At 71.9% G+C, this 901,869-nt stretch carries 708 protein-coding genes, 21 pseudogenes and 1 riboswitch; of the genes and pseudogenes, 359 read left to right on the forward strand and 370 right to left on the reverse strand.

The window, feature by feature from the left end:
• Positions 1-70: 70 nt before the first annotated feature.
• A pseudogene (locus tag ACIGXW_RS02260) lies at positions 71-1,390 on the forward strand (peptide-N4-asparagine amidase); the annotation flags it as partial.
• 41 nt (positions 1,391-1,431) lie between these two features.
• On the opposite strand, the gene ACIGXW_RS02265 reads toward ACIGXW_RS02260, so the two are convergent.
• The gene (locus tag ACIGXW_RS02265; RefSeq protein ID WP_399568942.1) at positions 1,432-1,875 is read right to left on the reverse strand and encodes a MarR family winged helix-turn-helix transcriptional regulator; all 444 of its coding nucleotides are present in this window, start codon (positions 1,873-1,875) and stop codon (positions 1,432-1,434) included.
• A gap of 138 nt (positions 1,876-2,013) precedes the next feature.
• Between ACIGXW_RS02265 and ACIGXW_RS02270 the strand changes: the two genes are divergently transcribed.
• Entirely contained in the window at positions 2,014-3,822 is a 1,809-nt protein-coding gene (locus tag ACIGXW_RS02270; RefSeq protein ID WP_399568944.1) for an ABC transporter ATP-binding protein, read from the forward strand.
• Positions 3,823-3,910: 88 nt separating this feature from the next.
• On the opposite strand, the gene ACIGXW_RS02275 is transcribed toward ACIGXW_RS02270, so the two are convergent.
• From ACIGXW_RS02275 to ACIGXW_RS02295, 5 genes are all read right to left on the reverse strand, one after another.
• The gene (locus ACIGXW_RS02275) at positions 3,911-5,137 is read right to left on the reverse strand and encodes an SGNH/GDSL hydrolase family protein (RefSeq protein ID WP_399568946.1); all 1,227 of its coding nucleotides are present in this window, start codon (positions 5,135-5,137) and stop codon (positions 3,911-3,913) included.
• 151 nt (positions 5,138-5,288) lie between these two features.
• Positions 5,289-6,449: a CaiB/BaiF CoA transferase family protein gene (locus tag ACIGXW_RS02280; protein ID WP_399568948.1), complete on the reverse strand. Its 1,161-nt coding sequence runs from the start codon at positions 6,447-6,449 to the stop codon at positions 5,289-5,291.
• Between the two features lie 104 nt (positions 6,450-6,553).
• Positions 6,554-7,231, reverse strand: a complete 678-nt coding sequence (locus ACIGXW_RS02285) for a lactate utilization protein C (protein WP_399568951.1) — start codon at positions 7,229-7,231, stop codon at positions 6,554-6,556.
• The gene (locus ACIGXW_RS02290; protein WP_399568954.1) at positions 7,228-8,697 is read right to left on the reverse strand and encodes a lactate utilization protein B; all 1,470 of its coding nucleotides are present in this window, start codon (positions 8,695-8,697) and stop codon (positions 7,228-7,230) included. Before ACIGXW_RS02290 ends, ACIGXW_RS02285 begins: the two co-directional genes overlap by 4 nt.
• Entirely contained in the window at positions 8,694-9,458 is a 765-nt protein-coding gene (locus tag ACIGXW_RS02295; protein WP_399570781.1) for a (Fe-S)-binding protein, read from the reverse strand. Before ACIGXW_RS02295 ends, ACIGXW_RS02290 begins: the two co-directional genes overlap by 4 nt.
• 283 nt (positions 9,459-9,741) lie before the next feature.
• Here ACIGXW_RS02295 and ACIGXW_RS02300 point away from each other — a divergent pair, with 283 nt between their 5' ends.
• The 5 genes from ACIGXW_RS02300 to ACIGXW_RS02320 all read left to right on the forward strand — a co-directional run bounded on the left by ACIGXW_RS02300 (position 9,742) and on the right by ACIGXW_RS02320 (position 116,285).
• Positions 9,742-38,391 carry a type I polyketide synthase gene (locus ACIGXW_RS02300; RefSeq protein ID WP_399568956.1) on the forward strand — a complete coding sequence of 9,550 codons (28,650 nt, stop codon included), beginning with the start codon at positions 9,742-9,744 and terminating at the stop codon, positions 38,389-38,391.
• A complete protein-coding gene (locus tag ACIGXW_RS02305) occupies positions 38,372-49,084 on the forward strand; it encodes an SDR family NAD(P)-dependent oxidoreductase (RefSeq protein WP_399570783.1) in 10,713 nt (3,570 codons plus the stop codon). Before ACIGXW_RS02300 ends, ACIGXW_RS02305 begins: the two co-directional genes overlap by 20 nt.
• A gap of 35 nt (positions 49,085-49,119) precedes the next feature.
• Positions 49,120-67,605 carry an SDR family NAD(P)-dependent oxidoreductase gene (locus ACIGXW_RS02310; RefSeq protein WP_399568958.1) on the forward strand — a complete coding sequence of 6,162 codons (18,486 nt, stop codon included), beginning with the start codon at positions 49,120-49,122 and terminating at the stop codon, positions 67,603-67,605.
• 209 nt (positions 67,606-67,814) lie between these two features.
• On the forward strand, positions 67,815-84,500 hold the full coding sequence (locus ACIGXW_RS02315) for a type I polyketide synthase (RefSeq protein WP_399568960.1): 16,686 nt from the start codon (positions 67,815-67,817) through the stop codon (positions 84,498-84,500).
• Positions 84,501-84,548: 48 nt separating this feature from the next.
• A complete protein-coding gene (locus ACIGXW_RS02320) occupies positions 84,549-116,285 on the forward strand; it encodes an SDR family NAD(P)-dependent oxidoreductase (RefSeq protein WP_399568963.1) in 31,737 nt (10,578 codons plus the stop codon).
• Between the two features lie 148 nt (positions 116,286-116,433).
• On the opposite strand, the gene ACIGXW_RS02325 is transcribed toward ACIGXW_RS02320, so the two are convergent.
• The 7 genes from ACIGXW_RS02325 to ACIGXW_RS02355 all read right to left on the reverse strand — a co-directional run bounded on the left by ACIGXW_RS02325 (position 116,434) and on the right by ACIGXW_RS02355 (position 128,773).
• Entirely contained in the window at positions 116,434-121,746 is a 5,313-nt protein-coding gene (locus ACIGXW_RS02325; RefSeq protein ID WP_399568965.1) for a beta-ketoacyl synthase N-terminal-like domain-containing protein, read from the reverse strand.
• Positions 121,747-121,813: 67 nt separating this feature from the next.
• Positions 121,814-123,955 carry an aminodeoxychorismate synthase component I gene (gene pabB, locus ACIGXW_RS02330; protein ID WP_399568967.1) on the reverse strand — a complete coding sequence of 714 codons (2,142 nt, stop codon included), beginning with the start codon at positions 123,953-123,955 and terminating at the stop codon, positions 121,814-121,816.
• Positions 123,955-124,713 (reverse strand): thioesterase II family protein, encoded by a 759-nt coding sequence (locus tag ACIGXW_RS02335; protein ID WP_399568969.1) that lies wholly within the window; start codon positions 124,711-124,713, stop codon positions 123,955-123,957. Before ACIGXW_RS02335 ends, pabB begins: the two co-directional genes overlap by 1 nt.
• A gap of 126 nt (positions 124,714-124,839) precedes the next feature.
• On the reverse strand, positions 124,840-125,034 hold the full coding sequence (locus ACIGXW_RS02340; protein ID WP_399570786.1) for a ferredoxin: 195 nt from the start codon (positions 125,032-125,034) through the stop codon (positions 124,840-124,842).
• A gap of 71 nt (positions 125,035-125,105) precedes the next feature.
• Positions 125,106-126,284, reverse strand: coding sequence for a cytochrome P450 (locus tag ACIGXW_RS02345; protein WP_071962178.1), 1,179 nt, complete (start codon positions 126,282-126,284; stop codon positions 125,106-125,108).
• Between the two features lie 36 nt (positions 126,285-126,320).
• Positions 126,321-127,379 carry a DegT/DnrJ/EryC1/StrS family aminotransferase gene (locus tag ACIGXW_RS02350; protein ID WP_399568971.1) on the reverse strand — a complete coding sequence of 353 codons (1,059 nt, stop codon included), beginning with the start codon at positions 127,377-127,379 and terminating at the stop codon, positions 126,321-126,323.
• 14 nt (positions 127,380-127,393) lie between these two features.
• Positions 127,394-128,773 (reverse strand): glycosyltransferase, encoded by a 1,380-nt coding sequence (locus ACIGXW_RS02355; RefSeq protein WP_071962180.1) that lies wholly within the window; start codon positions 128,771-128,773, stop codon positions 127,394-127,396.
• A 187-nt stretch (positions 128,774-128,960) separates the two neighbouring features.
• Here ACIGXW_RS02355 and ACIGXW_RS02360 point away from each other — a divergent pair, with 187 nt between their 5' ends.
• Both ACIGXW_RS02360 and ACIGXW_RS02365 read left to right on the forward strand, forming a co-directional pair.
• Positions 128,961-129,383, forward strand: a complete 423-nt coding sequence (locus ACIGXW_RS02360; protein WP_399568973.1) for a YjbQ family protein — start codon at positions 128,961-128,963, stop codon at positions 129,381-129,383.
• Positions 129,384-129,441: 58 nt separating this feature from the next.
• On the forward strand, positions 129,442-130,104 hold the full coding sequence (locus ACIGXW_RS02365; protein WP_399570789.1) for a DNA-methyltransferase: 663 nt from the start codon (positions 129,442-129,444) through the stop codon (positions 130,102-130,104).
• Here ACIGXW_RS02365 and ACIGXW_RS02370 read toward each other — a convergent pair.
• Positions 130,084-130,343 (reverse strand): annotated as a pseudogene (locus ACIGXW_RS02370) (hypothetical protein); the annotation flags it as partial. The gene ACIGXW_RS02365 and the pseudogene ACIGXW_RS02370 overlap by 21 nt on opposite strands.
• 552 nt (positions 130,344-130,895) lie before the next feature.
• Between ACIGXW_RS02370 and ACIGXW_RS02375 the strand changes: the two are divergent.
• The 5 genes from ACIGXW_RS02375 to ACIGXW_RS02395 all read left to right on the forward strand — a co-directional run bounded on the left by ACIGXW_RS02375 (position 130,896) and on the right by ACIGXW_RS02395 (position 150,000).
• Positions 130,896-132,104, forward strand: a complete 1,209-nt coding sequence (locus ACIGXW_RS02375) for a serine/threonine-protein kinase (protein WP_399568975.1) — start codon at positions 130,896-130,898, stop codon at positions 132,102-132,104.
• A 172-nt stretch (positions 132,105-132,276) separates the two neighbouring features.
• Positions 132,277-135,447 (forward strand): DEAD/DEAH box helicase, encoded by a 3,171-nt coding sequence (locus ACIGXW_RS02380; RefSeq protein WP_399568977.1) that lies wholly within the window; start codon positions 132,277-132,279, stop codon positions 135,445-135,447.
• Entirely contained in the window at positions 135,444-140,957 is a 5,514-nt protein-coding gene (locus ACIGXW_RS02385) for a hypothetical protein (protein WP_399568979.1), read from the forward strand. The genes ACIGXW_RS02380 and ACIGXW_RS02385 overlap by 4 nt, the downstream gene beginning before the upstream one ends.
• Entirely contained in the window at positions 140,954-147,661 is a 6,708-nt protein-coding gene (locus ACIGXW_RS02390) for a DEAD/DEAH box helicase (RefSeq protein WP_399568981.1), read from the forward strand. Before ACIGXW_RS02385 ends, ACIGXW_RS02390 begins: the two co-directional genes overlap by 4 nt.
• The gene (locus tag ACIGXW_RS02395) at positions 147,658-150,000 is read left to right on the forward strand and encodes a UvrD-helicase domain-containing protein (RefSeq protein ID WP_399568983.1); all 2,343 of its coding nucleotides are present in this window, start codon (positions 147,658-147,660) and stop codon (positions 149,998-150,000) included. The genes ACIGXW_RS02390 and ACIGXW_RS02395 overlap by 4 nt, the downstream gene beginning before the upstream one ends.
• Before the next feature lie 830 nt (positions 150,001-150,830).
• Here ACIGXW_RS02395 and ACIGXW_RS02400 read toward each other — a convergent pair.
• The 3 genes from ACIGXW_RS02400 to ACIGXW_RS02410 all read right to left on the reverse strand — a co-directional run bounded on the left by ACIGXW_RS02400 (position 150,831) and on the right by ACIGXW_RS02410 (position 152,884).
• On the reverse strand, positions 150,831-151,313 hold the full coding sequence (locus tag ACIGXW_RS02400) for an Lrp/AsnC family transcriptional regulator (protein WP_071962182.1): 483 nt from the start codon (positions 151,311-151,313) through the stop codon (positions 150,831-150,833).
• A gap of 71 nt (positions 151,314-151,384) precedes the next feature.
• Positions 151,385-151,942, reverse strand: coding sequence for a hypothetical protein (locus tag ACIGXW_RS02405; protein ID WP_399568986.1), 558 nt, complete (start codon positions 151,940-151,942; stop codon positions 151,385-151,387).
• A 90-nt stretch (positions 151,943-152,032) separates the two neighbouring features.
• Positions 152,033-152,884 (reverse strand): hypothetical protein, encoded by an 852-nt coding sequence (locus ACIGXW_RS02410; RefSeq protein ID WP_399568988.1) that lies wholly within the window; start codon positions 152,882-152,884, stop codon positions 152,033-152,035.
• A 284-nt stretch (positions 152,885-153,168) separates the two neighbouring features.
• Between ACIGXW_RS02410 and ACIGXW_RS02415 the strand changes: the two genes are divergently transcribed.
• The gene (locus ACIGXW_RS02415; protein ID WP_399568990.1) at positions 153,169-154,578 is read left to right on the forward strand and encodes an FAD-dependent monooxygenase; all 1,410 of its coding nucleotides are present in this window, start codon (positions 153,169-153,171) and stop codon (positions 154,576-154,578) included.
• Positions 154,545-156,080, forward strand: coding sequence for an MFS transporter (locus ACIGXW_RS02420; RefSeq protein WP_399568992.1), 1,536 nt, complete (start codon positions 154,545-154,547; stop codon positions 156,078-156,080). The genes ACIGXW_RS02415 and ACIGXW_RS02420 overlap by 34 nt, the downstream gene beginning before the upstream one ends.
• Before the next feature lie 14 nt (positions 156,081-156,094).
• Here the strand turns inward: ACIGXW_RS02420 and ACIGXW_RS02425 are convergent, their stop codons facing one another.
• A complete protein-coding gene (locus tag ACIGXW_RS02425; protein ID WP_399570792.1) occupies positions 156,095-157,597 on the reverse strand; it encodes an FUSC family protein in 1,503 nt (500 codons plus the stop codon).
• A 385-nt stretch (positions 157,598-157,982) separates the two neighbouring features.
• On the opposite strand from ACIGXW_RS02425, the gene ACIGXW_RS02430 reads away from it, so the two are divergent.
• Positions 157,983-159,071 (forward strand): lactonase family protein, encoded by a 1,089-nt coding sequence (locus ACIGXW_RS02430; RefSeq protein WP_399568995.1) that lies wholly within the window; start codon positions 157,983-157,985, stop codon positions 159,069-159,071.
• Positions 159,072-159,189: 118 nt separating this feature from the next.
• Here ACIGXW_RS02430 and ACIGXW_RS02435 read toward each other — a convergent pair whose 3' ends face one another.
• From ACIGXW_RS02435 to ACIGXW_RS02450, 4 genes are all read right to left on the reverse strand, one after another.
• Positions 159,190-160,134, reverse strand: a complete 945-nt coding sequence (locus tag ACIGXW_RS02435; protein WP_399568997.1) for a hypothetical protein — start codon at positions 160,132-160,134, stop codon at positions 159,190-159,192.
• Positions 160,135-160,240: 106 nt separating this feature from the next.
• On the reverse strand, positions 160,241-161,230 hold the full coding sequence (locus ACIGXW_RS02440; protein WP_399568999.1) for an N-acetylglucosamine kinase: 990 nt from the start codon (positions 161,228-161,230) through the stop codon (positions 160,241-160,243).
• Positions 161,231-161,349: 119 nt separating this feature from the next.
• Positions 161,350-162,024 carry a uracil-DNA glycosylase gene (locus tag ACIGXW_RS02445; RefSeq protein WP_399569001.1) on the reverse strand — a complete coding sequence of 225 codons (675 nt, stop codon included), beginning with the start codon at positions 162,022-162,024 and terminating at the stop codon, positions 161,350-161,352.
• 61 nt (positions 162,025-162,085) lie between these two features.
• The gene (locus ACIGXW_RS02450; protein ID WP_399569003.1) at positions 162,086-163,180 is read right to left on the reverse strand and encodes an NADH:flavin oxidoreductase/NADH oxidase; all 1,095 of its coding nucleotides are present in this window, start codon (positions 163,178-163,180) and stop codon (positions 162,086-162,088) included.
• A 136-nt stretch (positions 163,181-163,316) separates the two neighbouring features.
• Between ACIGXW_RS02450 and ACIGXW_RS02455 the strand changes: the two genes are divergently transcribed.
• Positions 163,317-163,697, forward strand: coding sequence for a helix-turn-helix transcriptional regulator (locus ACIGXW_RS02455; protein WP_071962188.1), 381 nt, complete (start codon positions 163,317-163,319; stop codon positions 163,695-163,697).
• A 25-nt stretch (positions 163,698-163,722) separates the two neighbouring features.
• On the opposite strand, the gene ACIGXW_RS02460 is transcribed toward ACIGXW_RS02455, so the two are convergent.
• The 3 genes from ACIGXW_RS02460 to ACIGXW_RS02470 form a co-directional block, all read right to left on the reverse strand.
• The gene (locus ACIGXW_RS02460) at positions 163,723-165,063 is read right to left on the reverse strand and encodes an FAD-dependent oxidoreductase (RefSeq protein ID WP_399569005.1); all 1,341 of its coding nucleotides are present in this window, start codon (positions 165,061-165,063) and stop codon (positions 163,723-163,725) included.
• 106 nt (positions 165,064-165,169) lie between these two features.
• A complete protein-coding gene (locus ACIGXW_RS02465) occupies positions 165,170-165,787 on the reverse strand; it encodes a TetR/AcrR family transcriptional regulator (RefSeq protein ID WP_399569006.1) in 618 nt (205 codons plus the stop codon).
• A gap of 180 nt (positions 165,788-165,967) precedes the next feature.
• Positions 165,968-166,840: an undecaprenyl-diphosphate phosphatase gene (locus tag ACIGXW_RS02470; RefSeq protein ID WP_399569008.1), complete on the reverse strand. Its 873-nt coding sequence runs from the start codon at positions 166,838-166,840 to the stop codon at positions 165,968-165,970.
• A 338-nt stretch (positions 166,841-167,178) separates the two neighbouring features.
• Between ACIGXW_RS02470 and ACIGXW_RS02475 the strand changes: the two genes are divergently transcribed.
• Positions 167,179-168,042 (forward strand): oxaloacetate decarboxylase, encoded by an 864-nt coding sequence (locus tag ACIGXW_RS02475; protein ID WP_399569012.1) that lies wholly within the window; start codon positions 167,179-167,181, stop codon positions 168,040-168,042.
• Positions 168,043-168,062: 20 nt separating this feature from the next.
• Here the strand turns inward: ACIGXW_RS02475 and ACIGXW_RS02480 are convergent, their stop codons facing one another.
• Positions 168,063-168,782, reverse strand: coding sequence for a TVP38/TMEM64 family protein (locus tag ACIGXW_RS02480; protein ID WP_399569014.1), 720 nt, complete (start codon positions 168,780-168,782; stop codon positions 168,063-168,065).
• A gap of 223 nt (positions 168,783-169,005) precedes the next feature.
• Between ACIGXW_RS02480 and ACIGXW_RS02485 the strand changes: the two genes are divergently transcribed.
• Entirely contained in the window at positions 169,006-170,178 is a 1,173-nt protein-coding gene (locus tag ACIGXW_RS02485) for an elongation factor Tu (RefSeq protein ID WP_071962193.1), read from the forward strand.
• A 56-nt stretch (positions 170,179-170,234) separates the two neighbouring features.
• On the forward strand, positions 170,235-171,080 hold the full coding sequence (locus ACIGXW_RS02490; RefSeq protein ID WP_360912785.1) for a fused MFS/spermidine synthase: 846 nt from the start codon (positions 170,235-170,237) through the stop codon (positions 171,078-171,080).
• Positions 171,081-171,134: 54 nt separating this feature from the next.
• Here the strand turns inward: ACIGXW_RS02490 and ACIGXW_RS02495 are convergent, their stop codons facing one another.
• Positions 171,135-172,121, reverse strand: coding sequence for a hypothetical protein (locus ACIGXW_RS02495; protein ID WP_399569016.1), 987 nt, complete (start codon positions 172,119-172,121; stop codon positions 171,135-171,137).
• Between the two features lie 83 nt (positions 172,122-172,204).
• Here ACIGXW_RS02495 and ACIGXW_RS02500 point away from each other — a divergent pair, with 83 nt between their 5' ends.
• Entirely contained in the window at positions 172,205-172,657 is a 453-nt protein-coding gene (locus ACIGXW_RS02500) for a DUF4442 domain-containing protein (protein WP_071962195.1), read from the forward strand.
• A gap of 92 nt (positions 172,658-172,749) precedes the next feature.
• On the opposite strand, the gene ACIGXW_RS02505 is transcribed toward ACIGXW_RS02500, so the two are convergent.
• The 5 genes from ACIGXW_RS02505 to ACIGXW_RS02525 form a co-directional block, all read right to left on the reverse strand.
• On the reverse strand, positions 172,750-173,094 hold the full coding sequence (locus tag ACIGXW_RS02505; RefSeq protein WP_071962196.1) for a hypothetical protein: 345 nt from the start codon (positions 173,092-173,094) through the stop codon (positions 172,750-172,752).
• 84 nt (positions 173,095-173,178) lie between these two features.
• Positions 173,179-174,636, reverse strand: coding sequence for a hypothetical protein (locus ACIGXW_RS02510; RefSeq protein ID WP_399569018.1), 1,458 nt, complete (start codon positions 174,634-174,636; stop codon positions 173,179-173,181).
• Between the two features lie 18 nt (positions 174,637-174,654).
• Positions 174,655-175,707, reverse strand: coding sequence for a glycosyltransferase family 4 protein (locus tag ACIGXW_RS02515; protein ID WP_399570795.1), 1,053 nt, complete (start codon positions 175,705-175,707; stop codon positions 174,655-174,657).
• Positions 175,708-175,807: 100 nt separating this feature from the next.
• Entirely contained in the window at positions 175,808-176,722 is a 915-nt protein-coding gene (locus tag ACIGXW_RS02520; RefSeq protein ID WP_399569020.1) for a hypothetical protein, read from the reverse strand.
• A 372-nt stretch (positions 176,723-177,094) separates the two neighbouring features.
• Positions 177,095-177,382, reverse strand: a complete 288-nt coding sequence (locus ACIGXW_RS02525; protein ID WP_399569022.1) for a hypothetical protein — start codon at positions 177,380-177,382, stop codon at positions 177,095-177,097.
• Positions 177,383-177,907: 525 nt separating this feature from the next.
• Between ACIGXW_RS02525 and ACIGXW_RS02530 the strand changes: the two genes are divergently transcribed.
• Positions 177,908-178,576 carry a DedA family protein gene (locus ACIGXW_RS02530; protein ID WP_071962199.1) on the forward strand — a complete coding sequence of 223 codons (669 nt, stop codon included), beginning with the start codon at positions 177,908-177,910 and terminating at the stop codon, positions 178,574-178,576.
• A 193-nt stretch (positions 178,577-178,769) separates the two neighbouring features.
• Positions 178,770-179,303, forward strand: a complete 534-nt coding sequence (locus tag ACIGXW_RS02535; protein WP_071962200.1) for a gamma carbonic anhydrase family protein — start codon at positions 178,770-178,772, stop codon at positions 179,301-179,303.
• Positions 179,304-179,328: 25 nt separating this feature from the next.
• Here the strand turns inward: ACIGXW_RS02535 and ACIGXW_RS02540 are convergent, their stop codons facing one another.
• Positions 179,329-180,195: an EamA family transporter gene (locus ACIGXW_RS02540; protein ID WP_399569024.1), complete on the reverse strand. Its 867-nt coding sequence runs from the start codon at positions 180,193-180,195 to the stop codon at positions 179,329-179,331.
• 100 nt (positions 180,196-180,295) lie between these two features.
• Here ACIGXW_RS02540 and ACIGXW_RS02545 point away from each other — a divergent pair, with 100 nt between their 5' ends.
• The 9 genes from ACIGXW_RS02545 to ACIGXW_RS02585 all read left to right on the forward strand — a co-directional run bounded on the left by ACIGXW_RS02545 (position 180,296) and on the right by ACIGXW_RS02585 (position 189,721).
• Positions 180,296-180,868, forward strand: coding sequence for a helix-turn-helix domain-containing protein (locus tag ACIGXW_RS02545; RefSeq protein ID WP_399569027.1), 573 nt, complete (start codon positions 180,296-180,298; stop codon positions 180,866-180,868).
• A gap of 70 nt (positions 180,869-180,938) precedes the next feature.
• On the forward strand, positions 180,939-181,481 hold the full coding sequence (locus ACIGXW_RS02550) for a YbaK/EbsC family protein (protein ID WP_399570798.1): 543 nt from the start codon (positions 180,939-180,941) through the stop codon (positions 181,479-181,481).
• A 115-nt stretch (positions 181,482-181,596) separates the two neighbouring features.
• The gene (locus ACIGXW_RS02555; RefSeq protein WP_071962205.1) at positions 181,597-181,956 is read left to right on the forward strand and encodes a DurN family substrate-assisted peptide maturase; all 360 of its coding nucleotides are present in this window, start codon (positions 181,597-181,599) and stop codon (positions 181,954-181,956) included.
• A 43-nt stretch (positions 181,957-181,999) separates the two neighbouring features.
• A complete protein-coding gene (locus ACIGXW_RS02560; protein ID WP_071962206.1) occupies positions 182,000-182,233 on the forward strand; it encodes a cinnamycin family lantibiotic in 234 nt (77 codons plus the stop codon).
• A gap of 142 nt (positions 182,234-182,375) precedes the next feature.
• Complete coding sequence (locus ACIGXW_RS02565; RefSeq protein ID WP_399569029.1) at positions 182,376-185,627, forward strand: type 2 lanthipeptide synthetase LanM family protein; 3,252 nt, start codon at positions 182,376-182,378, stop codon at positions 185,625-185,627.
• A 14-nt stretch (positions 185,628-185,641) separates the two neighbouring features.
• Positions 185,642-186,625, forward strand: a complete 984-nt coding sequence (locus ACIGXW_RS02570; RefSeq protein WP_399569031.1) for a Nif11-like leader peptide family natural product precursor — start codon at positions 185,642-185,644, stop codon at positions 186,623-186,625.
• Positions 186,626-186,671: 46 nt separating this feature from the next.
• Positions 186,672-187,730, forward strand: coding sequence for an ATP-binding cassette domain-containing protein (locus ACIGXW_RS02575; RefSeq protein WP_399569034.1), 1,059 nt, complete (start codon positions 186,672-186,674; stop codon positions 187,728-187,730).
• A complete protein-coding gene (locus tag ACIGXW_RS02580) occupies positions 187,727-188,599 on the forward strand; it encodes an ABC transporter permease (protein WP_399569036.1) in 873 nt (290 codons plus the stop codon). The genes ACIGXW_RS02575 and ACIGXW_RS02580 overlap by 4 nt, the downstream gene beginning before the upstream one ends.
• 99 nt (positions 188,600-188,698) lie before the next feature.
• Positions 188,699-189,721 carry a CinY protein gene (locus ACIGXW_RS02585; RefSeq protein ID WP_399569038.1) on the forward strand — a complete coding sequence of 341 codons (1,023 nt, stop codon included), beginning with the start codon at positions 188,699-188,701 and terminating at the stop codon, positions 189,719-189,721.
• 86 nt (positions 189,722-189,807) lie between these two features.
• Here the strand turns inward: ACIGXW_RS02585 and ACIGXW_RS02590 are convergent, their stop codons facing one another.
• A complete protein-coding gene (locus ACIGXW_RS02590; RefSeq protein WP_399569040.1) occupies positions 189,808-190,434 on the reverse strand; it encodes a YigZ family protein in 627 nt (208 codons plus the stop codon).
• A 75-nt stretch (positions 190,435-190,509) separates the two neighbouring features.
• On the opposite strand from ACIGXW_RS02590, the gene ACIGXW_RS02595 reads away from it, so the two are divergent.
• Positions 190,510-190,917, forward strand: a complete 408-nt coding sequence (locus ACIGXW_RS02595) for a CoA-binding protein (protein WP_071964590.1) — start codon at positions 190,510-190,512, stop codon at positions 190,915-190,917.
• A 45-nt stretch (positions 190,918-190,962) separates the two neighbouring features.
• Here the strand turns inward: ACIGXW_RS02595 and ACIGXW_RS02600 are convergent, their stop codons facing one another.
• On the reverse strand, positions 190,963-191,613 hold the full coding sequence (locus ACIGXW_RS02600) for a response regulator transcription factor (RefSeq protein ID WP_071964589.1): 651 nt from the start codon (positions 191,611-191,613) through the stop codon (positions 190,963-190,965).
• On the reverse strand, positions 191,610-192,749 hold the full coding sequence (locus ACIGXW_RS02605; protein WP_177338173.1) for a histidine kinase: 1,140 nt from the start codon (positions 192,747-192,749) through the stop codon (positions 191,610-191,612). The genes ACIGXW_RS02600 and ACIGXW_RS02605 overlap by 4 nt, the downstream gene beginning before the upstream one ends.
• A 131-nt stretch (positions 192,750-192,880) precedes the next feature.
• Between ACIGXW_RS02605 and ACIGXW_RS02610 the strand changes: the two genes are divergently transcribed.
• Positions 192,881-193,588 carry a methyltransferase domain-containing protein gene (locus ACIGXW_RS02610; RefSeq protein ID WP_071964624.1) on the forward strand — a complete coding sequence of 236 codons (708 nt, stop codon included), beginning with the start codon at positions 192,881-192,883 and terminating at the stop codon, positions 193,586-193,588.
• A 122-nt stretch (positions 193,589-193,710) separates the two neighbouring features.
• A pseudogene (locus tag ACIGXW_RS02615) lies at positions 193,711-194,010 on the forward strand (DedA family protein); the annotation flags it as partial.
• A gap of 198 nt (positions 194,011-194,208) precedes the next feature.
• On the opposite strand, the gene ACIGXW_RS02620 reads toward ACIGXW_RS02615, so the two are convergent.
• The gene (locus ACIGXW_RS02620) at positions 194,209-194,994 is read right to left on the reverse strand and encodes an AfsR/SARP family transcriptional regulator (protein ID WP_143170307.1); all 786 of its coding nucleotides are present in this window, start codon (positions 194,992-194,994) and stop codon (positions 194,209-194,211) included.
• A gap of 217 nt (positions 194,995-195,211) precedes the next feature.
• Between ACIGXW_RS02620 and ACIGXW_RS02625 the strand changes: the two genes are divergently transcribed.
• The 6 genes from ACIGXW_RS02625 to ACIGXW_RS02650 all read left to right on the forward strand — a co-directional run bounded on the left by ACIGXW_RS02625 (position 195,212) and on the right by ACIGXW_RS02650 (position 201,937).
• The gene (locus ACIGXW_RS02625; protein WP_399569042.1) at positions 195,212-195,697 is read left to right on the forward strand and encodes a hypothetical protein; all 486 of its coding nucleotides are present in this window, start codon (positions 195,212-195,214) and stop codon (positions 195,695-195,697) included.
• Between the two features lie 102 nt (positions 195,698-195,799).
• Positions 195,800-196,321 (forward strand): hypothetical protein, encoded by a 522-nt coding sequence (locus ACIGXW_RS02630; RefSeq protein WP_071964585.1) that lies wholly within the window; start codon positions 195,800-195,802, stop codon positions 196,319-196,321.
• Positions 196,311-197,489, forward strand: a complete 1,179-nt coding sequence (locus ACIGXW_RS02635) for an MAB_1171c family putative transporter (protein WP_399569045.1) — start codon at positions 196,311-196,313, stop codon at positions 197,487-197,489. Before ACIGXW_RS02630 ends, ACIGXW_RS02635 begins: the two co-directional genes overlap by 11 nt.
• 82 nt (positions 197,490-197,571) lie before the next feature.
• The gene (locus ACIGXW_RS02640) at positions 197,572-197,694 is read left to right on the forward strand and encodes a hypothetical protein (protein WP_399569048.1); all 123 of its coding nucleotides are present in this window, start codon (positions 197,572-197,574) and stop codon (positions 197,692-197,694) included.
• Entirely contained in the window at positions 197,691-198,857 is a 1,167-nt protein-coding gene (locus ACIGXW_RS02645) for an exonuclease SbcCD subunit D (protein ID WP_399569050.1), read from the forward strand. Before ACIGXW_RS02640 ends, ACIGXW_RS02645 begins: the two co-directional genes overlap by 4 nt.
• Positions 198,854-201,937, forward strand: coding sequence for an AAA family ATPase (locus ACIGXW_RS02650; protein ID WP_399569053.1), 3,084 nt, complete (start codon positions 198,854-198,856; stop codon positions 201,935-201,937). The genes ACIGXW_RS02645 and ACIGXW_RS02650 overlap by 4 nt, the downstream gene beginning before the upstream one ends.
• Here ACIGXW_RS02650 and ACIGXW_RS02655 read toward each other — a convergent pair.
• Positions 201,882-202,373: an Lrp/AsnC family transcriptional regulator gene (locus tag ACIGXW_RS02655; protein ID WP_399569055.1), complete on the reverse strand. Its 492-nt coding sequence runs from the start codon at positions 202,371-202,373 to the stop codon at positions 201,882-201,884. The two genes, ACIGXW_RS02650 and ACIGXW_RS02655, sit on opposite strands and share 56 nt — an antisense overlap.
• A gap of 94 nt (positions 202,374-202,467) precedes the next feature.
• Between ACIGXW_RS02655 and ACIGXW_RS02660 the strand changes: the two genes are divergently transcribed.
• Positions 202,468-202,953, forward strand: a complete 486-nt coding sequence (locus tag ACIGXW_RS02660) for a rhodanese-like domain-containing protein (protein ID WP_399569057.1) — start codon at positions 202,468-202,470, stop codon at positions 202,951-202,953.
• Between the two features lie 4 nt (positions 202,954-202,957).
• On the opposite strand, the gene ACIGXW_RS02665 is transcribed toward ACIGXW_RS02660, so the two are convergent.
• From ACIGXW_RS02665 to ACIGXW_RS02685, 5 genes are all read right to left on the reverse strand, one after another.
• On the reverse strand, positions 202,958-203,824 hold the full coding sequence (locus ACIGXW_RS02665) for an ATP-grasp domain-containing protein (protein WP_399569059.1): 867 nt from the start codon (positions 203,822-203,824) through the stop codon (positions 202,958-202,960).
• Between the two features lie 24 nt (positions 203,825-203,848).
• Positions 203,849-205,534 carry a DUF885 domain-containing protein gene (locus tag ACIGXW_RS02670; protein ID WP_071964578.1) on the reverse strand — a complete coding sequence of 562 codons (1,686 nt, stop codon included), beginning with the start codon at positions 205,532-205,534 and terminating at the stop codon, positions 203,849-203,851.
• A 49-nt stretch (positions 205,535-205,583) separates the two neighbouring features.
• A complete protein-coding gene (locus ACIGXW_RS02675) occupies positions 205,584-206,981 on the reverse strand; it encodes a GNAT family N-acetyltransferase (protein ID WP_399569061.1) in 1,398 nt (465 codons plus the stop codon).
• Positions 206,982-207,096: 115 nt separating this feature from the next.
• On the reverse strand, positions 207,097-208,458 hold the full coding sequence (locus tag ACIGXW_RS02680; protein WP_399569063.1) for a dihydrolipoyl dehydrogenase family protein: 1,362 nt from the start codon (positions 208,456-208,458) through the stop codon (positions 207,097-207,099).
• 64 nt (positions 208,459-208,522) lie between these two features.
• Positions 208,523-209,362 carry an alpha/beta fold hydrolase gene (locus tag ACIGXW_RS02685; RefSeq protein ID WP_399569065.1) on the reverse strand — a complete coding sequence of 280 codons (840 nt, stop codon included), beginning with the start codon at positions 209,360-209,362 and terminating at the stop codon, positions 208,523-208,525.
• Between the two features lie 148 nt (positions 209,363-209,510).
• Between ACIGXW_RS02685 and ACIGXW_RS02690 the strand changes: the two genes are divergently transcribed.
• Positions 209,511-210,413, forward strand: a complete 903-nt coding sequence (locus ACIGXW_RS02690; protein WP_071964577.1) for an RNA polymerase sigma-70 factor — start codon at positions 209,511-209,513, stop codon at positions 210,411-210,413.
• A 20-nt stretch (positions 210,414-210,433) separates the two neighbouring features.
• On the opposite strand, the gene ACIGXW_RS02695 is transcribed toward ACIGXW_RS02690, so the two are convergent.
• Positions 210,434-211,192, reverse strand: a complete 759-nt coding sequence (locus tag ACIGXW_RS02695; RefSeq protein ID WP_071964576.1) for an SDR family oxidoreductase — start codon at positions 211,190-211,192, stop codon at positions 210,434-210,436.
• 176 nt (positions 211,193-211,368) lie between these two features.
• On the opposite strand from ACIGXW_RS02695, the gene ACIGXW_RS02700 reads away from it, so the two are divergent.
• Positions 211,369-212,118, forward strand: coding sequence for a GntR family transcriptional regulator (locus ACIGXW_RS02700; RefSeq protein ID WP_071964575.1), 750 nt, complete (start codon positions 211,369-211,371; stop codon positions 212,116-212,118).
• A gap of 7 nt (positions 212,119-212,125) precedes the next feature.
• Here the strand turns inward: ACIGXW_RS02700 and ACIGXW_RS02705 are convergent, their stop codons facing one another.
• The 11 genes from ACIGXW_RS02705 to bioB form a co-directional block, all read right to left on the reverse strand.
• Positions 212,126-213,283, reverse strand: coding sequence for an ROK family protein (locus tag ACIGXW_RS02705; protein ID WP_399569067.1), 1,158 nt, complete (start codon positions 213,281-213,283; stop codon positions 212,126-212,128).
• A gap of 103 nt (positions 213,284-213,386) precedes the next feature.
• A complete protein-coding gene (gene mug, locus ACIGXW_RS02710) occupies positions 213,387-213,929 on the reverse strand; it encodes a G/U mismatch-specific DNA glycosylase (protein WP_071964573.1) in 543 nt (180 codons plus the stop codon).
• 2 nt (positions 213,930-213,931) lie between these two features.
• Positions 213,932-215,365, reverse strand: a complete 1,434-nt coding sequence (purB, locus tag ACIGXW_RS02715; RefSeq protein ID WP_071964572.1) for an adenylosuccinate lyase — start codon at positions 215,363-215,365, stop codon at positions 213,932-213,934.
• Positions 215,366-215,448: 83 nt separating this feature from the next.
• Entirely contained in the window at positions 215,449-216,231 is a 783-nt protein-coding gene (locus ACIGXW_RS02720; RefSeq protein ID WP_399569070.1) for an SGNH/GDSL hydrolase family protein, read from the reverse strand.
• A gap of 77 nt (positions 216,232-216,308) precedes the next feature.
• Entirely contained in the window at positions 216,309-217,322 is a 1,014-nt protein-coding gene (locus ACIGXW_RS02725; protein WP_399569073.1) for a hemolysin family protein, read from the reverse strand.
• Entirely contained in the window at positions 217,319-218,659 is a 1,341-nt protein-coding gene (locus tag ACIGXW_RS02730) for a hemolysin family protein (RefSeq protein WP_399569075.1), read from the reverse strand. The genes ACIGXW_RS02725 and ACIGXW_RS02730 overlap by 4 nt, the downstream gene beginning before the upstream one ends.
• Before the next feature lie 175 nt (positions 218,660-218,834).
• Positions 218,835-219,713, reverse strand: coding sequence for an LLM class F420-dependent oxidoreductase (locus ACIGXW_RS02735; RefSeq protein ID WP_399569078.1), 879 nt, complete (start codon positions 219,711-219,713; stop codon positions 218,835-218,837).
• A gap of 99 nt (positions 219,714-219,812) precedes the next feature.
• Positions 219,813-220,493 (reverse strand): class I SAM-dependent methyltransferase, encoded by a 681-nt coding sequence (locus tag ACIGXW_RS02740; protein ID WP_071964567.1) that lies wholly within the window; start codon positions 220,491-220,493, stop codon positions 219,813-219,815.
• Positions 220,494-220,614: 121 nt separating this feature from the next.
• The gene (gene bioD, locus ACIGXW_RS02745) at positions 220,615-221,328 is read right to left on the reverse strand and encodes a dethiobiotin synthase (RefSeq protein ID WP_071964619.1); all 714 of its coding nucleotides are present in this window, start codon (positions 221,326-221,328) and stop codon (positions 220,615-220,617) included.
• Between the two features lie 37 nt (positions 221,329-221,365).
• Complete coding sequence (locus ACIGXW_RS02750) at positions 221,366-222,670, reverse strand: adenosylmethionine--8-amino-7-oxononanoate transaminase (protein WP_399569080.1); 1,305 nt, start codon at positions 222,668-222,670, stop codon at positions 221,366-221,368.
• On the reverse strand, positions 222,663-223,913 hold the full coding sequence (gene bioB / locus ACIGXW_RS02755; protein ID WP_399569083.1) for a biotin synthase BioB: 1,251 nt from the start codon (positions 223,911-223,913) through the stop codon (positions 222,663-222,665). Before bioB ends, ACIGXW_RS02750 begins: the two co-directional genes overlap by 8 nt.
• 148 nt (positions 223,914-224,061) lie before the next feature.
• Between bioB and ACIGXW_RS02760 the strand changes: the two genes are divergently transcribed.
• Positions 224,062-225,213, forward strand: a complete 1,152-nt coding sequence (locus tag ACIGXW_RS02760; RefSeq protein ID WP_399569085.1) for an 8-amino-7-oxononanoate synthase — start codon at positions 224,062-224,064, stop codon at positions 225,211-225,213.
• Positions 225,214-225,217: 4 nt separating this feature from the next.
• Here the strand turns inward: ACIGXW_RS02760 and ACIGXW_RS02765 are convergent, their stop codons facing one another.
• Both ACIGXW_RS02765 and ACIGXW_RS02770 read right to left on the reverse strand, forming a co-directional pair.
• Positions 225,218-225,487, reverse strand: coding sequence for a DUF397 domain-containing protein (locus ACIGXW_RS02765; RefSeq protein ID WP_071964563.1), 270 nt, complete (start codon positions 225,485-225,487; stop codon positions 225,218-225,220).
• Positions 225,488-225,496: 9 nt separating this feature from the next.
• Positions 225,497-226,366, reverse strand: coding sequence for a Scr1 family TA system antitoxin-like transcriptional regulator (locus ACIGXW_RS02770; protein ID WP_071964562.1), 870 nt, complete (start codon positions 226,364-226,366; stop codon positions 225,497-225,499).
• A 241-nt stretch (positions 226,367-226,607) separates the two neighbouring features.
• Here ACIGXW_RS02770 and ACIGXW_RS02775 point away from each other — a divergent pair, with 241 nt between their 5' ends.
• Positions 226,608-227,036 carry an ATP-binding protein gene (locus ACIGXW_RS02775; protein ID WP_071964561.1) on the forward strand — a complete coding sequence of 143 codons (429 nt, stop codon included), beginning with the start codon at positions 226,608-226,610 and terminating at the stop codon, positions 227,034-227,036.
• A gap of 224 nt (positions 227,037-227,260) precedes the next feature.
• Here the strand turns inward: ACIGXW_RS02775 and ACIGXW_RS02780 are convergent, their stop codons facing one another.
• The 3 genes from ACIGXW_RS02780 to ACIGXW_RS02790 form a co-directional block, all read right to left on the reverse strand.
• Positions 227,261-227,725, reverse strand: a complete 465-nt coding sequence (locus ACIGXW_RS02780; protein ID WP_399569087.1) for a C40 family peptidase — start codon at positions 227,723-227,725, stop codon at positions 227,261-227,263.
• Between the two features lie 27 nt (positions 227,726-227,752).
• Positions 227,753-227,958, reverse strand: a riboswitch (cyclic di-AMP (ydaO/yuaA leader).
• A 285-nt stretch (positions 227,959-228,243) separates the two neighbouring features.
• Positions 228,244-228,564, reverse strand: coding sequence for a hypothetical protein (locus tag ACIGXW_RS02785; RefSeq protein WP_071964559.1), 321 nt, complete (start codon positions 228,562-228,564; stop codon positions 228,244-228,246).
• A 5-nt stretch (positions 228,565-228,569) separates the two neighbouring features.
• Positions 228,570-229,205 (reverse strand): ATP-dependent Clp protease proteolytic subunit, encoded by a 636-nt coding sequence (locus ACIGXW_RS02790; protein ID WP_071964558.1) that lies wholly within the window; start codon positions 229,203-229,205, stop codon positions 228,570-228,572.
• 66 nt (positions 229,206-229,271) lie between these two features.
• On the opposite strand from ACIGXW_RS02790, the gene ACIGXW_RS02795 reads away from it, so the two are divergent.
• The 10 genes from ACIGXW_RS02795 to ACIGXW_RS02840 all read left to right on the forward strand — a co-directional run bounded on the left by ACIGXW_RS02795 (position 229,272) and on the right by ACIGXW_RS02840 (position 237,405).
• Complete coding sequence (locus ACIGXW_RS02795; RefSeq protein WP_071964557.1) at positions 229,272-229,571, forward strand: type II toxin-antitoxin system Phd/YefM family antitoxin; 300 nt, start codon at positions 229,272-229,274, stop codon at positions 229,569-229,571.
• A 162-nt stretch (positions 229,572-229,733) separates the two neighbouring features.
• The gene (locus tag ACIGXW_RS02800) at positions 229,734-230,036 is read left to right on the forward strand and encodes an urease subunit gamma (RefSeq protein WP_071964556.1); all 303 of its coding nucleotides are present in this window, start codon (positions 229,734-229,736) and stop codon (positions 230,034-230,036) included.
• 16 nt (positions 230,037-230,052) lie between these two features.
• Entirely contained in the window at positions 230,053-230,364 is a 312-nt protein-coding gene (locus tag ACIGXW_RS02805; protein WP_071964555.1) for an urease subunit beta, read from the forward strand.
• Positions 230,357-232,078 carry an urease subunit alpha gene (locus ACIGXW_RS02810; RefSeq protein ID WP_399569089.1) on the forward strand — a complete coding sequence of 574 codons (1,722 nt, stop codon included), beginning with the start codon at positions 230,357-230,359 and terminating at the stop codon, positions 232,076-232,078. Before ACIGXW_RS02805 ends, ACIGXW_RS02810 begins: the two co-directional genes overlap by 8 nt.
• 13 nt (positions 232,079-232,091) lie before the next feature.
• A complete protein-coding gene (locus ACIGXW_RS02815) occupies positions 232,092-232,844 on the forward strand; it encodes an urease accessory protein UreF (RefSeq protein WP_399569091.1) in 753 nt (250 codons plus the stop codon).
• A 94-nt stretch (positions 232,845-232,938) separates the two neighbouring features.
• Entirely contained in the window at positions 232,939-233,649 is a 711-nt protein-coding gene (gene ureG, locus ACIGXW_RS02820) for an urease accessory protein UreG (RefSeq protein ID WP_399569094.1), read from the forward strand.
• A complete protein-coding gene (locus ACIGXW_RS02825) occupies positions 233,628-234,440 on the forward strand; it encodes an urease accessory protein UreD (protein ID WP_399569096.1) in 813 nt (270 codons plus the stop codon). The genes ureG and ACIGXW_RS02825 overlap by 22 nt, the downstream gene beginning before the upstream one ends.
• Before the next feature lie 174 nt (positions 234,441-234,614).
• Positions 234,615-236,213, forward strand: coding sequence for an alpha/beta hydrolase (locus ACIGXW_RS02830; protein ID WP_399569098.1), 1,599 nt, complete (start codon positions 234,615-234,617; stop codon positions 236,211-236,213).
• A 243-nt stretch (positions 236,214-236,456) separates the two neighbouring features.
• Positions 236,457-236,735: a hypothetical protein gene (locus tag ACIGXW_RS02835; RefSeq protein ID WP_399569100.1), complete on the forward strand. Its 279-nt coding sequence runs from the start codon at positions 236,457-236,459 to the stop codon at positions 236,733-236,735.
• Positions 236,725-237,405: a pentapeptide repeat-containing protein gene (locus tag ACIGXW_RS02840; protein WP_399569103.1), complete on the forward strand. Its 681-nt coding sequence runs from the start codon at positions 236,725-236,727 to the stop codon at positions 237,403-237,405. The genes ACIGXW_RS02835 and ACIGXW_RS02840 overlap by 11 nt, the downstream gene beginning before the upstream one ends.
• Before the next feature lie 4 nt (positions 237,406-237,409).
• Here ACIGXW_RS02840 and ACIGXW_RS02845 read toward each other — a convergent pair whose 3' ends face one another.
• On the reverse strand, positions 237,410-238,240 hold the full coding sequence (locus ACIGXW_RS02845; protein WP_399569106.1) for a TIGR02452 family protein: 831 nt from the start codon (positions 238,238-238,240) through the stop codon (positions 237,410-237,412).
• A 212-nt stretch (positions 238,241-238,452) separates the two neighbouring features.
• Here ACIGXW_RS02845 and ACIGXW_RS02850 point away from each other — a divergent pair, with 212 nt between their 5' ends.
• A complete protein-coding gene (locus tag ACIGXW_RS02850; RefSeq protein ID WP_399569108.1) occupies positions 238,453-238,845 on the forward strand; it encodes an SSI family serine proteinase inhibitor in 393 nt (130 codons plus the stop codon).
• Positions 238,846-238,858: 13 nt separating this feature from the next.
• On the opposite strand, the gene ACIGXW_RS02855 is transcribed toward ACIGXW_RS02850, so the two are convergent.
• From ACIGXW_RS02855 to ACIGXW_RS02875, 5 genes are all read right to left on the reverse strand, one after another.
• Complete coding sequence (locus ACIGXW_RS02855; protein ID WP_177338011.1) at positions 238,859-239,017, reverse strand: hypothetical protein; 159 nt, start codon at positions 239,015-239,017, stop codon at positions 238,859-238,861.
• 111 nt (positions 239,018-239,128) lie between these two features.
• Complete coding sequence (locus tag ACIGXW_RS02860; RefSeq protein ID WP_399569110.1) at positions 239,129-240,082, reverse strand: cytochrome c oxidase assembly protein; 954 nt, start codon at positions 240,080-240,082, stop codon at positions 239,129-239,131.
• A gap of 103 nt (positions 240,083-240,185) precedes the next feature.
• Positions 240,186-241,211, reverse strand: a complete 1,026-nt coding sequence (locus tag ACIGXW_RS02865) for a 6-phosphofructokinase (RefSeq protein ID WP_399569113.1) — start codon at positions 241,209-241,211, stop codon at positions 240,186-240,188.
• Between the two features lie 121 nt (positions 241,212-241,332).
• Positions 241,333-242,061, reverse strand: a complete 729-nt coding sequence (locus ACIGXW_RS02870; RefSeq protein WP_071963799.1) for a glutamine amidotransferase — start codon at positions 242,059-242,061, stop codon at positions 241,333-241,335.
• Positions 242,062-242,093: 32 nt separating this feature from the next.
• Entirely contained in the window at positions 242,094-243,332 is a 1,239-nt protein-coding gene (locus tag ACIGXW_RS02875; protein WP_071963798.1) for a MurT ligase domain-containing protein, read from the reverse strand.
• A gap of 164 nt (positions 243,333-243,496) precedes the next feature.
• On the opposite strand from ACIGXW_RS02875, the gene def reads away from it, so the two are divergent.
• Positions 243,497-244,054 carry a peptide deformylase gene (def, locus tag ACIGXW_RS02880; RefSeq protein WP_399569115.1) on the forward strand — a complete coding sequence of 186 codons (558 nt, stop codon included), beginning with the start codon at positions 243,497-243,499 and terminating at the stop codon, positions 244,052-244,054.
• Positions 244,055-244,073: 19 nt separating this feature from the next.
• On the opposite strand, the gene ACIGXW_RS02885 is transcribed toward def, so the two are convergent.
• Positions 244,074-244,718, reverse strand: coding sequence for a TetR/AcrR family transcriptional regulator (locus ACIGXW_RS02885; RefSeq protein ID WP_071963796.1), 645 nt, complete (start codon positions 244,716-244,718; stop codon positions 244,074-244,076).
• Positions 244,719-244,868: 150 nt separating this feature from the next.
• On the opposite strand from ACIGXW_RS02885, the gene ACIGXW_RS02890 reads away from it, so the two are divergent.
• The gene (locus tag ACIGXW_RS02890) at positions 244,869-246,098 is read left to right on the forward strand and encodes an acyl-CoA dehydrogenase family protein (RefSeq protein ID WP_399569117.1); all 1,230 of its coding nucleotides are present in this window, start codon (positions 244,869-244,871) and stop codon (positions 246,096-246,098) included.
• A 147-nt stretch (positions 246,099-246,245) separates the two neighbouring features.
• A complete protein-coding gene (locus ACIGXW_RS02895) occupies positions 246,246-246,863 on the forward strand; it encodes a DUF4352 domain-containing protein (RefSeq protein ID WP_399569119.1) in 618 nt (205 codons plus the stop codon).
• A 39-nt stretch (positions 246,864-246,902) separates the two neighbouring features.
• Here the strand turns inward: ACIGXW_RS02895 and ACIGXW_RS02900 are convergent, their stop codons facing one another.
• The gene (locus ACIGXW_RS02900; protein ID WP_399569121.1) at positions 246,903-247,682 is read right to left on the reverse strand and encodes a 4'-phosphopantetheinyl transferase family protein; all 780 of its coding nucleotides are present in this window, start codon (positions 247,680-247,682) and stop codon (positions 246,903-246,905) included.
• A 418-nt stretch (positions 247,683-248,100) separates the two neighbouring features.
• Between ACIGXW_RS02900 and ACIGXW_RS02905 the strand changes: the two genes are divergently transcribed.
• The 5 genes from ACIGXW_RS02905 to ACIGXW_RS02925 all read left to right on the forward strand — a co-directional run bounded on the left by ACIGXW_RS02905 (position 248,101) and on the right by ACIGXW_RS02925 (position 259,728).
• Positions 248,101-250,971 carry an AAA family ATPase gene (locus tag ACIGXW_RS02905; RefSeq protein ID WP_399569124.1) on the forward strand — a complete coding sequence of 957 codons (2,871 nt, stop codon included), beginning with the start codon at positions 248,101-248,103 and terminating at the stop codon, positions 250,969-250,971.
• Between the two features lie 24 nt (positions 250,972-250,995).
• On the forward strand, positions 250,996-253,767 hold the full coding sequence (locus ACIGXW_RS02910) for an AAA family ATPase (protein ID WP_399569126.1): 2,772 nt from the start codon (positions 250,996-250,998) through the stop codon (positions 253,765-253,767).
• Positions 253,764-256,517: an AAA family ATPase gene (locus tag ACIGXW_RS02915; RefSeq protein ID WP_399569128.1), complete on the forward strand. Its 2,754-nt coding sequence runs from the start codon at positions 253,764-253,766 to the stop codon at positions 256,515-256,517. The genes ACIGXW_RS02910 and ACIGXW_RS02915 overlap by 4 nt, the downstream gene beginning before the upstream one ends.
• A gap of 278 nt (positions 256,518-256,795) precedes the next feature.
• Positions 256,796-257,992, forward strand: coding sequence for a cytochrome P450 (locus ACIGXW_RS02920; RefSeq protein ID WP_399569130.1), 1,197 nt, complete (start codon positions 256,796-256,798; stop codon positions 257,990-257,992).
• Between the two features lie 98 nt (positions 257,993-258,090).
• Entirely contained in the window at positions 258,091-259,728 is a 1,638-nt protein-coding gene (locus ACIGXW_RS02925) for a GMC oxidoreductase (protein WP_399569133.1), read from the forward strand.
• 66 nt (positions 259,729-259,794) lie between these two features.
• On the opposite strand, the gene ACIGXW_RS02930 is transcribed toward ACIGXW_RS02925, so the two are convergent.
• The 3 genes from ACIGXW_RS02930 to ACIGXW_RS02940 form a co-directional block, all read right to left on the reverse strand.
• Positions 259,795-261,933: a PIG-L family deacetylase gene (locus tag ACIGXW_RS02930; RefSeq protein WP_399569135.1), complete on the reverse strand. Its 2,139-nt coding sequence runs from the start codon at positions 261,931-261,933 to the stop codon at positions 259,795-259,797.
• Positions 261,934-262,213: 280 nt separating this feature from the next.
• Positions 262,214-262,945 (reverse strand): response regulator, encoded by a 732-nt coding sequence (locus ACIGXW_RS02935; protein ID WP_399569137.1) that lies wholly within the window; start codon positions 262,943-262,945, stop codon positions 262,214-262,216.
• Positions 262,942-264,213: a sensor histidine kinase gene (locus ACIGXW_RS02940; RefSeq protein ID WP_399569139.1), complete on the reverse strand. Its 1,272-nt coding sequence runs from the start codon at positions 264,211-264,213 to the stop codon at positions 262,942-262,944. Before ACIGXW_RS02940 ends, ACIGXW_RS02935 begins: the two co-directional genes overlap by 4 nt.
• 176 nt (positions 264,214-264,389) lie before the next feature.
• Here ACIGXW_RS02940 and ACIGXW_RS02945 point away from each other — a divergent pair, with 176 nt between their 5' ends.
• Positions 264,390-264,614, forward strand: coding sequence for a hypothetical protein (locus ACIGXW_RS02945; protein ID WP_071963783.1), 225 nt, complete (start codon positions 264,390-264,392; stop codon positions 264,612-264,614).
• A gap of 117 nt (positions 264,615-264,731) precedes the next feature.
• Positions 264,732-265,766: a hypothetical protein gene (locus ACIGXW_RS02950; protein ID WP_399569142.1), complete on the forward strand. Its 1,035-nt coding sequence runs from the start codon at positions 264,732-264,734 to the stop codon at positions 265,764-265,766.
• 63 nt (positions 265,767-265,829) lie between these two features.
• On the opposite strand, the gene ACIGXW_RS02955 is transcribed toward ACIGXW_RS02950, so the two are convergent.
• Positions 265,830-266,411, reverse strand: coding sequence for a GNAT family N-acetyltransferase (locus ACIGXW_RS02955; protein WP_399569145.1), 582 nt, complete (start codon positions 266,409-266,411; stop codon positions 265,830-265,832).
• 149 nt (positions 266,412-266,560) lie between these two features.
• Here ACIGXW_RS02955 and ACIGXW_RS02960 point away from each other — a divergent pair, with 149 nt between their 5' ends.
• The 3 genes from ACIGXW_RS02960 to ACIGXW_RS02970 are packed head-to-tail and all read left to right on the forward strand — an operon-like array spanning position 266,561 to position 269,760.
• The gene (locus ACIGXW_RS02960; protein ID WP_071963780.1) at positions 266,561-267,712 is read left to right on the forward strand and encodes an alpha/beta hydrolase; all 1,152 of its coding nucleotides are present in this window, start codon (positions 266,561-266,563) and stop codon (positions 267,710-267,712) included.
• Between the two features lie 49 nt (positions 267,713-267,761).
• Positions 267,762-269,165 carry an MFS transporter gene (locus ACIGXW_RS02965; RefSeq protein WP_399569147.1) on the forward strand — a complete coding sequence of 468 codons (1,404 nt, stop codon included), beginning with the start codon at positions 267,762-267,764 and terminating at the stop codon, positions 269,163-269,165.
• 52 nt (positions 269,166-269,217) lie between these two features.
• Positions 269,218-269,760 (forward strand): RDD family protein, encoded by a 543-nt coding sequence (locus tag ACIGXW_RS02970; RefSeq protein ID WP_177338008.1) that lies wholly within the window; start codon positions 269,218-269,220, stop codon positions 269,758-269,760.
• Positions 269,761-269,788: 28 nt separating this feature from the next.
• Here the strand turns inward: ACIGXW_RS02970 and ACIGXW_RS02975 are convergent, their stop codons facing one another.
• Positions 269,789-270,847 (reverse strand): polyprenyl synthetase family protein, encoded by a 1,059-nt coding sequence (locus tag ACIGXW_RS02975; RefSeq protein ID WP_399569150.1) that lies wholly within the window; start codon positions 270,845-270,847, stop codon positions 269,789-269,791.
• A 64-nt stretch (positions 270,848-270,911) separates the two neighbouring features.
• Positions 270,912-271,958, reverse strand: a complete 1,047-nt coding sequence (locus ACIGXW_RS02980; RefSeq protein WP_399569153.1) for a tetratricopeptide repeat protein — start codon at positions 271,956-271,958, stop codon at positions 270,912-270,914.
• Positions 271,959-272,276: 318 nt separating this feature from the next.
• Here ACIGXW_RS02980 and ACIGXW_RS02985 point away from each other — a divergent pair, with 318 nt between their 5' ends.
• Positions 272,277-273,893 carry a phospholipase D-like domain-containing protein gene (locus ACIGXW_RS02985; RefSeq protein ID WP_399569156.1) on the forward strand — a complete coding sequence of 539 codons (1,617 nt, stop codon included), beginning with the start codon at positions 272,277-272,279 and terminating at the stop codon, positions 273,891-273,893.
• A 216-nt stretch (positions 273,894-274,109) separates the two neighbouring features.
• The gene (locus ACIGXW_RS02990; RefSeq protein WP_399569159.1) at positions 274,110-275,057 is read left to right on the forward strand and encodes a D-alanyl-D-alanine carboxypeptidase family protein; all 948 of its coding nucleotides are present in this window, start codon (positions 274,110-274,112) and stop codon (positions 275,055-275,057) included.
• A 41-nt stretch (positions 275,058-275,098) separates the two neighbouring features.
• On the opposite strand, the gene ACIGXW_RS02995 is transcribed toward ACIGXW_RS02990, so the two are convergent.
• From ACIGXW_RS02995 to ACIGXW_RS03010, 4 genes are all read right to left on the reverse strand, one after another.
• Entirely contained in the window at positions 275,099-276,037 is a 939-nt protein-coding gene (locus ACIGXW_RS02995; protein WP_399569162.1) for an alpha/beta fold hydrolase, read from the reverse strand.
• A 100-nt stretch (positions 276,038-276,137) separates the two neighbouring features.
• Positions 276,138-277,436 (reverse strand): wax ester/triacylglycerol synthase domain-containing protein, encoded by a 1,299-nt coding sequence (locus ACIGXW_RS03000; protein ID WP_399569164.1) that lies wholly within the window; start codon positions 277,434-277,436, stop codon positions 276,138-276,140.
• 67 nt (positions 277,437-277,503) lie between these two features.
• Complete coding sequence (locus tag ACIGXW_RS03005; protein WP_399569167.1) at positions 277,504-278,748, reverse strand: glycosyltransferase; 1,245 nt, start codon at positions 278,746-278,748, stop codon at positions 277,504-277,506.
• Positions 278,749-278,814: 66 nt separating this feature from the next.
• Entirely contained in the window at positions 278,815-280,380 is a 1,566-nt protein-coding gene (locus tag ACIGXW_RS03010) for an alpha/beta hydrolase (protein ID WP_399569170.1), read from the reverse strand.
• A 225-nt stretch (positions 280,381-280,605) separates the two neighbouring features.
• Between ACIGXW_RS03010 and ACIGXW_RS03015 the strand changes: the two genes are divergently transcribed.
• Positions 280,606-281,793 (forward strand): aminotransferase class V-fold PLP-dependent enzyme, encoded by a 1,188-nt coding sequence (locus tag ACIGXW_RS03015; protein ID WP_399569173.1) that lies wholly within the window; start codon positions 280,606-280,608, stop codon positions 281,791-281,793.
• On the opposite strand, the gene ACIGXW_RS03020 is transcribed toward ACIGXW_RS03015, so the two are convergent.
• The 6 genes from ACIGXW_RS03020 to ACIGXW_RS03045 form a co-directional block, all read right to left on the reverse strand.
• Entirely contained in the window at positions 281,781-282,023 is a 243-nt protein-coding gene (locus ACIGXW_RS03020; RefSeq protein WP_071963774.1) for a hypothetical protein, read from the reverse strand. The two genes, ACIGXW_RS03015 and ACIGXW_RS03020, sit on opposite strands and share 13 nt — an antisense overlap.
• 12 nt (positions 282,024-282,035) lie before the next feature.
• Positions 282,036-282,329 carry a hypothetical protein gene (locus ACIGXW_RS03025; RefSeq protein WP_071963773.1) on the reverse strand — a complete coding sequence of 98 codons (294 nt, stop codon included), beginning with the start codon at positions 282,327-282,329 and terminating at the stop codon, positions 282,036-282,038.
• Between the two features lie 115 nt (positions 282,330-282,444).
• Positions 282,445-282,726, reverse strand: a complete 282-nt coding sequence (locus tag ACIGXW_RS03030; RefSeq protein WP_360912950.1) for a hypothetical protein — start codon at positions 282,724-282,726, stop codon at positions 282,445-282,447.
• A gap of 84 nt (positions 282,727-282,810) precedes the next feature.
• A complete protein-coding gene (locus ACIGXW_RS03035; protein ID WP_399569176.1) occupies positions 282,811-283,983 on the reverse strand; it encodes an amidohydrolase family protein in 1,173 nt (390 codons plus the stop codon).
• Between the two features lies 1 nt (position 283,984).
• Positions 283,985-285,340 carry a glutamine synthetase gene (locus ACIGXW_RS03040; RefSeq protein WP_399569178.1) on the reverse strand — a complete coding sequence of 452 codons (1,356 nt, stop codon included), beginning with the start codon at positions 285,338-285,340 and terminating at the stop codon, positions 283,985-283,987.
• Positions 285,341-285,512: 172 nt separating this feature from the next.
• Positions 285,513-286,718 (reverse strand): serine hydrolase domain-containing protein, encoded by a 1,206-nt coding sequence (locus ACIGXW_RS03045; RefSeq protein ID WP_399569180.1) that lies wholly within the window; start codon positions 286,716-286,718, stop codon positions 285,513-285,515.
• Between the two features lie 665 nt (positions 286,719-287,383).
• Here ACIGXW_RS03045 and ACIGXW_RS03050 point away from each other — a divergent pair.
• Together ACIGXW_RS03050 and ACIGXW_RS03055 are read left to right on the forward strand one after the other, a co-directional pair.
• Entirely contained in the window at positions 287,384-287,587 is a 204-nt protein-coding gene (locus ACIGXW_RS03050) for a hypothetical protein (RefSeq protein WP_399569182.1), read from the forward strand.
• A 209-nt stretch (positions 287,588-287,796) separates the two neighbouring features.
• Complete coding sequence (locus ACIGXW_RS03055; protein ID WP_399569185.1) at positions 287,797-288,795, forward strand: ABC transporter substrate-binding protein; 999 nt, start codon at positions 287,797-287,799, stop codon at positions 288,793-288,795.
• Between the two features lie 114 nt (positions 288,796-288,909).
• Here ACIGXW_RS03055 and ACIGXW_RS03060 read toward each other — a convergent pair whose 3' ends face one another.
• Entirely contained in the window at positions 288,910-290,040 is a 1,131-nt protein-coding gene (locus ACIGXW_RS03060) for a M20 family metallopeptidase (protein ID WP_399569188.1), read from the reverse strand.
• Positions 290,041-290,195: 155 nt separating this feature from the next.
• Here ACIGXW_RS03060 and ACIGXW_RS03065 point away from each other — a divergent pair, with 155 nt between their 5' ends.
• Genes ACIGXW_RS03065 through ACIGXW_RS03075 form a run of 3 tightly spaced genes read left to right on the forward strand, consistent with a single transcriptional unit; the run spans position 290,196 to position 299,009 of the window.
• A complete protein-coding gene (locus ACIGXW_RS03065; protein WP_399569191.1) occupies positions 290,196-297,386 on the forward strand; it encodes an amino acid adenylation domain-containing protein in 7,191 nt (2,396 codons plus the stop codon).
• Between the two features lie 4 nt (positions 297,387-297,390).
• Positions 297,391-297,594, forward strand: coding sequence for an MbtH family protein (locus ACIGXW_RS03070; RefSeq protein WP_071963763.1), 204 nt, complete (start codon positions 297,391-297,393; stop codon positions 297,592-297,594).
• Entirely contained in the window at positions 297,591-299,009 is a 1,419-nt protein-coding gene (locus tag ACIGXW_RS03075; RefSeq protein WP_399569193.1) for an MDR family MFS transporter, read from the forward strand. The genes ACIGXW_RS03070 and ACIGXW_RS03075 overlap by 4 nt, the downstream gene beginning before the upstream one ends.
• Before the next feature lie 64 nt (positions 299,010-299,073).
• Here ACIGXW_RS03075 and fes read toward each other — a convergent pair whose 3' ends face one another.
• Both fes and fhuB read right to left on the reverse strand, forming a co-directional pair.
• A complete protein-coding gene (gene fes, locus ACIGXW_RS03080; RefSeq protein ID WP_399569196.1) occupies positions 299,074-300,309 on the reverse strand; it encodes an enterochelin esterase in 1,236 nt (411 codons plus the stop codon).
• Between the two features lie 185 nt (positions 300,310-300,494).
• Positions 300,495-302,687: a Fe(3+)-hydroxamate ABC transporter permease FhuB gene (gene fhuB / locus ACIGXW_RS03085; protein ID WP_399569200.1), complete on the reverse strand. Its 2,193-nt coding sequence runs from the start codon at positions 302,685-302,687 to the stop codon at positions 300,495-300,497.
• A gap of 120 nt (positions 302,688-302,807) precedes the next feature.
• Here fhuB and ACIGXW_RS03090 point away from each other — a divergent pair, with 120 nt between their 5' ends.
• The gene (locus ACIGXW_RS03090) at positions 302,808-303,563 is read left to right on the forward strand and encodes an SDR family oxidoreductase (RefSeq protein WP_399569203.1); all 756 of its coding nucleotides are present in this window, start codon (positions 302,808-302,810) and stop codon (positions 303,561-303,563) included.
• Here the strand turns inward: ACIGXW_RS03090 and ACIGXW_RS03095 are convergent.
• On the reverse strand, positions 303,548-304,864 hold the full coding sequence (locus ACIGXW_RS03095) for an NB-ARC domain-containing protein (RefSeq protein WP_399569205.1): 1,317 nt from the start codon (positions 304,862-304,864) through the stop codon (positions 303,548-303,550). The genes ACIGXW_RS03090 and ACIGXW_RS03095 overlap by 16 nt on opposite strands.
• Positions 304,865-305,217: 353 nt before the next feature.
• On the opposite strand from ACIGXW_RS03095, the gene ACIGXW_RS03100 reads away from it, so the two are divergent.
• The 4 genes from ACIGXW_RS03100 (at position 305,218) to ACIGXW_RS03115 (ending at position 309,656) form a co-directional block, all read left to right on the forward strand.
• The gene (locus tag ACIGXW_RS03100; protein ID WP_399569208.1) at positions 305,218-306,084 is read left to right on the forward strand and encodes a diaminopimelate epimerase; all 867 of its coding nucleotides are present in this window, start codon (positions 305,218-305,220) and stop codon (positions 306,082-306,084) included.
• Positions 306,085-306,184: 100 nt separating this feature from the next.
• Positions 306,185-307,294, forward strand: a complete 1,110-nt coding sequence (locus ACIGXW_RS03105; protein ID WP_399569210.1) for an isoaspartyl peptidase/L-asparaginase family protein — start codon at positions 306,185-306,187, stop codon at positions 307,292-307,294.
• 162 nt (positions 307,295-307,456) lie between these two features.
• Positions 307,457-308,533, forward strand: coding sequence for a YncE family protein (locus ACIGXW_RS03110; protein ID WP_399569212.1), 1,077 nt, complete (start codon positions 307,457-307,459; stop codon positions 308,531-308,533).
• A 187-nt stretch (positions 308,534-308,720) separates the two neighbouring features.
• Entirely contained in the window at positions 308,721-309,656 is a 936-nt protein-coding gene (locus tag ACIGXW_RS03115; RefSeq protein ID WP_399569214.1) for a polysaccharide deacetylase family protein, read from the forward strand.
• A gap of 7 nt (positions 309,657-309,663) precedes the next feature.
• On the opposite strand, the gene ACIGXW_RS03120 is transcribed toward ACIGXW_RS03115, so the two are convergent.
• From ACIGXW_RS03120 to ACIGXW_RS03145, 6 genes are all read right to left on the reverse strand, one after another.
• A complete protein-coding gene (locus ACIGXW_RS03120) occupies positions 309,664-310,962 on the reverse strand; it encodes an exo-beta-N-acetylmuramidase NamZ domain-containing protein (protein WP_399569216.1) in 1,299 nt (432 codons plus the stop codon).
• Between the two features lie 16 nt (positions 310,963-310,978).
• Entirely contained in the window at positions 310,979-312,181 is a 1,203-nt protein-coding gene (locus ACIGXW_RS03125) for a cytochrome P450 (protein WP_399569218.1), read from the reverse strand.
• Between the two features lie 134 nt (positions 312,182-312,315).
• Positions 312,316-313,032 carry a phosphatase PAP2 family protein gene (locus ACIGXW_RS03130; protein WP_399569220.1) on the reverse strand — a complete coding sequence of 239 codons (717 nt, stop codon included), beginning with the start codon at positions 313,030-313,032 and terminating at the stop codon, positions 312,316-312,318.
• Positions 313,029-313,703, reverse strand: a complete 675-nt coding sequence (locus ACIGXW_RS03135; RefSeq protein WP_079273975.1) for a phosphatase PAP2 family protein — start codon at positions 313,701-313,703, stop codon at positions 313,029-313,031. The genes ACIGXW_RS03130 and ACIGXW_RS03135 overlap by 4 nt, the downstream gene beginning before the upstream one ends.
• The gene (locus ACIGXW_RS03140; RefSeq protein WP_399570800.1) at positions 313,700-314,404 is read right to left on the reverse strand and encodes a DedA family protein; all 705 of its coding nucleotides are present in this window, start codon (positions 314,402-314,404) and stop codon (positions 313,700-313,702) included. Before ACIGXW_RS03140 ends, ACIGXW_RS03135 begins: the two co-directional genes overlap by 4 nt.
• A gap of 166 nt (positions 314,405-314,570) precedes the next feature.
• On the reverse strand, positions 314,571-315,002 hold the full coding sequence (locus ACIGXW_RS03145; RefSeq protein ID WP_399569223.1) for a rodlin: 432 nt from the start codon (positions 315,000-315,002) through the stop codon (positions 314,571-314,573).
• A gap of 338 nt (positions 315,003-315,340) precedes the next feature.
• Here ACIGXW_RS03145 and ACIGXW_RS03150 point away from each other — a divergent pair, with 338 nt between their 5' ends.
• The 4 genes and pseudogenes from ACIGXW_RS03150 to ACIGXW_RS03165 all read left to right on the forward strand — a co-directional run bounded on the left by ACIGXW_RS03150 (position 315,341) and on the right by ACIGXW_RS03165 (position 319,437).
• Positions 315,341-315,655, forward strand: coding sequence for an antibiotic biosynthesis monooxygenase (locus tag ACIGXW_RS03150; RefSeq protein WP_360913881.1), 315 nt, complete (start codon positions 315,341-315,343; stop codon positions 315,653-315,655).
• 328 nt (positions 315,656-315,983) lie between these two features.
• Positions 315,984-317,003 carry a 2-oxoglutarate and iron-dependent oxygenase domain-containing protein gene (locus ACIGXW_RS03155; protein WP_071963747.1) on the forward strand — a complete coding sequence of 340 codons (1,020 nt, stop codon included), beginning with the start codon at positions 315,984-315,986 and terminating at the stop codon, positions 317,001-317,003.
• Positions 317,004-317,122: 119 nt separating this feature from the next.
• Positions 317,123-318,398: pseudogene (locus ACIGXW_RS03160) on the forward strand (DUF692 domain-containing protein).
• 16 nt (positions 318,399-318,414) lie between these two features.
• The gene (locus ACIGXW_RS03165; protein ID WP_399569225.1) at positions 318,415-319,437 is read left to right on the forward strand and encodes a TIGR04222 domain-containing membrane protein; all 1,023 of its coding nucleotides are present in this window, start codon (positions 318,415-318,417) and stop codon (positions 319,435-319,437) included.
• Between the two features lie 11 nt (positions 319,438-319,448).
• Here ACIGXW_RS03165 and ACIGXW_RS03170 read toward each other — a convergent pair whose 3' ends face one another.
• Entirely contained in the window at positions 319,449-320,255 is an 807-nt protein-coding gene (locus ACIGXW_RS03170) for a putative hydro-lyase (RefSeq protein WP_071963745.1), read from the reverse strand.
• 443 nt (positions 320,256-320,698) lie between these two features.
• On the opposite strand from ACIGXW_RS03170, the gene ACIGXW_RS03175 reads away from it, so the two are divergent.
• The gene (locus ACIGXW_RS03175) at positions 320,699-321,604 is read left to right on the forward strand and encodes a S1 family peptidase (protein ID WP_399569227.1); all 906 of its coding nucleotides are present in this window, start codon (positions 320,699-320,701) and stop codon (positions 321,602-321,604) included.
• Positions 321,605-321,610: 6 nt separating this feature from the next.
• Here the strand turns inward: ACIGXW_RS03175 and ACIGXW_RS03180 are convergent, their stop codons facing one another.
• A complete protein-coding gene (locus tag ACIGXW_RS03180) occupies positions 321,611-322,498 on the reverse strand; it encodes a helix-turn-helix transcriptional regulator (RefSeq protein WP_399569229.1) in 888 nt (295 codons plus the stop codon).
• A 119-nt stretch (positions 322,499-322,617) separates the two neighbouring features.
• On the opposite strand from ACIGXW_RS03180, the gene ACIGXW_RS03185 reads away from it, so the two are divergent.
• Positions 322,618-323,673 (forward strand): NAD(P)-dependent alcohol dehydrogenase, encoded by a 1,056-nt coding sequence (locus tag ACIGXW_RS03185; RefSeq protein ID WP_399569231.1) that lies wholly within the window; start codon positions 322,618-322,620, stop codon positions 323,671-323,673.
• Between the two features lie 49 nt (positions 323,674-323,722).
• On the opposite strand, the gene ACIGXW_RS03190 is transcribed toward ACIGXW_RS03185, so the two are convergent.
• From ACIGXW_RS03190 to ACIGXW_RS03215, 6 genes are all read right to left on the reverse strand, one after another.
• Complete coding sequence (locus ACIGXW_RS03190) at positions 323,723-323,965, reverse strand: hypothetical protein (RefSeq protein WP_071963741.1); 243 nt, start codon at positions 323,963-323,965, stop codon at positions 323,723-323,725.
• A gap of 49 nt (positions 323,966-324,014) precedes the next feature.
• The gene (locus tag ACIGXW_RS03195; protein WP_360913865.1) at positions 324,015-324,896 is read right to left on the reverse strand and encodes a hypothetical protein; all 882 of its coding nucleotides are present in this window, start codon (positions 324,894-324,896) and stop codon (positions 324,015-324,017) included.
• Between the two features lie 95 nt (positions 324,897-324,991).
• Positions 324,992-327,268 (reverse strand): MMPL family transporter, encoded by a 2,277-nt coding sequence (locus tag ACIGXW_RS03200; RefSeq protein WP_399569233.1) that lies wholly within the window; start codon positions 327,266-327,268, stop codon positions 324,992-324,994.
• The gene (locus tag ACIGXW_RS03205; RefSeq protein ID WP_399569235.1) at positions 327,265-328,488 is read right to left on the reverse strand and encodes a beta-ketoacyl-[acyl-carrier-protein] synthase family protein; all 1,224 of its coding nucleotides are present in this window, start codon (positions 328,486-328,488) and stop codon (positions 327,265-327,267) included. The genes ACIGXW_RS03200 and ACIGXW_RS03205 overlap by 4 nt, the downstream gene beginning before the upstream one ends.
• Positions 328,485-328,784 carry a phosphopantetheine-binding protein gene (locus ACIGXW_RS03210; RefSeq protein WP_360913859.1) on the reverse strand — a complete coding sequence of 100 codons (300 nt, stop codon included), beginning with the start codon at positions 328,782-328,784 and terminating at the stop codon, positions 328,485-328,487. Before ACIGXW_RS03210 ends, ACIGXW_RS03205 begins: the two co-directional genes overlap by 4 nt.
• A 217-nt stretch (positions 328,785-329,001) precedes the next feature.
• Entirely contained in the window at positions 329,002-329,925 is a 924-nt protein-coding gene (locus ACIGXW_RS03215) for an MBL fold metallo-hydrolase (protein WP_399569237.1), read from the reverse strand.
• A gap of 119 nt (positions 329,926-330,044) precedes the next feature.
• Between ACIGXW_RS03215 and ACIGXW_RS03220 the strand changes: the two genes are divergently transcribed.
• The 11 genes from ACIGXW_RS03220 (at position 330,045) to ACIGXW_RS03270 (ending at position 344,954) form a co-directional block, all read left to right on the forward strand.
• Positions 330,045-330,953 carry an AraC family transcriptional regulator gene (locus tag ACIGXW_RS03220; RefSeq protein WP_399569241.1) on the forward strand — a complete coding sequence of 303 codons (909 nt, stop codon included), beginning with the start codon at positions 330,045-330,047 and terminating at the stop codon, positions 330,951-330,953.
• Positions 330,954-331,022: 69 nt separating this feature from the next.
• Positions 331,023-331,757, forward strand: a complete 735-nt coding sequence (locus ACIGXW_RS03225; protein WP_071963808.1) for a Mut7-C RNAse domain-containing protein — start codon at positions 331,023-331,025, stop codon at positions 331,755-331,757.
• Positions 331,758-331,818: 61 nt separating this feature from the next.
• The gene (locus ACIGXW_RS03230) at positions 331,819-332,088 is read left to right on the forward strand and encodes a DUF1876 domain-containing protein (RefSeq protein WP_071963807.1); all 270 of its coding nucleotides are present in this window, start codon (positions 331,819-331,821) and stop codon (positions 332,086-332,088) included.
• A 93-nt stretch (positions 332,089-332,181) separates the two neighbouring features.
• On the forward strand, positions 332,182-333,894 hold the full coding sequence (locus ACIGXW_RS03235) for a sensor histidine kinase (protein ID WP_399569243.1): 1,713 nt from the start codon (positions 332,182-332,184) through the stop codon (positions 333,892-333,894).
• A 39-nt stretch (positions 333,895-333,933) separates the two neighbouring features.
• On the forward strand, positions 333,934-334,587 hold the full coding sequence (locus tag ACIGXW_RS03240) for a response regulator transcription factor (RefSeq protein ID WP_071963736.1): 654 nt from the start codon (positions 333,934-333,936) through the stop codon (positions 334,585-334,587).
• 261 nt (positions 334,588-334,848) lie between these two features.
• The gene (locus ACIGXW_RS03245) at positions 334,849-336,120 is read left to right on the forward strand and encodes a phenylacetate--CoA ligase family protein (RefSeq protein ID WP_399569246.1); all 1,272 of its coding nucleotides are present in this window, start codon (positions 334,849-334,851) and stop codon (positions 336,118-336,120) included.
• On the forward strand, positions 336,117-337,424 hold the full coding sequence (locus tag ACIGXW_RS03250; RefSeq protein WP_399569248.1) for an MFS transporter: 1,308 nt from the start codon (positions 336,117-336,119) through the stop codon (positions 337,422-337,424). Before ACIGXW_RS03245 ends, ACIGXW_RS03250 begins: the two co-directional genes overlap by 4 nt.
• The gene (locus ACIGXW_RS03255; RefSeq protein WP_399569250.1) at positions 337,421-338,563 is read left to right on the forward strand and encodes a GNAT family N-acetyltransferase; all 1,143 of its coding nucleotides are present in this window, start codon (positions 337,421-337,423) and stop codon (positions 338,561-338,563) included. Before ACIGXW_RS03250 ends, ACIGXW_RS03255 begins: the two co-directional genes overlap by 4 nt.
• The gene (locus ACIGXW_RS03260; RefSeq protein WP_071963732.1) at positions 338,560-339,717 is read left to right on the forward strand and encodes an acyl-protein synthase; all 1,158 of its coding nucleotides are present in this window, start codon (positions 338,560-338,562) and stop codon (positions 339,715-339,717) included. Before ACIGXW_RS03255 ends, ACIGXW_RS03260 begins: the two co-directional genes overlap by 4 nt.
• A complete protein-coding gene (locus ACIGXW_RS03265; RefSeq protein WP_399569253.1) occupies positions 339,717-342,221 on the forward strand; it encodes an acyl-CoA reductase in 2,505 nt (834 codons plus the stop codon). The genes ACIGXW_RS03260 and ACIGXW_RS03265 overlap by 1 nt, the downstream gene beginning before the upstream one ends.
• Before the next feature lie 174 nt (positions 342,222-342,395).
• Complete coding sequence (locus ACIGXW_RS03270) at positions 342,396-344,954, forward strand: ATP-binding protein (protein WP_399569256.1); 2,559 nt, start codon at positions 342,396-342,398, stop codon at positions 344,952-344,954.
• A gap of 16 nt (positions 344,955-344,970) precedes the next feature.
• Here ACIGXW_RS03270 and ACIGXW_RS03275 read toward each other — a convergent pair whose 3' ends face one another.
• Positions 344,971-346,860, reverse strand: coding sequence for an ABC transporter ATP-binding protein (locus ACIGXW_RS03275; protein ID WP_399569258.1), 1,890 nt, complete (start codon positions 346,858-346,860; stop codon positions 344,971-344,973).
• Positions 346,857-348,599, reverse strand: coding sequence for an ABC transporter ATP-binding protein (locus ACIGXW_RS03280; protein WP_399569262.1), 1,743 nt, complete (start codon positions 348,597-348,599; stop codon positions 346,857-346,859). Before ACIGXW_RS03280 ends, ACIGXW_RS03275 begins: the two co-directional genes overlap by 4 nt.
• A gap of 206 nt (positions 348,600-348,805) precedes the next feature.
• Here ACIGXW_RS03280 and ACIGXW_RS03285 point away from each other — a divergent pair, with 206 nt between their 5' ends.
• The 3 genes from ACIGXW_RS03285 (at position 348,806) to ACIGXW_RS03295 (ending at position 351,574) form a co-directional block, all read left to right on the forward strand.
• Positions 348,806-349,840, forward strand: a complete 1,035-nt coding sequence (locus tag ACIGXW_RS03285; RefSeq protein WP_399569264.1) for a GDP-mannose 4,6-dehydratase — start codon at positions 348,806-348,808, stop codon at positions 349,838-349,840.
• A 378-nt stretch (positions 349,841-350,218) separates the two neighbouring features.
• Complete coding sequence (locus tag ACIGXW_RS03290) at positions 350,219-350,842, forward strand: PAS domain-containing protein (RefSeq protein WP_399570803.1); 624 nt, start codon at positions 350,219-350,221, stop codon at positions 350,840-350,842.
• Positions 350,843-351,139: 297 nt separating this feature from the next.
• A complete protein-coding gene (locus tag ACIGXW_RS03295; RefSeq protein ID WP_399569266.1) occupies positions 351,140-351,574 on the forward strand; it encodes a hypothetical protein in 435 nt (144 codons plus the stop codon).
• A gap of 29 nt (positions 351,575-351,603) precedes the next feature.
• Here ACIGXW_RS03295 and ACIGXW_RS03300 read toward each other — a convergent pair whose 3' ends face one another.
• The 7 genes from ACIGXW_RS03300 to ACIGXW_RS03330 form a co-directional block, all read right to left on the reverse strand.
• Entirely contained in the window at positions 351,604-352,095 is a 492-nt protein-coding gene (locus ACIGXW_RS03300; RefSeq protein ID WP_399569269.1) for a DUF6328 family protein, read from the reverse strand.
• Between the two features lie 54 nt (positions 352,096-352,149).
• On the reverse strand, positions 352,150-353,082 hold the full coding sequence (locus ACIGXW_RS03305; protein ID WP_399569271.1) for a hypothetical protein: 933 nt from the start codon (positions 353,080-353,082) through the stop codon (positions 352,150-352,152).
• 78 nt (positions 353,083-353,160) lie between these two features.
• Complete coding sequence (locus ACIGXW_RS03310) at positions 353,161-354,564, reverse strand: MATE family efflux transporter (RefSeq protein ID WP_399569273.1); 1,404 nt, start codon at positions 354,562-354,564, stop codon at positions 353,161-353,163.
• On the reverse strand, positions 354,564-355,589 hold the full coding sequence (locus ACIGXW_RS03315) for a cysteine synthase family protein (RefSeq protein ID WP_071966263.1): 1,026 nt from the start codon (positions 355,587-355,589) through the stop codon (positions 354,564-354,566). Before ACIGXW_RS03315 ends, ACIGXW_RS03310 begins: the two co-directional genes overlap by 1 nt.
• A 44-nt stretch (positions 355,590-355,633) precedes the next feature.
• Complete coding sequence (locus tag ACIGXW_RS03320) at positions 355,634-357,025, reverse strand: Y4yA family PLP-dependent enzyme (protein ID WP_399569276.1); 1,392 nt, start codon at positions 357,023-357,025, stop codon at positions 355,634-355,636.
• A complete protein-coding gene (locus ACIGXW_RS03325; RefSeq protein WP_399569279.1) occupies positions 357,022-358,047 on the reverse strand; it encodes an ornithine cyclodeaminase family protein in 1,026 nt (341 codons plus the stop codon). The genes ACIGXW_RS03320 and ACIGXW_RS03325 overlap by 4 nt, the downstream gene beginning before the upstream one ends.
• Entirely contained in the window at positions 358,044-359,135 is a 1,092-nt protein-coding gene (locus tag ACIGXW_RS03330) for a TauD/TfdA family dioxygenase (RefSeq protein WP_399569282.1), read from the reverse strand. Before ACIGXW_RS03330 ends, ACIGXW_RS03325 begins: the two co-directional genes overlap by 4 nt.
• A gap of 424 nt (positions 359,136-359,559) precedes the next feature.
• Between ACIGXW_RS03330 and ACIGXW_RS03335 the strand changes: the two genes are divergently transcribed.
• The 7 genes from ACIGXW_RS03335 to ACIGXW_RS03365 all read left to right on the forward strand — a co-directional run bounded on the left by ACIGXW_RS03335 (position 359,560) and on the right by ACIGXW_RS03365 (position 367,708).
• Positions 359,560-361,110 (forward strand): ABC transporter substrate-binding protein, encoded by a 1,551-nt coding sequence (locus ACIGXW_RS03335; RefSeq protein WP_399569283.1) that lies wholly within the window; start codon positions 359,560-359,562, stop codon positions 361,108-361,110.
• A gap of 119 nt (positions 361,111-361,229) precedes the next feature.
• Positions 361,230-362,120 carry an ABC transporter permease gene (locus ACIGXW_RS03340; protein ID WP_399570805.1) on the forward strand — a complete coding sequence of 297 codons (891 nt, stop codon included), beginning with the start codon at positions 361,230-361,232 and terminating at the stop codon, positions 362,118-362,120.
• The gene (locus ACIGXW_RS03345) at positions 362,117-362,962 is read left to right on the forward strand and encodes an ABC transporter permease (protein ID WP_399569287.1); all 846 of its coding nucleotides are present in this window, start codon (positions 362,117-362,119) and stop codon (positions 362,960-362,962) included. The genes ACIGXW_RS03340 and ACIGXW_RS03345 overlap by 4 nt, the downstream gene beginning before the upstream one ends.
• A gap of 59 nt (positions 362,963-363,021) precedes the next feature.
• On the forward strand, positions 363,022-364,482 hold the full coding sequence (locus ACIGXW_RS03350) for an ABC transporter ATP-binding protein (protein ID WP_399569290.1): 1,461 nt from the start codon (positions 363,022-363,024) through the stop codon (positions 364,480-364,482).
• Positions 364,483-364,936: 454 nt separating this feature from the next.
• A complete protein-coding gene (locus ACIGXW_RS03355; RefSeq protein ID WP_079274432.1) occupies positions 364,937-365,959 on the forward strand; it encodes a LuxR C-terminal-related transcriptional regulator in 1,023 nt (340 codons plus the stop codon).
• Between the two features lie 45 nt (positions 365,960-366,004).
• A complete protein-coding gene (locus ACIGXW_RS03360) occupies positions 366,005-366,601 on the forward strand; it encodes an XRE family transcriptional regulator (RefSeq protein ID WP_071966272.1) in 597 nt (198 codons plus the stop codon).
• Positions 366,602-366,760: 159 nt separating this feature from the next.
• Positions 366,761-367,708 carry a DMT family transporter gene (locus ACIGXW_RS03365; protein WP_079274433.1) on the forward strand — a complete coding sequence of 316 codons (948 nt, stop codon included), beginning with the start codon at positions 366,761-366,763 and terminating at the stop codon, positions 367,706-367,708.
• A gap of 57 nt (positions 367,709-367,765) precedes the next feature.
• Here the strand turns inward: ACIGXW_RS03365 and ACIGXW_RS03370 are convergent, their stop codons facing one another.
• The 5 genes from ACIGXW_RS03370 to ACIGXW_RS03390 form a co-directional block, all read right to left on the reverse strand.
• A complete protein-coding gene (locus ACIGXW_RS03370; protein WP_218182924.1) occupies positions 367,766-367,984 on the reverse strand; it encodes a (2Fe-2S)-binding protein in 219 nt (72 codons plus the stop codon).
• On the reverse strand, positions 367,926-369,680 hold the full coding sequence (locus ACIGXW_RS03375; RefSeq protein WP_399569292.1) for an AMP-binding protein: 1,755 nt from the start codon (positions 369,678-369,680) through the stop codon (positions 367,926-367,928). The genes ACIGXW_RS03370 and ACIGXW_RS03375 overlap by 59 nt, the downstream gene beginning before the upstream one ends.
• 36 nt (positions 369,681-369,716) lie before the next feature.
• Positions 369,717-371,711, reverse strand: coding sequence for an FAD/NAD(P)-binding protein (locus tag ACIGXW_RS03380; protein ID WP_399569294.1), 1,995 nt, complete (start codon positions 371,709-371,711; stop codon positions 369,717-369,719).
• An 84-nt stretch (positions 371,712-371,795) separates the two neighbouring features.
• Complete coding sequence (locus tag ACIGXW_RS03385; RefSeq protein ID WP_399569296.1) at positions 371,796-373,076, reverse strand: methylaspartate mutase; 1,281 nt, start codon at positions 373,074-373,076, stop codon at positions 371,796-371,798.
• A complete protein-coding gene (locus tag ACIGXW_RS03390) occupies positions 373,073-373,570 on the reverse strand; it encodes a cobalamin B12-binding domain-containing protein (RefSeq protein WP_071966276.1) in 498 nt (165 codons plus the stop codon). The genes ACIGXW_RS03385 and ACIGXW_RS03390 overlap by 4 nt, the downstream gene beginning before the upstream one ends.
• Before the next feature lie 257 nt (positions 373,571-373,827).
• On the opposite strand from ACIGXW_RS03390, the gene ACIGXW_RS03395 reads away from it, so the two are divergent.
• The 14 genes from ACIGXW_RS03395 to ACIGXW_RS03460 all read left to right on the forward strand — a co-directional run bounded on the left by ACIGXW_RS03395 (position 373,828) and on the right by ACIGXW_RS03460 (position 389,740).
• Entirely contained in the window at positions 373,828-374,970 is a 1,143-nt protein-coding gene (locus tag ACIGXW_RS03395) for a hypothetical protein (RefSeq protein WP_218182925.1), read from the forward strand.
• A 211-nt stretch (positions 374,971-375,181) separates the two neighbouring features.
• On the forward strand, positions 375,182-376,210 hold the full coding sequence (locus ACIGXW_RS03400) for a pyridoxal-phosphate dependent enzyme (RefSeq protein WP_071966277.1): 1,029 nt from the start codon (positions 375,182-375,184) through the stop codon (positions 376,208-376,210).
• A complete protein-coding gene (locus ACIGXW_RS03405) occupies positions 376,207-377,445 on the forward strand; it encodes an ATP-grasp domain-containing protein (RefSeq protein ID WP_399569298.1) in 1,239 nt (412 codons plus the stop codon). The genes ACIGXW_RS03400 and ACIGXW_RS03405 overlap by 4 nt, the downstream gene beginning before the upstream one ends.
• The gene (locus ACIGXW_RS03410) at positions 377,438-378,688 is read left to right on the forward strand and encodes an ATP-grasp domain-containing protein (RefSeq protein ID WP_399569300.1); all 1,251 of its coding nucleotides are present in this window, start codon (positions 377,438-377,440) and stop codon (positions 378,686-378,688) included. The genes ACIGXW_RS03405 and ACIGXW_RS03410 overlap by 8 nt, the downstream gene beginning before the upstream one ends.
• A complete protein-coding gene (locus ACIGXW_RS03415) occupies positions 378,666-379,910 on the forward strand; it encodes an MFS transporter (RefSeq protein ID WP_399569303.1) in 1,245 nt (414 codons plus the stop codon). The genes ACIGXW_RS03410 and ACIGXW_RS03415 overlap by 23 nt, the downstream gene beginning before the upstream one ends.
• Positions 379,907-381,337 carry a diaminobutyrate--2-oxoglutarate transaminase family protein gene (locus ACIGXW_RS03420; RefSeq protein ID WP_399569305.1) on the forward strand — a complete coding sequence of 477 codons (1,431 nt, stop codon included), beginning with the start codon at positions 379,907-379,909 and terminating at the stop codon, positions 381,335-381,337. Before ACIGXW_RS03415 ends, ACIGXW_RS03420 begins: the two co-directional genes overlap by 4 nt.
• Before the next feature lie 4 nt (positions 381,338-381,341).
• The gene (locus ACIGXW_RS03425; RefSeq protein ID WP_399569308.1) at positions 381,342-382,568 is read left to right on the forward strand and encodes an MFS transporter; all 1,227 of its coding nucleotides are present in this window, start codon (positions 381,342-381,344) and stop codon (positions 382,566-382,568) included.
• Between the two features lie 61 nt (positions 382,569-382,629).
• Positions 382,630-383,325 (forward strand): HAD-IA family hydrolase, encoded by a 696-nt coding sequence (locus ACIGXW_RS03430; RefSeq protein ID WP_071966281.1) that lies wholly within the window; start codon positions 382,630-382,632, stop codon positions 383,323-383,325.
• A gap of 70 nt (positions 383,326-383,395) precedes the next feature.
• Positions 383,396-384,439, forward strand: a complete 1,044-nt coding sequence (locus ACIGXW_RS03435) for an aspartate-semialdehyde dehydrogenase (protein WP_399569310.1) — start codon at positions 383,396-383,398, stop codon at positions 384,437-384,439.
• Entirely contained in the window at positions 384,436-385,551 is a 1,116-nt protein-coding gene (locus ACIGXW_RS03440; protein WP_399569313.1) for an aspartate kinase, read from the forward strand. The genes ACIGXW_RS03435 and ACIGXW_RS03440 overlap by 4 nt, the downstream gene beginning before the upstream one ends.
• Before the next feature lie 19 nt (positions 385,552-385,570).
• On the forward strand, positions 385,571-386,590 hold the full coding sequence (locus ACIGXW_RS03445) for a TauD/TfdA family dioxygenase (RefSeq protein ID WP_399569316.1): 1,020 nt from the start codon (positions 385,571-385,573) through the stop codon (positions 386,588-386,590).
• Between the two features lie 58 nt (positions 386,591-386,648).
• Entirely contained in the window at positions 386,649-387,830 is a 1,182-nt protein-coding gene (locus tag ACIGXW_RS03450; protein WP_177338537.1) for an ATP-grasp domain-containing protein, read from the forward strand.
• A gap of 42 nt (positions 387,831-387,872) precedes the next feature.
• A complete protein-coding gene (locus tag ACIGXW_RS03455) occupies positions 387,873-388,880 on the forward strand; it encodes a RimK family alpha-L-glutamate ligase (RefSeq protein WP_399569318.1) in 1,008 nt (335 codons plus the stop codon).
• Between the two features lie 53 nt (positions 388,881-388,933).
• Positions 388,934-389,740 (forward strand): hypothetical protein, encoded by an 807-nt coding sequence (locus ACIGXW_RS03460; protein ID WP_399569320.1) that lies wholly within the window; start codon positions 388,934-388,936, stop codon positions 389,738-389,740.
• Positions 389,741-389,748: 8 nt separating this feature from the next.
• On the opposite strand, the gene ACIGXW_RS03465 is transcribed toward ACIGXW_RS03460, so the two are convergent.
• Complete coding sequence (locus tag ACIGXW_RS03465) at positions 389,749-390,678, reverse strand: hypothetical protein (protein WP_399569323.1); 930 nt, start codon at positions 390,676-390,678, stop codon at positions 389,749-389,751.
• Positions 390,679-390,834: 156 nt separating this feature from the next.
• Positions 390,835-393,231, reverse strand: coding sequence for a phosphoketolase (locus ACIGXW_RS03470; RefSeq protein ID WP_399569326.1), 2,397 nt, complete (start codon positions 393,229-393,231; stop codon positions 390,835-390,837).
• A gap of 242 nt (positions 393,232-393,473) precedes the next feature.
• Here ACIGXW_RS03470 and ACIGXW_RS03475 point away from each other — a divergent pair, with 242 nt between their 5' ends.
• Positions 393,474-394,403, forward strand: a complete 930-nt coding sequence (locus ACIGXW_RS03475; RefSeq protein ID WP_399569329.1) for a hypothetical protein — start codon at positions 393,474-393,476, stop codon at positions 394,401-394,403.
• A 107-nt stretch (positions 394,404-394,510) separates the two neighbouring features.
• On the opposite strand, the gene ACIGXW_RS03480 is transcribed toward ACIGXW_RS03475, so the two are convergent.
• From ACIGXW_RS03480 to ACIGXW_RS03490, 3 genes are all read right to left on the reverse strand, one after another.
• Positions 394,511-395,317 carry an SDR family oxidoreductase gene (locus ACIGXW_RS03480; protein ID WP_399569330.1) on the reverse strand — a complete coding sequence of 269 codons (807 nt, stop codon included), beginning with the start codon at positions 395,315-395,317 and terminating at the stop codon, positions 394,511-394,513.
• A 122-nt stretch (positions 395,318-395,439) separates the two neighbouring features.
• A complete protein-coding gene (locus tag ACIGXW_RS03485; protein ID WP_071966291.1) occupies positions 395,440-395,676 on the reverse strand; it encodes a hypothetical protein in 237 nt (78 codons plus the stop codon).
• Positions 395,677-395,832: 156 nt separating this feature from the next.
• Positions 395,833-396,003, reverse strand: a complete 171-nt coding sequence (locus ACIGXW_RS03490) for a hydrophobic protein (RefSeq protein WP_071966292.1) — start codon at positions 396,001-396,003, stop codon at positions 395,833-395,835.
• Positions 396,004-396,205: 202 nt separating this feature from the next.
• On the opposite strand from ACIGXW_RS03490, the gene gvpO reads away from it, so the two are divergent.
• The 8 genes from gvpO (at position 396,206) to ACIGXW_RS03530 (ending at position 399,557) form a co-directional block, all read left to right on the forward strand.
• The gene (gene gvpO, locus ACIGXW_RS03495; protein ID WP_399569333.1) at positions 396,206-396,505 is read left to right on the forward strand and encodes a gas vesicle protein GvpO; all 300 of its coding nucleotides are present in this window, start codon (positions 396,206-396,208) and stop codon (positions 396,503-396,505) included.
• Positions 396,506-396,566: 61 nt separating this feature from the next.
• Positions 396,567-396,992 (forward strand): gas vesicle structural protein GvpA, encoded by a 426-nt coding sequence (locus ACIGXW_RS03500; RefSeq protein WP_399569335.1) that lies wholly within the window; start codon positions 396,567-396,569, stop codon positions 396,990-396,992.
• Positions 396,989-397,705: a GvpL/GvpF family gas vesicle protein gene (locus tag ACIGXW_RS03505; RefSeq protein ID WP_399569337.1), complete on the forward strand. Its 717-nt coding sequence runs from the start codon at positions 396,989-396,991 to the stop codon at positions 397,703-397,705. The genes ACIGXW_RS03500 and ACIGXW_RS03505 overlap by 4 nt, the downstream gene beginning before the upstream one ends.
• On the forward strand, positions 397,702-397,917 hold the full coding sequence (locus ACIGXW_RS03510) for a gas vesicle protein GvpG (RefSeq protein WP_071966296.1): 216 nt from the start codon (positions 397,702-397,704) through the stop codon (positions 397,915-397,917). The genes ACIGXW_RS03505 and ACIGXW_RS03510 overlap by 4 nt, the downstream gene beginning before the upstream one ends.
• Positions 397,914-398,267, forward strand: coding sequence for a gas vesicle protein (locus ACIGXW_RS03515; protein ID WP_399569340.1), 354 nt, complete (start codon positions 397,914-397,916; stop codon positions 398,265-398,267). The genes ACIGXW_RS03510 and ACIGXW_RS03515 overlap by 4 nt, the downstream gene beginning before the upstream one ends.
• Positions 398,264-399,094, forward strand: coding sequence for a GvpL/GvpF family gas vesicle protein (locus tag ACIGXW_RS03520; RefSeq protein ID WP_399569343.1), 831 nt, complete (start codon positions 398,264-398,266; stop codon positions 399,092-399,094). Before ACIGXW_RS03515 ends, ACIGXW_RS03520 begins: the two co-directional genes overlap by 4 nt.
• On the forward strand, positions 399,091-399,294 hold the full coding sequence (locus tag ACIGXW_RS03525; RefSeq protein ID WP_399569346.1) for a gas vesicle protein: 204 nt from the start codon (positions 399,091-399,093) through the stop codon (positions 399,292-399,294). Before ACIGXW_RS03520 ends, ACIGXW_RS03525 begins: the two co-directional genes overlap by 4 nt.
• Positions 399,291-399,557, forward strand: a complete 267-nt coding sequence (locus ACIGXW_RS03530) for a gas vesicle protein K (RefSeq protein ID WP_071966298.1) — start codon at positions 399,291-399,293, stop codon at positions 399,555-399,557. The genes ACIGXW_RS03525 and ACIGXW_RS03530 overlap by 4 nt, the downstream gene beginning before the upstream one ends.
• 43 nt (positions 399,558-399,600) lie before the next feature.
• Here the strand turns inward: ACIGXW_RS03530 and ACIGXW_RS03535 are convergent, their stop codons facing one another.
• From ACIGXW_RS03535 to ACIGXW_RS03545, 3 genes are read right to left on the reverse strand one after another with little or no spacing between them, the layout of a single operon-like run.
• A complete protein-coding gene (locus tag ACIGXW_RS03535) occupies positions 399,601-399,891 on the reverse strand; it encodes a DUF1876 domain-containing protein (RefSeq protein ID WP_071966299.1) in 291 nt (96 codons plus the stop codon).
• A gap of 38 nt (positions 399,892-399,929) precedes the next feature.
• The gene (locus ACIGXW_RS03540; protein WP_071966548.1) at positions 399,930-400,199 is read right to left on the reverse strand and encodes a DUF1876 domain-containing protein; all 270 of its coding nucleotides are present in this window, start codon (positions 400,197-400,199) and stop codon (positions 399,930-399,932) included.
• 27 nt (positions 400,200-400,226) lie between these two features.
• Positions 400,227-401,549, reverse strand: coding sequence for a phosphoribosyltransferase family protein (locus ACIGXW_RS03545; RefSeq protein ID WP_071966300.1), 1,323 nt, complete (start codon positions 401,547-401,549; stop codon positions 400,227-400,229).
• Positions 401,550-401,743: 194 nt separating this feature from the next.
• Here ACIGXW_RS03545 and ACIGXW_RS03550 point away from each other — a divergent pair, with 194 nt between their 5' ends.
• The 8 genes from ACIGXW_RS03550 (at position 401,744) to ACIGXW_RS03585 (ending at position 410,110) form a co-directional block, all read left to right on the forward strand.
• A complete protein-coding gene (locus tag ACIGXW_RS03550; RefSeq protein ID WP_071966301.1) occupies positions 401,744-402,169 on the forward strand; it encodes an HIT family protein in 426 nt (141 codons plus the stop codon).
• 72 nt (positions 402,170-402,241) lie between these two features.
• A complete protein-coding gene (locus ACIGXW_RS03555; RefSeq protein WP_399569348.1) occupies positions 402,242-403,006 on the forward strand; it encodes a DUF72 domain-containing protein in 765 nt (254 codons plus the stop codon).
• 119 nt (positions 403,007-403,125) lie between these two features.
• Positions 403,126-403,452 carry a plasmid stabilization protein gene (locus ACIGXW_RS03560; protein WP_071966303.1) on the forward strand — a complete coding sequence of 109 codons (327 nt, stop codon included), beginning with the start codon at positions 403,126-403,128 and terminating at the stop codon, positions 403,450-403,452.
• A 117-nt stretch (positions 403,453-403,569) separates the two neighbouring features.
• On the forward strand, positions 403,570-404,808 hold the full coding sequence (locus ACIGXW_RS03565; protein WP_399569350.1) for a cytochrome P450: 1,239 nt from the start codon (positions 403,570-403,572) through the stop codon (positions 404,806-404,808).
• Positions 404,809-404,874: 66 nt separating this feature from the next.
• Positions 404,875-406,350, forward strand: coding sequence for a glucose-6-phosphate dehydrogenase (zwf, locus tag ACIGXW_RS03570; protein WP_399569353.1), 1,476 nt, complete (start codon positions 404,875-404,877; stop codon positions 406,348-406,350).
• Positions 406,347-407,090 (forward strand): beta-phosphoglucomutase family hydrolase, encoded by a 744-nt coding sequence (locus ACIGXW_RS03575; protein WP_399569355.1) that lies wholly within the window; start codon positions 406,347-406,349, stop codon positions 407,088-407,090. The genes zwf and ACIGXW_RS03575 overlap by 4 nt, the downstream gene beginning before the upstream one ends.
• Entirely contained in the window at positions 407,087-409,465 is a 2,379-nt protein-coding gene (locus ACIGXW_RS03580) for a glycoside hydrolase family 65 protein (RefSeq protein ID WP_399569358.1), read from the forward strand. Before ACIGXW_RS03575 ends, ACIGXW_RS03580 begins: the two co-directional genes overlap by 4 nt.
• Before the next feature lie 81 nt (positions 409,466-409,546).
• Positions 409,547-410,110 (forward strand): NADPH-dependent FMN reductase, encoded by a 564-nt coding sequence (locus tag ACIGXW_RS03585; RefSeq protein ID WP_071966308.1) that lies wholly within the window; start codon positions 409,547-409,549, stop codon positions 410,108-410,110.
• Here the strand turns inward: ACIGXW_RS03585 and ACIGXW_RS03590 are convergent.
• Positions 410,094-411,332 carry an FUSC family protein gene (locus ACIGXW_RS03590; protein WP_399569361.1) on the reverse strand — a complete coding sequence of 413 codons (1,239 nt, stop codon included), beginning with the start codon at positions 411,330-411,332 and terminating at the stop codon, positions 410,094-410,096. The genes ACIGXW_RS03585 and ACIGXW_RS03590 overlap by 17 nt on opposite strands.
• A gap of 51 nt (positions 411,333-411,383) precedes the next feature.
• On the opposite strand from ACIGXW_RS03590, the gene ACIGXW_RS03595 reads away from it, so the two are divergent.
• Positions 411,384-412,055: a PhzF family phenazine biosynthesis protein gene (locus tag ACIGXW_RS03595; protein ID WP_399569363.1), complete on the forward strand. Its 672-nt coding sequence runs from the start codon at positions 411,384-411,386 to the stop codon at positions 412,053-412,055.
• Here the strand turns inward: ACIGXW_RS03595 and ACIGXW_RS03600 are convergent.
• Together ACIGXW_RS03600 and ACIGXW_RS03605 are read right to left on the reverse strand one after the other, a co-directional pair.
• Positions 412,040-412,177, reverse strand: a pseudogene (locus ACIGXW_RS03600) (trehalase-like domain-containing protein); the annotation flags it as partial. The gene ACIGXW_RS03595 and the pseudogene ACIGXW_RS03600 sit on opposite strands and share 16 nt — an antisense overlap.
• A 137-nt stretch (positions 412,178-412,314) precedes the next feature.
• Positions 412,315-412,701 (reverse strand): hypothetical protein, encoded by a 387-nt coding sequence (locus tag ACIGXW_RS03605; protein ID WP_071966311.1) that lies wholly within the window; start codon positions 412,699-412,701, stop codon positions 412,315-412,317.
• A 280-nt stretch (positions 412,702-412,981) separates the two neighbouring features.
• Here ACIGXW_RS03605 and ACIGXW_RS03610 point away from each other — a divergent pair, with 280 nt between their 5' ends.
• Both ACIGXW_RS03610 and ACIGXW_RS03615 read left to right on the forward strand, forming a co-directional pair.
• The gene (locus ACIGXW_RS03610) at positions 412,982-413,899 is read left to right on the forward strand and encodes a methionyl-tRNA formyltransferase (protein ID WP_399569366.1); all 918 of its coding nucleotides are present in this window, start codon (positions 412,982-412,984) and stop codon (positions 413,897-413,899) included.
• A gap of 154 nt (positions 413,900-414,053) precedes the next feature.
• A complete protein-coding gene (locus ACIGXW_RS03615) occupies positions 414,054-414,998 on the forward strand; it encodes a DMT family transporter (protein ID WP_399569369.1) in 945 nt (314 codons plus the stop codon).
• A 20-nt stretch (positions 414,999-415,018) separates the two neighbouring features.
• Here ACIGXW_RS03615 and ACIGXW_RS03620 read toward each other — a convergent pair whose 3' ends face one another.
• Positions 415,019-416,047, reverse strand: coding sequence for an RICIN domain-containing protein (locus tag ACIGXW_RS03620; protein ID WP_399569372.1), 1,029 nt, complete (start codon positions 416,045-416,047; stop codon positions 415,019-415,021).
• 340 nt (positions 416,048-416,387) lie between these two features.
• On the opposite strand from ACIGXW_RS03620, the gene ACIGXW_RS03625 reads away from it, so the two are divergent.
• Positions 416,388-417,950: an alpha/beta hydrolase gene (locus ACIGXW_RS03625; RefSeq protein WP_399569374.1), complete on the forward strand. Its 1,563-nt coding sequence runs from the start codon at positions 416,388-416,390 to the stop codon at positions 417,948-417,950.
• Positions 417,951-418,281: 331 nt separating this feature from the next.
• On the opposite strand, the gene ACIGXW_RS03630 is transcribed toward ACIGXW_RS03625, so the two are convergent.
• Complete coding sequence (locus ACIGXW_RS03630; RefSeq protein ID WP_071966317.1) at positions 418,282-419,031, reverse strand: SDR family oxidoreductase; 750 nt, start codon at positions 419,029-419,031, stop codon at positions 418,282-418,284.
• A 108-nt stretch (positions 419,032-419,139) separates the two neighbouring features.
• Between ACIGXW_RS03630 and ACIGXW_RS03635 the strand changes: the two genes are divergently transcribed.
• Together ACIGXW_RS03635 and ACIGXW_RS03640 are read left to right on the forward strand one after the other, a co-directional pair.
• Positions 419,140-419,511 carry a VOC family protein gene (locus ACIGXW_RS03635; protein ID WP_399569378.1) on the forward strand — a complete coding sequence of 124 codons (372 nt, stop codon included), beginning with the start codon at positions 419,140-419,142 and terminating at the stop codon, positions 419,509-419,511.
• A 70-nt stretch (positions 419,512-419,581) separates the two neighbouring features.
• Complete coding sequence (locus ACIGXW_RS03640; protein WP_399569380.1) at positions 419,582-421,252, forward strand: bifunctional 3'-5' exonuclease/DNA polymerase; 1,671 nt, start codon at positions 419,582-419,584, stop codon at positions 421,250-421,252.
• 35 nt (positions 421,253-421,287) lie between these two features.
• Here the strand turns inward: ACIGXW_RS03640 and ACIGXW_RS03645 are convergent, their stop codons facing one another.
• The 4 genes from ACIGXW_RS03645 to ACIGXW_RS03660 form a co-directional block, all read right to left on the reverse strand.
• Positions 421,288-422,835 carry an AMP-binding protein gene (locus ACIGXW_RS03645; RefSeq protein WP_399569382.1) on the reverse strand — a complete coding sequence of 516 codons (1,548 nt, stop codon included), beginning with the start codon at positions 422,833-422,835 and terminating at the stop codon, positions 421,288-421,290.
• A gap of 143 nt (positions 422,836-422,978) precedes the next feature.
• Positions 422,979-423,632, reverse strand: a complete 654-nt coding sequence (locus tag ACIGXW_RS03650) for a UdgX family uracil-DNA binding protein (protein ID WP_399569384.1) — start codon at positions 423,630-423,632, stop codon at positions 422,979-422,981.
• Entirely contained in the window at positions 423,626-423,781 is a 156-nt protein-coding gene (locus ACIGXW_RS03655; RefSeq protein WP_071966550.1) for a DUF5670 family protein, read from the reverse strand. The genes ACIGXW_RS03650 and ACIGXW_RS03655 overlap by 7 nt, the downstream gene beginning before the upstream one ends.
• A 95-nt stretch (positions 423,782-423,876) precedes the next feature.
• The gene (locus tag ACIGXW_RS03660) at positions 423,877-424,410 is read right to left on the reverse strand and encodes a TerD family protein (RefSeq protein WP_071966321.1); all 534 of its coding nucleotides are present in this window, start codon (positions 424,408-424,410) and stop codon (positions 423,877-423,879) included.
• Between the two features lie 108 nt (positions 424,411-424,518).
• Here ACIGXW_RS03660 and ACIGXW_RS03665 point away from each other — a divergent pair, with 108 nt between their 5' ends.
• The 3 genes from ACIGXW_RS03665 to ACIGXW_RS03675 all read left to right on the forward strand — a co-directional run bounded on the left by ACIGXW_RS03665 (position 424,519) and on the right by ACIGXW_RS03675 (position 428,206).
• Positions 424,519-425,394 carry a hypothetical protein gene (locus ACIGXW_RS03665; RefSeq protein WP_399569386.1) on the forward strand — a complete coding sequence of 292 codons (876 nt, stop codon included), beginning with the start codon at positions 424,519-424,521 and terminating at the stop codon, positions 425,392-425,394.
• Positions 425,395-425,530: 136 nt separating this feature from the next.
• Positions 425,531-427,732 carry a molybdopterin cofactor-binding domain-containing protein gene (locus ACIGXW_RS03670; protein ID WP_399569388.1) on the forward strand — a complete coding sequence of 734 codons (2,202 nt, stop codon included), beginning with the start codon at positions 425,531-425,533 and terminating at the stop codon, positions 427,730-427,732.
• 15 nt (positions 427,733-427,747) lie between these two features.
• The gene (locus tag ACIGXW_RS03675) at positions 427,748-428,206 is read left to right on the forward strand and encodes a (2Fe-2S)-binding protein (RefSeq protein ID WP_071966324.1); all 459 of its coding nucleotides are present in this window, start codon (positions 427,748-427,750) and stop codon (positions 428,204-428,206) included.
• A 60-nt stretch (positions 428,207-428,266) separates the two neighbouring features.
• On the opposite strand, the gene ACIGXW_RS03680 is transcribed toward ACIGXW_RS03675, so the two are convergent.
• Positions 428,267-429,247 (reverse strand): trypsin-like serine peptidase, encoded by a 981-nt coding sequence (locus ACIGXW_RS03680; protein ID WP_399569390.1) that lies wholly within the window; start codon positions 429,245-429,247, stop codon positions 428,267-428,269.
• A gap of 262 nt (positions 429,248-429,509) precedes the next feature.
• The gene (locus tag ACIGXW_RS03685) at positions 429,510-429,830 is read right to left on the reverse strand and encodes a putative quinol monooxygenase (protein WP_399569392.1); all 321 of its coding nucleotides are present in this window, start codon (positions 429,828-429,830) and stop codon (positions 429,510-429,512) included.
• Between the two features lie 119 nt (positions 429,831-429,949).
• On the opposite strand from ACIGXW_RS03685, the gene ACIGXW_RS03690 reads away from it, so the two are divergent.
• Positions 429,950-430,924, forward strand: coding sequence for a helix-turn-helix domain-containing protein (locus tag ACIGXW_RS03690; protein ID WP_071966328.1), 975 nt, complete (start codon positions 429,950-429,952; stop codon positions 430,922-430,924).
• A 5-nt stretch (positions 430,925-430,929) separates the two neighbouring features.
• The gene (locus ACIGXW_RS03695) at positions 430,930-432,234 is read left to right on the forward strand and encodes a flavin monoamine oxidase family protein (protein ID WP_399569394.1); all 1,305 of its coding nucleotides are present in this window, start codon (positions 430,930-430,932) and stop codon (positions 432,232-432,234) included.
• A 16-nt stretch (positions 432,235-432,250) separates the two neighbouring features.
• Here the strand turns inward: ACIGXW_RS03695 and iscX are convergent, their stop codons facing one another.
• Positions 432,251-432,463, reverse strand: a complete 213-nt coding sequence (iscX, locus tag ACIGXW_RS03700; RefSeq protein WP_071966330.1) for a Fe-S cluster assembly protein IscX — start codon at positions 432,461-432,463, stop codon at positions 432,251-432,253.
• 151 nt (positions 432,464-432,614) lie between these two features.
• The gene (locus ACIGXW_RS03705; RefSeq protein WP_399569396.1) at positions 432,615-433,664 is read right to left on the reverse strand and encodes a questin oxidase family protein; all 1,050 of its coding nucleotides are present in this window, start codon (positions 433,662-433,664) and stop codon (positions 432,615-432,617) included.
• 218 nt (positions 433,665-433,882) lie between these two features.
• Here ACIGXW_RS03705 and ACIGXW_RS03710 point away from each other — a divergent pair, with 218 nt between their 5' ends.
• Complete coding sequence (locus ACIGXW_RS03710; protein ID WP_399569399.1) at positions 433,883-435,133, forward strand: cytochrome P450; 1,251 nt, start codon at positions 433,883-433,885, stop codon at positions 435,131-435,133.
• Here ACIGXW_RS03710 and ACIGXW_RS03715 read toward each other — a convergent pair.
• Positions 435,096-435,875 carry an acyltransferase gene (locus ACIGXW_RS03715; RefSeq protein WP_399569402.1) on the reverse strand — a complete coding sequence of 260 codons (780 nt, stop codon included), beginning with the start codon at positions 435,873-435,875 and terminating at the stop codon, positions 435,096-435,098. The genes ACIGXW_RS03710 and ACIGXW_RS03715 overlap by 38 nt on opposite strands.
• A 254-nt stretch (positions 435,876-436,129) precedes the next feature.
• Between ACIGXW_RS03715 and ACIGXW_RS03720 the strand changes: the two genes are divergently transcribed.
• The 5 genes from ACIGXW_RS03720 to ACIGXW_RS03740 all read left to right on the forward strand — a co-directional run bounded on the left by ACIGXW_RS03720 (position 436,130) and on the right by ACIGXW_RS03740 (position 440,069).
• The gene (locus ACIGXW_RS03720; protein ID WP_399569405.1) at positions 436,130-436,687 is read left to right on the forward strand and encodes a L,D-transpeptidase; all 558 of its coding nucleotides are present in this window, start codon (positions 436,130-436,132) and stop codon (positions 436,685-436,687) included.
• 152 nt (positions 436,688-436,839) lie between these two features.
• Positions 436,840-437,454 (forward strand): TIGR03086 family metal-binding protein, encoded by a 615-nt coding sequence (locus ACIGXW_RS03725; RefSeq protein ID WP_399569408.1) that lies wholly within the window; start codon positions 436,840-436,842, stop codon positions 437,452-437,454.
• A 62-nt stretch (positions 437,455-437,516) separates the two neighbouring features.
• Positions 437,517-438,479: a hypothetical protein gene (locus ACIGXW_RS03730; RefSeq protein ID WP_071966336.1), complete on the forward strand. Its 963-nt coding sequence runs from the start codon at positions 437,517-437,519 to the stop codon at positions 438,477-438,479.
• An 8-nt stretch (positions 438,480-438,487) separates the two neighbouring features.
• Positions 438,488-439,186, forward strand: coding sequence for a hypothetical protein (locus ACIGXW_RS03735; protein WP_399569412.1), 699 nt, complete (start codon positions 438,488-438,490; stop codon positions 439,184-439,186).
• Positions 439,167-440,069, forward strand: coding sequence for an inositol monophosphatase family protein (locus ACIGXW_RS03740; protein ID WP_399569414.1), 903 nt, complete (start codon positions 439,167-439,169; stop codon positions 440,067-440,069). Before ACIGXW_RS03735 ends, ACIGXW_RS03740 begins: the two co-directional genes overlap by 20 nt.
• Before the next feature lie 21 nt (positions 440,070-440,090).
• Here the strand turns inward: ACIGXW_RS03740 and ACIGXW_RS03745 are convergent, their stop codons facing one another.
• Positions 440,091-441,281, reverse strand: a complete 1,191-nt coding sequence (locus tag ACIGXW_RS03745; protein WP_399569417.1) for an SLC13 family permease — start codon at positions 441,279-441,281, stop codon at positions 440,091-440,093.
• A 71-nt stretch (positions 441,282-441,352) separates the two neighbouring features.
• On the opposite strand from ACIGXW_RS03745, the gene ACIGXW_RS03750 reads away from it, so the two are divergent.
• Positions 441,353-447,424 carry a TIR domain-containing protein gene (locus ACIGXW_RS03750; protein ID WP_399569419.1) on the forward strand — a complete coding sequence of 2,024 codons (6,072 nt, stop codon included), beginning with the start codon at positions 441,353-441,355 and terminating at the stop codon, positions 447,422-447,424.
• A 146-nt stretch (positions 447,425-447,570) separates the two neighbouring features.
• On the forward strand, positions 447,571-447,942 hold the full coding sequence (locus tag ACIGXW_RS03755; RefSeq protein ID WP_071966339.1) for a hypothetical protein: 372 nt from the start codon (positions 447,571-447,573) through the stop codon (positions 447,940-447,942).
• Between the two features lie 54 nt (positions 447,943-447,996).
• Here the strand turns inward: ACIGXW_RS03755 and ACIGXW_RS03760 are convergent, their stop codons facing one another.
• The gene (locus tag ACIGXW_RS03760; RefSeq protein WP_143170467.1) at positions 447,997-449,070 is read right to left on the reverse strand and encodes a terpene synthase family protein; all 1,074 of its coding nucleotides are present in this window, start codon (positions 449,068-449,070) and stop codon (positions 447,997-447,999) included.
• A gap of 730 nt (positions 449,071-449,800) precedes the next feature.
• Here ACIGXW_RS03760 and ACIGXW_RS03765 point away from each other — a divergent pair.
• Entirely contained in the window at positions 449,801-451,207 is a 1,407-nt protein-coding gene (locus ACIGXW_RS03765; RefSeq protein ID WP_399569421.1) for an NAD(P)/FAD-dependent oxidoreductase, read from the forward strand.
• A 16-nt stretch (positions 451,208-451,223) separates the two neighbouring features.
• Here ACIGXW_RS03765 and ACIGXW_RS03770 read toward each other — a convergent pair whose 3' ends face one another.
• Positions 451,224-452,447 carry a styrene monooxygenase/indole monooxygenase family protein gene (locus ACIGXW_RS03770; protein WP_399569424.1) on the reverse strand — a complete coding sequence of 408 codons (1,224 nt, stop codon included), beginning with the start codon at positions 452,445-452,447 and terminating at the stop codon, positions 451,224-451,226.
• 341 nt (positions 452,448-452,788) lie between these two features.
• Between ACIGXW_RS03770 and ACIGXW_RS03775 the strand changes: the two genes are divergently transcribed.
• Positions 452,789-453,172, forward strand: coding sequence for an RNHCP domain-containing protein (locus ACIGXW_RS03775; protein ID WP_399569427.1), 384 nt, complete (start codon positions 452,789-452,791; stop codon positions 453,170-453,172).
• Between the two features lie 25 nt (positions 453,173-453,197).
• Positions 453,198-453,623, forward strand: a complete 426-nt coding sequence (locus tag ACIGXW_RS03780) for an RNHCP domain-containing protein (protein ID WP_071966344.1) — start codon at positions 453,198-453,200, stop codon at positions 453,621-453,623.
• A gap of 57 nt (positions 453,624-453,680) precedes the next feature.
• On the opposite strand, the gene ACIGXW_RS03785 is transcribed toward ACIGXW_RS03780, so the two are convergent.
• Together ACIGXW_RS03785 and ACIGXW_RS03790 are read right to left on the reverse strand one after the other, a co-directional pair.
• Complete coding sequence (locus ACIGXW_RS03785; protein ID WP_399569429.1) at positions 453,681-454,169, reverse strand: hypothetical protein; 489 nt, start codon at positions 454,167-454,169, stop codon at positions 453,681-453,683.
• A 139-nt stretch (positions 454,170-454,308) separates the two neighbouring features.
• Positions 454,309-455,478, reverse strand: coding sequence for a hypothetical protein (locus tag ACIGXW_RS03790; protein WP_399569432.1), 1,170 nt, complete (start codon positions 455,476-455,478; stop codon positions 454,309-454,311).
• Positions 455,479-455,635: 157 nt separating this feature from the next.
• Here ACIGXW_RS03790 and ACIGXW_RS03795 point away from each other — a divergent pair, with 157 nt between their 5' ends.
• Both ACIGXW_RS03795 and ACIGXW_RS03800 read left to right on the forward strand, forming a co-directional pair.
• The gene (locus ACIGXW_RS03795) at positions 455,636-456,628 is read left to right on the forward strand and encodes an alpha/beta fold hydrolase (protein WP_399569434.1); all 993 of its coding nucleotides are present in this window, start codon (positions 455,636-455,638) and stop codon (positions 456,626-456,628) included.
• Between the two features lie 276 nt (positions 456,629-456,904).
• Positions 456,905-458,485, forward strand: coding sequence for a phosphodiester glycosidase family protein (locus tag ACIGXW_RS03800; protein ID WP_399569437.1), 1,581 nt, complete (start codon positions 456,905-456,907; stop codon positions 458,483-458,485).
• Between the two features lie 45 nt (positions 458,486-458,530).
• Here ACIGXW_RS03800 and ACIGXW_RS03805 read toward each other — a convergent pair whose 3' ends face one another.
• The gene (locus tag ACIGXW_RS03805) at positions 458,531-458,938 is read right to left on the reverse strand and encodes a glyoxalase/bleomycin resistance/extradiol dioxygenase family protein (RefSeq protein WP_399570807.1); all 408 of its coding nucleotides are present in this window, start codon (positions 458,936-458,938) and stop codon (positions 458,531-458,533) included.
• A gap of 58 nt (positions 458,939-458,996) precedes the next feature.
• Between ACIGXW_RS03805 and ACIGXW_RS03810 the strand changes: the two genes are divergently transcribed.
• Entirely contained in the window at positions 458,997-459,470 is a 474-nt protein-coding gene (locus ACIGXW_RS03810) for a MarR family transcriptional regulator (protein WP_071966348.1), read from the forward strand.
• Positions 459,471-459,485: 15 nt separating this feature from the next.
• Here ACIGXW_RS03810 and ACIGXW_RS03815 read toward each other — a convergent pair whose 3' ends face one another.
• Positions 459,486-460,523: a hypothetical protein gene (locus ACIGXW_RS03815; RefSeq protein ID WP_399569440.1), complete on the reverse strand. Its 1,038-nt coding sequence runs from the start codon at positions 460,521-460,523 to the stop codon at positions 459,486-459,488.
• 98 nt (positions 460,524-460,621) lie between these two features.
• Here ACIGXW_RS03815 and ACIGXW_RS03820 point away from each other — a divergent pair, with 98 nt between their 5' ends.
• Positions 460,622-461,044, forward strand: coding sequence for a MarR family winged helix-turn-helix transcriptional regulator (locus tag ACIGXW_RS03820; protein WP_399569442.1), 423 nt, complete (start codon positions 460,622-460,624; stop codon positions 461,042-461,044).
• On the opposite strand, the pseudogene ACIGXW_RS03825 reads toward ACIGXW_RS03820, so the two are convergent.
• A pseudogene (locus tag ACIGXW_RS03825) lies at positions 461,041-461,211 on the reverse strand (helix-turn-helix domain-containing protein); the annotation flags it as partial. The gene ACIGXW_RS03820 and the pseudogene ACIGXW_RS03825 overlap by 4 nt on opposite strands.
• Before the next feature lie 146 nt (positions 461,212-461,357).
• Complete coding sequence (locus ACIGXW_RS03830; RefSeq protein ID WP_071966353.1) at positions 461,358-461,990, reverse strand: NAD(P)H-dependent oxidoreductase; 633 nt, start codon at positions 461,988-461,990, stop codon at positions 461,358-461,360.
• 159 nt (positions 461,991-462,149) lie between these two features.
• Between ACIGXW_RS03830 and ACIGXW_RS03835 the strand changes: the two genes are divergently transcribed.
• The gene (locus ACIGXW_RS03835; RefSeq protein ID WP_360907733.1) at positions 462,150-462,494 is read left to right on the forward strand and encodes a MerR family transcriptional regulator; all 345 of its coding nucleotides are present in this window, start codon (positions 462,150-462,152) and stop codon (positions 462,492-462,494) included.
• 37 nt (positions 462,495-462,531) lie between these two features.
• Here the strand turns inward: ACIGXW_RS03835 and ACIGXW_RS03840 are convergent, their stop codons facing one another.
• A complete protein-coding gene (locus ACIGXW_RS03840; protein WP_399569445.1) occupies positions 462,532-463,431 on the reverse strand; it encodes a helix-turn-helix domain-containing protein in 900 nt (299 codons plus the stop codon).
• A gap of 82 nt (positions 463,432-463,513) precedes the next feature.
• On the opposite strand from ACIGXW_RS03840, the gene ACIGXW_RS03845 reads away from it, so the two are divergent.
• The 4 genes from ACIGXW_RS03845 to ACIGXW_RS03860 all read left to right on the forward strand — a co-directional run bounded on the left by ACIGXW_RS03845 (position 463,514) and on the right by ACIGXW_RS03860 (position 468,133).
• Positions 463,514-464,311 (forward strand): NAD(P)H-dependent oxidoreductase, encoded by a 798-nt coding sequence (locus ACIGXW_RS03845; RefSeq protein WP_399569447.1) that lies wholly within the window; start codon positions 463,514-463,516, stop codon positions 464,309-464,311.
• Positions 464,312-464,341: 30 nt separating this feature from the next.
• The gene (locus tag ACIGXW_RS03850; protein WP_399569449.1) at positions 464,342-464,752 is read left to right on the forward strand and encodes a hypothetical protein; all 411 of its coding nucleotides are present in this window, start codon (positions 464,342-464,344) and stop codon (positions 464,750-464,752) included.
• A 137-nt stretch (positions 464,753-464,889) separates the two neighbouring features.
• Positions 464,890-465,669: a lysophospholipid acyltransferase family protein gene (locus tag ACIGXW_RS03855; protein WP_079274444.1), complete on the forward strand. Its 780-nt coding sequence runs from the start codon at positions 464,890-464,892 to the stop codon at positions 465,667-465,669.
• 217 nt (positions 465,670-465,886) lie between these two features.
• Complete coding sequence (locus ACIGXW_RS03860) at positions 465,887-468,133, forward strand: HelD family protein (RefSeq protein WP_399570809.1); 2,247 nt, start codon at positions 465,887-465,889, stop codon at positions 468,131-468,133.
• A gap of 66 nt (positions 468,134-468,199) precedes the next feature.
• Here ACIGXW_RS03860 and ACIGXW_RS03865 read toward each other — a convergent pair whose 3' ends face one another.
• Positions 468,200-470,956 (reverse strand): SpoIIE family protein phosphatase, encoded by a 2,757-nt coding sequence (locus ACIGXW_RS03865; protein ID WP_399569452.1) that lies wholly within the window; start codon positions 470,954-470,956, stop codon positions 468,200-468,202.
• 275 nt (positions 470,957-471,231) lie between these two features.
• Here ACIGXW_RS03865 and ACIGXW_RS03870 point away from each other — a divergent pair, with 275 nt between their 5' ends.
• On the forward strand, positions 471,232-472,299 hold the full coding sequence (locus ACIGXW_RS03870) for an enoyl-CoA hydratase/isomerase family protein (RefSeq protein WP_399569454.1): 1,068 nt from the start codon (positions 471,232-471,234) through the stop codon (positions 472,297-472,299).
• Between the two features lie 19 nt (positions 472,300-472,318).
• Here the strand turns inward: ACIGXW_RS03870 and lepB are convergent, their stop codons facing one another.
• The gene (gene lepB, locus ACIGXW_RS03875; protein WP_399569457.1) at positions 472,319-473,047 is read right to left on the reverse strand and encodes a signal peptidase I; all 729 of its coding nucleotides are present in this window, start codon (positions 473,045-473,047) and stop codon (positions 472,319-472,321) included.
• Positions 473,048-473,235: 188 nt separating this feature from the next.
• Between lepB and ACIGXW_RS03880 the strand changes: the two genes are divergently transcribed.
• From ACIGXW_RS03880 to ACIGXW_RS03910, 7 genes are all read left to right on the forward strand, one after another.
• Positions 473,236-473,694, forward strand: coding sequence for a hypothetical protein (locus ACIGXW_RS03880; protein WP_399569460.1), 459 nt, complete (start codon positions 473,236-473,238; stop codon positions 473,692-473,694).
• Between the two features lie 26 nt (positions 473,695-473,720).
• Complete coding sequence (locus ACIGXW_RS03885) at positions 473,721-475,001, forward strand: hypothetical protein (protein ID WP_399569463.1); 1,281 nt, start codon at positions 473,721-473,723, stop codon at positions 474,999-475,001.
• 11 nt (positions 475,002-475,012) lie between these two features.
• Positions 475,013-476,437, forward strand: a complete 1,425-nt coding sequence (locus ACIGXW_RS03890) for a Dyp-type peroxidase (RefSeq protein ID WP_399569465.1) — start codon at positions 475,013-475,015, stop codon at positions 476,435-476,437.
• A complete protein-coding gene (locus tag ACIGXW_RS03895) occupies positions 476,434-477,621 on the forward strand; it encodes a catalase family protein (protein WP_399569467.1) in 1,188 nt (395 codons plus the stop codon). Before ACIGXW_RS03890 ends, ACIGXW_RS03895 begins: the two co-directional genes overlap by 4 nt.
• A gap of 110 nt (positions 477,622-477,731) precedes the next feature.
• Complete coding sequence (locus tag ACIGXW_RS03900; RefSeq protein WP_399569469.1) at positions 477,732-478,142, forward strand: hypothetical protein; 411 nt, start codon at positions 477,732-477,734, stop codon at positions 478,140-478,142.
• Entirely contained in the window at positions 478,135-479,940 is a 1,806-nt protein-coding gene (locus ACIGXW_RS03905) for a peroxidase family protein (RefSeq protein WP_399569471.1), read from the forward strand. Before ACIGXW_RS03900 ends, ACIGXW_RS03905 begins: the two co-directional genes overlap by 8 nt.
• Complete coding sequence (locus tag ACIGXW_RS03910; protein ID WP_399569474.1) at positions 479,937-482,858, forward strand: hypothetical protein; 2,922 nt, start codon at positions 479,937-479,939, stop codon at positions 482,856-482,858. Before ACIGXW_RS03905 ends, ACIGXW_RS03910 begins: the two co-directional genes overlap by 4 nt.
• Before the next feature lie 11 nt (positions 482,859-482,869).
• Here the strand turns inward: ACIGXW_RS03910 and ACIGXW_RS03915 are convergent, their stop codons facing one another.
• From ACIGXW_RS03915 to ACIGXW_RS03930, 4 genes are all read right to left on the reverse strand, one after another.
• Positions 482,870-483,280 (reverse strand): SRPBCC family protein, encoded by a 411-nt coding sequence (locus tag ACIGXW_RS03915; RefSeq protein ID WP_399569476.1) that lies wholly within the window; start codon positions 483,278-483,280, stop codon positions 482,870-482,872.
• Positions 483,281-483,397: 117 nt separating this feature from the next.
• Positions 483,398-484,978, reverse strand: a complete 1,581-nt coding sequence (locus tag ACIGXW_RS03920; RefSeq protein ID WP_399569478.1) for a GMC oxidoreductase — start codon at positions 484,976-484,978, stop codon at positions 483,398-483,400.
• A 148-nt stretch (positions 484,979-485,126) separates the two neighbouring features.
• Entirely contained in the window at positions 485,127-485,672 is a 546-nt protein-coding gene (locus ACIGXW_RS03925; RefSeq protein WP_399569481.1) for a DUF4232 domain-containing protein, read from the reverse strand.
• Between the two features lie 172 nt (positions 485,673-485,844).
• On the reverse strand, positions 485,845-486,429 hold the full coding sequence (locus ACIGXW_RS03930) for a hypothetical protein (protein ID WP_399569483.1): 585 nt from the start codon (positions 486,427-486,429) through the stop codon (positions 485,845-485,847).
• 173 nt (positions 486,430-486,602) lie between these two features.
• On the opposite strand from ACIGXW_RS03930, the gene ACIGXW_RS03935 reads away from it, so the two are divergent.
• Entirely contained in the window at positions 486,603-488,024 is a 1,422-nt protein-coding gene (locus ACIGXW_RS03935) for a cytochrome ubiquinol oxidase subunit I (protein ID WP_399569485.1), read from the forward strand.
• A 54-nt stretch (positions 488,025-488,078) separates the two neighbouring features.
• A complete protein-coding gene (locus tag ACIGXW_RS03940; protein WP_399569488.1) occupies positions 488,079-489,092 on the forward strand; it encodes a cytochrome d ubiquinol oxidase subunit II in 1,014 nt (337 codons plus the stop codon).
• Between the two features lie 112 nt (positions 489,093-489,204).
• Here the strand turns inward: ACIGXW_RS03940 and ACIGXW_RS03945 are convergent, their stop codons facing one another.
• The 4 genes from ACIGXW_RS03945 to ACIGXW_RS03960 all read right to left on the reverse strand — a co-directional run bounded on the left by ACIGXW_RS03945 (position 489,205) and on the right by ACIGXW_RS03960 (position 493,920).
• Positions 489,205-490,344, reverse strand: a complete 1,140-nt coding sequence (locus tag ACIGXW_RS03945) for a hypothetical protein (RefSeq protein ID WP_071966556.1) — start codon at positions 490,342-490,344, stop codon at positions 489,205-489,207.
• Between the two features lie 238 nt (positions 490,345-490,582).
• Positions 490,583-491,584 carry an SCO0930 family lipoprotein gene (locus ACIGXW_RS03950; RefSeq protein WP_071966374.1) on the reverse strand — a complete coding sequence of 334 codons (1,002 nt, stop codon included), beginning with the start codon at positions 491,582-491,584 and terminating at the stop codon, positions 490,583-490,585.
• A gap of 120 nt (positions 491,585-491,704) precedes the next feature.
• On the reverse strand, positions 491,705-493,213 hold the full coding sequence (locus ACIGXW_RS03955; protein ID WP_399569490.1) for an NADH-ubiquinone oxidoreductase-F iron-sulfur binding region domain-containing protein: 1,509 nt from the start codon (positions 493,211-493,213) through the stop codon (positions 491,705-491,707).
• Positions 493,210-493,920 carry a hypothetical protein gene (locus ACIGXW_RS03960; protein WP_399569493.1) on the reverse strand — a complete coding sequence of 237 codons (711 nt, stop codon included), beginning with the start codon at positions 493,918-493,920 and terminating at the stop codon, positions 493,210-493,212. The genes ACIGXW_RS03955 and ACIGXW_RS03960 overlap by 4 nt, the downstream gene beginning before the upstream one ends.
• A 69-nt stretch (positions 493,921-493,989) precedes the next feature.
• Between ACIGXW_RS03960 and ACIGXW_RS03965 the strand changes: the two genes are divergently transcribed.
• The gene (locus tag ACIGXW_RS03965) at positions 493,990-494,121 is read left to right on the forward strand and encodes a hypothetical protein (protein WP_360907782.1); all 132 of its coding nucleotides are present in this window, start codon (positions 493,990-493,992) and stop codon (positions 494,119-494,121) included.
• A 130-nt stretch (positions 494,122-494,251) separates the two neighbouring features.
• On the forward strand, positions 494,252-495,343 hold the full coding sequence (locus ACIGXW_RS03970; RefSeq protein WP_399569495.1) for a PucR family transcriptional regulator: 1,092 nt from the start codon (positions 494,252-494,254) through the stop codon (positions 495,341-495,343).
• 123 nt (positions 495,344-495,466) lie between these two features.
• On the opposite strand, the gene ACIGXW_RS03975 is transcribed toward ACIGXW_RS03970, so the two are convergent.
• Both ACIGXW_RS03975 and ACIGXW_RS03980 read right to left on the reverse strand, forming a co-directional pair.
• Positions 495,467-496,864 (reverse strand): DUF1996 domain-containing protein, encoded by a 1,398-nt coding sequence (locus ACIGXW_RS03975; RefSeq protein ID WP_399569497.1) that lies wholly within the window; start codon positions 496,862-496,864, stop codon positions 495,467-495,469.
• Positions 496,865-496,868: 4 nt separating this feature from the next.
• Positions 496,869-497,645, reverse strand: a complete 777-nt coding sequence (locus tag ACIGXW_RS03980) for a DUF4142 domain-containing protein (RefSeq protein ID WP_399569499.1) — start codon at positions 497,643-497,645, stop codon at positions 496,869-496,871.
• A 315-nt stretch (positions 497,646-497,960) separates the two neighbouring features.
• Between ACIGXW_RS03980 and ACIGXW_RS03985 the strand changes: the two genes are divergently transcribed.
• The 3 genes from ACIGXW_RS03985 to ACIGXW_RS03995 all read left to right on the forward strand — a co-directional run bounded on the left by ACIGXW_RS03985 (position 497,961) and on the right by ACIGXW_RS03995 (position 501,675).
• Positions 497,961-498,656, forward strand: a complete 696-nt coding sequence (locus tag ACIGXW_RS03985; RefSeq protein ID WP_399569502.1) for a hypothetical protein — start codon at positions 497,961-497,963, stop codon at positions 498,654-498,656.
• The gene (locus ACIGXW_RS03990) at positions 498,656-499,117 is read left to right on the forward strand and encodes a hypothetical protein (RefSeq protein ID WP_399569504.1); all 462 of its coding nucleotides are present in this window, start codon (positions 498,656-498,658) and stop codon (positions 499,115-499,117) included. Before ACIGXW_RS03985 ends, ACIGXW_RS03990 begins: the two co-directional genes overlap by 1 nt.
• 215 nt (positions 499,118-499,332) lie before the next feature.
• Complete coding sequence (locus ACIGXW_RS03995) at positions 499,333-501,675, forward strand: Orn/Lys/Arg decarboxylase N-terminal domain-containing protein (RefSeq protein ID WP_399569506.1); 2,343 nt, start codon at positions 499,333-499,335, stop codon at positions 501,673-501,675.
• Positions 501,676-501,743: 68 nt separating this feature from the next.
• Here the strand turns inward: ACIGXW_RS03995 and ACIGXW_RS04000 are convergent, their stop codons facing one another.
• Positions 501,744-502,577, reverse strand: a complete 834-nt coding sequence (locus ACIGXW_RS04000) for a maleylpyruvate isomerase family mycothiol-dependent enzyme (protein ID WP_399569509.1) — start codon at positions 502,575-502,577, stop codon at positions 501,744-501,746.
• A gap of 1,272 nt (positions 502,578-503,849) precedes the next feature.
• On the opposite strand from ACIGXW_RS04000, the gene ACIGXW_RS04005 reads away from it, so the two are divergent.
• From ACIGXW_RS04005 to ACIGXW_RS04015, 3 genes are all read left to right on the forward strand, one after another.
• A complete protein-coding gene (locus tag ACIGXW_RS04005; RefSeq protein ID WP_399569511.1) occupies positions 503,850-503,972 on the forward strand; it encodes a hypothetical protein in 123 nt (40 codons plus the stop codon).
• Between the two features lie 220 nt (positions 503,973-504,192).
• Positions 504,193-504,705, forward strand: a complete 513-nt coding sequence (locus ACIGXW_RS04010) for a metallophosphoesterase family protein (protein ID WP_399569513.1) — start codon at positions 504,193-504,195, stop codon at positions 504,703-504,705.
• A 9-nt stretch (positions 504,706-504,714) separates the two neighbouring features.
• A complete protein-coding gene (locus ACIGXW_RS04015; RefSeq protein WP_071966384.1) occupies positions 504,715-505,071 on the forward strand; it encodes an MmcQ/YjbR family DNA-binding protein in 357 nt (118 codons plus the stop codon).
• Between the two features lie 18 nt (positions 505,072-505,089).
• Here ACIGXW_RS04015 and ACIGXW_RS04020 read toward each other — a convergent pair whose 3' ends face one another.
• Positions 505,090-506,028, reverse strand: a complete 939-nt coding sequence (locus ACIGXW_RS04020) for a TetR/AcrR family transcriptional regulator C-terminal domain-containing protein (RefSeq protein ID WP_399569515.1) — start codon at positions 506,026-506,028, stop codon at positions 505,090-505,092.
• Between the two features lie 159 nt (positions 506,029-506,187).
• On the opposite strand from ACIGXW_RS04020, the gene ACIGXW_RS04025 reads away from it, so the two are divergent.
• Positions 506,188-507,300 (forward strand): FAD-dependent monooxygenase, encoded by a 1,113-nt coding sequence (locus ACIGXW_RS04025; RefSeq protein ID WP_399569518.1) that lies wholly within the window; start codon positions 506,188-506,190, stop codon positions 507,298-507,300.
• Positions 507,301-507,306: 6 nt separating this feature from the next.
• Here ACIGXW_RS04025 and ACIGXW_RS04030 read toward each other — a convergent pair whose 3' ends face one another.
• Positions 507,307-508,632, reverse strand: coding sequence for a diacylglycerol/lipid kinase family protein (locus ACIGXW_RS04030; RefSeq protein ID WP_399569520.1), 1,326 nt, complete (start codon positions 508,630-508,632; stop codon positions 507,307-507,309).
• Positions 508,633-509,089: 457 nt separating this feature from the next.
• Between ACIGXW_RS04030 and ACIGXW_RS04035 the strand changes: the two genes are divergently transcribed.
• Together ACIGXW_RS04035 and ACIGXW_RS04040 are read left to right on the forward strand one after the other, a co-directional pair.
• A complete protein-coding gene (locus ACIGXW_RS04035) occupies positions 509,090-510,025 on the forward strand; it encodes a nitroreductase/quinone reductase family protein (RefSeq protein WP_399569522.1) in 936 nt (311 codons plus the stop codon).
• Positions 510,026-510,132: 107 nt separating this feature from the next.
• Positions 510,133-511,011: a sigma-70 family RNA polymerase sigma factor gene (locus ACIGXW_RS04040; RefSeq protein ID WP_399570810.1), complete on the forward strand. Its 879-nt coding sequence runs from the start codon at positions 510,133-510,135 to the stop codon at positions 511,009-511,011.
• Between the two features lie 43 nt (positions 511,012-511,054).
• Here the strand turns inward: ACIGXW_RS04040 and ACIGXW_RS04045 are convergent, their stop codons facing one another.
• Positions 511,055-511,291, reverse strand: coding sequence for a DUF5133 domain-containing protein (locus ACIGXW_RS04045; protein WP_071966389.1), 237 nt, complete (start codon positions 511,289-511,291; stop codon positions 511,055-511,057).
• Positions 511,292-511,477: 186 nt separating this feature from the next.
• Here ACIGXW_RS04045 and ACIGXW_RS04050 point away from each other — a divergent pair, with 186 nt between their 5' ends.
• The 4 genes from ACIGXW_RS04050 to ACIGXW_RS04065 all read left to right on the forward strand — a co-directional run bounded on the left by ACIGXW_RS04050 (position 511,478) and on the right by ACIGXW_RS04065 (position 517,409).
• On the forward strand, positions 511,478-514,333 hold the full coding sequence (locus tag ACIGXW_RS04050) for a CHAT domain-containing protein (protein ID WP_399569524.1): 2,856 nt from the start codon (positions 511,478-511,480) through the stop codon (positions 514,331-514,333).
• A 30-nt stretch (positions 514,334-514,363) separates the two neighbouring features.
• A complete protein-coding gene (locus tag ACIGXW_RS04055) occupies positions 514,364-514,702 on the forward strand; it encodes a CU044_2847 family protein (RefSeq protein ID WP_071965996.1) in 339 nt (112 codons plus the stop codon).
• Between the two features lie 121 nt (positions 514,703-514,823).
• Positions 514,824-516,845, forward strand: coding sequence for an FAD-dependent oxidoreductase (locus tag ACIGXW_RS04060; protein WP_399569526.1), 2,022 nt, complete (start codon positions 514,824-514,826; stop codon positions 516,843-516,845).
• A gap of 24 nt (positions 516,846-516,869) precedes the next feature.
• Entirely contained in the window at positions 516,870-517,409 is a 540-nt protein-coding gene (locus ACIGXW_RS04065) for a PadR family transcriptional regulator (protein WP_399569529.1), read from the forward strand.
• A gap of 13 nt (positions 517,410-517,422) precedes the next feature.
• Here the strand turns inward: ACIGXW_RS04065 and ACIGXW_RS04070 are convergent, their stop codons facing one another.
• Positions 517,423-517,560, reverse strand: coding sequence for a hypothetical protein (locus tag ACIGXW_RS04070; RefSeq protein ID WP_399569531.1), 138 nt, complete (start codon positions 517,558-517,560; stop codon positions 517,423-517,425).
• Positions 517,561-517,725: 165 nt separating this feature from the next.
• Between ACIGXW_RS04070 and ACIGXW_RS04075 the strand changes: the two genes are divergently transcribed.
• Positions 517,726-518,688: an AraC family transcriptional regulator gene (locus ACIGXW_RS04075; protein WP_399569534.1), complete on the forward strand. Its 963-nt coding sequence runs from the start codon at positions 517,726-517,728 to the stop codon at positions 518,686-518,688.
• Positions 518,689-518,724: 36 nt separating this feature from the next.
• Positions 518,725-519,408, forward strand: coding sequence for a dioxygenase (locus ACIGXW_RS04080; RefSeq protein ID WP_399569536.1), 684 nt, complete (start codon positions 518,725-518,727; stop codon positions 519,406-519,408).
• Here ACIGXW_RS04080 and ACIGXW_RS04085 read toward each other — a convergent pair.
• Together ACIGXW_RS04085 and ACIGXW_RS04090 are read right to left on the reverse strand one after the other, a co-directional pair.
• Complete coding sequence (locus ACIGXW_RS04085) at positions 519,386-520,444, reverse strand: methyltransferase (RefSeq protein ID WP_399569538.1); 1,059 nt, start codon at positions 520,442-520,444, stop codon at positions 519,386-519,388. The two genes, ACIGXW_RS04080 and ACIGXW_RS04085, sit on opposite strands and share 23 nt — an antisense overlap.
• A 152-nt stretch (positions 520,445-520,596) precedes the next feature.
• Positions 520,597-522,144 (reverse strand): MFS transporter, encoded by a 1,548-nt coding sequence (locus ACIGXW_RS04090; RefSeq protein WP_399569540.1) that lies wholly within the window; start codon positions 522,142-522,144, stop codon positions 520,597-520,599.
• Positions 522,145-522,326: 182 nt separating this feature from the next.
• On the opposite strand from ACIGXW_RS04090, the gene ACIGXW_RS04095 reads away from it, so the two are divergent.
• Positions 522,327-523,322: an Lrp/AsnC family transcriptional regulator gene (locus ACIGXW_RS04095; protein WP_399569542.1), complete on the forward strand. Its 996-nt coding sequence runs from the start codon at positions 522,327-522,329 to the stop codon at positions 523,320-523,322.
• A gap of 45 nt (positions 523,323-523,367) precedes the next feature.
• Here ACIGXW_RS04095 and ACIGXW_RS04100 read toward each other — a convergent pair whose 3' ends face one another.
• Both ACIGXW_RS04100 and ACIGXW_RS04105 read right to left on the reverse strand, forming a co-directional pair.
• Positions 523,368-523,943 carry a hypothetical protein gene (locus ACIGXW_RS04100; protein ID WP_071966396.1) on the reverse strand — a complete coding sequence of 192 codons (576 nt, stop codon included), beginning with the start codon at positions 523,941-523,943 and terminating at the stop codon, positions 523,368-523,370.
• Positions 523,944-523,986: 43 nt separating this feature from the next.
• Entirely contained in the window at positions 523,987-525,237 is a 1,251-nt protein-coding gene (locus tag ACIGXW_RS04105) for an MFS transporter (RefSeq protein ID WP_399569545.1), read from the reverse strand.
• A gap of 54 nt (positions 525,238-525,291) precedes the next feature.
• Between ACIGXW_RS04105 and ACIGXW_RS04110 the strand changes: the two genes are divergently transcribed.
• The gene (locus ACIGXW_RS04110) at positions 525,292-526,047 is read left to right on the forward strand and encodes an AraC family transcriptional regulator (RefSeq protein WP_399569546.1); all 756 of its coding nucleotides are present in this window, start codon (positions 525,292-525,294) and stop codon (positions 526,045-526,047) included.
• On the opposite strand, the gene ACIGXW_RS04115 is transcribed toward ACIGXW_RS04110, so the two are convergent.
• Positions 526,034-526,795, reverse strand: coding sequence for a uridine kinase (locus tag ACIGXW_RS04115; RefSeq protein ID WP_399569548.1), 762 nt, complete (start codon positions 526,793-526,795; stop codon positions 526,034-526,036). The two genes, ACIGXW_RS04110 and ACIGXW_RS04115, sit on opposite strands and share 14 nt — an antisense overlap.
• 131 nt (positions 526,796-526,926) lie before the next feature.
• On the opposite strand from ACIGXW_RS04115, the gene ACIGXW_RS04120 reads away from it, so the two are divergent.
• Positions 526,927-527,850: a MurR/RpiR family transcriptional regulator gene (locus ACIGXW_RS04120; RefSeq protein WP_399569550.1), complete on the forward strand. Its 924-nt coding sequence runs from the start codon at positions 526,927-526,929 to the stop codon at positions 527,848-527,850.
• A gap of 349 nt (positions 527,851-528,199) precedes the next feature.
• Here the strand turns inward: ACIGXW_RS04120 and ACIGXW_RS04125 are convergent, their stop codons facing one another.
• From ACIGXW_RS04125 to ACIGXW_RS04140, 4 genes are all read right to left on the reverse strand, one after another.
• Positions 528,200-529,135, reverse strand: a complete 936-nt coding sequence (locus ACIGXW_RS04125) for an abortive phage infection protein (protein WP_399569552.1) — start codon at positions 529,133-529,135, stop codon at positions 528,200-528,202.
• 436 nt (positions 529,136-529,571) lie between these two features.
• Positions 529,572-530,783 (reverse strand): serine hydrolase domain-containing protein, encoded by a 1,212-nt coding sequence (locus tag ACIGXW_RS04130; protein ID WP_399569553.1) that lies wholly within the window; start codon positions 530,781-530,783, stop codon positions 529,572-529,574.
• 196 nt (positions 530,784-530,979) lie between these two features.
• On the reverse strand, positions 530,980-532,389 hold the full coding sequence (locus ACIGXW_RS04135) for an amino acid permease (protein ID WP_399569557.1): 1,410 nt from the start codon (positions 532,387-532,389) through the stop codon (positions 530,980-530,982).
• A gap of 121 nt (positions 532,390-532,510) precedes the next feature.
• A complete protein-coding gene (locus ACIGXW_RS04140) occupies positions 532,511-533,524 on the reverse strand; it encodes an ArsR/SmtB family transcription factor (protein ID WP_399569559.1) in 1,014 nt (337 codons plus the stop codon).
• A 258-nt stretch (positions 533,525-533,782) separates the two neighbouring features.
• Here ACIGXW_RS04140 and ACIGXW_RS04145 point away from each other — a divergent pair, with 258 nt between their 5' ends.
• The gene (locus ACIGXW_RS04145) at positions 533,783-535,009 is read left to right on the forward strand and encodes an alpha/beta hydrolase family protein (RefSeq protein ID WP_399570812.1); all 1,227 of its coding nucleotides are present in this window, start codon (positions 533,783-533,785) and stop codon (positions 535,007-535,009) included.
• Positions 535,010-535,041: 32 nt separating this feature from the next.
• Here ACIGXW_RS04145 and ACIGXW_RS04150 read toward each other — a convergent pair whose 3' ends face one another.
• Both ACIGXW_RS04150 and ACIGXW_RS04155 read right to left on the reverse strand, forming a co-directional pair.
• The gene (locus ACIGXW_RS04150; RefSeq protein WP_399569562.1) at positions 535,042-536,661 is read right to left on the reverse strand and encodes an FAD-binding oxidoreductase; all 1,620 of its coding nucleotides are present in this window, start codon (positions 536,659-536,661) and stop codon (positions 535,042-535,044) included.
• A 182-nt stretch (positions 536,662-536,843) separates the two neighbouring features.
• Positions 536,844-537,986: a hypothetical protein gene (locus ACIGXW_RS04155; protein WP_399569564.1), complete on the reverse strand. Its 1,143-nt coding sequence runs from the start codon at positions 537,984-537,986 to the stop codon at positions 536,844-536,846.
• Positions 537,987-538,278: 292 nt separating this feature from the next.
• Here ACIGXW_RS04155 and ACIGXW_RS04160 point away from each other — a divergent pair, with 292 nt between their 5' ends.
• Positions 538,279-538,701: a hypothetical protein gene (locus ACIGXW_RS04160; RefSeq protein ID WP_399569566.1), complete on the forward strand. Its 423-nt coding sequence runs from the start codon at positions 538,279-538,281 to the stop codon at positions 538,699-538,701.
• A gap of 84 nt (positions 538,702-538,785) precedes the next feature.
• A complete protein-coding gene (locus tag ACIGXW_RS04165; RefSeq protein WP_399569568.1) occupies positions 538,786-540,156 on the forward strand; it encodes an aldehyde dehydrogenase family protein in 1,371 nt (456 codons plus the stop codon).
• Between the two features lie 128 nt (positions 540,157-540,284).
• Here ACIGXW_RS04165 and ACIGXW_RS04170 read toward each other — a convergent pair whose 3' ends face one another.
• Positions 540,285-541,298, reverse strand: coding sequence for an ETX/MTX2 family pore-forming toxin (locus tag ACIGXW_RS04170; protein WP_399569570.1), 1,014 nt, complete (start codon positions 541,296-541,298; stop codon positions 540,285-540,287).
• A 598-nt stretch (positions 541,299-541,896) separates the two neighbouring features.
• Between ACIGXW_RS04170 and ACIGXW_RS04175 the strand changes: the two genes are divergently transcribed.
• Entirely contained in the window at positions 541,897-543,561 is a 1,665-nt protein-coding gene (locus tag ACIGXW_RS04175; RefSeq protein ID WP_399569573.1) for an APC family permease, read from the forward strand.
• A 178-nt stretch (positions 543,562-543,739) separates the two neighbouring features.
• Positions 543,740-545,035, forward strand: coding sequence for a NucA/NucB deoxyribonuclease domain-containing protein (locus ACIGXW_RS04180; protein WP_399569576.1), 1,296 nt, complete (start codon positions 543,740-543,742; stop codon positions 545,033-545,035).
• Positions 545,036-545,111: 76 nt separating this feature from the next.
• Here the strand turns inward: ACIGXW_RS04180 and ACIGXW_RS04185 are convergent, their stop codons facing one another.
• On the reverse strand, positions 545,112-545,984 hold the full coding sequence (locus ACIGXW_RS04185) for a hypothetical protein (protein WP_143170475.1): 873 nt from the start codon (positions 545,982-545,984) through the stop codon (positions 545,112-545,114).
• 129 nt (positions 545,985-546,113) lie between these two features.
• Between ACIGXW_RS04185 and ACIGXW_RS04190 the strand changes: the two genes are divergently transcribed.
• The gene (locus ACIGXW_RS04190; RefSeq protein ID WP_399569579.1) at positions 546,114-547,214 is read left to right on the forward strand and encodes a chitinase; all 1,101 of its coding nucleotides are present in this window, start codon (positions 546,114-546,116) and stop codon (positions 547,212-547,214) included.
• Here the strand turns inward: ACIGXW_RS04190 and ACIGXW_RS04195 are convergent.
• Entirely contained in the window at positions 547,165-547,872 is a 708-nt protein-coding gene (locus ACIGXW_RS04195; protein WP_399569582.1) for an RraA family protein, read from the reverse strand. The two genes, ACIGXW_RS04190 and ACIGXW_RS04195, sit on opposite strands and share 50 nt — an antisense overlap.
• A 147-nt stretch (positions 547,873-548,019) precedes the next feature.
• Between ACIGXW_RS04195 and ACIGXW_RS04200 the strand changes: the two genes are divergently transcribed.
• A complete protein-coding gene (locus tag ACIGXW_RS04200; RefSeq protein ID WP_399569585.1) occupies positions 548,020-548,466 on the forward strand; it encodes a hypothetical protein in 447 nt (148 codons plus the stop codon).
• An 87-nt stretch (positions 548,467-548,553) separates the two neighbouring features.
• Positions 548,554-549,282, forward strand: a complete 729-nt coding sequence (locus ACIGXW_RS04205) for a DUF6766 family protein (RefSeq protein WP_399569587.1) — start codon at positions 548,554-548,556, stop codon at positions 549,280-549,282.
• A gap of 24 nt (positions 549,283-549,306) precedes the next feature.
• On the opposite strand, the gene ACIGXW_RS04210 is transcribed toward ACIGXW_RS04205, so the two are convergent.
• From ACIGXW_RS04210 to ACIGXW_RS04230, 5 genes are all read right to left on the reverse strand, one after another.
• The gene (locus ACIGXW_RS04210) at positions 549,307-550,869 is read right to left on the reverse strand and encodes a phytoene desaturase family protein (protein ID WP_399569590.1); all 1,563 of its coding nucleotides are present in this window, start codon (positions 550,867-550,869) and stop codon (positions 549,307-549,309) included.
• Positions 550,870-551,000: 131 nt separating this feature from the next.
• On the reverse strand, positions 551,001-552,413 hold the full coding sequence (locus ACIGXW_RS04215) for a tetratricopeptide repeat protein (RefSeq protein ID WP_399569591.1): 1,413 nt from the start codon (positions 552,411-552,413) through the stop codon (positions 551,001-551,003).
• Positions 552,414-552,498: 85 nt separating this feature from the next.
• On the reverse strand, positions 552,499-553,029 hold the full coding sequence (locus ACIGXW_RS04220) for a GNAT family N-acetyltransferase (protein WP_399569593.1): 531 nt from the start codon (positions 553,027-553,029) through the stop codon (positions 552,499-552,501).
• A gap of 80 nt (positions 553,030-553,109) precedes the next feature.
• Positions 553,110-554,615, reverse strand: coding sequence for a glycine betaine/L-proline transporter ProP (gene proP / locus ACIGXW_RS04225; protein ID WP_218182929.1), 1,506 nt, complete (start codon positions 554,613-554,615; stop codon positions 553,110-553,112).
• 250 nt (positions 554,616-554,865) lie between these two features.
• Positions 554,866-557,712 (reverse strand): hypothetical protein, encoded by a 2,847-nt coding sequence (locus tag ACIGXW_RS04230; protein ID WP_399569596.1) that lies wholly within the window; start codon positions 557,710-557,712, stop codon positions 554,866-554,868.
• Positions 557,713-557,900: 188 nt separating this feature from the next.
• Between ACIGXW_RS04230 and ACIGXW_RS04235 the strand changes: the two genes are divergently transcribed.
• Together ACIGXW_RS04235 and ACIGXW_RS04240 are read left to right on the forward strand one after the other, a co-directional pair.
• Positions 557,901-559,220, forward strand: a complete 1,320-nt coding sequence (locus ACIGXW_RS04235) for a CAP domain-containing protein (protein ID WP_399569599.1) — start codon at positions 557,901-557,903, stop codon at positions 559,218-559,220.
• Positions 559,221-559,349: 129 nt separating this feature from the next.
• A complete protein-coding gene (locus tag ACIGXW_RS04240) occupies positions 559,350-560,549 on the forward strand; it encodes a saccharopine dehydrogenase family protein (RefSeq protein WP_399569601.1) in 1,200 nt (399 codons plus the stop codon).
• A 229-nt stretch (positions 560,550-560,778) separates the two neighbouring features.
• Here ACIGXW_RS04240 and ACIGXW_RS04245 read toward each other — a convergent pair whose 3' ends face one another.
• From ACIGXW_RS04245 to ACIGXW_RS04265, 5 genes are all read right to left on the reverse strand, one after another.
• The gene (locus ACIGXW_RS04245) at positions 560,779-561,375 is read right to left on the reverse strand and encodes an HD domain-containing protein (RefSeq protein ID WP_399569603.1); all 597 of its coding nucleotides are present in this window, start codon (positions 561,373-561,375) and stop codon (positions 560,779-560,781) included.
• Between the two features lie 45 nt (positions 561,376-561,420).
• Positions 561,421-561,576, reverse strand: coding sequence for a DUF6131 family protein (locus ACIGXW_RS04250; RefSeq protein WP_143170487.1), 156 nt, complete (start codon positions 561,574-561,576; stop codon positions 561,421-561,423).
• A 168-nt stretch (positions 561,577-561,744) separates the two neighbouring features.
• Positions 561,745-562,227, reverse strand: a complete 483-nt coding sequence (locus tag ACIGXW_RS04255) for a hypothetical protein (protein ID WP_399569607.1) — start codon at positions 562,225-562,227, stop codon at positions 561,745-561,747.
• A gap of 66 nt (positions 562,228-562,293) precedes the next feature.
• Complete coding sequence (locus ACIGXW_RS04260; protein WP_071966426.1) at positions 562,294-562,851, reverse strand: hypothetical protein; 558 nt, start codon at positions 562,849-562,851, stop codon at positions 562,294-562,296.
• Between the two features lie 149 nt (positions 562,852-563,000).
• Positions 563,001-564,290 carry a cytochrome P450 gene (locus ACIGXW_RS04265; RefSeq protein WP_399569610.1) on the reverse strand — a complete coding sequence of 430 codons (1,290 nt, stop codon included), beginning with the start codon at positions 564,288-564,290 and terminating at the stop codon, positions 563,001-563,003.
• A gap of 574 nt (positions 564,291-564,864) precedes the next feature.
• Between ACIGXW_RS04265 and ACIGXW_RS04270 the strand changes: the two genes are divergently transcribed.
• The 3 genes from ACIGXW_RS04270 (at position 564,865) to ACIGXW_RS04280 (ending at position 567,004) form a co-directional block, all read left to right on the forward strand.
• Complete coding sequence (locus ACIGXW_RS04270; protein ID WP_399569612.1) at positions 564,865-565,743, forward strand: NAD(P)-dependent oxidoreductase; 879 nt, start codon at positions 564,865-564,867, stop codon at positions 565,741-565,743.
• 422 nt (positions 565,744-566,165) lie between these two features.
• Positions 566,166-566,720, forward strand: coding sequence for an HNH endonuclease family protein (locus tag ACIGXW_RS04275; RefSeq protein ID WP_399569615.1), 555 nt, complete (start codon positions 566,166-566,168; stop codon positions 566,718-566,720).
• Positions 566,717-567,004 carry a hypothetical protein gene (locus ACIGXW_RS04280; RefSeq protein WP_071966429.1) on the forward strand — a complete coding sequence of 96 codons (288 nt, stop codon included), beginning with the start codon at positions 566,717-566,719 and terminating at the stop codon, positions 567,002-567,004. The genes ACIGXW_RS04275 and ACIGXW_RS04280 overlap by 4 nt, the downstream gene beginning before the upstream one ends.
• A 60-nt stretch (positions 567,005-567,064) precedes the next feature.
• Here the strand turns inward: ACIGXW_RS04280 and ACIGXW_RS04285 are convergent, their stop codons facing one another.
• Positions 567,065-567,946 (reverse strand): PhzF family phenazine biosynthesis isomerase, encoded by an 882-nt coding sequence (locus ACIGXW_RS04285; RefSeq protein WP_399569617.1) that lies wholly within the window; start codon positions 567,944-567,946, stop codon positions 567,065-567,067.
• 95 nt (positions 567,947-568,041) lie between these two features.
• Between ACIGXW_RS04285 and ACIGXW_RS04290 the strand changes: the two genes are divergently transcribed.
• Positions 568,042-568,968 carry a LysR family transcriptional regulator gene (locus tag ACIGXW_RS04290; RefSeq protein ID WP_399569619.1) on the forward strand — a complete coding sequence of 309 codons (927 nt, stop codon included), beginning with the start codon at positions 568,042-568,044 and terminating at the stop codon, positions 568,966-568,968.
• 98 nt (positions 568,969-569,066) lie between these two features.
• Positions 569,067-570,218: a hypothetical protein gene (locus ACIGXW_RS04295; protein WP_399569621.1), complete on the forward strand. Its 1,152-nt coding sequence runs from the start codon at positions 569,067-569,069 to the stop codon at positions 570,216-570,218.
• Positions 570,219-570,229: 11 nt separating this feature from the next.
• Here ACIGXW_RS04295 and ACIGXW_RS04300 read toward each other — a convergent pair whose 3' ends face one another.
• Complete coding sequence (locus ACIGXW_RS04300; protein ID WP_399569623.1) at positions 570,230-572,209, reverse strand: ATP-binding protein; 1,980 nt, start codon at positions 572,207-572,209, stop codon at positions 570,230-570,232.
• A gap of 61 nt (positions 572,210-572,270) precedes the next feature.
• A complete protein-coding gene (locus ACIGXW_RS04305; protein ID WP_399569625.1) occupies positions 572,271-573,140 on the reverse strand; it encodes a DMT family transporter in 870 nt (289 codons plus the stop codon).
• A 224-nt stretch (positions 573,141-573,364) separates the two neighbouring features.
• Between ACIGXW_RS04305 and ACIGXW_RS04310 the strand changes: the two genes are divergently transcribed.
• Positions 573,365-573,859, forward strand: coding sequence for a peptidylprolyl isomerase (locus ACIGXW_RS04310; RefSeq protein WP_399569628.1), 495 nt, complete (start codon positions 573,365-573,367; stop codon positions 573,857-573,859).
• 290 nt (positions 573,860-574,149) lie between these two features.
• Positions 574,150-575,055 carry an NAD(P)-dependent oxidoreductase gene (locus ACIGXW_RS04315; RefSeq protein ID WP_399569630.1) on the forward strand — a complete coding sequence of 302 codons (906 nt, stop codon included), beginning with the start codon at positions 574,150-574,152 and terminating at the stop codon, positions 575,053-575,055.
• A 52-nt stretch (positions 575,056-575,107) separates the two neighbouring features.
• On the opposite strand, the gene ACIGXW_RS04320 is transcribed toward ACIGXW_RS04315, so the two are convergent.
• The gene (locus tag ACIGXW_RS04320) at positions 575,108-576,142 is read right to left on the reverse strand and encodes a methyltransferase (protein ID WP_399569632.1); all 1,035 of its coding nucleotides are present in this window, start codon (positions 576,140-576,142) and stop codon (positions 575,108-575,110) included.
• Between the two features lie 80 nt (positions 576,143-576,222).
• Positions 576,223-576,546: a DMT family transporter gene (locus ACIGXW_RS04325; protein ID WP_399569635.1), complete on the reverse strand. Its 324-nt coding sequence runs from the start codon at positions 576,544-576,546 to the stop codon at positions 576,223-576,225.
• A 216-nt stretch (positions 576,547-576,762) separates the two neighbouring features.
• Here ACIGXW_RS04325 and ACIGXW_RS04330 point away from each other — a divergent pair, with 216 nt between their 5' ends.
• Positions 576,763-577,365, forward strand: a complete 603-nt coding sequence (locus ACIGXW_RS04330) for a hypothetical protein (RefSeq protein ID WP_399569637.1) — start codon at positions 576,763-576,765, stop codon at positions 577,363-577,365.
• 21 nt (positions 577,366-577,386) lie between these two features.
• On the opposite strand, the gene ACIGXW_RS04335 is transcribed toward ACIGXW_RS04330, so the two are convergent.
• On the reverse strand, positions 577,387-578,616 hold the full coding sequence (locus ACIGXW_RS04335; RefSeq protein WP_399569640.1) for a cytochrome P450: 1,230 nt from the start codon (positions 578,614-578,616) through the stop codon (positions 577,387-577,389).
• A 124-nt stretch (positions 578,617-578,740) separates the two neighbouring features.
• On the opposite strand from ACIGXW_RS04335, the gene ACIGXW_RS04340 reads away from it, so the two are divergent.
• The gene (locus tag ACIGXW_RS04340; protein WP_399569642.1) at positions 578,741-579,598 is read left to right on the forward strand and encodes a maleylpyruvate isomerase N-terminal domain-containing protein; all 858 of its coding nucleotides are present in this window, start codon (positions 578,741-578,743) and stop codon (positions 579,596-579,598) included.
• 43 nt (positions 579,599-579,641) lie between these two features.
• Here ACIGXW_RS04340 and ACIGXW_RS04345 read toward each other — a convergent pair whose 3' ends face one another.
• The 6 genes and pseudogenes from ACIGXW_RS04345 to ACIGXW_RS04370 all read right to left on the reverse strand — a co-directional run bounded on the left by ACIGXW_RS04345 (position 579,642) and on the right by ACIGXW_RS04370 (position 586,653).
• Entirely contained in the window at positions 579,642-581,135 is a 1,494-nt protein-coding gene (locus ACIGXW_RS04345) for a helix-turn-helix domain-containing protein (RefSeq protein ID WP_399569644.1), read from the reverse strand.
• A 1,029-nt stretch (positions 581,136-582,164) separates the two neighbouring features.
• Complete coding sequence (gene thrS / locus ACIGXW_RS04350; protein ID WP_399569646.1) at positions 582,165-583,427, reverse strand: threonine--tRNA ligase; 1,263 nt, start codon at positions 583,425-583,427, stop codon at positions 582,165-582,167.
• A 176-nt stretch (positions 583,428-583,603) separates the two neighbouring features.
• A complete protein-coding gene (locus tag ACIGXW_RS04355; protein WP_399569648.1) occupies positions 583,604-585,220 on the reverse strand; it encodes a hypothetical protein in 1,617 nt (538 codons plus the stop codon).
• A 76-nt stretch (positions 585,221-585,296) separates the two neighbouring features.
• Positions 585,297-585,731 (reverse strand): protein-tyrosine phosphatase family protein, encoded by a 435-nt coding sequence (locus ACIGXW_RS04360; protein ID WP_071966441.1) that lies wholly within the window; start codon positions 585,729-585,731, stop codon positions 585,297-585,299.
• Positions 585,732-585,763: 32 nt separating this feature from the next.
• Positions 585,764-586,012: pseudogene (locus tag ACIGXW_RS04365) on the reverse strand (DJ-1/PfpI family protein); the annotation flags it as partial.
• A gap of 71 nt (positions 586,013-586,083) precedes the next feature.
• A complete protein-coding gene (locus ACIGXW_RS04370) occupies positions 586,084-586,653 on the reverse strand; it encodes a GNAT family N-acetyltransferase (RefSeq protein WP_399569650.1) in 570 nt (189 codons plus the stop codon).
• A gap of 213 nt (positions 586,654-586,866) precedes the next feature.
• Here ACIGXW_RS04370 and ACIGXW_RS04375 point away from each other — a divergent pair, with 213 nt between their 5' ends.
• Both ACIGXW_RS04375 and ACIGXW_RS04380 read left to right on the forward strand, forming a co-directional pair.
• Positions 586,867-587,337 carry a hypothetical protein gene (locus tag ACIGXW_RS04375; protein WP_399569653.1) on the forward strand — a complete coding sequence of 157 codons (471 nt, stop codon included), beginning with the start codon at positions 586,867-586,869 and terminating at the stop codon, positions 587,335-587,337.
• Between the two features lie 124 nt (positions 587,338-587,461).
• On the forward strand, positions 587,462-588,826 hold the full coding sequence (locus ACIGXW_RS04380; protein WP_399569655.1) for an NAD(P)/FAD-dependent oxidoreductase: 1,365 nt from the start codon (positions 587,462-587,464) through the stop codon (positions 588,824-588,826).
• On the opposite strand, the gene ACIGXW_RS04385 is transcribed toward ACIGXW_RS04380, so the two are convergent.
• Positions 588,811-590,073 carry an MFS transporter gene (locus tag ACIGXW_RS04385; RefSeq protein ID WP_399569657.1) on the reverse strand — a complete coding sequence of 421 codons (1,263 nt, stop codon included), beginning with the start codon at positions 590,071-590,073 and terminating at the stop codon, positions 588,811-588,813. The two genes, ACIGXW_RS04380 and ACIGXW_RS04385, sit on opposite strands and share 16 nt — an antisense overlap.
• A 95-nt stretch (positions 590,074-590,168) precedes the next feature.
• On the opposite strand from ACIGXW_RS04385, the gene ACIGXW_RS04390 reads away from it, so the two are divergent.
• From ACIGXW_RS04390 to ACIGXW_RS04400, 3 genes are all read left to right on the forward strand, one after another.
• Positions 590,169-591,488: an aminotransferase class I/II-fold pyridoxal phosphate-dependent enzyme gene (locus ACIGXW_RS04390; protein WP_399569660.1), complete on the forward strand. Its 1,320-nt coding sequence runs from the start codon at positions 590,169-590,171 to the stop codon at positions 591,486-591,488.
• A gap of 103 nt (positions 591,489-591,591) precedes the next feature.
• Complete coding sequence (locus ACIGXW_RS04395) at positions 591,592-592,260, forward strand: TetR/AcrR family transcriptional regulator (protein WP_399569662.1); 669 nt, start codon at positions 591,592-591,594, stop codon at positions 592,258-592,260.
• A gap of 50 nt (positions 592,261-592,310) precedes the next feature.
• Positions 592,311-593,696: an MFS transporter gene (locus ACIGXW_RS04400; RefSeq protein WP_399570815.1), complete on the forward strand. Its 1,386-nt coding sequence runs from the start codon at positions 592,311-592,313 to the stop codon at positions 593,694-593,696.
• On the opposite strand, the gene ACIGXW_RS04405 is transcribed toward ACIGXW_RS04400, so the two are convergent.
• Together ACIGXW_RS04405 and ACIGXW_RS04410 are read right to left on the reverse strand one after the other, a co-directional pair.
• On the reverse strand, positions 593,671-594,522 hold the full coding sequence (locus ACIGXW_RS04405) for an arylamine N-acetyltransferase (RefSeq protein WP_399570817.1): 852 nt from the start codon (positions 594,520-594,522) through the stop codon (positions 593,671-593,673). The two genes, ACIGXW_RS04400 and ACIGXW_RS04405, sit on opposite strands and share 26 nt — an antisense overlap.
• 146 nt (positions 594,523-594,668) lie before the next feature.
• Positions 594,669-595,661: a GlxA family transcriptional regulator gene (locus tag ACIGXW_RS04410; RefSeq protein ID WP_399569665.1), complete on the reverse strand. Its 993-nt coding sequence runs from the start codon at positions 595,659-595,661 to the stop codon at positions 594,669-594,671.
• A gap of 52 nt (positions 595,662-595,713) precedes the next feature.
• On the opposite strand from ACIGXW_RS04410, the gene ACIGXW_RS04415 reads away from it, so the two are divergent.
• Complete coding sequence (locus ACIGXW_RS04415; protein WP_399569667.1) at positions 595,714-596,109, forward strand: cupin domain-containing protein; 396 nt, start codon at positions 595,714-595,716, stop codon at positions 596,107-596,109.
• 86 nt (positions 596,110-596,195) lie between these two features.
• Here ACIGXW_RS04415 and ACIGXW_RS04420 read toward each other — a convergent pair whose 3' ends face one another.
• Entirely contained in the window at positions 596,196-596,645 is a 450-nt protein-coding gene (locus ACIGXW_RS04420) for a ribonuclease domain-containing protein (RefSeq protein ID WP_399569669.1), read from the reverse strand.
• A gap of 108 nt (positions 596,646-596,753) precedes the next feature.
• A complete protein-coding gene (locus ACIGXW_RS04425; protein ID WP_071966454.1) occupies positions 596,754-597,158 on the reverse strand; it encodes a DUF5997 family protein in 405 nt (134 codons plus the stop codon).
• Between the two features lie 58 nt (positions 597,159-597,216).
• Between ACIGXW_RS04425 and ACIGXW_RS04430 the strand changes: the two genes are divergently transcribed.
• Complete coding sequence (locus ACIGXW_RS04430) at positions 597,217-598,008, forward strand: LysR family substrate-binding domain-containing protein (protein ID WP_399569671.1); 792 nt, start codon at positions 597,217-597,219, stop codon at positions 598,006-598,008.
• Positions 598,009-598,057: 49 nt separating this feature from the next.
• Here ACIGXW_RS04430 and ACIGXW_RS04435 read toward each other — a convergent pair whose 3' ends face one another.
• Both ACIGXW_RS04435 and ACIGXW_RS04440 read right to left on the reverse strand, forming a co-directional pair.
• Positions 598,058-598,276 (reverse strand): ferredoxin, encoded by a 219-nt coding sequence (locus tag ACIGXW_RS04435; protein ID WP_071966456.1) that lies wholly within the window; start codon positions 598,274-598,276, stop codon positions 598,058-598,060.
• Between the two features lie 3 nt (positions 598,277-598,279).
• A complete protein-coding gene (locus ACIGXW_RS04440) occupies positions 598,280-599,470 on the reverse strand; it encodes a cytochrome P450 (protein WP_399569673.1) in 1,191 nt (396 codons plus the stop codon).
• A gap of 172 nt (positions 599,471-599,642) precedes the next feature.
• Between ACIGXW_RS04440 and ACIGXW_RS04445 the strand changes: the two genes are divergently transcribed.
• Positions 599,643-600,215, forward strand: coding sequence for a TetR family transcriptional regulator (locus ACIGXW_RS04445; protein WP_399569675.1), 573 nt, complete (start codon positions 599,643-599,645; stop codon positions 600,213-600,215).
• A gap of 9 nt (positions 600,216-600,224) precedes the next feature.
• On the opposite strand, the gene ACIGXW_RS04450 is transcribed toward ACIGXW_RS04445, so the two are convergent.
• Positions 600,225-601,598: an erythromycin esterase family protein gene (locus tag ACIGXW_RS04450; RefSeq protein ID WP_399569677.1), complete on the reverse strand. Its 1,374-nt coding sequence runs from the start codon at positions 601,596-601,598 to the stop codon at positions 600,225-600,227.
• A 60-nt stretch (positions 601,599-601,658) separates the two neighbouring features.
• Positions 601,659-602,399: a hypothetical protein gene (locus tag ACIGXW_RS04455; protein ID WP_399569680.1), complete on the reverse strand. Its 741-nt coding sequence runs from the start codon at positions 602,397-602,399 to the stop codon at positions 601,659-601,661.
• Between the two features lie 282 nt (positions 602,400-602,681).
• On the opposite strand from ACIGXW_RS04455, the gene ACIGXW_RS04460 reads away from it, so the two are divergent.
• Together ACIGXW_RS04460 and ACIGXW_RS04465 are read left to right on the forward strand one after the other, a co-directional pair.
• Complete coding sequence (locus ACIGXW_RS04460) at positions 602,682-603,218, forward strand: hypothetical protein (protein ID WP_399569682.1); 537 nt, start codon at positions 602,682-602,684, stop codon at positions 603,216-603,218.
• A 36-nt stretch (positions 603,219-603,254) separates the two neighbouring features.
• Positions 603,255-603,797, forward strand: a complete 543-nt coding sequence (locus ACIGXW_RS04465; RefSeq protein WP_399569685.1) for a hypothetical protein — start codon at positions 603,255-603,257, stop codon at positions 603,795-603,797.
• A gap of 30 nt (positions 603,798-603,827) precedes the next feature.
• Here ACIGXW_RS04465 and ACIGXW_RS04470 read toward each other — a convergent pair whose 3' ends face one another.
• Complete coding sequence (locus tag ACIGXW_RS04470; RefSeq protein WP_399569687.1) at positions 603,828-604,955, reverse strand: PP2C family protein-serine/threonine phosphatase; 1,128 nt, start codon at positions 604,953-604,955, stop codon at positions 603,828-603,830.
• Between the two features lie 225 nt (positions 604,956-605,180).
• Between ACIGXW_RS04470 and ACIGXW_RS04475 the strand changes: the two genes are divergently transcribed.
• The 3 genes from ACIGXW_RS04475 (at position 605,181) to ACIGXW_RS04485 (ending at position 608,225) form a co-directional block, all read left to right on the forward strand.
• The gene (locus ACIGXW_RS04475) at positions 605,181-606,437 is read left to right on the forward strand and encodes an alpha/beta hydrolase family protein (RefSeq protein WP_399569690.1); all 1,257 of its coding nucleotides are present in this window, start codon (positions 605,181-605,183) and stop codon (positions 606,435-606,437) included.
• Positions 606,438-606,557: 120 nt separating this feature from the next.
• On the forward strand, positions 606,558-607,073 hold the full coding sequence (locus ACIGXW_RS04480) for an aegerolysin family protein (protein WP_399569693.1): 516 nt from the start codon (positions 606,558-606,560) through the stop codon (positions 607,071-607,073).
• 99 nt (positions 607,074-607,172) lie between these two features.
• Entirely contained in the window at positions 607,173-608,225 is a 1,053-nt protein-coding gene (locus ACIGXW_RS04485) for a helix-turn-helix transcriptional regulator (RefSeq protein WP_399569695.1), read from the forward strand.
• Positions 608,226-608,269: 44 nt separating this feature from the next.
• On the opposite strand, the gene ACIGXW_RS04490 is transcribed toward ACIGXW_RS04485, so the two are convergent.
• Both ACIGXW_RS04490 and ACIGXW_RS04495 read right to left on the reverse strand, forming a co-directional pair.
• The gene (locus ACIGXW_RS04490; RefSeq protein WP_399569697.1) at positions 608,270-609,781 is read right to left on the reverse strand and encodes an alpha/beta fold hydrolase; all 1,512 of its coding nucleotides are present in this window, start codon (positions 609,779-609,781) and stop codon (positions 608,270-608,272) included.
• 119 nt (positions 609,782-609,900) lie between these two features.
• Entirely contained in the window at positions 609,901-610,101 is a 201-nt protein-coding gene (locus ACIGXW_RS04495) for an SCO3870 family protein (protein WP_399569699.1), read from the reverse strand.
• Positions 610,102-610,613: 512 nt separating this feature from the next.
• Between ACIGXW_RS04495 and ACIGXW_RS04500 the strand changes: the two genes are divergently transcribed.
• Both ACIGXW_RS04500 and ACIGXW_RS04505 read left to right on the forward strand, forming a co-directional pair.
• Positions 610,614-611,408 carry a calcium-binding protein gene (locus ACIGXW_RS04500; RefSeq protein WP_399569702.1) on the forward strand — a complete coding sequence of 265 codons (795 nt, stop codon included), beginning with the start codon at positions 610,614-610,616 and terminating at the stop codon, positions 611,406-611,408.
• A 503-nt stretch (positions 611,409-611,911) separates the two neighbouring features.
• Complete coding sequence (locus tag ACIGXW_RS04505) at positions 611,912-612,445, forward strand: ferritin-like domain-containing protein (protein ID WP_071966470.1); 534 nt, start codon at positions 611,912-611,914, stop codon at positions 612,443-612,445.
• A gap of 41 nt (positions 612,446-612,486) precedes the next feature.
• Here ACIGXW_RS04505 and ACIGXW_RS04510 read toward each other — a convergent pair whose 3' ends face one another.
• A complete protein-coding gene (locus tag ACIGXW_RS04510) occupies positions 612,487-613,629 on the reverse strand; it encodes a PP2C family protein-serine/threonine phosphatase (protein WP_399569704.1) in 1,143 nt (380 codons plus the stop codon).
• A gap of 122 nt (positions 613,630-613,751) precedes the next feature.
• Positions 613,752-614,744: a helix-turn-helix transcriptional regulator gene (locus tag ACIGXW_RS04515; protein ID WP_399569707.1), complete on the reverse strand. Its 993-nt coding sequence runs from the start codon at positions 614,742-614,744 to the stop codon at positions 613,752-613,754.
• 122 nt (positions 614,745-614,866) lie between these two features.
• Here ACIGXW_RS04515 and ACIGXW_RS04520 point away from each other — a divergent pair, with 122 nt between their 5' ends.
• Positions 614,867-615,292: a DUF3224 domain-containing protein gene (locus ACIGXW_RS04520; RefSeq protein ID WP_399569709.1), complete on the forward strand. Its 426-nt coding sequence runs from the start codon at positions 614,867-614,869 to the stop codon at positions 615,290-615,292.
• A gap of 25 nt (positions 615,293-615,317) precedes the next feature.
• Here the strand turns inward: ACIGXW_RS04520 and ACIGXW_RS04525 are convergent, their stop codons facing one another.
• A complete protein-coding gene (locus ACIGXW_RS04525) occupies positions 615,318-616,034 on the reverse strand; it encodes a TetR/AcrR family transcriptional regulator C-terminal domain-containing protein (protein WP_071966473.1) in 717 nt (238 codons plus the stop codon).
• Positions 616,035-616,260: 226 nt separating this feature from the next.
• Between ACIGXW_RS04525 and ACIGXW_RS04530 the strand changes: the two genes are divergently transcribed.
• Positions 616,261-617,874: a CocE/NonD family hydrolase gene (locus tag ACIGXW_RS04530; protein ID WP_399570819.1), complete on the forward strand. Its 1,614-nt coding sequence runs from the start codon at positions 616,261-616,263 to the stop codon at positions 617,872-617,874.
• Between the two features lie 48 nt (positions 617,875-617,922).
• On the forward strand, positions 617,923-618,492 hold the full coding sequence (locus ACIGXW_RS04535) for a MepB family protein (protein ID WP_399570821.1): 570 nt from the start codon (positions 617,923-617,925) through the stop codon (positions 618,490-618,492).
• 16 nt (positions 618,493-618,508) lie between these two features.
• Here the strand turns inward: ACIGXW_RS04535 and ACIGXW_RS04540 are convergent, their stop codons facing one another.
• Positions 618,509-619,087: a hypothetical protein gene (locus ACIGXW_RS04540; RefSeq protein ID WP_399569712.1), complete on the reverse strand. Its 579-nt coding sequence runs from the start codon at positions 619,085-619,087 to the stop codon at positions 618,509-618,511.
• A gap of 35 nt (positions 619,088-619,122) precedes the next feature.
• Positions 619,123-619,563 (reverse strand): MarR family winged helix-turn-helix transcriptional regulator, encoded by a 441-nt coding sequence (locus ACIGXW_RS04545; protein WP_399569714.1) that lies wholly within the window; start codon positions 619,561-619,563, stop codon positions 619,123-619,125.
• An 83-nt stretch (positions 619,564-619,646) separates the two neighbouring features.
• Between ACIGXW_RS04545 and ACIGXW_RS04550 the strand changes: the two genes are divergently transcribed.
• A complete protein-coding gene (locus tag ACIGXW_RS04550) occupies positions 619,647-620,204 on the forward strand; it encodes a quercetin 2,3-dioxygenase (RefSeq protein ID WP_399569716.1) in 558 nt (185 codons plus the stop codon).
• A gap of 19 nt (positions 620,205-620,223) precedes the next feature.
• Here ACIGXW_RS04550 and ACIGXW_RS04555 read toward each other — a convergent pair whose 3' ends face one another.
• Positions 620,224-620,634, reverse strand: a complete 411-nt coding sequence (locus tag ACIGXW_RS04555) for a hypothetical protein (protein ID WP_399569719.1) — start codon at positions 620,632-620,634, stop codon at positions 620,224-620,226.
• Positions 620,635-620,696: 62 nt separating this feature from the next.
• Between ACIGXW_RS04555 and ACIGXW_RS04560 the strand changes: the two genes are divergently transcribed.
• A complete protein-coding gene (locus ACIGXW_RS04560; protein ID WP_399569722.1) occupies positions 620,697-621,314 on the forward strand; it encodes a hypothetical protein in 618 nt (205 codons plus the stop codon).
• A gap of 230 nt (positions 621,315-621,544) precedes the next feature.
• The gene (locus tag ACIGXW_RS04565; protein ID WP_399569724.1) at positions 621,545-622,588 is read left to right on the forward strand and encodes a hypothetical protein; all 1,044 of its coding nucleotides are present in this window, start codon (positions 621,545-621,547) and stop codon (positions 622,586-622,588) included.
• A gap of 94 nt (positions 622,589-622,682) precedes the next feature.
• Here ACIGXW_RS04565 and ACIGXW_RS04570 read toward each other — a convergent pair whose 3' ends face one another.
• Positions 622,683-623,831, reverse strand: coding sequence for an alkene reductase (locus tag ACIGXW_RS04570; protein ID WP_399569726.1), 1,149 nt, complete (start codon positions 623,829-623,831; stop codon positions 622,683-622,685).
• Positions 623,832-623,895: 64 nt separating this feature from the next.
• On the opposite strand from ACIGXW_RS04570, the gene ACIGXW_RS04575 reads away from it, so the two are divergent.
• Entirely contained in the window at positions 623,896-624,294 is a 399-nt protein-coding gene (locus ACIGXW_RS04575) for a MerR family transcriptional regulator (protein ID WP_399569728.1), read from the forward strand.
• 67 nt (positions 624,295-624,361) lie between these two features.
• On the opposite strand, the gene ACIGXW_RS04580 is transcribed toward ACIGXW_RS04575, so the two are convergent.
• Positions 624,362-624,523 carry a hypothetical protein gene (locus ACIGXW_RS04580; protein ID WP_399569730.1) on the reverse strand — a complete coding sequence of 54 codons (162 nt, stop codon included), beginning with the start codon at positions 624,521-624,523 and terminating at the stop codon, positions 624,362-624,364.
• Positions 624,524-624,663: 140 nt separating this feature from the next.
• Between ACIGXW_RS04580 and ACIGXW_RS04585 the strand changes: the two genes are divergently transcribed.
• Both ACIGXW_RS04585 and ACIGXW_RS04590 read left to right on the forward strand, forming a co-directional pair.
• Positions 624,664-625,032, forward strand: a complete 369-nt coding sequence (locus ACIGXW_RS04585; protein ID WP_399569732.1) for a YciI family protein — start codon at positions 624,664-624,666, stop codon at positions 625,030-625,032.
• A gap of 38 nt (positions 625,033-625,070) precedes the next feature.
• Entirely contained in the window at positions 625,071-626,252 is a 1,182-nt protein-coding gene (locus tag ACIGXW_RS04590) for an RNA polymerase sigma factor (RefSeq protein ID WP_399569734.1), read from the forward strand.
• Here the strand turns inward: ACIGXW_RS04590 and ACIGXW_RS04595 are convergent.
• Both ACIGXW_RS04595 and ACIGXW_RS04600 read right to left on the reverse strand, forming a co-directional pair.
• Positions 626,200-626,925 carry a hypothetical protein gene (locus ACIGXW_RS04595; RefSeq protein WP_399569736.1) on the reverse strand — a complete coding sequence of 242 codons (726 nt, stop codon included), beginning with the start codon at positions 626,923-626,925 and terminating at the stop codon, positions 626,200-626,202. The genes ACIGXW_RS04590 and ACIGXW_RS04595 overlap by 53 nt on opposite strands.
• Positions 626,922-627,398 carry a DUF3592 domain-containing protein gene (locus ACIGXW_RS04600; RefSeq protein WP_399569738.1) on the reverse strand — a complete coding sequence of 159 codons (477 nt, stop codon included), beginning with the start codon at positions 627,396-627,398 and terminating at the stop codon, positions 626,922-626,924. Before ACIGXW_RS04600 ends, ACIGXW_RS04595 begins: the two co-directional genes overlap by 4 nt.
• 735 nt (positions 627,399-628,133) lie before the next feature.
• On the opposite strand from ACIGXW_RS04600, the gene ACIGXW_RS04605 reads away from it, so the two are divergent.
• From ACIGXW_RS04605 to ACIGXW_RS04620, 4 genes are all read left to right on the forward strand, one after another.
• Positions 628,134-628,367 carry a hypothetical protein gene (locus ACIGXW_RS04605; protein WP_399569741.1) on the forward strand — a complete coding sequence of 78 codons (234 nt, stop codon included), beginning with the start codon at positions 628,134-628,136 and terminating at the stop codon, positions 628,365-628,367.
• Positions 628,352-628,795 (forward strand): NUDIX domain-containing protein, encoded by a 444-nt coding sequence (locus tag ACIGXW_RS04610; protein WP_071966483.1) that lies wholly within the window; start codon positions 628,352-628,354, stop codon positions 628,793-628,795. The genes ACIGXW_RS04605 and ACIGXW_RS04610 overlap by 16 nt, the downstream gene beginning before the upstream one ends.
• A gap of 275 nt (positions 628,796-629,070) precedes the next feature.
• Positions 629,071-629,358: a hypothetical protein gene (locus ACIGXW_RS04615; RefSeq protein WP_399569743.1), complete on the forward strand. Its 288-nt coding sequence runs from the start codon at positions 629,071-629,073 to the stop codon at positions 629,356-629,358.
• Between the two features lie 100 nt (positions 629,359-629,458).
• Entirely contained in the window at positions 629,459-630,037 is a 579-nt protein-coding gene (locus ACIGXW_RS04620) for a dihydrofolate reductase family protein (protein WP_399569745.1), read from the forward strand.
• 70 nt (positions 630,038-630,107) lie between these two features.
• Here the strand turns inward: ACIGXW_RS04620 and ACIGXW_RS04625 are convergent, their stop codons facing one another.
• The 3 genes from ACIGXW_RS04625 to ACIGXW_RS04635 all read right to left on the reverse strand — a co-directional run bounded on the left by ACIGXW_RS04625 (position 630,108) and on the right by ACIGXW_RS04635 (position 632,693).
• Positions 630,108-630,842 (reverse strand): dienelactone hydrolase family protein, encoded by a 735-nt coding sequence (locus ACIGXW_RS04625; RefSeq protein ID WP_399569748.1) that lies wholly within the window; start codon positions 630,840-630,842, stop codon positions 630,108-630,110.
• Between the two features lie 89 nt (positions 630,843-630,931).
• The gene (locus tag ACIGXW_RS04630; protein WP_399569750.1) at positions 630,932-631,279 is read right to left on the reverse strand and encodes a hypothetical protein; all 348 of its coding nucleotides are present in this window, start codon (positions 631,277-631,279) and stop codon (positions 630,932-630,934) included.
• 229 nt (positions 631,280-631,508) lie between these two features.
• On the reverse strand, positions 631,509-632,693 hold the full coding sequence (locus ACIGXW_RS04635) for an FAD-dependent oxidoreductase (RefSeq protein WP_399569752.1): 1,185 nt from the start codon (positions 632,691-632,693) through the stop codon (positions 631,509-631,511).
• Positions 632,694-632,908: 215 nt separating this feature from the next.
• On the opposite strand from ACIGXW_RS04635, the gene ACIGXW_RS04640 reads away from it, so the two are divergent.
• The gene (locus ACIGXW_RS04640; protein WP_399569755.1) at positions 632,909-633,553 is read left to right on the forward strand and encodes a TetR/AcrR family transcriptional regulator; all 645 of its coding nucleotides are present in this window, start codon (positions 632,909-632,911) and stop codon (positions 633,551-633,553) included.
• 82 nt (positions 633,554-633,635) lie between these two features.
• On the opposite strand, the gene ACIGXW_RS04645 is transcribed toward ACIGXW_RS04640, so the two are convergent.
• Together ACIGXW_RS04645 and ACIGXW_RS04650 are read right to left on the reverse strand one after the other, a co-directional pair.
• Positions 633,636-635,552 carry a ricin-type beta-trefoil lectin domain protein gene (locus tag ACIGXW_RS04645; RefSeq protein ID WP_399569757.1) on the reverse strand — a complete coding sequence of 639 codons (1,917 nt, stop codon included), beginning with the start codon at positions 635,550-635,552 and terminating at the stop codon, positions 633,636-633,638.
• 120 nt (positions 635,553-635,672) lie between these two features.
• The gene (locus ACIGXW_RS04650; protein WP_399569759.1) at positions 635,673-636,965 is read right to left on the reverse strand and encodes an MFS transporter; all 1,293 of its coding nucleotides are present in this window, start codon (positions 636,963-636,965) and stop codon (positions 635,673-635,675) included.
• Positions 636,966-637,084: 119 nt separating this feature from the next.
• Here ACIGXW_RS04650 and ACIGXW_RS04655 point away from each other — a divergent pair, with 119 nt between their 5' ends.
• A complete protein-coding gene (locus tag ACIGXW_RS04655; protein ID WP_399569762.1) occupies positions 637,085-637,537 on the forward strand; it encodes a winged helix-turn-helix transcriptional regulator in 453 nt (150 codons plus the stop codon).
• A gap of 118 nt (positions 637,538-637,655) precedes the next feature.
• Here ACIGXW_RS04655 and ACIGXW_RS04660 read toward each other — a convergent pair whose 3' ends face one another.
• Positions 637,656-638,255 (reverse strand): TetR/AcrR family transcriptional regulator, encoded by a 600-nt coding sequence (locus ACIGXW_RS04660; protein WP_399569764.1) that lies wholly within the window; start codon positions 638,253-638,255, stop codon positions 637,656-637,658.
• 91 nt (positions 638,256-638,346) lie between these two features.
• Here ACIGXW_RS04660 and ACIGXW_RS04665 point away from each other — a divergent pair, with 91 nt between their 5' ends.
• Positions 638,347-639,048 carry an SDR family NAD(P)-dependent oxidoreductase gene (locus ACIGXW_RS04665; RefSeq protein ID WP_399569766.1) on the forward strand — a complete coding sequence of 234 codons (702 nt, stop codon included), beginning with the start codon at positions 638,347-638,349 and terminating at the stop codon, positions 639,046-639,048.
• A 97-nt stretch (positions 639,049-639,145) separates the two neighbouring features.
• On the opposite strand, the gene ACIGXW_RS04670 is transcribed toward ACIGXW_RS04665, so the two are convergent.
• Complete coding sequence (locus tag ACIGXW_RS04670) at positions 639,146-639,634, reverse strand: NUDIX domain-containing protein (protein WP_399569768.1); 489 nt, start codon at positions 639,632-639,634, stop codon at positions 639,146-639,148.
• Positions 639,635-639,749: 115 nt separating this feature from the next.
• A complete protein-coding gene (locus ACIGXW_RS04675) occupies positions 639,750-640,106 on the reverse strand; it encodes a hypothetical protein (protein WP_399569771.1) in 357 nt (118 codons plus the stop codon).
• Positions 640,107-640,583: 477 nt separating this feature from the next.
• On the opposite strand from ACIGXW_RS04675, the gene ACIGXW_RS04680 reads away from it, so the two are divergent.
• From ACIGXW_RS04680 to ACIGXW_RS04695, 4 genes are all read left to right on the forward strand, one after another.
• Complete coding sequence (locus tag ACIGXW_RS04680; RefSeq protein WP_399569773.1) at positions 640,584-641,798, forward strand: glycosyltransferase; 1,215 nt, start codon at positions 640,584-640,586, stop codon at positions 641,796-641,798.
• 115 nt (positions 641,799-641,913) lie between these two features.
• Positions 641,914-642,153: a hypothetical protein gene (locus ACIGXW_RS04685; RefSeq protein WP_399569776.1), complete on the forward strand. Its 240-nt coding sequence runs from the start codon at positions 641,914-641,916 to the stop codon at positions 642,151-642,153.
• A complete protein-coding gene (locus ACIGXW_RS04690) occupies positions 642,114-642,272 on the forward strand; it encodes a LysE family transporter (protein ID WP_399569778.1) in 159 nt (52 codons plus the stop codon). Before ACIGXW_RS04685 ends, ACIGXW_RS04690 begins: the two co-directional genes overlap by 40 nt.
• A gap of 62 nt (positions 642,273-642,334) precedes the next feature.
• Positions 642,335-643,009 carry an HAD family hydrolase gene (locus ACIGXW_RS04695; RefSeq protein WP_399569780.1) on the forward strand — a complete coding sequence of 225 codons (675 nt, stop codon included), beginning with the start codon at positions 642,335-642,337 and terminating at the stop codon, positions 643,007-643,009.
• Positions 643,010-643,077: 68 nt separating this feature from the next.
• On the opposite strand, the gene ACIGXW_RS04700 is transcribed toward ACIGXW_RS04695, so the two are convergent.
• Positions 643,078-643,404 (reverse strand): hypothetical protein, encoded by a 327-nt coding sequence (locus ACIGXW_RS04700; RefSeq protein WP_399570824.1) that lies wholly within the window; start codon positions 643,402-643,404, stop codon positions 643,078-643,080.
• 108 nt (positions 643,405-643,512) lie between these two features.
• Positions 643,513-644,115: a DUF2867 domain-containing protein gene (locus ACIGXW_RS04705; protein ID WP_399569782.1), complete on the reverse strand. Its 603-nt coding sequence runs from the start codon at positions 644,113-644,115 to the stop codon at positions 643,513-643,515.
• Positions 644,116-644,210: 95 nt separating this feature from the next.
• Between ACIGXW_RS04705 and ACIGXW_RS04710 the strand changes: the two genes are divergently transcribed.
• On the forward strand, positions 644,211-644,768 hold the full coding sequence (locus ACIGXW_RS04710) for a TetR/AcrR family transcriptional regulator (RefSeq protein WP_399569784.1): 558 nt from the start codon (positions 644,211-644,213) through the stop codon (positions 644,766-644,768).
• Positions 644,769-644,821: 53 nt separating this feature from the next.
• Positions 644,822-645,136, forward strand: a pseudogene (locus ACIGXW_RS04715) (MarR family transcriptional regulator); the annotation flags it as partial.
• Positions 645,137-645,157: 21 nt separating this feature from the next.
• Here ACIGXW_RS04715 and ACIGXW_RS04720 read toward each other — a convergent pair.
• Positions 645,158-646,204, reverse strand: coding sequence for a hypothetical protein (locus ACIGXW_RS04720; protein WP_399569786.1), 1,047 nt, complete (start codon positions 646,202-646,204; stop codon positions 645,158-645,160).
• Positions 646,205-646,558: 354 nt separating this feature from the next.
• Between ACIGXW_RS04720 and ACIGXW_RS04725 the strand changes: the two genes are divergently transcribed.
• Together ACIGXW_RS04725 and ACIGXW_RS04730 are read left to right on the forward strand one after the other, a co-directional pair.
• Positions 646,559-647,374 (forward strand): 3-hydroxybutyrate dehydrogenase, encoded by an 816-nt coding sequence (locus tag ACIGXW_RS04725; protein ID WP_399569788.1) that lies wholly within the window; start codon positions 646,559-646,561, stop codon positions 647,372-647,374.
• Positions 647,375-647,466: 92 nt separating this feature from the next.
• Positions 647,467-649,467 carry a helix-turn-helix domain-containing protein gene (locus ACIGXW_RS04730; RefSeq protein ID WP_399569791.1) on the forward strand — a complete coding sequence of 667 codons (2,001 nt, stop codon included), beginning with the start codon at positions 647,467-647,469 and terminating at the stop codon, positions 649,465-649,467.
• On the opposite strand, the gene ACIGXW_RS04735 is transcribed toward ACIGXW_RS04730, so the two are convergent.
• From ACIGXW_RS04735 to ACIGXW_RS04745, 3 genes are all read right to left on the reverse strand, one after another.
• Complete coding sequence (locus ACIGXW_RS04735) at positions 649,441-650,820, reverse strand: MFS transporter (RefSeq protein WP_399569793.1); 1,380 nt, start codon at positions 650,818-650,820, stop codon at positions 649,441-649,443. The genes ACIGXW_RS04730 and ACIGXW_RS04735 overlap by 27 nt on opposite strands.
• A gap of 510 nt (positions 650,821-651,330) precedes the next feature.
• Positions 651,331-652,197 carry a TauD/TfdA family dioxygenase gene (locus ACIGXW_RS04740; RefSeq protein ID WP_399569795.1) on the reverse strand — a complete coding sequence of 289 codons (867 nt, stop codon included), beginning with the start codon at positions 652,195-652,197 and terminating at the stop codon, positions 651,331-651,333.
• Between the two features lie 382 nt (positions 652,198-652,579).
• Positions 652,580-653,002: a hypothetical protein gene (locus tag ACIGXW_RS04745; RefSeq protein WP_399569797.1), complete on the reverse strand. Its 423-nt coding sequence runs from the start codon at positions 653,000-653,002 to the stop codon at positions 652,580-652,582.
• A 180-nt stretch (positions 653,003-653,182) separates the two neighbouring features.
• On the opposite strand from ACIGXW_RS04745, the gene ACIGXW_RS04750 reads away from it, so the two are divergent.
• Entirely contained in the window at positions 653,183-654,388 is a 1,206-nt protein-coding gene (locus ACIGXW_RS04750; protein WP_399569800.1) for an acetyl-CoA carboxylase biotin carboxylase subunit family protein, read from the forward strand.
• Complete coding sequence (locus tag ACIGXW_RS04755) at positions 654,385-656,085, forward strand: IucA/IucC family protein (protein ID WP_399569802.1); 1,701 nt, start codon at positions 654,385-654,387, stop codon at positions 656,083-656,085. Before ACIGXW_RS04750 ends, ACIGXW_RS04755 begins: the two co-directional genes overlap by 4 nt.
• Positions 656,086-656,254: 169 nt before the next feature.
• Here the strand turns inward: ACIGXW_RS04755 and ACIGXW_RS04760 are convergent, their stop codons facing one another.
• Positions 656,255-656,431, reverse strand: coding sequence for a hypothetical protein (locus tag ACIGXW_RS04760; protein ID WP_399570856.1), 177 nt, complete (start codon positions 656,429-656,431; stop codon positions 656,255-656,257).
• Between ACIGXW_RS04760 and ACIGXW_RS04765 the strand changes: the two are divergent.
• A pseudogene (locus ACIGXW_RS04765) lies at positions 656,393-656,572 on the forward strand (integrase); the annotation flags it as partial. The gene ACIGXW_RS04760 and the pseudogene ACIGXW_RS04765 sit on opposite strands and share 39 nt — an antisense overlap.
• 3 nt (positions 656,573-656,575) lie before the next feature.
• On the opposite strand, the pseudogene ACIGXW_RS04770 reads toward ACIGXW_RS04765, so the two are convergent.
• Positions 656,576-656,796: pseudogene (locus tag ACIGXW_RS04770) on the reverse strand (transposase); the annotation flags it as partial.
• 459 nt (positions 656,797-657,255) lie between these two features.
• Between ACIGXW_RS04770 and ACIGXW_RS04775 the strand changes: the two are divergent.
• The 6 genes and pseudogenes from ACIGXW_RS04775 to ACIGXW_RS04800 all read left to right on the forward strand — a co-directional run bounded on the left by ACIGXW_RS04775 (position 657,256) and on the right by ACIGXW_RS04800 (position 662,565).
• Positions 657,256-657,789: a hypothetical protein gene (locus ACIGXW_RS04775; protein WP_399569804.1), complete on the forward strand. Its 534-nt coding sequence runs from the start codon at positions 657,256-657,258 to the stop codon at positions 657,787-657,789.
• 478 nt (positions 657,790-658,267) lie between these two features.
• Positions 658,268-658,588, forward strand: a pseudogene (locus ACIGXW_RS04780) (transposase); the annotation flags it as partial.
• Positions 658,589-658,867: 279 nt separating this feature from the next.
• Complete coding sequence (locus tag ACIGXW_RS04785; protein ID WP_399569807.1) at positions 658,868-661,216, forward strand: nitrate- and nitrite sensing domain-containing protein; 2,349 nt, start codon at positions 658,868-658,870, stop codon at positions 661,214-661,216.
• Entirely contained in the window at positions 661,213-661,617 is a 405-nt protein-coding gene (locus tag ACIGXW_RS04790; RefSeq protein WP_071967034.1) for a roadblock/LC7 domain-containing protein, read from the forward strand. The genes ACIGXW_RS04785 and ACIGXW_RS04790 overlap by 4 nt, the downstream gene beginning before the upstream one ends.
• Complete coding sequence (locus ACIGXW_RS04795) at positions 661,617-661,985, forward strand: DUF742 domain-containing protein (RefSeq protein ID WP_399569809.1); 369 nt, start codon at positions 661,617-661,619, stop codon at positions 661,983-661,985. Before ACIGXW_RS04790 ends, ACIGXW_RS04795 begins: the two co-directional genes overlap by 1 nt.
• Positions 661,972-662,565, forward strand: coding sequence for a GTP-binding protein (locus ACIGXW_RS04800; protein WP_399569811.1), 594 nt, complete (start codon positions 661,972-661,974; stop codon positions 662,563-662,565). Before ACIGXW_RS04795 ends, ACIGXW_RS04800 begins: the two co-directional genes overlap by 14 nt.
• Positions 662,566-662,623: 58 nt before the next feature.
• Here the strand turns inward: ACIGXW_RS04800 and ACIGXW_RS04805 are convergent, their stop codons facing one another.
• The 3 genes and pseudogenes from ACIGXW_RS04805 to ACIGXW_RS04815 form a co-directional block, all read right to left on the reverse strand.
• Entirely contained in the window at positions 662,624-662,866 is a 243-nt protein-coding gene (locus ACIGXW_RS04805) for a hypothetical protein (protein ID WP_399569813.1), read from the reverse strand.
• Between the two features lie 372 nt (positions 662,867-663,238).
• Positions 663,239-663,403 (reverse strand): annotated as a pseudogene (locus ACIGXW_RS04810) (ATP-binding protein); the annotation flags it as partial.
• An 18-nt stretch (positions 663,404-663,421) separates the two neighbouring features.
• On the reverse strand, positions 663,422-663,742 hold the full coding sequence (locus ACIGXW_RS04815; RefSeq protein WP_399569816.1) for a transposase: 321 nt from the start codon (positions 663,740-663,742) through the stop codon (positions 663,422-663,424).
• A gap of 177 nt (positions 663,743-663,919) precedes the next feature.
• On the opposite strand from ACIGXW_RS04815, the gene ACIGXW_RS04820 reads away from it, so the two are divergent.
• Positions 663,920-664,813 carry a methyltransferase domain-containing protein gene (locus tag ACIGXW_RS04820; protein ID WP_399569818.1) on the forward strand — a complete coding sequence of 298 codons (894 nt, stop codon included), beginning with the start codon at positions 663,920-663,922 and terminating at the stop codon, positions 664,811-664,813.
• 405 nt (positions 664,814-665,218) lie between these two features.
• Entirely contained in the window at positions 665,219-666,013 is a 795-nt protein-coding gene (locus ACIGXW_RS04825; RefSeq protein ID WP_399569821.1) for an alpha/beta fold hydrolase, read from the forward strand.
• A gap of 145 nt (positions 666,014-666,158) precedes the next feature.
• Here the strand turns inward: ACIGXW_RS04825 and ACIGXW_RS04830 are convergent, their stop codons facing one another.
• Entirely contained in the window at positions 666,159-666,734 is a 576-nt protein-coding gene (locus tag ACIGXW_RS04830) for a hypothetical protein (protein ID WP_399569823.1), read from the reverse strand.
• 208 nt (positions 666,735-666,942) lie between these two features.
• Between ACIGXW_RS04830 and ACIGXW_RS04835 the strand changes: the two are divergent.
• Positions 666,943-667,062: pseudogene (locus ACIGXW_RS04835) on the forward strand (transposase); the annotation flags it as partial.
• Between the two features lie 293 nt (positions 667,063-667,355).
• Here ACIGXW_RS04835 and ACIGXW_RS04840 read toward each other — a convergent pair.
• Positions 667,356-668,159, reverse strand: coding sequence for a GNAT family N-acetyltransferase (locus ACIGXW_RS04840; protein ID WP_399569825.1), 804 nt, complete (start codon positions 668,157-668,159; stop codon positions 667,356-667,358).
• A 105-nt stretch (positions 668,160-668,264) separates the two neighbouring features.
• Here ACIGXW_RS04840 and ACIGXW_RS04845 point away from each other — a divergent pair, with 105 nt between their 5' ends.
• Positions 668,265-668,702 (forward strand): hypothetical protein, encoded by a 438-nt coding sequence (locus ACIGXW_RS04845; RefSeq protein ID WP_399569827.1) that lies wholly within the window; start codon positions 668,265-668,267, stop codon positions 668,700-668,702.
• 157 nt (positions 668,703-668,859) lie between these two features.
• On the opposite strand, the gene ACIGXW_RS04850 is transcribed toward ACIGXW_RS04845, so the two are convergent.
• Together ACIGXW_RS04850 and ACIGXW_RS04855 are read right to left on the reverse strand one after the other, a co-directional pair.
• Entirely contained in the window at positions 668,860-673,056 is a 4,197-nt protein-coding gene (locus ACIGXW_RS04850) for a tetratricopeptide repeat protein (RefSeq protein WP_399569829.1), read from the reverse strand.
• Positions 673,053-673,490, reverse strand: a complete 438-nt coding sequence (locus ACIGXW_RS04855; protein WP_399569831.1) for a hypothetical protein — start codon at positions 673,488-673,490, stop codon at positions 673,053-673,055. The genes ACIGXW_RS04850 and ACIGXW_RS04855 overlap by 4 nt, the downstream gene beginning before the upstream one ends.
• Positions 673,491-673,727: 237 nt before the next feature.
• On the opposite strand from ACIGXW_RS04855, the gene ACIGXW_RS04860 reads away from it, so the two are divergent.
• The 3 genes from ACIGXW_RS04860 to ACIGXW_RS04870 all read left to right on the forward strand — a co-directional run bounded on the left by ACIGXW_RS04860 (position 673,728) and on the right by ACIGXW_RS04870 (position 678,792).
• A complete protein-coding gene (locus ACIGXW_RS04860; RefSeq protein WP_399569833.1) occupies positions 673,728-675,110 on the forward strand; it encodes a pyridoxal phosphate-dependent decarboxylase family protein in 1,383 nt (460 codons plus the stop codon).
• A gap of 269 nt (positions 675,111-675,379) precedes the next feature.
• Complete coding sequence (locus tag ACIGXW_RS04865) at positions 675,380-675,991, forward strand: hypothetical protein (RefSeq protein ID WP_399569835.1); 612 nt, start codon at positions 675,380-675,382, stop codon at positions 675,989-675,991.
• Positions 675,979-678,792 (forward strand): pyridoxal-dependent decarboxylase, encoded by a 2,814-nt coding sequence (locus ACIGXW_RS04870; RefSeq protein ID WP_399569838.1) that lies wholly within the window; start codon positions 675,979-675,981, stop codon positions 678,790-678,792. The genes ACIGXW_RS04865 and ACIGXW_RS04870 overlap by 13 nt, the downstream gene beginning before the upstream one ends.
• Before the next feature lie 24 nt (positions 678,793-678,816).
• Here the strand turns inward: ACIGXW_RS04870 and ACIGXW_RS04875 are convergent, their stop codons facing one another.
• Together ACIGXW_RS04875 and ACIGXW_RS04880 are read right to left on the reverse strand one after the other, a co-directional pair.
• Complete coding sequence (locus tag ACIGXW_RS04875; RefSeq protein WP_399569840.1) at positions 678,817-679,311, reverse strand: hypothetical protein; 495 nt, start codon at positions 679,309-679,311, stop codon at positions 678,817-678,819.
• Positions 679,312-679,602: 291 nt separating this feature from the next.
• Positions 679,603-680,247 carry a TetR/AcrR family transcriptional regulator gene (locus ACIGXW_RS04880; protein WP_399569842.1) on the reverse strand — a complete coding sequence of 215 codons (645 nt, stop codon included), beginning with the start codon at positions 680,245-680,247 and terminating at the stop codon, positions 679,603-679,605.
• 161 nt (positions 680,248-680,408) lie between these two features.
• Here ACIGXW_RS04880 and ACIGXW_RS04885 point away from each other — a divergent pair, with 161 nt between their 5' ends.
• On the forward strand, positions 680,409-680,969 hold the full coding sequence (locus ACIGXW_RS04885; protein WP_399569845.1) for a dihydrofolate reductase family protein: 561 nt from the start codon (positions 680,409-680,411) through the stop codon (positions 680,967-680,969).
• 169 nt (positions 680,970-681,138) lie between these two features.
• A complete protein-coding gene (locus ACIGXW_RS04890) occupies positions 681,139-681,711 on the forward strand; it encodes a dihydrofolate reductase family protein (protein WP_071967045.1) in 573 nt (190 codons plus the stop codon).
• A 499-nt stretch (positions 681,712-682,210) separates the two neighbouring features.
• On the opposite strand, the gene ACIGXW_RS04895 is transcribed toward ACIGXW_RS04890, so the two are convergent.
• From ACIGXW_RS04895 to ACIGXW_RS04905, 3 genes are all read right to left on the reverse strand, one after another.
• A complete protein-coding gene (locus tag ACIGXW_RS04895; protein WP_399569848.1) occupies positions 682,211-683,617 on the reverse strand; it encodes a protein-glutamine gamma-glutamyltransferase in 1,407 nt (468 codons plus the stop codon).
• 88 nt (positions 683,618-683,705) lie between these two features.
• Positions 683,706-684,206, reverse strand: a complete 501-nt coding sequence (locus tag ACIGXW_RS04900) for a hypothetical protein (protein ID WP_399569851.1) — start codon at positions 684,204-684,206, stop codon at positions 683,706-683,708.
• Between the two features lie 247 nt (positions 684,207-684,453).
• Positions 684,454-686,592, reverse strand: a complete 2,139-nt coding sequence (locus ACIGXW_RS04905) for a SpoIIE family protein phosphatase (protein WP_399569854.1) — start codon at positions 686,590-686,592, stop codon at positions 684,454-684,456.
• Positions 686,593-686,877: 285 nt separating this feature from the next.
• Between ACIGXW_RS04905 and ACIGXW_RS04910 the strand changes: the two genes are divergently transcribed.
• A complete protein-coding gene (locus ACIGXW_RS04910; protein ID WP_399569856.1) occupies positions 686,878-689,544 on the forward strand; it encodes a SpoIIE family protein phosphatase in 2,667 nt (888 codons plus the stop codon).
• Between the two features lie 9 nt (positions 689,545-689,553).
• Here ACIGXW_RS04910 and ACIGXW_RS04915 read toward each other — a convergent pair whose 3' ends face one another.
• The gene (locus ACIGXW_RS04915) at positions 689,554-689,691 is read right to left on the reverse strand and encodes a hypothetical protein (RefSeq protein ID WP_399569859.1); all 138 of its coding nucleotides are present in this window, start codon (positions 689,689-689,691) and stop codon (positions 689,554-689,556) included.
• Positions 689,692-689,853: 162 nt separating this feature from the next.
• On the opposite strand from ACIGXW_RS04915, the gene ACIGXW_RS04920 reads away from it, so the two are divergent.
• A complete protein-coding gene (locus ACIGXW_RS04920; RefSeq protein ID WP_399569861.1) occupies positions 689,854-690,297 on the forward strand; it encodes a hypothetical protein in 444 nt (147 codons plus the stop codon).
• Between the two features lie 26 nt (positions 690,298-690,323).
• On the opposite strand, the gene ACIGXW_RS04925 is transcribed toward ACIGXW_RS04920, so the two are convergent.
• On the reverse strand, positions 690,324-690,746 hold the full coding sequence (locus ACIGXW_RS04925) for a cysteine/serine endopeptidase inhibitor (protein WP_399569863.1): 423 nt from the start codon (positions 690,744-690,746) through the stop codon (positions 690,324-690,326).
• A 410-nt stretch (positions 690,747-691,156) separates the two neighbouring features.
• On the opposite strand from ACIGXW_RS04925, the gene ACIGXW_RS04930 reads away from it, so the two are divergent.
• From ACIGXW_RS04930 to ACIGXW_RS04940, 3 genes are all read left to right on the forward strand, one after another.
• Positions 691,157-692,020, forward strand: coding sequence for a glycoside hydrolase family 19 protein (locus ACIGXW_RS04930; protein WP_399570827.1), 864 nt, complete (start codon positions 691,157-691,159; stop codon positions 692,018-692,020).
• Positions 692,021-692,338: 318 nt separating this feature from the next.
• Positions 692,339-692,617: a hypothetical protein gene (locus ACIGXW_RS04935; RefSeq protein WP_143170520.1), complete on the forward strand. Its 279-nt coding sequence runs from the start codon at positions 692,339-692,341 to the stop codon at positions 692,615-692,617.
• Positions 692,618-692,784: 167 nt separating this feature from the next.
• Positions 692,785-693,189: a hypothetical protein gene (locus tag ACIGXW_RS04940; RefSeq protein WP_399569865.1), complete on the forward strand. Its 405-nt coding sequence runs from the start codon at positions 692,785-692,787 to the stop codon at positions 693,187-693,189.
• Positions 693,190-693,208: 19 nt separating this feature from the next.
• On the opposite strand, the gene ACIGXW_RS04945 is transcribed toward ACIGXW_RS04940, so the two are convergent.
• Positions 693,209-694,360 (reverse strand): hypothetical protein, encoded by a 1,152-nt coding sequence (locus ACIGXW_RS04945; protein WP_399569867.1) that lies wholly within the window; start codon positions 694,358-694,360, stop codon positions 693,209-693,211.
• A 311-nt stretch (positions 694,361-694,671) separates the two neighbouring features.
• On the opposite strand from ACIGXW_RS04945, the gene ACIGXW_RS04950 reads away from it, so the two are divergent.
• Positions 694,672-695,595 (forward strand): hypothetical protein, encoded by a 924-nt coding sequence (locus ACIGXW_RS04950; RefSeq protein WP_399569869.1) that lies wholly within the window; start codon positions 694,672-694,674, stop codon positions 695,593-695,595.
• Positions 695,596-695,678: 83 nt separating this feature from the next.
• Positions 695,679-696,014: a hypothetical protein gene (locus ACIGXW_RS04955; protein WP_399569872.1), complete on the forward strand. Its 336-nt coding sequence runs from the start codon at positions 695,679-695,681 to the stop codon at positions 696,012-696,014.
• Positions 696,015-696,054: 40 nt separating this feature from the next.
• On the opposite strand, the gene ACIGXW_RS04960 is transcribed toward ACIGXW_RS04955, so the two are convergent.
• From ACIGXW_RS04960 to ACIGXW_RS04985, 6 genes are all read right to left on the reverse strand, one after another.
• Positions 696,055-697,260 carry a GNAT family N-acetyltransferase gene (locus tag ACIGXW_RS04960; protein WP_399569874.1) on the reverse strand — a complete coding sequence of 402 codons (1,206 nt, stop codon included), beginning with the start codon at positions 697,258-697,260 and terminating at the stop codon, positions 696,055-696,057.
• Between the two features lie 37 nt (positions 697,261-697,297).
• A complete protein-coding gene (locus tag ACIGXW_RS04965) occupies positions 697,298-698,350 on the reverse strand; it encodes a methyltransferase (RefSeq protein WP_399569877.1) in 1,053 nt (350 codons plus the stop codon).
• 13 nt (positions 698,351-698,363) lie between these two features.
• The gene (locus ACIGXW_RS04970) at positions 698,364-699,290 is read right to left on the reverse strand and encodes a TauD/TfdA dioxygenase family protein (protein ID WP_399569879.1); all 927 of its coding nucleotides are present in this window, start codon (positions 699,288-699,290) and stop codon (positions 698,364-698,366) included.
• Between the two features lie 57 nt (positions 699,291-699,347).
• Positions 699,348-700,703, reverse strand: a complete 1,356-nt coding sequence (locus tag ACIGXW_RS04975) for a hypothetical protein (RefSeq protein ID WP_399569881.1) — start codon at positions 700,701-700,703, stop codon at positions 699,348-699,350.
• 73 nt (positions 700,704-700,776) lie between these two features.
• On the reverse strand, positions 700,777-702,150 hold the full coding sequence (locus ACIGXW_RS04980) for a DUF6002 family protein (RefSeq protein WP_399569883.1): 1,374 nt from the start codon (positions 702,148-702,150) through the stop codon (positions 700,777-700,779).
• Positions 702,151-702,244: 94 nt separating this feature from the next.
• Positions 702,245-703,156 (reverse strand): 2-oxoglutarate and iron-dependent oxygenase domain-containing protein, encoded by a 912-nt coding sequence (locus ACIGXW_RS04985; protein ID WP_399569885.1) that lies wholly within the window; start codon positions 703,154-703,156, stop codon positions 702,245-702,247.
• A gap of 415 nt (positions 703,157-703,571) precedes the next feature.
• On the opposite strand from ACIGXW_RS04985, the gene ACIGXW_RS04990 reads away from it, so the two are divergent.
• Complete coding sequence (locus ACIGXW_RS04990) at positions 703,572-704,786, forward strand: cytochrome P450 (RefSeq protein ID WP_399570829.1); 1,215 nt, start codon at positions 703,572-703,574, stop codon at positions 704,784-704,786.
• Between the two features lie 58 nt (positions 704,787-704,844).
• Here the strand turns inward: ACIGXW_RS04990 and ACIGXW_RS04995 are convergent, their stop codons facing one another.
• From ACIGXW_RS04995 to ACIGXW_RS05020, 6 genes and pseudogenes are all read right to left on the reverse strand, one after another.
• On the reverse strand, positions 704,845-706,152 hold the full coding sequence (locus ACIGXW_RS04995; protein WP_399569887.1) for a peptide ligase PGM1-related protein: 1,308 nt from the start codon (positions 706,150-706,152) through the stop codon (positions 704,845-704,847).
• A 33-nt stretch (positions 706,153-706,185) separates the two neighbouring features.
• Positions 706,186-707,493, reverse strand: a complete 1,308-nt coding sequence (locus ACIGXW_RS05000; protein ID WP_399569889.1) for an MFS transporter — start codon at positions 707,491-707,493, stop codon at positions 706,186-706,188.
• The gene (locus ACIGXW_RS05005) at positions 707,490-709,865 is read right to left on the reverse strand and encodes a lantibiotic dehydratase (RefSeq protein WP_399569892.1); all 2,376 of its coding nucleotides are present in this window, start codon (positions 709,863-709,865) and stop codon (positions 707,490-707,492) included. The genes ACIGXW_RS05000 and ACIGXW_RS05005 overlap by 4 nt, the downstream gene beginning before the upstream one ends.
• Before the next feature lie 297 nt (positions 709,866-710,162).
• Entirely contained in the window at positions 710,163-710,285 is a 123-nt protein-coding gene (locus tag ACIGXW_RS05010) for a hypothetical protein (protein ID WP_399570859.1), read from the reverse strand.
• Between the two features lie 80 nt (positions 710,286-710,365).
• Positions 710,366-710,494, reverse strand: a pseudogene (locus ACIGXW_RS05015) (nuclear transport factor 2 family protein); the annotation flags it as partial.
• A gap of 14 nt (positions 710,495-710,508) precedes the next feature.
• Positions 710,509-711,246 (reverse strand): SDR family oxidoreductase, encoded by a 738-nt coding sequence (locus ACIGXW_RS05020; protein WP_399569894.1) that lies wholly within the window; start codon positions 711,244-711,246, stop codon positions 710,509-710,511.
• A 124-nt stretch (positions 711,247-711,370) separates the two neighbouring features.
• Here ACIGXW_RS05020 and ACIGXW_RS05025 point away from each other — a divergent pair, with 124 nt between their 5' ends.
• The 4 genes and pseudogenes from ACIGXW_RS05025 (at position 711,371) to ACIGXW_RS05040 (ending at position 714,456) form a co-directional block, all read left to right on the forward strand.
• Positions 711,371-712,198, forward strand: coding sequence for a helix-turn-helix transcriptional regulator (locus tag ACIGXW_RS05025; protein WP_399569896.1), 828 nt, complete (start codon positions 711,371-711,373; stop codon positions 712,196-712,198).
• Positions 712,199-712,469: 271 nt separating this feature from the next.
• Complete coding sequence (locus tag ACIGXW_RS05030; protein WP_399569899.1) at positions 712,470-713,642, forward strand: serine hydrolase domain-containing protein; 1,173 nt, start codon at positions 712,470-712,472, stop codon at positions 713,640-713,642.
• A gap of 40 nt (positions 713,643-713,682) precedes the next feature.
• A pseudogene (locus ACIGXW_RS05035) lies at positions 713,683-713,884 on the forward strand (IS5/IS1182 family transposase); the annotation flags it as partial.
• Positions 713,885-714,120: 236 nt separating this feature from the next.
• Entirely contained in the window at positions 714,121-714,456 is a 336-nt protein-coding gene (locus tag ACIGXW_RS05040) for a branched-chain amino acid transporter permease (RefSeq protein ID WP_399569902.1), read from the forward strand.
• Positions 714,457-714,516: 60 nt separating this feature from the next.
• On the opposite strand, the gene ACIGXW_RS05045 is transcribed toward ACIGXW_RS05040, so the two are convergent.
• Entirely contained in the window at positions 714,517-715,503 is a 987-nt protein-coding gene (locus tag ACIGXW_RS05045; protein ID WP_399569904.1) for an LLM class flavin-dependent oxidoreductase, read from the reverse strand.
• A gap of 357 nt (positions 715,504-715,860) precedes the next feature.
• Here ACIGXW_RS05045 and ACIGXW_RS05050 point away from each other — a divergent pair, with 357 nt between their 5' ends.
• Together ACIGXW_RS05050 and ACIGXW_RS05055 are read left to right on the forward strand one after the other, a co-directional pair.
• Positions 715,861-716,142: a hypothetical protein gene (locus tag ACIGXW_RS05050; RefSeq protein ID WP_399569906.1), complete on the forward strand. Its 282-nt coding sequence runs from the start codon at positions 715,861-715,863 to the stop codon at positions 716,140-716,142.
• Positions 716,143-716,188: 46 nt separating this feature from the next.
• Positions 716,189-716,680, forward strand: a complete 492-nt coding sequence (locus tag ACIGXW_RS05055) for a polyketide cyclase (RefSeq protein WP_399569909.1) — start codon at positions 716,189-716,191, stop codon at positions 716,678-716,680.
• Between the two features lie 2 nt (positions 716,681-716,682).
• On the opposite strand, the gene ACIGXW_RS05060 is transcribed toward ACIGXW_RS05055, so the two are convergent.
• Entirely contained in the window at positions 716,683-717,990 is a 1,308-nt protein-coding gene (locus ACIGXW_RS05060) for a M14 family metallocarboxypeptidase (RefSeq protein ID WP_399569912.1), read from the reverse strand.
• A 166-nt stretch (positions 717,991-718,156) separates the two neighbouring features.
• On the opposite strand from ACIGXW_RS05060, the gene ACIGXW_RS05065 reads away from it, so the two are divergent.
• Positions 718,157-718,474 carry a hypothetical protein gene (locus ACIGXW_RS05065; protein ID WP_399569914.1) on the forward strand — a complete coding sequence of 106 codons (318 nt, stop codon included), beginning with the start codon at positions 718,157-718,159 and terminating at the stop codon, positions 718,472-718,474.
• A 52-nt stretch (positions 718,475-718,526) separates the two neighbouring features.
• Positions 718,527-718,758, forward strand: a pseudogene (locus tag ACIGXW_RS05070) (SAM-dependent methyltransferase); the annotation flags it as partial.
• 75 nt (positions 718,759-718,833) lie between these two features.
• Here the strand turns inward: ACIGXW_RS05070 and ACIGXW_RS05075 are convergent.
• From ACIGXW_RS05075 to ACIGXW_RS05095, 5 genes are all read right to left on the reverse strand, one after another.
• Entirely contained in the window at positions 718,834-719,658 is an 825-nt protein-coding gene (locus ACIGXW_RS05075; protein ID WP_399569916.1) for an NAD(P)H-binding protein, read from the reverse strand.
• A gap of 168 nt (positions 719,659-719,826) precedes the next feature.
• Positions 719,827-720,366 (reverse strand): hypothetical protein, encoded by a 540-nt coding sequence (locus ACIGXW_RS05080; RefSeq protein WP_399569918.1) that lies wholly within the window; start codon positions 720,364-720,366, stop codon positions 719,827-719,829.
• Between the two features lie 55 nt (positions 720,367-720,421).
• Positions 720,422-721,786, reverse strand: coding sequence for an ATP-binding protein (locus tag ACIGXW_RS05085; RefSeq protein WP_399569920.1), 1,365 nt, complete (start codon positions 721,784-721,786; stop codon positions 720,422-720,424).
• Positions 721,787-721,800: 14 nt separating this feature from the next.
• Entirely contained in the window at positions 721,801-722,499 is a 699-nt protein-coding gene (locus ACIGXW_RS05090; RefSeq protein ID WP_399569923.1) for a response regulator transcription factor, read from the reverse strand.
• A 45-nt stretch (positions 722,500-722,544) separates the two neighbouring features.
• On the reverse strand, positions 722,545-724,095 hold the full coding sequence (locus ACIGXW_RS05095) for an alpha/beta fold hydrolase (RefSeq protein ID WP_399569926.1): 1,551 nt from the start codon (positions 724,093-724,095) through the stop codon (positions 722,545-722,547).
• Positions 724,096-724,315: 220 nt separating this feature from the next.
• On the opposite strand from ACIGXW_RS05095, the gene ACIGXW_RS05100 reads away from it, so the two are divergent.
• Entirely contained in the window at positions 724,316-725,455 is a 1,140-nt protein-coding gene (locus ACIGXW_RS05100) for a GDSL-type esterase/lipase family protein (RefSeq protein ID WP_399570831.1), read from the forward strand.
• A 124-nt stretch (positions 725,456-725,579) separates the two neighbouring features.
• Here the strand turns inward: ACIGXW_RS05100 and ACIGXW_RS05105 are convergent, their stop codons facing one another.
• A complete protein-coding gene (locus tag ACIGXW_RS05105; protein WP_399570833.1) occupies positions 725,580-726,131 on the reverse strand; it encodes a TetR/AcrR family transcriptional regulator in 552 nt (183 codons plus the stop codon).
• Between the two features lie 69 nt (positions 726,132-726,200).
• Between ACIGXW_RS05105 and ACIGXW_RS05110 the strand changes: the two genes are divergently transcribed.
• Together ACIGXW_RS05110 and ACIGXW_RS05115 are read left to right on the forward strand one after the other, a co-directional pair.
• Complete coding sequence (locus tag ACIGXW_RS05110) at positions 726,201-727,040, forward strand: NmrA family NAD(P)-binding protein (RefSeq protein WP_399569928.1); 840 nt, start codon at positions 726,201-726,203, stop codon at positions 727,038-727,040.
• 198 nt (positions 727,041-727,238) lie between these two features.
• On the forward strand, positions 727,239-727,787 hold the full coding sequence (locus ACIGXW_RS05115) for a hypothetical protein (RefSeq protein ID WP_399569930.1): 549 nt from the start codon (positions 727,239-727,241) through the stop codon (positions 727,785-727,787).
• Between the two features lie 43 nt (positions 727,788-727,830).
• On the opposite strand, the gene ACIGXW_RS05120 is transcribed toward ACIGXW_RS05115, so the two are convergent.
• The 5 genes from ACIGXW_RS05120 to ACIGXW_RS05140 form a co-directional block, all read right to left on the reverse strand.
• A complete protein-coding gene (locus tag ACIGXW_RS05120; protein ID WP_399569932.1) occupies positions 727,831-730,368 on the reverse strand; it encodes an FtsX-like permease family protein in 2,538 nt (845 codons plus the stop codon).
• A 109-nt stretch (positions 730,369-730,477) separates the two neighbouring features.
• Entirely contained in the window at positions 730,478-731,260 is a 783-nt protein-coding gene (locus ACIGXW_RS05125) for an ABC transporter ATP-binding protein (RefSeq protein ID WP_071967088.1), read from the reverse strand.
• A 155-nt stretch (positions 731,261-731,415) separates the two neighbouring features.
• On the reverse strand, positions 731,416-732,678 hold the full coding sequence (locus ACIGXW_RS05130) for a sensor histidine kinase (protein WP_399569934.1): 1,263 nt from the start codon (positions 732,676-732,678) through the stop codon (positions 731,416-731,418).
• A gap of 5 nt (positions 732,679-732,683) precedes the next feature.
• On the reverse strand, positions 732,684-733,424 hold the full coding sequence (gene cseB / locus ACIGXW_RS05135; protein WP_071967089.1) for a two-component system response regulator CseB: 741 nt from the start codon (positions 733,422-733,424) through the stop codon (positions 732,684-732,686).
• A 227-nt stretch (positions 733,425-733,651) separates the two neighbouring features.
• Entirely contained in the window at positions 733,652-734,314 is a 663-nt protein-coding gene (locus ACIGXW_RS05140) for a TetR/AcrR family transcriptional regulator (protein WP_399569936.1), read from the reverse strand.
• Between the two features lie 143 nt (positions 734,315-734,457).
• Here ACIGXW_RS05140 and ACIGXW_RS05145 point away from each other — a divergent pair, with 143 nt between their 5' ends.
• The gene (locus ACIGXW_RS05145; RefSeq protein WP_399569938.1) at positions 734,458-735,096 is read left to right on the forward strand and encodes an SRPBCC family protein; all 639 of its coding nucleotides are present in this window, start codon (positions 734,458-734,460) and stop codon (positions 735,094-735,096) included.
• Positions 735,097-735,346: 250 nt separating this feature from the next.
• Positions 735,347-736,648 carry a S41 family peptidase gene (locus ACIGXW_RS05150; protein ID WP_399569940.1) on the forward strand — a complete coding sequence of 434 codons (1,302 nt, stop codon included), beginning with the start codon at positions 735,347-735,349 and terminating at the stop codon, positions 736,646-736,648.
• A gap of 75 nt (positions 736,649-736,723) precedes the next feature.
• Here the strand turns inward: ACIGXW_RS05150 and ACIGXW_RS05155 are convergent, their stop codons facing one another.
• Positions 736,724-737,149: a peptidase inhibitor family I36 protein gene (locus tag ACIGXW_RS05155; RefSeq protein ID WP_399569942.1), complete on the reverse strand. Its 426-nt coding sequence runs from the start codon at positions 737,147-737,149 to the stop codon at positions 736,724-736,726.
• Positions 737,150-737,313: 164 nt separating this feature from the next.
• Here ACIGXW_RS05155 and ACIGXW_RS05160 point away from each other — a divergent pair, with 164 nt between their 5' ends.
• Positions 737,314-737,811, forward strand: a complete 498-nt coding sequence (locus tag ACIGXW_RS05160; RefSeq protein ID WP_399569944.1) for a hypothetical protein — start codon at positions 737,314-737,316, stop codon at positions 737,809-737,811.
• A gap of 48 nt (positions 737,812-737,859) precedes the next feature.
• On the opposite strand, the gene ACIGXW_RS05165 is transcribed toward ACIGXW_RS05160, so the two are convergent.
• Positions 737,860-738,489 (reverse strand): class I SAM-dependent methyltransferase, encoded by a 630-nt coding sequence (locus ACIGXW_RS05165; protein WP_399569946.1) that lies wholly within the window; start codon positions 738,487-738,489, stop codon positions 737,860-737,862.
• 56 nt (positions 738,490-738,545) lie between these two features.
• Between ACIGXW_RS05165 and ACIGXW_RS05170 the strand changes: the two genes are divergently transcribed.
• On the forward strand, positions 738,546-738,701 hold the full coding sequence (locus ACIGXW_RS05170; RefSeq protein WP_399569948.1) for a hypothetical protein: 156 nt from the start codon (positions 738,546-738,548) through the stop codon (positions 738,699-738,701).
• Between the two features lie 781 nt (positions 738,702-739,482).
• Here ACIGXW_RS05170 and ACIGXW_RS05175 read toward each other — a convergent pair.
• On the reverse strand, positions 739,483-740,100 hold the full coding sequence (locus ACIGXW_RS05175) for a TetR/AcrR family transcriptional regulator (protein ID WP_399569950.1): 618 nt from the start codon (positions 740,098-740,100) through the stop codon (positions 739,483-739,485).
• 66 nt (positions 740,101-740,166) lie between these two features.
• On the opposite strand from ACIGXW_RS05175, the gene ACIGXW_RS05180 reads away from it, so the two are divergent.
• The 7 genes from ACIGXW_RS05180 to ACIGXW_RS05210 all read left to right on the forward strand — a co-directional run bounded on the left by ACIGXW_RS05180 (position 740,167) and on the right by ACIGXW_RS05210 (position 746,396).
• Positions 740,167-741,501 carry an alpha/beta fold hydrolase gene (locus tag ACIGXW_RS05180; RefSeq protein ID WP_399569953.1) on the forward strand — a complete coding sequence of 445 codons (1,335 nt, stop codon included), beginning with the start codon at positions 740,167-740,169 and terminating at the stop codon, positions 741,499-741,501.
• A 355-nt stretch (positions 741,502-741,856) separates the two neighbouring features.
• Positions 741,857-742,066 carry a cold-shock protein gene (locus ACIGXW_RS05185; protein WP_399569955.1) on the forward strand — a complete coding sequence of 70 codons (210 nt, stop codon included), beginning with the start codon at positions 741,857-741,859 and terminating at the stop codon, positions 742,064-742,066.
• A gap of 112 nt (positions 742,067-742,178) precedes the next feature.
• Complete coding sequence (locus tag ACIGXW_RS05190; protein ID WP_399569957.1) at positions 742,179-742,367, forward strand: hypothetical protein; 189 nt, start codon at positions 742,179-742,181, stop codon at positions 742,365-742,367.
• Between the two features lie 167 nt (positions 742,368-742,534).
• The gene (locus ACIGXW_RS05195; RefSeq protein ID WP_399569959.1) at positions 742,535-744,130 is read left to right on the forward strand and encodes a phage tail sheath family protein; all 1,596 of its coding nucleotides are present in this window, start codon (positions 742,535-742,537) and stop codon (positions 744,128-744,130) included.
• Between the two features lie 26 nt (positions 744,131-744,156).
• The gene (locus ACIGXW_RS05200; RefSeq protein WP_360908343.1) at positions 744,157-744,597 is read left to right on the forward strand and encodes a phage tail protein; all 441 of its coding nucleotides are present in this window, start codon (positions 744,157-744,159) and stop codon (positions 744,595-744,597) included.
• A gap of 35 nt (positions 744,598-744,632) precedes the next feature.
• Positions 744,633-745,958 carry a phage tail sheath family protein gene (locus tag ACIGXW_RS05205; RefSeq protein WP_399569962.1) on the forward strand — a complete coding sequence of 442 codons (1,326 nt, stop codon included), beginning with the start codon at positions 744,633-744,635 and terminating at the stop codon, positions 745,956-745,958.
• Positions 745,959-745,964: 6 nt separating this feature from the next.
• Positions 745,965-746,396 carry a hypothetical protein gene (locus tag ACIGXW_RS05210; protein WP_399569965.1) on the forward strand — a complete coding sequence of 144 codons (432 nt, stop codon included), beginning with the start codon at positions 745,965-745,967 and terminating at the stop codon, positions 746,394-746,396.
• 60 nt (positions 746,397-746,456) lie between these two features.
• Here ACIGXW_RS05210 and ACIGXW_RS05215 read toward each other — a convergent pair whose 3' ends face one another.
• The 15 genes from ACIGXW_RS05215 to ACIGXW_RS05285 all read right to left on the reverse strand — a co-directional run bounded on the left by ACIGXW_RS05215 (position 746,457) and on the right by ACIGXW_RS05285 (position 767,621).
• On the reverse strand, positions 746,457-748,577 hold the full coding sequence (locus tag ACIGXW_RS05215) for an ATP-binding protein (RefSeq protein ID WP_399569967.1): 2,121 nt from the start codon (positions 748,575-748,577) through the stop codon (positions 746,457-746,459).
• Positions 748,574-749,200 (reverse strand): DUF4255 domain-containing protein, encoded by a 627-nt coding sequence (locus ACIGXW_RS05220; protein WP_399569970.1) that lies wholly within the window; start codon positions 749,198-749,200, stop codon positions 748,574-748,576. Before ACIGXW_RS05220 ends, ACIGXW_RS05215 begins: the two co-directional genes overlap by 4 nt.
• A gap of 47 nt (positions 749,201-749,247) precedes the next feature.
• On the reverse strand, positions 749,248-752,220 hold the full coding sequence (locus tag ACIGXW_RS05225) for a beta-propeller fold lactonase family protein (RefSeq protein WP_399569973.1): 2,973 nt from the start codon (positions 752,218-752,220) through the stop codon (positions 749,248-749,250).
• The gene (locus ACIGXW_RS05230; RefSeq protein ID WP_399569975.1) at positions 752,217-755,522 is read right to left on the reverse strand and encodes a baseplate J/gp47 family protein; all 3,306 of its coding nucleotides are present in this window, start codon (positions 755,520-755,522) and stop codon (positions 752,217-752,219) included. Before ACIGXW_RS05230 ends, ACIGXW_RS05225 begins: the two co-directional genes overlap by 4 nt.
• The gene (locus ACIGXW_RS05235) at positions 755,519-756,079 is read right to left on the reverse strand and encodes a phage tail protein (protein ID WP_399569977.1); all 561 of its coding nucleotides are present in this window, start codon (positions 756,077-756,079) and stop codon (positions 755,519-755,521) included. Before ACIGXW_RS05235 ends, ACIGXW_RS05230 begins: the two co-directional genes overlap by 4 nt.
• Before the next feature lie 19 nt (positions 756,080-756,098).
• Positions 756,099-758,249 (reverse strand): hypothetical protein, encoded by a 2,151-nt coding sequence (locus ACIGXW_RS05240; RefSeq protein ID WP_399569980.1) that lies wholly within the window; start codon positions 758,247-758,249, stop codon positions 756,099-756,101.
• Positions 758,250-758,286: 37 nt separating this feature from the next.
• A complete protein-coding gene (locus tag ACIGXW_RS05245; RefSeq protein WP_086570433.1) occupies positions 758,287-758,688 on the reverse strand; it encodes a GPW/gp25 family protein in 402 nt (133 codons plus the stop codon).
• Positions 758,689-758,711: 23 nt separating this feature from the next.
• On the reverse strand, positions 758,712-760,508 hold the full coding sequence (locus ACIGXW_RS05250; protein WP_399569982.1) for a VgrG-related protein: 1,797 nt from the start codon (positions 760,506-760,508) through the stop codon (positions 758,712-758,714).
• Complete coding sequence (locus ACIGXW_RS05255) at positions 760,505-761,227, reverse strand: LysM peptidoglycan-binding domain-containing protein (RefSeq protein WP_071967109.1); 723 nt, start codon at positions 761,225-761,227, stop codon at positions 760,505-760,507. The genes ACIGXW_RS05250 and ACIGXW_RS05255 overlap by 4 nt, the downstream gene beginning before the upstream one ends.
• A gap of 50 nt (positions 761,228-761,277) precedes the next feature.
• Entirely contained in the window at positions 761,278-761,709 is a 432-nt protein-coding gene (locus tag ACIGXW_RS05260; protein WP_071967110.1) for a phage tail protein, read from the reverse strand.
• 68 nt (positions 761,710-761,777) lie between these two features.
• Positions 761,778-762,104 carry a hypothetical protein gene (locus tag ACIGXW_RS05265; protein ID WP_399569985.1) on the reverse strand — a complete coding sequence of 109 codons (327 nt, stop codon included), beginning with the start codon at positions 762,102-762,104 and terminating at the stop codon, positions 761,778-761,780.
• Between the two features lie 1,826 nt (positions 762,105-763,930).
• Positions 763,931-764,089 (reverse strand): DUF6760 family protein, encoded by a 159-nt coding sequence (locus ACIGXW_RS05270; RefSeq protein WP_177338616.1) that lies wholly within the window; start codon positions 764,087-764,089, stop codon positions 763,931-763,933.
• Entirely contained in the window at positions 764,086-764,481 is a 396-nt protein-coding gene (locus ACIGXW_RS05275; RefSeq protein ID WP_030365488.1) for a hypothetical protein, read from the reverse strand. The genes ACIGXW_RS05270 and ACIGXW_RS05275 overlap by 4 nt, the downstream gene beginning before the upstream one ends.
• A gap of 107 nt (positions 764,482-764,588) precedes the next feature.
• Positions 764,589-766,133, reverse strand: a complete 1,545-nt coding sequence (locus tag ACIGXW_RS05280; RefSeq protein ID WP_399569987.1) for a hypothetical protein — start codon at positions 766,131-766,133, stop codon at positions 764,589-764,591.
• Positions 766,134-766,184: 51 nt separating this feature from the next.
• Positions 766,185-767,621 carry a hypothetical protein gene (locus ACIGXW_RS05285; protein ID WP_399569989.1) on the reverse strand — a complete coding sequence of 479 codons (1,437 nt, stop codon included), beginning with the start codon at positions 767,619-767,621 and terminating at the stop codon, positions 766,185-766,187.
• Positions 767,622-768,127: 506 nt separating this feature from the next.
• Here ACIGXW_RS05285 and ACIGXW_RS05290 point away from each other — a divergent pair.
• Positions 768,128-769,624, forward strand: a complete 1,497-nt coding sequence (locus tag ACIGXW_RS05290; RefSeq protein ID WP_399569992.1) for a hypothetical protein — start codon at positions 768,128-768,130, stop codon at positions 769,622-769,624.
• 21 nt (positions 769,625-769,645) lie between these two features.
• Here the strand turns inward: ACIGXW_RS05290 and ACIGXW_RS05295 are convergent, their stop codons facing one another.
• Positions 769,646-771,001 (reverse strand): PE-PGRS family protein, encoded by a 1,356-nt coding sequence (locus ACIGXW_RS05295; protein WP_399569994.1) that lies wholly within the window; start codon positions 770,999-771,001, stop codon positions 769,646-769,648.
• A 628-nt stretch (positions 771,002-771,629) separates the two neighbouring features.
• Here ACIGXW_RS05295 and ACIGXW_RS05300 point away from each other — a divergent pair.
• On the forward strand, positions 771,630-773,285 hold the full coding sequence (locus ACIGXW_RS05300; protein ID WP_399569996.1) for a DUF4157 domain-containing protein: 1,656 nt from the start codon (positions 771,630-771,632) through the stop codon (positions 773,283-773,285).
• Positions 773,286-773,334: 49 nt separating this feature from the next.
• Here the strand turns inward: ACIGXW_RS05300 and ACIGXW_RS05305 are convergent, their stop codons facing one another.
• The 6 genes from ACIGXW_RS05305 to ACIGXW_RS05330 all read right to left on the reverse strand — a co-directional run bounded on the left by ACIGXW_RS05305 (position 773,335) and on the right by ACIGXW_RS05330 (position 779,506).
• Positions 773,335-774,678, reverse strand: a complete 1,344-nt coding sequence (locus ACIGXW_RS05305) for a VWA-like domain-containing protein (RefSeq protein WP_399569999.1) — start codon at positions 774,676-774,678, stop codon at positions 773,335-773,337.
• The gene (locus tag ACIGXW_RS05310; protein WP_399570001.1) at positions 774,675-775,943 is read right to left on the reverse strand and encodes an AAA family ATPase; all 1,269 of its coding nucleotides are present in this window, start codon (positions 775,941-775,943) and stop codon (positions 774,675-774,677) included. Before ACIGXW_RS05310 ends, ACIGXW_RS05305 begins: the two co-directional genes overlap by 4 nt.
• Before the next feature lie 78 nt (positions 775,944-776,021).
• Entirely contained in the window at positions 776,022-777,428 is a 1,407-nt protein-coding gene (locus tag ACIGXW_RS05315; RefSeq protein WP_399570004.1) for a hypothetical protein, read from the reverse strand.
• A gap of 164 nt (positions 777,429-777,592) precedes the next feature.
• Positions 777,593-778,045, reverse strand: coding sequence for a GNAT family N-acetyltransferase (locus ACIGXW_RS05320; protein WP_399570006.1), 453 nt, complete (start codon positions 778,043-778,045; stop codon positions 777,593-777,595).
• A 72-nt stretch (positions 778,046-778,117) separates the two neighbouring features.
• The gene (locus ACIGXW_RS05325; protein ID WP_399570009.1) at positions 778,118-778,795 is read right to left on the reverse strand and encodes a DUF6585 family protein; all 678 of its coding nucleotides are present in this window, start codon (positions 778,793-778,795) and stop codon (positions 778,118-778,120) included.
• A 174-nt stretch (positions 778,796-778,969) separates the two neighbouring features.
• Positions 778,970-779,506 (reverse strand): hypothetical protein, encoded by a 537-nt coding sequence (locus tag ACIGXW_RS05330; protein WP_399570011.1) that lies wholly within the window; start codon positions 779,504-779,506, stop codon positions 778,970-778,972.
• Positions 779,507-779,724: 218 nt separating this feature from the next.
• Between ACIGXW_RS05330 and ACIGXW_RS05335 the strand changes: the two genes are divergently transcribed.
• Positions 779,725-780,723, forward strand: a complete 999-nt coding sequence (locus tag ACIGXW_RS05335) for a phospholipase (protein ID WP_399570014.1) — start codon at positions 779,725-779,727, stop codon at positions 780,721-780,723.
• Positions 780,724-780,942: 219 nt separating this feature from the next.
• Positions 780,943-781,518 (forward strand): hypothetical protein, encoded by a 576-nt coding sequence (locus ACIGXW_RS05340; RefSeq protein WP_399570017.1) that lies wholly within the window; start codon positions 780,943-780,945, stop codon positions 781,516-781,518.
• A 33-nt stretch (positions 781,519-781,551) separates the two neighbouring features.
• Here ACIGXW_RS05340 and ACIGXW_RS05345 read toward each other — a convergent pair whose 3' ends face one another.
• The 3 genes from ACIGXW_RS05345 to ACIGXW_RS05355 are packed head-to-tail and all read right to left on the reverse strand — an operon-like array spanning position 781,552 to position 784,077.
• Positions 781,552-782,370, reverse strand: coding sequence for a class I SAM-dependent methyltransferase (locus ACIGXW_RS05345; RefSeq protein WP_399570019.1), 819 nt, complete (start codon positions 782,368-782,370; stop codon positions 781,552-781,554).
• 13 nt (positions 782,371-782,383) lie between these two features.
• Positions 782,384-782,659, reverse strand: a complete 276-nt coding sequence (locus ACIGXW_RS05350; RefSeq protein WP_399570021.1) for a 2Fe-2S iron-sulfur cluster-binding protein — start codon at positions 782,657-782,659, stop codon at positions 782,384-782,386.
• Positions 782,656-784,077, reverse strand: a complete 1,422-nt coding sequence (locus ACIGXW_RS05355) for a hypothetical protein (protein WP_399570023.1) — start codon at positions 784,075-784,077, stop codon at positions 782,656-782,658. Before ACIGXW_RS05355 ends, ACIGXW_RS05350 begins: the two co-directional genes overlap by 4 nt.
• Positions 784,078-784,331: 254 nt before the next feature.
• Between ACIGXW_RS05355 and ACIGXW_RS05360 the strand changes: the two genes are divergently transcribed.
• Positions 784,332-784,892 carry an RNA polymerase sigma factor gene (locus tag ACIGXW_RS05360; protein WP_071967127.1) on the forward strand — a complete coding sequence of 187 codons (561 nt, stop codon included), beginning with the start codon at positions 784,332-784,334 and terminating at the stop codon, positions 784,890-784,892.
• Positions 784,889-785,869 carry a hypothetical protein gene (locus ACIGXW_RS05365; protein WP_399570026.1) on the forward strand — a complete coding sequence of 327 codons (981 nt, stop codon included), beginning with the start codon at positions 784,889-784,891 and terminating at the stop codon, positions 785,867-785,869. Before ACIGXW_RS05360 ends, ACIGXW_RS05365 begins: the two co-directional genes overlap by 4 nt.
• Positions 785,870-785,884: 15 nt before the next feature.
• On the opposite strand, the gene ACIGXW_RS05370 is transcribed toward ACIGXW_RS05365, so the two are convergent.
• Positions 785,885-786,523, reverse strand: coding sequence for a DUF2867 domain-containing protein (locus ACIGXW_RS05370; protein WP_399570028.1), 639 nt, complete (start codon positions 786,521-786,523; stop codon positions 785,885-785,887).
• A gap of 77 nt (positions 786,524-786,600) precedes the next feature.
• Here ACIGXW_RS05370 and ACIGXW_RS05375 point away from each other — a divergent pair, with 77 nt between their 5' ends.
• Both ACIGXW_RS05375 and ACIGXW_RS05380 read left to right on the forward strand, forming a co-directional pair.
• Positions 786,601-787,197: a TetR/AcrR family transcriptional regulator gene (locus ACIGXW_RS05375; protein WP_399570031.1), complete on the forward strand. Its 597-nt coding sequence runs from the start codon at positions 786,601-786,603 to the stop codon at positions 787,195-787,197.
• Between the two features lie 191 nt (positions 787,198-787,388).
• Positions 787,389-787,745 carry a DUF805 domain-containing protein gene (locus ACIGXW_RS05380; protein WP_399570033.1) on the forward strand — a complete coding sequence of 119 codons (357 nt, stop codon included), beginning with the start codon at positions 787,389-787,391 and terminating at the stop codon, positions 787,743-787,745.
• Here ACIGXW_RS05380 and ACIGXW_RS05385 read toward each other — a convergent pair.
• The 6 genes from ACIGXW_RS05385 to ACIGXW_RS05410 all read right to left on the reverse strand — a co-directional run bounded on the left by ACIGXW_RS05385 (position 787,709) and on the right by ACIGXW_RS05410 (position 797,091).
• Positions 787,709-788,695, reverse strand: coding sequence for an MsnO8 family LLM class oxidoreductase (locus tag ACIGXW_RS05385; RefSeq protein WP_399570036.1), 987 nt, complete (start codon positions 788,693-788,695; stop codon positions 787,709-787,711). The two genes, ACIGXW_RS05380 and ACIGXW_RS05385, sit on opposite strands and share 37 nt — an antisense overlap.
• On the reverse strand, positions 788,692-790,536 hold the full coding sequence (locus tag ACIGXW_RS05390; protein ID WP_399570039.1) for an ABC transporter ATP-binding protein: 1,845 nt from the start codon (positions 790,534-790,536) through the stop codon (positions 788,692-788,694). The genes ACIGXW_RS05385 and ACIGXW_RS05390 overlap by 4 nt, the downstream gene beginning before the upstream one ends.
• Entirely contained in the window at positions 790,533-793,793 is a 3,261-nt protein-coding gene (locus ACIGXW_RS05395; protein ID WP_399570040.1) for a lantibiotic dehydratase, read from the reverse strand. The genes ACIGXW_RS05390 and ACIGXW_RS05395 overlap by 4 nt, the downstream gene beginning before the upstream one ends.
• A gap of 89 nt (positions 793,794-793,882) precedes the next feature.
• Positions 793,883-795,214: a lanthionine synthetase C family protein gene (locus ACIGXW_RS05400; RefSeq protein WP_399570042.1), complete on the reverse strand. Its 1,332-nt coding sequence runs from the start codon at positions 795,212-795,214 to the stop codon at positions 793,883-793,885.
• Between the two features lie 209 nt (positions 795,215-795,423).
• Positions 795,424-795,576 (reverse strand): FDLD family class I lanthipeptide, encoded by a 153-nt coding sequence (locus ACIGXW_RS05405; protein ID WP_177338619.1) that lies wholly within the window; start codon positions 795,574-795,576, stop codon positions 795,424-795,426.
• Positions 795,577-796,500: 924 nt separating this feature from the next.
• Positions 796,501-797,091, reverse strand: a complete 591-nt coding sequence (locus ACIGXW_RS05410; protein ID WP_071967345.1) for a TetR/AcrR family transcriptional regulator — start codon at positions 797,089-797,091, stop codon at positions 796,501-796,503.
• 172 nt (positions 797,092-797,263) lie between these two features.
• Here ACIGXW_RS05410 and ACIGXW_RS05415 point away from each other — a divergent pair, with 172 nt between their 5' ends.
• On the forward strand, positions 797,264-797,653 hold the full coding sequence (locus ACIGXW_RS05415; RefSeq protein ID WP_399570044.1) for a DUF6463 family protein: 390 nt from the start codon (positions 797,264-797,266) through the stop codon (positions 797,651-797,653).
• Between the two features lie 326 nt (positions 797,654-797,979).
• Here ACIGXW_RS05415 and ACIGXW_RS05420 read toward each other — a convergent pair whose 3' ends face one another.
• On the reverse strand, positions 797,980-798,882 hold the full coding sequence (locus tag ACIGXW_RS05420; protein WP_399570046.1) for an SDR family oxidoreductase: 903 nt from the start codon (positions 798,880-798,882) through the stop codon (positions 797,980-797,982).
• Between the two features lie 143 nt (positions 798,883-799,025).
• On the opposite strand from ACIGXW_RS05420, the gene ACIGXW_RS05425 reads away from it, so the two are divergent.
• Positions 799,026-799,364 carry a transposase gene (locus ACIGXW_RS05425; protein ID WP_143170528.1) on the forward strand — a complete coding sequence of 113 codons (339 nt, stop codon included), beginning with the start codon at positions 799,026-799,028 and terminating at the stop codon, positions 799,362-799,364.
• A 64-nt stretch (positions 799,365-799,428) separates the two neighbouring features.
• Here ACIGXW_RS05425 and ACIGXW_RS05430 read toward each other — a convergent pair whose 3' ends face one another.
• Together ACIGXW_RS05430 and ACIGXW_RS05435 are read right to left on the reverse strand one after the other, a co-directional pair.
• Entirely contained in the window at positions 799,429-802,179 is a 2,751-nt protein-coding gene (locus tag ACIGXW_RS05430; RefSeq protein WP_399570048.1) for a LuxR C-terminal-related transcriptional regulator, read from the reverse strand.
• A gap of 131 nt (positions 802,180-802,310) precedes the next feature.
• Positions 802,311-803,024: a ribonuclease H gene (locus tag ACIGXW_RS05435; RefSeq protein WP_399570050.1), complete on the reverse strand. Its 714-nt coding sequence runs from the start codon at positions 803,022-803,024 to the stop codon at positions 802,311-802,313.
• 144 nt (positions 803,025-803,168) lie between these two features.
• Here ACIGXW_RS05435 and ACIGXW_RS05440 point away from each other — a divergent pair, with 144 nt between their 5' ends.
• Positions 803,169-804,716: an FAD-binding oxidoreductase gene (locus ACIGXW_RS05440; protein WP_399570052.1), complete on the forward strand. Its 1,548-nt coding sequence runs from the start codon at positions 803,169-803,171 to the stop codon at positions 804,714-804,716.
• A 60-nt stretch (positions 804,717-804,776) separates the two neighbouring features.
• Here ACIGXW_RS05440 and ACIGXW_RS05445 read toward each other — a convergent pair whose 3' ends face one another.
• Complete coding sequence (locus ACIGXW_RS05445) at positions 804,777-806,192, reverse strand: hypothetical protein (protein ID WP_399570055.1); 1,416 nt, start codon at positions 806,190-806,192, stop codon at positions 804,777-804,779.
• A 786-nt stretch (positions 806,193-806,978) separates the two neighbouring features.
• On the opposite strand from ACIGXW_RS05445, the gene ACIGXW_RS05450 reads away from it, so the two are divergent.
• A complete protein-coding gene (locus tag ACIGXW_RS05450; RefSeq protein WP_399570057.1) occupies positions 806,979-807,371 on the forward strand; it encodes a VOC family protein in 393 nt (130 codons plus the stop codon).
• 106 nt (positions 807,372-807,477) lie between these two features.
• Here ACIGXW_RS05450 and ACIGXW_RS05455 read toward each other — a convergent pair whose 3' ends face one another.
• The gene (locus ACIGXW_RS05455; RefSeq protein WP_071967143.1) at positions 807,478-807,912 is read right to left on the reverse strand and encodes a VOC family protein; all 435 of its coding nucleotides are present in this window, start codon (positions 807,910-807,912) and stop codon (positions 807,478-807,480) included.
• Positions 807,913-807,972: 60 nt separating this feature from the next.
• A pseudogene (locus ACIGXW_RS05460) lies at positions 807,973-808,113 on the reverse strand (TetR family transcriptional regulator); the annotation flags it as partial.
• Here ACIGXW_RS05460 and ACIGXW_RS05465 point away from each other — a divergent pair.
• Positions 808,109-808,495: pseudogene (locus ACIGXW_RS05465) on the forward strand (chlorophyllase); the annotation flags it as partial. The pseudogenes ACIGXW_RS05460 and ACIGXW_RS05465 sit on opposite strands and share 5 nt — an antisense overlap.
• A 31-nt stretch (positions 808,496-808,526) precedes the next feature.
• Here the strand turns inward: ACIGXW_RS05465 and ACIGXW_RS05470 are convergent.
• The 12 genes from ACIGXW_RS05470 to ACIGXW_RS05525 all read right to left on the reverse strand — a co-directional run bounded on the left by ACIGXW_RS05470 (position 808,527) and on the right by ACIGXW_RS05525 (position 822,801).
• Positions 808,527-809,144, reverse strand: coding sequence for a class I SAM-dependent methyltransferase (locus ACIGXW_RS05470; protein WP_399570059.1), 618 nt, complete (start codon positions 809,142-809,144; stop codon positions 808,527-808,529).
• A 57-nt stretch (positions 809,145-809,201) separates the two neighbouring features.
• On the reverse strand, positions 809,202-810,431 hold the full coding sequence (locus ACIGXW_RS05475; protein ID WP_399570062.1) for a GNAT family N-acetyltransferase: 1,230 nt from the start codon (positions 810,429-810,431) through the stop codon (positions 809,202-809,204).
• Positions 810,432-810,683: 252 nt separating this feature from the next.
• Complete coding sequence (locus ACIGXW_RS05480; RefSeq protein WP_360908447.1) at positions 810,684-810,968, reverse strand: hypothetical protein; 285 nt, start codon at positions 810,966-810,968, stop codon at positions 810,684-810,686.
• Positions 810,969-811,080: 112 nt separating this feature from the next.
• Entirely contained in the window at positions 811,081-811,491 is a 411-nt protein-coding gene (locus ACIGXW_RS05485) for a hypothetical protein (protein ID WP_360908449.1), read from the reverse strand.
• A gap of 39 nt (positions 811,492-811,530) precedes the next feature.
• Entirely contained in the window at positions 811,531-812,550 is a 1,020-nt protein-coding gene (locus ACIGXW_RS05490) for a JmjC domain-containing protein (protein WP_399570065.1), read from the reverse strand.
• Positions 812,551-812,574: 24 nt separating this feature from the next.
• Entirely contained in the window at positions 812,575-814,140 is a 1,566-nt protein-coding gene (locus tag ACIGXW_RS05495) for an FAD-dependent oxidoreductase (protein ID WP_399570068.1), read from the reverse strand.
• Positions 814,141-814,219: 79 nt separating this feature from the next.
• Positions 814,220-815,950, reverse strand: a complete 1,731-nt coding sequence (locus tag ACIGXW_RS05500) for a TOMM precursor leader peptide-binding protein (RefSeq protein ID WP_399570071.1) — start codon at positions 815,948-815,950, stop codon at positions 814,220-814,222.
• Positions 815,943-817,826, reverse strand: a complete 1,884-nt coding sequence (locus tag ACIGXW_RS05505; RefSeq protein WP_399570073.1) for a hypothetical protein — start codon at positions 817,824-817,826, stop codon at positions 815,943-815,945. Before ACIGXW_RS05505 ends, ACIGXW_RS05500 begins: the two co-directional genes overlap by 8 nt.
• Positions 817,823-818,890: a thiopeptide maturation pyridine synthase gene (locus tag ACIGXW_RS05510; protein WP_399570076.1), complete on the reverse strand. Its 1,068-nt coding sequence runs from the start codon at positions 818,888-818,890 to the stop codon at positions 817,823-817,825. Before ACIGXW_RS05510 ends, ACIGXW_RS05505 begins: the two co-directional genes overlap by 4 nt.
• Positions 818,887-819,885 carry a lantibiotic dehydratase C-terminal domain-containing protein gene (locus tag ACIGXW_RS05515; RefSeq protein ID WP_399570079.1) on the reverse strand — a complete coding sequence of 333 codons (999 nt, stop codon included), beginning with the start codon at positions 819,883-819,885 and terminating at the stop codon, positions 818,887-818,889. The genes ACIGXW_RS05510 and ACIGXW_RS05515 overlap by 4 nt, the downstream gene beginning before the upstream one ends.
• Positions 819,875-822,502, reverse strand: coding sequence for a lantibiotic dehydratase (locus ACIGXW_RS05520; protein WP_399570081.1), 2,628 nt, complete (start codon positions 822,500-822,502; stop codon positions 819,875-819,877). The genes ACIGXW_RS05515 and ACIGXW_RS05520 overlap by 11 nt, the downstream gene beginning before the upstream one ends.
• A 143-nt stretch (positions 822,503-822,645) precedes the next feature.
• Complete coding sequence (locus tag ACIGXW_RS05525; RefSeq protein ID WP_177338624.1) at positions 822,646-822,801, reverse strand: hypothetical protein; 156 nt, start codon at positions 822,799-822,801, stop codon at positions 822,646-822,648.
• A 202-nt stretch (positions 822,802-823,003) separates the two neighbouring features.
• Here ACIGXW_RS05525 and ACIGXW_RS05530 point away from each other — a divergent pair, with 202 nt between their 5' ends.
• On the forward strand, positions 823,004-823,192 hold the full coding sequence (locus ACIGXW_RS05530; protein ID WP_399570083.1) for a hypothetical protein: 189 nt from the start codon (positions 823,004-823,006) through the stop codon (positions 823,190-823,192).
• 29 nt (positions 823,193-823,221) lie between these two features.
• On the opposite strand, the gene ACIGXW_RS05535 is transcribed toward ACIGXW_RS05530, so the two are convergent.
• Positions 823,222-823,665, reverse strand: a complete 444-nt coding sequence (locus ACIGXW_RS05535; protein WP_399570086.1) for a hypothetical protein — start codon at positions 823,663-823,665, stop codon at positions 823,222-823,224.
• Positions 823,666-823,836: 171 nt separating this feature from the next.
• Between ACIGXW_RS05535 and ACIGXW_RS05540 the strand changes: the two are divergent.
• Positions 823,837-824,307, forward strand: a pseudogene (locus ACIGXW_RS05540) (transposase); the annotation flags it as partial.
• Between the two features lie 135 nt (positions 824,308-824,442).
• Positions 824,443-825,936 (forward strand): ricin-type beta-trefoil lectin domain protein, encoded by a 1,494-nt coding sequence (locus tag ACIGXW_RS05545; protein WP_399570087.1) that lies wholly within the window; start codon positions 824,443-824,445, stop codon positions 825,934-825,936.
• Positions 825,937-826,313: 377 nt separating this feature from the next.
• Here ACIGXW_RS05545 and ACIGXW_RS05550 read toward each other — a convergent pair whose 3' ends face one another.
• A complete protein-coding gene (locus ACIGXW_RS05550) occupies positions 826,314-827,078 on the reverse strand; it encodes a hypothetical protein (protein WP_399570089.1) in 765 nt (254 codons plus the stop codon).
• Between the two features lie 716 nt (positions 827,079-827,794).
• On the opposite strand from ACIGXW_RS05550, the gene ACIGXW_RS05555 reads away from it, so the two are divergent.
• Positions 827,795-828,076 (forward strand): peptidylprolyl isomerase, encoded by a 282-nt coding sequence (locus ACIGXW_RS05555; protein WP_071967160.1) that lies wholly within the window; start codon positions 827,795-827,797, stop codon positions 828,074-828,076.
• Positions 828,077-828,255: 179 nt separating this feature from the next.
• Here the strand turns inward: ACIGXW_RS05555 and ACIGXW_RS05560 are convergent, their stop codons facing one another.
• Entirely contained in the window at positions 828,256-828,642 is a 387-nt protein-coding gene (locus tag ACIGXW_RS05560; protein WP_399570835.1) for a rubredoxin, read from the reverse strand.
• A gap of 1,128 nt (positions 828,643-829,770) precedes the next feature.
• Positions 829,771-830,262, reverse strand: a complete 492-nt coding sequence (locus ACIGXW_RS05565) for a DinB family protein (protein WP_399570091.1) — start codon at positions 830,260-830,262, stop codon at positions 829,771-829,773.
• Between the two features lie 395 nt (positions 830,263-830,657).
• Here ACIGXW_RS05565 and ACIGXW_RS05570 point away from each other — a divergent pair.
• Positions 830,658-830,885: pseudogene (locus tag ACIGXW_RS05570) on the forward strand (transposase); the annotation flags it as partial.
• A 22-nt stretch (positions 830,886-830,907) separates the two neighbouring features.
• On the opposite strand, the gene ACIGXW_RS05575 reads toward ACIGXW_RS05570, so the two are convergent.
• Positions 830,908-831,687, reverse strand: a complete 780-nt coding sequence (locus ACIGXW_RS05575; protein ID WP_399570094.1) for a methyltransferase domain-containing protein — start codon at positions 831,685-831,687, stop codon at positions 830,908-830,910.
• 651 nt (positions 831,688-832,338) lie between these two features.
• On the opposite strand from ACIGXW_RS05575, the gene ACIGXW_RS05580 reads away from it, so the two are divergent.
• The gene (locus ACIGXW_RS05580) at positions 832,339-832,824 is read left to right on the forward strand and encodes a hypothetical protein (protein ID WP_399570096.1); all 486 of its coding nucleotides are present in this window, start codon (positions 832,339-832,341) and stop codon (positions 832,822-832,824) included.
• Between the two features lie 747 nt (positions 832,825-833,571).
• Here ACIGXW_RS05580 and ACIGXW_RS05585 read toward each other — a convergent pair.
• Together ACIGXW_RS05585 and eno are read right to left on the reverse strand one after the other, a co-directional pair.
• Positions 833,572-834,402 carry an NAD(P)H-binding protein gene (locus tag ACIGXW_RS05585; protein ID WP_399570098.1) on the reverse strand — a complete coding sequence of 277 codons (831 nt, stop codon included), beginning with the start codon at positions 834,400-834,402 and terminating at the stop codon, positions 833,572-833,574.
• Between the two features lie 243 nt (positions 834,403-834,645).
• Positions 834,646-835,953, reverse strand: a complete 1,308-nt coding sequence (eno, locus tag ACIGXW_RS05590) for a phosphopyruvate hydratase (RefSeq protein WP_399570099.1) — start codon at positions 835,951-835,953, stop codon at positions 834,646-834,648.
• Positions 835,954-836,116: 163 nt separating this feature from the next.
• Between eno and ACIGXW_RS05595 the strand changes: the two genes are divergently transcribed.
• Positions 836,117-836,539 carry a MarR family winged helix-turn-helix transcriptional regulator gene (locus ACIGXW_RS05595; protein WP_399570101.1) on the forward strand — a complete coding sequence of 141 codons (423 nt, stop codon included), beginning with the start codon at positions 836,117-836,119 and terminating at the stop codon, positions 836,537-836,539.
• A gap of 134 nt (positions 836,540-836,673) precedes the next feature.
• Here the strand turns inward: ACIGXW_RS05595 and ACIGXW_RS05600 are convergent, their stop codons facing one another.
• The 3 genes from ACIGXW_RS05600 to ACIGXW_RS05610 all read right to left on the reverse strand — a co-directional run bounded on the left by ACIGXW_RS05600 (position 836,674) and on the right by ACIGXW_RS05610 (position 839,850).
• Positions 836,674-838,158 (reverse strand): class I SAM-dependent methyltransferase, encoded by a 1,485-nt coding sequence (locus ACIGXW_RS05600; RefSeq protein ID WP_399570104.1) that lies wholly within the window; start codon positions 838,156-838,158, stop codon positions 836,674-836,676.
• A gap of 84 nt (positions 838,159-838,242) precedes the next feature.
• Positions 838,243-838,683 (reverse strand): hypothetical protein, encoded by a 441-nt coding sequence (locus ACIGXW_RS05605; RefSeq protein ID WP_399570106.1) that lies wholly within the window; start codon positions 838,681-838,683, stop codon positions 838,243-838,245.
• A gap of 657 nt (positions 838,684-839,340) precedes the next feature.
• Positions 839,341-839,850, reverse strand: coding sequence for a hypothetical protein (locus tag ACIGXW_RS05610; protein ID WP_399570108.1), 510 nt, complete (start codon positions 839,848-839,850; stop codon positions 839,341-839,343).
• 546 nt (positions 839,851-840,396) lie between these two features.
• Here ACIGXW_RS05610 and ACIGXW_RS05615 point away from each other — a divergent pair.
• Positions 840,397-840,939: a hypothetical protein gene (locus ACIGXW_RS05615; RefSeq protein WP_399570111.1), complete on the forward strand. Its 543-nt coding sequence runs from the start codon at positions 840,397-840,399 to the stop codon at positions 840,937-840,939.
• Here the strand turns inward: ACIGXW_RS05615 and fabV are convergent.
• Positions 840,888-842,096 (reverse strand): enoyl-[acyl-carrier-protein] reductase FabV, encoded by a 1,209-nt coding sequence (fabV, locus tag ACIGXW_RS05620; protein WP_399570114.1) that lies wholly within the window; start codon positions 842,094-842,096, stop codon positions 840,888-840,890. The genes ACIGXW_RS05615 and fabV overlap by 52 nt on opposite strands.
• Before the next feature lie 631 nt (positions 842,097-842,727).
• Here fabV and ACIGXW_RS05625 point away from each other — a divergent pair.
• Positions 842,728-845,019, forward strand: a complete 2,292-nt coding sequence (locus ACIGXW_RS05625) for an RICIN domain-containing protein (RefSeq protein WP_399570116.1) — start codon at positions 842,728-842,730, stop codon at positions 845,017-845,019.
• Positions 845,020-845,169: 150 nt separating this feature from the next.
• Here ACIGXW_RS05625 and ACIGXW_RS05630 read toward each other — a convergent pair whose 3' ends face one another.
• Entirely contained in the window at positions 845,170-845,583 is a 414-nt protein-coding gene (locus ACIGXW_RS05630) for an SgcJ/EcaC family oxidoreductase (protein WP_399570119.1), read from the reverse strand.
• Between the two features lie 78 nt (positions 845,584-845,661).
• A complete protein-coding gene (locus ACIGXW_RS05635) occupies positions 845,662-846,087 on the reverse strand; it encodes a hypothetical protein (RefSeq protein WP_399570121.1) in 426 nt (141 codons plus the stop codon).
• A gap of 365 nt (positions 846,088-846,452) precedes the next feature.
• On the opposite strand from ACIGXW_RS05635, the gene ACIGXW_RS05640 reads away from it, so the two are divergent.
• Entirely contained in the window at positions 846,453-846,833 is a 381-nt protein-coding gene (locus ACIGXW_RS05640; RefSeq protein ID WP_071967176.1) for a VOC family protein, read from the forward strand.
• A 310-nt stretch (positions 846,834-847,143) separates the two neighbouring features.
• Entirely contained in the window at positions 847,144-847,542 is a 399-nt protein-coding gene (locus ACIGXW_RS05645) for a spore-associated protein A (protein WP_399570124.1), read from the forward strand.
• Positions 847,543-847,650: 108 nt separating this feature from the next.
• On the opposite strand, the gene ACIGXW_RS05650 is transcribed toward ACIGXW_RS05645, so the two are convergent.
• From ACIGXW_RS05650 to ACIGXW_RS05660, 3 genes are all read right to left on the reverse strand, one after another.
• The gene (locus tag ACIGXW_RS05650; RefSeq protein WP_399570127.1) at positions 847,651-848,532 is read right to left on the reverse strand and encodes a helix-turn-helix domain-containing protein; all 882 of its coding nucleotides are present in this window, start codon (positions 848,530-848,532) and stop codon (positions 847,651-847,653) included.
• A 102-nt stretch (positions 848,533-848,634) separates the two neighbouring features.
• Entirely contained in the window at positions 848,635-849,804 is a 1,170-nt protein-coding gene (locus tag ACIGXW_RS05655; RefSeq protein WP_399570129.1) for a serine hydrolase domain-containing protein, read from the reverse strand.
• A gap of 396 nt (positions 849,805-850,200) precedes the next feature.
• On the reverse strand, positions 850,201-851,211 hold the full coding sequence (locus ACIGXW_RS05660) for a helix-turn-helix transcriptional regulator (protein WP_399570132.1): 1,011 nt from the start codon (positions 851,209-851,211) through the stop codon (positions 850,201-850,203).
• A 93-nt stretch (positions 851,212-851,304) separates the two neighbouring features.
• Here ACIGXW_RS05660 and ACIGXW_RS05665 point away from each other — a divergent pair, with 93 nt between their 5' ends.
• The 3 genes and pseudogenes from ACIGXW_RS05665 (at position 851,305) to ACIGXW_RS05675 (ending at position 852,590) form a co-directional block, all read left to right on the forward strand.
• A complete protein-coding gene (locus tag ACIGXW_RS05665) occupies positions 851,305-851,703 on the forward strand; it encodes a VOC family protein (protein WP_399570134.1) in 399 nt (132 codons plus the stop codon).
• 175 nt (positions 851,704-851,878) lie between these two features.
• Positions 851,879-852,109 (forward strand): annotated as a pseudogene (locus ACIGXW_RS05670) (helix-turn-helix domain-containing protein); the annotation flags it as partial.
• 166 nt (positions 852,110-852,275) lie between these two features.
• Entirely contained in the window at positions 852,276-852,590 is a 315-nt protein-coding gene (locus ACIGXW_RS05675) for a hypothetical protein (protein WP_399570861.1), read from the forward strand.
• A 22-nt stretch (positions 852,591-852,612) separates the two neighbouring features.
• On the opposite strand, the gene ACIGXW_RS05680 is transcribed toward ACIGXW_RS05675, so the two are convergent.
• The gene (locus tag ACIGXW_RS05680; protein ID WP_399570136.1) at positions 852,613-853,212 is read right to left on the reverse strand and encodes a short chain dehydrogenase; all 600 of its coding nucleotides are present in this window, start codon (positions 853,210-853,212) and stop codon (positions 852,613-852,615) included.
• Positions 853,213-853,378: 166 nt separating this feature from the next.
• Between ACIGXW_RS05680 and ACIGXW_RS05685 the strand changes: the two genes are divergently transcribed.
• Both ACIGXW_RS05685 and ACIGXW_RS05690 read left to right on the forward strand, forming a co-directional pair.
• Positions 853,379-854,242: a LysR family transcriptional regulator gene (locus ACIGXW_RS05685; RefSeq protein ID WP_399570138.1), complete on the forward strand. Its 864-nt coding sequence runs from the start codon at positions 853,379-853,381 to the stop codon at positions 854,240-854,242.
• 142 nt (positions 854,243-854,384) lie between these two features.
• Positions 854,385-854,987 (forward strand): hypothetical protein, encoded by a 603-nt coding sequence (locus ACIGXW_RS05690; RefSeq protein ID WP_399570140.1) that lies wholly within the window; start codon positions 854,385-854,387, stop codon positions 854,985-854,987.
• 126 nt (positions 854,988-855,113) lie between these two features.
• On the opposite strand, the gene ACIGXW_RS05695 is transcribed toward ACIGXW_RS05690, so the two are convergent.
• Together ACIGXW_RS05695 and ACIGXW_RS05700 are read right to left on the reverse strand one after the other, a co-directional pair.
• Complete coding sequence (locus ACIGXW_RS05695; protein ID WP_399570142.1) at positions 855,114-855,536, reverse strand: nitroreductase family deazaflavin-dependent oxidoreductase; 423 nt, start codon at positions 855,534-855,536, stop codon at positions 855,114-855,116.
• Complete coding sequence (locus ACIGXW_RS05700) at positions 855,533-856,138, reverse strand: NAD(P)-dependent oxidoreductase (protein ID WP_399570144.1); 606 nt, start codon at positions 856,136-856,138, stop codon at positions 855,533-855,535. The genes ACIGXW_RS05695 and ACIGXW_RS05700 overlap by 4 nt, the downstream gene beginning before the upstream one ends.
• Before the next feature lie 59 nt (positions 856,139-856,197).
• Between ACIGXW_RS05700 and ACIGXW_RS05705 the strand changes: the two genes are divergently transcribed.
• On the forward strand, positions 856,198-856,584 hold the full coding sequence (locus ACIGXW_RS05705; protein ID WP_399570146.1) for a winged helix-turn-helix transcriptional regulator: 387 nt from the start codon (positions 856,198-856,200) through the stop codon (positions 856,582-856,584).
• 147 nt (positions 856,585-856,731) lie between these two features.
• Positions 856,732-857,190 carry a hypothetical protein gene (locus ACIGXW_RS05710; RefSeq protein WP_399570149.1) on the forward strand — a complete coding sequence of 153 codons (459 nt, stop codon included), beginning with the start codon at positions 856,732-856,734 and terminating at the stop codon, positions 857,188-857,190.
• A 569-nt stretch (positions 857,191-857,759) separates the two neighbouring features.
• Here ACIGXW_RS05710 and ACIGXW_RS05715 read toward each other — a convergent pair.
• The 3 genes from ACIGXW_RS05715 to ACIGXW_RS05725 form a co-directional block, all read right to left on the reverse strand.
• Positions 857,760-858,164 carry a VOC family protein gene (locus tag ACIGXW_RS05715; RefSeq protein ID WP_399570151.1) on the reverse strand — a complete coding sequence of 135 codons (405 nt, stop codon included), beginning with the start codon at positions 858,162-858,164 and terminating at the stop codon, positions 857,760-857,762.
• 319 nt (positions 858,165-858,483) lie between these two features.
• Entirely contained in the window at positions 858,484-860,448 is a 1,965-nt protein-coding gene (locus ACIGXW_RS05720; protein WP_399570154.1) for a SpoIIE family protein phosphatase, read from the reverse strand.
• A gap of 306 nt (positions 860,449-860,754) precedes the next feature.
• The gene (locus ACIGXW_RS05725; protein WP_399570157.1) at positions 860,755-862,077 is read right to left on the reverse strand and encodes a YhgE/Pip domain-containing protein; all 1,323 of its coding nucleotides are present in this window, start codon (positions 862,075-862,077) and stop codon (positions 860,755-860,757) included.
• Between the two features lie 132 nt (positions 862,078-862,209).
• Here ACIGXW_RS05725 and ACIGXW_RS05730 point away from each other — a divergent pair, with 132 nt between their 5' ends.
• Entirely contained in the window at positions 862,210-862,872 is a 663-nt protein-coding gene (locus ACIGXW_RS05730; protein ID WP_071967192.1) for a MerR family transcriptional regulator, read from the forward strand.
• Between the two features lie 235 nt (positions 862,873-863,107).
• Here ACIGXW_RS05730 and ACIGXW_RS05735 read toward each other — a convergent pair whose 3' ends face one another.
• On the reverse strand, positions 863,108-863,980 hold the full coding sequence (locus ACIGXW_RS05735) for a TauD/TfdA family dioxygenase (RefSeq protein ID WP_399570160.1): 873 nt from the start codon (positions 863,978-863,980) through the stop codon (positions 863,108-863,110).
• Positions 863,981-864,425: 445 nt separating this feature from the next.
• Between ACIGXW_RS05735 and ACIGXW_RS05740 the strand changes: the two genes are divergently transcribed.
• The 4 genes from ACIGXW_RS05740 to ACIGXW_RS05755 are packed head-to-tail and all read left to right on the forward strand — an operon-like array spanning position 864,426 to position 869,486.
• A complete protein-coding gene (locus ACIGXW_RS05740) occupies positions 864,426-865,721 on the forward strand; it encodes a radical SAM protein (protein WP_399570162.1) in 1,296 nt (431 codons plus the stop codon).
• Positions 865,722-865,727: 6 nt separating this feature from the next.
• Positions 865,728-867,182, forward strand: a complete 1,455-nt coding sequence (locus ACIGXW_RS05745; protein ID WP_399570164.1) for a hypothetical protein — start codon at positions 865,728-865,730, stop codon at positions 867,180-867,182.
• A gap of 38 nt (positions 867,183-867,220) precedes the next feature.
• Positions 867,221-868,213, forward strand: a complete 993-nt coding sequence (locus ACIGXW_RS05750) for a TauD/TfdA family dioxygenase (protein WP_399570166.1) — start codon at positions 867,221-867,223, stop codon at positions 868,211-868,213.
• A 19-nt stretch (positions 868,214-868,232) separates the two neighbouring features.
• The gene (locus ACIGXW_RS05755; protein ID WP_399570168.1) at positions 868,233-869,486 is read left to right on the forward strand and encodes a hypothetical protein; all 1,254 of its coding nucleotides are present in this window, start codon (positions 868,233-868,235) and stop codon (positions 869,484-869,486) included.
• A 46-nt stretch (positions 869,487-869,532) separates the two neighbouring features.
• Here ACIGXW_RS05755 and ACIGXW_RS05760 read toward each other — a convergent pair whose 3' ends face one another.
• A complete protein-coding gene (locus tag ACIGXW_RS05760) occupies positions 869,533-870,186 on the reverse strand; it encodes a hypothetical protein (RefSeq protein ID WP_399570171.1) in 654 nt (217 codons plus the stop codon).
• A gap of 47 nt (positions 870,187-870,233) precedes the next feature.
• Here ACIGXW_RS05760 and ACIGXW_RS05765 point away from each other — a divergent pair, with 47 nt between their 5' ends.
• Positions 870,234-871,172 (forward strand): phosphotransferase, encoded by a 939-nt coding sequence (locus ACIGXW_RS05765; protein WP_399570173.1) that lies wholly within the window; start codon positions 870,234-870,236, stop codon positions 871,170-871,172.
• Between the two features lie 84 nt (positions 871,173-871,256).
• Here the strand turns inward: ACIGXW_RS05765 and ACIGXW_RS05770 are convergent, their stop codons facing one another.
• Positions 871,257-872,228, reverse strand: a complete 972-nt coding sequence (locus ACIGXW_RS05770; RefSeq protein WP_399570176.1) for a GlxA family transcriptional regulator — start codon at positions 872,226-872,228, stop codon at positions 871,257-871,259.
• A gap of 96 nt (positions 872,229-872,324) precedes the next feature.
• Between ACIGXW_RS05770 and ACIGXW_RS05775 the strand changes: the two genes are divergently transcribed.
• Both ACIGXW_RS05775 and aceE read left to right on the forward strand, forming a co-directional pair.
• On the forward strand, positions 872,325-873,158 hold the full coding sequence (locus tag ACIGXW_RS05775) for a dienelactone hydrolase family protein (RefSeq protein WP_399570178.1): 834 nt from the start codon (positions 872,325-872,327) through the stop codon (positions 873,156-873,158).
• A gap of 247 nt (positions 873,159-873,405) precedes the next feature.
• A complete protein-coding gene (gene aceE / locus ACIGXW_RS05780) occupies positions 873,406-876,069 on the forward strand; it encodes a pyruvate dehydrogenase (acetyl-transferring), homodimeric type (protein ID WP_399570180.1) in 2,664 nt (887 codons plus the stop codon).
• A 69-nt stretch (positions 876,070-876,138) separates the two neighbouring features.
• Here the strand turns inward: aceE and ACIGXW_RS05785 are convergent, their stop codons facing one another.
• Positions 876,139-877,890: an NAD(P)/FAD-dependent oxidoreductase gene (locus tag ACIGXW_RS05785; RefSeq protein ID WP_399570182.1), complete on the reverse strand. Its 1,752-nt coding sequence runs from the start codon at positions 877,888-877,890 to the stop codon at positions 876,139-876,141.
• Positions 877,891-878,185: 295 nt separating this feature from the next.
• Between ACIGXW_RS05785 and ACIGXW_RS05790 the strand changes: the two genes are divergently transcribed.
• Positions 878,186-879,550 carry an MFS transporter gene (locus tag ACIGXW_RS05790; RefSeq protein ID WP_399570184.1) on the forward strand — a complete coding sequence of 455 codons (1,365 nt, stop codon included), beginning with the start codon at positions 878,186-878,188 and terminating at the stop codon, positions 879,548-879,550.
• Here ACIGXW_RS05790 and ACIGXW_RS05795 read toward each other — a convergent pair.
• The 7 genes from ACIGXW_RS05795 to ACIGXW_RS05825 all read right to left on the reverse strand — a co-directional run bounded on the left by ACIGXW_RS05795 (position 879,521) and on the right by ACIGXW_RS05825 (position 886,606).
• Entirely contained in the window at positions 879,521-880,567 is a 1,047-nt protein-coding gene (locus ACIGXW_RS05795) for a GNAT family N-acetyltransferase (RefSeq protein WP_143170536.1), read from the reverse strand. The genes ACIGXW_RS05790 and ACIGXW_RS05795 overlap by 30 nt on opposite strands.
• A complete protein-coding gene (locus tag ACIGXW_RS05800; RefSeq protein WP_399570187.1) occupies positions 880,564-882,459 on the reverse strand; it encodes a DUF4910 domain-containing protein in 1,896 nt (631 codons plus the stop codon). Before ACIGXW_RS05800 ends, ACIGXW_RS05795 begins: the two co-directional genes overlap by 4 nt.
• Complete coding sequence (locus ACIGXW_RS05805) at positions 882,452-883,537, reverse strand: aminotransferase class I/II-fold pyridoxal phosphate-dependent enzyme (RefSeq protein ID WP_399570189.1); 1,086 nt, start codon at positions 883,535-883,537, stop codon at positions 882,452-882,454. The genes ACIGXW_RS05800 and ACIGXW_RS05805 overlap by 8 nt, the downstream gene beginning before the upstream one ends.
• A complete protein-coding gene (locus ACIGXW_RS05810; protein ID WP_399570191.1) occupies positions 883,534-884,742 on the reverse strand; it encodes a hypothetical protein in 1,209 nt (402 codons plus the stop codon). Before ACIGXW_RS05810 ends, ACIGXW_RS05805 begins: the two co-directional genes overlap by 4 nt.
• Positions 884,739-885,950, reverse strand: coding sequence for an alkaline phosphatase family protein (locus tag ACIGXW_RS05815; protein WP_399570193.1), 1,212 nt, complete (start codon positions 885,948-885,950; stop codon positions 884,739-884,741). The genes ACIGXW_RS05810 and ACIGXW_RS05815 overlap by 4 nt, the downstream gene beginning before the upstream one ends.
• 7 nt (positions 885,951-885,957) lie before the next feature.
• Positions 885,958-886,107: a hypothetical protein gene (locus ACIGXW_RS05820; RefSeq protein ID WP_177338660.1), complete on the reverse strand. Its 150-nt coding sequence runs from the start codon at positions 886,105-886,107 to the stop codon at positions 885,958-885,960.
• Positions 886,108-886,288: 181 nt separating this feature from the next.
• Positions 886,289-886,606 (reverse strand): ArsR/SmtB family transcription factor, encoded by a 318-nt coding sequence (locus ACIGXW_RS05825; RefSeq protein WP_399570195.1) that lies wholly within the window; start codon positions 886,604-886,606, stop codon positions 886,289-886,291.
• A gap of 100 nt (positions 886,607-886,706) precedes the next feature.
• Between ACIGXW_RS05825 and ACIGXW_RS05830 the strand changes: the two genes are divergently transcribed.
• Complete coding sequence (locus ACIGXW_RS05830) at positions 886,707-887,084, forward strand: VOC family protein (protein WP_399570198.1); 378 nt, start codon at positions 886,707-886,709, stop codon at positions 887,082-887,084.
• Positions 887,085-887,220: 136 nt separating this feature from the next.
• Here ACIGXW_RS05830 and sigJ read toward each other — a convergent pair whose 3' ends face one another.
• Entirely contained in the window at positions 887,221-888,138 is a 918-nt protein-coding gene (sigJ, locus tag ACIGXW_RS05835) for an RNA polymerase sigma factor SigJ (protein WP_399570201.1), read from the reverse strand.
• A 101-nt stretch (positions 888,139-888,239) separates the two neighbouring features.
• Here sigJ and ACIGXW_RS05840 point away from each other — a divergent pair, with 101 nt between their 5' ends.
• From ACIGXW_RS05840 to ACIGXW_RS05855, 4 genes are all read left to right on the forward strand, one after another.
• Complete coding sequence (locus ACIGXW_RS05840; protein WP_399570203.1) at positions 888,240-888,620, forward strand: hypothetical protein; 381 nt, start codon at positions 888,240-888,242, stop codon at positions 888,618-888,620.
• A 353-nt stretch (positions 888,621-888,973) separates the two neighbouring features.
• Positions 888,974-889,357 (forward strand): hypothetical protein, encoded by a 384-nt coding sequence (locus tag ACIGXW_RS05845; RefSeq protein ID WP_071967216.1) that lies wholly within the window; start codon positions 888,974-888,976, stop codon positions 889,355-889,357.
• 73 nt (positions 889,358-889,430) lie between these two features.
• Complete coding sequence (locus ACIGXW_RS05850; RefSeq protein ID WP_399570205.1) at positions 889,431-891,989, forward strand: DUF6185 family protein; 2,559 nt, start codon at positions 889,431-889,433, stop codon at positions 891,987-891,989.
• A 222-nt stretch (positions 891,990-892,211) separates the two neighbouring features.
• Complete coding sequence (locus ACIGXW_RS05855; protein WP_399570207.1) at positions 892,212-893,315, forward strand: serine hydrolase domain-containing protein; 1,104 nt, start codon at positions 892,212-892,214, stop codon at positions 893,313-893,315.
• Between the two features lie 37 nt (positions 893,316-893,352).
• On the opposite strand, the gene ACIGXW_RS05860 is transcribed toward ACIGXW_RS05855, so the two are convergent.
• Entirely contained in the window at positions 893,353-894,237 is an 885-nt protein-coding gene (locus tag ACIGXW_RS05860) for an NAD(P)-dependent oxidoreductase (RefSeq protein ID WP_399570210.1), read from the reverse strand.
• A 49-nt stretch (positions 894,238-894,286) separates the two neighbouring features.
• Here ACIGXW_RS05860 and ACIGXW_RS05865 point away from each other — a divergent pair, with 49 nt between their 5' ends.
• Entirely contained in the window at positions 894,287-894,694 is a 408-nt protein-coding gene (locus tag ACIGXW_RS05865) for a MerR family transcriptional regulator (protein WP_071967220.1), read from the forward strand.
• 109 nt (positions 894,695-894,803) lie between these two features.
• A complete protein-coding gene (locus ACIGXW_RS05870; protein ID WP_399570213.1) occupies positions 894,804-896,357 on the forward strand; it encodes a serine/threonine-protein kinase in 1,554 nt (517 codons plus the stop codon).
• A gap of 69 nt (positions 896,358-896,426) precedes the next feature.
• Here the strand turns inward: ACIGXW_RS05870 and ACIGXW_RS05875 are convergent, their stop codons facing one another.
• From ACIGXW_RS05875 to ACIGXW_RS05885, 3 genes are all read right to left on the reverse strand, one after another.
• Positions 896,427-896,915, reverse strand: coding sequence for a glutathione peroxidase (locus tag ACIGXW_RS05875; RefSeq protein ID WP_399570215.1), 489 nt, complete (start codon positions 896,913-896,915; stop codon positions 896,427-896,429).
• 121 nt (positions 896,916-897,036) lie between these two features.
• A complete protein-coding gene (locus ACIGXW_RS05880; RefSeq protein WP_071967223.1) occupies positions 897,037-897,402 on the reverse strand; it encodes a DUF488 family protein in 366 nt (121 codons plus the stop codon).
• Positions 897,403-897,490: 88 nt separating this feature from the next.
• The gene (locus tag ACIGXW_RS05885; RefSeq protein WP_399570217.1) at positions 897,491-898,594 is read right to left on the reverse strand and encodes an alpha/beta hydrolase; all 1,104 of its coding nucleotides are present in this window, start codon (positions 898,592-898,594) and stop codon (positions 897,491-897,493) included.
• Positions 898,595-899,117: 523 nt separating this feature from the next.
• Between ACIGXW_RS05885 and ACIGXW_RS05890 the strand changes: the two genes are divergently transcribed.
• The 3 genes from ACIGXW_RS05890 (at position 899,118) to ACIGXW_RS05900 (ending at position 901,722) form a co-directional block, all read left to right on the forward strand.
• On the forward strand, positions 899,118-899,618 hold the full coding sequence (locus ACIGXW_RS05890; protein ID WP_399570220.1) for a hypothetical protein: 501 nt from the start codon (positions 899,118-899,120) through the stop codon (positions 899,616-899,618).
• Positions 899,619-899,733: 115 nt separating this feature from the next.
• Positions 899,734-900,666, forward strand: a complete 933-nt coding sequence (locus ACIGXW_RS05895; protein ID WP_399570222.1) for an oxidoreductase — start codon at positions 899,734-899,736, stop codon at positions 900,664-900,666.
• Between the two features lie 81 nt (positions 900,667-900,747).
• Positions 900,748-901,722, forward strand: a complete 975-nt coding sequence (locus ACIGXW_RS05900; RefSeq protein WP_399570837.1) for an aldo/keto reductase — start codon at positions 900,748-900,750, stop codon at positions 901,720-901,722.
• Positions 901,723-901,869: the final 147 nt, after the last annotated feature.

Genomic DNA, 901,869 nt, shown 5'->3' on the forward strand with positions numbered 1-901,869 from the left:
GGGGGGGGGGCCGGGTTCCACTGGTTTTTTCGGCCGCCGCCGGGGGGCGGCGGGGGGGGGCTCCCCCGCGGTGGGGGTTTTTCCCAAGGGGGGGGGGGGGGGGGGGGCCCCCCCCCCCCCCCCCGAGCCCTCGCCCGAAGGCATCACCTGGAGCGTGGAGAAGGACGTCACCCGGTACGCCCCCACTCTGCGCACCGCACAGCCCGTCGAGATGCTCATCGGTAATACCGTCAACGAGACGTACACCGGTGTCATCAAGGTCAAGGCGACGCTGACCTTCTACAAGGCCGAGGGCCGGGCCAAGCCCGCCCAGACCCCCGACAAGGTCCTCACCCTGGAGGGCGCACACCACGACGGGGTGGTCTACGAGGGGCAGCTGACCACGCCGCGCAACAGCGAACGGATCGTCGCCGAGGTCTACGCCACCGGTTCGGGCGGCGGATGCGAGGAGTTCTGGTACCTCACCGTCCCGGACGCGGCGCCGTACTCCTGCAAGGCCAAGGACGGCCCCTACCGTGAGGTGCGCGTCTCGGTCGACGGCAGGCTCGCCGGCATCGCCGCGCCCTTCCCGACGGTCTGGACCGGCGGCTGGTCGAACCCCTTCCTGTGGTACGTGATTCCGGGCCCGCGCGCGTTCGACGTCCGGCCCGTGGAGTACGACCTCACGCCCTTCGCCGGGCAGTTGAACGACGGAAAGCCCCACAAGATCACGATCTCGGTCGCCGGCGTCCCCCAGGGGCAGAGCGGCTGGAGCACGCCCACCAACATCCTGGTGTGGCAGGACGGCAAGTCGGACCGGGTCACCGGTGCGCTCACCACCCACCGGCAGGGCGAACCGGCCAACACCACCGCGTACGAGCCCGGCGCCGAGCACCGGCTGAAGTCCGAGGGCGGGCACTCCCTCACCGTCGGCGGATACCTCGACACCTCGCACGGGCGGGTCGCCACGACCGTCACCCGAACGGTGGCCGGGACGTCCACGCACCGATGGACCGACGGCGAGTCGACCGACGCGCTCAAGGCCCGTTGGACCGACGACGAAACGGTCACGGTGGACGGCCGCGGACCGGCAGTCACGACCAGTGCCCACCGGGTGTACACCATGGACGGTGAGACGTCGGTCGGCGCGGGCGACCGGCTGCGCACGGTCATGACCATGGGGGACCGCGCGGACAGCGTCACCCTGCGTGCCGGTGAGCGCGTCGGCTGGTCACGCCTGGACGACACGTACCGGGGCGACGCCGCGTACAACCAGAACGTGCCGCGCGATCAGCGTCATGCGACGGGGGTCTCCAGCGAGCGCTACCGGCTGTACGGTCCGGGCGCCTGTTACGACCGGACCCTGGCCACGGCCCAGGGCGAGCTGACGGAGGACAGCCGGCGCTGCTGAACTCCTGCACGCGGCGGGTCCGCGATCGCCGTGCGCCGTCCTCAGAGCGCGCCGCGGTCGGGGCCCGCCAGTAGTTCGTCGAGCAGGCCGCCGAGCACCTCGCGCTGTTCGGGGCGGAGGGGGGCGAGGATGTCCTCCACGGCGGCCCGCCGGGCGTCACGCAGGGCCTTGAGCGTCGTGCGGCCCTGATCGGTGAGCTCTATGCGGATCACCCGGCGGTTGGACTGGTCCGGCACCCGGCGCACCGCGCCGTTGGTCTCCAGAGCGTCGACCAGGGTGGTGACCGCCCGTGGCACGACCTCGAGGTGCCGGGCCAGGTCCGCCATCCGCGGCGGGGTCTCGTAGTACGCGACGGTACGCAGCAGCCGCGACTGGGCGGGCGTGATGCCGACCGGGTCCAGATAGCGCTTCTGCGCGCGATGGAGCCTTCGGGTCAGCCTCAGCAACTGCTCGGCGAGCTGACCGGACGTGTCGGGGGCCGTCATGATCGCATTCTATCAGGACCTCCTCCATTGTGAGTATAGGTAACAGTGAGCTATGCTCTGTTCAGTGTCAGTGTTCTCAGCGTTTCTTGCGCTTGTCGCACTCTCCGCATTCGGAACCGGACTTCGCTGAAGGAGCCCATGCCTCACGACGAACTGGACTGGACACCACCTCCCCGGGACCCGGAGCAGCCCGCACAGGTGCGGCGCATCCTCCGTCTCTTCCGCCCCTACCGCGGCAGGCTGGCCCTCGTGGGGCTGCTCGTCGCCGCCTCCTCCCTCGTCACGGTCGCCTCACCGTTCATGCTGCGTGAGGTCCTCGACGACGCCATCCCGCACGGCCGTACCGGCCTGCTCTCACTGCTGGCCCTGGGCATGATCGCCGCCGCGGTCGTCAACAGCGTCTTCGGCGTGCTGCAGACCCTGATCTCCACCACCGTCGGCCAGCGGGTGATGCACGACCTGCGCACCGCGGTCTACGGCCGCCTCCAGAGCATGCCGCTCGCCTTCTTCACCCGCACCCGCACGGGCGAGGTGCAGTCACGCATCGCCAATGACATCGGCGGGATGCAGGCCACCGTGACCTCCACCGCCACGTCGCTGGTCTCCAACCTCACCAGCGTCATCGCCACGGTCATCGCCATGGTGGCCCTGGACTGGCGGCTGACCGTCGTCACGCTCCTCCTGCTGCCGGTGTTCGTCTGGGTCAGCCGCCGCGTGGGCGACGAGCGCAAAAGGATCACGGTCAAACGCCAGAAGCAGATGGCGTCCATGGCCGCCATGGTCACCGAGTCGCTCTCGGTCAGCGGAATCCTGCTCGGCCGCACCATGGGCCGGTCCGACTCGCTGACGAAGACGTTCGCTGGGGAGTCCGACCGTCTCGTCGACCTCGAAGTGCGGGCGAGCATGGCCGGACGGTGGCGCATGTCCACCATCGGCATCGTCATGGCTGCCATGCCGGCGTTCATCTACTGGGCCGCCGGCCTCGCCCTGCAGACGGGCGGCCCGGACATCTCCCTGGGCACGCTGGTGGCCTTCGTCTCGCTCCAGCAGGGGCTGTTCCGCCCGACGGTCAGCCTGCTCTCCACCGGCGTGCAGATGCAGACCTCCGTCGCGCTCTTCCAGCGCATCTTCGAGTACCTCGATCTGCCGGTGGAGATCACCGAGCCCGCGGAACCGGTACGGCTCGAGAAGATCAGGGGCGAAGTCCGCTTCGAGAACGCCTCCTTCTCCTACGACCCCACCAGCGTGGCGCTCAGCGGCATCGACGTCACCATCCCGGCCGGTGGCAGCCTGGCCGTGGTCGGCCCCACCGGCTCCGGCAAGAGCACCCTGAGCTACCTCGTGCCCCGGCTGTACGACGTCACGGACGGGCGGGTCCTGCTCGACGGCGTGGACGTCCGCGACCTGGACTTCGACACCCTCGCGCGCGCCGTGGGCGTCGTCTCCCAGGAGACGTACCTCTTCCACGCCTCCGTCGCCGACAACCTTCGCTTCGCCAAGCCCGACGCCACGGACGAGGAGATCCGGGCGGCGGCTGAAGCGGCCCAGATCCACGACTACATATCCTCGCTGCCCGAGGGCTACGACACCCTCGTCGGCGAGCGCGGCTATCGCTTCTCAGGTGGCGAGAAACAGCGCCTGGCCATCGCGCGCACCATCCTGCGGGATCCGCCCGTCCTCATCCTGGACGAGGCGACCAGTGCTCTGGACACCCATACCGAGCACGCCGTTCAGCAGGCCATCGACGCGCTGTCCGCGGGCCGGACGACGATCACCATCGCGCACCGGCTCTCCACGGTCCGCCACGCCGACCAGATCATCGTCCTCGACGGCGGCCGTGTCGCCGAGCGCGGTACGCATCAGGAACTCCTCGCGGACGACGGGCGCTATGCCTCGCTGGTACGGCGCGATACGCACCTCACGGCCAAGGTCTCCGAAAAGGTCTGACACCGAAGTGGTCTGAAGGGGCCTTGAAGAAGGCGCCGTCCACCGCGGGCCGAGCGGCTGTACCCGCTCGGCCCACTCCGGTGCCCGGTCACAGAGTGCCGAGGTCGACGGCCTCGGCCATGACGCGGTATCCGGCGTCGTTGGGGTGCTTGTGGTCGCCGCTGTCGTAGGCGGCGTCGAGCCGCTCCGGGTCCTCGGCGTCGGCCAGAGCGGTGGCGAAGTCGGCCACCGCGTCGTACTCGCCGGAGGAGCGGATCCACTCGTTGAGCGCGACGCGCTTCGCCTCCGCATGCGGCGTGTGATACTCCGCGCCCTTGAACGGCAGGATCGTGGCGCCGACGACCTTGATGCCGCGCTCCTGCGCACTCTTGATCATGTCGCGGTATCCGGCGGTCAGATCGGCTACGGACACGTCCGGGGCGGGCTTGTACGTCGGCAGGTCGACCTCGCTGAACCCGATGTCATTGAGGCCCGCGAAGACGATGACCGAGCGGACGCCGGGCCTGTCGAGTACGTCGCGTTCGAACCGTGCAACCGCCCGCTCGCCGTACCAGAGTGAGTCGTTGAGTACGAGATTCCCACCGATGCCCGCGTTGACCACGGCCCAGGGGCTGCCCTCGGCCGCGAGCCGCTCGGCGAGCGCGTCCGGGTAGCGGCGGTTCGCTCCCACAGTGGAGCCGAAGCCGTCGGTGATGGAGTCACCGAGAGCCACCACCGTGCCGTGAGGGGCTTCCTCGCCGCCCGCCAGTTCGACGTCGGAGAGGTAGTACCAGGAGTGGGTCCGCTCCTGGAAACTCGTGCCGTCCACGTCTGCCGTGCGGTCGCCGGAGGCGCGGTAGCTGTCGGTGTACGCCTGTGCGTGGAAGGTCGAAGGCCCCGTCGGGTGGGCGAAGTACAGGGTCACGGTCACCGAGGCCAACCGCTCGACTGCAAGGTCCACCGCGTCGCCGACGATCTCGGCTCCCGCCGGTAGCACCACCGACGATGCGCCGGCGAACGTCAACTCCCGCACAGTGCCCGGCAGGAGCGCAGGGCCTTCACCCGCGAGTGCCACAGTGGCGGCGCTCACCGTGAGCGGTGTGGTGCCGAACCGGTTCGACAGGCGGATGCGGACCCGCGTGCCGCTGCCCGTGACCCTGACGACCTGGCGCACGGACTGCCGGTCGAACCCGGCCTCGGACCAGTTCTCCTCGAAGCCGCTGCTCGGCCGCTGCACCGGCGCCGACCAGCCCGCCGACCACCGCGGCCCGCCGTCCGCCCGGTCCATCTCACCGGCGAGTGCGACATCCCGTGAACCCTGCCCGTGAACAGTCATTGATCGAGCCTTCCCCTGCGTGAGTTTCGCTGTCGGGAAAGAGCTTGCTGCCTGCGGATCGGCCCACCCAGCTCTGCCTGCTGCGTACGCAGCCCCTACGTACCACTGGCAGGGTCACCCTCGCGCGCATCATCGGCAATGGCGATGGTCCCTAGTCGCCGCCGGATGCGCGCGACGGCGGGAACTCCGCGCGTATCGCTGCCGTGTGCGCGCCGAGCGCGGGCACCGGACCCATGGCGGCCTCCCTTCCGACCACCTCCACGGGCGGCAGCAGGCCGCGCAGCGGACCGGCCGGCGAGTCGAACTCACGCCAGCGGTCACGCGCCGTCAACTGAGGATGATCGGCGAACTCCGCCACCGTACGCAGGCGGGCATGGGCGATGCCCGCCCCTTCGAGCAGGGCGAGGGCCCCGTCCGCCGTATGGCCGGCGAAGCACTTCTCTATGACGTCCGTCAGTTCAGCGTCATGCGTGTGACGCAGGGGGTTGTCGGCGAAGCGAGGGTCACGCACCAACGCGGGCATCCTGAGCACCTGTTCGCACAGGGCCGTCCATTCGCGGTCGTTCTGCACGCTGAGGAACACTCGCGCGCCGTCACCGCACCGGTAGTGGCCGTAGGGGGAGATGGACGGATGGCGGGCGCCGCTGGGGGCGATGGGCGCTCCGCCGTAGGCCTGGGCGAAATACGGGTGCCCCATCCACTCCGCGAGGGCGTCGAAGAGCGAGACGGACAGCGCCGACCCCTCGCCGGTGCGTTCGCGCTCGTAGAGGGCGGTGAGAATGCCGGTGTAGGCGTACATCCCGCCGGCTATGTCGGCGATGGAGATGCCCGGCCGGGCCGGGGAGCCGGCGCTGCCGGTGATCGAGACCAGTCCGGCCTCGCACTGCACCAGCAGGTCGTAGGCCTTCTTGTCGCGGTACGGGCCCTCCGCCCCGTAGTCGGAGACGTCACAGGTGATCAGCCGCGGGTGGCGGGCGCGAAGGACGTCGGCGCCGAGGCCGAGCCGGGCGGCCGCGCCGGGGCCGAGGTTCTGGATGAACACGTCGGCGCGGGCGAGGAGTCGGTCCAGCAATGAGCGGTCGGTGTCGTCCTTGAGGTCGAGGGCCACGCTCTCCTTGCCTCGGTTGACCCAGACGAAATAGGCGGAGAGGCCCTTGACGCGGCCGTCGTAGTCCCGGGCGAAGTCCCCGCGCCCGGGGCGCTCGACCTTGATCACCCGCGCGCCGAGATCCGCGAGCTGTCGGGTGGCGAAGGGAGCGGCGACGGCCTGTTCGAGAGCGACGACCGTGACGCCGCGCAGCGGTGAATTCAACTCATTTCCTCCCAGCGTGAGGATCATATGACCGGGCCTGTGGATAGAGCGCCGCACGGTGAACGCCCCGCTCGTAGCCTGGCGTTCATGGAAACCACGGGGGGTCACATGAGCAGGACGACGTCGAGCGCACGCGGCCCGTGTACGCCCTCGACCCGGTCCAACTCGATGTCGCTGGTCGCGGACGGGCCGGAGATCCAGGTCAGGGGCCGGGTCGGGTCCAGTCTTCCCAGGGCCTGCGGCACCGAGTCCACCACCTGGTCCGCGACGCGCACCACACACAGATGGTGGTCGGGTACGAGCGTGATACGCCGGCGTCCCTGGTCCGGGCCCGCGTCGAGCACCAGCGTGCCGGTCTCGGCGATGGCGAGCGCGCAGCCGGTGACCACGCTGTCCAGGGCGTCCAGGTCGTGGGGCGTGAGTGAGGCGGAGTCCCGCACCAGCTCCACCGGGGCCCGCGCGAGCCAACCGCTCGGCAGACCCGTCGGGACGACCACGCGGCGGGCACCGCGCTGTTCGAGCAGTTCGGCCAGCAGGGACGGCAGCCCGTTCGCGTCACTCCGGTGCACGGTGGCGCGGTAGTCGGCGAGGTTGTCGGCGAGCAGGTCGACGGACTCGGCGGCGGTCCGCTGTCCGTGCGTGTGCCGGTAGTCACGCGGCACGGGATGGTCACGTGGGCGTTCGTGGGGCGGCACGTCGGAGAGGGCGCGCCGGATCCGGCCCAGGATCCGCTCCCTCGAGGGATTCGGGGCCCGGCCACCGGGGCTCGGGGCGGCGGTCATGCGTCACCGCCTCTGGTCCGGGACCACCAGTCCCGGAACGACTCGGGGGGCACCTCCGGCAGTTCACGGGTGTCCGACCAGGCCCGGCCCGGGCCCGGCAGCCGCCGGGGCCGCAAACGCCGGGCCCGGGCCGCGAGGCGCTGGCCGCGACGCAGCGTCGCGGGGTGGTCGAGGACCCAGCCCGCGGTCCGCATGATGGCGCGCTCGACGGTGTGGCCCTTCGCGGGCCTGATGACCGTGCGCGTGCCACGGACGGTCACCTCGCCGCCCTCCACGACCCGCTCGCGCAGGTGGACCAGCACCTCGGGGATGTCGATGGCGACAGGACAGACCTCGTAGCAGGCGCCGCACAGGGAGGAGGCGAACGGCAGGGATTCCTCGAGAGGGGAGGCGAGGCCACGCAACTGTGGCGTGAGGATCGCTCCGATCGGGCCCGGATAGGGCGAGCCGTAGGCGTGACCGCCGGCCCGCTCGTAGACGGGACAGACGTTGAGGCAGGCCGAGCAGCGGATGCAGCGCAGCGCCTGGCGGCCGACCTCGTCGGCCAGGGTGTCGGTGCGGCCGTTGTCCAGCAGCACCAGGTGGAAGGCGCGCGGGCCGTCCTCGTCGGCGGTTCCGGTCCACATCGACGTGTAGGGGTTCATGCGTTCGGCAGTCGAGGAACGGGGAAGCAGTTGAAGGTAGATTTCCAGGTCCCGCCAGGTCGGCACGGTCTTCTCGATGCCGACGACGGAGATCAGCGTGTCCGGCAGGGTGAGGCACATCCGGCCGTTGCCCTCGGACTCCACGACGACGAGTGTGCCGGTCTCGGCAACCATGAAATTCGCCCCGGAGACGCCGACTTTGGCCCGCAGGAACTTCTCGCGGAGGTGCAGCCGCGCTGCCTCCGCGAGGTCGGCTGGGCGGTCGGTGAGCCCGGGTGGCGCGGCGCGGCCCCAGTCGGCCATCCGGTCGTGGAAGATGTCGCGGATCTCGGTACGGCCGCGGTGGATGGCGGGGACCAGGATGTGGGAGGGCAGGTCGTCGCCGAGCTGGACGATGAGTTCGGCGAGGTCGGTTTCGTAAGCCCGGATGCCGGCCTCCTCGAGCGCGGCGTTGAGGCCGGTCTCCTGGGTGGCCATGGACTTGACCTTGACGACTTCGCGCTCGCCCGTGGCCCGGACGAGTTCGGTGACGATGCGGTTCGCCTCGGCCGCGTCGGCCGCCCAGTGGACGGTGCCCCCGGCGCGGGTGACGTTCTCCTCCAACTGCAGGAGGTAGCGGTCGAGGTGGCGCAGGGTGCGGTCCTTGACGGCGGCACCGGCGGCGCGCAGTTGATCCCAGTCGCTCAGTTCGGCGACGGCGCGTGCCCGCTTGGCGCGGATGGTGTGCGTGGCGTGGCGGAGGTTGGCCCGCAGGGTGACGTCGCGGGACGAGACGGCGGCGGCCCGGGGAAAGGCGGGCATTCCCACGTACGTACGGCTCACAGGACGTTCCCCTCCGTGCTGGCCAGGATCTCCGCGATGTGGATCGGGCGCACGGAGGAGCCCTCCCGGGTGAGGGTGCCGCCGATGTGCATCAGACAGGAGTTGTCGACCGCGCAGACCGCACGCGCGCCGGACTCCTCGATGGCACGGGTCTTGTCCGCGCCCATCGCCGCGGAGACGGCCGGGTTCTTGACGGCGAAGGTCCCTCCGAAGCCACAGCACTCCTCCGCGCCCGGCAGCTCCCGCAGTTCGAGCCCTTTGACATGTTCCAGCAGCCGTCGTGGGCGGTCACCCAGCCCCAGCATCCGCAGCCCATGACAGGTGGGGTGGTAGGTCACGGTGTGCGGGAAGCAGGCGCCGACGTCGCTCACCCCCAGGACGTCCACCAGGAACTCGGTGAGCTCGTACGTACGGGGGACGACGCTCGCGGCCGCCTCGGCCAGCTCCTCGGCCTCCCGCCGCGGACGGCTCTCCGCGGCGGCACGGGTCGCGATCCTCGGATAGGCGTCGCGCACCATGGCGACGCAGGAGGCGGACGGGGTGACGATGTGGTCGTAGCCCCGGAAGGCGGCGGCATGGCGGAGCATCAGTGCCTCGGTCCGGTGCCGGTAACCCGTGTTGAACAGGGGCTGTCCGCAGCAGCTCTGCGCCGCCGGGAAGCCGACCTCCACGCCCAGCCGTTCCAGCAGGGAGACGACCGCCCGGCCTGTGCCCGGATAGAGCGTGTCGTTGACGCAGGTGACGAACAGCCCTACGCGCATGACACCTGACATCTCCTCGCGGCCGGTGATCGTCTGCCGCCTCATCCTGCCGCACGGCAAGGCGCCTGTGAAGGACCTCCACACCCCGTCCGTGCCCATCCGACACTAGGGATTTTCATGACCGTGCCCGCCGAAACTGAGCCCATGGCGTGCGGGAATACGAGCAGGGCAATCGCGGTCCGCGTCCGCTTCGGCGCAGTGACCGGACGACAGCCGTCCCGAGTACCGGATGTCCACATCGAATCCTCCGCTGTCCGCCGGTCTTCAGATGGGTTGAGTTGATATGGACAAGGAACAGAAGCTCCGGGACTACCTCAAGCGGGCGAGCGCCGACCTCCGGCGTTCCCGGCAGCGGGTGAGCGAGCTCGAGACGGCCGCCAGCGAGCCGATCGCGATCGTGGGCATGAGCTGCCGCTTCCCGGGAGGGGTGACCAGCCCGGAAGAGCTCTGGACCATGCTGGCCGCCGGCGAGGACGGCATCACCGGCTTCCCCGACGACCGCGGCTGGGAACTGGACACCGACGAGACCTTCTCCGGTGGCTTCCTGCACGACGCGGCCGAGTTCGACGCCGGCTTCTTCGGGATCTCGCCGCGCGAGGCGCTGTCCATGGACCCCCAGCAGCGCGTCCTCCTGGAGTCCTCCTGGGAGGCCTTCGAGCGCGCGGGGATCGACCCGGCCGCCGTCCGCGGCACCAAGACCGGTGTGTTCGTCGGGGCCATGCCCCAGGACTACCGCGTGGGCCCGGACGACGACGTCCAGGGCTTCACCCTGACCGGCAACGCCACCAGCATCCTCTCGGGCCGGCTGTCCTACTTCTTCGGCGCCGTGGGCCCCGCGGTGACCGTCGACACCGCCTGTTCGTCCTCCCTCGTGGCGCTCCACCTGGCCGCGCACTCCCTGCGCGCCGGGGAGTGCTCACTGGCGCTCGCCGCGGGCGTCACGGTGATGTCCAGCCCCACCACCTTCGTGGAGTTCAGCCGCCAGGGCGGCCTGGCCGCCGACGGCCACTGCCGCTCGTTCGCCGACTCCGCCAACGGCACCGGCTGGTCCGAGGGCGTGGGCGTCCTCGTGCTGGAAAGACTGTCGGAGGCCCGCCGCAACGGACACCGGATCCTTGCCGTGGTGCGTGGCTCCGCGGTCAACCAGGACGGCGCGTCCAACGGCCTGACCGCTCCCAACGGTCCCTCGCAGCAGCGGGTGATCGAGCAGGCGCTGGTCAACGCCCGCCTCTCGGCCGACGAGATCGACGTCGTGGAGGCCCACGGCACCGGAACGACCCTGGGCGACCCGGTCGAGGCACAGGCGCTGCTCGCCACCTACGGCCGCAACCGCTCAGAGGACCGCCCCCTGCTCCTCGGGTCGGTCAAATCCAACATCAGCCACACCCAGGCGGCGGCCGGCATGGCCGGCGTCATCAAGATGGTCATGGCGATGCGGCACGGTGTGCTGCCCAAGACCCTGCACGTCGACGAGCCCTCCACGCACGTCGACTGGACCGCGGGAGCCGTGCGCCTGCTCACCGAGCCGGCCCCATGGCCGCAGCGGCCCGAACCGCGCCGTGCGGGCATCTCCTCCTTCGGGCTCAGCGGCACCAACGCCCACACGATCCTGGAGGAGGCCCCGCCCGCCGAGGCCCCGGAGGCCCCCGGGGACGGAACCGACGCCGAGCCGACGCCGACGGCGGAGCCCATCGCCGCCGGGACCATGCCCTGGCTCGTCTCCGGGCGCACCCGTGACGCCCTGCGCGCCCAGGCGGCCCGCCTGCTGGACTTCATGGAGTCCTCTCCCGCGCTCGCCCCCGTCGACGTCGCCTTCTCCCTCGCCGCGACCCGCTCCGGCCTCGAGCACCGCGCGGCGGTCACCGCGGCAGACCGTGACGGCGCCCTCGCGGGCCTCGCCGCACTCGCCGCCGGCGACCCGGCCCCGGCCCTCGTGCAGGGCACCACACAGGGCAGGTCCAAGCTGGCCTTCCTGTTCGCGGGACAGGGCTCCCAGCGCCTGGGCATGGGCCGCGAACTGCACGACCGCTTCCCGGCGTTCGCCCATGCTCTCGACGAGGTACTGGCCCACCTGGACACCGGCCTCGACCGGCCCCTGAAGGACGTGCTGTTCGCCGCCGAGGGCTCGTCCGAAGCGGCGCTGCTGAACGAGACCGGCTACGCACAGCCCGCCCTGTTCGCCGTCGAGGTCGCCCTCTACCGGCTCGTCGAGTCGTGGGGCGTCAAGCCCGACTTCCTCACCGGGCACTCGATCGGTGAGATCGCCGCAGCCCACGTGGCCGGGGTGTTCTCCCTGGCCGACGCCGCCGCCCTGGTCGTCGCCCGCGGCCGTCTGATGCAGGCACTGCCCACCGGCGGGGCGATGGTCTCCCTCCAGGCGACCGAGGCGGAAATCCAGCCCCTGCTGGAGCCCCGCGCGGACCGCGTGTCCATCGCGGCCGTCAACGGCCCGGACGCCGTCGTCATCGCCGGTGACGCCGACGAATGCGCCGCCATCGAGGAGCACTTCACGGAGCGGGGCCGCAAGACCAAGCGGCTGCGCGTCTCCCACGCCTTCCACTCCCCGCTCATGGAACCCATGCTCGAGGAGTTCCGGGCCGTAGTGGCGGGCCTCGCGCCGCAGGCGCCCGTGATCCCGGTCGTCTCGACGCTGACCGGCACCCTCGCCACGGTCGAGCAGCTGACCTCCGCCGGCTACTGGGTGGACCACGCCCGCCAGGCCGTCCGGTTCGCGGACGCCATCGCCTGGCTGGCCGGCCACGGCACCGGCACCTTCCTCGAACTCGGTCCCGACGGCGTCCTGTCCGCCATGGCCCGCGCCTGCCTGGACGACACCGACGGCACCGCGCATGAGAGCGCCGTGGCACTGCCGCTGTTGCGGCCGGGCCGCCCGGAGACCGACACCGCCACGGCAGCCGCGGCCGGCCTGCACGTACGCGGAGTCCCCGTCCAGTGGGAGCAGTACTTCTCCGGCACCGCAGCACAGCGCGTGGACCTGCCGACGTACGCCTTCCAGCGGCGCCGCTTCTGGCCCAAGGGCGTCCTCACGCAGGCCGGTGACGTCCGCGCCGCCGGCATGGGCGCCGCACATCACCCGCTGCTCGCAGCGGCCGTGTCACTGGCCAACTCCGACGGCCTGCTGCTGACCGGCAGGCTCTCGGTGCAGACCCACCCCTGGCTGGCCGAGCACGCCGTGCGCGGCGCGGTGCTGCTTCCGGCCACCGCCTTCCTGGAGCTGGCCATTCGCGCCGGCGACGAGGTCGGCTGCGACCGGGTGGAGGAACTCACCCTGGCCGCACCGCTGATCCTGCCCGAGCAGGGCGGCGTCCAGGTACAGGTGTGGGTCGGCAGCCCGGACGAGTCCGGCCGCCGCACCCTGAGCCTGCACTCCCGCCCGGACGGCGCCGAGGAGCAGCCCTGGACCCAGCACGCCGCCGGCATCCTGGCCTCCGGCGAGCAGCGCGCCGACTTCGACGCCACCGCATGGCCCCCGGCGGACGCAACTCCGCTCGAGCTCGACGGCTTCTACGACCGGGTCGCCGAGACGGGCTTCGCCTACGGGCCCATGTTCCAGGGCCTGCGCGCCGCCTGGCGCCGGGGAGACGACGTCTTCGCCGAGGTCGCCCTGCCCGAGACCGCCGGCTCCGACGCCGGTGCCTTCGGCATCCACCCCGCCCTGCTGGACGCGACCCTGCACGCGTCGGCCTTCGTGGACCTCGGTGAGCACGTACGCGGCGGCCTGCCCTTCTCGTGGCAGGACGTCACCCTGCACGCGAGCGGCGCGGCCACGGTACGCGTGAAGCTCTCCCCGTCCGGTGACGACGCCGTGTCCGTCGCCGTCACCGACACCACCGGCGCCCTCGTCGCCTCGGTGGGCTCGCTCGTCCTGCGGGCGCAGCCCGACCAGCACACGGGCGCCGCGGTTCCGCTGGTGCGCGACGCCATGTTCGAGCTGCGCTGGACCCGCCTGCGCGGTCACACGGCCATGCCCGGCTCGATCGGCGTGCTCGGGACGGACCCCTTCGGCCTCCTCGACACGCTGGCCCAGGACGACCTGCCCGTCCGCTCCTTCGAGCTCACCGAGGACGGCGAACCGGCCGTCCCGGCCGTCGTGCTCGCCCCCCTCACCGGCGACAGCGCCACAGGAGTCGTCGCCTCGGCCCATGACCTCACCTCCCGGGTCCTGCAGCAGCTGCAGACCTGGCTGACCGACGAGCGCTACGCCGACTCCCGGCTGGTCTTCGTCACCCGCGGCGCCGTCGCCGCCGACGGCGAGAGCGTGCCGGACCCGGCCGCCGCGGCCGTCTGGGGCCTGGTGCGCTCCGCCCAGACGGAACACCCCGGCCGCTTTGGCCTGCTCGACCTCGAACCCGGCGAGTCCCTGCCCGCCCTGCCCCCGCACGCCCTGGGCGTCACCGAACCGCAGGCCGTCGTCCGTGACGGCGCCGTACTCGGCGCACGGCTGGCACGCGCCCGCGTGACCCCCGCCCCCGACGCCGCGGCGTGGAACGCCGACGGCACTGTGCTGATCACCGGCGGCACCGGCGGCCTCGGCAGCGTCCTCGCCCGGCACCTGGTCACCGAGCGCGGCGTACGGCACCTGCTGCTCGTCAGCCGCCGCGGCGGCGCGGCCGAGGGCGCGGCGGAGCTGGTCGCCGAACTGAGCGGCCACGGCGCACAGGTCCGCGTCGAGGCCTGCGACCTCGCCGACCGCGACGCCGTCGGACACCTGCTCGCCACGGTCCCGGCCGACCACCCCCTGACGGCGGTCGTGCACAGCGCCGGCACCCTCGACGACGGCCTCATCGAGTCGCTCACCCCCGAACGGATCGACGCGGTCCTGCGCCCCAAGGCCGACGCCGTGTGGAACCTCCACGAGGCCACCCAGGAGCTGGACCTGGCGGCGTTCGTCGTCTTCTCCTCCCTCTCCGGCACCATCGGAGCCCCGGGCCAGGGCAACTACGCCGCCGCCAACGCCTTCGTCGACGCCCTCGCCCAGCTGCGGCACGGCGCCGGGCTGCCGGCACTGTCCCTCGGCTGGGGCCCGTGGGCCCCCTCCGGCGGAATGACCGGCGGCCTCTCCGGAGCCGAACTGGAGCGCCTGGCCCGGATGGGCACACCCGCGCTCTCCGAAGAGCAGGGCGTGGCGCTGTTCGACGCAGCCGTCGCCACCCGGGCGGCCGTGCTGCTGCCCGTCCGGCTGGACCTGCCGGTCCTGCGGGCCCAGGGCGACGTGCCGCCTCTGCTGCGCGGCCTCATCCGCACCCCCGCCCGACGCTCGGCGCTCTCGGGTTCCGAAGCGGCGGTCGGCCTAGTCCAGCGCCTGTCCCGGCTGGAGGAGGCCGACCGCACCGACGTGGTGCTCGAGCTGGTGCGTACCCAGGTCGCCGCCGTGCTCGGCCACACCACTCCCGCGGACGTCGATCCGAACCGGCCGTTCCAGGAGCTGGGCTTCGACTCCCTGACCGCCGTGGAACTACGCAACAGGCTGAGCACCGCGACCGGTCTGCGCACCGCCGCCACCGTGATCTTCGACTATCCGACGGTCACCGCACTGGCCGGCCATGTCCTCGGCGAGCTGATGGGCTCGGAGGCCGCCGTCGCGGTCACCGCTCCCCGCGCCGCGACCGACCGGGACCCCATCGTGATCGTCGGCATGAGCTGCCGCTACCCGGGCGGCGTCGCCTCGCCCGAGGACCTGTGGCGGCTCGTCAGCGAGGGCACCGACGCCATCTCGGGCTTCCCCGTCGACCGCGGCTGGGACCTGGACGCGCTCTACGACCCGGACCCCGACCACCTCGGCACCACCTACACCCGCTTCGGCGGCTTCCTGCACGACGCCGCACAGTTCGACCCGGCGTTCTTCGGCATGAGCCCCCGCGAGGCCCTGGCCACCGACTCCCAGCAGCGCTTGCTGCTGGAAGCCTCTTGGGAGGCCATCGAGCGCGCCGGCATCGACCCGGTGTCGCTGCGGGGCAGCCAGACGGGCGTCTTCGCCGGCGTCATGTACAACGACTACGCCGCCACGCTCACCGGCGGGCAGTTCGAGGGCTACCAGGGCAGCGGCACCTCACCGAGCATCGCCTCCGGCCGGGTGTCCTACGCCCTCGGTCTGGAGGGCCCCGCCGTCACCGTCGACACCGCGTGCTCGTCGTCGCTGGTCGCGATGCACTGGGCCATGCAGGCCCTGCGCTCCGGCGAGTGCTCGCTGGCCCTGGCCGGCGGCGTCACGGTGATGTCGACCCCCACCTCCCTGATCGAGTTCTCCCGGCAGCGCGGCCTCTCCCCGGACGGCCGGTGCAAGGCGTTCTCGGACAGTGCCGACGGCGTCGGCTGGTCCGAGGGCGTCGGCGTGCTCGTCCTCGAACGGCTCTCCGACGCGCGGCGCAACGGCCACCGCGTCCTCGCCGTGGTGCGGGGCTCCGCCGTCAACCAGGACGGCGCCTCGAACGGGCTCACCGCCCCCAACGGCCCCTCGCAGCAGCGCGTCATCCGCCAGGCCCTGGCCGGCGCCGGCCTGTCCGTCGCCGACGTCGACGCCGTGGAGGCCCACGGCACCGGCACCACCCTGGGCGACCCCATCGAGGCCCAGGCGCTGCTCGCGACCTACGGACAGGAACGAGACCCCGAGCGTCCCCTGCTGCTCGGGTCGATCAAGTCCAACATCGGCCACACCCAGGCCGCCGCCGGTGTCGCCGGCGTCATCAAGATGGTCCTGGCCATGCGCCACGGCGTCCTCCCGCGCACCCTCCACGCCGGCACGCCGTCCTCGCACGTGGACTGGACCGCGGGAGCGGTGGAACTGCTCACCGAGGAGACGTCCTGGCCCGAAGCGGGCCGGCCCCGCCGGGCCGGTGTGTCCTCCTTCGGTATCAGCGGCACCAACGCCCACGTGATCATCGAGCAGGCCCCCGGCACACCGCCCGAGCCCGAACGCGACGACCGCCCCACAGCGGCCGTCGTACCGTGGACAATTTCCGGCAAGAGCCGCGCCGCCCTGCGCGAACAGGCCGCCCGCCTGCGGTCCTTCGTCGACGCCCACCCCGCGCTGGACCCTGCCGACGTCGGCCTGTCGCTCGCCACCACCCGCTCCGCCTTCGAGCAGCGCGCGGTCGTCATCGGTGACCGGGACGCACTCCTGCGATCCTTGACCGCCCTGGCCACCGACCGCCCCGACCCGGCCCTGACCGAGGGCGAGACCGGCGGCGCCGGAAAGCTGACCCTGCTGTTCGCCGGGCAGGGCAGCCAGCGGCCCGGCATGGGCCACGAGCTCTCCGCACGCTTCCCCGCGTTCGCCGAAGCCCTCGACGCGGTGACCGCCGAGCTCGACCCCCTCCTGGACCGTCCCCTGAAGGACGTCCTCTTCGCCGACCCCCACAGCCCCGAGGCGGAGCTGCTGGGCGAGACCGGCTGGACCCAGCCGGCGCTGTTCGCCGTCGAGGTCGCCCTCTACCGCCTGCTGCGGTCCTGGGGTGTACGCCCCGACCATCTCCTCGGCCACTCCATCGGTGAGATCGCCGCCGCCCACGCCGCCGGCGTGATGTCCCTGCCCGACGCAGCCAAGCTGGTGGCCGCCCGGGCACGACTGATGCAGGCCCTGCCGGCCGGCGGGGCGATGATCTCCCTGCAGGCCACCGAGGACGAGGTCGCCGAGCTGCTCGCCGGGCGCGAGGACGAGGTCTCGCTCGCCGCCGTCAACGGCCCCACCGCCGTCGTCATCGCCGGCGACGAGCAGGCGACCGCCGACATCGCCGCCCACTTCCAGGCCCAGGGACGCAAGACCAAGCGGCTGCGGGTGAGCCATGCCTTCCACTCGCCGCGCATGGAACCCATGCTGGAGGACTTCCGCCGCGTCGCCGAGGGCATCGCCTTCACGGCACCGGCCGTCCCGGTCGTGTCCAACCTGACCGGAAAGATCGCCACCGCCGAAGAGCTGTGCTCGCCCGACTACTGGGTCGAACACGTGCGGCGCACCGTCCGGTTCGCCGACGGCGTGCGCACCGCGCAGGCCGCCGGTGCCGCCACCTTCCTCGAACTCGGCCCCGACGGCGTCCTGTCCGCCCTCGCCCAGGACACCCTCGGCGACGACACCGACGCCGACCTGGTCCCGGTGCTGCGCACCGACCGCCCGGAGGACCAGGCGATCGTCGCGGCGCTCGGCCGCCTCCACGTACGCGGTATCACCGTCGACTGGCCGGCGTTCTTCGCCGGCACCGGTGCCCGCCCCGTCGAGCTGCCCACCTACGCCTTCCAGCACGAGCGCTACTGGCCCGAGCTCGAGGCCGCCCCCGGCGCCCAGCAGGCCGCCGACCCGGCGGACGCCGAGCTGTGGGGCGCGGTCGAACGCGGCGACGCCGGCGAGCTCGCCACGCTCCTCGGGCTGCGCGACGAACAGCACGCCTCGCTCTACGCCCTGCTCCCGGCCCTGTCGTCCTGGCGGCAGCACCGCCACGAGAAGTCCCTCCTGGACGCGGCGCGCTACCGGGTGGAATGGAAGCCCGTCCGCGCGAGCGCGGCACCGGTACTGGACGGCACCTGGCTGGCCGTCACCACCGAGGACATCGACGCCGACGAGATCCTGGACGCCCTGCGCGGACACGGAGCCCAGTTCGAGCGACTCGTCCTGGACGCGTCCTGCCGGGACCGCGTCGAGCTCACCACGCGCCTGGAAGCCGTCGGGAACGTCTCCGGCGTCCTGTCCCTGCTGCCGCTGGCCGACCGACCGGGCCCGCTCGGCACCGAGCTGCCGACCGGCCTCGCCCTCAGCGTCGTCCTCACCCAGGCACTGGCCGACACCGGTCTGTCCGCCCCCGTGTGGACCCTCACGCGCGGAGCCGTCTCCACCAGCCCCGCCGACCCGCTCACCCACCCCGTCCAGGCCGCCGCATGGGGCCTGGGCCGCATCGCCGCGCTGGAACACCCCCAGCCGTGGAGCGGACTGATCGACCTGCCGCCCGTCCTGGACGCGCCGGCCACCCAGCAACTGGTCAGCGCCCTCGCCGCACAGGCCGGTGAGGACCAGATCGCCATCCGCGCCACCGGCACGCTCGGCCGGCGGCTGGTGCGCCACACCGTCCACGAACTGCCCCAGGCCGAGGACTTCACCGCCGACGGCACCGTGCTCGTCACCGGCGGCACCGGAGGCCTCGGAGCCGAGGTCGCCCGCTGGCTCGCCCGCAGCGGAGCCCGGCACCTCGTCCTGACCAGCCGCCGTGGCCCCGACGCGCCCGGCGCCGCGGAGCTGCGCGCGGAGCTGGAGGACCTGGGCGCCCGTGTCACCCTCGCCGCCTGCGACGCCGCCGACCGCGACCAGCTGGCCGCCGTCCTGGCCGCCATCCCCGCGGACCTGCCGCTGACCGGTGTCATCCACGCCGCGGGCGTCGGCCAGGCCGCACCCCTCGCCGAGACCTCACTGGCCGCCGTCACCGACATGATGGCCGCCAAGATGCTCGGCGCCGCCCACCTGGACGACCTCCTCGGCGAGCACCGGCTCGACTTCTTCGTCCTGTTCTCCTCGATCGCCGGCGTATGGGGCAGTGCGGGCCAGAGCGCCTACGGCGCGGCCAACGCCTACCTCGACGCCCTCGCCGAGCACCGCTCCGCACGCGGCCTGACGGCGACTTCCGTGGCATGGGGCCCCTGGGCGGAGGCCGGAATGGCCACGCACGAGGCCATGGCGGACAACCTGCTGCGCCGCGGTCTGCGGTTCCTCGCACCGCGCAACGCCATCACCGAGCTGCGCCGCGCGGTCGTCCAGCAGGACGTGACGGTGACCGTCGCCGACGTCGACTGGGAGCGCTACCACCCCGTCTTCACCTCCTCGCGGCCCAGCGTCCTCTTCGACGAACTGGCCGACGTACGCGCGCTCGAACAGCCCGACCGGCAGGGCGACCGCGCAGCCTCGGAATTCGCCGGACGCCTCCACGGCCTGAGCGAGAGCGACCAGCACCGGCTGCTGGTCGACCTGGTGCGCGCCGAGGCGGCCGTCGTCCTCGGCCACACCTCCGTCGAGGGCGTGAGCGAACGGCGCGCCTTCCGCGAGGCGGGCTTCGACTCGCTCACCGCGGTCGAGCTGCGCAAGAGGCTTGCCACGGCGACCGGACTGGCCCTGCCCAGCACGATGGCGTTCGACTACCCGACCCCCATCGCACTGGCGAAGTTCCTGCGCACACAGATCCTCGGCGCGGGCGCCGCCCCCGCGGCCCCGGCGGCCGTACCGGCGGGCGGCTTCGACGAGCCGATCGCCATCGTGGGCATGAGCTGCCGCTTCCCCGGCGGCGTCCGCTCACCCCAGCAGTTCTGGGAGCTGGTGTCCGAAGGCGTGGACGCCATCAGCGACTTCCCCGTCAACCGCGGCTGGGACGGCACGGACCTGTACGACCCGGACCCCGAACAGCCCGGCAAGACGTACTCCACCCAGGGCGGCTTCCTGCACGACGCGGGCGAGTTCGACGCCGGCTTCTTCGGCATCTCGCCGCGTGAAGCGCTGACGATGGACCCCCAGCAGCGCCTGCTGCTGGAAACCACCTGGGAGGCCTTCGAACAGGCCGGCATCGACCCCGCCTCCGTCCACGGCAGCCCGACCGGCACGTTCATCGGCTCGACCTACCAGGAGTACGGGCTCGGCCTCGACGACAGCTCCGCCGGCCACGCGGTCACCGGCACCAGCCCCAGCATCCTGTCCGGGCGCCTGGCCTACCTGTTCGGGCTGGAAGGCCCCGCGGTCACCGTGGACACGGCCTGCTCCTCGTCCCTGGTGGCGCTGCACCTGGCGTGCCAGTCGCTGCGCAACGGCGAGAGCTCCCTCGCCCTGGCCGGCGGCGCGACCGTCATGACCAACCCCAACCCGTTCATCGTCTTCAGCCGGCAGCGCGCACTCGCGCAGGACGGCCGTTGCAAGGCCTTCTCCGAGGCCGCCGACGGCATGACCCTCGCCGAGGGCGTGGGCATCCTCGTCCTGGAGCGCCTCTCCGACGCCCGCCGCAACGGCCACGAGATCCTCGCCGTGGTCCGCGGCTCCGCCATCAACCAGGACGGCGCTTCGAACGGGCTCACCGCCCCCAACGGCCCCTCACAGCAGCGCGTCATCCGGCAGGCCCTGACCAACTCGGGCCTCACCACGGCGGACATCGACGTCGTGGAGGCGCACGGCACCGGCACCGCGCTCGGCGACCCCATCGAAGCCCAGGCCCTCCAGGCCACCTACGGTCAGGACCGCGACCCGCAGCGCCCGCTGCTGCTGGGCTCGGTCAAGTCCAACATCGGTCACACCCAGTCGGCGGCGGGCGTCGCCGGTGTGATCAAGATGGTCATGGCGATGCGGCACGGCACCCTGCCGCGCACCCTGCACGCCGACGAGCCGTCCTCCCACATCGACTGGACGCCCGGCACGGTGTCCCTGCTGACCGAGCACCTCGACTGGCGGGAAGGGGAGCGGCCGCGCCGCTGCGCGGTCTCCTCCTTCGGCATCAGCGGCACCAACGCCCACGCGGTCCTCGAAGAGGCACCGCGCGAGCAGGAACAGCAGGCCCCCGCCACGGAGGCGGCTCCGGCCGGCGCCCTCCCGTGGGTGCTGTCCGCGCGCACGCCCGGCGCCCTGCGCGCCCAGGCCGCCCGCCTCGCCGCCCATCTCGAGGCCGCCCCGCAGACCCGGCCGGCCGACGTCGGCCACGCCCTGGTCACCTCCCGTACCGTCTTCGACCACCGCGCGGTGGTCGTCGGCACCGGCACCGACGAGCTCCTGGGCGAGCTGCGGTCCCTGGCCGCCGGCGAGTCGTCGGCCGCCGCCGTCCACGGCACGGCCGATGTCGACGGCAAGGTCGTCTTCGTCTTCCCCGGCCAGGGCTCGCAGTGGCTGGGAATGGGCGCACGCCTGCTGGAGGAATCCCCGGTCTTCGCCGAGCGCCTGCACGAGTGCGCGACCGCGCTGTCGGCGTTCGTCGACTGGTCGCTCGTCGACGTGCTCCGCCAGGCCGAGGGCGCTCCCTCCCTGGACCGTGTCGACGTCGTCCAGCCCACCTCGTTCGCCGTCATGGTCTCCCTGGCCGCACTCTGGCGCTCCTACGGGGTTTCCCCGGACGCCGTGGTCGGCCACTCCCAGGGCGAGATCGCCGCGGCCGCCGTCGCCGGAGCGCTGTCGCTGGAGGACGCGGCGCGCGTCGTGGCCCTGCGCAGCCAGGCGATCGCCCGCGTGCTGGCCGGATCCGGCGGCATGGTGTCGGTGCCGCTGCCGGCCGCCGAGGTCGAGGAGCGCCTGCGCGCCTTCGACGGCGACATCTCCATCGCCGCCGTCAACGGACCGGGAGCGGTCGTCGTCTCCGGCGCACCGGAGCCGCTCGAGAGCCTGATGGCCGCACTGACCGCCGAGGACATCCGCCCCCGGCGGATCGCGGTGGACTACGCCTCGCACTCCGCCCAGGTCGAGCTGCTGCGTGACGAACTGCTGACGACCCTCGCCCCGGTGCGGCCGCAGTCCGCCCAGGTGCCGTTCTTCTCTACGGTGACGGGCGACTGGCTCGACACCACCGCCCTCGACGCCCGGTACTGGTACCGCAACCTGCGCCAGACCGTGCGCTTCGAGCCGGCGATCCGGGAACTGCTCGGCCAGGAACACCGGGTGTTCATCGAGGTCAGCTCCCACCCGGTGCTGACCATGGGCGTCCAGGCCACCGTGGAGGACGCCGGCGGCCGGGCGGCCGTGCTCGGGACGCTCCGGCGCGACCAGGGCGGCACCGACCGGTTCCTGACCTCCCTCGCCGAAGCCTTCGTCCGGGGCGTGCGCACGGACTGGGCCCGGATCTTCGCCGACGGCGGCACCCGACGGGTCGACCTGCCCACGTACGCCTTCCAGCGCGAACACCTGTGGGCCATCCCCGCCAAGCCGCGCTCCCAGGCCGAAGCGGACCCGGCGGACAGCGAGTTCTGGGCCGCCGTTGAGCAGGAGGACGTCGAATCCCTGGCCTCCAGCCTGCGCGTCGACGGAACCTCCCTCGTACCCGTCCTTCCCGCACTCTCCGACTGGCGCCGTCGCCGCCGCGACCGCTCCACCGTGGACTCCTGGCGCTACCGCGCCACATGGAAGCCGCTCAGCGGCCTGCCCACCGCGGCACTGACCGGCACCTGGCTGGTAGTCACCGCCGCCGGCATCGCCGACGCTGACGTCGAAGCCGCACTGACCGCGCACGGGGCGGACGTCCACCGCCTGCTGCTCGACGACTCCTGCCTCGACCGGGCCACCCTGACCGCACGACTGGCCGAGCTCGGCAACGCGCCGGACACCGCCGCGTTCACGGGAGTGGTCTCGCTGCTCGCGGACGACGAGGCACCCGGCGAGCTGTACCCCCAGCTGGCCCGGGGGCTGGCCCTGACCGTCACCCTCGTCCAGGCCCTCGGAGACGCCGGCATCGACGCGCCCCTGTGGTGCCTGACGCGCGGCGCGGTCTCCACGGGCCGCTCGGACCGGCTGACCCGGCCCGTCCAGGCCCAGATCCACGGCCTGGGCTGGACGGCGGCGCTGGAACACCCGCAGCGCTGGGGCGGTCTGGTCGACCTGCCCGAGCAGCTCGACCGGCGCGCCGGCGAACGACTGGCGGCCGTCCTCGCCGGCCGCACCGGCGAGGACCAGCTGGCCATCCGCCCCTCGGGCGTCCTCGCCCGGCGCGTCGTGCGCGCCACCTCCGCCGACTCCGCCCCGGCCCGCGCCTGGTCGCCGCGGGGCACCACCCTGGTCACCGGCGGCACCGGCACGCTGGCGCCCCACCTGGCGCGCTGGCTCGTCGAGCAGGGCGCCGGGCACATCGTCCTGACCAGCCGCCGGGGCATGGAAGCCCCCGGCGCCGCCGAACTCGTCGAGCAGCTCACCGAGCAGGGCTGCGAAGCCACCGTCGTCGCCTGCGACCTGACCGACCGGGACGCGGTCGCGGGCCTCCTTGAGCGGCTCAAGGCCGACGGGCACACCGTCCGCACCGTCGTCCACACCGCCGCCGTCATCGAACTGGCACCGCTCGCCGAGACCGGCCTCGACGCCTTCGCCAAGGTCGTCGACGCCAAGGTCCAAGGCGCCCGCCACCTTGACGAACTCCTCGACGACGACGAGCTCGACGCCTTCGTCCTGTACTCCTCCACCGCCGGCATGTGGGGCAGCGGAGCGCACGCCGCCTACGTCGCCGCCAACGCCTACCTCAACGCGCTCGCGGAGCACCGCCGCGCCCGCGGCGCCTGCGCGACGTCCATCTCGTGGGGCATCTGGGCCGACGACATCAAGCTCGGCCGGGTCGACCCGTCGCAGATCCGCCGCAGCGGCCTGGTGTTCATGGACCCGCAACTGGCCCTGGCCGGACTGCGACAGGCCCTCGACCACGACGAGACCGTCCTGTCGATCGCCGACATCGACTGGGAGCGCTACTACCCGGTCTTCACCTCCGGGCGGCCCACCCCGCTGTTCGAGGACGTCCCCGACGTCCAGCGGCTGGAGGAGGAGACCGCCGCCCCCGCCACGGACAGCGAGTTCGTCTCGCGGCTCCTCGCCCTGCCCCCCGTCGAGCAGGACCGGGCCCTGCTCGACCTGGTCCGCGCGGAGGCCTCGACGGTCCTCGGCCACGCCTCGCCCGACGTCCTCTCCGAACAGCGGGCCTTCCGCGACGTCGGCTTCGACTCCCTCACCGCCGTGGACCTGCGCAACCGGCTGTCCACGGTGACGGGGCTGACCCTGCCGAGCACCATGGTGTTCGACTACCCCAACCCCCTCGCGCTCGTGGAGTACCTGCGCGGCCAGATCGCCGGCGCGCGCGCCGAGACCGCGGCGCCGGCCAGCACCTCCGCCAGCGACGAGCCCATCGCCATCATCGGCATGAGCTGCCGCTACCCGGGCGGCATCAGCTCCCCCGAACAGCTGTGGGACCTCGTCGCCGCGGGCGGCGACGCCATCACCGAGTTCCCCCTCGACCGGGGCTGGGACACCGACGGACTGTACGACCCGGACCCCGACCGGCCCGGCAAGACGTACTCCACCCGCGGCGGATTCCTCCACGATGTGGCGGACTTCGACGCCGGATTCTTCGGCATCTCGCCCCGCGAGGCCCTCGCGATGGACCCGCAGCAGCGCCTGCTGCTCGAAACCGCCTGGGAGGCCCTGGAGCGGGCCGGTATCGACCCCGCCTCCCTCCGCGGCAGCCTGACCGGCACTTTCATCGGAGCCAGCTACCAGGACTACACCTCCGGAGGGGCGGGCCCCGAGGGCGCCGAGGGACACCTGATCACCGGCACCATCTCCAGCGTCCTGTCCGGCCGCCTTTCCTACACCTTCGGTCTCGAAGGGCCGGCGGTCACCCTCGACACCGCCTGCTCGTCGTCGCTGGTCGCCCTGCACCTGGCGTGCCAGTCGCTGCGCAACGGCGAGAGCTCCCTCGCCCTGGCCGGCGGCGTGAGCATCATGGCCACGCCCAACGCCTTCGTCGGCTTCAGCCGCCAGCGCGCCATGGCGGCCGACGGCCGCTGCAAGGCCTACGCCGAGGCCGCCGACGGCATGAGCCTCGCCGAAGGCGTCGGCCTGGTGCTCGTCGAGCGCCTCTCCGACGCCCTGCGCAACGGCCACCAGGTCCTCGCGGTCGTCCGCGGCAGCGCCGTCAACCAGGACGGTGCCTCCAACGGACTGACCGCCCCCAACGGGCCCTCGCAGCAGCGCGTCATCCGCCAGGCCCTCGCCAACGCCGGCGTGACCGCGGCCGACGTCGACGTCGTGGACGGCCACGGCACCGGCACCAAGCTCGGCGACCCCATCGAGGCCCAGGCCCTCCTGGCCACCTACGGCCAGGACCGCGAGCGGCCCCTGCTCCTGGGCTCGGTCAAGTCCAACATCGGCCACACCCAGATGGCGTCCGGCGTGGCCAGCGTCATCAAGATGGTCATGGCCATGCGCCACGCCACCGTCCCCCGGACCCTCCACATCGACGAACCCTCTTCCCACGTCGACTGGGCCTCAGGCGCCATCCGCCTGCTGACCGAGCAGAGCGAATGGCCGCAGACCGGCCGCCCGCGCCGCGCCGGCGTCTCCTCCTTCGGACTCAGCGGCACCAACGTCCACACCGTCCTCGAACAGGCCCCCGAAACGCCCGCCGAGGAAGCGGAAGCACAAGCCCCCGCCGAGCCCGGCACCGTACCCCTGGTGCTCTCCGCACGCACCGAGACGGCGCTGCGGGCGCAGGCGGAGCGACTGCTGTCGCTCGTCGAAGCCCAACCCGCACTGCCCCTGACCGACCTGGCCCGCTCGCTGGCCACCACCCGGGCGAGCCTGGACCACCGCGCGGCCGTGGTCACCGCCGAGCGCGACACGCTCGTACGGGCCCTGGAGGCCCTGCGCGACGGCACGCCCGACAGCCACCTCGTCACCGGCCGCACCGGCCGGGGCAGGCTCGCGTTCCTGTTCACCGGCCAGGGCAGCCAGCGGCCGCAGATGGGCCGGGAGCTCTACGACCGGTTCCCGGTGTACGCCGACGCGCTGGACTCCGTCCTGGCCTGCCTCGACTCCGAGCTGGACCGCCCCGTGCGCGACGTGCTGTTCGCCGAGCCGGGCACGCCCGAGGCCGCACTGCTCGACGACACCGCCTACACCCAGCCCGCCCTGTTCGCGCTCGAAGTGGCACTGTTCCGCCTCGTCGAGTCGTGGGGCCTGCGCCCCGACTACGTCACCGGCCACTCCATCGGCGAGTTCGCCGCCGCGCACGCGGCGGGCGTGCTCTCCCTGGAGGACGCCTGCACGCTGGTCGCCGCACGCGGACGGCTGATGGCCGCCCTTCCCACCGGCGGAGCCATGGTCGCGCTGGAGGCGAGCGAGGACGAGGTCCTGCCGCTGCTGACAGGGCAGGAGGACCGCGTCTCCGTAGCAGGCGTCAACGGCCCCACCTCGCTGGTCGTCGCGGGCGACGAGGACGCGGTCGACGCGATCGCCGCCCACTTCGCGGCGGAAGGGCGCCGGACCCGGAGACTGCGGGTGAGCCATGCCTTCCACTCGCCCCACATGGACGCCATGCTGGAGGACTTCGCCCGCGTCGCCGCAGGCGTGACCTACCACGCTCCGACGGTCGCGTTCGTCTCCACCGTCACCGGCGAGCTCGCCACGACCGAGCGGCTGTGCTCCCCGGAGTACTGGGTCGGACAGGTCCGCGCCACGGTCCGCTTCGCCGACGCCGTGCGCCGGCTCGCCGACCTGGGCATGACCGCCTTCCTCGAACTCGGCCCCGACGGCGTCCTCACCGGCGCCGCCCGGGAGACCCTCGACGAGGCGTCGCAGATCGCCGGAGTCCCGGCACTGCGCCGCGACCGCCCCGAGGCCCCCGCGCTCACGAGCGCCCTCGCACGGCTGTACGTGCACGGCGCGAAGGTGGACTGGAACGGAGTGTTCGCCGACAGCGCCGGACGCCGCGTCGACCTGCCGACCTACCCGTTCCAGCGGCAGCGCTACTGGCCGGAGGCCATCGCGGGCTCCGCGACGGCGGGGCACGCCCCGGCCGACCCGGTGGACGCCGAATTCTGGTCGGCGGTGGAACGTGCCGACCTGTCGTCGCTGGGGTCCTCCCTCGAACTCGACGACGACACCCTGACCGCCGTGGTGCCCGCACTGTCGTCGTGGCGCCGCCGGCGCCGCGCACAGTCCACCGTCGACAGCTGGCGCTACCGGTCCGTCTGGAAGCCCCTCACCGGCGCCCCGACGGCACACCCCACGGGGACGTGGCTGGTCCTCGCCCCCGCAGGCACGGCCGATCAGGACTGGGCCGACTCCGTCGTCGACGCCCTGGCCACCGAGACCGTCCGCGTCGAGGTCGCCGACCACGACCGGGACGCCCTGGCCCACCGCCTGCGGGAACTGGCCGCATCCGGCACCGGCTTCACCGGCGTCCTGTCCCTGCTGGCCCTGCACGAGGACGCGACGGCCACGCAGCCGGACGCCCCCACCGGCCTGCTGCTCACGGCGGCAGCCGTGCAGGCGCTCGGCGACGCCGGCATCGACGCACCCCTGTGGTGCGTGACCCGCGAAGCCGTCGCCGTCGGCCGCTCCGAGCACCTCACCGCACCGGCACAGTCGGCCGTATGGGGCCTGGGCCGCGTCGTCGGCCTGGAGCAGCCGCAGCGCTGGGGCGGCCTGGTGGACCTGCCGGGCACGCTCGACGAGACCACGCTCCGCCGCCTGGCGGGCGTCCTCGCCGGTACCGACGGCGAGGACCAGATCGCCGTCCGGCCCTCGGGAACGTTCGTACGCCGCCTGACCCGTCACCCCGTCGGCGAGAGTGCTACGCCGAACGAGTTCGCCCCCACCGGCACCGTGCTGATCACCGGCGGCACCGGCGGGCTGGGCGGCCACGTCGCCCGCTGGCTGGCGGGCCGGGGCGCCGAGCACCTGCTGCTCGTCAGCCGCCGGGGCCCGCAGGCGCCGGGGGCCGAAGAGCTCCGCACCGAGCTCACCGGACTCGGTACCCAGGTCACCCTGGCCGCCTGCGACACCGCGGACCGCGACGCCCTCGCGGCCGTGCTGGCCGGTGTGCCCGAGGACCTCCCGCTCACCGCGGTCATCCACACCGCCGGCGTGGTCGACGACGGCGTTCTCGACGCCCTGACCCCCGAGAAGTTCTCGGCCGTACTGCGCGCGAAGATCACCTCGACGGTGAACCTGCACGAGCTGACGCGGGACCTCGGCCTGAGCGCCTTCGTCCTGTTCTCCTCGACCGCGGGCACCCTCGGCGCCGCCGGGCAGGGCAACTACGCCGCCGCCAACGCCTTCCTCGACGCGTTCGCGGAACACCGGCGGGCCCACGGCCTGCCCGCGACCTCGCTCGCCTGGGGCCCCTGGGCCGAGGCAGGCATGGCCGTCGACGGAGCGGGCGTCGAAAACCGCGTACGCCGTGGCGGCTTCACCCCCATGGCACCGCAACTCGCCCTCTCCGCACTGCAGCACGCCATCGAACACGACGACACGGCCCTCACCCTCGCCGACATCGACTGGGACCGCTTCGCCACGGTCTTCGCCGCACTCCGGCCCAACCCCCTCGTCGGCGACCTGCCCGAGGTACGCCACGCCCTCACCGCCGTCGGCGGCAGCACGGACGGTACGACTCCGGCGGAGCCGGCGCTGCGGCAGCGGCTGGCGGGCCTGTCCGAGACGGCACGCGCACGGTTCGTCCTGGACCTCCTGCGCGGCCAGGTCGCCGCGGTCCTCGGCCACTCCGACGCCAACACCATCGGCGCCGACCAGGCCTTCAGCGACCTCGGCTTCGACTCGCTGACCACCGTCGAACTGCGCAACGCCCTCACGGCGACGACGGGCCTGCGCCTGCCGGCGACGCTCGTCTACGACTACCCCACCCCGCTCGCCCTGTCCGAATTCCTCCTCACCGAGCTCCTCGGCTCGATGCCCGAACAGGACACCACGACACCGGCCGCGCGGGCCGTCGACGACGACCCCATCGCGATCGTGGGCATGAGCTGCCGCTTCCCCGGCGGCGTGGAAACCCCCGAAGACCTGTGGCGCCTGCTGTCCCGCGGCGAGGACGCGATCTCCGGATTCCCGGCCGACCGCGGCTGGGACCTGGACACCCTCGCCCGAGGCACCTCCACCACCCTCGAAGGCGGCTTCCTCGAAGGCGTCGGCCGCTTCGACGCCCCCTTCTTCGGTATCTCCCCGCGCGAAGCCATCGCGATGGACCCGCAGCAGCGCCTGCTGCTCGAAACCACCTGGGAAGCCCTGGAACGCGCCGGCATCGACCCCACCGGGCTGCGCGGCAGCCAGACCGGCGTCTACGTCGGCACCAACGGCCAGGACTACACCTCGGTGCTGCGCAGGGGCACCACCGACGTCCAAGGACACGTCGCCACCGGCAATACGGCGAGCATCATGTCCGGACGCCTGTCCTACACGCTGGGCCTCGAGGGCCCAGCCGTGACCGTCGACACCGCCTGCTCCTCCTCCCTGGTCGCCCTGCACATGGCCTCGCGGGCCCTGCGCAGCGGCGAATGCTCCCTCGTGCTCGCCGGCGGCGTCACGGTGATGTCCAGCCCCGACGCCTTCGTCGAGTTCACGGCGCAGGGCGGGCTGGCCCCCGACGGCCGCTGCAAGGCCTTCGCCGACTCGGCGGACGGCACCGCATGGTCCGAGGGCGCCGGCATGCTCGTACTGGAACGGCTCTCCGACGCCCGCCGCAACGGACACCACGTCCTCGGCATCGTGCGCGGCGCGGCCGTCAACCAGGACGGGGCCTCCAACGGCCTGACCGCCCCCAACGGACGCGCACAACAGCGCGTGATCCGCCAGGCCCTCGCCGACGCCGGCCTGGCCCCCTCGGACGTCGACGCCGTGGAGGCCCACGGCACCGGCACCACCCTCGGCGACCCCATCGAGGCCCACGCCCTGATCGCGGCGTACGGCCGCGACCGGGAACGTCCGCTGCTCCTCGGCGCGGTCAAGTCGAACCTGGGGCACACCCAGGCCGCGGCGGGCGTCGCCGGCGTCATCAAGATGGTCATGGCGATGCGGCACGGCACGCTGCCCAGGACGCTGCACGTCGACGCCCCCTCCTCGCACGTCGACTGGTCGGACGGCGCGGTGTCGCTCGTCCAGGAGCAGCTGGCATGGCCGGAGACGGGACGCCCGCGCCGGGCAGGCGTGTCCGCCTTCGGCGTCAGCGGTACGAACGCCCACGTCATCGTCGAGCAGGCCCCCTCGCTCACCGAAGCCGGTGAGGCGGAGGGGACCACACCGGACACCACACCGGACACCGCATCGGACACGGTGCCGGACATCGTGCCGGCCGTGGTGCCGTGGCCGGTCTCCGGCAAGACGCCCGAGGCGCTGCGGGCACAGATCGAACGGCTCACGTCGTTCGCCGCGGCGGAGCCGGCCCAATCCACCGTCGACGTCGGATACTCCCTGGCCACGGGCCGGTCGACGTTCGCCCACCGTGCGGTGCTCCTGGCCGACGGAGAGGGAACGATCGCGGAGGCCGCGCGCGGCGTCGCCGACGCGGTCGCCGGCAAGTCGGCGTTCCTGTTCTCCGGCCAGGGTTCGCAGCGACTGGGGATGGGCCGTGAGCTGTACGGCCGGTTCCCGGTGTTCGCGGAGGCGCTGGACGCGGCGCTCGCCCGGTTCGACGTGGAGCTGGAGCGCCCGCTGCGGGAGGTGCTGTTCGGCGATGACGCCGGTGCGCTGAGCGAGACCGGGTTTACGCAGCCTGCGTTGTTCGCGGTCGAGGTGGCGCTGTTCCGTCTGGTGGAGTCGTGGGGTGTGCGCCCGGACTTCGTGGCCGGGCACTCAATTGGTGAGATCGCGGCTGCGCATGTCGCCGGGGTGCTGTCCCTGGATGATGCGTGCACTTTGGTGGCGGCCCGGGCGCGGTTGATGCAGGCGCTGCCTGCGGGTGGTGCGATGGTGGCCGTCCAGGCCACCGAGGAGGAGACGCTTCCGCGCCTCATCGAGGGTGTCTCCATCGCAGCCGTCAATGGCCCCAACGCGGTCGTCATCGCCGGCGACGAAGGCGCGGCGCTCCGGATCGCCGACGAGTTCGCGGCCGAGGGCCGTAAAACGCAGCGTTTGTCGGTCAGCCACGCCTTCCACTCCCCGCTGATGGATCCGATGCTGGAGGAGTTCCGGCAGGTCGTCTCGACGCTGTCGTTCGTGGCTCCGCAGATTCCGCTGGTGTCGAACGTGACCGGTGAGGTGGCGTCGGCGGAGCTGGTCTGCAGCCCGGACTACTGGGTGCGCCACGTCCGCGAAGCCGTGCGCTTCGCCGACGGGGTGAAGGCGCTCGCCGAAGCCGGTACGACCGCGTTCCTGGAACTGGGGCCGGACGGCGTGCTCGCCGCCATGGCCCAGCAGAGCCTGGACGGCCACGAGAGGGTGGTCGTACCGGCCCTGCGCAAGGACCGGCCGGAGGAGACCTCGCTGCTCACCGCCCTCGCCCGGCTCCACGTGGCGGGCGTCGACGTGGACTGGCCGGCCCTGTTCGCCGGCACCGGCGCCCGCCGCGTCGACCTGCCGACGTACGCCTTCCAGCGCGAGTGGTACTGGCCCGAGCGCGCGACCGCACCGGTTGTCGCCGGCGAGCAGGACGCCGTGGACGCCGTATTCTGGGCGGCGGTGGAACGACAGGACATGGAGTCGCTGTCGTCCACGCTGGGCCTGGACGACACGGCCCTGTCGGCCCTGGTGCCGGCCCTGTCCTCCTGGCGCCGCAAGCGGAACGAGTCGTCCGTCGTGGACGGCTGGCGCTACCGCGTGAGCTGGAAGCCCCTGACCAGTACGGCAGCGGGCAGCGTCCCCTCGGGCACATGGCTGGTGCTGCTCCCCGCCGGGCAGGCGCACGACGCGTGGTTCTCCGCAGTCGTCGGAGCGGTCGGCGCCGACACGGTGTGCGTCGAAACCGATGTCACCGATGCCGCCGGCCTCGCCGAGAGGCTCGCCGACCACGACACCGCGTACGCGGGCGTCGTCTCCCTGCTCGCCACCGCCGCCACGCCCGCCGATCGGGGCCTGCCGACGGGCCTGGCATGGCCGGACGCCGTGCTGCGGGCGCTGGCAGACGCCGGAATCGACGCCCCCCTGTGGTGCGTGACCCGGGGTGCGGTGTCAGTGGGACGTTCCGAGACGCTCAAGAGCGCCGCCCAGGTGGCGGTCTGGGGGCTCGGCCGCGTCGCCGCCCTGGACCATCCCACGCGGTGGGGCGGCCTCATCGACGCACCGGACGTGCTCGACCAGCGCTCGGTGGACCGGTTCCGCGGCATCGTGTCCGGCGCGCTCGGCGAGGACCAGGTCGCCCTGCGGCCCTCTGGAGCCTTCGCGCGCCGACTGGTCCGGGTCCCTGCGGCCCCGACGGAGGCCCCCTGGCAGCCGGCCGGCACGGTGCTGGTCACCGGCCGGGTGAAGGGCTTCGGCGGTCACGTCGCCCGCTGGCTCGCCCGGCACGGCGCCGAACACGTCCTGCTGCTCGGCACCGAGGAGACAGCCGGTACCGAAGCGGCGGCCGGCTCCGACGGAACAGCCGGCACCGGCGTCGCCGACCTGCGGGCCGAGCTCGCCGACCTGGGCGCCGAACTCACCCTGGCCACCGGCGAGGTGGCCGACCGCCAGGCGCTCACCGCAGCTCTGGCTTCGGTCCCCGAGCGCTTCCCGCTCACCGCGGTCGTCCACACGGGCGAGAACAGGCAGCCGGCACTCGACGGCTCCGAGCCGCAGGAGCCGGAGGTGTTCCTCTCCGAGGTCCACGCGGACGTCGAGAGCCTGGAAGCGGTGATCGGTGACCGGCAGCTCGACGCGTTTGTGCTGTTCTCGTCGATCTCCGGTATCTGGGGCATCGGCGGCCAGAGCGCCGGCGCCGCGGCGAGCGCCTACCTGGACGCCGTGGCACAGCGGCGCCGCACACACGGCGCCCGGGCTCTGTCGGTCGCGTGGGGGGCCTGGGCGGACTCCGCCCAGGACGGTCTCGCCGCGCACCTGCGGGCCAATGGGCTGCCTGCCATGGACCCCGAGCGCGCACTGGCCGCGCTCGGCCGGGCCACCGGCGACGGCGAGGCAGCGGTGACCGTGGCCGACGTGGCGTGGGACCGCTTCGCACCGGCCTTCACCCGCTCCCGGCGCAGTTCCCTCTTCGCGGAGCTGCCCGAGGCCCGGCAGGCCGTCGCGGACACCCCGGACGGCGAGCACGGCAAGGCGACCACCGCCTCCGCCCTGCGCGGCGAGCTCCTCGGGCTCTCCCCGGCCGACCGCACCGAGCTGCTGCTCACCCTCGTCGGCACCGAAGTCGCGGCGGTCCTGGGCTATGCCGGAGCCGACGCCGTCCCGTCCGGACAGGCGTTCCGCGACCTCGGATTCGACTCGCTCACCGCGGTCGACCTCCGTAACCAGCTCGCCACCGCCACCGGTCTGAGCCTGCCCGCGACGCTCGTCTTCGACTACCCGACCCCCGCGCTGCTGGCGGAGCACCTGCGCGCCGAACTCCTCGGCGAGCAGGACGCACAGGACGCGCGGGGCGGACAGCCCGCGCCGGCCGGCCCGGCCGGCCACGCGGGGGCCGTCGCCGACGACCCGATCGTCATCGTCGGCATGAGCTGCCGCTACCCGGGCGGCGTCCGCTCGCCCGAGGACCTGTGGCAGCTGGTCAGCGGGGGAGTGGACGTCATCGGCGGATTCCCCACCGACCGCGGCTGGGACCTCGACCGGCTCTCCCGCGGCGACCAGGACGGCAGGGGCCGCACCCGTACGCAGCAGGGCGGATTCCTGTACGACGCGGCGGACTTCGACCCCGGGTTCTTCGGGATCTCGCCGCGCGAGGCGATGGTCATGGACCCGCAGCAGCGCATCGTGCTCGAAGCCGCCTGGGAGGCCCTGGAGCGGGCCGGGATCGACCCGGCCGCGCTGCGCGGCGGCGACACCGGTGTGTTCATCGGCGGCGGCAGCGGCGACTACCGCCCCGACGCCGGCCAGATCGGCCACGCGCAGACGGCGCAGTCGGCCAGCCTGCTCTCCGGCCGGCTGTCCTACACCCTCGGCCTGGAAGGGCCGTCGGTGACCGTGGACACGGCCTGCTCGTCGTCCCTGGTGGCGCTGCACCTGGCCGCACAGGCGCTGCGCTCGGGGGAGTGCTCGGTGGCGCTCACCGGAGGTGTGACGGTGATGTCCACGCCGGTGACGTTCGTCGAGTTCGGCGAGATGGGCGCACTCTCCCCCGACGGCCGGTGCAAGGCGTTCTCCGACGCCGCCGACGGCACGGGCTGGTCGGAGGGCGTGGGCATCCTCGTCGTCGAACGGCTCTCGGACGCACAGCGCCTCGGCCACCAGGTGCTGGCCGTCCTGCGCGGCTCGGCCATCAACCAGGACGGCGCGTCCAACGGCATCACCGCGCCCAACGGCCCCTCGCAGCAGCGGGTGATCCGACGTGCCCTGACCAACGCCGGCCTGTCGCCGGTGGACGTGGACGCGGTCGAGGCCCACGGCACGGGTACCACCCTCGGCGACCCGATCGAGGCCCAGGCGCTGCTGTCCACCTACGGACGGGACCGCGAGCGGCCGCTGCTGCTGGGCTCGGTCAAGTCCAACATCGGTCACACGCAGGCCGCGGCGGGCGTCGCGGGCGTCATCAAGATGGTCATGGCGATGCGGCACGGCGTTCTGCCCAGGACCCTGCACATCGACCGGCCGTCGACCCACGTCGACTGGTCGGCCGGCGCGGTCGAGCTGCTCACCGAAGAGACCGGATGGCCGCGGACCGGCCGCCCGCGCCGGGCCGGAATCTCCGCCTTCGGCGCCAGCGGCACCAACTCGCACGTGATCCTCGAACAAGCCCCGTCCACCGGAGCAGCCCCGTCCACCGGGGAAGCTCCGTCCGCCGGGGACGGAGCCCAGCCGGCCGACACCGGCACGCAGCGGCACACCCCTCTCCCGGTCCCCGTGCCGGTGTCCGCCGTCACGCCGGACGCCGTACGGAACCAGGCGGCCCAGCTGCTGTCGTACGTGACGGCACACCCCGACCTGGCGGTCGCCGACCTCGCCCACTCCCTGGCCACGACCCGCTCGACCTTCGAGCACCGGGCCACGGTCCTGGCGGGCGACCACGACGAGCTGCTCAAGGGCCTGGCGGCGCTCGCCGCCGGCCGCGGCACCCCGCAGGTCGTCCAGGGCCGGGCCGTACCGGGCGGAAAGACGGCGTTCCTCTTCTCGGGTCAGGGCTCGCAACGACTGGGCATGGGCCAGGAGTTGTACGGCCGCTTCCCGGTCTTCGCCGAGGCGCTGGACGCCGTCCTGGCGCGCTTCGACCTCGAACTGGACCGACCGCTGCGAGAGGTGATCTTCGGCGACGAGGAGCTGCTGAACCAGACCGGATTCACCCAACCCGCGCTGTTCGCCGTCGAGGTGGCCCTCTTCCGGCTGGTGGAGTCCTGGGGCATGCGCCCGGACTTCGTGGCCGGTCACTCCATCGGTGAACTCGCGGCCGCCCACGTGGCCGGCGTCCTCACCCTCGAGGACGCGTGCACCCTCGTGGCGGCACGCGCCCGCCTGATGCAGGCACTGCCCACGGGCGGCGCGATGGTCGCCCTCCAGGCCACCGAGGACGAGGTGACCGAGCGCCTGACCGAAGGCGTCTCCATCGCCGCCGTCAACGGCCCGAACGCCGTCGTCATCGCCGGCGACGAGGCCGCCGTGCTGCGCATCAGCGAAGGTTTCGACGCCGCAGGACGAAAGACTAGGCGTTTGCGGGTGAGCCATGCATTTCACTCACCGCATATGGACGCCATGCTTGAGGACTTCGGGCAGGTCGCTCGTAGCGTGTCGTACGCCGCGCCGACCCTGCCGCTCGTGTCGAACCTGACCGGTGCAACGGCCACCGCGGAGCAGGTGTGCGACCCCACCTACTGGGTCGACCACATCCGCCGGGCCGTGCGCTTCGGCGACGGCGTACGCACCCTCGCCGAGCGCGGCGTGACGCGATACGTGGAGATCGGCCCCGACGGCGTCCTGTGCGCGATGGCCCAGGAGACCCTCGACGGCGCCTTCCCGCAGGCGGTGACCGTACCGGCACTGCGCAAGGACCGCGGTGAGGAAGCCTCGATCGTCACGGCCATGGCCCGCCTGTACGTCAACGGCATGAGCCCGCGCTGGTCCGGCTTCTTCGCCGGGACCGGGGCGAGCCGGGTCGACCTGCCCACCTACGCGTTCCAGCGCCAGCGGTTCTGGCCCGAGACGAAGCCCTCCACGGCACCCGTCGCGAGCCACGAGGACGCCGCGTTCTGGTCCGCGATCCAGGGCGAGGAATTCGACACCCTGGCCGCCACCCTGAACGTCGACAGCGACTCCCTGTCCAAGGTGCTCCCGGCCCTGAACGACTGGCGCAGCCGGCGCAGCGACCAGGCCACCGTGGACGGATGGCGCCAGCTGGTCACCTGGAAGCCGCTGAGCAGGGCACGCACCACCGCCCTGACCGGTACCTGGCTCGCCGTGGTCCCCGCGGTCCACACCGACCAGGCCTGGGTGAAGGACGTCGTCGCCCTCCTGGGCACCGACACCGTGTGCGTCGACGTGGCCGACCCCAAGCGCGAGGCCCTCGCCGAGCGGCTGCGCGAACACACCGACGGCGGCAGCCGGTTCACCGGCGTGGTCTCCCTCCTCGCCCTCGACACGACGTCCGACACGAACGGCGTGCCCGCCGGTCTGGCCCTCACCACCACACTGGTGCAGGCCCTCGGCGACGCCGGAATCACGGCACCCCTGTGGTGCGTCACCCGTGCCGCAGTCGCGGTGTCGGGCTCCGAGCCCGTACCGGGACTGGCTCAGGCCGGCGTCTGGGGCCTGGGCCGGGTCGCCGCGCTGGAGTATCCGCAGCGCTGGGGCGGCCTGATCGACCTGCCCGAGGCCATGGACGAGCGCTCCGGCGCCCGGTTCACCGCCGCCCTCGCCGATCCCGACGGCGAGGACCAGATGGCGGTGCGGCCCGCGGCCGTCTTCGGCCGCCGCCTGGTGCCCGTACCGGGCGGACAGCCGGTACGCACCTGGGACCCGGCCGGCACCGTGCTGGTCACCGGCGGCACCGGCGCCCTGGGCGCACAGGTCGCCCGTCGGCTGGCCGCCACCGGCGCCCGCCACCTGGTGCTGCTCAGCCGCCGCGGCCCCGACGCCCCCGGCGCACGGGAACTGCGCGACGAACTCGCCGCCCTGGGCGCCCAGGCCACGATCACGGCCTGCGACGCCGCCGACCGGGAGGCGCTGACCGCCGTCCTCGCCGCCATACCGCAGGAAGCGCCGCTGACCGGCGTCGTCCACGCGGCGGGCGTGCTGGACGACGGCGTGCTGGACAGCCTGACTCCGGAACGCTTCGAGTCGGTGTTCCACGCGAAGGTCGCCTCGGCACTCCTCCTGGACGAACTGACCAGGGACCTCGACCTGTCGGTGTTCGCCCTCTTCTCCTCCGCCTCCGCGGCGGTGGGCAACCCCGGCCAGGCCAACTACGCCGCCGCGAACGCCATCCTGGACGCGCTGGCCGAACACCGGCGCGCCCACGGCCTCGCCGCCACCTCGATCGCCTGGGGCGCCTGGGGCGGGGGCGGCATGGCCGCCGACAGCCGGGCCGTCGTCCTGGCCCAGCGCACCGGCATCCGGCCGCTGGACCCGGACCTGGCCGTCACCGCGCTGCGCCAGGTGGTCATGAGCGCCGACGCCACCACGGTCGTCGCCGACGTCGAGCCGGGACAGTTCGTCCGGGCCTTCACCACCGTCCGGCCCAGCCGCCTGCTGGCCGAGCTGCCGGTCCCCGCGCAACCGGCCACTGCCGGCACCGCCGCGCCGGACGCCGACACGGCCGGCCCCGCCCTGCGCGAGAAGCTGGCCGGTCTGCCGGCCGCACAGCGCTCCGCTGCCGTCCTCGACATCGTGCGCGCCCGGGTCGCGGAAGTACTGGGCCACAGTGACGTGGACGCGGTCGGCGCCGACCGGGCGTTCCGGGACCTCGGGTTCGACTCCCTCAGCTCCGTCGAGCTGCGCAACCAGCTCAACGGCGCCACCGGACTGAGCCTGCCCGCCACCCTCGTGTTCGATCACCCGACGCCGCTCGACCTCGCCGGACACATGCTGGACCAGCTCGTACCGGGCGGCGCCCGGAACGACCGGGACGGCGACGAGGACGCGCTCGATGCCGACGACGTGGACCAGGCCGGCATCCGGGCGCTGCTGGCCGGAATCTCCATCGCCCAGCTGCGGGAGATCGGCGTGCTGGAGCCGCTGCTGAAGCTCGCCGACCGCACGCGGTCGGGCAGCGACACCGCAGCCGGCGACGGCGAGGGCACCGAGGCCGCGTACGACGAGTCCATCGACGCCATGGGCGTCGACGACCTCGTACGGGCCGCACTGAACGGCAACTCCCTGACCGACAGCGGGACCGACGGAGCTGACAATGACCACGCCTAGCGAGAAAGTCGTCGAAGCACTCCGGTCCTCGATGAAGGAGACCGAACGGCTGCGGCGCCAGAACCACAAGCTCGTCGCCGCGGCCACGGAGCCCATCGCCATCGTGGCGATGAGCTGCCGCTACCCGGGCGGAGTGAACTCGCCCGAGGCCCTCTGGGACCTGGTGGCATCCGGAACGGACGCCATCGCCGGGTTCCCGGCGGACCGCGGCTGGGACCTCGACGCCCTACGGGACGCCGGCGTCGACCAGCGCGGCAACCGCGTCAGCCAGAAGGGCGGATTCCTCGACTGCGTCGCGGACTTCGACGCCGACTTCTTCGGCATCTCGCCGCGCGAAGCCGTGTCGATGGACCCACAGCAGCGCCTGCTGCTCGAAACGTCCTGGGAGGCGTTCGAGCGCGCCGGAATCGACCCCGTGTCGCTGCGCGGCAGCCAGACCGGCGTCTTCGTCGGCACCAATGGCCAGGACTACGCCTACCTCCTCGTCCGGTCCCTGGCGGACGCCACTGGCGACATCGGCACGGGCATCGCCGCCAGCGCCACCTCCGGCCGGCTCTCCTACACCCTGGGCCTGGAGGGCCCGGCGGTGACCGTGGACACGGCGTGCTCCTCGTCCCTGGTGGCCCTCCACATGGCGGCGCAGGCCCTGCGGTCCGGCGAGTGCTCGCTGGCACTCGCCGGCGGCGTCAACGTCATGTCCACCCCGGGCTCCCTGATGGAGTTCAGCCGCCAGGGCGGCCTGGCGTCCGACGGCCGGTGCAAGGCCTTCTCGGACGCCGCTGACGGGACAGGCTGGTCCGAGGGCGTCGGCATGCTCGTCCTGGAACGGCTGTCGGACGCCCGCCGCAAGGGCCACCAGGTCCTGGCCGTGGTGCGCGGGTCCGCGGTCAACCAGGACGGCGCGTCCAACGGCTTCACCGCCCCGAACGGCCCCTCGCAACAGCGGGTGATCCGGCGGGCCCTGCGCGCGGCCGGACTCGCCCCGTCGGACGTGGACGTCGTCGAAGGGCACGGTACGGGCACGCCACTCGGTGACCCGATCGAGGCCCAGGCCCTGCTGTCCACGTACGGGCAGGACCGCGACCCCGAGCGGCCGCTGCTCCTGGGTTCGGTCAAGTCGAACCTCGGCCACACGCAGGCCGCGGCCGGTGTCGCCGGTGTGATCAAGATGGTCATGGCGATGCGGGAAGGCGTGCTGCCGGAGACGCTGCACGTGGCAGCGCCGTCGTCGCACGTGGACTGGTCGGCCGGCGCGGTGGAGCTGCTGACGGAGCCGCGGGCCTGGCCCGAGGTGGACCGGCCGTGGCGCGCGGGTGTGTCGTCGTTCGGCATCAGCGGGACGAACGCGCATGTGATCGTGGAGCAGGCGAGCCCGGGCGAGGCCGCTGCTGAGCAGCAGCCCGCAGCGTCACAGACCCCGTCGCCTGCCGTGGTGCCCGCGGTGGCGCCTGCCGTGGTGCCGTGGCTGGTGTCGGCGAAGTCCGAGGCCGCGCTGGCGGAGCAGCTGGAGCGGGTGTCGGCGTTGGAAGGGCTGTCCCCGGTCGATGTGGGCTTCTCCCTGGCGACGGGCCGGTCGACGTTCGCGCACCGTGCGGTTCTGCTGGCCGGTGCCGATGCCGGTGCCGGTGTTGATGCGGTGACCGAGGTGGCTCGGGGCAGGGCTTCGACCGGCCGGTCGTTGGCGGTGCTGTTCTCGGGTCAGGGTTCGCAGCGGGTGGGGATGGGTCGTGAGTTGTACGGCCGGTTCCCGGTGTTCGCGGAGGCGCTGGATGCGGTGCTGGAGCGGATGGACGGTTCGCTGCGGGAGGTGCTGTTCGGTGAGGACACAGCAGAGCGGCTGAATGAGACTGGGTTTACGCAGCCTGCGTTGTTCGCGGTCGAGGTGGCGCTGTTCCGTCTCGTGGAGTCCTGGGGTGTACGACCGGACTTTGTGGCCGGGCACTCGATCGGTGAGATCGCTGCCGCGCATGTTGCCGGGGTGCTGTCGCTGGATGATGCGTGCACGTTGGTGGCGGCTCGGGCGCGGTTGATGCAGGCGTTGCCTTCGGGTGGTGCGATGGTGGCGGTCCAGGCGGCCGAGGCCGAGGTGGCCGGCCGTCTCGTCGAGGGGGTGTCGATCGCGGCGGTGAACGGCCCCCGCGCGGTCGTCATCGCCGGTGACGAAGCGGGTGTCCTGTGCATCGCGGAGCAGTTCGCGGCTGAGGGGCGCAAGACGCAGCGTCTGTCGGTGAGTCACGCTTTCCACTCGCCGCTCATGGATCCGATGTTGGAGGAGTTCCGGCAGGTCGTCTCGACGCTGTCGTTCGTGGCTCCGCAGATTCCGCTGGTGTCGAACGTGACGGGTGAGGTGGCGTCGGCGGAGCTGGTCTGCAGCCCGGACTACTGGGTGCGCCACGTCCGCGAAGCCGTGCGCTTCGCCGACGGGGTGAAGGCGCTCGCCGAAGCCGGTACGACCGCCTTCCTGGAACTGGGGCCGGACGGCGTGCTCGCCGCCATGGCCCAGCAGAGCCTGGACGACCACGAGGCTGTCGTCGTACCGGCCCTGCGCAAGGACCGCCCCGAAGAGACCGCCCTGCTCACCGCCCTCGCCCGGCTGCACGTCGCAGGCATCGGCATCGACTGGGCGGCCTGTTTTGCCGGTACGGGCGCCCGTCGGGTGGATGTCCCGACCTATGCCTTCCAGCACGAGCGCTACTGGCCCACGCTGACGGCCGATCTCGGCGACGTGACTGCAGCCGGCCTCATGCCGGCCGAGCACCCGCTGCTGGGTGCGGCCGTCGCACCGGCCGGTTCGGACGGTGTGCTGTTCACGGGCCGCCTGTCGCTCAACACGCACACATGGCTCAAGGACCATGCGGTGGGCGGGGTGGTCGTGTTCCCCGCAGCGGCCTTCCTCGAACTCGCCATCCGCGCCGGCGACCAGGTCGGATGCGGCCGGGTCGAGGAACTCGCCCTCGGCACGCCCCTGGTGCTCACCGACGACGGCGCCGTGTTGGTGCAGGTATGGGTGGGCGCTCCCGACGCGTCGGGAGCCCGTGAGGTGAGCCTCTACTCGCAGGCCACGGATGCCATGGATCAGGCGTGGACCGAGCACGCCACGGGTGTTCTCTCCTCGGGCGAGCGGATCGCGACGTTCGACGGTACGGTCTGGCCGCCGCAGGGCGCGACGGCTGTGGACCTGGAGGACTTCTACGACCGCCTCGAGTACGGGCCTGCCCTCCAGGGCCTACGTGCGGCATGGGTGCGAGGCGACGAGACGTTCGCCGAGGTCGTACTCCCGGGCGAGGTGTCCGGCGACGCCGACCGGTACGGGCTCCACCCGGCCTTGCTGACGGCAGCGGTGCAGGCCGCGACCGGGTTCACCGGAGCCGGAGCCGGAGCCGAGGACGCGGGCGCGGGCGAGGAGCAGACAGCCGAACTGCTGCCGTCTGCCTGGAGCGGTGTCTCACTGCACGCCGGCGGCGCGTCCATGGCGCGGGTGCGCATCACCAGGACCGGCGACGACTCGGTGTCGATCGTGGCGATCGACGGCGCCGGTGCCCCGGTGCTGTCGGTGGACTCGCTGGTGCTGCGCGCACCGTCCGCGCCGCAGGGGCAGGCGGCTCGTGGCGACCGGCATGGTTCCCTGTTGCGGCTGGAGTGGATTCCGGCTCCGCAGGTACAGGAGACCGAAGGGCTCCGGTGTGTGGCGCTCGGCACCGACGGGTTCGGAGCGGGCATCGCTACGATCGGTTCCCTCTCCGAGCTCGGGAGTGACGAAGCACAGCCGGTGCCGGACCTGGTGCTGGTTCCGGTCTCGGCCGAGGGCGACGAGCTGCCCGGCGCGGTGCACGACGCCACCGCACGGGTCCTGCGACTGGTCCAGGAATGGCTGGCACAGGAGCGCTTCTCGGCGTCCCGGCTCGTGTTCGTCACCCGTAACGCCGTGTGTGCCCATGAGGGCGATGCGGTGCAGGACCTGGCGGCCGGCGCTGCCTGGGGTCTGCTGCGGGCGGCCCAGTCGGAGAACCCCGACCGGTTCGTACTCCTCGACATCGCGGGGAACGACGCCTCGGCTGCGCTGTCGGATGCCCTTCCGGTCCTCCCGCTCCTGCCCGGTCTGCTGACCACCGGCGATGCCCAGTTCGTGGTGCGCGGGGGACTGGTACGGGTCGGACGGCTGGCGCGCCTCACGACGGGCGCGGTGTCGACTCCGGATTGGGCTCCCGAAGGGACGGTGCTGATCACCGGCGGTACCGGTGGTCTTGGTGGCGAGCTGGCGCGGCACTTGGTGGCCGAGCGCGGTGTGAAGCACCTGTTGCTGGTGAGCCGCCGTGGTGCAGAGGCGCCGGGTGCGGTGGAGCTGCGGGCTGAGCTGATTGCTCAGGGAGCCGACGTTTCCATCGTGGCGTGCGATGTCGCTGATGCGAGTGCCGTTGCGGATCTGCTGGCGGGAGTTCCGTCGGAGCATCCGCTGACCGCGGTGATTCACACGGCAGGTGTGCTGGACGACGGCGTGGTGACGTCGTTGTCGCCGGAGCGTCTGTCGGCTGTGCTGCGGCCGAAGGTGGACGCGGCGTGGAACCTTCACCAGGCCACTCAGGGTCTCGACCTGGCCGCGTTCATCACGTACTCCTCCATCTCGGGTGTGATGGGCAGCGCCGGGCAGGGCAACTACGCCGCCGGCAACGTCTTCCTCGACGTACTGGCCCAATTCCGCAGGTCACAGGGGCTGGCGGCGCAGTCCTTGGCGTGGGGTGCGTGGGCGCAGACCAGCGGCATGACGGGCACGCTGTCCGAGGCCGACATGCAGCGCATCGCGGCCTCCGGTGTTCCCCCGCTGTCGGTCGAGCAGGGCCTGGCCCTGTTCGACGCCGCCACGGCGTCCGACGAGGCGTACATCGTGCCCATCGGCCCGGCTTCGGCCGGCGGCACCGCGCGCATGCGCGGTCAGGTGCCGGCAGTGCTGCGGGGCTTGATCAAGGGAGCCCGGCGTGCGGCCGCGACGGCTGCCGGAGGTGCCGGTACGGCGGCGACGCTCGCACGCCGGCTCCTGGCCATGGGCGAGGAGGAACGCGGCCGGTTCGCCGCGGACCTCGTACGAACCGAAGCCGCGGCCGTCCTCGGACACGCCTCCGCCAAGGCGATCGACGCGGGCCGGGAGTTCAGGGAACTGGGCTTCGACTCACTGACCGCGCTGGAGCTGCGCAATCGTCTGACCGCCGTCACCGGCCTCAGGCTCCCGGCAACCCTGATCTTCGACTACCCCACCCCCACCACGCTCGCCCGGCACCTCGTCGGAGAGCTGCTGGACGAGCACGCGGACACGGACACTGCGGACACCGGCGTCGCCGTGGACGCCCGACGATTCGCCGACGAGCCGATCGCCATCGTCGGGATGGCGTGCCGGATGCCCGGTGGGGTGCGTTCGCCGGAAGACCTCTGGCAGATGCTCCTGGAGGGGCAGGACGCCATCGGCGGCTTCCCCACGGACCGGGGCTGGGACCTGGACGCGCTGTTCGGCAGCAATCCGGAAGGCCGAGGCGTCAGCGCTACGCGACGCGGCGGGTTCCTCGAGGGAGTGGGGGAGTTCGACGCCGGGTTCTTCGGGATCTCGCCGCGCGAAGCGCTGGCGATGGACCCCCAGCAACGGTTGCTGCTCGAGACCACCTGGGAAGCGATCGAACGCGCGGCGATCGACCCCGCGGCTCTGCGGGGGAGCAGCACCGGTGTCTTCGTCGGTACCACCGGCCAGGACTACGCCACGCTGGTGATGAATTCCCGGGAGGACGTGGAGGGCCACGCGAGTACTGGCCTCGCCAACAGCGTCATTTCCGGGCGCCTTTCCTACACGTTCGGTTTCGAAGGACCGGCAGTCACGGTCGACACCGCCTGCTCCTCCTCACTTGTGGCGCTCCACCTCGCCTCGCAGTCGTTGCGTAACGGCGAGACCTCACTCGCCCTGGCCGGCGGTGTGACGGTCCTGTCCACGCCCATGAGCTTCGCGGGCTTCAGCCGCCAGGGTGGCCTGGCCACGGACGGCCGGTGCAAGGCGTTCGCCGACGCGGCCGATGGCACGGGCTGGTCCGAGGGTGTCGGTGTGCTGGTGCTGGAGCGGTTGTCGGACGCGCGGCGTAATGGTCACCGTGTGCTGGCTGTGGTGCGTGGCTCGGCGGTCAATCAGGATGGTGCGTCGAATGGTTTGACGGCGCCTAATGGTCCGTCGCAGCAGCGGGTGATTCGCCAGGCGTTGGCGAGTGGTGGGTTGTCTGCTGCGGATGTCGATGTGGTGGAGGCGCACGGTACGGGTACGACGTTGGGTGACCCGATCGAGGCGCAGGCGCTGCTGGCGACGTACGGCCAGGAGCGGCCGGAGGAGCGGCCGTTGTGGCTGGGGTCGGTGAAGTCGAACCTTGGTCACACGCAGGCCGCGGCCGGCGTCGCGGGCGTCATCAAGATGGTCATGGCGATGCAACACGGTGTGCTGCCGAAGACGCTGCACGTGGACGCTCCGTCCTCGCACGTGGACTGGTCGGCGGGCGCGGTGGAGCTTTTGACCGAGCACACGTCGTGGCCCGAGGTGGACCGGCCGTGGCGCGCGGGCGTGTCGTCGTTCGGGCTGAGCGGGACGAACGCGCACGTGGTGCTGGAGCAGGCGGGCCCTGCCGAGGCCCTCGCTGAGCAGCAGCCCGCAGCGTCGCAGACCCCGTCGCCTGCCGTGGTGCCGTGGCTGGTGTCGGCGAAGTCCAAGGCCGCGCTGGCGGAGCAGCTGGAGCGGGTGTCGGTGTTGGAGGGGCTGTCCCCGGTCGATGTGGGTTTCTCCCTGGCGACGGGCCGGTCGACGTTTGCGCACCGTGCGGTGCTGTTGGCTGATGGTGATGCTGTCACCGAGGTGGCGCGTGGCGCGGCGACCGGTGACCGGTCGTTGGCGGTGCTGTTCTCGGGTCAGGGTTCGCAGCGGGTGGGGATGGGTCGTGAGTTGTACGGCCGGTTCCCGGTGTTCGCTCAGGCGCTGGATGCGGTGCTGGAGCGGATGGATGGTTCGCTGCGGGATGTGCTGTTCGGTGAGGACACAGCAGAGCGGCTGAATGAGACCGGGTTTACGCAGCCTGCGTTGTTTGCGGTCGAGGTGGCGCTGTTCCGTCTCGTGGAGTCCTGGGGCGTACGACCCGACTTCCTGGCCGGTCATTCCATCGGTGAGATCGCTGCTGCGCATGTGGCCGGGGTGCTGTCTCTGGATGATGCGTGCACGTTGGTGGCGGCTCGGGCGCGGCTGATGCAGGCGCTGCCTTCGGGTGGTGCGATGGTGGCCGTCCAGGCCACCGAGGACGAGATACTGCCCCGCTTGGTCGAGGGTGTCTCCATCGCGGCGGTCAATGGCCCGAGCTCGCTTGTCATTGCCGGTGACGAGGGCGCGGTGCTGCAGATCGCGGAGAAGTTCGCAGCTGAGGGGCGGAAGACGCAGCGTCTGTCGGTCAGTCACGCCTTCCACTCCCCGCTGATGGATCCGATGTTGGAGGAGTTCCGGCAGGTCGCGTCGACGCTGTCCTACTCCGCGCCGAAGATCCCGCTCGTATCGAACGTGACCGGCGAAGTGGCGACCGACCTCATCTGCAGCCCCGAGTACTGGGTGCGGCACGTCCGCGAGGCCGTGCGCTTCGCCGACGGGGTGAAGGCGCTCGCCAAGGCCGGCGCGACCGCGTTCCTCGAGCTGGGCCCGGACGGCGTGCTCGCCGCCATGGCCCAGCAGAGCCTGGACGACCAAGAGGTCGTCGTCGTACCGGCCCTGCGCAAGGACCGCCCCGAAGAGACCGCCCTGCTCACCGCCCTCGCACGACTCCACGTCGCAGGCATCGGCATCGACTGGCCAGCCCTCTTCACCGGCACCGCCGCCCACCATGTCGACCTGCCGACGTACGCCTTCCAGCACGAGTGCTACTGGCCCAGGCCCGCTGCCTACACGGGTGATGTGACGTCCGCCGGTCTTCGGCCCGCAGAGCATCCGCTCCTTGGCGCGGCGATCGCACTGGCGGGCTCCGAAGGCGCGTTGTTCACGGGCAGGCTTTCGCTGCAGACCCACGCGTGGCTCGCCGAGCACACGGTCGGCGGTGCTGTGGTCTTCCCGGCCTCCGGGTTCCTGGAGCTGGCCGTCCGCGCCGGCGACCAGTTCGGTTGCGACCGGGTCGAAGAGCTCGGTCTCACCGAGCCGCTCGTCCTGGCGGAGGGCGACGCAGTGGTCCTCCAGGTCCGCGTGGGTGCCCCGGACGAGTCCGGGGCCCGCGAGGTGAGCTTCTACTCCCGCCCGGAGAGCGCAGACGACGACCAGCCGTGGACCGGGCACGCCAGTGGTGTGCTGGCCGCGGGCGAGCGGACTGCCGAGTTCGACGCGTCGGTCTGGCCGCCGCAGGGTGCTGTCGCCGTCGATCTGGCGGGCTTCTACGACGACGCGACCGACATCGGTCCGGTGTTCCAGGGGCTGCGTGCGGTCTGGACGCTGGGCGACGAGGCATATGTCGACATCGCGCTGCCGGACCAGGCGGACGATGCCCAGTACTTCGGGCTTCACCCGGCGCTCCTGGAAGCGATGGTGCAGGCCGTCGGGTTCGCGGGACTGGACGACGAGGAGCAACAGCTCACCGCACAGTCGTGGAGCGGCGTCTCGCTCCACGCCTCCGGCGCCTCGGCCGTACGGGCACGCATTGCGAGGACCGGGGAGAACTCGGTGTCGATCGCGGCGGTCGACGGCTCCGGTGCTCCGGTGCTGTCGGTGGAATCGCTGGCCCTGCGGGCCGTCCCGGATGCCGAAGTGTCAACTTCCCGCGGCGCCGACGAAGGTTCGCTGCTGAAGCTGGAGTGGGTGCCGGCACCGGAAGGCAACGCTTCCGAAGGCGTCCGCTACGGAACCGTGGCTGTCGGCGCCGAGGGACTGGCTGCTCTGGACGGGCCGGTTCCGGAGCTGGTCCTGGCCTCCGTGACCCCTGTGGGCAGCGACGCCGCCGGCGATGACGTACCCGCGACGGTGCACGAGCTCACGGCCCGGGTGCTGGGCCTGCTGCAGGAGTGGCTCGCCGAGAGCCGGTTCGCCGCGTCGCAGCTGGTGTTCGTGACCCGCGGCGCCGTCTCCGCTCACGTCGGCGACGGCGTCGAGGACCTGGCAGCGGCCGCGGTCCGGGGCCTGGTGCGCTCGGCGCAGTCGGAGAACCCCGGGCGGTTCGTCCTGCTCGACGTCGAGGAGGCCGAGGACGCCGCCCAGGTGCTGCCGGGCCTGCCGGCGCTCCTGGCTGCGGGCGACGCCCAGTTCGTCGTACGGGGCGGGACGCTGCACGTCGGCCGGCTCGCTCGTGTCACGGCCGAGGAGTCGGCGGTCCCCGCATGGGATGCGGAGGGCACCGTACTGATCACCGGTGGCACGGGTGGGCTCGGCGGCGAGCTGGCACGGCATCTCGTCACCCGGCGCGGTCTGAAGCACCTGCTGCTGGCGAGCCGGCGCGGCGCGAACGCCCCGGGAGCAGCGGAGTTGCGGGCCGAGCTGATCGCCCAGGGCGCCGACGTGACGATCAGCGCGTGCGACATCGCCGACGCGGACGCCGTCGCCGAGCTGGTGGCGGCGGTACCGGCGGAACACCCGCTGACCGCAGTGATCCACACGGCCGGTGTCCTCGACGACGGCGTGGTCACCTCCCTGACGCCGGAGCGTCTGTCGGCCGTGCTGCGGCCGAAGGTGGACGCGGCATGGAACCTTCACCAGGCGACCAAGGGTCTCGACCTGGCCGCGTTCATCACGTACTCCTCCATCTCGGGTGTGATGGGCAGCGCCGGTCAGGGCAACTACGCGGCAGCCAACGTCTTCCTCGACGCCCTCGCCCAACGCCGTGCCGCCCAGGGGCTGCCCGCGCAGTCCCTGGCGTGGGGCACGTGGGCGCAGGGGAGCGGCATGACGGGCACGCTGTCCGAGGCCGACATGCAGCGCATCGCGGCTTCCGGCGTTCCCCCGCTGTCGGTGGAGCAGGGTCTGGCGCTGTTCGACGCCGCCACGGCGTGCGACGAGAGCCACCTTGTCCCCATCGGCCCCACCTCCGGTGCCAGGCGAGTGCGGGGCGACGTCCCCGCGCTGCTCCGGGGCCTGGTGAAGAGTGCCCGCCGGTCGGCCGCTTCCACGGCCGGCGGAGCGGGCACCGCGGTCATGTTCACCCGGCGGCTCCGGGAAATGCCGGAAGAGGAACGACTCGGATTCGTGGTCGACCTCGTACGGACCGAAGCCGCTGCCGTCCTCGGCCACGCCTCCTCCAAGGCGGTCGAAGCGAAACGGGAATTCCACGACCTGGGCTTCGATTCGCTGACTGCCGTGGAACTGCGCAACCGACTGTCCACGGCGACAGGACTGCGTCTCTCCGCCACCTTGGTATTCGACTACCCGACCCCCGCCAACCTGGCCGACCACCTCGTCTCGCAGCTCGTGGGCGAGGAGAGCGCCGGGGAAAGCCCCTCACTCCTGGCGGAAATCGACCGCCTGGACTCGACGCTTGCCGCGAGCGAGCCGGACGCCCTCACCAGGGCGGCGGTCGCCAACCGGCTGCTCCACATATTGGAGAAGTGGCGAGAGGGCGACGCGGAAACCACCGGTGCCCATGTCACCGAGCGGATCGAATCCGCCAGCACCGATGAAATTTTCGACTTCATCGACAACGAGCTCGGCCGTCTGAGCGATCGCTGATCCGGCCTCATTATTCACAGGGAAGGTTCCTCGTCATGTCGAACGACAGCAAGCTCGTTGACTACCTCAAGTGGGTCACGGCCGACCTGCACCAGACCCGCCAACGGCTGCTGGAAGTCGAGTCCGGCAAGCAGGAGCCGATCGCGATCGTAGGGATGGCCTGCCGGCTTCCCGGCGGGGTGCAGTCACCGGAAGAGCTCTGGAAGCTGCTGGACGAGGGCCGGGACGGAATCTCGGAATTCCCCACCGACCGTGGCTGGAACATCGACGCTCTCCGTGGTGACGGCAACGGCAGCAGCGCGACCGCCGAGGGCGGATTCGTCGACGCCGGTGCGTTCGACGCGGGCTTCTTCGGAATTTCGCCGCGCGAGGCGGTGGCGATGGACCCACAGCAGCGTCTGCTGCTGGAAACGTCATGGGAGGCGTTCGAGCGGGCCGGAATCGACCCCGCGGGCCTGCGCGGCAGCCGGACGGGCGTGTTCGTCGGCACGAACGGCGTCGATTACGCGGGCGTCGTGATGAACTCCCGCGAGGACACGGAAGGCCACGCCGGCACCGGCCTGGCGAGCAGCGTGATTTCCGGACGCGTCTCGTACACCTTCGGGCTCGAAGGCCCCGCGGTGACGGTCGACACGGCATGTTCGTCATCCCTCGTGGCCCTGCACATCGCTTCCCACGCGCTGCGCAACGGCGAGTGCTCGCTGGCGCTGGCCGGCGGTGTGACGGTCCTGTCCACGCCGATGGGTTTCGCCGGCTTCAGCCGGCAGGGCGGGCTCGCGGCGGACGGCCGGTGCAAGGCGTTCGCCGACGCGGCCGATGGCACGGGCTGGTCCGAAGGCGTCGGCGTGCTTGTACTGGAGCGGCTGTCCGACGCCCGTCGCAACGGGCACAAGATCCTCGCTGTGGTGCGCGGTTCGGCCGTCAACCAGGACGGTGCGTCCAACGGGCTCACCGCCCCCAATGGCCCCTCGCAGCAGCGGGTCATCCGACAGGCCCTCGCCAGCGCGGGCCTGTCGACCGCCGACGTCGACGTCGTCGAGGCCCACGGCACCGGTACGACCCTCGGTGACCCGATCGAGGCCCAGGCGCTCCTGGCCACGTACGGGCAGGACCGCGACCCCGAGCGGCCGCTGCTGCTGGGCTCGGTCAAGTCGAACATCGGTCACACCCAGGCGGCGGCCGGCGTCGCGGGCATCATCAAGATGGTCCTGTCGATGCAGCACGGCGTGCTGCCCAAGACACTGCATGTGGACCGGCCTTCCACGCACGTCGACTGGTCGGCGGGCGCGGTGGAGTTGCTGACCCGGCGCACTCCGTGGCCCGAGGCCGACCGGCCGTGGCGAGCGGGCGTGTCGTCCTTCGGCATCAGCGGCACCAACGCGCACGCCATCATCGAGCAGGCCCCGGCAGCCGAAGCGGCGACCGACCCCACAGCCGGAGCGCCTGCCACAGCCGATTCCGACGCCTCGCAGCCCGCACCGGTCGCCGCGGCCGCGCCCACGGTCGTGCCGTGGCTGGTGTCGGCGAAGTCCGAGGACGCGCTGGCCGCCCAGCTGGAGCGCATCGCGGCACTCACCGACCGGTCACCGGTCGACGTGGGCTTCTCCCTGGTCACCGGCAGGTCCACCTTCGCGCACCGCGCCGCGCTGCTGGCCGGCGATACCGGGATCACCGAGGTCGCGCGGGGCGTCGCCCCGGACATGCCTGCCGGCAAGTCGGCCTTCCTGTTCTCGGGACAGGGTTCCCAGCGCCCCGGCATGGGCCGGGACCTCTACGCCCGGTTCCCGGTCTTCGCCGAGGCCCTGGACGCGGTGACCGCAAGCCTGGACGCCGAACTGGAGCGTCCGCTGCGCGAGGTGCTCTTCGCCGAGGCAGGCACGCCCGAGGCGGACCTGCTGGATCGCACGGGCTTCACCCAGCCCGCGATGTTCGCCATCGAAGTGGCCCTCTACCGCCTGGTGGAGTCCTGGGGCCTGCGCCCGGACTTCGTCGCCGGCCACTCCATCGGCGAGATCGCGGCGGCCCACGTCGCCGGCGTCCTCTCGCTCCCGGACGCGTGCACCCTCATCGCGGCCAGGGCGCGGCTGATGCAGGCACTGCCCACGGGCGGGGCCATGGTCGCCGTCCAGGCCACCGAGGCCGAGGTGACCGGGCGCCTGGTCGACGGCGTGGCGATCGCGGCGGTCAACGGACCGGACTCGCTCGTCATCGCCGGCGACGAGACCGCGGTGCTGGACGTCGCCGAGCGGCTCGCGGCCGAGGGCCGCAAGACGCTGCGACTTACGGTGAGCCACGCGTTCCACTCGCCTCTGATGGACCCCATGCTGGAGGACTTCCGGCAGGTCGTATCCGGGCTTTCCTTTTCGGCACCGCAGATCCCGGTCGTGTCGAACGTGACCGGTGAACTGGCCACGGAAGAGCTCGTGTGCAGCCCCGAGTACTGGGTGCGCCACGTCCGCGAGACCGTCCGCTTCACGGACGGCGTGCAGGCACTCGCCGAGGCGGGCGTCACCACGTTCCTGGAGCTCGGCCCGGACGGCGTGCTGGCGGCCATGGCGCAGCACAGCCTGGGCGAAGCCGCCGAGAACGCGGTGGTCGTACCCGCGCTGCGCAAGAACCGCCCCGAAGAGACCGCCCTGCTCATCGCGCTCGCGCGACTGCACGTCGCGGGCGTCGAAGCGGACTGGTCCCAGCTGTTCGCCGGCACCGGCGCCCGCCGGGTGGACCTGCCGACGTACGCCTTCCAGCGCGAGCGGTACTGGCCGCGGCCGGCCGCCCTGACGGGCGATGTGACGGGCGCGGGCCTGTCCCCGGCGGAACACCCGCTGCTGGGCGCGACCCTGGCCCTCGCGGACTCGGACGAGGTGCTGTTCACCGGCAGGCTGTCCCCCCACACGCACCCCTGGCTCGCCGACCACGTCGTGGACGGCAAGATCCTCTTCCCCGGCACCGGATTCCTGGAACTGGCGATGCGCGCCGCGGACCAGGTCGGCTGCGACCGGGTCGAGGAGTTCACGCTCGTCGCTCCGCTGGTGCTGACCGAGGCGAGCGCCGCACTCGTGCAGGTGCTCGTCGGCGCCCCCGACGAGGCGGGCGCCCGCACCGTGAGCCTCTACGCCCGCCCGGAGGACGCCGAGGACCAGGCGTGGACCGAACACGCCACCGGTCTGCTGGGCACCGGCGAGCGGGTGGCGGCGTTCGACGCCTCTGTCTGGCCGCCCCAGAACGCGGTGGTCGTCGACCTCGAAGGGTTCTACGAGCGGACCCAGTACGGCCCCGTCTTCCAGGGACTGCGCTCGGTCTGGCTCCGCGACGACGAGGTCTTCATCGAAGCGGCCCTGACCGGCGACGCGGCCGGCGAGGCCGAGAGCTTCGGCATGCACCCGGCGCTGCTGGACGCGGTGTTGCACGCCCACGGCGTCGCCGGCGTGGGCGACGCGGAGCACGCGCTCATGCCCTTCGGCTGGAGCGGTGTGTCGCTGCACGCCCACGGCGCCTCGGTCGTACGGGCCCGCATGGTCAAGCTCGGCGAGGACTCGGTGTCCATCGCGGTCGCCGACGTCGAGGGCGCTCCGGTGCTGACGGTCGAGACGCTGGCCATGCGGGCGCGGCAGGCCGTGGAGGCGCCCGCCCCGCGCCGGGCCGAGCAGGACTCGCTGCTCCGGCTGGAGTGGGTGCCGGCCCCGGACACGCAGCCGCGCGAGGGCACCCGATGGGTGTCGTTGGGTGCCGACGGCTTCGCGGACGCTGCCACGATCGCTTCCCTGGCGGAGGCCACGGGCGACGAGGACCTGGTGCTCGTCCCCGTCCCGTGCAGCGGTGCCGATGTGCCCGGCGCAGTGCACGAGCTGACGGCCTGGGTGCTCGGGCTGGTCCAGGAGTGGCTGATGGAGGAGCGGTTCGCCGCCTCGCGCATGGTGTTCGTGACGCGCAACGCCGTGTCGGCCACCGACGGCGAGTCCCTCGACGACCTCGCGGCGGCTGCGGTGTGGGGTCTGGTGCGCTCGGCGCAGTCGGAGAACCCCGGGCGCTTCGCGCTCCTCGACGTCGACGGCGCCGACGACGATTTCCCGGGTCTGCTGATGGTCCTGCCGGGGCTGCTCGCAGCCGGTGACCAGCAGTTCGTCGTACGGGACGGCGACCTGCGCGTGGGCCGGCTGGCCCGTACGGCCTCCGGGGGCAGCCTGCTGCCTCCGGCCGGTGAGCCGTGGCGGCTGGACGCCGGGGCCAAGGGCAGCCTCGACGGGCTGGTACTGGCGCCCTGCACTGAGGTACTGGAGCCGCTCGCTCCGGGCCAGGTCCGCCTGGAGGTCCAGGCCGCCGGACTGAACTTCCGCGACGTCCTCAACGCTCTGGGCATGTACCCGGGTGAGGCCGGCCTGCTGGGTGCCGAGGCCGCCGGTGTGGTGGCGGAGGTCGGGCCGGGCGTCACCGGACTCGCCGTCGGCGACCGGGTGATGGGCATGGTGCCGGGTGGCTTCGGTCCGATGGCTGTGGTGGATGAGCGGTATGTGACTGGAGTGCCGCAGGGTTGGTCGGGGGTTGAAGCGGCTTCGGTGCCGCTGGTGTTCCTGACGGCTCTGTACGCGTTGAAGGATCTGGCCGGTCTGCGTTCGGGCGAGTCGATCTTGATTCACGCCGGCGCGGGTGGTGTCGGCATGGCGGCGATTCAGTTCGCGCGGCATGTGGGTGCTGAGGTGTTCGCGACGGCGAGTGAGGGCAAGTGGGAGACCCTGCGTGAGTTGGGTGTTCCGGATGATCACATTGCGTCGTCCCGGTCGACGGACTTCGAGGAGCGGTTCCGGCAGGTCACCGGTGGCCGTGGTGTGGATGTGGTGCTGAACGCGCTGGCGGGCGAGTTCGTGGACGCGTCGCTGCGGTTGATGGCACCGGGCGGTCGTTTCCTGGAGATGGGCAAGACCGACATCCGTGACCCCGAGGCGCTGAGCGGGGTGCGTTACCGGGCCTTCGACCTCGCCGAGGCGGGTCCGGACCGGACCCAGGAGATGCTCGCCGAACTGCTCGAACTCTTCGCGCGGAACGTACTGCGCCCGCTTCCGGTGGCGACATGGGACGTGCGGCGCGCGGGCGAGGCGTTCCGCTTCATGAGCCGCGCCCAGCACGTCGGCAAGATTGTGCTGACGATGCCGCGACAGTGGGCCCCTGAGGGCACGGTCCTCATCACCGGCGGTACCGGTGGCCTGGGCAGCGAGCTCGCGCGACACCTGGTGGCCGAGCGCGGCGTGAAGCACCTGTTGCTGGTGAGCCGCCGTGGCGCAGAGGCGCCGGGCGCGGTGGAGCTGCAGGCAGAGCTGATCGCCCATGGCGCCGACGTGACGATCAGCGCGTGCGACATCGCCGATGCGGATGCCGTGGCGGAGATGGTGTCGGAGGTTCCGGCGGAGCACCCGCTGACCGCGGTGATCCACACGGCCGGTGTCCTCGACGACGGCGTGGTCACCTCCCTGACGCCGGAGCGTCTGTCGGCCGTGCTGCGGCCGAAGGTGGACGCGGCATGGAACCTTCACCAGGCCACCGAGGGCCTCGACCTCGCCGCCTTCGTGATGTTCTCCTCGATCTCGGGTGTGATGGGCAGCGCCGGGCAGGGCAATTACGCCGCCGGCAATGTCTTCCTCGACGCCCTCGCCCAGCACCGCGCCGCCCAGGGGCTGCCCGCGCAGTCCCTGGCGTGGGGCGCCTGGACACAGGCCACCGGCATGACGGGCACGCTGTCCGAGGCGGAGATGCAGCGCATCGCGGCCTCCGGCGTCCCCCCGCTCACGGTCGAACAGGGTCTGGCCCTGTTCGACGCGGCCACCAGCTGCGACGACGCCCACCTGGTGGTCATCGGCCCCGTCTCCGGATCCGTGCGCATCCCCGGCGAGGTGCCCGCCGTCCTGCGCGGCCTCGTCAAGGCCGGCCGGCGATCGGCCGCGACCGCGGCCGGAGGAGCCGGTACGGCCGCGCTGCTCACCCGACGCCTGTGGGAACTGCGCGACGAGGAGCGCCTCCGCTACGCCGTGAACCTGGTCTGTGGCGAGGCCGCCGCCGTTCTCGGCCACGCCTCGGCCAAGGCCATCGAGGCGACGCAGGACTTCCACAACCTGGGCTTCGACTCGCTGACCGCCGTCGAACTCCGCAACCGCCTGACGACCGCCACCGGTCTGCGCCTGCCCGCGACCCTCGTCTTCGACTACCCCACCCCCACCACGCTCGCTGAACACCTCATCGCGGTGCTGCTGGACGAGCACGGCGACGACAGCGCCCCCGTCGCGGTCGCGTCGGCGGTGGCCGAGGATCCGGTCGTCATCGTCGGCATGGCCTGCCGTCTGCCCGGTGGCGTGCGTTCCCCCGAAGACCTGTGGCAGCTCGTGCGGGAGGGTCGGGAAGGCATCTCCGACTTCCCGACCGACCGCGGCTGGGACCTGGACACCCTGATGGACGGAGGCCAGAGCGGCCGCGGCCGCAGTGCCACCGCCAAGGGCGGATTCCTCGAGGGCATCGGCGACTTCGACGCCGGGTTCTTCGGCATCTCGCCGCGCGAGGCGCTCGCCATGGACCCGCAACAGCGACTGCTGCTGGAAACCTCCTGGGAGGCCATCGAGCGGGCCGGGATCAAGCCCGCGTCCCTCAGGGGCAGCCAGACCGGCGTCTTCGTCGGCACCGGCGGCCAGGACTACACGATGCTCGTGATGAACTCGCGCGACGACCTCGAGGGACACACCAGCACCGGCCTCGCCGGAAGCGTCGTCTCCGGACGCGTCTCCTACACCTTCGGCCTCGAAGGCCCGGCCGTCACCGTCGACACGGCGTGCTCGTCGTCCCTCGTTGCCCTCCACTGGGCCGCGCAGTCTCTGCGCACCGGCGAGTGCTCGCTCGCCCTCGCGGGCGGCGTCACGGTGATGTCCACCTCCATCGGCTTCCCCAGCTTCACCCGGCAGGGCGGGCTGGCGTCGGACGGCCGCTGCAAGGCGTTCGCCGACGGGGCCGACGGCACCGGCTGGTCCGAAGGCGTCGGCGTGCTGGTCCTGGAGCGGCTGTCGGACGCCCGCCGCAACGGTCACCCGGTACTGGCCGTCGTGCGTGGCTCGGCGATCAACCAGGACGGTGCGTCCAACGGGCTCACCGCCCCCAATGGCCCCTCGCAGCAGCGGGTCATCCGACAGGCCCTCGCCAGCGCGGGCCTCTCCACCGCCGACGTCGACGCGGTCGAGGCCCACGGCACGGGTACGACCCTCGGTGACCCGATCGAGGCACAGGCACTGCTGGCGACGTACGGCCAGGAGCGCGCCGAAGGACAGCCGCTGCTGCTCGGCTCGGTCAAGTCGAACATCGGCCACTCGCAGGCGGCGGCCGGCGTCGCCGGCGTCATGAAGATGGTCATGGCGATGCAGCACGGCACGCTGCCCCGAACCCTGCACGTAGACGCACCGTCGTCCCACGTCGACTGGACGGCCGGCGACGTCAAACTGCTCACCGAAGCCGCCGACTGGCCGGACACCGGCCGCCCGCGCCGAGCAGGCGTGTCGGCCTTCGGCATCAGCGGCACGAACGCGCACACCATCATCGAGCAGGCCCCGCCGGTCGAAGCACCGGCGGACGACCAGGACGGGCCCCGCGAGCCGTCGGCGGCGCTGTGGCCGGTGTCGGGCAAGTCGGCGGAAGCGCTGACGGCTCAGATCGAGCAGCTGCACACGTGGACCGGGCAGCGACCGGACCTGTCCCCGGTGGACGTGGGCTTCTCGCTGGCGGCGGGCCGGTCGGCCTTTGAGCACCGTGCGGTGCTGCTGGCTGATGGCGGTGCTGTCACCGAGGTGGCGCGCGGCGCGGCGGTGTCGGGCCGGTCGTTGGCGGTGCTGTTCTCGGGTCAGGGTTCGCAGCGGGTGGGGATGGGTCGTGAGTTGTACGGCCGGTTCCCGGTGTTCGCCCAGGCGCTGGATGCGGTGCTGGAGCGGATGGATGGTTCGCTACGGGAGGTGCTGTTCGGTGAGGACACAGCAGAGCGGCTGAGCGAGACTGGGTTTACGCAGCCTGCGTTGTTCGCGGTCGAGGTGGCGCTGTTCCGTCTGGTGGAGTCCTGGGGCGTACGTCCCGACTTCCTGGCCGGGCACTCGATCGGTGAGATCGCTGCCGCGCATGTGGCCGGGGTGCTGTCCCTGGATGACGCGTGCACGCTGGTGGCGGCTCGGGCGCGGTTGATGCAGGCGTTGCCTTCGGGCGGTGCGATGGTCGCGGTCCAGGCGGCCGAGGCCGAGGTGGCCGGCCGTCTCGTCGAGGGTGTGTCGATCGCGGCGGTCAACGGCCCCCGCGCGGTCGTCATCGCCGGTGACGAAGCCGCGGTGCTGCGGATCGCGGAGAAGTTCGCCGCTGAGGGGCGTAAGACCCAGCGCTTGTCGGTCAGCCACGCGTTCCATTCGCCCCTGATGGATCCGATGTTGGAGGAGTTCCGGCAGGTCGCGTCGACGCTGTCCTACTCCGCGCCGCAGATTCCGCTGGTGTCGAACGTGACGGGTGAGGTGGCGTCGGCGGAGCTGGTCTGCAGCCCGGACTACTGGGTGCGCCATGTCCGCGAGGCCGTGCGTTTCGCCGACGGTGTGACGGCCCTGGCCGAGGCCGGTGCGACCGCGTTCCTCGAGGTGGGCCCGGACGGCGTGCTCGCCGCGATGGCCCAGCAGAGCCTGGACGACCACGAGGCTGTCGTCGTACCGGCCCTGCGCAAGGACCGCCCCGAAGAGACCGCCCTGCTCACCGCCCTCGCGGTGCTGCATGTGGCGGGCATCGACCTGGACTGGGCGGCCCTGTTCACCGGCACCGGCGCCCGCCGCGTCGACCTGCCGACGTACGCCTTCCAGCACGAGCGCTACTGGCCGACGCCCGCTGTGCTCACGGGTGATGTGACGGGCGCCGGTCTGTCCCCGGCGGAACACCCGCTGCTGGGCGCGACCCTGGCCCTCGCGGATTCCGAAGAGGTGCTGTTCACGGGCAGGCTGTCGCTGCAGTCGCACCCCTGGCTCGTCGACCACGTCGTGGACGGAAAGGTCATGTTCCCGGCCACCGGATTCCTGGAGCTGGCCATGAGCGCCGGCGACCAGGTCGGCTGCGACCGGGTCGAGGAACTTACGCTGCTCGCCCCGTTGGTGCTGGCCGAGGACGGCGCCGCGCTCGTTCAGGTGCTGATGGGTGCGCCCGACGAGACCGGCGTCCGTACGGTGAACTTCTACTCGCGCCCGGAGCATGCCGCCGATCAGGCGTGGAGCGAGCATGCCGCGGGTCTGCTGGGCACCGGCGAGCGGGTTGCGGAGTTCGACGCCTCCGTCTGGCCGCCCCGGGACGCGATCGCCGTGGACATCGAGGGCTACTACGACCGGACCGAGTACGGCCCGGTGTTCCAGGGGCTGCGCTCGGTCTGGATGCGTGACGCCGAGGTCTTCATCGAGGCGGCGCTGCCGCACGATGCCCTTGAGGACGCCGAGCGCTTCGGCATCCATCCGGCGCTGCTGGACGCGGTGCTGCATGCCCACGAAATCGCCGGTGTCGGCAACGACGGCTACGTCGTGATGCCCTTCGGCTGGAGCGGTGTGTCGCTGCACGCCGGCGGTGCCTCGGTCGTACGGGCCCGCATGGTCAAGCTCGGCGAGAACTCGCTGACCATCGCGGTCGCCGACGTCGAGGGCGCTCCGGTGCTGACCGTCGAGACGCTGGCGATGCGGGCGCGGCAGGCCGTGGTGGCGCCCGCCCACCAGGGCACCGAGCAGAACCCGCTGCTGTACCTGGACTGGGCCGCCGCCCCCGAAGCACAGGCACAGTCCTCGGAGGAGGTCCGATGCGTGTCATTGGGCGCCGTGGACGAGTTCGGCGTCGGTGCGACGGCCGGCTCTCTGGCAGAGGTCACGGGCGATGAGGGCCTGGTGCTCGTTCCCCTCTCGGGCGCCGGCGCCGAGGCTCCTGCCGCGGTGCACGAGCTGACGGGCCGAGTGCTCGGGCTGGTCCAGGAGTGGCTGGCGGAGGAGCGGTTCGAGACCTCGCGTCTGGTCTTCGTCACCCGCAAGGCGATCGCCGCCGGTTCCGGCGAGTCCGTCGACGACCTCGCGGCGGCTGCGGTGTGGGGTCTGGTGCGCTCGGCGCAGTCGGAGAACCCGGGCCGCTTCGCGCTCCTCGACGTCGACGGTGAGCTCGACGGTGTCGTGGGTGTGCTGCCGGGTCTGCCCGGGCTGCTTGCCACGGGCGACGAGCAGTTCGTGGTGCGGGACGGTGCGCTGCGGGTGGGCCGGTTGGCCCGTACGGTCGCGGGGCGCGGTCTGGTGCCTCCGGCCGGTGAGCCGTGGCGGCTGGATGCCGGGGCCAAGGGCAGCCTGGACGGCCTGGTGCTCGCCCCGCATCCGGAGGCGCTGGAGCCGCTGGCTCCGGGGCAGATCCGGGTGGCTGTCGAGGCCGCGGGCGTCAACTTCCGCGACGTTCTCAATGCCCTCGGCATGTACCCGGGCGAGGCCGGTCCGCTGGGTGCCGAGGCTGCCGGTGTGGTGACCGAGACGGGCGCCGATGTGCACGGTGTTCGCCCGGGCGACCGGGTGATGGGCATGGTGCCGGGTGGCTTCGGTCCGATGGCTGTGGTGGATGAGCGGTATGTGACTGGAGTGCCGCAGGGTTGGTCGGGGGTGGAGGCGGCTTCGGTGCCGCTGGTGTTCCTGACGGCTCTGTATGCGTTGAAGGATCTGGCCGGTCTGCGGGCGGGTGAGTCGATCTTGATTCACGCCGGCGCGGGTGGTGTCGGCATGGCGGCGATTCAGTTCGCGCGGCATGTGGGTGCCGAGGTGTTCGCGACGGCGAGTGAGGGTAAGTGGGAGACCCTGCGTGAGTTGGGTGTTCCGGAGGATCACATCGCGTCGTCCCGGTCGACGGACTTCGAGGAGCGGTTCCGGCAGGTCACGGGTGGCCGTGGTGTGGATGTGGTGCTGAACGCGCTGGCGGGCGAGTTCGTGGACGCGTCGCTGCGGTTGATGGCGCCGGGCGGTCGTTTCCTGGAGATGGGCAAGACCGACATCCGTGACCCCGAGGCGCTGAGCGGGGTGCGTTACCGGGCCTTCGACCTCGCCGAGGCGGGTCCGGACCGGACCCAGGAGATGCTCGCCGAACTGCTGGAGCTGTTCGATCAGGGAGCCCTGAGGCTCTTGCCGGTCGCTTCGTGGGACGTACGACGGGCGCCCGAGGCGTTCCGCTTCATGAGCCAGGCCCGTCACATCGGCAAGATTGTGCTGACGATGCCGCGACAGTGGGCCCCCGACGGTACGGTCCTCATCACCGGCGGTACCGGTGGTCTCGGTGGCGAGCTCGCACGACACCTGGTGGCCGAGCGCGGCGTGAAGCACCTGTTGCTGGTGAGCCGCCGTGGCGCAGAGGCGCCGGGTGCGCTGGAGCTGCAGGCGGAGCTGATCGCCCACGGCGCGGACGTGACGGTCGCGCCGTGCGACGTCACCGATGCCGGCGCAGTCGCCGGCCTCCTGGCCGCGATCCCCGAAGAGCACCCGCTGACCGCGGTGATCCACACGGCCGGTGTCCTCGACGACGGCGTGGTCACCTCCCTGACGCCTGAGCGTCTGTCGGCCGTGCTGCGGCCGAAGGTGGACGCGGCATGGAACCTTCACCAGGCCACGCAGGGCATCGACCTGGCCGCGTTCATCACGTACTCCTCCATCTCGGGTGTGATGGGCAGCGCAGGCCAGGGCAACTACGCCGCCGGCAACGTCTTCCTCGACGCCCTCGCCCAGCACCGTGCCGCCCAGGGTCTGCCCGCGCAGTCCCTGGCATGGGGCGCGTGGGCGCAGACCAGCGGCATGACGGGCACGCTGTCCGAGGCCGACATGCAGCGCATCGCGGCCTCCGGCATGCCCCCGCTCACGGTCGAGCAGGGCCTGGCCCTGTTCGACGCCGCCACGACGTCGGACGAGCCGTACCTCGTCCTCATCGGCCAGGCCTCGGGCTCCGGGGCCACCCGGATACAGGGTCACGTACCCCCGCTGCTGCGCGGTCTGGTCAGGGGCACCCGGCGAACGGCCGCGACCGCGGCCGGAGGGGCCGGTACGGCGGCGGCGCTCACCCGCCAGCTGCTGGGCCTGGGCGAGGACGAGCGCGCCCGGTTCGCGGTGGAGCTCGTACGGACCGAGGCCGCCGCCGTTCTCGGCCACGCCTCGGCCAAGGCGATCGAGGCGACGCAGGACTTCCACAACCTGGGCTTCGACTCGCTGACCGCCGTCGAACTCCGCAACCGCCTGACCACGGCCACCGGTCTGCGCCTGCCCGCCACGCTCGTCTTCGACTACCCCACCCCCGTCGCCCTCGCGCAGCACATCGTCAGGGAGCTGCTGGACGAGCACGGAGACGCGAACCTCCCCGTCGCGGTCGCGTCGGCGGTGGCCGAGGACCCGGTCGTCATCGTCGGCATGGCCTGCCGTCTGCCCGGCGGCGTGCGTTCCCCCGAAGACCTGTGGCAGCTCGTCCACGAAGGCCGGGAAGGCATCTCCGGCTTCCCGACCGACCGCGGCTGGGACCTGGAGACCCTGCGCACCGGCGGCCCCGACGGCCGGGGCCGCAGCGCGAGCCTCGAGGGCGGGTTCCTGCACGACGTCGCCGACTTCGACGCCGGGTTCTTCGGCATTTCGCCGCGCGAGGCGCTCGCCATGGACCCGCAACAGCGCCTGCTGCTGGAAACCTCCTGGGAGGCGTTCGAGCGCGCCGGGATCGACCCGGAAGGCCTGCACGGCAGCCGGACCGGCGTCTTCGTCGGCACGAGCGGCCTGGACTACGGCGCGCTGGTGATGAACTCGAAGGAGGACGTCGGCGGCCACGCCGGCACCGGCCTCGCCGCGAGCGTCGTCTCCGGACGCGTCTCCTACACCTTCGGCCTCGAAGGCCCGGCCGTCACCGTCGACACGGCGTGCTCGTCGTCCCTCGTCGCCCTCCACTGGGCCGCCCAGGCCCTGCGTACCGGCGAGTGCTCGCTCGCCCTCGCGGGCGGCGTCACGACGATGACCACGCCCGCCAACTTCACGGGCTTCACCGTGCAGGGCGTCCTGGCCCCCGACGGCCGGTGCAAGACCTACTCGGACACCGCGGACGGCACGGCGTGGTCCGAGGGCGTGGGCATGCTCGTCCTGGAGCGGCTGTCCGACGCACGCCGCAACGGACACCAGGTCCTCGCGGTCGTGCGTGGCTCGGCGATCAACCAGGACGGTGCGTCCAACGGGCTCACCGCCCCCAACGGCCCCTCGCAGCAGCGGGTCATCCGCCAGGCCCTCGCCAGCGCGGGCCTGTCCACCGCCGATGTCGACGCGGTCGAGGGACACGGCACGGGTACGCCGCTCGGCGACCCGATCGAGGCGCAGGCGCTCCTGGCCACCTACGGGCAGGACCGGCCGGAGGACCGCCCGCTGCTCCTGGGGTCGGTGAAGTCGAACATCGGCCACACCCAGGCGGCGGCCGGCGTCGCGGGCGTCATCAAGACGGTCATGGCGATGCGGCACGGAGTACTGCCGAAGACGCTGCACCTTGACCGGCCCTCGTCCCACGTGGACTGGTCCATGGGCGCGGTGGAGCTGCTGACCGACCAGAAGCCGTGGCCCGAGGTGGACCGGCCGTGGCGTGCGGGTGTCTCGTCCTTCGGCATCAGCGGCACGAACGCGCACGCCATCATCGAGCAGGCCCCGCCGGCCGACGAGCCGGCCGGGGAGCAGGACGCACGGGCCGGGCACGACTCCGCCGTGACCCCGTGGCCCGTCTCGGCGAAGTCGGCGGCCGCACTGGCCCAGCAGCTTGAGCGGGTGTCGTCCCTGGCCGGGCTCTCCCCGGTGGACGTGGGCTTCTCGCTGGCGGCGGGCCGGTCGGCCTTTGAGCACCGCGCGGTGCTGCTGGCCGGCGGCGGCGCCGTGGCCGAGGTGGCGCGCGGCGCGGCGACCGGTGACCGGACGCTGGCTGTCCTCTTCTCGGGTCAGGGTTCGCAGCGGGTGGGGATGGGTCGTGAGTTGTACGGCCGGTTCCCGGTGTTCGCCCAGGCGCTGGATGCGGTGCTGGAGCGGATGGATGGTTCGCTGCGGGAGGTGCTGTTCGGCGATGACGCCGGTGCGCTGAGCGAGACCGGGTTTACGCAGCCTGCGTTGTTCGCGGTCGAGGTGGCGCTGTTCCGTCTCGTGGAGTCCTGGGGTGTGCGACCGGACTTCCTTGCTGGTCATTCCATCGGTGAGATCGCTGCTGCGCATGTGGCCGGGGTGCTGTCCCTGGATGACGCGTGCACGCTGGTGGCGGCCCGGGCGCGGCTGATGCAGGCGCTGCCTGCGGGTGGTGCGATGGTGGCCGTCCAGGCCACCGAGGACGAGATACTGCCCCGCCTGGTCGAAGGTGTCTCCATCGCGGCGGTCAACGGCCCGAACTCGCTTGTCATCGCCGGTGACGAAGCCGCGGTGCTGCAGATCGCGGAGAAATTCGCCGCCGAGGGCCGTAAAACGCAGCGTCTGTCGGTCAGCCACGCCTTCCACTCCCCGCTGATGGATCCGATGTTGGAGGAGTTCCGGCAGATCGCGTCGACGCTGTCCTACTCCGCGCCGAAGATCCCGCTCGTGTCGAACGTGACCGGCGAAGTGGCGACCGACCTCATCTGCAGCCCCGAGTACTGGGTGCGGCACGTCCGCGAGGCCGTGCGCTTCGCCGACGGGGTGAAGGCGCTCGCCAAGGCCGGTGCGACCGCGTTCCTCGAGCTGGGCCCGGACGGTGTGCTCGCCGCCATGGCCCAGCAGAGCCTGGACGTCGACAACGGCGACCTCGTGGTCGTACCGGCCCTGCGTAAGGACCGCCCCGAAGAGACCGCCCTGCTCACCGCCCTCGCACGACTCCACGTCGCAGGCGTCGACGTCGACTGGACGGCCCTCATCACCGGCACCGGCACCGGCGCCCGCCGTGTCGACCTGCCGACGTACGCCTTCCAGCACCAGCGCTACTGGCCGACGCCGGCCACGCGCACGGGTGATGTCACGGGCGCGGGCCTCATCCCGGCCGGGCATCCGCTGCTGGGCGCGGCCGTGCCGCTGGCGGACTCGGACGGGATGATGTTCACGAGCCGGCTCTCGGCTCAGGATCACCCCTGGCTGCTCGACCACATGGTGGGTGGCACGGTCCTCTTCCCCGGGACCGGTTTCCTGGAGCTGGCCGTCCGCGCCGGTGACCAGGCCGGATGCGACCGGGTCGCGGAGCTCGACCTGACCGAGCCGCTCGTACTGACCGAGGACGGGGCCGTGGCCCTGCAGGTCTGGCTCGAGGCCCCCGACGCGTCGGGAGCCCGCCGGGTGGCCGTCTACTCGCGCCCGGCACACGCCCCGGACCAGCCGTGGACGCGGCACGTCAGCGGTGTGCTGACGGTGGGGGAGCGGATCGCGGAGTTCGACGCGTCGGTCTGGCCGCCCCTGGGCGCCGCAGCCGTCGACCTGGACGGCTTCTACGACGCGACCGACTACGGGCCGGCCTTCCAGGGTCTGCGTGCGGTCTGGACGCGCGGTGACGAGACCTTCGCGGAGGTCGAGCTGCCGGGCGGCACGTCCGGGGACGGCGGCCGGGATGGACACGGGGACGCACACGGGGACGGACACGGGGACGCCGGGCACTTCGGGCTGCACCCGGCGCTGCTGGCCTCGGCGGTCCACGCCGCCGGGCTCGCCGGAGCGGGGGAGGACGAGGACGCCGTCCTGCTGCCCTCTTCCTGGAGCGGTGTGTCGCTGCACGCCACCGGTGCCGCCCGGCTGCGCGTCCGCCTGACGAAGCTCGATGGCAGCGAGAACGCGCTGTCCGTCGCGGCAGTCGATGCCGCGGGTGCCCCGGTGCTCTCCGTGGAGTCGCTGGCTCTGCAGGCGCCCTCGGCAGTCGGCCTGTCGGCCTCGGGCAGCGGACGGGATCCGCTGTTCCGCGTGGACTGGACTCCGGCCCCGGAGGTCCAGGCGGCAGGTGACGTCCGGCATGTGACGCTGGGCGGCGGCGACGAGTTCGGGGTGGGCGAGCCGACAGCCTCCCTGAAGGGCCTGGCCGGCGACGAGGGCCTGGTGCTCGTCCCGGTCTGGGGTGCTGGGGACGATGTGCCCGGCACGGTGCACGAGCTGACGGCCCGTGTCCTGGGCCTGGTCCAGGAGTGGCTGGGGGAGGAGCGGTCCGCCGGCTCACGCCTGGTCTTCATGACCCGCAGGGCGATCGCCGCCGATTCCGGCGAGGGCGTCGAGGACCTGGCGGCGGGCGCGGTGTGGGGCCTGGTGCGCTCGGCCCAGGCCGAGCACCCGGACCGCTTCGCCCTGGCCGACCTCGGCGACGAGCAGGACGCCGCGGCGCTGCTGCCGGCCCTGCCCGCGCTGCTGGCCACCGGCGACGCCCAGTTCGTGGTCCGGGACGGCGTCGTGCGCGTGGGGCGTCTGGCCCGCGTGACCACCGACGCTCCGGCCCGCGTGACCACCGACGCGAGCACGCCGGCCCCCGCGTGGGACGCCGACGGCACCGTACTGATCACCGGCGGCACGGGCGCGCTGGGCGGCCGTCTCGCCCGGCGACTGGCCGCCACGGGCACGCGGCACCTGCTGCTCGCCGGCCGCCGGGGGCCGGACGCCCCTGGCGCCGACGAGCTGGAGAAGGAACTCCGTGATCTGGGCGCCCAGGTGACGATCGCGGCGTGCGACGTGGCGGACCGCGACGCGGTCGTCGCACTGCTGGCCGGAATACCGGCGGAGCACCCGCTGACCGCGGTCGTCCATACCGCCGGCGTGCACGACGACGGAGCCGTCACCTCCCAGACCCCCGACCGTGTGGCCGGTGTCCTGCGGGCCAAGGCCGACGCGGCGTGGCACCTGCACGAGCTCACCGCCGACCTCGGCCTGGCGGCGTTCATCACCTTCTCGTCCCTGGCCGGCGTGATGGGCGGCCCGTTCCAGGGCGGTTACTCCGCGGCGAACGCGTTCCTGGACGCCCTCGCCCACCACCGCACCGCTCGCGGCCTCGTGGGCACGTCGCTCGCCTGGGGCCCCTGGGCCCTGGACACCGACGCCGCACCGGAAACGGACGGGCGGGTGGACGTACAGCACGATGTCGCCACCGCCGCTCAGCGCATACAGGCGGGCGGCGACCTGCCGCCCCTGTCGGTCGAAGAGGGCCTGGCCCTGTTCACCGCCGCCGTCCGGTCCACCGAACCGGTCGTCGTACCGCTCGGGCTGCCCAGGAGCGGCATGCGGCCGCAGGGCGAGGTGGCCCCGCTGTTCCGCGGTCTGCTGGGCAGGGCCCGCCGCGCGGCCGTGAACGCCGCCGCAGGGGCGGGCACGCCGGACACCTTCATCCAGCAGCTGCTGGCGATGGGCGACAGCGAGCGCGTCCGCCACGTCGTGGACGTCGTCCGCGCCGAGGCCGCCGCCGTCCTCGGTCACGCCTCGCCCGACACCGTCGAAGCGCACCGCGACTTCTACGAGCTGGGCTTCGACTCCCTGACGTCCGTGGAGTTGCGCAACCGCCTCATGACCGTCACCGGGCTGAGCCTGCCGGCGACCCTGGTGTTCGACAGCAAGACGCCCGCCGACCTGGCCGCCTGGCTGCGCAGCGAGCTGTCCTCGCAGTCGGCCGGGGACTCCTCCGGCGGCGCCATGAGGATGTCGTCCGGCGAACCGGAGATCGACTCGCTGGAGCGGCTGTTCCTCGACGCGATGGAGAACGGCAAGCTGAGGGAGGCCCAGCGCATGCTGGCCACCGTCGCCGCGCTGCGCCCCACCTTCGAGGCGACGGCGGAACTGGAGGACCTGCCCCTGTCGGCGACGCTGGCCGAAGGCACCGGCAGCCCGAAGCTGATCTGTGTCAGCGCGCCCACCGCCAACGCGGGCGTCCACCAGTACTCCCGCCTCGCCGCGCACTTCCGGGGCAGGAGGGACGTGGCCGCGCTGCCGCTGGTCGGCTTCGCCACGGGTGAGCGGCTGCCGGCGACGCCCGAGGTCGCCGCGCGGGTCATCGCCGAGAGCGCGCTCCGCGCCAGCGACGGCGAGCCCTTCGTCCTGGCCGGTCACTCCTCCGGCGGTTCGTTCGCCTACGCGGCGGCCGGGGTGCTGGAGCACACGTGGGGCATCAAGCCCGCGGCCGTCGTGCTGCTGGACACGCTGAGCTTCCAGCACAACAGCGACGAGGGCGTCGACTACATGGGCATGATGCGGCTCAACTTCCGCGGCAAGGAGGAATCGCCCGTACGCCTGACCAACTCGCGGCTGTCCGCGATGGGCCGGTGGATGGTCCTGCTGAACGCCCTGGACGTCCAGCACACCACGGCCCCCGTCCTCGAGATCAAGTGCGACCGGTCCCTCCAGGGGCTGGAGACCCCGGAGACGGACGGCGGTCAGTCGAAGCAGCAGGAGCCGCTGGTCGCCTCGGCCGCCGTCCGGCTGGTCGCGGCGGACCACCTGTCGATGATGCGGGAGGACTCCGCGAAGACCGCCGAAATCATCGAGAACTGGCTCAGCCAGAGCCACTGACATCGGCCGACGGGCGCACCGCGCACCTCCGGGTGTGCGGTGCGCCCATTTTCGGCTGCGCATCTAGGGAAACCCGCAGTCCACGTTGACGAAGATGAGCAGGAAATGGTCGGACGTGGGTGTCGGCAGTCTCTTCGCCCCCCTCGACGACGGCCGAACGGCCAGGCTCCAACGGGCATTTCCCGGCACACCACCGAGGGGTTGACAGCGTGACGTCGAACGAGGAGAAGCTCCGCGAGTATCTGAAGCGGGCCATCGCGGACCTTCACGACACCCGTCAGCAGCTGGGAGAGGTGGAGGACAAGCGCCGGGAACCCATCGCGATCGTCGCCATGGGCTGCCGTTACCCCGGCGGCGTACGGTCCCCGGAAGAGCTCTGGGACCTGGTCCACGACGGCGTCGACGCCATCTCCGCCTTCCCCGGCAACCGCGGCTGGGACCTGGAGGGCCTGTACGACCCCGACCCCGGCCGCCACGGGACCACGTACTCCCGCGAGGGCGGATTCCTGCACGAGGCGGGCGAGTTCGACCCCGCCTTCTTCGGGATCTCCCCGCGCGAGGCCCTGGCCATGGACCCGCAGCAGCGGCTGCTGCTGGAAACCGCGTGGGAGGTCGTCGAACGGGCCGGCATCGACCCGGAGTCCCTCGCCGGCACCCGTACCGGCGTCTTCGTCGGCACCGGTCACGGCTACTACGACGACGGTCCCGGCAAGAAGCAGGAGGAGGTCGCGGGGCACCTGCTGACCGGCAACACCATCAGCGTCGCCTCGGGCCGGATCTCCTACGTCCTCGGCCTGGAGGGCCCGGCGGTCTCCGTCGACACGGCCTGCTCGTCGTCCCTCGTCGCGTTGCACATGGCGGTGCAGTCGCTGCGCCAGGACGAGTGCTCGCTGGCCCTGGTGGGCGGGGCGACCGTGATGTCGACCCCGCAGATGTTCGTGGAGTTCTCCCGGCAGCGGGGGCTGGCCGCGGACGGCCGCTGCAAGCCGTTCGCGGCGGCCGCCGACGGCACGGGATGGAGCGAGGGCGTCGGGCTGCTGCTCGTGGAGCGGCTCTCCGACGCCCGCCGCAACGGTCACCCGGTGCTGGCCGTCGTCCGCGGCAGCGCCGTCAACCAGGACGGTGCCTCCAACGGACTGACCGCCCCCAACGGGCCCTCGCAGCAGCGCGTCATCCGCCAGGCCCTCGCCAACGCCGGCGTGACCGCGGCCGACGTCGACGTCGTGGAGGCCCACGGCACCGGTACGACGCTGGGCGACCCCATCGAGGCCCAGGCCCTGCTGGCCACGTACGGGCAGCAGCGCCCGGCCGGCCGGCCGCTGCTGCTCGGTTCGCTCAAGTCCAACATCGGGCACACGCAGGCCGCCGCGGGCGTCGCCGGCGTCATGAAGATGGTCATGGCCATGCGCCACGCCACCGTCCCCCGGACCCTGCACATCGACGAGCCCACCCCGCACGTCGACTGGTCGGCCGGCAGCGCGAAGCTGCTGACGGACTCGGAAGCCTGGCCGGAGACGGACCGGCCCCGCCGCGCCGCCGTCTCCGCGTTCGGCGTCAGCGGCACCAACGCGCACGTCATCCTGGAGGATGTCCCGCAGGAGGCCGTGCAAGAAGCCCCGCAGGCAACCCCGCCGGAAGCCCCGCAGGAGTTCTCGCGAGGCGCCCTGCCCTGGGTCCTGTCGGCCCGGTCCCCGCAGGCCCTGCGGGCACAGGCCGCCCGCCTCGCCCGGCACGTCCGCGCCCGCGCGGACCTGGCCCCCGAGGACGTGGCCCGCTCGCTGACCGGGACCAGGGCGCTGATGGAGCACCGCGCGGCCGTCGTGGCCGGGGAGCGGGAGGAGTTCCTGCGCGGCCTGGACGCCCTGGCCGAGGGCCGTGACACGGCCGGAGTCGTCACCGGCGCGGCCGCCAAGGCTCCGATGGCGTTCCTCTTCGCGGGCCAGGGCTCGCAGCGCCCCGCGATGGGACGCGAACTCCACGCGAGCCACCCGGTCTTCGCCGAGGCGTTCGACGCGGTGTGCGCGCAGCTGGACCGGCATCTGGAGCGCCCGGTCCGCGAGATCGTCTTCGCCGACGAGGGATCGGCCGACGCCGCGCTGCTGGACGAGACGCAGTACACGCAGGCCGCGCTGTTCGCCGTCGAGGTCGCCCTGTTCCGGCTCCTCGAGTCGTGGGGCATGACACCGCACTTCGTCGGCGGTCACTCCATCGGCGAACTCTCCGCCGCGCACGTGGCCGGCGTGCTCTCCCTGGAGGACGCCGCCGCGCTCGTCGCGGCGCGCGGCAGCCTGATGCAGGCCCTGCCCCCGGGCGGCGCGATGATGGCCGTCCAGGCCACCGAGGACGAGATCCGTGCCTCGCTGGCCGAATACGCAAGCAACGAAGGTACGGGCCCCGGTTCCGGCGCTGTGGACCTCGCAGCCGTCAACGGACCGCAGTCCGTGGTCGTCTCGGGCGACGAAGAGGCCGTCTCCGCCATCGCCGCCCACTGGAAGGACCAGGGGCGGCAGGTCAAGCGGCTGCGGGTCAGCCACGCCTTCCACTCGCCGCGCATGGACGCCATGCTGGAGGACTTCCGGCGCGTCGCCGAAGGCCTGCGCTACGACGCCCCGCGCATCCCCGTCGTCTCCACGGTGTCGGGCCGGATCGCCACGGCGGAGGAACTGCGCTCCCCGGAGTACTGGGTGCGCCAGGTCCGCGAGGCCGTCCGGTTCTGCGCCGGGGTGCGCATGCTCGAAGCCGAGGGCGTCGCCACGTTCGTGGAGATCGGCCCCGGCGGGGTGCTCACCCCGATGGTCGAGGCCTCCCTGACCACCACCGCCACCACCACCTCGCCCGCTCCGCTGCTGCTCTCCGCCCTGCGCCGCGACCGCTCCGAGGCCCGGGCGCTCACCGAGGCCGTTGCCGCCGCCTCCGCGCACGGCGCCCGCATGGACTGGCGGGCGTTCTTCGCCGGAACCGCCGCCCGGCACGTGGAGCTGCCGACCTACCCCTTCCAGCGCCAGCAGTACTGGCTGACCGGCCCGGACGCCCCCCACACCGCCCCCGGCGACCCCGACGAGTCCGGCTTCTGGTCGGCGGTCGAACGCGGCGACGTGACCGAACTGTCGACCGTCCTGGCCCTCGACGGCGACGACGCCGAGACCTCCCTCGGCACCCTGCTCCCCACCCTCTCCTCGTGGCGCCGCCGGCGCAGAACCCTCACCACCGTGGACAGCTGGAGCTACCGCGCCCGCTGGACCCCGGTCACCGGACTCACCGACCGGACGGCGTCGGGCCGCTGGCTGATCGTGGTGCCCGACGGCCACGACGACCCGTGGACCACCGGCCTCGCCGACGCCCTCACGGCCCACGGCACGCGGGCCGAGCGCTTGGCACTGGCGGGCCCGGGCGCCGGGGACGACGACCGTGCCGCCGTCGCCGCACGGCTCGCCGAAGGCCCCCTCGCCGGTGTCCTGTCGCTCCTGGCGTTCGACGAACGCCCGCACCCCGACCACCCGTCGGTGCCCCGCGGACTGGCCGCCACCACCGGGCTCGTACGGATCCTGGAGGACCTCTCCGCCGAGGCACCGCTGTGGAGCGTCACCCGGGGGGCGGTGGCGGCCGACCGGACGGACACGGTGCCCCACCCCGTACAGGCCCAGGCGTGGGGTCTGGGCCGGGTCGTCGCCCTGGAGCTCCCGCAGCGCTGGGGCGGTCTGATCGACCTTCCCGAGGCCATGGACGACCGGAGCGTGGCCGCCCTCCTCGGTGTGCTCGCCGGCGGGCACACCGAGGACCAGCTCGCCATCCGCCCCGCGGGCGTCTTCGCCCGCCGCCTCGTCCGGGCGGCCGCCCGCGGAAACGCCGAGGAGACCCCCGCCGTACGCGGCACCGTCCTGGTCACCGGCGGCACGGGCGCGCTGGGCGCGCACGTGGCGCGCTGGCTGGCCGGCGCCGGGGCGGAGCACCTCCTGCTCACCGGGCGCCGGGGCGCGGGCGCCCCGGGCGCGGCCGAGCTGGAGGCCGAACTCACCGCCCTGGGCACCCGGGTCACCATCGCCGCCTGCGACGCCGCCGACCGCGACGCGCTCGCGGACCTGCTGGCCGCCATCCCCTCCGACGTGCCGCTGACCGGTGTGGTGCACGCCGCGGGCGTGCTCGACGACGGCGTGCTCGGCTCGCTGACCCCCGAGCGCTACGAGGCCGTACTGCGCCCGAAGACCGTCGCGGCGCTCAACCTGCACGAGCTCACCCAGGGCATGGACCTGGAGGTGTTCGTGCTGTTCTCGTCCGTCGTGGGCGTGCTCGGCAACGCCGGCCAGGCCAACTACGCCGCGGCCAACGCGTTCCTCGACGCCCTGGCCGAACAGCGCCGCGCCACGGGCCTGGCCGCGACCTCGGTGGCCTGGGGCCCCTGGGCGGACCGCGGCATGGCGGCCGGCGGCACCACCCTCGCCGACCGCATGCGCCGCGACGGGCTCACCCCCATGGACCCCCGCCTCGCCGTCGCCGCCCTGAGCCGGGCCGTCGCCCGGGGCGCGGCGAACGTGACCGTGGCCGACGTGGACTGGGACGCGTACGCCCCCGCCCTGACCGCCGTCCGGCCCAGCCCGCTCCTCGCCGACCTGCCCGAGGCGCGCCGCGCCCTGCAGGACCGCGCGACCGGCGGCGGAGCAGGCGCGGCGGGCGGGCCGGGCGGTGCCTCCCCGCTGCGCGACCGCATCGCCGCGCTGCCGGCGGCCGAACAGGAACGCGTTCTGGTGGAGTTGGTCCGGGAGGAGACCGCCAAGGTCCTCGGCCACTCCTCACCGGACGCCGTCGACGCCCACCGCGCCTTCCGGGAGCTGGGCTTCGACTCGCTGACGGCGGTCGAGCTGCGCAACCGGCTCACGGCCGCCACCGGCGTCCGCCTGTCCGCCACCCTGCTCTTCGACCACCCCACGGCCCTCGCCGTCGCCGCACACCTGCGCACCCTGACCCTGGGCGGCCCCGGCACCACCGACGCGGTGACCCGGCAGACAGGCGCCGCGGGATCCGACGAGCCGGTGGCCATCGTGGGCATGGCCTGCCGCTTCCCCGGCGGGGTGAGCTCCCCGCAGGAGTTCTGGTCCCTCGTCTCCGGCGGCGGCGACGGGATATCCCCGTTCCCCGCCGACCGCGGCTGGGACCTCGACGGGCTCTACCACCCCGACCCCGACCACCAGGGCACCAGCTACGCCCGCGAGGGCGGATTCCTCGCCGACGCGGCCGGGTTCGACCCCGCCTTCTTCGGGATCTCCCCGCGCGAGGCCCTGGCCATGGACCCGCAGCAGCGGCTGCTGCTGGAAACCGCGTGGGAGGCCGTCGAGGGCGCGGGCATCGACCCCGAGACCCTGCGCGGAAGCGTGACCGGGGTGTTCGCCGGCACCAACTCCCTCGACTACCAGACCATTCTGGACGGCGACCGGGACGAGGTCGCCGGCCACCTGCTGACCGGCAACGCCGGCAGCGTCGTCTCGGGCCGCGTGGCCTACACCTTCGGCTTCGAGGGCCCGGCGGTCACCGTCGACACGGCGTGCTCGTCCTCGCTCGTGGCCCTGCACATGGCGGTGCAGTCGCTGCGCCAGGGCGAGTGCTCCCTGGCGCTGGCCGGCGGTGTGACGGTCATGTCCACCCCCTACTCCTTCGTGGAGTTCTCCCGGCAGCGCGGCCTGGCACCGGACGGCCGCTGCAAGCCGTTCGCGGCGGCCGCCGACGGCACCGGATGGAGCGAGGGCGCCGGACTGCTGCTCGTCGAGCGGCTCTCCGACGCCCTGCGCAACGGCCACCCGGTGCTCGCCGTGGTGCGGGGCTCGGCCGTCAACCAGGACGGTGCGTCCAACGGCCTCAGCGCCCCCAACGGGCCCTCGCAGCAGCGCGTCATCCGCCAGGCCCTCGCCAACGCCGGCGTGACCGCCGCCGACGTCGACGTCGTGGAGGCCCACGGCACCGGCACCAAGCTGGGCGACCCCATCGAGGCCCAGGCCCTCCTCGCCACCTACGGACAGAACCGGGAACGGCCCCTGCGCCTCGGCTCCGTCAAGTCCAACATCGGGCACACCCAGGCCGCCGCGGGCGTCGCCGGCGTCATGAAGATGGTGCTGGCCATGCGCCACGGCGAACTGCCCAGGAGCCTGCACATCGACGAGCCCACCCCGCACGTCGACTGGACGGAGGGCGCGGTCGAGCTGCTCGCCGAGCCGGCCGCCTGGCCCGGCGGCGGTGACCGGCCGCGCCGCGCCGGCGTCTCCTCCTTCGGCATCAGCGGCACCAACGCCCACGTCATCCTCGAAGAAGCCCCCGAGCCCGCCGCTTCCGCACCCGAAGCCGCCGCTCTCGCCCCCGAGGCGACCGACGCAGATGACCGCGGCACGCCCCTCGTGCCGTGGCTTCTCTCGGCGAAGAGCGCCGAAGCCGTCCGCGAGCAGGCCGGCCGCCTGGCCGCCCATGTCCGGGCCACCCCCGCGCCCGACAGCACCGACATCGCGTACTCGCTGGCCACCGGCCGGACCGCCATGGACCACCGCGCCGCCGTCCTCGCGACCGGCCGCGAGGACTTCCTGGCCGGGCTCGACGCCCTGGCCGGGGGGCTCGTCTCGCCCCGCGTCCTCGAGGGCACCGCCGAAGGCGGCCGGAAGGCCGTGTTCGTCTTCCCCGGCCAGGGCTCGCAGTGGGCCGGCATGGCGCTGGAACTCCTCGACACGTCCCCCGTCTTCGCCGCCCGCATGGCCGAGTGCGCGGCAGCGCTCGCGCCGTACACCGACTGGTCCCTGCCCGACGTGCTGCGCGGTGTGCCGGACGCCCCCTCCCTGGACCGCGTGGACGTGGTCCAGCCGGCCCTGTTCGCCGTGATGGTCTCGCTGGCCGGACTGTGGCGGGCGCACGGCGTCGAGCCCGCGGCCGTCCTCGGCCACTCGCAGGGCGAGATCGCCGCCGCCTGTGTGGCGGGCGCCCTCTCCCTGGACGACGCCGCCCGCGTGGTCGCCCTGCGCAGCCGGGCGCTGACCGCCCTCTCCGCACAGGGCGGCATGGTCTCGGTCGCCCAGCCCGTCGAGGCGGTGCGCGAGCGCCTGCGCGCCTGGGGCGACCGCGTGTCCCTCGCCGCCGTCAACGGCCCGAACTCCGTGGTGGTCTCCGGCGCGCCGGACGCCCTCGACGCGCTCGTCGCCGGGTGCGAGGACGACGGCGTCCGCGCCCGCCGCATCCCCGTCGACTACGCCTCGCACTCCGCCCAGGTGGAGCGCATCCACGACGAACTGCGGACCGTGCTGGCCCCCATCACGCCCCGACCCTCCGCCATCCCGTTCTACTCGACGGTCGACGGCGAACCGGTCGACACCACCGGCCTCGACGCCGCCTACTGGTACCGCAACCTGCGGCAGACCGTGGAGTTCGAACAGGCCACCCGGGCGCTGCTGCGCGACGGGTACCGCGCCTTCATCGAGGTCAGCCCGCACCCGGTGGTGATCGCCGGAGTGCAGGAGACCGCCCAGGACGCCGGCGTCCCGGCGGCCACGACCGGCACGCTGCGCCGTGACGAGGGTGGGCTCGACCGGTTCCGTACGTCCCTGGCCGACGCCTGCGTGCACGGGGTGGACGTCGACTGGGACGCGTTCTTCGCCGGCACGGCCGCCCGCCGCGTCGAGCTGCCGACCTACGCCTTCCAGCGCCGGCGGTTCTGGCCGCGCGCGGCAGGCGCCGCGGGCGACGTCGCCTCGGCGGGCCTGGGTTCGCCCGGCCACCCGCTGCTGGGCGCCTCGGTGGAGCTCGCGGGCGGCGACGGGATCGTCGCGACGGCCCGCTGGTCGGTCCGTACGCACCCCTGGCTGGCCGACCACGCGGTGTCCGGTGTCGTCGTGGTGCCGGGCGCGGCGCTGGTGGAGGCCGTGATCCGGGCCGGCGACGAACTCGGCTGCGGCCGCGTCGAGGAGCTGACCCTGCACGCCCCCGTCGTCCTGCCCGAGCGCGGTGACGTCCAGGTCCAGCTCGCCGTCGGCGAGCCGGACGGCTCCGGCCGCCGGCCGGTGACCGTGCACGCGCGGCAGACCGGCCCCACCGCCGGCACGGGCGGCGGGGCATGGACCCAGCACGCCACGGGCACGCTCGCCACCGGCGAGGCGCAGGGCCCGGCGGACTGGCGGGACTTCGCGGCATGGCCCCCGCGCGGCGCCGAGGCCGTGGACACCGAGGAGTTCTACGCCCGGCTCGCCGAGGACGGCTACGGCTACGGCCCGGTCTTCCAGGGCGTACGGGCGGCCTGGCGGCGGGGCGAGGAGGTCTTCGCCGACGTGGCCCTGCCCGAGCCCGCCCTGGCGGACGCGGCACGCTGCGGCATCCACCCCGCCCTGCTGGACGCGGCCCTGCACGCGGCCGGGCTCGGCCCGCTGGGCAAAGAGGACGGCCGCCCCGGCATGCCGTTCTCCTGGACCGGCGTCGCGCTGCACGCGACCGGCGCCACCGCCCTGCGCGTACGGCTGACCCCGGCCGGCAAGGACGCCGTCACCGTGGCGATGGCCGACGGCACGGGCCGCCCCGTCGCCTCGATCGACTCGCTCGCGGTACGGCCCGTGGCGGACGGGCTCCTCGACCCCGCGTCCTCCGCGGCCCGCGACGCCCTCTTCCACCTGGAGTGGACCCCGCTGCCCCGCCCGGCCGACGGCCCGGCCGGCACGGCCGGATGGGCCCTGCTGGGCGAGGCGCCCCCGGCCCTCGCCGAAGCCGGGCTGTGCCCGCGGGCAGGGGAGGACCTGGCCGCGCTCACCGCGGACCGGGCCCCCGACGTGCTGCTGGTGCCCCTGCCCGCTGCACACGGCACGCCGTCCGAGGTGGCCGCCGCCCTGGACCCCGTCCTGGAGCTGCTGCAGACCTGGCTCGCCGACGACGACTTCGCCGGCACCCGGCTCGTCCTCGTCACCCGCGACGCCGTCGCCACCCACTCCGGCGAGGACGTCCGCGACCTCGCCGGGGCCTCCGCGTGGGGCATCGTCCGCTCCGCGCAGTCCGAGCACCCCGGCCGCATCGTGCTGGCCGACGTCGACGCCGACGCCGCCTCCTGGCGGGCCCTGCCCGGCCTGATCGACGCGGACGAACCCCAGCTGGCGCTCCGCCAGGGCACCGCCTACGCCCCGCGTCTGGTCCGCACCCACGCCCACCCCCCGCTGACCGTCCCGGACCCCGCCCAGCCGTGGCGACTGGACATCCCGGAGAAGGGCACCGTCGACAACCTGGCGCTCGTGTCCTGCCCGGACGTCACCGGGCCCCTGGAGCCCGGCCAGGTCCGGCTCGAGGTGCGGGCGGCGGGGCTGAACTTCCGCGACGTCCTCAACGCGCTCGGCATGTACCCCGGCGGCGCCCGGTTCCTGGGCTCCGAGGCCGCCGGCGTCGTCGTCGAGGTCGGGCCCGGCGTGAGCGGGCTCGCCGTCGGCGACCGCGTCATGGGCATGGTGCCCGGCGGCTTCGGCCCACTGGCCGTGGCCGACCACCGGGTGCTGGCCCGCGTGCCGCGCGACTGGTCCTTCGCCCAGGCGGCCGCCGTCCCCGTGGTGTTCCTGACCGCCTACTACGCGCTGCGCGACCTGGCCGGCCTGGCCGAGGGCGAAACGGTCCTCGTGCACGCCGCCGCCGGCGGCGTCGGCATGGCCGCCGCCCAGCTGGCCCGCCACTGGGGCGCGGACGTCCTCGGCACCGCCAGTGACCGCAAGCAGGACCTGCTGCGGGCCGAAGGCTGGCCCGCCGAGAAGCTGGCCTCCTCCCGCACCCTCGACTTCGAGGACCGCTTCCGCGACCTCACCGGCGGCCGGGGCGTGGACGTCGTCCTGAACTCCCTGGCCCGCGAGTACGTGGACGCCTCCCTGCGGCTGCTGCCGCCCGGCGGCCGCCTCGTCGAGATGGGCAAGACCGACATCCGCGACGCCGACGAGGTCGCCCGCACCCACCGGGGCGTCACCTACCGGGCGTTCGATTTGATCGAGGCGGGCCCCGAGCGCATCCAGCAGATGCTCGCGGAACTGGTCACCCTCTTCGAACAGGGCGTGCTCCAGCCGCTGCCCGTCACCACCTGGGACGTCCAGCACGCCCGGGACGCGTTCCGCTTCGTGTCCGAGGCCCGCCACGTCGGCAAGGTCGTCCTCACCGTGCCCCGCCCCTGGGACACCGAGGGCACCGTGCTGATCACCGGCGGCACCGGCGAGCTGGGCGGGCTCCTGGCCCGGCACCTGGTGTCCCGGCACGGCGTCCGCCACCTGACGCTCACCAGCCGCCGGGGCCCCGACAGCCCGGGCGCCGCGGCCCTGCGCGAGGAGCTGACGGCACTGGGCGCCGCCCACGTCACCGTCGCCGCCTGCGACGTCGCCGACCGCGACGCGCTGGCCGGGCTCCTGGCGTCCGTACCCGCCGAACACCCCCTGACGGCCGTGGTGCACGCGGCAGGCGTCCTCGACGACGGCGTCATCGCCTCCCTGACCCCCGGCCGCCTGCGGGCGGTGACCCGCCCCAAGGCCGACGCGGCCCGCAACCTCCACGAGCTGACGGCCTCCCTGGACCTGGCCGACCTCGTACTGTTCTCCTCGGCCGCCGGCGTGTTCGGCTCCGCCGGCCAGGGCAACTACGCGGCGGCCAACGCCTTCCTCGACGGCCTCGCCCAGCACCGCCGCACCCACGGCCTGCCCACCACCTCGCTCGCCTGGGGACTGTGGGCCCAGGCCAGCGGCATGACCGCGCACCTCGACCACAACGACCTCGTCACCGCACGCCAGTCGGGAGCCCAGACCCTCACCACCGAGGACGGCCTCGCACTCTTCGACGCCGCCCTCACTACCCGCAGGGCCCTGCTCGTACCGGTGCGGATGGACGCCTCCGCCCTGCGCCCGCGCACCCCGGACGGCATCCCGTCCCTGCTGCGGGCGCTGTACCGCGGCCCCGCCCGCCGCACGGCGAGCACCGCCGAGGCCACCGGCACCGACGGACTGCGCCGACGCCTGGCCGGGCGCCCCCGCGCCGAGCGCCGCGGCCTGCTGCTCGACCTCGTCAGCACCTGCGTGGCCGCCGTGCTCGGACACACCGGCACCGAACTCGTCCACGCCGACCGCGCCTTCCGCGACCTCGGCTTCAACTCCCTGACCTCCGTCGAACTCCGCAACCGGCTCGGCACCGCCACCGGCCTGCGCCTGCCCGCCACCCTGGCCTTCGACTACCCCGCCCCCGCCGCGCTCGCCGAGTACCTCGAAGCGGAGCTGTCGGACGGCGACGACGCCGAGACCGGTAGTGCCGGCGCGGCGCACCCGGCCCTGACGCCGGACGCGGCCGACGACCCCATCGCGATCGTCGGCATGGCCTGCCGCCTCCCCGGCGGCGTCCGCTCCCCGAAGGACCTGTGGGAGCTGCTGTCCTCGGGAACCGACGCCATCGCCCCCTTCCCGGCCGACCGAGGCTGGGACCTCGACGGGCTCTACGACGCCGTGCCCGACGGGCCCGGCGCCTCCCGCACCCGCGAAGGCGGCTTCCTGAACGACGCCGCCGAGTTCGACGCCGACTTCTTCGGCGTCAGCCCCCGCGAGGCCCTGGCCATGGACCCCCAGCAGCGGCTGCTGCTGGAAACGTCCTGGGAGGTCTTCGAGCGCGCCGGGATCGACCCCCGGTCGGTACGCGGCAGCCGCACCGGCGTCTTCACCGGCATGGCCTCCAGCGACTACCTCACCCGCGTCCCGGACGTGCCCGAGGAACTGACCGGCTACGTCAACAACGGCAACGCCTTCAGCGTCGCCTCCGGCCGCGTCGCCTACACGCTGGGCCTGGAGGGCCCCGCCGTGACCGTGGACACCGCCTGCTCCTCGTCGCTGGTCGCCCTGCACATGGCGATGCAGTCGCTGCGCCAGGGCGAATGCTCCCTGGCGCTGGCCGGCGGCGTGACCGTCATGTCCTCGCCGCGGCTGTTCACCGACTTCTCCCGCCAGCGCGGACTGGCCGGCGACGGCCGGTGCAAGCCGTTCGCCGCCTCCGCCGACGGGACGGGCTTCTCCGAAGGCGTGGCGCTGGTGCTCGTCGAGCGCCTCTCCGACGCCCGCCGCAACGGCCACCAGGTACTCGCCGTCGTCCGGGGCTCCGCCGTCAACCAGGACGGTGCCTCCAACGGCCTCAGCGCCCCCAACGGGCCCTCGCAGCAGCGCGTCATCCGCCAGGCCCTCGCCAACGCCGGCCTGACCCCCCTGGACATCGACGCCGTGGAGGCCCACGGCACCGGCACCAAGCTGGGCGACCCCATCGAGGCCCAGGCCCTGCTCGCCACCTACGGCCAGGACCGGCCGCAGGACCGCCCCCTGCTGCTGGGCTCCATCAAGTCCAACCTCGGGCACACCCAGGCCGCCGCCGGCGTCACCGGCGTCATGAAGATGGTCCTGGCCCTGCGCCACGGACAGCTGCCCAAGAGCCTCCACATCGATGAGCCCAGCCCCCACGTGGACTGGTCCGCCGGCGCCGTCACCCTGCTCGGCGAGGCCGTCGACTGGCCGGAGACCGAACGGCCCCGCCGGGCCGGCGTCTCCTCGTTCGGCATCAGCGGCACCAACGTCCACGTCATCCTCGAAGAAGCACCGGCCGACACGGAGACGCCGGACACGCCCACCGCCCCGACGAGCGGCGACGCCGCCGGCCGGGCCGTGCCCTGGGTGCTGTCCGCCCGCACCGAACGGGCCCTGCGCGGCCAGGCCCGCGCCCTCCTCGCCCACCTGGAGCACGAACCCGCCACCGACCCGGCCGACATCGCCACGTCCCTGGTCACCCGGCGCTCGACACTCGAACGGCGCGCCGTCGTCACCGGCGCCGACCGCGCCGAGCTCACCGCCGGCCTGCGGGCACTGGCCGAAGGCACCCCCGCCGGCGGCGTCGTCCACGGCGGCTTCACCGGCGGCCGCGAACGCAAGGTCGTCCTGGTCTTCCCCGGTCAGGGCTCACAGTGGGCCGGCATGGGCACCGAACTCCTCGACGCCTCAACCGTCTTCGCCGACCGCATCGCCGAGTGCGAACAGGCACTGGCCCCCTACGTCGACTGGTCCCTGCGCGACGTCCTGCGCGGCACCGGTGACGCCCCCGGCCTCGACCGCGTCGACGTGGCGCAGCCCGCCCTGTGGGCGGTCATGGTCGCGCTCGCCGAGCTCTGGCGCGCCCACGGCGTGCGACCGGCCGCCGTCCTGGGCCACTCCCAGGGCGAGATCGCCGCCGCATGCGTGGCAGGCGCGCTGTCCCTGGCCGACGCGGCCAGGATCGTCGCCGTCCGCAGCCAGGCCATCGCCGGGGAACTCTCGGGCCACGGCGGCATGGTGTCCGTCGCCGCCCCCCACGACCAGGTCCTCACCCGCATCGAACGCTGGGGCGACAAGCTGTCCGTGGCCGCCGTCAACGGCCCGGCCACCGTCGTCGTCTCCGGCGACACCACCGCACTCGACGAACTCGTCGCCGAGTGCGGCCGCGACAAGGTCCGCGCCAAGAAGATCCCCGTGGACTACGCCTCCCACTCCGCCCACGTCGAACGCATCCACGCCGCCCTCCTCACGGACCTCGCCGGCCTCGAACCCCGCGAGAGCACCGTCCCGTTCTTCTCCACGGTCACCGGGGACTGGATCTCCACCACCGCACTGGACGAGCACTACTGGTACGAGAACCTGCGCCGCACCGTGCGGCTCGAGGAGTCGCTGCGCGCACTGCTCGCCCAGGGCCACGACGTCTTCGTCGAGTCCAGCCCGCACCCCGTCCTGAGCATGGGCATCGAGGACACCATCGCGGACGCCGAAGCCGACGCGGTGTTCATCGGCTCCCTGCGCCGCGACGACGGCGGCCCGGCACGCCTGCTCGCCTCCCTGTCCCAGGCCCATGTGCACGGCGTCGGCGTCGACTGGCGGGAATTCCTCGCCGACGGCCGCCCGGTGGAGCTGCCGACCTACGCCTTCCAGCGCGAGCGGTACTGGCTGGAGGCGACCGAGCCCGTCGACCCGACCGGCCTCGACTCGGTCGTCGCCCTCGCCGGCGACGCCGGCGTGGTCCTCACCGGCACCCTCGGCCTCCACACCCACCCCTGGCCGGCCGGCCACACGGTCCTGGACTCGGCCGTCGTCCCCGGCACCGCCCTCGTCGAATGGGCCGTCCGGGCCGGCGACGAAGCCGGCTGCCCGGTCGTCGGCGAACTCACCGAACACCTGCCGCTGGTCCTGCCCGAAGACGGCACCGTCCGCATCCAGGTGGCCGTCGGCGCCGCCGACGACACGGGCCTGCGCCCCGTCACCGTCCACTCGCGCCCCTCCCACGAGGACGCCGGCGCCGCATGGACCCGGCACGCCTCCGGAACGCTCACCGCCGCCGCCCACCCGGCGCCCGACACGGCGGCCCTGGCCGTCTGGCCGCCGGAGAACGCCCGGCCCGTCGACACCGATGAGCTGTACGGGACGCTCGCCGCCCAGGGATACGAACCGTTCCCGACCGTACGAGCGGCCTGGCGGCACGAGAACGACCTGTTCGCCGAGGTCGCCCTCGACGGCACCGCCCAGGACGACGCGGCACGCTTCCGCGTCCACCCGGCCCTGCTGCAGACGGTCCTCGCCCTGTGGGCCGCCGACCAGGGAACCGACGGGAGCACGCCCGTGCTGCCCGCCGCCTGGCAGGGCGTGACGGTCCTCGCCACCGGCGCCACCACCCTCCGCGTCCGGCTGACACCGGTCGGCGAGGGCGGCACGGTGTCGCTGACAGCCGTGGACACCACCGGCACCCCCGTGATCGCGATCGACACGATCACCACCCGGCCCGTGTCGCAGGAACGACTCGCCGCCGCCGGAGCGCGGGCAGGCGCCGGAACCGTACGGCACGACGCGCTGTTCCACGTCGAATGGACCCCTCTCCCGGGCGACGGCAGCGACAAGCCCGCCGGAACGTGGGCGGTCCTCGGCACGGACCCGGCGGCCACCGCGACCGCCGCACAGCTCGAGCACCTCGGTGTGCCGGTGCACCGCGCCGCCTTCGACGGCACCCCGGCCGCCCTGAGCACCGCCCTCGACACCGGCACACCGGCCGAGGCACCCACGACCGTCGTCCTCCACCTGCCCCAACGGCAGGCCCCCGCAGACCGGTCCACGACGGCCGACGCCGCACACGAGTCCGTACGCCACGTCCTGGCCCTCGCCCAGGCCTGGCTGGACGACACGCGGTTCGCCGCGTCACGCCTGGTCCTGGTCACCCGGGAGGCCGTCGCCACCGGACCCGACGACGCCGTCCAGGGCCTGGCCGACGCCGGGGTATGGGGCCTCATCCGCTCCGCCCAGTCCGAACACCCCGGCCGGTTCCTCCTCGTCGACCTGGACGACGACGAGCGCTCCCGCGCCATGCTCGCCCAGGCGACGGCCACGGCAATCGCCGCCGGCGAATCACAACTGGCACTGCGATCGGGCACCGCGACGATCCCCCGCCTCCAGCGGACCGTCACCACGGCCGAGGAGACCGTCACCCGCACCTGGCAGAGCACCGGCCCCCAGGACACCGAAGGCACCGTGCTCATCACCGGCGGAACCGGAGCACTCGGCGGCCTCGTCGCCCGCCACCTCGTCACCCGCCACGGCGTACGCCACCTGCTGCTCACCAGCCGCAGCGGCCTCGCCTCCCCGGGCGCGGAACACCTGCGCGACGAGCTACGGACCCTGGGAGCCGACGTCGACGTGGTCGCCTGCGACACCGCCGACCGCGACGCACTGGCCGGACTCCTGGCGTCCGTACCGGCCGAGCACCCCCTGACCGCCGTCGTCCACGCCGCCGGCGTACTCGAGGACGGGCTGCTGGAGACGCTCTCCCCCGAACAGATCGACCGCGTGCTGCGCCCCAAGGCCGACGCCGCCTGGCACCTCCACGAGCTCACCAAGGACGCCGGCCTCGCCGCCTTCGTCCTGTTCTCCTCCTTCGCCGGGGTCGCCGGCGGCATGGCCCAGGCCAACTACGCCGCGGCCAACGCCTTCCTCGACGCCCTCGCCCACCACCGCCGCGCACAGGGCATGGCGGCGGTATCGATGGCGTGGGGATTCTGGGAAGAACCTAGTGGATTGACGTCCACACTGGGCCGCGTGGACGTTGATCGCTTCGCGCGCTCCGGCATGCTGCCCCTCTCCGCCGACCAGGGCCTGGCCCTGCTCGACGCCGCTCCCCGCACCGACCGCGCGCTCCTCGTACCGGTCCGGCTGGACCCCCGGGCCCTGCTCGCCGCCGGCGAACTCCCGCCAGTACTGCGCGGACTCGTACGCACCCCCGCGCGCCGGGCCGTGAGCACCGCCGCCGGAACCCCCGGACACGGCACCGACCGCGCACCCGCGGGCGGCGAACGCCTCGCCCTCGCACAGCGGCTGGCCGGACTCAGCGTGCCGAAGCAGGAGGCCCTCCTGCTCCAGCTCGTCTGCGGACACGTCGCCGCGGTGCTCGGCCACGGCACGCCGGAGGCCGTCGAGGCCGAACGGGGCTTCCTCGACCTCGGCATGTCCTCGCTGACCGCCGTGGAACTGCGCAACCGCCTCAACGCCGAGACCGGGCTGCGCCTCCCGACGACCGCGATCTTCGACCACCCGACCCCCATCGGCCTGGTCCGCCACCTCCGCGCACAGATCGACCCCGGCAGCGCGGGCGGGACGGGGACCACCCCGGTGTTCGCCGAACTCGACGACCTCGAAGCGGTCGTGGCCGAGTCCGGTGACCGCCTGGACGCCGACGCCCGGACCCGGCTGGTCCAACGCCTCAAGACATTGCAGTGGAAGCTCGACGTCGCCGACGACGGCGGCCCCGCGGAGGACGACGGCGACGCCGACGCCGACCTCGCGGCCGCCTCGAGCGACGACGAAATGTTTGACCTCATCGACAAAGAACTCGGCCTCGCCTGACAGCCCAGTCGGTCGAAACATCTTTCCTGAACTGGGAGGTTCCCACCCATGGCTAGCGGTAACGAAGACAAGCTCCGCGACTACCTCAAGCTGGTCACCGCCGACCTGCGGCGCACCAAGCAGCGACTGGAGTCGGTCGAGGCCAGGGACAACGAGCCGATCGCCATCGTCGGCATGGCCTGCCGCTTCCCCGGCGGCATCGCCTCGCCCGAGGACCTGTGGCGGCTCGTCGCCGACGGCACCGACGCCGTCGGCGACCTGCCCGGCGACCGCGGCTGGGACGTCGAGGCGCTCTACGACCCCGAACCGGGCAAGCCGGGCAAGAGCTATGTCCGCAGCGGCGGATTCCTCGCCGGCGTCGGCCACTTCGACGCCGACCTCTTCGGCATAGCCCCGCGCGAGGCCCTGGCCATGGACCCCCAGCAGCGCCTGCTGCTGGAATCGGCGTGGGAAGCCATCGAACGCGCCCGCATCAACCCCGCCTCGCTGCGCGGCACCGGCACCGGCGTCTTCGTCGGAGGCGCCGACACCAACTACGGCTCCCTCGCCCGGCAGAGCGAGGAGACCGAGGGGCACCTGCTCACCGGGGGCGCGACCAGCGTGCTGTCCGGACGCATCGCCTACACCCTCGGCCTGGAGGGGCCGGCCGTCACCATCGACACGGCATGCTCCTCGTCCCTGGTGGCGCTGCACCTGGCCGTGCGCGCCCTGCGCTCGGGCGAATGCTCGATGGCGCTGGCCGGCGGCGTCGCCGTCATGCCGACGACCAGCCTCTTCACCGAGTTCTCGCGGCAGCGCGGCCTCGCCGCCGACGGCCGGTGCAAGCCGTTCGCCGAAGCGGCCGACGGCACCTCCTGGGCCGAAGGCGTCGGCGTCCTGCTCGTCGAACGGCTCTCGGACGCCCGCCGCAACGGCCACCAGGTGCTGGCCGTCGTGCGCGGCACGGCCGTCAACCAGGACGGCGCCAGCAGCCGCCTCACCGCCCCCAACGGCCCCTCCCAGCAGCGCGTCATCCGCGCCGCCCTGGCCAACGCCCAGCTGTCCCCCGACCAGGTCGACGCGGTGGAGGCGCACGGCACGGGGACGACGCTCGGCGACCCCATCGAGGCGCAGGCGCTGCTGGCGACGTACGGCCAGGACCGGCCCGGGGACCGGCCGCTGTGGCTGGGCGGCATCAAGTCGAACCTCGGCCACGCCCAGGCCGCCGCCGGCGTCGCCGGTGTGATCAAGATGGTCATGGCGATGCGGCACGGCGTGCTGCCGAAGACGCTGCACGTGGACGCCCCCTCCTCGCACGTGGACTGGAGCGCGGGCGCGGTCGAGCTGCTGACCGAGCGGATCGAGTGGCCCGAGACGGGCCGGGCGCGCCGCTCGGCGGTGTCGGCGTTCGGCATCAGCGGCACGAACGCACACGTGGTGCTCGAACAGGCGGAACCTGTCGAGGTGCCGGTTGCCCTGCAGGACGGGCCCACGGTGGCGTCCGGTGTGGTGCCGTGGGTGCTGTCCGGCAAGACCGAAGCGGCACTGCGCGCACAGGCCGCGCGCCTGCTGGGGCATGTTGAGGACCGGACCGACGTCTCTCTCGCCGACCTCGGCTTCTCGCTGGCCACGAGCCGGGCGGTCTTCCCCCACCGTGCTGTGGTGCTGGCCGCCGACCGGGACGCCGTGACGCGGGCCCTGACGGCCCTGTCCGCCGGTGAGGCGGATGCGGATGCGGGCGTGGTCGAGGGTGCGGTGCGTCCGGGTCGTTCGGCGTTCCTGTTCTCGGGTCAGGGTTCGCAGCGGTTGGGGATGGGGCGTGAGTTGTACGGCCGGTTCCCGGTGTTCGCGGATGCCTTCGACGCGGTGTGTGCGGGGTTGGACGAGCACCTGGAGCGTCCGCTTCGGGAAGTGGTCTGGGGTGAAGACGCCGATCTGCTGAACCGGACGGTGTATGCGCAGGCCGGGTTGTTCGCGGTGGAGGTGGCGCTGTTCCGTCTGGTGGAGTCGTGGGGTGTGCGGCCGGAGTATGTGGCCGGTCATTCCATCGGTGAGGTGGCGGCCGCTCATGTGGCGGGTGTGTTCTCGCTTGCTGATGCGTGTGCGTTGGTGGCGGCTCGTGGTCGTCTGATGCAGGCGCTGCCTGCGGGCGGCGCGATGGTGGCCGTGCAGGCGTCGGAGGACGAGGTCCTGCCGCACCTGAACGACGATGTTTCGATCGCTGCCGTCAACGGACCGTCGTCCGTGGTTGTTTCGGGTGCGGAGAGCGCGGTCGAGGCGGTCCGGGCGCACTTCGAGGGTCAGGGTCGTAAGACGACGCGACTTCGTGTTTCGCATGCGTTCCACTCGCCGTTGATGGATCCGATGCTGGAGGACTTCCGCGAGGTCGTGGCGGGTCTGACCTTCGGTTCGCAGGTCATTCCGGTGGTCTCGAACCTGACGGGTGAGCCGGCTTCGGACGAGCAGCTGTGCTCCGCTGACTACTGGGTGCGGCACGTCCGCGAGGCGGTGCGCTTCGCGGACGGTGTAGGGGCGCTGCAGGCCGAGGGCGTGACGCGGTTCCTGGAGCTGGGGCCGGACGGTGTGCTGTCGGCCATGGCGCGGGAGTCGGTGGCCGACGAGGCCGCCGTGCTCGTGCCCGTACTGCGCAAGGGCAGGGCCGAGGAGCAGACTCTCCTCGCGGCCCTGGCCCAGCTGTCCGTGCAGGGCGCCGACGTCGAGTGGGCCGCCCTCTACGAGGGAACCGGCGCCCGGCACGTCGACCTGCCGACGTACGCCTTCCAGCACGAGTGGTACTGGCCGAAGCCGGCCGCCCTCTCCGCGAGCGGCGACGTCGGCGCGGCGGGCCTGGAGTCCACCGGGCATCCGCTGCTGAGCGCCTCGGTGGAGCTCTCCGACGACGACGGTCTGTTGTTCACGACCCGGCTCTCCCTGCAGTCCCACCCCTGGCTCGCCGACCACGTCGTGATGGGCTCGGCGCTGCTGCCGGGCACGGCGTTCGTCGAGCTGGCGATCCGCGCCGGCGACGAGGTCGGCTGCGACCGGATCGACGACCTCGCTCTGGCCGCGCCGCTCGTGCTGCCCGAACAGGGCGGAGTGCAGCTGCAGTTGCGCGTCGGTGCGCCCGACGAATCCGGCAGTCGCTCCTTCAGCGTCCGTTCCCGGATCGAAGGCGCCGGCGAACAGCCCTGGGCGCGCCACGCGACCGGCGTGCTGGCCGTGGGGGAGCACACGGCCGACTTCACCCCCCTCGGCGGCGACGGCGTGTGGCCGCCCGCCGGGGCCGAGCCGGTGGACCTGACGGGCCTCTACGAGGGCATGGCCGAGGGCGGCTTCGCCTACGGGCCGCTGTTCCAGGGCATGCGGACCGCGTGGCGCCGCGGCGACGAGGTGTTCGCGGAGGTCGTGCTGCCCGAGGCCGCCGAGGGTGAGGCCGGGGCGGGGGCGTTCGGGCTCCACCCGGCGCTGCTGGACGCCGCCCTGCACGTCACCGCCTTCAACGGCATGCCGCGCGGTGTGGTGCCGTTCTCCTGGGAAGGCGTCTCCCTGCACGCCTCCGGCGCCTCGGCGGTACGCGTCCGGGTCGCCCGGACCGGGGACGAGTCCGTGTCCGTGGCGATCGCCGACACGGACGGCGGGCCGGTCGCCTCGGTCGAGACGCTGACGCTGCGGGCCGTCGCCGCCGGGGACCGCCCGGCCGGTGCGAACGGGATCGGCCGTGACTCCCTGTTCCGGGTGGACTGGGTCCCCCTGCCGGCTCCGGCCGTGGAGGCCGAGCCCCTGGCCGTGGCAGTTGTCGGGTCCGGTGCCGAAGAGGTCCTGGCGGGGCTGTCGGCGGATGTCCACGAGGACCTGGCCGCGCTGGCGGCAAATTCGGAAGTAGATGTTCCGGGTGTGGTGCTGGTGCCGGTGGCCGCGAGCGGCGGCTACGGCGCGGTGGTGGAGTCGGTGCATGCGGCTGTGTCGCGGGTGCTGGGTCTGGTGCAGTCGTGGTTGGCCGAGGAGCGCTTCGCCGGTTCGCGTCTGGTGTTCGTGACGCGGGGCGCGACGACCGGTGACGACCTCGTCGGTGCCGCCGTGTGGGGCCTGGTGCGGTCGGCCCGGTCCGAGAACCCGGGACGCTTCGGCCTGGTGGACCTCGACGGCGGAGAGGACGCCGCGCAGGCCCTGCGGGAGGCGCTCGCTCTGGACGAGCCGCAGTTGCTGGTCCGGGGTGGTGAGGTGCTGGCGGCCCGGCTGGCCCGGGTGCCGGCGCCGGTCGAGTCCGGTCCTGCCGTGTGGAGTTCCGAGGGGACCGTACTGATCACCGGTGGCACGGGCGGCCTGGGCCGTGCGGTGGCCCGGCACCTGGTGGCCGAGCACGGCGTGCGGAGCCTGCTGCTGGTCAGCCGCCGGGGCACCGCCGCGGAGGGCGCCGAGGAACTGATCGCGGAACTGACGCGGCAGGGCGCCGACGTGGCCGTGGAGTCCTGTGACGTCACGGACCGGGACGCCGTGGCCGAGCTCGTGGCGCGGCATCCGGTCTCGGCCGTGGTGCACACCGCCGGCGTGATCGACGACGGGGTCGTCGAAGCCCTCACGCCCGAGCGGCTGGCCACCGTCCTGCGCCCGAAGGTGGACGCGGCCTGGAACCTGCACGAGGCCACCAAGGACCTCGACCTGTCCGCGTTCGTGCTCTTCTCGTCCGTCTCCGGCATCTTCGGCGGCCCTGGGCAGGGCAACTACGCTGCCGGAAACACCTTCCTGGACGCCCTGGCCCAGCACCGCCGCGCGCAGGGGCTGCCCGGCGTCTCGCAGGCCTGGGGCCCGTGGACCCAGGACGGAGGCATGACCGGCACCCTGTCCGACGTCGACATCCAGCGGATCGCCCGCTCGGGCATGCCGGAGCTGTCGCCCGCCGAGGGCGTGGCGCTCTTCGACGCCGCGATCACCGCCGACGAGGCAGTCGTGCTCCCCGTACGCTTCGACCTCGCGGCGCTGCGGGCACAGGGCGACATCCCCGCCCTGCTGCGCGGACTGATCCGGACGCGCGTGCGCCGGTCCGTCACGGCCGGCACGGGCGCCGTCTCCGCCGGACTCGTCCAGCGGCTGACCGGGCTCGCGGTGGCCGAGCGGCGCGAGGTGCTGCTCGACCTGGTGCGTGGACAGATCGCCGTGGTCCTGGGACACGCGGGTTCGGAGACGGTGGATCCGACGCGGGCCTTCCAGGACCTGGGCTTCGACTCCCTGACGGCGGTCGAGCTGCGCAACCGCCTGAACAAGGCGACGGGCCTGCGCCTGCCGGCCACCGCGGTGTTCGACTACCCGACGGCGGACGTGCTGGTGGGCCACCTGCTGGACGAGCTGTTCGGCAGCGAATCGGCAGAGGCCATGGTGCCGGTGCGGGTGCTGCCGCCGGTGGCCGACGATCCGGTGGTGATCGTGGGCATGAGCTGCCGCTACCCGGGCGGTGTGTCCTCGCCCGAAGATCTGTGGCGGCTGGTGTCCGAGGGCCTGGACGCGGTGGGCGGCTTCCCGACCGACCGCGGGTGGGACGTGGAGGGCCTGTACAACGCCGACCGCGAGGTGCCCGGCACGTCGTACACACGGTCCGGTGGATTCCTGTACGAAGCAGGGGAGTTCGACCCCGACTTCTTCGGGATGAGCCCTCGCGAGGCGCTGGCGACGGACTCACAGCAGCGCCTGCTGCTGGAGACGACCTGGGAGGCCCTGGAGAGGTCCGGCATCGACCCGGTGTCCTTGCGGGGCAGCCAGACGGGCGTCTTCGCGGGCGTGATGTACAACGACTACGGCAACATGCTGGTCGGCGACCAGTTCGAGGGCTTCCGGGGCAATGGCAGCGCCCCCAGCATCGCCTCCGGCCGCGTGTCGTACACCTTCGGCTTCGAGGGCCCGGCCGTCACGGTCGACACCGCCTGCTCGTCGTCCCTGGTCGCGCTGCACTGGGCGGCACAGGCGCTGCGGTCGGGCGAGTGCTCGCTGGCGGTCGCCGGTGGCGTGACCGTGATGTCGACGCCCACCACCTTCGTCGAGTTCTCCCGCCAGGGCGGTCTGTCGGAAGACGGCCGATGCCGGTCGTTCGCCGACGCGGCGGACGGTGTCGGGTGGTCCGAGGGTGTCGGTGTGCTGGTGCTGGAGCGGTTGTCGGACGCGCGGCGTAATGGTCACCGTGTGCTGGCTGTGGTGCGTGGTTCTGCGGTCAACCAGGATGGTGCGTCGAATGGTTTGACGGCGCCTAATGGGCCGTCGCAGCAGCGGGTGATTCGCCAGGCGTTGGCCAGTGGTGGGTTGTCTGCTGCGGATGTCGATGTGGTGGAGGCGCACGGTACGGGTACGACGTTGGGTGACCCGATCGAGGCGCAGGCGCTGCTGGCGACGTACGGCCGGGAGCGGCCGGAGGAGCGGCCGTTGTGGCTGGGTTCGGTGAAGTCGAACCTTGGTCATACGCAGGCTGCGGCTGGTGTCGCGGGTGTGATCAAGATGGTCATGGCGATGCGGCACGGTGTGCTGCCGAAGACGCTGCACGTGGACGCTCCGTCCTCGCACGTGGACTGGTCGGCCGGAGACGTCGAGCTGCTGACCGAGCCGGTCGAATGGACGGCGACGGACCGCCGACTGCGGGCAGGCGTCTCGTCCTTCGGCATCAGCGGGACGAACGCGCACGTGATCCTCGAGCAGCCCGAGCCCGTCGAGGCGCCGGCCGCTCCGCAGGACGGGCCCACGGTGGCGCCCGGTGTGGTGCCGTGGGTGCTCTCGGGCAAGACCGAGGCCGCTCTGCGCGCCCAGGCCGCCCGTCTGCTCAACCACGTCGAGGGCCAGTCCGAACTGCCGGCCGCGAGCATCGGCTACTCCCTGGCGACGGAACGGTCGAGCTTCCCGCACCGCGCGGTGGTGCTGGCCGCGGACTGGGACGGCATCGTGCGGTCCCTCTCCGCGCTGCTGGTCGGTGAGCCGGACGCGGGTGTGGTCGAGGGTGCGGTGCGTGCGGGCCGGTCGGCGTTCCTGTTCTCGGGTCAGGGTTCGCAGCGGGTGGGGATGGGTCGTGAGTTGTACGGCCGGTTCCCGGTGTTTGCCGAGGCGTTCGATGCGGTGTGTGCGGGACTGGATGAGCACCTGGAGCAGCCGGTCTCGGCTGTCGTCTGGGGTGAAGATGTCGATCTCCTGAATCAGACGGTGTATGCGCAGGCCGGGTTGTTCGCGGTCGAGGTGGCGCTGTTCCGTCTGGTGGAGTCGTGGGGTGTGCGGCCGGAGTATGTGGCCGGTCATTCCATCGGTGAGGTGGCGGCCGCTCATGTGGCGGGTGTGTTCTCGCTTGCTGATGCGTGTGCGTTGGTGGCGGCTCGTGGTCGTCTGATGCAGGCGTTGCCTGCGGGCGGCGCGATGGTGGCCGTGCAGGCGGCGGAGGACGAGGTCCTGCCGCACCTGAACGACGATGTTTCGATCGCTGCCGTCAACGGACCGTCGTCCGTGGTGATCTCGGGTGCGGAGAGCGCGGTCGAGGCGGTCCGGGCGCACTTCGAGGGTCAGGGTTGTAAGACGACGCGACTTCGTGTTTCGCATGCGTTCCACTCGCCGTTGATGGATCCGATGCTGGAGGACTTCCGCGAGGTCGTGGCGGGTCTGACCTTCGGTTCGCAGGTCATTCCGGTGGTCTCGAACCTGACGGGTGAGCCGGCTTCGGACGAGCAGCTGTGCTCCGCTGACTACTGGGTGCGGCACGTCCGTGAGGCGGTGCGTTTCGCGGACGGTGTACGGGCGCTGCAGGCCGAGGGCGTGACGCGGTTCCTGGAGCTGGGGCCGGATGGTGTGCTGTCGGCCATGGCGCGGGAGTCGGTGGCCGACGAGGCCGCCGTGCTCGTGCCCGTACTGCGCAAGGACCGGGCCGAAGAGGTCACGGTGCTCGGCGCGATGGCCCAGCTGCACGTTCAGGGGGCGAAGGTCGACTGGGCCGCTGTCTTCGCCGGAACCGGTGCAAGGCACGTGGATCTGCCGACGTACGCCTTCCAGCACGAGCGGTTCTGGCCGACGGGTTCGCTGATGCGTGCCGGGGATGTGCGGTTCGCTGGTCTGGGTTCGGCGGAGCATCCGATGCTGGGTGCGGCGGTGGAGCTGGTCAATACGGACGGTTTCCTCTTCACGGGGCGTCTTTCGGTGCAGTCGCACCCTTGGCTGGCTGATCACGTCGTCATGGGTTCGGTTCTCGTGCCCGGTACGGCGCTGTTGGAGCTGGCGATCCGTGCGGGTGACGAGACTGGTTGCGGTGCGGTGGAGGAGTTGACGCTTGCCGCGCCGCTGGTCCTGCCGGAGCAGGGCGGTGTCCAGGTGCAGGTGTGGGTCGGTGAGCCGGACGACGCAGGTCGCCGCGCTCTCACCATCCACTCCCGTCGCGATGGCGCTCAAGAGCAGCTCTGGACCCTGCACGCGCAGGGAACCCTGGCAGCCGAAGCGATGGCGGTGGCGTTCGACGCGGCCGTGTGGCCGCCGGAGGGCGCCGAGCCGGTCGACGTGTCCGGCTGCTACGAGCGGTTCGCGGACGCCGGGTTCGAGTACGGCCCGGTGTTCCAGGGCCTGCGGGCGGCATGGCGCCTCGGCGAGGACGTATTCGCCGAGGTTGGCCTGCCCGACGGCGTGGACGGCGGAGCCTTCGGACTCCACCCGGCGCTCTTCGACGCCGGCCTGCACGCCTCCGCCTTCGGCGGCGGCGACGAGCCGGGTGGCGTCCCGTTCTCCTGGAGTGGGGTCAGCCTGCATGCGGCAGGTGCTTCCGCGATACGGGTGCGCATGTCGCGGACCGGAGACGGCGCGGTGTCGATCGCGATCGCTGACACGACGGGTGCGCCGGTCGCCTCGGTCGAGTCGCTGGTCGTTCGTACGATCTCCGCCGACCAGCTGAACGCCGTCGGCCACGACTCGCTCTTCGAACTCGTCTGGGCTGCGGTCCAGGTTCCGGGCGACGAGGCGGACGCCGAGGCGTTCACCGGGCCTTCGGTGGAGACGAGCGCGGACCTTCTGCTGCTTGCAGAAGCGGAAGTGGATGCGCCGGATGTCGTGCTGGTACCGGTGGCATTGAGCGACGGATCCGGTGCCGTGGTGGAGTCGGTGCATGCGGCCGCGTCGCGGGCGCTGGGTCTGGTGCAGTCGTGGTTGGCCGAGGAGCGCTTCGCCGGCTCGCGTCTGGTGTTCGTGACGCGGGGCGCGACGACGGGTGACGATCTCGCCGGTGCTGCCGTGTGGGGCCTGGTGCGGTCGGCGCAGCTGGAGAACCCGGGCCGCTTCGGCCTGGTGGACCTGGGCGGCGACGAGGACTCCTCGTCGGCCCTGCTGCGCCAGTCGCTCGCTCTGGACGAGCCGCAGTTGCTGGTCCGGGGTGGCGAGGTGCTGGCGGCCCGGCTGGCCCGGGTGCCGGCGCCGGAGGCCCCGGTCGAGTCCGGTCCTGCGGTGTGGGGCGCGGACGGCACGGTTCTGATCACCGGTGGCACGGGCGGCCTGGGCCGTGCGGTGGCCCGGCACCTGGTGGCCGAGCACGGCGTGCGGAACCTGCTGCTGGTCAGCCGCAGTGGAACGGCCGCCGAGGGCGCCGAGGAACTCGTCGCCGAACTGGCCGCCCAGGGCGCCGACGCGACCGTCGCCGCATGCGACGTCTCGGACCGGGACGCGCTGGCCGAGCTGGTGGCGCGGCATCCGGTCTCGGCCGTGGTGCACACCGCCGGCGTACTGGACGACGGCGTGATCGGCTCCCTCACCCCGGAGCGCCTGTCGGCCGTCCTGCGCCCGAAGGTGGACGCGGCCTGGAACCTGCACGAGGTCACCAAGGACCTTGACCTGTCCGCGTTCGTCGTCTTCTCGTCCGTAGCGGGCACCTTCGGCAGCGCGGGCCAGGGCAATTACGCTGCCGGCAACGCCTTCCTGGACGCTCTCGCACGGTTCCGCCGCACGGAGGGCCTGCCCGGCGTGTCGCTGGCCTGGGGCCCCTGGGCCCAGGACAGCGGAATGACCGGATCCCTCTCCGAAGCCGACATCCAGCGGATCAACCGGGCCGGCATGCCGCCGTTGTCCGTGGAGCAGGGCCTGGCGCTGTTCGACGCCGCGCTGTCCGGCGTGGAGCCGGCCGTACTGCCCGTGCGCCTCGACCTGGCGGCCTTCAAGTCCCAGGGCGAGATCCCCGCTCTGCTGCGCGGGCTGATCCGGACGCGTGCACGACGGGCGGCGGTTGCCGGTTCGGCGGCCACGGCCGGTCTCGTGCAGCGGTTGGCGGGGCTTGCGGTGGCGGAGCGGCGTGAGGCGCTGCTCGACCTGGTGCGTGGGCAGATCGCGGTGGTGCTGGGGCACGCGGGTTCGGAGACGGTGGATCCGACGCGGGCCTTCCAGGACCTGGGCTTCGACTCCCTGACGGCGGTCGAACTGCGCAACCGCCTCGGTACGGTGACCGGGCTGCGGCTGCCCGCGACCGCCGTGTTCGACTACCCCACGGCAGACGCGCTGGTGGGCTTCCTGCTGGATGAGCTGTTCGGCGGCGAGTCCGCGGAGGCGCTGGTGCCGGTGCGGGTGCTGCCGCCGGTTGCCGACGATCCGGTGGTGATCGTGGGCATGAGCTGCCGCTACCCGGGTGGGGTGTCTTCCCCCGAGGACCTGTGGCGCCTGGTGTCCGAGGGCGTCGACGCCGTCGGCGACTTTCCGGCAGACCGCGGCTGGGACGTGGAAGGGCTGTACAACTCCGACCGCGAGGTGCCCGGCACGTCGTACACGCGGTCCGGTGGATTCCTGTACGAGGCGGGGGAGTTCGACCCGGACTTCTTCGGGATGAGTCCTCGGGAGGCGCTGGCGACGGATTCGCAGCAGCGTCTGTTGCTGGAGACGACCTGGGAGGCGTTGGAGCGGGCCGGTATCGACCCGGTGTCGTTGCGGGGCAGTCAGACGGGTGTCTTCGCGGGTGTGATGTACAACGACTACGCGAATCTGCTGTCGGGTCCCGAGTTCGAGGGCTATCAGGGCAGCGGTAGCGCGGGCAGTGTGGCCTCGGGCCGCGTGTCGTACACGTTCGGCTTCGAGGGCCCGGCCGTCACGGTCGACACGGCCTGCTCGTCGTCCCTCGTGGGTCTGCACCTGGCGGCGCAGGCGCTGCGGTCGGGCGAGTGCTCGCTGGCGGTGGCCGGTGGCGTGACAGTGATGTCGACGCCGATGACGTTCATCGAGTTCTCCCGCCAGGGCGGATTGTCGGCGGACGGCCGGTGCCGGTCGTTCTCCGACGCTGCGGACGGCGTGGGCTGGTCCGAGGGCGTCGGCATGGTCGTACTCGAGCGGCTGTCGGACGCGCGGCGCAACGGCCACCGTGTGCTGGCTGTGGTGCGTGGCTCGGCGGTCAACCAGGATGGTGCGTCGAATGGTTTGACGGCGCCTAATGGGCCGTCGCAGCAGCGGGTGATTCGCCAGGCGTTGGCCAGTGGTGGGTTGTCTGCTGCGGATGTCGATGTGGTGGAGGCGCACGGTACGGGTACGACGCTGGGTGACCCGATCGAGGCCCAGGCGCTCCTGGCGACGTACGGGCAGAACCGGCCCGAGGACCGGCCGCTGCGGCTCGGTTCGATCAAGTCCAACATTGGTCACACGCAGGCTGCGGCCGGTGTGGCCGGTGTGATCAAGATGGTCATGGCGATGCGGCACGGTGTGCTGCCGAAGACGCTGCATGTGGACGCTCCGTCCTCGCACGTGGACTGGAGCGCCGGCGCGGTCGAGCTCCTTGCCGACGAGCTGGCCTGGCCCGAAGGCGACGGTCCGCGTCGCGCGGCCGTCTCCTCCTTCGGCATCAGCGGCACGAACGCACACGTGATCCTGGAACAGCCCGAGCCCGTCGAGGCGCCGGCCGCTCCGGAGAACGAGCCCGTGGTCGAGCCCGGTGTGGTGCCGTGGGTGCTCTCGGGCAAGACCGAAGCCGCTCTGCGGGCGCAGGCTGCCCGCCTCCTGGAGCACGTTCAGGGCCGGACAGACGACGCCCTTGCGGACATCGGCTTCTCCCTTGTGACGAACCGGTCCGCCTTCGCCCATCGCGCGGTCCTCCTGGCCGCCGATGTGGACGATGCGCTGCGGGTCCTGTCCGCGCTGGCAGCGGGCGAGGCGGATGCCGGTGTGGTGGAAGGCTCGGTGCGTGCGGGTCGTTCGGCGTTCTTGTTCTCGGGTCAGGGTTCGCAGCGGGTGGGGATGGGCCGTGAGTTGTACGGCCGGTTCCCGGTGTTCGCGGGTGCCTTCGATGCGGTGTGTGCGGGGCTTGATGAGCATCTGGACCGTCCGTTGCGTGAGGTGGTCTGGGGCGAGGATGCTGATCTGCTGAACCGGACGGTGTATGCCCAGGCCGGGCTGTTCGCGGTCGAGGTGGCGCTGTTCAGGCTGGTGGAGTCGTGGGGTGTCCGTCCGGACTTCGTGGCGGGACACTCCATCGGTGAGGTCGCGGCCGCCCATGTGGCAGGTGTGTTCTCGCTGGCGGATGCGTGTGCGTTGGTCAGTGCCCGGGGCCGTCTGATGCAGGCGCTGCCTGCGGGCGGCGCGATGGTGGCCCTCCAGGCCACCGAGGACGAGGTCCAGCCGCACCTGAACGACGATGTTTCGATCGCTGCCGTCAACGGACCGTCGTCCGTGGTTGTTTCGGGTGTGGAGAACGCGGTCGAGACGGTCCGGGCGCACTTCGAGGCGCAGGGCCGCAAGACGACGCGACTGCGCGTCTCACATGCGTTCCACTCGCCGTTGATGGACCCGATGCTGGAGGCCTTCCGCGAGGTCGTGGAAGGCCTGACCTTCCAGTCCCCGACAGTCCCCGTTGTCTCCAACCTCACCGGTGAGCAAGCCACCGGCGAGCAGCTGTGCTCGGCCGAGTACTGGGTCCGCCACGTCCGTGAGGCCGTCCGCTTCGCCGACGGCGTCCGTACCCTGCAGGCCGAAGGCGTCACCCGCTTCCTGGAGCTCGGTCCGGACGGCGTTCTGTCGGCCGTGGCCCAGGAGTCGGTGACCGACGAGGCCGCCGTGCTCGTCCCCGTACTCCGCAAGAACCGTGCCGAGGAGACGACGGCGCTCGCGGCCGTGGCGCAGCTCTACGTCCACGGTGCGCGGGCCGACTGGTCCGCCGTCTTCGCCGGCACAGGTGCCCGGCGGGCCGACCTGCCGACGTACGCCTTCCAGCGCGAGCGGTTCTGGCCGACGGGTGCGCTGGTACGTGCCGGGGATGTCCGGTTCGCGGGTCTGGGGTCGGCTGAGCACCCGATGCTGGGCGCGGCCGTGGAACTGGCCGGTGCCGATGGGTTCCTCTTCACGGGACGGTTGTCCGTGGAGTCCCACCCGTGGCTCGCCGACCACGTCGTCAAGGGTTCCGTGCTCGTCCCCGGGACGGGTCTGCTGGAGCTGGCCGTCCGCGCCGGTGACGAGGTCGGCTGTGACGTCGTCGAGGAGCTGACGCTCGCCGCGCCGCTGGTCCTGCCCGAGCAGGGCGGCGTCCAGGTGCAGGTGCGCGTGGGCGTCCCGGACGAGGACGGGCGTCGCGCCCTGAGCGTGCACTCCCGGCCGGAGGGCCAGGGCCAGGAACCCTGGCTCCGGCACGCCGCCGGTTTCCTGGCCACCGGTGCCGCCGCCCCGCAGTTCGACGCGGCGGAGTGGCCTCCTGTGGGTGCGGAGGCGGTGTCGGTCGAGGGTGCGTATGAGGTGATGCTGGAGGGCGGTTACGGCTACGGGCCGGTGTTCCAGGGGCTTCGGGCGGTGTGGAAGCAGGGCGAGGATCTCTTCGCCGAGGTGGCGTTGCCCGAGTCGGCGAAGGACGAGGCCGCGCGCTTCGGTCTGCACCCGGCTCTCCTCGACGCCGCCATGCACGCCGCGATCCTGGTGGGCACGGGCGACGAGACGATGATCCCGTTCGCGTGGAACGACGTGTCGCTCTTCGCGGTCGGCGCGTCCGAGGTGCGGGTGCGCCTGACGCGGACCGGTGACGGCAGCCTGGCACTGGCGGTCGCCGACGCGGCCGGCCGGCCGGTGCTGTCCGTGGGGTCGGTGGCCGGGCGCCCGGTGTCGGCGGAGCAGCTGGACGCCGGGTCCCGTTCGGGCCGGCCGCTGTACGGGATCGAGTGGACGGTGGCTCCGGCCGCGACCGGCGTCGACGGAACCGACGCGTCCTGGGCGCACTGGGACACGGTGACGGATGACGCGGATGCGGTGCCGCCCGTTGTGGTGCTGGACTGCGGCGGCGCGACGTCGCCCTCGGCGGACGACGATGTGCCCGCCGGCATCCGGACGGTGACCCAGCGGGTGCTGGATGTCGTTCAGCTCTGGCTGACGGAGGAGCGGTTCGCCCAGTCGCGCCTGGTCGTGGTGACGCGCAATGCGATGGCCACCGCCGAAGGTGCCGCGCTCGATGTGGTGCAGGCTCCGGTGTGGGGTCTGGTCCGTGCGGCGCAGGCGGAGAATCCGGGCCGGTTCGTCCTGCTGGACGTGGACCGGGACCTGGAGCCCGGTGACCCGCTGTCGGCCGCAGTGCTCGCCGCACTCGCCTCCGGCGAGCCGGAACTGGCCGTCCGCGCCGACGACATACTCATACCGCGCCTGGCGCGTCTGACGTCAGCCGGGTCGGATGTGACGCTCGACGTCGACGGCACGGTTCTGATCACGGGTGGTACCGGTGGCCTGGGCGCCGTCGTGGCCCGCTACCTCGTCGTGGAGCACGGCGCACGGCACCTGGTGCTGACGAGCCGCCGTGGCCTTGAGGCCCCGGGAGCGCCCGAACTGGCGGCAGAGCTCGACGGACTGGGCGCGCAGACCCGCATCGTCGCCTGCGACGTGTCCGACCGGACCGCGCTGTCCGCTCTCCTCGACGGCATCACCGCCGAGCGGCCGCTGACGGCCGTCGTGCACGCGGCCGGAATCGGTGACAACGCCCTGGTGGGCGCGCTCACCCCGGAGCGCATGGAGGCGGTGCTGGCGCCCAAGGCGGATGCGGCCTGGTACCTGCACGAGCTGACGCGTGGGATGGATCTGGCGGCCTTCGTCCTCTTCTCCTCCGCCGGTGGTCTTGTACTGACCGCCGGACAGGGCAACTACGCCGCCGCGAACGTCTTCCTCGACGCCCTGGCGGCCCACCGGCACGCCGAGGGGCTCCCGGCCACGGCCATGGCCTTCGGCCTGTGGGAGGTCGGCGCCGGCCTCGGCCAGCAGCTCAGGGACGTCGACCGCAAGCGGATGGCGACCCAGGGCGTACCGGTGCTGTCGCACGAGACAGGTCTGCAGCTGTTCGCGGCCGGCCTGCGCTCGGACCGCCCCGCCGTCGTGCCCATCAGCGTGGACGCCGGCGCGTTGCGTGCCCGTACCGACGAAGTGCCCGCGCTGCTGCGCGCACTGGCGCCCCGGACCGTCCGGCGTACCGCCGCCGTCGGCAACGGCGCCACGGCCGGGACGCTGGGCGACCGGCTCTCCGGCCTGACGGCCGGCGAGCGGCACCGCGCCATCCTGCAGATCGTGCGCAACCAGGTCGCCGCGGTGCTCGGCCACGGCTCGCCCGACGCGATCGGACCGGACCGCGCCTTCCAGGAGCTCGGCTTCGACTCCCTCTCCGCGACCGAACTGCGCAACCAGCTCAACACCATCACTGGCCTGCGCCTGCCGGCCACCCTCGTCTTCGACCACCCCAACGCCCTCGCCGTCACCGACCACATCGATTCCCTGGTCGGCGGCCGGAGCACCGAGGCGGTGTCCGGCACCGTCGTCGGCGCGGCCGAGCGCCCGGCGGACGACGAGCCGATCGCCATCGTGGGCATGGCCTGCCGCTACCCGGGCGGGGTGACGAGCCCCGAGGACCTGTGGCGGCTGGTGGTCGACGGTGTGGACACCGTCACCGACCTTCCCGACAACCGTGGTTGGAACATCGAGGACCTCTACGACCCCGAGCCCGGCAAGGAAGGCAAGAGCTACACGCGCCGGGGCAGCTTCCTCCACGACGCCGCCGACTTCGACCCCGCCTTCTTCGGCATCTCGCCGCGCGAGGCGCAGTACATGGACCCGCAGCAGCGCCTGCTCCTCGAAGCCTCCTGGGAGGCGATGGAGCGCGCGGGCATCGACCCGGCCTCGCTCAAGGGCAGCCGGACCGGTGTCTTCGCGGGTGTGATGTACCACGACTACGCACTGAACGTGTCCCCCTCGGGCACCAGCGGCGGCAGCGTCGTCTCGGGCCGCGTGTCCTACACGTTCGGCTTCGAGGGCCCGGCGGTCACGGTCGACACGGCGTGCTCCTCGTCGCTCGTGGCCCTGCACCTCGCGGTCCAGGCGCTGCGGTCGGGCGAGTGCTCGCTGGCGCTGGCCGGCGGTGCGACCGTGATGTCCACGCCGGGCATGTTCATCGAGTTCAGCCGGCAGCGGGGCCTGTCCGCGGACGGCCGCTGCAAGGCGTTCGCCGGTGCGGCGGACGGCGTCGGCTGGTCCGAGGGCGTGGGCGTGCTCCTCGTGGAGCGCCTCTCCGACGCACAGCGCAACGGGCACCGGGTCCTGGCGGTGGTGCGGGGCACGGCCGTCAACCAGGACGGCGCGAGCAACGGCTTCTCCGCCCCCAACGGCCCTTCCCAGCAGCGGGTGATCCGGCAGGCACTGACCGCCTCCGGGCTCGCGGCGTCCGACATCGACGCGGTGGAGGCGCACGGCACGGGTACGACGCTGGGCGACCCGATCGAGGCGCAGGCGCTGCTGGCGACGTACGGCCAGGGCCGGCCGGAGGACCGGCCGCTGTGGCTGGGCTCGGTGAAGTCGAACATCGGCCACGCGCAGGCCGCCGCCGGCGTCGCCGGCGTCATGAAGATGGTGCTGGCGATGGAGCACGGCCTCCTGCCCAGGACCCTGCACGTGGACGAACCCTCGCCCCACGTGGACTGGACGGAAGGAGCCGTCGAGCTCCTGACCGAGGCCCGGCAGTGGCCCGAGACCGGTCACCCGCGCCGCGCGAGCGTCTCGGCGTTCGGCATCAGCGGCACCAACGCGCACGTCATCCTCGAGCAGGGGCCGAGCGCGCCCGCGACCGTACCCGCTGTACCCGCCGCACCCGCAGAGCCGGCGTCCGGCGTCCCGGGCACCCTGCCCTGGCTGGTGTCCGCAGCGACCCCCGAGGCCCTGCGGGCCCAGGCCGACCGCCTGCTGTCGTTCGTGGAGTCCCGGCCGGAACCGACCCTGCTCGACATGGCCCACTCCCTCGCCACCACGCGGTCCGCTCTGGAACGCCGCGCGGTCGTCGTCGGCACGGACCGCGACGAGCTGCTGAACGGGCTGCGGGCACTCGCCCGGGGCGAGAACGCCGCGGGGGTCTTCACGGCGTCCGCGCGGAGCAGCGATCCGACGGCGTTCTTGTTCTCGGGTCAGGGTTCGCAGCGGGTGGGGATGGGCCGTGAGTTGTACGGCCGGTTCCCAGTGTTCGCCGAGGCGTTTGATGCGGTGTGTGCGGGGCTTGATGAGCACCTGGACAGTCCGTTGCGTGAGGTGGTCTGGGGTGAGGACGAGGAGCTGCTGAACCGGACGGTGTATGCCCAGGCCGGGCTGTTCGCGGTCGAGGTGGCGCTGTTCAGGCTGGTGGAGTCGTGGGGTGTCCGTCCGGACTTCGTGGCCGGCCACTCCATCGGTGAGGTCGCGGCCGCCCATGTGGCGGGTGTCTTCTCGCTGGCGGATGCGTGTGCGTTGGTGGCGGCGCGTGGTCGTCTGATGCAGGCGCTGCCTGCGGGCGGCGCGATGGTGGCCGTGCAGGCGTCGGAGGACGAGGTCCTGCCGCACCTGAACGACGATGTTTCGATCGCTGCCGCCAACGGACCGTCGTCCGTGGTGATCTCGGGTGCGGAGAGCGCGGTCGAGGAGATCCGGGCGCACTTCGAGGGCCAGGGTCGCAAGACGACGCGACTGCGTGTCTCGCACGCGTTCCACTCGCCGTTGATGGACCCGATGCTGGAGGACTTCCGCGCGGTCGTGGAAGGCCTGTCGTACGCCTCTCCGACCGTCCCGGTGGTCTCCAACCTCACCGGCAAGCAGGCCACCGACGAGCAGCTGTGCTCTGCCGAGTACTGGGTCCGCCACGTCCGTGAGGCGGTCCGCTTCGCGGACGGCGTCCGTACCCTGCAGGCCGAAGGCGTCACCCGGTTCGTCGAGCTCGGCCCCGACGCCGTGCTCACCGGAATGGTCCGGGACTGCCCGGAGGAGACGGCGGTCGAGGGCTCCGTCCTCGCCGTGCCGATGCTGCGCAAGGGTAGGGACGAGGCCGCGACCCTCACGGGCGCGATCGGTCACCTGCACGCTTCCGGAGCGGCCGTGGACTGGCACGCCTTCTTCGCCGGAACAGGTGCCCGCAATGTCGATCTGCCGACCTACGCCTTCCAGCGGCAGCCGTTCTGGGTGAACGCCACGAGCGGGTCCGCGGCCGGCGACATGGGCTCGGCCGGCGTGGGCACCGTGGCGCATCCGTTGCTGGGTGCGTTCGTGCGGCTGCCGGACACGGACGGTGTGGTGCTGACCGGCCGCCTGTCGGTGCGGACGCACCCGTGGCTGTCGGACCACATGGTCCAGGGAGCGGTGCTGGTGCCGGGCACCGGCCTGGTGGAACTCGCCCTCCGGGCGGGCGACGAGGTCGGTTGCGGTGCGCTCGAGGAACTGACCCTCGCGGCCGCGCTCGTACTGCCTGAGCACGGCGGCGTTCAGGTTCAGGTCGTGGTGGGTGCTCCGGAGTCGGGCCGTCGCCCGGTGGCGGTGTACTCGCGCCGCGACGACGCCGTCGACGACCAGGACGCGTGGACGCGCCACGCTTCCGGTTTCCTGACGCCCGATGCCGTTCCCGCGGCCTTCGACCTGGCCGAATGGCCTCCTGTGGGTGCGGAGGCGGTGTCGGTCGAGGGTGCGTATGAGGTGATGCTGGAGGGCGGTTACGGCTACGGGCCGGTGTTCCAGGGGCTTCGGGCGGTGTGGAAGCAGGGCGAGGATCTCTTCGCCGAGGTGGCGTTGCCCGAGTCGGCGAAGGACGAGGCCGCGCGCTTCGGTCTGCACCCGGCTCTCCTCGACGCCGCCATGCACGCCGCGATCCTGGTCGGGAACGCGGACGAGACGGTGATCCCGTTCGCGTGGAACGACGTGTCGCTGTTCGCGGTGGGCGCGTCCGAGGTACGGGTGCGCCTGACACGGACCGGCGGTGGCGGGCTTTCGCTGGCCGTCGCCGACGTGGCGGGCCGGCCGGTGCTGTCCGTGGGTTCGATGGTCGGCCGACCGGTGTCGGCGGAACAGCTGGAGACCGGCGGCGGCTCGGGTGAGTCGCTGTACGGGATCGAATGGTCCGCCGTACCGGTGACAGAGGGTGCCGGGGCGTCCTGGACTTCATGGGATGCACTGACGGACGCGGACGCGGACACGGACACGGACACGGACGCGGACACGGACGCGGACGCGAACGCCGACACCGAGCCGGTGCCGGAGGCGGTGGTGCTGGACTGCGGCGGTACGACGTCGCCCTCGGCGGGCGATGTGCCGTCCGATGTGCGGTCGGCGATGCACCACGCGCTGGACGCGATCCGGCGCTGGCTGGCCGAGGAGCGGTTCGCCCAGTCGCGCCTGGTCGTGGTGACGCGCGACGCGGTGGCCACGGCCGGGGGCGCGGCGCTGGATGTGGTGCAGGCTCCGGTGTGGGGTCTGGTCCGTGCGGCGCAGGCCGAGAACCCGGGCCGGTTCGTCCTGCTGGACGTCGACCGGGACCTGGAGCCCGGTGACCCGCTGCTGTCGGCCGCGGTCGCTACGGGCGAGCCGGAGCTGGCGATACGTGCCGATGAGGTGCTGGTCCCGCGTCTGGTCCGTTCGATGCCGGACGGGTCGGATGTGACGCTCGACGTCGACGGCACGGTTCTGATCACGGGTGGTACCGGTGGTCTGGGCGCGGTGGTGGCCCGTTACCTGGTCGTGGAGCGGGGCGTACGGCACCTGGTGCTGACGAGCCGCCGTGGCCTTGAGGCCCCGGGAGCGCCCGAACTGGCCGCGGAACTCGACGGCCTCGGCGCGCGGACGCGGATCGTCGCGTGCGACGTCTCGGACCGCGACGCGCTGTCCGCTCTCCTCGACGGCATCACCGCCGAGCGGCCTCTGACGGCCGTCGTGCACGCGGCCGGAGTGGGCGACAGCGCCCTGGTCGGTGCTCTGACGCGCGAGCAGGTGGAGGCGGTGCTGGCGCCCAAGGCGGATGCGGCCTGGTACCTGCACGAGCTGACGCGTGGGATGGATCTGGCGGCCTTCGTCCTCTTCTCCTCCGCCGGTGGTCTTGTACTGACCGCCGGACAGGGCAACTACGCCGCCGCGAACGTCTTCCTCGACGCCCTGGCGGCCCACCGGCACGCCGAGGGGCTCCCGGCCACGGCCATGGCCTTCGGCCTGTGGGAGGTCGGCGCCGGCCTCGGCCAGTACCTGAGCGACATCGACCGCAAGCGGATGGCGACGCAGGGCGTTCCCGCGCTCTCGTACGAGTCCGGGCTGGCGCTGTTCACGGCCGGCCTGCGCTCGGAACGTTCCACCGTCGTGCCCATTCGCGTGGACGTCGCCGCGTTGCGCGCCCGTACCGACGAAGTGCCCGCGCTGCTGCGCGGGCTGGCACCGGCGGTCCGGCGGGCGGCGGCGGTCACCGGCGGACACGCGCCGGTGGCCGACCTCGACCGGCGCCTGGCGGGCCTGACGCCCGCCGAGCGGCACCGTGCAGTGCTGCACATCGTGCGTGAGCAGGTCGCAGCGGTACTCGGACACGCCTCCGCGGAGGCGATCGAACCGGCACGGGCCTTCCAGGAGCTCGGTTTCGACTCCCTGGCCGCGACCGAACTGCGCAACCAGCTCAACCGCATCACCGGCCTGCGCCTGCCGGCCACCCTCGTCTTCGACCACCCCAACGCCCTTGCTGTGACCGGCCACATCGAAGCCGAGCTGGCGCCGGTGGCGGCCGACGGCATTCGCCAGGTGTCGGGCGAGGACGAGATCCGGCAGGCCCTGCAGACGATCCCGACGAACCGGTTGCGCGACGCGGGGCTGATGGACAGTCTCCTGGAGCTCGCGGAGGTCCGGGTCCTGTCGTCCGACGCGGATCCCTTCCCCGACGCCGACACGGAACTCGACGCCGACACGGAGCCGGGCGCCGAGACCGACGCAGGCTCCGACTCCGACGGCAGTGCGCTGCGCGCCGCGCGGTTGGAGACCTCCCGGCTGCGGAAGCACAACCGGAAGCTCTCCGCCGCCCAGCACGAGCCGATCGCCATCGTGGGCATGGCCTGCCGCTACCCGGGCGGGGTCACGAGCCCCGAGGACCTGTGGCAGCTGGTGACGTCCGGTACGGACGCGGTCTCCGCCTTCCCGGCGGACCGCGGCTGGGACCTCTCGCCCCTCCGCGACCCGAACGCCGCCCACCCCGGTGACCACTACGCCGACGCGGGCGGATTCCTCGACTCCGTGGCGGACTTCGACCCCGGCTTCTTCGGGATCTCGCCGCGCGAGGCCCTCGCCATGGACCCCCAGCAGCGGCTGACGCTCGAACTGTCCTGGGAGGCGCTGGAGCGGGCCGGCATCGACCCGACGTCCCTGAAGGGCACGCAGACGGGCGTCTTCGCCGGCGTCATGTACCACGACTACCCCGGCAGCGACGGAAACGGCAGCGTCGTCTCCGGCCGGGTGGCGTACAAGCTGGGCCTCGAAGGGCCCGCGGTCTCGGTGGACACCGCCTGCTCGTCCTCCCTGGTCGCACTGCACCTCGCGGTGCAGGCGCTGCGCCAGGGCGACTGCTCCCTGGCGGTGACGGGCGGCGTCACGGTCCTGTCGACACCCGGCGTGTTCGCCGAGTTCGGCCGCCAGGGCGCCCTCGCCCCGGACGGCAGGTGCAAGTCCTTCGCCTCGGCCGCCGACGGAACCGGATTCTCCGAGGGCGCCGGCTTCCTCGTCGTCGAAAGGCTGTCGGACGCGGTACGCAACGGTCACCCCGTGCTCGCCGTCGTCCGCGGCTCGGCCGTCAACCAGGACGGCGCCAGCAACGGCCTCACCGCCCCGAACGGCCCCTCTCAGCGACGCGTGATCCGACAGGCTCTCGCCAACGCGCGCCTCTCCGCCGACCAGATCGACGTCGTCGAGGCGCACGGCACGGGTACGACCTTGGGCGACCCGATCGAGGCGCAGGCGCTGCTGGCGACGTACGGCCAGGACCGGCCGGAGGACCGGCCGCTGTGGCTGGGCTCGGTGAAGTCGAACATCGGTCACACGCAGGCAGCGGCCGGCGTCGCCGGTGTCATCAAGATGGTCATGGCCATGCGCCATGGCGTGCTTCCGTCGACGCTCCACGTCGACGAACCCTCCTCCCAGGTGGACTGGTCGGCCGGCGCCGTACAGCTCCTGACCGGGGCCAGGGACTGGGCCGCCACCGGCCGTCCGCGGCGCGCGGGCGTGTCGTCGTTCGGTATCAGCGGTACCAACGCACACGTGCTGGTCGAGCAGGCACCGGCCGTCACCCCGGCCACGGCCGAGGAGACGGAGGGCGCGGCCCCGGTCGTGCCGTGGCTGCTCTCCGCCCACGACGGGAACGCCCTGCGCGCCCAGGCCGAGCGGCTGCTCTCCCGGATGGACGGCGACGCCGCTCTCCGGCCGGTGGACGTGGCGTTCTCGCTGGCGACGACCAGGGCGGCGCTCGAGCACCGTGCCGTGGTCGTCGGCAGCGACAAGGACGAGCTCGTGGCCGGACTCGGCGCGGTGGCGCGGGGCGAGACGCCCACTGGAGTGGACTCCGAGGGGCTTCTGGCGTTGCTGTTCTCGGGTCAGGGTTCGCAGCGGGTGGGGATGGGCCGTGAGTTGTACGGCCGGTTCCCGGTGTTCGCGGATGCCTTCGATGCGGTGTGTGCGGGGCTTGATGAGCACATGGACAGTCCGTTGCGTGAGGTGGTCTGGGGTGAAGATGCCGATCTGCTGAACCGGACGGTGTATGCCCAGGCCGGGCTGTTCGCGGTCGAGGTGGCGCTGTTCAGGCTGGTGGAGTCCTGGGGTGTCCGTCCCGACTTCGTGGCGGGACACTCCATCGGTGAGGTCGCGGCCGCCCATGTGGCGGGTGTGTTCTCGCTGGCCGATGCGTGTGCCCTTGTCGCGGCGCGTGGGCGTCTGATGCAGGCGCTGCCGTCCGGCGGCGCGATGGTGGCTCTCCAGGCCACCGAGAACGAGGTCCTGCCGCATCTGAGCGATTCCGTGTCGATCGCGGCCGTCAACGGCCCGTCGTCCGTCGTGGTTTCGGGCGCGGAGGGTGCGGTCGAGGAGATCCGGGCGCACTTCGAGGGCCAGGGCCGCAAGGCGACACGACTTCGCGTTTCGCACGCGTTCCACTCGCCGTTGATGGATCCGATGCTGGAGGACTTCCGCGCGGTTCTGGAGGGTCTGTCGTACGCCTCTCCGACCGTCCCCGTGGTCTCCAACCTCACCGGCGAGCAGGCCACTGCCGAGCAGCTGTGCTCGGCGGAGTACTGGGTGCGTCATGTCCGTGAGGCGGTCCGCTTCGCGGACGGCGTCCGTACCCTGCAGGCCGAGGGTGTGACACGGTTCCTGGAGCTCGGCCCCGACGGCGTTCTGTCGGCCATGGCTCGCGAATCGGTGGTCGACGAGGCCGCCGTGATCGTGCCCGTCCTGCGCAAGGGCCGGGCCGAGGAATCCTCGGTCGTCGACGCGGTGGCGCGACTGCATCTCTGCGGTGCGGGTGTCGACTGGCCGGCGTTCTTCGCCGGTACCGGAGCCCGCCGTGTCGATCTGCCGACCTATGCCTTCCAGCACCAGAGGTTCTGGCCCGCCGTGATGACGATGGGCGGCAGCGCGGAGGCCGTCGGACTGAAGTCCGCGGAACACCCGCTGCTCAGCGGGGCCGTGGAACTGGCGGGCTCCGACGGGTTCCTGTTCACCGGCCGGCTGGGCGTGCAGTCGCACTCCTGGCTCGCCGACCATGTGGTGATGGGCTCGGTGCTCGTGCCCGGCACGGCGCTGCTGGAGCTCGTGCTGCACGCCGGTGCGGAGGTCGGTTGCGATGCGGTGGAGGAACTGACCCTGGCCGCGCCGCTGGTCCTGCCCGAGCGGGGCGGCGTCCAGCTGCAGGTGTGGGCCGGCGAACCGGACGGGACCGGACGCCGCGCGGTGACCGTGCACTCCCGCCCGGACGACGCCGATGACCAGCTGTGGACGCTGCACGTCAGCGGCACCCTCGTGACGGATTCGTCCGCTGCTTCGTCCACCGCTTCGTCCTCGGCGGCGTTCGACGCCACGGTCTGGCCGCCGCAGGGCGCCGAGCCGGTCGACGTGAACGGCTGCTACGAGCGGTTCGCCGACGCCGGCCTCGAGTACGGCCCCGCGTTCCAGGGGCTGCGGGCGGCATGGCGGGTCGGCGAGGACGTGTTCGCCGAGGTCGCTCTGCCCGACGGCATCGACAGCGAGGCATTCGGCCTGCACCCCGCGTTGTTCGACGCGAGCCTGCACGCGGTCGCGCTGATCGGTCTGCGCGAGGGCAGCCGGGCCGGGGTGCCGTTCTCCTGGAGCGGTGTATCGCTGCACGCGGCGGGAGCGTCCGCGGTGCGGGTGCGTCTGTCCCGGACCGGCGAAGGCGACCTCTCGATCGCGATGGCGGACACCATGGGTGCCCCGGTCGCCTCGGTCGAGTCGCTGGCAGTCCGACCGATCGCGGCGGATCAGCTGAACGCTGTCGGCCACGACTCGCTCTTCGAACTCGTCTGGGCTGCGGTCCAGGTTCCGGGCGGTGAGGCGGACGCCGAGGTGTTCACCGGGCCTTCGGTGGAGACGAGCACGGATCTGCTGCCGCTCGCAGAATCGGAAGCAGATGTTCCGAGTGTGGTGCTGGTGCCGGTGGCTGCGACCTGCGGTTCCGATTCCGTAGTGGAGTCGGTGCATGCGGCCGCGTCGCGGGTGCTGGGTCTGGTGCAGTCGTGGTTGGCCGAAGAGCGGTTCGCCGGTTCGCGTCTGGTGTTCGTGACGCGAGGCGCGACGACAGGTGAGGACCTGGTCGGCGCTGCCGTCTGGGGCCTGATCCGCTCGGCACAGTCCGAGAACCCCGGACGCTTCGGCCTGGTCGACATCGACGTCGATGGCGACGAGGACTCCTCGTCGGCCCTGCTGCGTCGGTCGCTCGCTCTGGACGAGCCGCAGTTGTTGGTCCGGGGTGGTGAGGTGCTGGCGGCCCGGCTGGCCCGGGTGCCGGCGCCGGTCGAGTCCGGTCCTGCGGTGTGGAGTTCCGAGGGGACCGTACTGATCACCGGTGGTACGGGTGGTCTGGGCCGTGCGGTGGCGCGCCACCTGGTGGCCGAGCACGGTGTGCGGAGTCTGTTGCTGGTCAGCCGCAGTGGTCCGGCCGCCGAGGGCGTCGAGGAACTTGTCGCGGAACTGAAGGAGCAGGGCGCGGCGGTGGCCGTGGAGTCCTGTGACGTAACGGACCAGGTTGCGGTGGCCGAGCTGGTGGCGCGGCATCCGGTCTCGGCCGTGGTGCACACGGCTGGCGTACTGGACGACGGTGTGATCGGGTCGCTGACCCCGGAGCGTCTGTCGGCCGTCCTGCGTCCGAAGGCGGACGCGGCCTGGAACCTGCACCGGGCCACCGAGCACAAGAAGCTCTCCGCGTTCGTCGTCTTCTCGTCCGTGGCAGGCACGTTCGGGAGCCCCGGCCAGGCGAACTACGCCGCGGGCAATGCCTTCCTGGACGCTCTTGCACGGTTCCGCCAGGCCGAGGGCCTGCCCGGCGTTTCGCTGGCCTGGGGTCCCTGGACGCAGGACGGCGGAATGACCGGGGCGCTCAGCGACGCCGACGTCGAGCGGATGACGCGGGCGGGTATGCCGCCGTTGTCGGTGGAGCAGGGTCTGGCGCTGTTCGACGCCGCGCTGTCCGGGGCGGAGCCGGCCGTACTGCCGGTGCGCCTCGACCTGGCGGCCCTGCGGGCACTGGGCGACGTACCTGCCCTGCTGCGCGGTCTGGTCCGCAGCCGCGGCCGCAAGGCGGTCACGGCCGGCACTGCAGCAGCCTCCGGGCTGGTGCAGCGCCTGACGGGGCTGACCGCCGAGGAGCGGCACGAGCTGTTGCTGGACGTCGTGCGGGGCCAGATCGCGGTGGTGCTGGGCCACGCCGGAGTCGCGGAAGTCGACCCGGCCAAGGCCTTCCAGGACCTCGGCTTCGACTCACTGACGGCAGTGGAACTGCGGAACCGCCTGGGCACGGTCACCGGCCTGCGGCTCCCCGCGACCGCCGTGTTCGACTACCCCAACGCCAACGCCCTGGTGAGCTTCCTCCTGGACGAACTGCTCGGCACCGATCCCGCGGAGGCGCTGGTGCCGGTGCGGGTGTTGCCGCCGGTTGCCGATGATCCGGTGGTGATCGTGGGCATGAGCTGCCGCTACCCGGGTGGGGTGTCCTCTCCCGAGGACCTGTGGCGCCTGGTGTCCGAAGGCGTGGACGCGGTGGGCGGCTTCCCGGCCGACCGCGGCTGGGACGTCGACTCGCTCTACAACCCGGACCCGGACCACAGCGGCACGGTCTACACCCGCTCGGGCGGGTTCCTGAAGGACGCGGGGGAGTTCGACCCGGACTTCTTCGGGATGAGTCCTCGGGAGGCGCTGGCGACGGATTCGCAGCAGCGTCTGTTGCTGGAGACGACCTGGGAGGCGTTGGAGCGGGCCGGTATCGACCCGGTGTCGTTGCGGGGCAGTCAGACGGGTGTCTTCGCGGGTGTGATGTACAACGACTACGCGAATCTGCTGTCGGGTCCCGAGTTCGAGGGCTATCAGGGCAGCGGTAGCGCGGGCAGTGTGGCCTCGGGCCGCGTGTCGTACACGTTCGGCTTCGAGGGCCCGGCCGTCACGGTCGACACCGCCTGCTCGTCCTCTCTCGTGGGCATGCACTTGGCCGCGCAGGCGCTGCGGTCGGGCGAGTGCTCGCTGGCGGTCGCCGGTGGCGTGACAGTGATGTCGACGCCGACGACCTTCATCGAGTTCTCCCGCCAGCGGGGCCTCTCGCCCGACGGACGCTGCAAGGCGTTCTCCGATGCGGCGGATGGCGTGGGCTGGTCCGAGGGCGTCGGCATGGTCGTACTCGAGCGGCTGTCGGACGCGCGCCGCAACGGCCACCGAGTGCTGGCCGTGGTGCGTGGCTCTGCCGTCAACCAGGATGGTGCGTCGAACGGTTTGACGGCCCCGAACGGTCCGTCGCAGCAGCGAGTGATCCGCCAGGCCCTGGCCAGCGGCGGACTGTCCGCCGCGGACGTCGATGCGGTCGAGGCACACGGTACGGGTACGACGCTGGGTGACCCGATCGAGGCCCAGGCGCTCCTGGCCACCTACGGTCAGGACCGCGACCGCCCGCTGTGGCTGGGCTCGGTGAAGTCGAACCTCGGCCACACGCAGGCCGCGGCCGGCGTCGCGGGCGTCATCAAGATGGTCATGGCGATGCAACACGGTGTGCTGCCGAGGACGCTGCATGTGGACGCCCCGTCCTCGCACGTGGACTGGAGCGCCGGCGCCGTCGAACTGCTGACACAGCAGACCGCCTGGCCCGAGAGCGACCGTCCGCGTCGCGCGGCCGTCTCCTCCTTCGGCATCAGCGGCACGAACGCGCATGTGGTGCTGGAGCAGCCCGAGCCGGTCGAGGCAACGGACGGACAGGCCGAGCCCGCGGTCGAGCCCGGCGTCGTGCCGTGGGTCCTCTCGGGCAAGACGGTGCCGGCACTGCGCGACCAGGCCGCGCGCCTGCTCACGCACCTGACCGCGCGCGGCGAGGAGGACCTCGTCGACATCGGTCTCTCGCTGGCGACGGAACGGTCGGGCTTCACGCACCGCGCCGTGGTGCTTGCCACGGACCGGGACGCCGCGCTGCGCGCCTTGTCCGCATTGGCGGCCGGCGAGCCGGACGCGGGTGTAGTCGAGGGCCCGGCAGGGTCGGGTCGTTCGGCGTTCTTGTTCTCGGGTCAGGGTTCGCAGCGGTTGGGGATGGGCCGGGAGTTGTACGGCCGGTTCCCGGTGTTCGCGGGTGCCTTCGATGCGGTGTGTGCGGGGCTTGATGAGCACCTGGACAGTCCGTTGCGTGAGGTGGTCTGGGGTGAGGACGAGGAGCTGCTGAATCAGACGGTGTATGCCCAGGCCGGGCTGTTCGCGGTCGAGGTGGCGCTGTTCAGGCTGGTGGAGTCCTGGGGCATCCGCCCCGACTTCGTGGCCGGCCACTCCATCGGTGAGGTCGCGGCTGCCCATGTGGCGGGTGTGTTCTCGCTGGCGGATGCGTGTGCGTTGGTCAGTGCCCGGGGCCGTCTGATGCAGGCGCTGCCTGCGGGCGGCGCGATGGTGGCCCTCCAGGCCACCGAGGACGAGGTCCTGCCGCACCTGAACGACGATGTTTCGATCGCTGCCGTCAACGGACCGTCGTCCGTGGTTGTTTCGGGTGCGGAGAGTGCCGTCGAGACGATCCGGGCGCACTTCGAGGCGCAGGGCCGCAAGACGACGCGACTGCGCGTTTCGCACGCGTTCCACTCGCCGTTGATGGATCCGATGCTGGAGGACTTCCGCGCGGTTCTGGAGGGTCTGTCGTACGCCTCTCCGAACATCCCGGTGGTCTCCAACCTCACCGGTGAGCAAGCCACCGGCGAGCAGCTGTGCTCGGCCGAGTACTGGGTCCGCCACGTCCGTGAGGCCGTCCGCTTCGCGGACGGCGTCCGTACCCTGCAGGCCGAAGGCGTCACCCGCTTCCTGGAGCTCGGTCCGGACGGCGTTCTGTCGGCCGTGGCCCAGGAGTCGGTGACCGACGAGGCCGCCGTGCTCGTCCCCGTACTCCGCAGGAACCGGGACGAGGCGCCCGCCCTGCTGACCGCCCTGGCGCAGCTCTACGCCCACGGCGCGAAGGTCCGCTGGTCGGCTGCCTATGCCGGCACGGGCGCCCGGAGCGTCGATCTGCCGACGTACGCCTTCCAGCACCAGCGCTTCTGGCCCGCCGGCTCGGCGATGCGTGCCGGGGATGTCCGGTTCGCTGGTCTGGGGTCGGCCGAGCATCCGATGCTGGGTGCGGCGGTGGAGCTGGTCAATACCGATGGCTACCTCTTCACCGGGCGTCTGTCGGTGCAGTCGCATCCCTGGCTCGCCGACCACGTCGTCATGGGCTCGGTTCTCGTGCCCGGTACGGCGCTGTTGGAGCTGGCGATCCGTGCGGGTGACGAGACCGGCTGCGGTGCGGTGGAGGAGTTGACGCTTGCCGCGCCGCTGGTGCTGCCCGAGCAGGGCGGCGTCCAGGTGCAGGTGTGGGTCGGTGAGCCGGACGACGCAGGTCGCCGCGCTCTCACCATCCACTCCCGTCGCGATGGCGCTCAAGAGCAGCTCTGGACCCTGCATGCGCAGGGAACCCTGGCAGCCGAAGCGATGGCGGTGGCGTTCGACGCGGCCGTGTGGCCGCCGGAGGGCGCCGAGCCGGTCGACGTGTCGGACTGCTACGAGCGGTTCGCGGACGCCGGGTTCGAGTACGGCCCGGTGTTCCAGGGCCTGCGGGCGGCATGGCGCCTCGGCGAGGACGTATTCGCCGAAGTCGGCCTGCCCGACGGCGTGGACGGCGGAGCCTTCGGACTCCACCCGGCGCTCTTCGACGCGAGCCTGCACGCCTCCGCCTTCGGCGGGGACGACGACCAGGAGGGCGGCGGCGTGCCGTTCTCGTGGAGTGGGGTCAGCCTGCATGCGGCCGGCGCTTCCGCCGTACGGGTTCGCCTGTCGCGCGGAGGCGACGGCGCGGTGTCGATCGCGCTCGCGGACACCGCGGGCGCGCCGGTCGCCTCCGTCGAGTCGCTGATGGTCCGTCCGATCTCGGCCGAGCAGCTCAATGCCGCTGATCACGACGCGCTGTTCAAGGTCGACTGGACCACCGTCCAGCTCAACGCCATGGCAGCCGCGACCGAGTCCCTGGCCGTCGTCGGCCCGGACCCGCTCGGCCTCGCCGGTGCTCTGGCTGCCGACGGGACTGCCGACCGGACCACCGATGGGACCGCCGACCGGACCGCCGTCTTCGCGGACTTCCCGTCCCTGAGCGCGGCAGCGGACGTTCCGGAACTCGTGCTCGTGCCGTCGACAGGCGGCATCGCCGGCTCCGACGACACGGCCGGGTCGGTTCACGCGCTGACATCGCGGGTGCTGGACCAGGTGAAGTCCTGGCTGGCCGACGAGCGGTTCGCCGCGTCGCGCCTGGTGTTCGTCACCCGGGGCGCGACGACCGGAGAGGACCTCCCGGGAGCCGCGGCGTGGGGCCTGGTGCGCTCGGCGCAGGCGGAGAACCCCGGACGCTTCGGCCTGGTGGACCTCGACGGTGGAGACGGCACTTCGGCAGTTCTGCCGAAGGCGCTCGCCCTGGACGAGCCGCAGTTGGCGATCCGGGGCGGCGAGGTGCTGGCACCTCGGCTGGCCCGGGTGCCGGCGCCGGAGGCCCCGGTCGAGTCCGGTCCTGCGGTGTGGGGCCCGGACGGCACGGTGCTGATCACCGGTGGTACGGGCGGTCTGGGCCGCGTCGTGGCACGGCACTTGGTGGCCGAGCACGGTGTGCGGAGTCTGTTGCTGGTCAGCCGCAGTGGTCCGGCGGCCGAGGGCGTCGAGGAACTCGTCGCGGAACTGAAGGAGCAGGGCGCGGCCGTGGCCGTGGAGTCCTGTGACGTGACGGACCAGGCTGCCGTGGCCGAGCTGGTGGGGCGGCATCCGGTCTCGGCCGTGGTGCACACCGCCGGCGTACTGGACGACGGCGTGATCGGCTCCCTCACCCCGGAGCGCCTGTCGGCCGTGCTGCGTCCGAAGGTGGACGCGGCGTGGAACCTGCACCGGGCAACCGAGCACCTCGGGCTCCACACCTTCGTCACCTTCTCCTCGGCCGCCGGTACGTTCGGCAACCCGGGCCAGGCGAACTACGCCGCGGGCAACGCCTTCCTGGACGCCCTGGCGCAGTACCGCCGGGCCGCGGGACTGCCGGCCGCTTCGCTGGCGTGGGGGCCCTGGACCAAGGACAGCGGCATGACCGGGGCACTGCAGGACGCGGCCGCACAGCGGATCGCCCGCTCGGGCATGCCGGAGCTCTCTCCCGAGGAAGGCGTGGCGCTGTTCGACGCCGCGCTGAGCACGGCCGAGGCCGTGGTGCTCCCGGTGCGCCTGGACCTGGCGGCGCTGCGGGCACAGGGCGAGATCCACCCGCTGCTGCGCGGACTGATCCGGACGTCCGCCCGCCGGTCGGCCACGGCCGGCTCCGGCGCCGGGGCCGCGGCGGCCGCCGAACTCGCCCAGCGCCTGTCCGCGCTGTCCGTGGCCGAGCGGCACGATGTGCTGCTGGACGTGGTGCGCGGTCAGATCGCGGTCGTCCTCGGACACGCGGGTGCGGAGACGGTGGATCCGGAGCGGGCGTTCCAGGACCTCGGGTTCGACTCCCTGACCTCGGTGGAGCTGCGGAACCGCCTGAGCGCGCTCACCGGGGTCCGGCTGCCGGCCACCCTGCTGTTCGACTACCCGAGCCCCGCGGAGCTGGTCGACCACCTCTACGGGCTGGTCGTGCCGGAGGAGCCCTCGGGGCCGGAGTCGCTGCTGAGCGACCTCGACCGGCTGGAGAAGGCGTTCGGCGAGCTGGAGGTCGACGAGGAGGCCCACGAGCAGATAGCGGGCCGCCTCGAGGTGCTCAAGGCGAAGTGGAGCGCCCTGCGCAAGGACGCGCGGGCCGAGGACGACTTCGACTTCGACTCCGCTTCCGACGAGGAGGTCTTCGACCTCCTCGACAACGAGCTCGGCCTCTCCTGACCGAATGATCTGAGGAAAGCCCGAGGGCCCGGTCTTCTCGAAGACCGGGCCCTCGGGCTTGCGCTGTGAGCGAGAACAAAGCAGGAGGCATGCGAAAAGCGGCGGACGGCCTCTGCCGTCCGCCGCTTTTCGCGGTCAGGTGAGCGGACTAGCCGGCGCTGTCGCCGTCCATGAGCCGGAAGAGCTCCTCGTCCGTGGCCGCCTCGATGTCGATGCCGCCCTTCACCACCGCCGGGGAGGGCGCCCACTGCGCCGCCACGGCCTTCAGCCGGGCCGCCGTCTCCGCGTCCATGCCGGCGCCGGCCGCGAGCACGCTCTCCAGTTCGTCCACGAGAGCGGCCGCATCCCGCCGCGTGCCCCCGGTGGAGCGGCCGAGGCCCTCCCGTACGAGGCTCTCCCCTACGAGGCGGGCGATGGCGGTGGGGGTCGGGTGGTCGAAGACGAGCGTGGTCGGCAGCTGCATGCCGGTGACCGAGATCAGCCGGTTGCGCAGCTCTATCGCGTTCACCGAGTTGATGCCCATGTCGGAGAAGGACTGGTCGGCCGCTTCGTCGCCCTGCGGCATCTGTCCGCCGAGTACGGCGGTGACCTCGGCCAGCACCATGGCCAGCAGGGCCTCTTCCCGTTCGGGATCGCCGAGGCCGGACAGCCGGAAGGACAGCGAAGGCCCTTCGCCGCCTTCCCCGCTGTCGGTGGAGCGCCACCCATCGCCGTCGGCCGTACCACCGAGCTCCGTACCCGGCGCCGGCCAGTACCTGCGGTGCTGGAAGGCGTACGTCGGCAGCGGCACGGCCGCGGCTTCCGGCAGGACGGCCCGCCACGCGACCGGCATTCCGTGGCCGTGGAGCCGGGTGATCGCCGTGAGCACATCGCGCACTTCTCCGCGATCCCCGTGCTCTCCGCGCACCGTGGGCACCACCGCGGCCGTCGGCCCGCGCCGGGCGGAACCGAGGCACTCGTCGATCATCGGTGTGAGCGCGGGAGCCGGTCCCAGTTCCACGAAGACCGCGGTCCGCTCGGACCGCAGGTGTTCCACGGCGTCCGTGAAGCGCACCGCGTCCCGTACGTGCCGGACCCAGTACTCCGGATCCTTGGCCTCTTCCGCGGTCAGCGGGCGGCCGGTCAGGCAGGAGACGAGCGTCATCGACGGCTCGGAGAAGGAGAGGGCGCCGACGGCGGCACGGAAGTCCGCGAGCATGGGGTCCATCAACGGCGAGTGGAAGGCATGGCTGACCACGAGCTGCTTGGCCTTGTGCCCGGCTGCGACGAGCCTGTCGGTGAGCTCGGCGAGCGGCGCCGAGGCCCCGGACAGCACGATCGAACGCGGGCCGTTCACCGCGGCGATCGACACGCGGTCCGTCAGCCCCTCCAGCCACGGGGCCACCTCGTGCTCCGCGATGCGCACGGCCACCATGGCCCCGCCCGCGGGCAGCGCCCGCATCAGCCGGCTCCTGGCCGCGACGAGGGCGCACGCGTCCGGCAGCGAGAGCACTCCCGCCACGTGCGCGGCGGCTATCTCGCCGACCGAGTGCCCGGCCAGGAGGTCCGGGACCGCTCCCCATGAGGCGAAGAGCCGGTACGACGCCACTTCGACGGCGAACAGCGCCGGCTGCGCGTACCCGGTGTCGTCGAGGAGAGCCGCGGCCTCCGAGCCGGGGTCGGCCCACATCACCGACGTCAAGGGCCGGTCCAGCAGCGGGTCGAGCGCCGCGCAGACCTCGCGCAGGGCGTCGTCGAAGACGGGGAACGCCTCGGCCGGCTCACGCCCCATGCCGAGCCGTTGGCTGCCCTGGCCGGTGAAGACGAAGGCGCACTTGCCACGGCCGTCCGACGCGTCGCTCTGCTCCCGGACGACCGTGCGGGGGGACTCACCGCGCCCGAACGCCGCCGCGGCCGCGGCCAGCCCGGCACGGTCGGAGCCGGTCACGACGGCCCGGAAGGGGTGCAGGGCACGGGTCGTGGCCAGCGAATAGGCGATGTCCCGGGCGGACGAACGGGGGTGCGCGGCGAGGTGTTCGGCCAGCCGCCGCGCCTGCGCCCGCAGCGCGGGCTCGCTCCGGGCGGACAGCAGCCACGGCACGGCCGGTCCGGCATCCGGTGCGGCCGGCCGCAGCCCGGGGTCCCGCAGCTCCGCCGACGCCGCCACCTCTCCCGGCTCCGGCGGTTCCTCCAGGATCACGTGGGCGTTGGTGCCGCTGATGCCGAACGAGGAAACACCGGCCCGGCGTACGCGTCCGCTCCGCCTGGGCCAGGGCCGTGCCTCGGTCAGCAGGCTCACCGCGCCGGTGGACCAGTCGACGTGGGACGTCGGCTGCTCGGCGTGCAAAGTCTTCGGCAGGACGCCGTGTTCCAGGGCCAGCACCGTCTTGATCACTCCGGCGACCCCGGCGGCGGCCTGCGTGTGCCCGATGTTCGACTTGACCGAGCCCAGCCACAGCGGCTGTCCGTCCTCGGGGCGCGCCCGGCCGTAGGTCGCGAGCAGCGCCTGGGCCTCGATGGGGTCGCCGAGCGTCGTTCCGGTGCCGTGGCCCTCCACCGCGTCCACGTCCTGCGGCACGAGCCCGGCACGGTCCAGCGCCTGGTGGATCACGCGCTGCTGTGCGGGCCCGTTCGGCGCGGTGAGGCCGTTCGACGCCCCGTCCTGGTTGACCGCGGAGCCGCGCACCACGGCCAGCACCCGGTGCCCGTTGCGCCGAGCGTCACTCAGCCGCTCCAGCAGGAGCAGCCCCACGCCCTCGGACCACGCGGCACCGTCGGCGGCGTCCGCGAACGACTTGCAGCGGCCGTCCGGGGACAGCCCGCGCAGCCTGGAGAACTCCACGAACGACGACGGCGTCGCCATGACGGCGACACCACCGGCCAGCGCGAGGGACGACTCGCCCGACCGCAGGGACTGGCACGCCAGGTGCAGGGCGACGAGCGAGGACGAGCACGCCGTGTCCACGGTGAGCGCCGGGCCCTCGAACCCGTAGGCGTAGGCGATGCGCCCGGACAGCGCGCTGGCCGCCGTGCCGATGCCGAGCAGCCCCTCCAGTTCCCCGGAGCCGGCGGCGCCGTGGGCACTCGCGTAGTCGTGGTACATCGCGCCGGTGAAGACGCCGGTGCGGGTGCCCTTGAGCGTCCTCGGGTCGATCTGCGCCCGTTCGAAGGCCTCCCAGGCCGTTTCGAGGAGGAGCCGCTGCTGGGGGTCGGTCGCCAGGGCCTCGCGCTCGGACATGTCGAAGAAGCCGGCGTCGAAGTGGCCCGCGTCGTACAGGAAGCCGCCTTCGCGGGCGTAGGACGTGCCCCGGTGGTCGGGGTCCGCGTCGTACAGCGCCTCGAGGTCCCAGCCGCGGTCGGCCGGGAAGGCCGAGACGGCGTCGGTCTCCCCGACGACCAGCTCCCACAGGTCTTCCGGGGAGAGCGCTCCTCCCGGCAGGCGACAGGCCATGCCGACGATGACCACCGGATCCGCGGGATCGGTGGCGCCGCCGTCAGCTGCCCGAAGGCGATCCCGCGTTCCCTCCGGCTCTTCCTCCGATCGGCTTGCCAGGAATCGTGCGACCGCGACGGGCGTCGGGAAGTCGAAGGCGAGAGTGGCGGGAAGCGGGGTTCCGGTCGCCTCCTGCAGCGCGTTGCGCAGCCGGATGGTGAGGATCGAGTCGAGGCCCAGGCTGCGGAAGGTGGCCTCGGGGGCGATGCCGTCGGCCACGCCTTCGGCGTCCTTCCCCAGCACCTTGGCCACGCAGGCGCCCACCAGGTCGAGGGCTTCGTCGACGGTGCGCGGCGCGCTCTGCGGGGCACCGGCCCCCTCGCGGCGTGCCGACGAGGCGACGGCGTCCGTGCCGAGCATCTGCTGCAGGGCCCGCCGGTGGAGCTTTCCGGCGGGGGTGAGGGGGAGTTCGCCGACCGTGACCAGTTCGAGGGGGATCTTGTAGTCGGCCACGCCGCGGTCCTGCAGGAAGTCGGTCACCTCCGTGAGGCCGATCGCGGGATCGGCCCGGTCGGTCAGGACCAGGCACGGGTACTCCCCGAGCCGGGGGTCGGGCTTGCCGAGCACGGCGAGCGGGCCGATCCCGGGAAGCGCGGCGAGCAGGCCCTGGATTTCGGTGGCGTTGAACTTCCTGCCGCCCACGTTGATGAGTTCGGCCGCCCGGCCGTGGAAGGCCACCAGGCCGTCCGCGTCGACGCCGGCGAGGTCGCCGGTCCGCAGCCAGCCCTCGTCCGTCACCGCGGACCGGGTGAGCTCCGGATCGCCGAAATAGCCCCGGAACATTCCGGGGCTCCGGTACTGCAGTTCGCCGACCTCGCCCGGCGGACACTCCCTGCCGTTCTGGTCGACGACGCGGACGCGGGCACCGGCTGTCGGCCGTCCCACGCTGCGCACGGCGACCTCGGCGGGGTCGTCGGCCAGGGTGCAGGTGCCGGTGCCCAGCTCGGACATGCCCCACACCACGACGAGGGCGCAGTCGAGCGCCGCCCTGACGTCCTCGACGAGCGCACCGGGGATGGCCGCACCCGCCGTCCGTACCTCCCTGGGGCGGAATCCGGCGCTCTCCCCGGTCTCCGCGAGCCGCGCGACGATGTCGTGCAGCTGCGTGGGCACGGCGAAGACGACGCTCGGACCGGCCTGCCGGGCCAGCGTCAGGAAGCGGTCCGGGTCCCAGCCGCCCAGCAGAACCTGCCGGCACGCGGCGAAGAGCGCCGAATGCATCGACTGCAGACCGAACAGATGGGTGAGGGGGCAGGCCGTGATGACCGCCGTGGCGAACGCCTCGGCGGCATCCGCCGTCACGGACGCCGTGTTCGACAACAGACCGTCGTGGCTGTGCACACAGATCTTCGGCCGCGCGGACGTCGTGCCCGAGGAGGGCACGAGGACGAAGGGCATCTCCGGCCGTACGTCCACCGGGTGCGGGGAGGCGCCCTGCCAGGTGTCGCGCAGCGCCTCCAGCGAGAACACGCCCGGGGCCGCCGGCTCACCGGCCGCCCCGGCGATCAACACGGCCCGCAGCGAGGGCACGGTCCGCAGCAGCGCGTCCGCGCCCAGCGGCCCCTGCCCGCCCGGGCCCGCCGCGTCCTGCGTGCTGTGCGGCAGGACCACGGCGACCGGTTCGACGCGGGTCAGGAGCGCGTGGACGTCCTTGCTGCCGTTGCCCAGGTGGACGGGCATCATGACGGCGCCCACGGTCGCGACGGCGATGTGCAGCGTCTGGAACTCCGCGGAGTTCGGCAGGTGGACCGCCACCACGTCGCCCGCCCCGACCCCCAGTTCCTGCAGGGCCCGGGCCATGGCGGCGACCTCCGCTTCCCACTGACGCCAGGTCAGCGACCGGTCGCCGTCCGAGAGGGCCACCGCCTCGGGGTCGGTGGCCACGGCGGCCCGGAACACCTCCGGAAGCGTGAAGCCGCCCAGCGCGCTGCCGCCGCCTCCGGGGTCGGCGGACGGATCGATCGCGTAGTCATCTGTGTGGACGGACACTGTCACTCCCGTATCAAGCGTTTGCGTTGGCTTCGCCGGCCGCCGCTGTCCGCCACGGCCGTTTCCGCTACGACCGCGCCGGTTCCCCGGCCACGACGGTTCTACGGCCCGGGAACCCGGCGCCCAGCAGCCGCAGGAGGGGCGTCGCCTTGACCGCCGTCTCCTCGAACTCCGCCTCCGGGTCCGACAGCGCGATGATCGCGCCGCCCACCCCGTAGCGGAGCCGGTCCCCGTGCAGCACCACCGTGCGGATGACGATGCTCAGATCGGCCGCCCCCGTCAGGGAGAAGTAGCCGATGGCCCCGGAGTACACGCCCCGCGGCCCGCCTTCGAGCCGGTCGATGATCTGCATGGTCCGGATCTTCGGGGCCCCGGTCATCGAGCCGCCGGGGAACGCGGCCCGGACCCCCGCCACGGTGCTGCTGTCCGCGCGCAGCTTCGCCCGTACCGTGCTCACCAGCTGGTGCACGGTGGCGTAGCTCTCGACCTGGAAGACCGGGGCCGCGCTGACCGAGCCGACCTCGGCGCACCGGCCGAGGTCGTGCCGGACCAGGTCGACGATCATCAGGTTCTCGGCCCGGTCCTTCTCGCAGTTCGCCAGCTCGGAGACCAGCGCCGCGTCCTCCTGCGGGGTGGCGCCCCGGGGACGGGTTCCCTTGATGGGCTTGGACTCCATCACCCCGGCGCGGTCGATGCGCAGGAAGCGCTCCGGTGACGTGCTGAGCACGGACAGGTCGGCGAAGTGCAGGTAGGCGCCGAACGGCGCCGGGCTGGTGCGGCGCAGGAAACGGTAGGCCTGCCACGGGTCGAGACCGGCGGCATCGGCCTCGATCATGTTGGTGAGGCACACCTCGTACGTCTCACCGGCCTTGATCTCCTCCTGGCACGCGTCGATCAGCTCGAGGTACGCCTCGCGGTCGTGCCGCAGCCGTACGTCGGCGGCCTGCCGGGGCTCGGGGGCCTCGCAGGGGGCGGGCGCCCGGCCCGCGATGTCCCCGAGGACCGTCGCCGCGCTGCGCAGCCACTCCCGGGCCGGCTCCTCGTCGCCGTTCTCGGCCAGGGCCAGCAGGTAGGTGGTGTCCGAGCGGTGGTCGAGGACGAGCGCGCGGTCGGCGAAGACCATCGCCGCGTCGGGCTCGGCCGCGCGGTGCGCGCCGTCGCCGTCGCACTCCGCCTTCAGTTCGTAGCCGAGGTAGCCGGCCCAGCCGAGCGCGAAGTCGAAGGGCAGCTCCGGCGCGTCGACCCGCATGGACCGCAGGTCGCGGTCCAGCCACTCCAGGAACGTGTCCGGGACGACGCGCGTGGAGCCGGCGGACGTCACGGTCACCGTGCCGTCGAACACGTCGGCCTTGGCGACCCGGGCGAGCGGCCCGGAGGCGTCACCCATGATCGAGAGCTCTCCGAGGGCGCCGCCCGTCCGGCTGCTGTCCAGCCAGAACGGGTGGTCGCCCGTCCGGAACAGCCGGTCGAAGGCCACTTCGGGGTCCCAGCGGGTGGGCAGCTGCTCCACGACGACCCGCAGGTGGCGGACGTCCGCGTTGCTGTCGAGGTCCGCCGGTGCGAGCACCGCCGGCCCGGTGGCGGCCGCGGCCGGCCGCGGCGTCCGGGCGGCGGCCGGTTCCCTGCGGGAGCGGTGCTGTTCGGTCAGCCGGCGGAAGTTCGCCAGCAGCCGGTGGCCGCCCTCGGTGCCTATGGACTCGGGGTGGAACTGCACGCCCCACAGGGGCAGTTCGCGGTGGCGCAGTGCCATGACCACCCCGTCCTCGGCCCAGGCCGTGGGCTCGAGGTCGGGGGAGTCGCCGGTCACGGCGAGCGAGTGGTAGCGGACCACCTCCAGCGGGGAGGGCAGCCCCTCGAACAGGCCGGTGCCGTCGTGCCGGACCATCGATGTGCGGCCGTGGCGGGGCTCGGGGGCGCGTCCGACGGGGGCGCCGTGGGCGAGCGCCAGCCCCTGGTGGCCCAGGCAGACGCCGAGGACGGGCAGTCTGCCCTCGGCGGCTATCTGCGCGCAGAAGCCGAAGTCCGCCGGGCGGTGGGGCGTACCGGGCCCGGGGGAGAGCACCACGTTGTCGAACGTGTCGAGGAGCTCCGGCTTCCACGCCGGGTCGTCGTTGCGGATGACCTCGGGCTCTTCCCCGTTCACCTCGGCGAGGTAGTGGAAGAGGTTGTAGGTGAAGGAGTCGTAGTTGTCGACCAGCAGCGTACGCATCAACTTTTCCCGATTTTCTCGAGTTCGCGCGATATCTGGCCGTTCACCGCCGCCTGCTGGGAGGCGAGGAAGAAGTGTCCGCCGGGGAACACCTCGAGCCGGAAGGCCCCTTCGGTGTGCCGCTCCCAGGCCGCCGCTTCCTCGAGCGTCGTCCGGGGGTCGGAGTCACCGGTCAGTACGGTGATGGGGCAGCGGACCGCACGGTCCTCGGGGTCGCAGCGGTAGGTCTCGATGGCCTGGTAGTCACCGCGGATGGCCGGCATGGCCATCTTGAGGATCTCGTCGTCGCCGAGCAGCCCCGGGGCGGTGCCGTTGAGGAGCTTGAGTTCGGCGATGATGCCGTCGTCGTCGCGCTCGTGCACCGTCTCGGGGCGGGTCGTGGCCGGCGCCCTGCGGCCGGAGGCGATGATGGCCCGGGGTGCGCCCTGGCCCTTCTGCTCCAGCCGCCACGCCGTTTCGAAGGCGAGCACGGCGCCCATGCTGTGCCCGAAGAAGAGGGTGGGCTTCTCGCTCTGGGTCAGGAGCAGTTCGGTGATCCGGTCGGCCAGCACACCGATGTCGGTGATGCACGGCTCGTGCCGCCGGTCCTGACGCCCGGGGTACTGCAGGGCGATCACGTCGGCGACGGCGGAGTGCACCGCCGAGACGGGGTGGTAGAAGCTGGCCGACCCGCCGGCGTGGGGGAAACAGACCAGCCGGACGCCGCTGTTCCCGGCCGGGTGGTAGCGCCGGAGCCACAGGGCCGCGGAATCGTCCATGGAATGGGCCGTGCTGTTCAAGAGCTTGGGTCCTTTCTGTGCGGGGGAAGCACTTTCCGGGCCACAGTGCATCGCACAGGGAACGCGCAAATCACTAGAGTCGGCCGGCGGTCGACCGTCGGAAAGTCAGTCCTCGTGGACCATGATCGTACGGGCCGGGCAGAGGTCGCCCGCCTGCCAGACGGCGTCCGTCTCGGAGGCGTCGGGCTCGGTGGTCAGGAGGATGACCAGGCCGTCGTCGTCCTGGTCGAAGACCGCCGGTGCGGTCAGGACGCACTGGCCCGCCCCGACGCAGCGGTCGGTGTCGACGGTGATACGTATCAAGGGGTTCTCCTGCGGCGAATGAAGGCCTCCCGGGCCGTGAGCGGTCGGCCCGGGAGGCGGCCTTGTGGCTACCAGCTGACGGGCAGTTCGTGCAGCCCGTACAGCACGCCGTCGTGTTTGAACGGCAACTCCTCCACCGGAACATCGAGCTTGAGCGTGGGGATGCGCTCGAACAGCTTCCGGTAGGCGATCTCCATCTCGACCCGGACGAGGTTCTGCCCCAGGCACTGGTGCACGCCGTAGCCGAAGGCGACGTGCTGCCGGGCGCTGCGGGACGGGTCGAACATGTGGGGGCACTCGAAGACGGCCGTGTCGTGGTTGGCCGCGGCCACCAGGGGCACGATGCCCTCGCCGGCCCTGACGAGCTGGCCGGAGATCTCGACGTCCTCGACGGCCACGCGCAGCGACACCAGGTCGGCGACGGAGTGGAAGCGCAGCGTCTCCTCGACGGCCCGGTCGTCGCCGATCCACTCGGGGTTCGTCAGCAGCGTCACCACGCCGAGGGCGATGTTGTTGGCCGTCGTCTCGTGGCCGGCGATGAGCAGGAGCAGCAGGACGCCCGACAGCTCCTGGGAGTCGAGCGCCCCGGTGGCCAGGAGCCTGCTGATCAGGTCGTCCCCGGGCCACTTCTCCTTGATGGCGACGAGCCGGTGGATGTACCGCAGGAGTTCCTTGGTGGCGGTGTCGCGCTGCTGGTCGGTCGAGGCCCGGATGGCGACCAGGGTGCGGGTGCGCGACTCGAAGAAGTCACGGTCGACGGGCGGCACGCCGAGCAGCGTCGAAATGACCAGCGACGGCACCGGCAGCGCGAAGTCGGCGACGAGATCGGCGGAATTGCCGGCGGCCAACATCGCGTCGATGCGCTCTTCCACGGTGCGTTCGATCGCCGGGCGCATCGCGCGGATGCGCCGCACGGTGAACTCGGGGATGAGCGCCTTGCGGAAGCGGTCGTGCTCCGGCGAGTCCAGTCCCACGAACCAGCCGGGAATCTGGTCCTGCTTGGGGACGCCCATGGTCTGGCTGATGTTGGGGAATCCCTCGTGCTCCGGGTTGGAGCTGATCTTCGGGTTGGTCAGGACGGCCCGTACGTCCTCGTGCCGGGTGACCAGCCAGACCCGGTTTCCGTTCGGCAGATAGGAGAGGACGAGCCCCTCCTTCTCGCGGTAGTCGGTGTAGTGCGGGGGCGGAAACGCCACACCGGGTTTGCGCAGGGGAAAGTCGACCACGGTCGGCTCGGTGCTCGTCATGTCCATTCGTCCCGTCTCGGCAGCCGGAGGGTGCGGTCAGCTCGCGCCGTGGAATTCACGGATCTTCCCGATCACGTAGTCCTGGTCGGTGGCGGTCAGACCGGTATGGGTGGGCAGGTACAGTCCGTCCTCCGCGAAGCGGTTCGCGTTCAGCGTCGGCCAGTGCGGGGCGAGGTATTCCGGCTGCCGGCTCATCGGCTTGAAGAACACCCGGGTCTCGATTCCCGCGTCCGCGAGGAACGCACGCAGTTCCTCGCGGCGTTCCGATCGGAGGTCGTACATCCACAGCACGTCCCGGGGCGGCATCAGGGTGATGCCGGGGATGCCGGCCAGGCCCTCGTCGTAGCGCTTCTCTATCTCCGCGCGGGTGGCCAGGATGTCGTCGAGCCGTTCGGTCTGCGCCAGGGCGACGGCGGCCTGCATGGCCGTCATCCGGAAGTTGTAGGCGACCTTCTTGTGCAGGAAGTTGTGTTCCTTGCTGAAGGCCATGCCGCGCAGGTGGGCGAGCTGGCCGGCCAGCCGGGGGTCGTCGGTCAGGCAGATGCCGCCCTCGCCGGAGGTGATGATCTTGTTGGCGAACAGCGAGAAGCAGGCGATGTCGCCCACGGGACGCACGCCGTGGGCTTCGGCGGAGTCCTCGACCACCCGGAGGTTGTACTGGAACGCGATGTCCATGATGGCGTCCATGTCGCAACGCCGGCCGTAGATGTGGACGGGCATGATGGCCTTCGTCCGCGGCGTGATCTTCTCCTCGATGCGGGTGACATCGATGTTGAGATCGTCCGCGCAGTCCACGAAGACGGGCGTCGCCCCCGTGTAGGTGACGGCCCACGCGGTGGCCACCATGGTGAATTCCGGCACGATGACCTCGTCGCCCGGACCGATGCCCAGCGCCCGCAGGGCCAGGGTGAGGGCGGCCGTCCCCGAGGAACAGGCGACGCCGTGCGCGATTCCGTTGTATTCCGCGAACGCCTCCTCGAACCGCTGCACATAGGGACCCTGGGAGGAGATCCACCCGTCCCCGATCGTGCCGGTGACGTATTCGAGTTCTCGCCCGTCGAGATGGGGCCGGGAAACGGGATACTTGAACGACATGGATATCTCCCTTGTCATGCCAGAGCGGGAAGGCCGAGGATCAGGTCCGCCGCGGTCTGCCGACCGCCCGCGGCCCGCTGCAGCGCCCCGAGCCGTTCCGCGTTCTCGCGGAACGAGGGCTCGCCGAGGACCCGGGTGAGCTTGTCGACGACGTCGTCGGGGGCGATGGTCTGGGGCCGGTCGAGCGTCAGACTGATGCCGAAGTCCCGGCCGCGGACGGCCTGGTCGAAGCAGTCGACCCACAGGGGCCGCACCACCAGGGGCTTGCCGAAGTACACGCCCTCGTGGAAGCCGTTGCCACCGCCGTGCGTGAAGAACACCTTGACGTTGGGGTGGGCCAGGACGTCGAGCTGCGAGGGCACCCAGCTCTCGATGCGCAGATTGCCCGGCAGCGATTCCGCCGGCGGCAGCAGGTGCTGCTGTTCCTTCGGCAGCTTCCACAGGATCTGGTGCTCGCCGTCCAGCCGCCGGGCGACCTCCACCAGCGCGCCGACCTGATCCCGCGTCAGCCGAGTGATCGTGCCGAAGCCCATGTAGACCACGGACGACTGGGCGTCCAGCCAGCGGGAGAGCTCCCCGTCGTCCTCCCCGGCCTCCGGCAGGGGCGGCATCATCGCGCCGACCAGACGCACCTTCTCGGGCACCTCGAACGGGTAGTCCAGCTCGGCGATCGAATTGCACAGGACCATCTCGGCCTTGTCGATGCGCGTCATCGGGCTGGGCGCCGGCAGGCCGAGTTCCTTGCGGATCCGGCCGTCCTCCTGGAGCACCTTTCCCATGGCGGGATTGAAGAACAGCCCCATGGTCCGCAGCTTGAACAGCTCGTTCTGCAGCCGCTGCACCACGTTCATCCGCCCCGGCAGACCGGAGTGCGGGACCGGGAAGTCCCGGGGGGTGTAGCCCTTGGCGAACGGGTTCAGCGACGTCAGCACATTGCTGGCCACGAAGGGCACGCTCAGCACGAAGGGGATCTTGCGCGTGAGGGCCAGGTCGACCGCGAAGGCGCTCACGCAGTCGATGACCATCAGCGCCGGCCGGACCTCGTCGACGACCGCTTCGAGCCGCCGGTACTTCTTCGCCTGCAGAGCGGGCTTGTAGGACTGCTTGATGACCGCGCGGTGCGCCTTGAAACGCGATGCCTGAGTGACCTCGCGGTAGACGTCGTCGGGCCAGCTCACCGCCGACAGCTCGGGGATCACCTCGCCGAGCGAGGCGAATTCCACCGGCGCCTTCACCGCCAGGTTCTCCACCTCGGCGCGCCGATTGTCGTCGGTGGCGAACCAGAGGTCCTCCACACCCCGGCGTGACAGCTCGGCCGCCAGCACGAGCAGCGGGTTGAGCAGCCCGCTTTCCGGAAGACTGACGAACAGGATCGGCCGTCGGACGGGGTCCATGGATGTCCCTTTCAAGGTGGCTTCCGGGGCTCGACGAGCCATGTGCCCCGGGCGCGTGTGGCCGCACCCCAACTTGATCTCACGCCCGCTGCCGGGAAATCCTTAGACCTTCTCCCGCGAAGGGACACAAGGCCCCGGCGGCCCGTCGACTTGCCGTCGCGGCGGCACGGCGGGTAAGCGGTGGAACATGACCCATACCTTCACCACGCGCACCCTCGACATCACGACCGGATCCCGCGAGACCGTGTACGACCTCACCGAGGCCTGTGCGGAATTCCTCCGCGAGGTTGCCGCCGGGCGCGACGGCCTGCTCAATGTCTTTGCGCCCCACGCAACGACCGGCCTGGCAGTCCTCGAGACCGGCGCGGGCAGCGACGACGACCTCCTCGCCGCCCTGCACGACCTGCTCCCGGCCGACGACCGCTGGCGACACCGCCACGGCACCCCCGGCCACGGCCGCGACCACGTCCTCCCCGCCATCGTCCCGCCGCACGCCACACTGCCGGTGATCGGCGGCAGGCTGGAGCTCGGTACCTGGCAGTCCGTGGTCCTGGTCGACACGAACGTGGACAACCCGCACCGGCGGGTGCGGCTGTCGTTCCTGGGCTGAGCAAGCTGATCAAAAAAATCGTCCTGGGAGTGGCCTCCGGGTGCGCGTCATGGTGCGTATGGGCTTCTGGCTCACCCTCCTGCTCACCGAGTCCTACCGGGCCACCGTCGAGTCCGGAGCCGCGCTCGTCTTCACCGACTGGAGGCAGCTGTCGCCCACCACCGACGCGCTCCAGGCCGCCGGCTGGACCTGTTGCGGCATCGCCTCGTGGCACAAGCCGGTCTCCCGACCGCAGAAGGGCCGGCTCAAGCGGTCCTGCGAGTACATCGTCTGGGGCACCAAGGGGCCGGTAGCCCCGACAGGAACCCCATCTACCTGCCCGGCCTCTACCCCGCGAGCCAGCCCGGAAGGACCGCGTGACCGCGTGCACATCACTCAGAAGCCCGTGGAGGTGATGCGGGATGTGAGGATCTGCCCGCCGGGCGGAACCGTCCTCGGGCCCGTCCTCGGCTCTTGCACGACCGGCGTCGGAGCCCTGTACGAGGGACGCAAGTTCATCGGCGTCAAGCTCTCCGAGCACTACGCTGACATCGCCGAGCAGCGACTTCGAGGCGCACTGACCCAGGGTGACTCGTCCTGGCCGGGCCGGAGGTGTGAGCGTGAGGGCGGCAAGACCAGGATCGGCGGCCCGCAGACGCCGAAGGGCGGCCGGCGCATCGTGGCTCGATGCGCCAGCTGCCCTTCCGCACGTCAGGCCGCCCTCGACCGCTCGGTGAAGTAGAGGGGGTGCCCTCTAGATCGGCCGGGGAGGCGATCCGGGCCTCCAGGTCGCCCGTTCCGAGATGACCGATGCCGCGCATGAAGCCCTCCTCCAGTTCGACCGCGTCCGGATTGACTCTGAGATAGACCAGGATCGCCTCCTACTTGGAACTAGAAGATGACGCTGGCCACGTTCACCATCCGCCTGTAGGCGATGTAGTGCAGCTTCAACGCACCACGCAGGCATTCCGGATCGACCCCGATCTCGGCGGGAAGTGCACCCTGGCTGTTGGTTAACACCACCCACCAGTTCGACGGCAACGGTGCCAGCAGGCAGGGCTCGAAGAAGGCCTGCTACGGCGCACTGCCCTGAAGCAAGGGCGAGAACGAAATCAAGGCGAGCTACTACGCCATGCCCGCAACCGATGCGCCCGAGGACATCGATGGCGAGACGAACGGCGAGGGCGAGTAGCCTAGTCACCTCTGCCGCGCGGCCGCTGCCGGGGTGCCACACCGAGAATCACGCACGTTGCTGCGGTCGGCTGGAACGCGCTTACGCGACGTCCAGGTGGCCGTTGCGCAAGCGCCGTCGGCCGTCTCGCGGGCCACCGAGCCGCATCCATAGCGGTCTGATCCCGGACACGGAGCCGGGAAGATCGGCCCAGTCCTACGTGATTACTTTCTCCTGTGGGATGCCGATCGGTAGGCTGTGGGCGTAATTCGTCGGTGTCCCTGTCACCTGCTCCTTCCGGCGGAGCGAAGGTAGGCGCCGAGCGAGGCTGTGCTGTCGTTGCGGGAGTCAGGGGGTGTGCGGTGAGCAGCGCGCCTCTGCCGTCGCGTATCGGTCCGTACCTCGTCGAGCGCCGACTCGGCGCGGGCGGGATGGGGGAGGTGTACCTCGCCTACTCGGTCGCGGGTGAACCGGTTGCCGTGAAGGTGATCCGGCCCGACCGTACGGATCCGCACACGCGCGCCCGGTTCGAACGTGAGGCGGCGATCGCGCGCACGATCTCGGGTACGGGCCGTGTGGCCCGTTTCATCGAGGCGGACCCGTTTGCCGAGCAGCCCTGGCTGGCCATGGACTATGTCCCCGGCCGCCCGCTTTCCGACGTCGTGCGGGACCAGGGTCCGTTGTCCGCGCCGCTCGTGGCGAGCCTCGGCGCGCTGTTAGCTGAGGGGCTTGCCGCTGTGCACGCCGCGGGCCTGGTACACCGCGACCTGAAGGCGCAGAACGTCATCCTCGGCGACTTCGGCCCGGTGATTATTGACTTCGGCCTCGGCGCTTTCGTCGGAGCGTCCAAGGGAACACTCACGCAGGCCGGTATGGTTATCGGAACGGTACGCTGCATGCCGCCCGAGCAGGCCCTGGGCGAGGTGGACGTGACGCAGGCCGCTGACGTGTACGGCCTGGGCACCGTACTTCTGTACGCGGCGACCGAGCACTACCCGTACGACGGCGCCCGGTGGGAGGCAGTCGCCGCGCAGGTGGTCAACCCAGAGATCGGCCCCGACCTATCCGGGCTACCCGATGAACTGGCCCCCATCGTGACGGCCATGCTGGCGCACAAGGCGGACGACCGCCCCTCCCTGGAGGAGGTGACCCGGCAGTGCGCCGACCTCATGCGCCAGCTGGGTACGAGTCCGGCTCGGGCACGGCGTGTTCTGATCCAGGAGACGACGGCGAAGGACCATTCCACGATGGTGCTGCCGCAGCCCGATGGACTGATGCTGGACCGGCTCGACTCACTTGAGAAACTGCTGCGCGAAGAGCCAGCGTTCCCGATGGAGAACGTTCCTGTCCCGCCACCCGGTGGTGAAGCGGATCCGGACTCTCAAGCCGAGAGCGACATCGTGAGCCCACTCCCGCACGCGTCCGTGCAGGTGCTCAAGCCCGAGAGTGGAAGCGCAAGCCCGGCTGTGCCCACACCGCGAAGAGGCCGTACTCCCGCTTCCCGGAGGGTCGCTGAGGAGTTGCGCGAGCGCTATGCGGTGGGGCCGGCGCTCGCCTGGCCGAAGCGCTGAAACACCCTTTCCCTCTTTTGCCGGCGAGGCCGGTCCAGGACGGTCCAAAGAAGGGCGAGGGGCCGTCGACCCTGGATTCGACGGCGTCCGTCTCACCACTCGGCCGCCTCAAGGCCAGCCCCGCGCGACCACACTTCACATCACAAGCACACAGTCCACAGAGGAGCATCACGTGACCACGGCGAGGCAGCCCGAGGTTCCTGCAGGGCGCGACGCCGATCCGGCGCAGTCGGCATACCCGGCCGGTGCCAGGCCGGCCTTCGCCCCCGGCGCCCAGGTGCGCATCCGCCACGAGCAGTGGCTGGTGAAGTCCATCTCGGAGTCCTGTGACGGACTCATGGTCGAGGTCAGCGGCGTTTCCTCGTTCGTCCGTGGCACGGATGCGATTTTTTACTCCGGGCTGGACGCGATCGAGGTGCTCGATCCGCGGAAGACCCGGCTCGTGCCCGACGACACCTCCAAGCACGCCAAAGCCCGCCTCCACCTGGAGGCGGTCATCCGCAAGACCGCGCTGCCGCAGACCGAGCACGGCATCGCGCTCGCCGACTCCTTCCTCATGGACCGACAGGAGCATCAGCTGCGCCCCGCTGAGCTGGCGCTGTCCATGCGTAATCCGCAGCCCCGGCTGCTGATCGCCGACGTGGTCGGTCTGGGGAAGACGCTGGAGATCGGCATCACGCTCTCGGAGTTGATCCGGCGGGGGCGTGGCGAGCGCATCCTCGTGGTTACGCCCGCCCATGTGCTGGAGCAGTTCCAACGCGAGCTGTGGACCCGCTTCTCCCTGCCGCTGGTGCGACTGGACTCCACCGGCATCCAGCGCATCCAGCAGGAGATCCCGGCAGGCCGGAACCCGTTCGCCCACTTCAAGCGCGTCATCGTTTCCGTCGACACCCTCAAGTCGGCGACCTACGCCCACCACCTGGAGAACACCACCTGGGACGCGGTGGTCATCGACGAGTCGCACAATCTCGTGAACAAGGGCACCCGCAACAACCGCCTAGCCCACCGCCTTGCTGAGCAGACCGATGCGCTGATCCTGGCCTCCGCCACTCCGCACAACGGCGACGCCGAGTCCTTCGCCGAGCTGATTCGCATGCTCGATCCGGCGGCGATCGCCGACCCAAAGAACTACAAGGTCGCCGACCTCGACCACCTCTACATCAGGCGCACCAAGACCGACCGAGAAGTACGCGACGGGCTCAAGGGCAAGCCCTGGGCCGAACGCGGCGACTCCCTGCCGGTGTCGGCTCCGGCGACACCGAAGGAGATCGCCGTCCTGGAAAACTTGGCGAGCGAGTGGACCCCGGGGGATCCCAACCGTTCGTCGGTCTGCGCCGATCCCCTGGTTGGCTACAACTTCCTGAAGGCATTCCTCTCCTCCCACGTCGCACTGCGGAATTCCCTCGCCAACCGCCGTGCCTACCTGGACAACCCAAAGACGCGTACGGCGAAGGGCCGGACCAAAGCCGCGGCGGACACGCCAGAGCGCCGCGCCGCTCTCGCGTCCGAGAGCAAGGCGCTCACCGAACTGGAGTCACTGGTAGCGGACTTAACCAACCAGGACTCCGCCAAGCTCGACGCTCTCGTGCGCACACTGAAGGAACTCGGCATCAGCCCGCGCTCCGAGCGCCGCGTCGTGATCTTCTCCGAGCGTGTCGACACCCTGAACTGGCTGGCCCAGGAGGTCCCGGCCCGGCTCGGCTTCAAGGACAACCAGGCCAAGGCAGACGCGACGCGTCCCTGGAAGGCGTACGGCGGAGTCGTCGAGGTCATGCACGGCGACACCACCAACGACCAGCAACAGCAGGAGATCGTCGACCGCTTCGGCCGGCTCGGAGAGCCGGTAAGACTGCTGTTCACTGGTGACATCGCTTCCGAGGGCGTCAACCTGCACCACCAGTGTCACGACCTCATCCACTACGACCTGCCCTGGTCCCTCATCCGCATCGAGCAGCGCAACGGACGCATCGACCGCTACGGACAAGCGGTCAGCCCCGAGTTCCGTGCCCTCACCCTCACCGCCGACGTGCCCTGGCGGCGTGACGAGGGGAGCGGCGAGATGCTCACGCTCGACGACCGGCTCGTCGGCGCCCGCCTGCTGCGGCGCGAGGCACAGGCACACGAGATCGAGACCGGCGAGGGCAGCGCCGAGGCCGTCACCGGCCTCTACAACGAAAAGAAAGAAGAGGACCGCCTCACCCGCGACCTCATCAAGGGCGGGACCGTTGAGCGCTCCATCAAGCAGTCCCAGCAGGAGTCCGGCGGGGTCCTTGCTGGACTCCTCGCCGGCGCCAACGCCCGGCTCGCCGACCCGACGGCCACTCCTGCCACCCTCGGCACGGCCCCGGTGCTCGAGGCCGACGTCCCCCACGTCTTCACCGACACCAAGGCGTACTTCCACGCCGCGATGGACCTCATCTACCCGGAGGCAGAGCGCGCGGCCCTCGGCTGGAAGCCCGAGACGGCCCATGGCCGAATAGAGTTCACACCGCCCGACGACCTGCAGTACCGCTTACGGGCGCTGCCGAAGTCGTACCTGGAGCAGGAGAAGATCCTCACGACGTCCAGGTACGACGGCACGCTGCGCATCACCTTTGACAAGCAGTACGCCGCCGACCGCCTGGACGCCGCCCGCAACGCCAAGCAGGGAAAGACCGACCAGCCCACCTCCCAGTGGCCCAATGTCTCCTACGCCTCCGATATCCACCCCGTGCTCGACTGGGTGACGGACAAGGTCCTCGCCAAGCTCCAGTACGACGAGGCATTCGTCCTCGCCTACCGGCCCGACACTGCCAAGGCCAAACGGATCGACGCCGCCCTGCCCCAAGCCCTCAGCGGCCCGGTCTACCTCCTCCAAGGCGTCTACTCCAACGCGGGGGGCAAGCCGACGGTCGTGGAGTGGATGGCCGTCACCGGGCTGGCGGAGGCCACTCCTCGCGTATGGCGCATGGACTCGGCATTCCTCGCTGCCTGCGGCGTCGGCCCCGACATGCCCGGCCGCGCCCAGCCCGTCGCCGCCGACCTCCTCCAGGGACTCGTCCCCGCGGCTGTCGACGCGGCCGAGAACCACCTGCGCGAGCGCCGCGCCGACTATGACAAGCAGGTCGACTCCTACCTTGCCCCGTACGAGGACCGGGTGCAGGTCTGGGAGCAGGGCGCCCTGATCGCCGTCGGCAACCAGCAGCGCCGCATCCAGCAGGTGCACGACACGGCCGCCCGCCGCCGCGACCTCGTACGCCGCCTGCGGACCGACGGCGACCCGATGCTGCGGGTTCTGTGCGTCCTCGAACCCCTTCACCCCACCACTGCGTCCACCGCGTACGCCGAGGAGTCCGCACGATGAGCTACACCTACGACTCCTTCGCCAACCGCGGCGAATACCTCTCCGCCCACTACTTCAGCGAGGAGCTGGAGAACACCCTCAAGAAGGGCAAGGCGGGCGACCAGGGCCTGTTCAACTTGTGGACCGGCCGCGAGACCGACCTGCATGATGCCCAACCCACTCCGCGCGAACTCCTGCCCCGGCTCCGCGGCGACTACCTGGCCACTGTGCGCCCCTTCCTACATTTCCGCGCCCAGCAGGAAGAACCCGGCAGCACGTACGACGACCCGACGGGGGAGTGGGCCGAACACATCACCACCTGGCACACCACGGTCCTTAAGGCCCTCGGCTACAGCGGGCGGTCCGAGCCGATCACCGTGCACAACGCCGGCAAGGAGTACGAGCTCCAGGTTGCCTGGCACGGAGATGGCATCGTTGCCCTCGACTGCGGATGGACCGCCTCTCTCGACGATGCCCTCGACCCCGACGAGGCCGGACGGCTCCTCCACCCCCTCAAGACCACCGACGGGCTTCTCGAAGTCGGCGAGAAGCTGGCGGGCTGGCTCTTCCAGAGCGAACTGCACGAGCCCGGCGGCGACGCGCCCCGCTTCATCCTCCTGCTGTGCGGTGGCGTGCTCGTCCTCGCCGACCGCAACGCCTGGGCCGAAGGCCGCTACCTCGCCGCCAACCTGGACGCGGCCCTCGCCCGGAACGACACGGCGAAGGCCGGCGAACTCTCCCTCGTCGCCGCCCTCTTCTCCCGCGACACGCTCGCGCCCCGCCCCGACGGCAAGGGCCGGCGCATCGACGACCTGCTGAAGGCGTCCCGGGACAACGCCGTCGGCGTCAACTCCGAACTGCGCAAGGGACTCCAGCAGTCGGTTGAGATCATTGCGAACGAAGTACTCGCCCGCTTACGCGAGGCGACGGTCAAGCCGCGCGAGCTCGAGGACCTGAAGAAGGGCCCGTTCGCCAAGCAGCTCACGCGCGAATCCCTGCGCTACCTCTACCGCATCCTCTTCCTCCTGTACGCGGAGGCCCGCCCCGAACTGGGCATCCTGCCTGCCGACGACTCCACCTACCAGGCCGGCTACTCGATCGCCCGACTGCGCGAGCTGGTCGCGCGCGAGCGAAAGCTGGTCGACGAGGACAGCCGGGTCGGCTTCCACCTCTACGCCTCCCTCGACGCCCTCTTCAACAAGGTCAACTTTGGACATCGTCCGCACGGCACCGAAGCGGACGACGACAAGCCCGCCGCCGAGCGCAGCGAACAGCGCGGCCTCCGCTTCGAGCCGCTGCGCAGCGAGCTGTTCGACCCCAAGGCGATAACGCTCATCGGTAGTGGCGTCCTGGACTCCCGGTGGGACGAGGACGGGGACGAGGAGCCACAGTGGCTGGACCTGCGGCTGCGCAACGAGGCCCTGCACCAGGTGCTGCGTCTGCTCACCCTGAAGGAGGCCGGCCAGAAGGGCCGGCAGGGTGGCTTCATCTCCTACCGCAACCTCGGCATCAACCAGCTCGGAGCCGTCTACGAGGGCCTGATGTCCTACACCGGCATCATCGCCGAGGAGGAGCTGGCGGAAGTCGCCAAGCCCGGCGCGAAGAAGGGCGACAAGCAGTGCGGCGACCCGGAGAAGGGCTCCTGGCTCATCCCCGCCGACCGGCTGAACGACTACCCGGAGAACACGCACGTCGTGTACTCCGCCCAGGACGCCGAGCAGTACGGCCTCCGCGGCCCGAAGAAGTACGCCCCGGGTACGTTCGTCTACCGCCTGGCCGGCCGCGACCGCGAGACCTCCGCCTCGTACTACACCCCCGAGTCCCTCACCAAGGTCACGGTCGAGCTGGCGCTCAAGCACCGCATCGACCAGGAGAAGGACGCGGATGGCAACACGGTCCGGACGCGGGCGAGTGAACTGTTGCGCTACACGATCTGCGAACCGGCCCTGGGCTCCGGTGCCTTCCTCAACGAGGTGATCAACCAGGTCGCCGAGGAGTATCTCAAGCGTCGCCAGGAGGAGTTGGGTGTCAGCCTGGACACTTCGAAGGCGCTCGATGCCAAGCAGAAGGTGAAGGCGTACATCGCGCTCCACAACGCGTACGGGATCGACCTGAACGCGACCGGCGTGGAGCTTGCCGAGGTATCGCTGTGGCTCAACACCATGCACCCCGGTATGCGTGCGCCATGGTTCGGCCTGCACCTGCGGCGCGGCAACTCCCTTATCGGAGCGCGACGTTGGGTGTACGAGGTTGAGCGCATCAAGAAGGAGCGGACCATCGGCGCGCAGACGCCGACCAAGCTGCCGTTCCGGGCGACCGAGGACGGCGCGGAGCAGCCGCTGCCGGACGGGGCCGTGCACCAGTTCCTCCTGCCCACGCCTGGTTGGGGTGCAGTCGCGGGGGCGAGCGGCGACGCGAAGAAGTTGGTCGAGCAGCTCGCCGGGTCGCAGGTGGAACAGCTGAAGGCGTGGAAGAAGGGCGTTCAGACCAAGCCCAAGAAGACGGGCGGCAAGGCGAGCCAGCTCGCCCGGCTGCAGGCTGCGGCTCGTCGCGTCGAGTTCCTGTGGCAGCTCGTAGCCAAGCGCATGGAACTCAGCGAGCAGGAGATCGCCCGCACCATTGATGTCTGGGGGACCGACCGCGAGGAGGACGCGGAGGAGTACGCCTTCCTCCGCCGCGACAAGCAGAACGCGGACCAGAGGCTGCCGCTGACCAAGGAACAGGTCTTCAAGGACCTCTTCGAGGCGGAGGGCTCCCCGTACTGGCGCCTCAAGCAGGTCATGGACGCGTGGTGCGCGCTGTGGTTCTGGCCGCTGGACAAGGTGGGGCTGCTGGACGGGACGGACGCGGAGTACGCCACGGCTCCGGTGGTGACGGCGGAGGCGGGGGTGGACCTGGACGCCCTGCTGTCGTCGGTGGCTGGGGTGGCTGGGCAGGCCGTCGAGATCGAGACGCCGTTGCCTGCGCCCGAGCCCACGGCCGTGCCGCGATTCGTCGAGAGCCGGATGCTGTTTGCCATGGACGGGGACCAGATGTCTCTGGGCGAGGGCGGGGCCCACGAGGAGCTGGTGAAGAAGGAGGAACTCAAGAAGACACGTACCCTCTCCGGGCCGAAGAAGCCTCGTGGGCCGGTACGCCGGCGCGAGGTCATCCCGCTTGCGGACATGAACGACTGGATCGCCTTCCTGGAGTCCATGGTGGGCACGGAGTCGATCCGGGAGGACGCCTTTGCCGCATCCTTCGACTCCCTGGCGGAGCTGACGGCCCTCGAGGACCTGATTCAGGCCGAGATGGGCATGGATGACGCCCGGAAGGCGGTCGAGACGCGGTATCCGTGGATGCGGGTCGTCCGCGACATCGCCGAGGAGCAGGGCTTTCTCCACTGGGAGCTGGACTTCGCGGGCGTCTTCGAGAGTGAGGCGGGTGGTTTCGACCTGCAGGTGGGTAACCCGCCGTGGGTGCGGCCGGAGTGGAAGGAAGACCCGGTCCTCGCGGAGTATGAGCCGTGGTTCATGCTCACGGAGAAGCCGAAGGCGGAGGAGAAGAACCGGCTGCGAGAGGCGGAGCTTAAGCGAGAGGAGGTGCAGGAGTACCTGCTTGGCGAGGTGACGAATACGGTGACGACGGCGAGCTATCTTTCGGCATCGCCCGTCTACCCGCTGATTTCGGGCGGCCAGCCCGACCTGTACCGGGCGTTCATGTGCGAGGTGTGGGACCATGCCGGGCGCGGTGGGGCGGGCGGGATGGTGCACCCCGACACTCACTTCGCAGGAGACAAGGAGGCCGCGCTGCGTGCAGCGGCCTACCGGCGGCTGCGTGTGCACGGCGACTTCGTCAATGCCGGTAACCGCTTCTTCCCTCCGCCGGTAGGGCGGTCCAGCCACTTCGGTGTGCACATCTACGGGACCGAAGGGGAAATCTCCTTCAACTCGTTGTCGTGGCTCTTCACCGTCGACTCGCTTCGCTTGTCCGCCTCCGCCGAGGATGTCGGCGACGATCCCGGTGTCAAGTACGACGGCGACTGGGACGAACGCCCCCACCCGAAGCGCGTCGTCCGGGTCACTCCCGACACCCTCAAGCGGTGGCGTCGACTGACAGGTGATGAAGGCCCCCTGGAGCACACGCGTCTGCTCACGCCGGTGAGTACGGCGGAGGACCCGGCGATCGACGCCTTGGGTACCTATGCCCTGCGTCTCGGCACGCTGCATCCCGATATCTCTCCCGGGTATCACGAAAGCGGCGCCAAGAAGGCGAAGTTCGGCCCGGACAAGAATCAGCGGCTCATCGACTACAACACCGACGTCGACGGCCAGGATGACTATCACGCGGAGGCGTGGAACGAGGTCATCCTCAAGGGGCCGCAGATCGGCGTGGCCAACCCAATGTTCAAGCAGCCCAGCCAGGGCGGCGGCGAGGTACGTGGCCTTGACCCGAGGGCGCTCGCGGATGACGCGGTGCCGGAGTCGGAGTACCGGTGCGTGGCGCCGCGTGATGTGTTCCTGGACGAGCAGGACAGGTGGACCGACTGGGAGCGGTACGAGGTGCTTCTTGCGTCGGAGGAGGAGCGGGCGCAGGCCCGGCTTCGGATTGCAGAGAAGCGCAAGGTGCAGCCGGTGGAGGTCGGGGACGAGCAGGTCGAGAAGTACCTTCTTGCCAAGGCAAGCTATCCGTACAGTGACGACTATCGGGTTGCATGGCGTCAGATGATTGCACCAGACACTGAGCGCGCTCTGTATTCAGTGCTGTTGCCGCGTGGAGTCACGCACGTAGATAACGTGCAGAGCATGCGTGTGGGCAGCGAGAAACAAACAGCCCTCGTAAGTGGCATGTGGGCGGGGCTGCCTCTGGACTATCTACTGCGCATTACTGGGCTTGGACACTTGCGGATTGGTGCTGCAAGCACTCTCCCCGCCCCCCAAGAGAACCACCCCCTAGCCCCCGCCCTCCTCCTCCGCACCCTCCGCCTCAACACCCTCACCGCTGCCTACGCCGACCTCTGGGCGCAGCTCTACGACCCCAAGTGGCCGGGCTACGAGCCTTGGGCGATCGAATGGCCTCACCTCACGACCGAGCTGCACGCCGTCACCCCCACCTGGCAGCGCGACACCCCGCTCCGTACCGAGTACGCCCGCCGTGCCGCCCTCGTCGAGATCGACGCGCTCGTCGCCGTCTGGCTCGGTATCGACGAGGGCACACTCATCGCCATGTACCGGGCTCGTTTCCCGATCATGCAGGACTTCGACCTGGTGACGTGGTTCGACGCCACCGAGCGGAAGATCGCCGGGGACCGGTACACGTACGGGTTCGACCAGACCAAGGACCACTGGACCCAGTTCGAGGCCTACCAGGAGGCCCGCCAGAAGGACCCCAAGACCACCGTCCCCGTCCCCGACGGCTACACCGCCCCCTTCTACAAGGCCAACCGTGAGCGCGAAATGCGCGCTGCCCACGCCTACTTCAAGAGGCGTCTCGACGAAGCCGTGAGCAAGGGTCTGTGGGACCCGGAGAAGATGGAGGTCCCGACCCCGTGAGGCCGACCCTCGAAGCACAGGGACTCAAGGAGAGCCTGCTCCAGTACCTGTCCACGACGTACGGCCTCGCCGACGAGGGCGTACGTAAGGCGCTGCACGCCTTCCTCGGGGACGAGACGACGGGCATGTTCCGCGGCCCGTTTCTTCGCCTCCGCACCCCCTTCACCCCGGCCGGGGACGGTTGGCAGCAGCATCTGGACTGGTTACGTACGGACGGCTGGACGCCGTACGCGCACCAGGCCCGTGCCTTCGCCCGGCTTACCTCGAAGAACGGGCATGTTCCTCAGCCCACGCTGGTCACGACGGGTACGGGCTCCGGCAAGACCGAGTCGTTCCTCTACCCCGTACTTGACCACTGCGCCCGCGAGCGTGCGGCCGGGAACAACGGGGTCAAGACGATCTTCCTCTATCCGATGAACGCCCTGGCCACCGACCAGGCAGCCCGTATCAACGCGCTGCTCACCGACTACGACGAGTTGAGCGGCGTACGTGCCGGCCTGTACATCGGGGACAAGGCGGCGACGCACTACGACCGGGTCTACACGCGCCGGCAGGACATTCGGCTGTCCCCGCCGGACATCCTGATCACCAACTACAAGATGCTCGACCTGCTCCTGCAGCGAGCCGCCGACGCACCGCTGTGGGACGACAGCGACATCCGCTACGTGGTCGTCGACGAGTTCCACACCTACGACGGCGCGCAGGGCACCGACGTCGCCATGCTGCTGCGTCGCCTCGCCATCGCCGTCGGCGCGAACCAGCCCGGCAAGCCGCTCGGCACGATCACCCCCGTCGCCACCTCCGCGACCCTCGCCTCCGGCACCGATGCCGACGGGGTGCGGCAGCTCCTCACCGTGGCCGGCACTGTCTTCGGTGTCGAGTTCACCGAGGATGCGATCGTCGGTGAGAACCGGCTGACGGTCGACGAGTTCATGCTCGACGAGTCGATCACGGACGCGAGGTTCCTTCCCGGCCTGGCCGCACCCCCCGAGGCACTGACCGCCCTGCCGGATCCGGCCTCCGGCCCGGAGGCGCTCGTGGACCTTGCCGAGGCTGTCACCGGCGTCCGTACCACCGATCCGTTCGTCCTCGGTGCCGCGCTCAAGCGCAACCGTCTGACGTATGCGGTCCTGAAGGCCTTCGACGGCTCGGTGTGCACCTACGACGAGGTGCTCGACGTCATGCGCCGCAGCGGGGCGAAGAGTTGGGACGAGGCGATCACGACCCGGCCGCAGGTCGCCGCGGTGGCACTCGCCCGCTTCGTCGCCCTGTTGTCCGTGGCGCGCGACCCGGAGGCGCCGGCCGGGATCAGCCGCCCCTTCGTCCAGGTCGAGGTGCACCAGTGGGCGCGGTCCGTCACACGCATGCTGAGGGGAGTGCTGCCCTGGCCGAAGGCCGAATTCGCCTGGGACACGGTCGGAGCGAAGAGCCGGCTGCGTACGACGCCCCACACGACCACCTCGCGTGACACCAAGATCTTCCTCCCCGCGGTGTACTGCCGCGAGTGCGGACGCTCCGGCTGGTCGGTCCTGGCCCCCGAGTCGGACCTGGAGGAGCTGGATTTCGAGGCCCACAAGATTCGCCGGGCCACTGTTACGGCCACCAAGTCCAAGGTGCGCACCCTGGTGGCGGCCACGGACAACGAGGCTCGCGAGGGCAACGGCCGTACCGCCATGGACCGGGCGGCGCAGAGGTCGCTGACCACCGGTGGCGCGGGCGTGCTCATGGTCCTCGACGGCCCCTCCCGCCGCCTGCGCCTGCCCGATCCCCAGGGCGATTACGACAACGAGGGCGACCCGCAGCCCGCCGCCCCCGACTCGGTCTTCGTCCTGGTCCAGCTCGGGGACACCGCGGAACGGGCAGCCAAGGACGACTGGTGCCCGGCGTGCGGTACGCACAACGCCATCCGCTTCCTCGGTACGGGCGCCGCCGCGCTCGCCGCCGCGGCCATCACCCAGCTCTTCACCGGCGGGGAGATGGACAAGCAGCAGCGTGAGACGAAGGCGCTGATGTTCAACGACTCGGTGCAGGACGCCGCGCACCGGGCCGGTTTCGTCGCCTCCCGCTCGTACACCTTCTCCTTGCGGGCCCTGTTCACCAAGCACCTGAGCGAACAGCGGCCGAGCGCGCTGAACGACCTCATCGCTGATGTCGTCGCGTCCACCACCGACCGTGAGACGCTTGCTGCCGTCGTCCCGCCGGACCTGCATGACGACACGGGCGTCGCGCGCCTGCTGTCAGGCAAGGGACGTGGCGGGGACAAGAGGACCTGGAATCTGATTGGTGAGCGGTTCGCATTCGAGGCCGTGATGGAGTTCGGCCACCGTTCCCGCAACGGCCGTACCCTCGAACTGACCCGCACGGCTGCCGCCTGGGTGGGTATTCCCGACGAGCGGGCGGCCGTCGCGATCGTACGTGGCGTCCACGAGGAGTCCACCCACCATGGGTCGGTGCTCGCTGCACACGACGACGCCCGGTACCTGGCTTTCCTGCGTGGCCTGCTGGAGCGGCTGCGGACGCGAGGAGCGGTCGGGCATCGGTGGCTGGACAAGTTCCTCGACGAGGCGGGCACGAGCCGCTACTTCATCTGGGGTGGCCGCCCGCGCGGCATGAAGGCCTTTCCCAGGGGCGTCTCCGCGCCGAGCTTCCTGCTCGCCCGGCCCAAGCAGCGAAGCGAGTTCGACTTCGCCGCCGGGCGTCTGTCTTGGTATCAGTCCTGGGCCCAGCGCTGCCTCGACATGACCCGCGAGCAGGCCGACGAGTTCTGGGTGCGGCTGCTGCCCCGGCTCTCGGACGCCGGGCTGCTCGCGGCGCGCACCCCGCGCGACACGGCCGTCCGCGTCTACGGCCTTCAGCCGGGCGCCGTACGCCTGCAGTTGTTATCCGAGACTCAAGTCAACGAGTCGTATGTGCGCTGCCCGAAGTGCTTCTGGGAGCAGACCGTCCATCCCTCACTGCTGGCGCCGTACCACGGACAGCCCTGCCAGTCGTATCGCTGCTCGTCCGGTCGCCTTGTCGCGGGCGACAGATGGCTGGAGACGGTGGACCGGCACGACCGGGACCGCGACTACCGTGATGACTACTACCGCAGCCTGTACAGGAGAGCCGGTACCTACCAGGTCATCACCGCCGAGCACACCGGTCTGCTGTCCCGCGGCAAGCGCGAACGCGTCGAGGAGGCCTTTCGCAAGGGCGAGGGGTTCAACGACCCCAATGTGCTGTCCTGCACGCCCACCCTGGAGATGGGCATCGACATCGGCGACCTGTCCGCCGTCGTCCTCGGCGCCCTGCCGCGCCGGCCGGCCAACTATGCCCAGCAGGCGGGCCGGGCCGGGCGCCGTACCGGCAACGCCTTCCTCCTCACCATCCCGGACCGCTCCCGCCGTGACCTGTACTTCCTCGACCGGCCGCGGGACATGATCGACGGGCGGATCGTGCCGCCGGGCTCCTACCTGTCGGCCATCGAGATCCTGCGCCGCCAGTACACCGCCCACCTTCTTGATCTCGCGGCACGCGGCCGTCTGCTGCGCGAGGACGGCAAGCCGCTGGCCGCCCTGTCGCGCCGTGTCGACGAGCTCTTCGGCCCCTCCGGCTATCTCGCCGACTTCACCGAGGCCGCCCTGGCGCACGGAGAGGAGCTCGTCGCGGGCTTCCTTGCGTTGTTCCCGGCTGGGGTGAGCGAGACCGCCCAGGAGGAGCTGAAGCAGTACGCGGTCCGGGGCATCCGCAGCGCGATCGAGAAGGCCGAGCGGGATTGGGAGCGCGAGAACCAGAAACTGCGCACCCGTATCCGTACGATCCGCGCGGCGATCGACGAGCTCAAGGAAGGTGACGACGAGCAGGCGTCTACGAAGGCGGAGCTGGAGGCTGAGCTGGGCGCCCTCTCGAAGCAGGGAGCCACACGTCAGCGTCAGCCCGCCCAGACTGTGCTGTGCGACCTCGGTCTGCTGCCCAACTATGCCCTCATAGACGCAACGACCACCCTGGAGGCCACTGTCTACTGGCCCGAGGGCACCACACCCGAGGGGCGGGACGGCTACAAGTCGAAGCCGTTCTCCTACGGGCGGCCGCGCGGCTTCGCCCTGTCCGAACTCGCTCCCGGCAACACCTTCTATGCCGAGGGCTACAAGCACCGGATCACCGGCATCGACATCGTCACCGGCCGGGACCAGGACTGGCGCCACTGGCGCTTCTGCCCCTCGTGTGGCTATGTCCGCACTGAGAACGCCGAGAACGACATCGCCCCCTGCCCGCGCTGTGGGGAGGCGGGCATCGCCGACTCTGGCAGCCTGTGGCAGATCGTCCAGCCCAGCGTCGTCACCGCCCGCGACAAGCGCGAGGATGCCAGGATCGGCGATGAGAGCGACGACCGCGAGCGCCGGTTCTACACCGTCGTGGACATGGTCGACATCGCCCCCAAGGACTTCGCCGCGGGCAAGTCCTGGCGGCACACCAAGGAAATCTTCGGCGTCGACTACACCCGCCACGCCGTCATCCGTCGCGTCAACGCCGGACCGCTCAGCATCGGAGCCCAGGAGAACGACCACCTCGCCGGGCGGTCCGTGCGCATCGCGCCTTTCCATGTGTGCACCGCCTGCGGAGCCGCGACCGCCGATGGGCGGCCGGTCTTCGACGACGACCGCGACGCCGTCGACAACTCCGCCAACCGCCAGCGCGAACTCAAGCACCACACCCCCTGGTGCCCGCTACGGCGCGGCAAACAGGACGTACTCCAGGAACCCGTCCTGCTCGCTCACGAGCTGGAGACCGAAGCCCTGCGCATCCTGCTGCCCGCCGCGACCGTCCTCGTCGAGGAGAGGGTCCACTCCTTCCAGGCGGCACTGCGACTGGGCGTGGACGAAGCCTTCGGCGGCGATCCGCAGCACCTCGCTACCACCCTCGCCACCATGCCGGACCGCGACACCGCGGAGAAGCGGCACTTCCTGGTCCTGTACGACCGCCTCCCGCACGGCACCGGCTACCTCGACCGGCTTACCGACCCGGCAGCCTTTCGGCAGGTACTCGAAGGCGCGCGCCGACTTCTCCTGGAGTGCCCCTGCAACGGAGAAGGTGGGCCGGCCTGCCACCGCTGCCTGTACCGCTACGCCGACGAACAGCACATCGAGCGCGTCTCCCGCCAGGCCGCCTTGGAGATCCTCGACGAACTCCTCGGCACCGACACCGACGCGTGGAACACCAAACCGGTCGGCAACACCGACCAGATCGGCCTCGACGGACAGATCGAGTCCGACCTTGAGGCACGCTTCCTCAAGGCCCTGCGCGGGTGGGCCGGCCCGCGCGGCGACGCTGTCCTCGAAGAGAGCGGCGACAACAGTGCCTATTTGCGTCTCGACGAGGTCGGCACCGTCCATGGCTGGCGTCTGACCGCCCAGCGCAACGAGGGGTTCACCCGCACCGACTTCACCTTCGAACGCGTCGACGGCCCCAAGCAGAAGATCACTGTCTACCTCGACGGACACCGCTACCACGCCAGCCGCCAGCACAACCGGCTCGCCGGCGACGCCGACAAACGTAACCGGCTCCGGGCCGATGGGCGCATCGTCTTCCAGCTCACCTGGGACGACCTCGAGGCCTTCGAGCGGCAGACCAACACGGCACAGGCTTCCTCAGGGCGGGGGACGGCCGAGCCGGTATGGCCGCCCTACCCGCACAGCGCCCAGGACATCGCCAAGCAGCTCTACGCCGAACGTGGCGGCGATGATCTCGTCACCACCGCCTTCACCGACCCGATGACCATGCTCCTCGCCTACCTGCGTAGTCCGGACGGTACGGCCTGGGGTAGGCGGGCATCGGCCATTGTCGGCGGCCTTCTCGGAACCGGCCGGGAGACCCTCGTCGGCAACGGTACCCCCGACCAGACCCGCCAGACGCTCGACCGTCTCCTCGACGCCTGGGGCCACACCGACGGCATCGACTCGCCCCCCGTACAGGGCACGGGCACACTCAACCTGTTCCAGACCTGCGACCAGTCCGGTCTTCCCGTCGCCTTCCTCGTCGACGGAGCCACCGGCCACTGGTCCGCCCTGGTCTGCCTCGACGACACGGCACCTGACCAGCTCGGCACACCCGAGCACAAGGCACGCTGGCGCTCCTGGCTCCAGTGGTCCAACATCCTGCAGTTCCTCGCCCATGACGGCGGTGACGGTGTTCAGCTGACCACGGCCACCGCGGCGAAATGTGACACCTCGGTCCTCAAGGCGCTCGGCGGCCTCGGCGAACTCGAATCGCTGGCCATGCGGTACGGCACCGGCACACCTGCACCGCAGACCCCTGCGGTGCAGGCAGCCGAAGCCACTCCGCTGGAAGCGAAGTTGCGGGACCTGCTGTGGGACCAGGAGATCCTCGAGTACCTCGACGAGGACGAACCCGACGCCCCCCTCACCCGCCTCGCCCACGCCTTGGCCAACGGCGGCAAGAAGGCCCCCGCTTACGGCTACGAGCTCGGCGAGCGTGGCTGGCTCGCCGACTTCGCCTGGGACCACGGCGACCAGCGGATCGCCGTCATGGCCGAGCCGTACGACCACGAAGACGACGAGAGCGACAAGACCTGGCGCGCCTACCGCGACGCCGGGTTCACCATCCGTTCGGCCCACGACTGGCTCGCCGATCTCGGCTCCCTGCTGACCATGCTCCCTGACACCACCACCCGCCCCGACCCGGAAGAACAGGGGGCAGCACGATGACCGCACGCCTCAGCCTCTACCAGAAGGCCGAAAACGAGCTCTACAAGATGGAGTCGTCGGTCAAGACGAAGTTCTACGACTTCTGTCACCAATTTCGCCTCGACCCCGACCACCCCAGCCTCGACCTCAAGCCCCTCAAAGGCGACGGCCGGATCTTCCGAGCCAAGATCGACCGTTCGTACCGGGCGCTTCTCGCCCGGGCCGGTGTCGGTTCCGATGGCATCCCGCAGTGGCTGATCGTCGCCATCCGCCACCGCAAGGACGTCTACGAGGAACTCACCGTCGCCATCAACCGGATCACCGGTGAGATCGAGTTCGTCGACCTCGGCGTCGTCGGTCAGAGCGTTCTGCAGCGCGCGGGACTCCAGCTCACCCCGGCTCCGGACGAGCAGGCCATGTCGGCCGAGCCCACGCCCGCACCCGTCGTGATGCCGGAACCGACCGTCCCCGCCGAACCGCTCCTCGTCGGCTGCACCCCCGAAGACCTGCGTCGGCTCGGTGTCGCCGACGCGCTCATCGATCTCGCCCTCACCGTCACGACCGACGAGGAACTCGACCAGCTCATCGCCGGCGCTCCGCGCCTGACCGCCGAGGTCCTCACCGGCCTCGGCTCCGGCATGTCCGTGGACGAGGTCGAGCGTGAGATCACCCAGCCCGCCGCCACCGAACTCCAGCCGGGCTTCGAGGACGACATGGCGGCGGCTCTCACCCGTACCGCGGTTACCACCGTCGACGACGACATCCGCAATGTCCTGGCCGAGGGCGACTTCCGCGCCTGGAAGGTCTACCTCCACCCCACCCAGCGCAAGATCGTCGAACGGAACTACAGCGGCCCCGCCCGTGTCAGCGGCGGCCCCGGCACCGGCAAGACCATCGTCGCCCTGCACCGCGTCGCCCGCCTCGCCGCTGCCCTGCCGCCCGGCCACAGCAAGCCGATCCTGCTGACCACGTACACCAAGAACCTCACCGCTGACCTGCGCTCCCGGCTCACATCACTCATGGACCCGGCACTGCTCGGCCGTATCGATATCAAGCACATCGACCAGCTCGCGCAGAGCGTCCTTACTGAGAACACCGCGCCCGGCTCGCAACGCAGTCTGATCACCGACGACCGGGCCCTGGACGTACTGCGCGAAGTGCTCTTCGAGCACGACGAGCAGCGATGGGACGCTGAGTTCCTCTTCGACGAATGGGAACAGATCGTCCTCGGTCAGTCCCTTGCGACCCGCCAGGACTACTTCAAGGCCCGCCGCGCCGGCATGGGGCGCGCCCTCAGCCGTCCCGAACGAGCTGCCATCTGGAAGCTGCTTGACCAGTTCACCCTGCGCCTCAACGGCCTGGGCCGAGAGACCTGGGCCCAGGCCGCCGAACGGGCAGCTCGCTACGAATCGGAACGAGCCCGCAAGATCCAGATCCGTGCCGAGCACAAGGCAGACATCGGCGGCGGCGACCTGGTCCACCTCGACGACAACAGCTCCGCAATGCGCTACCTGCATCATCGCTACCAGCACATCGTCGTCGACGAGGCCCAGGACCTCAGCTCCGCCCACTGGAAGATGCTGCGCGCCATGGTCGCGCCCGGTTCAGGTGACCTGTTCATCGCCAGCGACACCCATCAGCGAATCTACGACCGGCAGGTCACCCTCTCCACCGTCGGTGTTCACATCCGCGGTCGCTCCTCGAAGCTGACGCTCAGCTACCGCACCACTCAGGAAATCCTCGACCAGGCCGCCAAGGTCGTCCGCGGGGCCACCTACGACGACCTTGACGACGGCACCGACACCCTCGACGGCTACCACTCCCTACTGCACGGCCCGGCCCCCGAGTACGTTCCTTGCGCCGACTGGACCGATGAGATCACCCAGCTTGCCGAGGCTCTCAAGCAGTGGCGCGCGGACATCACCCAGCCTGCCGCGGACGGCACCGTACGCGACCCGAGCGGCACCATGGCTGTCTGCGTCGCCGACGGCGAGATGGCTGGCCGCGTCGCCGCCGACCTGGAGATGAAGCACGGCATCACTACAGCAACCCTCACCAAGGACGGTCCGCAGGGCAGCGGCGAGGTCCACATCGGCACGATGCACCGGTTTAAGGGGCTTGAGTACCAGAAGCTTGCGATCATCGGCGCGAGCGACGGCATCCTTCCGCGCACCGCCCTCGTCGAGAAGTACGCAACTACCGACCCCAACCGCTACGAACGCGAGCTCAAGAAGAGCCGTAACCAGCTCTTCGTCGCCACCACCCGAGCCCGTGACGCGTTGCGCATCTCCTGGCACGGCAAGCCCAGTCCGTTCCTCCCCATGCAGAGCCCCGCCACCAGAGGTTGCGGGACTTCTTAGTTGCGGTGCTGCGCTTGGTGGCTACTCGCCCTTGGGCTCGTTGTAGGCGCTGTCGAACAGTCGATGAACTCGCGGAGGGTGCCGATTCTCCGCCTTCGCTACCGTCCCTGTCAGCGTTCACGACCGCTGGGACGGCGTATGGACTACTACCCGCACCAGCACCTTGCGGCGCTGACGGATGCCACGGTCCGAGCCGATCTGCTCAGCGGTGCCCACAGCCTGTGGTACGAGTACGTCTGCCTTCGGCTTCACCAGGCGCTCGCCGATCTGGCAAGAGTCTTAAGGAGCGGCAGAAGGCTGCCGCTGACCTCCGGGTACTCGTCACAGCACACTTCAGCGGCGGGATGTGGGCTTCACTGGATGACGCCAGCAGCGGGATTTTTGCGGAGCCGTACGACTCTGACGGTTTCTATATGACGGCTGCGCTCTTCCCGTTGCCCCGAGCGCCGACGGGATCGCCCAGTTGTTGAAGTCGGTGGAGGAGAAGCCGTTGCTGCTTGCTGACTGGGCTGAGACACCAGTGGGAACGGCGCTCGCCGGGACGAAGATGGTGGTAACTAAGCGTTACGACTGCTGATTGGTCCGGCAAGGATGCAGAGCTGCGAGTGCAAGGGATGCGCCACGGCTGGTTTCTGTGCGCCGCGCCCGCTCCTGCCGCCATGGCCATCCCTGAAGGGGATGACTACGGCACCGGGTTGGTGTAAGTCGTCATCCGGTTAGCCTGGGGTTGTCCTAACGGGGGTTGGCGGATACGAACGTGGACAACCCGCACCGGCGGGTGCGGCTGTCGTTCCTGGGCTGAGCGCCGGGGGCCCGGGTCCGAGGGCCCGTCAGGAGGGCCGCTGCGCCGCGCGCCCCACCGCGTCCACCAGCGGCACCATGCGGTAGGGCACGCGCTCGCGCAGCACCATCTCGGTGCGGGTGCGCACCACGCCGGGCAGCTGGACCAGCAGCTGGATGACGTCCTCCAGGTGCGCCGCGTCCCGCGCGACGACCCGTGCCATCAGATCACCGCCCCCGGTGATCGAGAACGCCTCGATGATCTCCGGTACGTCGGCGAGCGCGTTCGCCACCGTGTCCAGGTGGCCCTGGGTGACCTCTATGTGGACGAACGCCAGCACGGGGTGGCCCAGGGCGGCGGGGGACAGCCGTGGCCCCGTGCCGGTGATCACGCCGTCCCGCTCCAGCCGGTCGAGCCGGGCCTGGAGCGTGCCGCGCGCGATGCCGAGCACCCGCGCGTACTCCCGCACGCTCGTGCGCGGCTGCTCCAGCAGCAGCCGCAGGATCCTGGCGTCCAGCGCGTCCACGGCCATGGGCCATCGGCTCCCTCATGATCGAGATTCCGGGCCCCGAACTGTACCAATGGCTCAGGCGCCAGCGTGGTTCAGCCGTCGTGGTGAGCCTTCGTCGGTCCGACGATCGTGACGGTGGTGGGGCCGGATGCCGAGGTGAGGCCCTGGGGGGTCAGGCATGCGCGGACGCTGGAGGCGAGCAGAGTGACCTCGGTGACGACGGCGGCTCCGGTGAACTTCCCGGACGTGATGGTCCCCGTGCTGATGGTGACCATGTTCCCGTTGGGACGCACGGCGGCGAGGCTGGTGATGGAGGCGGTGGAAGAGGTGCCGTTGTTCCAGCGGAAGGTGAGCGTGCCCTTCGCGGGGCCGAGCAGGCAGGAGAGCGTACCCGTCGAGTTCCCCCCGAAGGTGGCCGAGGTGAGCGTGGGGTCGGCGGAGACGGGGCAGCCGACGACGGCTTTCGAGCGGACCGCGGTGGATCGGGCGGCGTAGGTGAGTCCGGGGGAGTAGTCGGCGGCGACGGTGCCCGCGCACGCCACGAGGGTGGCGGAGCCTTCGTGGGCGTGCGCCGACGGGGCGCTCGTCATGAGGGCGAGGAGGGCCGCGGCCACGACGGCTCGCGCCGTGGAGAGGTATCTCGTGATCACAGGGTCCCTTTCCTGTACGGAACGGCGGAGATTACCGGTGGAGAGACGATGGGGAGACGACGGGGAGAAGAGCCCTGGCGACGGGCGGGCTCACGTGCGGTGCACGGTGACCGAGACGGTGCTGCACTGGCCGTCGGCCGCGGTGTAGACCCGGCCGTCGTTCTCCATGCCGAAAGGGCCCAGATCGACGAGCGAACGCGTCAAGTGCGCCCCTTCGACGCGCACTTCCACCACGTCGGGGCAGGCGTCGAGGACAGCGGATCCCAGCTGATGGAACGTGTGCTGGCTCGATCGGCTGATGTGCTCGGTGAACGCCTCCGTCAGCGCCCGGCGTGCTCGATCCCGGCAGTCACCGTAGTCCACCTCCCCTTCCGCGAGCCGCCACGTCACGTCCAGCCGTGCGCCGAAGACGCGATCGGTGAACACCTGCGTGGTGGTGTACTCGTCGCGCGCGAAGCCCGTGAACGTCGCCCCGGCGGTGACGAACAGCTCCACGTCCCGCAGGCCGCCGCACACGAGGGGAGGGCCCTCGCGCGAGAGGGTGACACCGGCGTGGTCGCGCGGAAGCGGGGCCGCGGCGAAGTGCCGTACGCCGGGCGGCGGTGCGCCGGCCGCCAGCGGGGCCAGGTCCGACGACGACAGACGCAGGTCGACGGTCCCGACCGGTGGCGCCGCCGCGAGGAAGCGCTCGCTCAACGCCAGTGCGTACGCCTCGGGTTCGGACGCGGTGTGCACCGCCCCGAGCGCCAGCACCGTGTTGCTGATCGCGCCCGTGGGGAGCAGACGGGCGTTGTCGCCGTCCTGATACACCTCGGGAAGGTCCGCGAGGAAACGGACGTCGGCGCGGATCCTGCGGACTCTCTGCTCGGGCCGCGCCCTGTCCACGAGCAGGAATTCGATTCCCGATTCCCCGTAGGAATGGTCGCCGATGACGTGTCCCACCGTCCTCCGTTCCGCAGCGCGCGAGACCGGCTGTGCAGGCCTTCCTCACCCTCATGGAGGTCGCTCCGGGGGTCAATATCCCGAGCGAAAGTAGGAATGCAGGAAAAGCGGGTAATCGGATAGCACGGCCAGGGGGGGCGTGCACGTTCGCCATTCGAGCGGCAGTGCCTTTGGCGCCGGGCGTCTGGACAGGCGAGAGGGCGGATGCCACGCTGGCGACCGGTCACCGGGAGCCCGCTCAGCATTGCCTCCCGGAACGGCGACAAGCGAATGAAGGGCACCGCATGCCCGGCAGCGTCTTACCCGACTCCGTCCAGGTCGCCATTGTCGGAGCAGGCCCCGTGGGCCTGCTGCTGGCCGGCGAATTGTCCTCGCGCGGCATCACCTGCGCGGTCCTGGAGCGGGAGTCGCGCACCGCACAAGTGACACGGGCGCTGGTGCTGCATTCGCGGACGCTGGAATATTTCGACATGCGCGGCATGGCCGATTCCTTCGTGGCCGCCGGGCACCCCTACCGCCACTATCCGCTGGGTACCGCGCGCACCAAGGCTCCCTTCGCCGGCCTGGACAGTCCCTTCGCCTACGCCCTCGCCCTGCCGCAGTACCGCACCCAGTCCCTGCTGGAGGCGTACGCCCGGGCGCACGGAGCCCTCCTCGTACGGGACGCGGAGGTCACCGGCCTGCTCCAGGAGACCGACGGCGTCCTGCTCACGGTCCGACACGCGGGGCGGGACAAGCGGCTGCGCGCCGGCCATGTGGCGGGATGCGACGGCGCCCGCGGCGCCGTACGCCGCCTCACGGGCATCCCCGCCCCCCACTTCGTGTACCCCTACGACGTCACCTCCGTCGACGCACGGCTGGACCTCGAACCCCAGCAGCCATGGAGCCGGTGCGGCACCGACGGCATGGCGATCCTCCTGCCGTTCGGCGACGGACGCTGGCGCCTGATCCTCTACGACTACGGGCCGCCCGAACCGGACGGCGCCCGGGCGGCCGACCCCGCACGGGCCGCGGCGCTGCTGCGCCGCATCGCGGGACGCGACCTCGCCCTGCGCGACGTGCAATGGGCCAGCCGCTACCGGTGCGAGCGCCGCCACGCGACCCGCTACCGCCACCTCCGGGTGGTCCTGGCCGGCGACGCCGCCCACGTCCACCCGCCCACCGGCGGCCAGGGACTCAACACCGGGATAGCCGACGCCATGAGCCTCGGCTGGCGCCTCGCCCTGGCCGTCACCGATCCGCGGCACGACGCCCTGCTGGACGCCTATGCCGACGAGCGCAGACGCGCCGCCACCGCGGTGCTGCGCCTGACCGGTGCCCTGCTGCATCTCAACGCGGCCGCCTCCCCGCGGGCCCGTGCCGCACGCACCGTCGCCCTCCACGCCGCCCGGCTGCCGGTCGTACGACGCCACCTCGCCGCCGCCCTGGCCGGGCTGTCCCCGAAGGTCCTGCCGGCGGGCGACCGGCTCCGCAGCGGGCACCGCGTCCCCGATCTCCCCCTGACCGCACAGCCGGCCCAGGGCCGGCCGGGCCGGCTGTTCGAAGCACTCCGCACCGGCGATCACGTCCATCTCACGCCCGGGTGCGGCACGGCCGACCCCCGGGCCGACGACATGGCCCATCCCCTGGTGACCGTGCGCTCCGACGCCTGCCGGCGTGCGTGCATCATCCGCCCGGACGGGCACGTCCTCTGACCAGCGGCACCGCCCCGACGACGCGTACCCCGGCCCGTGCCCGGCTGCCGGAAGCCGCCGTGGTCGCCTGCCATCTGGCGCTCCTGTGCGGGGCGCTGGCCATCGCCGCCCCGACGGTGGCCGTGCCGACGACGTCAGGCGCCCTGCACCTGAGCCCGGCGCAATCGCAGTGGTTCGCCGCCGGCTACCAGCTGATGGCGGGGCCCCTGCACCTGGGAGCCGGCCGGCTCGCCGACCGCTTCGGCCCGCGCCGCATCCTGCTGACCGCGCTGGCCCTCTTCACCACGGGGAGCCTGCTGGCCGTCACGGCCGCCGACGCACCCTCTCTGATCGCCGCCCGCCTGCTGCAGGGAACGGGCGGCTCCGCTCTCTCGCCCGTGAGCCTCGCCCTCCTGCTGAGCCTGCGGCGTTCCCCCTCCGGGAACGAAGCACGTGCCGTCGCCGGGTGGGTATCCACCGCCGCCACCGCCTCCTGCCTGGGACCGCCGCTGGGCGGCTTCCTCACCGGTGCCTTCGGCTGGCGCGGCGTCTTCGGCGCACTCGCTGTTCTCGCCGCCGTCACGGCCTGCTGCTGCGCGCGCTCCCTCCCCGCGCACAAGCCCCTCACGCCGCCCGCGCCCGTCGATACCACGGGAATCGCCCTGTGCACAGGGGCCGCTGCCGCGACGCTGATCGCGCTGACGGGCCCGACGGCCGCCGCTCCTGCCACCGTCGCGCCGGCCGCGGCAGCGAGCGCCGCCGCGCTCCTCGCCCTCCTCGTCCGGCGGACCCGGTGGCACCCGCATCCGGCATTCGATCCGCACCTTCTGCGCCGGGGCCCCGCGAAGCGTGCCCTGGTGGGGCTGTTCACGCTGTTCGCCGCGAACTCCGCCTTCACCTTCCTCGCTTACTTCCATCTCTCGCACGCCCACGGCCTGGGCCCCCTCCGGGCCACGCTGGTCATGCTGCCCGCCACGGTGCCCGCCGTCCTTACGGCCCGCGCGGGCGCCGCGCGCTCGGCACAGGGGCGCGGCCCGGTGCTGCTGCGGGCCGGTCTGCTCGCTGTCGCGTCCGGCCTGTTCGTCGCCACCGCCGGTCTCCGCCACCCCACGCCCCTGTGGCTGCTGGGCGGCGCCTCGTTCCTGGTGGGCTGCGGTCTGGGCCTGGCCAACGGGGCGGCGATGACCGAGGTCACCAGCCACCGCGCCCCGCACCACACGTCCCGGGCCACCGCCATGGCCACCACCTTCGCCATGCTGGGCGGCGCGTCGGGGCCGGCCGTGGCGGGAGCCGTGCTCTCCGTCCTGGGCCGGCTGCCCTTCCTGTGCGGGGCGCCGTCCTGTGACCTGCCCGGCGCGGCGTTCGCTCCGGCAGAAGACACCTCCGGCGGGCTCCACGGCTCCTGGACGGTCGTTCAGCAGGACGCGACGGCCGGTGTCCACCTCACCCTGGCACTCATCGCACTCGCCACCGCGGCCGCGGCCTTCGCCCTCACGCGACGGCGCCCCCGCCCAGCCGGGTGAGGGCGCGGCCGTCCTCAGGCGCCGGCCAGCGGCGGGCGCCGGCTGCTCAGCAGGGGTGCGGCCAGCTCGGCGAGCGCCCTCTCCAGGTCGTGCAGATGGGCCAGGGCCCGCTCGGCGCCCGGGTGGTGGTGCGGGGCGGCCGCGGCGAGGTCCGCCGCCGGGGCGCCGGGCGCTCCGGCCGGCACCAGGGCGTGCAGCGCCTCCTCGACCCGCCGGCAGGCGGCCGTGAGCCTGGCGTCGTGCGAGGCGTCGGGGTCCGCGGCGACAGCCGCGAGACCGCGCGCCTGGTGCACGCAGTCGTCGAGGTGCACCATGACCTGCCGCGCGCGTTCCCGGCGCTCCCGCAGGGGGCTGAGCGGGTGCAGCAGCGGGGCCAGGGAGATCCGTACCCGGCCGAGGAGGAGCTCGAGCTCGGCGACGTACGGGGCGGGGTCGGCCGCCTCGTCGCCCGCGAGCCGCCGCGCGGACGTCGCCGTGCAGTGCCGCACGGCCACCAGGGCGCGCCGGATCCAGGCGTCGGTAGCGGCGTGGGTGGTCACGGGCAGCACCACGGCGACGGCCACCGCCGCACCGAGGGCGCCCACGAGGGTCTGCTCGAAGCGCAGCGCCAGCAGACCGGGGTGCAGCACGCCGAGGAGCCCGTACAGCAGGCCGGCCATGACGGTCACGAAGAACATCATCCAGCTGTAGGAGAGCGCCGCGGTGTAGAAGATGCCGAAGACACAGGCGCCCACGAGGGCGGCGGTGGGCCCGGGCGCGCCGTCCAGCGGCACGGCGACGACCAGCCCGACGGCGATGCCTGCCAGCGTGCCGACGACGCGGCGGAAGCCGCGCACCAGGGTCTCGCCGCGCGAGGAGGTGTTGACGAAGATCCACCAGGCCGTACCGACGGCCCAGTACCAGCGCTCGTCGGAGATCGCCTGACCCACGCCGAGCGCGATGGCGCAGGCGAAGGTGTTCTGGAACGCCTGCCGGGTGGTGGGGCGGTCGAGCCCGCGTGCCGTCAGGGGCGCGGGCGCCACCGGCGGCGGCATGCGGCGCTCGAAGCACCACAGGCAGAAGCGGACGAGGCAGGACGCGGCGAGCGCCATGGCCATGGCCGCGTACAGCTCGGGCAGCTGACCCGGCACGGCGTGCAGGAACTGCGCCATGAAGAAGGTCATGAACCCGAAGATCCCCAGGGCGTGGCCGCGCGGGCCCCAGCGGCGCGCGTACACGCCGGCGAAGACGACGGCGAGGAACGCGGTGTCGCGCACCGGGGGGTGGTCGTGCAGCGCCGCCGCGAGGGCGAGCACCGGGAAGCCCACGACGGGCAGCCACGCGGTCGTCACGACCTGGGCGGCGACCTTGGCGTCAGTGACCGTGAAGAGCGCGAGCAGCGCGGCGAGACCGCCGGCGATCGTCGCGGCGAGCGAGTGGGTGGTCAGGTCGCAGACGGCCACGGCCAGCCCGACGCCGAGAACGGCCCGGGCCGAGCTGCGCAGCCGCAGCCGGCCCGGGTCCGGGGCCACGAACATCCTCTTCAGCAATCTCTTCCGGCTCCCTGCGCCTCAAAAGAAAGAGGCGCCGCGGGATCCGCAGCGCCATCGACGGGATCATCAAACCATCCGCGCGCCCACTGGCTCAAGGGAAGACGAAACGACTGTGCCATTGGTACAACGGACGGGCTGTGCGGTGCGCCATGGAGGGCCAACGGCTCTGCGGACCGGGACACGCGGCTGCGGAGGTCCCCTGCGGACCGCGGCGGCGGGCCGCCCGGTCGTGGGCGCCGACGGGCGTGGCGCGGCAGGGCTCGCGGGGTGCGACAGGGCACTGTCAGTGGCTGCGTGTAGCGTCGTGTGCACACAGAGGTTCGACGGCCTACGACGCGCCTCGGCGAGCTCGACGGGGAGGGCGGCAGTGATGACGGACAGCAGCCAGGACGGCCGGAGCGGCTGGAACGGAGCCGGCGGCAGGCGGGGCCGGTGGGCCTACATCGGGTCGTTCACCGAGGCGGGCGGCCCCGGCCTCACCGTCGCACGGGTCGACGCCGCCACCGGCGCCCTGACGCCCGTGCACTCCACCGACGCCGTCGTGAACCCCTCCTACCTCGCCCTCTCTCCCGGCGGCGACGTGCTCTACGCGGTGAGCGAGACCGACGAGGGCGCGGCCGCCGCCTTCTCCCTGGCGGACCCCGCACGGCCCGAGCCGCTCGGGCTGCCGGTGCCCGTGCGCGGCGAGGGCCCCACACACCTCGCGCTCGCCGGCTCCTGGCTGCTCACCGCGAACTACGGCTCCGGCAGCGTCAGCGCGCTCCCGGTCCGTACCGGGGGAGGGCTCGGCGCGCCGTCGGCGGTGCTCCCGCACCGTGGCCGCGGGCCGGTGGCGGACCGGCAGGCGGGGCCGCACGCCCACGCCGTCGTGCCCGATCCCTCCGGACGGTGGCTGCTCTCCGTGGACCTGGGCACCGACTCGGTGTGGAGCTACGCGCTCGACCCGCTCAGCGGCGCCCCGAGCCCGCACCGCGAGGAGCGGATGCGGCCCGGCAGCGGGCCCCGGCACCTGGCCTTCCACCCGCGGGGCGACCGGGCCTACGTCCTCAACGAGCTCGACCCCATCGTCACGGCGTGCGTGTGGGACGCGGCGACGGGCACGCTGGAGCCCATCGGTGAGACGCGGGTGGTGCCCGCCGACGCCGGGCAGCGCACCTATCCCTCGGCGCCGGTCGTCTCCGCCGACGGGCGCTTCCTCTGGGCGGCCAACCGCGGCCACGACAGCATCGCCACCCTCGCCCTCGACGCACCGGGCGACGCCCCCGAGCTCCTCGGCACGGTCGGCTGCGGCGGCCACTGGCCCCGCGATCTGACGGCGCATCCGGACGGCCGTCTGCTGTACGCGGCGAACGAGCGCTCCGGGGACGTCACCTGGTTCACCGTCGACCCGGACACCGGCATACCGGCACGCGCCGGCTCCGTCGGGATACCGGCGGCGTCCTGCGTGCTCTTCTCCTGAGGCCGCCGCCCGGGCCGGTCCGCGCATCGCGCCGGAGCGGGCCGGCGCCGGCCCCCGACATGCCCGGAGGGGCCTCCGGACGACGGAAGCCCCTCTCGTACGGGTCTGCGGACGCGCGTCAGCGCACCGGCGCGCCCTGCAGCGACGGCTGGGTGGCGATGCCCAGCGCGGCCGCGTACTTGGCCAGCGCGAGCTTGCCGACCGCGGGGTACGCGCCCAGTGGCTCGGCGGCCGAGCAGCCGGCCTCCTTCGCGGCCATGGCCGTCAGCGTCTCGTCGACCTCGGGGCCGATGAGGCAGGGGGCGAGCGCCATGTTCCGGGAGCCGGAGCCCCGCAGCTGGTCGGCGGCGCGGGCGACGGCGCCCTCCTCGTCCAGCGCGGCGGCCAGCACCGGCACCGCCAGGCGGGCGGAGAGCAGCATGCCGGTGATGCCGGCGGCCTGCACGGCCTCCTCGCCACCGACCGTCGCCAGGACGATGCCATCGGCAGCCGTTGCAACTGTGAACAGTCGTGCGCGGTCGGCGCGGGCCAGGCCGGCCTCGGAGAGCCGGACGTGCAGCGCCTCGGCGAGCAGCGGGTGCGGGCCGAGCGTGTCGGTGAGCTCGCTGGCCGAACCGCTGTTCATGACGGACTGGCGTATCCGCCGCAGCACCGCGCTGTCCGGACCGGCCAGGAGCGGCACCACGACGGCGTCGGGCGCCTGGGCCCAGGCGTCGGGGGTCTCGTCGGCGTTCTGCGCCTCAGCGGCTTCGCTGGTGCGAGCGGAGCGCTGGGCGGCCGCGTAGGCGAGGACGGCCTCCAGCGCGGGGAAGTCCTCGGTGTCCCCGTCGACGTCGATGTAGCCGATCCGGGCGTCCAGGCCCGGGAGCTCGGAGCGGGCGATGCTCAGGGACTCCTCGGCGAGGCGTCGGGTGGTGACACTGGGCGTCCCGGGCACGGCGAGCACCAGCGGGGGTGCACCCGCCGGAGCGGCCGCCGGCTCCGGCCGCCGGTGCCGTCCGGGCTGGCGGGGACGCGGCATTCGTACAGGCAGGCCATTCGCGGGCCCTGTGGGGGAGCTCATGGCGCCGCATGTTAGCCGTTCATAGGACTCGGACGTTCGAGTGGGGGTATCTGAACAACGTCTGTCCGGATTTATTCATCGGTTCAAGCGATAAAGACGGATGTGATCAGCAAACGACGCTGAGCAGCATATCGTCGATGGGGAACGTCAGGCTGTCCGTCGCCAAAGCCCGGGCCACGTGCAGTGCGCCCGCCAGTGGATCGCCCGCGGCGGTGGTGCGACGCGCTTGGGGAAGTTGCTTCTGCAACTCCTTGCGCAACGGCCCGAGGAGCGGTTCCCCCATCCGGAACACTCCTCCGGTGAGCGCCACTTCGCGGCGGCCGTGCGCGAGCGGCGGCGGGCAGGCGGCCGCGGCGGCCTCGGCGATGTGCCGGGCGGCGGTACGCAGGATGCCGGCCGCGACCGGGTCCTCCGGTGCGCACCGGCCCACCTCCGGGGCGAAGGAGGCCAGGACGGCCGGCCGGTCGGACCGCGGATAGAGCGTGCCGGGCAGCGTCCGCGCCGGGCCGAACACGGCCTCCAGGCGCGCCAGTAGCGCGGGCGAGCCGCCTGTGCGGCCGTCGTAGGCGCGCAGCGCCGCCTCGAGCCCCGCCCGCCCGATCCAGGCGCCGCTGCCGCAGTCGCCCAGCAGATGGCCCCAGCCGTCCACGCGCCGCCAGCCGCCCTGCGGCGTCAGGTCGGTGCCGAGCGCGACCAGCCCCGTACCGGCGGCCACGACCACGCCCGCCCGCTGGCCGAGGGCTCCCGCGTAGGCCGTCACGGCGTCGGAGGCCAGCGCGAGCCGGCCCGCCCCGAGCTCCTCGCGGAGCGCGTCGGGCAGGACGGCGCGCAGGTCGTCCCCGAGGGTGGTCATGCCGGCGGCGCCCACGCAGACGGCCTCGCAGCGGGTGGAGCCGGCCTTGCGGAGCAACTCACGGGCGGCGGGCAGCACACGGTCGAGGAGGCCCCGCGCGTCGATCCCCCTGCCGCCGGTGCCGACCGGCACCGGCGAGGACCAGGCGAGGGCCTCGCCCGCGCCGTCGGCCCGGGCGAGGGCGACCCGGATGCCCGAGCCGCCCGAGTCGACCCCCAGTATCCGGCCGGATATGGATGCCATACGTCCCGTCACCCGGACCCGTGGGCGCCGGATGCGGCCGCGGGCCGGACGGCCACGGCGGCACCCGTGCTCGTACGAAGCGACATGGCGGGCACCTTACCGCCGGCCGCGACCCGGCGTCAGGGGAGCTGCCAGTCCACCGGGGCCGAACCCTGCCGTGCGAGCAGGTCGTTGGCCCGGCTGAACGGCCGTGAGCCGAAGAAGCCGCGGTCCGCGGACATGGGGGAGGGGTGCGCGGACTCCACGCAGGGGATCCCGCCCAGCAGCGGGCGCAGATTGCGCGCGTCGCGCCCCCACAGCACGGCGACCATCGGCTTGCCGCGGTCGACCAGGGCACGGATCGCCTGCTCGGTGACCTCTTCCCAGCCCTTGCCGCGGTGTGCGGCGGGCTTGCGCGGGGCGGTGGTCAGGGCCCTGTTGAGGAGCAGGACGCCCTGCCGGGTCCACGGCGTCAGGTCCCCGTTGGACGGCCGGCCCAGGCCGAGGTCGGTGTGCAGCTCGCGGAATATGTTCTCCAGGCTGCCCGGCAGCGGCCGCACCTCGGGTGCGACGGAGAAGCTCAGGCCGACGGCGTGCCCGGGCGTGGGGTAGGGATCCTGACCCACGATCAGTACTCGTACGTCGTCGAACGGTTGCTGGAAGGCGCGCAGCACATTGGCGCCCGAGGGCAGATAGGTCCGGCCCGCCGCGATCTCGGCGCGCAGGAAGTCGCCCATCGCGGCGATCCGCCCGGCCACCGGCTCGAGTGCCTTGGCCCAGCCCGGTTCGACGATCTCGTTCAAGGGTCTAGCCACGGAGCGTCACTCTACTGGCTCAGCCGGTGCCCGGACGAACGCGCCCGTCGGGCGCCGGCCGTCAGATGGCCCAGGCGTACTGGTCGGGAACGCGCGTCTCGCCGCCCAGCGCGCTCGCGGCGCGGCGGGCCCAGGCGGGGTCGCGCAGGAGTTCGCGGCCGAGCAGGACCGCGTCGGCCCGCTCCCCGGCGACGATCTCCTCGGCCTGCTGAGGGTCCGTGATCAGACCCACCGCGGCCACGGGCAGCCCGGTCTCCTCCTTGACCCGCTGGGCGAACGGCGCCTGGTAGCCCGGGCCCACGGGGATGCGGGCGCCGGGGGCGAGGCCGCCGGAGGAGACGTCGAGCAGGTCGACGCCGTGGGCCCGCAGTTCCCGCGCGAGGCGGACGGTGTCGTCGGCCGTCCAGCCCTCGCGGGGGTCCTCGGCGTTCTCCGTCAGCCAGTCGGTGGCCGAGACGCGGAAGAACACCGGCAGCTCCTCGGGCCACTCCGCGCGGACGGCGTCCACGACCTCCAGCGCGAGGCGGACGCGGTTCTCGAACGAGCCGCCGTACTCGTCGGTGCGGTGGTTGCTGTGCGGGGAGAGGAACTCGTGGATGAGGTAGCCGTGGGCGCCGTGCACCTCGACGACCTCGAAGCCGGCCTCCCGGGCCCGCCGTGCGGCGGCACCGAACTGCCCCACTATCTCCTTGATCTGTGCGACGGTCAGCTCCTCGGGCACCGGGTGGCCGTCCTTGAACGGGACGGGGCTCGGCCCGACCGGCTGCCAGCCCTCCTCCGGGCCGACGGGCTCGCCGCCGCGCCAGGGCCGGTCGGTGGCGGCCTTGCGGCCGGCGTGGGCGATCTGGATGCCGGGCACGGTGCCCTGGTCCTTGAGGAACGCCGTGATCCTGCGCAGCGCCTCCACCTGGGTGTCGTTCCACAGGCCCAGGTCGGCGGGGCTGATCCGGCCCTCCGGGCTGACGGCGGTCGCCTCCACCAGGATCAGGCCGGTGCCGCCGGCGGCGCGGGAGGCGTAGTGCGAGAAGTGCCAGTCGTTCGCGACGCCCGCGCCGGGCCCGAACACCTCGGCCGAGTACTGGCACATCGGTGCCATCCAGACGCGGTGGGGGATGGTCAGCGACCGCAGGGTCAAGGGCTGGAACAGGTTGCTCACGACAGGCTCCGTTCGAGTTTCGAGGCGGGGTCGGCTTCGCTCTGCTCGTACGATAACCCTCGTACTACGATGAATGTCAAACTACGAAGGTCCTCGTACAATGGAGCCGCCCCAGCCGCCCGGAGAAGGAGCAGCCATGACGACGCGGACCAGCCGCTCCCTCGAGCACCCCGCCCGCGAGGAGATCCGCCTCGAAGGCGTCCTGCACGCCTTCTCCGACCCGATGCGGCTGCGGATCCTGCGGGCACTGGCGGCCGAGGCGGAGGCCGAGCAGTCGTGTTCGGTCTTCGACCTGCCCGTCAGCAAGTCCACCACCACGCACCACTTCCGGGTGCTGCGCGAGAGCGGCGTCATCCACCAGATCTACCGGGGGACGGCGAAGCTGAACTCCCTGCGCCGCGACGACCTCGACGCGCTCTTCCCCGGACTGCTCGACAGCGTCCTGGCGGCCTACGCCGGCCAGTGCGCCCGGCTCGGCGGCGAGGCCCACGCCGCCGGAGCGGCCTGCGAGGACTGACGGCGGGGCGGCGCGCCTGCGGGGCTCAGCCCTGCCCGCGGGCCGCCGCGAGCAGCCCGTCCCAGTCCGGGATCTTCACCGTGCCGCGGCCCAGCCGCCGCCCGAGCGCGGCCTCGGCCGCCTCGATCCCCAGCCAGCCCGGCCACCGCACCGGCTCCTGCCCCGCCAGCCGCAGCGCGGCGAGGGAATCCTCCGGCAGCCGGCGCCCCCCGAAGGCTTCGGCGTCGGCCAGCAGGGAGGCCACCGTCTCCTTGGCGCACGAGCGGTTGGTGCCGATCACCCCGGTCGGCCCGCGCTTGATCCAGCCCGCCACGTATTCACCGGGCGAGGGGACGCCGTCGCGCAGCACCCGCCCCCGGTCGTGCGGGACCGTCCCGTTCTCCGAGTCGAACGGCAGCCCGGGGATCGGTACGCCCCGGTAGCCCACCGACCGCAGCACCAGCTGCGCCTCGATCTCCTCGAACCGCCCCGTCCCCACCACGCCCCCGCGCCCGTCCGGCTCCGTGCGCTCGAACCGCACCGCCCGCACCGCGTCGTCACCGAGCAGGGCGACGGGCCGCAGGAAGAACCGCAGCCGGATCCGCCGCCCGCGCCCCCGGCCGGCCTCCCGGTCCCAGCCCCGCAGCACCTCCACGTTGCGCCGGGCGGCCGCCGGCAGCCCCGACGCGTCCTCCCACGCCGGGTCCAGAGCCGCCTCCCCGCCCTCCACGAGCGCCTCCGCGCCCGGCAGCGCCCCCAGCTCGCGCAGCTCCTTCGTGGTGAACTTCGCCTGCGCCGGGCCGCGCCTGCCCACCATGTGGATGTCCGCCACCCGGCTGTCCGCCAGCGCCGCCAGGGCCGCGTCGGGCACGTCCGTGGCCCGCAGCTCGTCCGCGCCCCGGGCCAGCACCCGGGCCACGTCGACCGCCACGTTGCCGACGCCGATGACGACGGCCGAGCGCGCCCCGAGAACGAATCCGCCGGGTGCGGCATCCGGGTGAGCGCTGTACCAGGAGACGAACTCCGTGGCCGAGAAGCTCCCCGGCAGGTCCTCGCCGGGGATCCCCAGCCTCCGGTCGGCCGCCGCGCCCACGCAGTAGACGACGGCGTGGTAAAGGTCCAGCAGCCGCCGCGGCGCGAGCCCGTCGCCCACCCGGACGTTGCCGAGGAAGGTCACGGCCGGGTGCTCGAGGGCCTCCCGGAGATTGCTCTGCAGCGACTTGATCTTCTCGTGGTCCGGGGCGACCCCGTAGCGCACCAGCCCATACGGGCAGGGCAGCCGGTCGAGCACGTCCACGGTCACCCCGGGGACGTCCCGCTGCTGCACCAGGGCCTGGGCGGTGTAGACCCCACTGGGTCCCGATCCGACGACTGCGACGCGAAGCACGGAGGGCTCCTTCCCGCGAGTGCGTCCAGGATCCCACCGGGAGCCGGGTTACGGGAGGTGCGACGCCCGGAAGCGTCCCCCCGCCCGGTGCCGGTACCGCCAGCCCTCAGACGCCCGGGGACGGCGGCTGCGCGCCGGGCGGGAAACCGAGCTCCCAGGCGAGCCCGTACCGCTGGAACAGCTCCGCCCGCAGCAGCCCGGCCGGCATCGGCGCCCCCGGCACCAGGACCGCCATCACCGCGCCCATCAACTGCGCCCGCAGCAGCCGGTAGTCGTTCTCCGGGTCGGGCGAGCCGTAGCGCGCCACCGTGTCGCGCAACAACGACGCCAGCCGCTGCTGCTCCGGGCACTGGATGAAGCCTTCCGCCGTCAGGATCCCCGCCATGTGCGTGCGCATCAGCCGCGGCCGCTCCCGCGCGAGCCCGAGAACCGCGTCGATCGCCCGCGCCAGCAACGCGCGCCCGTCCTCCGTGCGCGGTTCACGCTCCAGACAGGACGCCAGCTCCAGGTGCATCAGCCGGTGCACGGCGGACTGCAGCAACTGCCGCTTGCCGGGGAAGTAGTAGGACACCAGCCCCCGCGCCGTACCGGCCCGGTCCGCGATGTCCGCCAGCGTCGTCGCCTCGAAGCCGCGCTCCTCCACCAGCTCCACGGTCGCCCTCAGCAGGCGTTCGCGGGAGCGGCGGCGCAACTCCTCGTTGGCCGCGGCGCTGCGCGGTGACATGCGTTTAATCTCCTGCGTTGACTGGCTCCGAGCCAATATACTCAGGGGGCTGCCGGTTGTCCTGGCACTGAGCAGGGCGTATTCGGTACGGCCGTTGGATCGGGCGACGCGGGGGATCGTCCGATCCGGCGGCCTTTTTCCTTCCGCCCCTTGCCCCTGGCCTTTCCCGCCCGTTTCCCCTCAGTCCGCGAGCTCGCCCGCGTGCGGGGAGAGGACGCCCGCGCCGACCAGGGCGAAGAGGAGCAGTCCGAGCAGAATGCGGTAGACGACGAACGGCATGAAGCTCCTGCTGGAAATGAAGCGCATGAACCATGCGATCACGGCGTAGCCGACGACGAAGGCCACGAGCGTGGCGAAGACCGTCTGCGGCCACGCCGTGTGCCCGTCGCCCGCGTCCTTGAGCTCGAAGAGGCCGGACGCGAGGACGGCGGGGACGGCCAGGAGGAAGGAGTAACGGGCCGCGGCCTCACGGGTGTAGCCGAGCAGCAGACCACCGCTGATCGTCGCACCCGACCGGGAGACGCCGGGAACCAGGGCCATGGCCTGGCACATGCCGAAGATGAGGCCGTCCTTGGTGTTCAGGAGCGTGAGGTCCTTGCGCCGCCTGACGGCACGGTGCCGGCCGCCCTTCTCGTCGCGCGCCGCCAGGCGGTCGGCGACACCCAGCACGACGCCCATGACCACCAGCGTGGTCGCGATCAGCCGCAGATCCCGGAACGGGCCCTCGATCGCGTCCTTCAGCGCCAGGCCCAGCACGCCGATGGGGATCGAGCCGACGATCACGAGCCAGCCCATCGTCGCGTCGTGATCCCCGCGCATCCGCCGGTCCCACAGCGACCTGAACCAGGCGGAGACGATGCGTGCGATGTCCTTGCGGAAGTAGATGAGGACGGCGGCCTCGGTGCCGATCTGGGTGATCGCGGTGAACGCCGCGCCCGGGTCCTGCCAGTCGGCGAACGCGGCGGTCAGCCGCAAGTGGGCGCTGGAAGAGATCGGCAGGAACTCGGTCAGTCCCTGGACGAGCCCGAGGACGAAGGATTCGAACCAGCTCATGAAATCTGCGCCATCCGATGTATGGTCACGGCCGGACGTCCGGCCTGTCCGTAGATATGCGTGTGGTCATATGAAGGAATTCCGCGCGGAGTCGTTCCACCCCTTTGTGAACATTCCCGACGCCGGGCAGGCCGTGATCCGACGGGGCGTCAAATGACCTCTGTACGCGGTCTGTCCACCGGGCCGGGGCAGCCTGGCGGGCCCGTGCGTCACTCAATCGGAGCAGGACCCGGTGTTTTCGGTCTGTACGCTCTCACGTTTATGTAAACGTATGCGCGTAGCGATGGCCTCGGGGCCAATAATTCACGCACTGTACGTGCCGACGTCAGGGAGCATTCATGCACTACGGCAGAGCTCTGCGCGAAGAGGCCGCTTCCGGCCGGACCACGCCCCTCATCGGCATCTACGACATGTACTCGGCCTCGATCGCGGCTCGGCACTACAACGGATTCTTCGTCTCCGGTTTCGGCTTCGCCGCCTCGTACTACGGGCTGCCCGACATCGGGTTCATCGCCTGGCCGGACATGCTGGCGTTCGTCGAGCGCCTGCGCCAGGCGTTCCCCGCCCACCACCTGCTCGTGGACATCGACGACGGCTACGTCGACCCCGAAGTCGCCTGCCACGTGGTGCAGCGGCTGGAACGCACCGGCGCCTCCGGAGTGATCCTCGAGGACCAGAAGCGGCCCCGCCGCTGCGGCCACGCGGACGGCAAGCTGGTCCTCCAGCTCGAGGAGTACCTGGAGAAGCTGAACCTGGTCCTCAGCAGCAGGCAGGACCTCCTCGTCGTGGCCCGCACGGACGCCACCGAGGAGCCGGAGATCCTGCGCCGGGCCGCCGCGCTGGCAGAGACCGACGCGGACGCCGTCCTGGTCGACGGCGTGCGCAGCGTGGAATGGATCCACCGCATCCGCTCGGTCGTGGGGGACAAGCCCCTGCTCTTCAACCAGATCGCGGGCGGCCAGTCGCCGCGGCTGTCCCTGTCCGAATTGACGGAACTGGGCGTGGACATCGCCATCTACAGCACTCCGTGCCTGTTCGCCGCGCACAGCGCCATCGACGGTGCCCTGGCCGATCTGAAGCTGGCGGACGGCCGGCTGCCCGACACCCGGCTCACCGGCGCCGTCGGCGTCCAGAGTTCCACGCGCCTGCTGGAGGAGAACATCAGCAGGCACCACCACACTTCGCGACCCCTCACCGTCTGACCGCCGGCTCCGGCGCCCCGTCACGCCCCCGTGCGGTCGTCCGGCCTGCGCACCAGGGACTTGCGGCGCCACGCCACCAGCACGGCCGCCAGCCCGGTGACCGCGATGAAGGCCGTCGCGGCGAGGAACGTGGGCGAGGTGGGCGACGCCGCGTGACTGCCCGCGACCACGTAGGCCGCGGTGTTGGGCACGGTCCCCAGGCCCGTCGCCAGGAGGAAGGGAGCCCATCCCATCCGGGAGACCGCAGCACAGTAGTTCGCCGCGGCGAACGGCACGCCGGGGAAGAGCCGCAGGGCCAGCATCGAACGGAAGCCGTGCCGGCTCAGCTGCCGGTCGGCGGCCTTCAGCCACCGCCCGCGCAGCAGCGGCCGCAGGGCGTCCTGCCCCAGCAGCCGGCCCAGGCCGAAGGCTATGCCCGAGCCCAGCACCGTGCCCGCGACGGCCCCCGCCGTACCGAGCGGCGCGCCGAACAGCGCCCCCGCGGCCAGATTCAGCACCGGCCGCGGCACGAAGGCCGCCGTGCACAGCCCGTACACCACCGCGAACAGCACCACGGCCGTGCCGCCGGAGAGGTGCGGCGGCCAGCCGCCGGCGAGCAACCGCTCCGGACGGCAGAGCAGCACGGCCGTGACCGCGCCGCCGAGCAGCGCCACGAGCAGCCCCAGCCGGGCCCACGGCGACAGCAGCGCACGCACGCAGCGCTCGGCGGGGCCGGGGGACACGGCGGCGGTATCGAGCATCGAAGGAGCGTAACCGACACCGCTGTAAGGGCGATGTGATGTCACCGAGCCGGTACGGAACCACAAGCGAACGGTCACTTCCCGTCCTTCCGGCCGCCCTCCGGACGGCCCGGTGAGCACGAACGGCCGCACGCGAAAATCGCTCGACGCGCCCCCGGACGTGCGCGAGCATCGGAGCATGTGCCGGCGGGGCATCCATCCCGAAGAGCTCGAAGAAGGAGTCATGCCCCAGCAGGCGTACGCGCGCACCAAACCCCATCTCAACATCGGCACCCTGGGCCACGCCCACCACGGCAAGACCACCCTGACCGCCGCCATCACCCGCATCCTCGGCACCCACGGCACCGCCGCCTTCGCCCCCGTCGACCGCCTCGACCGGGCGCCCGAGGAAGCGGCACACGGCGGCTCGGTGCACACCGCACACGTCGAGTACGAGACGGACACCCGCCACTACGCCCACGCCGACCTGCCCGGCGGCGCCCGCTTCGTCAAGAACATGATCGCGGGAGCGGCCCGGCTCGACGGCGCGATCCTCGTCGTCAGCGCACTCGACGGCGTCATGCCGCAGACCGCCGAGCACGTGCTGCTCGCCCGACGGGCCGGCATCGAGCACCTCGTGGTCGCCCTCAACAAGGCCGACGTCGCCGGACCCGAGCTCACCGAGCTCGTCGAGCTGGACGTCCGCCGCCTGCTCACCGCCCACGGCCTCGCCGGGCACCGCGTCCCCGTCGTACGGGTCTCCGCCCTGCGCGCCCTGCTGGGCGACCCGCGGTGGACCGGGACCGTCGAGGCGCTGCTGGACGCCGTCGACACCTACGTCCCCACGCCGGTGCGCTACACCGACGCCCCCTTCCTGATGCCGGTCGAGCGCGTCCTGACCATCCGCCGGCACGGCACGGCCGTCACCGGCGTCGTCGAGAGCGGCACGGTCCGCCTGGGGGACCGCGTCGAACTGCCCGCGGAGTTCGGGGGGACGCACGTCACCGGACTGCAGACCTTCCGCCGCCCCATGGAGGCCGCCGAGGCCGGCGACAGGGTGGCACTGCTGCTGCGCGGAGTGATGCACCAGCACGTGCTGCGCGGCGACGTGGTCACCGCCCCCGGCAGCGTCACGCCGCGGCGGCACTTCACCGCGCGGGCACGCCTGCTGACGACGGACGCGGGCGGCCGCCGCACGCCCCTGCGCACCGGCTTCCGGGCCCAGTTCCACCTGCGGACCGCCGACGTGACCGGCGAGATCGACCTCGGCCCGCGCGGCACCGCCCACCCCGGCGAGACCGTGACCATGACGGTCGCGCTGGATCGCGCGCTCGCGCTCGGGGCCGGCCTCGGCTTCGCGCTCCGGGAAGGCGGCCGCACCCTCGCGACGGGGACGGTCACCGCCGTCCTGGGATGAGCGCCGCGTGGCGGCGCCTGGACGCACCGGGACGAGGGGGTCGGCACAATAGAGAGGTGGACGAACCGATACCCGTGACCCGTGACGTCGACTGGGGCACCGCCAAGCTCATGCCCGACGTGGACCGGGCACGGGCCTGGCTGCTGACCGTCGACGGCGCGCCCCAGTCGTACGTCGACCTGGACGACCCCACGTACCTGGAGTTCGAGTACGCCCGCCGCCTCGCCCACGTCCTGGACACGGTCGCCGAGCCCGGCCGGCCCCTGGACCTGCTGCACCTGGGCGGCGGCGCCCTGACGCTGCCCCGCTACGCGGCCGCCACCCGGCCCGGTTCGCGCCAGCTGGTCGTCGAGGCGGACCGGGGCCTGATCGCCCTGATCGGCGAGCACCTCCCGCTGCCGGAGGGATCGGGCATCGAGGTGCGCGCGGGCGACGCGCGGGCGGCCCTGGAGGCCGCCCCCGACGCCTCCGCCGACATCATCGTCGCGGACGTCTTCGGCGGCTCCCGGGTGCCCGCACACCTCACGTCCCTCGAATACGCCCGCACCGCGGCACGGGTGCTGCGCCCCGACGGGCACTACACCGCGAACCTCGCGGACGGTGCGCCCTTCGACTTCCTGCGCGCACAGGTGGCCACGTTCGCCGCCGTCTTCGCGCACCTGTGCCTGATCGCGGAGGGCCCCATGCTGCGGGGCCGCCGCTTCGGCAACGCGGTACTGGTGGCCGCGCACACGGAACTGCCCGTGGCCGCGCTCGCACGCCGCGCCGCCGCCGACGCCTTCCCGGCCCGGGTCGAGCACGGGGCCGCGCTCGCACGGTTCGCCGCCGGGGCGGTTCCGGTGGGCGACGCGGAGGCGGTGGCCTCGCCCGAGCCGCCCGGCGGCGCGTTCAGCGTCGGCTGAGGCGACGGCCGGTACCGCCGGACCCGGGCGGCTCGGGTCAGGAGGGTCAGGAGGTCAGGAGGACTTCAGCGGGCGGAGCGAGCTCATGATCTTCTTGATGGTCTCGTCCGGGAGCTCCCCGTCGAAGCCCGTGGCGGCGTAGAGCACCCACGTCGCCAGATCGCCGTTGGTGTCCTTGTACGTCACCGTGAAGGCCTTGCCGTCGGTCACGCACTTGCCGGTCTTCTTCACCCCGGTGACCGTCGCGGAGGCCGTGTAGCCGGTGATGCCGTGGTCGCTCTTGAAGGGCTGGGCCTTCGTCTGATTGAACTTGCCGGTCTGCTTCTGGTCGAAGGCCGCGTAGACCCAGTTGAGGGCCTCGATCTCGGCGGCGCTCGCCTCGCTCTTGGCGCCCTGGGCGCCCTTGGTCCCGGCGGAGCCCCGCTTGTCGTCCTTTTCGCACTCGCCCTTTTTGTACGAGGCGGTGGCGGACATCGCGACGAGGCCCTTGCCCTTGTCGTCCTCGAAACCGTGGGACATGGTCGGCGACTCGACCTCCCAGTCCGACGGCACGTCGAACGCGTTGTGCCGCTTGGAGCTGATGACGGTCTTCCAGCCGTCGATCACCGGCTTGATCTCGCCGCCCGCGCGCGGGTTGTCCTCGGGGGCCTCCGCGCTCGCGCTCGGGGACGCCGGCGCCGAGGCGGACGGCTGGGCGCCGCCCTTCGCCGTGGGCTCCTTGTCGTCGCCGTCGCCACCGAGCACCATCACACCGGTGATCACGGCGGCGGCGACCACGGCGATCGCCGCGGTGATGGCGATGATCGTGGTGCGCTTGTTACCGCCGCCACCGCCCGGCTGCGGGCCACCGGGTGCGGCCGGAGCGGTCCACTGCGCGGGGCCCGGCTGCTGGGCGCCCGGCTGCGTCGCGTAGGGGTTGGGCTGCTGATAGCCCGGCTGCTGGTACGGGTTGTGCTGCGGGTATCCCGGCTGCTGGTACGGGTTCTGGTGAGGGTCCTGCGGGTTCTGCTCGCCCCCGGGCGCCTGCTGTCCTGGCCACATGGCCGATAACCATAGAGGGCGATGGTGACACTTGTGGTCCCCGCCCCTTCCCGGTTGTGCTACTGGCTGGTAACTTTCGGGCCATGTCACAGACCCAGCCCTCGATCGGCGAAGCCCTCGTGGCCACCGTGCCCATGGCCCGTACCCTCAACCTCGTCTTCGAGGAGACCACCGCGGAGCGCGCCGTGGTCCGCCTGCCCGACCAGCCCGACTACCACAACCACGTCGGGGGCCCGCACGCCGGCGCGATGTTCACCCTCGCCGAGTCCGCGAGCGGCGCCATCGTCCTCGCCGCCTTCGGCGACCAGCTCTCGCGCGCCGTGCCGCTGGCCGTCCGCGCCGAGATCGGCTACAAGAAGCTCGCCATGGGCCCCGTCACCGCCACCGCCGAGCTCGGCCGCCCGGCCGCCGACGTGGTCGCCGAGCTGGACGCGGGGCAGCGCCCCGAGTTCCCCGTGCGCGTCTCGATCACGCGCGAGGACGGCGCGGAGACCGGCGAGATGACCGTGGTGTGGACGCTGCGGCCCAATGCGTAGCCGCTGACATCGGCTCCGGTACACGGGAAGCCCCGAAGCGCACGAGCGCTTCGGGGCTTCTCTGTGGAGGTCCTCCGGTGGTCGGCGAGCGATCAGCTGCCGTCCACCAGATCGGCGATGACCAGGGCGGTGACGCTGCCCTTGAACAGCCAGTCCCGGCCCGGGGAGGCGGGCCGCAGCTGCAGCTTCGCCGACACCATGCCGTTCTTCTTGCCGCCCGTCGGCAGGTCCAGCTTGATGTGCTCGTGGCCGACGCCGTATTCGAGGGGCCGCTCGTACTCGAGCACGAAGGACTTCAGCGCCACATTGATGACGGGCTGGTTGTCGTCGTCCAGACGGACCTTCCCGGGGAGGGTGAAAGTCCCACTCCCTATCTCGCCGTCGATGCAGCTTCCGTTGTCCACGTAGATGGGGACCTCGGTCATGTAAAGCGCCATGGTGCTTCCTCCTGAACGATGTGATGGTGCCGTTGATTCCTGCGGGGGAATTCCCGCGGAAGTTCGCGCCGATCCCCGGTCGTGCTACTTGTCCACGACGGTGATGGACGAGGAAGGCGAAGTGACGTCGCCCACCCGGAAGCTCAGCTCCGTCTCGCCGGGCGTGGCGTTTCCGGGGGCTTTCACCGCGACCCAGATCAGGGCCGTGGAGTCCTTGCCGGACAGGACCAGGTCGACGTTCTCGAAGGTGAGGGTCTGGCCGTCCGGCGACAAGATCCCGTTGTACTGACCGCCGTTCTGTACGGTCAGCTGGTACCCGGGATCGCCCTGGGCGACGAACTGCAGTCGCCTGCCCCGGGGGAGGGTCACCCGGACGTTCTGCGGAGGGACCGGGTCATCCTGGTTGGCTCGCAGGTTCACACCCGGATAACCGGTCTCGCCGGCACGTGTCAGCGTCACCGGCCCTCCCCGGTACACCGAGAACCGGGCCACGGGCGCCCCGACCCTCAGGTCCGCCTGACCGCCCAGCCGTGTGGTGTTCAGCTGCGCGTGGATCCGCATGGGGCCCTGCTGGGATCCTGCCTGCACCGCTCCTGCGGGAACGGACAGCCATCCGTCGACGCCCGTCTTCCCGGTGTACGTCAGTGTTGCCCGGCCGTCGTGCGCGAAGTGGGATCCGGTCGCGCTCGGATCCAGGATCAGCGATACCTGCCGCGAGGAGAGCGGCTGGTTGGCCTCGTCCGAGAACTGCACGCGGAAGCCGTCGAACGGGGTGTCCGTCGGGGCGGTGAGGGGGTTGTCCGGGGAGGTCTCCGGGGCCGTCCTGGCGATCCGGTAGTCGTGCGCCGGAACGGAGAGCCGTACCGAGACACAGGCCAGTTGGGTGCCGGTCGTGTACCGGTTGGTGGCGTCGTCCGCGAAGGAGAGGTACGCGTTCGACGACAGAGCGATGAAGGACCGCTGGTACTGCTTCCACTGCCGCACCCAGCTGCCGCCGGAAATCGCCACCCTCGGCGGCTCGGGGACGCTGATGTACTCCTGGTCCAGGGCCTTCCCGTCGTCGCGCGACATTCCGTCGTTGACCTTGTAGCGCATCCTCGTGGCGTGCGGGGGCTCTTCCCCGTACCAGGGTGCCCCTGCCCAGAACGTGACGTCGTACTGCGCTCCGGGTATCAGGTCGGGGAGGAGCTGCCCGATGTACCCGTGGCGGTTGTCGCCCCGGCCGACGAGGTCGATCGCGTTGCTGCCGTCGACCCGGTCTTCCATGTCGCTCTTGGCGAAGGCGTACATGTGGGTGGAGACGTCGATGTATTCTCCCGCGTTCACGCCGGAATCGGGCTGTCCGTTGGGGTTGCCGCTGCCGCCGTAGTCCCAGTACCGGAGCGATACGTTTGCGCCCTTGGCGAGCGCTTGGCTGTAACCGCACTTGCTGTCCGTGAAGACCGGACGGTGCTTGAAGTTTCCGTCCTTCACCAGGTTCGGGTTCCCGTCATCGCTGCCGGCGGCAGCCGATTCCATCTGTTCGGGTAAGTGCGAGGGCACGGAGATTCTCCTTGTCTCTTATTTCGCGGAGAGGGGCGTCGCCGAGTGGGGCGCGCCCGCCACGCGGAACGTCGTCCGTCGCTTCGCGTCGTGCAAAGCCTCGACGGCTTCGCACCAGAGGTCGAGATCGGGGGTCGCGCTCAGCTCCGCGGAGCGGGCCTTCGCCCGGCGGGACGCCCGCTCCCAGTTCTTCGGGTCCCGCAGCGACTGCAGGGCGTGCATCCAGGCGTTCAGGTCGTCGCGGTAGGCGAAGATTCCCGCGTCGCCGAGGGACTCGACCAGCCCTGGGGTGGGGTGGGCGATCACCGGGATGCCGGACGCGAAGGCCTCCACGGCCACGCGTCCCCAGGACTCGTACAGGCTCGGCATGAGCATCACGCGTGAGCGGCTGTAGACGTGCTCACGCATCTCGTTGCCGGGCACGCCGTCGACGATTTCGCAGTTGGGCAGGCGCATCGGCGGTTCGGTCTGTTGTCCGTAGGCGCCGCGGACGCCCAGGAATTTCCATTCCGGTGTCCAGGCGGCGATCTGCCAGAAGATCTCGCCGCCCTTGTCGGGGTTCAGGTTCACCAGGGTGGCGCGGTCGCCCGGGGTGGTGCGGTAGTGCTCCGTTATGACGGGCGGGCGGACGACGATCGTGCGGTGGGGCAGGAACTCGCGGGGGTACCGCCCGTAGTGGATCTCGCCGTCGCGCCGGATCCACTCGCTGTTGTAGACGACGAGATCGGCTCCCGCCGCGTCGTGGAAGCTGGCGGCGAAGTTGTCGTGGCAGATCACGACCACGGGGATCTGCCGGGCCCTGGCGAGCCCCGACACGATGGGAACGTTCTCGTACTGGGACAGGAGTACGTCGGCTTTCTGCGCCTCGGCGGCGAATTCGGCGCCTTCCTGATACGGGACGACCCGCACTCCGTCGATGTCGTACGTCTTCTCGATGGTCCCGGGGTGCGACAACCAGACCGACACGCGGTGGCCGCGCTCGCTCAGGGGGCGCAGCATCGAGTGGAGCATCCACTCGGATCCCGCGTTGTGGGCCGGGGGGTATCCGTACACCCGGGCCACGATGGACATGCTGCGCGACCTGGTGGACGCGGACAGTCGGGGTGGGCGGGCCGTCACCGTGTTCACCTGAATGCGCTCCTTCCGGTTGATGAGGGCGATGTGGCGGTCATCAGGCCGGCTTGTCCACGTGGACGGGCGTGGAGCCCGACGTCTGGTCGCCCACGCAGAAGGTCAGGCTCATCGCGTCCTTCGACGCCGGGGCGCCGTCGGCGGCCTTCACGGCGACCCAGGCCACGGACGTCGCCCCCTTCCCCGACAGGGCCGGATTGACGCCCTGGAAGGTGAGGGCCTGCCCGTTCGACGACAGGGTCCCGCGGTAGGTCTTCTTGTTCTTCTGGGCGTCCTCGACGGTCAGCAGGTAGCCCGTTCCGCCCTGGGCGACGAACCGCAGCCCCTTGCCGCGGGGGAGGGCCACGTAGACGTCCTGCGGAGAGACCGTGCCGCTGTCCCCGGCCTGCAGTCCCACACCCGGGTAGCCGACCGGGTTGGCGGAATTCAGCGTCACGTCCGGCGGGCCACCGGGAGTCACCGAGAACGGGATGCGGTCCACGACGCGGATCGGCGTGGAGCCCGACGCCTGGTCACCCACGCAGTAGGTCAGGCGGGTCTCTCCCAGACGGGCGTTGTCGGAGGCCTTCACCGCCAGCCACGCCGTGGACTTCGACCCCTTGCCCGACAGGGCCGGGTCGACGCCCTCGAAGGTGACGGCCCGGCCGTCCGACGAGAGGATCCCGCGGTAGGTGTTCGTGTGCCCCCGGGCGTCCAGCACGGTCAGCAGGTAGTCGCCCCCGCCTTCGGGGACGAACTGCAGACCCTTGCCCCGGGGCAGGGCCACGTAGACGTCCTGCGGCGGCACCGTGCCGGTCTCGCCCGCCTGCTGCAGGCGCACTCCCGGGTAGCCGGTCTCGCCGGCGGGGGCGAGGGCCACGGCCGGCGGGCCCCCGGGAACGACCGTGAACAGCACGGCGGGCCGGCCGTCGGGAGACGGCTGTGCGTCGAAACTCAGGGCCTCGACAGCGGTCATCGCGATTTTCCTTTCACTCGGGAACTGGAATGAGTGATGCGGGGGAATTCAATGGAGCGTGTTCGGCGGTATTCCGGGCGGGATGGGCTCGGCCATTCGAGATCGTGGTCGAGGCGACCGCCGAACACGGAGAGAAACGTACGGGCCCCGGAGCGCGGGGGTCAAAGCCGAGATTCGGCAAGGGCGGATCAATACGCCAGGCCTTTTCCGCACCCTGTCGTATGCTGCCCGCGCGGCCTGTGCGGGGCGTGAAAACCACCGCTGAGCTGCGGTGATGGGATCGTTTATCGGTATCAACGCATTACGCAACACGCGTTGACATTAAACGGCATATTCTCTTCCGCTTGTTGGGGCCGCATGAGAAGTGCCTGGTCAGAGGCGTGCTTCCGGTCGTTTATGTGTTTCCGTCGCACGTGGGCTGAATCTCGTCAGAATTCTCACCCGGAGTGACCGTCCCGCGCCGGCCGGAATCATGGGCGTCATTTCGGCTGCTGAGGCCGGATCCCGCTGTGCGGTTCCGGTGTACCGGCTCGGCCCGGCCGGCTGCTCGGCCTTGTCAGCAGCCATCTGCCCGGAGTGCGGCGCGGAAGAGGGAGAAAGCTGGACTGTTGAAATCTGATGGAACTTCATGCCGTTCCATCGGTTTTCGGTAATGCTCATCTCGTGCGTATGTCGACCCCTCAACCGGAATGCCAACCGGAAGGCCTCTCGGTCGTTTATCGAGGGATCGTGGAGAGGTGTGTACCCCTCGAATGATGTGTTTCCGTGAACGCCCTCCATAATGTGCGCTGCATCACTTAGGGGCATGGCGGACGGGAACGTCGCAGGTGGCGTGGTGTGGCGCGCCTCCCCGGCGGTGATGTACCGACCGGCGAGCCGATTTCTGACGACCGGGCGCCTGTTCAGTGGATGTTTAGGCTCCCGCCATGCGTGGTCCGGTTTCCCGGAGCGGTGTCCGGAAAGGGGACCGGCTCTGGGGGAGGTGGCGCCTGGGGCGTCCCGGGGTCCGAGGGGGCGACGGGGTAAAGGGGGCGTATGACCGTTGTGCGTCCCCCGCCGCCGAACAAGTAGTCGCTCCGGGTCAACCGTCGCACCGCTGAGCGAGTCTTTACCTCCAGTAGGCTTCGCGCCGTGCGTCGTATGACGTGCGGCGCGAAGCAGGTCGTTCAACGGGAGGAACCGGCGTTGCACATCCAGGAGTGGCTCGAGACAGTACCGGCGATAGCCGTCTACCTTCTGGTGGGCGGAGTCATCGGGCTGGAGAGCCTGGGCATCCCGCTTCCCGGTGAGATCGTCCTCGTCAGCGCCACGCTGCTGGCCGCCACCCAGGACCACATCAACCCGTACATCCTGGGCGCCTGTGCCATCGCGGGTGCGATCGTCGGTGACTCGATCGGGTACCTGATCGGACGCAAGGGCGGCAAGCCGCTGCTGGAGTGGCTCGGCCGCAAGTTCCCCAAGCACTTCGGCCCCCACCACGTCGCCACCGCCGAGCGGTCGTTCCAGAAGTGGGGCATGTGGGCCGTCTTCGTCGGCCGCTTCATCGCCCTGCTGCGCATCTTCGCCGGTCCGCTGGCGGGCGTGCTGAAGATGCCGTACTGGAAGTTCCTGATCGCCAACGTCCTCGGCGGCATCGTCTGGGCCGGCGGTACGGTCGCGGTCATCTACTCCGTGGGCAAGGTCGCCGAGGAGTGGCTGAAGAAGTTCTCCTGGCTCGGCCTGGTCGCCGCCCTGCTGTTCGGCCTGGGCTCCTTCATCGTCATGCGGATCAAGGCCAAGAAGGCCGGTGCCGCGCAGGCCGCCGCGCCGGCGGCGGAGCAGCGCGAGACCGAGGCCGTCGCGACCGCGGAGTGAGGCACCCGCGGTCCGCCCCTCGCAGCCCGCAGAGAACAGGACAAGGCCCCCGGCTCCGGCCGGGGGCCTTCGTCGTACGCCGCCGCTGCCGCCGTGGCGCGCGGCCCTGTGATCTTGGCCCCAGCCGGCCGCTCACTCGCGGCCCCTCGCTTACGGTGCTGTGGAGACGAGGGCGACGGACGAGGAGTGTGCGGTGACGGAGAAGGCGCTGACTTTCGCGGTGGGCGGCAAGCGGCCCGAGATCGACCCGGCGGCGTTCGTCGCCCCGACCTCCGTCGTGGCCGGTGACGTCACCCTCGCCGCGGACACGAGCGTCTGGTACGGCGCCGTGCTGCGCGCCGACTGCGGGCCGATCACGCTCGGCGCGGGCAGCAACATCCAGGACAACTGCACCGTGCACGTCGACCCCGGATTCCCGGTGACCGTCGGGGAGCGGGTGACCGTGGGCCACAACGCGGTGCTGCACGGCTGCACCGTCGAGGACGACGTGCTGATCGGCATGGGCGCCACCGTCCTCAACGGTGCCAGGATCGGCGCCGGTTCGCTGGTCGCCGCCCAGGCGCTCGTCCCGCAGGGCATGCAGGTGCCGCCCGGCTCCCTGGTCGCGGGGGTGCCCGCCAAGGTGCGCCGCGAGCTGACCGCCGAGGAGCTCGAGCACATCCGGCTCAACGCCGTGATGTACCTGGAGCTGGTGAAGGCGCACCGCGAGGCGCTGGCCGAGGACTGAAGCGCCGCGCGGTGCGGGGTGTGCGTCAGCCCGTCGCCAGCAGGACCGTGCCGACGAGTGCCAGGCCCGCGCCCGCGGCCTGGATTGTCTGCAGTTTCTCGCGCAGGACGCCGCGGGCGGCGAGCGCGGTGACGACGGGGTAGAGCGAGGCCAGCACCGCCGCGACGGTCACCGGACCGTTGTTCGCGGCGATGGAGTACGTGCCGTTGGCGGCTACGTCGGCGAGGCCGACGAAGGCGAGGGCGGGCAGGGCGGAGCGGATGCCGCTCCAGCCCTCCTCGGGCAGCCACGGGTTGCCGCGCCGTACGGAGGCGTAGAGCGCGCCCGCGCCGACCACGACGTTGCACAGGCGCTGGACGAACAGGGCGAGGAAGAGCCCGGTCAAGTTGTGCGAGGCCTCGGCGATCAGGGCCATCACCGAGCCGAAGCCGAACGCCGCGATCATCGTCAGCACCAGGGTCTGGCGCTGTACGGGCGCGCCGCCCATGCTCGGGCCGCTGGCCAGCACCACGCCCGCCACGGCCACCGCTATGCCCGCGAACTGCAGGATCCCGGGCCGCTCGCCCAGCACCAGACCCACGCCCAGCGGCACCGCGACGCCGCCGAGCGCGCCCAGCGGGGAGACGACCCCCATGGGGCCGAGGGCCAGGGCCTTGTAGAAGGCGAGCATCGCCGCCGGGCCCACGACGCCGGCGGCCACCGCGAACCACAGCTGGGGGCCGATCTCCGACCAGCCACCGGTGGCGATGACGATGGCGCCCAGCGCGCCCACGGCCAGCAGCTGGGAGAGCAGGACCACGGTCAGGGCGGGCATGCGCCGGGTGAGCAGCCCGCCGCCGAAGTCGGCCAGCCCCCACATGAGGCTGGTGGCCAGGGCGAAGACCGGTGTCATGGGAGAGACCTCGCAGTACAGTGTGGTGAATGGTGGCGTCCATGACACCGTAGTGCATGATGCTGAACTTCATTAATTAATATATTGGACTGGACGGACTGTGACGGACCTCGAGCAGCTCACGCAGTCGCTCGCCCGCAACCTCAAGCGCTGGCGCGGCGAGCGCAACTTCACCCTCGACGCCCTGGCGGCCCGCTCGGGCGTCAGCCGGGGCATGATCATCCAGATCGAGCAGGCCCGTACGAACCCCAGCGTCGGCACCACGGTCAAGCTCGCCGACGCGCTCGGCGTCAGCATCACCACCCTCCTCGACTACGAGCAGGGCGACCGCGTCCGGCTGGTAGCCCCTGAACAGGTGGTGCGGATGTGGTCCACCGAGGCGGGCAGCCACACCTCGCTGCTCGTCGGGACCGAGGCGCGCGGGCCGCTGGAGCTGTGGGAGTGGCGGATCGTGCCCGGCGACAGCAGCGTCTCCGACGCGCACCCGCCCGGCACGATCGAGCTGCTGCGGGTGACGGCCGGCGAGCTCACGCTCGTCGTCGACGGCGAGGAGCACTCCGTTCCCGCCGGCACCTCGGCGACCTTCGAGGCGAACGTGCCGCACACCTACCGCAACGACGGCACCGAGCCCGTGGAGATGACCATGGTGGTGGCCGTACCGCCCGCCCGCTGAGACGCGCCGTCGGCGCGGTGCGACGGCTGTTAGCTTGACCGGCATGAACAGCACGCCGACCCCGACGCCGATGGACGCCTTCGACGAGGTGCGGCCCGCCGTGGAGTGCCTGGACCTGCTGGTCCCGCCCGTGGCCGCCGCCGTGCGCGACTGGGGCGGTTCCGTGCCGGCGACCGACCTGCTCTACGTGGACACCGACCCGGAGCGGGCCGACACCGCCGTCCTCGTGAAGCACTACGGCCCCTGGCTGCTGGAGCAGTCCGCCAACTGCGTCGTCGTCGCGGCCAGGCGCGCGGGCACGACCACTCTCGCCGCCTGCCTCGTCCTCGGCCACACCCGCGCCGACGTCAACGGCGTCGTACGCCGCCACCTCGGGGCCCGCAAGGCGTCGTTCGCGCCCATGGACACCGCGCTGGCCGCGACCGGCATGGAGTACGGCGGCATCACCCCGATCGGGTTGCCCGCCGACTGGCCCGTGCTCATGGACGCCGCCGTCGCCGACAGCCCCCACCTGATCATCGGCAGCGGCAGCCGGCGCGGCAAGCTCATCGTCCCCGGCAAGGCCCTGGCCGAACTGCCGGGCGCCGTGGTGCTCGCGGGGCTGGGCGGCTGACCCACCGCGGCACCGCCAAGGACGCCCGGTGTCCCTGAAAGCGGACTGAAACCGTAGTGAAAGTGGGCGCCCCTAGTGTCTTTCTCACCGGGAGCCGACTGGATGGGGACGGGCCATGAAAAGCGCCAAGGAACCGACGATCTACCAGGACGTGGATATCATCCGCCGCATCCAGGAGCTCATGGTTCTGTGCTCCCTGCTGCCGCCCGACGGCAAGCTGCGTGAAGCGCTGGAGCTCGCTCTCGCGCTCCACGAGGAGCCGGCACTGGCCCGGATCACTCCCCTCACCAATCTCCATCCCTTCGCGACGAAGGCCTGGCTCGAGACCCTGTGGCTCGGGGAGGGCGTTTCCAGCGAGGAGAAGGAACTGGTCGCCTGGCAGAACAAGAGCGAGAACATGGGCCCGGCCATTCGTGAACTCAAGAACGCCGAACAGCAATCCGGCATCACGTTGGTCGCCCGGCTGACGTCCTGACATCGCCAGGTGTCGGGATTCACCTCAACATCGGAGGTAAGTCATGACCGCTTCGATTCTTCAGTCCGTCGTGGACGCCGACTTCCGCGCCGCGCTGATCGAGAACCCGGCCGCGTTCGGTGCCTCGACCGCGGTCCTGCCCACGCCCGTGGAGCAGCAGGACCAGGCGTCCCTCGACTTCTGGACCAAGGACATCGCCGCTACGGAAGCCTTCGCCTGCAAGCAGAGCTGCAGCTTCGGCCCGTTCACCTTCGTGTGTGACGGCAACACCAAGTAAGCGGCCGTTGCCCTCGGGCGGTAACGCCCGCCCGGTGCGATGACGCGGTGGGTCGGCACTCGCCGGCCCACCGCGTTGCGCCGCGCGGCGGACCCCCGGCCACGAGCGCTCCCTCGACTTCGACCGCAGGAGAGTTTCGCACATGGGTAACGCTTATCCGCTGGACATCGCGGCGCGGGCGGCCAATCTGACCGAGCGATTGCGGGTCGTCGCCGCGGCGGGCGGCGCCGCGGAGACCGGTCAGGGCACGGCGGTCGAGCTCGACGCGTTCGACCGCTGGAAGATCGACACACTGGCCGGGAAGCTGGCCGACAAGTTCCACCAGGAGTCCCTCCACCGCTCCAGGCCGCCCCAGCACACCAAGGAAGAGCTCGTCGGCGTGCTGTCCGCGTACCGCCGGATCGAACTGGGCCTGGACGGGGCGGACGAGGAGACGCGCGAGCTCCTGAGCGGGCTGCACGGCGCCTGGCTGCCCACCTACCGCACCGCCCTGGACGCCTTCGACCGCGAGCGGTCGGACGGGGCGGCCGCCGGGAAGCCCTCCTGGCGCGCGTTCGACGTGTATTACGGGCGGCTGGCCAAGGCCTGCGAGCCGTTCCTGCGCGAATTGGGGCGCGCCCTGACCGCCGTACGGACGACGGCGGACGACGAAGGCACCCTGCTGAGCCCCGAGCTGGTCGAGGACATGCAGCGCCACCTGCTCGACCGCTTCGAGTTGAGCATGGCCTGGGCCGTGGAAGCCGCCGCCAACGTGCACTGCGCGCAGACCGGAATCGACAAGTCCACCGCAGGCCGCGAGGACTATCTCGCCTATCTCGACGCCACGTTCGCCGACGGCGCGGCCTATCACCGCTTCTATCTGAATTTCCCCGTGCTCGGCCGCTGGCTCGCGCACACCACCGCCCTGCTCACCTCCTTCGGCCGGGACGTCCTCGAAAGCCTGGCGGCCGACGCGGAGGCCATCGGAAACGAATTCTTCGGGCAGCGGATCACCGAATTCCGCTCCCTTCGGCTGGGCGACTCCGACCCGCACGCGGGGGCGCGTACCGTCGCCCGCGTCGAAGCCGTGCTCGCCGACGGGAGCACGGCCGAATTCTTCTACAAGCCGCGCAGCGTCCGCTCCGAGGCGGCGCTCCAGGACCTGCTCGCACGACTGGCGGACGACGGGGTCGTCGACTTCGCGACCCGGCCCGTCCTGCCCAGGGACGGCTACGGCTACGAAGCCCTGATACCCGCCGGGCGCAACCGCGTGGAAACGCCGCAGGAAGTCGAGCGGATCTACGAGGAGCTCGGCGGCTATCTGGCGGTCTTCTACGTGCTGGGCGGCAGCGACCTGCACTTCGAGAACATCCTCGTCGCCGACGGGCACGCCTTCGTCTGCGACGCGGAGACGGTCCTCGGCGTCCACCCGCAGGGCCGCTCGCAATCCGAAGGCACCCTCCTCGACTCCGTGTTCAAGACCGGGCTTCTCGAGTGGCCGCGCTCCGCCCGGCCGGGCGAGGAGGCCGCCGCCGAGATGCGGATCAGCGGCTACGCGGGCGGCGAGGGATACGAGGTCCCCATGCCGGTGGCGCGCAGGAACGGTGAGGGGCTCAGCTTCGAGGCGTCCGTGGTGCACCGCACCGGCGTCCACGTGGAGACCAGCGCCTCCAACCGCGTCTTCCTCGGCGAGGAGCTCGTCCGCCCCGAGGACCACGCCGAGTCGATCATGGAGGGCTTCAACCGGGTCTACGCCTGGTTCGCCAAGGACCCCGAGGCCGCCGTCGACTTCGTGATGGAGACGTTCAGCTGGGTCACTGCCCGCTTCATCAACTGGGGCACCCAGATCTACGCCCAGCTGCTGAGCGCCGCCCGCCACCCGAGGTGCCTGACCGAGCCCCTCGAGGTGGACCTGCTCGCCAACACCGTGCGCACCTTCCCCCGCACCTGGGACGCCGAGGGCATCCTCGCCGCACGCGAAGTGAACGCCATGTGGCAGCTGGACGTGCCGCTGTTCACCGCGGGCGCCCATGCCAGGCAGCTGGTGCACGCGCACGGCGAGCCGCTGCCCTCGCGCCTGGACCTCTCGCCCATCGACCACGCCGCCGCCCGCATCAGGCGGCTGTCGGAGGAGAACCGCGAGCAGCAGAGCCAGTACATCGCCGCCAGTCTCTCCACGGACGAGATCAGCAGCCCCTCCTTCGTCGCCACCTCCCTGGACTACGCGGTCAAGATCGGCAACCGGCTGTGCGGCGAGCTCAGGGCGCCCGAGGACCCCGCACCCTGGACCTCGTACCAGCTGGCGGGCGGCCGGCTCGAGCAGGTGGACATCGAGGCCGACCTCTACCAGGGCTCCGCGGGCGTCGTGCTCTTCCTCGCCTACCTCGATCAGCTCGTGCCCCGGCCGGAGTACCGGCAGGCCGCCCGGCAGGGCCTCGACCACGTCCTCGCCCAATGGGACCGCGACCGGCTGGGCGCGTTCGCGGGGCTCGGCGGCGTCATCTACCTCCTCACCCACCTGCACCGGCTGTGGGGCGACAAGGAGCTGCTCGAGAAGGCCGTCCGGCTGAGCGACGAGATCCCCGGACGCATCGAGGAGGACCGGCACTTCGACATCCTGCACGGAGCGGCGGGCCTCATCCCCGTCCTGATCGGCCTCGCCGAGGAGAGCGGCGGGCACGGCCTCGACCACGCCCACCGGTGCGCCGGCCACCTGCTGCGGCACGCCGAGGACGACGGCGAGACCCTCAGCTGGCCGCCGTCCGCGCCCGACGAGACCTACGGCAACCTCACCGGCTTCTCCCACGGCTCCGGCGGCATCGGCTGGGCCCTGATCCAGCTCGGCCACCACACCGGCCGGAGCGACTACATCGAGGCCGGGCGCAAGGCCTTCGCCTACGAGGACCGGTACGTCGACGAGGCGGAGAAGGACTGGTACGACCTGCGGATCAACAACGGCTCCGCGGTCAAGGGCGCCCGGCACTTCTCCAACGCCTGGTGCAACGGGGCGGCCGGCATCGGGCTCGCCCGGATCACCAGCTGGGACGCGCTCGGCCGCACCGACGAACAACTGCTGCGCGAGGCCCAGCAGGCGCTGTCGGCGACCATGCGCAACTTCCCCCGGCTGAAGAACCACACCCTGTGCCACGGCACATCCGGCAACGCCGAGCTCTTCCTGCGCTTCGCCCGGCTCAACGACGAACCGGCCTTCCAGCTGGAGGCCAACGTCCAGGTCCAGGCGCTGTGGCGGAGCTTCGACGAGGCGGGCGACAGCACGGCGGACAACAGTGCCGACTTCTTCCCGGGACTGATGATCGGCATCTCCGGATTCGGCATGCACTTCCTGCGGCTGGCGGCCCCGGACCGCGTCCCGTCCGTGCTGCTCCTCGACCCGCCGTCGCACCACGAACAGTAAGGAGTCGCTCCACCATGGCCCTGAAGACCTGCGAGGAATTCCTGCGCGACGCCCTCGACCCCGACCGCTTCGGCCGGGAGATGAAGGCGGTCACGGAGATACCGGAGATCGTCAAGCTCGGCCACCGCCACGGATACGGCTTCACCGCCGAGGAGTTCCTGACGAAGGCCATGTCCTTCGGCGCCCCGCCGGCCGGTGCCGCGGCGCCAGGGGAGAGCGCGAGCGCGCCGGGGCAGAACGGCTCCTCGCCCGGCCACGCCGCCCGGGCCGCCATGGCCGGCCCGGAGGCCGGCGCCACCAGCTTCGCCCACTACGAGTACCGCCTGGACGAGCTCCCCGAGTTCGCACCCGTCGTCGCGGAGCTCCCCAGGCTGAAGGTCATGCCGCCCTCCGTCGGACCGGACCGCTTCGCCGCCCGCTACCGCGACGAGGACATGCGGACGATCTCGATGTCCCCCGCCGACCCCGCCTACCAGGCCTGGCACCAGGAGCTCGCCGGGCGGGGCTGGCGGGACGCCGAGGACACAGCCGCCGCACCGGACGCACCCCGGCGGGACTTCCACCTCCTCAACCTCGACGAACACGTCGACTACCCCGGCTACGAGGAGTACTTCGCGGCGAAGACCAGGGTCGTGGCGGCCCTGGAAAACCTCTTCGGCGGCGACGTGCGCTGCTCGGGCTCCATGTGGTACCCGCCGTCCAGCTACCGGCTGTGGCACACCAACGCCGACCAGCCGGGATGGCGCATGTACCTCGTGGACGTCGACCGGCCCTTCGCCGACCCCGACCGGACCTCGTTCTTCCGCTACCTCCACCCGCGCACCCGGGAGATCGTCACGCTGCGCGAGAGCCCGCGCATCGTGCGGTTCTTCAAGGTCGAGCAGGACCCGGAGAAGCTGTTCTGGCACTGCATCGCCAACCCCACGGACCGGCACCGCTGGAGCTTCGGCTATGTCGTGCCGGAGAACTGGATGGACGCCCTCCGCCACCACGGCTGACCCCGCACCCGTCGCCGCGCGCACCGCGGGGCACCAAGGAGGAGCGATGTTCGGAGCAGGACCGCGGACCGCGCGCAAGCCGGCGGCGGACGACGGGCCCGCGCGCGAGCCCGACGGGCCGGCGCCGGCCGACGGGACCGCGGCCGGGCCCCGGTCCGCGCGGCCCGGCCCGCCGGCCATCCTGGCCAGAGGGCTGGGCAAGACGTACGCGGGCGTGGAAGCGGTGCGCGGCATCGACCTGACCGTCGCCCAGGGTGAGACCTTCGGCTTCCTCGGCCCCAACGGGGCGGGCAAGACCACGACGATCTCCATGCTGACCACCCTGGCCACGCCCACCTCGGGCCGGATCGAGATCGCCGGCCACGACACCCGCACCGCCTCCCAGCAGGTGCGCCGCAACCTCGGGCTGGTCTTCCAGGAGACCACGCTCGACCCGGAGCTGACGGCCGTGGAGAACCTGCGCTTCCACGCCGACCTCTACGCCCTGCCGCGCGCCGGGCTGAGCGAGCGCATCACCGCCATGCTCGAACTCGTCGGGCTCGCGGCCCGCGGCGGCAGCCTCGTGCGCACCTTCTCCGGCGGCATGCAGCGCCGGCTGGAGATCGCACGCGGGCTGCTGCACCGGCCGCGGCTGCTCTTCCTCGACGAGCCGACCATCGGCCTCGACCCGCAGACCCGGGCCCAGGTGTGGACGCACCTGGCCGAGATCCGCGAACGCGAGGCCACGACCATCTTCCTGACCACGCACTACCTCGACGAGGCCGAGCAGTGCGACCGCATCGCCATCATCGACGACGGCCGGATCGTCGCCCAGGGCAGCCCGGCCGAGCTGAAGTCGGTCATCGGGGCCGACCGCGTGGACCTGCGCACGGGTGACGACGTCGCGGCGGCCGCGCTGCTGCGGACACGCTTCGGCCTCGACCCGGTCCAGGGCCCGGCCGGCCTCAGCGTCAAGGTCGCGGAGGGCGCCAGGCTCGTCCCGGCGCTGTGCGCCGCCCTCGACGTGGCCGTCTACGAGGTGACCGTCACCCGCCCCAGCCTCGACGACGTCTTCCTCCACCACACGGGGCGCGGAATCCGCGACGACTCAGGAGCCGGCGCATGACGCACGCCACGGCCGCACCGCCGGCCGCCGCCCCCCGCGAAACCGGCCGCATCGCCGCCGAATGGCGCGCCGGCACCATGGTGTGGCGACGCGAAATGATCCACTTCCTGCGCTCGCGCGCCGGGATCGCCGTGTCCCTGCTGCAGCCGCTGCTGTTCCTGTACGTGCTGGGCATCGGCCTGTCCCGGATGTTCAGCGGCGCCGGCTCCTCCGACGACTACATGATCTTCCTCTTCCCCGGCGTGCTGGTGATGGCGGCTCAGGCCCCGGCCATCTCGGTGGGCGCGTCCATCGTCTGGGACCGGCAGAGCGGGTTCCTGCGCGAGATGCTGGTGGCGCCCGTCCACCGCAGCACCCTGCTGATCGGCAAGTGCCTCGGCGGCGCCACCGTCGCGGCGTGCCAGGGCGCGGTCGTCCTGGCCAGCGCCGGGCTCGTGGGTGTGCCGTACCGGATCGACCTCTTCGCCGCCCTGCTGGCCGAACTGCTCCTCGCCTCCCTCGCGATGACGGTCATGGGCGCGGTGATCGCGGTCAGGATCCAGCGGATCCAGACGTTCCATACCGCGCTGACGGTCCTGACGGCCCCCATGGTCTTCCTGTCGGGGCTGATGTTCCCCGTCAGCGCCATGCCGGCCTGGATGGCCTCGCTCACCCTCGTCAATCCCCTGACGTACGCCGTCGACGCCATGCGGCAGACGATCACCGCGTTCCACCCCGCCCCGGCGGCCGGGGCGTCGGGGGCACCGTTCTTCGACCCGGTCTCCTGGGGAGGCTGGGACGTCCCGCCGGGGCTGTCGGTGGCCCTGGTGGCCGCGTTCTCCGCGGCGGCCCTGGCGGTGGCCGCCCGCCGCTTCGCACGGACCGACTGAAGTCCCACGAAGCGACTGAAAACGCCGTCGTCCCGGGCGACCCAACCGTGGATCATCGCTCACGACCGTAGCGCCGAACCGATCAGAGGAGACCGCACCATGCGCACCACCAGACGCCTTTCGCTGCGCCGCCGTACCGCTCTGCTCATGGGCACCGCTTCGCTCGCGGCCCCGATGCTGCTCACGGTCCAGGCCGGCGAGGCGCAGGCGTTCGGCACGATCAACTCGCTCGGGCAGCGTGCCGAGCACGAGCGCATCACCCGGGCGGCGCTCGCCTGCGCGCCCGGCCAGGCATCCGACGGGACGTGTTTCGAGCCGCGCTCGATCGACCAAGTGGCGGGCCACACCGGCACGTTCGGTGCCGTGGGCTCGCCCGACTCGGACGAGATCTTCACCCCCGAGGCGCACTGCGACGACGCCGACTTCCTCACGGCCTCCGGCTACCCCCGCACCCGGCAGCAGGCCAGCGACCAGCTCATCGCCTGCATATCCAAGCTGCAGGGACGTTTCGGCCAGGGGGTCTCCGCGGGTTCCGCCACCCTGAACGGCGACGGCACCGTCTCACCGGGCAACAGCGACCTGTCCACGGACTGCACCTTCACGGGCGGCGTCCCCGGGCGCGGCAAGTGCAACGCCATCGAGGGCTTCGGCCGCGCGCTGCACGGCGTGCAGGACTTCTACTCGCACAGCAACTGGGCCGACAAGGCGGACCCCAACCAGGCCGTCGGCGTCGCCAACCCGCCCGGCCTGAACATGAGCGGCCCGTCCCCGCTGCTCGCCCTCAAGAGCGGCCGGCCGCCGGCCGCCTCCTCGGTGCCGGCGCAGCTCTCCACCGGCTGCTTCTCGCTCAACCCCTGGGGCTGCTCGAACCGGGTCACCCACACCACCCTCAACAAGGACACCGGCCTGATCGATCCGGCCACCGGCGCCACCAGTGACCCGACCACCAACCGCGGCCGGATCACCGGCAACTTCGACCGCGCCGTCAAGGGCGCGATCGCCGACACCCGTCGTCAGTGGGCCGACTTCCGCGCCGCGCTGACCGAGCGCTACGGCCAGGAGAAGGGTGCGCGCATCGGCTGCGTCCTGACGCACGACAACCCCGTGCGCGACTGCCGCTGACCCCTGGCTCCACCCCGATCCGCCTGCCGGCCCGGCCGCCCCGGGCCGGCAGGTGCGTGTGGGGCGCCGTAGCCGTACCGCCGCGCTCAGGCGTCGCCGTACGCCTCGCCGCCGAGCTCCAGCACCGCCGAGCCGGCCGTGGTGTCCGCCAGCCAGGCCCTGAACCCCTCCACGTCCGCCTCGGGCAGCCCGATCCCGATCCGCACGCCCGCCCCGTAGGACACCTCGCGCACGTCCCGCCCGGTGGCCCGCAGTTCGTTCTCCAGCTTGCCGGCCCGCTGGTGGTCGACCGTGACCGTCGCCAGCCGGAAGCGCCGCCGGGTCACGGTGCCCAGGCTGTCGAGCGCCTCGCCGACCACCCCGCCGTAGGCCCGGATCAGGCCGCCGGCGCCGAGCTTGACGCCGCCGAAGTAGCGGGTGACCACGGCGACGACGTAGCGCATGTCGCGCCGCACGAGCATCTGCAGCATGGGCACGCCCGCCGTGCCCCCGGGCTCGCCGTCGTCGCTCGCCTTCTGCACCGAGCCGTCGGCGCCGATGACGTACGCCCAGCAGTGGTGCCGGGCGGTGGGGTGCTCCTTGCGGATACGCGCGACGAACGCCTGCGCCTCCTCCTCGGTGGCGGCGGGCGCGAGCGCGCAGATGAAGCGCGACCTGCTGATCTCGATCTCGTGCTCGCCCTCGAGCGCGACCGTCCGGTACTCGTCCTGCATCCCGTAAGCCTAATCCCGCCGCGGACTTCCCCCCGCGCCCGGGAATGCTCCGGTGATCTCGCTCGTTGAGCCGGCATGTACGCAGAACCGGGGATCATCCGGAAGATCATCGAGGGGACCGGCGACACCTGGGCGGTTGTCGGTCTGTCGGCCAACGAGCAGCGCGCGGCCTACCGCGTCGCGGAGGTGCTCCAGCGCCACGGCAAGCGCGTCGTGCCCGTCCATCCCAGGGCGGAGACGGTCCACGGCGAGCGGGGATACGCCTCCCTCGCCGACATCCCCTTCCCCGTCGACGTGGTCGACGTCTTCGTCAGGTCCGAGCTCGCGGGCGCCGTCGCCGACGAGGCCGTCGCCGTCGGCGCGAAGGCGCTCTGGTTCCAGCTCGGCGTCATCGACGAGGAGGCCTACGACCGCGCACGGGCCGCGGGCCTGCTGATGATCATGGATCGCTGCCCGGCGATCGAGATTCCCCGGCTGCGCTGACCGCCGCGGGCGGGAGCGCGCACCGCACGCCCCGCCCGCCTCGGCTCACACCACCAGCCCCGCGTCCCGGGCGCACAGGGCCGCCTGCACCCTGTTGCCGACCTCCAGGGCGGCCAGGATGCGGCTGACGTGGGCCTTGACCGTGCTCTCCCGCATGCCCAGGCCCTCGGCTATCTCGGCGTTGGAGGCGCCACCCGCCAGGAGCCCGAGGACATCGGCCTCACGCGGGGTCAGCCGGCCCACGCGCAGCTGGGCGGCCTGGGAGTCGCGGGAGGCCGTGCGGTGGTAGCGGTCCACCAGGCGGCGGGCGGCGGCCGGGTGGAGCATGGCCTGGCCCGCGGCGACGACCTGTATCGCGCGGATGATCTCGGCCGGGTCGGTGTCCTTGAGCAGGAACCCCGAGGCGCCGGCGGCCAGCGCGTCGTACACGTACTGGTCCAGGTCGAAGGTCGTCAGCATGACGACCTCCGGCGGGCAGGGCAGGGCGCGCAGCCGCTCAGTGGCCGCTATGCCGTCCATGCGCGGCATGCGGACGTCCATCAGGGCCACGTCCACGCGCAGGGAACCGGCCCGTTCGACGGCCTCCAGGCCGTCGCCCGCCTGGGCCACCACCTCTATGCCGGGGACGTCGTCGAGGATGTCGGCGAGGGCCAGCCGGACCAGGCTGTCGTCGTCGACGATCAATGTACGGATCATGCCGCTCCCGGCGCGAGGTGGTCTTCGAGGGGAATGTCCGCGGCGATGCTCCAGCCGCCGCCCCCGGCCGGACCGTAGTCCAGCCGGCCGCCCAGGGCGGTGACCCGTTCGGCCAGCCCGACCAGGCCGTAGCCGCTGCTGACCGGCGCCCCCTCGGGGGAGGGGTCGCCCGCCCGGTTGCGCACTTCGACGGTGGAGGCCGGCGGGCCGTAGCGCACCGTGACGTGGACCGGGGCGCCCGGGGCGTGCTTGCGGGCGTTGGTCAGCGCCTCCTGCACCAGGCGGTGGACGGCGAGCCGGTGGCTGGCCGGCAGCGGCGCGGCCGTGCCCTCCACGACCGCCTCGATCTCCTGGCCCGCCGCCCGCGCCTCGTCGAACAGCGCGGGCAGCTCCCGCAGCCCCGGGACGCGCTGGCCCTGCAGCTCGGGATGGTCGGGGTCGCGCAGGACGCCCAGCACGTCGCGCAGATCGCCCAGCGCCTCCGTGGACGTCGTGCGCAGCAGCGCCAGCCGGTCGGCAACGGGCTCGGGAAGGGAGGCGGCGCGTCGCTGCAGGGCGCCCGCGTGCAGGGCGAGCAGGCTCAGCCGGTGGGCGAGCACGTCGTGCATCTCGGCGGCGATGCGGGCGCGCTCGCTCAACCGGGCCTGCTTGGCGCGCAGTTCGCGCTCGATGCGCAGATGGTCGACCTGCGCGGTCAGGCTCGCGACCAGCCGCCTACGGCTGTCGACCCACAGCCCGAGCACCATCACGAGGGCGAACGGCAGGACCGGGCCGTAGGCCCGGGTGGTCCACAGCAACTGCTCCGGCTGGGCGAACCAGTTGCCCGCCAGCGCCACCGCCGCGCACGCGCAGCCCAGCGCGCGCCAGCCGCGCGAGGCGAGGTAGAAGAGCATCACCAGCAGCGGCAGCAGCGCCCCGACCGCGATCGCGGCGGCGACCGTCACCACCACCGTGACCACCGGGACGCGATAGCGCACGGCCAGCGACAGGCTGCCCACCGCGGCGACGGCCGTGTCCGGGCCGAACAGCGTGGCGCCCGCGCCCACATAGGCGTTCTGCACCGCGAGCACGCCCACGGCCGCGATCAGCAGCGCCTCCGCCCATCCCGGCCACCTTCGGTCGTCCGCACTCAGCACGGGTAAATCGTAGTCAGCCAACGTTTCCGGTCCCTCCGCCAGTCGGCCTACGCTACCCCCTACTTTCGTACTGATCGAGCGTCGCACAACGGCCGATGGTGCGGCCCGCGCGGGCCCCTAGTTTCATGGTCATGGATCTGACGCAAGCCAACTCCACGCCCGCACAGCCGCGTTCGGCTGCCGGGCTGGCCTTTCTCCGTGAGGCGACCCGCACCTTCCGTACCACCGGCGCCATCGCGCCCAGCAGCAGGCAGCTCGCGGAGCGGCTGGCCGCCCCGCTGGCCCCCGCGAGCAGACTGCGCCGCCCCACCGCGGTGCTGGAGGTCGGGGCCGGCACGGGACCGGTGACGCGCGTGCTGGCCGGGGCCGTCGGGCCCGCCGACCGGCTCGACGTCGTCGAGATCAACCCCCGCTTCGTCGAGATTCTCAACGGCGCGCTGCGCACCGATCCCGCCATGTCGGCCGCTTCCGACCGCATCCGGATCATCCCCGAGTCCATCACCGAGATGCGCATCGACCACAGCTACGACGTCATCGTCTCCTGCCTGCCCTTCACCAACTTCGAACCGGACACCGTCAAGGCGATCCTGGACCGTTACCTGTCCGTGCTCGTACCCGGCGGTCACTTGACGTTCTTCGGCTACCTCGGCACCCACGCCACCCGCTCCCTGCTGAGCAGCCGCAAGGAGTCCGCCCGCCACCGCGAAGTCAACGACCTGCTGCACGAGTTCACGCGCCGGTACGCCAGCCGGCACAGCGTCGTGTGGCGCAATATCCCGCCCGCCCGGGTGTGGCACGTGCGCGCCCCCGAGCACGCCACCCGGGCGGACGCGGCCTGATGCCGACCGCGGACGAGCTGCTGCAAGGGGTGCCGCCGACGGCCGCGTACGCGGTCGTGTTCGGCTTGGTGCTCCTGGAATCGGTGCTGCTGCTCGGTTCGTTCGTGCCGACGCTCAGCCTGATGCTGTGCGCCGGGGTCCTCGCCCAGGACGGGACGCTGCGGCTGCCGCTGGTGGTGCTGTGTGCCACGGCCGGGGTGGTGACCGGTGATCTGCTCGCGCAGCGCACCGGGCGCCGCCTCGGCCCCGGGCTGCGGCGCAGCCGGCTGGGGCGGCGGCTGCCCGACGCGGCCTGGGAGCGGGCCTGGTCGGTGCTCCAGCGCCGCGGTGGCCCCGCGCTGCTGGTGTGCCGCTTCGTGCCGGTCGTACGGACCTTCGCGCCGCACCTGGCGGGTGCGGCCGGCATGCCGTACCGGCGCCTGGCCCCGTACAGCCTGCTGGCGGGCCTGGTCTGGGCGGGCGCGGAGGCCGGGGCGGGGTACGCGCTGGGCGCGTCCTACGAGCGGCTGACCGCGGTGAGCGGTGGCCTGCCGGTGCTGTGCGCGGCCGGCGCGGGCCTGCTGGCCGTGCTCGTGGGGCTGCTCGTGCACCGCCGCCGCTCGCGCGGGGCGGTACGGGCCTCAGGCCGAGCGCGCCAGCGACAGGCTGACGTCGGTGCGCAGGATCGCGACGTGCAGGTGGCGCAGTTCGCGCCCGGGGTCCACGCCGAGCTCGTCCCGGAAGAAGCCGCTCACCTCGGCGTACGCGGCCAGGGCCTCGCCCCTGCGGCCGCAGCGGTAGAGGGCGAGCATCAGCCGCTGCCACAGGCTCTCGCGCAGCGGGTACTTGGCGGTGAGCGTCCGCAGGTCGCCGACGATCTCGTCGTGGCGCCCCAGGGCGAGGCACACGTCGTGGTACCGCTCCATGGCCCGGATCCACTCCTCCATCAGTCCCGGCACCACGTCCCGGTGGAGCGCGTCCGAGCGCACCCCGCCCAGCGGCTGGCCGCGCCACAGGGCCAGCGCCTCGGTGAGGGCGGTGTACTCCTCGGCGCGGTCGCCGAGTTCGGCGGCGAGCCGGGCGCGGGTGGCGGATTCGCGGAAAAGAGTGAGATCGAGACAGCCGGCGGGGACCTCGATCAGGTACCCGCTGGGCGAGGTGCGCAGCAGTCCGGACAGGCCCGCGCCGCCTGCGTCCAGGCTCTGTCGTAACCGGGTGAGGAGGGTGTGGAGGGCGGGGCGCGGGCTGTGCGGCAGCTCGTCGCCCCACACCAGGTCGACGAGCTTCTCGACCGGGACGATCCCGCCCGGGTGCACGAGCAGGGCCGCGAGGAGGGATCGTTGCCTGCCACTGGGTAGCGAAACGTTTTTTCGGCCCACCGTGACGCTCAGCGGTCCGAGAACTCGGAAGGATGTTTCCCGGCTCATGAACTCTCCCCTTCGCTCATCGAGCCGCACCGTGAAGGCGGCTGGGGACTGCCGTGCCCGCTGTCAACTCAAGCGGATGTCTCGGTCGGCCAGCGTACGTTGCGTACAGAGTTGCTTGTCAACTATGGCGTATGAATGCCAGGCTTGTCTGGCGTTATCCATACGCTCAAGCGGACAGAAAACGTCGACCGGGCAACTCCTACGAGAGGGACGGGGCATGAGCGGCAGTCAGCAGGCACCCGACCACAACGACCGGCCACTCCTGCGCACGTTCGACCAGCGGCTCAGCGAACTGATCGCCGCCACCGCCACCCCCGACGGGTGCAGACGCCCCGGATACGCGCGCCTGGCCAAGGAGATCCGCGACACCACCGGCAGGACCATCTCCGGCACCTACCTGTGGGAACTGGCCACCGGCAAGAAGCGCAACGTCACCCTCGAACAGCTCGACGTCCTCGCCGAGTTCTTCGGCGTGCCGCCGGAGTACTTCCTCGACGACGAGGCGGTCCGGGGCATCGACAACCGGCGCAGACTCGCCGTCGCCCTGCGCGACGCCAAGGTCCGCAACCTCGCCCTGCGCGCGGACGGACTCTCGCCCGCCTGCCTGGACGCTCTGATCGCCATGGTGGACGAGGCGCGCAAGACCCAGAACCTGTCGTCCATCGACGATGACGACGACGCCACCCGTACTTCTTCAGGGTAGTCAACGACCCGACGCCGGTCCCGTGGGCCTGGAGGACCGATGCCACGCCGTACGTACGTCGCCTACCGCCGCTGCCTGAGAAAGGGTCAACGGGAACCCGAGATGCCGTACACGAGCGACGCCGCCCTCCGCCGACGCTGTCGGGCTCTACTGGCCCGCATCAGCCTGCCCCAGCCCTTCTCCGTCGAGGCCCTGTGCACGCACCTCGGCGAGCAGCGCGGCAGGCCGATCCATCTGCACCCGCTGCCGGAGCAGGCCGCCATGGCGGGAGCCTGCGGCCTGTGGCTGGCCACCGCCACCGACGACCACATCTTCCACGAGTGCCACACCGTCCGCCCGCACCAGGAGCACATCGTCCTGCACGAGATCGGGCACATGCTCTTCGACCACCACTCCCTCGCCCCGGCCGGCGGCCACACCGGAGCCCTCCTGGCCGACCTCGACCCCCGGCTCATCCGCCGCCTCCTCGCGCGCACCAACTACTCCACGCGCCAGGAGCAGGAGGCGGAGATGCTCGCCAGCCTCATGCGCACCAGCGAACGCGCCTGCGCCGAGGAACGGCCACCGGGCGCGCTGGGCAGGCTGCAGGCGGCGCTGGGCGTGGTCGGCTCCCATGACCGCTGACGCCCCCTTCCACGCCCTGGAGGGCGCCGGCGCGATCTGCCTGTGGATCGCGGTGATCGTGCGATGTCCCTCCGCCGCGCGCCACCCTCCGCAGCGAGGGCTGTGGCTGGCGGTGGCCACGGCGGCCCTGGCGATGAGTCTGCCCCTGCTCTCCGGTCTCCCCGGCACCGACCCGCCGGCCCCCGCCCTGCTGCTCGCCCGCAGCCTGACCGGCGTCGTGTCCGCCGGCGCCGTCCTCTGCTTCGTCGTCACGATCATGGGCGGGCGACGCATCCGCGCCTGGGCCTGCGGCGCCGTCGCCGCGGTGGCCGTGACCCTGGCCGTCCTCGGCGCCACGACCGGCGCCCACCGCTCCTACGGCACCCTCGCCGCGATGCCGCCCGCCGCCACCGCCTACTGGCTGCTCCTGACCTGCACCCACCTGGCCGTCAACGCGGCCTGCGTCGCCGTGTGCTGGCGGTACGCGAGGGGCCGGCGCAGCGGCTCCGCGCTCGCCCTCGGCCTGCGGCTCTTCGGCATCGGCACGGCCCTCGCCGGCCTGTACTGGCTCCGCCTCTTCGCCGGCCTGTTCACCGCCTCCGACGCGCTCCTGCGCTACCAGCCCCTCCTGATGGCCCTGCACGGCATCCTCCGGGCCGCGGCCGTGCTCGTCCCGACGGCCCTCGCCCTGCGGCAGACCGCCTCCGACATCAGGACCGTCTGGCGGCTGTGGCCGCTGTGGCGCGAGCTGGTGGACGCCGTCCCGCACGTCGCCCTGGCCCGCACCCGGCCCCGGCTCACCGAGATCCTCTGGCCCCGGGACTCCTGGAAGCTGCTGGCCTACCGCAAGGTCGTCGAGACCCGCGACGCCATCCTCGTCCTGCGCGACTACACCGACCCCTCCGTCACCCGCGCCGCCGTCGCCGCCGCACCCCCGCGGGGCGCCGCCCCGGCCGAGGCCACCGTGCTCGCCTGCGTCCTGCGCGAGGCCCGCCGCGCCAAACTCGCCGGCCTTCCGCGGACCGGCGCCCGCCCGCCCGAACCCCTCGGCCTCGGCCTCGGCCACGGCAGCCTGGACGACGAGCGGATCTTCCTCCTGCGCCTCGCCGAGGCCTACGCCTCACCCCCCGCCCTCACCTTCGCCCCACCGCGCGCCCTGCCCCGGGACGACCACAGGAAATGCGCCTGACCACAGCGACCGGCCGGGCCGGCGACGGGACATCCGGCGAACCGTGTCCTTCGCCCCCGGCCCGGATGCGAGACTGTGAGCAGTGATGGACAGCATGCCGCCCGGAGCGGACGAGGCCGGTGGGACCACCGAGACCCGGCACCGCCCGAAGCGGGAGACGACAGTGGAGGGGACCGAGAACATGCGGGTCGGAGCCGTCCTGTGAGACTGCTGCACACCTCGGACTGGCACCTGGGACGGTCCTTCCACCGAGTGAACCTCCTGGCGGCCCAGCGCGACTTCCTCGGCCACCTCGTGCGGACCGTGCGCGAACGCGACGTCGACGCCGTCCTCGTCGCCGGCGACGTCTACGACCGGGCCGTACCCCCGCTCGCCGCCGTCGAGCTCTTCGACGAGGCACTGCACCGCCTCGCCGCCCTCGGCGTACCCACCATCATGATCTCCGGCAACCACGACTCGCCCCGCCGGCTCGGCGTCGGCGCCGGCCTCATCGACCGGGCCGGGATACACCTGCGCACCGACCCCGCCGGGTGCGCCACCCCCGTCCTCCTCTCCGACGACCACGGCGACGTCGCCTTCTACGGCCTGCCCTACCTGGAACCCGCGCTGGTGCGCGAGCAGCTCGGCGCCGCCAGCGCGGGACACACGGCCGTGCTGGACGCCGCCATGGAGCGGGTCCGCGCCGACCTCGGCGCCCGGCCCGCCGGAACCCGGTCCGTCGTCCTCGCCCATGCCTTCGTCGCCGGAGGCACGACCAGCGACAGCGAGCGCGACATCACCGTCGGCGGCGTGGCCGCCGTCCCCGCCGAGGTCTTCCGCGGCATCGACTACACCGCCCTCGGCCACCTCCACGGCAGCCAGGCCATCACCGAGCGGATCCGCTACTCCGGCTCCCCCCTCGCCTACTCCTTTTCCGAGGCCGACCACCGCAAGACCATGTGGCTCGTCGACCTCGCCGCCGACGGCACCGTCGGCGCCGAGCGGGTCGACTGCCCCGTGCCGCGCCCGCTCGCCCGCATCCGCGGCCGCCTCGAGGACCTCCTGGCCGACCCGGACCTCGAGCGCCACGAGCAGGCCTGGATCGAGGCCACCCTCACCGACGCGGTACGCCCCCAGGAGCCCATGGCCCGGCTCGCCCGCCGCTTCCCGCACACGGTCAGCCTGGTCTTCGAACCCGACCGCGCCCCCGAGGACCCCCTCGCCTCCTACGCCCAGCGGCTGCGGGGCCGCACCGAAGCGCAGATCGCCGAGGACTTCGTGGCCCACGTACGCGGCGGACAGGGCCCCGACGAGGCCGAGCGCGCGGTGCTCACCGCCGCCCTGGACTCCGTACGACTGGACGACACCCTCGACGAGGTCGCCCGATGAGGCTCCACCGGCTCACGATCACCGCCTTCGGGCCCTTCGGCGCCACCCAGCACATCGACTTCGACGAGCTGTCGGCCGCCGGGCTCTTCCTGCTGCACGGCCCCACCGGCGCGGGCAAGACCTCCGTCCTCGACGCCGTCTGCTACGCCCTCTACAACGGCGTCCCCGGCTCCCGCCAGGGCAGCGGCCTCACCTTGCGCAGCGACCACGCCGACCCCGCCGTCCCCACCGAGGTGGTGCTCGAACTCACTGTCGGCGGCCGTCGGCTGGAGATCACCCGGCGCCCCGAGCAGCCCCGGCCCAAGAAGCGGGGCACCGGCGTCACCAAGGAGAAGGCCTACAGCGCCCTGCGCGAGAAGCCCGCGGGCGGCGGCGAGTGGAAGGCGCTGAGCCGCTCGCACCAGGAGATCGGCACCGAGATCGAGCAGCTGCTCGGCATGAGCCGCGAGCAGTTCTGCCAGGTCGTCCTCCTGCCCCAGGGCGACTTCGCCCGCTTCCTGCGCGCCGAGGACGCCGCCCGCGCCAAGCTGCTGGGCCGGCTCTTCGACACCGGCCGCTTCGCCGCCGTCGAGGACCGCCTCGCCGAGCTGCGCCGCGCGGCGGAAGCACAGGTGCGCACCGGCGACGAACGGCTGCTCGCCCTCGGCCACCGCATGCGGCAGGCCGCCGCCGACCCGTCCCTGCCCGAAGTGGGCACCCCGGCACCGGCCACCGCGACGCCGTCCGCGCCCGGCCGGGCCGCCGTCCCCGCGCAGCGCACCGCCACGCAGGCGCTCGCGCCCGGCGACCCCGGACTGGCCGAGGCCGTACTGGAGTGGGCGGCCCTGGCCCGTACGGGCGCACGCGAGCGGCGGGACATCGCCCGGGCCGCCGTCCTGGCCGCCGAGCAGGCGCACAGCGCGGCCCACGCCCGCGCCGACGAGGCACGGGAGACCGACCGGCTGCAGCGCCGGCACGCCGACGCCACCCGCCGCGCCGAGGCCCTGGAGGAGCGGCGCGGCGCCCACGACGAGGTGCGCGAGCGGCTGGAGCGGGCGCGGGCCGCGGAGTCGGTGGCCCCCGCGCTGGAGCTGCGCGAGGAGGCCGGGCGGGCCCACCGCTCGGCGGCCGCCGCCGAGGAACGGGCCCGCGCGGCGCTCCCCGGGGAGCACCACGACGCCGGGGCCGAAGAGCTCGAGTCCCTGGAACGGCGCCACCGGGAGGACCTGGGATCGCTCTCCGCGGCACGCCGGGCCGAGGCCCGGGCCGCCGCGATCGCCGCCGAGAGCGCCACGCTGGACGGCGCGGCCCGCGCGGACGAGGAGATCCTCACCGAGACGGACGCCTGGCTGTCCACCTGGGAGACCACGCGCGACACCCACCAGCGGCGCGTCGAGGAGGCCCGGCGGGCGGCCGACCGCGCCGCACGCCTCGGCGAGGAGACCGCCCCGGCCCGCCGGCGCCTGGAGGCCGCCCGGCTGCGCGACGTGCTCGCCCACCGGGTGGACGACGCGGAGGCCCGGCTGCTGCACGCCAGGGAACGGACCGCGGCCGCCCGCGAGCACTGGCTGGACCTGAAGGACCGCCGGCTGCGCGGCATCGCCGCCGAGCTGGCCGCCGCCCTGACCGCCGACACCCCCTGCGCGGTCTGCGGCGCCACCGAACACCCCGACCCGGCCCGCGCGGACGCCGACCAGGTGGACCGGGCGGCCGAGGAGGCCGCGCTGGAGGCGTACCAGCGCACCGACGCCGCCCGCGACGACGTCGACCGGGAGCTCAGGCCGCTGCGCGAGGCCCTCGCCGGCGCCACGGCCGACGCGGGCCCGGCCACCGTCGGCGAACTGGCCGCGCACCTGGACACCCTGGAGCGCTCCTTCGCCGAGGCCCACGCCGCGGGCGCCGACCTGCACAAGGCCCAGGAGGCGCTGGACGCCGCCGAGCGCGAGTGCGAGCGGCGCCGCGCCGAACGGGAACGGGCGCGGCTGCGGCTCGCCGCGCACGCCACGCGCGCCGAGAGCCTGGACCGCGAACTGCGTGCGCTGGAGGAGGAGCTGGAGCAGGCACGCGGGGGAGCCGGGAGCGTCGCCCGGCGCGCGGAGCTCCTGGAGGAGCGGCTGACCCGGCTCGCCACCGCGGCCGAGGCCGTCCGGGAGGCCGGGCGCACGGCCGCCCGCCTCAAGGAGGCCGACGCCCGGCTCGCCGACGCCGCCTACCGCGCCGGCTTCGACACCCCGCAGCTGGCGGCCGGCGCCCTGCTGGGCGCCGCCGAGCAGCGCGAGCTGCGGCAGCGGCTGGAGCGGTGGCAGCAGGAGGAGGCCGCCGTCGCCGCGGAGCTGGCCGACACGGCCGTGGCCCGGGCCGCGGGACGGCCGGCCGCCGATCCGGAGGCCGCCGTGGCGGCGGCCGGGGCCGCGACGCGGCTCCTGCGGCAGGCGTCCGCCGAGGAGGCCGCCGCGCGCGCCCGCTGCGAGGACCTGGACCGGCTCTCCGCCGAGGCCGTCGCCGACGCCCGCCGCCTCGCCCCCCTGCGCGAGGAGTACCACCGGGTGGCCGAGCTCGCCTCGCTGGCGGCCGGCACCTCCGCCCGCAACGAGCGGAAGATGCGCCTGGAGTCGTACGTCCTGGCCGCACGGCTCGAACAGGTCGCCGCCGCCGCGACCGCCCGCCTGCAGCGCATGTCGGCCGGGCGCTACACCCTCGTCCACTCCGACGCCAGGACCGCCGGGCGCGGCCGCTCGGGCCTGGGCCTGCACGTCGTCGACGCGTGGACGGGCAGCGAGCGCGACACCGCGACGCTCTCCGGCGGGGAGACCTTCTTCGCGTCGCTGTCCCTGGCCCTGGGCCTGGCCGACGTGGTCACGGAGGAGGCGGGCGGCATGCGGCTGGACACCCTCTTCATCGACGAGGGCTTCGGCAGCCTCGACGAGCAGACCCTGGACGAGGTCCTGGACGTGCTGGACTCGCTGCGCGAACGCGACCGCACCGTCGGCATCGTCAGCCACGTCGCCGACCTGCGCCAGCGCATCCCGGCTCAGCTGCAGGTCGTCAAGGAGCGCTCGGGCTCGGCTGTCCGGCACCGGACGGCGGGGTGCGCCGGCTGAGGGCGCGGCGGGGGAGCGGCGAGGAGTAGACCACGCTCGTGGTCACCGAGCCGAGCGCGCCGATCCGGCCCGCGACCTCCTCCAGATGGCGCATGGACCGGGCCGCGACCTTGATCACGAAGCAGTCGTCGCCGGTGACGTGGTGGGCCTCCAGGATCTCCGGCGTCGCGGCCAGCAGGTCATGGAAGGGCTTGTAGTTGCCGTTGGGGTACCTGAGCCGTACGAACGCCAGCACCGGCATGCCCAGCCGCTCGGGATCCACGACGGCGGTGTAGCCGCCGATGATGCCCGCCTCCTCCAGGCGGCGCACGCGCTCGGTGACGGCGCTGGAGGACATGTTCACGGTGCGCGCCAACTCCGCGTAGCCCGCGCGCCCGTTGCTCTGCAGGGCGTCGAGAATGCGCCAGTCGGTGGCGTCAGGGGAATAGCCGGTCATGTGCGATGTCTAGCAGTGGAATCCCCTGTTCATCAAGAGTTTTCCCGAGGATCGCCGGTTCCGGTACGTGATCAAGGACCGTAGATTTTTGGGCATGACAGCAACCGCCGCCCCGCAGGCCCCCAGCTCCGTTCTCGCCGTTCCGCCGGCCGCTCCCGACGCCGCCGCGGCCTACTTCGCCGCCCGTCTCGCCTTCCACACCGACGTGGCCGACGTGCACGCCGCCCTGGCCGCCGGGCACGCGGACTTCGTGGTGGTCGACTCCCGGTCCACCGGGTCCTGGGACCAGGGGCACGTGCCGGGCGCCGTGCACCTGCCGACCGCGCAGATCCCGCAGCTCGCGGCCGAATTCCTGGACCCGGCCGTCCCGGTCGTCGTCTACTGCTGGGGCCCCGGCTGCGACGGCGCCACCCGCGCGGCCCTGGCCCTGGCCCGCCTGGGCTACCGCGTCAAGGAGATGCTCGGCGGCATCGAGTACTGGATCCGCGAGGGCTACGAGGTCGAGACGTGGGAAGGCACCCGGCAGCTCCCGCCGGACCCGCTGACGGCACCGGTCGACGGCGGCGACTGCGGCTGCTGAACCGCTAGCGGGCCCCGGCCAGGGCCCGCAGCAGCGGCTGCGGGTCCATGCCCCGCGGTAGATCGCTGACCTGTCCGTCCCCGACCTCCACCACCCGCCACTCCCCGTCCTCGCGCAAGGCGAGATCGGTGCTGACGAAGCGGCAGCCCAGGGCCGCGACCAGGGGCGACACGGCGGCGAGCGCCGGGGTGGGCCGGAGGCCGGGGCGGTCCGGATGCGCCGTGACGAGTACGGGGCGGCCGTCCACCCACCACACGCGGGCCTCGCCCACGTCCGTGAAGCGCTCGAAGGCCCGTACCACGACGCCGCCCGCGAGGAACGTGTCCTGGAGCTCGACGAAGCGGGCGACCACCGCCGCCAGCCGGTCCGTGTCGGCGAGGTCCGGTACGTAACACGCCTCGTGCCACTCGTGCTTGAGGGACTTGACGAAGTCCTTGACGACGGCCGGCCCGCCTCCGAGCTCCGCCGTGCGGGCCGCGAGCTCGCGGGCGCCCGGAGCGCGGCCCGGCTCGGCGGCCAGCCACGCGCTGGGCGGCGTCACCGGGGCGAACGTGCCGTACCAGCCCGGCAGTTCATGCGCGCGGCGGTAGCCGTCCGGCGAGGTCAGCAGCGTGACCCCGCGAGCGGTCAGCGCGCCCGCCAGCTGCGCGTACCGCCCGGACGGCACCATCCAGCCCCGGTACCACGCGGCCCCCGCCCCGCGCGGCACACCGGCCACCGCTCCCGCCACGTCCCCGGCGAGCAGCGCGTCGTGGTCCAGCAGCGAGGTCCGCAGCCCCAGCTCACGGGCGGCCCGCACCTCCTCGGTGAAGTGCGGGTCCACCCGTCGCGGATTGAGCGGATCGCTGCAGAAAATGATCAAGGGCGCCATGTCCGGCACCCTAACGGGCGGCCGTCACAGTGCCGACAGCTCCGCGACCAGGTCGTCCAGGCCCAGGGAGCCCTGGGACAGCGCCGCCATGTGCCAGGCCTTGGCGTCGAAGGCGTCGCCGTGGGCCTTGCGGGCGGCCTCGCGCCCGGTCAGCCAGGCGCGCTCGCCGAGCTTGTAGCCGATCGCCTGGGCCGGCATGCCCAGGTAGCGCACCAGCTCGCTGTCGACGAAGTCCGCCGGGCGGCCGCTGTGCATGCCGAAGAACTCCCGTGCCAGCTCCGGCGTCCAGCGCTCGCCCGGGTGGAAGGGCGAGTGGCCGGGGATCTCCAGCTCCAGGTGCATGCCGATGTCGACGATCACACGGGCGGCGCGCATCATCTGGGCGTCCAGATAGCCCAGGCGGCGCTCGGGGTCGGAGAGGAAGCCCAGCTCGTCCATGAGCCGCTCCGCGTACAGCGCCCAGCCCTCGCAGTTGGCGCTGACCAGGCCGACGGTGGCCTGGTAGCGGGAGAGCCGGTCGGCCACGTGCACCCACTGCGCGAGCTGGAGGTGGTGGCCGGGAACGCCCTCGTGGTACCAGGTCGACACCAGGTCGTACACCGGGAAGCGGGTCTCGCCCATCGTGGGCAGCCAGGTGCGGCCGGGGCGGGAGAAGTCCTCGGACGGCTGGCTGTAGTACGGGGCCGCGGCGCCGCCGGGAGGGGCGATGCGGGACTCGACGCGCTTGACGCGCTCGGCCAGCTCGAAGTGGGTGCCGTCCAGCGCCTCGATGGCCTCGTCCATCAGCTCCTGCAGCCAGACGCGGGTCTCCTCGACGCCCTCGATGTGGGTCCCGTGCACATCCAGGTGGGCCAGCGCCTCCCAGGGCGTCTTCGCGCCCGGCAGGATCTTCTCGGCCTCCGTCCGCATCTCGCCGAGGATGCGGTGGAACTCGGACCAGCCGTACGCGTACGCCTCGTCCAGGTCGAGGTCGGTGCCGTTCCAGTAGCGCGACCAGCGGGCGTACCGCTCGCGCCCCACGACGTCCGGGGCGCCCTCGACGGCCGGGGCGTAGACGTCGCGCAGCCAGTCGCGCAGCACGGCCAGGCCGCCCGTCGCGGCGCCGGCCGCCTCCTGAAGCTCCTCGCGCAGCTCCTTCGGCCCCGCGGCCGTGAACTCGCCGAACCAGCCTCCGTCCGTGCCGATCCACTGGTCCAGCTGGCCGATGACGGTGCTCACCTGGCGCGGGCCGCCCGGCAGCCCGCGCTCGACGCCCTCGGCGAGCGAGGCGCGGTAACCCTCGAGCGCCGCGGGGACCGCGCGCAGCCGCGCGGCGACCGCCGACCAGTCCTCCTCGGTCTCCGTCGGCATCAAGGTGAAGACCTCGCGCACCGAGTGCAGCGGCGAGTGGATGTTGCTGACCGTGCGCAGCGCCTCCCGCGCCTCGTGCACGGCGAGTTCGGCGGTCAGCCGCTCGCGCAGCAGCCGGGCGCAGCGCCGTTCGCTGTCGCTGTCCGCACCCGGCCGCGCCTCGGCCTCGTCGAGCGCCCGCAGAGTCGTCCGGGCCAGCTCGGCCAGTGCCTCCTGGCCCGCCGGGGAGAAGTCCGGCAGTCGCCGCGCGGACTCCGCGATGCCCAGGTAGGTGCCGGTGATGGGGTCGAGTTCGATGAACGCCTCTACGTAGGAGTCGGCGACCTGACGGGGCAGTGGAGTGTTCGTGGAGTTCGGCATGCGCTCATCCTCGTATGCCCGGGGCGGCCGCGTCAGCGGGATTTTTGCGTTAGCTGTCCGAAACCCGGTGCGCCGTCCCGGCCGTGGTGCGGGGAGCCGCGGGGGCGGGGGCGAGCCGGGCGGTGATCACCAGGGTGCCCTCCTCTATCTGGTAGTCCAGCGGCAGGTCCAGGGCGCGCATGGCGCCGACCATGCCGGTGTTGGAGGCCGTGGTGACCGCGTACACGCTGTCGCAGCCCGCCTCGCCGGCCATGGTGATCAGCCGGCGCAGCAGCTCGCCGCCGACGCCGCGCCGCTGCCAGGCGTCCTCGACGAGCAGCGCGACCTCGGTCTCGTTGCCGTCCCACAGCAGGTGGCCGAGGGCGACGAGCCGGCCGGAGGCGGTGTAAGCGGCCAGGGTGCGGCCGAAGCGCGGGCTGAGCAGGTGGCGCAGGTAGCGGTCGGCGTCGGCGACGGGGCCGTGGTAGCGGCGGGTGAGCGTCGTCGGGGAGCAGCGCTCGTGCATGGCGCGGGCGGCGGCGAGGTCGGCGGCGTCGGCCCGGCGGACGGTGATCTCGTTGCCCTCGGGGAGGGTGAGGACGTCGGCGCGCGGCGGGACGCGCGGGCCCAGCCGGGCGTCGAGCTCGACCAGCGCACGGGCGCGGGCGAACTCGGTGGGGGTGAAGGGCAGGTAGGGGCGTTCGATGGTGATCGACCCGCCGGAGGGGTCGCGCAGCCGCAGCACCGTCTCCTCCCACACCCCGTCCTCCGGCACGGGTTCGGCCCGGGCGCCGGTGTGGGGGGAGCGGGCCGGTATGGAGCGGATGGTGCAGCGGCCGAGCAGCTGCCGCAGGGCGAGGGGCAGTTCGGCGGCGTCCAGGGCGGTGCGGGTGGCGAGGCCCAGGATCCGGGTCGGGGCGTCCACGAGGTCGTGGGCGTCGGCCCGCTCCAGCCAGGTCTCGCGGCCGCCGCCGCCCGCGGCGGCCCGGGTCAGCTCGGCGGGCGCGAGCTCGGCGGGGGCGCGCAGCAGCAGCTCGTCGACGGTGCCGTCGGCCAGGGGGTGGGTCTGCAGGGCGAGTATGTCGACGTGGTGGTCGGCGAGGGCCAGGCACAGCGAGGCCAGGCTGCCCGGCTCGTCGCGCACGGTCGTGCGCATCCGCCACAGCGTCGTGCCGCCGTCCGTGGCGTCACCGGCGGTGGCGCGGGCCGGCGCGGCTGCCTCGGCGGGCGGCGGGGAGGCGTGTCCCCGCCGCCGGGACCACCAGGTGTGGAAGCCGGTCGTGGCCATCAGGGCGGCGGCCGAGCCGACCAGCAGGGCGGGGCCGTCGGGGCCGTGCGCGACCGTGTTGGCGACGGAGTCGGCAGCGGCGACCGCCGTGAACAGGGCGGCCAGTTCCACCAGGTCCCGGCGCCAGTGGTGGTGACCGTGGTGCCGGGGGGAGCTCTTCGCGAAGGTCTCGTCGGTCATGGACCCACCCTGACCGAGCGGTGTTGCGTGATCACGAACGCCCTGTGTCCGATGGGTAAAGGACACATCTGTCCGGGTCCGGACGATCCGGGCGCGCCGGCCGCCCGGGCGGCGCTCAGCCGCGCAGGTCCCGCAGCGCGTCCTCGATGCCCCGGTGGAAGGTCGGGTACGCGTAGATCATGTGCCGCAGTGCCTCGACGGGCACCGCGGCCTGGACCGCCACCGCCAGGCCGTACATCGTCTCGCCGCCCATCGGCCCCGCCGTGGTCGCGCCGACCAGCACACCCCGGTCCGCGTCCTCGACGAGCTTGACCAGCCCCTCGTTGCCCGCCTTGTGGATCCAGCCGCGGGCCGAGTCCGGCACCCGGGCCGTGCCCGTGCGCACCCGCAGCCCCTTCTCGCGGGCCTGCCTCTCGGTCAGGCCCACCGCCCCCACCTCGGGGTCGGTGAAGGTGACCCGGGGCAGGGCGCGGTAGTCGGCGTCCGGGCCGGGCTCGCCGAGCACGGACCGGACCACGATCTGTGCCTCGTACATCGCCACATGGGTGAACATCCCGTGCCCGGTCACATCGCCCACGCCCCACAGCGCCGGTGCGACCAGCATCTGCCCGTCCGTGCGCAGCGCCCGCGCCGCCGGGTCCAGCCCCACGGTGTCCAGGCCCAGGTCGCTCAGGTCCGCCCGGCGGCCGGTGGCCACCAGCAGCTGGTCTCCCGTCAGCTCCGCGCCGTCCTCGAGGACCAGCGTGAACGCGTCGCCGCTGTGCCGGACCCGGGTGACCCGCGCGCCCGTCCGCACGGTCAGCCCCTCGCCGCGCAGCACCCCGGTCAGCAGCTCGCCGGCCTCCGGCTCCTCGGCCGGGATCAGCCCGTCGAGCGCCTCCACCACCGTGACGTGGGTGCCGAAGCGGGCGTAGACCTGGGCGAGCTCCAGCCCGATCGCGCCTCCGCCGAGCACCAGCAGCGTGCCCGGCGGCTCCTTCGCGGCGATCGCGTCGCGGTTGGTCCAGTACGGCACCGCGTCGAGGCCGGGCACCGGCGGGATCTGCGGCCGGCTGCCGGTGGCGAGGACGATGCCGCGCCGCGCCTCGAACACCTCGCCGCCGGCCTCCACCCGGCCGTGGCCGGCCAGCCTGCCGCGGCCGCGCACCAGGCGGCCGCCCTTGCCGGTGAAGCGGTCGGCGGCGGCCTGGTCGTTCCAGTCGTCGGTGGCCTCGTCCCGGACGCGGTCGGCCACCGGCGCCCAGTCGGCGCAGACGTGGGCGGTGCCCGCCATGCCGGGCACCCGTCGCGCCTCCGCCAGCAGGTTCCCGGCGCGGATCATCATCTTGCTGGGCACGCATCCCCAGTACGGGCACTCGCCGCCCACCAGCTCCGCCTCGACGCCCACCACGCTCAGCCCGGCCTCGGCGAGCCGCCCGGCCACGTGCTCGCCGCCCGGACCCATGCCGATGACGACGACATCCACCTGTTCGGCCACAGCACCGCACCTTCCTCGCGCCGGCTTCGGGTGCCCACCACCTTCCCACCGCCCCGCGAGGGCGTCACTGTCCGACGCGCGAGCCGTCGAGGATGACGCGGGCGACCAGCGCCGGGTCGTCGTTCATCGGGACGTGACCGCAGCCCGGCAGCCGTACGAGCCGGGCGCCCGGGATCGCCTTCTTGGCCCGCACGCCCTGGCCGCGCAGCAGCACCCGGTCGTTGGTGCCCCACGCGATGGTGACCGGCACCTCCGGCACGTCGTGGGTGAAGCGGACCGAGCGGCCGGCGGTGAGCACGGCCTCGAAGCCGGACGCCTCCCGCAGCGCCCGCGTCTCGGCCACCACGGCGTCGGGCGAACGGCGGCCGGGCCGGGCGTAGATGGGGCTGACCAGCGCCGCCCGGCCCACGGCCGTACGGGCCAGCCGGGTCACCGTGTGCTCCGGCAGCCGAAGCGCGCCCTGGCGCATGGCGAGCAGCACCCCGAAGGCGTAGCGGCGCTCGGCCTCGCTCCAGAAGCCGCCGGGGGACAGCGCGGTGACGGACCGTACGAGCTTGTCGTGACCGAGCTGCAGGGCGAGCAGACCGCCCAGGGAGTTGCCCGCGACGTGCGGCCGCTCCAGGCCCAGCGCGTCGAAGAAGGCGCCCAGCACGGGGACCACGCCGCGCAGGTCGTAGGAGATCCCGTCCGGCAGCGCGGGGGAGCGGCCGAAGCCCGGCAGGTCCACGGCGATGACGTCGCGCTCGGCGGCGAGGATGCCCACGACCGGGTCCCAGGCCTGCAGATGGTGGCCGATGCCGTGCAGCAGCACCAGCGGCTCGCCGCCGCCGAGGCGCTCGTACGTCACCGCGACCGTGCGCCGGCCGGCCGGGGTGTCGATGGGGAAGGAGATCGTCTCGGTCATGGCTCGGCTCCTCGTCATCCGTGGGGCGACGTACCGAGACAGGATGTCAGCAGCGGTTACCGCTGGGTAGACCTCGGTACGCCACGGCGGCCGGTACGCCCCGGTGAGACCCGGTTCACGTGGACAATCCCCGGGCGCCTCGGGTGGGATGGGCTCCGTGACCGCACCTGACGCCGGGCTCGACGCCTTCGAGGAACACCGCACCACGCTGACGGCGGTGGCCTACCGCATGCTCGGCCGGTTCGCCGACGCGGAGGACGTCGTCCAGGAGGCCTGGCTGCGCTGGTCCGGCGCGGACCGCGCGGCCGTGCGGGACGCACGCGGCTATCTCGTGCGCGTCACCACCCGGCTCGCCATCGACCGCCTGCGCCAGGCGCAGGCGCGCCGCGAGGCCTACGTGGGGCCGTGGCTGCCGGAGCCCGTCGTCACCGACTTCGGCGCGAGCGTGCCCGACACGGCCGAGCGCGCGATGCTCGCCGACTCCGTCTCCCTCGCGGTGCTCGTCGTGCTCGAAACGCTCTCGCCGCTGGAGCGTGCGGTCTTCGTCCTCCGTGAGGCGTTCGGCTTCCCCTACCAGGACATCGCCCAGGTGCTCGACCGCTCGGAGGCGGCCGTGCGCCAGCTCGCCGGGCGGGCCCGCCGCCATGTGGAGGAACGCAGGCCGCGCTTCGACGTCGACCCGGTCCGTCGGCGCGACCTCACCGAGCGCTTCCTCGCCGCGGCCACCGGCGGCAGCATCGACGACATGCTCGCCCTGCTCGCGCCCGACGTCCGGCTCGTCAGCGACGGCGGCGGCAAGGCGAAGGCCGCGCTGCGCGTCATCGAGAGCGCCGACAAGGTCGGGCGCTTCCTGCTGGCCGTCGCCGGCGAGACGCTCGGCGGCACCGCCGCACCGGAGGTCCGCTTCGCGGAGGTCAACGGTGCCCCGGCCGTGCTGCTGTTCCTCGGGGGCCGGCTCGACTCCCTCCTCAGCCTCGAGGCCACCGACGGCCGGATCGCCGAGATCCACCTCATCCGCAACCCCGACAAGCTCACGGCGCTGCGGCCCTGACCGGGCCCGCCGCGGGCCGGTCACAGCCCTCCGGCCACCCGCAGTATCGCGCCGGTGGTGTACGACGCCTCCGACGACAGCAGCCAGGCCACCGCCCCCGCGACCTCCTCCGGCTCGCCGGGGCGGCCCATGGGGATCCGGTCGGCTATGCGCCACGCCCGGTCAGGGTCGCCCATCGAGGCGTGGATGTCGGTCACGACCGCCCCGGGCTGCACCGAATTGACCCGGATGCCCTCCGCGGCGAGCTCCTTGGCCAGCCCCACGGCCATCGCGTCCACGGCGGCCTTGCTCGCCGCGTAGTGCACGTACTCGCCCGGGCTGCCCAGCGTCGCGGCGCCCGAGGAGATGTTCACGATCGCGCCGCCCCGGCCGCCGTGACGCGTGGACATCTCCAGCGCCGCCCGGCGGGCACAGATCAGCGCACCCATCACATTGACGTCGACGACCCGGCGCATCCGCTCCACCGGAGTGTCGGTGAACCGGCCCAGCAAGCCCGTGATCCCGGCGTTGTTGACCAGGCCGGTGACCGGCCCCAGCTCCTCCTTCACCGTCGTGAAGAAGTCGTCGACCTGCCGCTCGTCGCTGGTGTCGACCTGGACCGCCACACAGGCGACGCCCTCGGCGCGCACGGCGTCCGCCGTCTTCCGCGCCGCCTCGTGCGCCCGTTCGTAGCCGATGGCCACGCGGTGCCCGGCGCGCCCCAGCCGCAGCGCCACCGCCGCGCCGATGCCCCTGCCGCCTCCGGTGACCACCGTGACCTGGTCCGATGCCCGCTCCATCGCGCTTCCCCCCGTCACACTCTCAGATGATTACCGACGGTACCTCAGGGCTCTGACAGCGGCCGGTGCGGGACGCCATTGGTCTTGACCAAGTACGCACACCGTCCTATGGTCGCAGGCATACTGCAACAACCTTTAATAAAGAAGCGCGCGAAAAGCCTTTGCGGAGGATCAGGGTGGGGACCACGCAGTTGGAATCGGTGCCGGAACCGAAGTACTGGCACCTGAAGACCGTCCTCAGCGACGCACTCGACTCCGAGTTCGCCGTGGGCGAGATCCTGCCGAACGAGCGCGAGCTCGCGGCCCGCTTCGGCGTGGCCCGGGCAACGCTCCGTCAGGCGCTCGAACAGCTGGAGCTCGAGGGCCGCCTCCAGCGCCGCAGGGGCGTCGGCACCACCGTCGCCCCGCCCCGCATGGGCGTCGCCGTCGCCGACGCCGCCCACGCGTGGCCCGGCACGGCCGGCGACGCCTGGCAGCCGGTCGACAGCACCGAGGACGTACCCCCCGGCCCCGTCGCCCGGCTCCTGGCCACCGGCCCCGGCCAGAGCGTGCACACCGTGCGCCGCACCCGCAAGACGCGCAGTCAGCCCGTCGCCGCCGAGCTGCTGTACGTCCCCGCGAGCAGCGTCCCCGGCCTCGCCGCCATCGACGCGCCCGCCGGAGCGGCCCGCGCCCGCGCCGTGCTGCGCGAGCTGCAGCGCCTGCAACTGGAGGGCCAGGATCAGGCGGTGGAGCTGGGCTCCGCCCGCGCCGACGACGCCAAGCAGCTCGACCGGCTCCCCGGGGCGCCCGTGCTCGTCGTCACCACCCGCTACGTCTCCGGCGGTCGCACCGCGGCCGTCGCCGTCGCCACCTACCGCGCCGACACCTGCCGGCTCACCTTCGGGGACGCCGGCGGCGCGGCCGTACAGCTCCTCGCGGGCTGACGGCCGCTCAGCGGCGCGCCGTGACCGTGCTCTCGACCGCGAAGAGCTGTTTCTCCACGTGGTCGAGGGCCAGCCGCAGCGCACCCGTGGCCACCGCGGCCTCGCCGAGCAGCGACTGCGCCACCTGCGGCGGCCGCAGGCAGTAGCGGGCCAGCTCGGTGCGCAGCGGCTCCAGGACCCCGTTCAGCCCGGCCGCCCAGCCGCCCACCACGACCAGCTCCGGGTCGAGCGCCAGCACCAGCGCCGCCACGTCGTGCACCAGCCGGCGCAGATACCTCTCCACCGCGGCCCGGGCCCGCTCGTCGCCCTGCTCCGCGCGCGCGAACACCCGGGCCACCTGTGCCTCGTCGAGCGGGTGCAGCGGCTCCCCGGTGGTGGACAGCACCTCCTCGGGGGTGGCCTCCCGGCCCAGCAGGTGCAGGGCGCCGATCTCCCCGGCCGCGCCCCCGAAGCCCCGGTGCAGCCGCCCGCCGATGAGCGATCCGGCCCCCGGGCTCAGCCCCGCCAGCACGAAGACCACGTCGTCGGAGGCGGTCGCCGCGCCCTTCCAGTGCTCGGCGACGGCGGCGGCGTTGGCGTCGTTCTCCACGAGCACCGGACAGCGGAACGAGCGCCGCAGCCGCTCACCGAGCGGCAGCCCGGTCCACTGCGGCAGCGCGGTTCCCAGCCGTACGGTCCCGTCCGCCTCCACGATGCCGGGGGTGGCCACGCCCACCGCGCGCAGCGAACCGCACGGGACCCCGGCGCGCCGGAGCAGGTCGGCGACGGCCACCCGGACCTGCTCCAGGCGCTCGTCCGCCGGAGCCGTCGCGGCGACCTCCACGTGCGCCGAGCCCATCACCCGCCCGTCGAGGTCGGCCAGCAGCGCGGCGATGCGGTGCGGCCCGATCTCGATGCCCAGCAGATGGCCGGCCTCCGCCCGGAACCGGAAGCGCCGCGCCGGGCGGCCCTGACGCCGTGTCGCGTTCTCGTCGGCGGCCGCCTCCACCACGAGGCCGGAACCGATCAGGCCCTCGACCACGCCCTCCACGGTCGGCCGCGACAGACCGGTGACGTTGACCAGGTCCGTGAGCGTGGGCGCCTGGGCGGAGCGCAGGGCGTGCAGCACCACGGCCGAATTGATCCGCCGCAACAGAGACGGGTCCCCGCCGGTGAGCCGCCCCAACGTGCCGCCTCCTCGCTTTGCGCGCCCTTTGCCGCACGGATCGTATCCGGTCGACCGGAACCCGGCGAGCCTTGGACCGCACGCGGCGTGCGGAAACCGGCGGTCAGCCGGTGCCGTCGGCGGCTGCGCGCAGCCGGGCGAACTCCTCCGCCATCTTCGGCAGGGGCCAATGGGCGTTGAGGCCGCTGGGATTGGGCAGCGCCCAGACGCGGGTGGTGCCGATGGTCCGTTCCTGGGGGCCGATCTTCGCGTGCCGGTCGCCGAAGGCGACCCGATAGGCGGTGACCCCGACGACCGCCAGCCAGCGGGGCCGCAGCAGCTCCACCTTCTCGGTGAGGATGCGGCCCCCCTCGCGGAATTCGGCGTCGCTGATCTCGTCGGCGCGCGCGGAGGCCCGGGCGACGACGTTGGTGATGCCCAGCCCGTGGTCCAGCAGCTCCCGCTCCTCGGCGGGCAGCAGCCGGCGCGGCGTGAAGCCCGACGCGTGCAGGACGGGCCAGAAGCGGTTGCCGGGCCGGGCGAAGTGATGGCCGGTGGCCGCGGACATCAGCCCGGGGTTGATTCCACAGAACAACACACGCAGGCCGCCCGCGACCACATCGGGAACGAGGCGGTCGCGGGCGGCTTCGAGCTCTTCAGGGGTCATCCCTACAGGATGGCGCCCGGCGCGTAGGCCGCAGCCTCCGGGTGCCGCTTGGCGATCTCCTCGATGCGGGCGACCACCGAGGCCACCTGGTCGCTCGCGGCGCCGGTGAACGACAGCTTGTCCGCCATCAGCGCGTCCAGGGCGGCGCGGTCCAGCGGGATGCGCTCGTCGGCGGCCAGCTTGCCCAGCAGCTCGTTGCGCTCGGCGCCCTGCTCGCGCATCGCCAGCGCCGAGGCCACCGCGTGCTCCTTGATGACCTCGTGCGCGACCTCGCGCCCGACCCCGGCCCGCACCGCGCCCATCAGCACCTTGGTGGTGGCGAGGAAGGGGAGGTAGCGGTCGAGCTCACGGGCGACGACGGCCGGGAAGGCGCCGAACTCGTCGAGGACCGTCAGGAAGGTCTCCAGCAGGCCGTCGAGCGCGAAGAACGCGTCCGGCAGCGCGACGCGGCGCACCACCGAGCAGGAGACGTCGCCCTCGTTCCACTGGTCGCCCGCCAGCTCGCCGGTCATCGAGGCGTAGCCGCGCAGGATGACCATGAGGCCGTTGACGCGCTCGCAGGAGCGGGTGTTCATCTTGTGCGGCATCGCGGACGAGCCGACCTGGCCCGGCTTGAAGCCCTCGGTCACCAGCTCGTGGCCGGCCATCAGCCGGATCGTCTTGGCGAGCGAGGAGGGCGCGGCGGCCAGCTGCACCAGCGCGGTGACGACGTCGTAGTCCAGGGAGCGCGGGTAGACCTGGCCGACGGAGGTGAAGGCGTGCGCGAAGCCCAGGTGGGCGGCGATGCGCTGCTCCAGCTCGGCCAGCTTCGAGGCGTCGCCGCCGAGCAGGTCGAGCATGTCCTGGGCGGTGCCGACGGGGCCCTTGATCCCGCGCAGCGGGTAGCGGGCCAGCAGCTCCTCGGTCCGGCCGAAGGCTACGAGCAGCTCGTCGGCGGTGGTCGCGAAGCGCTTGCCGAGGGTGGTGGCCTGGGCGGCGACGTTGTGCGAGCGGCCGGCCATGACCAGCTCGGCCTGGTCGGCGGCCAGCTTGCCCAGCCGGGTCAGGACGGCGACGACGCGGTCGCGCACCAGCTCGAGGGAGAGCCGGATCTGCAGCTGCTCGACGTTCTCCGTCAGGTCGCGGGAGGTCATGCCCTTGTGGACGTGCTCGTGGCCGGCGAGGGCGTTGAACTCCTCGATGCGGGCCTTCACGTCATGCCGGGTGATCTTCTCGCGTTCGGCGATCGAGGCCAGGTCGACCTGGTCCAGGACGCGCTCGTAGTCGGCGAGGGCGGCGTCCGGCACCTCGATCCCCAGGTCCTTCTGCGCACGGAGAACGGCGAGCCACAGCCGCCGCTCCAGCGTCACCTTGTACTCGGGGGACCACAGCACGGCGAGCTCCGCGGAGGCGTAGCGGCCGGCCAGGACATTGGGGATGCGGGGCTTTGCAGTCACGTGACGGAATTCTACTGGCGATTCACGCAGGCCAGCGCCCCGGTCCGATTTGTGGGTTGCTACGAGAGCGCTTGGATCACCGGCTAGGGCAGCGGCTCGTACGGCAGCAGCTCGCCGCGCTTGGGCGGCAGGCCGTCCCCGGAGGAGCGTCCGGTGAGCCGGCGGCCGATCCAGGGGACCAGGTGTTCGCGGGCGAAGCGCACGTCGGAGGCGCGCCTGGTGGACCAGCCGGGGCGGACGGCCGGCGGCAGCGGCTCGCGCCAGTCGGACTCCGGCGCGTGGCCCAGGGCCTGCCACACGGCCTCGGCCACGCGCCGGTGGCCCTCGGCGTTCAGGTGCAGCCGGTCCTCGGCCCACAGGCGCGCATCGCCCAGCACCTCGGCGGAGAACAGGTCGACGACCAGGGCGTCGTGCCGCTCGGCCAGCGTGTCGATGAAGGCGAAGAGCTGTTCCATGCGGGGCCGGAAGCGCTCCAGGACCGGCCCGCGTCGGCCGGGGCTGCGCATGAGCACCAGCTGCCGACAGCCGGGGGCCAGCTTGCCGGCGGCCTCCGCGAGGCGGGCGCACACCAGGTCCACGTCGCACTGCGGGCGCAGCACGTCGTTGAGGCCGCCCACCAGCGTCACCAGGTCCGCGCCCATGGCGGCCGCCACCGGCGCCTGCTCGTCGGCGATCTGGCCGATCAGCTTGCCGCGCACCGCGAGGTTGGCGTACCGGAATCCGGGGGTGCGGGCCGCGAGGCGGGCGGCGAGCAGGTCGGCCCAGCCGCGGTAGGAGCCGTCCGGCAGGGCGTCGGACATGCCCTCGGTGAAGGAGTCGCCCACGGCGACGAAACTGGTGTGCGTGTACGTGGCATTCATCCGCATGGCGCCGTGATCCTACCGCTGTGCGGGGCGGCCGCGGCGCCCGGCCCCGGAGTGCCGGGCAGGCGCCGCGGCCGTCGTCACTGCCGCGGGGCGACCAGCTGGCGCAGCACGTCCTCGAGGGTGACCAGGCCGGCCAGCCGGTTGTCCTCGCCGATGACCGCCGCGAGGTGGGCGCCGGTGCGGCTCATCGCCGGGATCACGTCGTCCAGCGGCGTGTCCGCCCGGACCCGGGCGATGGGCCGCATCCGGCGCAGCGGGAAGGGCATGTCGCGCGGCCTGGCGTCCAGGGCGTCCTTGACGTGCAGGTAGCCCAGGATGCGCCCGGCGTCGTCGACGACGGGGAAGCGGGAGAAGCCGGAGGAGGCGGCGAGCCGCTCCAGCTCCTCGGGCGTGACCCCGAAGCGGGCGGAGACCACGCGCTCGATGGGCAGGACGACGTCCCCCACGGGGCGCTTGCCCAGGCCCAGGGCGTCCCGCAGCCGCTTGGTGGCGCGCTGGTCCAGCAGCCCCGCCTCGCTGGAGTCGGCGACCATGCGGGCGAGCTGGTCGTCCGAGAACACCGCCGCGACCTCGTCCTTGGGCTCGACGCGCAGCAGCTTCAGGACCGCGTTCGCCAGCCGGTTGATCGCGAAGACGAACGGGCGCAGCGTCCGCGCCAGCGTCACCAGCGGCGGTCCGAGCAGCAGCGCGGTGCGCACCGGCTCGGCCAGGGCGATGTTCTTCGGCACCATCTCGCCGAAGAGCATGTGCAGATAGGTCGCCACGGCCAGCGCGATCACGAACGACACGGGGTGGACGAGCCCCTGCGGCAGCCCCACCACGTGGAAGAGGGGCTCCAGCAGCTGGGCGATGGCCGGTTCGGCGACGACACCCAGCACCAGCGTGCACAGGGTGATGCCGAGCTGGGCGGCCGCCATCAGCGCCGAGATGTGCCGCAGGCCCCACAGCACGCTGCGGGCCCGCCGGTCGCCGCGCTCGGCGTACGGCTCGATCTGGCCGCGGCGCACGGAGATCATGCCGAACTCCGCCCCCACGAAGAAGGCGTTGGCGACCAGCGTCGCCAGGCCGATCAGCAGCTGGATCGCGGTCATCGGCCGGCCTCCGCACCCGAGGCGGTGCCGGGCGGCAGCGGGGCGGTCAGCAGCACGCGGGCGGCGCGCCGCCCGGACGCGTCGGTCACCTCGATCCGCCAGCCGGCGACCTCCACCGTGTCGCCCTCGGCCGGGATGCGGCCGAGCACGGTGGCGACGAGGCCGGCCAGGGTCTCGTACGGGCCGTCCGGCGCCCGCAGCCCGATGTGCTCCAGCTGGTCGGTGCGGGCGGCGCCGTCGGCGTCGTAGAGCGCGTGGCCCCCGGCGTCCTCGCCGGCCGGTGCCAGGTCGGGCAGCTCGTGCGGGTCGTGCTCGTCGCGGACCTCGCCGACGACCTCCTCGATGATGTCCTCCAGGGTGACCACGCCGGCCGTGCCGCCGTACTCGTCGATGACCACGGCCATGCTGCGCTTGGCGGAGAGCCGGTCCAGCAGCCGGTCCACGGTCAGCGACTCCGGGACCAGCAGCGGTTGCCGCAGGAAGGAGGTGACGGGCCGGTGGTGGCGCTGCTCGGCGGGTATGGCCAGGACGTCCTTGATGTGGGCGACGCCGACGACCGCGTCGAGGGTGCCCCGGTAGACGGGGAAGCGGGACAGGCCGGTGGCCCGGGTGGCGTCGGCGACGTCCTCGGCCGTGGCCCGGGCGTCGAGCGCGGTGACCTGGACGCGGGGGGTCATGACGTTCTCGGCCGTGAGGTCGGCGAGGTTGAGGGTGCGGACGAACATCTCGGCGACGTCCGCCTCCAGCGCCCCCTCCTTGGCGGAGTGCCGGGCCAGCGCGGCGAGCTCCTGCGGGCCGCGGGCGGTGGCCAGCTCCTCGGCGGGCTCCAGGCCCATCCGGCGCACGACGTGGTTGGCGCTGTTGTTCAGGTGCCGGATCAGCGGCCGGAAGGCGGCGCTGAAGGCGCGCTGCGGGCCGGAGACCTTCTTCGCCACCCACAGCGGCCGGGAGATCGCCCAGTTCTTGGGGACGAGCTCCCCGACGACCATCAGTACCACCGTGGAGATCACGGTGCCGAGGATCAGGGCCGTCGAGGAGGCCGCGGAGGCGGGCAGGCCGAGCGCCTCGACCGGGCCCGTGAGCAGCGCCGCGATGGACGGCTTGGAGATCATGCCGATGATCAGGCCCGTGACGGTGATGCCGAGCTGGGCGCCGGAGAGCTGGAAGGTGAGGCTGCGGACGGCCTTGAGGGTGCCCTCGGCGCCGCGCTCGCCGCGCTCGACCGCCCGCTCCAGCTCGGCGCGCTCGACGGTGGTGAGCGAGAACTCCGCCGCCACGAAGACGGCGCAGGCGAGCGTCAGCAGCAGGGCGAGCACCAGAAGGAGCACTTCGGTCATCGGTTCACCTCCGTCCCATGATCGGGCAGGGGCGGAAGGACCGCGCGGTGTCGGCTCCGGGGACTACTGGGGGGCTCGCCCATGGGCGGACGCTCACACCTTTCGCTGAGGGTTCACTTCACGAGAACCAGTCGATGACCCTCAATGGTAAAGGAGCGGCAAAGCTGGAGGCGAATCAGTTCCGCAGCTCCTCGATCACCGGGGCGAACGCCTCCATGTACGGCTCCAGGACCGTGAAGTAGGTGAAGCCGAAGCGCTCGCGGTGGCCCCGGACGCGCTCGGCGATCTCCTTCACCGAGCCGGCCAGCATCGCGGGGTGCTCCAGGATCTCGTCCTCGGACATGTCCTCCGAGTAGCCCATCAGGTCGCGGACCTTGGCGCGCGGGTCGCCGCCGACCGCCACGATCTGCACCAGGTAGTTGAGCTCGGCGGGCTCGCCCCGCTCGCCCTCGAAGCCGCGGTAGGCCGCGACGCGGTCCTCCAGCTCCGCCGGGGTGATCAGCCGCAGCGCCCCGTCCGGCCCGCTCGCACCGCCCGTGAAGGCCGCGATGTCCGCGTGCCGCGCCGTCAGCCGCAGCACGCGGTTGCCGTTGCCGCCGAGCAGTAGCGGGGGCCGCGGCGACTGCGCGGTCGCCGGCCGGTGCTCCGGGTCGGCGAGCAGCCGCTTGAGTTCGGTGACAGTGCGCTCCAGGTGGTCGACCCGCTCGCGCGGGGAGCCGAACGGCAGCCCGGCGCTGTCGTGCTCGGCCTTGACGTAGCCGGTGCCCAGCCCCAACTCCAGCCGCCCGCCCGTCAGCTGATCGGTGGAGGCCACCTCCCGCGCCAGCAGCGAAGGGTTCCAGAAGCCGGCGTTGAGGACGAACGTCCCCACGCGCGGCCGCTCCGTGGCCTCGGCGGCGGCCACGAGGGAGGGGAAGGGCGCGGGCATGCCGAGGTGGTCGGGCACGAGGATGACGTCATAGCCCATCGCCTCGGCCCTGCGGCACTTCGCGCGCCACTCGGCGGACGTGCCGCCGTCGAGCATGTTGACGGCGAAACGGAACGGACGTGACATGAGAAACCCCCTGGATGTCGTTGGGCGACAACGTACCGGAGGGTGACTCCGGTTGTCCGGGCAGGTCCCTCCTTCGTGAGTCAACTCACCATGGCGGCCTCAATGTCCCGGCTCGGCCGGGCGCCGGGCCACCCCCAGCACGCACGAGGAGCTCGGCATCGGCACCCTGCTCCGCGGCACCTGCAGCCGCCGGTAGTCGCCCATGTCGAAGCCCGCCGCCTCGATCGAGGCCAGCGGATCACGGGAGGTGTGACACCCGCCGAACAGCAGCGGCCACACCGTGCGGTCCAACGTCCGCTGCACATCCGCCAGCACCCGCCCCTGCGCGATGCCGTGTTCGAAGAACCGCAGCTCACCGCCCGGCTTCAGCACCCGCCGCAGCTCCGCCAGCGAGCGCCGCACGTCCCGCACCGAGCACAGCACCAAGGACACCACCGCCGCGTCGAACGCCTCGCTCTTGACCGGCAGCGCCTCCGCCGCGCCCGGCACCACGTCCACCGGCACGCCCGCCCGGACCGCCGCGTCCACCGCCAGCCGGCGCAGCCGCCGCTCCGGCTCGATCGCCACCACCTCCGAGACCGTGCCGGGATAGTGGGCGAAGTTCAGACCGTTCCCGGCGCCGATCTCGATGACCCGGCCGGAGAGCCCCGCCAGCAGGTCCCTGCGGTGCGCGCCCACACCGGCCCGCTCGTCGAGGACCGGGCTCCACTTGGCGTAGACCCGGGCGAAGACCGGGTGGTGCACGGCGTCGTGCGGTGTTCTGGTGCTGCGGAGCGGCATGGGGCACCCCTTCCCGGGGATATGACGGCTACCGCGATTGTTCCCCGGCCAGTGGATTTATCCCCTCCCCGCCGCTTCGCCGTTTCCCGCCCCCGGCGCCGGACGACCCGGCGCCGGCGGCTCAGCCCTGCGCCCGCGCGAAGCGTTCGGCGTCCCAGACGCCGGACAGCCGCGGGGCCAGCCAGCTCGTCGCCATCGCGCGGAAGTCGCCGGGGGGCAGGGAGCCCGCGCCCTCCGGGACGGCGCCCAGCAAGGGGGCCTGGGCCGCCTCGGGCAGGTCGGCGAGGTTGCAGCGCATGGCGAGGTCCGGGTCGGCCGGCCAGCTGCCGATCACCACGCCCGCGCAGCGCAGACCGCGCGAGCGCAGGGCCTCGGCGGTCAGGGCGGTGGTGTTGAGCGTGCCCAGTCCGGCCTGCGCGACGATCAGCACGGGCGCGTCCAGCAGGCGGGCCGCGTCCGCGAGCGTCGCGCCCGCCTCGTCCAGCTGTACGAGCAGTCCGCCCGCGCCCTCGACGAGGACCAGGTCGTGGGAGGCGGCCAGCTCCGCCGTCGCCCGCTCGATCTCCTTCGGCGGCACCGGCGCCATGCCGGCCCGGCGGGCGGCGGTCGCCGGCGCCAACGGCTCCGGGAAGCGCGCCAGTTCGACACCGGTGGCCGGCCCGGCGAGCCGCAGCACCTCCGCGACGTCCCCCGGCTCGTCGGGCCCGACCCCGGTCTGGGCGGGCTTGACCATCGCCACCGAATGGCCGGCCGACAGGGCCGCCGCCGCGACGGCGGCCGTCACCACGGTCTTGCCGACCTCCGTGCCCGTCCCCGTGACGACCAAGACCGACATGATGCGCACTCCGTTCTGTTCCGTGCTGTTCTGTTCTTCAGCCCTGACGGGCGGCGGCGCGCACCCCGGCGCAGATCCGGGCGAGGTCCTCGTCGTCCGTGACGTACGGCGGCATCGTGTACACGAGGTTGCGGAACGGCCGCAGCCACACCCCCTCGCGCACGGTGGCGCGCGTGGCCGCCGCCATGTCGACCTCGTGGTCGAGCTCGACCACACCGATCGCGCCGAGCACCCGGACGTCCCGGACCCCCGGCTCCCCGGCCAGCTCCGCCAGGCCGTCGCGCAGCCCCGCCTCGATCCGCTTGACCTCCGTGCCCCAGTCCTGCGACAGCAGCAGGCCGATCGAGGCGTCGGCGATCGCGCAGGCCAGGGGGTTGCCCATGAACGTCGGGCCGTGCGCGAGCACCGGCACCTCGCCCGAGCTGATGCCATCGGCCACCCGAGAGGTGCACAAGGTCGCGGCGAGGGTCACATAACCGCCGGTCAGCGCCTTGCCCAGGCACATCACATCGGGGGTGACCCCCGCGTGCTCCGCCGCGAAGAGCCGCCCCGTACGGCCGAAGCCGGTGGCGATCTCGTCGAACACCAGCAGGACGTCGTGCTCGTCGCACGCCTCCCGCAGCACCCGCAGGTACACCGGGTCGTGGAAGCGCATACCGCCCGCACCCTGGACCACCGGCTCCACGATCACCGCCGCCAGCTCGTGGGCGTGGCGCGCGATGTACTCCCGCAGGTGCGCCGAGTACGCGGGCACGGCGTCGGTGTCGTGGTCGTGCGGGGGAGCGTCGGCGAAGACCTGCCGCGCCAGCGCCCCCGACCACAGCTGGTGCATCCCGCCGTCCGGGTCGCACACGGCCATCGGCTGCCAGGTGTCCCCGTGGTAGCCACCGCGCCAGGTCATCATCCGGCGCTTCTCCGGCCGGCCGAGCGAGCGCCAGTACTGCAGGCACATCTTCAGGGCGACCTCGACCGACACCGAGCCGGAGTCGCAGAGGAAGACGTGCTCCAGCCCCTCCGGGGTGATCTCCACCAGCCGGGCGGCCAGCCGCACGGCGGGCTCATGAGTGAGCCCGCCGAACATCACATGGCTCATCCGCCCCAGCTGCGCCTGCGCCGCCTCGTTGAGCACCGGGTGGTTGTAGCCGTGCACGGCCGACCACCACGACGACATCCCGTCCACCAACTCGTGCGAGCCGTGCGCCGGTTCCGCCAGCCGCAGCCGGACGCCGGAGGCGGACTCCACGACCAGCGGCTCCTGGCGGCCCGGCATCGGTCCGTAGGGGTGCCAGACGTGCCGTCGGTCCAGGGAGAGCAGCGCGGAGGCGGCGAGCGGCTCAGGCATTGGGCGGCAGGTCCGTTCCCGCGCCCCGGCGGCGCACGGCCACCAGGTCCGTACGGGCCTCACCGGCGCCGTCCGGGGCCGCCGCGGCCACGGGCTCCCGCGCCGCGCCGCCGTCGCCGCACGGCCCGCAGCCGCCGGCGCCGTGCGAGCCGCAGCCGCCGCCCGTGCTGTCCCCGGCGTCGTGCGAGCCGCAGCCGCTCGCGCCGCGCGAGCCGCAGCCCGCGCCCGCGAGGGCGTCCGCGCGGTGCTCGGGCAGCGTCGTGGTGCCCGCGCCCTCCACCTCGAAGCCCGCGTCCGCGATCATCGCCAGGTCGGCCTTGCCCTCCTGGCCCTCGCTCGTCAGATAGTCGCCGAGGAAGATCGAGTTGGCCAGGTGCAGCGCGAGCGGCTGCATCGAGCGCAGGTGCACCTCACGGCCGCCCGCCAGCCGGACCTCCACGTCCGGGCAGACGAACCGCACCATCGCCAGGATGCGCAGCGCGCGCTGCGGGGTGAGGTTCCACTCCTTGGCCAGCGGCGTCCCCTCGAAGGGGATGAGGAAGTTGACCGGCACCGAGTCCGGGTCCAGCGCACGCAGCGAGAACACCACGTCCACCAGGTCCGCGTCGCTCTCGCCCATGCCCGCGATCAGCCCCGAGCAGGCGGACATGCCCGCCGCCTGGGCCTGCTGAACGGTCTGCACCCGGTCGGCGTAGGTGTGGGTGGTGGTGATGCCGGCGTACGTCGCCTCGGACGTGTTGAGGTTGTGGTTGTAGGCGTCGGCACCCGCCGCGCGCAGGCGCTCCGCCTGGCCGTCGGAGAGCAGCCCGAGGCACGCGCACACCTCGACGTCCGCGTTCTCCTCCTTGATCGCCTCGATGGTCTTCGAGACCCGGTCGACGTCGCGGTCCGTCGGCCCGCGGCCGCTGGCCACCAGGCAGACCCGCTTGGCGCCGCCGGCGACCCCGGCGGCCGCCGCCTTCGATGCCTCGTCCGGCTTGAGCCAGGTGTACTTGAGGATCCCGGCCTTCGAGCCCAGCCGCTGCGAGCAGTACGAGCAGTCCTCGGGGCAGAGCCCGGACTTGAGGTTGACCAGGTAGTTGAGCTTCACCCGCCGCCCGAACCACTTGCGGCGCACCTTCCCGGCCGCGGCCACCACGTCGAGCAGCTCGTCGTCGGAGGTCGCCAGCACGGCGAGCGCCTCTTCGCGGGTCGGCAGCTCCCGCCGCAACCCCTTGTCCACCAGCGTGTTCAGCAGGTCCATGGCGCAGATCCTCGCCTACGCCACCACGCCCGGCCAAGGTAGGGATCGCACAACAGAGTCCGTTTGAGGTGTGTGTATCGCCACACCCTGCCCCGGCCCGGCGGCGGCTAGGTTTTATGCAAACCCACCAAATGACGAGGGACGGCCGATGCCCCAGGACCCGTTCGACTGGATCGACGCGGAGCACGAGCGGCTGCGGGCCGCGGGGCTCGTGCGCACCCTGCGCCCCCGGGCGGCCGACTCCGCCCTCCTCGATCTGGCCGGCAACGACTACCTGGGCCTGACCCACCACCGGGAGGTCACCGAGGCCGCGGCCGAGGCGGCGCGCCGCTGGGGCGCGGGCGCCACCGGCTCCCGCCTGGTCACCGGCAGCACCGCCCTGCACGCCCGGCTGGAGGCGGAGCTCGCCGCGTTCTGCGGCTTCGAGGCCGCCCTGGTCTTCTCCTCCGGCTACGCCGCGAACCTCGCCGCCGTCACCGCGCTGTCCGGGTCGGCGGGCTCGGGCACCCTCCTGGTCTGCGACGAGGGCAACCACGCCTCGCTCATCGACGGCTGCCGCCTGGCGCGCGCCGAGCGGGCCGTCGTGCCGCACGCCGACCCGGAGGCCGTCCGCAAGAGCCTGGCCGCCCACCGGGGCCGGGCGATCGCGGTCACCGACTCGGTCTTCTCCGTCGACGGCGACGCCGCCCCCCTGCGCGCCCTCGCCGAGGCGTGCCGGTCCGGCGGTGCGGCGCTGCTGGTGGACGACGCGCACGGCCTGGGGGTCCTCGGCGAGGGCGGCCGGGGGGCCGTGCACGCCGCGGGCCTGGCCGGCGACGCGGACGTCGTGGCCACGGTGACGCTCTCCAAGTCCCTCGGCAGCCAGGGCGGTGCCGTACTCGGCCCCGCCCGGGTCATCGAGCACCTCGTCAGTACCGCCCGCACCTTCATCTTCGACACCGGCCTCGCCCCGGCGGCGGCCGGCGCGGCGCTGGCGAGCCTGCGGGTGCTGCGCCGCGAGCCCGGCCGGGCCTCCAGGGTGCGGGCCGTGGCCGGCGCACTGCACCGGCGGCTGACGGCGGCGGGGCTGACGGCGGTGCGTCCCGACGCGGCGGTGGTCTCCGTCCGGGCTCCCTCGCCCGGGGCGGCGGTGCGCTGGGCGGCCGACTGCCGTGCGGCCGGGCTGGCCGTCGGCTGCTTCCGGCCGCCGTCCGTGCCGGACGGCGTCTCCCGGCTGCGGCTGACCGCGCGGGCGGATCTGTCGGACGCCCAGGTCACGGCGGCGGCCGACACGATCGTAGGGACCGCGCCGGCCGCCTGAACGCTCAACTCCGTGCGGCGGCACTCCCGTCGCCCGGGCCGCCCGGGCAGGTGCAGCCCAGGTCCGTCACGAACGCGGACCAGGTGGCGGGCGAGAACCGCAGAACCGGCCCGGCCGTGCGCTTGGAGTCGCGCACGGCGAGCTGCCGCGGTCCCAGGCTTGCCGTTTCGACGCAGTTGTTCATGCCGGTGCTGTAGCTGCTGCGGTGCCATACGGCGTCGCAGCGGCCGGTGTGAACCGATGGAGGGGGAACGTACCGAGGCATTGCGGACATGTTGCCTCCTTACGAGCCGTCGCCGATCCCGGCGATGTAATCCAACGAGTTCTCGTGCGAGAGGGCGTGCGCCTGGAGCGTGGTGAACGCCGAGCCGTACGCCCGGAGGTCCTCTTTGCGCTCCAGATAGAGGCTACTCGTCAAATGGTCGAGAACAACCACGTCCAGATCGGCGATGCGCGGAAAGGAGAAGATAACGAAAGGGCCCGTGATGCCGATGTGGTTTCCGCTGGTGAACGGCAGCACATGCAGCCGCACATGCGGCAGCGAACCCATGGCCAACAGATGCCGCAGCTGTGCCGCTATCACCTCCGGTCCGCCGACCTCGTGCCGCAGCACCGCCTCGTCGAGCACCGCGCAGAGCTGCAGTGGCCGCTCCCCGTCCAGCACCGACTGCCGGGCCATGCGTACCCGTACGAGTTCCTCGACCTGTTCCTCCGGCGGGTCGGCCAGCGCCGCCCGCGTCACGGCCCGGGCGTACTCCCGCGTCTGCAGCAGGCCGGGCACCACCGTGGTCTCCAGCGTCCGCGCGTGGGACGCCTCCGACTCCAGGCTGATGAAGTCGAGATACGCCGAAGGCAGCAGATCGCGGTAGGCGTACCACCAGCCGCGCCGGGACCCTTCCGCATCCCTGGACCCCGCCCCGCACAGCGCTCCCAGCAGTGCCCTCAGCTCAGGGTCCGAGACGCTGTACACATCGAGCAGCCGGGCCACGTCCGCGGGTTTCACTCCGCTGATGCCCGTCTCGATCCGGCTCACCTTCGACTGGTGCCAGCCGACCGCTCCCGCCGCCTCCCGGCTCGTCATCCCGGTCAGTTCGCGCTGCCGGCGCAGCTCCGCGCCGAGTTTGCGGCGGCGCACCGCGGGTCCGTTCCGCATCAGCTCTCCTCCCCGCCGCTCAAATCCACTCGTCAGAGTCAATAGACCAGTCTGCCGTCCAAATCCGGTCTCTCGTAGCAGAGTTCACCGCTTTGAGCGACAGATATATCCACAATCCGGTGGATCGCACCCATCGCACCCGTGAACAGTGGCACTCTGTCGCGAAGAGCCGTCCGGGGCCGTCCCGACTTCACCGCACGCCGCGCGTCGAAGTCCGGCACCGGTGGAAAGGGACAGCGCCATGGCAGACCACCAGGAAGCAACCGTCACTCTGCCGAGCGGCCCCGCCTCGGTCTCCGCGGCCCGCCGCTATGTCATGGACGTGCTCACGGAATGGGGCCTGCCGGCCGGTACGGACGCGGGCGACGCCATCCGGCTGATCGTCTCCGAGCTGGCCACCAATGCCGTGCAGCACACCCACGGCCAGTCGCCCACCTTCACGGTGGACGTCCGCCTCGAACGGGGCGAGCAGCTGCGGATCGGGGTCACGGACAGCCACCCCTGCCGCCCCCGGCGGCTGTCGGCCGCCGGCCGGCAGGACAACGGGCGCGGCCTGGTGATCATTCGCTGCCTCACCGCCGAGCACGGCGGCAGGCTCTGTGTCACGCCGACCGAGGACGGCGGCAAGACCGTGTGGATCCGTATGCCGTGGACGGTGCCGGTCCGCTGAACCGGCAGCGCGCGGAGGGCCGGGCGGGGGTCCGCCCGGCCCGGCGCTCTCGTGGAGCGCGCTGCTGAACCGGTGGGTTCACAGGTGTCGCGGGTGCCGGTGGGGCACCGGGAAGGCAGTCGGGTCCGCTGCCACGGGAGGTGTGCCCGGCGCTTCGGGTGCGGCGTGGGCGGGTCCGGCGCGATGGGTGGGTGACACCGGGCGGCCGGGGCCCCGCGCGGCGGTCAGCCGTTCACGCGGCCGTAGGAGACGCTACGCGTCCAGATGCGCTCCAGGCGGACGACCGATCCGGTCTTGGGGGCGTGCCAGATCCTGTTGTTCCCGGCGTATATCCCCACGTGGTAGACGCCGCCGCGGCCGTGGAAGAACACCAGGTCGCCCTGGGTGCGGGAGAATCCGGGGATGTGCCGGGTGCGGTTGTACTGGTCCTGTGCGGTTCGCGGCAGCTGCTTGCCGGCCCGCTTGAAGGAGTACTGGGTCAGTCCGGAGCAGTCGAAGCGGAAGGGCCCCGTCGCGCCCCACTGGTAGGGGGAGCCCGCCTTCGAGGCCGCGATCTGCAGGGCCGTGTTGGAGATGGTCGCGGCTTCCGCGTCGTTCGTGGCGCCCGGTGCCAGCACCGTGGCACCGACGGCCGCGAGAGTCAGGGCGGATTTCACGGACAGGGGCAGAGCCCCCGTCCTGGACAGCATTGAGGGACGTTTGTGCGCGCCCATGCCAAACCCTTCGTCAGCCGCCTGTGAAGGATGACCTGTCGGGTTCGGGCAGGCGAAGAATGCCCGGCCGCGTGAGCGGCTTCACCCCAAGGGACGTACGGCAGTCGTCGCGCCTCCGCCGTCCCGTCGTGCTCGGGTCCTCCATCCCTGCCGGTGCACTTATGTCGACCAGTCGCCCCGGCGGCGGCAGGGTTCGGCGTCCGCCCGGACCGCCCCGCCGCGGTGGCGGGGTCTTGTCGTCGGCACGGATCTTGGCGCAGTCCCGGCGCCCACGCCGAGTGGATCCCGCCATATGTGACGCTCGTCACCTCTGGTCAATTCGGGTGGACGCGGGGCGATTTGACGGTGGTGACCTTTCCCTGGTGAGTTCGTCACCTGCGGCGAAGCGATCTCTTCGAGCGTCGAGTGCGCGCACCGCCCGAAGTGATCACTGCGGCTCGTCTACGATCGCATCCGCTGTCTGAAGGAGATCGGGGGCAGAATGTTTCCGCTCCTCAGTTCGGCGGCTCCGGCGGCAACATCACCCGCCTGGCCCGGCGTTCGCCGTCCAGGACCCGCATCGCTCGTGCCAGCGTTCCCCCGTACACCTCGCGTTCGCCGCGTTCGTGCATGACCGTCAGCGCGTCGCGCAGCCCGGCGGCCGCGAGCGCGAGCGTCTGCGCGGCTCGTAGCGCACTGTACGTGCCGTGCGTGCGAGCCGGGTTGATCCGTCCGAGGAGATCCAGTACTTCCAGATAGCGGTCGATCACCTCGCCCTCGGCGCGGGTCAGGGCGGGCAGCGGGGTCAGCTCCGGGGGCCACTTCTCCGACGGCATCCCCCTCACCTCGCCCCGGCCGGCGCGGCGGGCGCCCGGCGGTCGGTGATGACCCGGTCGGCCAGGCCGTAGGCCACGGCCGCCTGGGCGTCGAGGAAGGTGTCGCGCTCGATGTCCCGCCGGACGCGCCCGGCGTCCTGCCCGGTGTGCAGCGCCAGCATCTCCACCAGGCCGTCGCGGACCCGCAGCAGCTCATCGGCCTGCAGCGCCAGGTCCGAGGGCTGGCCCTGGACGGGTTCGGCGAGGGACGGCTGGTGGATGAGCATCCGGGCGTGCGGGAGCACCAGGCGCCTGCCCGGGGTGCCGGCCGCCATCAGGACGGCGGCGGCCGAGGCCGCCTGGCCCAGGCAGATGGTCTCGATGTCGCAGTGGATGTAGCGCATCGTGTCGTAGACGGCGCACATGGCCCCGAAGGAGCCGCCGGGGGAATTGATGTAGAGGGAGATCGCCCGGTCGGGCGCCGCGTGCTCGAGGTGCATCAGCTGCGCGATCACATCGTTGGCGGCCGTGTCGTCGATGGGGGTCCCGAGCATGACGATGCGCTCGGAGAAGAGCTTCGCGTACGGGTCCAGGGTGTGGGTCCCCAGTGAGGTGCGCTCGGTGAACTCGGGCAGGACATGGCGGGCTGCTGGTCGGTCCATGGCCGATCCTCTCGTCGGTCGTCTGTAAAAAATGTACAGGACGTACACCTCGTTAGAATGGGGAGCATGGCCTACGAAATTCCTGTGACGCAAGCCCGAGCCGAGCTGGCGGAGCTGATCAATCGCGTTGTCTACGGCGGCGAGCGGGTCGTCGTGACGCGCCACGGGAAGCCGCTGGTCGCCCTGGTTTCCGCCGCTGACCTGCAGCGACTGGAGGAGAGCAGCTCGGTCGAGACCGCCGCGGACGAGCCGGTGATCACCACGGTCACCACGCTGCACCCCTCCGGCACGTCCGCTCCCGGCGAACGCCGGCGCTTCGGCATCGCCGCCGAGCACCGCGACCCCGGCGACACCCGGCGGCACTGAGCGCGCTGAGCGCGCCGGGGGCGGGCGGCGGGGCCGCGACGTCATGGCCATGTAAAGAGTGGGTCAGTCCAGTTAACGCGTTGGAAAAGCTTGCGCCCTAATCTGCAATGAGTGGCCACGGGCAGAAGAACCCCAGGTCAACACTGTGTTGAGGTGGGACGCATGCAACTATCCCCGCACGAGCAGGAACGACTGCTCATCCATGTGGCCGCCGACGTCGCGGAGCGGCGCAGGGCCCGCGGGCTGCGCCTCAATCACCCCGAAGCGGTGGCCCTGATCACCGCGCACATCCTCGAGGGCGCCCGGGACGGACGCGGCGTGGCGGAGCTGATGTCCTCCGGGCGCAAGGTCCTCACCCGCGACGAGGTCATGGAGGGCATCCCCGAGATGCTCCACGACGTGCAGGTCGAGGCCACCTTCCCGGACGGGACGAAGCTCGTCACCGTCCACGAGCCGATAGCGTGACGGGGGAGCGACGCGGATGATTCCCGGACAGGTACTGCACGCCACCGAGCCCGTACGGCTCAACGAGGGGCGGCACCGCACCCGGCTCGTCGTGCTCAACGCCGCCGACCGGCCCGTGCAGGTCGGCTCCCACTACCACTTCGCCGAGGCCAACCCCGGCCTGTGCTTCGACCGCGCGGCCGCGCACGGCAAGCGGCTGGACATCGCCGCCGGCACCGCCGTGCGCTTCGAGCCGGGCATCCCCGTCGAGGTCGACCTGGTCCCCATCGGCGGCAAGCGCGTCGTTGAGGGGCTGCGCGGCGAGTGCGGGGGACCGCTCGATGCCTGAGCTCGCCCGCGCCGACTACGCCGATCTGTACGGGCCGACGGCGGGCGACCGCATCCGGCTCGCCGACACCGACCTCCTGATCGAGATCGAGGAGGACCGCTGCGGCGGTCCCGGCCGCGCCGGGGACGAGGCGGTCTTCGGCGGCGGCAAGGTCATCCGCGAGTCCATGGGCCAGTCCCGCGCCACCCGCGCCGACGGCGCCCCCGACACCGTCATCACCGGTGCCGTCGTGCTCGACCACTGGGGCGTCGTCAAGGCCGACGTCGGCCTGCGCGACGGCCGGATCACCGGGGTCGGCAAGGCCGGCAACCCCGACACCATGGACGGCGTCCACCCCGACCTCGTCATCGGCCCCGAGACCGAGGTCATCGCCGGCAACGGCAAGATCCTCACCGCCGGCGCCATCGACGCCCACGTCCACTTCATCTGCCCCCAACTGGCGGACGAGGCCCTCGCCTCCGGCATCACCACCCTCGTCGGCGGCGGCACCGGACCCGCCGAGGGCAGCAAGGCCACCACCATCACCCCCGGCTCCTGGCACCTCGCCCGGATGTTCGAGGCGCTGGAGGGGTACCCGCTCAACATCGGCCTCCTCGGCAAGGGCAACACCGTCTCGTACGACTCGATGCGCGCCCAGCTGCGGGCGGGAGCGGTCGGATTCAAGATCCACGAGGACTGGGGGGCCACCCCCGCCGTCATCGACGCCTGCCTGAACGTGTGCGAGGAGAGCGGCGCCCAGCTCGCCATCCACACTGACACCCTCAACGAGGCCGGATTCGTCGGCGACACCCTGGCCGCCATCGCCGGCCGCACCCTGCACGCCTACCACACCGAGGGCGCGGGTGGCGGGCACGCGCCCGACATCATCACCGTGGTCTCCGAGCCCAACGTCCTGCCCAGCTCCACCAACCCCACCCGGCCGCACACCGTCAACACCGTCGACGAGCACCTCGACATGCTGATGGTCTGTCACCACCTCAACCCGGCCGTCCCCGAGGACCTCGCCTTCGCCGAGTCCCGCATCAGGCCCGGCACGATCGCCGCCGAGGACGTCCTGCACGACCTCGGCGCGATATCCATCATCTCCTCCGACTCCCAGGCCATGGGCCGCATCGGCGAGGTCGTCCTGCGCACCTGGCAGACCGCGCACGTGATGAAGAAGCGGCGCGGCGCGCTGCCCGGCGACGGCCCCGCCGACAACGCCCGGGCCCGGCGCTACGTCGCCAAATACACCATCAACCCGGCCGTCGCCCAGGGCCTGGACCACGAGATCGGCTCCGTCGAGGCCGGCAAGCTCGCCGACCTGGTGCTGTGGGACCCGGCCTTCTTCGGGGTCCGGCCGCAGCTCGTCATCAAGGGCGGCCAGATCGCCTACGCGCAGATGGGCGACGCCAACGCCTCCATCCCCACCCCCCAGCCCGTCCTGGCACGCCCCATGTTCGGCGCGCTGGGCCGCGCCCCCGCCGCCAACTCCCTCAACTTCGTCACCCAGTGGGCCATGGACGACGGGCTCCCCGAGCGGCTCGGCCTCGGCAAGCGCTTCACCCCGATCCGCTCCACGCGCGGCGTGACCAAGGCGGACATGCGCAACAACGACGCCCGGCCGCGCGTCGAGGTCGACCCCGACACGTTCACCGTCACCATCGACGGGGAGGCCGTCGAGCCGCGGCCGGCGGTGGAACTGCCGATGGCCCGGCGGTACTTCCTCTTCTGATGCGGGGGTCGACATGACCGTTCACCGGGCACGTCCGCTCACCACCCCGCCGGACGGCACCGGTGCGCCGACGGCCGCCACGGGTGCCACGGGTGCGCGCGGCGCGCTGCTGGTCCTCGCGGACGGGCGCTTTCCCGCCGGCGGCCACGCGCACTCCGGAGGCGCCGAGGCCGCCGTGAAGGCGGGGAGGGTGACGGACGCCGCGTCCCTGGCGGACTTCTGCCGGGGGCGGCTGCACACCGCCGGGCTGGCCGCGGCCGGACTCGCCGCGGCGGCGGCGGCCGGGCTCGACCCGCTGCTGCTCGACGAGGCCGCCGACGCCCGTACCCCCTCGCAGGCCCTGCGCACCGCCGGACGGCGGCTCGGCCGCCAGATGATGCGCGCCGCACGGGCCGCGTGGCCCTCACCCGCCCTCGACGCCCTCGCCGCCGAGCGGCCGCGCGGCGTCCACCAGCCCGTCGTGCTCGGCCTCGCCGCGCGCGCCGCCGGGCTGGGACCGCTGGACGCCGCGTACGCCGCCGCGTACGAGTCGGTGAGCGGTCCCGCCACCGCGGTCGTCCGGCTGCTGAGCCTCGATCCGTTCGCCGCGACCGCCGTGCTGGCCCGGCTGGCGCCGGAGCTCGACCGGGTCGCCGAGCGGGCCGCCGCGGCGGCGCGGCGGGCCCGGTACGACGGGCTCGACGCGCTGCCCGCGCCGTCCGCGCCGCTGCTCGACATCACGGCTGAGCAGCACGCGGCGTGGCCGGTACGGCTGTTCGCCTCGTAGGGCGGGGGCTCCGCACCGGACCCCGGTCCTCAATCTCCCCCAGCTACCGCTGGGAGGCGCCCCCAGACGGGCTTGATCTTCCCTGGAGGAACCCATGCACTTGGACCACCCCGACGCCTTCCCCCACCGTCACACCTACAGCGCCGCCTCCCCCCTGCGCCCCGACGGGAGCCGGCGTGCGCTGCGCGTCGGGCTCGGGGGGCCCGTGGGGTCGGGGAAGACCGCGACCGTCGCCGCGCTGTGCCGGGCCCTGCGGGACGAGTTGTCCATCGCCGTCGTCACCAATGACATCTACACCCGCGAGGACGCCGAGTTCCTGCTGCGCAACGCCGTGCTGCCACCCGAGCGCATCACCGCCGTGGAGACCGGGGCCTGCCCGCACACCGCCATCCGTGACGACATCTCCGCCAACCTCGAGGCCGTCGAGGACCTCGAGGCTGTGTTTTCCTCCTCGGGGGCCGGCCCGCTCGATCTCGTGCTCGTCGAGTCCGGCGGCGACAACCTCACCGCCACCTTCTCCAAGGGCCTGGTCGACGCGCAGATCTTCGTCATCGACGTCGCCGGCGGCGACGACATCCCCCGCAAGGGCGGTCCCGGCGTCACCACCGCCGACCTCCTCGTGATCAACAAGACCGACCTCGCGCCCTACGTCGGCGTCGACCTCGAGGGCATGGCCCGCGACGCCAAGGTCCAGCGCGGCGAACTCCCCGTCGTCTTCACCTCCCTGGCCGCGGAGGGGGGAGTGGCGCCCGTACGCGACTGGGTGCGCGGGCAGCTGGCCGCGTGGACCGCGCCCGCGCCGTGAGCACCGCCGCCCTCCCGGCGTCCGGCCATGGACTGCGGGCCGCCGCCCGCGTCGTCGCCGCGCCCGACGGCAGGGGCGGCACCGCGCTACCCGTGCTCGAGGGCGGCGGCCCCTTCGCGCTGCGCCGGCTGCGCCCGTGCGGGCCCGAGGCCCGGGTGGCGCTGGTCGGGGCCATGAGCGCGCCGCTCGGCGGGGACCTGCTCGGGCTCACCGTGGAGGTCGCGGCGGGGGCGGCGCTGCGCTTCACCACCACGGCCGCCACGATCGCCCTGCCGGGTCGCACGGGCGCGCCCGCCGCGTACGACACGCTCATCGCCGTGGGCGAGGGCGCGCGCCTGTGCTGGCTGCCCGAGCCGCTGATCTCGGCCCGGGGAAGCGACTTGCGGACGACGACCCGCGTCGACCTCGCCGCCGGCGCCCGCCTGGTGCTGCGCGAGGAGCAGGTCCTGGGCCGGGCGGGGGAGCGGCCGGGGCGGCTGGCGGCCCGGCTGACCGTGCGCCGCGCCGGGCGCCCGCTGTTCGACCAGGAGCTGGGCTACGGGCCCGGGGCGCCCGGCTGGGACGGCGGAGCGGTGCTCGGCGGCCACCGGGCCGTGGGCCAACTCCTCGTCGTCGACCCGGCCTTCGAGGAGCATCCGGTGACTCCCCGGCCGCTCGGGGCGACGGCCGCGCTCAGCCCGCTCGCCGGCCCGGCCGTGGTGGTGAGCGCGGTGGCGCCGGACGCGTTGGGCCTACGCAAGATGCTTGATTCGGCGCTATCCGAGCTGAATGCCGTAACTCGGACGTTTTAAAGAGAGTTGGGGCGAACAGCGCCTCGTGTGTCGTTCTGTGTTTCGTCGCGTTTACGTGTTGGTAAAGAACGCCCCTCCGCCCTGTCCTTTATGGCATGGGAGGCGAAAGGATTCCCCCTTGCAGACCGCGTGATCATCGCCGCCTCGGGCGGCACTCAGCAGGGGGATTCCTACGTGAGACCAAACGCGATATCCATCGCGGCCGGCACCGTCGTGGCCGGTACGCTCGTCGCCGGGTTCCTGACCGCCCCGGCGGCCGGCGCGGCCCAGGCGGTGCCGGGCGGCGCCGCCGAGGCCAAGGGCGTGAAGATAGCCGCCGAGCGGGCCGAGAAGGCCGGCATCGACTGGCAGGACTGCCCGGCCGACTGGGGCCTGGAGAAGCCGATCCAGTGCGGCTTCGTGACCGTCCCCGTCGACTACGCCAAGCCCAACGGCCGCACCATCAAGATCGCCGTGGACCGCGCCCGCTCCACCGGCACCGCCGAGGAGCGCCAGGGCTCGCTCGTGTACAACCCGGGCGGTCCCGGCGGCTCCGGGCTGAAGTTCCCGCGCAAGGTGACGACCAAGAACCCGCTGTACGCCAAGACCTCGAAGGCCTACGACTTCGTCGGCTTCGACCCGCGCGGCGTGGGCCGTTCCGCCCCGATCTCCTGCGTCGACCCCCAGGAGTTCGTCAAGGCCCCCAAGGCCGACCCGGTGCCCGACAGCGAGGCCGACAAGCGCGCCCAGCGCAAGCTGGCCAAGGAGTACGCCGACGGCTGCGCCGAGCGCAGCGGCGACCTCCTGCCGTACCTCACCACGCCGAACACCGCCCGCGACGTGGACGTCATCCGCGCCGCCCTCGGCGACAAGAAGCTGAACTACCTCGGCGTCTCCTACGGCACCTACCTCGGCGCCGTCTACGGCACGCTCTTCCCGACCCACGTCCGCCGCCTGGTCGTCGACAGCGTCGTCAACCCGGCCCGGGACAACATCTGGTACAAGGCCAACCTCGAGCAGGACATCGCCTTCGAGGGCCGCTTCAAGGACTGGGAGAGCTGGGTCGCCAAGTACGACTCCGTCTTCCACATCGGCGACACCCGCGACAAGGTCCAGCAGGAGTGGGAGAAGCTGCGCGCCGCCGCCAAGAAGCAGCCCATCGGCGGCGTCGTCGGCCCCGCCGAGCTGATCAGCTTCTTCCAGAGCGCCGCCTACTACGACTCCTCCTGGCTCCCGGTCGCGGACACCTGGAAGAAGTACCGCGCCGGTGACGAGAAGGCGCTCGTCGAGGCGGCGGGCCCGAACCTGTCCGACACCGCGGGCAACATCGCCTCGGAGAACGGCAACGCCGTCTACACCGCGGTCGAGTGCGCGGACGCCAAGTGGCCCACCAGCTGGAACAAGTGGGACCGCGACAACACCCGCATCCACCGCCAGGCCCCCTTCATGACCTGGTCCAACGCGTGGATGAACCTCCCCTGCGCGACCTGGAAGGGCCCGCAGTACAACCCCGTCGAGGTCACCACGCACAAGGGTCTGCCCACGACCCTCATCGTGCAGGCCGACCGTGACGCCGCCACTCCCTACGAGGGCGCGCTCGAGCTGCACAAGCGCTTCCGCGGCTCCCAGCTGATCGTGGAGAAGGGCGCCGGCTCCCACGGTGTCACGGGGCTGAAGAACGCTTGCGTCAACGACCGCGTCGACGCGTACCTCCTCACCGGCAAGGTGGACGGCAAGGACGTGACGTGCACCCCGCACGCCACCCCCGAGCCGCCGAAGGCCTCCGCCAAGTAAGGCCGAAGCCGCACCACCGCACGGCGACACTGCGCCCCGGTCCGTCATGGACCGGGGCGCAGCACTATGACACGCCCGACCGCCCCGGGTCCCCGGTTCGGCGGTTTCCGGCCACGTGGCCCCCACCGCTGGCAGGTTCTACGGGGATCGGCCCGTCAGCCGCGGTCCGCGCGGGGGCCAGGGGAGGGACGGCAGGTGGGGGTGTGGGCGGCATGCCTGTGGGGGCTTGTGGGGGCGGCTCTCGTGGAGGGAGTCGGGCTGCATACGGCGATCCGGGCCGCGCGCGGTTTCCCGTGGAAGAGCGACGGCCGGCTCAATCCGGGGCCGTATGCCGTGGCGGTGCTCATCCGCTGCGGCCTGGGAGCCGGCCTGGCCGTGGTGTGCGCCGCCTCGCACCAGCTCGCGGGGCCCTTCAGCGCCGCCCTCGCGGGGGTGGCCGCGCCCCGGCTGCTGACCCAGCTCGCCCAGTCGGCGTCCCGGACGACCGGGCCCCGCGGGGGAGGTGCCGCTGATGCCCGCTGAGCCACCCGCCGACTCGTTCCTGAGGCAGGTCCTGGACCGCCTCGCCCCCGCCGCGCCCCGGCCGGCCGCCGCGGCGGCCCTGCGCGGCCGGTTCGCCTGGCTGCGTGCCGCGCTCGCCTTCCGGCCCGTGCTCGACATCCGCCCCGGGGCCCATCTGCCGGGCGCCGACCTGCGGGGCATGGACCTCCGTCGTACGAGCCTGGTCCGGGCGAGCCTGACCGGCGCCGCCCTGGAGGGCGCCGACCTGTCCGGCGCCGATGTGACCGGCGCCGAACTGCGCGGCGCCGGCCTGCGGTTCGCGCTGCTGGCCGGAACCACACTGGACGGGGCCCGCTTCCACGCCGCCGACCTCACGGCCGCCGACCTCAGCGGTGCGCGGCTGCGCGGCGCCCTCCTGACCGGCTCCGCCCTGACCGGGGCCCGGCTCAGGGCCGCCGACCTCACCGACGCCGACCTCAGCGGGGCCCGGCTGCAGGACGCGGACCTGACCGACGCCGACCTGACCGGCACCCGCATGGGCGGGGTCTGGTGGTCCTTGCACACCGTGTGGCCGGCCGACCGGTGCGCCGCGATCTGGCAGCGGTCGGACGAGGTGGGGCCCGGCCTCTTCCGGATCCGGGCGGACGGCGCCCGCGAGGTGCTGCCCCGGCCGGACCCCGCCGCGGTGTGAGCGCTCAGCGCCCGCGCGGGGCGAACACCGAGGCGAACGCCGCCCGGACCGGGGAGTCGGCACGGCGGTCCAGGACCGCGAAGACGACGTGCTCGAAGCGGTCCGCGAACCGTCCCGCCCCCGTGAGGTGGCCGGCGAACGCCGCCGCGACCTGGTGCGGGTCGTTCCGGAAGACCCCGCATCCCCAGGCGCCGAGCACCAGCCGGCGGTAGCCGTGCGCGGCCGCGACCTCCAGGACGCGGCCGGCACGTTCCGCCAGCGCCGCCGGGATGCGGTCCGTCTCGTCCGGGTTCCGCCGGGCGATCACCCCGGCGTTGGGCGCCGGCGAGGTCAGGAAGCCCGCCGTGTAGGGGGTTTCGAGGAGCTCGCCGCGGTCGTCGCGGAAGACCGGGACGCCGGGGGAGTGGATGACACGGTGGCTGTAGAACGGGCTCGGGTCGGCGCGGTGTGCCGCGTAGTACTCCGGGGCCCGGCGCAGGCACGTGTACAGCGCCGAGCCGCGGCACAGCGCCTCCTCCTGGGCCTGGGCGCCGTTGAGGTAGCCGCCCCCGGGGTTGCGGGCCGAGGCGAAGTTGAGGACCGCCACCGGACCGTCCGCCGCCAGCCGGCGCGACGCGTCCAGGCTGCCCTCGCCGGTGACCTCGAACACCGTCGCAGCCACGGGCCGGCCGCCCTCCGGCACGGCCACCGGGCCGGGCCCGTACAGCAGGGTTCCCCTTCTCGCCCGCCCGACCGCGTCGGCGATCTCCACCGTCCGGCCGCCGGGCGTGGTGTAGCGGCCGGCCCCGACGATCACCTCCGTCATCCGCGCGACCTCGCGCAGCCGCGCACTCATGCGTCGTCCCTCGTCAGAAGCTGTGTCACAAGCGCCGAGCGTAGGGCCGCCGGCACCCGGGCCGCGACGCCTTTTCCGCAGGTCACCCCTGGCGGCCGACCGAGTGGCCAGGCACCCCCACACGGGTGACGTCCCCGGTGCGGACGCTTGCCGCACGGGCGCGTGCGCGGTGGCCTGGCGCGGGTACCCCCGCGCCCCTGGAGGCACCACCCATGTCCGTACGCACCACCGCGGCCGCAGCGGCGACCGCCACCGCCCTGCTCACCCTGCCCCCCGCCCCGGCGGGGGCCGACGAGCGGGACGGCGGCCGGGTCCTGCTCACCGTCTCCGGCGCCCAGAGCACCTGGATCCGCGGCGTCCAGCTCCTCTGCCCCGGACCGGGCAGCCACCACCCCCGCGCTTCCGAGGCCTGCGAGAGCCTGCGCCGGGCCGGCGGCAAGCCGGACGCCCTGACCGCGGACGCCCAGGCGGTCTGCGGCCGGGAGTACGACCCCGTCACCGCGACCGCCGACGGCGAATGGCGCGGCGTCGCGGTCGCCTGGCGCAAGACCTTCCCCAACGTCTGCGCCCTGGAGTCGGCCACCGGCCCGGTCTTCCGCTTCTGAGCCGCGCGGCGGCTCACGTCCCGCGGGCCGCCAGCGTCCCAATGGTCGCCAGCCCCAGGACCACCCACGTGAACCACAGCCAGCCGTTGCTGCCGATCGTCACGGTGTAGGCGGTCACCAGAACCAGCGCGCCGACGGTCAGCGTCGCCATCGTTCTCGCCGATCCGGGCATCCCCGCACCTTCCTCACGGCGGCCCTGTCGTAGATATACGCGCGGGCCGCGGCCAGGAGACCATCGTCTCCCCGCCGCGGCCCGTACCGCTATACCTGTGACCTGCCCGGTTCACTGCCCCCGGGTGTTGAGCGAGGCCAGATAGGCGTTGTAGGCCGCCAGCTCCTTGTCGCCGTCGCGGTCCGCGGCCCGGTCGCTGCGCTTGGCCTGCCGCTGCTCCGAGCGGTACCACTGGTAGACGAGCGCCAGCAGCACCACGACGGACGGGATCTCGCTGAAGGCCCAGGCGATGCCGCCGCCCGCCTGCTGGTCCTCCAGGGCGTCGATGCCCAGCGAGGCCGGCGGGTGCATATACGTGCCGATCATCGGCTCCGAGGCCATCATCAGCGCGATGCCGAAGAACGCGTGGAAGGGCATGCCGGCGAACAGCTCCAGCATCCGCATCACATACCCCGGCCGGTGCGGGCCGGGGTCCACGCCCATGATCGGCCAGAAGAAGACCAGGCCGACGGCGAGGAAGTGGACCATCATCGCGATGTGCCCCGTCTTGGACTCCATGAGGAAGTCGAAGATCGGGGTGAAGTACAGGGCGTACAGGCTCGCGATGAACAGCGGGATGGTGAACGCCGGGTGCGTGATGACGCGCATGTAGCGGCTGTGCAGCAGGGCCACCAGCCACTCGCGCGGCCCCCGGCGCCCGCGCCCGGCCGCCGGCAGGGACCGCAGCGTGAGCGTCACGGGCGCGCCGAGCAGCAGCAGGATGGGGGAGAGCATGCTGATGACCATGTGCTGCACCATGTGCACGCTGAACATGACCATGCCGTAGTCGTTGAGCTTGGTGCACATCACCAGCCAGACGCTCAGCACGCCCAGGACGAACGCCACCACCCGGCCCCACGGCCACGCGTCCCCGCGTCGCCGCAGCCGCACCACGCCCCAGCCGTACAGGCCCAGCCCCAGCAGACAGCCGATCATGAAGAACGGTTCGCCACTGAACTGCAGACCCCGCTCCAGCGTGAACGGCGGCATGTCCATATGCATCATGCCGTGCCCGCTGTGATCCATCCGCTCTCTCCCATTTCGCACCAATGCGCCGGGACCAGAGTAGAGCCGCCGCCCGCCGGCCCCGAGGCCGGGGCGGCCGACCGCACGGCGGACGACGGTGGGCTCAGAGCACGCACTCGACCTCGGTGTACCGCTCCGCCGGCACGGTCTTGAGGTGCTCGACGGCGGTCGCCAGCGGTACGAGAGCGATGTCCGTGCCGTGCAGGGCCGTCATCACCCCGAACGCGCCCCGGTGCACCGCCTCCACCGCGTGCCAGCCGAAGCGGGTCGCCAGCACCCGGTCGTACGCGGTGGGCGTGCCGCCGCGCTGCACATGGCCGAGGATCACGGGCCGGGCCTCCTTGCCCAGGCGCCGCTCCAGCTCGCCCGCCAGCTGGCCGGCGACGCCGGCGAACCGCTCGTGTCCGTAGACGTCCGTGGCGCCGACCTGGAAATCCATGGTGCCCGGGCGCGGCTTGGCGCCCTCGGCCACCACCACGATCGCGAACCGCTTGCCCGCCTCGAAGCGCTTGCCGACCACCGCGGTCAGCTCGTCGATGTCGAACGGCCGCTCCGGCACGACGATCGCGTGCGCGCCGGCCGCCATGCCCGAGTGCAGGGCGATCCAGCCGGTGTGACGGCCCATCACCTCGACGATGAGCACCCGCTGGTGCGACTCGGCCGTCGTCTTCAGCCGGTCCAGGGCGTCGGTCGCCACCCCCACCGCCGTGTCGAAACCGAAGGTCACATCGGTCGACGCGATGTCGTTGTCGATGGTCTTGGGCACGCCCACGACGGGCAGCCCGGCGTCCGACAGCAGGCGCGCCGCCTTGAGCGTGCCCTCGCCGCCGATGGGGACCACGGCGTCCAGGCCCAGGTCGGCGACGTGGCCCCTGGCCCGCTCGACGCCGTCGCGCAGCAGATCGGGCCGTACCCGGGAGGAGCCGAGGATGGTGCCGCCGGTGGCCAGGATGCCGCCCACGGCCTCCAGGTCCAGCTCGCGGTAGTCCGCTTCCAGCAGGCCGCGCCAGCCGTCGTGGAAGCCGATGACCTCGTCGCCGTGGTCGACGACCGCACGGTGCACGACGGAGCGGATGACGGCGTTGAGTCCGGGGCAGTCGCCGCCGGAGGTGAGAACACCGATGCGCATGACAGGGAACCTCGCAACAGGGCGGCGCCGGGGCCGCATCAGGGCCGGAGACCGGACCCCGTCGTCCGGTGCGATCCCCGCCACCCTAACCGGGCAGGGCGGCGGGGATCGGAACCGTCCGCTATGCGGGCTGTGTCGCCGCGGCGATCCGCTCGGCGCGCAGCGCCTCGTACCAGCGGTCGTCGACCGGCGGCAGGGCGTTGACGTCCAGCGCCAGCTTGATCAGCATGTCCGAGATGTGCGGGTTACGGGCCATGACCGGGCCGTGCATGTACGTACCGAACACGGTCTCGTTGTACGCGCCCTCGGTGCCGTCGCCGGTGCCGTTGCCCTTGCCGTAGCGGACCCGGGCGAACGGGCGGGCCGTCGGGCCCAGGTGGGTGATGCCCTGGTGGTTCTCGAAACCGGTCAGCGGGGGCAGGCCCAGCGGAGCGTCGATGTCGGCCAGCACGTCGCCGACGCAGCGCTCGGCCTCGCCCCGGGTGCTGACGACGTCCAGCAGCCCCAGGCCCTGCTCGCGCTGGCCCAGGTCGTTGATGAACTCGTGGCCCAGGATCTGGTAGCCGGCGCAGACCGAGAAGACGATCGCGCCGTTGGCGACGGCCCGGTTCAGGCCGCCGTCCCGGCGCAGCCGCTCGGCCGCCAGCCGCTGCGGACGGTCCTCACCGCCGCCGATGAGGTAGATGTCCCCGGAGGTGGGGATCTGCTGGTCGGAGCGGACGTCCACCCGCTGGACGTCCAGGCGGCGCTGCTGGGCGCGCCGCTCCAGGACCAGGACGTTGCCCTGGTCGCCGTAGGTGCTGAGCAGGTCGGGGTAGACCCACACCACACGCAGACTGTTCTGGCTCATGCTCACAATCCTTCAGTGCTGTCCGTGGGCCTTCAGTTGCCGACGCGGCGACGGATGTCCTGGAACGCCGTGTAGTTGGCGATGACCTCGATCTTCCCGGGCGGACAGGCCTGCACGGCCTCGTCGACGTTCTCGCAGACCCGGAAGTCCACGCCCGCGACCTCCAGGCGCACCGCCAGGTCGAGCTTGCGGTCGCCGATGACCATGATCGGGTGCCCGGCGAGACGGGTGTAGTCCACGTCCCACAGCCACGAGGTGTCGGTGCCGTCCGCGCCGCGGGCGTTCACCGACAGGATCACCGGTGCCGGCGGCCCGTCGATCAGCGAGAACGTCTCCAGCCAGCCGGCCGGGTTCTTCGCCAGCAGCAGCCGCACCTCGCGATTGAGGAAGGTCACCACGTCGTACCGGCCGGCCACCGCCTGCACCTGGTACATCCGCTCCAGCGCCACCTGCGGGGGCACCCCGAAGGTCGCCGCCACGGCGGCCGAGCTGGTGGCGTTGGCCTTGTTGGCCCGGCCCGGCAGCTGCAGGTGGATCGGCCACGCGGAGCCGTGCGGGTCGAGGACGTAGTCGCCCGACAGCGCCCAGCTCGGCGTGGGCCGCCTGAAGCCGCACTCGCCGCAGAACCAGTCGTCGCCCGGGCGCTGCATCACGCCACCGCAGGAGGGGCACGACCAGGCGTCGTCCTTCCACTCCTGGCCGGCCGCGACCCACACCACGTTCGACGACGAGGAAGCGGCCCACACGATCAGCGGGTCGTCCGCGTTGGCGATCACCACGGCCTTGGTGCCGGCCAGACCCTCACGCCACTTCTCGGCGAGCATGCGCGTCTCCGCGGCCCGGTCGAGCTGGTCGCGCGAGAGGTTCAGCAGCGCTATGGCCTTCGGCGAGGTGTCGCGGGCGACGCCCGCCAGGTACTTCTCGTCCACCTCGATCACGGCGTAGCGCGCGTCCGAGCCGCCCGCCAGTGCCGAGGTGATGCCCGCGGGCATGTTCGCGCCCAGCGCGTTGGACACCACCGGTCCGCTGGCCCGCAGTGCCTCGGCGATCAGCCGGGTCGTGGTCGTCTTGCCGTTGGTGGCCGACACCAGGACCACGTCCAGGTGGGTTGCCAGCCGGGCCAGCAGGTCGGGGTCGAGCTTGAGCGCGACCTTGCCGCCGATCACCGACCCGCTGCCGCGGCCCGCGGCCCGCGACACCGCCGCAGCCGCCTTGCCCGCCGTCACGGCCAGCTTGGCCCGCGGCGACAGTGGCCCCGAGTTGCCTGCCATCGTCCTAGATCCTCCTTGTTCCGGCGCCGCGCCTGTCCCTGGTCCGCCGGTGGAACGCCCCCTCCGCGCCGAATCGTCAGCCAGGAGGCTTCGGTCGGGGATCAGCCTATCGAGATCCGGGCGCGGGCCCGAACCCGCCGTCCTCGGAACGTACTCTTGGGCCCATGCGAAGAGGCACGATTCCCGGCAGTTCAGGACGAGTGCGGCCCATGAGGCTGCTCGGAGACCCGGGTCTCGGGGCACCCTGCGAGGAGGTCACGGACTTCGGAGCGGAGCTCTCCGCACTGATCGAGGACATGTTCGCCACCATGTACGCGGCGAGCGGCGTGGGGCTGGCCGCCAACCAGATAGGCGTCCCGCTGAGGGTCTTCGTCTACGACTGCCCGGACGACGAGGACCGCCGGCACCTGGGCCATCTGGTCAATCCGCGGCTCGTGGCCGCCGAGGGCATCACGGTCCGCGGCCCCGAGGGCTGTCTGTCCGTGCCGGGCATCGAGGCGGCGACGCCGCGCTTCGACGAGGCCGTGGTCGAGGGCTTCACCGCGGACGGCGCTCCCGCACGCGTGCGCGGCACCGGGTTCTTCGCCCGCTGCCTGCAGCACGAGTGCGATCATCTCGAGGGCGGTCTGTACCTCGACCATGTGACGGGCCTGCGCCGGCGCCGTGCGCTGCGGGCCGTGCGGCGGGCGCCGTGGGCCACGGCCGGCCCGTCCGGCGCCTGAGGGGCCACGCCCCTCCTCCTCAGAAGCCCGGCCCGTCCGGCCGCTCGCCCGAGACGGCCAGCCGTCCCCACAGCAGGTCCGCGAGGTGGCTGACGAGCGCCCCGCGCGAGCAGGGTCGCTCCCGCAGCCACCAGTCGCCGGCGGCGTGCATCATGCCGACGATCCCGTGGCCCCACGCGCGGGCCAGCTCCTCGCCCTCCGGTCCCAGGTCCACCCGCTCGGCTATGACCTGGGCCAGCTCCTCGCCCATCCGCCGCAGCAGCGGAGCGGAGTGCCGGCCCACGTCGAAGCCCTGCTCGGCGGGCTTGCCCTCGTCGGCGGGGTGCATCAGGAAGCGGTACACCTGGGGCCGGGCCTCTATCGCCGCGAGGTAGTTGTCGAGGGTCGCCTCGACCCTCTCGCGCCGTCCCGCCGGGGCGTCGAGCGACGCGCGCAGCCCCGACAGCAGCGCGTCGGTGTGGCGCACGGCCAGCGCCCGGTACAGGCCGCCCTTGTCGCCGAAGTGGCGGTAGAGGATCGGCTTGGTGATCCCCGCCTCGGCCGCGATGGCGTTCATCGAGGCCCCGGGGCCGTCCCGCAGTACCACGCGGTCGGCCGCCTCCAGCAATTCCCTCCGCCGTTGCTCCGCCGCCTTCTGCTGTTCGTCCCGCTGACTGCTCTCCATGTGACGTGCCTCCCCGCCCAGTGATTCACAAACGCCTGCGCAACGTAACACCCGCTCCACGGAGCGGATTCGACGGGCAGGGACGTTGACACATTCTACCGGTGGGTAACAGACTCGCGTTACCGCAAGTAAGGCGTGCTGGGAGGGGACATGGGGGACTTCGCGCTGGAGCTCGACGACGACCAGAGGGCCATCCGGGACTGGATCCACGGCTTCGCCGCGGACGTCATGCGCCCCGCCGCGGCCGAGTGGGACGAACGGGAGGAATTCCCCTGGCCGGTCGTCCAGGAGGCCGCCAGGATCGGGCTGTACTCGCTGGACTTCTACGCCCAGCAGTTCTTCGACCCCACCGGCCTGGGCGTCCCCCTCACCCTGGAGGAGCTCTTCTGGGGCGACGCGGGCCTGGGTCTGGCGATCGCCGGCACCGGGCTCGCCGCGATCAGCGTCTTCACCAACGGCACCGACGAGCAGATCGGCACCTGGGTGCCGCAGATGTACGGCGACGCGAGCGACGTGAAGGTCGCGGCCTTCTGCTCCTCCGAGCCCGACGCGGGCTCGGACGTCTCCGCGATGCGCACCCGTGCCGTGTACGACCGGGCCAGGGACGAGTGGGTCCTCGACGGCGCCAAGACCTGGGCCACCAACGGCGGCATCGCCGACGTCCACGTCGTCGTCGCCGTGGTCGACCCCCTGCTCGGCTCCCGCGGCCACGCCTCCTTCGTCGTCCCGCCCGGCACCCCCGGCCTCTCGCAGGGGCAGAAGTTCAAGAAGCACGGCATCCGCGCCTCCCACACCGCCGAGGTCGTCCTCCAGGACGTCCGCGTGCCCGGCCACTGCCTGCTGGGCGGCAAGGAGAAGCTCGACGAGCGCCTGGCCCGCGCCCGCGAACGGGCCGGCGCCGCCGGCGGCGAACGGGCGGGCAACGCCGCGATGGCCACCTTCGAGGCATCCCGCCCGGCCGTCGGCGCCCAGGCCGTCGGCATCGCGCGCGCGGCGTACGAGGTCGCCCTGGAATACGCCAAGACCCGCGTCCAGTTCGGCCGCCCGATCATCGACAACCAGGGCGTGGCCTTCCAGCTCGCCGACATGCGCACCCGCATCGACGCCGCCCGCCTGCTGGTCTGGCGGGCTTCCTGGATGGCCTCCGCGGGCAGGCCCTTCACCGCCGCCGAGGGTTCGATGTCCAAGCTCTTCGCGGGGGAGACGGCCAGGAAGGTCACGGCCCAGGCCATGCAGATCCTCGGCGGCAACGGCTACACCAGGGAGTACCCGGTGGAGCGCATGCACCGGGACGCCGCGATCTACACCGTTTTCGAGGGCACCAGCGAGATCCAGCGGCTGGTGATCGCACGGGCCCTGTCGGGGATGCCGATCCGGTAAGGCCTGGTTCGTCCTGTGTGACGCTGCCACGGTTTGATCACCCGACTGTCACAGGAGCCCCACAGGGCGCTCATCGGCGGGATCCCGCTCAGATGTGCAGGTAAGAATGTGCACGTCAAGCAAGCACCACCACGGGGGATCCACCACATGCGTCGTCAGCTCAGCACCGCCGCCATCGTCATCGCGATCGCGGCCACCGCCACCGCCTGCAACAGCGATGGTGTCGACGCCAAGCCGGAGAACAGCGCGGGCGCCGCCCAGAGCCAGGCGCCCAAGGACCCGGCTCCCGCGCCGGACAAGGGCGGTGCCGACAAGGGCGGTGCCGACAAGGGCGGTGCCAAGGGCGTCGACCTGGCCGTCGGCGGCACCGCCGAGCTCAAGGCCAAGAACGGCGCCCAGATCGCGGTCACGCTCAAGGACTTCGTCGACCCGGCCAAGAGCAACAACAAGTACACGATGCCGAAGGCGGGCAAGCGCTGGGTCGCCGCCCAGTTCGAGATCGTCAACAAGGGCCAGACCGTCTACGACGACAGCCCGCGCAACGGGGTGAAGGTCCTCGACGAGCAGGGCCAGACGTTCACCACGTCCATCGGCGAGACCACCTCGGGCCCCAACCTGCCCGCCGCGGTCAAGCTCAAGGCGGGCGAGAAGGCCCTCGGCTACGTCGTGGTCTCGGTGCCCGAGAACTCCAAGCCCCAGGCCGTCACGTTCACCCCGGACTCCGGGTTCGCCAAGGAGACCGGCCAGTGGAAGGTCGCCAAGTGACGAGGCGTCCGGCCCGCGGCTGATCCACGGGCCCGTGGCTCAGGCGGTGAGGCCCTCCGGGGCCAGCCGCCTGACGTCGTAGCGGCTGTCGAGCTCGCCGCGGACCGCCGCCGCGGCGTGCCCCGCGCCCACCGGCACGTCGACGATGGTCCACCCGGCCGGCCACTTCGGGGTGCCCGGACCGCCGTTGCCCAGGTAGTCGAGGTCGGGGGAGCGGCCCAGCCCCGTGCCCAGGCCCTTGAGATAGGCCTCTTTGCGGACCCACAGCCGGGTGAAGACCGCCGCCCGCCGCTCCGGCGGCGCCGCCATGATCTCGCGGCGCTCGTCGGGGTGGAGCGCCTCGGCGACGTCGCTGACGGTGTGCTCGGCGGGCAGCTGCTCGGTGTCCACGCCGACGGGCGCCGCGGCGACGCCGAGCAGGACGAGCTCGCCGCCGTGCGAGAGGGAGAAGTGCGGGGCGCCGGGCGCGTCGACGGCGGGCCTGCCGTGCGGCGCGCCGCAGCAGGGGCACGTCTCGCGGGTGAAGCGCACCTCGGCGGCCGGTACGTCCAGGTAGGCGCCGAGGACCTTGCGCAGCATCAGGTGGGCGGCGGTGTACACGGCGCGGTCGGCGGGCCGGACGAAGGAGGCGGCCCGCTCGCGCTCCCGCTCGTCGAGCGGGGCCGGGTCCAGGGGGTGGGCGGCGAGCCATGCGGCGGGTGTGTGCAGCAGCCAGAGGTCGAGCGTCCCCTCGTGCGGCGCGTCCAGGGTCCGCGGCCAGGGGACGTCGAGGCCGGTGCCCGGGCGGAGGGTGCCGGCGGGGTCCACGTGGAGGTGCACAGGTCGCTCCGGTCTGTCGGTGGCGGCCGGGCGGTGGCGGCCGCGACGGATACCCGGCCGGGGCAGCGGTCGGCGGGGACGTACCCGGCCGGACGGGCAGAACGCCGCAGCGTACATCAGTCATATGTCTGCCGGATATCAGCCTCAGGTAAGGCGTGCATTTTCGGGCTCTATCTATCAAGAAGGGTAATTGCGTTGACAAAGGCAGTCGCTGGGGTACGCCTTCTGGGCAGGCGGTTACCCGGCGTTTCCCCTTGGCCGACGGTGCTTGGCATTCTGGCTCAAACGTGATGGGTCCTCCTTAGGGGTACTGTTACCGTCGTTTCCGATCTTGATCGTGCAAGTCGGCCTCCGAAGGGCCGTGTCCTGGCACGTCGGTCAGGAGAGGTCCAGTGTGGCTTCACGAAAGAGGAACGCCATGGCGGTCACCTTCGATGCAGGTCAGGGCGGTCCCCGGCGCCCGGCCGGCCGTTCCGTCGAGCTGAGCGGCCTGATACGGCTGGCCGTGCGGGCCCGCGAGGGAACCGCCCGGGCCGTCCTCGTACGAGGCCCCGCCGGCATCGGCAGGACCACCCTCCTGGGCGCCGTCACCGACCGCCTGCGCCCCGCCGGGTTCACTGTCCGTCACCACACCGGACGCCCCGGTGGCGAGCGACTTCGCGACTGCCGTGGAGTGAACGCCCTCTTCGGACCGGCGTCGCCGGCCACCCCCGGATCCCCGGACGGCCTCCCCGCCCAAGGCCCCCACGACGCCTACGCCGCCCACCGCCGGGTCTACGGACAGGCCGTGGAACTCATGGCCGAAAATCCCCTGGCGCTCGTGCTCGACGACGCCCAGTGGTGCGACGAAGCCTCCCTGAGATGCCTCGACTTCGTCCTGCGCAGGGCCTCCGCCCGGCCCCTGTTCGTCCTCCTGGCGCAGCGCACCGACTGCGACGGCCCCGGCACGGGCGTCCTCGCCGAGATGCTCGCCCAGGACCGCCTGTCCCTCGTCGAACTCGGCCCCCTCGGCCCCGGCGCCACCGCCCAGCTCGTCTCCCGCGCCCTGGGCCCGGGCCCCGACGAGCGGTTCGTCGCCCGCTGCGCGGACGTCACCGGCGGCAACCCCCAGCTGCTGCACCGCCTCCTGGCCCGGCTGCGCGAGGCCGGGGTCCGCCCCGACGCCTCGGGAGTGCACCGGCTCGAGGCCGCCGGCGAAGGCGTCGTCGCCTCCACCGTCCCCGAGTGCCTGGCCGGCCAGCCCCGCCCGGTGCGCCGGCTCGCCCGGGCCCTCGCCGTCCTCGGCCACGCCGACACCGACCTGCTCACCGCCCTGTCCGGAGTGAGCGGAACGCGCATGACCGCCGCCATGGACGCCCTGCGCCGCCACGAGGTCCTCGTGCCCGCCGCCCCCGGCACCCCCCTGACCATGTGCGACCCCGTCCGCACCGCGGTCCTCGCCGACCTGCCCGCGCCGGAGCTGGAGGAACTGCGCGCCCGCGCCGCCCGCATCCTCAACGACACCGGCCGCCCCGCCGCCGACGTGGCCGACCAGCTGGTGCTGCTGGCCGAACTCGACGAGCCCTGGATGCTGGACGTGCTGCGCGACGCCGCCGCCGAGGCCCCGGGCCGCGCCGCCGCCGAGGCCGCCGTCCGCTATCTGCAGCGCGCCCTGGCCGCCGCCCGCACCGAGGCCCAGCACAAGGACATCCGCGTCGAACTGGCCAGGGCCTGCGCCCGCGTCGCCCCCGCCATGGCGCTGTGGCACCTGCGCGCGGCCCTCGACGCCGCCACCGGCCCCCTCGACCAGGCGCCCATCGCCGTCGAATACGGCCTGGCCGCCCTCAACACCAGCAGGGCCCCCGAGGCCGTCCGCATCCTGGGGCGCGTCCTGGACGGCCTGCACACCGCCCTGGGCGCCGAACCCGCCCCCGCCGCACGGGAGCTGCGCGCCTCCGTCGAATCCGCCCTCCTGGTCACCGCCGTCAACGAGAAGGCGGCCATGACCGCGGTCCGCGAACGGGCCCGCTCCTGGCCCGTACCCGACGGCGACAGCCCCGCCGAACGCCGTCTGCTGTCCGCCATGAGCACCTACGCGGCCCTGGACGGCGGGAGCGCCCACGAGGCCGCCTCGCTCGCCCGGCGATCCCTGCGGGTCGAGGAGACCGCGCCCTCCGGCTGGTGGGTGCTCGGCTCCTCCCTGGTCCTCGGCCTCGCCGACGAGGTGGACGACGCGCTGGCCGGCCTGGAGCGGGCCCTGGCCGGCAGCCGCACCCGCTACGAGCCGCGCATGCACGTCGCCGCCCTGGCCGGCCGCTCGCTGACCCTGCACAGCGTGGGCGACGTCACCGGCGCCGCCCGGGACGCCCGGGCCGCCGTCGACATCTGCGAACACGGCGAGCGCACCGCCGGCTCCCCGCTGCCCCACATCGCCCTGAGCACCGCCCTGCTCTCCCAGGGCAAGGCCCGCGAGGCCGCCGCCCTCCTCGAGCCGCTGGGCCGCGCGGGCGCCGACCGGCACATCTGGGAGTGGCACCACTACCTCCACACCCGGGGCCGGGTGCTGCGGGAACTCGGCGACCTCGACGGCGCGCTGGAGCTGTGGCTGCGCTGCGGGCGCAGCCTGGACGAGGCGGGCGTGACCAACCCCGTCCTCGCCCCCTGGTGGCTGCCGGCCACCACCACCCTCGTCCGCCTGGGCCGCATGGCCGAGGCCATCGGCATCGTCGAGCGCGCCGAGGAGCACATACGACGCTGGGGGACCCCCCGCGCCCACGGCATCGGCCTGATCGCCGCCGCCGTGGTCGCCGACGGCCGGATCCGGGTGGACCGGCTCGCCGAGGCCGTGGACGTCCTCGCCGATTCCCCCGCCCGCCTGGAACACGCCAAGGCCGCCTACCAGCTCGGCCACGAACTGCTCGCCCGCGACGACGCCCGCGGCGCCCGCCGCAACCTGCGGCAGTCCATCGAACTGGCCACCCGCTGCGGCTACCACGCGCTCAGCGCCGTCGCCCGCACCCTGCTCGTCACCGCCGGCGGCCGGATGCCGCAGATCGCCGCCAGCCCGCTGGACTCGCTCACCGACAGCGAGCGCCGGATCGCCACCCTCGCCCAGGGCGGCATCAGCAACCGGGAGATCGCGGAGGCGCTGTTCATCACCCCCCGCACCGTCGAGATGCACCTGACCAACGTCTACCGCAAGCTCGACGTCCGCGGCCGTGCCGACCTGCCCGGCGGACTGCGCGCCGGCGGCCCGCCCGCACCCCACCGCCGGGGAGCGCCCCCCGGCGTCCCCGCGCCCAGCCACTAGCATCGAAGCCACGAGGAGAGACGGGTGAAGTCGCAGGTGTCAGACGAGCGCCCGCCCAGACGCCCCCCGGTCGGCGGCCCCTGCACCACCCCGCCACTCATCGAACGCGACCGGGAACAACGGCTCTTCGGCGAACTGGCGGCCGCCCTGGGCGCCGGCCGTTCCGCCCTGGTCGACGTCCACGGCGCCCCCGGCCTGGGCCGCAGCACCCTGCTGGAGCACGCCGCCGACCTCGCCCGCGAGGCCGGCGTCCGCGTCGCCGCGGCCCAGGCCTCCTGGGAGGAGACGGACCTGCGCCTCGGCGTCGTCGCCCAGCTGACCGCCGCGCTCGCGCCGGCCGTGGTGGACCTGCCGCCCGCCCACGACCCGCGGCCCCGCCCCGGGCTCACCGCCGAGCTGTGCCACGCCTTCCTCCGCGCCGCCCGCACCCACCCCCTGATGATCGTCGTCGACGACGTCCAATGGGCCGACACGCCCTCGCTGCGCTGGCTCCAGGCCCTGGCCCGCCGGCTGTCCGCCGCCCCGCTGCTGCTGCTGACCGCCCGCAGCACCGTCACCCCGGCCGGACCCGACGACCGCGTGGAGGTACGCACCCTGGACGACGGACGGGCCGTCGCCCGGCACACCCTCGACCTCTCGCCTCTGTCGGCCGACGGCGTGGGCCGGATGCTGGCCGACGCGTTCCGCGAGCCCGCCGAGCCGGCCTTCCGGGACGCGGCGGCCCGCGTCACCGACGGCAACCCCGCCGTGCTCCGCGCGGTCGCCGCACGGTTCGCCCGGCACGGCTGGAAACCGCGCGTGGACCACCTCCCGCACCTGACCGACAGCGCCGCCGAGGTCGTCCGGGAACGCGCCGCCAGAACCCTGACCGCCCTCCCCGGCGAACTGCTCGACGTCCTGCGCGCCATCGCCGTCTGCGGGCCCGCCGCCACCGCCGACACCGTCGCCGCCGTCGCGGCACCCCGGACCATGAGCACCCGCCGCGCCCTGGAACTGCTGTGCGGCACCGGCCTGCTGACCGGCCCCGACCGCCCCGCCTTCCGCGAGCCCAAGGCCGCCGACGTGGTCCTCGCCCGCATGAGCGCCGAACGCCGCGAGGAGCTGTACGCCCGCGCCGCCGAACGCGCCCAGCGCGCCGCCGTCCCCGACGGCGCGCTCGCCGGCATGCTGCTCGGCGCACGCGTGCTCGGCGCCTCCTGGGCGGTGGACGTCCTGCGCCGGGAAGCCGCCCGCCACCGCGCCACCCGCAGACCCGCCGAAGCGGCCCGCCTGCTGCAGCGCGCCCTGCGCGAACCCATGGCCCCGCACCTGAGAGTGCGCACCCTCGCCGAACTCGCCGCCGCCGTCCTGCCCTCCGCGCCCGAGGCCGCCGACCGCCACCTGCGCCAGGCCCTGCTCACCCCCGCCGACGCCGCGGCCGGCCCCGCCTGGGTACGCGCCGCCGACCTGCTCGTCGCCCGCGGCGACGTCGGCGCCGCCCAGCCCCTCATCGCCCAGGTCGCCGCCCGCCCCCAGCTGCGCGCCCCCGAACAGGCGGCGCTGCGCGCGCTGTACTGGCTCAGCGAACACGGCCAGTGCGATACCGCCCACGCCCTGGACCGGCCCCCCATGCCCCCGCTCGCCGACCACCCCGAGCACCCCGCGGAGGCCGCCGTCGCCGCCTGGCGCGCCGCGCTCCAGGGCCGCGACATCGCCCGCACCCGCCGGCTCGCCCGCACCGCCCTGGCCCCGGCCGCCGCCGGCACCACCCCGCTGGCCGCCCAGGCCGCGGCCTGCTGCGCCCTCGTCCTCGCCGACGACTTCACCGCGGCGCACGCCGGACTCGACGCCGTCCTGCTGCGCGCCGAACACGCCGACGCCCGCGCCGTGGCCGGCGCCACCCTGGTCATCCGGGCCCTCGCCCGGCTGTACGAAGGACGACCCGACGAGGCGTCCGCCGCCCTGGACCGCGCCCAGGAGCTGATGCCCCCGCACTGCTGGCACCCCCGCATGACCTCCCTCCTCGTCGCCCTGAAGGCACTGATCTACCTGGAGAACGGCAACGTCCCCAACGCCGAGCGGTCCATCGGGCTCGCCCGCGCCGACTGCGCCGAGGGCGGCATCGGCTGGGCCTTCCTGCTCTACGCGCGTGGACGCACCCGTCTGGCCGCCGGACACCGCGACCGGGCCCTGGCCGACCTGCTGGAATGCGGCCGCCTCCTGCTCGCCCGGCAGGCGGCCAACCCCGCCCTGCTGCCCTGGCGTTCGGCAGCGGCCGCCGCCCGCGGTTCCGATCCCCACGACGGCACCGCCGCCGCCCTGCTGGCCGAGGAACGCCGCCTCGCCCTGTCCTGGGGCGCACCCGGCGTGCTCGCCAGGACCCTGTTCGCCACCGGGGGGACCGGCGGCCCCGCACTCCTGCGCCCGGGGACCGCGACACCGGCCGGCTGGCAGTACCGGCAGGCCCTCGTCGCCCTGGCCACGGCACCGCTCTCCGGCCCGGACACCATCGGCCCCCTGCTCAGCAGCCAGGTCCGGGCCGGCGAAGCCGAGGCGCCCGGCCCCGAACACCCCCCGGCCGAGGACACCGCCCCGCCCGCCCGCACCCCCGCACCACACGGCGCCCTCACCGGCGCCGAACTGCGCGTCGCCACCCTGGCCGTCCAGGGGCTCGCCAACCGGGCCATCGCCGCCGAGCTCGCGGTGACGCCGCGCACCGTCGAACTCCACCTGACGAAGGTGTACCGCAAATTGGGCATCCGAGGACGCCCCGAGCTGGCCGACGCGCTGGGACGCGCACCGAGGGAGAACCCATGACACCCCTGCTCGACCGGCGGCACGAGCTGGACCTGATCACCGCGGCCCTGGAGGCCGCCGAAGCCGGTGCCGGCGGCTCGCTGCTGGCCGTGACCGGCGGCATGGGCATCGGCAAGAGCGCCCTGCTGCGGGCCCTGCCCGCCCTCGCCGAGCGGCGCGGCATCCAGGCGCTGACCGCGAGCGGCGCGGCGCTCGAACGCGACTTCGCCTTCGGCGTCGTGGCCCAGCTCCTCGAACCCCTGCGGCCCGACGCCCTCCTCGACCCGCCCGGCGACGACCCGCACGGCGAACTCCTCGCCCTCGTCGCCGACCGCAGCGCGCACAGACCCCTGCTGCTGCTCGTCGACGACCTCCACTGGGCCGACGTGCCCTCCCTGCGCTGGCTCGGCTACCTCGCCAAACGGCTGACCAACCTGCGCGTCACCGTCGTCGTCGCCGTCCGCGAGGGCGACCCCGGCGCCGAGGAACCCCGCATCCACGACATCACCGACCGCGCCGCCCACATCCTGCGCCCCTGCCCCCTGAGCCCCGCCGGCACGGCCGCGCTCGCCGCCGACCGCTTCGGCCGCCCCGCCGACCCCGAGTACACAGCCGCCCTCCACGAGGCCACCGGCGGCCACCCGATGCTCCTGAGCGCCACCCTGACCGCCCTCGCCGGCACCGGCGACCCCGTCGCGGCCCAGGCCCACAGCGTCCGCGCACCGCGCCTGCCCGCCCTGCGCGACCGCCTCGCCGTGGCGCTGCGCTCCCAGCCCGGCCCCGTACAGGAGCTGGCCAAGGCCCTGGCCGTCCTGGACGAGGACACCGACCCCGAACTCGTCGGCCGCCTCGCGGGACTGGACGACACGGGCCGCGAGGAGGCCGCGCGCGGACTGCACCGGCTCGGGCTGCTCGCCGACGGACCGGACCTCGCCTTCGTCCATCCGGCCGTGCGCGACGCCGTCGAAGAGCTGATGACGCCCGCCGAACAGGAGGACATCCACGTCTACGCCGCCCTCCTCCTGCACAGCGGCGGACATCCAGCCGAACGGGCCGCCGCCCAGCTCCTCGCGGCGACCTCCTGCCAGGACGCCTGGGCCGTCCAGGTGCTGCGGGCCGCCGCGAGCGCGGCCCTGCGCCGCGGAGCGCCCGAGGACGCCGCCCGCTACCTGCGCCGCGCCCTGCTGGGCAGCGCGCCCACCGGATGCGAGCGGGCCGCCCTCCTCGTCGACCTGGCCACCATCGAGCGGTCCTTCGACCCGCCCGCCGCGGTCCGGCACATCTCCCAGGCCCTGCTGCTGCTCCCCTCCGCCGCACAGCGCGCCAAGGCCGCCGTCCGCATCCCCCCGTCCCTGCTCGGCAGCTCCCCCCGGCCCACCGTCGAAGCGGTCTCCGGGCTCGCCGCCGAACTGGGCGACCCCGGGCTGCTCACCGGAGACGACCGCGAGCTGGCCCTGCGCCTGGAGGCGCGGCTGCGCCACGTGGCCGTGGTCGGACCGGGCCAACTGCCCCTGTGCGCCGACCGCCTGCGGACCATGGGACCCGCACCGCGGCTGTGCACCGCCGCCGAGCGCGAGCTGGTCACCGTGCTGCTGCACGGCACCACCATGTCGCAGGGCATGTCCGCGGCGGAGGTGGCGCCGCTGGCCAACCGCGTCCTGCAGTACGAGCCCGCCTCCCCCGAGCACGCCCACACCGCCCTGCCCCTGCTGACCAACACCCTCATCGCCGCCGACTCCCTCGAGGCCATCGGGCCCTGGCTCGAGACCGCGCGCGACCGGGCCCGCCGGGACCACGCCACCGTCCCGCAAGCCGTGACGGCCGTCGAACTCACCCATGTCAGGCTCGCCCAGGGCCGCCTCGCGGAGGCCCGGGCCTGCGCGGACGAGGCACTCGAACTGGGCGCGGCCGACTGGGCGACCCTCCAGGGCATGACCGCCGTTGTCATGCTCGCCATCGAGAGCCGCGACAGCGAACTGGCCCGCCGCCTGCTGGCCTTCCGCCGCGAGGGCGCCGACCACGGCTACCGCCCCTCCTCCCTCCAGCTCATCCGCGGCTCGTCCGCCGCCCAGCGCGGCGACCTGCCCACCGCCCTGGAGTACTTCCTGGACTGGGGCCGCTCGGCCGAGCGCGCCGACTGGCGCAACCCCGCCGTCTTCCCCTGGCGGGCGTGGGCCGCGGGGCTGCACTACCGCATGGGCGACACCCACCGGGCCCACGACCTCATCGAGGAGGAGTACGCCCGCGCCGTGGCCTGGGGCACCCCCGTCGCCATCGGCCGCGCCCAGCGCGTCAAGGGCGCCCTCACCACGGGGGAGCGCGGCATCGAGCTGCTGCGCGAGTCCGCGGCGACCCTGGCGACCTCCGTCAACGCCATGGAGCGGGCCCGGACCTCCCTGCTGCTCGGCCGGCGGCTGCTGCGCGCCGGGCTGTCCGAAGCCGAGACCCAACTGCGCCTGGCCCGCGACCAGGCGCTTGTCTGCGGTGCGTCCTGGCTCGCCGAGGGAGCCGACCGGGAACTGCAGAACTTCGCCAGCTCCACGGCCTCGGTCGCCGTCGCCGCACTGACCCGCACCGAACGGCGCGTCGCCGGGTTCGCCGCGCACGGGGCGTCCAACAAGGAGATAGCCGAGTGGCTGGAGGTCAGTTCGCGGGCGGTGGAGAAGCACCTCACCCACGCCTACCGGAAGCTGAACGTGGCCGGCAGGTCCCAGCTCGCCGCCATGGCCCACCTGCTGCCCAGCTCGGCCGCGAACCCCGGGCGCCCCTGACCCCCGCGGCGGCCCCCGCCCTCCCCGGCGGACCGTACCGAACCGTACCGAACCGAAGTCCCGGCCGGTCCGGGGGAACCGAACCCCCGCGTCGGCCCCCACAGGGTTAACGCCGCCGGCGTTCGAAGGCGTTGACAGCCTTCTCGGCGCCTCCATACGGTCGTTCCGGCGGCTGACAGCGTTGTCTCGGCGCGCCGTGAACGACTCGTGCGTATGTGAAGTGCCGTCGGCAGGGCCGAAGAGGAGTCCGGGCGGCGCGCTCCCCTGAAAGGCGGGACATGACCCAGGGCGTGCCGGTGGCCTTCCCCACTGCTCGCGGGAACGCTTTCGACCCGCCGGTCCCGGCCCGGGAATCCAGCGCGAAGGAGCCGCTCACCCGGCTGCGTTTCGCCGACGGCCGCCTCGGCTGGCTCGCCACCGGGCATTCCACCGCCCGCGCCGTGTTAACCGACCCCCGGTTCGGCGCCCGGGGGGAGAACGGGCATCCGGCGGTGCCGCGCGCCGTCACCCTGGCCGAATTCCCGGCCGCCCCGCCGGGCATGCCCCTCCGGCCGGAGAACCTCGAGCACCAGCGCTACCGCACCCTGCTCGCCGGCCAGTTCACCGCCCACCGCGTCCGCCGCCTCACCGAACGGACCGAGAAGGCCGCGGGAGAGCTGCTGGACGCCATGGAGCGCGCGGGCTCCCCGGCCGATCTCCTCGCCCACTACGCCCTGCCGCTGCCCGCCCTGCTGATCTGCGAACTGCTGGGGGTGCCGCACGCCGACCGGGAGCGCTTCGGGCACGACGCGGCCGTCTGGAGCGGCCACGGCACCTCCGCCGAGGAGATCACCGCCGCCTTCGCCTCGCTCGGCGCGTACCTCCACCGGCTCGTCGAGCTCAAGCGCGCCCGGCCCGGCGACGACGTCCTCAGCGGCCTGATCGACGCCGACCCCGCCCTCACCGACGAGGAACTGGCCGCGCTGGCCTTCCTGCTGCTGCTCGCCGGCCACGAGACCACCGCCCACCAGCTCGGCCTCGGCGTCTTCGCCCTCCTCGGCGCTCCGGACCAGCTCGCCGCGCTGCGCGCCGACCGCTCACTGACCGACGGCGCCGTCGAGGAACTGCTGCGCTATCTGAGCGTCGTCCACCACGGCCCGACCAGGGCGGCCCGGCAGGACGTCGACGTCTGCGGCACCACGGTGCGGGCCGGCGAGGTCGTCGTGGTCAGCCTCGCCGCCGCCAACCGCGACCCCGGGCGGTTCCCCGACCCCGAACGCCTCGACGTCACCCGCGACGCCACCGGCCACCTCGCCTTCGGCCACGGCATCCACCGGTGCCTGGGCGGACAGCTCGCCCGCATCGCGCTGCGCGCCGGCCTCACCGCCCTCCTCGACCGCTTCCCCGGCCTGCGCCTGGCCGTACCGGCCGCGGAGGTCCCCCTCCGGCACGACGCCCAGGTCCACGGCGTCCTGCGGCTGCCGGTCGCCTGGTAGCGGCGGCCCGCCCGCCCGGCCCCACAGACCACCACGCTTCACCAAGGCCGCACCCCCGGCGGCCCGTCAGCAGTATCCGAAAGGTCAGGTATCCCCGCATGGTCATGAACCAGCACCTCTCGCGCCGCCGCCTGCTGGGCATGGCGGCCCTGAGCGCCGCCGCCCTCACCGGAGCGACGACGATCAGCACCGCCTCGCGTGCGCACGCCGCCACCAGGGCGGACGACGGCTCCTTCGTGCCGGCCGTGGTCATCGGCACCGGCTACGGCGCGGCCGTCTCCGCGCTGCGCCTGGGCGAGGCCGGCGTCGAGACGCTGATGCTCGAGATGGGGCAGCAGTGGGACAAGCCGGGAGCGGACGGCAACACCTTCTGCAACATGCTCAAGCCCGACGAGCGCTCCAGCTGGTTCAAGAGCCGTACCGAGGCCCCGCTCGGCTCGTTCCTGTGGTTCGACGTCGTCAACAAGAACATCACCCCGTACGCGGGTGTCCTGGACCGGGTCAACTTCGACCAGATGTCCGTGTACGTCGGACGCGGCGTCGGCGGCGGTTCGCTGGTCAACGGCGGCATGGCCGTGGTACCCAAGCGCTCGTACTTCGAGGAGGTCCTGCCGCGGGTCGACGCCGCCGAGATGTACGACCGGTACTTCCCGCGCGCCAACTCCACGCTCAGGGTCAACCACATCGACAAGGGCTGGTTCGAGGACACGGAGTGGTACAAGTTCGCCCGCGTCTCGCGGGAGCAGGCCGGCAAGGCCGGCCTGGGCACCACCTTCGTCCCCAACGTCTACGACTTCGACTACATGCGGCGCGAGGCGGCCGGTGAGGTGCCGAAGTCCGCGCTGGCCACCGAGGTCATCTACGGCAACAACCACGGCAAGCTCAGCCTCGACAAGACCTACCTCGCCTCGGCCCTGGGCACCGGCAAGGTGACCATCCGCACGATGCACACGGTCAAGGCCATCGGCCGGCAGCGCGACGGCTCCTACGTCCTGACGGTCGAGGAGAAGGACGCCTACGGCAAGCGGCTCGCCACCAAGCAGATCACCTGCACCTATCTCTTCCTCGGCGCCGGCAGCCTCGGCTCCACCGAACTCCTGCTGCGCGCCCGCGAGACCGGCGCGCTGCCCGACCTCAGCGGCGAGGTCGGCGCGGGCTGGGGCCCGAACGGCAACATCATGACGGCCCGCGCCAACCACATGTGGAACCCCACCGGCGCCAAGCAGTCGTCGATCCCCGCCCTGGGCATCGACGACTGGAACAACGCCGCCGCCCCCGTCTTCGCCGAGATCGCCCCCATGCCGGCCGGCCTGGAGACCTGGGTCAGCCTCTACCTGGCGATCACCAAGAACCCCGAGCGCGGCACCTTCGTGTACGACAGCGCCAACGACCGGGCGAACCTGCGGTGGACCCGCGACCAGAACACCCCCGCGGTCAACGCCGCCAAGTCGCTCTTCGACCGGATCAACAAGGCCAACACGACGATGTACCGGTACGACCTCTTCGGCAAGCAGCTCAAGAACTTCGCCGACGACTTCTGCTACCACCCGCTCGGCGGCTGCGTCCTCGGCAAGGCCACGGACCTCTACGGCCGGGTCTCCGGATACCGCAACCTCTATGTGACGGACGGGTCCCTCATCCCGGGCTCCATCGGCGTGAACCCCTTCGTGACCATCACGGCCCTGGCGGAGCGCAACATCGAGCGCATCATCCAGCAGGACGTCTCGGCGTCCTGACGAACGCGTCCGCCGTCCCCGCCCGGTCGCGTACCGGGCGGGGACGGCGGACGGCGGCCGACGTGCTTACGACGTCTGCAGATCGCTCAGGACGCTGCCGTCGTGCGCGACCCAGTCCGTGAAGGCCGACGCGCCCGTGCCCCTGCCGCGGGCGCTGCTGAGCCGGCCGTCCATGCCGAGCACGACCACGACCGGGCGCCCCTTGGCGTCCTGGGCGATGCCGGCCGTCCCACGGTGCGGCACGCCGCCGTCCTGCCAGGGGCCCGGGCGGCCCGCGCCGGCGGACAGCCGCATCATGCCCTTGCCGTCGCGTGCGGCGAGCACCGTGGTGCCGCCCACCTGGGCCAGCGCGACCCGGCCGTAGCCCGCGATGGACCGGCTCTGGGCGGTGACCCGCCAGCCGCCCTCCGCCTGCCGGTCGGCGATCACCACACGGGCGGTGGCCGGCTGGCGCACGGCCAGGCGCACGCCCCCGCCGGAGAGCGGGGCCAGGGTCAGCGGTCCGGTGGCGGCGGGCAGCCGGGTCGGGCCGGCCGGCTCCAGCGGAGCGCCGGGTCCGGCGGACATCCAGTGGTGGACGGTCTTGGTGTCGGCGGCGACCACGTGGACGCGGCCCTTGGCGTCGACCACGGCGTCCAGGCCGTCCTCCACCCGTACCGGCCGGTCCGCGTCGGTGGCCAGTTCCTCCCACTCCGTCCAGTCCCGGCCGCCCGCGCCGGAGCGCACACTCACGCCGCCGGCCCAGTTCTTGACGAAGACGTGGACGGTGCCGTCCTGCTCCTCCACCGCGACGGGGTAACCCATCTCCATCGACCGCCCGGGCTCGTCATCGGGCGCACCGAGCGACTCCCAGGAGCCGAAGGACGGGGCGCCGCCCGGCGTCGCGCCGGTCTGTGCCGCGGTCACGATCTCGCGCCGGTGCGCCGAGTCCGGCGTCGGCAGGACGGTCCGCACCGAGAACAGCCGCAGGGTGCCGTCGGCGCGGCGCAGGGCCTGGATCTGGCCTTCGAGCATGGAGCCGCCGGCCGGTACGGCCTTGGACCAGATGCCGTTGCCGGCCCTGGTCTCGGTCCAGCACTGCGCCTGGCCGTCGAGGATCGCGAAGGCCGCGAGCCGGCCGTCGGTGAGCGGCTGCACCCACCGCTGGGTTCCGGTGGCCCGGTGGCGGAGGTTGTCCGACCAGCGGGTGTCCTTCGAGCGGTTGCCCACCTTGCGGTCGCCGCAGCCGGCCGGGTCGCCGCAGTCCCTGCCGTCGGCCCAGCCGTAGATGTCGAGAATCTCGATCTTGTGGGCGGTGGTGGCCGCGTCGAGGCTGTTGGGCAGCGTCGCCACCTCGTAGCCGACGTAGCTGTCCACGGCCGTGGGCCGTGCGTGCTTGCGACCCCAGTACTGGGCCAGGGCGGCCTGCGCGAAGTGGGCGGAGGCCGTGTGGTCCTGGTGGTCGTGGGTGGATATGCCCTGCAGGACGGGCGGGGTGTCGGCGTAGTGCGGCTGCTTCGGCAGGTGCGTGGGGTTCGGGTCGAGGGTCCGTACGACCGTCGGCTGGTAGCGCTCCAGCACGGCCGTGAGGGAGTCGACGACCTGCTGACGGCTGTACTGGAAGGTGCGCTCGACCGGGCTCGCGGCGGGCACGAGCGTGGTGAGGCTCGGGGTGGCCCCGAGCCACAGACCGCGCAGGCTGTCCTTGCGCGGCGCCCGCATCACCCGCGCCTCGACGAGCTCCATGAAGATCAGCTGGACCTGCGGGGCGGCCTTGAGGGTCTGCAGCTCGACCTCGAAGCCGGGCACGAGCGTCGTCTTCTCCACCGTCCACGGGCTGCGCCAGTCGCCGGTGGCCATGTGGGCGGTCGCCTCACGCAGGCCGTTGATCCGCGCGCGGACGAACTCGGCGCGCTTCTCGGGCAGCTGGGCGTAACCGGGGCTGCGGCTGAGGGCGTTGCGGCCGTCGGACTCGCCGCCGGTCATGCAGACGGTCACGGCGGGGGCGCCGCTGCGTATGGCCTGCTCCAGCTCCGGGTTCATGAAGTACAGGGAGTCGTCGGCGTGGGCCATGATGTGGACGAACGACTCGGAGAGCGCGGCCTTCGCCGGCCGCGCCGAGAACTCCTTGGAGCTGCGGCCCCCCTGTGCGTCGGGGGCCAGCCACTGCCAGGCACCCACCGCGCCCGTTCCGACGACCAGGCCGCCACCGGCCGCTTGGAGCATGCGCCGACGCGGTATTCGCCCTGGCACAGGCGTATCTCCCATCCCCTGCGCCAAGTGAGCGCGGTAGTACGCGGAAGCGGGCGATTAGCACTTAATCGCCCGCTGATCAAGAGTTCGATCTTATGATCCGCAACCCCCTGTTTCCCTGCGGTCGTGTAACAGCCGTGCCACGGCGAGGCATAGATTCCCAGGCAATCGGGCAACGCGATGCCCGGTGCTGTGGGGTCACTACCGTGGGTTACGACGGGTCCCGCTGGTGGGGCGTGCGGTGTCGGGCGGCTCAGTCCTCGGCGTCGTCCAGCTCCCCCGCGTCATGGACGAGCAGGGCGATCTGCACACGGTTGTTCAGACCGAGCTTGGTCAGGATGCGCGAGACGTGCGCCTTGACCGTCGCCACGCTCATGTACAGCGCGGCGGCGATGTCCGCGTTGGACTGCCCGCGGCCCACGGCCACCGCGACCTCCCGCTCCCGCTCGCCCAGCCCGGCCAGCCGGGCCCGCGCCCGGCTGCCGCGGGCGTCCTGCCCCCGCTCCGTGACCTGGGCGATGAGCCGGCGGGTCACGGTGGGGGAGAGGACCGGGGCACCGGCCGCCACACGGCGCACCGCCTCCACGATCTCGGCGGGTGGGGTGTCCTTGAGCACATAGCCCGCCGCGCCGGCGCGCAGCGCCCTCAGCACGAGCTCGTCCGCGTGGAAGGTGGTCAGGACGATCACCTCCGGGGCCCGGTCGCGCCCGCGCAGCCGCTCGGTGGCGGCCAGCCCGTCCATCGACGGCATGCGGATGTCCATCAGCACCACATCGGGCTCGAGCCGGTCGACGAGCGCGCCGACCTCGCTGCCGTCCGCGCCCTCGCCCACGATCCGGATGTCCGCGAGCCCGCCCATCATGAACGACAGCCCGGCCCGCACGAGCGGATCGTCGTCGACCAGGAGCACACGGATCGGCGGAGCTTGCGCCTCGGGCGGGGCCCCGGATCCTGCGGGAGACTGCGGTGGCGGTGACGCGTTCATGGCCGCCACGGTATCCAGCCCCGGAGCAGGAAACCGCCGCCGGGGGCGGGGCCGTGTTCCAGCCGTCCACCCGCCAGGGCGGCCCGTTCGGCAAGCCCGATCAAGCCTTGTCCGGAACCGGGGACGGTCGGGGCCCCGTCCTTCGCCGCCACGCTTGCGGGGTTGCCCACCTCGACCGTCAGCCCTCTTTCCGGGGAACCTTCGACGACAACCGTGACCTCACAACCGGGCGCGTGCTTACGGGCGTTGGTCAGACCCTCCTGCACGATCCGGTAGACAGTGCGGCCCGACGCGGCCGGCACGGCCGCCGGATCGGCGACCCGCTGCTCGAAGACGACCGCCGCCCCCGCCTGCCGTGACTCCTCGACCAGCCCCTCCAGCGCCGTGAGCGTGGGCTGGGGCCGGCCCGGGTCGCCGGCGTCGGCACCGGTGGGTGCCCGCAGCACACCGATCACGTCCCGCAGCTCCTGCAGCGCCTGATGCGCGCTGGCGCGGATCACCCCCGCGACCCGCGCCACCTCCACGGGGCTGGCGTCCGCCCGGAACTCCAGCGCTCCCGCGTGCACGCACAGCAGCGACAGCCGGTGCGCCAGCACGTCGTGCATCTCCCGTGCGATGCGCTCCCGCGCCTGCCGCTGCGCCCGCTCGGCGCGCAGCGCCGCCTCCTCCTCGGCCCGCAGCGCCCGCTCGCGCAGCGACAGCAGCAACTGCCGCCGGGAGCGTACGAACATGCCCCAGCCGATCGGGGTCAGCACCAGCAGCGTCCCGATGACCGCCGACGCCATGAGCGTCAGATCGCGGTCGGGGCGCACGACGGCCGAGACCAGGGTGCTCACCAGCGCGAGCGCGCCCACCGACGCGGTCACCTTGAAGGGCCGGTGGACGGCGACGGTGAAGACCGCCACCAGCATCGCGCCGGCCGAGGGCGGAGAGACGGCGTTCACCGCCGCCAGCGCCACGGCCAGCCCCACGGGCCACCGCCGGCGCGTCCACAACGCCGTGACCGCGAGGGCGCCGAGGATCTGATCGGCGAGGAACACCGACGCGGAGGTGTGCGGATCCGCGCGCAGCGGCTCGGCGGCCAGCAGCCCCACCACCGCGGCCACGGCGAGGCAGAGGATGTCGACGGCCCAGTCGCGCACCGTGCGCCGGGAGCGGCCCGCCGCCGCGCCGCTCCCGGCGGGGTCCACGACGGCGGACGGCAGCAGCCACCCGTACTCCTGGCCCGCCGCGCGCCCCGCATCCCCGGTCGTCTTTCCGCCGCTCATGCCCTCAATCTACGGACCGGACGGCCTCCGCCGGCCCTTCGCGCGGCGACCGTCGACCAAAGTCGGGGAGGCCGAGACTTTGGACGCGGGCCACCCGGCTGCGTGGCTCCTTCCGTCGCGGCCGTACAGCCCTCCGGCCGACGACCGGGGCCGGGTGGCCGGACCACGATGGCGGCATGAAGAAACTCTTCGAGGGCCTCGGCGTCCTCCTCGCGCTGCAGGGCCTGGCCGGCATCCTCCACGACACCACCGGCTGGTTCCGGGACTTCGGCCTCCTCCGTCACCTGGGCTTCCTCCACGGCTACGAGATATACGCCGGCGGGGTGCTCGTGGTGCTGGGCGTGGCCCTCGTCCTGGCCTCGGACGCCGCCGGGCGGGCCGAGGCCCGCAGCCGTCGCTGACGGCGCCGGCACGGCCGATATCGCGCCAGCTCATTCCGCTCTGTGGCCTTCCTGCCGGGCGTGGCTAAGTTGGAGCCCGGCGCGACAACTCGGCACATCGACGATCGAGGAGTTTGCATGCCTGTCTCCACCGCTCCCGGCACCAAATGGGGCAACTGGACCAACCTGCAGGGCTCCGTACACGGCGAGCCCTCGGCAGCCCTCAACTCCGACAACCGCGTCCAGGCCTTCGTGCAGGGCGGGGGCAACTCGCTGTGGACGATATGGGAGACGCGCGACCGGGGCTGGTCCTCGTGGCTGCGGCACGAAGGCGCGCGGATCGCGGGCGCGCCCAGCGCGATCCGCGGCAGGGACGGACGGATCCGCGTCTTCTACCGCACCCCGGACGGCCATCTGGAAGTGGTCACCCAGGGCGTCGTCAACGGCGGCTTCGCCCCGCCGCAGCGCATCGTCACCAACATCGGGGGCGACCCGGCCGCCGCGCTCAACTCCGACGGCCGTCTGCAGATCTTCTTCCGGGGCACCGACGGCGCCCTGTGGTACACGCGCAACCAGGCGCTGAGCTATGAGTCGTACACAGCCCCCGCCTCGCTGGGCGGCGCGATCTTCGCGACCCCCTCGCCCGTTCTCGACGGCTCCGGACGGATCGTCGTGGCCGTCAGGGGCGCCGACGACACGCTGCACACCATTCAGCAGAAGGCGTCGAACGCAGCCGACGCCTGGGACGCGTTCCAGCGACAGACCACGGGTGTGACCAGCCGCCCCTCGGCGATCGCGGACGCCGCGTCGCGGGTGCACATCTTCTACCGGGGGTCCGACGGCTCGGCCTGGCGCGTGGGACAGAGCGACGACTACGACAACTGGCAGCGCTCGGCCTCGCTCAAGGGGCAGATAACCGACCGGCCGACCGCGTGCCTGGGGCAGGACGGCCGCATCACCGTCCTCGCCAAGGGCGCGGACAGGACGCTGCTGGTCACGGTGCAGACGTCGGCGAACGGCGCCGCCTATGAGGAGTTCCGGTCGCTCGACGGTGAGATCGGGGACGTCCACGTCAGTCCGGTGATCATGAACCGGGTGGGGCTGCTCTATGTCTTCACCCAGGGCTCCGGACCCGAGCGCAACCTCTGGCTGCAGCGCCAGAACTGGGCCTAGGAGCAGGAGCGCGGCGAGGCCCGGCCCGGCCTCGCCGCGCAGACCCGGCCGGCTCCGCCCGGGTCAGGCAGGGGCAGGCAGGTCGCGGTCGTTGAGGATCCGGTGGAAGAGGAGGTGGTCCCGCCACTGACCGTCGATGTGCAGGTAGTTCCGAGCCGTGCCGATCAGTTCGAAGCCGCACTTGGCCAGCACCCGCTGGGAAGCGGAGTTGCTGACGACCGTCCCGGCCTCGATCCGGTGCAGTCCCAGCCGTTCGCCGGCGTCCTGGCACACGGCGCTGACGGCGGCACTGGCCAGGCCCTTTCCCGTATGGCCGGCGGCGATCCAGTACCCGAGGTTGGTGCTGCGGAAGGCCCCCTGCACGATGTTGGACAGGTTCATCGCCCCCACCACCTCGCCGCCGCCGTCACCGGCCACCAGCACCCAGGGCATCGCCCGCCCGGCCCGCCGCAGCCCGACCAGGTCGCGCAGCCGCTCCGCCTGTCCCTCGGCGGTGAAGAACGCCTCGTCGCGCCGCGGCTCCCAGGGCCGCAGATGCGCGCGGTTGGCGCGGTAGGCCCGGGCGAGGGCCTCGGCGTCGTCCGTGGTCACCGGGCGCAGCAGGATGCCCGGAGCGATGGTGTACGAGCGGTCGTCAGTGATCATTCTCCTACGGTAGAACCCTCCTGACCCTGGACCGGGTGCTTCTCATACCCCGGTATCACCCCTCGGTTGGCCCCGTGGTGTGACGCCGCGCCACACACCTGCTTCCTACGTTTCCCCTCGTCACCGCAGCAGACGAGGGGAATTCACGCATGCGCCGCTTCAAGCGCACACTGGTCGCCGCAGCACTCACGACGACCGTGATGGCGGGCACCGCCGGCTGGGCCGTCGGCGGCGAGCAGACCGCCGTGACCGGCCCCCCGGCCGGCGCCGCCGCGTGGCGCGCGGACCACTTCCTGCACCGCCCGCTGCCGGATCCGGCCACCGCCACCCCGCGCGAGGTGGCGCGCTTCTTCGCCGCCCTCGACGACACGCGCCGGCACGACCTGGCGGCCCGTCACCCGCTGGTCGTCGGCAACCTCGACGGCACCCCCATACCCTTGCGGTACGAGGCCAACAGACTGGCCCTCACCGCCGAGCGCGACCGCGAGCGGGCCCGGGCGGCCGACCGACTGCTCCCCGCCCACGAGCGCGAGCGGGCCGGTGAGCTCGCCGGCCGGTACGAGCGGCTGCTGGCGCCGGGCCGGCAGATCCTCGCCTTCGACCCGCGCGGGCGCGGCCAGCTCGCCGAGGTCTACGGCGACTGGACGGCGGCCCGCCGCACCGCCGTCGTCGTCCCCGGCTCGGACATCGACCTGGCCTCCTTCGACCGTACGAAGGACCGGTTCGGCACCCCCGCCGGAATGGCACGTTCACTGCTGGCCGAGATGACCCGGCAGGCGCCGGACACCCCTGCCGCCGTGATCGCGTGGGCCGGGTACACCACCCCGGTCGGTGTCGGCCTCGACGCCGCCACCGGCCGCCTCGCCGAAGCGGGTGCCGCACGCCTGGACCGCTTCCTCGCCGGTCTCTCCGCCCTCGCCCCCGCCGCCCCGCCCGCCGTCTTCTGCCACAGCTACGGCTCGGTCGTCTGCGGGCTGGCCGCCCGGGGGCTGGACGGCGCCGAGGTCGCCGACGTCGTCGCCCTCGGCAGCCCCGGCATGCGCGCCGACTCGGCTTCCGCGCTGCACACCGGGGCCCGGGTGTGGGCGACGCGCCGCAACGCCGCCGACTGGATCGGCAGGGTGCCCCACCTCCGGCTCTTCGGCCTCGGCCACGGCGCCGACCCCACGTCGCCGGACTTCGGCGCCCGCCTCGTCCCGTCCGATGGAGCCCACGGCCACAGCGACTACTTCGCCCCCGGTACGCGCTCGTTGCGCCACTTCGCGGAAATCGCCCTGGGCACGTACACGGCCGTCAGCTAGCCGAAAAACGCTTTCTGCGGCCGCGAAACGGCCGTCTAATGTCAAGGGCATGGCAGATCGCAACAGACCGGGCGACGGACCGCCCCCTCCTCACCCCACGGGCCGCATAGCCGACGAGATCGACACCGCACGGAAGACCGGCCCGCACCGCCTACGCCCGCTGGCCGGCGTCCTGGCCGCCACGGCCGTGTCCGTGACCGGTACGCGCGTCTCGGCGATCGCCCTGCCGTGGTTCGTCCTCGTCACCACCGGCAGCGCCACTCTCACCGGACTGGTCGCCTTCTGTGAGATGGCCCCCTATGTCCTGGTCAAGGCCCTCACGGGCCCGCTCGTCGACCGCGTCGGCCCCCGGGTCGTGTCCTGGAGCACCGACCTGGTCAGCGCGGTGGCCGTCCTGCTCATCCCGCTGACGCACAGTCTGCACGTGCTGCCCTTCTGGCTGCTGCTGACGCTGGTCGCGGTGGTGGGCGCGGTGCGCGGCCCCGGCGATCTGGCCAAGGAGATCATGGTCCCGGAGGCGGCCGACCGCAGCCGGGTGCCGCTGGAGAGGGCCACCGGCCTGGCGGGCGTCACCGAGCGCCTGGCCTCCACGGTGGGCCCGGCGGCCGGCGGTGCGCTGGTGGCCTTCATCGGCCCGCTGACCGGCCTGGTCGTCAACGCCGTGTCGTTCGCCCTCGGGTCGGTCGTCATCGCGCTGGTCCTGCCGCGCGGCATGGGCCGGCCCGTCGGCGACGACGCCGCATCCGTCGACGGCGGGGGAGGGGCCGGCTACTGGCGGCGCCTCGGCGAGGGCTTCGCGTTCCTGCGCGGCGAACGCCTGCTGCTCACCATCATCGTCATGGTGGGCATCACCAACCTGCTGGACGCGGCGTTCAACGCCGTGCTGGTGCCGGTCTGGGCGCGGGAGAGCGGCGGCGGGCCGGCGGTGATCGGCCTGACCGCCGCCACGGCCGGGATCGCGGCGGTCTGCGGCAGCCTCATCGCCGCCGCCGTGGCCCACCGGTTGCCGCGCCGGCTGGTGTTCTTCGCCGGTTTCCTGCTGGCCGGTGCGCCGCGCTGGCTGATCCTCGCCTCGGGGGCCCCGGTGTGGGCGGTGGTGGCGGTGTTCGCGCTCTCCGGATTCGGCGCGGGTTTTCTCAATCCGATCCTGGGCGCGATCTCCTTCGAGCGCGTGCCGCGTCAACTCCTGGGCCGCGTACGGGCCCTGGGGGATTCATGCGCCTGGGCCGGCATTCCTCTCGGAGGATTGCTGGCGGGCGCCGCCGTGGCATCGCTCGGGCTGATGCCGGTGCTCCTGGCCGGGGCGGCGGCGTATTTCTGTACGACCAATCTGGCCGCCCTACGACCGGAATGGAAGGAAATGGACCGTGGCCGGCGACCGTGCACCGCGTCGTCATCCGCCGACGCTCCGCATAAACCTGCAAAGGGCATCGATGCGGAATTGAATATCTGACGCGCAATCATCGATTTGTATGATCGGCCGCCTCTCCTATTGGATCAGTTGTGTGAGTCAATACCAGCAGCAGCCCGGCGTCCAGAACCCCTACGGTTACAACGCCCCGCCGCCCCAGTACTACCCGCCGTCCATGCCGCCGATGGGCCCCGCCGGCCCGCCCGAGCAGGCCCTCGCCAACCAGGGCGCCCGCCTGGGCGCCCGCGTTCTCGACATCATCTTCATGGTCGTGCCCATGCTCGTCGTGAGCCTGATCAACGTGGCGCTGATGGAGGCCTCCGGCGCCACGCCCGCCATCGGCGCCGTCCTCGGCATCGCCGGCATCCTCATGGTCCTGTGCTACGAGCCGGTGTTGACCTGGAAGTACGGTGCCACGTTCGGCAAGCGCATCTGCGGTCTGCGCGTCGCCCGGCTCTCCGACGGCCAGAACCTGACCCTCGGCGCCGCGTTCGGCCGGTGGCTGGTCTACCTCCTGATCGGCTTCATCCCGCTCGGCGGCCTGATCAACGTGCTGTCCTGCTGCTGGGACAAGCCCTTCCGGCAGTGCTTCCACGACAAGGCGGCAGGCAGCGTCGTCGTGAACCGCACCGCCTGAGCACCCCGCCCGGCAGGGCCCGCCCCCGTCACAGCCGCCGCTCCACCAGGAAGCCGGTGAGCGCGAGAAGTTCGTCCGTCGCACGCGGTGCCAGCGGCACCCCGTACAGGCACTCACGCGCGGCGGCCGCATGGCGGCGGGCCTGCGCCAGGGCGGCGTCCCGGCCCCCGGCCCGCTCGACGAGCCCGGCCGCGCGGCGCGCGCCCGCGGCGTCCAGCGGGACGGCCGGGCCCAGCAGGTCCGCGAGCCGCCGGCCGGCCGGGGAATCCGCGGCCAGGGCAGCGAGCACCGGCAGGGTCTTCTTCCCCCGGAGCAGGTCCCCGTGGACCGGCTTGCCCGTCGCGCCCGGGTCGCCCCAGATCCCCAGCAGGTCGTCCACCGCCTGGAACGCCGCCCCCAGATGCCGGCCCGCCCGCGCGAGCGCGTCCACCACGAGCGGCGAGGCCCCGCCGAGCACCGGGCCCAGCGCCAGCGCGCAGCCGAGCAGGGAACCGGTCTTGCCGGCCGCCATGGCCTCGTACTCCTTCAGGCCCACGGCCTCGGGGCCCGTCCACGGCCGGGCCTCGAAGAGGAGGTCGTCGGCCTGGCCCGCCACCAGTTCCCGCAGCGCCCCGGCCAGATACCGCAGGGCCGCCGCGCTCTGCCCGCCGTCCGCCGCCGCCAGCGTCTCGACGGCGAGGGCGAACAACGCGTCGCCGGCCAGCACCGCGGGGCCCGTGCCGAACGCCTTCCAGGCGCTGGCGCCGTGCCGCCGCCGCTCGTCGCCGTCCATGATGTCGTCGTGCACCAGCGAGAAGGTGTGCACCAGCTCCACCGCGACCGCCCCCGCGACCCCCGCCCCCACAGGCGCGCCCGCGGCCTCGGCCCCCACGACGGCCAGGGCCTGCCGCAGTCCCTTGCCGCCGGCGAAGGCGCCCGGCGTGCCCTCGGCGTCGCACCAGCCGAGCGAGAACGAGGCCATCAGCCGCGGCCAGGGGTGCAGGCTCCGCACGGCCTCCCTCAAGGCCGGTTCGACCAGCTCCCGGCAGCGCTCGAGCACATGGTGCGGGGATATCGGGGGCACCTGCAGGCCGGTCTGTGACGTCATGGCGGGCTTCTCTCGTCCGGTGGGATGCGGGGCGGTGGGCACGGCGGCGAAGGCGGCGGCCGTCTCAGGGCGCCGAGGCCGCCGGCACGGGCGCGATCCCGAGCTCGGCCCGCGCCCGGTCGACCATCTCCCGGGCGTGCAGCAGGCCCAGGCCGCCGAGCGTGGCGTGCAGCGCGTCGAGGTCGGCGGCGGTACCGGCCACGTCGCGCCCCAGGCGGGCCCGGGCCTTGACCAGGCCGAGCGTGGCGAGCGCCGTGCCCCGCGGCTCGCCCATCGCGCGGAACTCCTCCAGGGCCCCGCTGTAGGTCGCCCGCGCCTCCTCGTAGCGGCCGGCGCGGAAGAGCACGTTGCCCCGCATCTTGTGGTTGTAGGCCAGTGCGCTGACGAGCCGCATGTCGCGGCAGGCCCGCTCGGCCTCGGCCAGCAGCTCCAGGGCCCGGTCGGTCTCCCCGCGCAGGGACAGCACGTCGGCTATGCCGCGCAGCGCCCACGCCCGGCCGCGGGCGTCGTCGGCCCGCGCCGCTATCAGGGCGGCTTCCTCGAACATGGCCAGGGCCGTGTCGTACGAGCCGGTGTTGCGGTGCATCTGCGCGATGCCCTCCAGCGCCCACACCGTGTGCCGGGCCTCGCCGCGCCGTCTGGCCTCGGCCAGCAGCTTCTCGTGCAGCTCGCCGACGGCACGGTAGTCGCCCTGGATGCGGCCCGTCTCGGCGAGCCCGGCCAGGGAGTAGCCGCGGGCGACGACGTCGCCGCCGCGCTCGGCCAGTTCGGCGGCGATGGCCAGCCACCGCCGCGCCAGGGCGAGGTCGCCGCGCTGGCGGGCCAGGGTGCCGCCGCTCCACACCGCCCACGCCATCGCACCCTCGTCGCCGGCCTGCCGGGCCGCCCGGTAGCTGGCCTTCCACGCCTGCTCGGCCTCGGCGATCCGGCCCAGGCGGCGGCTGGCCTCGGCGACGGCCAGCGACGCGTGCGCCGACTCCAGGGCGACACCGCGCAGCTCGGCCCTGCGCCGCTGTTCCACGGCCTTGTCCAATACCTCCTCCAGCGAGGAGTTGACCGACAGCTCGCCCAGCGCGCCGCGGTACTCGGGGGCAAATGCCTTGCCGTACATGTCTGCCTCCGTCGTGACGGACTTCCGGTCTTCCTGACGGATGTGATCAAGAAGCTCATCACGAAGCTATGGCCGTGGGGCGGGGCGGGACGTCCATCCATCAGGCGGTCTGCCGTACCTCTGTGGGCTGGTGGCAGGGCGGAGGGTCATACGCGAGACGTACGGCGCGGTGCGGACCGGAGGGCGCCCCCGGGAGGGGCCGCTGACCTGAATCCGCCGGTGGGGACCGATGTGTCCTGTTCAACTGTTCGACAACTGATAGCTTCTCCGCGTTGATCTTCCGTTCGCGGAATCGTTCCTTCGTTTAAGGATGCACAATTGCTCCGCCACCGGCTCCGCCGTTTACGCCGTCTCACCCGCAGTGCGACGGTCTCGGCCGTCGTCCTCGCCGCGCTCCCCGCGGCCCCCGCCTTCGCGAGCTCCTCGCCGACCCCGCATCTCGACGCCGTCGAGAAGACGCTGCGTCAGGTCTCGCCCGGTCTCGAAGGTGACATCTGGCAGCGCACCGCCGGGAACAAGCTGGACGCCTCCGCCGCAGACCCCTCCGACTGGCTCCTGCAGAGCCCCGGTTGCTGGGGCGACGCCACGTGCGCGGACCGGCCCGGCACCAAGCGGCTGCTCGCGAAGATGACGGAGAACATCTCCAAGGCGAAGCGCACGGTCGACATCTCCACCCTCGCGCCCTTCCCCGACGGAGCGTTCCAGGACGCGATCGCCGCCGGTCTCAAGGCCTCGGTGGAGTCCGGGAGCAAGCTGCGCGTACGCGTCCTGGTCGGCGCAGCGCCGGTCTACCACATGAACGTGCTGCCCACGAAGTACCGGGACGACCTCAAGGCCCGTCTCGGCAAGGCCGCCGACGGCATCACGCTGAACGTCGCGTCGATGACCACGTCGAAGACCAGCTTCTCCTGGAACCACTCCAAGCTCCTCGTCGTGGACGGCGAGTCGGCCATCACCGGCGGCATCAACAGCTGGAAGGGCGACTACCTCGACACCTCGCACCCGGTGACGGACGTCGACATGGCCCTCACCGGCCCGGCCGCGAGCACCGCGGGACGCTACCTGGACACGCTCTGGACCTGGACGTGCCGGAACAAGAGCAACATCGCCAGCGTCTGGTTCGCCGGCTCGGGCGGCGAGTGCATGCCCACGATGGAGAAGGACGCCAACCCCACCCCCGCCGCCCCGACGGGCGACGTCCCCGTGATCGCCGTCGGCGGACTCGGCGTGGGCATCAAGGACTCCGACCCCGCCTCGAAGTTCACCCCGCAGCTGCCGACTGCCCCGGACACCAAGTGCGTCGTCGGCCTGCCCGACAAGACCAACGCCGACCGTGACTACGACACGGTCAACCCCGAGGAGAGCGCCCTGCGGGCCCTGGTGGCCAGCGCGGACCGCCAGATCGTGATCTCCCAGCAGGACCTCAACGCCACCTGCCCGCCCATCGCCCGCTACGACATCCGCCTCTACGACGCCCTCGCGGCGAAGATGGCGGCCGGCGTGAAGGTCCGCATCGTCGTCAGCGACCCCGCCAACCGCGGCGCGGTCGGCAGCGGCGGCTACTCGCAGATCAAGTCCCTGGCGGAGATCAGCGACACCCTCCGCGGCCGCCTCGCCCTGGTCACCGGCGACCAGCAGAAGGCCAAGGCCGCGATGTGCTCCACCCTCCAGCTCGCCACCTTCCGCAGCTCGCCGGGCGCCACCTGGGCCGACGGCAAGCCGTACGCGCTGCACCACAAGATGGTGTCCGTGGACAGCTCCGCCTTCTACATCGGCTCCAAGAACCTCTACCCCTCGTGGCTGCAGGACTTCGGCTACATCGTGGAGAGCCCGGAAGCCGCCAAGCAGCTCGAGGCCAAGCTGCTCGATCCCGCCTGGACGTACTCGCAGGCAGCCGCCACGTTCGACCACGCGCGCGGCATCTGCTCGGCCTGAGCCCGGCGCCACCGCGGGTTTGCGCGGAACGCGAGCGGGGGAGTGCCCGTACTACACCGGTACGGGCACTCCCCTTTTCGTCCATATAAATGCGTTCGAATATCGGGGAATTATCCGACTGTCTTCACTCATTAGTGAAGGGATTTCATCTCGCGCGGCATCGGGTGCAAGCATGCGCTCGCCCCAACCCGACCAGCGAGGAAATCTGGAGAATCCATGCAGCGATGTGGGGGAAGTGTCGACGTGCGGCTCCGCCGGGGGGTGGTCCGCCGCTGGGGAACGGCGCTGACCGCGTCCACCGCGGCCGTCGCGGTCGCCCTCCCGACGGCCACCGCCGAAGCCGCGGCCGGCCCCGGGGAGATCGGCGCCAAGGGCGCGTACCTCGACAGCGGCCCCGACGGCAAGCCGTGGGGCAAGGCGGCGGACACCAAGCGGCCGATGGCCAGCACCACCAAGATCATGACCGCCGTCGTGGTCCTCGACGACCACGCCGGAGAGCTCGACCGGCAGATCGCCGTCAAGCAGTCCTACCGCGACTGGGTGACCCGCAAGCAGGCCAGCACGGCCGACCTGCGCACGGGCGACAAACTGACCGTCCGGCAGCTGCTCTACGCCCTGATGCTGCCCTCCGGATGCGACGCGGCCTACGCGCTCGCCGACACCTTCGGCAGCGGCGGCACCGAAGCGGCGCGCACCGACTCCTTCGTCGCCAAGATGAACGACAAGGCCCGCGAACTGGGGCTGCGCAACACCCACTACGACTCGTTCGACGGCATCTCTTCCCAGGGCGGCAATTACAGCACCCCCCGCGACCTGGCCAAGCTCGCCCGGCACGCCCTGAGCAGCGGCACCCTCGCCACGGTGATGAAGGCGACGAGCACCCAGCAGAAGGCGGCCAACGTCAACCGCCTCTACACCTGGTACAACACCAACAAGCTGCTCGGTTCGTACCAGGGCGTCATCGGGCTCAAGACCGGGTCGACACAGGCGGCGGGCCCCTGCCTGGTCTTCGCCGCCCAGCGCGGCTCCCGCAAGGTCGTCGGCGTCATCCTCAACGATGCCGCCGGCCGTTACCCGGACGCCGCGAAGATGCTGGACTACGCCTTCCGCACCCGCACCGCCATGAAGCTGCGCCGCCTGCCCTCCGGCGCCCACGAGGACTGACCCCGTCCCACCGGTCCGGCCTCCCGGAGGGGCCGGACCCCTCAGCGATCGCCCGCCGGGCGGGGCGAGGGGAGCGTGGTCATCGGCCGCTGCCGGACGTGCTCGACCGGATGGCAGTACTCCAGGCCGACCAGCGGCTCGTCGGCGAAGAAACGGGTCATCAGGTCCACCACCTCCGCCGGCCTTTCGAGGTGGACGAGGTGATCGGCGTCCTTGAACGTGGTGAAGCGGGCGTCCGGCAGCCGGGTGGCCGCCTCGCGGCTCAGCGCCGGGGTGCTCAAGGGATCGTGCTCGCCCGTCGTCACCAGGGCCGGCACGCGCACGGCCGGACCGCCCGGCAGCCGGGGGGACGCCAGCAGCCGCTCGGAGTTGTCCTGGTACTTGGCGATGTCGTCCGCCGTCATGTCGTGCAGCGCCCGGTTCAGGCACCGGATGATCGACGGCCGGCGGGCCACGGTGACACCCGGCGAGGTGCACACCATGGTCTCGACGACGCACTCGACGAACTCCGCGCGCCGGCCCTTCTCCGCCATGAGCAGCGTCCGTTCGACGCGGGCGCGCACATGGTCCGCCAGGTGCGACATCGTGCCGACCAGCGCCATCCGCTCGGCCCGCCCGGGGTGGTCGCGCACCCACTGGTAGGCCACGGCCGTGCCGTACGATCCGCCGAGGATGTTCACGGGGGACGGGGCGACCTTGGACAGCAGCTGGTCGAGCGCCTCGGCGAGGAAGTCGAAGCCGTACCGCGCCGGCAGCCGGTCCGCGCCGCCCCAGCCCGGCAGGTCCACGGTGATGACGCTCGCGGCCTCGAGGAAACCCTGCTCCAGCCGGCCCCAGGCGTTCTGGTGCTGGAACGCCCCGCCCACGAGGACGATGGGCGCCATTCTGGCGTTCGGCTGGTGCACGACCCGGCCGCTGTACGCGTAACCGTCGAGCGTGAGCGGAATGACCTCTTCAAGGAGTGCGGTACGCGTCGGCACGGCCGGTCTCCGTTTCGTGGGGGGACTTCACCAGGGGGAACGAGAACCGAGGCGGGACGTTACTGCCCATATGGCCGTCGCCCGTCCGAGCGCACGGCCCTCAGACGACCAACGCGAGGATCTCCTCGCGGACGAGGGCGGACAGCCGCGCCCCCAGGTGCCGGTGGGCGTGGTCGGTCGTCACCGTCACCGTTGCGCTCGTGTCGTGCACGGCCATCGTCATCGCCACCGGATGCCCCGGGCTGAGCGGCGGCAGCGCGGCGATGCCGGTGAGCCGCGCCGGGCCCAGGGCGAGCGGGCCCGCATGGGTCGCCATGCTGCTGCACAGCAGGGAGGAGTAGAGCGGGGAGTCCGCGTAACGGCCCAGCACCTCGCCCACCAGCCCGTACCGCCGCGGCCGCGACGCCACGAACAGCGCCTGCGCACGCGCCCGCTGCTTGAGCGCCGCGCGCCGCGTGAAGCCGTCCACGGCCGCCAGCCGCCGCTGCGGGCCGCCGCCCGCGGGCAGCGGCACCCGCACCGTGGCATAGCGGTTGCCCAGCACCGCCCCCTCGTCGTCGGCGCGCACGTCCACGGGGACCATCGCGCACAGTCCCGGCAGCCCCGGCAGCCGCCCCGTGACGCCCGCGGTGCGCAGCGCACCGGCCGCCGCGGCCAGGAACACCGCGTTGGCGGACGCCCGCCCCGACGGCAGGGCGTCCCGGGCCGCGCTCAGCTCCGCCGCCGACACCCGGCTCCACGCCACCGCCCGCCGCGAGTCCACCGGCCCGTGGAACGGCAGCGGCCGCGCCCTCGGCAGCAGGTCCGCAAGTGCCCGGGCCAGCGCGAGCCGGGGCGGCCCGGCCGGCTCCCCGGCACCCGGCCGCATTCGCTGCCCCGGAACGGCGGCCGGCGCGTCGAGCAGATCGCGCAGCAGCGTCACGAACGACACCCCGTCGAGCAGGGCGTGATGGGCGCGCAGCAACAGGGCGAACCCGTCGGGGGCCGGCAGCAGATGCAGCTGCCACGGCGGGCGGGCCGGGCCGAGCGGATGGGCGAGCAGCTGGGCGGTACGGGCCTCCAGCGGGGCCGGCGAGGGCGAGTCGGGAATGTGCTGCCCGGGATCGAACTCCGCCCCCGGCGTCCAGTGCGGCCACGCACCGGACCCGGTCGCCGGCGCCCCCGGCGTCCAGCGCAGCCGCTCGTACGCCCCCCACCGGCGCCGCGCGAGCTCCCGCAGGCCCGGCAACGACGGTGCGGGGCCCTCGAACCGGGCGAGGATCCCGGCGGTCATGCACACCGCCCCACTGCTCTGGTGCCGGTACAGCCAGGCGTCCAGCGGGGGCATGGCGAAGGCGGCCGGCCGCTCGGCGGTCCGGGAGGAGGAAGCGAGTTCGGGCAGGGACGGGTGGGGGGTCACAGGGAGTCCTTACGTCCTGGTCTCAGCGGTTCTCCGGAACGGGCCGTGCCGACGGCCCGGCACATCCTCAGCAGGGCATGTCCGCGATCGCCCGGGCGACCGCCCCTGCCCCGTCCTCCAGCCCCAGCCGGGCGGCCAGCTGGGTGGCCCGCCGGGCGAAGCGCGGCTCGCCCGTGGCCCGCCGCAGCGCCTCGGCCAGCCGGCCGGCGCTCAGCTCCGCGTACGGCAGCACCCCCGGACTCACACCGAGGCGCGCCAGCCGCTCGGCCCACCACGGCTGATCGGTGAGGACGGGCACGGGAACCGCGGGCACCCCGGCCCGCAGACCGGCCGCCGTGGTCCCGGCCCCCGCGTGGTGCACCACGGCGGCCGTACGCGGCATGAGCCAGCCGTGCGGGATCGGGCCGACCGTGATGACGTCGTCGTTCATCACGGACAGCCCCGCCCAGCCCGACTGCACGATGCCGCGCAGCCCCGCGGCCCGCAGGGCCCGCGCCGTGACGTCGGCGAGCCGCCCGGGGTCACCGGGCATCATGCTGCCGAAGCCCACGAACACCGGCGGCGGGCCGGCCGCCAGGAAGTCGGTGACCAGCGCGGGCGGCTCCCAGTCGGCGCACTCGTGCGGCCACCAGTACCCCGCGACGCCCAGCCCGGGACGCCAGTCCGCCGGCAGCGGCACCACCGAGGGGCTGTAGCCGTGCCAGATGGGCCAGCCGCCGCGCTCCCGCTCGACGCGCAGCCGGTGACCGCTGCGGTAGGCGAGGCCGAGCCTGGCGTGCAGACTCCGGTTGGCGGTGGCGTACAGCGCGTCCAGCACGGCGTTCGCCGCGTGCCCCCGCAGCCGGTTGCCGAACCCGGGGGGCTTCCAGGGCATCGTGCACGGCGAGAACGCGGCCGTGGGGGTGTCGGGCTGGAGGAAGACGCCCATGCTCGGAATGTCGTGGTAGCGCGCCACGACCCGGCCGATCGGCGCGGCGATCGACGACAGCAGGACCACGTCCGCCTTGGGGTCGACGGCGGCGAGGATCCCGTCCACGAGCGCGAGGGCCGCCTGCTCGGTGGCGCGCACCACGCGCAGCACGGCCGCCGGCGAACGGACCGCGCGCCGGAAGCGGCTGTGCGCGCCCAGCAGCTCCTCGAACGGGTCGGCCTCCAGCGCCCGCATCCGCAGACCGCAGCAGGCCACCACGTCCGTGAACCGCGCGTGTGCGGCGATCTCCACGTCATGGCCCTCGGCGAACAGCCGATGTCCGAGGCCCGTGTACGGGGCGACGGAGCCCATCGTGCCCGCTGTGATGATCTGGATGCGCATGTCCCCGACCTTCCTGCCGCCCTGTCGCATCAACGACAGGGCACCCGGACCGGATACGGCACGCGCCTACTTCGCTGCCGACGCCGCCGCCCGCGCCCCCTCGGGCACCGGCAGAGGACCGGCGGCGCAGGACGTGTCGCCCGCGGGCACCGTCCCCGCGAGCAGATAGGCGTCGACGACGCCGTCCACACAGGCGTTGCCCGCCAGGTACTGCCCGTGGTCGCCCCCGCCCGTGACCGTCACCAGGCGCGAGCCGCGCAGGGCACGGTGGGCCCGCAGCGCCGCCTCGTAATAAGTGGCCGGGTCGTGCACCGAGTTGAGCATGAGCGTGGCCGGCAGGCCGGCACCGGTGACCTTCACCTTCGGCGCCGGCGACGTGGGCCAGGCCGCGCACACCGAGGCGAAGGCCAGCTCGCGCGCCCCCGCCAGCGGCCGCTCGCGGGTGTCCTCGCCGCTGCGCCGGATCCAGTGGTCCATGTCCCGGGTCCACGGGGTGTCGTTGCACGTCACCGAGAAGTACTGGGCGAAGAAGGAGGAGTCGGCGTAGCCCCCGAAGAGCTGCCGCACCGTGGCCTTCTCCTCCGGCTTCGCGACGTCCCAGTGATCGAGCGCGGCGAGCGCCGCCGCAAGCGGCCCGAAGCCCTGGCCGGCGTTGTACATCGCCTGGATCGTCCCGCTGTCCAGCTGGTTGGGGCCGACCACGACCCCCTCGACGGTCACCGGCCGCCGCCCCAGCTCACCGCGCAGCCGCTCCCAGTTCGCCTTCGCCTCGGCGGCGGTACGGCCGTAGTGGTAGACGCCGTCGTACTGCGCGAGCCACGGCAGGAAGTCCTTCTCGAAGCGGCGCTGGAAGCTCATCGGCTGGTCCTTCATGAAGCTCTCCCAGGAGCCGTCGAAGGCGATGTTGCTGTCCAGCACGGCCCGCTCGACGCGCTGCGGGAAGAGCGTCGCGTAATAGGCGCCGATCATCGTGGCGTAGGACGGACCGTAGTAGGAGATCTTGCGTTCCCCCAGCAGGGACCGGAAGAGGTCCATGTCCCGGGCCGTCTGATCGGTGTTCAGGTACGGCAGCAGGTCACCGCTGCGGCTGCGGCAGCTCTCCACGAACTTCCGCGATCGGTCCACCACCCGCCGCAGCGCCGCCGGGGAGCGGTCGCGGAAGTCCCCGTCCAGGAAGTCGGCGAACTCCGCGTCGTTCTCGCACACCGCCCGCGTGCTGCGCCCCACTCCCCGCTGGTCGAAGCCGACCACGTCATAGGCGGCGCCCACCGACGGCGAATCCTTCACCAGCCGCGCCGGCCTCATCAGCCCCTTGCCCCCCGGCCCGCCCGCCGCCATCATCAGCACCCCGCGCCGCTTGGCGGGGTCGCTCGCCCGATGCCGCGAGACCTCCACGGTGATGTCCGCCCCGGCGTCCGGGTGGTGCCAGTCGCGGGGCACGGTCATGGCCGCGCACTCCAGCGGCGAGTCCTTCTCGCACTGCTGCCAGTCCAGGTGCTGCTGTGCGTAGCGGGCCGGTACGGACGGTTGGGCCAGGGCGGCGGACGCCGGAAGGACGGCAGCGGCTATGGCCGCCACCACGACGCCCGACAGAGCGGACGCCGGCCGTCGTGACTTCCCGAACGTGAACATCGATCCTCCTACGCGATTGCGGTTGCACCACTGATGCTTCCGTTCCGCGCCGTCGTGATCGATCCCGCTGGGTTCCGTTCCGGGGGTGGCACTGGGACCACCCCCGGGCCCGCGTCAGGAGTGCTGGGCGGCATCCGGCCACCGGCATATGGGCATGGTCGAGTCGTGGAGTCGACCCGGACACCACCCGTACGCACCTCAACTCTGATACCAGGAGCGCACCTTATGGACATCGCCGCACTGCGCGAGGCCACCCCGGGCTGCGCGCACCGCGTGCACCTGAACAACGCGGGCGCCGCCCTCCTCTCCCGCCGCACCCTCGAGACGATGACCGGCCACCTCGAACTCGAGGCCCGCATCGGCGGTTACGAGGCCGCGGCCGAGCGCCTGGAGGCCATCGAGGCGGTCTACACCGCCGTCGCCGAGCTCCTGGGCGGGCGACCCGAGGAGGTGGCGCTGTTCGACAACGCCACCCATGCCTGGGACGCCGCGTTCTACTCCCTCGCCTTCCGGCCCGGCGACCGGATCCTGACCGGCCGCTCCGAGTACGGCAGCAACGTGCTGGCCTATCTGCAGGTCGCCCAGCGCACCGGCGCCGAGGTCGTCGTCGTCCCCAACGACGCCCACGGCCGCCTCGACACCGCGGCGCTGGCCGCCCTCCTCGACGAGCGCGTCAAGCTGGTCGGCGTCAGCCACGTCCCCACCAGCGGCGGCCTGGTCAACCCCGCCGCCGAGATCGGCCGCATCACTCGCCGGGCGGGGGTGCCGTTCCTGCTGGACGCCACGCAGTCGGTCGGCCAGTTCCCCGTCGACGTCCAGGAGATCGGCTGCGACATGCTCACCGCGACGGGCCGCAAGTTCCTGCGGGGGCCGCGCGGCACGGGCTTCCTGTGGGTGCGCACCGGGATCCTGGACCGCCTCGACCCCTACGTCAACGAGACCGCCGCCTCGGTCTGGGACGGCAAGCGCGGCTTCACCTGGCGGCCGGGCGCCCGGCGCTTCGCCACCTGGGAGATGAGCTACTCCAACGTGCTCGGCCTGGGCAGCGCCGTGCGCCAGGCCCTGGACCTCGGCCTGGACGCCATCGGCGAGCGGGCCGTCGCCCTGGGGGCCGCCCTGCGCGAGCGGCTCGACGCGGTGCCGGGCGTCCGCACGTACGACCTGGGGCTTCAGCGGTGCGCCATCGTGACCGCCAAGGTCGACGGGGTGCCCGCGGACGAGGTCAAGGCCGTGCTGGCCGGCCGGGGCATCAACGTGACCACCACGGCCCCCGAGCAGTCGCAGTTCGACACCGAGGACCGCGGCGTCCACCCGCTGGTGAGACTCTCCCCGCACTACTACAACACCGAGGAGGAACTCGACCGGGCCGTCGGCGTGCTGGCCGGCCTCGCGCGGCCGGCTCAGCCGATGTAGTCGATCTGGTAGATGTGCAGCGTCTTCGTCTGGTGCCCCAGATAGATGACGGCGAAGACGTCGTCGAGCACCAGCATCCTCATGATTCCGTCGTCCTCGCCGTACGGGACGGTCACCGAGAGGGGGCTCGCGCAGGCCGCGGCGAGGACGTCGCTGAGCTGCCCGCTCACCGCGGGCGGAAGGGAGTCCCAGACGGCCGCGATCGTCGCATCGTACTTGAGCGCGTACACCGACTCAGGGTGTCAGCTCCAGGGGGCTCCGTGGGCGCGAATGAGGGCAGCGTCCTCCTGCACCTTCTGGGTGATGTCGATCCACTCGCCCGGCACCTCGCCGCCCGCGGCCTCGGCGGCCGCCGCCTGCCGTCCCCGCTCGACGGAGGCGAGCGTCCGTTCGGCGATGGCCTGCCACTTGGCGAACACGGCCGGCACCGTGTGCGCGGGGGCCCGGCCGATCTCGTCGCTGAAGCGCCGCGAGAGGTCGGGGCTGCCGAGAACGTCGCGAATGCGCTCGATGCTCCACACCGTGCCGGTGCTCATGGGTCCTCCCCGCGTCGGCGGCTCGACCGCCCAGAGTAGCGAACTTGTTCCCTCCGTATCAGCGGAACCCATGGGGCCGCGTCACGCCACAGGAGTGACGCCGCGCGGGTGCGCCCTACCGCATGAAGACGACGCTGTGGAACGACTGCTGGCCGTAGAACCCGGCCGGGAAGTACGCCGCCGCACCCCGGCAGTCGGGCGTGTCGTAGAGGTAGGCGTTGCGGTCCGTCTCATTGCCGGTGACGCCCTGGGCGTGGCCGACGGGGTAGCAGTGCCCGTCGACCGGATTGGTCAGCCCGTGCCGTTCGGCCCCCTGGGGCGTGGAGTAGACGAACGTTCCCGTGGCCGCCTGCGCGGAGGGCGGCGCGGTGAGGGTGAGCAGTCCTGTGAGAGCCATGGCGCCGAGCGTGCGGATCGGGTGTCGCATGTTCCGCAATGCTCGCGGAGGCCACCGGAGCGCAGGACCGGATGGCGGGCAGCTTCACCCGAACGATGAAAGGGGTGCGGGTGGGGCAGCGGGGTCGGACGACGTGGCCTTGGCCGGGCCCAGGCCGTAGACGCGGCGGGCGTTGTCCGCCGCGACCAGGGCCGCCACCCGTTCCGCGTCCCCGGCCGACCAGGCGCCCTCCTCCACCCATCCCGTCAGCAGCCGGCCGAGGGCCTGCCGGAAGAGTTCGGCGCCCACGACGTAGAGCTCCGGCAGGCCGTAGGCGTCGGTGGAGAACAGGAGCTTTCCGAACGGGGCCAGTTCCAGCATCTCGGCCAGGACGGCCCCCGCACGAGCCCCGGTGTGGGTCAGGGCGAGCCCCATGTCGGCGTAGACGTGGGGGAAGGCGTGGGCGAGATAGCCGGCGCCCCGGTGGTAGGGGTAGCAGTGCAGCAGCACCAGCGTGCAGCCGGTCGGGCGCACCGCCCGCGCGAAGTCGGTGAGCAGCAGTGGGTCGCAGCGGTCCAGCCGCAGGTCCGGGTCGCCGAAACCGGTGTGCAGCTGCAGCGGTGCGCCGGTCTCGGCGGCGCTCCACAGCAGATGCCGCAGCAGCGCGGGCTCGGCCAGCCGGGTGCCCGGCGTACGGGCGGTGAGCCAGCGGTCGGCGGCGGTCCGCACCTCGGCCGGGCGGGGCGGGCCGGGTTCGAAGTCCAGGCCGTAGCGGTAGGCGACCACCGACTTGAAGCCGGCGGCGGTGCGGGCGCCGTCCCGTACGGCGTCCCCCAGAGCGTCGAGGAACGCGGCGGGACTGTCGGCGCCGTCGGCGATCCGTTCCGCCAGATGTTCGAGCCGGATGATCTCGTGGCAGGCGGCGTCTCCGGCGGCCGCCAGCTCCTGGGGGCTCGTCAGGTCGCCGGGCAGCCCCGTGTCGACCAGGAAGTCGGAGATGCCGCAGGAGCCGAGCAGGCGCCGGGTGGCCTCGGCCGGGCCGAGCTCGGCCCGGCGGGCGAGGTAGGCCTCGGGCGGGCAGTGCGGTTCGAGGTCCAGGAGCGGTGCGCACCAGCGGCGCACGGCGAAGCCGGGCTGGGTGTCGAAGAAGGAGGTGCCGGGCGCGGCGGGCGCGTCGGACTCGGTGAGAAAGGACTCGAAGGCCTGCGCGGAGAGCCCGGCGCGGGCCACGCCGTGGCAGTGGTGGTCCACCAGCGGGGGAATCGGCAGGCCGGTCATGTCAGTACCGTCCGCGCGTCGCGGCCGCGATGTCCTTCGGTGCGAGGCCCTCGAACAGCTTCACCTCGCCCGCGCGGACCGCGGCGATCGCCTCGAACAGCGGATCGCCGAGCGCGGTGCGCAGCAGGGCCGAGCCCCGGAAGTGCTCCAGCGCCTCGGCGAGGGAGGTGGGCAGGCGCTCCTGGCCGCCGGTGACGGCCGGGTCGCCGGCCGCCGGGGGCGGCAGCCGCAGCCCTTCGTCCAGGCCCGCCAGCCCGGCGGCCACGACGCCGCCCGCCACCAGGTACGGATTGGCCGCCCCGTCGAAGCACTTGACCTCGGCGTTGGCGCCCCCGGCGTCGTCCGGCGCGCCGGTGATGAAGCGGAGCGCGGCCTCCCGCGCCTCCAGGCCCCAGCACTGGAAGACCCCCGCCCAGCGCGAGGGCTCCAGCCGCAGATAGCTGGCGGGCGTGGGCGCGCCCAGGGCGAGGAGCGCGGGCAGTTCCCGCAGCACCCCGGCCAGGAACGCCTCGCACTCGGCCGTCATGCCGTACGGGCCGTCGCCGCCGCGGCACAGGTTCCGCTCGTCACGCCACAGGCTCAGGTGCAGATGCGCGCCGTTGCCGACGCCGCCGGGTTCCACGACGGGGGCGAAGGAGGCGTCGAGGCCGTGCCGCACCGACACCGCGCGGATCGTCTCCCGGACCAGCACCGACAGGTCGGCCGCGCCGACCGGGTCCGAAGGGGCGACCGACACCTCGAACTGGCCGGGGGAGTACTCGGGGTGGATCTGCAGGACGTCGACGCGCTGTGCGGTGAGCGCGTCCAGCACCTCGCGCAGATAGTCCGACAGCTCGATCACCCGCGTCATGCCGTAGGCGGGGCCGGAGCAGGCGTAGCGCGGGGGTTCGTGCCCGTCGGCGTGGGTGACGACCCACTCGGTCTCGAATCCCATGCTCAGCCGCACCCCGCGGGCCGCGGCCGCCTCCGCCATCCGGCGGGCGAACTGCCGCTGGCAGGCGACGTAGGGCGTGTCGTCCTGCTCGTACCGGTCCACCGGGGCCCAGGCCCAGCCGGGCTGCGCGGCCAGGACGGTCAGCCGGTCCAGGTCGGGGAACAGCCGCAGATCGCCGTCGGGGCCGCCGATGTGACGGCTGCCGACGCTGGAGTCGTCGACGAGGTAGACGTCGAAGCAGGGCGAGGCGCCCACGCCCCGGCGGGCGGCGTGCGCGAGCCGGCCGGTGGGGACGGCCTTGACGCGGGAGATGCCGGCGTTGTCCACCCAGGTGAGGGCGACGCCGCGGATGTCCTGCGCGGTGAGCTGCGCGGCGGCCTGCCGGGCCGCCGACTCCGCCCGTTCCCGTTCCGGCTTCTCCACGGTGCGCTCCTCACCTCGGACAACCGCTTGGCCCGGGATCCTGGGACCGGGCAAGGTCTGCACGTATTACACCTCACGCCTGCCGGCGCGCGCCCGGGGTACGGCGTAGTCCATGCCACCCGGGGCGCGCGCGGCGGACGCGGTCAGGTGCGTTCGCCGAGCAGGTCGGTCGTCAGCGCAGGGAGGTGACGGCCGCCAGGGCGCTGCCGGTCCTCGGAGCCGCTCCGTCCGGTTTCCCGCCGCAGTACTCGGCTTCCACCAGTCCTGGGAGGTCGCCCTCCGTCCAGTCGCCGTTGTGGTTGAAGGCGGCGGTGTGGCGTCCGTCCGCCGTGGAAACGGCCAGGGAGATGGAGCCGTGGATGCCGCCGTCGTGGAGCCAGACGGTCGTGCCGCACGACAGCGTGGCCGAGGAGATGCCCAGGCCGTAGCCGCCGCCGTCCCGCACGGGGACGGTGGTGAGCAGTTCCTTCTGCTGACGCTCGGGCAGCAGCTTGCCGCCCAGCAGCGCGCGGTAGAAGCGGTTGAGGTCACCGGTGGTGGAGATGATCTCGCCGGCCGCGCCGCCCCAGGAGGGGTTGAGCTCGGTGGTGTCGTGGATCCGGGCGTCCGGCGCCGTGGAGAGCTTGCTGTAGGCGCGGCCGTGCGGGGACGGCATGCGCGGCGAGGTGCCGGGCAGGGTGGTGGCGCGCAGGCCCAGCCGGTCGATGACGCGCTTTTCGATCTCGGCGGCGTAGGTGCGGCCGGTCACCTTCTCCACGATCATTCCGGCGAGGACGTAGTTGGTGTTGGAGTAGTGCCAGCCCTGGCCCGGCCGGAAGTCGGGCCGGTGCTTCATGGCGACCGCGACCAGCTGCAGGGGCGTGTAGGTGTCGTAGCGGTGCTCGGGGAAGCCCGTGGTGAGCTTCTCGACGATGCCGGGGTCGTCGGTGTAATTGAAGACCCCACTGGTGTGGTTGAGCAGTTGGCGGACGGTGATCCGGCTGCCGTCGTGGCCGTTGCCCCGGACCACCCCCGGCAGCCGGCGTTCGACCGTGTCGTCGAGGTCGAGTCTGCCCTCGGCCTCGAGCTGGAGGAGGACGGTGGAGACGAACGCCTTGCTGATGCTGCCGATGCGGAAGCGGTCCTGGGGGAGGCGCTGGCGTTGGGTGACGAGATCGGCCACGCCGGCCGATCCGTTCCAGGTGCCGTGGTCGTCCTGAACCTGCCCCAGGACTCCCGGCATTCCGGCCTTCACCTCGGCCTCCATGACCGCCCGGGTCGCGCCGTGCCCCCCGCCGCCCTGTCCGCTGCCGGCCGCGGTCGCCGTCGCCAGGCCCGTGGCGGCCAGCGCGGCCGCCACCGTACCCACCAGCGCCGCGCGTACTGTCCGTAATCCCATCGCGCACTGCCTCTCTGTCAGAAGGGTCCGTGTGCACCCCCCTGGACTCCGTCAAGGGCCGCGACGTTGACGGGCCTTCGAGGGGAGGAACCCTTTCCGGCCAGTCGTTTCATCGGACGGAAGGCGGCCGAGTGGGTGCGCAGGGGCCCGGAATCTCACTCGTTCGACGGAATGCACCCAAGGTAATCGAGCAACTACGCTTGGTGTGTGTCGATGTGGGGTCGTGGGGCATTGCTGCAGCCCGTGGTGCGGGCTGCGGTCGCCGTGCTGACCTCCGTGCTGCTCGTGCTCTCCGCCGCGGCGTCCGAGGGGATGGAGCTCGCATCCGTCCGGGAGGAGGTCCCCGCCTCCGCTCCCTTGGCGGACGGGTCCTCCGACGAGTGCGCCGCGTGTACGGCCGAGCAGCGGGTTCCACGTCCGGGGAGGGTGGGGCGGCCGACCGGCAGGCGCGCCTGCCCGCCGGCCCTGGCGCCTGTCGCAGGAGGGGCCGGGGGGCCCTCCTGCCGGCAGGCGCCGTCCCGGCCGGGCGGCGATGTCGCCGCCACCGACCGCGCGCACCATTCCGTCCTGCGCTGCTGACCGGGACCACGTCCCGCCCCTGTCCCAGGGGCGGGACGTCGTCGTTTTCCCGGCACGCCAGCAGGTACGACAGCAGGAGTTACGTCATGCGCATCGATCCAGCGCGCGCACTCGGCGCCTATGTGCGCGCCGAGGCCTATCGCATCCACCGTCCCGCTCCCGAGCCGGAGCCCGCCCCCGTCATCGTCGAGGAGCGCACCGATGCTCCGGGGGATCCGGCAGCGGAGGTCCGGCCCGTGTCGCGTCGGCCGAAAGTGCTCGCCCGGTTGTTGTTCCTCCGTCAGAAGTAGCCGCCGACCCGGATTCCGCCGCCCAAGGGCCCGCCTCCCGGCGGGCCGCTCCGGGCGGGGCGGCGGAGGACGCGGAGGAAAGGGAACCCCCTTGTGGGGTGACTTTAAGGTAAGGCTAACCTAATATTCGCAGCGTCCGGTGTGGGAGCGATCCCCACGGATGGCCTGTCCTGTTCTTTTTGAGTTCTTTTCAACGCCCGGAGCCTTCGATGACCTCGCCCGACCGCTTCCTCCTGTCCGCGCCGCGCCGTGCGGCCCAGGCTCTCGCCGCTGTGGGTGCGGCCGCCCTCCTCCTGACCGGTTGCGGTTCCGACTCGGACTCCGGCTCCGACAAGGCGAAGGGTGAGTCGGCGTCCGGCGGCGGCGAGACGCGTACGGTCAAGGACGCGACGGGCACGGCGGTCAAGGTTCCCGCCAACCCCAAGCGCATCGTGACGCTCACCCAGGAGGACCTCGACGCGGTGCTCGCGCTCGGCCTCAAGCCGGTCGGCATCACCAACGGCCAGGGTATGAACAAGCCGCCGGCCTACCTCGAGGACAAGGTCAAGGGCATCAACGTCGTCGGCAACCTGCTGCAGCCGGTGATGGACAAGGTCATCGCCGCCAAGCCCGACCTCATCCTCGCCGGTGACATGCAGGACCAGCAGGTCCTCAAGCAGCTCCGTGAGATCACCCCGGCCACGGTGGTCACGATGGCCCCGACCGACGACTGGAAGCTCTCCTTCCGGGGGATCGCCAACGTGGTCAACGGCCTCGACAAGGCCAACAAGGTCATCACCGAGTACGAGGCCAAGGCCAAGAAGGCCGGCGAGGAGCTCGGCGAGAACAAGGGCGCCGAGGTCAGCATCGTCCGCTGGAACCCGGACGGCCCCAGCTGGATGGAGAAGAAGCAGTTCGCCAGCGGCGTCGCCCTGGACATGGGCCTCAAGCGCCCCAAGGCCCAGGACAAGGACGGCAACGCCCACACCCCGGCGCTCAGCCTGGAGAAGATCAACGAGATCGACGGTGACTGGCTCTTCCTCTCCACGCTCACCTCGGACGGCGAGAAGGCCCTGAAGGACGTCCAGGAGAAGCCGGCGTACAAGGACCTGAACGCGGTCAAGAAGAACCACGCCGTGACCGTGAACGGTTCGGTGTGGTCCACGCGGGGCGGTCCGCTGGCCAGCCAGGTCGTCATCGACGACATCGTCAAGGCGCTGAAGAAGTAACCGGGGCGCCGCCCCGGACCCCGGTCCTCAAGCGCCGGACGGGCTGGCTGTGCTGTGTCCTCAAACGCCGGACGGGCTGACCAGCCCGTCCGGCGCTTTGAGGACCGGTCGCGTTCAGGCGCGGGACGCGGCGAAGTCCGCCGCCGTCCAGGCCATGCCCACCGCGCCGTCGACGATCGCGCGCTCCGCCTCCGGCGAGACGGCCGCCTGGACGAACTCCGGCTCGTGCGGGCCGCAGGTGCCGTCGGTGATGTCCAGCACCGGATGGATCGACGGCACGGCGTGCGAGACGTTGCCCATGTCCGTGCAGGCGAACGCCTCGCGCTGCTGCGGCTCGGGGCGGCCCAGCTCCCGGGCGTTGGCCTGCCACAGCGCGATGAGCCCGGGGTCGGTGCGGAAGTCGAGGTAGTCCGGCTCCGGCCGGGTCAGCGTCACCTCGCAGCCGGTGGCGAGCGCGCCGGCCCGGAAGCAGTCCTCCACGCGCTCGCGCAACTCGCGCAGGTCCTCGGCGGCCGAGGCGCGGATCTCGTACTCGGCGGTGGCGTGGTCGGGGATCGCGTTGGGGGCCGTGCCCGCGCTCGTGGTCACCCCGTGCACCTTCCACTGCGACGGCAACTGCTGGCGCAGCAGCCCCAGGGCGACCTGGGCGACCGTCAGGGCGTCGGCGGCGTTGCGGCCTTCGTGCGCGTTGAGGCTGGGGTGCGCCGAACGGCCCCGGTACTCGACCGAGAGCGTGCCGAGCGCGAACGAACGGAACTCCGCGACCTCGAACGGGCAGGGGTGCACCATCATCGCGGCGTCCACCCCCTCGAACGCCCCGGCCTCCAGCAGCAGCGCCTTGCCCGCGCCGCGCTCCTCGGCCGGGGTGCCCACGACCCGTACGGTCAGGCCCAGTTCGTCCGCGTACGGGGCCAGCGCGAGCGCCGCGCCCACACCGGCGGCGGCGATCAGATTGTGGCCGCAGGCGTGCCCGAGGCCGGGCAGCGCGTCGTACTCGCAGGCGATGGCCACGGTGGCCGGGCCGGAGCCGGCGGTCGCCGAGAACGCCGTGTCCAGGCCGTAGGCGGGGGCGGTGACGTCGAAGCCGTGGCCGCGCAGGGCCTCGGCGCACCAGGCGGCGGCGCGGTGCTCGGCGAAGGCGGTCTCAGGGTGTGCGTGGATGCGCCGGCTGAGCGACAGGAGCTCCTCACGATGGGCTGAAACGCGCTCGCGTATGGCGGATTTGAGGCCTTCGGCCACGGTCATGTCCGGCTCCTGTGTCATGGGTGTTCGCTCCGCCCCGCGCAGGTCGGGGGCCGCTCTCACAAGCGATCAAAAAATAGCTTAGGCTTACCTAAGCTGACGCACCGGGGGGTCCGGTGTGACCAGGAACGTTTGCCATATTTCGGGAGTCCCCACGCATGCGTGACCACCAGGCCGAGACCACCCCCGCCGAACTGCCGCTGCTCGCCGCGCAGTCCGGCATCCTGTACGCCCAGGCTCTCGCCCCCGACAACCCGGTCTACAACACCGGTGACTGCGTGGAGATCAACGGCAGCCTGGACGAGGAGCTGTTCGAGCGCGCCCTGCGGCAGACCGCCCGGGAGGCCGAGACCCTCGCCCTCGTGGCCACGGCGGACGACCCGCCCGCGCAGCGCGTCGCCTCCGACCGCCCCTGGCCGCTGCACCGCCTCGACCTGCGCACGGCCGACCGCCCGACCGAGGAGGCCGAGGCCTGGATGCGGGCCGACCTCGACCGGCCCGTCGACCTCACCGAGGGATCCCTGGTCACCCAGGCCCTCATCCGCCTGGCCGACGACCGCTACTGGTGGTACCAGCGCGTCCACCACTTCGCCGTCGACGCCTACGCCCTGACCCTCATCGGCCGCCGCACCGCCGAAATCTACACCGCGCTCGCCGCCGGCACCGAGCCCGCTCCCAACCCCTTCGGCACGCTGCGCGAACTGGTCGAGGACGAGGCCGAATACGCCGCTGGGGAACGCCACGGAGCCGACCGCGACTTCTGGCGCGAGCGGTTCGCCGACCGGCCCGAGCCCGTCTCCCTCGCCGACGGCCCCGCCGCCCCCGCCGACTTCGTCCTGCGCCACGGCGCCGAGCTCCCCGCCGGCTCCCTGACCCGTCTGGAGTCCGCCGCCCGGGCCGCCAGGGCCACCTGGGCCGAACTCCTCATCGCCGCCACCGCCGGCTATGTGCACCGCACGACCGGCGCACAGGACATCGTCCTCGGCCTGCCGCTGATGAACCGCCGCGGCCCCGCCGCCCTGCGCACCCCCGCCATGATGGTCAACGTCATGCCGCTGCGCATCGCCGTCCAGCCGCAGGACACCGGCGCCGAACTCCTGCGCCGCGTCGTCCTCGAGGTGCGGGCCGTGCGCCGCCACCAGCGCTACCGCCAGGAGGACCTGCGCCGCGACCTCGGCCTGACCGCCGCCGAACAGCCCCTGTTCGGGCCGATGGTGAACATCAAGGCCTTCGAGGGCGACCTGGAGTTCGGCGGGCTGCCCGGCGTGGTGCGCAACCTCGCCGCCGGGCCCGTCGACGACCTCGCCGTGGCCGTCACCCCCACGCCCGACGGCGCCGTCCGGCTCGGCCTGGACGCCAACCCCGCCCGCTACGACGCCCCCTCGCTCGCCGCGCACGAGAGCGGTCTGCGCCGCTACCTCGACGGCCTCACCGCGCTGCTGCTGGACGACCCGCAGCGGCCCGTCGGCACCATCGACCTCCTGGACGCGGAGGAGATCCGCACCGCCACCGCGGGCCGCACCGAGCCCGCCGCCGAGCGGACCCTGCCCGAGCTGTTCGCGGACCAGGCCGCCCGCACCCCCGACGCCACCGCCGTCCGCAGCGGGGACACCACCCTCACCTTCGCCGAGCTGGAACGGGCCGCCAACCGCCTCGCCCACGAACTGCGGGCCTCCGGCCTGCCGCAGGGCAGCGCGGTGGCGCTGGCCCTGCCCCGCAGCGCGGACACCGTCGTCGCCCTGCTCGCCGTCCTCAAGGCGGGCGGCGTCTGCCAGCCGCTCGACCTCGGCCACCCCGCGCAGCGCATCACCGCCGTCCTCGACGACACCCGCCCCGGCCGCGTCGTCGGCACCGCCGACGCCGTCCGCGGCCTGCCCGGGCACGGCGTCCCCACCCTGCTCCTGGACGACCCGGCCACCCGGGCCCGCATCGACGCCCGGCCCGCCACGGCCCCCGAGGCCCCCGCACCCGGCCAGGCGGCGTACATCATCCACACCTCCGGCTCCACCGGCCGGCCCAAGGGCGTCCTCGTCACCCACGCCTCCCTCGCCAACCTCCACGCCGGGCACGGCAGCGACCACATCGCCCCGGCCGTGCAGCGCACCGGCCGCGAGCGGCTGCGGATCGCGCACAGCGCCTCCTTCGCCTTCGACGCCTCCTGGGACCCCCTGATCTGGATGGTCCACGGCCACGAGCTGCACCTCCTGGACGACGCCGCCTACCGCGACCCCGCCGTCCTGACCGCCTACGTCGACGCCCAGCGCATCGACTACCTCGACGCCACCCCCTCCTACGTCGAGGCCCTCATCGCCGAAGGCCTCCTCGACGAGGGCCGGCACCACCCCGCACTCGTCGTGGTCGGCGGCGAGACCGTGCCCGAGCCGCTGTGGCACCGGCTGGCCGGCACCGACGGCCTCAGCCCCATCAACCTCTACGGGCCCACCGAGACCACCGTCGACGCCTACTACTGGCTGCCCCGCGGCCCCCAGGACGGCACCGCCGTCGGCCGTCCCGTGCGCGGCTCACGGGCGTACGTCCTCGACACCTCCCTGCGCCCCACGGCCGTCGGCGTCACCGGCGAGCTCTACATCGCCGGCGCCTGCCTGGCCGCCGGCTACCTGCGCCGCCCCGACCTCACCGCCGAACGCTTCACCGCCGACCCCTTCGGCGCCCTGCACGGCGAGAGCGGCGCCCGCATGTACCGCACCGGCGACCTCGTGCGCCGCCGCGCGGACGGCACCCTCGAATTCCTCGGCCGCGCCGACGACCAGGTCAAGATCCGCGGCTTCCGCGTCGAACTCGGCGAGATCCAGGCCGCCCTGACCGCCCACCCGGCCGTGGACCGGGCCGCCGTCATCGCCCGCGACACCGCCACCGGCAAGCGGCTCCTCGGCTACGTCGTCCCCGCCGAAGGCACCGCCGCCGACCCCGAGGCGCTGCGCGCCCACCTCGCGGAGCGGCTGCCCGAGCACATGGTGCCCAGCGCGATCCTCGCCCTGGACGCCCTGCCCCGCACCGCCAACGACAAGCTCGACGTCCGGGCCCTGCCCGACCCGGACCCGGCCGCCGTCGCGGGCGGCGCCCCCGGCCACAGCGGCCCCCGCACCGCCCACGAGGAGATCCTGTGCGGCCTCTTCGCCGCCACCCTCGGTCTGGACGCCACCCCCGCCCCGCAGGCCAGCCTCTTCGACCTCGGCGGCCACTCGCTGACCGCCGGCCGCATCGCCGCCCGCATCCGCGAGAGCTTCGGCACGACCGTCAGCCTCGCCGACGTCTTCCGCAACCCCACCCCGGCCGCCCTCGCCACCCTCCTGCGCGACGCCCCCGCGGCCGACGGCGAGGAGCGCCCCGCGCTGGCGCCCGTACCCCGCACGGACCGCATGCCGCTCTCCCCGGCGCAGAAGCGGCTGTGGTTCATGTACCGCCTCGAAGGACTCAGCCCCACCTACAACATCCCCCTCGTGCTGACCCTGACCGGACCGCTCGACCACGACGCGCTGCAGCTCGCCCTGAACGACCTGACGCACGCCCACGAGACGCTCAGAACGGTATATCCGGCCACTGACAACGAGCCCTACCAGCGGATCCTCACCGCCGACGAGGCGAGGACGCACCTGCACACCGCGCCCGCGGGGGCCGACCTGACCGAGGCCGTCCGCCACTGCTTCGACCTGGCCACCGAACCGCCGCTCAAGGCGACGCTGTTCAGCGACGGCGGCGACCGCCACACCCTGCTCCTCCTCCTGCACCACATCGCCGGCGACGGCGCCTCCACCACCCCCCTGGCCCGCGACCTCGCCACCGCCTACACCGCCCGCGCCGCAGGCCGCGCCCCCGAACTGCCGCACCGGCCCGTGCAGTACGCCGACCACACCGCCTGGCAGCAGCGCCTCCTGGGCACCGCCGACGAGCCGACCGCGCTCGCCGCCCGCCAGCTCGGCCACTGGAAGCAGGCCCTCGCCGGCCTGCCCGACCAGCTCGAACTGCCCACCGACCGGCCGCGCCCCGCCGTCGCGTCCTACGAAGGCGACACCGTCCCCTTCCACCTCGACGCGAGCACGCACGCCGCCCTCGAACAGCTCACCCGCACCACCGGCACCAGCGTCTTCATGGCCGTCCAGGCCGCCCTCGCCGCCCTCCTCACCCGCTACGGCTGCGGCACCGACATCCCGCTCGGCACCCCCGTCGCCGGGCGCGACGACGACACGACCGCCGACCTCGTCGGCTTCTTCGTCAACACCCTGGTCCTGCGCACCGACACCTCCGGCGCCCCCACCTTCCGCACCCTCCTCGACCGCGTCCGCGCCACGACGATCGCGGCGTACGAGCACGCCGACGTGCCCTTCGACCGGCTCGTCGAGGAGCTCAACCCGCCCCGCTCGCTGGCCCGGCACCCGCTCTTCCAGGTGATGCTCGCCTGGCAGTCGCTGCCCGACGCCGAGTTCGCCATGGGCCCGGGCCTGAGCGCCCGCATGGACGCCGTCCCCTCCGGCACCGCCAAGTTCGACCTCACCCTGAACGCGGGCGAGCAGCCCGGCGGCGGCATATCCGGCTTCCTCGAATACCGCACCGACCTCTTCGACGCCGGCACGGCGGAACGTCTGGCCACCCACCTCGCCGGCCTGCTCACCGCGGCCGCCGCCGACCCGGACACCCCCGTCGGCCGGCTCCCCCTCCTCGACGCGCAGGAGCTGCACCGCTCCCTCGTCGAATGGAACGCCTGCCCGTCCACCCCCACCCCCTCCAAGCAGACCCTCGTCGAGCTCTACGAGGACGCCGCCCGCCGCCACCCCGACCGCACGGCCGTCACCTGCGAGGGCGCCTCCCTCACCTACGCGCAGCTGTCCGCCCGCGCCAACCGCCTGGCCCGGCTGCTCGCCGGGCGCGGCATCGGGCCCGGCGCCATCGTCGCCCTCGCCCTGCCCCGCTCCCTCGAACTGGTCACCGGCCTGCTGGCCGTCGCCAAGTGCGGCGCCGCGTACCTCCCGCTCGACCCGGACTACCCGGCCGACCGCCTCGCGTACATGCTCCAGGACGCCGCCCCGGCCGCCGTCGTCACCGACACCGCGACCGCCGCGCGCATCCCCGCCCACGACCTGCCGGTCGTCCTCGCCGACGGCACCGACGCCGACGCGTACGAGCCCGCCGACCTGGACGACGAGGACCGCACCCGGCCGCAGCGGCCCGGCGACGTCGCCTACGTCATCTACACCTCGGGCTCCACCGGCCGCCCCAAGGGCGTCCCCGTCACCCACCACAACGTCGCCCGCCTCTTCTCCGCCACCGACCACTGGTTCGGCTTCGACGAGAAGGACGTGTGGACCCTCTTCCACTCCTACGCCTTCGACTTCTCGGTGTGGGAGCTGTGGGGCGCGCTGCTGCACGGCGGCCGGCTCGTGGTCGTACCCCACCTGGTCAGCCGCGACCCGCGGGCCTTCCTCGGCCTGCTCGCCGACGAGGGCGTGACCGTCCTCAACCAGACGCCGTCGGCCTTCTACCAGCTGATGGCCGCGGACAAGGAGCATCCGGGGCGCGAACTCGCCCTGCGCTACGTCGTCTTCGGCGGCGAGGCCCTGGAACTGGGCCGCCTGGACGACTGGTACGACCGCCACGCCGACGACGCGCCCACGCTCGTCAACATGTACGGCATCACCGAGACCACGGTCCACGTCTCCTACATCGCCCTCGACCGTGCGAGCGCGGCCGCCGGCACCTCCAGCACCATCGGCGTCAACATCCCCGACCTGCGCGTCTACGTCCTCGACGCGTACCTCCAGCCCGTGCCGCCCGGTGTCACCGGTGAGATGTACGTCGCCGGCGAGGGCCTGGCCCGCGGCTACCTGGGCCGCCACGCGCTCACGGCGGAACGATTCGTCGCCGACCCCTTCGCCCCCCTCTTCGGCGAGAGCGGCAGCCGGATGTACCGCTCCGGCGACCTCGCCCGCCGTCGCCCCGACGGCACCCTGGAGTACTTCGGGCGCGCCGACCACCAGGTGAAGATCCGCGGCTTCCGCATCGAGCTCGGCGAGATCGAGGCCGTCCTCGCCGACCACCCCGACGTCGCCGACGCGGCCGTCGTCGTCCGCGAGGACAGCCCCGGCGACAAGCGCCTCGTCGCCTACGCCGTCCCCGCCCGCGAGACCACGCCCGCCCTGCTGCGCGAGCACGCGGGCACCGAACTGCCCGTCCACATGGTCCCCTCCGCCGTCGTCCTCCTGGACCGCCTGCCGCTGACCGCCAACGGCAAGCTCGACCGCAAGGCGCTCCCGGCCCCCGACCTGGCCGCCGCCGTCACGGAGGGCCGGGCCCCGCGCGGCCCCCGCGAGGAGCAGCTCTGCGCGATCTTCGCCGACGTCCTGGGCCTGCCCCGGGTCGGCGTGGACGACAACTTCTTCGACCTCGGCGGCCACTCGCTGCTCGCCGTGCGCCTGGCCGGCCGCGTCAAGTCCGCGCTCGGCGCCGACGTCGGCATCGGCACCATCTTCCAGGCACCCACCGTGGCCGCCCTCGACGCCGCCCTCGACGCGGCGGAGAAGACGGACGCCCTCGACGTCCTGCTGCCGCTGCGCCCGGCCGCGCCCGGCGACAAGGCCCCGCTGTACTGCGTCCACCCCGCCGGCGGCCTCAGCTGGTGCTACGCCGGACTGATCCGCCACCTCCCCGCCGACGTGCCGATCTACGGCCTCCAGGCCCAGGGCGTCGGCCCGGCCACCGCCGCCGAGCCGCTGCCGAAGACCCTGGAGGAACTGGCCGCGCACTACGTCGACCGGCTCCGCGAGGTCCAGCCCGAGGGCCCGTACCGCCTGATGGGCTGGTCCACCGGCGGCATCATCGCCCAGGCCATGGCCACCCGCCTGCAGGACCTCGACGCCGGGGTCGAGCTGCTCGCCATCCTCGACGCCTACCCCGCCGAGGGCTTCCGCGAGCTGCCCGTACCCGACCAGGCCGAGGCCCTCGAGGCCCTGCTCGCCATGGGCGGCTACGGACCGGACAGCCTGGAGGGCAAGCCCTTCGAACTCGCCCACGTCACCGAGGTGCTGCGCCGCGAGGGCTCCCCGCTGGCCAGCCTCGACGACGCCACCATCGAGGCCCTCAACCGCACGTACCTCAACACCAACCATCTCGTGCGGGCCTTCGACCACCGCGTCTTCGACGGCGACGTGCTCTTCTTCCGGGCCACCGTCGACACCATCGACGACGCGCTCACCCCCGAGACGTGGACCCCCTATGTGACCGGGCGGATCGACAACACCGACGTCGCCTGCTCGCACAAGGACATGACCCTGCCCGAACCGATCGCGCACATCGCGAGCGTCATCGCCGACCGCCTGCAGAACCTGGAGAACTGACCCCATGAGCGACGCACCCGCCAACCCCTTCGACGGCGACGGGGAGTTCTTCGTCCTCGTCAACGGCGAAGGGCAGCACAGCCTCTGGCCGGGCTTCGCCGCCGTGCCGCAGGGCTGGACCGCTGCCCACGGGCCGTGCGCCCGGCAGGACGCCCTGGACTGGATCACCGGGAACTGGACCGACCTGACCCCGGCCGCCGCGCTGTGAGAGCCATACCCGCCCGTATCGCCGTCGTGATCGTCTACACGGTGGCGATGTGCATGAACGGGCTCGACTCCACCATCGTCAACCCGGCGCTGCTCACCATCGCCCGTGACTTCGGCGAACCGGTGTCGGCCGCCAACACCGTCGAGGTGGCCTTCCTCGTGGCGCTCGCCGTCGCCCTGCCCGTCGCGGGCTGGCTCGGCGACCGCTTCGGCACGAAGAAGGTGTTCCTCGGCGCGCTCGCCGTCTTCACGGCGGCATCGGCGGCCTGCGGGCTGGCCCAGAACCTTCCGACGCTGGTCCTCGCCCGCGTCGTGCAGGGCGTCGCGGGCGGCCTCCTCACGCCGGTGGGGATGACGCTGCTCTTCCGGGCCTTCCCGCCGCACGAGCGGATGAAGCTGTCCAAGGTGCTCATCGTGCCGACCGCGCTGATGCCGGCGCTCGGCCCGCCGCTCGGCGGCTTCCTGACCGAGCACCTGTCCTGGCACTGGCTGTTCTTCGTGAACGTGCCGCTCGGCGCGGCCGCCGTGCTGATCGGCGTGCTGGGGCTGCGGGAGCACAAGGAGGAGCCCGAGGGCTTCGACCTGCGGGGCTTCCTGCTGGCGACCCCCGCACTGGGTCTGCTCACCTACGCGCTGGGCTTCGGCCCCACGCACGGCTGGAGCGCGCCCTCCGTCCTGGTCGCCGGCCCCCTCGGGCTCGTCCTGCTGGCCGCCGGGTGCGTGCACCTGCTGCGGGCGGGGGCGCCGCTGCTCCAGCTGCGGCTGCTGGCCGACAAGGTGTTCGCGTCCGCCACCGTGCTCGCGCTGGTCACCTCGGCGGGCCTGATGGGCGTCCTGTTCGCCTTCCCGCTGCTCTACCAGGCGGCGCTCGGCGCCTCGGCCCTGGACGCGGGCCTGAGCGTCTTCCCGGAGGCGCTCGGACTGATGCTGGCCTCCCAGGTGGCCGACCGGCTGATGCCCAGGCTCGGGCCCCGGTGGCTCGCCGTGCCCGCCCTGGTGCTGGCGACGGCCGTCTTCGGCGCGCTGGCCGTGCCGGGCGTGGCCGAGAACGCCTGGGCGGTGCGGGCGCTGATGTTCTGCGTGGGCCTGGTGCTGGGCACGGCCGTGCTCACGGTGCAGATCGCCGGCTTCTCGGACGTCCCACCGCCGGCCATGGGCCAGGCCATGGGCCTGTTCACCATCGTGCGCACCCTGGGCGGCGCGCTCGGCATCGCGGTCACCGCCGCGGTGATCTCCGCCTGGGGCGGCTCCGGCACGCACGACGCGGACCCGGGCCCGTACCGGGCCGCCATCGCGGTCACCGCGGGCCTCGTCGCCCTCGGCACGCTGTGCGCGCTGCGGATGCCCAAGGAGGCCCCCGCGCCACCGCCCTTCGACGACGAGCCGCAGGGCGAGGAGTTGCCGTCCGCGGCCTGACGGCTTGTACGACAGAGGTCCCGGACCGGCGCTGTGCCGGTCCGGGACCTCTGTCGTCGCAGTGCTACCGCTGCGCCAGCAGCCCTACGAGCCCGTCGGCGAGCCCGCCGCGCCAGCAGGCGTAGTCGTGGCCGCCGTTGAACTCCTGGTACGTCACGTCATAGCCGCGGGCTTCCAGCACGTTGCGCAGGTGCCGGTTCTGCGGGAGCAGCATCCACTCCTGCAGGCCCACCTCCAGGTGGAAGCGGACCGGCAGCTTCCCGCACGTCGCGTACTGCCGGGTCAGCCACTCGCTGCCGCCGTCGAACTCGGTCCCGTCCGGCCACCAGAAGGAGCCCGACTGGGACAGGGCGTTCCCGAACCGCTCCGGCCTGCGGAAGGCGGCGAAGGCCGCCGTCAGACCGCCCGCGCTCTGCCCGGCCACGACGGTGCGCGCCGGGTCGTCCGTCGCCCCGTACGCGCGGGCGGCCCACGGCAGCAGCACGTCCGCCAGCCAGTCGACGAACTCCTCGCTGCAGCTGAGGTCGGCCATGCGCCGGTCGCGGCCCATGGTCTCGACGAACAGGGTCACCGTCGGCGGTATGCGGCCGTCGGCGTGCAGGTTGTCCAGGGTCGCGCCGAAGTCCAGCACGGGGCCCCACATCTCGCCGTCCAGCAGGACGGCGACGGCGTACGGGCCGCCGGCGGCGGTGTGCCCGGCGGGCAGGTGGACGCCCACGGATCGGCCGTCGACCACACAGTCGACCCACTCCCCGCGCGGCACGGACTCCCGGCGGGAGACCCACTGCTGAGCGGGCGCGTCGGGGAGCTCCATCACGGAGGACGGGTTGCGGCCGTCACGGGCCGCGAGAGCGGGGCCCGCGGCGAGGGGGTCGGGCAGGGCGCCGTCCAGCACGCCCAGCCAGGACCGGCGGTCGGTGCGCAGGGCCTCCTCGCGGGAGCCGCGGTGCACGGAGAACTGGTACGAGGCCCGGTGATCGGCCCGCAGCCGGTGGCTGATGGCCCACACGTCGGTGCCGGGCACCTTGGCCATCAGGTGCGGGGCGAGGTCACGGGCGTGCCGGTCCTTGTCGGTGACCGTGTGCACGAGGGCGAGGACGTCGGTGGCGGGGGCGGCGGGGTCGTCGCGCCAGAGGAAGGTGACGAGGCGGTACGCCGGGTCGGCGTCGGGGCCGGGGTCGGGCTCGACGAGGGGGGTGCCGGTGCGCTGGGCGTGCGCCCAGAAGTCGTCGACGGCGCCGGCTTTTTCGGCCTGGACGGCCTCGGCGAGTGTGCGGAGCGTCGGGCTGTGCAGCTCCATGGCTGCTTCCTTTCGGTGGCAGGTGTCCGGGGTGGAGGAGGGAGCCCCGGCCCCGCCCTTTCACCGTTTCTTGTCCTCAATCGCCGGACGGGCTCAAATTGAGCCCGTCCGGCGATTGAGGACCGGGGTCCGGGGCGGAGCCCCGGTTCGGGAAGGGGCGGGGTGGGGAAGGACCGCCGGAGGCGTTACACCCGGGCCGACGCCGACCGGCCCAGCAACACCCACAGCAGGAACGGTCCGCCAAGAACGGTCGTCACAATGCCCACCGGCACCTCGACCCCGTCGAAGACGACCCGCCCCACCGTGTCCGCAACCACGATCAGCACCGCCCCCGTCAGCATCGACCCCACTACCGGCACCCGCAGCGGCCCGGCCAGCCGCCCCGCGATGACCGGCGAGGCGAGGGCCACGAAGCCCACCGGGCCGCAGATACCGACCGCGAGGCCCGCGAGCCCCACCGCCAGCAGCAGGCACACCAGCCGCACCCGGCCCGGGGCGACGCCCAGGGAGGACGCCGTGGAGTCGTCGAAGCGCAGCACGTTGAGCCGGCGCGCGACGACGAGTGCGAGCGGTACGAGCACCGCCAGGCCGATGAGGACGGGGACGGCGACGGAGTAGCCGCGCCCGTTGAGGCTGCCGGAGGTCCACACGTACAGGGAGCTCGCGGAGTTGAGGGAGCGGCGGGAGAGGACGACCTGGGTGACGGCCGAGGCGAGCGCCGACATGGCCAGGCCGACGACGAGGACGCGGTAGCCGCGCTGCCCCAGGCCGCCGGAGACGGTGGTGACGACGAGGACGGCCGCGAGGGCGCCCAGCGGGCCCGCCCACCAGGCGCCGAAGGTGCCGGTGAGGGTCGTGGAGAGCAGGACGGCCGCGGTGGCGCCGTCGTTGACGCCCAGCAGCTCCGGCGTGGCGAGGCGGTTGCGGGCGAGGGTCTGGGTGAGGCAGCCCGCGAGGCCGAGGGCGGCGCCGGCGGTGAGGCCGGCGACGATCCGCCCGAGCCGGAACTTCTGCACCATCAGCACGTCGAAGTGGTCGCCGGAACCGAAGACGGCGTTGAAGGTGCGGCTCAGGCTCATCTCGTTCTGGCCGGCGTACGCGGACAGCACGACGGCGGCCACCAGCAGCGCGGCCAGGGCGAGCGCGGCGAGCGCGGCCCGGCGCGGCAGCAGCAGCGACAGCGCGCCGCGCCGTACGACCAGGCTCTCGGAACGTTCCTTCGTCCCCTGGGCGGGACGGGGGATGCGGGGGAGGAGCCGCCGGGGCGGCCGGCCGGCCTCCTGCGTGGCGGGGTCGGTCATGCCCATCGCGCCCATGCGCCGGGAGCGGACGATGCCGATGAGGACGGGGGCGCCGATGAGGGCGATGATGACGGAGACCGGTGCCTCGAAGGGCCGGGAGACGACCCGGGCCAGCACGTCGGCGCCGGTCAGCACGCCCGCGCCGATGAGCCCGGCCAGGGCGATCTGCGCGGTGAGCCGGGGGCCGGTGACGGCCCGGGCCAGGAAGCCGGCGAGCAGGCCCAGGAAGGAGATGGGGCCGACCAGGGCGACGGAGGACGCGGTGAGCAGGGTGACCGCCACGGCGACGACCACCCGGATGGTGGAGGGCCGGTGGCCCAGACCGCGGGCCAGGTCGTCGCCGAGCGCCAGCGCGGACAGCGGGCGGGCGATGAGCAGGGCCACGACGAAGCCCACGGCGAGCACGGGCAGCAGCCCGGTCAGCTTGTCGTAGCCCTCGACCCCAGCGAGCGAGCCCAGGACCCAGAAGCGGAACCGGTCGTAGGTCTCGGCGGAGTTGACGATGATGACGCTGGTGACGCCGCCGAAGGTGGCGCCCAGCGCGGAGCCGGCAAGGACCAGCCGCATCGGTGAACCGCCGCCGCGCCGCCCCGCGATGAGCAGGACGAGCCCGCTGGCGACGATGGCGCCCCCGAAGGCCCACAGCAGGTGGCCCATGCCGCTCTGCACCCCGAGGAAGGCGATGCCGACGACGACGCCGAGCGAGGCGCCCGCGTTGACGCCCAGCAGGCCCGTCTCGGCGAGTGGGTTGCGGGTGACGGCCTGGAGCAGGCTGCCGGACGTGCCGAGCGCCGCGCCGACGAGCAGGGCGGTGAGGGTGCGGGGGAGCCGCAGGTCCCCGACGACCAGGGACAGACGGGAGTTGTCGCGTGCGCCGTCGCGGCCGAGGAGGTAGTCCAGTACGTCGCCCGGCCCGACTTCTCCCGCGCCGACGGACAGGGAGAGGGCGGCGAGCACGAGGACGGCCAGCAGCAGGGAGGCGGAGGCGACCACAAGGGTCCGGCGGCCGTGCGACGGTCTGGAAAGTGCCTGGTCGTCGACGGCTTCCGCCTCGGTGTCCACGTGCGACAAAGTCATAAGGTAAGGCTAGCCTAATGATATATGAGGCCCGGAGGGCCTCACGGGCATCGGCATGCGAATGCGGACGCACCGCAATAAAGTGGGCGTCGTTCCGCAGTCGTCCCCGAGGAGAGGCGCATGCCCACCCGAACGCTGAAGGACAAGGTCGTCGTCATCGGGGGCGCGTCGAGGAACCTCGGCAGCCTCATCGCGCGGGAAGTCGCCGCCGACGGCGCCAAGGTCGTCGTCCACTACAACAGCCCCTCCTCCAAGGAAGGGGCGCAGCAGACCGCCGACGCGGTCAGGGCGGCGGGCGGCGAGGCGGTGGTCCACGAGGCCGACCTGACGCAGGTCTCCGAGGTCGAGGGGCTCTTCGAGGTCGCGGTCGGGGCGTTCGACAAGGTCGACTGCATGGTGAACACGGCCGGCATGGTCATCAAGAAGCCGATGACACAGGTCACCGAGGCCGAATACGACAAGATGTTCGCCGTCAACTCCAAGGCGGCCTACTTCATGATGCAGGAGGCGGCCCGGCGGCTGGAGGACGGCGGGAAGATCGTCACCATCGTCACCTCGCTGCTGGCCGCCTACACCGGCCTGTACTCCGTCTACGCGGGCAGCAAGGCACCCGTCGAGCACTTCACCCGGGCCCTGTCCAAGGAGCTGTTCGGCCGCAGCATCTCGGTCAACAACATCGCCCCCGGACCGATGGACACCGGCTTCTTCTACCCCGCCGAGACCGACGACTCGATCGCCTACCACAAGTCCTCGGCGATGAACGGCGAGCTCACCAGGATCGAGGACATCGTGCCCTACGTGAAGTTCCTGCTCACCGACGGCTGGTGGCTCAACGGGCAGACCCTCTTCATCAACGGCGGCTACACCACCCGCTGACCGGCGGGCCCGGCCTCCTCGAAGGCGAACAGGCGCACCACCGGCGGGATGAGGCAGCGCGGGTCCCCGGGCGGCCCGTCCAGGACCTCCACGAGCTGGCCGTCCATCAGGTCACCGATGATCCGGTGCGCGCGGGCCACGCTGCACCCCAGCCTCGCCGCGGCGCTGTGCGGGCTGAAGTCCGGCGTCCGGTCCGCCGCCAGCGTCCGCAGCGCGGAGCGTGTCCGCGCGTCCAGCGCGCCGAACGCCGCCGCCATCACGGACCGCACCGTCAGATCGCCCGAGCTCAGCTCCCGCAGCCGGGTCCGCGGATCGTGCAGCACCTCGTCGGCGAGCGTGCGCATCGTCCAGTGCGGCCGGGCCAGCAGCCGGCAGCCGACCGCCCTCAGGGCGAGCGGCAGATGGCCGCACCACTCCGCCACCAGCGCGGCGTCGGAACGCTCCGCACGGACGCGGTCCTCCCCGAGCATCCTCGCCAGGAACGCGAGCGACTCCTCGGGGCTGAAGGGAGGCGCCTCGACGCACTCGGCGCCCGCCAGCGCCGTGAGCCGGCGGCGGCACGTCGCGATGACGGCCGACTCGCCGACCGCCGGGCGGGCGCAGCGGATCTGCCCCTCCGAGACGGCGTCGTCGAGCACGATGAGCACCCGTCTGCGCGCCAGCACGGCCCGCAGCCTGGCGCTGGCCTCCTCCAACGGCGCCGCCGCGCCGTCCGCGGCCCCGAGCGACCGCAGGATCCGGCGCACCACCTCGTGGGGCCCGTGCGCGGGCCGGCCGGCCGGGGCCAGGTCGACGTAGATCTGGCCGTCGGGGAAGCGGGAGCGCGACAGGTGGGCGGCGTGCACGGCCAGAGCGGTCTTGCCCGCGCCGGGAAGGCCGACGACCAGCGTCAGCCGCTGCCCGGACGGCGGTGCGCCGGCGGGCCGGCGCCCCCCGGGGGACAGTGCGCTGCCCAGCCGCCGCAAGGCCTGCTCACGGGCGGTGAAGTCGGGAATGTCCGGCGGCAGTTCACAGGCGGGGGCGAAGCCGTCGAACGGCAGCGGATCGCGCTCCGGCGTGAGCCGGGCGGCCCTGGCCGCTTCGACGAGCCCCCGGGCGCCCTCCCCGCCCCGGCCGAGCGCCCCGGCCAGCAACTCCACGGACTTGCGCTGCGGACGACCGGTCCGGCCGCGCTCCATGTCGCTGATGGCGCGCACGCTCAGCCCCGACGCGCCCGCGAGCTCCGCCTGGGTCATGCCGGCCGCGAGCCGGCAGCGGCGCAGCAGCGGGCCGAACGAAAGCCCCTGGCCCCCGTCAACCACCTTCGATTCCCCCTCGGCCGTATACGGCTGACCCCAGGTTAGAAGCGTGGCTCCCCCAGTCAAGATGCCCCCGACCGCGCCCCTTGTCGTGCTTCACGGTGGTTGCGCACGCTCAGTGAAATCCGCCCCGAAAAGCGAGCGGCAGCCGGCCGGTGGTTCTCCGGAGGTTCCGGGCCACCGACCGGAAGCCGGCCGGCGATCGGGACGCGGGCAGCGGGGAACGCGTTGCGCGCCGCCGCCCGCCGGCCCGAGGATTCCGCGGAAGCGGCCACGGGCCCGCCGTGCCGTCCACGTACCGGGAAGGTGGCCGATGGCTCCCCAGCTCGAAGCGATCGCCCGGAGCCGGAACCCCCATGCCCCGGCCCTGCGTTGAGCCGGGGCCGCAGTACGCCAAGGGCCACTGCTGCGGCGACGGATTCCTCCTCCTGCTCGACCCCGACGACCGGATCCGCCTCTCCGACGACGCCGTGCGCGCCCTGTGCGATCCGCGCACCGGGCTGGGCGGCGACGCGCTGCTGCGCCTGGTCCGGACCCCGCGCGGCCGTCCGCCCGGCAGGCCGCGCGGCGACTGGTTCGCCGACGTGCGCAACCCCGACGGCTCCCACGCCCTGACGTGCGGCCCCGGCCTCGGCCTCGTCGCCCGTTACCTCACCGGGGCCGGCCTGGCCCCACCGGGGGAGATCCGGCTCGGTACGCGCGGTGGCGACGCGCGCGCCACGGTCGGCGCCGGCGGCCGGACGACGGTGGAACTGCCGCCCTCGCGCATCCTCGGCCCGTCGGAGGTGACGCTGGACGGGTACGCCTTCACCGGGACGGCCGTGGCGCTGGACAGCCTGCACCTGGTCTGCCCCACCGAACTGCCCGTGTCCGGCCTGGACCTGACCCGCGAGCCCCGGCTCGACCTGGCCGACTTCCCGGACACCTCCGGCGCCATGGTCCCGGACGTGGCCCTGTCGTTCGTCAACGTCCTGCCCACCGGCAGGCTCCGCGTCCGCGTCCACCGCCCGCGTGTGGGGGAGTTGCCCTCCCGCGGCAGCGCCGTGTGCGCGGCGGCCGCGGTGATTCAGCACACCACCGGCCGTGGGGGCCCCTCGGTCGTGGAGAGCGCCTCGGGGCCGCTGTCGGTCACTCTCGGCGGGAACGAGCCGACGCTCCTGACGGGTCCGGCCGGCATCACCTCCGAGGGCGTCCTGGACGCCCGTTGGCTGGCCTCGCTGTGAGCGGGGGCGCTCCCGGAGACGAGGGCGAACGCCGTATGGACAACGGCGGGCGCGGTGCCCAAGGTCGTAGCGGACCCACCACCGCGACCGAGGGGAAGTCATGCGCCCGCTTCGAGCGACCGGCAGACCGTGGATCGTCCCCGTACTCCTCCTGCTCGTGACCGCCGTCATGGCGCTGCCCGCCCTGCCCCACCGCGCCGGCGGCGGCGCGGAACCCGCCGCCGCGGCGGCCCGCGACAGCGGCGGGGGCGCATCCCGGCCCCAGGCCCGGGACGTCGTCCTGGCCGTGCACGGCGGCGCGGGGACGGCGCTGCGGCGGGAGGACACCGACGCCCGGACGGAGAAGGCCTACCGCGACGGGCTCGCCGCCGCGCTGCGCGCGGGAGCGAAGGTGTTGCGCGACGGCGGCGACAGCGTGGCCGCCGTCGAGGCGGCCGTGCGCGTCCTGGAGGACGACCCGCTGTTCAACGCGGGCAAGGGCGCGGTGTTCACCGAGGACGCCGGCCATGAACTCGACGCCTCGGTCATGCGCGGCTCGGACCAGGCGGCCGGCGCCGTCGCCGGAGTGCGCCACGTACGCAACCCCGTCTCCGCCGCCCGCCTGGTGATGGAGAAGACCCGGCACGTGATGCTCGCCGGCGAGGCGGCCGACGCCTTCGCCGCGCGCAACGGGCTCACTCCCGTGACGCAGGACTACTTCTGGACCCAGCGGCGGTGGGACGAACTGATGAAGGCCAAGGGGACGCGCCCCGCGGCACCCACCCCCGGCGCGAGCACCACCGGCACGGTCGGCGCGGTCGCCCTCGACACCCGCCGCGGTCTCGCCGCCGCCACCTCCACCGGCGGCATGACCAACAAGATGGCGGGCCGCGTCGGCGACTCGCCGGTGGTGGGCGCCGGCACCTACGCCAAGAACGGCAACGTCGCCGCGAGCGCCACGGGCCAGGGCGAGGTCTTCATCCGGGGCGCGGCGACCGCGACGCTCTCCCACCTGATGGAGTTCGGCGGAATGGACGTGGCCGAGGCGGCCCACGAGGTCGTGATCCGGCGGCTGCCGAAGCTGGGCGGCACGGGAGGCGTGATCGCGCTGGACTCCCGTGGCACGTACGCCGCCCCGCACAGCAGCGAAGGGATGCTGCACGGCTATGCGACGGCCGACGGCCGGATCGTCACGCGCGTGTTCCCGGACGAGGACGACAGCGGACGGTGAACGGGCGTCACGGGCACCGCCGGACCTGATACGGACAATGTGGCGCCGGTCACGGGCCGGGGCCGTCATCCGGCTCGCCACCAGGGCGAATGCACGGGCCGCAAAGCTGCGTTGACGACGTTGCACTGGAGTCGTGCCGTGGGTGCGCCGAGGATCGCGGTCATGAACTCCACCGAGAAGAACCCCACCGGAACGCACCCCACCAAGGCCGCCGCGGCGCGCGACGTGCTGGCGGTCGTCAGCCAGAGCGGCCCGAGCGTCACCTTCTTCGACGCCGTCACCTACGAGCGGCTCGACGTCCTCGAAGTCCCCGCCCAGCCCCACGAGTTGCTCTTCGATGCGGACCGCCGCCTGCTGTACTGCGTCAGCACCTACGTCTGCGGCTACTACAACGCGCACCAGGGCCGGGCCCGTAGCGTCACCGTCATCGACCCCGACACCCGCACGATCGTGGACACCCTCGACACCGCACCCGATCACGCACCCCATGGAATCGCCCTGGACCGCGCCCGCGCCCGCCTGTACGTCAGCGTCGAGGCCACCGACACCGCGCCCGGCGGGGTGATCGTCTACGACGCGCGGACCCGCCGGCGCATCGGCAGGATCCCGGTCATGGCCGACGGACCGCACTGGTTCGCGATCACCCCGGACGGGCGCCGTGGCTACTCCACCAACAAGGAGGCGCCCTTCGTCTCCGTCGTGGACCTCGAGAGCCAGGAGTTCACCGGCCGGATCGAGGTGCCCGGCAGCGAGGGCCTGGACGTCTCGCCCGACGGCCGGTACCTCTACGTCGCCGCGCCCAAGGGCGACTTCCACACCCCGCCCGCCGCACAGCCGGGCGTACGCGTGATCGACATAGCCAAGGGCGAGGTCATCCGCACCCTGCCCACCGAGGGAGTGGTCTTCCCCGTGCACACCACGGTCACCGGGGCCGTGCTCGCCGGGGAGCTGCGGGTGGCCGCGGAGCCCGGCAGCGTACTCGGCAAGCAGACCGACGGCGTGCTGCACGTCTTCGCGCCGGGGACACACCGGCCGGTGGGCCAGGTGGAGGTCGGCCGGTTCCCGCTGACGATCACCTCTTCGCCGGACGGCTCAGTGGGTTACGTGTCGAACGTCATGTCCAGCACGGTGACCGTGGTCGATCTGGAGCGCATGGAGGTGATCACCACCCTCACCGTCGACCGGGCGGGCGAAGCGGGGGCCCACGGGCTGGCTTACGTGCCCGCGGCCCAGGACTGAGGCGCCGCAGGGGCTTTCGGGCGGCCCGGCGCGCCACCCGGGCGGGCGAACCGCGGCGCTGCCCGCGGTTGCGGGAGCCGTCACATGCCCTGAGGGTGGGTGTCAAGATCATCGAACCGGCGTCGTCGCCGGGGTGAGGTGACGGGCCGCGTGCTGCTGGCGGTCCGTCACCCGTGAGGAGTCGTGCATGTCCGGATACCGTGACGTCTTCCGGCGTGGCCGCGGGCGCCACCGGCGCCGTCGGCGGGCTCCGCTGAAGTCGGCCCTGACCGTCTCCGTGCTGGTGGCCTGCTCGGCGTTCATGGCGCACGCGGTGGACGACGACCCCATGGAGTGCGGCCCCCTGGGCGGCGCCGGGAACAATCCGGCCTGCCCGGGCCAGGCCGTCGGCAAGCGCGTCGACGGCCCGGCCGGCAAGGCGGGCGGCGGGGGCACCGACGCGGTGCCGCAGGAGGGTGACGGCGCGGGCGCCGTCACCCGGCCCCGGACCCCGCAGGCGGACGGGGTCTGGGACCGCGAGCGGTGCGGCAATACGTCCGGACGGGTGCTGCTGACGCTGGACGACTGGCCGTACAACGACCCGCAGCGGTCGGTGCGCATCGGCGCCCAGTTGCAGGCCCAGGGGGTGCGGGCGGCCTTCTTCCTCATCGGCAAGTTCGCCGCCCAGTACCCGCAGATCACCGCGACCCTGCGCCAGCAGGGCCACTGGGTGGCCAACCACTCCTTCTCCCACCGCAAGCTGCCCAGCCTGGACGACGACGTCCTGCTGGACGAGATCCGCCAGGGAGTGCCCGGCAACCTGCTCCGCCCGCCCTACGGCGCCGCCGACGAGCGGGAGCGCGACGTCGCGGCCGACCTCGGCTTCCGGATCTGCAACTGGACCATCGACACCCACGACTGGGAGAAGGTCGACGGCAGGCCCCGCAGCGTGGAGGAGATCCGGGCGAGCGTCCGCGACGCCACGCCGGAGGAGAAGAACAACGGCGTCGTCCTCGGACACCTGTTCAGCAACTTCCCCGACGCCCTGCCGGGCATCATCAGCGACCTGCAGAGCCAGGGCTACGGCGTCTGCCGCAACAACGGACCGGTCACCGACCAGGTCCCCTTCCCCCTCGACTGCTGACCACCGGTCAGCGGTAGCGCAGGTACCTGCGGCGCACCGCCCGGAACGCCGTGAGCTCCTCCTGCCAGGCGCCGGTCACGTCGTCCGTGCCGGCCCCCGCGTCGATCATGGTGCGCAGCCGGGACGATCCGGACAGCTTGTCGATGAAGCGGTCCGGGCGCCAGGCGAAGCCACGCCACGTCCGCTTGGCGGTGACGAGCAGCGCCACCGCCGTGCGGACCGGGTCGTAGGCGGCCCGGTCGTGGACGTGGATGTGCAGACCACCCACCGTCCTGCCCTGGAACGCGCCGAAGGTCGGCACGTAATAGGCCTCCCGGAAGCGGACCCCCGGCAGCCCGGCGGCGTTGGCCGCCTCCGCCCAGCGGCCGTCGAGGCCCTCGGCGCCGAGCATCTCGAAGGGCCGGACCGTGCCGCGCCCCTCGGACATGGTGGTGCCCTCGAACAGGCCCGTGCCGGCGTAGACCAGAGCGGTGTCGGGGGTGGCCATGTTGGGGCTGGGCGGCACCCAAGGCAGCCCCGTGGCGTCGAAGAAGTCGGCGCGCCGCCAGCCCGACATCTCCACCACCTCCAGTTCCACCGGTCGGCCGGCCGCCGCCCGCAGGAACTCGCCGTTGTAGAGCAGTGCCAGTTCACCGACGGTCATGCCGTGCGCCTGGGCGATCGGCGCCCGCCCGATGAAAGTGGCGTAGCGCGGGTCGAGCACGGGCCCGTACGCCTCACGGCCCGAGACGGGGTTGGGCCGGTCGAGCACGACGAAGCGCTTGCCGGCCAGGGCGGCCGCCACCATGCAGTCGTAGAGCGTCCAGATGCAGGTGTAGAAGCGGGCGCCCGCGTCCTGGCTGTCGTAGACGAGCGTGTCGACGCCGGCCTTGGTGAAGACGTCCGCGAGCCGCTGCCCGCTCTTGCGGTAGGTGTCCAGGACGGGCAGCTTCGTCGCGGGATCGGTGTAGTCGCCCTCCGAGAGCCCCGCCTGCGGGGTGCCCCGGTAGCCGTGCTCGGCGCCGAAGACGGCGCTCAGCCGTACGCGGCGGTCGGCGTGCATGACGTCGACGACGCCCCGCGCGTCGGACGTGATGCCGCTCTGGTTGGTGATGATCCCCACGCGCTGTCCGGTCAGCAGCCGGTAGCCGTCCGCGGCGAGCCGTTCGAAGCCGGTGCGCATCCGTGGGGCGGAGCCGGCCCGGGCCGCGGGGCCGGGGGGCCCGGTGACGGCGGTCCGCTGCGCCCCGGTCGCTGCCGCCGGAGCGGCCGGCCACATCGCTCCGGTGGCTCCGGTGGTCAGCAGGGTGCGTCGCGAAACCGTCATACTTCCGCAAATTAGCTCATCGACGGCCCGTGGCCGTGTATCTCACCGGCAAGGCGTGCACGCCGCGCAGCATGAGGCTCGGCCGCCAGGTGAGGTCGTCGGGATCGCAGTCGAACGCCAGATCGGGGCAGCGTCGCAGGAGGGTCTCCAGGGCGATGGACGCCTCCATCCGGGCGAGGGAGGCGCCGAGGCAGTGGTGGATGCCGTGGCCGAAGGCGAGGTGGCCGCGCGCTTCGCGGTGGATGTCGAACCGGCCGGGCTCGGCGAAGCGCCGCGGGTCGTGGGCCGCGGCCGCGAGGACCACGATCACGGCCTCTCCGGCGGGCACGGTGGTGCCGCCGATCTCGACGGGCTCGGTGGTGTAGCGGTAGGCGGCCCGCTCCACCGGGCAGTCGTGGCGCAGGATCTCCTCGACCGCGCCGGCCATCAGCGAGGCGTCGGCCCGCAGCGCGGCGAGCTGGCCGGGGTGGCGCAGCAGGGAGTGGACGCCGCTGGAGATGAGGTTGACGGTGGTCTCGTGGCCGGCGACGAGCAGGACGAACGCCATGCCCGACAGCTCGGCGGGGGACAGCCGGTCGCCGTTGTCGGCGGTGCGGGTCAGGGCGCTGAGGAGGTCCTCCCGCGGGTGGCGGCGCTTGGTCTCGATGAGGTCGGCGAGGTAGCCGGTCATCGCCCGCATGGCGGCCATCGCCGTTTCCGGGGTCGTGGGCAGGATCATCTCGTTCGACCACGCGCGGAAGGCGGCCCGGTCGGCGTCCGGGACCCCCAGCAGCTCACAGATGACGGTCAGGGGCAGGGGGAGGGCGAAGGCCTCGACGAGGTCGGCGCGGCCGAGGGGCAGCATGTCGTCGAGCAGCCGGTCGGCGATGTGCTGGATCCGGGGACGCAGGGCCTCGATGCGCTGGGCGGTGAACTCCTTGGCGACCAGCCTGCGCAGACGGGTGTGGTCCGGGGGATCGGTCTGCAGCATGTTCACGCCGATGCTGTAGCCGCCGTCGCCGTCCCAGCCGGGCGAGTTGCGGATGTCGTGGCTCATCCGGGGGTCGGTCAGCACGGCCCGCGCCTCCTCGTGCCCGACGACGAGCCAGGCCTCGCGGGCGTCGGGGGTGAGGATCCGGTGGACGGGGCCCTGCTCGCGCAGACGGTCGTAGAGGGGGTGCGGGTCGGTGTCGAAGTCCGTTCCGGGGGGCGTCAGTTCCTCGAGCGTGGGTGCGGACACGGGCGTTCCCTTCTCCGTGCGGCGAAGTGCCGGAAGATTCAAACGGGGATCACTCCCCACTTGATGTGCCGCGACCGTACCAGAGGACTGGGGAGTGCTCCCCGGTTGGGGGTGCGGTGCGGGGGAGGGGTGGGCTACGGGCGGGGCCGGCCGGACCGTTCGCCGGCACGGTCCCCGGTGCGCTCCGCGACGTCCGCGGTGTGCGGCTCGGCCCGCCCCGACTGCCCGTCCGTATAGGCGGTCAGCACCGGCAGCGTGAGCACCAGCCAGCACGTGGCCAGCAGCCAGCCCCCGGCGATGTCCGTGGGCCAGTGGACGCCCAGGTAGACGCGGGTGGCGGCCACCCCGATCGCCCACAGGGCGCAGCACGCCGCGGCCAGGCGCCCCGCCAGGGGCGGCGCCACGCGCAGCAGGGCCCAGGCCAGCAGCCCGGCCACCAGGGCGCTGGTCGTGGCGTGCCCGGAGGGGAAGGCCGCCCCGGAGGAGTCCGTGACCCGGTCGGCCAGGGGCGGCCGCGGCCGGTCCACCGTGACGCGCAGGGTCATCCGCACCAGCTGTCCGAGGGCCAGCACCGCCACCGACGCCAGGACGACCCTGGCCCGGCGGCAGGCGATCCAGCCCGCCAGCGCCGCCAGGGCGTAGGCGACGACGCCCGTCCCCGTGTCGGTCAGGAGCACCGCGGCGTCCACGGCGCCGGCGGACCGCCGCTCGAGCGCCGCGTCGTGCAGCGTCGCGTCCAGGGAGAAGGGCACGCCCCGCGCGGCCACCACCAGAGCCGTCAGCACGGCCAGCGCCAGGGCCGCCGGTATGACGATCAGCCAGGCCCGCCGGGAGGGCCGGGGGCCGGTCACGCGGCGGTCAGCAGGAGCGGCCGCAGCCGGCCCTTGCGCGCCCGTTCGACCCATGGGGTGCCCCGGGTTGCGAAGACGGTCAGCGGTACGGCCAGCGCCACCCCGAGCAGCGCGCCGCCGGCCACGTCGTGCGGGTAGTGCATGCCGATCCAGACCCGGGAGGCCGCCATGGCCACGGCCGCCAGCACGGCCACCGCGCCCAGGCGCCGCTCGACGAGCCACAGCGCCGCGGCCGCCGCGAAGGCGATCACCGCGTGGTTGCTCGGGAAGGACCAGTCGCCCGGGGCCGGGCACGACTCCAGCGTGAAACTGCGCGGTATCGACCGGCAGGGCCGCTCCTCGCGCACCAGCGTCCTCAGCATCATGTCCACTCCGTAGACGACCGCCACCACCAAAGGCGTGGCCAGTGCCCTGGCCATCATCGGGGAGTCCGAGCGCCGCGCCTGCCACCAGGCGGCGAGCATCAGCGCGGCGAACAGCCCGAGGCCGAAGGCCGACCACGTGGTGACCGTATCGTTCAGCAGCCAGGGAGCGTGCTGTGCGTCCCGGGTGATCTCCGTGTAGAGACCGCCGTCGATGCCCGAGCCGTCGAAGACGGGGAGCCCGGCGACCGGGAGTCCGGGAAGCGCGGGAACGAGGACGTGGAGGTGGAGGAGGGCTATGCCGTTCATCGTCCTCCTCCGTCGGAGCCGGCGGACGCGCCCGCTTCCGCGGCGGCCCGGCGGCGGCCGCGCAGCAGCTCCAGGACGAGCGGCAGCAGCGAGAGCGCGACGACGACGCCCACGATCGGCAGCAGATAGCGGTCCACGTCCGGCACGACGGACCCCAGACCGTAGCCGGCGAGGACCAGCCCCACCGTCCACAGCAGACCGCCGGCCACCTGCCAGAGCGCGAACACGCGCGGCGCCACCCCGAGCGCACCGGCCAGCGGGTTGAGCACGGTCCGTACGACGGGAACGAAACGGGCCAGCACGATCGCGCGGGCGTGCCCGTACCGGTCGAGCAACTCCTCGGCCCGCGCGGCGCCTTCGCGCACCTTCTTGCTGCGGGTGCGGGCCAGCAGGGTCCGGCCGCCCCGCCGGCCGAGGGCGTATCCGCACTGCGCGCCGGCCAGCGCGCCGGCCACGGACGCGGTCAGCACCTGGGCGAGGTCCAGATGCGGCCCGGAGTGCGCGCCCGCCCTGCTGAGGAGGCCCGCGGTGAACAGCAGCGAGTCGCCGGGCAGGAAGAAGCCGACGAGCAGACCGGTCTCGGCGAACAGTACGACGGCGATGCCGAGCGCGCCGAAGGCCGCCAGGAGGGAAGAGGCGTCCAGGACGTTGACGGCCAGGGCGTGAGCGGATGGTACGAGCACGAGTGCGAGGCCTCCCATGATCGGGGGCGGGCGTGTGGCCGGCCCAAAGGAATTGCCGGGCAAGCTGATTATCCGGATCACGGTGGGCAGTTCATTTCGTCGCCGCCCGGAGATACAAGAATCCCCCCGCCCCGGGGCCCGTACACCCGGAGCAGGGGGATTCCATGGAACCGTGGGGGGGGCGTCAGTGACCGCCCTCGTGATGGTCGTGACCGTGGTCGTCCGAGCTGTTGCCCGAACCGTTGCCCGAAATGATCGGGATCTCGTCCAGGAGGTGCGACAGCGGGTCGTCGCCGTCGTTGATCGTCGAGTTGTCCGTGCACTGCTGCTGCTGCTGGGACGTGAGGATCGGAATGTCCTGGAGGTCGATGGGCACCGCCCCGAGGAGGCCCTGCAGGTTGATCTTCCCGATGCCGATGCACGGCTTGTTGAGCGTGCCCTGGATCAGGCTCATCTGCGGGCTTTCCACGCCCCCGGTCTTGGTGTTGCCGTAGCCGGTCTTCGCACCGTTGCCGTTGGCGACATCCTGGTCGTTGCCGATGGCCATCGCGGGGGTGGTGATGGCGCCGACCGCGGAAGCAGTCACCGCGGCCGTGGCGAGTACCTTCTTGAGCACGTCTATAGCCTTTCGATCGACCGGTGATTCCCACCGGGAAGCGACCTGAGTAACTACAGGCGAATTGAGAAGTTCCGGATTTTCACTCATTCGCGCCAGCGGGCCATTTGCGGGCCGGGGCGGTCAACTCCGTATTAATGGACGCCTTCCGAAGGCGCGGCGTTCAATTGAGTGACGGCGGCGGGGTGCACGCCGCCGGGGCTGGTAGCGTGCGCCGCACGGCGGGTTTCTCAGCCGTCGGCCCGCTCGGACAGCGCCCCCCACACGATGCGTCCGGGCGGGCTTTTGGACACCCGGTGAATCGACCGTGTCGACGGTGCCGATGGAGGAGTGTCTGCGTGACCGTTGAATACATTCGCTACCGCATCGCCGAGCCCGACCGCCGTACCGCCTTCGAGAAGGCGTACGCGGCGGCCGCCAGTCATCTGTACGCCGCGCCGCAGTGCCTGGCCTACGAGTTGTCGCGCGGAGTGGAGGAACCCGAGCGCTACATCCTGCGCATCGAGTGGTCCTCGGTGGAGGACCACGAGCGGGGGTTCCGCGGCGGCCCGCACTTCCCGCCCTTCCTGGCCGAGGTCCGGCCCTACGCCGACGACATCGAGGAGATGCGGCACTACGAGCGGACCCTGGTCGTCGACAAGCGCCGAATGTGAACGGCGTGTGACGCGCGCCACTGTCGTCGGGGCGGTGGAACGTCGCCGGGGCGTATACCCTCGGGGATGTGAACATGCTCGTCAAACGCCGCCACGTGGACTTCGTCCGTGTCACGAGCATGTCCTGTCGCCGCTCCGGCTGATATGTACGCCTGTGCCCAGCCCGCTTTCCGGGCCGAGGCCGCGTCTGTCTTCTTTCTGCTTTTCTGCGTCTCCTTATTCCTAGCCGCTGCCCGGCTCCGCCCTGCCCGCATACCCTGCGGCGCACCCGCGGACCGTCCGGCCACCGCCGGACGCTTACCCGGGCCCCTCACGCTGTGGACCTCTCATGATCAACGAGCTTCCCGTCCTCGACCTCTCCGCCGCCTCCGCCGGTCCCGAGGCCCGTGCGCGCTTCCATGACGCGCTGCACACCGCCGCCCGCGACGTCGGTTTCTTCCATCTGACCGGCCATGGCATCACCCCCGCCGAGACCGAGGAACTGATGCGCACGATGCGCGCGTTCTTCGCCCTCCCCGAGGCCGACCGGCTGGCGATCAGCAACCTCAACTCCCCCCATTTCCGCGGCTACACCCGCATCGGCGACGAGCGCACCGGCGGCAGCCGCGACTGGCGGGACCAGCTCGACATCGGCGCCGAGCGCGCCCCCCGCAACCCCGGCCCCGACGAGCCCGGCTACTGGTGGCTGGAGGGCCCCAACCAGTGGCCCGACGCCCTCCCGGAGCTGCGCACCGCCGCCCTGCACTGGGTCGACCGGCTGAGCTCGGTCGCCGAGCGGCTGCTGCACGAGCTGCTCGCCGCGATCGGCGCCCCCGCGGACTTCTACGACAAGGCCTTCGCCGACCGTCCCCACCTGCACCTGAAGCTGGTCCGCTACCCCGGCAGCGCCCCCGACGGCGCCGCGCAGGGCGTGGGCGCCCACAAGGACTACGGCTTCCTGACCCTGCTCCTGCAGGACCAGGTCGGCGGCCTCCAGGTCGAGAACCCCGACGGCGACTTCATCGATGTGCCGCCGCTGCCCGGCGCCTTCGTGATCAACCTGGGCGAGCTGCTCGAGGTCGCCACCAACGGCTACCTCAAGGCCACCAACCACCGGGTGGTCAGCCCGCCCGGCACCCGGGAGCGCTTCTCCGTCCCGTTCTTCTACAACCCCCGCCTGGACGCCCGCATCGAGCCCGTGCCCTTCCCGCACGCCGACAAGGCCCCCGGCGTCACCCAGGACGAGACGAACCCGCTGTTCGCCGAGTACGGCCGCAACGAGATCAAGGGCTGGCTCCGCGCCCACCCCGGGGTCGCCCGCCGCCACCACGCGGACCTGCTGGAGGGCGCCGCCACGCCCGCCGTCTGACGCCGAGATCACACCCCTCAGCCCGACAAGCCCGCTGATCAAGGGTTTATAAGGTATTCGCTGGGAATGACCTTCGTATGCGCGCTGATGCGCGGCGGGGGACCACAGGGGGTGTGATCATGAGCGTTCGGTTGGGGACGGGCATCGGCTGGCGGCCGGAGATCGCGGAGGACATCGCACAACTGCCCGGCGTCGACTGGGTGGAGGTGGTGGCGGAGAACCTCTGCCCGGGCCACCTCCCCGACGCCCTGCGGCTGCTGCGCGAGCGCGGCACGACCGTCGTCCCGCACGGGGTCTCGCTCGGCCTCGGCGGCGCGGACCGGCCCGACCTGCGCCGGCTGGTCGCGCTCGCCGACCTGGCCGACGCGGTCGGGGCCCCGCTCGTTACCGAGCACATCGCCTTCGTCCGGGCCGGGGGCGCGCTCACGCGGTCCCCACGGATCGAGGCGGGGCACCTGCTGCCGGTGCCCCGCACCCGCGACGCGCTGGACGTGCTGGTCGCGAACGTGCGCATGGCACAGGCCGCGCTGCCCGTCCCGCTGGCGCTGGAGAACGTCGCGGCGTATCTGACCTGGCCGGGCGAAGAGCTCAGCGAGGGCCGGTTCCTCGCCGAGCTGGTCGAGCGGACCGGCGTACGGCTGCTCGTCGACGTCGCCAACCTCCACACCAACCACGTCAACCGCGGCGAGGACCCGGCCGCCGCCCTGGACGAGCTGCCGACCGAGGCCATCGCCTACGTCCACGTGGCCGGCGGCTTCGAGCGGGACGGCGTCTGGCACGACAGCCACGCCCACCCCGTCACCCGGCCCGTCCTGGACGTCCTCGCCGCGCTGTGCGAACGGGTGGAACCGCCCGGGGTGCTGCTGGAGCGCGACGACGACTTTCCCACGGCACAGGGGCTGGCGGCGGAGCTGGACGCCGTGCGCTCGGTGGTCGAGGGGGTGCGCGAGCGTGTCTGACCACGGCACCGACGAGGCCCGCGAGCGGCTCGCACGGGCCCAGCTCGCCCTGCTCTCCACGCTCGTCGCGGACGCCCCGCCGCCGGAAGGCTTCGACCACGAGCGGCTGGAGGTCCAGCGCCGGGCCCTGCTCCGCAAGCGCACCGGCGTCGTCGCCAAGGTGGCGCCCGCCCTGCCCGAGATCCTGGGCCAGGACTTCCGGCGCCTGTTCCTCGTCTACGCCCGGGGCCGGCCCATGAGCGAGGGCTATCAGCGCGACGCGCTCGACTTCGCCCGCCATCTGCTGCACACCGGCGCCGTACCGCAATCCCAGCGGCCGCCGCTGACGGCCTGGGTCGCGGAACGGACCCCCTCGCCCGCACCGGCCGCAGGGCCGCTGCGCCGTCTCGCCGCGGCCCTGCGCGTCTACCGCGCCGCCAGGCGTACACCGCGCTGAACGAAAGGCACTATCGATGATCGTCGCTGTGACGGTGGCGCTGCTTTCGCTGTGCGCCCCGACCGCCTGGCTGATCCGCATACGACTGACGGCACGCGGACCGCGCCGCCCCCTCTTCGAGGCCGGCCGGGCGGACCTGCTGCACATGGCCTATCTGATGGGCGGCGCGGGCCGGGTCACGGACACCGTGATCACGAAAATGGAGAGCGACGGCCGCGTCACCGTGAAGAACGGCAGGGTCACGGTGGCCGACCCCGTCTCCGGCAATCCCATGGAGCGTGCGCTGCTCAAGCAGTGCGACAAGGACTGGAGCCGGTCCCTGCGGGCGCTCCGCGCGGAGATGCGGCGGGACGTCGCCCTGGAGTCGATCGACCGCGCGCTGGTGAAATCGGGTCTGCTCCTGACGCCGGAGGTCCGGCGACTGTGGCCCCGCGCCGCCGTGGCGCAGAAGGCGGGGCTGGCCGTCGCCGCGCTCATCGCCGTGGTGCTGCTCTTTTGGTCCGGCCCCCGTCCGGCGCCGTTCGTCCTCCTGGCCCTGAGCGCCCTGGGCGTCGTGGCGGGCGTGAAGTGCCGGCCCCGCAAGGGACTGGTTCCCCGCACCGATCACGGCGAGCGCGTGGTCCGCGAGCTGCGGACGTCGGGGCCGTGGAGCGTCCGCAACCCCGGACTCCACCCGGAGGGACCGGCGGGAGTCGTCGCCGTCAGGGGCACCGGCGACCTGCCCCAGCCGATGCGCGGAGAATTCGAGACGGCGGCCAAGGCGGCCGTGCGGCGCGCCGCGCGTTCCTCCCGCAGCCCTTCCGGGGACTGGCGCAGCGCCTCGTCCTGCTCGACCTCCTCCTCGTCCTACGCGGCGGTCCTCGCGGGCGCGTCCTGCGACTCGGGCGGGAGCGGTGAGGCGCAGCACGCGGGTGACGGCGGCGGTTCGGGCGGCTCGGACGGGTCCGGCTCGTCGTCGAGTTGTTCGAGCGGTTCCAGCTGCTCCTCGGGCAGCTCGTGCTCGAGCTGCGGCGGTGGCAGCAGCTGCTCCTCCTCCTAGGGGCCGTCCCCTCACAGCAGCCGGTACGCCGCGTCCAGGGCGTCGGTGATGAACATGTGCCCCGGCGCGTGGGTGATCGCGAACGGTGGTGCCGACGCCATCAGCGCGGCCTGGGGGGTGACGCCGCAGGCCCAGAAGACCGGCACGTCGCCGGGGTGCAGGGCCACCGGGTCGCCGAAGTCGGGCCGGGAGAGGTCCGTGATGCCGAGGGCGGCGGCGTCCCCGGTGTGGACGGGCGCGCCGTGGACGGCGGGCATGCGGGCGGTCAGCCGCCGTGCCGTGTGGACGAAGTCCGCGGGGATGGGCCGCATGGAGACGACCATGGGGCCGTGCAGCCGCCCGGCGGGGCGGCACCCGCGGTCGGTGACGTACATGGAGACGTTGCGCCCCTGCTCGATGTGGCGCAGGGGGACGCCCGCCTCGCGCAGGGCCCCCTCGAAGGTGAAGCTGCAGCCGATGAGGAACGCGACCAGGTCCTCGCGCCACAGCCCGGTCACGTCGGTGGGCTCCGCCACGAGTCTGCCCTCGCGCCACACGCGGTACTTGGGCAGGTCGGTGCGCAGATCGGCGCCGGGGGCGAGCGGGGTGGTGGGGACGCCGGGTTCGGTGACGTCGAGGACGGGACAGGGCTGGGGGTTGCGCTGGGCGAAGAGCAGGACGTCGTAGGCCCAGTCGGCGGGCACGGCGATCAGGTTGGCCTGGGTGCGGCCGTCGGCCCAGCCGGCGGTCGGTTCCGCGCGGCCCGCCCGGAAGGCCGCCCGGGCCTCGGCGGGCGTGACGGTGGAGTGGGGGCCGTACGTGTGCGTGGTGGTTCCCATGAGCACCTCTCGAAGGCGGAAGCGAAGGCGAGGGTGGGGGCACGGACGCGGTGATTTCCGGTCAGCGTATGGATTGTTGAACAATTCTGCAAGGAGGGAGGCGATCGGTCCGGATCGCCGGGAGCGGAACGGCGAGTACCGGACAGCGGCGGGCCTCACCGTCCGTTATGCGCTCGGCGGTGCACGGTGTCCGGTCGCGCACCGCCGCGCCGTTGACCTCTGACGCTTCGTCAAACCTTTGATGTGGACGTCCCTTTACTGCGCTCTCCTGGGCGATTGTGTGTGACCGGATGTCTTCTTGTGTGCCGCCTTGTCCGGACGGACGCTGGTCCGGCAACTCTTGGCATGAACGCGACGTGCGGTCGCCCTCATGCCGCATGAATCCTCCGGGCCCGTACGCCCCTCGCGCTGCGGGCACACCCCCCTCACAGGAGGTCGACGAGTTGAACCACTCACGCATACCCGGACGGCGCACCGCGCTGGCCGTCGCGGGCGTCCTGGCCCTGTCCACCGCCTCCCTCACCCTCCAGAACGCCACGGCGGCCCCGGCCGCACAGCCGGGCGTCGCGCACTCGGCCGCCGACCTCGCCTCGGCCCAAGAGACGCTCGACGCCCATGCGGCCGTCCCCGGCACCGCCTGGTCCGTCGACCCCCGGCTCAACAAGGTGGTCGTCACCGTCGACAGCACCGTCAAGGGCGAGAACCTGGCCCGGCTCGAGAAGGCCGTCGCCGCCCTCGGCGACAAGGTCGCGGTCAAGCGGACGACCGGGCAGCTGCGCCCGCTGATCGCCGGCGGCGACGCCATCTGGGGCAGCGGAGTGCGCTGTTCGCTGGGGTTCAACGTCTCCAAGGCCGGCCAGCCGTACTTCCTCACCGCCGGGCACTGCGGCAACGCCTCCGCCGGCTGGGCCGGCTCGCAGGGCGGCGCCCGCATCGGCACCGTGGAGAAGTCCTCCTTCCCCGGCAACGACTACGCCCTCGTGAAGTACACCTCCTCCACCGACCACCCCAGCGCGGTGAACCTCTACGACGGCGGCCGGCAGGACATCGCCAAGGCCGGCGAGGCCACCGTCGGCCAGCAGGTACGGCGCAGCGGCAGCACCACCCAGGTCCACGAGGGCAAGGTCACCGGCCTCAACGTCACCGTCAACTATCAGGAAGGACAGGTCAGAGGACTCATCGGCACCTCCGTGTGCGCCGAGCCCGGCGACAGCGGCGGCGCCCTGTTCGCCGGCGACACCGCACTCGGCCTCACCTCCGGCGGCAGCGGCGACTGCAGCTCCGGAGGCGAGACCTTCTTCCAGCCGGTGCCCGCCGCCCTGAAGGCGGTCGGAGCCCAGCTGCCCTGACCGCCCCTACGAGCCGGGGTGCGGCGCCGGAACCTGCGGCGCCGCATCGTCGGCCCCGCCCAGCGCCCAACTGGCCAGCAACCGCAGGGACTCCGCGGACGGCGAACCGGGCTCGGCGTGATAGGTGACCAGCTGCTGCTCCGGGTCGGCCGGCAGGACCAGCGTCTCGTAGGACAGGGTCAGCGCACCCACCACCGGATGCCGCAGCCGCTTCACCCCGAAGCCCTTGTCCTGCACGTTGTGCGCCGCCCACAGCGCCCGGAACTCCGGGCTCTTGACGGACAGCTCGCCCACCAGCGCGGCCAGCTTCGGGTCGTCCGGGTGGCGGCCGGCCTCCAGACGCAGCAGGGCGACGATGTCGGCCGCCTTGCCCTCCCACTCCACGTACAGCTCACGGGTGGCGGGGTCCAGGAAGACCAGCCACGCCAGATTGCACTGCTGGGGCGGCAGCGCGGCGAAGTCGCCGAGCAGGGCGCACGCGAACCGGTTCCAGCCGATGATGTCCAGCCGTCGCCCGATGACATAGGCCGGGACGCTGTCCATGGTGTCGATGAGCTGCTGAACCGCCGGACGCACCCGCTGCGGGCGGACCGCCGAGGCCCGCGAAGGCCGGTCGGCCGGCCTCGCCAGCCGGTTCAGATGATCCCGCTCGGCCCTGTTCAGCCGCAGCGCCCCGGCTATCGCGTCGAGCACGGCCGCCGAGACGTTCTGCCCCCGGCCCTGCTCGAGGCGCGTGTAGTAGGCCACGCTCACACCGGCGAGCTGGGACAGCTCCTCGCGGCGCAGCCCCGGCACCCGGCGCCGCCCGCCGTGCGGGGACAGCCCCACGTCCTCGGGCCGCAGCCGGGCGCGGCGGGAGCGGAGGAACTCGCTCAGTTCGGTGCGCTGATCCATGGACACCAGTATGCGTGCGCTCCCCACCGGCCAGGGTGGTCCTGCCAGTGGTAGGAACGGCAAGCGTGGGCTCAACGGAGTTCTGGCTACGCACGCCCGCCGGGCGCAGGATCATTGCCATGACGCACACCACCGTCCACGCATACGCGGCACCCGCGCCGAAGGCCCCGCTGGAGCGGACCACCATCGTCCGCCGTGAGCTGGGCGCGCACGACATCCTCATCGAGGTCAAGTACGCCGGCATCTGCCACTCCGACATCCACACCGCCCGCGCCGAATGGGGCGAGGGCGGGCACTTCCCCATCGTCCCCGGCCACGAGATCGCGGGCGTGGTCGCCGAGGTCGGCTCCGCCGTCACCCGCTACGCCCCCGGCGACCGGGTCGGCGTCGGCTGCTTCGTCGACTCCTGCCGCGAGTGCGAGAACTGCCGGTCCGGCCTGCAGCAGTACTGCACCGGCGAGCTCGGCAACGTCGGCACCTACGGCGCCACCGGCCGCGACGGGCAGGTCACCCAGGGCGGCTACTCCACGCACCTGGTCGCCGACGAGAACTACGTCCTGCGCATCCCCGAGAGCATTCCGCTGGACGCCGCGGCCCCGCTGCTGTGCGCCGGCATCACGCTCTACTCGCCGCTCGCGCACTGGAAGGCCGGCCCCGGCAAGAAGGTCGCCGTCGTCGGGCTGGGCGGCCTGGGCCACATGGGGGTCAAGATCGCGCACGCCATGGGCGCCGAGGTCACCGTCCTGAGCCAGTCGCTGCGCAAGAAGGAGGACGGCCTGCGGCTGGGCGCGGACCACTACCACGCCACCTCCGACCCGGCGACCTTCGAGGAGCTGGCGGGCACCTTCGACCTGATCCTGAGCACCGTCTCCGCCGAGCTCGACCTGAACGCCTACTTCGGCTTGCTGCGGACCGACGGCACCTTCGTCCAGCTCGGCCTGCCGGAGCACCCGCTGCCCGTAGCGGCGTTCGCGCTGGTGACGCAGCGCAAGTCCTTCGCCGGATCGATGATCGGCGGCATCCCCGAGACCCAGGAGATGCTGGACTTCTGCGGCGAGCACGGCATCGCCTCCGACATCGAGCTGATCCGCGCCGACCAGATCAACGAGGCGTACGAGCGGGTGCTGGCCAGCGACGTCCGCTACCGCTTCGTCATCGACGCCGCGACCATCTAAAGGCGACGCCCCACGCGGGTACGGGCGGCCGGCACGCGGCCGGGAGGGCTCACTCCCGCTCGCGTGCCGGCTTGTCGTCCTCGGTCCTGTCCAGCTCCCGCATACGCCGCTGGACGGCCTCCCGCAGGTTCGGGCCGCCCGGACCGGTGCGCGGGCCCTCGGCCGGCCCGGTGAGCGGGCTCTGCGCCCGCTCCCCGGTGGCGGCCCGCCCGGCCTTGAATCGTTCGATCATCCGGTGCAGCTCGCGGGCGCGTGCGCTGCGCTTGGCCGCGTCTGATGTGTTCTCGCCCATGTCGGACCCTCCTCGGGCGGCCGGGCCGCGCGGAGTGGCGGCCCCGCCCTCAGCCATTGTCCTGCGTTCCGCCTTCCCACGTGCCTTCGGCGCTCCGTCCGGCCTGCAAGGACTCGATCTGGGACCGCCAGCCGCTGGCCCGGGAGCTGGTGGACTCCTTCACGCGCGCCGTCAGGCTCCGGGCCGCCGAGAAGCGCTCGGAGGTGGGGCCGCTGCTGGCGATGCGCTGAGCGGTCTTGGTACGGGCGTCGATGGCCGCGCGCAGGCTTCCCGCGCGTGCGGTGAGCTTGCCGAGGTCGCGGAACTGCGGCTTGTCGGTGCCGAACCAGATCTGCTGCCACCAGTGGTCGGTGACCGGGTCGCGCCAGCTGATGTAGCCGCCCGGCAGGATCTGGCGCGGGCCCGGCAGGTGCCCGCCGAAGCTGTAGCGGACGCCGGGCGCGGCGACGGGGTCGTAGAAGTGGGGCGTGAAGAAGTCCGACACCAGCATCCCGTTGATCGTGTAGCCGAACTCGGGGGCCTCCGGCGGGTCCGCCACTTCGACGAGGAACTCCACCACCCCTTGTCCCGGCTTGGGCGACTGGCCCGCCACCAGCCGGTTGCCCCACGGGTCGCCGAGCATCTCCAGCATCTCGTGGCTCGCGGTCAGCGACCAGCTGTCGCTGTACTCGATCAGGGAGAACGGCTGTCCGTTGTCGTCCATGTGGACGCCGGCCGCGCCCTCCATGCCGATGTCATCCCTGACGATCATGGGCCAGTAGCCGACGGGGACGTCGTCCAGCTTGTCGAAGGCGTCGACCGAGGCCGGCAGGTTCCACACGGGCGCGAAGTCGCGGATGGCCTGCTTCTGCAGGGCGGCGGCGACCCGGTTGAGCTGGGAGGGGGTGATCTGATCCGTCTCGGAGACCAGGGCGAGCTGGGTGACGAGCATGCGGGGGCCGTCTTTCTGGGGGCGTGGTGGGCGGGTCGTAGCGCGGGGCGGGGCCCGGGCAGGATGCGGTGACTGTGCCCGGCTTTCGGCTTTCGTCACCCATGACCGCCCGCATGGAGTACGGCCTCCGGGCGGGGTCGGTGCTCCTCGTCCGGGCCGAGCCGGCGGCCCACCCGCGCGTGCAGCCGGGCGAGGGGCGCGGGCGCCCACCAGTTGAGCCGTCCCGCCACGGTCAGATACGCCGGGACGAGGACGCCCCGGACCAGCACCGCGTCGACCAGCACGGCCACCGCCAGCCCCGTGCCCAGCACCTTGAGCATGGTCACTCCCGATGTCGCCAGCGCTCCCGTGACCACCGCCACCGCCAGCGCTCCCGTGGTCACCAGCCGCCCCGTCCGGGCGACGCCCTCGACCACCGCCCGCCGGTTGTCGCCGGTCAGCCGGTAGTGCTCACGCACCCGCGACAGCAGGAAGATCTCGTAGTCGAGGGCCAGGCCGAAGGCGATGGAGAACATCAGCAGCGGCATCGTCATGTCCAGCGCCCCGGTCACGGTGAACTCGCCGAGCAGGCCCTGCAGACGGCCGTCCTGGAAGACCAGCACCATCACCCCGAAGCTCGCGCCCAGGCTCAGCGCCGCGATCAGCAGCCCCTTGAGGGGGAGCAGCACGCTTCCCGTGAGCAGGAAGAGCATCGCCCACGTCGTCGCGGCGGCGACGGCCGCCGCCAGCGGCAGCCGGTCCCGCACCGCCTCCCGGGTGTCGGAGAGCATCGCGGCCCTCCCCGTCACCAGCTGCCCGCCGCCGGGCCCCGGCAGGGCCCGCAGCCGGTGCACCAGGTCCCGGGCCTCCCGCGAGTGGGGATCTTGCGGGCCGGACACCTGCAGCACCGCGCCCGTGCCCATGCCGGGCGGCACCGCGGTGCGGGCCCACCCCGCCCGTTCCACTCCCGGAACGGCGGCGACCTTCCGCTCGTAGGCGGCCAGCGCCGCGCCGTCCCGGGCGGGGACCGCGTCGGGAAGGACCACCGTCACCGTCCGCTCGGGGCGCACGGGGAAGCCCTCGCGGATCTCCGCGGCCGTCCGGTGCGCCTCGGTGTGCGCGGGCAGCACGCGCTCGTCCGCCAGGCCGAAGTGGACCCGGGCGAACGGCGAGGCGAGCAGCAACAGGACGATCGCGCACCCGCCGCCGTAGTACAGCGGACGCCGCGTGACGGCCCCCGCGACGCTCCGCCACAGCGGGCTGTCCGGCCGTGGCGGACCGCACGGGCGCCGCTCGCGCAGCAGGCTCAGCGGGTCCCAGCGGTCGATCCGGGTGCCGATGAGCGCCAGCACGGGGGGTACGAGCACGGTCGCGGCGGCCGCCGAGAACACGGCGACCGCCATGCCGGCACAGGCCATCGACCGCAGGAAGGGCAGCGGCAGCACCAGCAGGGCCGACATCGACAGCGCCACCGCGGCCGCCGACACCGCGACCGTGCGGCCCGCCCGCCGCGCGGTGCGCCGCACCGCCTGCTGCACGCCGCGGCCGGCGAGCAGCTCCTCGCGGTAGCGGGTGACGAGGAACAGTCCGTAGTCCACGGCCAGTCCGAAGCCCAGGGCGCTGGTGAGGTTCATGGCGAAGACGGACACGGGCATGGCGAGGGTGAGCAGCTTCAGCAGCGCGAAGGTGCCGACGACGGAGACCGCCCCGATCGCCAGCGGGACGAGGGCCGCGACCAGCGACCGCAGCGCGACCAGCAGGAGCAGCAGGGTCAGCGGCGCGGCCACCAGCTCGGCGCGCACCAGGTCCTGCCGGCCGGCCTGCCGGGCCTCCGTGCTGACCCAGGCGGCGCCGGTCGCGGAGACCTCGAGCACGCCGTGGGTGCCGGTCAGGGCGGGGACCAGGGTCTCCGCGGTGCGTGCCGCGTCCCGGTCGGCGCCGGTGAGGTCGGCGGCGAGCAGGGCCCGCGAGCCGTCCTCGGACCGCAGGGACGGGTCCTTGTCCGTCCAGTACGAGCGCACGCTCGCCACTCCGGCGGAGCGCGCGAGCCGCCGCGCGAGGCGGCGTCCCTCCTCGCGCGCCCGGGCGGTGTCCACGCCGCCCTCGGCCCGCGCGAGGAGGATGACGTCGGGGTAGCCGGCGCCGAAGCGGTCGGCCAGCAGGGCGTCGGCGCGGGCCGATTCGGTGCCGGTGGCGGCGTAGCCGCCGTTGGCGAGCCGCTCGGAGGTGCCGGCGCCGGCCACGGCGAGCAGCGCCGTCAGGACGACCGCGACCGCCGGCACCAGCCAGGGTCGCAGCCGTCCCAGGACGCCCTCGGCCGGCCCGGGCACCGTTCCCGCGGTCGTCGTCCCGGGGCCCAGGGCCGCCGTGTCGAGGTCCCGGGGCGGGGTCATGCGGTGCGGAAGAACAGGACGGCGTTCTGGCCTCCGAAGCCGAACGCGTTGCTGAGCGCGCCGTCCATGCGGTGCCGCCTGGGCGCCTTCGTCACCACGTCCAGGTCCATGCCCTCGTCGAGCCGGTCGTGGTTGGCGGTGGGCGGGATGAGCTGTCGTTCCAGCGTCAGGACGGTGCACGCGGCCTCGATCGCCCCGGACGCTCCCAGCGAATGGCCGATGGCGCCCTTGACCGAGGTGACCGGCGGCGGTGTGCGGAACACCTTGCCGAGCAGGGTGGCCTCCGCGCGGTCGTTGAGGGGCGTCGACGTGCCGTGCGCGTTGACGTGGTGCACCTGGGAGACGTCGGCACGGGCGTCCGTCAGCGCCGCGGTCAGCGCGCGCAGCCCGCCCGAGCCGTCGGGGTCCGGCCGCGTGGCGTGGTAGCCGTCGCTGGAGGCTCCGTAACCGGAGAGGAAGGCGCGTGCCCGTACGCCGCGCGCCCGCGCGTGGCGCTCCCGCTCGAGGACCAGCATGGCCGCCCCCTCGCTCAGGACGAAGCCGTCGCGGTCGGCGTCGAACGGCCGGGACGCCCCGGCCGGGTCGTGGCGCCGCCGGGAGAGCGCCTGCATCTTGTAGAAGGTGGCCGAGCCCATGGGTACGCGGGCGCAGTCGGCGCCCCCGGCGATCGCGATGTCGCAGGCGCCCGCCCGCAGCAGGTCGCGGGCGGTGCCGATCGCCGTGGCCCCCGAGGCGCAGGCGGTGGACGTGGTCAGGCAGGGGCCGAGGGCCCCCAGGTCCGTGGAGACCTCGCCGGCCGCCATGTTGGGCAGGGAGCGCAGCAGGGCGGTCGGCGCCACGGCGTCGACGCGGCCGGCGGCCAGGTGCGCGTACTCCTGCGGCCAGCGGTCGCCGCCGTTGCTGGCGACGCCGATGACGACGGCGACCCGGGCCCCGTCCCAGTCGGCGCCGGACAGCGCGGCGTCGGCGACGGCCTCGCGGGCGGCGACCATCGACAGATGGATGAACCGGTCCGTGCGCCAGGTGATCCTCCTGCCCAGCAGGGCGCCGGCGTCGAAGCCGGGGACCTTGCAGGAGAAGTCGACCGGCAGCCCGGCCAGGTCCTCGTCGCGGGCGCCGAGGCCGACGCCCGCGCACAGTCCTTCCCAGGTCGCCTCGCGGCCGATGCCGGCCGGGGTCACCATGCCGACGCCGGTGATCGCGACCTCCCGTTCACTCACCGCGCGGGCCGGGCCGGCGTCACGGATTCGGGCTCGCCCTGCTGCTGGGGGCCGATGTTGCCGGCCCCGGTCGCCAGGACCCGTTCGATGAAGGCCGACGTCTCGCCGAGCGTGGCGTCGACGGGGTCCTGACCCAGCGTCACCTTCAGCCGGTCCTCGAGCACGGTGATCAGCTCGGCCTGGGCGAGGGAGTCGATGTCGAGCTCGTCGAAGGTCAGGTCCGGGGAGATCTCCTCCTCGGGGACGCCGAAGTGCTCGGTGAGCAGACGGGCCATCAGGTCGTACACGGGTTCCATCGATCGTGCTCCTCGATCGGGGGCGGACACCGGGCACCAGGCACATGGGTCATCTCATGCCATAGCACTCTTTTCCGGTTGTTTCGATGCGCAGCAGCGTCCCCCGGCGGGCGGTCGGGGACGGGGAGACACGCGCGCCGCCGACGGGCGCGTCACCCGTCCTGCCGACGGCCGCCACCGGCCCCCCCGTCCCGCCCCCCCCCGTCCCGGCCCCGGCTCACCGGGTCCGCTCGAACGCGGCCCACTCGGCTATGGCGAACCCGCCGCCCTCCCTGCGCACTTCGGCCCCGCCGTGGCCGGGCAGGTGCGCCGGGAAGACCAGCGCACGGGTGTCGGCGGCCTGCTCCAGGACGCGGCGCCGGGAGCGGGTGGCCGCCACCTGGTCCTCGCTCAGGCACGTGTCGCAGTCCGGGTAGGCGATCTGCATCGGACTGTGCACCAGGTCGCCGATGAACAGGGCGCGGTCCGCGCCGGAGTCCAGCCGCAGCACCGCCGAGCCGGGCGTGTGGCCGGGGGCGGGCTCCAGGCTCAGGTGCTCGTCGATGCGGTACCCGTCCTCCCACAGCAGGGTCTGACCTGCCCGGTGCACCGGCTCCACGCTGTCCTCGAACATGCTGCCGCCGGCCCGGTTGATGCCCACCCCGCCGAGCCCGCCGCGCTTGCGGTGGCCGTTGGCCGGGTTCCAGTAGTCGTAGTCGGCCTTGGAGATGACGTACGTGGCGTTGGGGAACGTGGGCACCCACTCCCCGTCCACCAGCCGGGTGTTCCAGCCCACGTGGTCGGAGTGCACATGGGTGTTCACCACGACGTCCACGTCCTCCGGCCGGACCCCGGCCGCGGCCAGCCGGCCGAGGAAGTCCGTCCGCAGCCCCGACCAGGCGGGCATTCCCGGCCGTTCCTTGTCATTGCCGATGCCGGTGTCGACGAGGATCGTCTTCCCCCCGCTGCGCAGCACCCACGTCTGCACGTTGGCGATGAGGGAGTCCGTCTGCGGCTCCCAGAAGTCCGGCGCCAGCCAGGAGGCGTTGTCCTGCCACATGCGGGGTGTGCTCGCGGGGAAGATGTCGGAGGTCGGTGCGACCGGGGCGTGCCATTCCACGACGCGGGTGATGTCCACGTCGCCCAAAGTGATCGTCTGCATGTCCACGACGTTATGCGGGGTCAACGAGACGGCCAATGCGCCTGCGTGCCCTGTCTATGCGTCATCGTCTCACCGGGGGCGCCCGATCGGCCGTGAGGGGCGGTGCGCATACTCGGTCCATGGACGTGCTCAGCGACATCATGGCGGCCCTGCGCACCGGCCGGCCCCACTCGGCCTTCTCCGAGTGGCGCGGACGGTGGCGGACGGACATCGGGTCCTATACCGGCGCCGGCTTCCACATCGTGCTCGAGGGCACGTGCAGGCTGGTCCCGGCCGCAGGCGGGGAGTCCTTCGAGCTGGCGGCCGGGGACGCGGTGTTCCTGCCGCACGGCACCGCGCACACCCTGATCGGCGACTCTCCCGGGCCCATCGTGATGCTGTGCGGCGCCTACCACCTCGACCGGTCCCGGGCGCACCCGCTGCTGGGGGACTTCCCCGAGGTCGTCCACCTGCCCACGCGGGGCGGCCGGCACCCGGCGCTGGGCGCCGTCGTCGCCCTGTTCGGCGACGAACTGCGCACCCCCGGCCCGGGTACGGACGCGGCCCTGCCCGCCCTGCTGGAACTGCTGCTCGTCCACCTGATGCGCGCGTGGTTCGTGGAGCGCACCGACCGGCACATCTCCACCGGCTGGTGCGGGGCCCTGGCCGACCCGGCCATCGGCCCCGCCCTGCGCGCCCTGCACGGCGAACCGTCGAGGCCGTGGACGGTGGCCGACCTCGCCGTCCGGGCCGGCCTGTCCCGCGCCGCGTTCGCCCGCCGCTTCTCCGCGCTGGTCGGCCGGCCGCCCCTGGCCTATCTCACCTGGTGGCGGCTGACCCTGGCGGCCCGGCTCCTGCGGGAGTCGGACGCACCCCTGGCGGCCATCGCCCAGCGCATCGGCTACACCTCGCAGTTCGCCTTCGCGCACGCCTTCAAACGCGCCTACGGGGTCTCCGCGGGCCGTTACCGCAAGGAGCGCCACGACGAGCACGAACCCCTCGGCGCCTGGGAGATGACCACGGTGACGGCCGGCACCGCCGCACTGTGACGTCTCTCGCGCCCTGCCGCCCGGAAAACTCCGGGCGCCCGGGCGCGGCCCAATGGCATGCTGTGGGACGTGAACGGACCCGAGATCTCCATCAGCTTCGCCCCTGAGCTGCAACTTTTCATCGCCGCCGAGCGCCGTCGGCCGGGTGCGACCGTGGTCACCGACGGCGCCTCCACCCTCGGGCACGTGGTCGAGTCCCTCGGCGTCCCGCTCACCGAAGCGGGCCTGCTGCTCGTCGACGGCCGCCCGGTGCCCGCCTCCCATGTGCCGGCCGCGGGCGAAGAGGTGGAGGTCCGGGCGGTCACCCGCCCGCAGGAGGTTCCCGGGGCCCCGCTGCGCTTCCTCCTCGATGTGCACCTGGGAACGCTCGCGCGGCGACTGCGGCTGCTGGGCGTCGACGCGGCCTACGAGAGCGAGGACCTCGGCGACCCTGCGCTGGCCGCGCTCTCCGCCTCCGAGCGCCGCGTGCTGCTCTCCCGCGACCGGGGCCTGCTGCGCCGGCGGGAGCTGTGGGCGGGCGCGTACGTCTACAGCGACCGCCCCGAGGAGCAGCTGCGGGACGTGCTGGGCCGCTTCACGCCGCCCCTCACCCCCTGGACGCGGTGCACCGCCTGCAACGGCCCGCTCCGGGACGCCGACAAGGACGCGGTCCGCGAACAGCTCGAGCACGGCACGCGCCGGACCTACGACGTCTTCGCACAGTGCGTGACCTGCGGGCGGGTGTACTGGCGCGGCGCGCACCACAGGCGGCTGGAGACGATCGTCGAGAAGGCGGTGCGCGAGTTCGGAGCCGCGGCGGCCTGACCCGGATGCACGCTGGAGGAGCCGGGTGCACGCTGGAGGAATAGCGCAGGAGGTGGACGCCATGCAGACGATCGTTGGTTGGCACATCGAGGTCGAATTCGAAGAGGTCGAGAAGCGGACGCGCGCGGCCGCGATGCTCCGGCTCCAGGACGGCACGGAACTGAGGGCCCGCGGCCATGCCACCCGCCACCCCGACGACCCCGAACAGCAGCGCGTCGGCGAGGAGCTCGCCGCGGCGAGGGCGCTCAACGAGCTCTCCCGGGAACTGCTGAAGAAGGCCGGACACGACATCGAAGAGGTCACCCACGTGGAGGCCCACCCGGCGATGTGAGCCGGCCCCCGGGCAGGATCATCAACTTTGGTAGGACCACGGCGCGACCTTCGGCGCATGTGCCCGACCGGGGAGACTGCCTATGGTTCGAGGGTGAACGCACGAACGTGGGCCCGTGATCTGTGGGAGCGGCTGACCGACCCGGGGGAGTGGTCCCGGCGCCGGACGGTCGGCGAGATCTCCCTCGCCCTGACGCTCGCGCTGCTCGCGGGCTGGGCGGAGACCGGGCACAGCTGGCTGCGGATCATCGCCGTCGCCCTGACCGTCGGCGGCCTGTGCCTGCTGCGGCGCGCCCTGCCCGCGACGGTGCTGATCGCGGCGGGCCCGCTGGCCGGCTTCTCCGGCGGTGGCGGGCTGCTCCTGCTGGGGGTGGCCGGCTGGTCCGCCGGGCGCAGGATCGCGGGGGTCCTGCGGGCCTTGGTCGCCTTCAGCCTCTCCTTCGTGCTCTCCCTGGCCCTCGCGTTGTGGAACACACCCGACCAGCCCCTCCTCACGCTGGTCTTCTTCACCCCCCTCTTCCTGGTGTCCACGGTGGTCCCCGGCCTGGCCAACCGCTACTGGACTCAGCGGCGCACCCTGCTGCAGACCCTCACCCAGCGCAACGCCCAGCTGCTGCGCGAGCGCGAGATGGTCGCCGGCCAGGCCCGCATGCGTGAGCGGCAGCGCATCGCCCAGGACATGCACGACAGCCTGGGCCATCAGCTCGCGCTCATCGCCGTGCAGACCGGAGCGCTGGAAGTGGACCGGGAGCTGACCGGGCGGCAGCGCGAGGCGGTGGGCGTGCTGCGGGAGGCTTCGGTGGCCGCCATGCAGGAGCTGCGCGAGGTGGTCGGCATCCTCAAGGACGGCACCCCGGAGGAGGAGCAGCCCACCTCCCGGGTGGTCGCCGGCATCGAGGAGCTGGCCGACGCGGCCGCGGCGGCGGGGATGCGGGTGAGGCTCGAGCGCTCCGGGGAGGCCCGGCCGCTGGCACCCGCCGCCGACCACGCGGGCTACCGCATCGTGCAGGAGGGGCTGACCAACGCGGCCAAGCACGCTCCCGGCGCCCCCATCTCCATCGCCCTGCGCTACGAACCCGACTCGCTCCTGGTCGAGGTCGCCAACGGGCCGGTGCCCGAGGGCGGCGGACCGCCGCCGGAGACGGTCAGCGGCGGGCAGGGGCTGACCGGGCTGCGGGAGCGGGCCCGGCTCGTCGGCGGCATGGTCTTCACCGGCCCCGCCGAGGGCGGCGGCTTCCGGCTCGCCGGAGTCCTGCCGTACGACTCGGCGGAGGCGAGGGAGGCCCGTAAGACGCGGGGGGCCGGTGGCAGGGGCACGACCTTCGTCGACGCGGGGGACGACTTTGGGGAGCAGACCGCGCAGGGGGCTCCGGGCGACGGTGGACCGGTCATCGACCGGCTGGATCCGCGCGAGGAGTTCAAGGACATCATGAGCACGAAGAAGAGCAACGGCTGCCTGATCGGCTGCGGCATAGGCCTGGTGGTCCTGGTGGGCCTGGCCGCGGCGGTCGTCCTCGGATTCGGAAAGATCATGGACGAGGCCGACAAGGCGATGATCGATCCGAGTGTCTACGCGTCCGTGCACACCGGGGACCCCGAGCAGCAGGTGCGCGAGAAGCTGCCGTCGGGGAAGTCCTTCCTCACCGCCGACGTCAAGGACAAGCTCCCCGCCGAACCGGCCGGCACCACCTGCCTGTCCTTGCTGTCCACCGACACCTCGAAGGGGCTGAGCACCGACACGGTTTACCGCTTCTGCTTCAAGGACGGGAAACTGTCCGACAAACGTGAGTTCCACGTCAAGAGCTAGTGCGTCCACAGCACACGACCGTGAGCAGAGGTAGACCAGGTGATCCGCGTCCTCATCGCCGACGACGAGCCGCTCATCCGGGCGGGCATCCGGATGATCCTCACCTCGGCCGATGACATCGAGGTCGTGGCCGAGGCGGCGAACGGGCGCGAGGCGGTCGAGCTGGCGCGGCTGCACGGGGCCGACGTGGCGCTCCTGGACATCCGGATGCCGGTCATGGACGGCCTGGCGGCACTCGCCGAACTGGGCCGGGCCGTGCCCGGCGTCCGGGCGCTGATCCTCACCACCTTCGGCGAGCGCGACAACGTCCTGCGGGCCCTGCGACAGGGCGGGGCCGGCTTCCTGCTGAAGGACTCGGCGCCCGGTGAGCTGATCGGCGCGGTACGGGCGGCCGCGGCGGGCGACGCGTATCTCTCGCCCGCCGCCACCCGGCACGTCGCCGACTCGCTGGCGACCGGCGCGGCCGCCGGCCGGGGCGAGGAGGCCCGGGAGCGGGTGGCGGTGCTGAGCGAGCGGGAGCGCGACGTCCTGGCCCTGCTCGGCGAGGGGCTGTCCAACGCCGACGCCGGCCGGCGGCTGCACATGAGCGAGGCCACCGTGAAGACGTACGTGAGTCGGATCCTCGCCAAGCTCGATTGCGACAACCGCGTCCAGGCCGCCCTGCTGGCGCGCGATGCGGGACTGGGTGTCTGAGGCCGCACACCGAAGAAACAAAGGTTTTTGGCCACCTTCGCCTGACATGTGTTCAGAGAACCGGGGATTTTGCGATATCTTTTGCGGCGTTCCCTCGTGAACGAGCGTCGGACGCGACGCCGGAGCGACGTCGGGAGTGCGCTGTAGGCATCCCGCGGAACACCCAGCACAGGCACGTGGCGGGCGAACCCCCTTCCCCGCCACGCATCGCCGTGCCGCAAAGTCCTCAGCTCTGTCCCGTATCACCTAGGCAAAGGCCGCATGTCCGTTCATCCGCTATCGGACCTCATTCGTTATGCCCGTCATAACTCTCCCTTTTACTCCGCTCTCTACGCCGATCTGCCGCCCGGCACCGATCGCCTCGGCGACCTCCCCGTCGTCGACCAGAGCGCCTTCTGGCAGGCGAACACGCTCCACGACAACCGGGTCCTGACGGCCCCGCTCGGTGAGGCGGTCGTCTACAAGACCGGCGGCACCACCGGAGCGCCGAAGTTCTCCTGCTACACCCGCGAGGAATGGCGGGAGTTCGTCACCGCCTTCGGCCAGGGCCTCGTCGACGCGGGGCTGCGCCCCGGCCACCGGGTGGCGGACCTGTTCTACGCCGGTGAGCTCTACGCCAGCTTCCTCTTCATCCTCGACTCCCTCGCCCACGCCCCCGTCGACAACGTACGGCTGCCCATCGGCGGCGCCGCGCCGCTGGAGACGACGGTCCCCACGCTCGAGGACTTCGCCGCCCAGGTGGTCGCGGGCACCCCCACCACCCTGTGCCGGCTCGCCGAGCACCTGGTGGCCACGGGCCGTCAGCTCCCCGCCGTGGAGCTGCTGTTCTTCGGCGGCGAAGCGCTCTTCGACGACCAGCGGCGCCTGCTCGCCGCCGCCTTCCCCAACGCCGAGCCGCGCTCCCTGGGTTACGCCAGCGTCGACGCCGGGCTGCTCGGCGCCCCCGTACCGGGCGCCGACCCGCGGGTGCACCGTGCCTTCACCCCGCACACCGTCGTCGAGATCGTCGACGAGACGACCGGCGAGCCCATCCACGAGGCCGGGCGGCCCGGGCGCGTCCTGGTGACCCAGCTCTACCGCCGCCTCATGCCCGTCATCCGCTACCCCGCGGGCGACCGCGCCGAGTGGACCGACCCCGAAGCCGGGCACTTCCGCATCCTCGGCCGGGCCGAGGAGGGCGTGCGCGTCGGCCCCGTGTCGCTGTACTCCCAGGACGCCCTCGCCGCCGTCACCGAGGCGGACACCGACGGCCGCGTCATGGGCACCCAGCTCGTCGTACGCCGCTGGGACGGCCGCGACGGACTCGTCCTGCGCCTGGCCACCGCCCCCGGCGACGACGACCCGGCCACCCTCGAGGTGCTCGCCAAGGCGGTCGTCACGGAGCTCGGCACCGCCCGGCCCCTGTACCCCGACAGCGTCCGCGCCGGATACGTCCACCCCCTGACCGTGGAGTGGGTCCGCCACAGCGACCTGGTCGTCAACTCCCGCTCGGGCAAGCTGATACGCGTCATCGACGAGAGGCCGACCGCATGACCGCCACCCCGGTGGACGCGGGGCGCCGACTGCCCCTCGTCCTGCGCAACCGTGCCTTCGGCACCGTATGGCTCGGCCAGGTCCTCACCCAGGCCGCGGTCCGCATGTTCCAGGTCGGCGTGTCCTGGTGGCTGATCGCCTACGCCGTCAGCGGCGGACGCGGACTGGCCTCGGGCCTGTTCATGGCGGTCAGCACCCTGCCCGCCGTCGCCCTGGCCCCCGTCGTCGCCCGGACCGTCGCCCGCTTCGCGCACCGCTCGGTGCTGCGCGCGGCCGCCGCCGGCGCGGGCACGGCCGCCGCGGCCCTGGCCGCATGGGCGTACGCGAGCGACCTGCCGCTCGCCGCCGCCTACGCCGCCACCCTGGTCCTCGCCGCCGGACAGGCCTTCTTCGACCCCTGCCTGACCACCTCCGTACCCGAGCTCGTAGACGACGAGGACATCGAGGCCGCCACCGGCTTCGAGCTGTCCACCCAGTCGCTCGCCAGCCTCGGCGGGGCGCTGCTGGGCGCCCTGATCGTCGACGCCGCCGGAGTGGCGGGCCTGGCCGTCGGCTGCGCCGCCGCCTATCTGACGGCCGCGGTGCTCATCACCACCGTCAGGTTCCGGACCACCGCCACGCCGTCCGCCGAAGCGGGCGAGGGGGCGGAGGGCGCCGCCGACGAAGAGCGACGCACGCTGCGCGGCATCCTCGCCGACCTGCCGTACGTCCGGCGCATCCTGCTCTGCTTCACCGCGGCCAACCTCTTCACCACCGCCGTCTTCGTCGTCATCCCGCTCTACACCAAGTCGGTGCTGCACGACGGCGGTTCCACCGTCGCCCTGCTGGAGGCGTCGCTGGGCGTCGGCACCCTGATCGGCTCCTTCACCGGCGCCCGCGTCCCCGGCCGCCCCACCGCCCTCGGCGCCTGCCTGCTCGGTGCCATGTCCGCGGCGTTCGCCGTCGCCGGGCTCTTCACCGGACGGTTCGTCATCGCGGGCTGCCTGGTCGTGGCCGGCTGGTGCGTCGGCGTCATCGGGGTCCGCTTCGTGGCGCTGTTCCAGCGGCTCGTGCCCACGGCCGACAAGCCGGGCTTCTTCGCCGTCATGCAGGCCGTGCTCGGCGCCACCTTCCCGCTCGCGTCCCTGCTCTTCGGCCTGCTCGGCGACCACCTCTCCGCGCAGACCCTGTGCCTGATCCAGGCCGCCGGCCTGGTGCCCGCCGCCTGCGCGCTGGCGCTGCTGCGCGAGCCCGCGCCGGACGCCCCCGCGCCCGCCGCCGCAGCCGAACCGTCCCCGCTCGTGGCCGCCGGAGGAGAGCGATGACCGCCACCATCGACCGGGCTACCCCCGCCGACATCGCCGACCTGCGTCAGCTCTACTACGCCGTCTACGGCCCGCACTACCCCGTCGCGCTGGGCACCGACCCCGCCGAGATGTCCCGCCTCATCGCGGACCCGCACTCCCTCTGGCTCGTCGCCCGCTGCCCGCGCACCGGCCACCTGGCCGGATCGGCGGCCATTCGCAGCGAGGCCGGCAGCCGCACGGGCAAGCTCGAGGGCCTCGCCGTCCACCCGGACCACCGGGCGGGCGGACTCGCCGGGGCGCTGACCGAAGAGCTGTGCGCACGGATGCTGGACACCGGGCGGCTGGACTCGGTGTACGCCACCGTCCGCACCGTCAGCGCCGGACCGCAGCGCGTGGTCTCCCGCAACGGCTTCCGTCCGCTGGGCGTCCTGCCCAACGCCGTGGCCCTCAACAGCCGGGAGAGCCTCGCACTCTACGCGCGTCACTCCGCCGGGGTCCTCAGCCGCCGCGTCCCCGTCCCCGAGGTGCCCGCCCCGCTCGCGCCGCTCCTGCGCACCGTCGAGCGCAACCTGGGCATCGACTACACGGCCACCGCCGTCACCCCGCCCCGGCCCACGCCCAGGAACACGACCACCGCACGGCTGGAGATGATCGAGGCGCCCGGCTTCGTACGCCGCCGCTTCCACGACCGCTTCCCCGACGCCGACCGCTGGTTCTACCCGCTGCACACCCCCAACACCCTCCTGGTGCCCGACGACGACCGCTTCGAGGTGTACGCCTACCTCAACCGCACCGGACGCTACTGCGCCCTGGTCGCCGCCCACCCCACCCCCGCCGTCGCCGCCGACTGCCTGGAGGCGATCACCCGGACCCTCACCAGGGCCGGCGCCGGCTACGTCGAGGCGCTGCTGCCGCTCTCCGAGCACGGAATGCTCTCCGCCTTCCTCGCCCAGGGCTTCATCCCCAGCGCCCTCTACCCGGCGATGCGCCCGGAGGCCGACGGCGAGGGCTTCCACGACTACGTCGTGATGTCCCGCACCGCCGAGCAGATCGACTTCCGCGGCGTGGTCGTCGACGAGCCGCTCCAGCCCTACCTGGACGCCTACGTGTCGGCCTGGGCGTCGACCTACCTGCCCACACTCGAGGTTGCCTCATGAATCCGACCAACCCCCACCTCGCTCCCGTCGACGTCCCCGACCCCCGGCTGCTGCCCCGGGTCCAGGAACTGTGCGACCTGACCGACCCCTACGCCTTCGGCCCCGCCGAGGACGAACTGTTCGCCGCGGCCATGGCCGAGACCAACGCCTGGCACAGCGAACGCTCCCCGTTCTTCCGCAGCCTGCACGAGTCCGCCGAGGAGACCGGGGCGTTCCGCGCCCCCCTGGTGCACGCGAACTTCTTCAAGCGCCACGAAGTGCTCTCCATCCCGCGCGACGACGTCCACCTGCACCTGACCTCCTCCGGCACCACCGGCCAGAAGTCGCAGATGTTCTTCGACGAATGGACCATCCGCTCCGCCCAGCGCATGGTCGCCCGCATCTTCGAGCGCAACGGCTGGATCACCCCCGACCAGCAGGTCAACTACCTGCTCTCCAGCTACCAGCCGGCCTCCGGCCTGAAGCTGGGCACCTCCTTCACCGACAACTACCTCTGCGACTTCGCCCCGGCGCGCAACGTCGAGTACGCGCTGCGCCACACCGGAGGCGGCCACGAGTTCGACCCCTTCGGGACCATCGCCGCCCTGCGCCGCTACGCCGAGGACGACGCGCCCGTACGCATCCTGGGCTTCCCCGCGTTCATCTGGTTCGCCCTGGAGCGGATGCGCGCCATGGGGCTGCCGCCCCTGACCCTCCCCGAGGGCTCCCTGATCCTCTTCGGCGGCGGCTGGAAGGGCAACGCCGACAAGCAGATCGGCAAGGACGAGCTCTACGGCCGCATCACCGAACAGCTCGGCGTCCCCTCCGAGCGGATCCGTGACACCTTCGGCTCGGTCGAGCACTGCGTCCCCTACATCGAGTGCGCCCACCACCGCCTGCACGCACCCGTCTACTCCCGGGTGTTCATCCGCTCCACCCGCACCCTCGAAGCGCTGCCGTACGGCGAGACGGGCTACCTGCACCTGGTCTCGCCCTACATCACCTCCGTACCGGCGCAGAGCGTCGTCATGGGCGACCTCGCCACGCTGCACCCCGGCGAGGAATGCCCCTGCGAGCTGGACACCCCCTGGTTCACCCTCCACGGCCGCGCCGGAGTGAGCCGCAACAAGAGCTGCGCGGTGGCCGCCGCCGAACTGATGAAGGGCATGTCGTGATGACCGAGAGCGTGCAGCACCACTACTGGCAGGGCGCGTTCGTCGACGACGAGGAGGCGGGCCGCCGCCTGGCGGCCCTGCCCGCCACCGTCGAGGCCGCGCTGGCCGAGCCCCTGGACACCGAGACCGTCCTGGCCGCCTGCGAAGGGCTCGCGGCCGCCCTGCTCGACCCCTCGCACCCCACCCGGGCCCGCCTCGCCGAGCACCTCCCCGAGGGTGACGACGGCGCCGTCCTCACCGAACTGGCCGCCTTCCTCAGCCGGCCGGAACTGACCCGCAAGCTCCGCCGGGAGCTCGGCGGCACCGCCCCCCAGCGGCTCACCCGGCCCGACGCCAAGGAGAGCGTCTACGAGGCGTGGGCACCGGTCGGCCTGGTCGCCCACATCGCCCCGGGCAACGCCGCCACCGTCGCGCCGCTGAGCCTCGTCGAGGGCCTGCTGGCCGGGAACGTCAACGTCCTGAAGACCAGCAGCTCCGACACCCTCCTCGCACAGAGCCTGCTCGCCGAACTCGCCGCCCTGGACCCCACGGGAGCCATCGCCGAGCGCGTCATCGTGCTGCGCTTCCCCTCCTCCCGGCAGGACTGGCTGGGCCTGATGTGCGCCCCCGCCGACGCCGTCGCTGTGTGGGGCGGCGAGGCGGCCGTCGAGGGCGTGGCCGCCCATGTGCCGCCGGGCTGCCGCCTGGTGGAGTGGGGCCACAAGATCTCCTTCGCCTACCTGACCCGCGACGCCTGGCAGGACGAGGCCGCCCTGACCGCCCTGGCCGCCGACGTCTGCCTGCACGAACAGCAGGCGTGCTCCAGCCCCCAGGTCGTCTACCTCGACACCGAGGACCACGCGGAGGTCTTCGCCTTCGCGGAGCGCTTCGCCGCCGTCCTCGGCGCCGTGCCCGCCGCCCGCGAGGACGCGCTGAGCCCCGCCGAGGAGGCCGAGCTCAGCACCACCGAGCTCATCGCCCGCCTCGAGGAGCACCTGGGCCTGACCCGCGTCATCGCCGCCCCCGACGGCTCCTGGCGCGTCATGGCCGACACCCGGCCCGCCCTGACCGCCTCCCCGCTGCACCGCAGCGTGTGGGTCAAGCCGCTGCCCCGCAAGAGGCTCCTCGCCACCCTGCGCCCCATGCGCCGCTACCTGCAGACCGCCGGCATCGCCGGCAGCCGCACCGACATCGCCGAGCTCTCCCGCCTCGCCCTGGCCTCCGGCGCCACCCGCGTCACGCCGCTCGGCCGGATGCTGGGCGGCTACTCCGGCGAGCCGCACGACGGCGTCTACGCCCTGCAGCGCTACAGCCGCCGCGTCGCCGTCCAGACCGACGAGCGCTTCGCCACCACCGCCTGCCTCGACGACCTGACCCGGCCGGCCGCCTTCCCGCCCCCCACCGGGCCGCTGCTCGACAAGGCCGCCGTCCAGAAGCTCAACGAAGGCGTCGACCCGCGCGACGCGGAGCTGTACTTCCGCAGCGGCGGCAGCACCGGCAAGCCCGCCCTGTCCCTGTTCACCTACGACGACTACGACACCCAGATGCGCGCCGCCGCCCGCGGCCTGCTCGCCGCCGGCTACGACCCGGCGCGCGACCGCACCGCCAACCTCTTCTTCTGCGGCGGCATGTACGGCGGCTTCATCAGCTTCTTCTCCATCCTGGAGCGGCTGGGCGGCACCCAGATGCCGATGGCGGCCGGCCCCGACCACCGGGTCACCGCCGAGATGCTCGTCACCCATGAGGTGGACACCCTCTTCGGCATGCCCTCCTACCTGTGGCAGCTCCTCCACGACCAGGCGGACCTGCTGCGCTCGTACGGCGGCGTCCGCAAGATCTTCTACGGCGGGGAGCACTTCACCGCCGAGCAGCGCCGCGTCCTGACCGAGGACTTCGGCATCGAGACGGTCCGCTCCATCACCTACGGAAGCACCGACCTCGGCCCCCTCGGCTACCAGTGCACCGAGTCCACCGGCGGCGTCCACCACCTGCACGCCGACCTGCACACCATGGAGATCCTGCACACCGACGCCGACCGGCCGGTCGCGCCCGGCGAGATAGGCCGCCTGGTGTTCTCCACCCACGCCCGGCGCGGCCAGAACCTGGGCCGGTACGTCATCGGCGACCTCGGCCGCGCCCTGCCCGGCCCCTGCCCCTGCGGCAACAAGTCGCCGCGCTTCGAGCTGCTCGGCCGGGGCGGCGACGTGATGCGCGTGGCGTCGTACTTCCTCAATTACCGGCGCTTCGTGGCCATCGCCGAGCAGGACCGCGGCTACAGCGGCGAGCTCCAGGTGGTGCTCACCCGCACCGACCGCCGCGAACGGCTCACCGTCCGCGTCGAGCGCACCGGCACCGCACAGCCGCAGGAGCTGCGGACGGCCTTCCTCGCGGGCTACGAGGAGCTGCGCTCGGCCGTCGGGGACCGGCTGCTGGACCTCGACGTGGAGGCCGTGGACGGCGCCGCGTTCGACCGCACGGCCACCAGCGGCAAGCTGCGGGCGGTCGTGGACACCCGGCACGGCTGAGGCCGTTGACGCAGGTGGGGCGGCATCCCCGCCCCACCTGCCGTCCCGAAGTCAGGAACGCGTCAACGTCGGGCCCCGCCCGGCGGTCAACGGGCCGTCACGCGGTGACGATGGGTCAGGGAACCCCTCACACCGCCGGGCGGCGCGACGCCGCCCCTGACATAAGGAACACCCATGGCCCAGGCCGGCGATCCGCCTGACACGCCGGGCACCCGTCCCGGCAGACTGAAGGTCTACCTCGGCGCGGCCCCCGGAGTCGGCAAGACCTACCGCATGCTGGACGAGGGATGGCGGCGCGCCCTGCGCGGCACCGACGTCGTCGTGGCCCTCGCCGAGTGCCACCACCGCCCGCACACCGAGGAGATGCTCGACGGCCTGGAGGTCGTGCCCCGCGCCCGCCGGGCGCACCCCGCCGGCGACAGCGCCGAGCTCGACCTCGACGCCGTACGGGCACGCCGCCCCGAAGTGGCCCTCATCGACGAGCTGGCCCACACCAACGCCCCCGGTGCCGCCCACCCCAAGCGCTGGCAGGACGTCGAGGAACTCCTCGCCGCCGGCATCGACGTCATCACCACCGTCAACATCCAGCACCTGGAGTCCCTCAACGACGTCGTCGAGAAGATCACCGGTGTGCCGCAGCGCGAGACCGTGCCCGACGAGGTCGTCCGCCGCGCCCACCAGATCGAACTCGTCGACATGGCCCCCGAGGCGCTGCGCCGCCGCATGGCCCACGGCAACATCTTCGCGCCCGAGAAGATCGACGCGGCGCTCTCGCACTACTTCCGCGTCGGCAACCTCACCGCCCTGCGCGAACTCGCCCTGCTGTGGGTGGCCGAACGCGTCGACGAGACCCTGCAGCGCTACCGCGCCGAGCACGGCATAGGCGGCGTCTGGGAGACCCGCGAACGCGTCGTCGTCGCCCTGACCGGCGGCCCCGAGGGCGAGACCCTCATCCGCCGCGCCGCCCGCATCGCCGCCCGCTCCTCCGGCGGTGACCTGCTCGCCGTGCACGTCGCCCGCAGCGACGGGCTCGCCGGGGCCTCGCCCGCCGCGCTCGCCGGGCAGCGCCGGCTCGTGGAGAGCATGGGCGGCAGCTACCACACCGTCGTCGGCGAGCACGTGCCCGCCGCCCTCCTCGCGTTCGCCCGCGCCGAGAACGCCACCCAGCTCGTCGTCGGCGTCAGCCGCCGCGGCCGGCTCCGGCGCCTGGCCGACGCGCGCGGCGTGGGTGAGACCGTCGTCGGGCACTCCGGCGACATCGACGTCCACATGGTCACCCACGAGCGGGCGGGCCGCGGCCGGAGCCGGCCCCTGCCGGGCAGCGGACTGTCGCCGGCCCGGCGGCTCGGCGGGCCCGTGGCCGGACTCCTCCTGCCCGTCCTGCTCACCCTGCTGCTGCGCCGGCAAGCGGTCGCCGACGCCCTCAGCCTCAACCTCACCAGTGAGGCGCTGCTCTTCCTCGCGGCCGTCGTCGGCGTGGCCTGCATCGGCGGCGTGGTCTCCGCGCTGCTGGCCTCCGTCACCGCCTCGCTGCTGCTCAACTACTACTTCATCCCGCCCGCGGGACGCTTCACCATCGCCGAGGCCAACAACGTCCTCGCGCTCCTGGTCTTCGCCCTCGTCGCCGTCACCGTCGCGGCCGTCGTCGACCGTTCGCTGCGGCTCGGCCGCAGCGCCGCGCACGCCACCGCCGAGGCCGAGACCCTGTCCTCGCTGGCCGGCGGCATCCTCCGCGGCGAGCAGGCCGTTCCGGTGCTGCTGGAGCGCACCCGCCAGACCTTCGGCATGGACTCCGCCGAACTGCGCCCCCGCGAGCGGGAGCCGGTCCACGGGCCCGCCGCGGCCGACGGGGCGCCGGCGCCCGCCGTCACCCGGGTGCCCATCGGCGAGGACGACGAGCTGGTGCTGCACGGCCGCGCCCTGCCCGCCACCGAACGCCGCGTCCTGACCGCCTTCGCCGCCCATCTGACGGCCGCCGTGGAGCGCGCCCGGCTCGCCGAGGCCGCCGCCGAGATCGAACCCGTCCGCGCCGCCGACCGCATGCGCACCGCGCTGCTCGCCGCCGTCAGCCACGACCTGCGCACCCCGCTCGCCGGCGGCTGGGCGGCCATCAGCTCGCTGCGCAGCCGGGACGTGGACTTCTCCGCGGAGGACAAGGAGGAGCTCCTGGCCACCGCCGAGGAGTCGATGATCAAGCTCAGCCGGCTGGTCGACAACCTCCTCGACATGAGCCGCATCCAGGCGGGCGCCCTGACCCTGCACCTGCAGCCCACCGCGCTCGCCGAGGTGCTGCCCCAGGCCCTGGACAGCCTGCCGGACACCCCCGCCTCAGGCGTCCGCGTCCAGGACGTGGAGGCCGTGCCGTGCGTCCTGGCCGACCCGCCCCTGCTGGAGCGCGTCGTCGCCAACCTGGTGGCCAACGCCACCCGGCACTCCCCGGCCGGCCGGCCGGTCACCGTCGCCGCCAGCACCCTGGCCGCCCGGGTCGAGCTGCGGATCGTCGACCGGGGACCCGGCATACGGCCCGCCGACCGCGAGCGGGCCTTCGCGCCGTTCCAGCGGCTCGGCGACACCGACAACACCACCGGCCTGGGCCTGGGCCTTGCCCTCTCCCGCGGCCTGACCGAGGCGATGGGCGGCACGCTCGTGCCCGAGGAGACCCCCGGCGGCGGCCTGACGATGGTCCTCTCGCTGCCCGCCGCCCCGTCCCCGGCCGCGGACGGGCCGGTGTGAGCGGGCCGTTCCGCGATCAGCGGGGAACGGCCGACGCCCCCGGCTGCGTGCGCGAGGCGTACATCCGGGCGTAGGTCCCGCCGGCGCCGATCAGCTCGTCGTGCGTGCCGCGTTCGACGATCCGGCCGGCCTCCATCACCACGATGACGTCGGCGTCGCGGATGGTGGAGAGCCGGTGGGCGATGACGAAGCTGGTGCGGCCGGCGCGCAGGGAGGTGAGGGCGCGCTGGATGAGCAGCTCGGTACGGGTGTCGACGGAGCTCGTCGCCTCGTCCAGCACCAGGATCGCCGGCCCCGCCAGGAACGCCCTGGCGATCGTGATCAGCTGCTTCTCGCCGGCGCTCACCCCGGACGACTCCTCGTCCAGCACGGTGTCGTAGCCCTCGGGCAGGGTCCGTACGAACCGGTCGACGCAGGTGGCGCGGGCGGCGGCCACGATCTCCTCCCGCGTCGCCCGCGGGGACCCGTAGGCGATGTTCTCGGCGATCGTGCCGCCGAACAGCCAGCTGTCCTGGAGCACGAGCCCGATGTGCCCGCGCAGTTCGTCACGCCGCATGCGGGTGATGTCGGTGCCGTCCAGCAGCACGCGGCCCTCGCCGGGCTCGTAGAACCGCATGAGGAGATTGCCCAGGGTGGTCTTGCCCGCCCCGGTCGGCCCGACGATCGCCACCGTCCGCCCCGGTTCCACCGTGAGCGACAGGTCCTCGATCAGCGGAGTGCCGGGGGAGTAGCGGAATCCCACGCCCTCGAACTCCACCCGGCCCTCGATGCGCGCGGGCCGCTCCGGGCGGTCCGGGTCCGGCCCCTGCTCGTCCGCGTCGAGCAGCGCGAACACCCGGTCGGCCGAGGCGATCGCCGACTGCAGCTGGCCGGCGACGGTGCCCGCCTCGACGATCGGCTGGTTGAACTGGCGGGCGTACATGACGAAGGCCTGCACGTCGCCGATCGACAGCGAGCCGCTCACCACGCGCAGCGCACCGACCACGGACACCACGATGTAGCCGAGGTTGCCGATGAACATCATCGACGGCTCGATCGTGCCGGAGGCGAACTGCGCCTTCGCGCCCGCCCGGTACACGGCGTCGTTGTGCTCGTCGAAGGCGCGCTCCGCCAGCTCGCGCCGGCCGAAGCCCTTGACCAGGGCGTGCCCGCTGTACATCTCCTCGACGTGCCCGCTGAGCGTGCCGGTGGCGGCCCACTGCTCGGCGTACCGCGGCTGGGCGCGCTTGGCGATCACGGACACCAGCACCACCGACACCGGCACACTCGCCAGCATCACCAGCGCCAGCAGCGGCGAGATCACGAACATCATGGCCAGCAGCGCCAGGAAGGAGAACACCGAGGTGATCAGCTGGGAGAGGGCCTGCTGAAGGGTCTGCTGGAGGTTGTCGACGTCGTTCGTGACCCGGCTCAGCAGCTCGCCCGCCGGGTTCCGGTCGAAGTAGCCGATCGGCAGCCGCGTGAGCTTGTCCGCCACCTTCTCGCGCAGGTCGAGGACGACCCTGTTGATGACGAGCGTCGCCAGCCGTCCCTGCAGGAGGGTGAACAGGGAGGCCGCCAGGTACAGGGCGAGCAGGAGCAGCAGGACGCGCTCCAGGGCGGCGAAGTCGATGCCGCGGCCGGGGTGCACGTCGACCGTGCTGAAGACCTTGGCGAGGGAGCCGTGGCCGTCCGCGCGCAATTGCCCGATCGCCTCCTGCGGGGACGTCCCGGCCGGCAGCCGCTTGCCGACGACACCCGCGAAGACCAGGTCCGTCGCCTTGCCCATGAGCACCGGCCCGAACGCGGCGAGGGTGACGCCGGCGATGCCCAGCGCCAGCAGCAGGGCCACCAGCGCCCGGTGGGGCCGCAGGAGCCCCAGCAGCCGGGGGACGGTGCCGCGGGGCTTCGGTCGCGCGGATGTCATGCCGCGGCCTCCTCTTCGGTGAGCTGCGAGAGCGCGATCTCCCGGTAGGTGGGACTGTCGCGCATGAGTTCCGCGTGGGTCCCCGCGGCGACGACGCGGCCCGCTTCGAGCACCACGATGCGGTCGGCGTCCCGGACCGTGCTGATCCGCTGGGCGACCACGACGACCGTCGCCCCCGCGACCCGGGGCGCGAGGGCGGCCCGCAGCGCGGCGTCCGTGGTGTAGTCGAGCGCCGAGAAGCAGTCGTCGAAGAGGTAGATGCCGGGTCCGCGCAGCAGCGTCCGCGCGATGGCCAGGCGCTGGCGCTGGCCGCCCGAGAGGTTCGTGCCGCCCTGGGCGACGACGGACTCCAGGCCCTTGGGCATCCGCTCGACGAAGTCGCGGGCCTGGGCCGTCTCCAGCGCCTGCCACAGCTCCTCGTCGGTGGCGTCCGGATCGCCGAAGCGCAGATTGCTCGCGACGGTGCCGGAGAACAGCAGGGGCTTCTGCGGTACGAAGCCCACCGCGCGGGAGAGCGCGCCGGGATCGTGGGAACGCACGTCGACGCCGTCGACGAGCACGGTGCCGCCCGTGGCGTCGAACTGCCGCAGGACCAGGTTCAGCAGCGTCGTCTTGCCGCTGCCGGTGCTGCCCAGGATGGCGACCGTCTCGCCCGGCCGGGCCGTCAGGTCGACGTCGCACAGCACGGGCTCCTCCGCCCCGGGATAGCGGAACTCCACGGCCCGCAGGTCCAGATGGCCGGCCGCGCCGGGGACCGGGGCACCGACGGGCTCCCGCGGCGCCACGACGGACGGCTCTGTACCGAGCACCTCCTGGATGCGCTGCGCCGAGGTCTTCGCGCGCGGCGCGGCCACGAACACCAGCGTCAGCAGGACGACCGACATCACGATCAGGCCCAGATAGCCGAGGAACGCGGTCAGGGCGCCCAGCCGCATGCTGCCGTCGTCGACGCGGTGGCCGCCGAACCAGAGCAGGAACACGATGAACGCGTTCATCACCAGCGTCATCACCGGGAACAGCAGGGCCATGAGCCGGGCCACGCGCAGGGACAGGGCCGCGAGCTCGGCGTTGGTGCGGCCGAACCGCTCGCGCTCGTGCGCCTCCCGGACGAAGGCCCGCACCACGCGGACCCCGGTGATCTGCTCGCGCAGCAGCTGGTTGACGCGGTCCACCCGCGACTGCATCCGGTCGTACCAGGGGCCCATCCGGCTCAGCCCGACCCCGAAGACGGCCGAGATCACCACGACGAGGGCCACCAGCAGCAGCGACAGCGGCACGTCCTGGGACAGCGCCAGCACCACGCTGCCCACGCACAGCACCGGCGCCGCCACCGCGACGCCGAGCGCCTGCAGGACCAGCGTCTGCACCTGCTGCACGTCGTTGACGGTCCGGGTGATCAGCGACGGGGTGCCGAAGCGGCCCAGCTCGCGGGCCGAGAAGTCCAGGACCCGGCGGAAGACCGCGGAGCGCAGGTCCCGCCCCAGGCCCATCGCCGTACGGGACGCCAGCAGCGCCGCGCCGATCGCGGCGGCCACCTGCGCGAGCGCCACGGCGAGCATGACGGCGCCGACGCCGCGGACGTAGCCGGCGTCGGCCTTGAGCACGCCGTTGTCGATCACCGCCGCGCCCAGGGTCGGCAGCACCAACACGCCCATGATCTGCACCAGTTGCAGGGCGAGAAGGAGAGCGACGGCGCGGCCGTAGGGCCGTAGACGGGCACGCAGCAGTCTGATCAGCACGCTGACGAGTCCAGCGCACAACGGGCTGGGGAATCCCTAGTGTTCCCCGGCTGCCACCGACCGGAACCGGCCACGAAATCCGCAAATTCCCTAGTCTATCAGGATTTTGTTGACATCGTTCCGAGCCGACTGCGAGCGTGCGTTCGCAATATCGGCCGGACAGCGGAGGGCGGTCGGTCCGTGGTAGAGGAAGGGAAGGCGATGGGATGTCCAAGCGCGCACTGATCACTGGTATCACCGGACAGGACGGTTCTTATCTTGCCGAACACCTGTTGTCGCAGGGGTACCAGGTCTGGGGTCTGATCAGGGGGCAGGCGAATCCGAGGAAGTCGCGCGTCAGCCGCCTCGTCTCCGACCTGTCCTTCGTCGACGGTGACCTCATGGACCAGGCGAGCCTCGTGTCCGCCGTGGACACGGTACAGCCCGACGAGGTCTACAACCTCGGCGCGATCTCCTTCGTGCCCATGTCATGGCAGCAGTCCGAACTGGTCACCGAGGTCAACGGCATGGGCGTCCTGCGGATGCTCGAGGCCATCCGCATGGTGAGCGGGCTCAACGGCTCCCGGAACGCGGGCACCGCCGGTCAGATCCGCTTCTACCAGGCGTCCTCCTCCGAGATGTTCGGCAAGGCGGCCGAGACCCCGCAGAGCGAGACCACCCTGTTCCACCCGCGCAGCCCCTACGGCGTCGCGAAGACCTACGGGCACTACATCACCCGCAACTACCGCGAGTCCTTCGGTATGTACGCGGTGTCCGGGATGCTCTTCAACCACGAGTCCCCCCGGCGCGGCGCCGAGTTCGTGACCCGCAAGATCTCCCTGGCCGCCGCCCGCATCAAGCTCGGCTACCAGAAGCGGCTGGACCTCGGAAACCTCGACGCCGTGCGCGACTGGGGCTTCGCCGGCGACTACGTACGCGCCATGCACCTCATGCTCCAGCAGGACGAGCCGACCGACTACGTCGTGGGCACCGGTCAGATGCACTCCGTGCGCGACGCGGTCCGCTACGCCTTCGAGTGCGTGGACCTGGACTGGACGGACTACGTCGTCATCGACCCGGCCCTCGTCCGACCCGCCGAGGTGGAGGTCCTGTGCGCCGACACCCGTCGCGTACGGACCGAACTCGGCTGGGAACCGACCGTCGACTTCCCGCAACTGATGCGCATGATGGTGGAGTCCGACCTGGAGCAAGCGTCCCGTGAGCACCAGTACGGCGACCTGCTGCTCGCCGCCAGCTGGTAGGACGACACCTCGACAACGCAGACAGCTGTACCAGTGGCCCGGCCGGGGATTTCCCGGCCGGGCCACTGGCGTGTTCCCGCCCCCTCCGACTGGTCCGAACCCGACCGAACCGAAGTACCGAAACCGCAAGGCCGGTCAACCGAACCATCCGGAAGGGCAAACCGCAGGTTTAGCCGCGTCGGGTCGGGATGTCGTTGACTCGCCTCCGCGGAACTATCTACTGTTCCAATCAGTTGGTCAGAAACCGGGCCATTCGGTTCGAGGCCCGGAAATCGCAATTCTTGACGCATTACTAGCGCGCGGTTCCGAACGTTTAGCGGGATCCGAAAGGTTGGCAGTCTCGTGGCCACTTCCGTACTTGCAGATGACCAGGCCGGCATGCGTCCGCAGTTCGAGCAGCCGGGCATGTGTATGGCATACCTGGACCCCGCTCTGACGATCCGGCAGGCGAACCATGAGTTCTTCCGCCAGTTCGGAGCCACCTCCGAGGACGTCTGCGGACGCAGGTTCCAGGAGCTGGTGCACCCCAGCGTCCAGCAGCCGCTGCTGCGGCAGTTCTCCGGCCTCGTCGAGGGCAGGCGCCAGCGGTTCGCCACGCACGTGGTCGCCCTGCGGCAGGAGGAGTCCCGCGAGGACTCGGCGTTCTCCAGCACCCTGACGGCCGTCTCGGTGCGCGGCGGCACCCCCGGCGACGCCGCGATCCTCGTCATGATGCCGCCGACCCACGCGTCCGCCGAAGAGGCCGGCGTCGTCACCAACCGCAAGAAGATCCTCACCGAGATCGACGCCCGCATCCTCGAGGGCATAGCCGCCGGCATCTCCACCATCCCCCTCGCCTCACGCCTTTACCTCAGCAGGCAGGGCGTCGAATACCACGTCACCGGCCTGCTCCGGAAACTGAAAGTGCCCAATCGCGCCGCCCTGGTCTCCCGTGCCTACTCCATGGGCGTGCTCAAGGTCGGCATGTGGCCGCCGAAGGTCGTCGAAGAATTCATCAAGTAGTCATCGACCGCGTCGGAGTCCAGGGAAACACCTAGACTTTATGTGCCGCCCCACCGGCTCGATCGGAATTCAAGAACCCATCGGCAAGCGGAATCGTCGGCCGGGAAAACGAACGGCCCGTGGACCCGATGCGGGGCGGCCGCGCGGAACACCCCGCCGCGGTGCCGGTCCACCGCCCTGCGGAAGATCCCCCGCGGCAGGGGGGTTCGGAAGGAACTCTTCCGGGAACCTGCCCGCTGTACACGGTGAAGCAGCGAAGCCCGTGCCGTCCGCGGCACACGGCGATGGGGGTTACCCATGCGAACCCGTACCAACTCCACCGCGTCCGGAGAACAGGACGCGGCCGTCCCTCCGGTGCACGAGGGGAGCCCGTCCTCGGCGACGGACCGCGTGGCCGCCTTCTACGGCGCCTACGTCGACGCCCGCAGCGGCACGCCCGACACGGTCCTGGCCGACGCCCTGCGGTCGCACTTCCTCACCGAGGAGTTCCGCGACCGCCTGGCGGCCTGGGAGCGCGGCAACGACGCCGACGGGGTCTTTTGGGCCCAGAACGCCCCGCGGGCCTGGCGGGTCACGTACGACAACAGCGGTGCCGGGCACACCTGGACACGGGTGAGGCTCACGTGGGGTGACGAGAAGAAGCCCACGTACATCCACCTGAGCGTCCAGTCGGACACGAGCAGCAAGCTCATATCCGACATCAAGGAGGTCGAGGCCCCCGCCGGAGGCTGAGGCGACCGGACGGGGGACCAGCGGGCCCGTCAGCCCTTGGTCGCGTAACGGTGGCGGGCCCACAGCGGCAGGCCGAACCAGCACAGCACGAGCCAGGCGACGAGCCCGCCCACCACCCACGGCACGGCCGCGTTGCGCATGGCGATGCGCAGGATGAGGGTGAGGGCCGAGGCCACGGTCGCCAGCAGCAGCACCACTCCCAGCAGCGTCAGGCGCGACGCCCAGGTGACGGTCTGGGGCTTCAGCCGGTGCCCGGTGACGAGCCGGTGGAAGGAGACGGGACCCACGAGGGCACCGGTGGTGGCGGCGCCGAGGAGCACGGTGACCACATAGATCGCCTTGTCCGTCGACCCCAGCATGGGGAACTGCGGCGTGAACACGACGGTCAGCAGGAAACCGAAGAGGATCTGGACGCCGGTCTGGGCGACCCGCACCTCCTGCAGCAGCTCGTTCCAGCGCCGGTCGGCCCGCTCCTCGGGCGATTCGTCCCGGCCTTCGCGCTGTGTCCTGCCCGACGCCATACCGTCCCGTCCTTCACGTCTGCCCGGTACGGACGCGCCTACCGGGCTCCGAGGCTAACCGGGCAAGGGCGTCCGGCGGATGAAGGACATGCCGCAGGGGCCGCCCTGCCGGGTGCTCTCGCCCGTCACATAGGCCGCGTTGTGGCCGTGCCAGTACAGGGAGTCGATCCACAGCGGCTCCTGCCGCTCCCAGTACGGCTTCATCCACACCCCCGCCAGCGGGTTGCGCTGCCGGTCGTAGCTCCAGCGCCGCACGTCGGACTCGGTCAGCCGGGTGTACCACTCGATCCGCCGCTCGAGGTCGCCGAGCCGGAACGTCATCCGGCGCTCGCTGCCCGCATACGAGCAGTCGACGTCCAGCCGCGCGCCGCGCCCGTCGAGGCTGCCGAGGTAGCGGCCCTGTCCCACGGGGAGCCCGCACCAGTCCTCGAAGCCCCGGAACGGCCGGTTGGGCACGGGGGAGGGGGCCGCGGTGGAGCGGTAGAACACCATCGGATGCCGTCGCCCGCCCGGATCGGCGGTGCCGGACAGGATGTCGGTGTCCCGGGTGTGGATGAGCAGGGTGGGCCAGGACAGGAGGGCGGGGCCGCCCAGCGTGATCGCGGCGATGGCCCGGGTGCCCGGGGGGACGTTCCGGCGGCTGCCGGTGTACGTCTCGTCCCGGCCCAGGTCGGTGAAGGTGAAGTAGACGGTGGCGAGCATGGCGGGCGGCTCCTGCGCCACGGCGATCGTCAGCCTGGCCCTGCGCCCGTCGTACACCCCTTCCCAGCTGCCGTGGAAGTCGCGGACATCGCGGAAGACGCCGCCTGCCGCGGTGGTCGGGGCGCCCGCGGCCGCCGCGGCGGCCGCGGGCACCGTGCCGCCCAGGGTGAGCCCCCCGGCGGCGAGGGCGCCTCCCACGGCGGATCTCAGGGCGGTACGGCGGGACATCGAGCGGTGCATCATCGAACCTCCCGGCTCTCCCAGCTCTCCCGGCACGTTCTGCACTCGCGGCTCTTGCGTGCGGCGAGGCACGTCTCATCATGTGGGGGAGCGGGCGGGCGGCACAGAGCCCATTTGAGCCGCCTAGAGGGCGACCCGGCCGGCGGGGTGGGCGCGCAGGCCGGCGCCGTAGCGGCGCAGGAGCAGGATCGCGGTGGTGGCGAGGCCGGTGAGCAGGCCCAGCCAGATGCCGAGGGTGTCGAGGCCCGCGCCATAGCCCAGGAGCCCGGCGGCGGGCAGTCCGACGGCCCAGTAGCCGACGAGGGTGATGCGGAAGCCGCTCCGGGTGTCGTCGAGGCCGCGCAGGAGGCCGACGCCGATGTTCTGGGCGCAGTCGAAGAACTGGAGCACGGCGATGACCAGCAGCAGCCGCGTCGCGATGTCCACGGCCCGGCCGTCGCCGCTGCTGCCGGCGTCGAAGAACGGGCGCAGCACGAGGCCGGGCAGGGTGACGTACACCGCGGCGACGGTGGTCATGACGACGGCGGCGCAGGCCAGGGCCGTGTTCTTGATGCGCCGGGCGGCGTCGATACGGCCGAGGGCGAGCTCGCGGCTGACGTTGATGGACGCCGCGTGGGAGAGGCCGACGGCGACCTGGAAGACGATGTAGACGAGCTGGTTGACGGCGGTGTGGGCGGCCAGGGCCGCACTGCCGAAGGAGCCGGCCATCAGGGCCGTGACGAAGAAGAATCCGGCTTCCGAACCGTAGGTGGCGGCGATGGGCACGCCCAGGCGCAGCAGCTCGCGCATCGTGGCGCGCTCGGCCTTGAGGACGTCGAGGCCGAGCAGCGGGGCGAGGACCCGGTCCCTCTTCGCCGAGGCGTACAGGGCGAGGAAGGAGAGGAGGTAGACCGCCGAGGTGGCCACGCCGATGCCGGGCAGGCCCAGCTCGGGCAGCCTCCAGGTGCCGTGGATCAGCAGCCAGTCGAGGCCGGCGTTGACCGCGACGGAGGCGAGGGTGATCCGCAGCAGGGCCTGGGGGCGGCGCATGCCGACGGTGAACTGGCGGACGGCCTGGAACCACAGGCACGGCAGCAGGCCGGGGGCCAGCGCCAGCAGCATCGTCTGCGCGCGGGCGGCGACGGCGGCCTCCTGGCCGAGCCGGGTGAGGCTCTGGCCGATGAGGAGCATGAGGACGGCCCCCGCCAGGCCGGCGAGCGTGGCCACCGCCATGCTCGCGCGGACGATTCGGCGGACCTCCTCGTCGGCCTCCGAGGCGGCGTGGTCCGCGAGCTCGGCCCGGGCGGCGGCCGCCGCGATCCTGTTGCCCACGGAGGTGACGAGGCCGACGCCCATGGTGCGGAGCTGGTTGAAGATGACGATGGCCAGGCCGCCCGCCGCCAGGTCCCGGGTGCCCAGCAGGCCCATCATCACCGTGTCGGTGGTGGTCAGGGCCACCTGGGCGAGCTGGGTGAGGACGAGGGGGACGGCGAGGACGGCCAGCGCGCGGCTGTCGCGCAGGAGGACGGTCGGCTGCGGGATGGGCATCAGATCGTGCGGAGCTTGGAGAGGGTCTCGTCGACCTCGCGCTCCACGGCGGGGTCGAGCAAGTTCCGGGCGGTCATCCAGTCGTCGTCGAAGACGGTGTCCAGGTACTTCTCGCCGCCGTCGTTGACGAGCGCGACCATCGTGGTCGCGGGCGGCAGCGACGGCAAGCGCGTCAGCGCCTCGTATACGACGCCGCCCGCGGACCCGCCGATGAGCAGGCCCGTACGGGCGACGGCGCGGGCGGTGGCGAACGCCTCGACGTCGCCGACCTTCACGCCCTCGTCGATCAGGTCGAAGTCGACCAGGGCGCCGATCGTGGCGCCTTCGGGGGTGCCGGTGCCGGACTGGTAGTAGTCGTGGGCGGGGCCGCCGAAGGCGATCGACCCCTTGGGCTCGACGCCGATGGTCCGCACACCGGGGACGAGCCTGCGCAGCTCCCGTGCGGTGCCGCACAGCGCGCCGCCGGTGCCGACGGCGGCGATGAGGACGTCGAGGCCTCCGCCGAGGGCCTGGTGGAGTTCATGGGCGAGGAGGTGGTAGCCGACGCCGTTGCTGGGGTTGTTGTGCTGCTCGGTGAAGAAGGTGTTGTCCCGGCCGCGGGCCATGTCCTCGGCGAGTTCCTCGCGGGCGGCGGTGGCGAGCTCCCCGGTGCCGTCGTCGGCGACGTGGACGAGTTCGGTGCCCAGCGCCCGCATGACGCGCAGCTTGTCGGCGCAGGCGTGGTGGTCGACGACGGCGGTGAAGGCGTAGCCGCGCTCGGCGGCGATGACGGCCAGGCCGAGGCCGGTGTTGCCGGAGGTGGACTCGATGATGCGGCCGCCGGGGCGCAGCGCGCCGCGGTCCTCGGCGTCGAGGACCATCTGGCGCGCCATGCGGATCTTCGCGCTGCCGGTGGGGTTGTACATCTCCAGCTTCAAAAGCAGGCGGCTGCCGTTGCCGGTGCGGCACAGCTCGAACAGCGGGGTGCGGCCGATGAGGTCGGAGATGCGGGAGACCACGGCGGGGCGTGTCAGTGCCTCGTACATGGGAGGGGCTCCTGTGACAGGCGGGAAGCGGTGGGGAGAAGGGGTCAGCGGGCGGGGTGGCGGTCCAGGCGCCAGCGCGGCCGGCCTTCGTGGGGTTCGACGACGACCTTGGGCGGCAGCGGCAGTTCGTGGAACGGGGACTCGTTGGAGTCCATCTGGTAGCCCGCCGTGTTGGGGTAGACCAGCAGGTCGCCCGGCGCCGGGCGGGCGGGGAAGGGGATCTTGCGCCAGGTGAGCAGGTCCGTCTCCAGGCAGGACGCACCCCCTACGCACGCGGGGTGGACGCCCCGGCCCGGGGCGCGGCCGGCCGGGGTGACCAGCACGGGGTCGGGGAGGTATTCGCTGTTGAACCACTGCTCCGACACGCTCAGGCTCGTCCCGTCGACGGTGAGGATGGCGTAGCCGTCGCGGTCCTTGACGCCCCGGACGCGGAAGACGGAGGCGCCGGCCCGGTCCAGCAGCGCGCGGCCGGGCTCCAGCAGCAGGAGGGTCCCGGTCTCCCGGAGCCGGTCGCCGAGACGGTCCCGGCCGCCCGCGGGAACGGCCACCAGGACGGCGCGCAGTGCGCCGGCTCCGGCGACCGGTGAGTGGTACGGGTAGAAATCGGCGGCCGAGAAGGTCTTGCGGGCGTGGTAGTGCCCGGGGTGCTGGGCCGCGAGGAAGGCGTGCCAGTCGCCGGCCGCCGCGTAGTCGACGGCGAAACCGCCGCCGATGCCGATCCGGTCGGCCCGCAGTCCCGCGGCGCGGGCCTTGAGGCAGAGGTCGACGAGCTGTCCGGCGAGGTCGGCGCGCGGCTGGACGGCGTAGCCGCAGAGATGGAAGCAGAATCCCTCCATCCGGACGGCGTCGCCCGCCCGTACGCACCTCGCCAGCGCCGCTTCGAGCTCGGGTGCGGTCATGCCGAAGCGGCTGTGCGGCTGCGCCGGGGGGAGCCGGCGCAGCAGCAGCCGGGCCGGGCGGACCGTGCTCGTCCGGGCCAGGGCGAGGAGGCGGTCGAGTTCGTCGAGGGAGTCGACCGCGATCAGGGCGCCCTGCAGGACCGCTACGCGCAGCAGTTCCTCGTGCTTGGCCGGGCCGGTGACCACGATGTCCTCGCCGCGCACTCCGTGGCCCAGGGCCTCGCGGAGTTCGCCGGAACTGGCGACGTCGGCCCCGGCCCCGCCGGCGGCGCAGCGTTCGATCCAGACGGCCGCCTTGTTGGCCTTCTTCGCGTAGTAGATCTGTCCGTTCACCCCGGCGTCGGCCAGCGCCGCGCGGAAGGCGGCGAGGTTGGCGTCGAAGCGCTGCGGGAGCAGGAAGTGGAAGGGGCCGCCGAAGGCGTGGGCCAGCTCGTGGAGCAGCCCGCTGTCGAGCACCGCGTCCGTCGGGGGGTCGGAGTACGCCGGGAGGGTGGGCGGGGGAGAAGCGGCGAGGGTGGGCGGGGGAGCGCCGGTCATTGCCACAGCGGCACCCGCGTTCCCAGGCCCTGCTCGATGGCGAGCTGGGCGAAGCGGTGGCCGAGGGCGATGTCGGTGACGACCAGGCCGCTGTTGTAGGCGAAGACGCGCTCGTGCGGGGCGGTGCGGCCGGCCGCGGTGCCGGCGAGGACCGGCGGGAACTCGGCGTCGACGGCGGGGAGCCGGCCGTCGGCGTCCGCCATGTCGGTGCCGGTGACGTTCATCTGGGCCTCGCTGGTGGCCACGACGCGGTCGGCGCGGTGGAGGGTGGAGGGGGCGAGGCCGTGGCCGACGAGGATCGCCAGCGCGCCGGGCCTGAGCACGTCGGCCTCGACGGCGGCGGGGGTGTGGGCGCCGGCGGTGGCCACGATGACGTCGGCCTCCGCGGCGGCGGCCCGCACGTCGGTGACGACCTGCACGTCGCGGCCGGGGAAGTGGGCCCGCAGCCGGTCCCGTACGGCCGCGATTCCCTCCCGGTGGGTGCCGAAGAGCATCAGCCGGTCCAGTTCGGGCAGGGTGGTCAGCAGGAACGGCAGCGCCAGCCGCCCTTGCGTGCCGGTGCCGATGACCAGCGCGCTGCGGGCCCCGGGGGCGGCGCACTCGCGGGCCAGCAGGGCGGAGACGGCCGGGGTGCGCAGGGAGCCGATGCGGCCGCAGTCCATCATCGCCACGGGCAGGCCGGTGACGTCGTCGTAGAGGGTGAGGGCGGTGTAGTAGTGCTGCTCCTCGCGCCCTTTGTCCAGGCCGTGCTTGTACGAGGTCTTGATGGCGACGACGTCGCGGGAGCCGTCGCGGCCGAGCATGGCGTACGAGACGGAGTGGCCGTCGCGCGGTTTGACGGTCAGTTTGCGGGGGTTGTCGGACAGGCCCGCGGCGAGGGTGCGGTAGGCGTTCTCGACCGTCTCGACGACATCGGCCAGGGATATCTCGATGCCTGCCAGGTCGCTGGTGGACAGGGCGCGGACGGCGGTGTCGTCGGCGGGTGTGCGGAGGGCGGCGGGGGGCGGGGCGGTGTGGGTCATATCAGTTCCTCGCTGGAGAGGCGGGACGCCGTGGTCAGGTGCGCCGAACGCTCGGTGCGGCGGCGGCGGGCGGGGCCGGGGCGGACGGCGGTGGGGAAGGGGGAGTAGGCCTCGACGGCCTTCTGCCCGTAGCCGTGCTCCCCGGTTTCGGCCGGTGGGCGGGTGCGGCGCCCGGGGATGCGCACGGAGGCGCGCTTGAGCCAGCGGTCGGTGCCGTCGTAGCGGGCCCGGAACGGGACGCGTCCGTGCACGACCAGGTCGTTGTCGACGACCAGCACGTCTCCCGGGGCGAGGGTCACCGCCCGGGAGACGCGGGTGAGTTCGCGCTCCAGGCGGGCGTAGGCCGCGCGGTAGCCGGGGGAGGCCTCCTCCAGCGGGGTGTAGGCCGGGTCGAAGCGCAGGGTGAGGCCGTCCTCGCCCGCCCACACGGTGGGCACGGGCTGGGGCTGCCAGACGAGGCCGTGGGTCTGGAAGTAGGCGTCGTCGGGGAGGATCGGCAGGGCGGGACGTGAGAGTTCGGCGATGTCGGCCCGCGTCAGGCGCACTTCGCGGATGCTGGCGGCCGTGGTGGCGACCTTGTCGTGGTTGCGCATGCAGCCGAGCATCAGCACGTGGGCGCGGCCCGGGTGGAAGGCGTCCTCGGTGTGCGGGCTGAGCAGCACCGTGCTGCTGGCTCCGGTCTGGGCCTGCTCGTGGCCGGGCGACGGGACGATGTTGTGGACGAACCGCCCGTCCTGCTGTCCCTCCCAGGCGATGGGGTTGCCCATGAGGGTGGCCAGCAGCAGGAGGGCGACGTCGTGGACCGCGGCGCTGTCGCCCGCCGTGGCCCAGTCGGCCGGCGTGGGGCCGATCGCGGCGTCGTCGATCTCCAGTCCGCTCAGGACGAACAGTCCCTCGGCGGTGTCGACGGGACGGCAGTGGTGGCGGACGCCCTCGCTGAGGCCCGCGGCGGCGCGGGCCACGTGGCGGAGGACTTCGGGCGAGGCGGCGGAGGTTCCCGAGGCGGTCAGGACCTCTTCGGCGGTCCGGCGCAGTTCACCGGCCGCGGCGGAGTCGAGCTGGCGGAGGGGGGCGGCTCCCGTGGACATGGCGAAGTCATCCGTTTCGTTGAGGGGCGTAACGGGTGTCTTGCGGGTGGTGCGATCCCCGGGCCGCGTGCGGTCGCTGATGGAGCGTCAGATGAGCGTCCGGAGCGTGCACGGCCCGAAGCGCGAAGTGGAGAAGGCGAGAGGGCAACGGGGCTCGTGGGGCTGCATGGTTGAGCCTTGAGCCGACAGTGCAAGAGGGGACTCGGCCGACATGGGCGGCTGGCCAATAACGTACCACCGAAATTAGGTAAGGCAAACCTTACTGATCGGTCGTCCCTTAGTTCCGATTCGCCAACTCCGCCCGGGTGATGCTGTTTTGTATTGCGCGGATATGCGTACATCCTGTCCGGATGCTTGCGGAGGTGAGCGAAACCAGGGTAGGCAAACCTAAGTGACCCCACTGCGACGTGGAACAAGGAATGACGTGAAACTGACCAGGCGGCAGGCAATGCGGGCGGGTGCCGGCATCGGCGCGGCCGCGCTGCTCGCCGCCTGCGGCAACGGCAACGACAAGGCGACCTCCCCGGCGGCCACGGACGGCAAGCCGAAGAACGGCGGCACCCTGCGCATCGGAGCTCTTGGCCGGACTTCGGCCACCACCCGTGACCCACACGGGGTGCAGGGCAACGAGAGCGACTACTTGATCATCGCCCTCGTCTACGACACCCTCACCGCACCGGGCCTCAAGGACAACACCGTCGGCCGCCTCGCGTCCGGCTGGAAGTCCTCCGCCGACCTCAGGACCTGGCGCTTCACGATCGCCAAGGGCGCCGCCTTCCACGACGGTTCGCCGGTCACCGCCGACGACGTGGCGTGGTCGCTGCGCAGACTGCGCAACACCCCCGCCGGCGCGGGCCGGTTGCCGGGCATCAAGGCCGACAGCATCACCGCCGACGGCAGGGACACCGTCGTCCTGGTCTCCGACGAACCCAACGCCGCCCTGCCCCTGCTCACCCGCCTGGCCACGTTCGTCCTCAAGAAGGACACCCCCGACAAGGAGGTGGCCAAGGCCCCCGGCACGGGCCCGTTCACGCTCGACTGGTACCGGGGCGGCAACGCCCGCCTGATACGCAACGACAAGTGGCACGGCGGACCGGTCCACCTCGACGCCATCGAAGTGACCATGTTCGAAAGCCCCCAGGCCATGGCAAACGCCCTGCTGGGCGGCCAGATCGACCTCGCCTCCAACGTGGGCGCCGTCGCGGCCCGTACCGCCGCCTCCCGCAAGGACATCCAGCTCGTCCGCCGCCCCAACGACATGGCCATGCCCATCGTCATGCGCACCGCCGACGGCCCGTTCGCCGACGCCAGGGTCCGCGAGGCCATGAAGCTCCTCGTCGACCGGGAGGCCATGGTCAAACAGGTGCTCTCCGGCTACGGCACCGTCGCCAACGACATCCTCGGCACCGGCGACCCCGGCTACGCCAAGGACATCCCCCAGCGGACCCGCGACCTCGCCAAGGCCAGGAAGCTCCTCACCGAGGCCGGCTTCGACCTCTCCAGGACCTACGAGCTCATCACCACCGAGGACGTCCCGGGCCTGGCCGAGTCCGCGACCCTGTTCGCCACCCAGGCCCGCGAGGCCGACGTCAAGATCAAGGTCGTCAAACAGGAGTCCGGCGCCTTCTACGACAAGACCTGGCTCAAGGGCACCTTCTACACCAACTACTGGGGCACCAACGACTCCGTGGTGTTCTTCGCCTCCAAGACCATGACCACCGGCGCCGGACAGAACGAAGCCGGCTGGTCGGAGCCGGCGTTCGACGCCGCGTACCGCAAGGTCGTCGGCACCGCCGACGACAAGGCCCGCACCGCCGCCCTGCGCGAACTCCAGCGGATCGAGCACGAGAAGTCCGGCTATCTGCTGTGGGGCATGGCCGACGGCATCGACCTCGCCGCACCCACGGTGCGCAACCTGCCCAGGCTGCCCGGCTACGGACGGGTCCAGCTCGAGAACGTCTGGCTGTCGCGTTGAGCGGGACGGCCACGCGGCGGGCCGAGGCCGCCACCCCCACGGGGGCGGCGGCCTCGGCCCCACGCCGCGCCGCGACGGCCGCCGCCCGCGCCGGCGTGGTGCTCGCCAAGCGGGCCCTGATGCTGTGCGTGCTGCTCATCGTCGTCTTCGGCGCGATCGAGGTACTGCCCGGCGACGCGGCGAGCGCCACCGCCGAGCGCGGCGAGAGCGCCGCGGACGTCGCGGCCCGCCGTCACCTGCTCGGCCTGGACCGGCCGCTGTGGCAGCGGTTCGGGGACTGGATGACCGCCCTTCCCTCCGGCGACCTGGGCACCTCCGCACGCGGAGAGCGCGTCACCGACCTGCTCGCCGCCCCCTTCCCCAACACCCTCCTCCTCGGCGGCACCGCCTTCGCGGTCACCCTCGCGGCCGCCCTCGCCTTCGGCTGCTGGGCCGCGGCTCGTCCGGGCGGCGCGGTGGACCGCGTCGTCGCCTTCACCTCCGGCATCGCCCTCGCCCTGCCCGAATTCGTCGTCGCCGTCGGCCTGTTGCTGGTCCTGTCCCTGTGGGCCGGCTTGCTGCCCGCCGTCACGCTCACCACCCCCGACGGCGCACCCGCCTCCTGGACCATGCTGGCCATGCCCGTCCTGGCCCTCGTCATCCCCCAGGCCGGCTGGAACGCCCGCATCGTCCGCGGCGCCCTGGCCGACCAGGCCGCGGCCCCGCACGTGACGGCCGCCCGGCTCGACGGCCTGTCCCCCCGGCGCGTACTGCTGCGCCACGCCCTGCCCGGCGCCTGGCCCGCCATCGCCACCGGAGCCGCCACCTCCACCGGCATGCTGCTGGGGGGCGCGGTCGTCGTCGAGACCCTCTTCAACTTCCCCGGCCTGGGCACCGTCCTGGCCGGTGCCGTCGCCGACCGCGACACCCCGGTCATCGCCGGGGTCGTGGCCTGCACCGGAGCCGTCATCAGCCTCGTCCTGCTCTGCGCCGACCTCATCCGCGCCCGGACCCTGGGAGCACACCCGTGAGCTCCGCAGCCCTGACCCCGCCCCGCCCCCGGCGGCCCCGGACCCGCGTGCTTCTTGCGGTGGCCCCCGGGCTCCTGCTGACGCTGCTCGCCCTGCTCGGCCCGCTGATCGCCCCGCACCCCGTCGACCTGCCCGTCACCGCCCCCTACGCCCCGCCCGGCGCGGACGCGCCGCTGGGTGGCGACCAGCTCGGCCGCGACGTCCTGAGCCGGATGCTGCACGGCGGCGGTCCGCTGATCGGCGGCGCCCTGGCCGTCGCGGTCACCGTCACCGCCCTGGCCACCGTGCTGGGCTGCTTCGCCGTCCTCACCCCCACCCTGGGCCGCCTCGTCGAGCGCAGCGCGGACATCGCCATCCTCCTGCCGCCGGTGCTGGGCATGATGCTGCTCGCCCTGGCCTGGCCCGGCGGCGGACGCCTCGCGGTCATGGCCGCCGCCACCGGCCTGGGCGTGCCCTACGCGGTGCGCGTCGTCGCGAGCGCGGCCGCACCCGTCGCCGCCTGCGGATTCATCGAGGCGGCCACCGCGAGCGGCGAACGGCTGTGGCACCTGGCGCTGCGCGAGATCCTGCCCAACCTGCGCGCCACGGTCCTGGCCCTGTTCGGCCTGCGCTTCGTCGCCGCCGTCTACGTCATCTCCATGGCCGGGTTCCTCCAGCTCGGACCCCAGCCACCTGCCGCCGACTGGGCGCTGATGATCCGCGAGAACGCCCCCGGCGCCCTCCTCAACCCCTGGGCCGTCGTCGCGCCCAGCATCGCCATCGGCTTCCTGGCCGTCGGCGTCGGCCTCGCCGCCGACGCCCTCGCCCCCACCGCACGCCGCGCGACGGCGGGCACCCGATGACCCCCGACGGCCCCGAGCGGCGACCGGCGCCCCGACCGGCAGAGGAACCCCCCGCGGCCATGACCGACACCCCGACCGTGGTCGGCGTCACCGACCTCGAGATACGCGTCCCCGACGGGCCCGTCCTGCTGGCCAGGACCAGCCTCACCCTCCGGCGCGGTCGCGTCACCGCCCTCACCGGACCCTCCGGCTCGGGCAAGTCCACGCTGCTGCGCGCCGTCATCGGCGACCTGCCCGCCGGCGCCCACGTCACCTCGGGCACCGTCGACGTCCTCGGCCACGACGTCCTCGCCCTCCCCGCCGAACGGCTGCGCCGGCTGCGCCGCCACCACGTCGCCTACGTCGGCCAGGACCCCGCCTCCGCCCTCGACCCCCGCATGCGCGTGCGCCGCATCGTCGCCGAGACCGCCGACGACCCCTCTGCCCGGGCCGTCCGGGACCTGCTCGCCGAGTGCCGGCTGCCGGTCGACGACGGGCTGCCCGACCGCCGCCCGGGCACCCTCTCCGGCGGGCAGCAGCGCAGAGTGGCACTGGCCCGGGCCCTCGCCCGCCGGCCCGACGTCCTCCTGCTGGACGAACCCACCGCGGGGCTCGACACCGCCCTGCGCGACGACATCGGCGACCTCCTGCGCCATCTGGCCACCACCCGCCGGATCGCGGTCGTCCTCGCCTGCCACGACCCGGAACTCGTCGCCCGCTGCGCCGACGACGTCGTCGACCTCGGCACGACGACCCGCCCGCGGCCACGGCCGGCCGCCCCCGCGACGGCGACCGACGACCGCCCCCTCGCCGACGCCGCGGGCTCCGGCCTGGCCGCCCACGGCCTCGATGTGACCTTCACCCAGCAGGGGCGCTCGTACCGGGCCCTGGCCGGCGTCGGCTTCTCGGCGGCTCCCGGCAGCGCCACCGGCGTCGTCGGCCCCTCGGGTTCCGGCAAGACCACCTTGCTGCGCGTCCTCGCGGGCCTGCAGCGGCCGGATGCCGGCACCCTCACGCTGGACGGCCGCCCCCTGCCGGCCGTGGCCCGCCGCCGCGACCGCACCCAGCAGCGCCGCATCCAACTGGTCCCCCAGAACCCGCTCGGCGCCCTCAACCCCGCCCGCACCATCGGAGCCACCCTCACGCGTCCGCTCCGCCTCCACCGGGCGGCGCCGAAGGGGGACGTCGCCGACCGGGTCGCCGAGCTCCTGGACGACGTGGGCCTCCCCGCCGGCTTCGCCCGCCGCTACCCCCACGAACTCTCCGGCGGACAACGCCAACGGGTCTCCATCGCCCGGGCGCTGGCCCCCGGCCCCGACGTCCTGCTCTGCGACGAGGTCACCTCCGCCCTCGACGCCGACACGGCCGTCACCGTGATGGAACTCCTCACCCGGCTGAAAGCCGGACGCCGGCTGACGCTCGTCCTCGTCAGCCATGAACTCCACCTCGTCGGCGCGTACACCGACACGGTCCACATCCTCGACGCCGGCCGGGTCGCCCGGAGCGGACCCACCCACCTCCTGATACCGGTGACGCGCTGACCGACCGAGGGCCCGGGCCTACCGGGAACCGGCCGATTCACCCGGCAACGCCCGTGCCGCCGTGTCGTCGCGCGGTGTCCCGAAGCGCGCCACGTAGCGACATGCCGCAGGGCTCGTTCCATGGCATGTGCATGTTAGTGGCGTGCCGACGGCCCTTCCGGTGGCTCTTGCCTCGTCCTGCGGAAACGCCGGATCAACTGCCCGAAGTGGGACGGCAGTTGAACGCCGCCGAAACGAGCGTCCGCCAGAATGAACGGGCAACCCCTCTTCCTGGCACCCGCGTTCGCCACCGTTGACTGGCGCGTCAGTACTGTGCGATATTACGGACGATCGGCCAGTATAAGTAACGGCCCAGTGGTCCGGCCCTGCGGCGGGCGGGGCGGCCCTTTCCTTGAGCGTCGCGCGGAGCGCTTGCCCCGCGCGGGAATGCCGTTGGATGTTTAAAGGGGGATTGATGCAGGCAGATCTCAAGACCCGGTGCCCCGACCCGTTACGGGAGACCGAGGATCTCGAAGAGCTCTACCAGTTAGCGATACGGTTCCAGGTCCTGTGCGTGTCGCAGGCGGCCGAAAAGCTCGACTGGGACGACTCCCGGATGGCCCGGGCGGTGCGGCTGCTGGTGGAGGGGGAGCTGCTGCGGCCCCTGGCCGGCGACCCCAACGCGCTCGTGCCCGTCGCGCCCCGCACGGCGGCCTCCCGCAGGCTGGCGCCGCTGCACTCGCAGATCGCGCGGATGGAGCGGGAGTCGGAGGAGATCCGTGCGGAGCTGGCGGTCTTTCAGGAGCTGCACGAGCAGGCGCTGCGCGAGGCGCGCCTCGCGGAGCCGTTCCAGACGATCGCCGGCGCCGACGCCATCGCCGCCGAAATCGCCGCGGCCTCGGAGGACTGCCGCTCCGAGGTGCTGATCGCGCGCCCGGGAGGCGGCCGCAGCGCCGCCGACGTCCTGCAGATCGCATGGGAGCCGCCCGAGTCGATGCTCGCCCGCCGCGTCAGGACGCGGACCCTGTTCCAGCACGCCACCCGCTTCGACGGCCCCACCAGGAAGCACGTCGAGCGGATCGTGGCCGCCGGGGGAGAGGTGCGGACGCTCGGCGACTCCTTCGAGCAAATGATCATCTTCGACCGCGAGGTCGCCATCATCCCCTCCGACGGCAACCGCGACGTGGCGGTGGTCATCCGTCAGCCCGGTGTCGTCGGCTTCCTGCTGGGGGTCTTCGAGCGCGCCTGGGTGAACGCCAGGCCGTTCGAGAGCCACAACCGCGCCGCCGACGTCAGCGAGTTGATCTCCAGTGTCCGGATGTCGATCATCCAGCTCCTCGCGGAGGGGGAGACCGACGAGGCCATCGCCCGCCGCATCGGGGTGAGCGTGCGCACCTGCCGCAGCCATGTCGCCAAGATCTACCAGGAGCTCGGGGCGCGCAGCCGGTGCCAGCTGGGCGTCCTCATCGCCCAGTCCGGCCTCCTCGGGCAAGGGTAGTGGGCCCGCGTTGGAGGGGTGGGCGCCAGCATCTAGGATGCGGTCATGGCTGACCCGGACCCCTCCACCGATACCACTGTCTCGCGGGATCCGGAACTCGGTTTCCCGCCACCGGGCGAAGTGCTGCACCGGCTGCGGACGCACAAGGGCATGTCCCTGCGCCAAGTGGCCGCGGAGTGCGGGCTGTCGGTGTCCTTCCTGGCCGCGCTGGAGCGGGGTGAGACCGACATCGCCCTGGAGCGGCTCGGCCGCCTCGCCAAGGTCTTCGACCATGACGTCGGCTCGTTCCTGGGCTTCTCCCGCGGGCGCGCCACCCCCTCGCTCTTCCCCCGGGAGAAGCAGGAGGTCCTCAACCGGGCCCCGGGCGTCGTCTACCGCGTGCTGCGCTCGCCGCAGTTCGGATACCAGGTGGTCACCGGGGACTTCGAACCGCACTGCGGCCTCTCCGAGGACCTTCAGCACGAGGGCTCCGACCTCATCATGGTGACCCGCGGCACGCTGGTGGCCCGCTACAACGGGCTGGACCACGTACTGCGCACCGGGGACTGCATCCAGTGGTCGGCCGGCCACCCGCACAGCTTCCGCAACGACACCGACGAGCCGGCCCAGCTGGTGGCCATCCTGTTCTCCTCCCTTTACTGACCGCCTCGGCGTCTGACCTTCCAACTGCCCCACGGACAACGGTCCGTGGGGCTTTTCGCTGTCCGCCTCCGGGTCCCGCTTCCCGGGCCGGAGACTCTCGCTCTGAACGATATTTTGCTCTACAGTGCTTTTTATTGAACACGAAGGGGAGTGTCACCGGTGACGAGTCCGAACCCGCCCGTCAAGAGTTCCCAGCGGCCCGCGGCCCCCAGCGGCACGCCGGTCCCCGCAGGACGGCCCGCGGCGCGGGCGGCCGATCTGCCCGCGCGCGTGGCGCTCGTGGTGGTCTGGAGCTCGGGCTTCATCTCCGGCAAGCTCGGCCTGCGCCACGCGGCGCCCTACACCTTCGCGGCGTTACGCTTCGCCATCGCGGGCCTGGTCCTGCTGGCCATCGCCGCCCTGCGCCGCGAACGGCTGCCCAGGGGGCGCCGGCTCGCGCACCTGGCCGTCGCCGGTGTGCTCGTCCAGGGGGTGCAGTTCTCCAGCATCTACGTGGGCATGGACCTCGGCGTGCCCTCCGGGCTCGCGGCCCTGATCATCGCCCTCTACCCGCTGACCGCTTCGCTGCTGGCCGTGCCGCTGCTGCACGAGCGGGTCTCGGCGGGCCAGTACCTCGGCCTCGTCCTCGGCCTCGGCGGTGTGGCCCTGGCGGTCGCCGAGGGGATCGAGCTGTCCGGCGGCTATCTGCTGGGCCTGGGCTTCCTCGCCCTGGGGCTGCTGGGCATCTCCGTCGGCACCGTCTACCAGAAACGGTTCTGTGGGCAGATGGAGCCGGTGAGCGGCAACGCCGTCCAACTGCTGGCCGCCTCGGCGGTGGTGCTCGTACCCGCCCTCCTCGCCGAGGGCTGGGACGTGGAGCTCACCGCCTCCTACTGGCCGGTGCTGCTGTGGAGCGCGCTGATCAACTCCATCGTCGGAGTGGGCCTGCTCTACCACCTGTTGCAGCGTCACGGCACGAGCCAGGTCAGCAGCCTGTTCTACCTGGTCCCGATGAGCACGGCCGGGCTCGGCGCCCTGGTGCTGGGGCAGCACCTCGGCCCGCTCACCCTCGGCGGGCTCGTCCTGGCCACGGCCGGCACCCTCCTCGCCAACCGTGTCCGCCGCTGAACGCCCGGAGAGCCGGGCCTTCGGCCCGGCTCTCCCTTCCCGTCGTGCAGACCGCGATCAGTGGGGCGCGCTGCGCAGGGCGGTCCGCTCCTGGTGGTCGGCTATCACGTCCTCGACGTCGTCGGCGCAGTCGCCGCACCCGGTGTTCGCACCGGTGGCCTCACGAACGGCCGGCAGGTCGAGCGCGCCGCGCTCGACGGCCGCGACCACCTCGCCCTCAGTGACCCGCGCGCACAGGCACAGCAGCGGGCCCGACTCCTCCATGTGCTTCTCCATCACTGTCCCCTTCCCAGTTGTCCGGCAGCCGGTGGACCATGCCCGGCGTCTCCGGGCGGTCCCGGAGCTCGGCCCGGCGGATCTTGCCGGAGGGCGTCAGCGGCAGGTCGCCGACGAACTCCAGGACGCGCACCCACTTCTCGCGGGGCAGCTCCTCGACCGCACAGCGGAAGACGGCCTCGGCGCTCACGGCGTCCGGCGCATGGCCCTGGGCCGGTACGACGAACGCCTTCGGCTCCCACAGCCCCACCGGGTGCGGGATCGCCACGACCGCGGCGTCGGCGACCAACGGGCTGCGCAGCAGGGCGCGTTCGAGCTCCAGCGGCGAGATCCGGTGGTCGAACGACTTGAACATGTCGTCGGTGCGGCTGATGTAGCTGAAGCTGCCGTCGTCATTGCGCACCACCAGATCGCCCGTGTGGTAGACGCCGTTCTCGAAGGCCCGGGCGGTGCGCTCGGCGTCGCCCGAGTAGCCCGTCATCATGCCGGCGGGGCGCGGCGACAGCCGGACGCACAGTTCGCCGGGGGTGCCGTCGGGCACCTCCAGCCCCGTCTCCCGGTCGATCAGTACCAGGTCGTAGCCCGGCAGGGCCCACCCCATGCGCCCCGGCCGGATCTCCCGGCCCGGGGGGTTGCCGATCTGGGCGGTCGTCTCGGTCTGGCCGAAGCCGTCCCGGACCGGCATGCCCCAGGCCCGGTGCACGGCGTGGAACAGCGCCGGCTCCAGCGACTCGCCGACGGCCGCGGCCTCCCTCAGCCGCCCGGGCCGCTCGCCCAGGCCCTGCTGGACCATGCCGCGCCACACGGTCGGCGGCGCGCAGAGCGTGGTGATCTCCCTGGTGCGCAGCGCGTGGAGGACCGCGGCGGGGCCCGGGCGCGGGTCGGCCAGGGCCACCACCGTGGCCTCGGCGTTCCACGGCACGAAGAACGAGCTCCAGGCGTGCTTGGCCCAGCCCGGCGCCGAGACGTTCAGGTGGAGGTCGCCGGGGCGCACCCCGTTCCAGTACATCCCCGACAGATGGCCGACCGGATAGCTGAGGTGGGTGTGCGCCACCATCTTCGGCCGGGAGGTGGTGCCGGAGGTGAAGTAGCAGAACAGCGGGTCATCGGCCAACGACCACCCCTGCGGGACGAACTCCCCGGCGGCACCGAGGGAGTCGGTGTACGGCAGCCAGCCGGCCCGCTCCGCGCCGACCGCGATGCGCGTGAAGTCGCCGGCGATCCCGTCGAAGCGCTCCACCAGGTCCGCGGCGGCCACGACGTGCCGGATGCCCGCCCGTTCGACGCGGTCGGCCAGATCGGCCGGGGTGGTCGTGGTGTACGTCGGGACGATCACCGCCCCCAGCTTGATGGCGGCGAGCATCACCTCCCACAGCTCGACCCGGTTGTCGAGCAGGAGCAGCAGGGGGTCCTTGCGGCGCACGCCCAGCCCCTGGAGCCAGGACGCGACCTGGTCGCTGCGGCGGGCCATGGTGTCGTAGGAGAAGTCCGTGTCGCCCTGGGGTCCCACGACCCGCAGCGCGGGGCGGGAGTTGCCGCGGGCCACCACGTCGAACCAGTCGAGCGCCCAGTTGAAGCGCTCCAGGCGCGGCCACCGGAAGGCGGCGCGCGCCGCGTCCAGGTCGTCGCGGTGGTTCAGCAGGACGTCGCGCGCCTCCCGGAACGCGCGCGTGGCATCGGTGTCATGGATAGTCATCGCAGGTGGTGCCTTTCGTGGGGAACGGTGTGCGGTCTAGCCGTGCGAACGGGCGTCGTGGCCCACGAGGACGGCCTCCGCGGCGAGCGTGCGGCGCTCCTGGGGGCCCTGTCCCGCGGCGAGCGGGGCGAGAAGCTCCCGGGCGACGGTGTCCGCCACCTTCATGAAGTCGGTGGCCACGCCCGGGCGGCCGTTGCCGATCTGGGTGAACCAGCGCACGTGCTCGGTGGGGATGCCCAGCGCGTACAGGCCCGGGTGCGCCCGTCCCGCGCCGTCGCGGACCCGGAAGGAGCCCTGGACGATGTCGAGCCCGCCGGTGGCGTACTCGGTGCCGGACGCGGCGTCGGAGTTGACGAACTCGCGGATCACCTTCTCGTCCAGGAGCTGACGGGTCAGGGGAGAGCTGTCGCGCGGCAGTGCCGGCGTGGGGATGCGCGCGTCGATGAGCACCTCGGCCGTGCGCTCGGAGCCCGCCACCTGGGGGGAGTGGACCACGAAGCGGCCGCTCGCCCCGTCGGCGGCGAAGCGGGTGTCCGGTCCCACGATCTCGACCAGCCCCTGCTCCATGAGCGCCATGAGCTGCTCGGTACGGACCATCGGCGGGCCCGCGGAGAGCAGGGCGTTGACGGGCGCGTAGTCGCGCAGGAACGCGTCGCGGTGGGACTCGGGCAGCAGCCCGCCGTAGTCGATGGCCGACCGCACCACGCCGCGCAGGTCCCGCAGGGCGTCCAGCGCCGCCTTCAGCGGACCGTCCAGCGTGCCCAGCACGGCCTCGTCGAGGTCGCGCCGCATGACGGCGAAGAGGCGCTCGTGCCAGGTCTCGTGGCTGGGGAAGACCTCGCCGGTGAAGGGACGGGCCAGCGCCCGCAGGTCCAGCGCCGGGACGTCCTCGAGCCCCGCCTCCTTCAGCAGGACGGAGGTGTCGTCGCCGCACGCCAGCAACTCGGCGTGCTGACGGGCGAACTCCTCGGCCGCCGCGGCCCCGGCGCGCGCCCGCACATGGGTGGTGCGGTAGACGTGCTCGACCTCCTTGAGCAGCAGCGGGAGGATGTCCTCGGCGAAGTCGAGCAGTGCGCTGCCGGTGGCCGACAGACGACGGGCGCGGGCCGCCGCGACGGCCTCCTGGGTCAGGAACAGCGCGGGGTGGACGTAGCCGGGGTCCTTCTGGTTGCGCCCGCGCGCCGGGATCGGCAGGCCGCTGCGGGAACCGGCGACGACGCGGGGCTCGCGGCCGCCGGGCACGTACCGCAGCCGGCCGTCCTCGCCGCGGACGAATTCGCCGCCGCGGCCGACGGTCAGCGACAGCAGGACGTCGTAGAAGGAGAGCCCCAGCCCGCGGATCGCGACGGTGGCTCCGGGGCGCACGGCGCCCTCGAGGTCCATGTCCGCGGCCGAGTCGCCGCCCAGGTAGCGCACCGTGGGCCGGCCCTCGGCGAAGCGCAGCATGGCCCGGTCGAAGTCCCCGGGTTCGTTGCGGGGATGCCCGGTCGCCAGTACCACCTTGTTCGCGGTGAGCGTGCGGGAGTCGTCCAGGGTCACCTCGTAGTCGCCCAGCGGCCCCGGCCGGACCGCGGTGACCTGCGCCCGGACGGGGATCAGGCGGACGTGGGAGGGCAGTTCGTCGGTGATGGTGCGGTAGACGAACCGCAGGTAGCGCCCGTAGTCGCGGCGGGAGGCGAAGTCGTCGGGGCCGAGCTCCGGCCGGCGCTCGTCGGCCGGCGCGTAGTCCTCCAGCCACTGGCCGAGCGAGGGGCCGGCGCCGGGCCGCGGCCGGCCGCCGTCGGGCTCGCCGGAGAACATGGTGACCTGGCCGATGACGGTGTTCATCGTGTACCAGTCGTCCTGGTCGGTCCGCCAGACGCGGCCGGCCCCGACCTCCACGGCGTCGACGGCGTAGATGTGGACCGGGTGCGGGTCGCCGCCGCCGTCGCGCAGGAGGACGGCGAGGCGCTCCAGCACGGAGATGCCCCGCGGTCCCGTGCCGACCACGGCCACGGTGTAGGGGATGCGCGGCTGTATGGGGATGTTCACTGCGATTCTCCTTGTGCCACGTGCGAGGGGGGGAACCAAGAGGAGAGGGGGATGAGGAGGGAGGGGAACGCGCGCACGGCCGCCTCAGGCGCAGGCGAGCGCGGCGCAGTCGAACGCCGACTGGACGTGGGAGAGCATTGCGAGGAGGTCGTCCGCGCGGAGCCGGGAGCTGCCGGGCGGCGCCGCGGCACGGATCGGCATGGAGCCCACCGAGAACCACCGCAGCCGGCCGTCGCCGTCGATGTAGCTGCGCGAGCGCTGGGCGTTGTCCGCGTGCAGGCAGTACGGGACGTCCAGATAGCCGCGGGCGAAGGCCGTGGTGAGCGCCCGCCCCACGTCCGGGTGGAGCTCGAGCACCGCCTCCACCAGCGTCCGGGCCTCCTCGTACACCCCGTCGTCGGGCGCCTCGCCCGACGGTGCGCCGGCCTGCTGCGCGGCCCGGGCCGCCTCCCGCAGCGCCAGGACGTTGTCCTCGACGGTGGGGATCCGGTGGGCCTCCGCGGGGGTCTTGACGATCAGGCGCTCCACACCGGTGCGGGCGGCCAGCGAGGCGCTGTGCCGCAGCAGGCCCAGCGCGCCCTCCTCGGTCCGGGGGAAGACGCCCATGTAGGTGTAGAGGACGATGTGCCAGGAGGACTCGGTCAGCAGTTCCCCGGCCAGCCGGCGCAGCGCCGCGACGGCCGCCACGTCCTGGTCGAAGTCGGTCTGCTGGGCGTAGCTGAGGGAGATGTCGCGCAGCCCGTGCTGCTCGAAGAACATGCCTTCCAGCACGGTCATCGCCACCAGCAGGCCCGGCGGGCACAGCTGGCCGAGCAGACACCCGCCGAAGCTCTCGAGGTGGGCGGACGGCGAGCGGGCGGCCAGCAGTTCGCAGCAGCGCGCCCAGGCGTCCACCGACCGGGCCAGCGGCGTGCGGCTGTAGGGCAGGCAGTACGAGACCGGGCCGCCCTCGGTGGCGTCGAGCCCGGAGTCGAGCAGGACGTGGAAGATGTCCAGCGGCAGCGAGGAGCCGTGCCGCACCTGGACGGCGAAGTGCCGCCCGCCCAGGCCGGCGGTCAACTCCCGGTTGGCGTCCGGCCCGTGCGCGACGAGGGGGTAGCCGTTGAGGCTCTCGCCGCCCTCGAGCGCACGCCGCGCGGAGTCGTGGTCGCCGACCCTGGTGTAGCTGTCCAGCGTGACGGTGCCGACGGTGCGCACCGGCACGTCCCGGACGGCCTCCAGGCCGCGCCGCATGGCCGGCCGGGTGGGAAACCCCATCCGGGGCTGTACGACCAGTTCGCCCGCCGCCTTGGCCGCCGCGACCGCCGCGCCGAAAGGCGGCGCGGCCGGCACGAAGGCCCGCTCGCCGACAGGAGCGCTTCTCACGCGGCCGCTCCCGCAAGGGCCGGCGGCGCCGCCGGCGCGAGCGGGCCCCGCGGGCCCACGTACGCCCGGAAGTCCTCGATGGCCGCGTCGCCCTCGAAGACGGCGGTGAAGCCGGCGGCCAGGAGTTCGGGCCCGTACGTTCCGCCGGCCGCGCCCTCGGTGCCGAGCTTGCCGCCGATGACGACGGGCAGACCGGCGAGGTCCGCCTCCCGGCGCAGCCGGGTGACCAGGCGGCGCCCGTCGAGGAAGCCGTGACCGTTGACGCTGCTGACGACCACCAGATCGGGGCGGTGGCGGCGGCACTCCCGCATCAGGAGGTCGTCCGGCACGCAGGCGCCGACGTTGTGCACCTGGTGGCCCATCTCCTCCAGTAGCAGCTGGAGGTACACCAGATTCCAGGTGTGGGAATCGGAGGAAACGCTCGAGACGAGGACGCGGAGCCCCCGGCTGGACAAGGTGAATTCCCGGTCGGATATGACCGCAGAAGAAGACATGCAGGTTCGCTCCCGTGGAATGAAGGGGGTAGGCGGTGCTGCGTGCGGATGAGTGGCCGAAGTGCCCCGGGCGGGCGGCGAGTTCACCGCCTGGGCAAATCCCGTGGTCCGGCAACGTGAGGATATGCCCGAAGCCCCTGCTCTCCGCTCCTTCAGCAAGCTGCAATGCAGCTTCATGACCATGATCCGGTCTGGATACGGAACCCGCGGGCGGCTCAGAATCGAGTCGACACCGACCGAAGAGGGAGCTTTGAACGATGAGTTCGACAGAAGCAGCACCCGGTGTGAAGCCGTTCGAGGCGGACGCGAACGGCATGCGTCCGGTGGAGGTGCACTGCCATGGATTCGGGGACGTGGACTTCTCTGACTTCACCCGCGTGGACCTGACCCGCCTCGACAAGTGGTGTGAGAGCGAGGGCGTGCTCGCCCTGCCGACGATGTACCTGCACCGCGACCGCCTCGCCGAGTTCGAGGACTTCATGCGCCGCTACGCGAGCATGCGCAAGGACGGGCTGCTTCCGCACGTACCGGGAGTGGCGCTCGAGGGCCCGCTCCTGTCGCACCGCGGCGGCACCCCCACCTCCACCGTGTGGGCGCCGAGCCGGCAGGAGTGGGAGCGGCTGGCCGCCCTGGGCGACCACGGCCTGGTCTACACGGTCGTCTCGCCCGACGCCTACTCCCCGGAGTCCGTCCTGCAGGATGATGCGAACCTGCGCACCAGCGACTTCTCCTGGATCGTGCCGACGCTGCTGGCCCACGGAGTGCGCCCGGCGCTCGGCCACTTCACCCGCGACGACCCGCAGCGCAGCGCGGACACCGTCGACGCGATCGTGGAGACGGCCTACCGGTCGGAGTGGAACGGCACCGGGGTGCGGGTGACGACCGACCACCTCTTCAACGACATGCCGCTGAACATCCGGCACGCCTTCCGCACGGAGCGGGCCCGCAAGGAGCGCGACCGGATCATCGAGTCCTACGACGTGCCCAACTGGACGCTCGACAACATCAGCGAGATGGCCGGCCCCGTGCCCGGCGCCATCATCCGGCAGGCGGTCAACTGCCGCATCGCCGCCTGCATCAACTTCGACGGCGAGCACGTGGACCTGGCCCTGGCCACCCGCGCCGTCCAGCTGATGGGCCCGCGCAACGCGATGATCATGACCGACCGGTGCGACTCCGCCCGGCTCGGCGGCCGTCCGCTGCACCACACCGGCGACAACGGCCTGTGGTACGAGGAGAACGGCGTCGTCGCCGCCGGCTCGCAGCCGCTGGCCCTGCACATCGCCAACGCCAAGGCCAACGGCCTGTCCGACGAGGACATCCGTTTCCTCACCACCCGTACCGCGCACCGCACCTTCGGAATCGCCGCCGAATCCGCCGCGGTTCCCGCGGCCGCCTGAACCGGCGGCCCCTTTAAAGCGGCGCGGCCGGCGTTCCCCCGGCGCCGGCCGCGTCACCGCCCCGTGCGAACGGGGTGAATTCCCCGGAACCGGGCACGGGAGACCCCCCATTTTCTCTTGTGCACGGTCCGGCGGAATCCATGGTGAATTCCGCTTCCGTGTTTTCCGGGAAACGTCGGTCAGTGCTTTTTCGACAGAACAGGATGGGGACGTGTTTGATCACATCGCGGACGCGATGAAGCAGCCGGATGTGGTCCGGCTGGACCGCAACATGTATGTCCTGCGCTTCGAGATGATGAAGATCTACTCCGCGCTCGAAGCCGTCCGGCACCTCCTGGCGACCGGCGTCGTCCAGCCCGGCGACACGCTCATGGACAGCTCCAGCGGCACCTACGGCTACTCGCTCGCACTGGCCTGCCACAAGTACGGCATGAAGTGCCGCATCGTCTGCTCGACCAAGCTCGACGACCACGTGCGCCGTCAGTTCGAGATGCTGGGCGCCCAGGTCGACCGGGTCGAGATCCCCCCGGGGCCGATGGTCGACAAGATGGACCAGGGCGCCCGGCTCAGGCGCGTCGCCCAGATCCTCGACACCGAGCACAACGTCCACTGGATGCAGCAGTACCACGACGAGGTGCACTACCTCGGCTACCGCGAGTGCGCCGAGATGCTGCAGAAGGAGTTCGGCGGCGAGCCCCTCACCCTCGTCGGCGGCGTCGGCACCGGCGCCTCCACCGGCGGGCTGACCACCTACCTGCGCGAACTCAACGACGACGTCGAACTCGTGGGCGTCCAGCCCTTCGAGAGCGTCACCTTCGGCAGCGACCCCGTCGAGGACCCGGTCGCCAGCATCTCCGGCATCGGCAGCCCCATCGTCATGCGCAACGTGCGCTACGAGCTCTACGACCGGGTGCACTGGGTCGGCTACGACAGCGCGGTCACCGCCACGACCGACCTGTTCCGCCGGCACGCCCTCTACGCCGGGATGTCCTCGGGCTGCAACTACCTCGCCGCCCGCTGGGAGGCCGCCCGCGACCCCGGGCGCCCCTGCCTCTTCATCGCCGCGGACACCGGACACCGCTACACCGACACCGTCTACTCCCGGCCCCAGGGCGAGGCGAGCGTCGAGGAACTGGCGCCCCGGTGCATCGACTCCCTGGACCAACTGGCCTTCCCCTGGTCGGTCATGGACTGGGGCCGCCGGCCCTTCCACCCCGTCAGCAAGGAGAACCCCTCGTGAACACGCCCTCGGGCCGGAACCTCATCGCCCTGGAGTGGCTGCAGTTCGGACTGGGCCGGCTCGTGACCGCCGCCGCGGAAGAGGGACTGACCGTCCACCTCCTGACCTGTGACCGGCCGGAGTACACACACGAGATGTCCACGCTGGACAGCCCCCACCTGGTCGTCCACGACGTGAACACCCACGACGTGGCGGAGGTCGTCGCCACGATCCGGGAGATCGGCGACGTGGCGGGCCTGATCAGCACCACCGACACCTGGAGCCTGGTCTCCCTCGCCGTCCGCGAGGAACTGGGCCTCGCCGGACAGGACCCCGCCTGCGTACGCCTGGTCCGCGACAAGACCCGGCTGCGCCGGCGCCTGTACGAGCACGGGCTCTCCCGCGCCGACGGCTCCCCCCTCGCCGCCGGGGACGACGCCGCCGCCGTGGCCGCCCGGGTCGGCCTGCCCCTGATCGTCAAGGACGGCGCCGGCACGGGCAGCAAGCACGTCTGGATGGCCCGTACCCCCGACGAGCTCACCACCGTGCTGCACGAGGCCCGGCGCTCCACGCTGCGCGGACAGCTGACCGTCGAGCCCTACTTCCCGGGACCGCTCTACAGCGTCGAGACCCTCACCTGGGAGGGCCGCACCCGGGTGCTCGGCGTCAGCAGCCGCATCCTCTCCGCGCCCCCCGTCTTCCGCGAGGAAGCGCTCGCCTTCCCCGTCGCGCTGCCCCCGGCCCTGGCCGCGGACGCCGAGCAGTGGATCGAGCAGGTCCTCAAGGCCGTCGGGTACACCGAGGGCTTCGCCCACACCGAGTTCATCCTGACCGACGACGGCTTCGAGGTCGTCGAGATCAACCCCCGCCTCGGCGGCGGCCTGGTCGGCGAGGAGATCTCGCAGACCATGGGCGTCAACCTCTACGAGACGTTCGTCGACCTCGCGCTGCGCCGGCGCCCCGCCCTCATGGACGCCCCGCTCACCCCCCGCCACGCCGCCGCCCACGCACGGCTCTACGCCCCGCGCACGGGCGTCTTCCTCGAGTGCCGGGGACAGGAGATGCTGGCCGGCCACCCGGGCGCCCCCGCCCTCTACGCGGCGATGCCCCCCGGTGCCACCGTGCGCACCGTCACCCACCAGGACGGCTGCGTCGCCGTGGTGTTCGCCACGGGCGCCACCTCCGAACTCGCCCTGCAGAACGTGCTGTCCGCCGCCGGTGAACTGCGGGTGCGGATGGAGGGCGACCGTGTCTGAGCGCGCCCCCCACCTCCTCGTCCTCAGCGGCTGGGCCGGAGTCGTGGAGACGGCCCTGTCCCTGGGCTTCGACGTCAGCTTCATCGGCAACACCGCCGACTTCTCCCCGCAGGACATGGACGTCCTCGGCCGCTGCCGGTACGTGCGGGCGATCCCCGCCGAGCAGGTCGTCGCCTGCCTGGAGGCCGCCCACCACATCCACGACCGGCATCCGCTCGACGCCAGCATCTCGTTCGGCGAGTTCGGCATGGAGAGCTCCGCCGTCATCGCCGACGCCCTCGGCATCCGGGGCATCCCCCTGGCCTCCGTCGCGGCCACCCGTTACAAGGACCGGATGCGCGACATCCTCGCCGACCACCCGCACCTCGCGCTCGGCTGGGCCCGGGTCGAGAGCGCCGAGGACCTGGAGAAGTTCCACGCCCGCTACGGGCTCCCGCTGATCGTCAAGCCCGTCGCCGGCTCCGGAAGCGTCGGCGTACGCCAGCTCACCACCCCCGGCGAACTGCGGCACACGCTCGACGACGCCCGCTTCTGGCTCCAGGGCTCCTACCTGGCCGAGGAGCTCGTCGAGGGCGACGAGCTCTACAGCGTCGAGACCGTGACCCTCGACGGCCGGCACGCCATCGCCGGGATCTCGCTGTGCCGCCTCGCCCGCCACCCCAACATCGCGATCACCGAGATCACGGTGCCGCCGCCGGCCCCCTACGACCGCCACACCGAGAACATCAGCCGCACGGTACGGGCCTTCCTCGACGCCATCGGGCACACCTGGGGACTGACCCACACCGAGGTCAAGGTGGCTCCCGACGGGCGACCGGTGATCATCGAGTCCCAGACCCGCATCGGCGGCTACCGCATCTTCAAGATGGTCGAACACGCCGGCGGCGTCGACGAGATCGCCACCGTCCTGCGCAGCCTGCTGCCCGGAGGCGAGAGCGTGACCTCGCCCCACCTGCCGCCGACCACCGCGGTGGGCATGGTCGTCTCGCTCATCCCGCCGTCGAAGCGGGTCCGCCGCACCGCCGACGCCGAACTCCTGCGTGCCGTCGAGGGAGTGGAGGACTTCGAGATCGCCATCCGGCCGGGCGAGATACCGCTGCCCGTCGCCGCCAACACCAAGCGGCCCGGGCTGATCTGGCTGCGCGTAGCGGACCACGCCGCGGCGGAGCGGACGAAGCGGGAGATCGCGCGCACGTACTGGGTCGAGTTCGAGGACGGCGATGTCTGGCACCCGTCGTTCTGACCTCTGGGCGGGGCTGGCCGGCCTCCCCCTGAGCCTGCGCTTCCTGCTCGCCACCTCCTTCTTCATGCCGCTCGCCAGCTTCATGGTCCTGCCCTTCCTGGCCATCCTGCTGCACGAGCGCCTGGGGATGTCGATGGGCTTCGTCGGGCTGCTGCTGGGCGCGACGTCCATCCTGCAGTTCTCCGGTGCCCTCGGCGGCGGCCTCGTCGCCGAGCGGCTCGGCCTGAAGAAGACCATGCTCATCGGGCTCACCATCCGTACCGGCGGCTTCGCGCTGTTCACGGCGGGCCTGTCCGCGCCGAAGCCGGCCGTCGCCGCGGTGCTGCTCACCGCCTGCGGCGACGCCCTGTACTCGCCGGCCAACAAGGCCTACCTCGTGGGGCAGGTCGCCGACGAACACCGTCCGGTGCTGCTGTCGGTGAACAACTCGGCCCTGAGCACCGGGATGGCCCTGGGCACCCTGGTCTCCGGGCTGCTGATCGTGCGGATGCCGTTCCTGGTGTTCGCTGTGGTGACCGTGATGTTCACGGCGCTGACGCTGATGCACGCGGTGATGCTGCCGCGGGACGGCGCCGCCGCACCCACCGGCGAGGACCGCAAGGGCGACTGGGTGAAGGCGTTCCTGACCCCGCCCGCCCTGGTCGCCCTGATGACCGCCTACATCTTCTGGTTCTTCCAGAACTACCTGGGCGTCTTCATCACCTCCGGCCACCCGACGTTCGTCTACAGCCTGGCCCTCGTGCTCAACAGCGCGCTGGTCATTCTCGGACAGCCCCCGGCCGCGCGGTGGATCGGCCAGGTGCGCTACTCCACCGCCGCCCTCATCGCCTTCCCCGCCCTCGTCCTCGGGCTGCTGGCCTTCTCACAGCCCGGGGTGGTCTTCATCCTCGTGGGCACGGTGCTGATCAGCATCGGTGAGGGCGTCATCTTCCTCAAGAACGAGCTCGAGGCCCTCCGGGCCGTCCCCGGCCGCCCGACGCTCGCCGTCGGCAGCCAGCGCCTGGCGCTGGGCATCGGCTCCTTCACCAGCGGAGTCGTCGGCGGCCAGCTGTACGCGTTCGCCCAGTCCGACGGCGGTGCCGAGGACTTCTGGCTCTACGCCGCCCTGCAGGGCCTGCTCGCCGCGGCCCTCGTCGTCCTGGTGACCCGCGCCCGCCCGGCCCGCCGCCGGGCCGCCGTCCCGGCGCTCACCGAAACCCCGTCCGAGTGGAGTGGACCGTGACCCAGACCGCCGACCTCCCCGTGACCGCCCCCCGGGCCGGGCACCCCGACGCAGCCCCCGCCTACCGGGAACCCTCCGTCAGCGGCCCCCTCCCCGGGCCGCGCAGCGCCGAACTCCTCGACCGGCAGAGCCGGCGCGAGTCCAACGCCCGCACCTACCCGCGCAAGCTGCCCATCGCCATCCGGCGCGGGGCGGGCAGCTTCGTCGAGGACCTCGACGGCAACGTCTTCCTGGACTTCCTCACCGGCGCCGGGGTCCTCTCGCTGGGCCACAACCCGCCCGAGCCGCTCGCCGCGGCCCACCGCCAGCTCGACGAACTCGTCCACGGCCTGGACTTCCCCACACCGGTCAAGGACGAGTTCACCGACCTGACGCTCGGCATGCTCCCCGACGCGATGCGCGACCGCACGAAGATCCACTTCTGTGGGCCGACCGGGGCCAACGCCGTCGAGGCGGCCCTGAAGCTGTGCAAGACGGCCACCGGCCGCGAAGAGGTGATCTCCTTCCAGGGCGGCTTCCACGGCAGCACCCTGGCCACCCTCTCCGTGACCGGACTCGTCGAACAGAAGGCCCCCGTCCGCGGCCGCATGCCCGGGGTGCACTTCTTCCCGTACTCCAGCTGCCACCGCTGCCCGCTGGGCATGGAACGGGGCTCGTGCGCCGTCAACTGCGCCGGCTACCTCGAGCGTTCCCTCACCGACCCCAACGGCGGCATCCCCCTCCCGGCCGCGGTCATCCTGGAACTCGTCCAGGGCGAAGGCGGAGTGATCCCGGCCGACAAGGAGTTCGTCCGGCGCCTGCGCGAGATCACCCGCGCCCTGGACATCCCGCTGATCGTCGACGAGGTCCAGAGCGGCTGCGGCCGCACCGGAACCTGGTTCGCCTTCGAGCAGTACGGCATCGAGCCCGACGTCGTCGTCGCCTCCAAGGCCCTCAGCGGCCTGGGCCTGCCGGCCGCGGTCATCCTCTACGACGAGCGGCTGGACGTGTGGCTGCCCGGATCGCACAGCGGCACCTTCCGCGGCAACCAGGCCGCGTTCGCCGCCGGCGTGGCGACCATGAAGGTCGTCCGGCGCGACGGCGTCCTGGCCAACGTACGCGCCCGCGCCGAACAGCTCATGCGCCACCTCCAGGGCCTGCGCGAGGTGACCGACCGCGTCCTGGACGTCCGGGGCCTCGGCCTCATGGCCGGCGTGGAGCTCGCCGACCCCGCCACCGGCCGCCCCGCCTCCGCCCTGGCCCTGCGCGTCCAGAAAGAGGCCCTGCGGCGCGGGCTGATCCTCGAGCTGGGGGGCCGCGACGACGGAGTGGTGCGCCTGCTGCCGCCCCTGAACTGCACCGCCGAAGAGATCGACATCGCCGGACGGATCCTGCACCAGGCCCTCGCCGCCGCCCTCACCACCGAAACGCCCCACGGAAACGGCTGAGCCCATGGACCAGCTCACGGACACCGGCCGGACCCGCCCGGCCACCAACCCCCCGCCCGTGGCCGGGCTGCGCCTGGCGATCAGCCTCTTCTTCGCCCTCGACGGCTTCCTGTTCGCCGGATGGGTCGTGCGCATCCCCGCCATCAAGGAACAGATCGACGCCTCGGCCGGGGCGCTCGGGCTGGCCCTGCTGGGGGTGTCGGTGGGCTCGGTCACCACGATGCTGCTGACCGGGCGGCTGTGCCGGCGCTACGGCAACCACCCGGTGACGGTGGTCACGGCGGCCCTGCTGTCGCTGTCGATCGCCCTGCCCCCGCTGACCCACTCCGCCCTGCAACTCGGCCTCGTCCTCCTGCTCTTCGGCGCCGCCTACGGAGGGCTCAACGTCGCCTTCAACGCGGCGGCCGTGGACCTGGCCGAAGCCGTCCGCCGCCCGATCCTCCCCTCGTTCCACGCCGCCTTCAGCGCGGGCGGACTGGTGGGCGCCGGCCTCGGCGGAATCCTCGCCCCGCACCTGGGCCCACTGCCGCACCTGCTGCTCCTGACAGCGATCGGACTCCTCGTCACCGCCGGCGCGGGCCGCGTACTGCTGCGCGCGCCCGCACCCACGGCCGGCGGCAGCCCGCACCGCGACCGGGCCGGCATGGCGCCGGGCCACGGCCGGCCGCCGGCGGGCCGGGTGCGGCTGTTCGTCACCGTCTACGGACTGATCACGCTGTGCACGGCCTACGGCGAGGGCGCGCTGGCCGACTGGGGCTCGCTGCACCTGAGCGAGGACCTCCACACCGGACCGGGCGTGGCCGCCGCCGGGTACGCCATGTTCGCCCTGCTGATGACCCTCACCCGGGCGTCGGGCACCTGGCTCCTGGAACGCCTCGGCGACACCCCCGTCCTGGTGGCCGGCGGCCTCCTCGCGGCGGCGGGCATGCTGCTGGGCGCCCTGGCCCCGAACCTGTGGCTGGTCTTCCTGGGCTACGGGCTGACCGGGCTGGGACTGGCCAACGTCTTCCCCATCGCGGTCGGCAGCGCCGGTTCCCTCGGCGGCTCCCACGGCGTCGCGGTGGCCTCGACCCTCGGCTACACCGGCATCCTGCTCGGCCCGCCGTCCATCGGGTTCCTCACCGAGGGCTTCGGGCTGCCGACGGCCCTGACCACGATCGCCGCGCTGGCCGCCGTCGCGGCGCTGCTCGGCCACCTGATCCACCGCGGCCGGACCCGGGCCACGGCCTGACCGCCCGGCACCCCGCCCACGCGAGCGCCACGCACACCGCGCCACGAACGAAGGAGGCCGCATGGCCGTCAAAGGATGCATGTTCGACTTCTCCAGCACGCTCTTCCACCTCGAGGACGCGGAGAGCTGGCTGCGCGCCGTCGCCGGGGACGCCGGCCTGGCCGTCGGCGAGGACGAGGTGCGCCTGTGGGCCGGGCGGCTGCGGGACTTCGGCGCCGTCCCCGGCGGCCCCGCCCCCACGGACGCCGGCCCCGAGCTGACGCGCCTGTGGCAGGAGCGGGACCTGGACGTCGTACGGCACCGGGCCGCGTACACCGGACTCCTGCGCGCCGCCGGGCTGCCCTGGCCCGAGCTGATCGACGCCCTCTACGAGCGCCACATGACCGCCCCCGCCTGGCAGCCCTACCCGGACACCCGGGAGGTGCTGAGCACGCTCCACGGCAACGGCGTGGGCGTGGTCGTCGTGAGCAACATCGGCTACGACCTGCGGCCCATCTTCCGCCACCACGGCATGGACGCCTACGTCGACGCCTTCGTGCTCTCCTTCGAGCACGAGATCCAAAAGCCCGACCCGCGCCTGTTCCGGATCGCCTACGACCACCTGGGCCTCAGCGGCGCGGACGTGGCGATGATCGGCGACGACCGCGTGGCCGACGCCGGCGCGGCCGCCCTGGGCTCGCCCGTCCACTTCGTGGACCCCCTGCCCGTCACCGAGCGGCCCGACGCCCTGCGCCGGCTCCTGCCACACCTGCTGTGACGGGGCGGGTGCCCGCCCGCACCCGCCCCGGACCCCCAGGCCACCACCAGAACGGATGGGAAAGAAGGACATGCCCCTCACCTCCAGCGAGACCGCCCCCCGCATCGCCCTGGTCGGCGCCACCGGTGCCGTCGGCACCACCTTGATCGAGCTCATCGAGGAGCGCGGCTTCCCCTACCGGGAGATCCACCTCGTCGCCTCCGCGCGCTCGGCCGGCCGCGAACTGACCGTCGACGGCCGCTCCTGCACGGTGGCGGCCCTGGACACCTTCGACTTCTCCACCGTCGACCTCGCCTTCTTCTCCGCGGGCGGCTCGGTCAGCAGGAAGTGGGCGCCCTCGGCCGTGGCGCAGGGGGCCCTGGTCATCGACAACACCAACGCCTTCCGGATGGACCCCGCCACGCCCCTGGTCGTCCCGCAGGTCAACGCGCACGAACTCGACCGGCGCCCCGACAGCGGCATCATCGCCAACCCCAACTGCTCCACCATCCCCCTGGTCCGGCTCCTGCGGCCCATCGAGGACCGGTGGGGCATCCGGCAGGCCGTGGTGAGCACCTATCAGGCCGCCTCCGGACGCGGCCACTCGGGCATAGCCGAGCTGCACGAGGCCAGCCGCGTCACCCTGGACAACCCCGGGGGCCAGGCCCCCGCCGAGGAGTTCACCCCCACCCTCGCCTTCAACGTCATCCCCTTCATCGACGAACTGCTGGAGAGCGGATTCACCCTGGAGGAGCAGAAGATGCTCCAGGAGTCCCGCAAGATCCTCGGCGTCCCCCACCTCGACGTGACCACCACCTGCGTCCGCGTCCCCGTGGTCAACAGCCACTCCGAAGCCGCCTGGATCGAGTGCGCCGACGTCGTCGACCGCGACGAGCTCGTCCGGCTGCTCGCCGCGCAGAGCGAGGTCACCGTCCACGACCGGGACGCCATCGGCGGCTTCCCCACCCCGCGCACCGCCGGCAACCCCGACCACGTCCACGTCGGCCGCATCCGCGTCGCCCCGCACAACCCCCGCGGCTTCTGGCTGTGGCTCGTCTCCGACAACCTGCGCATCGGCGCCGCCCTGAACGCCATCCAGATCGCCGAAGCCCTCACCGAGCGGGGAGTGCTGTGAGCCGCGCCGTACCCGCCGTCCCGGCCGTGCCCGCCGTGCTGAAGTTCGGCGGTTCGAGCTTCGCCTCTCCCGACGCCTACGGGGAGCTGGCCCGGTCCCTGTCCGCGCGCGTCGAGGCCGAGGGACGGCCGCTGGCCGTCGTGGTCAGCGCCATGCCGGGGGAGACCGAGAAGCTGCGCGGACGGCTGCACGAGGTCGACCCCCACCCCTCGGACGACCGCGTGGCCGGCCTGCTCACCCTCGCCGACACCGTCAGCGCCCACCTGCTCACCGCGGCCCTGCACCGCCTCGGCCGGTCCGCCACCGTGCTGGCCGGGCACGAGAGCGGATTCACCACCGACGAGACCTTCATGTGGGCCCGGCTGGAGCACATCGACCCCGACCCCCTGTGGTACGCGCTCGCCCGGCACGACGTGGTCGTCGTCCCCGGCGGGCAGGCCGTCGACGGCCGCGGCCGGCCCACCTGGCTCGGCAAGAACAGCTCCGACCTGTCGGCGGTCGCCGTGGCCGTCGCCCTCGGCGCCGGCCACTGCGAGATCCACTCCGACGTCGAGGGCATCCACAGCTGCGACCCCAACAAGGTCACCGGCACCCGGCTGCTGGAGCACGTCTCCTACGAGGACGCCGCCACCATGTCCCGGCAGGGCGCCAAGGTGCTGCACCGCCGTTCCGTACGCCTCGCCGAACAGCACGGCGTCACCATCGTCTGCCGGCACAACAAGGAGCCGTTCACCACCGGCACCCTCATCGGCGGCACGGGCGCCCGGGCCGACGCGGTGGTCCTCAACCTCCGCTCCACCGTGCTCGGCTACCCCGACCACACGGCGGCCGACCGGGCCCACCAGGCCTTCCGCACCGACGGAGTGGACGCCGTCCGGCTGGAGGACGGCCCGCACGTCGCGGTCATCGGCGGCTACGTGGACCAGGAGGAGACCCAGCGCCGCCACGGCCTCGTCCCCGGACGGGCCGTCGGCATCCCCGTGACTGAGATCAGGGGCGGCCGCCCGGTCGTCCACATCGCCGCCGACGAGGACGAGGCGGTACGGCTCGCCCAGAAGCTCCACGACAACCTCGCCGTCCCCGCCTCCACCACCGCCCTTTCGACCCTCTGACCGCAGCAGGAGTACGCACGTGACTGCCCCCGCCTCCGCGGTTGCCGCGGACCCCACCCTCATCGGGATCGACCTGCCGGACGACGTCCGCGACCGCCTCGGCGCTCCGCTTGCCGCCGCCCCCGACCCGACGCGCGACATCGACTGGTCGATGGCCCGCTACCTGCAGATCTTCGCCCAGCTGCCCACCGAAACCCTTCAGCGGATCCTGGACTTCGGCCGGCACCCCGACACCCCCGGCGTCGGCTACGTCCGCAACGCGCCCGTCGACGAGCACCTGCCCGCGACCCCGCGCGACGGCAACCCCAGCCCGGACAAGAAGACCTTCGTGGCCGAGGGGGTGCTGCTCGGACTGAGCGGCCTGCTCGGGGAGCCGGTCGGCTTCACCACCGAGAAGAACGGCCGGCTGGTGCACGACGTCATCCCCGTCGAGGGCGGCGCCATGACCCAGACCAACCAGGGGTCCTCCGTCTTCCTCAACTTCCACAACGACATCGTCCACGACGAGCGGGGCCGCTACGACCTCGCCAGCCCCGACTTCCTCGTCCTCAGCTGCCTGCGCGCCGACCACGACGGGGTGGCCGGCACGTACTACGCCGACGCCCGCGACATCTGCCGCGCCGTCGACGAGCGGACCCTGTGCACGCTGCGCAGCCCCCTGTTCCGCATGAACGCCCCCGGCAGCTACGTCCGTGACGTCGCGGGCGGGGCCGAGGTGCTCTCCGAACCCGTACCCATGATCAGCGGCCCCGAGGCCTGCCCCGAGGTCTCCTCGGCCGCCAACGGCGTCCACGCGATGACCGACGAGGCGCGGTCCGCCCTCGACCGCCTCCAGGCCGCCTGCCGGGAAGTCGCCCACGAGGTGTTCCTGCGCCCCGGAGAGGCACTGCTGATCAACAACCGCAAGGGCCTGCACGCCCGTTCGCGGTTCACCGCGCGCTACGACGGGCAGGATCGCTGGCTGCAGCGGACCTATGTGCGCCGCAACCAGTGGGACATCCGCTACCGGGCCACCCCCGGTATCCGGCGCCTCCACTGACCCCTCTTCCCGGCAGTCCCCCTACGACCCCCTTCACCCCCATGCGAGGCCGACGCCCATGACCAACGTCGCAGTGATCAACTACGGCCCCAAGCTCGACTACCCCGCCATGTTCCCCGACGCGGCCGGCGACCTGCAGGTCTTCAGCCACCACGAGCTGCGGAACACCGAAGGCCTGGGCCGGTACGAATACGTCAAGGACTGCGAGGCCGTCCCGTACCCCGAACTGATGATCCGCCGGCTGGCGCGCGAGAAGCCGTTCACCCACATCATCACGGACAACGAGTACGACCTCGAACGCTGCGCCCGCATGCGGGAGGACCTCGGCATCCCCGGCCAGTCCTCGGCCAGCGCCCTGTCCTTCCGCGACAAGGTGGTCATGAAGGAGGTCGCGAGCCGCACCGTCGCCACGGCCCGCTTCGCCCGCCTCGAGGCGTTCACCGACCTCACCGACTTCATCGGGGAATGCGACTACCCCGTCGTCGTCAAGCCGGTGAAACAGGGCGGCTCGCGCGACATCGTCGTCCTGCGGGGCGAGGACGACCTCCTCGCCTTCAGCCGCCGGCTCTGGCGCGAGGACCTCATGGTCGAGGAGTTCATCGAGGGGCAGATGTACCACGTCGACGCGGTGCTGGCCGACGGCTACCGCTTCGTGGCCTCCTCCCGCTATCTGCGCAGCTGCCTCGGTGTCTTCTCCGGCCACAACAACGGCTCGCTGCAGCTGCGGCCGGAGGAGAAGTTCGCCCGCAGGCTCGAGGAGTTCTTCGACCGCGTCCTCGAAGCCTTCGACACCCCGCCGGCCAGCGCGTACCACCTCGAGGTGTTCCACACCCCCGAGGACGAGCTGGTGCTGTGCGAGATCGCCTCGCGCGTCGGCGGCGACCGCATCCCCGCCCTCACCCGCGCCACCTACGGCGTGGACCTGCACACCGCCGTGCTGCGCCAGTCGTGCGGCCTGCCCGTCGACCCGCCGCCGGCCGAGCCCCCGGCCGAGGTGCACGGCTCGGTCTCCATCCTGCCGCAGGGCCGCCCGGTGCGGGCGCCCGGCAGGCCGCCGTTCGACTGGGTGCACCACTACGAGGTGAACGAGCAGCTGGCGCCCGACGCGGTGACGCTCTACAGCGCGTCGCACCTGTGCTTCGTCATCGTGCGCGGCGCCGACAGCGCACAGGTGGAGGAGCGCCTCTACGAGGCGGAGGCCTGGCTCATGGAGAACCTGGAAGAGATCCCGGCCTCCTGACCCCTTCTGACGCCCCTTCTTCGACTGAGAAAGGTGAGTTCGTTGCCCTACAAAATCCTGGTCCTGGTGTCGGAAGCGTACAAATTCAAGCTCGACAACCACTCGATCATCCCCAGCGCCCTCCACCGCGAGGGCCATGAGGTGTACATCGGCGACATCGACACGCTCTGCGTGCACGACTCCGTCGTCGTGTGCGACCGGATGAAGCTGTCCGAGGAATTCACCGCCGGCGGCGACTTCCCGACGCTGAGCGAGTCCTATGCCTCCGCCGAGGACTTCGACCTGGTGTGGGCGCTGGCGGGCACGCACCCCGAGGCGAAGACCGACTACTTCCAGCTGCTGTGGCTGCTCAACCAGCGGGTGCCGTTCGTCAACGACGCCTCCGCGCTGTTCTACCTCAACTCGAAGATCAACCTCGGTGCCATCGTGCCTGCCGAGCACCTGCCCGTGTCGTACGTATCGAACGACTACGACGTCCTGAACGGGCTCGTCGAGTCCGACACCGACCGCTCCTGGGTCGTCAAGCCGACCAACGAGGGCTGCGGCGCGGACGTCTACGTCGTCAACGGAAAGGACCGCAACAGCTCGGCGCTGCTGAGCTCGGCGACCGGCAACGCGAACTCCCGCTACGTCAGTTACGGCCGCGACATCATCGGCATGGCCAAGCGCTACGCCGCGGTCCAGGAATACATCCCCAACATCCGCACCAACGAGAAGCGCGTGATCCTCGCGGGCGACACCCCCGTGTCCGGCTTCCTCCGTTTCCCCCGCGAGAACGACAACCGCGCCAACGCCACCGTCGGCGCCCGGTACGAGCCGCTCGAACTCACCCCGGAAGAAGACGAGTTCGTCCGCCGCCTCGGAAAGCAGATGATGGGCTACGGCATTTTCTACGTGGGCATCGATCTCGCCTTCCCGTACGTGATCGAGGTCAACATGGAGAATCCGGGCGGCCTGAACTACCACCAGCGCGCCACCGGAGAGGACCGGTCCTCCGAGGCCGTCAATACGGTACTGGCCGCCCTGCGCACCGCCGGAAAGCTGAGGTAAGGGCCCGGAGGCAAATCCCCGGAAACACGGGTCCCGGCCCTTACGGTGGGCGCATGGTCTCGGGCGTGGTGCTGGCGTTCTGTGCGGCGATCTGCATGGGCGCGGCGACGGTTCTGCAGGCGATGGGGGCCCGCAGGACCGCCGCCGGAGCGCTGATGCCGGCCCTGCGCCAGTGGCCGTTCCTGGCCGGCATCGCCCTGGACTCCCTGGGCTTCGTGGCCGAGCTGGCGGCCCTGCGCTCGGTACCGCTGTTCGTGGTGGAAGCGGCGCTGGCCTCGTCCCTGGCGGTCACCGCGGTGGTCGGGGCGGCCGTCCTGGACATCAGGCTGCGCCCCGCGGAGTGGTGCGCCGTCGCCGCCGTCTGCGCCGGCCTCGCCCTCCTGGCGATCGCCGCGGGCCGCGAGGGCGAGGGCGCCGGCGACGAACGGCTGCGCCTGGTCGCCCTCGGCGCCTCCCTCACCCTGGCCCTGCTGGGCCGGACGGCCACCCACCGCGTCCACCACCACCGCGCGGCCCTCCTGGGCGGCCTGGCGGGCCTGAGCTTCGGCCTGGTGGCCGTAGCCGTCCGCCTCCTGCCGGACCTCGCCCTCCCCGCGGTCCTCACCACCCCGACCACCTACGCCGTGGTCGTCTCCGGCCTCGGCGGCTACCTCCTGCTGATCGAGGCCCTGCGCTCCGGCTCGGTCACCGCGGCCACGGCGGCCATGGTGATCGGCGAAACCGTCTGGCCCGCCCTCTTCGGCGTCCTCTGGCTCGGCGACACCACCCGCCCCGGCTTCGCCCCCCTCGCCGTCACGGGCTTCGCGGCCTCGATCGCGGGGGCCCTCGCGTTGGCACGGTTCGGGGAGGCGGAGGGGTAGGGGTGAGGTCAGCCGAAGAAGACCGATGAGATGGTGTTGTCGAAGCCGATGGTGGCCAGGTCCGCGACGTCGCCGTTGACGACCTTGGACTTGCCCTTGCAATTGGCCTCGGACCAGATCTTGAGGGTTCCGGCGGTGGTGAGGGAGGAGGCGACGTCGTCGCGGAAGACGTTCTGGCAGCCCTTGCCCGCCAGGCCCTGGGCACCGTTGTCCGCGAAGTTCTTGTCGTCGAAGAGGACCACGCTGGTGGCCGGTGACGCCGGCGGGCGGCCGGCCTCGGAGGCGGGCGGGCGGCCGGTGGAGCCCTGGCCGGCCTTCTTGCCGTCGGGTGTCACGCCGAACCATGTGCCGCCGACGCCCTGGCCGTTGGTGTCACCTGGCTTGGTGTCCTTGCTGAACCGGTAGACCGGCCAGCCCCCTACGGTGACCTGGTGCGTACCGTCGGCCCGCTTGATCACGCCCACCGCGGACTTCTTCACCCCCTCGGTGAAGATCTTGCTGCCGGGTGCGACGAGGACCGGCGGCCACGTGGTCGCGCAGGCGCCGTCACAGGTGGACTTCGAGGGCGAGGCGGTGTCCTTGTCGAAGCGGTAGAGCGTGAACCCGGCGCCGTTGACGACGACGGGGTTCAGCGCGCCCGCCTTCGACGCGGAGAGCTGGACCCACGAGCGGGCCGTGGGCGTCGAGGCCTGTGCGCCCGCGGCGGTGGCCCAGTCGCCGGTGCCGGCCTGGGCGCCGTGCTGCTTGGCCGAGCCGCTGAGGAAGGTCAGGTCGCCCACGCCCGCCCGGTCGCCCTCCCCGGCGACGGCCTTGGCGGCGGGCGATGAAGCGCCGCCACCGCCACCGCCTGCGGCGTCGTCGTTCGAGCCGCACGCCGTCAGCGTGAGGGCGCCGGCCGCGGCGAGGGCGGCCACTACGGCAACGCGCTTGTGAAACATGATTTCCCCCAGGTCATTCGGTCCCGGTCGGCCGGGACGGTCGCCAGGGGGTACGGCGACCGGTCGTCGGTGCACTCAGCCCGTTGCCGGTCCGAGACGAAACGCAGACATGTTCGGAACAATGCCGATCGGTTCCGGCCAGCCGCCGTCAGGAGTTCATGTGCCGGCCCACGACCAGTCCGCGACCTCCGGCATGTCGGTGCCGTGCTCCCGGATCCAGGCGTGGTGGCGGGTGCGGGCGTCCTCCATGGTCTGGCGTACGGGGGCGGCGCGGACGGCGAGGGTGGGGACGCGGTCGATGACGTCCATGACGAGGCGGTAGCGGTCGAGGTCGTTGCGGACGACCATGTCGAAGGGCGTGGTCGTGGTGCCGATCTCCTTGTAGCCGCGTACGTGCAGGTGGGCGTGGCCGGTGCGGCGGTAGGCGAGGCGGTGGATGAGCCAGGGGTAGCCGTGGTAGGCGAAGATCACCGGCTTGTCGGGGGTGAAGAGGGCGTCGTATTCGGCGTCGGTCATGCCGTGGGGGTGTTCGCCGGCGGGCAGGAGCCGGGCCAGGTCGACGACGTTGACGACGCGCAGGGTGAGTTCCGGCAGGTGCCGGCGGACGAGCTGGGCGGCGGCCAGGACCTCCTGGGTGGGGACGTCGCCCGCGCAGGCGAGGACGACGTCGGGTTCGCGGCCGCCGTTCTCGGTGCCGGCCCAGGGCCAGATGCCGGCGCCGCGGGCGCAGTGGGCGCGGGCCCGGTCCAGGTCGAGCCAGTCGAAGCAGGGCTGCTTGCCGGCGACGATGACGTTGACGTAGTCGCGGCTGCGCAGCGCGTGGTCGGCTACGGACAGCAGGGTGTTGGCGTCCGGCGGCAGATAGACCCGTACGGCTTCGGGGCTCTTGTTGAGGATGTGGTCGATGAAGCCGGGGTCCTGGTGGGAGAAGCCGTTGTGGTCCTGGCGCCAGACGTGGGAGGTGAGGAGGTAGTTGAGGGAGGCGATGGGGCGGCGCCAGGGCAGCCGGCGGGAGACGCGCAGCCACTTGACGTGCTGGTTGACCATGGAGTCGACGATGTGCACGAACGCCTCGTAGCAGGAGAACAGGCCGTGCCGGCCGGTGAGGAGGTATCCCTCAAGCCAGCCCTGGCAGGTGTGCTCGGAGAGGATCTCCATGACGCGTCCGTGCCGGTCGAGGTGCTCGTCGGTGGTGAGGGTCGTGGCCTGCCAGGCCTTGCCGCTGGCGCGGTAGACGGCCTGGAGCCGGTTGGAGGCGGTCTCGTCCGGGCCGACGAGCCGGAAGTCGCGGCGCTCGCCGGTCGCCTCCATGACGTTCTCGAGCAGCCCGCCCAGGACGGCGGTGGGTTCGTGCAGGCCCGAGCCGGGCTTGTCGACCGGCACGGCGAAGCGCTCCAGCGGTGGGAGCGGCAGGTCCCGTAGCAGCAGGCCGCCGTTGGCGTGCGGCGTCGCCCCCAGCCTGCGGGCGCCGTCCGGAACGCAGGCCAGCACCTCGGGCCGCGGCCGGCCCTGCTCGTCGAAGAGCTCTTCCGGCCGGTACGAGCGCAGCCACGCCTCCAGCTGGCGCAGGTGTTCGGGGTTGTCGCGCACGGCCGCCAGCGGCACCTGATGGGCACGCCACGTGCCCTCGACCGGGAGACCGTCGACCTCTCGGGGGCCGGTCCAGCCCTTGGGCGTACGCAGCACGATCACGGGCCAGCGCGGGCGCTCGGTGACGTCAGCCCGCCGGGCGGCGCGCTGGATGCCGGCGATGCGGTCCAGGGCCGTGTCCAGGGCGGCGGCCATCGCCCGGTGGACGGTCGCGGGGGCGTCGCCCGTCACGTGCAGGGGTTCGTGGCCGTAGCCGCGCAGCAGCTCGTCCAGCTCGGCCTCGGGGAGGCGGGCGAGGACCGCCGGGTTGGCGATCTTGTAGCCGTTGAGGTGGAGGATCGGCAGGACGGCGCCGTCGTGGACCGGGTCGAGGAACTTGTTGGAGTGCCAGGACGTGGCCAGCGGACCGGTCTCGGCCTCTCCGTCGCCGACGACGCAGGCGACGAGGAGGCCGGGGTTGTCGAAGGCGGCACCGTAGGCGTGGGAGAGGGAGTAGCCCAGCTCCCCGCCCTCGTGGATCGAGCCGGGCGTCTCGGGGGCGACGTGGCTGGGCACGCCGCCGGGGAAGGAGAACTGCCGGAACAGCCGCTCCATGCCCGCCGCGTCCCTGCTGACGTCGGGGTACGTCTCGGAGTACGACCCCTCCAGCCAGGAGTTCGCCAGCACCGCCGGCCCGCCGTGCCCGGGACCCCAGACGCACAGGGCGTCCAGCCCCCGCGCCTTGATGACGCGGTTGAGGTGGGTGTGGACGAGGTTGAGTCCGGGCGAGGTGCCCCAGTGGCCGAGCAGGCGGGGCTTGATGTGCTCGGGGTGGAGCGGCTGCGTCAGCAGGGGGTTGGCGAGCAGGTAGATCTGCCCCACGGCCAGGTAGTTCGCGGCACGCCAGTGGGCGTCCAGCTCCCGCAGCTCCTCGTCGGTGAGACCGGTGGCCGACGCCCGGGCCGGTGTCGTGACGTCCCGCATGACTGCCTCCGCAACGCTCGGGGACCGTTTCCGCGACCTGATGCGCGGGCTCCGCCCCACCACGCCTTCCCGCTGCCCGACGCTTCACCCCAGCCTGCCCCGGCCGTGGTCCCGCCGCCAGAGGACCGATGGGGCCCGACGGGGGACCGATGGGCCCCGGCCGTCGTGCGCGGGCGGGGCGGGGGCGGGAGACTCGTCGGTGCCGGGTGGTACGGGGCCCGGACGGACCCGATGGAAGGGCCATGGACCTGGAGAGCGTGACCGACGAGCTCTTCCGGCTGCGGCCGGAGGAGTTCACGGCCGCCCGCGACCGGCGGGCGGCCGAGGCCGTACGGGCCGGCGACCGGGAACTGGCCCGCCGCGTCAAGGCGCTGCGCCGGCCCACGCTCGCGGCCTGGGTGAGCAATCTCCTGGCACGGGAGAGACCGGACGAGGCCGGTGCGCTGATCGGCCTCGGCGAGGGGCTGCGGGACGCCCACCGGACCTTGGACGGCGGTCGGCTGCGTGAGCTCGGCCGCGCCCAGAGGGCCCTGGTGGCCTCCCTCTCCCGGCAGGCCGGCCTCCTCGCGGACGAGGCCGGGCACCCCGTCGGCGAGGACGTGCTGCGCGAGGTCGAGGAGACCCTGCACGCCGTCCTGGCGGATCCCGGTGCGGCACAGGAGTGGGCCACCGGCCGGCTGTCCAGGCCGCTGGCGGCGGTGACCGGCTTCCCGGAGCTGGCCCCGGACGCCGCGGACCGCCTCGCGGCGCCGCCCACGCAGTCCGCGCCCGGGCCGGCGCGCGAGCGGGGCGGCGGGGCACGCGTCACCGATCTGGCCGAGGCCCGCGAACGCCGCCGGCGCGAGCAGCGGCGGGAAAGCCTCGAGCGCGCGCGACGGAAGGCGGAGCGGGCGGGCGGGGAACTGCGCGCTCGCGAGGAGGAACTGACCCGCGTCAGGGCGGAGGCGGAACGGGCGGAGGAAGCCGAGGGTGTGGCGCGGCGGCGGCTGGAGGAACTGGCCGCCGAGGTCGGCGCCGCCGAGGACCGCGGGCGTGCCGCCCGCGAGGCCGTGCGGGAGGTCCACGTCCGGCTGCGCGGGGCGGAGCGCGCGTGGCAGGCGGCACGGCGGGCGGCCGAGACGGCGGAGGCGGAGGCGCGGGCCGCGGCGGAGGCGGACGACGACGGGGGCTGAGCCGGTGAGCCGCGCTACCGCGCGGTGTCCTCAATCTCCCCCAGCTAACGCTGGGAGGTGCCCCCGGACGGGCTGAAATTCAGCCCGTCCGGCGATTGAGGACACGGTCACACCCGCCGCCAGGAGTCGTTCTCCATATGGGACCCCGCATGCGGCCCCATCCGCAGCATGCCGCCGTCCACGCTCCACGAGGCCCCCGTCACGTAGCTCGCGTCCGGGCCGCTCAGGAAGGCGATCACCGCCGCCACCTCGCGGGCGTCACCCGGGCGGCCGAGGGGGACGCCGGGGCGGTGGGCGGCGTGGACGTCGATGTCGATCTGGCCGGTCATCGGGGTGGCGATCTCGCCGGGGGCGACGGCGTTGACGGTGATGCCGTGCTCGGCGAGCTCCAGCGCCATCACCTGGGTGAGCAGGCCGAGGCCGCCCTTCGACGCGCAGTATGGTGCCGCGCCCACCCGGGGCTGGTGTTCGTGGACGCTGGTGACGTTGACGATCCGTCCGCCCCCGCCCTGGCGGATCATGCGCCGGGCCGCCCGCTGCGCGCACAGCAGCGGGCCGACGAGGTTGACGTCGAGCTGCTCGCGGACCGCGTCGAGCCCGAGTTCGAGGAACGGGGTGGCCGTGCCGGTGCCCGCGTTGTTGACCAGGACGTCGATGCGGCCGAGTTCGTCGGCGAGCCGGTCGACGCAGTCGGCGGCGTCCGGCAGCCGGGTGAGGTCCATCTGGCCGAGCGCGGCGCGCCGGCCGGCCGCTCTCACCTCGGCGGCGGTTCCTTCGGCCCCTTCGAGGTCGGAGTGCCAGGTGATGCCGATGTCCATGCCCTGCTCGGCCAGGCGTACGGCGGTGGCACGGCCGATGCCCGAGTCCGCGCCGGTGATCACGGCGACGCGCGCGGTGGTTTCCTGCTCGTCCATGGAAGTCCTCGTCTTCTGCAGTGCGCGGGTGTCCGGTCCCCTGTCGACGGATACCCGGTCCGGCCGGCGCCGTGGCGCGGCGCCGGCCGGACCGGCGCACACGTCACCCGGCCGGCGCCGGCTCAGGCCGCATCGGCGTCACGGCCCGTGCCGCCGGGCGGGGGACGCAGGTGCGGTCCCGGGGAGGCGGGCGGGGGCGGCTCGCGCGACGGCGGGCCGGGCACGGCACGCAGGTGCCGGACGGGCAGCGCGTGCCGTGGCCTGCTGGATCCTTTCTTCAGTAGGCGCTCCTCGTACTGGTCCAGCGCGAGCACCAGGCACAGCAGCGCGGGGGGCAGGAGGAGGGCGACAGCGATCACGGGGGGCTCCCTTCGGAACGGACGCGGTACCGGAGCGGGTTGCCCCACCCGTCCGGCCCAAACGCGGAAGGCCCCCGCCGGGCGTACGCCCGGCGGGGGCCTCGGGGCGAGGGCCGGCCACGGGCGGCAGCCCGGTGGACCGGCGTCTCGACAACCTCACCAGCGGTACCAGCGGCCGCGTCCACCGCCGGTGCCGGCGGAGCGCATGACGAAGCCGAGCAGCCAGATCACGAGAACGGCCACGGCGACCCACCACAGGACCTTGATGGCGAATCCCGCCCCGAAAAGGATCAGGGCGAGCAGGAGAACGAGGAGCAGAGGAACCATAGTTATCAACCTCCAACGGTACGGGTGCCCCGTAATTCGTCTTCCACGCTTTCGAGTTCCCGCACCTGTCGTCTTCAGCCCTGTGCGGCATGGCGCATTGTGCTCATTCGAGGGGCGCATTCATCTGTGGCCGTTCCACGGATGTTTGGGACCGTGACAGCGGGTACCCGCAGGAACAAGGCCCATGACCGATAGAGGCCCAATGACTGACCCAAAAGAATCCACAGACACACCCGACGAGCCCGCCCTCACGGCACCGCAGGTTCTGCGCGCGGCCCACGAACAGTTCGCCGAACTGACGGGCCGGTGCCCCGAAGGCGTCTCCCGGTTCGAGAGGACCGGGGAGGGCTGGCTGCTGGAGGCCGAGGTGGTGGAGGTCGCCCGCGTCCCCGAGACGATGAGCGTCATGGCGCTCTACGAGGTGACCCTCGACCCCCGGGGCCTGCTCACCGGCTACCGCCGTGTGCGGCGCTACGAGCGCGGCAGGACCGATTCCCGCTGACGCCCGGCAGACCGCGCGGGCCCGGCCGGGCCGTCGAAACGACGAGGGGAAGCTGTCCGAAATGAGCGTTGTCCCTGTACAGCAGGGCGGTGGCGCAGGCGGCACCAGTGGCCTGTACGACGTCCTGGAACTGGTTCTCGACCGCGGCCTGGTGATCGACGCGTTCGTGCGCGTCTCGCTCGTCGGCATCGAGATCCTGAAGATCGACGTACGTGTGGTGGTCGCCAGCGTCGACACCTATCTGCGCTTCGCCGAGGCCTGCAACCGCCTCGACCTGGAGGCCGGCCCGCACCGCAGCGCCGGCCTGCCCGACCTCGTCGGCGAGGTGACCGAGAGCGGCGCCCGCGGCAAGACCAAGGGCGCGCTCTCCGGAGCCGCGCAGACCGTCTCCGACGCGATCCACCAGGTGCGCGGCAAGGGCGAGGGCCAGACCAGCGATGCCCGTCGCTCCACCGCCTCCGCCAAGAAGAAGGGGGAGGAGGAATGAGCACCTACGTCTACGGCATCACCCGGGCCGGCCGGACCGGACTGCCCCAGGGGCTCACCGGCATCGGCGACCCGCCGTGCCCGGTCCGTACGGTGGACGGCGCGGGCCTGAGGGCGGTGGTCAGCGACTGCCCGCAGGAGCTGCGGCCCAAGCGCCGGGACCTGCTCGCCCACCAGCACGTCGTTACCGAGATCGGCCGGCGCGCGCCCGTGCTGCCCATGCGCTTCGGCAGCGTCTCCGACAGCGACGACACGGTGCACCACGTGCTGTGCGAGCACTCCGGGCGGTACGAGGAGCAGCTGGAACAGCTCACCGGCCGCGTCGAGTACAACGTCAAGGCCGTGCACCGTGAGGACGCCGTGCTGCATCTGGTCCTCGCCGAGGACGCCGGACTGCGCACGCTCGCCGAAGCCAACAGGGCCGCGGGCGGCGGCTCGTACGAACAGCGCCTGCACTTCGGGGAGTCCGTCGCCCAGCGCGTGCGCGACCGTGAGGACCGCGACGCGGAGCTGGTGCGCGAGACGCTGGCACCGCTGGCGGAGAAGGCCCGGACCGGGCCCGAACACGCCGGCTGCTTCCTGAACCTGTCCTTCCTCGTCGACGAGTCCGCCGCCGGGCGCCTGCTCACCGAGACCGGCAGGCTCGAGAAGGAACTCCCGCACCTGGCGCTGACCGTGCACGGCCCGCTGCCGCCCTACAGCTTCGTCGAATGATCGGCTTCGTCGGCTGGGTGCTCCGCCGCGTGCTCACCGAGGCGGAGCGCCTGTACTACGACCCCTCCCTGGTGCAGGGAGAACTCAAGGCGCTGGAGGAGGAGCTGGCGGCGGGCCGGATCGGCGAGGAGGAGTTCGACCGGCGCGAGGACGACCTCCTCGACCGCCTGGACGCGATACGACGACGGACCGACGGGAGCGGGGCGATATGAACGGCGGCTTCGGCGGCGGTATGAGCGAGCGAATGGCGCCGGTACGACCCGACGGTTCGGCCAACCTCGCCGACATCCTGGAGCGGGTGCTCGACAAGGGCGTGGTGATCGCCGGGGATATCCGGGTCAACCTGCTCGACATCGAACTCCTCACCATCAAATTGCGCCTGCTCGTCGTCTCCGTCGACAAGGCGAAGGAAATGGGCATCGACTGGTGGGAGAACGACCCCGCCCTCTCCTCCGGCGCCCGGGGGAACCACGTGGACGGCCGAAAAGACAACGGCCAATTGCCCGCGCCGGCCGCCCCGCAGGAAGAACCGCAGAAGAAAGGTAAGGAGGAGACCCGGTGAATGCCGCACCACAGACGTATCTGTACGCCTACGCCGTCACCCGTGACTCCGCCACGGTCACCCATGCCCTCGAAGGCGCCCTCGAAACCGTCACGGGCGTCGCGGGCGAACCCGTGCGCGCCGTACCCCACCTGGGCCTCGTGGCGCTGGCCGGGGCGGTACCGGCGGCGGACTACACCGAGGCGGAGCTGTCCGCGCACCTGGAGGACCTGCACTGGCTGGAGAAGGTCGCGCGCTCTCACCAAAGGGTGATCGACAGCGTGACCGCCGCCGGACCGTGCGTCCTGCCCCTGAGGCTGGCCACCGTCTTCCATGACGAGGCGGGCGTCCGCACCATGCTGGCGAACAGGAAGGCGCTGCTCTGCTCGGCCCTCGACCGTCTGGAGGGGCGGACCGAATGGGGCGTCAAGGTCTACGCCCTCGCCGACGAGGCGCCGCCCCCGGCCGCCGCCCCCCGTCCCACGACTCCGCGCGCCGCCCCGTCCGGCCGTGACTACCTCCGGCGCCGCGTGGCCGAACGGCACGCGCACGAGGAGGGGGCGCGCCGGGTGGACGAGGCCGCGCGCGGTCTCCACGCCACCCTCGCCGCCCTGGCCGAGGAGACCCGCCTCTACCCGCCCCAGGACCCCGGGCTCTCCCGGCACCCGGGCCGCAACGTCCTCAACGCCGCCTACCTCGTGCGGCGCGACGGAGCCCCGCACTTCGCCTCGGCCGTCACCGGACTCGCCGAGCGCATCCCCGGCGACGGCATCCACGTGGAACTGACCGGACCGTGGGCCCCGTACTCCTTCGTCGGCGCGGGCGCCTCCCCCGGGGAGGCCACGTGACCGGCGCCGGGGACCGGCTCCCGGCTCGCGGCCCGGCCCTGGTCGACCTGCTCGACCGGCTGCTGGCGGGCGGCGTCGTGCTCACCGGCGACCTCACCCTGCGCATCGCCGACGTCGACCTCGTACGCATCGACCTGCACGCCCTCATCAGCTCGGTCGATGCCGGCGTCGCCGCACCACGGCGGGAGGAGGCGGCATGACGCGGCGCATGGAACTGGACCGCGACACCGTCGAGCGCGACCTGGTCAGGCTGGTGCTCACCGTCGTCGAGCTGCTGCGCCAGCTGATGGAACGACAGGCCCTGCGCCGCGTCGAACAGGGCACCCTCACCGAGGAGCAGGAGGAGCGGATCGGCCTGACCCTCATGCTGCTCGCCGAGCGCATGCGGGAGCTGTGCGCCCGCTACGGCCTGGAGCCGGAGGACCTCAACCTCGACCTCGGGCCGCTCGGGCCGCTGCTGTGAGGCCGGCGGCGGCACAAGGGCCGCGCCACCGCCGGCGCGGGTCTCACAGTTCCCAGCCGTACGTCGGCGAGGTCCGGGGTTCCGGTGCCGCGCCCCTCGCCTCGACGTCCTGCTCGGCGGTCCGCAGGAGCCGGCTGCCGAGGTCGCGCAGGGCCCGCCCCGCCGCGAACTCGTCGCCGATCACCGGCGCGTCCTCGTCTCCCGGGGCGCGCCGCGCGGCTCCCGTGGCGGTGAGCGAGGTGGTCCCGGTGTCGAGGACCGCCCGTGCCTCCGTCCTTCCGCCGTCGTCCTCGACGAGCTGAAGGCGGACCTTCCACTCCGTTGTGTGTGGCATCGCTCCTCCTGGGGCGGCCGTGCGTCCGGGTGCGGCGCCTAGTGCGTCAGGTGCACCGGCTCGTGCATGACCTCCTGGATCTCGTCGCCCGCCTTGTCGAGCAGCTGTTCGGCGAGGCCGTTCAGGGCGCGGGCGGCCGCGACCTCCTCGCCGACGCGCTGCTGGCGCCGGTCGGCGGGGTTGCGGTTGGCGATGCCCTGAGAGCTCAGCTTCGAGCCGTCGTGCATGCGCAGCCGCACGTCCGCCTGGGTGGTGGCGTCGATCTCGCGGAACTCCATTTCGATGGTGCAGTCGACGATCTTCTCCATGGTGATCACCTACAGCCTGTCGATCGGTCAGCCTGCGGGGGTGGACGCCGCCAGATGGGCGGTGAACCAGTCGCGGGCGAGGTCCGAGACGGTGTCCAGCGTGCCCGGCTCCTCGAAGAGGTGGGTGGCGCCCGGCACGACGGCCAGCCGGTTCTCGCAGCGCAGTCGCTCCGCCGCCTGCCGGTTGAGGTCGAGGACGGTCTCGTCGTTGCCGCCCACGATGAGCAGGGTGGGGGCGGTGACCTCGGCCAACCGGGGGCCGGCGAGGTCGGGGCGCCCGCCCCGGGAGACCACGGCGGCGACGGCGTCGTCCGTGCCGCCCGCGGCCGCCGCGTCGGCGGCGGCCCACAGGGCCGCGGCGGCACCGGTGCTCGCGCCGAAGTAGCAGACGGGCACGGTCTCACGGCGGCGCAGCCACCGCGTCACCTCGGTCAGCCGGCGGGCCAGGGGCTCGACGGCGAAGACGTTGGCCCGGTCGTTCTCCTCCAGCGGGGTGAGAAGGTCGAACAGGAGCGTGCCCAGCCCCGCCTCGTTCAGGGCCCGGGCGACGGCGCGGTTGCGGGGGCTGAGCCGGCTGCTGCCGCTGCCGTGGGCGAAGACCACGAGCCCGGGGGAGCCGGCCGGCACGGCCAGATCACCGGCGAGCGCGGTCCGGCCGCCGTCCACGGGGATCTTCAGGGCGCCCGAGTGCGCCTCGCCGCCGCCGCTGCGGTGCTCGTCGGCGTTGCGGCGCAGCAGCTCCACGACCTCCTCGTCGGAGGTCTGGGAGAAGTCGCGGTACCACTCGCCGACCGCCGAGAAGAGGGCCGGGGTACTCAGGCAGATGAGTTCGTCCACTTGCGTGCGGAACTCCGCCGCCGCGTCCGGGGGTGCCACCGGCACGGCGAGCACCACGCGCGCGGCGCCCTGGGCCCTGGCCACCTGGCAGGCGGCCGCCGCCGTGGCGCCGGTCGCTATGCCGTCGTCGACGACGACGGCCGTACGGCCCTTGAGCGGGATCCGGGGCTGCCCGGCGCGGAACGTCTCCGCGCGGCGTGCGAGCTCCGCCTCCTCGCTGTGCTCGACCTCGGCCAGATCGTCCTGGTCGACCCGGCTCATGCGCACGATGTCGTCGCGGATGACCCGTACCCCGCCCTCGCCGATGGCGCCGAACCCCAGCTCGCGGTGGTACGGCACGCCCAGCTTGCGGACGAGGATCACGTCGAGGGGGGCGTCGAGCGCCCGGGCGACCTCGAAGGCCACGGGCACACCGCCGCGGGGCAGGCCGAGGACCACCGGATGCTCGCCGCGCAGATGCCCCAGCTGCTCGGCCAGGCGCCGCCCGGCGTCGACTCGGTCGATGAACCGCATGATCCACCTCTGGCCCCGGGGCCCGGCTCCGGAGTGCCCCGGGGAGACCGGGGAAGCCGTGATTGCAAGGGGAAGCCGTAGTTCCAATATGACGGGATACGGAGGGATAGTCCACAGATGGCCTCCCCACGGCCGCACCCCGCGGGATCCGGGCGGCGGGCCCCTCCGGGCGGGCGGATTGGTTGACTGGTGTCGTGAACTGCATCTTCTGCGCCATCGCGGCGGGCGAGGAGCCCGGCCACCGGGTCCTGGAGGACGAGAGCACGGTGGCCTTCCTGGACGCCCGGCCGCTCTTCCCCGGCCATGTGCTGGTCGTGCCCAGGCTGCACGCCGAGACGCTCACCGACCTCCCGCCCGCCGAGGTGGGGCCGTTCTTCACCCGGGTCCAGCGGATCGCGGGCGCCGTGGAGCGGGGCATGGGGGCCGCCGGTTCGTTCGTCGCCGCCAACAACCGGATCAGCCAGTCCGTGCCGCACTTCCATGTGCACGTGGTGCCGCGCAACCGCAAGGACGGGCTCCGTGGCTTCTTCTGGCCGCGCGGCCGCTACGCCTCGGACGAGGAGGCGGCGGCCGTCGCCGCGCGGGTCCGGGCCGCCCTGGCCGACGGACCGCAGATCTAGACCGGCGGCATCCGACTGCACTTCGCGCGCCCTCCGGTGAGGCGCCCCGCGGCCCCGGGCAGACATCCGTCCATGCCCTTGCTCGTGGGAACCTCCGGGTGGCAGTACAAGGACTGGCGCGGCGATTTCTACCCCTCCGACGTGCCGCAACGGCTCTGGCTGGAGGAGTACGCCGGCCACTTCGCGACCGTGGAGAACAACAACGCCTTCTACCGGCTGCCCACGCCCGAGACGTTCGCCGACTGGCACGACCGCACCCCCGAGGGGTTCCTCATGGCCGTCAAGGCCAGCCGCTACCTCACCCACATCAAGCGACTGCGCGACCCCGAGGAGCCCGTCCACCGTCTGCTGCGGCACGCCGCCGGCCTGGGGGACCGGCTGGGGCCCGTACTGCTGCAGCTGCCGCCCACGCTGCGGGCCGACGCGGCCCTGCTGGACGCCGCGCTCGCCTGCTTCCCGCCCGGGGTGCGGGTGGCCGTCGAACCCCGCCACGCCTCCTGGTGGACGGACGAGGTCCGCGGCGTACTGGAGCACCGCCGCGCCGCACTGTGCTGGGCGGACCACGACTCGCGGCCCGTGACGCCGCTGTGGCGCACGGCCGACTGGGGCTACGTGCGCTTCCACGCCGGCCGGGCCCGGCCGTGGCCGCGCTACGGCCGCCAGGCGCTCGCCACCTGGGCCCACCGGGTCGCCGACACCTGGCCCGACCGGGCGCGGGTGTACGCCTACTTCAACAACGACCCCGGCGGCGCGGCGGTCCACGACGCGGCCGCCTTCGCCCGCGCCGCGGGCCGGCTGGGACGCACCGTGAGCCGGACGCCGTCCCCGCGCGGATGAGCCCTGCCGGCCTGCCACGCCCTGCGGCGGCCTGCAGTGAGTGCCAGGCTGGGAAGGGGTAGCAGCAGGGATGCGGCAACCCCCCTCACGGCGGGAAACACGACCGAAGGAGCAGGCAGATGCCCAGGGGATCCAGCCCGAAGCGCGAGCGGCAGTACGAGCACATCAAGGACAGCGCCCGCGAGCGCGGCGAGAGCGAGAAGCGCGCCAAGGAGATCGCGAGCCGGACCGTCAACAAGGAGCGGGCCCGCGCGGGCGAGTCCAAGACCGCCAGCCGCACCTCGCTGCAGGACATGTCCTCCTCCCGGCGCGGCGGTCAGCGCTCGCACTCCGGCGCCCAGGGACCGACGAAGGACCAGCTGTACAACGAGGCCAAGCAGAAGAACATCCACGGCCGCTCCGACATGACGAAGGCGGAGCTGAAGAAGGCACTGGGCCGGGACTGAGCACCCGCCGGCCCCCGGCTTCCCAGGGGTCGTTGTAGGAACCGCACAGGACCGTCCCCTCAGCGCTGAACAGGCCCCCACCGGCGCCGACGATGCGCCATCGGTGAGGATGAGCGGGTGCCCGAACTCCTGAACCCCGCGGACCCCGGCTTCGCGCGCGACCCGTACCCCTACTACGCGCGCCTGCGCTCCCAGGGCCCCGCGGCACGGGTGCCCCTGGCCAACGGCACGCACGCCTGGCTCGTCACCGGCTACGAGCAGGCCCGCGCCGTCCTCGCCGACCCGCGGTTCTCGAACGTACCGGCGGCCGGTGCGGGGCGCCCCAAGCCGGACTCCCCGGCCCAGCGCGCCCGTGGCTGCCTCGCCCGCCACATGCTCAACTCCGACGCCCCCGACCACGTCCGGCTGCGCCGGCTGACCACCGCCGCCTTCACTCCACGCCGCGTGGACGCGCTGCGGCCGCGCATCGAGCGGCTGACCGACGAGCTGCTGGCGCCCCTCGTGTCCCGGGCGGCGGCCGGAGAGCCGGCCGACCTGGTGGACGCCTTCGCGTTCCCGCTGCCCGTACTCGTGATCGGCGAGGTGCTGGGCGTGCCGGAGGCCGACCGGGCGGACCTGCGCGAGTGGACCTACCGGGTCGGCTCGCCCACCGACGCGCTGGAGCGCGGCGCCGTCGACGAGGCGTGGACCCGGCTGCACGCCTACTTCACCGCCCTCATCGCCCACAAGCGCCGCGAGCCGGGCGAGGATCTCTTCAGCGCCCTGGTGCACGACGCGGGGGAAGCCACCGAGGGGGGACTGGACGACGGCGAACTGCTCGCCATGGCGTTCCTGCTGCTCTTCGCCGGCTACGAGACGACCATGAACCTGCTCGCCTCGGCCGCCCTGCTGCTGCTCACCCACCCCGACGAGCTCGCCGCCGCCCGCCAGGGCGGCGAGCGGCACTGGGAAGCCGTCGTCGAGGAGACGCTGCGGCACGCGAGCCCCCTGGAGGGGACGACCTGGCGGCGCACCACCGAGCGCGTCGACCTCGGCGGCGGCGCGGTCATACCGGCCGAGGACTCCGTCCTCGTCGTCCTGGCCGCCGCCAACCGCGACCCCGGCCGCTTCCCGTCCCCCGACGCCTTCCGGCCCGCCCGCTACCTGGCGGACACCGAGCGCCCCGCCCCGCACCTGGCCTTCGGCCACGGCCCGCACTTCTGCCTCGGCTCCCGCCTGGCCCGCCTGGAGGCGGCCGTCGCCCTGCCGCGCCTGTTCGCCGCCCTGCCCGCACTACGCCTCGCCGCCGATCCCGCCACCCTTCCCTACCGCCCGGGCCTGCTCGTGCGCGGCCCCCGCCGGCTGCCCGTGCGCTGACGCCGGCGGCCGCCGAACGGGGGAAGGCGAATCGCGCCCGGGCGGCGGCTGCCGGAAGGTGGGGGTGTGAAGGCCGCCCAGACCCTGCAGGAGCCCCCCGACGACCACGTCGTCGTCCTCTTCGGCGCCACCGGTGACCTCGCCCGGCGCAAGCTGCTCCCCGGCCTGCACCGCCTGGACCGGGCAGGCCTGATGCCGCGCCGGTTCCGGATCGTCGGCTCGGCACCGGCCGCGGCCGCCCTCACCGACGAGGAGTTCCGCGCCCACGCCAGGGACGCCGTCCGCGAGTTCGGCACCGGCGAGCCCACCGGCCCGCGGTGGGAGGCGTTCGAGGCCACGCTGAGCTTCGGCGCCGCCGACCCCGAGGACCCGCAGCCGCTGCTCGACGCCGTGGGCGCGGCGGAACGGGCCGTCGGCGGCGGCCCGCGCCGGCTGTGCCACCTCGCCGTGCCGCCCAGCGCCTTCGCCTCCGTCGTCGCGATGCTCGGCCGGACGGGCCTCGCGGACGGCGCCCGCGTCATCATCGAGAAGCCCTTCGGCACCGACCTGGCCTCCGCGCGCGCCCTCAACGAGACCGTCCACGCCGTCTTCGACGAGTCGCGGGTCTTCCGCATCGACCACTTCCTGGGTAAGGAGTCCATCGACAACATCCTCGCCCTCCGCTTCGCCAACGGCCTCTTCGAACCCGTCTGGAACCGCGAGCACATCAGCCACGTCCAGATCGACGTCCCCGAGACCATCGGCATCGAGGGCCGCGCCGGCTTCTTCGAAGAGACCGGCACGTTCCGGGACATGGTCGTCACCCACCTCTTCCAGGTCCTGGGCTTCGTGGCCATGGAGCCGCCCGCCTCACTCGGCGCCCAGGACCTGCGCGACGAGAAGACCCGCGTCTTCCGGGCGATGGAGCCCCTCGACCCCGCCCATGTCGTCCGCGGCCAGTACGCCGGCTACCGGGCCGAGCCCGGCGTCGATCCGCACTCCGACACCGAGACCTTCGTCGCGCTGCGCACCGGGATCGACAACCCCCGCTGGGCCGGCGTGCCCTTCCACCTGCGCTCCGGCAAGTCCCTCGGGCAGCGCCGCCAGGTCGTCTCGCTGCACTTCAGACGGCCGCCCCTGGAGCTGTTCCCCGACCGTCCCCGCGCCGGCCCCGCCGCGCACGGCAACGCGCTGGTGGTCGACTTCGACGACCCCGGCTGGATCGCCGCCCGCTTCCTGGTGAAGGAACCCGGCCCCGCCATGCGCCTCGGCCCCGCACGGATGGACTTCCGGTACGCCGACTCCTTCCGGCGACAGCACGGGCTGGAGGGCTACGAACGCCTCATCCTGGACGCCATGCTCGGCGACCAGGCCCTCTTCACCCGCGCGGACGGCATCGAACGGCTCTGGGAGGTCTCCGAGCCGCTGCTGCGGAACCCGGGACCCGTGCAGCCGTACGCCGCCGGGTCGTGGGGTCCCGCATCCGCCGAGGAGCTCATCGCGCCGCACCACTGGTACCTGCCGGACATGGCTTCCGATGATCCGGGAAGTGGGACACCATGACGCATCTCGGCCTTCCCGACGGCATCCGCGCCTGCCTGTTCGACATGGACGGCGTGCTGACCCAGACGGCCACCGTGCACGCGGCCGCCTGGAAGGAGACGTTCGACGCCTTCCTCCGGCGCCGCGACGGCGCGGACTTCCGGCCGTTCGACGCCGTCACCGACTACGACGAATACGTCGACGGAATGCCCCGCGCCGACGGGGTGCGCTCCTTCCTCGCCTCGCGCGGCATCCGGCTGCCCGAGGGGGACGACGACGATCCGCCGGAGCGGGACACCGTGCACGGCCTGGGCAACGCCAAGAACGCGCTCGTCCTGGAGAAGATCAAGGAGCTGGGGGTGCGGGCCTACCCCGGCTCGGTCCGCTACGCCGAGGCCGCACGGGCCGCCGGGCTGCGCCGCGCGGTGGTCTCCTCCAGCGCCAACTGCCACGACGTGCTGGTCGCGGCGGGCATCGAAGACCTCCTCGAGGTACGCGTCGACGGGGTGGTCGCCGCCGAGCGGCACCTGGCGGGCAAGCCCGCCCCGGACACCTTCCTCGCCGCCGCCCACGCCCTGGGCGTACCGCCCGACCGGGCCGCGGTGTTCGAGGACGCCCTGGCCGGCATGGAGGCGGGACGGGCCGGGAGGTTCGGCTTCGTCGTCGGGGTGAACCGGGCCGATCAGGCCGGGGCCCTGCGCCGGCACGGGGCGGACGTCGTCGTGGACGATCTCGCCGAGCTGCTGGAGGACGCCCCGTGATCACCCACCCGGCCTATCGCGTCGAGCCCTGGTGCCTGCGCGAGACGGAGCTCAACCTCGACGTGCTCTCCCAGAGCGAATCCGTCTTCGCCCTGTCCAACGGCCACGTCGGCTGGCGCGGCAACCTCGACGAGGGGGAGCCGCACGGCCTGCCCGGCTCCTATCTCAACGGCGTGTACGAGTTCCGGCCGCTGCCCTACGCGGAGGCCGGCTACGGCTACCCCGAGTCCGGCCAGACCGTCATCAACATCACCAACGGCAAGCTCATCCGCCTCCTGGTCGACGACGAGCCCTTCGACCTGCGCTACGGCAAGCTGCACAAGCACGAGCGGGTCCTGGACTTCCGCACCGGCCTGCTCCACCGCACCGCGGAGTGGACCTCGCCGAGCGGCCGCAGCGTACGGGTCCGCTCGAGCAGGCTGGTCTCCTTCTCCCAGCGCGCGGTGGCCGCCATCGCCTACGAGGTCGAGTCGCTGGACGGCGACGTGCGCATCGTCATCCAGTCCGAGCTGGTCGCCAATGAACAGCTGCCCCGGACCGGGGGCGATCCCCGGGCGGCCGCGCTGCTGGAGTCACCGCTGGCGAGCGAGGAGCACGCCGCGTACGGCCCGCGGATCCGGCTGCTGCACCGCACCCACCACAGCGGACTGCGCATGGGGGTGTCGGCGGCGCACGCGGTGGACGGCGGCGAGAAGACCGAGATGTCCTCCGAGAGCAGCGAGGACCTGGCCCGCTTCACCATCACCTCGCGGCTGTGCTCGGGCCAGCGGCTGCGGGTGGAGAAGTTCGTCGCGCACGGCTGGTCGGCGATGCGCTCGACGCCGGCCGTGCACGACCAGGTGGACGCGGCCCTGGCGGGGGCGGTCAGCACCGGCTGGGACGGCCTGGTCGACGAGCAGCGTCAGTACCTCGACGGGTTCTGGGCCCGGGCGGACGTGGAGGTGGACGGCGACGCGGAGATCCAGCAGGCCGCACGGTTCGCCCTCTTCCACGTGCTGCAGGCCGGCGCCCGTGGAGAGGCCCGCGCCCTGCCGGCCAAGGGGCTGACCGGCCCGGGGTACGACGGCCACTGCTTCTGGGACACCGAGACGTTCGTCCTGCCCGTGCTGACCTACACCGCGCCCCAGGCGGTGGAGCAGGCCCTGCGCTGGCGGTACAACACCCTGCCCGCGGCCCGGGAACGCGCCCGGCAACTGGGTCTGCAGGGCGCCGCCTTCCCCTGGCGGACCATCAACGGCGACGAGTGCTCCGGCTACTGGCCGGCCGGGACGGCGGCGTTTCACATCAACGCCGATATCGCCGACGCGGTCGTCCGCTACGTCCGCGCCACCTGCGACGACACCTTCGAGCGCGAGGTCGGGCTGCCGCTGCTGGTGGAGACCGCCCGGCTGTGGCGCTCCCTGGGCCACCACGACCACCACGGCGACTTCCACATCGACGGGGTGACCGGCCCGGACGAGTACAGCGCCATCTCGGACGACAACGTCTATACGAACCTGATGGCGCAGCACAATCTGCGGGCCGCCGCGGCCATGGCCGAACGCCACCCGGACCTCGCCGCGGCGCTCGACGTCGACGACGAGGAGACCGCCGCGTGGCGGGACGCCGCGACGCGCATGACCCTGCCCTACAACGAAGAGCTGCAGGTGCACGAGCAGTCCCAGGGCTTCACCCGCCACCAGCTGTGGGACTTCGCCCACACCGGGGACGACCAGTACCCCCTGCTGCTGAACTTCCCCTACTTCGACCTCTACCGCAAACAAGTCGTCAAGCAGGCCGACCTCGTCCTCGCCATGTGCCTGCGCGGGGACGCCTTCACCGCCGAGGAGAAGGCCCGCAACTTCGCCTACTACGAACAGCTGACCGTGCGCGACTCCTCGCTGTCCGCCTGCGGCCAGGCCGTGATGGCCGCGGAGGTCGGCCACACCCGGCTGGCCTACGACTATTTGGGCGAGGCGGCGATGATGGACCTCTCCGACCTGGAGGGCAACACCCGCGACGGCATTCACATCGCCTCCCTCGCCGGCACCTGGTTCGCCCTGGTCATCGGCTTCGGCGGCATGCGCGAGGACGACGGCCTGATCGGCTTCACCCCCCGGCTCCCCGAGCAGCTGGGGCGGCTGGCGTTCACGGTCCAGTTCCGGGAGCAGCGGCTGCGGGTGGAGATCACCGACCGGACGGCGAAGTACAGCCTGCTGGACGGTGAGGTCCTGGAGATCCGGCACTGCGGCGAGCGGCTGAGGGTCACGGCCGGTTCGCCCGAGTCCCGCCAGGTCCCCGCCATCACCGCCGGCCACGCCCCCGACCAGCCGGCCGGCCGCGGCCCGTCGCGCCGGGGCCGCGCGGCCGGGCACGCGGAGGAGGCGGTCCGCTGAGGCGACCCTGCGGGGGAGGCGCGGGGGGCGGGGTGCGAGGATCGGTCGCCGCATCCGCCCGCGTCCCCGACAGGTGAGTACATGTCCCCGATCAACGTCCTGGCCCTGTGCGGAAGTCTGCGCGAGGGCTCGCTCAACTCCGCGGTGGCGCACACGGCCGCGGGCCTGTGCCGGCCCCCGGTCTCCCTGACGGTCCACGAGGGGCTGGGCGGCCTCCCCTTCTTCAACCCCGATGTGGAGCGGGACTGTCCGCCGCCGGAGGTGCTGGCCTTCCGCGCGCGGCTCGCGGCCGCGGACGCCGTGCTCATCACGAGCCCCGAATACGCGCACGGCACGTCGGGCGTCCTGAAGAACGCCCTGGAGTGGGTGGTCGGCAGCGGCGAGCTCGTGGACAAGCCCGTCGCCGTCGTCACGGCCTCTCCCTCGATGACCGGCGGGGACCGGGCCCAGGCGTGGCTGCGGGAGACCCTGGAGGTCATGAGCGCCCGGGTGCTGCCGGCCGGACTGCGGATCGCCTGCGCCGGCGCCAAGATCACCGATGGCCGGGTGACGGACGAGACGACCCTGGCCGAGCTCGGGACGCTCGTGGCGGAGCTGGCCCGGGCCGGTGCCGAGGCGCCCGCCGGGCTCAGTCGCGGTTGTTGAACCAGCCCCTGCGCCAGCCGTAGCCGCTGCTGCGCAGCCGCCGCTGGGCCTTGTGCAGCAGCGGGTGCCGGTCCCGCTGCTCGGCGGCGGCCCGGTCGAGCTCCTCCGCCAGGCGTTCGGTCCGTTTCTCCACGTCCAGTTCGTCCAGGATCCGGTCCATCTCGGCCAGCAGCGCCCCGTGCAGCTGCCACTGGCGCGGGTGCCGCCGGACGGACTCCAGCAGCAGGTGGGCCGCGCGGTCGCGGCTGGCCCGGCCGGCGGCGAGCTCCCGCACGAGCCGGTCCTCGGCCTTCTCGGCGTTGGCGCTCACCTGCGTGGTGATCAGCACGGCGAAGCTCTCGACGGCGCGCGCGAGGTGGCGGAAGACGTCCTGCAGGGACTCGGCCACCTCGTCGGGGAACATCGGTTCCTGCGTGCGTTCCTTGGCGAGGTCGGTCAGGGTGCGGCAGATCACCCGCAGGACCACCGCCGTGATCTCCAGCGCGTCGAGTCCGGTGCGCAGGACGACCCGGAAGAGCAGGCCCTCCTTGACCCGGGGATTGAGCCGGAGGCTGTCCTCGGCCTGCCGCAGCGAGGCGTCGACCTGGACGATGTCGTGGTCCAGCCGGCGCGCCTCGTGCAGCCGTGCCGCCGCCTCCGCGACCGGCGTGTGGCCGCACACCTCGTCGCCGACGCGCTGCAGCAGCTGCCCCATGCGGCGCGAGAGGTGCTCGATGGCCTGGCTCGCGGGCTGGACCCACACCGGAGGGACGAACAGCACGTCGAAGAGCAGCCCGACGATCGCGCCGATCAGGGTCTCCAGGACCCGGTCCCAGGCTGTTTCCGCCACCCGGGTCACCCCGAGCACGAGCATGGCGCTGATCGCCACCTCGGGGACGAATTCACCCGCGCGGACGAAGCGTCCGATGACCAGGGAAGCGAGGATGATCAACCCCAGGCTCCACCACGTGAGCCCCACCAGGGCGCTGAACCCGATGGCGATCAGGACCCCGGCCACCACGGAATTGACTCTGCGGATGCCGGTGGTGAGGGTCGAGTAGAGCGTGACCTGGACGACGAGGAGCGCGGTCAGCGGCGCGGTGAGCGGCGCCGGCTCGTTGCTCAGCTGGAGGGCCACCACATAGGAGATCACCGCGGCCAGCGTGGAGCGGACCGCCTGCACCACGGCGGGTTCCCGGTGGCGTCGTACCAGGGTCGTCAGAGGGTCGGTGATATCGGGCACCTTGTGCCTCTTCCCGTACCAGGAGTTTCAATCACCTCATAGGTTTCAGGCATGATCGATCATGAAGTGGTACGGGTGTTCACCGGTCCGCACGGCACGGGCGGCAACCCGCTCGGCATCGTCCGCGACGGCGGCGCCGTCCCCGACGGGCCGGCCCGTCAGCGGCTGGCGGCGGAACTGGGCTTCAGCGAGACGGTGTTCGTCGACGACGCCTCCCACGGCGGCGTGGACATCTACACCCCCAGCGCCCGCCTTCCGTTCGCCGGCCATCCGCTGGTCGGTCTCGCGTGGTGGCTGCGTCGGCAGGGGCGGCCGGTGAGCGTGCTGCGCCCGCCGGCGGGCGAGGTACCCACGTGGCAGGCGGGGGAGACGACCTGGGTACGGGGCCGGGCGGAGTGGGCCACCGGCCGGCGCACCGAGCGGTACGCCACGGTCGCCGAGGTCGAGGCGCTGCCCGCGCCGCCGCCGGGGGAGGGCTGGCTGTACGCCTGGGCCTGGGAGGACGAGGCGGCGGGACGGGTACGGGCCCGGGGCTTTCCGCGGCGGGGCGACGCCATCGTCGAGGACGAGGCCACCGGCGCCGCGGCCATCGTGCTGACCGCCCGGCTCGGCCGCTCCCTGGCCATCCGCCAGGGGGTGGGCTCGCGGATCCTGACGCGCTTCCACGCCGACGGCACGGTCGACCTCGGCGGTCGCGTGGAGGCGGTGACGGCGGCCCGCTGAACCAGCCGCATGGCGAACGAGCCCCCACGGTCCGCGTCGAGGAGGAAACCGAAGACCGAGGGGGCGTCGAAACGGGGCGGACAGCGCCACTCGAGCGTGCCGTCCACCCCCACGAGCGCCACGGTGTGCGGATCACCGATGACGCCGTGGTCCTCGAGCGGCGGGCAGGGGCCCTGCCGGGGGAGGGGTGCCGTGCTCCATGGCTGTCGTTTCCACGCTAAGCCCGCACGATCACCCCCACCACCCGGGGCCCGGGCCGCTACTCCTCGGGGCCGGCGGTCAGCCGCAGGCGCACCTCCAGCTCGTGCTCGCCGGGCACCGTGCCCAGGCTCTCCACCCCGAAGGCCGCCGCCAGCTCCTCCCTGACCTGGCGCACGGGATCGGCCGCCCCGAAGAGGTCGGCGGTGACGGCCATCACCGGCTGCGTACGGACGGCCTCCGGCTGCGGGGTACGGGTGCGCGCGTCGACGACCATGGACCAGATCGTGGGCCCCGCCCCGGGGGCCGCGGCCCGGGTCTCGCTGCGGGCCGGACCGGTACCTTCCGGGAAGGCCGCCTCCAGCGCCGCGAACACCGCGTGCGCGTCCTCATGGCCGCATCCCGTCAGATGCACACTGACATGGTCCGCACTCTCGGCCCCGCTCATCACCCGGTGCTCCTCTGCCGTCAGGGGGCGCTGCCGCGCCGGCTCTCGATCCGACGGTACGCACGTGCCGCGTTCCCGGCGCGACGGCGAGGGCCATCCGTGGACGGGGGCGCCCCCCGGGCGGACGCCGCCGGGAGCGGCCCCGGCCGTCCGGGAGCGGTCTTGACCGTCGGGGAAGCGCAGTGGACCCTCAAGTGGAGTGCGGAGCAAGGGAGTTGACGCCCGGGCCCCGCGCTCGCTGTCCGTACGCCCCGTCGACGGCCGCCGGAGAGGACACCCGATGAGGATCGCGTTCATGGGCTACGGCGAGATGGGCGCCGCGGTATTGGCCGGGATCGCCGCCGAACACGAGCCGACCGTGGTCGTCACCCACCCGGCCCGCTTCGGCGGCCTGCGTGAACCGCACGTGGCCAAGCTCGCCGTCGAGCTGGGACTGCCCCTGGTGGAAGCCCGCGACGCGGGCGAGGCGCAGGTGGTCGCGGCGGTCCGCGGCGCCCGCCCCGACGTGCTGATGTCCGCGAACTGGCGGACCGTCATACCCGAGGTCGTCCTGGCGGTGCCCGCGCTGCTCCCGCTCAACGTCCACGACGCGCTGCTCCCCGGCTACGCCGGCTTCGGCGCGGTCAACTGGGCGATCCGCAACGGCGAGCGCGAGACCGGCCTGACCGTGCACGTGATGGAGCCCGAGCTGGACACCGGGCCCGTCCTGTGGCAGGTGGCCGTGCCCATCGCCCCGCAGGACACCGCGACCACCGTTCAGCGGCGGCTGCTGGACGCCTACCCCGAGGCCGCGCTGACCGCCCTGGCCCGCGCGGAGGCGGGGATCAAGCCGGTGCCGCAGCACGCGGGCGGGGCCTCGTTCTACCACCGCATCACCGAGGCGGACACGCGCATCGACTGGAGGCTGCCGACCGGACGGCTCCTCGACCTCGTCCGTGCGCACAGTGATCCGTTCGTCAACGCGTGGTGCACCCTCGGCGGGGCGAAGCTCTACGTCAAGCGGGCCGCCCGGCCCTCCCGGCCGCACCGGGGATCGCCGGGGCGGGTCGTCAGACGCACCGACGGCGGGGTCACCGTGGTCTGCGGGCACAGCTGGGAGGCGGGCTCGGACGGGGTCGTCCTGCTGGAGGTCCAGCCGGAGAACGGGAAAGCGCTGCCCGCGGCCGACGTCCTGCGTCCGGGCAACCGCCTGGAGTGAGCACATCTCAAAGAGATGCTTTGAGATGATGACGGAATTCATTATTCGACTTATAGCGCAAAGCTCGGTAGCTTCGACGGAGTCCGATCTCCCGACCCGATGGGCGGTGTTTCCGTTGATGGGCGAACGCCGGGCGGCAACTCCCTGGAAGTTCATGGCCGCGACCGCGCTCCTGTGGGGATCGGCCTTTCCGGCGATCCGCATCGCGCTGGAGGGCTACTCCCCGACGGCCATGGCCGTCCTGCGCCTCGTCTTCGCCGTCGTCCTCCTGCTCCCGTTCCTGGCCACCGGGCGCATCAGCCGCCTCCGCCGGGGTGACCTCGTGCGCATGGCGGGATTCGGCCTCACCGGCATGACCGCCTATCAGCTGCTGCTCTACGCGGGCGAACGGCACGTCGAGGGCGGAACGGCCGCCATGCTCGTGGCCACCTCGCCGGTCTTCGCCACCGCCCTCGGCATGCTGGTGCTGCGCGAACGTCCCGGCGCCTGGGGAGTCACCGGCCTCCTGGTGGCCCTCGGCGGCGCGCTCGTGGTCGCCATGGCCGGCGGCGGAGGCGGCGGTTCGCAGACGGGCATGGTCATGATCGTGCTCGCGGCGGCCGCCCAGGCCACGTCGTTCATCCTGCAAAAGCCCCTGCTGCGCCGCTACTCCGGCATGGACTGCATCTTCTACGGCAGCCTGTTCGGCCTCCTGCCGCTGCTGTTCTTCGCCCCCGACGCCGCCTCCCACCTGGTGGCGGCCGGCTGGCAGCAGACCGCCGCCGTGGTGTGGCTGGGCCTGGGCTGCACGGTCCTGGCCTTCTGCACCTGGTCCCGCGTCCTGGAGGCCGCCTCCGCCTCGACGAGTTCCCTCGTCCTGTACGCGGTGCCCGTCGCGGCCCTGGCCCTGGACGCGGTGCTCCTCGGCGCCCTGCCGGCCCCCATGGCGGTCCTGGGCGGCCTGATCGTGCTCGCCGGCGTCGGCATAGCCGCCGTCCGCCGTCCCGCCCCGCGCCCGTGCTCCGCGGACGCCGCCCCCGCTCCCGCGGACGAGCCGGCGGCGGACCCGCGGACCGGCACGGAGCCGCGGGAGTACGCGACCGCGGGATCCGGCAGGTAGCACGCCCTTTGCCGGGCGCCTCAGCCCACGGCCTTGAGGCGCCAGGCCTGGTTCTTCCCGCCGAGACAGGTCCACTGCTGCAGAGGCGTCCTGATCGGGGGCAGCGTCGCCGCCGGGTTGTTCGGGTTGTGCGCGTCCAGGCACTTGTCGCTGAGGACCGAGCGGACCTCCCACTCGTTGTCGCCGCGCCGCTGGAGGTACCACTTCTGGTTGTCGCCGCCGTGACACGGCCACTGGATCACCCGGGCGCCGTTGTCCTTGCTGAAGCCCGTGACGTCCAGGCACTTGCCCGTATGGCGTATCACGATCTCGAAGGTGTTCTGGAAGGCGAGCTTGCCGCCCGCCCGCCGGAACTGGAAGTCCTGCCAATGGCCACCGTTGCTGGTCCACAGGATGAGCTGGGCGCCGTCCGCGGTACTCGCGCCGAGGACGTCGGCGATCAGCGGTCCCCCCGAAGCGAACGTCGTGAACGAACTGTTCAGGTGGTACCACTGGTCCGGCATCGCGAACGGATGGGGCACGAAGTTGCCCGCGATATGACGGTCGAACGTGGCCACCCAGTGCATCGGCGCCTGCTCCGTGTCCCGCCGCGCCTGACCCCGCACCGGGGGCACGACGCAGACATGGTCGCCCGGTATCGCCTCACGCCACACGAAGCCCGACTTGCACCTGTCCACGCCGAACGGACCGCCCGGGTCGGGGTCGACCAGGCCCGGGGCCCTGCTGTTCTCCTCGCGTGTCTGCGTGCGCGTCGCGACGGGCACACAGACGTGGTCGTTCGGCTTCGCCTCACGCCAGACCCGCCCCTGGACACATGTGTCCGGGCCGAACGGAGGCATGGACTCCGGCGCGGCGGCCACCCCTTCGACCTCGCCCGCGGCCACCTCCGTGCCCGCGGTCGCCGCCCTCGCGTCGGTGGTGCCGAGGGCCGCGGTCACCAGGAGCCCGGCAACGGCGAGGGCCGGCCTGGCGCGTCGACGGGCCCGTGCGGCGGCGAGCGCCGTGCGGCGCGACCTCGATACCCCGGAACGCCGGTTCGTTTCGACCATGAGTCTGCCCACCTCGTGACTGGGGGAGTTGCAGGGAAGCTCGGCTGACGCGGCGCCAGGGCCGGCCGGGGCCTTCGCGACGGGAGTTCACGCATCCGGTGCCGGGGCCGCGGAAGCCCTCCCGGCTCCGGGCCCTCCCCGCACCCCGCGGCTGCCGCAGGCGCCTTCTTCGTCACCCATGGTGCGCCCTCGCGATCCGCCCTGCATCCCCGGCACCCCGGCCCGCCCTGGGGCCAGCACCAGCGGGCTTCCACCGGGTGGCCCGATGTTCCGCCGCCGCCCGCGCTCCTAACGTCGACCCCGTCCGTTCTTCTTGATCCCATCGATCCGAAGGAGCACGATGCGAGGCGTCACGCCCCCGCTCGCGTTCGGCCTGAGCCTGGCCGGCCTGATGGCGGGAACGCTCCCCGCGACCGCCGCGCCCTCCCCGGCCCCCCGCCCGCTGCGGGCCTACGAGCAGCAGAGCCTCACCTGGGGAGCGTGCCCGCCGGCCCAGGAGGAGCTGAACGCCGCGGGGGCGCAGTGCGCACAGGTGACCGTCCCCCTCGACTACTCCGCGCCCGGCGGCCGGACGATCCGCATCGCCGTCTCGCGCATCAAGGCCACGTCCAAGGCCGACCGGCGCGGCATCCTGCTGTCCAACCCCGGCGGCCCCGGCGGCAGCGGACTCGCCAACACCCTGGCCCTGCGCCCCGCGCTGCAGCGGGAGGCGGAACACTTCGACCTCATCGGCTTCGACCCCCGGTTCCTCGGCGAGAGCTCCCCGGTCACCTGCGCCCCGGCGCCCCCGCCCGCACCACCCGGCCCGACGACGTCCCCCCGCGAGGACTTCGAGGCCTCCGTGCGGGCCGCGCGGGACACTGCACGCCGCTGCCGGGACCACGGCGACAACGCGACGCTCCTGCCGCACGCCTCCACCCGCAACGTCGCCCGCGACATGGACGTCATCCGCGCCGCACTGGGCGAGCGCACACTGTCCTACTACGGCGTCTCCTACGGCGCCGACCTGGGCGCCGTCTACACCCAGATGTTCCCGCGCCGCACCGACCGCATGGTCATCGACTCCTCCACCGACCCGTCGGCCACGCAGTACGAACTGTTCCAGCGCTCCGGCAGGCCCGCCGAGGAAGCGCTGGACGAATGGGCCGCGTGGACCGCCCGGCGCCACGACACCTACCGCCTCGGCCGCACCCCCGCACAGGTACGGGCCACCGTCCAGGGGCTGCTCGACCACGCCGAGCGGCAGCCCGTCACCGTCGGCGGGCTCCATCTCACCGCCCCCGTGCTGCGGATGCTGCTCAAGCAGCCCGTCCAGCACGCGGAGAACGACCCGGCCCTGGCCGGCATCGTCCGCGACCTCGCCGACGCCGCCGCCGGGAAGCCCGCCCCGCCCGGCCCCGAACTCGCCGCCATGCTGCGGCTGCTCGCCTCGCCCGGCCTGGCCGACAGCATGGTGGGCGGCGCGCTCTTCATGTGCGGCGACGGCGGCTGGCCCGCGGGCGGCTGGCCCAAGGACCCCGAGACGTACTGGAGGAACAGCGAACGCAGCCGCGCCACCCAGCCCGTGTTCGGCCCCTACACCAACGGCATGATCGCCCCGTGCGCGTTCTGGCCCGGCGAGCCCCGCGAGGCGGGCACCGCCATCGCCAACGACGTACCCGTCCTGATGCTCCAGGCCCGCCGCGACAACAACGTCCCCTACGACGGCGCCCTCGCCCTGCACCGCAAGCTCACCGGCTCGCGCCTCATCACGGCGGACATCCGCTCCCACGGCGTCTACGGACGCGCCCTCGACGGCCACCGGCCCGTCCCCTGCGCGGACCGGGCCGTCAACGACTACCTGCGCACCGGAACCCTCCCCGCCCAGGACCTCACCTGCCCCCGCACCGAGGCCGCCCGATGAGCGCCGCCGGACCGACGATCACCAGGCGGACCGGCCTCGCTGCCGCCGCCGCGGCCCTCCTCACGACAACGGCCCCGCCGCCGCGGCCACGACCGCCGCGCCCTCCCACGACGACCGGCTGCAGCGCGACGTGGACGCGATCCGCGCGACCGGTGTCACCGGCGTCGTGGCCGAAGTGCAGACCGCGCAGGGGCGCACCACCGCACGCGCCGGGGCGGCAGACGTGAGCACCGGCCGGCCGGTGCCCTGGGCCGCGTATACCCACTTGCCCGGCCCAGGCCAGGGCCGCCCTCCGGCTGGTCGACAACGCCCTGCGGCCGGGCGGCGCCGACTAGTCGACGAGCGCCCCGCAGGAGATGTTCACCGTCGCGGCGGTCATGCTCCCGGCCAGGTCCGAGGCGGCGAACACCGCCACGTTGCCCACGTCGGCCAGAGTCGCCGCACGGTGGAGCATGGCCGCCTCCTCGATCCCGGCGACGATCTCCGCGCGTCCGGGGAAGTCCTCGGGCAGGCTCTCGGGGATGCCGCCCGTCTTGAGCGTCACGAAGCGGATGCCGTGCGGCCCGAGCTCGCAGGCCCACTGCCGGCGCAGCCCCTCGACGGCGTCCAGGGCGACCACGAACCCGCCCAGCCCCGGCACGGCCTCCGGCCCCGAGCCGCCGAACGCCAGGATCACCCCCGACGACCGCTTGACCATGTGCCGCGCGGCCGCCCTGGTCGTCAGGAACTGCGTCCGCACCGCGTGCTCGATCGGCCGGCTGAAGTCCTCGGCCGAGATGGTGGCCAGCGGTTCCTGGACGTCGCCGTAGGAGATGAGATTGAACGAGATGTCGACGCGCCCGGTCTGTTCGGCCACCGCGTCGACGAACTCGTCGACGGCCTGCTCGTCGAGCGCGTCGATGCGGGCCGTCTCGGCCAGGCCGCCGGAGGAACGGATGTCGTCGGCGACCCTGTCGAGCTTGGCGTGGGTGCGTCCGGCCAGGAAGACGGCGGCCCCCTCGGCGGCGAACGCACGGGCCACGGCGCCGCCGACGCGGCCTCCCGCTCCGTAGACCACGGCGACCTTGTTCTCGAGCAACATGCCCCTTGCCTACAGGCCGACGGCCCGCGGGGCGGTGCCGACACGCACGGGAGGCGTTCACTCGCGCGGCTGAGGTAGTGCCGCGCGCGTTCGGGAAGGAAGGGTTTCATGTTCAAGAACACCAAGGCCTTCAGCGGCTTCTCCGTGGACGACATCGACGAGGCCAAGCGCTTTTACGGGGAAACATTGGGGCTGGAGGTGTCCGAGAAATACGGCTTGCTGACCCTGCGCCTGGGCAGCGGAGCCGACGTGCTGATCTATCCGAAGGCCGACCACACCCCGGCGTCGTTCACGATCCTCAACTTCCCCGTGGACGACATCGAGGCGGCCGTCGACGAACTGGGCCGGCGCGGGGTGACCTTCGAGCGCTACCCCGGCCTGGAAGCGGACGACAAGGGCATCTTCCGCGGCGGCGGCCCCTACATCGCCTGGTTCACCGACCCCGCCGGGAACGTCATCTCCGTGCTGCAGGAGAGGTGACGCCACCGTCCTCCCGGCACGGAACACCAGGTCAGGGGCGATTGTCAGACCCTGCTGGGAGACTCCTGTCATGAGATGGGCAGTGGCCGAGACGGGTGACGGGAGCGTGCGCCTGTGCCCGCTGGACGAGCAGGGGCGGGCGGCCGGACCGGCCGTGACCGAGCCGTCCCTGGCCGCCGCGGTGCGGGCCCGGCCCGAGGCCGGGCGATGGGTCTGGCGGTCCACGGCCCCGGTCTACGGACGGCTGCTCGACGCCGGCGTGCGCGTCGAGCGGTGCTACGACGTGGAGGCCGCCGAGGCGCTGCTCATCGGCCATGAACAGGGCCAGTCCGGCCAGCCCCGCTCGCTCGCGGCCGCGTGGGCACGGCTGCGCGGGCTGCCCGTGCCGGCGGACCCGCCGGTGCGCACGGCCGACGCCCAGCCCTCGCTGTTCGAGCCCGGCCCGGTGCCGCTGCCGCCCGGCACCGACGCGCTGGAGGCCCTCGTCGAGGTCCACGCGGCCCAGCTGGCCCGCACGCGGAGCGCGGAGCACCCCGGCCGGATGCGGCTGCTGACCGCCGCCGAGTCGGCGGGGATGCTCGTCGCGGCCGAGATGGGACGCTCCGGCGTCCCCTGGCGCGCCGACGTGCACCGGCGGTTGCTGGACGAGCTGCTGGGGGAGCGCTATCCGGGCGGCCAGGAGACCCGACGCCTGGCCGAGCTGGCCGACGAGGCGTCACGGGCGTTCGGCGAGGGCGTGCGCGTACGGCCCGACCTCCCCGCCGACATCGTCCGGGCCTTCGCGCGCGAGGGCATCGCCCTGTCCTCCACGCGCGCCTGGGAGCTCAAGGAGCTCGACCACCCCGCCGTGCCGGCGCTGCTGGAGTACAAGAAGCTCTACCGCCTGCACACCGCCCACGGCTGGGCCTGGCTGCAGTCCTGGGTGCGCGACGGCCGCTTCCGGCCCGAGTATCTGCCCGGCGGTACGGTGACGGGCCGGTGGACCACCAACGGCGGCGGGGCCCTGCAGATCCCCCGCGTGATCCGGCGCGCGGTCGTCGCCGACCCGGGCTGGTGCCTGGTCGTCGCGGACGCCGACCAGATGGAGCCGCGCGTGCTGGCCGCCGTCTCCCGCGACCCGGGGCTGATGGACGTCGCCGGCAGCGGCCGCGACCTGTACGGCGATCTGGCCGAGCGCGTCTTCTCCGGCGACCGCGACCGGGCCAAACTCGCCATGCTCGGGGCGATCTACGGCCAGACCTCGGGCGACGGCCTCAAGCACATGGCGGATCTGCGCCGCCGCTTCCCCAGGGCGATCGCCTACGTCGACGACGCGGCCCGCGCGGGGGAGGAGGGCCGGCTCGTACGGACCTGGCTCGGCCGCACCTGCCCGCCCTCGTCCACCGCCGTCGACGACGAGGCGGGCCTGCCCCAGGAGGAGCCGGCCCCCTGGGGCAGCACGGCGAGCGCGCGGGCGCGGGGACGGTTCACGCGCAACTTCGTCATCCAGGGCAGCGCCGCCGACTGGGCGCTGATCGTGCTCGCCTCGCTGCGCCAGGCGATCGCCGGCCTCGACGCCGAACTGGTGTTCTTCCAGCACGACGAGGTGATCGTCCACTGCCCCGAGGAGGAGGCGCCCCAGGTCGTGGAGGCCATTCGCACGGCGGGGGACCGCGCCGGGCGCATCGCCTTCGGCGACACCCCCGTGCGGTTCCCGTTCACCACGGCCGTGGTGAAGTGCTACGCGGAAGCGAAGGCGTAACGATTCGCCCGGGGTCGGCGCCGGCGCGGCCGGGCTCAGGCGGCCGCGACCGGCTCCGCGCCCCGGCGCAGCAGGTTCTTGTCCGGCTTGCCGGCCTCCGTCAGCGGCAGCGCCTCGGCGAAGGTGATGCGCACGGGCTCGTACATCGCGCCCCGCTCCTTGCGCACCAGCGCGCGCAGCGCCTGCTCGTCCACACCGCTGCCGGCCCGGGCCACGACGACCGCGTGGACCTGTTCCATGCGGTCGGCGTCCCGGACGCCGAAGACGGCGCTCTGCAGGACGTCCGGGTGCGAGTTGAGCAGGTCCTCCAGCTCGGAGGTGTAGACGTGGCCGCCCACCACGATGATCATGTCCTTGAGCCGGTCGACGACCGTCAGGAAGCCCTCGTCGTCCAGGTACCCGATGTCGCCCGTGTGCAGCCAGCCGTCCCGCAGCACCTGCGCGGTCAGCTCGGGCTGCTTCCAGTAGCCCTGCATGAGCAGCGCCGAGCGGACGCAGATCTCGCCGTGCTCGCCGGTGGCCACGTCCCGGCCCTCCTCGTCGCGGACGGCCACCTCGACGCCCGGCAGCACCTGGCCCGCCGAGCGCAGGCGGTCCAGCCGCCGCGGGTCGTGCTGATCGGCCGACAGCACGCTGATGCCGCCCACCTCGCTCTGCCCGTAGAACTGCACCAGCACGGGCCCCAGCCGGCGCACCGCGTCGGCGATGCGGGCCGGGGACGCCTGGCAGCCCCCGTACATCAGGCAGCGCAGGCTGGAGGTGTCGGTGCTCGCGGCGTCGGGGTGGTCCAGGAGCCGGTACAGCAGGGGCGGCAGGAGGAAGGTGTCGGTGATGCGCTCGCGCTCGATGGCGGCGAGCACGGCGGCGGGCTCGAAGTCCTCCAGCAGCACCACGGCGCCGCCCGCCCGGAGGGTGACGTCGGCGAACATGCCGGCGATGTGGGCGAGCGTGGTGCACACCAGCTGGCGGCGCTCGTGGGGCTGCGCCTGCGGGTCCGGATCGCCCAGGCTGATGCCGCTGACCTGCTCGAAGGAGGTGCATATCCCCTTCGGGTGGCCGGTGGTACCGCCGGTGTGGCGGATGCTGCACACGTCCTGCGGCCGCGCCGCGCCCGGCAGGGGCTCGGCGGACCGGTCTGCGGCCAGCTCCAGCAGGTCGCTGCCGGTCTTGGCGGGGCCCAGGACGAGGAGGGCGTCCACCGGGGCCTGCGCGGTGACCTCGGCGGCGCGCTCGTACAGGCCCGGGTCGACGATCAGGGCACGCGTCTCGACGTCGCGGACGATGGCGGCCTGCGCTTCGGCCGACAGCTTGTTGTAGAGGTGGTTGACGCGGCAGCCGATGAGGTTGGCCGCGTAGCGGGCGGCGATGGTCTCCGGCAGATTGCCGCTCAGCAGCGTGACGGTCTGTTCGCGGCCGAGCCCCAGGGAGCTCAGCGCCCGCGCCATCCGGTAGACGAGCGAGCGGAACTCGCCTGCGGTGACGCGCCGTTCGTGGTGGACTAACACCTCGCGCTCCGGGGCGGTCCCCAGGGCGTCGAGGATGTCCTCGACGTAGGTGCGGAAGGTGTGCGGGGCGGCGTGCATGTGCATCCTCCTGGCGGGGCGCGACGGCCCTATGGTTACCTCGGGCAATCATATGTAGAGGGCACCTATGGGATCAACGCGCCTTCTCCGGCCACGCCGACGGCTTTGGCCGGCAACGGACGTGAGTCCGCGCCGGCCGGAGCTCACTTCAGGAGCCGCGCCGCCACCTTGAGGTCGGACACCAGTCCCGCGTACGCGGCGGCCCGTTCGGCATCGTCGGCACGCAGTACGGCGGAGGGATGAATGGTCGGCACCAGCATGCCGTGGCCGCCGCCGTCCCCGTCGAGCGAGGGCATCGGCACGGCCACCCCCCGCTGCTCGCCGACCCGGAACGACGACCCGAGCAGCGACTTCCCCGCCGTGGCGCCGAGCGCCACCACCACCTCGGGGTCGATCACCCGCAGCTCCGCCGCCAGCCAGGGCCTGCACGCGCCGACCTCCCGCAGGCTGGGCGCCTTGTGGATGCGCCGCTTGCCCCGGGCGGCCTGCTCGAACTTGAAGTGCTTGACGGCGTTGGTCACGTACGCCCCGGCCGGGTCGATGCCGGCCTCGTCCAGCGCCCGCGTCAGCACGCCACCGGCCGGGCCGACGAACGGCCGCCCCTGCCGGTCCTCCTGATCGCCCGGCTGCTCGCCCACGAGCACGACGCGCGCCGACGCCCTGCCGTCGCCGAAGACGGTCTGGGTGGCCGCGCGGTACAGCGGGCAGCCCTCGCAGCCCGCCGCACCCTCCCGCAGCGCCTGGAGTCCGCCGCGCTCGGGGACGTACGGCGTCGCGTCGTACTGCTCGGCTACCACCGGTACCAGCGGCCTCCGCCGGAGCGCATGACGAATCCGAGCAGCCACAGGATCAGCAGGATGATCGCGATCCACCACAGCACCTTCAGGGCGAATCCTGCGCCGAAGAGGATGAGCACGAGGAGCAGGACGAGAAGGAGTGGAAGCACGGAGAACACCTCCTTAATCCACTGCCCGCGCGGGGGCAGCGTGCCTCACCTCCAGTGTCACCCCCCACAGCGCCCGGCGCACCGGCACCGGCCGTTCAGGAATCCGAAGCCCGGCCCATGACGGCGGCGAAGGTCACCGGGTCGGTGTCGAATCCACGGACCCCGCCGTGGAACGTCCAGGCGCCGGAGCCGTCCCGGACGAACTCCGCGACGGTCGCGGCCGTCGCACCGGCGACGCCGGAGAAGTCGTCCCGCGCCAGCTCGTCATAGCCCTCGGTGATCCGGACGCCGGTGTTCGCGATGTCGCCGAACGCCAGCCTGCCGCCGCCCTGCTGGACGGCCACGCCGATGACGACGCGGACGTACGCGGGCGCCAGCCGGTCGAGTTCGAGGGTCATGACCTCGTCGTAGCCCAGCCCCTGACCGGTGCGGCTGTCCCTGTTCAGGGTGATCGTCCCGTCGGGGGAGCGGCTGTCGAAGTGCACGAGGTAGGCGGGCGCGCCGTCCGCCGCTCCGGCGACGTAGGTGGCGGCGATGATGTCGAGGTCGTGAGCGGGCGTCCCGGCGGGACTCGGATCCCACTTGAGCGCCACTTCGACCTTGCTGATCCCCTTGTTCAGACCGCTCACCAGGCTCCCCTTTCCTGTGCACACCGGCCACCCATGGTGCCACGGCCATCGCATCGCGGCGGTTGTTCCGACGGGCGGTTTCGACGCTGGCCGAAGGCTGATGACCACGTGCCGCCGGCGCTCCACTATCCGAGGGAGTCCCTGGCCGCGGCCGAGCAGGACTCCTTCCGGGAGGAGAGAGCGTTGCAGATCCGTCTCGTACCGGCCGGGGTCACCGCGGGCATCGCGGTGTACGACCGGCAGACCGGCGCCTTCACCGAGCGGTTCAACAGCCGGGTGCGGTTCCGCTCGGCCTCGGTGGTCAAGCTGCTGATAGCCCTCGACCACCTGTGGCCGCGGGAGCCCGCCGAGCCCGTTGCCGCCGACGACCGGGAGCGGCTCGACGCCATGCTGCGCAGCAGCGACGACGACGCGGCCAGCCACTTCTGGACGCACAACGGCGAGAGCTCGATCATCGAGCGGATGACGGCCCGGCTGGGGCTGGCCGACACCGCCCCGCCGCCGTCGCGGTACCCCGGGTACTGGGGCTACACGAGCCTGTCGGCCGCCGACACGGTGCGGATCTACCGCCATGTCCTCGAGGCGGCACCGGTGCCCGTCCGCGACGTCATCATGGACAACCTGCGCGCCGCGACCCGCCGCGGCACGGACGGATTCGACCAGGGCTTCGGCATAGCGGCCGCCTTCGAGCGCCCCCGGGCCGTCAAACAGGGCTGGTCCGGCTTCCCTTCCCCAGGCAGTGCCGACGCCGGCCGCCCACGGGTGGCCGCGGCCGACGGCGTGGACCTCGCCCGCGAGGCGCTGCACACCACCGGCACCGTCGGCGCGGACGACCGCGCCGTCGTCGCCGTCCTCACCCTCCATCCGCAGGGCACCCCCTACGACAAGGCCCGCTCCGACCTGGACCTCCTCACCCGCCGGCTGCACGTCCCCGGCGCCGTCCGCACCCCCGGCAACCGGCCTCCGGACGCGCCCACTTGCTGACGGGCGGGAGCGGCCGGACGTTCCGGAGCCCGGCCGCACCGCGGCAGTCGTGCCGTGCCCCTTGCCCACTGATTACCCCTCGGTAATGATCTACGGAGCAGACCGACGGGGGCGGCGGGTGCGCGAACGGAGACTCATGAAGCACAGCAGGCGCGGCTTTCTCACCTACCTCGTCGCGGCGCCGACGCTGGCGGTGGCCACGCGGATCGGCCTGGACGGAGCCGGACCGGCCGCGCACGCGGCGGCGCCCGGCCTGCCCGAGGTCGCCGACCTCGTCGACCTCGGCGACCTGCTGACGCTCGCCGGAGCGCCCACGGCCCACATGCTGGTGCTGCGGGTCGGTGAGGACGGGGCGGTCTCCTTCCGGCTGCCGAGGGAGGAAGTGGGGCAGGGCCTGACGACGGCGGTGGCGATGCTGGTCGCCGAGGAGCTGGACGTACCGCTCGGACAGGTGAGGGTGCAGCTGGAGGACGCCCGGCCCGAGTTGCTGTTCGGACAGTTCACCGGCAGCTCCAACTCGATCCGGTCGCTGTACGACCCGGTCCGTCACACCGCTGCCGCCGCCCGGGCACGGCTGGTGCGGGCGGCGGCGCGGCAGTGGGGCACGGACGCGGGCGGACTGCGGACGCGCGACGGCAGCGTCGTGGCACCGGACGGGCGGACGGCCTCGTACGGGTCGCTGGCGGCGGCCGCCGCGGCGCCCGGGCTCGGCCCGGTGGCCGCCACGCCGAAGCCGGAGTCCGCACACACCCTCGTGGGCACCCCCGCCTCCCGCATCGACGCCCGGGCCATGGTGACGGGGGCGCAGCAGTACACCCTGGACCTCGACGTGCCCGGCGCCAAGCCGTGCATGGTGCGCCGGCCGCCGACGCTGGGCGGCACGGTGCGGACGGTGAACAACAAGGCCGCCGTCCTGCGGATGCCCGGCGTGCTGGACGTCGTCGTGATCCCCACCGGCGTGGCGGTCGTGGCCGAGACCTTCGGCCAGGCCCTCGACGCGAAGAACGCCCTCGACGTGAGCTGGGGCGCCGGGACGATCGACGGCCTCGGCGACGAGGACATCCGGGCCAGGCTCCGGGCGGCGGCCGCCCGTCCCGCGCTGCCGCCGGTGCCGGGCGGGCAGCTGGACGCGGAGTTCGCGTTCGCGTTCGTCAGCCACGCCCCGCTGGAGACCAACTCGGCCGTCGCCGACGTACGGCCCGACCGGGCGACCGTCTGGTCCGCGCTGAAGTCACCGATCGTCGCCCAGCAGACGATCGCCGCGGAGCTCGGCCTTCCCGTGGACAAGGTCACCGTCCATGTGGTGCAGGCGGGCGGCTCGTTCGGCCGGAGGCTGTTCTTCGACGCGGCGCTGGAGGCCGCCCGGGTCTCCCGGGCCTGCGGGCGGCCCGTGCGGCTGATGTGGTCGCGGATCGACGACATGCGGCACGGCAGGATGCGGCCGGCCACCCACCACCGGCTGCGCGCCACCTACGCGCTGGGCCGGGTGATCGGCTTCGAGCACCGGGTGGCCGCCGTCGAGACCGACTTCCGGCACGGCCTCGGCGAGATCATCACCGCGACCGCGACGAAGCTGCCCGGCGGCCTGGTCAACGCGGGCTTCGCACAGGTCCTCTTCCACACCACCGTCAAGACCCCGTACCACTTCGGCCTCACCACGCACACCCTGACCGAGGTCCCGCTGAAGATGCCCACCGCGTCCTGGCGGTCGGTGTACTCCGCCAACACGCGCGGGGCCGAGGAGGTCGTCGTCGACGAGCTCGCCGCCGCCCTGGGCAAGGACCCGGTGGCCTTCCGCCGGGCATCCCTGAAGAACCCCGCACAGCGGGCCGTCCTCGACAAGGCGGCGGAGGAGGGGCGGTGGGGCCGGCCGATGCCCGCCGGGTGCGCGCAAGGCATCGGCTTCCACGAGGAGTACAAGTCCCGCACGGCCTGCCTGGTCGAGATCGACGCGCGGGACCCGAAGAAGCCGAGGGTCACCAAGGCCGTGATCGTGGCCGACGTCGGCCGTCCGGTCAACCCCCGCGGGCTCGAGGCGCAGCTGCTCGGCGGGCTGACGGACGCCATCTCCACGACGCTGACGGCAGGACTCCACATCGACCGGGGGCTCCCGTTGGAGGGCAGCTACTCGCAGTTCCACTACGCCCGCCAGAAGGACTCTCCGCCCGAGGTGCGGATCTTCGTCCTTCCCGCCACAGGTAAGCCGGGCGGTGCGGGCGAACTCGGCGTCCCGGCCGCGGTCGGCGCCATCGCCAACGCCTACGCCCGCGCCACCGGGACCCGGCCCCGGAGCTTCCCCGTCACCTTCGACGTCGACTTCACCCCCTACCCCCGCTAGCCCAGGAGCCTCGCCGTGCCGTCCCACACCTTCACCGTCAACGGCAAGCCCGTCACCGTCGACGCCCCCGGCGACCTGCCCCTGCTGTGGGCCCTGCGCGACCTGCTCGGCATCCGCGGCCCCAAGTACGGCTGCGGCGTCGACGTCTGCAAGGCCTGCACCAGCCACCTGGACGGGGAAGCGGTCCGGCCGTGCGTCGTGCCCGTCTCCGAAGCCGCCGGCCGTGAGGTCACCACCATCGAGGGCCTGGCCGACGGCGACCGGCTGCACCCCGTCCAGGAGGCCTGGCTGGAACAGGACGTGGCCCAGTGCGGCTTCTGCCAGCCGGGACAGATCATGGCCGCCGTGGCCCTGCTCAAACGGACGAAGAACCCGACGGACGCCGACATCGACGCGATCGCCAACGTCTGCCGGTGCGGTACGTACTTCCGTATCCGCGAGGCGATCCGCAGCGCGGCGGCGAAGATGGCCTGACCCGCCCGGTCCGGCCGACCCGCACCGCCGATGCGCCGGCGGTGCGGGTACGCGGCCGTCTCAGGCCGACTGCGCCTGCTCGTACAGGCTCTTGGCCTCGTCGCCGAAGTACGGGCCGAACATCCTGTTCGGCAGGAAGGTGTAGCCGAAGCTGTTCACCGAGGCCTGCAGCCCGGTGCCGGTGGCCTCGTCGAAGGAGGTGAACCAGGGGCCGCCGCTCGAGCCGCCGGTCATGTTGCAGCCCAGGCCGTGGTCCTTGGTGAGGAGGAAGTCCTTGGAGGACGTCCCGCTGCAGTGGATGAGCTTGGTGCCGTCGTACGGGCTGGCGGCGGGGAACCCGAAGGCGTACATGGCCTTGTTGTAGCCGCCGTTGAACTGCAGGCCCTGTGCGCCCACGACGTCGGTGAGCCTCTTGCCGTCCAGGGGGCCGACGACCGCGGCCCCGACGTCGAAGTTCATCTCCTCGCCGGAGGACCACTGGGCGGTCGCCATCGTCTTGGTGGCGGCCCAGGTGCCGTGGGGCTTCTGGCCGTCGTGGTAGCCGGGGACGAACACCCAGTTGGTGTGCCAGTTGCCCTTGTACTTGACGCAGTGCCCGGCGGTGAGCACCGTGCTGCCGTTCTTGCTGGTGACGGCGTCGCCCGAGCAGGAAGCGGTGCGGTTGTCCATGGTGAAGAACACCCGGCCGGAGGTCCGGGTGACGGCGCCGCCGCCGGTCCACGGGCCGCCGGCCTGGGGGAAGGACCTGGTGTCCGCCGAGGGGGCGGTGGGCGCGACCGTGGTCTCCCGCGCACCGGGCCGGGGGCCGGGAAGGGCGCCGGCGTCGGGGGCCGGGAGGTCGAGCGGGGCGGCCGTGCGCATGCGTTCGGGGGTCCAGAAGGCGGCGGCCTTCTGCTGCGCCGCGGCCGATGCCGCCGCGGTGTGCACGGCCGGCGGCGCGGGGGCCGCGGCGGCGCCGGTGACGGTGGCCTGAACGCCCGTCAGGGCCAGCGTTCCGGCGGTCAGCAGGATGCCGGTGGTCGTACGGCGGGGACGTCTCACGCGTACTCCTTCTGCCGTGGCCGCGCACGGGACCCGGAAAGGCCCGCGCGGGCCGTGTGGGGGCCGGGCCGCTCGGTCGGCGGTCCGGGCAGACGAGTGGAGCGGATTGACGGTGCGTGGGGCAGAGTGCCACGGGAAGCGACATATTGACAGGGGCGCGTCAAGAGCGGGGTTGCGCCACGGACCCGTATGCGCCAGGAGGGCGCCGCTGCGGTGCCCCGGGGTCAGGGGTGGGGCCAAGGGACACCGCAGCGGCTTTTCGTCACGCCGTGGGGAGCTTGGCGGCGAGGACGTCCACCGGGCGGATGTCCGGAGCCTGCGTCAGCAGTCGCGGCGCCTGCGCCATGAGCGCGGCGGCGATCTTCCCTTCCAGGTGGGCCCGGCGGTCGTCGTCGCTGCCGAACGCGTCGAAGATGCCGAAGGTCGTCGGCCCCAGGTTCAGCGCGAACCAGACCGTGGTGCCCGCCTCCTCCTCGGCGAGGGCGAGGGCGCCGGTCAGCAGCTCCCGCACCTCCCGGACGTGCTCCGGACGGGCTTCGATGCGGGCGAGCAGGCCGACGGTGGTCGAGGGCGTGGTGGTCATTCGGGTGATCTCCTTCGTTCGCCGATCGGGTTTCTCCGTCGATCGGGTGTGATCAATCTATGAACCACCTGCAGGAGCCCCCCAGTGGCGGATGCGACAGATCGCTTACCGTTTCCGACATGAAGATCTCTGTGCTGGTCGTGGACGGCACCTTCGACTCCGGGCTGGCCTCGGTGCTCGACGTCCTGCAGACCGCCAACGAGCTGCGCGAGGAGCTATCGCAGCCCCCGCCGGCGTGGCAGGTGAGCTGCGTCAGCCCGCACGGACCGGTGCGCACGGCCGCCGGGCACGTCGTCGCGGCCGTCGCGCCCGAGGCGGCCCCGGCCCCCGATCTGCTCGTCGTCCCCGGCGTCGGCCACAAGCGGCCCGAACCCCTCCTGCAGTGGGTCGGCTCGCCCGAACGCAAGCCCGTGCAGGACGTGGTGCGCCAGGCCCGCGCCGACGGGGTCCCCCTGGCCGCCGCCTGTACCGGAACGTTCCTGCTCGCCGAGACCGGCGTCCTGGACGGGCTGCCGGCCACCACGAGCTGGTGGCTGGCGCCCCCGTTCCGGCTGCGCTACCCCCAGGTCGCCCTGGACGAGACACACATGCTCACCCACGCCCCCGGCGTCACCACCGCCGGAGCCGCCATGGCCCACCTGGACCTGGCCCTGTCCCTGGTGCGGGAGTCCAGCCCCGCCCTCGCCGACCTCACCGCCCGCTACCTGCTCATCGACACCCGCCCCACCCAGGCGAGTTACGCCGTCCCCAGCCACCTCGCCCGCACCGACCCGGCCGTCAGCGCGTTCGAACGCTGGGTCCGCGACCACCTCGACCAGCCCCTGCGCATCGCCGACGCCGCCCGCGCCCAGGGCACGAGCGAACGCACCCTGCAGCGCGCCGTGGACCGCGTCCTCGGCATCTCCCCCCTGCGCTTCGCCCAGCGCATCCGCCTGGAACAGGCGGCACACCTGCTGCGCACCACGGACCTGCCGACGGACGCCGTGGCCCGGCGTGTGGGCTACGAGAACGCCACCACGCTCACCACGCTGCTGCGCGAGCGCCTGGACACCACGCCCGGCCGGCTGCGCCGCCAGGCCCTCGGCCGGACGTGACGCCGGTGGAGAGGAGGACCCTGATCGTCGGGGCGGGCATGGCCGGGCTGTACGCCGCCCGTGAACTGCACCGGGCCGGCCACGAGGTGACCGTGCTGGAGGCCCGGGACCGCCTCGGCGGCCGCCTGTGGACCGAGGAGTGGGAGGGCATCCGCATCGATCTGGGCGCGTCCTGGATCCACGGCGTCAAGGGCAATCCGGTCACTGACCTGGCCGAGGAGGCCGGGGCCGCCACGCTCGTGTACAACGCCGGCACCCTCGACTACGGCAACCGCACCGGAACGGTCGTCTACGCCGCCGACGGCCGCCGCCTGACCCGCTACGAGACGGAGGAGCGCGAAGCCGACCAGGAAGCGGCGGGCGAGCGACTGTTCGAGCGTGCGGGGCGGGCGGGCGCGGACGAATCCGCGGCGACGGCGCTGCGCAGCGTGCTGAACGCCGGCGGCCTGACCGCCGACCGCGCCCGGCGCGCCTTCGCGGCGCACAGCCGCATGGTGGAGGACGACTGGGGTGCCGGCATCGAGGAGATCTCGCTGCAGGGCATGGTCTCCGGTGAGGGGTTCGAGGGCGACGAGGTCGTCTTCCCCGACGGCTACGGCCGACTGGCCGACCACCTCGCCCGGGGGCTGGACGTGCGGCTCGGCCACAGGGTCACGCACGTCGAGCACGGCGGCGACAGCGGGAAGGTCACCGTGCGCACCGACGGCCAGGGCGCCTTCACCGCCGGCCGCGTCCTGCTCACCCTGCCCCTCGGGGTGCTCAAGGCCGGCGACGTCGCCTTCACGCCCGAGCTCCCCGGGGCCAAGCGGGGCGCGGTCGAACGCCTGGGCATGGGCGTGTACGACAAGCTCTACCTGCGGTTCCCGGACGTCTTCTGGGACGACAAGGAGGTCATCCGCCAGGAGGGCACCCCGCACGGCGCCTTCGCCAACTGGTACAACCTCCGTCACCTCGTGGGCGCCCCGGTGCTGGCCGCCCTCAACGGCGGCCCCGTCGCCCGCCGGCTGGAGGGGCTGGACGACGCCGCGACCGTCCGCGAGGCCATGGCGGTCCTGCGCGGGATCTACGGCGACCGCGTGCCCGACCCCCTCGCGCACCGCCTGACCCGCTGGGCCGCCGATCCCTGGGCCCGCGGTGCGTACTCCTTCCCCGCCACCGGCTCCCGGCCCGGCGACCACGACGCCCTGGCCGCACCCGTGGGCGACCGCCTGTACTTCGCGGGGGAGGCCACCACCGGCGACTACTGCAGCACCGTCCACGGCGCCCTGCTGTCGGGCCTGCGCGAGGCCCGCCGCATTCTCGGCTCGTAGACCCGGGCCGGCCGCGTCAGTCCGTTCTGCCGATCCCGTCGAGTCTGTCGAGCCACGCCAGCTGAATCGACTCCAGGATGCGCAGGTTGCAGCGGGCGGGGTCGTCGCTGAAGGCGCTCAGCGCGGCGGCCCGGTCACGGATCTCCGTGAAGTCGACGGTGAGGGGCTTGGCGGCAGGGTACTGCGCGGCCAGATCGGCCGCGATCTGCTCGATGTCGGTCCATCGCATGGGCCGAGTGTGTCCGAACCGGTCCATGGGGTCCAGAGCCGCCGTTCATCCCATGGCCCCCGTCGCCGATACCGGCCGATTCCTTGCGGTGCGCGCGGCGCCCTGACCCCCGTCCAGGGCGCCGCGCACGCTGTCGGGCCCCGTTCGATTCTCAGTCCCCGGAGCCGATCAGACGGACGGCGTTCAGGGCGGCCGCCAGGGCACGGTCGTCGCCGTCCTCGGAGGCGGCGGCCACGTCCAGGGCGGTGTCCGCGAACTTGATCACGTGCGCGTCGCCGTGGTCCGCGGCCAGTTCGAACACCTCCTCGGCGGTGACCGACGAGGCGTCCGGCGGGGGCAGCGGCGTGTCGGCCGCGTAGATGGAGGTGATGGCCGCGGTCGCCGTCCACGCCACCGCGAGCGAGGGCGCCCACAACTCCCGGGGCAGGGCGGGCAGGGTGCGCAGCACCGCGTTGGGGGCCGTGGCGGCGTGCACCAGCATGACGCCGTCCCCGTGGCCGTAGGCGGCGTAGTTGAGGGTGGCGGCCCGGACTAGCTCGCCCAGGCGCTCGCGGGCGGCCTCGGGGTCCTGCGGTACGCCCAGTGAGCCGGTGGTCTCCAGCCAGCCGGGGGTGCCGGACAACTGGGCGTAGCCGCGCAGGGGGGTGACGTCGCGTTCGGCGATGCGGGGGAGGGCGGCCAGGGCGTCGGCGGTCTCGGCCCGGCCGGACGGGGTGAGGGAGAACGGCAGGAGGGTGTGGCGGGCGGCCCAGTAGCCCAGGGCGTGGGCCAGTTCCGACAGGCGCGCGGCGTCCTCGCCGTCGGTGGTCAGGGCGCGTACGGCGTGGCCCACGCGGATGGCGGGGTGGGTGGCGGCGCCGGCGATGCCCGGCAGGAGCCGAGGCCACCACTGGGCGAGGACCTCGCGCCAGGGCTGCCGGCCTGTCAGCCGGGAGAAGTAGGCGGTCCAGTCGGTGACCCGCGCGGTGTCCCCGAGCGCCTCGTGCCAGTTCGCCTCGGTGATCCGCGTCCGCGGCGGGGGGACCTCCTCGAGCCTGGTCTCGTAGGTGTCGAGCCAGCGGTGGACGGCGCCCGCCCGGCCCCGGTGGATCAGTGCCTCGACGGCCATCGGGCCGTGGTTGCTGAGGTATTCCCTGAATTCGGGGCCGCGGCCGTGCAGCCGGTGCAGAGCTTCGTCGAGTGTTCCGCTCGTCGTGTCCATGCGCCGAGGCTAGATCGCCGTCCTGCCGGGGCGTAACGGTCCTGGGCCCTACTCCGGAGGTCGTACGGCGGGGTGTGCGCTGCCCCTGAGGGGCTCACACATGTGGGTGTATTACCGGTACCGGCGAATGTGACCCGGTTGAACGGGAATAGCCAGTATGCGGGGCTGGTCCGCTGTGCCGTTCCGGCCGTTTCCGGCATGAGACAGGGAGCGATGGCATGACCACATCTTCCGCGAACCCCTCACCGGCCGAGGACTCCTGTCCCGCAGGGCCGGACGGCGAACGGGTGCACGAGTGGGCGGTGGATCACCTGCCCGCCCTGAACTTCGACCCGCTCCTGCACCGCCTGCTGCGCGAGGAGCCGGTCGCCCGGATCCGCCTGCGCTACGGCGAGGGCGAGGCCTGGCTGGTGACGCGGTACGAGGACGTCAAGACGGTCGCCTCGGAGCCCTCCCTCAGCCGTGCCCTGACCGTCGACCGCCCCGTCACCAGCATGACCCCGCACGTGGTGGCGCCGGCCGGCGGCATCGGGCGCACCGACCCGCCCGACCACACGCGGCTGCGGCGGCTGGTGGCGCAGACCTTCGGGCGCAAGCGGGTGGCGGCGCTGCGCGCACGGGCCCAGGAGCTCGCGGACGAGATGACCGAACGGATGGCGCGGCAGGGCCCGCCCGCCGACCTGACCGAGTGTCTGACCAGCCCACTGCCCGCCCAGTTGATCGGCGATCTGCTGGGGGTGCCCGCCGACGACGTCGGCGTGCTGCAGGGCTGGCGGGGCGTCATCCTCTCCAGCAACCACTCGCAGGAGGAGTCCGACGCGGTCAAGCGCGAGATCGCCGGCTACTTCCGCGAGCTGGCCCGGCACCGGGCCGATCACCCCGGCGACGACCTGTTCAGCGCCCTGGTCGCGGCCCACGGCGAGGGGGAGCTCAGCCTCCCCGAACTGATCTCGCTGGCCGTCATGCTCGTCCTCAACGGCATGGACGCGGTGCGCAACCAGGTCTCCAACATGGTCTACGCGCTGCTGACCCACCCCGACCAGCTGGCCCGGCTGCGCGCCGAGCCGGCGCTGCTGCCGCAGGCCGTGGAGGAGCTGCTGCGCTACATCCCGCACCGCAACGGCGTCGGCCTGCCCCGCGTCGCCACCCAGGACCTGGACATCGCCGGGAAGACGATCCGCAGCGGCGAGGTGGTGTACGTCTCCTACCTGGCCGCCAACCGGGACTCCTCCGTCTTCAAGGACCCCGACCGGCTCGACCTGGGCCGGGACGAGGCGCCCAACCTCTCCTTCGGCCACGGCGCGCACTACTGCGTGGGCGCGCTGCTGACCAGGATGGAGGCGGAGGTGATGCTCTCCACCCTGCTGGAGCGCTTCCCCGGCCTGCGGCTGGCGGTCGGGGAGGAGGACATGCGCTGGCGGCGCGGCTCCATCAACCGGGGTCCGGAGTCGCTTCCCGTGGCGTGGTGACGGGCGGGGCCTGCTGCCACCGCGCCAGGGCCACCAGCTCCTCGGCGGTGACGCCCTCGGGGACCGGCACCGGCGGCGGAGTGCGCAGGGGCGGCTGCCAGCCCGCCTCCCGGTCCCAGGTGCGCACGATCCTGGCGGGCGCGCCGGCGACCACGGCGTGGTCGGGGACCTCGCCCCGTACGACCGCCCCCGCCGCGACCACCACGTTGCGGCCCAGCCGGGCGCCGGGCAGGATCACCGCTCCCGTGCCGATCCAGCTCCCGGGGCCGATCTCCACCGGCTCGCTGCGCGGCCACTGCTTGCCTATGGGCACGTCGGGGTCGTCGTAGCTGTGGTTCGTGGTCGTCACATAGACGCCCGGGCCGAAGAAGCAGTCGTCGCCGATCGTCAGCGGCGCGTCCGCGATCACATGGCTGCCCCGGCCGAGGACGACGCCGTTGCCCAGCCGCAGGAGCGGATCCGGCCCGAGGTCGAGGTCGGGCATCATCCCGGCGGTGAGCGTCACGTCCCGGGCGATGATGCAGTGCTCGCCCAGCTCGATCCACGGCTCGCCGAAGACCGTGCCCTGGGGGAAGGCGAGGCGGGTGCCGGCGCCGAGGCGGCGGAAGCGGTACGGGCCGGGGCGCCCGGCGGTCACCGCACCGGCCTCCCGCACCCAGTGCGCCCCGCGGTGCACGGCCCGTGAGACGGCACGCCGCCGCCAGGCCGTGAGGGATGAGAACAGGTTCTGCTGCGTCGGCACCCCCTCACGGTACTCAGCGCACCCCCGGCCGCCCCTCGCCCGGGCTGTGATCTTCGACCCACTGGACCGGGACGGTGGCACGGGACGCGAGCACGCGGCCCGGGCGCGACCGGTGCATGGGCGGGCCTGCGGATGGCGAGAATCCCGCGCACCGTCCCCGGCACCCGCCCGCCTCCCGCAGCGCCCCTGGCTGCGGGAACGGCGCGGCGGGGCGCCGGGGCCGGCCGCGCTCGTCAACCTGAGGAGACACCGTCATGCCGCGCACCTCATCCTTCCGGGTAAGTCCCGCCCTCACCGGCGGGGCGGTGGCCACCGCGCTCGCCGCGACGGCGCTGCTCGCGCCCGCGGGGGAGGCCGCGCCCGCCGCGGCCCCGGACTATCTGCAGTTCACCAAGGACACGCCCGCCCACTCCCGGCTGACCGTCTTCCGCGACCACCGGCCGGTCGCCGAATACCGCGCCGGCTCGGGGACCAGCGAGCAGGAGTGTGAGCGCGGGCGGGGCTGGCTCCCCGACGGGACGTACACGCTCGGCCGCCACCACACCGCGTACAACGGCAACCTCGTCAAGGGCTACGCCATCGAGCTCGGCGACAAGCGCTGCCACGACGGCACCTTGCGCACCGAGCTGTTCATCCACAGCGAGATGACCCGTGACGGCGGCAGCGGCGGCCCCGAGAACCAGCGCTGGGACGGGGAGAGCGACTACACCTCCCACGGCTGCGTCAAGCTGCGCCCGCAGGACATCAAGGAGCTCTACCGCAGTCTCGACCGGGACGGCTGGCCGGCCACCCTGAAGGTCGTGCACGGCTGAGAGGCGGTCCCGTCGGCCCGTCCGGTCCCGCCCGGTCCCTCCGGTCCGGTGAAAGACCGGACGGGACCGCGTCGGGCCCGCACCGCCGCCGACCGGCGCGTATACGGTGGCCCCCTGCTGCCCTCGACACCGTGCGTGCTGGAGGAGTCACCATGACCGTGGACTTCGATCTCGGCCCGGCGGCCGGCCGGATGGCGGGACTGCTGGAAGCGGTCCCCGCCGACCGGCTCACCGCGCCCACGCCGTGCGAGGACTACCGCCTCGGCGACCTGATCGAGCACATCGGCGGCCTCGCCCTCGCCTTCACCGCCGCGGCCGCCAAGAGCGGGCTGCCCCCGGGCGGCCCCGAGGGCCCCTCCGGCGACGCCTCCCGCCTGGACGAGGACTGGCGCACCCTCTTCCCCGCCCGGCTCGCCGCCCTCGCCGACGCCTGGCGGGACCCGGCCGCCTGGGAGGGCGTCACGCGGGCCGGCGGCGTCGAGCTGCCCGGGGACGTGGCCGCCAGGGTGGCCCTCAATGAGCTGGTCGTCCACGGCTGGGACGTCGCCCGGTCCAGTGGACAGCCCTACGACTGCGGTGAGCGGGAACTGCTGGCGTGCCTGGAGTTCGTCTCGCAGTTCGCCCCCGGGCCGGGGCGGGAGCCCGCTCCCGAGGGCCTCTTCGCCGCTGCCGTCGACGTCCCCGCCGACGCCCCGCTCATCGACCGGGTCGTCGGCCTCACGGGCCGCGACCCCTCATGGCGCGGAAACCACCCGTCACGACCGTAAATCCTGGCCGTCGGCCACGCCTCCCTCCTACGATTGCCGCAACCGGGGGAGAGGCGGGGGCCATGGCACGCGGAACTGCCGAGCTGGGGCGGGGAATCGAGAACGCCGTCGGGTGGACCATCAGGAACCTCGACGGGGTCGTCGCCCTGGGCGCGGCCCTGATCATCGGCCTCCTGGACGTCTTCGACCAGCAAATCGACGACAACGTCACCTCGGGGGCCACCCTCCTGGTCCTGGCCGCCCTCGTCTTCGGCACGCTGACCGAACGGCGGCGCCGCGTCGTCGACATCCGCACCGCCATGACCGGGACGCGGCACGCCCTCGAAGACCTCACCATGGTCCGCTCCCTGTCCGGCGCCGAGCTCGAACAGGCCCTGGACAGGGCGCGGCAGAACACCGACCGCTGGGTGTTCAAGGGCGGCACCGGCACCTATCTGCGGGCGGTGACCCTGCCCTTCTGCGTCCAGGAGGCGCAGCGCCAGCGCCGCTCGCTCACCATGAAGATAGACATCGTCAACCCGGCCGACGAACAGGCGTGCGCGGCCTACGCGCGCTTCCGCCAGACCTTCGCCCACCGGCTGCACGTCACCCCTCCCGAGGCCTGGAGCGCCGAGCGGACCCGCAAGGAGTCGTTCGCCACGGTGCTGGCCGCCTGCTGGTACCAACAGAGGCTGGACACCCTGGAGATCGACGTCTATCTGTCGTCGGTGGTGCCCACCCTCCGCTTCGACCTGTCCAACTCGTGCCTGATCATCACCCAGGACGACCCCCAGCGCGTCAACCTGCTGGTGGAACGGGACCGGCCGCTGTACGACTACTACGTCACCGAGCTCCACCAGAGCCGGGAACAGGCCCACCCCCTCGAACTGAGCCGCACCGAACCGCTGAGCGAGGAGCCGACGGTCGACGAGGTCCTCCGGCTCTTCGAAGGACTCGCCCTGCCGCTCCCGGCGGCCTTCACCGACCGGGACGTCGGCGACATCATCGACAAGGCCCTGCACGCGGAGAATCCCTACCGGAGGTGAACCCCCGAGTGCGCAGCCCCGTGGACTACGGACTGATCGAACGAGCCATGGCCGAAGCCGGGGCCGGGGCCGGGGGCGGCGCGGTCACCGCGCTGTTCGAAGCGGCCGCCTCGGCCCTCGAGGAGATCGCCTCCGGGCGGCGCCGGCTGCGCGCCGTCCGCCACCCGCTGGGCTTCCTGTGCCTTCCCGTGCAGCGCGAGGAGGACCGAGGCGTCTGTGTGCACGTCTTCGACGCCGAGGCGCCGGGCCGGGCGGCGGGGCTGACCACCTCGCGGGTGCACGCGCACAGCTGGGATCTGGCCAGCTGTGTGCTGTACGGGCGGGTGGGCAATCTACGGGTCCGGGTGCGCGACCGGCCGCACGAGCCCACCCACCGCGTGTACGAAGTGCGCAGCGACGCCTCGGCCGTGGACGTGCTCCTGCCGACGCCGCGCCTGGTGCGGTGCGAGCCGGGACCGGAGGAGACCAGCGTCGGCGGCGAGACCTACACCCTGCCCGCGGGCGACTTCCACGCCACCGTCGTGCCGCCCGGCACGGCCGCCGCCACCCTGCTGCTGGGGCGTACCCTGCCCGGGCGCTGCGACCTGAGCCTGGGACCGGTGCATGGCGCCCCGCACCGGGTGGTACGACAGACTTGCGATGCGGCGCAGACCGCGCGGACGGCTCGTACTGTCCTCAGGAGGATCGATGGACGCCCTTCCCCGTGACGGTGCACCGCGGGATCCGGTCCCCCCGGGGCGGTACGCGGCCGAGAGCGCGGTGGCGGTCGGCGCCGCCCGCGCCGCGGGCGCGCTGGTGCGCTCGCGCTTCCACGACGACTACGGCGTGCGGGCCAAGGGCGGGCGCGGCGACGTCGTCACCGATCTCGACCTGCTGGCCGAGCGTCTGATCGTGGAGCGCGTGCGGGAGCACTTCCCGCACGACCGGATCCTCGCCGAGGAGGCGGGCGCGGTCCCCGGCCCACGGGCGGGCGCGCCGCACCGCACCTGGCTGGTGGACCCGCTCGACGGCAGCAACAACGTCGTCATCGGGCTGCCGGCCTACGTCGTCGGGATCGCCCTGTGCGTCGACGGGCGGCCCGTGGTCGGCGTCGTGCACGACCCGGTGACCGACCGGACCTGGACCGCGACGGCGGGCGGCGGCGCGTACGGGCCGGGCGGCCGGCTGAGCGGCCCGTCCCGGGCGCCGTCCGCCGCCGGGCCGCTGCTCGCCTGGACCCAGGGGCACACGGTCGCCCGCCGGGACGCCGTGCTGCGCGAGTTGAAGGAGACGCTGGACGTACGGTGCCGGCGGCTGCTGCAGCTGTGGGCGCCCCTGCTGGCGTGGGCGATGCTGGCCCGTGGCGACATCGACGGCTTCGTCGGCTACCGCGCCGAGGGCATCGATCTGCCCGCGGGCGTGCTGCTGGCGGCCGAGGCGGGCCTGGAGGTCCGGTCCCTGGACGGCGGCCCCTTCCTCGGCAGCGTCGACGGGCCCGAGGCCGACCGCAGCTTCGTCGCCGGCCGCCCGCAGGACATCCCCTACCTCCTCGACCTGGTCGCGCACCGGGCCGGGCGCGGGCCGAGGAGCGCGCTCAACGGACACCCCTGACCGTGCCCCCCTCCGCGGCCCTCAGGCGGTGGCGGCGAGCGCCGCGACGGACGCGAGCAGGGCCCCGGCCGCCAGCACCGCGCCCGTGCCCATGAACCGCTTCAGCGACACCCGCACCCCTTGGGCGTGACAGCGCTCGAACCACAGGAGTGTGGCCAGGGACGCCCAGGGCGTCACCACCGGGCCCACGTTGGTGCCGATGAGCAGGGCCAGCAGCTGCCGGTGGTTGTCCTCCGGCACCGCCGACTCCCCGGCCAGATAGACCGGCAGGTTGTTGAGCACGTTCGACAGGCCCCCGCCGACCCCCGCGGCCCGGAACATCCCCAGCAGGCCGCCGTCCGGGCCCACCGCCGAGGACAGCAGCTCGTGCAGGCCGTTGACGTTCACCGTCTCCACCACCAGGAACAGCCCCGGCACCAGCACCAGCAGCCGCCAGGGCACCAGGGACAGCCGCAGCACCGACCTGCGGCGCACCGCGAAGGCCGCGACGACCAGGACCATGGCCGCCGCCGACGCCGTCCACAGGGGAACGGCGTCGACCAGGATGGCCAGCAGGAAGCCCGCGCAGGCGACGGCGCACACACGGAACAGCACCCGGTCCGCGGGGCGGTGGAGCGACGGCGGAACGTAATCGTCCGCGCCCCGTTCGCGGCGGCGCCAGTAGAACAGCCACAGACAGCCCATCGTCACGGCGACGGAGGCCAGCTGGGCCGCCCACATCTTCCCCGCCAGGCCCAGGGGGGAGAGCGCGACGCGGTCCGCCGCCAGCAGGTTCGTCAGATTCGACACCGGCAGCAGCAGACTCGCCGTGTTGGCCAGCCACACCGTCGTCATCGCCAGCGGCACCGCGGCGATCCCCACCCGCGACGCCAGCGCCAGCATCACCGGCGTCAGCAGCACCGCCGTCGTATCGAGATTGAGCGTGATCGTCGTGGCCGAGGCGAACACCACGCACAACACGAACAGTCGCGCGTAACTCCCGCCCCCGGCGCGGGCCACCCCCGACGCCACCACGTCGAACACCTCGGCGCGGCTGGTGAGTTCCGCCAGCACGATCACCGTGCCCAGGAACGCCAGCAGCGGTGCGATCCGCACCATCGCGTCCCCGGCCGGAGCGGTGGGCAGCAGCCCCGTGGCGAGGAACAACAGACCGCAGGCCAGCACCCCTGCGGCGAGCCAGTCCAGAACATGCAGACGTCGTAAGGCGCGCACGGGCAAGAGCATCGCACACCATTCGCACGAATACAGTGACTGCGCGTGAGGCGGTTCCTAGGATGGGGACCATGGTCGTTCGCCAGGAACTCGACGCACAGCACCGGCCGTTGGACTTCTTCATCAGCTACTCACCGGCCGACGAGCGATGGGCGTCGTGGATCGCCTGGACGCTGGAGGAAGCCGGCTACCGCACCGTCATCCAGGCCTGGGACTTCGTCCCCGGCACGAACTTCGTCGACTTCATGGACCGCGGAGTCAGCGAATCCGCCGCCGTCATCGCCGTTCTTTCCCGCAACTACGAACGCTCCCGCTACGGACGGATGGAGTGGCAGGCCGCACTGCGCGCCGATCCCGACGCCCCCGAACGCCGGCTGATCACCGTCCGCGTCGAGGACATCCCGGTCGAAGGACTGCTCGCCACGATCACCTACGTCGACCTCGTCGGCATCCAGGACACCGCCGCCGCCCGCGACCTGCTCCTGACCCGCGTCGGCCACGCGCTCGACGGCAGGGCCCGCCCCACCCGGGGCCCGGGATTCCCCGGCTTCCCCCACTCCGCCGGCCACCCCGGCGACCCCGTGCGCAGCGTCCCGCACCCGCCCGCCCGGCAGCCCGGCAGCCCCGGCTGGGCCGGACGCCGCCGCCCCGCCGCACCGCCCGACTACCCCCAGGCCGCCGAGGGCCACCACACCAGGGAAGCCGTCAGCGTCCTCCACCTGGCCGGGCCCAGCTTCGGCAGAGGCGCCGACCCCGCCGAACTCCAGGCCGCCATCTGGGGCGACCTCGTCGAACTCACCGACGCCGGCGCACCCGCACCCGACCTCCTCGTCGTCACCGGAGACCTCACCGCCTCCGGCAGCCCGCGCGAGTGCGACCAGGCGCTGACCTTCCTGACCGGCCTGCGCTCCCGCCTCGGCCTCGCCGCCGACCGCCTCGCCGTCGTACCCGGCGGCCAGGACGTCAGCCAGGCCGCCTGCCGCGCCTACTTCAACAACTGCGAAGCCGACGAGATGCAGCCCCGGCCGCCCTACTGGCCCAAGTGGCGCCACTACGCCCGGCTGTTCCAGGAGCTCTACCAAGGGCTGGACGTCGTCTTCGACGGCGACCAGCCCTGGAGCCTGTTCCCCGTCCCCGCCCTGCGCACGGTCGTCGCCGGCCTCAACTCCTCGATGGCCTACAGCCACCGCCCCGACGACCAGTACGGCATGGTCGGACCCGAACAGGCCGCCTGGTTCGCCCAGGCACTGCGCTCCTACGAACGGGAGGGCTGGCTGCGCCTGGGCGCCCTGCGCCACCCCCTCGACACCCGCCGCCCGCTCGGCGGCGAACCCGGCCCCGACCAGGGCCCCGCCCCCGCCGAGCGGACCAGACGCCCCGCCGGCCCCGGCCGCACCCTCGGCTACGACCCGGGCCGCGGCACGTCCGGCGCCCCCGGCGCCGGACGCCGCACCGGCACCGCCCCGTTACGCGACACCGACGTCCTGGCCCGGCTCACCGCACCCCGACTCAACCTGCTGCTGCACGGCCCCACCGCCGAACCACGGGCCGCAGCGGACCGGCCCACGGCCTTCGCCCTGCCGCTGGCCACCCGGGAACTGCCCGTCCTCGGCGCCGCGGCCCCCGGCCTGCACCAGCTGCTCCACCTCACCCGCGACGGGCTCACCCACTGGCCGCAGAGCCCCGAGGGCACACCGCGCCGGTACGCCCTCGCCTGGCCCGGCACCCACCGCGCCTTCGGCCCGCCCCAGCCGCCCCCGCCCGCCCCGGGCACCGAGGACCCCGCCACCGCCCCCGGCGCCCCCGACCCCCTCGACGCGTCCGGCCGCACCGGCACGCCCGCGACCGACCCCGCCGGCCCCGGCGCGGAGGCCCGCGCCGTCCAGGGCCCCCTCGACGCCCTCATCGCCCGCGTCGCCGAGGTCTGCCGCATCCGCCACGACGGCGTCCACCTGCGCCGCATCCCCGGCGACCCGCCCGGCCTGCTCATCACCTGGACCGAGGCCGGCTTCGTACGCCAGCAACGCGTCGGCGTGTGCTCCGGCACCCCCGGCGCGGAGGACATCGACCACTTCATCGAGCGCGTCCACGCCTCCGACACCGAACCCGACGCCGAACTCGTCCACGACGGCCCGCCGCCCGCCCGCGCCCTGCGCGAGCACGCCCGCCGCCGGGGCGTCCTCGTGCGCAGCTTCACCGAATTCCAGGGCCTGCTCGACCTGCGCGGCTACGTCGCCGCCCAGACCGAACGCCTGAGCACCGACCCCCAGTACCAGCCCGGCCTCTACCTCCCCCAGCGCTACCGCGAGCTGGAGCGCCCCGGAGGCGTGGAGCGCGACGGCCTCGTCGACGACGTCCTGCGCCTCCTCGACGCCGACCACGGCCGCTTCCTGCTGCTCCTGGGCGACTTCGGGCACGGCAAGACCTTCGCGCTGCGCGAGCTGGCCCGCCGCCTGCCCGCGGAACTCCCCCACCTCGTGCCCCTGCTGATCCAGCTCAGCTCCCTCGACAAGGCCCACACCCTCGACGGACTCGTCGCCGCCCACCTCGCCGGCCACGGCGTCGACACCATCGACCTGCGCGCCTTCCGCTACATGCTCCGGCAGGGCCGGATCGTCCTGCTCTTCGACGGATTCGACGAACTGGTCAACCAGGTCAGCTACGACCGCGCCGCCGACCATCTCCAGGTCCTGCTCGACGCCGCCGTCGACAGCGCCAAGATCGTCGTCAGCAGCCGCACCCAGCACTTCCGCTCCCAGGCCCAGGTGCTGACCGCCCTCGGCGAACGCGTCGGGCTGCTCCCGCAGCGCCGGGTCCTCGCCGTCCAGGAGTTCACGCCGCAGCAGATCCGCTCGTACCTGGTCAACCGCTACGGCGACGAACACGCCGCGGACCGCCGGGTCCGCCTGCTGGAAGGCATCCCGGACCTGCTCGCCCTGTGCCGCAACCCCCGCCTGCTCAGCTTCGTCGCGGACCTCGACCACGACCGGCTGCGCGCCGTCGCCGGCGCCGGCCGCGCCCTGAGCCCCGCCGGACTGTACGAGGAGGTCTTCTCCTCCTGGCTGCGGTTCGAGGAGCGGCGCGGCCAGGGCGGCCCCGGCAGCACCCCCGGACTGAGCCTGGACCAGCTGTGGCGGGCCGTCACCATCCTCGCCCTGCGCCTGTGGGAGAGCGGCGAGAGCGCCCTGCGGCTCGACGAGCTCAACGACGTCGCCGACGCGCTGAACGAGCTGGTGGACACCCGGCTCTCCGTGCCGCAGACCGCGCACGCGGTCGGCTCCGGCAGCCTGCTGGTGCGCACCGACGACGGCCTCTTCCGGTTCATCCACGGATCCGTGGCCGAATGGCTGGTGGCCCGCGAGGCCGGGGCCCGCCTGGACCGCGGCGACCAGGGCGAGGCCGACCTGCTGGCCCGCCGCCCCCTGAGCCAGCTGGCCGTCGAGTTCCTGTGCGACCTCGCCGACCACCGCACCTGTCAGCAGTGGGCGGAGCGGGCCCTGGCGGGCGAGGGCGCGGACGCGGGCGGCGCGCGCGACGGCGGCGAGATCGCCCGCGCCAACGCGGTGAAGATCCTCAGCCGGCTCAGGGTGCCCGCCCACACGGACCTGCGCGGCGCCGTCCTGGCCGGCGAGGACCTCTCCTACCGCGACTTCTCCGGCGTCGACCTGACCCGCGCCGACCTCACCGACGCCGGCCTCGTCGGAGCCGACTTCTCCGGCGCCGTCCTGCGCGACGCCCGCCTGGCCGGCGCCCGCCTGGACAACGCCGACCTCAGCGGCGCCGACCTGCGGGGCGCCGACCTGCGCCGGGCCCGCCTGGTCCGCACCGACCTGCGCGGCGCCCAGGTCACCGGCAGCAGCTGGCACCGCTCGGCCCTCATCAACGCGGTGGCCGACCCGGCCACCCTGGACACCCCCGAGCTGCGCGCCGCGGCCGTAGCCCCCGGCCTGTCCGCCGAAGCAGGCTTCCGCCCCTCCGCGGTCGGCGTCCCCTACGGCTTCGACATGCGCACGAGCCGGCTGCCGGAACCGGTCTCCTACAGCCCCGCCGGCGAACTCCTCGCGCTCGGCAGCGAGGACGGCGGCGTCCTGGTCTGCGACGCCGCCACCGGCACGGCCCTGCGCACCCTGCAGGGCCACATGGGCCGCGTCTACGCCGTGAAGTTCCGCGGCGGGGTCCTCGCCACGGGCGGGGCCGACGGCACCGTACGGCTGTGGGACCCCGTCTCCGGAGCCTGCCGCCACCGCCTGGAGGTGCACCCCGAGGGCGTGTGGCCGGTCTCCCTCGACGCCTCCGGCACCCGCCTGGCCACCGGCGACGCCGACGGCACCGTCACCCTGTGGGACGTCGCCGACGGCACGGTCGCCCACCGCCTGCCCGGCCACCGGGCGCCCGTCTACACCGCGGTGTTCAGCCCCGACGGCACGCTCCTGGCCACCGGCGACGCCGTCGCCGCCGTACGGCTGTGGGACACCCGTACGGGCCGGCTCCTCGGCGAGCTCGAGGGCCACCGGGGAGCGGTCTACCGCGCCCGCTTCAGCCCGGACGGGACCCTGCTGGCCACCGGCGACATGGGCGAGGACGACCGGGGCGCCGTCCGGATCTGGGACGTCGCCGGGCGGCGGCTGCGCCACACGTGCACCGGCCACCCGGGCCGCGTCTACACCCTGGACTTCCACCCCGGCGGCGCCCTGCTCGCCAGCGGCGACACCGAGGGCCGCGTCCTGCTGTGGGACCCGCTCACCGGAGAGCCGGCCGCAGCGCCCCTGACCGGCGGCGGAGCCGTGTACCAAGTGGTGTTCGACCCCGAGGGCGGCATGCTGGCGGCGGGCGGCAGCGACGGGTCGGTGCGGCTCTGGCGGATCTCCCAGAGCGCGCCGCCGGCCTCCGCCCCCGCCGCCGTGAGCTGGTCGGCCGTGCCCCTGCGCCAGCAGCCCGCGGACCACCAGGGGTCCGTCTGGGCCTGCCGGTTCCGGCCCCGCGGCGGCATCGGCGCCCCCGAGTCCGGCCCGCTGCTGGTGTCGGCGGGCAACGACGGGTCGGTGCGGCTGTGGGACACCACCACCGGCCGCGGCAGACGCATCCTGCGCGGTCACGGACGCAAGGTCGTCAGCCTCGCCTTCAGCGCGGACGGCGCGCAGCTGGCGGCGTGCGGCAACGACGGCGCCGTCCGGCTGTGGGAGCCCGCCACCGGCCGCCGCGTACGCGAGCTCACCGGTCACAACGACCGCCTGGTCTCCGCCGTGTTCGCCCCCGGCGGGCCCCTGCTGGCCACGTCGAGCAGCGACGGCGACGTCTATGTGTGGAACGCCGCCAGCGGCGAGTACCAGCGGGAGATCGACGCCGAGACCGACCACGTGTGGGCCGAGGCCTTCAGCGCCGACGGGCAGATCCTCGCCACCGCCAACGACGACGACACCGTACGGCTGTGGTACCGCAGCACGGGGGCGCACGTCACCACCCTCGCCAAGCACCGCGGCCGGGTGCGGTCCCTGTCGTTCACGGCGGACGGCGGCGGCCTGGCCACCGGCTGCGACGACAAGTCCGTACGCCTGTGGGACCTCGCCGACAGCCGTCTGGTCGCCGAACTCGAAGGCCATGCCGACCGGGTGTACGCCGTCGTCCACGGCCCCGGCGACGCCTGGCTGGCCAGCGCCTCCTGGGACGGCCAGGCCATCGTCTGGCAGGACGGCGGGCCCCGGCACCGCCTGCGCGGCCACACGGGCCGGCTGTGGGCCGCCGCGGCCCACCCCGTCCGTCCCCTGCTGGCCACCGCGGGCGACGACCGGACCATCGGCCTGTGGGACCCGCTGAGCGGCGGCCGGACGGGCCTCCTGACCGGCCACACCGGCCGGATCCTCGCCCTCGCCTTCAGCCCGGACGGCTCCCTGCTCGCCAGCGGCGGCGAGGACGGCACCGTCCGCCTGTGGACGGTGCCGCCCGAGGGCCCGCCGACCGAGCGCGCCACCCTGATCGGCGTCCCCGGCGGCTGGGCGGCCCTGACGCCCTCGGGCGGCTACAAATTCGACGGCGACATCGCGGGCGAGTTCTGGCACGTCGTGGGCATGTGCCGGTTCGAGCCCGGCGAACTCGACGACCACGTACCGGGTGTGAGGAGGCTGGCGCTGGACGACACCCTCTGAGGGCCGAGCGCTCATCCGTGCGGGTGATAAATGGCTGCGCGGCCACAGTGAACGGCGACGGCCGCGCTCCCGGGGCGCGACGATGCCGGGGGGCCGGGGCCGTACGCAGGGTCCCGGTACTGCCCGTCCCATCCGTGGAGGTGTCCGTGTACGCAACCGAGCTGGCAGCCAAAGCGCTCGAACCTACCGCCGAAGAGGAGCGCCTGGCCGAGGACTACGTCACCGTCCTCGGCTCTCTCTCCGCCATGGAGCAGGCCTTGCGCGAAGGCGCCTGGCACCGCCTGCGCGACGAAGTCGACCAGCTCATGAGCGCCGCCGAGGACATGTGGGCCGGCCTCCCGGCCCCCGAGGAGGACGGGGAGAGCACCGCGGACGAGCCGGACAGCGACAAGATCCGGCAATTGGTCGCCGTCTACGCTCAGCCCTACGCGGTCGGCCGCGCCCTGTACCCGACCACCGTCATCGAGGACGCTCAGGTCCGGGCCGCGGTGGAGGAGGAGAACGCGGCGGCCGGCTGACCCCGCGGCGCGCCCGGCCGCGGGGCCCGGCCCCGCGGTCGGCCCCCTCACCGGTCAGGCCTCGGCGAGTCTGCCGACGGGCGTGGCGTGGTCGGAGGCGTAGCGGGGGGCTTCGCGCATCCAGTCGAAGTGTCCGCCCACCCAGGTGTGCAGGCACTGCGCCAGGGAGAGCGTGGCCTCACGAGGGCACAGCGGCGTGCCCGGCACCGGCAGGCGGATGGCCCGCCGCTGCTGGGGGCCGGGTCCACCGAGCGCGCGGTCGTGGGTGTCGAAGTCCAGGGCGTCGCACAGGCCGGGCAGGCGCGCCCGCAGATGGTGGAACTCCGCGGCCCGCCGGACCACTTCGGCGCTGACCTGGCCGATGGCCTGCCGCTCGGAGAGCCCGTGGTGATCGCGCAGGATGATGACGGCGTTGTAGGTGTCGCCGACCGCGTCCTCCTTGTCGTGGGAGACCAGGTCGTTGCCGAGCACGGTCAGATCGCAGGCCAGGGTCTGCAGGCGCCGGATGTCGGACTGCCGGTACACGCCCGCGGGAACCTCGAAGCCGCCGGAGACCTCGTACATGTCCAGGACGGGCGTCAGCCCGATGGAGGCCCGGCGGATGCGCAGGTAGGAGCCGATGGAGGCGGGTGTGGTGCCCCGGTGCCGGTCGACGGCCTCGGCGAGGTTGGCCCACAGGTAGTCCATCCAGTGCCCGGCCGCCCGGTGGCGCCACTGCCATGACATCCGGGCGCTGCTGTCGGCCCACAGGTCGGCCAGCATGGCCACCGCCGGAATGGACCGGTCGTGCAGGCCGGGCGGGATGTCCGGATCCAGGATGTCCGCCATGCGCTGGATGAAGGGGGCGGCCTGGGCGGGGGCGTCGAAGAAGAGCTCTTCGACAAGGTTGTCGAAGTAGAAGAAGAAGCACATCTGGTCGACGGCGAGGTCGTACCCGCTGCCCCGTGCGTCGGGGGCGGTGTAGCCGACCAGCTTGCCGGGTTCGGCGGCGCGTATCCGCTGCCAGCGGACCGGGTCGTCGGTCACCCGGTACCGGTCTCCCCATCGGAGTTCCCGGGCGTACGCCCGGCCGATGTCTGGGTTGACCGCATGCGGGAAGTCGACGGGAATGATCACATCTTGGGGCATGGCCACCTCCTGGGCCCGCGGCCCTCCTGGTGGGAGTCACGGCAACGCTGCGATGCAAGGCATTCCCCTCCCGGTGATCGTGACGGTGCGCTGTCACAATGTGCCGTGCACCGGCGGGGTGGCAACGGGTGCATCCGGCGATGATCGAGGCGCCCGGCAGACGCGTGCGCGCCGGGCAGGGGAGACGGTTCGGCGCGCGGCGCGAGCGGGCACGGAGACGGCCGGACCGCTCGGCTCCCGAGGCGGCCGGTCCGGGGACCGGCCGCCGGTCCGGGCCCCGAACGGTCTCGATCCGGCGCCGTACTGGATCACAGCTCTCCGCTCCCCCTGCCCACAGAGCCCGCACGTCGTACCGGAGCGCGAGGGGACTTCCTCGGTCCTGCTCCCGCCCCGGTCCTGGCAAGGTGTGTGCCCGTTCCATAAAGGAACTAAAGCGAACCCGGTACGGCCGAAGGTGTATTGGAGTGAGGGGCGCACTCCGTCCCGGCTGCATAGTCGTCCGCCCTAGTCCACGCGCCCCTGAGCGCGCAGGTCAGAGCGCGACTCCGAAACCCCTGTGCGAGGGGTGAACCGTCCGGGGAGCGCGGCGGGTTCGGCGCCCGGTACGGTGATCGGCGTCCGGGGGAATAGCGCCGCGGGATGCCCCCGCCGACCCGAGGGGCGGGAGGCCGCAGCGGCCGGGGAGACGAAGGTGGACATGGCGAACACACAAACGCAGGATCCGGCACGCATGGACGACGGTCCCCGAAGCGGCCGCCCGCCGCGGCACGTCGCCGTCATCGGGGGCAGCCTCGCGGGACTTCTCGCCGCGCACGTGCTCGGCTCCCACGCCGACACTGTGACCGTCATCGAACGCGACCGCTATCCCGAGGGCCCCGACCACCGTGCCGGCCTGCCCCAGGACCGGCACACCCATGTGATGCTGGAGAGCGGCCAGCGCGCCCTCGAGGCGCTGCTGCCGGGCATCGGGGCGGAGATGCTCGCGCACGGATCACCACGGGTGGGCATGCCGAGCGACATCGTGCAGTGGCAGGCGGGCCGCTGGTTCCGCCGCACCGGGGCCACCGCGCACATCCTCACCGCCTCCCGGCCGCTGACCGACCATCTCGTACGGCGCCGTGTGCTGGCCGGCCCCCGCGTCCGGACGCTGCAGGGCACCGAGGTGACCGGGCTCCTCGGGGACGCCACCCGGGTACGGGGCGTCCGGCTGCGCGAGCGCGGGGCAGCGGCGTCGCGCCGGGAGGAGCGCGTCCTGGAGGCCGACCTCGTCCTGGACGCCACGGGCCGGTCGTCCCGCGCCGGCGCCTGGCTGACCGCCATCGGGGCCGAACCGCCGCGGGAGGAGAGCCTCGAGACCGGCCTCGCCTACGCGACGCGGTTCTACCGCACCCGCGACGACGCCGGGGACGCGCCGTTCCAGGGCGTCTACATCGTGCCGAACCCCACCCAGCCGCGCGGCGGCATCATGCTGCCCATGGAGGGCGGCCGCTGGTCCGTCATCCTCTCCGGCCTGCGCGGTTCCGAGCCGCCCACCGACGAGGCCGGGTTCATGGACTTCGCCACCGGCCTTCCCCACCCCGTGCTCCACGACTGGCTGCAAAAGGCCGAACCGGTCTCCGCCATCCACGGCTTCCGCAAGACCGGCAACCTGCGCCGCCGCTACGACCTGCCGGGCCGCCGCCCGGCGGGATTCCTCGCCACGGGCGAGGCCCTGTGCGCCTTCAACCCCGTCTACGGCCAGGGCATGTCCGTCGCCGCGCTCAGTGCCGTGGCTCTGCGGGACGCCCTGGAGGACACCCGCCGCACGCCCACGACGCGCCGCGTGCAGCACGCCCTGTTCGCCGCGGCCCGGCAGGCCTGGGACATCTCGGCGGGGGCGGACAAGAACATGCCCGGGGCCATGGGCAACGTCCTGCGGCCCCGGGCCGTCGACCGGCCCGCCGACTGGTACCTGCAGCGCGTCCAGGAGCGCGCCAGCGGCGACCCCGTCGTCGGCAGGGCGTTCCGGGCCGTACTCAACCTGACCGCCCCGGCCGTCTCCCTGTTCAAGCCGTCCGTCGCCAGGGCCGTCCTCTTCGGCCCGGATCCCCAGGGCCTGACGGAACCGCCGATGCGGCCGGAGGCGGCCGCGCTCTGACGGTCCGTCGCCGCGGTCAGCGCACGGAGGCGAGGTAGGCGTCGGCCACGGCGGGGTCCAGCAGCCACTCGCCCTGGGAGGGGTCGGCGTAGACCGCGGCGAAGCGGCGGGCGACCTGCTCGTTCTCCGCCGCGGCGGCCAGCACGCGCTGGAGGTGTCCGGGCAGCGGCCCCAGCATCGCGGCGGAGAAGGCGGCGGCGTGCCGGGCGTGCTGCCAGAACGCCTCGAACGTCTCGTGCATCCACGGCGCGTCGAAGGGCGCGTCGCCGCGCTCGTCGATGGCGCGCAGGTAGACGGCCGCGCAGCGGGCGGCGTTGTTGGCGCCCTGCCCGGTGACCGGGTCGTTGAGGACGAGCGCGTCCGCCATCCCCAGGACCTCGCCACCGCCCTCGAGGCGGGCGACGGGGTGGCGGACGACGGGCGTCACGGCACCGTAGAGCGTGCAGGTCTTGTCGGTCGGTTCCGCTTCCGCGCACAGCGCGTGCTCCCAGGGCGCGTACTCCCGCAGCAGACGCAGCGAGCGTTCCAGGTGGTCGTGGGGCGCCGGGCGGTCCTGCCAGCAGTCGAAGGGGCCGCCCGGCACGGCTTCCCACAGCAGGATGGTGCAGGTCCCGCTCGTCGTCAGGGCCGGCTGCAGGAACGCCTCGCCCACGCCGGGCACGATCACGATGCGGGTGTGCAGCTCCGCAGGCGCCGGCGGCGCCTGCACGCCGTGCAGATAGACGCACGACAGGGCGCGCTGAGGGCGGTCGAACGCCGAACGGGCCTCGTCGCGGGGGAAGATGCCGGACAGCTCGCCGCGCCCGGCGGCGACGATCGTCAGCTCGTGGCGGTCCGCCAGCCGGCGCAGCCCGGCCCGGTCCACGGTGCCGTACTCGACGCGGCCGCCCCGCTCCTGGAACAACTCCAGCCAGCCGGCCACCTTCACCCGCTGGTCGACCGACTGCGCGGCCTGGTCGAGCCATCCGGTGAAGGCGAGCGCCGCCTCACCCGGCGGATCGATCACCGTGGCCCGGACCGCCCGCACCGACGGCGTCTGTCGCTCCCACAGATGCAGCCCCGCCTCCCGCTCGATCTGCAGCGCGGGCCCGAACATGGCCTGAGTCGACAGCACATGTCCGCCGCGGATCTCCTGCACCGTACGGTCCGACACGAGCGTGACCTCGTGTCCGTGGTCCCGTAACCCCAGCGCGAGCTGTAACCCCGCCTGTCCCGCTCCCACGATGGCGATCCGCCGCATGCGGCCCCCTCACTCCTCGGCCCCGACCCAGGGCGCCCGGCCGGGCGCCGCGCCGTTCCATCGTGCTACAGGGCCCGGCGACCGGACAGAGGGACTCCTGTGCCGGGAGCGGTCCGTCGCGCGCCGGAAAATTCCGTGGCGCCCGTCCACGGGCGACTGTTACGTTCCCGGCAGAACTACCGGTCCTCCTTTGGGCGCCCATGCCCTGAAAGCGGTGATTATGCCCCGGCCCGCGCCGAGCGCGCCTCGACGTATCGCGGACCTTCCTCCCCGCTGCCCTTGAGGAACGCTCGGCCGTCTCCTGCTGCCATCACGACCTTCCAGCAAGGAGCACACCCCGGGTGTCCAGCCATCACACCGCTCGCCCGAGCGGACCCAGTCCCTTCCTGAAGACCGACACCTTCACCTGCGTCAGGTGCGGTCTGACCGTCTCCACCCTCGCCGCCGACGGCAGCCGCCGCAACCACTGCCCGTCGTGCCTGCACTCCCAGCACGTCCACGACCACGTCGAGGGCGGGCCGTCCGCGTGCCGCTCCCGCATGACACCGATCGCCATCGCCGTGCTGCGCAACGGCGACTGGATGATCATTCACCGCTGTGTGCGCTGCGACGAGCTCACGTCGAACCCGGTCTGCACGGACGACAACCAGCTCATCCTCATGCGCATGGCCGTCCGGCCGCTGGCCCAACCGCCGTTCCCGCTCGAAGCGTTCGGCGACCTCTGAACGGGCCGACGGAAGGAGAGGCGACATGCCACGACGCAAGAACACCGCGGGGCGGGCGGCGCGGCGACGTCCACAGCGGCACAAGGACGTCCTGCACGCACGCGGCGGTCACCGGGCCGACGTCTTCCGGTGCGCCGGCTGCCGGCTGGACGTGCCCCTGACCGCTCCCGGCACCGCCCACCGCAACCACTGCCCGACCTGTCTGACCAGCCTCCACGTCGACCGCCGCGTTCCGGGGGACCGCGCGGCCTCCTGCCGCGGGCGCATGGAGGCGCTGAGCCTGTCGGTACGCCCGGACGGCGAATGGCTGATCATCCATCAGTGCCTGTCGTGCGGTGAGCTCAGCGCCAACCGCATCGCCGGGGACGACAACGCCCTCGCCCTGATGCGCCTGGCGCTCAGACCGCTGCGGGACACCGCCGTCCCCAGCCGGGCGCTGCTCACGCTGTAGCGATTCCCGTGCCCTCCGGCCGCCCGCGCGGCCGGAGGGCACGGGTGCGTCGTCGGCTCAGCCCATCCAGATGGTGGTCCTGGCCACCACCCGGGCCTTCTTGGGCTGGTCGGGGTTGCCGTAGCGCACCTCGACCCGGGGGTGCGACCTGATGAAGTCGCGGTCGGCGATGACGACCTGGCGCGGGTCCCTGACCGTGCGGGTGGCGATGTCGGTGTCGAGGAACCAGCCGAACTCCTTGGTGGCCGGGGCGTAGAGGAAGAACCTCCCGCCCGAGTACGTCCGCGAGACCCTCTCCTCGTCGAGTACCAGCGCCCAGTAGGCCACGCGGTGGCCCGCCGGGTACATGAACCGCTTCTCGGCCTTGAGCCCTTCCAGGTCTATCCCCTCGAAGGGGTTCTCCTCGGCGGCGGTCGCCGCGGCTGAGGCGGCCTGGGCCGGGGTGGCCGGGGCGGTGGCGGCCTGGGCGCCCTGGGCGGCCGTCAGGCTCAGCGTCACGGCGGCAAGGGCCAGGCCGGCGGCGCGGAACGCGGTACGAGCGGACATGTGTGGTCGTCTCCAGTTCACGGGGTGCGCGAAAGCGGCCCACATCGCGTGTGTGACCGCGCTGCTACGGCAAGTGATCTTGGCGCGGGCCCGTGCCGCCCGCAATGCGGCGCGGAGGAATCCGGCCATGCCGGCCGGCTCAGGGGGCGATGGCGACGCGCAGGAAACGCGGCCGGTAGATGCTCGCGCGACGGATGACGTCGTCCGGCACGAGGCTGTTCACGTTGTAGGAGATGACCAGTTCCCCTCGGCGCTCCAGCTCCGGGTGCTCGTGCGGGTTGTACGCGAAGACGTTCGGGTTGCGGTACGTGCCGTGCGGCCCGGCCTCCGGCGCCGTGTACACCGTCCGCGGCCGGGTGAAGGGCCCGTACGGGGTACGGGACCAGGCAAGCTGCAGCTCCGCGCTGAACGGCCGGTCCGCGCGCTGGGAGAGCAGGGCGTACCACTTGCCGTGCCGCACCACGCTGAGCTCGTCCGAGGTCCGCAGCGCCGGGCCGCCGGGCCCGGCCAGCCGGGCCGAGTCCGCCTCGCGCGGCGACCAGGTGCCCCGCGCGGTCCGGTACCGCCAGGGCCGCCGCAGGTCGCCGCCGGCGACGCGGGCGAGACGGAGGAAACTGCCGCCGGAGGGGGCCTGTTCGGTGCCGTAGACGTACGTGAAGCCGCCCTGCCGCTCCAGCCACGCGCCCCACGCCGTACGGGCCGAGGACGGCAGCGGGGTGAGCGAGAGCGGCCGGCCCAGCCGCCCGCCGCGGAACCTGGCCAGGACGTTCCCGCGCCAGGCCAGGTCCAGGGGGCCGGGCCCGGTGCGCACGTAGCGCGCGTACACGACCGCCACGCCGTCGCGGCCGTCCGGGACGCCGGCCCGCGCCCAGTACCAGCCGTCCCGGCCGGCACCGGAGACGACCGACGCGGGGCGGCCCGACCGGTCCCGCCCGGTGACGGTGCGCGGGCCGTGCCCGGTCCACAGCACGAAACTGTTGTTGACGAACGGCGTCGTGCCGCCCTCGCCGGTGACGGGGGAGCGGGAGCCGTCGGGCCGTACCGTGCCGAGGAAGGTGTCCGAGAAGATCCACAGCTCACCGGCGGGCGTCCGCACGGAATACGTGCTGTCCCCACCCGTCCAGTGCCGTGGCGAGCGGGCCCGCTCGGCATAGACGCCGAAGGCCCCGTCCAGCGCCGTCGCGGGACGCACCCCCACCACGCGCGGCGGCCCCGCGCCCACCGACGCCGACGCCCCGGGCGAGACGAACACACAGACCACGGCCGCCGCGGCCGCGAGCGCGCGCCACCCTCGTCGATATCTCTTCACGACAACGGACAACGAGCCGCGCAGGGCAACAGTTGCTCACCTTTGGTACGAACCGGTCACCAACGGCTGCCCGGAACAAAGCCGTTGCCCGAGCCGTTGACCGGGCCGGGAACCCCATCCCCACCGGGCCCGGCACGGGCAGAGGGCAGGAGGACATGTGACCAGCGCGGTCGAGCACAGCTTCGTCGAGGTGAACGGGGTCAGGCTGCACATCGCCGAGCAGGGGCGGGGACCACTGGTCCTGCTGCTGCACGGCTTCCCGGAATGCTGGTACTCCTGGCGGCACCAGTTCGCGCCGCTGGCCGCGGCCGGCTACCGCGTGGTGGCCCCCGACCAGCGAGGCTACGCCCGCAGCGGCCAGCCCGCCGACATCGACGCCTACAGCATGCTGCACCTCACCGGCGACGTGATCGGGCTCATTCACGCCCTCGGCGAGGACAGCGCGGTCGTCGTCGGCCACGACTGGGGAGCACCGGTCGCCTGGTCGACGGCCATGCTGCGCCCCGACGTCGTACGCGGCGTCGTCGGCCTGAGCGTCCCGCCGCTCCCACGCGGCCCGGTCGCCCCCCTGGTGGCCCTGGGCAGTCTGCTCGGCGACGGCTTCTACCAGATCTACTTCCAGGAGCCCGGCGTCGCCGATGCCCAGCTGGCGCAGGACCCGGCGGCGACGTTCCGCAGCCTGCTGGCCGGCGCCTCGGGCGACAGCCCCCAGACCGACCCGCCGCGCCCCTGGGTCATCCCTGAGGGCGCCACCCTCCTGGACACCATGCAAGAACCCGGGGAACTCCCCGCCTGGCTCACCGAGGACGACATCCAGACCTTCGTCCGCGAATACGCCGAACACGGCGACCGCGCCTTCACCGGCGGCCTGAACTGGTACCGCAACCTCGACCGCAACTGGGAACTGCTGGCCGCCTTCCACGACCGCGGCATCGACGTCCCCGCCCTCTACATGGCGGGCGACCGCGACCTGGTCCGCTCCTTCCCCGGCATGGACGACCTGCTGGGCTCCCTGCACCGGACGACCCCGAAGCTCCACGACAACGTCACCCTGCCCGGCTGCGGCCACTGGACCCAGCAGGAGCGCCCGGACGAGGTCAACGCGGCGCTGCTGGACTTCCTGGCGCAGCTGCCGGCGGCCAAGGGCTGACCGGGCCGGTGCCGGACGGCGGGACCCTGCCCTCACGGGGGCGGGTCCCGCCGCGTTCGACCGGGTGTCCGTGCCCGCCGCCCGTACCACCGGCGGTGCGCCCCGGCGGGCGCTGTGGGTGGCCGGTGAATCTTCCTGCTCGTTGGTGCACGGCCGCATCCTGTTTCCGCCCCATTACGCCATGCTGAGCTGAGCGTTCTCGTGCGCGACACGCTGTGCGTCCACGCTGTGGCGACAGCCCGCGACACGACACCGAGAGGGCAGGGGAGAAAAGTGGTGAAGATCAGACGTATGCGCTGGTCGGCGCTGACTGCCGGCCTGGTCATGCTGACGCTCGTCTCGCCCACCACGGGCACGCAGGCGCGGGCGGTCGCCCAACCGGCCGCACAGCGCCTGCCGTTGGGGGACGCCGGTCTCCCGGAGACGCGCTCGACCACGCAGGTCGCCCCGGGGGTGACCTGGACCAGGATCAAGCGGGGGCGTACCGACGCGCGCAACCGCTGGACCATCGAAGTCGCGCTGCTGCGGGAAGAGGCCCCGGCACGTGAGCTGGCCGCGCGGCTGGCCGCGGCGGGGTTCCCGCCCACTGTGAGCAGGGTCGACGAACGCCCGCAGGACCTGCCCTCGAACGCGCCGTGGGGCTGGCGCGTGCGGGTGGGGTCGCTCGCCGATCAGGAGGCGGCGGCCAAGCTGGTGAAGGACTTGAGGGCGGCGGGGTTCCGGCCCGCGCGCACCTACTTCACCGGGGAGGACATGACGTCGCGCTCCGGGCCCTGGGTGGTCGACGTGCTGCGCGTGGCCGCCGGTCAGCGGCAGAGGGTCGAGGCGCGGCAGTCGCTGGACCGGGTGCCCGGCGGTGAGACCCTCGCCGACATGGTCCGGCGCACGGGCGGCATCGCGGGCGTCAACGGCAGCTACGGGTCCGACGAGGAGGACGGCACCTTCGGGGACGTCGCCGGGCTCTCGGTCGTCGACGGCCAGTTGCTCAGCGAGGCGGTGCAGGGGCGCAGTGCGCTGGTCCTGCCCTCTGAGGCGCGCGTACGGCCCTCGGTCCAGCAGCTCACCACCGCCTTGCGGGTGCGTTCCGCCGACGGCGCGCAGCGCGAGGTCGACGGGCTGAACCGGGCCCCCGGCAAGATCCGCTCCTGCGGTGGCACCGGCGGGGACCGGCCGACCGAACGCCCCCGGCACGACTCCCTGTGCACCGACGACTCCGAGATCATCCAGTACACCGGCTTCTTCAAGGGGTCGGTCCACGCCGGGGCCGGCGTCGTGGCGGTCCTCGGCCGCGACGGCAAGGTGCTCGAGGTCCGGGAGGGCCGGGGCGGCACCGTGCCGGCCGACGCCACGGTGCTCGCCGGGACCGGCGACGGCGCCCAGTGGCTGCGCGACCACGCCCGGCAGGGCGCGGTGCTGACGGTGTCCAGCGCCGCCCTGGACCGGCAGCGCCGGCCGCTGACGGCCGTGGCGGGGCGTGGTGTGGACGCCGTCTCGGGCGGGCCGCAGCTGCTGCGCGACGGCCGCATCGTCGTGCCCGCGGATGCCGAGGGCTTCAACTACCCGGAGGATCCGGGCTTCTACGACTACTTCGCCACCCACCGGCACCCGCGCACCCTCGCCGGCATCGCCGCCGACGGCTCGCTGCTGTTCGTCACCATCGACGGCCGCCGCCCCGGTTACAGCTCGGGGGTGTCGTTCAAGGAGAGCGCGGCCGTCATGAGCGCCCTCGGCGCGGTGGACGCCCTCAACCTCGACGGGGGCGGCTCCACGACGATGGTCATCGGCGGCCGTGTCGTCAACCGGCCCTCGGACAGCACCGGGCCCCGGCTGATGGCCAACGCACTGATCATCCGCTGACGTCGTGCAGGCCGGCCCGGCAGCCGGTGCCGGGCCGGCGGGGCGTCAGTACGACTGCAGCTCGATGAGGTTCCCCGCCGGGTCGCGCAGGTGCGCGGTGCGCAGGTTCGGGCCCCACTCCGGCCGGTCGGTGGCCCCCGCCACCTCGCAGGCGCCGTGCCGGAGGCAGAGCTCGAGCCCGGCGTCGACGTCCGGGACACGGCAGACGAACATCGTCCGGTCCTGCGCGGGGGAGGGCTCGGCGGGCAGGGCGGAGGTGCCGGCGACCGCCGCTATCGCGGCGCGGTCGAACAGCGCCAGCACGCCCTGGCCGTCGACGTCCCAGGAGGCGTAGGGGCCCGCCGGTCCGCCGCCGGCGAGCACGGCGCCGATCAGTTCGGGCAGTACGGCCCCGTAGAAGCCGAAGCAGTCGGCGAAGCGGGCGGCCAGCAGGCGGGGGTGCAGGGCGTCCATGGCGGTCTCCTGTTCGTAGGGCGACACCTACTGTAGGTGCGCACCTACAATCATGGGTATGGACACCGCACACGACCTGCCGCCGAGCCTGCTGCGGCTCGACACCTACCTGCTGTCGAAGATCGGCAAGGCCGCCCGCGGCAGGCTCGCGCAGCGGCTCGCCGTCCGCGGGCTGCGGCTGTGGCACATGGCGGTGCTGGCCGCGCTCACGGACTTCGGCCCGCACAGTCAGCGTGACCTGGCGGCGCGGCTCGCCCTGCACCCCAGCGACGTGGCCAAGGTGGTCGACGCCCTGGCCGGGGCCGGGGCAGTGGAGCGCCGCCAGGACCCCGCCGACCGGCGCCGGGTGTCGGTCGAGGTGACCGCGGCCGGCCGGGCGTTGCTCGGCGAGCTCGACGCCGACGCGCGGGCGGTGCGGGAAGAGGTCCTCGCGCCGCTGGACCCGGCCGAGCGGGACCGGCTGTCGGAGCTGCTGCTGCGGCTGTTCGACCACGTGAGCCGACTGCCCGACGCGGATGACGTCGCGCCCTGACACCCCGCGGCGAGGTCAGACTCCGACCGCTTCCTCCACTTCCTCCTCGGCATCGGCGTCAGCGGACGCCGCGGTGACGGTCCCCGCCGGGCGCCGGGACTCGACCGCCCAGGCGAGGGCGGTCACGGCCAGGCCGGCGACCAGCCACAGGGCCAGCGTCCAGACGTGCCCGCCCAGGTCGATGCCGTCGAAGTAGGCGAGGCTGCGGGTGCCTTCGACGAAGGCCGCACCGTTCCAGACGTCGTGCAGGGGCGCGAAGAAGCCGTTCTGCAGCTCGGGCCGGAAGATGCCTCCGGAGCTGGTGAAGTTGAGCATGACGAACAGCACCATCATCCCCAGCGTCGTCCAGCGCTTGAGGAAGGTGTGCAGCCCGGTGCCGATCAGTAGCACGCCGGCGGAGTAGAGCCACGCCATGCCCCACAGCCCGCCCAGCCCGTGGTCGACGAGGTGGAAGACGGGGCCGGCCAGGGCGACGCCGATCACGCTGACCACCAGGGACGTCGCCGCGGCCAGCAGCGCCCGTACCCGCATGGGCAGGACCGCCCCGGCTCCGCCGATCACCGCGACGGAGGCGTAGGAGCCGATGCTGAGGGCGACCAGGAGGAAGAAGATGCCCTGCCCGGTCGGGTCGTCCTTCGTGGGCGGTGCGATGTCGGTGACCTTCAGCGGGGCGCCCTGACGGGCCGCCACGGGCGTGAAGATTTTCTGGACGACGGCGGCGGTGGTGTCCGACCCGGCCGAGGCGACCAGCAGCTCCGGTGTCTTCTCGCCGGGCACGAACGCGCCGAATATGTCCTGGTGGCGCAGCTGGTCCTCCGCTTGCGCCCGGTCGGCGACGGTGCGGACGGCGAGGTCGTCGCCGGCCTTGTCGGCGATGGTGCGGGCCAGGGCCTGGGCGCCGGGGCCGGAGCCCACCACGGCGACCGGCAGTTCGTGGGGGGAGGGGTGGGCGAACGCGCCGAGGTAGGCCAGGCCCATGCCGACGCACATCAGCAGCGGGGTGAGCAGGTGGGTGAGGACATGGCGCAGCGCGCCGCCTGTCGCGGATTTCATGGTGTTTCCTCGACTCCCCGCGAGGGGATGGTTGGTATTTACAACTACTTCATTAAGTTGTACTCTACAACCAGACGAGCAAGAGAGGCCACCACCCCATGTCCGACCGTGACCAGTCCCTGGACACCATCCAGCGCGAGCTGACCGCTTTCGCCCGGCGCTCCCGGGCCGTGGCCGCCCGCATGCACCCCGAGCTGTCGCTGGTCTCCTTCGCCCTCCTCGCCCACCTGGAGGACCAAAGCGGATGCCGGGCCGCCGACCTCGCCGACCGGTTCATGCTCAACAAGTCCACCGTCAGCCGACAGGTCGCCGACCTCGAACGCCTCGGTTTCATCGAACGCCGCCCCGACCCCCAAGACCAGCGCGCCCAGGTCCTGCACCTGACCGCCCGGGGCACCGCGGCCCTCGCACAGGTCAGCGACAACCGCCGCACGGCCTTCCGGGAGCGTCTCGCCGACTGGGACGAGGACGACCTCGCCCGCTTCGCCGCCTACCTGCTGCGCTACAACGCCTCCTGCTAGGGCGCGTCCGGCACCCGTGACACGGCGCGGTGGGCGGACGGGCTGACGCCGCGCACGCGCTTGAAGGCCGCGCTGAACGCGAAGCCGTCCGCGTACCCGACCTCCTTGGCCACCGCCGTGACCGTGGCCCTGGGCGCGCGCAGCCGGTCGGCGGCCAGGGTCAAACGACTACGTCAGTACCGGTGTGCAGGAGGCACTCGGCCGCGCCCCCCGCTCCTTCGAGGAGTACGTGCGGGCGACGGCGCCCACGGGAGTGCGGAGCCCCTGACCGACGCCGCGGGCGGCGGCGGGGCCCCGGCACGGGTACGGGCGGCTACCGCCCGTCGGCCTTCTCCTCCTGGGGGAAGCGGGCGAGCGGGGCCTCGCGCTGGAAGAAGGTCTTGGCGCGGAGCATGGCCCGCTCGTCGTCCCGTATCTGGCCGGGCCGGGAGCCGTTGCCGAACAGCACCCCGCCGAAGTGCATCCGCATGTACGCCGCCGAGTTGTTGAGGGTGGTCACCAGCCCGTCGGCGACGGCCTCGTCGGGGTCCGCCATGACCGTGACCCCCCACAGGGTCCGGCCGGCCATCCGCTTCTTGAAGTCGGAGCCGGGCGCCGTCAGCCAGCCCGACCAGTAGTCGAGGTAGCGCTTGGTGTGCGCGGAGAGGGTGTACCAGTACAGGGGCGAGACGAGGACGACGTCGGTGGCCTCCAGGGTGGCCGCCCGCAGCGCCTCCTCGTTCTCTTCGGGCTGCCAGGCCTCGCTCTCGTGCCGCCCGTCCTGGAAGTCGGGCAACTGCAGCCGGGTCAGGTCCACCCAGCGCTGTGACACACCGGTGGGCAACTGCTCGGCGGCGGCCCGCGCGAGGGTCTCGGTGTTGCCCTCGGGGCGGGAGCTGCCGAGGACGAAGAGGAACGAGCGGTCGGCCGCCGCCTGGTCGTCCCGTTCAGCAACGAAAGAGGTCATGTCCCACTCCATCAATTGTCAGCACTACGGAATCGTGTGGACGGAACAACCGGCCCGCGCCGTCGGTCATTCCGTGCCGTGACGATCTTGTCGATACGATGGGGCCGACGGTGAGGCTTCACGTCGAGGGGAAGGTCGAGCGCGGATGGGGCGGGTCACATGCTGATCGGAGAGTTGTCCCGGCGTACCGGGGTCAGCCCGCGGCTGCTGCGGTACTACGAGGCGCAGGGACTGCTCGAGGCCGGGCGCGGTCCCAACGGTTACCGGGACTACGAAGAGGACTCGGTGACCACCGTGCGGCAGGTACGTGCCCTGCTCGACGCGGGCCTGTCCACCGAGGTGATCCGTTCGGTGCTGCCGTGCGCCCGCGGCGAGCGGCCGGAGTTCGACATGTGCCCGGACCTGCGGGCCACCCTGGACAGGGCGTTGGCGGCCACGGAGGAGCGCATCGACGGCCTCGAACGCCGCCGCAGCACCCTCGCAGGCTTCCTGGCGAAGGCCTGAACGGCAGCCGGCCCGGCCCGAACGGCCGCCCGCCGGGTCACCCGGCGTACGGCTGCGGCATCCGCGTGGCGGCCGTGGACAGCCGGGCGAGGGCGGCTGCCTCCCGGCTGTTCTCCTCGGCGCTGAAGACGTGCACCACCAGGCCCGTCTCGCCGGGCGCGGCCGGTACGTGCAGCGTCTCGAAGTCCAGGGTGAGCAGCCCCACCAGCGGGTGCCGCAGGCGCTTGCGGCCCGCTGCGCACATCACGATCTCGCCGGTGGCCCAGATCCGCCGGAACTCGGTGCTGCGTTCGGACAGTTCGGTGACGAGCGCGGACAGCCGCGCGTCGTCGGGGTAGCGCCCTGCGGAGACCCGCAGCTGGCCCACGGCCTCGGCCGCCCTGTCCTTCCAGTCGGGGTGGACGACGCGGGAGGCGGGGTCGAGGAAGAGGAACCGGGCGTTGTTCCGGTCGCGGCGGCCCGGCCCGGCCAGGCCGCCGATCAGTTCGGCGCCCAGATCGTTCCAGGCCACCACGTCCAGGCGGTGGTCCGTCGCGAAGGCCGGGAGCGGGGCCATGGCGTCCAGGATCCGCCGCAGCGGCGCGCTGACGCGGGCGTCGGGCGCGGGATGGCGCCTGGCGTCGGCCAGGGTGGCGAGGTGCCCGCGTTCCGCCGCGTCGAGGCCGAGCGCCGTGGCGAGCGCGTCGAGCACCTCGGGGGAGGGCTGGGTGGCCCGGCCCTGTTCCAGGCGTACGTAGTAGTCCACGCTGATGCCGGCGAGCTGGGCCAGCTCCTCGCGGCGCAGCCCACGCACCCTTCGCCGACGCCCGCCGGCGAGCCCGACGTGCTCCGGCGCGACGCGCCCCCGGCGGGCGCGCAGAAAGCCGCCGAGCGCCCGGCGGGTGTCACCGACCCCGTCGATCGCGTCGCTGCCCACGTCCTTGGTCACGCCGTTCATGGGCTCCAGTATGGGTGGCCCTCGCAGTACCAGGAACAACAGGGTGCTGGCTGCCCGGCCGCGCCCGGGAGAACGTGGCGTCATGACCGAAACCACGCCGCAGCGGCGGAAGAAGATCCTCGTCGTCAGCGCCCACCCGGAGCCCCGTTCGCTCAACGCCTCCCTGACCGCCTTCGCGGTCGAGCACCTGCGCGGGGCAGGGCACGAGGTGCGGGTGTCCGACCTCCACGCGATGAAGTGGAAGGCGACGGTGGACGCGGACGACTTCCCCGACCACTGCGCGGACCAGCGGCTGGACGTGCTGGCCGCCCACGAGCGGGCCACGCCGGCGGGCCGGCTGTCGCCCGACATCGCGGCCGAGCAGGAGAAGGTGCGCTGGTCGGACGCGGTGATCCTGCAGTTCCCGATGTGGTGGTTCTCGGTGCCCGCGATACTCAAGGGCTGGTTCGACCGGGTGTTCACCTACGGGTTCGCCCATGGCCCGGCGGTCCCCCCGCCCTACAGCGAGGGCGCCCTGGCGGGACGGCGGGCGCTGGTGTCGGTGACGATCGGCGCCCGGCAGTCGGGGTTCTCCGACCGGGGCATCCACGGGCGGCTGGCGGACGTCCTCCACCCGGTGCAGCACGGCCTGTTCTGGTTCACCGGCATGGCGCCGCTCGAACCGTTCGCGTTGTACGGCGCGAACGGCCTGCCGGAGGAGCGGTTCGAGGCGGCGAAACGGGAGTACGCGCTCCGGCTCGACGGGCTCTTCACGGACGAGCCGGTCCCCTTCCGTTCGCTCGTCGGCGGCGACTACGACCACGACATGCGGCTGCTGCCGGACGTGGAGGCGCCGGGGACGAGCAGCCTGGATCTCCACGTCCGCCCGGGCGGCCGGTGATTGTCAGTGGCGCCTGCCAGCATGGCCGGCATGACTCCTCTCCTTCTGACCGACATCGAAGAAGCCGTCCGCAGCAGTTGGGACGCAGCCACGTGCACGCCCGAGTACCGCTCCCGCTGGAGCCCGGACAATCCCGCCCGGGACCAGTGCGGTGTGACCGCCATGGTCGTCAACGACCTGCTGGGCGGTGAGCTGATCCGCGGAGAGGTCCGCGTGGACGGCGAGCAGACGGACTACCACTGGTGGAACCGGCTGGGCATGGGCGTGGAGATCGACCTCACCCGGGAGCAGTTCGGGCCGCACGAGACGGTCACCGGTGGCACGGTCATAGCCCGGCCGCCCCGGCTCGGCCGGCTCCGGGAGGAGTACGAGCTCCTGCGCGACCGGGTTGAGGAGAAGCTCCGCGCCCGGGTGGAGGAGAAGGCCCGCAGCGGCCGGTAGGGGCGTCCGCCCCGTGCCCCGCCCCGGCGGGATTCAGCTGGGGGCGCGCAGTGGCCGAATAGACGCTCTCCCCATGATCCCCCGCCCCCTACTACCGTGCCTCGGCGCGGGGGTTACTCGGGTGAGGGGCTCACTGGATGTTCTATTTCGCGTTCAAATCCGTGGTGTTGATACCGCTGCTGCGCTGGCTCTTCCGGCCGCGCGTGGAGGGGCTGCGGCACGTGCCGCAGAACGGAGCGGCGATCATCGCGGGCAACCATCTGTCGTTCTCCGACCACTTCATGATGCCGGTGATGGTCAAGCGCCGGATCACCTTCCTCGCGAAGATGGAGTACTTCACGGGGCCGGGGCTGAAGGGCCGGCTGACCGCGACGTTCTTCCGCGGCATCGGGGCGATTCCCGTGGACCGGTCGGGCAAGGAGGCGGCCCAGGCGGCGGTCGACACCGCGCTGGAGGTGCTCGGCAGGGGTGAGTTGCTCGGCATCTACCCGGAGGGGACGCGCTCGCACGACGGGCGGCTGTACAAGGGCAAGGTCGGCGTGGCGGCCATGGCGCTCGAGTCGGGGGCGCCGGTGATCCCGTGCGCGATGATCGGGACGTTCGAGTCGCAGCCGACGGGGCGGCGGCTGCCGCGCATCGTGCCGATCACCATTCGTTTCGGCGAGCCGCTGGACTTCTCCCGGTACGAGGGAATGCACGACCAGCGGGCGGTACTGCGAGCCGTTACGGACGAAATCATGTACGCGATCCTGAAGCTGTCGGACCAGGAATACGTCGACACCTATGCGACGGAGGCCAGGGCGGCCCTGCACGCCGTGCGCCCGCCCGCCGGACCGGCCGATCGCCCGTGGGCCGCGCACGCGGCGCAGGAGGCGGAGCGCCTCGAACCGGACAGCAGCCGGTCCGCGGCTGCCTGACCCGATACGGCCCGGCGGGCGCCCCGGCGCCCGCCGCGAGCCTCCCGGAACGCCTTCCACGAAGCTCCCGTACGAAAAAGAAATACCCCGGACCGTTTGACGGCCGGGGTATTTCTCTGCGTATATTGGGGATTTCCATGCCTTCGCGAACTCGGAGCATGGGGAAGCTTTATGAGGCCATCTTATCCGGGCGGGAGTCACATTGTCAAACGAGGAATTGCGGCAGGAGCAGGAATTCATCCATATGCTCTACGGGCGCCTCGCCGAGCTGCGGGACGGGGCCGAGGCCGCCGTGCGGGGCGCGCTCGCGCAGGGCGCGAGCACCTTCCAGGCGCGGCTGGAGCGCGATGTGCTGGTGGCCGAGCAGTCCGGGCTGCTGGCCGCCTTCAACGCGGGGGAGAACGGGCTGTGTTTCGGACGGCTCGCGTTCCGCGACGGTCGCGACCACCACATCGGCCGCATCGGCATCCGGCGCGACGACGAGGAGCACACCCCGCTCGTCGTCGACTGGCGGGCCGAGGTCGCGCGCCCCTTCTACCTCGCCACCGGGCACACCCCGATGGGGCTGCGCCGCAGGCGGCACATCACCACCGACGGGGACCGGGTCACCGCCCTGCACGACGAGATCCTGGACCTCACCGACACCCTGCGCACCGGCCATGAGAGCAGCGACGCGGACGCCGTCCTCCTCGCCGCGCTGGACGCCGCGCGCACCGGCCGCATGCACGACATCGTGCAGACCATCCAGGCCGAGCAGGACCGCATCATCCGTGCCCCGCACCGCGGCGTCCTCGTCGTCGAGGGCGGCCCGGGCACCGGGAAGACGGTCGTCGCGCTGCACCGCGCCGCCTATCTGCTGTACGCGCACCGGGAGCAGCTGGCCCGCCGCGCCGTGCTGATCGTCGGGCCCAACCCGGCGTTCCTCGGCTACATCGGAGAGGTGCTGCCCTCGCTCGGCGAGACCGGGGTCCTGCTCGCCACCCCCGGTGAGCTCTTCCCCGGCGTGACCGCGACCGCGACCGACACCCCCGCTGCCGCCGAGGTCAAGGGCGGTGCCGCGATGGCCGGTGCCCTGGCCCGCTACGTGGCCGACCGGCAGAGCCTGCCCGACCCGGTCCGCGTCATCGACCACGAGGACGGCGAGCTGCGGCTGGACGCGGACATGGCACGGGAGGCCCGGCGCCACGCCCGCGAGACCGCGCTGCCGCACAACCTCGCCCGGCCGTACTTCGCGTTCCGGATCATCGACGCGCTCACCGCCCAGCTGGCCGACCGTATCGGCGCGGACCCGTACGGCGGCCCGAACCTCCTCGGCCCGGACGACATCGCCCAGCTCGGCAAGGGGGTCGCCGCCAGCCGCGAGGTGCACGCCGCCATCGAGGAGCTGTGGCCCGCCCTCACCCCGCAGCAGCTGGTCGCCGACTTCCTCGCCGACCCCGTCCACCTCCCCGACACCGACGCGCGGGCCGTCCGCCGGCCGGCGGACCAGGACGGCTGGACGCCCGCGGACGTCCCGCTGCTCGACGAGGCGGCCGAGCTGCTCGGCGAGGACGACTCGGCGGCCCGCGCCGCCGCCGAGGCCGAGCGCCAGCGGCGCATCGCCTACGCACAGGGCGTCCTCGACCTGTCCTACGGCTCCCGCACCCAGGAGTTCGAGGACCGCGACGACGAGGACTCGGAGGTGCTGGGCGCCCACGACCTGGTCGACGCCGAACGGCTCGCCGACCGGCACGAGGAGGCCGACCACCGCAGCGCCGCCGAGCGCGCCGCCGCCGACCGCACCTGGGCGTTCGGCCACATCATCGTGGACGAGGCGCAGGAGCTGTCCGCGATGGCGTGGCGGCTGCTGATGCGCCGTTGCCCGACCCGTTCGCTGACCCTTGTCGGCGACCCGGCGCAGACCGCCGAGCCCGGCGGCTGCGGCTCGTGGGAGACGATCCTCACGCCGTACGTCGACGACCGCTGGGAACACGTCAGGCTCGGCGTCAACTACCGCACGCCCGCCGAGATCATGGAGGTGGCGGCAGGGGTGATCCGGTGCGCGGACCCCTCGTTCGAGCCGCCGCGGTCCATCCGCTCCACCGGCATACAGCCGTGGGCGCGGCACGCCGACGACCTGCCCCGCGCGGTTGCCGACGCCGTGGACCGGGAGCGCCGGGAGGAGGGCCGTCTCGCGGTGATCGCCCCCCGCCCTCTGCACGCCGCCCTGTCCGCCGCCGTGCCGGCCGCCTCCGCCGGTGCCTCCCCGGACCTGACGAGCCCGGTCGTCCTGCTCGATCCGCGCCAGGCCAAGGGGCTGGAGTTCGACACGGTGATCGTGGCGGAGCCGGGGGAGTTCGGGGTGAGCGATCTGTACGTCGCGCTCACCCGGGCCACCCAGCGGCTGGGCGTCGTCCACACGGGCCCCCTGCCGGCGGGGCTGCACGGGCTCGCGGCACCGGACGCCGCCGCGTCCCGCCCGTGACCGCGCGCCGGGGCGCCGCGCACGGGCGCGGCGCCCGGGCCCGTGGGCCCCGGGCGCGCGTACGCCTCAGGCCAGGGGCTGCTCGGCCCAGATGACCTTTCCCTCGGGGGTGTAGCGGGTGCCCCAGCGCTCGGCGAGCTGGGCGACCAGGAACAGCCCGCGGCCGCCCTCGTCCTCGTCGGCCGCGTAGCGCAGGTGCGGTGAGGTGCTGCTGGTGTCGGACACCTCGCAGATCAGGGAGCGGTCCCGCAGCAGCCGGACGCGGATCGGACCGGAGGCGTGGCGGATGGCGTTGGTGATCAGCTCGCTGAGGACCAGCTCGGTGGTGAACACCGCCTCCTCCAGGCCCCACCGCGCCAGCTGCTCGGTGATGTCGGCGCGCGCCCCGGCCACGACCGACGGGTCCGAGGGCAGCTCCCACTCGGCGATCTGCTCGTCCGCCAGCATCCGGGTGCGGGCCACGAGCAGGGCGATGTCGTCGCTCTGACGGGCCGGCAGCAGCGCCTGGAGGACCGCCTCGCAGGTCTCGTGAGGGCTCCGGCCGGCCTGGGAGAGGGTGTCGCGCAGGATCTGCAGCCCGACGTCGATGTCCCGCCGGCGGTCCTCGATGAGGCCGTCGGTGAACAGCACGAGGCTGCTGCCCTCGGGCAGCCGCAGCTCCGCGGCCTCGAAGGGCAGGCCGCCCAGCCCGAGCGGCGGCCCGGCGGGCAGCTCGGGGAACTCCACCGTGCCGTCGGGGTGCACGAGCGCCGGCAGGGGATGGCCGGCCCGGGCCAGGCTGCAGATCCCGGAGGACGGGTCGTAGATCGCGTACAGGCACGTGGCGCCCGCGATCGTGGCCTCCTCGTTCGCCGCGTCCGCCTCCTGGTCGATGCGGCCGACCAGCTCGTCGAGGTGCCCGAGCAGCTCGTCCGGCGGCAGGTCGAGGGTGGAGAAGTTCTGCACGGCCGTGCGCAGCCGGCCCATCGTGGCGGCGGCGTGCAGACCGTGACCGACCACGTCGCCGACGACCAGGGCGACGCGTGCCCCCGGCAGCGGGATGACGTCGAACCAGTCGCCCCCCACCCCCGCCTGGGCGGGCAGATAGCGGTAGGCGATGTCGAGGGCGTCCTGCTCGGGCAGACCGCGCGGCAGCAGGCTGTGCTGCAGGGTCACCGCCATCGCGTGCTCGCGGGTGAAGCGCCGCGCGTTGTCGATGGAGACCGCGGCCCGGGCCGCCAGCTCCTCGGCCAGGGACAGGTCGTCCTCCTCGAAGGTGCTGCTGCCCTCCGACCGCCAGAAATTGACGATCCCCATCAGGACGCCCCGCGCCTTGAGCGGCACGGTGATCAGGGAGTGGAAGCCGAAGTCGATGATGGCCTGGGTGCGGTCGGTGTCCTGGGTGCGCCAGCCGGAGGAGGCCTGCAGATCGGGTACGCGCACGGCCTGCCCGCTGACGAAGCCCTGGGCCTGCGGGGTGGGCGCGGCGAACCGGTGCACCTCGCCCGCCCGGTACAGGGGGTGGTCGTCCCGGATGCCGCTGAGCGCCACGCGGCGCAGCTCGGGTGCCTCGCTGCCCACCCCGCCCCGCGGCTCCTCGCCGCGCAGGACGGGCTCGGCGAGGTCGACGGAGACGTAGTCGGCGAAGCGGGGGGAGGCCACCTCGGCGAGCTCCTCGGCCGTGCGCTGGACGTCGAGGGTCGTGCCGATGGCCACGCTCGCGTCGTACAGCAGCCGCAGGCGGCCGCGGGCGACCTCGGCGCGCCCGGCGAGGGCGCGCAGCTCGGTGGAGTCACGCAGCGTGGCCACGCTGCCGGGCGGCCCGCCCCGGCGGTCGGTGGGCCGGTTGTTCACCGCGAGCAGCCGTTCGCCGACGGGGATCACCTCGTCGGTGGCCACGCGACGCGACGCCAGCAGTTCGGCCATCCGGGGGTCGAGGCCGAGTTCGGTGACGGGGCGCCCCTCCCCGTCCGGCGGCAGGTCCAGCAGCCGGCGCGCCTCGTCGTTGGCGAGCAGCAGCCGCCCGTCGCCGCCGACGATGACCACGCCCTCGCGCACCGCGTGCAGCACCGCGTCGTGGTGCTCATACATCTGGGTCATCTCGACCGGCCCCAGGCCGTGGGTCTGGCGCTTCAGCCGCCGTGTGACCAGTGCCGTGCCGGCCGTGGCCAGGGCGAGGGCCGCGGCGCCGGCCCCGATGACGACGGGCAGCTGCTGGTCCACCGCGCTGCTCACGGAGCTGATCTTCAGGCCCGAGGAGACCATGCCGACGACCTTGCCGTTGGCGTCCGTCACCGGGACCACGACCTGCAGTTCCTCGCCCAGCGGGCCGCTGACCTCCTCGACGGTGACGTGGCCGCTGAGCGACGGCTCGATGGTGCCGACGAACTTCTTGCCGATCTCCTTCGGGTCGGGGTGCGAGTAGCGGACGCCGTCGCGGTTCATCACGACCAGGAAGTCCACGCCGCCCTGTTTGCGCGTGGCCTCGGCCGCCGGCTGGAGCACCTTGGCCGGATCGGGCCCGCGCATCGCGTCCACCAGGCCGGGCGAGTGGGAGAACGCCTCGGCCGCGGCGAGGGAGCGGTCGCGCGCCGCCTGGAAGCGGTCGCTGCGCGCCTGCAGCACCAGCGCGGTGCCGGCGGCCACGACGAGCACCAGCACGATCAGCACCTGCAGGATGAACATCTGACCGGCGACGCTGCGGATGCTCGACACCGGCGACAGGCGCCGCAACCACGGCAGGCGCGAGCCATCGCGCTGTCGCCGCTCACGCCGACTGCCCGGGCGCCGACCGGCGAACCAGCGGCCCGAGGGCCCCCGGGAGCGGCCCCGGTTTCGGGCCATACCCCATGTCTACCCCGCCCCTTGCGGCGGCGCGAACGGTACGCGCCACACCGGGCGCACGGATTCGTGGCGGGACGCCGCGGACGCGGCCCCCGCAGCCTTGGCCAAGGCTCGGTGCGGCCCCGTCCTGCGGCCCCGTCCTGCGGCCTCCCGGCGGGCATCGGGGAACATGGCACCGGGAAGACCGCCCGCGGTCTTCGCGACCACCGGAACCGGGAAGGAACGAACGAGAACATGCGCCTCATCGTGGCCCCAGAGCCGGCGGGAGCCCCCCGGTGACCGACGACTCCGTACTGCTGCGCACCGAAGGCCACGCCGGCCGCATCACGCTCAACCGGCCGGGGGCCCTCAACGCCCTCGACCACGCCATGGTGCGCCGCGTCGACGAGGCGCTGGCCGCCTGGGAGCACGACCCGGCCGTACGGACCGTCGTGATCGACGGCGCGGGCGGGCGCGGACTGTGCGCGGGCGGCGACATCCGCTCCATCCACCGGGACGCCTCCTCGGGCGGCGGCGCGGCGTCGGCGGCGTTCTGGCGCGACGAGTACCGGCTCAACGCCCGCATCGCCCGCTACCGCAAGCCGTACGTCGCCGTCATGGACGGCATCGTGATGGGCGGTGGCGTCGGCGTCTCGGCCCACGGAAGCGTACGGATCGTCACCGAGCGCTCCCGCGTCGCCATGCCCGAGACCGGCATCGGCTTCGTCCCGGACGTCGGCGGCACCCACCTGCTCGCCCTCGCCCCCGGGGAACTGGGCACCCACCTGGCGCTCACCGCCGCCTCCGTGGGCCCCGGCGACGCCCTGCTGTGCGGGCTGGCCGACCACTTCGTGGCGGCCGCCTCGCTGCCCGCGCTCCTGGACGACCTCACCCGCGAGGAGGTGGCCGACGCCCTGGACCGCCATGTGCGCCCCGCGCCGGCCGGCGAGCTGGCCGCCCACCGGGAGTGGATTGACCGCTGCTACGCCGCCGGCACCGTGGAGGAGGTCGTGGACCGGCTCCTCGACAGCGGTGTGCCCGCCGCCAAGGAGGCGGTGGAGGCGATCCTCGCCAAGTCGCCCACCGCCCTCAAGGTCACCCTGGCCGCCCTGCGCCGGGCCCGGCGGCTCGGCGGCCTGGAGCGCGTGCTGGAGCAGGAGTACCGCGTCTCCTGCGCGGCGCTGTCCGCCCCCGACCTGGTGGAGGGCATCCGCGCCCAGGTGATCGACAAGGACCGGTCCCCGCGCTGGTCCCCGGCGACGCTCGCGGAGGTCACCGAGGAGGACGTGGCCCGGTTCTTCGCCCCGCCCGGCGCACCCGCACTCTCCCTCGCCCCGGCCGCGCCCCCTGGAGCCCCCTGCTGATCCCGCCCCGGCGCGCGGCTCAGGGCCGCGCGCCCTTGATGCCGGGCTGCCCGAAGGTGTCCGGGACGGGCAGCGTGTTCCAGCGGCCCAGCGGCCAGGCGACGACGAAGGCGCGGCCCACGACGTTGCCGACCGGCACGAAGCCGTGGTTCTTGTCCTGCTGGTGGTAGCGGGAGTCCGCCGAGTTCTGCCGGTGGTCGCCCATGACCCACAGCTTGCCCTCGGGCACGGTGACGCGGAACTGGCCGCCCTGGTCGTCGACGGTGCACGGGGTGTTGCCCTGGAAGACGTACGGCTCGTCGAGCTCCTTGCCGTTGACCTTCAGCGGGCCCGTGCCCTTGCACTCGACCGTGTCGCCGGCGACCGCCACGACCCGCTTGATGAGGTCCTTCTCCGCGGCGGACGGCATGAGCCCGATGAAGCCGAGCACCTTCTGCACCGGGTTCGGCTTCGCCGTGGGCTCGTCCTTCAGCCAGTCGTCGGGGTCGCGGAAGACGACCACTTCGCCGCGCTCGGGCTTGGAGCCGAAGCGCGGCGTCAGCTTGTCGACCAGCACGCGGTCGCCCCGCTGCAGAGTGTTCTGCATCGAGTCCGAGGGAATCGAGAACGCCTGCACCAGAAAGGTCTTGATGAGCAGGGCGATGACGAGGGCGATGCCGATGAGGAGGGGCAACTCCTTCCAGAACGGACGCTGCCTCCTGGCCCTCCCGCCCGCCTCGGCCCGCTCGGCGGTCGCCACGTCACTCATACCCACTCCTCCATGCGTGCCCCAGCCCGCTTCCCCTCACGGTGCGGGCCTACCACTCCCACAACGCACGGGAGTTCCCGCACGCCTCCCACGCCCGCGCGGACGCCTGCCGGAGATGCCGGGGGAGGGCACCCGAAATACGATGGTGGTGTCGCATGTGTGCCGACACTGCGCCACGGAGGTGTGCCATGAGCCACGCCACGGGGGCGGACGTCCGCAGGCTGCTGACCATGTCGCGGCCCGAGCTCGACCGGCTCTTCCGCACCAGCCCCGCGGGAGAGATCCCCACGGGCGAAGGGGCCGGCACGGTGCTCCTGGCCCGCGGCGCACGGCTGTCCACGGTCGTGGCCCGCCTGGCGCACCTTTTGGCCTGGCAAGGCAAGGTGTTCGAGCCGGAGCGCGGCGAACTGCGCAACCGGGTCACGCCTTTGCGGGTACGGGCGATCCGGGCGAAGGTCTACCGGAACGGAAGCTGGTCCGACGGCGGCGAATGCACCGTGCTGGACTACTCCCGCACCTCGCTCCTCGCACACCGGATACGCGACGAGATCCGCAGCGTCGGCCCCGGCCTGTATCTCGGCGTCGTCTACTGGGGACGGCGCGAAGTCCTCAACTTCGCCCTGCGCTTCCCCTCACCCCGCACCTAGCCGAAGCGCTCCTGGAGGTGCCGGACATGCCGCACCAGCTGGCAGTCACCATCCGGGCCGCCCTGCCCGCAGCCCACGTCGAGGAGGTGCGCCACGTGCTGAGCGAGGCGCACCGCAAAGGGACCGCCGGCGAGCTCTTCCCCTTCGCCGACGTGGCGGGAACCCACTTCGCACGGCTGGTCCTCGTCCCCGAAGGGCCCGGCACCGGCGCCGCACGGGCGAGGATGCCGGCGAGCATCGTCTACATGAGCGAGGTGGACGCGCCGCTGGACGCCCACCTCACCGCCCTCGTCCGCGCGGCCGGCCAGGGACTGGAGAAGGTCTTCGGGCACTGCGCCGGCTATCCGCCGGTCTCCGCCCCGGACACCGCCCGGATCGCCTGGCTGACCTCGCACTGCGTCCCCTGCGCGGCCTTCTACGTCAACACCGTCGGCAGGGGCCGCCGGCAGATCCTGCGGGAAGCGGAACTGCACGAAGCCATCGAGGAGTTCCTCGACCGCGAAGGCGCGGCCCTGGCGAAGGAGAGCCCGCAGCGCATCCACGCCGCGATCCGCCGGTACGTCTCCGGGCGCCAGGACCTGGCCTGGGCGCGCACGCCCCCGGCGCCGCCCGACCGCCGATGGCGGGCACGGCAGACGGCGCACCTCGTGGCCGTCCCCCTGGCCGCCCTGCTCTTCCTGCCGCTCCTCGTCGTCACCCTGCCGCTGTGGGCCGCGCTGCTGAGGTGGCACGAGCGCCGCGACGTCCCCAGCCGGGCCCGCCCCCGCCGCGACCACGTACGCGAACTGGCCACCTACGAGGACCACGTCACCCAGAACCCCTTCACCGCCGTCGGGCAGGTCAAGCCCGGCCGCTTCCGGCGGGCCACCCTGACCGCCACCCTCTTCGTCGTGGACTACGGCGTCCGCCACTTCTTCAAGCGGGGCGACCTCGCCGGCGTCAAGACCATTCACTTCGCCCGCTGGCTCTTCATCGACGGCAAACGACGCGTGCTGTTCGCCAGCAACTACGACGGCAGCCTCGAGAGCTACATGGACGACTTCATCGACAAGGTCGCCTGGGGCCTCAACGCCGTCTTCAGCAACGGCCAGGGCTACCCCCGCACCCGGTGGCTGGTGCGGGACGGCGCCAAGGACGAGCTCGCCTTCAAGCGGTACCTGCGCTGCCACCAGCTGCCCACCCAGGTGTGGTACTCCGCCTACGACGACATGACCACGCACAACATCGAGACCAACGCCCGCATCCGCGCCGGCCTGTTCGCCGATCTCGGCCCGGCCGGGACCGAAGCCTGGCTCGCCCTGCTGTGAAGGACCCCGCCGTGGAACTCGACGACATCCAGGGCATCGTCGCCCGTGGCTACAGCACCCTGAAGTCGGCCTGCTTCCTGATGCTCGCCGTCACCGAACCGGCCGCCGCGCGCGCCGCCCTGGGCCGGGTGGCACCACGGGTGACCGACGCCGCCGCCGAGCCCCCGGACACCGCGGTCAACCTCGCCGTCACCGCCGACGGCCTGCGCAACCTGGGCCCGCTCCCTGCGGACCTCGACGGCTTCCCCGACGAGTTCGTCTCCGGAATGACCGACCCCAACCGCAGCCGCCTCCTCGGCGACGTCGGGGAGAACGCGCCCGCCCACTGGCGGTGGGGCGGCCCGGCCACCCCGCCCGTCCACGTCCTGGTCATGCTCTACGCCCGGGACGAGGAGCGGCTCGGCCGGCTCGAGACGGAGCTGCGCCAGGACCTCCTCACCACCGGCGGCCTCACCGACGTCGTACGGCTGACGACCGCCGCGCTCACCGACCGCGAACCCTTCGGATTCCGGGACGGCATCTCCCAGCCGCTCATCGAGGGGCTGCCCAGGACGTCCCGGGCCGTGGCCGCTCGCGAGGGGGGAGCGGCCACCGGCGACGTCGTCAAGGCCGGCGAGTTCCTGCTCGGCTACCCCAACGAGTACGGACTGCTGACCGACCGGCCCGTGCTGCCGGACGGGGACGACCCCGCCGGCCTGCTGCCCCGCGCGCCCGACGGCGCCGACTTCGGCCGCAACGGCAGCTACCTGGTCTTCCGCCAGCTCCACCAGGACGTCGAGGGGTTCTGGAGCCACCTCGACGCCGTGACGCGCCGGCCCGACGGCACCCCCGACGCCGCCGCCCGCGACGCGCTCGCCGCCCGCATGGTGGGCCGCTGGCCCAGCGGGGCGCCCCTGGTCCACGCCCCGCGGCAGGACGACCCCCGCCTCGCCACGGACAACGACTTCGGCTACTTCACGACCGACCCCGACGGCCTGCGCTGCCCCCTCGGCGCCCACATCCGCCGCGCCCACCCCCGCGACTCCCTGGACCCCCGGCCCGGCTCGGCCGACTCCGTCGCCATCGGCAGACGCCACCGCATCCTGCGCCGTGGCCGCGCCTACGGACCGCAACCCGAGGCCCGGCCGTCCGGCGACGGGGAGAGCGGACTGCACTTCCTCTGCCTCAACGCGAACATCTCCCGCCAGTTCGAGTTCATCCAGCACACCTGGCTGAACAACCCCAACTTCAACGGCCTCCACGACGCCCCCGACCCGCTCGTCGCCCCACGGAACGACCACCGCTCGACCTTCACCGAGCAGGCGCGCCCCCTGCGCACCCGCCACCTGGACCTGCCGCAGTTCGTCTCCGTACAGGGCGGCGCCTACTTCTTCCTCCCCGGGCTGCGGGCACTGCGCTACCTCTGCGCGGCCGAACCGGCGGGTGGGCGAAGATGACCGGGCAACGGGCGCTGCGGGCGCTCAACGACGCCCTCCTGCGGTGCGTCCGCCTCGAGAGGCGCGTGGACCCCTACGTCCGGCCGCTGCTGGACCGCCTCCTGCGGCCGCCCCTGCAGGCCCTGACCCAGTGGTGCGTCAACGTCCGCCGCCGCGACGAACACCTGCGGCCCGCCGAGGAGAAGGCACTGCCGGGGGAGGCGGGCATCGCCGAGGCCATCACCCGGCAGATGGCCCGCTTCATCGCCCGCGAATACGCGCCCGGGAGCGTCGAGCGCGCCGGCAACACCAAGACCTACGGCGTCGTGGCGGGGGAGTTCACCGTCCTCGGCGACCTGCCCGGGCGGCTGCGCCACGGCGTGTTCGCCCACCCCGCCACCTACCGCGCCTGGGTCCGCTTCGCCGGCCCCGGCCCCCTCGCCCCACCCGACATCGAGGACAACGGGATCCTCAGCATCGGCGTCAAACTCCTCGGCGTCGAAGGCGGCACCCTGCTCGACGACGAGCGGGCCACCCAGGACTTCACCGGCATCAGCGCCCCCACCTTCACCACCCCGAACGTCGTCGAGAACCTCGCGCTGCAGCAGCACGTCTACGCCGGCACACCCCTGCTGTACTTCCTCGACCCCCGCCGCCCGCACCTGTGCGACCTGGTCATGCAGGGCCTGTACGCCCGGACCCACGCCAGCCCCCTGCGGACCCGGTACTGGAGCTGCACCCCGTACCTGCTCGGCGAGGGCCAGGCCATGCAGTACTCCCTGGTCCCGCGCGACGCGGCGCGCGGCCGGGCGCCGTGGCGCCCGGCCGACGACTACCTGCGCCGGGCCCTGACCGCGACCCTGCGCGAGGGCGACGTCGTCTTCGACTTCCTCGTCCAGCTGCAGACCGACCCGCACCGGATGCCGGTCGAGAACGCCTCCGTCGTCTGGCCCGAACGGCTCTCCCCCTTCGTCCCCGTCGCCACCCTGCGGCTGCCCCGGCAGGACGTCGACGCGTCGGCGCAGTTCGCCCTCGCCGACCGCCTCTCCTTCAACCCCTGGCACGCCCTGCCCGCGCACCGGCCGCTGGGCAACCAGAACCGCGCCCGCCGCGCCGTCTACCTGCAGCTCTCCCGGCTCAGACAGTCCATGAACGGCACGCCGCACACCGACCCCAGCGACGACGTCCCCGGCGCGGGGCCCTGAGCCCGGCCGGGGCTCATCGCGCGCATCACCAGAACATGCAATATCGTCACATTCGGTACGCAATGCCCCCTTGAGAAGGGGTGCCATCCCCTCCGGAAGGGGCACCGACGATGGACGCGCGCACCGCTGCGCGGTACGGCCTGGCCGGAATCCGCCTCGTCAACGGCGTGGTAGCCCTGCTGGCCCCGCAGACCATGGCCCGCAGCCTGGGGGCCGGGCCGGCCCAGCCCGCACTGCTCCACGTCCTGCGGATGTTCGGAGTACGCACCGTGGTCCTGGGCGCCGAACTGCTGCTGTTCAGGGACGCCCACGAGCGCGACCGGGCGCTGCGCGTCGGCACGCTCGTCCACGCCAGCGACGCCCTGTCGGCCGCGTGCGCTTGGCGGGACGGCGTGCTGGCCCCGCGGCCGGGCCTGGCCGCCACGGCGATCTCCACGCTCAACGTCGCCCTCACGCTCGTGGCCCGACAGCCCCGGCTGCCGCTCACCTGCCGGGCGCCGGAAGGAGGACACCATGCCTAGCGCCACCTCATGGTTCGTCGCCGCCCACAACAAGCTCGCGCTGGCCGTCGACCGCAAGGTCGGCTGGCACCGGCTGCCGAAGCCGCTCAGCCTGCTGACCCTCATCGGCCTGCGCAACGACCTGCGCCGCAACAACCTCCACGACACCACCGCCTACCCGGCGCGCGACCTGCCGCCCCTCGAACCGCCGGACGCCCGCCACCTCACCCAGCGCACGGCCGACGGCTCGTACAACGACCTGTCGAACCCGCGCATGGGCATGGCCCGCTCCCGCTTCGGCCGCAACGTCCCACCGGAGTACACGGTCCCCGAGCCCGAGCCGCAGATCCTCTCCCCGAGCCCCCGCGACGTGAGCCGGGCCCTGCTGACCCGGCACGAGTTCATCCCCGCCACCTCCGTCAACGCCCTCGTCGCCGCCTGGCTGCAGTTCATGATCCGGGACTGGGTCAACCACGGCCAGGGCACCATGGACCACCCCTGGCGCATCGAACTCCCCGACGACGACCCGTGGCCCGACCCGCCCATGCTCGTCCCCCGCACCATCCCCGACCCCACCCGCCCGGACGGCGACGACGGCTTTCCGCCGACGTTCCTCAACGAGAAGTCGCACTGGTGGGACGCCTCCCAGCTCTACGGCAACGACCTGGCCGAACAGCGACTGCTGCGCACCGGCGAGGGCGGCAGGCTCAAGGTCCCCCGCAACGGCTCGCTGTTCCCCGACAACCCCGAACAGGACCCGGCGAACATCCCCGGATTCTGGCTGGGCCTGGCCATGATGCACATCCTGTTCATCCTGGAGCACAACGCCATCTGCGACCGGCTGCGCGTCGACTACCCCCAGTGGTCGGACGAGGAGCTCTTCCAGCGCGCCCGCCTGGTCAACACCGCCCTCATCGCCAAGATCCACACCATCGAGTGGACCCCCGCCGTCATCAGCCACCCCACGACCGTCACCGGCATGCGCGCCAACTGGTTCGGCCTGCTGGGCGAGCGGGTGCACCGGCTGTTCGGCCGGGTCAGCACCAGCGAGGTCCTCAGCGGCATCGTGGGCGGGCGCACCGACCACTTCGGCGTGCCGTACGCCCTCACCGAGGAGTTCGTGGCCGTCTACCGGATGCACCCCCTGATCCCCGACCACTGGACCTTCCGCTCGGCCAAGGACGGCTCCCCGTTGCAGGAGGCCACCTTCCGGGAGCTGTCGGGCCGGGGCGCCTACGAGTTCCTCACCAAACACACCCTGCCCGACCTCTTCCACTCCTTCGGCACCGCGCACCCGGGCCTGGTCACCCTGCACAACTACCCGGCGTTCCTCCAGGAGTTCGAGCGACCCGACGGCAAGCTCATGGACCTCGGAGCCGTCGACATCCTGCGGATCCGGGAGCTCGGCGTGCCGCGCTACAACGAGTTCAGACGCCGGCTCCACCTGGCCCCGGCCGAGGACTTCCACGCGCTCACCGACAACCCCGAGTGGGCCGAGGAACTGCGCCGGACCTACCAGGACGACATCGAGAGCGTCGACCTCATGGTGGGCATGTACGCCGAGCCCCGGCCGGCGGGCTTCGCCTTCAGCGACACCGCATTCCGGATCTTCCTCCTCATGGCCTCCCGCCGCCTCAACAGCGACCGGTTCCTCACCGAGGACTACACCCCGCAGGTGTACACGCCCGCCGGCCTCGACTGGATCGAGGACAACAGCATGACCAGCGTGCTGCTGCGGCACTTCCCGGAGCTGCGTTCCTCGCTGCGGTCGGTGGACAACGCGTTCGCCCCCTGGACGGCAGCCGGCCCCCCGCGATGACCGCCCCCGCACCTCCCGGCAACACGACGGAGGCGCCCGCACCCCGGGCCCTGCGCGCCTGGCAGGGGTGCCTGCTGGCCGTCGGCGCCTGCGTCCCCCTCGCCGTGGGCAGTGCGTGGTACGCCTGTCGCGCGCCCGGCATCCGGGTGATCCGGCTGCAGCTGGCGGGCAGCGTCGAGGAGGCGGCGGAGGTCGTCGGCGACCGCCTCCACGACGCCCAGCGGGCCCTGCACGCCGACTACGTCTTCCTCGCGGGCTACACCCTCACCCTCATGGCGGTGTTCGCCCTCGCCCACCGCACCGTCGCCCACCGCCTCGGCCACCGTCGCGCCGCGGTGACCGGCATGATCCTCGCGGGGGTCGCGGGCGTGAGCGACGTGGCCGAGAACCTCTTCCTCGCCCACGGCCTGCGCCACTTCACCCCGGGCGCCGACGTGCCGTTCAAGATGGCGACGGGCTGCGCGGCGCTCACATGGCTGCTGCTGGCTCTGACCGTGCCCGCCGCGGCGGTCGTGCTCGTCATCATCCTCAAGCGCTCCCTCATCCACACGGCCGCCGTCCTGCCGGGACTGCGCTGGCTGCGCCCCGACCGGCCACCGGCCGCGGACACCGCCGCACGGCCCGAACTGATCCCGCCGCCTCCCGTGGTGCGGGCGGACGGGGAGCGCTGGCCGAAGACCCCCCGCACCCCGCCGCCCACGCCCGGCGGCGGCGTCCGGTGGCGCAACAGCACCCTCGTGCCGCCCGGACGGGAACAAGGAGCCCTGGGGTTCTGCGTCTCGGGCGGCGGCATCCGCTCGGCCTGCGTCACCCTGGGCGCGCTGCAGGCGCTGCGCGACCACCTGCGCAAGGCCCGCTACCTCGTCTCGGTCTCCGGCGGCGGCTACGCCGCGGGCGCGCTGCAACTGGCGCTGCACGAGGCGGCCGACGACAAGTCCCCGGCCACGTCCCGGCCGGGGCCGGCCGACGTCTTCGAGCCCGGCTCGCCCGAGGAGGACCACCTGCGCCGGCACGCGAAGTACGTCGCCGAAGGCACCGGCCAGTGGCTGGCCGCTCTCGGCGTCCTGCTGCGCGGGCTGCTGGCCTCCCTGGGCCTGCTCATCGCCATGCTGCTCCTGCTGGGACTCGCCCTGAGCTGGGCCTATCACGTGGTGCCGCTGACGGACCTGGACTACCTGTCCTCAGCGGGGGTGCTCTTCCCCACCGACTGTCCGCCACCGCCGGCCCCGGCGTTCCGGCAGCCGGTGCTCCTGACCATCCTCGGCCTGCTCGGCGTGGGGGGCTTGTGCTGGCTCGTCTGGCTGTTCCTCTTCACCTGGTGCGGCGCTCTGGTCCGCTCGCAGACGTGGGCCCTCACCCTCTTCCGCGTCTGCGTGGTGCTGGCCCTGCTCCTGACCGTCGTCGCCGTCGTCCTGCCCGGCGTGGCCTGGGGGACCGTCAAGCTGCGGTCCGGGCTCGACCTGAGCGCCCCGCAGGCCGGAGCGGGCATCGGCTTCACCGCGCTGTTCACCTACGGGGCCGTCCTGGTCGCCACCCTGTGGCGCCGCCGCCAGACCGTCCGCCGGGGCTTCGGCAGCATCCTGGGCGCTTCCCGGAAGGCCGGGCAGGTGTCGCGGGCCGTGCCCAACGGCCTCGTCCAGTACGTGATCGTGTGGCTGGTCCTGCTGCTGCTGTTCGTCGTCTCGCTGCTCGTCCTGGGCTGGGCCATCGCCACCGGGCGTCAGTGGGGCCTGTTCTGGCAGATCGGCCTGCCCGTCCTCCTCGCCCTGATCGTCCTGTGCCTGGACCAGACCTGGATGAGCCTCCACCCGTTCTACCGACTCCGCCTGGCGTCCGCGTTCGCCGTCCGCCGGAGCACCGAGCCGGACGGGGAAGTCGTCGCGCGCCCCTACGACTTCACGAAGGAGCCGACGCCGCTGCACCGCTACGGTCGCCGGCACCCCGGCTTCCCCCAGGTCATCTTCGCCGCGGCCGCCAACCTCTCCGGCAGCGACCGCACCCCGCCGGGCCGGCGGGCGGTCTCCTTCACCCTGTCGCACGACTACGTCGGCGGCCCGGACGTCGGCTACGCCCGGGTGGACAGCCTGGAGGAACGCACCGGACGCCTCATCCGCCGGGACCTCACCGTGCAGTCCGCGATGGCCGTCTCCGGCGCCGCGTTCGCCTCCGCGATGGGAACCCAGGCGCGGACGTTCCAGACCCTGTTCGCCCTCTCCAACGCAAGGCTCGGCACCTGGCTGCCCAACCCGGCCGCCCTGGGCCCCCTGTGGAAGGCCGACAGCGACTGGCGGCTGCCCCCGCAGCCCGCCATCCGGCGGCTGTCCTATCTCCTGCGGGAGATCACCGGCCGCTACCCCATGGACGACCGGCTCCTGCTGACCACCGACGGCGGTCACTACGAGAACCTCGGCCTGGTCGAGCTGCTCCGCCACCGGGTCAGCACCGCCGTGTGCATCGACGCCAGCGGATACACCCCGCCCTTCGCCGCCACCCTCGCCGAGGCCATCACCCTGGCCCACGAGGAGCTCGGCATCGAGATCATCCTCCACGACACCGAGAAACTCGTCCCCGGCAGCGCCCTGCCCCTCCAGCCCGAGAACCCCCTGGCCAAGCTCAACGAGCGGCTCGCGGCACAAGCGGTGATCACCGGCGACATCATCTACCCGCAGGACCTGATCGGAGAGGACGGCCTCAACCTCGGCAGGCGCGGACAGCTGATCGTGGCCCGCGCGACGCTGACCCGCGGCATGCCGTACAAGCTCCTGGCCTACGCCTCCTCCCATCCCGTCTTCCCGCACGACAGCACCAGCGACCAGTGGTTCGACCACCAGCAGTTCGACGCCTACCAGGAGCTCGGCCACTACATCGGCGAGCAGGCGGCGGGCGTCCTGCGCCTCCTTCCCCGCCGGGACGCCTAGATTCCCCCAGGTCACCCGCCGTCGTCCACGCGCAGCCGCACCTGCTCCTCCAGCCGCTCCAGGCTGCCGGCGAGGGCCCCGTCGACGACGTCCTCGCCCGGGTCGTCGCCCTCCTCGAAGAACGACAGATGGATGGTCACCTCGCTGGCACCGCTGCCGATGCCGGCCACCTGGAGCCAGCCCGCGTAATTCCCGGTGTCCCGCGTCCCCCACTCCACCCGCATCTGCTCCGGGTCCGCCCGGAACAGCGCGCGTTCGTCCTCACCGGTGCGGTCCTCGTGCACGGTCACGGCCGGCAGGTCCTCGGCCCGCACGTGCAGGTCCGACGGCATCCAACTGCTCAGCCGCTGCACCTCGACCACCTGGTCGAAAACGTGCTCGGGCAGCGCGGGCATCGTACGGGAACGCTCGTATTCGCTCATGCCATGCCAATCCTCGGTGCGGAAGCCCCCCACACCCGCCTGCCCGCCCACAGGCCCCGCCGACGCGAAGCCACCCGTTCGCCCCGGCCCGGGTCCGCCGTTCGGCCCGCCGGGCTCTCAGCCGCCGGCGGCGACGATGCCCGCGAGGGCGCGCTCGGCGAGGGCGGTGATGGTCAGCGAGGGGTTGGCGCCCCCGGCGTTCCCGGGGACGAGCGAGCCGTCCAGGACGTACAGGCCCCGGTGCCCGGCCACCCGGCCCTCCAGGTCGGTGCACCGGCCGATCGCACAACCGCCCAGCGGGTGGCCGGTGAACGGGACGGGATAGTCCAGCGCCACGGACACCAGGCCCGGGTTGGCCGCCAGGAGGGCCGCGTCGTACTGCGCCATCGCCCGCGCCGGGGCCCGCTGGGCGTCCGGGCCCCAGCCGGTGAGGGCAACCTGGCGGGTGCGGCGGTCGTAGGCGAAGGTCCCGCGGTTCTCGCGGTCGACGGTGACGGCGAACGTGACGAGGACCGGCAGGGCGTGGGCGCCCAGCAGCTGCCAGCTCTCGGCCCGCATCGGCTGGGCGAAGTCGCGGTGGAAGAAGTGGGTGGAGGCGCAGGGCGCGCCCTGCGCGGGACCGCTGCGGTCCGTCAGGGTCGTGCGCAGGCCCACCTGGTCGCCGTTGCCGCCGAAGCCGCTGCCGAGCGCGGCCGGCAGATCGGGCAGGTCCCCGCGTTCGCGCGCCGCGACCAGGAGCCGGTTGGTGTTCAGCGTGCCCGCGCAGACGAACAGCAGGTCGCAGGTGTACTCCTCGACGTCCAGGACCGTCCCGGAGGGGTCCATGCGCCGCACCTCCAGCGCGTACCCGCCGCGTCGGCCCCGCCGCACGGAGCGGACCTCGTGCAGCGGGCGCAGCTGGACGTTGCCGGTGGCCAGCGCGCGGGGCAGGTAGCTGCGGTCGAGGGACTTCTTGGCGCCGTTGGAGCAGCCGAAGTCGCTCTCGCCGATCGTGGCCGAGGCGCGGACGGCGCCGCGCAGCTCGGCGCGCACGACGTCCCAGTCGAAGGTGGAGCCGACCGGCTCCGGGAGGTACCCGGCGCGCCTCATGTGCCGGTCCCACTGGCGCGAGTGGGTGAAGGGCGCCGAGTCGTAGACGTCCCGGGGCATGGTCGTCGCCCCCAGCTCCCGCGTGGCCAGCGGGAACCAGCGGCCGGCGAACTCGTCGTAGGACAGCCCGGAGGGATACAGCGACGCGAAGTAGGGGCGGGGCGGGGCCACGGTGACGCCGGTGTAGACGACGGAGCCGCCGCCGACGGCGGCTCCGCACAGGATGTCGAGGTGGGCCTCGTTGGAGATCTCCGCGACACCGGGCAGGCGCCGGACGGGAACCGGCGGGACGCCCGGCCAGTACGCCACGGAGCGGAACCAGAACATGCGGCCGTCGATGTTCTCCTGGGAGCCGAAGACGGCCTCGGTGGGGCTCGTCGGCCACTGCCTGCCGCGTTCGAGGACGAGCGTGTCGACGCCCGCCCGGCCCAGCCGCAGCGCCGCCACCGATCCGCCGAAGCCCGACCCGACGACGATGGCCTTGAAGTGGGTCCGTGCCACGGCGCCGGCGAAGGCGCGGGAGCCGGAGGCCCCCAGGGCCGAGGCGGTGAGGGCGGCCAGCGCCCCGCTCGAGGAGAGGCCGGCGAAGCGGCGACGTGGAAGAGGCATGTCCTCCCCCTGCCGAGGTGTGGGGACATCCGGGATGCGCACGCTACAGCGGAGGGGGGGAGGCCTCGAAATGCTTCGCCCCGCGCGGGGCGTGGGCGAAGACATTCGATGGTTAACCCGGTCCGCGCCCGTCCCGCCGGCGCCGCGGTCAGCCGCGGACCGGGACCTCGTGCGCCACGGCGGTGACGCGCAGCTCACCGAAGTCGACCATGTCGTCCAGCTCGATGGTCCGGTGCGTGGTGGCGGCGGGCGGCGTCACCTGGAGGTAGGCGGCCTTGCGCGGCTCGGTGCCCGAGTGCGTCCAGGAGACGTTGGCCTGGGCCGCCTGTCCCGGCCGGAGGACGACGAGCTTGTTGCCGGGGTCGTCGGCGTACCAGGTGCTTCCGCGCACGGCGCGGGTGGGCAGCGGCGTGTGGCGGGCGTCCTCCAGGCCGAGCCCGGGATAGCCGCGCAGGGCGCAGCTGCGGCCGGAGGTGTTCTTCAGCTCCAGCGTGCCCCCGGCGTGGCTCATCCCGCCGCCCAGCCGTTCGGCGAAGGCGATCCGCAGGCCGGGGGTGCCGCAGGTCGCGACGGCACGGTCGGACCCGTCGCCCGCCGGGAACGCGGCCTGGGCCGGTCCCACGGCGGTGAGGACGAGCCCCGCGCCGGCGGCGACGGCCAGGGCGGCGAACTTCGTTGTCGTGCGGCGTATCACGAGAACTTCCTTTCGGCGATCGACCGGCCGGGGCGTGCGCGGACGGCTCGCACCCGCGCGGCACCCGGACCCGTCGGGAACGACAGGCCGTCTACCCCACTCCCGCACCGGTGAACACCTCATGGACGGGTATCGGCCATGCGCCGGACGAACATGGCGCGCCCCGGCCGTCTCAGCCGGCCACGGACTCCACCACGACCGCCGTCGTCAGCAGCAGTGCGCACAGGGCCGCCAGGCTCCCGCAGCCCCCGAGCAGCACCTTCCGCGTCCGCAGCCTCGGCCGCCCCTGGGCGGTACGGCGGTTCGTCTCCCGTGCCAGCAGGGCGCCCGGGACGATGAGGAGCGCCACGGCGAGCCACCACCAGGCGTACGCCGAGGGGCTCCCCACCGTGTCCCCTAGGAGCCCGAACCCCAGCCCACCGGCGCCGACCACGGCCGCCGAGACGGTGCCGGCCATGGCTGGCACCCACCACCAGGCACCGCCGTGGCCCCAGAGCGCGCCCGCCCGCCGGGCCAGGGAGAGCGTGGGCATGATGAGCGTGACCGTGAGCGCCAGTGCCGCGCCCGCGAGGACGGGGAGGACGACGGGGAGGACGAAGACCGCCAGGGCGCCGCCGTCGTCGTCGGGGTGCGGATGGAAGAGCCCCCAGATCCACAGGGCCGTCACCGCGCACGCCGCCTCGACCATCAGCCCGGCGGCGGCCACGGAGACCGCGGACGGGGTCCACACCGGCTCACGTATCGCTGTCGCTTTCACGGCCTGATCATCTCCCGCGGCCCGCGCATGCCCGCGGACGGGGGCCCGGGCCCACCGGGGTCGGGCGGGGTGGGGGAGAGGAGAGGGGCCGGACAGGTGAGAAAGCCGTGTATGCATGCTTTGTCATGGCATGTCAGGTTTTCATCGGCGGGGGCCGGGGTATCCCAGCCGCCATGCCTCTCACCTGCGGGTCGTTCCGCGTGGCCGACGCCGTGTGCGCGGCCCTGCCCGCCACTCCCGGCGATCTGTCGGCGGCCCGTGCCCAGATGGGGTTCTCGCTGGCCTGGCACATCGTCGTGGCGTGCCTGGGCGTGGGGCTGCCGCTGCTGACCCTGATCACCGAGTGGCGCGGCCTGCGCACCGGCGACCGCGCCTGCCGCCTGCTGGCGCGGCGCTGGGCCCGCGCCATGGGGGTCCTCTTCGCGGTCGGCGCGGTCTCCGGGACCATCCTCAGCTTCGAGCTCGGGCTGCTGTGGCCGGGCCTGATGGGACGTTACGGGCAGGTGATCGGGCTGCCCTTCGCCCTGGAGGGCATCGCCTTCTTCATCGAGGCGATCTTCCTCGGCATCTACCTCTACGCCTGGGACCGGCTGCCGCCCCGGATCCATCTGTGGACCGGGGTGCCGGTCGTCGTCGCGGGCGTGGCGTCGGCGTTCTTCGTCGTCTGCGCCAACGCCTGGATGAACCAGCCGAGCGGCTTCACCCAGCGCGGCGACCGCATCACCGGCGTCGACCCGTGGGCGGCGATGCTCAACCCCGCGAGCTGGCCCCAGACCGTCCACATGATCTTCGCCGCGCTGATGGTCGCCTCCTTCCTGACCGCGAGCGTCTACGCCGTCGCGCTGCTGCGCGGCCGGCGCGACCCCTACCACCGGGCGGGCTTCCTCATCCCCTGCGCGCTCGGCGCCGCCGTCACCCCGCTGCAGATCGCCGCCGGCGACTGGGCCGCCCGCTTCGTCGCCGCCAACCAGCCGGTCAAACTCGCCGCCATGGAGGGCGTCTACCGCACCGGCAGCCACGTACCGCTCACCCTCGGGGGAGTGGCCGGCGACGACGGCCTGCGGTACGGGATCGAGATCCCGAGCGGGCTGTCCCTGCTGATCGGGGACAGCCCCGGCACGGTCGTCGAGGGCCTCGACCGCGTTCCGCGCGCACGGTGGCCCGCCGTGACGGGGGTGCACTGGGCCTTCGACCTGATGGTCGGCGCCGGCTTCTTCCTGCTCCTGATGGCGGCGTGGCTGCTGCTGGCCTGGTGGCGCTCCCGCCGCGCGGGCGACCGCGACCCGCTGGCCCGGCGCGGCACCCGGGCCTTCCTCGCGCTCGGCGCGCTCACCGGGCCGGCCGCGGTGGTCGCCCTCGAATGCGGCTGGTGCGTGACCGAGCTCGGCCGTCAGCCCTGGGTCGTCCAGGGGCTGATGACCGTGCACGAAGCGGTGAACCCCGCGCCCGGGGTGATGGCCGGCCTGTGGCTCGTCCTGATCGTCTACACGGCCATGACGGCGGCCACCGTCTACGTCCTGCGCCGGATGGTCACCGAGCGGCCCGTGCCCGTCGCGCCCCAGGAACGGGACATCGAGGACTACCCCGTGGTCTGAGGCCGACGGCCCGGTCCGAAGGTGCCGAACGACGCCCGAGAGGTTCTTCATCCGATGCTCGCCGACATGACACTGGCCGTGATGTGGCTGGGCCTGACCTGCTACGCCCTGTTCGGCGGAGCGGACTTCGGGGCCGGCCTGTGGGACCTGCTGGCCGGCGGAACCCGGCGCGGCCACCCCCAGCGCGCCCTCATCGAACACACCATCGGCCCCGTGTGGGAGGCCAACCACGTCTGGCTCATCTTCGTCGTCGTGCTGCTGTGGGGCGGCTTCTCACCCGTCTTCGCCGCGGTGCTGTCCACGCTCTACCTGCCGCTCACCTTCGCCGCCCTGGGCATCATCGCCCGCGGAGCCGCGTTCGCCTTCCGCAAGGCCAGCAGCGCGACCGCCCTACGCCGGCTCTTCGGCGCCTGCTTCGCCCTCTCCTCCGTCGTCACCCCCTTCTTCCTCGGCACGGTCGCGGGCGCCGTCGCCTCCGGCCGGGTCCCCCCGGGCCTCGCCGAGGGCGACACCCTCACCGGCTGGCTCCACCCGACGTCCCTCCTCGGCGGCGTCCTCGCCGTCCTCACCTGCGCCCATCTGGCCGCCGTGTACCTGTGCGCGGACGCCGCCCGCGAGGGGGACGACGCCCTCGTCGCCGCGTTCCGCCGACGGGCCCTGATCAGCGGCGCGGTCACCGGCGTCGTCGCCCTCGCCGGCGTCGCCGTGCTGCGCGCGGACGCCCCGCGGCTCTTCGACGGGCTCACCCACCGCGCCCTGCCCCTGGTGGTGCTCAGCGCCCTCGCCGGACTCGCCGGCATGGTCCTGGTCGCGCGGCGCCGCTTCGTCGCCGCCCGCCTCGCGGCGGCGCTGGCGGTGGCCGCCGTCCTGTGGTCCTGGGGCGCCGCCCAGTACCCGCTGATGCTCGTACCCGACACGACCGTGCGGTCGACGGCCTCCCACAGCTCCGTGCTCACCGCCTGCCTGGCCAGCCTCGGCGTGGGGGCACTCCTTCTCGTCCCGTCACTGTGGTGGCTCTACCACCTCTTCCAGCACGAGCAGCGGCGGCCCGAAGCACCGGACGTCTGAGCGCGGCGGCTTCACCCGGACGTTCACGGCCGCGGGAGACTTCCCCCACCGCTGCGCCATCCACCCGGAGATGACCGGCGGTGTGACGGTGCAGTAGGCGGGGAAGTAGCCGCTACTTCATGAACGTGACCTCCGGGAAGGCCGCGGACGGCCGGTCGAGGAGCGGGCTCGGCCTGCCGCGCAGGTGCCGGTCGAAGAAGGCGGCCACATAGCCGCGGGTCACGGCGGTCGCGCGGGCGGCGGCCAGGCTGCCGAGCTGGCCCTCGACGTCCTCCGGCGGGATGGTGTCCGGCCTGCCGAGGCGGTCGATGATCCAGGGGACGTCGGTGAACGTCATGTGCCCGCCGTCGGGCACGTCGAGCCAGCGCTTCCAGCCCGTCAGCCGCTTCCAGGTCCCCTCCCAGTTCTCCCGGGGCTCGGCCAACGTGCTCCGGCGGGCGCCGAGCAGCAGGACGGGCCGGTTCAGGCCCCCGGCGGGCGGATCGGTGAAGAAGTTGCCGTCGAGGTTGACCGCGGCGCCCACGCGCCGGTCCTCGCGCATGACCTCCACCGCGCTCGCGCCGCCGATCGAGTGCCCGGCGACGCCGATCCGCCGTGGATCGACGCGCAGCTCGCTGCCGGGGCCGGTCAGCCGGTCGAGTACGAACTCGAGGTCCTTGGCGCGGTTGCGGACGACCGCCCCGTACTCCTTCGTGTCGCACGCCAGGCACTTCTCGATGCGGCCGCCGGGGAACTCCACCGGCGCCTCGTAGGTGTGGTCGACCGCGGCGACCGCGTAGCCGCGGGAGGCCAGGTCCTCGCCCAGCGCGGTGAGCGTCAGGCGGCTCAGGCCGAAGCCCGGGGAGAGCACGACCAGCGGCCGGGTCCCCGGGGCGCGCCGCGCACCGTCGACGGCGTGGGTGCGCACCGAGGCCATGGCCTCGGTGCCGAGCACCTCCCGGGAGAGGGCCTTGGAGGCGTAGGGCGCCGGCCGGCCCCGCGAGGGCAGGGCGGGGTACCAGAGCGAGACCATCAACTCGCGGTGGCCGGCGGAGGGCTTCCAGGGGTCCTGCCGCGCGGTGTCGACCAGGTGCAGGGTCTTCGTGCCGAGCGGCACTCCGGTCGCCGGAGCGGGCACCTCGGCCGCGGACGGGGCGGGAGCGGGTGGCGTGGCCGCCGCGGCGGCGGCCGGGAGCTGGGGAGCGGCGACGGCCATGAGCAGGGCGGCCGCCACGAACGAACGTCGTGAGGTCTTCCTCGTCTTGCTGAGCATGATCATCACCGTAGGCAGCGCGGAGCCGCCGTGGCATCCACCTCTGGTCGGAGAAGTTCCACGGACCCTCCTCTGATGAGATGACCCACGCCGGCATTTCCCTCCTTTCCCCGCGCCGGGGCGTTGCCCCATTTCCCTTGGGCGCGACCGGAATTACCCCCCGGCGGCAGGCGGCGGCGAAATCGCCCCGTCTTGTGCGAAGCACGGGGATGCCGCCTGCGCCGGGACCGGTACGGGCTCAGCCCGCCGGGGTGGCCTTGTTCTTGGCGCCCTTGTCGTCCACGGCGAACCACTGCCCCTGCTTTCCCTGCCCGTTGACGTCCCCGGCCTTCTCATCACCGGTGAACCAGTACATGGGCCAGCAGTCGACGGCCAGTTGCTTCGTGCCGTCGGGGCGGGTCACCGTGGTGATCAGCTTGGCGTCGATGCCCTTTATCCTGTCCTTGTCCACCGGCTTGGCGGGCTTCCACGTCTCCAGGCAGGCGTCGTTGCAGGAGAACTTCATGGGCCAGGCGCTGTCCTTGTCGAAGCGGTAGAGGGTCCGGCCCTTGCCGTCCACGACGATCCTGCCGAGTTTGGGGTTGTCGGAGACGGACACGCCCTCGGGTGCGGGCTGTTCCTTGGGTTGCTCCTTGGGCTGTTCCTTGGGATCCTCGGCCTTCTTCCCGCCCGCCTTCTTCCCGTCGGGCGCCAGGGCGTTCCAGGTGCCGCCCACCCCCTGGCCCTTGGTCTCGCCGGGGGCGGCGTCCTTCGCGTAGCGGTAGACGGGCCAGCCGCCCAGCGTCAGCTGCTTGGTGCCGTCGGCCCGCTGGACCTCGCCGAGGGCGGAGGCGTCGATCCCGGTGGACGCCGAGGCCCCCTCGGCGGGGACGGGGGGCCAGGCCTTGGCGCAGTCGCCGTCGCAGTTGGAGGCCGGAGGCTTGGCGGTGTCCTTGTCGAAGCGGTAGAGCGTGAAGCCCTTGTCGTCGGTGACGACCTGGCCGAGGTCCGCCGCCTCACGGACCGCCAGCTTGCCGCCCGCCTCGCCCTTGGCGGCCCCCGCGTCCTTGGACCCCGCCCCCGAGCCGTACCCCGACCCGTAGCCCGAGCCGTAGCCCTTGCCCGCGTCCGAGGCGTTCGCCGCCGGGCGGGCGTCGTCGCCGTCGCGCTCCTTGGCCGACGGGCTGCCGCCGCAGGCCGCCGTCAGCACCATGAGCGTGAGCGCCGCTCCCGCGAGGGAAGCCTGTCGCCGCTTGATCATGTCCGTGTTCCTTCCTGGTGGGGGTGCAGCCGGCGGGGACCGCCGGTGCGTGGTGGTACGGGAGGGGCTCCGCGAACGCTCAGCGGAACCGGGAAGTTGTCACAAGGCGCTAAAGAACGCTCAGTTGGCGGCTCCGGTGGTCTCGATGCGAAGGGCCAGAGCGGGGCAGCGCCGCACGGCCCGCAGGGCCCGCTGCCGCATCCGCGCCGGTACGGCGACGACGGCCCGCTCCGGGTAGCCGTCCGGCCCCAGCCGCAGCGGGCCCGGCAGCAGGTCCGCGCACAGCCCGTGCCCCCGGCACAGCGTCCAGTCCACCAGGAGCCGCTCGGCGGGCGCGGGTTTGGAGGCCCGGGCGCCGCCCGGGACCGCGGCGGCGCCCCGCACGCCGTCGGGCAGCGGCAGCGCGCCGAGGACCGGACGGCCGCAGCCGGCGCCCGTCGCGTGCGCCTCGAAGTCCTCGGCGAAGACGGCGAGCGAGGAGGCCACGAAGCGGGCGGTGCCGTCCGGATGGGCGCAGGCCCCGCGCCGCTCCACCGCCCGCATCCGGGCCCGTACGCCCTCCAGGGCCTGCCGGCCGCCGCCGTGCGCGGCCTCGAAGAGGCTCTCGGCGAGCGAGGGGAGCCCCTGGAAGCACGGGCCGCACTGCCCCGCCGACTCCGCCGCCAGCCACCGGGCCACCCGCGCAGTCTCCCCGACCGGACAGGTGGACTCCGGCAGCGGAAGCAGGGCGCCCGCCCCGAACACGGCACCGGCCGCCGCCAGGGAGTCCCGCGAGACCGTCGCCGCGGCGGCGCCGGCCGCACCCAGCCAGGTGCCGTGGTAGCCGCCCACCAGCACGCCCTGACCGGGATCGGTGCCGCACAGCCCGAGCGCGTACGGCAGCGGAAGGCCGGTCGGCGTCTCCACCACGTGCTTCCCGGCGACCGTCAGCAGGACCGTGCCCGGCTCCTCGGCCAGCCCCAGCTCCCGGAAGCCGGCGGCGCCGAGCCGGGCGGCGACGGCCAGCTGCGCGAACGTCTCGGTGTTGGACACCAGGGTCGGCGCCCCGCCCAGGCCGCTCTCGCTGGAGCGGACCTTGCGACCGGACGGCAGCGCGGGCCCGCCGCCCACCCCGCGCACCAGCGCCGTCCCCTCACCCGTGACGAACCGTTCGGGCAGCCGCACCACCCGCGCCGCCGGACCGGACGTACCGCGCTCGGCCACCGCACGGCGCACCGAGAGCTCCACGTCCTCGCGGGTCACCCCGACGGCCACCTGCTCCGCGCCCAGCGCCCCGGCCGCCAGCAGCGCCCCGTCGAGGACCAGGTGCGGGACGTGCAGCAGCAGCGCGGTGTCCTTCAGACAGCCCGGTTCGCCCTCGCTCCCGTTGACCACGACCGCCGCCGCGCCGCCCGTGCGCCGCAGGGAGGCGGCGACCGCGCGCAGCTTGCGGGCGAAGGGGAACCCCGCCCCGCCGCGGCCGCGCAGCCCGATCTCCTCCGCCAGAGCGGCCAGTTCGCTCCAGGACGGCGTCGGCGGCGGCCCGTGCAGGGCCAGATGCGCCGCCCGGTCCAGCCACGGCTGCCGGTCGAGCCCGGCCAGCAGCCGCGGGGTGCCGACGGCCGACAGGGTCGGTACGGGCCCGGTCATGATCCTCCTCCGCGCCCGCCTCGGGCCCAGCGCAGCCGCAGCCCCAGCGCCGCACCCGCGGCGACCACGCACAGCGCGTACGCCGCCGTCACCCAGCCACTGGCCGCACGGCCCGAGTACAGGCCGTGCACCAGCGCCGCGCCCCAGGCCGGATAGGCGCTCATGTGCAGGGCCCGCCAGATCAGGGACCGGCCGACCGAGGCGAAGGCGCTGCGCACCGCGCCGGTCACGGCGACGGCGAGGAAGAGGTAGCCCGAGAGCGTGCCGAGGCCGACGAGGAAGGGGCGGGAGGCGTCGGTGAACGGGACGGCCGCCGCCGTGCCCGTCGTATGCCCCTCGGCCACCTTCACCCAGATGTGCAGGGCGAGGAAGCCGAGGCCGGCCACCGCCAGGCCGCGGTGCACCCCCTGGGCGAGCAGCCGGTGGGCCGGGCCCAGCAGCATCCGGTCGGTGGCGGCCAGCCCCCACAGCACCGTCGCCGTGAGCGAGACGAGCGCGAGCACCCCGGCGCCGAAGTCCAGGAACTCCTGGGTCCGTTCCGCGACTCCGGAGCGGGCCGCGACGGCGAGCAGCAGCAGGAGCGCCGCGGGCAGGGCGGGCCTGGCGGAGAAGCCGCCCGCCGGCCGGGAGCGGGCCCGGGGCCGGGACCGCCCCGGCGGGGGCACGAAGGCGCCCGGCGGGGGAATGAACGGTGCCGTGGGGGGCATGGACGGTACTGGCGCTGCTGACGGGGACGTACGTGACGCAGGCATAGGGCCTCCGACGGGCGGCCCGCGATGGCCGAGCAGGTCGCCCGTGTTCCTGAGAAATCCGGAAATCCCGCGCATCGGCGTAATTCGCCGGGCGGTCGAATGAACGTCAGCATCCTCGAATTCCGCAATCCCTTCATAAGCTTTATCGCGCTGTGACAAATTCGCGCATGGCTGTCCCCACAGCGGTGGGTGGCTGCTGATGATGCCCACTCAGGCGAGAGGGTCGTGATCATCCGTCCCGATCCCCTTGTCCGGTGCAGATGTCCGGAGGTAGACGATGTGCGAAATGCTGAACCGCATCTGGTCACGGCCACGCGGGGAATGGACCCGCGTCCTCAGAAAGGAACTTCCCGCCGTCGCGGCCAGGATGGTCGAGGAACTGGTGCGTGATACGCCCGCATTCGCGGAGGTCACGGAGCGGATGGGGAAGGACATGGCGCAGGCGGCGGTCGAGCAGGCCCTGTTGCTCGCCCTGGGGCTCCGCGGCCGTAAGGCGGGGGCCGGCCGTACGACCGCGACGGCCACCGTGCCCCGGCCCCGCAGCGGCGGTCAGGTGGTGACCACGATGCCGGGCGCCCGCGCCCGCCAGGCGCTCTTCGCCGCGCTCGCGGAGGACCGCTGCCTGCCCGAGAGGGCCTTGGCCGAACTCGCCCGCCAGGCCGGCTGCCCCCTGCCCGAGCGCGTCCGCGCCGTCGTCCTCGCCGGCTCCTCCTCCACCGAGGCGCACCACGTCGGCCTGCACCTGGCCGCGGCGCTCGGCCAGGGACTGCTGGGAACCGTCGACACGGACGTCTGCCTGCTGGTCCCCGACCCCGGCCCCGAGACACGGCCCGCGCTCACGGCCGTACTCGGCGGCCGGACCGCGGCCGTGGGGCACGCCGTGCCCGTGGCCGACGCCTCCTCCTCACTGCGCTGGGCCCGGCGGCTGCTGACCCTCGTCCCGCCCGGCGCCGCCCCGCGGCCCGTGTTCGTCGACGACCACCTCTCCGACCTGCTGCTGCTCCAGGACGAGTCCCTCGCCCGTGCCCTTTCGGCACGCTGGCTGCGGCCCCTCGAAGGACTCACCCCGCGGCAGAGCGAACGGCTCGAAGTGACGCTGCTGGCCTGGCTGGAGAGCGGCGGCGCACCGGAGGCCGCCCGCGTCCTGCAGGTGCACCCGCAGACGGTGCGCTACCGCCTGCGCCAGATAGAGAAGCTCTTCGGCCCGGCGCTACGGGAACCGCGCATGCGCTTCGAACTGGAACTCGCCCTGCGCAGCCGCCGCCTGCTCGCCCAGTCCCGCCGCCTGCGCTCCCGCGCCCAGGGCCGGGCCCGCGCCGTCGGCGCCACCGTCCACCCGCTGGGACTCGCCCGCCAGGCCCGGGTCAACGGCCTGTGAACCGTGGACCGCACGGGATGACGGCCCCGGACCTCGAGGTCCGGGGCCGCCGTGTTCCCGGGGCCGGGTGGCAGGGGCGTCGATGGGGAGCACCCGGCGCCGGGAGCCTGTGGGGGCGGGGCGCTAGCAGCGCCGCCCGCCGTTGACGCAGGCCACCGCCTTCGTCATCAGGGAGTCCGGCATGACGTTGATGAAGTCCCCGTGGTCGGTGACCGGCTTGTGCAACTGCTCGGGGAAGCTGTCCACGGCGAACGCGGTGCCGTCCGGCACGTCGTAGGTGATGCGCTGCACGAGCTGCGGCACGGCCCGGAAGCCGCGCGGGCAGGAGCCGTCCTGCCGGGCGAACGCCACATGCGTACGGTGGTTGGCACTGTCGGTGTTCTTCCCGTCCCAGCAGCTCTGGAAGGCGAGGGTGCGCACCACGTCCGCGCCGTCCGGGCAGATCGGGTACTTGTCCTTCAGCTGCCGCTCCTCGAAACCGACGCAGCTCCAGGAGGCGTTGGCGTTGCCCGTGCCGCTGGTGAACGCCTTCGCGTCACCGGTGATCACCCGCAGGAAGCGCGGCATCGCGGACACCTTCGACACCGGGCTGCCGCGGAACTGGATCGTCACCGACTTCGGCCGCAGCACCTTGCCCATGTTCCCGTCGTGCCCGCCCCCGGGCTTGTTCGCGTCCGGAGCGGCCTTGCCGTCCAGCAGCCGCAGCACCGGCCAGTAGTGCGTGGACAGGTCCCCGTTGGAGCAGGTGGTGCCGGCCGCCGCGAGGGAGGCGTTCGTGGAGAAGGCGTTCGTCGAGAGATTGCCGACGTAGTCGTGCGTGTGATGGGCCCCGTTGCTGACACCCGGGGTGACGATGACATTGTCCGAGTTGAAGTGGCCGTTCTCGTTGCGCCCGCACGCCGAGGAGAACGTGCCGGTCGAGCCGCCGGAACGGGCGGCGGGCCGGGACGCCGCGGGCGCGGTGCGGATGTCGGCGAAGTCCGCGGGGGAGGGGCCGCCGGGCATGGGGCGCTTGAGGGCGTTCGCGCCGCTCCCGCCGTCCGCGGCCTCCGTACGGACCTGCCGGGAGGAGCAGCCGCTCAGCTCCGTCAGATCGGACGGCCGCGCGGACCGCTCGCCTATGGCGTCCGCCATCCGCCCTATCGTCGCCGAGCGCTGCTGCTTGAGCTCGCCGAGCACCGCCGCGCCGTCGCCGCCGGACGCGGCCCGCTCGTAGGCCCGCGCCACCTGCGCGTCGAGCTCGGCGAGACCTGTGGAGACCTGCTGACGCGCCGGATCGGGCACGTCCCGCAGCCGGTCGCCGACGTCGGGACAGGCGATCGTCAGCGCCGTAGCCGCCGCGCCGGAGGCGTCCGCACCGTCGGCGGACCGCGCGGCGGGCTGGCGGGCGCCGCCGGCGGAGGCGTTGGCGGCGATGACCGCCGTGCCGCCACCGCCCAGCAGCAGTGCCGCCACCGCGACGAGCGCGCGCGTCCTGCGCGACAGCCGGCGCTTGTGGCCCTGTCGTTTCGTGGGGGTCATAGGATCACTTCATTTCCTCGTTGCTGTGCTGCGCCGGGGCCTGGGACGAAGCCGGATCCGGGGCCTGGCTCGGGGAGGGCTGGTCCCGGGTGTGCGGGACGCCGGCCAGCCCGGTGTTCTCCAGAACGGTGATGTGGTCGAGGACGACGGTGTTGGCGCGCGTCGCCAGCTCCCGGACCAGGGAGTTGCCGGTCCGGTCCCGTACGAGCGCGACCAGGCCGAACACCTTGCCGTGGGCGATGCGCACCAGCTCGGCGAAGGTCCGGTCGAAGCCGGACCCGGAGGCCGCGTCCATGCGGTCCAGCCACCCCTGCTGCTGATCGCCCGGCCGCACCGGCAGCGAGATGCCCAGCGTCCGTCCGGCGTCGATGGACCGGCGGTCCAACTCCGTGTGCCCGCCCACCAGATGCTCGCCCGCCGTCCGCACGCTCGCGGTGGTCCCGCGCTCCAGGGCCATGCGCCCCGCGGGCTTCTCCCACAGGCCCGCCAGCCGCACCTTGCGCACGAAGTCCCGGTCCAGGGCGGACAGCGGGCCGAACTGCGTGTCCCGCGTCCCTTCGCCGTCGTCGTTCCAGGCGGGACCGCCGGCCGCCGCCTGCCGGGCGACGCCGAACAAGGACACCGGGACCAGCAGCGCCACCAGCGTCGCCGTGAGCGCACCGATCACCAGCCAGGTGCCGAGAGAGGCACGCCCCGCGCCCGGCCGCCCGCCCTCGGGCCCGGTCCGCCGCCGGGCCAGGGACCTCATCAGGCCCGCCCTCATCGCGTGTGTCGGGCGCACGGGACACATGGCGCCGCCTCCTCGTCTCCTGGGGGCCGTCCGTCGAATGGCCAGTGACGCTAGCCGCCCCGGCGTCCCGCGCCACGGGCTTCGTCGGTATCTGACAAAGCCCGCGCCGCCGCCCCGGAAGGCTGTTACCGTGCGGCCGGACGCACCGGACGCGTGCCGCGCCCGGAAGGCCGGGCGACGGCTGCCCGGCCGCGTCCGCACCGGCCCCGGCGACACCCGCCCACCGCCGCGTTTGGCTCCGCGGGACCGGGCTACCCGTCACATACCGCCCCTGACAGGCAGGGGCACCGACGGGAGGCGGCTCCTATGCCAACTGGTGCCACTATCGCCATCCTTGTCGCCCTCGCCGTCGTCTTCGCCGGGGTCGTCGTGGCCGTGCGCCTCGTCGGCCGCGGCCAGGTCACCGGCGGCCGCGGTCTGCGCCGGCGCTTCGGCCCCGAGTACGAGGCCGCGGTCGCCCGGCACGACGGCGACGAGAAGGCGGCGGAGAAGGACCTCAAGGAGCGGCTGCGACGCCACGGCGACGTGCACGTCCTGCCGCTGACGGCGCACGCGCGCGAAATGTACGTCGCCCGGTGGACGGGCCTGCAGGAACAGTTCGTCGACGCCCCGGCCCGGGCCGTGGCCGACGCCGAGGACCTGCTGGGACGGCTCGCCCGCGAACGCGGCTTCCCGGCCGACTCGTGGGACGACCTCCTCGACTCCCTCTCCGTCCACTACCCGCACACCGCCCACGGCTTCCGCGAGATCCACGTCGCGGCCGCCCGGGCACGCACGGAACAGGCCCCGACGGAGCAGCTGCGCGAGGCCCTCGTCCGGGCCCGCGGCCTCTTCGAGGACCTGGTCAGGACGCACCCGCAGGACCGGCGGCCCCAGCGCCACGCCCGGCGCGGCGACCCGCGGCCCGAGCCGGTGACGAGGACGCCGGCGACGAGGAGGAGCGCGAGCGTCACCCCCCAGCACGCCCGGGAAGGCGGGCATGCCAGGAAGGAGGGCCCGTAATGGACCGGCACACCGGACAGCCCCACGCACGGCACCACCACGGCGGCGCCCCGGCCCGCCACCAGGGACCGGAACAGCACCCGCACGTACCGCCCATGGCCCCCGCTGACGGGCGGACGCCGCTGCCGGAAGCGGGGCCGGACCCGGCGGCGGAGGGGAACGCCACGGCGGCGCGCACCCCGCACGGCGACGGCCCCCTGCTGCCGCCCCCCGAGCGCGAACAGCTCGACGACCGCCTCCAGGAGGCCATGAGCGGCTTCATCGACACGCCGCGCGGCTCGGTCGAGGAAGCGGACGCCCTCGTCGACGCCCTCTCCACGCGCGTGGGCGAACTCCTCGAGGAGCGCCGCCACTCCCTGCGCAGGGCCTGGCACGACGACGCCGCGCGACCGGGCACGGAGGAGCTGCGGATGGCCCTCCTCGGCTACCGCGACCTCACCGCACGACTGCTCGGCCTCTAAGCCCCCGCACCGCGCCCCGGAACCGCCCCGGACCGTCGCTCACGCGCACGACGCGAAAGGCGCCCCGGTTCCGGGGCGTTCACGCGCCGCCCCCCAACTCCCCTGCGAACTCCCCACCGACGAGTGGTTTGCCCCCGCACCGGCCACCTGACCGGCCCCCCTCTGACGAGACTGACCAGAGGACAGCCGGATGATCGCAACATCAGGGGGCCGAAATGGTCGGCGGCACAGTTTTGTTCGCACTGCGGGACGACCCGCTCGGCATGGGATCCGAGGGCGAACAACTGCGCAGGATCCGCAAAGCCGTGGAGGACCACGGACTGGAAGTGCGCTGGGCCCGCACCGAGGCCGACGCGCGGGCGGTGCTGCGCACGGAAGCGGGCCTGGCCGCCGCCGTGGTGGCCTGGGACCTCTCCCGGGAGGGGCACACCGACGGCGAGCCGGGCGGCGCCGCGGTCCTGCGCCAGATCGGCCGGCGCTTCAAGGACCTGCCCGTCCTGCTCGTCATGGCCGACGGGGCCGATGACGACCTCGACCACCTGCCCCTGTGGGTGTCGGAGACGGTGGTCGGCTACGTCTGGCCGCTGGAGGACACCCCGGCGTTCATCGCCGGCCGGATCGTCGGCGCGGCCCGCACCTACCGCGAGGCCGTGCTCCCGCCGTTCTTCAAGGCGCTGCGGCGCTTCGACGACGCCCACGAGTACTCCTGGCACACCCCCGCGCACGCCGGCGGCGTCGCCTTCCTGAAGTCCCCGGCCGGCCGCGCGTTCTTCGACTACTACGGCGAGCGGCTGCTGCGCAGCGACCTGTCGATCTCCGTCGAGGAACTGGGCTCCCTCTTCGAGCACACCGGCCCGATCGGCGACGCGGAGCGCAACGCCGCCCGGATCTTCGGCGCCGACCGCACCTACTTCGTCCTGCACGGCAACTCCACCGCGGACCGCATGGTCGGGCACTTCTGCGTCGCCCAGGACGAGATCGCCCTGGTGGACCGCAACTGCCACAAGTCGGTCCTGCACGGCCTGGTCCTGTCCGGCGCCCGACCCGTCTACCTTGTCCCCACCCGCAACGGCTACGGACTGGCGGGACCGCTGCCGCCGGCCGAGGTCCGCGCGGCCTCGGTGGCGGACCGCATCGCCCGCAACCCGCTGGCCCAGGGCGCGGTATCGCCCGGAGCCGAGTACGCCGTGCTCACCAACTCCACCTACGACGGGCTCTGTTACGACGCCGTGCACGTCGCCCGGGAGCTCGCCCCCAGCAGCCCGCGGCTCCACTTCGACGAGGCGTGGTTCGCCTACGCCCGCTTCCACCCCCTCTACGCCGGGCGCTACGGAATGTCGGTGGGCCCCGACACCCTCGCCGACTCCGAACGCCCCACCGTCTTCTCGACCCAGTCCACGCACAAGCTTCTGGCCGCGCTGTCGCAGGCCGCGATGGTGCACGTCAAGCCCTCGCCCAGGGCCCCGGTGGAGCACGAGCGCTTCAACGAGGCCTTCATGATGCACGGCACCACCTCCCCGCTGTACCCCGCCATCGCCTCCCTCGACGTCGCCGCCGGCATGATGGACGGCCCCCAGGGCCACTGGCTGATCGACGAGGCGGTCACCGAAGCCATCCGCTTCCGCCAGGCGGTGGCCCGTACCGGCAGGCGCATCGCTGCCTCCGCGGACCGGCCCGCCTGGTTCTTCGGCGCCTGGCAGCCCGGGACCGTCACCGACCCGGCCACCAAGGAACGGCACGCCTTCGCCGACGCCCCCACCGAACTCCTGCGGACCCAGCCCTCCTGCTGGCACCTGGAGCCGGGCGCCGACTGGCACGGCTTCCCCGGCCTCGACGAGGGCTACTGCCTCCTGGACCCGGTCAAGGTGACGCTCACCTGCCCGGGAATCGACGCCGCCGGCCGATGGGACGACTGGGGCATCCCCGCCCGGATCCTCACGGCCTATCTGGCCACCCGGAACATCGTGGTGGAGAAGACCGACAGCTACACCACCCTCATCCTCTTCTCCATGGGCATCACCAAGGGCAAATGGGGAACCCTGCTCGACGCCCTCATGGACTTCAAGGCCCTCTACGACTCCGGGGCCCCGCTCGAGCAGGTCCTGCCGCGACTCCTCGCGCAGCACCCGCGGCGCTACGCCGGAGCCACCCTGCGGGACCTGTGCCACTCCATGCACGACCATCTGCACCGCGCCGACCTGGTCACCCTGCTGGACACGGCCTTCCAGGAGCTGCCGGAGCCCGTCGCACCGCCCCAGTGGTGCTACCAGCAGCTGATCCGTCAGGGCACCGAGCGCGTACGGCTCTCCGAGGCCGCCGGACGGGTGGCCGCCGCCATGGTCACCGTCACGCCGCCGGGGATCCCCGTGCTGATGCCCGGCGAGTCCACCGGCGCCCCGGACGGGCCGCTGCTGCGCTATCTCGGGGCGCTGGAGTCCTTCGACCGGGCGTTCCCCGGCTTCGGCAGCGAGACCCACGGCGTCACCGTGGACCCCGACACCGGGGACTACATGATCGAGTGCGTACGCCCGGACCGCCGGCCCGCTGCCCGCTCCTGACCGCCGCCGGCCCGGCCTCGCATGCGCGGGGCCGGGCCCGAGGGGATGCGCGCCCGTCCGACGCACCGTCACACGGGCGGGACGAGGACGAAGTACCTCTCGAGGAGGTCCCGGTCGCCCTTCACCTCGTCGAGCCGGTCCGCGGGGATCCGGTGCCAGAGGAACAGCAGCAGGTCCGACGCCGTGCCGGCCAGCTCGACGTCGCAGGGGCCCGTGTCCTGGTCGAGCAGCACGTCGTCGCCGTCGAAGCGCACCCTCCAGTCGCCCGTGCCGTCGGTCTGCCGGAACCGCAGGCGCTCGCCGGAGCCGGGCGGCGCCTTCGTCCAGGCCCGCCGGGCCGGCGCCATGACCTCGAAGTTCTGACCGACGGCGTCCGCCGCGAGCTCCGCGTCGACCGGCCGGGCCGTGCCGGTCGCGGCCTCGGCGTCCCAGCGGTGCACGGCCGCCTCGATGGTCTGGATCCGCATCCAGAACCCGGTGGTCCGCTCCGGCGACCACGTCCACACCGGTTCGGCCGGGCCCCGGCTGCGGAACAGCGACTCCAGCGCCGAGGAACCGTCGGTGAACCAGTCGACCAGACTCGCCGGTATCGGCCCGCGGTTGGGGGCCTCCTCCGGCACCGGCCAGCCCTCGACGTCCTCGGGGAGGTGGAGGAAGCCCAGGTCCACCGTGGCGGACGGGGTCCGGGCGATCAGATTCTCGATGGTGTCCGGCGGTTCCACGATCCGTTCCCTGATGAGGAGGGTCACGAATCTGTGGACGCCGCCCAGATGTGTGACCAGGTCGGACACCGACCAGCCGGGGCAGGAGGGGACCAGGGGCGCCGTGTCGCCGGCGGCCGCCCGGCGGACGGCGGCCTCGAACGCCAGGATCTCGCGGCGGAAATGGGAGACGTAATCCATGGCCTCAATCTGCCCTCGTGCCCGACCCGGTATGTGCTGCGGTCCCCTGTCCTGCCGCCGTCTCCGCGGTCCCCGCGGGAATGCGGGGCGCACCTCCAGGGTTTCCCCCGTAGTGACCGCCGCCGGACGACGGCATTCTGACGGAGGAGGGGATCGCTGGTCTGCTCGACGGGGGTGGGCAGACCAGCGGGGCCCGCGGTCACTCGCCGGACCGGCGCCCGGCCCGGCCCCAGGGCGCCGGCCCGGCAAACCTCCGGAGGGCGCGAACAGCTCATTTTCCGCCCATCGGAGTAATCCTGAGGGAACGGCGGCTGCACTCGTGTGCGGATGTGCAGGCTGTTCCCCGTGAGGGGATGGCTGAGAACAGGGCAAGTGGTGACGTTGGCCGCGGCTGCGGTGCTCGTGCTGGCGGGGGAGGCGGCCGCGGGCGACGGAGGCGTGGACGCCACGGTCGTGGGCCTGCCGGTGACGGCCCTGGTCACCGATCTGCCCGACCTGATTCCCGAGCACCCGCCTTCGCACGTCAGCGCCGACGTGCTCGGCGGTGCCGTGACCGCCGAGGTGATCGACGACGGCAAGGGATGTGTGAACGTCACCGCGCATCTTCCGGTGGCGGACGCGGAAGTGTGGCTGACCTGCCGCAAGCCGAAGCCCCCGGCCCCGGCGCCCCCGGCACCGGCCCCGCCTGCTCCCGCTCCGCCGGCACCTGCCCCTCCGGCCCCGGCGCCCCCCGCGCCCGCTCCGCCTGCTCCCGCTCCGCCTGCTCCCGCTCCGCCTGCTCCCGCTCCACCGGCGCCCCCCGCCCCGGCCCCGCCTGCCCCTGCCCCTCCGGCTCCGGCGCCCCCCGCCCCGGCCCCGCCTGCTCCCGCTCCCCCCGCACCGGCGCCACCGGCTCCGGCCCCGCCTGCGCCCGCGCCGCCGGCCCCGGGGCCGGTCCCCCCGCCTCCGGCTCCGGCGCCTCCCGCGCCCGCGCCGCCTGCCCCGGCCCCGCCGACTCCGGCCCCACCGGCCCCCGCGCCTCCCGCCCCACCCACCTCACCGCCCGCGCCCGGCACTCCCACACCGCCGCGGCCTGCTCCGCCGACGCCGCCGACGCCGCCCGTGCGGCCCGGTCCGGCCCCCGGCCGTCCACCGGCGCGCACCATCCCCGTCAGCAACGAGCCGCCGAGCCCGGCCCCCCGGCCCTCCCCGGCGCCCGCCACGAGGGTCCCGGCACCGCCCGCCGGGCCGCGATCCCCCTCGCGTTCCCGCTACCACAGCTCCGTCAAGTCCGTGAGCAAGCAACAGGATCACCACACGTCGATGGTCACCCTCACCCTGTTGCTCACCACCCCCGCGGTCCTGGCCGCCGCGCTGCTGCGCCCGCGTTCCGGGGGCGGCCGGCGGAGCCGCTGACCGGGACGCCGACCGGTAGGGGGCGGCCCCTCGCCGTCCCCGTTCGTCCGAACAGATGAAGGGCGGATGCCCGGGCCGCGGCAGGCGCCACCCCCGTCGCCCGGGTGAGGCACTGTCGGACGGGAGCGGGGCCTCGGGCGTCCGGCAGGAGTGGGGTCATGACGAGTGGACGGGCGGCTTCCGACGCGGGTGCCGCGGGCCGTGGGCGGGGGAGCCGGTCGTGCGGCTGCTGATGACCTCCGACACCCATCTGCCCAAGCGTGCCAGGGTGCTGCCGGACGAGCTCCTGGCCGCCATCGCGGATGCCGATGCGGTGATCCATGCCGGGGACTGGGTGGACCTCGCCGCCCTCGACCTCTTCGTCTCGCGGGCACGGCGGCTCATCGGCGTGTACGGCAACAACGACGGCCCCGAACTGCGCGCCCGGCTGCCCGAGGTCGCCCGTGCCGAGCTCGGTGGGCTGCGGTTCGCGGTCGTCCACGAGACCGGGCCCGCGGCGGGCCGCGAGAAGCGGTGCGCCGAGCGCTTCCCCGACGCGGACGTGCTGGTCTTCGGCCACAGCCACATCCCGTGGGACACCACGGCGCCCGGCGGCCTCAGGCTGCTGAACCCCGGCTCACCGACCGACCGGCGCCGCCAGCCGCACCACACCTACATGACCGCGGAGGCGCACGCCGGCCGGCTCTCCCGGCTCACCCTGCACCGCATCACCCCCGCGACGCCTCCTGGTTAACCTTGAGCCATGATCATCACCGCCGCCGACGTCCGTCGCATCGCGATGTCCCTCCCGGAGACCGTGGAGAAGGAGGCGTGGAGCATGCCGACGTTCCGCGTCGCCGGGAAGATGTACATCACGATCCCCGACGACGAGACGTCCTTCGCGGTGCGCTGTCCCCGGCACGAACGGGCGGAGCTCATCGCGGCTGAGCCGGAGAAGTTCTGGGTGCCCCCGCACGAGGCGAGCTCGGCGTGGGTGCGCGTACGGCTCGCCGCCCTGGAGGATCTGGACGAGCTGCGTGACATTCTCGTGGACTCCTGGAAGCAGGCGGCACCCGAGCGCCTCGCCGACGCCCTGCCCGAGGCACCGGGCTCGGACTGAGAGGCCGGGAACGGCCGGTCAGCCCTCGATCAGAGCCGCCAGACCGTCGAGCATCGACGTGAGGCCGAGTTCGAACACCTCGTCCAGACGCAGCTCGTAGCCCCCGTCGGCGAAGGCCCCCGTCACCTTGGCGAACGTCGGGTACCGGCCGGAGGCGACCAGGGCGTCGAAGGCCGCCGACTGCGAGTCCATCCACTGGTCCTCGGACAGCCCGGTGGCGCTCGCGGCCTGGGCCTCCCGCTCGAGATGGACGGCGGTGCCCTGGACGTAGCTGTAGAGGAGCACGTTCAGGTTGAGCATGGTCGTGGGGGAGAGGCCGTGGCCGTCGAGGGCGCCGAGCATCCAGTCGGAGTAGGCGATCAGGTGCGGCAGCGCCAGCGGGCGGGTGAGGGGCCCGATGTGTGCGAGCCAGGGGTGCGCGCGGTGCAGCGCCCACAGTGAGCGGGCGCCCAGCTTCAGGCGGCCGCGCCAGTCGGCCGGTGTGTCGGCGGGGTAGGTCGCCTCGGCGAGGACGGCGTCCGCCATGAGGAAGATCAGGTCGTCCTTGCTGTTCACATGGCGATAGGGCGACATGGCGGCGACGCCCAGCCGCGCGGCGACCCCTCGCATGGACAGCGCGGCCAGCCCTTCGGCGTCGGCGATGTCGACGGCTGCGCGGACGATGCGCTCACGGGTCAGCTCGTGGTCGGTCGCCGGGACGAGCGGGGCCGCGGCCGCCGCACCGGGAGCCCGGTCCGGGGCCGCCACCACCGTGCCGACGCGCGGCTGGGACCGTACGAGTCCCTCCTGGCGCAGGGTGGTCAGCACCTTGGTGGCGGTGGCGAGCGCGACGTTCCACTCCTTGGCGATCTGTCGCGTGGACGGCACCCGGGTGCCGGGAGCGAGTTCGCCGTTCGCGATGCGCCGGCGGAGCTCGGCGGCGATGCGCAGATACGGCGGAACGAATTTCCCGGTCATGATCGGCTCCCTTACTCCTGTACTAGTACAGAGGCTAGCAGCGGAGACGGCTGCGGAGGACGGATCTGTACTAGTTCAGTGCTGTTGAAGGGGCACTTGGCAGGGCTGTGCGTACGTCGTACATTCAGTGGCGTACAGCGTACTGAAGGGGGATTTCCCATGAAGACCGTCCTCGTGTCCGGCGCCGGAGTCGCCGGCCTCACCCTCGCCTACTGGCTGCGTCGCAACGGCTTCGCGCCGACCGTCGTCGAGCGCGCTCCCGCCCTGCGCCCCGGCGGCCAGGCCGTCGACGTCCGCGGCGTCGCGCTCGACGTCCTCGAGCGGACCGGGATCCTGGACGAGGCGCGGAACGCCCGCACCCGGCTGCGCGGGATGGCGATGCTCGACAGCGAGGGCAACGAGCTGTGGCGCTCCACCGAGATGACGTACAGCGGAGGCCGGCTGGACGGCGCGGACATCGAGGTGCTGCGCGAGGACCTCACGCGCATGCTGCACCGGCGCGCCCTCGCCGAGGACGTGGAATTCCTCTACGACGACTCCATCGCCACGCTCGACGAGCAGCCGGACGGCGTCCGGGTCGGCTTCGAGACGGGCCCCGCGCGGACCTTCGACCTGGTGGTGGGGGCGGACGGCCTGCACTCGAGGGTGCGCCGGCTGGCCCTCGGCCCGGAGGAGCGCTTCGCCAGCCACCTCGGCTCCTATCTGACGGTCTTCAGCACCGACAACTTCCTGGACCTCGACCACTGGGAGCTCTGGCTCAAGGAGGAAACCGTCGGCTACTGCCTCTACCCCGTGCGCGACAACAGCGAGCTGAGGGCCACGCTCGGCTTCACGTCCGAGCCGATCGACTTCGACCACCGCGACCTCGAACAGCAGAAGACGATCATGGCGGACCGGCTGGCCCATGTGGGCTGGGAGACGCCGCGGCTGCTGCGGGCCATGCGGGAGGCGCCCGACTTCTACTTCGACGCGATGGCCCAGATCCACGTGGAGCGGTGGTCCACCGGCCGGGTGACGCTGGTCGGCGACGCGGGCTACTGCGCCTCGCCGCTCTCCGGCCAGGGCACGAGCCTGGCCCTCGTCGGCGCGTACATCCTGGCCGACGAGCTCGGCAGGCACGGCGACGACCACGCGGCCGCGTTCGCCCGCTACGAGGCCCGCATGCGCCCGTTCGCCGAGCTCAACCAGGCGCTCGCCACGGAGAATCCGGGGGGAATGCCCGCCGACGAGTCGCTCGAGAAGGCCAAGAACGGCATCTCGCTCGACGACTGACCCGGCTCACCTGACCGGGCCCCTCGCAAGAGCCAGGGCCCACAGCCGCCGCCAGTTCAGCCGCGGCCGCATCCGGGGGACGCCCGGGCGGTCGCGCGGAACGCGTACGCGCAGCGCCCGGGGCTCGATCCTGCAGCGCACGGGCGTGGGGAAGGTCAGCGGTTCGCCGTCGACACCGACCTGCACCACCGGCTCGTCGGCGTCGACGAGGATCTCGCGTGCGGTCAGGACGGTCAGGCCGGGCGCGCGCCGCCCGCGCAGCATGGCCGCCGCCTGCGCCGCGCTGTCGACCCTGACGCCCAGCAGCCCCAGTACGCCGCCGTCCAGCCGCTCCCGCCGGCCGAGCCCCGCCAGGTCGCCGACCCGGTACGGATTGTTGCTGACCAGCACCGCCTGCGGGGCGTCGAGGGTCACGCCCGCGGCGGCGACGGTCAGCCGCGGCCCGTGATGCCGGGTCAGGACGTCGGGCAGCAGCTGCAGGGTGGTGCGCACCTTGTCGTCGCGGTAGGCGGGGCTCTGCACCACGACCGCGTACGCGCCGAACGAGGCGTTGTTGACGAAGACGCGCTCCCCGACGCGTCCGAGGTCCACACGGAACTCGACCCCGTCCGTCAGGGCGTCCAGGCACCTCGACGGTTCGTCCCGGTCGAGCCCGAGGTCCAGGGCGAAGTGGTTGCGGGTGCCGGCCGTGATGACCACGAACGGCACCCCGTACGCCGCCGCGACGCCCGCGACCAGCGCCTGCGTGCCGTCCCCACCGGCCACGCCCAGCAGGTCCGCGCCGTCCGCGACGGCGTCGCGCGCGAGCGCGACGACGTCCTGGGGGCGGCCGGGGTCGAGGAGCACGACGTCGGCGCCCAGCGCCTCCGCCTTCTCCCGCAAGCCGAACCGCTCCACCTTTCCCCCGCCCGAGCGGGGGTTCATGATGAGGAAGGGGCGCTTGGGCGGCGGGACGGGACACCCGCGCGCGGTCGCCGGCGCGGTGTTGTCCGCGGCGAGCGCGGCCCAGCCCGCGGACACCGATACACCCCACAGCACGAGAATGACGACGACGAGCCAGAGCAGCCCCGCCGCGACGTAGAACGCGAACACCATGGCCGGCGCCGCCACCGCCAGGCCGGCGGCGCACACCCGCGCCAGGCCCCGTCGAGTCAGCGCCCACCACAGCCCCGCCGCCGTGGCGGCCGACCCGCCGATGCCGACCAGGCCGATGCTCCGGCCGCCCGCGACCAGGAGCAGCAGCAACACCCCCGCCGTGGCCGCCGCGACCGCCAGGCGCGCGGCCCGGCGCTGCGCCACGGGACCGTGCGCACCGAGACGACCCTCGTCCATGGTTCCCCCCATCGCCGCGGACACCTGAAGGACGCACCGGCGGCCGCCGCCGTTCCCCCGCCGGGGCCGTGGGTCAGGCGGCGCCCGGCGCGCGCACGGGATCCCATGTCCCGCTGTGAGCTGCGGCGTTGACAGGCTGTGACACAGATGTTCTCATGAGGGGCGTGCAGCGCGGTGCCGGCCGAAGAGCAGTGGGCAGGCCGGCAGCCGAGCGAGCACCTTTCACCGAGGGACCCATGCCATGAGTTCATACTCCGCACCCCGCATCTGACGTCAGCCGACATCAACGCGTCCGCACGTCGTCCCTTGTTCCGAACGGTGCCCGGCACCGCCGCCTGACTTCCGTACGCCATCGCCTGGCCGACGGCCGCCCCGTACCGGCGCCGCCCGTCGCCATGGAACCCGTACCCGCGCACCGTCGCGGTCCCACGCAACCCTCCCTGGAGATCCACGCAGCATGCCCCTGTCCTTCAACCAGCAGGTCATCAAGGAGTTCCGAGCCAACGAGGGGAAGGTCGGCGGCCCATTCGAGGGCGGCGACCTCCTCCTGCTGACCACCACCGGCGCCAGGTCCGGCCTGCCGCACACCGTTCCGCTGGGCTACGTCCGGCACGGCGACCTGCTCCTCGTCGTCGGGTCCAACCTCGGCGCCCCCAGCCATCCCGCCTGGTACCACAACCTCCTGGCCCACCCCGCGGTCGGCGTCGAGATCGGCACCGAGGAGTTCGAGGCCGTCGCCGTCCCGGCCGAGGGCGCCCGGCGTGAGCGGCTGTTCGAGCACGTGGTGCGCACGGAGCCCGGATACGGCGACTACCAGAGCCGCACCACCCGGACCCTGCCGGTCGTGGTGCTGGAACGCCCCGAGCACGGGGGAGGAGGGCCCCGCGAGGTCCGCACCCTCGCCGACAAGCTCCTGGAGGTCCACACGTGGCTGCGCGAACAGCTGCGCCACGTACGCGCCGAGGTCGACGCCCACTTCGCGGCGCGGGCGGACCACCGGGGCCCCGGAGAGCCGCCGTCGCCGGGGCTCGGACTGCAGATCCGGCAGCACTGCCTCGCCTTCTGCGACTCCCTGACGTTCCATCACACCAGCGAGGACGCCCACGTCTTCCCCGCCCTGGCCCAGCACCACCCCCACCTGCGGGAGCCCCTGGACCGGCTGAGCGAGGAACACCGGACCGTGTCCCGCATCAAGGACGAACTCCTCGCCCTGCTGTCCGACATCACCACCGCCGACCCCCGGCGCTTCCGCGCCGAGCTGGACCGGATGGCGAAGGAGCTGGTGGCCCACCTCGACTACGAGGAGGAGTGGCTGCTGCCCGTGCTGGCCGACGTCCCCTTCCCGCCGGCGCCGCCCGCGGCGGTCCCGGCCGGCGGACGGTCCCAGGAGTGATCAACGACCCGTATCCCTACGGGTTCGCACGGCCGCCCCTGTCCTGTTACATCGGCCGCGTCCGGTTCGTCATGGCGATGACGGAACACGACGAGAGAGTGCGGCGGATGAACGAACAAGATTTTCTGGCGGGGCGGTTCGAGGAGCACCGGTACCATCTGCGGGCGGTGGCCTACCGGATGCTCGGCTCGCTCAGCGAGGCGGACGACGCCGTGCAGGAGGCCTGGCTCAAGCTCAGCCGCTCCGACACCGACGGCGTCGCGAACCTGGGCGGATGGCTGACGACCGTCGTCGGGCGGGTGTGCCTGGACCTCCTGCGCTCGCGCTCCTCGCGCCGCGAGGAGCCGCTCGAGGTGCGGCTGCCCGACCCGGTCGTCAGCGGGGCGCGGGGCGTCGACCCCGAGCACGAGGCGCTGCTGGCCGACTCGGTCGGCATCGCCCTGCTCGTCGTCCTCGAAACCCTGGCCCCCGCCGAGCGGCTCGCCTTCGTTCTGCACGACATGTTCGCCGTGCCCTTCGACGAGATCGCCACCGTCGTCGACCGCACGCCGGCTGCGGCCCGGCAGCTCGCCAGCCGGGCCCGCCGCCGTGTGCAAGGGGCGGCCCCGGTGCCCGACACCGACCTGGCCCGGCAGCGCGAGGTCGTCGACGCCTTCTTCGCCGCCGCCCGCGGAGGCGACTTCGAGGCGCTCGTCGCCGTCCTCGACCCGGAGGTCGTGGCCCGCTCCGACGGCGGCGCCCTGCGCCCGGGGACCGTGGTGCGCGGTGCGGCGAACGTGGCCGGAGGCGCGCTCACCTTCGCGAGCTTCGCGGAGTACGCGCACCCCGCGACCGTCAACGGGGCCGCGGGAGTCGTCGCGGTCTCGGCGGGGGTCCCGGTCTCGGTCATGGCGTTCACGGTCACGGACGGGAGGATCGTGGAGATCGACATCCTCACCGACCCCGAGCGCCTGGGCCGGCTGGACCTGACGGTCCTCGGCGACTGACGGGGCGGGGTGACGCACGGTCACCCGGGGGACGGCGTGCGCGCTAGACCGTGGAGGTCAGCGCGCTGTCGTCCCCCGTACGGGATCCGGGAAGGCGGTGACGCGCGGCGACGAGGGCGGTGTCGATGTCCCGGGTGCCGGTGGACACGCACAGGGTGTAGGCGACGTCGGCCAGCCTCTGCCGCGTGGTGGGTCCCGCGTTCCCGGACTCCAGCGCGTGCTCGAGGGCGGTGTAGCGCTGGATGAGATCGTCGAGCACGGCAGGGTGGGCAAGCAGCATGAATCTCTCCTCCTGAGGAAACACACACGACATCGCCCGTGCGCCTGCCCGCGCACCGCCGTCCCATGCCCCCCTCTTTCCTCGCGCCCCGGTCGAAAGGCCCTTCGCCCCCGGCCCCGGTTGGGCTAACCGCCCTGGTCCGGGCGGGGCCGTGGCCGCACCATGAGGGCATGGGAAGGGGTGGCCATGGCCACTGACCTCGAATTGGAGATCTCAGGAAAACGCCCGGGCGAATACGAGGTACGGGTGGTGCGCGCGGCGGCCGGCGGGGAGCCGGAGGCCGCGCTGCTGCTGGACGTCGACGAACTCCTGGCCCGGCGCGCCGAGCTGGAGGCCACCGTGCTGGCGTCCTCCGTGGGGGCGCGGCGCGTGGTGCCCCCCGGTGAGGAACCGGTGCGGCAGGTGGGGCAGCAGCTGTTCAAGGCGCTGTTCGCCGGCCCGGTCTACGGCACTTACCGGGCGAGCCTGGGCGTGGCGCAGGAACGGCGGGAGCGGCTGCGGATCGTGCTGCGGCTGGGCTCGCCGGAGCTGGCGCTGCTGCCGTGGGAGACCCTCTTCGACCCGGAGGCCGGTGCCTACCTGTGCAGGCACGAACCCCTGGTCCGGCACGTCCCCGCCCTCTACACCCCCGAGCCGCCGCGGGTGGAGCCGCCCCTGCGCATCCTGGTGCTGATCGCCTCACCGCGCGGCCTGCCCCCGCTGGACACCGACGCCGAGCGCGGCCGGCTCGAGAAGGCGCTGGCGGGACAGCTGGCGGCGGGCCGGGTGGAGGTGACGTGGCTGCCGGACGCGAGCTGGGACAGCGTGTACGCGCGGTTGCAGGAGGGGGAGTGGCACGTCCTGCACTTCATCGGGCACGGCGACTACGACGCCGAGGCCGACGAGGGCCTGATCGCCCTGGTGGACGACAGCGGCGGCCCGGACATGATCGAGGCGTCCCGGCTGGTGGACCTGCTCGGTGAGGCCGACCCCACTCCCCGGCTGGTGGTGCTCAACTCCTGCGCCTCGGCCCAGGGCGGCACCCGTGACGTCTTCTCCAGCACCGGCGCGGCACTGGTCCGCAGCGGCATCAGCGCGGTCGCCGCGATGCAGTTCACGGTCAGCGACCGGGCCGCGGTCCGCTTCGCCCAGGGCTTCTACACCTCGCTCGCCGGGGGCCGCCGCATCGACGAGGCGGCCAGGAGCGCACGCGTCGCGATGCTCGGCTGCGGCCGCACCGCCCTGGAATGGATCACCCCGGTGCTGTACGTACGCGGCGACACCACCCGCCTCTTCACCTTCACCTCACCGCCTCCCGCCCCGGAACCCCCGGCCGCAGCCGGCACCGGCCCCTCGCCCCCGGCACCGGAGCTGTCGCAGGAGGGCAAGCGGCGCGAGGCGCAGCTGCGGGCCCTGCAGGTGATGGCTCACGCGGAACTGCGCGTCGGCCACCCCGACCAGGCCGTCGCCCTGCTCGACGACCTGCTCACCCTCGACCCGGACAACCGCGAGGCGGCGGAGCTGCGCGACACGGCCGCCCGTCAGTGCCGGCTCGCCGGGGCGTACGAGCGGGCCACGGTCGCCGAGGCCGCCGGCGACTGGGCGGCCGCGATCGAGGCGTACACCGAGGTCCTCGGGACGCAGCCCGACTACCGCGACGCCGCCGCGCGCCGGGAGTCGTGCCGGGCCCGCCGGCGCACGGCCGACCTCGAGGCCGAACTGCGCTATCACGCGGACAACGGGCAGTGGCAGGCCGTCCTCGACGTCGTCGCGGAACTCCAGCGCCTCGATCCGTCCGTCACCGACCCCGACGGACTGGCCACCCGTGCCCGCCGGGCGCTGGAAGAGGCCGGACGCGAGGCCGAGCGGGTGGCCGGCCTGGAGCGCCGGTACGCCCGGGCCCGTGCCGCCGAGGACGCCGGGGACTGGAGCGCCGCCGCCGACGCCTACCGTGAACTCGCCACCGCCGACGGCGGATACCGCGACGCCGCCCGGCGGGGCGAGGTCTGCCTGCGCCGCCATCGTGTCGCCGCGCTGCGTACGACGCTGGAGGAACAGGAGGCCGCCGGCGACTGGGCGCGCGTACGGGACGCGGTCGCCGAGCTGACGGCCGTGGACCCGGACGCCGGCGGCGAGTACGCCGAACTGGCCGACCGTGCGCGGCGTGAGCTCGCCGCGCACCCGGCCGAGCTCGGGCGCATCGACTTCGCTGCCGAGGTCTACGCACTCGCCTGGCATCCCGACGGCCGGAGCATCGCCGCCGGCGGCTCCGCCGCGTGGGCCCGCGTCTACGACGGCTCTGGCGGTGATGAGGAGCTGCTGGAGGTCGAGGCCGGGGTGCCGAAGCTGCACTGGGTGTACGCGGTGGCGTTCGGCCCCGACGGCACCCGGCTCGCCACCGGCGCCGACAACCACACCGCCAGGGTGTGGGACGCGGCCACGGGGGAGCGGGTGTGCGAGGTGCGTCTGGACAAGGCGGTGCTGGCCGTGGCGTTCAGCCCCGATGGCGGGCGGCTGGCCACCGGCAGCCACGACAGGACCGCGCGGATCTGGGACGTGGCCACGGGGGAGGACGTGCTCGAGGTGCGTCACGGTCAGGCGGTGTTCGCCGTGGCCTTCGACCCAGGTGGTGAGCGACTGGCCACCGGCAGCCACGACAGCACCGCACGGATCTGGGACGTGGCCACGGGGGAGAAGGAGCTCGAGGTGTCGCACGACCACGCGGTGTTCGCGGTGGCGTTCAGCCCGGACGGCACCCGGCTGGCCACCGGCAGCCACGACGGGACCGCACGGATCTGGGACGCGGCCACGGGGGAGCGGATGCTCGAGCTGCGCCACGGTCGCACGGTGTTCGCGGTGGCGTTCAGCCCGGACGGCACCCGGCTGGCCACCGGCAGCGACGACCGGACAGCGCGGGTCTGGGACGCGACCACCGGCCACAAGTTTTTGGAAGTCCGCCATGACGACAAGGTGCTCGCCGTGGCGTTCAGCCCGGACGGCGCCCGGCTCGCCACCGGCAGTCATGACCGCACCATCAGGATCTGGCCCGTCGGCGACCTCTAGCCGGCCACCGGAGAAGCGAAGGAGAAGCCGATGGGGCAGCTCGTCGAATTTCCCGCCGAGGGCAGCGGCGCGGTACTGGTCGAGGTCAGCGAACGGGCCGCCGGCCCGGTGACCCGCGGCATGCGGGACAGCGCGGTCATCGAAACGGCGCAGCAGACCTTCGAGGACGCCGTCCACCGCGTGGAGCCCGCCGTGCAGGCCGTCGTCGCGCACCTGCGGTCGGCCGCCCAGACGCCCGACGAGATCCGCGTCGAGTTCGGCATCGACCTGCACGCCGAAGTCGGCGCGTACATCGCCAAGGGCGGCGCCTCCGCCAACTTCCTGGTGTCCCTGACCTGGCGCCGGGAGGGCGGTGCGGGCCCTGCGTGACGACCGGTGATCCCGGTTATGCAACTGGTTGCACAAAGCCTCCGCGGGTCGTAGCCTCGCTTCGGGAACCAGGGCCGTTCCACCGGACCGGCGCGAAGCCGAGGGAAGAGGGAAACACGTCGTGAGCCAGTACCCGCACCTCCTGCGTCCACTGGACCTCGGATTCACGACGCTGCCCAACCGGGTGCTGATGGGGTCGATGCACGTCGGCCTCGAAGAGGCCGAGAACGGCTTCGAGCGGATGGCCGCCTTCTACGCGGAGCGGGCGCGCGGCGGAGTGGGGCTGATCGTCACCGGCGGCATCGCGCCGAACGAGGCGGGCCGGCCCTGGGCGGGCGGGGCCGCGCTGACCACCGGTGCCGAGGCGGAGCGGCACCGGGTCGTGACCGACGCCGTGCACCGCGAAGGCGGGAGGATCGCGCTGCAGATCCTGCACTTCGGCCGTTACGCCCACCACGCGGACCTGGTCGCACCCAGCGCCCTCAAGGCCCCCATCTCCGCGCACACCCCGCACGCCCTCACCGACGACGAGGTCGAGCGGACCGTCGAGGACTTCGTTCGGGCCGCAGGGCTGGCGCGGCGCGCGGGGTACGACGGCGTGGAGATCATGGGCTCCGAGGGCTACCTGATCAACGAATTCATCGCGCCCGCGACCAATCACCGCACCGACCGCTGGGGCGGCTCCTTCGAGAACCGCATCCGCTTCCCCGTCGAGATCGTCCGCCGCGTGCGCGAACGCGTCGGCACGGACCTCATCGTGATCTACCGGCTGTCCATGCTCGACCTGATACCGGGCGGATCCTCGCTGGACGAGGTGATCACGCTGGCCCGGGCGGTCGAGGCGGCCGGCGCGACGATCATCAACACCGGCATCGGCTGGCACGAGGCCCGCATCCCCACCATCGCCACCTCCGTGCCGCGCGGCGCCTACGCCTGGGTCACCAGGAAGCTGATGGGCTCCGTCTCGATCCCGCTCGTGACCACCAACCGCATCAACACCCCCGACAAGGCCGAGCAACTGCTCGCCGACGGCTACGCCGACATGGTCTCGATGGCACGGCCCTTCCTCGCCGACCCCGACTTCGTCGACAAGGCCCGCCGGGGACGTCCCGAGACGATCAACACCTGCATCGGCTGCAACCAGGCCTGCCTCGACCACACCTTCAGCGGCCGGATCACCTCCTGCCTGGTCAACCCCCGGGCCTGCCACGAGACCGAACTGGTCCTCCTGCCGACCCGGCGCCGCAAGCGCCTCGCCGTCGTCGGGGCGGGCCCGGCCGGGCTGGCGTTCGCCGTGACGGCGGCCGAGCGCGGACACGCGGTGACCCTCTTCGACGCCGCGGGCGACATCGGCGGACAGCTCGACATCGCCAACAAGATCCCGGGCAAGCAGGAGTTCGACGAGACCCTGCGCTACTTCCGCGTACAGCTGCGGGCCCACGGCGTCGACGTCCGGCTGAACACCCCCGTGAGCGCCGACGACTTCGCACCCGGCGCCTACGACGACATCGTCGTCGCCACCGGCGTCACCCCGCGCGTCCCCGCGATCGACGGCATCGACCATCCAAGCGTGGTCGGCTACCTCGACGTCCTGCGCGACGGCGCCCCCGTCGGCGAGCGGGTCGCGGTCATCGGCGCGGGCGGCATCGGCTTCGACGTCGCCGTGTACCTGACCGACGCCGGCGACGCGGCGAGCCAGGACCCCGAGACGTACTTCCGCGCCTGGGGCGTCGACACCGACTACCGGACGCCGGGCGGCCTGCGGGCTCCCGAACGGCCGAAGCCGCCGCGCACCGTCCACCTCCTGCAGCGCAAGGCCACCAAGGTCGGCGCCGGCCTCGGCAAGACCACCGGCTGGATCCACCGCACCGAGCTCAGGCACCGCGGCGTGACCATGATCGCCGGCGCGACGTACGACCGCATCGACGACGAGGGCCTGCACGTCACGGTCGACGGCACCGCCACGACCCTCCCGGTCGACACGGTCGTGCTGTGCACCGGGCAGGAATCGCGCCGCGATCTCTACGAGGAGCTGAGCGCGGCCGGGCACACCGTCCACCTCATCGGCGGAGCCGACACCGCCGGCGAACTCGACGCCAAGCGCGCCATCCGCCAGGGCACCGAACTCGCCGCGGCCCTCTGACCCGCGAAGCATAGGATTGCGGGCATGTCCCTGCCGCACGCCATCCTCACCGCGCTGCTCGAGAAGCCGTCGTCGGGGCTGGAGCTGACGCGCCGCTTCGACAAGTCGATCGGCTACTTCTGGTCGGCCACGCACCAGCAGATCTACCGCGAACTGGGCAGGCTGGAGGAGAAGGGACTCATCCGCGCACTGCCCTGCGGACAACCGACCCGGGGACAGAAGAAGGAGTACGAGGTCCTGCCCGCCGGCCGCGCCGAACTCACCGCATGGGTCGCCGCTTCCGAGGACCCCAAACCCGTACGCGAAGCCCTCCTGCTGCGCATGCGCGCGGCCGGCGTCGTCGGCACGGAAGGCCTCGGTGCCGAACTGCGCCGCCATCTCGCCCTGCACCGGGCGCAGCTGGCGGAGTACGAGACCATCGAGGAACACGACTTCCCGCCGGAGCGGGACGCCGAGCGGGACCGGCTGCGCCACCTCGTGCTCCGCGGCGGCATCGGCCTGGAGACCTTCTGGATCTCCTGGCTGACGGACGCGCTCGCGGAGATCGAGGGAGAGCGGGAGTAGGGCGGCGACGGCGTCAGGACGCGTCGCGCGGCAGCACTTCCTCGGGCAGGACCCGCAGGGCCCGCAGAGCGGCGCCGAAATCCCGTACCGTGCACGGATCCCGCAGCGAACGTCCGGTGAGCTTCTCCAGCCCGCGCGTCGGATTCCTCACGAACGGCGCCCTGCTGGCGGACGTCGCGGCCTTCACCAAGGGTCCCTGAAGCGTCCCCTGGCCACCACCGTCCGCATTTCCGAATCCGCGGCGACCCCTTAGCGTTGAGGGCATGGCGAGGCCGAGACGGTTCCGCCCGGGCCGCGCCGGCGAAGGGGCCCGGGCATGAACACCCGTACGCGCGACGACGCGTCGTCCGCCGACCCCGTTCCCCTGCACCGCCTGCGGATACCGCCGCCGCACCTCCCGCCGTTCGCCATGGGGTCCTTCGACGCCCTCGGCCCCGACGCGCGGGCGGGCTACCCCCACCGGCACACCTTCTACGAGATCGTCTACGTCACCGGCGGCTCCGGGGCCCACGTCATCGACCTCGTCCGCCGGCCGCTGCGCCCACCGCACCTGTGCTTCCTGTTGCCCGGCCAAGTGCACTTCTGGGAAGGAGTGTCGGACCTGCGCGGCGTGCTGATGCTCTTCACCGAGGACTTCCTGCTGGGCCGCCCGGGCGACCGGCAGCTGCTGCGGGCCCTCGGCGAGCGGTCCTGGTTCCACCTGCCGCCCGGGCCCGACGGCCCGGGTGGCGACCGTGCCGGCATCGGCTCGCTGGTCCGGTCGATGGGGCGGGAGTACACCGCCGAGGCGGACGGCTACGCCTCCGTGCTGGAGGCCTACCTGCACATCCTGCTCGTCCGGGCGCTGCGCCTGCCCGGGGCGCGCGGGGCCGGTACGGGCACGGGCCGGGCCGCCGAGGTCTCCCGGGAGTTCGGCCGGCTGCTCACCGAGACGGCGGGGGCCGAGGGGGCGGTCGGGGCGTACGCGGCGCGCCTGGGGGTCTCGGTCGGCTATCTGAACGAGGCGGTGAAGCAGGCCACGGGCCGTACGCCCGGCGAACTGGTGCGCGCGGCCCGGACGCTGGAGGCGAAGCGGCTGCTGACCGGTTCGGCTCTCGGCGTCGGCCAGGTCGCACGTCGCGTGGGGTTCGCGGACCCCGCGTACTTCTGCCGGTTCTTCCGGCGGGAGACCGGCGTCAGCCCGGGCGACTTCCGGCGCGCGGCGGCCGGCGGAGGTACCCGCGGGAATCACCACGTAAACCGAACGGAGTCCATCGATCCGCCCGGCCCGGCTCCCTAGGTTCGTCATCGAGCCACTCACCCCAGGAGGCAGACCATGGCGGACGAACACCCCGGCAACGGCGACCCGGAGCCGGCGGGACGGCGGGCGGTCAGCCGGAAGACCCTGCTCAAGGCGGCACTCGTCGCCGTTCCCCTGCCCGCGCTGCTCGGCAGCGGCGTGGCCCTCGCACGCGACCACCGGCCCTCGGACCCGCCCCCGTCCCCGACGCCGTTCTGCGACGACGGGGACGACCCGACGCCGCCGCAGACCGAGGGCCCGTACTTCAAGCCCCGCTCTCCCGAGCGCGCCTCCCTGCTGGAGCCGGGGACGCGAGGCACCCGGCTCACGGTCAGCGGCTACGTCTTCGGGCTGACCTGCCGCCCGGTCGCGCACGCCCTGCTGGACTTCTGGCAGGCGGACGACGCGGGCGCCTACGACAACCGCGGCTTCCGGCTGAGGGGACATCAGTACACCGACGCCCGGGGCGCCTTCACCCTGACCACGATCGTCCCGGGGCTCTACCCGAGCCGCACTCGTCACCTCCATGTCAAGGTCCAGGCCCCCGGCGGCCCCGTCCTCACCACGCAGCTCTACTTTCCCGGTGAGCCCCGCAACAACACGGACCCGATCTTCCACCCCGCGCTGCTGATGAACGTCCGCCAGGCCGGCCCGGCGAAGGAGGCGACGTTCGACTTCGTCGTCGACGGAGCGGCGCTCAGGCCGGGGTCGCCTCGATGAGCTGGAAGACGTTCGGCTGCGGCAGCGGCGTGATGCCGCCGAGCTTGAAGCCCGCCTCGGAGCACAGGGCGGCGAAGTCGTCCGCGGTGCGCTCCCGGCCACCGACGTTCACGAGCATGTTGAGATCGCTGAGATAGGCCAGTTCGGTGGTCTCGCCGGAGACGACGGCCGGCAGGACCGGCTCGACGATCAGGAGGGTGCCGTCGGCGGGAATGACGTCCCTGATGTGCCGCAGGATGGTGACGCACTGCTCGTCGTTCCAGTCGTGGATCACGCTCTTGAGCAGATAGAGGTCCCCGCCCGCCGGTGCCGAGGCGAAGAAGTCGCCGACCCTGAGGGTGACGCGGTCGGCGATCCCCTCGTCGGCCAGCCGGGCGGGGGCCTGCGCGAGCCCCTCCGCCGTGTCGTAGACGACGCCCCGCGGCCCGGCGTGCGCGCGCAGCACGGCGGACAGGAGCGTGCCGTCGCCACCGCCCACGTCCACGATGGTGCCGAAGCGGCCGAAGTCGTAGTGGGCGGGCAGCACGTCCGCCGCCACCCGCGTGGCCTGGCCCATCGCCGCGTTGAACTCCGCGGACAGCGCGGGGTGTTCCTTGAGATAGCCGAAGAAGTCCGTGCCGAAGGCCGCGTCGAACCCGGTCCTGCCCGTACGGACGCTCTGCTCCAGCAGTTCCCAACCGCGCGTCATCGACGGATCGGTGAACACCCGGGCCACCGACAGCAGCGTGCCCGGAACGCCGGAACGCAGCAGATCGCCCGCCGGCGTGGTCGCGAAGGTGCCCGGCGCGGTCTCCGTCAGCAGCCGCAGACCGGCCAGCGCGCGGAGCAGGCGGTACATGGCCTGGGGGTGGGTGCCGAGGTCGTCGGCGAGAGAGGCGGCCGTCAGCTCGCCGTCGCCCACCCGGTCGAAGACCTCCAGGCGCACGGCCACGCCCAGGACGTGCGTGCTCATCTGCCCGAAGGCGAGCTGCATCACGATGCTGCGCTCCTGCCAGCCCACCGGTGTCCGCTTCGTGTCGCGCTCCGCACTGCTCATTCCGCGAGCCCCTTCCCGTAATGGCGCCGCCGTGCGCCGGTCACCGGCGCACGGCATGGCGAGGTCGGATGCGCGCGTGCGCACCGCCGTCGTCAAGCAAGCTTAGGTAAGCCTAAGTTGATGATGCTGCGGTGGCAATGGCCGCGTGTCCGTCACCGGCGGGCGAGCTCCGCCGGCTCCGCCCGCGCCGTGGGCTGTTGCGGCCGCTGCGCCGCGGGCTGGGGCGGGCGGCGGACGAGTGCCAGTGCCACCAGGCCGCCGAGCACGCCCAGGGTGCCCGAGACGAGGAACGTCTGCTGCAGGCCGGCCGCGAAGGCCTCGTGCACCAGCCGTCCGACCACCGCCCGGTCCGGGGAGGCCGCGTGCGCGATCACCGCGCCGGCCTGGCCGCCCGCCAGGGCGTCGGCCATGGCGGCGGGATCGGGCACGGAAGCCCCGCGGTGGTCACGGAGCGAGCCCGTCATCCCGGCGTGGAAGACGACGCCCAGGATCGCGATGCCCAGGGCGTTGCCGAGCTGGCGCGCGGTGTTGACGGCGCCGCTGGCCATCCCGCCGCGCTCGGGGCCGACGGACCCCATCGCCGCCGACGCGAGCATGGGGGTGGCGAGCCCGACGCCGACGCCCGTCACCGCGAGACCGGCGACCAGCACGGTCCAGGTGGACTCCGCACCGATCGCGGCCTGGAGGAACGCGCCCGCACCGATCAGCAGCATGCCCACCCCGATGGTCCAGCGGGGCGAGACGCCGTGCAGGAAACGGCCCGACAGCGAGGCGACGAGGAACGCGGCCGCGCTCATGGGCAGACACGTCAGGCCCGCCGCCACCGGCCCCATGCCCCGTACGGACTGGAGCCACAGCGAGGTGTACGCCAGGTAGGAGAACGCGGCGACGGACAGCAGCACCGCGGCGATCATGAGCCCGGAGAACGAGCCCCGGCGGAAGAGGGCGAGGTCCAGCAGCGGCTGCTCGCGCCGCGCCTCGATCGCGAGGAAGGCGAGCAGGGCCACCGCGGCGAGCCCGAAGAGGCCCAGGGTGGTGCCGGACGTCCAGCCGTTGTCGTTGCCCTTGATCAGCGCGTAGGTCGCGGTGCCCGCCGCGAGTGTGAAGGTCGCCATGCCGGGCAGGTCCACCGCCCGGGTGCCGCGGGCGGGCGCTGCGACGATGAACCGCAGCGTCATCGCGACGGCGAGCACGCTGATGGGGAGGTTGACGAAGAAGATCCAGCGCCAGTCCAGGTGCTCGGTGAGCAGACCGCCCATGATCGGACCGGCCGCCGAGGCGGCGCCGCTGACGGCTCCCCAGGCGCCGAACGCCACCCCGCGGTCCCTGCCCTGGTAGATGCTGCTGATCAGCGCCGTGGTCGTCGCGAGCATGGCGGCCCCGCCGATGCCCTGCACACCGCGGAAGGCGATGAGCGCCAGCGGACCCGTCGCCAGCCCGCAGGCCAGCGAGGCGGCCGCGAACAGCGCCAGACCCGCCACGTACACCTGGCGGTGGCCGATCCGGTCGGCCAGCGAACCGACGCCCAGCAGGAGCGCCGCGAGCGCCAGCGCGTAGACGTCCATCACCCACTGCAGGTCCGCGAACGAGGTGTGCAGGCTTCCGGCCATGTCGGGCAGGGCCACGACGACGATCGTGACGTCCACCAGCAACATGAACGTTCCCAGGCACACCGCTACGAGCGGCAGCCATTTACGCATCCGAACCTCCAGGGATTTCGCATCGACGAGGCCGGGGCGCACTCTTGGGACTCTTCAGGCGCGCCGCCCGGAAGGCCGCACCCCCGACAACGGTCGAAGCTCGCATCATCGGCCGATTTCCAGAACCCAGGAAGCTCACGGTGGTGGAATCCCACGTATCGAGGCATGGAATGATGGAAAGCATGGATGATCAGGGATTCGACCTCCTCGACCGGCAGCTCGTCCAGGTGCTGATGATCGACGGCCGGGCCGCCTTCAGCCGTCTGGCCACGGTCCTCGGGACCACGGACCAGACGGTGATCCGCCGCTATCGCCGGCTCCGGGGCGCGGGCCTGCTGAGGGTGCTCGGCCTGCCGGTGGGCGACCGCGTGGGCCTCCACGAATCCAGGCTGCGGATCCAGTGCGTGCCCGGCGCGGCCCCGGCCATCGCCGAGGCGCTGGCCCGCCGCCCCGACACCGGCTGGGTCAAGATCTTCTCCGGGGGCACCGAGGTCGGCTGCCTGGTCAGCTCGCGCACGTGGGAGGACCACGAGGCGCTCCTGCTCCGGAAGCTGCCGCGCACCCAGCACGTCACGGGCGTCTCGGCACAGAGCATGCTGCACCGCTACACCGGTGGGGCGAAACGCCGACTGTGCCTCACCGAGCTGAGCGAGGAGCAGATCGAGGCACTGGAGCCGCCGCCGGTGAGCACCGACGAGGAAACCGTCCGCCTCGACGACTGGGACCACGCGATGCTGGCCGTCCTCGCCCGGGACGGCAGGGCGGGCTACCCCGAACTCGCCAAGGCGACCGGCCGTTCGGAGTCCACCGTCCGGCGCCGCGTGGACCACCTGCGCCGCAGCGGCGCGCTCGCCTTCGACGTCGAGGTCCTCCCCGTCCACCTGGGCTACCGGACCGAGGCCGCCCTCGCCGCGACCGTGGCCCCCAGCGACCTCGCCGAGATCGGCCGCGCCCTCGCCGATCACCCCCAGGTCCCCTTCGTCGCGGCGACGACCGGCGCCGCCAACCTCGCGGCGTCCGTGCTCTGCCGCGACCAACGCGACCTGTACACCTATATGACGGAAGGCATCGGCGCACTGAAGGCCGTACGCCGGCTCGAGGTCCTCCCGGTGCTCCGCCACGTCAAAAGAGCGGGCCTGCTCAGCGACGGCAGCCGCCTCTTCGACGCACCGAGGTGAGGACGGCCGACGTCGGTGGGCACGGACCGGCCGGGGCCGCCGACCTCAGCCGCCCGCGGGGAAGTCGCGGGCCTTGATCTTCGCCATCCGCCCGTCGGGGTGGTGGAAGACGACCCCCTCGCAGCCGTCGGACGCGTGGAGGGCCAGGACGTGCTCACGGATCACGGCGAACGAACGCTCGGGGATGCGGCACTCCACGGCACCCCGGTGAGCGATCAGCTCATGCCGCTCCGTGCGCTCCGGATTGCCGTTCACCTTCGGACCGACCAGCTCGTACGTGCCCGGGGCGAGCGTTCCGGCGGCCTGCGCCGCCGGGTTCGCCAGCGCCTCCGCGTGGAACTTCACGAACGACGACTGCGCGACGGGCTCCCAGCCGACGGTCTTGCCCGTCACCTCGTCCGTCTCGACCGCCAAGTACCCGGGCGGGGGCGTCCTGCGCGGCTTCACCTCGCGACGGGCCCACCACTCGCCGGCGTCGTCGAGCATCACGCACGTACCGTCGTACTTGCGGGTCGGTATGCCTTCGCCCGCCATGACCCACTCACAGCCGGGCGTGACGTCGGGCAGGACGTAGCGGCGGTCGTCGGGGTCACGGACGAAGAGCGTAGGGATCTTCTGCATGCGCCCATCTTCACCCGTGACGCCGGAGGCGGCCGGTGATTTTTCACCGGGGGGCGCCGGGGCGGGACGTGGCGTCGGCGGCGGGTTCCGGCACCGCGGGGGCCGACGGCCGGCCGGCGGCCGCTTCGAGCGTCTCGGGCTCGTGAAGGGTGCGCAGGAGGAACCAGCCGAGGGCGGGCAGCGCGATCAGCGGTGCGAGGGCCGTCCGCAGGGCCGTGGCGTCGGCGACGGCGCCGATGACCGGGCTCGCGATGCCGCCGACGCTGACGGCCAGGCCCAAGGTGACCCCGCTGGCCGTGCCCACGCGCCGGGGCAGATAGTCCTGGGCGAGGGTGATGTGCAGGGAGAAGGGCACGTACAGGCCGGCCGAGGCGAGGGCGACGCACGCGTAGAGGGCCGGACCGGGCACGAGGACGACGCCGGCCACGGCGAGGACGGTCAGCGCGTAGGACCACCGGGCGACCGGGAGGCGGCCGTAACGGGCGGCGAGCTTCCCGCCCACCACCGTGCCCACCGCGCCGCCGATGTAGAGCTCGAACAACGCCGCCGTACCGGCGACTTCGCCGCCGCCCGTAAGCATCCGCACATACAGCGAGATGAACGCGCTGAGGCCGACGAAGACGATCGAGCGGCACACGACGGCCCCCGACAACTTCATGAACGACACCCAGTCGTCCCCGCCGCCGGCCCGGCCCGCACCGGCGCCGGAGCCCGCTGCGGCAGGGGCCCCGACGCCCCGCAGCGCGGTCACGCACAGCACCGCGCCGGCGAGGGCGGGAACGACCAGCAGCGGCGAGGCGCCCAGACCACCGGTGGCGATCACGGCGGAGACCACCAGGGGCGCGGTGGCGAAGCCGAGGTTGCCGCCGAGCGAGAACCAGCCCATCGCGGTGTGGCTGCCACCGCTGGCCGCCCGGGCCAGGCGGGCGGCCTCCGGGTGATAGGCGGCGACGCCGATCCCGGACACCGCGACGACCGCCACGGTGAAGGCGTAGGAGCCGCCGACACCGGCGAGCGCCACTCCCGCGCCGCCCACCAGCGTGCTCACCGGCAGCAGCCACGGCATGGCCCACTTGTCGGTGAGGGCGCCGAACAACGGCTGCACCACCGAGGACAGCAGGGAGGCGGCCAGGACGATGCCGGAGGCGGCGGCGTAGGAGTAGGCGCGCTCGGAGACGAAGAACGGCACCAGGGCGGCCACCGAGCCCTGGTAGACGTCCACGCAGGCATGTCCCAGCGACAGCAGTGTGATGGGCCCGGTACGTCCGGTGCGTAAGGTCTGTTTGTTCGGCACCTCTCCATCCTCGCCACGGCAGGGTCTGACGCGCTTTCGATAAAATGCCAACCCATGCCGGACATCCGCCACACCCCGCAAGCGCCCACCACCGCCCGGGCGCTGGCACCCGGGGAGAGCATCGACGCGCACCGTCACGACGACCACCAGATCATCTACGCGGGCTCCGGCGTCCTGGCCGTCACCACCGACGCCGGCACCTGGATCGCCCCCGGCACCCGGGCCATCTGGGTCCCCGCCGGCTGTGTCCACGCCCCCCGCGCCCACGGCCACCTCGCCCTGCACCTGCTCGGCCTGCCCGCCGACACCAACCCCCTGGGCCTCGACGCCCCCACCGTCCTCGCCGTCAGCCCCCTGCTGCGCGAACTGATCCTCGCCTACACCCGCGCCCCCCACGACGACACCCCCGAGCGGCTGCGCCTGCGCGCGGTCCTCCTCGACCAACTGCGCGCCTCACCCCAGCAACCCGTGCACCTGCCCGCCCCCGCCGACCCCCGCCTCGCGGCCGTCTGCGACCTCCTGCACCACGACCCCGCGGACCCGCGCCCGCTGGCCGCCCTGGCCGTCGCGGCGGGAGCCGGTGAACGCACCCTCAGCCGCCTCTTCGGCCGCGAACTGGGCATGACCTTCCCGCAGTGGCGCACCCAACTGCGCCTCTACCACGCCCTGCGCATGCTGGCCGACGACGTGCCGGTCACCACGGTCGCCCACCGCTGCGGCTGGGCCTCCGCCAGCGCCTTCATCGACGTCTTCCACCGCGCCTTCGGCTACACCCCCGGCACCCACAACCGCCGGGTCAGCGGGTCATGAAGCGGGGCCGGGCGAAGGCGGAGTTGTCGACGACGACGTCCATGAGCGGGAGGGGATCGGCCTCCTGAAGGTATATCCGCTCGGCCACCAGGTACCGGTTGCGATGGAGCGACTCCGCCTCGGACCCCGCCCAGTCCTGATCACGGGCGGCACCCCGCCGGACCGACAGCTCCTCGTCCACGTGCAACCACACGCGGAAGTCCCAGTACGCGTTGATCTCGGGCCGGAAGGCGAAGACCCCGTCCACGATCAGCACCGCGTCCGCGGCGAGCGGTGCCACGGTGGAGGAGTGGTCCTGCTGCGTCAGCGGGTCGATGCTGCAGAGCACACAGGACGTGGCCTCCGGCGACCGGCAGGGATCCAGCAGCAGGCGCTTGACGGCCTCGTAGTCGTAGGCGTTGCGGTAGTACCCCTCGCCCGACTCCCGGTCGTACAGGTGCCGGTCCTTCCACGGCTTCTTGAAGTCGTCGAGCGTGGCCCGGAGCACCGGCCGCCCCGCGGCGCCGAGCCGCTCGGCCAGTTCGTGCCCGAAGCTCGTCTTCCCCGCGGCCGTGAAGCCGTCGATGCCGACCAGCAGCCGGCCCGGGCCGCCGGGCCGGTCATGTCCGTCACGGCTGCCGTGGCCGACGGCCAGAATGCGTTGCACGACCTCGTCGAGCAGCGCGCCGCGCTCGGCGGAGGCCGCCGGAGGGTGCGGCTGCTGCCAGGTCGAAACCGAATGATGCACGCCCGCCCGCTGCAGTCCCATGCGGTGAACCTATCCCGCCGCCCGATGAGAAAGATCACTGGGAGGGCCGGCCTGTGGCCCTCTCATAGGGCCTCCGGCCGCCGGGCGGGGTGAGTTATGTTGACCTGGAGATGCGAGAAGGAGGCACACCGGTGCCATCAGGGCAGCAGGCACGGGCGCAGGCGTCCGCGATCACGCCGGGCGGGTGGTCTCCCGGGACGGAGCCCGCTCCCGGGGACAAGGTCCGTGCTTTGTTCGGCGGCCACCGGCTGTCCCCCGCGCAGCGGCGCATCGCGCAGTACATCACCGACCACCTCACCGAGGCCGCGTTCCTGTCGATCACCGACCTCGCGGAGCGCGTGGGCGTGAGCCAGCCGTCGGTGACCCGTTTCGCCTCCTCGCTGGGCTTCAGCGGCTACCCCGCGCTCCGCGAGGCGCTGCAGCCCCTCGCCCTGAGCGCGGTCGCAGGCTCCCCGGACGCCGGCGAGGAGACCCGCCGCAACGAGCTCCAGGCCGCCGTCGACGCCGAGATCGCGAACCTCGCGAACCTGCGCCGCGCGTTCGCCGACACCGACCGGGTCCTGGAGATCGGCCGCGAGCTCGCCCACTCGGTCCCCCTGACGATCCTGGGCCTGCGCATCTCGGTCTCCCTGGCCGAATACTTCGCCTACGCGGCCAAGCGGATCCACCCCGACGTGCGGCTGGTCTCCCGCGGCGGCAGCGTGGCCTACGACGCGCTGCTCCAGTCCCGCGAGGCGGGCGGGACATGGGTCCTCGCCTTCGCCATGCCGAGGCACTCCAACGAGACCCTGGCGGCGATGCGGGCCGCCCGGAGCACGGGGCTGCGTGTCGCACTGATCACCGACGTGGCGCTCGGCCCGCTCGTGGAGGAGGCCGACGTGGCACTGACCGCCGGCACCGGCTCGCGCCTCGTCTTCGACTCGTACGCGGCGCCGGGCGTGCTGTCCGCCGCGATCCTGCAGGCCATGGCCGACGCCGACCCCGAGCGCACACAGCTGAGGCTGGAGAAGTACGAGCAGGCCGCCGACCAGCACGACTTCTTCCTCGAACCCTGAGACCGAGGCTCCGGAAACCCCGGCTCCGGGCCCTAGCCGCCCCGGGCGGGGGTTTCGCGGCTTTTCACCCCCTCCGCACGCCGTCCACATGCATGAAATTTTTCATACCCTTGCTTACTTGGCAGTAAATATATTTACTACCGGTGGCGCCTGAGCCCGAACGGGGCTGAAGCCGGCCGGTACAGCAGCGCTCGCGACGGCGAGCCTCCGGGAGCCACGTGGACGAGCGTCCAGGGACGACACCCTCCTCAGTCGGCCCGATGGCGTTCCGTTCGGGTAGTCCGCTCCCCTCGGATGCCCTCGGCGGCCCCGGCCAACCCCTGGGTCGGGGCCGCCGGTAATCGTCTTGTCAGGCTCCGGCCCGGCCGTAGTGCCGGGCCAGGGCATGGAACGCCTGCTTCGGCTCCCAGTGCCACTCGGACGCCGCGCCCCCCGGCCCCTTCGACCCCGTCCGTATCGTCTTCACGATGCTGTAGCTCGCCATGTCGAGGTCGTGCCGCGGGTCGGACGAGTGGGGAGCGTCGGGGCTGACGAAGTTGTAGACCATCGCCGCGTACAGGCCCATCGACTCGAATATCCCGAGCATGTCGGTGATGTACGCGGCCTGCGTCTGCTCGCTGCGGACGAGGTCGCCCACGATCTCGGGCTCCGGCTTGTCGTAGTCGACGGTGTTCCACCCCATGCCGCCCCGCTGCGGCGCCCCCGCATAGGTGCACGTGCCGAACTCGGTGACGGCCACCGGCTTGCCCCAGCGCCGGTACCCCGTGAGCTCCCGTACGTAGTCGGCCCGGCGCGGGAGGTACGCGTAGTAGTTGACGCTCACGATGTCGAACAGGCCCCAGTCGACCTCGTCGTCGGCCGCCGCGCCATAGGTCATCCCGCCGTGGAAGACGGACCTGCCGACCATGGCCGACCGGGCGATGAAACTGCGCAGCCGCCGTGCCGTCTGCTCCGGATCGAACGACCCCTTGAGCAGGTTCTCGACGCGCTCCAGGACGTTCTCGCCGGGGACGATGCCCGGCACGTACAGCACGAACTCGCAGCCGACGCTGAGGTGGACACGGGCGCCTTGCCGGCGAAGCCGCTCGGCGTGCCGGCCGGTCTCCGCCAGGTGGTCGAGGATCTCGTGCTCCGGGTGGTCCCCCAGGCGCGGCTGGAGCCAGACGTGCAGGCCGCGTTCCGCCGCTTCCGACGAGGTGGCCGTCAGCCGGTCGATGCCGTCACCGAAGACCGAGACCGAGCTCGCGTGCAGCTCGTCCTTGATCACCCGGATGTCCTCGCGCATTCTCGCGGCGCTCCACGCCGTCGCCGGCGTCTCTCCCGCCCCGACCTCGTAACACACGCCCCGGTACGTCAGCCCGTGCCCACCCCCTGCCCCGGTCCGCTCCCGCACCGCCTTCCCGGCCGCCCCGGCCCGCCCGGCCGCCACTAACGACCCCGTCGCCACCCCGACCCCGGCAGCCGCCGCCCCGGCCAGAAAACGCGCCCGGTTGATCCCCTCGCTCCGCACAACGGCTCCCCATCCCTGTGTTCGCGATCCCGCCCCACCGTCCCGCGAGGCGGCTCCCAGTCTGGCGAGCGGCGGGACGCCGGGTCGTCAGCCGATGGTCTATGACAGCTGCGCCGTAGGTAGGGGCTCTCCGTCCCACCCCACGACTTTGGTTGTACATCCCTCACTGCCAACTCGCCTTGCGGGCGCGGAGCGTGGGCGTCGGCCGGTCTCAGCCGCCGAAGGCGGCCTGGGCGAGGCGACCGGCGATGGCGGAAGCGGTGCGGTTCTCCACCGAGGCCGTGCCCACCGCGTAGACGACGCGCCGGTTGAGGTCGTCGGTGGCGAACACCCCGCTCTTGTAACCGAGATCGGTGCCCGTCTTGCCCCACACCACGGAGCCGTCGGACAGCGGGAAGGACATCAGCCCGATGCTGAAGCAGGCGGTTCCCTTGTGGGGCCCGGAGGCGCAGTTGGCGCCGTCCGGCCGGTAGGGGAGCGGCTTGCCGCCGGCGTCCAGCGGCACGGTGCGCAGTTCGGCGGCTTGGGCGGGGCGCAGCAGACGGCCGTCGAACAGGCCGCTGATGAAGCGGTCGAGGTCGGCGGTCGTGGAGGTCATGCTGGAGGGATTGCCGCCCTGCTCGTTGACGTCGACGGGCTCGCCCTTGCCGTTGGGCAGATAACCGGGCAGATAGGGGCGGGGCACGTGGGACGTGCGGCCGGGCGCCGAGGTGTCCTTCATCCTGAGCGGGGTCAGGATGCGGGTGGTGATCTCGTGCTGGAGGGAGTGACCGGTGAGCTCCTCGATGAGCTTTCCGGCGACGCGGTACCCGAACGAGTTGTACTGCTGCTGGGTTCCCGGGGCGAAGTGCGGGCCGGGCCCGGACTCGTCCTGCCGTCCCTTGGGTCGCAGCGTCTGCTGGATCACCTGGTCGAAGGTGTAGTAGTCGAGCCGGCTGTCGATCACTTGGTCCGGGGACGGGGCGGGGGAGCCTTCGAAGTCGTCGGGAAGCCCGCTGGTGTGGTTGAGCAACTGCCGTACGGTGATGGGCTCGAACTTCTCCGGAAGCAGCCCCGGCATGTAGTGCTGCACGGTCTCGTCGAGGTCCACCCGCCCTTCGGCGGATAACTGCAGCAGCACCGCGGCCTCCATCGGCTTGGCGATGCTGCCGATCCGGAAGTGGGCCCCGGCCCCGGTCTTCCTCCCCGTGACGAGATCCCCGGACGCGCCCCGCCACGTCTGACCGGGCGACTTGGGCGCCTTCCGGTAGACCTGAGCCACGGCACCCGCCACGTCATCACCCGGACGCACCGTGATCGCCTCGTCCAGAGCCGTACGGTCCGGGCCCGCCGCCGGAGAGGCCGCCTGCGACGGGGCGGCTGCGCATATCGCCGCTGCGGCCGCCGTCACGACGGCGAGGGTCAGGGTCGAGGAACGGCGCATGCGGTCTCCAGTCGGAGAAGGGTGGATGTCAGGGGCATCCGGAACGTTCCCGAGTCTTCTCGAGCAAGATCGCCGGATCACCAGGGGCGGCCCTGACGCCGACCCTGAAAGGACCCTGAGGGCTCGTCAGGGAGAACGCACGAGGCCGGGCCCCTACGGGAGGGGCCCGGCCTTCGTCGAACAGAGGTGGAGAGGCTCAGCCGGCCGTCGCGGCGACGGCCCGCTGGCGGACGTAGCCGGTCACGGCCAGCGCCAGGGCCAGGCCGCCGGTGAAGTACAGCTGCACCCGGGTGTCCGTGTCGAGGGTCATGAGCACCAGCGCCCCCGCCACCCCGGCCAGCGTCAGCCAGGTCAGGTACGGGAAGCCCCACATCCGCACCACCAGCTGCTCGGGCGCCTCGCGCTCCAGCTGGCGGCGCAGCCGCAGCTGCGAGGCGGCGATGAAGCCCCACACCACCAGCACGACCCCGCCGACCATGTTCAGCAGCCAGGCGAAGACGGTGGTCGGGTACCAGTACGACAGGAGGACGGCGAAGAAGCCGAACGCCGAGGAGGCGAGGACCGCGCGGCGCGGGACTCCGCCGGAGACCTTGGCCAGGAACTTCGGGCCTTGGCCGCGCGAGACCAGCGAGTAGGCCATGCGCGAGGAGCCGTAGATGTTGGCGTTCATCGCCGACAGCAGGGCGATCAGGACGACCACGTTCATGATCTCGCCGCCGGCGGGGACACCGAGGCGGTCGAGCACCGCGGCGTACGGGCCGCTCTCGGTGACGGCCTTGTCGTCCCACGGGATGAGCGCGACGATCACCAGCATCGAGCCGACGTAGACGATGCCGATCCGCCACATCGTCGTCTTCACGGCCTTGGCCACACCGCGCACCGGGTCCTCGGACTCGGCGGCCGCGATGGTCACCGTCTCCAGACCGCCGTACGCGGCGAGCGAGGCCAGGAGGCCGACCAGCAGCCCGTCCATGCCGTTGGGCAGGAAACCGCCGTCGTGCAGGAGGTGCGCCGTGCCGGGGGAGTCGCTGCCGGGCAGCAGGCCCAGGATCGCGAGCGCGCCGAGGACGAGGAAGAGCGCGATGGCGCCGATCTTCAGGGCGGCGAACCAGAACTCGAACTCGCCGAAGTTCGCGACAGCGCCCAGGTTGGTGCCGCAGAACAGCGCCATGAACGCCAGCACCCACAGCCAGGAGGGGGTGCCCGGGAACCAGCCCTGCATGATGTGGGCCGCGCCGATCGCCTCGATCGCCACGCCCACGACCAGCAGGGTCCAGAACATCCAGCCGGCGGTGAAGCCGGCCCACGGGCCGATCGCGCGGTCGGCGTGGACGGAGAAGGAGCCGGAGGCCGGGTTGGCCGCGGACATCTCCCCGAGCATCCGCATCACGAACATCACGAGCAGGCCGGACGCGGCGTAGGCGAGCACGATCGACGGGCCGGCCGCGGCGATGCCGGCACCCGAGCCCACGAAGAGGCCAGCGCCGATGACACCGCCCAGGGCGATCATCGAAAGGTGCCGCTGCTTCAGCCCGTTCGAGAGGGGGGAACCCTGTTGCGGGGGGCCCTCGGTGAGCGGGGGAGGAGACGGGAGTGTCCGGCTCATGGTCGTACCTGTCCATCATGCGAGATTGGGAAGCCTTGAGTATGGGCATTCGGGAGAAGGCGCGCCCGGCTCGTCCGATATCCGGACACTTGCTTCACGCAACGTGACCGCCGCGGGATCGCTACGCGCCGGAATGCCCCCGCTCGGGGCCTCCAGGACGCCCCGTGTCCGGGGCCCGGCGCCGGAGCAGCAGGCTTCCCAGGGCCGTGCGCCGGTGCAGGACCGCCCGGCCCGCGCGCACCGTGGTGATCAGCCCGGCACCGCGCAGGGCGGCGCAGTGGACGGAGGCGGTGGCGTCGCTGACGCCCAGCCGCCGGGCGACGTCGCCGGTGGTGTGCTCCTCCGCGAGCAGGAGCAGCGTCTCGAGGCGGGTCCGTCCGAGCACCCCGGCCAGCGCGTCGTCCGTGCCGCCGGCCCCCGCCGGCGGGAGCGGCAGGCCCGGACCGGCCGGATACGTCACGTACAGGGGGCGGCCGGGCCGGTGGGCCAGGAGGAGGCGGCCGCGCCAGTGGAAGGTGGGCACGAGCACCACACCGTGACCGGCCGGCTCGATGTCCCCCTCACCGGGCCCCTCCCACTCCCAGACGCCCCCGTGCAGGCGGGTGCCCGGGACGAGTGCGGTGAGCGCCGCGCCGACGCCGTGCTCGGCCACGGTCAGGGCATGGCGGGTGAACTCCGACCGGTGCAGTTCCTGTACCAGGGGCCATACGGGGCGCAGCACCGAGTCGAAGGCAGCGTGCTGCGCGCGGCGCATGAGGTGCCAGGCGTCGGCGTCGCCCCGGTGCAGATCGCGGACCCACGGCGGTGCCGGTGCCGGGTGCCCGGCGTAGACACGTTCGAGCTCGGAGCGGACCAGCTCGGGGCGTGTGGCGCGGACGCTGTCCAGCCCGTCCTCGAGCGTGTCGCTGAACTCGTCGATGAACAGCGGTGCCTGCCCGGCGGGAACAAGGTCCGCCAGCGGCCGGACGGCGACCGGCAGGGAACGCCACTGCCGGCGTCTCCAGCGGCCGACGAGCACGTCGTCTCCGGGCAGGCACATCCTCATCAGGGCGACGTTCAGCTCCTGCAACGGCGCCGGCCGGGGTGCGAACCGGACCCGGGCGAAGTCGTCGGCTGTTAAGCGGACCCGTATCACCAAACCCCCTGAAGCACGCCCCGCCAACCTTTCGGGCAGGGCCTAAAGGATCGCCCGGGCTCCCGCCGGACGCCAGCATTCAGGTCATGCCCCGTCAATCCCCCAGGGTGCCGGGGCAGAGGCAAGGACCGACGTCACACAGGCAACAAGGGGAGAGCCATGTTCCGCACACAGACCGGCGACGGTGACCGCACAGGCGCGGCCCACGCGCTCGGGCGACGAGGCGACACCGCTCCCGGGCATCAGGGCGCGGCCGCGATGGACCGGCGGACCGTCGCCAAGTCGGCCGTACTGGCCGGAGCGCTGCTGCTGGCGAGCGGAGGCGCAGGCATCGCGCAGGCGCACGCCCGGCGGCGGGCGGCCGCAGGAGACGTCACCCTGCGCCTGCCCGCGCCGACCGGCCCGCACTGGACCGGAGTCACCACGCTGTATCTGGTCGACCACTCCCGGCGCGACCCGTGGGACGCCGCCCTCCCCGTCCGGGAAGTGATGGTCACCGTGTTCTACCCGGCCCGCGGCATCGACGGCCACCGGCCCGCACCGCAGATGACCGGGGACGCCGCGGCCTCGTTCGACGGGACCGCCCACCGCATACACCCGGAGCTGCCGGCGATGGGCGTGCGGTGGGCGGCCACCCTGACCCACTCGTACCCGGACGCCCCCGCCCAGCCCGTACGGCGGCCCGTGCTCCTGTACAGCCCCGGCGGCGGCGACCCGCGCACCCTGGGCACCGGGCTCGCGGAGGAGTTGGCGAGCCGGGGCCACGTCGTGGTGACCGTCGACCACCCCGGGGACGCCGGCGAGGTCGACTTCCCGCGGAAGACGGACCACCGGGACAAGGTCCGCACCACCGTGCTCATGGGAGACCCCCGGGCGGATCCCGGCCTCTTCCGCACCCTCATCGCCACCCGCGTCGCGGACATCCGGTTCGTCCTGGACCGGCTCGCCGTGCTGGCGGGCGGCCGCAACCCCGACGCCTACGGACGGGCTTTGCCCAAGGACCTCGGGCGCGCGCTGGACCTGCGGAGGGTGGGCATCTACGGCCACTCCGCCGGCGGCACGAGCGCCGCCCAGGCGCTGTACGAGGACCGCCGTATCCACGCGGCGGTCGACATGGAGGGCTACCTCGACCACCCGCAGCAGGCGCCCGGCAAGGAAGGAGAGCTGTTCCCCGTCGCCCGGTACGGGGTGGACCGGCCGCTGCTCCTGCTGGGAACCGACGGCTTCACGGAAAGGAAGCAGCTGGAGCGTTCCTGGTCGGCCGTGCTCGCGCACCGGGGACACACCGGCCGGCGCCGGATCGACGACGCCGCGCACTGGGTGTTCACCGACTACGCCGCCATGGCGCCCCAGCTGCAGACCGCCGGCCTGATGAGCGCCGCCGGCCGCACCAAGCTGATCGGCGCGATCGACCCGGCGACATCGGTGCCCCTGGTACGCCACTGCCTGCTCTCGTTCTTCGCCCGGCACCTGCCGTCACACTGACGTCACGAGAGCCGTCGTCACGAGAGCCGTCGTCACTTCGGCGGGCGGACGGAGAGGGCGTGACGGAACTCGTCACGCGGGTCCCACTTCGCTTTGACGCGCTGCAGGCGGGGGTAGTTGTCCTTGTAGTACAGGGTCTGCCATGGGGTGCCCGAGGTGTTGAGGGCGGGGTCGGCGAGGTCCGTGTCCGGGTAGTTGATGAAGGAGCCGTCGCTCACGGCGCCCGGCACGGGCACGCCGCCGCTGTCGGCGTACACGGACCGGTAGAGGTCGCGCACCCACGACACGCATGGTTCGGGGTTCCCTCGCGGAGTGTCCCAGCTGGCCATGTAGACCGCCTTGAGGATCGAGTCGCGCTGGGCGACGGCCGTCGCGTCGGCCGGGACCGTGTTGACCTTCCCGCCGTAGGAGATCAGCCACAGGGAGCCGTCGACCTCGCCACCCGTCTTGCTCGTCAGATGGTCGTGGACGGCGGCGATCTGCCGGTCCGTGAAGCGCTTGCGGAGGTAGGCGGCCTTGCCCTTGAAGGAGGCCGGGCTCGACTCCTGCACATTGGCCGCGGACTGCAGCCACGGCTCGTCCTCCTGCCCCCGGTCGGGGCGGGCCCCCACCCCGCGGCCGACCGCGGCGACGTAGTCGTCGATGAGCCGCTGCGCACCGGCTCCGGTGGAGTCCAGGTGCCCTACCAGGCTGACGGTTCCCGCCTTGCGGCTGTTGAGCATCAGGACGCTGAACAGCCCGGCGTAGGCCGAGTCCGGTGCGCTGTTGTGCTCGTACCAGGTGCCGTGATTGCGCACCAGTGCCTCGAACGAGCGCCGGTCCAGGTCCTTCCAGGACCAGGTGGCGTAGAAGGAGGTGATCGCTTCCGGGGCCCTGGGCAGCAGGTGCGCGGGGTCGGAGCCCTTGGCCGCCGGGTCGCGGAACCAGTAGCGGGTGACGATGCCGAAGTTGCCGCCCCCGCCGCCGGTGTGCGCCCACCACAGGTCGTGGTTCGGGTCCGAGGGCTCCCGGGTGGCCACCACGGCGGAGGCCTTCCCGGATTTGTCCACGACCACGACCTCGACGGCGTGGAGGTGGTCCACGGACAGCCCGTACCGGCGGGACAGGGAGCCGTAGCCGCCCCCCAGGACGTGGCCGCCGACGCCGACCTCGGCGGTCGCGCCCGCCGGGATGGTCACGCCCCAGCCGAGGAACAGTCTGCGGTACACCTCGCCCAGTAACGCGCCGGGCTCGACCGCGAACGCCCGCCGCCGGGCGTCGTAGAAGACCGCCCTCATGGGGGAGACGTCGATGACGACGCGCACCGAGGGGTCGTCGACGAAGTTCTCGAAGCAGTGCCCGCCGCTGCGCACGGCGATGCGTTTGCCCTCCCGCACCGCCTGCTGCACCGCGTCGACGACCTGGGCGGTCGTGCTCACCACGCGTACGTAGTCGGGCTTTCCGACGAAGCGGGCGTTGAAGCCGCGCTGGGTCAGGGAGCGGTAGCGCGGGTCCCCGGGGCCGACGGTGACCGGGGCCGGCGGGGGCGGGCCGTCCGCCGGCGGCGCGGCGAGGGCGGCCGGAGCGGCGATGCCCTGAGCGGCCGCCGCGGCGGCCGCACCGCCGATCACCGCCGCCCCTGCGAGTACGCCGCGTCGTGTCACTTCCGCCATGGTCCGCTCCCCTTGTCGCCTCGTTGCCGTATGAAAGGATCTCCCCCCAACGATCGGCGCTGCGGTGCGGCGGAACATCATCCGTGATGACCAACTGCCCCTCCACCGAAGGATGTAGGGGCTCCCCTAGGGGCCCGTCAGGCCCGTCAGGCCCGTCAGGTCCGTCAGGTCCGTCAGGCTCCTCAGGTCCTGGTGGTCGTGCCGCACTCACCGCCCGAGCCGGACGCGGCGGAGGCGTTCCCCTCGGCGCGCAGGTCCTTGCTCCGGTCGTAGGGGTCGACGGCGGGGCCGGACTGTTCCGAGCCGCCGGTGCGGTGGGACGGGAAGGCCGGGTGCAGGAAACCGTCGCGGACGCCACAAGCGGTATTGCCGATGTCCACGGCGTAGGACCGGACGGCCACCTTGCCCTCGGTCACCTGGAAAAGGGCGGGGTCGTGGAGCTCGGTGTCGATGACGCGGCGCACGATGGTGCGCGCCACCTCGCGGGAGCCGTCCGCCTTCTTCACGAGCGGATAGACGAAGGTGTAGTCGGCGTGGACGACCACGGAGCCCTTCTCGCCCTCCTTGAACGTCATTCGCCCCCGCGTCTTGACGGTTTCGCCCACCATGCGCACCTCGTTCGCGTCGAAGCGGCTGAAGAGCAGCAGCGGGTCGTGTTCCCGGTCGGGCTTGCTCAGGGAGGTGTTCATCTTCGTGGTGAGCTCCTCCTGGCGCGGTTCGATCAGGGCGAGCGCCGCGGTGGGGCGCTCGCCGCGGATCGTCGCGGGCTCCAGGTTGGCGGCGACGAGGAAGTCCCTCGTCGTCTTCAGGGCCGAGGCGACCTGTTCCTTCGACAGCGTGCCCACCGGCTCGGCTTTGGGCAGGACGATGCCCTTCGCGCCGTCGTCGTACTGCTCGGACGGCGAGCCGGCGAAGGGCCGGGCGGGCGTCGCGGTCCCCGCCGGCGCCTCGCCCGGGGCCCCGTCGGGGCGGCCGCTCTCCGCGGGCAGGGGCGCCGGGTTCTTCCGCGCGGCCGTCTCGCCCTTGTCCTGACCACCGGGGAGCAGGGAGAGGGCCTTGTCGGGGTTGAGCGCGAACAGGAGGGCCGCGACGGCGGCCAGGACGCCGACGCCGCCGAGGATCCGGCGCCTGCGGTCCGCCCGCCCGTTCATCTCCTGCCAGGCGGGCCCGGTGCGCCAGCCCTCCGGCTCCCTGGGCGGAACGTTCCCGCCGCGCCGGTTTCCGGCCCTCAGCCGGCGCAGCCCCTTGCGGCCGGCCGCGGCCGCCGCCTCGTCCTCCTGTCGCAGCCGGGCGGTGACCATGCGGGCCCGCGCCGACGGTTCCACGGGGGCCTGTTCGCGGATCGCCCGCTCATGGTCCCGGGTGAAGCGCTCCCACTCCTCGTCAGATACGGAAGGTGACCCTCCGTCATGGCTCGAAGGTCTCCCGGGCACCGGTGGTTCGATGGTCACTTCACGCTCTCTTGTCAGGGTCTTGCCAGGTTCGGCGCGGCAACTTTAGACGGGCGCCGGCGGCGTTCCGCGGGCACCCGTGCCGGGGCCTCCCGTCCGGCCATCCAGGGGACGGGGTCGGCGAGTCCTCCGTCGCCGCCGGGCGGGGTCGGATACCCATGCGCTCATGACGCACGAGGACACCCTGTACCGGGCCGCCCTGGACCAGCTGCTCCGGCAGCGCATGGGGGAGGGGGCGCTGACCGCCGGCCCGCGCGGCCTCCACGCGGCGACGCTGCTGCTGCGCGACATGCGCGAACTCCTGGGCCCCGACTTCGCCGGCTTCATGGCCTGTGCCGTCGAAGGGTTCCGCGGCTACCGCCAGGCCGGAGGGACGGCCGGCTCGCCCATCCCGTACGGCTCCTACCTCTCCGGCCCCCTCCGCTCGGCCTTCGGCGCACCGCTCGACGAGGTGTTCGCGTGGGCCTGCGCCATCCTCAACGCCGTTCACACCATCCTGGGTGGATTCGAGGACGAGGACATCGAGGCGTTCCTCGGTGCCGCCGCCGACGCGGGACGGGAGCCGCAGCCGGTGGCGACGACCTCGTGACGCTCGGGCCGGACGGCAGGGGCCAGGGCGGCATCCCTATTACTTGACAACTTTAAATATTGGCGCTTACATCAAAGTGGTTGCTTGAGGACATCAAGCAAACGTCGTCCGACCCACCACCGCGATCGAGGCACCATGCACCACACCGCCCCCGAGCAGCCCGCCGACGTCGTCGCCAGGCTCCGCGCCACCTTCCGCACGGGCCGCACCAAGCCCGCCGCATGGCGCACCGGCCAGCTGCGCGGCCTGCGCGCCATGCTCACCGAGCATGACGGGGAACTGGTGGCCGCGCTCCACGAGGACCTGGGCAAGAGCTCGTACGAGGCCTACCGCACCGAGATCGACTTCACGATCCGGGAGATCGACCACACCCTCGACCACCTCGCCGACTGGCTGCACCCCGAGCCGGCCCCGGTCCCGCCCCACCTCGCCGGGGCCACGGCCTGGACGCAGTACGACCCGCTGGGCGTCGTCCTGGTCATCGCCCCCTGGAACTATCCCGCGCAGCTGCTGCTCGCCCCCATGGTCGGAGCGCTGGCCTCCGGCAACGCGGTCGTGGCCAAGCCGAGCGAACTCGCCCCCGCGACCTCCGCCGCCCTCGCCCGCCTCCTGCCCCGGTACCTCGACACGGACGCGGTCGCCGTCGTCGAGGGCGGCGTCCCCGAGACCACGGCCCTGCTCGCCGAGCGTTTCGACCACATCTTCTACACAGGCAACGCGGTCGTGGGCCGCATCGTCATGGCCGCGGCGGCCCGGCACCTCACGCCGGTGACGCTGGAGCTGGGCGGCAAGTCGCCGGTGTTCGTCGACCGCGACACCGACCTGGACGCCGTCGCGGCACGGCTCGCCGCCGGCAAGTTCCTCAACGCCGGCCAGACCTGCGTCGCGCCCGACTACGTCCTCACCGACCCGCGGACGGCCCGCGCCCTGGAGCCCGCGCTGACCCGGGCCGTCGAGGCGCTGTACGGATCCGACCCCGCGGCGTCCGACGCCTACGGGCGGATCGTCAACGAGCGCCACTTCGACCGGCTGACCGCCCTGCTCGGCTCCGGCCGTGTGGTGACCGGCGGCGCCGGCGACCGCGCCACGAAGTACATAGCCCCGACGGTCCTGGCGGACGTCGATCCCGGGGCGCCGGTCATGCAGGAGGAGATCTTCGGTCCCGTCCTGCCCATCGTCACGGTCCCCGGCCTGGACGAGGCCATCGCCTTCATCAACGACCGCGACAAGCCGCTGGCGCTGTACGCCTTCACCGAATCCGAGGAGACCCGGCGGCGCCTGGCGTCGGAAACCTCGTCCGGCGGCCTCGGCTTCGGCCTGCCGCTGGCCCATCTGACGGTGTCCGACCTGCCGTTCGGCGGCGTCGGCGAGAGCGGCATGGGCAGGTACCACGGCCGCTATTCGATCGAGACGTTCAGCCACCGCAAGGCGGTCCTCGAGGGCCCGTCGGCCTGAGGCCCCGGCCCCCCGGGAACGCAGGTCGAGCCGTGGCGGGGCCCGCCGTCCTCGCGGGCTCCCCACGGCTCGACGCGCTGACTCATCCGTACTGCCTCATGCGCACCGCATCACGCGCGGCGTCGGGCTCAGCGGCCGGGGACGGCGGTCTTCTTTCCGTTCTGATCGAGCGGGATCGGAATCGTCCGGGTGGCAGTACTGCGCTTCTGCCGGCCGTCGAGCGGCTTCTGGACCGCGTTGATGTTGAGGGAGACTCCCTGGCCTCCCGAGAACGTTCCGCTGGCGAAGGCGTTCACGCCCTCCGACGTGACCTCGTAGCCCGACACGTCCACGATCCCGTGCGACCGGCAGTCCCGGAACACCTCTTCGACCGGGACGAACCAGAGCCAGTGGTTGTCACCGTCGTGGTTGAGGTCGACCTTCTCGTTGAACCAGATCGCCACGCTTCCCGACAGGCCGACCGTGGCCGTCCAGTCGATGTCGTACTTCTGCGTGCCGACCACCAGGGTCGCCTCCACGACCGACTTCGGCGGGATCTTGAGGGGGAGGTCGACGCTCCAGTTCTGGGTCTCCTTGTGCGAGAACTCCTGCGTCGAGGAGAGGCTCGCCTCGATCGACGTGGTCTCACTGACCTTGGCGACCGCCGGGATCTCCGCCGAGACCTCCACGGTGACGCCGACCTTCAGCGACTCCGTCACCGATATCCGCAGATCCTGCTCGGTCGTCCTGCTCTGCTTGTACGTGACGATCTGCTCGACGTCCGTGCCGTTGCGGTAATTGGTGGCGACCGAACTGACCTGTCCCGGGACGGGGGAAGGGGCATTGGGGTCGTAGACGATGCCGCTGTATTTCGTACGGACCTGATGCCGGTGGTAATCGCCGAGAGCGCTCTGCTTCCCGTAGTCGGTGGAGGCGGTGAAGCGGCATCCGTTGGACTGCGGGAATCTCTCCCGCGCCATCCACTGGCCCCACGCGTCCGTGATCTCCTGCAGCGAACGGGCGGCGGCTCGGCTCTTCTCCTGACTCCGTGCGCGAGGGGCGGCCGTCGCCGCACTCGCTGTGACGACGGACAGGGGAACGGTCGCGGCGACTCCGACGGCGGGAGCGAGCGTGAGAATGCGGCGTCTGGAGACGTAACTCATTTAATCCCGTACCTTCTTGTGGTGGGGGACGGACGGGCGAAGCTGCTTGATGATCAATGCAATCGGCGTTCTCGCGTGCTGCATAGGGACTTTGGTCCCGTCGCCCTCGGTTAACGGCACGTCACGATGAGGCAGGCCCTGTTGCGCGGCCGCGGTTGTGACGGAGTGTCAGGCGGTCATGGCGGTCGGCGGTCGCGTCGGCGAGGCGGGCCGCTCCGCGTCGAGGGGGTACGCTCCGTAGTCGTTGGCGGCGTGAGCATGACACCGCTGCCGTCAGGGGTGAATGCAACTGTTACCCATGGTTGGCGTAATATGTCCGGCGTCGCTATTGCGTCCTCGGCCATCTCGTCGTCATCGAGTCCGGACCGCCGTCGATCTTAATTCACGGCCCACCGGACTCGTCGCGCCACACCCGGTGTCCGTTCCCGGGGGCCGATTTCGGCGGAGCCCATGGGGCCGGCACGCAGTGCAGGCGGTTGCTTTTCGCTCAGCCCGGCAGACGGCGTCGCCGTTCGGTGCGCGCGGACGGAGCAGGCCCGGAAACCGGATGGCCGAGAGGCACGTAGAGGCGCCCCCTCGGTCTCCGGACAGAACGGAAATGCACGTCGTGGATATGAGCGCGGCCAATCGAAAAGGCCTCAGCCTCTTCGCCCTGATAATGATCGGGCTGGGGTCGATCTTCGGCTCGGGCTGGCTCTTCGGAGCCGGTCAGGCGGCCCAGGTCGCCGGGCCCGCCGCGCTGGTCGCCTGGGTGATCGGCGCCGTCTTCATCGGCATGATCGCCATGACGTACGCCGAGGTCGGCGCCGCCTACCCGCTGCCCGGCGCCATGGCCCGGTTCGGCTCCATCTCGCACGGCCCGGTGCTGGGCTTCATCACCGGATGGGCGGTCTGGATCGCGACCGCCTCCCTGATCCCCATCGAGGCCATCGCCGGCACCCAGTACATGTCGTCCTGGAGCTTCGGCTGGGCCCGGGGCCTGGTCGCCGACGGCAGCCTCACCGGCACCGGCATGGCGACGGCGCTGTTCCTGACCGTCGCCCTGTGGCTGGCCTGCTACTGGTCGGTCGAGCTGCTGGCGCGCGCCAACAATCTGCTGACCCTGGTGAAGTTCGCCATTCCGGTCCTCGCGGTCGGCGCGCTCATCGCCTCCGGCTTCCACACCGGCAACTTCACCGCCCACGGCGGCTTCGCCCCCAACGGCTGGTCCGCGGTGCTCACCGCCGTCTCCGCCTCCGGCGTCGTCTTCGCCTTCAACGGCTTCCAGGCCGTCGTCAACCTCGGCGGCAACGCCAAGAACCCCGGCCGCGCCATCCCGCTCGCCCTCGTCGGCGCGCTCTCCCTCGGCCTGGTCATCTACCTCGCCCTCCAGGTCGCCTTCCTCGGCGCCGTACCGCCGGAGCGGCTCGCCGAGGCGGGCGGCTGGAGCGGGATCAACTTCTCGTCGCCCTTCGCCGACCTCGCCAAGCTGCTGATGCTGCACTGGGTCGTCACCATGCTCCAGTTCGGTGCCTTCATCTCGCCGAACGGCGCCAACATCGGCAACGTCGCCTCGGCCGCGTACCTGGCCCAGAACCTCGCCGACACCGGCTTCTTCCCCAAGAAGATCGCCGAGGTGCACCCCCGCTACGGCGTCGCCCGCCCCGCCATGTGGCTGAACCTGGGCTTCTCCGTGCTGCTGCTCCTCACTGTCGGCCACAGCTGGGAGGCCCTGGCCAGCGTCGTCTCCGCCGCGATGGTCGTCTCCTACCTCATGGGCCCCATCGCGGTCGGCGTCTTCCGGCAGACCAAGCCGAACCTGCCCCGCCCCTTCCGCCTCCCCGCCGCCTCGGTGCTCTGTCCCGTCACCTTCGCGTTCGCGGCCTGCGCCCTGTACTGGTCGAAGTGGCCCAACACCGGCAAGGTCGCCGTGCTCACCCTGATCTCGGTGCCCATCGCCGCGGTGGTGCTGCGCCGCCGGGGCGAGACGAGCCTGCGGCGCCAGTTCGCGCCGGCCTGGTGGATGGTCGGGTTCCTGCTGTGGCTGGCACTGCTGTCCGCCCTCGGCAGCGCCGAGTTCGGCGGCCACGACGTCATCCCGGGCGGCCTCGACATCACGCTGGTCGCTGTCTCGGCCCTGGGCTTCTACTTCTGGGCCGTGCGCGCCGGAGTCCAGGCCCACCGCGCGGGCCTGCCGGACCCCGACCCCGTACTCGACGCCACCGCCGCCGGGTCCGTGCCCGAACAGCGCCGGCCCGAGCCCGTCGAAGCCGTCGCCTCCTGACGCCTGCGGACCGGCCCCCTCCCCCCGTGCGGGGGAGGGGGCCGGTCCGTTTTCATGCCCAGGGGCTCATGAGGCCCCTGCCCGGGCAAGGGCGGGAATGGCCGGATCCGCACGGGACCTCCCCCGTGGCTTGTGCTTGTGTGGGGCACCAATGCCCTCTGCAGGCAAGGGAGTTCACGTGTCGCGCGCCCGTTTCACGGTCACCGCAGCTGCCCTCCTCATCGGCGTGAGTACGACGACGGCCGCCACGGCCGCATCCGTCACACCGCCGGATCGCGCCATCGTCGTCACCGCGCCCCGCACCGTCGACGCCGATCACCCCTTGACCCCGATAGGCACCGCCCTGCCGCAGTCCTTACGGACCTCGCCCGCCCCGGCCGCCCCGCCGGTCCAGAGCGAACACGGCGACGCCATCGCCCGGCGCACCGGCGCCACCTACACCGTCGACGCCGACCGGGCGCCCGCCGGCCCCAAGCAGCGCGGCCTCGGCCCCGCGGCCGTCTCGCCCGCCCAGTGCGCCGCCCTGCTTCCTTCAGGAGGCACGCGCATCATCAACCACTTCGAGTTTTGTCATGTCTCCACCAGCGGCTACGACGTCGTCCAGGGAGGCAAGGTCATCGGCCACGTCTCCTGGCGACAGCTCACCGCCGGCAACATCTACGCCAACGACCGGGGCGCCTTCTTCACCACCGCCCTGGACCGCGTCGTCCGCACCGGTACGACCACCGACGGACTGCTGCGCGTCGACTGGGCGGCGGGCGGCTACAGCGGCCCGGACGGCTCCAACAAGGCCTGCGACGTCCACGCCAACCCCTCCAACCCGGCCCTGCTGTCGGCCTGGCAATCCGGCGCCACCGCCACGCACGACATCTCCAGCCAGCGCGCCGACGGCTACGGACGCGACTTCGTCTCCCGCTGCGCCATCGCCTCCTACATACGCAACACCGGTGGCGCCGCGCAGATCATCTCCTCCGGCATGCGCGCCGACTCCGCCAGCTACCTCAACCACTTCAACGGCGCGATATTCGACCGCGTCTCACCGGTGATGAGCTACAGCCGCTCGTCCACCAGCCACAAGGTCGTGGCCGACCACATCTACGACGCCCAGACCAAGCCGGCCTCCACCTGGCCGACGAAGCCGGGCAAGGTCATCCCCGGCTCGATCGCCAGCGGCAAGACGCTCAGCCGCCTCTACGAGAAGTGGGACGCCGCTGCGGCCTCCCAGCGGCAGAAGAACGAGACGGCGAAGAACAACGCCTGCGCCCCGATCCGGCCCACGCCCTCGGACGGCCTCGACTGCGACGAGTACCCCTTCGGCTCGACGTGGGAGGGCGCAGGGGTCGGCGACAACAACTTCTCGGTGAGGTACCTCGACAGCGGACAGAACCGCTCGGCCGGCGGCTCACTGGCCGCCTGGTACGCGGCGGACCGCATCCTGCACCGCGACAAGTTCTACGTCGCCATCTCGTCCTGAGCCGCTGAGCCGCTGACCGACTGAGGGGCACGCACCCGCTGCTCCTTCCTGCTCCGGCCCGGCCAAGGCATCACCCCTAAGGGCCGGAGCAGGCCCACACCCGCACGTCGTAGCGCTCGTAGCGGAAATCCTCCCCCGGCTCGACCCGCCGCCAGGCGCGCACCCCCAGGCGACCGGGCCCCGGCACCGCGAGCGCGAGGTCGCCGGGCCCGTCCACCGACCAGCACCGCAAGGGACTGCCGTCGGTCCGGACCTGGCAGGAACCCAGGGTGATTCCGTCAGCAGCCGGGGGTTCACCGTCCCACCAGGACACCACCGCCGCGACGCGCGTGTCCTGCGCCATCGTGGGAATCGCGACCACTCCGTCCGCCCCGGCCGGCGCGTCCCCGTCCGGAACCGGCGGCCGGTCGGGGAGCCCGGCGGAACGCGCCGAGAGCCAGAACTCCCCGTGCGAGACCGTGAACGCCCCCCGGGCGACCCGTCGTGGACGCGGCCGGGTGAACAGTGGGAGCTCCGCCGCGAGCTGGCCCGGCACACGCCACAGCCGCACCGCGTAGGGGTCCTCCTGGCGCGGGTGGTACGTCATGGGGTCGCCCCCCGAGAGCTGCATGCCGTTCGACGTCAGGCACCAGTACACGCCCGGCCCGTCGAGCGGCAGCACCTCGCCCATGCGGTGCCCGCCCACCTCCAGGGCCACCGCTCCCGACGGACAGTGGAAGGGATCCCCGTACGGAAGTCCGCCGCCCGGGGGCGGCCCGGACCAGGCCTCGACGGCGGCCCGCACCGACGGCGTGCCGGGCCAGAGCACCGCACGGTAGAAGGGCCGCGCACTGTTGCCGAGGCCGGGGTCGTCGGCCGCCGGGCCGGTCGTCGACGCGTCGACGACCCAGAAGCACCCTGCCGCGCCTGGCACACCGCATTCCATCGTGCCGAGCATCGATGAATCCATGCACAGGAGGCTACGTCCCGGGCACGCCGCCCACGGCTGTTCCCTGCGAGACATGGTTGGTCCAGACCTATTGACGGCCCGTCGGCGCGACTTTACGGTGCGCTCGAACCCACCGAAGGGAACCCGGGCATGAGCGGTCGGACGGCGCGTCTGCTGGGCGTGGGACTGGCCTTGGCCTTCGCCGTACACCTGCCGGCCGCCACGGCGTCCGGCGCCCCGCGCGACGAGACGTGCGCGGTCAAGCCGAAGCCCTCGGGCAAGGTGCTCCAGGGGTACTGGGAGAACTGGGACGGCTCGGCGAACGGCGTGCACCCGCCGTTCGGCTGGACCCCGGTCACCGACCCCCGCATCCGCGACCACGGCTACAACGTGCTCAACGCGGCCTTCCCGGTCATCCGTCCGGACGGCACCGTGCTGTGGGAGGACGGGATGGACGCGACCGTGAAGGTCGCCACCCCGGCCGAGATGTGCCGGGCCAAGGCGGCGGGCGCCACGATCCTGATGTCCATAGGCGGCGCCACGGCCGGCATCGACCTGAGCTCCGCCGGGGTCGCCGACCGGTTCGTCGAGACGGTGGTGCCGATCCTCAAGACGTACAACTTCGACGGCATCGACATCGACATCGAGACCGGCCTCACCGGCAGCGGTGACATCACCAAGCTGTCGACCTCGCAGGCCAACCTCGTGCGCATCATCGACGGGGTGCTCGACCGGATGCCCCCGGGCTTCGGCCTGACGATGGCACCGGAGACGGCCTACGTCACCGGCGGCAGCGTGACGTACGGCTCCATCTGGGGCGCCTACCTGCCGATCGTGAAGAAGTACGCGGACAACGGCCGCCTGTGGTGGCTGAACATGCAGTACTACAACGGCAGCATGTACGGCTGCTCCGGCGACTCGTACTCCGCCGGCACGGTCAAGGGGTTCACCGCGCAGACGGACTGCCTGAACAAGGGGCTGGTCGTCCAGGGCACGACCATCAGGGTCCCCTACGACAAACAGGTGCCGGGGCTGCCGGCGCAACCGGGCGCCGGGGGCGGCTATATGTCACCGGGGCTGGTGGCACAGGCGTGGAACACGTACGGCGGCGCCCTCAAGGGGCTGATGACCTGGTCGCTGAACTGGGACGGGTCGAAAGGGTGGACCTTCGGGGACACCGTGAAGTCCCTGCAGCAGAGGGTCATTCCTCGATGGCCGCGCCCCCGTCCCGTAGGTGATCGCGGAAGGTGAAGGCCGGCGTCTGTTCGCGGCGGGTGAGGTAGGTGTCGAACCGTACCTGGTGGCGCAGGGTGGCGCCCGCGCGGATGCGTTCGGCTTGGCGGTGCTCGGTGCCGCGGATCGTCTCCGCCGTTGTGAAGATCTCCTCGGCGCGTTCCGCCGGCACGAAGAGCACGCCGTCGTCGTCGCCCAGGGCCAGGTCCTCGCGGCTCACCGTCCACTCTCCGACAGCCGCCGATTCCAGGGCGTCGAGAGGTCGGTCGGCCAGGCGTTGCGGGCCGGTCGGGAGCGTCCCCAGGCTGAAGACGGGCAGTCCGGCCGCCCGGATGTCGGCCGTGTCGCGGTGCAGGCCCCAGATCACGATGCCTTCCAGCCCGGCGGCTTGGGCCTCCAGCGCCACGAGGTCGCCGACGCAGGCTTCGTCGAGCCGTCCGCCGTTGTCGACCACGAGCACATCGCCGTGGGTCGCCCCCTCGAACGCCTCGAGGAAGACGTCGACGCTGCCGACGTGACGCGCGGGGAGCACCCGTCCGGCCAGCCGGCTGCCCGGCGTCACGGCGCTCATGGGCGCGGGTGCGCAGCGCACCGGGACGTGGGCCCGGATGCACGCGTCCGCCACATGGGCGGTCGTCAGAGACGCGAATCGGCGGCGAAGCCATTGGTGGTCCATGCCGTGTCCTCTCCCGCTGCGAGGTGTGGCTCTTGGGGGCACACGGTAGGGCCCGCAGGCGCTTCGCGGGGGACAGTGGGGGTGTCGTGGGGAGAAATGTCCTGAATGTGAGTCAAGGCCTTTTAGTGTTACGTGCGTGATGATGCCGTGAACAGGCCGGGGACCAAGGCGCCGGGTGCCGTCGCCTTCGGTGTGCGCTGGTTGCGTGCCGGGCTCGCGGTGACGCTGCTCGCCGGCACGGCCGCCTGCGGCACGCTGGCCGAACGGCGCGACGACGCCCTTGCCGCGGCCGATCGCTTCGAGCGCGCCCTGGAAGCCGGTCAGCAGGGACCGTTGTGCGCCGCTCTCGCCCCCGGCACCCGGGAGGAGGTGGAGGAGTCGGCCGGGCGCCCGTGCGAGCAGGCACTGGACCGGCAGGAACTGCCCGCGGCCGGCGCGGTGCGGCACGTGGACCTCTACGGCGACCAGGCGCGCGCGGTCCTCGAACACGACACCCTGTTCCTGGCCCGCTTCCCCGCCGGGTGGATGGTGACCGCCGCCGGCTGCGAGCCGCGTCCGGAGCAGCCCTACCAGTGCGCGGTCAAAGGCAGGTGAGGTCGCCATGAAAACGATGTTCGGCTCGTGCCTCTTGGTGATCCTCGTGGGCCTGGCGTACTTCACCGCACTGGGGCTGATGCACCGATGAGCCGGGCCGCGGGATCACACGAGGGCGCGCAGGCGAAGGCCGGGGGCCGTATCGGGCGCTTCCTCCGCGACAACGGGCTCAGCCTCGCCTTCGGCATGGGATTCCTGCTGGCGATCGCCGGCCAGGCGGTGGCCGGCCGGGCCGAGTTCAACAGCCAGCTGATCACAGACGGTCTGGCGCCGGTCAGCTTTCCCGACTATCTGACGTCCTCGGACTTCGCCGTCGACGTCACCGAGAACTGGCAGTCGGAATACCTGCAGTTCTTCCTCTACATCTTCGTCACCGTCTGGCTCGTCCAACGCGGATCGCCCGAATCGAAGAACACCGGCAAGGCCGGCCCCGAATCCGACCGCGACCAGTTGACCGGAGAGCACGCCAAGGCCGACTCCCCCCGCTGGGCGGGCGCCCGGGGCTGGCGCCAGGCCGTGTACTCCCGCTCCCTCGGCATCGTCATGGGCGGCATCTTCCTGCTGTCCTGGTACGCGCAATCCGTCACCGGCACGGCCTCCTACAACGAACAGCGACTGCGCCAGCTGCAGGCACCCGTCAGCTGGGGCGAGTACCTGCTGCGCGCCGAATTCTGGAGCCGCACCCTGCAGAACTGGCAGTCCGAACTGCTGGCGGTGGCCTCCATGGCCGTCCTGTCCATCTACCTCCGCCAACGGGGCTCACCCGAATCCAAGCCCGTCGGCGCGGCCCACACCGCCACCGGTGTCGAAGGCTGACCTGTCCCGCAGGGCCCGCCACCGTCAGCGGGACGGGCCGAGGGCGTCCTTGGCGACGATGTAGCCGGAGCCTCCGTTGACGCCGTGCCCCGGCCACGTCGCCGCACCCACCATGTACAGGTTCGCCACGACGCTCCGGTGCGAGGGCTGGCCCGGCAGCGGCCGGAACAGGTAGCTCTGGGCGAGCTCGTGGCTGCCGCCGTACGGGTCGCCCGGGCCGCAGTTCGGGTTGAAACGGGCCAGGTCGTCCGGGCCGATCACATGCCGTCCGATGATCGCTCCGGGCAGGTTCGGGGCGTGCCGGCCGGCCAGCTCGATCACCCTGTCCGCGAAGGCGTTCTTGACCCCCTCGGTCCAGCCGCCACCGGTGTCGATCTCTCCGGCGGCGTCTCCCCGGAGCCGCAGCGGGACGTCGAGGATCTGCAGCCTGGCCACGGCCGCGCCCGCCGGGCACCGCGTCGGGTCGGCGGCGGACGGCGTGTCGAAGGAGATGGTCGGTTCGGCGGGAATCAGCCCGCGGGTGGCTTCGTTGACCGAACGCGACAGCGCGTCGAGCCCGCCGGTGAGGTGCGACTGCCCGGTGACGGTCAGCCGTTCGTCGTCGAACCGCGGCGGCTCCGAGAGCGCCAGATGGATCTGTACGCAGCCGCGCCCGTAGCGGTAACCGCGGGCCTGCTGCCGGATCAGGGGCGGTACGACGCCCTCCTCGTGCGCGAGCAGTTTCAGATAGAGCTGGTCGGGGTTGACGGAGGCGACGACCGCGCGCGTGGCCTGGAAGACTTCGCCGTCGGCTGTGCACACTCCCACGGCACGCCCTTCGCGGACCAGGACCCGTTCCACCCAGCGCCCGGTCCGTACCCGCCCGCCATGCTGCTCGACCAGGGCGGCCAGCGCCCGGGCGAGGCGCTCGCTGCCGCCTTCCGGCGTGGGCATGCCGGCCCCGGTCGCGGCGAGCAGCACGAGTACGGTCCAGAAGGCGCTGTTCGCCTCGTCGGGCCCGCGGCCGAGGTGCAGCGCCCACGGAGCCAGCAGCCCGTGCAGCACGGGCGAGGCGAAGCGGTGTTCGAGCAGATCGCGGGCGTCGCGGAAGAACGACTGGGCGAAGGTCGAGTAGTGCCCGTCCTCGTGCATCAGCCCATGGATGATCCGCGCCGACTCCGGGCTGCTGAGCTCCGCCGCGAACAGCCCGAACACCGGGCCCGCGTGGGGCGCGAACTCCTCCAGCAACGCGGTGAGCGCGGCGCCGTCGCCCGGTGCGAGGCGGTCCGCCTCGGCCACGTTCTCCTCGGCGTTCGTGGAGAACACCGCCGTTCGCCCGCCCGGCATCGAGGCGCCGATGGCGTAGCGGGAGTTGCGGTATGTCAGGCCGTGCGCGGCGAGCTCGGGCCCCAGCTCGGCGTAGGCGGGGCCCGAGGTGAACAGCGGGTGCGCCGAGGAGTAGGTGTCGTGCAGGAAGCCGGGCACCGTGAGCTCCTCGGTGCGGACGAGCCCGCCGGGTCGGTCGTTGCCCTCCAGGACCAGCACTCCCCAGCCCGCACGGGCCAGGTACGCGGCCGCCACGAGGGCGTTGTGACCGCTGCCGATCATAATCGCGTCATATCGCTCCATAAGGGATTCTGGCAGCGGGACGGCCGCGCGGTGTAGCCCACAAAAGACGCAGGCGGGACGGGAGGCCCGTCTACGCGAGGACGGTCAGGCCGGACGCACCGCCGTGCGATTCACCGGGGAGCCGGCGCCGCCGCCCTCTGCTCGGCGGCGCGGCGGCGGCCTGCGGCCGCCCGGGCCGGGTCGCCGAGCTGATCCGCGAGCCGGGCCTGGGCGCCCCAGTTGTACGGGCACAGCGGGCGCTGGTTGATCCGCTCGCTCAGCAGCGTGCGTGCCAGGTCCCGGCGTCCTGCGTGGAGCGTCGCCTCCACCAAGGTCTTCTGTACGGCGTCCCGTTGGGCGTGGCTGCCGCCGAACGCATGCAGACGGTGGCGGAGCGGGAGCAGCAGGTCCACCGCCTCGTCGTACCGTCGCCGCCCGTACGCGACGAGCGCCCGGCACACCGGCAGCCCGACGTCGGAGGTCATCGAGACGTTGGACACCCGCGGATCCGCGTCGCGGACCCAGGCCTCGCGGTCGCGAACGAGAGCGTCGGCGTCGGAGACGCGGTCCGCTCCGACGTAGGCCATGACGGCGTGGACGTCGTTGAAGGCGTAGTAGGGACCGTCCTTCCGGTCCGCCCAGGCGTCGGCCAGGGCGGGCCAGCGGTCGCCGGTGTCGGCGCCGGCCAGGTACAGCCGCCACAGCAGCGAGGCCGCGTCCAGCAGTTCCATCGCGACGCCGGCCGAGCCCTCGTGGTGCAGGCTGGCGTCGTAGACGTCGAGCACCCGGTCGGTGCGTCCCGCTTCCAGGGCGTAGAGGGCGTAGTGCCACCAGTTGTGGACGTTGAGGTAGTTGCCGTCCGCCCAGTCGCCCACGCGGTCGTCCAGGTAGCGGATGCCGTCGGCGAACCGCCCCTGCATCTCGTAGGCGTGCACGACCGCGTGAATGCCCCACACGTCGCGGGGCCGGCGTTCCACCGCCTCCAGGGCCACCTGTTCCGACTGGTGGTAGTGGCCCGCTTCCTCCAGGCCGAACGCGTACATGCCGAGCAGGAAGCCGTAGTGCGGATCGTCCGCGTCCCAGGCGGACAGCGCCCCGCCGATGCGGTCGCGCAGCAGCACGGCGTTGCCGGTGAAGAAGTCGATCTGGTGCCCCACCGCCAGGGCGAGCGCGTCGCGCGGATACGACACGCTGATCTCCCCGAGCAGACGGCCGGCGCCGTGGATGTCGCCGTGCAGCCAGGCGGAGGCGGCCTCGATGTGCATCCGCTCCCGGGGCGTGACCTCCGACAGGTGCACGCCCCGGCGGAATTCCCCGAACCGGCTCCGGGCCCCGGCCGCGTCCTTCTCCTCCGTGCCCAGCAGGCCGAGATACGCCGTGAAGACGTTCCCCATGACGGAGCGGGGGGAGGCGGCGAGGGCCGCCTCCGCTTCCGCGTTCACCTCTTCGCGGAAGTGCAGCAGGCACTCCAGCGCGTTCTCGTAGTGCCGCACCGCCTCGCCGCCGGTGCCCGTCATCGCCTGCGCGTGCCGATCCTTCTCCACCCCGGTTCCTCTCGTTCCGCCGCCTGCGGCAGTACATCCCTGCCCGGTGGTGGGTGTGCGGATGCGCGGGGTGGGGCGGACCGGCTCAGACGTACTCGGTCAGGTCGATGGCGTGGATCTGCAGCGCGAAGCCGTACTCGGGGTGGGTCGTCTCGCGCTCGGGCTCCATGCCGAGCTTGCGGATCACGTTCTCGGAGGCGTCGTCGCCCAGCCGGGGAACGGCGATGACGCGGTCGAGGCCGCGGTCCTGGAGTGCGAACTCCAGCGTGGCCTGGGCCGCTTCGGAGGCGTAGCCCTGGCCCCAGAACGACTGGCCGAGGCGCCAGCGGATCTCCACGGCGGGCAGCACCTCCGGCAGGTACTCGGGGACGGTCAGCCCCACGAGACCGGCCAGTTCGCCCGAGGCGAGGAGCTCGACGGCGAAGATGCCGAAGCCCTCCTCGTCCCACTCCTCCTCCCACCGCTCGATGGCCTCGGCCGTCTGCTCCAGGTCGAGGGTCGAGCCGTCGCCGATCCACCGCATGACCTGCGGGTCCGCGTTGATGTCCGCCAGGGGGACGAGGTCGTCGTCGTGCCAGCGGCGCAGGAGGAGGCGGGGGGTGTGGATCTCGGTCATGGCCCCATCCTGCGCCACGCCGGGCCACAACAGAAATCGGTGCCCCGGCGGCGCGTGTTCCCTCCCCCGCCTCCGTGGGCCTACGGCTCGTCGTGGTGCCGGCGCCCCGGGTGCCGCAGGTGCGTCCAGATGTCCCGCGCACGGCGGCCCGCTTCCGTCCGGCTGTGCGCGACCAGGCGCCGGGCCTGCTCCGGGGTCTCCACCATCGGGCCCGAGCCGCGCAGGGGCTTGCCCGCCGTCTCGTGGAGGAAGAAGGCGGAGACGACCCCGATCACGCCGGCGGCCATCAGGTAGTACGCGGGGATCATCTCGTCGTGCGTCGCCTCGAGCAGCCCCGAGACGACCAGAGGGGTCGTGCCGCCGAAGAGCGAGACGGAGATGTTGTACGAGACGGACAGCGCCCCGTACCGCAGGCGGGTCGGGAAGAGGGCCGGGAGGGTCGCGGCGGCGGTGCCGGCGAAGCACACCAGCAGCAGGCCGAGGATGAGGCAGCCGAAGGCCGGCAGCAGGGCGCCGCCGGCCCGGATCAGCAGCATCGCCGGGGCGGCGAGGGCCACCAGGGCGGCGCTGCCCGCCATGAAGACGGGCCGGCGCCCCCAGAGGTCGGAGGTGCGGCCCACGGTGGTGATGGTCAGGGCCACGAGGATCATGGTGCCGAGGATCAGCAACTGTGCCGTGGTGGGGTCCTCGCCGAGGGTTTCGGTCATGTACGTCGGCAGATAGGACGTCACGAGATAGCTGGTGACGTTGTAGACCACTACCAGACCCATGCAGATGAGTACCGCGTGCCAGTGCTTGGTGAAGATCTCCTTCAGCCGCCCGTGCCCGGACTGACGGGCCTCCTCGGCGCTCGCCAACCGGGCGTCGGCCTCGGCGGCGGCCTCCGCCTCCGCGCGGAAGGCCGGGGTCTCCTCCAGACGCATGCGCATGTAGAGGCCGATCAGGCCCAGCGGACCGGCCACGAGGAACGGCAGGCGCCATCCCCAGTCCGTCATGCCGTCGGTGCCCAGGGCCGCGGTGAGCACCGTGACCAGACCCGAACCGAGCGCGTAGCCGACGAAGGTGCCGAAGTCGAGCCAACTGCCGAGGAAGCCGCGGCGCTTGTCGGGTGCGTACTCGGCGATGTACGTGGTGGCCCCGGCGTACTCGCCGCCGGTGGAGAAGCCCTGCACCAGCCGGCAGAGGAGGAGCAGTACGGGCGCGCCGAAGCCGGCGGTCGCGTAGCTGGGCAGGAAGCCGACGGCGAAGGTGCTGACGGCCATCATGATCATGGTGGCGGCGAGGACCTTCTGCCGCCCGATCCGGTCGCCGAGCGGGCCGAAGACCAGGCCGCCGAGGGGGCGTACGAGGAAGGCGGCGGCGAAGGTGGCGAAGGCGGAGATCACCTGTGCGCCGGGGGAGCTGGAGGGGAAGAAGACCTTGCCCAGGGTGGCCGCCATATAGGCGTACACGCCGAAGTCGAACCACTCCATCATGTTCCCCAGCGCGGCGGCGGACACCGCGCGGTGCACCTCGGGGCGGTCCGTGACCGTGACGTCGTCGATGGTCAGCGGGGTCTTGCGGCGCCGCAGCAGGGTCCGGTGCATCCGGTCCGTGGCCGAGGTGCCGCCGCGCTGCGGCGCCGTGGGCCCGGTCGCGGACGTCCTCGGCACCTTCGGCGTCTTCGGCTTTCGCTTGCGGTCGGCGCTCATGCTCTCCTGCCAGGGGTCGTGCGGCGGGTCGGACGGTGCGGGTGGCGGTGTCAGGCGGCGATGGGTATTCCTCACTTATGGGCGGTTTGCCGTAGTTTATTCCTGACATGTTGATCAGCCACGCGCGTGCCCGGCCGGGCGCCGGTCAATCCCCCTGGGTCATGTGCCCACGGTTGTCGCCCTCCTGCCCGAACGTGACGTCGCCGTGCACGTGCCCCGCCTGGATCACTCCCTCTGTACGCGCCTGCCCCGAGACCTCGTTGCGGATGTGGACGGCGCCCTGGCCGCCCTGCGGCACGCGGAAGTCCGGTGGCTCCTGCCAACGGGCGCCGGCGAAGTCCCGCAGGCCGGCCGCGAGGTCCACCGGGACGGTGGCGTTCGTGGACAGCGGGAGGACGAAGAACCACCCGTCGCCGCCGCGGAAGTACCGCGCGGGCGCGGGCGCGCCGGGCCGGGGCAGCACGTGCAGGGCGTAGACTTTGGTGTCCCGCTTGCGGTGGATGAGTTTGCGTACGGCGACGAACTGCACGTCCGACCAGGCCAGCCGGCCGCGGCGGCGCCCCATCCTGAACTCGATGTGCGCCGGGGTCAGGCGCAGCGCCTGTGTCTGGGGCGGCAGGAGCCAATGGACCAGCATGATCAGCACCCCGAAGCCGCACATGGCGAGGGGCGCTCCGGCGGCCACCAGCCAGTTGCCCTGCACGCCCGAACGGATGAAGACCATGACCGCGAGGAAGAGCATCACCGGCCAGTGGGCGAGGGAGAGCCGGCGGCTCCTGCCCTCGGCGCTGAACCCGTGCGCGTCGGCGTGGACGGTCCAGCCCTTGAGCGACCCCAGTGGGGCCCTCTCGAGTTCGGCCAGCGCGTCACGGAACCGGGGGAGGGGCGCGGACGCCGCGGCGGACTCGGGAGGCCGCAGGTACGGAGAGGGCCGGGCACCCCGCGGATGCGGCAGGGCGTCGTGCGGGTACGGCAGGGCCGCGGGGGCGTCGCCCCGCTCGATGCCGGACAGGTGTTCCTGGAGCCGCAGATGGCGGAACCGGTAGACGCCGCCGCTGCGCTGCAGCAGGCCGCCGTGGTGCGCGTCGCGCAGGAACTCCATCAGCGACCAGGGCACCCGCCCCGCGATCGCCAGACATCCCTTGGCCAGCAGCCAGCGGCTCCACAGGCTCATCAGAAGGAGCATCGCCGCGGCCCCGAACCAGGCGGTGACGCCCCGCGCCAGGGTGGTGCCGACCGTTTCGTAGACGTACCAGCCGAATGCCCCCTGCCCGACGCCGATCAGCACGGCCACGGTGCCCACGGAGAGCCAGGCGGCCGTGCGCTCGCTGCCCAGCACCTCGTCGGGCGTGCTCGCGTCCTCGGTGTCCGAGGGGGCGGCGATCGCCACCATGACCAGCGGGGCCAGCACGACGCTGCAGACGACCATCACCACGTACGGGCGGGCGTCGTACGCCCCCATGACCATGGTGCTGAACAACGCGGCGGGCAGAGCGACCACCGCCGACGCCTTCAGGCCCCGCCCGAGGGAAGCGGCCCGGCCCGCCGAGCGCAGGGCGGCGCCGATGCGGAACGGATTGGCGCGTCGGCGCGGTTGCCCCAGCCGGAACCCGAACCACATGTCCACCGCGATCCAGACGGCCATGGCGTGGACCAGGCCGTTGGTCAGCGCCAGCTCCAGCCCCCAGCCGGCCATGAAATCCCCTTCCCGCGAGGAGACGAACCATTCGCGGGCGACCGCGGCGACCTGGGACAGGGCGAGGCAGACCAGGGTCAGCGCGGGCAGCAGCATGACGCGCACCACAGGGGTGCGGTGCAGGTCCCACCAGGCGAACTCCGTGGTGCGGCGGCCGGTGAGGTGGCGGGCGAGATGGGCGAGCCAGTGCCGCGAGCGCCCCGGGTTCCACTGGCTCGGCGCGTGCAACCGGTCCGGGGAGTGGGGCTGCCGGGTGAACACCGCCGGAATGATCAGGTCGAGCAGGTACCTCTCGACCGCCTCCCGCGAGGGGAACGGCCGGCGCACCAGCTCCAGCGGGTCGGCGGGCGGTGCCTGGAAGCCCCGGCGGGCCAGCCAGATCATCAGCGGACTGGTCAGGGCACGCGCGACGGGCCCCTCGGGATCCTGGTCCACGGCGTCAAGCATCAGCTTCCAGCTCCGGCGGACCTGTGGCGCCGCCGACCGCAGCAGATAGGCGGTCGCGTCCTCCAGACCGACCGGCTGGGCCTCGATCACCGCGGCCCGTGCGACGGACGCCCCCGCCTCCTCTCCCGCGCGGTACTCCCGCGTGCGGGACGTCAGGACGAGCGCGTCCTTCTCGCCCAGCGCCCGGTCGATCTCACGGACCACCAGGGAACGCCGGTGCGCGGGAAGCTCGTCGAGCCCGTCGAGCACGGGGAGGACCAGCCCGTCCTGGACCAGCCGCGCCGCGGGGTGGGCGCCGTCGACGCGCGGCAGGCCCGGGTGGTCCTCGGCTATCCGCCGCGCCAGCCAGCCGCGGAAGTGCTCCCGCGACGGATCCCACGACTCCAGCGTCAGCACGACGGGCACGGGCGGCCGTACCCCGCCGCCTCCTCCGTCGCGCGGAGCGTGCCGCGCCGTCAGACAGCGTTCCGCCAGCTCCAGGGTCAGCAGCACCGCCAGCGTCGACTTGCCCGCGCCCGGGCCGCCCAGCACCACCAGACGACGGTGCCCCAGGCCGAGGAAGACGTCCGCCATCCTCGCCATCTGCCTGCCGGGCCCGCCGCCGCCCCGTAACTCGGGCCAGTCCGCCCGCCAGCGCACCGCCAGCGGCTCGGCCGAGGCCAGGTCCCAGGCGTTCAGCTCCGCCGACCACTGCGTGCGGATGCTGCGCGCCAGGGCCCACGCGGCGCGTTCCACGGGATCGGCCGCGGGCGGCAGATGCACCGTGACGTCTCCGTGGACGTACCCGATCTGCAGCACGTACTCCGCCGTGCCCCGCATGACGTTGTGGGAGCGCAACTCGTCTGCCATGACGGCATTGTGGGCCACAAGTGCGGCCGTATCGCCCCTCTTGCGAAAGAGACGCAGGGCACTTCCGTCAGCGGTGCCGTCCCATGTCGCGGGCCCGGGCGAGGGCTGCCCGGGCCGTCCGGAACTGCCCGCGTCGGTGGCGCGTTCCAGCTCATGAGTGGCCGGAGCGGATGGGCGGGGGACGCGGAGTGACGAGCGAGCTGACGGCCGGGGGGAACCGGGCGCTGCCCGCGGGCGTGCTGACGATACGGGTGCCCGGCCCCTTCGACGTATCGGCGATCGTCACCGGCGAGGAGGGCAGGACGTCGGGGGACGGCGACTTCGTGTTCTTCAACCAGCCCTCCGCGCCGGGCGCGCGGCTGGAGGGCGACACCCTGACCGTGGACCCGGCCCGGCTGCGACCGGGTGCGCGGCGGGTCACGGTGGTCCTCAGCCCGGCCGACGCCCGTACGCCGCTGACGTCGCTGCCCGCCCCGGTCATGACCGTCGCGGGCGACGGGGGCCGGGTGCTGGCCCGCTTCGCCCCGCCGCGGCCGACCGACGAGACCGTGCTGCTGCTCGCCGAGCTCTACCGGCGTGACGCCGGGTGGAAGGTACGGGCCCTGGGGCAGGGATACGCGGAGGGACTGGCCGGGGTGGCCCGCGACTTCGGCATCGACGTCGAGGACGACGACGCCGACCCGTTCCCGGCCGTACCTGCGCCCGGCAGCGCGCCCGCCCCTCCCGGCGGCTTCGATTCCCTGCCCGGCCTCGTCAATTCCCGGCGGTCCCGGGCCGGGGTGCGCCCGGTGACGGTGGACGCGCGGCTGGCCGCGGCCGCCCGGGCCCACGCCGCGGACATGGCGGCCCACGGCCGGCTGTCCGCCGAGAGCCCGTCAGGGACCTCCCTCTTCCAGCGGGTCACCGCGGCCGGCTACGCCTACCTCGTACTGACCGAGCACCTGGTCTCGGGCCCGCGCAGCGCGGCGGAGTTCGTGGACTACTGCCTGGCGGGGTCCGAACGCCGTGCCGCCTTCACCGACGGGACGTTCACCCACCTCGGGCCCGGCCACGCAGTGGACGGTGCGGGCCGGACGTACTGGACGGTGCTGTGGGCCCGGCCGTACACACCGGCCGGCCTCGAGCAGGCCGTGGCCGAGGTGCTCGCCCTCACCAACGTGGAACGGGCCGCTGCCGCCCTGCCCCCGCTGGCCGCCGACCCGCACCTCGCCGTGGCGGCCCGGGCGCACAGCGCCGACATGGCCGGCCGCGACTTCTACTCCCACACCACCCCCGAGGGACGGGAACCCTGGGACCGGGCGCGGGCGGCCGGCGCCGCGCACCGCGCGATCGGCGAGAACATCGCCTGCGGACAGCGCACTCCCGCGGAGGTCGTCAGCGGCTGGATGGACAGCCCCGGCCACCGCGCCAACATCCTCACCCCCGGCTTCACCCACCTGGGCGTGGGGTACGCACCGGCAGGCCGGGCGGGCACGTACTGGACCCAGCTGTTCGGCGGTTCCCTCTGACGCACGCCCCGCCGTGATCGGGTCACAACGGGCTCAAGACCATGGCCAACGCCACCGATGAGGCGAGAGGCTGGGCGGACACGAGGAGCCACGGTCCCACGGGACCGACCCCAGGGAGAAGGAGGCACCATGAACCGGCAGGACGGGCCCGAACGGCCCTACGACGTCGTGATCTTCGGAGCGACGGGGTTCGTCGGGGAGCTCACGGCCGAATATCTGCTGGCGCACGCGCCGCAGGGCTGCCGGTGGGCGCTGGCCGGGCGCAGCAGAGAGAAGCTGGAACGGCTGCGGGAGCGCCTGGCCGCGCTCGACCCCGCCCGGGCGGCCGGCCTCGCGCTGGTGACCGCGGACGCGGCCGACCCGGCGGCGATGCGGGAGCTCGCCGAGTCCACGCACGTCGTCGCCTCGACCGTCGGCCCGTACATCTGGTACGGGGAGGAACTGGTCGCCGCCTGCGCGGAGGCCGGCACCGACTACACCGACCTCACCGGTGAGCCGGAGTTCGTGGACCTGATGTTCGCCCGGTACGACGCGCGGGCCCGGGAGACCGGTGCGCGGCTGGTGCATTCCTGCGGCTTCGACTCCGTGCCGCACGACCTGGGCGCGTATCTCACCGTCCGGCAGCTGCCCGAGGGCGTGCCCCTGCGGGTCGACGGATTCGTCCAGGCGTGGGGACTCATCTCCGGCGGGACGCTGGCCTCGTCCCTGACGATTCTGGGACGCCGGCCGCAGGCGCTGGCCGCGGCCCGTGAGCGACGCTCGCACGAGCCGCAGCCGGAGGGCCGCCGGGTCCGGGCACCGCTGGGCACCCCCCGCTTCAGCAAGGAGACGGGCACCTGGGCCCTGCCGCTGCCCACCCTCGACCCGACCGTCGTACAACGCTCGGCAGCCGCACTGGAGCGCTACGGCCCCGACTTCCGCTACCGCCACTACGCCTCGGTGAAGACCCTGCCCATGGCACTGGCCGGCCCGTTCGCGGTCGGCGCGGTGGTGGCGGCAGCGCAAGTGCCGGCCACCAGGTCCTGGCTGATGAACCGTTACGCCTCGGGCCGAGGCCCCAGCGCGGAGCGGCGGGCCCGCAGCTGGTTCCGGCTCCGGTTCGTCGGCGAGGGCGGCGGCCGGCGGGCGCTCACCGAGATCACGGGCGGCGACCCGGGCTACGACGAGACCGCCAAGATCCTCGCGGAGGCCTCACTGAGCCTCGCCCTGGACGACCTGCCCAAGACCTCGGGCCAGGTCACCCCGGTGACGGCGATGGGCGACGCCCTGGTCGAACGGCTGCGGGCGGCGGGGATCACCTTCCGGGTGCGGACCGTGCCGGGCAGGTGATCGCTGGGCCGCGGCGGTGAACTGCCCTGCCGGTGCGGGTGGCCGGTCCGGCCTCAGGGCCGGCCGGCCGGGCTCAGCACTGGGGTCGTCGGCCGTGGTTGGCCCCGTGCTTACGACGGGCCTTCTTCTTGCGGCGCCGCTTCGAGGACATGCCGTCTCCTCTCCAGATGGGGCTTTTGGTGAATTTATACCATTCTGGAGTATTTTCCCCGATGACGCGCGCCGCGGCTCACGCCGGGGCGTGGCCGTACCGCGCCGCGAGGGGCGCGAGGTCGGGTTCGCCGAAGCGGACGCGCAAGGCGTGGAATGCGTCGACCTTTTCCTCGCCGAATCTCCGCACATGGGCGGCGTAGTCGCCGGAGGAGAGGAATTTCGGAGGCGTCGTCTTGGTGTGGAACTTGTCCGCGTACATCACCAGTTGCTCCTCGGGGCTCACGGCGAGGTAGTCGGCTTCGGGGAGGGGCAGCTTCTGCTTGCGGATGTCGTGCCTGGTCAGGCCCACTCCCGTGTGGCATGAGCAGAAGCGGCGCAGGCGCTCCGGGAAGCCTTCCCGGCCGAGGATCTCGTGGCCGAGCACGCCATGGCGGATGTACTGGCCCTGGAGGAACCGCCCGGCGCGGTCGTAGAGCCGGTAGACGCCGATGTCGTGGAGCAGCGCGCCCGCGCGCACAAGTCCTGCGTCGAGCCGGTGGGCGGAGCGGGCCATGAGCTGCTCCGCGATGCGGCAGACGATTTCGCAGTGTGTGTACACGAGGTCGAAGGCCTGCTGCGACGGCGCGTACTTCTCGTGCAGCACGCGGATCTCGGCGACAGTAGGCAGGGTCACCGCCGCAGCGTAACAACCCGCCGCAGCGCCGCGCCGCCGATGGATTCACCAATAGTGCTTGCGGCCGGCCACCGCGTGCCCCATGGCTCCGAGCAGGAAGAATATGGCTCCGAGGACGACGAGGATGATGCCGATCGTCCACAGGATGGATATTCCCGTCACGAATCCGATGACGAGCAGAATGATGCCGAGGGTGATCATGATGGACTCCTGGTTCCCGCCGCCGCTCCGGCCCGGCGCCCGGAAGGGGATGACGGCCGGACAGGCGGGCGGCTGACTTGTCACGCGCGATCACTTCCGGTTCCCGACGGCGCTGAAATCACCCCTTCCACGCCTGTCGGGCCGGGTGGTGCCCGTGCGTCGTCTTGTTCACGTGGTGAGCAGGCGGTTGAAGAACGCCCGGTAGTGGCGCAGTGCCATGCGCAGGTCCTCGGTGTCCACCTCCTCGCCCCGGTTCCACTGTCCCTCCAGGTCCTGCTTGTGCCGGGCGAACGTCGTGGCCAGCGTCTGCATGACCTCCGCGACGAGGGCGTCGGCCTTGTGCACGGCCTCGCGGGGGTCGTCCACGAACTGCGCCTGGATGTCCTGCCAGCGCTCCCGGAAGCCCTCCTGGTCCTCCGCTGTCAGGAGTTCCGGTGTCTCGTCCTCCGCCGTCTCGGCGCCGGTCTCCCGGGGCCGGGAGGCGGCCTCGCCTGCCGGTTCGGTGCTCTCGCCGGGGAAGGTGGGCACGTCGGACCGGCGTTCCGTCGCTTCTTCGGGCTCTTCGCCGCCCGTGTCCCGGTCGCTGACGCCGGCCAGGTCCTCGGTGGACAGGCCGCTCTCGCCGGGTTCGGGTATGTCTTCGCGTCGCATGTCTCCTCCGTCCGTCCCGGCGTCGCCCTCGCGGGCGGCACCCGCCGGTCGGGCATGGTGAGCGGGTCACGCCCGGGCGTGACGGGCCTGGCCCCCGTTGGAGAGCAGCTCGTCGAACAGGGCGCGGTAATGCACCATGGCGCCCCGCAGCTGCTCCGTGGTCGCCTCGTGTTTGATGCTCAGCGCATTGACCTCATGGGCGCTGCGGTAGTGCTCCAGCGTGCGGCCGTGCTCGACCGAGAGGTCCTTGACGCGCTGCTCGAAGTTCTCGGTCGGGTAGCCGCGCTCGTGCATAAGCGAGGTCACCAGGAGGTCCGCGTCCTGGACGGCGTCCTCGGGACGGTCCACGAATTCACTTTGGACGCTGGTCCATTCCCGGGTGTACCGGTCCCGGGTGCCGCTTTCCAACGGCTTGATGTCCAGTGAGTCATGGCGTTTTTCGCGTGCGCTCAGATCGCGCTCGGCCGCCCGCCGGTTGCCGCTTTCCTCGACCGTCCGCTCGTACTCCGGGCCGAAGCGTTCGCGCAGTCGTCGGCGGCGCACGGTGAGGGCGGCTGCTACGCCGATAACGATGACCACCGCCGCGACGAGGATGATGATCGCCAGAAGCATGCCTGTCGACATCGGACCAAACCCCCTCGATATGTCGGATACGCCCTATTTATCTTAAGCGTCCGCGGCGCCCAGTGGAACGGTGAATCACTGAGGGTGTCGTGCCGGTCGCAGAGAGCGCTCGGGGGCCTGTGCGCGGGCTCAGGGAGTGGGGATCCGGCTCACCACTCGACCAACAGCCTCGCCGGCGCGACGACGTTGATGCTCGGCTCGTACACGCGCGGCTGGTCCGGGACAAGCCGCAGGTCCGGTCGGTGGCGCATGAGCGCGGTGATGCCGGCCCGGATCACCGTCCGGGCGAGATTGGCGCCGAGGCAGTAGTGCAGCCCCTGGGAGAAGTGCAGGCTGCCGGCCAGGTGCGGGCGGTGCGGGTCGAAGGAGTCGGGCTCCGGGAAATGCCGCTCGTCGCGGTTCGCCGAGGCCGCCATGACCCAGAGGACCGAGCCCGCCGGGACCGGGACGCCGCCCACCTCGACCTCGGCCGCCGTCATCCGGAACACTCCCAGGGCCGGCCCGGAGCGCCGGAGGGTTTCGCTGAACACGCCGTCGAAGCGATCGGGTTCGTCCCGCAGCGCCTGCCAGCGGTGCGGTTCCTCCAGCAGTTCCCCACACAGATTGATCAGAGCGAAACTGGTCGGGCGGAAGCCGGCGGTGATGACGTCGAAGCTGATGAGGCTGATCAGTTCTTCGTCGGTGTAGTCGGCCTCTCCCTTCGCGACCTTCTGTGTGAGAAGGCTTATGAGATCGTCCTGGGGCAGGCGCCGGCGCATGCCGATGACGTCGCTCAGATATTCCTCCCACTCCTGGATGTCCTTGGCGTAGGGGAGTTGCAGATGCGCGGGAGGCCGGCCGAAGAAGAATTCATTGACCGCCCGGTGGTAGCGCATGATGCGGTCGTAGTCGTCGACGGGCAGCCCGGCCAGCCGGATCACGACGGTGTTCGCCAGCGGGCGGGCGTACGCCTCGACGAGGTCCACGGGTGGCTCCGCAGGAATCTCGCCCGCCCGCAGGTCGGCGATCTCCTCGATCCGGGCCTCGAGACGCTTGACGCCCTTGGCCGAGAAGTACGGCACGACCGGCTTGCGCAAGCGGTCGTGCGTGGGCGACCCGTCGAACCCCATATTGGGTGCCGTGAACGTGCTGGTGCTCCGCAGCACGTCACGGACCTCCGGGGGATAACTCGACATGATGATGGACCGCGTGGAGGCGGGAAAGAGTTCGGCGTTCTTGAGGACCCACGACACGTCGTCGTACCGGGACACGATCCACATGTGCAGATCTTCGCTGTAGAAGACCGGTGCCTCGTCCCGCAGGCTCTTCAGCATCGGATGCAGATCGGCCGAGCCGTGCGAGAGGAAGGTGGCCGCCACCGACTCGGGGGAGAGCAGCGGACAGTTCTGCGCCCGTGTCCCGTTGTCGGTCCCGGTGGGGGAGCTGATGAATTCCGGCAACGTCAGACCTGCTTTCGATCGTTTTGGTGGCGCAATCAGGCGCTCTCCGGGGCGTATCCGTCGCTTTGTTCAGGCTCGCACCCCTTCGTGGCGTACGAGGGCCGCCGCCCTCTCCTCCCGAGGCCCTCTTGACGGGAGCCATGGCGCCGGGTGGGGCGCGGCGGGCCACGGATGCCGGGGAATTCCCCGTCCCCGGAGCACCACGGGAATCGCCGTACCTCACAAGGCCGATGGCTGCCGCACCCGGTACGGACGCGTCCCGAGCCCGTCCGCCTGACACGTGCGGGGCGCGTACTCGGAAAGATACGCACGTCGGTAGACGGGCCCCGAAAGGCATATACGTTCTTCGACGGGCAGGCCGGTGCCGTCGAATTCCGTGTTTCCGGGCGCGGGATCGTTCCATGAGGGCCCACTGACCTGGCCGACGGGCGCTCGGTGATCGAACGGATCATCTGCGGCCCGCGCCGGTCATGGAGAATGGAGTGCGGATCACTGGCCGTTCAGGGGGAGTTGCGGGCGGAATCCATATTTCGCGCAGGTGTGCTGTCAAACGGGGGAAAGCGTGAATGCGAAGGTGACTGTTCTCGGCCTGGGGTCCATAGGGACGGCATTGGCCGAAGTGTTGGTGGCGGCGGGTCACCGGACGACCGTCTGGGACGGTACGCCGGGTGCGGGAGAGGCTCTGGCCGGCAAGGGTGCCGTGGCGGCGGGCTCGGCCGCGGAGGCCGTCGCGGCGAGCCCACTGGTCGTGATCCGCATGACGACGTACGAGGTCGTCCGTGAGGTCCTGGACTCCGTGACCGCCGGGGCGTTCGAGGGTCGTGGCATCGTGAACCTCACCCCGGGCTCGCCGCTGCACGCGCGGGCGGCGGCCGACTGGGCGCGGCGGCACGGCGCCGGCTATCTCGACGGCGTGATCACGGCGACGTCGCCGCCCGGCATCGGGAATCCCGGCTTCCCGGTCCTCTTCAGCGGCTCGCGGGCCGCCTTCGACAAGCATCGCGAGGTGCTCGCCGCACTGGGCGAGCCGGTGCATCTGGGCACCGACACCGCGCTGGCCTCGGTGTACGACACGGCGCTGCTGGGCCTGATGTGGTCCACTCTGGCCGGCTGGTTGCACGGTGCGGCGCTCGTCGGCGCCGACGGTCCCGGCGGGAACGAGACGGCGACGGCCTTCACGGACGTGGCCGACCGGTGGCTGAAGACCGTCGGCCCGCTCATGAGGAGCTATGCCGAACAGGTCGACTCCGGTCAGTACCAGGGCGACGGGATCACCCTGCGTCTCCACCGCTCGGCGATGGACCTCCTCGTCCACGCGAGCGAGCTGCGCGGGGTGGCCCCCGACCTGCCGGAACTGTTGCGGGAATTGACCGGGCGGGCGATCGAGGCAGGGCACGGGGACGACGGCTACGCGCGCCTGGTCGAGGTGATGCGCCGGAACGACCGGCCGTGAGCTTGTCCGTCGGGGGCGAAGGCGGTATTCCTGCCCGCACTACCGCATGACGCCGTTTCCTCCATATGGCGTACATCGGGCGTTCTGCGCCGTTTGGCGTCGGGCAGGGGGTGGGCAGCCTGGAGCGGGACGATTCGGGCGGCCAGTTGGGGGGCGTGAGGATGACGACGCGTCAATTGCGAGTCGGCACATGCGCGGCGGCGGTGATCGGTGCCGTGGTGGCGCTCGGCGGCTGTGGCGGAAGCGACTCGGGCGACCCGAAGCCGGCCGCGACGGCCTCTGCTTCGTCCTCCTCGGCCCCTTCGCCGGCATCCTCCCCAGCCCCTTCGTCGGCCCCTTCCGCAGCCTCTTCCTCGGCCTCCTCTTCTGCCCCTTCCCCGGCTGCGTCGTCGCCGGGATCGGGGAAGAACGGCGGGCGGGAGGTGCTGCCCGGGCTGCCGTCGGCGGGGGAGGCCCGTCAGCAGCTGGGGAAGCTGACGGTGGCCGATCCGCGCCCCATGACGGGCTATAGCCGGTCGGCCTTCCCGCACTGGGCGCAGCAGGGCAACAAGTGCGACACCCGCGAGACGGTTCTGGAGCGCGACGGCCAGGGCGTCAAGCGGGACGCCGAGTGCCGGGCGACCTCGGGCTCGTGGCGCAGCTTCTACGACGACAAGACGTTCACGGCGGCTTCCCAGGTCGACATCGACCACATCGTGCCCCTCGCCAACGCATGGCGGTCGGGCGCCGACAAGTGGCCCACCGACCGCCGCAAGGCGTTCGCCAACGACCTGACCCATCCGCAGCTGCTGACGGTCTCGGCGGCCTCGAACCGGAGCAAGGGCGATCAGTCCCCGGACCAGTGGCAGCCCCCGGCGAAGTCCGCTTGGTGCGTCTACGGCCGGGCGTGGACGTCGGTGAAGAGCACCTATGGCCTCACCGTCACCGAGAACGAACGGAAGATGCTCACCACCATGTTGGGTACCTGTACGGCATGAACAGCGAGCACTACGCGCAATACGAGCACTTCCGGGACGAGGTGACCGCCGGTCCGGGCGGTGCGATGACCGACGAGGTCGGCGTCGTCACCGGCGACCTCACCGTCGTCACCGCACTGCGCCCGGACGGCCTGGCCGGGGTGCGGGTGCAGTACACCGGTGCGGAGGAGTGGTACACCCTCACCGGCAGCCCCCGCCCCGTACCGCCCGCCGGACTGAAATCCCTGCACCAGGCAGTGCTCGAGGCCATCCGGGCCGGCGGCGGCGCACAGGTGCCCGGCTGAGACCGGCGAGGAGACGACCGCGCTGCCCGCCTCGTGTCCACCGGCCGGTGGACACGAGGTTCACCCGCCGATGCGCACCGCCTGCCCGGTGACGCGTACGCGCGCGTCGGCGGGGTCCACGGTCACCAGCAGATCGCTGGGGCGGCCCATGTCCTCGCCCTGGCGAATGCTGATCGCCGCTTCCTCGCGGATCTGTCCGGTCGCCCGCAGGTAGCCGCCCAGTGCGGCGGCCGCCGCGCCCGTGGCCGGGTCCTCCACCACGCCGCCCACCGGGAACGGGTCGCGCGCGTGGAAGAGCAGCTCGCTCTCCCGCCACACCAGCTGGACGGTGGTCCAGCCGTGCTCTCGCATGATGTCGGCCAGGGCGTCGAAGTCGTAGGCCAGGTCGGCCAGTCGCGCGCGGGAACCGGCCGCCAGGACGAGGTGCTCGTTGCCGCCGAAGGCGACGTGCGGCGGCAGCGCCGGGTCCAGGTCCTCGCGCGCCCAGCGCAAGGCGGCGAGCGCCGCGTCCAGTTCGGCGTCCACGGCCGGCCGGGAGCGGGTGGGCGCGCTGGTGAGGGTCGCCCGCACCGCGCCCCGCCCGTCGACGACCGTCTCCACCCGGATGTCGCCCACGGGCGTGTCGAAGACCACCTCGCCGGGGCCGATGCGCTCGGCGAGCGCCACCGCCGTGGCGACGGTGGCATGTCCGCAGAACGCGACCTCGGCCAGAGGGCTGAAGAAGCGCAGCCGGAAACGGCGCTCGGTCTCGTCGCCGGCGGTGATGAAGGCGGTCTCGGAGTACCCCACCTCGGCGGCCAGGGCCAGCATCCCCGCCTCGTCGAGCCGGGCGGCGTCGAGGACGACGCCCGCAGGGTTGCCGCCCGCCGGGTCGGAGGTGAAGGCGGAATAGCGAAGGATCTCGACGGAACGGCCGGCGACGGTCTCGGTCTCAGTAGTCATGAGGGTTACTCTGCCGCCGGGCAGGCATCGTGACAAGCGATGGATCATGATGAGTCCGATCGGTGCATCCGATAGGTCCCGCTATGCTCGCCCGCATGGACACCCGACTGCTGCGCACCTTCACCACCGTGGCCGGCACCGCCAGCTTCACCACGGCCGCCGCCGAGCTGCACCTCGCCCAGTCGACGGTCACCGCGCAGGTCCAGACCCTGGAGAAGGAGCTGGGCACCCGGCTCTTCGACCGGCTGCCCCGGGGCGTGGCGATCACCGAGGTCGGCAGGCGGCTGCTCGCGGAGGCCGAGGGCGTACTGGACGCCGAGTCACGGCTGCGCGCGGCGGCCGCGGCCGATGGCCCTCCCGTGGGCCGGGTCGTCATCGGCGCGGGCGAGACGCTGTGTTCGGCGCGACTGCCCGGCGTCATCGCCGCCCTGCGCGGGCTCCACCCCGACCTCGAGGTCGACTTGTCGCCCGTAGGAACCGCCGAAGCGGCGGAGGGCCTGCGCACGGGCCGTCTCGACATCGCCTTGATGCTGGAGGAGGAAGTCTCCCCTTCTGATTTCCCCGACATCGACACCGAACCCCTCGCGCACGAGCCGCTGGTGCTCCTCTGCGCCCCCGGACATCCCTTCGCCCACCGGACGGATCCGGTCACCTGGGAGGAGCTCGCACAGGAACCGTTCTTCCTCCACGAGCAGGGCTGCTCCTACAGCGACCGGCTCGCCCGCCGCCTCCTGTCGACCCCGGGCGTACGCCCCCGCCTGACCCGCTTCGGCAGCATCGAAGCCGCCCGCTCCTGCGTGGCGGCCGGCCTCGGCCTCACCCTCCTGCCGCGCGCCACCGTCGAGCACGCCCTGCGCGAAGGCCGCCTGGCCGAGGTGACGGGACCGCCGATCCCCGACGTGCCCGTACAACTGGCGCGCCACCGCAGGCGCTGGACCTCTCCCGCGGCGCGGGCGGTGATCGCCGAGCTCGCCCGGCAATTCGGGGGCGGCGAGGAGAGCGTTCCCGCAGCCCGGTCGTAGGCCGCCTCCGCGGGGCAGGCCCGCCCGGACTGCTCCGTTGCGGCGAATCCGCGGCCCCGCCGTTCGGAACGACCGTGCCCACGGGAACACCGATACGGATGGACGTCGCGATCATGGGGCACTACCGTGCCGACCGGCTCGTCACCGCGCTCAGGCGCCACGCGGCCGAGCGGATCTGGCTGTGCGGCCCTACCGACGTCAGCGCCGGCATGGGACCCGGCATCCGCTACCGCCACCTCGCGGCGGGCGCGGGTGTCGACGACGTCCTGGCCCTGTGGGCGAGCATCGGCGCGCAGGTGGTGGTGCCGAGCCTGTACCCGCTCGAACAGGAACAGCTCCTGCACACCCTGGCCACCGCCGCGCAGCGAGTGCCTTTCGGTAGCCGGCACGCGCACGTCCATCCGCCCGCCTTCGCCGAAGCGGTGTCCGACAAGGTCCTCTTCCACCGGCTGGCCCTCGACCGGGGCTGGCCGGTGCCCGAGGGCATCGTCTGCGAGGACAGGGCGCAGGCGGCCGTGGCACTGAAGGAGCTCGGGCCACCGGTGATGGTCAAGACCGGCAGATCCGTGCCGTGGCAGGGGCGCTGGTACCTCACCGGCCCCGACGACCTCGGCGCGGCGGACGGCATGGTCTTCCCTGTCGTGGTGCAGCGTGTCTGCCGGGGCGAGGAATTCGGCGTCGAGCTGCTCACCGACAGGGGCGGCACGCTGCGCTGGCCCATCGCCTCCTTCGGCCCCCTGGACGAGCGGTGCATGCCCGGATGGCGCATGCGGGTGATGCCGGCCGGGCTCCCCACAGCGGTCCGGCGCGGCCTCGACGCGTTCATCGCGGACGTCACCGACATGCTCGCACCCTGCGGGGCGTGGCAGATCGACATGGCCGTCGAGGCGGGGGAGCTGCGGGTGCTGGAGGTCAACGGCAGGTTCGGCGGAATGGCCCACCTGAGCCGGGCGGTCACCGGCCACGATCCCTATCAGGCGCTCGCCACCGCCGCGCTGGGCGGCGAACCGCCGGCCCCCACCGCCGTGCGCGTCGCCGCCGAACTCCCCCTGCGGGCCGGCGCGAACGTGCCGGAAGCGGGCGACGGCGTACGGGCCGAGGTCGAGAGGCCCTCACCCACGGAACCCTGTCTGCCCACCCACTTCCACCGCACCCTCGTCGTCGCCGACGACCGGGCGGCACTCGCACGCTGGATCCGCGCTCTGCCCGGAAACGCCTGGGCCGACCATGTGCCGCTCTCGCGGGGTTAGGGAACCAGGGATCAGGGCGCCCCTGTCAGCTCCGACAGCAGCTCGGTGACCTCCTGGGCGTGCTGGGGGAGCGCCGCCTCCTCGTACGCCGTCCGTGCCTGTTCCCAGTGGCGGCGTGCCGCGTCCGGCCGACCCGTGGCGGCGGCCAGGTGACCGAGGTGATGCAGGGTACGGGCCTGGCCGACGGTGTGGCCGAGCCGCCGGTAGACGAGCAGCGCGCCGTGGTAGCGGTAGTGGGCCAGATCGTGGTCCGCCTGCTGACGGGCGGTGATGCCGAGGTTGAACAGGGTGTTCCCGCTGCCCCGGTGGTCTCCGAGGGCACGGAAGAGCGGCAGGGCGGCGGAGTAGTACCTCTCGGCCTTCCCGTACCGGCCGCTGCGCCGGGCGACGGTGCCCAGGCTGTGCAGGGTCCGGGCCTCACCGGTGCGGTCGCCGAGCCCCCGGTACAGATCGAGCGCCTCCGTGAAGGTCCGCAGCGCCCGGTCGTAGTCCTGCTTGTGCTTGAGGAAATCGCCCATGGTGTAGAGAGCGAGGGCATATTGCGTGCTGTCGGCGCTGAAGCGGGCGAACTCCACCGCCATCTCGCACACTTCGAGACCGGCGTCCCAGTCCTGCTGACGGCGCAGGAACCAGCTGACGTCGTGCGCCAGCGGCAGCACGACGGTGGGTCGGTCGCGCATCCGGGCCAGCCGGAGGGCGGTTCGCAGGTTCGGGCGCTCGACGTCCAGCCAGTGCTCCGCCGCATCCTCACGCCGGCCCGCACGCGCCGCCCGCACGATGCGCTCGGTGGCATCCCGGGCGGCGTCACGGTAATGGACCAACAGCCCGTCGACAGCGGCCTCGACGCTCGCCTCGTCGTCCTCCGCGGAGCAGCGCAGCTCGGCGAACAGCCGCAGCAGGTCGTGGAAGCGCACCCAGCCCCGGGGCCTGCCCGGCTCGATCATGTGGGCCTCGCGCAGCGACCGGAGCAGCTTCCTGGCCTGCGGCACGGAACGTCCGGCGACCGCGGCGGCGGCTTCCACGCTGACCTGCTGCCCGGGATTGAGGGACAGCAGCCGGAACATCCGGGCTTCCTCGGGCGCGAGCCCGGCGTACGACAGCTCGAACGCGGCGGTGACGGAGTCGCTGCCACCGTACGACAGCTCGTCCAGGCGGGTGGCACGGTCGCGTAACGTCGCCGTGAGCTCCCCGACCGGGAGGTCCGGGTCACCGGCCAGGATCGAGGCGACGACGGCCAGCGCCAGCGGCAGCCGACCGCACAACTCCGCCAGGTCGCCCACGGCTTGCGGCTCGTCCTGAGCGCGGGTGTCCGAGGGCCGGCGCATCCGCAGCGTACGGACGATCAAGTCCGTGGCCTCGGCGGGCTCCAGGACGCCCAGGTCCACGATCCGGGAACCGGGCAGGTCGCCGAGGGCGTGCCGGCTGGTCACCAGCACCCGGTGGACCGGCGAACCGGGCAGCAGGGGGCTGACCTGGTGCGCCGAGGAGGCGTTGTCGAGCACCACGAGGACCCCGCTGCGCCGGGCGGCGAGGTCCGCGAGCTTCGAGCGGTACAGCGACAGACGTCCCCCGGCCGTCGGGGGGAAGAGCTCGTCGGGTACGCCGAGGGCGCTCAGGAACGCCGACACCGCGGTGTCGGGCTCCACGAACCGGCGCTCGTCGTAACCCTGGAGGTTGATGAAGAGCACTCCGCCGGAGAACCACCCCGCCGCCAGGGCCTCGTGGGCCGCACGCAGCGCCAGGGCGGTCTTGCCGACGCCGGGTGTGCCCGAGAGCGTCGACACCACGACGGGGGAACCGTCGGAACCGGGGTCCAGTGCGGCGGTGACGTCGCGCAGGGCCGCGCTCCGCCCGGTGAACTCCGGTGCCGTCGGCGGCAGACCGGCCAGCGCGGTGGGCACCGTGGGGGCGAGGTGCAGCTGTTCCACGTGCCCTGCCTGGATCACCGAACCGGTGACGCTGCCGCTCAAGTCGTTGGACGAGTGGTTCACGGTCTCTTTCTAGCCCACGGCGAAGGACCGGGGAAGGCGTTCCGCCCACGCCCCGGTCCGCTCACGGCACCGCCCGCTCCTGTCGTTCCGTGTCGACGCGGGGGAGGATCAGCACCCCCCAGGTGACCAGCACCGCCCCGATGGCCTCGGGGACCAGCCACCACCCGGCGCGTACCCGCTCCCCGTAGACCAGGATGCCCAGCGCCAGGCTGACCAGGCCCTCGCCCAGGGTGAGGGCGGGCTGGGAGGCGATGAGGGGGCCGGACTCCATGGCGTTCGCCAGGAGGAACAGCGCGCACGCGCCGGCCGCCACGAAGCCGTAGGTCTGCCAGGAGGCGAGGAAGGCGCCGCCGCCGTGCTCGTCGAAGGTGGTGGTGGCGGACTTCATCAAGGTGGCGGTCAGGGCGTAGCCGATCGCGGAGGCGGAGCTGAAGAAGGCGGCGCGGGCCTTTCCCCTGGGCCGTGGCAGGGCCGCCGCCACGCACAGGGCCATGGCGCCGCCGGTGGTGAGCAGGGTCAGGGTCCACATGCCGGGGGAGACGTCGGTGTGTCCGCCGTGGGGCGCGGCCGCCGCCAGTGCCATGCCGAGCCCGGCGGCGACCATGACGGACGCCGCCCAGCCGATCGCGGGCAGCCGGCGCCGGGACACCGCGGAGGCGACCAGGAGGGTGAAGGGCAGCTCGGTCACGAGGATGGGCTGCACCAGCGACAGGGATCCCAGGGTCAGGGCCAGGGCCTGGCAGGCCGCCGCGCCGACCACGACGGCGATGCCGCCGAGCCACGCCGGGCTGCGCACCAGGTGCCGGACGATCCGGACGCTGAAGGCGTCGCCCGGGGGCACGGTCCGGGCGCCCAGCCGCTGGAGCACCGTGCCCGTGGCGTTGCCCACGGCCGCCAGCAGGGCGAACAGCGCGGAGATCAGTGCTGCCACGGTGCGGTTCCTCCGTTCGGAGCCTCGGGTCGCTGGCGGCAACGGTGGCAGAGCGGACGGTGGGACCGGAACCGCACCACGCCCGGGAACAGTGATCACACGATCGGCCGGGTCGGGCACACGGCGTGACAGTGCGCCGGGTCGAGGGGGCCGGGTGAGCGGCTGAGAGCGAAACTCGGGGGGCCTGTGTGCATGGAGTGGGTCGGGAATGACAGGCTGTCCCCATGCAGAATGTGTTCTTCGACATCACCATCAACGACGAGCCCGCCGGGCGCATCGTCTTCAAGCTGTTCGACGACGTGGTCCCCAAGACCGCGCAGAACTTCCGTGAGCTCGCCACCGGCCAGCACGGCTTCGGCTACGAGGGCTCCGGCTTCCACCGGGTCATCCCCGACTTCATGCTGCAGGGCGGCGACTTCACCCGGGGCGACGGCACCGGCGGCAAGAGCATCTACGGCGAGAAGTTCGCGGACGAGAACTTCCAGCTGAAGCACACCAAGCCGGGCCTGCTCTCCATGGCCAACGCGGGTCGCAACACCAACGGCTCGCAGTTCTTCATCACCACCATCGTCACCAGCTGGCTCGACGGCAAGCACGTCGTCTTCGGCGAGGTCGTCGAGGGCATGGACGTCGTGAAGAAGATCGAGGGCCTGGGCTCGCAGAGCGGCCGCACCTCGGCGACGATCAAGATCGCGAAGTCGGGCGTGGTCGAGGCCTGAGAGGCCTGATACACCGGCGCGGGCCGGCTCGAAGAGGCGGCGGCTGCCCGGCAGACGCCACCCTCGAGCCGGCCGGTCGCTCCCCCCGGCCGGGAAGGCGCGGACGCCGCGCCGATCCGTGCCCCCGCCCGCATGCCGGGAACCGCCGGGCTTGCAGTGGCTTGATATCCCTCTTCCCTCTCCTCCGGTAATGAGTGGAAGAGTCCTTTGCGGGAAGAATCGCACCGAGGCATAACCAGCCGACAGGCAACCGCTCTCTGCGATCCCCGGGGGGAACCGTGTGCGCCAACGTGACTGTCGTCGGTCTCGGACCGATGGGGGCGGCTCTGGCCGGCGCGTTCGTGGCCGCCGGCCATCGGACGACCGTGTGGAACCGTACGCCCGGCAAGGCGGACGCCCTCGCCGAGAAGGGCGCCGTGACGGCGGCGACGGCTGCCGAAGCCGTGGCCGCGAGCCCGGTGACCGTGGTCAGCCTCGCGACGTACGAGGCCGTCGACGAGGTGCTCCGGCCTCTGGCCGGCGCGCTCGCGGGCCGGACGCTGGTCAATCTCACCTCGGGGCCGCCGGTGTGCGCACGGGCGACGGCCGCCTGGGCGGAGCGCGGCGGTGCCGACTACCTCGACGGCGTGGTCCTGACGACCCCCTCCGGCATCGGCAGCCGGAACTTCCTGCAGCTCTACAGCGGCCCGCCGGCCGTCTTCGAGGGACATCGCGAGACGCTCGCCGCCTTGGGCGACCCGGTGTACGTGGGCGCCGACACCGCCCTGCCCTCCGTGTACGACACGGCACTGCTGTGCCAGATGTGGTCCACGCTGACCGGCTGGCTGCACAGCGTGACCCTCATCGGCGCCGACGGCCCCGGAGGCAACGTGCCGGCGACGCGGTACACCGAGGTGGCCAACCGGTGGATGGACACCGTGCGCTTCTTCATGAGCACGTACGCGCCGCAGATCGACTCCGGGCGGTACCCCAGCGGCGACTTCCCCCTGGACCTCCACCGCACGACGATGGAGGTCCTCGTCCACGCCAGCGAGCTCCGGGGAGCGGGCTCCGGTCTGCCGGAGCTGTTCAAGGCGCTGACCGAGCGGGCGATCGCAGCCGGTCACGGCAGTGACAGCTACGCACGCCTGGTCGAGTTCGTGCGCCAGGAAGGCCGGCCGGACGCCACGCTGCCCTGGCCCCCGACGACCGTCTGAGGCAGCCACACGAACGGGCGGACCCGGGAGCCCGCCCGCGAACCGCCGGCGTTCACTTGACGGCGATCACCATGGACTCCGGCCCGGCCAGATGCCGCACCCGGCTCTCGCGGAATCCGGCGTCCGCCAGCCACTCGCGGCAGTCGGCGCCCGTGTACTCGAAGCCGCCGGGCGTTTCCAGGAGCATGGTGAGACTCATGAGCAGCCCGGCGACGTTCTCCCGGCGCTCGTCGTCGAGGAGCGTCTCGTAGATGACGAGGACGCCGCCCTCCTGCAGCGCCTCGTACGCCTTCCGCAGCAGCGTCTTCGCCTTGGGCAGTGCCCAGTTGCTCAGGATGTGCCCGAAGACCAGGACGTCGGCCGTCGGCAGCGGCTCGGTGAAGAAGTCTCCGGCGCGGAAGACGAGCCGGTCGCCGAGGCCGGACTCCTCGTGCCGGCGCCGGAAGCCGGGGGCGACGGCGGCCAGGTCGAAGCCGGTGCCGCGCAGGTGGGGATGGCGGTCGAGCAGGTGTGCCAGCACGGTGCCCTCGGCACAGCCGATGTCGGCGACGGTGCGGTAGGGGGACCAGTCGAACTCCTCGGCCAGGGCGAGCGCGGAGCGCATGGACAGCCCGGTCATGGCCTGCTGGAAGGCGTCGAGGCGGCCGGGGTCGTCGTAGAGGCCGGCGTAGATGCCCTCCTCGCCGGCCCCGATGCCGTTCTGCGGCTCTCCCGTGCGCAGGCCCGCGTCCAGCCTCCCCCACAGCTCGTACATCCTGGCGTCGCTCATCTCGAGGAGGCCGCCCAGGTAGGCGGGCCTGCCGCGGACCAGGTACCGATCGGCGTCGGGGGTGTTCGCGTACAGGCCGTCGGTGCGCTCCAGGGCGTCGAGGGCGACGAGGGTGTCGAAGAAGTCACGGGCGGAGCGGGGGTGCAGCTTGAGCCGGACGCGCAGTTCCTCACCGCTCAGCGGACCGTCGGCCAGCTCGGTGAAGAGGCCGAGACGGGCGGCGACGAGGAGGACCTTCGACGCCATGAAGCCGGTGGCGGTCTGCAGGAGCCGGTCGATCGCCGGGGCGTCGTGGGGGCCGGGAGACGTCTTGCTCATGGGTCCCTCGCAGGGCGCTCGCATGGTTGTTTACCGGATATTTCTCAACTACCCACCTTTCGCCCCCTTCAGGCGCCGGATCAGTGGGCACCGCCCATCTCCAGCGCCATCACCCCCGCCACCACCAGCACCAGGCCCCCGATCTGCACCGCCGTCAGCCCGTCCTTGAAGAGCACCGTGCCGGCCAGCGCCACCAGCGCCACCCCCACGGCCGCCCAGATCCCATAGGCGATCCCGATCGGCATGCCCCGCTTGAGCACCTGTGACATCAGCACGAACGCCGTCACGTACCCCACCGCCACGACCACGCTTGGCCCGACCTTCGAGAACCCCTCCGACAGGCGCAGCGACACCGTCCCCGTCACCTCCGCCAGGATCGCTCCTGCCAGCAGCATCCACGTCATGGCCTGCGCCTCCCTTGTCCAGCCGGAGAACCCGAACGTCCTTTCCTGACAGTGTGGGCGCGCGAGGACGCGGCATCCGCCGTGGCCGCGGCCGGTCAGCCCGAAAGGATGAGGCGGTCCCCACCCCGCCAGCGGCCGGCGAGACGTTCCTGCGTAGACTCCCTGGCTGATTCCGGACTCGATGGCCGGAAGGCACCACCGATCAACGGGGATACCTTGCTCACTCACACGAAGACCGGCACCTGGCGACGCTCCGCGCTCGCCGTCGGAACCGTAGCCGTCGCACTGGCCTTGACGGCGTGCAACTCGTCCACCGGAAACGGCTCGGGCGACAAGAAGGGCAAGGCCTCGGCCGCGCCCGACAAGCCGCTCAAGGTCGGCCAGCCCAGCCCCGAGGCGATGGAGATCGGGCGCTACGGCAAGACCGGCAAGTTCACCATCACGCCGCAGCGCGTCGTCATGGGCAAGCCTTCCGACCTCACCGAGCTGGACGCGCAGAAGTACCAGGGGATGACGGTCGCCTGGGCGTACGTCAACGCCAAGCTGGTCGGCGGCGACATGCCGTTCAAGGGCCCCATGGTGTCGACCAACGTCGGGGTGCTGGCCGAGGGCAACCAGCGGGGCACCCGGCTGATCCTCATCGGCGACATGCCCGGCAGGCCCGCCGACTGCCGTGACCTGGACACCGAGGCGACGTGGCAGAAGGACGAGGAGCACACGGCCTGCATGCCCTTCATCGTGCCGGAGAAGCAGAAGGTCACCGCCATCACCTACTCCCGCGGCTACTACAAGGCCCCCCTGAAGTGGACCCTCGACTGACCGGCCGGCTCCCGCACCTCGTCACCCGAGCCGGACGGGCAGCGTGTCCGTGCTGTTCCCGACGAAGCTCGGGTGCGGGGGCAGCGCGCGGTCGGGCACGGCGGGCGTGAGGTCCGGGTAGCGGGCGAACAGCGCCTCCAGCGCGATCGCCCCCTCCAGCCGGGCCAGGTGCGCCCCGGGGCAGAAGTGCGGTCCGTGCCCGAAGGACAGATGGCGCTGCTCCGGGCGACGGGTCACATCGAAGCGCGCCGCGTCGGGACCGTACGCACGCTCGTCCCGGCCGGCGGCGCTGTACGAGGCCAGCACGGCGGTGCCCCGGGGTACGAGCACGCCGCCCACCGTCAGGTCGCGCGTGGGGTAGCGGAACGGGAAGAAGCCGACCGGGCTGTCGTAGCGCAGGGTTTCCTCCACCACGTCCTCCCAGCCGGCCCGCCCGGTGCGCACCGCCCTCAGCTGGCCGGGGTCGGCGCACAGGGCCCGTACGGCGTTGGTGATGAGGTTGAGGGTCGTCTCGTGCCCGGCGACGACCAACAGCAGGAGCGTGCCGACGAGTTCCGGGCCGCTGAGCCGCTCCTCGTCCTCCTCCTGTGCGGCGATCAGCGCGCTGGTGAGGTCGTCGCCGGGGGCCTTCCGGCGCCGCGCGACGACCTGGTCGAGCAGGGCGGCCATGTCGCGGTTGGCCGCCAGGGTCTGCTCCGGGCCGGCGGAGGTGCTGACGATCGTCTGCGAGAGCCGGTGCACGTCGTCACGCAAGTCCTGGTCGACGCCGAGCAGTTCGCAGATGACACCCATGGGCAGGGGATAGGCGAAGTGCTCGCGCAGGTCCACGACCCCGTTCCGGCCGGCCCGGTCCGCGAGCCCGTCCAGGAGAGCGTCGGCGAGCTCCCGCACGCGGGGCCGCAGCGCCTCGACCCGCCGGGCGGTGAACGCCCGGGAGACCGGGGCGCGCAGCCGGCGGTGGTCGTCCCCGTCGGCGGTGGTCATGCCCTTGAGCGTGGCGAACACCGTGAGCGGCCAGCCCTCCGGTATCCGGCCCTGCTGGAGCGCCGCGAAGTGGCAGGGGCCCTTGGCCGCGTCGGGGTGGGCGAGGAACTCCTTGAGCTCCGTGTACCGGGTGACCGCCACGGCCTCCACCCCGCCCGGCAGCAGGATGGGGACCACCGGCCCCCGGGCGCGCAGGAGCGCGGCTTGCGCATGCCCCCCGGCTCCCGTCGGGTCGAGCGGGTAGGGAGCGGGCGCTGCGTCGTTCATGGTGACCCTCCTCGAAGGAAGCCGGCGGGGCGGCCGATGCCTGCGGTGCCACAGAACGAACCTCTACCGCCTACGGGCTGCCGGCGGTAGCCTGCGGGCTCATTCGCCGTCAGAGGAGCGCGCCATGGGCGCCGAGGGCCGCTGCGATCCGCTCGCCGAGCACGACAGGACCCGGGCCGCTCTGCGCGCCGTGATCCCGCGCCTGGTCCACCTGGTGCGCGGCGTTCCCGACCTGGGCGCGCCCTCCGGCGTACCGGTATGGACGGTGGGCGACGTCGGCGCGCACGTGTGTGCCGCCTATCTGGCGTACTGCTCCGCGTTCACCGGCGAGTTCGACGACTGGGACAGCGTCCTGCCACCGGACGACGGTCCGCTCGCCGAGCGGATCGCCGCCGTGAACGCCAAGGCGATCGGCCTCTTCGGCGAGGACGAGCGCCGGCACCTCGGCGACGTCATCGCCGACAGGGGAGAGACGTTTCTGCGGGTCACCGAGGGCCTCGCACCCCAGACTCCCGTCGCCACCCCCTGGTACGGGCAGCAGGCCGTCATCACGCTGGCGACGGCGACCGGGCTCATGCTCAGCGAAAGCCTCCTCCACGGCCTCGACATCGCCCGCGGCGCCCGGCTCCCCTGGACGATCGGACCGGACGAGGCACGGCTGGTGCTCGGCCAGTCGATGCCGACGATGATGCCGCTCGCCCTGGACAAGACGAAGGCGCGAGGTGTGAGGGTCTCGTTCGACCTCGCGCTCAAGGGCGGGCCGCGGCTCGCGGTCGTCATCGAGGACGGGCGGGCGACGGTGGTCCGCGACGCGCCCGCACGCCCCTACGACTGCAGGATCACGGCCGCGCCGACCGAGTTCCTGCTGGTCTCCTTCCGGCGCCTGCCGATCTGGAAGGCGATCGCCCGCGGCCGGATGCGGGCGGGAGGCCCCAGGCCATGGCTCGCCCCGCGCCTCGCCCGGCTCATCGCCAGCCCCTGACCGGGCGCTTCCGAGGGAACCGCCCGGGTGCCGGCCGGCCGGGCTAGGGACGATCGGGGTCGATCTTGAGGAGGGGCGCCGTGCAGATGATGCTGCGCCGGCGGGCGATCCTTCCCCGCAGGTGTTCGCGCCGTCCGAGGCCGAGGATGTCGCTGCTGCTGAGGACCCCGTTGAACCGGGTGAGGAGATGGTGCAGTTCGTCCCCCTCCTCGTCGGCTTCCTCGGCGCACTCGCCGCCGGCCCCGTCCTCGGCCGCTCCCGCCTGCTCGTCCGGCCGCTCACCCGCGCGGGGTGAGGGGCGGCAGACGGGGTGGTGCGACGGCTCCGGCTCGTCCTCCTGCCCCGGTGGTCGCCGGTGCTGCTGGTCGGGTTGGTGCACGGCCGCCTCCCACAGCGGCCTGAAGTAGTCGAGCGGGCCGCCGAGGACGTGCAGGAGGGCGGCGACGTCGTCCCACTCGGCGGGTTGCGTCCCCTCCAGCATGGTGGTGACCCGGTCGGACGACAGCCGCCAGCGCGTGGCGACGGCGATGTCGTACGCGGTCGGCTGGCCTGCCCTCACGTGCAGGGTCCGCAGGGCCGCCAGCAGGCGTGCGGGGCCCAGCAGCCGGTCCTGGCTGGCGATGATCTCGCCCGGACTGGCCACCACGGGCGCGGCCACGGCGGCCGTGTCCCGCAGGCGCTCGGTCTCCCACACCTGGCGCAGCACGGCGGGATCCGCCCCGCAGGCGATGGCGAAGCGCTCCGTGAGCGGCCAGGCGGGCACGCGCTCACCGCTGAGGATCCGGGAGAGGTACGAGGCGGAGCAGCCGACCCGGCGGCTGAGGACCTGCAGCTGCATCTTGGAGGCGCGGGCGAGCATCGACAGGACGGGTGCGAGCCGGTTGAAGGCCGGGGTCGCCGGAGTCCGGGCCGACAGGGGGGTGTCCACCGGCAGGTCGGACGGCGGGGGCGACTCCCCGGCCGGCGCGGTCTCGCCGTAGAGGGCGCCCAGGGACGACGGGGTGCTCCTCAGGTGGATGTGCTGGCTGAGGCGGCGCAGGATGTAGGCGTTGGTGTAGCGGTGGCGTGCGGTGTCCTCGCTGACGTTCAGCAGCCGGCCGATGCGGCTCCACGTCACGCGCCGGTGGCGTGCGCGGCCCACGAGGCCGGCGGTGAGGCTCTCGAGCTGGGCGCGCAGCTGCTCGGCCCTGCGCAGCGGTTCCTCGGCGTCGAGGGCCTGCAGGCCGCGCTGGAGCTGGCGGGTCTCCTCGAGGATGTCCTTGATGATCTCCGCGAGGACCTCGTCGGCCCCCGAGGGGACGCAGGGGGAGGGCTGGTACTGCCCCTGTACGGCCCGGGGCCGGCGTTTGGGCAGCGGGGGGCGCACCGGGGGTGCGGCCGGTGCGGGTACGCCGGGGGCCGAGATGGCCGCCTGGGGGTTCTTCCTCATGCGGTAGGCGGCCTGGCGGCACGGCGTGCTGCAGTACTTCTGGGGGCGGCCCACCTTGGGCTCGCCACTGGATCCGAGGGGGGTCTGGCAGAACTGGCAGAAATTCATCCTCGCCGTCCTCATGCTACGAAAAGGGTTCAGCCGGGGAAGTTCCGTCGCTGATTTGGTGGGAGCGGGCCTGTATTTCCGTCACCGGAAACCGGACGACTTCTCCGGATTCCTGTTTTTCGTCACGGGGGCCCGGTGCCGGCCGGAGGCGTCCGGCCGGCACCGGGCGCATTTCAGGACCGGCGCTTTCGCCTCGGCCAGTGGCCGCGACCAGCGATTCCGAGAGTGGCGAGGAGTGCGGAGAAGGACTCCGGAGTGAACTGCAGCTGGAGTCTGGCGCCCGAGATCAGCAGGAAACCCGTGACAAGGATGGCCAGGAACCAGGCAAGCGCACGCTTGCCAGATCGGTTCACACGACGGAAGGTTTCGTAGCGACTGCTAGTCTCTAGGTCGTGAGCCAGACGGTGCTGAAGCTGTTTGGCGCGTCGGCGCCGGGGGGATCGTTCCATTCGGTTTCTCCTGGACGGTCGAATCGCTGAGGGACGCGTGCAGGGTTTTGGATGAAGGTTTGGCGACCGCTTCACGCCCTGCACGCGCCTGAGCGTGACCTTATCTTTACACTGCGCCGAAAACGAATCGCCCTAATGGTGCATCGCGCCCATTTCGCGAAACGCCGCAGGACCGGTCGAATTCCGTAGAGAAAACCCGTGCCCATCTCGCCGGATTCCGTTGATTTCGCCCGTGGGGCCTTCCTTTCCTGGTATGACAGGCACTCTCCGGCCCGTGGCGGTGCGGCGGATCAGGTTGCCTCGGGCAGCGATGTGCGGACCGGTGACGGACCGACGGCATCCCCCCTCTTGACTTCGGACAAAGAGGGAGGAAAATGGCAATACACCAGACAACCGGTGAGAGCCGCACCGTCGGTGGAGACGTAGACATCCATCGGCCCGAGTGACCCCATCTCGGCAACTGGCTAGGCCCTCGGCGGGTACGTATCGACATCGGAGTCCAGGCGACGACCGAGACTCACGGACCGATACGGAGCGCCGAGGGCTGTTTCATGCCCGGAGCACGGAGCGCGGACCGTGACTACCGGGTTCCGCCGTGCCCGGCCTCCTCCCACAGGTCGGTGCTGTGGGCGTCGACGAGGGCACCGATGCGGGCGAGGACGTCCCCGGCCGGCCGCGGGTCGAGGCGGCGCCCGTCACGCAGGCGCACGGCCACGTGATCGTCGGCGGCTTCCCTGGCGCCGATCACCGCCTGGTAGGGCACGAGACGGGCCAGACGGATCCGGGCGCCCAGGGTGCCGTGCTCGGGCCCGGCGATCTCGGCGCGCAGCCCCAGTTCGGTGCACCGCCGGGCGAGGGCCACGGCGTTCGGCAGCTCCGCCTCGGAGACCGGCAGGACGGCCAGCTGGACGGGGGCCAGCCAGGCGGGGAACGCGCCGCCGTGCTGTTCGATGAGGTGGGCCACGGCGCGCTCCACGCTGCCGACGATGGCGCGGTGGACCATCACCGGCCGGTGTTTCGCGCCGTCGGCGCCGATGTAGTGCAGGTCGAATCGCTCCGGCTGGTGGAAGTCGATCTGGACGGTCGACAAGGTGGACTCCCGGCCCGCGCCGTCGGCGACCTGGACGTCGATCTTGGGGCCGTAGAACGCGGCCTCGCCCTCGGCCGCCTCGTACGGCAGACCGGAGCGGTCGAGGACATCGGTGAGCAGCGCGGTGGACCGCCGCCACATCTCGGGGGCGTCCACGTACTTCCCGCCGGGCCCCGGGAGGGAGAGGCGGAAGCGGGCCGGGCTGATGCCGAGCGCCTCGTACGCCCTGCGGATCATCTCGAGGGCGGCCCGCGCCTCCTCGGCGGCCTGGTCCAGGGTGCAGAAGATGTGCCCGTCGTTGAGCTGGATGGCCCGTACGCGGTTCAGCCCGCTCAGCACCCCGGAGAGTTCGGACCGGTACATGCAGCCCAGCTCGGCCATGCGCAGCGGAAGCTCACGGTAACTGCGCGGCCGGGAGCGGTAGATCACGGCGTGGTGGGGGCACAGGCTCGGCCGCAGGACGACCTGCTCGCCGCCCAGGTCCATCGGGGGGAACATGTCGTCGCTGTAGTGCGACCAGTGCCCCGAGATCTCGTACAGCTCCCGCTTGCCGAGCACCGGCGAGTACACGTGCCGGTAGCCCGCCCGCCGCTCGGCGGTGCGGATGTACTCCTCCAGGGCGTGCCGCACGGCCGCGCCGTCGGGCAGCCAGTACGGCAGCCCCGCGCCGATCAGCGGGTCGGTGTCGAACAGGCCCAGTTCGCGGCCGAGCTTGCGATGGTCGTGCATGACGTTCTGGGTGGCGTTCCTCATGGCGTTCTCCTCACGGTCATCGGGCGAGTGACCGCAAGCCGAAGCCCCGGGGCACTCGCCCCGGGGCTTCGGACTGAACAGCTGTCAGCGCGCCGGGACACTCTCCGGCGTCGTCGTCATGGCAGCGCGCTTCATGGCAGGGACCGTAACAGAGGGGCCACGGAGGCCGCTTGTGATTATTTCCGGCCAGTGAGGGGATCGGCGTCCGGGTCCTGCGCCTCCTGGCCGCACACCAGCGTCCGGCCCTCCTCCGTCCCGATCAGCACCTCTCCGCTCGAGGCGACGCTCAGGCACCGCGGAAGGAAGACGTGCGGGCCGACCGCGGTCGGCCGGCGGCGCACCACCTCGCCGTCCTCCGGGCGCAGCGTCAGCAGCTCCCGCGCACTGGTGGCGACATGGAGGAGACCCGCGCCCGCGTCCACCCCCACCACGGTGGCGTCCACGCGGTGCGCCCATGCGACCTCGCCGTCGGCGAAGGCGCGGCGCACGAGATACGTGCCGTCGAGGGTGGTGCAGACGTGGACGACCGCCGGGCCGAGGCCGTCCTCGACATGGACGCCCGGGCCCCCGCCGATGGGCCCCGCGGGGCACTTCTCCCACCGGAGCGGGAACAGCGGCTCGATGCCCGCCGGCGAGACCTTGACCACCCACTTCTCCGGGCACGGCTCATGGCTGTACCCCTGCGGGAACAGCCGCTCGCCGATGCCCTGCAGGAACAGCAGGTGCGGGGAGCGGCGGATGCGGAAGCCGTGGTACGAGGAATCGCACTCGCCCAGCGCCACCGTGTCCAGCTGCCTGCCCGTGGGCGTGAACACCGGGGTCTCGTACGGCGGCCACATCGCCGGGGGAAAGAGGTAGCGGGAGTCGCGGGCGGCCCAGGCGCCGTCGGCGCGTGCACTGAGCGCGACGGGGAAGTCGACCCGGCGCTCGGCGATGACCGTGCCGTCCGCGAGGTCGATCCGCTGGAGCAGCGTCTTCCTGTTCGCGCTGTCCCCGACGAAGACCGTGACCCACGCCGTCCGCTCGTCCGGCGCCACGTACATCTGGTGACCGGACCGGTGGAGGAATTCCTCCGGTACGGGCACTGACCACAGCAGTTCGCCCGAAGTCGACCGGCAGGCCAGCAGGCTGCTGTTGAAGTGTGCGGCGAGCGTCCGCCCGTCCCGCAGTCCCTCCACCGCCGTCACCGCGTCGCGGTGCCCCCAGGGGCGGCCCGCCTCGGCCGCCCACGCGGCCAGCTTGTCCCCCGGGCGGTCGGCGGCGGGCCTCCAGTGGATGTCCTCGTCCTCCACCGTGACCCGTGGGCCGAACTCGACGCCCCCGCCCTCGACGTCCTCGAGACCGAGCCACTCGTCCCGCTCGGCGACGCACTGGGTGTGGAGGTCGCCCGGATCGTCGTAGCAGCGGTTGGGCTCGGCCAGGGTCACCTCCAGCCGGCGCTCGTCGAGCCAGCGCAGGGCGGTGACCCCGACGCCGGGGAAGGGGAGGGAGGTCCGGCGTCGTGGCGCCGGTTCGAGGAGGACCAGTTCCCCTTCCCGCTCCCACTCGTCGCCCCGCTCGGTGCCGATGGCAAGGAGGGGGAGGGTGGGGTGGAAGGTGAAGACCTCGACGTGGTGGTCCAGCTCGACGAAGTGCCAGGGCGCGAGGTCGCCCTTCCGGTACACCGCCACCCGCGACCTGCCGTCCCGCGGCGAGGGGGAGGCGACGACGGCGAGCCACGCCCCGTCGCTGCTCACCGCGGCGTGGTACGGCCACCGGGTCTCGGGAAAGGGCTCGTCGGGTATCACGTGCATACGCAATGTTCTCAGGCACCACGGCGGCGGCCCCGCCGCCCCGCCGCCCCGGGGGCAGGGCGCGGCCGGCTTCGTCCTACGCGTCCGCGAAGCGCAGGACGAAGCGGCGCTGCCAGGGCGTCTCCACCGCGCGCGGGTGGTAGTTCCGGCGGACGAACTCCACGGCCCGCGCCGCCGGGACCCCGTCCAGGACGGCCATGCACGCCAGGGCCGTGCCCGTCCGGCCGCGTCCGCCGCCGCAGGCGACCTCGACGCGTTCGTGCGCCGCCCGGGCCAGCGCCTCCGCGAACGCCTCCCGTGCCTGCCGGGCGTCCCGGGGGAGCCGGAAGTCGGGCCAGCGCACCCAGCGGGAGTCCCATGCGGTCGCCGGCGGTTCCTTGCCGAGCAGATGGACCGCGAAGGACGGGGCAGGTCCCGGGGGGAGGGGGTGGCACAGGCCGCGGCCGCGCACCAGGACGCCCGAGGGGAATCGCATGACCCCGGGGTCTGTCGGGTTCCAGTCGTCCGCCATGCGAACACCCTATCGGCGGCCGGGCGGTGGCCTCAGTCCTTGACGGGCGCCTGCTCCCGCAGCAGGCCGACGAAGGCGCGCATCCACGCCGGGTGGTCGGGCCAGGCCCGGGCGGAGACGAGGTTGCCGTCGACCACGGCCTCCGCGTCCACGAACGTGCCCCCTGCCAGACGCACCTCGGGCGCGCAGGCGGGATAGGCGGCGGTACGGCGGCCTTCGAGCACACCGGCCGCCGCCAGGGCGAGCGCGCCGTGGCAGATCTGCGCGACGGGCTTGTTCGCGGCTCGGGGACGGCCCGGCTATCCCTACCCGGCACCCCGCCCGCGGACGCTCACGCACCGCCGACGGCACCTCACCCCTGGCGGGCGGCCTCCCGCCGCGCCCGCCACTGCGGGGCCAGCACGGACCAGAGCTCCATGTCACTGCGGACGCCGCGGTGGGGGTAGCTCTCCCGCAGCACCCCTTCCCGCACCATGCCCAGGCGCTCGGCGACCTTGATGCTCTCGGCGTTGGCGGAGGACGCCTGCCACTCCACGCGGTGGATCCCGCGCTCGTCGACCGCCCAGTCGACGAGCACCCGGATGGCCCGTGTGACCAGCCCCCGGCCGACGGCCGACTCCTCCAGCCAGCAGCCGACCTCACACGTGCCGGCCGCGGCGTCGAAGGACCGGAAGAGAACGCCCCCGACGAGCGTGCCGTCCGCCCATATGCCGTGGAGGGACCCGCTGTCGGTGGCCTTCTTGTCCGCGTACGACTGCAGGAACGCCCTGGCGGAGGCCAGGTCGGTGGCCCGTTCCGGCAGCGGGATGTGACGGCCTATGTGGTCACGGGACCGGTCGATGTGGGCGAGGTACTCCTGCGCGTTCCACGGCTCCAGGGGCCGCAGTTCGGCATGGTCGTCACCCAGCGATTTCGCGAACATCTCACTCCTCGACGGCGTACACGTAGCGGTGTGGACAACTCCCCGAAGAATGATCATGTTCCCCGCGCCGTCGGCAGTCCGGCCAAAGAGTGGCACGAACACGTCAGGAAGGTGCGGAGGGGAGCCGTCCGCCGTACGGGAGTGCGAGAGTCCGCTGAGGCCCCCTCCCGGGGGCGCACCAGTGGACGAACAACTCGACGAAAGGACCCTTTCGTGGGGAAGAAGATCGCCACACTGCTCGCATCCGTCGCCCTCGGTGCCATGACGCTCGCCGGTCAGGCGAGCGCGGCGCCCGCTGGCCACAACGCCTCAGTGGCCACGGACCAGGCCGGCGGGGCGAGAACCAAGGCCGGCCAGACGCTCTACGCCCCGTCGGTCCTGGAGAGAGACCAGTCGGTGAGTTCCGACACCGCCCGCCTGGTCATGCAGTCCGACGGCAACCTCGTCGTCTACGACGAGTTCAACCGGGCCCGCTGGGCCTCGAACACCGTCAACCGCGGCTGGCGGGCCGCGTTCCAGGAGGACGGCAACTTCGTCGTCTACTCCCGCTCCGGCCGGGCCGTCTGGGCCTCCAACACCGCCGGCCACCCCGGCTCGCGGCTGGTCGTCCAGGACGACGGGAACGTCGTGATCTACGACGGCAGCCGTGCGATCTGGGCCACGGGCACGGATCACCTCCGCTGATCTTCCGCATCCGGCGCCCCGGCGGCCCGTGGCACGCGCCGCCGGGGCGCACTCCGGAACGCCGGAGCGACTTCCGGTGGCGGCGGCAGTACTGAAACCCCGCCGAGCGAGCAGACGTCAGAACATGACACGTCCACGGATCCTGATCGTCGGCGGCGGCTTCGCCGGAGTCGAGTGCGCCCGCCGCCTGGAACGCACGCTCACGTCCGACGAGGCGCTGATCACGCTCGTAGCGCCCTTCGACTACCAGCTCTACCTGCCCCTCCTGCCCCAGGTGGCCTCGGGCGTCCTCACCCCGCAGTCCGTGGCCGTCTCGCTCCGCCGCGGACTGCGCCGCACCCGCGTCATCCCCGGCGGAGCGATCGGCGTGGACGCCCGGGCCAAGGTCTGCGTCATACGGAAGATCACCGACGAGGTCGTCGACGAGCCGTACGACGTCATCGTGCTCGCACCGGGCAGCGTCACCCGCACCTTCGACATCCCCGGCCTCGCCGAGCACGCCCTCGGCATGAAGACCCTGGCCGAAGCCGCCTACCTCCGCGACCACGTCATCGCCCAGCTCGACCTGGCCGACGCGGCCACCGACGAGGCCGAACGCGCCTCCCGCCTGCGGTTCGTCGTGGTGGGCGGCGGCTACGCCGGCACCGAGACGGCCGCCTGCCTGCAGCGCCTCACCACGGCGGCGTGCAGGCGCTACCCCCGTCTGGACGCACGACAGATCACCTGGCACATCGTGGACCTGGCGCCCAAGCTCATGCCGGAACTCGGCGACAAACTGGGAGCCGCGGCGACGCGCACCCTGCGGCGGCGCGGCATCGAGATATCCCTGGGCGTCTCGGTCGCCAAGGTCGAACGGGAACGGGTCACCCTGACCAACGGCCGCGAGCTGCAGTGCCGGACCCTGCTGTGGACGGCGGGCGTGGCGGCCAGCCCCCTGGTCGGCACCCTGGGCGCGGAGACGGTGAAGGGCCGGCTCGCCGTCACCGACCGCATGACGCTTCCGGGCTACGACGGCGTCTTCGCGCTCGGCGACGCCGCGGCCGTGCCCGATGTCGCCAAGGGCGACGGCTCGGCCTGTCCGCCCACGGCACAGCACGCCCAACGCCAGGGCAAGGTGGTCGCGGACAACGTGGTGGCACACCTGCGCGGCGAGCCGCTGCGACCGTACGTGCACAAGGACCTCGGGCTGGTGGTGGACCTCGGCGGCAAGGACGCCGTCTCCAGGCCGCTGGGCGTCCAGCTGACCGGCCTCCCGGCGCAGGCGGTGGCCCGCGGCTATCACCTGATGGCGCTGCGCACCCAGGTCGCCAAGGTGCGGACGGTGACGAACTGGCTGTTGAACGCCGCGGCGGGCGACGACTACGTCCGTACCGGCTTCCAGAGCCGACGGCCCGCCACCCTGCGGGACTTCGAGTTCACCGACGCCTATCTCACGCCCGAGGAGATCCGCTCCCGGACCTCCTCGGCGGAGGGTCACGGGGACGTCTGACGACCGGCCGGGGACAGGCCGCAGGGTTCCGGCGCCGTCTCCTGCGCCGAAGTCCTCGGCATCCGGTCGCGGACGAGGCGGTGCTGCGCCAGGCAGGCGCCGGCGGTGAGCGTGCCGAACGCCGTCCAGCCGAGGGGGCCGGTGGCGACGGCCGCGGTGACGACCAGCGGGCCCAGGGCGCGCTGGGTCGCCTGGGCCAGGCCGTGGACGCCGAGGTAGGCGCCCTGGGCGTCCTCCGGGGCGAGGGCGACGGACAGCTCCCAGGAGACGGTGGCGTGGAGCATCTCGGCCAGGGTGACGGCGGTGGCCGCGAGGGTGAGGAAGACGGTGGCGAGCACGGCGCCGTGCGCGGCGGAGGCCGCCATGGCGATGCCGGCCGCCGCGAACGTCAGACACAGGGGGAGGAGGAGCGCGCGGGCCTTGGCCGTGGTGGCGCCGAACCGGGCCAGGGGCACCTGGAGGGCCACGACCAGCACGCTGTTGAGCACCAGCAGCAGAGGGACGAGGCCGTGCGGGGCGTCGGTGGCGCGGACGGCCCACAGCGGCAGGCCCACCCTGATGACGGAGTCGTCGAGGAAGAGCACCGCCTCGGTGGCCATGTACGTGAGGTAGGAGCGGTCGCGCCAGGGGCTCGCGGGTGTCGTCGAGGGCGTGGGGCCGGAGCCCTTGGCGACGGTGCGGGCGGGCGCGGAGGCCTCCGAGCAGCGCAGGGTGATGAGGGCGACCACGACGAAGGAGAGGGCGTCGCCGAGGAGCAGGTAGCGGTAGACGGCGGTCGTGCCGATGCCCAGCGCCGCCGCCGCGCCGAGGCCGCCTATGGCCCAGCCGGCGTTGGCGACCGTGCGGTTGACCGCCTGGTAGCGGACCCGCTCGCTGCCCGCGATGCGCGAACCGTAGAGCTTGGTCAGAACGCTCGCCCCGCGGTCGCCGAAGCCGCCGACCGCCGAACAGACCAGCAGCAGGGCGAAGTCGCCCGTGGTGAGCAGGCCGAGGGCGGCCACGGCGCGCAGGAGCTGGAAGGCGGCGAGCACGCGGGTGAGCGGCAGCCGGTCGGCCATGCGCCCGCCGAGCGGTGCTCCCGCGATGCCGGCGACGCCGGCGACGGCGACGAGGGTGCCGACCCGGCCCACGCCGAGGTGGGCGACGTAGGTGAAGTACAGCACTGACGTGGCGGCCCACAGGCCGCTGCCGACCCTGTCGACCAGAGCCACCCACAGCATCCGGCGCCCGTCCCGGCCTCCCGGCACGCGTGCTTCCACAGCGGCGATCCACCTGCGACCCGAGCTCACGGTCCCCCCGATTCTCTTGCCGACCAGTTATGTATTGATACATACTTGACTACGTGACAACACAATATGGGATCACCGGTACGACGGCCAAGGCCCTTTCCGCTTCAGTCGAACAGGCCGTGACCGACGGCAGGTTGGAACCCGGCGCGGCCCTCCCCCCGGTGCGCCGGCTCGCGGAGGACCTCGGGATCAGCCCCGGAACGGTCGCCACCGCCTACAAGGAACTGCGCGGGCGCGGCATCGTCGTCACCCGCGGACGCGGCGGTACGGTCGTGGCGCCCGCCCCCGCCGTGGCGTCCCGGCGCCCGCCCAAGGTGCCGGAAGGCCTGCGCGACCTGGCGGGCGGCCACCCCGACCCCGCGTTCCTGCCCGACCTGCTGCCGCCCGGCCGCCTGTCGCCCGGCGCCCGCTCCCACCGCTCGTCCCCCCGGCTGCCCCGCCTCGAGGAGGCCGTACGGCAATGGCTCGGGGCCGACGGCGTGCCAGTGGAGCACGTGACGTTCGCGCACGGAGCACTGGACCTGATCGGACGGCTGCTCTCCGTCGAGCTCCGGCCGGGCGACGCCGTGGCCATGGAGGACCCCGGCTACCACCATCTGCTCGACCTGATCACGGCGTTGGGTCTGCGCACGGTCCCCGTCGCGGTCGACGACGAGGGAATGCGCCCCGAGGCGCTGCGTGCCGTGCTGCGGACGGGGGTGCGGGCCGTCGTCTGCAGCCCCCGGGCGCAGAACCCGTACGGCGGCTGCCTCTCCGCCGCCCGCCGCGACGCGCTCGTGGCCGCCCTGCGTGAGGCGCCCGACGTCCTCGTGATCGAGAACGACCACGCCGGGAGCATCGCCGCGGCCCCCCTCCACACCCTCACCGCGGGCGGGCTCACCCGCTGGGCGCATGTGGCGACCGTGACGAAGTACCTGGGCACGGACCTGCGGTGGGCGGCGGCCGCCTGCGACGCGACGACGCTGGCCCGCCACGACGGACGGCTGCTGCTCACCTCCGGCTGGGTGAGTCATCTGCTGCAGGAGACGGTGCTCACCCTGATGACGGACGCCGGCACCCAGGCCCTGGTCCGGCGGGCACGGGAGGCGTACGACGAGCGCCGGCGCGCCCTGACCGCCGAGCTCGGGCGGCGCGGCATCGCCGCCCACGGCGTGAGCGGCATGAACGTATGGGTGCCGGTGCAGGACGAGTCGGCGGTGGTGAACGGGCTGCGGACGTACGGCTGGTGGGTCGCGGCCGGAGCGCGGTTCCGCATCGGGACCGCACCCGGAGTGCGGATCACCACCGCCGGCCTGTCGCCGGCCGACGCGCGACGGCTGGCCGGCGACTTCGCCGCCGTGCTGGGGGAGTCCCAGGCCACGTACGGGGGGTGAGGGCGGCCCGCCCCCGGTTCGGCGGAAGAGCGGAGGACCGTCAGGAGGTCGCCCCCAGCCCGTCGAGTAGACAGTGTCTACGCACACCTGGTAGACACTGTCCATGGACGATGAACCCTCCCTCCGCGACCGGCTGATCGACGTCGGAGTGGACCTCGTGATGACCGAGGGAAGCGCCGCACTGGGGCTCCGCGAGATCGCCCGCCGGGCAGGGGTCTCCCACGGGGCGCCACGGCGCTACTTCCCCACGCACCAGTCCCTGCTCTCCGCGATCGCCCGCCGCGGCTTCGCCGACCTCGCAGCACGCATCAAAGCCGCCACCGCACCCACACCCGACGGCGCCAGGACACCGCGCGAGCAGGTGCGGGCGATCGGACGGGAGTACGTCGGGTACGCGCTGGAGCACCGCGGCATGTTCGAGCTGATGTTCCGTCACGACCTGCTCGACAGCGAGAAGGAAGCGCCCCGGGACGAGAGGCCGGGCGCCGACGGGAACGACGCGGCGGACCGGCCCCGGCTGCGGGAGTCGACCCTGCCCATGTTCGAGGTCTTCGTCGGGCTCGTCGAGCGGTGCCGCCCGGAGCACGGCCCCGCGGGGCAGCCACCCGCCGTCACGGCCGCCGCCCTCTGGACGAACCTGCACGGCCTCGCCCAACTGTGGACGTGGGGCAGCCTCCCCCTCGCCCTCGGCACCACCACGCCCGGCGGCGACCACCTCGACCGGCTCGTCTCGGCGGTCCTGGACACCCACCTCGGCCCGGTGGACGCGTGAACGGGCCCGCACGGCGCCACCTGGCGCTCGCGGCCAGCGTGACCGGAGCGATGATCGTCGCCCTGGACGGCACGGTGCTGCTCATGGCGCAACCCGGCATGCAGCACGAACTCGGCGCCAGTGTGGCCCAGGTCCAGTGGACCAGCACCGGGTATCTGCTCGCCGTCGCGGCCCTCCTCGTCCTCGCCGGCCGGCTCGGCGACCGGTACGGGCACCCCCGGCTGCTGTTCACCGGCGTCCTCGGCTTCGCGGCCACCTCGGCCGGCATCGCGCTCGCGCCCTCCGTGGGCTGGGTCATCGGCCTGCGCGCCCTGCAGGGCGTCTTCGGCGCACTGCTGCAGCCGGCCACCCTCGCCCTGCTGAGACTGGCCTACCCCGCGGACCGGATCGGGACAGCGATCGCCCTCCGCACCAGCGCGATCGGAGTGGCCTCGGCGGCCGGCCCGCTCCTCGGCGGCGTCCTCGTCGCACACCTGGGCTGGCGCGCCGTGTTCTGGGTCAACGTCCCCGTCGCCCTCGTGATAGCCGCGCTCACCCTCGCCGTACGGGTGCCCACGCCCCCGGCCGCCGCGTCCCAGCGGCTCGACCTCCCGGGCGCCACCCTGCTCGCCGCCGCCCTCGCGGCCCTCGTCCACACCCTGGCCGGCGTGCCGGCGCACGGCTGGACCGCGGCGCCGACCCTGCTCGGGCTCGCCGTCACCACGGGCCTCGCGGCCGTACTCCTCGCGCACGAACGCCGCATCGACCACCCCATCGTGCCGCGCGCCGTGGCACGGTCCCTGCCGGTGACGGCGTCGATGGGCATCCTGCTGGTCACCACCGGCGGCATGTTCGGCGCCCTGTTCGTGGCGACCTTCGTCCTCCAGGACGTCCTCGGGCTCGACCCCCTCACCACCGGCCTGCGGGTCCTGCCGATGACCGCGCTCATGGTCCTCGGCGCGCCCCTCGCCGGCGCCGCGCTGCGCCGCTACGGCCCGCGCCGCACGGCGACCGCCGGCATCCTCCTCGTCGTCCTCGGCCTCACGGGCCTCTCCCGGCTCACCTCGGCCGGCACATGGACGGCCACCGGCGCCGCCTTCGCCGTCCTCGGCGCGGGCTTCGCCACCGTGATGGTCACCGCCACCGGGACCGTCGTCGGCGACGCGCCGGCGGGGTACGCCGGGGTCGTCGGCGGACTGAAGCAGACGGCCATGAACATCGGCCCGACCCTCGGCATCGCCGTCGCCTCGAGCATGATGCCGACGAGCGTGCCCACCGCCGGCCGCACGGCCGCCGACGCGCTCCGGTCCGCCCCGGAGACCGGCCCCACCGTGCTCGTCCTGGCAGCCCTCGCCGCCCTCGCCCTGCTGCCGGCGGCGCTGCTGCCGCACGGACGCCCGGAGAAGCGAACTGCCGTGGCCCCGGGCCGGGTCAGGCCGACTGAAGGCCGTCCCTGAGCCGGGCGAGGTCCTCGGCGTCCAGGCTGATCCCGAAGTCCTCCTCCAGCACCTGCCCGAGCTCGGCCGGCTCGATCTTCCGCTCGGTGGACGAACCGTCGGGGCGGAAGGTGGTCAAGGTCGTGGCGTCGAGCCGGTGGTGGTGGGTGGCGGTGAACCGCTGGGCGAACGGGCGCTTGACGAAGGGGGACCGGGGATGGGTGGAGACGTAGTGGCTGCCCACCACATAGTCGATCGTGTACTGCGGATTGAGGGTGAAGGTGTGCCGGTCCAGCCAGCCATCGGCCTTGAGCTGGTACAGCCACCAGTCGTCGATGCCGAAGACGCCCGGGCGGCGCTCCAGCCGGAACTTCCAGCCCTCGTAGTCCACCTCGGTGCCGTCCGCGAGCTCGATCGGCTCCAGCGGCCCGCAGCCGAATCCGACGTCGCACAGCCACAGCCGCTCGTCGTCGGCGGCCGTCACGGCCAGCAACGCGTGGGTGGCGGGCAGGATCTTGTCCGCGCCGAGCGTCACCCGCCCGCTCATGGCGCTGAACTCGAAGCCCAGCCGCTCGAGGACGGCGGCGAACAGCACGACGTGCTCGAAGCAGTAGCCGCCGCGGCCGCCGCGCACCAGCTTGTCCTGGACGGACTCGACGTCCAGCAGGACCGGAACGCCCAGGACGGCGTTGAGGTTCTCGAAGGGTATGGAGGTGACGTGCCCCCGGTGCAGGGCACGCAGCACGTCCAGGGTCGGGGCCCGCTCGCCGTGGTATCCGATGTGGTCCAGATAGGCGTCGAGATCCAGCAGGTCGCCGTTCCAGTCGTGCGTGCGGTCCGTCTGCATCGTGGTTCCTCGCTTCTCGATCGTTGCGGACACGACCGTATGCGAAGCACCGCAGCCGGGGCCTCTGCCCGGAGACCGTGCGGACCTCGACCTTTGGACCTAGGGCTTCGAACCGAGACCGTCTGAGCCCCGTACGCGCCGCGGCCTCACCCCGCCCCGGGCCCGAACCGGCGCTGGTACGCCGACGGAGTCAGGCCGGTCCCGCGCCGCATCAGCGTACGCAAGTGGGTGGCGGTGCCGAGCCCGCTGCGCCGCGCGACCACCTCGAACCGCGACTCGCCGCGCTCGATCAACCGGCAGGCCAGAGCGAGCCGTTCCCCCGTCAGCCACGCCAACGGGGTCGTTCCCAGCTGCGCCCGGAAGCGACGGTGCAGCGTCGCCGGACTGACCGCCGCACGCGCCGCGAGGGCGGGCACCGTGAGCGGCGAGTCCAGCCGCTCCTGGGCCCAGGCCAGGACGGGCGCCAGCGACTCGTCCGGGAGGTCGGGCACGGGACGCTCCACGAACTGGCGCTGCCCACCGTCCCGGTGCGCCGCGAAGACCAGCCGCCGGCTGACGGAGTTGGCTATCTCGGCCCCGAAATCACGGCGGACGACATGCAGCCCGAGGTCGAGCGCGGCCGCGCTCCCGGCGGCGGTGAGGATGTCCCCGTCGTCCACGAACAGCACGTCCGACTCGAGCCGGACGGAGGGGAAGCGGGCCCGGAAGTCGTCCGCCCACTGCCAGTGCGCGGTGGCCCGGCGCCCGTCGAGGACCCCGGCCTCGGCCAGCGTGAAGGCGCCGCTGCAGAAGCCGACCAGGCGCGCACCGCGCGCGTGCGCCCGCCGGATCGCCTCGAGCACCGACCGGCGGCGGGGCACCTCGACGTCGGGGCGGTTGGGGACGATCAACGTGTCCGCCGCCTCGGCCGCCTCGAGACCTGCGACTCCGGTGAGCGTGAAGAAGCCGTCCCGCATCAGGGTGCGGGGCTCGGGGGAGCACAGCACGAAGTCGTACAGCTCACGGCCGATCTCCGGCCTGCGCAGCCCGAAGACCTCGGTCGCGCAGCCGAGCTCGAAGGGGTTCGAGTTCTCGTCCACGATCACGACGACCCGGTGTACGCCCGCCGTGCGGTCCGGTTGCGAGGATTGTTGCGTCATATGCGATTCCTAGCACTCACACCGGCCGGGAGCACCGGCGGAGGATGAGCCCATGAGCAACGAACCCATCCTCCTGGACAAGGCCCTGGCCTCCTTCGACGCCCTGTGGAGCCCTCGCATCGTCACGCGCGTCAACGACTACGACGTCCGCGTCACCAAGGTCCAGGGAGAGCACATCTGGCACGTCCACGACGACACCGACGAGTTCTTCATGGTCCTCGACGGCGAGCTGCGCATCTCCCTGCGCGAGCCCGCCGGGGAGCGCACGGTCCTGCTGCCCCGGGGCGCGGTGTTCACCGTCCCCCGGGGCACGGAGCACAAGCCGTCCGCCCCCTCCGGCGCGGCGATCCTGCTGTTCGAGCCGAGCGGGACGCCCACGGTGGGGGACCGCCACGACGAGGTTCCGGACCACGTCGACGCGACGACCGGGCACCTACTCGGTTCCTGATCGGAGTCCTGCCGTGCGACGCGGAGCGGAAACAGGCGACGGATTCCGGGGTCCGGCCCGTACCTCCATGCCCGGAAGGCCTTGATTCAGGGGCAGCCCGAGGTGATCTTCCGGAAGTTGCGGTAGTGGTCGGCGGTGTACCAGACGGTGCGGGTGCCCGGGTCGCGGACGAGGCGTTCGGCGTCGCGGTGCCGGCCCGGTGGGCGGGGGGTGACGTCGTATTCGCGGTAGTGGCCGGTCGCGGGGAGGTGGCCGCTGAGGTTGCGGTGGATGTTGCCGCCGCGGATGACGAGGGCGGAGCGGGCCACGGGGTAGTCGTGCGCCCGGTCCGAGGCCGGCCAGTTCAGGCCCTTCCAGATGCCGCAGGCGTTCTTGACCTGGGCGGGGAATCGTTCGACCGGCAGCGGCGGATCGATGACGTCGGCCGGGCGGACCGCGGCAGTGGCCGTGGGCGCGCCGGGTGCGGGGGACAAGGCGACGGCCGACAGGAGCAGGGCGGCGGCCGTGACATGCCGAGTGCTACGAAATGTGGTCATACTCCCATCAACGGTGACGAAGCCTACGGGATACGCAAAAAGATGCCGTCGGTGATCTTCACCTCACCAGGCGAGGACCACCGACGGCATCCATGGGTCAGACGGAGATCAGGAACGCTGCTGGCGGGCCTGCTCGTCCCGCTCGGCGTTCTTCTCCTTGATGCGCACCGCTTCCTTGCGGACCTCGGCCTGCGTGGCGCGCTCGCGCTGCAGCCACTCGGGCTGCTCCTGCTTCAGGGCCTCGATCTGCTCCGTGGTGAGGGCCTCCGTGACTCCGCCACGGGCCAGGCCCGCGATGGAGACGCCCAGCTTCGCCGCGACCACGGGCCGGGGGTGCGGACCGTTGCGTCGCAGCTCCTGGAGCCACTCGGGCGGGTCGGTCTGCAGCGCGTTCAGCTCGGTGCGCGAGACGACACCCTCCTGGAACTCGGCGGGGGTGGCCTCGAGGTACACACCCAGCTTCTTCGCCGCGGTCGCGGGCTTCATCGTCTGGGTGGTCTTGTGCGACGTCATGGTGTCAAGAGTATCGAGCGTGTGAGCTACCTCTGACCACGACCGGTAACCTAGGGGAGTGACAGGCTCGGAAGATTCCCCTACGTTCCGGCTCGCGTATGTCCCGGGAGTGACGCCCACGAAGTGGGTGCGGATCTGGAACGAGCGGCTGCCCGACGTCCCACTGACCCTCATCGGCGTTTCCGCCGCCGAGGCGTGCGACGTGCTGCGCGCCGCCGGGGCCGACGCGGGCTTCATCCGGCTGCCGGCCGACCGCAGGGACCTCAGCGCGATCCCCCTGTACACCGAGACGACGGTGGTCGTCATCCCGAAGGACCACGTCGTGGCGGCGGTCGACGAGGTGTCCGCCGAGGACCTGGCCGACGAGCTCGTGCTGCATCCCCTCGACGACACCCTGGAGTGGGAGCGTCCGCCGGGACGCCCCGCGCTCGAGCGCCCTGCCACGACCGCGGACGCCATCGAGCTGGTGGCGGCGGGAGTGGGACTCCTCGTCGTCCCGCAGTCGCTCGCCCGCCTGCACCACCGCAAGGACCTCACCTACCGGCCGCTCTCCGACGTCCCCCAGTCGCGCGTCGCGCTGTCGTGGCCGGAGGAGGAAACCACCGATCTGGTGGAGCAGTTCATCGGGATCGTCCGCGGGCGCACCGTCAACAGCACACGGGGCCGGCCCCAGGCCCAGGCGCAGCCGAAGAGCAAGCGCCCCGAGGCGCGCGGCGCGCAGCGCAAGCCCGCGGCCGGCAAGTCGACGGGGAAGTCGGGCGGCAAGAGCCCCCGGAGCGGCTCGGGCGGCGCCAAGGGAACCAAGGGCGGCAAGACCGCCCATCGCGGCAAGCCCCGCCGCCGGCCGTAGCGGTCCCAGCCCCGCGGGCCGTCCCCCCCCCCCGCGGCCATCGGCCCGGTCAGTCCCGGGGGCCGATCACCCGCCCCTCCTCCGTCACGGTGATGGCCCCCGCCGGGCAGGAATCGGCCGCGTCGAGGACCGTCTCGTCGGGCGCGCTCTCGCCGCCGCCCAGCGGCCGGGAGCGCTCGCCGTCCAGGACGAACGACGAGGCGGCCAGGGACGTGCAGATGCCCGAGCCCATGCACCGGCCGCGGTCCACCGTCACCCGCCAGGCCATCGCTCACCACCCCACCGGCATCGAGCGGGGCCCGCGCACCAGCATCTGCGTCTTCCAGACGATGTCCCCGGCCACATGAAGGCCCGGCATCCGCAGCACGAGGGCCCGTAGGGCCTCCTGGAGCTCGACCCGGGCGAGGGGTGCGCCGAGGCAGTGGTGGACGCCGTGGCCGAAGCCCAGGTGCTGGTTGCCCTCCCGGTCGAGGTCGAGGGCGTCGGGGTCCGGGAAGCGCAGCACGTCGCGGTTGGCGGAGCCCACCGACACCAGGACCGGCTCGCCCGACCGCACCAGCGTGCCGCCCACCTCGATGTCCTCCGTCGCGTAGCGGGCCATGGACGCGGCCATGCCCAAGGGGACGAAGCGCAGCAGCTCCTCGACCGCGGCGGGGACGAGCCCGGGGTCCTTGTGCAGCCGCGCCAGCTCCTCGGGATGCTCCAGGAGGGTCCACACGAAATTGGGGACCTGGGTGGCGGTGGTCTCATGGCCCGCGACCAGGACGGCCACGCACAGGTCGATCAGCTCCAGCTCCGAGAGCCGGTCGTCCTGGTCGCGGGCCCCGATCAGGGCGGTCATCAGGTCGTCCGCGGGCCGGGCGCGGCGCTCGGCGATCAGCCCCGCCATGTACGCGCGCAACTCCTCCCGGCTCGCGTCCGCTTCCTCGGCCGTGAGCGAGCTGGTGGACAGCGCGTCGTCGCTCCACTTGCGGAAGAGGGGCCGGTCCGCCTCGGGCACCCCGAGGAGCCGGCAGATCACGGAGACGGGGATGGGCAGCGCGTAGTCCTCGACCAGATCGGCGGGCGGGCCGGCGGCGACCATGTCGTCCAGCAGGCTCTCGGCCAGGGCGCGGATGCCGGGCCGCAGCCGCTCCACCCGCTGCACGGTGAACGCCTTCGTCACCAGTGTGCGCAGTCGGGTGTGGTCGGGAGGGTCCATGGTGAGGATGCCGGTGGTGTTCCGGGCGGCCGACTGGCGGGGTTCGTCGTGCTCGACGCAGGCTGCGCGGCTGAACCTGCGGTCGCCCAGGACGAGCCTGGCGTCCGCGTAGCGGGTCACGAGCCAGGCGGGCTCGCCGTAGGGCAGCCGGACGCGTCGCAGCCCCTCGCCGCGGCGCGTCTTGTCGTACTCCTCGGACAGGTCCAGGCCGGTCGGCTCGTTGAACGGATAGGCGGCGGGCTCGCTGTGGGAGGTGGACATCAGGACCCCTTGTTCCCTCGCGTAGGCAGTAGGTCTCGCGCCGGTGCGGGCGGCACATGTAAGCACCTGCTTACAACGACCGTAGGACGGGGTAGAAAGGACGTCAACGGGCCCTGGCCCGTAGGGGTTTCGAACGCCCGGGCGGGCCGGTCGGCGCTTGAGGAGGAACGGGATGACCACGGAAAAAACGGTGCGCCGACGTGACGCCGAGGCCACCCGCCAGTCCTTGATCGAGGCGGCGGCCGGGCTGTTCGCCGAACGCGGCTACGACCGGACGACCGTGCGCGCCATCGCCGACCGCGCCGGCGTCAACCAGGCCCTGCTCTTCCGCTACTTCGGGTCGAAGACCGCTCTCTTCGGCGAAGTGGTGGCACAGGACGGCCGCCGGCAGCTGCGCGAGACACCGGCCGAGCGACTGCTGGAGACCGCCTTGCGCAATCTGCTCGCCCCGGGCGGCACCCCGCCCGGGGACCGCTCGCTGGAGGTCTTCCTCCGCTCGGTCGGAGGAGACGACGAGGCCGCGCGGACCAGCCGGCTCCTGACCGAGGAGTACGCCGACGTCCTGGCCGGGCTCACCGACGCGGACGACGCCGAACTGCGCTCCGCCCTGGTCCTGGCCTGGCTGCTCGGCATAGGGCTGACCCGGGTCGTGGTGCGCCAGGAGCCGCTGGCCGGCGCCGACCCGGAGCATGTGTGCCGGCTGATGCTGGACGCGGCCCGGACGCTCCTGGAGCGACTGCCGTGACGGATTCGGCTACGGCTGCGGCACCGGCACGGACGCGTGGACCCGGTGCAGGTGCACCACGACGTCGAAGGCGCGGCCCAGCGCGAGCGGCGGGGTCGGCTGGTTGGGGTACCGCCCGGGGATGACGAACGTCGGGCGTGCCGTGTTCAGCCATCCGCCGACCGTCCGATCGCGGCCGGCCGCGCGCAGGTCGACGTAGAAGTCGCGGTAGCGCACCTGGTCGAGGGTGTACTCGTTGCTGCCGGGCGCGGCCGGGCCGACGCTGTACGTGCCCGCCTCGCCCGTCGCCGTCTTGGCGCGGTAGTCGCCGCCGTTCAGCGAGGTGCCGACGGCGAGGTATGCACGGCCGACAAGTTCGCGCAGGTCGGCGCCCATCGTGACCGGGTAGTGGTCGGGCACCGCGGACTCGTAGGCGACGTGACCGTTGTGACCCGAGACCACGATCCGCTCGCCGGTCTGCCGCTGCCACCACACGGCGGTCTCCGCCATGGTCCGGTCGCGGTAGCGGCTCGCGGCCTTCGCCTGAGCCGGGTCGCTCCAGTCGACGGTGTACTCCTTGGCCATGTGCGAGAGGATCCGGGCCTCCTGCAGCACCCAGGGATCCTGCTTCCCGGCCTTGGCCAGCAGCTGGTACGCGGCCTCCGCGTCCTTCGCGATCGCCTTCCGCTCGGCGAGCGGAAGGGCGTTGTACGCCGCCATGCGCGCGGCGACCTGGGTGGGCAGGGCGCGCAGTGCGGCGTAGTGGCGGCGGAGTTCGGGTGCGAGAGCGGGCTCGTTGCCCTCCGCCCAGGTGAGGATGCGGTTGTACTGCTCCGGATCGGCGTCGGAGAAGTCCAGGCCCACGACCCGGACCTGATGCGGGCCGGTGCGATTGTGCTCGCGCATCCAGCTGAACATCCGCGCCAGTTCGTCCGTGTTCAGCAGGGAGTACCCGTCCTGGAACTCGTCGCGCATGATCTGCCGGACGTCGCCCTTGCCGGTGCTGAGGTAGGTGTTGAGCCGGGTGGCCGCCGACCAGCTGATCTCCATGGCGTAGGCGGAGAAGCCCTCCCGCTTCACCAGCTCCCGGAACAGCCGGTCCTTCACGGTGAACAGTTCCTTTGAGCCGTGCGAGGCCTCGCCGAATCCGACGATGCTCGCCCCCCGCGTCATCGAGGCGAACGCGGCCAGGTCGCCCCCGGGCCCACCGGGCTCGGCGGTGCGCAACGGATGCGCGTACCGCTGCAGTCCGGCCACCACCTCACGGTCCTGGGGCGAGGCCGAAGCCGCAGGGGCGGGGGCGGCGGGCGCGCCGGCCGCTGTCGCGGTGGCGGCGGCCGGGCCCAGGAGGGCCGCCAGAGCGAGCGCCACGGCCACGGGACGGCGTATGGATACGTGTGTCATGCAGGAAGTTATACAGGGGCCCCCGGGGCGGCGGTCCCGCCCGCCCGCGACCGGTCCTCCCTACCGCGCGTAGGAACCGATGCCCACCAGGCAGTAGACGACCGAGCTGATGGTCCGCCCGCCCAGCGTCGTCCGGGAGGAGAAGGAGTACTGGGTCTCGGAGTCGTCCCGGCACCGGGACAGCTCGGTCGTCCCGTGATACGCCTGGATGACCCGGTAGTGCGCGTCGGACGACGAGCAGGCGACGACGTCGACGTTCTTCACCTTCACCGGGGTCGTCGAGTCGGGCAGGGTCCCGTTGAGGCACGTCCCGGTGGTGTAGGGGGCCGGCGGGGCGGCGGTCGGGTAGGTGCTCGCCGGTCCGGAACGGCCGTCGCCGTAGGGGGGATCGAGGGAGCCGGGAGTTCTGCCGACCGGTCCGGGGGTGGCCGTGGCGGACCCGGCGGGGGACGGGGCCGTGGTGGCGGCACCCGGGCGGCCCGCTGTCGACGGGGTGGAATCGTCGCGCTGGGTCAGCAGGACGACGGCGGCCAGGACGGCGAGCACCCCGAGGACGAGCAACGGCTTGGCCGCCGGTCCGCCGAGGAAGGACGGCCGCCCGGCGCCCGGTGCCCGGGCCGGCGTGCCGTGAAGGCGGATCCGGAGGATCGTCTCGCCTTTGTCGGTGGAGACCCTGATGAGACTGCCGTCCTGCACCGGTGGAATGCGGACGTTCACCGTCCCCCTGGGGAGGGCGACGGCTCTGGTGACTCCAGAGGCCGCCTCTTCAGGGGTCAGCCAGAGGGTGACTTCCGTGGGCATCGCTCGCTCCGTAAGGCTTGAGGGCTACGAAACCTACGCGCGCGCAATGAAGCACGAATGAAACCGGAGTTGGGGCGCTAGGCGGAGGAATGGAATCCGCAAAAGCGCCGGTCGGCGGCGGTGCGCTGCCGTGTGGAATGGATCATAGGAAGTCGTGTGAGGGCCTGATAAGTTCCCGCCTGACCATCAAGGGGGGACTGGTCCAACTGGGGACCCCTTTGCCTTTTTGCATGTCACGAGGGGGATTTGTTTCGCATGCTCGGTAAGAAGACCGCGATTCGCGTGACCGTGGCCGCAACCACCATGGCCACCCTGGGCATTGCCGTTCCGCAGACCGCCATGGCCGTCTCCGGCGACGCGCCGAAGGCGCCGGCCACGGTCGGCTCGGTCCAGTTCGCCCCCAAGGCATCGGCGAAGACGAAGAGCATCGTCGCCGCAGCCCCCCAGGCCGCCGCGGCGGCCGGAAACGTCTGCGGCGCCGACTACAACCAGTCGGTGTACGCCGAGCGCCTGCCGTCCGCGACCGCCCGGTACGCGACGCTGTACCTGTGGACCAACGGCAAGGAGAGCGGCCCCTCGTACTACGACAAGCCGATCTGCGCCGTCCTGTGGAACGACACGGGTGCCAAGCAGTACATGGGCATCCGGCTCAAGGACAACTACACCGACACCCCGCACACGGAGAACTTCGGCACTTTCTCCACTTACGCGGGCCCCGTTTACCAGAACCGCGGCTGGTGCGGCGAGGTGTACTCGTACATGAAGAAGGGCGGCAGCGTCGTCATCGACACCGTCCGTGGCGTCGGGTCCTGCAACTAACAGCCCGTCTTGTCGACTGTCGTAGAGAGGACATTCATGCGTAAGACCCTCGCCGCCGCCACCCTCGCGGCCAGTGTTCTGGCCGGAGGCATCGTCTTCGCGGCGCCCGCTTCCGCCGTCGGCTCGTGCTCGGACTCCTTCAAGGACCAGTTCGACGTCATCAACCCTGGCAACAAGCCCGACCAGACCTACTACATCGAGAACTGCGCCGACGTCACCAACGGCAAGGTCACCGGCCACAGCGCGACGAGCTGGCAGATGCTCGACCTGCAGGCGATCGACCTCGGCAAGCGGTTCACCTCTTTCAAGATCACGACGAGGCTCGAGGCGCGGTCGGGCCCGACGGCCCCCGACGTCGACAAGGTCATCACGTCCAAGACGTGCGACCTGACCGAGCTGGTGAACAAGCACTACGAGTACGGGGCCACGGACCGGGGCGCCTCCACGTGCGCGGCGCCGGCGGCCACGTACGACAAGAACCTGTGGTGGTCGACGGACTCCACCGTCGTCTACGACATCGAGGGCGACGGCAAGGGCCCCATCACGCGTCAGCTGACGGGCTCGCCGCTCCTGCACTGACCACCCGCCGGGGCCGTGAGCACTGCCCCCTCACGGCCCCGGCACCTCACGGGTGCCCGTGGCCCTGCTCCGGGTCACCGCGAGCAGGGCCATGTCATCGGTGATGCGGCCACCGGTGTGGCGGCCCACATCGGAGAGGACGGCGTCGAGCAGCGCGTCCGGTCCGGAAACCTCACGCCCGGCCAGGCCGGTGACGGGGTCGTAGAAGACCCCGGCCCGGTCGCGCGCCTCGGTGAGGCCGTCCGTGTACAGCAGAAGGGTCGCCCCCGCCGGGAACGGCACCGTATCGGTCCGGTCCTCGCCGGCCCCCAGGCCGGCCAGCCCCAGCGGCAGCCTCGGATCGGACGGAGGCAGGCTGCGCACCGCGCCACCGTGCAGCAGCAGCGGCGCCGGATGGCCGCGGTTGATCAGCCGCAGCCCGTCGCCGGAGTGCGGGATCTCCGCCAGGACAGCGGTGACGAAACCCTCGATCCGCTCGATTCCCGCCCGCCGCTCGGCCTCCCGCATCATCGCCCGATCCACCCTGGCCGTGACCCCGGCGAGCGTGGGTTCCTCCTCGGCGGCCTCCCGGAACGCCCCGAGCGCCACGTCCACCGCCTTGACCGCCTCCATGCCCTTGCCACGGACGTCGCCGACCACACAGCGCACTCCGTACGGGGTGTCCTGCACGCCGTAGAGGTCACCGCCGATCTGCGCGTCCTTGACGGCCGACTGATAGCGCACGGCGATCCGCAGGGGCCCGATCGATTCGGGCGGCTCCGGCAGCACCGCGCGCTGGACGGCGAGGGCGATGCCGCGCGCGGACTGCAACCGCACGTCGCTGTAGTACATGAGGCGGCTGACGACGACGGCGAAGGCCGAGACGGTCGCGACCGCCGCCAGCTCGCTCCGCCCACCGGAGTCGTCCATGAGGCCGAAGTGGGTGAGCAGCGCGAAATCGGCGGCACACGCACCGATGCCCGCCAGAATCGTGGCACGCAGCGACAGCAGCGCGGCGGCGGACATCGGCGCGGCGGTGTAGAGGGCCTCGGCGCTGAAATGCGGTGGGGTGTTGTAGTCGAGGAACGCGCCCACGGCGAGCAGCAGGGCGGGCACCAGCTGCAGATGGCGCAGCCACCAGCGCTTCACAGCGCTGCCCCCCGCGCTCGGTGCCCTCACGTACCCGCTCCCGCTCTTCCGTGCTGTACGACACGCTCCAGCATCGTCGGGCCGGATTGCGGCTGCCAGTCATGGGGCGGCCGTATGGGTGCGGGGGCGCCCGGTGGCGCCGCCATGGCACAGGCGGCGTAGTCACCCGGGAGCGGGTCGCTCCCCCTTCCGGCGGAGGCGGTCGGGACCGGGGGAGGAGGTGCCCGGCCGGGGCCGCTCCATAGCGTCGCAGGCATGAAGTCACCGAACCTTCGACACCTTCGACGTCGGCAATTCGTCGGTGCCCTCGGGCTCGCGCTGCTCGCTCCCATGGCGGGCGCGAGCGTCGCCGGGGCGGCACCCGGCGGTCGTACGCGCCCCGTGACCATGACGCTGCCGCCCCCCACAGGGCCGTACCCCGTCGGCACGGCATCCCTGCACCTCGTCGACCCTTCGAGACCCGATCCATGGCTCACCACCCGGGCCGCGCGCGAGCTGATGACGACCGTCTGGTACCCGTCCCTCCCGGTACCGGGGCGACGACCGGCCCTTCAGCTGCCGCCCCGCGTGGCGGCCGAATGGCAGCAGCTCGTGGAGACGAGAGAGGACTTCTCCGTCAAGCCAGGGGGCGCCGACTGGGCGGCGACCCGGACCCACGCCGTCACCGGTGCGCCGGTGAGGCGTCGGCCCGGAGGCCTCCCCGTGGTCCTGTACTCGCCCGGCCGGAACATGCCGCGGGGCTTCGGCACCGTCCTGGCGGAGGAACTGGCCAGTCGTGGCTGTCTGGTGGTGGCCGTGGACCACACCCACGAGACGATCGCCGTGGAATTCTCTGACGGCCGGGTGGCCCGTACCCAGGACGCGACCGAGAAGGCGACCCTGCGGGCCCTGGTCGACGTACGGGTGGCCGACGTCCGCTTCGTGCTCGACCGGCTGGAGACGCTGCACCGCGGCGGCGGCCCGGACGCGGACCGTCGTCCGCTGCCGTCCGGCCTCGCCGGGTGCGCGGACCTGACCGCCGTCGGCATGTTCGGCCACTCCATCGGAGGCGCCACGGCCGCCCAGGCGATGCACGACGACCCGCGCATCCGCGCGGCCGTCGACCTGGACGGAGCGGTCGGCGCGGGCGCGAACGCGATCGGCTCCGTGGTCGACGGCGGCCTGGACCGGCCGTTCCTCTTGATGAACAGCGTGCTCGGCAACAGCCGGGACGAGGTACTGGCGACCCTGTGGAAGAACCTGCGCGGCTGGCACCGCAACCTGCAGATACCCACCGCGGGCCACTACGCCTACACCGACCTGCAGGCCCAGCTCCCGCCGATCGCCGCGGCCGGCAACATGCCCGCGGACAGGCTGGCCGTACTCGTCGGCACCGTCGACCCCGCACGCTCCGTCCGTGCGCAACGCGCCTACCTGAGCGAGTTCTTCGACGTGCACCTGAGGCACCGCCCGGACCGCGGCCTCTTCGACGGTCCTTCGGCTGCCCACCCGGAGGTCTCGTTCATCGACTGAAGCGGGACGCTGCGCCGATGAGTCAACCCCCTGGATGCAGGGATACCCCGCGCAAGATCGACCTTCGATCCTTGGGAGGGCAAGTCCGCACCACTTCTTACTCTGCCGAAGGGGAACGAGATGAGCGGCAAGACGACCAGGGCGACAGCTACGGGGCGCGTCAGGGGGCAGGCCGGACGGGCGGCCGTCATCGCGGCTCTCCTCGCGGTGGGGGCCGCCGCCCCGGCGGTGGCATCGACCGCCGGGGAAGCGGGAGCGGAGAGAGTCAACGCGGCCCGCAGCGTAGAGGTGTTCATGACCAACAGCACCAGGTGCGACCTGGTGCTGATCACCGCGCGGCTCGACCACGGCGAGTGGACCCGACGCCCTCCCGCCTTCATCGAACGCGGCGACACCATCACATGGGAGTCCGAGTCGAACGGCGTCCTCACCGGCACCGAAGGCGAAGCGGACTTCGTCACCCAGGGCTGCAGGAACCCCGCCAACAACACCAAGCGGCTTCACCTGCACTGGAACAACCCGTACGTCGGTTCGAACTCCTATGACACCGCGGGCACCGACGGGGCGTTCCGCGTCACCATCGTCGGAGGAAGCGGCAACCACGCGGGCGTCCAGTTCACCTTCATAGGATCCTGACTCCGACGCCGTACCGGTGGTTTCGCGACATGCTCCGCGCCCCCATGGGCCGACGGCCCGGCCACGAGTAGCCTCGTCTCCCGAGTCCGGGAGGCGAGCGTGGGCCGTAGCTGTGACACGAGCGCGCGGGTCGATGCGGTGTGCCACGCCATGCCGGGGGCCGCGGCGGAAGCCACCACCGTCCCCGAGCTGGGCGCCGAGATCTCCCGCCAGGTGGGCCGGGTCGTCCCGCACGACGGGTACACGCTCGTCGCCGTGGACCCGGTCACCCGCGCGTACGTCTTCAGCGTCGGAGAACACAGCTACAGCACCAGGTCCCAGCGCCGCCTGGCGATCGAGGACGCCCACCGACGCGACCGGCACTCCTTCACGCAACTCGTCAGCGGCCGCCGCCAGGTCGGGGTCTTCGGGTCCGGTTCGCCCAAGGAGCGGGACAGCGAGCACCAACACGACATCCTGGCCGCCGAGGGGTTCGGCAGCGAGATGCGCATCGCCCTGACGCACGGCGGCGTGCTGTGGGGTGGCATGGTCCTGCTGCGGGAGCGAAGTCGCACGCCGTTCCTGCCGGCCGAAGTCCAGCAAGCCGAACGCCTGGCCCGGCACATCACATTCGCCCTGCAGCGGTTCGTCTCCGGCAAACCGCTGCGCCCGATCCGCTGCGGAGTGGCACCGGGCGTCGCCCTCGTCGGCCGTGACTTCGAGGTCAAGGGCGTCACCCCGACAGGCCGAGACGCCCTGCGCGCGCTCGTGCCCCCGCCCGGGCCCACCGACGACGAGGAACTCTTCGCCCTCCTCTGGAACGTCACCCACATGGCCCGCAGCGCCTCCGGCCCGGCACTCAGCAGAATCCCCACGCCACAGGGGTGGATCGCACTCCACGCCCAGCTCCTCGAGGGCACGGTGGCGGGAGACGTGGCGGTCACGATCCAGCCCGCCGCCGCGGACACGCTATTGCCGGCGGTCACCGCGTGGTACGGCATCACGTCCAGGGAACAGGCGGTGATCGAGCAGGCCCTGCAAGGCCTGCCCGTCAAACAGATCGCCCGCCGCCTCGGCCTGTCACCGCACACGGTGAACGATCACTTCAAGGCCATCTACCGCAAGACCGGAGTCTCCGGCCGCGAAGAGCTCATCGTCTGTCTGTCCGGCTGACCACGGCCGACCAGTATCGCCTATCGCCGGTCGGCCGTATGAGCTCAGATCTTCAGGTGTCCCAGTACGGACCGCACCGCGTGCTTCACGGCGTCGCGCGTCTGCTCGGTGTGGTCGGTCGTCTCGAACCCGTGGTGGGCGAGGGGTACGTCGATGATCTCGAGGTTGGCTCCGCAGTCCTCGGCGGCGGCCACGAACTCCGCGACCGTCGCCGCCAACTCCGGGAATTCCAGTTCCACGCGGCTGAGAACGATCGGCAACCGCCCTGCCGTGCGGACGGCAGTCGTAGGGCGGAAGCGGTCCTCGACGAGCCCCCAGTTCGGCAGCGGCGCGAGGATGGGGTAGGTCGCCGCGACGCACCGCAGCCACGGCGGGGGCGTCGCGAGCCAGTCGGCGGACAACAGTCCGCCGGCGGAGACGAACCACAGCGCGACGCGGTCCGCGTCGACGCGCGGATCCGCCCGTACGAGCTCGACCGCTTCCGCGACGTCCTCGGCGGCGCGCCCGTAGTCGCCGAGATCGTGCAGCCGGTGATCCAGCGTCACGCCGACCGCGCCGAGACCGGCCACGTACCGGCCGTAGCCGACGAAGGTCGGCCAGTCCCGTGGCGTCGGCTGTGTGCCGGGCGGGATCGGGCCGCCATGGACGAACACTACGGCCGGGCGTGGACCGTCGGCATCGGGGAGGTAGAGATCGACCCGTCCCACCCGCTCGCGAGGTCGCTCCGGTACGTCGAGCAGGAAGTGCCGGAGGTGTGACGGCTGCTTGTCCTCCGGTGCGGTCAGACGGTGCCCTTCGCCCGCGGCGGCTCGCAGCAGTACGTCGGCCAGTTCGCCGGGAACGGAGAGCATCGGCCAGTGCCCGGTGTCGAGCTCGAAGAAGCTCACCCGGGGGTCGACGAGCGCTGTGAGGCGAGGATCCCCGAGCTGCACCAAGGACTCGATCAGGGCGATGCCCGGCCCACTGGCCGTGCAGAGGACGCCGGTCGTCGCCACCTCGGCGACCGCCCCCGACAGCCGGAGCGGCTGGGTGAGCGTGGCCGACGGCTGCGGCGCGGCACGGCGGGTCAGCCGCTCGAGCGCGTCCCCGGGGACGCCGGCGACGCTGCCCCAGCGCTGCCACTCCTCGACAGTCGGCGGGGGCAGCAGCCAGCCGTCGTCCTCGGCCTGTTCGGCCCGCTGCAGCAGCCGCTCGCGGACCGCCTCGTCGGGCACCAAATTGAGGGCCGGTTCACCGTCCTGAGGCAGGCCCGTGTCCAGACAGACGATCCGCGCGACACGCTCCGGCCGCCGGTCGGCGGCGCCGTACGCCGGATAGACGCCGTAGCAGTGACCGACCAGCACCACGTCCGGCGCGTCCACCTCGTCGATCAGCCGCACCAGCTCCTGGACGTGCGTCTCCAGGTCCGTCTCCGGCTCCGCCGGACGGCGGCGCTCACCCATGCCGGTGAGCGTCACCGGATGCACCTCGGCCCCCGACTCCCGCAGCTGAGCGGCCGTTTCTTCCCACACCAAGCCGTCGGTGTGGGCGCCGGACATCAATATGAATGCCGTCATGAACGTCTCCTTGCCTACCTCGGTCCACGCGTCCGGCCCGCCGGGGGCCGTCCGCGCTCACCGGTACGGTAGGAACTCCCCCAGGGGGAGATTCAAGCGACGGGCGTGACGTGTTCTCCTCAGTCCGAGTGCGTCCTACGGGCACGGGCCCATGTCACCACGACCAAGGCCGAGGCCACGTACATCTGTACGGCGGCGTGGGCCACGGACTCGACGTACTGCTCGTAGCCGTCTGCGCGCAACTCGAACGTGAGGCAACTCAGCGCGGTCGCGAGCCCCGCGAGTGCACAGGACAAGGCGCCGAAGGGGGGCTTTGCCATTCCATCTCCTCCAAACAATGAGCCGAACCGGTCGCCGGAGGGCCCAGGTGCTGCCCTGTCAGCTGCCGCACCCCTGCCCTGAATAGTGCAGCTCAAGCGTGTGATGAAGGGCACGTCGACGGCCGGACCGACGGGATCCGGGCCCTCGTCGCGGCCCCTTGTCGAGGCAGCTCACAACCGGGCCGCGCGCGGATTCTCACCACCGCGCGCCCTGACACGCGCCTCCTCTTTTCAGCCATCTGGCCCGCACACTTCAAGCTCCGGTGGGGGCGCCGCCGGAGCGAAAACCGTCGCAGGACATCCAGCTCGGTGCGACGGCTCGCGCACAAGCGCCTTGGCTCGGCCGCGCGCCGCCCCACACGCCCTCGGCCCGCTGGGATCTCCCTCCACGGGCCGGCCCACGTTGATGGACCCCCGGGGCTGTGGTGTCCGTGCGGCTGCCCCCGCCGCTCACCCCCAACTCGCCCGGCCGCCCACTATCCCAGGGGCGCCGGACGGAGAGGAGCACCCTGATGTACGCGAACCCCCTGCGCCGCGGCCTGGCCTGGCTGGCCTCGGTGGCGCTCATGTCCCTCGGCGTGGTCGGCCTGTCGGCCACCGACGCCTCTGCCCTGCCCGCGCAGTGCACGGGAGCGGAGACCAGCGGCGCTGACAACATCGTCTGCCCGTTCCTGCTGCCCGGCCAGGTGATCAACAGCCTCGGCGGCAACGACACGATCACCATCCTGGCCGACGCCGGCGGCATCGTGAACTCCGGCGCCGGCAACGACATCATCACGGCAGCGGCTCTGGACACCCTGGCCGACTTCAACACCGGGACCGGCAACGACACCGTCCGAGTCCTCGGCAACCACGCCGGCCAGTCGATAGTCACCGGCGACGGTGACGACACGGTCGAGATCACCGGCAACAACTCCGGCCTCGTCGACACCGGGGCCAACGCCGACCGGTTCATCGTTCACGGCACGGTGTCCGCCGACGCCGCGTTCCTCGGCACCGGCAACGACTTCGCCAACATCAACGTCCTCGCCCTCAGCGACGGTCTCGCCGGCGGCAGCCTCCACGGGGGCGACGGCGCCGACGAGCTGACCGTCACCACCTGCAACGTCAGCACCATCGCCGGCGAGGACGGCAACGACACCATAGACGTCACCGACGCCAACGGCTGCAACGTCCTGGGCGGCGGCGGCAACGACAACATCCACGAGGGCGCCGAGGCCACCGGCACCGTCGACGGCGGTGCCGGCAACGACACCTGTCAGGAGGACATCCCCTTCCTCGGCACCGAATCCAACTGCGAGGTCTGACGGGCTCCGAACGACCTGATAGGGCTGGTGCCCCCGTCCCGCAGCACAGCGCGGGACGGGGGCACCAGCATCAGCCCCAGCACCATTCGATTCCCACGACCACAACAGGATGTAGACGATCGCAGCCGTCATGAGCGCGGCGGAAGGCACCGACGGCCCCGAGGCGCGCACGGAACGTACGCCCCAGGATGCCGTGCTGTCCGCCGCGACGAGGACACCCACGCCGACCTCGAAGGCTGGCTCGCCACCAGCCCCTACCGCGACGCGGCCACGAGCCGCCTGCGCGCGGCGGCGGTGAGGTACCGCAGAACACCGCTGAAGGATCTGGTCCGGGACGCGGTACTGACGTGAGGTGACCGGCACTATCGGACTACGCCGAAGGATTGCGTTCACCGGATTGCGTCGAACCGGTCATCTTGTGACGGGTAGCGTGCCTTCCTCCGCCTACCGGGGAATTCAGTGCGAGCGCAGAGCGTCGACGCACGAGCAGAGAGGGACCCGGCATGAGCGATGACTTCGTCCTGGACGTCACCAGAATCCGTGACGAGGCGCGGCGGAAGATGGAAGCGGGCCCCGTCACCGGCACCTACGGCGTCGACAAGGAACGGGTCATCGGCATCCTCAACGACGTCATCGCCACGGAGGTGGTGTGCTGGCTGCGCTACACCCGCCACGCCATTTCGGCGACCGGCATCGACCGGGCACAGGTGACGGCGGAATTCACCGAGCACGCCGCGCAGGAGATGCAGCACGCCATGTGGGCGGCCGAAAGGGTCTCCCAACTGGGAGGTGAACCCGATTTCGACCCGGCGACCCTGGTGCAGCGGGCCCATACGGACTACACGACCCCGTCCCCGAACGACCTGACGACGATGCTCGAGCACAATCTGCTCGCCGAACGGATCGTCATCTCCAGCTATCAGGAGATCGTCCGCTGGCTGTCGGACCGCGACCCCACCACGCGCCGCCTGCTGGAGTCGATCCTCGAGCAGGAAGAGGAGCACGCCGACGATCTTCTCGACCTGATCGGCACCTGAGGCCGCTGTCCTGCTTGAGCGGGAGGCGGCGGGCTCCGACGTCAGCTGATCCCGGAGGCGGTGGGCGCCTCCGGGAGGCGTTGGACGGCGACCATGGCGGCGTCGTCGCCGAGGGATCCGCCGCAGTGGGCCAGGAGGTCCTCGCACAGGTGCCGCAGGAGGGCCTGGGGCCCGTGTCCCGACCAGGCCGCGATCCGTTCGGACAGTGGGTAGAACGTCCCGGTGTCGTCGCGGGCCTCGATGACGCCGTCCGTGTACAGCAGCACGACGTCGCCGGGTTCGAACCCGTAGGACTCCACGGCGATGTCGGCGGGGGCGAACTCGATGAGGCCGAGCGGAGGTGCGGGCTGACGCACCTTCAGTGGGGTGACACGGCCGTCGCGCAGCAGCAGGGGAGGGGGATGCCCGCAGCTGATCAGGTGCAGGGACGGCTCGAGGTCAGGGACGTCCAGCACGGCCGCGGTGATGAAGGTCTCTCCCCGGTCGGCGTGCTCGTCCCGCGACGCGCCGGGGACGCCCAGGTCGGAGGAGACGGCTCCTTCGAGGTCGGCGACCAGCACCGGCAGCTCGGCCTGCCGGTGCGCGGCGGCCCGGAATGCCCCGAGGACGAGCGCGGCGTCACCCATGGCCTCCAGGCCCTTGCCGCGTACGTCGCCGATGACGAGCCGGGTGCCGTGGGCGGTGCGGGTGACGGCGTACAGGTCGCCGCCGATCTGCGCCTCGGCCTCGGCGGCGAGGTAGACGGACGCGATGCGCAGCGGGCCGATCCGCTGCGGAAGCGCCCGTAGGAGCACCCCTTGGGTCGCTTCCGCCACCGATCTGAGCTGCGTCATCTCCTTCTCGTGCCGCTCGCGGTGGTGGGCGAACAGGGTCACGATCGCCGAGATCAGGATCAGGGCGGTGATCTGGAGGGTGTGGTTGAGGTCGGTGAGGCTGGTACGGGCGACGGCGACGATGGACTGGGCCGCGACGGCCACCGCACCGATGAATCCCGTCATCAGCGGCCCGCCGAACGACGCCGTGATGGCGGGCGCGGCGACCAGGAAGGGACCGAGGTGCACTTCGGGCGGGGCCAGGATGTCGACCACGGTGACGACCAGGACGAGGAGAAGCGGTACCGCCACCAGGGCACGGCTTCGCTGCCGGGGCCATCGGTGAGCCCCGGGGAGTCGCCGCAGGTCCATGGCTCCTGCTTACACCAGGTGTGAGCGGAAAACGTGCCGCCACGGCCATCGGCGTTCGAACAGAGCACGATGCCCAGCCGTCTTGCGCCGGCGTCGGCGGCGGAGCGGCTGCGCGAGCCGGCCTACTGCCCGTGAACGGCCTCGGCTTCACCCGCGGCGTAGCGATGTGCCAGCGTGGCCACGGTCTCGGCGACGGCCTGCCTCAGCTCGGGAGGGCCGAGCACTTCCGCCTCGGCGCCCAGTCTGAGCAGGTCGCCGACCGCGACGGCCTGTGCCTCGACGGGCATCTCCACCCGCACCCAGCCCTCATGGTCCGGCGGGCCGGCGTTCTCGAGGGCACGTGCGCCCACCGCACCGAACTGCATGGGCAGCAACCGCTGCGCCCGGGGTGAGAGCCGCAGGTGCGCGGTTCCCTGCTGAAGCGCGGATTCCAGGCGCCGGGAGGACTCCTCCCAGCAGGCGGCCAGGTCGAATCCGGTCGGCCGTTCGAAGGTCTCTCCCGTGGTGTCCACGGCCAGGAACCGCGCTATCCGATAGGTCCGTACGGCCTCGTCCACCAGTGCCACGAGGTACCAGATGCCGCCTTTGAGGACGATGCCGAGCGGTCGTAGCTCCCGGTGCACCTCGCCGCGCCAACGCCGGTAGTGCGCACGGATCACTCGCTGCTCCCACACCGCCCGCGCGACCGCCGCCAGATGCGGCACAGGGTCGGCGTCCCGGAACCAGGCCGGGGCGTCCAGGTGGAACCGGTCCTGCACGCGCCGGGCCCGCTCCGCCAGTTCGGCCGGGAGAGCGGCCTGCAGTTTCAGCTGTGCGGTGGTCAGCACCGCGCCGAGGCCCAGGTCGCGCGCCGGTCCCGGTGCTCCGGCGAGGAACAGCGAACCGGCCTCGGCGTCGGTGAGCCCGGTCAGCCGCGTGCGGTATCCGTCCATCAGGCGGTAGCCGCCGGCGGGCCCGCGGTCGGCGAGGACCGGGACGCCCGAGGCGCCGAGGGCCTCGATGTCCCGGTAGACCGTGCGGACCGACACCTCCAGCTCGGCGGCGAGCTCGGGAGCGGTCATCCGCCCACGGTTCTGGAGCAGCAAGAGCAGGGAGAGAAGCCGGTCGGCACGCATGGGGTCATTCTCCTGCGGTCTGTTTCCGTACCTGACAGGAGATGTCAGGTACGGCGGCCAGTCTGGTCACATGACGCCGTACGAAAGGACCGTGCGGCTTATCGAAAGAGGACACACCACCCATGACCCCCATGACCCCCGCGCCCGTGCAGACCACCGGCCACTTCACCTTCGCCAACTGGGAGGAGCGCTCCGTCAGCCCGGGCGAGGCGTCCCCGCGGCTCGCCCACGCCTCCGTCACCAATGCCTTCTCCGGCGGCATCGAGGCCGCCGACACCACCTGCGAGTACACCATCGTCTACGTCACCGAGAAGACCGGCACCTTCACCGGAATGGAGTTGCTGGCCGGCAGTCTCGACGGGCGCAAGGGCACCTTCGTCGTCGAGGAGCGGGGCTCCTTCGACGACGAAGGCACTGTGCACTGCGCGTTCGAGGTGGTGCCGGGGTCGGGCACCGGCGAGCTGACCGGGCTGCGGGGCACCGGCAGCTTTACCGCCCGGCACGGTGAGCCCTCCGTCCCGTACACCTTTGGCTACGACCTGAGCTGACCGCCGGGGGAGGGGACGGACGGGGTCAGTCGGATTCGAGGCCGTCGACCAGGCGGTCGAGGAACCGGGTGAACGTGGCCTCCGGGGTGGCGGGACGCGGGGGCGCGGAGAGGACCTCGGCGAGCTCCGGATGGTGGCCGTCCGCGGCGACGGCGGCCAGGTAGCGGGCCTCGGCCTCGATCCTCTCGGGTGATCGCGCTGCCGCGGCCTGCGCGATCTCGTGGGCGACGTGCGCGGCGACGAAGCCGGTCAGCTGGGCGAAGACCTCCAGCTTCGCGGCGCCGTCCAGCCGGGTGGGCCGCAGGGCGGCGAGTGCGCGTTCCAGGAAGGCCAGGGTGTTCGGGCCGAGGGTCCGGCGGGCGGACAGCGCGGCCGGGAGCCAGGGGTGACGGAGCATGAGGGCGCGCTGGAGATGGCCGATGGCCTTCAGGTCCGTACGCCAGTCGCCGGTGAGGGGATCCGTCGTCGGGAGTTCGCCGCTGACCTGGTCGACCATCAGCTCCAGCAGCGTCTCCTTGTCGGGGGCGTAGCTGTAGAGGGACATGACACCGGCCCCGACCTCGGAGGCGACCCGCCGCATGGTGACCGCCTCCAGCCCCTCGGCGTCCGCCAGGGCGACGGCTGCGGCCGTGATCGCCGTGCGGCTGAAGGCGGGTTTGCGCCCCCGGCCGGGTCGGCCGGTACTCAGCCAGAGCTGTTGAGGGTCGACGCCTGCGGAGCCGGCCCGGTCGCCACGGGTCACGATCTTCTTGTTCCTCTTCTGGACGTTCTGAACATTATGGGCGTTGGGGTGGTGTGGGTGTGGTGGGCGCTGGTCGCTCGGGTGCAGGAACCATCCAAGCATCCGTTATTCTCGTACACCGTACGGAAATGACGGAGGGGTAACCATGCCAACGCACACGTACGACGCCGCGTCGAGGACCGACTGGACCGCACCGACGGCGAAGCCGCCGTTGTCCTCACGGATGATGAGGGCGACATGGCGCGGCCTCCCGCCCAAGCGGCACGACGTGGGCTGGGAACCGGGGCTCGAGGTACCGGCCGCGGACGGCAGCCCCCTGCGCACGGACCACTACTTCCCCCGCGCGGAGGGCGACTTCCCCACCCTCCTCGTGCGCTCGCCCTACGGCAGGGGCCTGCCGTGGTCACCCATGTACGGCATGCTCTTCGCCGAACAGGGCTTCCACGTCGTACTGCAGAGCTGCCGCGGCACCGGCGGATCGGGCGGCCGGTTCGACGTCTGGCGCGACGAGGCCGCCGACGGGCAGGCCACGGTGGCCTGGCTGCGGGAACAGCCCTGGTTCAACGGAACCCTGGGCACGGTCGGCCCCAGCTACCTGGGCTACGTACAGTGGGCGCTCGCCCTGGACCCGCCGCCGGAGCTGAAGGCGATGGTCGTCCAGGTCGGCCTGCACAATCCCCATGCCTTCTACCACGCGGGCGGCGCGTTCCACCTGGAGAACGCCCTGGCCGTCGGGGCCGGCATGACCTACCAGCACCAGGGCATCGTGCCCCTCGTGAAGGCGATGCTGCGCCTGCAACGCCGTCTGCGCGCCATCACCACCGCGCAACCGCTGCGCGGGGCGTACGTCTCCGCCCTAGGTGAAGTGCCCTGGCTGGACAGTGTGATGACGCACCCGGACGCCGACGACCCGTACTGGCACGGCACGGACACCGGCAAGGCGGCGGAGCGGTTGAGCGTGCCCACCGCCCTGATCGGCGGATGGCACGACGTGCTCGCCGACCAGACCTTCGAACAGTACGGCCGACTGCGTCGGGCCGGATGCGAGACCTCCCTGCTCGTCGGCCCCTGGACCCACACCTCCGCGATGCAACAGGGCTGGCCCGAGGTGTTCGCCGAGAGCCTCGCCTGGCTGCGCGCCCACCTGTGCGACGACCCCTCCGGCCTGCGCCCCACCACGGTGCGTGTGCACGTCGGCGGCGAAGGCGCGTGGCGGGACCTCGACGACTGGCCCCTGTCCACCCGTACGGCTTCCTGGTTCCCCACCCCGGACGGGCACCTCATCCAGCAGCCCCCCACCGACAGCGCACCCCTGACCTCCTTCCGCTACGACCCGGCCGACCCCACCCCCTCCGTGGGCGGCCCCCTGCTCTCCCGTACCGCAGGCCCCCGAGACAACACCGCCCTGGAGGCACGGGACGACGTCCTGACGTTCACCGGTCCGCCGCTGACCGAGCCCGTGGACATCCTCGGCCCGGTCTCCGCGCGCCTGCGGATCTCCACGGACACCGGATACGCCGACGTCTTCGCCCGCCTGTGCGACGTGGACGCCCGAGGCCGTTCCACCAACATCTGCGACGGTCTGTCCAGCCTGCACACCGCCGGGCAGGAACCCGCGGAGATCACCGTGCCGATGAGCTCCACCGCCCACCGCTTCGCCGTCGGCCACCGCATCCGCCTGCAGATCAGCGGAGGCGCCCACCCGCGCTACGCCCGCAACCCCGGCACCGGGGAGCCGTCCGTCGAGGCCACCAGCTTCAAGCCGATCCGCATCACGCTGCACGCGGACTCGGAGCTGACCCTTCCCTGGGCCCTGGGGGGTGAGGAAGCGGCGGACTGAGCCGAATTCGTTCATGCGTTCTATATCTGGCAGGATGTGAGGGTGTCGATGGAACGTGAAGCCCCTCCAGGATCCGGTGCCCATGACGCTGAGCCTTGGCTACGCGCTCCAGGGATCCCCGATGATCTGCTGAGGGCGAAGTCGCTGGCGTACGACCCGAGCGGCTTCACGTGCTCACAGCCGGTCCCCGAAGCGGAGAGCGCCGAGTACGGGGCGTGTGCGTTCACGCTGGACGGCCTCGCGGTCCGGTTCCGGGTGGCCAAGACGACCCCGACGAAGGTCGGCCAGTTCGTCACGGTCTGGAAGAGGTCCGCGAGCGGCCCGATCCAGCCCTTCGACGCCGAAGACCCGGTGGACCTTTTTGTCATCAGCATGCGCGAGGGCGATCGGTTCGGGCAGTTCGTCTTCCCGCGAGAGGTACTCCGCGCACGGGACATCGTGTCCACGAACGGTTCCGGAGGGAAACGGGGATTCCGTGTCTATCCGCCGTGGGTGACGACCACCAACCGCCAGGCCCGCAGCACGCAGGCCTGGCAGGTGGAACACTTCCTCCAACTGCCCGAAGACGCGCCGATCGACCTTCCCCGCGCCCGCGCGCTCTATCACTCTCGCGGGTGACCTGTGCGGATACTCGTCAGTAGAAGAACTGAGGCAGGTCGTCCAGTGATCCGGGGCCGGTGAAGAAGCCTTCGGCAGCGGCCAGGTCTGCTCCGAACCGCGGGTGCAGGTCGTTGATCGCCTGCTCGAGGGTTCCGTCCCGCGGAGGGTCGCCGGGGGCGGCCGCGTTCATCATGCGGGCGGTGCCCAGAAGCAGCGCCTGCCAACGATCGCCCTGCTCGGCGAGTGCGTAGATGCCCGAGAGCAAGTCCGCCATACCGGCGGGGCGGGCCAGGGCCTGTGGGTCCGTACCCGTCACCGGGGACAGCTCCCAGCCGCCGGCCCGGGCGGCGAGCCGGAGCGCACCGGCCCAGTTGCGGATGCGCCCCACCCGTACGTACAGGGAATCCCCCGTGTGCGGCGGCAGGGCGCCACCGTGCAGGGGATTGGTCGCCGCCACCAGGTCGTCCAGGATGCGGCGCTCCGTCTCGGTGAGCACCCACTCGCCGTCCTGCTGGGCACCGATGGCGGCGCTGAACCAGTCCTCGGCCGCAGCCAGGCGCGACGCGAAGTCGGCCGGATCGTGGCAGGCCGGACGGGAGGGGGCTGTGGTCATGCCGGACAGTATCGCCTGCCGTTTCCGAGTGACCCTCACACCCTCGGGGAAGGGGGCCGGCCCCACGGCACCTCCAGCGCCGCCCGCAGGGCGTCGACCGCCTCCCGGCCGATCCGCTCGGCGAGCTGCTCCTCCAGCCGTTCGAGGATGACGCCGGCCTGCTGGTGCGCGCGTTCCCCTTCCTCGGTGCGGCGGATCAGCCGCTGCCGGGCGGAGGCGGGGTCGGGGGCCTGTTCGAGGAGGCCGGCGGCGACCAGGCCGTGCACGGCCTGGTGCGCGGTCTGCCGGGTGACGCCCATGCGCCGGGCCAGCTCGGACACCGTGGTGCCGTCGTCGTCCAGCACGGCGAACAGCTGCGCCTGTGTCGGGGACACCGGCGTGGCCCCGGCCGCCTCCAGAGCTGTCAGCAGCCCCTCTTCGAACCAGCGCCGGGCGTCGCTGAACAGCTGGGGGAGGTTGCGGCGGGTGGACTGCATGGGTTCCTCACGTTCGGCTTGCCTGCCGACACCCTCTCATGTCAGGCTACCTGACATTCGTGAGGTCGACCCGAGGAGCCCCCATGACCATCGAGTACGCCACCCGCTACCGACGTGCCTCCCGCATACCCGCCGACCCGGGCAAGCCCTACTTCATCGAGAAGGGCGAGGGCGACCGCGCCCACCTGTTCGGCGACCTCATCACCATCTACGCCGGCGGCGAGCAGACCGAGAACACCTTCAACTTCTTCACCGTCGAAGGCCCCAAGGGCGACCTCATCCCCGCCCACCTGCACCCCGACACCCACGAGGTCTTCTACGTCACCCAAGGCGCCGTACGCCTGTTCGTCGAGGACACCGAAGGCAACCAGCAGGAGAAACTGCTCACCCCCGGCGACTTCGGCTTCGTACCCAAGAACTGCCCGCACGCCTACCGCATGGAGCGCCACCACAGCCAGGTCGTCGGCGTCGCCGCCGGCCCCGGCGGCACCTTCGAGCGGTTCTTCGAAAACCTCGGCGCACCGACGGAAGAATTCGGCCTGCCGGGCCGTCCCGTCGTCCCGGAAGCCCATCGCTTCGCGACGGTCCCCGAACGGTACGACGTGCGGTTCCTGCCCGGCCACGAGTGGCGGGGCCGGTGAGTGACTGTCTCGCGGGACGTCAGATCTGAAAGGGCCAGACCGAGACTCGGTCCTGTTTCGTGGAGATCTCCACCCAGGTGCCGTCGAGATTGTCGTCGGGCAGCGGCCCGGCGAGGTCGAACAAGATGTGCGTGCTGCCGAATTCAAGAACGGCGGCGCCGTCCTCCGTCACATCGAGCCGTCCACGCAGGACGATCCGCTCGCCGTCCTGCCAGAGGCCCGGTTCGTCCAGGGCGGCTGCCCGCGCGTTGCACCCCCAGAGGATGTCCTCGTCCACGCTCCACTCGACGAGATGCCGGCCATCCGCTTGCTGCGGATCGCCGCCCCACAGCACGACGGCGGTTCCGAACGGGGCCTGAAGGTGAACCATCGGCGGCTGCGGAGGGGAAACCGACGTCTTGTTGTTCACGCTCTTCACACTGACCAGCATTCCCCGATTATCCATGATCTCGCCGGCGGTTCTCGGTACAGGCGATCGGTACTCTTTTCTCAATGGGACTGGACATCAATGTGCTGATCGCCGACTGGTCATGGCTGGAGGAAGCACCGCCCCGGGAGCGGCTGTCGCGATTGAGGGATGCCTGGTACGCCGATGAGACGGGGCTGTGGGACCACGACGCGCCGGCCGTAGAGGGCGACTTCGAGTGGCCGCGCGGGCCCAACGGCACCTACTTCGCCGTCTATGAGTTCCTGCGTACCTGCGGCTCGTTCAAACCGCACTTCTGGGCCGGACAGCGGTGGGAGGCCGTCCGCGGTCACGTTGACCCGCTGATGCGGACCCGTTTGGACGCCATGCTGCTTGGGCTGATCTGGCGTGGCCTGGACGATGAGGCGCAGCACACGGATCCGGGCTTCTTCTGCGACGAACCTGGCGTCTCTTACGGTCTGCTCGTCGCGCGGTCGCCCGACAGCATTCGGGGATTGGCCGCGACCTGGAAGGAGGTACAACCTCGGCTCGGTGGGCTGCGCAAGGCCTTTGATGAACATGCCGCTGATCCTGACGGATGGGTCGGCGACTTCGACCGGTTCACCTCCCTGCTGGAGGACTGGGGCCGCGTCCTCACCGAAGCCGCCCGACGGGGCTGGGGCGTCGTAGGGCTGAGTGAATAGGGGCTCGGATTCAGCCGGAAGCAGATCCGATTGAACCGTCCGATCCGCAGTATCCGCGTGCGGACATCCAGGCCCGAACAGGCCCGGCCAGGCAGTCCAGGGCGCCACGGGCCTCCACCGGATATCCGCGGCCATGGCCGAGGGGTGACATTGCCACCCTCCTCATGATCGACTCGCGTCGGGTTGCGCCCACTACGGGTGCACATGACGCCGTAAGAGGGGGGCGCGTCATGCAGAGCGCGCTGACACAGGCCGTGCGGGCCACGGCCGGACTGACATTCGTCGCGGCCACCGTGGCCTGCGTATGGGAGCTCGCGAACGGGAAAGCGCCCGTTCCGCACACCGGGGTTCTGGTGGGTGTCTGGACAGCAGCACTCTTATCCATGGCGCGGCCCGTGTTGCTGCTGGTGTACCGGCGGGAAGTGCGTCGCCTGCACCGTAAGCGTCTGCACCACCACTCCACCGCAGGCGTACCGCTGGAGAAGGACCTGAGCCGGCAAGCCCGCAGGCGGCAGGAGCGGTTCGAGGAACTGCCCTCGTCCTCCGGCCCAGAGGGTTGGGTCAAGGCGCGGCAGGTCGCCATATGGACGCTGGTGCTGCTGTGCTCCCTGACCGCCGCCACCTCCTCCTTCGGCCCCCCGGAGCCACCCGGCAAGCAGGTCGCCGCGTTGCACGCGGCGGGCGCCCGCGTCTCCACCGCCACCATCGCGGAGAAGCCCCGGATCACAACCCGGCACCACGACGACGAGGACGACGAACGCATCGTCACCGGATACACCGCTGACCTGGTCCTCTCCGTACACGGTGGCCCCGGCCGTCTGACAGCACCGCACACGTACACCCCACGCGAACCGCACACGGGCCAGGAAGTAGCCGTCCTGTGGGCAGCCGACGACCTCTCACTGGGCGGTCATGTCGGCGAGCGCCAGGAGCTGCTGCGGTACGCGGCCGGGGACTGGGGCGATCCGGTGACGGACACAGTCATGCAGTGGGTGCCGTGGGTGCTCTTCGTGATCGGCGTACTCGCGCTCGGGTTGCCGTTTTCCCTGATCCCGTACGGGAAGCTGCTGCGCCGACTCGCCTGGTCCCCCCTGGCACAGACGGCCCACGCCGCCGCGGCCCTCGTCCTGGCCGTCGGCGTGACACCCGACCTGGCCGGCTGCAGCGCCTCGGGGACGGCAGCGGTGTGCGCCGCACTGGCGCCGTTCGTCCTCCCCGTGACGTACTTCTGCACCGGCGGATGGGCCCTGTCGCGGATGCCGAGCGTGGAGTGACCGCCCGCAGCCGGGTTGGCAAGCTCCGTGCCCGGGCTGCGAAAGTCGTCGGCGCGTCGTAGACCACAGCCACCACTGAGCGGCCTGGCGGTGCTCATGCTCCGATGGGTTCGGCCGTCCCGGCTCGGTGCTGGGCGGCGGCCAGCACGGGATAGTCGGTGTATCCGCTCTCACCGCCCGTGTACATCAGGCCTTTCTCTCGCACCGGGTTGAGCGGTGCGCCGATGCGCATGCGTTCGACCAGGTCGGGGTTGGCCAGGAAGGAACGACCGAGCGAGATCAGGTCGGCTCCCGCGGCGAGCAGTCGCTCGCCCTCGTGCCTGCCGCCGTCGGAGGGCAGCGGTCCTCCCCACCCCAGCACCGGATTGGCGATCAACGTGCCCGGCCAGGCCTTGCGGATGTCCTGGAAGAGGGGCTGGTCCGGGTCGGCGAACACGACGTGCAGATAGGCCAGGCCGGCATCGGCCAGTGCGGCGACGAGCGCCGGGTAGATGCTCTCCGTGTCGCCCTCCTCTATGCCGTTGACGGTGAGTCCCGGCGCGATCCGCACACCTACCCGCTCGGGGCCGATCGCGTCGGCGACGGCTTGGACCACCTCGACGACGAACCGGATGCGCCCGGCCACCGAGCCGCCGTAGGCGTCGGTGCGGTGGTTCGTGCCCTTGGCCAGGAACTGGTGCAGGAGATAGCCGTTGGCGGCGTGCACTTCCACGCCGGCGAAGCCCGCGTCGATGGCTCGACGGGCCGCCGCGGCGAAGTCGGCCACGGTGGAGACGATCTCGTCGATGGTCATCTCACGGGGCACGACGGCGGCCTGGTGTCCGCTGGGGGTGAAGATCGTCTCCGGGAGCGGGACCGGCGAGGGTGCGACCGGCGTGTGCCCGCTGTTGTCGGGGTGGCCGACCCGGCCACCGTGCTGCAACTGCAGGAACATCCGGCCACCGGCGGTGCGCACGGCGTCGGTGACGCGTCGCCAACCGGCCACGTGCTCCTCGTTGTGGATCGCGGTGATGTTGGGGTAGGTCTGTCCCACGGCGTTCGGCGTGGAGGCCTCGGCGATGATCAGCCCCGCGGAGGCGCGCTGGGCGTAGTACGTAGCCATGATCGGCTGCGGGACGCCGTCGGCCGTAGCGCGGTTGCGGGTCATCGGCGCCATCACCAGGCGGTTCGGCAGGCCCAGGGCGCCGAGGCGGGCGGGCTCGAAGAGGCGGGAGGGACGGGAGTCAACTGGTGCGTTCGTCATGCCGGTACGGTAGAAGGTGACATCAGTGTCAGGTTCAAGTCCTGAGTCGGCATGCGAGGTGGGAATGCGGATCGGTGAACTGGCTCGGCGCAGCGGGGTGAGCGAGCGTTCGCTGCGCTATTACGAGACGCAGGGGCTGCTGAGGGCCGAGCGTACTCCGGGTGGCCAACGGCACTACGGCGAGTGGGCGGTCGACCGGGTCATCCGCATCCAGGCGCTCTACGCCGCGGGGCTGAACAGCAAGAAGATCGCGCAGTTGCTCCCCTGCATGCGTGACGCGGACGGCGCCCCGAACGAGATGGCCACGCCACTGCTGGTCGACGAACTCACCGCGGAACGCGACCGCATCAATCGAATGATCAACGACCTGATCCGCTCCCGCGACGTCTTGGACGACGTCATCGACACGGCCTCGGCCGGAGTGCACGCCTCCGCCATCTCCCGCGCACACGCGGTCGGCTGAAACCACCCACCTGGAGCGCAGCACCTGGGGCAGCATGCGACGCGGCCGGATGGTGACGGTGAGCGTCTCAGAGCCAGTAGTGGCCGAACGCCCCCATGAAGACGGCAAGCCAGAGGGAGCCCCCGACCAGCACGCCGAACCCGGGGAGGAGGACGGGGGCGAGGTCCTCCCGGCTCGCGATCGTGGCCGTGCGCTCCGGGTTGGCGGGGTCGTCGCCCCGGACGGGCAAGCCCGAGCCCCCGCCGTTCGCCCGGAGGGGGCGGATCCACTCGTCTGGATTTGCTCACCGGGGGATGTCGAAAGACGCCGCACGGCTCCGACTCCCTGTCGAGCCGCCCGCGGGCGGAACCCGACACAAGGAGCAAGGACATGAAGTACCTCCTGATCATGCAGGTCAACCAGGAGATCCTCGACGCCCTCTCGGAGGACGAGCGGAAGCTCATCATGGACGGCCACGGCGAGTTCATGAAGGCCGTCCAGGACTCGGGGGAGTTCATCCTCACCCAGGCGCTCGCCGCCCCGGCGAACTCGACCGTCGTCACCGGCACCGGCGGCACGCCTACGGTCACCGACGGGCCGTTCATGGAGGCCAAGGAGTTCATGGGCGGCTTCTACCTGGTCGACTGCGAGAGCAAGGAGCGCGCGATCGAAATCGCCAAGCTCATCCCGGACACCCGGATCAAGGGCCTGTCGATCGAGATCCGCCCGGCGATGTTCTCCTGCGGTGCCGATCTGTGAGCGGGTGTCCGTGAGCGGGCGTCCGTGAACGGTCGTCCGTGAGCGAGGAGATCGAGGACCTGCTGCGCGGCCTGGCGCCGCGGGTCCTCGGCACGCTCGTCCGCCGGCACGGGCAGTTCGAAGCCTGCGAGGACGCCGTCCAGGAGGCGCTGCTCGCGGCGTCGGTGCAGTGGCCGGAGCAGGGTGTGCCGAGCAGGCCCGCAGGCTGGCTGGTCACAGTCGCCAGCCGCAGGCTGACCGATCACTGGCGCAGCGAGGCGGCGCGCCGGGAGCGCGAACTGACCGTCAGCATGGAGCCGCCGCCGGACGACGACCCGTCCCGGCACGTCGACGACACGCTGCGCCTGCTGTTCCTGTGCTGCCATCCGAAGCTGTCGGCGCCCTCGCAGGTGGCGCTGACGCTCCGGGCGGTCGGCGGCCTCACCACGGCCCAGATCGCGCATGCGTTCCTGGTGCCGGAGGCCACCATGGCGCAGCGGATCAGCCGGGCGAAGCAGACGATCAAGGGCGCCGGCTTCCCGGACAGCCCCGAGCGACTGCCGGCGGTGCTGCAGGTGCTGTACCTGATCTTCAACGAGGGCTACACCGCCACCTCCGGGCCCGACCTGCAACGGGTCGAGCTGGCTGCGGAGGCCATCCGGCTTGCGCGCGAGGTGCACCGGCTGCTGCCGGACGACGGCGAGGTCGCCGGGCTGCTCGCGCTGATGCTGCTCACCGACGCCCGGCGGCTGACCCGCAGCGCGGACGGCGCTCTGGTGCCGCTCGCCGAGCAGGACCGCGGCCTCTGGGACCGCGCGCGGATCGAGGAGGGCGTCGCGTTGGTCTCCGGCACCCTGCGCAAGGGGCCTGCCGGGCCGTACCTTCTGCAGGCCACGATCGCCGCGATCCACGACGAGGCGCCGTCCACCGAGGAGACGGACTGGGCCGAGGTGCTGATCCTCTACAAGATCCTGGACCGGACCGCGCCGAACCCGATGGTCACCCTGAACCGCGCGATCGCGACCGCGATGGTGCACGGCCCGGCTGAGGGGCTGGCCCTGCTCGCCACGCTCGACGGCGACAAGCGGGTCGCCGGTCACCACCGGCTGCACGCGGTGCGCGGGCACCTGCTCGACCTGGCCGGTGAGCACGATCAGGCCCGCGAGCACTACCGGCGGGCCGCGAGGCTCACGTTGAGCCTGCCGGAGCGGGAGTACCTGCTGCGCAGGGCCTCGCGGTGAGTCCATGGGCACGGGCGTCGTCGTAGCTCGCTGCCTGGCCCCGGTACGCGGCGACTCCGATGTCGGCCCGCTTCGGGTTGTCGTGGGCGTCGTAGAGGACCACGCTGTAGCCCTCGCCTCCGGACTGGGTATGCGGTACGTGCCAGCGCAGCCGCCAGTGACCATCGGCGACAGCCGGCCAGGTGTTGCCGCTTTCCTGCTTCGCGGGAGCCGGTCCCGGCCCCGGAGAGGCGTCATCCGAGCTCTGGGGCGTGAGCACGACCCGGTACGTGCAGATCTGCCGGACCGTGTAGGCACGTCCCTTGACCGTCAGATCCTCGTCAGGCGCTACGGTCCAGTGCTGCCCGTCCCTGCGGTCGGCGGGCGTCACGCCCTCGGACAGCACGGCCTTGCGGGACGTACCGTCCGAGTGCGCCTCCGCGTACGCGACCGTCGCGCCCCCGGGGAGCCGTGCGATTCCGCCCCTGAGGATCCGGACGCCTTCGATTCCCGGGCTCCCGTCCTTGTCCCCGTCGCACAGCGGACCCTTGTCCGGCGGCGGGGGAGCCGCTTCGATCCGGGCGGTGGGAGAAGCCGGAGAAGTCGCGCTGCCTGCCCCGGCGGTGCCGCAGCCCGTGACGACGACCAGGAGCGTACAAACGCCGACCGCGACGAAGAGTCGCTCGCACTTCACCGGTAGGACCGTCCCGCCCGACGGCGCAGCCGGCCATAGAGGATGAAGGCCTCCATGGCCGCGAGCAGCCCGCCAACGGTCCAGGCATGGCCGGACGACAGTCCGTTGACGTCGTTGCTCAGCCTCGTCGACAGCCAATCCTCCGGGTCCACCACCAGCGTCACGTGCCGCCCCGGCTCGAAGTCCTCGTCGCACCCTTGTGAGTCGTCGATCCCGTAGGTCAGATCCCGCCCGGATTCCGACCGGACGACGGTGCAGGTGTGCCCCGTGTCGTGCTTTCTGTGATAGCTGCTGATGTCGGCTATCACGGCCTCGTACCGGGTGCCGCGCTGATCCAGTACGTAGTCGTCCAACGCAGGCCCGGCGAAGAGGGCGAAGGCGAACCCGAGGACCGCCACACACGTGCCGGGCCCCGCACCGCACAATGCCCCGGCCACGACCAGGACGAGCAGGAGGACAACGACGCTGCCCATCAACAGCAGGGTCGACCCGCCCTGGTTGAGCCACCCGCAACCCGCCAGGATCAGGGGAGTAAGGACCACAAGACCGACGGTGACGGGCCACCTGCGCGACGCCTTGGGGCTGTTCAGCCCCACCCCCTTCATCGGCGGGCCACTCGTCTCCGTCCTCTCCGTCCTCACCGGCTTCACTTCCTTCCCGGGCTGTTCGAACTTTTGATCAAGGGGACATCCTCATCGACACGACTCCAAAGAGGAAATCTCGCTGGGGGGTCGAGCCGGGCGGACGCCGCGGGGCCTTCGTCGGGCGTCAACGCGCGACCGGCCCCCGTCCCCGATCGTGTCGGCGGGTGCGAGCGTGTGCGCGAGCAACGCCGGGTACAGGCAATACCTCTTTCGGGTGAGTCGCCCCCTCAGGGGTGATCGAACGACCCGCCACGCGCCTCGATCCCTGGCGCGCCATGGGCCACCGCCCCGCATCGAACATTCGTCTGGCGATTCGCTCGGCCTCCGCCGTGACGGGCCGCTGATCAGCACAGTTTCTCCAGGCGTCGACAACGAGCCGCTACCCCTCGGAGGAGCCATGGATCCCGTACTCGCCCTCAATGCCCTTCATGTCGAGTTCGAACATCTCCCCGCGGGCCGCCGGCCGGGTGGACGTCCTCCCGGGATCACGGTTGACGGTTTCTTCGCCTGTTCTTTCGACTCCTCTTCTTTCGACTCCTCGCGTCCGGTGCCTAGGAGGGCCGAATGAACGGAACCAACGACGTTCCCGCCGGACGTAGGCCTGCGCCGCACAGCCCATCGGTCACGGATGCTGTGCTGACCGGACGCAGCGGCAAGAGCGCCGAGAACGTCATCGTCCTGCTGCAGCGGTGGAGCGACAGACGTGTCCTGGCCGTCCGCAAGCGCTTCGCCGCAGGGGCCCTCTACACGAACATCACTGCCCCTGTCGGCGAGGAGAGGCCGTGTCTGCCCAGCTGAACATCATCGGCTCCCACTTGGTTTTCGAGCGGGACGGTCACGTGCTTCTCGGGCTGCGTGCGCCGGACGTGGCGTTCGCGGGGAACGTGTGGCACGTGCCGGCAGGGCACGTCGAGCGTGAAAGCGTGCGTGCCTGCGCGGTGCGTGAAGCCGCGGAGGAGCTCGGCGTCACCGTCGCCGAGCCCGACCTTGAACTGGTCCACACCGTCCACCTACTCGACCGCGCAGACGGCCATCCGCGGATGCAGGTCTTCTTCCGCGTGCACCGATGGGCCGGTGAGCCCCGGCTGATGGAGCCGGACCGGTGCACGCGCTGGCAATGGTGGCCTCGCAGTGCCCTGCCTGATCCGACGGTGGCGTACACGCTGGCGGCCCTTGAGGGCATCGCGAACGGTTGGCCGTACACCGCCATGGGGTGGCCGCAGTGACCGAAGCCCTCTCGTCAGCCTTCTCGTCCCAAGTCCACGTCCCGTTCACCCCGCTGGAGGCCGCTGTGCGCCGCCCATCCGACACCGTCTCACCGCCCCCGGCTGCTGCGGGGAGGCGGGCGTGAACGAGGTACCCATCAACGGGATGCAGAGCGGCGGTACGGTGCCGGGCCCTCGCCGCGAGTTGTCGTTGCCTCCTGCTTCCGCCTCGGCGGCGCCCGAGGGGGAAGCGGTCGGCGATGAGCTCAAGAGTGCGTACTGGATGCAGTGGGACGGTGAAGCGGCCCGCCCGCGCGGAGCATGCCGTCTACGACGCGGTCCTGCACGGCCCCCGCCGCCCGGACCGCATCACCGTCCTGATCTCCCACCGCCTGGCCAGCGTGACCGAATGCGACATGATCTACGTCTTCCGCGACGGGCGCGTCATCGAGTCCGGTGACCACCACACCCTCATGGCCCGCCGCACGGCCGCCGGCGAACCCGGCGAGTACGCACAACTCTTCACCCTCCAGGCCGCCACCTACAGGGAGGCCACGATCCCCGGCACCGAGGAGACCGGGTGATGCACCACGCCCCACGGGCCGGTGGCGGGCCGCGGGTCGTGACGAGTCCTGCGGCGTCCGGCGGTCGTACTGTCGAACCTGTTACCGAGGAGGGCTTCCGATGCGCAGCGTGACCTATTCGATGGGCGTCTCGCTTGACGGCTACATCGTCGGGCCGGACGGCGACTTCGACTGGACGGAGCCGGACGAGGAGGTCTTTCGCTCCTGGATCGACGAGATTCGAGAGGTCGGCGTTCACCTGTTGGGGCGACGGCTGTACGAGACGATGTTGTACTGGGAGAGCGCCGACCAGGATCCGTCGCTCGACGACTCAATGCTGGAGTGGGCCGCGATCTGGAAGCCGCTTCCAAAGGTGGTGTTCTCCACCACCTTGTCGGCGGTGCGGGGCAATGCCCGCCTGGCCTCCGGCGGCCTCGCGGAGGAGATCGAGCGGTTGCGGGCCGAGCCGGGGGAGGGCGACATCGCGATCGGCGGCGCGACTCTCGCTGCCGACGCGGCCGCGCTGGGTCTGATCGACGAGTACCGGGCCAGGGTCTATCCGGTGCTGGTTGGCGGTGGAATTCCGTTCTTTCCCCGGCGCGAGCGCCGGGTGGATCTCGAACTCGTCGAGACCCGCACCTTCAGCTCGAGCGTCGTATACCTCCGCTACCGCGTGGCGCGTCAGCCGGCAGTGGCGTGAGCGGTTCGCCGGGCGCGCCGATCGGAACTGGATGCCGATCGGCGCGTCGGGGACCCGCAGGCGGCACGTATCAGGCGAGGTTCCGCGAGAAGAACTTCAGCGTGCTGTCCAGCTCGAATGCCGGAATGTCACCGTGCTTGCCGGGGTTGGCGTGCAGGGTCTTCTCGGCAGAGGCCAAGGCGTCGAACAGCGCCAGGCTCTGGTCACGGGGCACGCGCTCATCGTCCCACTGCACCAGAAACTCGACAGGGACGGTGATCCGCGCGGCGTCTCCGGCCGGGGCCGAGGCCGAAGCCCCACCAAGACCCAATACGGCAGCGCGAACCCGGGGCTCGGCGGCGACAAAGGGAACGCCGAGTCCGCACCCCAGCGATACTCCCCAGTACCCCACTGGGCCGGCGCCGACGTGATCGAGCTGCTGAACCGCGTCCAGGACCGCCTGCCATTCCGGAACGGTCTGGCGGGCCACGAGTGCCTGGAATCCGGCGATCAGCGGCGCCAGTTCTTCCCCAGCCTCCACGCGTGACTGGTTCTCGGACGCGATCCGGTTGTACTCCTCGTGCGTCGGGCGATCGCCATGACCCGGCACGTCGACCGCCACCACGGCAAAACCGCACTCGGTCACGAAACGGTGCGCAAGGCCCATGATGTCGGGGGCTTTCTTGTGCTGACCGCCGCCGTGGCCCATCACGATGAGGGGACGAGTACCGGCATCTTCAGGCGTCCACAGAACGCCGGGAATCTCGCCGAGGAGGAAGAGCTGTTCACAGATGCCGTTGGAGCATGTTTTAGAGGTGAAGCGCATAGCGTTTCAAGCCTTTCGGGGTGCCGCTACGGGCACTCCCTAGGCCATGCGGGGGAGGGAGGCCCGACCTGTCACAGTGTTGATCGGTCTCACCTCCTCGGTTCGCAGCGGTGCACGGCGGCACGAAGGTACCACGAGGGTATTCGGCCATCTCCCGTCAGGGATGCCGCCAGAGCGCACGCCGTCGGGCGGCCTGCTTCATGGAGGTATTTCTCTACCGCGCCCAGGTGCTGTTCATGAGCGAGGATGAGGTCGTCTGCGAGGTTCAGGACGCGGACAGTCCCACCGGTGAACTGGATGGTGATGCCGATGGCGAAGTCGACGTTCCCGTCCCGGTAGTGGATCGTTCGGATCGCGAGGATCTGCTGGCCGATGAACGGGCTCATCGGGAAGTCCCGCACGTCGCCCTCGACCGTCGTGCGGCCGTATTCGTCCATGTCGTAGGGGTCGTGAGGCTGGTCGTGACGGGGCGCTGCTGCGTGGCGTCGTCGAGCACATCGGAGGCGGGAGAAGTAACCATCAGTACCCATTCGGTTCGGGCGGCCGCTCTACCCGTGGAATGGTCATGACTCCGGGCAGTCCGCGGGTGGATCGTCGGTGCGCGGGTGCAGGCTCAGTTCTTTATGGCGTTGCTGATCCTCTCCTGAGTGAGCCGGACGGCGGAGCTCAGCTGGTAGGAGCGGAAGCAGGACGCGCGTCAGGGAGAGGGTCGGCCGGCCAGAGGGCGTCGGGGAAGACGGCCTCGTCGGAGTCCGTGTCGGGGATGAGGGTGGTGAGCATCTGCTGGGCGGTCTTCGCGTGGTCGGCGGCGCGGGGCAGCATGACGCTTTCGTAGGCGTCGAGGGCTTCGTCGATGGTGGAGTGGTCGATGACGGCTTGGGCGAGTTCGGCGCCGTCGAGCAAAGCGAGGTTGGCGCCGACGCCGACGGGTGGCATCAGGTGGGCGGCGTCGCCGAGCAGGGTGATGCCGCGTACGCGCTGCCAGGAGTGGGGGACAGGGAGGACGTACATGGGCCGGTTGATGAAACCGCCCTCGTTGTCGCGCAGGATGCCCAGCAGGCTCTCGTGCCAGCCCTGGTACTGGGCGAGGAGGCGTGCACGTACGGAGTCGGTGTCGGCGAGGTCGAGGCCGGTGTGCCACTCCTGGGGGCCGCGGAAGGTGATGTAGGCGCGGACGTGTCCGTTGCTGTTGCGCTGCAGCACCAGGCTGCGGCGGCCCGCCTTGGCCGACATGGTGCCGCGACCGACCAGGCGGGCGATGCCGGGGTGACGGTGGTCGACGTCGTCGAAGTGGGCTTCCACCATCGTGACGCCGGCGTAGAAGGGTTGGGCGTCGGAGAGCGCGGGGCGTACCCGGGACCAGGCACCATCGGCGCCGATGACCAGGTCGAAGTCGTCGAAGTCCTCGCCGGTGCGGTCGCGGTGGTACAGGCGCGCGGTGCCGTGGGGCAGCGGGGTGACGGCCCTTACGGAGTGGCCCCAGCGGACCGTGCCGGGGGTGAGGGAGTCCAGCAGGAGCGCGCGCAGCCGGCCGCGGTCGATCTCGGGCCTGCTCAGGTCGCCCTCGCCGGCCTGGTCATGGCGCATCAGGTTCGCTCGGCGGTCGTACAGGCGCCACTCCTGGCCCTCGGGCCGGGACAGGGCGAGGAACTGGTCGAACAGGCCGGCTGCGCGCAGGGCCGCCTGGCCGGTGTCTTCGGCGATGTCGAGAGTGCCGCCCTGAGAACGGGAGTGAGGAGCGGCCTCGTGCTCGAAGACCGTGACCGGCACGCCGTGCTGCTGTAAGACGCGTGCGCAGACGAGGCCGCCGAGGCCGGCGCCGGCTATCGCGATGCGGGGGGTGGTGGACATGAGGGTCACGCTCCGTTCGACGGTTGAAAAGGGTGCTGGTGGTGACTGCGGTGACACCCTGTTCCGGGCAGGGCAGCGCCCCGAGTTCCGGCAGCTGAGTGCCAGTCAGGCGTACCTGCTCACAGAAACACAGCCGCTCCAAAAGTGCAACAGCTCTGCTTTTGGATCCGATCGCCTTTACGGTCGACTCCCCTTGAACGAGTAGGGTGGAGCGCATGGCTGAGACAACGACAGGACGCCGCGAGCGCAAGAAGGCACAGACCAGGCAGGCCCTGGCGGATGCCGCGGTGCGGCTGTTCACCGAGCGCGGCTTCGACAACGTCGGTGTACGCGAGGTGGCAGAGGCGGCCGACGTCTCGCTGAGCACGCTCTTCAAACACTTCCCCAGTAAGGAAGCCCTCGTCTTCGACCTGGACGCGGACGTCGAGAGCGCCCTCATAGCGGCCGTTCGCGACCGGGCCCCCGGCCAGTCGGTGCTGCATGCCTTGCGCGATCACATGGTGCGCACCCGTACCGCCGTACGGACCGACGACCCCGTGTTCGTCCTTGTCGAATCCACCCCCGCGCTGCGGGACTACGCCCGGCACATGTGGTCGCGCCACGAGAAGGCACTGGCCGCCACCCTCGCCGAGGCCACCGGGCTCACCGAGGACACCCCCGTCGTCACCGGCCTGGCACGCTTCGCCCTGGAAGCCCCCAGCATCGCCCGCGCGAGCGACGACCCGGCCCGGACCATGCGCGACTTGTTCACCCTGCTGGAACACGGCTGGGCCACTACCCCCGTGGCGCGACAGGAAGACCGCCCCGGCCGGGTACGGCGCACGGATGGGGCAGGGGTAGGGGAAGAGGGGGGCGGATGACGGCCCCCAGGGCCTGAGCCGGCCGTCGGCTGTCGTGCGCCGGCCCAGGCCCGGTTCGCTTCGTGGCTACCGAGTCACGGAGTCACGGCACTATCGTCCAGCGCTGACGGACGTCGTCGCTGCAGGTCGCGATCGTCACGTAGGCCGCCTCCCGCGCTGCCGGCACCAGGCACAGGTGCGCGGCTTCGTTGCGGAAGCGGAGGGTGCCGTCGCCGTAGGCCTCCGCCTGCCAGCGGTGGCCCGTGCCGTCCGTCTTACTGCCGCGGCCGGTGCAGTCGTGCAGCACGGAACGCTCGCCGGGACGGGGCTGGACGCTGTCCAGGATGTCGACGCACCGTCCGCTGCCGAATCCCCTGAGCCGTACGAGGTTGTCGCCGCTGCCGGCGTACTGGACGTCCCATCGCTGGGTGTTGACGTTGTTGTGCCCGCGGGTGATCAGTGGGGTGCCGTCTCGACTGCCCCCGCCGAAGGTGTCCAGGTAGAGGCCGTTCCACGCACGCAGCCGAACCCGCCCGTCACTGTCCTCCCACGCGCGCTCGGGCACCGCGCGGGAGTTGTCCCACCACTGCTGGGCGGGGTCGTCGTTGCACGGGAAGGCCACGACCGACGTCTCGTTCCCCGTGCCGGTCAGGCACAGCTGCGGGTAGCGGGAGTTGCGCCAGCGCAGCGGGCCGCCGGGCGTACCCAGGTCGTCGGGGTGCCACTGGGCCTCGGGCGACTCGCACGACAGCATGAGGATGGGGGATACCGGCATGAACGGATTGACGCCGGGGCACGCCTCGCCGGCGGCGAGGGCAGTGCGGTCGGCGAGGGCGGTGCGGTCCTCGAGGGCGCCGGACGCGGCTCGGGGGCTGTTGCCGTGAGCGAAGCGGTACCAGTGCCCCCGCACGGTGTCCACACGGAACCGCTGCCGGGCGTTGTACGCCTGCAGGCGGGTGGTCACACGGCCGCTGCTGCCCGGAACATCGAGGGCCAACCCGGTCCGGGCGTTCTCGAGAGCTGAGGAGAAGTTGTGCACCGGACCGTCGGGCGCGGCCGGTACGGGGCTGGGGGCCGGTTCGAACTGGACGGGGTAGTGGTCCGAGCCGCGCCCCGCGGGGATGTCCGCGTTGAACCGGGGCGTGCCGCGCGTGATCGCGTAGTCGAGTTCACCGCCCCGCTGGTGGGTGGAGCGGTGGGGTCGGGCCAGTTGCTCGTCGGGCCGCAGGCGAAGGGTCTGCTCCCGGGCCTGCCGGTCGGTGCGGTTGCGGATGTCGAGGTTGAAGTCGCCGACCATGACCCAGTTCTCGCCGGCCCGGGTGGCGGCACGGATGCGCCTGAGCAGGGGGGCGACGTCCCCGCCGCGCGCGTGGACGTTGTAGTAGACGGTGTTGCCGAACCGTACGCCGAGGGCGCGGCGGTAGCGGTATTCGTTGCGGGGCTCGTCCCGGTTGTACAGCGGGTTCTCGATGACGCGGACCTCGTCCGCGCGGGCGTGGGTGGCCACCGCCAGGTTGACCCGGCCGCCTCGCCAGCGGTCCCGTCCCGTGGTGCTGTCGCGTTGCGGGTCGGTCTGGAGGAAGTACACGTGGCGGGTGTGGTGACGGTACTGCCACACCGTGTGGTTCACGTGGCCCGGCAGGCCCGCCGGGAAGGGGCCGGGAATGCGGATCGACTCACCGACGCCGTGGCGCTGGTGCGCCGCGGGGGGCGGCCCGTTGCCGGCTTCCTGGAGGGCGACCACCTGGTGACGCATGGTCAGTGGGCCGACCTCGCCGGTCCAGCGCAGCCCGTTGTCGGAGCCCTGCATGTTGTAGGTGGCGAACGGCAGGCCGCCGGATGGCGGGGCCGCCGGCGTCGTCGGCCGGTCGTCCGCCCGCGCCGTGGAGCCGCCCGGCCCTGGGGCGGCACCGACCAGCAGTCCGGTCGCCAGCAGCACGGAGGTGAGAGCCGCCGTCAGCCGTGATGTGCGTGGTCCGGCGCGGGCCTTGGCGCGGGGCGGTGGTAACGGTAATCGCATCGTGGTCTCCTAATGGAGCGATCGGGTACGAACAACCGCAGGAACGATCCGTTCATGATGGGAATGTCCGCGTCAAGGGTCGATCCGCGCCACACGCCCGCCGGTATGACCGGATGCCGCTCAGGCTTCGCTGTGAGAGCAGGCTTCGCTGCGAGAGGTCGCCTTGGCGGCGGGGTCCGGGGCGCTGTGTCGAGTGAACGCCCACAGTACGATCCCGAGGCAGCTGAACGCGGCACCCAGTGCGCATACGGCGCCCCAGCCGGCCACTGTGTAGAGGGAGGTCGCGGCGATGGCGCCGGTGGCGCTGCCGATCGAATAGAAGACCATGTATCCGCCGATCAACCGGCTGCCCGCGTCCGGGTGCAGCGCGTAGATCAGGGTCTGGTTGGTGACATGGACCGCCTGCACGGCGAGGTCGAGAACGATCACCCCGACGACCAGGGCCCACAGCGAGCTGCGGGTGAAGGCCAAGGGCAGCCACGAGGCGGCGAGCAGTGCCAGGGCGATGCCGGTGGTGTGCCGGGAGAGACCGCGGTCGTTCAGGCGGCCCGCCACGGTCGCGGCCAGGGCGCCGGCGACACCGATCAGCCCCAGCGCCCCGATCGCGCTGTGGGACAGGAAGTACGGGGCCTCGCTGAGCGGCAGCGCGACGCTGCTCCACAGGGTGCTGAAGGCGGCGAAGATCAGCAGACCGAACAGGGCCCGGTGCCGCAGCAGTCGTTCCCGTGCGAACAAGGTGATCGTGGAGCGCAGGAGCCGGCCGTAGCGCAGAGTTGTCGGCGGAGCGTCACTGCGGCGCGGCAGCACTCGGTACAGGACCAGGGCGAGCAGAGCGGTGAGTGACGCCGAGGCGATGTAGACGGAGCGCCAGCCCGCGAGATCGGCCATGAGGCCGGATGCCGTGCGGGCGAGCAGGATTCCGCTGACCACGCCGCTGGTGACCAGGCCGACGACCCGTCCGCGCCCGGCGGGAGGGGCCAGCGATGCCGCGAAGGCCACCAGCGTCTGCGTGACGACCGCGAGAAGCCCCATCGCGGCCACGCCCGCGAGCAGGACCGCCGCTGTGGGGGCGGCGGCTACCGTGGCCAGTGCCACCACCAGGAGCAGCAGTTGGGCCACGATGAGCCGTCTGCGGTCGACCACGTCGCCCAGTGGTACGAGGAAGAAGAGTCCCAGCCCGTATCCGACATGCGTGAGGGTGACCACGCTGCCGACAAGTGCCGGGCTCATGGCGAGGTCGTGGCCCATGGTGACCAGGAGCGGCTGGGATAAGTAGACGTTGGCCACCGCGGCTCCGCAGGCGACGGCGAACAGAACCACGACGCCACGGGACAGGACGAACGCGGAACCTTCCCCGCTTCGGGCCTCGGTTCGTCGTGTCAGAGCCTCCACAGCCTCGCCGTTGCCGGGCATCGGCACCCCTCCGCACATCTGGTTCCCACTCTGGTTTCAACTTGCTACCAATGACGACGGTGACGGTAGCCGCTCTTGGTATCATGTTGCAACCGTTGTGAGAGGGAGTGAGGGACGCCATGGTGAGCAGAACGCGCTTCGACGACAGCGAATGTCCCGTCGCCCGGTCGGTGGACGCGATCGGCGACTGGTGGTCCCTGCTGATCGTGCGGGACGCCTTCGACGGAAGCCGGCGCTTCGGCGAGTTCCAGCGCAGCCTCGGCGTAGCGAAGAACATCCTCACCGCGCGCCTGCGCACCCTGGTCGCCGGCGGTGTCCTCGAATCCGTCCCCGCCTCGGACGGCAGCGCCTACCGCGACTACGTACTGACTCCGAAGGGCAAGGCCCTCTTCCCCGTCATCGTGGCCCTGCGGCAGTGGGGCGAACAGAACTTCTTCGCCCCCGGCGAATCACACTCAGAGTTGGTCGACCGCCGACAGGGGCGTCCCCTCCGTGCACTGGAAGTCCTGTCTGCGGACGGGCGACGACTCAACCCTGACGACACCACGGTCCACAAGGTCTCCAGCCAGTGAACTGAGCAGGCGTCCGGGCAACGCCGAGGCGTACCGACTCTCGGGTTGTCTCCGTACGCTGACGGGCATGGCATGCCGCATCAGTGAACTCGTCATCGACGCCGCCGACTGAGGGTACTCAGATTGAGCGGGGCCTGAGCAGGTCCTCGACAAGGGTGTCCACCAGACCGCGGGGAATGGTCGATCCCGTCAAGGCGCAGTAGACGATCGGGCCGACAAGGGCGTCGATCGTGGCGTCGGGGCCGAGCCTGGGCGAGACCTCGCCGGCGTCGACTGCGCGCGCGAACATCTCTCGTTCTTGGTCACGGCGTGGGCCGAGATAGCGCTTGTGAAAGCTCTTGGCCGTGTCGGGATCGTGCTGCGCCTCGGCGATGAGCGCGAGCAGGACCTTGCCGGCGGGGTCACCGGCGAGGAATCGCGCGAGGTCGCGAAGGTAACCACGGATGCTCTCCGCCGTGGGCTTCTCCGTCGGGACGGGAAGGCGTTTGTCGCTGTCTTCGATGAGCGTGTCGAGGAGGATCTCGACCTTCGAGGGCCACCAGCGGTAGATCGTCTGCTTGGCGACGCCGGCGCGACGCGCGATCGCCTCAATGGTCAGAGCTCCGAAGCCGTGCTCGACGAGCAGATCGTCTGCGGCATGAAGCACAGCGAGACGTGCGGACTCGTCGCGCCGGTTCCCGGAGCGCGGCCTGCGGGGCTGAGGACTGGCTGCGGGCATGCGGGACACCTTACCCGTCAGCGGTCCCCGCGGTCTTGTTTAGACGCAACGGCGCGTCTAGTCTAAATTCCCCCACCGCGAAGGAGTGAGCATGTCCGCCACGTCCAACCGCAAGGCCCTCGTCATCGGAGCCTCTCGAGGGTTAGGGCTCGTCCTCGCCAACGAACTCGCCCGACGCGGCTGGCGAGTTATCGCCACAACGCGTCAGGGCGGCGGCGAACTACAAGCGATTGCCGATGCCTGGAACGGCCGGCTGAAGGTCGAATCGCTGGAGATGACAAGCTCCGAAGGGCTAGCCGCGCTGCGCGAGCGTCTGGAAGGCGAAGGCTGTCGACTCGATCTGCTCTTCGTCAACGCTGCGATCGACCGAGGAAACCTGCCGATCCACGAGGTCTCGACCGACATGTTCACCGAGGTGATGATCACCAACACGTTGAGCCCGCTGCGCGCCCTTGAGGCCCTCCGCGGACTCGTCGTGCCCGGCGGAACCGTCGCGGTCATGTCCTCCGACCAGGGCAGCATCTCGCGGAACACCGAGGACGGCTATGAGCTCTACAAGGCCAGCAAGGCCGCGCTCAACCAGCTGATGCGCAGTTACACCACGCGCCATGCCGACGACGGACACACCAAGCTGCTCATCGACCCCGGCCACAATCAGACACAGCTCGGCGGACCCGACGCACCGCTCACCCCCCAGGAGAGCATCCCGGCCGTCGTCGACGTCCTCGAAGCGCAGACCGGCGCCCCCGGCCTGCAGTTCTTGGACCGCCACGGCGAGACCGTCCCGTGGTAGAGCTCCAGACCGAAGCGCCGGTACTGCGCTTCCCTCCTTACGCTGCCGGCAGAGCGAATCGGACACCGCACAGGCTCACGACCAGGCTGGGACGGGTTCACGCATACCTGTCTCCCAGGTAGACAGCGCCCCGGTCCCGACCGGCTGCCAAGACGTCGGCGATGACGGCCGGCAGGCACGGCGGCAGTGTGCGCAGTCCGGGGAGCTTGTCGAGAGCGAGCCATTCGACGCCGACCTGCTCGAAGTCCTCGGCGGGCCCGCCGAGGACCGAGGGCTCGTGGAGGATGCGACACCGGAACATCGCCTCGACCCGATGCCCGGTCCCGGACATCATCTGGTGGCCGCCGGGGTGGTTGGCCTGGATGTACTCGCGTACCACCGCCAGGTCCTCGGCCCTCACGCGCACGCCGGTCTCCTCGAAGACCTCCCGCTCCGCGCACGCGGCCAGGGTTTCCCCGGCCTTCTGGCCGCCGCCCGGCAACCACCAGGTGTCCGGGCGTGGCCAGTCGCCGCGCACCATCAACACATGCCGGTCACGTACGACCAGGCCGCTCGCCGCGTTCCTGATCCGTCCTTGATCCGTCACCTGCGCCCCGCCCCCTCTCCGCCGGCGTCCGCCACCACAGCACCTACCCCGCCACGGACGACGTCCGCGCCCGGGCGCGCCGCCTGCTTGTCACGCTGCCCCAGCGATACGCCCGTCACTTCACCTGGACTTTGACCCTCCACGGCACGATGACCAGAGGGCAGATACGGCCGTGATCGGGATGACACCTGCGCTGGGCGCTGATCGTGGCGGCACCGCTGCCTTGCACGTGGAACACCGCCGAAGCGCCGCCTTCCGGCGTCGTCCTGCCGCCGGTGCTCCGGAGCACCTTGGAGCCGCTGGAGGCCGGGATGCTCCAGGTGTACGTGAGCCCGCTCTCGCGGTAGCTGGTGAGGCGGACCTCGATGTCATCACCGAGGGACGACGCGATGGTTCGCCCGTCGTCGGAGTTCGTGAGCGTGACGCGCTCCATCGGCACCGCGACAGAGGCGGACCCCGTCGTCAGCGCCATTCCCACGGCGAGCGGAGCGACAAGATACCTGACTGCTTTCACACTTCCCCCCTCCAAACCCAGCACCGCACAGGCCACGGGAGCGCAGCGTTTGCCTTCCTGTCGCGTCCCCTCCTGCGTGTGCACGAACGGGCCTCTCTTTATGGCCAAGAGCCCCCTACCCCCAGGCCACAGATCGCCACTCGCCCATCACTCCCACGGGGGATCACTGAATCATTTGTGCGCTCTGCCGTTTGCTGGCTACCGGGACCGCAGCCGCGGAGCCGGGGGACGGCGTGGGCGCAGGCCGAACGCCGTGGGCATCGCTTCGTGAGAAGGCTGTCCGTCCGCAGCGGGCGACCGAATAGCAAAGGCAAGGAGATTCCACTCCTTGCCACTATCAACATATAACGCACCGGGGGACTTGCGGCAAGACCCGGCCTATACCGCACAATCGGCGGCCGAAAGGCCACAACCTGCGGAAATGGGAGTCGCGGAGTGCGAGTGTTGTTGACGACATGGGGATCGCGCGGAGATGTCGAACCGCTGGCGGGGCTGGCGGTGGGGTTGAGGGAAATCGGCGCGCAGGTGCGGGTATGCGCGCCGCCGGACGAGGAGTTCGCGGCGCTGCTGGCGCGGGTCGGCGTGCCGCTGGTGCCGCTCGGGCCGACGGTGCGTTCGGTGGTCGCCGGAGCGAAGCCACCGACGGCGGAAGACGCTTTCCGGCTCGCTCCCGAGCTGGTCGCCGCGCGGTTCGACACGCTCACCGCGGCGGCCGAGGGGTGTGACGTGCTGCTGGCAACCGGCCTGATGCCGGCCGGCGCACGGGACGTGGCCGAGAAACTGGCCATCCGCTACGTGTACGCGTGCTTCCATATGTCCGGACTGCCCTCGCGGCACTTCCGTCCTGGGGCGCGGCCGGGCAAGCAATCCCCGCAGGACGAGACCGACAACCGGGCGCTGTGGGAGCAGGACGCCCAGAGGGTGAACGGGCTGTACGGCGAGGCGCTCAACAGCCATCGGGCGGCGATCGGCTTGCCGCCGGTGGACAACGTCCGCGACCACGTCTTCACCGAGCAGCCGTGGCTGGCGGCAGACGCGACGCTGTGTCCGTCGCAGGGCATGACGGACCTCGACATCGTGCAGACCGGGGCGTGGATCCTGCCCGACGACCGACCGCTCCCGGCCGACCTGGAGGCGTTCCTGGACGCCGGCGCACCGCCGGTGTACGTGGGTTTCGGCAGCATGGCCGCGCACGCCCCGAAGGGCATCGCCCGGGTAGCCATTGAGGCGATCCGCGCGCAGGGCCGGCGCGTACTCCTCGCCCGTGGCTGGGCCGGCCTGGTTCCGATCGACGACGTCGACGACTGCTTCGTCGTCGGCGAGGTCAACCAGCAGGCACTGTTCCGTAGGGTGGCCGCTGTCGTGCACCACGGAGGGGCGGGCACCACGACGACGGCGGCCCGGGCCGGCGCGCCGCAGGTGGTGGTCCCCCGGATCGCGGACCAGCCGTACTGGGCGGGCCGCGTGGCCGAGCTGGGCATCGGCTCGGCTCACGAGGACCCGACGCCGACCTTTGACTCCCTGTCCGCCGCGCTCACAACGGCCCTGATGCCCGAGACCCGCGCACGAGCGAGTGCCGTGGCCGGCGCGATCCGGACCGACGGGGCGACGGTGGCCGCGAAACTGCTGCTCGACGAGTCAGCCAGGTGAGGCCGCCCGCGTGGCCCGAGAACGCAGCCGCCGACGGAGTCAATCACCCAATTCCTGCCCGATTTCGGGCAGAAATCTAGATGTTTCCGAGTCTTCCGCCCTATGGTGACCGTCCATGATCACCGTAGATGCCTTGTGGACCTTCTCTCTGATGGTCGGACTTCTCACCCTCACTCCCGGGCTGGACACCGCGCTCGTCCTGCGCACTGCCGCGCTCGGGCGCCGCCGTCGTGCCTGGGGCGTGGTCCTCGGCATCCAGAGCGGCACCCTGGCCTGGGGCGTCCTCACCTCGCTGCGGGCGTGCTCCTGGCCGGCGTGCACATCCTTCTGGCCGTCGTCTGGAGCTGTGCACTGATCGCTCTCGCGCACGTGCTCCGGGACCGTCTGCAACGGCCCTCTGCCCGCCGCTGTCTGGACCGCATCACCGGCACGGTCATCGCCGCCTTCGGTCTCCGGCTCGCGCTCGGGGAGTGAGGCGCGGCCGACGAGACCATAGACCGGCCGGCAAATAGATCGAAGTGAAAGGACACGTACACATGAGGGCGCTCCCCACCAACACGGAAGCCGTGGTCTTCGACTGCGACGGACTGCTGGTCGACACCGAAGCCTGTTGGACCGTCGCGGAAACGGCCGTCTTCGCCGCGCACGGCCATTCCTTCGGCCACGAACAGAAAGCGCTGGTCATCGGCCGTACCGTGGAGGGTGCGGCAGAGGCCATGGCGGAGTACTTCGGGCGTCCCGGAGCCGGTGCCGAACTCGCCGCCGAACTCCTCGACAGAGTCCGCAAGGAACTGGCCCGGGGCGCCGCCGCGCTGCCCGGGGCGGCGGAGCTGGTGCGCGCCTGCCGGGCAGCCGTGCCCGTAGCCGTCGCCAGCAACAGCCCCCGGGAACTGCTGGACGCGGCACTGGAGTCGGCTGGTCTCGCCGAATACTTCACCCACACGTTCGCCGCCGACGAGGTACGTTCCCCCAAGCCCGCACCGGACCTCTACCTGACGGCATGCGAGGCACTCGGTGCGGCCCCGGGGCGTTCCGTCGCCTTCGAGGACTCGGCCACGGGCATCTCCTCGGCGCGTGCTGCCGGGCTTTACGTCGCGGTCGTGCCGTCCCTTCCAGGGGCCGACCTCGACCACGATTGGCTGGGTGCCGGGCTGGACGAACCGGAATTGCTGGACTGGGCCGGGAGGTTGGGGTACGACACCGTCGTCTGACCCGCCCACTCGGAGTGGGGGAGGAGGGCGGAACGCAGTGCGAGCGTGGCGCGATGCGACGCCGTGCCCTATGCGGGGCCGGGGCCTGGGCTGTCGAGGAAGCGAAGCAGTACGGCGGCCTCCGCGCGGAGCTGCGCGGCCCGGTCGGCGTGCGCGGGCGAAGTCAACTGCGCTGCGACCTCCAGCCGCTCAACGGCCTCGGCGCGCACTACCTCCACCACGCTGCGCTCGCTCAGCTCACGCCGCGTCGCTTCGGTGACGCCGACACCGACAGGCGAGTGCTCGAGGGCCGAGCCGCGGAGCTCGGCATCGTCCACGGGCACCGCCTCAGCGTTGTCCAGCGCAGCGAGTGTTGAGCGCAGGGCGCTCACCGCGGCCTTGTCGCGGGCGCGCATCGCTTCCGGCAATGCTTGACGCATACGAAGACGTAAAGACATGCCGGTGACCTTATGGCCGTACCTCTGGCCGCACAACGCGATATACGACCTGCGCCCGGATTCGGGTCAGCTCGTGCTTCTTTCAGCGGCATTGGCCTGCCACTTGCGTCCCATCGCCCGGAACAGCGCCGGGTACACCCCCACGTACCGGAAGGGCTTGATACCTGCCATGTAGAGCGCACCGAAAAGCCCGTTCGGCTTCACCAGAACGGCCATCTGGCCGCGGTAGCCGCCGGCCTCGTCCGGGACCCAGCCGATGTGCATCACCGCGTGCACGGTCCGGTTGGCGATCTCGGCCGCCCATTCGTCGTGCAGTTGGTAGACGGAGACGAACGGGGCCGAATGGACATCGGGCCCCCGGGGAGCCTCGCGGAGGTCGGCGGGCAACCGGTCGCGCAGCGTCTGCACCCGGGCGCCGAGTCCGGCGCCGGACTTGTCCCAGCCGAGCAGCTTCCCGAGCTTCCAGCGGATGCTGAAGAGGATGCGGTACGCGGGGGAGGAGATGGTCGTTCCGTCGCCCGCGCCGTTCGCGATCTGGCGCACCAGGTGCGGGAGGTCGTCCGGACCGCCCGGTGTCGGCAGCGCCCACACGTCTTCGACCTGGAAGTCGCCGGCGATCTCGTGGATCCGCCAGGGGCGGGTGGTGTGTGCGGTGCTGGGGAGTCTCATGAGCGGGCCCCTATCTATACGATGCCGTATAGATCAAGCTAGCACCGTCTATACGGCACCGTATACACGAGGGGTGACGTGAGAGGAGACACATCATGGGTACGACCCGCACGCCGCGCGGCAAATGGATCGAGGAGGGGTTGAGAGCGCTCTCCGCCGGTGGGCCGGAGGCCGTTCGGATCGAATTGCTGGCGCAGGCGCTCGGTGTCAGCAAGGGCGGCTTCTATGGGTACTTCGACAACCGGGGTGCGCTGCTCGCCGAGATGCTCGACACGTGGGAGCGCGAGGTCACCGAGAGCGTGATCGAACAGGTCGAGAGCGGCGGGGGAGACGCCAGGGCCAAGCTGGTGCGGCTGTTCACGATCGCCGCGTCCGAGGACGGGCCGGTGACGGGCACTTCGGTCGACCTCGCGATCCGTGACTGGGCGCGGCGCGACGAGGCCGTCGCGCAGCGGCTCCGACGCGTCGACAACCGGCGAATGGACTACCTGCGCTCGCTGTTCGGCGCCATCTGCCCCGACGAGGGCGAGGTCGAGGTCCGCTGCATGGTGGCCTTCTCGCTGCGCATCGGACATCACTTCATCGCCGCCGACCACGGCAGTCACAGCCGGGGGGAGATGATGGAGCTGACCAGGAAATGGCTCCTCGGCTAAGGCGTGTTCGAGGCGCGGTCACGATGGCGTCCGGAAGATCAACTGCTTGACCGTCGGAGAACGACATCTCGCCCGACGGCGAGGGGATGACCGTCCCCGAGCTCCGGGAGGCCATGGCCTCCTACATCCGGCCCGAGGACGACCTGGCGGCGGAGTCCGAGGTGCTCGTGGAGCGCGGCTGGCTGACCCGGGACGCCGAGGACCGGCTGTGGCTCACCAAGGAGGGGGAAGAGGCCCGCGTCGACCTCGCGCGCAACGCCCCCGCGATCCGCGCCGCCCTCCACGAAGGCATCGACGACGCGGACTACGTCACCACGATGAAGGTGCTCCAGCAGCTGATCCGCAACGCGGGCGGGACGGTCGCCTGACAGCCACCGGCCGGCTGGGCGTCAGAATCCCAGTGCCGGGGCGCCGTCGGTTCTGCGGTCGTAGAGCTCCTGCGGTGCGGACCAGTTGTAGCCGGTGTGCTGGGACCACAGGATGTGGTTGTCGCTCGCGCCTCGCCAGGCCATGAGGAGTCGTCCGTTGGTGCCGCGCGCGAGGGCCGGTGCTGCTTGGGTGTTGCGGTCGGTGAGGGCTTGCTGGGTGGACCAGTTGGTTCCGTCGAAGTACGACCACCAGATGAGGGTGTCGTTACCTGAGCCCCGCCAGGCCATCACGGGTGTGCCGTCCGCGCCGGTGCCCAGCGCCGGGGAACCGTCGGTTCTGCGGTCGTTGAGCGGCTGCTGCGCGGACCAGCCGTAACCGGTGTGCTGCGACCACCAGATGTGGTTGTCGGCCGCCCCTCGCCACGCCATCAGAAGCCGTCCGTTGCTGCCGCGGGTGAGGGCGGGCGCCGCTTCGGTACGGCGATCGGTCAAGGCCTGTTGCGGGGACCATGAGGTTCCGTTGAACTGCGACCACCAGATGAGATTGTCGGCCCCTGTGCCCCGCCAGGCCATCACCGGTGTGCCGTCCGCGCCGGTGCCCAGTGCGGGCGATCCGTCGGTTCTTCGGTCATTGAGTGCTTGTGGTGCGGTCCAGCCGGCACCGTCGTATTGAGACCACCAGATGTGGTTGTCGGCAGCGCCGCGCCAGGCCATGAGGAGCTGCCCGTTGGCGCCGCGGGTGAGGGCGGGTGCCGCTTCGCTGCGGCGGTCGGTGAGGGCTTGCTGGGTGGACCAGCTGGTTCCGTCGAATTGCGACCACCAGATGAGATTGTCCGACCCCATGCCCCGCCAGGCCATGACGGGCTTGTCGACCGCCTGGGCGGCGGTGCGGGCTTCACTTTCGGCGTGAGAAGCCTGGGGCTGCGCCACCAGCGTGGCGAGCAGCGCGGCGGCCGCGCACAGTACGTAGCGTGTGCGGCTTCGGTGTCTTCGGCTGCGGCTGCGGCTGTGGCCGCGGCTTCGGCTGCCGCGAGTTGACGACCGGGATGTCAGTGGTAAGTGGATCATTCCTGCCTCCCTGGTAGGTGGCGTGGATGCCTGTACGCGATCACGTTGAGAGCTCGTCCGGCGAACGTGTCCGTCCGAATGCGGCGGGAGTCGGGGGTGACGGGAAGCTTCCTCTGGCGTGAGAGCGACGATGTGCTGCCGAAGTGGCGCCGGCATTCCCATGCGTCGGACGACGATGGCGCGGTCGGCTTTCCCCCGCAAGCCCGCCGACAAGTTCGGCGGATACTGGCGGGCTGGGCGCAGGCCGGGGCACGACGGCGAAGGCGCGCTATGTGGCCATCCCCCACGAGCAGCGTCGGCGCTACGTATGCTCACCCCATCGAACCGCAGGCACCGTCGACCTAAGGTGCCGGCATGACCGGCCCCACACACCACTCCCACAGCCCTGATCATCCCGGCCACCCCGTCGCCCCCGACTTCGCGGGGCGCACCGCCCTCGTCAGCGGCGCCGCCGGCGGTATCGGCGCGGCATGTGCTCTGCGGCTCGCCGCCGCCGGGGCGAGGGTGCGCGCCCTGGACCGGGATGCCGACGGGCTCGCGGCACTCGGCCGGAGGGCGCGATCCCTGCCCGGAAGCGTCGAGGCCGTGTGCCTCGACCTCGGAGATCTCGACGCGGCCGAGCACGCCGCCGGCGACGTCGACATCCTCGTCAACAATGCCGGAATCCAGGTGGTGCGCCCCATCGAGGATTTCCCGCCCGACGCCTTCCATCGGATCATCACCGTCATGCTGGAGGCCCCGTTCCGGTTACTGAGGGGTGCTCTGCCGCACATGTACGGCCAGGGCTGGGGCCGGGTCGTCAACATCTCGTCCGTCCACGGGCTGCGCGCGTCCGCCTACAAGTCCGCCTACGTCGCCGCCAAGCACGGCCTCGAGGGGCTGTCCAAGACCGCTGCCCTCGAGGGGGCACCCCACGGCGTCACTTCCAACTGCGTGAGCCCCGGATATGTACGTACGCCGCTGGTCGAGAAGCAGCTCGCGGACCAGGCGGCCGCGCACTCCCTCCCCGTCGATCGCGTCCTGGCGGATGTCCTCCTGGCCGGGCAGGCGCTCAAACGGCTCGTCGAACCGGAAGAGGTCGCCGAGGCGGTCGCTTATCTCTGTGGACCGCACGCCTCCTTCATCACCGGTACGACGCTGACGATGGATGGTGGATGGACCGCTCGGTGAGGGACCGCTCGTTGAGGGACCGCTCGCGGGTGGATCACTGACCCATTGACCTGGTGGTGGACCGCCCGCCGACCGGCGGTAAGCCTGTCCCCATGGCCGACGACCACACTGACCACATTGACCACGCCGACAGCCCCTTCGCCACCTACCTCGCGCTGCTCGCGAGCGGCGCGCCCGCCGCGGCGTACGAACGGCCCGTCCTGCGCGCCCGCGCCGACGGGGCGTCAACGGAACGGCTCGCCGCCGTGGAGCACGCCAAGCTCCTCGCCTTACGTGTCCGGGCCGAGCTGGAGGACCGCAGAAGGCGCGAAGCCGAGCTGTCGGCGCTCTTCGCCACCGCGCACGACCTGGCGGGGCTGCGCGACGTCGACGCGGTGCTCCGGGCCATCGTGCGGCGCGCCCGTTCGCTGCTGGGCACCGATGCCGCGTATCTCACCCTTCACGACGCGGTCGCCGGAGACACCTATATGCGGGTCACCGAAGGCTCGGTCTCGGCGCGCTTCCAGGCACTGCGGCTGGGTATGGGGGAGGGGCTCGGCGGACTCGTCGCGCAGACGGCACGGCCGTACGCCACCGACAGCTACCTGGACGATCCCCGCTTCCAGCACACCCCGGTCATCGACTCGGGCGTGCGCGACGAGGGGCTCGTCGCGATCCTGGGCGTCCCCCTGCAGCTGGGCAGCGGCGTCATCGGCGTTCTCTTCGCCGCCGACCGGCGTTTCCGCGTCTTCAACCGGCAGCAGATCGCCCTGCTGGGGTCCCTCGCCGCGCACGCGGCCGTGGCCATCGACACCGCCGACCTCCTCGCGGAAACCCGCTCCGCGCTGGCCGACCTCGAGGCGGCCAACGCGGTCATCCGCGACCGCAGCGCCGCCGTCGAGCGCGCCGCCGACATCCACGACCGGCTCACCGAGCTCGTCCTGCGCGGCGGGGGAGTGCACGACGTGGCCGCTGCGGTCGCCGAAGTGCTCGGCGGCCGCGTCGAGTTCCTCGACTCGGGCGACGGGCCCGCGCCCGCCGTCGAACGTTCCCGCGCCGAGGGCCGCGCCGTCCGCCACGGCGACGACTGGATCGCGGCCGTCTCCGCCGCCGACGAACTGATGGGCGCCCTGCGCCTGTGCGACCGCCCCGGCCTCGACCCCGTCGACCGGCGAGCCCTGGAGCGCGCCGCCATGGTCACCTCACTCCTGCAACTGGCCCGCCGCTCCGTGGGTGAGGCCGAACAGCGCGTACGCGGCGAGCTCCTGGACGACCTGCTGGACGCCCCCGAACGAGCTCCCCGCCTTCTGCGCAAGCGCGCCGCCCGCCTGCGCGCGGACCTCGACACGCCCCACATCGTCCTCGCCGCCCGGATCGCGGACGAGCACGCCGACGCCCCCGCCGACCGTCAGCGCCTGTGGTCCGCCGCCTCCCACCTTGCCGCCACCGGCCACGGCCTCGCCGTCGCCCGAGACGGCGGCACCGTACTGCTCCTGCCCCACGGCCCGCACGACAGCGCCACCACGACGGCCCGGGCCACCGCACGCCGCCTCGAAGCCGCCCTCCACACACGGGTCACCGTCGGCGCCTCCACCCCGGTACCCGCCCCGGCCGCCCGCCCCTGCGACGTCGCCGCCGCCTACGCCGAAGCCCGCCGTTGCCTGGACGTACTGCACGCACTCGGGCGGGGCGGGGAAGGCGCGTCGGCCGATGACTTCGGATTCCTGGGCCTGCTGCTGACCGGTACGTACGGCGGAACCGATGGCGGATCCCGTGGCGGATCCCGTGGCGGATCCCGTGGCGGATCCCACGACGGATCCCACGACGGATCCCGCGTCGGGGAGTTCGTCGCCCGCACCATAGGACCCGTCATCGACTACGACGCCCGGCGCGGCACCGCGCTCGTCCGCACCCTCGACGCCTATTACGCCTGCGGCATGAGCCCCGCGCGCACCAAGGACGAACTGCACGTGCACGTGAACACCGTCGCCCAGCGTCTGGACCGCGTGGGCCGCCTCCTCGGCGCGGACTGGCAGTCGCCCGCCCGCGCCCTGGAGATTCAGCTCGCGCTGCGCCTGCACCGGCTCTCACCGTCGCTCGGCGGCGGCAGATGAAGGCTGAGCGAGCTCAGCAGACTCGCCCGGCTCGTCGGAGAGGTCGCGGTGCCGCGTCTCCTGCGCGCACCCGACCGCGACGAGCGTGAGGACGGACGCGGCCATCACGTACAGGGCGATCGGAGTCGCGCTGCCGTAGTCGGCGAGCAGCGCTGTGGCGATCAGGGGAGCCGGGGCGCCGGCGGCTACGGACGAGAACTGGGCTCCGATCGACGCGCCGGAGTACCGCACCCGGGTCGCGAACATCTCCGAGAAGAACGCGGCCTGGGGCGCGTACATCGCGCCGTGGCACACGAGCCCCACCGTCACGGCGACGACCAGTGACAGGAACGACCCCCTGTCGACGAGCGCGAAGAAGGGGAGCGCCCAGGCACCCACCCCCGCCGCGCCCAGCAGATAGACGGGCCGCCGGCCGATCCGGTCGGACAGGGCGCCCCACGCGGGGATGACGGCGAAGTGCACGGCCGAGCCGATCAGAACCGCGTTGAGGGCCGTCTGCTTGGACAGATGCGTCTGCTCGGTCGCGTAGACGAGGATGAAAGCGGTGATGACGTAGTAGCTGATGTTCTCCGCCATCCGCGCGCCCATGGCGATGAGGATGTCCCGCCACTGGTCACGCAGGACGGCCACGAGCGGCATCCGCTCGGCGCCTTTCCCCGTCTCCTTTCGGGATTCGGCGCGGGCCAGCGCTGCCTTGAACACCGGCGATTCGTCCACGGACAGCCGAATCCACAGCCCCACCATCACCAGCAGCCCCGACAACAGGAACGGCACCCGCCAGCCCCACGACACGAACGCCTCATCCGACAGTGCAGCCGTCAGCGCGGACAGCACCCCGGTCGCAAGCAACTGCCCGGCAGGCGCCCCGGTCTGCGGCCACGCCGCCCAGAACCCCCGCCGCCGTGCATCCCCGTGCTCCGACACGAGCAGCACCGCACCACCCCACTCACCCCCGAGCGCGAACCCCTGCACGAGCCGCAGCACGGTGAGCAGCACGGGTGCGAGAGACCCGACCGCGGAATGGGTCGGTAACACCCCGATGGCACACGTCGCGCTCCCCATCATCAACAGGCTCACCACGAGCAACCTCTTCCGCCCCAGCCGGTCGCCGTAGTGCCCGAACACCAACGCCCCGACCGGCCGCGCGGCGAAGCCGACGGCGTAGGTCAGGAACGACAGGAGTGTGCCCACGAGCGGATCGGAGTCGGGGAAGAAGAGCTGGTTGAACACCAGGGCGGCGGCGGAACCGTAGAGGAAGAAGTCGTACCACTCGATGGTGGTCCCGATGAGGCTGGCGACGACGATGCGGGGGAGTGAGTTGGGGGTTGGTGGGTGTGTGGCGGGGGTGGTCATGGTCACCGCTTCCGGGTGGGGGAGGGACGCGTCATTGCGTTGCCACACCGTAGGAAGGGGCAGGTGAGGGGCCTATGTGGCGGGGGACCACACTTCGGGGGCGGGGTGTGAGGGCGGCGGCCATGGGCATTCAGTGCGCATCACCCTGTTGCCGAGAGGGTGAAGGTGTTCTTCCGTGGATGTGATTGTCCGAGACGTGGAGTGCGGGCCCGGCGGATCGCCCAGCTCGGACCTTCGGTGCAAGACGCCCCGCCTGCCTGTTACGTCAGGGAGAGGCAGCCGGACGTAGGTGAACACTCTGGGTCATCCACATCGTGGACCCTGTGCCTCGGTCAAGCGCGACGGAGGCCGTCCCGGTGCATGATCAGGCTTGCGCGCGCCACTGTCCGCGTGAAACTCGACGCTGTCGACGTGGCCGCCGCGGGCAAAGGTCGCCTCAACGTCCGACGAATGTCCAGGTGAAGCGGCCTGGTTCGAGACGCATGGCGACGCTGGAGGTTGAAGAACAGATCAGTCGGCCCATACCCGCACCAGGCAGCGGCCGGCGTGCGGTGGGGGCGGGTCGGCGAATGAAGTCCTGCCGTGGAGGATGGCCATGTTGTCCACCAGTAGCAGGTCACCGCGGCGGAGCCGCACGCGCAGGGCCATGCGAGGGTCCGCCAGGACCTCGTCGAAGGCGTTCAGAGCGGCAACCTGAGCGGTGGACAGCGGGATTCCGTGCTCTTGGTGGCCGCGGGTGATCCAGTACCGGTTGTACTGCACGTGTAGGCGACCGGCACTGCGCCGGAAGACGGGGTAAATGTGTTCGAAGTCCGGCCCGCGGCCGAAGTGGAAGTCCTGGTAGAGGTCAGGAAGGACCTCCGGTCGGGACCTGAGCAGTACGTTGTGTACGGCGTGGCCGCTCACCAGCACCGATTCGCCGCCGTGGCGCGCCGGGCGGATGCACAGCATGCCCAGCAGCCGTGGAGGACCGGGGAATTTCGCCCGGTCGGTGTGCAGGGCGAGGTCTTCCCCGGGGGGCTGCGCGCGTGCCGGGGGCGCGGGGGCGGCGGTCGCAGCCGTCACCAGGTTGTCGCCCGGGTGGTCCGGGTTCACAGGGCGCACGTCGCCCAGCGGTGCCATGAACCGCTGGCACACCACGACGCACTCTTCATCGGTCAACGTGTCAAGTCCGAGGCCGCGTACCACCGCCAGCCCGGGACCGCGGTTCAGGCGCTGCGCGGCCCGGGCCGCGGGATCGGCGCCCTCCTGGCCTGGGGGCGCGTCACCCGTGGCGCCCTCAGGCAGCAGAGGATGCACCGGAACAAGCCAGTCCCGTTCCTTCAGCGTCGCGCCCTGCCACACGGAGGACCCCGCGACTGCAACCGGTGTGTCCATCAACGGGCTCCTTCCGGTCTTTCGGACCTTGCCACCGCCGGGTAGATCGGACCAGCACATACGTCAGGGTGAGGTCATGTGATCTCCCAACGCTGGATGGCGAGGAAGGCTGCCACGGCACGTTCGATGCGATGCACGTTGGTCCCGGTGGCCGGGACGACACTGAGGTGGTCGCAGTCGGAGCGGTAGAGAGGATACTCCTCGCAGGCCATGCGATGTCCGGTGATCACCGAACGGTGGCGCTCCAACCGTCTCTGGAGTCCACGTCTTGCGGGCGATGTGGACGCCAACCCGCTTGCTCGTAGCTGTTTCCGCAAGCGGGGACGTCGTAGGCCCCTCGTCGGGAGAGGGCGTGCTCCCTCCGGGAAGGCGGGCAGGCGCCTCAGGGGCGGACCAGTAGGCCCACTGTGCCGAACGCGTGCGACGCCCCGTACTGCTCGTCGCCTCGGAAGGTGGCGACGTAGCCGTTGGTCAGAGTGCCGGCGCTCGCCGTGCCCAGGCGGAGGGGTCCGATGCACGCGGCCTCTCCCTCGGCGCCGGTGACGGCACGACAGATCTCACTGCCGTCGGGGGTCGTGAACTCCACACGCTTACCCCTGAGCGGCTTGCCGGTCTCGGCGTCGTACAGAAAGGCCCTCGCGCCGATGGAGGGCGGGAAGAGGTTGGCGTTCGCGTTCTGGGTGGAGAGGCGCGTCGCATGCGCTTCACGGGAGCCGTGCTCCCCGTGGGCCGAGGCGGCTTGCGTGCAGGACAGGACCGTGGCGACGGCGAGGACCGCGGTGCCGAACCAGGACCGTACGGACATGGAGTCTCCTTGAGCGGCGGGTTCCGGAGCTGAATGATCTGCTCCTCATACTGTTCGCCTAACGGTGCGATGCGGCGGAGGTTACGGGGTGAACGGACCAGGCGGCGCAGCGTGCCTCAGGCCAAATACTCCTCTGCGAAGAAGGATTGACATGACCGGCACCAGTCCTACAGTTCCCTCGTGCTGTATTTGCTGGCGCTGCCCCCAACCGACTCCGTCACCGAGGGCTACCTCCCTGCCGCCGCCCGGCTGGGGCTCGACGTCACGCTGCTCACCGACGCACCCGAAGCGCACCGACGGGCCTACGCGGGGCGCGGCGGGGACGCGTGGCCCCGGATCGATATCGTCCCCTGCGAGGTACGCGACTTCCGCGAGGTGATCGCCCGCATCGCGGCGCTTGACCGCCGGCCGGAGGCCGTGTTCACCAACAGCGATCACCTCCAGGTGCAAGCGGCGCTCGCCGCCGACTGGTTCGGCCTGCCGGGCAAGGACTGGCGGGCCGCGCTGCTCACCAAGAACAAGGCACAGATGCGGCGGGCCCTTGCCGAGGCGGGGCTGGAGACCGTATGGAGCGCGGAGTTGACCCGGCCCGGGGACGCGGAGGATGTCCGGCCGCCCTTCCCTTGTGTGGTCAAACCTCGCGAAGGGGTGGCCAGTGAGGACGCCGAGCTGGTCGAGGACCGGGCGGAACTCCTTCGCCACTGCCGGGACGTGTGGTCCCGGCGGCCCGGCCTGCCCTTGGTCGTCGAGGACTACCTGCCGGGGCCGTTGCGCACCCTGGAGACCCTGGGGGACGGACGCGTCCTGCACATCCTCGGTTCCTTCCATGAAGTGGATGTCGTGCCACCGCACTTCGTCCTGCGGCGCGCCGATCTGCTGCCCGTGCCGCCCCGGACGCACGTGGAGCAGGTCGTCGCACGGCTCGAGGCCCTCGGTGTCGGGTTCGGCGCCTGCCACACCGAGTTCGTGGTCCAGGGTGAGCGGGTCCGCGTCATCGAAGTCAACTACCGCTCCGCCGGCGACCAGGCCGACCTCGGTCTCGCCGAGGCGCTCAGTATCCCCTTGTTCGAGCACGTCCTCGGCACCCACCTCGGCCACCTGCTCCCGGCCGACCTCGGCGCACGGCGAGCGGGACGGTTACTCCGTATCGAGACCGTGCATGCCGAGCGTGCCGGAGCCCTCACGTCCGCACCGGGGCCCGTGGAGTGGGACCGGGACGGGGTGCGGCTGGTCTACCGGCCGCAGCGCAAGATCGGGGAGGAGCACCCCCTGCACCACTCCGACCGCGACCACCTCGGCATCATGCGGGCCACCGGACCCGACCAGGACCGGATCGGACGTGTCGTGGCAGCGTTCCTCGCCGCCCATCGCTGGGAGATCGTGTGACGGCGGAGGAGGACGAAATCCTCGCCCGGGCCCTCGGCGCCCTGCTGCGGGAAGACCCGTATGACCTGCGCCCCGGGGCAGTCATCGAGCGACGGCCCGACGGCGACTGGCTCGTCCTTCCCGAGGCGGACGTCCCCGTACGCCCTGACGGCTTCCAGTGCGAGATCCGGGTTCGCCCGGTCCCCGGCCTCGGCGCCGTACTGGACCGGCTTCGCGAGTGCGTGGCCGAGCGGGATCTGCCAGGATTCGACGCCTTCCGTGCCGAATGCGACCAGGCTGTGGCCATGGCCCGGTTGCAGTGGCGGGAGCGGTCGCGCGTGGTCGCGCGACTGTCCGAGGAGCACGGGCCCGTGGAGGAGTGGACGGGGGTGCGGGGTTCCCTCGCATTCGAGGCGCTGGCCGCCTTCCGGGACCATCCGGTCTATCCCACCGGTCGGGTACGCAACGGTCTCGACGAGCGCCAACTCCTCGCATACGCACCAGAATTCCGGGCTGCATTCGGCCTGCGCTGGCTCGTTCTGCCGCGTGACGCGCTGACCCTCGGACGGCGGGCCCGGCTGCCGCGCTGGTGGCCGGCCCCCGCCTCCCTCGGCCTGGCCCGGTCCGGCGACGGGTACCTGGCGCTGCCCGTCCACCCGCTCACCGCCGAGGGCCCCCTCGCCGAGGCCGTCACCGCCGCCGGCCTCGGCGGCAGCGCGCGGCTCGCCGAGACGACGTGGCCGGCCGTGGTCCCCACGCTGTCCATGCGGACCGTCGCCGTTGTCGACGACCCCGGCGTCCACATCAAACTTCCCCTGGCCACGTCCACCTTGGGACTACTCAACCGGCGCACCATCAAACCAGGTGTCCTGCCCAACGGAGAGTGCGGGCAGCGGCTGGTGGCGGAGATCGCGGCCCGTGAGCCCCGCTTCGCCGACGCCGTGCTGTTCACCGATGAACGCACCCACCTCGGCGCCGGCCACGAACTGCTCGCCGCGCTCGTCCGCCGCTACCCATCCGGGCTCGGCGACGCCCATGTGGTTCCGGTCGCCGCCCTGCTGGCCACCTGCCCCGACGGCCGTCCCGTCGTCGACGTGCTCGCCGAATGCCACTACGGGGGCTCGGCGGGCGCGCTGCTCGACGCCTACCTCCGGCTGCTGCTGGACTGGCACACCACCCTCTTCTCCTATGGCATTGCGTTGGAATCGCACCAGCAGAACACCTCAATCGTCCTCGACGGCCACGGCGGCCTCCCCCGGATGCGGCTGCTGCTCAAAGACAACGACGGGCCACGCGTGCACCCTGCGCGCCTTGCCGCACGGATCGGCGAGGCGGCAGCCGCCGGCCTGCTGGGCTTCACCGACCCCCGAGTCCTCGTCACCGACGACGGCCCGCTGGCCGACCTGTTCACGACCGTGCCCGTTCATCTGTGTGCGGCTGCCCTTGCCTTCGAACTGGCCGAACGCGGCCGGGGCCCGTTGGACACCTGGCTGGGGCTCCTCCGGGACCGGCTCACCGAAGCCGTCGACCGGCTTCCCGCGGGACCGGCCGCCGTGCTGCGCGCCCGGGTGCTCAAGGCGCCCCGGCTGCCGATCAAGGCGATGGTCACCGCCGGAACGCTGTTCAGCAAGGACCGCTCGGGCGCTGTGGACATCAACAAGTACTACGTTGACGGGCCCAACTACCTGCTCCCCACGGATTCAAAGCGGCCGGCATGACCACCGTCCCCCGGCCTGCCGGTGCACGCCGGCGACATCGTCAGCCACGCCCTGCTCAACTGCCTCCACGAGGTCTCCGGCCCCGAACGGCAGACCGCGATCGCCGACTGCTGCCGGCCCCCTGCGGCATTCGGCTACGAGTCCGCCTGCGGCGGCTCTCCCTGTGCTGTCAGCCGGTGTCGGGGACGAGGTAGGAGGGGAGGTCGGAGTTGACGTGGTGGGCTGGGCCGTCGAGGACGGCGGTGACGGTGGTGGCCCAGCCGAACAGGAGCAGGGCGGCGAGTCCGTCGGGGCGGCGGGCGACGTGCCCGGCCGACTGATCGCCCTGGCCATCCAGTACGGCCACATGCGTAGGATCCTGAATGCCCGGACCTCCACTGGCTACGGCGCCCGCAGCCGGCGCGGAATCCACGGCGAGCTCGATGTCGAGACCGTTCTGGCGGCGGCCGACACCGCCGCGAGGCTGAACGACCGGATGGCCGCTGGCGGCGAACCTCCGGTAGACCGTCTGCCTGCAAGGCCCGAAGACCGGTGGAGCTGCCGCCAGGTGCAGCCCGATATGGCCACGAAGACGATCGCTGCCAGGGCCTCGCGATCACCAGCCCGTCGACGGCCCCCGCCCTGCGGGCGTATCACCTCGGTCGGAGGCACCACCCGCCGAAACAGTTCCCACAACTCGTCCGGCACCAGCCGCTCAACCAGATCCGCCATGAACCGTCCAACGACCGCAAACCCCAAGAAAAACGACGTCTTAAACGGGTCGACGATCGTCAGGCGGGCGGTGGTGCCGGGGGTGACGATCACTGGTGGGCGGCCGCGCCGAGCGGACCTTCAAGCTGCCGGACCACGACGGTGAGTTGCAGTAGCTCCCACCGCGCTCCCGCCGTGCGCCATCGGCGCGGCCGGGGCCCTCTCAAGGCGCACGCTTGGTAATGGTTCAGGCGTGCGAACACTGTCAAGAAGTGGCCTTGAGTTGCTACGTTCTGCCCGTCGTGACAGCGGCATGAGCCGCCGTCCTTGCAGGGAGGGGTATGCATGAGCACCGGAGAACGGCAGTCGAGGCGGCGTGGTGTGTTAGGGCGGGCGCAGAGCTGTGAATCGGCCGGCGCCTTCCGCGGGGTGGGGAGAAGACGTACGGGATTGGCGGTCGCCAGAGGCAGGATCGCGGCGGTGATCGGAGCGATCGCGCTGATCGCCACCGCGATGCTCGCCGGTACGGCGGGGACGGCCGCCGCTGCGGAACGGGGGTCGCAGGCCGCGGCAGCCGGGTGGGCCTGCTCCGGGACGCCCGTTCCGCCCCTGTACGTCACCACCGACTACGACCGTAACGGCTGCAACGGCAGGGGCGCCTGGTACCAGGAGCCCGTCCGTGACGGCATATGGGCCTGCTCGGGCTCAACCCTCGCGCCCGGATACGTCTACACCGACCTCAACCGTATCGGCTGCAACGGCCAGGGTTCGTGGTACCACGAACGGGTCCGTGACGGCATATGGGCTTGTTCGGGCTCAACCCTCGCGGTCGGGTACGTCTACACCGACCTCAACCGTATCGGCTGCAACGGCCAGGGTTCGTGGTACCACCAACTGCCCCACGACAGCGTATGGGCCTGCTCGGGCGCACCCATCCCGCCCGGCTACCGCACCACCAACCACGACCGTAACGGCTGCAACGGCCAGGGTGCGTGGTACCTCGTGCGCGCCTGACCGACCCCGATCGCGTAGGCCGGAGGCACCGCGCACCCCGCAGCGCCTCCGGTGCGTGAACCGGGAAGCCGCTAGGGGGCGACGTCCCGCCGCGCCGCGCCCCACTCCCACATGCCGCGTATCTTGAGCCGGTAGATGCCGGGGGCTCGACCGGTGAAGGTCAGCTTGCCTTGGGCGTCGGTCTTGCCAGCGCCGGCTTCCTAGCCGGCCGCGTCGAGGAGGAGGAATGCGGCGCCCGGGAGGACGGCGCCGGCCGGGTCCTTCTTGACGATGGAGACGCTGCCCGCGTCGGGCTCGGGCGTCTCGGTCGGAGCAGCGGAGGCGGAGAGCGTCGCACGGGTTCTGGGCCGTCGCGGCCGGGGCCCAGGCGAAGGGGGCGGTCACCGCTGCGGCGACGGCAGCGGATCGGACTGCGCCTCGAACGGTACGAGCGTGCACGAGAAGGGTGCTGGGTGCTCCTTAGAGGTCGTTTTTCTTGGGGCTTGCGGTCTACCGGGGGTTCGCCCAGTGGAGCGGGCAGCGGGTCTGGGCCCGGCTCCACCGCGTCATTCTCGATGAACTCGGCGCCCGTGGTGAACTGGACTGGTCGCGGTGTGCGATCGACTCGATCAGCGTCCGGGCGGCAAAAAAAAGGGGGGCCACTGACCGGCAGCGTCTTGGGCGCCACCGCTGGGTCGTCGAACGGACCGTGTCCTGGCTCGCCGGATGCCGGCGCCTGCACCGGCACTACGAACGCAAGGCTGAGCACTTCCTCGCCTTCGCCGGCATAGCCGCAGCCCTCATCGGCTACCGCCGACTCGCCAAACGAAACAGCATCTTATGGAGGTGCACTACGACATCGAAGGAGCGGCCCCGCGCGAGCGGCGGGCGTGCAGCGGCACGGACCTCGGTGCGTTGATACCTCGGCACGCAATCCGCTCAATCTCCGGGCACAGTCGACAGTCACCGCATCCAGTGATGAACCCCTCTTGAGTGCCCCAACCAATCCCGTGAACCAACCTCAACCGCTGTTCCTGGAATTGGCTGGTTATGATCGGCACCCACTCCGCAAACGGCCTGCTGTGTTTTACGAGGACTGATGACTCCCACAGGATCCGAAGGCCCGGGCGAGCTGGTACAAAAAAGCCGACGACAGGTCGTGCGGCTGCGTACCTTGCTCGTCTGGCTCGCGGTGGTGCCCACCGTGGCGATGGGCGTCCAGGTTCTCATCAGCTCCGATCGGTCGGTGCAGGAGTCCCGGCATCTGCGCAAGGACGTGGCGGCCGGCCGCCAGACCGGCGTACCCCTCTACCAGCTCATGACCGCACTGCAGGCAGAGCGAGCGGTCACCGCCGCGTGGTGGTCGGGCATGCCCGTGTCCGGGGCCGATCTGCGCGGCCGCCGGGCCGGCACCGACCGGGCCGTGGCCGTCTTCCTGAAGTCGTCGGACGCCGATCAGCTCCATTCCGACCGGGCGAAGGACCGCCTCCGCGACGTCACGCGGCGATTGGCCGACCTGGGTGCCCAGCGCGAACGCACCGACGCACGCCACGGCAGCCCGGACGACACCGTCGGCTACTACACCGACGTGATCGGCGGAACGATCCGTTGCTACGGAGACTTCAGCCACGTCGACGACGGCGGGCTCAGGCAGGAGTCGACGTCGCTCGTGGCCCTGTTCTCGGCAGCGGAGGTGGTGGCTCGCGAGGATTCCATCCTCGCGCTGTCGGGCCCCTCCGGGAAGCTGACGTCCGCCAGGTTCGGTGAATTCGTCGAAGCCGTCGGCGCGAGCGACTACTTGTACGACACGGTCGCCTTCGATCTGCCCCTTGACGACCAGGACGCCCTCCAGCGGATCCTCACCTCGAACGCCTGGCAGACCAAGTCACGCATCGAGAAGGCGGTCGTCTCCGAGCACCGGGACGTCTCTTCCGGCGTCGTGCTGCTGCCGGACGTCGGCGACTGGCGGGCGGCGTACAGCACCATTTCTGCCCAGTTGAACACCCTCGACGAGAGTGAGCTGCAGGAGCTGCTCGCCCACGCCGACGACCGGGCGGCGCAGCTGGAGAATCAGGTCGTCCTGCTGGTGGCGGCGAGCGGTGCCGCCCTCCTGGTGGTCGTCGCCGTCGTGGTCTTCACCACGCGTTCGGTCCTGCGCCGCCTGCGCTCTCTCCACGACCGCACGGTGGCGGTCGCCGAGGAGACCCTGCCGGACGTCGTGGTCCGCCTCCAGCGCGGAGAGGCTGTCGGCACCGACGCACTGCCGCGGCCGGGAGGCGAGCAGGACGAGGTCGGACGGATCAGCGACGCCTTCGCCCACGTCGTCGCCGTATCCGTCGAGGGGCACCGGAAGCTCGCCGACGAGCGACAGGGCTTCAGCGTGTTTGCCTCCGGTATCGCCGCACGGACCGGGAACCTGGTCAGCCGGCAGCTGGCCCTCACCGAGCACATCCAGGACACCTTCGGTCAGGACGAGGCACTCCTCGCCGAGTTGATGAGGTCCGATCAGCTCACGGTGGGCATGCGGAGGCAGATCGAGAACCTGCTCATCCTGGCGGGTGGCGAGATCACCGACCCGCACATGGAGCCCATGCGCATCGCCGACCTGCTGCGGGAGGCGGCCGCCGAGGTCGAGGACTTCCGGCGCATCGACCGGCACGCCATGGACGAGACCAGTGTGGAGCCCGGCGTGATCAGCCAGCTCAGCCATCTGCTGGCGGAGCTGCTGGACAACGCCACGCGCTTCTCCCCGCCGACGGCGAGGGTCGCCATCCGGTCCGAACTGGTCGGTGACGGTCTCTGCGTCGAGATCGAGGACCGTGGCCCGCGGGTGACCGCCGAGAGGTACGAGGAGATGAACGGCCGCCTGCACTCGGCCCCGCCGTACTCCGTGCTGGCCCGGAACGCGCACCGGCTCGGCCTCTTCGTGGTCGGCCACCTCGCCGACCAGCTCGGGGCGACGGTCACGCTGCGCCGGTCGGCGTTCGGCGGAACGTCCGCCGTAGTGATCGTCCCGCGTGAGCACCTCGTGCCGACCCAGGAGGGCACCGCTGCGCCCGGTCCGGCGAAGGAGTCCGCGCCCGCGCCGCAGCCCGCCGGGGAGCTGCGGCCGAAGCTCGTCCCGCAGAAACGGTCCGGCGATCCGGCGGACGACCCCGCTCCCAGCGCGTCGGGACTGCCGCGCCGCCCGCGGAAGGAGCAGGCGCGGCAGGCCGGGAACACGGCGCCGGAGGCACCGGTCCGGTCCGGCTCCGGGGACGCCCCCGACCGGCCGGCCCTCCCTGAGCGCGTCCCGCAGACCCACATGGCCCGGCGGCTCCGCGAGCCGCGCGCGGACGAACCGGCGGGCCGGGACGCCGCCACGCCCGAAGAGGTGGCCGACGCCTGGGCGGACTACGAAGACAGCACCAGGCAAGTGGAACTCGAGCTCCGACAGGACCAGCCATGACGACGACACAGAACGATGCGATCTACAGCATCCTGGACAACAACCTGAGCAGGATCGCGGGGATCCAGGGAGCCGTACTCCTCTCCAACGACGGGCTCAAACTCAGCGCCTACATGCTGGAACGGGACCAGGCCGAACGGGTCGCCGCGGCGGCCTCCGGCATCGCGTCCACCATGAAGGCCATCTCGCGGGAGATCGACGGCGGTGGAGTGATCCGCCAACTCGTCGAGATGGACGAGCGGTACCTGTGCATCGTCGGGTGCGGATCGGGCAGCACGCTGATCGTGGTGGCCTCCCGCAAGGCCCGGCTCGGCGAGCTGGGCGGCGAGACGGTCCGCGCCGCGCAGGCGCTCGGCGAGTGGCTGGACACCCCCGACCGCTCACAGGTGCCCACGTCCTAATGGCGGCCGACCCCCAACCTGGACGGCGCCGCCGGACGCGGCTGTACGCCCTCACCGATGGGCGTACGGCCGCGTCCCGCCACGGCCTGACGATGGACACCGTGATCACAGCGGCCGCCGGCGCCGACCACGGTCACGGCGGCCTGCCCACGGAGTGGCAGGAGATCCTCGCCATGTGCCCGTCGCCGAACGGACGGGCGGTCGCCGAGATCGCCGCCCGGATGCGGATGCGTCTGACTCCCATGGTGGTCCTGCTCGGCGAGCTGCTGGAGCGCGGTCTGATCCGCCACCGGCCGCCGCTGGACGCCTCCGAGACCTCAAATGTCCACCTGCTCATGAAAATCAGGGACAACCTTGCCCGACTTTGACACCGCCGCCGCACCGGAGGCGTCCCCCGTCAAGATCCTCGTCGCTGGGGGCTTCGGAGTCGGCAAGACGACTCTGGTCGAAGCGATCTCCGAGATCGATCCACTGCGCACCGAGGAGCGGCTGACGTCCGCCGGCGTCGGGGTCGACGACCTCGACGGCATCGAGAGCAAGACGGCGACCACGGTCGCGATGGACTTCGGCCGCATCACCCTCACCGACGCCGGAGTGGTCTTGTACCTCTTCGGCACACCGGGCCAGGAACGCTTCTGGTTCATGTGGGACGACCTGCTGGCCGGGGCGCTCGGGGCGATCGTCCTGGTCGACACCCGGAGGCTGGACCGCAGCTTCGCCGCCATCGACTTCTTCGAGAACCGCGGACTGCCGTTCATCGTCGGCGCGAACTGCTTCAACGGCGAGCAGCCGTACACCACCGAGGAGATCAAGGCGGCCCTGCACCTGAGGGACCCGGACATCCCCGTTCTCCTGCTCGATGCCCGCTCCCGGGAGGACGTCCGCGGCTGCTTGCTCTCGCTGCTGGACCGGCTCATCACCCAGGCGCGCGTCACCGCGCCCGTCTGACCGCCGGACGGCCGGGGCTGTCCGGCGGAGAGCGGCCATGCTCTGCGTCATGCGACGATCACGCACGGGACCACCGCCAATGGCCGGGCGCCAGGTCGACGGACGGTCGGCGCAGGTCGTGTTCGGCCCTGACCAGCAGGGTGGTGCCCGGTGCGACGGTGAGGGGATCGTCGAAGGCCTGCACGGTCTGGCGCCAGTGCGAGGTCCTGGAAGGGTGGTTGGTGACTCCGATGCCGCCTCCGAGGTCGAGTTCGAACCACATGACGACGGCGTGCGCGGTCCCGGCGGCGACGACGGGCACGCCGATGTCCTGGGTGCCGGGAAGGGGCGGCAGGGAGAAGCCAAGAGGCCCGAGCTCGTGCCGTATGCCAGCAACCTCCTGCGTCGGTCCGACATCGCGCCGCTCGCGGTCGAGATGTTGCTGAAGTTTGCGGAGTTCGAGGCGGAGGAGCGGACACGGCGCGAGGCCGCCCCCAAGGCCCCGAGGTCTGCTGGCACTGGCAGGGACAATGCATTGCTGGACTACGTTGCTGCTCTGTCAGGCGACGACATCCGGCGTCTCGCCGTCGAATTGGACAGTGAGATCAGCCAGCACCGTGACATCGGTGATGGGTGATCGCCGGTTGGTTGCATGTCGAGCGGGGGCGGGTTGGTTCATCCCGTTGATCTTGTTCGCTTTGGTGCGGGCCAGGCGATAGGACTCGGTGCCGGTCTCGATCAGGGTGGCGTTGAAGGTGAGCCGGTCGACGATCGCCGCGCAGAGCCTCGGGTCGGTAAAGGTCTTTGACCAGCCCCTGAACGCTTCGTTGAAGGCGATCGCGATGCTGTCCATCCCCTCGTAGTGTGGGGGTTTTCATTAAGCGGCCTGGGGCTGCTGTTGCTTGATGTGGTGTTGGTTCTCGTAGTCGATGGGTGACAGCCAGTCGCAGGCGAAGTGGCATCGGTGGGGTTGCACCACGGTGATCCAGGTGGCGATCTTGATGCGGGCCTCGGCCCGGCTCCGGAACCGCTGCCGGTGGACGTACTCCTCTTTGATCGTCGAGTTCATCGCCTCGGCGACCGCGTTGTCGAGGGCCGAGCCGACGCGGCCCATGGACTGCACGACGCAGAGACGGTCGCAGGCATCGGCGAAAAGCTTGGAGGTGTACTCGCTGCCGCGGTCCGAAGGAAAGACCACGTCGGCGATGTTGCCACCGCGTGGTGCGCTGGCTGTGGGGGACCGGATACATGTACCCCTTCCGGCGCGTCACGGTGCAGAACTGTGCTTTGTGACTTGGGGGGTTGGCTGGCTGTGTGAGATATCCCTCTCCCGTCGTCGTGGCGCTGGTGGCCTGGGGAGGTTGACCATGCAGTAATGACCTCCTCGCCCTGCCCGCCGCACGTTGGTGGCCGACCGGATCCGATAGACGGGACTACCGCACTCGGTGGAGAGTCCGCTCCCGCCCGCGGGTACCTGCTGGACAACGCGCGCGCCGAGGCGGGTGCGCGATTCGTTTGGCTAGCCGAGCTGTTCGACGGTGTGACGCGCGGGCACTTCGATCGACTGGGGGTCAGGGCTGGCTCGCGCTGCTGGGAAGTGGGGGCCGGTGGCCCCGGTATCCCGGAGGCGCTCGCGGCGGCCGTCGGCCCGACCGGTCACGTGCTGGCCACGGACATCGACCCGTCGTGGCTGAAGACAGGCGACGGGTACGAGGTGCGCCGGCACGACGTCGCCGCTGACCCGCCCCCGGAGCCGGGGACGTTCGATCTGGTGCACGCCCGGCTCGTGCTGGTCCATGTACCCGACCGGGCTCGGGCGTTGGCCACGATGGCGGCAGCGCTACGGCCCGGCGGCTGGCTGCTGGTCGAGGACGCCGATACCGCTCTGCAGCCACTGGCATGCCTGGACGACAGCGGCCCTGCGCAGCGGCGGGCCAACCGGCTGCGTGACGCGGTCAGGGAGCTGCTGACGCGCCGCGGCGCGGACCTGCGCTACGGCCGGACACTGCCGCGGGCATTGCGTGAGGCCGGCTTGGTAGATGTCGCCGCAGGGGGCGCTTTCCCGGTCGGCGGGCTGGCCTGCGACCGGCTGGAGGCGGCGACCATCCGGCACGTGCGCGGCGAGCTGCTCGCGGCCGGCCTGGCCGACGACGCCGAGATTGACGCGCACCTGGCCGCCATCCACGCGGGCGAACTCGACCTGACACTCGCGCCGCTGATTTCGGCCTGGGGACGCCGTCCAGCCGAGCACCCGCCGGCACTCGGGTAGGTGCGGATCCAGGCGTGTCCGACCTGCCCACAGCGCTGTTCGTCGAGGGAGGCCAGGCAGCTCGCGCAGGTGCGCGCCGCGCGTCACCGGAGCTGGGCCAACCCCGCGATTCCGTCGAGTAGCGCGTGTGCCGTACTGACCGGAGCCACCTCACTGCTGGCGGCCGGCGAGTGGATCGCCGACGCCCCCGACCTGCGTGCCCGAGCGCCTCGCTATCCGTCGTGATCCGCTGCTGCCTGGGCGGCTGGTGCCCGCGGAATTGACGGTGCGCCGACTGCTGGCCTGCATCGACGGCGACGCACTGGATCGAGCAGTCGGCCGCTGGCTGGCTGACAGCCGCCCATCGGTACCCCTCCGGTACACCGGCCCTTCGGGGCCGCAGGGGCAATCGATTAGGGTGCGGCCATGGTTTTGGGGCATCTGCACACACATCGCTATGGCGCTCCTGCGGCCGGCCCGCTGTTGGCTCTGCACGGGATCCAGGGGCACGGCGCGCGGTGGCGACGGCTCGCCGAGCGGCATCTCCCCGGCTCGTACGTCATTGCTCCCGACCTTCGTGGGCACGGACGCTCCGACTGGAGTCCGCCGTGGAGCGTGGAACGCCATGTGGCGGATGTGCTGGCAGTGATGGACGACCTGGGGCTTCCCCAGGTCGATGTGGTCGGGCACTCCTTCGGAGGACTGGTTGCCCTTCACCTTTGCCGGACGGCGCCGGAGCGAGTGGGGAGGCTGGCACTCCTGGATCCGTCGGTCGGTCTCGCCCCTCGCGGGCTGCACGAGCAGGCTCGCCGGACGATGACGACTTCGACGTTCGCGGGGTGCGATGAGGCGCGTGTGGAGCGGAAGGCCGCTTGGCCGTCCGCATCCGCGGAAGCGGTGGACGATGAAGTCGCCGACCACCTGACTGAAGAACCGGACGGTCGCCGACGGTGGCGGTTCGACGCTGCGGCTGTTGTGACCGCGTGCTCCGAAATGGCCGGCCCGCCGGTGCTCCCGCCATCCACCGTGCCCACGCTGCTCGTGATCGCCAAACGTTCCGGCTTCGTCCGTCCGGAGTACGTCACAGACTGCCGAGCGGTTCTGGGCGACCGTCTCACCGTCGCTGAACTGGACTGCGATCACATGCTCTACCTGGAGCGGCCACGTGAGGTCGGCGCTCTGCTCCGGCAGTTCCTCGCCAGTGGTCCCATGAGCATCTGACTCAGCGGTCAAGGGGGCGTGGCGGGGACCGTCCGTCAGGTCCCACTTGGCTTCCCGTAACAGCGTCGGCGCGGGCAAGTGCGTACCGATCACGTCCCGCGCATACCCGTCGGTCGGATGTCCGGGGAAGGCGAGTGAGCTTGTTTCACCTTGGAGATGCAGGCCACGGGGCTGGCGTGGGCGGTGGCAGGGATGCTCGTGCTGGTCGTGCGGCGGTGTGCGGATGATGGCTCGGCGGCCGGTGATGATGACCGGGTCGTGGGGGTCGTCGTCCAGGCCGACGAAGCCGAGGTCGGCCACAGCGACCAGGTCGGATTCCCACCGCCGGGCGGGCGTGGGTCTCTTGCGGGGCGTGGTGCTCGGCGGCCAGGACCGCGCGAATGCACTCGGCCCGGCGGTTGCAGCGAGCGAAGGCGGTGGCGACGTCGGTGTAGTAGCGGGCGCGGCGCTCGGTGCTGGGCAGACTCCCGGGCGCCACCGCCTTGGCCGCGGCGAGCGCCGCCGCGGGGTCGCCGGCGGAATTCTCCGCAGAGACCAGGTGCAGCTGGACGATCGTGGGGCTGAACCCGCCGCCGTGGTCCAGCAGCACGGCGGCGGGGCCGAGCTCCTTGGCGATCGCGGCGGCTTCGCCGGTCAGCTCCCGCATGCCGACCGCGTCGCCGGCGCGGGCGGCGGTGTAAGCGGCGGACTGGATCAGCAGCCCCCGCTGCGCCGCGAGCACCGGATCCCCACCGCGGAGGGCGGGGTGATCGGCAGCTGCCAGGACGATGGACAGTGCCTGCTCGTGCCAGTCGGCCTTGCGGGCCAGGACCGCGAGCTGCCGCGCGGCCTCAGCGACCAGCAGCGGCTAGCCGGAGGCTTCGGCCGCCTGGCGGGCACGGTCGGCGGCCATCCACCCGAGCTGCTGCTCGTCGAGCTTGATCAGCGTGCGCGTGGCCACCTTCGCCGGCCTGGCGCCCGTCCCGCGCGACTCCGGCCGCGTCAGCGGCAAAATGCGACGGCCCCGCCGTTTCCACCGTGGACTCCTGAGAGGCTTCTACCTCTCCGCCGCGTGGGTGCCGATGCTCGTGCAGGCGGCCATCCGCGCTTGCGCGGGCCCCGGCGCTCTGGCAGGCCCTTTGTCCGCCGGGCTGCTGTTGCCGGAGCCCGGCCGCGCCGACGCGGTAGGCGTGCTCGCTGTCGTACGGCCGGCCGGCAGTGGCAATCGGTCTGGGTCGCAGACTGCGCGGCGTCGTCCGCCCCGGCGTCCGGTCGGCGCCCCGCCTGCTGGGACGGGGCCATGGTCCGTCCTTGCAAGTGGTGTCTGGGCCGGTCGGGGTGCTAAGTCACGCCTCGGTGGTGGTCATTGTGAGGACCACCAGGTCGACGAGGTGAGGGCGGTGAAGCCCAGCGACTCGTACAGCGGCCGTCCGAGCCGTGAGGCGGTGAGTGTCACCGGGAGGTTCGCCATGGGCGCGAGCGAGCCGAGCATGACGGCCCGCCCGGCGCCGCGGGAGCGGTGCGCCGACGATGTGCTGACCCAGTAGTGGCTGCCGACCCCGTCGTGGACGACGGTGACACCGGCTCCGACCGCCTCGCCGTCGAGGACGGCGAGGAAGACGTCCACGCCTGGCTGCTCGGTCAGTGCCGTGGGGAACATCTCGCCGGGACGGTAGGGGGTGAACCTGGTCAGCTCGAAGCCCTCGATCACGATCTGCTCGGCAGTGTGCAGCTCGTGCGTCCGCTGGACCCGGCTCACCTCCATCGCGGGTGCGGCGACAGGGCCGGGCGGGCGCACCATGATCGGCATCTGCCAGTTGCGCATGCCCAGGTGACTGAGGTCGGTGGAACTGAACGGATCCTCGACATCCACCGGTCCGGTCGATCGGCCGGCCAGCTCGGTCAGCTCGGCGAGCTCGAGCGCGTCGAGGTCGGGTTCCTGCAGCAAGATGCGTGTCCCGGCGCGCTTGTCGCCGAGCACGGCGAGGAAGCCGCGTCGGCGGATCACCTCGTGGCCGCGGGAGTTTCCGGTCGCGGCCCAGAACGCGGCGGAGTTGCGGGCCTGGCGTATCGCCGCGTCGTCGAAGGCCGCGGGGTGCTCCGGATGGTCCTGCCTGCTTCGGTCCTCGACACGAGCGTCGGGGGTGGTCTGCCAAGTGTTGGCCACGGATGGCTCCTGTTCAGTGACTGTGCGGTGTTGCAGGTGAAGGGGCAGGCGGGCCCAGGTGCAAGTCGACTCGGGTCTTCGTCATGCCTCCGGCCTAACGACGTAATGTCTCTGATAGGTGGGCCGATCTCAACCGAGATTGCTGAGCCGTTCGCCTTCTGCGATCTCGCCCGAGCCCGCATGACGCCTTCGTACTCGCGCGATCCGTTGTACTCCTTCACCAGTGGCCAGGACCTGCAGGACACCCTGCTCAGCCGTGCCGAACAGCTCCTCGGCACGGAAGAATTGGCCAACGCTGCTATGGACGTCGCCTGCGGACTCGACCTGCTGCGCAAGGACCTGCTGCGCAAGGACCTGCTGCGCAAGGACCCGCGGCTGCTCTGCCTGAGCGGCCTGATCAACCTGGCCGGCGGTGAGGGACCGAAGGTTCGCGACGGCCTGGGTAGTCGCATCAAGTCGCATCAAACGGTAGGAGCGGACGTGGCCGATGGGGGTTGCACAGGACCCAGGCCAGGTGGGTGGCGTCGTAGCCGGCATCTCTGACGGTCACGATGTCCGGACCTCCGTCCCGCCACTGGCCCGCGAGGATGCGACAGTCGGCAGGTCAGCATCTGGCGCGTGAACGGTGGTGTTCGCGCCGGGGGAGGGGGAGGGAGAAGGCTGGTCGTCGACGTGGCGGTCGGGGAGCCGGTTCATCTCGTCAGCCTGGACGCGGCACGCCCGGTGGTCTCGGCCGGCTGCGTCGTCGCATGCGGTGGTGGCCGGGCCGGCGCACTCGGTCGTCCGTCTGTTCCACCTCTTTGAGGTAAGCGGCGACCAGCCCCGGGGTCTGCTCGGCCAGGGTGCGCAGGATGCTGAGGGCTTCGGTGATGTGCTCCCGGGCTCGCGCCTCCGCATTCCCGGCCTGCCAGTCGGTTCGGGCCTGCGCGTACAGCGAGACGGCGAGGGTCAGTCGGTGTGCGGTGGGGTCCGAGGCCATCAGCTGACGGCTCAGGGCGACCGCCCGGTCGGTGGCTTGTGCGGCCTCCTCGTGCCGTCCGGTCTCGGTCAGACGCAGGCCGAGGTGGGCCAGCGCCCAGGCCACCTCGCGCTCGTGGACCGCCGGGTCCTGCGCGGCGAGGTCCGCATAGACGCGAACGGCGTCCCGGGTCACCGCGAGGGCCGTCTCATGGTCGGCGGCGTCGGTGGCGAGGCGGTGGCCATAGACGACCAGCAGGGCAGCCCGAGCGGACTGCGCCTCCTCATCCGTTCCCATGGGTACGTCAGCGGCCCGTGCGAGGAGGGGCAGGCCCAGCTCCGGCCGGTGAGTCTCTGCCAGATGCGTGCCGAGGCCGGCCATCGCCGCACTCTGCAGCCGCCGGCGCGACGGGCCCAGCGTGTCGTCGGGCAGATCCGCGGCCATGTCAGCGGCCGTGCGCAGCGCGTCTTCGGCCCCGGGCCGCCCGTGGAGGTGACGCTGGATGCCGAGCGCGCACAGGGCCCATACGAGCAGGGAACGGTGGGCCGCATCCGCGGGAGGGGCGTCGCCCCAGACCTTGACCGCCTCTTCGGCGACCGGCAATGCCTCGCCGTGGCGGCCCGCCTGCGTCAGCGCGTACAACAGAGCCAGCAGGGCCTGGGCCAGCACCGGCCGGTGCCGCGCGTCCTCGGCCACCAGCTCCCGGTGGACGGCCGCCGCCCTGCCCAGTGGACCCGCCGCCTCGCCGTAACGTCCCAGGCGTGCGAGGGTGACACCGAGCAGGGTCAATTCTTCGCCGTAGCACGTCAGGTGGGACGCTGGATCCCGCCGCACCAGGGTTGCCCGGACCCGCAGGGTCTCCTCTACGGCGACCGGTACCTCGTCGGTACGTCCCAGGACGACGAGCAGTAGGTGACGGATGGACAGGGCCGTGACGAGCCGCGGAGCGCAAGCTTCCGGTTCGTTGCGCATCAGCGCCTGGTAGACGTTCACCGACTCCTCGGCGGTGTGCAGTGCGTCCTGTGGCCGGTGCAGGTCGGACAGGCACACCGCCTTGTTCGCCAGCACTGTGGCAAGTGTTCTCAGACTGGCGTCGGCCGGGGGTGTGGCCGCCGCGCGGCGGCCGATCCCGATGGCTTCGTCGAACGCCTCCAGGGCCTCGGCGAGGTGACCGAGGGCCTTGAGATGCAGGCCGAGCGTGTTCAACGCCGTGCTCAGTGCGGTGAGATGGGGGCGCGGGTGCTGGTGGGCCAGGGCTCGGTAGAGGCTCACGGCCTCCCTGGCGACCTCGAGTGCCTCCTCGCCGCGGTCTGCCTGCGCCAACTCGTCGGCGAGCGTGTTCAGCGCCATGGCGAGGTCGGCCCGGTGCGCACCAGGGCTCCTCGCCGCGATGGACCGGTACAGATCCACGGACTCCTGAGCGGCCGCAAGGGCCTGCGGGGCCCGGCCCGTCTTCTCCAACTGGCAGGCCAGGGTGTTCAGACTCATGGCCAGCGGCTCCGCGTAGGCTGTCCGATCGCGTTGGGCGAGGTCCCGGTAGAGGCCTACGGCGTCCTCGGCCGTCGCCAAGGCCCTGTCCTGGTGTCCCATCTCCTCCAGGTCGATCGCGAGGGCGTTCAGGCTGCGGGCCAGGGCGGGCAGGAAGGCGGCAGGGCGCTCGCGCGCCAGCTCGCGCCGGATGCCCGCGGAATCCTCGGCGCACCGCAGCGCCTCTGTGTGCCGACCGGCGTCGCGCAGACACGAGGACAGTGTGCCCAGGCTCATGGCCAAACCGGCACGGTGGGCGTCCGGATGGTCCTGTGCCAGTGCGCGGTACAGCTCCGCGGCCTTGCGCGCTTCGCCGAGCGCCTCGTGTACGCGGCCGGTCTGCTGCAGACGGACGGCCTGGTTGTTCAGTGCGGCTGCCAGGTCGGGCCGGAAGGCGGCGCCGCACTGGTCGACGAGGTGCCGGCGTACCGCGATGGCCTCCCGGCTCGCGGCCAGGGCCGCCGACAGCCGTCCGAGTTCCCCCTCGGCATGGGAGACGGCGTTCAGAGCGTGCGCCAGTTCGGGCAGGGACGCTCCGTCGTCCCACTCGCCGATCCGCCGGTAGAGCCGGACGGACTGGCGAGCGGGGAATACCGCTGCCTCGCGCCGCCCCGATGCTCCCAGGGCCACGGAGATGTTCAGCAGGCATGCGGCAAGCTGCACTTCGTAGGTGCGCGGGTCCTGGCGGGCGAGGGGCCTGAGCAGTCTCAGCGCTTCACGAGCCACCTGGTACGCCTCCGCCCACAGCCCCGCGTCACCGAGTCGGCAACACAGCAGGCGCAGTTGCCCGGCGAGATCAGGTAGACGCGCCGGGTCCTGTGCGGCCCAGTCCCGGTGCAGCCCCACCAGCCGCCTTGCCAGGTGCAGTGCGAAGTCCGCCAGCCGGTGGGTGGGGCGCGGCAGGTGTCCGGCGAGCCCGAGCAATCGCGTGGAATCCGGGTCAGGCGCGTCGGCCAGCTGGTACAGGGCCGCCAGCAGGGGATCCGGCCGTTCCACATGGACGGCTACGTCGACGGCCGCCGTGGCCAGCGTGTCCGCGTGCCGGACACACAGCTGCGTGAGGCCTGTGTCCAGACGGCCGCGGTGGGCGGGGTGGCCGGCGGCGCGTGCCGAGACGGTCAGCAGGCGAGTGGCCTGGGCCTCGTCGACGCCGTCCAGCAGCCGTTCGGACAGCCCGGGAGCGCTGCCCAGCCATGTCCCTACGAAGAACTCGGCGAGCCGGTCCGGGTGGAGGCTGCCCCATACCTGCATCCGGTCAGGCGGCGGATACAGCTGGGCGATCCATTCACTGAGGGTACCGAGGGTGTCCGGGCTGTGATGTTCCAGACCCGGCACCCGGGCGAGGAGGGCGTGGGCCCCCTGCCGGTCGGGCGCGCCGCAGAGGAAGACCGCGGCGAGTGCGGCCTCGGTCTTGGCCAGGCTCACGCCCGACGCCTCACCGACAGCCCGCCAGTAGACCCGTTCATGGCTCAGCAATCGCTCCTCCGCCGAGCCGGTGGCGGGGAATGGCGACGGGCGGTCATCGCCCTCGTCGACGGCTTCCACCGCTGCGTCCAGCAGGTCGGCGAGGGCGGTCATGTGCAGGGTGAGCGCACACTCCATACCCGGGCGTCGTAATCGGTCCGCAGGCTGGGCCAGCACGCGTGCCGCCAGGGCGGGCCAGTCAGGAACCTCTTGCCCCGGCACCTGCGGCAGGGCGGCGGCCAGTGCGTCGACGGCCTGGCGATAGGCGTCGACGCGGTCGGCGGCGTGCGGCTCCAACGGCGGCAAGAGCGTGCCCCGCACCGCGTACAGATCCTCGATGCGGGCGCGGTCCTGCAACTCCAGCCACCAGTCGTCGGCGGTCCGGGCCAGCAGCAACACCTTGAACGGTGTCGTGTCCTGGCTGCGCAGGGCCGCGCGCAGAAGGGCGAGCAACTGGTCCGGGCGTGCTTCCGCGTAGTCGACGACCACGACCACGGGGCCGGGTGGGCTGCTGAGCGCTGCCAGGTCGGCGACCGCGGCGTGCCGTCCGAGCCAGAGGACGTTCCAGTCTTTGTGAAGCAGCCCGTCGGTGAAACGGCGGGCGAGACGAGTCTTGCCCTGCCCACCCGGCCCGTACATGAGGTGTACGCCGAACCCCGGTTCGGCACACCAGGCCGCCAACTCCTCCAGCACATCCGCGCGGCCACGGAAGGGGACCACCGCACGGTGTGCCTCCAGCAAGGCCGACGGGGACCGGGGCGTTCTGGTCCTGCCGACCAGGTCATCCCATTCCAGCCACCTCTGCTGCAGGTCTGGACCCGGGGGATGGAAGGCCAGCGTGTTGTTGTCGCCGGTGACTACAGCGAACGCGTCACCGTAGATCACCACAGCGCGCTCTCCGGTGGCCTGCAAGGCGGGCCGCAGCAGGCTTCTCCACCATGCGGTCATGCCGTGCCGCCCTCGTCGCCAGTGTCGGCGAGGCCGATGTCCCTGCCGGCGGCGATGCTGCGCTCGCCCGGCGACCGCACCGGCCCGGCCGGCTCTCCGCCCGCGTCGCCCGACGGGACGGGCAACGCACGCACGACGGCGGGATCCACAGGCCGCGCGCCTTGGGGTCGATCACCGGTGGCGGCGTAAGCGATGCTGCCTCCGACCGAGATCGAGCGGGCCCCGCCCGCCTCCACAGGGCTGCCGGCTTCAGTGCGGTGCAGGCCGAAGAGGGACACCACCAACCCGGCGAGCCCGACGACCGCCCCGATGACGCTTGCGGCCCGGTCGGCGGTGTCCAGGGACACCAACAGCGCCAAGACCGTCAGCCCCACGGCAGTCAGGCCGCATAACACCGCCACCGCTGTAACAACGACTTTCGTCCGCCCCGTCATGCCGTCATCTTTCCGGCTCCTCACCCGGCGGGGAAGCAAATCGGCAAAGTGCCCATCGCAGGGCCTCAGGCCATTGCCCAGTCACAAGCAGCCGATGCCGCGCGCCTCCAGAGCAACCCATGGCGCCAACTTTCAACCTATTCAGGTACTTGCTCCGGTGATCCCCTGGTTGGGCGTTTTGCTTGGGCTAGGGTCACTTGGCCTGGCCAGGGGATGGCTGGGTGACTGGGGGTGGGGATGGAGCTGTGGCATTGGCTTGAGCAGGCTGTGGGGGCATTTCATGCATGGGCTCGGGAGTATGAGGAGTACGCGGCCCATCCCGCCATGGCGGTGGACGAGGGTGCCTGCGCCTCGGCGTTCGCGGAGTTGACCGTTCGTCTGCGCGACAGTTATCCGTTCTTCCACCCCTGCTATGCCGGGCAGATGCTCAAGCCGCCGCACCCTGTCGCTGTCGCGGGCTATCTGGCCGCCATGCTCGTCAACTCCAACAACCACGCGCTGGACGGCGGTCCGGCGACCTCGGTCATGGAGGAGGAGGCGGTCGAGCAGCTCGCGGCCATGTTCGGCCTGCGGACACACCTGGGGCATCTCACCAGCGGTGGCACCGTGGCGAATCTGGAGGCACTGTTCGTCGCCCGCGAGAGTCATCCCGGCCGGGGCATCGCCGTCAGCGCCGAAGCTCACTACACCCATGCCCGGATGAGCCACCTGCTCGGCATGCGGGTGCACACGGTGCCGGTTGACGTCCACGGGCGCATGGATACAGGTGCGTTGGCGCAGCTGCTGTCCACCGCGGACGTCGGTACGGTCGTCGCCACCACGGGAACCACAGCCCTGGGGGCCGTCGATCCCCTGCACCTCATCGTGCCGTTGGCGCGGCGGCATGGTGTGCGCGTCCATGTGGATGCCGCCTACGGTGGTTTCTTCACACTCCTCGCCGACGAGGAAGCCCCGGGTGCATCGGTGGCGGGGGACCCCTGGCGGGCCATCGCCCACTGCGACTCGGTGGTGATCGATCCGCACAAGCACGGCTTGCAGCCGTACGGCTGCGGGGCGGTGCTTTTCAGCGACCCGGCTGTCGCCCGCTTCTACCAGCACGACTCCCCGTACACCTACTTCACGTCCCAGCGGCCGCACCTCGGGGAAATCAGTCTGGAGTGCTCCCGTTCCGGTGCCTCCGCCGCCGCCCTGTGGCTGACGCTCAAGCTGCTGCCGCTGACACGCCAGGGGCTCGGCGCCGTCCTCGCGGCCGGGCGCCGGGCCGCACTGCGCTGGGCGGAGCTGATCGACGAATCGCCCGTGCTGGAGCTGTACCAGCCGCCCGAGCTCGACATCGTCACCTACCACCCGCGCACCACGCCCGCCACGCTGTCCCGGATCGGCGTGGCCAGCAACGAGGTGATGCACCGGGGCATGACCGCCAAGGAAGACCCCGTCTACCTCAGCGTCGCCCGTATCGGCGCCGCCGACTTCACCGCCCGTCATACGGAAGTCACCGCGGACAGTGATCACACCCACATCCTGCGCAGTGTGCTGATGAAACCGGAGAGCGAGCTCTACCTGGAGCGGTTGCACTCCACTGTGGAGAACCTGGCAAGAGCATCGATCCGACACGCGTGAAGGAGTGGGCGATGAGTACGGGATCCCACGTCCGCCCGTCTACGACTGCTGTGGTCCTTCCCGAGGACTCGAGGATTCCCCGGTCACAGCCTGACAGCAGTACGACAGCTGAGTACGACCGGTATTTCCACATTCTCAGGACTCCGCCGGACCTGAGCACATGGACCAGAAGCTGCCTGGACCTTCAGGAGGCGGTCCTCGCCGACCTCACGCATTCGACGAGTCTTGACGACGGTCAACGGGCCGACGTCCTCACCGGGCTGCTGCACATGTCCTCCGCCACGCTGACGTCCTGGCTGAGTGTCGCCCCAGAGCCGGGACCGGAGCATCACGAGCCGTTCACGGGACAGCCCGGGAAGGAACAGGGCGACGCACTGCGCCGCTGGAAACTCGGCCATCAGCTCCTCCACGTGCTGTTGGCCACCATGAACACCGTCCTGGACGAGACCCTGGCCGCCGCGCAGGACACGCGATGGCCTTCGCTGGTCCACGGCATGGAGCGGTTACGGGCGTTGTACGACGCGGCCACCGCCGCCATGGCCTATGCCTCCGACTTCCCGCCCGGCGCCTACCAGGACGAAGTCCGTCCGACCATGCAACCTCCCTTCGTCGGGCCCGGGTTCTCGGGGGTCTTCAACCGGGAGCACCGCGCGATGACGATCCGCATGCACCGTCTCAGGCGAGCAGTGAAGGACCTGCCGCCGGATACCGGACCCGTCGAAGAGATCCGCCAAGCGGCTCTCTCCCTCCAGGCAGCGCAAAGCCGAAATCACAGCAGTCACATCACCATCTGCGAGCGATGCGTGCCCTCCGGCACCTCACTGCTGAGGCACCATCTCGCGCAGAGCTCTCCCCGAGAGGAACCACTGTGCGACAGCTGACCGAGTACCGGAGCGACGCTTCCCGGGCCGCCGGGGACATCGAGGGCGTCGACGGGCAGACAGGGCTGCGCCTGCTGGCCGAGTCCGTCGGCGAGGTCGTGTGGCTGGACCACTGCCCCTTCCTGAGCGCGTCGTTCCAGCCGGCACCGTCCTGGCTGAGACATGAGCCGGTCTCCGCGTTCCAGCAGCTGCCCGTGCCCCCGCCCGACCATCGGCCGCCCCCGTCCGACCCGCGCCGACTGTGCGTGTCCTTCGCCCCCGAACACGGCACCAACGCCCGGACCTGGGCCCGCACGTACGGGTACCGACTGCTCGCCCCGGACCCCGGTGTCACGGCCTGGGCTGCGGACAAGATCCATGCCATCGAGCTGTTCGGGATGGCGGGCGTACCCACGCCGCCGTCACGGGTCGTTCCCGCAACGGATCGGGAACCTGCCGAAACGTACTGGAACGACCGCTGGCCGCAGGCGGTCGCCCAACGGAGGGAGAACAACCTCATCGGCCGCGGGACCGTCCTCGTCGACTCCCCGTCGAGCCTCCAGACCTGCCTGGACACCTGGCCGGACGAGCCGGTCAAACTCAGCCGTTACGCTCCCGGAATCTCCTTGACCGTCACCGCCTGCGCAGGGCCGGACCGCACCATCGTCTCGGCGGTCTCCCACCAGCTGGTGGGGCTTGCGGAACTGGCCGCCGGCTGGGGCACCCACTGCGGCAACCAGCTCGTACACCCCGACGATCTGCCTGCGGGCCTGTACGGACAGGCCCGCGAGGCGGCCCGTCGCGTGGGCGAGGTGCTCCGCAGACGCGGCTTCCGCGGTGTATTCGGCCTGGACCTCGTCGAAGACGCCGGCCGGCTGATGGCCATCGAGGTCAACCCCCGGTTCCAGACCGTCGTCTCCCTCGTCCAGGCCCTCGAGCGCAGCGCGGGACTCCTGCCATCCCTGGGCCTGCACATCCTGTCCTTCCTGCTCCCCGCCCTTCCCGATCCGGTGGCACGGGAGCTCCCCCCGGGCCCGCACCCCAGTCAGCTCGTGGTGCACGCCGCCACGGAGAGCACCGTGCACGACCTCGCCCCCTCAGGACGCTACCGAGAGGCCGGCCACGGGGTGACCGGTCCCCTCCCCGCCACTGCCGGCATCGCCGACAACGAAGCCTTGTGGTGGGCCATCGCCCACCCCGGACCCGTCAGTGCCGGCCAAGAGCTGGCGCTCGCCCAGTTCGGCCGGCCCGTTGCGGCCCTCGAACCACGCCCCCGCCCGGCCCCGGAGGCACTGGCGTGGATCTCCACGTTCCTCCAGCGGTCCCGGATCGGCGCCGAAAGCCTCCCCGGCTTCCCCGGCCAGGGCCGGCCGCAGGCGCCACCGGCAGTCGGACTCCCGCCCCTGCGGCTGGACGAACAGCGGATGCGCGAAGCCGGCCATCACACCATCGAACTGATCATCAACCGGCTCACCACGACCGGTGACCGGCCGCCCTTCCACGTCCCCTCGCCCGACACCCTCCGGACCGCCCTGGACGAGCCGCTTCCCGAGCACGGCACTTCGAACCTCCCCGCTCTCCTGGACCACGTCACCGACCGGGCACTCGGCGAGGCGACCCGCCTGGATCACCCGCGCTGCTTCGCTTTCGTACCCTCGACCGGCAACTTCCCGGCCGTACTCGCCGACGCACTCGCCTCGGCCCACCTGTCGGTCCCCGGGGCCTGGCTCGTCGGCGCCGGGCCCACCCAGCTCGAACTCACCACTCTCGGCTGGCTCAAGGCCCTGCTCGGCCTGCCCGACAGCCACGGTGGCCTGCTCGTCAGCGGCGGCTCCCTGGCCAATCTCACCGCCCTGGCTGTCGCCCGCGACCACCACCTGGGCGGCGACTGCGCACCCGCCCGCCTGTACTGCTCCACCCAGGCCCACCCGTCCGTCCCACGGGCGACGCATCTCCTGGGGCTCACCCGGGATCAACTCTGCGCCGTCCCCGCCGATGATGACCTGCGCCTGGAGGCCCGGGCCGTCGCCCGGCGGATCGTCCGGGACCGGGACGAGGGCCTGCGCCCCTTCGCCGTCGTCGCCACCCTCGGCACCACTGGAACCGGCGCCATCGACCCCCTCGACGACCTCGCCGACCTGTGCGAGCAGGAGGGGCTGTGGCTCCACATCGACGGTGCCCACGGTGCGGCAGCCGCCGCGACCCCCCGCGGCCACCATCTGCGCGGCGCCCTGGGGCGCGCCGATTCCCTGACCATCGACCCGCACAAGTGGCTCTTCCAGCCCTACGAGACCGGCTGCGTCCTGCTCCGCCGCCCCGAGCTGCTGCCCGCCACCTTTGCATTGGGGCGCCACGCCCTGGACACCGGTTACCTCGCGCCGACCGAGTCCCGAGGCGAGGAGGTCAACCTCTCCGACTACGGTCCACAGCAGAGCCGAGGCCTACGGGCCCTCAAGCTGTGGCTCTCGCTCAAGACCTTCGGAGCCCGGGCGTTCCGGCAGGCCATCGAGCACGGCATGGACCTGGCCGAGCACGCTGCCGCGCTCATCGCCGCCCACCCCGATCTGAGGCTCGTCACGGCGCCCAGCCTCGCCATCCTCACCTTTCGCTATCACCCGGCCGACGCCCCGGACGACTGGGATGCCGACTCCGCCCAGGAACGCGTCAGCCGCGACATCTGCGCGAGCGGTCAGGCCCTGATCCTGACGACCCGAGTGCGCGGTGCCACCGTGCTGCGCTTGTGCACCATCAATCCCACCAGCACCCGCGCAGACGTCGAGGCCGTCCTGGAACTGGTCGCTCGTCAGGGCCGTAAGTCCTGACGAGGAACGGCTGCCCTGCCCTGGTCAGGAGAACACCAGCGCTGACGGACCCTTGATCAGCTTCACCCCGTCGGTGCCGCACTTCAACGGGTCGGCCGTGAGCTGTACGCCGGGAGAGGCCACCCTCCTGCCCGTGAACTTGCCGGACGTCACCTTGCCCGCGACCAGCACCACGGCCTCACCGGCCGGCTGCGGCACGACCCCCACGTCGTAGACGACCGTGCTCCGTTCCCCGGTGTTCCACGTGATGTGCTCCTTTGTGACCGAATGTGACAGCAGGCAGCTGTTCTCCCCTCCGCCCTTGATCACGGACTTCGCCGCCGTCACCGAAGGGTCCGTCGATACACAGCGGTAATCGCCGCGGCCCGTGATCTGTGTGGGCTTCGTCGAGAAAGTCAATCCCGGTGAGAACGCGATGGAGTTGCTTCCTGCGCAGTTGAGGACGGCATTCGCTCTCTCTCCGGAATGCGCGGACGCGGGAAGCGCCATCGGACCCGCCGCCACCAGAACCACGGCCACGCCCGCGCACCCCCACGTCTTGCCCCACCGATACCCCATGCCCATCCGCTCCCCGTCCCGCTCCCGATCGCAACCGGCTACTGACGACGGCAGAATTCTTCACATCCCGGCCCACTTCCAAGGGTCGATCGGCGATGAGATGCGAAGCTGACGCAGCGTCCGCGCACAAGCGGCGTGAGAGAGCACCCGCACGCTGTGCTGTTCATCCCCGGTCGGACCGGGGGAGGGCTGCTCGGGGGAGGGATCCGGAAGCCCGTAGCCCGACCGTGTGGCATGCCCGATGCGGCCGTTTCAGATGCCGCGTTCGATCATGTCGATGACGTGCTGGCCGGCGTCGTGGGCCTGGGTGGGGAGGAGGCCACGGAGGGGGCCGTCGATGAGGAGGACGGCGAGTCCGTGGACGGCGGACCAGGCGAGGAACTCGGCGCCGGGGCGGCGGTCCTCGGGCAGCAGGCCGTTCTCCACGAGGCCGTCGAGGGCGGTGCCGAGCAGTTCGAAGGGGGTCTTGCCGCCGGGGCCTGCGGCGGTGTCGGCGGCGGCGTGGGTCATGTCGCCGGGAACGTGGAAGGCGGTCCGGAACAGGCCCGGCTCCTCCTGTGCGAAGCGGAGGTAGCCGGTGCCGACGGCTCGGAAGCGGGCGCGGGCGGTGACCGCCGGGTCCTCGGCGGGTGGCAGGGCGGCCTGTTCGGCCTCCATGGTGTGGGCGACATGGGCCATGGCGGCCTGAGAGACGGCGTGCAGCAGGGCGCCCCGGTCGGCGAAGTGCCGGTAGGCGGCGTTCGGGACGACCCCGGCCTGCCGGGTGGCGGCGCGCAGCACGACCGCCTCGGGACCGCCCTGGCGGGCGAGTTCGAGACCAGCTTCGATCAGTGCGTTGCGGAGGTCGCCGTGCCGGTAGGTCTCCCGCTTCGGCGTGTCGTTCCTGGCTGCCGCCACGGCTACCGCCTCCAATGTGGACAGCATCCACTTAGGTCGTCTAGGCTCACGTATGTTCGCTCGGGGGTGCGGATCGCCACATCCTCCAAATGTGGACATCGTACACAAGGGGTGGTCGTCGACCGCCCGGACGTACTTTCGTCAGGGGGATTCCGCTTCGCATGGGCAAGATCACGCACTTTGTGCACCAGTCGCTGGACGGCTTTATCGAGGGACCGAACGGCGAGTTCGACTGGCCCCGGATGGACGGCGAGCTGTCCGCCTACTCGCACGCCCTCACCGGGGGCGCCGATATCTTCCTGTACGGCCGCAAGGTGTGGGACATGATGTCCGGCTTCTGGCCCCGCGCCGAGGAGTTCTCCACCCACGAGCACGACCTCGCATTCGCGCCCCTCTGGCGCCAGGCGTCCAAGGTCGTCGTCTCCTCGACGCTGACCGAGGCCGACTGGAACACCCGCGTCATCAACACCGACGTCGTCGAGCAGCTCACCGCCCTCAAGAACAGCGGCGCGCACCTGCTGCTGTTCGGCGGCGCCACGCTGGCCGGTTTCCTGACCGAGTACCAGCTGATCGACGAGTACCAGATCTTCGTGCACCCCGTCGTCCTCGGCGGCGGCAAGCGCGTCTTCACCACCCCCCAGCAGCGGTTCGACCTCACCTTGACCGAGACCAGGACCTTCGACTCTCAGGTGGTCCTCCTCCGTCACGAACGGACCGACTAGACCGCGCGCTCGAGCCGCCCCGACGGGCGGGCGGCGACCGGTGAGTTTCGCCGTCCGTGGTCTTGCAGTCAGAGATCACGGCGGGTGCGCCACGGCAGCGCGTGTGATCGAAGCGCGCACCGGCTGAACCTTCTTGTACCCAGACACGAGACAGCGAGGAACCTCGAAGATGCGTCCCCTGATCAGCACCGCTTTCATCTCGCTCGACGGCGTTGTGGAGTCCCCGGGCGGTGAGCCCGGCTACCGCAACTCCGGCTGGACCTTCAAGGACATCGAGTTCCTCCCCGAGGCGTTCGAGATCAAGGGCCGGGAGCAGCAGGAAGCCACCGCCATGCTCATGGGCCGGACCAGCTACGAGGCGTTCAGCCCGGTGTGGCCGGACATGGCGGACTTCGCCGACTACAAGCTGATGCCGAAGTACGTCGTCTCCACCACCCTCGCCGACGACGACCTGGTGGCGAACTGGGGCGAGACCACGATCCTGCGTTCGCTCGACGAGGTCGCCGCACTGAAGGAGACCGAGGGCGGCCCGATCATCCTCCACGGCAGCGCCTCCCTCAACCAGGGCCTCTCGGACGCCGGCCTGATCGACCGCTACCACCTCCTCGTCTTCCCCCTCCTGCTCGGCGCGGGCAAGCGTCTGTTCAGCGCCACCGACAAGGACACCCAGAAGCTGAAGCTCGTCGAGCACGAGGTGTACGCCAACGGCCTGCAGAAGAACGTCTTCGACGTCGTCCGCTGACAAGGCCCCGCACCCGAAGTACGCGCACAGGAAGAAGGGCGGAACCCGGCATGACCGCGCTGCACGATGCGGCCCGTCTACTCGCTGTCCGCCGGGAGTCCGACGGGGTACTGCGCGCACTGCTGCGGGGCTACAGCGCCGACAGCGCGGCCGGAGTGCGCCAGGAATAGGCAAGAGGTTGCCTTCTTCTACTGGGTGCCGCCGGGTGGCGTCACGAAGGCACGGCGCGGGAGTCAAGGTGCTTTCTGGAGACTGGCGCGGGCCTCCTTCGCGGTGTCGAAGGTGCCGGAGAAGGAGACCGCCGTGATGTGGCGATGTCCGGCAGCGAATCCCCGTCTTCGGGAACCGGGGATTCGCTGCCGGTACGCCCGGCCTGGCGATTGCTTGGGGGTTGAAAGCCCTCTGGGGGAGGAGCTGTTGCCAACCCCGAGCCGGAGGCAAGGGCATCATCGTGAGATGGAGTCCGGAGGGAGCCCGAAGGCCCTCCTGCCCGGTTCTGTTACGGCCAGCCCTGCTTCACCGCGGCGGGGGCGGTGTTCCAGCTCTTGGGTATGAACGTGATCACGTAGCTTCCGCGGTCGAAGTCCTCGTACCCGGCAGACCACTTCCGGAACTTGCTCTCGTGTACGTGCATGGGTCCCAGGTCGCTGTTGGGCGCGTGATAGTGGTCGCCGTGGGTCCACGTGGTGTTGTCGGCATCCGCTTCTGTTTGAGCCCCGAACCAACCGTAGTCGAAATTGACCCAACCTTCGCCGGGATTGGCCGGACTGCGCGGGATGCTTTTGTCCTTCGACATGTCGACCAGGCCGGTACCCTGGGCGGGGCGGAAGGCTTCCGGGTCGCCGTACTTCCTCTTGTCAGAGGGGCCCCGCTGGTCCTGCCCGCTCCAGAAGTGCTTCGAGTAGATCACCGCCTTCATCTTGGACGGGTCGTAGTTGCCTCCGTCCCTTTCCTTGAAGGACGGCGTATTCCTCAGCGCCGAGTAGAAGTTCGAGCGGCTGTCCTCGTGGAGCAGAGCGTCGTTTTTGTTCGTGAGCTCCGTCTTGAGGTGGTCGATGTAAGTCCCCTCGTCGTGGGCGTTTTCCAGGGCCTTGTTCATGATGGACGCCACATCACGCGCCCGCTTGAAGCCCTTCCCCTCGTCGAAACTGTCCTTGGCGATGCGGCCCTCGAACTCCGCCCGCGTTTCCCCGGGTCGGGGGCTGGTGTTCTTGAGGTCGTTCTTGTACTTGTTCTCGTCGAAGAACGCGAACGCCAATTTGTTCGTCGGGTAGGGGCCCGAATTGACCCAGGTGACGCCGACGCAACCGTAGGACAGCTTTTCTCGCTGCTCTTCGGTCATTTGCTGCTTCTTGCCGTCGCGGTGGCTGTAGACCTGCTGCCACTTGCGTATGTAGTTGTTGACGACAGTAGTGGCCCTGCCTCCGTAGGCCCGGTACGCGTCAGGCATCCTGTCGAGCGGCTCGGCGGGAGGGGTTACCCTGTCGTCGTCGGAGGCGGGGGCCCGGGAGGGCGCGCTGGCGCTCGGAGATAATTCCGCCGGAGGCTTGCCAGGTTGCCCCAGAGCCAGGGCGCTTTCGTTCAGTGCGTTGATGTTCTTGACGTCATCCGCCGTCAGGCCGTGCGTTTCGGCGTAGGACCCCTTTTCTTTTCCATCGCCGCTGCCGGCGGCCTGGCTGACCGACGGTGTTGATCCAGCGGTGCATATGAACGCACCCACGGTGGCGAAGGCGAGCAATCTCCGACGTTGATGCATGAAGATCAATAACTCCTTTGTGGTGAAGTTCGTGAAACGAGGGCATGCGAGAGCGCGACGCAACGGAGGGGAGGCTTGCGGCGAGCTGCCGCTCAGGGACTTGGCCGCGCCGTCGTGCGCTGCTGCGCCGGCGCGGTCGTCGCCGGTCATGACCGTGGTGCCGCCGGGCGGGTCGGGCGCGACTCGGTCGCCTGCCCGGCCTGGCTGTCCGCCCGGGTCGGGCGGGGCCGGTGGCTCGCTACATCAGGGTCGTCGCCGAGGCGACGACGCGGGCCCGGTCCGGGTGGTCGGGGTCGCCGTAGCGGACCTCGACGCGCGGGTGGGAGCGCATGAACTCGGTGTCGACCAGGCGGACCTGGCGGGGGTGGTCGACCGTGCGCACGGCGATGTCCGTGTCGAGGAAGAAGCTGAACTCACCGGTGGCCGGGGCGTAGACGAAGAACTTGCGGCCCTCGAACTTCTGCTGCGCGACGTTGTCCGTCAGGACCAGGGACCAGAAGCCCACACAGTGGCCCGCGGGACACATGTACTGGAAGTCGGCCCGCAGGCCGTCCAGTTCCATCCAGCGGAAGGGGTTGTCGTCGTGCGCGTTGATCGAGGCAGCTGTGGTGGCGGTGGCAGCGGTTGCCGGGGTGGTCGCGTCCGGGGCGGCCGCCTGGGCTCCCTGGGTGAGGGGCAGGGCTAGAGCCGCGGTCACGGCGACGGTGGTGAGGGCGCGGAGAGCGGTTCGGCGTATCACTTCTCGGCTCCTGGATGAGTGATCAGGTTGATACGAGCAGTGATCATGTCCCTGAGTTAACTCCCCGGCAACATCATGGCTTTAAAATCGGCCAACCCGTCACGTAGGACGTATCTGGCCATGCATGCGACCCGGCCCAGCGTGTGGGATGCGATGCGGCAGTGCTCCCCTGCTCCGACATATGGTGCGCGGCGAGGCCGGTACCGACGTCGTGGGGGAGCCCACGGTGCGGGCCGGATTGCCATGGTCAGGCGGCGGTGAGGACCAGCACTGCCTGGTCGTCGTGCGTGCCATCGGCCGCGAAGGCGGCGACCGCGGTGGAGATCGACTCGAGGAGCACGCCGGCGGTTGGGGACGGGGTTCGGAGTGCGCCGAGGGCGTCGGCCAGGCGGTCCTCCCCGAAGAGTTCGCCGCTGGGGGAACGGGCCTCGGTGATGCCGTCGGTGACCAGGATCAGGCTGTCGGCCGGGTACAGGTCGACGCCGCACGGGGACGCGTCGGGGTCGGGGCCGATGCCCAGGAGCAGGCCCGGTTGGGCGACTTCTTCGACCGTGCCGTCGGCCCGGCGCACGAGTGGGGGTACATGACCGGCTCGGATCAGGTTCAACGCCAGGTGGGACGCGGTGTGCCGCAGTTCGCCGTAGACGAGTGAGACGAAGCATTCCTCGCCGACCGCCCGATCCGTCAGAGCGGCGTTGATGGCGGTGACCACGGCCGCCGGGTCGTCGAGGAGAGGGGCGGCGGCGCGTGCGCTGTGGCGGACTATGCCGGTGGTGGTGGCGGCGCGAGCGCCGCGCCCGCATACGTCGCCGATCATGAGCGCCCAGCGGTCGTCGGGAAGCGGGAAGACGTCATAGAAGTCGCCACCGACGTCGAGTCCTTCGCCGGCAGGGTGGTAGGAGGCCGCCAGAGTGGCGCCGGGGACCTCGGGCAACTCGGGAGGCAGCAGGCCGGCCTGCAGCTCGCGGGCGAGTCTGGCCCGGTCGGTGAACTGGCGGGCATTGTCGGCGCTGGAAGCGGTCCGGCGGGCGAGCTCCTCGGCCAGGGCGACGGCATGGTCGTCCAGGGGCCGGTCGGTGGTCAGGAGGGTCAGTACGCCGAAGGTGCGGCCGTGGGTGGCCAGTGGTACGCACACGTAACCGCTGACGTCGAGCTGTGCGGACAGGCCGCCCGGGCAGGAGCCGACCTGGCCGGTCTCGGTGGTGCCGGAGGCCAGCACACGGGCAACCACGTTGTCGATCTCGCCGCTCAGTCCGGGCGAGGCGAGGAGGCCCTCCTCGGCGCGGGTGGCGGCGGCGACGGCGATCCGCTGGATCTGTTCGCGCTCGACCACGTGCACGGCGCACAGCGGCGCCAAGGCCGGCACGGTCAGCCGGGCCATGCGCTCGAGGCAGTCGAAGTAGTGAGGCTGGCGCGCGATGGCGGTACTGGCCTCCAGAACGAAGGCCAAGTCCTCACGGGCCGCCTTCTCCCGCTCCTGGGCGGCGTGGCTCGCCTCCACCGCGCGGTGGCGCTCGATCGCCAGGGCGGCGATGCGGGTGAAGGCCGCGCTGAGCGCCAGGTCCTGGTCGTCGGGCGCCCTGGGAGTGCGATGGTAGATCGCAAAAGTGCCCAGCAGCCGGCCGTCCGAGCCGCGGATCGGAGTGGACCAGCACGCCGCGACCCCGGCCCGCTTCGCCAGGTCGCGGTAGCCCTCCCACAGGGGGTCGGTGGCGATGTCGCTGACGATCACCGGTGCCTGGCGGTGGGCGGCCGTGCCGCACGAGCCGACTCCTTCGCCGATGGCGGTCCCGTCGATCGCGTCGTTGTAGAAGTCGGGCAGGCGCGGGGCGGTGCCGTGGCGCAGGTGACGGCCGTCGGGATCGAGGAGCAGCACCGAGACGATCATGTCCGGAGAGAGCTCCTCGATCGCCCTCGCCATGCCGGTCAGGATCTCGCTCAGCCGGGCGTCACGCGCGATCTGCTCCAGCAGGACGCGCTGCTCGGCGGCCAGGAGCTGCGCGTGGTGGTACGCGGTGGTCTCCACCGCGATCATCGTCACTCCGTCGACCCGGCCGGCCGCGTCCCGGCGGGGCTCGTAGGTGATGTCGAAGAATTCCTCTCGCTGGGCCTGTCGCCCACCGAGCAGGAGGTGCCCGCCTCGGTTCCGGTACACGGTGCCGGTGCGGTACACCTCGTCGAGCCGATCGAGGACACCCTGCCGGGCCAGTTCCGGAACCAGCTCCCCGACCGGCATGCCGGTCGTCGTACGGCCGGCCGTGAAGGCGTCGAAAAACGCCGGACTCGCAGCCTCCAGCACATGCTCCGGGCCGCTCAGCGCAGCGAAGACCACCGGAGCCTGCCCGAACAGGTCCGTGTACTCCTCGCTCCGCCCGTGCAGGAACATGCGATGTGCAGTGGCGAGGCGATCAGGCTGTGCCGGCATGACAGGGAAACCCTCTCCCGCGCCGTCGCGTCGTACCTCCACTCTGGCACATCGCTGCTCTGGCACACCGCTGCGCGGATTCCCGCGGTCCGGCCCCGGGCCGGTGGAGCACGGAAATGACGTGCTCACGACGTGGCGACCCGCACCTGCCCGGCGGGCCACCGTCTGGCGGACCTGATCGACCACGGGGAAAATGGTGATCACGAGTCCTCTCGGGGGCGCGAGCTCTCCAGGCGAGATGCGGAGATGAATGCAGGGGTGAAGCTCTTCGGTGGTCCGGTCGAGTCCGCTGCGCCGCTCGCGCCCGGCTCCGGCGCGGGCGAGAAGGGGCTCAAGGCGGGTGCCCTGGGACTGTTCTCCTCGGTCGCCATGGGCCTGTCCTCCACCGCTCCGGCGTACAGCCTGGCGGCGACGCTCGGCCTGATCGTCGTGGGGGTCGGCCTCCAGGCGCCGGTCGTGACGATGCTGGCCTTCGTCCCGATGCTGCTGATCGCGTACGCCTACCGGGAGCTCAACGCGGGCGACGCCGACTGCGGCACCACCTTCACCTGGGCCTCCCGCGCCTTCGGCCCGCGCATCGGCTGGATGGGCGGCTGGGGCATCATCGTCGCCGACGTCATCGCCATGGCGAACCTCGCGGAGATCGCCGGCATCTACGGCTTCCGGCTGCTGGGGTTCGACTCGCTCGCCGAGGACCGGCTGTGGACCACCGTCGCGGGGGTCACCTGGATCGCCGTGATGACCGCGGTCTGCTACGTGGGCATCGAGGTGTCGGCGGCCCTCCAGCGCTGGCTGGTGTGCGCCGAGGTGGCGGTGCTGATCCTGTTCGCGGTGACCGCCCTGGTCAAGGTGTACACCGACGGGCCGCCGACGGCGATCCACGTCTCCGCCTCCTGGTTCAACCCCCTCCATGTGCCGTCGGCCAAGGAGCTGACCGCGGGCCTCCTCGCCGCGGTCTTCATCTACTGGGGCTGGGACACCGCCGTCGCGGTCAACGAGGAGACCGCCGACAGCAGGCACACCCCCGGACGGGCGGCGGTCGTCTCCATCGTGCTCCTGCTGGGCATCTACGCCCTGGTGGCGACGTCGGCGCAGGCGTTCGCCGGGATCGGCACCGAGGGCACCGGTCTGGGCAACACGGCCAACTCCGGGGACGTGCTCTCCGGCCTGGGCGGTGCCGTCTTCGGCACCACGGGCCCCGGCTGGTTCCTCACCAAGCTGCTCATCTTCACGGTGCTGACCTCGGCGGTCGCGTCCACCCAGACCACCATCCTGCCGCTGGCCCGCACCGTCTTCTCCATGGCGGCCCACAAGGCCGTCCCCTCGCACTTCGCCCGGGTGCACCGCCGGTTCCTCACCCCCACCTGGTCGACCGTAGGCATGGGCCTGGTCTCCATCGGCTTCCTCGTCCTGCTGACCGTGATCAGCCGCGATGTGCTGGCCGACTCCATCAGCGCGGTCGGCCTCGCGATCGCCTTCTACTACGGCCTCACCGGCTTCGCCTGCGTCTGGTGCTACCGCGGGCTGCTCACACGCAGCCCCCGGGACCTGCTGTTCAAGGGGGTGCTTCCGGGGCTGGGCGGGCTCCTGATGCTCAGCCTGTTCTGCTACGCCGCCTTCGTCGTCTACGCCGCCCCCGACTACGGCTCGACCTCCTTCGACCTGCCGATCCTCGGGCCGACCGGCGGAGTGAGCGTCGTGGGCCTGGGCGCCCTGCTGGTCGGTGTCGTCCTGATGCTGGTCATCACGCGCGAACACACCGCCGCCCTCAAACTGCAACGCGGCCTGCTGCCCCACCACCTGCCGTCGCTGACCGGGGTCGAGGCGGCCAGCCGCTACGTACCCGCCGACAGCCGCTCCGGGGTGGGCGGCGACTGGTTCGACGTCATCCCGCTGTCGAGCTCCCGGGTCGGCCTGGTGGTCGGGGACGTGCGCGGCCACGGGCTGCGCGCCGCCGCCACCATGGGCCGGCTGCGTACGAGCGTACGCGTCCTGGCCCGCCTCGACCTCGCCCCGGACGAGCTGCTCGCGCGCCTGGACGACGTGGTCGGGCGGACCGCCGAGGAGCGCGTCGCCGAGGAGCGGGCGCACGGCCGCGGAGGGGGCACGCCGGGGGCCGACGGCGACGAGGCCCTGGGGGTCACCTGCCTGTACGCCGTCTACGACCCGGTGTCCGGGCTGTGCAGCATGGCGCGCGCGGGCCACTCGCCGCCCGCCCTCGTCGACCCCGCCTGCGGTGCCGTCAGCCGTCCGGGGCTCCCGGAGGGCCCGCCCCTGGGCCTGGGCGGCGCGGCCTTCCAGAGCGTGGAATTCCAGCTGCCCGCCGGCAGCCTGCTCGCCCTGTTCACCGACGGTCTCGTCCAGGCCCCGGGCCACGACACCGAGACGGGGCTCGGCCTGCTCACCGGCGTCCTCACCGAGTGCCGGCGCCCCCTGGAGGAGCTCTGCGACCGCACTGTGGCCGAGCTGCTGCCCGGCCCGGTGGACGACGACGCGGCCCTGCTCCTGGTCCGTACCCGGATGCTCGGCGACCACCAGGTGGCGGTCTGGGAGCTGGACGCCGACCCCGCGAGCGTCGCACGGGCCCGGTCCGTCACCAGTGGGCAGCTGGCCGAGTGGGGGCTCGAGGACCTGTCGTTCACGACCGAGCTGATCGTCAGCGAGCTGGTCACCAACGCCGTCCGCTACGCCTCCGGCGCGCCGGTCCACGTCCGGCTGATCCGCGACCGCAGCCTCGTCTGCGAGGTCGCCGACACCGGCCACACCTCGCCCCACCTGCGCCACGCCGCCGCCGACGACGAGGGAGGCCGGGGCCTGTTCATCGTCGCCCAGCTCACCCAGCGGTGGGGCACCCGCTACACCCCCACCGGCAAGACCATCTGGACCGAGCAGCCCCTGCCGACTGCGGAGTGAGCCTTCGGCTCAGTCGTTGCGGCGGAGAGGCCGACGCCGGGGAAGCGCCCAGGCTCGTGTGAGCTGCTTGGTCGGCTCCTTCGAGTCGTCCAGAGCGTCGTCGAGCCGGGCCTCTACTGTGGCCAGCTCCAGTCCGCTGCGCCCCATCGCACCTAGCAATCACTCGCTGCGATTGTCTGGAGAACGCCACCGGCTGACCGACCTTCTGCGAGCTCGGCTGCGCTCCGAAAGGGCGTGGTGGTCGGCCCGAGGTCCACGGCACGATTCAGGGCGTTTCCGTGGCGGACTGCTTCGTGCCCGGGTCGCCCTGTGGCAAGGCAGATCCGGAGCAGACCGGCGGCCCGCGCCCGTCGTGCTCCCGCATACGCCTATCTCAGCGGATACGGTTGCTCCACCGACGGCTACCACTACGCCGCCGCTCACCCGGAAGGCATCGGCACCGAACGGGCCCTAAACGCGGCCCTGACCGACGCCGGCCTGCGCACCAGCGACATCGGCCATATCAACGCGCACGGCACCGCCACCCCGATGAACGACCGCATCGAAAGTGCCACCATCCGCCGCTACTTCCACGGCGACCCGCCCGCCGTCACCTCCACCAAGGGCGTCACCGGCCACACCCTCGGTGCCGCAGGAGCCATCGAGGCGGCACTCGCCGCCCTGACTCTGCGACACCAGTCCATCCCGCCCACCGCTGACCTCGACCGCGGCTTCGGCGGCCACAACTCCGTGCTGATTCTGCAGCCGGCCTAGGGCGCAGGGCTCGACGGGACCCGGGCTCAGCGCACGAACTTCCAGGTGACGCCGTTTACTACGCCTCGGTCGAGCGGTGCCAGCTTCTGGAAGGCCGGCCGGCCGAGGTCGATATGGGTGCGGTCGCAGGAGAGGCACTTGTCCCTGACCGGCACCCTGATGGTCTTGCCGTTGTAGCTGACCTCGACCGATATCCCCTTGCAGAGAGGGTCGTTGTTGGGATTGGCGGAGGTCCACCATGAGGGCGAGACCGCGACCAGGTCCTGGGAGTTCGCGTCAATGGCCGTCCCGCAGGCGCCGTAGCCCTTGTCGGTGTAGTAGGTCATCTTTCCGTTCATCGGCTGGCCGATCGGAACGTCGGCGGCCGCCGGTCCCGTGGCGATGGCAATTCCGGTGGCCGCGGCGGCCAGGACGACGGCTGCGGAGCGCGCAGCTCTGCCTCCACGCATGGTCTCTCCTCGTTCAGGGGTAATGGCGGGCGGGTGTGCTCCACGGACCCGTGGAGCGAGCGCCCGGAAACCGGCATTACGGAGCCGTCACGGCTCGCCGGTCAGGAAGTCGAAGGACAGCGGCATTTTTTTCGGCGCGCGTCCGGCTTTCGGTCCATGAGTGCCATGCGGGACGACGCTGCCGCAAGTCCCCGCAGCGACAGTTGTCCGGAACTAGTGCCATATGCACCGGGTTTGGCCGCCTACGATGCATGTCGTTGACAACGAAGTTGAAGAGTTATTCACTGCGCAAGGGCGACGGCCGAAGCGCCTCCCGTCGGCCCCGTCGCGCTTTGAGCAAGCGAGTGTCACCTCAGCGATCCGACCCCACAGGAGCCGCCGTGAGAAGAAACCGCTTCGTCACCTTGCTGATGGCCGTACTGGCTCTGGTCGGTGCGGCCCTCCTCGTGCCGTCCGGCACAGCGAGTGCCGCCGGCCCGTGCGACAACGCGCCCAACTGGGCGGCCGGTACCTGGTATCCGACGGGCACGGTCGTCCGGTATGCGGACGGCAAGTACTACATCGCCGAGCACGACAATCCCGGCTACGACCCGATCATCAGCACGTGGTACTGGGACCCGTACACCTGTCAGGGAGGTGGGAACCCGGGGACCGGAAAGTTCCCCGTGACGGAGGCCCAGTTCCAGCAGATGTTCCCGGGCCGGAACTCCTTCTACACGTACAACGGGCTGACCGCGGCGCTGGCCGCGTACCCGGGATTCGCCAATACCGGCAGTGACCAGGTCAAGCGGCAGGAGGCCGCGGCCTTCCTGGCCAACGTCGACCACGAGACCGGTGGCCTGGTCCACATCGTGGAGCAGAACACGGCCAACTATCCCCACTACTGCGACCGGAACCAGCCCTATGGCTGCCCGGCCGGTCAGGCCGCCTATTACGGCCGTGGTCCGCTCCAGCTCAGCTGGAACTTCAACTACAAGGCGGCGGGCGACGCCCTCGGAATCAACCTGCTGAACAACCCATCGCTTGTCCAGACCGACGCGGCCGTCTCCTGGAAGACCGCCCTGTGGTACTGGAACACCCAGCGCGGCCCCGGCACCATGACGCCGCACGACGCGATGGTCAACAGCCGTGGATTCGGGGAGACCATCCGCAGCATCAACGGCGCCGCGGAGTGCAACGGCCGCAACCCCGCCCAGGTGCAGAGCCGGGTGAACAGCTACCAGCGATTCGCCCAGCTGCTGGGTGTGGCTCCGGGCGGCAACCTCTATTGCTGAGCCCCGGGGAATGCGGCTGACCGGCAGGCTCGCCCTCATGCCCCGTCCACCCGCCTCGTACGCACGCTCATCCGCTACCGCCGACCACCCATCGATGCGGCAGTTAAAGGATGTCCGGGGACATTAGAGGCCTCCTGACGTCTTCCCGATTGAGTGCAACTCCCCGGCAACAGCTAGGATTTGGTTGTTCTTGAGAAGGGGTCGCTAATGGGCATCAGATTCATTGAGGTAGACGAATCGCGGCAAGGTGAGCCGGGTGTGCGGAAGGGGGGCAGAACATTGACGGTAGGAGACCAGTCCATCACCCAGGAGACGTGGGTGAAGGTTGAAGCCTACGACGATCTCGATCCGACCGTGACCGGGGACGTCCATCTGCACACCTTCGCAGTCCCCGGTATGGAAGTGCGGGTTGGGGCCGCGAAGAATGATGAGGACGGAAGCAGCGAATTCGAACCCAGGTTGATCCCGTCTGTCCAGTATTACCAGATCGAGCTCGGGCCCGACTCGCTGAACAAGCTCCATGATGCGCTCAAGCCCTTCATCGCAGCCGCGAAGGAATGCGAGCCGCCAAAGGGCCGCAAGATACGCTCCAAGTAGTCCGCAATGCCCCCTCCCGCGAGGGGGCATTGTCATGGCCGGTGCGCTACGTCGCCGGCCCGCGACCTTGTCGGCGGGTGTGGCGAACGGGTGGCGTGTCCGGGAGCTCCTCCGGCTCGTTCTTGCCGTAAAGGCCTGTCTTGCCGGAATTGACTGAAGGAGTCCCGATGCGACGAGTCCTCGCGGTGACCGCCCTGACCGCGGCCGCGCTGAGCACAGGCGTCACCGGCCCGGGCGCCGTCGCCCATGCCGAGGGCCGGGCGCCGGACATCGACCTGGTCGGCACGGGCTTCGACCCGGAAGGGGTGGCCGCGGTGGTGGACAACGTCCTGCAGAACACGACGGCGGAACTGGGCCGGACGGCCGGGGGCAGCGAGATCGGGAGGACCTTGCCCGCGGTCGGCCGGGCGGGCGGTGGTGTCCTGAGGCAGACGACCTCCGGCGTCCAGCGGTTCATCGGACAGACGGCGGGATCGGCGGGAGAGTCCATCGGCAGCGCTATGACCGCGAAGGCGAGGGGCAGCCTGCCGAAGGGAAGCCTTCCGGAGCCGGGCTCGGTCCCCGGATACTGAGCCCGGCAGATCGAGGCTGTCAGTGCCGGGCGCTGATCAGCTGGGCCACCCTGGCACTCGTCAGTTCGGTGGCGAGCACACTGTTCTCCAGCGGCAGCAGGCGGTGTGCCTTGCACAACTGTGTCGGCAGGCCCGCGTACTCCTCCCCGGTGACACGTGCCCAGGACGGGTCGAACCGCACCCGGATGATGAGGTCGCGGGCCTGCTCGGAGACGATCGTCGACGCCAGGAGCCACAGTCCGGGCTCCCGCGCCTTGCCCGGCGGGTCGAAGGCCAGGTGCAGCAGCCACGCCGACCGGCCCAGCGGGTTGCTCAGCCGGTGCCAGACGATCTGTCCGTCCGCGTCGATCCGGCCGAAGGCGCCGGTCCCCGCCTTCGCGGTGCCGAGGAGTACCACCCAGATGCCGCCGGGGCCGCTGATCAGGCCGACCGGGGTGCTGCCCTGCTCCGCCGGGACAGGGATCCGGGAGGTGCGTCCGCTGCGCGGTTCGATACGCAGCAGTGAGCTCGCGCCGTCCTGGCTGACGTAGAAGTCCCCGCTGACCGGATGCTGTGCGGCGAAGATGGGGTGGGGCTCGGCATCGAAGAGGCGGTGGCGGCCGGGACGCGTGTGATCCAGGGCCAGTACCTGGTCGCTTCCCTTCAGGGTCACCCACAGGGTGTCGCCGTACTCGTTGACGTAGTGCGGCCCCCGGCCGCCACCCGGAACAGCGATCTCACGTTCGATGCGCGGGGCGGCCTCGAGGGAATCCGCCCGGGGATCCACCAGGAGCAGCCGGTCGGCACCCTCGTGCGTGGCCCAGATCCGCCCGGGGTGGCGCGAGGAGACCGCCAGTCCGTGCAGCATCGCGTCGGGGGCGCCGAGCGGGAACGCCTTGACGGACGTCACCTGCTCGGTGCGGGTGTCCAGTTGGAGCTTCACCAGCCGGCTGTTGGACATCTGGGACACGAGGAGCATCGGACGCCCCGGCACTTTGACGATCTCGTGCGTTTCCTCGGCGGGCGGCAGCTCGTACTCCACCACTGTCCGTCGGGAGGAGCCGGTCGGTTGGGAGGGGACGTTCCGGTACCGCGGCCCTGCAGTCGCGGTGCCCGGCATCCCGAGCAGCGTCCCGGCTGCGGCGAGGCTGCCCAAGGACATCAGCCGGCGGTGAAAGGTGCGGCGGTCCACGTTGCTCTCCTGATGGATGCGACTCTTGGGTGACACGTCCATGCAAGCGGGGGTCGCCGATCATCAGACAGCGGATCCGGCGGATTCCCCCTTGTGGGTGAGGCGAAAATCGCCGCCGGACAGTCCGAGGCACCGACAGCTATCGGCGCGGTAATTCAGAATTCAAGCGAGCCGGTTTCCTGATCCACCGACCGTGGGGCAGAAGCTAATCGGAGGGGGTCAATATCACTTCTGTGGAAGTGATTGACCGTGCCAGTGGCCAATGCTACCAACAAGGGGCACGAGTCCCCCACTGGATGAGGAGCATCGGCATGCTGCGCATTGACATCAGTATTTTCTCCGGTCGCCCCGACCCGTCCTGGATCGTCATGGACGAGAGCGAGGCGAGAAGTCTGTTGTCGGATGTGGCCGATGCGGCGGAAGAAGCGGTGGGGATACCCGGGGCGGGGTATGACGGCCTGGGATATCGCGAGGTCGTCGTCTCGGCGGTCAGCGACGACGAGCCCTGGCCCGATTCCTTACCCCGCAGTTTCGCCCTGGGCACCCTGGGCGCCCGTGACCCCGGCCGCTCGGCCGAACTGGCCCGCCGGGTCGTGGAGGGCATGACCCGCCATGCGGACACGCGGCTGGCCGAGCACGAGCAGACACCACTGGACGATGACCTGCGCGATCTGGTGCTCGGTGAGATCGACGCCTTCCAGGCCGAGCCGCCGGCCTGGACCCGGTCCCCGGAGCTCTCCGCGTACCCCCTGCGCACGACTGCCCAGGAAGCCGCGCCGGCCGCCACCTGCTACATCGAATTCGGCCAGTTCAACCCCGGCTTCTGGAACACTCCGCAAGTCCAGCCCCACAACAACTGCTACAACTACGCGCGCAACATCCGCACCGACACCTTCGCCCAGCCCGGCCGGGCGCACGGGGCCCAGACCGGGACCATGGCCTGTCCGAACGTCACTCAGGCCGCCTTTGCCGACGGCTTCGTCCGGCGCTTCCAGTGTCTGCCGGACAGCGAGAAACCCCGTTGGCTCACCGCACTGGTCGTGTGGCCGGGTCGGGATTACCACTGGTACAGGTTCCACAACGGAAATTTCTGGGGGCACAAGCCCGGCCAGACGCAGGCCCGGGACTACGACAACAGCGGTAGCCGGATCACGAATCCGGAAACGTGCAACCGCGGGGGCTATCGTGACTTCTGCGGATACTTCTATGCCGGACGCTCGGTCGTCATCAGGTAAGGGCGAGTCGGCCGGGCATCGCCGGCCGAATCCGAGCAGCATGAGGAGAGCACCCGGAGCACGTAGAGCGTGAAGAGAGACCGATGCTGGTGGAACTGGACCTGTTCAGCGGTCGCCCCAATCCTCGTTGGCGCCTCGATCCCGGGGATGCCGAGGAATTCCGCGCGCTGACGGCTGGTCTCCCACCCGCGGGCCCGGTGGCCCAGCCCCCGTCTCCGGGGCTGGGCTACCGCGGCTTCACGGTCACCGACGCCGACCGCGTGATCCACGTCTTTGCCGGCCAAGTGACCGAGGGGACCACGTCCCGCACCGACCGGGACCGATCCCTGGAGCACTGGCTGCTGACCCGGCTGCCCTCGTCGCTGCGTGACCTCCGCCCCTTGGTGACCGAGGCGCTCAAGGGCGGACAGGACGACTGACGACCCCTGGCAGGGGCCCGCGCCGTCGAGGGTACCGTAGTTAATCCCTGCAACCTCCAAGTCCCGAGAGGAAGTCGTCCAGACCGGCATGGCGGATGCGCTCGACCCCGGGCGACTCCGCGCGGTAGTCGATGCGGGCCGGCCGTTTGTCGTCGTGGAAGTAGACCGCCTCCAGAACGCCGTCAGGGGTTTCGGTGAGCATGGGGTTCGCCACCAGGAAGTCGCGCACCGACGGGGAATCGCGGCGCACCTGTAACCACAACCGCTTGCCACCGAAGTGGTTCGGAGGGAGGGCGACCCGGGTGCCGAAACGGCGTTTCATCTGGTAAGTGCCCTTGCTGAGAAAAGCTTCCGTGCCTTGAAAGTCGAGTCGGCGGGCACCGTTCTTGGCCGCCCAGTCGATGAGGAGGAAGTACATCACCTTGAGTGCGCCGGCCGAGTAGTGCTCTGCCGCTCCGTCGAGAACGCCCAGCAGGCGGGAGGTGAGCACGCCGGAGCCGGGGTCCCAGTGGCACAGGTGTCCGGCGATGCGCTTGCCGTTCGCGGAAAGATAGAAAAGCACTCCCGAACGGAACAAGCACTCGTACGCCGAATCCTTGCTTTCGGTGCGGGCCCGCTCGCCGTAGCGCTCGAGCATCGTCGCCATGTAGATCCGGTCGTAGAAGAACTCGAACCAGGCGGGGTCGTGTTCGACGCCGAACGTCCAGTCGTGCTGTCGCGACTTCTGGCGAAAGTCACGTCGTGCGCCTTTTGAAGCCTGGTGGTGAGTATTTTTGAAATCCTCGCCGAAGTCCAACACGAAGTGCACCCGGATGGGCATGATCAGCGAGGAGTTCAAAGGCAGTTGCCTCGCCTTGGCCGTGCTGGTGCCGACTAGGACGATATCGGCGTCCGGTAGCCGAGGCGGGGATGTCAGACTCCGCCCCTTGAGCGTCGTCGCCGTACGCACAGCCGCCTGTTCCACGCCGTTCTCGCGACGGTGTTCGGTGAACTCCAGCGTGTACGCGAGCCCCTCGGGGAGGCCGGAGTACGAGATCGACACCCCTCCGAGGTCCGAACGGACGGCGGGGAACCTTCCCCAGCTCCTGGTGTCCCAGCCGACGCGAAGCCGGGTCAGGAGTGGATTTCCACTGTTGCGCCACTCGTAGCCGGCGTGCAGGCGAAGCCGCTGGTTCAGAGGGACGCGTGGTGGCGGCAGGGCCGCCGGACGGGCCGTCTGTGAGGTCAGCCGCTCGCCGCCTGTCATGTCGCAAGCCCCACCTTTCCGAGTGAGCCGATCAGGCTCATGAGAGCTTCACACCGATGTGCAGGCCGTGTTCGTAGGGGTAGTCGGCCAGGGTCCGCACCTGCTGAAAGTCGGCCTGACGCAGCCATTCTTCGTAGTCGCGGGCCGGGTAGGCCATGCCCTGGCCGCTGGCCAAGGCGTTGAGGTAGAGCGACAGGCGAGCCGCGTACCAGCCCCTGGTCTCGTCGTCCGAGACGTTGTACCCGTAGATCAGGACCCGCCCGCCAGGCGGCAGAATGCGGTGGGCCTTGGTCAGCAAAGTGACGATCTGCTCACCGGAGAAGATTTCCAGAACGTGGCTGAACAGCACCGTGTCGGAGCCTGCCGGAAAGGGGTCTGCGAACAGATCCCCCGGATGCACCGTCACCCTGTCACCGAAGTCGGGTGCGGTGGTCCGCTCGGCGAGCTTCGACACACTGGGCATGTCGAAGATGGTCGAGCTCAGCTGCGGATACCGGGCAGTGAGCCGGGTGCTGGTGGTGCCGTCGCCGCCGCCCACGTCGAGGAGCCGGTGGACCGATGCGAACTCCTCGGTCTCCACCAGGGCTTCCACGCTGCGCAGGGTGAAAGCGCTCATGGCACGGTGGAAGACGGCCTCCTGCTCCGGGGCGTGCGACAACCGCTGGTAGAGGGTCGGCTCGTCGCCCGGGTGAGCGGCGAGCGCGGCGTTCGTACCGGCTTTCAGTGCTTCGGTCAGCCGGGCGAAGGCGGGGTAGTAGATCTCCCGCCAGCCGACCAGGATGTGGCGCCAGCTGTCGGGGCCGTCGCGCGTCAGCATCTCCTCGGCGACCGGGGAGTTCGTGTACCACCCGTCATGCCGTTCGAGCAGCCCGGTGGTACACACCGCGTGCAGCAGGACCCGTAGCGAGTGGGGTGGCAGTCCGGTGACCACGCGCAGTTCGTCGAAGGACGAGGGTTTGCCGGACAGGGCGGCGAACAGGTCGAGCTCCAACGCGGTGACCAGGGCGTTGAACAGTGCCGGGGCGTTCACCAGCAGATGGAAGCGTTCGAGAACCGGGTCCCTCTCGTCGTGTGACAGCGAGCGGTCCATGTCGGGAGGCACCTCACTGGTCGAGCGTCAGGGGAGTGGCTTGAGCGATCACCTGGCTTTTGCAGCCGGTCACTCCGGACAGCGGGCCGCACCCGGCCAGTGCGCGGTAAATGGTGCGGTCACCGGTGCCGTGGTCGAGAACGTAGTTGTGCAGCAGGCGGACGTTGTCCCACACGGCGATGTCGCCCACGGCCCACCGCCATCGCACCGTGCGCTCCGGGACGAGCGCGTGGTGCATGAACAGGTCCAGCAGTGTGTGGCTTTCCAGGCCGGACAGTCCCTCTATGGTCGATATGTAATTGGGGTTGAGGACGAGCGACCGGCGCCCGGCCGCGCGTCGGTCGACGGCGACCAGAGGGTGACGGACCACCGGCAGTGACAGCAGCCGGTCGCGCCCGACCGGGTCGGCCCCGGGCGTGAGCCAGTCGGCGAACAGCCTCCGGGCGTGGTGCAGGCAGCTGAGACCGTCCGCCAGGACGCGCAGCGGTTCCGACAGCGCCGTGTAGGCGCCGGCCAGGTCGGCGAAGAGGGTGTCGCCGCCGACCGGTGGCACGCGTGCCGCCTGGAGCAGCGAGTACGTCGGCACGTCCCGGACGAAGGTGCAGTCCACGTGCCAGTTGGTGCCGTGCCTGTTATGGGCGTCCCGGCACCGCACATCATCGGGTGTGACGCCGCCAGTCTCGTTGGCCAGCACCTCGGGATGGTCCGGGAGCCCGGGCTTGAGGGGGTGGGCCGGCAGCACTCGAGCGAACCGGGCTGCGAACTCGACCAGCATGGCCGGATCGGTGGGTTGGGCGCGCAGGAAGAGCACTCCGTGCTCGCTGATCAGCTCCTTGAGGCGGTTGACGTCGGCCGGGCCGATCCGGCGGACGTCGAGCCGCGACACCTGCGCCCCGATGCTCCCGGTGAGGCGGTCGACCGTCCACTGAGGCTCTGACATGAGAGTGCGGGACCTCCCTCTCGTTCCTTTCCGGTCGAAGCGGTGTCCGTGGCCTGCTCAAGCGGCCGCGAACGCCACGTTTTCCATCGCCCCGCCCCGGGCGACGGTCACCACCCCGGCGCGGCCGTCCGGGTAGTAGCGTGCGTAGACCCCACCCGGTCGGCCGCCGAAGACGAGGGGGCTCAGTACCGGGGCCACGGACACGTGATACGGCTGTGAGCCTGGGCCCGCCACCATCTCCAGCTCGTACCGGCCCGGCTCTACGTACTCCTGCGCGACGGAGTCCCCGGCATCCAGCGCCCGGGAGACGGCCGCGGTCCATCGAGGCTCCGGGCACAAGCGGCCGATCACGACACCGTGGCCCATCATGCCCACGGTCTGCTTGAGCACGAACGACTCCTGGTGCGCCATGAGCAGCCGCCGCAGGTCCACCGGTTCACCGTGCCAATCGACCTTGGCGTCAGACGTGGCACGGGTCCAGGGGAGGTACCGGGCCACCAGTCGGCGCTCCTCGTCGTTCATCCAGGACTCGCCCTTCGAAAGCCGGCAGAGCAGCTTCTTGTTGGCGACCAGGTAGCTGCTTTCCGGCGGGTAGAGGACGCATCCGGCCGCGATGAGATCGTGCACCGGGTCCAGCGATTCGCCCCGGGACACCCAGTCCGCAGGCGAGAAGTAGCGCAGTGCGAGCGGGAACCGTAGCCTGCCGGCCCGGCCGGTCACGCCCGGCAGGTCGTGAGGTTCCAGCACCTCGGCGTCGAAGCCCCGTTCCCGCAGATAGGCGGCCTCGCCGTCGAAGTAGCGTGTGGTCTCGCACCGGCGGTCCACCCGGTTGCCCACCAGTGCGACCGCTCGTCGCAGTCCGAGTTCCGCGCAGACGTCTTCGAGCAGCTCGGCGCGGGCTTCGTGCGGGTCGTCCACGGTGAAGGGCAGGCCGCTGGCCGGGCCGCCGTAGAGGCGGGTCCATGCCTGGCTGAAGCGGTGCGTCTCGGTGGGACCACCGAACGCACCGCCCACGTTGAACTCCAGGAAGCGGGGTCCGTCCGGTCCGATCACGATGTCGGGGCGGGCCATCACGTCGCAATGGCGCAACTCGAAGTCGTCGTCGCCGACGAAGAACGGGAAGGAGTTGGCGGTGGAGCGGATGCCCAGAGCCGCCAGTCGGCCCTGCCGGGTGGGTGCCGCCTCCAGCAGCGCCCGGCGGAGCAGGGCGAGCAGGCTGCGTGTGGCGGTGAAGAGTTCGTCGTAGGCCGGTCGGGAGAGCGCGAAGGGCTCTGTGGGTACCGGTTGCGTGTGCAGCCACGTTCCGCAATCGCGCAGCTCGTGACGGAGTACCGTGCTGACGACGTCGGACGGGCTGCGGTTCGTGGTGGGGAAGGGGCGCGCGCCGAACCACGAGGACGTTCCCGGCTTCACTACGACCAACTTTCGGCAGGGGATGGATACCTACGCGTTCGACGTTCGTCGTGGCTGACTGGCCCCGGGCTGTTCAGTTCGCCCCGACAGCGGTGGCCACGTCGTCGACGGACCGCACCAAGTGCAGGTCGCCGTCCTCCAGCTGGTCGTAGTCGGACCGGGCGTAGGTGCCGGAGGCGTGGACGACGATGGTGCGGTCCCGGCCGATGAGTCCGCGCTCCACGCCTTCCCGGACGCCGGTCATGGCCATCACCAGTGACCACTCGGCCAGATCTCCCGGATCCTCGGGCATGCGCAGCCCGGCGCGGGCCAGTTCGAGGCGAACCGCGGCGTAGTGCCGAAGGCACTCGTGCCGGGAGACGACGATCCCTCCGCCACCGAACTCCCTGGTGATCTCGTTCATCCGCTGGGATGTGAGCGGCCGGTGGGTGTAAAAGGTGGGATCCAAGATCTCGCTCGGGCTGTCGGTCGCGTAGGGAAAGCACGGATCCTGGTCCTGGCGGTACAGGCGTGCGACCCGGTCCCATGCGTAACGCGGCATGTTGCGGCGCTCGAAGCTGCCGAAACGCTGGCTGAGAACCATGTCCGGGGTGTGCAGATGCTGCACGAGGAAGGACTCCGGCCGCTGTGCGGGGGTCGCGTCGCCGGTGGCCTCCAGCAGGGCACGGCCTGTGTGGTAGCCGAGCAGTCCGAAAGCGCTGGAGACGGCGTGGGCGTGCACGCGGACCTCGCCCTGGGCGATCGGTTCCGCGTCGTGCTCGAACAGCGCCCGGGTGGTGTCGGCCAGCATGTAGTTGGCCAGCTCGAGGGAGAACCACATCCGGCCGCCGGTGTGGCCGGACCACTCGGCCGCGTACTTGCGGACGTACTCCCGGGCCAGTGGCTTGACGTCCTCGGCCTGCTGGCCCTCGAACAGCAGGACGGGATTGAGCGCACGCAACTCCGGGTCGGTGGACAGCCGTCCGCGGCGCAGCTTGTCGCGGCAGGCGGCCGGGGAGATCGTCGCCACCCGCAGCTGATGTGGTTCGGCCAGGCCCAGATCGAGTGCCCGTAGCACCGCGTCGCGCAAGGCCGTGCCCTTATTGGCGGAGGTCGGGGTCACCAGCATCACCGGCGTGCCGGTGCGGCGCACATGTTCGATGGCTCGGGCCACGATGAGCAGCGACGCCAGGGACTTGGTGGTCTGGGTGGCGGGGTTGCCGGTCAGGTCGAGCAGGCGGACCCGGAGCCCCCGGAAATCGTCCAGCAAGCGCCAGGAAACGGCCGCGGCGGCGAAGTACTCGCGTACGCGGTCGTCCAACTCCGGGAAGTGGAACCCGGGCCGGAATCCCTCCGGTTCGTTGTTGCCCGTGCGGTCCTGGACGCACGCCTCCACGATCTCGGGCAGCCGGTGGTAGTGATCGAGGACAGGGTTGCGCGTGATGGCCCACCCATGGGGATTCGTCATTGTCATCGATGTGTCCCTCTGCTTCGCCCGGTCTGGGACCGGCGCCGTGTTGCGCTCCGAGGGCCAGGAGCGGCTTGGCGCCGGGTGAGCGGGTTCACCTGCCGAGGATGGACCGCAGCACGGCCACGTAGTCGGAACCGGTGTCGAGCGGTGCGTACTTGGGTGGATTGGCCTCATCCGTGAACGCGTCCAGCGGGGCGACGACGACACCGTAGTCGGGTCGGTGCTTGTACTGGATCGACATCCGGTCGCGGCTTACAGCGCTGACCCTGTGCGGCGCCGCCCGGTGCACCCCGTTCGACCAGCGCTGTACGTAGTCGGCGAGGAAGACGAACAGCGCGTCCGGGTCGGCGGGGACCTCCAGCCATTTCCCCTCGACGTCGCGAACGTTCAGGCCTGATTCGTCCTGGGACAGGATCGTCAACAGCGACAGGTCGATGTGCGGAGACATCGAGTAGTTGACCTTTGAGTCGACGTCGGTCAAATGCGTGGAGCCGTAGTAGTTGAGTCCCAGCCGGTCCAGAGGTGAGCTCCGGTGGGCCGCGAAGAAATCCTCTGCCAACCCTAGATCGAGGGCGCAGGCTGCCAGGATCCCGTCGGCCAGCGGGACCAGATACGCGAAGAGCTCCAAGGACTTCGGGAAGTGCTCATGGTAGAAGTCCACGGAGTCAGGCAGCGCGAGTTCGTGAGTGGTGTTGCCGATGCGGTACTGCTCACAGGCCTCGGTGCCGCTGTGCGTGCGGCTCCTTTCCCGGCCCAGGCCCCTGTATCCCAGGAACTGGGACTCCTCGGTGGCCTCGTACCTGTTCTTCTCCTCTGTCGGGAGGCTGTAGAACTGTCGAATTTCCGCGTAAACATCCGCGAACAGGCCGGCCGGAATGCCGTGATTGTGGACGAACAGAAAGCCTTCGCTCCTGCAGATGCCGCTGATTCTGCCAGCGACTTGCATTCGGTCCTGCGAGGTCCACTCAGCCGCGTTCCCCGGCAGTTCAACGTGCGGTATCACCCCGTACCCTCCAGAGCAGTCCAGTGCGGCCGGGCCCAGCCCGGGGCCGGACGGACGGGTAGGGGTTGAATCGCCCACACCGCAAGGCCATCTTGCGAGTCCGGGCCGGCTTCGGGCAACCCCGGAGCGGCTGCTTTCGGCCAGATTTCACATGTCAACTGTGAGCACAGCCGTCTCGTGCACTACCTGACATGCAATCACGCCTCATGGGATTCGAGTCAACCAGCGGGATTGATTTCCGGTGCCGTATCAGACCATTGGGAAACTCGGCCAAAAGTACTGTTCGGTCCATTGTGGGCAGTGGTCGTTTCGTTCAGCCTGATAAATGGGTCGGTTTGGATACGGAAGCGCGGCCGCACGGCAGCACGGCTCACCGCGCGGTTGCTGATGATAATCACGGTTGGGGCACGCGATGATGCTCAACAGGGTCGTGGACCAGTCTCCGCCCCCTTCGCTGCCGACCGAGCGGATCAACCCGTTCGACCCGCCGCCCGAGTTGGCGATGTTGCGCACCCGCTCGCCGCTGAGCCGACTGCGGTACCCCGACGGGCACCTGGGATGGCTGGTGACCGGCTACGAACTGGCCCGGGCGGTGCTGTCCGACCCTCGGTTCAGCGCCCGATCCGAGCTGAAACGGGTGCCTGTGGCCCGCCCTGGCACGGACCCGTTCTACGGCAGTACGGCACTGCCGGGCTGGCTGGTCGACATGGACGCGCCGGAGCACACCAGGCTTCGACGGCGGTTGGCGGGGGCTTTCACCGCGCACCGTATGCGTGCGTTGCGGCCCCGGGTCGAGCAGATCGTGGCCGACCACCTGGCGACGATGGCTACGGCGGAAGAGCCCGCCGACCTGGTGGCCGAGTTCGCGGTGCCCGTGCCGTCACTGGTGATCTGCGAGCTGCTGGGTGTTCCGTACTCCGACCGGGGCGGCTTCCAGCGCAACAGCGCCACCCTCTTCAGCCTCCGGGCGACCGCCGAGCAGGCGGCTCGCGCCATGGCCGAGCTGGACGCGCTGTTGACCGAGCTGGCCAGGCACAAGCGCCGACGGCCGCAGCGGGACCTGCTCAGTGTGCTGGCGGCGGACGACGAGCTGTCGACGGCTGAGATCGCCGGCACGGGCGTCCTGCTGTTGTCGGCGGGCCACGAGACGACGGCCGGCTCGCTGGGGCTCGGGGTGTTCGCGCTGTTGTGCCATCCGGATCAGCTGGCCCGGCTGACGGCGGACCCGGACGTGGCGGACACCGCGGTGGAGGAGCTCCTGCGGTACTTGACCATCTTTCATTTCGGCGTGCCGCGGACCCCACTGGAAGACGTGTCGGTGGTCGGTGAGGTACTGCGGGCAGGCGAGTCGGTGACCGTCTCGCTGTCCGCGGCCAACCGCGACCCGGGACGGTTCGCTGCACCGGATCGCCTCGACATCGGGCGGCGCGCGAGTGGACATCTCGCGTTCGGGCACGGAGTTCACCAATGCATCGGGCAGAATCTCGCGCGGATGGAGATGCGAGTCGGCTTTCCTGCCTTGTTCCGTCGCTTTCCGGGACTACGCCTGGCGGTGCCGCCCGAGGAGGTCTCCCTCGGACGGGATACCGGGTTCTACGGGGTGCATCGGCTGCCGGTGGCCTGGTCGTGAGGGCGCCGCGTCACGGCCGGGGCGACCTGGGCCGAGGGCGCTCCCGTGACGGGGCGCGCTAACCGGCGAAGCACTGTTCGAGCTTTTTCTCGACCTCGTACGCGGCGGTGAGGCTCTCCGCGACGACGCAGTGCAGGAGCGTATCGTCGCGCCGGTCGAACGCGCTGCTGATGATGACTCCGCTACGGCTGCCCCGGTCGTAGGCGAGTCCGGCATCGGCAAGGGTCTGCACCGCCGAGTCGAACGAGGGGACCGACCAGCCCTTGGGCCAGAAGCCTTCGAGCAGTACCCGGTCCTTCATGAACTCCCGGCCGACGATCTTTCCCCCGAAGACGCTGTAGACATGGGTCGATCCCGTCACCCGCCCGTTGTACTCGGTGAACAACAGCTCGCCGTCCGGCGTGATGACCGCGTCGGCGCTGAGCCTTCCCCGGTATCCCATCGCCCGCAACGGCTCGCAGAGGTTCCGACCCTGGCGGGTGAGCTCACCCAGGATCTCCGGCGAGACTTCCGTCGGCGGGATGATCTGCTTCGTCGTCACCGGCTCCGACAGCATCTCACCGTAACCACCGAACTCGATGCCCGCATCGCTGATCAGATACTCGGCGAAACAGGCGGCGCTGCCGGGGAAATACCGTTCTACGACGAACGGGTTCCTCCGATTGTCGGTGAGCCAGTCCCAACGGTCCGAGAGGTACTGGCGTACAGCGCCTTCCTCGGACGCCACGACCACCTTCTTCGCGCCCACGGGCGACAGCCCCGGCACCGGGCTCACGATCTCGTTGCCGGCACCACCGGACATGTAGTCCTTCTTCAGAATGGCCGTCTGGCCCGCGCCGACCAACTCACAGACGGCGTCGACGGCGTCCTCCTCTTCAGCACACACCCGGCCATGCGGCACGGGGACGCCCACGCCCGCCGCGATGGCCCGGAAGGCCGTCTTGCTGTTCATCAAGGCGCCGCCGCCTTGTTCGATGAAGCCGTGGCCGGCCAATGCGTCGGGTACGCCCAGGGCGCGTGCGAGCCGGGCGATCGCCGCGCCCGGCCAGAGCGGAAGGATGCTGGTGATGGTCCGGCCCGCGATCGCCGAACGGATCTCCGCGAGCAGACGTTCGTCGGTGAGAGACGTACCGGACAGTGTCTCCGACCCATCGCAGTCGGTCGGTGGCACCAGGACCCGCAGTGATTCGAGCCGGGTACCCGTCATGGAGGTCACATACCGCAGGAACGCTCTCTCCGGATGTGACGGCAGGACGACGACGTCACCCTCGTCGGCGAACCACATCACGCGCTGAGCCCACCAGGCGGATGCGGAGCGGGTGCGGAGCACTTCGTCGAAGTCGTTACCGACCAGAATTTTCACCATGCCTGTTCCATCCGCTCGGAAGGGAGTCGCAGATCATTTCGGATCACTCACGGACACGTTCTTCTCACTGATGGGCGCGTTCGGGTCGACGCGGGAACTCGGCTCATCGGTTTCGGTGGTGAAGCGCCGAAGAGCGGGGAAACAGAGGGCGACGAAGGCAATGCCGACGACACACGAGAGCCCGCCGGTCAGCGCGCTCACCGACGGGGTGGTGGCCGAAGCGACGACGCCGCCGCGGAAGTTGCCGAGGTGTGGCCCGCCGGCGCCGACCACGAAGTCGAGGGCGGTCGTCCGGCCGCGATACCCGTCGGGAATGCTGGTCTGCACGATGGACCCCCGCAGGACGACGGCCGTCGCGTCCGCGGCCCCCGCCACGACCAGCACGGTCAGTGCCAGCCACAACCGGTCGGTCAATCCGAGACCGGCGAGCGAGGCCCCCCACAGCGCACCCGCGGCGAGCAACCAGATGCCTTTGCGCGAGGTACGTCCCACCGGGCCGGAAAATGACATGGCGAGTACCCCGCCGACCGCCGGAGCGGCGTTGAGCAGGCCGAGTGTGGTGGGTGACCCACCGAAGCGGTCGGAGTTGAGGGCCGGCAGAAGAGCGAACGGCATGGCGAACACCGTTGCGGTCAGGTCGGAGAGCAACGCACCCGCGACGATCCTGTTGCGGGCGACGTATCTGATGCCGTCCCAGATGGACCGGACACCGGGCTTGGACGATCCTCCTTCCACCCGCATGGGAGGCAGCCGGAAGACGCCGTACAGCGCGAAGAGGAACGTCAGCGCATCCACGAAATAGCAGATCTTCACCCCGCCGGCGGCGGCAAGGAATCCACCGATGGTCGGACCGAGCATCACGCTCAGGTGAAATGCCAGCATCTGCAGGGTCAGGCCGGCCGGCAGCTGCTCCTTCGACAGCAACCGGGGGATAAAAGTCCGGCGGGCGGGGTTGTCGATGGCGAACAACAGCGACTGGGCCATGGTGAGTGCATAGAGAGGCCACACCTGCTCGCTGCCCGTGAAGGCCTGGACCCCGAACAACAGGGAGACCACAGCCATACTGCTGCCCGTCACCAGGACGAGCTTGCGGCGGTCCAGCGCGTCCGCCAGCGACCCACCGATCAGACCTACGACGAGGGTCGGCAGCAGGGTGGCCAGTCCCACCCCGCCCACCGCGGCCGAGGAGCCGGTGACCTGGTACACCTGCAGCATGACCGCGAAGGTGGTCATCCGGCTGCCCAGCGATGACAGCGTGCCCCCGAGCCAAAGCCGGCGGAAAGCCGCGTCGGTCCTGAGGGGTTCGACATCGACGAGGACTCTGCGAATCTGCGCCTTCACTTTTCCTTCTGCCCCGAGTCAAGAGCGCGCTCGCGGACCATGTCTGTCCGGTCGGCGCAGAATACGGCGTATCGAAGCTCCGAGGTGACTTTCCCCCGGTTGCCGGTCAACCATAATTGGTCAGGGCCGGGAAGCATCTCGGACAGCACCAGTCGGCCGTTCCCGGCTGCCCGCGCCAGGCGCGAGACCTGACGTACCAGCAGGGGACTGTCCAAGTCGCAGTAGACCGGTTTCAGTTCCTGTGGAAATTTCACGAATATGTGTCGGGGAAGACGCTCCCGCTCCCGCAAGCGCTGCACCGCCAGGAATCCCCGGTGCCAGTCCCGGTCGTGGAACTCGGCCGCCGGCAGTGCCCACATCGCGCGCTGGAGGACTACTCGCCCACGTACCAGCCGGGGGAGATGCCGCCGAGCGCCCAGCGGAAGCGGCAGGCCGTCGACGCGCTGGGGGAAGGAGAACACAGCGAACGGGTTACGTGCCCGAACGCCTTGCCAGTAGAGAGGCGGGGAGGTCAGCCGAAGGCTTCGGTCACTGTTCGGCAGGTGCAGTCGCAGACCGCGCGGACTGTCGCTGACCATCAGTTCGTGCAAGCGCGCCCGTGAGTCCGCCGGCCGAGGCGATCGATCGGCCGCCTCGATGTCGAGGCACGGCAGACCGACTCGAGCGTAGCTTTTGTTGCGATGCCTGTGCGTTACGTCGGCAAGGTCCTCGTCCTCACCCAGGATCGTCCGATAGGCGTCCGCTACATGGGCGCCCAGTTCGATGTCAGGGCAGGCCTCGGCGACCCACGGCGCGAACAGGCCATGCGACAACCCTTCCTCGGCTGCGTGCAGATCGCCCACCACGGCCAGGAAGTCCCCGCGAACCAGCCCGTCCGGACTGTCGGTGCACAGCATCAGGTCGGGGTTGCAGACAGCGGGCAGGGCCTCGCCTGCGAGCGCACGTGCCGCCGCGATCGCGTCGTCGTCGATGTGATGCACCGGTTCCGTGGAGTCCACGGGGGCCAGCAGCTGCTCCAGCGCGGCCTGCTTCACGGCCAGCAGGGACTCGACCTCGTCGTATCCGGCCGTGAGCGAGGCGTCATGGCGCAGGCAGGCGGTGACGAAGTCATGAACCGGTACGTGCGCTCCGACCCCGAAAACGTCGCGAAACCAGTGCTGCATCATGCGCCGCACCGCGCGCAGGCGGGCCCTGGGCAGCATCAGGAAGATGTCGTACACGAAAGCGAGATCACGCTCGATCACGTCGCAGAGCGGCTGCCCCAACACCATGTCGCCGTGCTCGCTGTCGCAGTCCTCGTTATAGATGGTGCGATCACCGTAGGTGACGCCTGCCGCGCGGTAGAGCGAGTCACCGGTCGCTGCGGTGAATGCCGTCTCCAGCGCGGTGATGGCGGCCGCCCGGTCCTGTTCGCCGACCGCTGCGGCCAGACCGGAGAGGGCGGCGCCGACAGAATCCAGGTGCCGCTCGGCATCCCGGTCTCCCACCTCAGCGGCGAGGCGGCGCAACGGCTGAAGCGTGTCCATCCCCCCGTACGGGAGCTCAGGGCCGGTCAGCACCGCCCCGGATTCAGCAAGCCAGCGCAGCATCGCGACAGCCTCGGCTTCCGGCAGCGGTTCGCCGTACTCGGCCTCGTACTGTCGGCGGATCTCGCCCACCGGCCGACTGCCGTCGCACAACCGCAGCAACCGCGCCTCGCGTACCGGGATCGAGAACTGGAAGACGCCGGTGACCGCGTCCGGGAAGCTCTGGTGTCGCTTGCTGAAGTCGTACGCGATGACACCCAACCCGCTGTCGGTCAACCGACAGCCGGGGGCGATACGGGGCCGCCACCAACGGTGAGCAGTGGCGGCATCGCCGAGGAAGGACGTCTGCAACTGTTCCGCAGCCCAGGGCGACAACTGCGGGCGGCGCTGCGGGACGACGGACGTCGACATCACACCGATCCGGTCGGGATCGAACACGGCGGTCGTGATGGGCCCGGCATGGCTGACTGTTTCGTTCTTGGCGCAGTACCTCTGGAGCATCAAGGTCAGCGTGTCGGTCTGCTGACGGTCCGCGCTACGCCACGCGTCCATCGTCTCGACCCGCCGATCCAGCCACGGTGCCATCCGCCGCCACAGCGGGGGGTTGGCGAACTGCACGGCATCGCGCAGTCCCGGCTCAGTATGGAAGCGCCGAATGACAGAGGCCGAGGTCTGTGCCACCTCGGCCTCGTACACGGCGCCCACCTCGGCGGCGGTGTCACCTCGGCGCAGCGCCGCCACCGTCGCACCGGACCCCAGCTCAGCGAGCCAGGAAGCCGGGAAACCGGCGCTGCGCACCACGAGCACCCGCAGAGCCCGCCACGGCGGCGCGGCGGCCTCGATCACACGACCACCCACAGGTTGGGCACTGTTTACCACCCGTAGTTGCTGAAGTGATCCGGAAAGGTAGTTTTAGTGACAATGCAGCCGAAACGAAAGCCCTGTCAACGGCCCGGCTGAGCGCTTCCTGTGGGCGGGATGAGTTCTGGTCACCCGGCCCCGGCCGTGCATCGGCTGCCCTGCGGCTCCACCTGGGGCGCTGCCCAGCGGTGGCCGAATGCGCCGGAATATATCAGTCCGAAAAGCACCGATCGTCGGGGTGCGTGGGCATGTTCGAAGAGTCGCGTAAGGGTGAATGTGTGCTCACTCCGGCTCGAAGGCCCGCAGGGTGTCGTCGCCGTCGGTCCACAACACCCCGATCCGCTGCCGGACCAAGAGCCAGCCGTCCCCGTTCCGGCGGAACTCCCAGTCGTAGGAGCCGCCCATGGAGTAGGGGGCGGGGGTTCTTCCCCGTGGATCCGCCCCCAGGGCTCGAACTCCAGCACGGCGTCTTCGGCCCAGCACGCGGACCAGGTCCGCCAGTCCTTGCGGTCCAGCGCCCGCCAGCCGCGGATCATGAGAGCGTGCAGGGCGTCCCGGTCCTCCAGGGCCCGCACTCTGCGCGCCAGGTCGTCGAGGGCGGGGGTGTGCGGCATTCCGGTTCCTTCCGTCACTGGGCACTCGCCGCAGGTCGTACGACGATCTCGTTCACGTCGACGTACGGCGGCTGGGAGATCGCGTAGGCAACGGCATCCGCGATGGCGGAGGCCGGCAGGGCCACGGCGCGGTACGCCCGCATGGCCGCCCGGGCGGCCGGGTCCGCGATGCCGTCGGCGAGTTCGGACTCGGTGACGCCCGGCGAGACCAGCGTCACCCGGACGTCACCGGCCGACTCCTGACGCAGCCCCTCGGAGAACGCACGGACCGCGAACTTGGTCGCGCAGTATACGGCGGCGGTGGGAGAGACCTCGTGCGCGCCGACGGAGGCGATGTTCACGATGTGCCCGCCGCCTTGCGCGCGCATCACGGGCAAGGCGGCGGCGATGCCGTGCAGGACACCCCGCATGTTCACGTCGATCATGCGGTTCCACTCCTCCGTCCTGAGCGCCTCCAGCGGCGACAGCGGCATCACCCCGGCGTTGTTGACCATCACGTCCACGCGGCCGTAGCGCTCTGCGGCCGCTGCCACGAAGTCTTCGACGTCGGCGGCCTCGGTGACGTCCAGGCGCCCGGACGCCGCCGTGCCGCCGGCGGCGGTGATCTCCATGGCGAGTCGGTCCAGGCGATCGGTGCGCCGTGCTCCCAGGAACAGGCGGTGCCCGTCGGCGGCGAGCCGGCGAGCGGTCGCCTCGCCGATCCCACTGCTGGCGCCGGTGATCGCTACGACCTTGGCTGTCTGCTCTGGCATGACCGCACCCTTCTCTTGGTAGGGCACCGAGTCTGGGGGGCCTGTTCGGGGCGGCCCAGGCCGTGTGCTGCCTGGGTGCGGTACACCCAGGCACCACGCCGGGCCCACGGCCTAGCCTGGGCACATGACCGACAACCAGCTGGGTGAGTTCCTGCGCGCGCGCCGGGCCGCCGTGCGGCCCGACGAGGTCGGGATGCCGAGCCATGGCGTGCGGAGGGTGGCAGGGCTGCGCCGCGAGGAGGTCGCCGTACTGGCAGGAGTGAACGCGGACTACTACACCCGACTGGAACAAGGCCGCGAACGCCACCCGTCCGCGCAGGTGGTGGATGCGCTCAGCCGCGCGCTGCTGCTGAATACAGACGCCCGGACGCACCTTCACCAACTGTCCGGAACCACACCGCCCCAGCGGCCCGTCGCCGCCACCGACCGGGTCGCCCCCGCCCTGCGCGTCCTGCTGGACGGCTACCCCAGCACTCCGGCGTTCGTCATCAACCCGACCTTGGACGTCCTGGCCGCCAACGCCCTGGCCGAAGCGCTGTATTACCCCTTCGAACCGATGGACAACCTGGCCCGCATGGTCTTCCTCGACCCGGCGGGTCGGCCCTTCCATCCCCGGTGGGACCGGACGGCCGAGACGGTGGTGGGGCATCTGCGTCAGGCGTCCGGCGTCGATCCGGGCAGTCCACGCCTACGGGCTCTCGTAGGCGAACTCAGCGCGTGCAGCACGGACTTCGCCCGGCTGTGGAACACCCACACCGTGCGAGGCAAGACCCGGGAGAACAAGCACTTCCACCACCCGGACGTCGGCGGCCTGACCCTCACCCACCACGCGTTCGATGTGCGGGACGCCCCCGGCCAGCAGCTGATCATCTACCATGCCGAACCCGGCAGCCCCAGCGCCGAGGCCCTCAGCCTGCTCGGCTCCGTGCACGCCACGGCGCACCGCGCCTAGGGGCAATGCCGTTGCCTTACGCGCTGATGGCGGGCTCGGGCACCGCCGGCGCCGCAGCCCCGGCGGACGCCCCGACCCTCATCAAGAGCGAGCTCAGCAACAAGTGTCTGGACATCGCGCACCCGGACCGTGCGGATCCTTCTCAACCACTCCGGCACTGCCCGCGGTCTTGGTACACAGGCGGCCCTCCCGCAACGCGGTCGGCGACACCCGCAGTTGCCTCCGGGCCGCACGAGTACGGCCCGGTTCCAACGACTGTGAGGTGTACGGAATGGCGTTACGGAAGAGCACGAAGGCCGGCGTGGTGGGTATCGCGGCGGCCGCGATGGCGGCCACAGCCTTCGTGGGGCCCGCCCAGGCAGCATCGGACGCACCTCCGGCGGGGGTGGCCGGTCACCGGGCCACGCAGCGTGCGATGGACGCGGCCGTGAAGGCGGGCATCCCCGGTGTCACGGCCCAGGCGCGTGACAGCGACGGCGTCTGGAAGTCGGCGTCGGGCGTGGGTGACCTGACGTCGGGTGTGCCGCGCGGCAAGGACGACAAGTTCCGTGTCGGCAGCATCACCAAGACGTTCGTGGCGACGGTCCTGCTCCAGATGGAGGCGGAGGGGAGACTCAGCCTCGACGACACCGTGGAGCGCCGGCTGCCCGGCCTGGTACGGGGCAACGGCAACGACGGCGGCAAGATCACCGTCCGGCAGCTGCTCAACCACACCAGCGGCCTGTTCGACTACCTGGCCGACGAGGAGTACAACAAGACGTACATGCAAGGTGACGGCTACCTCAGACACCGCTACGACACCCTGCCACCCGAGAAGCACGTGAAGGTGGCGCTCTCCCACAAGCCCCTGTTCGAGCCCGGCGACAAGCACTCGTACTCCAACACCAATTACATCCTGGCGGGGCTGATCGTCGAGAAGGCCGGCGGGAGGTCGTACGAGGACGAGGTCCGCGACCGCATCATCACACCACTGGGCCTGAAGAACACCTCCAACCCCGGAAACAGCATCCACCTGCCCCGGCCCAGCAGCCGCGGCTACTCCAAGTTGTTCAGGTCGGCACCCGACCGGATCGACGACATCACCGAGATGAACGGGTCGCAGGGCTGGGCCGACGGCGACATCATCTCCACCGCGGGCGACCTGAACCGGTTCTACAGCGCCCTGCTGCGAGGCAAGCTCCTGCCGCCCAAGCAGCTGAAGGCGATGAAGACCATCGCCGCCCCCGGGTCCTCGTCCAAGTCCTACGGGCTCGGCCTCCAACGGTTCGAGACGAGCTGCGGCACCACGCTCTGGGGCCACGGCGGAGGCATGGTCGGGTGGCTCTCCATGGCCGTGACCACCGAGGACGGCCGCCACCAACTCGCCTACAACTACAACGGCGACTGGGACACGACGTCCATGCCCAAGATCATCGAAGCCGAATACTGCAGCACGTCACCCTGAGTGACCGAGTCGGCCCCTAGTACGGACTGCCTGACCCCCGCTCAACGTCGCGGTGGGCCGACCGGTGCCCGGCGACCGCAATGACTGCATAGCGTGGGAGCTGTCCCGGCGTGAAGGCTGCCGCCGGCGGCGCCACAGTGATTGCTGACGGCGGCTACCGCGGCACTGGCCTGGCCATCCCGCATCGCCGCGAGCGCGGCCAGCCTCAACTCCCGGACTGGAAAGGAGAACATAACCGATCACCCCCGGCTGCCACCGAGGGCCGCCCTCGGCCTGCGCCCGCCCCTGCGCCCGTCCCTCCGCCCGCCAGACCGTCCGAGGCGCGTGCGGCGTTCAAGGCGTCCGTGGGCGCCGGCCTGGGATTCGTTCCCCTCGGGCTCGCCTTCGGGGCGCTCGCGGCACAGTGGGGCCTGGACTGGTGGTGGGCGGGGCTGTCGCCTCCTGGGCCGCCGCTTCACCACCGGCAGGAAGCCGACCCATGCCTGACACGCGCTACGCCATCGCCGCCGTCCTCGTCGCCACCGCCGTCACCTGGGGCCTGCGAGCCCTTCCCTTCGCCGCCCTCACACCCCTGCGCGCCAGCAGCACCGTCCAGTACCTCAGCACCCGTATGCCCGCCGGCGTCATGGTGATCCTTCTCGTCTACTGCCTGCGCGACCTCCTCCTCCCCCTCGCCCACGCGCGCGCCGTGGCCCCGCTGGTCGCCCTCGCCGTCACCGTCGGCCTGCACCTGTGGCGCCGCAACGCGCTGATGAGCATCCTCGGCGGCACGGCGACCCACGTGATCCTGGCCAGCACGGTCTTCGCCCCCTGAACCCCGCCTGACGCGGACGCCGGTGCCGCCGCTCGTCCACCCCAGTAGCTCGGCGTTTCCCTACGGGGTCGCCGTGGACTCGATGTACTGCTTGATGAGTTCGTAGGAACGAATGCGGTGGCCGAGGTCATAGACGGGTGTGGTCAGCATGAGTTCGTCCGCTCCGGTCTCACCGACCAGTTGCGCGAGCCGGCGCACGACGGTTTCGGGTGTCCCGACGGCCTGCTGGGCACGGAAGCCGTCCAGCGCCCGCCGTTCTTCCGCCGTGAAGGAGTGGGCGGCCGCCTCCGCCGGGGTGGGGAAAGGGATCTCACTGTGGCCGTTGAGGAGGCCGGCTTTGACGACTTCCATCGGTCCGGCTCGCCGCGCGGCCTCTTCTTCCGTCTCGGCACACACCGCCTCCACACACACCAGCACCCGAGGCTGCTCGCACCAACGGGACGGGGTGAACGCCGCCCGGTAACGCTCCAGGACCCCGAGGGTGTTGTCCGGGCGGATGTGATGCGCGACAGCGATCGGCAGGCCGAGTTCCGCGGCCAGAGCGGCCCCTGCGGTGCTGGACGCCAGGAGCCATGGCTCCGGGAGCGGGCCGAGCGCGACCTCGTCGACCAGGAGGGACAGGGTCGCGGCTATGTCGCCTCGGTATTCCCCGTCCGTCGCCGGTCCGGCTCCGCGGCGCAGTGCCCGTGCGGTGGCCTCGTCGAAGGTCCCGGGGCCACGTCCGATGCCCAGGTCGATGCGGTCCTCGTGCAGGGCGGCCAGCGTGCCGAACTGCTCCGCCAGCGTGATGGGGGCGTGGTTGGGGGCCAGCACTCCGCCCGAACCGAGACGGATGGACGAGGTCGAGGCGGCAGAGTGCGCGATCAACACGACGGGCGGGAACGCGCCGATCGCGGGCGAGTGGTGGTGCTCGGCGTACCAGATCCGGTGGTAGCCCAGCCGTTCAATTCCCTGTGCGAAGGCCGTGGTGTCGCGCAGGGTGTCCACGGCCCGGGCGCCCTTTTGCACTATCGCGACTTCCAACGCTGAAAGCGGTATATCGATCATGTCGTCAGCATAGAGATCACGCAGGTGAGCGCGGCGGCGAGGCCGAGGAAGATGCCGATCGCCATGGGCGATCAGCTTCCGGGCGTCCGCGCGGGCCGGCAGCGCGGTGAAGATCCGCTGCCGGATGAACCGTCCGGTCGGACGGCTGCTGCTGCAGTAACTCCCGGTCGGCGGTGTCGTTATGCGGTGGGCGGAGGCCCCGGGACGACCACTGCGGGGGCTGCGGACCACGGGACGGGCGAGGCGAGGCAGTGATGACACGCATGCTGTTGCACAGCACTGTCTCGCACGGCACATCGGAGCGGTCACCGGGGAGCGAGGAGATCCTCGAGCGGGGGGTGGCGCTCGTCGAGCCTGATGCGTGGCAAGAAGACGTTGCCCCTGCTGCTTGCGGTCGGCTCCGGCACCGCCGCCGGCCGGCGGCTCGCGGACCTGCTGGACTCCGGTCCTCCGGCTCCGATGGATGTCCCCGAAGCCATGCGGCTGCTGGAGGAGACAGACAGCAGGCGACGTTCCGAGGAGGCGGCTGTCCGCCACGCGGCGTCGGCACTGGCGGCCCTCGGCGGGGCATCCATCCCTGCTGACGTACGGGAACAGTGGCGGTCTTTCATCACCGACCTGTCCCGCCGCCGCAGCTGACAGTCACCCCGACGACGATCGTCACGCAGCCGACAAGGAGACCGACGTGAGCCGCCACGAGATGCGCTTCGCCGGGCGCTGGAGGGCACCGCTCCCGGCCGGCACCATGTACGCGAAGCTTGCCGACATCGAGCACTACCCCGGATGGTGGCCGGCCTTCCGTTCCGTGAGGCAGACCGGCGAACAGGAGTGCGAGGTCGTCATCAGGTCGATGCTGCCCTACGAGCTGACGGTTCGGCTGAGGCCGCTCGTCCAGGATCCGGTCGAGCGTGTCTTGGAAGCGGCACTCGAAGGGGACATCACCGGCATCGTGCGATGGCGCGTCGGAGACGTCGGCGAGCGCGGCTGTGTGGCCTTCTTCACTGAGCATGTCAGCGTAACGAAGGCAGCGTTGCGACGCTGGATGCCACTGGCGCGCCCGTTCTTCCACCTCAACCACGCCGTGTCCATGCGATCGGGACGGCGCGGTGTGGTGGTCGGTGTCGAGCCCTTGGGAGCCGATGGGGGAGTGGATGCGCGCGGCGTCACCGGCCAGTAGCCCTAGCAGTGGTCGACGGGTTCGGCTGCGGTGAGTTCGTACGAGGCCCTGGCATCCAGTAGCAGCGGTACCAGGGCGCGCAGCGGCTGGCGCAGCGGGACCAGTGCGCCGCCTGCGGGGGAGGGGATGGTCTCGATGCCGTGCAGGGCGAGTTCGTCCTGGGTGTTCGCGTACTGCTCGGCGGTGAGCCGGTAGGCGCAGGGCGGGTCGGGCAGGGTCTGGCCGGGGGGTACTGGTTCGTTGTCGGCGCCGCCGAGGTGGACGGGGCCCCGGTCGGTGAGGCCTTTGACGCGTGCTGCGGCCGTGGCCGATGTGATCTGCCGGCGACGTTCGTTCGCGAAGGCGAACGTTCCGTCCAGTGCGACGAGGTGGGACCGGACACGACGCCGGTTGTTCAGGGCCTGGTCCGCCTTCTCGGCGTCCGTCGCCGGTTCGATACGGCTCTCAATGAGCAGACCGATCGCGTGCTTGATGCCGGAGGTGTTGCGCAGGATGCGCTCCTGCCCGTCGCCGGCCACTTGTTTGACGGGGTCGCCGGTGGCGGGGTCGGTCCAGATGCCGTAGGTGCCGGTGCTGTGCCCGGCGTCTTGGGCGGCGGGGCGTACGTAGGCCGCCGAGAGGGTCTGTGCCTCCTGATGTACGCGGGGGTTGGTGTTGAGGTTGCGCGGCCAGAGGTCGAACAGGTCCTTGTCGTAGTACGGCGGGGTGGCGTGGTACTCGTGCAGGTCGTAGACGATCTCGGGCCGGTGGTCCCGGATCACGGCGGCCACGGCGCGGCTCTCGGCGGTCGTGAGGGCGAGGTGGTCACGGTTGGTGTCGACGCCGTCCGCGTTGGCGCGGGTGTCGGCCGCGCGGCCGTCGGGGTTGGCGGTGGGGACGACCAGGACGGTGGTGCGCTCGAGGAAGCGCAGCGTGGCCGGGTCCGTGGCGTGGGCGAGGTCGCGGATGCGGATGAGGCAGGCTTCGCGGCCGGCGGGTTCGTTGCCGTGCTGGCTGCAGGTGAGAAGGACGGTTTCGGCGGTGTGGCGGGCGGGGCCGATGCGGACCAGTTGGAGCGGTCGGCCCTGACGGGTGGTGCCGATGCTGCGGACGGCGATGCGGCCGCTCGACCGGTCGAGTACGGCCAGGAGCTGCTGTTCCTCGGCCTCGGTGGTCCAGCGGGCTCCGTTGCTGAGTTCGAAGCCGGTGCGGGGCAGCGGGGTGCGGGCGGCCTGGGCGGGCGTCTGGACGAGGGTCAGGGCGAGTGCGGCGGTGGTGAAGCCGATGGCGAGAGTGCGGATGCGGGCTGTCAATGGTGGGCGTATCCCCATGGGGCGGAAGGTACCCGGGTCCACTCCTGCGCAACAGAGCGCCCGAACTTATCGTCCCTGCTGCGCTCGTCGTCGGTTCCGTGGTTGCGGTCCGTCAGCCGTTGCGTATCGGCACGGCGGGGTACAAGGATCAGCCCGGAACGCTTCCGTTTTCTCAGGAGTCATCATGAAAAGACGTACGTTTCTGACCGGCACCCTGCTGGGTGCCGCCGGGCTTACCGCTGTCCCGGCCGGCGCTTCGGCGGCCTCGGTGACGGTGAGTTCCTTGGACGGACTTCAGAAGGCGATCGATCGCGCGGTGCCCGGCGACCGCATAGTCGTGGCCGATGGCGTGTACACCGTCCCGCCAAGAGCAGCCCCCTGCGAGGACATCGACGGTCACCCGCGCGGCAGCGCCCGTGACGTCGGCGCGGACCAGTACACGACACTGGCCCCGGTCCCTCGTCCCCTCACAGCTGCGGACGTGGGCCCGAACGCCTCGTGAGAGCGGGTGACCGGGTCGAGTTCGCCCCATACCCGTCTGCCAGAATCGGCGTATAGCTGAGCACGACAGCGACGTGGCTATCGGCTGGACAACCGGCAGTCGGAGGCAGGAATTCGCTTCGGCGCCCTCGCCGAACTGTTCGACCCGGTGACGCTCCGGCACGTCGATCCGGCTCGGGATCGGTGCCGGCATGCGGTGCTGGGAGGTCGGCGCCAGGCGGTGCCTCCGTACCCGTCGGGCTGGCCGAACGAGTCGGCCCGACGGGTACGGTGATCGCCACCGACACCTGGGGACGCCGCCCGTAATCCCGCCCGGGAACAGTCCTCGATGTTCAGGCCCCCGATACCGGCGCCCGCGTATCAGGGGAGGAAGGCGTCGGCATGTGCGGCGGCCCATTGGGCGAAGGTCCGTGGTGGACGGCCGGCAACCTCCTCAACCGCTGACGTCACCCTGGCCACCGTCTCGGGCACCATCGCCCACATCCGCAGCATGAACTCGATGCCCTCCTCGGGCCAGCCCTCGGACCGCCACTGCCGTCGCGCCTGATCATCGGTCAGCTCGGTGAAGCGGATCTCACGACCGGTCGCGGCTGCGATGGCGGACACCTTGTCCGCCGGCGTGAGTGCCTCGGGCCCCGACACGACGAGGCGCCTTCCCGCATGGCCGCCCTCGGTCAGTACCGTTGCGACAACATCCGCGACGTCCCGCTCATCGGCCGAAGCGGTCCTGCGCCGCGCATACGGCTCGCGGACCTCCGCCCTGCTGCGGATGGTCTCAGCCCACCCCAACGCGTTGGACATGAAGTCGATCGGCCAGACGAACGTCCACTCCACCCCACCCTCACGCACCGCCCGTTCCAGTTCCCCTCCCTCACCGGCCGACAAGACCGTCAACCGCCGCACACCCGCCTCAGCGGCCATCGCCACGATCTGCGGCCCCGTCCTCAGCGGGACATGGTCATATCCAGTGGCTCCGATCAGATGCACGGTACGAACTCCGTCGAAAGCCGCTGCCAACGTCCACGGCTTCGTCAGGTCACCGCCCACCACCTCGACACCGTCAGGCAGACCAGTCACCTCGGCCGGGCTGCGCGTGAGCGCGCGAACCTCGTGCCCGGTCTGCCGGAGCCGCTCCACCACATGACGCCCCACAGTCCCCGAAGCACCCGTCACCAAAATCGTCATACCGCTCCTTACCTGCTGTCGGTGAAGGCGGGTACCGCAGGCATCCCACCGAGCGGCAGCCGAGGCCTTCCGCCACTTGGCCACTGACGGAACGGTAAGCACCATCTAGGTCAGATCTCGTCCGCAATCCGACCGGCGACCACGATGCCGCTGCCCGCCGTCCGGCCTCTACGGCCAGAACGAGAGGATCTCGAGTACCGTCTCCCCCGCTGATCCGCCGCTGCCGCCCTCCGACCGCTTTCCGCCCGTGCCGAGGGCCACCGCCAAGGCGTAGCCGAGGGCCGCCTCGACGGGGAGGACCTTGGAGGAGCTCCACCACTTGGCCGGGGCGACGCGCCCGCCTCCGGGAGAGACGAGGAGCTTGCCGAGGCGGACCTTGTCCCGGATGAGATAGCTCTGCGTCACGTCGTGGGGGACGAGACGGTACGTCCGGCCGCCGTCGGGGAATCGCACCGTGTACGTGCGGCGGTTCACGTATCCCCTGCTCAGGGGTGGAGGCCCGCCCATGCCGTCGATCGTGAGGGTAAGCGCGTTGGGATCGCTGGTGCCTATGGGCGGCCATGACGTGGGTTCTTTGCCGGGATCGCGGCGCAGTGTCGTCCGGGGCAGCCGGTCACCGTTGACTTCGACGGAGCCCTCGGCGCTGTCCAGGGTGATGGTGACTTCCCCGAAGACGAGGTCCTCGACAACGGTGGTGATCCGGCCCATGGGTGCTCCTTCGTGTGCGGTGCGGCTGCCGAGGGTGGTCAGGCACCTCCAATGATCATGGGTATTTTCGCGAACGGGACGTACCTCTGTGGACCGGGCGGCCGCCCCGGTCGTGAGGCGGCAGGGCGAAGCCGACCTCCGCGCCGCCGCCGGCCGCCGTGGTGGCGAAGACGGTTCCGGCGTCGGCCGCGATGATGTCGTGCACGATGGCCAGACCGAGTCCGGAGCCGGGCGTCGCCTGGGTCCGGGGGCCTCGGTAGAAGCGGTCGAAGACGGCGTGCTGCTCGCCGGGCGCGATGCCCGGGCCCTGGTCCCGTACGGCCAGCCTGCCCCAGCCGATGTGCACGGTGACCGGGGTGCCCTCGGGGCTGAACTTCACCGCGTTGCTCAGCAGGTTGTCGATGCACCGCTGGAGCGCGCGCGGTCGGGCACGTACCGGCACCGGCGGGTTCGCGTCGTCCTCGATGACGAGGACGGTGCGCCCGGTCAGCAGGCGGAAGCGCTGCGCGCTTTCCTCCGCGGTGACGGCCAGGTCGACGGCCTCGGGCTCCTCTTCCGTGTGGCGGTCGGTGGCCAGCTCGACGAGCTCGCGCACCAGGTCGTCGAGGGCGGCGGTCTCGGTGACCAGGGTGGTGAGGATCTGCTCCTCGTCCTTGGGGTCGAGCCTGCCGCGCGCCCGCTGCAGCAGCTCGGCGCTCCCGCGCACCGAGGTGAGCGGCGTCCGCAGTTCGTGGCTGGCGTCCTGGACCAGTTGCTGCTGCTGGGCGCGGGAGCGGCGCAGTGCGGCCAGCATGTGCTCGAAGCTGTGCGTCAGTTGGCCGATCTCGTCGGATCCGGCGGGCGGCAGCGGCGTGGCGAGGTCCTGCGTGGTGGTGATGCGCCGGGTGGTGGTGGCCAGTCGGCGGACCGGGCGCAGGATCCGGCCCAGGACGAGCCAGCCGAGGAGCGCCGCGAAGCCGATGGCGGCCGCGGTGGTCCAGGAGATCCGCCACAGGAACTGGTCGTCGACGCGGGCGGCGCCCTCGTAGCCCTGGCCGACCATGACCGCCCCACCGCCGGGCAGGGGCCTGGTCAGGGTGCCGTACTCGGTGCCGGAGACGACGACGTCCGCGCGGCTCTCTCCTCTCCCGGTACGGGCCACGCGCAGCGCGTCCGGCGAGACCGGCAGGGCGTCGTGGCCGGGCGCCAGCGGCCGTACCGTCCCCTGGGCGGACACGACCTGCTCGATCATGTCCGGGCGGGTGGGCGGGGTCAGGCCGGCGGCGAGGAGGGCGACGGTGGTGTTCGTACGGTCGTCGAGGCCCCGCTCGAGCTCGTCGGCGACCAGGTCGCTCACGCCCCGGTACGACATGAAGGCGGCGAGGCAGATGGCGAGCGCGGCGGCCGCGGCGACGACGGCTGTGACCTTCGTGCGGAGCATCAGGGCTCGGAGCATCACGCGGGCCGGATCGTGTAGCCGACGTTGCGGACGGTGTGGATCAGCCGGGGCTCGCCGCCCTGCTCGGTCTTCTGGCGCAGGTAGCCGATGTAGACGTCGAGGGAGCGCGACGTGGTGTCGAAGTCGAAGCCCCAGATGCGCTCGTACATCTGCGACCGGCTGAGGACCACGCCCACGTGGCACAGCAGCAGTTCCAGCACGTCGAACTCGGTCTTCGTCAGGTCCAGTCGCCGCTCGCCGCGGAACGCCTGCCGGGAGGCGGGGTCCAGGGTGAGGTCCGCGACGGTCAGGGCTGCGCCGTCCTCGGCCGGATCGGTGCGCCGCAGCAGCGCGCGTATGCGGGCGAAGAGCTCCTCGGTCGCGAACGGCTTGGCCAGGTAGTCGTCGGCACCCGCGTCGAGCCCTGCGACCCGGTCGCCGACCTCGTGCCGGGCCGTCAGGACCAGGACGGGCAGCCGGTCGCCGCGCCTGCGCAGCATCCGGCACAGGCCGAGGCCGTCGAGGCCCGGCATGACCACGTCCACCACCGCCAGGTCGGGCCGCTCCTGTTCCAGTAAGCCGAGGGCTTCCAGGCCGTCGGAGGCCATGAGCACCCGATAGCCCTCGAAGCGCAGCAGCTGGTCCAGGGTGCTGCGCACTCCCGGGTCGTCCTCGACGACCAGCACCGTCCGGCGGTGTCTCGTTTCGTCAGTCATGTGATCATTTTGATCGGTGGTGGAGGCGGTCACGGCGCCGGCCCGTCAGCCGCGGACGGGGTGGACCGGAGTGACGGCGATCGGCGGGAGGGCGCGCAGGCAGGAGGCGTCGCCCGGGGTGCCGGTGCGGAGGAAGTGCGCGGAGATCCCGGTGACGCAGCGGCTCGGCTCCAGCTCGGGCACGTGCCCCATGTTGCGGGCCGAGAAGAACCGGCTGTCGCGGAACTGCGCGGCGGCCTTCTTCCCGCTCGCGTCGGGCGTGTTGGCGTCGAGGTCGCCGGAGAGCACGAGGACCGGGACGTCCGGCAGCTCGAGCGTCGTGGGCTGCGGGTCAGGGGTGTTCTCGCGCGGCCAGCCGATGCACACGTCGCCGGCGTCCGTGGTGCCCTCGGTGAAGCCCTTGGCACTGAACGCCCCGTGCTCACCGGGACGTACGGCGGCCAGCGCGGCGTTGTACTGGCGCCACCGCTCGGACAGCGGGGCGTCCTTCGACCAGGCCTTGCGGTAGTCGTTGCAGGTGACCGCGATGTACGGCGCCTGGTCCACCGTGCTGCCCGTCTTCCCCTCCTCCTGGACCAGCTTTCGCAGTGGGGCGGTGTCGCCCTTCACGAAGCGGTCGAGGGCGTGGGGCAGCCGGCCGAGCAGCGTGGGCTTGTCCGGCTCGAAACCGACCTGGCTGCTGGCGGCCTCGAACAGGAGGTTGGCGAGCTTGTCCTCGGTGAACCGTTTCGTGTAGACGCCGTGTTCGGTGGTGATCGGCACGGTGATGGGCTGGGTACGCAGGCGGGCGGCCGTGGTGGCCAGGTCCTGCACGGCCTGCCGGCCGTCACATGCGACGGGGACGCCGCGCTCGCACACCCGGCGCAGGTTGAGCGAGACCGCCTGCGCGCTGGGCCGCGCCAGCGGGTCGAGCTGGAGGGGGTAGGCGCCGGACAGGACGATGGAGCGTACGCGCTCGGGGTGGCGAGAGGCGTACACCGGCATCAGGTACGTGCCGTAGGACAGCCCGTACAGACTGAGCTTCTGTACGCCGAGGTGGGCGCGGATCGCGTCGATGTCGTCGGCGGTGGCCGCCGAGGTGTAACCGGCGGTCTTGGGCCCGAGGTTCTTGGCGCACCGTTCGACCGCGGCCCGCTGCTGGTCCCGTGTGCCGAAGCGGTACTCGGCGTCGGTGACCCCGCACGGGACCGGTTGCGACGTCCCGGAGCCGCGCGGGTCGACGAGCAGCAGGTCGTGGTCCTTCAGCAGGCCCTCCAGGCCCCAGGCGAACGCCTCGGCCTTGTCGATCGAGGTCTCGCCCGGGCCGCCCGGGTTGACGGCGACGGTGCCCTTGGCGGGGCCGGGCGCGCTGTGGCGTACGACCGCGTAACTCACCTTGACCTCGCCGAGCTCCGGCTTCTCCGCGACGAGCGGACGGTCCAGCCGGCCGCAGTCGACCTGGTGCCCGTCCACGGTCGGGCACCAGGCGGGTGCCACGTCGGCCGTGGGGCCGCTCAACGACGCGGAGGCGGCGGTCGCCGTCGGCAGCACCGAGGTCATCACCGCCATCATGCTCACACCCAGACCCGCACGCCGCGCCGTGCTCTTGTACGTCATTGCCCACTCCTCTGACATGCGTTCTGCAGTTGCGGACACAACGCTGCCGGGCGCACTTCGCAGGCACGGCAGAGCGACGGCAAAAGCATGTAAGAACCGGAGCGGCGCATCAGAGGTCGTTCGGTAGTGGTGTGCAAGGGTGGCGGCGGAGAACTCGCGGGTGTGTACACGCATCCGGGAGCCGAGAGCGTTTTACCGGGCAGGAGCGCTGACGATGGCGATGCGGGCGGTTCCGCTGGTGGGCGGGCCGGTGGAGTTACGGGGTGCGCTGGATCTGGAGATGACACAGGCGGGGGTGATGCCGCGCCGGTTGCCGGCGTGGACCAAGGAGCAGTACCAGGACCCTTCGGTCTACGGGGTGACCCTGATGCCTTCGGGGGTGCGGCTGGTGTTCCGCACGGATGCGCGTGAGCTGGAGTTCGAAGTGCTCACCTCCACAGGACAGCTCGACACCGACCCCCATCCCCGCCCGACCGGGATGCTGGAGCTGCTGGTGGACGGTGCCCCGGCCGGGCGTCGGCAAGCGCCGGTGGGCAACGTGGTGCGGATGGCGGGGCCCGGGGTCGTGCAGCGAGTGATTCCGGGCGAGCCGGGGACCGTACGGTTCACCGGGTTGCCGGCCGGCATGAAGAACGTCGAGCTGTGGCTGCCGCAGCAGACCCCCACGGAGCTGGTGGCGTTGAGGGCCGACGGCGAGGTACTGGCGCCGTTGCCGGACGGGCGGCGCCGCTGGGTGCACCACGGCAGTTCCATCAGCCACTGCCTCGAAGCCGACGGCCCGACCGGCACGTGGCCGGTGGTGGCGGCTGCGCTCGGGGGAGTGGAGGTGATCAACCTCAGCCAGGCGGGTAACGCGCTGCTGGACCCGTATGTCGCCCGGACGATCCGTGACATGCCCGCCGACCTGATCAGCCTCAAGGTCGGCATCAATATCGTGAGCCTGGCCGCCTTCCGGCTGCGCACGTTCGGCCCCGCGGTGCACGGGTTCCTGGACACGATCCGGGACGGGCACCCGGACACCCCGCTGCTGCTGATGTCCCCGGTGAGCTGTCCTGCCCTTGAGGAGACTCCCGGCCTGACCGCGATGGGCCCGGACGGGAAGGTCACAGCCCTGGGCGACCCGGCCGATGTGGCCGGTGGGGCGCTGTCGTTGACGGTGGTCCGTGCCGAGCTGGCCCGGATCGTGGCGGCTCGGCAGGCCCGCGATCCCCACCTCCACTATCTCGACGGACGCGAGCTGCTCGGCCCGGACGAGGTGGATGACCTGGCCGACGGCCTTCACCCCACCGCCGCCGCGTACCGCCGGATGGGCAAGCGCTTCGCCGCCCACGCCTTCGCGAACGACGGTCCCTTCCGCTGAATAACCGGGGCTGCTGAACGACCAGGGCTCCGCGCTGCACCGGGTGCGGAGCCCGAGCGTCCCATCGGCCGGCGTGTGACGCCGCGCACGTACATCCGTTTGGCCCGCCTCTTGCCCGGCCCGCTCAGGGGCGGCCCACGAGCCTCGCCGTGAACTCGGCGAGAGCCGCCCGCATGTGCTCGGCGGTCATGTGCTCCTGGCCGACGAGGTGTTCGACGAGGTCGGCGCGGGTGGCGGCGAGCAGGGCGTGCGCAGCGTAGGAGCTGTCGCGTAGGCCCGGCATCCGCTGCAGGGTGTCCGCGAGGGTGCGGTGCCACCACGCGTAATGGCCTGCCCGATAGGGGCTGCCGCTGCCGGTCTCTTCCAGGGCGAGGGTGAGGTGCCAGTTGTCGAGCTTGAAGCTGAGCAGGGCGTCGAGCAGGGCCGGTACGCGTTCCTCGGGCGGGGTGGCGGGGCCGAGGGGGGCCGGTCCTTCTTCCACGGCGTGACGCAGGGACTGGATGCGCTGCTCGACCACCGCCTGGATGAGACCGGTGCGGTCGCCGAAGCGGCGGAAGAGAGTGCCTTTGCCGACCCCGGCCGCCGCCGCGATGTCGTCCATGGAGACGCCGCCTGGGCTCTGGCTACAGGCGAACAGCTCGTCGGCCGCGGCCAGTACGGCCTCGCGGTTGCGCAGTGCGTCCGCACGTTCCTTGCGCGACGCGCAGTCCTCCGCCCCCGCCGCGTGAAGAAGGAAGAGAACGAGATGACCACGCCCACCGTTCTGGTCACCGGAGCCACGGGAAACACCGGCCGCCGCGTCGTGTCCCGGCTCGTCGCACTCGGGCACACGGTGACGGCTGCCAGCCGTCGCGCTGCCGCACAGGACGGCGCCAGGGCTGTGCGCTTCGACTGGCACGACACCGCCACCCACGGCGACGCCCTGCGCGACGCGGACCGGGCCTACCTCGTCCCGCCCGTGGGCGATCCGGACCCGGCCGCCGTCATACTGCCCTTCCTGGAGCGGGCCCGCGCCGCCGGCGTGCGGCGCGTGGTGCTGCTCAGCTCGTCCGCGATACCCGAGGGAGGGCCCGGCGTCGGCCGCGTGCACAGCGAACTGGCAGGGATGTTCGAGCGGTGGGCGGTGCTGCGGCCGTCATGGTTCATGCAGAACTTCACGGACCAGCACCTGCACGCGGACAGCATCCGCAGCCACGGCACCATCCTGACGGCGACAGGTGACGGGCGCGTGGCCTTCGTCGACGCCGACGACATCGCGGCCGTCGCCGTCCATGCCCTCACTGATGAGACGCTGCCGGCCGACGACCTGGTGATCACCGGCCCCGAGGCCCTGAGCTACGACGACGTCGCCGCCGTCATGACCAAGGTCATGGGCAAGGACGTGTCCCACCGGCCGCTCACCTACGACCAGATGCGCGACCACCTGGCAGCCGCCGGAATCCCCGAACAGTTCGCCGCGATGCTGGCCGCCATGGACCGTGCCATAGCCGACGGAGCCGAAGACCGCGTCACCGACACCGTCGAGAGGGCGACCGGCCGACCGCCACGCGGATTTCACGCATACGTCCAGAGCGTCATGGGCTGAGAGGCGGCTGAGGCCGGCGCCGGGCGGGGATGGCGCGCGATGTCTCCGCGGACATCCCGGAGTCGGGCGCGGCCGGACCGGTGAGCGAGGGTGTCCTGCGGGACCGTACGCTCCTGCCCTGCCCCCTTTCATTGCCCGGTTTCCGCCCGTCTCCTCAAGCGCAGTATCGAGAAGGGTGACGCAGCGAAAGGGGAGGCCATGACCGTAATCGTCGGGCTCGTGCACAACGAGCGGGTGCACCTGGGCGGGGACTCGGCCGGTGTCTGCGGCCTCAGGATCACCGTCCGCCGGGATCCGAAGGTCTTCCGGAACGGTCCCTACGCCATGGGCTTCACCACCAGCTTCCGCATGGGCCAGCTGCTGCACCACGCGTTCAAGGCGCCCAAGCCCAAGGGCGACCTGGACCGCTTCATGACCACCGTCTTCGTCGACAGGCTGCGCACCTGTCTCAAGGACGGCGGCTGGTCGCGCAAGGACTGTGAGCAGGAGCAGGCCGGGACGTTCCTCGTCGGCATATACGGTCGCCTGTTCACCGTCCACGACGACTATCAGATAGCCGAGCCCGCCGACGGATACGCAGCTGTGGGGTGCGGGGACGAACTCGCACTCGGAGCTCTGCACGCCACCGCGAGCCTGGGCCTTGCACCACGAAAGCGTCTGGCCCTGGCCCTCGCGGCTGCCGGTCACCACAGCGCCGGGGTCTCCGAGCCGTTCAGTTACGTCACTGCGCGAAAGCGCTCCTCCTGATCAGGAGGGCCCACAGTTCCTCGGCGAACCGCGCTTCCAGTGCTCACTGCGCCGTCGCAGCGGGAATGTCGACGCGGGCGGCCCTGCGGGCCGGCCAGAGCGAGGCGATCAGCGCGCCTGCCAGGGCGATGAGTATGCCGAGGGCGAGGCGTCCCCAGGGGAGGACCAGCGTGTAGCCGGCGACGCTGTCCTGGAGGGTGCGTCCGAGGGCCCAGCCCAGGAAGACGCCCAGGGCCGTGCCGAGGGTCGCGCCGAGTGCGCCGAGGAGCAGGGCCTCCAGGCGGATCATCCGGGTCACTCCGGTGCGGTCCAGGCCGAGGGCGCGCAGGGTGCCGATCTCCTTGCGGCGTTCGAGGACGGACATGGCGAGGGTGTTGGCGATGCCCAGCGCGGCGATCGCCAGGGCCATGCTGAGCAGGGCGTAGAAGACGTTGAGTTGCTCGCCGATGCCACTGCTGTCCTGGGCGCGGATGCTTGCCTGGTCGAGGACGGTCAGGGCGGGGTTGTCGCCGAGGGCGTGGGTGACGCCCGCGAGTGCGGCCCGGCTGGGGCCGCCGTGTGTGGCGACGAGGACCGCGTGGGTGCTCGGGGCGGAGTCGTAGCGGGCGACGAGGGAGGCGGGTGCGGTGATGCTCGGCATCAGGTCGCTTTGTTCGTCCGCCTGGTAGATGGCGCCGATGGTGACGCTGCCGCGTTGGCCGTCCTGACGCTGCAGGGGGAGGGCCTGGCCGACATGCCAGCCTGCCTCCTTGGCCTTGAAGTCGGCCACGGCGATCTGACCCTTGGCCAGGCAGTCGAGGGAGCCCGCGACCATGTCGTACCGCAGCAGTCGGCCGATGGTGGCGGGGTCGACGCCGGTCAGGACGGAGGAGGTGCCGGCCAGGCGGTATTCGGTGGACTGGTTGAGCGGGCTGAAGATGGTGCCGGACAGCTTCTCGAGGGGGGCGGTGGTGGCGGGGGTCATCCGCTGGCCGCCCGCGGGCTTGACCACGTAGTCGGCGCGGAGGGCGTGGGTGGTCGCGCGGTCGAGGTACTGGGACGCGGAGGCCCCCAGGACGGACAGGCCCGAGGCGAGGGTGAGCGCGATGGCGAGCGCGGCGGCGGTGGCGCCGGTACGGCGCGGGTCGCGCACGGTGTTGCGGGCGGCGAGGTCGCCGTGCACGGGGTGGAGGCGGGTCAGCAGCGGCTTGCACAGGGCTACGAACGGCCGGGACAGCAGGGGGATGAGGCCGATCGCCCCGGCCAGGGTGAGGGCCGCGCCGATGCCGATGACGGCCCGGGCGTCCTTCCCCGTGGTGAGGGCCCCGTACACCGCGGCGGCGGTGCCGGTGAGCGCCAGCGCGGCGCTGAGGCCGGTGCGCAGGGAGCCGGCACGCGCGGGCGCCGTGTGCTCGGCCGCGCTGAGCGCGGCGACGGGCGCGATGGCCATGGCCCGGCGGATCGGAAGCCATGCGGCGACCATCGGCAGGAGGGTGCCGACCAGCATGGAGATGATCACGGTGCCCGGGGTGAGGACCAGCGGGCCGGCCGGGGCGTCGGCGGGGGCGAAGAGCGACTGGAGCAGGGCGGCGACCCCGGTGCCGACGGCGACGCCGGCCACGGAGGCGATCGCGCCGACGAGGAGGGACTCGGCCAGCAGGATGCGGCGCACCTGCCGGCACGTGGCGCCGATGGCCCGCATGAGGGCCAGTTCCCTGGTGCGTCGGGCGACCAGCATGGTGAAGGTGTTGGAGATGAGGAAGGCGGCGACGAACAGGGCGACCGCGGCGAAGCCCACCAGGATCTGGCTCATGGTGTCGCTGTCGCTGGAGGCGAGGTTCGCCTTGATCTGGGCGAGCCGGGCCCCGGTGACCGCGGTGGTGCCCTGGGGCAGCACCGGATCGACGCGGCTGAGGAGCTGCGTCACGTCGGCATCGCGGGTGGCCGTGAGCTCGATGTGCTGGAAGCGGCCGGGCTCGAGGAAGAGCCGCTGGGCGGTGGTGTTGGTGAACAGCGTCAGGCTGCCCCCGGAGGGGAGCTTGGTCCCGTCGGTGCGGAAGATGCCGGTGAGGGTGTAGGAGGCGGCGCCCTTGTTCGTACCGACGCGCACGGTGTCACCGACGCGGTAGCCGCCCTTCGCAGCGGTTCTCTCGTCGAGGGCGATCGTGTCGTCGCCGGTCGGGCCGGAACCTTGGGTGAAGCGGTACGCGGGGTCCTTGCCGTTCGCTGCCGGGGCGAAGTTGCCGCCCTGGGAGGACCCCTGGGAGGACGTGCCCTGACCGATGAGCTTGCCGTCGCGGTCGGCGACGGCGGCGAAGCCGTCGACCCGGCCCGCGGCGGCGGCGACGCCGGGGAGCTTGGCCAGAGCGGTCACGGTGCGGGCGTCCAGGCCGGCCGGCCGGCCGCCGGGGGAGGCGTCAGCCGCGACGTCGACGGCGATGCGCTCGTAGCCGGCGGTCGCCTTGGCGGTGGCGGCCTGGTTCAGGCTGTCGCCGTAGACGAGGCTGCCAGTGATGAAGGTGACGCCGAGCATGACCGCGAACGCGGTCATCAGTAGGCGGGCCTTGTGCGCGAACACGTTGCGCAGGGCGGTACGGAACATGGGGTGCGGATCCTGGGAGGCGGGCTCGGCGGACGCGAGCGAGAGAGCAGGTGGGTGGCGGGTTCGGTGCCGGCGTAAGCCGGCGGGCGGCGGGCGGCGCGTCGGCCGGTCAGCTGGTGCGTGAGCGGGTGTCGAAGGCCTTCATCCGGTCCAGGACCCGGTCCGGGGTGGGGTGCGTCATCTCGTCTACCAGGCGGCCGTCGGCGAGGAAGACCACGCGGTCGGCGTAGCCGGCGGCGACGGGGTCGTGGGTGACCATGACCACGGTCTGGCCCAGCGCACACACGGATTCGCGGAGGAAGCCGAGGACCTCGGCGCCGGCGCGGGAGTCGAGGTTGCCGGTGGGCTCGTCGCCGAAGACGATCGCGGGCCGGGAGACCAGGGCCCTGGCCACCGCGACGCGCTGCTGCTGCCCGCCGGACAGCTGTCCGGGCCGGTGGTCGAGGCGCTGGGAGAGGCCGACCATGGAGACCACGTGGTCCAGCCACTGCCGGTCGGGCCGGCGGCCGGCGATGGTCAGCGGCAGCGTGATGTTCTCCAGCGCGGTCAGCGTCGGCAGCAGGTTGAACGCCTGGAAGATGAAGCCGATCCGGTCGCGGCGCAGCGCGGTGAGCTGCCGGTCGTCGAGCGTGCCCAGTTCGGTGGTGCCGATGCGGACGGAGCCGGAGTCGAACGAGTCGAGCCCGGCGGCGCAGTGCATCAAGGTGGACTTGCCGCAGCCGGAGGGGCCCATGATCGCGGTGAACTCGCCCTCCCGGAAGGCGATGCTGACACGGTCCAGGGCGACGACGCGGGTGTCGCCGCTGCCGTAGACCTTCGACAGGTCGGTGACGGCGGCCGCGATCCCGGTCGTCGGGTGCGGTGTGAGCGTGCCAAGGGGTTCGGCGGTCACGGGGACTCCTCTTCGGGTGCCAAAGGGTGCACGTCGAAGGGTGTCCGGGGTACGTATCGGGGCCTGGGCCGCCGTGTATCGGCGTCCGCTCCGCTTCGTATCGGTTCTGTAGGGGCCGGGTCGGTACGGATGAGGTCGGGATGGACCGGTACGGGTCAGGTCGGCAGGCGCAGGGTGGCGACGGCGCCGCCGTCCGGGGCGTTGCCGAAGCGCAGCTCGGCGCCGAGGAGCCGGGCCTGGCCCAGGGCGATGGTCAGGCCCAGGCCATGGCCCGAGCCGCGCTCCTTCGCACCCGTGTGGAAGCGGCGCGGGCCGTCGAGCAGTAGGTCAGGGGGGAAGCCGGGTCCGTGGTCGCGTACGACGACCGTACGGCCCTCGACGGTGACCTGTACCGGGGTGGCCCCGTGCCGGTGGGCGTTGATGACGAGGTTGCTGACGATCCGTTCGAGGCGGCGCGGGTCGGTCTCCACGGTCTGCGGGGCTTCTGCCTGCTGTGTGTCGGCAACGGTGACCTCTGTGGCGAAGCCGGTGCGCGCCACGGCCTCGGAGACGACCGCGTCGAGCGGCACCCGGGCGCGTACCGGCTGTTCGGCGCCGGCGTCCAGCCGGGAGATCTCCAGCAGGTCCTCGACCAGGCCGCGCAGGTCGCGCACCCGGGCCCGGATCAGATCCTCCGTCTCCCCGGGCGGCAGCAGATCGACGGCTGCCAGCAGACCGCCGACGGGGGTACGCAGCTCATGGGCCACGTCCGCGGTGAACTGGCGCTCGGTGCGCAGCCGGCGGCTGAGACTGTCGGCCATGAGGTCGACGGTGGCGGCGATGTCGGACACCTCGTCGCGGCCCTTGGTGGGCCCGGTACGGGCGTCCAGGTCCCCGGCGGAGATCCGGCCCGCGGTCTCGGAGACCTGGCGCAGCCGGCGGCCGAGCAGCCCGGCCCCGTAGGCCGCCAGGGGCGTGGCCGCCGCGAGTGCGATCAGCGAGGCCACGGTCATGGTCACGTCGAGCCGGTGCAGATTGTGGAGCTCCGAGCTCATGTTGACCCGGACGGCCAGCACCCGGCTGCCCGGGCCGTCGATCCGCTGGGCGGCCCAGACGCTCGGGCCCACATTTCCGTTGACGTGTCCGTCGTAGGCCGTACGCCGGTCGCCGCCGGCGGGGTGTCGCAGTGCGGCGGGCAGCTCGGCCGGGTCGAGCTCGGCACCGTCGGTGAGAGTGCCGGTGCGGCGGTAGGTGTCCATGGCCGAGTACAGGCTGTTGAAGGCCCGCATTTCGGCCCGCTCCCGGATGTCGTGCGCGGTCCACACGTGCACCAGCACGCCCACCGCCACCGCGACCAGGCATGACGTGGACGCGGCCAGCGCGGCGATCTTCCAGCGCAGGGGTACGCGGGCCGGCCGCGCCCGGTTCAGCGAGGGCAACGGTCTCAGCGCCTGAGCTTGTAGCCGAAGCCGCGGACCGTCTCGATCCGGTCCCGGCCCAGCTTCTTGCGCAGCCGCTGCACGCACAGGTCCACGACCCGGCTGTCGCCGTCCCAGCCGTACTCCCATACGTCCCGCAGCAGGGTGTGCCGCTCCAGCACGATGCCCGGGTGGGCGGCGAACTCCAGCAGCAGCTTCAGTTCGGTCGGGGTCAGTGCCACCGGGCTTCCGGAGACGAACACCTCCATGCCGCCGGTGTCGATCGTCAGGTCTCCGAAGGTCAACAATTCGCCCTCGGACGGTGCTGGCTCGTCGCCTGTGACCTGCCCGGGTCCTGGGGCGGGCGCGTAGGTCGCCCGCCGCAGCAGCGACCGGATACGGGCCACGAGCACGTAGGTGTCCACGGGTTTGACCACGTAGTCGTCCGCCCCGGCCTCCAGACCGGCGACGATGTCGAGCCCGTCGCCGCGGGCGGACATCATCAGAACCGGCACCAAACTGGTCTCGCGGACCCTGCGGCACAGGCCGATCCCGTCCAGACCTGGCAGCATCACATCCAGAATCAGCAGGTCGAAGGCTTCGTCACGGAAGAGCTCCAGCCCGGTCAGCCCGTCGGCCGCAGCCTTCATCTGGTAGCCGTAGCGCTCGAGGGCGACGGTGAAGGAGCGGCGCATCAGGTCGTCGTCCTCCACCAGCAGCACGCGAACAGGCCGGGGAGAGGCCGGAGCCGGGGCGGGCGAGGACACGGGCAGATGGCTCCTGTTCGTACGGTCGTGAGGTATGGACCGGCTGGTGCAACTCATGTGCGGACGGCGACCTGAAAGGAACGATAAGGCTCCGGCTTCCTTCGACCCCCTTCGCCGTGGCCTGACGCACGGATTCGATGGACAACCAAGCGCTCCCTGATACGCGCCTGATACAAAGCCCGTCCAGGTCCCCTCCAGGTCCCGTCCAGGGTGGTGCGTCGCTCCCGTCAGGCTCGGGGCGCCAGCAGCTCGTCCAGCTCGGCTGTGAAGAACACGGCGGGGTCGAAACCCATGTTGGTGAAGTGGCCGGCGAGTTCCAGGGACAGAACGCCGTGCATCCGGGTCCAGAAGGCCAGGGCCCGGTGGAGGGCCGCGGGCGGGGCGGGGTGGCTGCCGGCCCAGTCCCGGTGGTCTTCCAGGTGGGCGCTGAACGAGGTCGCGGGGCCGTCCGGGGTGAGCGCCGCGCACGCGTCGAGCAGCGTTTTCATGATCTGGTCGGAGATGCCGGTGATGTCCTCGGGTGCGTGGTAGCCGGGGACGGGTGTGCCGTAGATGAGGAAATACCGCTGGGGGTCCTCCAGGGCCCAGCCACGCAGGGCGTGCGCCAGCCCGGCCAGGTCGGCCGGGTCGGCATCGGTGGCGGAGGTCTTGCGGAGGGTCTCGGCGAGGCTTCGGTAGGCCTCCCGGATGAGTTCGGTGATCAGCTCGTCGCGGCTGGCGAAGTAGCGGTAGAGCGCGGGTCCGCTCATGCCCATCTGTTTGGCGATCGCGTTGAGGGAGAGCGCGGACGCTCCCGCCGTGGCGATCTGCTCCCAGGCGTGCGCCTTGATCTCCGCGCGCACTTGGGTGCGGTAGCGCTCGCGCGGCGTCTGCGCGTCCGTCTTCGCCATGGTCTGCCGCCTTCCCCAGCCGAGTGGCTACAGGCTCAAGATTTAGTTAGAGGCTATCACGCAACCTGTTGACCCCTCGGTCCGTGCCGAGTTACATCTTCTAACGAATGCGCTAGCTTCTAGCTCGATAAGAGGGGAACAACATGTCCGGCATCCGCAGTACCCGCATCCGCGCTGCCCTGTTCACCGCCCCGCTCGTCGCCATCGGCATCCTCGGCACCGCTGTCGTACCGGCCGGGGCCACCACCTCTCATCCCGCCAAGTCCCTCACCTGCCGCGGGGAAGGCGTCGACCCCAAAGCCCACGTCCGCCACCGGACCGAGACCGTGATCCACGCGCCGCTGCGCACCATTTGGAAGCTGCAGGCCGACGTGGAGCGCTGGCCGTCCTGGCAGGGCGCCGTCACGACCGTGAACCGCCTCGACCACGGCCCGTTCCGCAAGGGCTCGGCGTTCCGGTGGACGACCCCGGTACCTCCCAACCCCACGACCCCCGCCACCAGCCTCGAGATCACCTCGACCGTCGAGCAGCTCAAGCGCAACTCCTGCATCCGCTGGGCCGGCCCCGCGATCGGCGAGGGACTGCGCATCGACGGCGTTCATGTATGGAACTTCACCGAGGTCAAGGGCGGCGTCCGCGTGAGCACCGACGAGACCCACACCGGTGCCCAGGTCGAAGCGGACGTTCCCACCGCGACCAAGATCCTCCGCCAGGGCCTCGAAGCATGGCTGCGCGAACTCAAGACCGCCGCCGAAGCCCCCACCCACAACCGGCCGCACTGAACGAAGAACCAGGCCCGGCCCTTCCGGGCCGGGCACGCCGGGGCACGGGGTCCGCCCAGTCGGGTGAACGCGTCGCGGATTCGCCCCCGGTGCCGAGATCACCCACTGGAGCGGTATTCCCATCGCCACGGCTGTCGACCTCAACGCCGCCCGGTACGCGGGCAGCAACGCCTCCGCCCGGCACAGCCGGGGCCTGCAGTCCCTCACCGTACGGCCCCTGCGGATCCATCTGCCTCCGCTGGAGGAGTGGGTGACCATCAGCTTCCTCGACCGCGACGGCACCGGGCGAGAGCTTCGCCAGGAGTGGCTGATCCGCGACAACCTGCCGACGTTCGTCGACACCGACGCGCTCAGCACAGCCGCCGCGTGTCAGGGCCTGGACCTCGACGCTGACGAAACCAACCGTGCCAAGCTGGCGCTGTTCGCGCCGGGCGCCCTCGCTCAGGAGAGGTCCGCCGCGCAGGGCACCGCCCACCTGCCCGAGCCACGACAGGGCGAGCTGGTCACCACCATGTCGACCGTGTTCAAGGCACGGGAGGTGCGGACCTCGTCCGGCACCTTCGGCCACATCCGCATCTTCACCTTCAACGTCCAGAGTCCGGCGGAATTCGTGAAGGAGTTCGTCCGCCTCATTCGCCTGCTACCCCAGAACGGGCTCGTCGTGGACGTCCGTGAGAACGGCGGCGGACACATCCACGCCGCCGAGTTCACCCTGCAGACCCTGACGCCGCGCCGGATCGTCCCTGAGCCCGTCCAGTTCCTCAACACCCCGCTCAACCTGCGGATCTGCGGCAGGCACCGCGGTGACCCGGCCATCGACCTGGGGCCGTGGGTGGCGTCGATGGAGCAGGCCGTCGAACTCGGCACGGCCTTCTCCAGCGCCTTCTCCATCACGCCCGAAGACGGCGCCAACGCCATCGGTCAGCAGTACTTCGGCCCGGTCGTCCTGATCACCAACGCGCGCTGCTACTCGGCCACCGACATCTTCGCGGCGGGCTTCCAGGACCACCGCATCGGCCCGGTGCTCGGCACCGACGACGCCACCGGCGCGGGCGGCGCCAACGTCTGGACCCACCAGCTGCTCACCGCCCTGCTGGAAGGGGAGGAGGACGTGCCGTACGAGCCGCTGCCCAAGGGGGCGGGCATGCGGGTGTCGATCCGCCGGACACTGCGCGTCGGTGCGTTGTCGGGCACGCCCGTGGAGGACCTCGGCATCAAGCCCGACGAACGCCACCACATGACCCGGCGCGACCTCCTGGAGGACAACGCCGATCTCCTCGACCGGGCGGGCCGGCTGCTGAGCGAGCAGCCCGTGCGCGAGATCGCCATCGCGGACGTCACCACAGCCGACGGAGACCTGCGCCTGCGGCTGCGAACCGCCAACGTGGACCGTGTGGACGTCTACCTCGACCAGCGGCCCCGGGCGTCGGTGGACGCCACCGACGGTCAGACCGAGGTCACGGTGCCCGGCGCGGCCAGGGCGCGCTCGGCCCGGCTGGACGGCTTCGCGGACGACCAGCTTGTCGCGAGTACGACACGAAGCCTCCAGTAGGCACAACCCGGCGGGACGACGCGAGCTGCACCGGTCCTGGCCGGGCGGACGACCTCACCGGCGTGGTCGGCGCGCTCACCGTCGGCCGGCTTCTTGGCCGTCGCCGCCGGGCGGTGTGCCACAGTTCGGGCCGCCCGGGCCGTCGAACTGCACCGAGCTGAAGAAGTCCCGGTACGTGGGGAAGAAGTTGCCCTTGCCGGTCGGGCCGGCGGAGGTGGTCGCCGTGCAACCGGTGTAGTTCGCGTCGGACCAGAGGTAGATGGTCGAAGCGGTCCGGTTCCAGTCCGACTTGGCCCGGTCGTTCATACCGAGCGCTGCCAGGTCCGGCGCGCTCCCTCGTAGCTTGATCATGTCGCCGGTGCCGTCGAGGCCCGAGAACATGCAGTAATAGCCGTCAGGGCAACGGTCGTACCCGTCGGCCGCATGGGCCGTGGAGGCCGGCAGCATGATGGCAGCCGCGGCTGCCGCCAGCATAGGAAGGGCACGCAACGTATTCCTCATCTGCTGATGCTCCTTGTTCCGAATTCCGAGGGCCTCGCCACCCGATGAAGGACGCCGCCCGCTCTCTCGCTGCCGCGTGGCATCGCGTCTTCCCGGGCAGGGGAGACAGGCACTTCGTACCCCGGGTTGAACTGAGATAATGCCGCTTACGTCATACTTTCTCGGTGCCTATAGCCGCGATGATCCCAGCGTCCGCCCCTCGCCCGAAGCGCCGCAAGGCACTGTGGCTCGCCGCCTTGGCCGCGACCGCAGCCTTGGGTGGCCTTACGTACGCCTTCACCGGGGTCGAGGACACCGTTGACGAGGGCCTTCAAGAACGCCCGATGGCCTGTTCGGAGGCCATGTACGCCATGGGCTGGGTGCTTCCCGACCATGCGAGCGACCAACGGTGCGCCGAGCTCAGCGGCGGCCTTGCGGGCCACACCCAGTCAGGCACCTTCCGTATGCCGCGCGCTGACGCCCGACCCTGGCTCGCTTCGCTCTCCGGAGAGCGGAATCGGCCGGACGGGGCGGGATCCGACAGCGTGGTGGAACGGAAGGAAGGGCTCGCCCTTGGCATCCTCAGGCCGCCGGGCAGCCTCCAGGCCGACGAGGTGAAGGTGGACGTCCGCTGGGAAAGCGAGGACACCGCAGTCGTCACCTTCGAGACGTTCGACCACTAAGGACTGTCCGACGCCGCCAATTCGGCTCACCCCACCCGTCGGACACGCTTAGTGGCGGCGGGCCAGCAAGTGGGCGTCGAGGAATCCCCGCTCGGAGGCCGGGTCGTGGAGCAGCCGGGCGAACGTGACGAGCCCGGCCCCGGCCAGCAGCTCGGCGAACCGGTCAACCGGCCAGCTGTAGGCGGGCGTCACCTTGTGGTCGAAGCGGACCGGCTCCGGTCCGTCGGTCGCGAAGAACGAGACCAGGAGCAGGCCCCCTGGTGCCAGGACACGCACCTGCTCGGCGAGCAGCGCGGGCAATTCCCCAGGCGGGGTATGGATCATCGAGTAGTGGGCCAGCACGCCGCCGAGCGCGCGATCCTCGACCGGCAGGGCCTCCATCCGCGCCTCGTCGAACCGCAGCGCCGGATGGGCCCGCCGGGCGTGGTCGACCATGGCCGGGGAGAGGTCGAGCCCGAAGGCGTCCAGCCCCAGGTCGTGCAACATGGCCGTCAGATGCCCGGGCCCACACCCGACGTCGGCTGCCCGCAGGTTCCCCGTCCCGCGCACCAGCTCGGCGAAGGTGCCGACCATGGCCCGCGCGAACGGCTGCGTCTCGAGCCGATCAGCGAACATCGACGCATACAGCTCGACGACCCCGTCGTAGGCCGCCCTGGTCTCCTCCTGGTGCTCCACCACGGGAAAGAAGCTAACATCCGCGCACGTTCGCAACCGTCAGCCCGGACGGCCGCACCGTGGCCACCGCGAGCATCGACGGCACAGCCGTGCTCTGGAACACCGACGCCTCGCGCACAGAGGCGGAACTGTGCGCCACGGTGGCGCGCGACCTCACCCCGGACGAGTGGGAACGGTTCGCCCCGGAGGCCTCCTACCGCCGGACTTGCCCATAGGGGCGGGGGAGCAAGCGCCCGGGAAGCGGATTGATAAACCGCTGGTGACCGGGCTGCTTACCAATCAGCTGGCGCTGAAGACGTGGTGCCCGGCGAGGCGCTTGGGGAGCAGGGGAACGGTCCGCTGCGCGCCTCGCCGTCCTGGCACGTCCCTCGAGCAGAAAGGCAGGGCACAACGTGACGCACGCACGAACTCGCTGGCGCAAGGCACGCACCTCCCTCGCCACAGGAGTGCTCGGCGCGGCGCTGACCCTGGGGCTATCGGCGGTGCCCCAGGCCACGGCATCGGCCGACTCGCCGGCCGTTCCGCAGAGCTTCGCTGATCAAGGTCGTGCCGCAGGTCTGACCGCGAAGCAGATATCAGAGCTTCAGCGGAAGACCGAGCGGGAATCGTCGGTCACTGGTGGCCGGCAGATCGCCCTCAACAAGATCTCGCTGGATGGCGGTGAGATCACCATCCCGGTTCCGGGCGAGAAGTACGCCCTCGACCTGTCCGCCACCGCAGCCACGAAGACGAAGGGGGAGTACAAGGAGTGGCTGTCCGACACCCCCCTGCCCCGACCGGCATCATCAACGGGAACTGGCGCCCGGTGTGGTAGGCCGCTGCCTGGCCACTCTTGGCGCCGGCAGCGCCGGCCTGGGGCATGGCCACGGCGAGGGCCGCAGCCGCTACTGCGGCGAAGCGCCTTGCCCGACGCGGAAGATGCTCGCGGGTCTGTCGGTGACGGACCACCCCTGGGTCCACTCAAGCGGAACACGAGGTGGTTGACCTGAGCGTCCGTTACGGAGCGGGTTCTGCACGTCGAAGGCTGCGGAAGACCGCGGGGGTGGTCCAGCCGCGCAGCGTGGCGTGAATGGTCGATCGGAATGTGGTCTCGGCCGTGCAGGCGTCGAGGGCTCCGGCCAGTTCGAGGGTGACGAGTCCGTGCAGGGTCACCCAGAGCGAAAGAGCGATCGACGTCGCTTCGCCGGCGAGGACAGACTCCGTCAGAGCGCGGTCGATCGCCGCGAGGAGTGGCCGGATGGGGTCGCTGGTGCCGACTGTGCCTGACGGGTCGAAGGATTGCACGCCACCGAACAGCACCGTGTAGAGGTGGCTGTGTTCGCGTCCCCATCGACGGTATGCGGCGGCCAGTGCGTAGAGGTCGGCGAGGGGGTCCTCGGAGGTCGGCACTGCCGACACGTCCTGGAAAAGGCCGGCGACGGCTCTGTTGCGTACCTCGCCGATCAGCCCGTCCTTGCCGCCGAACAAGGAGTACACCGCTGTCGTTGACGTCCCGGCAGCAGCGGCCAGGGATCGGACGGTGAGCGACTCCCGCGGACGGGTGGCGAGCATCTCGGTCGCGCACGCCACGAGCCGCTCTTTGACGGTGTCGTCGTTCGTTCTCGGCCTACCCACGAAGACCAGCCTACCCTCTCTGATAACGTCGTTTTGAAACAGCGTTCTGAAACTTTGGGGGTCCTCATGCCAACGTCCGTCATACGTCTCGTCCGCTTCACCCGGCGCCTGGTGCTGGGCCTGGCCGCCATCGCGGGGTTAGTCGCCGCCTTTCTCGCACTGCTCGTCCTCACGGACGGGGCAGGCTCGGGGCTCGCCGCATGGCTGACGACCCTTGGCATCGCGACTGTCCTCGCACTGTGGTGGGGGTGGCGCCGTGGCTGGCCGGCGCGGCTCGTACCGTTCCTGCCGGTGGTCATCGCGGCGGCATTGACGGCGTCGGTCTGCGTCCCGACCGTGCCCACGGCACGGCGGTACCCGCCCGCCCTGCCCTTCGTCGCCACGCAGCACTGGAGCCTGGCCACGGGCAGCCGGGTCGCGGTGTACCACTACCCGTCCGCGAACCCCACCACCCGACATCCCATCCCGTTCGTGTACCTGAACGGCGGACCGGTACGCGGCATCTCGGTACTCGACCACCGGTTCCTGCAACTCCTGGCGCGACAGGGTTACGACGTCTACGCCTACGAACAGGCCGGCGGCGGACGAAGCGACCTGCTCCCCATGGACCAGTACACGATCTCCAGGTCGGTCCGCGATCTCGCCGCCTTCGTCGACCGGCTGGGCAAGGGCAGGGTCGACATCCTCGGATTCTCCGCAGGCGGGGGCGTGCTCACGCGAGCCCTGGCCGATCCGCGCGTCGCGGCGCGCTTCCACCGGGCGATCATCGCCGAGCCCGGCCCGATGGACGGCCCCACCGCGCGCGTCACCGGGCACAAGGGCCGACCGTCCGCGCGCGACCTCGCGCCGGCCATGACCGGACCGCGGTCGACACGCGTCCCCCGGTACGCCGCCGCGTTCGGCCTCATGCGACTCGGACTCCTCAGCCCCGACACCGGGTTGATCGGCCAGGCCGAAGGCGACAACGCGTTCACCGCCGCTGATCTCGGCAGCGACACCGCATCCGCCTACTGCGCGCGCGACGCGCACCGCATCCCCGTCGAGGACACGGCACAGAACTTCTCCTTCAGCCCCGCCGCCAGCCTCCGCGTCCAGCAGACGGTCAAGGACTCGCCCTCCATCGCCCCGCAACTGAGGAATTCCCGGACCCCCGCGATGCTGATGATCGCCGAGTGCTCCTCCCAGGTCCGGCAATGGGCGACCGCCATCCTTGCCAACGACCCCGCCATCCAGCGCACGCAGTACATGCCCGGAGTCGGGCACCACATGTGGAACGGCCTCGACGACAACAACGACCGAGTCATCGCCTCCATCACCGCATTCCTCCAGGACAAGCCGGCACCCCTGCCGAACCACCCGACCAGCGGTGAGATCCCAGCCTTCCTTCGCGACCACAAGTGACGACGACCTGCGGCCCGCCACCGGCTCGGCGGGCGAGCGCTCGGACGCTGCTTGGGCTACGGGTACGAGGCCGGCGGCATCGATCGTGCGGCTTCGCTCGCTGCTCGGCCTCGGTCAGGGGGCAGGCCGGCTCCGTGAGCCACGCCCGTTCGCTCAGGTCGCCTGGATGGCCTAACGGACAGGAAGGGAAGTGCCTGACTTTGCCCGTGTGGAGCGCTCCAGGTATGGGCGGTACTGTCGGATGGATAGTCGCCTCTTTGCTGAATGAGTACCTCTTTCGGTACCTATCGGTGGGGGCTATCGACACTGTTCCGCTGGGCATCGGCGGAGCGCCGCCTCAACCCCCGGAGGGGTCATGGCTACAGGGACCGTCAAATGGTTCAACGCCGAAAAGGGCTTCGGGTTCATCGAGCAGGAAGGGGGCGGCCCTGACGTATTCGTTCATTTCTCGGAGATCGACGACGCGGCAGGTGGCTATCGCTCCCTGGAGGAAGGGCAAAAGGTGGAGTTCGAGGTCACCCAAGGCCAGAAGGGGCCGCAGGCCTCCCGAGTCAAGCGGCTCTGAACTCCCTGCACGCGACGAACACACCTGAGAATTGCATCCCGTTGCAGAGGCCGGTGCCGAAGCCGGTGCTAGGGGCTGGGAGGACGCAATGGCCGATCGGCATACTCTGAGCGTGCTCGACTGGCACGATGACGGGTCCTCCACATCGTCTGTCTGGATCGTCAGCGCGGATGAGCGAGAACGAGTGCAGGATTTCCTGGGACGTGTCCCGGATGTGGAGGGCGTCGTCACGCCGGAACAGGCGGACGAAGCAAGGGTGATCACCCAGAGCTGGCTGACCTGCGCCAGCGAGGACTCATAGCAGCCGTTTCGTCCAGCGAACTCCCTCCTGACGGTGGCGGTCACTCGATAAGGCGGCCGACGCCGTACGCCACGCGCTGACGGCCGCGGTCACCGCCCCACTCTGCCGGCTGCGCCACCTTCACCTGAAACCCCGCTACGTCATCTGTCGTACCTTCCTCCGTTTGCATGCGCGTACCCCGCGGGAGTGGTTGGCTGAAGGGCCGCATTCCCGATGAGAGGGGCAAACCGGGCATGGTTTCAGGTCCGTTGGCACCCGGAGTGTTCATCAAGGAGCGTTCGAGCGGAGTCCGGACAATCACCGGGGCGGGAACGTCCACCCCCGCATTCCTCGGCTACACCGTGCGCGGCCCACAGGCGCCCACGCCGCCGGTGCGGATCAGCAGCTGGTCCGAGTTCGTGGACACGTTCCACTTCCGCTCCCCGATGGGAGTGGAGGAGGTAAGGCGGGAGCTGGAGAGGCTGTCCGGGGCTATCGCGGAAGGCGCTGCGGAGCTCGAGCGTCTGGGAGCGGACCTCGCGGAGAAGGCCACCACGGGCGAGCCCCCCGTCCTCACCGAGCAAGAAATCACCGTCCTCGCCTTGGTGCAGGCTGCCGACTGGGCCGGCGAAGCTGTCAGGGACGAGGACAGGGAAGCAGCCGAAGCCGCAGCGCAGAAGGTGGCGGCAGCCCTCCCCGGGCCGTACGGGCTCTGGATCGCGGCCGGGAACGAACTGGCCGACCTCAAACGGCGCGAGGGCGAGCTGACCGTCCTCGCCGGATACTTCGAGCAGTCCGGAAAGATCCAGCTGCCCGAAGCTGTCTACGGTTTCTTCGCCAACGGAGGAACATCCTGCTACGTCCTCCGGCTCGACCCCGACAAGCCCCTCGCGGGCGAGGTCGACGGCAACCCCGACGAACGCACGGGTCTGGCCGGACTCAAGTCGGTGCCGGACGTAAGCATGGTTGGTGTCCCGGACGTATGGCGCGAGGGCACCGAGGCAGATGTCGGCGCCGACATCATGAGCAAGGTGGTCGCCCACTGCGTGACCATGCGCAACCGGCTTGCCCTCCTCGAACCACCACCCGACACCGCACCGGCCGATGTGCCGGAATTCCTCGGGCGACTGGCGAGCCCGGACGTAGAGGATGCGGCGTTCACAGCGCTGTACTACCCCCGGGTCAATGTGCCCGGCGTGGACGGCATCCCGCGCACTGTCGTCCCGTCCGGCCATCTGGCCGGTGTGTGGGCCCGTACGGATGCCGAGCGCGGCGTCTTCAAGGCCCCCGCCAACCAGAACCTGCGCGGCGTGCTGTCCCTCCCCACCCTGCTCACCGATCAACGCCACGGCGAGCTGAACGACAAGGGGGTCAACTGCCTCCGCGTCTTCCCCGACCGAGGCCTGTTGGTGTGGGGTGCCCGTACGCGCTCGAGCAGTCGTGACTGGCGTTACCTCAATGTGCGTCGTCTGGTGTCGTTCCTGTCGGATTCCATCCGTCAGTCCTCCACCTGGGCTGTCTTCGAGTCCAACGACGACCGTCTCTGGGGCACCCTTCGGCATTCGGTCAGCAGTTTCCTGACCGATCAGTGGCGTCAGGGTGCGCTGCTCGGACGTACTCCCGATGAAGCCTTCTATGTGATCTGTGACCGTACCAACAACACCTCGGCGACGATCGACGCCGGTCAGGTGATCTGTGACATCGGTATCGCGCCGGTGCGTCCCGCCGAGTTCGTCCAGTTCACCATCACCCAGATCGCCGGCCAGCCCGGCGCCAACAGCTGACGCCCGGAACCCAGGAGGCAACGCACGTGTTGACCGGTGACACCTTCAGCAGCAGCACCTTCGCCGTCGAACTGGGCAAGTTCCAGGTCGAGACCGTCCAGGACGTGTCCGGACTGACCCTGGAACAGGACGTCGTCGAAGTCCGGCAGGTGTCCGCGACAGGCGAGCTGATCGTGCGCAAACAGCCTGGTGCTCGCAAGAGCGGTGAGATCACGATCACCCGTGGCATGGACAAGAGCACCGCGTTCACCGACTGGATCAAGGCCACGCTGGTCAACGCCGACCTCGACAGCGCCCGGCAGAACATCACCATCGCCCTGAAGGACGCGCAGAAGCAGACCGTCCGCCGCATCCACCTCGCCAACGCCTGGGCATCCCGCTGGGAAGGCCCCCAGCTCGGCGCGGCCAACTCCGGGATCGCCACGGAACAGGTGACGATCACCTACGAGGACATCACCGTCGAATAGTCCGGAGCCGATCAGCCGAGAGGGGAACAACAGCGATGACGACGAAGCCTCCGGGTGTCTACGTCACGGAGAAGTCCAGCGGAGTACGCATGATCGTCGGAGTGGGCACCTCCACCCCGGCCTTCCTCGGGTACACCACCGAACCGACCAAGATTGCCGGTGAGACGGGGACCCCTCCGTTCACACCGGACGAACGCAGGGTCCCCCAGCCGATCCGCGGCTGGCAGGAGTTCGCCGACCGCTACAGCATCGCGGGGCTGGGGACAGAGCTGTCGGCCCTCCAGAAGAAGAGCGACAAGGCACCTGCCGATTTCAAGAGGATCCAGGTACTCCAGCGCTGCTTCATGCTGGCGGAGGCGGTCTACGGCTTCTTCGCCAATGGCGGCACGTCCTGTTATGTCGTCGGCTTCCTGAACCCCGAGACGGCAGTGACGGAAGCCGGCCTCGGCGGAGACGCGGAGGCACGCACGGGACTCGGCGGGCTGGAGACGGTGCCGGAAGTGACCATGGTCGCCGTGCCCAGTCTCTGGGACATGACCATCGCGGCCACCGAGGCCGAGGAGCCGCCCGTCCCGGTTCTGCCGACCGGAAAGTCGCTCATCGGCAAGGTCGTCGCCCACTGCACCGCCCAGCGCAACCGTCTCGCGGTGGTCGACGCGCCGCCCGGGCAACTCGTCGAGCCACTCAAGGCGTTCGTCGGCACGCTCGACTCGCCGGACTCGGACGCCGCGGCGTTCACGGCGCTGTACTACCCCTGGGTCGAGGTGCCCGGTGTGGACGGTGTTCCGCGTACGGTGCCGCCGTCCGGCCATCTGGCCGGTGTGTGGGCCCGTACGGATGCCGAGCGCGGCGTCTTCAAGGCCCCCGCCAACCAGAACCTGCGCGGCGTGCTCGACCTTCCCACCCTGCTGACCGACGACCAGAACGGGGAACTCAACGACAAGGGTGTCAACTGCCTGCGGGTCTTCCCCGGCCGGGGTCTGTTGGTGTGGGGTGCCCGTACGCGCTCGAGCAGTCGTGACTGGCGCTATCTCAATGTGCGTCGTCTGGTGTCGTTCCTGTCGGATTCCATCCGTCAGTCCTCCACCTGGGCTGTCTTCGAGCCCAACGACGACCGCCTGTGGGCCACCCTTCGGCATTCGGTGACCAGTTTCCTGACGGATCAGTGGCGTCAGGGTGCGCTGCTGGGGCGTACGCCTGACGAGGCCTTCTATGTGATCTGTGACCGTACGAACAACACGTCGTCGACGATCGACGCCGGTCAGGTGATCTGTGACATCGGTATCGCGCCGGTGCGTCCCGCCGAGTTCGTCCAGTTCACCATCACCCAGATCGCCGGCCAGCCCGGCCAGGGGGGCTGAGACCCCGTGCAGAAGATCGTGGTGAGGCAGGGCGACACGGTCACGCTCACCCTGAATCTTCCGGCAGCGCTCACACCACCACCGCCCCCCGCCCCCCTGCCGCTGGGAACGGCGGGCTTCCGGATCGAACAGCACGTTGCCTGTGTGCCCGACGACATCGAGTCGTGGGTCATCCCGCCCGTCGGCTACTCGACAGCGACCTTTCCGAATCAAGGGACCGGGCGCATCGAGTTGAAGGTTCCCGCGGCGAACCGCGCCAAGTACGCCAGGACGAGTCAGGGCGAGACGGAAGTCGTCGTCAACGGTGGCCCGTTGGACGTGGTTTTCACCGTGGTGGGACCGGCGAGCAACCCCTCCGGCTCGGACACGCCAGGGGCCGTCTACCGGGGCACGGCGACCCTCACCTGCCCCCGCGTACGACCCGTGACGGCCGGCTGACCCGCCTGAGCCCTTGATCCCGCAAAGGGGTCAAGGGCTCAGGCGCGGGGTGCATGGCCGCTACCCAGTCGGGAAGCGGGACTCGTCCACATAGCGGCCGAGTTTGGCGTACTCCTCGCGGACGGCGGCCAGCAGATCCGCCATGGAGAGCGGGCGGTCCTCGTCGGCGGCCCGGTAGGCGGCGGTGATGACGCAGCATCGGATCGAGCCGCCGGACAGGTCGAAGGCCGAGGCGAGGGCCGCCAGGCCGGCCTGGTCGATGTCGTCGGCCCGCGGTGCGGCGGTGCCCAGACAGCGGTCCCACAGGGCTTGGCGCCGGGCATCGTCGGGCGCGGGGAAGTGGACGACGAGGTCGAGACGGCGCAGGAACGCCGCGTCGATGTTGGCGTGCATATTGGTGGTCAGCAGGGCCAGACCGTCGAAGGACTCCAGGCGCTGGAGGAGGTAGGAGGTCCCGGTGTTGGCGTAGCGGTCGTGGGCGTCGTGGGTGGCCGTGCGCTTGCCGAAGACGGCGTCGGCCTCGTCGAAGAGGAGGACGGCGTCGACGGCGTCGGCCTCGGTGAAGATCCGTTCGAGGTGCTTCTCGGTCTCCCCGATGTACTTGTCGACGACCGTGGCGAGGTCGACGGCATACAGGTCGAGGCCGAGATCGGCGGCCACGACCTCCGCCGCCAGGGTCTTGCCGGTCCCGGAGCCACCGCTGAACAGGGCGGTGATGCCACGTCCGCGTCCCCCGCCCGGCCGCATCCGCCACTCTCCCAGGACCCGGTCGCGGTGGCGTACGCGCCGGGCGAGGTCCCGTAGCTGCTCGTGCGTCCGCTCGGGCAGCACCAGATCGTCCCAGCCGACAGCGGGGCGTACGGGCCGCGCGAGGCGGTCCAGCGCGCCGCCGTTCCACGAGCGGGAGGCGTCCCGGACCGCGGCGGCGTCGACGGTGATGCCGTGCGCGGCGGCCCGTCGGCCGGCCGCCGCGGCCACGGCGCGGATCCGGCTGGGGCCGAGGCGGTACCGGGCGCCGACTGCGACCGCCTCATCGGTCGCGGTGCCGGCGTGGGCGCCGAGTTCGTACCGCCACAGCGCGGTGCGTTCGGGCGCCGTCAGGGGCGGGCAGTCGGCGAGCACCGGGGGAGCGGCCGTCCAGCGGGCGTCCCACGGCTGCCTCCCGGTGAGGACCAGAGGAACCGGGGCGCCGTCGAGCGGGGCGAGCAGGTCCTGTACGTGCCGGGCGTCGGGGGAACCGACGGGGCCGACGATCAGTCCATGGCCGCGCAGCCGTGCTTCGAGGAGCGCCGCGCGGACGAACCCGGCCGGGTCCGTCTCGTGGGCCAGTCCCGCGAGGTCCAGACGGAGCGCGGGCCGTCCGCACGCGCGCAGTGCCGCCTCGGCGACGGCTTCGGCCGTACCGTCCGGGCTGTCGCGCAGGTGGACCGGGTGGCGGTGGGCGAGCAGCCGGGTCAGGTGCCGCACGGCTTCGGCCACGGGGCCCTCGCCCGGGGGCCGGCCGCGTTCGGGCGGGGCCAGCAGGTGACGCAGGCAGGACGGCAGGGAGTCGTCGCCCAGGAGGTGCGCGGTGACCCGGTCGGGGACGCGGAGGGGCCGGGTCAGGAACGGCCGGGAGGCATCCGGGATCTCCACGAGGCCACCGGCGCGCAGGGGCGCGTCGGCCGCGAAGACCCGGCGGGCGGTCACCGAGGCGCTCGGGACGTTGCAGAGGGCGAGGGCCAGGCCGATGGTGGCATGGCGGCAGGTGATGTCGTCGTTGAGGTAGCCGTAGCAGCGCTCGAACCGGGCGTCGACGTCGGGGGCGAGCGCGATCACCACCATGTCGAGGGCGAGCGCGTCCAGCCCGAACTCCTCGGCGAGGCGGCGCGGGGGCGGCGGGGCCCCGGCCGCCGCGGCCGCGTCCTCCCGGGCGCGCAGAGTGGCGGCGAGGGCGTCGTCCGCGGTGACGGGGACCAGCGGGCCGGCCGGTGCGTCCAGGAGGTGCGAGGCCATGTCGTCGGAGATGTAGAGCCCTTGGAACGGGTCGAAGGGCGGTGCCAGGAGCTCCGCGGGTGCGGACTCCTCGCCCGTACGGAGAGCGATCGCGCGCCGCACGCGGGCCTCGATGACGGCCAGCCGGGCGAGCAGCCAGTCCGCGGCCGTGGCGGTGGGCGCTCCGGGGTGTGCGGTGGCGGTCACCGCGCGTCCTCGTCCGTCCCCGGCCCGGGCTTGAGCGCCTCGCGGACGACAGGGGGCCCGGTCACCCAGTGGGTGTAGCTGTCCGGGAGGAAGGACAGCAGGGGGATGGTCACGGTCACGTTGAGGGCGGGGGTGAGCATGTGCCCCTTCGCGCTCCACAGTTCCGTCAGAGCACGGTCCTCGGCGGGTGGGTGGCCGACGTCGAGGAGCGCGGACAGCTCCATCTCCTCCAGTTCGGGGGGCAGGGGCACGGGGAAGACCCGGCTCCTGGCGAGGCCGACGAGGAGTTCGCCGAGGATGCGGTGGGCGCTGAGGGCGTCAGGGGCCCAGGCGGCGACCAGATACGACAGCCGGGCATAGCGCGGCGGGTCGGACTCTGCCCTCTTCTGGCGGGGTGCACCGCCGACCGACGCCACGTCGTACTGGTAGACGGTGCCGGTCTGCCGCCGGTCCAGGTCCTCGCGGATGTCGTACAGGTAGACACCGACCGCCTCGGAGCCGGCGGTTTCACCGAGCGCTCCGTCGCGTCCGGGCGGCTGGAAGGTGACGGGGATGCCCGGCGGCGGCCATGTCACATCCTGCTGTACGCGTGACTTCAATGCCTGGTCGACCAGTTCGATCATTTTGTGTGCCTCTGTCCGCGCCGGAGGGGTGGGTGGAGTCGGTACGGTCAGTTCGTCGTCGGCACGCCGACCGCCTGCCGTACGTCGAGCCCCAGCGGGGTCGTCGTGTCCAAGGGAGCGAGCGTCGTGGTGTCGACCACCGATACGGCCGCGCCCGCCTCGTCGGCGAGGTACACCAGGTGCTTCGCGGACTGCGGGTGAGGTGCGCTTCCGGTGAGCCGTTCGCCGGCCGGTACGGTGAAGCGGGGCGTTCCGGTCCGGGTGTCGAGCATCAGAAGCTCTCCGTTGTTCTCGGTGGTCACGAAGAGCCAGGCCCCGTCCGCGGATACCGACACCGATTCGGGTTTGGTGATCCGTGGATGCTGCCAGGTGGCGACGACCTTGGGCGTGCCCGGTGAGGCGTCGTCGGGGCCGATGACCGAAATGCTGTTGCTCCCGTGGTTGGCGACATAGGCGCGGAGGCCGCCCCCTGGGGTGCTCGTCACGCCCATGGGGTCCCGGCCCACCTCCAGAGAGGTCACGTGGTGGTCGGAGAGGCGGACGCACCGCAGGGAATCGGCGGTGCGGTCGGTGACGTAGGCGTAGGCGCCGTCGTCGGTGACGGCCACGTCCCATGGCTGTGACGCGCCCGGCTGACCGACCTCGACGGGCGTCACTTTGGACCCGAGGACGGTGACCGTCCTGCTGGTGAAGTTGGCGACATACAGCGTCCCGTCATCGGAGATCGCTGCCGAGTACGGGAGGTCGTTCTTGTCGAGAGGGCGGGTCTCGGTGCGCTCGACGCCGAGTCGCGAAGCGTCGAGGGTGATGACCGCCAGGCACGCTTCGCTGGTGGGACTTTCCTTCCTGCCCTGGTTGACGACGTACAGGGTCCGGTCGTCCCGGCAGACCAGTGCACTGGGCCGGTCGGTGTGCGCCTGGGGTGCCGTGGCGACGGGTTGCATCTGGGTGCCCTCGCTCAGCCGGATGCCGTACACCGTGCCCGGCGCCCCGTTTCCCGACTTCCACTCCTCGGCGTCGACCGCGTAGAGGTAGTGGCCGTCGGGGGAGAGGGCGAGCCCGAGATGGACGCGGTCCGTGCCGCTCTTGACCTGGATCGGTGGCGGCTGGTGCTCCGCTGGGTTGACGGTGACGTCGAACGCCTCGACCGTTCCCCGGTCGGTGGTGGTGTTGGATACGTAGAGGGTCGTTCCGTCCGGCGACAGGGCCAGGCCGTAGGGCTGCCTCATGTCAGGGGATTTGGCCACGGCCATCTCGAAGCCCCAGTCGGCTTCCAACGACTCGCGGCTGAGGACCGAGACGGTCCCGTTGTCGTAGTTGGCGACGTAGAGCCGCAGTTCGTCGGGTGACAGGGCTATCTCGTGCGGGCCCGCGAGGCGGCCTGTCCGCGTGTCGATGGTGCCCCGTCGCTCCCAGGTATCAGGCCCTGTCCTGTGAAGTACGGCGATCTGCCCGCGCGGCCGCTCTTGCTGTTCGGGGGCGAAGTCGGCCACGTAGAGCGTCCGACCGTCCCGGGAGACGGCGGCACCGGTGGGCCCCTGGCACCCCACGACATCGGCGTCGATCGTGTGCCTGCCGCCCTTCGGGTCGACGAGCGAGATCGTCGCCGTACCGGAGTCGGCGGTCACCGCGTACCGGCTGTCGGGGGTGACGGCCACTCCATGCGGGCGTGCGTCGGACGCCAGGGGGACCGGGGTCACCGTGACGTCGCCGCCGGTGCCGAGCTCCTTCCCCGAGGCCGGGGTGAGGACGAGGAGATGCGACGAATCCGGACTGGTCGCGCAGGCGAAGGTCCGGTCGGGTGCGATGGCGACGTCCCAGGGCTTGTGCGCGGCCCCGAGGGGGACCGGGGCGAGTGGGGCGAGGCCCTCGAGGTCCAGCACCGCGACTTTGTCCGATGCGGAGTCGGCCGCGTAGGCCCAGGTCCCGTCCGGGGACACGGCGACGTTGACCGGCTTCGACCCCTCTCCGGCCGGGATGCCGGCCGTCTTGCGCGGGGTGGCACGCACGACGGTCAGCTGTCCGGTGGCCTGGTCGGTGACATAGGAGGTGACATAGGAGTGGTGGCCGTCCGGGCCGAACACCACCCCTGCGGGCACGCCTTTCAGCGCGACGGCCGTGTGGTCGAGGGTGTCCGTGCGGATGGCCGTGAGAATGCCCGAGGTCTGGCCCACGACATGGATCACTCCGCCGTCCGGGGAGAAGGCCACAGCGACAGGATGCGCGCCGGCCGGAACGGTGCCGGGGGTGCCGACCCGCCCGCTGTCCACGTCCACGGTGGCGACGGAGACGGACGCGGAGCCGTAGTTCGCCACGCACAGGCGGTCGCCGGCGGGGCCGAGCGCGAGGGCACGGGGCTCGGCCCCGACGGGCACGGGCCCACCCACCGCCGCGCCGTCCGCGTCCAGGTCCAGCACCGTCACCCAGCCGTCCGCCGTGCCCTTCCCCCGACTCGCGACGTATGCGAACCGACCGCCCGGCGCCACCGCGACCGCCCGGGTGACCCCGGGTACGCGGACGGTCGCGCTCACGGACGGCGCGTCCTCCTGGCTCACGTCGACCACCGACACCGTGGCGTCCGTCTCGTCGATCACACAGACCCGTTGCGCCCCGCCGCCCGGGGCCGCCGCCAGCGCGCAGGGGCCGCTACCGACCCGCAGGGGCGATCCTCCCTGCAACCCTTCCTTGTCGAACACCACGACCTCGCCGTCCGCCCACGCGGCCACACAGACCTGGTCGTCCACCAGCCCCGCCACGACGGCGCACGGGCCGTTCCCGGCGAGAACGGTACGCAGCACCGGTTGTTCCGGGACCGCGAGGTTCACCACGGACAGCGTTCCGTCGTCGTGGTTCACGACGTAGGCCCGGGTGCCGTCCTTACTGACGGCGACGGCGCGTGGGTTGCTCCCCACCGGGGGGAAATGGGCCTCGGGACATTCCGGTGCCGTGAGGTCCACGACGGCCAGAGCGTCCGCACCCCAGTCCGGGGCCACCAGCAAGGGCTCGTTCGGATCGCTCATGAGGGCACCTCCGCGACGGTGACTCGGTGTTCGACGGAGTACACGGTCTCGCCGGGCCCGCAGCGGATCCGTACGACGGGGTCCGACGCCGAGCCGTCGAGCGGATTGACCGGAACGAGCTCGGCCGTGGCGACGCGGCCCACCCCCGGCACCTGTTCCAGGACCCGGAACGCCTCGCCCGCGTACACCGGGCGCCCCAGCGGCCATCCGGTGCCGTCCGGGCCGCCGCCGACGGGACTGAAGTACCGGTACAGGGCGCGTTCTGCGGCGGCGCGGAGCTCGGCGCGTTCGTCGGCGGTGCGGTAGTCCGCGGGAACGATCCGGGCATCGACACGGATGCCGTGGTAGACGGGCTGCTTCAGCCACACCGGAACGCCCTCCGGCTGACAGGCGCGCAGGGAGCGGCGCAAGGTGTCGCAGGCGTCGCGGGTGGGGGTGAGCATATGGAACGGGAACCAACCCCGCTCGTCGGCGGTCACGAAGGGGACGACCATCAGCGTCACGCCGGCCTGGGTGCTGCCACCACTGGTGTCGGTGTAGCCGTTCTTGCCGTCGCGCGAGGCGGAGACGTTACGTACGCCGACGATGCGGTCGTCCGGGTTCTTCAGCCGGCTGATCGTATCCGCGGGGATGTCGTTGCCCGCCGCGCCGAGCGTGGTCTTGTACGGGCCGTCCTCGGTGATGGGCGTGCCCGGGGGCAGCGGGATGGCGCCGTACTGCCGGGTGCCCGAGGGGCCGCCCGTCACCTCCGGGCCGAAGTGGACCTGGCCCGTACTGGCGTTGATGACCACGTCCTTGCTGTCCTGGCCGGAATCGTGGAAGGACGCGACGGTACACCAGCTCTCGGTGCCGACGCGGACCTTGGGGAGCTCCTCGGTCTCCGGGACGTACACCGGGGAGTGCAGCAGGGGGTAGACCTGGCCGGGCTTGTCCGTGGACGAGAACGGCTCTCGTGCCCGGTCGTGCTCCTCGTACTGTTCGGCGGGAACCTCGTCCGTCGTCCCGGAGTCGGCGTAGACCGTGTACGGCGTGGTGGGTGTGCCTTTGGGGTCGAGGATCTGGACGGCGATCCAGCAGGCGGCTTCCTCGGTCGGGAAGCCGTCGCCGCGCCTGTCGACGGCGTCCTGTGCCGTGCGGGCGAGGTCGCCGCGTGCGACGGCCGCCTGCCACCGCGCGGACTCGCCCACGTGGACGGGGTGGGCGGAGACCGTCGTTCCGTCCGCCAGAGTGATCTCTTGCGCGGGCGTGGAGGCGTAGGCGAGGGGTGCGGCGGTGTCCCACCACGGAGCCGCCTTCCTCGGCGCGAACACGGACACCGCGATGCGGTCCTCCGGCCCACGGTCCCCGCCCGCCGTCACCCAGAGCGTGAGGCGGCCCGGATCATGCGGCTCCTTGAGCTCAACCAAGGCCAGGACCAGCCCGCCGCCCTCCTTGAAGGGCCCGGAGAGCTCCCCGCCCGCCTGGTAGTCATCCGCCTTGAACATCCCGACGGCGGAAGTGACGCCGGGGACGAGCCCGAGGCGTGCCGCGCCCATCGCGTCCGGCGGTACGCGCGTGGCCTCCCTTGTCGTTGTGAAGACTGTCTTGCCGTCCGCCGTGGAGACCTGTATCCCCACGGGAAGCTTCCCCGTGCCGGGCGCCAGAGTGAAGGCGACGTCCGTCTTGGCGGGCCGCCACGGCAGGTAGTTGCGGGCCGGGTCGAGCGCGTCCTCGGGTACGTCCGGGACGTGGTGGATGCGGGCCATGCCCGCCGACGCGGCCAGCGCGAGCTGTTCGTAGTCGACGGGGACGACGGCCCGCTCCGGCACCGGCGCGCCCAGGGGCAGGCGCGTCGCGCAGGCGGCGGCGCTCTCGCGTTCCGTGCCGCCGACCGCCGGTGCGGGGTTGGTCACGGAGGAGACGTACGGCAGCGGTGTGCGCAGCACGGTGATGGTGCGGGCGGGTACGTTGCCGCGGGCCCCACCGCCCGTCAGATAGCGGCGGATCCGTACGACCGCTCCCGCCGGAAGCGGCGCACCGTGCTGTCGCGGTCCCCGGGCGCCGGCCACCACGGGGGCGAAGACGGCCTCCCCGGTGCGCGGGTCGAGGGTGAAGTGCCGGTCGTCGGGGCCCGATCCGGCGAGCGAGGCGACGTACGTCCACTGTGCGGTCCGCCCGCCGAGCACGGCTTCGACGACGAGGGGGTCGGTGCTGCGGGGCAGCGGCGGATGGGTGAAGCGGAGGCGTTCGCCGGGCGTGCCCGTCGCGGTGCCCAGGGTCTCGTTCCGTACCAGCCCGGCCTGGACGACGGGGACGGCGACTGCGAGCACCGGGTCGAGCGCGACCCGGGTCAGCGGGCTGCGGCCCGCATCGGCGCGGTAGCGGATCAGCCCGACGTCCCTCAGGCGCTGCACGGAGTCGCCGCCGCCCTCGCCGGCCGCCCGGTGGAGCAGGAGCTGGGCGGGCGCGTGGGCGGGGGGAAGGTCGAGCGTGACCTTGCCCGGCCGGTCCTGGGCGGTCACGGTGTCCGTGACGACCCGGCAGCCGGTCCAGTGCGTGCCCTGCCAGGCCTCCCAGTGCCCCTGGGTGACGCCCGTGCCCACCTTGGGTGCGAGACCGGCGCCCATGCTCACGTCCAGCGTCACGCGCGTACTCGGTACGGGCACCGACAGGACGATCAGGGCGTAGGAGGAGTGCGAGGAGTCGTCACCGCCATTGCCCGTGCTCACCGGGCCGGTGTTCGCGAAGGCGTTCCCGGGCGGTGGAAAGTCGCCGAGGTAGGGGAGGTTGAGGTGGAAGGCCGGCCCCGCGAAGGCCGGGCCGTCCGGCTCGACGGTCCGGCCCGACGCGGAGCCGAACTCGGTCAGTATGCCCTCCAGGGCGCCGTCGGCCTTCCTCGATTCCGCGAAGTCCCCGGCGGCGACGAGGACACAGGGGTTGAGTACCGCCTCCGTCAGCGTGCTGAAGACGACCGGCTCCGCGTCCCCCACCGGTCGAGTGGCCACCTCTTGGCCCGCGGGGACGACCACCGGCTCGGGCGACGGCGCGGCGAGCTGGAGGACGACCTCGGTCTGTGCGGGCGCGGGCCGGTACGGCCGTACGCCCAGGAGCCGCAGCATCTGCAGCCGGCGCTGGTCGGGGGCCAGGTTGAGCCGGTCACGCAGGGCCATGACCATGTCGGTGCACGTCTCGATCAGGCCCCGGCCGGGGTCCGTCCGGTCCTGACCGGTCCAGGTCCCCACCTTCCGCCGTACGGCGGCGACGGTGCCGGCGACGACCTCTTCGCGGGTGCGTCCGTCGTACTCGGGTGTCGGCAGACTCATCGCTGCTGTGACCTCTCGACAGGAGTCTTTCGCCCAAGGGTGACCGTGACCTTGAAGGGGAGGTGGGCAGGGCAGTGCGCCCGTACCAGGCGCGTCAGGCGGCTCTCCAGGGCCCGCTGGTCCTCCCCGGCCGGGGCGGTGAGCGTGACGGTGAGCATGCGTCCGGCGCGGGGTGCCGGGTCGTCGTGGGTGAAGACGCGGCCCGGGTCGTCGACGACGAGCGCGAAGCCGGGCGGCGCCCAGCCGTGGATCTCCCGGGCCTCCAGCAGCAGCCCGTACGGCGTCCCGCGATGAGCGGCCAGGCGGGGCGCGAGGTCGACGGCCTTGCGCCGCAGGCCCTCCGGCCAGCCCGGCTCCACCCGGGCGCCGGTGATCCTGATCAGCCAGTCCAGGAAGGCCGGTGGCGCACGCCAGGGGTCGAGCACCGCGTCGAGACCGTCGATCCGTTCCTCGGCGGGGGCCATGGCCTCGCCGAGCGCGGCCGCGAACGCGAGCGCGACCGTGTCGTGCCCGTAGACGGCCGGCAGGGGGAGGGGACGTGCGGAGTACGCGGACATGCGCGGTCCTCTCTCTTCCTCAGCCTTCGGTGATATCGACGTCGATGACCGTGTCGCCCACGAGAACCAGTCCGCCGTCCGAGACCTCGACGGACGGCACGGCCCCGTCGCCGTCGTCGGCCAACAGGCTCACGTCGGTCGTGCCCCGGACCTCCGGCACCGCCTCCAGCACGGTGAAGACGTCGCCCGTGTGGACGCGCCGACCCCACGGCCAGCCCCGCCCGTCCGGTCCGCCGGCCGTGGGGTGGAAGTATCGGCGCAGGGCCCGTTCGGCCGCCCGCCGGGTCCGCTCCTTGTCCGCCGCCGTGCTGCTCCAGGGGCGTACGGTCGCCGCGATCCCGAAGCGGTGGTAGCGGGGTTTCCCGACCCGCAGCCGTTCGCCCAGCAGCCGGGAGGCGTCGACGACGCCCACCACCGAGTTCAGGACGTCCGGGGGGACGTCGAACGCGTCACCGGGTGGGGTCTGCGCCGGGTCGCCCTCGAAGAGGGGCACCAGGAGGACGTGGAGCGGGTCGTCCTCGCGACGCCAGAGGGCGGGCTCGGTCCTCGTTCCCTTCATGAAGAAGAAGACGCCGCCGATGATGACCACGGCGTCCGGGGACACCTGGCACTGCGGGGAGAGGCCGGGGAACGCCTCCGAGATCAGGGACCGCACCCCCCGGCTGCCCGTCTGCGGTATGAAAGGCCGCTCGGTGGACGTGGAGGTGTAGGTGTAGGCGCGGTGGTAGAAGGTCTCGCCCTTGAAGAAGAACAGTTCGTACGCGTCGGCCGAGGCGGGGTCGGCGAGGACGGCGACCTCGTCGAGCTCCGATGAGAAGTCGTCCGGCAGGCCGGGGAACATGCTGCTGATGTCCTGGGGTGACGCGCCCTCACCGTCCTCACCCTCCCAGAGGCACTGGGTCCCGTAGAACCACAGTCCGGGCTCGCCCTCGCCGGTACGGATGACGGCGTCGAGGCACTTGGCGTCCGCGACGGGCCGGGGCACCGCATCACCGTCGTCGGGCTCGCCCGGCCCTCCCAGGGACAGGGGGAGAGGGGTGATGGTTTTGCCGTCGTCGAAGTAGTGCACGGCCCGCAGCGGGTCCCGGGCGGCGACGGCGCAGGCGAGGACCTCGGCCGGGCGCGGCGGTTGCGTGAGGGCGGTGGGCACGCGTGAGTCGGTGGGCCGGGTGAGCGCCGTGACCCGGACCCGGGCCAACCCGGCCACGTGTTCCCCGATGAGCTGCTCGTGGTCGGCGGCGGTGACCGCGCGGCGCAGCGGGGCGAGGCCCAGCCCCGCGCGTTCCAGCGCCTGCCGCCAGTCCTCCTCGTCCTCGGCGGGGGCGAGCACGCCGTGGACGGTGGCGCTCAGCCCGGCCTGTGACACCACCGTCAGCGGTGTGCCGAGGGGAAGACCGCCCTTCCGGCCCCGGTAGACGTGGTACTCGGCGCTGACCCTCGTGCCTCGCTCTGGCACGCTCCCGTGCTGCTCGGGCTCGCCATCGCCGGGGACCAGGGGCCTGAGGACGACCTCGCACGAGGCGTCGTCCCACCAGTGGACGGGGTCGTCCGGCCCGGCATCGGCGAAGGTACGCACCGCCCGCCAGATGACGCCCCCGACCCGGACCGTCAGCGGCGGGCCGAACGCGGGCTCCGCGACCGGAGCGCCCGACCGCCACGGCCGGTGGCGCGTCGCGAATCGACCGCCCGGAAGGCCGTCGGCCGTGCCCAGTACCTCGGTGACCGGAACGAGTTGCTCGAGCGCCTCCACCACTCCCGTGGACTGGTTCTCGGCGAGAGTGAGCGGTGCGGTGGTCGCCAGGACGACCGGCTGCTCGCCCTCGGTCCTGACTTCGGTGCCCTCAGGGATCTCGCGTCGCCCGGTCGCACCGTCGGTGCGTGCGAACACGACGGTGATCCGGGTGGGGGAGGCGGGGAGCGGCGTGATGCCCATGAGGCGCAGCAGGGCAGAGCGCTGACGGCCCGTCATGCGATGGACGCGGTAGAGCAGCTGGTCGGTCCGCTCGGCGCACGCTTCGATCAGGGTGACGCCTGGGTCGGAGACGTTGTGATCGGTCCACTCGGGCGCGCGCTGCGGCAGGGCACGTTTGGCGGCGTCCACGAGCGGCTGGAAGCGCAGGTCGTCCAGGTCGGGAACGGGAACGCCGGACGCGTCGGACGCATCGGACAAAGCGGATCGCTCGGGTGGCGGATCGGCCATGGGGAGGTCACTCACTCGGGGAGTCTCCGGGCAGGGTGTAGAAGGGGAAGACGAGGTTGCGGGGTTCGTTGGTGGCGCGCAGCCGGTAGCGGATGTCGATGTAGAGCACGCCGATGTCCACGGTGTCCGTGCTGAACAGCAGGTCGTCGACCTCGATGCGCGGCTCCCACCGGTCGAGGGCCCGGCGCACCTCCACATCGGCGCGGGCGACGGTCGTGGCGTCGAGCGAGTCGAAGACGAGGCCATGGATGCCGCAGCCGAACTCCGGCCGCATCGGCCGCTCGCCCGGCGCGGTGGACAGGATGATCCGCACGGCCTGCTCCACGTCGTCGCTGCCGGTCGCCAGGCCCACGCGGCCGGTGCCGGTGATGACGGCGGGGAACGCCCACCCCGCGCCGATGATGTCCACGGTCGTCTCCCGTCCGTGCCGGGTCAGTTGATGTCGACGGTGTTGCCGGTGATGGTGGTCCGCTGCCCTTCGAGCTTGAGCTCGCCGCCGCTCTTCACCGTGACGGTGGCGCCCTCCAGCGTCAGCTGCCCGCCGCCGCTTCCGGCCGCGGTGACGGTCACCGTGCCGGCCTTGAGGATCAGGGTGCCCGTCTCGCCCGCGTCGATGGTCAGGGTGCCGTCGCCGCGGCCGTCGAGCGAGACCCGTACGGTCTTCTCCCCTTCCCCCGCCGCGAAGGCGATGGTGGTGTCCTTCCGGTCGAGGTGGGTGACGAGCTTGCCGTCGCCGCTCAGAAGCCGGACGCCCTGAGGGCCGTCAGCCGCGCTGAGCAGCTCGAGGCGATCGCCCGAACGGGACGCCAGGGAACTCCTGTTGGCCCGGCCCGTACCGGCGTCGACCAGCGGCAGGCCGTGGTCGGTGGGGGCGTCGAGGCCGTTGTAGAGCCCGCCGAGAACGTACGGCCGGTCCAGCCGCCCGTGCTCGAAGCCGACCAGGACCTCGTCCCCGGCCTCCGGAGCGAAGACGCCGCCGCCACCGGCCCCGCCCCACTGGACGGTACGGACCCAGTCCGTCACATAGTCCTGGGAGAGCCACGGCAGACGCAGCCGTACGGCACCGCGCTGGCCCTTCCCCGGTTCCTTGATGTCCGTGACGATGCCCACCGCGACGCCCAGCGCGCACAGCGGCGGCGGGTAGGGCACGACGGGCGGGGGAAGCGGGCCCACCCGGACCAGGGTCCGGTAACCCTGGTCCCCGTCGAAGACGTGACAGCAGGAGGTGACGGTGTACTTGCCGGTGAACGGCTCACCCACTCCGGCCAGGGTCACCGGCACGCCCGCCCGCAGCTCGGGGGCGCCCGCGACCTCGGCGGCCAGCGTGGCCATCGCGGCCGCCGACTCCGCCGCGACCGCGCGGGCCGCCGCGTCCACCTGCGGGGCGGTGGTGTGGGCCCGGCCGCCCACGAGCAGTTCCGGCGCCGGCCCGGGGAAGGCCTTGCCGAGCCGCGCGGGCGTGACGCCCAGGCGCAGCCGTTCGCTGTCGCCCGCACCGGCCTTCGCGGACAGCGCGGCTTTGCCGTCGGGATCCCAGCCACGGACCTCCACCTCGGCGACCTGGTCCTCGCAGGACACGGCGGCGCGCAGCGCCAGCAGGTTCACCCCGTGTTCCAGGACGAACGGGCTCCGGTCCGCCCCCGTGCCGGGCGCGGGCGCCGCGTCGGCGGCGGCCGGGCGGAGCATGTGGAGGGTGCTCCCGTCGACCGTCAGGCGCAGGCCGCGCTGGTCGGCGAGATGGTTCAGCAACTCCCAGTCGGTCAGGTTGGGCTGGGCCACGTGCGGGACGCGGGTGCGCTCGGCGTCGATCCGGCCCGTCGTCAGCCCGTGCCGGGAGGCGGCCTGCCGGGCTACCTCGGCCACCGTGGTGTCGACGTAGGCGGCCACCCGCCGCCCCCGCGTCAGCCGGTGCCCCCGGTCCGTGGCCCGTACGGTCGTGAACGTCCCGTCGGCGTCCACCTCGGTCTTCAGCGCCGTGACCTCGCCGTCGAAGATCACCACCCGGGTGCGGCCGCGTGCGGCGGCCACCGCTACGGTCAGCGGCGCCCCGACGGCGATCCGCGCCGCCGCCAGGAGGCGGTGCCCGGGATCGCGGAACCGTAAGGTCGCGCGGGCCGGCAGCCCCACCGACGTGTCCACGGAGGTCTCCACCAGCCGTTCCGCCCACAGCTCCTGCAGCGGGGAGCCGAAGGCGATGACCGGTTCCGCCGCGTAGAGCCTCTCCGTCACCCTGCACCTCCTGCGGGGCGTTCCTCCAGGACCGGCAGGACCAACACCGTGCCCACGGGCACCCGGGCCGGATCGTCGACGCCGTTGGCCTCGGCGATCGCCCGCCACCTCGTGGGGTCGCCGTATGCCTGCCACGCCAGTCCGGCCAGGGTGTCGCCCGCCACCACGAGGTGGGTGTCCACCGGCCCGTCGGCACCCGACGTCGGGTTCTGCCGGGGCGTCGAGCCGCCCACCTCCTCCAGGGAGACGGTGCAGGTGGCGCGCAGCGGTGTCCCGTCGTGCCCGAACCGGGTGTACGCCGCGTCGACCTGCGTCACCAGCGCGAGGAACGCGGTCGTGCGCGAACGCCCCCACTCCAGCCGCACCCAGGGCGCCGACGCGGGCTTCGCCGTGGCGCTCCGCGCGGTCGGGGCGCAGCAGCCGAGCAGCTTCTCCACCTGGTCCTGCACGCTGGAGCGGAAGTCGCCCGCGTCGAGGAACACCTCCAGCGTCATGGTGCGCGGCTGGGCCCCCACGAACTGTGCGCGTGGCGCCTCCTCGCTGGAGGGCGCGGGGCTGCGGTCCCATCGGGCCCGCTTGCCGACCTGGACCCGCTCGGGGTTGAAGTGGAAGCGGACACGGCCGCGTTCCGGTCCCGGGGCGTTGCCGGTTCCCGTCGGCGGGTCGTAGATCACGAGGGCGGCCCGTACCGGCGCGCCTCCCAGGAGCTCGGACAGCATGTGGTCCTCTCGACGGTTCGGACGGGGCGGACGGCGGACGTTCGGACGGGTCAGACGGTGATGCCCAGGAATCCGTTGTGGGTGATCTCCAAGGTCTCCCGGGCCGGCTGCGACTGGTCCACGTCGAACGTCGGCCCGCTCCAGCGCACCGGCAGCACACCGTCGAGGAGCCACCGCACCAGCGGCTGCCGGTCCGGGCCGAGGGCGACGAGCTGCCCCGGCAGCCGCATCGGTTCGATCACCTGCGCCCGCATCCAGGCCCAGACGAGCACGGTCTCCTGCGTCAGCGGCCTGCTGAGTACGACGTTCGTGTAGCGCAGCCGCGTCGGCAGCTGCCACACGTGCCCGTTCGTCCCGCCCTCGACACGCTCCTCGACGTCCATGGCGCAGCCGAGCCCGTCACAGGACGTGAAGGAGCCGAGGGCGTGCATGCCTATGGAGAGCTGGAAGTGGGAACTGACGGCGAAGGGCTGGTCCGGCATGTGCGAGCACTCCGTGGGGTCGGGCGGTGCGGCTGCTTCGGGGTGACGCGTGGGGCGTCTGCGGGGCGTCAGCGGGGTGGGTAGGTACCCCAGGGGCTGTCTTCCGCCGGCGGTCGAGCCGGCGGCGACTGCGACTGCCACCGCGTCGCCGCCCGGCGCGTCCGCCGAGAGAACCCGAGGGCCGGAACCACGGCCTCGGCCAGGAGCCCGGCGTGCCGCCGGACGACCTCCCGGGCGATGGCCGCGGTGTCCGGTGGGGCCGGGTTTCGCGCGGTCTGCGGGGCCGGGGTGGTGGCCGGGGTGACGGTGAACGAGGGGGCGGCGGTGGACGGTTCGCCGGCCGCTGCGCCGGGCGGCCGTCCGCTCCCGGCGAGGGGCGGGGTGACGAACGGCATGGCGGTGCCGGGTACGTGGGGGAGTGGCTCCCCGACGCCGAGTCGGTGCCGGGGGCCGGTCGGGGGGAGGGCGCCGGCGGTGGGGAGGACGTCTCCATCCCGCCCCTTCCCCGAACCGGGGTGGGGCCCGGGCGGTTCGCCGGGGGTCTGTCGGCCGCTGAGATGCTCCGGGATTCCCAGTGGCGCCGCGATGGGGAACGCGCCGTGGTCCTGCCGGCCCGGGGGGCTGCCGGCACCTCGCGGAGGCGTCGCCCGGCCCTCGCTGTGGCCGCCCTGAGGCTCGGCGTGGCCGGGACTTCTCGGGAAGCCGGGATCGGGGATGTCGCCGTGTACCGGTCGGCCTTGGTGGTGTCCCAGGTCTTTTGACGGGTTGGGGTCGTCTGATGCGGCTCGGTCCGGTTGGCGCCGGCGGTGCTCGGGGTTCCGAGGAGGGCCAGAGCTGGGGGCTTCATCCTGGCTGGGCCGGCCCTGATGGCACCACGGGCCCCTTGATGCGCCGCCGCCGTCGGCCGGGTCCTGGTCGGATCGGTACTGGCGGTGCCTGCGGCTCCAAGGAAGACGGAGACCGGGGGGCTCGCCTTGGCCCGGTCGGTCCAGGCGGTGTCCCAGGGCCTCTGGTGGGCGGGGATTGCCGGTGCCGCCCCGGTTCGGTTGGTCCTGGAGGTGCCCAGGGGCCCATGGGGTGTCGGGTACTTCGCCTGGGCCCGGTCGGGCGCGGTGCTGTTCCGGGCCCCTTGCTGCCGGACCGGGGCCGTCCGCTCCGCTTCCGTCCCGGGACGACGGGCCGTGACGGTGCCCAAGGCTCCATGGCAGATCGGAGCCGGAAGTCCCGCCCGGTTCACCTCGGTCCCCGTTGCGTCCCGGCTCTCCGAGTGAGCCCACGCTATGAGCTTGGTGGCGGCCGAGGTCGTTCCGGTCGCGCCCCGGGTGCCTGAGCGGCCCGGGCACGGAGACCTCGCCCGGGCCTCGCGGGTCCGCGGCGCGTACCGAACCGTCCCGGGGGCCGGTGACGAACGGCTCGCTCCGGACCCCACCGTCCGCGTCGCGCCCAGGGCTCACAGGACGGCCTGGCCGTCGGGCGGCCTTGCGTCGGCCGCGCCCCGGGCTCCCCGAGGCACCGGCTTCGTGGGGTTCGCCCCGGGCCCGTCGGCCCCGGCGACGCCCTGGGTCGCCGGCGGGCCCGGGCGCGCCGGGCTCGGGACGTCCCGCACTCTCCGAGGCGGCGGGCCGGTCGTCGGGCTCGCTCCGGGCTCGCCGGTCCGCACTGCTTCCCTGCGAGGGCAGGCGAGGGTCCCCAACGACCCCGCCCTCGTACTGGGTGCCCACCTCGTACTCGTCGGGCCGTCGGGCGACGTGCCTCGCGGCCGCCGGGGGAACGGGGGCGAAGCCCCCGGTTTCGGGAAGGGACGGGGTCGGGGCCGGGGAAGAGCCCACCCCCGACACCTCGGACCGCGACAGCACCCCGGCGACCGGCGGCCCTTCCGCCACCGCCGCCACCCCGATCAGTGGAGCGCCACGGTCGGCCGGCGCCAGCGCCAACGGCACCCCACGCGGCAGCAGCCGGCCGTCGGCCGTGACGAGCGGCGCCGGGCGCCAGGCAGCGAGGTCCTGCCGGAAACCGACGAGCCCACAGGGGAGCGGCACCGGCGTCCGTAACAACCCGACGGGCGCGACCACGCGCCAGTCCGCACGCGGCGGAGGCCCGGGCGGAGCCCCCGCCGCCGGCGAGGCTGGGGCGGGTGCCGGCTCCGTACGCCGCCCCCGCCGCCACCGTCCCGGCTTGAAAGGGCTCAAAGGGTTCAACCGCTTCACCATGCCTACCACGCTCACCGCCCCTCACTGATGGAGGAGTTGATCCGCGCGATCTCACGCACCCACGCGCGCCGCTCCGCGTGCGGCAGGGTGAGGATGTCCTCGTACGCCCAGTGGAAGTGGTAGGCGATGTAGGCGCTCTCCTCACGGAGCCGGCGCTCCGGGTGCGTCATGCTTCCCCCAGGCGGCCGCCCGAGGCCGGTCCGGGCAGGGCGAAGCTGGTCCCGCAGGAGGGACAGGCGACGGCGCCGTGGCCGGAGTCCAGGCCGTTGATGCGCCGGTAGAGGTCCTGGAGATAGGCGAGATCCCTGGCGAAGAGCTGCTCCACCACGCCCGCGTGGATGTCGCTCACGGTCCCCAGCCGCGTGATGACGAGGCTGAGGAGGACGACCCCCAGATAGGCGGGGTTCTCCCGGACCCGCTGGTCGATCAGGGGAGACAACTCGTCGCGGGCCGTGGCGAGCCGCATGGCGCCCTGGCGGTGCACGGTGCCCGCGGCGTCCACATAGCCGTGGGGGAGTTCGAAGTCGTACTCGGTGCGCAGCGGTGAATCGTTATCGGGCATGGTGGGGGCGCGTTCCTCCGTCTGTACCGAGAGATGGGGCACATGGCCGCCGGAGCCCGGATCCCGCCCCGGGGCGGGATCCGGGCAGGCCTGTCAGTGCGCGGCCGTCACTGGATGTTCTGGTCGAGCAGCAGACTCACCGGGGTCTTCGCCACCCAGACCCGTACGGCGAACACATCGGCCTTGTCACCGGCCGTCAGGACAGGAGACATGGCCGAACCGTCGGCCTCGCTGGTCACCTTGGCCGTGTCCACTCCGCCGGGGAAGGTCGCCGCTCCCTCGTCACGGATCTTGAAGGTGACCTCGGCGCCCGGCACGGGGATACCGTTCTCGTCCTCCACGATGACCTTCATCGGTTCGTCGAAGGACTTCCCCGGGGATACGGTCTGCCCGGCACCCGAGACATAGCGGACGTGGTGCGCGGCACCTACCGGCGGGGTGACGGTCAGCCGGGAGAAGGAGGCGACGGCCTCGGTCTCCGTCCAGCGTGCGCTGACGACGCAGGGGCCTTCCTCGAGCGCCTTGAGCAGCGAGCTGGGCGCCACCCCATCGGCCTCGGTGTGCCTGATCTCGACAGGCTCGCCGTTCTCGAAGACCGCCGACCCGGCCTCCACACGGAACTCGATCTTCTGCCCTCCGACCGGCGTGCCGTCGAGCTGCGTGGCCTTGACCACGAGGGGTTCGGCGAAGCGCTGGCCGGCCACGGCCGACTGCCCGTCCCCCGACTCCACGGCGAGCCGGTACCGGGACACCCGCTGCAGGGCCTTCTCCCCGGACAGGGCGACCCACAGCTGACCGTCCCCGGAGACCGTGACCCCCGAAGGCCGGCTGCCTTCGCCCATGGGAATCGTGGCCGCCCTGGTCTGCCCCGGAAGGACATACCCGATGGCGTTGCCCTCCGTACCGGCGAACCACAGTGTCCCGTCCGCCGTCGCGGTCAGGCGGTGGGCCGGGAACTGGGTCTCGACGCGATGCACCATGCCGCCCTGGACGGTGTACTTGAAGAGCACGTTGTCGGGAGTGGCCGCCCACACCGCGTCGCCCGTCGGCGTGACGGCGATGTCCCGGGCCTCCGCGCCGATGCTGATCGGCTGGGAGAACTCACCGGTACGCACGTCATAGGTGGCCAGCGACCTGCCGCCCGGGGAGCTGATCCACAGGAGTGCCGGGTCCTGTTGCGCGGCCGCGACCGCGTACAGGCCCGCTGGGTACCCCCGTGAGTAGGAGATGGCGCCCCCGGGCGTGACGAAGGCGAGCATCTTCCAGTCGGTCAGCGCCGCGACCATGCACGCGTGTCCACCGGGGCCCTGCGCGAGGGCCAGGGACCGGCATTCCGTCCGGCCGCTCAGCGGGTACGTCCGGTAGAGGCCGTTGAGACCGCAGTTGACGAAGGCGCCGTCCTCCTGCCCGGTGATGAAGGTCCACACGCCGTGGCCCGGCCAGGCGACGATGGAGGACGCGCTGCCGGTGACACCCGAGCCCGGGGTGAAGAGACTGCTGCTCCACGGGCTGCGGGGTTCGAAGAGGCCGACGATGCCTTCGGCGGTCACGAACCAGACGTTCTGGTCGTCGCCGTTCCACGTCAGATCGACGGCGGCGGCGTTGATGGGGTACTTGCCGGTGTCGCCGGCTGGCGGCGCTGCGGACGGCATGCGGTGCTCCCTCCGTACGGGTGAAAGGGCCGGATGAGGTGCTGCGTCGCGCTAGGCCGGGGTGATCTCCAGCGTGGTGGCGGCGTGCGGCTCACTGGAGCCGAGCCCGACACTCAGTACCGCCGTTTCCTCGACGTCCCCGGCGACCACGTCGGGGAGAACGACCTGGCCACGCTGATCGGTGAGCAACACGCGTTCCTGGGCTCCGTCGTCGAACCTCGCTCCCTGTGCTTGGACGCGGCAGGTCAGCGGAATACCCGGAATCGGCCTGCCGTTGGCCACGTACTCCGCGACCAGCGGGCGCTCGACGACATCCTTCATCTGGACCTGGGTGGCCCCGTGCGACACCACCTGGGTCCGGCCGCTGAGCGTGGCCGCGCCGAACGGGGGCGGAAGAGGGACGTAGCAGCCCAGGGTCTTCCGCGTGGGATTCGTGTACCAGAGCTCTCCGTTCCTGCCGACACAGAGCCCCTTCGCCCCGCCGCCGTGCGGTAGGGGCTCCACTGGACCCGGACCCGACAGGTGGGCGTCGAATTCGTGCAGGCCTTCACTGGAGGCCACCCACACCTGGCCCTCTTTGCCGAATGCCAGCTGCTCCGGAGCCGCGGTACCCAGCTCCTGGCTCTTGACCTCCATCTCGCTGAGAGAGATGCGGATCACCATGTTCGGGTTCTTCGTGGTCAGCCACACCGCTTCGGTGTCCGCGATGATGTAGCCGGGCTTGTGCTCCGGCGCTCGGAGCACCTCGACCCGCTCCCAGGCCATTTGCCCGGGGAGGCGGCGGTACAGGCCGTTCTCCGACCTGACGGGAGTGCTGGTCCGCTTCTGGCCGGTGGCCCAGTAGGTGTGTGTCTTGCCGTCCGGGGCCGTGGTGACGGCCACATCCCACAGCCAGGTGTCTTGGGCGACGGGCAGCCGGTTGATCTGCCCGTCCACGGAGGGAATGGCGATGATCCCGATGTATTTGTTCTCAGGCTCGGCGAACAGGAGGCTGTACGTGTGGTTCGGCTTGTCTACGGTGCCGGTGTTGGTCGTCCTGAGCTTGATGCTCTCCGCCTTGGCGTTGTCCTCCAGAGGGAAGATATGGGTCGGGAAGGACCCCACGGTCTCCATGGAGACGATGGGGTCCTGGCGTACCGGAGCCGCGAACCAGATCCTCTGCTGATCCGGTCCCGGGTCCTTCATGACGCCCGCGGTGAGCTCGGGGATGCCGGCATGGCCGATCGCCGTCTGGGCCCCGGGGACCCCGTCTCGGCCCGGATGGACACGGAACACCCTCTTGTTGCTGGTGGTCACCCACACGTATCCGAAGTTGCCGACTGCCACCGAATGCGGTGTCGAGGCCGTAGTTCCATTTCCGATGGGAACTTCCTGGATGCTGGCGATATCCGGCACAACGATCCCCTCCAGCTTTTTGTTTGACGCGTGAAACATCACGGGGGCGCGCGACAATGAGCCCCCGGAATGGCGCAGCAAACGATGATTCACGCGGGGACGACGTCCGACCGGTCGAGAGTATGCCGCCAGCACTCGCCGCCGCACCCGGGCGAACCGGCCACCATGGGGGTGAGGCCCCGGGCTTCCGGACGGTGCGGATCCGGTACCGGGTTCTGAGTGACATTTCAGCTGCAAACAGAGGTATCCGGTGTAGGTCATTCCGGGTGAGCCGCCTTACCGCCGAAGCAGCCTGACTGAATGTCAAGAGGGCCGACACGCCACTGATATGACCGAGTGGCGTGGCCGGAATTCCTTCAAGAACCGTTTCCGCGAACGGGAAAATCAGCCCGGTGGCGAGAAACGACCTTACGGGCGTGAGATGGCCCGTCCTTGACGCTGCTCAACGTCACGGGCCACGGTGTGGTGGTCTCGCCTTGAGGAGGAGCATGCGCACTCGGGATCCAATATCGGATCGGTCGCAGCGCCCGGCACGGAAACCGCCCCGGTCCGTACAGGCCGGGCCCGCGTCGGCCGTGGTGCTCCCGGGAAGAGCCTCGTTGCTGCTGGCCCTCCAGCGGGCAGCCGGAAACGGCGCGGTCCTCAAGATGCTGCAAGCGGGCGGCGCGTCCCGCGACGAGCAGTCCGCCGTGCCCGAGGTGCTGCGCAGCGGCGGCCGTCCGCTCATGAGCGCGTCGGTGGGAGCGACGGATCAGCGGCCTTTCGGCACAGTGCCCGCACCGCCCGCACCGCCCGCGAGCACTCCGGTCGTGCAGCGCGCGATGCACCTGGCGAACTACGACGAGCGGATCTACCAGGACTCGCACAACCCGGGCGCCGAGTACGCCTTCGTGAAGAAGTCCGACGGCAGGCTGCTCTTCGCGGAGTACGGCGGCGTCGACAGGCTGACGGCCGCACTTGGCGCCATCGGCTTCGCCGGCGACGTCCGGTCGAGCGCCCTCGACGATCTCATCAAGGGCGCCTACCGGGAGAAGGCCCCCGAATGGCGCCGCCTCTGGCACGAGCTCGGCGGCCTCTTCCACTACGACAGCGTCGCCAAGACCACCAGTCCTGTCGACGAAGAAGCCCTGGGCCGCGCCACGCCCGGCCTCGTCGCCGCGATCATCAGGCACGGTCCGCAAATCTGGAACACCTCGGGCGGCTCGCGTGTACCGCGGGCGGAAGGGTATCTGTACGGCCTGGACCTGTCCGACGACCAGGCCCTGCACGTGCTCGGCATCGACGAGGACACGGCCCGGCATTTCGACGGCGTGCGATACGAGCGTCTCGGCGAGCGCCAGTACGAACAACGGCACGCGCTTTGCGGAAACAAGGACAACGGTGCCAACTTCTTCGAGTACGAAGGCCGCTTCCCGGGAGACCGCACGCGGCTCATGTACGTCTCCACGGCCGGCACGGTCCGTTCCGCCGCGCACCGCATTCGCATCGCCAACCGACGGTTCGGCGACGCCGAGTTCTTCGATCCCGGCATGGACGGGGAAACGCAGCGCGCACTGCACAGCGAGTACGCCCGGCTGCCCGCCCCCCGCTCGGACACCGGCTGGGTGCCGGGCACGGAGCTGACCGCCGTGGACCGCGGAGCCGGCCAGGACAGCGCGATGAACGCTTGGAACGCTCTGGGCGTGGTGGCCTACGCCAAACGCTTCCTGAGCGCCCCGTACGATCTGGGGCAGAACTGGGAATGGCTGCACGTGCAGGGTGCGCAGATCGGTGGGTCGACCGACGCGACCAACCTGGTGGCCGGCACCTACGTCACCAACTCCGCGATGATCCCTTACGAGGACATGATCGCCAAGTGGGCCAGAACGGACGCCCGGCACTTCTGGGCCCGGTTCGAAGTCACCCCCGGCGGGACCCTGTTCCCGGACAGGATCAGGCTTTCCATCAAGGCCGACGGCCACCGGGACCTGGGCACGCTGCCTGAGCTGGTCCTGGCGGAGTTCGATCCGCTCCACGGCAGGATCGTCGATCGCCTCGCCGGCGAGATCATGAAGCGCAACGTCGACGCCACCCGCGGGCTGCACGAGCCCGGCTGAGGACAAGACCTCGGTCGGCTGTCATTCGTCCCGGCGGCGGCCGGTCAGCTCCGAGTAGAGCGCACGCCGTGCGACGGGATCGGTCTCGGCCGCGGCCAGCCGTTGTGCCCAGCCGTGCTTCAGCTCCTCGAGGAACCGCATCCAGCCGCCGCCCGTAGGGGTCCGGAACTCGCCGAGGTTGACGTAGCGCTGGTTCACCGCCAGCTTCCCCTCGCCGATCTTGTCCTTCTTGTGCCCGTAGAAGCTGGACTCCGGGTTGGCGGTGGCCTCGGTGGAGCGCCACGTGTGCTGGTACCCGACCGGGCTGGGGCCACCCGGTGACGTGGTCTCGATTCCCACCTGCAGGGCACCGTCGCGGTTGCGGCGCGGCGGGGTGAAACCGAGGAACATGTGGCCGTGCCCGCCGTCCGGGAGGACCACGTCGCCGTTGAAGTCGCGGCTGCCCAGGCCACCGGCGGCCAGGTCCAGGCCGTAGAGCCGTACCCGCTCGAACTTCCTGCCGGGCTGCACCACGTTCTTCAGGGATGCGAACGTGCCGCCCTGCTCCTCGAACTTCCCCGCGACACCGCCCTTGTTCTCACCGATCTTCATGTGGTGGGTGCCGAAGGCGCGTCGCTCCGCGGGGTTCACATCATGCCCACCGTCGCGGGTCAGCCCGAGCCAGTCGGTGAGCGCGAAGGCGGAATCCCTGACCTCCAGCTGCGGGATCCGGATGTTGACCCGTCCGCCGTGGGCCAGCGCGCGGGCGACGTCTCCTTCCCGGAAGTCGATGTGATCCGCGCCCTCCTTGTACACCTTCAGGCCGTTCTGCAGGATCAGGAACACGCGGGTCAGGATGGTCCGGGCCCGTGCGTCCTTCCGCCACGCGTCCGGGTCGTCCGTGACGGGGGCGGCGCGGGGATCCAGCATGTCGACGAAGGCCCCGTGGATCTGCCGGTCGCGTTCTTCTTCGGCGCTCCTGCGCTCGTCGTCGGACAGGCCGCCGCCGCGCAGGGCCAGGTGGCGGCCCAGGGTGTACGCGGGGCTGGTGGGCGTGGGCCGGCCCTCTTCCGGCCGGCGCCTCGTCCACTCCAAGGTGGCGATGAGCAGGCGCTGACCGGGCTCCAACCGCAGCCAGCCGCGGTAGTCACCCTTCTCGGTGTACTTCTCGGCGTCCTCGTGGCGGCCGATGCCGACGTCGTCGAGCCACTCCGGGGACCGGGAGAGGATCTGGATGTTCCGGAGCTCGTCGGCGCTGAACACCGGACCCTCGGTGAGCCGCCGGGTCAGAGCGTCCCTGACATGGCTGGTGCCGGTCTGGCGGGTACCGCCGTCCCGTCCGGTGAGCTGTTCGCCGAGGCGAAGCCTCGCGGCGCGTTGCTCGACGACCAGAGCCACGGCTCGGTTGCCGACTGCGGTCTGCAGACCGGCCAAGCCGGCGGCCGGCGGTGTCGATGGCCTGGTGACGGTCCGGTGAGCGGAGCCGGTGAGAGTCGCTGAACCCGTTCGATGGCTTTCGTCGAGGTGCTGCCCCCTGTACGAGCGCATCCGCCCGCTCCTCCGCGGTTGATGAAGCCCCCGCCAAAAGGTCTAATTTACCCGGAGACGGAGGGCGTTCCCAGGGTGCGGCCACGTCGTGAAAGGCCCATGCGCGATGGCAGGCCACCAGTGGTTGACCTTCTCGGTCGCCATCCAGTAGGACTGCATGAGGTAGTCGCCGACCAGATGCGGGAAGAGGCCCTCGTTGCGCGACCACGACAAGATTTCCTCGGCCCGCACCACGAGCGGGCGAACCTCCGCCCGCAAGCCTGAGGCCGAGATACGCACCCGGGCCCCTCGTCTCCTCGCTCTTCAAAGTACGGCCGGAAACGCCGCCGTTGTACAGATGCTCCGCCAGGCCGGGCACCCCTGGGCCCAAGAGCAGCACCAGCACGGTGCCGGCTGCGGCCACCAGGTCCGGCGTTCTGCCGTCCACGACGTTCTGCGCGCCGGCGGGCGGCCTTTGGACGATGCCATCCGTACTGACATGGAGGCCCGTCTCGGCGCGGACTTCTCCGACGTCCGGATCCACACCGACGCCGCCGCGAAGGCCTCCGCAGCCGAAGTCGGCGCTCGCGCTTACACCAACGGCAACCACATCGTCATCGGCGACGGCGGCAGCGACAAACACACCCTCGCCCATGAACTCACCCACGTCATCCAACAACGCCAAGGCCCCGTCGCCGGCAGCGATAATGGGACGGGCCTGAAGGTCAGCGACCCGTCCGACCGCTTCGAACGCGCGGCCGAGGTCAACGCCACCCGCGCCATGAGCCTCGGCCCCACCCCGGCAGGCTCGGTCCAACGGGCGGTGGAGCGCTCAGCGCCGCGATCCGCATCGACGGCGGGGCCGCTGGCCGTACAACGGGCGGGGCAGATCACCCCCCTCAACGCATCCGCGAAGGCCGGCGCCTTCGGACAGGGCGAAGCCGAACATGGAGGCGTGGGGACGGTCGCGCTCGTGCCGGCCGTGCTCAGCGGCAACCTGGACCTTTTCGCGATCGCCGACAAGTACAACACGGGATTCACCGGGCAGACGGCACCCGTGGACCGCTTCGCCCTGGTGATCGGGGTGAACTCCTGGCTCCAGCAGGGGCAGAACGCGGCGGCCGAGGAGACCTTGCTCAAGAACAAGATCAACGACTTCACGAGCCGCTGGGACAACAAGCGGTACCGGGTCGAGGTCGTCGGATTCACCTGGGCCGACCACAGGGTCTCGTCCACCGCGAACATCAACCAGGCCACCATTCCCTACGGCGAGATCAGGGACCAGATCCTGCGCCACCCCGTGGTGAGGGAACTGGTCCGGGGACTGATGGATCGCGGCAGTGACCACGTCTATCTGCACACCGGTGACTCCGACACCCAGTCCTTCAACACCAAAGAGGGACCGCTGTTCTCGGCAGCCGCCAAGGTCCTGGAAACCGGGGAGAAGGACCTGTTCAGCGGCGGCTACACGGCCTCCGAGGACACCAAGCACACCGACGAAGGCATCCTGATCTGGCACGCCAATCAGGTGGACCTCGCCGTCCGGAACGCCATGGCCGAGGTGAATCCGCGCTCCGTCTACTACCCCGAGCCGAACACCTTCGTGAAGGTGAAGACGGACTGGGACATGGACCAGCTGGAGGACGGTATCTCCTTCGGGACCGGCAAGCTGGAGGGCGAGCAGCTGGTGAACTCGCTGCGCTCCAAGCGTGACAACGTGAAAGAGGGCTTCGACTCCCGGTACGCGGTCTCCACCGACATGGACCGGGTCGGCACGAACGTCGGGGGACACAGCAAGGGCCAGGCCGTCACCGAGGACACGCTCAAAAAGCTCTTCGACCTCGCACAAAGCCATGCCAGGAAGCAGGAGTGGCAGGACCGCGTCGCCACGGCGTACGGACTGAACCCTGACGTGAAGCTGGCCCTGGCCGAACTCGTCTACGAGAAAGTGACCGACCTGAAAGTGCTCGGGGAACTGGCCGCCATGGAACCGACCGCCGACACCCCCATCGACACGAAGGGCCTCAAGGGCAGGATCAGCAAGAACCAGAAGCTGGCGGGCCTCGATGACCAGGTGGTGAAGATGGCAGTCCGGAGCAGGAACAGGCTGCTGTACGCCTTCACCCGCGCCTACAAGGAACTGTCCGGCTACTGAACCATTGCTCGCGGACCCCGCCCCTCTGGTCGAACGGGCAGGGCGCCTTCTAGGAGCCGATGTCGACCACCCGCGCCCACGCCGGCGGCGCGTCCGGCTCGTAGTCAGGGTCGTCCTCGTTCCAGGACGATCTCACCCGGTGCCGGGGGAACAGGCCCACCACCGTCCGGCACGGTGGTCGCGTCGCCGGCCAGGGCGTCTGCCCGTCCGTCAGGACCACGACGACATCCGGCCGAGGCCCGGCCTTGAGCGCCCTCGAGAAGCCCGCCCGCAGATCCGTTCCTCCGCCGCCCACCAGCGGTATCCCCTCGGCGCGGCACAGCGGGTGCGCGATCCGGGCCGCCGCGTCGCACGGCACCACGGAGATCAGGTCGCGACGGCCTCCCACGGCACGGGAGATCGCGGCGACCTCCAGGAGCGCGCTGCCCAGTTCGGCGTCGCTGACCGAGCCGGAGGTGTCGATGACCACGGACACCCGGGGCGGCCTGCGCCGCAGGCTCGGCAGGACGGCGCCGGGCACCCCGGCGGAGCGCCGCGACGGCCGGCCGTAGGTGTAGTCCTCGCCCGCACCGGAGCCGGAGACCGCCGAGCGGACCGCTGCCCCCAGCAACTCCCGCCACGGCTGCGGCGGATGGAACGCCTCCTCCGCCCACCGCCGCCACCCCTCCGGGGCGTTCCCCGGGCGGCCGGTGATGCCTTGCGCCACCCGGAACCGCACCGCGTCCCGTTCCTGCTCGCTGAGGCCGTGCGCGCCGTCCGGCCCCAGCTCCCACTCCCGTTCCACTCCGTCGGCGCCGCTGCCGCAGTCCAGCCAGGCCGCGTCCCCCATGCGCGGCTCGAGGCGGAACTGGCGCAGGTAGTCCTCCATGAGCTCCCCTTCGGGCAGCCCCAACGACGCCGGATCGACGGCGCCTTCGGGTCTGATCAGCCCGTCGCCGAACACGTCGTCGTTGATCTCGCAGTCCGCGGCGATGTTCATCCGCAGCCGCTCGCCCGGGCCGGTCAGCCCGCGCTCGCGCGCGACGCGGTCACTGCGCCCGTGATGGTCGCGCAGCAGGTGCGACACCTCGTGCACCCACACCCCGGCCAGTTCCTCCACCGGCGTCCGGTCGACGAACACGGGGGAGACGTAGCACCGCCAGTACCGGTCCACGGCCATCGTCGGTACCCGCCGTGACTCGACGGTGTGCAGGGCGAACAGGGCCGTCGCCAGGTAGGGCCGGACCCGGGCGGCGTGCAGCCGGGCAGCGAAGAGCTTGTCGAGGTCGAGTGCTTGTGGTGCGCCTGGTGCGTTCGGTACGGCCCACGGCTGGGGTGCGGCCTGCGGCTTGGGTACGCCCGTCGCCCCCGTCGCCCCCGTCGCCCCCGTCGCCCGCTGCGCGTCCCGCGTCATCGCCGCACCTTCGCGGCGGCCGCTGCCCGGGCCGTCGCCTGCTCCGCCGCGCGGTCCGCCCGCCGGGACAGGGCCACCGCTCCCGCGAGCCCCTCGATCGTGGCCGGGACATCCCAGTCCTCGCGCCGCAGCGTGGCGAGGGTGGTCGCGGGGACGACCACCAGGTCCGGGGCCCCGGTCCGCACCGCCCGGACCAGCAGCTCCCACGCCGCGTCCCAGCGTGCCTTCTCCGGACGGCTGCGGACCGCCTCCACCACACCGTCGAGAACGGCCTGACGCAGATCGCCCCGCTCGGGCAGAACGGCACCAGCCGGGTCGGCCAGCAGCACCTCGGGGTCCGGCAGGTCCAACCGGTCCAGGCTCGCCAGCAGCTCCAGCCCGGGACCGTCTCCCACTGTGCCCCTGACCAGCAAGGACAGTACCTCCCGGGAGGAACCGGCCGCGGTCGCGAAGGCGATCAGGCACAGAGCCATCTCCCAGCTGCGGGGCGACGGCCAGGCACCGCCCCGGCGCGTCTCGCTGCTGGGCAGTTGGTGCACGAGCTTGGGGCGGGCGGCGAGGAGCCCGCACACCGCTCGGCGGGCGAAGTCCACGGCCTCCGGCAGCTTCTCCGGGGCGAGCCGCGGCAGCGTCGCCCGGGGCCAGGTCCCGCCGAGGCCGCGTACGACGACCTCGTGTTCGTGCGTCCACTGGAGGTGGACGAACCGGTTGGCCAGCGGCGGGCTCAGCTCCCAGCCGTCGGCGGCCGAGCCGCGCGGATTGGCGGCGGCCACGATCCGGACGTCGGGCGGCAGTCGTAGGGCACCGATCCGCCGCTCGAGTACGAGCCGGAGCAGGGCGGCCTGCACGGCCGGCGGCGCGGTGGACAGCTCGTCGAGGAACAACAGCCCCCGGCCCGCCCGTACCAGGCGCACCGCCCAGTCCGGCGGGGCCATTGGCACGCCCTGCTCGGCGGGATCGTCCCCGATGACGGGCAGGCCCGAGAAGTCGGACGGTTCGTGGACGCTGGCGATCACCGTGGTCAGCGGAAGCTCCAGGGACTCGGCGAGCTGCGTCAGGGCCGCGGTCTTGCCGATCCCGGGCTCACCCCAGAGGAGGACGGGCAGGTCGGCGGCCACGGCCAGGGTCAGGGCCTCCAGTTGGTTGTCGGGGCGTGGCTCGGTGGTCGCGTCGCGGAGCAGGGCGAGTAGCTCGCCGGCGACGTCGAGTTGGGAGGCGGGGGCGTCGGGGGCGTCGGGGGCAGCGAATGGGGCGCAAGTGGGCATGTTTGATCACCTATGGGTTCGTGGTGAGCCGAATGAGGGCGAGTGAGGGCAGGGGGGAGGCCCCGCGTCGGTGACGAGTCAGTGAGAGGTGTGCGAGCGGCGGCCGCGGGAACGGCGACGACGGCCTTCAGCGCAGACGCGGCCGGGCCCGGGCCCGGGCCCAGGTCCGATCAGACCCGCCCGGTACAGCCCGTACGTGATCCGCCGCAGCGCGGCCGTCTCGAGTTCGTCCCGCAGAGCCCCGGCGCGCAGCAGCGCGTCGGGGCCCAGCAGGCCTTCGACGACGGCCAGCGCACCGGCCGTGTCTCCGTGATCCAGGCGCTCGCGGACGCCGGCGAGGCAGTCCGGACGGCGGTGCGCCTCGTCGATCGCCCGCAGGCAGGGAAGCGGGGTGCCGGTCAGGGCGACCAGCAACTCCTCCCGGCGGATCTCGGCCGGGTCGTGGTCCAGCGGGACCAGTACCCCGTCGACCAGGCCGATCCGGTGCCGGGCTCCCCGGCACTCCACGAGGCGCGGCTGTCCGGGCCCGTCAGGAGTGCGGGGCGGACCGGCCGATGAATGGCCTGGTGCCAGCGCCGAGGCGACCAGCGGATGCAGCCGGTCGACGTCGATCGCGCCGGTGCGGAGCAGCTCCAGGTCGGGCAGCACCCAGGTCGCCGCGTCGGGTAGGACGGGCAGCGCGGACACGTCGCCGGCCGTGCCCGCCGCCGCGATCCGCGGTACGGGTGGTGCGGTGCCGGGCCCGTCCCCGGCCGTGGTCAGGTGCAGGACCAGCCGGTGCCGGGATCCGAGCCGTACGGTCACGGCACCGGCGGATTTCCCCTCGGCGTGGAGCAGAATCCCCGCCTCGGTTGCCCACCGGTCAGCGGCACAGCGGTAACCATGGGGCACGGCCCCGGACTCCAGCACCGGCCTACCGTCACCTGGTGGTTCGCCGGCCCCGGCCCGTACCCGCAGTTCATCCGTCCTGCGCGCGTCCCACAGGTGGCGGTGCAGGTCGAGGCGGAACCGCCGGTCGGGGTGGGGATGCGGGTGATGGCGTGCGGCCGGCTCGGCGTGCGAACCGTCCCACAGCGCGAGGCTGATCCGCTGGCCGGCGTCCGCCCAGGCAGGCGGCGTCCGGACCACGAGGTGCACAGGACTCGCGCCGTCACGCTCCGCGACGTCGTACGTGGCCAGCGCGATGGTCAGTCCGGGGCGTAGCAGCCCGTCGGGAGCGATTCTCGGCATGTGCCAGCGCAGCAGGTCGGGCGCCAGATGGCGGAGATCGGCCCGGACTCGGGCCGCGAGTTCCCGGCCATGGCTACGTGCCACGGAACGGAGGTCGAGGTCGACGTCGATGGCTGCGGCGGCACACGCCCCCGCCCAGTCGCCGGTGTGGCGGCGGGCGGTCGCAGTCTCGACCATGGACGGCGGCACGGCGAACTCGCGCACGCGCAGCCAGAAGGAAAGGCGGGGATCCCCTGTCGCGATCTGAGTGAGCATCAGCACTCACCTTGCGCGGACGGGGCCCCCATTCTGTTACCAGAAGGAGTGATCATCGCGGTGATCATAGCGCCCCGCGCCGCGATCCCACCAGGTGTTTTCGCCGGAGCGGCACGACGGCGGCCTGACCACGCGGCACCGGCGAGCCGTCTTCGGTTCCAGCTCTAGAGCAGCGTCCGTTCGAAGCACAAGGAATTCTCCACGTCGGCGTAGGCGCCGAAGTTCGGGATCCGCCCATAGCCGGAGCGCGTGTAGAAGCGCACGGCATCGGGCTGGCGGTCCCCTGTCTCCAGCCGAAGGCTTGCCCACCCCTGCTCGCGCGCCCAGTCCTCCAGCGTGCAAAGGATGCGCGTGGCGACGCCTGAACCACGCCAGGCCGGGGACACGTACATGCGCTTGACCTCGCCGACCCCTGCGCCGAGGTCGCGAAGTCCTCCGCATCCCACGGCGGTGCCGTCGTCCTCGCGAGCCACGAAGAACGCCGCGATGTCCGCTGCCGACGGCGCTTGCCCGGGCTCGCTGTCCGGGGTCCCGTATGCAGCAGCGATCTCAGCTCGCTGTCGTTCACGCAGCGCGGTGGCGTCCGGGTCCTCCCACGGGACCTGTTCGATCTTCATGCTGCGGAGTCTGCCGAGAACCTGTTGCGGACGGGTAAACCCCATGCAATACCGCCTGTCCTGAGCGCTGCGTCAGCCCTTCAGTCGATCCGCCAGCGCGAGGAGCAGATACAGGTTCGCGACCTTGGGGACGGCGCAGGACAGCACACCGCGATTGCGGGCGTTGTTGAAGTACAGGCTTCCATGCAGGACCTGGGTAGCGGCGACCTCCGTCCAGCTCACGGACTTCCCCTTGACCGACACGCTGTTCCGGTCGAAGGAGACAGAGCCATACGTCAACGTCTCACCTCGCTGCAGCCGTTCGAGCGCGACGTTCCCCTGGGTGCGCAGCACACCCTTCTGGATCTCCGGGCCCCACTGGCCCTCGTACACGATGAAGGGGCCGCGCGTGTGCGAGGTCACTCCCAGGCCGGGGAGCTCGCGCTTGAAGCTGCCGTTGCCGCCGCGCCCGACCGACAGCGCGGCCCCGTCCGGGCCGACCAGCATGTACGTGGCGTCCTGGATCGCGCCGTTGAGGGTGGCCAGGTGCTGGTACACGCTGGTCGTCTCCCAGCGGTACACCCACTCCCCGCCGCCGGGGTCGGTGACGACCAGGCCTTCTTCGTAGAGGTGGAGCCGCGCTTCGCCCCACCGCTTGCCCATGAGCCCCTTCCTGTCCCCGGCCCCCATCCGCCAGCGTCCCAGCCGTGCCTGCTCCGCCAGAGCCGCCACACGGCCGTCAGGTGCGGGTATCGGTTCGCGATCAGCCATGTGTGCCCTCGTAGTGAGATGTCCGCCAGATACGACGCAATCTAAGGCGTGTCTCTTGATGGGCCGAGCAGTTGATCGGAGGTGTCTGCCCGGTCGGTGACCAGAGATGCGATGTGGGGCTGGATCGAGCCGTTGATGCCGGCGGATCCGGTTCGCGGGCGGCGGTGGCAGGCCTCAGGCCCGGATGACGGCGTGCTCCTTCAGGAAGGCCCCCGCATGGGCCGCGGCCTCCTCCTTCGTCGCGTACGAGGTGCCGGCGTCGGCCTCCCCGTGCGTTCCGTCCGCGCCCATTCCGTGCCACCGCCAGCCGCCGGACGATGGCTCTTGCATCAGTTCGGCCTTTCCGCCGCACAGTTCGAGTGGGCTGCTCGTCCGCGCTGCTGTGGTCGCTGGGCGGCTGACGGCATCGGGCCACTTCTTGCGGGCGCCCTGCCGGGTGATTCCCCACACGGCGCCCATCTGTTCATAGCTCGCGCCGTAGGACCCGGCTGTGCATGCCGCGATAGCCGTCAGCCGTTTGACCTCCGCATCCATCACCTTCCACGCGGCCAGAACGGACAGTGTCACCTCGACGGGGTCCGCCTCCCACATGCGGTCTTGGGGCAGCCCTGTCGCTCGGGAGCGCAAAGCCGAGGCGAGCGGGTTGAGGGCGTCATGGAGAGCCTTGTCGAGCTCTGCCTGTTCTTCGGGAGTGATCTCAGATGAGAGCATGCGACAACTCTAGTTAACGATTGACGTCGCGTAAACATTGGTTGTCGGCTGTGGGCCTCAAGGAGACACTCCCCAGGCCACGCGCATCGGGGAGGGTTCCCCGGGGAGCTGGCGGTTCATGGCCCGAATCTCGTTTATCTCCCATTTTTCACATGTCAACGTGCAGTTGGTGAGATCGGAGTCCGCTTCAGTACGCCGAAGTACACCGACATGAAGGAGTGTCTTCCTTGACCACTCACCTTCGACATGCCGCCGGCCCGCGGAGGTTACTGGCGTTGATGGCGGCACTGTGCGGGATCATCGGTGCCACAACGCTCAGTACGACCCCGGCGGCAGCAGCCGATCAGCGTCACGCGATCTACGCCATAGCGCACCGAGTCGACACCCTGGAGGGCGTGGATGCCGCGCTCAACCACGGCGCCAACGCCATCGAGGTCGACGTCTGTGCCTGGTGGAACCCGAACGAATGGCGCGCCTATCACGACTGTTCCTCGGCCGGTGACAACCGGCGGGGCCCCAGCTTCGACAGCGTGATCGACCGCATTCTCTCCAACGCCAAAGCCGGACGCCGGCTGTCGCTGGTCTGGCTGGACATCAAGGACCCGAACTACTGCGGAGAACAGCCGAACCGTGCGTGCAGCGTTGCCGGACTGCACGACAAGGCGCAGCGGCTGACGGCTGCCGGGATCCAGGTGCTCTACGGTTTCTACGAGTACCACGGCGGCAGCAACCCGGATGTCGGCGGCAGGGGCTGGAAGAGCCTGGAAGGCACGCTCGGCCCGCTGGAAGGCATCACCACGACCGGGAGCCGCGACAAGGTCCGCGACGCCTTCAACCGGTCCGGTTCCGGATTCCCCACTGGTCACCGGGTGATGGACTACGGCGACGGCAATATCCCCAACGGATTCGGCAACTGCACGGAAGCCACCTACTACACGTGCGCGGAACTGAAGAAGGGCGCCGGGGACCGTGCCGCCGGACAGCTCGCGGCCACGCTGTCCTGGACGACCACCTACAACGACCCGTGGTACGTCGACAAACTGCTGGGCGACGCACGTGTGGACGGCATCATCGCGGGTTACGGCAACTTCACCGGAGAGCACGAGTACGACAACGGCTGGCAGTGCGCCAACGCCATCAACCTCATCCGCGACTGGGTGAACCGCCACAGCGGCACCCACCGCATGGCCACCAGCGGTGACCGCCTGTTCAGGTAGCGCACAGCCTCGGGCCGGGGCCGTACCGCCCTGCGCCCCATGGGCCTCCTCAGACCGTCGGCCGGGATCCCGGCCGACGGCTTTCCGTGGGAGGCAACGTCCAGTGCTGGGGGCCTGCTGTGGCCACCCCTCCTGAATCCGTTCATACTGCACCAGCTGGCAGCGCACCCTGCCGACCCACCCACGGGCACCGGTGGGGGTTCCAGTAGCGTCCATTCCATGATCGCCCTGGATGCCCTCGATGCCCTCGTCCGCCTTTGCCCGCCGCCCGCCGAACCGCCGCCCGCGGTGGACTGGGCGCAGGCCGAGCGGGCTCTGGGCGCGGCTCTGCCCGCCGACTACAAGCAGCTCGTCGAGACATACGGCGACGGCATCTTCGACGACACGATCTGGCTGCTCGTCCCCGACTCCGCCTACAACGACTGCGACCTGCACGAGCAGACGACGGAACGGGACGAGATCCTGGCCGACCTGTGGGAGATGGGCGAGAAGAAGCCCGCCGGCCTGCTGGAGGCGGGCGCGCGGGTCCTGCCGTGGGCATTCGAGGAGGGTACGGGGGCCTTCCTGTACTGGCTGGTGCGACCCGGTCAGCAGCCCGACGAGTGGACCGTGCTCTACAACGAGGGGCGCGGACCACTGTGGGAGCACCACGCCACGGGGTGCTTGGCCTTCCTGCTGGCGGTGCTCACTGGCACGGCGGAAACGGAGTACTTCGGCTACCTCTACGACGTGCTGAAGCCTACGGAGCACCGCTTCGCGACGGCCGACCAGACCCTCGGAGAGTCCCGGGGCTGACACTGTCCGGCCGCTCTCCTCATCGAGCGCGGATCAGCCAGGCAAACGGGTCCACGCACCGACCAGTTCGGCCAGGTAGACCGCGCACGGGGTGTCCCGCAGTTCCTCGCGGAGCTGGTCGATCAGCGTGTCCGGGTCGAAGTCGCCCGGCGTGACCACGCCGGACTCCTCGGCGAACGGGAGCGCGGTGAGCAGCGTCTGTCCCAGCATGACCACGGCCGATTCCTTGTCCGCCGGCGTGGGCACCATCACGGCGAGCTCGGGACCTGCCAGCCCGGCCTCCCGGAACAGGGAGTACAACCGCTCGCCGGTGTCCAGGGTGCGGCCCGCGGCACGTAGGCAGTCGTTGACCACCGCGATGCACCTCGTCAGCAGCGGCAGTGCGGGCACGGACCGGATCCTGGTGGTGTTGAAGTCCTGGAAGGTGATCACGCCACCCGGGCGGACCAGCGTGGACAGGGCCCTGATCATGCCGACCGGGTCGGGCAGGTGCATCAGGATCAGCCGTCCGACGACGGCGTCGACCGGCCGGTCGAGGGTGATGTCCGGGAGGGTGGCCTGCCGGAAGGTGACGTTGCCGAGGTTCAGCTCCGCCGCGCGCCGCCGGGCCGAGTCGAGCACGCTCGCGTCGGCGTCCACGCCGACCACTGAACCGGTCGGCCCGACGATGCGCGCCAGCTGGATCGACACGTCGCCCGCGCCGCACCCGGCGTCCAGGACGTCCATCCCCGCGGTGATCCCGGCCATCTCCAGGAGCCGGTCGGTGTGCTCGGCGTAGAAGACGGCCTGGGTGGCCAAGCGGCGGGCCTCGTGGTCCGAGTGCCGCAGGACGTAGGTCGGCTGGCTGGTCATGGCCTTGTTCTCCCTAGTCCGCGACTTCGATGGTGACCGCGCCGAGCACGGTGGCCTGGCAGGCGAGGCGGCAGTCCGGCGACATCGCCAGTACGTCGAGCACCGCGCGCTCGTCCGGCCCGGCCGGGCTGAGGTTGTCCGCACCGGACATCACCTTGATCATGCAGGCGCCGCACCGAGCCGCCCGGCAGCCGAACGTGACGGGGGTGTCGTGCTCGTCGCAGATGTGCTGGATGCTCGTGCCCGTCGCGACCTCGATCTTCCGGCCCGCGATGTTGACGGTGATCACGAGCGGACCCCTCGGCTGGCCGCCGCGGCCGGGCTGTCCGGTGCCGCCGGGTGGGACACGTCGCCCGTCGCCGCGGTGTCGTCGACCAGACCGGCCATCTCGGACATGAACTGCTCGTAGTTCGCCGCGGCGCTCTCGAAAACCCGGCCGGTCGTGGTGCCACCCTTGAGTACCTGTCCGCCGAGGTGGCGGTGCATGTTCCGGAACAGGGTGAAGAGCTCCGTGCAGGAACGATACGCCTCGGCGAGCGGGCCGTCGCCGGACTCGTGGACCCACGTCCTGAGCGCGGGCCGCGCGTCGTAGACCATACGGAAGAACGCCTTCCAATCCTCCGGCACGAACCGCAGGTTGTTCGCCCGCGCGGCGATGACGCCGGGGTGGCTGTAGTTCACGTGGAACAGCGAGTCGAGCATCAGCATGAACGGAAGCTGATACCCCGAGGCGACGCCGGTCACCTCGTCACCGACCCAGCCGCACGTGACCTGGATCCGCCGGAACTCGTCGGCATCGATCCGGGGGATCAGCCGCTTGGTGATCATGTAGACATTCCGGATCACCGCCTGCACCATGCGCAGCGCCCGTGCACCCCCGGCCCGGTCGTCGGCGGCAGCGCACTCCAGCGCGTGGCAACCCCAGCCGTACAGCGGGACACCGAACGCCTCCACCGCGTAGAAGGCCTGGTACAGCTCCAGTTCGCTCCGGTCGCCCTCGTTCAGCCAAAACGCCGGACGCATGCGATCCACGGCGGCGACGTCCCGGTGGGACAGCTCCGCGCCACCGCGCACCCCGTCCAGCTCGAACGCCAGCATCGTCATCAGTATCTGGTTGAACCGAGGGACCATCCCGACCGCCCCCGCCGCGGGACCGAGGAGGCTGCCCAGCGGTTCCGGCATCCGGCTCGGCCCGGTCGCCACATCGGCGTTCGGATCGCCCTGCCGCCACATGTGATTCAGGTAGATCAGCGGCACCATCAGCCGTTCCGCCCCGGACACGAGCAGCAGCCCAGCGTGCCGCACAAGGTCCTGGTCCAGGCTCGCCGCCCGGTCACCGAGCCACTCGCGAAAACCGGCCGCATGCCCTTTGACGTACTGCGCGGCCGCCGCCCGGCAGAGGTCCGCGACCGGGCCCCGGAAGTCGGGTGCGTGCTCGAGCAGGAACCCGGTCTGCGTGGAGGCAAGTGTGCCGAGCGCACGCAACGGCCCCATGGCCTGGAAGCGGGAAGCGTCGTCGTGACCGGGCAGGGGCCGCGCGAACAACGTCTGCCGCCGCTCACCGCTCAGCACGACCAGCGGAACCTCGATCGGGCGCACCCCGCACACCGGCTCGCCGACTGGCCGTAGATCAGGGCTCAACTCGGCTATCGGCACCATGACAGGCACCGTAAGCGGATGCGCAAGGGCCATGTTCGCTCGCGGCATGATTCCCCCGGAGTCGCTCGCGACTGGACTACCACCGGGATACGGAGGACCCCACCCGCACGCCCGTCGTCACAGCGATGCTAACCGCGCCGGACACTCCGAGAGAACGGTTCGCACCCCCGCAATCTGGAACAGCCTCACGGGCACGCAGCACGAGCGGCCGCGCCCGGCTCCTGGGGCGCGAACGCTTTTGTGGGGCGGACACAAGTAGGGGAGGGGGCCGCGGAAGGCGTGGCCCGTGGAAGGGGAGGTCCGTGGCAACGGACGAGGAACTGCTGGCGCGCTCGGGAACCGACGCCTCGGCCTTCGAGCCGCTCGTGGAGCGCCATTCGACGGCGCTGCACGGCTACTTCGCACGCCGGGCGCCCGGCGCGGCGGACGACCTGCTGGCCGAGGCGTGGCTGCGGGCCTACGCGGGGCGCGGCACCTACGACGCCGCCCGCGGGCCGGTCCGGGCGTGGCTCTTCGGCGTGGCCCGCAATGTGCTGGCCGCGTACTGGCGCGGGCAGGAACGGCCTTCGGCCGCTGCCGCGCTCGCCGGCGAGTCGAGCAGTGACCCGTGGCACGCCGTCGACCGGAGGCTGGACGCGGCGGCGGTCGCGCCGCTGATGCGCCGGATGCTGGCCGAGCTGCCGGCCGTGGAGCGGGAGCTGCTGCTCCTGATCGCGTGGGAGCAGCTCAGCCCCACCGAGGCCGCGGCCGTCGTCGGCGTCCCCGCGGGCACGGCCAGGTCCCGGCTGCACCGGGCGCGCACCCGGCTGCGCGCGGCGCTCGGCCCCTCCGCCCCGCTTCCCCTGACAGGAGACCTCGCATGACCGGGCAGGACAGGAACACGGACGACACGGACTTCCTCGACTTCCCCGGTGCCGGGCGGTTGAGGGCCGCGGGCAAGGTCACGCCGCCCTCGGCGGACGCCGTCGCCGCGGCGCTGGCCGCGGTGCGGTCGGCGGCCGGCCGGGCGGACGGGGACGGGCCTGCCGTCGAGCTGGAATGGGAGCCGGGGGCCGCGGTCGTCCCGGTGCGGACGTGGCGGCGGCGCCTTCCCGTGCTCGTCTCGGCGGCAGCGGTCGTGGCGGTCGCGCTGGGTGTCGCGTTCCAGCCCTGGTCGGACTCCGGGAGCGTGCGGCCCTCCCCGGCGGCGGAGCGGGAGCGGACGGGGGCGGCACCGTACTGGAAGGTGCGGACCTTCCAGTGGAACCGGAGCAGCGAGAAGGACGGGCGTGACGAATCGTACGAGACCGTCTGGCTGAGCCGGAGCGGCACACGCGGGCAGTTCGGTGACGGTCCGGTCCGGGATTACTCCGAGACGGGGATGGCGGGGACGGCCTTCTGGATCGGACGCAATCCGATCATGTGGGACGAGCTCGGGAAGCTGCCCACCGACCCGGACGCGCTGCGGGCCCGGCTCCTCGGGAAGGCCACCGGGGAGTCGGCCGAGGAGGCGCTCTTCAGCGGCATCGAGGAGCTGCTCGCCCGGTCACCCGCCGAACCGCGGCTGCGAGCCGCACTGTTCAAGGTCCTCACCGGGATTCCCGGGGCGCGGGTGACCGAGCAGGTCAAGGACAGCACCGGTCGCCCCGGCACGGCCGTCGACCTGGACGCCGACACCTGGCGCCTTCGGCTGATCATCGACCCCGGGGCGCTCCACACGCTGGAGATGGTGACCACGGCGCGGAACGACGGCCTGAAATGGGGGACGCAGAAGCTCCGGGCCGGGGACCTCCTCCAGCGCACCACCTACCTCTCCGTCGGGCCCGCCTGGGAGGCGCCGAAGCCGGTCCCGCGGACGTAGCGGGCCGCTTCAGCATCAGGCAGCAGATCCGCCGGCTTCTCCGCCCGCGGCGTCTCCGGTGTGCCGGTTCGGGCGGCCGTAGTCGAGCCAGGCGCGCTCCCATTGGCGGGTCAGCGCCGGGTAGACGATGAGGTACCGGAACGGAAGGATGCCGGCCATGTAGAGCCGTCCGAACAGTCCGTTGGGTTTGACCAGCGCCGCCATGCGCAGTTCGTATCCGCCGTCGTCGGTCTGCACCCAGCCCAGGTGCATGATGGTGTGGACGGTCTTGTTGCCCAGTTCGCGGGCCGCTTCGTTGTCGAGGTGGTAGACCTCGGAGAACGGGTCGGTGGAGGAGCCGGCGTCGTCCGCGGTCCGGGCGAGGTCGTGTGGGAGGCGGTCGCGCAGCGAGGCGACCCGCCCACCCAGGCCCGCCCGGGGGGTGTCCCAGCCGAGCAGGGCGCCGAGCTTCCAGCGCACCGCGAACAGGAGCCGGACCGCGGCGGGTTCCTTTCGGGTGTCGTAGGCCGTCCTCAGCGCCTTGGTCATCACAGGGAAGTCGTCGGGCCCGGCGTCGGGGGCGCGGAAGGACCACACGTCCTCGATCCGGAAGTCGTGGGTGAACTCGTGGATCCGCCATGGCTGTGCGGTGTGGGCGGCTTTCGGGATTCGCATCGGTCATTCCTTCCGAGCCGGAACCGCTAGTTCTGGAACTGGTGGTTTCGATACTTCTGGTTCCGTATACTGCTCCCATGTCCGCTCGAAAGCAAGCGCGTAATCAGGGGGGCCGCCCCCGGGACAGCCGCGTCGACGACGCCATCGCCTCCGCCGTTCGAGAGCTGCTGACCGAGGTGGGATACGCGCGGCTCACGATGGCCGAGGTGGCCACGCGGGCCGGCGTGGGCAAGGCGGCGATCTACCGGCGCCACGCCACCAAACAAGAGATGATTTTCGACGTTCTTCTGACGGATCAGTTCCTGGCCGTGGCGCCCGACTGCGGATCGCTCCGCGCCGACCTGGCCGCCGTGCTCGCCGAGATCGCGGACGCCATGGCCTCTCCGCCGCAGGGGACGGTCCCCGGCCTGTTGGCCGATCTCCACGCCGACCCCGCACTGCGTGACCGGTTCGACGAGAAATACCTGGGAGCCCAGCGCCGGACCCTCACGGAGATCCTGGACCGCGCGACCGCACGTGGCGAACTCACCACCCGCCCCGACCCGGCCACCCTCAACGCCCTACTTGTCGGCCCCGTCTTCGCCTGGCTGTTCCTGCTGTCCGAATCCCCCGACCAACTCCCCGCCCTGACCTCCGCACTCCTCGACGCGACACTCGCCCTCGCCATGCGCTGACCGGCTGGGGAGCCTGCAGAGGCGGCGGCGGACATCGCGTATGCCCATGCGCGCACGCAGGCGCCCGGAAGCGCTCTGCGGGCGCCGTCGCCCGCATCTTCACGACCGTTGACCGACCAGTTTGAGCCACTTACGTTCGGGATGAGGCCCGGTCCATGTGGACGGGCCGGCCGCGGCTCTTGGGGGCGCAGGTGCACTGGTATGTGGATGTGCTCAAGAAGTACGCGACATTCAGCGGACGGGCGGGCCGCCCCGAGTTCTGGATGTTCACCCTGATCAGCTCTGTCATCAGCATCGCGCTGGCCGTCATCGACGCTCTGCTCGGCACGGGCATCATCATCGAAACCGTCTACGACCTCGCCGTGTTCCTCCCCAGCCTCGCCGTCAGCGTCCGGCGCCTGCACGACACCGACCGGTCGGGCTGGTGGATGCTGATCGGCCTGATCCCGATCGTGGGTCTGATCGTCCTGATCGTGTTCTGGGCGACGGCCGGCAAGCCGCAGCACAACGCCTACGGACCGAATCCACAGGCGGTTCCGGCCCACTGATTCCCTGAGGGGACCATGGCGCGTACCAGCTCCAAGGTTCGGACCCGCAGGTCGAAGTCGGGGCAGACGGTGGTGACGGCGAGTTCGTCGGGGGAGTAGGCGGCGATCAGCGCGGCGAGCTTGTCGGCCACCTCCGTGGGGACTCCGGCGAGCACGGACATGCCGTCCGCGTCCGGGCGGCCCGGCGGGGGCGCGGTGGAGTCCAGGGCGTGGAGCTCGTCCCAGGACGGAAGGGTCCGGCGGCTCGTCGGGGCTGCGGCCAGGGTGAGGAGGGAGCGCAGGAGCCGGACGTCCCGCGCGTCGTCCGCGCAGGCCACCCGGGCGGCGATGCTGACGCGTGGGACCGCCCCGAGCGGGCCCGGGCGGAAGTTGTCCCGGTACAACTCGACGATGTCCGGCCGCAGGGTGCCGTGGGCGAACTGCGCGAGGCAGAACGGCAGCCCGTAGCGGGCGGCGAGCTGCGCGCCGCCGGGGCCGGCGCCGGTCAGCCACAGCTGGGGCGGGGTGGACTCGGGCAGTAGGTCCGTCCCGGCGGTGAGGTGGGACAGGAGGGCCTCGATCTTCTCCGGGTAGGGCGCCTCGCCGGGGCGCGCGAGCTGCTGGACGACGGTCTGGCCCGCGCCGGGGCCGCGGCCGATGCCGAGGTCGACCCGCCCGGGGAAGAGGCGTTCCAGCAGGTTGAAGGTGGTCGCCACTTTCAAGGGCGCGTAGTGGGGGAGCAGGACGGAGGCGGTGCCCACCCGGATGGTGGCGGTTTCCGCCGCGGCGGCGGCCACCAGCACTTCGGGCGAGCCGCAGCCGCTGGTCGCGCCGTGGTGCTCTGCGACCCAGAACCGGTCGTACCCCAGGTGCTCGGCCGCCACGGCCAGCCGGACCGACTCCCGGGCGGCCCCGGCCGGGCCGGTGGCGCCGTAGACCAGGACCTGGTCGAACGCGGTGAGTTTCATCATCGGGCTCCCGTCCCGGCTCCCGCCGCCGGTTCGTGACCGGTGGCGGTGGCCTGCGCTTTGTACATGCGCGCGTACAGACCGCCGAGACGCATCAGTTCCTGGTGGTCGCCGTCCTCGACCAGCCGGCCGCGGTCGAAGACCAGCACCCGGTCCGCGCGCAGTACGGACGAGAAGCGGTGGGCGATCAGCAGCGAGACGCGGCCCGCCGTGGCCGTGGTCAGGGTGTCGAGCAGCTCGGCCTCGGTGATGGTGTCGAGGGCCGCCGTCGGCTCGTCCATGATGCGCACGCTGGCCGGGCGTACCGTGCTCCGGGCGATGGCCAGGCGCTGCCACTGGCCGCCGGAGAACTCCACGCCGCCGGTGAACAGCTTCCCGGCCTGGGTTTCGTAGCCCTGGGGGAGGGAGGCGATGTGGTCGTGCATGCCCACTTCGCGGGCTGCGGCCTCGATCCTCGCGGGCCCCTGGTCGGCTTCGTGCGCCAGGCCGAGCGAGATGTTCTCCCCGACCGAGAGCTGGTATTCGACGTAGTTCTGGAAGACGTAGGAGACCCGGTCGCGCAGGCTGTCCAGCCGGAAGCCGGCGAGCGGGACGCCGTCGACGACGATCGAGCCCCCGGTCGGCTCGTAGAGGCGGCCGAGGAGCTTGCCGAGGGTGGACTTTCCCGCGCCGTTGAGGCCGACGACCGCCGTCACCTGGCCCGGTTCGAGCGTGAACCAGACGTTCTCCAGGGCGCGCCGCCCGCTGCCGGGGTAGCTGAACGACACGTCGCGGAACTCGATGCCCTCACTGATCTTCTGCGGGAACGTCAGCTCGCCCTGCGGGAGCGGAGTGTGCTCGATGGCGAGGAACTCGTTCACATTGCGGAGATAGAGCTGGTTGACGTACATCCCGGACACGGCGCCGTAGAGGATCTGCGCGCTGCTCTGCAGCATGCCGATCGCCTGGATCACCGCAAGCAGTCCCGCCACGTGCCGGGCGTCGGTGCCGCCCAGGATCGCCGTGGCCTGCGCGGAGATCGTCAGCGCGGCGGTCAGGATCACCATGGGGATGGAGAGGCGGAGGTTCCGGTTGGCCAGGCGGAGGTCCGCGCCGACGATCCCCGCCAGCAGCCGCCGGTGGTTGGTGAGGACCACCGGCGCCAGCCGGAAGGCCAGCACCTCCTTCATCGAGTTCGGCTGGGAGGCAAGGTGCTGCCAGTAGTTGAGCCGGCGTCGTTCCTCGGAGCGTCCGTGCTCCAGCGCGTGGGCGCGCTTGCCCTGCAGGATCTGCGCGACGACCGTCGGGACGGGGGCGAGCACGGCAAGCAGCGCCACCCGGAAGTCCAGCGTCCACAGGATCGCCCCGACCGAGCCGAAGGCGACCATCTGGGTGGTGGTCTGCATCAGCTGGGAGAGCATCATGCCCGGACGGAAACTCACTTCCCGGACGGCCCGTTGCAGTGAGTCCTGGATCTTCGGGTCCTCCACCTGGGAGAGCGTGAACCGGCTCGCCCGGCTGATGATCTCCTCCGACAGATGGGCCGACAGTCTGCTCTGGCAGCGCTGCATGGCCCGCCCCTGCAGCAGGATCAGCAGCTGCGAGGCGAGGCCCAGCAGGGCCAGCAGGACCAGGTAGAACAGCACACCCCGGAGCTGCGGGTGCGAGCTGCCCGCCGCGCGCAGCAGCGCCGTCGCGAAGGCCGCCGTGAGGGTGACCTGACCGGCCGGCAGGATGCCGACGAGCAGCGAGATGAGGACTACCTGCGCGGTTCCGGCGCGGTCACTGCGCCAGGACTGGCGCAGCACGAGCAGGCCCGGTCGCGGCGCTGCCGCCAGCCGCCGGAGCCAGGAGTACGGCCTCACCGGGACCCTCCCGCCGTCGAGGCGTGCCCGGTCGCGGCGACCCGGTCGAGCAGCCGCCGCCACATGCCGTACGCGGCGTCCTCCTGCTCGCGCCGCAGGCCCATCCGGTTGCTGTGCATGTGGCACAGGCTGCGCAGGACGTCCCTCCGGTCCGACCAAAGTGCGCCGGCCCGCTCGAGCTCGGCGGCCCGGGCCGCGTACGCGGTGCCGCGGGGCCGCCAGAGGGCGTCCACCTGCCGGAGCACCGCGGCCTCGCCGCCGGGCGCCGTGTGCCCCTGCCACAGCCGGCGGGCGACGGCCCGGTACTCCGCGCCACCGGCCTGCGGGCCGGCCATCATCCGCACCAGGTCGTGCCGTTCGGCGACGTCGGGTACCAGCACCCGGCCGACGGCTTCGAGGCTGAGCACGGTGAGCGCGGCCTTCTCCAGCGGGACCTCGCCCGCCGGTGCGGGAGCGGCGAGGTGCCGCAGCAGGGCCAGCGTCGCGGCGCTGTCCTGGCAGAACAGCTCCTCGGCCGCGTCGATCAGGTCGGGTCCGCCGTAGCGTTCGATCTCGCGACGGTACGTTTCGAAGGAGACATCGATGATCCGGCCTTCGACGACCAGAGCGTGGGCCCACGTCGCCACCTCGCCCAGCAGCTCGGCGGCACGGGCCGGATCAGTGGCCCGGAAGCGCAACCGCAGATGCGGGGCGGGATCGCCGTACCGGAGGTAGAACGGGTGCCCCGCCAGGCCGCGGTCGGCCAGCGAGCGCGCCAGCGCCGTCACCTCCCCGACCAGGAGGGCGTCCTGCGCGTCGTGCTCCACGTACAGCTTGGCGTAGACCCACGGCCCGCCGACCGGCCGCAGCCGCTCGGCGTCGGTGACCGGCCGCCGGGCGACAGCCGTCGCCCGGGGCGCCGGCGCCGGCCGGCCGCGCAGCACGGGCACCACGACCTCCGCGGCGAAGGGGGCGCCGGCCTCGTCCCGCAGGAAGCCGTCCTCGGGACCCGGCAGCGCCTCCTCGATCCGCAGCGTGAAGTCCGCGTCCCGGGCGGCGGCCAGCCGCAGCTCCTCCAGCGAGGGGGCGCTCTCCAGGTCGAGCAGGATGGTGTTGTCGCCCTGGGTGAGGACGACGAGGCGCGGCACGTTCCACTGCTCGCGCCAGGCCGCGACGGCCGTGGTGAAGGCCGACGACGAGCCCGTACAGCCGGCCGGAAGTCCGGAAGCGCTCAGCAGCCACCGCGCGCGCTTGAGCACCAGGTCGCCGCGGACGACCCGGGGCAGGAACGGCATGCTGGTCGACAGGGAGCCCCAGTCGAACGTCGAGACGCCGCGGAAGGCCGCCGAGGAGACGTCGAGCAGGAAGCGGCCGACGTTCGGCGCCATCAGCGGATTGAGCATGGTGTGCTGGGTGACGTGCAGGTCGCACCCGAAGACCGGGCTGTGCAGGTACATCCGTCCTTCGCGTACGCCCACGACCACGTCCTCGAGCGCGATCACCTGGTCGGCGGGCAGCCCCGGCGCCACGTTGAGCGGCAGCTCCAGCGCGCGGACCGCCGGACGGACGGCGACGTTCGTGGCACGGGCCTTCTCCGGCAGGTAGGTGAGCTCCACCACCGCCACCCCGGGCAGCAACGCGGCCTCCGCCTCGGCCAGCTCCGCCAGCCCCCGGCGCCCCTCCGTGCCCAGCAGGTCGTGGAACCGGGCGAACGTCCGGCCGCCGTACGCCACCGCCGTGACCACCCCGCGCCACCCGGACCCCGGGGCCGCCGGCGGCGCCACCTGCAGCTGTACGTCGATCGCGGGCCTCAGCGGCCGGTCGTCGTGACGTCGCAGCTCGGCCGTCCACCGCTCGTCGAGGACGACCTCCAGACTGCCGCGGCTGATCGCGTCGGCGGCGAGCCGGTGCAGGACCACGTCACGGTCCTCCCTGCTCCGGTCGCTCGTGGTGGTCGGCTGCAACTCGAAGGAACGGGGCGGATTCCGGAACCCGGCCGGCGCGCCCAGCCCAGTCTCCTCGGAGAGCACCTCCAGGACCGGGACCTCGGCCCGTGCGCCGTAGCGCTCGGTGAACGCCGTCGCGTAGTCGCGCAGCGGCACCGGGTACTGGTAGACGTCGCCCACGGTGGTCAGGATCTCGGCGGCGTCCTCCGCCAGCCTCTGGACCTCGGCCGGCAGGACCGGCCGGGCCGGGATGTTCAGCCGGGCGTCGACGCGCAACAGGGGCCCGCTGTAGTCCTTGCTCACCTGCCGCGCCGCCGGGGCTATCTCCTCCTGGAGCGCCTCCAGGCCGGCCACGTCGCCGACGGCGTTGAACGCGGCCACCGCGGCCTCGACGGACGCCAGCGCGGCGATCGCGTCGCCGTCGCAGGCGGTCGCCAACCGGGCCGACAGCGGCGGTTGTTCCGACCCCTCCAACAGGACCGGCCGGTGCGCGGTGATCAGGAAGGCCAGCTCGACCAACTGGTCCAGGAGCGCGGTGACCTTCTCCGGCGCGACCGCCGGGTACCGCTGCGTCAGCTCCTCGTGCAACGCGCCGAAGGTCTTCGGGGTACGGGCCGACTCCAGCACGAGCCGGACCGCCGGGGACCAGCGGACCGAGGCCGAGCGTCGCGACCCCTCGCCGTAGGCGTCGGCCGTGGACAGCCAGGCCCGGCCCCGGCTGCGGTGGATCAGGTCGTTGGTGCGGAGCTCCAGTTCGGGACGGACGCGCGGGGCGTCGGTGACCGACTTGAACAGGTGCAGCACCCAGCCCATGTCCGGTCCGGCCACGGCGTTGACGATCGCCGGCACGCCGAGCCGGGTGCCGGTGGGGGCGTCGGGGCGGGTGGCGGTGGGGGAGTCGGGCGGGGTGGGCGAGTCGGCCGGGGCCGGGGCCGGTCCCGTGAACGCGCCCACCGCCACGCCCGCCACCGTGGCCAGCGGGGTCGGCCGCATGCTCATCCGGTTCAGGTACCGGCCGAGGCTCATCATCGCGCGCCGCCGGTCCCGGGCCGAGAGGGTGTCGATGCCCTCCACGGCACGGGCCAGGTCCGGGGCCGCCAGCGAGATCGCCGAGCGGACCCCGCGCTTCGCCCACAGGTCCAGCAGGCCGCGCAGATAGCGGGCCTCCCACCCGGCCGGGTCGCTGTGGGCCGGATCCGCCCCGGCTGCCAGCAGGTTCGTCATCCCCCGGGTCGGCAGGGCCGGCGCGCGGAGAAGGAAGAAGTCCCGTGCGAGGTAGGTGCGGTCTCTCCCGGAGTCGCGGTCGCTGATCTCGGCGTTCCGACGGGTCACGCTCAGTCCTTAGCTGTGCTGGGGCAACGCTGGTACGGGGTGCGGCGGTTCATGTCTCCGTCGCCGGGCGGTCGCGGTCCTGGTCCCGGTCAGGCGGGGGTGAGGAAGAAGACCTCGTCCCACCCCGTCGCCCGCGGTGCGAGAGCACCGCAGAGCGCGAGCAGCACACCGGCCGCGCCGTTGAGGAACCCCGGGTCGTCGGCGAACTCGCCGGGCCGGATCTCGTCCGCCACCACGTAGGGACGGGCCTCGTCCGCCAGCGACAGCACGGTCGACAGCGCATCCTCGGCCATGGTCCGGAAGGAGGCCGAACCCGTGACCGCGTGGGCCCGCTGATAGACCGCCAGAAGTCCGGCGTGGCCGTGGCAGAGACTGGGAGAGAAGACGTTCCGCTCGGCCGGCGCCCAGTCCACCACCCGCTGGAGGGCCCCGACCGCGATCGCCTCGAGACCGGTGTCGCCGAGCACCTTGGCGGCGCTCAGCAGAGCGATGCCGATGCCCGGAGCGCCGTAGCACCAGGCAGCACGCGCCGCGTGCTGGCCGAGCGGGGCGACGGGCAGTCCGGTGCCCTCCTCGGCCCGGAGGAGGTTGGGCCAGGCGGCGCCGGGCACCTCGTCCGTGAGCCGGTGCTCCACCAGCCAGGACGTGGTCTGCTCAAGGCGTTCGGCCGGGCCCGGACCGCCGATCCCGGCGGCGGACGCGGCGCACAGGGCCGAGACGATGCCCGGCAGGCCGTGTGCGAAGCCCAGGTTGTACATCCCGTGCGGTGCCTGCTCCTCGTACCCCGGATAGGCCGGGTAGTAGTCCGGGGAGGTGAACCAGCCGAACCGCTGCCGGCCGTCCTCCCCGGTCACCCGCAGGAGATACTCCGTCAGCCGCTCGGCCGCGGTACGGATCGGGTCGCCGGGCGAGGACTCCAGGGCCGTGCAGAGCCGGACGGCCGCGGCCAGCTGACCAGCGGCGCCCGAGATGACGTCGAAGTCGGAGACCGGCAGGCCCGCCCCGGGCTCCAGCCGCCGCGCGGCCGTGATCTGTTCGCCGAGCCGGTCGGCGATCCGGCGCAGGGACGGCAGGTAGCGGCGGTCGTACGCCGCGAAGTCCAGCAGGACGGAGGCGAAACCCGCGGTGCCGGCGTAGAGACCGGCCCCGGACAGCGGCTCTTCGGCGGTGGCCTGTGCGGAACGTCGGAGCAGGGCCTGTGCCGCGTCGATGAGCTTCGGCTCGTCCAGTGCCTTGCCGGCGTGCAGCAGCGCCAGCGCGATCCCCGGGTAGCCGTCGGCCAGGCTCGACCCGTGCGCCGCGGAAGCGTGGTCCGCGGTCTTCTGTGACGCCTCCACGGCGATACCGGCGAACGCCGCCAGCCGGTCGGCCAAGGCGCGGGCCACCTCGGCGGTCCTCGCGTCGAATTCCAGCACCGCCACCGCGGACTCCCCCCGATTCACAACGTCTCTCGGTATCGCTCTCCGAACGGCGCGCCGAGGCCGGCTGCCGGCCGTTTCCCGGGAAGCCCCCGACTTCCCGGAAGGCTCCCGGTGCCGGACGGCACCGGGAGCTTCTTCTCTACGGGCGCACGCCCGTCAGATCTACGGGCGCGCGCCCGTCCAGGCCTATGGGCGCGCCCGTCAGGCGATCAGCAGACCCGCGGGTAGCCGACCGTGATCGGGCAACCGCAGGAAGCGTTGTCGCAGGACCAGCAGGTGCTGCCAATGCTCGCGAAGCCCTGCGCGGTGTCCTGGACCGGGGCGACGGCCACGCGGACATCAAGATCGAAATCCTGCTCCATCTATACCTCCACTGTGAATTCATGAATTCCCGCTCCCCCGGCCGGGCTCCACTGAATTCCGTGCATGGGAGCGGCTGTAGGAGAGTTCTAGCACGCAGATTGATCATGCTGGCTGGGTTTTGACGCCTTATTCCAGCCATCGGCGATGTGGTGCAATTAACAAGATCACGGAAAGCGCTGATCAACTCGTAGTGGAATGGGTCAATCCGGCCACCAGGATGGCTGGTTCCTGCATCATTCAGTTGTCGATGGGTGTCGCGAGGTGTCCATGTTCCTCCGATAGTGGAGGAGTTGAAGGTTTTGGTCGATTTGTGGCGATCATCGATGAATGGGCTGGCTTGATCGATGCGCTGAGGGCTGCTCGTCGGGCGATGGCCGAGCCGGAATCGGCCATGTGATCGGCGTGATCGGCTGCATAAACGGGGGGGATTCCGCAGTGAAGAAATTCCCCGGCCGCGAATCCGGGTTGTCACGCGGGAATGGAAGAAACGTCGGCGCGTGTGCCGAAGAGATGGTCACCCCGTGGGAGTTGAGCGGACGCGGCGCCCTTCGCTCCCTCCGGGCGTCGGAAGAGCAGCCTTGTCGCGGTGCGGCCGAGGCGGACGGGTCATGGGTGACAACCGTGACGGCGCGGGAGGGCAGGGTCGGCGGGCTCGAGGCCGTCGAAGGCCATGAGGGGCACCCCGGTCGGTCCGGTTCGGCGTGCGCCGGAGGGTCGTGACGATGGCCCGGTTGTTCCCGGCGAACAGCGCGGTCACCGGGGCCGGTCCGGTGAGCAGGCGCTCGGCCTCCACCCGTACGCGCCGGGCGCGGTGGAACTGCCCTCTGCCGCAACGCGTGCGCGCACCGCGTCGTCGGTCCGGTGGAACCACAGGTCCTGGAGAAACGTGCCGGGCAAGGCCGCCTCCTCCCAGGGCGGAAGCCCTAGCTCGCCGGCGGGTCTGTGGGGTCGGCCTTGCCCGGCGGGCGGTTGAAGATGATCTCGCTGGCGCGGGCGCGAACCTGGACGGGGGTGCGGCCGGGGTGGTCGGCGGCGAGGAAGTGGCTGCCGATGGCCATGCAGAAGGCGAGCAAACTGCGGGCTTCGACCTCGTCGGGGTCTGTGTACAGAGTGCTGAGTGCGTCGCGCAGCAGCTGCATGCGCCGGTTGTCCACGCGGCGCAGGCGGTCGGCGACCGCCTGGTCGCGGCGGGCCCAGTCGCGGATGGCCAGGTCTATGGGCAGCAGACGGTCGCTGGAGAAGGTGAGTTGCCCGGCCAGCCGGATCTTGTCCAGAGCGTTGCCGCTTTCGTGCTCGATCCGGTCGAGGACGTCGTCGACGCTCTCTCGTTCCCAGACGTCGAGCATCTCCGTCAACAGCGCGTCACGGTTGGCGAAGTAGCCGTAGAACCCACCCCTGGTGACGCCCAGTGCCTTGGCCAGGGCATCGACGCGCACCGCGTCCACGCCGCCCGTGGCCAGCGCCCGCAGTCCCTCTTCGACCCACGTCCCGCGCGGTGTGCGCAGCTTGCCCATCGTGTGATACACCTCGCGCTTCCGTTGGTTGTGCATAGCTGTATAACCGGTCTAGCCTCAGCTTGTACATGACTGTATAACGAGAATCGGATGGCCGTACACGGGGCGGACTCACCCATTCCGGTACCTGATCGTCCACCGGCCGACTCCGCAGTGAGAACGGAGAAATCAGATGGTTAAGTGGGCAGGCTGGATCATCACGCTCGCTGGAATCGGGCACACGCTGGGCAGCCTCGTCGAAGCAGCCCCGGACCATGCTGGAACATGGTTCAACGGGGGCTGGAACTTGGGGGACTACCCCGAGATGAGCGACGCCACCGTCGCGTGGTGGTATTCGGTGTTCAGTTTCGGACCGCCGCTTCTCCTGATCGGTCTGACTGTGCTGTGGTTGGACCGCCGCGGTATGACGCCGCCACTGTTCATCGCGTGGGCCGTGGTGGCGTGGGTCGTCGTCGGCTTCGTAGTCGACGGGCCCTCGCCCTTGCTGGTCCTCCTGGTCGCGGCCGGCCTGTTGCTGGCCGGAGCCCGGCGCATCAGGCGCCGCGAGAACGCGTCGCGGTAGTGCCGCTGCCAGTCAAGCGGCCAGCGGCAGTTCCAGTCCGGGCCGATGGCCGCCGGCTGCTTCGCGCGGGCGGCGGCGCGTTCCGGGTCCCTGCCGTGGTGGACGTGGCCTGGGCATGGTGGTGGGGCGGTCATGCCCAGGCCACGCTCGTTATCTCGGGTGCGAATGGGCTGTCAGGCATGTAGGTCATGCGGCCGTTTACGTACGTGCCTTACAGGAATCCGAGGGGTCGTCAGGCGTCTCAGCCCCGGGCGACCCGACCAGTGTCGAAGGCGGGCCGTCAGCCCGGGAACCTGCGACGCCGGGAACGAGGAGGACGCGTCGGGTCAGCCCGTGACAGTACCGGCCGGGTCCTTCGCCTGCCGCACGGGACCATCCGAGAGGTCGGATGCGTGATCTGCGGCCCACTGTGCCAGCGTGCGGCCCGGCCTGCCCAGGACTTGCTCGACGTCGGGCCGGACCTCGGGCGGCTCTTGCGCGTACTCGGCCTGGTAGCCCAGCAGGTATTCGGCGATGTCCCACGGCATCCCGGCCGTGATGTATGCGGCGCGGGCCTGGCCGTACGTCACCGGCTCGAAGCGCAGCGGCCTGCCCAGGCCCTGGGCGATCGCCGCGGCCTGCTCCCGGTGCGTGAGCTGCTGTGGCCCGCTCAGCGAGTACGCGTGCCCGGCGTGGCCGTCTGAGAGGAGCGCGGCAGCGGCCACTTCGGCGATGTCCGCCTCGTGGACGGGGACACCGAGCGCGTCGGGGAAGGCGCTGCGCACCACGCTCTCCGCGCGGATCGATGCGCCCCACATGTCCAGCTTGTTGCTGGCGAACTCGCCCGGCCGAATGTGCGTCCATTCCAGACCTGAGGCTTCGATGACCTCCTCGACGTCGCGCAGCATTTCGTAGCTGCCCGGCCGACGTACGGTGACGGCGAGGCCGGAGAGGTCGACGATGCGCCTGGCCCCCGCGCCCGTGGCGAGCTCCACGAAGGCGCGGGCCTGCTGTATCGCACGTTGCGGGTCGAGTGCTCCGGACAAGTAGTAGACGCCATCCACTCCGTCGAGTGCCGTCGCGGCTCCTGTGAGGTCGGTGAGGTTGCCTGCTACCACCTCGACGGCATCGGGAAGTTGAGCTTCTTCCGGGTTCCTGGTCAGGGCCCGCACTCGCTGTCCGGACTCAAGCAGTCGGTCGACCAGGACGCGGCCGACCGTTCCCGTCGCTCCCGTTACGAGAATGGTCATGGATTCCCCTTCGTGGTGGGTTGCCGAACTCGTCGGCGGGCGGCCGACGATAGGCCCGCCTGGCTCTTGTGCGCACATCTCATTTGGCGGATCAGCAGGGTGGCCCATCACGGGTGCGTTCACGGGTGCGTACGATCACGGGAATGGAGGCACTCGCTCAGCGCCTGGTCCCCGACGAGATGTGGGCGGCGACTCGTCCGCTCCTGCCCGCCCTGCCGCTGCGGCCCCAGGGCGGTGGCAGGGCCGCGGCTGACGCGCGCAGGGTCATGGTCGCCGTCGTCTACGTGGTCACCAGCGGCTGTGCGTGGCAGCAGCTGCCCTCCTCGTTCGGGGTCAGCGTGCCTACGGCCCACCGCTGGTTCACCCGCTGGAGCGGTGCGAATCTGTGGCAGAACCTGAGCGAGGCGACGTCCCACGCCCCGGCGCTCGCCGCCTGGACCAGGACGATCCACGAGTGTGCAGCACGCCGCGTCTACCGCTGAGGAACTCACACAGCAGACGCAGCGGACGCAGCGGACACACAAGGACGGCAATCGGCCTCGGGGGTCAGGCGAGCGCGGCCACATCCCCTGCGACGGAGGCGGGCACGGTGCCCGCACCGTCCAAGCGGGACGCGAGCTGGGTGCGGCGCGTCACGCCGAGCTTGCGGTAGGCGTTGGTGAGGTGGGTCTCCACGGTGCGGCGGGCCAGGTGGAGGGCCGCACCGATCTCGGTGTTCGTCTGGCCCGTGGCCGCGAGCTCGACGATGCGCCGTTCCGCGCCGGTGAGTGCGGCACTGCCCGTCGCGACCCGGTTGGCCCGCCGGGCGCCCCCGGTTCGCAGGGCGTTCTCGGTGGCGCGTACCAGGCGTCCGGCAGGGTCGGGGGAGAGGAGTCGCAGCGCCAGGGTGTGGGCCTCGTAGAGGTCGTCGCGGCCCTTGCGGCCGTTCCCGGCCGCGATCCGGGCGTGTCCCAGGTCGAGCAGGGTTTCGATGAGTTCCACGGGTGCGGGTGCCTGCCTCAGTACGGCCACGGCCTCGTGCAACGAGTCCAGCCCCCGGCGGCAGCCCGTGGCTACGCCATGCGCCCGCAGCGCCCGGCCGACCGCACGGGGAGTCCCCCAGGTCCGCGCGTGGCGCAGTTCCTCCTCGGCGAGGTCCAGGGCTCTCGCCGGCTGTCCGAGCCCGACCAGGGCGAGGGCGGCGCCGGACCGCCACGGTGTGGCCACGGGGCTGACGAAGTCGCGGGCGCTCTGCCCGCGGCCGCAGGACAGGTAGTCGTCGAGGGCGTCCTGCCAACTCCCTTCGGCCGTATGCATGACGGCCCTGGCGTAGCGCAGTTCGTTCCACTCCCAGGAGCTGTCGGCACTCACCTCGTCGAGGGCCGCCACCAGTCGCCGGGCATGGGTGCGATGGCCGAGCTCATGGTGGGCGAGCGCCACCATGGACACCACGTGCGGCATACGGATCCCCTGGCCGGCGCAGGCGTCCAGGAGCGGAGTGTTCTCGGCGATCACCCGCCGGAAGTCGCCGGCCCACAGGGCCGCCTCGGCCCGCACGCTGATCAGACACTGGCGGCCGATGTCCGTCAGGTCCGGGAGCGCGGGCGGCGCGGGGAGGCACTCGTCGGCGAGCGCCCGCGCCTCGTCCAGCCGGTCGGCCCACTGCAGCAAGGTGGCCGCGCTGCCCAGCCAGGCGGTACGGATCCGGGAGTCCACCGGTGCCTTCAGCCGTGGCAGCACATGGGTGAGGACCTCGGCCACGGACAGCCGGCCGGCCCCGGCCTCGTACTCGGTGACCAGGCCGCAGGCAAGAGGTTCGATGGTGAGGGGGGCCGTCGCTGCCAGCTCCCGCATGCGGGCGACGGCATTGCGCCATGCGACCGCGTCATGGGACGCCATGACGGCGGCGGTGGTCTGCAGTACGTGGACGACTTCGTCGTCGCCGAGGCCGCTGCCCACGTGACGCATGACGTGCATGGCGGTGTCCGTACGGCCCCGGGCGACGAGCGCCGCGCCGAGGGCGGGCGCGACGGCCGCGCGTTCGTGGTCGTCGGCGTGCAGCTCCAGGGCCGCGCGCAGCCTGCGGATGCCGGCGTCGGTGCTCAGGGGCAGTTCCAGGGCGGCCAGGCGCAGGGCGAGCCCGGCGCGGCGGCCGGGGGAGAGCGGGGCGGTGAGGGCGTGGCGCAGGAGGGCGGTGGCCTCGTCGGTCCGGCCGTCGCGTACGGCGTCCTCGGCCGCGTCCTCGAGGGACTGTGTCATCCACTCCTCACCGGGTCGGTCGATGTGGAGCAGATGAGCGGCGACGTGGGCGGCGGGTGCGCCGTGCTCGTCGAGCAGGCGGGCGATACGGCGGCGCAGTGCGTCCAGTTCGGCCGGGTCGGCGGCTGCGAGGACGGCTTCGCGGGCCAGGGGGTGGGAGAGGAGAGGACAGGGGGCGGACGTGCCCGCGGGGCCGAGGCCGGCGGCCTCGTGGAGCAGTGCTCCACCGAGCGCCGCGGGGCCGCTCCCGGCGACGGCGAGCGCCAGGGCGACGCGGTGCGACCGCGGGGTGGCCCGGGCCCGTAACCAGTGGCCGATCGCGTTGCGGTAGCGGCGTCCGGCCAGGTCGGACAGCCGGCCGGGCGGCGGTCCTTCGCGGAGGTCGGCGAGGAGGGCGTGCACCAGTGCGGGATTGCCGGCGCTCGCCTGGACGCACAGCTCGGCCGTATCGGCGCCGTGCCCCCGGCTGCGCGTGGGGTCGGTGTGCGCGAGGCGGGCGACGGCGGCGGGGCCGAGCGGGCGGAGCGGCACGGACGTACCCGTCGCACCGGGTAGTGAGGTGACAGCCTTCTCATGGCACTCGGTGAGGACCAGCAGCACGGGCAGTCCCGCCAGTCGGCGGGCCAGGTAGCCGATCCAGCGGCGTGACACCGGGTCGGCGTCGTGCAGGTCGTCGACGGCCAGGAGTACGGGCCGCCGACCGGCGGTCCGGGCCAGGGCGATCACGAGACGGTGGAAGATCCGCTGTTCCTCGTCGGCCGGCGGGTCCGTGAAGGGGATGACGTCGCCCTCGTCCCCGCCCCCGCCCTCGGCTTCGGAGAAGATCTGGCGGACGAGGGCGAAGGGGAACTCCGATTCCTCCGGCGAGCAGCACGCGTGCAGGACGCGCATGCCCCCGTCGTTCGCCTCCCGCCGTACCACTTCTTCCAGCAGGGCGGTGCGGCCCATGCCCGTAGCCGCACCGAACAACACCCAGCGGCCGTTGCCGGACCGCGCGGATTCGCCGGCCTTCGCCGCCTCCGCCAAAGCCTCGTCGCGTTCGAGAAGCACGTTCCCCACGCCCAACCCTTCACCTCGGTGTGCACGACGTAGTTCGACGCGCCCCCCGAGATGAATGACGGCAGGAAGAATGATCAGGAACATTACGTTCCAGCCAGACTTGCGTGGTTTGAGGGACAAGCGCCGCCGAGTCAGTCGGCCGCGGTCGTGGCGCAGGCGAGGTGTCCCCAGCCGTCGGGGTTCTTCGTGATCGTCTCGCCCTTGGCGTACGTCTTCCCGCAGCGGCAACGCCCGGGAAACCTCGCCTTGAGCGAACCCTTCGCCCGGCCGCTCGACGGGCGCCGCGCCCCCGCCCCCGCCGTCGAGGAGGGCTTACGGGCACGCCCACCGGCTCTGGGCCCGGCCGTCGCCCCGGGCTCCGGCTCCGGCAGGGCGGATCCGAAGGAGGTGCCCGCCGCCTGCTGGGTACGGGCGGTGTGGCTCGCGGCCGCGTCGGCGGAGGCGTTGAGGGGGTCGCCGTCGACCTGGTGGGCCGGTACGTACACGAACTCGACCGTACGACCGGTCAGCAGCTCGTCGATCCGGATCACGAGCGGCTGGTTGGCCACCGGGGTGCCGGCGGCCGTCTTCCACCCCTTCCTCTTCCAGCCCGGCAGCCATGTCGTCACGGCCTTCATCGCGTACTGGGAGTCCATCCGCACCTGCAGGGGTACGGCCGGGTCGGTGGACTCCAACAGCTCCTGGAGAGCGGTGAGTTCGGCGACGTTGTTCGTCGCGGTGCCCAGTGGTCCGGCCTGCCAGCGGTGCACGTCGCCGGTGCCGTCACCGATGACCCATGCCCAGGCGGCGGGCCCGGGATTGCCCTTGGAGGCGCCGTCACACGCGGCGATGATCTGTTCGTGCATCCCACCATGGTGCCAGCCATCCGCCATTCCCCTTGCCCGGAGCCCGGAACCACCTGTCCCACCGAGCCATCTGTTTGATCAACGGGGACTCGGGTCAGGCGCATCAGCGCACACGCGGCAAACGGCACCAGGGGCGGAAACGGCATGACCATCGGCAGGCGCACACTTCTGGCAGCGGGCACCGGACTGGCGGCAGGCACCGCCCTCGGTGCCACGGCGACGGGCACGGCGACGGCGGCCACCAGAAAGGCCGGCAAGAGCGACTGGACCGCCCTCGGCAAGGGCCTCGCCGGCGGCCTCGTACGCCCCGGCGACGCCGACTACACCGCCGCCCGCCAGCTGTACAACACCCGCTTCGACGCGCTGCGCCCCGCGGCGATCGCCTACGTCGCCGGCACGGCGGACATCTCCGCGGCCCTGGCCTTCGCCCGCCGCTACTCCATACCCGTCTCCATACGCAACGGCGGTCACAGCTACGCCGGCTGGTCCAGCGGCAACGACCGGCTCGTCATCGACGTCTCGCGGCTGAGGAGCGTCCGGACGCCGTCCGCGTCCACCGCCGTCATAGGCGCCGGCGCCAAGCTCATCGACGTCTATACGGATCTGGCTGCGCACGGCGTGACCATCCCGGCCGGGTCCTGCCCCACTGTCGGCGTCTCCGGGCTCACCCTGGGCGGCGGGCACGGCGTCCTCTCCCGCGCCTACGGCCTCACCTGCGACAACCTCACCGGCGCCACCCTCGTCACCGCCGACGGCAGGACTGTCGACTGCGATGCCACCCGCGAAGCCGACTTGTTCTGGGCCCTGCGCGGCGCCGGCAACGGCAACTTCGGCGTCGTCACCGAGCTCCGCTTCCGTACCCGTACGGTCGGCGAGGGAGTGACGGGGTATGTGTCCTTCCCCTGGTCCAAGGCCGCGGCCGTCGTGCGGGCATGGCAGGAGTGGGGTCCGGGCCGGCCGGACGAGATCTGGTCCGCGTGCGACCTGTCGGTCGCGGCGGGTGGCACCCCCCGGGTATCCGTGGCCGCGTTCTCGATCGGCTCGCAGCAGGACCTGGCGAACGCTTACGACGAGCTGATCGGCAAGGTCGCCAAGGCGAGCGGCGGCGGCACAGGCATCGGCACCGTCCGCCTGCGCCGCCACTCCTACCTCGACACGGTCCGCGCCTACGCCGGCTGCGGCGACAAGTCCACCGCACAATGCCACCTCCCGGGCACCACACCCGGCCGCGAGTCCTCCGGAAAGCTGGAGCGCGAGACGTACGCGGCGCGCTCCGACTTCTTCGACCGCTCGCTGGACGCGGCGGGCGTACGGACGCTGCTCGACCAGCTGGAACGTTTCGGGCGCGGGGTCAAAGGTGGCGGCGCCTCGGTGCAGCTGACCGCCCTCGGCGGCGCGGTCAACCGCGTGAAACCGCTGGAAACGGCCTTCGTGCACCGGCGCTCACGCGTGCTGGCCCAGTACCTGACGTCGTGGGCGGCGGGCGGACCGGGCACCGCGCAGACCGCCTGGCTGGACGGCGTGCACGCGGCGATGCGCCGCCACGCCTCGGGGGCCGCCTACCAGAACTACACGGACCCGGGCCTGAAGGACTGGCGCAGGGCCTACTACGGGGACGCGGCGGACCGGCTGGTGAAGCTGAAGCGGCGGTACGACCCGAAGCGCGTCTTCGACTTCCCTCAGGCGCTGTGAGAGGTCGTTCAACCGGGCCCGGCAGCGATGGTGTCACCCGGCTCACCCCCTCCGGAGAGGTCACGATTCGTCCGCTTCGGCACCCTTGCCCGGATCGGACCGCACGCAGAGGGAGATCGTGGTGGGAGGCTCATAGTCCCCATGGCCGACCTTCAGCACCACCCGATCCTCCTCGCGGCCGGCCCGCAGCGCGGGGAGCGCGGCCCGGCCCCGGGCGTCCGTGGCCAGGAGGGTCTCTGTCGTTCCGTCGCTGAACGTCGTGCCTCCGTCGGAGACCACACGGCAGGTGAGCGGCACGCCGGGGATGGGCAGGCCGTTGCTGATGTACTGAACCACGCCCGGCATTCCGGTGCGCTGCCACGGCGCTGTCTCCGTCACCAGTTGGGACACGAACTGGGTTTTCCCGCAGGGAGTTTCGGGGTCATCAGGAATCGGGTACTGCCCTATCGACTTGTTGGTCGGGTTGGTGTACCAGACCCATTTGCCGTGCTTGTCCACCCACAGCCCCATGGCGTCGCCGCCGTTCGGCAGGGACGGGCCGGGGAGTTCGGTAATGCTCTTGTCCGTACGGAAGCGTGAGATCCTCTTGCTGGTCGCTACCCAGAGATTTCCGTCCGTGCCCAGCATCATTTGTCGAGGGGCGCCGAATCCGGAGATGAACCGCTGCGTCCAGCTGCGGAGGGCTGTGTCGTACCGACAGATCTGGCTTGGATTTTCGGTGCCTACCCATACCGCGTCCCCATTGGGGCTGGCGACGACGTGAACCGGCTTCTGGCTGCTTCCCCCGGGGAGCGGAATGGGCTGAGGCTGCTCGTCCTTGGCGGGGGTATACCTGTAAAGGCTGTTCGTCTTCCGTGGATAGTCTCCCGTGCTGGCCTGACCCGTCACCCAATAGGTGCAATCGCCGGGCGATTTCACGTTCGCCGGAGCAGTGACGGCCACGGACCGGAGCCAGGTGTCGTAGACGGGGTTCTGCTGGGCGTCCGGAAACGGATACGTGTTGGGAGTGCCGGACTCGTCTTCCGCGTCACAATATCCGACCATAGTATGCAGGGGCTCGGCGAACATGATCCAATAGGAATACGCGGGTGTCCCGGCGGCGCCCGTATCGATCAGGAGCCACGTGAGGGTCTGAACCCAGGAGTCATAGGAAAGCTTGACTCCGGTGAGTCGCCTCTGGTCCACGATGTCGTATTGGACGACCGAGTCTCCGGCCCAATCGGAGACGCAGGTGAACCATACGGCCTTCCTCCCGTCCGTTCGACTCGGGCGGGGGTCCGGAATGATTCCGATGCAGGGGGTGGGGACTTCGTCGGTGACCGCGAGTTGGTTGGAAAGGCTTGCCGGATTCACCTGGACGAGCCCGGTCCACTCGGTCGTCACCCAAAGATATCCATCCGGTCCGACGGTGACGAACTGCGGATCAGCGGTGCCATTGAGGAGTGGGTATTCCACGGGTTCGCCAGTGCCCAGCATTCTGGACCACTCCTTCGATGTGCCGCTCAAGAGTGAAGTGTCTACTATCGGCCCGGCGTGGCTGCCGCGCAAGTGGCCGTTGGGAGAATGGCTTGAACGCACGCCGTGAGGTGCGCGTTCAAGTACTTCTCAGGTGGCTGGTGTTCGGTGTTGGTGAAATGATTCCTCCGCGCTTTTGCGGCCCTCTGTGCGGCATATCCATTACACATGCTGCTGTGAATGTTGTGTCAGACTGCGGACCGCTAACGGCCGGACCGTACGCTCGGTGTCAGGCCGATGCAGATCTCGTCGCTCTTGGGGAGAAGGCCGACGGCAATGGTGAGAGGGGCGGAGGCTCCCCACGGCCGCCACCACGATGTGTGTGACCTGGGCTTGGGCCGAACAGCTCATGGCCCGCGTGCCTGGGTGTCCCTGCTGCGGGCTCTTCGTTCACTCCAGTATGGACGTCACCTCGCCGGCCCATCCCGACTTCCGTTGCCAGTGCGCCGACCAGCCGCTCATCCCGGTATACGAGCGCCTGTTGGCCGGGCGTGCCCGGTACAGGTCCGACGACGGGCTGAAGCGGACCGGTGCCGACGCAGGCGCTCGCCCTTACGCGCCAGGCTCAGCCAGGCCGTCACCTTCCTCGCCCAGACCGGCCGGCGACGAAACCCTGGCGGCCGGCGCCGACAGTCGTCGAGCCCAGGCGGGGGGGGGCGCTACAGACCGCCTGAACAAAGCCTCGCCGCGGCAGATCGTCGAGTGATGGCTCATGCCCGACAGACCCGAACCGAAGGAGAGCATCCCGTGAAGATCCATCTGACCAGCGTCTTCGTCGACGACCAGGCAAAGGCTCTGCACTTCTACACCGAGATCCTCGGCTTCGTGAAGAAGCACGACGTCCCGGTGGGCGAGACGGACCGGTGGCTGACAGTCGTCTCGCCCGATGACCCAGGCGGTACCGAACTCCTCCTGGAGCCGGCCAGCCACCCGGCCGCCAAGACCTACCGCGACGCGCTCGTCAAGGACGGCATCCCGCTCGCCCAGTTCGCCGTCGACGACGTGAAGGCGGAGTACGAGCGCCTGCGCGGACTCGGAGTCCACTTCAGCCAGGAGCCCCTGGACATGGACGATGTCACCATCGCCGTCCTCGACGACACCTGCGGCAACCTGATTCAGATCGCAACACAGCCGCAGTAGGCAGTCGGCCTTGCGCGAGGCCGGGGCACCCCCGCAGCGCCCTGACAGGCCGGGCGGTTCTCCGTCCTGGCCCATGGGAACAGAACGAGGACACGTTCGCGTCCCCTCAGTCGAGACAGAACTCGTTGCCCTCGATGTCCTGCATCACGATGCACGACTCGTAGACGCCATCGGCACGCAGGAGTCGCACGCGTACCGCGCCGAGCGCGACCAGTCGGCCGCACTCGGCCTCGAGTGCGGCGAGGCGCTCTTCACCCACGAGCCCGGTGCCGACCCGTACGTCAAGGTGCAGCCGATTCTTGACGACCTTGCCTTCGGGAACGCGCTGGAAGAACAGGCGCGGGCCCACACCTGAGGGATCACTGCAGGCGAACGCTGAACCCTGACGCTCAGGCGGCAGCGAGCGATCGAAGTCGTCCCAAGTGGCAAACCCCTCCGGTGGCGGCGGTACGACGTACCCCAACACCTCACACCAGAAACGAGCGACGCGCTCAGGTTCTGCGCAGTCGAAGGTGACTTGGAACTGCTTGACCGATGCCATCGGTCCACCATAGTGGCGCGTGCTGTTCACCGATGCGCGGGGTCGCCGGCGACCTCGTCATCAGGACGCGTGAGGTCGCTGGAGACCCTGGAGGAGGAGGGCGATCAGGCGTCGGGGGTCGTAGCGGGGGTCGTGGTCGCGGCCGATGCAGAGGTTGCCGATGCCGCGCATCAGCTCGTACGGCTGCGTGGCGGGCCTGATGCCCACCCACCTCACCTCCAGGACACTGAGCCACCTGGTCGCCGACGCCACCGGAGCACCCTTCTTCTGGCGCTCCCGCGCCGAGGACATGACGCACGTCCTCGACCGGCTCGACGTGCTCGAGAACGCCGTGCCACAGCTCGCCGGACGGATCGACCACACCAAGGTCGCCCTGTTCGACGCGGAGCACGGACTCGGCGGGATCGCCGGATACGAGGCCGCCGAGACCACCGACGAGAACCCCGGGCGAGTTGCCGCCCTCGCCCGGCTCACCGCGGCCTACCTCTACACCCAGCTCCACCCCGGCGCCCCCACATGGCAGACCGCGTGCGAGGCACTGACGACCGGCCCCGACCCGGTAGGACGAGTCGAATCCAAGTAGCTGCGGAGTTCCTGAAGTGTCCAGGTTCGACTCACCTTGAGCCTTCGGCAGGCTTGTCCCAAACGAGCGAGTAGCGCCACAGCAGGTGGCGGCGGAAGCGGCACCCGGGCAGGAGGCGTGTCGCCTCTTGGCGCACCTCGCCCCATGCCATGGTGGGCAATTGGATGGGCATATCGTCCGGGTCGGTCTTGCCTCCGTGACGGAGGGCGTTCAGCCGGGCTGCCGGGACGCCGACGCCACTGATGATCCAGTCCAGTGGAGTCCCGTTGCGGGCAAGGCCGATGACTGCCAGGCGTCCGCCCGGCGCGAGCAGGCGGACCATGGCTTTGATCGCCTTCGAGAACTCGACGTGATGGACTACCGCTACGGCACTGACGAAGTCGTATCGACCCTCCATAAGCAGACCATGTGAGTCGTCGAGGAAGTCAGCCTCCGCGAAGGTCGCATTGCGTAAATGCGAGCTGCGCTCCTGGGCAAGCCGGATCATCTCGCTGGAGCTGTCCACTCCTGTCACGGTGCGGACGCGGTGAGCCAGTTTGCGCGCCAGCAGTCCCTCACCGCATCCGATGTCCAAGGCCGTGCTGCACGCGTCGGGCACCGCCCCGAGGACGAGCGGGTGATAGTGCACGTTGTGGTTCCAGTAGTCCATCGCATCACCGTAGTCACCGGCATGGCGTGGCAGCGCGCCCAGGTTGGCGCGCGCGGGTCAGAACCAGTGCAGGCAGTGCGGGGCACGGTCGGCGCGGAAGAGGGCGTCGGCGAGGGAGGCCGCGTCCGGGCGGTGGGCCCGGATGTGGCCGGCACGTACGAGCGTGCTCGGGGCGGTGCCGCCGAGGTAGACCGAGCCCAGGTCGCGCACGTCCAGGGACAGGTCGGGCTCCCGGTCCGTGGGGACGCAGTCGGCCTTGCCGTCCCGGACGGTCAGCAGGTAGCGGCCGAGCTCGCCGAGGAACGGGTCCTCGACGTCGAGGACGAGCTCGCCGTCGGTGAACCAGCCGCGCGCGGTCAGCGCACGCGGGACGTCCAGCAGCCGGACCCAGAGCCAGTCGGTGTCGCCGCTCACCTCGCCGGCGCGGAAGTCCGCGAGCTGCCAGCGCAGCGGGTGCTCGGGCGGGACGTGCTTGAACACGACCTGAGTGACCAGATCGTGTCCGAGTACGAACCGGGCCAGGGCCGTGAAGACGGCGTCGTCGGTGGCGATGGTCTCGTCGACCGTCAATATGCCGGACTCGATCGAGTAGCTGGCGTACCCGTCCGGGACACCGTCGGCGTCCCGGTGAACGGCGACGTAGCGCGGTGCCGGCGCGATCGGGGGCTGCCCCGCGCGCGACGCCCACCAGCGGTGCGGCCGGGACAGCGCGCCGGGCTGTGCGCGGCGGTACCGGTCGTAGACCTCTTCCAGGATCTCGCCGCACCCGGAACGCCGCAGCACCTCGACCGAGCCGGTGTCCGAGGCGGCCGCTGGTGCGCCGGCCACTCCGCGCGCCCGGGGAACGGCGAGGGCGGCCCCGTGGCGCGGTACCGTCAGCCGCGCCGTGTACGTCGCCGGGCCGTAGCCGAACCTGCCGTAGATCGGGGCCTCCGAGGCCAGCAGCACGGAGAGGAATTCCCCGCGGGCCCGCAGCTCGGTGAGCTGATGCCGCATCATCGCGCTGAGCACGCCCTGGCGCCGGTGGGAGGGCAGAACGCCGACGGCGGTCACTCCGGCGGCCGGGACGAGGGTCTCACCGGGCAGGGTGAGCTCGAAGGAGTACGCACCGGCGGTGCCGACGGGCCGCCCGTCCGCCGTCATGGCGAGCAGGCTGCGGTCCATTTCGAGCGCCGACCACCAGACCCCGCCGCCCTCGGTCGGGGTTTCCGGGAAGAGCCCGAACGCGGCATGGAGTGTGTCGACGAAGACGTCGAGATCCTTGTCGGTCGTGGAACGGATCTCCATTGCTGCCGTCGCCTCCTCAAGACACTGGCACCACGACTCGTGGTGTCTGGCCACAGTGCAGCGTTGGCCCGTGGTCGGGGCAAGCGAATTACGGCCGGGCCCACGGCCGATCACCGGAGCCCGGTTCCCGCCGGCCGAGGCCCCGGCCGGAGTACTAGCCGCCCCGTCCGGGCGGCGCCGAAGGCCCGTTGAGCCGGTGAGTGTCCGGCGACGGGTTCCGCCCCTGGGCAGGGGGCGGAACCCGAGGATTGATCACAAAGCACTCGGCTTTTCGCAGCTCTTGGCGGCAGCCGGACGCTTGTCGAGGATGTACGGCTTGCCCGACACGGCCTTCAGGACGTCCTCCGGGCAGGTCTTGATCCACGCGGCGCCCGTCGCGTGGTTCTTCACCTTGGCATCGCTGCAGTACTGGTTGCGGTCCTGGGTCTTGAAGCACTGGAAGCCGGGGTAACCCCCCGCGGCCGAGGCGTTGCCGGCCCCGATGAAGAGGCCGGAGACGGCCAGAAGTGCGACCGGCAGAACATTACGGATACGCATGACTCTCCTAAAGGAATTCAAATATCGCAGTGATGTGGAGTGATGTGTGACGAGCGATGACCAGAGGGGACGTGCGGGTGCTCAAGCCCGGCTGGGCGCAGAGTCCTGACGGCTACCGGCGCGTCCAGGAGGTCCAGGCGCCGGAGTCCAGACGGTGCCGGGACCACTTGTTGCCGTCGGTGCCGGTGACCGTGATGGTCGGCTCCCAGGTCCTGTCACCCGTGACGCTGACGCCGCTACGGGCCGCCCCGTTCATCGACTCCCAGCTGGACCAGTCACCGTTCGCGTAGTTGTAGGTGGTCCACACCGCGTGGTCCGTGCCGATGACGAAGATCTGCTGCTGACCGTTGGGGAAGGTGACGGTCGTCGTGCCGTACTCGCAGATGTACGAGCCGCCGTGTCCCTGGACGCTGCAGGTGGAAGCCTGCGCCGGAGTCGTGGCGATGACGCCCACGAAGGCGGAAGCCGCCAGAGCGACAGCACCGGCGCTGAGGGCACGGCGGCGGAGGAAGGCAAGGGCCATGAAAATTCTCCTTTAAGAGATATGACTCGTGACGCGACGTCAACCGTCCCTGTGCGGTACTGCTGTGTTGCCGTCGCGGTTCCTACCCTGCCCGGCGATCAAGCCGACGGGCATCGTGGAAGACCACGAACACAGCGGACGGCCGCGACCGCGAGTGGCTGCTGCCAGCTCCTGGAAGGTCGGTGCGCCGGCTGCCGGGGCGTGGGCGGCCACCATCGAGGTGCGGACGGCGTCAAGGAGGCTGGTGCCGTCCAGTTCGGCCAGCACCGTCCGGGCGTGGTCCAGCAGTCGGCCGGCCGCGTCGATCAGGTCGGCGTCGGTGCCGGGCCGGGGTGGGAGGGCCGGGCCTTCCGTGAGCAGGCCGCTCAGCAGTGCGCGCAGGTGTGGGGTGCCCGCTTCGCGGACGGTGAGGGACAGATGGGTCGACACGGTGCCTTCGACCGCCACCGCACGGTGCGCGAAGCCGCGTGGCACGTACAGCACCTGGCCGGGCTCCAGGCGGGTGGACAGCCGCAGCGGGCCGGGGGAGTCGGTGCGGTCGGGGGTCCAGTGCCCGTCGGCGGGCGGGCCGTCGTGGATGTACCAGTCCTTGGCCCCGGTGATCTGCACCGCGAAGACGTCGGCGTCGTCGCGGTGCACCGGGCGGCCCTGGGTCCCGGGCGGGGTGACGAAGTAGAACGCTTCCACCTTGCGCCGCAGCGCGGTCGCCAGGCGCGCGCAGAAGACGGTCACCGGAGCGTGCCAGTGGTCCACGTAGCGGAGCAGCAAGGTGTGCTGGTCGGCGACCAGGTTCCGTACGGCCGCGGGGTCGGGGTAGCCGTGGACGGGACGGCCCTGGACGGTACGGGGCGGGCAGAAGCGTGACGGATCCACGGTGCGCTCGGTGGTGACGAGTTCAAGGTAGGGCAGCCGCAGCAGGCGGGAGTCGAGTACGGCGTCGAGGTCGGTGAGGGTCAGCAGGCCGGTGGGCGGATCGGCGGGGCGGAAGACGCGCGGTTCCTTCCGCCAGACCGCCTCGAGCGGGTCGTCGCCGGTCAGCCGGTGCAGGGCGTCGGTCAAGGTGGCTCCTCGGGGTCAGCGCGGTCAGTGGCTCGGGCTGGAGCCGAGCCAGGTGCGCAGCGCGGCCGTCAGGCCCTCGGGGTCGCTTTCGCCGTCGGTCGCCCAGGCGACCACGCCGTCCGGGCGGGCGAGCAGCGCCGCGGGCCCGGTGGCGCTGTGCGCGGTCACCCGGGTCAGGCGGTCGTCCCAGGGCCCGGCCGGCAGGAGGTCGCCGGTACGGTCCAGCAGCACCGCCCGGCCCGGGTGGAAGTGGTCGGCGAGCCGGCTGCCGTCGTCGAGCGGTAGTTCCGGCACGGGCCGGCCGGTCAGGGGGTGGGTGCCGGGCAGGTCGTAGGTCTGCCACACCCCGGCGACCTTCTTGACCACATAGGTGGTGCCGGTGACGCTGTCGAGCAGATCGGCGACGATGTGGCGCAGAGCCCGGATGCGGGGCTCGGGGCGCAGCAGCACCGATTGCGCCATGGTCCAGCGCTGCACCCAGGCGCCGACCGGGTGGCGTTCGGCGGTGTAGGTGTCCAGCAGTCCTTCCGGGGCCCGGCCCTGGACCGTCGCGGCCAGTTTCCAGCCCAGGTTGACGGCGTCGCCGATGCCGAGGTTGAGGCCCTGACCACCGTAGGGCGGGTGGACGTGGGCGGCGTCGCCGGCCAGCAGGACGCGTCCGGCGCGGTAGTCGGCGGCCTGCCGGGTGGTGTCGGTGTAGCGGGAGGCGGCGTGCAGCGCGGTGACGCGTACCGCGGTTCCGCTGACCCGGTGCAGGGCGTCCTGGAGTTCGGCGGTGGTGACCGGGCGGTCGCGGTCCTCGGGGAGCCGGTCGAATTCGGTGACGGCGACGAGGCTGGTGCCGTCGGGCATCTGCTGGCAGCCGATGGTGCCGCCGTCGGTGAAGGCCCGTACCGGAAGCGGGGCGTCGAGCTCGGCCACGGCCTGGATCGCGGTGAACTCCGGGTCGATGCCCGGAAACGGGAAGCGGGCGAGTTTGCGGACCAGGCTGCGCCCTCCGTCGCAGCCGACCAGCCACTGGCCGCGCATCCGCTGCGTTCCGGCGGTGACGGTGACCCCGTCGGGATCGGCGGACAGGTCGGTGAGCTCCGTGCCGTAGTGGAGGGAGACGCCCAGCTCGGTGGCCCTGGCGGCCAGCATGGCCTCGAACTCCTCCCGTCCGACGAAACCGCACTCGGCCTCGGGGAAGCGGCCGGTGAAGTCGGGGTCGGCGGTGTCGAGTCGCTCGGCGCGAAGGAGGATCAGGGAGAAGTGCCCGATCAGCCGGGGGGCGTCGGCCGGCGGGTCATCCGGCAGGTTATCGGGCAGGTCATCCGGCAAGTCATCGGGCAGGTCGTCCAGGCCGTACGCCTGAAGGGTGGCCTGCTGGGCCTTGCGCAGGTGCGGCAGCAGGCCGCGCCGGTCCAGGGCCTCGACCGTCGGTACGGTCAGGACGCGGGAGCTGAGCGGCCCGGCGCGGCCCGCCTTCTCCGCTTCGGTCAGCCGCTCCAGCACGGCCACGCGCAGCCCGGCCAGGCCCAGTTCGCAGGCGAGCATCAGCCCGGTCGGCCCGGTGCCGCTGATGATCACGTCGTAGTCGAGGGGATGCACAGTGTCGCTCCGTATCGCAGGGATGGTCGTCGAAGGGATGTCACGACGGAAGACGCCGGCCCTCAAGGCCCTTATGTCCTTATGGGAAGGGGTGTGGGTGCGGGTTGAGCGAGGCCGGTGTGGGGTGTCCGAGGAGGCGCGGTACGGTGCGCAACCGGGACAGGCCCTCCACGCGGCGGAAGCGGTGCCCGAAGGTCATCGGCACCGTGCCGGGCACGATGACCTTCGCGCAGGCGAGGCCCCCGGCCCGGTGCTCCGGTGAGGTCTGGTCCACGAAGATCACGTCGAGGCCGGTGGCGAGATAGCGGCGTACGAGTTCGGTCAGGTCGTCGTTGATGTCGTCGTACTCGGGCCAGGGGTCGGTGAACAGTTCGGCCAGCGGCCGGGGAGGGCCGCCGCGGGTGAGGAAGTCCAGCCGTTCGTGGGCGTCCGGGTGCCCGTAGAGAAGGGAGTGGTCGTCCATGGTGCGGACCTGGCCGGGGTCGGCCAGCAGGCGGCCGGCCGCGGCGCGGTCGTGGGGGCCGTCGAGGACGGCCAGCAGCCCGGTCAGTTCGCTCAGGCCGCGCAGCAGCGCGTGTTCGGGGTGCGGGTGGGCGCCCGCCCCGGACAGGGCGGCCAGGCGTCCGTCGGAGGGGTCGGGGGATTCGGCCAGGACCCAGAGGCTGGGGATGCCCTGCTCGACGGTGGTCGCGAAGGCGCGCAGCCGGTAGCCGAGCCGGTCGCGGGTGTGCTCGGCCAGCAGCGGTATCCGCCGGTCGGCGGCGGAGTCCAGGGCGACCTCGGCGGCGGGCAACCGGGCGTACCAGGTCATCAGGAACGCGTCGCGTTCGGCGACTTCCAGCAGGCCGTGCAGGACGGCCTCGGACAGGCAGCCGCCCAGCGCACAGCCGTTGGAGGTCTCGAAGACCGTGCGGTCGGCCTCCCGGCCCGGTCCGAAGTAGGCGATGGCCTCGGGGACCAGGACCGGCTCGCCCCGGCCGAAGGAGTATCCCCAGACCCAGCCCGTCTCCCGGTCGGGGGAGAAGGGACGGAACGGGAAGCCGGGCGACCGGTAGTCGGTGGCCTGGTGCGTGCCCAGGTCCCGCGGGTCCAGCGCGGGTACGTCCAGGTCGCGGTAGCGGGCGCGGACGTGGCTGCGGGCGCCCCGGGCAGAGAGCCCGCCGAGCCGTTCCAGCGCTTCCAGCACCGCGGTCAGCCGGGCGCCGGGAAGGCTGAACGCGCGGCCGAAGGCGGTGTCGCGCTGGAACGCCGGGCTGTAGGAGGCGACCGCGCCCACCAGGGCGGGCCGGGTCACCGTGCGCAGCCGGGCGACGAGTCCGCAGTGCGGGTCGCTGTACCGCTCCTCGACCTCGGCGGCGGTGAGCGTGCGGGTGCGCAGCCCGGTCCGGTCCGTCTTGGGCGCCGGGCCGAGTCCGGCCGTGACCCGCTGTGGCCCGTCGGCGGGGAGAGAGCCGCAGTCGGGGCAGTGCGGGTCGGGCAGGATGCGGTGGTGGCTGATCTCGCCGGTCTCCAGCGCGATGCGGAGCTGGGCGCGGTCGGTGCGGAGCGGGCGGCCGGCGGCCAGCGCCGCGCGTTCGGCGGCGACCAGATCGGTGACCAGGTCGGCGACGAACGGATTGGCGTGCAGCGCATCGGCGACGGCCGGGGGAGCGCTCACCCACTCGGGCAGCACGGCGCGGTCGGGCAACCGGGTGTCGTTCGCCTCCCGGCGCCGGGAGGCACAGGACGGGCAGCCGGGCACCCCCGGCAGGGCGGCCGGGCCGATCACGATCGCGCCGGGTTCGGCATGGACGGGAACGGTGTCAGTCATCGGTGAGCACAATCTGGACGAGGAACGGCAGCACGGCCGAGACCTGCGGGTCGTGGTCGAGGAGTACGGCGGCGGCCCGCCCATGGGGCCGTAGCACCCGCACCAGGTCGTCGGCGGTGACCGCAGCGCACCGCGCGTCGGAGAAGGCGGTGCCGTCGGCGAGCGGGGGGACCGTCGAGGGGGCGTAGGCGGGCTGACCAGAGGTGCGCGACTGCCAGGCGAGCAGGGCGCGCTCCAGGGCCCGGGTGGCGGCCTCGGTCAGGGTCCGCCCGCAGGCCAGCACGGTGTCGCTGCCCAGCCGTACCGCGCAGGCGGGCACCGACAGCAGTCCGCTGAGGTCATGCGCGGTCGGGTCACCGATGGCGCCGGCCTGCCGGGCCAGGTGCTCGACGGGCAGGCCGGTCAGGTCCAGCCGGGGCGGGCGGTGGCCGCCGTCGGTCAGCATGGTGGTCAGCCGGGCCTCGCAGTGCTGTGACAGCCCGTCGAACACCGCCTGCGACCAGCTCAGTCCGGCCGCCGCCCCGACCGGCGGCCATGCGGTCGGCACGGTCAGCTCGGGGAACGCCGCCTCGGCGGGGACGGTCCGGGTCCGGCCGGTGCGCAGATCCAGTGCGGTGGTGCCCGTGGCGAGCCGCCGCCGGTCCACGGCCAACGCGGCGTAGCAGGCCAGGCCGGCCAGCAGGGCCGTCAGCCGGGCGGTGTCGCGGTCCGGCCCGTATCCGCTCACCCGTGGCGGCCGCCGCGGCAGCGGACCCGGGGGACCGGAGGCGGGCAGCAGGCCGAAGGGGTCGGAGACGGCCGCCCCGCACACCCACAGCGGGAACTGGACGAAGTCCCCTTCGTCCAGGGCGGTGAGCGGCCCGGTACGCGCATCCACCAGGGCGGTGGCCCGGGCCAGCAGCGTACGAGCGGTGACCGGCCCGGCCGCCGCCACCTCGGTGACGGCGGCGGCCGGAGCGGCCGGCCGGTCGGCCGGGTGCGGTACGAGCCGGTGACGGCTGGTGCGCAGGGTCCGCCCGTCGATCCGCAGCAGCCCGGGGAGCGGGTCCAGGCCGGTCCCCCGCCGGAAGTGCTGGTGCAGCAGCTGGGTGGCCATCAGCCCCGGAGGGGGCGCCGGGGCGTCCTGGTCCGTCGCCGGCGCGGTCACGGCACGCAGCCGCCGCCAGGCCGACGTGGCCCCGGCCGGGTTCAGCCAGGCCTCACCCTCCGCCAGCAAGGCCTGCACCAGTGGCGTCCCGGTGGCGGAGCAGCGCTCGGCCACCGCGATCAGCTCCGCCTCGTCGGCCACCGCGCACAACTGCACGACGGCGTCGGCCGGTGCGCTCTCCTGCGCCGCCGAGAGCCGCTGCGCCGGGTCGCGGCGGTGTTCTTGACAGTGCTCCCGCAGCGCGGCCAGCGCGGGGCGGGGCACCTGGACGTGCCGGCAGCCCGCGCGCAGCGCCGCGCGCACGAGCCAGGGCAGCAGTTCGGTGCTCCCGGTCAGCAGCACCGAACGGTCGCGGTGCTGCTGGAATCGGTGCTCGGCGGAGTCCATCCGGCGGCCGACCAGTGCGATCTCACCGGCGTACGCGGCGCGTTCGGCGGGGCCCAGACCGTGCGGGAGGGCGGGGCGGGCGTCGGTGACGAAGCCGCGCCGCCAGAGCACGCCCAGCAGGCGGTGGACCAGTTCGCGCTGGTCGCCCGGGAGCGCGGCGGTCAGCTCGGCCACGGTCCGTTCACCCGTCAGGTGCGGGACCAGCCGGCCCAGCAGCCGGTGGGCATCCTGTCCGGAGACCACCGATTCCCCGGTGGCACTGCGCAGATAGACGCCCTCGGCGCACCGGGTGTAGCGGGCGTCGGCGGCCCAGCGCGGCCGGGCGGGCAGCGGATGGTTCACCTGGCACCGCCGGGATGAGCCGCCGTGAACTGCCGGGCCCGCCCCAGCGCGGAGACACCGTAGGCGTCCTCGACGGTGTTGGCGACCAGGTGGGCCAGGAGGAACCGCTGGGACGGCACGATGCCCAGGCGCCCCAGGTGGGAGTAGAGCTCGTTGACCGCCAGCCGGTGGCTCTGGAACCAGGTGGTGGACAGCACCTGCTGCCGGTAGTCCTCGTTGCGGCTGAGCAGGTCGAGCAGTTCGCTGCGGGACGGGGTCCGGGCGTCCCCCGCCGACGCCCGCCGGTCCAGAGCGGACCCGCCGGCCAGCAGCGGCTCGGCCGCCGCCTTCAGCCGGAGGGTGTGCGCCGCCCATTCCCGTACGTACGGCACCCGCCCGGCTTCGACGGCGTGCATGCGCTCGGCCAGACGGTCCTTCTGCCGCCGGTAGGTGGCGTCGAAGGCGGCCCGGACCGATTCCGCGTCGGCGCACAGCACCAGGAAACCCTCGGAATGCGACCGGAAGGACATGTATCCGCGGGAGATCGGCGGCAGGCTCGTATGCGCGAGGCAGAACATCAGGTCCAGTGCCAGACCCAGCCGGTCGGCGGCGCCGGTGCGGATGTCCTCCAGCATCGCGAAGGCCAGCGCGCTGCTCTCGGCGTACGCCGTACCCAGCAGGTCCACCAGCCTGCCGTCGCTGAAGATGTGCGCCCGGTCGTCGAAGGGCTCGGCCTGCACGGAGTTGTCGGGGAACCAAGGGGACAGCGGCCCGCGCTCCTCCTCCTGCCGGGCCATGGTCGCGTGCCGTCGCAGCTCGGCGACCACGTCCGGCACCGCCGTGGAGGGACGGTCCTGCAGATAGCCGGTGAGGACGCGGCGGGCGGTGGGGAGCACGGACTGCTCCCAGTCCGGGTCGGCGGTGCGGAAGTTCAGCCTCACATGGGGGCCCTGCCGCCAGTGGCGCTGGAAGTACGGGCTGCGCACGCCGTCGCCGAGCTCGGCGAAGAGCGGCCGTACCGCGTCCAGGATCAGGTCGTCCTTGTTCCGCTCGTAGTAGCGCACCTGCACACTGCGCCAGGTCATCGTGGTTCCTTCCCGGTGGCGAATTCGATCAGGGCGGCCCGTGCGAACAGCAGCAGCGACCGCTCCCGCGCGGGCCCGAGACCCAGGCGGTTGTGCAGCAGGTGGACGCAGCGCAGCAGCGTCACCAGCAGCGCGTACTCGGCCGCGGTCGCCCCGGCCTCCGGGGTCACCAGTGCGGTGCCGGCGCCCTGGGGTGCGAACCGGCCGCGCCGCTGGAGGTCCGTCAGCTCGTCGCGGAGCCGGCGGATCGACCGCAGCCAGGCGGCCACGACGTCGTCCGGCTCCTCCGGCACGGCGCCGGTGCCCAGCCGCCAGTAGCGGTCCACCTGCGCGAGGAGCCCGGCACGCTGCCGGGGGTAGCCGGCAGGTGTACCGGGGGCCCGGCCCGCGGGTGTGACCGTGCCCCAGCCAGTGGAAGAGGCGCTGATGAGGCCAGCCACCCGGGCCGGGTCCGGCTCCCATGCCGCCAGCGCCAGAACCAGCGCGGCGAAGGCGAAACCGGTCCGCCGACCCTGCGCGGCCCCGCGCGCCAGCAGCCCCAGGGCGATGTCGCTCGAGGCGGTGAAGTGGCGCTCGGCGGCGTGCACCGCCTCCCGGCCGCCGAACACCCGCTCCTCGGGGCGGTAGGGGATGTGCTCCACGCCGGGGCGCAGGCGGACCCGCCGGTCGTAGTCGGCCAGCCCCTCGGCGGCGGCCAGCCGCCTGGCCAGCTCCCGGTAGGCGCCGGCGTCCGGCGCCTGCGGGACGGGCCGGCCGTCCAATGCGCCGGCCAGCCGGTCGTGGGCCAGCCGGCGCAGCGCCTCGGCCGCCGGCAAAGTGCCGGCCCGCATCCGCAGCCGCAGGTGCGGGCCGCCCTCCCAATAGCGCAGGAAGAAGAAGTCCCGCATCAGCCCTTGTGACCGCAGCTCGGCCGTCAGCGGTGCGACGGCTTCCGTGAGCAGCAGGTCGGCGGAATCCCAGTGGAACGCGTGCAGACTGACCCAGTCAGCCGTCATGGCGCACCTCGGGAGCGGACAGCTCCACCACGTACTCGGCCACCCGGCGCCCGGCGTCCGGGAACCGAGGGGCGGCCTCCGGCACGGGCAGCACCTCGTGGAAGATGACGAGGTGTCCGGGGTCCTGGAGCTGCCGCTCGAAGAGCGCCACCAGGCTCCAGGCGGCCAGGTCCAGGTACATCGGCTTGGGATCTCGCGGCTTGGGGTCTCGCGGCTTGGCGTCGCGTCCCGCCACCGGGTCCGGGCCGCCCAGCGTCCGTACGAAGCACCGGGTGGGGATCCCGTTGTCGGCGAACCAGGCCGCCAGCCGCACCAGATAGCCGGCGTCGGCCTCGCCCGGGTGCCGGACCGGGACGCCGCCGGCCCGTACGCACCAGGAGGCGCGCGCCACGGTGACCCTGCCGATCGCCAACCGGGGCCTGGCCACCACCTCACGCGGTGGTTCGGCGGGCAGGCCCGCCAAGACGGTCCAGGTCGCCGCAGCCGGGTTCGGCGTTTCCCCGAAGGTCTGCACGAGCAGCCGCAGCAGCGGCGGCAGCAACGGCCCCGCCATCGTTCCCAGATGCAGCGGACGTACCCGGGGCCCGTCCGGCCCGTGCGAGAGCCGCAGTGAACGGGAGCCCTGGTCGTAGGAGACGACAAGCTCCCGCAGCGGGATGAGCTCTTCGGGCTTCCGGTCGCTCACCGCGCCGGGGCAGTCGAGTTCCACCGGCACCGCGGCGGGCCGGAGGTTGAGGTTGCTGCCGTGAATGCCGCCGCTCTCGGCCAGCAGCACCCCGTCCTGCCGGTGGCACGGCCCGGGCGCGGGTGCGCCCACCCTCGCCAGCATCCGGCGGACACGGTTGGCGGCCTGCCCGTAGCCGGCGCCCACCCCGTTGAGCACCAGGGAGACCGGGCCGTTCGGTGCCGTGTCGGTCCGCTGGACGTAGAAGCCGACCGAGTCCGCCGGCGGCGGCCCGCCCGGCAGCAACTCGGGGGCGATCCGTGCCGTCCCGTCCGGGCCGGGCGCGACTGCGCGCAGCGCGGCGAGCGTACGGGCGCGCAGCGCGGCCAGTTCACGGACGGCGGGGACCGCGCTGTCCGCCGGCGCATACTGGGCGTCCGGCGCGGGGAACAGTACGGTCCGCAGCTCGGCGAGGGCGGCGGCCGGCTCGTCGGCCAGCTCGCGGTAGAACCGCACGAGCGGAACGCGGGCCCCGGGGCCGAAGTGCTCCGCGAACGCGTGGGCGGCGACCAGCTTGACCAGAGTGTCGTGCTGGAAGACGGGCAGCAGCCGACGCACCCGGTCCAGGTCGTCCAGGGCGTCCTGCCAGTGGTCCGGCACGCAGCGCAGCACCGGCTCGGTCAGCACGGCGTTCTCGTGGAAGAGGTTCCGCTCCGGAAGCTCCTGGCCGGGCAGCGCGGCGGCGAAGCCTGCCGCGATGTGCTCCCGTAACTCGGCGCGCTGCTCGGTGCAGCGTGTTTCCGGGTAGGCGGCCAGATCGGCGTGGAGCCGTCGCAGGGTCGCCCGTACTACCGTCGAGGGTGGGGCGTCGGCGGAGGGCAGGGCGTCGGCGAGGGGCGGAGCGTCTGCCGGGGACTGGGCGTCCGCTGCGGACTGAGGGTCCGCCGAAGACTGGGCGTTTGCCGGGTGCTCGGCCCACCGCAGCAGTTCGCCCAGGTGGTCGGGGGACTGGTCGGCGAACGGCGGCAGGAGTTCCAGCAGCCCCAGCCGCAGCAGCCCGGCGACGTAGTCGCGGACCGTGCCCGCGTCGCCATGGCGGCCCAGGAGCGCGTACAGCTCGGCCAGGGTTCCGTCGAAGGCCAGGCACTGCAGGACCGGCCCCCGGGCGTGCACCCCGGCGAGCCGCTCGCCGACGAACCACAGCCGCTCCCCGTCCCGGGTGGTGCTGGGGTTGACCCGCACTCTGACGTGCTTGGCGCGGCCGGGGTCGGTCAGCAGATGGTGGGCCAGCTTCCGCACGAGCCAGGCGTTGGGCTCGACGGCACTGCGCCAGATCGGCGGCCCGGCGATCCGTACGGCCGGGCCGTGGCCGGTCCAGTGGCCGAGGCCGCTGAGCGTGAAGGTGGCGTAGGGGCTGGTCTTGACGGCGGCCCGGGTGAGGTATTTGGTCAGCCGGAGCTCGGCCTTGCGGCCGAGGGGCTCCCGGGGCGAGTGCAGCCACTTGCCCAGTTCGACCGCGAGGGCGGGGCTTCCTTGCACCAGACCGTGCCGGAAGGTGTCCTGAGCCGCATGGGCACGCAGGCTCCCGCGGACGTCCCGCAGGTCGGCCGTCAGGAGGCCGTCCAGGCTGTCCAGCAGTTCCCGGTGGCGGTCCCACGACCGGGTCCACGCCTCGGCCCGAGCCAGCAGGGTCCGGGGCAGGCCCAGCAGAGCCCGCTCCGACCAGATCGCCTGGTTGGGACGGCGGCGGTTGAAGAAGGCCCGGCGCAGGGCCACCAGCCGGGGCCGGCGCACGGAGCCGGGCCCGGCCAGGGCGATCACCGGGTGGAGGTCATCGGCGAGGGCGCGCCCCTCGGCGGCCAAGTGCCGCCGGACGGCGAGGATTTCCTGGACGGCCCGCCACGTCGCCTCGCAGCGCAGGCCGTCGACGGCGGTGACCGGAAGTCCGGCCACGCGGACGACAATGGTTTCGGACAGACGGCAGTTCGGTCTCATGGACACTTTCGGCACCCCCGAGGCCATCGATCCGTTCTGCCCTGCTCGGCAGAACGGATCGGTTGGCGCGCGACAGATTCAGCGACACCCATGGGGCGATGTCAGATCACGTAGCTGCAGTGGTAGCAGAAGCGGAAACACGAGGCCCCGATCTCGCTGTGCGCCGAACCGTCGGCCAGCGAGTCGAAGACCTGCTCGTCCTCGGGCAGCTCGATGTTGGTGATGTCCAGCGCGTCGAAGTCCAGCTGAGGCAGCATGGCGTTCCCTCCTGTGTGCATCCGGCCGGAATCCGGCCGTACCGGCCGCGGCGGATCCGCGGGCTGTCGGTGGCATCAGGAAAGCGGTGCTTGTTCACCGCGGGATAAACGGGCGATCTATAGCCACGGGCGCCCGCTATCCCGCGCCCTGCAACGAGGTCAACTCGACGGCGGGCTTCCGCTGCGTGCCGGGAGGGCGGACGTGTTCGACGGCGAGGGCCAAGGGGCGGTCGTAGCAGTCGGCTGCCTCGTCGTAGGCCTGGGCCGACCGGGCCTGGCGAGACAGGGGCGCGGTGACGCGGGCCGTTCACGGACCACGACGGCGGTGCAGGAGATGCTGGAGGAGAGCAGACCGTCGATCTCGCTGATGTGCGTGCTGGTCGCCTCGTAAGGGCTGGCCGGTTAGACGACGTCCGCCTCCTACTTGTCCATGTTCAGCCCGATCACCACCATCGCGCCGAGTACCACGATGACGAGGCCCACGATCCAGGCCAGGCAGCCGGCGGTCGTCTTCACCGTCTTTCGTGCTTCGGCCCGGCGGCCCAATTCCTCCGGTGTCGCTGCCGGCCCGAAGGCCCGCCACAGCGCGCGGACGGACCAGAAGGGGCTCATGACGATTCCGTAGACCAGCAGGCAGAGGTAGTAGAGCAGCTCCAGGAACTGGGCGACGAACGCAACGACCGCCAGCAGGGGAAGCAACAGGATGCCGACCAGCAGGCCCTTGTCGTCGAGGACCCTGTCGAGCTGCGGCTTGGGTATGCGACGTCGAGGTCGGCGCAGACCGGTCCTTCCGGCAGTGGCTGCGGGGACGGCTGTGGGTGGTGCGGTGGCTGGTGGTGCTGGGCACATGTGCTGCTGATCCATAGCGGGCGAGACTACCGGAGCCGTCTGCTCCACATTCATCACCAGAAGGATCCAGGGCGGGCAGCTCTGAGTGGGTGTTCTGAGAGTGCTCGGTGCAGTCGTAGTGTTTGAGGGCAGGTTGTCCGGTTCCTGGGCTTCACGTGAGGCTGCGGATGCGGTGCCCTCGTGGGTGTGGACGGGCGCGAGCCGTACCCGAGCGACCTGTCGGACGAAGCGTGGGTGCTGATCCGGCCGGTCATCGTCGCGTGGAAGGCGAGGCATCCCTCGGTCAGCGGGCACGAGGGCCAGTACGCGATGCGGGAGATCGTGAACGCGCTGCTGTACCAGGCCCGGACCGGCTGCCAGTGGCGATACCTGCCCCACGACCTGCCGCCCACGAGCGCGGTGTACTACTACTTCGGGCTCTGGCGCGACGACGGGACCACCGAGACCATCCACGAGCTGCTGCGCTGCCTGGCCCGGGAGACACGCCGGCGGCGCGAGGACCCCACCGCGATCGTGATGGACTCCCAGACGGTACGGGCCTCCACGAACGAGCCGAAGGGGACGACCGGGCTGGATCCGGGCAAGAGGAGCCCGGGCCGGAAAAGAGGGATCGCCACCGACGTGACCGGCCTGGTCATCGCCGTGGTCGTGGTGGCGTGAAGCCGTCCAGTTCGGTGGCCTGGGTCCACTGGCCCATGAATGACGTCATGCTCCGCCGCCTGACCCGCACCGCTACCCCGACCTGGCGCGACCCGCCCGCCTGGCACCCGCCCCCCACTCGCCGGAGCACCGATGAAGCACCTCCTGGACAAGGTCGAGGCCCGGCAGGATGTGAAGGCATTGAGTGATCCCTCTCGCCTTCCGGCTCAAACTGAGCCACCAATGTCCGCTGCTCTCCCCCCCCAGGCCGCAGCGGGAAGAGCACCGGAGGTGCTGATGCAAAATCCAGGGTCACTGCTCGGAAAGCTTGTCAGGCGCGCCTATGTCCTGGTGCTAGGTGTCTCGCTGGCGCTAACGGCACCGCTGGCGACCGCGAGCGCCAAGCAAGCACAACCGGCCTGCACCGAAACGACTGTGTCGGTGGTGGCCCACCAGGACGACGACCTGCTGTTCATCAACCCCGACTTGATGAGCGACTACGACGCCGGCCGGTGTCTGGTCACGGTCTACATGACCGCAGGCGATGCAGGGCATCCGTTCAGCGACTACTACGTCGAGAGCCGCGAGGACGGCATCCGGGAGGCCTATGCGACCATGGCCTCGCTTCCCGACGGCTGGACCCAGAATGACGTCCCGGCCGGCACGCGGACCCTCCGCAGCTACACGCTGAACAACACCCCCACGCCATTGGGGGTACAGGTCATCTTCATACGGCTGCCCGAGGGGTTCCCCGACGGGAGCGGCTCCACGGAGTACGGAAATCAGAGCTTGCTCAAGCTCTTCCGGGGCACTATTGACACCGTCAACCCGGTGGATGGCACGGCCGGCTACAGCGAGCAGGACGTGCTGACCACGCTGACGACACTCATCGAGCTGTACCACCCGGCCAAGGTGCGCACGCTCGATGTCGCCAACGACAATTCCGGCTTCCCAGGGCCGGCTGACCACTCCGACCACGAAACCGTGACACGCTTTGCCCGCAATGCCGCGCTGGTCGCGACACCCAACCCGACGCTGGTGTCCTACATGGGCTACGCGCTGAGCCTGCAGCCTCGGAACCTTTCGACCGCTGAACACGACCGTAAGCGGGACATCATGGCCCACTACGTCCGGCACGAAAACTGCCGCCCGGCCAACTGCCCTGCGCCGGGGACAGGTATGGCTGCGGAGTATGAGGACTGGGTGTGGAAGAAGTACGAACGGACCCGCGGCCCGGCCCAGGCAGGAGCATTCCTTTCCTGGGTGGGGAGCACGGACGTCGACGGGACCACGTGGGACAAGGCTGACCGCTGCATGGACGTCCAAGGCGGCCTCAGCGGCGACGGCACGGTGTGGACCTATGCCTGCAACGGCACACCGGCCCAGCAGTGGCGCTGGGACGGAACCGCTCTGAAGACTGTTATGGACGGCCGTTGCCTGACCGCCACAGACACCGGTAATCCCAGGGTCGAGGCGTGCACCGGCGCGACCAACCAGGTCTGGACCTTCACTCCGCTGGGACAGCTCAGCTCCGGCGGCCGCTGCCTCCAGCAGGACGACTGGCTGGAGCTCGCCCCGCAGTTCGCTATGGCGACCTGCACAGTCTTCGCCGAACAACGCTGGGACCAAGGCGCCCCCGGTCGCTGATGACCGGCCGGATCAGCACCCACGCTTCGTCCGACAGGTCGCTCGGGTACGGCTCGCGCCCGTCCACACCCACGAGGGCACCGCATCCGCAGCCTCACGTGAAGCCCAGGAACCGGACAACCTGCCCTCAAACACTACGACTGCACCGGGCACTCTCAGAACACCCACTGACATGCTCGGTGCCAGTGCCGGTCCCGGTGACGGGACGCGGTACGGCCCGGCTGCCCCTGCCTCTGCTCCTGCCCCGCGACTGCCAGGCTGCCCGTTCGAGGCGGAAGATAGGGGAGTCAGGATGCCCCGGGGATGCGGCGGCTGGCTGGCTCCTCGGCCAGGGAGAGCCGGCTTTCGGCCCTAGTGCTGGTACAGAGCCGGACCGGCTACTGCTTCGGCATGCTCTTGAGCATGTCCGCCATGGAGGCGACCTCATCGGACGGAGGCGCCTGGACCTTCACTTCGAGTCCGTACTCCAGGTACTCCATGATGGTGATGGTCTCGCCCTTGGAGCCGTTTGCCGATTCGCTGGTCTTCGCCGGCAGGCCCTCCTTGTCCACCCAGACATCCATCTCGAGCGACTTCACGTCGTCGATCTTGGAAGTGCGGACGTAGGCGTCCCGCTGCTTCTCCGTCATCAGGTCGCCCTTGTATGCGGCGAGATCCGAGAGGACGACGGTTCCCTTGTAGTGGGTGGTCTTGCGTCCTCGGACCGATTCCTCACCGGCCTTCTTGAGGTTCTTGGAAGTGGTGAGGACAGCGGCCTGTAGGCCCGCCGAACGAAGGGAATCCCCCTTCGGTATCTCCGCCAGCTTGCTGCCTTGGATCTTCATCCACGGTTTTCCGCCGACGGGTTCACCGCTCTTGACGTAGAGAGTGTCGCCGATGTGTACCATGCGGATCTCGCCGCTCGGGTTGTCGGCCGTCTTGGGGCCGGTTCCCCTCAGGTCAGAGGCCACGGGCTTCTCCGAATACGACGCCTCGATCGAGGTTTCGCCCTCGTGGTCCTTGCTCAGCCCCTTGGCCTTGTACGAGTTCTGCTTCGCCGCCTTCTCGGCAGCTGCTTTCAGCTCGGAGACGGGATCCTGCTTGTCGCCGTCGTCGCCTCCACACGCCGTCAGACTGAGTGCCAGTCCGGAGACCAGGACCACCAGGGCGTTTCTGCTTAATATGTGCAAGACACTGCCAATCTTTACTCGCTGTGAAGAAACTCGTCGACAATACCCCATGGACCGGTTTGGGTCGATTGGGCAACGCAACGTTGGCTCGGGTCCGTGACGGTCACTCCTGCCGGACCACGCCGTCTGGGCCTGTGGCACAGCCAGGGCCGCTACATGGCTGGACACCTCGGCAACGTCGCGAGCAGCTCAGTTGCGGTGCCCGGACAGGAATCCGGATTCGGCGAATCCCAGGTTGGTCACCTGGCCGCCCACGGTTCAGGCGAGCGGCTCGTCGATGAGTTGAGCTCGGTCAGGCAGCAGCGGGCGCGGGCCGCTCGACCAGCTGACCGCGCTCGAAGCAAGCTCCGGCGCGGACGAGCGAGACGAGGTGGGCACCGTGGACGGCCCGCTGGCGCCCCCGGCCCCCGATCTGCGGACGGTCGCCGGGTCAGCTTGGGTTCTGTCCGGCGGACCAAGCGGCGCTCCGAGGCCTTGCACCAGCAGCCCTGCGCCGAAACAGTGAGAGAGCCTGTCTGCTGTGCCATGGTGTGGTCGCCTGTGAGATGGTGCGTATCTGACTTACGAAGGCTGCTTCGGGAAGCCGAAGGGACCTGTGCCGGGTTGGGGCCGTGATCGCTGCCACCCGGAAGGTTCTGGGCGCGTAGTGCCCTTGGCAGCGTTGATCCGTACTTGAAAGGTGTAACAAAATGGCTCGGGCTACCGCGCGTCACATCTTGGTCGCCAGTGAGGAAAAAGCGTCGGAGCTGAAGGCGCAGATCGAGGCCGGAGCGGATTTCGCCGAGCTTGCCAAGGCGTTTTCCACGTGTCCCTCGGGGCGTCAAGGTGGTGACCTCGGATCGTTTGGGCCGGGCCAGATGGTCAAGGAATTTGACACGGTCGTCTTCTCTGCCCCGGTCGGCACGGTCGAGGGGCCGGTGAAGACCCAGTTCGGGTTTCACCTCATCGAGGTCACCAGCCGAGAGGACTGACGCGATGGGCCCGGGCTGTGTCGTTGAGGTATAGCCCGGTTCCGCCTGAGAGCGGCGGCCAGGAGGCCGCTGTGGTCCCCGCATCGGGGCGGTGTCAAGTTGACTGATGCCTCCAGGGCTGGGGAGTGTCCGGTGGGTCGTAGGCGACTCACCGGACATGTGCCTCCCGGGCAGTGGGTTCAGAGCTCGACCATCTCGAATTCTTCTTTGCGCGCTCCACAGTCAGGACACGTCCAGTTGACAGCGACGTCCTGCCACCGAGTCCGCGGTGTGATCCCTTCTGGTCTTCGCGTTCGGGGATGGTGTGCTTGATCTGCCGACGGCGTAAGTGCCGCGGGACCGCGCTGAGCAGGTCGGCCTCTTCTCCCCGCGTATGGATGAGTCGGAACTGCGGGTCGCCGGGGTCCCGCGGACGTCGCCAGTGCGGTTGGGTGGTCGGCAGGTGCACCACCGTACGAATGCTGGGGGCCTGCCCTGTGCGAGGCGGGGAGGTGACTTGCGTGAACTGCCCCGAATGCGGCGCTTCGACGATCAATGGCCCCGACGGTAAGTCTTCCTGCACGCAGTGCTCATGGCAGTCTGGGTGACATGAGCCAGCATCGACAGGCCGAGGGTGTGCCGTACTACACCCGCGACACGTGTTCCGGGTGCGGGTCCATCGTGGATGGTCTGCACGGCCGGTGGACGTGCGCCGCATGTGGGACCTGTAGCCCGTACCAAGAACCCCCCGGGGGTTGGGCTACTGAGATCACAGCGGCTGAGCGGGAAACCAACACAGTGCAGTACGACCAATAACGCAACGCTCACCCGTGCGCATTCCCAGAGGCGTGCGGGTGGGCTCGCATGTCCGACCCTTAGGCGGTAATGCGTACTCCGGCGGTTACGAGCGGGGGCATCAAGACCTTGTCGGCTATTTATCGGCGCCCGGTCCTGCCGGTGGGCTCGTCCTGGCTCTGCTTTGGGCCACCCTGCCGGTACGAAGGCTTGGCCATCTACTTCCCCCAGCTGATCCGTTAGGCATACCAGGGCCTCGGTAGCGCGGCCTGAGAGACACACGTTCGCTGCTGGCCTCGGCCAGGACTGCGACGTTGTGGTCACCGGACTGAGCATGCGCCACACTTCCGGCCCGGTCGAGAGGCCACAACGACAAGATCAAGATGCGCGAACTTCGACCTGCTCAGAAAGCGGGTCCTCCTCGCGACGCGAGACCGTTCGTGATCGCGGATGCCGACGGAACCACAGTTGCCAGGTCTGGCTGCTGTCCTATCCAGCAGTGCTGGTTCTGCTCTGTCTGCAAGCTCTGTGCAAGTCGCGGCGCCGCACGAACGGGTGACGTGCGGCATGACGCCTTGGCTTCACGGGCAGCTCTGCGACGACATGCAGTGCACTTCAAGGGGGACGTTCATGCGTCGGATTGCCACAGCAACTCTCGGGGGCCTCGCGTTCCTCGGCTTCCTTGCCACTCCGGCCGATGCCGTTCCGGACCCGGTGGCGACCGTTGACTGTGCCGTTCAAGAGGTCACGGGTCTCGTGGACTTGGCCAATTCTGGGATCCCCACCGAAGTTCCCGGCACTGGCTGCCTCGCGCCCTGATCTGTGCGGGGTGTCGGCGTACGCGGCGGTGTCGTCTGCCGATTTGGTGCGTCCAACGACGCCTGTCGTGGGGCTGCCTGGGCGGGATCCCTGGCGCTGGCTCAAGTCCGGCGGCTCGCGTCGGTCTGCTCACGCAGGATGTCGCTGTGGCCGGCGTGGCGGGCGAATTCCTGGATCATGAGCAGGTAAATCCATCGCAGGCTGACGGTGCCGACGACAGGGTGCTGCCGGATGGCGTCGAGGTCGATATCCGCGGCGATCGCTCGTGCGCGGCTGCTGGCGCGCTCGAATTCGGCGATCACTTCGGCCACCGTCTCGTCGTCACTGACCACGAAGCTGGCCTCGCCCACCATCGCGCCGTCGCATTCGGAATCCGGCAGCCCTGCCAGGACGCGCTGGAACCAGTTCCGTTCAGCGAACGCGGCATGCTTGACCAGCCCGATCGACGTCGTCATGGACGGGACGAGACGGCGGCGGGCCTCTGTTTCAGATAGGCCTCGCACCGTGTCGACCAGCTCGGCCCGAGTGTAGTCGAGCATGTATTCGAGAAGTTGACGCTCGGGGCCGTCGGTGGTGCGAGTCGGGTTGTTCATGGCGTGTGCTTCCTTTCGTAGGCAGTGTTGGAGTTCACGGTTTCGATGGATTGGGCTGTCGATATTTCCGACCGAACGCCGCATCGAGGCGATGCTGCCCAGCCTCGGTGTGGCGGGGGATGACGCCGGATCCAACGAGCCAGCCCGTAGGCGGCGATGAATTCGCTTGCTTGCGGGGAAGTGGGGCCGAGTCGATCGGTTCGGTGTCGAACACGAATCAGGGGCCGAGAGGGGTGTCGTCGACGACCAGTAGCCGGGTCAGCGAGACGACGAAACCGGCTTCTTCTCGGACTATGCGTCCGGCTTGCCGTAGAGGTCCCGTTGGACTTAACTCCACCCCGCCAACCGACACGAGTCCGGAGCTTCGGCCACGGCAGTCCTCGACCGGCTCCTGCACCACTGTGACGTGGCCCCATCGGCGCCAGGCCGGACAGGCCCGGCTCCCGGACTGGAAAGAGCGGCACAACGCCTCCCACCGGCAGGTCCGGGCCCGCATCGAGCACGCCTTCGCCCGGATGAAGAACTGGAAGATCCTGCGGGACTGCCGTCTCAAGGGCGATGGTGTCTACTGGGCCACCAGCGGTGTCGCCCACATGCACAACCTCGCCCTCGGCCGAGCCTGAACACAGCATCACGAAATGACCGTTAACACTCCAGCGTCCCTCCCGTGTCGCGGTCCTCAAGATGCCCGGCCACGGTGGCAGCAGTGAGGAAGTACGTGACCGAGTAGAGGAAGCTCCCGCTGCAGATCGCCTTGTTGAGGAGGGCGTTGAAGCGGCGGGCCTCGGCTCGTTCGAGGTGGCCGAGATCGGCGAACGTATCGGCCCAGCCGCGGATGCTCATCACACGGTCCACGGTTTTCCGGTCACGAACGAGAAGGGTGCGGGTCTCCACATGGACCTCCTGAAGGCCGAGCGCGGTGAGGAGGCCCGGCACCTGGCGAGCAACGGTACTGTGGCGGAGGCTCACGGCCTGCCGCAGGGACAGGATGCGGGTCGCAAGGCGGTGGTCCTCGATGTTCAGGGCCTGCGTGCCGGAGTCCGGATCGAATACGACGATGCGGCCTCCAGGACGGACGACCCGGACCATCTCGCCCAGAGCCTGCCCGGGATCCGCTACATGCTGAAGGACACGGTCGGCCCAGGCCCCGTCGAAGGCTGCGTCCCGGAAGGGCAGACGGTGCACGTCGGCCACGGCAACCTGCCGCAGCCCGTTCTTCCTCATCTCGGCGCACATGACTTTGGCTAGGTCACAGGCCACGACGTTCGCACCCGTCGTGTCAGAGAGTTTCTCGGCGGCATCTCCCGTGCCAGCCCCGACATCCAGAAAACGCCTACCGGGCCCGGCTCGCAGCAGCTCCAGCAGGCGCTGCTTGTAGGAAACGTAGAAGGCTTCACTCCGCAGCCCGTACAGCGTGTCGACCAAGCGGCGCGGATCGGGATGGGCGTCGACGTGAGAGAAGGGGTACGGTGCTTGACTACTGCCCATAACAAGCCATGCTACGGCCGACCCGCGCACCCTGTCCGTCCCTCGCTCGGACTAGCACCTGCCTTCGGCAGGGCGTGCACGCTACCCCCGATCTGGAGTTACGAGGCAGGCTTTAGGTGCGGGAGTGGATGCCGTCACTGTTCGCTGGCGCGGTTACCGGGTCACTTACCGTCAGGCACAGGGTGCCGTTACGAGCGCATATCAACGTGCCGTGGTAAGTGACTGCATCGGCTCTGGTAAGCCGTTGGTAGGGGTCCACAAGCTAGGTCTGGATGGAATTGACCATGGCACGCAGGAGATGCCGGTCGGTTTGGTCAGTTCCTGATCGGGGACTCTTGGGGCCGGTGGCAGCTGCCACTTCCGCAACGGCTGCTGCAGGGGTTCGACCAGTTCAACGCGAACCATCCACTGGAACCACAGCGCCCAATACCACCAGTGGATCCTGCGGAAGATTCCTGGCCGCTTCGATCACGCCCTGGACACCATCGCGCTGCCGGGCTTGTTTATCATCCGTCAACTGGCTGGTGAGGTCTTATTCGTAACCTTCTTCTCACACCTTCCACTTCCCATGCGAAAGGGATCACCGTCATGAGGAAACTGAGCCGTGCCGCCATACACGCCGGCGCAGCGACGGCCATCGGCCTCGCTGCCGTTTCGGCGAGCATTGAGCCCTCGGCGGCTGCCGCCAGGTCGATGGTCATCGAGAGGCGAGACGGCGGCGCACCGACGCGGGCCATGTCCCAGCCCGAGGCACAGGCATACCTGTTGGGAGTCCTCAAGGAACAGAAAATGCTGGACAAGGAGGTGCCCCTCAAGCAGGCCCTCAATCAGGCTTTCGATGGGGGCGGCAAAGCCACCGGTTCCTACAAGTACAAGAACCGTCCGGTCTTGCACGCCAGCTCGGGGAATGGCCAGAGAAGCGCTACCCTCTTCTACTACAGCGAGGACAGTACGGACAGTACGCTGAGGTTATTCGCCATAGGTGAGCACAAGACGAGCTCGAGCTACAAGATCACTGTTTATGGCCAGAAGGGCACTGACTTCGCCCAGGGCAAGACCGTGTCCCTGAACTGACGCCCCGCGCCCGCCCAGAGGGGGCGCGTGCACCATGCTGGGCGAGACGGTCGACCGCGTCCTGCACGACTCCAGCCTGGCCTGCCTTCGCGCGCTCGAGGGATGAACAGCACGAGGCTCCGGACAAACGGATCCGGTCGGCCTAGCCGGCCCGGGGACCCGAGGCAGTCTGTGTCGTGGGCCGGTGTGGTGTCGTTCTCTCGTTGGGTGCACGTCGTCGGGGCTGCCCAAGCTGTTCCGGCAGCCCCGACGTCCCTATGCCCATTCGATGCCGAGTTCGGTGAGTGCGGTGCGTTGTTCGGGGTGAGTTTGTTGCGGCGGGTTTGGTGTTGCTGTACCAGATCCACGCCAGCGCGCCCTCCCGCCAGCCGCACCGACAGTGCCCAAGCGCGGCGGGCTGGGACGGTCGCACGAGCCAGCATGGTCTGCCGCAGTGCGGCTGCGATATCGAAGGTTCGGCCAGTCAGCGGTGAGTCCGTATCCGGAGGAGCCGTCCAGCAACCTATGCCCGGAGCCAGTGCGGTCGGCCAAATGGCGGGCGGTGCGGCGACTGCGGACACGTGACGCCCGGGCCAGGTGCGCCAGGGTGAACAGACGACGCAGCGTCGCGCCCGTTGCGCCGTCTCTGCTGGGATCACCGACGAGGTAGGGGCACGAACTCCAAGCGATCACGGGCGGGGCATCGGCTGCCTACTCGCCCCAACCCCCACCCGGCCCGCGCGACCCGGCAGGCACGAAGTCTCTGGCCTAGCCGGCCGTAATGCGAGGTGCCTGGAAGCGTTCTGCGTGCTCGGCCGCCCACTGCGCGAACGTGCGCGCCGGGTGGCCGGTCACCTGCTCGACGGTGTCGACGACGGTCGTGGAGGCATCGCTGGGAGCGGAGTACCAGCCGATGACATATTCGGCGTCCGCCCGGGACACTCCGGTGGCCATCAGCCTGTCGAGGGCCTGTTCGTGCGTGATCGGGACGAATGCGATGTCGCGGCTGATTGCCCGGGACAGGATGGCGATCCGTTCACGCGGGGTCAGTGATTCGGGACCGGTGAGGTTGTAGGCACGCCCAGCATGGCCATCCTCGAGCAGCGCGACTGCCGCGACAGCGGCTATGTCGGCCTCGTGGACGAGCGCGCTGGGGAAGTCGTACGGCTCGCGCACGATCCCCTCGGCCCGAACCGATTCGATCCAGGTCAACGTGTTGGACATGAACTCTTGCGGTTCCAGGCGTGTCCATTCCACACCCGAGTCCGCCACAGCCTGCTCGACCGGCCCCACGCCACCACCCCACACCACGGTGATGCGCCGCACACCCGCGCCAACCGCCCGCCGCACCAACTCGGGCCCGACCTCGGCGAGCCCCGCGGTCACCGTGATATGCAAACGGCAGACGCCCTCGAGGGCGGCGTCCAACGTCTCCGGTGCCGTGTGTGTGCCGGCCACCAGCTCCACCTCGGCCGGGAACCTTCCCGCGGCCGCAGCCGGATTCCGCGTCAGTGCCCGAACGTGCTCTCCTCGGCGGACCAGCTCTGCCACCACATGCCGGCCCGTGTTCCCGGTGGCACCCGTAACCAATGTCGTCACAGTTGAGTTCCTTTCGTCGCCGATGACCCTAGGAACTCAACTGCACTTGAGGTCAAGAATCGCGCCCGAGTGCTGGGGTGCCCGTCGGTCCGTCGGTCCGTCGGTCCGTCGTTCAGGCGACGGGCGAGTTCGAGGACGACGTGCAGCGGCTGGTGGAAGCGGTCACTGCGAGCGCCTGGTCGCCCCGCGAGCGGGCCCCCGATCGTGTTGGGGGCCCGCGTGATCTCTACCTCTGCCTGCCGCTTACGCCCGACGCAGCGCGGAGCGGCCCGCGAAGCGTGCCGAGTCGCCCAACTCCTCCTCGATCCGGATGAGTTGGTTGTACTTCGCGGTGCGGTCGGAGCGGGAGAGTGAGCCGGTCTTGATCTGACCGCAGCCGGTCGCCACCGCCAGATCCGCGATGGTGGTGTCCTCCGTCTCGCCCGAGCGGTGCGACATGACAGCCGTCCAGCCCGCCTGGTGGGCCGTGGCCACCGTGGCCAGCGCCTCGGTCAGGGTCCCGATCTGATTGACCTTGACCAGGACCGAGTTGCCGACGCCGGTGCGGATGCCCTCGCGCAGCAGCGTCTCGTTGGTGCAGAACACGTCGTCGCCGGTGAGCTGGCAGCGGTCGCCGACGCGGGTGGTCAGCTCGCGCCAGCCGTCCAGGTCGTTCTCCGCCATCGGGTCCTCGATGGAGACGACCGGGTAGGTGTCGATGAGCTTGGCCAGGTAGTCGGCGTTCTCGGAGGGGGTGCGGCGCACCCCCTCGCCCGCGTAGTCGTACACCCCGTCGCGGAAGAACTCCGACGACGCCGGGTCCATGACCAGGCCGATGTCCATGCCGGGGCGGTAGCCGGTGCGCTCGATGGCGCTCATCACGAAGTCGAGCGCCTCCTCGGCGGTACGCAGCGCGGGCGCGAAGCCACCCTCGTCGCCGACGCCCGTGGAGTGCCCGGCGGCCAGCAGATCGCGGCGCAGGGTGTGGAAGACCTCGCTGCCCATGCGGACGGCTTCGGCGAACGTGTCCGCGCCCACGGGCGCGATCATGAATTCCTGGAAATCCAGCGGATTGTCGGCGTGGGCGCCGCCGTTGACGATGTTCATCATCGGCAGCGGCAGGAGGTGCGCGTCGGCGCCGCCGAGATAGCGGTAGAGGGGCTGGCGGTGGGCCGCCGCGGCGGCCTTGGCGGTGGCGAGGGAGACGCCGAGGATCGCGTTGGCGCCGAGCCGGGACTTCGTGGCGGTGCCGTCGAGGGCGACCAGCGCGGCGTCGAGACCCGCCTGGTCCGCCGCGTCCCGGCCGCGCACGGACGCGGCGATCTCCCCGTTGACGTGGGCCACCGCGCGGTCGACGCCCTTGCCGTGCCAGCGCGCGGAGTCTCCGTCGCGCAGTTCCACGGCCTCCCGGGCACCGGTGGAGGCGCCGGAGGGGACAGCCGCGCGCCCCAGGGACCCGTCCGTCAGGACGACGTCGACCTCGACCGTGGGGTTGCCCCGGCTGTCGATGATCCGGCGGGCGGTCACGGTCTCGATGGCGGCCTTGACGGTTCCGACTGCTTTTTCGGACATGGGAGGTCCTTCCCGTTGTCGTGTGCCGTGGCCCCGGCTGCGACAACGCTGGCGCTGAGCCCGACAACACCAAACCATACAGCAATGCTGCGCAGTTTTGCTGCACAGTATTGCTGTGCAGGCCAGGCGCACAGCAGTGCTGGCCAACGGGCTAAAATGCCCTATGCCCACCTCGGAAGCCGCCGCCATCGCCGCTGAACTGCGCACCGCGATGGGCAAGCTCACCCGACGCGTCAAACACGAGGACCACATCCCGCTGGGCCAGGTCGCCGTGCTCGGCGCACTCGACCGCAACGGCGCCATGACCACCAGCGACCTCGCCGCCGATCAGCGCGTACGCCCCCAGTCGATGGCACGGGCGGTGGGACTGCTCATGGAACAGAACCTGATCACGCGCCGGGCGCACCCCACGGACGGCCGCAAGTCGCTGGTCGAGCTGTCGGACGCGGGCCGGGCCGCGCTCGAAGCGGAGCGCGGCCGTAGGGTCGGTTGGCTCGCACAGGCCATCGAGGCCGAACTCACCGATGAGGAACGGGCGTTGCTGGCACGGAGCGCCGCCCTGCTGGAGCGGCTCGCCACACGCTAGACGAGTCATTCCGATGTGATCAGTGGCGGTAGACCCGGCAAGGCTTCGTACTAGGCGGCGACGTCGGCCGAGGTGAGCGGGGGCGGGGCGGGGCGCCGGGGGCCGTGGACGTCAAGGTCATGGGCGAGCGGCTTCTATAGGATGCGCCGGGGGCGGGCGAGGAGCATGACGGCGTCGTCGTGGAAGCGGTCGGTGCCGGTGGCGAAGTGCTCGCGCAGGGCCGGCAACAGCGCCTCGCGCACTTGGGTGAGCCGGGGGTGTCCGGTGTTCCAGAATTCGGCGAGCACGCCGGCCGCGGCCTGTGCCCTGGCTTCGGCGCCCTCCTCGGGGAAGACCACGTCGACGCGGGCGCGGGTGAAGGAGATGTCGTCGAAGCCCCGCTCGGCCAGGACGTGGGCGGCACGGGTGAGCAGGTAGCCCTGGTGGTCGCGGGGCTCTCCGAGGAGCGGGGCGCAGGTGCGGTTCCACAGGTCGATGAGCTCGTTGTCCGGGGCGCCCTGGACGAGGACGATCCTTGCCTCCGGGGCCTCCCGGTCGACGGTACGGGCCATCTCGGCGACGGCCGTCTCCGGATCGTCCGTGTAATGCAGCACCCAGGTGGCGACGGCGGCGTCGAACTTCGCGTCACCCAGCGGAAGCCGCTCGGCGTACCCGGGCAGCACGGTCACCCCGTGCCCGGCCAGGGGCCGCATGCTCTCCTCGCGCGCCGCGTGCGGCTCGACGGTCGTCACCGACCCCAGCCGAGCGGCGATCTCCTTCACCACCGCGCCGGTGCCACCGCCCACGTCCAGAACCCGGCTGTTGTACGCCAGCGCGTCCACGACGACGGCGATGTCCTGGCGTTCGAAGCGGGCCTCCATGCCCAGCCAGCCCTGCTCACTGAGCTCGTGCGGGCCCCGGTAGGACTCGGGGAGCGGGTACGGGCCGGCCAGGGCATGCGGGGCCACGGCCGGGCCGCCGGGCTTGCGAGCGTAGACGAAGAGGTGCTCCTCGGCACCCGTGCCGGGGAAGTCGGGATGGAAGACGCTGACGTGCTCGTGCGCGATCTCCAGGCCGGCTTCGCGCAGCAGCCGCCCGTACGTCTCGGTCGGGTAGCTGGTGCAGCGGATGGTCTGGCCCATCCACTGGATCTCCTCGTCCTCCGCGTCGAAGGGCACCGTCGCGAAGACGAATAGCCCGCCCGGAACCAGCCAGTCGGCGATCCTCACGAGAGTGGCGTCCAGGTCCGCGCGGGGCATCTGGAGGAGGGGGAAGAACGCGGTGACGGCGTCCCACTGCCCGGAGGTTCCGGGCAGGGTCCGGACGTCGGCCAGTTCGAAGCGGGCACGAGGGACCTGTGTGCGGGCCAGCTCGACCATCGTCCTCGATACGTCGTAGCCGGTCACCTCGTGACCGCCGGCTGCGATCAGGTCGGCGGTCGGCCTGCCGGTGCCGGAGCCGATGTCCATCACCCGTGCACGTTCGGGCAGGCGGGCCAGTAGCCAGTCGATCGCCGCGAGCCGCTCGGGGAGTTGAGCGTAGGTCTCCTCGTACGTCTTGCCGAGGATGTCGAAGGGGCGAGCGGCGGCTTCCGTCGAGCCGGACGGCTGCGGGGGAAAGGCGGTCGATTCCACGGTCATCGTGTGATGGCTCCTCTTCCTGACGTGGCGATCACCACGCCGTCGGGAGACTACACTGCGGATTCATTCGGTAACGCACAGTCGTCAAGCCCGGCTGATTCCCTTCTCCTTGGGAGCTGACCCCGCATGACCAGCCCCGTATCCACCGGCCACGCCGCGTACTTCGCCTTCCGCGAGCAGCTCCTGGGTGACCTGCGCACCACCGTCCTGACCGGCGACCAGCTGTGCGAGGCCGGACGGCTCATCCACGGCCGCCCCGAAGGACTCTCCCTGTACGGGATCCCCGCCCCCGCGATGGGCAAGGTGGGCATCAGATTGCTGGGACGTACCGCGATCGAGTGCTGTGTCGACGACTACGCCATCGCGGTGGCCGACGCCCTCGCCGAGATGCACGCCGCCGCCCCCCAAGGGGAAGAAGCACCCCTGGTCGTGGACCTGTTCTGCGGCTCGGGAAACTTCAGCCACCACCTCGGGGCCCGGCTCGGCATCACCGTGGACGCGGCCGAACTCGACACGGCCGTCCACGCCGCCACCTCCCACAACCTCGCCCGGATCGGCGCCGCCACCCGGCTGTACTGCGGTGACTACCGTGACCTGCTCGGCAAGCTCCCTGCCCGCAGCACCTGCGACACGTACTTCGTCGAGCCGCCCTGGGGCCCCGCCTTCACCCCCGCCGGCCTGGATCTGACCCGGACCTCACCCCCGGTCCCCGACATCCTCGACGACATTCGCCGTTCCGGGACGGACTGCCCTGCCTGGTCGCCATCAAGACGAACGACCAGATCGTCCACGACTTCCTGGAGCGGTCCTTCGCCGGGGCCCGCCACGTACGGAGCATCACTCCGCCCCCGGTCCTGCCCTACGGTGCCAACGTGGACTTCCACCTGTACGAACTGGGCCTGTAACGCTCCAGCCGGGGGTGATGGGACGGTCGGTGCGAGGGCCCGGCCGCGTCACGGCCCCAGTAGATGGCCCGGCAGGTGGTCCGGCCGGGCATGGGCTCGACAGAACGGGCAGCCTGACCGGCGCAGGGCCGGGGCCGGATCGGAGAAAGCGGGGGCCATCCGCAGGATCCTGCTGGCCGAAGGTCGTGCGATGGTGCCGCACCCGCTCCTGGACCACCCGCATCAAGTCGAGGCCGATGCGGGCCTGAGCCTTGTCATACAGGCCACAGTCGTCGGGTCACTCGCCCAGACCAGGCTGTTTGACATCCGACCACTTGAACGTCTTCAGCTTCTCCCGCTGCTCCTCAGCTGTCCGGCGCATGTCCTTCTCGGTCATCGGGGACATGGGGCCTTCGCCGACCTGCACCATGTATTCACCCTGTCCGCCGGGAACGCCCTCGACGCGGTCGACCCAGAAGCAGTAGCCGGCCATGTCACCGAAGGATGCCGGAAGACGTTCGCCTTCACGGCTGGCGACGCCTTCGGCGAGCTTGCGCTTGCCCGTCTTGTCGAAGACCACGACGGGTTTGCCCGCCGCGTTCGGCGTGCAGGCACCGCCTGCCTCCGCTCCGTTTGCGGGAGAACGGGATGCAGAGCCGAGGGCGGCGGTAAACGACGCCTCGTCCGCCCAGGGCTTCCAGATCAGCAGCCCAGCGGCTATCGCCGCCGCCAAGGCAGCGCCTGCCGCACCCCACAGGATGGGTCTCCTGCTGCGGCGCGGTTGGCTTGTTTCATGCACGTCAATCATGGCTGGATCATGCCAGTAGCTGATGCTGTCGCCTGTTTCGGGGTGCTGTGTGGCGGTCTCGATGGGCGCTTCTTGCGCACGCCGCGCCCCCCGAACCTCAGCTCCAACCGCCCGAACCTCAGCTCCACACCGCCGCGCGAGAGCTACCACTGCATCTCGGAGCACCCGCCCACCAACCTCCTGTACGCGTGCGACGGCCGCACTGTCTGCGGGCTGTGCGAGAACGCCACCGCCATGGCCAGGAGCCTGAGCTGCTCCTGCCCGACCTTGTGGCCGCCGGCTTCTTGCACCCCGGCGGAGAGACCTACTGCGATCCTGACATCGATGACTGCAGCGATCACCCGGGGACCCCCGCGGTTTCACGGGAACCCAGCCGTGTCGGATTCGACGGACTGCTCCAAGAGAGCACGGGCGGAATCCGCGTAACGGATCGCGGTCTTCTCATCCATGCCGAAGACCTCGGCGAGGTGAAGAGGGTCGGGGTTGAGACCTGCAAAGCCTCCTGGGTATCCGCCTTCCTCTCCTCACCGAGTTCAAGGAGCGCGCATGACGATCACTGTCCGACCGGGAAGCAGCGTGATGTTCACCGGCGATTCGATCACCGACTGCCAACGACTGGCGAGCGAAGACGGTCTCGGGTTCGGCTACCCGCTGCGCGTCGCGGGCGAGTGGGGACTCCGGCACCCGGACCGGCCCGTGACCTGGCTGAACACCGCGAACGCGGGCAACAAGGTGATGGACCTCGAAGCCCGCTGGCAGACAGACGTACTCGACGTGTGCCCGGACGTGGTGTCGATCCTCATCGAGCACGGTGTCGTCGAGGCTGGTGCTGGTGCTGGTGCTGGTGCTGGTGCTGGTGTCGCACGCATCGGAGAGGAAGAGCGAAAGGAATGGCGCACCGACCTGGACCCGAAGATCCAGGTCGTGCGCAAGCTCGCCCGCAAGTACGGCGCGCATCTGCTCGACGCCGACGGCATGACCCAGGGCTGGCGCCGCGACCTCGTTCTACGACGCGATTGGGGGCTTCGTGGCGTGGGTCAGATGGTGGGGGAGGGCCAGGGGACGTCGGTTTCGACGGGGGCGGTGTAGTCGACGCCGGGGACAGAGAAGCCGTAGAGGCGGCGGACTTCGTCACTGAACCAGTCGAGGTCGGCGAGTTCGGTGATGGTGTCGCTGGTGGCGGTGCTCCAGCGTGCGGCGACGGCATCCTGTACGGCGGGGTCGAGCTCCCAGGTGTCGAGGCGGACCCGGCCCTCGTCGTCGAGGTCGAGGGGGCGGGCACCGGTCAGCCGGTCCCACAGCTCCACCAGTTGACCGATCGGGGTCACCAGGGCGTCGCCGAGGACGCCGCGCAGCAGCCCTACGTACAGGGCGATGCCGGGGATGGCGGTGGAGGACTGGGTGACGGCAGCTGCGTTGACCGAGGTCACGGCCCGGCCGCCCAGGGTCTTGCCGAGGCGCTCGTTCAATGTGCGTGCGGTGGCTTCGAGGTGGGCCTTTGCGGCGCCGATGGTGCCCTGCCGATAGATCGCCGCAGTGAGTGGCGAGCCGATGTAGGACAGGGCGGCGGTGGTGAAGCCATCGGCGAGCAGGGACCGGTCGGCCAGGAACGTGATCCATCGTTCCCAGTCGGCACCGCCCATGACCGCCACGGTCTGCTCGATGTCGTCGCCCTCGGCCGGCGCGGTGGTGACCTCCTTGACCTCAGGGGCACCGGACTCGTCGAAGACGAGGGTCTTGGTGGTGTGCGGCGAGCCGACCGGCTTGAGAACCGAGGCGTACACGTTGCCGGTGTCCGGGTCGGTGCGGCGAGGCGCGGCCACCGAGTAGATCAGGAAGTCGAGTCGCCCCCCGAACCGCTCGGCCAGGAGGTCGGCAACCTGCTCCTTCACCGTGTCGCTGAACGCATCGCCGTTGAGGAAGACCATGTCCCGCCCGTGCTGTTGGGCGAGCCGGGCCGTGGCGGCGGTGCGGTACCAGCCGGCCGTGCCGGTGCGCCGCGCGGGCGCCTTCTCGAAGCACACGCCGATGCCACGGATACCGACACGGGCCAGGCCCGCGATCGTAGCGGCCAAGCCATAGCCGGCGGACGAGCCGATGACCAGAGCCACCGGCCCATCGCCCTCGGCGGTGACCGGTGCGGGGACGGCCCGCCACATCTCGTCCACCAGCTGTCGGCAGCCGCCAGGATGGGAGTCGAGGAACAGGAAGCCCCGGCTCTTGGGCGCAATGACGCGTTCGCTCACGGTGTGGTCCCCCAGGTGTCGTCACGGACAAGGACGCGGCGGCCGCCTCGGGCCACCCCGTCCCGCAAGTCTGCGGCCGTGCGGATGAACACGGTGATCTTCACTTGGCACAACGATGTCCAGCCGGGCTTGGAGGGTTCCCACTAGCTCCAGCAGGGACAGCCGGCGGCACCCCAATCCCATCCCGCGGGGTACGGACCGAACCTGCCGACCGGCAGGAACGTCTCGATAAACACCTTCGGCACGCCCCCGACAGCCCACGGCGGCCGGGCAGATCGAGGCAGCCGTCGCACTGACCGGGCTGTACGAACCGGTGCTGCTCAGCCTGCTCAGCCTGCGCAGGCTGGCCCACATCAGGAATCGGCCCGGAGGTTCGGGAGTGGCCAGGGCCTGTGTGGGGTCGTGGGCCCGCTCCTGTTCGGCGGCCGCAGACCGTCCGCCAGGGGCCGAGCCCGCACATGGGCTCCGGTCTGACCCTGGCCGCGGGAGGCACCACGGCGGCGGTGCTCTACGTGCTGCTCGCGCGCGTCCTGCAGATCGACGGGTGCGGAGCTTGCCCGGGGCGAAGTGATCCCGCGGCGGCCGCACGCCCCGTGCAGAGGCCGGTCGTTGATCGGCCGTCAATCGCGAGGTGAACCACTCCGCCTACGGTCCGGGCACCACCAACCGCACCCGTAGATGGATGGAGCATCCGTTGCGCAGACATGCCGTCACCATGGCGCTCGCCACAGCGAGTCTGGCCGCCGCTCTCCCCACCGTCCAGGCGTACGCCGCCATCCCGGCCACCGGTCCCGCCACATCCGCGCCGCGCACGGCGGACGGCGGCGTCCACGCCCAGGCCAGGGCCACCGACGCCCAGCAGCGTGCCTTCTGGGCCGAGCAGGAGAAGAAGGGCACGCTCCGCGAGTTCAAGGGGCAGCTGAAGGACTGGAAGCCGAAGGCCGAGCAGCCGAAGGCGAAGGAGCCGGGAGCCGGGCGGACCGCGAAGGCACCCGCCACCGCGCCCCGGCAGAAGGGGAAGAGCCGGCTCGCGGCCGGCTCCCAGGGAGAGAACTGGCTGCGTGCCAGCACCGGCCGCATCCGGATCGCCTGGCCCAACGAGAACGGCTCCGGATGGTGGGTCAGCTCGTGCACCGGCAATGTGATCAACAGCGACAGCAAGGACACCATCGCCACCGCGCGGCACTGCATCCCCCACGACGACCAGGGCCGGATCAACCCCAAGGCGACGTACGAGTTCACCCCGGGCTACTCCAAGGACGCCGACGGCACCGAGCACGCCCCGAACGGGAAGTGGACCTTCCGCTCCGTCGGCGTCGTCGGTGACTTCGCCAACGCCCCGCAGACCTCCGACACCGCGTTCCTGACGCTCAACACCCAGGACGGCACCCACGTCCAGGACAAGGTCGGTGCCTCCGGCTTCCAGTTCGGCCTCTCCACCCTGCCGAACCGGGTGGTGATCGCGGGGATACCCGCCAAGTCCAACCAGTTCCACACCTGTGTGAGGGAGCCCTATTGGGGTCCGGACAACCCGCCCCAGATCCTGGGCAAGGGCGGCCCCTGCTCCGGTGACAGCGACCTCTCCGGCGGTGCGAGCGGCGGCCCGCTGGTCAACGGAGACACCCTCGACAGCGGCCCCGTCCAGATCGGCAACTTCTCCGGAAGCCTCGGGGAGGACGCGGCCGCCGCCGTCTGGCGCGACGCGGCCTACACCGTCTTCCGCTCCCTGCAGGGCCAAGGGCAGGACCAGGGCCAGGGCCAGGGTCCGGCCCACGACATGGTCACGACCCTCACCAACGCGAACAACAAGCTGGCCGACCTCTACGAGTACCGCAAGGAAAGCGGCTCCCGGGTCTACGGCTACCACAACACCGGTGGCCAGAACCAGCAGTGGCACCTGTGGGACAAGGGCGGCGGCTACTTCCTCATCGAGAACCGCTACACCGAGCAGCAGGGCCTCAGCGGCTCCGACGCCCGCGTCCTCGACTACAACTTCTCCAACGGCACCGCCTGGTCGCACCAGGTGAACGGCAACGGCGGCTCCGACAACCAGCTCTGGCGGTTCCGCGACACCCCCGGCCGCCCCGGGTGGTACACGATCCGCAGCAAGCGGGGCGACCAGTGCCTGGGCGCTCCCGACGGCGAGGGCTCGCTGACGGTCGCCTCCTGCGGCAACACGGACGGCCTTGACTCCCAGCAGTGGAAGCTCGACAAGGCCACCACCACACCGGCCCCTGCCGTCCCCGTCAACCTGCAGATGGTCGACGCCGGCGGCTACGACCCGAACGCTCTGCGCTCCTGGTTCGACAGGAGCCGAGGTCTCCTCCAGGACCAGTACGGGAAGATCAAGCAGTTCATGACCGGCGGCGCGTACGAGGTGAAGCCCGGTATCAACGTCGTCTTCGACGCCGGGCACCCCAGCTTCCAGGGCCCCGGCGCCGCGGCGGCCGTCTTCGATCCGAACGCGCAGCCCAAGTACAACAACGAGAAGTCGATCATCCTTCGTCCCGACTACGTGATGAAGAACCCGGGCGACATCGGATTCCTCATCCATGAACTCGCCCACCAGGTGCAGGACGCCGCCAACGGGGGCTGGCTCAACGAGGGCCAGGCGGACTACTACCGCAAGTACGTCTTCAACGTGAAGGAGAAGCCGGGCGTCGACCGGATCCGCGGCACGGAATACAAGACGGGTTACGACTCCACCGCCTTCCTGCTCAACTACATCGCCCACAAGCACCCGGCGGGCGAGAACGTCATCCAGAAGATCAACAACGAGGTGCGGCGTCAGGGCTTCGGCGCCGACGGCGACCGCGTGCTGACCGCGATCACGGGCAAGGACGGCCGGCAGTGGTGGACCGAGATGTGGAACGACATCCAGGCCAACCCGACCCGCTGGACCAACCCCGGCTTCCATGACTGATCAGGGCCTCTTCGGCTGATTCCGGTGATTCCGGAGGAGAAGGGCCAGGGGGCCGTTCGCCGGCGACGTGGGTCGCGTGGCGGACGGCCCCCTCGAGCCATGTCGCCGGGACCGCAGGTGCCGGCGGCTGTCGTTCGTCCCGGTCGCAAGCTAGTCGGCGACGACCCCCGTGTTCTGGCAGGCGGTCAGCAGCCAGCGGCCGTCGGCTTGCTTTGAGACCACGTACAGCGGGGCGCCCTCGCTCTCCTCGCCCGGGGCCAGGTAACGCTGACGGACCTTGACCGCCGCGACGTCGGGGCGGATGAAGAGCACGTGGGCCACCTCGTAGGTGACCTTGCCGTCCCAGCTTGCCGCGGGGAGGACCTTGCGGGTGAACTCCGATATCGCGTCGAGGCCGATGAGAACCTTGCCGTGGGCCGTCGTCCAGATTGCGTCCGGGTGGAAGAGGCCGAGGAACTCCTCGGGGTTCTTGTTCTGCTGGGAGTGCTCGACGGTGGCGACGAGCTGGCTGATCGCTTCGATGTCTGCCGCGTGGGATGTGGATTCCGTGGTCATGTGGATCATCGTCGTACCTCAAGCGCGATTGAGGTCAAGCGTCTGATCGCATGGCGGTGTGAGGACGACCGGACAAGTGCTGGTCCTCTAGTCCTCGAAAGGGACAAACCTGGCAAGTGAAGCCCAGTCCAGAGGACGCACGATCGTGGCCAGGCGGGCGAAGGGATCCTGTGCAGCCGTTTGGAACCACATCACCGAGAGCGTCGTATGTCCCGGCTCTGCAATATCCTCGGGCTTCCACCATGACGTCAGTCGAGCGTGAACCGCCTCTCGTGGCAGCCACTCCTCGACCCGCCCCTCCGCATCGGCGCGGAGCTTGTCGAGATCGTGCACGTACAAATGCGGCGTCGCTGCCATCGCCTTCTCGATTCCCATCAGGCGAAAGCGACGGTGCAGGTGCGGCGTTCCTTCGAGCATCCCTTCACGGTCGTCACTTACCGTGAGCTCGCGAAGCTCGGCGTGTACTGGTCCCACCTGATAGCTACGCAAGTCGTCGTTCCTCCTCTGGATCACGGGTCAGAGGGTAGTGTTTCCGACAAGCGGACCAAACGACGTTCGTCACACGCTCACACGCCCTAGCGGCGGGCGGGCCGTAGCGCGTCTTGCTGGGCGTCTGTTACGCCGTGCTGTCTGCGCGTTCGTAAACGCTGATGTGACGCCAACTTGCGGCGGTGAACTGCTCGCCGTTCCATCCTACCGAGCCATTCGATCCGGCAACAACGGCTCAGTCCGCACCCACTGCGCGACGGCCGGCCCTGAAATCATTCGCTCGTGCCCGCCTCGTCCGGTACGGTCGCGGGATTGTTCGCACTGCTGGGAGCCCATGAGGTTCGTGTGTGGCCTCCCAGGCAGTTCCCAGGCTGAGAGCAGGTTTCGCTATGGCATGTCGTATCAGTGAGCTCGTGCTTGGTTGCCGCGACCCTGAGGTGCTGGCGCGGTTCTGGTGCGAGGTCCTGGACTTCGTCGTGCTCGATCGTGAGGACGACGGCACGTTGGAGATCGGGCCGCGGGAAGGGTTCGGTGGTCCGCAGCCGACGATCATCCTCAGTCGCAGAGATGAGCCGGAGAAGGGGAAATCCCGGCTGCACATCGACGTCAACGCTACCGACCGCGATCAGGACGCCGAGCTCGAACGCCTGCTGAAGCTCGGTGCGCGCCCGGCCGACATCGGCCAGACAGGGCAGGAGCAGTGGCATGTCCTGACCGACCCCGAAGGCAATGAGTTCTGCCTGCTCAAGGCCCGCCTCAACCCACTCTGACCTCACCGATGAGAAGTGGGCGCGGCTGGAACGGCCGCCCCGACCGCGGCTTGGCGTGACGGGTGTTGCACGGGATGGGGCAACACGCCGCCGTGTGATGGGGTGGCTGGTTCTGAATTGTGCGGGTGAAGGTGCGTACAACCTCTTTGGGGTGTGGAGTGTCTGTGGGGGCACGGAGACAGCTGTCCCCGCGTACGTCCTCAACCGGCACCATGCGACTCATCCACGGAGGAGATCAGTGAAGCGTGCTGTAGGTACCCGTGTTGTCGGAGCTGCGCTGCTCGCCGCTGCCACAACCGTCACCGGGCTCGTGGCAGGCACCGGTACGGCCGTCGCCGCTCCGGCCGGCGCCGCCGCCACGTACAACAAGGAGTGCGGCACCGGTTACACCAAGGTCAACGAGATCCCGATCCCGGGCCGCGGGACGGTGTTCCTGGCCTACAACGCGGCCACCGGCAAGAACTGTGTGGTCACCAAGCGGAACAGCTCGACCGGCTCGCCGCTGTGGGTGGGCTCCTGGCTCCAGCGCAACCAGGAACTGAAGTCGAAGCAGGAGGAATACGGCCTCTTCACCTCGTACGCCGGGCCGGTCTACCTGGACGCCAAGGGCAAGTGCGTCGACTGGGGCGGCGAGATCGACGGCTACGTCGTGGCCCGCTACAAAACGAACTGCAGCACCCTGGCCCAGACCGGGCAGCAGGCTCGCTGACCCGGAACCGCGGCGGAGGCGGCTCCAGCCGTCTCCGCGTGGACCGGCGCCAAGGCCAAAGCGGCCAACGCCAGTAGCGGCGGGCGTTTCGCGTAGTGCCCTGGCCGGTCAGGCCACGTTCTCGATCAGGAATTGCTGGTCCGGTCCGCCAGTGCACCGATTCTCGACGGCTTCTGCTTCCGGCCGGGTGTCGTCGGCGGTGATGCCGATGCACTGGGACGTGGCCTCCGCGCGCAGGCGGTAGCGCGACTCGGTACCGGCAGGCTCTACCCGGAAATGCTGGTCCTTGTTGGAGCGGGTGCACGCGTCCCATGGTTCGAGCATGCCCTTCGCCGGGGCGCTGCGTCGGATCGTCAGGCAGCCCCTGCCGTGTTTCGGGTGGTGCCATTCGATGTAGTACGGGGCATCGGGGCCGTCGTGCACCGGCTTGAGGTAGGTGTGAGGCGGCTTCGCCTCCTTGCAAGGGCGTTGGGCAGCGATCGCGCTGGTGTACGCCCCACTGCGGTCGCGCCCCTCCGTCAGGCACAGGTGTGGGGTCCGGGCCGGGCGGATCTCCACCCAGCCCCGTACCGCCGGGGCGGCCGGCGTACGTGCCTTCCCTTCGTCGTCGGACAGCAGCGTCCACGTGCCCGTGGCCAGCAGGAGGACGGCGATCACGGCTACGGCGGCGACCAACGGCCTGGACCAGAGGCGTCGCCTGCTGCCCAACGCGCTCTCTATGCGGCTCCGCGTCTCCAGCCAGGACTGGATCTCGCGCTCTTGGTCCACCCCGCACGCGTGGAGGAACGCGACGAGCAGTTCCGGCCGGGGCAGGGAGTAGCGTTGCAGTACGTCCGAGAGGGTGCTGCGGGGGAGGACCTCGCCGCGGTCCTGCGCCCGCTGTTCCAGCTCCCGGTAGGTCAGACCCGATCGCTCCTTGAGCCGCCGCATGCGGTCCGTGAATTCGCCCGCGTCGCGTTTCCTGCGCAGTCGTATGCCCGTCACCCGCATGCCCGAATGGTTCCGGGCGTCGCCCGGGGCCGCAATCCGCGAACCGGCCAGCCTGGCCGGACAAGACCCGGGCACCGGGCCGGACACGGGGCCGGCCCAGGATCAGCGTTGTGCGGGCGGCGGGGTGCCGCAGTACTCGGCCTCGAGTACCTTGACCGCTTCGATGTGTGCCCAGTCGCCATTGGCGTTGAACACCATGGTGTGACGGCCGTCGGGGGACGAGGTGGCTTCCGAGGAGGAGCCGTGGACGCCGCCGCCGTGCGTCCAGACGAAACCACCGCAGGGCAGGTCGTACTTGTAGAGGCCAAGCCCGTAGGCGAGTCCGGAGTCGCCTGTCGGCACGGTGGTAAGCAGTTCCTGCTGCTGTTTCGCGGGCAGTAGCTTGCCTCCCAGCAGCGCGCCGAGGAAGCGGTTGACATCACCCGTGGTGGAGATGATCTCGCCCGCCGCCCAGACCCAGGTGTTGGTGATCTCGGTGGTATCCCAGATTTTGGCGTCCGCAGCCTCGGAGAGGAGCTTGCTGTACGCCCGGCCGTGCGGCTCCGGCATCTTCGTCGAGATGCCCGGGAGAGAGGTGGCGCGCAGGCCGAGGGGCTTGATGACGCGCCGTTCGATCTCGCTCGCGTACGTCTTACCGGTCACCTTCTCGATGATCAGGCCGGCGAGGACGTAGTTGGTGTTGGAGTAGTGCCAGCCCGCGCCGGGCTCGAAGTACGGCTTGTTCGACAGCCCCATGGCCACGAGTTCGTTCGGCGTCTTGGCGTCGTAGCGGTGCTCGGGCCAGCCTTCCCTGGCGATGTGCTTGAAGTCTTGGTCGTCGCTGTAGTCGAAAATGCCGCTGGAGTGGTTGAGCAACTGGCGGAGGGTGACCTTGCGACCGTCGTAGCCGTTGCCGCGAACGACGCCGGGCAGCAGGTGCTCGACCGTGTCGTCGATGTCGAGCCTGCCCTCGCCCTCCAGTTGGAGGATGGCCACCGAGGTGAACGCTTTGGTGATGCTGCCTATGCGGAAGCGGTCCTCGGAGAGCCGCTTCCGGCCGGTCTCGAGGTCCGCGACGCCGGCGGAGCCGTTCCAGACGCCGTTCCCGTCCCGCACCTGTGCCAGGACCCCGGGATGCCCGGCCTTGACCTGGTCCTCCAACGCCGCCTGGGTGACGGTATGTCCGCGCTGGGCCGGGTCCGCTGTGGCGGAGGCCGAAGGCGTGAAAGCGGTGGTCAGGGTGACGGCCGCCGCCATGGCGACCAGGGCCCGGTTTAATGTTCTCGCCGTCATGTGCTGCCTCGTCCTTCATAAGTGACGCACTGGTGTGTAAACGACCGGAGTTCGCTTGTGAGGTAAGGCTAACCTAATGATCGACGAGGTCGCCGCTCGCCGCGTCCGGTCTTACGACCGCCGTCCGCGGCGGGGAGCGCCTCACGCGGTGTTGGCGAGACCCTGCGTCGGCCTGGTACCCACGCTGGCGGTGGCGGGCCCCGGCGGCGGGCTCAGCCGCGCCGGGACCAGTTCGCGGTTCGCGGTTCGAGTGGGCGGTTCAGGCGGCTGCCGTCTCGCTGAGCCGGCAGTGGTGCTACGGGAGGACGCGCTCGAGTCAGGGCTTCGGGGCACCTGAACTGACGAGCCTGGATTATGTTTCCCCCGCCCCGCCGGACCCGGTCCAGTTGTGCCATCTCATGACATTGGTTCCTCGCGGTCAGGCTCGGCGGAGTAGGACGTGAGGCGATCGGCGAGCGCGATGACGAGGTCGCGGAGTTCATCGGGGCGCTCGATGACGAACGGCCGGTCGAGTGAGGCGAGTGCCGGGGGCAACCAGTCGAGCCGCTCCGCCCGCAGCTCGACGCGCAGCCAGCGCTCGGTCGCGCGGTCCTTGCCGGCCGCGGACTCGTGCTCCTCCAGGCTCGCGACGCTGGCCGGAAGGTGGGCGCGGATCTGATCAACTGTCCCGTGGATCCGCAAGGTCACCTCATGCTGGTACTCGGCCGTCGCGAACCCTGACAACACGCGCTGTTCCGGACCGGGACCCACTGGCGCTTCGAATGAGCCGGGCAGGGTCCGCGCGTCTGCGATGCGATCGAGCCGGAAGGTTCGGTCCTCGCCGATCTGGGCGTCCTTGCCCGTGACGTACCACCGGCCCGCATGGGCGACGATTCCGTACGCGTGCAGCGTGCGTTCGCTGCGCCGTCCGTCACGGTCGGTGTAGCGGATCGAGACCGGTCGGTGGTGGCGCACCGCATCGGCGATCGTGAGCAGGACCCCAGCGTCCGGGGTGTCGAACTCGCCGGGCTGCTCCGTGAAGGCGAGAGCTTCCAGGAGTGTGTCGAGCCGACGGGCGATGTGCTTGGGCAGCACCCGCCGGATCTTCGCCGACGCCGTCTCGCTTGCCGTGCGCTCCGTCGTCGTCAACCCCGCTCGGCGGCCGGCGACCAGGCCGAGCAGCACGGCCAGCGCCTCGTCGTTGCTGAGCATGAGCGGAGGCAAGCGGTACCCGGGGGCGAGCCGGTACCCGCCGTAGCGGCCGCGCACCGATTCCACGGGCACGTCGAGGTCGATCAGCTGGTCCACATACCGGCGCACGGTGCGCCCTTCGACGCCGAGCCGGTCGGCGAGTTCGGCCACCGTCCGGGTGCCGCCCGACTGCAGCAGCTCCAGGAGTGTCAGCACGCGGCCGGTGGGTCGAGGCATATGGGCAGCCTAACGCGAATACAGGACCGATTCTGTCCACTATTTCTCCTAGCCTGCGACGTGCACGCCTCCAGCACAGCCAAGGAGATTCCCATGGACTTCGTCTCGATCCGCATCATCACCAGCGACGTAGCGCGCCTCGTCGAGTTCTACGAGCGAGCCACAGGGGCGCGGGCGACGTGGGCCACCGAGGACTTCGCCGAACTCAAGACCGCGGGCGCCACCCTCGCGATCGCCAGCACCCGCACCGTCCCGCTGTTCGCCCCGGACTCTGCCCGCCCGGCGGACAATCACAGCGTGATCACCGAGTTCCTCGTCGACGACGTGGACCACGTTCACCAGAACCTGACCGGCTTCGTCACCGACTTCGTCACCGAGCCCACCACGATGCCCTGGGGCAACCGGTCGCTGCTGTTCCGCGACCCCGACGGCAACCTCGTCAACTTCTTCACCCCCGTCACCCCGGCGGCCATCGAAAAGTTCGCACGCTGACGCCACGCACAGCCGCTCACGCGGGAGCCCTGAGATACCAGGGCTCCCGGTGAACGCGGCCGCCGAGTCCAGGAGCGCCACCAGCAGGGGACATCGGAACGCACCGCTGACCCCCGAAGGACGTCTGCGCTTGTGCCTGCGGGTCGACGCCGGACGTCCGATCGCGCACGTCGCTGTGGGAGCCGGGATCTCCCGCCGCTGCCTGGCGAAGTGCGCCCGCTGGCGCGCGCACGGCGAGAACGGACTGCTCGACCACTCCTCCCGCCTCGCCACCAGCCCCGCCCGCACCCCCGAGGACATCGCCGGCCTGGTGGAGGCGCTGCGGCGGCAGACCAAGCACAGACCAGCCCGGCTCGCCGCCGACCTACAGCGGCTGCACGGCGTCACACTCGCGCCGGCGACCGTGCACCGCATCCTGGTGAGGCGAGGACTCAACCGGCTCCGGGACCTGGACCAACCGACCGGCGAGCAGCTGCGCGAGGTCATCCGCTACGAGCACGACAGGGGTCGGCGACCTGGTCCACGCCGACATCAAGAAGCTCGGACGCATCCCGGCCGGCGGCGGCTGGCGGATGCACGGCGTCGGCACCGAGTCCGCCCGCGCCTCCAAACGCACCGGCCCCGGCACCGGCAGGTCGGATACACGTACCTGCATTCGGCGCTCGACGACCACTCCCGGGCTCGCCTGCACCGAGGCCCTGGACGATGAGAAGGCCGTCACCGCGGTCGCCTTCCGGAACCGGGCCGTTTCCTTCTTCGCCGCCCACGGCATCACACAGATCCGCCGCTGCCTCACCGACAACGGCGCGTGCTATCGGTCTACGACCTGGGCTGACGCCCTCGCCGCGACCGGTACGCAGCAGCTCACCTTCGAGGACTTCGCGTAACCAAGGTCCCGAGACACCACATCTAGTGCACCCGGTACACCTGACCCGTCTGCGCCCCCTCGATCGAGCGGACGTACGCCGTCGCGACGCGGGCCGCGGGGACGGGCTCCATGCCGGCGAAGAACGGCCCGTAGGCGGGCAAAGACTCCTCGGCCACCGTCGGGCTCACCGCGTTGATCCGCTGCGGCGGGAGCTCGATCGCGGCGGCCCGAACGAACGCCTCGACCGCGCCGTTGGCCGCGGACGCGGCGGCCCCGGCCACGATGGGCTCCTCCGTCAGGATCCCGCTGACCAGAGTGAACGAGCCGGTCGAGGCCACGTGCCGGGCGCCCTGGCGGACCAGCTCTATCTGGCCGAGGGCCTTGCCGCGGAACGTCGCCGCGAAGTCGTCCGCGGCCAGCTCGGCCAGCGGCTTGAACACGGCGTCGCCCGCCGCGACGGCCACCGCGTCCAGCGGACCGGCCTGCGCGTACAACCGGGCCACCGCCTCCGGGTCGGTGACGTCGCAGACCAGGTCCCCACCCGTGCGTCCCACGCCGATCACTTCATGGCCGCGCTCCGCCAGCGCCTTGCGTACCGCGGAGCCCAGCGTGCCGCCCGCGCCGACCAGAAGAATCCTCACAGCTCACCATCCAATTGCCTGGAAACGAACACCCGGGAAATACCGGGAGATCCCCTGGGAATGCCCCCAGGGAGGGAAGCCGGGCGAACCACCCGGCACATCCGACGCTACGGATCGCGCTCCGCACCCGGAAATGCCGTCTGGGCAGCGACTATGCTTCCCGCGCATGGATGTGGAGCTGCGTCACCTCAAGGCCCTGGCCGCCATCGCCGATGCGGGCACCGTCACCGCCGCGGCCGACCGGCTGCACATGACGCAGCCCGCCCTCTCCCGAACCCTCGCCCAGCTGGAGACGCGCGTGGGAGTCCGGCTGGTCGACCGCTCCTCCCGGCACCTGGACCTCACCCCGGCCGGAGCGACCCTCCTCGGACACGGGCGCGCCATCCTCGCCCACCTCGACGCGGCGCTCGCCGACACCCGGGCCATCGACCGACCCCTGCGGCTCGGCTACACGTGCGCGGTCCTCGGGCAGCAAACTGTCCCCCTGCTGCGCTCATGGAAGCGGGCGCACCCCCACGCGCCGCTCGAAGTGGTCCGGCAGGACAACAGCACCGCGGGCCTGGCCACCGGCGACACCGACGTGGCGGTGCTTCGCACCGCCCCCGCCGACCCGCGCATTCACACCGAGGCCCTCTACACCGAGGACCGCGTCGCTGCTCTACCCGACGACCACCCCCTCGCGGCCCGCGACCGGGTGCGCCTGGCGGAGCTCACCTCCGGCCCGGCTCTCCCGCTGGCCCTGTGGCCGGACACCGGCACCGCCTCGGTGGACCTATGGCCCCCGGCGCAGCGCCCGGACCGCACGGTCGAGGTGCGCAACGTCGACGAGTGGCTGAACCTCATCGCCACGGGCGGCGCGTTCGGCATCGGCGCCGCCGGCACGGCGGAGAGCCACGGCCACCCGGGAGTGCGCTTCGTCCCGGTCGACGACGCGCCTGCTGCCACGGTCTACCTTGCCCGTCCGGCCCACCCCACGCACCCGCGCACGGAGGAATTCCTCGCGGCAGTGAGGGAGGTGGTCAGCGCCTAAAAGCCGGCGCCGACCAGGCGGCCGCCCTCCTGCGCGCCGCCGAGGAGGCCAACGCGACCCGCACCGACCTCGCCATGGCCCTCATCACCCGCGCCCTGGGCGATCGCCCCGTGTCCCGACCGAAGCGCCGTAGGGTGCGGGGGTGGAAGCGATCCCGTGGTTCGAGTGCGATGACGATGAGCTGGACCCTGCCCAGCGCGAGTTCGTCCAAGTCCTCAGGAGCCGCGCGCAGTGCTGGCCCGTCCAGCCGATCGACACTGCCCTCCCGCCCCCGGATCGCACTCCATACGGCCAGCTGCTGGCCTACCTGGACATCGATGATCCGGAGCGCAATCGCACTGTGCTGACGGTCGGAGTCCATTTCGACGGTGCCGGAGTCAGCGGCGACAAGCTCCATAACCAAAACTTCACGCTACCAAGCAGCCCGTCCGCCTTGGCTCTTCAGGTGACCGGGAGCCCGCAGGGCACGGCGATCCGGGCAGCGGAGTGGTTCGAGATGATTCTCAGACGGCCTCTGGTCCGCTACGAGTGGCTCCACGCTGGGCAGGCGTACGCGAACCGGTATGTCTACGCGGACACCGGCTTCGGCCTCAGCCAGAGCTACGTGGCACGCCTCGCCCCGCCCGGACTGACCGACTGTCTGATCGCCGGCGGCTTTGACCGCGGCGGCGGGTGGATCAACACCACTGGCCTGGGCCAGCCAGACCGCATCGCGCACGTCAGAGGAACTGACGCTCCGCAGTGATTACGGGACAGCCCTGACCCACAGTGTGGCCCCAGCGCGGCGCGGCACACCGTGTTCGGGTCCTGCTTCCCGGTGAAGGTCGGCCCGATCGGAAGCGCCGGTCAGGGCGGCTGATCCACACGCCATTCATCCCACGGGGGTGACCAGGACCAGGGGAATCTCCCGGGTCGTCGCGGTGCGGTAGTCCGCGTACGAGGGCATCGCGGCCACCACCGTCGGCCACAGACGGGCCGACTCCGCTTCCGTGGCGGGCCGGGCCGTCGCGGTGAAGGTGGCCGCGCCGACCTGGAGCGTGACTTCCGGGGTGGCCAGCAGGTTCAGGTACCAGGCCGGGTGGCGGTCCGCGCCCGCGTTGGACGCCGTCAGGACGTACGCGTCCCCGTCCCGGACGTACGCCAGCGCTGTGCGGCGCAGCAGGCCGGACTTGCGGCCCCGGGTGGTGAGGAGCAGGTCGGCCACCCCGGGGCGGGAGCGGCCGCCGGTCTCCTCGAAGCGACGGATGTGGTCGGCGACCCAGGGGTTGGGGTTGTCGTGGATCGTGTCGGTCATGCGACAGACACCCCGGCGTGCGTCCGGTGCAGGGTCGGGACCTCGGCCTCGTCCAGCAGTGCGCGGGCGAAGTCCGCGGTCGTGATCCGGCTGTCGGCGGTGGCGGGGACGAGCACGTACCCGCCCACGGGCTCGCCCTCGTGGTCGAAGTCTCCCGCCGGGCTCAGTACCACCCAGTCCAGCGCCTCGGGCGCGGCCGCCCGCAGAGCCTCGGTGCCGGCGCCGTGGCCGACGTAGAACTCCCGCCACTCCTGCGGGTACCCGGGGGTGTCCATCAGCAAGGCCCCGGACACGGTGGGCAGTACGGACGCCAGCCCGACCGACACCAACCGCTTCACCCCGGCCGCCGGGAGCCCTTCGGCGAGGGCACGGGCGACGGCGGGGAAGAACTCGCCGGGGCTTGCCGAGGGGTCGTACACGGCGACGATCGCCGCGTCGTGCCCGGCCGCGATCCGCGCCACGGCCGCCGGGTCCGTCACCTCACCATCGGCCCGCCCGGCCGTCGTGACCTCGTGACCCCTCCGTCGGGCCTCCGCCACAGCCGCCTGGCCGACCCGACCACTCGCCCCGAACACGATGATCCCGCTGCTCTTCGTTTCCATGATCGGAAGCGTAGGCCGAGGACTGGTTTCCAAACGGATACCAACCTACGGTGTAGATCATGACGAAGCACCAGGCCGGACAGGCCGCACTGGATCCGGAGATGTTCGACCCCGTCTGCCCTTCCCCGCTGGTGCCGTTCCGTGTGGGCGACAAGTGGGCCACGATGATCCTGCGCTGCCTGGAAGAGGGCCCACGCCGGTTCTCGGAGCTCAAGATCCCCCTGCGCGGCGTCACGGCCAAGTCGCTGACCCAGTCACTGCGCGGGCTGGAACGGGACGGTTTCGTCGTACGGGAGGAGTACGAGGGAACGGAGCGCCGCGTCGAGTACGCCCTGACCCCGCTCGGCCGGGGCCTGCTGGGCCCGCTGGACACGGCCTGCGAATGGACGCGGGAGCATTGGGACGAACTGATCGACGCGCAGGAGGCGAGCCTTGCGAGGGCCTGATCATTAGCCAGCCCATGACGCAGGCGTCCGGAGGAGGCCTCCATGACTCCTCCTGCGAGCGGCTCTCAGGCGGGCCTACTCCCCGCGCAGTCGGAGCGGGCAGAGGTCGCCGGGTGGTGCCGCCGCGCTGAGGTAGCGTCCTGGCACGTGACGGCCGACGACGAGACGCGAGAGAAGTCCGAGGCGGGCGTGGCGGACGAGAAGGCTGCTGCCGGTGTGCGGCTCGTGGAGGACCTGGTGGCTCAGGTGCCCGGGTTCGAGGACGCATACGAATGCCATGTCTTCAACGAGCACGGGGTGCTCTCGCACCTGTTCTTCTGGGACGTCGTGCAGGACACCGTCCGCTCGTACCTGGGGGAGGGGGACCCGGACGGTCCTGACTGGCGTCGGGTCCTCGCCTTCCTGGAGGAGCAGACGCGCCGTCGCGTGCCTGGGGCGATCGAGGTCATTGTGACGTCCTTCCTTTACGACCTCCCCTATGAGAGGGAAGCCGGGTACGGGATCGAGGCGCATCTCGGGCCAGTCATGAAGGAGAGGTACCTGCAGCTCCGGCCCTGGTACGGGGCGGAGGCCTCGGGCGCTCCGGGGACCGACGAGGCCGAGTGACGGTACATAAAGGAAGGCTTCGCGGCCGTACGCGATCCGAACCGGCCGCCTCTACGGCAACGTCCCATCGCCCCGGACGAACCCAAGCCATCCGACGCCGACGCGCTCACCGTGGCGACGGCGTGGCTGCGGTCCAATGACGGGCCGCCCGAGCAACGCCCGAACGCACCCCGGGGTGACCGCTCCGGACGGCGACCACAGCCACAGTTCCTGCGCGACGACCCCGGTATGAGGAGGACGAACGCCGCCACGTGATCAACCTGCGTGCGTCTGCGACGACTGGCAACGTGCTGGCTCTCGCACTCGCGTGTGGTTTCTTCTATGAGCTGGCTCGTGGTGAACTCGGTGGCCCGTTCGCATGTCTGGGCGCAGTGGGTGGGGTCACGTACGCCGCTTCCTCGGCCGTGTACACGCGAGCGGGACAGTAGCTGGCCGCGGCCAGCTCAACAACCTCGGCATTCCAACGGCCGCCGCCTGGTCACTAGCAGGCTGGAATCCGCAAGGAACTCATGGCAGTTGAACTGCGCCACGGAGTGGCAGGCCAGGGCACTCCCTGGCCTGCCACTGACTTACGAAGCCGTTGGCGTCCGCTCGTGGCTGTCGTAGGGCCGTGTGATGATCTCCATGCCGTGCCCGGCCGGATCCATGAAGTACAGTCCGCGTCCACCGTGGTGGTGGTTGATCTCTCCGGGCTGCTTCAGATGCGGATCGGCGTAGTACGTGATGCCGGCCCGCTGGATACGCGCGAACGCCGCATCGAACTCCTCATCGGAGACGAGGAACGCATAGTGCTGCATGACGATCGACTCCGCCGGGATGGCGGCGAAGTCGAGGGTGACCCCGTTGCTGGTAGCCACGGGAATGAACGGGCCCCATTCGGCCCCGACCTCAAGCCCCAGGACGTGCGCCAGGAACTCGGCCGACTCCCGGTTGTCCCGGGCATGGATGATGGTGTGATTCAACTCGACTGACATGTGTGGAATGCCTCCGCAAGGCAATCTCACGGGCACCTCCATGCCTCACCCAGCCGGTGACCGACACGCGATGCCGTGCCGGTGATCCTAAGCAACACCGCTCTCGGCGTCGAGGTCCGACCCCCAGTAGCCCGCCGATGACGAGCAACCGACCGCACAGGCCCCCCTGCCAGGCGGGCCCCCGAACCGGCCCCGCAGAGCACCGCCACGAAACGGACGGCTGCGCGGTGAACAGGGCGGCGGTCGCGGTCGGCGCCGAGGCCAGGATGCGTGCGGCGTGGGCGGGGAAGCCAACCCCAGCTCACCTCGGAGGAAGGTGTCAAAGGCGGCCCAGGCGGGCGACCAGGAGTGCGGCGTCGTCTGTGGAAGCAGCCGGGCGGGTCGCCATGAGGGCGTCGCACACCTCGTCCAAGGGCGCGCGTGGGTCGCGGACGGCGCGGCCCAGCACGTCGATGGCCTGATCCAGGTCGAGGGTGCCGGCAGGGTCCTCGATTACGCCGTCGGTGTAGAACACCAGCAGGCTGCCGGGCGGGAGGCTGTGCTCGGTGTGGTGGTGCGCCTGGTGCAGGCCCATGCCCAGGGGCGGTCCCGGTTCGGCGTGCAGGGGGCCGGCTGTTCCGTCCGGCCGGATCGCCAGGGGTGGCGGGTGTCCGGCCAGGGCGAGTCGGCAGCGGCCGGTGACACCGTCGTAGACCACGCAGGCGCAGGTCGCGCCGAGGTCACCGGGGCCGCCGTCGGAGAGTTGGTCGAGGCGGGTGAGCAGGTGGCCGGGCGGCAGACCGGTGGCCAGTAGCGCGTGGGCACTGGATCGGTAGCGGCCCATCGCGGCGGCGGCCTGGACGCCGTGGCCCATCACGTCCCCCATGCTCAGGCCGATCCGGCCGCCGGGGAGCAGGACCGCGTCGTACCAGTCGCCTCCGGCCAGGGTGTCGTCCTCGGCGGGACGGTAACGATGGGCCAGCTCGCACCAGGGCACGGACGGCAGTTGCGCCGGCAACAGGTGGCGCTGGAGGGCAAGGGCAGCCAGCCGTTCGCGCCGGTACAGCAGGGCATTGCCGATCGCGGTGGCGGTGCGGGCGGCGACCTCCTGGACCAGCAGAACGTCCTCGTCGGTGAAGGGAGCCCCGTGACTGAAGAAGGTGACGGCCCCGAGGACCTCACCGGTCGTGATCAGCGGTACCACGACGCCGCACCGCGCCGAGGTGGCCTCGTCGCCCTCGAACACGACGGGCTTCATCAAACGAACGCAATCCGCGACCGCCGGGACGGCCGGGCGTGCGGGCGGCAGTTCCTCCTCCAGAAGCGGATCACGTGCGGCTGGTGTGGGAGCCAGGGAGTGGACGCGGGGGGCGGTTGACGGGGCATGCCGCTTCTTCGCGCCCCGTTCCTCGGTGTCGGCAGTGGCCGGTTTGAGGGAACTCTGCAGCAGGTCGACAGCGACCGAGCCGGCGAATTCCGGGACGCACGCCGCAGTCAGCTGGCCGACGACCCTGCGCGGGTCCAGCTGCCGGGCGATCCGGGCGCTGACCCGGCTGAGCAGGTCGAGCCGGCGCCGGCTGCGGGCCAGGTCCAGCAGCTCACCGGGAGAGTCCCGCAGTTCGTGGACGAAGCCCCCAGCACCCGTGATCGTGCCGTCGGAGTCCCGGAGGGGGAACAGGGTACCGATGACGGCCATAGGCTCCCCGTCCGGCCGGAGGGCGGAGACGCGCAGGTTCTCAACGGTCTCAGCGTGGTCCACGACGCGGCGCAGCACCTCCTCGTACGCCTCCGGGTCGGGCAAGGTGAGGACGTCCGCCACACGGCGGCCCAGATGGTCCTCGACGGACTTGCCATTGAGCCGAGCGCAGGTGCCGTTGATGAACCGGAAGCGCAGCTCGGTGTCGACCACAGCCAGGCCCACAGGGGTGGCGTGCACAAGCCGCTCCACGGCAGCCGGGTCACACCCGCCGGGCGGCTGCGCCTCCAGTGCCGCCACGGCAAGCACACCCTGGCCGTCCGCCAGAGGAACCGCGACCGGGTACCAGGCGACGCTGCGGCAAGTGCCCTCGCGTCGGCGCAGCCAGTCGGTACGCAGTTGGCCGGCGGTGCGCAGCAGTGCCCGCACCAGCGCGTTCCCCCGCAGCGTCGCCCCGTCGGCTAGCAGGGCGGCGTCCTGACCGATGATTTCCGGCTCCGAGTAGCCGGTGAGATCCTGTGCCCCCGTGCTCCACTGTTGCACCCGCCCATCGGGGTCGATGAGAAGGGTGGCAAGACCGGTGCGACCGGCAGGCGGGGGTTCGGCCATCGACAGCATTCTGCCGTTGTGAACGGGCTCAGCACCCGGAAGGACACGGGCATCCCCGGGTCGGGGCTGTCGGCCCGTTGACCTTGGATCTGGCCATCCCGGCGCGACAGCGCGAGCCGGGGCAGGCCGTTGGAGGCGGCCGGCACGCCAGCGCCTCGGACTGGCCGATGGCCTCGGCACGCACGAGAGGCGCTGTTCAGGAGCCCGGTCGCGGATTCCTGAACAGCGCCTCTCAGATCGGCAGACGGGCGGCGAGCCCCAGCTGTCGCGGGCCTCGCCGCCCCGTTGTGCCTACGCCTACGCCCTTCAGGCCGTCGCAGGTGCCGGTGCGGCCTCGGCAGCCTCAGCGGCCTCGGCGGTGTCGGTCGGACGGGGGATGCGGTGCATGCCCTTGCGGTCGTAGAAGCGGGTGACGCCGAAGCCGAAGAGGACGGAGACGACCAGGGCGATGCCCATGGAGGCCCAGGCGCGGGCGAGGCCGGCGTCGGCCTGGGCGTCGTAGTAGAGGATGGCGCGCGTGCCATCGGTGATCTGACGCAGCGGCTCGAATTCGGAGAGCGCGCGGAAGAAGTCGGGCAGCGCCTGCAGCGGCACGGTCCCTCCGGAGGACGGGACGGCCATGGCGACGAAGATGATGGCCGAGAGCAGCATGCCGGGGATGCCGAAGACGGAGAGCAGTGCCAGGGCGCTCATGCCGACGACCGCGATGGTGCCCACGGAGTAGAGCCACAGCAGACCGAGGTGGGAGGCGTCCATGTCGAGGATGCCGACGGTGGCGAACTCGACGAGCGAACCCATGACGACGGAGAGGGCGAGCATCAGGACGGAGCCGATGGCCAGCGTACGTACCCGGCTCGTGTGCTGGACGGGCATGCGCTGGCGGAAGGGCCCGAAGTCGGCGTGCACGTAGCCGAGGGCGGTGTCGACCTGCGAGTTGATCGCGTTGGCGCCGAGCATGCCGCAGACGATCAGGACCAGCGCGTAGTAGAAGGCACTCATGCCCATGGCGCTGTGCGAGCCGACCGGGTGGCCGTCGGCGACCTCCACGGCCGCGGGGTCGGCGAGCATCAGCTTGGCGGCCGGTGCGAGCGGGGCCTTCTGAGCGGCGGCGCGGTTGAGGAGGTCCTTGCCTATCTGGGCGGAGGCGCCGTGGGCGGCCTTCTGCGCGGCCTGGCTGGCCATGGAGGAGCCGATGCTGCCAGCCGACTGGTTGGTCAGCACCGTCAGGGTCGGCCGGGTGGCCTGCTTCTGCTGCGGGTTGGTCAGCCCCGTCACCGAAGCGGTGAAGTTCTCCGGCACGACGAGCGCGCCGAAGAGCTTGCCCTGGCCCAGCCGCTTGTCGGCTTCCTTCCGGCTGAGGACCTGCCAGTCGAAGCTGTGGTTGTTCGCGGCGTTCTTCTTGATGCCCGAGACGACCTGGTCGCCGAGGTTGGTGTGCTTGCCGCCCGCGTCGACGCCGCGGTCGCTGTTGACCAGGGCGACGGGCAGGTCGCGCAGGTTGCCCTTGGGGTCGACGTTGCCACCCACATAGAGCAGGGCGAACAAGGTGGAGACCACCGCGAGGATGAGGCCCGAGCCGATCCACAGCCGCGGGCTGCGGAGCGCGGAAGGGGGCTGAGGGGAAGGCATGACTGCTCCGGATGATTACATAGAGTAGCTAGATACTTCAGGTATCCAGGTACTAGATAGTGGCAGTATCTTCTTAGGGTGTCCAGTCGTCACAGGCGGACGCCCGGCCGTACCACCAGCGAGGACGCTGCAATGAAGATCTCGGAGCTCAGCCGCAGTACCGGCGTGCCGGTCGCCAGCATCAAGTACTTCCGGCGGGAAGGCCTGCTGCCCGCCGGCCGGGCGACGGCCGCGACGCTGGCGGAGTACGGGGAGGAGCACGTCCAGCGCCTGCGGCTGATCAAGGCGCTCACCACCCTGGGCGGCCTCTCTATCGCCGCCACCCGCGACGTCCTGGCAGCGGTCGACCAGGCCGAGAGCACCGACAAGACCCTCGAGGCGATCAGCTACGCCCTGCCCGTACCCGTCACGTCGGCTTCGGCCGGAGACGCCGACCGGGACGCGGCCGCCGAATCGGCGGCGGAAGAGGATGTGGCAGGCCTGATCGCGGCCATGGACTGGCAGGTCCCCAGTACCTCCCCCCACTTCCGGGGGCTGACGACGGCGCTGAGGGAGCTCAGACGGCTCGACGCGGACTATCGGCCGGAAAGGCTCGTCGCCTACGCGGAACTGGCCCATTCCATCGCCCGCTTGGATCTCGAACGCGCGGCCAGCTTCGACGACTCGCCCGCCCTGCCCGCACAGGCGGTCATCGTCCTCGCTCTCTCCGGCCCCATGCTCGAACTGCTGCGCCGGCTCGCCCAGGAGGATCAGGTCCGTCGCCGGGGCACACTCGACACGCCTGACGCCGAATGATCAGCGTGGATGACGTCCCGTCTATGGGACGGGCGCGCTCCAGGCCCTGATCGGCCTGATCGGCCTGACCGGCGACGCATTGTCCGCTCAGAGCACCACAAGCTCCGGCAGGTAGCCCACCTCCACATCCACACAGGCGATCTCCCCGGAGGCCGACCGCCCTATCCACACGGGGAAGGCTCCGCCCGTCTGACAACAGCTCGAGTGGGCGCGAGACGGAGCGATCCTGCTACGCCTACGGTTCGCGCCCATTGTCCGGTGCGGCGGCGCCCGGCGAGTCGAAGGCGTGCACCTTGACGCGCTTCAGGTGGCGGCTGGCACCGTCCGGCCGGACATCGGTGCGGCCGTGGAGGAGCCGCCGGTTGTCGAGCAGCAGGAGGTCTCCCGCACGCAGCATGAAGACTGCGGTCAGGTCTGGCCGCTGCAGCGTGCGTTCGAAGGTGTGGAGTGCGTCGAGGTGCTCGGAGTCCAGGGCGTGGCCAGCGAGCTGCACGCCTGCGGCGACCCGCACCGGGCAGTACCGCACAGTGGTGCCCTCTTCCGACATGGCGATGATCGGATGGGTGATGACCTCCGACCTCTCCGCTCCGGGACCTTGTGGGACGGCGAACGGATAGCAGGGATCCCGCAGCGGCTGAAGAAGGTTCTGCCCGGCGAGTTCGGTGGCGATGTCCGCGGCGCGCACCAGGACGGTTTGCCCGTCACCGTTCGGGCTCGGGCGGACGCACAGCAGGCCGAGGTAGGCATGCGGGTGCGGCAGCATGGGGGAGTCGCTGTGGAACGGGTCCGGGTCCCGGTAGGGCCGGGCCGCGCTGTCGACGACATCGTGCACGAGCGTGTCGGGATTCGGACCGTTGTAGCTCGCATCGACCGTGCCGAACGCGCCGGCGGCGATCGCCAACGCGGCGTCGTCGATGGGGAAGTTCTCGATGATCACCGCGAGCTCCGAGCGCGCCGCCGCGACCGCCGTGTCCAGCAGGTCGCGCAGTTCGGGAACTTCGTCATGGGCGCGGCGGAGCGCTGCTTGCTGTGCCGGTCCGGTCCTCAGCTCTTCGGGCTGCCACGCCGAGCTGAAGCGGGCCAGTGCCCCGGCGGTCGAGTCGGTCATGGCGAGTCGAGGTGGCGACCACATACCAGCCATTGAAGCAGGTTTTGTGCTTTCCTCTCTGTCAACTCCGAGGCGCCACGCTTGGCGGCATGCTTGGCGCCATGCTTTCAAGCCAGGAACACATCTGGCTGTTGACCGCACACGAAAGCCTCCGTTAACTTCAACCGAATGTGGTCATCGCATTACTGATGCCTGCATATATCCGTTCTGGTGATCGTGCGCCGCCGAAGATCGTCCCGCATCTTGTCGGACATAATCGCTACGGAGACACATGGTGCCCAGTAAAGTCGACTCGTATGATCGCGAACAGGCTCTGCGCAGCCTCTCCGAGATTGATCCCGCACATCCAAGACCGCGGATTTCGTCGTTTCTGTCGGATCAGCGCAACGACGAACTGCTCGGTTACGTGCAGGCTGAAGCGTTCACGCATGTATTTACAGGGGATATGAGCAGCAGCCCGCAGCATTTCTTTCACGAATTGGACCGTGAGCTGCGCAAGGCGCCTTCCTTCCACCTGTGGGCAGAGATCCCGCTCTGCCGATACCGGTGTCACTTCTGCCAGTTCCCGATACTCGTGACGAGCAGCAAGCCGGAGTCGGCCGCAGCCACGGCACACCGATGGGTGGACGCGAACATCCAAGAAGCGCGGGCCTGGGTGCAGGCGGTCCCGGCGCTGCGCACCACGCCGGTCGGCGAGTTCTGCCTGTTCGGCGGCACCCCGAGCGTCCTGCCCGCCGAGGAGATCGAGCGGCTGGTGACCTTCTACCGGGAGACGTTCGTCATCGACGAGCGAACCTCCCTGCGGGCCGAAGGAAGCCCGGACTCCCTCACCCACGACGTCCTCGAGACGATGCACAAAATGGGTTTCACCGCCCTCACCTATGGCATCCAGACGCTGGACGACCGGCTGCTGGAGGTCGCCAACCGTCGGCATACCGGGGAGCAGGCGCTGCAGGTCCGTGCGATGGCCAAACAGCTGGGTTTCACCCGGGTCGACGCGGACCTCGTCTGGGGTCTGCCCGGCCAGACGGTCGCCGGTTTCCTCAGGGACGTCGACAGCATGGTCGAGGCCGAGTTCAGCACCGTCGTCGCGACCAAGCTCCACCTGCGGTCCTTCCACGACGTGGACTCGGCGATCGGAAACGTGTCCGCGGCGGTGTGGGAGGACCCGCGCGTGCGCGAGCGACTGGCACAGCGCGGATACCGATGGCCGTCGGTGGGACAGCAGCTGCAGATGCGGGAGGCAGGCGTCGACCGGCTGGCCGCTGCCGGCTACTACGAGCACCCCACCACCTACTTCGTACGGCGGGACATGGGGCCGCAAGTATGGCGCTCCCTCAACCTCGACCAGGACAAGCAGGTCCCGCAGGTGGGCATCGGCCTGGGTGCCTACAGCTGGTGCGAGCGGGCCGAAGCCAACGTGGTGGCGGCTCCGGCGCAGTACCTGGACCGTGTCGCCAACGACGAGATCCCGCTGGAGAACGTCACCTCCGTCAGTCCGGAGCACTGCGAGACGCGCGCCGTGCAGATGGCGCTGTCCACCTGCCGCCCCCTGCTCGAAGAGGTCCACCGATCCCGTTTCCCGGACAGCTCACTGCTGTCGGGCAGATGGGGCGAGGTGTTCGGCTCGCTCGCCGACCGCGGGCTCGCACGGATCGACCGGAAGGCCGGCAGCGTCGCCCTCACCGAGGCGGGCACCACGCTGGTGGAAGCCATCATCAACACCCAGCTGGGCGGGTGACACCGGATGCGCGTAGGACTTGTGTGCGGGGACGGTGTACCGGCCAGCGGGCTGTTGACCATCTTCCGCAACGTGGTGGACCTCGGCGTCGAGATGCGGCTACTGGACGCGCCGGTACCGGCAGAGCTCGGCTACTCATGGCGCCCCGACAAGCCCGCCTTCTTCCCGTACGGGCCGAAGAGCACGGCACCGTCCGCTCTCCTGGAGCCGACAGAACTTGCCGCGCCCGACCTCGGGGACGCCGCCCGGGCGGCAGCCGAATGGACCGGCATCCGGACGTCGGTGGCGTGCGCCGCGGAACTGGGCCCGGCCGAGCGCAGCCGGCTGCACCAGCGCATCGACCAGGTCGCCGCTCAGTACCACGACTACTTCCTGGAATGGATGCGCCGGACCCGAGTCGACTGGATCATCGCGGTCAACATGACGCTGTCGGACGCGGTGCCCGTCACGAAGGGCTTGCACTCCGCGACGCGCGAGCGCCACCGCGAGACCGGGTCCGGCGGGGTGCTCTTCTGGGACCACGATCTGTTCGCCAGCTGCGCGGTGCACGATGACGACGGCACCCGCATGTATCCCGACCGCCCCAACGCGTTCACCCCGCTCCCGGAGATCCGGGCGGGCGTGTGCTGGGCGGTGGTGTCCGAGGCGCTCGCCGAAGAGACAGCGGCCTACCCCGTGCCGGAGCGACCGCGGGTGGTGCCGAACATCCTGCCCCGCGTGCCGACGGGACCGCTGGAACCGAGGCACGAGCGGTTCCTCCGCGACCAGGACCTCGACCCCGCACGGCCGGTCCTCCTCAACCCGGTACGGGTCTTCCGGGTCAAGGGAGTGGAGCTCGCACTCGAGCTGCTCGCCGCGACCCGGTCGGCCGGCGTCGACCGCGGCCACCCCGCCCCGTACCTGCTCGTATTCGGCAGCCTGGCCGAGGACCCCGGGTACGCGGATGAGGTACTGAGTACGGCGCGGCGCCTCGACCTGCTTCCCGACGTACGGTTCCTGGACGGCGTGCCGCTGTGCAGCGTCCAGGACGCCGCCGGCTCCTGGCAGCTGGACGAGATCGATCTTCTCCGGATCGCGGCGGCGACCGGCGGCGGGGTCGTCTTCACGCCGAACACCGAGGACGTCGAGACGGTCGGGCTGGGACCCGCGCTCGCCGCCGTCGCCGGGCTGCCGTGCGCGACCACGACGTACACCGCCTTCGCACCGGTGTACGGGCCGGACTTCTCCGTCATCCCGGTGGACCCGAGCCGGACCGGCATGAGGAGCGCGGGCGCCGAGCTGGTGGCGGCCCTGCACGCCAACCGCTCCGGGGACCCGCGGATGGCCGACCTCCTGCGCCGGAACCGCGAGATCGTCGATCGCCGGTTCCCGACCGACCCATGGGCAGAGCTGCTGGCCGACCTGGCGGCGAGTACCGAGGACAGGACCCTGCCGCGCCGCCGTAGTCCGGGCGATTCGTGATGGTAGGTGGGACTGGAGGGACTGGAGGGACAACGTATATGCCTCGATCCGCACCGGCGCCCGGCCTCCAAGAGATCGTGCTCACGGCGAACGAGGTGCGCCCCGCGGACGACGTCATCCGCGGGCTCGCCACGGAGTACGGCTCGACGGAAGATCTCGGCCTGCTGACGACGCTCGCCGGATGCCGGGACACCCTTCCCGCCCGGCTGAGCGACGCGCTGGCCGGTGCGCGGTCCCGCCAGGGCTGCCCGGTCACGGTGGTACGCCGGCCCCGCCCGGCCGAGGACATCGGCGCGACACCGCCGCACTGGCGGTTACGCGGACGCACCGCCACAGCCGTCCACGATCTCTGGCTGGCGCTCGTGGCGGTACAGGTCGGTGATCCGGTCTGCTGGCAGACCCTGCAGGACGGCAGGCTCTTCAACGATGTGCTGCCGATCGAGGGCCAGGAGCGCGCACAGACCGGTCACAGCAGCGTGAACGACCTTGCCTTCCACGTCGAGGACGCCTTCGACGACGACCGATGCGACATGCTGGCGCTGATGTGCCTGCGCAACCGGGAACGGACGGCCACGACGGTCGCGACCACCAGCCGGATCGACGTCGGAACGGAGGAGTACGAGCCGCTCTACCGACCGCGGTTCGCCATCCGGCCCGACCCGGAACATCTGAAGGCGGGCGCAGCCGGTGACCTCCCGCCGGTGTGGCGGCCCGTGGTCTTCGGTGACTCGCGGTCGCAGCCGTACTTGCGGGTCGACCCGACGTACACCACCACCGCGCCGGGGGACGAGATGGCCGAGCGGGCGTTCGCCCGGCTGTGCCGACAACTCGAACGAGCACTCGTGCGGGTCCGGCTGCGGCCGGGTGACCTGATGCTGATCGACAACTATCGCGCCGTGCACGGCCGCGAGCCGTTCCGGCCTCGCTACGACGGTACGGACCGGTGGCTGCGCAAGCTCACCCTCACCTTCGACCTCCAGCGTTCGCTGCGGCGCCGGCAGGGCGGCGGCCGGGCGCTGGCCCTCTCCTGAGAGAGCCGGGCAAGCGGACATGTACACGCACATGCACGATGCCTCGGCCCGGTTCCGGTTCCGATTCGTCGCGCGGGGTCGGCAGAGCAATGATCTGGTGGCACTGGCCGTGCGCTCGCTGCTCTGCTGCCATCCCAGCGCCGACGTGGTCGTGGTGGACGCCAATGACGAGCCGATGCTGGCGGCCGAGCACTTCGGCCCGGCCGGGAACGTCGCGATCGTGCACCTGCGCCCCGGCGACGATCCGGTCTCACGCGCCGTCGGCAAGGGAACCGCCGGCCACCTCTTCTACTGGCGTCATTCCCCCGAGCTGCTGAGCAGCCTGCCGCCGTGGCCGGGATACGACGTTCACGCCGACGCCGACCTGCTGTTCCTGCGTCCCATGGATCTGAGTGCGCTGGAGGGGCCGCTGGCTCGGGGACGCATCGCGACGGTGGTGGACGAATCGACCATGGACTACTACTCCGCGCTCGGCAGTGTGTCGTCGACGCCGCTGGCCACCATGCTCGGTGCCCCGGGAGTGGGGGGTCCGCTTCTGCAGGCCGGTCTGATCTTCAGCAACCCCGCCGACGATGGTGGGTTCTATAATCTTTTGTGGCGATTTGCGGTGAAGGCTGCCGAGGCGGGTCGGCTGGACACGGTGCCGAGTGACGACATGGGGGTGGTGAGCTCGCTGCTGGGCCAGCGCGGACCGCTGTGGGAGCGATCGCTGTCCCTGGGCCACGAGTGGAACTACATCAGCGGTGCGCTGAAGGACCCGGGCGTGTTCGGGTGTGTGGCGCACTTCGGCGGGCGGCGGGCCAAGAAGTTCCTCCTTGCCCAGTCGGACAGCCTGTTTCCGCCGGACGCCGACATCAGCCGGACGCCATGGGGTTCGATGCGGCTACCTGTCGGCTCGGGAGGTCTCACGGTCGTACACGGGCTGTGGCGACGGACGTGGCTCCCTGGCGATGGGGCGGAATCGGCTCCGGACGGCGCGGCTATGGAGATCGCGATGCCCTTCAGCCTGTCCTGGCAGGTGCCGCCGGGATGCACCTCGGCACTGGTCGACGGTGTCGTTCGGGCCGGGTGTGATGAAGAGCCGCCTGAGGACGGTGCGGGGCCGGTCCTGTTCGTCTACCTCGACGGTCGCCTGATGGACCGGGTACCGGCCGAGGGTTATTGCTTCCGACGCTCGGTCTGCCTCGGCAAGGCCGAAACGATCACAGTCATCGGCATCAGCCCGTCGTCCAACTGCACTATCCGGCTCCATCACCTCTTCGGCACACCCTGAGCATGCTGATGGCCGAGGGCAGTACCAAGATCGGCCATTGCTGAGGTCAGAACCGCAGGAGCACGGCGGTGGCATCGTCCGTCGTCGCGGATCGCGGCCATCGTTGACAATGGCGGTCGACTGCCTCGAATTGCCGGACTTCGTCAATGAGTACCTGCGGCCCGTCCTTTGCCAGCGTGTAGATGACCTGCTCCCACACCGCGATGCCGAACGTCACCAGCCGGGCCGCGCCACTCGACAGCATGGCCACCTGCCGGACCCCGTCGAGCTCCGTCCGGCCGAAGACCGGTTCACCTGATGTGGGCCTGCCGTCGTCGCCTACACTGCCGGTGATGACCCGCAGGCCGCTCGGCAGATCCAGGATCACCACAGCGTCGTGGACAACCGCCCACTCCAGTTCGTCGCCGATGACCCTGGCCACGGCTGCGGCAAGCCGGGGCGGAGGGGTATGACGGACGTCCAGAGGATCGTCCGGCGGACGGTGGGCCTCTACGGTGGCTTCGGTCAGGCACGACTCGACGGTGAGGGCCGGATCGGCGAGCCGACCCAGCACGGCGGATCCGAGGAGAGCTACGCGCTGTTCCGTCCCCGGCCCGGAGCCGTCGCCGTCGAGCAGGGCTACCGCGCTGGCTGTTACGCCCACCCAATTCCCGTTGGGTCGATCGCTGCCCGCGGCGACACTGGCGAACTCAGCCCGCATAGCTCGTTCCCCGTCCCTGAAACGATCGCCGATCGGAGGCCACAGCCATGTTGGGCGAGCTGACCCCACTCAACAGTACGATTCTTTCCGAATTGGTGGAGCGCAATCTCGGCAGCCGCCCCATGGCCGAGCTGTGGCGCCGGGCTCACCTGTCCACGGTCTCCGCCCTGGAACTGGTGGACGGGCGCCGCGTGGTGATCAAGATCCGTCCGTTCGCCGACCGGCTGATCGGCTGTTCCCAAACCCACCGGTTGATGTGGTCCGCCGGTCTGCCGTGCCCAGCCCCACTGGGCGAGCCGGTCCGGATCGATGGCCAGGTCGTGACCGTGGAGTCCCTGGTGGAGGACGGTGTCGCGTTCAAGGTGGCGCCCAGCCGTTCCGCCCGGTCGGCTGCCGAGTTGGCCCGGTTCGTGTCGATCGCTCCTGCTGTGGGCGAGGTGAGCAGCCTGGACCCGCCGCCGCCGTGGGTGTGGTGGAACCACGACCAGGGCGTGATCTGGCCGCTTCCCGACGACCAGGACGAGGATCTCAACGAGCACCCGGGACCGGACTGGCTGGACGAGGCGGCGACGAGGACACGGAATCGCTTGGCCGAGCACGACCTGGGTGCCCCCGTCGTCGGTCACTGCGACTGGGAAGAGCACAACGTCATGTGGAGGGACGACGCCCTGCACACTGTGCACGACTGGGACAGCGTCGTGGCACTGCCGGAGATCGTCATCGCCGGGACGGCCGCATCGGTGCACGCGGTCCTGGGCGGCCGCCCGGGCGAGGCGTCGATCCCGCACATGGCGCAGTTCATCCGCGCCTACGAGCAGGCCAGGGGACTGTCCTGGACCACCGCTGACCGCGAGGCCGCTTGGGCTGCCGGCCTCTGGGTGCGCTGCTTCAACGCCAAGAAGGCGACACTGCAACCCGACGGTGCCCCGATCGTCGCTCGGCTGGCCGACGAGATCGAGCAGCGGCTGAGCCTCGCGGGTGCGTGATGGCCCGCGCGTCGGCACCTTGATCGCCGGGCGGTGGATGGTACGGGCCTCGACTCCTGGCGGCCGTACCAGGGGAAGGCCGTCTCAGCCGGCATCACGCCGGAAGGTCGCGCGGTAGTCCCTTGGGCGTTGGCCGGTGTGTTTGGCGAAGAGCGCCGAGAAGGTCCCGGCGTCCCTGTACCCGACCGCGGTGGAGATGCCGGCGATCGTTCGGTCCGTGGTCTCGAGGAGGTGGCGGGCGCGGCGGACGCGTGACGACTGCAGGTACTCGAGCGGGCTCCGGCCGGTCTCGTCCGCGAAGCGCCGCAGCAGTGTCCGGGTGCTGACATTGAAGGTCTCCGACAGCGCGGCGAGGTCGTATCGGACGGCAAGATTCTGGTCGAGCCGTCGCATGACCCTGTGGGAGAACCCGTTTCCGGGCCGCGGAAGAAGTCGCGCGTCGACGTACGGGGTCTGGGACGATCGCGCATCGTCGACGAGCGCCACCCGCGCGGTCGTCCGTGCCACGCCGGCACCGCTGTGCCGGCGGATGAGTTCCAGTGCGAAGTCGTACATGGCGCTGAAGGCCGCCGTTGTCGTCACCCCCTTGTCGGTGACGACCAGACGTTCGGGGCGGACATCCGCGTCGGGGCAGCGTCGAGCCAGTTCGTCGGCGTGGAGCCATGACGTCGTAGCCCGGCGCCGGTTGAGAAGTCCTGCCTCGGCGAGCAGGAACGCACCGACGCAGATCGAGACGACGGCAGTGCCCGCAGCGGCGTGCGTGCGGATCGCCGCGATTTCAGGGGCGAGGGACGCGAGCTTCGCGTCCACGTCCAGGCCCGGCGGGACCTCGAACCCCGGCACGACAAGGACGTCGACCTCGCGCAGTGGAGAGACGGCCAACGCCGCACCGCCCGATGCGGCGACGCGACGGCGAGGCGAAACGATCGATACCTCGTATCCGGCGCGGTCCGGGCCGGCAACGTGCGTGGCCATCGTCAAGAGATCGGGTACGCCGAACACCTCGGACGCGAAGCAGCCCGGATAGGCCAGGACACCGACACGCAGCGCGCTCACGCTCGCCTCCTCTACCGCCGACCGTGGCGAGATTACCTTTATGCATGGCGATCTGGCCTCTCTCCTTGGGCGGGGCATCAGTCCACGCTGTTCACCATGACCGCTGCCAACAGGCGTCTTGATGACGCGATTACGGACTTCTCCCGTCGGCTCGTGGACGTGTACGGGGTGGTGAAGACGGTGTACGTCGCGGGCTCCGGGCCGGCCGTCGTATTGATGCCGGAGATGCCCGGCATCAGCCCTGACGTCCTTCGGTTCGCGCGGTGGGTGCGGGATGCGGGCTTCACCGTGTACGTTCCCTCTCTCTTCGGGATCGACGGCGCCTGTCCCACGGTCGAGGGCGGTAAGGAGGTGCTCCGCCGGGCGTGCGTCAGCGCCGATTTCCGTGCGTTCGCCGGGGGCGGCACCAGTCCCGTCACGGCGTGGCTGCAGGGGCTCGCGCGCCAGGCCCACGCCGAATGCGGCGGTCCGGGAGTCGGCGCGATCGGACTGTGCTTCACCGGCAACTTCGCCCTCACCATGGCGCTCGAGCCGGCCGTCATCGCGCCGGTGGTCAACCATCCGTCACTTCCGCTGGACGACCCCGCCGGGCTCGAGATCAGCGACGAGGACGCGCGTGCGGTCCGGGACCGTATCGCGCGCGACGGACTGAAGGTTCTCGCCTACCGCTTCGACAACGACCGGTGGTGCACTGGCCAGCGTTTCGCCGCTTACCGAGCACTCCTCGGCGACGCCTTCGACGGCCGCGTCCTTCCGGGCGGTTCCGCCAACACCGACCCGCCCCCGTTCTTCCGCGACGTGGTCGGGAGCCCCCACAGCGTCGTCACCGCCCACCTCGTCGACGAGGACGGACATCCCACGCTGAAGGCCAGGGACGAGATCCTCGCCTTCCTGGCCGATCGATTGACACGAGCCATGCGCCGGCAGTAGCTCACAAGTCGGGACGATCCCGGAGGACTTGCGGAACAGAATGATCGATCATCGATCATTACTGCCTAGTAGATGTTGACTGCATCGACTTGCCGCTCCTAGCGTTGTCGGACGGAAACCTGGTTCCGCCACACGGAATCGAGGGCTTCACGGGGCGTACCTGCTCGGCCCACCGCCGGGAGCCGGCACCGCCGCAGAGCGAGGCGCCCCCGCCCCCCACCCCGGGATCGCGAAAGAGGGTCCAGCCGTGTCCCAGCTCGACCAACTGCCCGACAAGGACCCGTCCGAGGTCGCCGAGTGGTGCGAGTCCCTGGACTCCGCCGTCCGGTTCGGGGGAGCCAACCGGACGGCGTATCTGCTGCGCCGTACGCTCGAACACGCCGAACGGTCCGGGCTGGACCTCCCTCCGCTCCTGGAGACCCCCTACCTCAACACCATCCCGACCTCCGCCGAGCCCGACTACCCGGGCGACGAGGCGCTGGATGCCCGGATCACCGCCTGGATCCGCTGGAACGCGGCAGCCATGGTCACCCGTGGCAACCAGCGCGCGGGCCTGGGCGGCCACATGGCGACGTTCGCCTCGGCGGCCTGGCTCTACGAGACCGGCTTCCAGCACTTCTTCCGCGGCAAGGAAGCCGACGGCTCCGGAGACCAGCTCTACATCCAGGGCCACGCCTCCCCGGGCATCTACGCGCGCGCCTTCCTCGAAGGCCGCCTGACAGAGGGGCAGCTGGACCGATTCCGGCAGGAGGCCGGGGGCGACGGGCTGCCTTCCTACCCGCACCCGCGCCGACTGCCCTGGCTGTGGGAGTTCCCGACCGTCTCCATGGGACTGGGCCCGCTCTCCGCGATCTACCAGGCACGGTTCAACCGCTATCTGGAGCACCGCGGCATCAAGGACACCTCGCGGTCGCGCGTCTGGGCCTTCCTCGGCGACGGCGAAATGGACGAGCCGGAGTCGACCGCCGCCCTCGCCCTCGCGGGCCGGGAGCGACTGGACAACCTGACCTTCGTCATCAACTGCAACCTCCAGCGCCTGGACGGCCCGGTCCGCCCCAACTTCAAGATCGTGCAGGAGCTGGAGGCCCAGTTCCGCGCCGCCGGGTGGAACGTCGTCAAATCGCTGTGGGGCACGGCCTGGGACGAGCTCTTCGCACAGGACACCGAGGGCGCGCTGGTGAGCCGGCTGCGCGAGGTGCCGGACGCGCAGTTCCAGACGTACGCCACCGTGGACCCGGCCTATCTCCGCGAGCACTTCTTCGGTGCCGAAGGCCCCGGCTCCCCGCTGCACACCCTCGGCGCGGGACTCGGCGACGCCCGGCTCCTGGAGCTCTTCCGGACCTCCCGCGCCGGCCACGAGCCGCGCAAGGTCCACGCCGCATACCGGGCCGCCGTCGAGTACCGGGGCGCGCCGACCGTCGTGCTCGTACAGACCGTCAAGGGCTATACGCTCGGGCCGGGCTTCGAGTCGCGCAACGCCAATCACCAGATGAAGAAGCTCACGGGGAAGGAGTTCCGGGCGATGCGGGACCTGCTCGACCTCCCGATCCCGGACAGCGCGCTGGACGGCGAGCTGGTGCCGTACGCCCACCCCGGCGAGAACTCCCCGGAGGTGCGGTACCTGCGCGAACGCCGCGCGGCGCTCGGCGGCCCGGCCCCGGCCCGCAAGGTCGTCGCCAAGCCGCTGCCGGAGCCGTCCGCCAAGCCCTTCGAGGCCCTGCACAAGGGCTCGGGACGCCAGGAGATCGCCACGACCATGGCGTTCGTCCGGCTGGTCAAGGACTTGATGCGGAACGAGGAGACCGGACGGCGCTGGGTGCCCATCGTCCCCGACGAGGCCCGCACCTTCGGCATGGAGTCGCTCTTCCCCTCGGCCGGCCTGTACTCCCCGGCCGGTCAGACCTACGACCCCGTCGACCGCGACCAGCTCCTCTACTACAAGGAGGCCAAGGACGGTCAGATCCTCAACGAGGGCATCACCGAGGCCGGTTCGCTGGCCGACTTCACGGCGGCCGCCACGTCGTACGCCACGCACGGCGAGCCGATGATCCCGTTCTACATCTTCTACTCCATGTTCGGCTGGCAGCGGACCGCCGACCAGTTCTGGGCACTGGCCGACCAGCTGGGCCGGGGCTTTGTCATCGGCGCCACCGCGGGCCGCACCACCATGACGGGGGAGGGCCTCCAGCACGCCGACGGCCACTCCCACCTGATCGCCTCCACCAACCCGGCGGCCGTCTCGTACGACCCGGCGTTCGCGTACGAGATCGCGGTCATCGTCCGGGACGGCCTGCGACGGATGTACGGCCCCGACGCCGAGGACGTCTTCTACTACCTCACGGTCTACAACGAGACCAAGATCCAGCCGCCCATGCCCGAGGGCGTGGAGGAGGGCATCCTCAAGGGCCTCTACCGCTTCAAGGAGGCCACCGGCGCCCCGGCTGAGGCTCCGCGCCTCCAACTGCTGTCCTCCGGCACGGCCGTCCACTGGGCCCTGGACGCCCAGCGGCTGCTGGCCGACGACTGGGGCGTGGCCGCCGACGTATGGTCCGCGCCCTCCTGGACCGAGCTGCGCCGCGACGCCCTGTCCTGTGACGCGGCGCAGCTCAAGGGCGAGGACCGGATCCCGTACGTGACCCAGGCGCTGCACGGCGCGCCCGGGCCGGTCGTCGCCGTCAGCGACTGGATGCGGGCGGTTCCCGACCAGATCGCCCCCTGGGTCGAGCAGGACTGGACGTCCATCGGTACGGACGGCTTCGGCCTCTCCGATACTCGCGAGGCGGCGCGGCGTCACTTCGGCGTCGACGCCGAGTCGGTGACGGTGGCGGCACTCGCCGCGCTGGCGCGGCGGGGCGACGTCAAGGCGGAGACGGTACGTGAGGCCGCACGGCGGTACGGCCTGGAGGGCTGACCCCCGCTCGTGTGGGACGCGGTGAGGGCCCGGCGGACACCTGCTTCGGGCCGGTCCGGACGGTCAGCCCTAGTTCTTCTTGTGCGCGTAGGTCGGGAAGAGGTGAGGCATCTGGCTGATCACGCCGAACAGCTCGGCGACGCAGGCGGAGCCCCGTCCGACCGCTCCGCCTACGCGCGGCGGCGCCGTGTACTGGGTGTCCCCGATCGCGAAGACCCTGGAGAGGCTGGTTCCGGTGGACGGAATCCGGGCGGCCTCGACGGCCTTGGCCACGGCTTCCTCGAGCTTCTTACCCGTCAGCCCCTCCGCCTCCGCACGCTTGCGGGCCTCCGCCGCCGCCTGCTTAAGGCGCTCCTCCTGGCCGGGAACATGATGCCCCGTCAGGATCGTGTCGTTATAGGCCAGCTCGACCTGCTTCTCGAGCCAGCCGGTGTTCGGTACCCCGCCGATCAGTACGTACAGCCACTCGGTGTCGAGTGTCCGGTCCGCGGTCTTCTCCTTTCCGGAGGGGCCGACCTTCAGCTGCTTGAGCTTGTTCTTCTCCCCTACGCACTTTTTGACCTCGCTCTTCAGCCAGATCTCGACCTTTCCGGCCTTCTCCAGACGCTTGATCTCGTTGACCAGGTACTGGGACATGCTCTGCAAGCCGGACCGGACGATCAGCGTGATCTTCTTGGCGTACTGCGCGAAGTGGACCACGGCCTGGCCCACGGAGTTGCCGCCGCCCACCATGGCGATGTGCTTGCCGCGGGTGTACTCGGCGTCGGTCATGAGCGCGTGGTAGTAGACCCCGGCGCCGACCAGCTTGTGGGCATCGGTGCTCTTGTCCAGTAGCCGCCAGGTCATGCCGGTGGCCACGACGACGGCGCCGGCCTTGATCCGGGTGCCCGGCCCGTCGCCGAGTTCGATCTCGTGCGGGACCTCCATGGGGAGGTTGCCCGCGGCTGCGCCGGAATGCAGTCGCTTCGCGACGTGCAGCGGCTGCCAGTCCACCTTGAATTCCTTGGCCTGCCTCAAGGCGGTCTGGGCGAGCTTGTGGCCGGGGATTCCGTCCGGGAAGCCGAGGTAGTTCCAGATCTTCGAGGACGTGCCGGCCTGGCCGCCGGGGACGTCGTCCTCGATGACGAGGGTGGAGAGCCCCTCGGCGCCGGCGTAAACGGCCGCGGACAGTCCTGCCGGCCCGCCGCCGACGATCACCACGTCGTACCAGTCCTTCGTCGGCGTGTTCAGCAGTCCGAGCGCCTTGGCCAGCACCGCGAGGGTCGGGTTCGTGAACTGCGCGGGCTGTTCTCCCGGCCTCGTCACCGTGACATGGACGTCCGAGCCGCTGGAGCCTGCGGGCCACGTGAAGACCACGCCGGACCCGGTGAGGAATTCCCGGATCCGGAATGCCCCCTTGGAGGTGATGGCCCCCGAGATCTCGACCGAGGTGAACAGCTTCCGGATGTTCTCCTGGGCGTTCCGCCACCAGCCGTGGATCAGGTTGTCGATCAGGCGGACGTGCGCTTCGTCCAGGCCGTCCTCCTCGGCGAAGCCCGCTTTCGCCGGGCCACCGTCGGCGGCCAGGGTCACCGTCCCCCCGTTGGGCACGAGCGATACCAGCCCGGTCGCGTCGGGGACCTTGGCGGCCTCCGCGACCCGGGCGAGACCGGCACTGTCCTCGCCCACCTCGGCCACCAGTGCCACTTGGGCGCCGCCGCCGGCCAGCCCGGAGAGCCCTCCGGGCTCCCTGGAGCCCAGCTGCAGAACCTGGAAGTCCTCCCCGTACCACCCCCCGATCGATTCGGCGAGCACGCTCCTGCGGAGCGGGTCGCTGTCCATCAACACGATGGCGGGTGGGGGCGAACTCGGCATGCGTCCTCCAGCGTCGTGGTCTGCCATCTATGGCAATGCGAGGATGCGCAAAAGCGTGCAATTTTATGCGTAGATGACACATTCGGGTCATCGTTGCTTCGGACGTCACACGTCACTCACCCCGGTGACACCACGGGCCAAATGCGTGACGTCGACGGAAAAGAGCCCCCGCCTGGCCATGAGATGCCTTCAGATGTGGACTACACCGACTTAGGCTCTGGCCCATCGTCCGGATGCTCGAACCATCGGGAGGACACATGCCGTGCTGGACGGCAAGGTAGCCGAACGGGTGGCCGCCCCTACCAAGGGGCGTCCCGGTACGGTCTTCCTCGGGTTGCTGCTGCTGGCGACGACCACCGCCTCCGCCGGGGTCGCCACCGCATTGCCCACCGTGGTCGCAGCCCTGGGGCTGGACAGCACGGGCAGCGCCTGGCTGATGGCGGTGTACGCCACGGGGTTCGCGGTGGCCACGCTCGTCTTCGGGCGGGCGATCGACGTGTTCGGGCTGCGCGCCGCGATGGTCTGGGGCCTGGTGCTCATCGCGGTCGGGTCGCTGCTGTGCCTGTCCGCCTGGTCATTGCCGGTGCTGTTGGTGGGAAGGGCCGTGCAGGGGGCCGGTGGCGGTGCCGTGCCGGTGGTGGCCAGTGCGGCTCTGGTGGCGCGTGCGGACGCGCGTGCGCGGCGGCAGGGCCTGGGGGTGTTCACCGCGCTGATGACGCTCAGCTCCGCGACCGTACCGGTCCTGGCGGGAGGGCTCGCCCAGCTGGCCGGATGGCGGTCCCTGTTCGCGGTGTCCGCGCTGATCGCGCTGGCTCTGATGCCCGCCGCACGCGCCGTACCGGCCGACCCACGCGCTCCGGGCCGCCTTGAGGCGACGGGTGTCACGGGCGTCGTGGCCCTGGTGGGCGGCCTGATGCTCGGCCTGCGCGGCGCCGTCGATCCCCGTACCTCCGCTCCCTGGGTGCTTCCGGTGGCCTGCGCGCTGGTGCTGGCGGGCGCGGTGCTGACCCACAGGAGGGGGCGGAGTCTGCTGCCCCTGGGGCTGCTGCGCGACCGGCGCACCGCGATCGTGGTGGCGGCGGGTTTCGTGCTGTTCGGCGCGTACTTCGGGCTCCAGCTGGCGATCCCCCTGCTGCTCGACGCGGATCACCACTGGTCGCCGACGCACATCGGGCTGGTGCTGCTGCCGGTCGGCGTGGGCGGGGCGCTGGGTTCCTGGGCGGCGGGCCGCGGCGGTGTCTGGGGCTTGCCCAGTGTGGTGCTGCTGGCGTCCGGCGGGGCGGGTGGGGTGGCGCTCGGCTGCGCGGCCGCCTGGGCGTCCGTGCCGTGGGTGCTGGTGGGCGCCTTCGCCATGGTGTCGGCGATGATCGGCGCGGGGAACGTGGTCCTGGTGGGCGCCCTCGCCGACGCCGTGCCGGCCCGCGTGCACGGTGCCGTGCTCGGCCTCTACAACATCGTCTTCTACTTGGGCGGATCCGTCACCGCCGTGGTCGAGGGGCGACTGCTGGGCGTCTCGGCCACGGTGGCGCTGGGCGCGCTCGCCCTGCTGCCGCCCGTGCTGGCCGCGCTCGCGGTGGTGTGGCCGCGCGAGGCCGCCTCAGAGTGCGCATCCGAGGTAAGCGCGTAGCGGACGGCCCCGGAGACCGAAGCGTTCCTTGAACTCCCCGTTGCGCCGTCCCCCTTCGAAGACCGGGACCCCGCGGCGCAGGGCCTCGTGGATGCCCTCCAGGAACAGCAGGTGGTTCGGGCTGAAGGTGGGGGCCGCCGCATAGTCGACGCCGCTGATCCAGAAGTGCAGGCGGTCGGCGTCCAGCAGACAGGCGGCACCACCGATCAAGCGTCCCTCGATGCGCTGCTCGATGATCCGGGCGCTGCTGCCCAGGGCCGTGACGAAACGCTGGAACCGTCCCGGGGGGAAGAAGGAGGATGCCCCGAACTTCGCCATCGTCGCCTGCACCAGGTCGAGCAGCCCGTCGAGGTCGGCGTCGCCCGGGTCGGCGACCCGGGTCGTCAGCCCGGCCTCGGCCGCGCGGCGGCGGAAGCGGCGCAGGTGCTGGCGGGGGCGCGGGGCCAGGGACGCGATGAACTCCTCGATGCCGCGGTGTGCGGTCAGGTCGACGGCGAAGCGCTCGTCCACCAGCAGCGGCCGCAGCCCGTGCCCGGGGGCCAGCTGGTCGAGGCGGGCGGCCAGGTCCTCCGTGGTGTCGACATTGATCAGTCCGTACCATCCGGCCCCGCTCTCCTGGGCCAGCTCGCGGACCGTACCGAGCAGGGCGTCGAACAGCGGGGCGGTGAGCGGCCCGGTCGCCGGGATCCAGGTGTCGTAACAGTGCCAGACGTGGCTGAGCAGCCCCGGACCTGACGCCTCGGGGCCGGCCGGACCGCCGGGGAGCTGGTGCCGCACCACGCCGAGGGGGTCCATGTCGGGCTGGAGGAAGACCGGCATGACCGCGGCCGGCGCCCCGTCGCCGTCCCGCGCCAGCAGGTACCAGGTGCGGCTGATGTGGTGCAGCGGCGCCGCCGCGTAGGCGTCGAGGTAGCGGGGCTGATGGAAGAGGGGAGCGCGGCAACCGGCCACCACACGGTCCCACTCCTCGCGCAACCCGTCGAGGGACTCATGGGCCTCCACCGTGAACTCACTCACGTGCTCCACCTCGCTCGTCGCATCAGGGTGAGGAACCGCTCTGCGGAGCCTGCCTCGAAGGGCAGGAGGCTGTCCAGAGCGGCACGCTCCACCACCTGCCGCGCGTCCGTCGCCCCGTCCAGTCCCTGGGCCAGCGCCATGGCCCGGGCGTACCAGCCGCGTTCGTCCTCGGCCATCCGCTCGAGAAACCAGGCGCGGTCCTCCGGCAGGGCGTCGCCCAGCAGGGCGCGGAGGTTGAACGGCCCGGCCCAGGTCCGTTCGGGCACCCACCGGTCCGGGTCAGGTGGGGGAGGGGCATGGGCGGGTCCGTCACCGGCGAGCTGTGCCAGCGCCGCGGCGACCGCCGCCGTCCGCCGCACCCACGGTGCCGCCTCCGCCCCGGCGCCCCGCTCGCGCAGCGAGTACAGGGCGCCCGTCACCGACTCGGCCGCACGCCGCACGGCACGCTCGGCGTACTCGCCCGCCAGCGGGTCCACCCAGCCGGGCCGGCTGTGCCACGGCGCACCGGGGGCCGGCAGTCGGCCGGTCATGTATCGCGCTCCCCAGCGGGCGACCGTGGCGGCCAGTTCGGCCGGCCGCAGCGGCCCGCCGCCCGCGTCGTCCGCCTCGCACAGCACGGCGAGCGCGGCCGCGGCGACCGTGCCCGAGCGGCGCAGCTCCTGGGGGTCGACCTTGTCGATGCCGTCGGCGTCCGAGTGGTGGAAGCGGTCCGGCCAGTGGCCGAGCTGCACCGACGGGCAGCCGATGGAGCGGTCGCACAGCAGCCCGTGGTCGGAGCCGCCCGTGAACGGGGTGGCCCGCCACGCCCAGGTGTCGCAGCCGACCGCGCCGCTGAAGGACCGGGCGGCGGCGGGCAGGGCGCGCACGCACTCCTCCACCACCGCCGTCAGACAGGACGGCAGGTGCTGCGGGCCGCCCTCCACGATCAGCGGGCCGCCGCACAGCCGCTGGTCCTCACCGGTCATGTCGAGATTGACCGCGGCGAACGGCAGGGGCGCACCGAGCCGTTCCCGTACGGTGTGCAGGTAGGCGGCCGTGCCGACGATCTCGGGGGCCCAGAGGAAACGGACCGGCCGGCGAGGGGCCCTGGCCGCCAGCAGCCGGCCCACCTCCAGGGCCGTGCACACGCCGGAGGCGTTGTCATTGGCCCCCGGCGACGGATGGCACAGATGCGCGGTGACCAGCGCGTGTTGTCCGGAGCCGTCCCCGCCCGGGGTCCGCCCCGTGACGACCGGCATGGTGTCCGGACGGGCGTCGACCCGCACCACCGCCAGCGCGCGCCGGCCCGACCGCCGTAACCGGTCCAGCTCATCGAAGACCGCCCCGGTGACGCTGAAGGCGAACAGCGGTGAGCCCAGCGGGAGCTCGATCCGCCGCACCGGCCCCCGGTTGCCCACCACGAAACCGCAGGCGCCGTGCCGCAGCAGGGCCGGCAGCACCGCCGGGCCCGGCATGCCGTCGAGCAGCACCAGGGCACGGTCCGGCCACGTCTCCGGCGGCTCGTCCGGCAGCCTGACCAGCGGCACCGCGACCCCCTGCGGCGGGGTGGACGCGGAGTACGCGGCGAGCCCGTACGGCTGCTGCTCGGGGTAGCGCAGAAGCGGCCGTACGGCGGATTCGTCCGCCGCCCCCAGGGTGGCCAGGAGCGGCGTCCACCCGAGGGGCGCGGCGAAGGTCCACCAGCGGGGGGCGCCGTCCGCGGGAAGGCACGTCACCTCCACCTCCGTGAGCCCCGACGCCTCCGCCGCGGCGGCGACCGTTTCCGCGGCGGCGTGCACACCCGCCGACGCCTGGTAACGGTCGAAAGTGATCAGCCGGCGCACCAGATCCATGGTGCGCCGGTGGTCGAATTCCTCCCACAGGCCCGCCGTCAGGCGCCGCAGCTCACCCATCGGCCGTCAACGCCCGTGCCACGGCGCACTCGCGCTCCTCGGACAGGGGCACCGACAGCCGCAGCAGCGCCGGGGCGGGCGGCACGGTGCACACCTCCTTGGCCAGGACATCGCGCCGTTCCAGGGCGGCACGGGCCCGAGCCCCGTCCGGGACCACCACCCAGGGCAGCCACGGCACATCGGGCTCACGCACCACGAGCCCGATGTCACGCAGCAGCGAGATGAACCGCGGCCGTACCGCGGCGATCCGTGCGCGCAGTGGCGCGAACACATCGCCGCGGGCCAGCAGGCCGAGCGCCAGGCTCAGCCCGACCTCGTTCACGGCCAGCGGCGGCGCCAGTTCCCGCAGACGCTCGGTGGTGGCAGGCGCGGCGAGCGCGAAGCCGACGCGCAGCCCACCCGCGCAGTAACCCTTCGAGAGGCCGCGCAGCACCACGAGGTTGGGGTGGTCGGCGACGAGGGGCGCGAGCGAGACGCCGGGCCCACCGTAGGTGGCGTAGGACTCGTCGACCACCACCAGTCCGCCGCCCGAGCCTGCCGCCGTCCCGGCCAGTCGCCCGAGCACGTCGGCGGCCGCGAACCCGCCGTCCACCGCGGGCCGCTCGATCAGCACGAGCGCCGGACGGTGCCGGGCCGTCAGCCGCACCGCTTCCTCCGGGGTACGGGCGCAGGGCGCGACGGTCGCGCCGAGCCGCCGCGCCCACAGCGGCAGGTCGGGGTGGAAGGCGGCCAGGTGCAGGACGGGGCCGGGGCGGCCCAGGCCCGCCAGGGCCTGCAACAGCCCGGTGGTGCCCGCCCCCGCCGTGACCTGCTCCGCCGTGAGCGGGCAGCCCAGGTGCGCCGACAGCACCGGCGCGGCACGGTGCGCGGCGAAGGGGTCGCGCACCGCGTAATGCCGAGCTGCTTCGGCCAGTTCGGAGGCGGAGTGGCCGCACAGGTCCCGCAGGACCGCGGCCATGGCGTCAGCCGCGAACGCCGCCTCGTCCGGTGACCAGCGCAGGTCCAGCAGCTGCCGGGGGTCGCCGGCGGGAATCTCCCGCCTGTGCGCGGTGACGGCGAGACGCTGTGCCGCCCTCACCGGGACGACAGGCCCTGCTTGCTCAGGAAGCCGCAGATGTCGCACAGTCCCTCGGGGTTCGGCACGCCCTCCTGGAGGAGGTAGACGCCCTCGCAGATTCCGCACGCCTCCTCCAGGAGCGGGAGCATGAACCGCTGCGAGGTCGTGAACGCCTGAACGAGGTAGTAGTCGATGCCCGGCCACAGGTCGTACAGATGGTCGGCGACGGCGTAGGCGAGGGAACGTTCGTCGGGTCCCGTGGTGAAGCGGCCCGGCGTGCCCTGCCGGGTCAGCTCCGGGGCGACGATCTCCAGATAGAGCGTCAGCTCCTTCTTGGTGATCCGGTACAGCGGGAAGACGTAGCGCAGCGAACCGATCTCGCGTACGGGGATGCCGCCCATCCGGTACCCGCTGGTGAACCAGGTGACCAGGCTTGCGACGAGGTCGTCGGCGTTCAACCCGAAGGCGACGACCGGAGTGCCCTGCTCCTGCGCCACCCGCTCCAGCATGCGGCGCATCACATGGTGGACGATCACCATGTTCATGGACCGGTGCTCGCCCGCCACCAGCTGGTTCATGGCCTCGACGAACGGGCGGCGCAGCCGGAACGTCTCCTCCACCTCCCGGCCGCTGACGACGGCGTGCTCGATTCCCAGCCCCTCGCAGGAGCGCCGTGCGGCCTCGAAGGTCGCCGGTTCGTCCCAGTCCGGCAGCCCCGTGACCGTGACAGCGGTCATGGCACCGGCCGGGTACCGGCCGCGCGTGCGCTCCAGCAACTTCAGGTACGAGACGCTGTCCCGTCCGCCGGACAGCCCGATGACGCTGCCTTCCCCCGCGCGCAGCGTATTCCCGTGGGTGATGCTCTGCACGAACGTCGACTCGATGTACTCCACGAACGCCTCGGCGTTCAACTGCTCCGCACGCACCTCCAGTTCACCGGCCTGGTCGAACAGCACGCGCTTGGTGTAGACGGGCTCGGGGGTGCCGTACGTGCGGGTGACGGGTTTCCGCGTCACGTCGAGGTCGTAGTGACGCACCTGCCGGACGGTGATCAGGTCGTCCTCGCCGACCGTGAGCACCTCCTCGGACATGGGCTTGCCGTCGCGGTAGGTGAGCACGGCGTTGGCCGGTATCCCATGGCTCCGCAGGACGTCCCGCAGCGGTTGGCCGGGGCGGGCCGCCAGGCTCTCGGACTCCCCGACCTTGTTGATGAAGACCACGCTCACGGCTGTTCTCCTTCGCTGTTGGAGGACCAGATCGCCAAGGGGACGCACAGTTCCTGCTCCGACCAGCCGCCGTGCTCGCAGCGGACCCGGGGATCGGGTACGGGGAAGGCCGGGGACGTGCCGACGGCCACGACCTGGCCGAGGCGCGCGAGCACCTCCGGCACGGCGGGCAGCCGGCCGGCGCGCGCGAGTTCGTCCGGGGTGTGGACCGCCGCGTACGGGGCGAGGACGGCCCGGGCCTCGTCCAGAAGCCGCCGCTCGGTCCCGGGGCGCGGATGGAGCCAGCGCACCCGACCCGCGCCACCGCTGGGCAGCCGGCAGCGGCTGGGCGTGTCGAGCCCCTCCCAGCGCAGCCGTGCCTCCTCGTCGTAGGTGACGGGGACCAGGCCGTGATCGGCGTGCGCGACCACGGTCCATCCGGCGTCTGCCCAGCGGGCGGCCACGGCGTCCAGGGTGCGCAGGGCGCGGGTCAGCCGTGGCCCCGGCCCGTGCCGGTGGAGGTAGGTGTCGAAGTCCAGATACACCCAGAGCAGCAATGGCCGTTCGGGCGCGGCGGCCAGCAGCTCGTGCGCCCGGCGCACGGCCGAGGCGGCGACCGCTTCCGGGTCGGCGGAAACGGCGCCGGCTCCCGCCCGCGCCCGCCTCGCGGGGCGGCGGGAGCCGCGCAGCAGTGCGGAGCTCCACGGCCCGCTCAGCGCGTCGAGCTCCTGGGCCAGGGTATAGGCCGGAATTCCCTCCCTGCGGGCTCGCTCGAACATGGTCGTGGAACGCCCCACCGCATTATCAAATTCACCGGCGCCCGGCCGAAGTGATCCATGACGGTGCCAGGTGCGCCAGCGGCCGTGGGCGACGTCCAGAAGGATCTCGGAATTGCCTGTGCTGCTGTCCGGGGAGGTAGGCAGGACGAATTCCGCGCCTACGACGAGGTGTTCACCCTGCCCTGCTCCGGTAATGCCGGTCAGCCATGCCGTCGTGGACGTGCTGGGAAAGGTGGAGCGCAGCGACCGCAGCCGCGCCGAGGGCAGGGCCGGGACGGCCCACTCCTGGCCGACGCCGTCCAGCGCCAGGACGATCACGCCGGGCTGTGTCTGCTGCTGTGCCTGGACGAGCTGTCGGAGCACCAGGTCAGGGACGGTGGACAGGCCGGGGACGGGGGACCGGGAGGCGGGGCCGCACCCTCGGGGGACGACCCCACCGATGTGATCCATCAACCCCTTACAGGTTGGGAACGCAGTCCGTGCACGTGGTGCGGAACTTCACGACCTGGAACTTCTGCCGCTCCGCCACCATTTCTTCGACGAGGTCCGGAACGAGCATGACGGGCGTCTCGGTCCGGGTGCTCTCACATACTTCCTGTTCGCGCACCTGTTACCTCCTCAGTGGGACTCCATCAGACGATGGATGCCGACGATTCGAATTTATTCTTCCTTCCGGAAACCGGCAGGCAGCTTTTCGGACATGCTCGGCGGAACACGGGGAGGTTGACATGAGAGTGACATCTGCAAAATCTTTTCGTGGGTCCGGACACGACGAGCTGCGCGCTGGATCACTCGTGGGGTGGCGAGGGGGCGCAAGCCAGGATGGCGGCCAGTACGCCGGGGAAACGCGTCTCCAGATCATCGCGGCGCAGCGTCATGTAGCGCGCCTTGCCCTCCGAGCGGGTCCACGTCAGGCCCGCCTCCCGCAGGATGCGCCAGTGGTTGGACAGCGTGGAACGGGGGATGTCGAGGTGCTCCGGACCGCACGACACCTCGTCGGCGGAGGCCATCAGGCGCACCAGTTCCAGGCGGACCGGGTCACTGAGGGCGTGCAGCACAGAGGTCAGATCGAGGTCTGCCCTGTCCGGTTGGGTCAATGATCGCATCCCGCACTCTCCGTCGGTCGCCGGGCTTGGCATCGTCGCCGCCCCAGCATACGATCATTTCCATGTTTCGGGATTATCGAAATGATCAAGAGGTGACCTGATGGCGGTTCTCACTACCTACGCCCGCGTGTACGTCGACGACCTGGACGTCGCCCTCCCGACCTTCGAGGCCCTGACCGGCACCGAGCCGGGCCTCCGTTTCGCGTACGAGGGCGTCGAGCTGGCGGCGATAGGTGCCTGTCTACTGGTCGCGGGCGCGCCGGAGGCGTTGGCCCCGTTCCGCAACGTGCAGGCCACCGTCATCGTCGACGACCTCGAGGAGGTCTTCACGGTAGTGGCGCGCGAGGGCGGCCGGACGCTCGACGGCCCCAACGTGGTCCCCACAGGACGGAATTTGACGATCCTCCACCCGGGTGGAGCGGTCATCGAGTACGTCCAATTCGACTCCGCCAAGGTCGAAGCGCAATCGGAGCAGTAGACGGCCGCGAGAGCTGCGAGACAGGACCTCGCAGCACTTCGCGCCGCGGCGGATGCCGAGCAGCTGTTCAGTCGAGGAGCACGAGGGGGCGCGACGCGGATGCCCGGGGGGCTCGTCCTCCGCCGGCGAGGGCCGGCTAGCCCTCCCGCGCCCACGGCCGCAGTTTCTCCGGGTTGCGGACCACCCAGATCCGGGTGACGCGCCCTTCGGAGATGTCGAACGAGGCCACGGTCATGACGACGCCGGCACGCCGGGCCACCAGACCCGGCACACCGTTGACCGACCGCTCCAGGAGTTCGAGCCCCGGGGCTTTGTCGGCGATGGCGACCATGTACTGGGCGATGCGCGCGCCGCCCTCGATCGGGCGCAGGACGGTGCCGACCATGCCGCCGCCGTCGGCGGTCATCACGGCGGCCGGGTTGAGGAGAGTGACGAGGGCTGCGATGTCCTTGGTCTCCCATGCCTCTTTGACCTGTCTCACCACGTCCGCCCGGCCGGTCGCCGACACCGGAGCGCGTGCGATGCTCGCCCGTCGTCGGGCGGAGGCCGCCAGTTGCTTGCAGGCCGCGGGGGTGCGTCCGAGTACGTCGGCGATCTCGGCGAACGGGTACCGGAAGACGTCGTGCAGGACGAACGCCACCCGCTCGGCGGGCGTCATCGTCTCCTGGACGACGAGGAGGGCCATGGCCACCGACTCGTCCACAACGATCTGGTCGGCGGGGTCTGTACGGCCGGCGGGGTCGGCGCCGCCCGCATGGTCCCACTCGGTGCGGTCGGGCAGCGGCTCGGGCAGCCATGCGCCGACATAGCGTTCACGGCGGGCCCGCGCCGAGCCGAGCAGGTCCAGGCAGATGCGGCTGGTCACCGTCGTCAGCCAGGCGCCGGGGGACAGGATCTCCTCCTGCCGGCTTCGCGGCAGCCCGTACCAGCGTGCGTAGGCGTCCTGTACGGCGTCCTCGGCATCGGTCACCGAACCGAGCAACCGGTAAGCGACATTGATCAGTTGGCGTCGCTCGCCGAGAGTCTCATCTGCGCCGGTCCCGGCAGTTCCCATGCTTGCGGCCGTCCCCTCGCCTTACCTTTCGCACGCCCGCGTCGTCGGGCTGGTGAGACCTTATCGACCTGCTGTCCGAGGACGGAAAAGAGGACTGTGACATGGCCACCCAGGTGACGGCGACGACGACGGCGAACGCCCGGCGCAGCTCCTCGTTCCTGCGGATCGCGATCGCCCTGCAGACCCTCACCATCTTCCTGCAGGCGGTCTCCGCCGGACTGCTGCTGACCTCGTCCTACGGAGAGACGCTGCACAGTGTCGGAGCCCGTGTGATGTACGGGGCGACGATGCTGTACGTGCTCGCGGCGGTGCTGGCGTGGAAGCCGGGCGGCGGCTCGCCCAGGCCCGTCTGGCAGGCGTCGGGATTCCTCGTACTCGCCTCGGTCCAGGTCGTGCTCGGCATCGCGCACGTCCCGTCGGTCCATCTCCCCCTGGGTGTCCTGATGTTCGGTCTGAGCGTGCTGGCGCTGGCCCGGCGCTAAGGCCCGATACGGGGCCCACCAGGATCCACCAGGCCGCTTCTCCCGAACCATCTGGTCGTCGGTCTGGTGTGCCGTCGGCGTCGGCGGGGGACGGGCTTCCCTCCGTGGTACCCGCCGGCCACGGAAGTGCGTCCTCCATTCGCCAGGTGGTTCGGCGTTCAACAGCCGCGCCAAGAGCAGCCATCCGTTGATCGTCCGGCCCTTGTGTCCGCTGGGTCCTGCCCCAAGTTCAGTTGTACGGTCAACTATTGCGCCCGAGCGGCGCGCCGAATCAGCTCATACTGGATATCGCAGGCCTATTTCCGCATATTTACTCTTCTGATGTCACCACCCACGTCACTGAGGAGCGGACCATGGCAGACCAGACGATCACCCCCGGCCGGGCACTTCCCCGGTTCGAGGAAGCCGAGGGCCTAGGGCCTCAGGACAGCCAGTTCATCCGTGAGCTCGTGGCTGTGCTGGAGAAGCACGGGAACCTCGACCGGTTCGGGCTGTGCCTGTTGCACGACCACTTCCCCGTCGCCTCCGACGAGGTCCTGGTCGAGACGCACGACATTGAGGCCCGGAAGCTGCGCATCGAGGTCGAGAAGGCCGCGACCACCGGACACACCCGGCCATCCCAGTGGCGGTTCATCAAGACCGGCGATGGCGACGAAGCCGAGAGCCATGCGTGTCAGGTGATTCTGCAGTGCACTCCGGTGAGTGGATGTCCAGGAGGCAAGAGCGGCACGCTGTGAGAACGCGCCGCGGTCCCGGAGGCACCCGCTGTGCCCGCCCAGGCGGGCACAGCGGCCGGCGCGCGTCACCGTGATGCGCGGACCGTGGTGGCGGCGCTGCGTCACCGTGCTGCTCGTGGGCCTCGTGTGGTGGGGCGGATGGCCGGCGCGGGCGGATGGTGCCGGGGCTCCGGTACCCGTCGACTGCCATACGCGGCAGCTCACCGAGGCCAGCACCGACGTCGAGCTGCGGCTCGAGAACCACGCCCGCTCCGTCGCCGAGGCCTCGGGGCTGATGAAGGTTCGGGTGCCGAGCAGCTGGCCGTACGCCAACGACCTGCTGCTGAGCGAGAGTTCCGAGCCCTACCGGCGTGCGCTGCGCTGCCTCCTGCGGGCCCCCGACACCATGAAGCGCCCCGAGGAATGGCGCACCCACAGCCCGCGGGTGAAGGCCGAGGCATCCTGGGTCGAGGTCGGATACGAGACGCAGTTCCGGTTCAACAACGGCGGGCGGTTCAACGTCGGGCCGTGGATGATGGACGTCCACACCAAGCAGTGGAGCTTCTCCCTCGCCCCGCCGCCTGCCCTGAACGGCGCCCGCTGGGACCACGTACGGATCGACCTGGGCGGCCTCGCCGCCTCCCGGGTGGCCCCCCGGCCCTCGAAGGCGGACAGCGGACACCTGGAGTGGACCGCGCTAGGGCAGCCCAGGACGGGCGGCCCCATGGTGACGGTGGACGTGCTCCCTCCCTGGCAGCGGGCCTGGGCGGCGACCAGCGGCAGTAGCGAGCCGTGGCTGGTCGCCAACGCCGCCGGGATGACCACCTGGTGGGTGGGCAGCTCGATCGTCATCGTCGCGGCCGCCCTGCGCGCCCGTCGCCAGCCCGCCGGACCCGCCCTCACCGAGCCGGAGAACAGCAGCAGCACCGACCTGTGGTGGTGGGGCGTTCTCAAGGCGCTCCTCGGCGTGATGGTTCTGCTGCTGTACAAGGCCATGCTCACCATCACCGAGGCCGTCTCCGACGACCCGCCCGCCTGGCTGGGGTACAGCATGCGCTGGCCCGTGCTCATCGGCGTTGTGGCGGGCTGGCTCCTGGTCGTCTCGGCCCGCCCGAGGAAATCGGTCGTTGTGGCCGCCTCGCTCGTCGCGGCCGCCGCCGCCCTGGTGGCCGCGACGCCGTCCCTCTTCGGCCTCCCCCCGCAACTGGCCACGGCCACCGGTCCGTCCGACGGGGGCCTCGCCGTGCTGATGGCGATGGCAGCGGCCATGCAGTGGCTCTGGCTGGCCGGCGTCGTGCTGTGGGCCTGGATGCTCGCCCACGGAGGCGGGCTGCTCCGCCCCGCTGCCACGCCGCCGAGGCTGCGCCGCCTCGGCCCCGCGCTCGCCGTCGTCGTCCTTCTCCTCCTGGGCTGGGCGGTGTGGTCCCTCGAGCGAAAGTGGCAGCGGGTCAGCTGGCTGGCCGACCACACCGTCGCCGCCTACCACGTTCAGCACGTCGCCTCCCTGGCCCGCGACATGGCCTCCTTCGCCTCCCAGGTCCCGGCGTGGTACTACACCCACACCTGGGTACTGACCGGCATCGCGATCGTCGCCCTCCTCCGGGCCAGGGACCTCGCGCCCGCCGTGCCGTATGCCAGCCCCACGCCCCTGGACCGTCTCCTGCTGGCCGTCTTCTTCGCCGTCGTGGTGGCCTGGCGCCAGGGTTCCTACGCCGGCAGCCAGGCACTCGCGGCCCTCTGGCTCGTACTCGCCATCGCCGCCCTCTACGGTCTGCTGGCCGTCGGCCAGCGCCGGTCGGTCCTGACCCAGCACCTCGAAGGATGCGCCGGCTCCCCGCAGCTGTGCGAGACCATCACCGAGGCCGAGCGCAACGACCTGATCACCCGGGCCCGCCGCCACCGTGAACTGACCACCGCCCTGCGCACCATCGACCAGGCCGGCGGCGAGGCCACGCTCAAGCGGCACGCGATCGAGAAGGAGCTGAGCCGCCTGCACCGCTGGCGCCCGGCCCGCGGCACCGACGGCGCGGCACGCCCCTGGCTGCCGGCCCAGGTCACCGTCATCGACGTCGCCCTCAGCTGGGGCCCGCACGCCAAGTGGTGGGACAACGCACGCCGCGCCGCCGTGCTGGCGGCCGCCTTCGGCATTCCCGGCAGCATCCTCATGGTCTGGATGGCGTATTCACCGCCGGCTGAGTGGATGCGCCGGGGGCTGTACATGTTCGGGGCGTCCGAGATGGTGTGGCTGTTCGTCTACTGGGAACTGGTCTGGGCGGGCGCGGGCCTTGTCCTGGGCGCACTGTGGCGCTTGCTTCCCGGCCGCCGGGGCCCGGCCCGCGCCCTGAGCCTGACCATCGCCTACACCCTGCTGATCGCGCTGGGCCTGATCGGCAACCTCATCACCGACCAGGAGATCGGCAACGTCGCCGTCGGCATCTCCCTCATGCTGCTGGTGCTCACCCTGACCAGCCTGGCCATGGACGCCGACACCTTCCGCTCCGAACGGCGCTTCTGGCCCAACCGCGTCGGGCTGCTGCTGTCCATCTACCAGATCCGCAGCTTCTCCGCGCAGGTCGCCTACATCCTGATGCAACTGATCGCGGTCCTGACCGTTCTCAAGTTCTTCGCCGGCGCCGACGGCCGGTGGAAGTGACCACCGGGGCCCCACCCTGCCGTCCGCGCAGACTCTTCGCGGGGGTTAGCCCCACCCGGAGCAGGCCGGTTAGCAGGATCGTTTCGAGCGAACGCACCCGGACATGCTGGACCGGCACATACCGCTGTTTCCCAATAATTCCGTAGGGGTTGGCTCGTGCGTGAGCAGAGATGGCAGAGGTTTCGTTCTTCCGGGCGGCGGCAGGGTGGTCGGCGCAGAGCCGTGCCGGCCGCTGCCGCGATAGCCGTCGGTGTGATGACGATGGGCGTCCTGGCACCGCCCGCGGCGTTCGCCGCCGCCAGGCCGGACACCGTCCAGCAGGGCCTGGACGCGCTGGTGCGCTCCGATGGCGTGCCCGCAGCGCTGGCGAGCGTCAAGGACCGCGATGGGCGTACCCGTACGTACACCGCGGGGGTCGGCGACCTGGCCACGGGCGCGAAGGTGCCGGTTGACGGCCAGGTGCGGATCGGCAGCAACACCAAGACGTTCACCGCGGTCGTCGTGCTGCAACTGGTCGGTGAAGGGAAGATCGACCTTGACGCCCACGTCGACACCTACCTGCCCGGCCTCGTCCGCGGGGAGGGCATCGACGGAAGCCGCATCACCGTCCGCCACCTTCTCCAGCACACCAGTGGCCTGCCCAACTACGTCAAGTACCTCGACGACGAACCCCGCTACTACGCCCCCCATGAACTCCTCGACCGCGCCCTCGAGCACAAGGCGGAATTCGATCCCGGGAAGAAGTGGGCGTACAGCAACACGAATTACGTGCTGGCCGGCCTGATCATCGAGAAGATCACAGGCCACCCCGTCGCCAAGGAGATCGACCGGCGCGTCATCAAACGCATCGGGCTGCGCCACACCTACTTCCCCGCCCCCGGAGACGCGACCATCCGGGAAGCCCACCCCAAGGGCTACGACCGGGACGCGACGGGCGCCCCGCTCGACGTCACGGAGTTCGACCCCTCCTGGGGCTGGTCGGCAGGCCAGATGATCTCCACCAACTCCGACCTCAACCGGTTCTACAGCGCGCTCCTGGGCGGCCGCCTCCTGCCGGAGGCTCAGCTCGCCCAGATGCGCACCACCGTCCCCGCCGAGTACTTCGGCCGCGGCGCCCGCTACGGCCTCGGGCTCGTCAGCAAGCCGCTGTCGTGCGACGACGGCGTCTACTGGGGCCACGGCGGCAGCACGACGGGGTACGAGACCCGGGGTGGCGTCACCGACGACGGCCGCCGCGCCGCCAACGTCGCGGTGACCACCCAGCCGACCGACAAGGCCGTCATGGAACACGTCGACAGCGTCGTGGACACGGCCCTGTGCCACTGATCCGGGCCTCCTAGGAGTATCGGGGGAGGGGGACCGGTCAGTCGTTGCGGGGTGTGCTGAACTCCTTGATCAGCACGGGATACTGCTCCCCGCCGTGTCCCGCGGCGATCGAGCGGTCGGCCATCGCCTTGATCAGCCTGGGCAGTTCGGCGTTGACCCCCACCGCCTCGCTCTCCTCGATCAGGTGCGCCATGGCCCGCGCGTCGGTCTCCAGGGCCGACACCTCGGCCGGGAAGGAGCCGCTGTCGATCTGCTCGGCATACCCGGGCAGCCATTCGGCCACACCGGCAGCGATCTGCCGCGCGAACGGCGCATACGTCGCGGCGTCGACACCGGCCGTTCTGAGCAGGGCGGTGCCCTGGAGCCAGGCGTTCAGGACGCTCCACATCATGGCCAGGCCGGCCACGTCGTACAGGGACGCCAGCCCATGGTCCGCACCGAGGTGGGTGACGGTGCCGAGCGCTTCGAGCGTCGACTTGTGCGCCTCGAAGTCCGCCTCCGGCCCGCTGTGCAGAATCACCGCCTCCGCGGTGCCGATCGCCGGCGGGATGGCCATGATGGCGCCGTCCAGGTAGCGGGCGCCACGCTGCTCGGCCCATTCGGCGGCCTCCCGGGCCTGGGTCGAGTCGCCCGAGGACAGGTTGATCAACATCGTGCCGTCGAGCTCGACATCGCTCGCGCCGAGCAGCTCACGCATGGCCCGGTAGTCGGTGACACAGATGATCGTCAGGGATCCTGCCGTGAGCGCGTCGCCGACTGTCGGCGCCAGCCGTGCACCCTCGGCCACGAGTTGGTCGGCCTTGGAGGCCGTACGGTTCCACACGGTTGTGGGATGCCCGGCTTTCAGGAAGGCGCCGGCGAGCGCCTGGCCCATCAGTCCGAGTCCGATGACTGTCACGGGTGTTTCGGTGTTGTCGTTCATGACAGCATCGTCAACGTTCATACCGGTGTGAAGGTCAAGCGAGGTTTCGATGCGGATCGGGGAACTGTGTCGTCGGACGGGTGTCAACGCCCATCAGTTGCGCTACTACGAGGCCCAGGGCCTGCTGGAGGCGGAGCGCAGCGCGAACGGTTATCGCGAGTACGACGAGAGCGCCGTGCTGCGGGTGAAGCAGATCCGGCACCTGCTCGGTGCCGGTTTGTCCTCCGAGGACATCGCGTACCTGCTGCCCTGTGCGGTCGGAGAGGTGCCGGAGCTGCCCGGGTGCCCCGATTTGCTGGCCGCGATGCGGTCACGGATGCAGCGCCTGGACGATCAGATGGCCAGGCTCGCTCAGTCCCGCGACGCTCTTGCCGACTACATCGATGCGGCCGAGCGCATGGGCGGCGAGAGCTATCCACCCTTTGACGGTGCCGACCTGGAGCCCGTCCCCGCCTGAGCACCGGGGTGTCCGTCTTGCGAACCTGTTCCTCTTGACACCCTTGTACGGGTGCGGGGCATCGTGATGTCCGGTACGGCAACACGGCCATGAACAGCGGGGGACGCGCATGCAAGGCGGTACGGGAGACGGCGGGGGACGGCTCGTGGCGGGCCGGTTCTCGCTGCTGCACAGGCTGGGCGGCGGGGGCATGGGGACCGTCTGGCGGGCCCGCGACATGGAGCTGCACCGTGATGTCGCCCTCAAGGAGGTCAGAACGTTCGGCCCGGACAGTCCGGAGGACGCGGCCCGGGTGCGCGAGAGGGTGCTCCGCGAAGCCAGGGCGCTCGCCCGGATCCAGCATCCCCACGTGGTGACTATCCATCAGGTAGTGGACGACGACCCCTTCCCCTGGCTGGTGATGGAGCTCGTCGCCGGGGCCTCGCTCGAGGAGCGGATGGCGCCCGGGCCGCTGCCTCCCGCGTTCGTCGCCGGGGTGGGGCGCGACGTGCTGTCGGCCCTGAACGCCGCGCACGAGGCGGGGATTCAGCACCGGGACGTGAAGCCGGCCAACGTGATCATCCGGCCGGACGGGTCGGCGGTGCTGACCGACTTCGGCATCGCCGCACTGGACGGACCGTCCGGGCTGACCATGCCGGGCGGCGTCATCGGATCGCCGGAATTCATGGCCCCGGAGCGAGCCGCGGGCGAACCGGGTGGACCCGCCGCCGACCTGTGGTCGCTCGGCATGCTGTTGTACGCCGCAGTCGAGGGCACCTCGCCGCTGCGCAGGGACACCCCGCTGTCGACCCTCACCGCCGTACGGGAGAGCCCCGTACCGGCCCCCACCCGGGCCGGCCCCCTGGAACCCGTCCTGCGGGCCCTGCTCGCCCGGGATCCCGCGGCACGCCCGACGGCCGCCCACCTGGCCGTGATGCTGAACGCGACGGCGCAGTCCGCCGCCGCGACGACGGTGTCCACGCCGGTGCCCCACCCGCCGACCGCTCTCGCGTGGCCGGAGCCACGCCACTCCCGCGAGGGTTCTCCCACCACCACCGCCACAACGCCGCGCGGCAGCGGGCGCGCCGCCCGGCGTAACGTCGCCGCAGCCGTCATCGCGGTGTGCCTGGTGGCCGCCGCTGCGACAGCGGCGATCCTGGGCCTCCGTGACGGGGGAGAAGACAGCCTGCCGGCCGCCGCTCCGCACCCGTCGGCGTCCTCGGTCACCGCACAGCCGTCAGCCCCACCCGTCACTCCCCGCCCGACCGTCTCCTCCGCGCCCACCCAGCAGCCGGAAGCGACGAAAACGGCGGAGACGGCGGATGCGGCGAAGGCCGCGGGCGAGGAGAGCGTGAACAGCTGGATCGCCCAGCTCGCCTCGGTGAAGGTCTCCGACGGGACACAGAGCCGCGACCGCGAACTGGCCGCCGTACGACTGCGGATACCGACCGCGAGGACGCTGCTGAGCGACGACTTCGCCGCACTGCGCCCCGGCTACTGGGTGGTGTACGCGCCCGGCCCGTTCCCCGACGGTCGCTCGGCTCTGTCCTTCTGCTCCTCGGCCGGCCGGACCGCCGACGAGGAGTGCGTAGGCCGATATCTGAGCCATCGCTCGTCGGACGGGGACCTGATCTGCGCTCATGGCCCGGACGGGGCCCCGGCCGGCCGCTGCCGACGCGACTGACCGGGCCCCGCGGTGCGGGTCATCGGAATCCGGTGTATCGGATTCCGATGAGGCAGAGCGTCGGCCGGGTCAGGCGGGGAGAACCCGCTCGATGGCGGCCTGCACCTCGTCGGAGTCCGGCTCGGTCTGCGGGGCGAAGCGCGCCGCGACCGTGCCGTCGGGGGCGAGGAGGAACTTCTCGAAGTTCCACCGGATGTCGCCAGTGTGTCCCTCGGCATCGGGCGTCGGGACGAGTTCGGTGTAGAGGGGGTGCCGGTCGTCCCCGTTGACGTCGACCTTCTCGGTCATGGGGAAGGTCACGCCGTAGGTCGCCGAGCAGAACTCGGCGATCTCCTCGGCGCTGCCGGGCTCCTGGCCCATGAACTGGTTGCAGGGGACGCCCAGGACGGTGAAGCCGCGGCCGGAGTACTGCTCGTGCAGTCTCTCCAGGGCGGCGTACTGCGGGGTCAGGCCGCACTTGGAGGCCACGTTGACGATGAGCGCGGCCTTGCCCCGGTACTGGCCCAGGTCCGCGGGGCCGCCCTGGAGCGCGCCGATTTCTACTTCGTAGACGGTCATGGGTTCGAATGTTACTGATTCCCCTGCGGCAGCCGGGGGACTGGCGTCGCGAATCCGTCACTGATCACGAGCGACGGTGACGACGGTCTGCGCGGGGCCATCGCGCTGGGGGGAGCGGCCGTCACCCGCGTGTCAGCTCCGCCTGCAGTATGGCCGCCGCGCTGATTTCGTAGTCCTTGGTGGCGGTCAGCAGAGTGAGAGGCCCCTGCCGGGCCACCTCGCGCAGGTGCCCCAGGGCCTGCGTATGGGCCGTGTCCCGCAGTTCGTCGCGGTAGCGGCGGCCGAACTCCTCGAACCGGTCCGGATCGTGCCCGTACCACTTCCGCAGTGCGGTGGAGGGCGCCACATCCTTGCACCACTCGTCGAGGGCGGCCGCGTCCTTGCGCAGACCCCGCGGCCAGATCCGGTCGACCAGCACGCGGCTGCCGTCCGCCTCCTCGACCGGATCGTAGACCCTTCGCACTCGTACGCGCCGTGACTGCCCCATGCGCCCATCGTCGGTCCCGTACGCCGGGACCGCACCCGGAACCCCGCCGCGCGAGTCGGGTGCCCGGCCCGCGCCCGGAGTGGGGGGATTAGGGATGGGGCGTGGGTCCCTGCATGTTCTTGCTGATCCACTCCATGGGGCCCGTGCCCAGGCCGCGGACGTACGTCTCGGCGTTGTGGACGCCGCCGGGTATTTTCGTCAGGTGGGTGTGGACGGGCCCCTTGTTGCCGTAGGTGCCGATGAACCCGTTGACGCCGTTGATGGTGATCGGGTGCTCCGCGGTGCCGTACTGGAAGGCGAGGTAGACGTCGGGGCCCTTGGTGTCGATGAGCTGCTGCGCGAGCTTCTGCGGGTTGTTGGCCTGCCGCTCGGCCTCGTGGCCCTTCCAGTGGGGCGAGTCGGGGACGATGTCGGGGCCGGAGGCGATGACGGCCTTGAACTTGTCCGGGTGCTGCAGGACGTTCTTCAGCCCGGCGAAGCCGCCGCTGGAGGAGCCCATGAACGCCCACCCGTCGCGGGACTTCAGAGTGCGGAAGTTGGCGCGGACGAAATCGGGGACGTCCTCGGCGAGCCAGGTGCCCATCTTCGGCCGGCCGGGGATGTCACTGCCGTCGTGGTAGTCCTCCTTCTTGTCGGTGCCCGGGTTGAGCACCGGCATGACCACGATGAACGGCTGGGCCTTGCCCTCCTGGGACCACTTCGCGATGGAGGACTGCAGCTTGAGGTTGGCCCCGATCCAGTAGTTCCCGCTGGCCCCGGGCCCGCCGGGCAGGGCGACCAACACGGGGAATCCGCTCTTGCGGTACTGCGGGTCCTTGTACTGCTTGGGCGCCCACACCCACACCTTGCCGGTGAAACCGGACTTAGCGCCGTGCAGCGTGGTCTTCGCTATGACCGTGCCGTCCTCCAGCCGGCTCTCCTCCCTCAGGTCGGCGGCAGGCCCCGTGGGCATCAGGGTCTCCGGCGCCTCGTCGACCTGCTTGGGCGCTTCGGCCTGGCGCGCGGGGCCTGCCTTGTCGTCGCCGAAGGAGACCGGATCGCCCTTGTGGGACAGCAGACCGGTGTACTGAAGAACCGGCCAGGCTATGAGCCCCAGGCCGAGGACGACGGCCGCCGCTATCCACCAGCGTCTGGCGCGGCGGAAGCGGGACGCCGGGCGTGGCGGCTGACCGGGGTGGGGAGGGAAGGACATCACGAGCTCCGTGGCTGATCGGGTGAGTAGCGCCCTCGGTACGGGCGTGGTGGGGACGAAAAGCAGTCCCGCACCCGATGGCACGTCAGCGGCGCGAGCGGAATCGTACGTGAAGGGCGGCCGCCATCAGCAATGCGGTCCGCGAAGGCACACCGCGTGACCTGGGGCTCACGCCGGAGCTGCAGGGCGAGGGGTCGGTCGAGGGTCGTCGGATGGCCCTCAAAGACGCTGACATCACCGTTTTTCGGGCCGGCGGCGGATCGGCGTTGGTACAGGGTGAGCTCCAGGCCGCGGGCGTTGTGGCGGTAGGCCGGGGACAGGTGGCCGGCGTGGGGGGAGGGCCTGTTGCTGGGATGCTTCCGTGCCGGCGGCGGCCTGGCGGGCGTTGGGGGAGAGGTGTCGGCAGGTGATGTGCCACACGCGGGGCGCGTGGGCCAGGTGCTGGTGCAGGAGGGCTGGGGTGGCGGGCTGGTTGTCCAGGGCCGCGTACGGCAGCTGTCCTGGCCGTGCCCAGGTCGGGGAGGTGGGCGAAGACCTTCGGATAGGCGGAGGCGATCAGGTCGCACCGGCCGCCGCTGAAGAGGACGCCGTCCCCGGGGCGGCGCGGCTCTGCAGGGTGGTGATGACGGAGGTGGTGTCGCAGGGGCGGCTTTCCTGGGTGGCGAATGGCGAGGTGGGACGCGGTGACCGGGACGGTCAGCAGCAGCCGCCGGGCCGGTGGGAGGACGGTGGCGGCCGTCGCGAGGAGCAGCGCCAGGGCCGGCAGGCAGAACAGCAGGTAGCGGTAGGCGAAGAGGGGCTGGCCGAGGGAAACGGTCAGGAGGAGCAGTGGGGGTACGGCCAGCCAGGGCATGCCGACGGCGAGGACCAGGGGTGGGGCCTTGCGCCGGCGGGCTATGAGGAGGGCGACCGCGGCCAGCACCGCCACCGCCGTGGCAAAGGCGAACGAGCGGGCCTGCTGTGCGTACCGCGACGAGTCCGCTGCGGTGACGGGGCCGAACGCGGCCAGGTAGTGCCGGGCTAGCACGGCTCTGGCCTCGGCCACGGGGAGCGTGGGAGACCTCCTCCCGTGCCGGTGTTTTCGCACGTAGACGGCGCTTTAAAGGCAACCGTCGAGCACTGCTGAGGAGCTTCATCCCATGGCCAAGTGGACCAGCACCCGCATCCCCGACCAGAGGGGCCGCACGGCTGTCGTGACCGGGGCCAACTGCGGCCTGGGCTTCCAGACGGCCCGCGAGCTGGCCCGCCACGGCGCCCACGTCGTGATGACCGCCCGGGACCGTACCCGCGGCACCGCCGCCGTGGAGCGGCTCCTGGCCGAGCAGCCGGGGGCGAGCGTCGAGCTGCGCCTGCTGGACCTGTCCGACCTGGACTCGGTGGCCGCCTTCGTACAGAAGGTCCTGGACGATGGTCTGCCGGTGGACGTCCTGGTGAACAACGCGGGCGTCATGTGGCCCCCGCACCGGCTGACGCGGCAGGGATACGAGCTGCAGTTCGCCACCAACCACCTCGGTCACTTCGCGCTCACCGGCCTGCTGTTGGGCCGGCTGGAGAAGTCCGCCGCCCAGGGCCGCGACGCCCGTGTGGTGACGGTCAGCTCCGTCGAGCACCGCGGCGGCACCATCTTCTTCGACGACCTGCACGGCGAACGCGACTACGCCCCGCGTGCCTACTACTCCCAGTCCAAACTCGCCAACACCCTGTTCGGCCTGGAACTCGACCGGCGGCTGCGCGCGGCCGGATCGACGCTGACCAGCGTCCTCGCCCATCCGGGCTACGCCAGCACCAACCTGCAGTCCAGTGGCCCGACCGGCTTCCTGCGGTTCTTCTTCTCCAAGATCGCCAATCCGATGATGGCCCAGCCCGTAGAGAAGGGCGCCTGGAACCAGCTCTACGCGGCCACCGCCCCCGAGGTGAAGAGCGGCCAGTTCATCGGCCCGGACGGTTTCGGCGAGTACCGGGGCCACCCCGCCGTCGTCCAGCCCGACAAGGCCGCCCAAGACCTGGACGTCGCCCGACGCCTGTGGTCGGTCTCCGAGCAGCTCACCCAGGTCCACTACCCCTTCCACTGACCACCGCCCGACGCCATCGCGTCCATCGACGAAGACAGACGAAGAACAGACGAAGACATCCGAAAGGCACCACAGATGACCATGCACAAGCGCGTCCTCGGCCGCCAGGGCCTGACCACCTCCGCCCTGGGGCTGGGCACGATGGGGATGACGATGTTCTACGGCCCCAGCAACCGCGAGGAGAACATCGCCACCATCCGCCGCGCGTACGACCTGGGGGTGACCCTGTTCGACACCGCCGAGGTCTACGGCGGCGGCACCGGTTCGAACGAGCGGCTGCTCGGTGAGGCCGTCAAGGGCCTCCGCGACGAGGTGGTGCTGGCCACCAAATTCGGCTACGACCTCGCCAACCCCGGCGGTCTCAACAGCCGGCCCGACAACATCCGCAAGGTCGCCGACAACAGCCTGCGCTACCTCGGCACGGATCACCTCGACGTCCTCTACCAACACCGCGTCGACCCGGACGTACCCATCGAGGAGGTCGCCGGGACGGTCAAGGAGCTGATCGACGCCGGCAAGGTCCGCTACTTCGGTCTGTCCGAGGCCGGCCCCGAGACCATCCGCCGCGCCCACGCCGTGCAGCCGGTCTCGGTCCTGCAAACCGAGTACTCCGTCTTCGAGCGGCACGTCGAGGACACCGTCCTGCCGGTCGTGCGCGAGCTCGGGATCGGGTTCGTGCCCTACGCCCCGCTGGGGCGGGGCTTCCTTACCGGAGTGATGAAGCCGGCCGATCGGTACACTGCGGACGACTGGCGCCGCCTCGACCCGCGTTGGCAGGGTGAGAACTTCGACGCCAACGTCCGAGCCGTCGCCGCCCTCACCGAGCTGGCCGCTTCCCAGGGCATCACCACCGCCCAGCTCGCCCTTGCCTGGCTGCTCGCGCAGGGGGACGACATCGTCCCCATCCCCGGCACGCGCAGCCCCGAGCGCCTGGCGGAGAATGTCGGCGCCACCGGCGTCACGCTCACCGACCACGACCTGACCAGGATCAAGGAGATCCTGCCGAACGGCGCCTTCGGCGACCGCTACGCAGCCCCCTTCATGCCCAAGGGCTGACGCCGGCCCGCGGCCTGACAACCTCCCCGGCCGGGGGGGGGGGGGGCCGCCCCCCCGCGCGGCCGCCGCGGGGGGGGGGGGGGGGGGGGGGGGGGCGGGGGGGGGGGGGGGGGGGGGCCCGCCGGGGGGGGGGGGGGCCGCGGGGGG

It is taken from the genome of Streptomyces sp. NPDC053079, assembly GCF_044546695.1.
Taxonomy (GTDB): domain Bacteria; phylum Actinomycetota; class Actinomycetes; order Streptomycetales; family Streptomycetaceae; genus Streptomyces.

Bases quoted from the DNA above. Each gene is read 5' to 3' on its own strand.
- ACIGXW_RS03005 (WP_399569167.1), bottom strand. From the start codon at position 278,748: ATGCGCATCCAGATCATCACAGCGGGCACGATGGGCTCCGTCGCCCCG.
- ACIGXW_RS03275 (WP_399569258.1), bottom strand. From the start codon at position 346,860: ATGACATCCGCGCGACCGAAGCCCCGCGGCACCGTCCCCCGGCTGCTG.
- ACIGXW_RS02685 (WP_399569065.1), bottom strand. From the start codon at position 209,362: ATGACCGAGACGATCTCCTTCCCCATCGACACCCCGGCCGGCCGGCGC.
- ACIGXW_RS03990 (WP_399569504.1), top strand. From the start codon at position 498,656: ATGGACCGGCACACCGGACAGCCCCACGCACGGCACCACCACGGCGGC.
- ACIGXW_RS05880 (WP_071967223.1), bottom strand. From the start codon at position 897,402: ATGGGGCAGTCACGGCGCGTACGAGTGCGAAGGGTCTACGATCCGGTC.
- ACIGXW_RS02785 (WP_071964559.1), bottom strand. From the start codon at position 228,564: ATGCCGTCGGAGAAGTGGCCCCCGGAGCTGACCCCGCTGCCCGCCCTG.
- ACIGXW_RS03450 (WP_177338537.1), top strand. From the start codon at position 386,649: ATGACCAACGTCGCAGTGATCAACTACGGCCCCAAGCTCGACTACCCC.
- ACIGXW_RS02690 (WP_071964577.1), top strand. From the start codon at position 209,511: ATGGGCTCCGTGACCGCACCTGACGCCGGGCTCGACGCCTTCGAGGAA.
- ACIGXW_RS05220 (WP_399569970.1), bottom strand. From the start codon at position 749,200: ATGATCGAACTGGTCGACCAGGCATTGAAGTCACGCGTACAGCAGGAT.
- ACIGXW_RS04965 (WP_399569877.1), bottom strand. From the start codon at position 698,350: ATGGACCGCTCGCTGTCACACGACGAGAGGGACCCGGTTCTCGAACGC.
- ACIGXW_RS05860 (WP_399570210.1), bottom strand. From the start codon at position 894,237: ATGAACGACAACACCGAAACACCCGTGACAGTCATCGGACTCGGACTG.
- ACIGXW_RS05440 (WP_399570052.1), top strand. From the start codon at position 803,169: ATGACCATCGGCAGGCGCACACTTCTGGCAGCGGGCACCGGACTGGCG.
- ACIGXW_RS05280 (WP_399569987.1), bottom strand. From the start codon at position 766,133: ATGCCGTCCGCAGCGCCGCCAGCCGGCGACACCGGCAAGTACCCCATC.
- ACIGXW_RS03635 (WP_399569378.1), top strand. From the start codon at position 419,140: ATGTTCAAGAACACCAAGGCCTTCAGCGGCTTCTCCGTGGACGACATC.
- ACIGXW_RS03300 (WP_399569269.1), bottom strand. From the start codon at position 352,095: ATGGCGTCGGGCAGGACACAGCGCGAAGGCCGGGACGAATCGCCCGAG.
- ACIGXW_RS03115 (WP_399569214.1), top strand. From the start codon at position 308,721: ATGTCCGGATACCGTGACGTCTTCCGGCGTGGCCGCGGGCGCCACCGG.
- ACIGXW_RS03370 (WP_218182924.1), bottom strand. From the start codon at position 367,984: ATGGAGAAGCACATGGAGGAGTCGGGCCCGCTGCTGTGCCTGTGCGCG.
- ACIGXW_RS02895 (WP_399569119.1), top strand. From the start codon at position 246,246: ATGCGTCGTCAGCTCAGCACCGCCGCCATCGTCATCGCGATCGCGGCC.
- ACIGXW_RS03895 (WP_399569467.1), top strand. From the start codon at position 476,434: ATGACCGGGCAACGGGCGCTGCGGGCGCTCAACGACGCCCTCCTGCGG.
- ACIGXW_RS04585 (WP_399569732.1), top strand. From the start codon at position 624,664: ATGAAGTACCTCCTGATCATGCAGGTCAACCAGGAGATCCTCGACGCC.
- ACIGXW_RS05080 (WP_399569918.1), bottom strand. From the start codon at position 720,366: ATGGGCCGGATCACCACCGTTGTCGAGGACCTCGTCTTCGGGGAAGTC.
- ACIGXW_RS03270 (WP_399569256.1), top strand. From the start codon at position 342,396: ATGGCCCAGGCCGGCGATCCGCCTGACACGCCGGGCACCCGTCCCGGC.
- fes (WP_399569196.1), bottom strand. From the start codon at position 300,309: ATGGAGCTGCACAGCCCGACGCTCCGCACACTCGCCGAGGCCGTCCAG.
- ACIGXW_RS04185 (WP_143170475.1), bottom strand. From the start codon at position 545,984: ATGGATTCATCGATGCTCGGCACGATGGAATGCGGTGTGCCAGGCGCG.
- fhuB (WP_399569200.1), bottom strand. From the start codon at position 302,687: ATGACTTTGTCGCACGTGGACACCGAGGCGGAAGCCGTCGACGACCAG.
- ACIGXW_RS03910 (WP_399569474.1), top strand. From the start codon at position 479,937: ATGACCGCCCCCGCACCTCCCGGCAACACGACGGAGGCGCCCGCACCC.
- ACIGXW_RS04065 (WP_399569529.1), top strand. From the start codon at position 516,870: ATGTCCCTGCCGCACGCCATCCTCACCGCGCTGCTCGAGAAGCCGTCG.
- ACIGXW_RS05060 (WP_399569912.1), bottom strand. From the start codon at position 717,990: ATGGGGATACGCCCACCATTGACAGCCCGCATCCGCACTCTCGCCATC.
- ACIGXW_RS02275 (WP_399568946.1), bottom strand. From the start codon at position 5,137: ATGACTGTTCACGGGCAGGGTTCACGGGATGTCGCACTCGCCGGTGAG.
- mug (WP_071964573.1), bottom strand. From the start codon at position 213,929: ATGACCCCTGAAGAGCTCGAAGCCGCCCGCGACCGCCTCGTTCCCGAT.
- ACIGXW_RS05230 (WP_399569975.1), bottom strand. From the start codon at position 755,522: ATGAGTCTGCCGACACCCGAGTACGACGGACGCACCCGCGAAGAGGTC.
- ACIGXW_RS02495 (WP_399569016.1), bottom strand. From the start codon at position 172,121: ATGTGGCCAGGACAGCAGGCGCCCGGGGGCGAGCAGAACCCGCAGGAC.
- ACIGXW_RS04660 (WP_399569764.1), bottom strand. From the start codon at position 638,255: ATGCCCGCAGCCAGTCCTCAGCCCCGCAGGCCGCGCTCCGGGAACCGG.
- ACIGXW_RS03265 (WP_399569253.1), top strand. From the start codon at position 339,717: ATGACCGAGAGCGTGCAGCACCACTACTGGCAGGGCGCGTTCGTCGAC.
- ACIGXW_RS02355 (WP_071962180.1), bottom strand. From the start codon at position 128,773: ATGGACCCCGTCCGACGGCCGATCCTGTTCGTCAGTCTTCCGGAAAGC.
- ACIGXW_RS03920 (WP_399569478.1), bottom strand. From the start codon at position 484,978: ATGCCTCTTCCACGTCGCCGCTTCGCCGGCCTCTCCTCGAGCGGGGCG.
- ACIGXW_RS04310 (WP_399569628.1), top strand. From the start codon at position 573,365: ATGCAGAATGTGTTCTTCGACATCACCATCAACGACGAGCCCGCCGGG.
- ACIGXW_RS04260 (WP_071966426.1), bottom strand. From the start codon at position 562,851: ATGTCGACAGGCATGCTTCTGGCGATCATCATCCTCGTCGCGGCGGTG.
- bioD (WP_071964619.1), bottom strand. From the start codon at position 221,328: ATGTCGGTCTTGGTCGTCACGGGGACGGGCACGGAGGTCGGCAAGACC.
- ACIGXW_RS04250 (WP_143170487.1), bottom strand. From the start codon at position 561,576: ATGATCACCCTCGGCATCATTCTGCTCGTCATCGGATTCGTGACGGGA.
- ACIGXW_RS04820 (WP_399569818.1), top strand. From the start codon at position 663,920: ATGACCTCCTCGCCCTGCCCGCCGCACGTTGGTGGCCGACCGGATCCG.
- ACIGXW_RS04700 (WP_399570824.1), bottom strand. From the start codon at position 643,404: ATGCGCGCCCGCGACAAGGCCGCGGTGAGCGCCCTGCGCTCAACACTC.
- ACIGXW_RS04030 (WP_399569520.1), bottom strand. From the start codon at position 508,632: ATGGACGAGGGTCGTCTCGGTGCGCACGGTCCCGTGGCGCAGCGCCGG.
- ACIGXW_RS05185 (WP_399569955.1), top strand. From the start codon at position 741,857: ATGGCTACAGGGACCGTCAAATGGTTCAACGCCGAAAAGGGCTTCGGG.
- ACIGXW_RS04645 (WP_399569757.1), bottom strand. From the start codon at position 635,552: ATGCGATTACCGTTACCACCGCCCCGCGCCAAGGCCCGCGCCGGACCA.
- ACIGXW_RS03555 (WP_399569348.1), top strand. From the start codon at position 402,242: ATGCCCTTGCTCGTGGGAACCTCCGGGTGGCAGTACAAGGACTGGCGC.
- ACIGXW_RS02845 (WP_399569106.1), bottom strand. From the start codon at position 238,240: ATGAGTGCGCGGCTGCGCGAGGTCGCGCGGATGACGGAGGTGATCGTC.
- ACIGXW_RS04605 (WP_399569741.1), top strand. From the start codon at position 628,134: ATGAACGGAACCAACGACGTTCCCGCCGGACGTAGGCCTGCGCCGCAC.
- ACIGXW_RS02840 (WP_399569103.1), top strand. From the start codon at position 236,725: ATGCCCGCTGAGCCACCCGCCGACTCGTTCCTGAGGCAGGTCCTGGAC.
- ACIGXW_RS04930 (WP_399570827.1), top strand. From the start codon at position 691,157: ATGGCCGTACTGGCTCTGGTCGGTGCGGCCCTCCTCGTGCCGTCCGGC.
- ACIGXW_RS04860 (WP_399569833.1), top strand. From the start codon at position 673,728: ATGGAGCTGTGGCATTGGCTTGAGCAGGCTGTGGGGGCATTTCATGCA.
- ACIGXW_RS02650 (WP_399569053.1), top strand. From the start codon at position 198,854: ATGAGGCTCCACCGGCTCACGATCACCGCCTTCGGGCCCTTCGGCGCC.
- ACIGXW_RS03765 (WP_399569421.1), top strand. From the start codon at position 449,801: ATGGACGACGGTCCCCGAAGCGGCCGCCCGCCGCGGCACGTCGCCGTC.
- ACIGXW_RS02635 (WP_399569045.1), top strand. From the start codon at position 196,311: ATGACCGCTGACGCCCCCTTCCACGCCCTGGAGGGCGCCGGCGCGATC.
- ACIGXW_RS04490 (WP_399569697.1), bottom strand. From the start codon at position 609,781: ATGACGGCATTCATATTGATGTCCGGCGCCCACACCGACGGCTTGGTG.
- ACIGXW_RS02760 (WP_399569085.1), top strand. From the start codon at position 224,062: ATGCCCCAGGACCCGTTCGACTGGATCGACGCGGAGCACGAGCGGCTG.
- ACIGXW_RS03815 (WP_399569440.1), bottom strand. From the start codon at position 460,523: ATGAAATCCGCGACAGGCGGCGCGCTGCGCCATGTCCTCACCCACCTG.
- ACIGXW_RS02550 (WP_399570798.1), top strand. From the start codon at position 180,939: ATGGACGCCTTCGACGAGGTGCGGCCCGCCGTGGAGTGCCTGGACCTG.
- ACIGXW_RS04205 (WP_399569587.1), top strand. From the start codon at position 548,554: ATGAGCCGGGCCGCGGGATCACACGAGGGCGCGCAGGCGAAGGCCGGG.
- ACIGXW_RS02805 (WP_071964555.1), top strand. From the start codon at position 230,053: ATGATTCCCGGACAGGTACTGCACGCCACCGAGCCCGTACGGCTCAAC.
- ACIGXW_RS04450 (WP_399569677.1), bottom strand. From the start codon at position 601,598: ATGACACACGTATCCATACGCCGTCCCGTGGCCGTGGCGCTCGCTCTG.
- ACIGXW_RS03625 (WP_399569374.1), top strand. From the start codon at position 416,388: ATGCGAGGCGTCACGCCCCCGCTCGCGTTCGGCCTGAGCCTGGCCGGC.
- ACIGXW_RS03690 (WP_071966328.1), top strand. From the start codon at position 429,950: ATGAAGATCTCTGTGCTGGTCGTGGACGGCACCTTCGACTCCGGGCTG.
- ACIGXW_RS02890 (WP_399569117.1), top strand. From the start codon at position 244,869: ATGGGGGACTTCGCGCTGGAGCTCGACGACGACCAGAGGGCCATCCGG.
- ACIGXW_RS03740 (WP_399569414.1), top strand. From the start codon at position 439,167: ATGGACGCCCTTCCCCGTGACGGTGCACCGCGGGATCCGGTCCCCCCG.
- ACIGXW_RS03685 (WP_399569392.1), bottom strand. From the start codon at position 429,830: ATGACCACCACGCCCTCGACCACCGTCGGCCTGCTCGCCCGCATCGAA.
- ACIGXW_RS02855 (WP_177338011.1), bottom strand. From the start codon at position 239,017: ATGCCCGGATCGGCGAGAACGATGGCGACGCTGACCGTCGGCGCGCTG.
- ACIGXW_RS05600 (WP_399570104.1), bottom strand. From the start codon at position 838,158: ATGACCGTGGAATCGACCGCCTTTCCCCCGCAGCCGTCCGGCTCGACG.
- ACIGXW_RS04290 (WP_399569619.1), top strand. From the start codon at position 568,042: ATGGACACCCGACTGCTGCGCACCTTCACCACCGTGGCCGGCACCGCC.
- ACIGXW_RS05145 (WP_399569938.1), top strand. From the start codon at position 734,458: ATGTCCGGCATCCGCAGTACCCGCATCCGCGCTGCCCTGTTCACCGCC.
- ACIGXW_RS02465 (WP_399569006.1), bottom strand. From the start codon at position 165,787: ATGTCACCGCGCAGCGCCGCGGCCAACGAGGAGTTGCGCCGCCGCTCC.
- ACIGXW_RS04695 (WP_399569780.1), top strand. From the start codon at position 642,335: ATGAGGGCGCTCCCCACCAACACGGAAGCCGTGGTCTTCGACTGCGAC.
- ACIGXW_RS03140 (WP_399570800.1), bottom strand. From the start codon at position 314,404: ATGGGAGGCCTCGCACTCGTGCTCGTACCATCCGCTCACGCCCTGGCC.
- ACIGXW_RS03415 (WP_399569303.1), top strand. From the start codon at position 378,666: ATGTCTGGCACCCGTCGTTCTGACCTCTGGGCGGGGCTGGCCGGCCTC.
- ACIGXW_RS04685 (WP_399569776.1), top strand. From the start codon at position 641,914: ATGATCACCGTAGATGCCTTGTGGACCTTCTCTCTGATGGTCGGACTT.
- ACIGXW_RS02265 (WP_399568942.1), bottom strand. From the start codon at position 1,875: ATGACGGCCCCCGACACGTCCGGTCAGCTCGCCGAGCAGTTGCTGAGG.
- ACIGXW_RS02435 (WP_399568997.1), bottom strand. From the start codon at position 160,134: ATGAGCTCCCCCACAGGGCCCGCGAATGGCCTGCCTGTACGAATGCCG.
- ACIGXW_RS04735 (WP_399569793.1), bottom strand. From the start codon at position 650,820: ATGACCACCCCCGCCACACACCCACCAACCCCCAACTCACTCCCCCGC.
- ACIGXW_RS05685 (WP_399570138.1), top strand. From the start codon at position 853,379: ATGGATGTGGAGCTGCGTCACCTCAAGGCCCTGGCCGCCATCGCCGAT.
- ACIGXW_RS03025 (WP_071963773.1), bottom strand. From the start codon at position 282,329: ATGAGCACCGGCACGGTGTGGAGCATCGAGCGCATTCGCGACGTTCTC.
- ACIGXW_RS04050 (WP_399569524.1), top strand. From the start codon at position 511,478: ATGGCCACTGACCTCGAATTGGAGATCTCAGGAAAACGCCCGGGCGAA.
- ACIGXW_RS04110 (WP_399569546.1), top strand. From the start codon at position 525,292: ATGCCGGACATCCGCCACACCCCGCAAGCGCCCACCACCGCCCGGGCG.
- ACIGXW_RS04950 (WP_399569869.1), top strand. From the start codon at position 694,672: ATGCTGCGCATTGACATCAGTATTTTCTCCGGTCGCCCCGACCCGTCC.
- ACIGXW_RS05050 (WP_399569906.1), top strand. From the start codon at position 715,861: ATGCGTGGCAAGAAGACGTTGCCCCTGCTGCTTGCGGTCGGCTCCGGC.
- ACIGXW_RS04650 (WP_399569759.1), bottom strand. From the start codon at position 636,965: ATGCCCGGCAACGGCGAGGCTGTGGAGGCTCTGACACGACGAACCGAG.
- ACIGXW_RS05030 (WP_399569899.1), top strand. From the start codon at position 712,470: ATGGCGTTACGGAAGAGCACGAAGGCCGGCGTGGTGGGTATCGCGGCG.
- ACIGXW_RS05225 (WP_399569973.1), bottom strand. From the start codon at position 752,220: ATGAGCGATCCGAACGAGCCCTTGCTGGTGGCCCCGGACTGGGGTGCG.
- ACIGXW_RS05120 (WP_399569932.1), bottom strand. From the start codon at position 730,368: ATGTTCCGTACCGCCCTGCGCAACGTGTTCGCGCACAAGGCCCGCCTA.
- ACIGXW_RS03995 (WP_399569506.1), top strand. From the start codon at position 499,333: ATGGTCGGCGGCACAGTTTTGTTCGCACTGCGGGACGACCCGCTCGGC.
- ACIGXW_RS05870 (WP_399570213.1), top strand. From the start codon at position 894,804: ATGCAAGGCGGTACGGGAGACGGCGGGGGACGGCTCGTGGCGGGCCGG.
- ACIGXW_RS03970 (WP_399569495.1), top strand. From the start codon at position 494,252: ATGCTGAACCGCATCTGGTCACGGCCACGCGGGGAATGGACCCGCGTC.
- ACIGXW_RS03965 (WP_360907782.1), top strand. From the start codon at position 493,990: ATGGCCGAGCAGGTCGCCCGTGTTCCTGAGAAATCCGGAAATCCCGCG.
- ACIGXW_RS05525 (WP_177338624.1), bottom strand. From the start codon at position 822,801: ATGCTGCCTCAGCTGGACTTCGACGCGCTGGACATCACCAACATCGAG.
- ACIGXW_RS05260 (WP_071967110.1), bottom strand. From the start codon at position 761,709: ATGCCGGACCAGCCCTTCGCCGTCAGTTCCCACTTCCAGCTCTCCATA.
- ACIGXW_RS03460 (WP_399569320.1), top strand. From the start codon at position 388,934: ATGGTCTCGGGCGTGGTGCTGGCGTTCTGTGCGGCGATCTGCATGGGC.
- ACIGXW_RS02285 (WP_399568951.1), bottom strand. From the start codon at position 7,231: ATGACCGCCGCCCCGAGCCCCGGTGGCCGGGCCCCGAATCCCTCGAGG.
- ACIGXW_RS05095 (WP_399569926.1), bottom strand. From the start codon at position 724,095: ATGACGTACAAGAGCACGGCGCGGCGTGCGGGTCTGGGTGTGAGCATG.
- ACIGXW_RS04370 (WP_399569650.1), bottom strand. From the start codon at position 586,653: ATGTTCGCGAAATCGCTGGGTGACGACCATGCCGAACTGCGGCCCCTG.
- ACIGXW_RS04550 (WP_399569716.1), top strand. From the start codon at position 619,647: ATGACCATCGAGTACGCCACCCGCTACCGACGTGCCTCCCGCATACCC.
- ACIGXW_RS05715 (WP_399570151.1), bottom strand. From the start codon at position 858,164: ATGTCAGTCGAGTTGAATCACACCATCATCCATGCCCGGGACAACCGG.
- iscX (WP_071966330.1), bottom strand. From the start codon at position 432,463: ATGCGATGGACCGACATCGAGCAGATCGCGGCCGATCTGGCCGCGCAG.
- ACIGXW_RS05865 (WP_071967220.1), top strand. From the start codon at position 894,287: ATGCGGATCGGGGAACTGTGTCGTCGGACGGGTGTCAACGCCCATCAG.
- ACIGXW_RS05675 (WP_399570861.1), top strand. From the start codon at position 852,276: ATGCACGGCGTCGGCACCGAGTCCGCCCGCGCCTCCAAACGCACCGGC.
- ACIGXW_RS03955 (WP_399569490.1), bottom strand. From the start codon at position 493,213: ATGACCGGGCCCGTACCGACCCTGTCGGCCGTCGGCACCCCGCGGCTG.
- ACIGXW_RS05515 (WP_399570079.1), bottom strand. From the start codon at position 819,885: ATGACGGCTGACTGGGTCAGTCTGCACGCGTTCCACTGGGATTCCGCC.
- ACIGXW_RS02865 (WP_399569113.1), bottom strand. From the start codon at position 241,211: ATGCGCATCGGTGTTCTCACCTCCGGCGGCGACTGCCCCGGACTCAAC.
- ACIGXW_RS03645 (WP_399569382.1), bottom strand. From the start codon at position 422,835: ATGCACGCCGCCCCGCACACCTTCCGCACCTACGTCGAGGACATCCTC.
- ACIGXW_RS02440 (WP_399568999.1), bottom strand. From the start codon at position 161,230: ATGGCATCCATATCCGGCCGGATACTGGGGGTCGACTCGGGCGGCTCG.
- ACIGXW_RS05275 (WP_030365488.1), bottom strand. From the start codon at position 764,481: ATGCCCGATAACGATTCACCGCTGCGCACCGAGTACGACTTCGAACTC.
- ACIGXW_RS04100 (WP_071966396.1), bottom strand. From the start codon at position 523,943: ATGCAGAAGATCCCTACGCTCTTCGTCCGTGACCCCGACGACCGCCGC.
- ACIGXW_RS05255 (WP_071967109.1), bottom strand. From the start codon at position 761,227: ATGCTGTCCGAGCTCCTGGGAGGCGCGCCGGTACGGGCCGCCCTCGTG.
- ACIGXW_RS04280 (WP_071966429.1), top strand. From the start codon at position 566,717: ATGAACAGCGAGCACTACGCGCAATACGAGCACTTCCGGGACGAGGTG.
- ACIGXW_RS03100 (WP_399569208.1), top strand. From the start codon at position 305,218: ATGCCCCGGCCCTGCGTTGAGCCGGGGCCGCAGTACGCCAAGGGCCAC.
- ACIGXW_RS03810 (WP_071966348.1), top strand. From the start codon at position 458,997: ATGGACACCGCACACGACCTGCCGCCGAGCCTGCTGCGGCTCGACACC.
- ACIGXW_RS05735 (WP_399570160.1), bottom strand. From the start codon at position 863,980: ATGACCGACTCGACCGCCGGGGCACTGGCCCGCTTCAGCTCGGCGTGG.
- ACIGXW_RS04040 (WP_399570810.1), top strand. From the start codon at position 510,133: ATGAACGAACAAGATTTTCTGGCGGGGCGGTTCGAGGAGCACCGGTAC.
- ACIGXW_RS03585 (WP_071966308.1), top strand. From the start codon at position 409,547: ATGTCCCCGATCAACGTCCTGGCCCTGTGCGGAAGTCTGCGCGAGGGC.
- ACIGXW_RS05385 (WP_399570036.1), bottom strand. From the start codon at position 788,695: ATGATGAAACTCACCGCGTTCGACCAGGTCCTGGTCTACGGCGCCACC.
- ACIGXW_RS03320 (WP_399569276.1), bottom strand. From the start codon at position 357,025: ATGACCGGCGCTCCCCCGCCCACCCTCGCCGCTTCTCCCCCGCCCACC.
- ACIGXW_RS04090 (WP_399569540.1), bottom strand. From the start codon at position 522,144: ATGCGTAAATGGCTGCCGCTCGTAGCGGTGTGCCTGGGAACGTTCATG.
- ACIGXW_RS03190 (WP_071963741.1), bottom strand. From the start codon at position 323,965: ATGGGCGAGAACACATCAGACGCGGCCAAGCGCAGCGCACGCGCCCGC.
- ACIGXW_RS04980 (WP_399569883.1), bottom strand. From the start codon at position 702,150: ATGACGAATCCCCATGGGTGGGCCATCACGCGCAACCCTGTCCTCGAT.
- ACIGXW_RS03540 (WP_071966548.1), bottom strand. From the start codon at position 400,199: ATGGAGAAGATCGTCGACTGCACCATCGAAATGGAGTTCCGCGAGATC.
- ACIGXW_RS05310 (WP_399570001.1), bottom strand. From the start codon at position 775,943: ATGCCCACTTGCGCCCCATTCGCTGCCCCCGACGCCCCCGACGCCCCC.
- ACIGXW_RS03535 (WP_071966299.1), bottom strand. From the start codon at position 399,891: ATGCCACACACAACGGAGTGGAAGGTCCGCCTTCAGCTCGTCGAGGAC.
- ACIGXW_RS02425 (WP_399570792.1), bottom strand. From the start codon at position 157,597: ATGTTCGTGGCCCCGGACCCGGGCCGGCTGCGGCTGCGCAGCTCGGCC.
- ACIGXW_RS03135 (WP_079273975.1), bottom strand. From the start codon at position 313,703: ATGAACGGCATAGCCCTCCTCCACCTCCACGTCCTCGTTCCCGCGCTT.
- ACIGXW_RS04230 (WP_399569596.1), bottom strand. From the start codon at position 557,712: ATGGCAGACGAGTTGCGCTCCCACAACGTCATGCGGGGCACGGCGGAG.
- ACIGXW_RS04915 (WP_399569859.1), bottom strand. From the start codon at position 689,691: ATGGGGCGCAGCGGACTGGAGCTGGCCACAGTAGAGGCCCGGCTCGAC.
- ACIGXW_RS02945 (WP_071963783.1), top strand. From the start codon at position 264,390: ATGAAGAAACTCTTCGAGGGCCTCGGCGTCCTCCTCGCGCTGCAGGGC.
- ACIGXW_RS04785 (WP_399569807.1), top strand. From the start codon at position 658,868: ATGACTCCCACAGGATCCGAAGGCCCGGGCGAGCTGGTACAAAAAAGC.
- ACIGXW_RS03065 (WP_399569191.1), top strand. From the start codon at position 290,196: ATGCGTGACCACCAGGCCGAGACCACCCCCGCCGAACTGCCGCTGCTC.
- ACIGXW_RS02930 (WP_399569135.1), bottom strand. From the start codon at position 261,933: ATGCTCCAAGCGGCCGGTGGCGGCCTGGTCGTCGGAACGGGCGCGGTG.
- ACIGXW_RS02415 (WP_399568990.1), top strand. From the start codon at position 153,169: ATGCCCGGCAGCGTCTTACCCGACTCCGTCCAGGTCGCCATTGTCGGA.
- ACIGXW_RS04175 (WP_399569573.1), top strand. From the start codon at position 541,897: ATGCACGTCGTGGATATGAGCGCGGCCAATCGAAAAGGCCTCAGCCTC.
- ACIGXW_RS03865 (WP_399569452.1), bottom strand. From the start codon at position 470,956: ATGGCCCGAAACCGGGGCCGCTCCCGGGGGCCCTCGGGCCGCTGGTTC.
- ACIGXW_RS02670 (WP_071964578.1), bottom strand. From the start codon at position 205,534: ATGCCGAACTCCACGAACACTCCACTGCCCCGTCAGGTCGCCGACTCC.
- ACIGXW_RS05830 (WP_399570198.1), top strand. From the start codon at position 886,707: ATGGCGGTTCTCACTACCTACGCCCGCGTGTACGTCGACGACCTGGAC.
- ACIGXW_RS03295 (WP_399569266.1), top strand. From the start codon at position 351,140: ATGCGAACCCGTACCAACTCCACCGCGTCCGGAGAACAGGACGCGGCC.
- ACIGXW_RS05315 (WP_399570004.1), bottom strand. From the start codon at position 777,428: ATGCTCACTCAGATCGCGACAGGGGATCCCCGCCTTTCCTTCTGGCTG.
- ACIGXW_RS04795 (WP_399569809.1), top strand. From the start codon at position 661,617: ATGGCGGCCGACCCCCAACCTGGACGGCGCCGCCGGACGCGGCTGTAC.
- ACIGXW_RS03310 (WP_399569273.1), bottom strand. From the start codon at position 354,564: ATGCCCATCCCGCAGCCGACCGTCCTCCTGCGCGACAGCCGCGCGCTG.
- ACIGXW_RS05155 (WP_399569942.1), bottom strand. From the start codon at position 737,149: ATGAGGAATACGTTGCGTGCCCTTCCTATGCTGGCGGCAGCCGCGGCT.
- ACIGXW_RS04495 (WP_399569699.1), bottom strand. From the start codon at position 610,101: ATGGCAAAGCCCCCCTTCGGCGCCTTGTCCTGTGCACTCGCGGGGCTC.
- lepB (WP_399569457.1), bottom strand. From the start codon at position 473,047: ATGAGTGACGTGGCGACCGCCGAGCGGGCCGAGGCGGGCGGGAGGGCC.
- ACIGXW_RS02950 (WP_399569142.1), top strand. From the start codon at position 264,732: ATGCCTGTCTCCACCGCTCCCGGCACCAAATGGGGCAACTGGACCAAC.
- ACIGXW_RS02735 (WP_399569078.1), bottom strand. From the start codon at position 219,713: ATGTCACGTCCGTTCCGTTTCGCCGTCAACATGCTCGACGGCGGCACG.
- ACIGXW_RS05475 (WP_399570062.1), bottom strand. From the start codon at position 810,431: ATGGAGATCCGTTCCACGACCGACAAGGATCTCGACGTCTTCGTCGAC.
- ACIGXW_RS03560 (WP_071966303.1), top strand. From the start codon at position 403,126: ATGCCCAGGGGATCCAGCCCGAAGCGCGAGCGGCAGTACGAGCACATC.
- ACIGXW_RS04020 (WP_399569515.1), bottom strand. From the start codon at position 506,028: ATGACCGGGAAATTCGTTCCGCCGTATCTGCGCATCGCCGCCGAGCTC.
- ACIGXW_RS04395 (WP_399569662.1), top strand. From the start codon at position 591,592: ATGGACGATGAACCCTCCCTCCGCGACCGGCTGATCGACGTCGGAGTG.
- ACIGXW_RS04035 (WP_399569522.1), top strand. From the start codon at position 509,090: ATGCCCCTGTCCTTCAACCAGCAGGTCATCAAGGAGTTCCGAGCCAAC.
- ACIGXW_RS05630 (WP_399570119.1), bottom strand. From the start codon at position 845,583: ATGATCCACATGACCACGGAATCCACATCCCACGCGGCAGACATCGAA.
- ACIGXW_RS05405 (WP_177338619.1), bottom strand. From the start codon at position 795,576: ATGGAGCAGGATTTCGATCTTGATGTCCGCGTGGCCGTCGCCCCGGTC.
- ACIGXW_RS03340 (WP_399570805.1), top strand. From the start codon at position 361,230: ATGCTGTGCGTGCTGCTCATCGTCGTCTTCGGCGCGATCGAGGTACTG.
- ACIGXW_RS02925 (WP_399569133.1), top strand. From the start codon at position 258,091: ATGGTCATGAACCAGCACCTCTCGCGCCGCCGCCTGCTGGGCATGGCG.
- ACIGXW_RS05850 (WP_399570205.1), top strand. From the start codon at position 889,431: ATGCGCGGACCGTGGTGGCGGCGCTGCGTCACCGTGCTGCTCGTGGGC.
- ACIGXW_RS02955 (WP_399569145.1), bottom strand. From the start codon at position 266,411: ATGATCACTGACGACCGCTCGTACACCATCGCTCCGGGCATCCTGCTG.
- ACIGXW_RS04075 (WP_399569534.1), top strand. From the start codon at position 517,726: ATGAACACCCGTACGCGCGACGACGCGTCGTCCGCCGACCCCGTTCCC.
- ACIGXW_RS02585 (WP_399569038.1), top strand. From the start codon at position 188,699: ATGCGCACCACCAGACGCCTTTCGCTGCGCCGCCGTACCGCTCTGCTC.
- ACIGXW_RS05330 (WP_399570011.1), bottom strand. From the start codon at position 779,506: ATGCTCTCATCTGAGATCACTCCCGAAGAACAGGCAGAGCTCGACAAG.
- ACIGXW_RS05760 (WP_399570171.1), bottom strand. From the start codon at position 870,186: ATGCGGGCTGAGTTCGCCAGTGTCGCCGCGGGCAGCGATCGACCCAAC.
- ACIGXW_RS05895 (WP_399570222.1), top strand. From the start codon at position 899,734: ATGGCCAAGTGGACCAGCACCCGCATCCCCGACCAGAGGGGCCGCACG.
- ACIGXW_RS02875 (WP_071963798.1), bottom strand. From the start codon at position 243,332: ATGGCAGGCAACTCGGGGCCACTGTCGCCGCGGGCCAAGCTGGCCGTG.
- ACIGXW_RS04720 (WP_399569786.1), bottom strand. From the start codon at position 646,204: ATGATCCACTTACCACTGACATCCCGGTCGTCAACTCGCGGCAGCCGA.
- ACIGXW_RS04710 (WP_399569784.1), top strand. From the start codon at position 644,211: ATGGGTACGACCCGCACGCCGCGCGGCAAATGGATCGAGGAGGGGTTG.
- ACIGXW_RS02600 (WP_071964589.1), bottom strand. From the start codon at position 191,613: ATGATCCGTACATTGATCGTCGACGACGACAGCCTGGTCCGGCTGGCC.
- ACIGXW_RS03900 (WP_399569469.1), top strand. From the start codon at position 477,732: ATGGACGCGCGCACCGCTGCGCGGTACGGCCTGGCCGGAATCCGCCTC.
- ACIGXW_RS04500 (WP_399569702.1), top strand. From the start codon at position 610,614: ATGTACGCGAACCCCCTGCGCCGCGGCCTGGCCTGGCTGGCCTCGGTG.
- ACIGXW_RS05800 (WP_399570187.1), bottom strand. From the start codon at position 882,459: ATGGGTGAGCTGCGGCGCCTGACGGCGGGCCTGTGGGAGGAATTCGAC.
- ACIGXW_RS05020 (WP_399569894.1), bottom strand. From the start codon at position 711,246: ATGCCAGAGCAGACAGCCAAGGTCGTAGCGATCACCGGCGCCAGCAGT.
- ACIGXW_RS05485 (WP_360908449.1), bottom strand. From the start codon at position 811,491: ATGGCCCTTGCCTTCCTCCGCCGCCGTGCCCTCAGCGCCGGTGCTGTC.
- ACIGXW_RS05660 (WP_399570132.1), bottom strand. From the start codon at position 851,211: ATGCCTCGACCCACCGGCCGCGTGCTGACACTCCTGGAGCTGCTGCAG.
- ACIGXW_RS03465 (WP_399569323.1), bottom strand. From the start codon at position 390,678: ATGTTTCACAAGCGCGTTGCCGTAGTGGCCGCCCTCGCCGCGGCCGGC.
- ACIGXW_RS03850 (WP_399569449.1), top strand. From the start codon at position 464,342: ATGACTCCTCTCCTTCTGACCGACATCGAAGAAGCCGTCCGCAGCAGT.
- ACIGXW_RS05510 (WP_399570076.1), bottom strand. From the start codon at position 818,890: ATGACCTGGCGCAGTGTGCAGGTGCGCTACTACGAGCGGAACAAGGAC.
- ACIGXW_RS05265 (WP_399569985.1), bottom strand. From the start codon at position 762,104: ATGCCGTTCGTCACCCCGCCCCTCGCCGGGAGCGGACGGCCGCCCGGC.
- ACIGXW_RS02520 (WP_399569020.1), bottom strand. From the start codon at position 176,722: ATGACCGCTGTCGAGGCCCTGAGTTTCGACGCACAGCCGTCTCCCGAC.
- ACIGXW_RS03510 (WP_071966296.1), top strand. From the start codon at position 397,702: ATGATCGGCTTCGTCGGCTGGGTGCTCCGCCGCGTGCTCACCGAGGCG.
- ACIGXW_RS03505 (WP_399569337.1), top strand. From the start codon at position 396,989: ATGAGCACCTACGTCTACGGCATCACCCGGGCCGGCCGGACCGGACTG.
- ACIGXW_RS04910 (WP_399569856.1), top strand. From the start codon at position 686,878: ATGAATGCAGGGGTGAAGCTCTTCGGTGGTCCGGTCGAGTCCGCTGCG.
- ACIGXW_RS04625 (WP_399569748.1), bottom strand. From the start codon at position 630,842: ATGCGCTTCACCTCTAAAACATGCTCCAACGGCATCTGTGAACAGCTC.
- ACIGXW_RS04600 (WP_399569738.1), bottom strand. From the start codon at position 627,398: ATGGGCAGCGTCGTTGTCCTCCTGCTCGTCCTGGTCGTGGCCGGGGCA.
- ACIGXW_RS02815 (WP_399569091.1), top strand. From the start codon at position 232,092: ATGACCGTTCACCGGGCACGTCCGCTCACCACCCCGCCGGACGGCACC.
- ACIGXW_RS05445 (WP_399570055.1), bottom strand. From the start codon at position 806,192: ATGCTGGGCACTGGCGAACCCGTGGAATACCCACTCCTCAATGGCACC.
- ACIGXW_RS04055 (WP_071965996.1), top strand. From the start codon at position 514,364: ATGGGGCAGCTCGTCGAATTTCCCGCCGAGGGCAGCGGCGCGGTACTG.
- ACIGXW_RS02940 (WP_399569139.1), bottom strand. From the start codon at position 264,213: ATGAGCGGCGGAAAGACGACCGGGGATGCGGGGCGCGCGGCGGGCCAG.
- ACIGXW_RS03720 (WP_399569405.1), top strand. From the start codon at position 436,130: ATGCCGCGCACCTCATCCTTCCGGGTAAGTCCCGCCCTCACCGGCGGG.
- ACIGXW_RS03430 (WP_071966281.1), top strand. From the start codon at position 382,630: ATGGCCGTCAAAGGATGCATGTTCGACTTCTCCAGCACGCTCTTCCAC.
- ACIGXW_RS05375 (WP_399570031.1), top strand. From the start codon at position 786,601: ATGTCCGCTCGAAAGCAAGCGCGTAATCAGGGGGGCCGCCCCCGGGAC.
- ACIGXW_RS02810 (WP_399569089.1), top strand. From the start codon at position 230,357: ATGCCTGAGCTCGCCCGCGCCGACTACGCCGATCTGTACGGGCCGACG.
- ACIGXW_RS05825 (WP_399570195.1), bottom strand. From the start codon at position 886,606: ATGCGATCATTGACCCAACCGGACAGGGCAGACCTCGATCTGACCTCT.
- ACIGXW_RS05545 (WP_399570087.1), top strand. From the start codon at position 824,443: ATGAAGCACCTCCTGGACAAGGTCGAGGCCCGGCAGGATGTGAAGGCA.
- ACIGXW_RS02560 (WP_071962206.1), top strand. From the start codon at position 182,000: ATGACCGCTTCGATTCTTCAGTCCGTCGTGGACGCCGACTTCCGCGCC.
- ACIGXW_RS03015 (WP_399569173.1), top strand. From the start codon at position 280,606: ATGGACATCGCCGCACTGCGCGAGGCCACCCCGGGCTGCGCGCACCGC.
- ACIGXW_RS03210 (WP_360913859.1), bottom strand. From the start codon at position 328,784: ATGGAACCCGTGTACGACCTGATGGCCCGTCTGCTCACCGAGCACTTC.
- ACIGXW_RS04455 (WP_399569680.1), bottom strand. From the start codon at position 602,399: ATGCCCACGGAAGTCACCCTCTGGCTGACCCCTGAAGAGGCGGCCTCT.
- ACIGXW_RS05875 (WP_399570215.1), bottom strand. From the start codon at position 896,915: ATGACCGTCTACGAAGTAGAAATCGGCGCGCTCCAGGGCGGCCCCGCG.
- ACIGXW_RS02780 (WP_399569087.1), bottom strand. From the start codon at position 227,725: ATGCTGTCCAGGACGGGGGCTCTGCCCCTGTCCGTGAAATCCGCCCTG.
- ACIGXW_RS02350 (WP_399568971.1), bottom strand. From the start codon at position 127,379: ATGTCGTTCAAGTATCCCGTTTCCCGGCCCCATCTCGACGGGCGAGAA.
- ACIGXW_RS05205 (WP_399569962.1), top strand. From the start codon at position 744,633: ATGACGACGAAGCCTCCGGGTGTCTACGTCACGGAGAAGTCCAGCGGA.
- ACIGXW_RS05300 (WP_399569996.1), top strand. From the start codon at position 771,630: ATGGAGGCCCGTCTCGGCGCGGACTTCTCCGACGTCCGGATCCACACC.
- ACIGXW_RS03880 (WP_399569460.1), top strand. From the start codon at position 473,236: ATGAGCCACGCCACGGGGGCGGACGTCCGCAGGCTGCTGACCATGTCG.
- ACIGXW_RS03595 (WP_399569363.1), top strand. From the start codon at position 411,384: ATGATCGATCATGAAGTGGTACGGGTGTTCACCGGTCCGCACGGCACG.
- ACIGXW_RS02385 (WP_399568979.1), top strand. From the start codon at position 135,444: ATGAGCTACACCTACGACTCCTTCGCCAACCGCGGCGAATACCTCTCC.
- ACIGXW_RS03805 (WP_399570807.1), bottom strand. From the start codon at position 458,938: ATGGACGCCCTGCACCCCCGCCTGCTGGCCGCCCGCTTCGCCGACTGC.
- ACIGXW_RS02590 (WP_399569040.1), bottom strand. From the start codon at position 190,434: ATGCAGGACGAGTACCGGACGGTCGCGCTCGAGGGCGAGCACGAGATC.
- ACIGXW_RS05365 (WP_399570026.1), top strand. From the start codon at position 784,889: ATGACCGGGCAGGACAGGAACACGGACGACACGGACTTCCTCGACTTC.
- ACIGXW_RS03710 (WP_399569399.1), top strand. From the start codon at position 433,883: ATGACCACATCTTCCGCGAACCCCTCACCGGCCGAGGACTCCTGTCCC.
- ACIGXW_RS02620 (WP_143170307.1), bottom strand. From the start codon at position 194,994: ATGAGCCGGGAAACATCCTTCCGAGTTCTCGGACCGCTGAGCGTCACG.
- ACIGXW_RS05555 (WP_071967160.1), top strand. From the start codon at position 827,795: ATGGCTCGGGCTACCGCGCGTCACATCTTGGTCGCCAGTGAGGAAAAA.
- ACIGXW_RS04905 (WP_399569854.1), bottom strand. From the start codon at position 686,592: ATGTTCCTGCACGGGCGGAGCGAGGAGTACACGGACCTGTTCGGGCAG.
- ACIGXW_RS04425 (WP_071966454.1), bottom strand. From the start codon at position 597,158: ATGACGTCGCACAAGACCACCCAGACGATGAAGCCCGCGACCGCGGCG.
- ACIGXW_RS05845 (WP_071967216.1), top strand. From the start codon at position 888,974: ATGGCAGACCAGACGATCACCCCCGGCCGGGCACTTCCCCGGTTCGAG.
- ACIGXW_RS04360 (WP_071966441.1), bottom strand. From the start codon at position 585,731: ATGGCGGACGACTGGAACCCGACAGACCCCGGGGTCATGCGATTCCCC.
- ACIGXW_RS04480 (WP_399569693.1), top strand. From the start codon at position 606,558: ATGAGCGGCAAGACGACCAGGGCGACAGCTACGGGGCGCGTCAGGGGG.
- def (WP_399569115.1), top strand. From the start codon at position 243,497: ATGCGAAGAGGCACGATTCCCGGCAGTTCAGGACGAGTGCGGCCCATG.
- ACIGXW_RS04220 (WP_399569593.1), bottom strand. From the start codon at position 553,029: ATGACCGAGATCCACACCCCCCGCCTCCTCCTGCGCCGCTGGCACGAC.
- ACIGXW_RS05785 (WP_399570182.1), bottom strand. From the start codon at position 877,890: ATGGACAGCGACCCGCTCCGCAGGAGCGTGCTCGCCGAATCGATCGGG.
- ACIGXW_RS03290 (WP_399570803.1), top strand. From the start codon at position 350,219: ATGCGTCCGCAGTTCGAGCAGCCGGGCATGTGTATGGCATACCTGGAC.
- ACIGXW_RS03170 (WP_071963745.1), bottom strand. From the start codon at position 320,255: ATGGGAACCACCACGCACACGTACGGCCCCCACTCCACCGTCACGCCC.
- ACIGXW_RS03045 (WP_399569180.1), bottom strand. From the start codon at position 286,718: ATGGGATTACGGACAGTACGCGCGGCGCTGGTGGGTACGGTGGCGGCC.
- eno (WP_399570099.1), bottom strand. From the start codon at position 835,953: ATGTCCGAAAAAGCAGTCGGAACCGTCAAGGCCGCCATCGAGACCGTG.
- ACIGXW_RS02400 (WP_071962182.1), bottom strand. From the start codon at position 151,313: ATGGCCGTGGACGCGCTGGACGCCAGGATCCTGCGGCTGCTGCTGGAG.
- ACIGXW_RS04255 (WP_399569607.1), bottom strand. From the start codon at position 562,227: ATGCGACGCGAAGACATACCCGAACCCGGCGAGAGCGGCCTGTCCACC.
- ACIGXW_RS03940 (WP_399569488.1), top strand. From the start codon at position 488,079: ATGCTCGCCGACATGACACTGGCCGTGATGTGGCTGGGCCTGACCTGC.
- ACIGXW_RS04555 (WP_399569719.1), bottom strand. From the start codon at position 620,634: ATGCTGGTCAGTGTGAAGAGCGTGAACAACAAGACGTCGGTTTCCCCT.
- ACIGXW_RS02860 (WP_399569110.1), bottom strand. From the start codon at position 240,082: ATGGATCACAGCGGGCACGGCATGATGCATATGGACATGCCGCCGTTC.
- ACIGXW_RS04505 (WP_071966470.1), top strand. From the start codon at position 611,912: ATGAGCGATGACTTCGTCCTGGACGTCACCAGAATCCGTGACGAGGCG.
- ACIGXW_RS02365 (WP_399570789.1), top strand. From the start codon at position 129,442: ATGGGCTTCTGGCTCACCCTCCTGCTCACCGAGTCCTACCGGGCCACC.
- ACIGXW_RS04535 (WP_399570821.1), top strand. From the start codon at position 617,923: ATGGAACGTGAAGCCCCTCCAGGATCCGGTGCCCATGACGCTGAGCCT.
- ACIGXW_RS05090 (WP_399569923.1), bottom strand. From the start codon at position 722,499: ATGACTGACGAAACGAGACACCGCCGGACGGTGCTGGTCGTCGAGGAC.
- ACIGXW_RS03255 (WP_399569250.1), top strand. From the start codon at position 337,421: ATGACCGCCACCATCGACCGGGCTACCCCCGCCGACATCGCCGACCTG.
- ACIGXW_RS03230 (WP_071963807.1), top strand. From the start codon at position 331,819: ATGCAGACGATCGTTGGTTGGCACATCGAGGTCGAATTCGAAGAGGTC.
- ACIGXW_RS05470 (WP_399570059.1), bottom strand. From the start codon at position 809,144: ATGGACTACTGGAACCACAACGTGCACTATCACCCGCTCGTCCTCGGG.
- ACIGXW_RS02480 (WP_399569014.1), bottom strand. From the start codon at position 168,782: ATGCTCGATACCGCCGCCGTGTCCCCCGGCCCCGCCGAGCGCTGCGTG.
- ACIGXW_RS04515 (WP_399569707.1), bottom strand. From the start codon at position 614,744: ATGCGTGCCGACCGGCTTCTCTCCCTGCTCTTGCTGCTCCAGAACCGT.
- ACIGXW_RS04895 (WP_399569848.1), bottom strand. From the start codon at position 683,617: ATGACCGGCGACGACCGCGCCGGCGCAGCAGCGCACGACGGCGCGGCC.
- ACIGXW_RS02630 (WP_071964585.1), top strand. From the start codon at position 195,800: ATGCCGTACACGAGCGACGCCGCCCTCCGCCGACGCTGTCGGGCTCTA.
- ACIGXW_RS03060 (WP_399569188.1), bottom strand. From the start codon at position 290,040: ATGACCGTGGCCGAAGGCCTCAAATCCGCCATACGCGAGCGCGTTTCA.
- ACIGXW_RS04130 (WP_399569553.1), bottom strand. From the start codon at position 530,783: ATGCGCCGTTCCTCGACCCTGACCCTCGCCGTCGTGACGGCGGCCGCA.
- ACIGXW_RS03285 (WP_399569264.1), top strand. From the start codon at position 348,806: ATGTCCAAGCGCGCACTGATCACTGGTATCACCGGACAGGACGGTTCT.
- ACIGXW_RS03475 (WP_399569329.1), top strand. From the start codon at position 393,474: ATGGACCTGGAGAGCGTGACCGACGAGCTCTTCCGGCTGCGGCCGGAG.
- ACIGXW_RS04560 (WP_399569722.1), top strand. From the start codon at position 620,697: ATGGGACTGGACATCAATGTGCTGATCGCCGACTGGTCATGGCTGGAG.
- ACIGXW_RS03165 (WP_399569225.1), top strand. From the start codon at position 318,415: ATGATCGTCGCTGTGACGGTGGCGCTGCTTTCGCTGTGCGCCCCGACC.
- ACIGXW_RS03155 (WP_071963747.1), top strand. From the start codon at position 315,984: ATGATCAACGAGCTTCCCGTCCTCGACCTCTCCGCCGCCTCCGCCGGT.
- ACIGXW_RS04150 (WP_399569562.1), bottom strand. From the start codon at position 536,661: ATGGCGGAAGTGACACGACGCGGCGTACTCGCAGGGGCGGCGGTGATC.
- ACIGXW_RS05700 (WP_399570144.1), bottom strand. From the start codon at position 856,138: ATGGAAACGAAGAGCAGCGGGATCATCGTGTTCGGGGCGAGTGGTCGG.
- ACIGXW_RS05740 (WP_399570162.1), top strand. From the start codon at position 864,426: ATGAGCAGCAGCCCGCAGCATTTCTTTCACGAATTGGACCGTGAGCTG.
- ACIGXW_RS05455 (WP_071967143.1), bottom strand. From the start codon at position 807,912: ATGGCATCGGTCAAGCAGTTCCAAGTCACCTTCGACTGCGCAGAACCT.
- ACIGXW_RS05305 (WP_399569999.1), bottom strand. From the start codon at position 774,678: ATGACGCGGGACGCGCAGCGGGCGACGGGGGCGACGGGGGCGACGGGG.
- ACIGXW_RS04955 (WP_399569872.1), top strand. From the start codon at position 695,679: ATGCTGGTGGAACTGGACCTGTTCAGCGGTCGCCCCAATCCTCGTTGG.
- ACIGXW_RS05565 (WP_399570091.1), bottom strand. From the start codon at position 830,262: ATGAACAACCCGACTCGCACCACCGACGGCCCCGAGCGTCAACTTCTC.
- ACIGXW_RS05720 (WP_399570154.1), bottom strand. From the start codon at position 860,448: ATGGCCGAACCCCCGCCTGCCGGTCGCACCGGTCTTGCCACCCTTCTC.
- ACIGXW_RS05695 (WP_399570142.1), bottom strand. From the start codon at position 855,536: ATGACCGACACGATCCACGACAACCCCAACCCCTGGGTCGCCGACCAC.
- ACIGXW_RS02775 (WP_071964561.1), top strand. From the start codon at position 226,608: ATGGCAGACCACCAGGAAGCAACCGTCACTCTGCCGAGCGGCCCCGCC.
- ACIGXW_RS02335 (WP_399568969.1), bottom strand. From the start codon at position 124,713: ATGGACGATTCCGCGGCCCTGTGGCTCCGGCGCTACCACCCGGCCGGG.
- ACIGXW_RS04435 (WP_071966456.1), bottom strand. From the start codon at position 598,276: ATGGCCTGGCGGGTGACGGTGGACCGCGGCCGGTGCATGGGCTCGGGC.
- ACIGXW_RS03105 (WP_399569210.1), top strand. From the start codon at position 306,185: ATGCGCCCGCTTCGAGCGACCGGCAGACCGTGGATCGTCCCCGTACTC.
- ACIGXW_RS04565 (WP_399569724.1), top strand. From the start codon at position 621,545: ATGCAGAGCGCGCTGACACAGGCCGTGCGGGCCACGGCCGGACTGACA.
- ACIGXW_RS04285 (WP_399569617.1), bottom strand. From the start codon at position 567,946: ATGACTACTGAGACCGAGACCGTCGCCGGCCGTTCCGTCGAGATCCTT.
- ACIGXW_RS03615 (WP_399569369.1), top strand. From the start codon at position 414,054: ATGGCCGCGACCGCGCTCCTGTGGGGATCGGCCTTTCCGGCGATCCGC.
- ACIGXW_RS04125 (WP_399569552.1), bottom strand. From the start codon at position 529,135: ATGCGCGAGGACATCCGGGTGATCAAGGACGAGCTGCACGCGAGCTCG.
- ACIGXW_RS04325 (WP_399569635.1), bottom strand. From the start codon at position 576,546: ATGACGTGGATGCTGCTGGCAGGAGCGATCCTGGCGGAGGTGACGGGG.
- ACIGXW_RS02270 (WP_399568944.1), top strand. From the start codon at position 2,014: ATGCCTCACGACGAACTGGACTGGACACCACCTCCCCGGGACCCGGAG.
- ACIGXW_RS04655 (WP_399569762.1), top strand. From the start codon at position 637,085: ATGGTGAGCAGAACGCGCTTCGACGACAGCGAATGTCCCGTCGCCCGG.
- ACIGXW_RS02990 (WP_399569159.1), top strand. From the start codon at position 274,110: ATGCAGCGATGTGGGGGAAGTGTCGACGTGCGGCTCCGCCGGGGGGTG.
- ACIGXW_RS03090 (WP_399569203.1), top strand. From the start codon at position 302,808: ATGCCCACCCGAACGCTGAAGGACAAGGTCGTCGTCATCGGGGGCGCG.
- ACIGXW_RS04085 (WP_399569538.1), bottom strand. From the start codon at position 520,444: ATGAGCAGTGCGGAGCGCGACACGAAGCGGACACCGGTGGGCTGGCAG.
- ACIGXW_RS03845 (WP_399569447.1), top strand. From the start codon at position 463,514: ATGACCGAAACCACGCCGCAGCGGCGGAAGAAGATCCTCGTCGTCAGC.
- ACIGXW_RS02455 (WP_071962188.1), top strand. From the start codon at position 163,317: ATGACGACGCGGACCAGCCGCTCCCTCGAGCACCCCGCCCGCGAGGAG.
- ACIGXW_RS02695 (WP_071964576.1), bottom strand. From the start codon at position 211,192: ATGGAGCGGGCATCGGACCAGGTCACGGTGGTCACCGGAGGCGGCAGG.
- ACIGXW_RS02795 (WP_071964557.1), top strand. From the start codon at position 229,272: ATGGCCTACGAAATTCCTGTGACGCAAGCCCGAGCCGAGCTGGCGGAG.
- ACIGXW_RS03575 (WP_399569355.1), top strand. From the start codon at position 406,347: ATGACGCATCTCGGCCTTCCCGACGGCATCCGCGCCTGCCTGTTCGAC.
- ACIGXW_RS02310 (WP_399568958.1), top strand. From the start codon at position 49,120: ATGTCGAACGACAGCAAGCTCGTTGACTACCTCAAGTGGGTCACGGCC.
- ACIGXW_RS03530 (WP_071966298.1), top strand. From the start codon at position 399,291: ATGACGCGGCGCATGGAACTGGACCGCGACACCGTCGAGCGCGACCTG.
- ACIGXW_RS02885 (WP_071963796.1), bottom strand. From the start codon at position 244,718: ATGGAGAGCAGTCAGCGGGACGAACAGCAGAAGGCGGCGGAGCAACGG.
- ACIGXW_RS04850 (WP_399569829.1), bottom strand. From the start codon at position 673,056: ATGACCGCATGGTGGAGAAGCCTGCTGCGGCCCGCCTTGCAGGCCACC.
- ACIGXW_RS05065 (WP_399569914.1), top strand. From the start codon at position 718,157: ATGAAAAGACGTACGTTTCTGACCGGCACCCTGCTGGGTGCCGCCGGG.
- ACIGXW_RS05725 (WP_399570157.1), bottom strand. From the start codon at position 862,077: ATGCCTTCCCCTCAGCCCCCTTCCGCGCTCCGCAGCCCGCGGCTGTGG.
- ACIGXW_RS02730 (WP_399569075.1), bottom strand. From the start codon at position 218,659: ATGACCGAAGTGCTCCTTCTGGTGCTCGCCCTGCTGCTGACGCTCGCC.
- ACIGXW_RS03325 (WP_399569279.1), bottom strand. From the start codon at position 358,047: ATGACCCACACCGCCCCGCCCCCCGCCGCCCTCCGCACACCCGCCGAC.
- ACIGXW_RS04845 (WP_399569827.1), top strand. From the start codon at position 668,265: ATGTCTCTGATAGGTGGGCCGATCTCAACCGAGATTGCTGAGCCGTTC.
- ACIGXW_RS04400 (WP_399570815.1), top strand. From the start codon at position 592,311: ATGATCGTCGCCCTGGACGGCACGGTGCTGCTCATGGCGCAACCCGGC.
- ACIGXW_RS03200 (WP_399569233.1), bottom strand. From the start codon at position 327,268: ATGACCCCGCCCCGGGACCTCGACACGGCGGCCCTGGGCCCCGGGACG.
- ACIGXW_RS03760 (WP_143170467.1), bottom strand. From the start codon at position 449,070: ATGCCCCAAGATGTGATCATTCCCGTCGACTTCCCGCATGCGGTCAAC.
- ACIGXW_RS04745 (WP_399569797.1), bottom strand. From the start codon at position 653,002: ATGTCCGTACGGTCCTGGTTCGGCACCGCGGTCCTCGCCGTCGCCACG.
- ACIGXW_RS03010 (WP_399569170.1), bottom strand. From the start codon at position 280,380: ATGTTCACGTTCGGGAAGTCACGACGGCCGGCGTCCGCTCTGTCGGGC.
- ACIGXW_RS02725 (WP_399569073.1), bottom strand. From the start codon at position 217,322: ATGACCGCGATCCAGCTGCTGATCGGCCTGGCGACGCTGGTCGCCAAC.
- ACIGXW_RS04520 (WP_399569709.1), top strand. From the start codon at position 614,867: ATGACCCCCATGACCCCCGCGCCCGTGCAGACCACCGGCCACTTCACC.
- ACIGXW_RS02770 (WP_071964562.1), bottom strand. From the start codon at position 226,366: ATGCGGAACGGACCCGCGGTGCGCCGCCGCAAACTCGGCGCGGAGCTG.
- ACIGXW_RS03820 (WP_399569442.1), top strand. From the start codon at position 460,622: ATGTCCGACCGTGACCAGTCCCTGGACACCATCCAGCGCGAGCTGACC.
- ACIGXW_RS02915 (WP_399569128.1), top strand. From the start codon at position 253,764: ATGACACCCCTGCTCGACCGGCGGCACGAGCTGGACCTGATCACCGCG.
- ACIGXW_RS03120 (WP_399569216.1), bottom strand. From the start codon at position 310,962: ATGACGGTTTCGCGACGCACCCTGCTGACCACCGGAGCCACCGGAGCG.
- ACIGXW_RS02765 (WP_071964563.1), bottom strand. From the start codon at position 225,487: ATGTCCGCAATGCCTCGGTACGTTCCCCCTCCATCGGTTCACACCGGC.
- ACIGXW_RS03620 (WP_399569372.1), bottom strand. From the start codon at position 416,047: ATGGTCGAAACGAACCGGCGTTCCGGGGTATCGAGGTCGCGCCGCACG.
- ACIGXW_RS05320 (WP_399570006.1), bottom strand. From the start codon at position 778,045: ATGAAGATCGAACAGGTCCCGTGGGAGGACCCGGACGCCACCGCGCTG.
- ACIGXW_RS04885 (WP_399569845.1), top strand. From the start codon at position 680,409: ATGGGCAAGATCACGCACTTTGTGCACCAGTCGCTGGACGGCTTTATC.
- ACIGXW_RS05755 (WP_399570168.1), top strand. From the start codon at position 868,233: ATGTACACGCACATGCACGATGCCTCGGCCCGGTTCCGGTTCCGATTC.
- ACIGXW_RS04990 (WP_399570829.1), top strand. From the start codon at position 703,572: ATGCTCAACAGGGTCGTGGACCAGTCTCCGCCCCCTTCGCTGCCGACC.
- ACIGXW_RS04420 (WP_399569669.1), bottom strand. From the start codon at position 596,645: ATGACCACATTTCGTAGCACTCGGCATGTCACGGCCGCCGCCCTGCTC.
- ACIGXW_RS05370 (WP_399570028.1), bottom strand. From the start codon at position 786,523: ATGCGAATCCCGAAAGCCGCCCACACCGCACAGCCATGGCGGATCCAC.
- ACIGXW_RS05480 (WP_360908447.1), bottom strand. From the start codon at position 810,968: ATGCGTATCCGTAATGTTCTGCCGGTCGCACTTCTGGCCGTCTCCGGC.
- ACIGXW_RS02300 (WP_399568956.1), top strand. From the start codon at position 9,742: ATGGACAAGGAACAGAAGCTCCGGGACTACCTCAAGCGGGCGAGCGCC.
- ACIGXW_RS03480 (WP_399569330.1), bottom strand. From the start codon at position 395,317: ATGGACGAGCAGGAAACCACCGCGCGCGTCGCCGTGATCACCGGCGCG.
- ACIGXW_RS04355 (WP_399569648.1), bottom strand. From the start codon at position 585,220: ATGCACGTGATACCCGACGAGCCCTTTCCCGAGACCCGGTGGCCGTAC.
- ACIGXW_RS03360 (WP_071966272.1), top strand. From the start codon at position 366,005: ATGGCTGACCCGGACCCCTCCACCGATACCACTGTCTCGCGGGATCCG.
- ACIGXW_RS04825 (WP_399569821.1), top strand. From the start codon at position 665,219: ATGGTTTTGGGGCATCTGCACACACATCGCTATGGCGCTCCTGCGGCC.
- ACIGXW_RS03780 (WP_071966344.1), top strand. From the start codon at position 453,198: ATGCCACGACGCAAGAACACCGCGGGGCGGGCGGCGCGGCGACGTCCA.
- ACIGXW_RS02740 (WP_071964567.1), bottom strand. From the start codon at position 220,493: ATGCCGCTCCGCAGCACCAGAACACCGCACGACGCCGTGCACCACCCG.
- ACIGXW_RS02505 (WP_071962196.1), bottom strand. From the start codon at position 173,094: ATGGCGCTTTACATGACCGAGGTCCCCATCTACGTGGACAACGGAAGC.
- ACIGXW_RS03215 (WP_399569237.1), bottom strand. From the start codon at position 329,925: ATGCAGACGATCACTTTGGGCGACGTGGACATCACCCGCGTCGTGGAA.
- ACIGXW_RS05420 (WP_399570046.1), bottom strand. From the start codon at position 798,882: ATGACCATTCTCGTAACGGGAGCGACGGGAACGGTCGGCCGCGTCCTG.
- ACIGXW_RS04145 (WP_399570812.1), top strand. From the start codon at position 533,783: ATGGACCGGCGGACCGTCGCCAAGTCGGCCGTACTGGCCGGAGCGCTG.
- ACIGXW_RS04405 (WP_399570817.1), bottom strand. From the start codon at position 594,522: ATGCAGACGGACCGCACGCACGACTGGAACGGCGACCTGCTGGATCTC.
- ACIGXW_RS05705 (WP_399570146.1), top strand. From the start codon at position 856,198: ATGACGAAGCACCAGGCCGGACAGGCCGCACTGGATCCGGAGATGTTC.
- gvpO (WP_399569333.1), top strand. From the start codon at position 396,206: ATGACTGACCCAAAAGAATCCACAGACACACCCGACGAGCCCGCCCTC.
- ACIGXW_RS03250 (WP_399569248.1), top strand. From the start codon at position 336,117: ATGACCGCCACCCCGGTGGACGCGGGGCGCCGACTGCCCCTCGTCCTG.
- ACIGXW_RS04340 (WP_399569642.1), top strand. From the start codon at position 578,741: ATGGGCGCCGAGGGCCGCTGCGATCCGCTCGCCGAGCACGACAGGACC.
- ACIGXW_RS02975 (WP_399569150.1), bottom strand. From the start codon at position 270,847: ATGACGTCACAGACCGGCCTGCAGGTGCCCCCGATATCCCCGCACCAT.
- ACIGXW_RS02595 (WP_071964590.1), top strand. From the start codon at position 190,510: ATGTACGCAGAACCGGGGATCATCCGGAAGATCATCGAGGGGACCGGC.
- ACIGXW_RS04475 (WP_399569690.1), top strand. From the start codon at position 605,181: ATGAAGTCACCGAACCTTCGACACCTTCGACGTCGGCAATTCGTCGGT.
- ACIGXW_RS04970 (WP_399569879.1), bottom strand. From the start codon at position 699,290: ATGTCAGAGCCTCAGTGGACGGTCGACCGCCTCACCGGGAGCATCGGG.
- ACIGXW_RS02475 (WP_399569012.1), top strand. From the start codon at position 167,179: ATGCACTACGGCAGAGCTCTGCGCGAAGAGGCCGCTTCCGGCCGGACC.
- ACIGXW_RS03220 (WP_399569241.1), top strand. From the start codon at position 330,045: ATGGACGTGCTCAGCGACATCATGGCGGCCCTGCGCACCGGCCGGCCC.
- ACIGXW_RS03500 (WP_399569335.1), top strand. From the start codon at position 396,567: ATGAGCGTTGTCCCTGTACAGCAGGGCGGTGGCGCAGGCGGCACCAGT.
- ACIGXW_RS03375 (WP_399569292.1), bottom strand. From the start codon at position 369,680: ATGACTATCCATGACACCGATGCCACGCGCGCGTTCCGGGAGGCGCGC.
- ACIGXW_RS03975 (WP_399569497.1), bottom strand. From the start codon at position 496,864: ATGACCCCCACGAAACGACAGGGCCACAAGCGCCGGCTGTCGCGCAGG.
- ACIGXW_RS03355 (WP_079274432.1), top strand. From the start codon at position 364,937: ATGCAGGCAGATCTCAAGACCCGGTGCCCCGACCCGTTACGGGAGACC.
- ACIGXW_RS03835 (WP_360907733.1), top strand. From the start codon at position 462,150: ATGCTGATCGGAGAGTTGTCCCGGCGTACCGGGGTCAGCCCGCGGCTG.
- ACIGXW_RS04630 (WP_399569750.1), bottom strand. From the start codon at position 631,279: ATGGACGAATACGGCCGCACGACGGTCGAGGGCGACGTGCGGGACTTC.
- ACIGXW_RS04000 (WP_399569509.1), bottom strand. From the start codon at position 502,577: ATGGATTACGTCTCCCATTTCCGCCGCGAGATCCTGGCGTTCGAGGCC.
- ACIGXW_RS03670 (WP_399569388.1), top strand. From the start codon at position 425,531: ATGAAGCACAGCAGGCGCGGCTTTCTCACCTACCTCGTCGCGGCGCCG.
- ACIGXW_RS05765 (WP_399570173.1), top strand. From the start codon at position 870,234: ATGTTGGGCGAGCTGACCCCACTCAACAGTACGATTCTTTCCGAATTG.
- ACIGXW_RS05500 (WP_399570071.1), bottom strand. From the start codon at position 815,950: ATGACTGACACCGTTCCCGTCCATGCCGAACCCGGCGCGATCGTGATC.
- ACIGXW_RS05045 (WP_399569904.1), bottom strand. From the start codon at position 715,503: ATGATCGATATACCGCTTTCAGCGTTGGAAGTCGCGATAGTGCAAAAG.
- ACIGXW_RS04135 (WP_399569557.1), bottom strand. From the start codon at position 532,389: ATGAGCCGGACACTCCCGTCTCCTCCCCCGCTCACCGAGGGCCCCCCG.
- ACIGXW_RS02665 (WP_399569059.1), bottom strand. From the start codon at position 203,824: ATGGCGCCCTTGATCATTTTCTGCAGCGATCCGCTCAATCCGCGACGG.
- ACIGXW_RS02960 (WP_071963780.1), top strand. From the start codon at position 266,561: ATGCGCCGCTTCAAGCGCACACTGGTCGCCGCAGCACTCACGACGACC.
- ACIGXW_RS02430 (WP_399568995.1), top strand. From the start codon at position 157,983: ATGACGGACAGCAGCCAGGACGGCCGGAGCGGCTGGAACGGAGCCGGC.
- ACIGXW_RS03515 (WP_399569340.1), top strand. From the start codon at position 397,914: ATGAACGGCGGCTTCGGCGGCGGTATGAGCGAGCGAATGGCGCCGGTA.
- ACIGXW_RS02360 (WP_399568973.1), top strand. From the start codon at position 128,961: ATGACCCATACCTTCACCACGCGCACCCTCGACATCACGACCGGATCC.
- ACIGXW_RS04865 (WP_399569835.1), top strand. From the start codon at position 675,380: ATGTCCTCCGCCACGCTGACGTCCTGGCTGAGTGTCGCCCCAGAGCCG.
- ACIGXW_RS04995 (WP_399569887.1), bottom strand. From the start codon at position 706,152: ATGGTGAAAATTCTGGTCGGTAACGACTTCGACGAAGTGCTCCGCACC.
- ACIGXW_RS04705 (WP_399569782.1), bottom strand. From the start codon at position 644,115: ATGAGACTCCCCAGCACCGCACACACCACCCGCCCCTGGCGGATCCAC.
- ACIGXW_RS05580 (WP_399570096.1), top strand. From the start codon at position 832,339: ATGAGGAAACTGAGCCGTGCCGCCATACACGCCGGCGCAGCGACGGCC.
- ACIGXW_RS04345 (WP_399569644.1), bottom strand. From the start codon at position 581,135: ATGAATTTCTGCCAGTTCTGCCAGACCCCCCTCGGATCCAGTGGCGAG.
- ACIGXW_RS04160 (WP_399569566.1), top strand. From the start codon at position 538,279: ATGACGCACGAGGACACCCTGTACCGGGCCGCCCTGGACCAGCTGCTC.
- ACIGXW_RS03915 (WP_399569476.1), bottom strand. From the start codon at position 483,280: ATGAGCGAATACGAGCGTTCCCGTACGATGCCCGCGCTGCCCGAGCAC.
- ACIGXW_RS04095 (WP_399569542.1), top strand. From the start codon at position 522,327: ATGGATGATCAGGGATTCGACCTCCTCGACCGGCAGCTCGTCCAGGTG.
- ACIGXW_RS02935 (WP_399569137.1), bottom strand. From the start codon at position 262,945: ATGAACGCGTCACCGCCACCGCAGTCTCCCGCAGGATCCGGGGCCCCG.
- ACIGXW_RS03885 (WP_399569463.1), top strand. From the start codon at position 473,721: ATGCCGCACCAGCTGGCAGTCACCATCCGGGCCGCCCTGCCCGCAGCC.
- ACIGXW_RS05435 (WP_399570050.1), bottom strand. From the start codon at position 803,024: ATGCACGAACAGATCATCGCCGCGTGTGACGGCGCCTCCAAGGGCAAT.
- ACIGXW_RS04530 (WP_399570819.1), top strand. From the start codon at position 616,261: ATGAGGGCGACATGGCGCGGCCTCCCGCCCAAGCGGCACGACGTGGGC.
- ACIGXW_RS04295 (WP_399569621.1), top strand. From the start codon at position 569,067: ATGGACGTCGCGATCATGGGGCACTACCGTGCCGACCGGCTCGTCACC.
- ACIGXW_RS02570 (WP_399569031.1), top strand. From the start codon at position 185,642: ATGGCCCTGAAGACCTGCGAGGAATTCCTGCGCGACGCCCTCGACCCC.
- ACIGXW_RS04855 (WP_399569831.1), bottom strand. From the start codon at position 673,490: ATGACGGGGCGGACGAAAGTCGTTGTTACAGCGGTGGCGGTGTTATGC.
- ACIGXW_RS03750 (WP_399569419.1), top strand. From the start codon at position 441,353: ATGGTCGTTCGCCAGGAACTCGACGCACAGCACCGGCCGTTGGACTTC.
- ACIGXW_RS05650 (WP_399570127.1), bottom strand. From the start codon at position 848,532: ATGCGGGTGACGGGCATACGACTGCGCAGGAAACGCGACGCGGGCGAA.
- ACIGXW_RS03610 (WP_399569366.1), top strand. From the start codon at position 412,982: ATGAGGATCGCGTTCATGGGCTACGGCGAGATGGGCGCCGCGGTATTG.
- ACIGXW_RS04545 (WP_399569714.1), bottom strand. From the start codon at position 619,563: ATGCAGTCCACCCGCCGCAACCTCCCCCAGCTGTTCAGCGACGCCCGG.
- ACIGXW_RS02980 (WP_399569153.1), bottom strand. From the start codon at position 271,958: ATGTACGGCAAGGCATTTGCCCCCGAGTACCGCGGCGCGCTGGGCGAG.
- ACIGXW_RS04190 (WP_399569579.1), top strand. From the start codon at position 546,114: ATGAGCGGTCGGACGGCGCGTCTGCTGGGCGTGGGACTGGCCTTGGCC.
- ACIGXW_RS04960 (WP_399569874.1), bottom strand. From the start codon at position 697,260: ATGACAGGCGGCGAGCGGCTGACCTCACAGACGGCCCGTCCGGCGGCC.
- ACIGXW_RS03035 (WP_399569176.1), bottom strand. From the start codon at position 283,983: ATGACCGGCCTGCCGATTCCCCCGCTGGTGGACCACCACTGCCACGGC.
- ACIGXW_RS03185 (WP_399569231.1), top strand. From the start codon at position 322,618: ATGACGCACACCACCGTCCACGCATACGCGGCACCCGCGCCGAAGGCC.
- ACIGXW_RS05750 (WP_399570166.1), top strand. From the start codon at position 867,221: ATGCCTCGATCCGCACCGGCGCCCGGCCTCCAAGAGATCGTGCTCACG.
- ACIGXW_RS02500 (WP_071962195.1), top strand. From the start codon at position 172,205: ATGTCACAGACCCAGCCCTCGATCGGCGAAGCCCTCGTGGCCACCGTG.
- ACIGXW_RS04335 (WP_399569640.1), bottom strand. From the start codon at position 578,616: ATGAACGACGCAGCGCCCGCTCCCTACCCGCTCGACCCGACGGGAGCC.
- ACIGXW_RS03840 (WP_399569445.1), bottom strand. From the start codon at position 463,431: ATGAACGGCGTGACCAAGGACGTGGGCAGCGACGCGATCGACGGGGTC.
- ACIGXW_RS04015 (WP_071966384.1), top strand. From the start codon at position 504,715: ATGATCATCACCGCCGCCGACGTCCGTCGCATCGCGATGTCCCTCCCG.
- ACIGXW_RS04890 (WP_071967045.1), top strand. From the start codon at position 681,139: ATGCGTCCCCTGATCAGCACCGCTTTCATCTCGCTCGACGGCGTTGTG.
- ACIGXW_RS03725 (WP_399569408.1), top strand. From the start codon at position 436,840: ATGACCGTGGACTTCGATCTCGGCCCGGCGGCCGGCCGGATGGCGGGA.
- ACIGXW_RS05425 (WP_143170528.1), top strand. From the start codon at position 799,026: ATGGAGGCACTCGCTCAGCGCCTGGTCCCCGACGAGATGTGGGCGGCG.
- ACIGXW_RS04210 (WP_399569590.1), bottom strand. From the start codon at position 550,869: ATGATCGGCAGCGGTCACAACGCCCTCGTGGCGGCCGCGTACCTGGCC.
- ACIGXW_RS04170 (WP_399569570.1), bottom strand. From the start codon at position 541,298: ATGAGTTACGTCTCCAGACGCCGCATTCTCACGCTCGCTCCCGCCGTC.
- ACIGXW_RS04740 (WP_399569795.1), bottom strand. From the start codon at position 652,197: ATGGACACACCGGTTGCAGTCGCGGGGTCCTCCGTGTGGCAGGGCGCG.
- ACIGXW_RS03545 (WP_071966300.1), bottom strand. From the start codon at position 401,549: ATGCGGTTCATCGACCGAGTCGACGCCGGGCGGCGCCTGGCCGAGCAG.
- ACIGXW_RS05415 (WP_399570044.1), top strand. From the start codon at position 797,264: ATGGTTAAGTGGGCAGGCTGGATCATCACGCTCGCTGGAATCGGGCAC.
- ACIGXW_RS05595 (WP_399570101.1), top strand. From the start codon at position 836,117: ATGCCCACCTCGGAAGCCGCCGCCATCGCCGCTGAACTGCGCACCGCG.
- ACIGXW_RS04665 (WP_399569766.1), top strand. From the start codon at position 638,347: ATGTCCGCCACGTCCAACCGCAAGGCCCTCGTCATCGGAGCCTCTCGA.
- ACIGXW_RS03030 (WP_360912950.1), bottom strand. From the start codon at position 282,726: ATGGCTCTCACAGGACTGCTCACCCTCACCGCGCCGCCCTCCGCGCAG.
- ACIGXW_RS03640 (WP_399569380.1), top strand. From the start codon at position 419,582: ATGAGATGGGCAGTGGCCGAGACGGGTGACGGGAGCGTGCGCCTGTGC.
- ACIGXW_RS03260 (WP_071963732.1), top strand. From the start codon at position 338,560: ATGAATCCGACCAACCCCCACCTCGCTCCCGTCGACGTCCCCGACCCC.
- ACIGXW_RS03055 (WP_399569185.1), top strand. From the start codon at position 287,797: ATGACCTCGCCCGACCGCTTCCTCCTGTCCGCGCCGCGCCGTGCGGCC.
- ACIGXW_RS05180 (WP_399569953.1), top strand. From the start codon at position 740,167: ATGCCAACGTCCGTCATACGTCTCGTCCGCTTCACCCGGCGCCTGGTG.
- ACIGXW_RS05775 (WP_399570178.1), top strand. From the start codon at position 872,325: ATGACCGCTGCCAACAGGCGTCTTGATGACGCGATTACGGACTTCTCC.
- ACIGXW_RS05655 (WP_399570129.1), bottom strand. From the start codon at position 849,804: ATGACGGCGAGAACATTAAACCGGGCCCTGGTCGCCATGGCGGCGGCC.
- ACIGXW_RS05340 (WP_399570017.1), top strand. From the start codon at position 780,943: ATGATCGCCCTGGATGCCCTCGATGCCCTCGTCCGCCTTTGCCCGCCG.
- ACIGXW_RS05325 (WP_399570009.1), bottom strand. From the start codon at position 778,795: ATGGCTGATCGCGAACCGATACCCGCACCTGACGGCCGTGTGGCGGCT.
- ACIGXW_RS03435 (WP_399569310.1), top strand. From the start codon at position 383,396: ATGCCCCTCACCTCCAGCGAGACCGCCCCCCGCATCGCCCTGGTCGGC.
- ACIGXW_RS03330 (WP_399569282.1), bottom strand. From the start codon at position 359,135: ATGTCCACGGGAGCCGCCCCCCTCCGCCAGCTCGACTCCGCCGCGGCC.
- ACIGXW_RS04320 (WP_399569632.1), bottom strand. From the start codon at position 576,142: ATGAGCAAGACGTCTCCCGGCCCCCACGACGCCCCGGCGATCGACCGG.
- ACIGXW_RS02575 (WP_399569034.1), top strand. From the start codon at position 186,672: ATGTTCGGAGCAGGACCGCGGACCGCGCGCAAGCCGGCGGCGGACGAC.
- ACIGXW_RS02295 (WP_399570781.1), bottom strand. From the start codon at position 9,458: ATGCGCGTAGGGCTGTTCGTCACCTGCGTCAACGACACGCTCTATCCG.
- ACIGXW_RS03050 (WP_399569182.1), top strand. From the start codon at position 287,384: ATGCGCATCGATCCAGCGCGCGCACTCGGCGCCTATGTGCGCGCCGAG.
- ACIGXW_RS03960 (WP_399569493.1), bottom strand. From the start codon at position 493,920: ATGCCCCCCACGGCACCGTTCATTCCCCCGCCGGGCGCCTTCGTGCCC.
- proP (WP_218182929.1), bottom strand. From the start codon at position 554,615: ATGCACCGGACCCTGCTGCGGCGCCGCAAGACCCCGCTGACCATCGAC.
- ACIGXW_RS02555 (WP_071962205.1), top strand. From the start codon at position 181,597: ATGAAAAGCGCCAAGGAACCGACGATCTACCAGGACGTGGATATCATC.
- ACIGXW_RS05535 (WP_399570086.1), bottom strand. From the start codon at position 823,665: ATGGATCAGCAGCACATGTGCCCAGCACCACCAGCCACCGCACCACCC.
- ACIGXW_RS04025 (WP_399569518.1), top strand. From the start codon at position 506,188: ATGAAGACCGTCCTCGTGTCCGGCGCCGGAGTCGCCGGCCTCACCCTC.
- bioB (WP_399569083.1), bottom strand. From the start codon at position 223,913: ATGGACCTGCTGAACACGCTGGTGGACAAGGGGTTGCGGCGGGAGCTG.
- ACIGXW_RS03905 (WP_399569471.1), top strand. From the start codon at position 478,135: ATGCCTAGCGCCACCTCATGGTTCGTCGCCGCCCACAACAAGCTCGCG.
- ACIGXW_RS04635 (WP_399569752.1), bottom strand. From the start codon at position 632,693: ATGTCCACCACCCCCCGCATCGCGATAGCCGGCGCCGGCCTCGGCGGC.
- ACIGXW_RS05355 (WP_399570023.1), bottom strand. From the start codon at position 784,077: ATGCCGCGAGCGAACATGGCCCTTGCGCATCCGCTTACGGTGCCTGTC.
- ACIGXW_RS05730 (WP_071967192.1), top strand. From the start codon at position 862,210: ATGAAGATCTCGGAGCTCAGCCGCAGTACCGGCGTGCCGGTCGCCAGC.
- ACIGXW_RS04080 (WP_399569536.1), top strand. From the start codon at position 518,725: ATGGCGGACGAACACCCCGGCAACGGCGACCCGGAGCCGGCGGGACGG.
- ACIGXW_RS03705 (WP_399569396.1), bottom strand. From the start codon at position 433,664: ATGGACACGACGAGCGGAACACTCGACGAAGCTCTGCACCGGCTGCAC.
- ACIGXW_RS04575 (WP_399569728.1), top strand. From the start codon at position 623,896: ATGCGGATCGGTGAACTGGCTCGGCGCAGCGGGGTGAGCGAGCGTTCG.
- ACIGXW_RS02920 (WP_399569130.1), top strand. From the start codon at position 256,796: ATGACCCAGGGCGTGCCGGTGGCCTTCCCCACTGCTCGCGGGAACGCT.
- ACIGXW_RS02655 (WP_399569055.1), bottom strand. From the start codon at position 202,373: ATGACCGGCTATTCCCCTGACGCCACCGACTGGCGCATTCTCGACGCC.
- ACIGXW_RS04620 (WP_399569745.1), top strand. From the start codon at position 629,459: ATGCGCAGCGTGACCTATTCGATGGGCGTCTCGCTTGACGGCTACATC.
- ACIGXW_RS03490 (WP_071966292.1), bottom strand. From the start codon at position 396,003: ATGGTTCCTCTGCTCCTCGTTCTCCTGCTCGCCCTGATCCTTTTCGGG.
- ACIGXW_RS04730 (WP_399569791.1), top strand. From the start codon at position 647,467: ATGGCCGACGACCACACTGACCACATTGACCACGCCGACAGCCCCTTC.
- ACIGXW_RS05640 (WP_071967176.1), top strand. From the start codon at position 846,453: ATGGCATGTCGTATCAGTGAGCTCGTGCTTGGTTGCCGCGACCCTGAG.
- ACIGXW_RS02675 (WP_399569061.1), bottom strand. From the start codon at position 206,981: ATGACCGACGAGACCTTCGCGAAGAGCTCCCCCCGGCACCACGGTCAC.
- ACIGXW_RS04115 (WP_399569548.1), bottom strand. From the start codon at position 526,795: ATGGGACTGCAGCGGGCGGGCGTGCATCATTCGGTTTCGACCTGGCAG.
- ACIGXW_RS03470 (WP_399569326.1), bottom strand. From the start codon at position 393,231: ATGCGGGACGTCACGACACCGGCCCGGGCGTCGGCCACCGGTCTCACC.
- ACIGXW_RS02485 (WP_071962193.1), top strand. From the start codon at position 169,006: ATGCCCCAGCAGGCGTACGCGCGCACCAAACCCCATCTCAACATCGGC.
- ACIGXW_RS02320 (WP_399568963.1), top strand. From the start codon at position 84,549: ATGGCTAGCGGTAACGAAGACAAGCTCCGCGACTACCTCAAGCTGGTC.
- ACIGXW_RS02565 (WP_399569029.1), top strand. From the start codon at position 182,376: ATGGGTAACGCTTATCCGCTGGACATCGCGGCGCGGGCGGCCAATCTG.
- ACIGXW_RS03935 (WP_399569485.1), top strand. From the start codon at position 486,603: ATGCCTCTCACCTGCGGGTCGTTCCGCGTGGCCGACGCCGTGTGCGCG.
- ACIGXW_RS02470 (WP_399569008.1), bottom strand. From the start codon at position 166,840: ATGAGCTGGTTCGAATCCTTCGTCCTCGGGCTCGTCCAGGGACTGACC.
- ACIGXW_RS04380 (WP_399569655.1), top strand. From the start codon at position 587,462: ATGACACGTCCACGGATCCTGATCGTCGGCGGCGGCTTCGCCGGAGTC.
- ACIGXW_RS02345 (WP_071962178.1), bottom strand. From the start codon at position 126,284: ATGACGAGCACCGAGCCGACCGTGGTCGACTTTCCCCTGCGCAAACCC.
- ACIGXW_RS05195 (WP_399569959.1), top strand. From the start codon at position 742,535: ATGCGCGTACCCCGCGGGAGTGGTTGGCTGAAGGGCCGCATTCCCGAT.
- ACIGXW_RS05615 (WP_399570111.1), top strand. From the start codon at position 840,397: ATGACGATCACTGTCCGACCGGGAAGCAGCGTGATGTTCACCGGCGAT.
- ACIGXW_RS04570 (WP_399569726.1), bottom strand. From the start codon at position 623,831: ATGACGAACGCACCAGTTGACTCCCGTCCCTCCCGCCTCTTCGAGCCC.
- ACIGXW_RS02610 (WP_071964624.1), top strand. From the start codon at position 192,881: ATGGATCTGACGCAAGCCAACTCCACGCCCGCACAGCCGCGTTCGGCT.
- ACIGXW_RS03985 (WP_399569502.1), top strand. From the start codon at position 497,961: ATGCCAACTGGTGCCACTATCGCCATCCTTGTCGCCCTCGCCGTCGTC.
- ACIGXW_RS03315 (WP_071966263.1), bottom strand. From the start codon at position 355,589: ATGTACGAGGCACTGACACGCCCCGCCGTGGTCTCCCGCATCTCCGAC.
- ACIGXW_RS03195 (WP_360913865.1), bottom strand. From the start codon at position 324,896: ATGCTCGTCACCCAGCTCGCCCTGGTCTCCGAGACGGATCAGATCACC.
- ACIGXW_RS03830 (WP_071966353.1), bottom strand. From the start codon at position 461,990: ATGACCTCTTTCGTTGCTGAACGGGACGACCAGGCGGCGGCCGACCGC.
- ACIGXW_RS03730 (WP_071966336.1), top strand. From the start codon at position 437,517: ATGGCACGCGGAACTGCCGAGCTGGGGCGGGGAATCGAGAACGCCGTC.
- ACIGXW_RS04240 (WP_399569601.1), top strand. From the start codon at position 559,350: ATGAACCGGCAGGACGGGCCCGAACGGCCCTACGACGTCGTGATCTTC.
- ACIGXW_RS03245 (WP_399569246.1), top strand. From the start codon at position 334,849: ATGTCCGTTCATCCGCTATCGGACCTCATTCGTTATGCCCGTCATAAC.
- ACIGXW_RS05040 (WP_399569902.1), top strand. From the start codon at position 714,121: ATGCCTGACACGCGCTACGCCATCGCCGCCGTCCTCGTCGCCACCGCC.
- ureG (WP_399569094.1), top strand. From the start codon at position 232,939: ATGCACTTGGACCACCCCGACGCCTTCCCCCACCGTCACACCTACAGC.
- ACIGXW_RS04045 (WP_071966389.1), bottom strand. From the start codon at position 511,291: ATGCTGCTTGCCCACCCTGCCGTGCTCGACGATCTCATCCAGCGCTAC.
- ACIGXW_RS04410 (WP_399569665.1), bottom strand. From the start codon at position 595,661: ATGACGCAACAATCCTCGCAACCGGACCGCACGGCGGGCGTACACCGG.
- ACIGXW_RS05235 (WP_399569977.1), bottom strand. From the start codon at position 756,079: ATGTCCGCGTACTCCGCACGTCCCCTCCCCCTGCCGGCCGTCTACGGG.
- ACIGXW_RS04675 (WP_399569771.1), bottom strand. From the start codon at position 640,106: ATGGCGCTGACGACGGGGTCCGCCTCTGTCGCGGTGCCGATGGAGCGC.
- ACIGXW_RS02515 (WP_399570795.1), bottom strand. From the start codon at position 175,707: ATGTCCATCGTGGCCCGGGTGTACGGATACCCCCCGGCCCACAACGCG.
- ACIGXW_RS03630 (WP_071966317.1), bottom strand. From the start codon at position 419,031: ATGTTGCTCGAGAACAAGGTCGCCGTGGTCTACGGAGCGGGAGGCCGC.
- ACIGXW_RS05085 (WP_399569920.1), bottom strand. From the start codon at position 721,786: ATGCTCCGCACGAAGGTCACAGCCGTCGTCGCCGCGGCCGCCGCGCTC.
- ACIGXW_RS02965 (WP_399569147.1), top strand. From the start codon at position 267,762: ATGGCAGATCGCAACAGACCGGGCGACGGACCGCCCCCTCCTCACCCC.
- ACIGXW_RS04725 (WP_399569788.1), top strand. From the start codon at position 646,559: ATGACCGGCCCCACACACCACTCCCACAGCCCTGATCATCCCGGCCAC.
- ACIGXW_RS05900 (WP_399570837.1), top strand. From the start codon at position 900,748: ATGCACAAGCGCGTCCTCGGCCGCCAGGGCCTGACCACCTCCGCCCTG.
- ACIGXW_RS02625 (WP_399569042.1), top strand. From the start codon at position 195,212: ATGAGCGGCAGTCAGCAGGCACCCGACCACAACGACCGGCCACTCCTG.
- sigJ (WP_399570201.1), bottom strand. From the start codon at position 888,138: ATGGGAACTGCCGGGACCGGCGCAGATGAGACTCTCGGCGAGCGACGC.
- ACIGXW_RS02850 (WP_399569108.1), top strand. From the start codon at position 238,453: ATGTCCGTACGCACCACCGCGGCCGCAGCGGCGACCGCCACCGCCCTG.
- ACIGXW_RS03785 (WP_399569429.1), bottom strand. From the start codon at position 454,169: ATGTCCGCTCGTACCGCGTTCCGCGCCGCCGGCCTGGCCCTTGCCGCC.
- ACIGXW_RS04195 (WP_399569582.1), bottom strand. From the start codon at position 547,872: ATGGACCACCAATGGCTTCGCCGCCGATTCGCGTCTCTGACGACCGCC.
- ACIGXW_RS03950 (WP_071966374.1), bottom strand. From the start codon at position 491,584: ATGATCAAGCGGCGACAGGCTTCCCTCGCGGGAGCGGCGCTCACGCTC.
- ACIGXW_RS04510 (WP_399569704.1), bottom strand. From the start codon at position 613,629: ATGGACCTGCGGCGACTCCCCGGGGCTCACCGATGGCCCCGGCAGCGA.
- ACIGXW_RS02540 (WP_399569024.1), bottom strand. From the start codon at position 180,195: ATGACACCGGTCTTCGCCCTGGCCACCAGCCTCATGTGGGGGCTGGCC.
- ACIGXW_RS05345 (WP_399570019.1), bottom strand. From the start codon at position 782,370: ATGACCAGCCAGCCGACCTACGTCCTGCGGCACTCGGACCACGAGGCC.
- ACIGXW_RS02905 (WP_399569124.1), top strand. From the start codon at position 248,101: ATGGCGGTCACCTTCGATGCAGGTCAGGGCGGTCCCCGGCGCCCGGCC.
- ACIGXW_RS05610 (WP_399570108.1), bottom strand. From the start codon at position 839,850: ATGATTGACGTGCATGAAACAAGCCAACCGCGCCGCAGCAGGAGACCC.
- ACIGXW_RS05115 (WP_399569930.1), top strand. From the start codon at position 727,239: ATGACCGTAATCGTCGGGCTCGTGCACAACGAGCGGGTGCACCTGGGC.
- ACIGXW_RS02525 (WP_399569022.1), bottom strand. From the start codon at position 177,382: ATGAGCATTACCGAAAACCGATGGAACGGCATGAAGTTCCATCAGATT.
- ACIGXW_RS05745 (WP_399570164.1), top strand. From the start codon at position 865,728: ATGCGCGTAGGACTTGTGTGCGGGGACGGTGTACCGGCCAGCGGGCTG.
- ACIGXW_RS02395 (WP_399568983.1), top strand. From the start codon at position 147,658: ATGACCGCACGCCTCAGCCTCTACCAGAAGGCCGAAAACGAGCTCTAC.
- ACIGXW_RS02800 (WP_071964556.1), top strand. From the start codon at position 229,734: ATGCAACTATCCCCGCACGAGCAGGAACGACTGCTCATCCATGTGGCC.
- ACIGXW_RS05410 (WP_071967345.1), bottom strand. From the start codon at position 797,091: ATGGGCAAGCTGCGCACACCGCGCGGGACGTGGGTCGAAGAGGGACTG.
- ACIGXW_RS05075 (WP_399569916.1), bottom strand. From the start codon at position 719,658: ATGACGATTTTGGTGACGGGTGCTTCGGGGACTGTGGGGCGTCATGTG.
- ACIGXW_RS03070 (WP_071963763.1), top strand. From the start codon at position 297,391: ATGAGCGACGCACCCGCCAACCCCTTCGACGGCGACGGGGAGTTCTTC.
- ACIGXW_RS05110 (WP_399569928.1), top strand. From the start codon at position 726,201: ATGACCACGCCCACCGTTCTGGTCACCGGAGCCACGGGAAACACCGGC.
- ACIGXW_RS04440 (WP_399569673.1), bottom strand. From the start codon at position 599,470: ATGTCCACCTCCCACAGCGAGCCCGCCGCCTATCCGTTCAACGAGCCG.
- pabB (WP_399568967.1), bottom strand. From the start codon at position 123,955: ATGCGTACGCTGCTGGTCGACAACTACGACTCCTTCACCTACAACCTC.
- ACIGXW_RS05025 (WP_399569896.1), top strand. From the start codon at position 711,371: ATGACCGACAACCAGCTGGGTGAGTTCCTGCGCGCGCGCCGGGCCGCC.
- ACIGXW_RS05010 (WP_399570859.1), bottom strand. From the start codon at position 710,285: ATGGGCGGCTCCTACGACTGGGAGTTCCGCCGGAACGGGGACGGCTGG.
- ACIGXW_RS04790 (WP_071967034.1), top strand. From the start codon at position 661,213: ATGACGACGACACAGAACGATGCGATCTACAGCATCCTGGACAACAAC.
- ACIGXW_RS05100 (WP_399570831.1), top strand. From the start codon at position 724,316: ATGCGGGCGGTTCCGCTGGTGGGCGGGCCGGTGGAGTTACGGGGTGCG.
- ACIGXW_RS02790 (WP_071964558.1), bottom strand. From the start codon at position 229,205: ATGGACCGACCAGCAGCCCGCCATGTCCTGCCCGAGTTCACCGAGCGC.
- ACIGXW_RS04415 (WP_399569667.1), top strand. From the start codon at position 595,714: ATGAGCAACGAACCCATCCTCCTGGACAAGGCCCTGGCCTCCTTCGAC.
- thrS (WP_399569646.1), bottom strand. From the start codon at position 583,427: ATGAGGAACGCCACCCAGAACGTCATGCACGACCATCGCAAGCTCGGC.
- ACIGXW_RS03855 (WP_079274444.1), top strand. From the start codon at position 464,890: ATGTTCTATTTCGCGTTCAAATCCGTGGTGTTGATACCGCTGCTGCGC.
- ACIGXW_RS03770 (WP_399569424.1), bottom strand. From the start codon at position 452,447: ATGCGGCGGATCGCCATCGTGGGAGCGGGACAGGCGGGGTTACAGCTC.
- ACIGXW_RS04940 (WP_399569865.1), top strand. From the start codon at position 692,785: ATGCGACGAGTCCTCGCGGTGACCGCCCTGACCGCGGCCGCGCTGAGC.
- ACIGXW_RS05665 (WP_399570134.1), top strand. From the start codon at position 851,305: ATGGACTTCGTCTCGATCCGCATCATCACCAGCGACGTAGCGCGCCTC.
- ACIGXW_RS02870 (WP_071963799.1), bottom strand. From the start codon at position 242,061: ATGAGCCAGAACAGTCTGCGTGTGGTGTGGGTCTACCCCGACCTGCTC.
- ACIGXW_RS02580 (WP_399569036.1), top strand. From the start codon at position 187,727: ATGACGCACGCCACGGCCGCACCGCCGGCCGCCGCCCCCCGCGAAACC.
- ACIGXW_RS02750 (WP_399569080.1), bottom strand. From the start codon at position 222,670: ATGCCTGAGCCGCTCGCCGCCTCCGCGCTGCTCTCCCTGGACCGACGG.
- ACIGXW_RS05840 (WP_399570203.1), top strand. From the start codon at position 888,240: ATGGCCACCCAGGTGACGGCGACGACGACGGCGAACGCCCGGCGCAGC.
- ACIGXW_RS02720 (WP_399569070.1), bottom strand. From the start codon at position 216,231: ATGCGGATGAATGCCACGTACACGCACACCAGTTTCGTCGCCGTGGGC.
- ACIGXW_RS05815 (WP_399570193.1), bottom strand. From the start codon at position 885,950: ATGGATCACATCGGTGGGGTCGTCCCCCGAGGGTGCGGCCCCGCCTCC.
- ACIGXW_RS05270 (WP_177338616.1), bottom strand. From the start codon at position 764,089: ATGACGCACCCGGAGCGCCGGCTCCGTGAGGAGAGCGCCTACATCGCC.
- ACIGXW_RS02660 (WP_399569057.1), top strand. From the start codon at position 202,468: ATGACAGCAACCGCCGCCCCGCAGGCCCCCAGCTCCGTTCTCGCCGTT.
- ACIGXW_RS03395 (WP_218182925.1), top strand. From the start codon at position 373,828: ATGAGTTCGACAGAAGCAGCACCCGGTGTGAAGCCGTTCGAGGCGGAC.
- ACIGXW_RS03605 (WP_071966311.1), bottom strand. From the start codon at position 412,701: ATGAGCGGGGCCGAGAGTGCGGACCATGTCAGTGTGCATCTGACGGGA.
- ACIGXW_RS03425 (WP_399569308.1), top strand. From the start codon at position 381,342: ATGGACCAGCTCACGGACACCGGCCGGACCCGCCCGGCCACCAACCCC.
- ACIGXW_RS04925 (WP_399569863.1), bottom strand. From the start codon at position 690,746: ATGCGTGGAGGCAGAGCTGCGCGCTCCGCAGCCGTCGTCCTGGCCGCC.
- ACIGXW_RS04445 (WP_399569675.1), top strand. From the start codon at position 599,643: ATGACCACGGAAAAAACGGTGCGCCGACGTGACGCCGAGGCCACCCGC.
- ACIGXW_RS03180 (WP_399569229.1), bottom strand. From the start codon at position 322,498: ATGGATCAGCGCACCGAACTGAGCGAGTTCCTCCGCTCCCGCCGCGCC.
- ACIGXW_RS03350 (WP_399569290.1), top strand. From the start codon at position 363,022: ATGACCGACACCCCGACCGTGGTCGGCGTCACCGACCTCGAGATACGC.
- ACIGXW_RS03110 (WP_399569212.1), top strand. From the start codon at position 307,457: ATGAACTCCACCGAGAAGAACCCCACCGGAACGCACCCCACCAAGGCC.
- ACIGXW_RS04540 (WP_399569712.1), bottom strand. From the start codon at position 619,087: ATGACCACAGCCCCCTCCCGTCCGGCCTGCCACGATCCGGCCGACTTC.
- ACIGXW_RS05885 (WP_399570217.1), bottom strand. From the start codon at position 898,594: ATGTCCTTCCCTCCCCACCCCGGTCAGCCGCCACGCCCGGCGTCCCGC.
- ACIGXW_RS03945 (WP_071966556.1), bottom strand. From the start codon at position 490,344: ATGCTCAGCAAGACGAGGAAGACCTCACGACGTTCGTTCGTGGCGGCC.
- ACIGXW_RS05140 (WP_399569936.1), bottom strand. From the start codon at position 734,314: ATGGCGAAGACGGACGCGCAGACGCCGCGCGAGCGCTACCGCACCCAA.
- ACIGXW_RS04465 (WP_399569685.1), top strand. From the start codon at position 603,255: ATGCGTAAGACCCTCGCCGCCGCCACCCTCGCGGCCAGTGTTCTGGCC.
- ACIGXW_RS03390 (WP_071966276.1), bottom strand. From the start codon at position 373,570: ATGTCTTCTTCTGCGGTCATATCCGACCGGGAATTCACCTTGTCCAGC.
- ACIGXW_RS04640 (WP_399569755.1), top strand. From the start codon at position 632,909: ATGGCTGAGACAACGACAGGACGCCGCGAGCGCAAGAAGGCACAGACC.